Annotated in this window: 523 protein-coding genes, 7 tRNA genes, 2 rRNA genes and 14 pseudogenes (2 of these 546 only partly in view); 308 read left to right on the top strand and 238 right to left on the bottom strand. The window is 45.0% G+C overall.

Annotated elements, in window-relative coordinates; translation table 11 throughout:
• Positions 1-441, bottom strand: the 5' end (the start) of a protein-coding gene (gene rnr, locus KUA46_RS12665) for a ribonuclease R (RefSeq protein ID WP_218487192.1). Its footprint begins 1,857 nt before the window's first position; only the first 441 of its 2,298 coding nucleotides appear in the window; it begins with the start codon at positions 439-441; its stop codon lies beyond the left edge, outside the window.
• A gap of 332 nt (positions 442-773) precedes the next feature.
• On the opposite strand from rnr, the gene KUA46_RS12660 reads away from it, so the two are divergent.
• Positions 774-2,489 carry a Na/Pi cotransporter family protein gene (locus KUA46_RS12660; protein WP_218487193.1) on the top strand — a complete coding sequence of 572 codons (1,716 nt, stop codon included), beginning with the start codon at positions 774-776 and terminating at the stop codon, positions 2,487-2,489.
• Positions 2,490-2,596: 107 nt separating this feature from the next.
• Here KUA46_RS12660 and KUA46_RS12655 read toward each other — a convergent pair whose 3' ends face one another.
• Positions 2,597-3,295: an SIR2 family NAD-dependent protein deacylase gene (locus tag KUA46_RS12655; RefSeq protein ID WP_006848157.1), complete on the bottom strand. Its 699-nt coding sequence runs from the start codon at positions 3,293-3,295 to the stop codon at positions 2,597-2,599.
• A gap of 174 nt (positions 3,296-3,469) precedes the next feature.
• Between KUA46_RS12655 and KUA46_RS12650 the strand changes: the two genes are divergently transcribed.
• From KUA46_RS12650 to KUA46_RS12620, 7 genes are all read left to right on the top strand, one after another.
• Complete coding sequence (locus tag KUA46_RS12650) at positions 3,470-4,072, top strand: FKBP-type peptidyl-prolyl cis-trans isomerase (protein WP_006848156.1); 603 nt, start codon at positions 3,470-3,472, stop codon at positions 4,070-4,072.
• 85 nt (positions 4,073-4,157) lie between these two features.
• Positions 4,158-5,033 carry an FKBP-type peptidyl-prolyl cis-trans isomerase gene (locus tag KUA46_RS12645; RefSeq protein WP_218487194.1) on the top strand — a complete coding sequence of 292 codons (876 nt, stop codon included), beginning with the start codon at positions 4,158-4,160 and terminating at the stop codon, positions 5,031-5,033.
• Positions 5,034-5,069: 36 nt separating this feature from the next.
• Positions 5,070-6,044 carry an FKBP-type peptidyl-prolyl cis-trans isomerase gene (locus tag KUA46_RS12640; protein ID WP_153114344.1) on the top strand — a complete coding sequence of 325 codons (975 nt, stop codon included), beginning with the start codon at positions 5,070-5,072 and terminating at the stop codon, positions 6,042-6,044.
• A gap of 358 nt (positions 6,045-6,402) precedes the next feature.
• Positions 6,403-8,781, top strand: coding sequence for a glycoside hydrolase family 3 C-terminal domain-containing protein (locus KUA46_RS12635; protein ID WP_256625048.1), 2,379 nt, complete (start codon positions 6,403-6,405; stop codon positions 8,779-8,781).
• 190 nt (positions 8,782-8,971) lie between these two features.
• On the top strand, positions 8,972-9,439 hold the full coding sequence (locus KUA46_RS12630; RefSeq protein WP_006848151.1) for an Lrp/AsnC family transcriptional regulator: 468 nt from the start codon (positions 8,972-8,974) through the stop codon (positions 9,437-9,439).
• 68 nt (positions 9,440-9,507) lie between these two features.
• Positions 9,508-11,256 (top strand): membrane dipeptidase, encoded by a 1,749-nt coding sequence (locus tag KUA46_RS12625; protein ID WP_153082805.1) that lies wholly within the window; start codon positions 9,508-9,510, stop codon positions 11,254-11,256.
• A gap of 4 nt (positions 11,257-11,260) precedes the next feature.
• A complete protein-coding gene (locus tag KUA46_RS12620; RefSeq protein WP_022120172.1) occupies positions 11,261-12,292 on the top strand; it encodes a M28 family peptidase in 1,032 nt (343 codons plus the stop codon).
• A gap of 286 nt (positions 12,293-12,578) precedes the next feature.
• Here the strand turns inward: KUA46_RS12620 and KUA46_RS12615 are convergent, their stop codons facing one another.
• Entirely contained in the window at positions 12,579-13,217 is a 639-nt protein-coding gene (locus KUA46_RS12615) for a DUF4294 domain-containing protein (RefSeq protein ID WP_153136844.1), read from the bottom strand.
• 210 nt (positions 13,218-13,427) lie between these two features.
• Between KUA46_RS12615 and KUA46_RS12610 the strand changes: the two genes are divergently transcribed.
• Together KUA46_RS12610 and KUA46_RS12605 are read left to right on the top strand one after the other, a co-directional pair.
• Entirely contained in the window at positions 13,428-15,527 is a 2,100-nt protein-coding gene (locus KUA46_RS12610) for a helix-hairpin-helix domain-containing protein (RefSeq protein ID WP_218487195.1), read from the top strand.
• A gap of 115 nt (positions 15,528-15,642) precedes the next feature.
• On the top strand, positions 15,643-16,572 hold the full coding sequence (locus KUA46_RS12605; RefSeq protein WP_117693229.1) for a glycosyltransferase family 2 protein: 930 nt from the start codon (positions 15,643-15,645) through the stop codon (positions 16,570-16,572).
• Positions 16,573-16,686: 114 nt separating this feature from the next.
• On the opposite strand, the gene KUA46_RS12600 is transcribed toward KUA46_RS12605, so the two are convergent.
• Positions 16,687-18,393: an ArnT family glycosyltransferase gene (locus KUA46_RS12600; RefSeq protein ID WP_218487196.1), complete on the bottom strand. Its 1,707-nt coding sequence runs from the start codon at positions 18,391-18,393 to the stop codon at positions 16,687-16,689.
• A gap of 141 nt (positions 18,394-18,534) precedes the next feature.
• Between KUA46_RS12600 and KUA46_RS12595 the strand changes: the two genes are divergently transcribed.
• Positions 18,535-20,496, top strand: coding sequence for an LTA synthase family protein (locus KUA46_RS12595; protein ID WP_218487197.1), 1,962 nt, complete (start codon positions 18,535-18,537; stop codon positions 20,494-20,496).
• Between the two features lie 111 nt (positions 20,497-20,607).
• Here the strand turns inward: KUA46_RS12595 and KUA46_RS12590 are convergent, their stop codons facing one another.
• Complete coding sequence (locus tag KUA46_RS12590) at positions 20,608-21,906, bottom strand: hypothetical protein (protein ID WP_218435200.1); 1,299 nt, start codon at positions 21,904-21,906, stop codon at positions 20,608-20,610.
• Between the two features lie 587 nt (positions 21,907-22,493).
• Between KUA46_RS12590 and KUA46_RS12585 the strand changes: the two genes are divergently transcribed.
• Positions 22,494-23,648, top strand: coding sequence for an AAA family ATPase (locus tag KUA46_RS12585; protein ID WP_218487198.1), 1,155 nt, complete (start codon positions 22,494-22,496; stop codon positions 23,646-23,648).
• 929 nt (positions 23,649-24,577) lie between these two features.
• Here KUA46_RS12585 and KUA46_RS12580 read toward each other — a convergent pair.
• A complete protein-coding gene (locus KUA46_RS12580; RefSeq protein WP_217326468.1) occupies positions 24,578-25,789 on the bottom strand; it encodes a glycosyltransferase family 4 protein in 1,212 nt (403 codons plus the stop codon).
• Positions 25,790-25,947: 158 nt separating this feature from the next.
• Between KUA46_RS12580 and KUA46_RS12575 the strand changes: the two are divergent.
• A pseudogene (locus KUA46_RS12575) lies at positions 25,948-26,689 on the top strand (glycosyltransferase 87 family protein).
• Positions 26,690-26,836: 147 nt separating this feature from the next.
• Here the strand turns inward: KUA46_RS12575 and glf are convergent.
• The 15 genes from glf to KUA46_RS12500 all read right to left on the bottom strand — a co-directional run bounded on the left by glf (position 26,837) and on the right by KUA46_RS12500 (position 45,232).
• Positions 26,837-28,000, bottom strand: a complete 1,164-nt coding sequence (gene glf / locus KUA46_RS12570; RefSeq protein WP_217326467.1) for a UDP-galactopyranose mutase — start codon at positions 27,998-28,000, stop codon at positions 26,837-26,839.
• Between the two features lie 16 nt (positions 28,001-28,016).
• On the bottom strand, positions 28,017-29,057 hold the full coding sequence (locus tag KUA46_RS12565; RefSeq protein WP_153082794.1) for a glycosyltransferase family 2 protein: 1,041 nt from the start codon (positions 29,055-29,057) through the stop codon (positions 28,017-28,019).
• Between the two features lie 19 nt (positions 29,058-29,076).
• Positions 29,077-29,853, bottom strand: a complete 777-nt coding sequence (locus tag KUA46_RS12560; protein WP_218487199.1) for a glycosyltransferase family 2 protein — start codon at positions 29,851-29,853, stop codon at positions 29,077-29,079.
• Between the two features lie 7 nt (positions 29,854-29,860).
• On the bottom strand, positions 29,861-30,877 hold the full coding sequence (locus tag KUA46_RS12555; protein WP_218487200.1) for a glycosyltransferase family 2 protein: 1,017 nt from the start codon (positions 30,875-30,877) through the stop codon (positions 29,861-29,863).
• 11 nt (positions 30,878-30,888) lie between these two features.
• Positions 30,889-31,683 (bottom strand): DUF5672 family protein, encoded by a 795-nt coding sequence (locus KUA46_RS12550; RefSeq protein ID WP_153082788.1) that lies wholly within the window; start codon positions 31,681-31,683, stop codon positions 30,889-30,891.
• A 1-nt stretch (position 31,684) separates the two neighbouring features.
• Positions 31,685-32,716: a galactofuranosyltransferase gene (locus KUA46_RS12545; protein WP_218487201.1), complete on the bottom strand. Its 1,032-nt coding sequence runs from the start codon at positions 32,714-32,716 to the stop codon at positions 31,685-31,687.
• Positions 32,717-32,748: 32 nt separating this feature from the next.
• Positions 32,749-33,504 (bottom strand): lipopolysaccharide kinase InaA family protein, encoded by a 756-nt coding sequence (locus KUA46_RS12540; protein ID WP_217746109.1) that lies wholly within the window; start codon positions 33,502-33,504, stop codon positions 32,749-32,751.
• A gap of 62 nt (positions 33,505-33,566) precedes the next feature.
• Positions 33,567-34,886 (bottom strand): ATP-binding protein, encoded by a 1,320-nt coding sequence (locus KUA46_RS12535; protein ID WP_218487202.1) that lies wholly within the window; start codon positions 34,884-34,886, stop codon positions 33,567-33,569.
• A 236-nt stretch (positions 34,887-35,122) separates the two neighbouring features.
• Positions 35,123-36,847 (bottom strand): ATP-binding protein, encoded by a 1,725-nt coding sequence (locus tag KUA46_RS12530; RefSeq protein WP_218487203.1) that lies wholly within the window; start codon positions 36,845-36,847, stop codon positions 35,123-35,125.
• A 51-nt stretch (positions 36,848-36,898) separates the two neighbouring features.
• Positions 36,899-37,822, bottom strand: coding sequence for a lysophospholipid acyltransferase family protein (locus KUA46_RS12525; protein ID WP_218487204.1), 924 nt, complete (start codon positions 37,820-37,822; stop codon positions 36,899-36,901).
• Positions 37,823-37,899: 77 nt separating this feature from the next.
• Complete coding sequence (locus KUA46_RS12520) at positions 37,900-39,753, bottom strand: ABC transporter ATP-binding protein (protein WP_218487205.1); 1,854 nt, start codon at positions 39,751-39,753, stop codon at positions 37,900-37,902.
• A 124-nt stretch (positions 39,754-39,877) separates the two neighbouring features.
• Entirely contained in the window at positions 39,878-41,212 is a 1,335-nt protein-coding gene (gene miaB, locus KUA46_RS12515; RefSeq protein WP_022121506.1) for a tRNA (N6-isopentenyl adenosine(37)-C2)-methylthiotransferase MiaB, read from the bottom strand.
• Between the two features lie 53 nt (positions 41,213-41,265).
• On the bottom strand, positions 41,266-42,285 hold the full coding sequence (locus KUA46_RS12510; RefSeq protein ID WP_218487206.1) for a phosphatase PAP2 family protein: 1,020 nt from the start codon (positions 42,283-42,285) through the stop codon (positions 41,266-41,268).
• Positions 42,276-43,271: an NAD-dependent epimerase/dehydratase family protein gene (locus KUA46_RS12505; protein ID WP_117693260.1), complete on the bottom strand. Its 996-nt coding sequence runs from the start codon at positions 43,269-43,271 to the stop codon at positions 42,276-42,278. The genes KUA46_RS12510 and KUA46_RS12505 overlap by 10 nt, the downstream gene beginning before the upstream one ends.
• A 251-nt stretch (positions 43,272-43,522) precedes the next feature.
• On the bottom strand, positions 43,523-45,232 hold the full coding sequence (locus tag KUA46_RS12500) for a Na/Pi cotransporter family protein (protein ID WP_022121509.1): 1,710 nt from the start codon (positions 45,230-45,232) through the stop codon (positions 43,523-43,525).
• Between the two features lie 171 nt (positions 45,233-45,403).
• On the opposite strand from KUA46_RS12500, the gene KUA46_RS12495 reads away from it, so the two are divergent.
• Positions 45,404-47,065, top strand: a complete 1,662-nt coding sequence (locus tag KUA46_RS12495; RefSeq protein ID WP_118416882.1) for a nucleoside kinase — start codon at positions 45,404-45,406, stop codon at positions 47,063-47,065.
• Between the two features lie 570 nt (positions 47,066-47,635).
• Here KUA46_RS12495 and upp read toward each other — a convergent pair.
• Positions 47,636-48,295, bottom strand: coding sequence for a uracil phosphoribosyltransferase (gene upp, locus KUA46_RS12490; protein WP_006848107.1), 660 nt, complete (start codon positions 48,293-48,295; stop codon positions 47,636-47,638).
• Between the two features lie 395 nt (positions 48,296-48,690).
• Here upp and pckA point away from each other — a divergent pair, with 395 nt between their 5' ends.
• The 11 genes from pckA (at position 48,691) to KUA46_RS12435 (ending at position 60,264) form a co-directional block, all read left to right on the top strand.
• Complete coding sequence (gene pckA / locus KUA46_RS12485) at positions 48,691-50,304, top strand: phosphoenolpyruvate carboxykinase (ATP) (protein ID WP_022121513.1); 1,614 nt, start codon at positions 48,691-48,693, stop codon at positions 50,302-50,304.
• A 200-nt stretch (positions 50,305-50,504) separates the two neighbouring features.
• Complete coding sequence (locus tag KUA46_RS12480; RefSeq protein WP_218487207.1) at positions 50,505-51,869, top strand: DUF6242 domain-containing protein; 1,365 nt, start codon at positions 50,505-50,507, stop codon at positions 51,867-51,869.
• A complete protein-coding gene (locus KUA46_RS12475; protein ID WP_218487208.1) occupies positions 51,824-52,540 on the top strand; it encodes a DUF6089 family protein in 717 nt (238 codons plus the stop codon). Before KUA46_RS12480 ends, KUA46_RS12475 begins: the two co-directional genes overlap by 46 nt.
• A complete protein-coding gene (locus KUA46_RS12470) occupies positions 52,537-53,289 on the top strand; it encodes an isoprenyl transferase (RefSeq protein WP_181992728.1) in 753 nt (250 codons plus the stop codon). The genes KUA46_RS12475 and KUA46_RS12470 overlap by 4 nt, the downstream gene beginning before the upstream one ends.
• A gap of 51 nt (positions 53,290-53,340) precedes the next feature.
• The gene (locus KUA46_RS12465; protein ID WP_118140391.1) at positions 53,341-55,977 is read left to right on the top strand and encodes a BamA/OMP85 family outer membrane protein; all 2,637 of its coding nucleotides are present in this window, start codon (positions 53,341-53,343) and stop codon (positions 55,975-55,977) included.
• An 11-nt stretch (positions 55,978-55,988) separates the two neighbouring features.
• Positions 55,989-56,501: an OmpH family outer membrane protein gene (locus KUA46_RS12460; RefSeq protein WP_022121518.1), complete on the top strand. Its 513-nt coding sequence runs from the start codon at positions 55,989-55,991 to the stop codon at positions 56,499-56,501.
• A gap of 92 nt (positions 56,502-56,593) precedes the next feature.
• Positions 56,594-57,079, top strand: coding sequence for an OmpH family outer membrane protein (locus KUA46_RS12455; RefSeq protein WP_006848100.1), 486 nt, complete (start codon positions 56,594-56,596; stop codon positions 57,077-57,079).
• Positions 57,080-57,193: 114 nt separating this feature from the next.
• Positions 57,194-57,748, top strand: a complete 555-nt coding sequence (locus KUA46_RS12450; RefSeq protein ID WP_218487209.1) for an OmpH family outer membrane protein — start codon at positions 57,194-57,196, stop codon at positions 57,746-57,748.
• Entirely contained in the window at positions 57,745-58,581 is an 837-nt protein-coding gene (gene murI / locus KUA46_RS12445) for a glutamate racemase (protein ID WP_022121519.1), read from the top strand. The genes KUA46_RS12450 and murI overlap by 4 nt, the downstream gene beginning before the upstream one ends.
• Positions 58,582-58,612: 31 nt before the next feature.
• The gene (gene rbfA, locus KUA46_RS12440; RefSeq protein ID WP_006848097.1) at positions 58,613-58,948 is read left to right on the top strand and encodes a 30S ribosome-binding factor RbfA; all 336 of its coding nucleotides are present in this window, start codon (positions 58,613-58,615) and stop codon (positions 58,946-58,948) included.
• An 86-nt stretch (positions 58,949-59,034) separates the two neighbouring features.
• On the top strand, positions 59,035-60,264 hold the full coding sequence (locus tag KUA46_RS12435) for an FtsX-like permease family protein (protein ID WP_218487210.1): 1,230 nt from the start codon (positions 59,035-59,037) through the stop codon (positions 60,262-60,264).
• 97 nt (positions 60,265-60,361) lie between these two features.
• Here KUA46_RS12435 and KUA46_RS12430 read toward each other — a convergent pair whose 3' ends face one another.
• Together KUA46_RS12430 and aroQ are read right to left on the bottom strand one after the other, a co-directional pair.
• Entirely contained in the window at positions 60,362-61,000 is a 639-nt protein-coding gene (locus tag KUA46_RS12430; RefSeq protein WP_118140397.1) for an O-methyltransferase, read from the bottom strand.
• A gap of 29 nt (positions 61,001-61,029) precedes the next feature.
• On the bottom strand, positions 61,030-61,464 hold the full coding sequence (gene aroQ / locus KUA46_RS12425) for a type II 3-dehydroquinate dehydratase (RefSeq protein ID WP_006848094.1): 435 nt from the start codon (positions 61,462-61,464) through the stop codon (positions 61,030-61,032).
• Between the two features lie 124 nt (positions 61,465-61,588).
• Here aroQ and xerA point away from each other — a divergent pair, with 124 nt between their 5' ends.
• The 9 genes from xerA (at position 61,589) to KUA46_RS12380 (ending at position 68,982) form a co-directional block, all read left to right on the top strand.
• Entirely contained in the window at positions 61,589-62,545 is a 957-nt protein-coding gene (xerA, locus tag KUA46_RS12420) for a site-specific tyrosine recombinase/integron integrase (protein ID WP_022121521.1), read from the top strand.
• Between the two features lie 117 nt (positions 62,546-62,662).
• Positions 62,663-63,937 carry a methionine adenosyltransferase gene (gene metK / locus KUA46_RS12415; RefSeq protein WP_119229194.1) on the top strand — a complete coding sequence of 425 codons (1,275 nt, stop codon included), beginning with the start codon at positions 62,663-62,665 and terminating at the stop codon, positions 63,935-63,937.
• Positions 63,938-63,940: 3 nt separating this feature from the next.
• A complete protein-coding gene (locus tag KUA46_RS12410) occupies positions 63,941-64,966 on the top strand; it encodes a DUF4271 domain-containing protein (protein WP_153114369.1) in 1,026 nt (341 codons plus the stop codon).
• A 6-nt stretch (positions 64,967-64,972) separates the two neighbouring features.
• Positions 64,973-65,722: a uroporphyrinogen-III synthase gene (locus KUA46_RS12405; RefSeq protein ID WP_118079554.1), complete on the top strand. Its 750-nt coding sequence runs from the start codon at positions 64,973-64,975 to the stop codon at positions 65,720-65,722.
• A gap of 21 nt (positions 65,723-65,743) precedes the next feature.
• Positions 65,744-66,187 carry a ribonuclease P protein component gene (gene rnpA / locus KUA46_RS12400; RefSeq protein ID WP_118079552.1) on the top strand — a complete coding sequence of 148 codons (444 nt, stop codon included), beginning with the start codon at positions 65,744-65,746 and terminating at the stop codon, positions 66,185-66,187.
• On the top strand, positions 66,187-66,438 hold the full coding sequence (gene yidD, locus KUA46_RS12395) for a membrane protein insertion efficiency factor YidD (protein WP_040553354.1): 252 nt from the start codon (positions 66,187-66,189) through the stop codon (positions 66,436-66,438). Before rnpA ends, yidD begins: the two co-directional genes overlap by 1 nt.
• Before the next feature lie 63 nt (positions 66,439-66,501).
• Positions 66,502-67,803, top strand: coding sequence for a tyrosine--tRNA ligase (gene tyrS, locus KUA46_RS12390; RefSeq protein ID WP_006848087.1), 1,302 nt, complete (start codon positions 66,502-66,504; stop codon positions 67,801-67,803).
• Positions 67,804-67,869: 66 nt separating this feature from the next.
• Positions 67,870-67,940 (top strand) — tRNA-Gln (locus tag KUA46_RS12385).
• Positions 67,941-68,178: 238 nt separating this feature from the next.
• Complete coding sequence (locus tag KUA46_RS12380; protein WP_118253668.1) at positions 68,179-68,982, top strand: gluconate 5-dehydrogenase; 804 nt, start codon at positions 68,179-68,181, stop codon at positions 68,980-68,982.
• A 107-nt stretch (positions 68,983-69,089) separates the two neighbouring features.
• Here the strand turns inward: KUA46_RS12380 and KUA46_RS12375 are convergent, their stop codons facing one another.
• On the bottom strand, positions 69,090-69,365 hold the full coding sequence (locus KUA46_RS12375; protein ID WP_006848085.1) for an HU family DNA-binding protein: 276 nt from the start codon (positions 69,363-69,365) through the stop codon (positions 69,090-69,092).
• 228 nt (positions 69,366-69,593) lie between these two features.
• On the opposite strand from KUA46_RS12375, the gene KUA46_RS12370 reads away from it, so the two are divergent.
• The 3 genes from KUA46_RS12370 (at position 69,594) to secDF (ending at position 74,773) form a co-directional block, all read left to right on the top strand.
• The gene (locus KUA46_RS12370) at positions 69,594-70,532 is read left to right on the top strand and encodes a rhomboid family intramembrane serine protease (RefSeq protein WP_218487211.1); all 939 of its coding nucleotides are present in this window, start codon (positions 69,594-69,596) and stop codon (positions 70,530-70,532) included.
• Positions 70,533-70,538: 6 nt separating this feature from the next.
• Positions 70,539-71,636, top strand: a complete 1,098-nt coding sequence (locus tag KUA46_RS12365) for an endonuclease/exonuclease/phosphatase family protein (protein ID WP_218487212.1) — start codon at positions 70,539-70,541, stop codon at positions 71,634-71,636.
• A gap of 119 nt (positions 71,637-71,755) precedes the next feature.
• On the top strand, positions 71,756-74,773 hold the full coding sequence (gene secDF, locus KUA46_RS12360; protein ID WP_153091427.1) for a protein translocase subunit SecDF: 3,018 nt from the start codon (positions 71,756-71,758) through the stop codon (positions 74,771-74,773).
• 146 nt (positions 74,774-74,919) lie between these two features.
• Here secDF and KUA46_RS12355 read toward each other — a convergent pair.
• Positions 74,920-74,991: transfer RNA gene (locus KUA46_RS12355), tRNA-Arg, on the bottom strand.
• Positions 74,992-75,047: 56 nt separating this feature from the next.
• Here KUA46_RS12355 and KUA46_RS12350 point away from each other — a divergent pair.
• Complete coding sequence (locus KUA46_RS12350; protein ID WP_218487213.1) at positions 75,048-76,055, top strand: endonuclease/exonuclease/phosphatase family protein; 1,008 nt, start codon at positions 75,048-75,050, stop codon at positions 76,053-76,055.
• 75 nt (positions 76,056-76,130) lie between these two features.
• Here the strand turns inward: KUA46_RS12350 and KUA46_RS12345 are convergent, their stop codons facing one another.
• The 3 genes from KUA46_RS12345 to KUA46_RS12335 all read right to left on the bottom strand — a co-directional run bounded on the left by KUA46_RS12345 (position 76,131) and on the right by KUA46_RS12335 (position 78,929).
• Positions 76,131-76,988: an enoyl-ACP reductase FabI gene (locus KUA46_RS12345; protein WP_022121533.1), complete on the bottom strand. Its 858-nt coding sequence runs from the start codon at positions 76,986-76,988 to the stop codon at positions 76,131-76,133.
• Between the two features lie 658 nt (positions 76,989-77,646).
• Positions 77,647-78,471 carry an IS3 family transposase gene (locus KUA46_RS12340; protein WP_256625117.1) on the bottom strand — a complete coding sequence of 275 codons (825 nt, stop codon included), beginning with the start codon at positions 78,469-78,471 and terminating at the stop codon, positions 77,647-77,649.
• Between the two features lie 50 nt (positions 78,472-78,521).
• Entirely contained in the window at positions 78,522-78,929 is a 408-nt protein-coding gene (locus KUA46_RS12335) for a hypothetical protein (protein ID WP_218487984.1), read from the bottom strand.
• A gap of 388 nt (positions 78,930-79,317) precedes the next feature.
• On the opposite strand from KUA46_RS12335, the gene KUA46_RS12330 reads away from it, so the two are divergent.
• From KUA46_RS12330 to KUA46_RS12320, 3 genes are all read left to right on the top strand, one after another.
• Complete coding sequence (locus KUA46_RS12330) at positions 79,318-82,326, top strand: SusC/RagA family TonB-linked outer membrane protein (RefSeq protein WP_218487810.1); 3,009 nt, start codon at positions 79,318-79,320, stop codon at positions 82,324-82,326.
• 23 nt (positions 82,327-82,349) lie between these two features.
• Positions 82,350-83,819, top strand: a complete 1,470-nt coding sequence (locus KUA46_RS12325; RefSeq protein ID WP_218487811.1) for a RagB/SusD family nutrient uptake outer membrane protein — start codon at positions 82,350-82,352, stop codon at positions 83,817-83,819.
• Positions 83,820-83,983: 164 nt separating this feature from the next.
• Positions 83,984-85,546 (top strand): ATP-binding protein, encoded by a 1,563-nt coding sequence (locus tag KUA46_RS12320; RefSeq protein ID WP_218487812.1) that lies wholly within the window; start codon positions 83,984-83,986, stop codon positions 85,544-85,546.
• Between the two features lie 184 nt (positions 85,547-85,730).
• On the opposite strand, the gene KUA46_RS12315 is transcribed toward KUA46_RS12320, so the two are convergent.
• On the bottom strand, positions 85,731-87,068 hold the full coding sequence (locus KUA46_RS12315) for an ATP-binding protein (RefSeq protein ID WP_218487813.1): 1,338 nt from the start codon (positions 87,066-87,068) through the stop codon (positions 85,731-85,733).
• A gap of 480 nt (positions 87,069-87,548) precedes the next feature.
• Between KUA46_RS12315 and KUA46_RS12310 the strand changes: the two genes are divergently transcribed.
• Complete coding sequence (locus KUA46_RS12310) at positions 87,549-88,253, top strand: porin family protein (RefSeq protein ID WP_153091433.1); 705 nt, start codon at positions 87,549-87,551, stop codon at positions 88,251-88,253.
• A gap of 92 nt (positions 88,254-88,345) precedes the next feature.
• Here the strand turns inward: KUA46_RS12310 and metG are convergent, their stop codons facing one another.
• From metG to prmC, 12 genes are all read right to left on the bottom strand, one after another.
• Entirely contained in the window at positions 88,346-90,412 is a 2,067-nt protein-coding gene (metG, locus tag KUA46_RS12305) for a methionine--tRNA ligase (protein WP_006848073.1), read from the bottom strand.
• Positions 90,413-91,294: 882 nt separating this feature from the next.
• A complete protein-coding gene (locus KUA46_RS12300) occupies positions 91,295-92,845 on the bottom strand; it encodes a YifB family Mg chelatase-like AAA ATPase (protein WP_006848071.1) in 1,551 nt (516 codons plus the stop codon).
• Between the two features lie 42 nt (positions 92,846-92,887).
• Positions 92,888-93,895, bottom strand: coding sequence for a DUF4369 domain-containing protein (locus KUA46_RS12295; protein WP_153082755.1), 1,008 nt, complete (start codon positions 93,893-93,895; stop codon positions 92,888-92,890).
• A 17-nt stretch (positions 93,896-93,912) separates the two neighbouring features.
• Positions 93,913-93,998: transfer RNA gene (locus KUA46_RS12290), tRNA-Leu, on the bottom strand.
• 20 nt (positions 93,999-94,018) lie between these two features.
• A tRNA-Gly gene (locus KUA46_RS12285) sits at positions 94,019-94,091 on the bottom strand.
• A 103-nt stretch (positions 94,092-94,194) separates the two neighbouring features.
• A complete protein-coding gene (locus KUA46_RS12280; RefSeq protein ID WP_218487814.1) occupies positions 94,195-94,821 on the bottom strand; it encodes a hypothetical protein in 627 nt (208 codons plus the stop codon).
• 18 nt (positions 94,822-94,839) lie between these two features.
• A complete protein-coding gene (gene argH / locus KUA46_RS12275; protein ID WP_022121541.1) occupies positions 94,840-96,177 on the bottom strand; it encodes an argininosuccinate lyase in 1,338 nt (445 codons plus the stop codon).
• A 14-nt stretch (positions 96,178-96,191) separates the two neighbouring features.
• On the bottom strand, positions 96,192-96,653 hold the full coding sequence (locus KUA46_RS12270) for an SRPBCC family protein (protein ID WP_117587246.1): 462 nt from the start codon (positions 96,651-96,653) through the stop codon (positions 96,192-96,194).
• Between the two features lie 19 nt (positions 96,654-96,672).
• Positions 96,673-97,305 carry an orotate phosphoribosyltransferase gene (gene pyrE, locus KUA46_RS12265; RefSeq protein ID WP_006848066.1) on the bottom strand — a complete coding sequence of 211 codons (633 nt, stop codon included), beginning with the start codon at positions 97,303-97,305 and terminating at the stop codon, positions 96,673-96,675.
• A gap of 110 nt (positions 97,306-97,415) precedes the next feature.
• Positions 97,416-98,057 (bottom strand): ComF family protein, encoded by a 642-nt coding sequence (locus KUA46_RS12260; protein WP_256625097.1) that lies wholly within the window; start codon positions 98,055-98,057, stop codon positions 97,416-97,418.
• 139 nt (positions 98,058-98,196) lie between these two features.
• Positions 98,197-98,724, bottom strand: coding sequence for a regulatory protein RecX (locus KUA46_RS12255; protein ID WP_181975270.1), 528 nt, complete (start codon positions 98,722-98,724; stop codon positions 98,197-98,199).
• Between the two features lie 41 nt (positions 98,725-98,765).
• Positions 98,766-99,644, bottom strand: a complete 879-nt coding sequence (prmC, locus tag KUA46_RS12250; protein ID WP_218487816.1) for a peptide chain release factor N(5)-glutamine methyltransferase — start codon at positions 99,642-99,644, stop codon at positions 98,766-98,768.
• An 88-nt stretch (positions 99,645-99,732) separates the two neighbouring features.
• On the opposite strand from prmC, the gene ribD reads away from it, so the two are divergent.
• The 3 genes from ribD to KUA46_RS12235 all read left to right on the top strand — a co-directional run bounded on the left by ribD (position 99,733) and on the right by KUA46_RS12235 (position 103,147).
• Complete coding sequence (gene ribD, locus KUA46_RS12245; protein ID WP_218487817.1) at positions 99,733-100,770, top strand: bifunctional diaminohydroxyphosphoribosylaminopyrimidine deaminase/5-amino-6-(5-phosphoribosylamino)uracil reductase RibD; 1,038 nt, start codon at positions 99,733-99,735, stop codon at positions 100,768-100,770.
• A 116-nt stretch (positions 100,771-100,886) separates the two neighbouring features.
• Entirely contained in the window at positions 100,887-101,045 is a 159-nt protein-coding gene (locus tag KUA46_RS12240; RefSeq protein WP_022121547.1) for a hypothetical protein, read from the top strand.
• A gap of 659 nt (positions 101,046-101,704) precedes the next feature.
• Positions 101,705-103,147, top strand: coding sequence for an AAA family ATPase (locus KUA46_RS12235; protein WP_119229877.1), 1,443 nt, complete (start codon positions 101,705-101,707; stop codon positions 103,145-103,147).
• On the opposite strand, the gene KUA46_RS12230 is transcribed toward KUA46_RS12235, so the two are convergent.
• The 3 genes from KUA46_RS12230 to KUA46_RS12220 all read right to left on the bottom strand — a co-directional run bounded on the left by KUA46_RS12230 (position 103,087) and on the right by KUA46_RS12220 (position 106,232).
• On the bottom strand, positions 103,087-104,010 hold the full coding sequence (locus KUA46_RS12230; protein ID WP_153091441.1) for a sensor histidine kinase: 924 nt from the start codon (positions 104,008-104,010) through the stop codon (positions 103,087-103,089). The genes KUA46_RS12235 and KUA46_RS12230 overlap by 61 nt on opposite strands.
• Before the next feature lie 63 nt (positions 104,011-104,073).
• Positions 104,074-104,592: a response regulator gene (locus KUA46_RS12225; protein WP_218487818.1), complete on the bottom strand. Its 519-nt coding sequence runs from the start codon at positions 104,590-104,592 to the stop codon at positions 104,074-104,076.
• Positions 104,593-104,654: 62 nt separating this feature from the next.
• Positions 104,655-106,232 (bottom strand): IS1634 family transposase, encoded by a 1,578-nt coding sequence (locus KUA46_RS12220; protein WP_218487981.1) that lies wholly within the window; start codon positions 106,230-106,232, stop codon positions 104,655-104,657.
• A gap of 374 nt (positions 106,233-106,606) precedes the next feature.
• On the opposite strand from KUA46_RS12220, the gene KUA46_RS12215 reads away from it, so the two are divergent.
• The 6 genes from KUA46_RS12215 to KUA46_RS12190 all read left to right on the top strand — a co-directional run bounded on the left by KUA46_RS12215 (position 106,607) and on the right by KUA46_RS12190 (position 115,662).
• On the top strand, positions 106,607-108,958 hold the full coding sequence (locus tag KUA46_RS12215; protein WP_218487481.1) for an ABC transporter permease: 2,352 nt from the start codon (positions 106,607-106,609) through the stop codon (positions 108,956-108,958).
• A 51-nt stretch (positions 108,959-109,009) separates the two neighbouring features.
• Positions 109,010-109,690 carry an ABC transporter ATP-binding protein gene (locus tag KUA46_RS12210; protein WP_117691789.1) on the top strand — a complete coding sequence of 227 codons (681 nt, stop codon included), beginning with the start codon at positions 109,010-109,012 and terminating at the stop codon, positions 109,688-109,690.
• Positions 109,691-109,837: 147 nt separating this feature from the next.
• On the top strand, positions 109,838-111,181 hold the full coding sequence (locus KUA46_RS12205) for a TolC family protein (protein WP_256625069.1): 1,344 nt from the start codon (positions 109,838-109,840) through the stop codon (positions 111,179-111,181).
• Between the two features lie 4 nt (positions 111,182-111,185).
• Complete coding sequence (locus tag KUA46_RS12200; protein ID WP_218487483.1) at positions 111,186-112,439, top strand: efflux RND transporter periplasmic adaptor subunit; 1,254 nt, start codon at positions 111,186-111,188, stop codon at positions 112,437-112,439.
• Between the two features lie 78 nt (positions 112,440-112,517).
• Positions 112,518-114,920 carry an ABC transporter permease gene (locus KUA46_RS12195; RefSeq protein WP_218487484.1) on the top strand — a complete coding sequence of 801 codons (2,403 nt, stop codon included), beginning with the start codon at positions 112,518-112,520 and terminating at the stop codon, positions 114,918-114,920.
• Positions 114,921-114,984: 64 nt separating this feature from the next.
• Positions 114,985-115,662, top strand: coding sequence for an ABC transporter ATP-binding protein (locus KUA46_RS12190; protein ID WP_022121551.1), 678 nt, complete (start codon positions 114,985-114,987; stop codon positions 115,660-115,662).
• Here the strand turns inward: KUA46_RS12190 and KUA46_RS12185 are convergent, their stop codons facing one another.
• The 7 genes from KUA46_RS12185 to KUA46_RS12155 all read right to left on the bottom strand — a co-directional run bounded on the left by KUA46_RS12185 (position 115,663) and on the right by KUA46_RS12155 (position 123,158).
• Positions 115,663-116,052 carry a HEPN domain-containing protein gene (locus KUA46_RS12185; RefSeq protein ID WP_006848053.1) on the bottom strand — a complete coding sequence of 130 codons (390 nt, stop codon included), beginning with the start codon at positions 116,050-116,052 and terminating at the stop codon, positions 115,663-115,665. It lies immediately after the preceding gene.
• 5 nt (positions 116,053-116,057) lie between these two features.
• The gene (locus tag KUA46_RS12180; protein WP_022111204.1) at positions 116,058-116,378 is read right to left on the bottom strand and encodes a nucleotidyltransferase domain-containing protein; all 321 of its coding nucleotides are present in this window, start codon (positions 116,376-116,378) and stop codon (positions 116,058-116,060) included.
• Between the two features lie 78 nt (positions 116,379-116,456).
• Positions 116,457-117,647, bottom strand: coding sequence for a sensor histidine kinase (locus KUA46_RS12175; protein WP_218487485.1), 1,191 nt, complete (start codon positions 117,645-117,647; stop codon positions 116,457-116,459).
• Positions 117,637-119,001 (bottom strand): sigma-54-dependent transcriptional regulator, encoded by a 1,365-nt coding sequence (locus KUA46_RS12170; RefSeq protein ID WP_218487486.1) that lies wholly within the window; start codon positions 118,999-119,001, stop codon positions 117,637-117,639. Before KUA46_RS12170 ends, KUA46_RS12175 begins: the two co-directional genes overlap by 11 nt.
• Before the next feature lie 176 nt (positions 119,002-119,177).
• Positions 119,178-121,397: a TonB-dependent receptor gene (locus tag KUA46_RS12165; protein ID WP_218487487.1), complete on the bottom strand. Its 2,220-nt coding sequence runs from the start codon at positions 121,395-121,397 to the stop codon at positions 119,178-119,180.
• Positions 121,398-121,436: 39 nt separating this feature from the next.
• A complete protein-coding gene (locus KUA46_RS12160) occupies positions 121,437-121,802 on the bottom strand; it encodes a hypothetical protein (protein WP_218487488.1) in 366 nt (121 codons plus the stop codon).
• 1,095 nt (positions 121,803-122,897) lie between these two features.
• A complete protein-coding gene (locus tag KUA46_RS12155) occupies positions 122,898-123,158 on the bottom strand; it encodes a hypothetical protein (protein ID WP_218487489.1) in 261 nt (86 codons plus the stop codon).
• 101 nt (positions 123,159-123,259) lie between these two features.
• Here KUA46_RS12155 and KUA46_RS12150 point away from each other — a divergent pair, with 101 nt between their 5' ends.
• Complete coding sequence (locus KUA46_RS12150) at positions 123,260-123,559, top strand: hypothetical protein (protein ID WP_022121067.1); 300 nt, start codon at positions 123,260-123,262, stop codon at positions 123,557-123,559.
• Between the two features lie 935 nt (positions 123,560-124,494).
• On the opposite strand, the gene KUA46_RS12145 is transcribed toward KUA46_RS12150, so the two are convergent.
• The 7 genes from KUA46_RS12145 to KUA46_RS12115 form a co-directional block, all read right to left on the bottom strand.
• Positions 124,495-127,065, bottom strand: coding sequence for a TonB-dependent receptor (locus KUA46_RS12145; protein WP_218487490.1), 2,571 nt, complete (start codon positions 127,063-127,065; stop codon positions 124,495-124,497).
• Between the two features lie 82 nt (positions 127,066-127,147).
• Positions 127,148-127,795 (bottom strand): DUF4974 domain-containing protein, encoded by a 648-nt coding sequence (locus KUA46_RS12140; protein WP_218487491.1) that lies wholly within the window; start codon positions 127,793-127,795, stop codon positions 127,148-127,150.
• 10 nt (positions 127,796-127,805) lie between these two features.
• Positions 127,806-128,357 carry an RNA polymerase sigma factor gene (locus KUA46_RS12135; protein WP_218487492.1) on the bottom strand — a complete coding sequence of 184 codons (552 nt, stop codon included), beginning with the start codon at positions 128,355-128,357 and terminating at the stop codon, positions 127,806-127,808.
• A 104-nt stretch (positions 128,358-128,461) separates the two neighbouring features.
• Positions 128,462-129,808, bottom strand: a complete 1,347-nt coding sequence (locus KUA46_RS12130; RefSeq protein WP_218487493.1) for an MATE family efflux transporter — start codon at positions 129,806-129,808, stop codon at positions 128,462-128,464.
• Positions 129,795-130,196, bottom strand: a complete 402-nt coding sequence (locus KUA46_RS12125) for a hypothetical protein (RefSeq protein WP_119238074.1) — start codon at positions 130,194-130,196, stop codon at positions 129,795-129,797. Before KUA46_RS12125 ends, KUA46_RS12130 begins: the two co-directional genes overlap by 14 nt.
• A 20-nt stretch (positions 130,197-130,216) precedes the next feature.
• A complete protein-coding gene (locus KUA46_RS12120; protein WP_218487494.1) occupies positions 130,217-132,283 on the bottom strand; it encodes an AAA domain-containing protein in 2,067 nt (688 codons plus the stop codon).
• 66 nt (positions 132,284-132,349) lie between these two features.
• Positions 132,350-133,219, bottom strand: a complete 870-nt coding sequence (locus tag KUA46_RS12115) for a PfkB family carbohydrate kinase (protein ID WP_218487495.1) — start codon at positions 133,217-133,219, stop codon at positions 132,350-132,352.
• A 154-nt stretch (positions 133,220-133,373) separates the two neighbouring features.
• Here KUA46_RS12115 and KUA46_RS12110 point away from each other — a divergent pair, with 154 nt between their 5' ends.
• On the top strand, positions 133,374-135,032 hold the full coding sequence (locus tag KUA46_RS12110) for a putative transporter (protein ID WP_218487496.1): 1,659 nt from the start codon (positions 133,374-133,376) through the stop codon (positions 135,030-135,032).
• A gap of 3 nt (positions 135,033-135,035) precedes the next feature.
• Here KUA46_RS12110 and KUA46_RS12105 read toward each other — a convergent pair whose 3' ends face one another.
• Positions 135,036-136,667, bottom strand: coding sequence for an RluA family pseudouridine synthase (locus KUA46_RS12105; RefSeq protein WP_256625070.1), 1,632 nt, complete (start codon positions 136,665-136,667; stop codon positions 135,036-135,038).
• 200 nt (positions 136,668-136,867) lie between these two features.
• On the opposite strand from KUA46_RS12105, the gene KUA46_RS12100 reads away from it, so the two are divergent.
• Positions 136,868-138,931, top strand: coding sequence for a tetratricopeptide repeat protein (locus KUA46_RS12100; protein ID WP_218487498.1), 2,064 nt, complete (start codon positions 136,868-136,870; stop codon positions 138,929-138,931).
• Positions 138,932-138,964: 33 nt separating this feature from the next.
• A complete protein-coding gene (locus KUA46_RS12095) occupies positions 138,965-139,804 on the top strand; it encodes a LytR/AlgR family response regulator transcription factor (RefSeq protein ID WP_153139417.1) in 840 nt (279 codons plus the stop codon).
• A gap of 820 nt (positions 139,805-140,624) precedes the next feature.
• On the opposite strand, the gene KUA46_RS12090 is transcribed toward KUA46_RS12095, so the two are convergent.
• The 3 genes from KUA46_RS12090 to ilvA are packed head-to-tail and all read right to left on the bottom strand — an operon-like array spanning position 140,625 to position 143,085.
• Complete coding sequence (locus KUA46_RS12090; protein WP_218487499.1) at positions 140,625-141,401, bottom strand: ABC transporter ATP-binding protein; 777 nt, start codon at positions 141,399-141,401, stop codon at positions 140,625-140,627.
• Between the two features lie 53 nt (positions 141,402-141,454).
• A complete protein-coding gene (locus KUA46_RS12085) occupies positions 141,455-141,829 on the bottom strand; it encodes a RidA family protein (RefSeq protein WP_006848032.1) in 375 nt (124 codons plus the stop codon).
• 56 nt (positions 141,830-141,885) lie between these two features.
• The gene (gene ilvA, locus KUA46_RS12080; protein ID WP_022120251.1) at positions 141,886-143,085 is read right to left on the bottom strand and encodes a threonine ammonia-lyase; all 1,200 of its coding nucleotides are present in this window, start codon (positions 143,083-143,085) and stop codon (positions 141,886-141,888) included.
• 156 nt (positions 143,086-143,241) lie between these two features.
• Here ilvA and KUA46_RS12075 point away from each other — a divergent pair, with 156 nt between their 5' ends.
• Positions 143,242-145,203, top strand: a complete 1,962-nt coding sequence (locus KUA46_RS12075) for a glycoside hydrolase family 97 protein (RefSeq protein WP_218487500.1) — start codon at positions 143,242-143,244, stop codon at positions 145,201-145,203.
• A gap of 81 nt (positions 145,204-145,284) precedes the next feature.
• Here the strand turns inward: KUA46_RS12075 and KUA46_RS12070 are convergent, their stop codons facing one another.
• The gene (locus KUA46_RS12070) at positions 145,285-146,109 is read right to left on the bottom strand and encodes a Cof-type HAD-IIB family hydrolase (RefSeq protein ID WP_218487501.1); all 825 of its coding nucleotides are present in this window, start codon (positions 146,107-146,109) and stop codon (positions 145,285-145,287) included.
• 215 nt (positions 146,110-146,324) lie between these two features.
• On the opposite strand from KUA46_RS12070, the gene KUA46_RS12065 reads away from it, so the two are divergent.
• The 12 genes from KUA46_RS12065 to KUA46_RS12010 all read left to right on the top strand — a co-directional run bounded on the left by KUA46_RS12065 (position 146,325) and on the right by KUA46_RS12010 (position 160,611).
• Positions 146,325-148,400: a glycoside hydrolase family 127 protein gene (locus KUA46_RS12065; RefSeq protein ID WP_218487502.1), complete on the top strand. Its 2,076-nt coding sequence runs from the start codon at positions 146,325-146,327 to the stop codon at positions 148,398-148,400.
• A 138-nt stretch (positions 148,401-148,538) separates the two neighbouring features.
• Positions 148,539-149,039, top strand: a complete 501-nt coding sequence (locus KUA46_RS12060; RefSeq protein WP_218487503.1) for an RNA polymerase sigma factor — start codon at positions 148,539-148,541, stop codon at positions 149,037-149,039.
• Between the two features lie 45 nt (positions 149,040-149,084).
• Complete coding sequence (locus tag KUA46_RS12055; protein WP_217744103.1) at positions 149,085-149,846, top strand: hypothetical protein; 762 nt, start codon at positions 149,085-149,087, stop codon at positions 149,844-149,846.
• Positions 149,847-149,873: 27 nt separating this feature from the next.
• Positions 149,874-150,782, top strand: a complete 909-nt coding sequence (locus tag KUA46_RS12050) for a hypothetical protein (RefSeq protein ID WP_218487504.1) — start codon at positions 149,874-149,876, stop codon at positions 150,780-150,782.
• 286 nt (positions 150,783-151,068) lie between these two features.
• The gene (locus KUA46_RS12045) at positions 151,069-151,308 is read left to right on the top strand and encodes a hypothetical protein (RefSeq protein ID WP_217326899.1); all 240 of its coding nucleotides are present in this window, start codon (positions 151,069-151,071) and stop codon (positions 151,306-151,308) included.
• 26 nt (positions 151,309-151,334) lie between these two features.
• On the top strand, positions 151,335-152,810 hold the full coding sequence (locus KUA46_RS12040; protein WP_217326898.1) for a radical SAM/SPASM domain-containing protein: 1,476 nt from the start codon (positions 151,335-151,337) through the stop codon (positions 152,808-152,810).
• Positions 152,810-155,230 carry an outer membrane beta-barrel protein gene (locus KUA46_RS12035; protein WP_217326897.1) on the top strand — a complete coding sequence of 807 codons (2,421 nt, stop codon included), beginning with the start codon at positions 152,810-152,812 and terminating at the stop codon, positions 155,228-155,230. The genes KUA46_RS12040 and KUA46_RS12035 overlap by 1 nt, the downstream gene beginning before the upstream one ends.
• Positions 155,223-156,254 (top strand): hypothetical protein, encoded by a 1,032-nt coding sequence (locus KUA46_RS12030; protein ID WP_217326896.1) that lies wholly within the window; start codon positions 155,223-155,225, stop codon positions 156,252-156,254. The genes KUA46_RS12035 and KUA46_RS12030 overlap by 8 nt, the downstream gene beginning before the upstream one ends.
• Positions 156,238-157,011 (top strand): hypothetical protein, encoded by a 774-nt coding sequence (locus tag KUA46_RS12025; protein ID WP_218487505.1) that lies wholly within the window; start codon positions 156,238-156,240, stop codon positions 157,009-157,011. The genes KUA46_RS12030 and KUA46_RS12025 overlap by 17 nt, the downstream gene beginning before the upstream one ends.
• A gap of 1 nt (position 157,012) precedes the next feature.
• Positions 157,013-158,464 (top strand): beta-1,6-N-acetylglucosaminyltransferase, encoded by a 1,452-nt coding sequence (locus KUA46_RS12020; protein WP_217326894.1) that lies wholly within the window; start codon positions 157,013-157,015, stop codon positions 158,462-158,464.
• Positions 158,451-158,576 carry a hypothetical protein gene (locus KUA46_RS12015; RefSeq protein ID WP_256625071.1) on the top strand — a complete coding sequence of 42 codons (126 nt, stop codon included), beginning with the start codon at positions 158,451-158,453 and terminating at the stop codon, positions 158,574-158,576. The genes KUA46_RS12020 and KUA46_RS12015 overlap by 14 nt, the downstream gene beginning before the upstream one ends.
• A 145-nt stretch (positions 158,577-158,721) precedes the next feature.
• Positions 158,722-160,611, top strand: a complete 1,890-nt coding sequence (locus KUA46_RS12010; protein WP_218487506.1) for a heparinase II/III domain-containing protein — start codon at positions 158,722-158,724, stop codon at positions 160,609-160,611.
• A 399-nt stretch (positions 160,612-161,010) separates the two neighbouring features.
• On the opposite strand, the gene KUA46_RS12005 is transcribed toward KUA46_RS12010, so the two are convergent.
• Both KUA46_RS12005 and KUA46_RS12000 read right to left on the bottom strand, forming a co-directional pair.
• The gene (locus tag KUA46_RS12005; RefSeq protein WP_256625117.1) at positions 161,011-161,835 is read right to left on the bottom strand and encodes an IS3 family transposase; all 825 of its coding nucleotides are present in this window, start codon (positions 161,833-161,835) and stop codon (positions 161,011-161,013) included.
• Positions 161,836-161,885: 50 nt separating this feature from the next.
• The gene (locus KUA46_RS12000) at positions 161,886-162,293 is read right to left on the bottom strand and encodes a hypothetical protein (RefSeq protein ID WP_218487984.1); all 408 of its coding nucleotides are present in this window, start codon (positions 162,291-162,293) and stop codon (positions 161,886-161,888) included.
• 57 nt (positions 162,294-162,350) lie between these two features.
• Between KUA46_RS12000 and KUA46_RS11995 the strand changes: the two genes are divergently transcribed.
• Complete coding sequence (locus tag KUA46_RS11995) at positions 162,351-162,494, top strand: hypothetical protein (protein ID WP_217326892.1); 144 nt, start codon at positions 162,351-162,353, stop codon at positions 162,492-162,494.
• A 346-nt stretch (positions 162,495-162,840) separates the two neighbouring features.
• On the opposite strand, the gene KUA46_RS11990 is transcribed toward KUA46_RS11995, so the two are convergent.
• The 9 genes from KUA46_RS11990 to KUA46_RS11950 all read right to left on the bottom strand — a co-directional run bounded on the left by KUA46_RS11990 (position 162,841) and on the right by KUA46_RS11950 (position 172,084).
• Entirely contained in the window at positions 162,841-163,314 is a 474-nt protein-coding gene (locus tag KUA46_RS11990; protein WP_153091509.1) for an RNase H family protein, read from the bottom strand.
• Positions 163,315-163,468: 154 nt separating this feature from the next.
• Positions 163,469-165,289, bottom strand: a complete 1,821-nt coding sequence (argS, locus tag KUA46_RS11985) for an arginine--tRNA ligase (protein ID WP_218487947.1) — start codon at positions 165,287-165,289, stop codon at positions 163,469-163,471.
• A 326-nt stretch (positions 165,290-165,615) separates the two neighbouring features.
• Entirely contained in the window at positions 165,616-165,807 is a 192-nt protein-coding gene (locus tag KUA46_RS11980; RefSeq protein ID WP_118081417.1) for a hypothetical protein, read from the bottom strand.
• A gap of 527 nt (positions 165,808-166,334) precedes the next feature.
• On the bottom strand, positions 166,335-166,718 hold the full coding sequence (locus KUA46_RS11975; protein WP_255081172.1) for a hypothetical protein: 384 nt from the start codon (positions 166,716-166,718) through the stop codon (positions 166,335-166,337).
• Between the two features lie 106 nt (positions 166,719-166,824).
• Positions 166,825-169,077 carry a TonB-dependent receptor domain-containing protein gene (locus KUA46_RS11970; RefSeq protein ID WP_218487948.1) on the bottom strand — a complete coding sequence of 751 codons (2,253 nt, stop codon included), beginning with the start codon at positions 169,075-169,077 and terminating at the stop codon, positions 166,825-166,827.
• Between the two features lie 215 nt (positions 169,078-169,292).
• Positions 169,293-170,027, bottom strand: a complete 735-nt coding sequence (locus KUA46_RS11965; RefSeq protein ID WP_106813128.1) for a hypothetical protein — start codon at positions 170,025-170,027, stop codon at positions 169,293-169,295.
• Between the two features lie 32 nt (positions 170,028-170,059).
• Positions 170,060-171,010, bottom strand: a complete 951-nt coding sequence (locus KUA46_RS11960; protein WP_434725797.1) for a relaxase/mobilization nuclease domain-containing protein — start codon at positions 171,008-171,010, stop codon at positions 170,060-170,062.
• Positions 171,007-171,420: a MobC family plasmid mobilization relaxosome protein gene (locus tag KUA46_RS11955; RefSeq protein WP_218487993.1), complete on the bottom strand. Its 414-nt coding sequence runs from the start codon at positions 171,418-171,420 to the stop codon at positions 171,007-171,009. Before KUA46_RS11955 ends, KUA46_RS11960 begins: the two co-directional genes overlap by 4 nt.
• A 184-nt stretch (positions 171,421-171,604) precedes the next feature.
• Entirely contained in the window at positions 171,605-172,084 is a 480-nt protein-coding gene (locus tag KUA46_RS11950) for a DUF3408 domain-containing protein (RefSeq protein WP_218486647.1), read from the bottom strand.
• Between the two features lie 397 nt (positions 172,085-172,481).
• Between KUA46_RS11950 and KUA46_RS11945 the strand changes: the two genes are divergently transcribed.
• Positions 172,482-172,793 carry a helix-turn-helix domain-containing protein gene (locus tag KUA46_RS11945; protein ID WP_008656559.1) on the top strand — a complete coding sequence of 104 codons (312 nt, stop codon included), beginning with the start codon at positions 172,482-172,484 and terminating at the stop codon, positions 172,791-172,793.
• A gap of 82 nt (positions 172,794-172,875) precedes the next feature.
• Positions 172,876-173,184 carry a helix-turn-helix domain-containing protein gene (locus KUA46_RS11940; RefSeq protein ID WP_217762391.1) on the top strand — a complete coding sequence of 103 codons (309 nt, stop codon included), beginning with the start codon at positions 172,876-172,878 and terminating at the stop codon, positions 173,182-173,184.
• A 222-nt stretch (positions 173,185-173,406) separates the two neighbouring features.
• On the opposite strand, the gene KUA46_RS11935 is transcribed toward KUA46_RS11940, so the two are convergent.
• From KUA46_RS11935 to KUA46_RS11920, 4 genes are all read right to left on the bottom strand, one after another.
• Positions 173,407-173,769 carry a hypothetical protein gene (locus KUA46_RS11935; RefSeq protein ID WP_218487997.1) on the bottom strand — a complete coding sequence of 121 codons (363 nt, stop codon included), beginning with the start codon at positions 173,767-173,769 and terminating at the stop codon, positions 173,407-173,409.
• Positions 173,766-174,977: a tyrosine-type recombinase/integrase gene (locus tag KUA46_RS11930; RefSeq protein WP_434725796.1), complete on the bottom strand. Its 1,212-nt coding sequence runs from the start codon at positions 174,975-174,977 to the stop codon at positions 173,766-173,768. Before KUA46_RS11930 ends, KUA46_RS11935 begins: the two co-directional genes overlap by 4 nt.
• A gap of 64 nt (positions 174,978-175,041) precedes the next feature.
• The gene (locus KUA46_RS11925) at positions 175,042-176,274 is read right to left on the bottom strand and encodes a phage integrase SAM-like domain-containing protein (protein ID WP_434725795.1); all 1,233 of its coding nucleotides are present in this window, start codon (positions 176,272-176,274) and stop codon (positions 175,042-175,044) included.
• A 545-nt stretch (positions 176,275-176,819) separates the two neighbouring features.
• A complete protein-coding gene (locus KUA46_RS11920; protein ID WP_218487716.1) occupies positions 176,820-180,938 on the bottom strand; it encodes a hybrid sensor histidine kinase/response regulator transcription factor in 4,119 nt (1,372 codons plus the stop codon).
• Between the two features lie 339 nt (positions 180,939-181,277).
• Here KUA46_RS11920 and KUA46_RS11915 point away from each other — a divergent pair, with 339 nt between their 5' ends.
• The 11 genes from KUA46_RS11915 to KUA46_RS11865 all read left to right on the top strand — a co-directional run bounded on the left by KUA46_RS11915 (position 181,278) and on the right by KUA46_RS11865 (position 202,747).
• On the top strand, positions 181,278-182,147 hold the full coding sequence (locus KUA46_RS11915) for a glycoside hydrolase family 16 protein (protein ID WP_218487715.1): 870 nt from the start codon (positions 181,278-181,280) through the stop codon (positions 182,145-182,147).
• 266 nt (positions 182,148-182,413) lie between these two features.
• Positions 182,414-185,497, top strand: a complete 3,084-nt coding sequence (locus KUA46_RS11910) for a SusC/RagA family TonB-linked outer membrane protein (RefSeq protein WP_256625089.1) — start codon at positions 182,414-182,416, stop codon at positions 185,495-185,497.
• Between the two features lie 17 nt (positions 185,498-185,514).
• Positions 185,515-187,461 carry a RagB/SusD family nutrient uptake outer membrane protein gene (locus tag KUA46_RS11905; protein ID WP_218487713.1) on the top strand — a complete coding sequence of 649 codons (1,947 nt, stop codon included), beginning with the start codon at positions 185,515-185,517 and terminating at the stop codon, positions 187,459-187,461.
• A 57-nt stretch (positions 187,462-187,518) separates the two neighbouring features.
• Positions 187,519-190,482: a SusC/RagA family TonB-linked outer membrane protein gene (locus tag KUA46_RS11900; protein WP_218487712.1), complete on the top strand. Its 2,964-nt coding sequence runs from the start codon at positions 187,519-187,521 to the stop codon at positions 190,480-190,482.
• Between the two features lie 25 nt (positions 190,483-190,507).
• Complete coding sequence (locus tag KUA46_RS11895) at positions 190,508-192,202, top strand: RagB/SusD family nutrient uptake outer membrane protein (RefSeq protein ID WP_218487711.1); 1,695 nt, start codon at positions 190,508-190,510, stop codon at positions 192,200-192,202.
• A gap of 123 nt (positions 192,203-192,325) precedes the next feature.
• Positions 192,326-193,207 carry a discoidin domain-containing protein gene (locus KUA46_RS11890; protein WP_217745482.1) on the top strand — a complete coding sequence of 294 codons (882 nt, stop codon included), beginning with the start codon at positions 192,326-192,328 and terminating at the stop codon, positions 193,205-193,207.
• Positions 193,208-193,422: 215 nt separating this feature from the next.
• Positions 193,423-194,544 carry a glycoside hydrolase family 43 protein gene (locus KUA46_RS11885; RefSeq protein ID WP_217745483.1) on the top strand — a complete coding sequence of 374 codons (1,122 nt, stop codon included), beginning with the start codon at positions 193,423-193,425 and terminating at the stop codon, positions 194,542-194,544.
• Between the two features lie 133 nt (positions 194,545-194,677).
• The gene (locus tag KUA46_RS11880; protein WP_217745484.1) at positions 194,678-195,952 is read left to right on the top strand and encodes a DUF2264 domain-containing protein; all 1,275 of its coding nucleotides are present in this window, start codon (positions 194,678-194,680) and stop codon (positions 195,950-195,952) included.
• A gap of 140 nt (positions 195,953-196,092) precedes the next feature.
• Positions 196,093-197,298: a glycoside hydrolase family 88/105 protein gene (locus KUA46_RS11875; RefSeq protein ID WP_254881158.1), complete on the top strand. Its 1,206-nt coding sequence runs from the start codon at positions 196,093-196,095 to the stop codon at positions 197,296-197,298.
• Between the two features lie 83 nt (positions 197,299-197,381).
• Positions 197,382-200,651, top strand: a complete 3,270-nt coding sequence (locus KUA46_RS11870; RefSeq protein WP_218487710.1) for a glycoside hydrolase family 2 TIM barrel-domain containing protein — start codon at positions 197,382-197,384, stop codon at positions 200,649-200,651.
• A 155-nt stretch (positions 200,652-200,806) separates the two neighbouring features.
• Positions 200,807-202,747 (top strand): alpha-L-arabinofuranosidase C-terminal domain-containing protein, encoded by a 1,941-nt coding sequence (locus KUA46_RS11865; protein WP_218487709.1) that lies wholly within the window; start codon positions 200,807-200,809, stop codon positions 202,745-202,747.
• Between the two features lie 219 nt (positions 202,748-202,966).
• Here KUA46_RS11865 and KUA46_RS11860 read toward each other — a convergent pair whose 3' ends face one another.
• Positions 202,967-204,340, bottom strand: a complete 1,374-nt coding sequence (locus tag KUA46_RS11860; RefSeq protein ID WP_218487708.1) for an ATP-binding protein — start codon at positions 204,338-204,340, stop codon at positions 202,967-202,969.
• Positions 204,341-204,608: 268 nt separating this feature from the next.
• Here KUA46_RS11860 and KUA46_RS11855 point away from each other — a divergent pair, with 268 nt between their 5' ends.
• Positions 204,609-206,798 (top strand): glutamine synthetase III, encoded by a 2,190-nt coding sequence (locus KUA46_RS11855; protein ID WP_218487707.1) that lies wholly within the window; start codon positions 204,609-204,611, stop codon positions 206,796-206,798.
• Between the two features lie 226 nt (positions 206,799-207,024).
• On the opposite strand, the gene KUA46_RS11850 is transcribed toward KUA46_RS11855, so the two are convergent.
• On the bottom strand, positions 207,025-208,167 hold the full coding sequence (locus KUA46_RS11850; protein WP_211421283.1) for an ISAs1 family transposase: 1,143 nt from the start codon (positions 208,165-208,167) through the stop codon (positions 207,025-207,027).
• A 1,157-nt stretch (positions 208,168-209,324) separates the two neighbouring features.
• Here KUA46_RS11850 and KUA46_RS11845 point away from each other — a divergent pair.
• From KUA46_RS11845 to KUA46_RS11760, 18 genes are all read left to right on the top strand, one after another.
• On the top strand, positions 209,325-212,630 hold the full coding sequence (locus KUA46_RS11845; protein WP_218486713.1) for a SusC/RagA family TonB-linked outer membrane protein: 3,306 nt from the start codon (positions 209,325-209,327) through the stop codon (positions 212,628-212,630).
• A gap of 18 nt (positions 212,631-212,648) precedes the next feature.
• A complete protein-coding gene (locus KUA46_RS11840; protein ID WP_218486714.1) occupies positions 212,649-214,226 on the top strand; it encodes a RagB/SusD family nutrient uptake outer membrane protein in 1,578 nt (525 codons plus the stop codon).
• Positions 214,227-214,249: 23 nt separating this feature from the next.
• Positions 214,250-215,146, top strand: coding sequence for a zinc-binding metallopeptidase (locus tag KUA46_RS11835; RefSeq protein ID WP_218486715.1), 897 nt, complete (start codon positions 214,250-214,252; stop codon positions 215,144-215,146).
• A gap of 9 nt (positions 215,147-215,155) precedes the next feature.
• The gene (locus KUA46_RS11830) at positions 215,156-216,430 is read left to right on the top strand and encodes a DUF4302 domain-containing protein (RefSeq protein ID WP_217313633.1); all 1,275 of its coding nucleotides are present in this window, start codon (positions 215,156-215,158) and stop codon (positions 216,428-216,430) included.
• Positions 216,431-216,433: 3 nt separating this feature from the next.
• A complete protein-coding gene (locus KUA46_RS11825) occupies positions 216,434-217,624 on the top strand; it encodes a BACON domain-containing protein (RefSeq protein WP_153091545.1) in 1,191 nt (396 codons plus the stop codon).
• A gap of 18 nt (positions 217,625-217,642) precedes the next feature.
• Entirely contained in the window at positions 217,643-221,191 is a 3,549-nt protein-coding gene (locus KUA46_RS11820; RefSeq protein WP_153091549.1) for a T9SS type A sorting domain-containing protein, read from the top strand.
• A 2-nt stretch (positions 221,192-221,193) separates the two neighbouring features.
• Complete coding sequence (locus tag KUA46_RS11815) at positions 221,194-223,962, top strand: M6 family metalloprotease domain-containing protein (protein WP_218486716.1); 2,769 nt, start codon at positions 221,194-221,196, stop codon at positions 223,960-223,962.
• Positions 223,963-223,996: 34 nt separating this feature from the next.
• Positions 223,997-225,310 carry a hypothetical protein gene (locus KUA46_RS11810; protein WP_218486717.1) on the top strand — a complete coding sequence of 438 codons (1,314 nt, stop codon included), beginning with the start codon at positions 223,997-223,999 and terminating at the stop codon, positions 225,308-225,310.
• Positions 225,311-225,657: 347 nt separating this feature from the next.
• A complete protein-coding gene (rplM, locus tag KUA46_RS11805) occupies positions 225,658-226,119 on the top strand; it encodes a 50S ribosomal protein L13 (protein WP_006848007.1) in 462 nt (153 codons plus the stop codon).
• Between the two features lie 10 nt (positions 226,120-226,129).
• Entirely contained in the window at positions 226,130-226,516 is a 387-nt protein-coding gene (gene rpsI / locus KUA46_RS11800) for a 30S ribosomal protein S9 (protein WP_006848006.1), read from the top strand.
• A 158-nt stretch (positions 226,517-226,674) separates the two neighbouring features.
• A complete protein-coding gene (rpsB, locus tag KUA46_RS11795; RefSeq protein ID WP_022120437.1) occupies positions 226,675-227,445 on the top strand; it encodes a 30S ribosomal protein S2 in 771 nt (256 codons plus the stop codon).
• Between the two features lie 108 nt (positions 227,446-227,553).
• Positions 227,554-228,549 carry a translation elongation factor Ts gene (gene tsf / locus KUA46_RS11790; protein ID WP_006848004.1) on the top strand — a complete coding sequence of 332 codons (996 nt, stop codon included), beginning with the start codon at positions 227,554-227,556 and terminating at the stop codon, positions 228,547-228,549.
• A gap of 120 nt (positions 228,550-228,669) precedes the next feature.
• Positions 228,670-229,287, top strand: a complete 618-nt coding sequence (locus KUA46_RS11785) for a fumarylacetoacetate hydrolase family protein (protein WP_022120436.1) — start codon at positions 228,670-228,672, stop codon at positions 229,285-229,287.
• 25 nt (positions 229,288-229,312) lie between these two features.
• Positions 229,313-232,951 carry a type IX secretion system sortase PorU gene (porU, locus tag KUA46_RS11780; protein ID WP_218486718.1) on the top strand — a complete coding sequence of 1,213 codons (3,639 nt, stop codon included), beginning with the start codon at positions 229,313-229,315 and terminating at the stop codon, positions 232,949-232,951.
• 20 nt (positions 232,952-232,971) lie between these two features.
• Positions 232,972-234,150 carry a type IX secretion system outer membrane channel protein PorV gene (porV, locus tag KUA46_RS11775; protein ID WP_218486767.1) on the top strand — a complete coding sequence of 393 codons (1,179 nt, stop codon included), beginning with the start codon at positions 232,972-232,974 and terminating at the stop codon, positions 234,148-234,150.
• A 185-nt stretch (positions 234,151-234,335) separates the two neighbouring features.
• Complete coding sequence (ispF, locus tag KUA46_RS11770) at positions 234,336-234,815, top strand: 2-C-methyl-D-erythritol 2,4-cyclodiphosphate synthase (protein ID WP_006848000.1); 480 nt, start codon at positions 234,336-234,338, stop codon at positions 234,813-234,815.
• A gap of 629 nt (positions 234,816-235,444) precedes the next feature.
• Positions 235,445-236,713 carry a glycosyltransferase gene (locus tag KUA46_RS11765; protein ID WP_153092834.1) on the top strand — a complete coding sequence of 423 codons (1,269 nt, stop codon included), beginning with the start codon at positions 235,445-235,447 and terminating at the stop codon, positions 236,711-236,713.
• Complete coding sequence (locus KUA46_RS11760) at positions 236,710-237,486, top strand: glycosyltransferase family 2 protein (RefSeq protein WP_217326232.1); 777 nt, start codon at positions 236,710-236,712, stop codon at positions 237,484-237,486. The genes KUA46_RS11765 and KUA46_RS11760 overlap by 4 nt, the downstream gene beginning before the upstream one ends.
• 258 nt (positions 237,487-237,744) lie before the next feature.
• Here KUA46_RS11760 and KUA46_RS11755 read toward each other — a convergent pair whose 3' ends face one another.
• The 3 genes from KUA46_RS11755 to KUA46_RS11745 all read right to left on the bottom strand — a co-directional run bounded on the left by KUA46_RS11755 (position 237,745) and on the right by KUA46_RS11745 (position 242,037).
• The gene (locus KUA46_RS11755) at positions 237,745-240,075 is read right to left on the bottom strand and encodes an ATP-binding protein (RefSeq protein WP_218486719.1); all 2,331 of its coding nucleotides are present in this window, start codon (positions 240,073-240,075) and stop codon (positions 237,745-237,747) included.
• A 162-nt stretch (positions 240,076-240,237) separates the two neighbouring features.
• Positions 240,238-240,423 (bottom strand): hypothetical protein, encoded by a 186-nt coding sequence (locus KUA46_RS11750; RefSeq protein WP_006847994.1) that lies wholly within the window; start codon positions 240,421-240,423, stop codon positions 240,238-240,240.
• 243 nt (positions 240,424-240,666) lie between these two features.
• Entirely contained in the window at positions 240,667-242,037 is a 1,371-nt protein-coding gene (locus KUA46_RS11745) for a sigma-54-dependent transcriptional regulator (protein ID WP_218486720.1), read from the bottom strand.
• Positions 242,038-242,273: 236 nt separating this feature from the next.
• Here KUA46_RS11745 and KUA46_RS11740 point away from each other — a divergent pair, with 236 nt between their 5' ends.
• From KUA46_RS11740 to KUA46_RS11730, 3 genes are read left to right on the top strand one after another with little or no spacing between them, the layout of a single operon-like run.
• The gene (locus KUA46_RS11740; RefSeq protein ID WP_022120365.1) at positions 242,274-242,822 is read left to right on the top strand and encodes a serine O-acetyltransferase; all 549 of its coding nucleotides are present in this window, start codon (positions 242,274-242,276) and stop codon (positions 242,820-242,822) included.
• A 20-nt stretch (positions 242,823-242,842) separates the two neighbouring features.
• Positions 242,843-243,559 carry an IspD/TarI family cytidylyltransferase gene (locus KUA46_RS11735; protein WP_118080252.1) on the top strand — a complete coding sequence of 239 codons (717 nt, stop codon included), beginning with the start codon at positions 242,843-242,845 and terminating at the stop codon, positions 243,557-243,559.
• A 7-nt stretch (positions 243,560-243,566) separates the two neighbouring features.
• Positions 243,567-244,643: an NAD-dependent epimerase/dehydratase family protein gene (locus tag KUA46_RS11730; RefSeq protein ID WP_218486721.1), complete on the top strand. Its 1,077-nt coding sequence runs from the start codon at positions 243,567-243,569 to the stop codon at positions 244,641-244,643.
• On the opposite strand, the gene KUA46_RS11725 is transcribed toward KUA46_RS11730, so the two are convergent.
• Positions 244,640-245,509, bottom strand: a complete 870-nt coding sequence (locus KUA46_RS11725) for a LicD family protein (protein WP_218486722.1) — start codon at positions 245,507-245,509, stop codon at positions 244,640-244,642. The genes KUA46_RS11730 and KUA46_RS11725 overlap by 4 nt on opposite strands.
• Before the next feature lie 122 nt (positions 245,510-245,631).
• Between KUA46_RS11725 and KUA46_RS11720 the strand changes: the two genes are divergently transcribed.
• The gene (locus KUA46_RS11720) at positions 245,632-247,068 is read left to right on the top strand and encodes a lipopolysaccharide biosynthesis protein (RefSeq protein WP_217745490.1); all 1,437 of its coding nucleotides are present in this window, start codon (positions 245,632-245,634) and stop codon (positions 247,066-247,068) included.
• Here KUA46_RS11720 and KUA46_RS11715 read toward each other — a convergent pair.
• The gene (locus KUA46_RS11715; protein WP_217326229.1) at positions 247,004-247,978 is read right to left on the bottom strand and encodes a glycosyltransferase family 2 protein; all 975 of its coding nucleotides are present in this window, start codon (positions 247,976-247,978) and stop codon (positions 247,004-247,006) included. The two genes, KUA46_RS11720 and KUA46_RS11715, sit on opposite strands and share 65 nt — an antisense overlap.
• A 48-nt stretch (positions 247,979-248,026) precedes the next feature.
• Entirely contained in the window at positions 248,027-249,364 is a 1,338-nt protein-coding gene (locus KUA46_RS11710; protein ID WP_254364565.1) for a DUF6080 domain-containing protein, read from the bottom strand.
• A gap of 229 nt (positions 249,365-249,593) precedes the next feature.
• Between KUA46_RS11710 and KUA46_RS11705 the strand changes: the two genes are divergently transcribed.
• The gene (locus KUA46_RS11705) at positions 249,594-250,463 is read left to right on the top strand and encodes a beta-1,6-N-acetylglucosaminyltransferase (protein ID WP_153119405.1); all 870 of its coding nucleotides are present in this window, start codon (positions 249,594-249,596) and stop codon (positions 250,461-250,463) included.
• A gap of 3 nt (positions 250,464-250,466) precedes the next feature.
• Here KUA46_RS11705 and KUA46_RS11700 read toward each other — a convergent pair whose 3' ends face one another.
• The 11 genes from KUA46_RS11700 to KUA46_RS11650 all read right to left on the bottom strand — a co-directional run bounded on the left by KUA46_RS11700 (position 250,467) and on the right by KUA46_RS11650 (position 261,425).
• Positions 250,467-251,906, bottom strand: coding sequence for a DUF6080 domain-containing protein (locus KUA46_RS11700; RefSeq protein ID WP_218486723.1), 1,440 nt, complete (start codon positions 251,904-251,906; stop codon positions 250,467-250,469).
• Between the two features lie 31 nt (positions 251,907-251,937).
• Positions 251,938-252,375: a GtrA family protein gene (locus KUA46_RS11695; protein ID WP_218486724.1), complete on the bottom strand. Its 438-nt coding sequence runs from the start codon at positions 252,373-252,375 to the stop codon at positions 251,938-251,940.
• Between the two features lie 52 nt (positions 252,376-252,427).
• A complete protein-coding gene (locus KUA46_RS11690; RefSeq protein WP_218486725.1) occupies positions 252,428-253,408 on the bottom strand; it encodes an acyltransferase family protein in 981 nt (326 codons plus the stop codon).
• 122 nt (positions 253,409-253,530) lie between these two features.
• A complete protein-coding gene (locus KUA46_RS11685) occupies positions 253,531-254,175 on the bottom strand; it encodes an HAD family hydrolase (protein ID WP_218486726.1) in 645 nt (214 codons plus the stop codon).
• A gap of 4 nt (positions 254,176-254,179) precedes the next feature.
• Positions 254,180-255,085, bottom strand: a complete 906-nt coding sequence (locus tag KUA46_RS11680) for a decaprenyl-phosphate phosphoribosyltransferase (protein WP_218486727.1) — start codon at positions 255,083-255,085, stop codon at positions 254,180-254,182.
• A 34-nt stretch (positions 255,086-255,119) separates the two neighbouring features.
• On the bottom strand, positions 255,120-256,124 hold the full coding sequence (locus tag KUA46_RS11675) for an acyltransferase family protein (RefSeq protein ID WP_218486728.1): 1,005 nt from the start codon (positions 256,122-256,124) through the stop codon (positions 255,120-255,122).
• A gap of 9 nt (positions 256,125-256,133) precedes the next feature.
• On the bottom strand, positions 256,134-257,279 hold the full coding sequence (locus KUA46_RS11670) for an acyltransferase family protein (protein ID WP_218486729.1): 1,146 nt from the start codon (positions 257,277-257,279) through the stop codon (positions 256,134-256,136).
• A 2-nt stretch (positions 257,280-257,281) separates the two neighbouring features.
• On the bottom strand, positions 257,282-259,189 hold the full coding sequence (locus tag KUA46_RS11665; protein WP_153080211.1) for a phosphoethanolamine transferase: 1,908 nt from the start codon (positions 259,187-259,189) through the stop codon (positions 257,282-257,284).
• Between the two features lie 55 nt (positions 259,190-259,244).
• On the bottom strand, positions 259,245-259,817 hold the full coding sequence (nadD, locus tag KUA46_RS11660) for a nicotinate (nicotinamide) nucleotide adenylyltransferase (RefSeq protein WP_117728062.1): 573 nt from the start codon (positions 259,815-259,817) through the stop codon (positions 259,245-259,247).
• A 3-nt stretch (positions 259,818-259,820) separates the two neighbouring features.
• Complete coding sequence (gmk, locus tag KUA46_RS11655; RefSeq protein ID WP_218486730.1) at positions 259,821-260,396, bottom strand: guanylate kinase; 576 nt, start codon at positions 260,394-260,396, stop codon at positions 259,821-259,823.
• A gap of 150 nt (positions 260,397-260,546) precedes the next feature.
• Positions 260,547-261,425: a YicC/YloC family endoribonuclease gene (locus KUA46_RS11650; protein ID WP_022120347.1), complete on the bottom strand. Its 879-nt coding sequence runs from the start codon at positions 261,423-261,425 to the stop codon at positions 260,547-260,549.
• Positions 261,426-261,516: 91 nt separating this feature from the next.
• On the opposite strand from KUA46_RS11650, the gene tsaB reads away from it, so the two are divergent.
• The 6 genes from tsaB to rseP all read left to right on the top strand — a co-directional run bounded on the left by tsaB (position 261,517) and on the right by rseP (position 267,389).
• Complete coding sequence (gene tsaB / locus KUA46_RS11645) at positions 261,517-262,209, top strand: tRNA (adenosine(37)-N6)-threonylcarbamoyltransferase complex dimerization subunit type 1 TsaB (RefSeq protein ID WP_040553267.1); 693 nt, start codon at positions 261,517-261,519, stop codon at positions 262,207-262,209.
• A 29-nt stretch (positions 262,210-262,238) separates the two neighbouring features.
• Positions 262,239-262,838, top strand: a complete 600-nt coding sequence (locus KUA46_RS11640) for a DUF4290 domain-containing protein (protein WP_006847970.1) — start codon at positions 262,239-262,241, stop codon at positions 262,836-262,838.
• A gap of 30 nt (positions 262,839-262,868) precedes the next feature.
• Complete coding sequence (gene murA / locus KUA46_RS11635) at positions 262,869-264,179, top strand: UDP-N-acetylglucosamine 1-carboxyvinyltransferase (RefSeq protein ID WP_022121310.1); 1,311 nt, start codon at positions 262,869-262,871, stop codon at positions 264,177-264,179.
• Between the two features lie 31 nt (positions 264,180-264,210).
• Entirely contained in the window at positions 264,211-264,732 is a 522-nt protein-coding gene (rimM, locus tag KUA46_RS11630) for a ribosome maturation factor RimM (RefSeq protein WP_117728768.1), read from the top strand.
• 11 nt (positions 264,733-264,743) lie between these two features.
• Positions 264,744-265,904 (top strand): 1-deoxy-D-xylulose-5-phosphate reductoisomerase, encoded by a 1,161-nt coding sequence (locus KUA46_RS11625; RefSeq protein WP_006847967.1) that lies wholly within the window; start codon positions 264,744-264,746, stop codon positions 265,902-265,904.
• Positions 265,905-266,006: 102 nt separating this feature from the next.
• Positions 266,007-267,389 carry an RIP metalloprotease RseP gene (gene rseP, locus KUA46_RS11620; RefSeq protein ID WP_218486731.1) on the top strand — a complete coding sequence of 461 codons (1,383 nt, stop codon included), beginning with the start codon at positions 266,007-266,009 and terminating at the stop codon, positions 267,387-267,389.
• A gap of 95 nt (positions 267,390-267,484) precedes the next feature.
• Here the strand turns inward: rseP and KUA46_RS11615 are convergent, their stop codons facing one another.
• The 3 genes from KUA46_RS11615 to recG form a co-directional block, all read right to left on the bottom strand.
• Positions 267,485-268,435, bottom strand: coding sequence for a peptidoglycan DD-metalloendopeptidase family protein (locus KUA46_RS11615; RefSeq protein ID WP_218486732.1), 951 nt, complete (start codon positions 268,433-268,435; stop codon positions 267,485-267,487).
• Positions 268,436-268,670: 235 nt separating this feature from the next.
• The gene (locus tag KUA46_RS11610; protein WP_006847964.1) at positions 268,671-268,991 is read right to left on the bottom strand and encodes a hypothetical protein; all 321 of its coding nucleotides are present in this window, start codon (positions 268,989-268,991) and stop codon (positions 268,671-268,673) included.
• 154 nt (positions 268,992-269,145) lie between these two features.
• Positions 269,146-271,242 (bottom strand): ATP-dependent DNA helicase RecG, encoded by a 2,097-nt coding sequence (gene recG / locus KUA46_RS11605; RefSeq protein ID WP_218486733.1) that lies wholly within the window; start codon positions 271,240-271,242, stop codon positions 269,146-269,148.
• Positions 271,243-271,374: 132 nt separating this feature from the next.
• On the opposite strand from recG, the gene KUA46_RS11600 reads away from it, so the two are divergent.
• Positions 271,375-273,297 carry a glycosyl hydrolase gene (locus tag KUA46_RS11600; protein WP_218486734.1) on the top strand — a complete coding sequence of 641 codons (1,923 nt, stop codon included), beginning with the start codon at positions 271,375-271,377 and terminating at the stop codon, positions 273,295-273,297.
• Here KUA46_RS11600 and KUA46_RS11595 read toward each other — a convergent pair.
• Together KUA46_RS11595 and KUA46_RS11590 are read right to left on the bottom strand one after the other, a co-directional pair.
• Positions 273,269-273,937, bottom strand: a complete 669-nt coding sequence (locus KUA46_RS11595) for a 2-C-methyl-D-erythritol 4-phosphate cytidylyltransferase (protein ID WP_022121302.1) — start codon at positions 273,935-273,937, stop codon at positions 273,269-273,271. The genes KUA46_RS11600 and KUA46_RS11595 overlap by 29 nt on opposite strands.
• A gap of 67 nt (positions 273,938-274,004) precedes the next feature.
• Positions 274,005-274,577 carry a DJ-1 family glyoxalase III gene (locus KUA46_RS11590; RefSeq protein ID WP_022121301.1) on the bottom strand — a complete coding sequence of 191 codons (573 nt, stop codon included), beginning with the start codon at positions 274,575-274,577 and terminating at the stop codon, positions 274,005-274,007.
• Between the two features lie 83 nt (positions 274,578-274,660).
• Here KUA46_RS11590 and KUA46_RS11585 point away from each other — a divergent pair, with 83 nt between their 5' ends.
• On the top strand, positions 274,661-275,551 hold the full coding sequence (locus KUA46_RS11585) for an NAD kinase (RefSeq protein ID WP_022121300.1): 891 nt from the start codon (positions 274,661-274,663) through the stop codon (positions 275,549-275,551).
• A gap of 206 nt (positions 275,552-275,757) precedes the next feature.
• On the opposite strand, the gene KUA46_RS11580 is transcribed toward KUA46_RS11585, so the two are convergent.
• Positions 275,758-277,725 carry an alpha-amylase family glycosyl hydrolase gene (locus KUA46_RS11580; RefSeq protein ID WP_218486735.1) on the bottom strand — a complete coding sequence of 656 codons (1,968 nt, stop codon included), beginning with the start codon at positions 277,723-277,725 and terminating at the stop codon, positions 275,758-275,760.
• Positions 277,726-277,966: 241 nt separating this feature from the next.
• Between KUA46_RS11580 and KUA46_RS11575 the strand changes: the two genes are divergently transcribed.
• The 10 genes from KUA46_RS11575 to KUA46_RS11530 all read left to right on the top strand — a co-directional run bounded on the left by KUA46_RS11575 (position 277,967) and on the right by KUA46_RS11530 (position 290,163).
• On the top strand, positions 277,967-279,178 hold the full coding sequence (locus KUA46_RS11575; RefSeq protein ID WP_218486736.1) for a tyrosine-type recombinase/integrase: 1,212 nt from the start codon (positions 277,967-277,969) through the stop codon (positions 279,176-279,178).
• A 73-nt stretch (positions 279,179-279,251) separates the two neighbouring features.
• A complete protein-coding gene (locus tag KUA46_RS11570) occupies positions 279,252-282,344 on the top strand; it encodes a SusC/RagA family TonB-linked outer membrane protein (protein ID WP_420377686.1) in 3,093 nt (1,030 codons plus the stop codon).
• Positions 282,345-282,365: 21 nt separating this feature from the next.
• Positions 282,366-284,099 carry a RagB/SusD family nutrient uptake outer membrane protein gene (locus tag KUA46_RS11565; RefSeq protein ID WP_218486737.1) on the top strand — a complete coding sequence of 578 codons (1,734 nt, stop codon included), beginning with the start codon at positions 282,366-282,368 and terminating at the stop codon, positions 284,097-284,099.
• A 31-nt stretch (positions 284,100-284,130) separates the two neighbouring features.
• Entirely contained in the window at positions 284,131-285,390 is a 1,260-nt protein-coding gene (locus tag KUA46_RS11560) for a SusE domain-containing protein (protein WP_218486738.1), read from the top strand.
• A gap of 22 nt (positions 285,391-285,412) precedes the next feature.
• On the top strand, positions 285,413-286,897 hold the full coding sequence (locus KUA46_RS11555) for an Outer membrane protein SusF domain-containing protein (RefSeq protein ID WP_218486739.1): 1,485 nt from the start codon (positions 285,413-285,415) through the stop codon (positions 286,895-286,897).
• Between the two features lie 255 nt (positions 286,898-287,152).
• Positions 287,153-287,347, top strand: coding sequence for a transcriptional regulator (locus KUA46_RS11550; protein ID WP_117588153.1), 195 nt, complete (start codon positions 287,153-287,155; stop codon positions 287,345-287,347).
• 124 nt (positions 287,348-287,471) lie between these two features.
• Complete coding sequence (locus tag KUA46_RS11545) at positions 287,472-288,395, top strand: Rpn family recombination-promoting nuclease/putative transposase (protein ID WP_218486740.1); 924 nt, start codon at positions 287,472-287,474, stop codon at positions 288,393-288,395.
• A gap of 397 nt (positions 288,396-288,792) precedes the next feature.
• Positions 288,793-289,020, top strand: coding sequence for a winged helix-turn-helix transcriptional regulator (locus tag KUA46_RS11540; RefSeq protein WP_218486741.1), 228 nt, complete (start codon positions 288,793-288,795; stop codon positions 289,018-289,020).
• A gap of 308 nt (positions 289,021-289,328) precedes the next feature.
• Positions 289,329-289,889, top strand: a complete 561-nt coding sequence (locus KUA46_RS11535) for an ORF6N domain-containing protein (RefSeq protein WP_218486742.1) — start codon at positions 289,329-289,331, stop codon at positions 289,887-289,889.
• 25 nt (positions 289,890-289,914) lie between these two features.
• A complete protein-coding gene (locus tag KUA46_RS11530; protein WP_218486743.1) occupies positions 289,915-290,163 on the top strand; it encodes a hypothetical protein in 249 nt (82 codons plus the stop codon).
• Positions 290,164-290,435: 272 nt separating this feature from the next.
• Here KUA46_RS11530 and KUA46_RS11525 read toward each other — a convergent pair whose 3' ends face one another.
• From KUA46_RS11525 to KUA46_RS11495, 7 genes are all read right to left on the bottom strand, one after another.
• Positions 290,436-291,575 (bottom strand): AAA family ATPase, encoded by a 1,140-nt coding sequence (locus KUA46_RS11525; RefSeq protein WP_218486744.1) that lies wholly within the window; start codon positions 291,573-291,575, stop codon positions 290,436-290,438.
• Positions 291,576-292,059: 484 nt separating this feature from the next.
• Positions 292,060-292,965 carry an Rpn family recombination-promoting nuclease/putative transposase gene (locus tag KUA46_RS11520; RefSeq protein ID WP_218486745.1) on the bottom strand — a complete coding sequence of 302 codons (906 nt, stop codon included), beginning with the start codon at positions 292,963-292,965 and terminating at the stop codon, positions 292,060-292,062.
• Between the two features lie 193 nt (positions 292,966-293,158).
• Positions 293,159-294,700, bottom strand: a complete 1,542-nt coding sequence (locus KUA46_RS11515) for an RNA-binding domain-containing protein (RefSeq protein ID WP_218486746.1) — start codon at positions 294,698-294,700, stop codon at positions 293,159-293,161.
• 158 nt (positions 294,701-294,858) lie between these two features.
• Positions 294,859-296,286, bottom strand: a complete 1,428-nt coding sequence (locus tag KUA46_RS11510; protein WP_218486747.1) for an Outer membrane protein SusF domain-containing protein — start codon at positions 296,284-296,286, stop codon at positions 294,859-294,861.
• A gap of 17 nt (positions 296,287-296,303) precedes the next feature.
• A complete protein-coding gene (locus KUA46_RS11505; RefSeq protein WP_218486748.1) occupies positions 296,304-297,491 on the bottom strand; it encodes a SusF/SusE family outer membrane protein in 1,188 nt (395 codons plus the stop codon).
• 37 nt (positions 297,492-297,528) lie between these two features.
• The gene (susD, locus tag KUA46_RS11500) at positions 297,529-299,208 is read right to left on the bottom strand and encodes a starch-binding outer membrane lipoprotein SusD (RefSeq protein WP_217326219.1); all 1,680 of its coding nucleotides are present in this window, start codon (positions 299,206-299,208) and stop codon (positions 297,529-297,531) included.
• A 20-nt stretch (positions 299,209-299,228) separates the two neighbouring features.
• A complete protein-coding gene (locus KUA46_RS11495) occupies positions 299,229-302,270 on the bottom strand; it encodes a SusC/RagA family TonB-linked outer membrane protein (protein ID WP_218486769.1) in 3,042 nt (1,013 codons plus the stop codon).
• Between the two features lie 345 nt (positions 302,271-302,615).
• Here KUA46_RS11495 and KUA46_RS11490 point away from each other — a divergent pair, with 345 nt between their 5' ends.
• The 15 genes from KUA46_RS11490 (at position 302,616) to KUA46_RS11420 (ending at position 333,982) form a co-directional block, all read left to right on the top strand.
• Complete coding sequence (locus tag KUA46_RS11490) at positions 302,616-303,641, top strand: LacI family DNA-binding transcriptional regulator (RefSeq protein ID WP_118151803.1); 1,026 nt, start codon at positions 302,616-302,618, stop codon at positions 303,639-303,641.
• 21 nt (positions 303,642-303,662) lie between these two features.
• A complete protein-coding gene (locus KUA46_RS11485; RefSeq protein WP_022120646.1) occupies positions 303,663-304,997 on the top strand; it encodes an MFS transporter in 1,335 nt (444 codons plus the stop codon).
• Between the two features lie 177 nt (positions 304,998-305,174).
• Positions 305,175-307,850: a 4-alpha-glucanotransferase gene (locus KUA46_RS11480; RefSeq protein ID WP_218486749.1), complete on the top strand. Its 2,676-nt coding sequence runs from the start codon at positions 305,175-305,177 to the stop codon at positions 307,848-307,850.
• A 179-nt stretch (positions 307,851-308,029) separates the two neighbouring features.
• Positions 308,030-310,165, top strand: coding sequence for a glycoside hydrolase family 97 protein (locus tag KUA46_RS11475; RefSeq protein ID WP_218486750.1), 2,136 nt, complete (start codon positions 308,030-308,032; stop codon positions 310,163-310,165).
• Between the two features lie 131 nt (positions 310,166-310,296).
• Positions 310,297-312,249, top strand: a complete 1,953-nt coding sequence (gene pulA / locus KUA46_RS11470) for a type I pullulanase (RefSeq protein WP_218486751.1) — start codon at positions 310,297-310,299, stop codon at positions 312,247-312,249.
• 24 nt (positions 312,250-312,273) lie between these two features.
• Positions 312,274-314,199, top strand: a complete 1,926-nt coding sequence (locus tag KUA46_RS11465; RefSeq protein WP_218486752.1) for a glycoside hydrolase family 13 protein — start codon at positions 312,274-312,276, stop codon at positions 314,197-314,199.
• Between the two features lie 137 nt (positions 314,200-314,336).
• Positions 314,337-314,537, top strand: a complete 201-nt coding sequence (locus KUA46_RS11460) for a DUF6722 family protein (protein ID WP_022120641.1) — start codon at positions 314,337-314,339, stop codon at positions 314,535-314,537.
• A 211-nt stretch (positions 314,538-314,748) separates the two neighbouring features.
• Positions 314,749-317,739 (top strand): two-component regulator propeller domain-containing protein, encoded by a 2,991-nt coding sequence (locus KUA46_RS11455; RefSeq protein WP_218486753.1) that lies wholly within the window; start codon positions 314,749-314,751, stop codon positions 317,737-317,739.
• 317 nt (positions 317,740-318,056) lie between these two features.
• Entirely contained in the window at positions 318,057-319,991 is a 1,935-nt protein-coding gene (locus KUA46_RS11450) for a glucanase (RefSeq protein ID WP_217745586.1), read from the top strand.
• Positions 319,992-320,032: 41 nt separating this feature from the next.
• Positions 320,033-323,122, top strand: a complete 3,090-nt coding sequence (locus KUA46_RS11445) for a SusC/RagA family TonB-linked outer membrane protein (protein ID WP_217745587.1) — start codon at positions 320,033-320,035, stop codon at positions 323,120-323,122.
• 27 nt (positions 323,123-323,149) lie between these two features.
• On the top strand, positions 323,150-324,946 hold the full coding sequence (locus KUA46_RS11440; RefSeq protein ID WP_218486754.1) for a RagB/SusD family nutrient uptake outer membrane protein: 1,797 nt from the start codon (positions 323,150-323,152) through the stop codon (positions 324,944-324,946).
• A 21-nt stretch (positions 324,947-324,967) separates the two neighbouring features.
• Positions 324,968-328,219: a SusC/RagA family TonB-linked outer membrane protein gene (locus tag KUA46_RS11435; protein ID WP_218486755.1), complete on the top strand. Its 3,252-nt coding sequence runs from the start codon at positions 324,968-324,970 to the stop codon at positions 328,217-328,219.
• A 21-nt stretch (positions 328,220-328,240) separates the two neighbouring features.
• Positions 328,241-330,067 carry a RagB/SusD family nutrient uptake outer membrane protein gene (locus KUA46_RS11430; RefSeq protein ID WP_218486756.1) on the top strand — a complete coding sequence of 609 codons (1,827 nt, stop codon included), beginning with the start codon at positions 328,241-328,243 and terminating at the stop codon, positions 330,065-330,067.
• Between the two features lie 101 nt (positions 330,068-330,168).
• Positions 330,169-332,907 (top strand): lipocalin-like domain-containing protein, encoded by a 2,739-nt coding sequence (locus tag KUA46_RS11425; RefSeq protein WP_218486757.1) that lies wholly within the window; start codon positions 330,169-330,171, stop codon positions 332,905-332,907.
• 103 nt (positions 332,908-333,010) lie between these two features.
• A complete protein-coding gene (locus tag KUA46_RS11420) occupies positions 333,011-333,982 on the top strand; it encodes a family 43 glycosylhydrolase (protein WP_218486770.1) in 972 nt (323 codons plus the stop codon).
• A gap of 591 nt (positions 333,983-334,573) precedes the next feature.
• Here KUA46_RS11420 and KUA46_RS11415 read toward each other — a convergent pair.
• Positions 334,574-336,139, bottom strand: coding sequence for an ATP-binding protein (locus KUA46_RS11415; protein WP_218486758.1), 1,566 nt, complete (start codon positions 336,137-336,139; stop codon positions 334,574-334,576).
• A gap of 266 nt (positions 336,140-336,405) precedes the next feature.
• Here KUA46_RS11415 and KUA46_RS11410 point away from each other — a divergent pair, with 266 nt between their 5' ends.
• The gene (locus KUA46_RS11410; RefSeq protein WP_117727474.1) at positions 336,406-337,710 is read left to right on the top strand and encodes an NCS2 family permease; all 1,305 of its coding nucleotides are present in this window, start codon (positions 336,406-336,408) and stop codon (positions 337,708-337,710) included.
• Positions 337,711-337,866: 156 nt separating this feature from the next.
• Positions 337,867-339,231 carry an ATP-binding protein gene (locus tag KUA46_RS11405; protein WP_334650002.1) on the top strand — a complete coding sequence of 455 codons (1,365 nt, stop codon included), beginning with the start codon at positions 337,867-337,869 and terminating at the stop codon, positions 339,229-339,231.
• Positions 339,232-339,386: 155 nt separating this feature from the next.
• Here the strand turns inward: KUA46_RS11405 and KUA46_RS11400 are convergent, their stop codons facing one another.
• The 5 genes and pseudogenes from KUA46_RS11400 to purL form a co-directional block, all read right to left on the bottom strand.
• Positions 339,387-341,828, bottom strand: coding sequence for an alpha-L-arabinofuranosidase C-terminal domain-containing protein (locus KUA46_RS11400; protein WP_218486759.1), 2,442 nt, complete (start codon positions 341,826-341,828; stop codon positions 339,387-339,389).
• A gap of 244 nt (positions 341,829-342,072) precedes the next feature.
• Positions 342,073-343,287 (bottom strand): annotated as a pseudogene (locus KUA46_RS11395) (ATP-binding protein); the annotation flags it as partial.
• A gap of 71 nt (positions 343,288-343,358) precedes the next feature.
• Complete coding sequence (locus KUA46_RS11390) at positions 343,359-343,931, bottom strand: chromate transporter (RefSeq protein WP_118190301.1); 573 nt, start codon at positions 343,929-343,931, stop codon at positions 343,359-343,361.
• A gap of 56 nt (positions 343,932-343,987) precedes the next feature.
• Positions 343,988-344,539, bottom strand: a complete 552-nt coding sequence (locus KUA46_RS11385) for a chromate transporter (RefSeq protein WP_218486761.1) — start codon at positions 344,537-344,539, stop codon at positions 343,988-343,990.
• 19 nt (positions 344,540-344,558) lie between these two features.
• Entirely contained in the window at positions 344,559-348,290 is a 3,732-nt protein-coding gene (gene purL / locus KUA46_RS11380) for a phosphoribosylformylglycinamidine synthase (protein WP_022121456.1), read from the bottom strand.
• A gap of 442 nt (positions 348,291-348,732) precedes the next feature.
• On the opposite strand from purL, the gene KUA46_RS11375 reads away from it, so the two are divergent.
• The 4 genes from KUA46_RS11375 to KUA46_RS11360 all read left to right on the top strand — a co-directional run bounded on the left by KUA46_RS11375 (position 348,733) and on the right by KUA46_RS11360 (position 353,733).
• Positions 348,733-349,587 (top strand): OmpA/MotB family protein, encoded by an 855-nt coding sequence (locus KUA46_RS11375; RefSeq protein ID WP_006848523.1) that lies wholly within the window; start codon positions 348,733-348,735, stop codon positions 349,585-349,587.
• Between the two features lie 311 nt (positions 349,588-349,898).
• Positions 349,899-351,110, top strand: coding sequence for an NADP-dependent isocitrate dehydrogenase (locus KUA46_RS11370; RefSeq protein WP_117693399.1), 1,212 nt, complete (start codon positions 349,899-349,901; stop codon positions 351,108-351,110).
• A 461-nt stretch (positions 351,111-351,571) separates the two neighbouring features.
• Positions 351,572-352,267 carry a response regulator gene (locus tag KUA46_RS11365; RefSeq protein ID WP_022121453.1) on the top strand — a complete coding sequence of 232 codons (696 nt, stop codon included), beginning with the start codon at positions 351,572-351,574 and terminating at the stop codon, positions 352,265-352,267.
• 5 nt (positions 352,268-352,272) lie between these two features.
• Positions 352,273-353,733, top strand: a complete 1,461-nt coding sequence (locus tag KUA46_RS11360) for a sensor histidine kinase (protein ID WP_218486762.1) — start codon at positions 352,273-352,275, stop codon at positions 353,731-353,733.
• A 764-nt stretch (positions 353,734-354,497) separates the two neighbouring features.
• Here KUA46_RS11360 and KUA46_RS11355 read toward each other — a convergent pair.
• The gene (locus KUA46_RS11355) at positions 354,498-355,031 is read right to left on the bottom strand and encodes an outer membrane beta-barrel protein (RefSeq protein ID WP_022121451.1); all 534 of its coding nucleotides are present in this window, start codon (positions 355,029-355,031) and stop codon (positions 354,498-354,500) included.
• Between the two features lie 366 nt (positions 355,032-355,397).
• Between KUA46_RS11355 and KUA46_RS11350 the strand changes: the two genes are divergently transcribed.
• Positions 355,398-357,530 carry a Tex family protein gene (locus tag KUA46_RS11350; RefSeq protein WP_117693382.1) on the top strand — a complete coding sequence of 711 codons (2,133 nt, stop codon included), beginning with the start codon at positions 355,398-355,400 and terminating at the stop codon, positions 357,528-357,530.
• Positions 357,531-357,544: 14 nt separating this feature from the next.
• Positions 357,545-357,829: a hypothetical protein gene (locus KUA46_RS11345; RefSeq protein ID WP_153073005.1), complete on the top strand. Its 285-nt coding sequence runs from the start codon at positions 357,545-357,547 to the stop codon at positions 357,827-357,829.
• A gap of 642 nt (positions 357,830-358,471) precedes the next feature.
• Here the strand turns inward: KUA46_RS11345 and KUA46_RS11340 are convergent.
• Both KUA46_RS11340 and KUA46_RS11335 read right to left on the bottom strand, forming a co-directional pair.
• Positions 358,472-358,696 (bottom strand): annotated as a pseudogene (locus tag KUA46_RS11340) (cell filamentation protein Fic); the annotation flags it as partial.
• Positions 358,697-358,942: 246 nt separating this feature from the next.
• Positions 358,943-359,027 (bottom strand) — tRNA-Leu (locus KUA46_RS11335).
• 183 nt (positions 359,028-359,210) lie between these two features.
• Between KUA46_RS11335 and KUA46_RS11330 the strand changes: the two genes are divergently transcribed.
• Both KUA46_RS11330 and KUA46_RS11325 read left to right on the top strand, forming a co-directional pair.
• Positions 359,211-360,326 (top strand): SGNH/GDSL hydrolase family protein, encoded by a 1,116-nt coding sequence (locus tag KUA46_RS11330; RefSeq protein ID WP_218486763.1) that lies wholly within the window; start codon positions 359,211-359,213, stop codon positions 360,324-360,326.
• A gap of 40 nt (positions 360,327-360,366) precedes the next feature.
• Entirely contained in the window at positions 360,367-361,644 is a 1,278-nt protein-coding gene (locus tag KUA46_RS11325) for a histidine-type phosphatase (RefSeq protein ID WP_256625001.1), read from the top strand.
• A 240-nt stretch (positions 361,645-361,884) separates the two neighbouring features.
• On the opposite strand, the gene KUA46_RS11320 is transcribed toward KUA46_RS11325, so the two are convergent.
• On the bottom strand, positions 361,885-364,746 hold the full coding sequence (locus KUA46_RS11320) for a DNA gyrase/topoisomerase IV subunit A (protein WP_256625002.1): 2,862 nt from the start codon (positions 364,744-364,746) through the stop codon (positions 361,885-361,887).
• Between the two features lie 105 nt (positions 364,747-364,851).
• Here KUA46_RS11320 and KUA46_RS11315 point away from each other — a divergent pair, with 105 nt between their 5' ends.
• From KUA46_RS11315 to KUA46_RS11300, 4 genes are all read left to right on the top strand, one after another.
• Entirely contained in the window at positions 364,852-366,414 is a 1,563-nt protein-coding gene (locus KUA46_RS11315) for a glycine--tRNA ligase (RefSeq protein WP_006848488.1), read from the top strand.
• 18 nt (positions 366,415-366,432) lie between these two features.
• Positions 366,433-367,080: an FKBP-type peptidyl-prolyl cis-trans isomerase gene (locus KUA46_RS11310; protein ID WP_218486765.1), complete on the top strand. Its 648-nt coding sequence runs from the start codon at positions 366,433-366,435 to the stop codon at positions 367,078-367,080.
• Positions 367,081-367,173: 93 nt separating this feature from the next.
• Positions 367,174-368,556, top strand: coding sequence for an MATE family efflux transporter (locus KUA46_RS11305; RefSeq protein WP_006848486.1), 1,383 nt, complete (start codon positions 367,174-367,176; stop codon positions 368,554-368,556).
• Positions 368,557-368,799: 243 nt separating this feature from the next.
• On the top strand, positions 368,800-371,622 hold the full coding sequence (locus KUA46_RS11300) for a M16 family metallopeptidase (protein ID WP_218486766.1): 2,823 nt from the start codon (positions 368,800-368,802) through the stop codon (positions 371,620-371,622).
• A 779-nt stretch (positions 371,623-372,401) separates the two neighbouring features.
• Here the strand turns inward: KUA46_RS11300 and KUA46_RS11295 are convergent.
• Positions 372,402-373,979, bottom strand: a complete 1,578-nt coding sequence (locus KUA46_RS11295; protein WP_218487981.1) for an IS1634 family transposase — start codon at positions 373,977-373,979, stop codon at positions 372,402-372,404.
• 123 nt (positions 373,980-374,102) lie between these two features.
• Here KUA46_RS11295 and KUA46_RS11290 point away from each other — a divergent pair, with 123 nt between their 5' ends.
• Positions 374,103-374,969 (top strand): DUF4923 family protein, encoded by an 867-nt coding sequence (locus KUA46_RS11290; RefSeq protein ID WP_218487352.1) that lies wholly within the window; start codon positions 374,103-374,105, stop codon positions 374,967-374,969.
• Positions 374,970-375,094: 125 nt separating this feature from the next.
• Here the strand turns inward: KUA46_RS11290 and bglX are convergent, their stop codons facing one another.
• A complete protein-coding gene (gene bglX / locus KUA46_RS11285; protein WP_218487351.1) occupies positions 375,095-377,464 on the bottom strand; it encodes a beta-glucosidase BglX in 2,370 nt (789 codons plus the stop codon).
• A gap of 299 nt (positions 377,465-377,763) precedes the next feature.
• Here bglX and KUA46_RS11280 point away from each other — a divergent pair, with 299 nt between their 5' ends.
• A complete protein-coding gene (locus tag KUA46_RS11280) occupies positions 377,764-379,428 on the top strand; it encodes a DUF6377 domain-containing protein (RefSeq protein ID WP_218487350.1) in 1,665 nt (554 codons plus the stop codon).
• A gap of 266 nt (positions 379,429-379,694) precedes the next feature.
• On the opposite strand, the gene KUA46_RS11275 is transcribed toward KUA46_RS11280, so the two are convergent.
• On the bottom strand, positions 379,695-381,959 hold the full coding sequence (locus KUA46_RS11275) for a glycoside hydrolase family 3 C-terminal domain-containing protein (RefSeq protein WP_218487349.1): 2,265 nt from the start codon (positions 381,957-381,959) through the stop codon (positions 379,695-379,697).
• A 551-nt stretch (positions 381,960-382,510) separates the two neighbouring features.
• On the opposite strand from KUA46_RS11275, the gene KUA46_RS11270 reads away from it, so the two are divergent.
• The 5 genes from KUA46_RS11270 (at position 382,511) to KUA46_RS11250 (ending at position 391,134) form a co-directional block, all read left to right on the top strand.
• Positions 382,511-385,771, top strand: coding sequence for a SusC/RagA family TonB-linked outer membrane protein (locus KUA46_RS11270; RefSeq protein WP_218487348.1), 3,261 nt, complete (start codon positions 382,511-382,513; stop codon positions 385,769-385,771).
• Between the two features lie 28 nt (positions 385,772-385,799).
• On the top strand, positions 385,800-387,326 hold the full coding sequence (locus KUA46_RS11265; RefSeq protein WP_218487347.1) for a RagB/SusD family nutrient uptake outer membrane protein: 1,527 nt from the start codon (positions 385,800-385,802) through the stop codon (positions 387,324-387,326).
• A 72-nt stretch (positions 387,327-387,398) separates the two neighbouring features.
• Positions 387,399-388,799, top strand: coding sequence for a hypothetical protein (locus KUA46_RS11260; protein WP_218487346.1), 1,401 nt, complete (start codon positions 387,399-387,401; stop codon positions 388,797-388,799).
• A 93-nt stretch (positions 388,800-388,892) separates the two neighbouring features.
• Positions 388,893-390,044, top strand: a complete 1,152-nt coding sequence (locus tag KUA46_RS11255; protein ID WP_218487345.1) for a family 16 glycosylhydrolase — start codon at positions 388,893-388,895, stop codon at positions 390,042-390,044.
• A gap of 193 nt (positions 390,045-390,237) precedes the next feature.
• Positions 390,238-391,134 carry a DMT family transporter gene (locus tag KUA46_RS11250; RefSeq protein WP_218487344.1) on the top strand — a complete coding sequence of 299 codons (897 nt, stop codon included), beginning with the start codon at positions 390,238-390,240 and terminating at the stop codon, positions 391,132-391,134.
• 207 nt (positions 391,135-391,341) lie between these two features.
• Here the strand turns inward: KUA46_RS11250 and KUA46_RS11245 are convergent, their stop codons facing one another.
• The 8 genes from KUA46_RS11245 to crcB all read right to left on the bottom strand — a co-directional run bounded on the left by KUA46_RS11245 (position 391,342) and on the right by crcB (position 399,592).
• The gene (locus KUA46_RS11245; protein WP_153087653.1) at positions 391,342-392,088 is read right to left on the bottom strand and encodes a peptidylprolyl isomerase; all 747 of its coding nucleotides are present in this window, start codon (positions 392,086-392,088) and stop codon (positions 391,342-391,344) included.
• A gap of 131 nt (positions 392,089-392,219) precedes the next feature.
• Positions 392,220-392,594, bottom strand: coding sequence for a hypothetical protein (locus tag KUA46_RS11240; protein WP_218487343.1), 375 nt, complete (start codon positions 392,592-392,594; stop codon positions 392,220-392,222).
• 163 nt (positions 392,595-392,757) lie between these two features.
• Positions 392,758-393,612 carry an HAD family hydrolase gene (locus KUA46_RS11235; protein ID WP_218487342.1) on the bottom strand — a complete coding sequence of 285 codons (855 nt, stop codon included), beginning with the start codon at positions 393,610-393,612 and terminating at the stop codon, positions 392,758-392,760.
• Between the two features lie 197 nt (positions 393,613-393,809).
• Entirely contained in the window at positions 393,810-395,714 is a 1,905-nt protein-coding gene (gene dnaK, locus KUA46_RS11230; RefSeq protein ID WP_117586402.1) for a molecular chaperone DnaK, read from the bottom strand.
• Between the two features lie 332 nt (positions 395,715-396,046).
• Positions 396,047-397,078 (bottom strand): recombinase RecA, encoded by a 1,032-nt coding sequence (gene recA / locus KUA46_RS11225; protein ID WP_117693342.1) that lies wholly within the window; start codon positions 397,076-397,078, stop codon positions 396,047-396,049.
• Positions 397,079-397,099: 21 nt separating this feature from the next.
• A complete protein-coding gene (locus KUA46_RS11220) occupies positions 397,100-398,341 on the bottom strand; it encodes a saccharopine dehydrogenase family protein (protein ID WP_006848470.1) in 1,242 nt (413 codons plus the stop codon).
• 38 nt (positions 398,342-398,379) lie between these two features.
• Entirely contained in the window at positions 398,380-398,988 is a 609-nt protein-coding gene (locus KUA46_RS11215; protein WP_022120293.1) for a DUF6621 family protein, read from the bottom strand.
• Positions 398,989-399,211: 223 nt separating this feature from the next.
• On the bottom strand, positions 399,212-399,592 hold the full coding sequence (gene crcB / locus KUA46_RS11210) for a fluoride efflux transporter CrcB (RefSeq protein ID WP_218487341.1): 381 nt from the start codon (positions 399,590-399,592) through the stop codon (positions 399,212-399,214).
• Between the two features lie 1,261 nt (positions 399,593-400,853).
• Between crcB and KUA46_RS11205 the strand changes: the two genes are divergently transcribed.
• The 3 genes from KUA46_RS11205 to KUA46_RS11195 all read left to right on the top strand — a co-directional run bounded on the left by KUA46_RS11205 (position 400,854) and on the right by KUA46_RS11195 (position 406,457).
• Positions 400,854-403,028, top strand: a complete 2,175-nt coding sequence (locus KUA46_RS11205; RefSeq protein WP_256625058.1) for a TonB-dependent receptor — start codon at positions 400,854-400,856, stop codon at positions 403,026-403,028.
• Positions 403,029-403,074: 46 nt separating this feature from the next.
• Complete coding sequence (locus KUA46_RS11200) at positions 403,075-406,203, top strand: glycoside hydrolase family 2 TIM barrel-domain containing protein (protein ID WP_218487339.1); 3,129 nt, start codon at positions 403,075-403,077, stop codon at positions 406,201-406,203.
• Between the two features lie 68 nt (positions 406,204-406,271).
• Positions 406,272-406,457 (top strand): hypothetical protein, encoded by a 186-nt coding sequence (locus KUA46_RS11195; protein ID WP_218487338.1) that lies wholly within the window; start codon positions 406,272-406,274, stop codon positions 406,455-406,457.
• 941 nt (positions 406,458-407,398) lie between these two features.
• Here KUA46_RS11195 and KUA46_RS11190 read toward each other — a convergent pair.
• From KUA46_RS11190 to KUA46_RS11175, 4 genes are read right to left on the bottom strand one after another with little or no spacing between them, the layout of a single operon-like run.
• Positions 407,399-407,614, bottom strand: a complete 216-nt coding sequence (locus tag KUA46_RS11190; RefSeq protein WP_022120289.1) for a hypothetical protein — start codon at positions 407,612-407,614, stop codon at positions 407,399-407,401.
• A 31-nt stretch (positions 407,615-407,645) separates the two neighbouring features.
• Positions 407,646-407,861, bottom strand: a complete 216-nt coding sequence (locus tag KUA46_RS11185) for a DUF3791 domain-containing protein (RefSeq protein ID WP_022120288.1) — start codon at positions 407,859-407,861, stop codon at positions 407,646-407,648.
• Between the two features lie 59 nt (positions 407,862-407,920).
• Positions 407,921-408,748: an ADP-ribosylglycohydrolase family protein gene (locus KUA46_RS11180; RefSeq protein ID WP_218487337.1), complete on the bottom strand. Its 828-nt coding sequence runs from the start codon at positions 408,746-408,748 to the stop codon at positions 407,921-407,923.
• Positions 408,749-408,770: 22 nt separating this feature from the next.
• The gene (locus tag KUA46_RS11175) at positions 408,771-409,199 is read right to left on the bottom strand and encodes an A1S_2505 family phage non-structural protein (protein WP_218487336.1); all 429 of its coding nucleotides are present in this window, start codon (positions 409,197-409,199) and stop codon (positions 408,771-408,773) included.
• A gap of 216 nt (positions 409,200-409,415) precedes the next feature.
• Between KUA46_RS11175 and KUA46_RS11170 the strand changes: the two genes are divergently transcribed.
• The 3 genes from KUA46_RS11170 to KUA46_RS11160 are packed head-to-tail and all read left to right on the top strand — an operon-like array spanning position 409,416 to position 410,918.
• Entirely contained in the window at positions 409,416-409,955 is a 540-nt protein-coding gene (locus KUA46_RS11170) for an RNA polymerase sigma factor (RefSeq protein WP_218487335.1), read from the top strand.
• Positions 409,956-410,003: 48 nt separating this feature from the next.
• Positions 410,004-410,390, top strand: a complete 387-nt coding sequence (locus KUA46_RS11165; RefSeq protein ID WP_218487334.1) for a hypothetical protein — start codon at positions 410,004-410,006, stop codon at positions 410,388-410,390.
• Between the two features lie 33 nt (positions 410,391-410,423).
• Positions 410,424-410,918 (top strand): hypothetical protein, encoded by a 495-nt coding sequence (locus tag KUA46_RS11160; RefSeq protein ID WP_218487333.1) that lies wholly within the window; start codon positions 410,424-410,426, stop codon positions 410,916-410,918.
• Between the two features lie 143 nt (positions 410,919-411,061).
• Here the strand turns inward: KUA46_RS11160 and KUA46_RS11155 are convergent, their stop codons facing one another.
• From KUA46_RS11155 to KUA46_RS11145, 3 genes are all read right to left on the bottom strand, one after another.
• Complete coding sequence (locus KUA46_RS11155; RefSeq protein WP_256625057.1) at positions 411,062-412,228, bottom strand: DUF3810 domain-containing protein; 1,167 nt, start codon at positions 412,226-412,228, stop codon at positions 411,062-411,064.
• A 460-nt stretch (positions 412,229-412,688) separates the two neighbouring features.
• Positions 412,689-413,387: a M15 family metallopeptidase gene (locus KUA46_RS11150; RefSeq protein ID WP_022120604.1), complete on the bottom strand. Its 699-nt coding sequence runs from the start codon at positions 413,385-413,387 to the stop codon at positions 412,689-412,691.
• Positions 413,388-413,398: 11 nt separating this feature from the next.
• Positions 413,399-413,875 (bottom strand): Lrp/AsnC family transcriptional regulator, encoded by a 477-nt coding sequence (locus KUA46_RS11145; protein ID WP_218487332.1) that lies wholly within the window; start codon positions 413,873-413,875, stop codon positions 413,399-413,401.
• A 223-nt stretch (positions 413,876-414,098) separates the two neighbouring features.
• Between KUA46_RS11145 and KUA46_RS11140 the strand changes: the two genes are divergently transcribed.
• Together KUA46_RS11140 and greA are read left to right on the top strand one after the other, a co-directional pair.
• Complete coding sequence (locus KUA46_RS11140) at positions 414,099-415,229, top strand: 5-methyltetrahydropteroyltriglutamate--homocysteine S-methyltransferase (RefSeq protein WP_218432140.1); 1,131 nt, start codon at positions 414,099-414,101, stop codon at positions 415,227-415,229.
• Positions 415,230-415,383: 154 nt separating this feature from the next.
• The gene (greA, locus tag KUA46_RS11135) at positions 415,384-415,848 is read left to right on the top strand and encodes a transcription elongation factor GreA (protein WP_006848453.1); all 465 of its coding nucleotides are present in this window, start codon (positions 415,384-415,386) and stop codon (positions 415,846-415,848) included.
• Between the two features lie 70 nt (positions 415,849-415,918).
• Here the strand turns inward: greA and KUA46_RS11130 are convergent, their stop codons facing one another.
• The gene (locus KUA46_RS11130) at positions 415,919-417,862 is read right to left on the bottom strand and encodes a MutS-related protein (RefSeq protein ID WP_218487331.1); all 1,944 of its coding nucleotides are present in this window, start codon (positions 417,860-417,862) and stop codon (positions 415,919-415,921) included.
• A gap of 219 nt (positions 417,863-418,081) precedes the next feature.
• Between KUA46_RS11130 and KUA46_RS11125 the strand changes: the two genes are divergently transcribed.
• The 6 genes from KUA46_RS11125 to KUA46_RS11100 all read left to right on the top strand — a co-directional run bounded on the left by KUA46_RS11125 (position 418,082) and on the right by KUA46_RS11100 (position 426,434).
• Complete coding sequence (locus KUA46_RS11125) at positions 418,082-419,281, top strand: hypothetical protein (RefSeq protein WP_218487330.1); 1,200 nt, start codon at positions 418,082-418,084, stop codon at positions 419,279-419,281.
• 47 nt (positions 419,282-419,328) lie between these two features.
• Complete coding sequence (locus KUA46_RS11120) at positions 419,329-419,889, top strand: condensin complex protein MksE (protein ID WP_218487353.1); 561 nt, start codon at positions 419,329-419,331, stop codon at positions 419,887-419,889.
• Positions 419,886-423,596 carry an ATP-binding protein gene (locus tag KUA46_RS11115; RefSeq protein ID WP_218487329.1) on the top strand — a complete coding sequence of 1,237 codons (3,711 nt, stop codon included), beginning with the start codon at positions 419,886-419,888 and terminating at the stop codon, positions 423,594-423,596. The genes KUA46_RS11120 and KUA46_RS11115 overlap by 4 nt, the downstream gene beginning before the upstream one ends.
• A 64-nt stretch (positions 423,597-423,660) precedes the next feature.
• Positions 423,661-424,533, top strand: a complete 873-nt coding sequence (locus KUA46_RS11110; protein ID WP_218487328.1) for a DUF7281 domain-containing protein — start codon at positions 423,661-423,663, stop codon at positions 424,531-424,533.
• Between the two features lie 118 nt (positions 424,534-424,651).
• On the top strand, positions 424,652-425,959 hold the full coding sequence (locus KUA46_RS11105; RefSeq protein WP_218487327.1) for an AAA family ATPase: 1,308 nt from the start codon (positions 424,652-424,654) through the stop codon (positions 425,957-425,959).
• Entirely contained in the window at positions 425,946-426,434 is a 489-nt protein-coding gene (locus tag KUA46_RS11100) for a hypothetical protein (RefSeq protein ID WP_117586386.1), read from the top strand. The genes KUA46_RS11105 and KUA46_RS11100 overlap by 14 nt, the downstream gene beginning before the upstream one ends.
• 67 nt (positions 426,435-426,501) lie before the next feature.
• Here the strand turns inward: KUA46_RS11100 and KUA46_RS11095 are convergent, their stop codons facing one another.
• Entirely contained in the window at positions 426,502-426,891 is a 390-nt protein-coding gene (locus KUA46_RS11095) for a nitroreductase family protein (protein WP_218487326.1), read from the bottom strand.
• 97 nt (positions 426,892-426,988) lie between these two features.
• Positions 426,989-427,654 carry a hypothetical protein gene (locus KUA46_RS11090; protein WP_153093280.1) on the bottom strand — a complete coding sequence of 222 codons (666 nt, stop codon included), beginning with the start codon at positions 427,652-427,654 and terminating at the stop codon, positions 426,989-426,991.
• Positions 427,655-427,952: 298 nt separating this feature from the next.
• Between KUA46_RS11090 and KUA46_RS11085 the strand changes: the two genes are divergently transcribed.
• Complete coding sequence (locus KUA46_RS11085) at positions 427,953-428,585, top strand: nitroreductase family protein (RefSeq protein WP_218487325.1); 633 nt, start codon at positions 427,953-427,955, stop codon at positions 428,583-428,585.
• Positions 428,586-428,748: 163 nt separating this feature from the next.
• On the opposite strand, the gene KUA46_RS11080 is transcribed toward KUA46_RS11085, so the two are convergent.
• The 5 genes from KUA46_RS11080 to KUA46_RS11060 all read right to left on the bottom strand — a co-directional run bounded on the left by KUA46_RS11080 (position 428,749) and on the right by KUA46_RS11060 (position 434,538).
• On the bottom strand, positions 428,749-430,278 hold the full coding sequence (locus tag KUA46_RS11080) for a hypothetical protein (RefSeq protein WP_218487324.1): 1,530 nt from the start codon (positions 430,276-430,278) through the stop codon (positions 428,749-428,751).
• Positions 430,279-430,321: 43 nt separating this feature from the next.
• Positions 430,322-433,138: a TonB-dependent receptor gene (locus KUA46_RS11075; protein ID WP_218487323.1), complete on the bottom strand. Its 2,817-nt coding sequence runs from the start codon at positions 433,136-433,138 to the stop codon at positions 430,322-430,324.
• Positions 433,139-433,391: 253 nt separating this feature from the next.
• Positions 433,392-433,988, bottom strand: a complete 597-nt coding sequence (locus tag KUA46_RS11070; RefSeq protein WP_153114053.1) for a DUF1349 domain-containing protein — start codon at positions 433,986-433,988, stop codon at positions 433,392-433,394.
• 83 nt (positions 433,989-434,071) lie between these two features.
• On the bottom strand, positions 434,072-434,188 hold the full coding sequence (locus tag KUA46_RS11065) for a LuxR C-terminal-related transcriptional regulator (protein ID WP_194252989.1): 117 nt from the start codon (positions 434,186-434,188) through the stop codon (positions 434,072-434,074).
• On the bottom strand, positions 434,179-434,538 hold the full coding sequence (locus tag KUA46_RS11060; RefSeq protein ID WP_153093275.1) for a hypothetical protein: 360 nt from the start codon (positions 434,536-434,538) through the stop codon (positions 434,179-434,181). Before KUA46_RS11060 ends, KUA46_RS11065 begins: the two co-directional genes overlap by 10 nt.
• 523 nt (positions 434,539-435,061) lie before the next feature.
• On the opposite strand from KUA46_RS11060, the gene KUA46_RS11055 reads away from it, so the two are divergent.
• From KUA46_RS11055 to KUA46_RS11040, 4 genes are read left to right on the top strand one after another with little or no spacing between them, the layout of a single operon-like run.
• A complete protein-coding gene (locus KUA46_RS11055; RefSeq protein WP_434725794.1) occupies positions 435,062-438,139 on the top strand; it encodes a SusC/RagA family TonB-linked outer membrane protein in 3,078 nt (1,025 codons plus the stop codon).
• 45 nt (positions 438,140-438,184) lie between these two features.
• Positions 438,185-439,912 (top strand): RagB/SusD family nutrient uptake outer membrane protein, encoded by a 1,728-nt coding sequence (locus KUA46_RS11050; RefSeq protein ID WP_153093273.1) that lies wholly within the window; start codon positions 438,185-438,187, stop codon positions 439,910-439,912.
• 37 nt (positions 439,913-439,949) lie between these two features.
• On the top strand, positions 439,950-440,867 hold the full coding sequence (locus KUA46_RS11045; protein WP_218487321.1) for a hypothetical protein: 918 nt from the start codon (positions 439,950-439,952) through the stop codon (positions 440,865-440,867).
• A 34-nt stretch (positions 440,868-440,901) separates the two neighbouring features.
• Positions 440,902-442,182: a C10 family peptidase gene (locus KUA46_RS11040; RefSeq protein WP_218487320.1), complete on the top strand. Its 1,281-nt coding sequence runs from the start codon at positions 440,902-440,904 to the stop codon at positions 442,180-442,182.
• Between the two features lie 81 nt (positions 442,183-442,263).
• On the opposite strand, the gene tnpC (KUA46_RS11035) is transcribed toward KUA46_RS11040, so the two are convergent.
• Together tnpC (KUA46_RS11035) and KUA46_RS11030 are read right to left on the bottom strand one after the other, a co-directional pair.
• A complete protein-coding gene (gene tnpC, locus KUA46_RS11035; RefSeq protein WP_434725783.1) occupies positions 442,264-443,739 on the bottom strand; it encodes an IS66 family transposase in 1,476 nt (491 codons plus the stop codon).
• Positions 443,740-444,111: 372 nt separating this feature from the next.
• On the bottom strand, positions 444,112-445,755 hold the full coding sequence (locus KUA46_RS11030) for a DUF6377 domain-containing protein (protein WP_218487931.1): 1,644 nt from the start codon (positions 445,753-445,755) through the stop codon (positions 444,112-444,114).
• Between the two features lie 216 nt (positions 445,756-445,971).
• On the opposite strand from KUA46_RS11030, the gene KUA46_RS11025 reads away from it, so the two are divergent.
• The 3 genes from KUA46_RS11025 (at position 445,972) to nhaD (ending at position 451,619) form a co-directional block, all read left to right on the top strand.
• On the top strand, positions 445,972-448,074 hold the full coding sequence (locus KUA46_RS11025; protein WP_117728876.1) for a glycoside hydrolase family 97 protein: 2,103 nt from the start codon (positions 445,972-445,974) through the stop codon (positions 448,072-448,074).
• Between the two features lie 66 nt (positions 448,075-448,140).
• Positions 448,141-449,868 carry an alpha-amylase family glycosyl hydrolase gene (locus KUA46_RS11020; RefSeq protein WP_153138835.1) on the top strand — a complete coding sequence of 576 codons (1,728 nt, stop codon included), beginning with the start codon at positions 448,141-448,143 and terminating at the stop codon, positions 449,866-449,868.
• Between the two features lie 380 nt (positions 449,869-450,248).
• Positions 450,249-451,619: a sodium:proton antiporter NhaD gene (nhaD, locus tag KUA46_RS11015; protein WP_022121958.1), complete on the top strand. Its 1,371-nt coding sequence runs from the start codon at positions 450,249-450,251 to the stop codon at positions 451,617-451,619.
• A 282-nt stretch (positions 451,620-451,901) separates the two neighbouring features.
• Here nhaD and KUA46_RS11010 read toward each other — a convergent pair whose 3' ends face one another.
• Both KUA46_RS11010 and KUA46_RS11005 read right to left on the bottom strand, forming a co-directional pair.
• Positions 451,902-453,788 carry a VapE domain-containing protein gene (locus KUA46_RS11010; protein WP_218487930.1) on the bottom strand — a complete coding sequence of 629 codons (1,887 nt, stop codon included), beginning with the start codon at positions 453,786-453,788 and terminating at the stop codon, positions 451,902-451,904.
• Between the two features lie 244 nt (positions 453,789-454,032).
• Complete coding sequence (locus KUA46_RS11005; RefSeq protein WP_218487929.1) at positions 454,033-454,488, bottom strand: DUF6078 family protein; 456 nt, start codon at positions 454,486-454,488, stop codon at positions 454,033-454,035.
• 228 nt (positions 454,489-454,716) lie between these two features.
• On the opposite strand from KUA46_RS11005, the gene KUA46_RS11000 reads away from it, so the two are divergent.
• The 6 genes from KUA46_RS11000 (at position 454,717) to KUA46_RS10975 (ending at position 459,509) form a co-directional block, all read left to right on the top strand.
• Positions 454,717-455,127 (top strand): hypothetical protein, encoded by a 411-nt coding sequence (locus tag KUA46_RS11000; RefSeq protein ID WP_119237662.1) that lies wholly within the window; start codon positions 454,717-454,719, stop codon positions 455,125-455,127.
• Positions 455,115-455,462: an IS66 family insertion sequence element accessory protein TnpB gene (gene tnpB, locus KUA46_RS10995; protein ID WP_118189835.1), complete on the top strand. Its 348-nt coding sequence runs from the start codon at positions 455,115-455,117 to the stop codon at positions 455,460-455,462. The genes KUA46_RS11000 and tnpB overlap by 13 nt, the downstream gene beginning before the upstream one ends.
• Before the next feature lie 101 nt (positions 455,463-455,563).
• Positions 455,564-457,123 carry an IS66 family transposase gene (gene tnpC / locus KUA46_RS10990; RefSeq protein WP_218487973.1) on the top strand — a complete coding sequence of 520 codons (1,560 nt, stop codon included), beginning with the start codon at positions 455,564-455,566 and terminating at the stop codon, positions 457,121-457,123.
• 1,369 nt (positions 457,124-458,492) lie between these two features.
• On the top strand, positions 458,493-459,074 hold the full coding sequence (locus KUA46_RS10985) for a hypothetical protein (protein WP_217313219.1): 582 nt from the start codon (positions 458,493-458,495) through the stop codon (positions 459,072-459,074).
• Positions 459,074-459,328, top strand: coding sequence for a DUF6926 domain-containing protein (locus KUA46_RS10980; RefSeq protein WP_218487615.1), 255 nt, complete (start codon positions 459,074-459,076; stop codon positions 459,326-459,328). Before KUA46_RS10985 ends, KUA46_RS10980 begins: the two co-directional genes overlap by 1 nt.
• A gap of 4 nt (positions 459,329-459,332) precedes the next feature.
• On the top strand, positions 459,333-459,509 hold the full coding sequence (locus KUA46_RS10975; protein WP_010537206.1) for a hypothetical protein: 177 nt from the start codon (positions 459,333-459,335) through the stop codon (positions 459,507-459,509).
• Positions 459,510-459,629: 120 nt separating this feature from the next.
• On the opposite strand, the gene KUA46_RS10970 is transcribed toward KUA46_RS10975, so the two are convergent.
• Together KUA46_RS10970 and KUA46_RS10965 are read right to left on the bottom strand one after the other, a co-directional pair.
• The gene (locus tag KUA46_RS10970) at positions 459,630-459,977 is read right to left on the bottom strand and encodes a hypothetical protein (RefSeq protein WP_234238134.1); all 348 of its coding nucleotides are present in this window, start codon (positions 459,975-459,977) and stop codon (positions 459,630-459,632) included.
• 66 nt (positions 459,978-460,043) lie between these two features.
• Entirely contained in the window at positions 460,044-460,223 is a 180-nt protein-coding gene (locus KUA46_RS10965) for a hypothetical protein (RefSeq protein ID WP_217313220.1), read from the bottom strand.
• A gap of 36 nt (positions 460,224-460,259) precedes the next feature.
• Between KUA46_RS10965 and KUA46_RS10960 the strand changes: the two genes are divergently transcribed.
• From KUA46_RS10960 to KUA46_RS10950, 3 genes are all read left to right on the top strand, one after another.
• Positions 460,260-460,643: a single-stranded DNA-binding protein gene (locus KUA46_RS10960; RefSeq protein ID WP_217313221.1), complete on the top strand. Its 384-nt coding sequence runs from the start codon at positions 460,260-460,262 to the stop codon at positions 460,641-460,643.
• Positions 460,644-461,646: 1,003 nt separating this feature from the next.
• On the top strand, positions 461,647-462,225 hold the full coding sequence (locus KUA46_RS10955) for a hypothetical protein (RefSeq protein WP_058322074.1): 579 nt from the start codon (positions 461,647-461,649) through the stop codon (positions 462,223-462,225).
• Between the two features lies 1 nt (position 462,226).
• Entirely contained in the window at positions 462,227-462,727 is a 501-nt protein-coding gene (locus tag KUA46_RS10950; RefSeq protein ID WP_217313222.1) for an SLOG family protein, read from the top strand.
• Positions 462,728-462,935: 208 nt separating this feature from the next.
• Here the strand turns inward: KUA46_RS10950 and KUA46_RS10945 are convergent, their stop codons facing one another.
• Together KUA46_RS10945 and KUA46_RS10940 are read right to left on the bottom strand one after the other, a co-directional pair.
• The gene (locus KUA46_RS10945; protein WP_117701461.1) at positions 462,936-463,514 is read right to left on the bottom strand and encodes a DUF6642 family protein; all 579 of its coding nucleotides are present in this window, start codon (positions 463,512-463,514) and stop codon (positions 462,936-462,938) included.
• Positions 463,515-463,525: 11 nt separating this feature from the next.
• Positions 463,526-464,161, bottom strand: a complete 636-nt coding sequence (locus tag KUA46_RS10940; protein ID WP_217313223.1) for a recombinase family protein — start codon at positions 464,159-464,161, stop codon at positions 463,526-463,528.
• A gap of 355 nt (positions 464,162-464,516) precedes the next feature.
• Here KUA46_RS10940 and KUA46_RS10935 point away from each other — a divergent pair, with 355 nt between their 5' ends.
• From KUA46_RS10935 to KUA46_RS10905, 7 genes are all read left to right on the top strand, one after another.
• Positions 464,517-465,527 carry a hypothetical protein gene (locus tag KUA46_RS10935; protein ID WP_217313224.1) on the top strand — a complete coding sequence of 337 codons (1,011 nt, stop codon included), beginning with the start codon at positions 464,517-464,519 and terminating at the stop codon, positions 465,525-465,527.
• An 11-nt stretch (positions 465,528-465,538) separates the two neighbouring features.
• Complete coding sequence (locus KUA46_RS10930; protein WP_217313225.1) at positions 465,539-465,985, top strand: hypothetical protein; 447 nt, start codon at positions 465,539-465,541, stop codon at positions 465,983-465,985.
• Between the two features lie 15 nt (positions 465,986-466,000).
• Positions 466,001-466,360: a hypothetical protein gene (locus tag KUA46_RS10925; protein WP_217313226.1), complete on the top strand. Its 360-nt coding sequence runs from the start codon at positions 466,001-466,003 to the stop codon at positions 466,358-466,360.
• Positions 466,361-466,465: 105 nt separating this feature from the next.
• Positions 466,466-466,879: a hypothetical protein gene (locus tag KUA46_RS10920; protein WP_217313227.1), complete on the top strand. Its 414-nt coding sequence runs from the start codon at positions 466,466-466,468 to the stop codon at positions 466,877-466,879.
• 97 nt (positions 466,880-466,976) lie between these two features.
• Positions 466,977-467,837 (top strand): hypothetical protein, encoded by an 861-nt coding sequence (locus KUA46_RS10915; protein ID WP_217313228.1) that lies wholly within the window; start codon positions 466,977-466,979, stop codon positions 467,835-467,837.
• Positions 467,838-468,082: 245 nt separating this feature from the next.
• The gene (mobV, locus tag KUA46_RS10910) at positions 468,083-469,549 is read left to right on the top strand and encodes a MobV family relaxase (RefSeq protein WP_217313229.1); all 1,467 of its coding nucleotides are present in this window, start codon (positions 468,083-468,085) and stop codon (positions 469,547-469,549) included.
• Positions 469,550-469,578: 29 nt separating this feature from the next.
• Positions 469,579-470,979 (top strand): OmpA family protein, encoded by a 1,401-nt coding sequence (locus KUA46_RS10905; RefSeq protein WP_218487614.1) that lies wholly within the window; start codon positions 469,579-469,581, stop codon positions 470,977-470,979.
• A 94-nt stretch (positions 470,980-471,073) separates the two neighbouring features.
• Here the strand turns inward: KUA46_RS10905 and KUA46_RS10900 are convergent, their stop codons facing one another.
• Genes KUA46_RS10900 through KUA46_RS10885 form a run of 4 tightly spaced genes read right to left on the bottom strand, consistent with a single transcriptional unit; the run spans position 471,074 to position 474,077 of the window.
• Positions 471,074-471,577, bottom strand: coding sequence for a hypothetical protein (locus KUA46_RS10900; RefSeq protein ID WP_217313269.1), 504 nt, complete (start codon positions 471,575-471,577; stop codon positions 471,074-471,076).
• Between the two features lie 13 nt (positions 471,578-471,590).
• A complete protein-coding gene (locus KUA46_RS10895) occupies positions 471,591-472,229 on the bottom strand; it encodes a PP2C family protein-serine/threonine phosphatase (protein WP_217313231.1) in 639 nt (212 codons plus the stop codon).
• The gene (locus KUA46_RS10890; protein ID WP_217313232.1) at positions 472,229-473,080 is read right to left on the bottom strand and encodes a nucleotidyl transferase AbiEii/AbiGii toxin family protein; all 852 of its coding nucleotides are present in this window, start codon (positions 473,078-473,080) and stop codon (positions 472,229-472,231) included. The genes KUA46_RS10895 and KUA46_RS10890 overlap by 1 nt, the downstream gene beginning before the upstream one ends.
• Positions 473,058-474,077, bottom strand: coding sequence for a type IV toxin-antitoxin system AbiEi family antitoxin (locus KUA46_RS10885; RefSeq protein WP_217313233.1), 1,020 nt, complete (start codon positions 474,075-474,077; stop codon positions 473,058-473,060). The genes KUA46_RS10890 and KUA46_RS10885 overlap by 23 nt, the downstream gene beginning before the upstream one ends.
• A 559-nt stretch (positions 474,078-474,636) precedes the next feature.
• Between KUA46_RS10885 and KUA46_RS10880 the strand changes: the two genes are divergently transcribed.
• From KUA46_RS10880 to KUA46_RS10865, 4 genes are read left to right on the top strand one after another with little or no spacing between them, the layout of a single operon-like run.
• Positions 474,637-474,939, top strand: a complete 303-nt coding sequence (locus KUA46_RS10880) for a sulfide:quinone reductase (RefSeq protein WP_217313234.1) — start codon at positions 474,637-474,639, stop codon at positions 474,937-474,939.
• Between the two features lie 7 nt (positions 474,940-474,946).
• A complete protein-coding gene (locus tag KUA46_RS10875) occupies positions 474,947-475,321 on the top strand; it encodes a DUF2958 domain-containing protein (RefSeq protein ID WP_217313235.1) in 375 nt (124 codons plus the stop codon).
• Positions 475,322-475,373: 52 nt separating this feature from the next.
• On the top strand, positions 475,374-475,745 hold the full coding sequence (locus tag KUA46_RS10870) for a hypothetical protein (protein ID WP_217313236.1): 372 nt from the start codon (positions 475,374-475,376) through the stop codon (positions 475,743-475,745).
• On the top strand, positions 475,742-476,041 hold the full coding sequence (locus tag KUA46_RS10865) for a hypothetical protein (RefSeq protein ID WP_217313237.1): 300 nt from the start codon (positions 475,742-475,744) through the stop codon (positions 476,039-476,041). The genes KUA46_RS10870 and KUA46_RS10865 overlap by 4 nt, the downstream gene beginning before the upstream one ends.
• A 110-nt stretch (positions 476,042-476,151) precedes the next feature.
• Here KUA46_RS10865 and KUA46_RS10860 read toward each other — a convergent pair.
• The 15 genes and pseudogenes from KUA46_RS10860 to KUA46_RS10790 all read right to left on the bottom strand — a co-directional run.
• Positions 476,152-477,351, bottom strand: a pseudogene (locus KUA46_RS10860) (ArdC family protein); the annotation flags it as partial.
• Between the two features lie 5 nt (positions 477,352-477,356).
• Complete coding sequence (locus tag KUA46_RS10855) at positions 477,357-477,965, bottom strand: hypothetical protein (RefSeq protein ID WP_022121732.1); 609 nt, start codon at positions 477,963-477,965, stop codon at positions 477,357-477,359.
• Positions 477,966-478,023: 58 nt separating this feature from the next.
• Positions 478,024-479,628: a glucosaminidase domain-containing protein gene (locus KUA46_RS10850; RefSeq protein ID WP_022121733.1), complete on the bottom strand. Its 1,605-nt coding sequence runs from the start codon at positions 479,626-479,628 to the stop codon at positions 478,024-478,026.
• Positions 479,629-479,644: 16 nt separating this feature from the next.
• Positions 479,645-482,062 carry a zincin-like metallopeptidase domain-containing protein gene (locus KUA46_RS10845; RefSeq protein WP_022121734.1) on the bottom strand — a complete coding sequence of 806 codons (2,418 nt, stop codon included), beginning with the start codon at positions 482,060-482,062 and terminating at the stop codon, positions 479,645-479,647.
• A gap of 27 nt (positions 482,063-482,089) precedes the next feature.
• Complete coding sequence (locus tag KUA46_RS10840) at positions 482,090-483,916, bottom strand: hypothetical protein (protein ID WP_022121735.1); 1,827 nt, start codon at positions 483,914-483,916, stop codon at positions 482,090-482,092.
• Entirely contained in the window at positions 483,916-484,215 is a 300-nt protein-coding gene (locus KUA46_RS10835; RefSeq protein ID WP_217317129.1) for a hypothetical protein, read from the bottom strand. The genes KUA46_RS10840 and KUA46_RS10835 overlap by 1 nt, the downstream gene beginning before the upstream one ends.
• A gap of 11 nt (positions 484,216-484,226) precedes the next feature.
• Complete coding sequence (locus KUA46_RS10830; protein WP_153137221.1) at positions 484,227-485,054, bottom strand: M23 family metallopeptidase; 828 nt, start codon at positions 485,052-485,054, stop codon at positions 484,227-484,229.
• 19 nt (positions 485,055-485,073) lie between these two features.
• The gene (locus KUA46_RS10825; protein WP_022121737.1) at positions 485,074-485,733 is read right to left on the bottom strand and encodes a hypothetical protein; all 660 of its coding nucleotides are present in this window, start codon (positions 485,731-485,733) and stop codon (positions 485,074-485,076) included.
• Between the two features lie 18 nt (positions 485,734-485,751).
• Entirely contained in the window at positions 485,752-486,426 is a 675-nt protein-coding gene (locus tag KUA46_RS10820) for a hypothetical protein (RefSeq protein ID WP_218487613.1), read from the bottom strand.
• 20 nt (positions 486,427-486,446) lie between these two features.
• Positions 486,447-487,145, bottom strand: a complete 699-nt coding sequence (locus tag KUA46_RS10815) for a hypothetical protein (RefSeq protein WP_071122634.1) — start codon at positions 487,143-487,145, stop codon at positions 486,447-486,449.
• Positions 487,126-487,614, bottom strand: a complete 489-nt coding sequence (locus tag KUA46_RS10810) for a PH domain-containing protein (protein ID WP_071122635.1) — start codon at positions 487,612-487,614, stop codon at positions 487,126-487,128. The genes KUA46_RS10815 and KUA46_RS10810 overlap by 20 nt, the downstream gene beginning before the upstream one ends.
• A 30-nt stretch (positions 487,615-487,644) precedes the next feature.
• Positions 487,645-488,802, bottom strand: a complete 1,158-nt coding sequence (locus KUA46_RS10805; RefSeq protein ID WP_217313241.1) for a toprim domain-containing protein — start codon at positions 488,800-488,802, stop codon at positions 487,645-487,647.
• 12 nt (positions 488,803-488,814) lie between these two features.
• Complete coding sequence (locus tag KUA46_RS10800) at positions 488,815-490,356, bottom strand: hypothetical protein (protein WP_071122637.1); 1,542 nt, start codon at positions 490,354-490,356, stop codon at positions 488,815-488,817.
• 12 nt (positions 490,357-490,368) lie between these two features.
• On the bottom strand, positions 490,369-490,593 hold the full coding sequence (locus tag KUA46_RS10795) for a hypothetical protein (protein WP_071122638.1): 225 nt from the start codon (positions 490,591-490,593) through the stop codon (positions 490,369-490,371).
• A 26-nt stretch (positions 490,594-490,619) separates the two neighbouring features.
• Positions 490,620-491,378, bottom strand: a complete 759-nt coding sequence (locus KUA46_RS10790; RefSeq protein WP_071122639.1) for a DUF4099 domain-containing protein — start codon at positions 491,376-491,378, stop codon at positions 490,620-490,622.
• Positions 491,379-491,661: 283 nt separating this feature from the next.
• Between KUA46_RS10790 and KUA46_RS10785 the strand changes: the two genes are divergently transcribed.
• Positions 491,662-492,285, top strand: coding sequence for a M23 family metallopeptidase (locus KUA46_RS10785; RefSeq protein ID WP_071122640.1), 624 nt, complete (start codon positions 491,662-491,664; stop codon positions 492,283-492,285).
• A gap of 72 nt (positions 492,286-492,357) precedes the next feature.
• On the opposite strand, the gene KUA46_RS10780 is transcribed toward KUA46_RS10785, so the two are convergent.
• Together KUA46_RS10780 and KUA46_RS10775 are read right to left on the bottom strand one after the other, a co-directional pair.
• On the bottom strand, positions 492,358-493,311 hold the full coding sequence (locus tag KUA46_RS10780) for a hypothetical protein (protein WP_071122641.1): 954 nt from the start codon (positions 493,309-493,311) through the stop codon (positions 492,358-492,360).
• A gap of 63 nt (positions 493,312-493,374) precedes the next feature.
• The gene (locus KUA46_RS10775) at positions 493,375-494,142 is read right to left on the bottom strand and encodes a BACON domain-containing protein (protein ID WP_218487612.1); all 768 of its coding nucleotides are present in this window, start codon (positions 494,140-494,142) and stop codon (positions 493,375-493,377) included.
• A gap of 441 nt (positions 494,143-494,583) precedes the next feature.
• Between KUA46_RS10775 and tnpC (KUA46_RS10770) the strand changes: the two genes are divergently transcribed.
• The 24 genes and pseudogenes from tnpC (KUA46_RS10770) to KUA46_RS10655 all read left to right on the top strand — a co-directional run bounded on the left by tnpC (KUA46_RS10770) (position 494,584) and on the right by KUA46_RS10655 (position 517,935).
• Positions 494,584-496,059 carry an IS66 family transposase gene (gene tnpC / locus KUA46_RS10770; RefSeq protein WP_434725783.1) on the top strand — a complete coding sequence of 492 codons (1,476 nt, stop codon included), beginning with the start codon at positions 494,584-494,586 and terminating at the stop codon, positions 496,057-496,059.
• Positions 496,060-496,110: 51 nt separating this feature from the next.
• Positions 496,111-497,148, top strand: coding sequence for a TerY-C metal binding domain-containing protein (locus tag KUA46_RS10765; protein WP_334650144.1), 1,038 nt, complete (start codon positions 496,111-496,113; stop codon positions 497,146-497,148).
• A 4-nt stretch (positions 497,149-497,152) separates the two neighbouring features.
• A complete protein-coding gene (locus KUA46_RS10760; protein ID WP_218487964.1) occupies positions 497,153-498,583 on the top strand; it encodes a PP2C family serine/threonine-protein phosphatase in 1,431 nt (476 codons plus the stop codon).
• A gap of 11 nt (positions 498,584-498,594) precedes the next feature.
• Positions 498,595-500,070: a helix-hairpin-helix domain-containing protein gene (locus tag KUA46_RS10755; RefSeq protein ID WP_218487963.1), complete on the top strand. Its 1,476-nt coding sequence runs from the start codon at positions 498,595-498,597 to the stop codon at positions 500,068-500,070.
• 4 nt (positions 500,071-500,074) lie between these two features.
• Entirely contained in the window at positions 500,075-500,518 is a 444-nt protein-coding gene (locus KUA46_RS10750) for a hypothetical protein (protein WP_218487962.1), read from the top strand.
• 6 nt (positions 500,519-500,524) lie between these two features.
• Positions 500,525-501,202, top strand: coding sequence for a hypothetical protein (locus KUA46_RS10745; RefSeq protein WP_434725793.1), 678 nt, complete (start codon positions 500,525-500,527; stop codon positions 501,200-501,202).
• On the top strand, positions 501,189-502,766 hold the full coding sequence (locus KUA46_RS10740) for an IS1634 family transposase (RefSeq protein WP_218487981.1): 1,578 nt from the start codon (positions 501,189-501,191) through the stop codon (positions 502,764-502,766). The genes KUA46_RS10745 and KUA46_RS10740 overlap by 14 nt, the downstream gene beginning before the upstream one ends.
• A gap of 15 nt (positions 502,767-502,781) precedes the next feature.
• Positions 502,782-503,561 (top strand): PrsW family glutamic-type intramembrane protease, encoded by a 780-nt coding sequence (locus tag KUA46_RS10735; protein WP_434725792.1) that lies wholly within the window; start codon positions 502,782-502,784, stop codon positions 503,559-503,561.
• Positions 503,562-503,705: 144 nt separating this feature from the next.
• On the top strand, positions 503,706-504,332 hold the full coding sequence (locus KUA46_RS10730; protein ID WP_218487639.1) for a hypothetical protein: 627 nt from the start codon (positions 503,706-503,708) through the stop codon (positions 504,330-504,332).
• A 30-nt stretch (positions 504,333-504,362) separates the two neighbouring features.
• Positions 504,363-505,331 (top strand): DUF4407 domain-containing protein, encoded by a 969-nt coding sequence (locus KUA46_RS10725; RefSeq protein WP_218487638.1) that lies wholly within the window; start codon positions 504,363-504,365, stop codon positions 505,329-505,331.
• A gap of 155 nt (positions 505,332-505,486) precedes the next feature.
• The gene (locus tag KUA46_RS10720; RefSeq protein WP_434725791.1) at positions 505,487-505,873 is read left to right on the top strand and encodes a hypothetical protein; all 387 of its coding nucleotides are present in this window, start codon (positions 505,487-505,489) and stop codon (positions 505,871-505,873) included.
• 53 nt (positions 505,874-505,926) lie between these two features.
• On the top strand, positions 505,927-506,718 hold the full coding sequence (locus tag KUA46_RS10715; protein WP_218487636.1) for a hypothetical protein: 792 nt from the start codon (positions 505,927-505,929) through the stop codon (positions 506,716-506,718).
• A 12-nt stretch (positions 506,719-506,730) separates the two neighbouring features.
• Entirely contained in the window at positions 506,731-507,438 is a 708-nt protein-coding gene (locus KUA46_RS10710) for a hypothetical protein (protein ID WP_218487635.1), read from the top strand.
• A gap of 47 nt (positions 507,439-507,485) precedes the next feature.
• Entirely contained in the window at positions 507,486-509,525 is a 2,040-nt protein-coding gene (locus tag KUA46_RS10705; protein ID WP_218487634.1) for a tetratricopeptide repeat protein, read from the top strand.
• Between the two features lie 13 nt (positions 509,526-509,538).
• Positions 509,539-512,393, top strand: a pseudogene (locus tag KUA46_RS10700) (cation-translocating P-type ATPase).
• A gap of 80 nt (positions 512,394-512,473) precedes the next feature.
• On the top strand, positions 512,474-512,638 hold the full coding sequence (locus tag KUA46_RS10695; RefSeq protein WP_167639501.1) for a hypothetical protein: 165 nt from the start codon (positions 512,474-512,476) through the stop codon (positions 512,636-512,638).
• 1 nt (position 512,639) lies between these two features.
• Positions 512,640-513,188: a phosphatidylglycerophosphatase A family protein gene (locus KUA46_RS10690; protein ID WP_118191575.1), complete on the top strand. Its 549-nt coding sequence runs from the start codon at positions 512,640-512,642 to the stop codon at positions 513,186-513,188.
• The gene (locus KUA46_RS10685) at positions 513,169-513,453 is read left to right on the top strand and encodes an ADP-ribosylglycohydrolase family protein (RefSeq protein WP_218487633.1); all 285 of its coding nucleotides are present in this window, start codon (positions 513,169-513,171) and stop codon (positions 513,451-513,453) included. The genes KUA46_RS10690 and KUA46_RS10685 overlap by 20 nt, the downstream gene beginning before the upstream one ends.
• Before the next feature lie 386 nt (positions 513,454-513,839).
• A complete protein-coding gene (locus KUA46_RS10680) occupies positions 513,840-514,739 on the top strand; it encodes an Abi family protein (RefSeq protein WP_218487632.1) in 900 nt (299 codons plus the stop codon).
• Positions 514,727-515,269 carry an AAA family ATPase gene (locus KUA46_RS10675; protein ID WP_218487631.1) on the top strand — a complete coding sequence of 181 codons (543 nt, stop codon included), beginning with the start codon at positions 514,727-514,729 and terminating at the stop codon, positions 515,267-515,269. The genes KUA46_RS10680 and KUA46_RS10675 overlap by 13 nt, the downstream gene beginning before the upstream one ends.
• A gap of 25 nt (positions 515,270-515,294) precedes the next feature.
• On the top strand, positions 515,295-515,423 hold the full coding sequence (locus KUA46_RS10670) for a DUF4276 family protein (protein WP_256625087.1): 129 nt from the start codon (positions 515,295-515,297) through the stop codon (positions 515,421-515,423).
• Between the two features lie 552 nt (positions 515,424-515,975).
• Positions 515,976-516,911 (top strand): ADP-ribosylglycohydrolase family protein, encoded by a 936-nt coding sequence (locus tag KUA46_RS10665; protein ID WP_218487630.1) that lies wholly within the window; start codon positions 515,976-515,978, stop codon positions 516,909-516,911.
• 22 nt (positions 516,912-516,933) lie between these two features.
• Entirely contained in the window at positions 516,934-517,104 is a 171-nt protein-coding gene (locus KUA46_RS10660) for a hypothetical protein (protein WP_218487629.1), read from the top strand.
• A gap of 378 nt (positions 517,105-517,482) precedes the next feature.
• Entirely contained in the window at positions 517,483-517,935 is a 453-nt protein-coding gene (locus tag KUA46_RS10655) for a PepSY-like domain-containing protein (protein ID WP_256625086.1), read from the top strand.
• A gap of 99 nt (positions 517,936-518,034) precedes the next feature.
• On the opposite strand, the pseudogene KUA46_RS10650 reads toward KUA46_RS10655, so the two are convergent.
• Positions 518,035-518,169: pseudogene (locus tag KUA46_RS10650) on the bottom strand (exonuclease); the annotation flags it as partial.
• A 55-nt stretch (positions 518,170-518,224) separates the two neighbouring features.
• Positions 518,225-519,430, bottom strand: a complete 1,206-nt coding sequence (locus KUA46_RS10645) for an ATP-binding protein (protein ID WP_217314469.1) — start codon at positions 519,428-519,430, stop codon at positions 518,225-518,227.
• Positions 519,431-519,707: 277 nt separating this feature from the next.
• Here KUA46_RS10645 and fldA point away from each other — a divergent pair, with 277 nt between their 5' ends.
• The 8 genes from fldA to KUA46_RS10605 all read left to right on the top strand — a co-directional run bounded on the left by fldA (position 519,708) and on the right by KUA46_RS10605 (position 529,850).
• Positions 519,708-520,202, top strand: coding sequence for a flavodoxin FldA (gene fldA / locus KUA46_RS10640; RefSeq protein WP_218487628.1), 495 nt, complete (start codon positions 519,708-519,710; stop codon positions 520,200-520,202).
• Positions 520,203-520,286: 84 nt separating this feature from the next.
• Positions 520,287-520,640 (top strand): DUF2023 family protein, encoded by a 354-nt coding sequence (locus KUA46_RS10635; protein WP_022120342.1) that lies wholly within the window; start codon positions 520,287-520,289, stop codon positions 520,638-520,640.
• Between the two features lie 315 nt (positions 520,641-520,955).
• Complete coding sequence (locus KUA46_RS10630) at positions 520,956-525,308, top strand: cobaltochelatase subunit CobN (protein WP_218487643.1); 4,353 nt, start codon at positions 520,956-520,958, stop codon at positions 525,306-525,308.
• 63 nt (positions 525,309-525,371) lie between these two features.
• Complete coding sequence (locus KUA46_RS10625; RefSeq protein ID WP_264905307.1) at positions 525,372-526,067, top strand: hypothetical protein; 696 nt, start codon at positions 525,372-525,374, stop codon at positions 526,065-526,067.
• Positions 526,068-526,119: 52 nt separating this feature from the next.
• A complete protein-coding gene (locus KUA46_RS10620) occupies positions 526,120-526,710 on the top strand; it encodes a MotA/TolQ/ExbB proton channel family protein (protein ID WP_218487627.1) in 591 nt (196 codons plus the stop codon).
• Positions 526,711-526,755: 45 nt separating this feature from the next.
• Complete coding sequence (locus KUA46_RS10615) at positions 526,756-527,100, top strand: DUF2149 domain-containing protein (RefSeq protein ID WP_118255371.1); 345 nt, start codon at positions 526,756-526,758, stop codon at positions 527,098-527,100.
• Between the two features lie 68 nt (positions 527,101-527,168).
• Positions 527,169-527,669, top strand: a complete 501-nt coding sequence (locus KUA46_RS10610) for a calycin-like domain-containing protein (RefSeq protein WP_153084980.1) — start codon at positions 527,169-527,171, stop codon at positions 527,667-527,669.
• 6 nt (positions 527,670-527,675) lie between these two features.
• On the top strand, positions 527,676-529,850 hold the full coding sequence (locus KUA46_RS10605; RefSeq protein ID WP_153119379.1) for a TonB-dependent receptor: 2,175 nt from the start codon (positions 527,676-527,678) through the stop codon (positions 529,848-529,850).
• A 178-nt stretch (positions 529,851-530,028) separates the two neighbouring features.
• Here the strand turns inward: KUA46_RS10605 and KUA46_RS10600 are convergent, their stop codons facing one another.
• A complete protein-coding gene (locus KUA46_RS10600) occupies positions 530,029-531,057 on the bottom strand; it encodes a hypothetical protein (RefSeq protein WP_228121635.1) in 1,029 nt (342 codons plus the stop codon).
• Positions 531,058-531,064: 7 nt separating this feature from the next.
• The gene (locus KUA46_RS10595; protein WP_228121634.1) at positions 531,065-531,568 is read right to left on the bottom strand and encodes a hypothetical protein; all 504 of its coding nucleotides are present in this window, start codon (positions 531,566-531,568) and stop codon (positions 531,065-531,067) included.
• 178 nt (positions 531,569-531,746) lie between these two features.
• On the opposite strand from KUA46_RS10595, the gene KUA46_RS10590 reads away from it, so the two are divergent.
• On the top strand, positions 531,747-531,902 hold the full coding sequence (locus KUA46_RS10590) for a hypothetical protein (protein ID WP_194257049.1): 156 nt from the start codon (positions 531,747-531,749) through the stop codon (positions 531,900-531,902).
• A gap of 166 nt (positions 531,903-532,068) precedes the next feature.
• Here KUA46_RS10590 and cysK read toward each other — a convergent pair whose 3' ends face one another.
• From cysK to KUA46_RS10565, 5 genes are all read right to left on the bottom strand, one after another.
• Positions 532,069-533,016 carry a cysteine synthase A gene (cysK, locus tag KUA46_RS10585; RefSeq protein ID WP_118085561.1) on the bottom strand — a complete coding sequence of 316 codons (948 nt, stop codon included), beginning with the start codon at positions 533,014-533,016 and terminating at the stop codon, positions 532,069-532,071.
• 119 nt (positions 533,017-533,135) lie between these two features.
• Complete coding sequence (locus tag KUA46_RS10580; protein ID WP_006849406.1) at positions 533,136-534,431, bottom strand: O-acetylhomoserine aminocarboxypropyltransferase/cysteine synthase family protein; 1,296 nt, start codon at positions 534,429-534,431, stop codon at positions 533,136-533,138.
• 284 nt (positions 534,432-534,715) lie between these two features.
• Positions 534,716-535,990, bottom strand: coding sequence for an ATP-binding protein (locus KUA46_RS10575; RefSeq protein ID WP_154480962.1), 1,275 nt, complete (start codon positions 535,988-535,990; stop codon positions 534,716-534,718).
• Positions 535,991-536,199: 209 nt separating this feature from the next.
• Positions 536,200-537,369 (bottom strand): HNH endonuclease family protein, encoded by a 1,170-nt coding sequence (locus KUA46_RS10570; protein ID WP_218487626.1) that lies wholly within the window; start codon positions 537,367-537,369, stop codon positions 536,200-536,202.
• Positions 537,370-537,374: 5 nt separating this feature from the next.
• On the bottom strand, positions 537,375-538,490 hold the full coding sequence (locus tag KUA46_RS10565; RefSeq protein WP_256625084.1) for an adenine-specific methyltransferase EcoRI family protein: 1,116 nt from the start codon (positions 538,488-538,490) through the stop codon (positions 537,375-537,377).
• Positions 538,491-538,591: 101 nt separating this feature from the next.
• Here KUA46_RS10565 and KUA46_RS10560 point away from each other — a divergent pair, with 101 nt between their 5' ends.
• A complete protein-coding gene (locus KUA46_RS10560; protein ID WP_218487981.1) occupies positions 538,592-540,169 on the top strand; it encodes an IS1634 family transposase in 1,578 nt (525 codons plus the stop codon).
• Between the two features lie 36 nt (positions 540,170-540,205).
• On the opposite strand, the pseudogene KUA46_RS10555 reads toward KUA46_RS10560, so the two are convergent.
• Positions 540,206-540,301, bottom strand: a pseudogene (locus KUA46_RS10555) (adenine-specific methyltransferase EcoRI family protein); the annotation flags it as partial.
• Positions 540,302-541,253: 952 nt separating this feature from the next.
• Here KUA46_RS10555 and tnpC (KUA46_RS10550) point away from each other — a divergent pair.
• Complete coding sequence (gene tnpC / locus KUA46_RS10550) at positions 541,254-542,729, top strand: IS66 family transposase (RefSeq protein ID WP_434725783.1); 1,476 nt, start codon at positions 541,254-541,256, stop codon at positions 542,727-542,729.
• A 168-nt stretch (positions 542,730-542,897) separates the two neighbouring features.
• Here the strand turns inward: tnpC (KUA46_RS10550) and KUA46_RS10545 are convergent, their stop codons facing one another.
• The 4 genes from KUA46_RS10545 to KUA46_RS10530 form a co-directional block, all read right to left on the bottom strand.
• Entirely contained in the window at positions 542,898-543,791 is an 894-nt protein-coding gene (locus KUA46_RS10545; RefSeq protein ID WP_218487390.1) for a hypothetical protein, read from the bottom strand.
• A 63-nt stretch (positions 543,792-543,854) separates the two neighbouring features.
• Positions 543,855-544,301: a DUF6108 family protein gene (locus KUA46_RS10540; RefSeq protein WP_218487391.1), complete on the bottom strand. Its 447-nt coding sequence runs from the start codon at positions 544,299-544,301 to the stop codon at positions 543,855-543,857.
• 66 nt (positions 544,302-544,367) lie between these two features.
• Entirely contained in the window at positions 544,368-544,871 is a 504-nt protein-coding gene (locus KUA46_RS10535) for a hypothetical protein (RefSeq protein ID WP_217761912.1), read from the bottom strand.
• Positions 544,868-545,383 (bottom strand): RNA polymerase sigma factor, encoded by a 516-nt coding sequence (locus KUA46_RS10530; RefSeq protein ID WP_218487392.1) that lies wholly within the window; start codon positions 545,381-545,383, stop codon positions 544,868-544,870. Before KUA46_RS10530 ends, KUA46_RS10535 begins: the two co-directional genes overlap by 4 nt.
• A gap of 156 nt (positions 545,384-545,539) precedes the next feature.
• Here KUA46_RS10530 and KUA46_RS10525 point away from each other — a divergent pair, with 156 nt between their 5' ends.
• Positions 545,540-547,120 (top strand): L-lactate permease, encoded by a 1,581-nt coding sequence (locus KUA46_RS10525; protein ID WP_218487393.1) that lies wholly within the window; start codon positions 545,540-545,542, stop codon positions 547,118-547,120.
• 84 nt (positions 547,121-547,204) lie between these two features.
• On the opposite strand, the gene KUA46_RS10520 is transcribed toward KUA46_RS10525, so the two are convergent.
• Complete coding sequence (locus KUA46_RS10520; RefSeq protein WP_217326374.1) at positions 547,205-548,149, bottom strand: DMT family transporter; 945 nt, start codon at positions 548,147-548,149, stop codon at positions 547,205-547,207.
• 176 nt (positions 548,150-548,325) lie between these two features.
• On the opposite strand from KUA46_RS10520, the gene KUA46_RS10515 reads away from it, so the two are divergent.
• Both KUA46_RS10515 and KUA46_RS10510 read left to right on the top strand, forming a co-directional pair.
• On the top strand, positions 548,326-549,144 hold the full coding sequence (locus KUA46_RS10515; protein WP_022121034.1) for an AAA family ATPase: 819 nt from the start codon (positions 548,326-548,328) through the stop codon (positions 549,142-549,144).
• Positions 549,145-549,183: 39 nt separating this feature from the next.
• Entirely contained in the window at positions 549,184-550,182 is a 999-nt protein-coding gene (locus tag KUA46_RS10510; protein WP_118255590.1) for a DUF4435 domain-containing protein, read from the top strand.
• Between the two features lie 113 nt (positions 550,183-550,295).
• On the opposite strand, the gene KUA46_RS10505 is transcribed toward KUA46_RS10510, so the two are convergent.
• The 4 genes from KUA46_RS10505 to dxs all read right to left on the bottom strand — a co-directional run bounded on the left by KUA46_RS10505 (position 550,296) and on the right by dxs (position 556,166).
• Positions 550,296-551,258 carry a type I phosphomannose isomerase catalytic subunit gene (locus tag KUA46_RS10505; RefSeq protein WP_153082103.1) on the bottom strand — a complete coding sequence of 321 codons (963 nt, stop codon included), beginning with the start codon at positions 551,256-551,258 and terminating at the stop codon, positions 550,296-550,298.
• Positions 551,259-551,445: 187 nt separating this feature from the next.
• Entirely contained in the window at positions 551,446-552,903 is a 1,458-nt protein-coding gene (locus KUA46_RS10500) for a TrkH family potassium uptake protein (RefSeq protein ID WP_022121038.1), read from the bottom strand.
• A 30-nt stretch (positions 552,904-552,933) separates the two neighbouring features.
• Complete coding sequence (gene trkA / locus KUA46_RS10495) at positions 552,934-554,277, bottom strand: Trk system potassium transporter TrkA (protein WP_217326372.1); 1,344 nt, start codon at positions 554,275-554,277, stop codon at positions 552,934-552,936.
• Positions 554,274-556,166 carry a 1-deoxy-D-xylulose-5-phosphate synthase gene (dxs, locus tag KUA46_RS10490; RefSeq protein WP_153084963.1) on the bottom strand — a complete coding sequence of 631 codons (1,893 nt, stop codon included), beginning with the start codon at positions 556,164-556,166 and terminating at the stop codon, positions 554,274-554,276. Before dxs ends, trkA begins: the two co-directional genes overlap by 4 nt.
• Positions 556,167-556,344: 178 nt before the next feature.
• Between dxs and KUA46_RS10485 the strand changes: the two genes are divergently transcribed.
• From KUA46_RS10485 to KUA46_RS10475, 3 genes are all read left to right on the top strand, one after another.
• Positions 556,345-557,751, top strand: a complete 1,407-nt coding sequence (locus tag KUA46_RS10485) for an aminopeptidase C (RefSeq protein ID WP_218487394.1) — start codon at positions 556,345-556,347, stop codon at positions 557,749-557,751.
• Positions 557,752-557,876: 125 nt separating this feature from the next.
• The gene (locus tag KUA46_RS10480; RefSeq protein WP_022121042.1) at positions 557,877-559,160 is read left to right on the top strand and encodes a serine dehydratase subunit alpha family protein; all 1,284 of its coding nucleotides are present in this window, start codon (positions 557,877-557,879) and stop codon (positions 559,158-559,160) included.
• Between the two features lie 479 nt (positions 559,161-559,639).
• Positions 559,640-560,992, top strand: a complete 1,353-nt coding sequence (locus KUA46_RS10475; protein ID WP_217745902.1) for an ATP-binding protein — start codon at positions 559,640-559,642, stop codon at positions 560,990-560,992.
• 107 nt (positions 560,993-561,099) lie between these two features.
• Here KUA46_RS10475 and KUA46_RS10470 read toward each other — a convergent pair whose 3' ends face one another.
• The gene (locus KUA46_RS10470) at positions 561,100-561,999 is read right to left on the bottom strand and encodes a diaminopimelate dehydrogenase (RefSeq protein WP_006849374.1); all 900 of its coding nucleotides are present in this window, start codon (positions 561,997-561,999) and stop codon (positions 561,100-561,102) included.
• A 460-nt stretch (positions 562,000-562,459) separates the two neighbouring features.
• On the opposite strand from KUA46_RS10470, the gene ruvA reads away from it, so the two are divergent.
• Both ruvA and sprA read left to right on the top strand, forming a co-directional pair.
• Positions 562,460-563,074, top strand: coding sequence for a Holliday junction branch migration protein RuvA (gene ruvA, locus KUA46_RS10465; RefSeq protein ID WP_022121046.1), 615 nt, complete (start codon positions 562,460-562,462; stop codon positions 563,072-563,074).
• Positions 563,075-563,091: 17 nt separating this feature from the next.
• Positions 563,092-570,630 carry a cell surface protein SprA gene (gene sprA / locus KUA46_RS10460; RefSeq protein WP_218487395.1) on the top strand — a complete coding sequence of 2,513 codons (7,539 nt, stop codon included), beginning with the start codon at positions 563,092-563,094 and terminating at the stop codon, positions 570,628-570,630.
• A gap of 50 nt (positions 570,631-570,680) precedes the next feature.
• Here the strand turns inward: sprA and KUA46_RS10455 are convergent, their stop codons facing one another.
• Positions 570,681-571,979 carry an ATP-binding protein gene (locus KUA46_RS10455; protein WP_256625063.1) on the bottom strand — a complete coding sequence of 433 codons (1,299 nt, stop codon included), beginning with the start codon at positions 571,977-571,979 and terminating at the stop codon, positions 570,681-570,683.
• A gap of 279 nt (positions 571,980-572,258) precedes the next feature.
• Positions 572,259-573,848, bottom strand: a complete 1,590-nt coding sequence (gene nadB / locus KUA46_RS10450) for an L-aspartate oxidase (protein ID WP_153084111.1) — start codon at positions 573,846-573,848, stop codon at positions 572,259-572,261.
• 232 nt (positions 573,849-574,080) lie between these two features.
• Between nadB and KUA46_RS10445 the strand changes: the two genes are divergently transcribed.
• The 4 genes from KUA46_RS10445 to mutY are packed head-to-tail and all read left to right on the top strand — an operon-like array spanning position 574,081 to position 578,144.
• The gene (locus tag KUA46_RS10445) at positions 574,081-574,485 is read left to right on the top strand and encodes a hypothetical protein (RefSeq protein WP_117693494.1); all 405 of its coding nucleotides are present in this window, start codon (positions 574,081-574,083) and stop codon (positions 574,483-574,485) included.
• Between the two features lie 30 nt (positions 574,486-574,515).
• Positions 574,516-575,796 (top strand): D-alanyl-D-alanine carboxypeptidase/D-alanyl-D-alanine endopeptidase, encoded by a 1,281-nt coding sequence (gene dacB, locus KUA46_RS10440; RefSeq protein ID WP_218487397.1) that lies wholly within the window; start codon positions 574,516-574,518, stop codon positions 575,794-575,796.
• A gap of 32 nt (positions 575,797-575,828) precedes the next feature.
• Entirely contained in the window at positions 575,829-577,082 is a 1,254-nt protein-coding gene (locus tag KUA46_RS10435) for a mechanosensitive ion channel family protein (RefSeq protein WP_153082113.1), read from the top strand.
• A 21-nt stretch (positions 577,083-577,103) separates the two neighbouring features.
• The gene (gene mutY, locus KUA46_RS10430) at positions 577,104-578,144 is read left to right on the top strand and encodes an A/G-specific adenine glycosylase (protein WP_218487398.1); all 1,041 of its coding nucleotides are present in this window, start codon (positions 577,104-577,106) and stop codon (positions 578,142-578,144) included.
• A gap of 81 nt (positions 578,145-578,225) precedes the next feature.
• On the opposite strand, the gene rbr is transcribed toward mutY, so the two are convergent.
• Together rbr and KUA46_RS10420 are read right to left on the bottom strand one after the other, a co-directional pair.
• Positions 578,226-578,768, bottom strand: a complete 543-nt coding sequence (gene rbr / locus KUA46_RS10425; RefSeq protein WP_117728384.1) for a rubrerythrin — start codon at positions 578,766-578,768, stop codon at positions 578,226-578,228.
• Between the two features lie 157 nt (positions 578,769-578,925).
• Entirely contained in the window at positions 578,926-580,554 is a 1,629-nt protein-coding gene (locus KUA46_RS10420) for a Na+/H+ antiporter NhaC family protein (protein ID WP_218487399.1), read from the bottom strand.
• Positions 580,555-580,776: 222 nt separating this feature from the next.
• On the opposite strand from KUA46_RS10420, the gene KUA46_RS10415 reads away from it, so the two are divergent.
• The 4 genes from KUA46_RS10415 (at position 580,777) to KUA46_RS10400 (ending at position 584,466) form a co-directional block, all read left to right on the top strand.
• A complete protein-coding gene (locus KUA46_RS10415) occupies positions 580,777-581,484 on the top strand; it encodes an SIMPL domain-containing protein (RefSeq protein ID WP_119229180.1) in 708 nt (235 codons plus the stop codon).
• A gap of 91 nt (positions 581,485-581,575) precedes the next feature.
• Entirely contained in the window at positions 581,576-582,058 is a 483-nt protein-coding gene (gene trxA / locus KUA46_RS10410) for a thioredoxin (RefSeq protein WP_218487400.1), read from the top strand.
• A 165-nt stretch (positions 582,059-582,223) separates the two neighbouring features.
• Positions 582,224-583,531: a phosphopyruvate hydratase gene (gene eno / locus KUA46_RS10405; protein WP_218487401.1), complete on the top strand. Its 1,308-nt coding sequence runs from the start codon at positions 582,224-582,226 to the stop codon at positions 583,529-583,531.
• 188 nt (positions 583,532-583,719) lie between these two features.
• A complete protein-coding gene (locus tag KUA46_RS10400) occupies positions 583,720-584,466 on the top strand; it encodes a ZIP family metal transporter (RefSeq protein ID WP_218487402.1) in 747 nt (248 codons plus the stop codon).
• A gap of 36 nt (positions 584,467-584,502) precedes the next feature.
• On the opposite strand, the gene KUA46_RS10395 is transcribed toward KUA46_RS10400, so the two are convergent.
• On the bottom strand, positions 584,503-584,580 hold the full coding sequence (locus tag KUA46_RS10395; RefSeq protein WP_367397437.1) for a hypothetical protein: 78 nt from the start codon (positions 584,578-584,580) through the stop codon (positions 584,503-584,505).
• 144 nt (positions 584,581-584,724) lie between these two features.
• Between KUA46_RS10395 and KUA46_RS10390 the strand changes: the two are divergent.
• Both KUA46_RS10390 and KUA46_RS10385 read left to right on the top strand, forming a co-directional pair.
• Positions 584,725-584,847, top strand: a pseudogene (locus KUA46_RS10390) (site-specific integrase); the annotation flags it as partial.
• Positions 584,848-584,914: 67 nt separating this feature from the next.
• On the top strand, positions 584,915-585,724 hold the full coding sequence (locus KUA46_RS10385) for a KilA-N domain-containing protein (protein ID WP_118080146.1): 810 nt from the start codon (positions 584,915-584,917) through the stop codon (positions 585,722-585,724).
• 370 nt (positions 585,725-586,094) lie between these two features.
• On the opposite strand, the gene KUA46_RS10380 is transcribed toward KUA46_RS10385, so the two are convergent.
• The 3 genes from KUA46_RS10380 to dapF all read right to left on the bottom strand — a co-directional run bounded on the left by KUA46_RS10380 (position 586,095) and on the right by dapF (position 590,687).
• A complete protein-coding gene (locus KUA46_RS10380; RefSeq protein WP_022120370.1) occupies positions 586,095-588,284 on the bottom strand; it encodes a glutamine synthetase III in 2,190 nt (729 codons plus the stop codon).
• Between the two features lie 56 nt (positions 588,285-588,340).
• Positions 588,341-589,573, bottom strand: a complete 1,233-nt coding sequence (locus KUA46_RS10375) for an LL-diaminopimelate aminotransferase (protein ID WP_153073375.1) — start codon at positions 589,571-589,573, stop codon at positions 588,341-588,343.
• A gap of 268 nt (positions 589,574-589,841) precedes the next feature.
• A complete protein-coding gene (dapF, locus tag KUA46_RS10370) occupies positions 589,842-590,687 on the bottom strand; it encodes a diaminopimelate epimerase (RefSeq protein ID WP_218487403.1) in 846 nt (281 codons plus the stop codon).
• A 454-nt stretch (positions 590,688-591,141) separates the two neighbouring features.
• Between dapF and KUA46_RS10365 the strand changes: the two genes are divergently transcribed.
• Together KUA46_RS10365 and KUA46_RS10360 are read left to right on the top strand one after the other, a co-directional pair.
• Positions 591,142-591,498, top strand: coding sequence for a P-II family nitrogen regulator (locus tag KUA46_RS10365; protein ID WP_006849503.1), 357 nt, complete (start codon positions 591,142-591,144; stop codon positions 591,496-591,498).
• Between the two features lie 101 nt (positions 591,499-591,599).
• Positions 591,600-592,868 carry an ammonium transporter gene (locus KUA46_RS10360; RefSeq protein ID WP_218487404.1) on the top strand — a complete coding sequence of 423 codons (1,269 nt, stop codon included), beginning with the start codon at positions 591,600-591,602 and terminating at the stop codon, positions 592,866-592,868.
• A gap of 835 nt (positions 592,869-593,703) precedes the next feature.
• Here KUA46_RS10360 and KUA46_RS10355 read toward each other — a convergent pair.
• Positions 593,704-593,877, bottom strand: a pseudogene (locus KUA46_RS10355) (PDDEXK nuclease domain-containing protein); the annotation flags it as partial.
• Between the two features lie 340 nt (positions 593,878-594,217).
• Between KUA46_RS10355 and KUA46_RS10350 the strand changes: the two are divergent.
• A complete protein-coding gene (locus KUA46_RS10350; protein ID WP_218487405.1) occupies positions 594,218-594,466 on the top strand; it encodes a DUF3791 domain-containing protein in 249 nt (82 codons plus the stop codon).
• A 37-nt stretch (positions 594,467-594,503) separates the two neighbouring features.
• The gene (locus KUA46_RS10345; protein WP_006848384.1) at positions 594,504-594,710 is read left to right on the top strand and encodes a DUF3791 domain-containing protein; all 207 of its coding nucleotides are present in this window, start codon (positions 594,504-594,506) and stop codon (positions 594,708-594,710) included.
• Positions 594,711-595,302: 592 nt separating this feature from the next.
• Here KUA46_RS10345 and KUA46_RS10340 read toward each other — a convergent pair.
• The 3 genes from KUA46_RS10340 to KUA46_RS10330 form a co-directional block, all read right to left on the bottom strand.
• Positions 595,303-597,384, bottom strand: coding sequence for a VapE domain-containing protein (locus KUA46_RS10340; RefSeq protein ID WP_218487406.1), 2,082 nt, complete (start codon positions 597,382-597,384; stop codon positions 595,303-595,305).
• 234 nt (positions 597,385-597,618) lie between these two features.
• Positions 597,619-598,065, bottom strand: coding sequence for a DUF6078 family protein (locus tag KUA46_RS10335; protein ID WP_006848382.1), 447 nt, complete (start codon positions 598,063-598,065; stop codon positions 597,619-597,621).
• Between the two features lie 54 nt (positions 598,066-598,119).
• Positions 598,120-598,455 carry a hypothetical protein gene (locus KUA46_RS10330; protein WP_218487407.1) on the bottom strand — a complete coding sequence of 112 codons (336 nt, stop codon included), beginning with the start codon at positions 598,453-598,455 and terminating at the stop codon, positions 598,120-598,122.
• Between the two features lie 96 nt (positions 598,456-598,551).
• On the opposite strand from KUA46_RS10330, the gene KUA46_RS10325 reads away from it, so the two are divergent.
• The 5 genes from KUA46_RS10325 (at position 598,552) to KUA46_RS10305 (ending at position 606,699) form a co-directional block, all read left to right on the top strand.
• Entirely contained in the window at positions 598,552-601,269 is a 2,718-nt protein-coding gene (locus KUA46_RS10325) for a DEAD/DEAH box helicase family protein (protein WP_218487408.1), read from the top strand.
• A gap of 9 nt (positions 601,270-601,278) precedes the next feature.
• Complete coding sequence (locus KUA46_RS10320; protein WP_006848379.1) at positions 601,279-602,712, top strand: type I restriction-modification system subunit M; 1,434 nt, start codon at positions 601,279-601,281, stop codon at positions 602,710-602,712.
• A gap of 1 nt (position 602,713) precedes the next feature.
• Positions 602,714-603,874 carry a PDDEXK nuclease domain-containing protein gene (locus KUA46_RS10315; RefSeq protein ID WP_218487409.1) on the top strand — a complete coding sequence of 387 codons (1,161 nt, stop codon included), beginning with the start codon at positions 602,714-602,716 and terminating at the stop codon, positions 603,872-603,874.
• A 20-nt stretch (positions 603,875-603,894) separates the two neighbouring features.
• The gene (locus tag KUA46_RS10310; RefSeq protein WP_218487410.1) at positions 603,895-605,307 is read left to right on the top strand and encodes a restriction endonuclease subunit S; all 1,413 of its coding nucleotides are present in this window, start codon (positions 603,895-603,897) and stop codon (positions 605,305-605,307) included.
• 249 nt (positions 605,308-605,556) lie between these two features.
• A complete protein-coding gene (locus tag KUA46_RS10305; protein WP_211421283.1) occupies positions 605,557-606,699 on the top strand; it encodes an ISAs1 family transposase in 1,143 nt (380 codons plus the stop codon).
• On the opposite strand, the gene KUA46_RS10300 is transcribed toward KUA46_RS10305, so the two are convergent.
• From KUA46_RS10300 to KUA46_RS10290, 3 genes are all read right to left on the bottom strand, one after another.
• The gene (locus KUA46_RS10300) at positions 606,626-607,471 is read right to left on the bottom strand and encodes a tyrosine-type recombinase/integrase (protein ID WP_218487990.1); all 846 of its coding nucleotides are present in this window, start codon (positions 607,469-607,471) and stop codon (positions 606,626-606,628) included. The two genes, KUA46_RS10305 and KUA46_RS10300, sit on opposite strands and share 74 nt — an antisense overlap.
• 36 nt (positions 607,472-607,507) lie before the next feature.
• Positions 607,508-608,947 carry an IS4 family transposase gene (locus KUA46_RS10295; RefSeq protein ID WP_420377651.1) on the bottom strand — a complete coding sequence of 480 codons (1,440 nt, stop codon included), beginning with the start codon at positions 608,945-608,947 and terminating at the stop codon, positions 607,508-607,510.
• Positions 608,948-609,126: 179 nt separating this feature from the next.
• On the bottom strand, positions 609,127-610,353 hold the full coding sequence (locus KUA46_RS10290; protein ID WP_334650128.1) for a restriction endonuclease subunit S: 1,227 nt from the start codon (positions 610,351-610,353) through the stop codon (positions 609,127-609,129).
• A gap of 202 nt (positions 610,354-610,555) precedes the next feature.
• On the opposite strand from KUA46_RS10290, the gene KUA46_RS10285 reads away from it, so the two are divergent.
• A complete protein-coding gene (locus KUA46_RS10285; protein WP_218487819.1) occupies positions 610,556-610,870 on the top strand; it encodes a hypothetical protein in 315 nt (104 codons plus the stop codon).
• Here the strand turns inward: KUA46_RS10285 and KUA46_RS10280 are convergent.
• Positions 610,834-612,135, bottom strand: coding sequence for an ATP-binding protein (locus KUA46_RS10280; RefSeq protein WP_218487820.1), 1,302 nt, complete (start codon positions 612,133-612,135; stop codon positions 610,834-610,836). The genes KUA46_RS10285 and KUA46_RS10280 overlap by 37 nt on opposite strands.
• Positions 612,136-612,389: 254 nt before the next feature.
• On the opposite strand from KUA46_RS10280, the gene KUA46_RS10275 reads away from it, so the two are divergent.
• Together KUA46_RS10275 and KUA46_RS10270 are read left to right on the top strand one after the other, a co-directional pair.
• A complete protein-coding gene (locus tag KUA46_RS10275; protein ID WP_153091394.1) occupies positions 612,390-613,529 on the top strand; it encodes a DUF418 domain-containing protein in 1,140 nt (379 codons plus the stop codon).
• 494 nt (positions 613,530-614,023) lie between these two features.
• Positions 614,024-614,635 carry an HAD family hydrolase gene (locus tag KUA46_RS10270; protein WP_256625098.1) on the top strand — a complete coding sequence of 204 codons (612 nt, stop codon included), beginning with the start codon at positions 614,024-614,026 and terminating at the stop codon, positions 614,633-614,635.
• Between the two features lie 522 nt (positions 614,636-615,157).
• Here KUA46_RS10270 and KUA46_RS10265 read toward each other — a convergent pair.
• The 7 genes and pseudogenes from KUA46_RS10265 to KUA46_RS10235 form a co-directional block, all read right to left on the bottom strand.
• Positions 615,158-616,318, bottom strand: a complete 1,161-nt coding sequence (locus KUA46_RS10265) for a dicarboxylate/amino acid:cation symporter (RefSeq protein ID WP_118080185.1) — start codon at positions 616,316-616,318, stop codon at positions 615,158-615,160.
• An 87-nt stretch (positions 616,319-616,405) separates the two neighbouring features.
• A complete protein-coding gene (locus KUA46_RS10260) occupies positions 616,406-617,626 on the bottom strand; it encodes an anaerobic sulfatase-maturation protein (protein ID WP_218487832.1) in 1,221 nt (406 codons plus the stop codon).
• A 55-nt stretch (positions 617,627-617,681) separates the two neighbouring features.
• Complete coding sequence (locus KUA46_RS10255) at positions 617,682-619,220, bottom strand: arylsulfatase (RefSeq protein ID WP_218487821.1); 1,539 nt, start codon at positions 619,218-619,220, stop codon at positions 617,682-617,684.
• 222 nt (positions 619,221-619,442) lie between these two features.
• Positions 619,443-621,152 (bottom strand): RagB/SusD family nutrient uptake outer membrane protein, encoded by a 1,710-nt coding sequence (locus KUA46_RS10250; RefSeq protein ID WP_153091386.1) that lies wholly within the window; start codon positions 621,150-621,152, stop codon positions 619,443-619,445.
• A gap of 28 nt (positions 621,153-621,180) precedes the next feature.
• A complete protein-coding gene (locus tag KUA46_RS10245; protein ID WP_218487822.1) occupies positions 621,181-624,180 on the bottom strand; it encodes a SusC/RagA family TonB-linked outer membrane protein in 3,000 nt (999 codons plus the stop codon).
• A gap of 55 nt (positions 624,181-624,235) precedes the next feature.
• A pseudogene (locus tag KUA46_RS10240) lies at positions 624,236-625,678 on the bottom strand (alpha-L-fucosidase); the annotation flags it as partial.
• A 36-nt stretch (positions 625,679-625,714) separates the two neighbouring features.
• Complete coding sequence (locus tag KUA46_RS10235; protein ID WP_218487824.1) at positions 625,715-626,935, bottom strand: ROK family protein; 1,221 nt, start codon at positions 626,933-626,935, stop codon at positions 625,715-625,717.
• 423 nt (positions 626,936-627,358) lie between these two features.
• Here KUA46_RS10235 and KUA46_RS10230 point away from each other — a divergent pair, with 423 nt between their 5' ends.
• Genes KUA46_RS10230 through KUA46_RS10215 form a run of 4 tightly spaced genes read left to right on the top strand, consistent with a single transcriptional unit; the run spans position 627,359 to position 632,960 of the window.
• On the top strand, positions 627,359-628,324 hold the full coding sequence (locus tag KUA46_RS10230; RefSeq protein WP_218487825.1) for an ROK family protein: 966 nt from the start codon (positions 627,359-627,361) through the stop codon (positions 628,322-628,324).
• Positions 628,325-628,379: 55 nt separating this feature from the next.
• The gene (locus tag KUA46_RS10225) at positions 628,380-630,371 is read left to right on the top strand and encodes a glucosamine-6-phosphate deaminase (RefSeq protein ID WP_218487826.1); all 1,992 of its coding nucleotides are present in this window, start codon (positions 628,380-628,382) and stop codon (positions 630,369-630,371) included.
• Positions 630,372-630,395: 24 nt separating this feature from the next.
• Positions 630,396-632,738 (top strand): family 20 glycosylhydrolase, encoded by a 2,343-nt coding sequence (locus KUA46_RS10220; RefSeq protein ID WP_218487827.1) that lies wholly within the window; start codon positions 630,396-630,398, stop codon positions 632,736-632,738.
• A gap of 9 nt (positions 632,739-632,747) precedes the next feature.
• Positions 632,748-632,960 carry a hypothetical protein gene (locus tag KUA46_RS10215; RefSeq protein ID WP_218487828.1) on the top strand — a complete coding sequence of 71 codons (213 nt, stop codon included), beginning with the start codon at positions 632,748-632,750 and terminating at the stop codon, positions 632,958-632,960.
• Positions 632,961-633,656: 696 nt separating this feature from the next.
• On the opposite strand, the gene KUA46_RS10210 is transcribed toward KUA46_RS10215, so the two are convergent.
• Positions 633,657-633,785, bottom strand: coding sequence for a hypothetical protein (locus KUA46_RS10210; protein WP_256625099.1), 129 nt, complete (start codon positions 633,783-633,785; stop codon positions 633,657-633,659).
• Positions 633,786-634,210: 425 nt separating this feature from the next.
• Here KUA46_RS10210 and KUA46_RS10205 point away from each other — a divergent pair, with 425 nt between their 5' ends.
• The 4 genes from KUA46_RS10205 to KUA46_RS10190 are packed head-to-tail and all read left to right on the top strand — an operon-like array spanning position 634,211 to position 636,401.
• The gene (locus KUA46_RS10205; RefSeq protein WP_005823733.1) at positions 634,211-634,426 is read left to right on the top strand and encodes a hypothetical protein; all 216 of its coding nucleotides are present in this window, start codon (positions 634,211-634,213) and stop codon (positions 634,424-634,426) included.
• Positions 634,427-634,438: 12 nt separating this feature from the next.
• Entirely contained in the window at positions 634,439-634,678 is a 240-nt protein-coding gene (locus tag KUA46_RS10200; protein WP_068856519.1) for a DUF6926 domain-containing protein, read from the top strand.
• 23 nt (positions 634,679-634,701) lie between these two features.
• A complete protein-coding gene (locus tag KUA46_RS10195; RefSeq protein WP_217765414.1) occupies positions 634,702-635,127 on the top strand; it encodes a PcfK-like family protein in 426 nt (141 codons plus the stop codon).
• A complete protein-coding gene (locus tag KUA46_RS10190; RefSeq protein ID WP_334670724.1) occupies positions 635,124-636,401 on the top strand; it encodes a PcfJ domain-containing protein in 1,278 nt (425 codons plus the stop codon). The genes KUA46_RS10195 and KUA46_RS10190 overlap by 4 nt, the downstream gene beginning before the upstream one ends.
• A 317-nt stretch (positions 636,402-636,718) precedes the next feature.
• Here the strand turns inward: KUA46_RS10190 and KUA46_RS10185 are convergent, their stop codons facing one another.
• Positions 636,719-637,216 (bottom strand): DUF3408 domain-containing protein, encoded by a 498-nt coding sequence (locus tag KUA46_RS10185; protein WP_227740970.1) that lies wholly within the window; start codon positions 637,214-637,216, stop codon positions 636,719-636,721.
• 82 nt (positions 637,217-637,298) lie between these two features.
• Positions 637,299-637,466: a hypothetical protein gene (locus KUA46_RS10180; protein ID WP_217764445.1), complete on the bottom strand. Its 168-nt coding sequence runs from the start codon at positions 637,464-637,466 to the stop codon at positions 637,299-637,301.
• 448 nt (positions 637,467-637,914) lie between these two features.
• Between KUA46_RS10180 and KUA46_RS10175 the strand changes: the two genes are divergently transcribed.
• Both KUA46_RS10175 and KUA46_RS10170 read left to right on the top strand, forming a co-directional pair.
• On the top strand, positions 637,915-638,640 hold the full coding sequence (locus KUA46_RS10175; protein WP_048317560.1) for a helix-turn-helix domain-containing protein: 726 nt from the start codon (positions 637,915-637,917) through the stop codon (positions 638,638-638,640).
• Positions 638,641-638,979: 339 nt separating this feature from the next.
• Positions 638,980-639,357: pseudogene (locus KUA46_RS10170) on the top strand (Arm DNA-binding domain-containing protein); the annotation flags it as partial.
• A 13-nt stretch (positions 639,358-639,370) separates the two neighbouring features.
• Here KUA46_RS10170 and KUA46_RS10165 read toward each other — a convergent pair.
• Positions 639,371-640,513, bottom strand: a complete 1,143-nt coding sequence (locus KUA46_RS10165; RefSeq protein ID WP_211421283.1) for an ISAs1 family transposase — start codon at positions 640,511-640,513, stop codon at positions 639,371-639,373.
• A 150-nt stretch (positions 640,514-640,663) separates the two neighbouring features.
• Between KUA46_RS10165 and KUA46_RS10160 the strand changes: the two are divergent.
• From KUA46_RS10160 to KUA46_RS10130, 7 genes and pseudogenes are all read left to right on the top strand, one after another.
• A pseudogene (locus KUA46_RS10160) lies at positions 640,664-641,428 on the top strand (tyrosine-type recombinase/integrase); the annotation flags it as partial.
• Between the two features lie 25 nt (positions 641,429-641,453).
• A complete protein-coding gene (locus KUA46_RS10155) occupies positions 641,454-641,903 on the top strand; it encodes a helix-turn-helix domain-containing protein (RefSeq protein WP_048317556.1) in 450 nt (149 codons plus the stop codon).
• Positions 641,904-642,000: 97 nt separating this feature from the next.
• A complete protein-coding gene (locus KUA46_RS10150) occupies positions 642,001-642,843 on the top strand; it encodes a hypothetical protein (RefSeq protein ID WP_048317554.1) in 843 nt (280 codons plus the stop codon).
• Positions 642,844-643,073: 230 nt separating this feature from the next.
• Positions 643,074-643,469 carry a plasmid mobilization protein gene (locus KUA46_RS10145; RefSeq protein ID WP_049129886.1) on the top strand — a complete coding sequence of 132 codons (396 nt, stop codon included), beginning with the start codon at positions 643,074-643,076 and terminating at the stop codon, positions 643,467-643,469.
• Positions 643,466-644,731 (top strand): relaxase/mobilization nuclease domain-containing protein, encoded by a 1,266-nt coding sequence (locus KUA46_RS10140; protein WP_048317550.1) that lies wholly within the window; start codon positions 643,466-643,468, stop codon positions 644,729-644,731. The genes KUA46_RS10145 and KUA46_RS10140 overlap by 4 nt, the downstream gene beginning before the upstream one ends.
• Before the next feature lie 19 nt (positions 644,732-644,750).
• Entirely contained in the window at positions 644,751-645,299 is a 549-nt protein-coding gene (locus tag KUA46_RS10135; RefSeq protein ID WP_048317548.1) for a hypothetical protein, read from the top strand.
• A 21-nt stretch (positions 645,300-645,320) separates the two neighbouring features.
• The gene (locus KUA46_RS10130; RefSeq protein WP_153093198.1) at positions 645,321-645,476 is read left to right on the top strand and encodes a hypothetical protein; all 156 of its coding nucleotides are present in this window, start codon (positions 645,321-645,323) and stop codon (positions 645,474-645,476) included.
• An 80-nt stretch (positions 645,477-645,556) separates the two neighbouring features.
• Here the strand turns inward: KUA46_RS10130 and KUA46_RS10125 are convergent, their stop codons facing one another.
• The gene (locus KUA46_RS10125) at positions 645,557-645,919 is read right to left on the bottom strand and encodes a hypothetical protein (RefSeq protein ID WP_053078087.1); all 363 of its coding nucleotides are present in this window, start codon (positions 645,917-645,919) and stop codon (positions 645,557-645,559) included.
• A 38-nt stretch (positions 645,920-645,957) separates the two neighbouring features.
• Between KUA46_RS10125 and KUA46_RS10120 the strand changes: the two genes are divergently transcribed.
• The 6 genes and pseudogenes from KUA46_RS10120 to tet(X) all read left to right on the top strand — a co-directional run bounded on the left by KUA46_RS10120 (position 645,958) and on the right by tet(X) (position 652,462).
• On the top strand, positions 645,958-646,374 hold the full coding sequence (locus KUA46_RS10120) for a nuclear transport factor 2 family protein (protein ID WP_432432525.1): 417 nt from the start codon (positions 645,958-645,960) through the stop codon (positions 646,372-646,374).
• A gap of 11 nt (positions 646,375-646,385) precedes the next feature.
• Entirely contained in the window at positions 646,386-647,243 is an 858-nt protein-coding gene (locus tag KUA46_RS10115) for a GNAT family N-acetyltransferase (RefSeq protein ID WP_005944281.1), read from the top strand.
• 256 nt (positions 647,244-647,499) lie between these two features.
• A complete protein-coding gene (tet, locus tag KUA46_RS10110) occupies positions 647,500-649,425 on the top strand; it encodes a tetracycline resistance ribosomal protection protein (RefSeq protein ID WP_065739727.1) in 1,926 nt (641 codons plus the stop codon).
• A pseudogene (locus KUA46_RS10105) lies at positions 649,425-649,553 on the top strand (two component system sensor kinase); the annotation flags it as partial. The gene tet and the pseudogene KUA46_RS10105, both read left to right, overlap by 1 nt.
• A gap of 166 nt (positions 649,554-649,719) precedes the next feature.
• Positions 649,720-650,700 (top strand): IS30-like element IS4351 family transposase, encoded by a 981-nt coding sequence (locus KUA46_RS10100; RefSeq protein WP_005794072.1) that lies wholly within the window; start codon positions 649,720-649,722, stop codon positions 650,698-650,700.
• Positions 650,701-651,295: 595 nt separating this feature from the next.
• Positions 651,296-652,462: a tetracycline-inactivating monooxygenase Tet(X) gene (gene tet(X), locus KUA46_RS10095; RefSeq protein ID WP_005783159.1), complete on the top strand. Its 1,167-nt coding sequence runs from the start codon at positions 651,296-651,298 to the stop codon at positions 652,460-652,462.
• A 212-nt stretch (positions 652,463-652,674) separates the two neighbouring features.
• Here tet(X) and erm(F) read toward each other — a convergent pair whose 3' ends face one another.
• Positions 652,675-653,475, bottom strand: coding sequence for a 23S rRNA (adenine(2058)-N(6))-methyltransferase Erm(F) (gene erm(F) / locus KUA46_RS10090; protein WP_118079546.1), 801 nt, complete (start codon positions 653,473-653,475; stop codon positions 652,675-652,677).
• Between the two features lie 138 nt (positions 653,476-653,613).
• Between erm(F) and KUA46_RS10085 the strand changes: the two are divergent.
• Positions 653,614-654,603 (top strand): annotated as a pseudogene (locus KUA46_RS10085) (IS1380-like element ISBf11 family transposase); the annotation flags it as partial.
• Here the strand turns inward: KUA46_RS10085 and KUA46_RS10080 are convergent.
• The 6 genes from KUA46_RS10080 to KUA46_RS10055 all read right to left on the bottom strand — a co-directional run bounded on the left by KUA46_RS10080 (position 654,603) and on the right by KUA46_RS10055 (position 659,212).
• Positions 654,603-654,839 (bottom strand): hypothetical protein, encoded by a 237-nt coding sequence (locus KUA46_RS10080; RefSeq protein WP_080975713.1) that lies wholly within the window; start codon positions 654,837-654,839, stop codon positions 654,603-654,605. The pseudogene KUA46_RS10085 and the gene KUA46_RS10080 overlap by 1 nt on opposite strands.
• 39 nt (positions 654,840-654,878) lie before the next feature.
• On the bottom strand, positions 654,879-655,226 hold the full coding sequence (locus KUA46_RS10075; protein WP_218487599.1) for a KOW motif-containing protein: 348 nt from the start codon (positions 655,224-655,226) through the stop codon (positions 654,879-654,881).
• A 1,047-nt stretch (positions 655,227-656,273) separates the two neighbouring features.
• A complete protein-coding gene (locus KUA46_RS10070) occupies positions 656,274-656,714 on the bottom strand; it encodes a retropepsin-like aspartic protease (RefSeq protein ID WP_048316574.1) in 441 nt (146 codons plus the stop codon).
• Positions 656,715-657,441: 727 nt separating this feature from the next.
• Complete coding sequence (locus tag KUA46_RS10065; protein WP_254880712.1) at positions 657,442-657,981, bottom strand: hypothetical protein; 540 nt, start codon at positions 657,979-657,981, stop codon at positions 657,442-657,444.
• A 21-nt stretch (positions 657,982-658,002) separates the two neighbouring features.
• Positions 658,003-658,449 (bottom strand): DUF3408 domain-containing protein, encoded by a 447-nt coding sequence (locus tag KUA46_RS10060; RefSeq protein WP_118142024.1) that lies wholly within the window; start codon positions 658,447-658,449, stop codon positions 658,003-658,005.
• 4 nt (positions 658,450-658,453) lie between these two features.
• On the bottom strand, positions 658,454-659,212 hold the full coding sequence (locus KUA46_RS10055) for a ParA family protein (protein ID WP_032856280.1): 759 nt from the start codon (positions 659,210-659,212) through the stop codon (positions 658,454-658,456).
• Positions 659,213-659,643: 431 nt separating this feature from the next.
• On the opposite strand from KUA46_RS10055, the gene KUA46_RS10050 reads away from it, so the two are divergent.
• From KUA46_RS10050 to mobC, 4 genes are all read left to right on the top strand, one after another.
• Positions 659,644-659,772 carry a hypothetical protein gene (locus tag KUA46_RS10050; RefSeq protein WP_256625080.1) on the top strand — a complete coding sequence of 43 codons (129 nt, stop codon included), beginning with the start codon at positions 659,644-659,646 and terminating at the stop codon, positions 659,770-659,772.
• 266 nt (positions 659,773-660,038) lie between these two features.
• Positions 660,039-660,458, top strand: coding sequence for a conjugal transfer protein MobA (mobA, locus tag KUA46_RS10045; protein ID WP_032856281.1), 420 nt, complete (start codon positions 660,039-660,041; stop codon positions 660,456-660,458).
• The gene (mobB, locus tag KUA46_RS10040; RefSeq protein ID WP_218487598.1) at positions 660,443-661,696 is read left to right on the top strand and encodes a conjugal transfer protein MobB; all 1,254 of its coding nucleotides are present in this window, start codon (positions 660,443-660,445) and stop codon (positions 661,694-661,696) included. Before mobA ends, mobB begins: the two co-directional genes overlap by 16 nt.
• 89 nt (positions 661,697-661,785) lie before the next feature.
• Positions 661,786-663,792 (top strand): conjugal transfer protein MobC, encoded by a 2,007-nt coding sequence (gene mobC / locus KUA46_RS10035; RefSeq protein ID WP_218487597.1) that lies wholly within the window; start codon positions 661,786-661,788, stop codon positions 663,790-663,792.
• A 207-nt stretch (positions 663,793-663,999) separates the two neighbouring features.
• Here mobC and KUA46_RS10030 read toward each other — a convergent pair whose 3' ends face one another.
• The 7 genes from KUA46_RS10030 to KUA46_RS10000 form a co-directional block, all read right to left on the bottom strand.
• Positions 664,000-664,125, bottom strand: a complete 126-nt coding sequence (locus KUA46_RS10030; protein WP_353888547.1) for a hypothetical protein — start codon at positions 664,123-664,125, stop codon at positions 664,000-664,002.
• Positions 664,126-664,157: 32 nt separating this feature from the next.
• Positions 664,158-664,280, bottom strand: a complete 123-nt coding sequence (locus tag KUA46_RS10025) for a hypothetical protein (protein ID WP_259318118.1) — start codon at positions 664,278-664,280, stop codon at positions 664,158-664,160.
• Positions 664,256-664,549 carry an IS1 family transposase gene (locus KUA46_RS10020; protein WP_199658369.1) on the bottom strand — a complete coding sequence of 98 codons (294 nt, stop codon included), beginning with the start codon at positions 664,547-664,549 and terminating at the stop codon, positions 664,256-664,258. The genes KUA46_RS10025 and KUA46_RS10020 overlap by 25 nt, the downstream gene beginning before the upstream one ends.
• A 248-nt stretch (positions 664,550-664,797) precedes the next feature.
• Positions 664,798-665,628 carry a hypothetical protein gene (locus KUA46_RS10015; RefSeq protein ID WP_225451465.1) on the bottom strand — a complete coding sequence of 277 codons (831 nt, stop codon included), beginning with the start codon at positions 665,626-665,628 and terminating at the stop codon, positions 664,798-664,800.
• Positions 665,629-665,650: 22 nt separating this feature from the next.
• Positions 665,651-666,442 (bottom strand): hypothetical protein, encoded by a 792-nt coding sequence (locus KUA46_RS10010; RefSeq protein ID WP_225982370.1) that lies wholly within the window; start codon positions 666,440-666,442, stop codon positions 665,651-665,653.
• 797 nt (positions 666,443-667,239) lie between these two features.
• Positions 667,240-667,635 carry a hypothetical protein gene (locus KUA46_RS10005; RefSeq protein WP_225982371.1) on the bottom strand — a complete coding sequence of 132 codons (396 nt, stop codon included), beginning with the start codon at positions 667,633-667,635 and terminating at the stop codon, positions 667,240-667,242.
• Positions 667,632-668,903 (bottom strand): site-specific integrase, encoded by a 1,272-nt coding sequence (locus tag KUA46_RS10000; protein ID WP_218435302.1) that lies wholly within the window; start codon positions 668,901-668,903, stop codon positions 667,632-667,634. Before KUA46_RS10000 ends, KUA46_RS10005 begins: the two co-directional genes overlap by 4 nt.
• Positions 668,904-669,292: 389 nt before the next feature.
• Here KUA46_RS10000 and KUA46_RS09995 point away from each other — a divergent pair, with 389 nt between their 5' ends.
• The 12 genes from KUA46_RS09995 to KUA46_RS09940 all read left to right on the top strand — a co-directional run.
• Positions 669,293-672,220 carry a glycoside hydrolase family 2 TIM barrel-domain containing protein gene (locus KUA46_RS09995; RefSeq protein ID WP_256625079.1) on the top strand — a complete coding sequence of 976 codons (2,928 nt, stop codon included), beginning with the start codon at positions 669,293-669,295 and terminating at the stop codon, positions 672,218-672,220.
• 346 nt (positions 672,221-672,566) lie between these two features.
• Complete coding sequence (locus KUA46_RS09990; RefSeq protein WP_218487595.1) at positions 672,567-672,923, top strand: P-II family nitrogen regulator; 357 nt, start codon at positions 672,567-672,569, stop codon at positions 672,921-672,923.
• 63 nt (positions 672,924-672,986) lie between these two features.
• A complete protein-coding gene (locus KUA46_RS09985; protein ID WP_153138127.1) occupies positions 672,987-674,249 on the top strand; it encodes an ammonium transporter in 1,263 nt (420 codons plus the stop codon).
• A gap of 202 nt (positions 674,250-674,451) precedes the next feature.
• Positions 674,452-675,186 carry a hypothetical protein gene (locus KUA46_RS09980; protein WP_153138129.1) on the top strand — a complete coding sequence of 245 codons (735 nt, stop codon included), beginning with the start codon at positions 674,452-674,454 and terminating at the stop codon, positions 675,184-675,186.
• 491 nt (positions 675,187-675,677) lie between these two features.
• Positions 675,678-677,465 (top strand): asparagine synthase B, encoded by a 1,788-nt coding sequence (gene asnB / locus KUA46_RS09975; RefSeq protein ID WP_118201470.1) that lies wholly within the window; start codon positions 675,678-675,680, stop codon positions 677,463-677,465.
• An 81-nt stretch (positions 677,466-677,546) separates the two neighbouring features.
• Positions 677,547-682,070 (top strand): glutamate synthase large subunit, encoded by a 4,524-nt coding sequence (gene gltB / locus KUA46_RS09970; protein WP_218487594.1) that lies wholly within the window; start codon positions 677,547-677,549, stop codon positions 682,068-682,070.
• A 19-nt stretch (positions 682,071-682,089) separates the two neighbouring features.
• On the top strand, positions 682,090-683,433 hold the full coding sequence (locus KUA46_RS09965; RefSeq protein WP_153093848.1) for a glutamate synthase small subunit: 1,344 nt from the start codon (positions 682,090-682,092) through the stop codon (positions 683,431-683,433).
• 97 nt (positions 683,434-683,530) lie between these two features.
• A complete protein-coding gene (locus tag KUA46_RS09960) occupies positions 683,531-683,932 on the top strand; it encodes a hypothetical protein (RefSeq protein ID WP_334650099.1) in 402 nt (133 codons plus the stop codon).
• A 615-nt stretch (positions 683,933-684,547) separates the two neighbouring features.
• A 16S ribosomal RNA gene (locus KUA46_RS09955) occupies positions 684,548-686,079 on the top strand.
• 132 nt (positions 686,080-686,211) lie between these two features.
• Positions 686,212-686,285 (top strand) — tRNA-Ile (locus KUA46_RS09950).
• Positions 686,286-686,348: 63 nt separating this feature from the next.
• Positions 686,349-686,425: transfer RNA gene (locus tag KUA46_RS09945), tRNA-Ala, on the top strand.
• Positions 686,426-686,603: 178 nt separating this feature from the next.
• Positions 686,604-687,500 (top strand): 23S ribosomal RNA (locus KUA46_RS09940); it runs 1,999 nt beyond the window's last position.
• Together the 16S and 23S rRNA genes with 2 tRNA genes alongside form the textbook arrangement of a ribosomal RNA operon.

Here is a 687,500-nt window from a genome sequence, read left to right as displayed (position 1 = left end):
ATCTTTAGCGCGTTCAAGGATTTTGTTGACCTGTGCCTCCTTGATGTGGTTCTTACGGCGAGCGAGGAAGGTGAATTCCACCCTGTCGCCATTAAGTGCTCCCATCGAATTGCGTTCTGAAACGAAAATAGGCTTCTCGCTATCATCAGGGATAACAGAGTTTTTGCCATTTGCTTTCCTAACGAATTTACCTTCCATCACCTGTATGCTTTGATTCAGGCGATAAGAATTATCACTTACCTTAGCCAGGTAGTCATCCCATGCCATTTCCTCCATAATGTCAATCGCCAGCATCTTAAGCGGATGCGTCGTGAGATGGAGGGAACGGAATATCTCTTTAAAGCTGAGCGTTTCGCCCGGTCTTTCGGCAAAGAATTCCTGCAGCATCTCAGTGAGCTGCGCTTTGTTCATTCTTTTGCCACCTTTTTTACCTTTTCCCATAAATTATGACTATTATTAGTTTTATAAGGCAAAGAAACAAAAAAAAAAGGAGAAAACAAAGTTTCTTGGCATCTTTTTTCGTTTTTTATTAAATATGAGGCAAAACTGACCATAATATTTCTTCATTTTTCGTATTTCAGAGCAGAATATAGCTTATTGATTCTTTTTGTCTGTTCGTAAATGTAGTTCTTCCAAAATTGTGTTTAGGGGGTCTAGGATGTTACAATACTGTTACAACTTGAAATATCGGTAACAAATATTTCGTAATAACGGAAATTCTTATTATATTTGCAACCGAAACGTAACAAACATTTCCACAAATACAAATGAATATGGATACAAGTCAATATCTTGTGATTTTTTTTCAGATTCTCGGTTCTTTAGCTTTGCTCATCTATGGTATGAAGGTGATGAGTGAGGCTTTGCAGAAGATGGCAGGATCTCAGTTGCGCCACATTTTGGGCGCTATGACAACCAACCGATTTACGGGAATGCTTACAGGTACCTTTATTACCTGTGCCGTTCAGAGCTCCTCAGCAACTACCGTTATGACGGTTTCTTTTGTAAATGCAGGTTTGCTGACTTTAGCCCAAGCAATTTCCGTTATTATGGGTGCCAACATTGGTACCACGTTTACGGCTTGGATTATGTCGCTGGGTTATAATGTAGATTTAACGATTGTCGTATTCCCTGCGTTCTTCCTCGGCATTATGCTGATTTATAGTAAGAAGCGCCGTTATTTCGGAGATTTTCTTTTTGGTATCGCCTTCCTCTTCTTCTCGCTCGTTCTGTTGAGTAGTGCGGGTAAGGCTCTCGATTTGGAACATAATCCGGCGGTTATCGATTTCTTTGGATCTTTTGATACAAAGAGTCATTTCACGATTGTAGTCTTCCTCCTGATCGGTACGCTTATAACCTGTATCGTACAGAGTTCGGCGGCTGTGATGGCTATAACTATCTTACTCTGTTCTACAGGCGTACTTCCTATCTATCTGGGTATTGCCTTGGTGATGGGTGAGAATATCGGAACTACCGCTACAGCCAATCTTGCCGCTTTGGGTGCCAATGCCCAGGCTCGTCGTGCAGCCTTGGCCCATCTGGTATTCAATGTCTTTGGTGTAATCTGGGTTCTCTGCCTGTTCTATCCATTTGTAGATTTCGTTTGCTCTATCGTGGGGTATGATCCTGATGGTGGTATGTCTGCGGCACAGAAGACGAAGTTGTTGCCAATTGTTCTGGCGATGTTCCATACCTGTTTCAATGTTTGCAACACGGGCGTTCTGATTTGGTTTATCCCACAGTTGGAAAAAGTTGTCTGCAAACTTATCAAGCCTAAGGCAGATAAGGAGGATGAAGATTTCCGTTTGCGCTTTATCCAGGCTGGCATCATGAAGACCCCAGAACTTTCTGTCTTCGAGGCACAGCAGGAAATCGGCAGTTTTGGCGAGCGTATCCATCGTATGTTTAGTATGGTGAGAGAATTGCTGGAAACTCAGGATTCCAAGACTTTCGACAAGCTCTATGAGCGTATCGAGAAGTATGAGGGTATTTCTGATAATATGGAGATTGAGATTGCCAAGTATCTTGATCAGGTGAGCGATGCTCATCTGAGTGATGATACCAAGGCGAAGATCCGTGCGATGTTGCGTGAGATTTCTGAAATCGAGAGTATTGGTGACAGTTGCTTTAATCTTGCCCGCACCATTAAGCGCAAGGGTGAAAACAAGGAGGAGTTTACTGCCAAGCAGAGTGAAAACATTCATCAGATGTTTAAGTTGGTAGATGAGGCGCTGACTCAGATGAACTATATGTTTGCTCATGAACGCCATTCTATCAGTCTCAACCATACGTACAATATCGAGACTGAGATTAATAATTATCGTACTCAGTTGAGAAACCAGAACCTGGATGATGTGGATAACCATCTTTATACCTATGGTGTAGGTACATTGTATATGGATATCATTCAGGAATGCGAAAAACTGGGTGATTATGTGGTTAATGTCGCCGAGGCTCGCATGGGAGTCAGAACATCTGAGGCTGTGTAATGCAGAATGTTATTGATAGAAAGAAAATAAAAGTAATAAAAGCAAACGGGGAAGTATCAATGGATGCTTCCCTGTTTGCTTTTGTTGTTTATATATTCTGAATGTTTTTATTTTTCCAATATTTCCTTCAGTTCCTTCATACCATCTGAAGCCCCTTTCATGATGTGCTCTATCTTGTAATATCCATTGGTGTTTACGGCACCCGGGTCTATCAGATAGATAGGAATGTGAGGCTTGGTATATGAAATCAGACCTGCAGCAGGATAAACGTTGAGTGAGGTTCCGATAATGACGAAGATATCGGCTTGCTGTACAGCTTCGGCTGCCGGCTCAATCATAGGAACGCTTTCGCCGAAGAAAACGATAAATGGGCGCAACAGGCTTCCATCTCCAGCTTCGGTTCCAGGTTTTACCTCGCAATCATCCTCGGGTAATTCCTTGATGTAGCGATAGTCGTAAGGGTCGCGTGAAGAGCAAACCTTTGATAGTTCGCCATGCAGATGGATTACATTCTTGGAACCTGCCTTCTCATGCAGATTATCTACATTCTGGGTGATTACCGTCACATCGAAGTCTTTTTCCAGTTCCTTGATAAGTTTATGCCCCTCGTTAGGTTGTGCAGCATAGAGTTTATGGCGCAACATATTATAGAAGTTTGTTACTAGGGTAGGGTCAGCTTCCCATCCCTCATGGGTAGCTATCTGTTCTACAGGATAGTTTTCCCATAATCCATCATTTCCACGGAAAGTTTTGAAACCACTCTCCACAGACATGCCTGCACCGGTTAAAAATACGAGTTTCTTCATCTTATCACGTTTTAATTATTCATATTTTCTTAATCTTTTTATTAAGAATGCACAAATTTAGCAATTTTTCTGCAAATAACATCGTTTTAAGCGAGAAAAATGTTATCTTTGCACTCGTTTTAAGGACAAAAAGTACATTTTAAGATTATTAATACATTATTATAAATAAATTTTATGGATAAAGTAAGTTATGCTTTGGGCATCGGCATCGGTCGCCAGTTGGCTTCTATGGGTGCAGAGAGTTTGAATATTGATGATTTTGCACAGGCTGTAAAGGATGCCATCGCCGGTAAACTTCAGCTCGGCGAGCAGGAAGCTCAGGAGTTGGTACAGAACTTCTTTGCAGAGCAGGAGGCTAAGGCTCAGGCTGCTGCTGCCGAGAAGGGTAAGGTTGCTAAGGAAGCTGGTGAGAAGTTCCTCGCCGAGAACGGCAAGAAGGATGGTATCATCACTACTAAGAGCGGTTTGCAGTATCAGGTTTTGCGTGAAGGTAATGGCAAGGCTCCTAAGGCTACCGATCAGGTAGAGTGCCACTATGAGGGAACGCTTATCGACGGTACTAAGTTTGATAGCTCTTACGATCGTGGTCAGACTGCTACCTTCCCATTGAACCAGGTTATCGCTGGTTGGACAGAGGGTCTTCAGCTCATGACCGAGGGTGCCAAGTTCCGTTTCTTCATCCCTTATCAGTTGGGTTATGGCGAGCGTGGTGCAGGTGCATCTATCCCTCCATTCTCAGCCTTGATTTTCGATGTTGAGCTCGTTGCCGTTAAGTAATCTGTTAGTAGATATATTTAAATGAAGTAAAGGCAATCCTGGAATATAATAGATAAAAATAAAGATTTAAAATATAAATAAGGAAATGAAAAAGTTATTTTTCGGAGCCCTCGTGGCTTGTGCTGCTGCTACATTCGTAGGTTGTGGCAATTCTACTCCTAAGGCAGATCTCAAGACTGATGTAGATACTATGAGCTATGCTATGGGTATGTCTCAGACTCAGGGTCTGAAGGAGTTTTTGGTAGAGCGCATGGGCGTTGATACTGCTTACATGGATGATTTCATCAAGGGTCTTAACGATGGTGCCAACGCTGGTGACGACAAGAAGAAGGCTGCTTACTATGCAGGTATCCAGATTGGTCAGCAGATCTCTAACCAGATGGTTAAGGGCATCAACCACGAGGTGTTCGGTGAGGATTCTACAAAGTCTATCTCTCTGAAGAACTTCATGGCTGGTTTCATCACAGGTACTACTGGCAAGAAGGGCTTGATGACTGTTGAGCAGGCTGCTCAGATGGCTCAGGCTAAGATGATGGCTATCAAGGCTAAGAACATGGAGAAGGAATATGGTCCTAACAAGGTTGCTGGTGAGAAGTTCCTCGCTGCCAACAAGAAGAAGCCAGGAGTTGTTACTCTGCCTTCAGGTGTTCAGTACAAGGTAATCAAGGAGGGTAACGGCCCTATGCCAAAGGATACTTCTATGGTTAAGGTTAACTACGAGGGTAAGACAATCGACGGCAAGGTATTCGATTCTTCTTTCAAGCGTGGTCAGGCCGTAGATCTCCGTGCTAACCAGGTTATCAAGGGTTGGACTGAGGCTTTGGTTCACATGCCAGCAGGTTCTGTTTGGGAGGTTTACATTCCTCAGCAGTTGGCTTATGGTGAGCGCGAGCAGGGTCAGATCAAGCCATTCTCTGTATTGATTTTCAAGATTGAGTTGATTTCAGTTGGTGGCAAGTAATTTTTGTGGGAACTCATTTTTATAGAGGACTTATAAATGAAGAAAATATTAATGACAGCACTCGTCCTCGTGGCGGGTGCTTCTTTGTTTACAGCTAGTGCTGCAAGCAAGAAGAAGGTTAAGAAGGCGGCTACTCTTGTTGAGTTGAAATCATCAGCCGATTCTTTGAGTTATGTAGCTGGTATGAATGCCACTCGTGGTCTGATTCCTTATATCCAGCAGAGTTTTCAGGTAGATACTGCCTATATGGAGAATTTCCTTCGTGGTTACAAGGATGCGCTTGCCATGGGTATCAATCCTAAGACCGTAGCTTATTCTGCAGGTATGGAGGTTGCCAAACTGGTAGAGAAGCGCGTATATCCTGGCACAAAGGAAGAGTTGAAGAGCACAGGCGATTCTATCAGCCATGCTATGTTCCAGAATGGTTTTATCGCAGCTTTGGCTAATGATACAACATTCTTTACCTCTAAGGCTGCTGCCGATTTCCAGAAGGAAGCTTTGGCTGGTGCCGGCGAGAAGTTCCTTGCTGCTAATGCCAAGAAACCTGGTGTAAAGGTGTTGCCTAGCGGTTTGCAGTATAAGGTGATTACCGAAGGTCATGGCGAGGTGCCTAAGGCTAGCGATGAGGTAGAAGTTATCTACGAGGGTCGTCTGATTGATGGTACCGTTTTTGATGCTACATCCAAGCATGGTGGCAGCAAGACTGACAAGTTCCGTGCCAATGGCTTGATTAAGGGTTGGACCGAGGCGCTTACTCTGATGCCTGTGGGCAGTAAGTGGCAGGTTTACATTCCTTACGAGTTGGCTTACGGCGAGCGCCAGGCTGGTCAGATTCCTCCATACTCTACTTTGGTGTTCGACCTAGAGCTTGTCAGCATCGTAAAGCCTGAGGTTAAGGCTGAGCCTGCTGGCGAGTTGAAGGAAGATGTAGCTGTAGGAGCAGAGAAGAAGGTGGCTAAGGCTTCTGCCAAGTCAAACGGCAAGAAAGCTGCTTCCAGAAAGAGAAAGTAATTACTGAATTCATTTCAACAAGTAATTACTACTTAAATATAATAAGGTAAGAGCCAAGGATAAAGTGTTATCTTTGGCTCTTTTGTTTCTTTTACGTTTGTGTTTGTTGCTTTTGCATAAAAAACGGGAAAGCGAATCTGTTAGTTCTCTTATTTGCATTATCTTTGCAGAAGATAAACTGCACTCGGCATAATATTCAAGCAAGCTTGATATTCTGCGCTCGTTTGCATTATCTTTGCAGAAGATAAACTGCACTCGGCAAAATATTCAAGCAAGCTTGATATTCTGCGCTCGTTTGCATTATCTTTGCACATGATAATAAACAACTTCAATAATCATATTTTTAACCTAAAAGATAATGATGAAACAAATTACAACAACCGTATGTGCAACTGTGCTGATGGCTAGTTGCTGTAACATAAACAATACGGAGCAGCAAGTGAACCAACAGGTAGATGAACTCTACAGCAGAATGTCACAGCCAGAGCGTATCGCTCAGTTGAGAAGTGGGTATATGGATGAGCTTTTTGATGCGGAAGGCAATTTGGATACCGTCAAATGCAAGCAGCTCATTCCTTATGGTATTGGACATTTTTCTCAGTACGCCAGTCAGGAATTGGTTGATGCCAATTTCTTGCGAAAGCGTGTGGCTGTTGTACAAGATTGGTTGATACATCATACCCCAAATGGTATCCCGGCTCTTTTTCACGAGGAAGTTCTTTCGGGTATCAATACGCAAGATGCAACAGTCTATCCACAGCAGATAGGTCAGGCTTGCTCATTCAATCCAGAGTTGGCAGAGCTCAAGACTTTGCAGACAGGTACCGCTCTTCGCAAGATGGGTGGCGTATTGTCGCTTTCCCCTATGGTAGACGTCTGCCGTACTCCAAGTTTTAATCGTCTGGAAGAATCATACGGTGAGGATGGCTATCTTTCTGCCGTTATGGGTACTGCTTTTGTCAAGGGTCTTCAGCAGGGTGACCTCAAGAAGGGAGTGGGAGCTTGCTCTAAACACTATCTGGGATATGGTGGTGGCGGTGATGCTGATGAGAAGGAGATGATGGAAGATATCCTTTTGCCTCATGAGACGATGATTCGTCTGGCAGGTAGCAAGGCTTTGATGCCGGGTTATCATGCTGTTCATGGTACCAAGTGCGTGGCAAATAGTGAGATCCTCAACGATATTTTGCGAGATTATCTCGGATTCGATGGAATGGTGGTGAGCGATTATACTGCCATTGACCAGTTGCCGGGACTAGATACTCCTCTTCAGAAAGCTGTGGCTGCTATCAATGGTGGCAATGATGTTGATTTCCCTAGAGGTGAAAATTATCAGTATTTACAGGAAGCCTTGGATAAGGGACTTGTTAAGAAAGAAGTCTTTGAGCGTGCTGTAAAGGATGTTCTGCGTTATAAGATTCGGGCAGGACTGATGGATAAGAATCCATATCTGTATAGTACGGAGGATGTAAAGCTTGATACTAAGGAAGAACGGCAGACGGCTTACGATATTGCCAGCCAGTCTATCGTCTTGTTGGAGAATAATGGTGTTTTGCCTCTTGTGAAGGAGGCTGATGTTAACAGCGCCAAGCAGGTTAAGAATATCTTGCTCACGGGTCCTAATGCCAATTCTATCTGGGCGATGTGTGGTGACTACTCTTTCCCTTCAATGTTCTATTTCTGGCAGAGTTGGAAGAAAAAGTGGGATGATAGCCACTTGCCACATATCGTTAAATTGCTAGAGGCAATGCAGGCAAGTAAACCTGAGGGTATTAATATTAAGTATTCTCGTGGTTGCGACTGGACAGAGGAGATAGAGACCAAGTTTGAAGAGTCTGGCGATAAGCGCGCCTGGGAGTATCAGCTCCTGCATCGCAAGGTTGATTCAGGCGAGAAGGCAGACAAGGCAGAAGCTTTGGCGATGGCAAAGGAAAGCGATGTTATCGTTGCTGCTGTAGGCGAGAATGTGATGCTCTGTGGTGAGAACCGTGAGCGAGATGGTCTCAAACTTCCTGGTAAGCAAGAGGAATATGTTGAGGAACTCTTGGCTACGGGCAAACCTGTAGTCCTGGTAGTCTTCGGCGGTCGTGCGCAGGTTATCTCCAAGATAGCTAAGCGTTGTGCAGCAGTCATCCAGGCCTGGTATCCTGGTGAAGAGGGTGGTACAGCTGTGGCTGACATTCTTTATGGCAAGATTTCACCATCTGCCAAGCTGAGTGTCAGCTATCCTAATACTGAGGTTTATGAGCCTATCTGCTATAATTATTCCACCCGTCAGGATGCCCGTGTAGAGTGGCCTTTCGGTTATGGATTGAGCTATACAACCTTTGCCTATAAGAACTTGCAGGCTGTTAAGGAACTCTCTACGGCTTCAGAGTCGAGCAATATCTACTTTGAGGTTACCAATACGGGTAAGGTTCGTGCCGATGAGATAGCGCAGGTATATCTGTCGCCAACTCAGAGCAACCAGCAGATTCATCCTATTCAGTTGCAGGGCTTTACCCGCATCTCTCTCAATCCTGGCGAAACCAAGAGAGTATGCATCAAGTTCTATACTGATCAGTTTGGTTATTATTCTCATCGAGGCAATCGTCAATGGAACATAGCTCCAGGAACGTATGAACTGAAGATTGGAGCCTCTTCTCAAGACATCCGTCTTAAGCAGCAGATAGTTTTGACGGGTGATAAAGTGGTGAAACCTTTGCGTGATCATTACTTCTCCGAGGTTATCAGATAAGCGTATGATTTTTCTACTAAAAGTAGCAAAATGCCAAGGTTTTTGGTTAAAAACAGTATAAAAAACAACAAAATGCACGGATATTGCAAAATATTCGTGCATTTTGTTTGCAGTTTCAATAGATTTTATTAATTTTGCTATCTGGTATAGAAAAGTACCTTATAAATAGAATAATATAAAACAAAACGAAATGGAGAAAATAGACAATCTAGACAGAAAGATTCTCGGCATCCTTTCCAAGAATGCCCGTATTCCTTTCAAAGACGTAGCCGCAGAATGTGGCGTGTCTCGTGCTGCCATCCATCAGCGTGTTCAGCACTTGATGGAGGATGGTTTCATCACCGGTAGCGGTTTTGATGTAAACCCTAAAAGCCTGGGTTATTCTACCTGCACTTATGTAGGTTTGAACTTGGAGCGTGGTAATATGTATAAAAAGGTGGTAGAGCGCTTGCAGAACATTCCTGAAATCGTAGAGTGCCACTTTACAACCGGTTCATACACCATGCTGATCAAGCTTTATGCCCGCGACAACGAGCAGCTCATGGATCTGCTCAACAATAAGCTTCAGGCTATCCCTGGTGTGGTTTCTACCGAAACGCTTATCTCTCTTGAGCAGAGCATCAAGCGTGAGATTCCTGTACTTCTCGATGAAGATTAATAAGTGTCTCCATACCTGAGTACGATTTTTAGAAGATCTTGAATCATTATTTTTTGAAAGATAAACAAATGGAAACATTTGACTTAGAGTCGCATCTCCAGGATGCATACTCTAGATTTCCCGAAGCGAAGCATCAGCCTGTAATTGGCCTTACTGCCAATTATGAAGGTATCGATGCTACGCTTCGCGACCGTTATTATAAGCAGGTAATAGCGGCTGGCGGTACGCCAGTCATTATTCCTCCTGTTGCCGATGCTCAGGTCATCGTCAATACCCTGGAGCATCTTGATGGATTGATTCTGACGGGTGGCGGCGACCATAACCCGCTGTGGATGGGCGAAGAGCCTTCTCCCCGTCTTCACAACATCAATCAGGAACGTGATGCTGCCGAACTGATGATTACCCGATTGGCTTTCAACCGCCAGATTCCGATGCTTGGCATCTGCCGGGGCATCCAGACCCTCGCTATTGCGCTGGGTGGAAAGGTGTGCCAGGATATCAAGCAACTGGTAAAACACAGCCAGGATGCCGACCGTACTGAACCTACCCACATCGTAGAAATCAAGAAAGATTCCACCTTATATAATATATATAATAAGGAGAAGATCTTTGTCAACTCGTTCCACCATCAGGCGGTAAGCGAGCCAGGCAATCATCTGCGCACCATCGCCAAATCTTCCGATCATATTATAGAGGCTGTAGAGAGTAGCGAATATAAGCAGATTCTCGGTGTGCAATGGCATCCGGAATGGCTGGAAGAAGAAGGATTGAAGATTTTCCAATGGCTGGTTAATCAGGCTAACAACTTTTATGCAGCCAAGCAGTTGCATAAGCGCATCCTTACGCTCGATACCCATTGTGATACTCCGATGTTCTTCCCTCAGGGCATCAAGTTTGATCATCGCGATTCCCGCATCCTGGTTGATCTCCATAAGATGACCGATGGTCATCAGGATGCTACCACGATGGTAGCTTACCTGCCACAGCCTCAGATAGGTGAGAGCTTCAGCAGCAAGGTGGCTTTCGATGTAAAGGGACCTGCGCAGTATGCCGACCTCATCTTCGACAAGATAGAAGAGATTGTGAGCAAGAACAGGCAGTATCTCAGCATAGCCCGCACTCCTGCCGATCTTTATAGCGATAAGCGGAATGGCAGAAAGAGCATCATGCTCGGCATCGAGAACGGTCTCGCCCTGGAGCACGATATCAGTAACGTGAAGCATTTCGCCCAGCGCGGCATCGTTTATATCACGCTCTGCCATAATGGTGATAATGATATCTGCGATAGTGCCCGCGGCTGCAATACCCATAATGGTGTGAGCAGTTTTGGCGAGAAGGTGATTCATGAGATGAACCGTCTGGGCATCATGGTAGATTTGAGTCATGGTGGCGAGAAGAGTTTCTACGATGCACTTGATATCAGCCAGACGCCTATTGTCTGCAGCCATAGCAGCAGCCGTGCGCTCTGCGATGTGCCTCGTAATCTGACCGATGACCAGATGCGTGCCCTCGCAGCAAAGGGTGGTGTGGCTCATACCACGCTCTATCACGGATTCTTGCGTAAAGAGGGTGAAGCCGACATCATGGACGCTATCGCCCATCTTGAGCATGCCATCGATGTGATGGGTATCGACCACGTAGGTCTGGGTACCGACTTTGATGGAGACGGCGGCATCAGAGGTCTCGCCGACTCTTCTGAACTCATCAATTTCACCCTCCAGCTGTTGCGCCGCAAATATAGCGAGCAGGATATTGTCAAGATTTGGGGAGGCAACTGGCTCAGAGTGATGACGCAGGTGCAGAACTTTAAACATTAATGTTATGACGAAGAAAATGAAGATAATTTTAGGCTTGGTAGTTGCTGCCGGAGTGGTAGCTGGAGCTATCAGCTATAAGAATGCGAACAGTTCGAGTTCGCCTGAGGTTCAGGAGGTAGAGGAAGCAGAGAAGTTGAATCCTGTAGGTCCTGCCTTTAATGCCGATTCGGCGTTGGCTTATTGTGCCGCACAATGCGATTTCGGTCCTCGCGTCATGAACAGCGAGGCGCACGACAAGTGTGGTGAATGGATTGTGAGCAAGTTCAAGCAGTTTGGTTGTGAGGTAGAGACCCAGAAGGCTGACCTCAAGGGCTATGATGGTACCATCTTGAAGAATACCAATATCATCGCCCATTACAACCCGAAGGCTGAAACCCGCATCTTGCTCTGTGCCCATTGGGACAGCCGTCCTTGGGCTGACAACGACCCTGACAGTACCAACTGGCGCAAGCCTGTAATGGCTGCCAACGATGGAGCCAGCGGAGTAGCCGTCATGTTGGAGATAGCCCGCCAGCTGCAGGCAGACAAGAAGCTGAATCCTAACATCGGCGTAGATTTCGTATGTTTCGATACTGAAGACTGGGGAACACCTCAGTGGGCTGATGTTCAGGACGATGGCGATACTTGGGCATTGGGTGCCCAGTACTGGAGCGAGAACAAGCCTGAGGGATATAATCCTCGTTTCGGAATCCTCCTCGATATGGTGGGCGGACAGGGAGCCAAGTTCTATCGTGAAGGTATGTCTATGCAGTATGCTGGTGGCATCGTGAAGAAGGTTTGGGCTGCAGCCCGTCAGGCTGGTTTTGGCTCTTACTTCCCTAAGAGCGATGGCGGAATGATTACTGATGATCATATTCCGGTCAACGAGAAGGCTAAGATTCCTACTGTAGATGTGATTGCTTATTATCCGGACTGCCAGCAGAGCAGTTTCGGTCCTACCTGGCACACCGTGAGTGATGATATGGCTCATCTGGATAAGAATGTGCTTAAGGCGGTTGGCCAGACCATGATTCAGGTGCTTTATACTGAGGAATAGGTCGGCATCCCATTCGAATATAAAAGGAAATGTTCCTAGGAAAAGTTGTTGCTTTTCTTAGGAACATTTCTTTTTTCAGTCTGTTTAAATCTTCGTTCATCGACGTTGAACCGCCGTTCAACGTCTATGAACCGCCGTTCAACGACGCTGAACGGACATTCAACGTCGATGAACGGAGATTTCTTCTGCTTGTATCAACAAAAAAACTTAGGTATAAAAGCAATTCCTATTGATAGGAAATGCTTTTATACCTAAGTATATGAGCTTTCTGAATAAGATGAGCTGGTTAAATCTGCCCCGATTCTACCTGTCTTACCACTCTTTCTGTTAATCTGTCAACGCCGTTCGGGTCGTACTTCTTGTTGAGGCTGGCACCGAAGAGGCTTGCAAATGCCTGATAGAATCCGGCACGGATAGGACCCAGGAAGGCTTGGATAAGATGATAGGATGAGGAATTGCACTCACGATATACCAGTTTGATGCAGAGTTTACCCTGTGCATAGGTGAGTTTCTTCATTCTCGGGGTATATTCCTGTTTGATACCTTTCTCCACCAGTTTCATGTGTGCATCCTTTGCCTTCTTGTTAGGCAGCGTTTCCAGATAATCACCCGTTTCGATGATAATCCTTCTTACCTCTTTGGCTATCGGCAGCACCTTCTTAATGTTGTATACCAAACGGTTGTAAGCCATTCGCTCCTTGGCGTTCTTGAAAACCGGCTGCGGATAAACGTACACGTTGTTCACCTGAACATATTGTACGCTGTCATGATCCAGGAGCACTTTTCCTACCTTCACCATCGGTTCAAAGGTAGGAGCATCCATGTCCACCTCCCTGTCTTCAGGGTTGTCGCCATCGGTCTGTGCCATGGTTTGCAGGGTGATGCAGAAGAGCATCGCCAGTAAAAAGCATATTTTCTGTTTCATGTAAATCTCCTCAATGTTCTTTGTCCAGCTCCTTTTTTTCGTGGAGCTTCTTCTATATATAAAGAGGTGTAAGCCCCTTTGTGTTACTAATTACGCCGCAAAATTACAGATTATTTCTCAATTTGAGAAAGATTCTTGGCTTTTTCTTTCTCTTTTTCATATTTTAGCAGTAACTTTGTCTTAATTTAATAAACAAAGTGCCTACTACACATGAAGCATGCTCATTCCATAACATCCCTCTTGTTGAAACTGTTTCTCGTAGGCAGCTCCCAAATCTTCTGTGCCTCATGGGCTCAAGCCCAATCTTCCTCTCTTTCAGAACAGGGCGCCGTGCCCGAAGATTCTCTTTCCGCTTCGCCACCCTGGCAGCAACTGCTGTCCGATCTTTCTGCATCCGAAGATTTCGAGCATGTAGCCTGGCAGGACTATGAAGAAGATTTGGAGGAGATGGCACAGCATCCCGTCAATCTGAATACGGCAACGAGAGAAGAACTGGAGCGCATGCCGTTTCTTACTGCATCGCAGGTAGAAGACATCCTGTTCTATATCTACCGCTATGGACAGCTGAAGAGTATGAGCGAGCTTACCCTGATAAGCAGCATCGACTGGTATCAGCGCCAGCTGATGAGTTGTTTCTTCTATGTGGCCGATGACGGGAGCAAGCCGGCTTTTCCCAGTCTTAAAAACATCGCCCAGTATGGCAAGCACGAGGTGATGGGCATGCTGAAGGTTCCTTTTTATGAGCGCAAAGGCGATGCGAGCGGAACCGACGGCTATCTGGGTTATCCTTACAAGCACGGACTGCGCTACCAGTTTCGTTACGGCAATTCCGTCAAACTGGGATTCGTAGCTTCTCAGGATGCCGGCGAACCATTCTTCGGAGGCAGGAACACGATGGGTTACGACTTCTATTCCTTCTATCTTCAGGTAAAGAATCTGGGCAGATGGAAGAATATCACCCTGGGCAGATACAGACTGAATGCAGGATTAGGACTGATACTCAATAATGATTTCGGCTTCGGCAAACTCTCAGCCTTAACCTCCTTGGGCAGATCATCTTCCTGCATCATCCGCGGTCATTCCTCCCGTTCTTCAGCCAATTATCTGCAAGGCGCAGCAGCCACCTATACCTTATTAAAGGGCCTCGAACTGACCGGCTTTCTTTCTTATCGTCAGATAGATGCTACGCTTTCTGCTGACGGCGGGGGCATCAAGACCATCCTGAAGACCGGTTTGCATCGCACGGTGAATGAGATTGCTAAACAGAAGGTAGCATCCAATACCCTTGTGGGAGGCAACATCAGTTACCGGCATCAGGGCTGGCACATTGGAGGTACAGCCTTTTATACCTCTTTTTCCCTTCCGCTCACGCCCAATAAAAGCCAGCTTTACAAGCGTTTTGCTCCAGAGGGGAATGCCTTCTGGAATGCCAGCATCAGCTATGGATACATCTCCCATCGCCTCACCCTCTCCGGCGAAACGGCTACGGGCGATTGCGGTTCCATAGCCACGCTCAATGCAGCCTCCTATCTCTGTTCCGACCATTTCACGCTCATGGCTCTTCACAGGTTCTATTCTGCCCGATATTATTCTCTCTTCAGCAACAGCTTTTCCGAGGGGAGCGATGTGCAGGATGAAAACGGCGTATATCTGGGCTTTACCTGGATTCCTGCCCATCATTGGAGCATCACAGCCTACAGCGATTTCGCCTATTTCGCCTGGCCTAAGTATCAGACCAGGGAGAGCACTCAGAGTTGGGATAATCTGGTGAATATCCTCTTCCAGCCCTCAAGAGTGCTGACGGTAGGAGGAAGGTTCCGTTATAAGGATAAGGCGGGAACCACGACCGGCCGTCTGCGCCTCTATACCACAATAGTCCAAAAACGATGGAGCGCCAAAACCAGTTTAGACTATACGATGAGCCAGGCGGAAAGCACGATGAAGAATGAGGGCGATGAGCTTAGTAAAGGCTATATGGTGAGCGAGCATATAGGATGGGAATGGAAATGGAAGAAGCAGTTGAAAGGAACGTTGAGAGGCTGCCTGGGCTATTTCCATACTTCCGATTTTGCCTCCCGTATCTACGCTTATGAGCCCGGTCTGCTCTATCAGATGAGTTTCGGAAGCTACTACGGCGAGGGTATCCGTTACGCCTTGGTGGCACGCTCAGAGATAGGTTCCCATCTGCTGCTTATCGCCAAATTGGGTACAACCGATTATTTCGACCGCTCTCACATCTCTTCTGGTTTGCAGGAAATCTCCCGCTCTTCGCAAACCGATCTGGAGATACAGGTAAAGTGGAAATGGTAAGAAAGAATGGAGAAAAACGGGAAATATATATCAAGAATAAAAAATATTAAACGTTTTTCTTGTTTAAATAGAAAAAATGAGTTACTTTTGCATCTGAATAAATACTGGCTTACAAATGAAGATATTGATAGTTATCCCTTGTTATAACGAGGAAGAAGTGCTGCCTAAGACCTTAGATGTGCTGGGGGCATTGATCAGAAAGATTAAGAAAGAGACTGATGCCGACACAGAACTGCTGCTTGTCGACGATGGCAGTCGTGACCATACTTGGCAGATGATTTCGGATGCTGCCAAGGAACATGGATATGTGCATGGCATCAAACTGTCGCATAACCGAGGCCATCAGAATGCGCTCTGGGCAGGTATGGAAGCTGCGGTAGACCATTGCGATGCGATGGTAAGTATCGATGCCGACCTGCAGGACGATGAGAATGTTATCGTGGATATGGTGCGCCAGGTGCAGGAAGGCAAGGATATCATCTATGGTGTGCGCAAGGAGCGCAAGACCGATACCTTCTTCAAGCGCTTTACCGCCCAGGCTTTTTATAAGCTGATGCAGAGTGTGGATAAGGATACGGTTTACAATCATGCCGATTTCCGCATGATGACCAACCGCACCCTGAAGGCTCTGATGCAGTATCCCGAGCGCAATCTCTTCCTCAGATCCATCGTACGCCAGTTGGGCTTCCGGGAGGGATTCGTCTATTACGACCGCAAGGCTCGTGAGGCGGGTGAGAGTAAGTATCCGTTTACCAAGATGCTGAGCTTCAGTATCGATGGCATCACTTCGTTCTCCGTAGCACCTCTTCGGTTTATCACCTTCCTGGGTTTGGCGATGACTTTGGTGGCAGTCATCATGATTATCTTTGCCTTGGTAGAATATTTCCAGGGCAAGACCATCCAGGGCTGGACCTCCATGCTTGTTTCCATGTGGTTTATCGGAGGCATCATCACCACGGGCGTAGGCATTACGGGCGTCTATATCGGCAAGATTTATACCGAGGTGAAGCGCCGCCCACGATACTTCATCGAAGAAAGAGTATAATCTTATCGAAGAAAGAAAATAAGAAGAATATCAATTTGATAGATACAAAAATAGCATCGGTACTTATAATCCCGATGCTTTTTTTGTATCTAATCACTAATAATTAATCATTAATCATTTGTTAAGTGCAATATTGGCACTAGTCTTCACGAATCGGTAGAAACCTACCTTGTTGTGCCATTCTACCGTCTTTCTTACTTCCCAAACCTTCTGGAAGGTGTAGTCCTTGCCGAATTTCTCAAGGAAATCAGGCATGTCTTCTTCCGGAATCATCAGCACGCCATCCTGTGGCAATACCTTGTCAAACTGCTGGATCTTATCGCCCAGATAGAAGTTGAGGCTGAAGAAATGCAGCATATCTACCGACATATAAGAATAGAGTTTGCTGGTATCAAACTTCTTCTCGATAACCGGCGCCAGGTGCTTATCGGCCTTCGTGTTGAGTACAGGTGGCTGCAGACTGGAGTCGAGCATCAGGAAGAGACCCACGATGGTGGCAAGGGTATATGAAACAATATTGCCTGAATTCTTCTTCTTGAGTGCTCGGAAGATGAGGTAAACTCCATCCAAAGTGATAACCATAAAGATGCAGCATGGGATGAGCAAATCGTTGTTTTCGAGCGCATGGAGCATGGCGATATTGTCTATGGCATGCTTGCCGTGGAAGATGCTTTCTGGCACCCATCCTTTTTTTACCACCAGCAGGGCGATATTGAGAATCAGGGTTATCGAAGCAATCATCCCGGCATAAATCTTCAAGGCTCCCATCTTCTCCTTCATCATCCAAACGATGTATTCGGCGATGAGATAGGCCATGAACGGATAGCATGGCAGCAGATAAACGCTGCGCTTGCTCTTAGGGATGCAGTAGAAGAAGAGCACCAGAAGAAAGGCGAGCCAGGTGAACACCTGCAGCGGAGTAGCCTTCTTCGCATTCTCCAGGAATCGGGTCTTCGAGAACTTCTTCCATGGCAGAATGAAGAGCGAGAACAATAATAATAAGGTGTAAGGCAACCAGCCCGTGATGAGCGTGAGAAGGTTGTACCACGCTGGGTTCTCGTGTGATTCGTATGCCATCTTGCCCATGAATCGGTCGATGTTCTCTTCCTTCACCAGGCGCAGAAACTCGTCGCCGCCTTGCAGATAGGCTGCATAATACCAGCAGAAAGGAATAATGAGCGAGAGCAGGGCGGTTAGAGCCATGCGCCATACGATGCCCCAGAAGTTCTCACGTTGGGTAAGCATGAATACGCCCATCACAAAGCAAGGCAGAATGATGCCCACAGGACCTTTGGTAAGCGTAGCGCCACTCATGCAGAGGATAGCGAGCCAAGGCAACTGGTGCTTTCCTTTCTCCCACCAGCGGTAGAGCAGATACATGGCTCCCACCATGAAGGCGGTGTTCACCATATCCACACGACAGTTCATTCCCGCACGGTGCACCTCGAAGGCGGTGAGCGTGAGGATGGCTGCGATGAGGCTGGTTGGGGCGTTCTTGCGCTTGGCATAGAACACGAAACCGCCGATGGTCATCAATACCAGCGATACGGCAGATGGCAGGCGGGAGGTGTACTCATTCACATGGCCGATGAAGAGGCTGAAGAAGGCGATGCACCAGTGGAAGAATGGCGGTTTGTAAGGGATATCACCTCCGTTGTTGATAGGCAGAATCCAGTTGCCATGTTCCAGCATGGTGTAGGCAACCACCGCCTCGCGAGGTTCTCCCTTGGTATTGAAATCGGTGAGTCCGAGGAATGGAGTCATCATCACGATAGCCAGGATGATGATGAGCCATAGGGCTTTGTTGTACTTGATGTTCATGTCTTATCGAAGTCTTATTATGTATTTTTGGCTGCAAAGTTACATATAATTATTTGTTTATAGACAGAATAAGGCTAGAAATTTTGCTTTTATTGGGATATAATTATTAACTTTGCAGCCGATTTCTAAAGTAGAATAAAAATGAAACGATATTTTAAGGCTTTTGGGTATCTCCTTTCGGTGCATGTATTGGCATTGCTGGTGATGACTCTGTTCAGATTGGTAGAATTTATCGCCCTGCATGGCATGATTGTAGATGCAGAGGCGAGTAGGGTAATGGCGTTTGTCAAGGGTGTATGGTTTGATAATGTCATAGCTTGTTATATTTCGGTATTGCCTGTGGCTGTGCTCCTGATAGCAGCCAGCCTGGGGTGGTGTCATCGCCATTTGCTGCGTGGCATCAACATCTGGTATGCGGCATGGTTTGCCATCGCCTTCATGCCTTCGGCAGCCAATACTCCTTATTTCCAGTATTTCTTCAAGAACATCAATTCCAGCATCTTCGGGTGGTTCGGCTATGTAGCCACCACATCGGGCATGCTCTTGCAGGAGTCTTCCTACTGGCTCTATATCGCTCTCTATTTCGTGTTTACGGGGGCGTTTATCTATGCGCTCGTCCGTCTGCGCCGCTACTTCGAGGGGCTCTTCCTTCTGCCTAAGGACAATATGCACCTAGTGCTGGTGGGAGCACGTTTCTTCATTTCCTTGGCTCTGATAGGTGCCTGCCTCTTCGGCATCCGTGGCAGAATGGGCTATAACCCTATCAAGGTGAGCCAGGCTTACTATTGCGAGGATTCTTTTCTCAACCAGCTCGGCATCAATCCGGCATTCAATCTCCTTACTTCTGCGCTCGACGATATGCGCAAGGAGAACAAGGAGTTGCATCTCATGCCATACGCTGAGGCTATCACGAATACCCGCCAGTGGCTGGGTATTATGGGAAAGGTGGATAGCACGAATATTCTGAAGCGTGAGGTGGTGAACGATTCCCTGATGATGAAGAGGGGTCAATCTCCTGCGAAGAAGAATCATCCTAACGTGGTGGTGATACTGATGGAGTCGATGTCGGCAAACCTGTTGGGTACTTTCGGCAATCAGCAGCCGCTCACCCCAACGCTCGATTCGCTCTATCATCATTCCCTGGCGTTCACCCACTTTTATAGTGCCGGCATCCATACCAACCATGGCATGACGGCTACGCTCTACAGTTTCCCTGCTCTCATGTTCCGAAACCTGATGAAGGGAACGGTAACTCCACGCCGCAAGGGTATCGCCACGGTGTTGAAGAAGTATGGCTACGAGAACATGTTCTTCATGACTCACGAGGCACAGTATGACAACATGAAGGCTTTCTTCCAGACCAATGGCTACGATGACATCTTCTCTCAGGAGAATTATCCTAAGAGCGAGGTGGTGAACAGTTTTGGTGTGAGCGACCATTTCGAGATGGGCTACGCCCTCAACACCATCAACCAGAAGGCGAAGACGGGCAAGCCTTTCATGGCTACCATCCTCACCGTGAGCAATCATCCGCCATATATCATTCCTGATTTCTTCAAGCCGAAGACCAAGGAGAAGGAAACACAGATTGTGGAGTATGCCGACTGGGCGATAGGCGACTTTCTGAAGAAGGCAAGCCGGGAGCCTTGGTATAAGAACACGATATTCGTGATTCAGGCAGACCATGGTAAGCTGGTGGGTAAGAGCGAGGGCGAGTTGCCTCAGTCTTACAACCATATTCCGCTCATCATTTTTGGTCCTGGTGTTCCGCAGCAGCAGTATGCGGGCTTGGGCATGCAGGTGGATGTGATGCCTACGCTTTTCGGCTTGATGAATCTGAATTATGAGTACGAGGGCTTCGGCGTGGATCTGCTGAAGCAGCAGCGCCCGATGGTATTCTATTCGGCAGATAATCAGATTGTGGCAAGAGATCATCAGCGTTGCTTCGTCTATAATCCGTCGATGAACCGCAGTTTCTGCTATGATGTGTTGCCGAATGGCAATCTGAAGGAAACCAAGCTGGAGTCTAAGTTCCAGGATTTGAAGAACTATGTCTTCTCGAATATCCAGGCAGCTGAATATATCGAGCGACATCAGCAATAAAAAAACGATATTATCAGAAACAGTAATCCCCCATCACGCTTTGGCTGCGTGATGGGGGATTTACTGTTTCAGGAGATTCAAGATGCTTTATGCCTGGATTGTAGATGTGCTTTATGCCGAGAGGGTAAGCTTCTGCCAGATCTCGGTGTCGCCACCTTTCAGCTTCTTGCAGAGACCACGCTTGGTCCAACGGCTTATCATCTTACGGATGGTTTCACGACTGGCTCCGTCGCCACGCTCACGGCTGGCATCGAAGAGGGTGAACTGCTCAGGGAGCTGGGCAAAGAGCAGGGTGTTTCGAGACTTATAGACTGGGATTGCCTCGTTGTCCTGCTGCTGCTTGTCGAGACGCAAGCCAAACATCTCCATCTGCATGGCGAGCACGTAGTCGGCCACAGCCTTGGCAAAACGGATGCAGGCATCTGTTTCCTCTCCGGTCTGTTCCAGGATGTGGAAGATGACGCCACAACGGAAGCCGATGACGGCGGAACGGCGACGATACACATCCATCACACGGTCGGCATTCGCCAGGGCAAGCTGTCTCTTTGCTTCGAGCCACTGGCAGAACTCCTCGCACATACGGGGCAGCTCCATTACGCCGTGACTACGTTCAAGGAGAGTTACTGCCTTGAGGATGTTTGCCTGTTCTTCCTCGGTATAGCCGTGGTGCTGGCTGAGGGGTGCGAAGGAGGTATCGGGCATCTTGGCGAGCATCATTCTTGAAGAAGATCCGTCCTCGATGTTATCATCGGTGAAGAACTTCTGGAAGATGTTCTGGGTGCAGCAGCCGGAGAAGTTGAGCTGGGCGTGGGTTACGCCGCTGGTGGCTGTGATGTAGTCCTGACCCACCTCGCTCTGGTCGAACGCCTTACGGAAGTAGTCGCCGAACACCTTCCATACGCTCTTCATCGAACCGAGCTCCTCGCTGAACATATACATGGTATGGCCATCGGCACAGAGCTGACGACGCATCAATGCCGACTTCGAGATAGTATCGCCAATGTGACGGATGCAAGGTTTGGGATCCACTACACCCTTCTTGCCCTTGTGCTGCTGGTACCAGGCTTCATCCTCACGAGGTTTCTCATCGTCCTTATCCATCTTCTTCGCCCAGATGTTCTCAATGCGGCGGCATACGCCCTTACCTGATGCCTGCTCTCCGATGATGATAGACATGAGTGCCATCGGAGTATCGCTGCCGTCGCAATACTTCGCCTTCAGACGGTCTGCGTAGGTTGCGGCAATAGGGAGGGCAGAGAAGAGGGCAGGCACGCGTGCCTCTGCGGCTACGCCAGAGAGCGAGTCGCGAAGACCGAGTGGAAGCTGGTCTACAGGGAATTCGTAAAGAGGCTGTGTACTTGCCTTAGCGGCTAAAAGGTTCTCTATGTTTCTTAAATTTTTATTCTCCATAATTATTTAATGTTTAAAAGTTAGCTTGTCGGAATATCCGGTAAACGGGGGCAAAAATACGACTATCTTCTGTAACCGCCAAATTTGAGTGTGTGATAAGGTCCGAAATTCAGCAGCCATTTGGAGCAAATTGTGTTAAAAAATCTAAGTCATAGTTTTGTGGGTCGGAAAACATAGGTTCTTATGTGCTAAATCATAGTTTCTCGGGTGCCAGGTTATAGCTTCTCGGATAACAGGTTCTCGTCTCAATCCGTAATCCCCTTTTTCTTCTTCTTCCTTTCTCATAAAAAAATAATACGGACAAATTGAATTTGTCCGGACAAATTGTCCGGAGTGCCATAACGTGTTGTTTTCCTGGTACTTATAAGCCTGCCGGACAACCATCCGGACAAATTCAATTTGTCCGTGTTTTAAAAATATTCCCATTAAATTCTTTGGTGTCTTACCCGTAATCCATTGACTATTAGTTAATTCGTAATAAAAATGCTAGTTTTAAACAACTTTGTTTAAAACAACCTTGTTTAATTTGTTTTTTTTTGCTATCTTTGCAGAAGAAAAGCTGTATAGTATAAAATAAGGTAGTGATTATGAGAAAAAGTAAAGAAGCTCCGTTTGTATTCGGTGTTCGTGTGGAGGGAGATTCCTTCACCGACCGAAGAGAGGAAACAGAACGCCTGAAGGCGAACTTTACGTATGGAGTGAATACGATATTGATTTCACCTCGTCGTATGGGTAAGACTTCATTGGTGGATAAGGTGTGTTCGCTTGTAGAGAGCGAAGACATCAGGATAGCTCGTATAGATGCCTTTGGTTGTCGCTCAGAGAATGATTTTATCAATGCTTTTGCCACGGCCGTGGTTCGGGCTACTTCTTCAAAATGGGAAGAATGGATAGAGAATGCCAAGGTGTTCTTGAGTCGTTTCGTTCCGAAAATCAGTATTGGGCAAGATCCTTTGACAGATTTCTCTTTGGTTTTGGAGTATAATGCAGGTAACAATACAACAGAAGAGGTTTTGAGACTTCCGGAAATGATAGCTCGGTCAAAAGGTTGTCATATAGTAGTCTGTATCGATGAATTTCAGCAGATAGGTGATTTTCCAGATTCCTTGACTTTCCAGAAGAAACTTCGTAGCGTATGGCAATTACAGAGCCATGTATCTTACTGTCTTTATGGCAGCAAGAAACACATGATGGAACAGATGTTCCAGAATGCCAGTTACCCATTCTATCGCTTTGGTGATTTCTTCTATCTGAATAAAATTAGCGAGAAAGACTGGGTGGAGTATATCTGTCAGCGTTTCGAATCTACCGGCAAGCATATTTCTGAAGAGCTGGCTCGAGAAATCTGTCAGGTAACAGATAGGTATTCCTCTTATGTACAGCAGTTGGCATGGTTTGTATGGTTGCGCGTGCAAGATGATTCTGCAGCTACAGAAGAGGACTTGAAATATGGAATAGACCGGTTGCTGGATGCCTGTGAGCCCTTGTTTATCCAGCAAACCGAAGACCTTTCAGCCTATCAGATGAATTTCCTGCATGCCATCACTAATGGAGTACATACCGGTTTCACCCAGACGGCGATATTGGAAACCTATCGCCTGGGTACTGCTGCCAATGTAACCCGCCTCAAGAAGTCCTTGATGGTGAAAGATCTGATCACGATTTCAGCTCCTAAGCATCTGGAAATGAGTGACCCTATCTTGGCGTTGTGGCTGAAGAGAAGAGTGTGGAAGTTGACGTAAATTACCCGAGAATTACCCGAGAATTACCCGAGAATTACCCGAGAAGATGTCTTAACTATCTGATAGTCATCGGAATACAGTTCGCGTAATTTCACGTAATTTAAAATCAATTACGCGAACTTTTACGTGAAATACGGAAGAGTTAAAGGAAAAATAAGACAAGGCACAGAACTTTGACTCTTTGACACCGACCATGACACTAAAAGGGTGCTATTGACGAAAAAAACAGAAGGATATTGTAAACTTCCGTTCCGTAAGGTTGCAAGTTCCGGTCTCTAAGGTTGCAAGTTCCGTTCCGTAAGGTTGCAAGTTCTAGTCTCTAAGGTTGCAAGCTCTAGTCTAAGGTTGCAAGCTCTAGTCTTTAAGGTTGCAAGCTCCGGTCTCTAAGGTTGCAAGTTCGTGACTTAATATTGCTAGCTCAGACTCTAATATACCATGCTCTAGTTAAAATATACCAAGTAATATTGCAAGTTCTGGCTCTAAGGTTGCAAGTTTAAGCCCAAATATACCAAGCTTAGATTCAAATATACCAAGTTCAGATTCAAATATACCAAGTAATATTGCAAGTTCCGGCTCTAAGGTTGCAAGTTTAAGCCCAAATATACCAAGCTTAGATTCAAATATACCAAGTTCAGATTCAAATATACCAAGTAATATTGCAAGTTCCGGTCTCTAAGGTTGCAAGTTCACGGCTTAATATTGCAAGCTCGTGGCTTAATATTGCAAGCTCACGGCTTAATATTGCAAGTTCACGGCTTAATATTGCAAGCTCGGCTCTTAATATAGCAAGTTCTCAAAAAACTATAATCCGCTGTTTTGTGGTGGTCTCATCTAAAAAATATCGCCTTGATATTGCTGCCAATGTAATTCGGCTCAAGAGAAGAGTGGGCTGGGAGAAATTGTTTAGAATAGAAAGTTTATGAGAACCTTTATTCTGATAGGTTCTCATAAACTTTCATCAGGTCGTGGCTCAGCTTCTCGTCGGAGAAATTGAGCGCATATTTTTTTCCTTCGCTTATCATGTGCCGCCTCAGGTTTTCATCCGTGCAGGTGCGCAAGATGGCATCAGCCATGCCTTTCGCATCATCAGGATTCACATAGATGCTGTTTGGCCCGCCAGCCTCTTCCAGGCACGAACCGGTGCATCCGATGGCAGGAACTCCGCTGCTGATGGCTTCGAGCAGCGGAATGCCGAAGCCTTCTATTCTGGAAGGATAGGCAAAGGTGGATGCCCATTTGTAGAATGACGGCAGGTCGGCATAAGGTACCTGATGATAGAAATGAAACAGATGATCTATGCCTTGCGTCTTAAGGAAATCCTGTATCTTGTCAACGTAAGCCGTGCGGCGGCCAACGGCTACCACGTGGATGGCAGCTGCCGCCTGATCCTGTGCCTGGTTCTGAATTCCTTGACTTCCGTTTCTTCTGTTCAGTTCTGCCATGGCTTTCGCCACCAGCATCAGGTTCTTTCGCTCCTCGATGCTTCCCACATAGAGTACAAACTTATCAGGAAGCTGGTATCTTGCCTTTACTTCCTGCAGCTTTCCTGCTTCTATCTCCTGTGAGAAAACTGGGTCGCAGCCCTGGTAAACCACGTCTATCTTGCTTTCCGGAGTATGGTAATAGTGCATGATTTCCTGCTTGGTATATTCGCTGACGGCTATTACGCGGTCGGCACACTGGCAGGCACGGCGGAACTTGAAGTTGTATATCTGCCGGTCTATCCAATGATAGTATTGGGGAGTATGGATAAAGATGAGGTCGTGAACGGTAACGATGTATTTGCATCCCTTGCCGCCCGTCTTCATCTTTCGCTGCTCGGGAGTTCCGATATTGAGTGGAAGTTCGTTGCTCAAGCCATGGAAGATTTGGATGCCGTCCTTTTGTATATCTTTTGAGATACCCCAAACTCTCCAAAGCGAACGGAGCCTGCTCCATATTCCTTGGGGAGGAAAATGGAGAAACAGGTGCTTGATTGTTGGTATCTCCTGGAGATAGGGCATGCGATGAGGCTTGGGAGTATATAAATGATACTGATTGCCGGCGAATTTCTCCGACAAAATCCTGATGACAAACCTGCTGTAGTTGCCTAATCCCGTGCGGTTTTGTGCCGCTCTTTTAGCATCGAATCCTATGTTCATCTTTTTGTTTTTTCTTTAATTATCGGGACAAAGGTATATTAAAAAACTGATTTCTCAAAATAAATATGGATTTATTTGCTAATTACGTGGAATTTGCGAAATTTTGCCAACTAAATAAAGTAATTCATAACAAGACAGATAGAATGGATAGTACAAAAATGGAGAATAGCCAGTGGCTGGCAGGTATCAAGCGTTTTTTTTGTCGCCCTTTCTTCAGCGACCCTCGCACCTTGCTGGGGCTCTGGTTGATTCTAGGTGTGGTGTCAGCATTGATCAAGATTTACAAGTGCAATAACTTCTTGATATACAAGTATGTTTTCTGGCATGCTTGGAATCAGACTTCATTGTATGCCCAGTATCCTTCGGAGTTTTTCGATTCGAACCACTATGGTCCGTTCTTCAGCATCATCATCGCATCGTTCTATTGCATAGAGAAAGAGAAAGATATTACGGCAGCCTGCTTTATCATGATAGGAACCTTCGTGAAGCTTTATGGTATCGTGGGTTTGGCGTTCTTCTTCTCCAAGCACAAGGTTAAGTTTGTGGCAGCATTGATAGGATGGGCTGTCCTGTTTTTTGTCTTGCCGATGGCGATAACCAGTCCTGAGTATATCATCGACCAGTATAAGGAGTGGCACGTCAGCCTTGCGGGCAGGAACATGGAGAATATGTTTTCCAATATGCAGAATCAATCGCTGCTGGGACGTTGCGCTGATGGTGTTTGCCTTCATTCTGACGAGCATGTCGCCATCCGATCTTTTCCCTGCTTTCATCCGCAAGAACTACGTGCAGCCTTACGCCTTGAAGGCATTGCCTTGCGTGCTGATATGGTTTAAGCTCGTTTACGGGATGATGACAAAGGATTATTCAACTCCTCAAAATGTATCAGAAGAAAAATAAGAGAAAAATCTTTTCGTTCCTTTGGGCGTTGTAGTCAATATGGTTTTTTCTATAATACTAAAGTAGCTCTGGAGAGGTTATCCATCTACGGGCAACCTCTCCTGAGCCAATATATTCCGAATGTAGAAGGGGCTTTACAGAATAGCTTTATTTGAATATAGCCAATGCTTTCTCTATGATTGGTGCCATGTCATAATACTTATATTCGGCAAGGCGGCCACCAAAAATTACATCTTCTTCCTGGTCTGCCAGGTTCTTGTATTGCGCATACAGTTCAGAATTCTCCTTGTCGTTTACCGGATAGTATGGTTCCATGCCATCTTTCCATTCGGTGGAATATTCCTTAGAGATAACCGTCTTCGGGGTCTCATAGACTTCTGCTCCGAACATTTCGAAATGCTTGTGCTCAATCACTCGGGTATATGGCACTTCGCGCTCAGTATAGTTTACCACGGCATTACCTTGATAGTTAGGGCAGTCGATGGTTTCCTGCTCAAAACGGACAGTGCGATAGTTGAGCTTACCAAACTGATAGTTGTAGAACTCATCTATCTTGCCTGTGAAAACCAGCTTAGAGGCCATCTCTTTCCAATGATCTTTCAGTACCTCCTTGTTGCCGTTTGGGAGTTCTATCTCGTCTTTAAAGAAGTCAACTGATACCTTTGTATCTGCCCCCTCAAGTAAACCATCGATGAGTTTGTTGTATCCCCCCATAGGGATTCCCTGATATTTGTCATTGAAGTAATTGTTGTCGAAGATGAGGCGTACCGGCAGTCGCTTGATGATGAAGGCTGGCAAGTCTGTACACTTTCGTCCCCATTGCTTCTCGGTATATCCCTTGATGAGACGCTCATAGATATCTTTACCGATGAGCACCTGAGCCTGTTCCTCCAGATTGCGAGGCTCGCTTACGCCATCGGCCTTCATCTTAGCAACGGCTTCTGCCTTCTGCTCATCAATTTTAGCCTGTGCTTCTGCTGGTGTGGTTACGCCCCACATCTGATAGAAGGTATTCATATTGAAAGGCAGATTATAGAGTTTGCCTTTGTAGTTTGCCACAGGCGAGTTGGTGTAGCGGTTGAACTCAACGATAGAGTTAACGAAGTTCCACACCTCTTTATTGGATGTATGGAAGATGTGAGCCCCATACTTATGTACGTTGATGCCCTCTATGTTCTCGCAATAGATATTGCCACCGAGATGTGGTCGCTTATCTATCACCAGACAAGTTTTTCCCTGCTTATGAGCCAGGTGAGCGAATGTGGCTCCGAAGAGGCCGGAGCCAACTATAAGATAATCATATTTCTTCATACTTGCGCTAACTAAGTTATATTTTTCTAAATGGGTGCGTAAAGGCATACCAGCCTAACATGCAATTTAACGAGAATCGTGTATTAAATAATTGCCATATACGGAAATAATATTTCTTCATATACTTATTTGTTATTCCATATTTTCTGCAATAATTCATTACTACGGTGATGTTAGAATAATCTTCCTTTTTGATATGCTTATTGAATCTTAAGCTTTGCATAAAAAGAATTGCGGCTTCGTCAATATATCTAAGTTGATTGAGTCTGATAGCTGGAGTCAGACATTCTTGTTTTTGCGCGTCAAGATATTCAAACATCAATGTAAGTACCTTTGTAATATGAGAAAAGTTCTTCTTTAAGGCTATAGCGTTAGTACTATTTCCTTCTCTTCCTACAAGATAGTTATATAGATATATATCATATACAATAAGGTCTTTGATAGAACTTAAAGGTATAAGGCAATATAGCAGGTCCGTATAGCAGATTCCTGTAGGAAGTACTAAACCTACTTTATGCAAAATACTACTCTTGTAAGTCATGCTATGCATGTTGAATTCTACTTTTTTAGAATAATCTGTGATTACAAAACTTGAGGCCTCATAAACCTTTCCGTATTCAATATTGGCAATAGGGAACTTTTTAGTTTTTTCCTTTCCGTTTTTGTCTATTGTTATTTCTGTTCTGAGTGTAACAACAAGATCTGCATCACAAGTTTCCAGTTTTTCAACAAATGCGTCTAATGCATCAGGTTCAAAAAAATCATCAGCATCGAGAATCCGGAAATATTTTCCGCGAGCAAGTGCTAAGCCCTTATTTATGCATGAACCATAATGTGCATTCTCTTTATCAACAACAATAATGTTCTGTGGAAATTGCTGTTGGTATTCGTGTGCAATAGCAGATGTGTTGTCTTTGCTGCCGTCATTGACAACAATAATTTCTATTTTATCTAAGTGCTGTGTGGCAACAAGTCTTTTTAAATTGTTTCCAATATATTCCTCCATGTTATAGGATGGAATTATAATTGATAACAAAAATGAAGTCGTATTAATCATTTCTTTCTATTTTAAATCGTTATTCTATTTCTTTTAATCCTTTCTTGCATCTTGTTCTTTTCATATCCTTAAGAAAGTGGCGTTCATTCTCGCAGCAAATGCTATCTCTTTCATGGAAGAGATGATACTCTATAGCTTGGAACTTAGCATACTTTCGCTTTAGCCCAATATTGAAAAGACGGTTGAACAGATCGAAATCTTCATACCCATAGCCTATTAACTCCTGGTTGAAGCCATTTACTTTGCGCAAATCCTCAAACCACATAGCCATATTGGCACCTCTGCCATAGAAGCGACGCTTGTGGTAAAGGTTTTTTGTACAAAATGTGAGAAAAGGTAGCCATAGGGCATTTTCTTTCCGTCTTACGCCTTTAGTGTAAAACGGGATATTTATCTTCTTTTCTTTGATAAGCTTAAGGGTGAGCTTATTTTTTAAAGAAGCTCTACTTCCTATAACAAAATATCCTTTTTCAGCTAAGCGCTCATGATCTGCGATAAAATGACGCTCCATAATGATGTCTCCGTCAATAAACACAATATAGTCTCCATGGGCCATGCGAAGAGCATTGTTTCTAGACTCTGCCAGGCGAAAGCCTTTATCTTCTTGCCATGCATGGAGAATTGGACATGGGAAATCTTTGGCGAAGTTTTTTATAAGTTCTCTTGTATTTTCTTTAGAACCATCGTCTGCGATTATTACTTCGTCAGGTATACGTGTCTGAACTTTTGCGCTCATAAGGCTCAAACGTAAAGCCTCGGGGCGATTATACGTGGATATGATTAGTGAAATCTTCATTGTTTTATTATTTGAGAGATTTTTTGCCTTTGTATATTTTTATCATAAACTGTAATAACTTACTGTTTGGATTGGAGCGCCAATGCTTGATATACTTGTATAACAAGAGTGGGCTACTCATGATAATATGATTAGAACGTTCATATACTTCTGGACATGTAATCTCTAGTTTTTTATCTAATTCTGTTAGTATCGTGTAATCTGGCTGTTGACACTTCAATAAATAGAATTTATATATGTATCTTATTCTTTTAAACAACTTCTCGACCAGCATATCTTTTATTGCAGAGTTCACATTGGTGAGTGTAGCATAACTGTCTAAAATGTGGCTCGTACATATGAGATTATCCTTGAAATGCTTTGCCGAGAATGTGTTAGACATGGTCTGCCCTTCACGACCTAATGTGTATATGTAGAGAATTCCCGGTACATACTTAAACGTTCTGATTGTAGTTAATGGCATAAAAATCCATTCTTGGTCAGTATAAGAAATACCTTCAGTTTGCTTGTAATTGATAGCTAACAGATTCTCGCGTTTGTATGTAATGGCGTGCATCCAAAGATTGATGATGTCTTTATGACAGCAATAGTCTGTAAACTGCAATGTTTGGTTGCTTGGCAAGTTAAAAGTCACATGATCTTCTTTGCCATTTACATGAGACTTGGAAAAGTCTGTTATAAATGCATCAACATCTGTCTTTGAGGCAATATCTACCAAGTTCATTAAAGACTCAGTATTGAATTTGTCGTCAGCATCTAGCACTTTAACATATTTTCCTGTCGCTTCTTTTAGTCCACGATTGATGCAAGAACCATAATTGCCATTTGGCTTATCTATAGTTCTAAATATATGTGGATATTTTTTCTCATACTTTTTAGCTATATCCAAAGAATTGTCCTTGCTTCCATCATTGATAATAAGCACCTCTAATAGATTGCTTTTGATAATCAATGATTTTAGACAAGTATCAAGATACTCACTCATGTTATAAGTAGGTATGATAATTGTAAGAATCTTGTCCATATACTTTTTGTTTATTGTTTTTTAAATGCCTCTTTTGGAATAAACTTTGACCAAAATTCTTTTCGATGTTTTCGGTCATATCCGTGAGCAGCCATAGGAAGCTTATTATTATTTATTTTATAGCATAGTTCCAACTTGCGGTCAAAGGCAAAATCTGCAGCTTGCTCTATCGTTGGTAGTTTAAGTTCTGTTGGAACTAATGCCCAGAATATATCTTCATTGTGTAGTGGATCTTCAAAAGAATTATACAGTTGAATTTCTTGGGCATACTTGATGCAGAGCTTCTTGAATACTTCTACCTTTCTCAAACAGAACCCGCCATTACCAATTCTGCCAAACATTTGGCAATGGAGATTTTTGTTAGCAGGTTTTAACTTTACTTTCAGTTGGAGATATTGTTTCATTGGAAAGTGCAGATACATATTTCTGTTAGGCCATGGTGCACCAACAAGATCGATACCCATATCTATCCACTTCATGAGATCATCTCTGAATATCCATACATCTGTCTGACAGATAAGGAGATATTCGTAATCGCTGAATAAACTATAAAAATCGGGAGATGTCATCATTTCGTTATATCCCATAATACCATTAATGGTTCCTAGCCACTGATTACTTACTTCGATTTCTCCTACTTGTGGATACCTTTCTTTTAAAGCATTAGTATTCAACCCTGTAGGCTTTATCAGTACAGTAGGATAATTACGTAGAATTTCGAGATTATTGTCAAGAGCAACAATCTCTTCTTCACGTAAATCCCTATATATAGGAATAGCTATAATGACTTTCTTGTCTTGAATCATTCTATCTAAAATTAATTTCTTTTAATGTCTTTGTCAGAAAACTTCCTTTATTCAGTTTCTGTGCCAAATTTACCGCTTGCTTTTTCATCTCCTTTTTCTGTTTCGTGGTAAGATTGGCAAGTTTGTCATCCAGCTCTTCCAACGAACCAATGGTTATACCTGCTCCTGCTTCTTCGATGATAGGAGCTACGGCAGCTTCTTTCCAGATGATGAGCGGCAAACCGGCACGGAGGTAGAAGGATACCTTATGAGGAGAATTCCATTTCAGGTATTGCCCGTATTCTCCCGAGCAGCCATCAAGAGAATTGCCATCCCATACCAGTCCGAAGTCGGCATCTATGTGCTTGATAAATTCCTCTGACGGTACAAACCCTTGGTAAGTAATCTGAGGATTGTTTTGCAAACCTTGCAGACCTTCTTTGTTTCCACAAACCAGTAATTGCCAATGGCTCAATGTCTTGGAAAGTTCTATCAGAAATGAATTTTTCTTCATACTCAAGGCTCCGGCATAGACAACCTTTACCTGTTCTCTTTCTGTTGCTTCTTCCGAGCATTTTGATTCAGAACGATAGTCGAATAAGCCCAGGGCACCAACTGGCTTCTGTAACCCATGCTCTTTGAGCCATCCTTTCATCTTCTCGTTTGATGCGATGATATAGTCGCTGTTCGAAAGACGGTTTATCTCTTTCTGGATAGTGAGCTTTTTTCTGCGGAAAGAACCGAGGTCGTGAATCAGAGAAACCGTTCTGGCTCCTTTCAGATGGGCTATATGGCAGAGAAACGAAAAGTACTTTTTTACAGGATATTGCAAGAACAGCACATCGTCTTTTTGGAGTAAGATACAGGCACGAAGGATGCCAATCAGGTCCAGGAAGAATGCTAATATCTTACTGTTCCTGATAGTGCGAGGCAAGCCAAGATTGATGGCTCCCATTTCTGCAAGCGTATCCTCGTTGTCTGTTTTTGCTTTATTGCCGGCGCTTGTCAGGTTATAATAGTTGCGACTAATATAACAAAGTCTTTTTTGTTCCATATTCAATAGTTTTGAAGTGAGATATATTTGAACTATAATTCTAGCTGGAATGGAATTTCGTGCTTCTTTCCATATTTGGTCCAGAACCTAGCCCGTTCTTTCATCACATAGGCTACAGCCTTGTCGGTATCTATGTTGCGCAGCAAGGCATATTCGCTTACTAAGATACGGGTGAATTCTTTGGGCCCCCAGAATCTTCTGAGATTATAAAGTCCTTTCTTCTCACTTACTGGTCCGAAATCCATTCTGTTGATATCTACCAGCATGAAATGGAAGCCTTCTTCATCTTGTTTCCAGAGAATATTGCCTGGTGTAAAGTCCTTATGGAGGATTTCATGCAGATGAATGTCTGCAGCGAAATGGGCTAAAGCTTTTGCCACGTATTGATATTCTTCTGGCTTAGCATCTGCCATCTCATAGAGGGTATGACCATAGTCACACTGGATGGTGATAAGATAGCTATATCCTAAGAGATTCAGAAAGTTACGCTCTTCAATGAGGGCTAAAGGTTCAGGAGTATTGATACCTTTTCTTTTCAGAATCATAGGATATTCGAATGCCCGTTGACCTTTTGGCTTCCTGATATTCCAGGAATAAATGAGTTTGTTTTGTCCATGTGGTATATGAAAGCGCTTTACGTTAACCTGTGTTCCATCTGGTGCAGTAAGTACCTTGATGAGGTTGCGCCCCGTATAAATCACACGTCCTTCCTTCTCGAAAACATCAGGGATGCTCTCTAGGAAGTCTTTCAGATATTCGTATTTAGGATTTATCTTAATCTTTCTCATTCTTATTCTGATAGTTTAAAATGAATGTTTATTCTTCTTTCGTTTTGTCTGTGCGGATGGATTTAATTTACAGTTAAATAGTCTTCTAGCAGAAAAGGTATGATGCCGACATATATTACACCGTCATTATCTTTCCATATCTTTTGACTACCATCGAGAACAACAAATTTTCGAAAGAAGTCCTCCGTATTATGAAGCGAGAACGTTTCTTGCACTTTCTTTTCGGGAGTGTCAACATTGAGGGCTGATTGAATATATACTTTTTCATTACCCATGTTGATGACAAAGTCTATTTCGTATTGGCTTTTCTTGCGTTTGCCTTCAACCATCTGTTCTACTTCAACAACCCCGACGTCAACATTGTAGCCTCTATGAATGAGCTCGTTAAATAGCATATTCTCCATCAAATGTGAACGCTCTTGTTGACGAAAGTTTAGCTTGGCATTTCTTAATCCAAGATCCACAGCATAGTACTTTTGAATCGTATTAAAATACTTTCTGCCTTTTATGTTGTACCTTTTGGCACTATTAAATAGAAAGGCATCTTCCAAGTAGTCAAGATAGTTCTTGATGGTATGGTCTGATGTGGTCTTATCTAATAGTGTTGCCGCAGTACATGCCAGCTTATGTGGGTTAGTCAGCGAACCGACTGATGAGGAAAGGGCATCAACCAAAGCACTCAGGACTATATCGTCTTTTAGTTTGTATCTTTCTACAATATCTTTCATATATACATTCGTGAAGAGTCCTTGAAGATACTTGCCCTTTTCATGTTCATCTGGTTCCAATACAGCTAAAGGCATACCGCCATACATGATGTATTGTTCAAATGCATCTGTTTTTTCGAGTCCAGAATATGAGAAAAACTCTTTAAAGGACAAAGGAGATACTCTAATTTCTGTGCCACGGTCTCTAAAATTGGTGACGATATCCTTTGATAGCATTTTGGAATTTGAACCAGTGACATAAATGTCAAGGTTTGACCGAACCATCAAGTCGTTCAAAACATCATAGAAGGTTGTAAATAGCATATCTTTGTCTTCTTCTGGAACTAAAGATTCATCGATATTCGTGTTCTTTACCTTATATGACAATTGAATTTCATCGATCATCACGTAATACTTCTTTTTCGTATCTTTGGTTTGCTCTAGCACGAAGTCGTAGAGTAAATTGGGATTTCTGAATTGAAGGTCGGTTTTTCGGTCCAATGCTAGCTCGACAAAGCTATCTTCAGGAGTTCCCTCTTCTAGCAATCTCTGCTTAAAGAGGGTATTCAGCAAGAAAGATTTGCCACAGCGCCTAATGCCTGTGACAATCTTAACCTTCCCATTCCATCTTTTTTGCATGAGTAGATTGACATATTCTCTTCTTTCTATAGCCATAATTCTTTGCCTTTTATGATTCGTACTGCAAATTTAGTCGCAATTGCGACTGTTTTTGCAGTGCAAAGATAAGAATTTATATTGAATATTCCAAATGTTACTGCAAAAAATGTCGCAATTGCGACTAAATTTGCAGTAGAAAGAGCAGATGTGTAGAAAAAACAGGTCATCTCTACATAGAACACGGCATCATAATCTTCTTTCCTTCATATAGCCTATTGATTAGATGTGCAAGTTTATACTTCTTCCATTCGTTTCATTTCCCATCCAGCAAACTGGATGATGATTTTATGCAATGTCGTGCCTTGGCGCAAGACTTCTATTCTTGGTGCTGCGGCATAACGATTGATCTGTTCTACTGCTTCCTGCCATTGTGCCTCGGCTTTTGCCTCAAAATCCTTGGCTGGCAACATCTTCAGTTCGATGATGTAGCTATGCTTGGTAGGATAGTGGGTCAGGTCGGGCAAGAGGAAGAAATCACAATAGCCGTGATTTAATTCAAGCTCGGGAGCCGTAATGTAATAGCTGCTCAGGTAGAGATATGCCATAAAGAAACCTTGCAGGTTGCGCTCGGCTTCGATGCCATCTCTTACTGATGCCACTTCGGCGTAAGCCTTCGACATAAAGCCCAAGACATCTTCCCATTTTCCATAGAACGCCATGCAGGTGAGCATATAACCAAACTCATTCAGGTTGATATGGTTGATTTCCTGATATTGCTCCTGCAGATAGCCATAATATTGACGGCGGACGTTGTTGTTCGGGATTCCCAGGAGCAACTGGTCGCCGAAAGTATCCTTGATGGTAAGCATGCCGTAATAGAACAGTAGGCTTGGGAAGTATTCCGGCTTCACAATTTCGCTGGCTGGGAAGGTTTCGTATAGATTTGATACGATGCTGCCTTCCTCCGTAATCCTGCGGATGATGCCCTTGCGGTTGCCGTCTAGCTTGTCGAGCTGGAGCAGTCGCTTCATCTTGTTGTAGTCGGTCTTCGTGTTTGGGTCTATCATCTGCTTAGGGGCTTTACCATCGTCCATGTAATTACGGAGATAATATAACACCATATCGCAATTGAAAACCCTGACCTTACTGTTTAAGCATGCCTCTGAGAAGCAATAATTGTCATACCACGGCTTAATCTCTTCTATCATTGCCTCGATATCGCTATCTGCCGGAATCTGTCCCGCATCGCGATAACGGGTAAACATGGCTCGTACATCTTCTGTGCTGAAGCCCAGCATCTTGTCAAACTCGGGCTTGGTTGAAATATGCCAGCCAATGTTGAAACCGCTGGTAACATCGTCTAGTGTTACAGGACTTACACCCATCATGAATATCTTGGCGAATGAGCCCTTGAACTTCTTGAAGTAGTCGCGGTAGAAACCGCTGGCATGCGTCATCGCATGATACACTTTTTCACCCTGTTCATTGAGCACGGTATTGGTGAAGTTGTCGTATTCATCAATGATGAGATACAGCTGATAATTCTGTTCTTTTGCGTATTTTTGAATAGTAGCAAGCTTGTTGGATGCTACATCCTCTGCAAGAACGGTCTTTCTGGTTGCTTCATCATAGAATTGTGCATATCTGTTGATGAAAGCGTCAAAGCAGATATTGCAATACGAATTGAAGCGCTCTTCCAGGTTGTCGATGTTTCCTCCTATCTGCGAGAAATCGAGCGTCAGTACCTGATACTTGCCCTGTAGAGGGGTAGGCTGACTGCCAATCCAGAGACCTCCGAAGATTTCCTGGAACTGGTCTTTTATCTTGCAGTCATAGTAAGCTTCGAGCATACTGAGGAACAGGCTCTTGCCGAAGCGGCGAGGGCGAATGAATATCAGGTTGTCGGGTTGAGCCTCCAACAACGGAATATACATAGTCTTATCTACGTAATACTGATTTTCTCTGATAACTCTCAGGAAATCAGAGACTCCATAAGGTACTCTTTTTGCTTCTATCATCTTGTAACCCTTTCTATTATTAAGATAAACTCTATTTCTCTTGGAACAACTCTATTCTCTCGGTACAACTTTCCCCTTCACCACCTCATATCGCTTGTCAAACTCCTCCCTGGTTCGCTTCCATCTGTTATGCGTCCATAAATAATAAGGTGGATTCTTGCGGATGGTTTCTTCCAGCATCTGGAAGAAGCGACGGGTAATCTCGTGCTCCGGCAGGGAGTTCGGATTGCGGGTGATGAGTTTGTATGTTGCCGTGTAGTAGCCTCGCTTAGGGCGGGACATCTCTACATAGAACACGGCATCGTTCATCTTTCTCATGATTCTCTCGCCGCCAGTAAATACTGGGGTTTCGGGATGGTTGAGGAAAGGAAGCCACAGGTGGATGTTTTCCCACTTGGGACCCTGGTCGCTGATGTAGCCGAAGATGTTCATGATGCCCTTGCGCTTGTAATCCACCAGATAGCGGAGGATTTCTTTCTTGGGCACCACCACGCCATTCTCCTCGTGAGAACGGATGCGCTTGAAGAGTTCGTCGAAGGCTTGGTTGCGCAGAGGATGATAGATGAGGCCTATCTTGCGTGACTTGGGCAGTTCGATACCCACGCATGAGAGCCACTCCCAGTTGCAGTAATGGCCCAGGATAGCTGCCACGTTCTGACCTTCCAGGAAACATTGCTCCACTTCCTCGCTGTTGATGACCTGGAATCGCTGGTGCAACTCCTTGTCACTGATGCTGAGCAGTTTGACAGCCTCGAAGAAGTAATCGCTGAACCAGCGATAGAACTTCTTCTCGATGTCGATAATCTCTTCTTCTGATTTCTCAGGAAAAGAGCTGGTGAGATTCTTACGCACAATACCCCTGCGGTACTTGATGACGTAATACATCATGAAGTACTCGAAGTCGGCAATGCAATAGAGCAGCCTGAAAGGCAGCAGCGATATTGCATAAAACAGCGCATAAACAATCTTTGTCATAAGTCCTATGATTTACACCTTATTATATATAAGCAAGAATGCTACTTAACATTTAACATTCAACACTTAACATTATATTACACCTGCTGCATATCATGCAACTTCTTGTAATATCCTTCTTTTTTTATCAGCTCCTCATGAGTACCGCGCTCCACAATCCTTCCCTCATGCAATACGCAGATTTCGTCTGCATGTTTGATGGTACTCAGTCGGTGGGCCACAGCTACGGTGGTACGGGTCTTCATCAGTTTCTCCAAGGCATCCTGAACCAGGCGCTCGCTCTCGGTATCGAGGGCTGATGTTGCCTCATCGAGAATGAGGATAGGAGGATTCTTGAGGATGGCACGGGCGATGCTGACACGCTGGCGCTGGCCACCGGAAAGTCTGCCGCCTCGGTCACCGATATTTGTATCGAAACCTTTCTCCGACTTGGTGATGAACTCGTAAGCATTGGCTATCTTAGCTGCATTGGCTATTTCCTCATCCGTAGCATCGGTCTTGCCGAATCGGATATTGTCCTTGAAACTTGCATTGAAGAGGATAGCCTCCTGGTTTACATTTCCTATCAGCATGCGAAGGTCATGTACGGCAAGGTCTTTCACATTGATGCCGTCGATGAGCACCTCGCCTTCCTGTACATCATAGTAACGAGGAATCAAATCTACCATCGTACTCTTACCGCTACCGCTCTGACCAACAAGTGCAACAGTCTTGCCTTTTGGTATCACGAGATTGATATCCTTTAATACATAAACCAGTTCGGCGCTCTTTCGGTCGGTATAGGCGAAGGAAACGTGGCGGAACTCTATCTGATGTTCGAAACTGCTGATATGCTCAGGGGTCTCCTTGTCCTTGATTTCCACCTCAGCCTGCAGAATCTTGTCGATACGCTCCATACTTGCCAATCCCTTTGGGATATTGTAACTCGCCTTGGAGAATTCCTTCAGTGGGTTGATGATGCTGTAGAGCATCACGAGATAGAAGATGATGGTAGGACCGTCGATTCTGCCGTAATCCAGAACCAGGATACCGCCAAACCACAATACCACTACGATGAGGATGGTTCCCAGGAACTCACTCATCGGGTGTGCCATCTGCTGACGGATGTTTACACGCATGATGTTGTCGCGATAACTGCTATTCACCTGGTTGAAGCGCTTGTTCATCTTTTCTTCTGCACAGAACGCCTTGATGATGCGCAAGCCGCTCAGCGTTTCTTCTACCATACTCATCGTATCGCTCCAAAGTGCCTGTGCCTCGATACTGTGTGCCTTCAGTTTCTTGCCCACTACTCCCATGAACCAGCCGAAAGGTGGCACAAAGAGGATGGTGAAGAGGGTGAGCTGCCAACTGATGCAGATGAGTGTGATGAAATAGAAGAGGATCAGGATAGGGTTCTTGAAGAGCATGTCGAGTGACGACATGATGCTGCTTTCCACTTCCTGCACATCACCGCTCATGCGGGCAATGATATCTCCCTTGCGCTCCTCGCTGAAGAAACCGAGCGAGAGACTGTTTATCTTCTGGTAAATCTGGTTGCGGATGTCTCTTACGATACCTGTACGGATAGGTATGATGGTGGCTGACGAGAGAAAATAGGCTCCCGTCTTGAGGAATGTCATAAAGGCTAGGAATACACCGATGACCAAAAGGGCTGTTGATGCACTATGGACAACAATAAACTCCTGAATATAATAATACAGGTTATTGGTTGCAACCTCCTTGATGCTACCCCAATCTCCATTCCAGTGCATATACTCGTTGACACGGATACCACCGTCTACTTGGAACAGGATTTGCAGGATTGGTATCAAGGCTGCAAACGAAAAGATGTTCAATACCGCAGACAGGATATTGAACAGGATTGACAGTCCCAGATACTTCTTGTATGGAGGGACGAATCGGCGTAAAATTTGCAAGAATTCCTTCATAGGTGCAAATATAGTGCTTTTTAAGAAAACCGCCAAACTTTTGGCGGTTTTTCTTGTTTATATTCTGTTTTTTCTTTCAGAAGAGTCTTTTTATTCAGAAAAAGCTGTTCTGAAGAGTTTGGGTTTACTCCTTTACTTCTTCTCCGAAGAGAGTAGCAGAGGTAGAACCGGTGATGCGAACCTTCACGAACTCTCCGATGTGGTGGTTGCCCTTATCGATGACAACTGCCTTGTTCTGTTCTGTTCGACCCATCATCTGCTCGCGGCTACGCTTGCTGAAGTTCTCGATGAGGATGGTGAATACCTTGCCCTCATCCTTCTTGTTCTGCTCGGCACTCACCTCGGTCTGCAACTTGATAAGTTCGTTGAGGCGGGCTATCTTGGTTTCCTCAGAAACGTTGTCTGGCAGATGCTTGGCGGCATAGGTGCCCGGGCGCTCTGAATACTTGAACATGAAGGCGCTGTCGAAGCCTACTTCCTTTACCAGCGAGAGGGTTTCCTGATGGTCTTCCTCGGTCTCGTCGTGATAACCCACGAAGATGTCGGTGGTGATGCCGCAGCCCGGGATGATGCGCTTGATATCGGCGATGCGCTGCAGATACTCCTCACGGGTGTATTTGCGGTTCATCAGCTTCAAAATCTTGTTGCTTCCGCTCTGTGCAGGGAAGTGGATGTGCTTGCAGAGGTTTGGCTCTTCGGCAATGGCGTGGAGGATGTCCTCGGTCATATCCTCTGGGTTAGAGGTGGTGAAGCGTACTCGCATATTCGGTACAGCCTGGGCTACCATGTGGAGGAGCTCGGCAAAGGAAAGACTGCCTTCCTCGCGCTTGCCCGATGGCGAGAGACCATAACTGTTTACATTCTGTCCAAGCAGGGTAACTTCCTTGAAGCCACGCTGCTGCAAATCGCGAACCTCACGCAGGATGCTCTCGGCATCGCGGCTGCGCTCACGTCCACGGGTATAAGGCACGATGCAGTAGTGGCAGAAGTTGTTGCAACCACGCATGATGCTTACGAAACCGCTCACTCTGTTGCCACCGATGCGCTGAGGCACGATGTCACGGTAAGTCTCTGTCTTAGAGAGTTCGATGTTGATGGCGTTGGTACCCATCTCGCACTGCGCAATCATATCCGGCAGGTTGAGATAGCTGTCTGGTCCGCAAACCAGGTTGGCATAGTGGTTCTGGATGAGGTCATCCTTCACGCGCTCAGCCATGCAGCCCAAAACGCCGAGAATCACCTTTCTTCCCTTCTTCTGCTCAGCATGGAGGGTGTCGAGGCGATGATAAATCTTGTTCTCTGCATTCTCGCGGATACTGCAGGTGTTCAGGAAGATGGCATCAGCCTCTTCTTCTTTCTCACAAATTTCGTAGCCAGCCATCTGCATTACAGAGGCAACTACCTCACTGTCTGCCACGTTCATCTGGCAGCCATAAGTCTCAATAAATAGTTTCTTCATTGTTCTAGATGAATTCTATTCGTTTATAATGTTATTGTAATTAATATATGTAACTATCTGAATCTCAGTCGCGAAGAAGGAGAATGATGTTCTATCATTCCCTTCGATACTGCCATCAATGCAAAATAGATGACGACGGCAGAGATGAGGCCGGCGATGGCATCGATGAGATAATGCGCCTGAATATATACGGTAGCCAGACACAGGAAGATGTAGAATGGCAGCATCACGTATAGCAGTTTTCTGTTGCCGGTATGCCAGACCAGGAACATGCAGATGGTGCTCACGCCCACATGCGAACTTGGGAAAGCTGCTGTAGGACGCTCGCCGGCGTTCTTGGCGTCTTCTACAAGCTGGTAGAAGATTCCATCGGTGTAGCCCGGTGTCGGCAGGCAGTTGGTATGGGTGTTGAAGTAATCGCCCAAAGCCGGGAAGATGCCTTTGGTTATTTCTGATATCCCTACTGCATCAAAGTAGAAGGTCGGACCTGCTACCGGTACATAGATGTAGAAGAGATAGTAGATAAAGAAACTGGTGAGCATGACGAATGCAGCTCTTTCAGCCTCATAATATCTGCAGAAGAAATAATAGAATGAAACCAATGCAATCATCGGATAATACATAAAGTAGCCCATCGACATCAGTTCGCTTACTACAGCCCAAGGCAGGGCTTTGGCAAAGAGCAGGGCGGGCTGACATCCGAAAAGATCCTGCTCCCAACCTGCAAAGATATGGTCGAGGTTAGGGAACATGCGATTGATTTCGTAGGTGTCGGGATACCACCAGGCAAGCAAAGCCATCTGGGCGATGATGCGCACCATCTTGGTGATGCGGCAAGGTATCATGCGGTATACTGCCCAAAGAGCGATGGTCATGACGAGCACTCTCAGTCGTCCCCAGAGCATAGCTTCCGGGTTTACGAGTTTGGTGTAGGTAAAGAGCATGGTGATAATGGTGATTGCCATATATCCCAGCATGACCCATTCCAGTGTCATCAGTCCCTTCTTCGGGTTCTTGTCTATCTTGAAATAATCTTTTATCACGCTTCTTATTAGTTTATAATTTACAGCCATCCGTTATCCTTGTACCACTTGATGGCGAGTTTCACACCTCTTTCCAGTGGATAATGAGGATGATAGCCCAGTTCATCCATGGCTGGCTCAATATCACATCGCCAGTTGCGCTGTTTCAGAATGTTGTACTTATCATTGTTCAGGGCCGACATCTTGCCCGTCATCCTTCCGAGATATTCTCCGAAGAAGGTTACGATGCGCAACACCCAGACAGGTGCCTTGATGCGTAGCATCCAAGGATTGCCTAACTCCTTTTTTATCAGGTCGCTGAAGGCAGCCGACTGATATACTTCTCCATCGCTGAGGAAGTATTTCCTGCCGTTCATTCCATGATCCAGAGCCAGGAATACAGCCTGTACCACGTCCTGTACATATACAAAGGTGATGTCCTGGCGCTTGAATCCTACAGCAAAGTCAACATGTTGCTTGATGCTCTGCGCCATGAGAAAATAATCTTTCTCCCTAGGACCGTAAACTCCTGTAGGGCGGAGGATGATATAAGGGAAGTTATTGCCGATGCTGTCCAGATAGCGTTCTGCCTCCAGCTTACTCTTTCCGTATGCAGTATTTGGCTTAGGAGTATCATGTTCTGAGATTTCCTGGTAAGGCTGCTCTTCGCGGATGGCTCCAAAGATGCTGAGCGAACTGACAAAGACAAATCGCCTGATAGGCATCTGGAGGCGCAGAAGGACGTTCACCAGATGCTTGGTTCCCTCTGTGTTTACCTTATAAAAGTCCTCTGCATGCAGGCACTTCGTTGCGCCGGCTGCATGCACTATATAGTCGAACTCGTGCGGGGCGAGTTCTTTCTCCAACTCTTCCTCTGAAGAAAGATTGAGATTGATAAAATGGATGCGCTCGTCTTGCAGATACTTTCTGGAACTGGTAGGGCGTACTGCCGCCCAGGTTTCCATGCCCTGTCTTAAGGCCTCTTCCACGATGTAGCTGCCGATAAAGCCCGACGCACCCGTTACTAGAATCTTCATTAATTATTTATAAAATTGCAATTTCGGCTGCAAAATTACAACAAAAAATCGAGTTATCCTCTATGTTATGCCAAAATTCTTTCTTTTTCTTTGTGAAATCACTTCTTTATGGCAACTTTGCTGTTGTGAATCAAGTATCTTGCTTAAAAACATATCTGTTTGTCCTATTTAATATAGGTAGAAAATAAAGATAGGGCATGAAGCTCACTAATGAACTTCATGCCCTATAAACTGTTAACTATAAACTCTCCCTAAGCTTCATGCTGTCTTACACCCATGCGGGCCTCTACTACGTTTACTACATAGTCGCCGAGTTTCTCGCATTCCTGGATGATATCCATATACATGGTACCGATGGCGTAGGTATAGAGATGGTTGTTCACATCGTTGATGTTCTGGCTCTTCAACTGATTGCGATAGTTGTTGATTTCGTTCTCGATGTTGAAAGAGAGGTTGGCATCGTTGTCTCCCTTATGACCTACGAGGGTGATGTTCATCTGGGTAAGGGCATTGTCGGTAAGTTCCATCATCTGGTGCATGTGCTCATACTGTGAAGTGATGAAGTCTTCCTTGCCCTTGAAACGGCGGTTCAGCGTGCGTGCAATGTTGAAGCAGCTGTCACCGATACTCTCGATTTCAGAAATCTCACGGAGCATGGCACGAATCTTTGCCTTGGTCTCGTCAGAAAGATGAGAATCGCTCACCTGGTCGAGATACTTGGCAATCTCTATCTCCATGTTGTCAGAGATGCCTTCGTATTTCTCGATGCGGCTATAGAGTTTTACAAACTTTTCTTCATTGGTCTCGCCAAGAAGCGTCTTCACCATGCCGAACATGCGCTGGATGCGCTCGGCAAAACAATGGATTTCCTTCTGTGCCTCCAAGACAGAGATTTCCGGTGTCTTCATGATACCGCTCTGGATAAAGCGCAGGCGGAAGTCGTCCTCATCGGTATTCTTCTTAGGACGGATAATCTTGCATACCAGCTTCTCTATCTGTGGAATGAACCAAACTAGGATAAAGGTATTGGCGAGGTTGAAGGTGGTATGGAAGGCGGCAAGCACAAAGGATAGCTTGGTTGCATTGGCTACGAAATGAGGATCAGTCTTCTCCATGGCATCGTCGAAACCTACCCAGCCGCAAACCAGATGGATGAACGGGTGGAATATGCAGAGTATCCAAAGCACACCGAAGATGTTGAACACCATGTGCGCCATCGCCGCTCTCCGGGCCTGGGTGTTGGCGGTGAGCGCTGCCACGTTGGAGGTTACGGTTGTACCGATATTCTCACCCATCACAAGCGCAATACCCTGATAGATAGGCAATACGCCGGTAGAGCAGAGGATCATCGTAATCGCCATGACGGCTGCCGAACTCTGTACGCACATAGTGAGTATACTACCGATAATCAGAAAGGTGATGGTAGTCTGGAAACTGTGAGGATCGAAACTTGCAAAGAATTCAAGAACCGGCTGATTATGAGCCAGATCCATGTCGATACCGGTTTGGCGTAAAGTACCCAAACCGAGAAACATAAAGGATATACCGAAGATGAAGTCGCCGATAATCTTGCGTTTCTTGCTGTAAATCAGGATGATGGCGATGAAGAACGCCGGCCATACAAAATCTGTGATGTTAAACGAGAAACCGGCACTCATGATCCATGCGGTGAGTGTGGTTCCGATGTTGGCGCCCATGATAACGGAGATAGCCTGGGCTAGGGTAAGGAGACCAGCATTAACGAATGATACGGTCATCACCGTCGTGGCTGTAGAAGACTGCACCGCTGCGGTGATGAGCGTACCCGAGAGGATGCCCGTCAAACGATTGGTGGTCATGGTTCCTAACACATGGCGGAGCTGTGGTCCTGCCATCTTCTGCAAACTGTCGCTCATGGACTTCATACCGAACATCAGTAGGGCGAGTGCTCCAATAAGCTTAAAAAATATCCAAATCGACATATAATAACTTAATTAATGTTGTCAAATACATCAAGTTTCCGAATTTCTTCGTAACTTTACACTCTGTAGGCGTCTCTCTTCTTAAAAGAGTAAGCCGATGCTCAAAAAGCACCTTCGGGGGCTTCGAGAGCGGGTAGATTAGTTTAATTTTGTAACATAGTTTTAATACAAATGAAACAAGTAATTCAAATCCGTTGCAAAAATAATAAAAAATCTCAGAAAGTAGAAATCGGAAGCACACTTTTTGATATTTTTTCAGCATTTGACCTCAAAATGACCCACGGACCGGTGTCTGCAAGGGTAAATAACAAGGTTGAAGGCATGCATTATCGTGTTTATAATTCTAAAGATGTAGAATTCCTTGATATGACTTCTTCATCCGGTTCGCGTGCATATACCCGTACCCTCTTCTTTGTTCTCTGCAAGGCGGTACAGGACATTTATCCTGCTACAGATGTGGTGATTGATATCCCCGTATCGAATGGTTTCTACGTAGATATCCGCCTGGGCAGACCTGTTGTTGATGAAGATGTGAACATTATCCGCCGTCGCATGCAGGAGATTATCGATGCCAGGATGCCGATACGCCGCTTCACCGTGCCTACCGAAGAGGCTGTTGCGCTGTTCCAGGAGAAAGGGGATGTTGAGAAGGTGAAACTGCTCAAGACATCGGGCTCTATCTATACTACCTATTATAAAATAGGTGATTATGTAGATTATTACTACGGCACGCTGCTCACCAATACCTCGCAGCTCTATCTCTTCGGGCTGGAGAAATATTATGATGGCATGCTCCTGCGCATTCCTTCGCTCAAGAACCCGGATGTGCTGGGCGAAATGACCCGACAGGACAAGATGTTTGAGATATTCAAGGAGCATCATCGCTGGCAGAGTATCCTGGGCATCAGGACTGTAGGCGATTTTAACCAGGCGATAGATGCCAATCATTCTACCGATATCATCAATATCAGCGAGGCGCTGCAGGAGAAGAAGATTGCCAAGATTGCTGAGGAGATTGCCAGCCGCAAGGGCGTGAAACTGGTGCTGCTGGCAGGTCCTTCTTCTTCGGGCAAGACCACTTCGTGCAAGCGCCTGAGCATACAGCTTGCCGTAAACGGATTGAAACCGCTCCAGATTTCGCTCGATGATTATTTCGTAGATAGGGAGAAAACGCCGAAGGATGCTTCGGGCGAATATGATTATGAGAGCATTTATGCCCTGGATCTCGATTTGATCAACGAGCAGTTCAACGCCTTGTTCCGTGGTGAGGAGGTAGAATTGCCGAAGTATGATTTCCAGAGCGGAAAGAGTAAAAAGAGCGGCAACAAGCTGAAGATGAACGATAACAATGTGCTGGTGGTAGAGGGCATTCATGCATTGAACCCCGAGCTGACTGCCCACATCCCGCAGGAGCAGATATTCAGAGTATATGCTTCGGCGCTGACCACGATTCTTCTGGACAATCACAATTATATCCCGACAACAGACAACCGTTTGCTTCGCCGCATCATCCGCGATTACAAGTATCGAGGTGTCTCTGCCCAGGAAACCATTCATCGCTGGCCTTCGGTAAGGGCGGGTGAGAACAAGTGGATATTCCCGTTCCAGGAGAATGCCGATGCGATGCTCAATACGGCAATGCTTTATGAACTGGCTGTGATTAAGACGCAGGCAGAGCCGCTGCTGCAGCAGGTTCCGGAGAATTGCGAGGAATATGCTGAGGCTTACCGGTTGCTTAAGTTCCTGAAATACTTCAAGGGTATACCTTATAATAATCTGCCGCCTACTTCGCTTCTGCGAGAGTTCCTGGGGGGCAGTTCGTTCCATTATTAAAGGTTTTATCTTTCGGAGATAAGTTGGCTGTTTGAGTAGGACAGCCAACTGGCAGAAGCCGGACAGCCGACTAGCGCCTTATCCGCTAGTCGGCTGTTTGTCTTTAACAGTCCTCGGAAATGGGTTTGTCTGATTTCCTTTTAGACGTCTGATTTTCTTTTTTAGGCGATAGACGAAAAACTCTTCACTCTTCACCAAATGCTCCGAATCCCTAGTGTTTATCGGCATTCCGAGGGGTGAAGAGTGTTCGGGCACTCTTCACCCACTCTTCACCACTCTTCACCCTTCTGTTGTAGCGGTCTTGTACCTCTTTTTTATTGAACTTTCGTAAGTTTTGCCCCACACGCCCTGGGCTAGGAACTTTTGGGCCTTCAGCCCGTACTTGAACCGCATGCGAAAGTTCAGTTTTTTTTAATGTCTGTCGGTGAAGAGTGGTGAAGAGAGGGTGAAGAGATACAAATAACTCTTCACCCCTCGGAATGCCGATAAACACAGGGGTTTCGGGCCGAAAGGTGAAGAGTGAAGAGTATTTCAGAGTAGAGTTGCTATACTTTTTATAAAGCCTGCGGCTTAGAGCTTGCTGCCATAGCACAAGTCGCCGGCGTCGCCGAAGCCTGGCACGATATACTTATGCTCGTTCAACCCCTCATCAATAGAGGCACACCAGATGGTAGTCTTGTCCTCAGGGAAGGTCTTCTTGACGTGCTCAATGCCCTCAGGTGCAGCGAGAACACAGGCAATGTGGATATGTTTAGGATTGCCCTTGGTGAGGAAAGCCTTCATACCCATCTCCATGCTGATACCTGTGGCAAGCATAGGGTCGGCAATGATGAGCACCTTATCAGTAAGATCAGGTGTGGCGAGGTATTCGATATGTACGCCCACCTCAGTATGCTCCTTGTTGGTATACTCGCGATAAGCACTCACAAAGGCATTGCCAGAGTGGTCGAAAATATTGAGGAAACCTTCGTGGAAAGGAAGTCCGGCACGGAATATAGTACCGATGACAATCTTTTCGGTAGGAAGATTGACCTGGGCCACACCGAGTGGTGTAGTCACCTCAGTCTTTTCGTAATTAAGAGTCTTTGATATTTCAAAGGCTTCATACTCACCGATTCTCATAATGTTGTTGCGGAAGAGCAATCGGTTCTTTTGATAATCGCAGTCACGCATCTCAGCCAGATAGCGGTTGATGATGCAATTGTGCTCGCTTAAATTATTTATCTTCATATAGTTGTAGTTTTTCTGCAAAGATATAATAAATCTCGGAAACGGCAAAATGTTTGGGCAATTATTTTCTCTCTGGAGGAATGAAAGAACTGTTGCTATCTTATTTTTCCTTCAAATATCCTCTTATATATAAAATAGGTGTAAATCTCTGCTTGTTTTTCTCTAAGCAGAGATTTTTTGCAAAGTCAACGTGGCAAATGTCGGTCGAATCGGCTTTTTTTAAGTTCTTTAACCTAAAAAGCTTTTAAAAAGAAAGAATAATACCTAAGAATCTTTGCTATAAAACATATTTTTCGTAACTTTGCGGCGGTTTTGGGAGAATGATGATTTCTTCTGTCAACCAAGATAAAAAGGTAAAGAGAAATTATTCACAACTTAAATACATTTAAAATAAAATGGCAAAGTTTGATAAGTCAGTTTTAGCAAAGTACGGAATCACAGGTACAACTGAGGTTCTCTACAATCCTTCTTATGAGGTATTGTTCAATGAGGAGACTAAGGAAGGTCTCGAGGGTTTTGAGGTTGGTCAGGAGACTGAGCTCGGTGCAGTTAACGTAATGACTGGTATTTACACTGGTCGTTCTCCTAAAGACAAGTTCATCGTTGACGATGCTACATCTCACGACACTGTATGGTGGGATTCTGAGGAGTATCACAACGATAACCACAAGGCAACTCCAGAGGCATGGAACGCCGTTAAGGAGATCGCTAAGAAGGAGCTTTCTAATAAGAAGTTGTTCGTAGTAGATGGTTTCTGCGGTACACACAAGGATACACGTATGAAGGTACGTTTCATCGTTGAGGTAGCATGGCAGGCACACTTCGTAACAAATATGTTCATCCGTCCTCAGAACGAGGCTGAGTTCGATCAGGAGCCAGACTTCATCGTTTACAATGCTTCTAAGGCAAAGGTTGAGAACTGGAAGGAGTTGGGTCTCCACTCAGAGACAGCCGTTGTATTCAACGTAACTTCTAAGGAGCAGGTTATCATCAACACATGGTATGGTGGTGAGATGAAGAAGGGTATGTTCTCTATGATGAACTACTTCTTGCCATTGAAGGGTATGGCTTCTATGCACTGCTCTGCCAACACAGATATGAACGGTGAGAATACAGCTATCTTCTTCGGTCTTTCTGGTACAGGTAAGACTACATTGTCAACAGACCCTAAGCGTAAGTTGATCGGTGACGATGAGCACGGATGGGACGACGAGGGTGTGTTCAACTTCGAAGGTGGTTGCTACGCTAAGGTTATCAACCTCGACAAGGAGTCTGAGCCAGATATCTACGGTGCTATCACACGTGACGCTCTCCTCGAGAACGTAACTGTAGCTAAGGATGGTAAGATTGACTTCGCAGATAAGACTGTTACCGAGAATACTCGTGTATCTTATCCTATCTACCACATCAAGAACATCCAGCGTCCATTCTCTCAGGGTCCAGCTGCTAAGCAGGTTATCTTCCTCTCAGCAGATGCATTCGGTGTATTGCCACCAGTATCTATCTTGAACGCTGAGCAGACTAAGTATTACTTCCTCTCTGGCTTCACAGCTAAGTTGGCTGGTACAGAGCGCGGTATCACTGAGCCTACTCCAACATTCTCTGCTTGCTTCGGTCAGGCATTCTTGGAGTTGCACCCAACTAAGTACGCTGAGGAGTTGGTAAAGAAGATGCAGAAGTCTGGTGCTAAGGCATACTTGGTTAACACAGGTTGGAACGGTACAGGCAAGCGTATCTCTATCCGCGATACACGTGGTATCATCGACGCTATCCTCGACCACTCAATCGACGCAGCTCCTACAAAGACTATCCCATTCTTCAACTTCGTAGTTCCTACACAGTTGGAAGGCGTAGATCCTAAGATCCTCGATCCACGTGATACATACGCTGAGGCTTCTCAGTGGGAGGAGAAGGCTAAGGATTTGGCTGCTCGTTTCATCAAGAACTTCAAGAAGTATGAGACAAACGAGGCTGGTAAGGCTCTCGTTGCTGCTGGTCCACAGCTCTAATTCGACACTTCGAATTTATACTAAATATGGAATCCCGTTTCTTGCAAAAGAAGCGGGATTTCTTCGTTTTTACGCCTCGAAATCACTAAAAAACTTAAAAAATGCGCCTAAAATGAATAATTTGCATAATAATAAGGAGAAAAGGTCGAGTTTTTAAAGAATTCTCAGTAAATTTGCAGCTAAAAATAAAATAGGATAGAATGAAAAGGAAGTTTTTTGCTTTCATAGCGCTGATTACAGCTACGCTCTCGCTCTCTTCTTGCTTGAGCAGCGATGAAACAACAGTAGAATATACACATGATACAGCCATCACGGCTTTCTCGTTGGGTAGTCTTGACAGATATACCAAAACGAAGGCAGGTAAAGATACCTTGCTCAAGGCTAATGTGAAGGGCTCTGACTATAAATTTTACATAGATCAGGCACGACGCTGGATTTATAATGTAGATTCCTTGCCTTGTGGGGTGAGGGATACTGCCATGTTGGCTACTATCAGCAGCAAGAATAACAGCCCTATTCTCCTGATGGATATCAACAAGCGTGATTCTGTCGCAGCATACTATTCAAGCTCTGATTCCATCAACTTCTCAAAGCCTCGCTTTATTAGAGTTTACAGCAGCGACTACTCTGCCTATGCCGAGTATCAGGTTACCGTAAACGTACATAAGGAGTTGCCTTATGAGTTTAAGTGGCATGAGCTGGCTCAGAACAACAGTCAGTTGGCTGCGTTCTCTGATCTGAAGGCTGTAGCTTGTGGTGATGACATCTATGTATTCGGCAAGACTGCCGAGGGTACTAAGGTGCTGAAGTCAGCCATCAATAATGGCAGCGCCTGGTCACCTATTACGATGAACGTAGGCTTAAGTAGTGACGCTTACCAGAGTGCAGTAGCGCTGGATGGCGAACTCTATATCTCAGATGGCGGCAAAGTTTATGCTTCTGCCGATGCTGAAACATGGACATTGGTTCCTGGAAATGCAGATGTCAAGCAGCTCATTGGTGCAAGCAGCAAGTATCTCTATGCTTATACTGCTACAGGTATCTCTGTTTCAAAAGATAAGGGTGTCAGCTGGGAGGCAGAGAAACTTGATAAAGATGCAGACTATTTGCCAACACAGAATATCTCAATGAATGTGGCTGGCGTACTCTCTGCTAAGGATGTAGAGAACGTAATGCTGCTGGGTACTCGCGACAAGGCTTTGAAAGATACGGTTGCTACCACATGGTTGCGCACGGTTGACTATGATGCAAATGAAGACGGACAGTGGAACTATCTGGAAATCGAAAACAATAAAAGTGGAAAAATGCCTTGGCTGGATCAGGTAATTACCTGTGCTGCCGATACAGGCTTCGTTGCTTTAGGCAGTAACGGCAAATGGTATAAGAGCCAGGATGCCGGATTGACTTGGAAGCAGGATAAGATGGTTGTTCTGCCTGCTAAGTTTGCTACTGAAGAAGGTCGTTTCGCTTTCTGCCGCGACAAGCAACATTATTATTGGATTATCAGAAACGGATACGTATGGAGAGGACGTTTCAATATAGATGGCTGGAGCAAGGAAGATTAATCATCCTGCTTGCCTTCTTAACTCTGGGCTGTATGGCGGTTCGTGCACAGGACGATCCGCAATATCGCATGGAGATAGGCGCCGGTGTGGGGGTGATGACCTATGAAGGCGACTTTAACGGAAATGTGCTTGGCGACATGCAACCTGCCGGTTTCCTGGTGGGAAGATACAATTTCGACCCCTACAAGGACTTGAAACTGAGCGTGGGCTTTGGAAAAATAAAAGGTTCTTCGGCAAATGTGGATACTTTCTATCCTGATTATGCAGAGAATCCCTATTCCTTCAATTCTACGCTGGTTGATATGAATCTGGTGTTTGAGTACAACTTCTGGCCTTACGGAACAGGTAGAGACTATCGTGGAGCTCAGCGTCTGGTTCCTTATATACTGGGTGGCTTGGGAGCAACCTACGTAAAAGGTAATGAAAAAAATGTATTTACAGCAAACGTGCCTTTAGGCATCGGCGCAAAATATAAAGTAAACGAAAGGTTGAACTTGGGACTGGCCTGGACTTTCCATTTCTCGCTCAGCGATGAACTGGATGGTGTGAAAGACCCTTACTGGGTAAAGAGCAGTGGCATTTTCAAGAATTCCGACTGCTATTCTACCATAGCCGTTTCGGTGACCTATAGTTTCAGTGCAAAATGTAAAACTTGTAATAAAGAAGAATGATGGACAACTTAGATATGAACAGGATTCCTGAGCACATCGCTATCATTATGGATGGCAATGGTCGCTGGGCAACAGAACGGGGCAAGGAGCGTAGCTACGGCCATCAGGCTGGAGTAGAAACCGTGCGCCGAATTACATCGGAGTGTACCAGGTTGGGGGTAAAATATCTCACCCTCTATACTTTCTCTACAGAGAATTGGAACCGTCCGGCCGATGAGGTTGCTGCCTTGATGGGACTGGTACTGACTTCGCTCGAAGATGAAATCTTCATGAAGAATAATGTCCGCTTCCGTGTGATAGGCGATTTGAAACGCCTGCCACAACAGGTACAGGACAAGCTTCAGGAGACCATGGACCATACTGCGAAAAACGATGCTATGACTATGGTAGTGGCATTGAGCTATTCTTCACGTTGGGAAATCCTGAATGCTACAAAGAAAATGGTAAAAGAAGCGCTCGAGTCTGGTTCAACCTATGAGCAGATAGAGGATAAACTGACAGAGGAGAACTTCGAGAAGCATCTTGAGACCAGTTTCATGCCAGATCCTGAACTTCTGATACGTACAGGAGGTGAACTCCGTATCAGCAACTATCTTCTTTGGCAGATAGCTTATTCTGAGTTGTATTTCTGTGATACCTTCTGGCCAGACTTCAATGAAGAAGATTTGCATAAGGCAATAGCAAGTTATCAGAACCGCCAACGTCGATTTGGAAAAACCGAGGCACAGGTGGAAGAGGAGGAGAAATAGGCAAACCTCATACAAGCATAGAAAAATCATATTATATATAATAAGGTATAAATGAATAGATTTAAAAAGATTTTCATCCTGCTGTTCGGCGTAATGGCATGCATGCAGATTCAGGCACAAGATAAAATCGTAAACCCTGACATCTCGTATGCTGGTACACCTCGTACCCTTAAGATTGGTGGTATCAATGTTTCGGGTGTTGAGGGCTACGAAGACTATGTGCTCACAGGTATCTCCGGCCTCAGTGTGGGCGACGAGATTACTGTGCCTGGCGACGAGATTACCAATGCCGTAAAGCGCTACTGGAAACATGGACTCTTCTCGAAGGTGGCTATCGCTGCCGACTCTATCGTAGGTGAGAAGCTTTATCTCCATATCTATCTTGCGGTTCGTCCACGTATCTCTAATATCAACTATGTAGGTTTGAAAAAGAGCGAGCGTGAAGATATGGAGCAGAAGTTGGGTATGGTAAAGGGCACTCAGGTAACTCCGAATATGCTCGACCGTGCCAAGATTCTCGCCAAGAAGTATTTCGATGATAAGGGCTTCAAGAACGCTGATATCCAGATTAACCAGCGCGATGATGTTGCCAACAAGGGACAGGTAATCCTGGATGTTGTTGTTGACAAGAAAGAAAAAATCAAGGTACATCAGATAACAATCGATGGAAACGAACAGCTTTCTGACCGCAAGATTAAGGGTGGACTCTTCTCGAAGGGTGCTTTTGCCAAGACGCATGAGGCTGGTAAGTTCGCTACTTTCTTCAAGTCGAAGAAGTTTACCCCTGAGCGTTGGAAGGAAGATAAGCAGAAACTCATCGACAAATATAATGAGTATGGTTTCCGTGATGCTCAGATTCTGGAAGATAGTGTGAGCAACTTCGATGAGAAGCACGTTAATATCTATATCAAGGTAGATGAAGGTAAGAAATACTATATCCGTAACATCTCCTGGGCAGGTAATACCGTTTACTCTTCAGCTTATCTCGAAGCATTGCTCGGCATGAAGAAGGGCGATGTATATAACCAGAAGATATTGGGTAAGCGCCTGAATGAAGATGATGACGCTGTTTCTAACCTCTACTATAATAATGGTTATGTGTTCTCTCGTATCGAACCGACTGAAATCAATATTGATGGCGATTCTATCGATTTGGAGATGCGCGTAACAGAGGGACCTCAGGCTTATCTGAGCCATGTACGTATCAATGGTAATACTCGTCTTTACGAAAACGTAGTGCGCCGTGAGCTCCGTACCAAGCCAGGTGACCTCTTCTCTAAGGATGCTCTGATGCGTTCGGCTCGTGAGCTTGCTTCTATGGGACACTTTGATCCTGAGAAGGTTAGCCCGGATGTAAAGCCTAATCCTGAAGATGGTACGGTTGATGTAAACTGGAACCTGGAGCAGAAGAGTAACGACCAGATTGAGTTCTCACTCGGTTGGGGTCAGACGGGTGTCATCGGACGTGTGGGCTTGAAGCTCAACAACTTCTCTATGGCAAACCTCTTCAACAAAAACAAGGAGCATCGTGGTATCATGCCTATCGGTGATGGTGAGGTGCTGAGTATCGGCGCACAGACCAATGGTACCTACTACCAGAGCTATAACGTAAGCTACTCTACCAACTGGTTTGGCGGCAAGCGCCCTATCCAGTTCAGCGTAGGTGCATACTACAGTAAGAGTACCGACGTGTCAAGCAACTATTACAATAGTGCTTACATGAACAACTATTACAGTTATATGTATGGTTATGGTTCTAGTTACTATAACAACTACGAGAATTATTACGATCCAGACAAGTATATCCAGATGGTGGGTGTAAGCCTCGGTTGGGGTAAGCGCCTCCGTTGGCCGGATGATTACTTCACCTTGTCTGTACAGTTGGCTTACCAGCGCTACATGATGAAGAACTGGAGCTATATGTTGATGACCAACGGTAATGCGAACAACTTGAACTTGACCATCGCATTGAACCGAACATCAACCGATAACCAACTCTTCCCACGTCGTGGTTCTGAGGTTGAGGCAAGTGTCAACCTTACTCCGCCATGGAGTGCGTTCGACAACAAGGACTACAAGAATCTTGCCAACGATTCTAAGTCGCCAACCTATTCTGCTGAGCAGCAGGAGAAGTACAGATGGATTGAATACCATAAGTGGAAGTTCAAGGCAAAGACTTATACTGCACTCACAGAGGGTCAGAAGTGCTTCGTATTGATGACCCGTGTAGAACTCGGTTTGCTCGGTTCTTATAACAAGTATAAGAAGAGTCCGTTCGAGACCTACTATGTGGGTGGTGACGGTATGAGTGGATACTCATCATATTATGGTGAGGAAACAATCGGACTCCGCGGTTATGAGAATGGTTCTGTATCTTACAGTCCTACAACCGGTTACTATGCTTATGCATACGACCGCTTCTCATTGGAGCTTCGCTATCCATTCCTCTTAGGTAACACAACCATTTACGGTTTGACCTTCGTAGAGGCTGGTAACGCCTGGTATGAAACCAAGAAGTTCAACCCATTCAGCATGAAGCGTAGTGCCGGTGTCGGTGTACGTATCTTCTTGCCTATGGTTGGTCTGATGGGTATTGACTGGGCTTACGGTTTCGATACAGTATGGAATGGTAGCTCATATAAGAAGGGTGGAAGCCAGTTCCACTTCATCTTAGGTCAGGAATTCTAAAAATGGGTTTTATGAAGAAAATAGTATTGATGCTGATGATGGCTGTAGCAGCCATCTCAGCACATGCACAGAAATATGCATTGATAGATATGGAGTACATCTTGAAGAATGTACCCGCTTATGAGCGTGCCAACGAGCAGCTGAATCAGGTAAGCCGCAAATGGCAGGCTGAGGTAGAAGCTCTTAACACAGAGGCAAGCACCATGTATAAGAACTATCAGAACGAGGTAGTGTTCCTTTCCCAGGAACAGAAGAAGGCTAAGCAGGATGCCATCATGCAGAAAGAGAAGGAGGCTAGCGATTTGAAGAAAAAATATTTTGGTGCAGAAGGCGACCTTTATAAGATGCGTGAGGCATTGATGGGACCTATTCAGGAAGAGATTTATACAGCAGTAAAAGAGATTTCAGACCTGCGCGGATATTCGCTTGTTCTCGATAGAGCTAGCAACAGCGGCATCATCTTTGGCTCTCCTAAGATAGATATTAGCAACGAAGTGCTCCAAAAATTAGGTTATTCCAAATAATAATTGTATATTTGCAGCCGGTAAGTATATCTGCCAATGGTTGGCAGCATGAAAACTTCATTTAGAAATTAATAATTAAAAAGAATAAAACAATGAAAAAGCTTATTTTAATGTTGATGCTCTGTGCACCAATGACTATGATGGCTCAGAAGTTTGGTAAAGTAAATACTCAGCAGATTATGCAGTCTTTGCCAGATGTAGCTAAGGCTAATGGCGAGATGGAAGCTCTCCAGAAGCAGAAGGAGAATGACTTGAAGTCTATGCAGGATGAGTTCCAGCGTAAGGCTGACGAGTATCAGAAGGGTTCCAGTACAATGAACGCTACTGCAAAGCAGCAGAAGGAAACTGAGTTGCAGACTCTCCAGCAGAAAATTCAGCAGGCTTACCAGGATGGTCAGCAGGAGTTGCAGAAGAAGAGCAGCGAACTCATGCAGCCTATCGTAGCAAAGGTACGTACAGCTATCGAGGCTGTAGGCAAGGCTGGCAACTACACCTTCATCTTCGAGGATGGTGCAGCTGTATATACAGGTACTAACGTAGTAGACGTTACTAAGGAAGTACAGGCTAAGATTAAGTAATCAAGGCAAATAAAAAGAATATAGATTGAGGGCAGGCAGAAGTGCTTGCCCTTATTTCTCATTTTCAATAACGAGGTATTTATAAGGTATTCATCATAAATGGTATCACTCTTCATGAAAAAGAATCTCTTATTTCTGGCTTTTGCTCTCATCTCTTTGATTGTTTCAGCCCAGCATACAACGCCTGCAGCAAAGGTTCAGCAACAACAGATTGCTGTATCTGCTCCTTTGCATTTTGGCTACTTTAGTTTTGATAAGGTTTTTCATACTATGCCTGGTTACGCTATAGCCAAGCATAATATGGATGAACTCCGTGAGAAATACGATGCAGAAACGAAACGTGTAGAAACTGAGTTTAATGCTAAGTATGAGAAATTTCTTGATGGACAGCGCACTTATGCCAAGACAATTCTGGAGAAACGTCAGGCTGAATTGCGTGAATTGATGGAGAAAAATATTGCCTTCAAGGCTGAGGCTACCCGCCTGTTGCAGCAAGCAGAGAATGATGCTTATGCTCCGCTCAAAGCAAAAATAAACGAGGAAGCCAAAAAGATTGGCAAGCAGAAGGGCTTTGCCTTTATCATCAATACAGACAATAATGCAGCTCCTTATCTCAACGAAGAGATGGGGGAGGATATTACAGCTTTGCTGGAGGAGACTTTGAAATGATGTTGCCTTCTAATCCCGGACCAATCGGTGTCTTTGATTCTGGTTATGGCGGACTGACCATCCTGCATGGGTTGCGCCAGACGATGCCTCAGTATGATTATATGTACTTGGGTGATAACGCTCGTGCTCCTTATGGCTCGCGTTCGTTTGAGGTGGTTTATAAGTTCACACGCCAGGCTGTGCTTAAACTTTTCTCTATGGGGTGTCATCTCGTTATCCTGGGATGTAATACGGCTTCGGCTAAGGCACTACGTTCTTTGCAGCAGCGCGATATTCCTGAGTTGGATCCCACCAGAAGAGTTCTGGGTATTATCCGCCCTACTGCCGAAGTAATTGGTACTATTACCAAGAGTAATCACGTGGGACTTCTGGCTACAGAAGGTACTATTAAAAGCCAAAGTTATAATATGGAAATTTCGAAACTTTGGCCAGAGATTCAGGTGAATGGCGTGGCTTGTCCGCTTTGGGCTGCCATCGTGGAAGCCAATGAAGCAGATAGTCCGGGAGCTGATTATTTCGTAAAGAAACGCATCGACCAGCTGATGCTGAAGGACGCTGATATTGATACCATTATTTTGGGTTGCACGCATTATCCGCTTCTTATGAGCAGCATTGTGAAGAATCTTCCTGATGGCGTAAGAGTGGTTCCGCAAGGACAATATGTAGCAAACAGTCTGAAAGATTATCTGAAACGCCATCCGCAGATGGAACAGATGATAACCAAAACAGGCTCTTGCCGATATCTCACAACAGAGAGTGAGGATAAATTCAAGGAATCTGCACAGATTTTCCTTCATGAACAGGTGGAGGTTACACATGTAGATCTTGAATAGTATTATAGTTAATAATTTATAGTTAATAGTTATGCAAGAAACAAGACAAAACCGTATATCAAGACTTCTCCAGAAGGAGTTGAGTCTTATCTTCCAGTCACAAACCCGCATGATGCATGGTGTGATGGTAAGTGTTACTAAGGTTAGAGTAAGTCCAGATCTCAGTATCTGTACTGCTTACTTGAGTGTGTTCCCTTCTGAAAAAGGAGAGGAGATTTTGAAGAATATCAATGCAAATGAGAAGACGATCCGTTTCGACTTGGGTAAAAAAGTGAGAAACCAGTTACGTATTATTCCAGAACTCCGTTTCTTCCTTGATGATAGTCTCGATTATTTGGAGCACATTGATGAACTCTTGAAAAAGTAAAAGAGTAAAGAAGTAAAAAGACAAGGGAGTTAAGACGGCAATTCTTGACTCCCTATACTGTTATATAAATAAGGTAAGATAGAATTATGAATTTCCCATTCTTTATAGCTCGCAGGTATCTTTTCTCAAAGAAGAGTACGCACGTCATCAACGTCATCAGTTCTATTTCTGTAATAGGAGTGGCGGTAGCTACGATGGCTCTGGTCATCGTTCTGAGTGTTTTTAACGGCTTCCATGACCTGGTAGCTTCACTCTTTACGAGTTTTGATCCACAACTCAAGGTTGTGCCTGTTGAGGGAAAGACTGCACCTGCAGATGATCCTATTCTTACTAAGATTCGTCTTTTGCCGCAGGTAGATGTTGCAACAGAAACCGTAGAAGATCAAGCTCTTGCAATCTATAATGATCATCAGGCTATGGTGAAAATCAAGGGTGTAGATGATAATTTTGCAGAACTTTCTCATATTACAGATATTTTATATGGTGATGGCTCTTTCTCCTTGCATGCTGCCAATCTGGAATATGGAACCGTAGGTATCCGTCTTGCCCAGAATTTAGGCATAGGAGCACAATGGGATGGTTTCCTGAAAATCTATGCTCCTAAAAAGGAAGGACAGCTGGATATGACTAACCCAGGTGATGGCTTTGTTGTTGACTCGCTCAACTCTCCTGGAGTGCTTTTTGCCGTTAAACAGGCTAAGTATGATAAAAACTACATCATCACTTCTATTTCATTTGCCCGTAATCTCTTTGGTCAGCAAGGTATGCTCTCTGATTTGGAATTACGCTTGAAACCGGGTAGCAATCTGGATGCTGTAAAGGCTGAGATGCAGCAGATAGCTGGTAATAAATATAAAGTGCTTGACAGATTTGAACAACAGGAAGATACCTTTAAAATTATGTTGATAGAGAAGATGATTGCTTATATCTTCCTGACCTTTATCTTAGTTGTTGCATGTTTCAATATCATCGGGTCGCTTTCTATGCTTATTATTGATAAGAAAAATGATGTAGTGACTCTTCGTAATCTTGGAGCTAACGATAAGCAGATTACCAGAGTATTTCTTTTTGAAGGTAGAATGATAGCCGTGATAGGTGCTGTTATCGGTATTGGATTGGGCTTGCTCCTCTGCTTTTTGCAGCAGCAATATGGATTTGTTCGTCTGGGAGATTCTGAAGGCTCCTTTATTGTTGATGCTTATCCGGTAAGTGTCCATTACTCAGATGTTGCCATTATCTTCGTTACTGTAATTGCTGTAGGTTGGCTTGCTGTATGGTATCCTGTAAGAGCGCTGAGTAAAAGGCTGTTGAGTTAAAACCTACAGAATTTCTTATACTTGGGTGCATATACTAAAAGAAATGGCATGAATCTTTCATGGGAGATTCATGCCATTTCTTGTTCTAATTGATTTTTTATTTTTTCCTGATGAGTGTAAGACCATCGCGTAGTGGCAAGATAACAACCTCTACCCTAGGATCTCTTGCTATTAAATCATTGAAAGCCCGAATGCCTTGAGTCTGGTGATCTCGGTCGTAGGCAGGATCAATGACGTGACCATCCCAAAGAGTATTGTCTGCAAGGATGTAGCCTCCAGGGTTCAGGATGCTCATAACCATTTCATACGTTTCTATATAGGTACGCTTATCGCCATCAACAAAAGCCATATCGAATTTTACGCCTAGTTGGGGCGCTTCTATGTTGGCATCACCGATGCGGAAGTCAATCTTGTCGGCAACATTCGAACCTTCTATCCAGGGACGGGTAAAATCTTCCATCTCATCATTGATTTCGAAAGTGTAGAGTTTTCCTCCTTCCTGCAATCCCTGGGCCAGGCAGATAGCACTATAGCCACTAAATGTGCCTACTTCCAGAATATTCTTCGGGCGAATCATCTCTACAAGCATCTTGAGAAGTCTGCCCTGAATATGGCCGCTAGCCATACGTCCATGGATAGTATGTATATTGGTGGCGCGGTAAAGACGATACAGATAATCGCCTTCAGGCTCTATATGCTGGCAGATATATTTGTCTATGAGTTCAGTCTCTGTCATAATCTGATGGATTTAGAGTAACGGAAATCTTACTCTTCTGTTTCTTTCTGTGCTAAGATTCCAGAAATGGCAAGTTCGTAAGAAGCCAGACCGAAACCGCAGATTACGCCCAGACAAGCACAGGAAATATATGAATGATGGCGGAACTCTTCACGTTTATGCACATTAGAGATGTGTACTTCAACGCAAGGGCATTTCAAACTGCGAATACAATCCTGCAAGGCGATGCTGGTATGAGTATAGGCGCCAGCATTGAGTACTACACCATCATAGGAAAAACCTACTTCTTGCAGCTTGTTGATTAACTCGCCTTCAATGTTGCTCTGAAAGTACTCTATCTCAATATCAGGGAATTTTGCTTTCAGCTTAGGCAGATAACTCTCGAAAGAATTGCTACCATAAATACCCGGTTCTCTTACACCAAGAAGGTTCAAGTTTGGACCATTAATAATTTGTATCTTCATATTTACTTGATTTTTAATCGTAATCCATATTTTTTTCGTATCTTTGCGGCTGAGATCTTTTGTACTCTCCTGTCTTATGCAAAGACGATGCAAAGATACAATAAATTAAGGAAACTGACAAAAAATGAGGAATGAAATTATAAAGAACTATATGAGATACCTCAAGTTGGGGCGTAATTTCTCCAAAAATACGTTGGATGCCTATTACCATGACTTGAATTTTCTCTTGGAGTATGCTGATAAGAACAATTTGGTGCTGACGGAAATGAAATTGGAAGACTTGGAGAATTTTTCTGCAAGTTTACATGATCGTGGTGTTTCTGCTCGTTCACAAGCTCGGATTTTGAGCGGAATCCGTTCTTTCTACCGGTATCTGGTGCTTGATGATTATATAAAAGACGATCCGACCGAATTACTGGTTTCTCCCCAAATAGGAAAGCATTTGCCGGAGTATTTATCTGTAGAAGAGGTTGACATGCTTGAAGCGGCTATCGATTTGGAAAAATGGGAGGGACAGCGTAATAAGGCGATTATAGAAACCCTGTTCTCCTGTGGCCTTCGCGTTTCGGAACTTGTGAATCTAAAGAAAAGCGATGTGTTTGAAGAAGAAAAGTTTATTAGGGTCATAGGTAAAGGTAACAAGGAACGCATCGTTCCTATTTCTGGTAAGGCTCTGAAAGAAATCAATCTTTGGTATATAGACCGGAATCTGATGACAATCAAGCCAGGTGAGGAAGACTATGTCTTCTTGAATCGTAGAGGTGCTCATCTCACACGTAATATGATACTTATCATGATAAAAAATGCGGCTTATGATGCAGGAATCAAGAAAACCATTTCTCCTCATACTTTACGCCATAGTTTTGCTACAGCCTTGTTGAAAGGTGGAGCCGATCTGAGAGTAATTCAGGCCTTGCTGGGGCATGAAGATATTGGAACCACAGAGATTTATACTCATCTTGAAACTTCAGATTTGCGCAGAGCTATCTTGGAACATCATCCTCGAAATATCAAATATAGTGAAGAAAACCAAGTGCTTGATTCTGATAAAACAGACAAAAGATGCCCGAATAACAGATAAAGCACAAGGAATTGACGTTTTTTATATAGGAATATGACAAAATCTGAAAAAATATGAGTAACTTTGCAGCCGCAAAATAATGAATATCAATAATTAATAGAAATAAAGTAAGAAAATATGGCATATTTGTTTTCATCAGAATCAGTTTCTGAAGGACATCCAGATAAAGTGGCTGATCAGATTTCAGATGCATTGCTTGACCAGTTTTTGGCTTACGATGACCACGCTCATTGCGCCATCGAAACCTTTTGTACTACTGGTCAGGTAGTAATCATGGGTGAGGTTCGCTCTAACGTTTATGTTGATTTGCAGAACATTGCCCGCAAGACTATCAAGAAAATCGGTTATACCAAGAGCGAATATCAGTTTGACGGCGACTCTTGTGGTGTGCTTACTGCTATTCATGAACAGAGTGATGATATTAACCGCGGTGTAAGTCGTGAGGAGGATGATAATCAGGGTGCAGGCGACCAGGGTATGATGTTCGGTTATGCAACAACGGAAACCGAAAATTATATGCCGGTATCACTCGACTTGGCTCAGCTCATCATGCGTGTACTTGCAGATATCCGCAAGGAGGGCAAGGTGATGACTTATCTCCGTCCGGACTCTAAAAGCCAGGTAACTATCGAATACTCAGACGATAATATCCCACAGCGCATCGATACCATCGTAGTTTCTACCCAGCATGATGATTTTATCAAGAAGGCAAATGGTGAGGACGATGATGATGCTATGCTGGCAAAGATTCGTGAGGATGTAATCAATATCCTGATTCCAAGAGTAAAGACTCACCTGAGTGATAAGGTGTTGGCTCTCTTCAATGATGACATCAAGTACTTCGTAAACCCTACAGGTAAGTTCGTGATTGGTGGTCCTCATGGAGATACAGGTCTTACCGGTCGTAAGATCATTGTAGATACTTATGGAGGTAAGGGTGCTCATGGTGGTGGTGCCTTCTCTGGAAAGGATAGCAGTAAGGTTGACCGTTCGGCTGCTTATGCTGCCCGTTATATTGCAAAGAATATGGTTGCTGCCGGCGTTGCAGATGAAATGTTGGTTCAGGTAAGTTATGCTATCGGCGTGGCAGAACCGGTTAGTATCTATGTAAATACTTACGGCAGAAGCCATGTGAATATGACTGACGGCGAGATTGCAAAGAAAATTGCAGAAATGTTTGATCTTCGTCCTAAAGCAATCGAGCGCCAGTTGAAGTTGCGCCAGCCAATGTTCCAGGAAACTGCGGCATATGGACACATGGGACGTAAGAATGAGATAGTAGAGAAAACCTTCACCAGCCGATATCATGAGGCTAAAACTGTGAAGGTAGAACTCTTTACATGGGAAAAATTAGATAAGGTAGACGAAATCAAGAAAGTTTTCGGACTTTAAGGAATGGTGCAACAGGCAGATTCGATACAGACAGATGCCGCACTTGAGACTGAATCGCAACAGCAAGTGCTCAGGCAACATAGCAGCCAGCTCACACCCAAAGAGGTGTTGAGCTGGCTGCCTAAGAATGCAACGCCAGCTCAGCAGGACTCCATGATTAGGGCACATATCAAGCCCAGTGAGATTCATTGGAGCAAGATGCCGGATACATTACACTTGCCGGGACATAAGGCAGGTAAGAGTTTTAGGGATGTAAGTTTGCCACAATATTATCGTGAGTCATTCTTTTCAAAAGATTCTCTGTTTCATCCGGAATTAAAGGGTGGACGCTTAGGGGTGGCAGGTGATCCTGTTCCCTATACGGTAGCTGGTGATAGCTTTATTACTTCATTGCTGTTGGTCTGTTTTCTCTTGGCTTGTATAGCATTCTCTAAATCTAAGCATTTTGTTATACGCCAGGCAAAAACCTTCTTCCGTACTCCACGCATCGGTACAACAGAGGTGACGGAGACCAGTTCTGAAGTAAGATACCAGTTCTTCTTCGTGTTGCAGACCTGTCTTTTGCTGGCAATCGGGTATTTCATTTATTCGAAAGCATCTATCAGCGATACGTTTATCGTAGACCAATATCAGGTAATCAGTATATATGCTGGTTGTATGGGGGGCTATTTCTTGTTGAAGGCGTTCCTCTATGTGATTTCTGGTTGGGTATTCTTTGAAAAGAAAAAAAATGTACAATGGCTCAAGGCATACTTGTTCCTTATATCATGTCAAGGAGTGGCCTTGTTCCCAATGGTGATGCTTTTGTCGTATTTCGATTTTCCATTGCAAATTGCAGTGATATACACGTTGACTATCCTTGGATTAGTTAAATTGTTGGCTTTTTTGAAGGCTTACATTATCTTTTTTAGAAGAAATGGCGTGTTTCTGCAAATATTTTTGTACTTTTGTGCCCTTGAAGTGATACCCTTGTTCGCTCTTTGGGGTGGACTTGTGTTAATCAGTCATTATTTGAAAATAAACTTTTAAGACAAAATGATAAAGAAAATTTTAGTTTCTCAGCCAAAACCTGCAAGTGAGAAGTCTCCTTACTTCGATATCCAGGCTCAATATGGAGTAGAATGCGTGTTCCGTCCATTCTTTAAGGTAGAGGGGCTCTCTTCTAAAGAATTCCGTCAGCAGAAAATAAATTTGCTTGACTATACTGCTGTCGTATTTACATCTCGTCATGCAGTAGACAACTACTTTAAATTAGCTAAGGAGATGCGTATCACAATTCCTGAAGATATGAAATATTTCTGTGTGATAGAGACTATCGCTCTCTACATCCAAAAGTATGTTCAGTATCGCAAGCGTAAGGTGTTCTTTGGTGATACAGGTAAAATTGATGGGTTGATGGGACAGATGGCTCGCCATAAAACCGAGAAATATCTGGTACCATTAAGCAGTGTTCATAATGATGATATTGCCAACTTGCTTGATGAGAAAAAACTCAATCATACAGAATGTGTCATGTATCGTACTGTAAGCAATGATTTCTCAGAAGAGGAAATCAAGAACTTCGATTATGATATGATGCTTTTCTTTAGCCCAACAGGTGTAAAGGCTCTGAAGAAGAATTTCCCTAATTTTGAACAAGGGAATATCGCTGTTGGCGCTTTTGGTCCTGCTACAGCAAAAACGGTTGAAGATGAGGGCTTACGCCTTGATCTGGAGGCTCCTAATAAAGTTTTTCCATCTATGACAGGTGCTTTGGCAGATTATCTGAAACGTCATAATAAATAGAAAATATTTAATAGAATAGATATGTCAACAGACAGAAATAAAACATTCGGAAAGAAAGAGCATCTATGTAAACTGACACTTATAGAACAGCTCTTTGGAGGTGGTGCTAAAGCAATGACGGCATGGCCTATGAGAATGGTGTTTCTTCTTGTTGACAAGAAAGATGAGCAAGCACCTTCTGTTCAAGTTCTTATCAGTGTATCAAAGCGTTATTTTAAGCACGCAGTAAAGCGCAATCGGGTAAAGCGACAGATACGTGAAGCTTTTCGTTATCAAAAACAAGAGCTGGAGACTTGTATGCAGAATTATGTTGGAAAACAATTGCTTGTGGCTTTTGTTTGGCAAACAGAACAATTGCAGCCTTCAAAGCTGGTTTCAACCAAAATGACTAAACTTTTGGATAGATTGGTTGATAATATCAAGGAGATGCAATCTGAAACAGTCATGAAAGAGAGCTGTTTATGATGAAGATTCTCTTTATGATAGCACATGGCATGAGAAAGGTGTTGGTATGGATTCTTATACTGCCGATATTGTTTTATCAGAAGTGTATTACTCCTTATACGCCACCTTCCTGTCGCTTTCAGCCCACTTGCTCAGAGTATGCGAGACAAGCCATCCTGAAGCATGGTCCCTTTAAGGGACTGGCTTTGGCTGTTTGGCGCATCTTAAGATGCAATCCTTGGGGTGGTTCGGGTTATGATCCCGTACCGTAAGTTTCCGACTGTATTGTTGGGCCCCTTATACATATTATATAATATAATAAAAAATCATATTCTATGGCAAAAAATTTTGTTGAAGAATTGAAATGGCGTGGTATGCTGGCGCAGATAATGCCAGGTACTGAGGAATATCTCAACACCCACATGGTGTCTGCCTATCTCGGAACCGACCCTACTGCAGACTCTCTGCACATCGGTCACCTTTGTGGTATCATGATGTTGCGCCACTTGCAGCGTTGTGGCCATAAGCCTTATCTCCTCGTCGGCGGTGCCACGGGTATGATTGGCGACCCTTCTGGCAAGAGCCAGGAGCGCAATCTTCTCGATTCAGAGACTCTCTATCATAACCAGGAAGCTATCAAGAAGCAGGTATCTAAGTTCCTCGACTTCGATGGCAATGAGCCTAACAAGGCGGAGTTGGTGAACAACTACGACTGGATGAAGGACTTCACCTTCCTCGATTTCGCTCGTGTGGTTGGTAAGCATATCACTGTAAACTACATGATGGCGAAGGATAGCGTGCAGAAGCGCTTGAACGGTGAGGCTCGCGACGGCTTGTCTTTCACTGAGTTCACCTATCAGTTGCTCCAGGGCTACGACTTCCTCTATCAGTATGAGAAGTATGGTGTTCGTCTCCAGTTGGGTGGTAACGACCAGTGGGGTAACATGACTACCGGTACTGAGCTGATTCACCGTACATTGGGTAACGATGCAGAGTGCTTCTGCCTCACTTGCCCATTGATTACCAAGGCAGACGGTAAGAAGTTCGGTAAGACAGAGAGCGGTAACATCTGGTTGGACCGTAACCGTACTACTCCTTACGCTTTCTACCAGTTCTGGTTGAACGTAAGCGATGATGATGCCGAGAAGTACATCAAGATCTTCACTGACCTTGACAAGGAGACTATCGATGCTCTCGTAGAGGAGCACAAGCAGGATCCAGGTCGCCGTGTACTTCAGAAGCGTTTGGCTGAGGAGGTTACCATAATGGTTCACTCTCAGGAGGATTTGGATATGGCTATCGCAGCCAGCAACATCCTCTTCGGTAAGGCTACCAAGGAGAACTTGGCACAGCTCGATGAGGCTACATTGAATGATGTATTTGCCAATGTACCTCACTACGACCTCGACAAGAACTTGCTCGGTGGTACAGCTGTTGACCTCTTCAACCAGGAAGGTATGCAGATCTTCCCAAGTAAGAGCGAGATGCGTAAGCTCGTTAAGGGTGGTGGCGTTTCACTCAACAAGGAGAAACTCGCTGCTTTCGATCAGGTTGTAACTGCTGATGACCTGATTGACGGCAAGTATCTTTTGGTTCAGAAAGGTAAGAAGAACTACTTCTTGATTACCGTTAAGTAATCGTTAAAAGTATTGAAAATATTTGGTAGTGGAGAAAAAATCCACTACCTTTGCATTCGATTTGCTTGTCCTATGGTGTAATGGTAGCACTACAGTTTTTGGTTCTGTCAGTGGTGGTTCGAATCCGCCTGGGACAACAAGTCATAAATAACCCTTCAAGTCTTTGCGGATTTGGAGGGTTATTTTGTTTATAATAAAGTTCGGATACAACAAGCTCTTTGCATCTATGATAGGTCAATTTTGATGAAAAGTAGTCAATAAAATGAGAAAATAAGTAAAAAGGGTGCATCTTTCGTATTGATTTAGGGTGATATTCAAAATTATTTTGTATCTTTGCCCTCGTAACAAATCAAACAATTTATAAAAAATAAAAGTATGGACTTTAACAAACTATTCTCATTGGAGGGTAAGGTTGCCCTCGTTACAGGTGCCGCTTATGGTATCGGTTTCGCTATTGCTGAGGCTTATGCCAAAGCTGGTGCTAAGATTGCTTTCAATTGCCGTAGCCAACACCACATGGATCAGGCTCTTGCAGATTACAAAGCAAAGGGTATTGAGGCAAAGGGTTATATCTGTGATGTAACAGATGAGGAACAGGTGAAAAACATGGTAGCTGACATCGAGAAAGAACTTGGTGTTATTGATATTTTGGTAAACAACGCAGGTATTATCAAGCGTATTCCTATGACAGAGATGTCTGTAGATGACTTCAAGCAGGTTATTGACATTGACCTCACTGCACCTTTCATCGTATCTAAGGCAGTTATCCCTGGTATGATCAAGAAGGGTCATGGTAAGATTATCAACATCTGTTCTATGATGAGCGAACTGGGCCGTGAGACTGTTTCTGCATACGCAGCTGCCAAGGGTGGCTTGAAGATGTTGACACGTAACATCTGCTCAGAGTATGGTGAGTACAACATCCAGTGCAATGGCTTGGGCCCTGGTTACATCGCAACTCCTCAGACTGCACCTCTCCGTGAGTGTCAGGCTGATGGTAGCCGTCATCCATTCGATAGCTTTATCTGTGCAAAGACTCCTGCAGGTCGCTGGTTGGAACCAGAAGAGTTGGCAGGTCCTGCAGTTTTCTTGGCTTCAGATGCTTCTAATGCAGTGAATGGTCATATTCTCTATGTAGATGGTGGTATCTTGGCATATATCGGAAAGCAGCCAAAATAAAGGATCAAATATGAAGATTTAAATTTGAATAAACTTGAATAGAATAAAAAAATATAGGGCAGCCATAAAGGACTGCCCTATATTCGTAATTAAAATAATCTTTACAATTATTTGTTGATTGCATCTGCAAGCTCAGCACCAGCCTTGAACTTAGCAACCTTTTTAGCTGCAATCTGGATCTTCTCCTTAGTAGCTGGATTGATACCCTCACGAGCAGGACGCTCGTTAATGCTGAATGTACCGAAACCTACCAACTGGATCTTGTCACCTGCAATGAGGGCTTCCTTCAATGCGTTTGTTGTAGCTTCAAGAGCGGCCTTAGCCTGTGCCTTTGTAATCTCAGCACCTGCTGCAATCTTGTCAATCAATTCTGTCTTGTTCATAATTTTTCGTTATTAAATGAATAATATTGTTGTTTCTTAGTTGAATTCGTTTACAAATATAGCTTTTTCTTGTGAAAGTTCAAATAAAAAAAGCAGAAAAGTGATGAAATTATTGAAATTTAAGTGTAATAAGTCTATTTTTTGGTGTTTTCACGGATATTTTTCGTAATTTTGTCGCCAAAATACAAATATTATTCAGATTATTAAACTGTTTATAGAAATAAAGTTATGCGCAATATTCCAATTGTAACAAAGAATTTGCTGATAGTGAATGTAGTAGCATTCCTGGCATGCATGCTGATGGACAAGAGTATGGGTGGCGGTTCTGGCCTGACAGATATGTTTGGGCTTCATTTCTTCCTGGCATCCGATTTCCATATTTATCAGTTAGTTACCTACATGTTTATGCATGGTGGTTTCCAGCATATTCTCTTTAATATGTTTGCCTTATGGATGTTTGGCTGTGTGGTTGAAAGAGTTTGGGGACCAAAGAAATTCCTTTTTTATTACATAGCGTGTGGAGTGGGAGCAGGTTTGTTCCAGGAAGCTGCACAGTATATTACTTATGTGGCAAAGGATATGGCAGCTTATGATTATGTCAGTGTTAATGGAGCCAGAATAACAATGGAGCAATATCTGAACCTATGGACTACCGTGGGTGCTTCAGGAGCTATTTATGCCATATTGCTTGCCTTTGGTATGATTTATCCAAACGAGCGTCTCTTCATTTTCCCGTTGCCAGTTCCTATTAAAGCTAAATTCTTCGTGATAGGCTATGCTGTCATAGAATTGGTTTCAACATTCTCTCTCTCTGATGACGGTGTGGCTCATATTGCCCATTTGGGAGGTATGGTCTTTGGATTCTTCCTGATCCGTTATTGGCGTAAGCAGATTGGTAATGGTTACTGTCAGTCTAATTCTGCTGATGCTTTTGATAAGTTGAAAGGTATGTTCGGCGGAAAGCGTCGGGCAGGTAGAACGCATTTTACTTATACCAAGAATGAATCTTATAATCCGACTTATGAACAGGATGCTGAATGTAAGACCAATGAAAAGGTCGTATCTCAGGAAGAGATAGATAGGATCTTGGATAAGATAAGGAAAAGCGGTTATGATAGCTTGACTCAGAGTGAAAAGCAGATGCTCTTTGATCAGAGTAATAAGTAGGAAACTATGTTTAAAGGATTTAAGGAATTTACATATAAGATGGTAGCTGGTGCTAATGTGGCAACTATCATCATCATGTTGCTGGTGGGCTTTTCTGACTTCTTTCAGCCGGAAAAGTTCGCCGCATTGGCTAATCTTGGCTTACTTTTCCCGGTTTTTCTTATAGTTAACTTAGGCTTTTTGCTTTTCTGGTTGCTCTTCCGGTCTAAGTATGCCATTATTCCATTCTTAGGCTTCTTGATCTGTTTTGTTCCTGTCCGCAAGTATATGCCAATCAACTTTTCTGGCGAAACTCCAAAAGGTTGTATCAAAGTTCTATCATATAATACCTGGAATTTTGGTGCACAGACAGAGGATGCCGAAGGAACTAATATCTGTATTGCTTATCTGCAGGAGCAGGATGCAGACATAGTTTGTCTGCAGGAAGCATGTCCTACAGCCCGGAATATTGAACAGATAGATAGCATGCTCAAGCCCATGTATGCTTATCAGGATACAACGATGCACGTGAATGGCGGAAATTGTCTTATGTTGCTCAGTAAATACCCTATTCTTTCGAAAGAGCGAATTCCTTATGAATCGAAAGGAAATATGAGTGTAGCGTATCGTCTGAAAGTGAAAGATAGAGAGGTCCTTCTCATCAATAATCATTTGGAAACTACCGGCTTAAGTTTAGAGGACAGACGCCAGTTCAAGAATCTTGTTATCGGGAAATTGCAGGTTGATACTGCAGAAGAAACGTCCAAACTGCTCGTTGTAAAACTTGCCGAGGCAACAAAGAAACGGGCTCCGGAGGCTGAGGCTGTAGCAAAATACATTCAGCAGCATAAAGAACAGAGTATTATTTTGTGCGGTGACTTTAATGATGGTCCTATCTCTTATGCTCATCGAACGATAGCTAAAGATTTGACGGATTGCTACATTGCAAGTGGTAACGGACCGGGTATCAGCTATCATCATGGAGGCTTTTTTGTTCGCATTGACAATATCATGTGTTCAGACGATTGGGAGCCTTATGAATGTAAAGTTGATGATAAAATCGCCGTTTCAGACCACTATCCTATCATTTGTAAGCTAAAAATGCGCCCTAAAAAGCAAAAATAGAGCAAATTATTCTTATATAAGAAAAAAAATGCTTATTTTTGCACAACTTTATGGAGGTTTTTGAAAGAATCCCTAAAAGCAATTGAAAAGAAACAAATAATTAATAACAATAAATAGAAATGCAAAACAAAGGAATTGTAATTTGTGTAGCCGTCTTACTGACACTCGCAAGTATCTTCTATTTGTCATTCTCGTTTGCCACACGTTACTATGACAGCGAGGCTGCAAAGATTAAAGATCCTATTGCTCAGCAGGATTATAAGGATTCTGTTAAGTACTTAGGTGTTTATTCTTACCAGAACTGCTTGGAGACTCAGATTGGTCTTGGACTTGACCTTAAGGGCGGTATGAATGTAATTCTTGAGATTTCTGTACCTGATGTACTTGAAAACCTTGCCGATCATAAGACCGACGCTGGTTTTACCAATGCCATGAAGGAAGCTAGAGCTCAGGAAGAAGCTAACGGTGGTGACTTCGTGTCACTTTTCATTAACGCTTATCATAAGAGCGCACCAGGTCATAAACTCGCAGAAGTGTTCGCTACCCAGCAGTTGCAGGGCAAGGTTTCTCCTCAGAGCAGCGACGCAGAGGTAGAGAAGGCTATCCGCGCTTCTGTACAGGATGCTATTGACAACTCTTTCAATGTTGTCCGCACCCGTATCGATAAGTTTGGTGTTGTACAGCCTAACATCCAGAAGTTGGAAGGTCAGCAGGGCCGTATCATGGTAGAAATGCCAGGTATCAGCCAGCCAGAGCGTATGCGTAAGATGCTCCAGGGTAGTGCAAACCTTGAGTTCTGGGAGACATACAACTCAGAGGAAATCGCTCCTTATCTCCAGCAGCTTGATACTCGTATCGCAAATGGTGATAACGGTGAGGAGAAGACAGACTCTGTTGCTGCTGATTCAACTGCTGCAAAGAAAGAAGTTGCTAAGGCTGAGCCTAAGAAGGCTGAGGCTAAGTTCTCTATCAAGAAGAAGGACGATGCTGCAAGCAAGGTAGGCGAGGAGGCTCAGAATGCTGCTGCTATCAAGGCTCACCCATTGTTGGCTCGTTTGCAGCTCGGTGGTGGTTTGAGCACTGTTGGTTATGCTAGCGTTCGCGATACTGCTGCTATCAACAAGATTATCTACTCTGCTGTGGCTAAGCGCGTTTTGCCATCAGACTTGCGTCTGCTTTGGAGTGCTAAGCCAGCTGATAACCTGAAGGTTAAGAATATCTTTGAGCTTCACGCCTTGAAGGTGACTACCACTACAGGTCGTGCTCCTTTGGAGGGTGATGTAATTACCGATGCTAAGGACGAGTTCGACCAGATGGGTTCACCTGTTGTTAGCATGAAGATGAATACTGAGGGCGCACGTAAGTGGGCTCAGATGACCAAGGCTAACGTAGGTAAGGCTATTGCTATCGTTTTGGATGGCGTAGTTTACTCTGCTCCTCGTGTAAACGGCGAGATTGATGGTGGTAGCTCTCAGATTTCCGGTAACTTCACTATCGAGGATACCAAGGACTTGGCTAACACATTGAAGTCTGGTCGTATGCCAGCTCCTGCACGTATCGTTCAGGAGGAGGTTGTAGGTCCTACACTCGGTGCACAGTCTATCCAGATGGGTATTGTATCATTCGTTGTAGCTTTCGTACTCCTGATGGTTTACATGGTGATGATGTACAATGTCATTCCTGGTATGATGGCTAACCTGGCATTGCTCGTCAATGTATTCTTCACACTCGGTATTCTGACGTCCTTCCAGGCGGCTCTGACGTTACCAGGTCTTGCCGGTATGGTCTTGTCTCTGGGTACTGCCGTGGATGCCAACGTGCTTATCTATGAGCGTATCAAGGAGGAGCTCCGCTCTGGTAAGGGTATGAAGCAGGCTGTAGCTGCCGGTTATGGCAACGCTTTCTCTGCTATCTTCGACTCTAACTTGACATCTTTGATTACTGGTGTTATCCTGTTGACTACCGGTACAGGTCCTATCCGTGGTTTCGCTACTACATGGATCATCGGTATCGTAGTTTCATTCTTCACTGCTGTGTTCCTGACTCGTCTGGTTTACGACTATAAGTTGAACCACGATAAGTGGATGCACTGCAAGTTTGATACTCCTGTTTCTCACAACCTGATGCAGGGTAAGAAGTATAAGTTCATGTCTATGTACAAGACTACCTTCACCGTAGCAATCGTTGCTGCAGTTGTATTCATTGGTAGCTTCTTTGTTCGTGGCTTGAGTAAGAGTATCGACTTCACTGGTGGTCGTAACTATGTAGTACAGTTCGAGAATCCTGTAGAGCCTGAGCAGATCCGTACCGTTCTTGGCGGTGCTTTCGTCAATGCAGATGGTACTAAGGCTACTACAAGTGCTATCGCTATCGGTACAGACGGTAAGACTATCCGTGTATCTACCAACTATATGATTGAGAGCAACAGTCCAACTGTTGACGATGAGGCTGAGACCATCCTTTACAATGCCTTGAAGAAGGCTAACCTGGTTTCTCAGAAGAGTGTTGAGGCATTCAAGAACCCAGACGTTCGTCAGGGTGGTTCTATCATCAGTAGTACAAAGGTAGGTCCTTCTGTGGCTAAGGATATCACTATGGGTGCTATCTATAGTGTGCTCTTCGCATTGATTGCTATCTTCCTCTACATCCTGATACGTTTCCGCAACGTGGCCTTCTCTGTAGGTTCTACTGTAGCTTTGGCATTTGATGCCTTGACAGTAATCGGTTTCTACTCACTCCTGTGGGGGCTCGTTCCATTCTCATTGGAGATTGACCAGACCTTCATCGGTGCTATCCTGACCGTGGTAGGTTACTCTATCAACGATAAGGTGGTTGTATTCGACCGTATCCGTGAGAACTTGAAGTTGCATCCTAAGGGCGACCGTCAGCAGCTCTTCAATGCATCTATCAATGAGACATTGGCTCGTACCATCAATACATCTACATCAACATTGCTCGTGTTGCTCTGTATCTTCATCCTCGGTGGTGACAGCATCCGCAGCTTCTCATTCGCAATGATCCTGGGTGTTGTATTCGGTACATTGTCATCTATCTTCATTGCATCTCCAATGGCTTACATCGTTCTTGGTCGTAAGATTAAGGAAGAGCCAGCTGAGGAGGTTGCTGAAGTTAAGTAATCAGAAACTCTTCATTCTTTCTCTGTCCGATGTATGTCGGATAGAGAAAGATACTGGAAAGAATATAAAAATAATAAAGGTCGCTTCCTGATTGTCAGGAGCGACCTTTATTGTTTTATCATCTCTGGAATGATAAGGAAAGTACGTGGTCCCACCGAGAATCGAACTCGGATCAAAGGTTTAGGAAACCTCCGTTCTATCCGTTAAACTATAGGACCATTGTAAACCGACTGCAAAGATACATCAAATCGTTGACAATACAAAATAAAATGTTATGTTTTTCACTCTCATCTTATCAAGTTTCCTCACTTTTGTGGAGTTGAACTGCGAAAACCTCTTCGATACGAGGCATGATTCGCTGAAGAATGACTATGAATTCCTGCCACAGAGCAGTTACAAGTGGACGCCTTATCGCTATTGGCGCAAGCTGGCAAATCTTTCCAAGACTATAGTAGCTTTGGGTTATGAAGATTTGTCGCTTGTTGGTATCGCCTCTCCAGATAATCCTTCAAGACCCTCGGAGAAGTCCTGGCATGTTCCCGATTTTGTGGCGCTTTGCGAAGTGGAGAACGATAGTGTGCTGTTTGATTTAACCCGGCGTTCAGCTCTTCGCGGTGTGAATTATGATTATGTGATGACCGATTCGCCTGATGAACGAGGCATAGATGTGGCTTTGCTTTATCAGCCATCTTCTTTTGCGCTTATACAGTTCCGGTCTATCCGCATCAAGCCGCTGCCTGATACTCGTCCTACGAGAGATATTCTCTACGCTTCGGGGCGGATTATGAATGATGATACGCTCCATGTCTTTGTATTGCATGCGCCTAGCCGTCGTGGCGGCGAACAGTTTTCGCGTCCCTACCGCCTGCAGGTAGCTAGCCAGCTGGTTTCTGCTGTAGATTCTATCTATGCGCTCAATGATAGTGCAAGGATTATCGTAGCCGGCGATTTCAACGATTATTCCGATTCTCCGGCCCTTCGTTATCTTTATCAGCATCACCTTATTAATATATCTGTTGGCGTCAAAGGCTCTCATGGTGCCAAGGCTACTTATCGCTGGCATGGAGATTGGCGGAGTCTTGACCAGATTCTCTTCAGTCCTTCGCTTTCCCGGCTTAAGATGAGTTGTCAGATAGGAGATTTGCCATTCCTCTTAGAAGATGATGAGAAATATGGCGGAAAGAAACCTTTCCGCACCTATCTCGGTCCACGATATTTGGGTGGATACAGCGATCATCTTCCGCTTGTTGCCAAGTTTAAGATAGAGGGTGGATATGAATAAAAAAACAGGTATGCTCAGATTTTTACCGAACATACCTGTTTGTATATTAGTGAGATTTTTTTCTCTTCTGCCTGATTATCCGTAGATAACCTTACCGTTCTCATCCTCATAAGGAGTTATATCCTTAGCATACTGGTTCATGGCACGGAGGCTCATACCCATTGATGAGAAACCACCATCGTGGAAGAGGTTCTGCATGGTCACCTTGCGGGTGAAGTCAGAGAACATCATCACGCAGTAGTTAGCGCAATCCTCAGCTACGGCGTTTCCGAGTGGAGACATCTTGTCGGCGAAGTCCATCATGTTCTCGATATCCTTGATACCCTTACCTGCTGTTGTAGCTGTAGGGCTCTGAGAGATGGTGTTGATACGCACGTGCTTCTCACGACCATAGATGTAACCGAAGCTGCGGGCGATACTTTCGAGCATGCTCTTGGCATCAGCCATATCGTTGTAACCGAAGAATGTACGCTGAGAAGCTACGTATGTGAGAGCTACTACAGAACCCCACTCGTTGATAGCATCCAACTTCTTGGCTACCTGCAACATCTTGTGGAAAGAGATAGCAGAGATATCCAATGTCTTGTTCAGGAAGTTGTAGTCGAGGTCATCGTATGTACGATGCTTGCGAACGTTAGGGCTCATAGCTACAGAGTGGAGCACGAAGTCGATTTTGCCACCGAGTTTCTCCTGAGCCTCAGTGAATACCTTTTCCAAGTCTTCTACGCTAGTCGCATCAGCTGCGATGATAGGAGCGTTGATCTGTTCAGCGAGCTTATCCAGCGTACCCATACGCAAAGCCATAGCTGTATTACTAAGTGCGATAGTAGCACCCTCTTCAGCAGCCTTTACAGCTACTTTCCAAGCGATTGATTCCTCATTGAGTGCACCGAAGATGATGCCACGCTTGCCTTTTAACAAATTGTGAGTCATTGTTATCTTAATACTTTTGTTTATACTAACGACAATCCCCTACATATATCATTCTCTATATATATAATAAGGTGTAAAACCACTTTGTTTTGTTCTAGTCGTTGAAATCGTGCGCAAAATTACGAAAAATGTGCAATATACCCAAATTTTTTAACTAAAAAGTGCCGTAAACGTTTTCTTTTTTGTGGTATGTCAAGTATTCCGCTCCCTGCAGTCAGTATGATATTCTATTTATTCTTTGCAGATAATAAGTCTGAAACAGATATATCTTATGCTTATAGATAACGTATCTGTTGGTCTGAGGAATTAGATTTGTAGGGTTGCTGACATATGCCAACAAGATTCCTGACATATGTCAACAATGTTCCTGACATATGCCAAACGAGTTATTGACATATGTCAGCAACCTTGCTGGCATATGCCGGTGTCTTTAACTGAAAGTAGTGTACACCTTTCTTGTTCTACTTACTGGTTTACTATACACTAATTTTACTTTCTTACTAAAATACTATACACAATAAGAAAAGCCTTACTGAAATGGTTTACACGTCAATAATCTTTACATATGTGTTCTGACAACACCTCCTTTGCTGCAAAGTTAATATTTTTTATTGGTTCTACCAAAACAAAACTATGAAAAACACCACGGTGGTTTGCCTCACGGCTGGAGGCGTGAAGCCTCCAAAGAGTGTTTTTCCCTCATGGCTTTCGGTGTGAGCAACCCATTGCTATAGTGAAGTCGCTCTTCGTTATAGAATCGAACAATCCCTTCCATGATGCTTTTTAGGGCAGCCAAGTTCTTGGGACGTTTCATCCTATAAAGCCACTCTTGCTTGATGATACCGTTCACTCGTTCTGCAACGGCATTATCTGTTGGCTTGTAATCCTCTGTCATACTTATGCTTGCACCGATTTCCTTTAGGCGATTTACATATGCGTTGCAGCAGTATTGGGATCCCCTGTCAGAATGGTGTATCAGATACAGTAGGCTCTCTGCGTCTGCTTGTCGTATGGCCTGCTCTAAAGCTTCTTGCGTGTTGATGGCAAGTAAGGTGTCGGAAACAACCCAGCCTATGATCTCATGTGTGAAAGAATCTGTTATCAGATGAAGGTAGCAAACACCCTCATCTGTGTCCACATAGGTAATGTCTGCAACCCAAAGTTGGTTAGGTCTTGTAGGAGCAAACCCTTTAACCAAGTTCTTGTATTTTCGATAGTTATGGTTCGAATTCGTCGTGTGTCGGCGGCGCATCGGTGGAAGCATAAGTTGATGCGTACGCATCAACTTATAGAACTTGTCACGACCTACCATCTTGTCGGCAAATGTGCTCTTTAGCATCAAGAACAACTTGTAGGCACCGGTGCCAGGAGCTTGTTCGCGAATCTCTTTGATCACAGCCACCATCGTGGTCTCTTGTATGTCACGTTCCAGTCTCTTCTGCTTGCTAACAGAGTAATAACCTCCTCGCGTCTTGCCAAACAGTCCACTCAGGCAACCCAGAGATTGTTCCGGGTGTCTGAGTTGGAGGTTGTCTACTGCTTGGCGCCAGCTTTTTTTAGCAAGTCGATGCCATACTCTTCCTTACCAATCTTCAGAAGCTCTTGAAGGGCCTCATTACGAAGCTCTGAATACTGTAGAGCTTTGCGAAGGTTGCTCACTTCCTCTTGCAGCTTCTCCTCAGGAGTCTTTACCTGTGCTGCCTGTCTTAATTCATGTTTCTTGCGCATATCCATTACCTTTTGCATTGTTTCCTGCGACAAAGATAATGATTTTTCCGTTAAAACATATTGTCGAAGCCAATAAAGTACCGTCGTATGGGTTTTTATACCATATTTTTTTGCGACACCAAATGTTGACAAGCCATTCTCACACATGTCTGACAAGACTTTTAGTTTAAAGTCCAAGCTGTAAGTGTTTGGTACATTCTTTTTACTTTCCATTTTACTTTTTTAAGTTAAAATGGTGTACACTTTTTCTGTAGTAAGACACCGGCAACCATACGGAACCAGTTGTTAGAACCGATGAATCGTAGAACTGTGACTATTTAATCTATTTGTTCTACGTATTTAAGCAATACGTCTTACCCGGCAGATGCCTGTATAGATAACTTAAGAACCTTCTTATTTCTGTTCTTACAAATTATAGCCTTATTGCTGTAAAAATATCCTTTTTGTTGCAATATGACAAGGTAGAAGTGTTAAAAACAGACTTTTTTATGTGCGTTATTAAATTTTTCTTTCAAAATATTTGCAAATATCCGAAAAAAAATCTAATTTTGCAGCCGATTATTATAAATTTATAAATTATTATCTAATAAAGAGAGAGATTATGTTTAAAAGAATCGCTTTATTTGTGGGGGGGGCAATTCTCAGTTGTGGAGTAGCCTTTGCCCAAACATCCGTTACCGGTAAGGTAGTAGCTTCAGAGGATGGTGAGCCTGTTATTGGCGCATCAATCAAGATTGTTGGTACTAATACTGGTGCTGTTACCGATGTAGACGGTAACTTTTCTATCGTTCTTCCTCAGGGTAAGAATACTGTGAAGGTTTCTTACATGGGAATGGAAGACAAAACAGTTACAATTAAGGGTAATAAGGTTCAGATAGAACTACGTGCAGACCAAAAGACCCTTGATGAGGTGGTTGTAACTGGTTATGGTGTCCAAAAGAAAGCCTCTTTTACTGGTGCAGCTTCTTTGCTGAATGGCTCACAGATTGAAAAGAAGAGTGATGCCAACTTTGTGAAGGCACTTGAGGGTAATGTGTCTGGTATTCAGATGAACAACTCTACAGGTCAGCCTGGTACATGGGGTTCTATCTATGTACGTGGACGTTCTTCTATCAGTTCAGGTACTCAGCCATTGTATGTAATCGATGGTATGCCAATGAACTCTGATACGGAAGGTGCATACTCTGGCGAGGGTAACTACCTGGATCCAATGGCATCTGTGAATCCTGAGGATATTGAGACTGTTACTGTATTGAAGGATGCTGCCGCAACTGCTATTTATGGTGCTCGTGCAGCTAATGGTGTGATTGTCATTACCACCAAGAAGGGTACTGAGGGCAAGTTGAATATCAATGTTGATATTAAGCAAGGCTTCACTTCTATGGCAAATAACAACATGGATTATGCCAATGCTGAGGAGACTATGAATCTCTATGCGCAAGGTCGTGTAGCTGCAGGTCAGTTCGATAATATTGATGATGCAAAAGCTGCTTTGTCTGAGAATTACGAATGGGATGGCAAGAGATCTACCAATTGGATAGATGAGGTTACTCGCCATGGTTATTATCAAGACTACAACATCAGTGCTCAGGGAAAGACAGGTAAGACTGGTTTCTATATCAGTGCTGGTTATCTCGATACAAAGGGTTTGGTAATTGCTTCTGACTTTAAGAGATATTCTGGTCGTGTCAATGTGGAGAGCAAGTTCGGTCGCTTTGCTGTAGGTGCTAATGCTAATTATGCCTTCTCTATTAAGAATGGTTCAAGTCAGTCAACTGCAGGTGCAATGAGTAATACTATGACCGCTGCGATTTCTATGATGCAACCATTCTATCCAACTCATGATGAGGAAGGCAAGTACTATGGTTATACTTATGGCTTATATAATCCTCTTGCTCTTGCAGATAAGTTGGGTAATGTATACGAAAGTCGCAATGAGACATTGAACTTGAATCCATACGTGCAAGTTGATATTTGGAATGGTATTTATTTCCGTACAAACTTAGGTGTAAATATCATGAACTATCGTGAGTATCAATATATGTCTGCTATTTACGATCCACAGGGAATGGGAGATTACAATGGTTATGGTGATCAGTTCAATTCGCGTTCTACTACCATCACTTGGAACAATGTCTTGGGATGGAATAAAACGTTTAACGATATGCATAATGTATCTGTGATGTTGGGTCAGGAGATGCAGAAGAAGTCTTACTATTCAGATCATTATACAGGTTATGATTTCCCATTCGCTTCTTTGGGAATGAACAAACTTTCTACAGCAGGTAAGTGGGAAGATCCTGAATATGAGCAGAGAGAGGCAAGATTGGCGTCTTATTTTGCTGATGCACATTACTCATATCTTGATAAGTACTATGCATCTGCATCTTTCCGCCGAGATGGTTCTTCTGTGTTTGGAACGGATAATCTTTGGGGTAATTTCTGGTCTGTTGGCGCCAAGTGGCGTCTTTCTTCTGAAAAATTCTTGAAGGATAATCCTATTATTACCAATGCTACTCTTCGTGCATCTTATGGTACTGTAGGTAACCAAGACATTGATTGGTATGCTGCACGTGGTTATTATATGGCAGGTCACAACTATGATGGTGTGGTAGGTATTGCTCCAGAGTCAATCTCTAATACAAAGTTGACTTGGGAAACTTCTAAGAAATTTGATGTAGGCTTTGACCTTTCTTTCATTAATCGCATCCATTTGTCTTTGGATTACTATAATGAGACTACATCTGATGCCTTGATGAAAATGCCTTTGTCTATGACAACTGGTTTGTCTAGCACTTATAAGAACATTGGTAAGATTCGTAACCAAGGTATCGAAGTAGATTTGAAGGCTACTATCATGCATAGAAAGGACTTGGATTGGAATGCTTATGCTAATATGACTTGGAACCAAAACCGTGTGGTTAAGTTGTCTAGTGGTGAACCTATCGTCAATACATTGACAATCAATGAAGAGGGTTATCCATACAATGAGTTCTATATGAGAGAATATGCAGGTGTGGATAAAACCAATGGTAAGCCTCTATGGTATAAGAATGAAACTGGTGATGAGACAACAAGCAATTATAGGGAGGCTGCAAAGCGTCATTTGGGTTCTGCTGATCCAAAGGTATTCGGTGGATTTGGAACATCTATCAATTGGAAAGGACTTGATGCAAGTTTAAGCTTCAATTATCGTTTGGGTGCTAAGGTCTATGATTATGGCGCAGCCTTTACAGGTTGGGGTATGAGTGAGATGACACCGCTCAAAGATATGGCTCTTAACTCATGGACAGAGGATAATCCTAATGCAAAATATCCTCGTTATGTTTACAATGATCCAGATAATTCAACAGCGACTTCTTCTCGTTTCCTCATGAACGGAAGCTACTTGCGCTTGAGTAATGTTACATTGGGCTATACTTTGCCATCTTCTTTGACAAAGAAGGCTTTCATGCAAAAGGTACGTATTTACATTTCAGCAGATAACTTATACACCTTTACTGCAAGTGACTTTACTGGATATACACCTGATACATATGATAATGGCGTTATCGCATGGCAGTATCCTGGTGTGACTACATTTGTTGGTGGTATTCAGATTACTTTCTAAAAAGATTCAAATTAAGGAATAATATGAAGAAACATATATTAGGTTTACTGTTTTTGTCAGTAGCAGGAACTTGTTTGACAAGTTGTGGAGATGACTTTTTTGACACCAAGAACTATTCTGGTGTTGATGTAGATAATGGCTTGACAGATGCATCTTCTGTAAGTCATGCCGTAAATGGTGAGTACGATTGGTTTTATCACTATTATTTTGCAGGAGACTATGCAACGATGATTGGTGATATTCCTACAGACTTGTCATATTGGAATGGTTCTACAAAGCATATGGATGCCATCTATTCTTATACGATGACAGATGAGGAAAGCTATTTGCATTATATTTGGAATTATGGTTACAAAGTAATTGATAATTCAGCGAGAGCAATTAATGCAGGTAAGAAATTGTATGAGACTTCCACAGAGGAAGATAAGAAGACTTTGGATGTCGCTTTGGCTGAGGCTTACGCTCTTCGTGCTTATGCTAAACTTGCTTTAGTCAATATCTATGGTCATCAAATCAAGGTAAATGGTCAGGATTTTTCTGATCAACCAGGTATTGTAATTTCAGAGGAGCCAATAAAGGCTTTCGAGCAGGTATCTCGCTCTACGGTAGGTGAAACATACACGTCTATTGTCGCCGATTTGAAAGATGCTATTGAGCATTTTGGCAAAGCTGGTGCAGATAGAGGCAAGAAAGTTTACTTTACCAAGGCTGCAGCAGAAGGATTGTTGGCTCGTGTTTATCTCTATATGGAGAATTGGTCTGACGCTGCGTCTTATGCTCAGCAAGCTCTTGATGATGCAGGTGTGTCTGCTATAGCAACAACGGCAGATGAATACAAGGCAATGTATTCTTCTACAGGTGTCAATACGGAGAGCTTGTTCTATTTGTCTATTGATGACAAGCATAACTGGTCAGCAGAATCTTGCGGTACATTGTGGTCAACTTACAGCTTTAGTCCAAGTCCTAAACTTCAGAAGATGTATGGTGCAAATGATTGCAGAACTTCAATCTTCATTTGGGATGCTTCATCTACACCAACCAAGCCTGTCTTTAAGGGTGGTAAGTTCCCTACCGTAACAACGACAAACTATTTGATCAATGCGCCAGAAATGTATCTCATTAAGGCAGAGGCTAAGCTTCATGGAACTTCTGCCGCAGATTTTGATGAGGCTAGAAATTCTTTGTTAGTTGTGGCAAAGCGTAATGCGGATATTACTTCTGCCGAGCAGTTGGGTACAACAAAGGATGAGGTTCTTGCTTTCTTGAAGGATGAGCGTGCTCGCGAATTATTCCAGGAGGGACTTCGTTTGTATGATTTGCGCCGTTGGGACGAAAAGGCATCTGTATATGCTTATGGTGCCCCAGAGGTGAAGTTCACTTTTAACAATTATAAGATTTCAGACTTTGTATATCCAATTCCTGTTGACGAAATCAATTCAGGTTTTGGTGTTGCTCAGAATGATTGGAGTAAAACATTGCCAAAGGCAAATTAATTTTGATAATATTTTTAATCAACGATATAGGAATGCCATGAGTGGCATTTTCTATAAATCTCTCGGGAGAGGCTGGCTGTGAAGCTCGCCTCTCTTTTTTTGTCTTTTTATTTGCGTATCTGATATTTTATTCGTAACTTCGCACCGTCTAAAGTAATATGGCTATGGAAAAGATAAGAAAATACCCAGTAGGAATGCAAACTTTCTCTGATATACGAGAGGGTAATTATGTGTACGTAGATAAGACAAGGTATATTGTCGATTTCTTGCGTAATGGTTCTAAATATGTGTTTCTGAATCGTCCAAGACGATTCGGTAAGTCGCTTTTTGTCTCTACGCTCCAGGCATATTATGAGGGCAGGAAGGAACTGTTTGATGGTTTGGCACTTGGCGAATATGAGAAAGAATGGGTGAAACGTCCTGTTCTTCACTTCGACATGAGTACTGCCAAAAATCAGACACCCGAAGGGTTAGAAGAGATGCTGGGCTACATGCTTTCAGAATACGAGCAGGTCTATGGACGTGACGAATTGGCGGTGCAGCCGAGCCAGCGTTTGCAGTCTTTGGTAAAGCGTGCCTATAAGAAGACGGGTCAAAAGGTGGTCGTTTTGATAGACGAATATGATGCTCCTCTCTTGGATGTCGTGCATGAGAAGGAAAGTTTGATGCCATTGCGCTTGGTTATGAGGAAGTTCTATAGCCCATTGAAATATCTCGACCCTTGGCTGGAATTTACCTTTATCACGGGTATCACCAAGTTCTCTCAGTTGAGTATCTTTAGCGAGATCAATAATTTGGATAATATCAGCATGTTCGATCAGTATTCTGCTATCTGTGGTATCAGCAAGACAGAACTACTGACGGTGATGAAGCCTGATGTTGAGTTGCTAGCCAAGTCTTTGGGAAAAACTTTTGATGAAACGGTTGCCGAGTTGAGTTCATATTATGATGGTTATCATTTCAGTAAAAAATCAGAAGATGTGTTTAATCCGTTTAGTCTGGTTAAAGCGTTGAGAAGTAAGGAAATAGCAGCTTATTGGTTTAGTTCAGGTACTCCTGCATACATTATCAACACTTTACGCAAACATCATGTGGGGGTGATGGATATAGAACAGAAATCCGTAGGGGTGGATGATTTCGATGTCTCTCCTGAGCAGATGACTTCTGCTTTACCATTGCTTTATCAGAGTGGGTATCTCACCATCAAGAAGTATAACCCTATCTTGCAGAGCTATCAGCTGGATTATCCAAACAAGGAAGTGCGTGTAGGGATGGTTCGTTCCTTGGCTCCTAACTATCTCTCTCCAATATCGTTGAACAATAATAGTTTCATCTTCGACTTTTTGGAGCAACTATATAACAATAATATGGATGGTGCTTTGCAGAAAATGCAGGCTTATCTCGCCAGTATCTCCAATCGACTTGCCAACAAGAACGAGAAGGACTTCCAAACGGTCTTTTATCTCATTTTTAATTTGATGGGTGCTTACATCTTGGTGGAGGAGGATAGTGCAATAGGCAGAGCAGATGCCGTTCTTCACATGCCGGATACAATCTATGTGATGGAATTGAAGTTTGATAAGACGGCTGAGGAAGCTTTGCAGCAGATTGATGACAAAGGCTATCTCATTCCTTATTCAGCTGACGGCAAACGAATGGTAAAAGTTGGAATCAACTACGACAGCCAAAAGCGAACCATTGGTGAATGGAAGATAGCAGAAGGATAAATATAGCTTTTTGTTACTGTTTAAACGAGTGGCATTGTATAACGTTTTATCTCCATGTTATTCGATTTTTTTGTGATAAATCACACTTTTGACGAATACAGGGGTAAGAATGCTGGCTGTAAAGCTCGCTTCTTTCCAAGAAAAAAAACACGGACAAATTGAATTTGTCCGTGTTATATTTTATTTATAGCAAGGGTGTCATATATATTGGCACCAATAAGGTCTGTCCATCTTTTTTGAAATCTTTCGTATATAATAGGTATCTTTTGTCGATTCTATCAGAGAACTTCTGGCAAAATTCATCTAGCGACTTGTGACTGTTATATCCTGATGATTTCACTTCTATCGGATAAATCTTCTTGCCACGAGATAGCAAGAAATCTATCTCATAGTTCTTGTGACTTGTTGCATGGGGAAATGTGTAATAGAACAGTTTGTTTCCTGATGCGGTAAGCATTTGGGCAACGAGATTCTCATAGGCATACCCCATATCGCTACTCAGTTTGTCGCTCAACAACTTTTCGTAAATGGTGTTCTCTGTGTAGTCTTTATCCCAAAAAGCAAGTGTGACGAATAGCCCTGTGTCTCCAACAAACATTTTATAGTAGTCTTCGTCACTATGTAATGAAAAACCAACATTGGGATCATTTGCGTGATAGGCGAAATTGACCACCATGCTGTCTTTCATGTCTGCCAAGACTCCCATGAGATTCTTTCTGCCTGCATCATCCAATACGCTTGCTACCTGGTATCTGGCTGAATTTTTGTTTAATTCGGAAGGAATACTCTCGAATAACTTGGCAGCTCTTCCTGTTTTGTCAATCTTTCTGAAGTCGTCAAGATAAAGTTCTATGATTTCTCGCTTTACGGCATCTGTTTTGCTCAGATTGTTGGTATCTAAGTACTCGTTTACGGCTTGTGGCATTCCACCTACAAGCATATATAGACGAAGGTTGCGCATAGCTTCTCGATGCGCTGCTCCCAATGGAACTTTTGCATCGAGAAACTGCTTGAGAAGGGGAAATGTAGCAGTATCGCCCATTGCCCATCGAAATTCCTCGTAATCCATCGGATAGAGATCCAAACGTGTTTCTTCGCTTGGAATCAAAATGTTTTCTACATTCTTTTTGATACTGATAAGAGAGCCTGTCTCTATGTAGTCGTATCTTCCGTCTGCTACTAGGTATTTGATGGCTTGCCGGGCTTGTGGGCACATTTGTACTTCATCGAAAATGATGGCTGATTTGCGTGGCTCCAAGATTACTTGGTAGATTGATTGGAGGCGTAAAAATATGTAGTTCAAGTCCATGAAGTTGTCAAACAGCTGTTTCACTTCCTTAGATGCTTGTGCGAAATCTATAAGGATATAGCTTTTGTATTCATTTTCTGCGAAAGCTTTGGCTACTGTTGACTTTCCTACACGGCGTGCTCCTTTGAGCAAGAGGGCTGTGCTACCATTTCTCTCTCGCTTCCATTCGAGCATTTTGTCGTACACTTTTCTTTTAAATGTTCTTTTTCTCATAACTTGCTGATTTTGAGCGCAAAGATACATATAAGTTCCAAATCCCCCAAATGTTTTTTGTTAAAATGTTCCAAATCCCCCAAATGTTTTTGCTTGAAATGTTCCAAATCCCCCAAATGTTTATCTTTTAATCGGGATGAGGAAAACTTTCCAAGAAAAAAAACACGGACAAATTGAATTTGTCCGGACAAATTTGTCCGGCATGATATAAATCGCTGACTATGAGAAGATTACAAAGATGTCGGACAAACAACCGGACAAATTCAATTTGTCCGTGTTATATTTTTAGGTCATAAATGCAGGTTTGGCATGGCGTAAACTATGACTTATGCTCCAGAAAACGGTGAGTTGAGGGGAAGAAAACTATGAGTTAGATTCGTTAACACTTTACGAGAACAGGTCTTTCATGGAGAAAAATGACAGTTGGATGCAATATTATCCCTTGTTTCTTGTTATTATATTATACAAACTGTTGTGGAAATGAAAAAGAAAATAGTTATAATGATGGTGCTGCTGCTTGCTGTTGTGGGAGCAAAGGCACAAGAAGTGGAGAGTCCGGTAGGCAGATTCTCGGTAATTCCCCGTATCGGTGTAACTCTGGCTAACTGGAGCGGATTGACTCTGGAAACTTTGGAGGGAACCTCGCTAGAGTCTAAGTATCAGGCAGGATTCATGGGTGGCGCAGATGTGGAATATCGCATAGGTAAGAGCCTGGGTATTACGCTGGGTGCTTATTATGCCCGACAGGGTATGCGCTTCCCTGACTGTGAGTTGACAGAGAATGCTGAAAAAGGGGAATATACAGGTATCAAGAATCATCACGTGAACCTCGATTATATCCAGGTACCGCTCATGCTGAAAGCCTATCTTGTAGAGGGTTTGTCGGTGAATGCAGGCGTTCAGGTGGGATTCCTTTGTGGTGACGGCAAGGTGAAAAGAGAGGAAACCGACCTTCAGAAGGACAAGAACGGGTCGATTACATACAAGGATATGCATGAAACCGAAGCTCTTTGGCCTGCCAAGAAGGTGGATGTAGCCATTCCTTTGGGCTTGAGCTATGAATATATGAACGTGATTCTGGATGCCCGTTACAACGTGAGCCTGACGAAGGCTAGCAAGGGTGATTGGGATAACTGTAAGAACAAGGCTCTGACCTTTACCGTGGGTTATCGTTTTACATTATAAAAGAATATTTGGATAGAAATAAGAAAAGCCTCAAATCCGCAAAGGATTTGAGGCTTTTACCTTATCTGATAATCAGATGATTCTATGATTCTTTATCCTACCTGACTTCCTGGCTTAACCTTGCCAAGGAGAGAAGTTACGTTCAATGAGCCGTCGAAGTTAACAGCACTCAGAATCATACCCTGACTCTCGATGCCCATCATCTTGCGAGGAGCAAAGTTGGCTACGAACAATACGTCCTTGCCGATCAGCTGCTCTGGTTCGTAGTAGGCTGCGATACCTGAGCAGATGGTGCGCTCTACGCCAGAACCATCGTCGATGGTGAACTTCAGGAGTTTCTTAGACTTCTTTACCTTCTCGCAGTTCAGAATGTGACCTACGCGGATATCGAGTTTCTCGAAATCATCGAAGCTAACCTCTGGCTTGATAGGAGCTGCCTGATAAGAAGCCTCCTCGTTAGCCTTCTTGGTGTCAGCAAGCTTCTGGAGCTGTCTTTCGATAACCTCATCCTCAATCTTCTCGAAGAGCAATTCAGGCTCACCGAGCTGGGTACCAGCCTTGAGCAAATCTGTGCTGCCGAGCTGAGTCCACTCGAAGTTAGGCATATTGATCATCTTGCGGAGCTTCTCTGAAGAGAATGGCAAGAATGGCTCGAAGGCGATAGCGAGGTTGGCAACCAACTGCAGGGAGATGTTCAGGATGGTCTCCACACGCTTAGGATCGGTCTTCCAAACCTTCCAAGGCTCACACTCTGTGATGTATCGGTTACCGATACGAGCCAGGTTCATAGCCTCTTTCTGAGCCTCGCGGAACTTGAATACGTTGAGATACTGCTCTACCTTCTCCTTTACGTCCTTAAACTCAGCGATAGCCTTCTCATCTACCTCCTGCAATTCACCACAGGCAGGAACTACGCCGCCCCAATACTTCTTGGTGAGCTGGAGGGCACGGTTTACGAAGTTACCGTAAACGGCAACCAACTCAGAGTTGTTGCGCTCCTGGAAATCCTTCCAGGTAAAGTTGTTGTCCTTGGTCTCAGGCGCATTGGCTGTCAATACATAGCGCAATACATCCTGCTTGCCTGGCAAATCTACGAGATACTCGTGCAACCATACAGCCCAGTTGCGGGATGTTGAAATCTTATCATCCTCCAGGTTCAGGAACTCGTTGGCTGGTACGTTGTCTGGCAAGATATAGTCGCCGTGAGCCTTCAGCATAGTAGGGAAGATGATGCAGTGGAACACGATATTGTCCTTACCGATGAAGTGAACAAGACGTGTTTCAGGATCCTGCCACCACTTCTGCCATGTTCCCCACTTTTCTGGATGAGCATCGCAGAGTTCCTTGGTATTAGAAATGTAGCCGATAGGTGCATCGAACCAAACGTAGAGCACCTTTCCATCTGCACCCTCTACTGGAACAGGAATACCCCAATCCAAGTCGCGGGTCATGGCACGTGGCTGAAGATCCATATCCAACCAGCTCTTGCATTGGCCGTAAACATTGGTACGCCACTCTTTGTGGCCTTCCAGAATCCACTTCTTCAACCAATCCTGATACTTGTTCAATGGAAGATACCAGTTCTTGGTAGGCTTCTTTACGAGACCATGACCAGGGTTGTTCTTGTTGGTAGGGTTGATGAGCTCCTCAGGAGAGAGGGTAGCACCACATTTCTCGCATTGGTCGCCATAAGCACCCTCTGCACCACAGCGAGGGCAAGTACCTACGATATTACGGTCAGTAAGGAATTCGCCTGTTACCTCGTCGCAGAACTGCTCCTCTACCTTTTCTTCCAATACGCCCTTGTCATAGAGTGTGCGGAAGAAGTCTGAAGCAAACTTATTGTGAGTAGGCGAAGTGGTACGGCTGTAAATATCAAAAGAGATACCGAAGTCCTCGAAACTCTTCTTGATGAGATTGTGATAGCGGTCAACCACCTCCTGTACGGTAATACCCTCTTTCTTGGCACGGATAGTAACAGGTACACCATGCTCATCGCTACCGCCGATGAAGACAACATCCTGCTTCTTGAGGCGGAGATAGCGAACATAGATATCGGCTGGCACGTATACACCTGCCAGGTGACCGATGTGCACACCACCGTTAGCATAAGGCAAAGCCGCAGTCACGGTAGTACGTTTAAAGTTCTTTTGTTCCATATTAGCTAATATATTTTTGTTATTTGGCTGCAAAATTACAAAAAATGTTGGAGATAAGAAAGAATTATCGTCGCTTTTTCTTACTTATATATATAATAAGGTGTAAAAAGCTGGGTTCTTTAGTGTTTTTATAGTAAGGATAGCGTAGGGCAGGATACAAAAAAAGGCCCTTTGCATCTCTGCAAGAGCCTCCCATCTTGTACACTTCCATCAGACTCCTCCCTGATAGGACTGTACCTAATTATTATCATTTACTTTTTCTACGAACTTATTCGTTTTGACAACTTATGTTGTTGACCTTTTACAATCTAATTACCTTAGTATGTAGAAAACTTCCTCCTTATATATTTATATCTATAGAGAGATTTCTTACATTACGTTCATATAGGCGATAACGGCCAACTCTGCAAGAAGAATTACGAAACCAATCTTCTTTACTGCGTTTGTAATTTTAAAAATGCAATCCATAATCTTAATAGTTTTGTTGTTAATAATTAAACTAGCGTTGTGCTAGTGTTCTTTTTACGGTTGCAAAGGTAATGCATTTTTTTATCCTATATGGGGTAATTTTTATTAGAATTAGTGATTTTCGTAAATTTAAAAGCTAATTAAAATCAATTATTACACCTTGGAGAATAGAAATTACCCCGTCTTGGACGATTTTACTATTCGTTTTTGTCTGTTTTTTGTGGTATTTTTGTCTTCATGGGGTAATATTTTCGTAATGACAAAAGAAAATAGCCATTCTAAAACAGGTTTGTAACTATTTTAAAATGGCTATTCTTCTATTTTTTCTCCCTTTTTCCCTTATAAATCCAACTTTTTAGAGCGAATGATAGGAAAAAACGGATTTTTATCCTTTTACATATATCTTCTTTATGATTATAAATGTCCTCTTTCTGCCCAATCGCCTCTGTCGAGGGTTCTGTATCCCACGGCTTCTGCTATATGGTCAGGCTTAATCTGTTCACTTCCTGCCAAATCAGCAATGGTTCGTGCCACTTTCAGGATTCTGTTATAGGCTCTGGCTGACAAAGAAAGCTTCTCCATTGCCATTCGGAGCAGTTCGATACCTTGTTCGTCGGGTTCGGCAAACTGATGAATCATTCTTTCGGTCATCTGGGCGTTGCAATGGATGCCTTTATAATCTTTGAATCTTTCGGCTTGAACTTCTCTTGCCTTGATGACTCTTTCTCTGATCTTGGCACTTGGCTCACCTGGTGCTGCCTTCGATATGTCCTGGAAAGGAACGGGACTGATTTCGCATTGGATGTCGATGCGGTCGAGTAACGGTCCCGAAATCTTGTTCATGTATCTTTGAATCTGGCCTGGCGTGCAGACACAGCGATGTGTCGGATCACCATAATATCCGCATGGACAAGGGTTCATACTTGCCACAAACATGAATGAACATGGATAATCTGTAGAATATTTCGCTCTGCTGATGTTGATGTGGCGGTCTTCCAATGGCTGGCGGAGTACTTCCAGAGTGGTTTTATTGAACTCCGGAAGTTCATCGCAGAACAGAACGCCATTATGGGCGAGCGATATTTCTCCCGGTTGTGGTGAAGTTCCACCGCCTACCAGAGCCACTTGAGAGATGGTATGGTGAGGAGACCGGAACGGGCGTTGGGAAATGAGTGATACATTCTTGCCCAGTTTGCCTGCAATGGAGTGAATCTGTGTTGTTTCCAGACTCTCAGATAGCGTGAGAGGAGGAAGAATAGACGGCAAACGTTTTGCCATCATCGACTTTCCGGAACCTGGAGGACCTACCATAATCAGGTTGTGTCCGCCAGCCGCAGCCACTTCGAGCGCTCTTTTCACGTTCTCCTGACCGCGGACGTCGGCATAATCGTATTCACAATGTGTCTGGTTTTCGTAAAATTCCTTGCGGGTGTCAACGATTGTAGGAGAAGGATTGCTTCTGTCGCTCATGAATTGTATGACTTCGAAAAGCGTTTTCATGCCGTAAACCTCAAGATTGTTTACGACAGCCGCTTCCCGAGCGTTCTGTTCCGGCACAATCAGTCCCTTAAAGTGCTCTGCTCTTGCTCTGATGGCTATCGGTAGGGCACCTTTGATAGGCTGGAGCGTACCGTCAAGGCTCAGCTCGCCTACCATCATGTACTCTTTCAGATGATCTTCGGGAATGTTGTTGTTGGCACCTAGAAGTCCGATTGCAAGCGGCAAGTCGAAACTGCTGCCCTCTTTCCTGAGGTCAGCTGGAGCCAGATTGATAGTGATGTCGGCTATCGGAAATTTGAAGCCGCTATACTGGAGAGCTGCTGAAATTCGGTTACGGCTCTCCTTGACCGCCTCGTCGCCTAAGCCTGTGAGGTGGTACATGACGCCTCTGTTGAGGCTTACTTCTACGGTTACAGTAGTTACTTCTAGTCCGTTAACTGCTGCACAATATGTCTTTACTAACATATAGGCGTGCTTTTTATGGGTTCTTGACTAGCTCGAAAGTATTTATTTTAGCAGTTGGTCGAGCTTATTGTAAAGCTCTTGCTTTTTCATGCCTCGGGCGATGATTTTACCATTTTGAAGTATGATGTTGTCAGGAAGGTTTCCCAATCCCAACTTCTTCAAGGTCTTGTCTTCCAGCATTTCGCCGTTGCAGATGATAGGGCATGCGATAGAGTCGCGCTTGATGTTGTTCTTGCATTCGCTCTTGCTGGCATCCAGACAGAAAGCCATCAGCTTAAGCTTGCCGTTCGATTTCTTCTGACGGCTCTTCAGTTCGCGCTGCATGTCCTGACTGTCATAGTTATAGGTAGCCCAGGTGTAGATTACGGCAACCGGAGCGCTGCTCATTTCTGTACTAGAAACGAGTTTTCCGTTGATATCGTATGCTGTAAATGAAGGCAGGGTTGCACCGGTGCCTACATTCTTCATGGTTTCTGCCAACTGCTTCATCTTAGCCAACTGTCCGTTTTTAGGCTGTTCTTTCTCTACGATATTGATGAGTGAGAGCGCCTTGCGGTAATCAGGTTGTGTAGAAGTGATGAAGTATTTTTTGATCAGATAGATGCTGCACACAGAATTCGGATGTTCTCTGACGAAGTCTTCAGCATGCTTTTTAGCCTCAGGTGGCGTATCTTTCAGAATGTTCTTGCGGAATTTTGTCATCAGTTCGTTATCCTCGGTTCCGCTTACCTCCATTTCCTTAAGGTGCGAAGCATCTGCCTTGATTTCTACTGATTTGCCCGATTTTGCGAAGATAGGCTGCTCAGAGAAATTAGGGAAAACAAGCATAATGGTAAAATCTTCCTTACATTCGGTTTCGAAAGTGAAACGGCCGCCTTCTACCTTGATGGTATCAACGCCTTCGAAGCCCCCGTCAGGACTGTATACATAAAATTCGCCTTGATTCATGTTGAGAAATTTGCCTTCAAACTTGAAATGCCCACTGCTAACACCACATGATGTTAAGACCAGCGTAATGAATAAAATGAGGATGTAAGCAAATTTTTTCATAAGGAAAAACTTTAAGGTGCCGCGAGCGGGACTCGAACCCGCACAGCCATTACTGGCCAAGGGATTTTAAGTCCCTCGTGTCTACCAATTCCACCATTGCGGCATGGTAAACGTTAAGAGTTGAGCGGAAAACGGGACTCGGACCCGCGACCCCAACCTTGGCAAGGTTGTGCTCTACCAACTGAGCTATTTCCGCGTTATGTGGGTGCAAAGGTAATGCTATTTCTTTAAATCTCCAAACGATTTACATTTTTTAAGACAAGAAAGCGCCATTTTTTTCGTTTGTCCTCCGTTTCTGCTTAGTTTCCCACGTATATATCGGTTCCTTTGCCGCCGTAGGTTACCCGATATTGCATCAGCGGCTTGTCGCTTTTGCTCTTTCCGCCGCTTGAGATGGTTCCGTATTCCAGGCTGTAGATGCGTTTGCATTTGTCGCAAATTACCGATTGGCGGTTGCCGGTCCATTCCAGCGGATAGTTGGTTCCGCCATATTGTTCTATGCAGTTGGGGCATTGGCGGTCCCAGGCTACAGGTCCGCTGAAGTTTGTAAGTCCCATGATGAAGCCGTTCTTTTTGGCATCTTTAGGGTCGTTGCCTGCTCCCAGATAGGTATAGTTGGCATAATTCTCCTTGGCTGTAGAGAGGATGATGGTTTCCGTCTTGTTTTTTCCATCGTTTAATGTAGAATAGATATTCCAGGCTCCATTCACCTTTTTGGCACTAACCATCGTGTAGACGCCCGTTCCGTTGAGGGCTGTTTCCAGACTTGTGCCCGGATGGTATTGCGACTTGAAATAGAACTGGCAGGGATATTTGGTGCTGATGCTGTTTTCTGCATCGCACGAACAAAGTAAGAGCATAGCTATTCCAGCCATGCTCTTCACCTTATTATATATATATACCTTATTATATATGCTATTCTTCATGCAGAAACCTTTCTGTCTTTATTTCAGAAGATTCTTCTCGGCATTCTCCATGCGCTCGAAGTGGAACTCAGAGAGGGTCTGCTCCATCAGCGCCTGAATCTTGTCGTTGCAGAGATTGCCGATGCTGCCTTCGTGAGTATGATGAATATCCTTGTTTGGCTTGAATTCGCCAGCCTCGATTTCCAGTCCTACCTTCTTGTAAGCATCGCGGAATGGCATTCCGTTGGCTGCAAGCTGGTTAACTTCTTCTACTGAGAACATAGGGTCGTAGCGAGGATCGTCAAGAATATGCTCGTTCACCTCCATCTTGTTGATGATGTAGGCAGCCATCTGCAGACAGTCCTTCAACTCGTCGAAGGCAGGGAGGAACACTTCCTTGATAATCTGGAGATCGCGGAAATAGCCTACTGGCAGGTTGTTCATGATGAGCATTACCTGCTGTGGAAGGCTCTGGAGCTTGTTGCTCTTGGCGCGAATCAACTCGAATACGTCTGGATTCTTCTTGTGTGGCATGATGCTCGAACCGGTGGTGCACTCCTTAGGCAATTTCACGAAACCGAAGTTCTGACAGTTGAACATACAGGCGTCGAAAGCCATCTTTGCCAAAGTTCCTGCCACGGTAGCCATGGCGAAAGCCACGTTGCGCTCCATCTTTCCTCTGCCCATTTGTGCATAAACCACATTATAGTCCATGCTGTCGAAACCGAGAAGTTCGGTGGTCATGGTGCGGTTCAATGGGAATGAACTTCCATAGCCGGCAGCGCTACCCAATGGGTTGCGGTTGGTCATGCGGTAAGCAGCCTGAAGGAAGAGCATGTCATCGGCAAGTCCTTCAGCATAAGCGCCAAACCAGAGACCGAATGATGAAGGCATAGCCACCTGCAGATGGGTGTAGCCCGGCATCAGCACGTCCTTATACTGGTTGCTCTTCTGAATCAGCTCGTCGAAGAGAATCTTCACGGCGTCCACAATCTCCTTCAACTCATGACGGGTGAAGAGTTTGAGGTCTACGAGAACCTGGTCGTTGCGTGATCTACCCGAATGAATCTTCTTGCCCATGTCGCCCAGTTTCTGGGTGAGCATCAGTTCTACCTGGGAATGAACGTCTTCCACGCCGTCTTCTATTACGAATTCGCCCTTGTCGGCGATGGCGTAGATGTTTTTCAGTTCGGCAAGGAGCTGAGTGAGTTCATCTTTCTCCAGGAGTCCGATGCTTTCGAGCATGGTGATGTGTGCCATACTGCCCAGCACGTCATACTTGGCGAGATAGAGGTCGAGTTCGCGGTCTCTTCCTACGGTGAATCTTTCAATTTCCTTGTTTACTTCGAAGTTCTTTTCCCAAAGTTTATGTGCCATAATTTCTTTATTTATTAATCCTGGTAAGGAATCATCGCAAGCGCATCAGCAATTTTTTCGATGCCTTCCTGCAATGGCTTCTTCACCATACCCTTGATAAACATGTTAAGTTCTGCCTTGATGGTGAGTTTCATTTTGCATGAGAACTCGCCTGTAGGGAGCAGCTGAATCCAGAAGTTGAAAGGAACAGGGCTGTTTTCTGTTTCAAACTTGATGGTCTTAGGCTCCTCGCGGTCGATGATGCGCATCTTGATTTCACCCACCATAGGTGCTGTGATAGAGATGCTGTCGCTATCAAACTTGAGGTCCTTCAGCTTTTCCATTTCCTTTCTCTTGTCCTCAGGAATCTGGTCTTTCACCTGCTCGAAGCGGTCTTTGAGCATCTGCAGGTTATTCAGATCGCTCAATGTACGATAAACAGATTCCTGCTTGTGAGGAATCTGTTTGATATTACTTTCGAATGTACTTGTACTCATTATTGATGGGTCAGCTTGATTACTTCTTCCAGTTAGCTGGGTCCTTGCGCCACTCGTGGAGCAGCTCTACGTCTTCCTGCTTGATATAGCCAGTCTCCAGAGCCTCTGCCACTACGTGCTCATAGTCGGTCAAAGTAACCAGCTTTACGTTAGCATCAGCAAAAGCCTTCTCGGCGATAGGGAAACCATAGGTGTAGCTAGCTACCATGCCCACAATCTCGTTGCCGTTCTTGCGGAGAGCTTCTACTGCCTTGAGAGAGCTGCCGCCGGTAGAAATCAAGTCTTCTACTACCACAACCTTAGCCTTAGGGTCGAGCTGACCTTCGATGAGGTTCTGCATACCGTGATCCTTTGGTTTAGAACGAACGTATACGAAAGGCATGTTCAGTTCGTCAGCAACCAAAGCACCCTGTGCGATGGCACCAGTAGCTACTCCGGCTACAGCATCAGCCTCTGGGAACTGCTCCAGGATAGCGTGAACGAGCTCAAGCTTTACATAATTGCGGAGTTCTGGGAATGAGAGAGTCTTGCGGTTATCGCAATAGAATGGTGACTTCCAGCCAGAAGCCCATGTGAATGGATCATTAGGCTGCAACTTGATAGCCTTTACTTTCAATAACTTAGATGCGAATTCTTTCTTCAGTTTGTCCATAATCTTAAAGGATTAAATTATTATTAATTATTTTGCAAAGGTACAATGATTTTTGCACACGGCGGCTATATTTAGGGTTAAAATGTTTTAACTCTCGGCAAAAAGGGCCTTTAGTCGTGTGCGAAACCTACAGTCAGCACGCTTATCTTCATCTTTCCGGCTGCTTTTATCAGGGTTTCCGCACAGGAGATGATGGTGGCTCCGGTGGTGCATACGTCGTCGATGATGAGGATATGTTTGCCCTCAAGTTGCGTGATGGGGTGCTCGCCCTGCCCGTCATGATAGGTTGCTGCGGCTTCAAAAACCTGGCTCACGTTTTCCTGTCTTTCCTGCCGGTTCTTGTGGGTTTGGCTTTCGCTAAACTTTTTCCTTCTTACGGCATCCTTGATGATGGTTAGATGGGTGAGTTGCCGGATGCCTTTGGCGATGAGAAGGCTCTGGTTATAGCCGCGTTCTTTTTCTCGTTTTCGGGTGAGCGGGATGGGGATGATGGCGTCTATTCCGTCGAAAAACTGAATGCCTAACCCCTTCTTTGCCAGCATTCTGCCCAGATAGATTCCCATTTCAGGATGATGCATGTATTTCAGCTGGTAGACGGCTCTAGCCGATGTGGCATGGCTGATGTGATGGAAGAGAGCGCAGCAGCGTTCGATGGGAATCAGATGCCAGAAGAGTTTTGCCATCTCGTTGTCGTAGGGCTGTTTCCAGGTATCGGTTCCCGGCATGCGGAGCAGACATTTTATGCATATCATCTCCTCCCCGCCAGCGAGCACATTTCCGCAGATGGCGCAGGTTCGGGGGAAGAATAAATCTAATATGTCTCTTAACAGGCTGGTACGCATGGCTTTACTCTTAATTTTGAGGTTTGGATATTGAACTTGATGCTTTGCTTTAGAATTCCTCTTCGAAATCGATGTCTCCTAGATCTTCTTCCTTCATCCGGTCGATGCATTTGTGGATAACCTCCATGCTGTATCCTCTTCCCAGGGCAAAGCGGATGAGTTTCATCGAGCGTTCATAGTCGTTCTTTGCCTTGATGGTTTTATATTTGTTTTTCATCAGGGGCAGGAGGGTTTCCATATACAGGTCGTCTTCAATCTCTTCGAAGATAGGGTCGGAGATGTCCTTCGGAATATGTTTCATCCACAGCGCCTGTTCCACCTTCCGGCGTCCCCACTTGTTGTATTTTATCTTGTCGTTGATAAAGAAACGTGCGAAACGTTCGTCGTCGATGAATTTCTTCTCGGTCAGGAATTCCATGTTTCTGGCGATGGCATCTTCGGGCAGTTCCCACTTCTTCATCTTGTCGATCATCTCTTGCGAGCAATGTTCGGCTTGGGTGCAGAGGGTGGTGAGCTTCAGGAGCGCCTGCTGCTCGGTCATCGGCTTTTTATACTTTGAACTTTGAGATTTGAACATGATGATTTTTACTTTGAACTTTGAGATTTGAACATTGAACTTTATGATTTGCCGGCTCGCATCATTCTCTGCTTTCCGAAGGCATCTTCCTTTGTATTAATAGCTTTAAAACCCAATCCTTCCAGCATTTCCCTTGTTTCTTTTTCGTAGATAGGATTGATTTCGAAGTATAATGCACCTCCGGATTTGAGGGCTGAAGAGGCATATTCGGCGATGGCTCTGTAGAACTTCAGAGGATCTTCATCGGGCACGAAGAGGGCGAGATCGGGTTCGTGTTCCAACACATTCTTCTCCATATCCGCTTTCTCCTTTTCGCAGATATAAGGAGGGTTGCTCACGATGATGTCCCATCTTTCGGCATCCGATGTTTCCGCCAACTTCAGGGCATCCTGATATTCTATTTTTACGTTACCGGCATCCAGAAGCGCAACATTTCCCTGTGCTATCTTCAAGGCATCTTCCGAAATATCCCAACCCGTAACCTCCGAGCCGCCGATGTCCAGTCCCAGCGTAATGGCGATGCAGCCCGAACCCGTACAGATGTCCAGGATGCGGGTGGCGTTTTCTTCCTTCTCTCCTTCCGTAATCCCTTTGTTTTCAGTCGCATCTTTTTCTATCCACTCGCAGAGTTCTGCCGTTTCGGGTCTCGGAATCAGCACGCCCGGCTCTACATGGAAGGTTCTTCCTGCAAAGTCAGCTTCGCCCAGAACATACTGTACAGGTTCGCCTTTTTGCAATCTTCTGATAATTTCTTCCAGTTTTCTTTCTTCATCTGCAGATAATTCATTAACTTTGCCGCAGATTATGTCGGTCAGCGTCATTCCGTACTTCACATCGAGCACGGTGCGGACGATAGCCTGTGCTTCGCCCGCCTCATATAGAGGGGTAATGGATTGCCAAAGTTGTTGATACGTTTTCATCTCTAAATCGTATATTATGATTTGATTTGAGAGCAAAGGTACGACATTTTATCGAAAAGTAAGTAAAAAACGAAGAAAAGTTTTAGATATGGAACAAAATAATGTTTCTTTTCAGAATGTGAAGACGGGCGAACCGTTGTCGCAAAAGGAAATAGACGAAATGTTTATGCGCCGCTGTCTGCAGCTGGCGAAAAACGGAAGAGAGAATGCCAAACCCAATCCGATGGTGGGAGCCGTTATCGTGAGTGGGGATGGCAGAATCATCGGCGAAGGCTATCATGTAAGATGCGGCGAAGGGCATGCTGAAGTCAACGCCTTTGCATCTGTTAAGCCCGAGGATGAGCATCTGTTAAGCCAAGCTACCATCTATGTGAGTCTCGAACCCTGCTCTCATTACGGCAAGACGCCGCCTTGCGCCGATTTGATAGTAAGAAAAGGAGTAAAGCGATGCGTTTGTGGCTGCGTAGATCCCTTTGCCAAGGTTCAGGGCCGCGGTATCCGCAAGATTCGCGAGGCAGACATCGAAGTAACAGTAGGCGTTCTGGAGGCGGAATGTCTCGAACTCAACAAGCGCTTCATCACCTTCAACACCCATCAGCGTCCTTACATCATCCTGAAATGGGCGCAGACCGCGAATGGCTTTCTTGACAACGGGGGTAGGGGTATGGCTATTTCCTCGCCTTTCACCAAGATGCTCTCCCACAAGTTGCGTGCTGAGAACGATGCCATCCTCATAGGCCGCGTAACCGATGAGCGCGACCACAGTCAGCTCAACGTTAGAGATTGGAGCGGCAAGGACCCGATGCGCCTGGTCATCGACCGCCATCATCCTTGTTTCGAAGGTCTGGATTTCTCACGGGGCAAGACGGAAGTGTTGCAGCAAATCATGCAGTACTTATATAATAATAAGGTGCAGTCGCTGATAGTAGAGGGAGGCGCCATCACCCATCAGGCATTCCTCGATGCTGGACTTTGGGATGAAATCAGGGTAGAAACGTTGTTGTCCACATCTGTGGAAAACTCCGTAACTTCAGGAACGCCAGCGCCTATGCTTCCTCATAACGTCCGGTTAATCAGCCACGAGGCGTATGATGGAAATGTTATCAACACCTATGAGCGGATGTAATCTTCTCATAGATTTGCTTTTCCCTTCGGCCAGCGATTTTCAATTCACAGATGACACAGATTTAGTGGCGTATGCCCAATTCAACATTTAACATTCAACACTTAACATTCAAGAAAATGAGTAACAGATTTACATCGCGTCTGAGTGATGACGACGATTTCAAGCGAGACGAACTGATACGTAAGATAGAGCATTCGGTAGAGCAGATGACGCTCTCAGAACTAGAAGCCCTGTCCTACGATATGTTTACCAAGGGTTATATGGAGGATTATTAGAAAATGTCGGGAACAGCTGATGCGAGAACCGGAAATAGCCAACTGGCAAAATATAAATAGCCAACTGGCAAAACGCAAACAGCCGACTAGCGCATGAGTGGCTAGTCGGCTGTTTTACTGGAACAGTTATTGAAAACTCCTTTATTTTGTTTTCGTATAGGCTTTCTGCCAAATACTCTTCACTCTTCACCAAAAGCCCCGAATCCCCTGTGTTTATCGGCATTCCGAGGGGTGAAGAGTATTCGGGCACTCTTCACCTACTCTTCACCACTCTTCACCCTTCAGGCGTATCTTGCGCCAATTCTCTTAGCGGTTTGCAAATCCTCCAAAACAGAGTGGTGAAGAGTGGTGAAGAGTGGGTGAAGAGATGAAAAGAACTCTTCACCCCTCGGAATGCCGATAAACACAGGGGTTCCCGGCCGAAAGGTGAAGAGTGAAGAGTACCAGAAATAATTGACTCAAGTTTCGCATGTTATCATCAATCTCTTTGATAGATAGGTAATGAAGAAATAGTGATGGAAACTAAAAAATGGGCGATTTTTTACCCAAATCTATGTTTTTGAATGAGATTTGGGTAAAAAATCGCCCATTTTCTTTGTTTTTCGGGAAAATTGGCTTAAATTTGCAGTCAGTATCGAAACGAATAAAAAACGAAGAAAATGGGAACAAGCAATAAGTTGGTAGGTAGGGAGCGAGAGTGCTTGGAACTGGATAGGGTGATGGAATCCGACCGCTCTGAGTTTGTGATAGTGTATGGAAGACGAAGAGTAGGCAAGACCTTCCTTGTTGACCAATACTATCAAGGTTCCTATGACTTTACATTTGTGGGAGGACATAATCTTTCTCGCCAAAGACAATTGACGAGTTTCGGCAAGGCATTGAAGAAATTTTCGGGCAGTAAGCCAGATAAGTTTTCCGATTGGTTTGATGCCTTTGATGCTCTTGAGGAATATCTGGAGTTGCTTGATGCAGACAGGAAGAAAGTGGTGTTTATCGATGAGATGCCTTGGATAGATACGCAGAAGTCGGATTTTGTTTCGGCTTTGGAAAATTTCTGGAATGGTTGGGCTGCTCGCCGAAGCGACATCGTGTTCATTGCCAGCGGTTCCGCCACTTCCTGGATGGTGGATAATCTGATAGAGAACCAGGGTGGCTTGCATGCCCGAATTACCTCTAGTATCTATGTGCGCCCATTTACGCTTCATGAGGTGGAGGAATACTTGCAACGCAAGCATTGCAAGTGGGACAGATACCAGATATTGCAATGCTATATGGTAATGGGTGGCATCCCATTCTATCTGAGCCTTATCGACCCAAGACAGAGTTTGGTGCAGAATGTGGATCGCCTTTTCTTCTCTCATGGCGGTATCATGAGAGGGGAGTTTGATGAACTCTATAATGCGTTGTTCAGCAATGCCGAACTGTATATCAGCGTGGTCAAAGCATTGGCTCAGCACCATGATGGTATGACTCGTACGGAAATTTCCAAAGTCATTGGGGCGAATGGAGGTACGCTCACTCGTGTACTGACCAATTTGGAAAGATGCGATTTTATCTCACGCAGTCAGAACTTTGGTTGCAAGACAAAAGATACCATCTATCGGTTGATGGATTTCTATACCTTATTCTATTATAAGTTTATAGCGCAAGATACATCTGGGGATGAACAATGGTGGAGCCACAATTTTGAGTCACGCTTGGTTTCTACATGGCAAGGACTTACCTTCGAGATTGTCTGCTTGATGCACACGGATTGCATCAAGAAAGCCTTGGGCATATCAGGCATGGCTACGGAAGTTTCTTCATGGAGAAAGGTGGCGGATGACAAGCAGCGAGGTGGGCAGATAGACTTGGTCATCAAGCGTGCCGACCGCATCGTGCATCTATGCGAGATGAAATTCAGCAAGTCGGAATACCGCATCACTGATGCCTACGAGCAGCTGTTGCGGCAGCGCATGGAACTCTTCCAAAGTTCCACCAAGACCAAGCTTTCTTTGGTCATCACCTTTGTTACTACGTATGGAGTGGCTGATGGCTTGCATCATAGCATCGTGCATAGCGAGGTGACGATGTCGCAGCTGTTCATTCGGAATGTTACATGATAGCCTGCCACATTATGCTCGGCTAGGGAGAGGTTGATGGATTGCATCATCAGCATCTGGCGGGAGATGGAGAGGCCGATGCCCGAACCTGATGGCTTGGTAGAGAAGAAGGGGATGAACATCTCCTTTGCCACATCGGCTGGGATGGGGGCGCCATTGTTGCTGAAATAGATGCCCGAGAATTGTGAACTCTCGATGCTCTCTGGATGTTTGTGGAAGCATCGAATGTCGATGGCTGAGGCGTGAGCCTCGATGGCATTCTTGGTCAGATTGATAAATACCTGGTGCAGCATGTTTTTGTCGGCAGACCAGGTGGCATCTTCAGGGATATGGATGTGCCATTCTATCTGAGGATAGAGCGGCTTGATGCCTTCCACGAAATCCTTGAGTGGAATGTTCTCGATGACAGGCTCTTGTAGCTGGGTGAGCTTGCGGTAGCTGTCCACGAAACTGGTGAGCGACTTGCTGGTGTCTCGAATGGCTCGGATGCCTTCCTCGTAGGGCGAGCCTTGGATGTCGGGATTGCTCAGATAGGCTTGGCAGATGCTGGAGATGGGGGCGGTGGCGTTCATAATCTCATGGGTGAGCACACGGGTTAGCCTTTGCCAAGATTCCACCTCATGCTGCGCCACCAGTCTGCCGATGTCGTTCTCCATATCGTTGAGGGCTTGCTGCAAGGCTCGTTCTCCAGAGAGCAATCCCTTGGTGGATAGACGGAAGGAGTAATCGCCATTGCGGATAGCCTCTTGCATCAAGAAGGCACGGCTCTTCAGGTTGCGCTGATGGCGCAAGAAGAGATAGATGATGCCTCCGATGATGAGGAGAATGATACCTATTATATATATGTGGAAGATGGTGTCCATATCAGATGTTGATAATCATGAATGATTGTGATAAGTGATAACGGGAATGATTTTGATAAGTGATTATCGCTTGAGCTTGGCATAAAGCGTTTGGCGAGTGATGCCGAGCAGTTCGGCGGCACGAGAAATATTGCCGTGGCATTGATCCACCACCTTGTGGATATGCGTGGTCTCGATGCTCTCCAGTGTCTCCACTTCCTGGCTTCGGTCGATGGCATCTTTCAGGGTTCTGATAAGTTCGTCATTATCCCAAGGCTTGGTTACAAAGTCGGCGGCTCCCGTCTTCAATCCCTTGATGGCGAGCTGGATATCAGCGTAGGCGGTGATGAGCACCACGGGGATGTTGGCATGGAGACGGCGCAAGGTGCGAAGCCAAAGCAAACCTTCCTGTCCGCTGTTTACGCCCAGCGAAAAGTTCATGTCGAGCAAGATGATGTCCACTGGCTCTTGTTGGAGCAGAGCGGGGGCTGTGTCTGGGCAAGGCAAGGTGAGAATCTTCTCAAATGTGCCGCCTAGGCATATCTTCAGGGCTGTGAGTATCGATGGATTGTCGTCGATTACAAGTATAGTTCCGTATTTCATCTATTTGTGTTCTGTTATATCTTTTCCTGACTTTGACTATGCGTCACCCATCTTGGATTTTTCTATTTTTCGGGGGCAGAATCGTCACTTTTGCCCCCGTCTAGTATCTTTTGAACATCAAACAAGGGCTTGATAGAGTGTTGGGCAGGAGTCAGCAGCAATGTTTCTTGCCTGACCTTCCCATTATTCGGCATGTTGATTCTGATAGTAGCTATGGTCTTAGCAATTTTCAAAACTGAATCTACACTTTTGTTTATCTTGGCAATTTTTAAGATACGCTCCAGTTCTTTATACACCTTGTATGCAATGAAGCATATGCAGATATGTGCCTCTATTCTTTTCTCTGTGAAATGAAAGATGGGGCGTGCCTCCAAGTTCCCTTTGGTTACACGAAAGGCTCGTTCCACGACCCATAGACCGTGGTATTGTTCGACAACTTCCTTTGGTGTGATGGAAGTATTGGTTATATAACCTTTCAAGCCATCCCACTGTGAATCTTCCTTGATTTTGTCTTCGCTGATAACTACATCTATGTCTTTGCTGATTTCCAAGAATTTATTATAGCCACGCTTATTTACGGAGGCTTTTGTGATTTTTCCATTTGCATATGCCTTCTTGAGCCTTGCCACTCCCTTATCACGATTATGTGCATCCTTCTTTGCTCGTTCTTCGGAATAGCCGAGGATCAATCTTGCATTGTCACCATATCTGTATTCGTGAAATTTTCCAGGCATCTTGTCTTGCTGCAAGATCCATTCTTTTATCTGCTCAGACTCTGTATGAATACGAGCACCTATTATATATTTGTATCCTGCATCCTCCAGTAACTTTACATTGCGCTTACTCATGAGCCCTGCATCAGCCACCACTACAAAATCGTCCAGAAAGAAGCGTTGTATGAAATCATCTATGATAGGTAGCATGGTGTATCCCTCGTATTGGCTTCCATTGAAAATACAATACGACAGAGGATAGCCATCACGGCTGACCAAGAGGCCTAGCACTATCTGCGACTCTGATGTCTTGCCATCCTTTGAAAAACCAGACTCTCGCAGCACATCTGTTCTACTGGTCTCAAAATACAGTGTGGTCACATCATAGAACATCAGACCTACATGTCCACCGAGTATGCGCTTGGTGTGCTCTACACTGATGCGTTGTACCTCTTCTTTTTGGGTATAGTACAACTTGTCCATGTAGCGATAAAGCTTATACAACTCGACATCTTCATCAAAGTATGACTTCAGGTAATCTACTGTTGCGTGTTTGCTCATGGGTTGAGAGATGCGAGCGATAACCAAATGGCGAAGTATGGAATCTTGAATTTGGTTGAAACCTATGCTGTCATATACTTGGTTTAGGATAATTTGGTGTCCATTTAGAAGCAGGGAGTCTATGTTAGACAGTACTCGTTCTGTCTCTTCCTCTTCGTTTTGCTTGATGTCTGGTTCTGTGAAGTTAATCTCTTGCTGTCCACCATAAGTTCTTATCCATTTGTTCGCTTCTAGGCACAGAGCATCCGCTTCGGCATCTGTCTTCGCAACACCGAAACTCTTGATTTCACGGAACTTGCCATTGCTCTTGTCCACCACAAGCACTCCGATATGCCCACTGCGGTGCTTCTTCTTACGTACAAACATGGTGCAAAGATACAAAAAATAGTCGTTGCGTCACCCATTTACAGAGATTATTTTTGCTAAATGCCTGAAAATTAGGATATGTTATTTTATAGGTACACATTTTGTCAAAGTCAGGAGTTCCGTATTTCATCTATTTGTGTTCTGTTATATCTTTTGTCTTTGTTTGCAAAAGTACACTTTTTTCTTGAATTAGCCAACAAAACGGAAGATGATGTGTGATTATCATACAGAAGAGTGTATGAATTTCATACAATCCGCTTGCCGCTAGCTTCTGATTCTTGGCAGAATCAAAAGGAATGATTACTTTTGCGTCAGAAAAAAGCATCAGATAGGATGCATCAGAAAAAGCATCAGAAAATAAAGAAACAACAGATATGAAAAGTTATTTTAAGTTTTTATCGCGCAACAAGCTCTATACTGCTATCGAGGCTTTCGGACTCTCGATAGCCTTGGCTTTTGTGATGATTTTGGTATCTTACGCCTTCATGGAGTATCGGGTGGGCACGCATCAGCCAGATGCCAAGAACCTCTATGTGCCTGGTTCGGGCGATTACCTTGGCATGACCTTGGGTACGGCTAAGGAGTTTTTCCCTTCCATCCCGGAAATCAAGGAATGGACCCGATTTAGCGATTATTATACAGACAAGGGTGCTGTGGTGGATGGTCAATACTTTCATGTGCAGGCACGTGCCATAGATCCTAACTTCTTGGATATGATGGGAATGAAGTGCAGGGGATGCTCCGCTCATCGTGTGCTCACGGATAAGCACCAGGCCCTTATCTCCGAGTCTTTTGCCAAGAGGGCTTTTTGCTATGCGAATCCTATCGGGCAGGTCGTTAAGTGCGACACGCTGCAATTCAAGGTAGTGGGCATCGTGGATGATTTTGGCAGGGAAGACTTGCTGGAACCCACCGACATCTTTGTTTCCATGAAATTTAAGGACGCAGATTTGTATCCGATGGATCAGTTTGGCGAGGTTGTTACCATCGTCCGATTGGCAGATGGCGCTGACCCAGAAAAGGTGAATGCCACGTTGCTCAATAAATATATGGGCTATTGGAAGAAATGGTGGAGTCGTGAGAAGACGACTGGCAGTTTCTTGTGGGGCTCTAGCTTGGTGCGCTGGGACAAGTTGTATTTTTCAGATATTACATGCTCGCATGTCCGTCATGGCAGCAAGACCTTGGTCAATGTCCTTTTGATTGTGGCACTCGTCCTCTTGCTTTCAGCCATCTTCAATTACATCAATCTCACCGTGGCGCAGATAGGCAATCGAGCCAAGGAGATGGCTACCCGCCGCCTGTTGGGTGAGTCGGTACTGGGTGTGGTATTGCGCTATATCAAGGAGGCTGCACTCTTCACGGCAGGTTGCTTCTTGCTGGGCATTTTGCTGGCTTGGGCATTCACACCTTTATTTAATAGCATCTTGGATACGAAGATTTCGCTCTTCTCTTCGCCTGCCGTTTGGGGATGCCTGTTGGTGGCTTATCTCGTTATCTCCTTGCTGTCGGGCTTGTTCCCAGCCATCGTGGTGTCTCGTTTCAATCCGATAGATGTGGTGAAGGGCACCATCCGCTTGCGCAGCAAGATGTGGTTTAGCAAGATATTCATTGTGGCACAGAGCGTTATCAGTATGTCGCTAGTGGTGATGGCTATCACGATGATGCTCCAGATGCGCCATCTCGCCAACATACCTTTGGGTTATCAAACAAAAGATATCCTCTGCGTATCCACCACCTTCGGGTTTGATAATGTGGACGTCAGAAACGCGGCGTTGATAGCGAGATTGAAATCTCTGCCTGAGGTGGAGGAGGCTACGGCTATCGGCAACAATCCTGTCATCAGCTTTGCTAATGGAGTGCATGATGAGAAGGGAGAAAATATAGCGTTCTTGCGATTGAGCGTATTGGATTCCATAGCGATGAAGATGATGGGCTTCAAGGTGCTGGAGCGATATTCTGACCCAACGCCAGGCAAAATCTGGGTTAGCGAGGAAGCCAAGCGAACCTTTGGCGTATCGAGCAAGAAACCATATTTCGGTAATCGTGAAGGCAAGCCGGAATATGAGGTTTGTGGCGTTGTGAAAGATTTCCACTGTGGCGATGCTCTTGATGAGTTCAAATCTGACAAATTTGGAAATCATAATGCGATACGTGTTCCTTCTAATCATGATGTGCTTTGGACCATATTGGTGAAGACTCGTGGCGACCATGCCCAAGCCTTGGCTGCTATCCAGAGTGCCTGCAAGCAAGTTGCTAAGGAGCAGCTGGGCGTACCTACCGACATGGATACGGAGTATCTGGACGACACCTTGGCTGATGCGCTCAAGGAGAAGCACAACATGATGGTGCTCATCATCACCTTCATGGGCATCTCCATCTTGATTTCCGCCCTCGGCTTGTTTGGCATGTCGGTATATTACGGCAACCAGCAGCGCCGACAGATAGCCTTGCGCAAGGTGATGGGAGCCTCGGTGACAGATGCGGCATGGCAACTTTCCAAGCGATTCCTCATCACATCGTGTGTGGCTGTGGTTATCGCCATCCCATTGTGTGTCAAGCTGATGCAAGAATACTTGATAGGTTTCAAATATCACATCGATTTCCCTTGGTGGACATTGGTAGCAGGAGCTATCTTCACCTTGCTGCTAGCCTTGGTATCGGTCTTCAGCTATACCCTGCGCACCGCTCTGGAGAATCCGATAGACAGCATCAAGATGGAATAGCATGATGAGCGAAGTAAACATTAAACACTACACATTAAACATTAAATCAAGATGATACGTACAGAGAATTTAACGAGAATATTTCGTACAGAAGAGATAGAGACCATCGCCCTGAACGGCGTGAACATCAATGTAAAGGATGGCGAGTTTGTAGCCATCATGGGACCTTCGGGATGTGGCAAGTCTACCTTGCTCAACATCCTCGGCTTGCTCGATACACCTACCGAGGGTAAGTATTGGCTGGGCGATGAGGAGGTAGGACATCTCAAGGAGCGTGAGCGCACGGCTTATCGCAAGGGTCGCATCGGTTTCGTCTTTCAGAATTTCAATCTGATAGATGAGTTGACGGTAGAGGAGAACATCGACCTGCAGCTCAAATATCTAGGCATTGGCAAGGCGGAACGCAAGGAGCGAGTGCTCGACATCCTGCGCAAGGTAAAGCTCAGTCATCGTGCCAAGCATTATCCTCATCAGCTTTCGGGCGGTCAGCAGCAGAGGGTTGCCATCGCTCGTGCCGTGGTGGGCAAGCCAAGCATCATCCTAGCCGATGAGCCTACGGGTAACCTCGATTCCAAGAATGGTATGGAGGTGATGCAGTTGCTTAGCGAGCTGAACGAGGAGGGAACCACCATCGTGATGGTGACGCACTCCAAGCACGATGCTACTTACGCCAGTCGCATCATCAATCTGTTTGATGGACAAGTGGTGGATGCGATGAATGATCAGCTTTAAGCTGCGGTTTCTGTCCAACAATTAGACGGTGGTGTCTAATTGTTGGACAGTTTGTTTAATGAGAGTTTTTATTTAATGGTTTGATTATCAGGAGAAATGCTGTTTTGGCACGGCTCTTGTCCTTATCATGCCAAAATGAAGAAAATTATGAAAAGAATAGGAATATTGATAGGATGGTTGGTCTGGGCGGCTGGCGCCTCGGCACAGAGCTGGAGCCTTGACGACTGTATGAAATACGCCGTGGAGCACGCCACGGAGGTGAAGCGGGAGGTGGTAAACGCCCGCCAGCGCAAGCAGGATTACCAGCATGCTGTGGCAGGATTCCTGCCTACCGTTACGGGTGGCGTGCAGGGACAGTACGCCTGGGGACGAAACATCGACCCGGAAACCAATACTTATAATAATGTAACGACATTTAACAACTATTATCAGCTTTATGCCGAACTGAATGTCTTCGACGGTTTCGCCACCATCAACGCCTTGAAGCAGGCTAAGTTGAGCCGGGATTATTCAGCCACGGCGATGCAGAAGATTCAGGACGGCCGAGCCATCGACGTGATGCAGAAATATGTGGATGCTGCCTATGCTGAGGCAAGCATTCGGATAGCAAGCGAGAAACTGAACGAAAGCAAGCGGATGCTGGATAAGATGAAGCGCCTGTATGAACTGGGCGAGAAAGGCCGACCGGATGTGGTGCAGATGGAATCGCAGGTGGCGGAAGATGAATACAATCTTACGCATCGGGAGAATGTGGCAAAACAGAGTCTGCTCGCCTTGAAATCGGCGATGAATTTTCCGGTGGATGAAGAACTGAAAATCCAGATAGCTGAAGAGCAGAATTTGAAGCTAAAGGCAGAAAATAAAGAGGTTTCAGCTTCTTATACAAATTCCGAAGCCATTTACCAGGGTTTCCAGCATATTTCTCCCGATTTGAAGTCGGCAGAATACGAAGTGGAGCGGGCACGGTATGATTATAAAATAGCAAAAGGCAGATTACTGCCGTCACTTTCTCTCGGTGGTGGCATTTCTACCAACTATTATAAGAATCTCTCTCAGAAAGGGCAATACGATGGGTTTGCCTCGCAGTTTCGCAACAACCAGGGCGAATACCTCGCGTTGACCCTTTCCATACCTATTTATAATAGCGACCGCTGGCACAGCGTGAAGAAGGCGCGTAACGACTGGCAACTGGCACAGGTGAACCTGGAGGAAACCCGTCGCAAACTTCACGACCAGATAGCCCAGGCGGTAATGGATGCAGAGGGTTACGCCAAGGAGTTGCATCAGATGCAGAAGAAGGTGACCTCCGATTCGCTCGCCTATCACATGTCGAGCCGGAAGTTTGAAGAAGGAATGCTTTCCACCTTCGATCTTCATACCGCAGCCCAGACGCTTCTGGAAAGCAGAATCAAGGAACTCCAGATGCAGATGCTGCTCATTATCAAACAGAGATTGGTTGCTTATTATCAGGGAGAAAATTTAATAAGATAAAATTATGGATATAAAGATAGAAAAGAAAAAATATCTCGTGCCTCGCAAGTATTGGGCATGGATTGGCGGAGGAGCGGTTTTGATCGCAGTCCTCATTTGGCTGGGATTGAGCAATTTCTCTTCCACCCTTAAGGTGGACAGGAAGGGATTGAGCATCGGAACCGTAGAGAAGGCGCAGTTCAACGATTATGTTTCGGTGGATGGACAGGTGGTTCCTATCTCCGTGGTGCAGATCAGTTCCGAGGAAGGCGGTATTGTTCTGGAGAAAGTGGTGGATGAAGGTGCCCACGTAAACAAGGGCGATGTAATCGTGAAACTGAGCAATTCGAATCTCGACCTGGAGATTCTGAATGCCGAAAGCGAACTTGCCGAAAAGCAGGATATGCTTCGCAATACCCAGATTTCGATGGAGCAGGACCGCCTGAACAATAGCAACGAGGAACTGTCGCTTTCGCAGGATGTCATTACCAAGCGCCGTTCCTATCAGCATCAGGAGGCGTTGCACAAGGAAGAACTCAATTCGCGCGAGGAGTATCTGAAGGCTAAGGAAGATTACAACCTTGCCGTCAAGAAGCATGCGCTCATCAGCAAGCGATTGAAGAAGGATGCCCAGCTCCGCCGTTCACAGATGGATCAGATGGGCGATAATCTGGAAGCCATGCAGAAGAATGTGCAACTGGTTCGCCAGCGCAAGGAGAAGCTGAACATCCGCAGCACCATTTCGGGAGAAATCGGCTTGCTAGATGTGGAGCTGGGACAGAGCATTTCTGCCGGACAGAAGATAGGAGTTATCAACGACCTCAGCGATTTCAAGGTGCAGGCGCAGGTGGATGAGCATTACATCGACCGGGTAAAACCGGGACTTACAGCCACTTTCGACCAGAACGGCAAGCATTATCTCCTGCAGGTTCGCAAGGTTTATCCCGAGGTAAGAGACGGCAGGTTCCGCATCGACTTCATCTTCAAAGGTGTTCGCCCTGGCAATATCCGAACCGGTCAGACTTATTATGTAGATTTGCAGCTCGGTCAGTCGAAGCAGGCAATAATTATCCCTAAAGGCACGTTTTATAGTGTAACGGGCGGTCAATGGATCTTCGTATTAGACAAGAGTGGCAAGAAGGCTTATCGCCGAAAGATAACCATCGGTCGCCAGAATCCTCAGTATTATGAGGTGATTGAGGGCTTGGAGCCGGGCGAGCAGGTCATCGTTAGTGGCTATGAGGCCTATAAGGATAATGATGTATTAGTTTTTAATTAGTAGTGATTAGTTAGTAATGATTAATTAGTAGTGATTAGTGATAAATTGGGCTAACGCCCTTGAAACAGGATATTTGATATGAATCATATTATTAACGCATTCAAGAATCTGCCTCGAAGGGGGCAGCACAATTTCGTGAAGATATTGTGTCTGGCGCTCGGATTGGCAATCAGTTCGGTAATAATTGCCGAGATTTATTTCGAGCAGACTTACGATACGTATTTCCCAGGATGGGAAAGGACGTACCAGATTTCAGAAGTGGGAACGATGGGAAGTGACGCAGAGGGGCAGAACCCTTTTTCCTATTTTGCAACATCAGGAGCCACAGCCCCAGGCATCAAGCAATATGCTCCTATGGTGGAGGCTGCAACACGAGTGGTAGATATTGGAGAAAACCAATGCAACTTGGAAAACCAAAAATCCATTTCTGCCAATATATTACTGGCAGATAGTTGCTTCTTTGATATGTTCCCACAAAAGATATTAGTGGGCAAAGCAAAGGATGTCCTCTCTCGTCCGCTCTATTGTATGATAGATTCCAAGATGGCTGCAAAGATTGGTGGCAATGTGGTAGGCAAGCATTTTATAATGCCAAAACATCCCGGCATCACTTTCACGATAGGTGGTGTGTTCGAGAGCTTTCCTTGGGGTGCTTCTCTACATGACGAGCAAGTTCTTTTGTCGCTAAGCAGTATCGGGGAAGTTTTGGGGTATGATGGAAGAAATAATTGGTTAGGCAACGACTGTTATAGCTCCTATATCCGATTGGCTAAAGGATGTCAAGCGAGCGAACTTCGTCCATACGTTGACAAGATGAGGAAAGACCATTTCCCTTTGAAGGAATGGAAACAATCAGGAATATCTTTGGATTATGATTTTACGGTTCTTAGCAAAGTATATACCCAAAATTCTTACATCAAGATGATGGGGTGGATTATGGGAATCATCGCTTTTGTGCTACTCTTTACCTCCGTGATGAACTATCTGCTCATCATCGTGGGCAACCTCGTGTCTCGTTCTCGTGAGATGGCGGTGCGCAAGTGCTATGGTGCAGAGCCGAAGAACATTCATGCGATTATCTTCTCCGAGGCTTTGGTGCATGTTGGGTTGTCGGTGATATTGGCTGCTATCCTCGTCTTCCTTTGCAAGGGAACGATAGAGAATTTCCTTTCTGCTCCTGTAAGTACATTGTTGTTTAATCGTGGCAGTTGGATATTGGTTGCCATTTGCGTCCTTGTGCTTTTGGTTGGCGGCTTGGTGCCGGGATGGCTCTACAATAAAATTCCAGTGGCGATTGCATTCCGTGGATATAGCGAGAATCGTAATCGTTGGAAGCTCGCCTTGCTCGGTATTCAGTTCGTTATCTCTGGCTTGTTGTTCAGCTTGCTCTTTGTGGTCAATAGTCAATATAATAAAATGGTGAATCTGAATCCTGGTTATGATTACAAGGATGTGGCAATCGTTTATGTAGAGGGAATCAAGCCAGACCAACGAATGCAATGCTTGTCGGAATTCAAGCATTTGCCGAATGTTAAGCAAGTGGCATCTACCTATTGTGTGCCACTGCAAAACTGGAGTGTAAATGGAAATAATTTGACTTTGCCAGGGGATGATCGTACTCGAATGATTATCCATGACACGCAGGGCGTTGATGACAATTACTTTGACCTTATGAGCATAAAGTTTGTACAAGGCTCTTTCTTCACGGAGCGAACGGATAGTAGTCGTCAAGTGATTATCGACGAGACTTTAGCGAAGAAGTTGACGAAGTTGGGGCATTGGAAAGACGGTGCTGTAGGCAAGAGAGTGTGGATTTCCGCACATTGCAACGAAAATGAAACGATGACAATCTGTGGTGTGGTCAATGATGTGAAGTATGGTACGGTCAGCACGGAAAATGCAGATTCAAGATCTGCTTCATTTGTTTATTTTTATTCAGCCACTCCTGCTTCTTATATGCTCGTCAAGTACAATGACTTGACAGAAGAGGCTTTGGCAGACCTAAGAGATAAGGTGCAATTGATGTATCCAAACAACAAAGTGGAGGTACTCGACTATGAGTCTGAGTTCAAGGCACAGTATGCTTCCCAGCTCCATTTCCGCAACGGAATCCTGGTAGCCGGCATCGTAACGATGGTTATCGCCCTCTTCGGATTGGTGGGCTATACGAGTGATGAGGTGAACCGCCGCCGCAAGGAGATTGCAATAAGAAAGGTGAACGGGGCGAAGGTGAAGGATATTCTTCGCATCTTCCTGAAGGACATCATGAAGATTGCCTTGCCTTGCATCATCGTGGGCGACTTGGGGGCTTGGCTGATAGCCAGACAATGGCTCATGTCGTTCAGCGAGAAGATTACGATGACGCCTTTGTTGTTTATCGGCGTTACCATCATCTTGCTCGTCATCATCGGGCTTTCCGTCGTCATCAACTGCTACAAGGTGGCGAATAGTAATCCGGTGAAGTATCTCAAGGATGAATAAGTCTCCCACAGATTTCACAGATTTAAGGGCGTATGCCCAAATTAAACATTAAACATTAGAAGAAATGATAAAAGTAGAGAATCTTTGCAAGTCATTCCGCACAGAAGATGTGGAGACGATTGCTTTAAATAACGTATCTTTCACAGTAGAAGACGGCGAGTTTGTCGCCATTATGGGACCATCCGGTTGTGGCAAATCCACCTTGCTCAACATTCTCGGTTTGCTCGACAACCCAACTTCGGGAAAATATTTCCTGGGTAATCACGAGGTGGCAAACCTGAAGGAAAAGGAGCGCACGGATGTGAGAAAGGGAGAAATCGGATTTGTGTTCCAGAGCTTCAACCTGATAGATGAATTGAATGTAGAGGAGAACATCGAGCTTCCTCTTACCTACCTCAACATTCCGAAGGCGGAGCGCAAGGCAAAGGTACAGGCGATTATGAAGCGAATGGCCATCAGCCATCGTGCCAAGCACTTCCCTCACCAGCTTTCTGGTGGTCAGCAGCAGCGAGTAGCTATCGCCCGTGCCGTGGTCTTTGGTCCGAAGCTCATCCTAGCCGATGAGCCTACGGGTAACCTCGATTCCAAGAATGGAGCCGAGGTGATGCATCTGCTTACCGAGCTGAACCACGAGGGCACCACCATCGTCATGGTAACGCATAATGAGCATGATGCCAAGATAGCCCATCGCACCATCCGCCTGTTTGATGGACAGATTGTGGAGGCGGAGGGCAATCAGTAATTATTTGACTAAGTTTAATATGGTTTTTATAAAATCGTGTGATAAGCCAATAATTTCCAGGATGTCATTTTCGGAAATTTCGTAGGCGCAGTTGTAATCGGCTTTTTGCCTTAATTGGAACATACGGGCGAGGAAACTGCCATAAGAGATATCTACGATACCAGTCTTTACGAAGTGTAAGCTGAATTGGGTGTTAATGCCAGCATGAGTGTGGGCATTAACACCTTTTGCTATGAATAGAGCTTGTACGGCATGGAAGCAGGCATAATAATAGCGATTGGCTGCTAAATCCCAATGCTTTAGTTCAACCATTTCATCTGCTTGAGTTAAAAATCGCTTGGCTTTTTCTACTTGCAGACTGATTAATGTGTCTTTGTTTACTTGATCCATAACTTTTATATTAAACTAATGCCGTCTCGATTTACATTCTCGTAAAAAGGGGTGAAGTTATACGATTCCCATTCTTTCTTTGTGTAAAGAATTGGATTGATTTCTGTGCCGAGGTCGCAACCTAACAAGACAAACGGGTAACTTACTTTGTCATAGTCTGTTTGTTCCAGTTTGTCTTTGTCTAAAAGGATAAGAATGTCCCAGTCTGAATCGTTGCGAGCATCACCTCTCGCTCTTGATCCATACAATATAGCCTTGCTTCCTGAAGGAATAGCAGATTTAGCTATATCTTTTATCTTTAATATGGTCTTATCGTCGGTTGACATAAGCTTAATCTTTTATAATGGCAAAGATATGGTAAAAAAGCGAAAGTGCCAAACTTTCCTCCCCAAAATTATACTTTTTTATGGGATGATGATGCGGAAGGTGGTGATTCCCTGTGCCTTGTCCTGATGGAGCGAGAGGCTGCCGCCGCTTACTCGCATGATCTGGCGGGAGAGGGAGAGACCGATTCCGCTTCCTTCCGGCTTCGTGGTGAAGAACGGGATGAAAATGTGGGAGGCTACATCTTCGGCGATGAGACCGGCGTTGTTGCTCACGTCAATGATGATGGATTCCTGGGCGTTGGCATAGGCTTTGAGACGGATAAATGCCTTCTTGCTTGCCGCGGATTGCAAATCCGCGGAGCGGCATTCCTGCTTGTCTTCTCTTTCCTTTTCCCTGAAAGCTTCTACGGCATTTTTCAGAAGATTCGTTACTACGTGAGAGAGGAGGCTCTCGTCGGCGTAAACCAGCAAATCCTTGGGAGAAACCGAAATCTCTACTTCGTGGTTGCAGAGCAACGCCATTCTTTCCAGGAATGGTTCCACATAGAAGAGGGCAGGCTGAGGCTGGGGAACATGGGTGAAACGGCGATAGTTGTTGACGAAAGCCAACAGTTCGGTTCCTGTTTTGTGGATGGTTTCCAAGCCTTGCTTCAGGTCTTTATCCTCTGTAACCCGGGTAAGCAGAGTTTCGCTCAGCGAAGTAACCGGCGTGATGGTATTCATGATTTCATGGGTCAGCACACGAATCAGCTTGATCCAAGAATCCACCTCCTGATTGCTCAGTTCGTGGCTCACGTCGCTCAGGGCGATGATGCGCACGTGCTTGTCTTTCAGCATGGCTTGCGTCTCATGCTTTGCCAGGTGTTCATCCTTCAGCTTTCCTTTTACCTGGTTCATGTGGGTAAGCACATCCGTATCGAGCAATCGGAGGGCTGCCTGGTTGTGCTGCAGGATGTTGTCGTGACTATCCACCACCAGGATGCCCGTATCCACCGCATTCAGAATCTGCTCGTAATATTTCTCCCGATCCATCTGCTCCTCTCTCGTATGCTGCAGGAAGAGCTTGATTCGGTTGAGGGATTGATGCAGAATCTTATCCTCCTTAAACCTCTTCTCCGTAGGAAAACTGAAGGAGAAATCCCCATTATCTATCGCATCAAAAAGAAAGGTTACCTTCTTGATGTTTCGGCGATAGTGGCGGTAGAGGCGAATGTAACCCACTACAGCCACGAGCAAAAGCACGATAATTATAATTAGTTTATAATCCATATCGCTTAATTTTATTATAAAGCGTCTGGCGGGAAATGCCCAGTCTTGCGGCTACTACCGACAGATTTCCTTCACATTCCCTGATGGTTTTCTCTATCATTCGGCTTTCCATCTCGTCGAGCGTCTGAACCTCTTCCAGGGGCTTCTCTCTTTTCTGCTGGTTTCCGCCGTCAATATCTTCGGCAGAAATCATTCCGCCATCAGACAGAATCACGGCTTTCTCGATGGCGTGCTGAAGTTCACGGATGTTTCCGTACCATGGCAAACTGGTAAGTTTTTTCTCAGCCTCTTCCGAAAAACGGAGATTCAACTTATTATATAAATCGCCATATTGATGGAGGAATCTTTCTGCCAGCGGAACGATGTCTGATTTTCTCTGTCTCAGGGCAGGCAATTCCAGATGGATGGTGTTGATGCGATAGAGCAGATCCTCTCTGAATTCGCCATCGTTTACCATCTGCTGCAGGTTGCGGTTGGTGGCGCAAACCAGTCGTACGTTGATGGGAATCTGCGTACTTCCGCCCACTCTTACGATGCTTCTGCGTTGCAGGGCGGTAAGGAGTTTTGCCTGAAGACCGTAGGATAAGTTTCCTATCTCATCCAGGAAGATGGTGCTGCCGTCGGCAAGCTCAAACTTGCCCGGTTTATCCACCTTGGCATCGGTAAAGGCACCCTTTACATGACCGAAAAGTTCGCTCTCGAAAAGGGTTTCCGTAATGGCTCCCATATCCACAGGCAGCATTTTCTTTCCACATCTTGTGGATAAACGATGTATCTCGTTGGCTAACACCTCTTTACCCGTTCCGTTTTCGCCCGTAATGAGGATGTTTGCATCGGTTGCAGCAACCTTTTCCACAATACTTCTCAAATTGTTCATAACTTCGCTATCTCCCCAATACATAGCGCTTTGCGCATCTTTTCCACCAGGTTTTCCACCATTCCTGTTGATAACGTTATCCACAGCCCTGTTCTTATCCCTAGCCTCTACCAGCGTACGTATCATCTTCTCGTTTTCAAAAGGCTTCACGATGAAGTCGGCGGCACCTTCCTTGATGCCTGTTACGGCAAGTTGGATGTCGGCATAGGCGGTAAAGAGCACCACCTCGGTTTTCGGGCTGAGGCTCTTGATTTCCCTGAGCCAGTACAGTCCCTCGTTTCCCGAATTGATTCCGCTGGAGAAGTTCATGTCGAGCAGCACCACGTCGGGGTGCTCTTCTCTCAGTTTGGCTGGGATGGAGTTAGGGTTGGCGATGGTGATGATGCCATCGAATATGGGTTCCAGCAGCATCCTTACCGTAGTAAGAATGTTGCGGTTGTCATCAACAATCAATATCGTTCCTTGTTTCTTAATCATGGTGCAAAGTTACGAAATATCATCGGAAATGGGTAATGATTGTCTAATAATTAGACGGAAAAATGCCGATAATGGCGCCAAAAGTTGCTTTTCCGGCAGCTTTTGGCATCTTTATCGGCACTTGTTTATTCAAAATTCTGATTCCTGATGAGGAATTGCTTATCCTAAAAGGGGAGTTACAGCTCTATCGGAACCACTATCTTTATACTGAAGTTACGGCCCATATTGTAAACGCCTCTTCTGCCTGTAACCTGGTTTACGTCAAGATACTTCAGACGGCTCAGGTGGTTCTGGTAAGCACGGTTGGTAAGGTTCTCGCCCGAAAGATAGAGCGAGAGAAGGCGCTTGCCATGGAGCTTCACGTCGGTACCGGCATACATATTTAATAAGGTGTACGATGGCGTAGCGGTCTCCGTATCGTTGGCTGCGAAATAATGGTTCTGGCGGAGATTGCAATCTATCTGTAGCTTTACGAAGAGATGGTCGAAAGTCTTGCCGTCGCAGACAAACTCATATCTTACATCCGAAACCCAGCGAGGGGCTGGGGTGAATGGCAGATACTTTGATTCGGATGGCTGATGCAACTGAACCGAGTTGACATACGAGAAGGTGTTGCCGATATGCAGATGCTCCACAGGATGGATGTCGATGCTCGCCTCACCACCCAGAATGCGGGCGTCGCCCGAAGTAAACTGATAGGCTGGCGTGTCGTCGATGAGGACAGGCAGATTGTTCTCATCTGCCAACTTCTCGCTATAGATGTAATGGTTGATGCGATTGGCAAACAGCGAGAGCTCTGCCGAAATGATAGGCGAAGAATAATCCAAACCAAAGTCGAATTGCCAGCTGTTTTCCGGCTTCAGACTCGTATTTCCCAATTCGTATCGCTGGGTTCCCTCGTGCACACCATTCGATGATAATTCGCTGATGTTCGGAGCACGGAATCCTCTTGCCAGGTTCAGCTTCAGATTGAAATCGGGCAGGATTTCATAAGCCAATCCGATGCTTCCGGTTACTCCTTCAAAGCTGCGCTTAAAGGCCTGGAAGCGGAAAGAATCATTCAAGCCAGAACCATGCGGTTCAGCATCATCCTCTTCTCTCAAAGCCTCGCTGTGCAGATGGCGATGATCGTATCTGATGCCGCCGCTCAGGTTCAGTTTGCCTATCTCCTTGCTCACCGTGGCAAATACACCATAATCGAAGAGATGATAGGCTGGAATCAGAAATTCAGAACCTTTATTGATCGACTGCTGCCACATGCCGTTGATGCCCGTAGAGAACTTCCATCCATTCATTTCCGGCGAGAGATAATGCAGGTCGTAATTCATGGTATGGAGCATGAAATCGAGTCCGCATTCCTTCGGATTCTCTTCCTCCTCAAACTCCTGACGGCGGTTCTGCTGATAACCCAAGAGGAGTTTCAGATTGCCGTCGCCCAGGAACCAGGAATTGTCGAGCACCGCCTTGTAATGGTGAATCTGCTGATAAGGCATCGGTTTGCCGTAACTCTTGGCATCGTAGCCATCCGGAATTTCCAGTTCGCCCGTTTTCTCATCTCTTTCTCCCTCTACGATGCCCGGAGTGAGATGATAATAATCGAGTGTGAGATGCGAATGCCCCTGGCGGTAGTTCCAGCCTAGAAGCTGCGAGAATGCCTGCTCTCTGAGTGATGAACCGAATACATAACCATCGTATTTGTTCTTGTAGGCATGCGCCATCTTTCCGCTGTAGCGGGTGTTCCAGACGAATCCGCCCTGGTTGCCGGCAAAGTTGAGCGAATAATCAAAAAGTCCGTTGTTGGTTTGATAACCCGTTGAGAAATTTGCTCTCATGTCGCCCTTGGCAAGGGTAGGAGCGGAGTGGAAGATGAGGACGCCTGCCATCGCATCTGAGCCATACATGAGGCTTGCCGGACCTTTCAGAATCTCTACGGAATGAACCGAAGCGGGGTCGATTTCTATTCCGTGTTCATCGCCCCATTGCTGTCCTTCCTGTCTTATTCCATCGTTTACCACTACCACGCGGTTATAGCCCAGGCCACGGATCACGGGCTTTGAAATTCCGCTTCCCGTGGTAATCTGCGAAACGCCTGGCTGGTGGGCGATGGCGTCGATGATGTTGGTAGAAGGTTGCATTTCGAGCTGGCGGGCAGAAACAAAGGAGATGGGTGCCGGCGATTGCTTCAGTTTCTGACTGCCCGTTAAGCCTGTTACCACCACTTCGTTCAGTTTCACGCTCGATTCCGTCAGCGGCTGGTGTCTGGTAGAATCGTTTGCTTCCTCTTCATGAATGTTTGCGTCCTTCTTATCATGATTTGCTCTGTTTATAGCCATAGCAGGGGCTGTTGCCGATGAGCACAGACTCATCAGCAATATTGCTTTCAATATTGTTCTCATTATGTTATTTGTTACCTTATTCTGTTAATATTCAATTATTTATAAAAACAGAGAATAAGGTGGAGCACGGGTAGATTTTACCCCCTTCGCCCTGCACAAGCAAGGAGAGCAGAAGGCACGGCGAGGGGAGAGATGGAGCACGGCGATGGCAACCCAAACCACGAGGGATGGAGCCAGATAAGGAGTGCTTTGCAATTGGCAAAGCACACAGTCATGCATGGTATGCTGTAGGGCTATCAGATGCCCGTCGTGATGAACATGATGGGCACAATCGGCACAATAGAAATCAGCATGAGTTCCCTGCGCTTCACCATGGTGGTGAAACGTAATGACCAGCAGCATCGGCAGGTAAACCAATAGCAGCAGCCAGGAAATCCTGATTCTCTTATGCGTTATCCTCTGCATTTATCTACAGTATTCTGTTTTTGTTTGCAAAAATAATCATTTCTGTCGGGATTATTCTTAGAATTCCGATATTTTAATGAAGATTATTTGTTTTTCAGCAGAAAAGCCATGTAGAGGGGAAGAATGAGTGTTTGTGCTCATCACTTTTCCATTCTTTGAGATATTTCTCGGTTTTTCGTTTAAACATCTGTTCTCTAATGATTTATGATGTATTGCCCTTTATGCTGTGCACGTTTTTCAAGGGACTTTTCTTGAATCCATGCACGTTTTTCAAGGGACTTTTTGCTCTGTTCTGCCACTTTTCCAAGGGACTTTCGGTTGCAAAGATACGAAAATATTTCTAACTATGCTTTGAAATAATCCTAGAAGGTAGCTTGTTTAAGGAAATTTAATGTTTTTCCTATGATTTTCTGTTCCTAAGGTGAAAAGCAAATGGATAGGTCTTGCCTTCTAGAGAAAAGGGGATTTTCCTGGGGCTGCGTTCCAATTAGCTTGCTCCGGTTGGCTGCGTTCCAATTGTTCCAGTTGTTCCAATTAATTTTGAGTGGGTTTATATCTTTCGATTGTCCTTTCTCTTTACTTCTTTATATTATATAATATATTGATTATTAATTAATTATATATATAATATATAAATATATATATAAAAATAGGGGTAGGAGGGATATGTTGAAAAAATAATTGGAACAACTGGAACGGGAACGCTTTCCTTTCTTCTAGAAGGCTCATTATCAGATAGTTAATGAAATGATAGCGTTCCAGTTACCCTGCTAAATCTTCCAGATTCCAGTTCTTCCAATTAATTTTAAGAGGGTATGCATCTTTAGTTTGTCCTTCTTCTTTACTTATTTATGTCGTATAACTTATTGATTATTAGTTAATTATATATATAACATATATAAATATATATAAAAATAGAGGTAGGAGGGATATGCAGAAAAAATAATTGGAAGATTTGGAATCTGGAAGATTTTCTAATCTACTTTCTTCTAAAAGGCTTATTATCAAGTGGTTAACGCAATCATCAATCTTCCGTATAACTTGAAAAAGGAATGTATCTTCCAAAAAGGAGCGTTTTTGAGGGCTATATCTGTTTCATTTTTCTAGCTTTTGTGCTTTCTTTTGGGGTAACCATGCTCTCTTGTATGGCTGGGAATGAATCTGAAGCAATAAAGAAATCCGGAATTCGGGGTGAAACAAAACTGTTTCTTGGGGAAAATGGAAGTTATCTGGAACGGAATCCCCATTTTTTTTGTGGATTTTTTCCCCACTCATTCCCCATTTTCCCCACTCTCTTTTTTTTGATACGGAAATGATAAGTGGCTGATAATCAGGAGAAGTAGTCGATTTGCTCATTTTCTGGCACGCATCTTGTGATAATGAATAGCGGGTTCGATAATGAATCCACAACGAAAGTAAATAACAATATTAGTAATAACAGTTTAAAAGATAAGATTATGAAGAAGTTCGTTTTTGCAGCAATCGCAGCTATGGTAATGGTTTCAGTAAGTAATGTTTTTGCTTCTAGCAAAATGATGGGTAATTCTGAAGTAGCTCCAGTTGATACAGTAGCTCCAGCCGATTCAACAGTAGAAGACACAGCTATCAGTTCTCAGGCTAGCGTTGAGGATTCTGCCAAGCAGGAAACTCCTGTAGAGCAGGTGGAGAATGCGCAGCCTACAGAGGAAGTAAAGGCTCAGGATGCACCTGTAGAGAATACTCAGCAGGAGTCTACAGAGCAGGCTGTTGCTGAATAGTCTTAAGAAGGTATTCATTTGCAAAGCGTTATAATAGAGAAAAGTGTATTAGAAGTTTCATCAAGGTAATAGGTTATATTTAGGTTTACATTGTAATTGCATTTCCTAGAAAAAGAAAGTGTAAAATTTAGGTTCGGTTTATGGAAAAGGAGTCTGCTGGCAGGGATGCTGGCAGACTCCTGCTTTTTTGTTCGGGATGAGCAGAGAGTCTCAGTCTCAGAGTCTCAGTTATAAATAAAGGGGGTACCATTTTTCCGTTCTCTCTTTCTTTATCTTTATAACTTATTGATTATTAATTAATTATATATTAATATATATATAATATATAAGTATATAAGAAGAAGAGGGGGTGCTTGAAAAACAACTGAGACTCTGAGACTGAGACTATGGAAGCAAGTAAAAGGAAAAGAGGCGATAATCTAATTCCCTAGAAAGCAACGACTTATGAAGGTTTCTCAGTTTTTTATTTTCGGTCTCAGCCCTATAGATTATTCGAAAGATTTTACAAAAGCATTCTTTTTAGGTCTCCCAAACCCTCAAAATTGCTTTGTTTTTTGCTTTAAAGTAGATTTAGACCTTGCTGAAATACAAAATCATGTTTTCCTAAAAAATGCAAGCAAAAACGGGATAACTGAGACTATTACCCGATTTAGAGTCGGAAAAACCGGAAAGTGAGTCTCAACTGTCTGTTTTGAGTCATTTCCATCCTAAATATTTTCCCAGTTAGAGATTTTTATTTTCCTAACTGGAAATATTATTTTCTTCTCTTAGAAGGGTAATCGTCCCACCGCAAAATTACCCTAAAAATGATGCTTGTCGTCTATAAACGATAAAATGCGTATTTGGATTACTGATGACATGCAAAAAGGCTGAACTTCGGGTTAGGAAGTTCAGCCTTTTGCTTATTTGTGATTTCAGGAAAATATAAAACTATTCTATCTGATACCATTATCTCTATCGCTATTGTTCAGCTTACGGCTGCCTGTATGGTATCTGCGGCCATGACTGAAGTTGAAGCTGGCAGTAAAGACAAGCATGTTGCCCTGGTCAGCAAGGCGTACCTTGTTCTTCTGCTGCACATACTTGTTGAAAAGTTCATCCTTATACACGCAGCCATGAGGATAGAATACGAATAATCCGAGAACGCCAAACTGCCAGTTCTTATAACTGTAGGTTACGGCAAGATTGGAGGTTGGCTCTCCGCCGTTTGTCTTTTCTCCCCAAAAACTCTTTTCCACCTTATAGGCACCATAGCCAATGTTCCAATTGCCCGTCATGTACCGAATTTCTGCTCCATAACTGAAGTAATTGAACTCGTGGGAATAATCCAAACCCTTTGTCTTGACATTCTGATACTCGTACATGAGGTTCAAATCCAGATGATCCTTGATGAGGTGAACTTCTGGAGTCAACAGCAGGTGCTTGTAATCATGATTCTTCTGATTCTCCGGTTTGCTCACAAAGAGATAAGAGCCATCCTCCCGCTTTTCGGGCAAGATAGAAGTGGCTATTGGCTTGTCGTAATACGTCCAGTTTCCCTCCAGGTACACAGACATCAGCGGAATGTTCCAGGAAGCCGACAAGGTATTGTTGTAGCCGGTAAATGGCTTCAGACCGCTATTGCCGTCACGCGCCTCAAAGCTGTTGGAATATTGGCGCAACTCGCTCAAGTCGGAAAGGCTTGGGATGTCTGACGTGATTTTGCTGCTCCATTTAAAACTCAGACGGTCGCTAGCCTTTGCCTGTAAAGTTACCTGTGGTCGAAACAGCCATTTGCTGTATCCGTTCTCCCCCTGATGGATGGAAGACCTGGTTGCACCAACTCCCACCTGATAACTGAACCACTTCTGCTGTCCCTGTAGCTGGGTGAAAAGATAGAGATTGCTGTACTTCAATTCCGTATCAGCATTACTGCTTCCCACATAGATGTTATCTGTGTGGCTGATATTATATTGTCCACCTACCGATAAAGCCATCTGTTTCCAGTTCTTGCTGTATGTTCCTTCACCAATAAGAGAGCGCTTTCTACCAGTTGCATCATAACTGTAATCGGTCAGCGGAGCGTTCTTTACAGATTCATCCGGCGATTTGTTGAACGTATATTCCCTCATACGATACTGGTAATCTGTGCCGATGTAAGTACCCACCAGGTTCAGAGCCAGGTTCTGGTCATGGGGCATGTTGAGCGAATAATAAATGTCCAGAGATGGAATCTGCTCCAGCATTTTTCTGTTGTTTTGCAGATATTGATTTGCCTTGCCGCTTTCCTGATAAAGCTGGTTCATGCCTCTCACAGGACTGTTGTGATTGTAGAAATTCAACCGTACATTCAATGTATATTTGTCTGGCTCACTAAGATTATAACCCAACTGTACATTATTGGTGGTGTATAGGAACGGAGAATCATAACCTAAATAATTGCGATGTAGAGTTTCTCCTGTGGGCAGATGATAAGTACCGAGACTCTCATAGCTTCGTTCCTCTACCGAGCGATAGGAGAAACTGTAGTTGATGCTGAATTCCGATTTCTTCACATTGTATTTGAAATAACCGTCGCTATTATTGAAACCAGCCTTGGTGCCTTGCATCGTAGAAACTCCACCCACATAACCGGCATAGCGTCGGCGGACCTGGTAGTTAATGACTGCATCCAGATTGTTGTCTCCATATTTGAGTCCTGGAACATTGATGAATTCCACCTTTGTAACTTCATCCGGCTGCAAGGCTAAAACATCCTGCATGCTAGCTTTGACATCGTTGATACGTATTTGCACATCTCCGCCCTTTAGTGACAGAACTTTGCGTTCTGCTCGATTTACGATAATGGTAGGCAAAGACATATTGTCCAACAGATCATAACCATTGGAAGCCGTTTTCACCTGCTCTTTTGTAGGGAAGATGATTTGTCTATCTACTTTTTCTACAACCCTTGCGGCTTCAACGGTCACCCCTTTCAACAGGTATGAATTCGCCTGCATCCTCACATTTCCGATGCGGGCAATAGATACCAGCTTGCAAATGGTCTTATAGCCTACAAAAGAAACCTTCATAAGGGCCTGCTTCTGCTGGCAGGGGATGACGAAATCGCCATTGGCGTTGCTTACGCCTCCACAGAGGAAGGAGGAATCCTTCGGGTTGAGCAGTTGGATATTGGCGAATTCTACAGGAAGATTGTGATTGTCTATCAGTCTGCCTATCAGCTTGCGCTCGCTCTTGCGTATGCATTCTACCGTGATGAGGCTGTCGCCCAAGGTCATCTGCATAGGATAGAAACCGATTACCTTGTGGATGGCATCGGGAATATTGGCTGTCTTCACGTTCTGGGTAACTGTGAAATCCTCCAGTTCGTTGTAGATGAAACTGATTTTGTAGCGCTTGGAAGCCTTGTCGAGGTCGATGAGGACGTCCGACATGCTGCGGTTGTGATAGTTGCGCTGGATGTGCTGTGCGCTCATCGCCAGGGCGAACGTGCACAGCAGGAATATGATGGCTGAAAATCTTCTCATAATGATACTTTTTAACTTTGAGCTTTGAACTTTATGATTACTTTGAGAGTCGATAATATTATGCTTACTTTTGATAAGCTTGTTATTTTACAATCAGCTCGTTTTGTTGCAATTCGATGTTTACATTCTCGAATTGGTTCAGTTCTTTTACGATGTTCTCGATGCTCGAATGACTGTTCCATTCGTAATAGAGGCGGAGGGTCTTGTCCTCGTTATTCTCAAACTTCACTTGTAAATCATAATAAGAAGCAATCTCTGAAATCATCTGCTCGAAAGCCACATTCTCGAAAATCTTGTGAATGGCTGGCTTTTCTGGTTTCGGATGAGTCAGGGAATCCTTTGCTGCTACCTGCTTTGCGGAATCTGATTTTATGACTTCCGGATGAGTATCTGCGATTACCTGGGTTGGTTCCTGGCTGCGCTTGATGTAAGTATGGATTGCAGCAAAGGCAATACCCGAAATCAAGACAAAGCCGGCGATGGATGCTGCCAGTTTGCGCCAGGAAGTTATAGGATGGGATACTTCCTGAAGTTGATGTTTCTGGCTGAATTTCTCCCATTCCTCATCTATATTAATAATAGGAGAGGGGTTTTCAAGTGCAGAATCCACTTCCATCATCGTCTGATAGAGTTTTCGGCATTCCTCATCCTGCAATATTTCACGAATCTCCTCATCAGAATACTTCTCCTGATGGTTGATGATATCCAGTATTTTTTCAAACTTGTCCATAATAAATCTGCTAAGGGTTAAACTTTTGCTTTAATTTTCTGATGCCTTGCGCCAGATGCTTATAAACTGCCACTTCGCTGATGCCCAATTCCGTAGCAATCTCCCGATATTTCAGTTTCTGCCGAAAACGGAGATCGAGTACCTTGCGGGTTTGTGGCGTGAGTTCTGTATCCATATAAGCCAGAATTGCCTCGTACTTTTCGGTCTCCCTGTCTATTTCGGCAATCATCGCTTCCTGGGGAACTATCGAAGGCGAAGTATCGGTTTTCAGGAGGTGATGAACCCGGTCTTTCATCTTCTGTCGGCTCAACAGGTTGAGGCATTTATGGCGCACACACACCAGAAGATAGCTCCCGACGTTAGTGGAAGGCAGGGGCGAATCGCTGGTTATAGTCTCGTTATCAAGACCCAGTTGGGTCTTTCCGTCGAGCACATCGGCAAAGACTTCGCTCACCACATCCTTGCTGGCTGCATCATCCTTCAGAAGTACCCTGGCCAATTGGTACATCCTCAGATAATGCTGCCGGAAAAGCTGTTCTATCGTTTCTTTGTTTATTTGCATTACTTTATTTTCTTTTCTTTTGCCTATATTACAATCGAATTTTCATTTTCCTAACCCTTAGCAGAATATTTTTTAATGCAAATTTTTAAAACGTCAAAAATACCCTATCGTACTTGCTCCTTCTTCAGATGCTTGTAAAGCCACAGGAAGGCGGGAATGAGGAAGAGATCTGCCATGACCCACGCTACAGGGTCGCCGAAGCAGACTCCCGTCCACGCCAGGGCTGGTACCAGCCAGAGACTCACACCGCATCTCGCTATCATTTCCATCACGCCACTCAGCATCGAGAGATTGCTGTAACCCAAGCCCTGGATGCTGTAACGCAGGATGGTGAGCAAGCCCAGACAAGGATAGAAATAGTTGGCTATACGCATAAACTGGGCAGCATAAGTCACCACTTCTGCCTCGCCCTTATCCACGAAGAGCATCATCATCTCGTCGGCAAACGGATAGATGAGCAGGAAGGTGAAGACGAAATAAACCAGCATCATCCTGATGGCAGCCCTTACGCCCTGACCGATTCTATCCAGCTTCCTGGCTCCCAGGTTCTGACCGCAATAGGTAGCCATCGCTACTCCGATGTTCTCGAAAACGCAGGTAAAGAGATATTTGATGCGCATAGAGGCAGTAAATGCAGCCACATAAACCGTTCCCAGAGCGTTGTTGGCACTCTGCAGCATGATGAGACCGATGGCGGTAATGGAGAACTGCAGACCCATCGGAACACCATTGTTCAGCAGAATGCTTATCTTCTTATTATCGAATTTTCTTTCTTCTCCCTTCGGAATCAGAATCTGCATTTTCTTCTTGATAAACCAGATACAGAGCAGCACGGAAATTCCCTGTGAAAGCCAAGTGGCAATACCTGCTCCCTCTACACCTAACCCCATACCGAGAATCAGAATGCCATCTAGAATAATGTTGATAACGGAAGCTGTGATGAGGAAATAGAAAGGCTGTTTCGAGTTGCCCAGGGCGCGGATCTGACCGGAGAGCAGATTGTAGGCGATAGTGAAAGGAATCGCCGCAAACTGCAGCATCAGGAAGATGTAGGCGTCATCGAACACCTCCTTCGGCGTATTCACCAGATGCAGAATCTTTCCGCAGAAGATGCAGGAAAGGAAGGTGATGACCACGGCAAACACCACGGCGATGCGGATGCTGTTGCTTACGTAAGCCCGCATCTTGGCATAATCCCTGGCGCCGAAAGCCTGGGCGATAGGGATGGCAAAACCGGCACAGGAACCGTTGCAGAAGCCCATGATGAGAAACATGATGGAACTGGATGCGCCTACTGCCGCAAGAGCTCCCACGCCAATCCATCTTCCCACGATGGCGGCATCGATAATGAGATACATCTGTTGAAGGATGTAACCCAGGATTAGTGGAATAGCAAATTTGATGATGGCTCGCAAAGGCGAGCCTACAGTCATGTCATTAGTAGAGTTCATTTCCCACTTTCTGTTTGATTTGTGCCATTTTGTTGCGGCGCTCAATGGAAAACGTATCTCCGTGGGCTTCCACATAATCGAAGAGCATGAAAGCCTTGTTCAGGAGTTCATCTCTTGTAGGTTGTCCCACGGTATCTGCCTCGTGATAGTAGAGTTCGGCAAGCATGTCCATCTTGGAGAGTCGTTTCTCCTCGTCCTCTATTCCTGCCATCGCCTTCATCACGTCTTCTATGGTGGCGATGCTGTAGAAGGCGTAAGGGCCTACGTATTGATTGTAGAGCTCCTTAATCTTCTCACGTCTCACTTCCACCTCTTTCTTTTCGAGCATTCTTTCGAGTGCCGCCATAAACTCGCGAATCAACCGCTGTATGTAGTCTCGTTGTAGCATAAAATAGTCTTTATTTTATTTTATTCGTTATTGTTGATTGCCTCCACATACTCCCACAGTTTCTTGTAGAAAGGATGCTTCGTCATCGTGTCCTTGTTGCCCAGGATGATGAGTTTCATTCGGGCTCTCGTTATCGCCACGTTCATGCGGCGGAGGTCTTTCAGAAATCCGATCTGTCCCTCGTCGTTGGAACGTACCAGGGAGATGAGAATTACGTCTCTTTCCTGCCCCTGGAAACCATCTACCGTATTTACGCTGATCAGGCGGCGGTAAGGCTTGAAGAACTCATATTTCTTGATGAGTTTCTTGAGATATTGTACCTGGGCACGGTAAGGCGAAATGATGCCTACATCGATTCTTTCCTCCAAAACGCGCTGTTTGCCTATCTTGGTGAAGTATTCCGCCAGGGTGAGCAGGGTAAGCTCGGCTTCTGCCTTGTTGATGCGCCCGAAACTCTCGCCCACAAACTGCTCCTTGAAGTTCAAATCAGAATTCTGATTGGCTGCAGATACAGAAGATGCTGTGGAAGCAGAATCCTCAGGAGCATCTTCTCCTTCTATCGTTATCTGATTCTCCTCGTTTGAAGTATCAATCCACGTTATCGGATGGTCATAATCCAATACGCTCCGGTATTTGATCTGAGGCGCACTCTCCACCTTGCCCCCGTAGAACCAGTCGCTGGAGAATCGCATGATTTCGTCGTTCATGCGGTATTGGATTTTCAGCAGGGTTACCACCTCCGGCTTGTTTTCGGCGATGCGCTCCATCAGGGTCTTGCCCAGTCCGGCTCTTAATGCCGCAATACTCTTTACGGTAGGTGGCAGCTGACAATGGTCGCCCGCCAGAATCACCCGGCTGGCTCTCTTCATCGGAATCCAGCAGGCAGCTTCCAAAGCCTGGGCAGCCTCGTCGATAAAGAGGGTACCGAACTTCATGCCTTCCAGCAGATGATGGGCTGAGCCTACCAGGGTACAGGCGATGACACGCGCCTCGCCAAAGAGTTCTGCGTTGATGCGGAGTTCTATTTCGGCAGCACGGCTCTTCAGCCTGTCCATCTTCTGATGATAGTTCTCGCTTCCTTTCTTCCTGTTCTTTCTTAATTCCCTGATTGCCTTGCGGATTGCCCAAAGCTGAGGGTAATCAGCATGGCTCTCAAAGCGGCGCTCGTAGGTGAAGCCCAGCATCTTGTCGTTCACGCGGGTCGGGTTTCCGATACGGAGCACGTTGATGCCTCTATCCACCAGTTTTTCTGATATCCAGTCTACCGCCATATTGCTCTGTGCACACACCAGCACCTGGCTCTCACGCATCAGGGTTTCGTTGATGGCTTCCACCAGGGTTGTAGTCTTTCCGGTTCCCGGAGGTCCGTGAACGATGGCCACATCCTTCGCCCAAAGCACCTCGTTTACAGCCCTTTCCTGGGTAGGATTGAGCCAAGGGAACTTCATCGGTTCGAAGGAGAATCTTCCTGCCTTCTGATGGGAATAGAATAAATCGCGGAGATAAGCCAGACGGTTGTTCTTCGCCTTCATTACGCGGTCCAGGGCCTCGAACATCAGTTTGTAGCTGGTTTCGTCAAAGGATAGCTGTACGCCGATAGGATCGGTTGACTGCTGAAGTTCGAGCAGAGGGGCAGAATCGGGTACGGTAACCACCATTCTGTCGCCATCTACATAACTCACGGTTCCGGTGAAGGAGAAATATTTAATACTTTGACCTTTGAGATTTGAATTTTGAACTTTATGATTAGCGTCTGAAGCGTTTTCTGGCTGCTGAAGGGCTGTGTTGCCCTGGTTCTCATTCTTGCCCATCTTCTTGACCATAAAGAACATGACGGGGCGACCGAACTCAAAATTGTGCTCGATATCCTGGTCAGAGGTTCGGAAAACCTCTATGGCTGTCTGGTTCAGCGAATTATAAAAGCTCTTTCCCACCTGTAGCGGGAACCAGGCATCACCTCGTTTCACCTTCCGCTGCATGCCCATCTGTTCGGTAAGCTTGCGGAAGGCTTCTTTCTCGGTATAATACTCCAGCTGGAGCAGGGTGCGTTGCTGCAATAATGCCTGAATTGGTGAAATCTGTTCCATAATTGGATGCAAAGTTACACCAATTCAGGCAAAAATAAGAAGATAATAGGATAAATTATCTAAAATTTATTTCATGATGCGTTCTACGTCCTGGATGCTGCGGTTGAATGGTCCGTTGTGCTCCAGTTTGATGGTACACATGGCTGCCGCAAACTTACCGGCTTCTACCGGATTGGCTCCCTGCAGGCGCTTGTAGAGATAGCCTGCCGAATAGGTATCGCCGCATCCGGTAGCATCTACTACTTCATGAGGAGGATAGGCTGGAATGTCGTAGAACGTATCATCTACATAAACCAGAGAGCCCTCGCTACCCAGGGTGATGATAACCTCGGCTACGCCCCAGGCATGAATCAGCTTGGCGGCTTCCTTCGGTTCCTTCAGTCCGGTAATGGTCTCCATTTCGGTCTCATTCACCTTCAGATAATAGGTGTTCTTGAGCACATCAAGCTTGTCCTGCCAGTCGATGGCGTAAACTTTCTCGTCTCTCACCTCGCGCAGATATCCCTGCACATCGATGGAAACTTTTCCCTTCTTGGCAAGAAAGGCAACCACTTCTGGCGAGAAATCATCGCTCAGCAGACTGCCCAGATGGAAGACCTTGGCCTCTACATGCTCCAGCTGCTGGATGGTGAAAGGATCTGCCTTGGCAAGCACACGCTGCTTACGGTCGTTAGGATTATCGCCATAAATATTCTCGAAGAAAACCGTATTGCGCGATGGGTTCAAGGTGACGTCTATTCCAGCCTTGAGCATCTTTTCAACCGGTTCCTTCTCGGTAGGATCCATCGCCGTAATGAGCGAGAAACTTACATCCTTTGGCAATTGGTTGATGGCGTAGGCAAAATAAAAAGAGGTGCCGCCAGCCATGTAAACCGTACTGCTCGGGGTCACGATTTTATCCTTTGTTACGTGCCCAATACAACAAATATCTTTCATTTTTATTACATTTTGCGGATGCAAAGGTACTGCAAATCGAGAATAATACAAAAAAAAATGGGAATTATTTTGTTTTGTTCGCATTTTAATGTACCTTTGCATCGAGAAAAAGCAATTTTTTTAATATTATCTAGAATAGATATAAAGAAACATTATGTGGTTTGATAATTTAATCAACGTGCATTCGGCGGTGCAAGGCATCGTCATCCTATCTTTGATTTGTACTTTGGGTCTTGCCCTCGGCAAGATTCATGTCAAAGGAATCTCCCTTGGCATAGCCTTCGTATTCTTCGTGGGTATTATAGCGGGTCATCTAGGGATCTCTATTGACCAGAACATGCTGGAGTTTGCAGAAAGCTTCGGCCTTACCATGTTTGTGTATGTGCTGGGTCTTTATGTGGGTCCTAACTTCTTCGGTTCGATGCGTCACGAAGGCATTTCACTCAATCTCTGGAGTCTGGCAGTCATCCTGGTGGGAACCTTGTTCTCGCTCAGCTTGTGCTGGATTTTGCCAATCAGTCTGCCTGATATGATGGGCATCCTGTGTGGCGCCACAACCAATACGCCTGCCCTTGGTGCTGCCCAGCAGGCGTTGCAGCAGTTGGGGTTGCCTAGCGAAGGTGCGGCTCTGGGCTGTGCCGTTACTTATCCGTTGGGTGTTGTGGGCGTTATCCTGGCGATGATGCTCTTGCGCAAACTCTTTGTGAAACCGGAAGATCTGGAGATTCGCAATAATGATGATGACGACCATACGTCTATCGGACAATACGTAATCGTGAATCCTGCCCTGAACGGCAATACCATAGCAGAGATTACGATGATGACGCATCGCAAGTTCATCATCTCCCGTGTGTGGAGAGGCGAACAGGTGATAGTTCCTCAGGCTGATACGGTTCTTCATACGAATGATAATGTGCTCGTGGTTACCAATAAGGACGAGGTCTCGGCGATGCAGATTCTCTTCGGAAAGAAGGTGGATAAGGAGTGGAATAATGATAAGGTAGACTGGAATGCGATTGATGCGAAGGTTGAAAGCCGCATTATCGTTGTTACCCGTCCGGGACTGAACGGCAAGCGCCTGGGCAGTCTGCAGATGCGAAATTCCTATGGCGTGAATGTGAGCCGAGTGCTTCGTGGTGATATCCGTCTGCTTGCTACAGATGACCTCCGTCTGCAGTACGGCGACCGACTGACGGTAGTTGGCGACCCTACGAGTATCGACCATGTAGAGCAGTTTCTGGGTAATGCCGTAAAGACCCTGAACGAGCCGAACCTCGGCGCTATCTTCCTCGGAATCATTCTCGGTCTAGCCGTAGGAACCGTTCCTCTGGATATTCCTGGAATGACGGCTCCTGTGCGTCTGGGTATTGCCGGTGGTCCTATCGTGATGGGTATTCTGATTGGTGCGCTGGGGCCTCGTGTGCATTTCATCTCTTACATGACGCGAAGTGCGGGTCTGATGCTGCGAGAACTGGGTCTTGCCCTCTATCTCGGTTGCCTGGGATTGGCGGCTGGTGGACAGTTCTTCGAGACGGTAGTCCGTCCGGAAGGTTTGATGTGGGTAGGCATCGGTTTCCTTATCACGGTTGTGCCTGTGGTTATCGTAGGTCTCATCATCCTGAAGACCAAGAAGTATGACTTCGGCAGTATCTGCGGAATCCTCTGTGGAAGTATGGCGAATCCGATGGCGCTTACTTACGCCAACGAGACGCTGGATGGCGATACGCCAAGTATCAGTTATGCTACGGTTTATCCGCTCGGCATGTTTATCAGAGTGGTGATAGCTCAGGTTATCGTGATGTTCTTTGTATAAACTTTAGAAATCAGCCTTTCTTGTTATAGTCATCTTCTTTCCCGTCATCGGGTGCTCAAATGTGATTTCCTCTGCATGAAGATGCAGTCTTGTTGCCGGCTCGTTGCCGTAGAGCGGATCGCCGATGATAGGGGCATTCAGACCTTCCTGATGAGCACAATGCACTCTCAGCTGGTGCGTTCTGCCCGTTTTAGGATAGAGCGCCAGGCGAAGATGGGTATCGTCAATACGCTCTAGAACCTCGTATTCTGTAATGGCTTCCTTGCCCTGTTCGCGGTTTACAATCTGGCGTGGACGGTCTAGAAAATCTGCTATCAGGGGGAGCGAGATGTAACCTCTTCTGCCTTCAGCTTCTTTCAGAATCCGGTTGCACGATTCCTTGTCTTTTCCGCAAACGATGGCTACGTATTTCTTCTGAACCCGATGATTCAGAAACTTCTTCTGCAGGCGATGATAGGCAAACTCGGTCTTGGCAATAATCATCAGTCCGCTTGTTGCCATGTCCAGACGATGGACGATGAGCGGACCGGTAGCTTCCTGATATTTCCTGCGCATCAGAGCGTAGAGGGAAGGCTGGGCTGCATCTTTCCCCGGAACCGAAAGTAAACCTTCGGGCTTATAGATGACAGCCAGTTCACGGTCTTCGTAGAGCGTTTCCACCTTATTATATATAGTAGTTTCGGTCTGTTGGGTTTCAAAGACTGTTTTAGGCAGCATCCAATGTAGTATCGGTTTGCATTTTCCGTTGCAGGCAGGATAAAACTGAAGATGATGTCTGATTTCTTCTTTCGGACTCTCTCCCCACCAGAACATCGCCATCTGCAGAGGCTTGTAGCCATACTGGTAAGCGTATTGCAGGAGTTTCGGCTCGCAGCATTCTCCACTTCCGGCAGGTGGAATCTTAACCGCCTCGTCCTTGAAAATCTCCAGCAGGTCCTTGGTTTCTCCTTCCGCATTCAGCATCTGAAATTTCGAAAACAGCCATTCCTGAAGTTCTTCAGATAACTGTTTGCGGAGCTGTTTTGCACTATTCAAATCCTTTTCGTAGTTTTCATATAGCGTTTCGTACGCCGTCTTTTCGTTTATCGACTTTTTCAGCCTCTTCAGTTCTGCCTTCATAAACTGGCTCTCTTTTATCATCGCTTTCTCCTCTTCCTCGCTCAGGGGCGTTCCTGCTGAAAGGGCTTCCTGGCGCCTTGCATCTCGCTTTTCCTTTGCTTCTTTTATCTTTGTCTGATAGTTTGCGATAACTTCCTGGCGCTTTTGCTGCAAATCATCAATCAGGCTTTTCGCCTTTATCAGGGTTTCGTTGGCTTCAAACTGTCTGATTTGCTGGTTCATTTCCGAAATCTCAGCCTCATGTACCTTGAAATATCCGTCGGGTTGAAGATAATCGAAAACGGCTGGCACAAAACCTTCCCAATCGCTTCTGCCGCCAATCTGTCCGCTGTACGCTCTCAGATAGCCAATCTTACCGTTACCGGTTTCTACGATAAGTACGCCGAACATCTTTCCACGGTCAATTTCCTCTCGCCAGTCGTTTCGCTGTGAGAGTTCAGCCTGCAGCTCCTTGCATGCTTCGATGCAGAGCGGATGAGGTTCGTAGCTGAATGGATTGTTCATCCTTTCAGGCATATTATTTAGTTCTATATTTTTGAATAAATGCATTTCCATGCTACAAAGATACACATTTAAACGCGTTTTAGTTCATATTTTATATAAAAAATGAGTTTTTCAGTTATTTTTTTGTCTATTTGGATTTTTTGTTGTACTTTCGCAACTGAAACATAAATTCATTTAAATAGTCTATCATGGTAAGTGTATATAGAAAGATAATGACGATGCAGATTAAGAACGGACTGTGCCTTCTGTGGCTATTCGTTCTGCTGCTGCTGTTTGCCGCTTGTTCTCATCGGCAGAAGGATGATGAGTTGTGGCATAAAGATATCGATGAATTTGTGTCCGGTCACCAATCTCTCATGCAGAGTTATCCTGATTCGATGATCATGCTGATAAGAAATTTCAAATGTGAAGGTAATCCCGATAAAAGCGATCAATGGAAAAAATTATTAATAGCTAAATGTTATTATATGAAGGGGGCTGATGCCCAATGCCAGTCGTTGATAGATTCGGTTAACGCTTATTGCAAACAAACTCCTGACAACAGAATTCTTTCTTATGCTGATAATCTGCAAGGCATACTTTTGCTGGTTTCCGGCAAGAGGAAGGAGGCTTTGAATTATTATGAGAAAGCTTATCATGAAATCATGAACCTTGACAGTTGCGGCGAGGCGATTGATGTATGTATCAATATTGCCGATGCGTCAAGACAGATGGGTAAGCTGGCGGATGCTTCTTCCTGGTATCGCCGTGCCTATTTCCTGGCAGATTCTCTGAATCAGCATGAAGCCCAGAACAGTATTCTCTCAGGACTGGGACAGGTTTATAATGATTTGCAGAACTATCAGCTGGCGCATCATTATTTCCAGAAGGCTGAACGCCTGTATCCGCCAAAGAATCCGAAAGATGTTCATTTCTTTTACAACAGTTGGGGAAATGTGTACAGCAGTCAGGAAAAACCGGCTGAGGCTCTGAAATGCTTTCTGAAGGCTCAAAAGGCTACACAGCAGATGGAACAGCCCCTGGCGACGGCTATTGTTGATGCTAATCTCGGACAGACTTATCTGGAGCTCAACCGGTTGGATTCTGCACAGAAATATCTGACTCTTACCACGAAATTCTTCTTTGCCCAGCCCTCCATGCAGAGCGATGTGCAATTCTATGTGGATGGATTGAATGCATCTCTGGCTCTGAAGCAGGATAGTCTGGCGAAGGCTACTGAGATTTTGAACAAGCCATACAATCTCTCCAAGATGTCGCCTAATTATCTTTACCTTTATCATAAGGGACTGGCGGCTCTTTGTGAGCGCAAGGGACAATATGCCAAGGCTCTGCAATATCAGAAACTGATGAATCAGTACGACGATTCGCTCCGTAACGCTACGATGGTTTCGAATGTTCAGGAGAATGAATTGAGATTCAAGCAGGATACGGCCATCGTTCGCCGTGATTTATCCCTTAGCACCACGCAAGCAGAGGTAAGATCCTTTAGAGTCATCCTGCTCCTGATTATCGGCTTGCTGGTAATGAGCGTGTTGGCTCTCATCGCTTTCCTCCGTTACAAATGGTTGCGCAGCAAGCATCAGCATCATGAGGAGATGAACCGGATGATGGCTCTGAAGATGGAGAATGTGCGCAATCGTTTCTCGCCTCATTTTGTATTTAATGTGCTCAATATCTTCGTATCTAATCTTCCGAAGGGGGTTAATGTCAAACCGCTTCAGCTCCTGATACAGGTACTGCGTGCCTACTTGCTTTCTTGCGATAAGATGGCGGTAAGTTTGGAAGAGGAACTGCAGATGGTGACGAGCTATTCTACTCTTCGCCATGAAACCAATCCGTTCCTTCCGATGCCTCAGTTCCATGTTGCCAAGGATGTGGATATGAAGCTTATGCTGCCGTCTATGATTATCCAGATTCCTGTAGAGAATGCCTTGAAACATGCTTTTGTGGGAATGGAAGAGACGGAAGATAAGCCTTTGCTGGATGTAAATATCTGGGTTGAGGACGATATGCTCCGCATAGATGTTACAGACAACGGATGTGGAGTTTCGGGTACCGTTGGCAAGAAAAAGAAAAATTGTGCTGCCAGTACGGGAACCGGATTGAGAATTCTGAACAGTACCATCGAAATGCTTAATGCAAGCAACGAACGCAAGATGTTTTTCAAGATGCAGAGCAACAGAGGAGCATCAGAAGAGGAGGGTGGTACCAGGAATAGAGGAATATGTGTAAGTATCGGAGTTCCATGTAATTACGATTATAATGTCTTTAAGTAAGAAACTTTTCATAAGAATTTAAAACGAAATAACATGCAAGATAGAATTAAGGTTGTGATTGTGGACGATGAACCACAGAGCATCCACAGGTTGCAGGATGATTTGGCAACTCTGGAAGATTTTGAGGTGATTGCCACATCCTCTTCGGCGGTATCGGCAAAGAATCTGGTGATGAGCATACAGCCCGATGTGCTGTTCATCGATGTCGAAATGCCTGGACAGACGGGTTTTGAGGTGTTGCAATCTCTGAGAGATGAAATTCCGATGGAACTTATCGTAGTATTTTACAGCGCCTTCGATAAGTATATGATTGATGCGCTCAGAGCCTCTGCCTTCGATTTCCTGTTGAAACCTTATCAGCAGGATGAGTTTGAACTGGTGGTAGACCGAATCCGGCAGAAAATGAAAGATGGAGATGATGTGGATGAAGATGCTTCTTTCGTTCCAGAGTCCTCTTCCTGTTCTTCTGAATCAGTCTTGGCTTCTCAGAAGGCTCAGGATTTTTCGGGAATGAATGGGATGCTGGGAACAGCAGCCAAGCGTCTTGCCATTCAGACCATTTCGGGTTTATTGATGTTGAAGCCCGATGATGTGTTCAGTTGCACTTTTGATGAGGCTACTCATCTTTGGCAGTTGAAGTTGTCGAATGGGCAGGTTTATAAATTGAAGAGGCAGACCACGGCAAAGACCATCCTTTCCATGTCGCCTTCTCTGGCTCAGGTTCGTCAGGATTGCATCATCAATCTCGATTATCTTCTCTGCATCGAGAATTATACGCTCCGCTGCATCTTTTCTCCTCCTTTCGACCATGAGGAAATCACGGTTTCCCGCCGCTGCTATAAAGCGGTAAAGGATCAGTTGGAGATATTGTAGGAATCGGAAAAAAAAAGAGGGTGTGCAAGATATAGTCTTTGCACGCCCTCTTCTAGCTCTGGTTTATAGCAGGGGTGTCATATAGAGTGGCAGATATACTATCCCATCTTTTTCCGCTAAGTCTGAGGTGTGAATGACGTAAGGAGTCGATAGGTAATTCGTCGTGCCCCATCAATGAGTAATGCGTTCTGCCCATTATCGTCTGATTTCCATCTTAATAATTGATTATAGATCTTACGTCTCATAACTTCTTGGTATTCTTGTTGTTGTACGTATCCTAGCTTTCAAAGTGCTAGATTTTACACGTTTCCTCTTTTCAAATCTTTAAACGTTTGATAATGAGGTAATTATCTCTTCTGTATAGCGTGATGGATATTCCCGTTTTCGGAGTATCTGTCACGCTATTTAAGTATCTGTATATTAGTGTATTAATGTGCGTGGTGTATGTAAATCGTGATGGATGATAGATAATTATCTAAAACTTATTCACGAATATGGCTGCGTTGGGTTACGAATATGGCTGCGCTGGGTTACGAATATGGCTGCGTTGGGTTACGAATATGGCTGCGTTAGGTTACAAATATGGCTGCGCTGGGTTACGAATATGACTGCGCTGGGTTACGAATATGACTGCATCGGGTTACAGATATGGCTGTGTAGGCTAACGGAGCCGTATCCGTAGGCTTACCGAGACGTCTGCATCAACTAACTGAGACGTCTGAACTCGCTGACTGAGCTACTTGAGTTAGCAAACTGAGCCACTTGAGAATTTTTCTTCATGTGCTTGCGTGCAACCATAGAAAAAATCAATTACGAAAACTCATTTGATTTCGATGCGGAGGGAATCCTGGTTGAATCGGATGCCGTCACGATTGATGAATCTGGATAAGGAACCATCGGCAGCCAACTCTTTAGAAGTGCCGATAGAGAAACGGCTTTCTTCCATCAGCCAGAGACGGTCGGAGAGCTGGAGCGCCAACTCTACATCATGGGTTGACAGTAATATGGATTTATGCTGTTCGTGCGCCAGATGGCGGAGCATCTGGAGAGTTTCTATCTTGCTGGGGAAATCGAGGAAGGCGGTTGGCTCGTCCAGGATGATGATGCGGGTTTGCTGCGCCAAGGCTTTGGCTATCATTACCTTCTGACGTTCACCATCGCTCAGTTCGCTGATGTTTCTTTGAGCCAAATGCAGAATGCCGGCTTCCTGAAGAGCTGCGGCAACAATCTGTTTGTCGCCAGCAGATAATGTGCCCCAGAAACCGGTATAGGGAGAACGGCCTATACCAACAATCTCTTCTGCAGAGAGCTGGGCATGGTCTGTCTTCGATGTGAGAACGATGCTGATTTCTCTGGCGAGTTCCTGGGCAGAGAAATCGGAAAGAGATTTGTCCTGAATCAGGATTTCGCCATCAAGTGCTGGCTGAAATCCGGCTAAAGTTCTGAGTAAGGTAGATTTGCCCACTCCGTTGGCTCCGATGAGACAGGTCAGTTCACCGGCTTGGAGCGAGGCATGAACAGGTGAGGCTATCGCCCGGAGCTGGTGCTTCGAACGATAGCCTATAATCAGATTCTTTAATGTAATGCTTGATACCATCTAAAGAATATTTTCACCTAGAAACTTTACTTCCTGATAGAAAAAAGGAAGAATTACTTGGCTGCCAAAACCTCAACCTCTACGAGGGCACCCTTTGGCAACTTCTCTACAGCTACGGCAGAACGGGCTGGATATGGCTGGCTGAAGAACTCGGCATAAACCTCGTTCATGGCTGCGAAATCGTCCATGCTGTTCAGATAAACTGTAGTCTTAACCACATGAGAAAGGTCTGTTCCGGCTGCCTTCAGGATGTTTTGGGCGTTGGTGAGGCTCTGACGAGTCTGCTCCTTGATGCCACCTTCTACGAAATTACCTGTTGCAGGGTCGATAGGAATCTGACCAGATGCAAATACAAAACCATTTACTTCGATAGCCTGGCTATATGGACCGATAGCTGCAGGCGCATTGTCTGTGTGAATTGCGTTCATAATCTAATTTATAATTTATAATTTACAATGTATAATTCAACATTCAACACTTAACATTAAACAATCCAGAGGTGGAATCCCTTTGATTCCAAAGCCTCCTTGATTTCTTTTACGTGTTCCTCGTCGCGAGTCTCCATGGTGAGGCGGAGCACGCAGGCATTCACCTTGTTGCGGTTGGCAGAACGGTCGTGGTGAACACCGGTGATATTACCGCCCAATCCGGCGATGACAGAGCATACCTCTACCAATTCTCCCGGTTTGTCATCCAGCTCCATCTCGATGGTACAGAGACGGCCGCTCTTGGCAAGACCACGGGTGATGACACGGTTCAGTATGGTTACGTCGATATTACCGCCGCTTACCACGCAGATGGTTTTCTTGCCCTTCACCGGAACCTTGTTGTACATCACGGCAGCCACGCTGGCTGCACCGGCACCTTCGGCTACCATCTTCTCACTCTCTATGAGTTTCAGGATGGCTGCACAAATCTCATCCTCGCTCACGGTTACGATTTCGTCAACATAGTTGGAGCAGGTTTCAAAAGTAATCTTGCCCGGTTCCTTTACGGCAATACCATCGGCTACGGTCGCTACAGAAGGCAACTTCTCCTGTTTGTGATCGTGCAGACTCTGGACCATACTTGCTGCTCCTTCTGCCTGAACGCCATATACCTTGACGTTAGGATTCAGCGACTTGATGGCAAAGGCTACACCAGAGATAAGTCCGCCGCCACCTACAGGAACGACGACAGCTTCTACATCTGGCAACTGGTCGAGAATCTCCAGACCGATGGTGCCCTGCCCGGCGATGACATTCTCATCATCGAAAGGATGAACGAAGGTGTAGCCATGCTCATCTCTCAGTTCCAGCGCCTTCTGGTAGGCATCATCGTAAACGCCAGGTACCAGACAGACTTCAGCACCCAGTCGCTTGGTTGCTTCTACCTTAGAGATAGGAGCACCCTCTGGCAGACAGATAAGACTCTTCACTCCCATGGCGGTGGCACCGAGAGCTACACCCTGTGCATGGTTGCCCGCAGAACAGGCTATCACACCCTTCGCCTTTTCTTCATCGGTGAGTTGTGAAATCTTATAGTAAGCACCACGAATCTTGAACGAACCGGTCTTTTGTAGGCACTCTGGTTTCAAATAAACATCACTCTCTGGGTTGATTCTTGGCGTGTGAACCAGCTCAGTCTTTCTTATTACCTTGCTCAGCACGAAGCGAGCCTTATAGAAATTGTCAAGTTGTAACATAACTGCTGATATGTGTATAGTTTATTTCGTGCAAAGTTACTATTATTTGAAGAAAGTACAAAATAATTCGGTTTAATTTTTGTTTATTCGATAATATTGCTTAACTTTGCGGCATAAAAACATAGTAACAAATAAACTAATTACTTTTATCTGGAAATGAAGAAAAACGTTTTAGCAGTAGCGCTGGCATTGATGGCGAGCATCGGTGCATACGCAGAGAAGAATACTGTCAGTTCTCCTGATGGTAAGTTGAATGTCGTGGTAGAAGACCGCGATGGTAAACTCTATTATTCCATCGACTATGCAGGCAAGCGAATGATGGAGGAATCACAGCTCGGACTCCTTGCCAATGTAGGCGATTTCAGTCAGGGCTTGACCTATCAGGGCAAGAATGAGATAAAGGTGGAGAAGAGCTATGACCTCCGCACCGCCAAGGTTTCGCATGTAGATTATCATGCCAACCAGCTCAACGTGACATACATCAACGGCAAGAAGCAGCCAATGACGGTTACCTTCAATGTAAGCAACAACGATGTGGCTTTCCGTTATACTTTTGATCAACTGAAGGCACAGCATCTCATCGTAAACGAGGAGAAGACAGCCTTCAATCTGCCGAAGGTAACCACCACCTACCTCTGTCCACAGTCGGATCCGCTCATCGGTTTTGCCCGAACCAAACCAAGTTATGAAGAAGATTATAAGGTGGATCAGCCTCTTACAGCCAAGTCGGGTTATGGTCATGGCTATACTTTCCCTTGCCTCTTCAAGGTAGGCGGCGATGGCTGGGTTTTGGTCAGCGAGACGGGTACTCATGGCAACTATCCGGGTTGTCACATCAGCGATTATGATGCTGTTAAGGGTTATCAGATCGCCTTCCCAATGGAGAAGGAGGCAGATGGCATCGGTTCTACATCGGGCGCCTTCATCCTTCCGGGTTCCACTCCATGGCGCACCATTACCGTGGGTTCTGATTTGAAGCCTCTGGTAGAGACCACCATTCCATACGATGTAGTAGAGCCAAGATTCGAGGCTTCCCAGAAATACGGAACAGGCAAGTATACCTGGAGCTGGCTCATCTGGCAGGATGAATCCTGCAACTATAACGACCAGAAGCAGTTCATCGACCTGGCTGCTACCATGGGATATGAATATGTGCTGGTTGATGCGCTCTGGGATACCCAGATTGGTAGAGACAAGATAGCAGAGTTGAGCAAGTATGCGCAGAGCAAGAATGTGAGTCTGATGCTCTGGTATAATTCCAATGGTGTGGCAAACGATGCACCTCAGGGACCTCGTGGCATCATGGATAACATCGTGGCCCGCAAGAAGGAGATGGCCTGGATGAAAAGTATCGGCATCAAGGGTATCAAGGTAGATTTCTTTGGTGGCGACAAGCAGCATACCATGCAGCAGTATGAAGACATCCTGAGCGATGCCAACGATTATGGCATTCAGGTTATCTTCCATGGCTGCACCCTGCCAAGAGGTTGGGAGCGCATGTATCCTAACTATGTATCGAGCGAGGCTGTACTGGCTTCGGAGAATGTATTCTTCTCTGAGTATCATGCCAAGCAGGAGGCTTTCGAACTGACCATGCATCCATTCTGCCGCAACGCCGTGGCTGCGATGGATTGGGGTGGTACCATCATGAACAAGTATCTCTCCAAGGATAACAAGAGTCGTCATCGCCGTTATACTACTGATGTTTTCGAGATGGCTTCGGCTATCATGAACCAGGCTGCTATCCAATGTATCGCCATCTATCCGAACAATCTCTCTGAACTTCCTCAGCACGAAATTGATTTCCTGAAGAGCGTTCCTACTACCTGGGATGAGACCAAGTTCATCGCCGGTTATCCTGGAAAATATGCCGTTGTTGCCCGTCGCCATGGTGATAAATGGTATGTGGCTGGTTTGAACGGAACCGACCAGGTGATGAAGCTCACCCTGAATCTGCCAATGCTTGCCGGCAAGAGCGTTACCTATTATCATGAAACTGCCAGCAAGGACAAGAAGGCTCTCTGGCCTGTTTCTCAGATGAAGACCGTAAAGGTGGATAAGAAGGGAAACCTGAAGGTGGAAATGCAGCCTAAGGGTGGACTGATTGTTGAAAGGTAAAAGGGTAAAAAAGTAAAAAGGTAAAAAGCCTAGCGGGGTATAATCTCCCTAGTTTCTTTTTACCTTTTTACCTTTTTACTTTTAAAAATCCTTTTTACTGAAATGTTCCAAAGCAGCAGCTACGCCATCTTCTTCATTGGACAGCGTGATGTAGTCGGCTTCGGCTCTAACCTCTGGTGCTGCATTCTGCATGGCTACACCCATGCCTGCCAGTTTCAGCATGCTCAGGTCGTTGTAGCCATCTCCGAAAGCAATCATATCGGCTGGGGTGAGATTGATTTTCGACAGAAGGCGGAGCAGGGACTTTGCCTTGTCGATGCCTTTAGGAACCAGTTCCAGGAAGAATGGGGCTGAACGGAAGATGTCCATCCTGTCGCCCAGAATCTCTGAAAGTTCGTTTTCTGCCTTGAGCATATCTGCCGGGTCGCCTGTCATGAGGAGCTTGGTAGGGTGAGGCTCCAGGGCTTCGAACAGGTTTTCTACCTTTCGGATGTTCATCTTGTTGATACGCGATTCTTCCTTCACATACGGGTCGTCGGGCATCTCGGTGATAATCTCGTTGCCGGCATATCCCAGCAGGGCATGGTTCTTCTCCTTCGCGTACCTATATAATATAGGTATCACCTCATCAGGCAGGAACTGGGCGAAGAGTTTTTCGCCAGTCTTGGCATTCACGATGTTGCCGCCATTATAAGATAGGATGTATCCGCCTCGTTTATCCAGTTCCAGACATTCCGCCACCGGTTCGATGCCGTAGGTCGGTCTGCCTGAAGCAAGGATGATAACAACACCCTCGGCTTCTGCCTGGAGCAGCGCTTCGCGGGTTTTCGGGGTAACCACCTTGTCGTGGTTGGTCAGGGTGCCATCCAGATCAAGGGCGATGGCACGGTATGGAAGATGATTCATATTTGATATATTATTGTATTTCTAATTTGACTGCAAAGGTAAGATAAAAAAACGATTGTAACAAAAAAAAGAGTTAAATATGATATAAATATAGGTGTTTGACTGATAATTACCTGCTTTTTTATTGTTTATTATACACTATAGTCGGAAAGTTTTCTTATCTTTGCAACCGAAATAACAAACAATAATATAAAATTAATAAAACCTATTTGAAAATGAAGAGATTAATTTCAGCAGTATTGCTTTCGGCAGCCGTAGTTGTGCCAACCATGGCGAAGAATGCAAAGACATTGGGCAATGGTTATCCATTTACTCAAGTACCATTCACCAGTGTGAAAATTTCACAGAATACTTTCTGGGGTGCCCGTCTGAAGGCTGCCCGAGAAGTAACCGTGCCATTGGCTTTCAGCAAGTGTGAGAGCGAGCACCGTTACAAGAACTTCGATATGGCTGCCTATACCTTGCAGCATCCTAACCACCCGGGCTTGGATACCAAGGAGTGGGATGTGAGCAAGTTCATGGGCTTCTCTTTCGATGATACCGATGTTTATAAGACCATCGAAGGTGCCAGCTACATCCTCCAGACTTATCCGAACAAGAAGTTGAAGGCTTACATCGACAGCGTGCTCGATGTGGTAGCTGCGGCACAGGAGCCAGATGGCTATCTCTATACCGCCCGTACCATCAACCCAAAGCATCCACACCAGTGGTCGGGAAATAAACGTTGGGTCAAGGATGAGGAGGCGAGCCACGAGCTTTACAACCTCGGTCACATGGTAGATGCAGCCTGCGCTCACTATCAGGCTACCGGAAGCACCAAGTTCCTGAATATCGCCAAGCGCTATGCCGATTGTGTGGTAAAGGAAGTGGGACCTAAACCAGGACAGACTACCATCGTTCCGGGACATCAGATTGCAGAGATGGCTTTGGCTCGTCTCTATACCCTGACCGGTGAGAAGAAGTATCTGGATGAGGCTAAGTATCTGCTCGACTATCGTGGCAAGACCCATATCCGCAACCCATATTCTCAGAGCCAGGCTCCTATCCTGGAGCAGAAAGAGGCGGTAGGTCATGCTGTTCGTGCCGGCTATATGTATGCCGGTATTGCCGATGTGGCTGCCCTGACCAAGGATTCTGCCTATATGAAGGTCATCGACCGTATTTTCGAGAACATCGTTGGCAAGAAGTACTATCTTACGGGTGGTGTAGGTGCCCGTCATGCCGGTGAAGCTTTCGGCGAGAACTATGAGTTGCCAAACATGACTGCCTACAACGAAACCTGTGCAGCCATCTCTATGGTTTACCTCTTCGAACGTATGTTCCTGCTTCACGGCGAGAGCAAGTATATCGACTGCATGGAGCGTACCTTATATAATGGTGTAATATCAGGTATGAGTATGGATGGTGGTCGTTTCTTCTATCCAAACCCATTGTCTAGCGATGGCAAGTATGCCTTCAATGCAGATAACAACACAACCCGCCAGCCATGGTTCGGATGTGCCTGCTGCCCAAGTAACTTGTGCCGCTTCATCCCTTCTGTTCCTGGCTATCTCTATGGCGTGAAGGATAACAATATCTATGTTAACCTCTTTGCCGGCAATACATCTACCATCAAGGTGAATGGTAAGGATGTGGTTTTGGAGGAGACTACCGAGTATCCTTGGAACGGCGATATCAAGATTGCTGTGAAGAAGAGCGGTGTAAAGAATGCCAACCTCCTGGTTCGTATTCCTGGATGGGTTCGCAACCAGGTAGTACCTAGCGATCTTTACAAGTATAGCGATGCCGAGAAGCCTGCTTATAGCGTAACCGTGAATGGCAAAGTTGTAGAGGCTGACCTCGATGCCAACAAGGGTTATCTCCCTGTCAAGAATATCAAGAAGGGCGATGTGATCCGCATCCATTTCGATATGCCAATCCGTACAGTGGTTGCTAATGGCAAGGTAGCAGATGATAAGGGTAAGGTTGCCGTAGAGCGTGGACCATTGGTATATTGCGCTGAGGCTGTGGATAACGATAACGAGCCTGTACTCCGCACCATCATGGCTAAGAAGCCGTCTTTCTCGCTGGTAGATAACTACAGCATTGAGAACAAGGAGACCAAGGGTGCTCCTGCCTTCAAAGTCAAGGCAATTTCTACACCTGCTCATATCTTGGACCAAAAGAAGGAAGGTGTCATTTCTGTCAAGGTTCAGAACCTCACCCTGATCCCTTACTATGCCTGGAATCATCGTGGTGCCAACCAGATGAATGTCTGGTTCTATCAGGGCTTGTCGTTTATGGATAAGTAATAAATAGTTTTTAAAATCAAGAAAGCTTGGCAATGACGTTTGCCAGGCTTTCTTGTTAATATAAGTTAATCTCGTTAAGAAAAACACTTCTTTTCCGTTTATGTTGTAGTTTTGAATAAATAAAGCAAAAGAGAGCTAATGACAGAGAATGAATTCATCCATATCGTTCCGCAGTTGCGGCAGATAACCTTGCAGATCAGTCAAGGTTATGGTGTTGGCTGCGATGAGGCTGAGGATATCGCACAGGATGCGATGCTCAAGCTCTGGGCCATCAAGGATGATATTCAGTCTGCTGCTCATGCCAAAGGTTCGATGGGTTGCATCGCCAAGCATCTTTGCATCGACTTCTTTCGCAAGCGGAAGATGATTTCGATAGATGCCCAGCCTTTCGATAAGTCGCCTAGCCACTATGCGCTGCCCGATGTGGAAGTGGAAAACTCGGAGAACGAGCTGTGGCTGCAAAAACGCCTCAAGGCTCTGCCCTCCAACCAATATCAGGTGCTTTATCTGCGACAGGTAGAGAAGAAAAGCTTTGAGGAAATAGCGCAAATCGTGGGCATCACCCCTGAATCTGTATCTGTCTTGCTTTCGAGGGCAAGAAAGCAGATGTTGCAGGAAATCAGAAAAAGATGTCGATAGCCCTTATATATAAATAGGTATAATCAATAAAGGAGGAAACTGGATATGAACGAAAAAGAAAAGGACATACGACTGTTGCTCGACCGATTTATGGCTGGTGAGACTTCTCTGGAAGAGGAGGCTCTGATAGGGGAGTGGTTTCGTAAGCATCCCGATCTGAGCGATGACTTGAAGGAATATCAGATGATGTTTGGATATTTCGATGAAGGGATGCCCCTCGACTATGAGGCAGAGAATCATGTAGAAGATGCTCATCCGAAGATTAAGGCACGAATGCGTCGCCTATGGTTGCCGATAGGTATGGCTGCATCCATCGCCCTGCTCTTTGTGATTGCCATTCCTCGGATAGGTCAACAGACAGGGCATCAGGACGATTCGAAGATGGCTCAACTCGATGGCAGAACGACTCAGGAGGATGTTGATTCTGCTGTTGTCCACGAGGAGAAATCGACAGATGCCAATCTTTCCATGCCTGAAAAGATAAAAAAATCGGGTGATTCCGTATCTCCCAAGACAAGGGAGCACAGGCAGAGGCAATATCGTCAGCATCTGTTTGCTCCTACTCCTCCAAAGCTTTGGATAGCTCAGAATATTGCTACCGATTCTTTGTTGGCAGAGCCGGAAAAGCTTGCTGATGCGCATCTCCGGGAGATGGAGACACAGCAGAACGAAATGTTCTTCAAACTCTATCTCGTCGATGCTCTTCAGACCCAGTCGCTCAATGCCGAAATTGCCAGTGCCTCGTTCGAAAGCGAGGAGAATGTGCATGATGAGGACTATGTGAGTGGTGACCAAGAGGTTTATTAAAAAGAAACAATTAAAAAGAAGAAGAATATGAAAACAACTTTTAAATTAGCATTTGTGGCTTGCCTGATGATGCTCTCTTCGGCTTGCCATGCTCAGGAGCCTATACCGGCTATCGACCAGGCTTTTGATGTATTCGCACAGGATTTGTTGAAAGGCGACTTTGTTACTTCTTCCTCTATGAATACCTATAATATTGGTATGATGAAGGGATTTGAGTTCGCTATTCCTGAGAGAAAGCAGAAAATGGTGGATACCTTTCAAAAGGCTTTATTGAGCAATAGTCGCCTCGCTTATATTAGTTTTACCAAGAAAGCGGGCTCTCTCAGTCTTGAAACGAATCGGGTGGGGTATGGCAAGGATAATTCCATGACTTACGAGTTTGGTACTCACAAAGACCGCAACTATAACCTGCAGTATTTCCGCGACAGCAAGGATTCTACCATGCGATATGTTTATGCCTTGGTATGGTATCAGGGAATGGATCGTTCGGTAAAGGGCAGTGTATATAAGTTCTACTCCAAGGATCCGCAAACCTATAAGAAGCCATTATCTTATAAGATGAATGCTGTTCAAGGTTTGGATTCTCTTGTTTCTCTAGGCAACATCAGGTATAACAAAAATCTGGTTCGCAGTTATGACTTGGAGATGACTCCGCCAAAGGATGCTGCAGAGTTTATAATGCAACTCAACACGCTCCGTGCTGCCTTTAAGAATGCCAGAGACCAATACCCTTATTTTGGAAATCAGGTGACTCGGCGTACCCTCCAGACGGGCATTGCCAACAAAATAGTCAAGCTTTGTAAGGGATACGGCAAGTTGCTGAATGCTGACGAGAAGAATTTCTTCGCCAATTCGCTGAATAAGATGAAGAAGGATACAGACGATGATTATCTGCAGAGCCTTCTGGAACTGACTTCCAATTCTTTGAGGAAGTAGTCTGCTCTGGGTGGATAAACTGAGGAAAATGTGAAACTCTCTCTCTTAAAATACCGCTTAAAAGTGATATTTTGCATGTGTTTAAGGGCGGGCTACCTGTTAGCTTTCTTTTGAACACATGTTTTTTTAAAAGACAGAATCATTACAAATACGCCTTTCCGGTTTAATATGAGTTAAAATGTCAAGACTGGAATTTAAAAAATATTAAATATAATAAAGAAAAGTATTACTATGATTATTTGTTAAGTATATTTGCAACGTATTAGATTTTAATTAAATTATTGTTATGGAATTAGAAAAATTAGACAATTTGAATTTGGGAAAAGAGAACTTTTCACAAGAGGATATTGAAGATATCCTTGGTGGTGTAACAGAGTATGACAATTATGGCATACCTGACATTTCATGTGCAGGTGGAAGTGGTTCTTGCAAAGAAAGTTGTAGAGATGGATGCAAAGACACCCAGAAAAAAGGTAGTAGTTGTAGTGAAGGTTGCATAAGAGGTTGCAAGGAATCAAATAAGTAAAGAAAGCCAAAGGACTGCTGATTACAATGGATTCATATCAGTTAAACCCTGATTACTTATTAAGGCAAGATGGGAATAGGGTAATACTTTACTCTAAGCGAGAGTTAAGCTATGGAGGGGAAGATTGGTTTACTTTTATCCATCCCTTTCAAGCTATGATGCTTTCATTTTTCGGAGGAGAAAGCCCTTTGGAGAATGAAATAGCTAGTTGTGCTCACTTCTTCAATATTCCTTTTGAGAAAATGCGCAAAATCATATTACCATTTGTAGAGAATAAGGAAATGGTTACTCTAAGGGATAAGCATGGGCATTGCGTGCTTTTCCCAAGAGAAATATTAGTTAAAAAGGCGCAGAATGTCAATAGGCAGCAGAATTATTGTGTAAACGATTTTAGATATATAGGTACTCCTAATTACAAACAAATTCGTTTAGATTATCCTGTCTATGTCAATATGGAACTTATTATGAAATGTTATACGGATTGCTGCTATTGTTATGCTAATCGTAAAGCATTTGGTAATAATTGTATGCCTACCCAAAAAGTCTTAGATTTCATTCAAGAATGTTATGACAATGGTGTGCTTGAGATGGACATTAATGGAGGAGAAGTTCTTTTACATCCAGGAATCTTTGATATTTTAAAAAAACTTATTGAATGCCACTATTCTCCACTCATATCCACAAAAATGCCTATCGGCAAGAAAGTAATAAACAGATTGAAAAGCATAGGTATACAACGAATGCAAATTTCTTTAGACTCTGTCAACAAAGAGACTTTGCATGCAATGCTTCATGTGGATATGAATTATCTGGAGCGAATGAAAGAAACTCTATCAAATTTGCAGGAAGCAAAGATGAGGACAAATATTAATGTAGTTATTACAAGATACAACTGTTCATGTGATAACCTACAGGAATTATTTGATTTTATAGCTCAATATGACAATATAAGAGAAATAAGAGTAAATCCTTGTGGTTATTCGTTATACAAAAATAATTTTCAAGAATTATCAGTAAAAGAAAAAGACTTCAAAGTTCTTGAGGCATTTATAAATAGCATAAAGCATAATTATCCGAAGTTGAATATCAATATTTCAGGATATGATGCTTCATATATGTATGATGCTTTATTTCGCAAGCAGCATTTTTGTGATAGAGCTTTATGTACAGGAAATGTTCGCAATGTAGTGTTGTTGCCAACGGGAGATATTACTATTTGTGAGGAATTGTATAGTCTTCCCCAGTTTGTGTTGGGAAATATCAATGATGCGTCATTGCGAGATATTTGGAATTCAGATAGGGCTATGGAGCTTTATAATTTTTCTCAAAAAGGAAAATCAGAAAGTCAATGTTATACTTGTAAAGAAAGAAATTCTTGTAGACAAGGCAAGGGCGTATGTTGGAAAACAATATTAATGGCGTATGGTATGGATAAATGGGACTTTCCTGACCCAAGATGCCCGAAAGCTCCAATCCCATATAATAAATTTTACTTAGAGTAATGAATAGAATATTTCTCATAATACTTAGTCTTGTCTTCTCTGTTGTCTATGTAGAAGCTCAAAGTACTTATCCTTGTGTCATAGATTCCAAGGACGGTTCTCCTATTCCGTCAGTGAGTCTGTTGTTTTTAGATTCATTACAAAATGTAACAGCAACAGGCATAACGGACATTCACGGAATGAGTGTAATTAAAGGAAATTATAAGAAAAATAGCAATTCCCTGCATTTGAGCTGTGTGGGGTATGTTAGTCGTTCCATCAGTCTTTTAGCCTTAAAAGACACAATTGCTTTGGAGCCGACTCATGTTAATCTCGAAAAAGTCGAGGTAGTGGCTATGCGTCCATTGATTAAGCTATCTCCTGGTATGTTTACTTATGAAGTGAGCAATGATTCTTCGGCACAAAATAAAAGTACTTTAGATGTAATGCATAAAGTTCCATTATTGATAGTTTCTGCCAATAACGGAATCAGTGCAGAGAATGGAAAAAGCATAGTATATGAGTTGAATGGTATGAGAGACCCTCTCCTTAAAGGGGATGTCATGACTATATTCCAAGCCTTGAAAGCTTCAAATCTGAAAAGAATTGAAGTTAATACTCAGCCAGGTTTGCAATATGGTTCAAACACCATAGTTGTAAATATTGTAACAAAAGGACATCTAGAAGGCTTGCTCGGAACCATTTATACAAGAGTGTCGGATGAAAGTATGTCTAATTCTATATTTGGGTTAACGAAAAATAAAAACTTTACTGTAAGTTTGAATTACCAAAACATTTGGGATTATGATCATTCACGAACAAATGAGTCTAAAGAAATAAGAGAGCAGAGTACTCTTTTTTATCAAACAGACAAGTATATTCATTTTGACGGATATAAATCCAATGCTCATAGTATAGAGTTTTCTTCCAGTTATGAAGCCAATAATACAACGTTGATAAATCTCTATGGCAGAGTTATATTGAGCAATTTCAGTAATCCACATGAGAATTCTCGTGAGGAGACCGTTACGTATCAGGAAAATGGTGCGCTTAGCTATTCTTATGTGAAAAAGAATCATAGATTGTTTAAAAATACAGAGTATGATGCGACCATAAGTTTTGAGCATAGTTTTGTCAAAAGCTACGTATTGAATGGAAAATTTTATTTAGGCTATAACTTTTACAATAGACCATATACCCAAACTACATCCTCTATATATGAGAAAATAGATACACTTGGTTTGGGAAATATGTCCTTTAATGCTTTCTATAATTATGTGGAAAAAGAAAAATCCAATATTCCAGTCCATACATTTGAAACAAGTTTTTGGCATAACATAAATAAGGCTCAAAGAATTACTTTAGGTGGAAAATTGGTGTTGCGTCCTCAGTCTAATGAGAGGAGTTTGCTAAAATCGTCATTAGCCAACAAACAGGAATTTCTTGGAAATGATGATTCTGCCTATAATCATACCCAACAAGTCGCAAATCTTTATGGCTCTTATGCGATTTCTTCAAGAAAATTAAAGCTGGACTTGGGCTTGCGCTATGAGTATCAAAAAGATAAATTGTTGCATTCTGACAGCAATCACAATCTCAGAAAGCATTTTAGTAATCTGCTCCCTTCATTAAGCTTTGCATATCAATGCTCTAATAACATGTCTATGGAATTGTCATATGACATGAATGTTTCACGTCCAAACATCTCGGTCTTGGATCCTTATGTTGATTATACAACTCCATTGCAGTTGACGTACGGCAATACAGATTTAAAGCCAGAGAATACCCATACAATAGATTTTACAATTAACCAGAGAATTAAGAGGTATACGCTCATTACCTCGTTAACTTATGCGACAACTGATCGCTTGATATTAAACTACCAATATACCGATAAGAGTATATTGCATAATACAACAGGCAATATTGGTAAGAAAAATGATTTGATGTTATACAACTCTTTGTCAGGAAGACTTTCTCGAAATGTATATGCACGGCTTATGCAATCAATAAGCTATGTGGATTACTCTGCACCAAAAATTGATTGTAAGCAGCATGGCTGGATTTATTTTGTAAAAGGTATTATGGAATACGAATTGCCTAAGGCCTGTTACCTTGACATAGAAGGCAGTTACCTTTCAAGAAGTATTTTGTTACAAGGAAGAGGATATGCCAAATATTTTTATAGTGTTTCTCTTTCAAAATACTTTTTTACTAATAAGCTGAGGTTAGTATTTTCTGCCGATAATTTCTTTAATATTCATAAGATAAATGAAACAGAAAAGGCAACAAACAATTATAATGTAAAATCGTATGACAAGTACTATAAAGCATCATTTATGTTTTCTGCCATATTGAGATTAGGAAAGCTGAAAGCACGAGTTAAGGAAACAGATAAAACAATACAACGAGACAATGATATAAAATATAACTATGATTAAGGATGATTTTACACAGGTTCTTTTAGGACAAATAGTTTCTGATGTAAATATGCATAATGTATATTTGCAACATGGACAATCTGGGTATTGTGCTTTTTATTTTTGGTTATCTCAAAAAGCTAAAGATGAAAACTACGAAACCCTTGCTGAAAAAATGCTTTTGAGAGTTACAAATAGTATAAAGCAACTTCCAACCGTTGATATTGAAAATGGTATAACTGGAATTGGTTTATTTGTTATGTGGCTTAATAAAAAAGGCTTTTTAACAGGAAAAGGACAGTCGTTCTTTGAAACTATAGAAGCGTATTTGTATAAGACTACTAATTTGGGAATAGATACCAATTCTGAAGTGATAGAATTGCATAATCTATTAGATGTGTTGGTATTTTTAACTGAAAGATTAGAGTTAGAGACTATAGAAGAGCCTTATAAGCAATTTCTAAAATTATGGTCTATTAAAATTATAGCCTATATACATCAAAGGGTTAATACAATATTGGCTGATGAACCATTACTTGCTGATGCTCATTACGACTTGGTTACTTTTTTGTATGTTTTGTTCAAATTACACAAACTAGGAGTATATACCTATTATTTGGAACGAATAATCAATGAGATTAGAATGGGTATTATAACAAGAATTCCCTATCTTCAGCAGAATAGGGCATACTTATATTATACACTTTGTCTGGTAAGTAAGGAATTCTCTTTGGGGAATGAGTGGGAGACATATATGCAATGGCTTAAGAGGTCATTTTCTATTAACGCAATAATAGTAAGTGAAATTAAAGATAATCAATTGTTTGGGCAATTAGGATTAATCAGATTATATTTCGCGTTAAAGTATTATATCAAAAATGGTATTGAAATCGAGATACCTTACGACTTGATTCTTAAAAAGATAAAGAGTTCTTCTTATTATAAGAACAAAACTAAGGTAGCCGAAGTTCCCAAAGGACTTGATGGTATACTTGGATTATATTTACTTTATATTAATATTGTTGAGTATGGAACAAAAGATTAACTTGTTGGAAATGTCTTTTCTTATTCCTGTAAGAATTGATTCTGTCGTTCGTTTAGAGAATTTACTAAAGTCCATAGAGTGCATTCTTCGAAATTTTGAAACAAATATTTATGTGTTGGAAGCTGCGCCTTATAACAATGGATTGCTGGAAAGACTTTTGCCTAAGGACATTAACTATTTTTTTGTGGAAGATAGAGACCCGATATTTTATAGAACTCATTATATTAATAGTCTTATTCGCAAAACTGCTACCAAATATATAGGAATTTGGGACTCTGACATTATTCTAGACTTTCCTCAAATAGTAAAAGCATATGAAGCTTTACAGTCTAATTATAAAATAGCATTTCCTTATGATGGGCGTTTTTTTGAAACGACCTCTATTATTAGAGAATTGTATATTGCTCAAAGTGATATAAGAATTTTGCAAAAAAGTGTACCACGGATGCTACTTCCTTATGGTCATTTGGCAAATGGAGGTGCTGTCTTTATAAACAGAGATGTTTATATAAAGGCAGGTATGGAAAATGAAAACTTTTATGGTTGGGCTCCAGAAGATGTTGAAAGAAAAGAAAGATTAGAAGTCCTTGGATATGAAGTTTATCGTTCGCAAGGTCCTTTGTTTCATCTTTCTCATCCAAGAGACATCAATGGAAAATATCGTTCTGATGAGCAGAAAAGATATGGGCTTTATTTGTTGGAGCAAACAAGATATAGTTCAAAAGACGAAATCATTAATTCTATAAAAGTGCAATGACATGAAGCATGGAGTATTGATAATTTGGCATAAGAATTTCAAGCAATTAAAGGAGCTGATTCTTTCTTTTAATGATTCTTTTCATATCTACGTTCATGTAGATAGAAAGGCATTGTTGACTCAAAAAGAATTGTCTTGGCTTGACTTATGCCCTATTGTTAAAGGTGTGTATAGAAAATATAAAGTAACTTGGGGAACATTTTCTTTGTTGAAAGCAGAATTGTTTTTAATGGAGAAAGCAATTGCTGACCCAGAAATAACTTACCTTCATATGATAAGCGGACAAGACTATCCGATTAAGAACATGACGGAAATTCTCCATTTCTTCGAACGGTATGAGGGAAAAGAGTTTATTCGAACAGAACAATTGCCTTATGAGGAATGGGAACGTGGAACTTATGAAAGGTTTCAATATTTCAGATTGAACTTTGTAACTTATTTCCCATGGGGTAATAAACTTTCTGATTTTATCATTTATTTACAGAAAATAATAGGGTTCAAAAGAAGAATCCCAGATCAATATGAGCATATTTATGGAGGTTCCAACTGGTTTTCCATTACGAAGCAGTGTGCTGAATATATAGTGTCACAAAAGAATAAAAGTTTTTATCGTAGACTTAAGTATACTTTTGCTCCAGAAGAAAGTTTCTTTGCAACAATTGTGATGAATTCTTCTATTGCCAAAAATGTAATAGATGACAACTTAAGATATATTGATTGGAGAGGAACGAAGGATGGTCATCCTAATGTTCTTGATCAATCAAATTGGTTTGGTATTATTACGAGCGATGCTATTTTCTGTAGAAAAATAGATGGAATTGAATCTGTACAAGTCAAAGATAACATAAAAAAATACCTACTTTGTGATGAGCGTGCCAACATTGATACTCAAAATGGTGCTTGGCGAACAAAATCAATAGTAGGACATTTTTTCGACAAGAGTTTAGCAAGGGAGCTATTAAGTTTATTATCTTTATTAAAAGTTAGAGATGTGGCAGATTTTGGATGTGGCCCAGGATGGTATACTTATCTTCTATATAAACAAGGTTATAAAGTGAATGGTTATGATGGAAATCCTCATGTAAAAGAGATGTCTTCGTTACTTTTTAATGATGGCTTCTATTGTCAATATGCTGATTTTACGCTTCCTATAAGTGTAAAAGAACCTTTTGAACTTATACTTTGTTTGGAAGTAGGTGAACATATTCCGCAAATATATGAAGATGTATTTATACAGAATTTAGTGAATAATTCTAAGAAATATATATTGTTAAGTTGGGCTATTCCTAATCAAAAAGGATGGGGGCACGTCAACTGCCACACAAATGAGTATGTCATAGAACGAATGAGGAAGTATGGATATCATTATAATTTATCAACTTCTGCTATTTTAAGAAAGGCTGCTTCTTTGTTTTGGTTTAAAGATACAATTATGTTTTTTGAAAGGCATTGATTCATTTGTTGTACGAAGATGTACTGTAGCTCTTGTCAAGATGATGAAGGATACTGACTATGATTATCTGCAGAGCCTTCTGGAACTGACAGCCAATTCTTTGAGGAAGTAATCTGTTCTAGGTGGATAAACAGAGGAAATTGTGAAACTCTCTCTCTTAAAATACCGCTTTACAGCGATTTTTTCTCTAGAATTATCTTTTTCTAGACTTCGGTCTTGTTATAATTTCGTAACTTTGTACGCAAAAAGTAAACGATATGACTAAGAAATTGATAATGATATTAGACTTGGTGCTTTCATCCATGTTGATGAAAGCCCAAGTTTTTTTTGTGCCTTTCCCGAAGGCTGGCGATAAGTATTGGCAGAAGCAGGTGCCTTTGGCGATGCGCAACGACTATATCCGGTTGGGCAATCTCTATCAGAAGAAACCTTGGAATGCCATTCCTAACTCGATGTTTGCCGAGTTCCGAACCAATGGTAACCGCACCCGATATGAGGAGGCTAGCTTCGGTATCAGAAAACAGTTTGTCTGTCTGGTGATGGCGGAAATCATGCAGGGCAGGGGACGGTTCCTGCCTTCCATCCGCAAGGGTCTACATTATTTTATAGAGAAGGAACCCTGGTGGGGAATACCGGCGCATTATCCGAAAGACCATCCTGAAAAGGATATCCAGCCTGTAGATCTCTTCAATGCTGAGACGGCAGGCATGCTTGCATGGACCCTCTATATGCTGGAAGATGAAATCAACAGGAAGGAAAAGGGACTCTGTGATCAGGTGAGAAGCGAGATAGATCGCCGATTCCTAAAGCCGGTATTGAATCAGCCGCAGGGCTGGAAGAACAATGCCAACAACTGGAATACCTGGATTACAGCCAACTGGTTGCAGACCGTATTGATCTGCGAACCCGATGCCAAGCTGCGGGATGCTGCCTTCAAGGGAGTGCAGCAATGTCTGCGAACCTTTATGAAGGGTTATCCCGATGATGGTGGTTGCGAGGAAGGTGTCAGCTATTGGGATTGTGCCGGAGCCTCGTTCTTCGAGTCGCTCTATTTCATGCAGTTTGCTCCTAAGCAGGCGGTTCTGACATTGAATGAAGCTCAGAAGAAGAAGGTGGAGAATATGGGCAGATTCATCACTACGATGTATATCAACGACCTTACCTTCGTGAATTTCTCGGATGCCCAGGCTCAGAATGTTCCGAATATCAACATCCTCTTCCCATACGGTGAGTTTTTACAGAATGAGCAGATGATGCAGTTGGCGGCTTATGTGGGCAAGAAATATCAGTATTCCCTCAAGCCTTCTACGCTCTTCCTGAAATCGGGCAACTATCCGAAGCTGGGCAGGGAACTGATGCTCCTCTCCATGTTGCCGAAGTGTCAGGCAACAGCGGCTGTAGAGCCTAAGACGGAAGATGCCTATCTGTTAAATTCCCAGATTATGGTGGCGAGCAACAAGAACTGGTTTGTGGCGGCGAAAGGCGGAAACAATGCCGAAAGCCATAACCACAATGATATCGGAAACTTCATCGTTTATCACAACAATCAGCCGGTGGTCATCGACCTGGGTCGTGATACTTATACTTCGAAGTCGTTTAGCAACCAGCGCTTCGAGCTGATGAACTGCCGTTCGGCTTATCACAATGTTCCTATCATCAATGGTCTGGAGCAGAAGGATGGCAGGAAGTATCGTGCCGAGAAAGTGAATCATGTCTTTGCAGATGGTGTTTCTTCCCTATCGTTGAATCTCGAAAAGGCTTATACCGAAGGAGCGCATGTGGAAAAATGGCAGCGTACCATCGCCCTGGACCGGGAATATAACTGGGTAGAAGTAACCGAGCAGTACAAGCTCGATTCCCTGCAGATAGAGAAGGACCGACTGAACGGTCAGGTTTTCGATAACCAGATTATCCTGATGTCGTATGGCAAGCCTGTGGTTCAGAAGGCAGGCAGAATCCTCCTTCAGGGCGGTTTGGTTCGTCTGGAATATGATGCGCAGTATCTCTCTGCATCAGTAGAAAAGGTGCAGATGACGGATGGCATCATGAAGACGCAATGGAAGGATAACGTTTATCGCATCATCTTGCGTCTGAATGATAATTATCCGATGGCGAAAGTGAAGTATCGGTTTGTAAATGCCAAGTAAATTCTGCTCGAAATGGTGTTTTTACCCCATTTCGAGCAAAATAGCGTGTATTAATGCAAGTGCTTACGATGGTCGATGCAGGTACTTACGATGGTCGATGCAGGTACTTACGATGGTCGATGCAGGTACTTACGATGATAGATGCAAGTACTTGCGATGATTGATGTGTCTTTAACTGAAAGTAGTGTACACCTTTCTTGTTCTACTTACTGGTTTACTATACACTAATTTTACTTTCTTACTAAAATACTATACACAATAAGAAAAGCCTTACTGAAATGGTTTACACGTCAATAATCTTTACATATGTGTTCTGACAACACCTCCTTTGCTGCAAAGTTAATATTTTTTATTGGTTCTACCAAAACAAAACTATGAAAAACACCACGGTGGTTTGCCTCACGGCTGGAGGCGTGAAGCCTCCAAAGAGTGTTTTTCCCTCATGGCTTTCGGTGTGAGCAACCCATTGCTATAGTGAAGTCGCTCTTCGTTATAGAATCGAACAATCCCTTCCATGATGCTTTTTAGGGCAGCCAAGTTCTTGGGACGTTTCATCCTATAAAGCCACTCTTGCTTGATGATACCGTTCACTCGTTCTGCAACGGCATTATCTGTTGGCTTGTAATCCTCTGTCATACTTATGCTTGCACCGATTTCCTTTAGGCGATTTACATATGCGTTGCAGCAGTATTGGGATCCCCTGTCAGAATGGTGTATCAGATACAGTAGGCTCTCTGCGTCTGCTTGTCGTATGGCCTGCTCTAAAGCTTCTTGCGTGTTGATGGCAAGTAAGGTGTCGGAAACAACCCAGCCTATGATCTCATGTGTGAAAGAATCTGTTATCAGATGAAGGTAGCAAACACCCTCATCTGTGTCCACATAGGTAATGTCTGCAACCCAAAGTTGGTTAGGTCTTGTAGGAGCAAACCCTTTAACCAAGTTCTTGTATTTTCGATAGTTATGGTTCGAATTCGTCGTGTGTCGGCGGCGCATCGGTGGAAGCATAAGTTGATGCGTACGCATCAACTTATAGAACTTGTCACGACCTACCATCTTGTCGGCAAATGTGCTCTTTAGCATCAAGAACAACTTGTAGGCACCGGTGCCAGGAGCTTGTTCGCGAATCTCTTTGATCACAGCCACCATCGTGGTCTCTTGTATGTCACGTTCCAGTCTCTTCTGCTTGCTAACAGAGTAATAACCTCCTCGCGTCTTGCCAAACAGTCCACTCAGGCAACCCAGAGATTGTTCCGGGTGTCTGAGTTGGAGGTTGTCTACTGCTTGGCGCCAGCTTTTTTTAGCAAGTCGATGCCATACTCTTCCTTACCAATCTTCAGAAGCTCTTGAAGGGCCTCATTACGAAGCTCTGAATACTGTAGAGCTTTGCGAAGGTTGCTCACTTCCTCTTGCAGCTTCTCCTCAGGAGTCTTTACCTGTGCTGCCTGTCTTAATTCATGTTTCTTGCGCATATCCATTACCTTTTGCATTGTTTCCTGCGACAAAGATAATGATTTTTCCGTTAAAACATATTGTCGAAGCCAATAAAGTACCGTCGTATGGGTTTTTATACCATATTTTTTTGCGACACCAAATGTTGACAAGCCATTCTCACACATGTCTGACAAGACTTTTAGTTTAAAGTCCAAGCTGTAAGTGTTTGGTACATTCTTTTTACTTTCCATTTTACTTTTTTAAGTTAAAATGGTGTACACTTTTTCTGTAGTAAGACATTCCGAGGGGTGAAGAGTATTCGGGCACTCTTCACCTACTCTTCACCACTCTTCACCCTTCAGTTCTGGCAGATTTGCAATCCTCCTATCTGTCTTTCGCATCTGTTTCCGTTCCTGAAGGTGAAGAGTGGTGAAGAGTGGGTGAAGAGATAAAAACAACTCTTCACCCCTCGGAATGCCGATAAACACAGGGGTTTCCGGCCGAAAGGTGAAGAGTGAAGAGTATTTTGATGATGGCTTCGTTTATTTCTTAAACAGTCTATCTAAAGGTGATGCTTACTGAATCAGCAAGAACAATCTGGGAGTTTGGTGGTCTCTTTGGTTAAGAATCTGTTGATTTCATTCTCAAATTGATCACGATGAGGACTTCCTATCTTGCCTATATGCTTATCTAATATATCTTCTTCTGTATAAAATCTCATATTATTTCTTTTAAAAAACAAGATTAATACTACTGTAAAATTACGAAAAGAATCCGAAGCGCTAAGGCTGAAAAAACTTATCCCTTTCTTCCGAAATCGGCTGGAATCTCGCCCCATTTCTTCGTTTCCCATTTTATAATAGGTATGTTGATGGGGTGGGTGCGGAGCCAGTTCTCGGCTCGGGCGATGACCTGATAGAGCTGCTCGGTCTGGGGAGTGCGCTCCAGTTTGGTCTTGCATTGTTTCTTGCTTACCCATAGCTGGGCATTCACGCTGTCGCTATAAATTATCTTGTCGGTAATGCCCTTCTGTTGCATCAGGGCGAGGGCGTGGACGATGGCGAGAAACTCGCCGATGTTGTTGGTGCCGTGGATAGGACCATAATGGAAAACCTGGGCACCGGTCTGAAGGTCGATGCATTGGTATTCCATCGGACCGGGATTGCCGGAACAGGCGGCATCCACAGCCCAGGCGTTGGCTACTACCTCGTTGGGTAGAGGCAAAACAGTATCGTTTCTCCATGAAGGAGGATTTACGGGCATTTTATTCATCTTTTTTCTTTTTGGGGTTGGAAAACAAAAAGGATTGGCTAAAACTGAAATGAGCATGCGCCTTGGAGTCGAGCTCCAGGGCCATGCTCATTATGTCAAATAGTCAATATTTTTTTTATTTTTAAATTGTAGGTTATTATATCTTATGTATATATTACATTCTTTCTGGAACCTCGATGCCGAGCAGAGACATACCGTTCTTCAAGATCTTAGCCACGTTGGCAGCAAGAACCAGACGGGTAATCTTCTCAGCCTCGCTCTCTGCATTCAGGATGCTGTAGTCGTGATAGAACTGGTTGAACTCCTTGGTCAACTCATAGCAGTAGTTAGCGATACCACCAGGGTTGTAGTTGTTGCCAGCATCGGCTACGGCTGTTGCAAAGTCGTTCATCTTCTGGATGAGGTCGATCTCCTTCTCGTTGATAGGAGCATCTGCACCCAACTCTGCAGGAATCTCGATGCCCTCGGCTGCTGCCTTGCGCATGATGCTGCGGATACGGGCATAGGTATACTGGATGAAAGGACCTGTGTTACCGTTGAAGTCGATACTCTCTTCTGGGTTGAAGAGCATGTTCTTGCGGGCATCTACCTTGAGGATGAAGTACTTCAACGCTCCGAGACCCACGATGCGTGAAATCTCCTGGCGCTCTTCCTCGCTCATGTCCTTGAACTTGCCGAGCTCATCGCTTGTCTGGCGAGCGTCCTTAATCATTTCTGCCATCAGGTCATCAGCATCTACTACGGTTCCTTCGCGGCTCTTCATCTTTCCGTTAGGCAACTCTACCATACCGTAAGAGAAGTGAACCAAGTCCTTACCCCACTTGAAACCGAGACGGTCGAGCAGGATAGAGAGTACCTGAAAGTGGTAGTTCTGCTCGTTACCTACTACGTAGATCATCTTGTCGATAGGGAAGTCCTTGAAACGGAGGTCGGCAGTACCGATGTCCTGAGTCATATAAACAGAGGTGCCGTCTGAACGGAGCAGGAGTTTCTGGTCGAGACCCTCGTTGGTGAGGTCAGCCCAAACAGAGTTATCATCCTTGCGGAAGAAGAGACCCTTCTCCAATCCTTCTTCTACCTTCTTCTTACCCTCGAGGTAAGTATTTGACTCATAATATATCTTGTCGAAACTTACACCCATCATCTTGTAAGTCTCATCGAAGCCAGCGTAAACCCAGTTGTTCATCTTCTGCCAGAGAGCACGTACCTTAGGGTCGTTGTTCTCCCACTTTACGAGCATCTCGTGAGCCTCCTTGATCAGCGGAGCCTCTACCTTAGCTTTCTCTGTGGCAGCTTCTTCGTCCATGCCCTCCTTCATGTACTGAGCCTTGATCTCTGCGATTTCCTCACGATAGTGCTTGTCGAAGGCTACATAGTAGTCACCGATGAGGTGGTCGCCCTTCTTGCCGGAAGTTTCAGGAGTTTCGCCATTGCCCCACTTGAGCCAGGCGAGCATAGACTTACAGATGTGGATACCACGGTCGTTAACGATATTTGTCTTGATTACCTTGTTGCCGTTAGCCTCCATAATCTGGGCCAATGACCAGCCGAGGAGGTTGTTGCGCACGTGACCGAGGTGGAGAGGCTTGTTGGTGTTAGGAGAAGAGTACTCGATCATAACGAGCGGACTGTTCTCAGTAACTGGCTTCTCACCAAACTTAGGGTCAGCGTTGATGGTGTTCAAGAGTCCTACCCAAGCGGCAGGAGCGATAGAAAGGTTGAGGAAACCCTTAACCACGTTGAAGTCTGCGATAACGTTAGCGCAGTTTTTCTTCAGGTATTCGCCGATTTCCTGTGCTGTATCCTCAGGCTTTTTCTTTGACATTTTGAGGAATGGGAATACGACGAGGGTAAGGTTACCTTCGAAATTACTCTTGGTCTTCTGCAGGGCTACCATCTTCTCAGGTACGTCCTGACCATAAAGCTCCTTCACCGCAGCGATGACCGAGCTGATGATTTCGTTTTCTATCTTCATTATTTAATATATCTTTTTTACCGGTAAAATTATCTTTTTAAACTGATTGAAGAGGGATTTGCAAGTTCCCTTTCCGTTTATGCGGCTGCAAATTTACAAATAATAATTGAATTGTGAAAGAAAAATTGCACATTCTTTTGTTTTTTGTCGCATTCTTTAGTTTTTTATTGCTTTTGCAACAGAAATGAAGTATTGCGGGGCTGTTGAAGACTGTCTTTAAAGGAAGAAAGAACAGGAAGTATAAATGGGAATAGGAGCAAAACCCCCGCAAAAAGGGTCTTTGCTCCTATTCTTATCTGTTGGTAGCTGAATATAACTTCCGTGATTTATCCCTCGAGGATAATTGATGCCACGTCTTCGGGCGAATTCCATAGGATTCCGTCTTGCAACTCGTCGTCGGTAAATCCGTTGAGTGCTTCCTGTGCTTCCCTTGGAGTAATGGCTGGAGTGCCGTCCTCGTTCTTAGCATCGAGTAAAGCCTGCAAGATGGCTGCTCTGTATTCTTCGATTGTCATCATAATTTTTATGTCGTTTCGTTGTTTATTTTATGATGGCAAAGGTAATGCATTTTTTTGGAAACACCAAACTTTTTTGTCATTTTCTTTTAGCGGATATTGAAAAAGTTTTAATTATTTATATGCTTTTCTATGATTGTATGAGTATATATATATAACTGAGCTTTCGCAAGTTTTGCCCCACACGCTCTGAAAGGGCAGAAACTCCTAGCCCGTACTTAAACCACTTGCGAAACATGAGTTAAGTTAAGAAAACTAACTCACTCTAAATTGGGCTTTGATTGAAAATCAAGAAGTTGGGCGTTTGCCTATATTATATAGGTAACAATATGGAAACGAGCGGACTTCTGCTCGTTTCTGTATTTTGCAATATGCAAAGAACGCCTCAATTCGGGGACAAAGATACGACAATTTTCTAAATATCCCATAACTAGCAAGGAGAAATTTACGGAATTTAGAACTTTTTGAGTTAAATCTGATGCTTACCAACAATATGTATCCAAAAACAAACAGCAGTATTCGGATATAGCTTATCCGAATACCTGCTGCCATAACGTTTTGTTGCTGACGATGATTCTGACATCGGCTTTCATGTACTTTTGCAACACAGGGGACTTTTGTCCCTGTGTACTCACAGTGGCTATAGCCATAAAATAGTTACCATCTTCCCTATGTATGAGCCTGGCTTTATGGCTTGTGATGTCGCAGTTATAAGATGCATTATCGTTGCCCTCGAAAGATACATGAGCCGTCCTTGGCTCATCGAAAAGATACAAATACTTGTATGGCACAAACACTTGCACTGTTCTCTGATTGATGACCTCACCATTAGCATCTATGGATATAGGATAAGGTATCTTGTAGAAAGCAACTGCGAGGGCGAGGACTATTTGCACTCGTCCTCTAATCCACAAAGCTCTATTTTCTCTGAGAGCTTCAATAAAGTGTTTGTTTCCATAATGTATAAAATTACGAAATATTCCTACTCTTTTTAAGATTTTCGGATACCTCTTTTTATTTTTAGAAGCGATTCAACTCCTCTTTACCAGCACCTTGTCCCTTGTATCTGCTTCTTGATGTATTGAAGTTATACTGCAATGTCAAGAGCAAGGAACGGCTGTCGTTTGTGATGCTTTGCCAAAGCGTAACATCCTTGTTGTAGAATTGTACGTCACGATTGCTCTTGTTGAAGATGTCGTTACCTTCGAGCGTAACCGAGAAACGATTTCTGCAAAAAGCCTTGTAAAGTTTGGCATTGAGGTATGAGGAAGAACTGAGTTTCATATTTTCCTTGTTACCACGGCTGTTCCATTCTATGTCTATGTTCATCCAGATGTCGCCTGGTAAATGGATGGCATTCTGAAACTGTACTACAGCTAATGGATTATAGAAGGACTTGCGTTCACCCAGATATTCCCCAGAGAACCACTGTTTGATGATGCCGGCATTTACCTTTGGTTGCCAAAATCCGATTTGGAATTGTGCGCCAAGGAAAGCCTGCAACTCTTGTATCTTTGGCGTATTCTCCATCGTGAGCAACTTCATTTCTCCATCCTCGCCGTATGGTTTCGATTCGTTGATGATGGCATTCTTCTTGTACTCGTATGATACCTTTGCAAAGAATTGCTTCCAAGCACCCATCAACTCCACGGAATGAATCTTGACAGGAGAAAGATAAGGATTACCACTTTGCAAGGTCAAGCGATTGACATAGTTGAGTGTTCCATCAAGGTCATCGTATGATGGACGCTGCATCTTGCTGTTGTAGCTCAATGCCCATTGTGTCTTACCTATCTCTGTAGAAATGGCGAGTGAAGGGAACACGTTGTTGTAAGTCTTGCTCTTATCTTCCTTGAGTTGTCCATCCTCTGTATATTTAAAACGAACATGCTCATAGCGAAGACCTGCCTCTACTGCGATTTTCCCAAACTGTTGACCGATGGAGAAGAAACCAGCCATGTTCTTCTCGTCACTCTTGGTATTGCTGTTGCCAATGGTTGCCATATTGATATTGAAATCATTCAGCACCTGAGAGGCTGTATATTCATTTCCCACTTCGATTTGTCCTTTCCACAAAGGATAGCTCAACACCAACTTTTCCGCAAACATCCGTGAGTGTCCAATGCTTGTGGATGCCACCAAATTCTTCTGCTGATTCATATTCGTCTCAGACTGATCGGAATTTTCATGCTTCTTTCTCCACATATAATCCATGTTGAAGTCAATGCCCAGTTTGCCTACATCACCATTATAATAGATATTGGCATGGTGCTTCGGCACAGCATGAATTCTCCCCTCTTTCACAGCTGAAACCTCATCGTCCAATTTACCATTGGCATACGATATAGAGCTATAATCTGAATGAGGCTTTTGTAAACCCACTCCATTCATATAGTAAGCACCGATGGAATGACGTTCACTGATCATCCATGACAAGCCAAACTTGCCAAAGAACTCATTATTTCTCATGCGGTTGATGCTCTCTATGTTCTGAAGCCAAGTAGTAGAACCTTGCGTTTCCATGTTCGTATTCTCATGACTATAGAATTTGCCGCCATAGTAATTGAGATTGGTGAACAACTCCAGTCCACCCGTACGGTATTTCAAGTTAGCTTGCTCCATGCTCGAAAAATAGTGGCGGAAGCCATTTTGCGCACGAAGTGTTCCACTAAAGCCGTCACCTTGTGGCAACTTGGTGCGAATGCGGATGACAGACTTGACGGAGGCATCATACTTGGAACCAGGATTTGTAATGACTTCAACATTCTTGATGTCCTGTGAATTGAGCTGTGCAAGTTCATTTTTGTCTTGGACAAGACGACCATTGATATAGATGAGCGGCGTACCCTTACCAAACACCTCGAAGTTTCCATCCCTGCCAGTAACCATCGGCACTTGGCGCAACACATCGTTCGCCGTGCCTGCATGAGACAGTTGAGAATTAACTACAGTAGTAACCAAGGCATTGCCCTTGATGGCAATAACAGGGCGTGATGATTTCACCACAACTTCACCGAGCATCTTGCTGTCCTCTTCCATCTTGATGACACCCACATTTTCACCCTCGCAATCCTTGCAGATGGTTTTGTAGCCCACGGATGTTACCTTGATGATTCCGCCATTGCAGATGGAGTCTATAGAGAAGCTACCATCCTCTCCACTCACCGCTCCCTTGACGAACGCGGAGTCTTGCCGATTTAGGAGCACCACATTGGCGAAAGCCAAAGGCTCACCCTTGGTGTCCACTACTTTTCCCGTGATACTCTGTGCCATCGTCAAGGTCATTACAGATAGGCACAAGGCCGTTGTTAAAATCCCCTTATTATTCATTGTATAATTATTTTTTTATTGCTTAATCTATTATATTCTTATCAATCCTCAGTATATAAGGAATCATGACGTTGCAAAGGTACTATATGAAAATTACAACGTATTTGCGGAAATATTAAAATTGTGTTACATAAAGAAAAAGTCCTTTATTTGGCTTTTCAAGGCATATTCTTACCTTCAATTTCAAGTAATTTGCAATTGGTAAGACTATCCTTGTATGTTGCCATTTCTATCATTTTATAATGGTGGCGAACAGAATCCTCGTAAGCAGCAACACGATTCCTCACATTATTTATAACATTTTCGTCTCGACATATAGAGAAGTACTTTTCAATGTAGTGAATGTTTGGGTCATCAGTAGAAAGCACCATCTTCAATGCCCTATATTTCAAGTCTGCCTCCTCCCAATCTTGGTAATCTCGCCATTGGGTGAGATTGCCCCAAATGGAAATGACAAGGGATAGAGCCAAGCCACCAATGAAAAGAAGAACATTCTTTGAGGTTGGCTCGAAGTGATGGGTTACAACCTTCTTTTGAGGTGATTTGTTCATCAATTCAAGTTTATCTTGCAATGCCTTTGAGGTGACAGTATGCTCTTGTTTCATCTGCTTGACAGCATCAACCAAGAACTTGCTTCGCTGCTCATTTTTGCCAAGTTCAACCTTAATAAGGTCAGCAAAAACGATAATGGCATCTCTTAATTTGGATATTTTATCTCTGACTTCCTCTTCTTTGATAAACATCGCATTGATTGACTTATCCAACTTGGTTATGTCATTACTTGCAGGAACGGTTTCCGCTCCTGCGTTCTTTGTGGAAACAGAAAGTTCATCAACTTTCTGCTCCAATCTCTCAACTGTGCCGTAGATGGCTTCCAATAGTTCTTCTTTCATGTTCGATTCTAATTTTAAGTTTGTAACTTGCATCAAAGGCTGAAGCCCTTTCTGCGTTTTCTCTTTTTCTTCTTGGCGGATTCTTCCTCTGGGAATGGCTCATAAGTTTGGGCATTAGACGGAGCGAACAAGTCGATGGAAGAAATACCACTCCAAGGGTCTTGGGTATGTTCTGCCGTTGGTTGAGTCTGTTCTACTTGGTGACAACTTGGTTGTCCTCCCTGCATAGATTCGGCTCTTGGCGATACACGATTATACTCTGTGCCAAGTCTTGCATCCAACTTGACAAAGCTGTATTCTCGGCTAATCTGCGTACCCTTGAAGCTATATCCATCCTTGCAGAAACGGATGCCTTGAACCTTGGTTCGCTCCTTGTCCTTATAGACAAACTCCAAGAGAACACCTCGCTTTGCTAGTTCATTCTTGAACTTCTGCCAACTATCAGCGCCTTTCAAGGCATCCTTGACGGCATTGTGAATCTCGTATTTGGCACGTTCCGCATTGCGTAATTTGCGAGTGTTAGTCTTGCTCTTGTCCGTTCCGTAAGTCAGTCCATACTTGGATTTTAGAGCCTTGGTCACCTGCTCATTACGCCTGTAATCATTCCTGTCTGATAAGAGTTTGCTCTCATTGTTGATGCGGTTATACACGATATGACAATGAGGATTGTCCGTGTTGTGATGCCTTACAATGATGAATTGGGTATCGGTAATGCCCATCATCCGCATGTATTCAAGGGCTATCTTAGCCATGAACTCATCCGTCAAACGTGGCTTGTCCTCGGGTTTGAAGCTCAATGCGATGTGTCCCACAGGCTTCTTAATCCTTGGATTTAGCTGCCTCTGTAGCTCGAAACTTTGCGTTATCTCGGCATTCGTGCCGAGTAACACACCATCCGAGGCGATGATTTTCGCCTCGTCCTTGCCTGTAACATAACGGATGCAACCACCAAATGAGCTGCCCTTCTTTAGCTTGCCTATCATGTGGTATCCTCCTTTCTGCTCATTCCGCATGGCTTCGATTTTGGACTTGCTTGGCGATACTCGCCAAGGATGTCTTTCAATCTCCTCAACAAGTCCACCACAAATACATGGGTTTCGTGGAAACCTCTCTGATGCGACAGCTTGGTAAGTTGGTTGAGGTTATTTGCCATGCCGATAAGGTTCTTGGCAATGGCAACCGCCTCCGTGTTGTGTCCGCTGACTACCTCGCCGTTCAAGGCGGACTCCCGGATGTACTCCGCCAACTTGCGGTTGGCTTTTCTCGCCCTCAGTCTCAATGCCTCGTAGCTTGGCTTCGAGAACTTCACCGTGACAGACTTCGACAGCTTGCGAACCCTGCCTGTGGGCGGTCTTCCGCCCTTTTTCTTGTATTGTTCATGTATGCTTGTCATTCGATATACTGTTTACAGTTGGTACACTCACTTTCTGCGACCGTCGGGAGCAAAATTTCTCCGCCCTCATGGTGGAGCGAGGCGTTTTGGGGTTCCCAAAACATAACCTCGCTCCCTCTCAGAACACGTTAGTTGGAATTACAGCCTTTCAGCTATCCACGTCCAAGGTCGCAGACCTTAATTCTCACAATTTGCGCCAAGCCTCGAAGTCCTCTTCATAAAGGCTTAGGTGGTGGCGCACGATGTTCTCGATGATGCCCGATACGCTCATGCGTCTCCCTCCGAGGATGCGGACGACACGATCAAGACGGTCTCGTACATCGGAACTGACGAAGACTGGCTTGCGGTCGTCAATCCTTGGAACTTGGAGGAAGGTCTGCTGATACTCCTCTAATGTCGCCTTGCGCTGCTTGCCACTGATGCGCTTCTGCGGATTCGGTGGCGATTGAGCCTCGTTCGTCAGCTCGTCCTCCATGTTGGAGGTTGTTGCAGCCACATCCTCTGTCACAACTTCTAAATCGGAGTTCTCCACCTCTTCAAAGAAAGAGCTATGTTTTTGGGCATAGTCTTTACCATAAGTGGATGGTTGAAGCGAAACCATCACCTCCTGTGTCATTTTCTCCTGCTGTTCAGGAGACATTTTCGTTTCTTTTGTTCTTGCCATAACTTACATTGTTTAAATTGTTGGTATAGTGGTCACGGTTTGCACCATTGACCGATTGTCGGGTGCAAAGTAAGTGTACTGAGTGCAGCCATGCAACTGATTGGGTGTAACGTGGCAATTTAGTTGTGGCTTGCTTATTTGCATACCGAGATAGTTGTGAGAACTTCAACGTATTTCTCAACTCATCATTGTTCATGTATCCGTTGCAGTCGTGCAAGTTTTTCTTGTTGTTTTTGGCGTTGAAGTCGGCAAACCCCGGCAACATACTGCCACAGAAATTGAAAACGCTTGTTTTTAGATTGCCGTGCCTTATCTTTGCACTCACAAACGTGGAGCACAGCATATGCGTGGAGCTTTGCGACATACAATATAGTATTAACTTAGAAAAAAGAAAAGTATGGGATTCATCGTATTCGAGGAAGAGGCATTCAACTATCTTGATGCCCAGTTGGAGAACTTCGTGAAGCGCATGGACAGAATCCGTGAGCGCAGTGAGGACAAGACCATGAACAAGTGGCTCGACACGCAGGACGTGTGTCAGACGCTCAACATCTGCCCACGGACAGTGCAGACGCTTCGGGACAACGGAACTTTGGCTTATACGCAAATCAGCCACAAGACCTACTACAAGCCGGAGGACGTGATGGCTATCGTAGCAGTAGTGGAGGACAAGAAAAAGGACATGCGCTTTCGCAAGCGCACAGGTTAGGCTGTCAATATACAACAGCCACTTAATCCAAAGCAGCAAGTAAACCGAGTAACGTAAGTATCAACAATAAAACGAGACAACTATGAGCAATGAAGTAATGACAAGAAACAGCGAGTGGATGAACCACATCGTGAACCACCTCAACCGAATGGTTGACAATTTTGAACGTGCCGTGATGAACTACCGCCCCATGCTTGGCGGTGAGCGCTTCATGACGGACAAGGAGCTTTGCGCCAGGCTGCAACTGAGCCGAAGAACCCTGCAGGACTACCGAAACAACGGTGTCATCCCGTATATCCAGCTTGGCGGAAAGATACTCTACCGCGAGTCCGACATTCAGAAGATTCTGATGGCTAACTATCGTGAGGCGTACCGAACGAAGAATGTGTAGGTTGCTTTTGACGGCATAAAATAAGGCGACAACGTATAACTTACCGAGTGTGGTTGTTATAGGTTGTCGCCTCGTTTTATTGGCTATACCGAGTTGGTCGTGTTTGCCGGGTATCATTTGTGTTACCTGTATAAATCTAATACCATGCTAAAACACACTGCGGTGGTTCGCCCAAGTGGCTGGAGGCGCAAAGCCTCCAAGGAACGTTGCTTTATGGCAGGTCTATGCCTTTGCATTCTCTGTAAAGATACAGACCAGTTTAGTGCGGCTTGTCTGTCTGCCGATGACGGACTGCATGATGAACTCCCGAAAGGCTCGGCTCTCAATGCTGTCAATACGGAAGGCTACCGCAATGACGAGTTCAAGGCTATACACATCATAGCTGATGCGGTCGTTCTTCCTGACATGACGGCGTACACCCTGCTCTTTCAGAATGCCGTCCTTGAATACAGCCTTGACAGCCTTGCGCACATAGCAGCCGAACACATTATACATGTCGGCAATCTCCTGCATGGTCATCCATACAGTATCGGTCGGCATGGATACCGTTCCGCTCTCGCTGATAGTTATAACTCCTCTGTTCATTTTCCTATAGTTTTTTCGTTCGATAATCTGTTCCTTTCTCGCTTGGCAATAAGCTTATCCATGTCATTTGAAATCTTCTGCTCCGTCACCTGCGCATAGACCTGCGTGCTTGTAATGTCTGCGTGTCCCATCATCTTGGCTATGCTGCCGATGGGAATGTCCTCGTTGAGCATCAAGACTCCGAATGTATGGCGGCTGGCGTGGAATCCCAACTTATTACTTATGCCAAGCACCATTCCAAGGGTATGCACATCAAGATAGATGTCTTTCTTCTCACCCAGTGGAAAAACAGGCTTGCTGTCGTCCGTGGTATTGTAGAGCGAAAGAATCTTCTCTGCTATCGGATGGAGTGGCACGAAGAACTCCACGCCTGTCTTCTCTCTTTCCTTGCGGATGAACTTCCTACCATCGGAGTTCTCACTGATATGGTGAGGGTACAGTTTCTTTACATCTATATAGGATAAGGAGGTGAGCGAGGCAAAAATGAAACATCTGCGTGCAAGCTCCGTTCGCTCGTCAGCCATCGGAGTAGAGAGCATCTTGATGAAGTCTGCCTTGCTGATATGGGTCATCTTCGGGGCTGCCTTCTTCTCATACCCTATCTTGGCTATGGGATTGAAGCGGATAATGCTCCTGTCCACTGCCTTGTACATCAACATGTTCAGCCAGAGAAGGCAATGGTTCACGTAGCTGTCGATACGTCCCTGGTCTCGTTTCAGGAACAGCTTGTATTCCTCCCCGAAATTCTCGTCTATGTCCTCAAAGGCGATGTCGTCCTTATCCAACGAATGGACAAAGGCTCTCAGGTTCTTCTGCCATGTCCGCTTGTGCAGGAAGGTTTGTCTGGCTTTTGAGGTTCGATACCATTCCACGATGGTATCACCAAAGTTCAGCAAGAACCTTCCTGTCGTGTCCTTGTCCTTCAACACAGCCTTCAGCATTTCCACGGTGATGATGCCGTTGGTGGAAAGAAGTGAGTTGTATTTATCCTTGACCTCAGCAAGGAAACTTGCCAATCGTCCGTTGTCCCTTGCGTTCCGTACCTCTCCCTTCTTGACGTTCCACTCCTGTGGGGTACAGGATATGCCTGTGGAAATGGCTGCACTTTTGCCGTCAACGGTGATGCGGCAAAGTATGTTGGCTGTTCCGTCTGCCTTCACCTTCTGTCTGTTGATGTAAGGCAAAATTGAAAATGTACTTCTGCTCATAGTTGTTGTCCTTATAATATAATAATGTAGTTGAAACTGTAAAAAGAAAAGTTGAAAGCCCTGTTCATAATGCGAGAATAAAGTCCTTCTCGGTTGCAGCGATGAACTTGTCCATGTCCTCAAACAGCTTCTTTTGGGTTACTCTCGCATACCGCTGCGTCATCTTCACATCCTTGTGACCGAGCATCTTGCAGATGGTCTCCATCGGCACACCAGCCTCCAGCGTAATGAGGCTGGCGAACGAGTGTCGTCCCGAATGGTAGGAATAGGTCTTGCTCGTTTCCGCCAACTTGCAGATGGTGATGAGATCGATACGAACACGATTCGTGCTCAGCAATGGGAAAAGGGTATCTCTTGCCCCATCCTCGTATTTCGCCATCAGCTCCAACGCCTCGGGCAGGAGTTTCACCCTGGCAAGTGTTCCGGTCTTCTTGCGGTTATAGACGAGCCATTTGTCACCATCCTCCAACACCTTGACATTGGCTTTCGTGATGGAAACGGTGTCTATGAAGGCTGTTCCTGCATAGCAGGCGAAAAGAAACAGGTCACGGCTAACGGATAGTCTAGGCTTGTCTTCGGGCAGTTCCACATCACGGATTTTTATGAAATCAGACATGCTGAGAGACTTGGGTGTCGTAACCCTTGGAGTGCCAACCCGATAATGGGCGAACAGCAGGTTCTTGCACAAGCCTCGCTCAAAGGCAATGCGGCACATCTTCTTGAAGAGCGACACATAGATGGTGATGGTTCCTGATGAAAAGCCTTTCTCGTCAAGCAGGTAATGGTGAAAGTCGCTGATGAAAGGCTCGGTCAGCTGTCCGAAAGCCAAATCAGTCAACCTATACTTCTCCCCGATGAACTCAGCGAGATTCTTGCGAATCTTTCTGTAAGTCCAGACACTGCTCTTCGACATATCTATGCCCTCATGGGTGCTGAGTTCACTGATATGCTCGTCCACGAAGGAGAGAAGGGTGGTCTGTGTCTTGACGCTGCCCTGCAAGGCCTCCTTGACATCCTTAGCCTCGAAGTCCGTTCTCTTTTCCACAAGTACATCGAAAGCCTTTTGGATGGAAAGCAACAACTGCTCGATGTCCTTGTTGGTTTCCACGGCTTCCTTGCTCTTGCCCTCCAATCGGCTGGCACGAGGATTCCAAAGCGATGGAGTGCAAGACAACTTGCAGGAGAACTGCGCCATAGTCCTGTTCACCGTGATGCGTCCCATGATGGGAGCTTTTCCATTCTTGTCCATTCCGCTCTTTTTCAGGTAGAGCAACACCTTGAATTTTTCGATTTTCATAACGCTTACATTTTGAGTGTGCAAATATAATCATTTTGTAAGCGTTCCTTGATACGCAAAACATTGAGAATCAGCGCAATAAAATCCGTTGATGCACAAAGTTGCCTTTCCGCATTGTTACCTGCTTTGCATAGGTAACTGTGGCTCACGATTTAGTAACTGAACTACTTCAATATTCCTCACTCGCTTGCTTTATGCCGATTTGGCAACTTTGTGCAAATCTACTCATTCCCAACTGTTTACGTTCCAACCTCTCTTATTCTCCTTTGGCTGCTTTAGAGCTTTATGTTAAGAAAACTAACTCATAGTTTTGTGGGGCGTAACTCATAGTTTTTGATAGCGTAACTCACCGTTTTGTATACTGCAAGAGCTTAACCTCTTGCAGGCTTCTCTAAAAAAAATAACACGGACAAATTGAATTTGTCCGGACAAATTGTCCGGCTCTTTGTAAGTAGCTATTTATTAGGCTGTTACAAGGGGTCTGGCAAAAGAGCCGGACAAATTCAATTTGTCCGTGTTATTTTTTTGCCAGTTTGGTAGGGTATTTATCTCTTTTTCAGTTGCTCTGCATACTCCTTCGGGAAGATGCCGAACTCCTTCTTGAAGCACTTAGAGAAATACTTCGGGGTGTTGAAGCCCACTTGTATTGCCACATCGCTGACCAGAATGTTAGGGTTCGACCGGATGATGCGCTGAGCCTCCTTCAGGCGGATGCTGGTGATGAAGGCAATGACCGTTTGACCGGTTGTGGCTTTTACCTTATTATATAGGGTAGATTCGCCCATCGCCATATCCTTGGCAAATGCTTCGCGGTCGTACTCAGCATCCGACAGATGCTTCTTCACCATCTCTGTGGCGCTGTTGATGAAAGCCTGGTCCGGGTTACTGAGATGCGCCTGTGCTTCGCTCTCGACATTTGCCTGGAGCGAAACCTCAGCCTGAATCTTTTCTATCATCTTCTTGCGGTTGGCAAGCAGGGCATTGATGCGCACCTCCAGTTCCTCAAATTTGAACGGCTTGGTGATATAGGCGTCTGCTCCTACGGCATAAGCCTCGGTTTTGTCCTCTTCCTTGTTCTTGACGGTGAGCAGGATGATAGGCAACTGCCAGAAACTCTTGTTTGCCTTCAGCTGCTTGGTCAGTTCGATACCGTCCATAATAGGCATCATCACATCGCTCACCACGAGGTCGAGTTTCTCCTTCAGGATGATGTTCATCGCCTGCTTTCCGTTCTTTGCCGTAAACACATGATAGTTCTTGCTCAAAACCTGCAGCATCAGGGCGAGCAACTCCTCATTGTCCTCAACCACCAGAATCTTGCTTACGTTCTTTCTGATAAAGATGCTCTGGCGGACAGGTGCCAGTTTAGGTTTTTCATCAGAAACTGGTTGGGAAACCTGCTTCATTTCCAGACTTGCCTGCCTGATAGCTTCCTGATTTACAGCGTTTGGCTTGTCTGAGTTGTCTATCTCGTCAGGTGCATACGCACTCTTCCTGATAGGCAGGGTAATGGTGAAAGTAGTGCCTTCGCCTTCCTGACTCTCACATTGGATGTCGCCATGATGCAGTTTCACCAGGTCGTGGGTCAGCGACAGTCCGATACCGGTTCCCGGCATGTTCTGCTTGCGGTAGTCGCCATCGAAGAATCGGGTGTAGAGATGCTTCATCTTCTCCTTCGACATACCGATGCCATTATCCGAGATGGTGATGACTGCCTGCTCCTTGCCGAGGCTGAGCGATACATCAATCTTGCCTCCCACCTTATTATATTTAATGGCGTTGGAGAGCAGGTTGTAGATAATCTTATCCATCTTGTCGGCATCAAACCATGCCATGCCTTCTGCCTTCGGCTTCTCCAGGGATAGGGTAACCTGCTGGTGTTCAGCCATCGGACGGATATTCTCGCAGGCTTCTTCTATGAACGAAATCAGATTTCCGCGGCTCACGAGCAGATGCAGCTGTCCTGCCTGCGACTTTCTTACTTCCAGAATCTGTCGCAGGAGTCGGGTGGTGCGGTTGATGTTGCTGTCCATCACGAGATAGTCTTCCTCATACTGTGGTGCCATCGCCTTGAGTTTGTAGATGGTGGCAGAGATGATGGTAAGAGGGGTGAGCAGCTCGTGGGTGATATTGGTAAGGATAACGCCCATTTGCAGGCTGTTTTTGGTCTTCACCCTTTCCTTGTACCAGCGTGCCGCAGCAAAGATGCCGCCAATGAGCATCAGGATATAGAACATGAAGGCTATTCGGGAAGCATACCATGGCGGCAAAACCTGGATGGCGATGGTGTATGGCAGTTCCTGCCACTTGCCGTAGCCGTCTGTAGCTTTTACCCTCAGGTGATAGGTTCCGGAAGGAAGATTCTGGAAGACTGCCTTATGGACACCTTTGGAGCAGTACTGCCAGTCTTCGTCATAACCTTCCAGCTGGTAGGCATATACGTTTTTCTCTGTATTGCCGTAGGTAAGAAGAGAAAATTCTACGGAGAATTTCTTCACCCTTGCCGGTATCGTGATTTTGCGGGTATAGGCAGGCATTTCTTTCGAAATCTCTTCCTTGTCGATGGAGTCGAGTTGGGCGAAAGACTGGTCATCAATGATGACGTCTGTTATCACCAGTTTCGGTCTTCTATTACCTTTTAGCTTAGCCTTCATGTACGGCATGAACGAGAAGAAGCTGGTTCGACTTCCGAAGAAGAGTTCCTTGCCATACTTGCATGCCGTATTTGGCGAGAAGAGAACATTTCCTATGCCGTCCTCGCTGGTAAAGTAGGTGATGTCCTTCGGTTTTTCGCTGTCATTACCCCAGATGATGTTCACGAGGGCATAGTCGGTGGTGAGCCAGAGATTGCCATTTTCATTTTCCTTGATGGTGAACACACGGTCGCCCGGCAGATGATATTCGTGGTTCTTCGGTTCAAAACGGTCTTCCACCTTATTATATAGGAAGAGTCCGCCACTCTTTGAGATAGCCCAGAGTCTTCCTCTCGAGTCTTCGAGGCAGGCAGTGGCATCATCAATGGCAAAGTTGTGATGGTCTGGGTTATACTGCTTGTATTTCAAGGACTTTGGATTCCTGGCATTACCCGATATGCGGATGATGCCTTCATTATCGGTAGCAAGCCAGATATTTCCCTTCTTGTCTTGCGAGATATGGCGGATATCGCATGAAGTCAAGTCTCTCTTACCATCCTTCATCGTGATCAGATGGCTCTGATTATCAGGGGTAACGATGCTCAGACCATTGCGCTGTCCTATCCAGAGTGTTTTGTCTCCCGATTCGAAGAAGGTGTTGACGAAATCTTCCCTGATTACCGATGGATGGGTTTCGTGCTTGATCTGGTAGGCTGGCTTACCCAGAGGCTTGACGATGATGCCATAGCTGTTGAGGGCAAACCAGATTTCTCCATTGCTTCTCCTGGCAATATCCGAGATACTTGTGGTGAAGACTCTTGACGGGATGCCGGCAAAGCCCGGAATCTCCTGGTTGAAGAGCGTCTTGCCTGTCTTGCGGTTGTGCAGGGCGATGCCGTATGGATTCAATCCCAGCCAGAAATTCTCGCCATCGGTAGTGAGTATGGAATATACGTAGTTGATGGTGAGATTCGTATGACTGGTATCGAGATTCCAGAGCTTGAACAGCGAAGGCTGGGTGTTGACTTGCAGAATGCCGTTGTTCTGCGTGCAGAGCCAGATGTTGCCTTTGCCATCGGTAGCGATGTCGTTGTTGAAGTTGAGAGGGTTGTTGCCGATGGAGGTATAACCTTTCCATTCTGCCTTAGGCATATCTTCTTCGAGATAGCACACACCTTCTCGTGTACATGCCCAGAGCGTCTTCGTTACAGGGTCGTGTACTATCTTATAGAAGGTATCAAAATGGTTGGTGCTATACGGGTATTGATGCATTTCCGGCTGTCGCACATTCCCAGGATTGTCCAGACGCACAACACCGTATCCCCAGGTTCCTACCCAGAGATGGTCGTGCTTGTCGAGGAAGAGGGAATAGGCAGAATTGGTGGCGTTGAGTCGTGGATAGCGATAGAAGGTGTTGCCTCCGCGGCGGAAGCGCAAGAGCCCTGCCGACCAGGTGCCGATGAGCAGGTCGCCGTTTCTGTCTTCTATGATGGCTTTCACGCTATAGTTGGTAATTCTGTTTTTGCTGCCATCTATGTCAATGAGCCTTGCATTCTTATTATTATAGGTATAGAATGTCTCGGTCTTGGAATTGAAGTAGGAGAGTCCGCCATCTGTTCCAATCCATAAGGTTCCATCTTTCGACACGAAGAGGGTATAGATGATGCGCTGCGATTCTTCTGGTAGGAAGAAAGTCTTGAACTCTCCCGTGCGCTTGTTCATTCTTACCAGACCATTGCGTGTACCCAGCCAGAGATTATCCTGATGATCTTCGGCTATGGACCGGATGGTATTGTTGGGTAGGATGCCTGGCTGATAAGCATTCGTCTTGTAGGTTCTCACATGATAGCCGTCGTAAGATTTCACTCCGGCATTGGTTCCCACCCACATCATACCTTCCTTATCGAAGAACATACAGCTAGCCTCTTCGGTAGGTGCAATGGTGATAGGAGGGAGATAACGGTATGGAAAGGTCTGAGCATTGGACGCCAGACTAACGAGTGATAACAGTATGATGTAAATGTATCTCAAGTTGTTGTCTGTTGAATTTTGTTGTTTTCTAATTGCTAAGTGTTGCTAAGCTTTTGCAAAGATAAGCAATTTTGTCGAATATTGCTCCTTAATACCAACTTTTTAGTGATTTCTTTTCCTATTTTGTTGATTTGATGACTTTAAGTCGCAGAAAAGTCTTTAAATTTGCACTTAAATAATAAAAATGAGACGCAAGTCTCTTGTTTCTAACTTAATAAATATATAATAATGTGATGCCTTCGAGCATCAGCCGTTTCCAAATTTTCTAAATAAAGTCGAAAGAACATCGGCAAGAATAACAACAATTTAAATTTTAGACTTAAGTTAATAAACTGTTTTATGAAGAAATTAATGTTTTTGAGTGTGGTCATGATGGCCGCAACGAGTGTTTCAGCTCAGTCAACAGATAATAAGCCTAAGGAATATCCTGGTTACAAGTTGGTTTTCCACGATGAGTTTGACCAGGATGGAGAGCCAGACCCCAATTACTGGACTTACGACTTGGGACATCGCAACAACGAGGAGCAACTTTATACCACCAAGAATGCATGGTGCATGAATGGCAACCTGGTCATTGAGGCTCGCAAGGAGGAAGTACAAGACAAGAATGGCAAGATCTATCATTACACTTCATCGAGTGTGGTAACACGTGCCAAGACCTCGGGCGACTATATCAGTGCTTGGACTTATGGCAGGTTTGAGGTAAAAGCCAAGCTTCCTGCTTTTCTCGGTTGTTGGCCAGCCATATGGTTGTTGAGCAACGAGAACCTAGAGTGGCCTTACAGTGGAGAAATCGATATGATGGAGTATTATCCGTCTAATGGTGAGGAGGCACTGCATGCCAATGTTTGTTGGGGTACTACCCAGCGTTGGCATGCCAAGTGGAATAGCAAGGTGAAGAAAATATCTGATTTGATGGTTGCCAACCCTAATTGGAAGAATGGGTATCACGTATGGCGCATGGACTGGGATGAGGATTTCATCAAGCTCTATGTAGACGATGAGTTGCTCAACAGCATCAACCTGAATGCTACGGTGAATCCCCGTGCAGAGCATTGCCAGTATGATGATTACAACCCATTCCGTGGATATCATATGTATCTTTTACTCAATCTAGCCTTGGGAGGGGACAATGGAGGTTCGTTAACAAACACTCCATTTCCTTGCCAGTATCTTGTAGACTATGTACGTGTCTATCAAAAATACTAGGTTTATAAATTATTTGTTATCGCTATTTTTTTAAGGATAGTTTAGAGAAATGGTAATATTTGGCGAATAGTTCCCCTAAAATCGCAAAATATACTCTTTTGTTTAACAAAAAAGAACGAATTTTGCAATCGAAAAACAAATCGGACATGCTGTCTGATATGTTAATCTAGAGCTTGCCTCTAATAAAAGCATTAATAACTAACTAAATAAATACAACTATAATGAAAAATGTAAATCTAATAACTTCGTCAAGAAGGCTATTTTTCATGATGGCAATGTCTGCAGGTATGACATTGCTTCCACAGGAGTTGTTGGCTGTACAGAACAGTATACAGGCAGTGCAGCAGGATAACCACGTGGAAGGTGTGGTAAAGGACACGAATGGTGAGCCTATTATAGGTGCTACTGTTCGAGTTGTAGGTACGAAAACTGCAACAGTTACTGATTTTGATGGTAACTTTAAACTGAATGCCAAGAGTGGTCAGAGTTTGCAGATTACTTATGTTGGTTGCAAGCCAAAAACTGTGAAAGTATCTCGTGGTGCCATCAATGTAGTACTTGAGGACGATTCTCAGGTGTTGAAAGATGTACAGGTGGTGGCTTACGGTGTACAGAAGAAGGTTACTGTTACTGGCGCAATCTCTAACATCAAGGGTGGAGAGTTGACCAAGGTACCTACTGGTTCCATCAACAATATGCTTTCTGGTGTAGTTCCAGGTCTTTCATCAGTACAGTATTCCGGTGAGCCGGGAGCTGATGCTGCAACTATCCTGGTACGTGGTCAGGCTACTACCAACAATTCTTCTCCATTGATTCAGGTGGATGGTGTAGAGCGTGACTTCAACGACATTGACCCAAGCGAAATCGAGAGCATCACCGTATTGAAGGATGCTTCTGCTACAGCCGTGTTTGGTGTGCGTGGTGCCAATGGTGTAATCCTCGTTACTACCAAGCGTGGTAAGGAGGGTAAGGCTCACATTTCTGCCACAACCTCTATGAGCGTGGTAATGCCTACCAATATGATTAAGTTGGCTAACGCCTATGAGTATGCTACTTATTATAATCAGATGAAGAAGAACGATGGCGTAACCGATGAGAGCGCATTCTTCTCTCCTACCGTTCTTCAGAAACTCAAGGATCATTCTGATCCTATCAAATATCCAGATACCGACTGGATAGACTACTGTTTCAAGGATCATGCCATCCAGACACAGCATAATGTGAATATCTCTGGTGGTACTGAGCGTATGCGCTACTTCGTATCTGTAGGTGCATTTACACAGGATGGTCTCTTCAAGCAGCAGGCTTTGCCTTACGATTTCAACTATAAGTACAAGCGATTTAACTATCGTGCCAACTTAGACTTCGATGTAACCAAGACTACCACCATCAGTGTAAACCTGGGGGGGCGTGTTGATACGAAGAATACCCCATACTCTGGTGAGGACAACGACCAGTTATTCCGTCATCTTTATTGGGCAACTCCTTTCTCTAGTCCGGGTATCGTGAATGGCAAGTATGTGATGGCTTCTACTGACTATGATAGTGACAATATGCCGTTTATTGGTGCCAGTGGTCTCGGTGCTTACTATGGTTTGGGTTACATGTCAAGAAACACCAATACCTTGAACGCCGACGTTGTGTTGAATCAGAAACTCGATATGATTACCAAGGGCTTGTCTTTCAAGTTGAAAGGCTCTTATAACAGCGACTATTCTGTTACCAAGCAGCGTGGTGCTAAGGCTGCTTATTATACACCTGTTTCCCAGCCAGATGGTTCTTTGGAATACCGTAAGCATGGCAATGATACCCAGCTTGGATATAGTGAGGACTTTGGCAAGGGCCGTAACTGGTATTTTGAGACTAGTTTGAACTATAACCGCAACTTCGGTTTGCATCATGTAGGTGCGCTTGCCCTGTACAACCAGAGCAAGACCTATTATCCATCTACCTATTCTTCTATCCCATCAGGATATGTAGGTTTGGTGGGTCGTGTCACCTACGACTGGAACAACCGCTATATGGCAGAGTTTAATGTTGGTTATAACGGCTCCGAAAACTTTGCCAAAAACAATCGTTATGGCTTCTTCCCTGCAGGTTCTGTAGGATGGATTGTTAGCGAGGAGCCTTTCTTCAAGCCATTGCGCAAGGTGGTAGACTATTTCAAGCTTCGTGCATCTTGGGGTCTTGTCGGTAATGACAAGATTGGTGGCTCTCGCTTTATGTATACCGACGACCCATACGATTTCGGAATAGGTTACAACTTCGGTGTAAACTCAGGCAATTTCGCTTCAGGTGCCTATGAGTCGGCTAAGCACAACCCTGATGTAACATGGGAGAAGTCTTTCAAGCAGGATTATGGTGTAGACTTGAATATCTTGAACAACCGCTTGAAGGCAACCTTCGATTACTATATCGAGCATCGTAAGGACATCCTTGTGTCTAGTGATATGGCTCCTGGTTTTCTCGGTTTCACATTGCCTGCAGCCAACCTCGGAGAGGTGAACAGTTGGGGTTATGAAGTTTCCCTCAAGTGGAATGATAAGATAGGTAAGGACTTCAGCTATTGGGTAGAGGGCAACTTGTCTTACAACCAGAATGAAATTAAGGAACTCTATGAGGCTCCTCAGAACTACTCTTGGATGTATAAGAAGGGACACCGTATCGGCTCTCGCAGCATCTTTAAATATTGGGGACTCTATAGTGACACTGCCGAAGAGGAATATATGGCACAGTATGGTACCAAACTTCCTCAGTATGGTTCATCTGAGATTCAGAATGGTGATGCAGTGTATGTCGACTTGAATGGTGATGGTATCATCGATTCCAACGATGCTTCATACGAGCTTGGTCATACAGATGACCCAGAGTATGTTATCGGATTCAACATTGGTTTCCGTTGGAAAAACTTGGAGGTAAGCACGCAGTGGACTGGTGCTTGGAATGTGAGTCGTATGCTCGATGAAACCTTCTGCCAACCATTGGGTGATACAGGACAGAAGGGCTTGCTGAAGTATCAGTACGACCATACATGGACTCCAGATAATCCAGACCCTAACGCCAAGTACCCTCGTGCTACTATGAGTGGAGCTAAGAACAACTATGCAGGTTCAACCCTTTATGAGGTGAATGCTTCATACTTGCGCTTGAAGAATGCACAGATAGCTTATCATTTCGACTTCCCATTCATGAAGAAGATTAAGATGAATGACTTGACTTTGGCTTTGAGTGGTTATAACCTCTTCACCATCACCGATTTTAAGTGGGGTGATCCAGAGTCTCGTACAAGTTCTCGTCCATCCTATCCATTGACAAGATCATTCTCTTTGAGTTTGAAAGTTGGATTCTAATAAAAATATAGATTATTATGAAACTAAATAAGATATTAATAGGTGCATTCTTTGCATTTGCATTGTCTTCCATATTTACTAGTTGTGTAGATGATTGGAAGTTTGGTGATTCCTTCTTGGAGAAAGCCCCAGGCGGTGATGTTACCAAGGACACCATTTTCAACAATGCTGAATATACTCGTGAGTTCCTTTGGAGAACTTATGCCTACATGTATTATGGTATCCCTTACTATTGGGATGGCGGTGTAGCCGTAAAGATGAACACTGGTGTTTTCGAGACTTTGTCTGACTGCTGGCACAGCCACAACTCTTGGGATGATGTAAATCGTCTCTACTACCCTGGTGCATACGTTCCAGGTGATCGTGGTAAGTTTGGCTATACCAACGAGCGCGTATGGGAAGGCGTACGTTCAGCATACATTTTCTTAGAGAATGTGGATAAAACTCCAGATATGGAGGAAAGTGAGAAGAATCGTTTGAAAGCAGAGGCTAAGTGTATTATTGCTTCTCGTTATTTCGATATGTTCCGCCATTATGGTGGTCTGCCTATCGTGAAGAATTCTTATTCTGGCACCGATGCTACTTATGAGGAGCCTCGTGGTACGGTAGAGGAAACAGTAGACTTTATGGTTGGCTTGCTTGATGAGGCTGCCTCTAACTTGCCTTGGACCGTAGAAGAGGCTTGGGATGGTCGCTTTACCAAGGCTGCCGCTGAGGCTTTGAAGTGCAAGATTCTCTTATTTGCTGCTTCACCTTTATTTAATAGTGAGACTCCTTGTGCAGGCTCGGAGGCTGATGCCGCCAATGCCAATCATCAGGCTTGGTATGGCGATTATAAGGCTGAGCGTTGGCAGAGATGTCTGACCGCTTGTGAAAAGTTCTTCCAAGCCCTAGGGGCTGAGGGATATTATAAGTTGGTACAGGCAGAAGGTAGTCATCCAACGTCTGGACAGTATCGTGCAGCTTTCCGTGCAGCTTACTCTAAGCGTGGTACTACCGAGATGTTGATGGGCACTCGTGTTCGTTACGATGGTAACGGGTGGACAGACAATGCCTTTGGTGGCCATAACTACTTATTTGTAAGTGAATGGAATGCCTATGGCGGTTATACTCCAACAGAGGAATTTATGGAAATGTTTGACTGGAAGGATGGCCGTCCATTCAATCTAGACAAGGTATTGCAGGAAGACCCAGATACCATGTTCGTTAATCCTGACAAGAATTTTGACTTGACTCGTGACCCTCGTCTCTATGAGACCATGATTGTGAATGGTGTACAGACAACTATGAATGATAATGGTAACTATAGTGGTCGCCGTTATGAGAACTGGGTAGAAGGTACTGATGGCGGTAAGGGCGCTGGTACATCGGAGTCTGGCCAGTTTGCTACAGGATTCGCCAACAACAAGTTCTATTTCAATGGTGAGACCAACCGAGTTCATGTATGGCCATACGTTCGCTTGGCAGAGGTGTATCTTATTTATGCAGAGGCTTTGGCACAGAATGGTCAGCTCGACAAGGCTATCAACAATGTGAACATAGTTCGTGCTCGTGTGGGCTTGAAGGGGTTGAAAGAGTCTGATGCCTCAAAGAACTGGGGCGATAAGCAGACCGTGCTTGATGCCATCATGAAGGAGCGTGCAGTTGAATTTGGTTTCGAGGAGACTCGTTTCTTCGATTTGATTCGTTATCGTCGCTCTGACATCTTCCAGAAGCAGTTACATGGTCTTCGGATGTATCGACAGAAAGATGGCAAGGACTATAACTTCCAGTGGCAGGGTAAGAAAGAAAAGGAGGATGGCTATGAACCAAACTATCCTACTCATTATAGATATGAGAAGTATGAAATCCAGAATGTTCGCCGTTCTTGGTGGAGCAACTGGGACAACAAGTGGTTTCTCTCTGCATTCCCTCCAACTGAAATCAACAAGAACTATGGTTTGACTCAGAACCCTGGATGGTAATTTCTGAAGAAAGGTATTAAATAACGAATCTTATCATAATATTAAAGAATATAAGATATGAAACGACATATATTATTTGCCTCGGTACTTTTGGCTAGCATCTCTGCATTCGCTCAGAATGGTAATGTCACAGGTGTGGTAGTCGATAAGCTGGGAAACCCAGTGTCTGGTGCCTTGGTAGAAATCCTGAATAATAAGCTCATCAAGGCTTATACCGATAAGGATGGTGCCTTCGAGATAGGTGCCAATGCCAACGATAAGTTGATTATTGATGCTCCTGACCAGTCGAAGAAGACTGTAGCCCTCAATGGCAGCAAGGAGATAAAGGTGGTGATGGACTATGCTTCTCGTCCTGTGGAGATTGGCTTTGGCATCAAGCAGAATGTAGAGGAATCTACAGTATCTGTTGCAAGTGCTTCCAATGATGAGTTCAATAAGCGTTCTTCCAAGAATATTGGCAACTCATTGCTCAGTGGTAGTGTGCTCGGCTTGACAGCCCTTCAGGGTGCTGGCGACTACGCTTCTTATGAGCCTTCCTTCTATGTGCGTGGTTTGCAAGGCTTGAACGGCTCTTCTCCGCTCATCTTGATAGATGGTATCGAGCGCAACATCACTTATCTTTCGCCAGAGGAAGTGGAGAACGTGTACGTATTGAAGGATGCTGCTGCCACAGCTCTCTATGGTTACAAGGGAGCTAATGGTGTGGTAAACATCGTAACAAAGCGTGGTAAGTATAAGACCAATGAAATCAAGTTTACTTACGACCATGCATTCAATTGGGAGGCTCGTCGTCCTAAGTTCGTGAATGCCTACGACTATGCTCTCGGTTTGAACGAGGCATACGTGAGCGATGGTAAGTCACCTCGTTATACCGAAGAGGAGCTAGGTTATTTTAAGGATGGAAGCAATCCATACCTCTATCCTAATGTAGATTGGATAGGCGAGACTTTCAAGAATAATGGTTCCAGCGATATTTACAACCTGGCCTTCCGTGGTGGTGGCGAACGTCTTCGCTATTATACCAATGTGAATCTCATCAGCAATCTCGGTTTCATTGCTCATCCAAAGGAGAATTCTGGTTATTCTACTCAGAATAAGTATTCCAAGGGTAGCATCCGTACCAACCTGGACATTGACTTGACTTCAACTACCAAGTTGCAGACCAACTTGAACGGAGTCTTGATGGAGGCATCTCGCCCAGGTTTGAGCAGTGATGATCTTTGGGGTAAGATTTATACAGTTCCTGCCGCAGCTTTCCCTATCAAGACCGAAAATGGTCTCTGGGGTGGTAATGCAACATGGACCGGATATTACAATCCTGTAGCATTGACAGAAGGCCGTGCTTACAGCAAGGCTCATACCCGTTCTCTCTTTGCCGATATGACGCTGAGCCAGGATCTTTCTGCCGTTACAGATGGTTTGAGTGTATGGACTCGTATCGCCTATGATAACATTGCTGCTTACTGGGAGAATCATACTAAGGAATACAAATATGGTATGGGAAACTATGTAGGAGGCAAGGATGGTGAGATGTCTGGTGACAGTAAACTCGACTGGCAGAATAAGAACTTCAACTTCGGCGTTGGTGCCAACTATGACCATACCTTCGGTAACCATAGCATCAGCTCTGTATTGATGTGGAATTATGAGTATCGCAACTGGAATGGGCAGAACAATACCCAGTATCGTACCACAGCCACTCTCTACAACCATTATGGTTACAAGGAGAGATACCTGGCAGATGTATCTCTGTCTTTGGCATCATCCAATAAGCTGGCTCCGGGTCATCGTACCAATTTCTCACCAACAGTTTCTGCTGCCTGGGTGTTGAGCAAGGAGAATTTCATGCAGAATGTATCCTTCATCGACTTTCTGAAGCTCCGTGCATCATGGGGTATCATCAATCTGGACTATATTCCAGCAGAAGGATATTGGAACCAGACCTTTGGCGATGGCAACAGCTACTTCGTAGGAAAGGACAATGCAACTTCTTCCGGCGGTTGGTCTGAAGTTCGTCTGGCTTCTACCAATGTGATGGCAGAGCGTGCTACCAAGTATAATGTGGGTATGGATGCTACCGTATTGGGCGGCTTGAACCTGACCGTAGATGGTTACTACCAGCGTCGTGACCGTCAGTGGGTAAACGCTGGTGGTAAGGTTTCTTCTGTTCTCGGTGCTTCCAACCGCTATATCAACGGTGGTATCGTAGATAGCTGGGGTGTAGAACTCGGTGCCAACTATGCCAAGGAAATCGCTAAGGACCTGAAGTTGACAGCTGGTGTGAACTACACTTTGGCAAAGAACGAAATCAAGGAAGAATATGAGGAGCCACGTGCTTACGATTATCTGAAGCGTACCGGCAATCCTGTAGGTCAGATCTTCGGTCTGCAGGCAGTAGGTTTCTTCAAGGATCAGGCTGATATTGATCACAGTCCTGCACAGCAGTTCTCTGAGGTTAAACCTGGTGACATTAAGTATAAGGACCAGAATGGTGATAACATCATCAATGAAGATGACGTGGTAAAGATGGGTTACAATACTACCTGTCCTGAGATTTACTATTCTTTCAATCTCGGTCTAGAGTATAAGGGCTTAGGTTTCACAGCAACCTTCCAAGGTGCAGCTAACTACAGTGCTTATCTGGATACGCAGTCAATGTACCGTCCTTTGGTAAACAATACCAATATCGGTCAGTACTATTTCGACAACCGTTGGACTCCAGCAACAGCAGAAACAGCCAAGTTCCCTCGTTTGTCTGCTGAGACCAATGACAACAACAACCGATACAACTCTATCTGGTTGGCTGACCGTTCATTCCTCAAGCTGAGAAATGTAGAAGTTTACTACAACTTCCCTAAGTCTCTCTTGGGTGCAACAAAGTTTATCAACAATGCCAAGTTGTATGTTCGTGGTGTAGATTTGCTCTGCTTCGATCATATCAAGGAGTTGGATCCTGAGTGCTATGGTGCAACCTATCCGTTAAACCGTTCAGTATCTCTCGGTCTCGTACTTGGTTTCTAATCATCAACATTAAAAGAATACGACAATGAAATTAAATAAGATTTTTGGTGGCATGATTTGCTTGGCATTGCTCGCATCTTGCGGTGATGAGATGGACTATCATGAGTACACCGATTATGATAGCAAATATGTATTTACCAATTTCGATAATACAGCAGGCTTCATTACCAATATATATGGTTTCTTAGAGGATGGCTTTGCGCCATATAGCAGGGGAATGCTTGCATCCGCTTGTGATGAGGCAGAATTCTCTTGGAAGAACGGTAGCGTACAGAACTTTACCAATGGCTCTTGGAGTGCATTGAACGCCATGGATAACTGGAGCTACAATTACTTTGCTATCCGTCAGGCTAATTATTTCTTGGCTCACATGGATGAGTGTGATTTCTCTGATTATAAGTTCAACAAGGACTATGATGCCCAGATGTTGCGCTTCAATCGCTACCAGTATGAGGCTCGTTTCCTTCGTGCTTACTTCTATTTCACAGCTGTGGAGAAGTTCGGCGATGTACCTTTCACTACAGAGGTGCTGACAGAGGACGAGGCTAATGCGCTTCCTCGTACTCCTGCCAAAGAGGTATTGGACTTCGTTGTAAAGGAATGTGATGCGATTGCAGACAAGTTGCCTGTGGATTACTCTAAGTTGGGTGATGATGCTGCTGCTAACGAGACGGGACGCGTAGGCAAACTTGCTGTCTTGGCTTTGAAGGCTCGTACCTTGCTCTATGAGGCAAGTCCTCTCTTCAATACCAATGATGACAAAGAACTTTACCATCAGGCTGCTCTTGCTAGCAAAGCTGTTATCGATGCTTGTTTGGCAAATGGTGTGCAGCTCGGTAAGTATTCAGACCTGTGGGGTTCCAACAACTGGCAGGCAAAGGAGCTCATCTACGCTATCCGTATGGGTGCTATGAATGCTTTCGAGTACGATAACTATCCACGTGGCTTGGAGAATGGTAATGGTGGCAACTGCCCAACACAGACACTCGTAGATGCTTACGAGATGAAGAACGGTAAGCTTTGGAACGAGGAGGGTAGTGGTTATGATGCCCAGAATCCATACGCCAACCGCGACCCACGTTTCGGCATGACTATCGCCGTGAACGGTGAGAAGAAGTGGCCTTCTTACAATGGCGATGCCTTGGAGACCTACTATGGTGGCAAGAATGGTGAACCTATCGTAGGTGCTACTCCTACAGGTTATTACCTGAAGAAGTATTGCGATGGCAATGTCAACATCTCTTCAGTCAACTCAACTTCTACTCCTCATGCTTGGGTGGTCTTCCGCTTGGGTGAGTTCTATCTCGACTATGCTGAGGCTGCGTTCAAGTATCTCGGTAGTGCCGATGCAGTCAGTGCCGACCTCCCAATGTCTGCTCGTGAGGCAGTCAACGTAATCCGCAATCGTGAGGATGTAAAGATGCCTGAGTTGGCAGAGGGCTTGAGCAACGACGAGTTCTGGAAGAAGTATGAGAACGAGCGCATGGTAGAGTTGGCTTTCGAGGATCATCGCTTCTATGATGTTCGTCGCTGGAAGGAAGGCAACAAGCTCGCTACTATCACAGAGATGAAGATTACCAAGAACGAGGATGGAACATTCACTTACAAGCGCAATGTCGTGAATCGTGGTTGGGACGACAAGATGTATTTCTTCCCAATCTCCAAGAGTGAACTCCTGAAGCATACCAATCCAGACTTCAAGCAGAATCCTGGCTGGTAATCAATCAAAGTAAATACATGGATTGCTCTTCACCTTATTATATATGTCACCTTATTATATATAGGTACGTTTAAATATAAGGGGCTGGGCAATCCCAAGTAGAACAAACAAATAGACAAAACAATGAAAGCAATTAAATATATATTTAGTGCATTAGTTGGAATGGCAGTCTTGGCTTCCTGTGATAGCAATATCACCGATTTCGAATATCAGGGTTATACAGGAGCTCCAAAGACTATTGATGCTTCTGCTGTAACATCCGAGGCTCTTCCTGGTGCCATCCGCCTGAACTGGACAGTTCCTGCCGATTCCACTTTCTCATATATGAAGATTTCGTATGTGAATCCAGCTAATCAGGAGACGGTAACCAATGTGGTTTCTATCCATACACGTACGCTCCTCATTGAGAATACTTTGAAGAAGTATGGTGATTATACCTTCACCTTCCAGGCATTCAACGACAAGAACGAGGCGGGTGCTCCTATGCAGGTAAAGGCTCAGTCGGGTTTGCTCCCTGCTACCGTTACCTATACAAAGGGTGATAAGATAAATGTCACAGCAGACATGTTGAGTACCGATGATCAGGAACCTTCTGAGGGGCCTATCAAGAACCTGGTGGATGGCAACTATAACAGTTTCTTCCATACCCGCTGGTCATCTCCTCAGAAGCCTCTTCCTCAATATATCCAGATAGACTTCAAGGAGGCTCATCAAGTATTCATGTTCTGGTATCGCAACCGTAACGGTTCTCAGGTAGGTCCTGAAAATCTCGATATCCAGATCAGCAATGATGGAGAGAAGTGGGAGGGCATCAAGGAAATCCTCTCTGGTCTTCCTTCTGCCAGCCAGGCTGAATATACCTCTGAGGGTATCGATGCCGGCAAATCGTTCACCCATCTCCGTCTGGTTGTTACCAAGACCTTCGGCGACAATAAGTACTTCAACCTCGCAGAGCTTGCAGTATTCGAAGCCAACAAGGTGGTTTATGACCCGGAGAATGAATAAGAATGAAGATAAGGATTAAGATTGATATTTTGGTTAAGTAGATGATGAGAGGGCTGCAATAGTCATTTTTGACTGTTTTCTGCCCTTTTATCTCAATTTGCGTCCTTATTTTACCGATAATTGAACTATGAAGTTGATGATATTCTCTAACTTTGCACCCGACAAACGACTGCAACAATTGGCGTATTCACTAACTTAATAATAACATCAGCAAAATGAATAAACTATTCGTATTTATCATGTTGTGGATGATGTCTTGTCTTCTAACAATGGCACAGGCTCCGATGGACGGAGGCGTGTGGAAAGACAATACCGGCAAGCATATCAATGCGCACGGTGGCAACATCTTCAACTACAAAGGTACCTACTATTGGTATGGCGAAAGCCGCTCGCAGGATGGCAAGCCTTACAGCTCTCTCGGCGTAAGTTGCTTCACTTCCAAGGATCTCAAGAGCTGGAAGAATCATGGATTGGTACTCCCTGTATCCAACGAAGCAGGCTGCGATATCGAGGGTGGTTGCATCATCGAGCGTCCTAAGGTTCTCTACAACCAGAAGACCAAGAAGTTCGTGATGTGGTTCCATCTCGAGTTGAAGGGTAGGGGTTATGGTGCTGCCCGCTATGCCGTGGCAACCAGCGATACTCCTTTCGGACCTTTCAAGTTCATCCGCTCAGGCAGAGTGAATCCGGGTATCTATCCTGTAGGATTTGCCAAGCCAGATACCACCGACCTCAAGCATCAGCTTCTCTTCCCGGAGCTGAAGAAATGGTGGACTCCGGAGTGGCGCAAACAGATAGAGCGCGGCATGTTCTGGATGAGAGATTTCGAGGGAGGACAAATGTCAAGAGATATGACCATCTTCATCGACGATGATGGAAAGGCTTACCATATCTATTCTTCTGAGGATAACTTAACGCTCCAAATCGCACAGTTGACGGATGACTACATGCAGCACAACGGCAGCTATGTTCGTGTGGCAGCAGGTGGACAGAATGAGGCTCCTACCATCTTCAAGCAGGATGGCATCTACTGGATGATTACCAGCGGATGTACCGGTTGGGCGCCTAATGCAGCCCGCATGTTCAAGGCGAAGAATATCTATGGTCCTTGGGAACAGCTGCCTAATCCATGCCGTGGTGAGGGTGCCAACAAGACCTTCGGCGGACAGGGTACCTTTATATATAAGGTAGAAACTGCAGCACAGAAGAAAATGTTCCATGGTGCCGACTATGTATTCATGGCAGACATGTGGAATCCTAAACACTTGAGTGACAGTAGACACTTGTGGGTACCAATTTCTTGGGAAAACGGTGCACCAGTGTTGAAAAAACAATAAAAAATACGGTCGCTCTGCTTGTTTCTAATTAATTATACATATCTTTGCAGTTGCTTAGCTGAAGTAATCAGTAACTTACAACTTGCATTCAAAATATCAAAAATAACAAACAATATCAAACTCACAACTATCTATGAATTATATATATAGAAATATCATGATGACTCTCGTCTTGGCGCTGGTTCCTTTCATGGGAATTTCTGCCAAGAAAAAGACTATACAGCAGAGCGACCGCCAATATTGGTGCTCGCTTGCCTACAAGATGGCGCAGCCTGTGCTGGAAAACATGGCTAAGGGCGAGTTGCAGAAGAACATGCAGACTGAGTTCAGTCCTAGCTTCGACAACCGTAACAAGAAGGTGCTCTATATGGAGTGCTTCGGCAGACTGATGGCAGGTGTGGCTCCATGGCTCACCCTTCCTGATGATGCTACTGCCGAAGGCAAGCAGCGCAAGCAGCTGCGTGAATGGGCATTGGCTTCCTATAAGAATGCCGTAGACCCTCAGAGTCCTGACTATCTCTGCTGGGGTATCGGTGGTCAGAACCTGGTAGATGCAGCCTATATCGCTGAGAGTTTCCTCCGTGCCTACGATACCCTCTGGAAGCCTCTCGACGAGGTGACCAAGAAGCGTTATCTCGCAGAGTTTGCCAAGCTCCGCCACATCGACCCTCCTTATACCAACTGGTTGCTCTTCTCTTCAACCATCGAGAGCTTCATGGCGAAGGCGGGTGGCGATTTCGATGAATATCGCGTCAATTCTGCCTGCCGCAAGGTAGAGGAGTGGTATGTGGGTGATGGGTGGTATGCTGATGGTCCTTCGTTCGCCTTCGATTACTACAGCAGCTATGTGTTCCATCCAATGTATCTGGAAACTCTCCAGGCGATGGTAGATGCCAAGGTGAATTCCCGTCTCGACTATCAGAAATACTACGATAGAGAGTTGAGACGCTGCCAGAAGTACAGCATCATTCTCGAAAGATTCATCTCTCCAGAGGGAACCTTCCCAGCTTTCGGAAGAAGTATTCCTTACCGTATGGCTACGATGCAGCCGCTGGCTCTGATGGCATGGTATCAGACGTTGCCTAGTGATTTGAGCAACGGTCAGGTGCGTGCAGCGCTTACCAAGGTGCTCCATCGCATGTTCGATAAGGAGAACAACTTCAACGAGAAGGGTTATCTCTCTATCGGTTTCTGTGGAAACAGTCAGAAGAACGTTGCCGACTGGTACACCAATAACGGCTCGCTCTATATGACAACCCTCGCCTTTATGCCTCTCGGTTTGCCTGCCGACCATCCTTTCTGGACCGATGCAGCACAGCCTTGGACTCAGGTGAAGGCATGGAACAACCAGCAGTTCCCTAAGGATTACCAGTGGAAGGACGATATCGTTACCAAGGACAAGTGGTAATTTTTTCATTTGAATGTTGAATGTTGAGTGTTGAATGTTGACTTGCTTGCTCAAAGTATAGCGTTAAATAAAACATCAAGCACAGAACACTCAACATTCAACACTCAACATTCAACACTCAACACTCAACATTAAAAACAATGAATAGGATAATGATGATGTTGGCAGCTGCAGCCTTGGCTTTGCCTTTGAATGCAGCACAGCCAGCCAAGAAGACCGCTAAGGTCAAGAAACAGAATAAGAAGGAAGTGAAGGCTTCCAAAAAATGGGATCATGAACAGGTGGTGGAACTCATCACCAAAGTGAATAACTACTGGCAGGCTAACAACAAGCCTGAGGTTCGTGCCTTCTGGGATAATGCCGCTTATCATACCGGAAACATGGAGGTATATAAGATGCTCAAGGACCAGAAGATGCTCGACTATACCATCCGCTGGGCTGAACACAACGACTGGACCGGTGCTACGGAGGCAAACCCAGCCAAGTGGAAGTACAAACCATACGGCGAGGGTAAGGATCACGTTCTCTTCGGCGACTGGCAAATCTGCTTCCAGACTTACATCGACCTCTATAACATCGAGGCAGCCAAGGGAAATGCCGCTGCATCAGAATATATGGTGAAGCGTGCCAAGGAAGTAATGCATTTTGAAGCTTACTCAGAGCCAACAGACTACTGGTGGTGGAGCGATGCTCTCTATATGGTGATGCCTGTGATGACCAAGATGTATAAGTTGACCGGCGATACCAAGTATCTCGATAAGCTTTACGATAATCTCCTCACCACCGATGAGATTATGCTCGACAAGGAGACCAACCTCTACTTCCGTGACGGCAAGTACATCTATCCAAAGCACAAGAGTGCCAACGGAAAGAAAGACTTCTGGGCTCGTGGTGATGGCTGGGTTCTCGCAGGTTTGGCTAAGGTGCTCCAGGATATGCCTAAGGACTACAAGCAATATCAGTTCTTCGTAGATAAATTCCAGAAACTGGCTAAGGCGGTAGCTGAAATCCAGCAGCCGGAAGGTTACTGGACCCGTTCGATGATGGACCCAGAGCACGCTCCAGGTCCTGAGACCAGTGGTACAGCCTTCTTTACCTATGGTATGCTTTGGGGAGTAAACAATGGTTATCTCAGCAAGAAGGAGTACAAGAAGGTCATCGACCGTGCCTGGACTTATCTCACAGAGACAGCCGTTCAGGCAGATGGCAAGGTGGGTTATGTTCAGCCTATCGGCGAAAGAGCCATCCCAGGACAGACCGTAGATGCCAACTCTCAGGCAAACTTCGGTGTAGGCGCTGTGCTTCTTACAGCCTGCGAATATGATAAGTATCTTGCCATCAAGTAAGATGCCTATATATAATAAGGTATAGAATAGCCCTATATATAATAAGGTGTAAATTCAATCTGATATATTAATAACTGACAAACATGAAACAGAGACTGTTCGTTACATTAAGTTTGGCAGGATTGGCTATGGCAACCTTCGGTGCAACCAAACCGAAGGCAGCCATTAAGTCGTTGAATAAGACGACCATCCAGCAGCCAACTTACACAGAATGGCACGACCTTCAGGTGAATGCCATCAATCGTTTTCCGTTGCACACCAATTTCTTCACCTATCCGGCAGATGACTGGGTTTCTGAGAAAGACGGTAAGATCGTGAGCAAGGATATCCTGCACATGAACAAGACGGAAAGCAAGTATTTCCTTTCGCTCGACGGAACCTGGAAGTTCAACTGGGTGGCTAATGCCGACCAGCGTCCTACTGACTTCTACAAGGAAGATCTGGATGACTCCAAATGGAAGACCATGAATGTTCCAGGCAACTGGGAGATGAACGGATTCGGTGATCCGGAGTATGTGAACGTAGGCTTCGGCTGGCGCGGCCATTTCGACCAGCAGCCACCAGCAGTTCCTACCAAGGATAACCATGTAGGTTCTTACCGCCGTATCATCGACATTCCTGCCAACTGGGATGGCAAGCAGGTTGTAGTCCATTTCGGTAGCGTAACTTCCAACATCTATCTCTATGTAAACGGCAAGTTTGCCGGTTATGCAGAGGATAGCAAGGTAGCTGCCGAGTTTGACATCACTCCTTATCTGAAGAAGGGCAAGAATCTGATTGCCTTCCAGACCTTCCGCTGGTGTGATGGTTCCTGGGATGAGGATCAGGACTTTTGGCGCTTGAGTGGTGTGGCTCGTGAGAGCTATCTCTTTGCCCGCGATGCCAAGTTGCAGCTGGAGGATATCCGTATTACTCCTGACCTTGTAAACAACTACAAGGATGGTGTGCTCAACATCTCTACCAAGGTAAAGGGAACAGGCAAGCTGAACTTCATCCTCTTCGACAAAGAGGGCAAGCAGGTGGCTACAGCTACAGGATTGGCAAAGAATGGAACAGCCAACATTACGATGAACGTAGCTAATCCTCAGAAGTGGAGTGCCGAGACACCTTATTTATATACACTGCAGGTTTCCCTCTCAAGCGCGCTGAAGAATGGCAACATGAAATCAGCAAGCATGACTCCTGTCAAGGTAGGTTTCCGCAAGGTGGAAATCAAGAACAAGCAATTCCTTGTCAACGGTCAGCCTGTGCTCATCAAGGGTGCCAACCGTCATGAGATGGACCCTGACGGAGGTTATGTATTGAGCATGGAGCGCATGATTCAGGATATCAAGATTATGAAGCGCCTGAATATCAACGCTGTCCGTACTTGTCACTATCCTGATGATCCACGCTGGTACGAACTCTGCGATGAGTATGGTATCTATGTGGTAGCTGAGGCTAACCAGGAGAGTCACGGTTTCCAGTATGGCGATGATGCTGCTGCCAAGAAACCGATGTTTGCCAAGCAGATTATGGAGCGCAACCAGCACAATGTTTCCATGTACTTCAATCATCCTAGTGTCGTAACCTGGAGTATGGGTAATGAGACAGTGATGGGCGATAACTTCCTGCAGGCTTACAAGTGGATCAAGAGCCAGGACCAGAGCCGTCCGGTTCAGTATGAGCAGGCTCACAGAGGCGAGGGTACCGATATCTTCTGCCCTATGTACTATCCTGTAAGTGCTTGTGAAAAGTATGCGAAGGACCCTAACAGTCCGATGCCGCTCATCCAGTGCGAGTACAACCATACCATGGGTAACTCAGGCGGTAACCTGAAGGATTACTGGAATCTGATTCGCAAGTATCCTATCCTTCAGGGTGGTTTCGACTGGGATTTCGTTGACCAGGGCTTGCACCGCAAGGTATTGAAGCCGATGACCATCAAGAATCCTGAGAAGATGAGCAATGAAGAGCTCCGCAAAATAGAATATTGCTACGGTGGCGATTATAACAATTACGACCCTAGCGACAACAACTTCAACTGCAATGGTATCATCGGTCCTGACCGTCAGCTCAATCCTCATGCCTACGAGGTAGCCTACCAGTATCAGAACATCTGGGCTAAGATGGTGAATGCAGAGAAGGGCGAAGTAAGTGTATACAATGAGAACTTCTTCCGCAATTTGAGCAACTATGCCTTGGCATGGAGCCTCATTGAGGATGGCGTGGAGACTCAGAACGGTACCATCGCTGATATCGAAGTGGCTGCCCAGCAGACCAAGAACTTCACCATCCCTTACGACCTTTCTAAGGTAAAGGGCAAGGAGGTGTTCCTCAACATCGATTTCCGTCTGAAGAAGGCTGAACCTCTGATGGAGGCTGGTCAGATTGTGGCTTATGCCCAGCTGGCAGTGAAGGAGAAGAAGTGCTGCGGTCATTGTGCAGACAACATGGCTAAGGCTCAGGACGGCAAGAAGGTGAAGGCTAAGCTCATCGATAAGAAGGGCGAGCAGGATATCACCGTTACAACTCCTGATCTGACTGTCAAGGTGAACCGTACCACCGGTCTCATCTCTGAATATACCTATCGTGGCAAGTCGCTCCTCGGCGAGGGCGGTACCCTGAAGCCAAACTTCTGGCGTGCTCCTACTGATAATGATTTCGGTGCAGGCCTGCAGAAGAAGTTCCAGGTTTGGAAGAACCCTGTCATGAACCTGAAGGGTGTAGCTGTTGAAAAGGATAAGAAGGCAAACACCATCAGCATCTGTGCAACCTATGAGATGCCAGAGGTGAAGGGTGAGCTGGAAATCGATTATCTCATCATGCCTAACACCGGTGCGATGAAGGTAAGCCAGGAGTTTGATGCTTTTGATGATGCCAAGGTCAGCGATCTGTTCCGTTTCGGTATGCTGATGCAGTTGCCATACGATATGGACAAGAGCCAGTATTACGGCCGTGGTCCTATCGAGAACTATTCAGACCGTGAGGACTGCATGCGCATCGGAATCTACAGCGATGATGCCGACAACCAGTACTTCCCATACATCCGTCCACAGGAGAGTGGAACCAAGGGCGATATGCGCTGGTGGAACCAGACCGATGCTTCCGGCTTCGGATTCAAGGTGAAGAGCTGCAAGCCGTTCTATGCTTCCGCCATCCACTTCGATACCGAAGAACTGGATGATGGTGATGACAAGGATCAGCGCCACAGTTTCAATCTGAAGAAGTCAAAATTCACCAATCTCTTCCTCGATGCAGAGCATTCTGGTGTGGCTGGTGAGAACTCTTGGGGTGCATGGCCATTGGAGAAATATCGCCTCCATTATGGCGATAAGAACTTCACTTTCGTGCTCATTCCATTAGATAAATAGTAGAAAAGCAGGGATTTATACGAAAATCCAATATATTTAAACAGAAAATCCACCTCATTCGGGGTGGATTTTTTTATCTTTGCAGAAGATTTACTGCACCACCTATATTTAATAAGGTGTAAGTACAGACCTAAAAAATAAAAATAACGAACAATATGAGAAAAGCAAAATTTTTCGCAGCAGCATTGCTGGCGATGTCTTCACTCGGAGCTTTCGCACAGCATCAGTTTACTGTTCAGGTCAACAAGCCTGGAGCAGAAATCCAGCCTACCATGTATGGTATCTTCTTCGAGGATATCAACTTCGGTGCCGATGGTGGTCTTTATGCAGAGATGGTAGAGAACCGTTCCTTCGAATTCCCACAGCGCCTGATGGGATGGAATACATTCGGAAATGTAACCCTCAGCGACGTAAAACCTGCCTTCGACCGCAATCCTCATTATGTAACACTTGAGAGCGCAGGTGCACGTGAGAAGCAGACTGGTCTTGAGAACCGTGGCTTCTTCGGCATGGGCTTGAAGAAGGATATGAAGTACGATTTCACCGTATATGGTCGTCTTCATCTCATCGATGGCAAGCAGGGCAAGATTCGCGTAGAACTCGTCAATTCAAAGAATGATGTGATTGCCAAGCAGGTCATCAACATCACCAATAATAAATGGCAGAAGCTTACTGCTACCCTTACTTCTCCTCAGACCGATGCCAAGGGTTTGATGCGTGTTTATCTGGAGAAGGGTTCTGAGAGCGTAGACCTCGACCATATCTCTCTCTTCCCTGAGGACAACTGGAATGGTCTCCGTGCCGACCTCGTACAGGATTTGGCTGACTTGAAGCCAGGCATCTTCCGTTTCCCTGGCGGATGTATCGTAGAGGGAACCGACCTCGATACCCGTTATGAGTGGAAGAACTCTGTGGGTGCTCCAGAGAACCGTCCTCTGAACGAGAACCGCTGGAGAGATACCTTCCCACATCGCCTTTTCCCTAACTACTATCAGTCATTGGGCTTGGGCTTCTATGAGTATTTCCTCCTTTCAGAGAAGATTGGTGCTGAGCCATTGCCTATTCTCTCTGTAGGTCTGGCTTGTCAGTATCAGAACGATGATAAGGATTCTAATGCACATGTAGCAGTCAAGGATCTCCAGAGCTATATCGACGATGCACTCGACCTCATCGAGTTTGCCAATGGTCCTGTTACCTCTAAGTGGGGTAAGCTCCGTGCCGATATGGGTCATCCAGCACCATTCAATCTGAAGCAGATTGGTATCGGTAACGAGCAGTGGGGTCCTATGTATCCTGAGCGTCTGCAGAAGTTTATGGAGCAGATTCATGCCAAGTATCCAAAGATCAAAATCTGCGGTTCATCTGGTCCATCTGCTGATGGCAAGGACTTCGACTACGGTTGGAAGCAGATGCGCAAGTTGGGCGTAGACATGGTGGATGAGCACTACTACAAGAGTCCGGAATGGTTCCGCAGCAATGCCAGCCGTTACGACAAGTACGACCGCAAGGGTCCTAAGGTCTTTGCCGGCGAGTATGCTGCTCATGCCGAGAATGATCCAAACTCTTGGGAGGCAGCCCTTTCTGAGGCAGCTTTCATGACCGGTTTGGAGCGTAATGCTGATGTGGTTTATCAGGCTACCTATGCACCTCTCTTCGCTCATGTAGAGGGATGGCAGTGGCGTCCGGACCTCATCTGGTTCGATAACCTCAGCTCTGTCCGTTCTGCCAACTACTATGTTCAACAGCTCTACGGCGAGAACAAGGGTACCAATGTGTTGAAACTTACCGAGAACGGCAAGGCTGTAGCAGGCGAGAAGGGTCTCTATGCCACCGCTTGCTTCGATAAGGCTACCAAGAGTTACATCGTAAAGATTGCCAACACCTCTAACGAGGCAAAGGAAATCAACGTAACCTTTAATGGTATCAAGAAGTTGAACCCAGGTAAGGTAACCGTTCTCCATGCCGACGATATTCAGGCAGAAAACAAGATAGACAATAAAAACGTGGTTGTTCCTGTAGTATCAGATGCACAGGTTCAGGGCAATGTATTGAACGTGAAGATGAAGCCAAACAGCTTTGTTGTATACCGTTTCTAATTGCCGACCTCCAGTCTTCAATAAATCCTTAAGGTACAAATAGATAAGTGGATAATGTGAATCCCTTGCGACTCTAGTGGTTGCAAGGGATTTTTTCTCTTCTAATGCCCTTGAAATTACATGGCGACGCAGGAGTTTCTGTGTCAGGACGTAGGAAAGATTACGTCGCCATGTAGGAAAAAGGCACTTTTATTCCTAATCCTGCTTGTTAGCAGACTATTAACGGCTTCTCAATAGGGATAATGCATAGAGAGGCAGTATGGTGACATGCCTTATGGCATCATCGTCCTGCTTGTCAATGTAATCAAATGATCCAAAATTCTCTAAGGAACAACGGAATGCTTCGGTGAGCTTTTTCTCTCTCATGAATAGCCAGAGACTCTTCATGCCGCCCTGAGTGCCCGATTTGATTTCGATAGGGGTAATCTTCATGTTGTGGATTTCCAGATAGTCTATCTCGGCAACACTCTTCCCCTTCTTCTCCCAATAAAACATCTTCTGGCGCTGGATGCATGGTTTGTAACGCATCATCTCGAGTCCGGCAACCATTTCTGTTACGCCTCCCTTATTGACAAGTTCCTGAGGAGTGCCGGCTAAAATAAGTTCTATGAGCTGCTGAGACAGGTCGCCTTCCAGTTGAAGCACGGCTAACAGTAATCCTGGGTCCAGAAAGAGGACCTTCATGCTTTTCTCGTCAGCTTCCGCATCCAGCGGAATACCATTGCCCGAGGTAGCGACCACAGGAGTAACGATTCCTGCAAGTGTCAACAGGCGGATGGCTTCTCTGATTTGTGAACTCTGATAATCTGCTGATATTTGCTTGTATGTCAGTTTCTCTCCTGCCTGATGACAGATGCCACGCATCGTTGTGCGCAGTAAATCTGGGTTGACTCTCTTTTTATACTTGCTGAAATCATCTTCGTATGTCAGAATGATGTCTTCCTGGATGTTTCTGCATCGGTTGAAATCGTGTGTCTTGGTCCATGCCAGAACAGATTCCGGCATGCCTCCAACAAGCAGGTAGGTGCGGAAGTATTCCACGAGTTTATCATGGAAGGCTTGAACTAAAGACTGGTTTCCGTACGCTTCATTACGGAGAAGGATGAGTCCTTCTTCGTGATTGGCATACAGGAATTCATCGAAAGTCATCGGATACATGAAGAGCGAGTGAATCCTTCCTACTCCAAAAGTAGGGAGTTCCTGAAGCGTAAATTCCAGAAGTGATCCTGCGGCTATGACATGCAGTTCAGGATAATCTTCCTTGAAGAAGCGTAGTGCCATGATGGCTTCAGGGCATTCCTGGATTTCGTCGAGAAAGAGGAGCGTCTTACCTGCTTCTATAGGGACATTGATATAGCTACTGATTTTTTTAGCAATCAATCGTACGTCAATATCCCCCTGAAAGAAGGTTTTGATAGCCTTGTTACGTTCGAAGTTTACCTCGGCGAAATACTCGAATTGCTTTCCCAAGTTTTTAACTGCTGATGACTTACCAACCTGACGTGCACCACGAAGCAGCAAGGGTTTCCGCATGGAATCTTCCTTCCAGGCGATGAGTTCTGAGTCTATGTTTCTATGTATATATTCTGCCATAATCGTAACTGTTTGAATAACAGGTGCAAATATAGCGAAAATACTCAAATCCGAGAAATAAATCGCGTTAAAATACTCAAATCCGAGAAATAATCGGCGATAAAATACTCAAATCCGAGAAATAATATGCGTGAATTGTCTTATCTTTTGCAGGCTAAGAATAAGAAAAGTTTGAATTTTGCATAAAAAATACGCTCAAACGCTAGCAATTTGCTCATTTTTTCGTAACTTTGCACCCGCAAACTTATAATTAATAATAAAAGAAAGAATGGCTAATTTGAGATTTGAGGTTGTAGCCGAGGCCTTTAAGAAAAGACCTGTAGAGGTAGAGGCTCCCAAGGTGCGCCCTTCGGAGTACTTCGCCAAGTATGTATTCAACCGCCAGAAGATGTACAAGTATCTGCCATCTGATGTGTATGAGAAACTCATCGATGTGATAGATAACGGTACTCGTCTGGACCGTTCCATCGCTGATGCCGTGGCTGCCGGCATGAAGCTCTGGGCTGAGGAAAACGGGGTAACACATTATACTCACTGGTTCCAGCCATTGACAGAAGGTACTGCCGAGAAGCATGATGCCTTCGTGGAGCATGACGGAAAGGGTGGTATGATTGAGGAATTCTCTGGCAAATTGCTTGTCCAGCAGGAACCTGATGCCAGCTCATTCCCTAACGGCGGTATCCGCAACACCTTCGAGGCTCGTGGCTATTCTGCATGGGATCCTACATCGCCTGTGTTCATCATCGACGATACCCTCTGTATCCCTACCATCTTTATTTCTTATACCGGTGAGGCTTTGGACTACAAGGCTCCATTGCTCCGCTCGCTCCATACGCTGAGTGAGGCGGCTACCGAGGTGTGCCACTATTTTTACCCTCAGGTGAAGAAGGTGCAGACCAATCTCGGATGGGAGCAGGAGTACTTCCTGGTAGATGAGAGTCTCTATTCGGCTCGCCCTGACCTGATGCTTACGGGCCGTACCCTGATGGGACACGACTCTGCGAAAAACCAGCAGATGGACGACCACTATTTCGGAACAATCCCTGAGCGCGTGCAGGCTTTCATGAAGGATCTTGAAATCCAGGCGCTCGAACTCGGCATCCCTTGCAAGACCCGTCATAACGAGGTGGCACCAAACCAGTTTGAGCTGGCACCTATCTATGAGGAGTGCAATCTTGCCGTAGACCATAATATGCTCCTGATGAGTCTGATGAAGCGTGTGGCTCACAAGCACGGTTTCCGTGTACTCCTTCACGAGAAGCCATTCGCTGGTGTGAATGGTTCGGGCAAGCACAACAACTGGAGTCTCTGCACCGATACCGGCGTACTGCTCCATGCAGCAGGCAAGACACCGGAGGACAATCTCCGCTTCGTAGTCTTCATCGTAGAGACCCTGATGGGTGTATACAAGCACAACGGACTGCTGAAGGCGTCTATCATGAGCGCTACCAATGCGCACCGTTTGGGAGCCAACGAGGCACCACCAGCCATCATCTCTTCATTCCTCGGCAAGCAGCTCACCGACCTGCTCGACCATATCGAAAAGGCAGACAAGGAAGAACTCTTCGCCCTGGCTGGCAAGAAGGGTATGGAGCTGGATATCCCTGAGATTCCGGAGCTGATGATCGATAACACCGACCGCAACCGCACCTCTCCATTCGCCTTCACCGGAAACCGTTTCGAGTTCCGTGCCGTAGGTTCAGAGGCCAACTGTGCGTCATCTCTCATCGTACTGAATGCTGCCGTAGCTGAGGCTCTCGAAGACTTCAAGGCTCGTGTAGATGCCTTGATAGCAATGGGCGAGGACCAGACATCGGCTATTATAGATATTGTACGCGAGGATATCAAGACCTGCAAGCCAATCCGCTTCGATGGCAACGGCTATTCAGATGAGTGGAAGGAAGAGGCTCAGAAGCGTGGCTTGGACTGCGAGGCATCCTGCCCGGTAGTCTTCGACCGTTACCTGGACAAGGAGAGCATCGAGATGTTTGCCAAGACCAACGTGATGAGCGAGAGCGAGTTGAAGGCGCGCAACGAGGTGAAGTGGGAGACCTATACCAAGAAGATTCAGATTGAGGCTCGTGTGATGGGCGACCTGAGCATGAACCATATCATCCCTGTGGCTACCCACTATCAGAGCCGTCTGGCAAAGAATGTAGAGGGCATGATTCACATCTTCGGTGGCGAGGAAGGTAAGAAACTGACAGCCCGCAACGTGAAGATTATCCGTGAGATAGCCGAGCGCACCGAGTCAATAGAGCGTGGTGTAGAGGCATTGGTAGATGCCCGCAAGGTAGCCAACAAGATAGAGAGTGAGCGCGAGAAGGCAGTAGCATATCACGACACGGTAGCTCCAAAGATGGAGGAAATCCGTTATCAGATAGACAAGCTCGAGCTTCTCGTAGCCGATGAACTTTGGACATTGCCAAAGTATCGTGAACTGCTGTTTATCAGATAATATTTCCTGGATAAGGAATTAAGATAATAAAAAAAGAGTGCATTGTTTGTTACAGTGCACTCTTTTTTTATCACCTTGCTCCAGTCAACATCAACGCTTTCTTATCAGCGTTAAAAAAGTTGGCTAAATATCTGTCTATCTTCGTGCTTTTTATCCGTTTTCCCAAGATTTAACACTTTGCCTAATTAAAAGAGGGTGTGTCATAAGTCTAGACAGGGCGGACGCATCAAAATGCGTTCGCCTCCAAAAGTTTTGACAGGTAATTTTCGTCCCAGCCAGCTTTCATTCTTTTTAAGTTGAGACTTCCCTTGATCGTTTTATCCTTTTTAAGGATGGACAAAGCAATCTTAGTAATAGTAGAGAAGTTCCTTGCTGCATTTTTCACCTTTCTACTTTCGTCTTCTCTAAAGGTAAAGTCTAATTGCCAGTGCAAATTATTCTCTATTCCCCAGTGCTTTCTTATTGCATTGGCGATTCCCTCAGGCCTTTCATTTCCTAGGGAAGTTACGTAGTACCTGTTTTCCTCGGAAGTTTCACCTGTTGAAACGATAGTTCTTCGTGACAGAATGCCAACAATAGATTTTAGCCCTTCAAATTTGTTCTTGAACATTTTTTGAGTAGTGCTGCCATAACTCACCACTATACATTTCCTTTCTTCTAATCTGCCATGCCCTCTGTCAAAGGAAGTATGCTTTGAAACTATACCCTGATAGTCACGATCAGTGTATTCGGCTATGATATCCTTTGCAAAATCATAGCTTGTCTTTTGATTTTTCTTCAATGCAATAATATAATCTCCGTTTCCCTCTCTTATTTTCTTGGTTATAGAGGTTTGGCATCCCATGGCATCAATCGTTACAATGGTGTCTTTTAAGTCTATTGCGCTAAGCAACTTTGGTACAACGGTGATTTCGTTAGTCTTGTCGCCCACCTTCTCTTGAGCCAGAGAGATATTGTTATCAGAAGACCATGCCGACACAATCCACATGCGAAAATCATCTTTGCCCAATGTGTGCTCTGAATCGCATTTGCTGGAGCCACGCATTAACTTGCCGTCAATGGCTACTATGCCTTTGACCTCACCAACAATTTCCTTGACCCAATCGCGAAAAATTTGTTCAAAGCCCTTTGGGTCAAATATAGAGAAGAAACGATTGAAGGTGTCATGGCTTGGAATGTGCTCCAAACCTACCAAACGAGATTTGAAGAACTCCTTCTTAGTTCTTCCAAACTCAGCAATATCATCCCATGTTTGACATCCAGCCAGTACTGCTGCTATGGTAATATAGATAATATGTTCCATTTTATGAACAGTTCGTCCTGTGACTCTTGGGTCTGGAATTTGTTTAGATAACTTAATTATGCTCATTTTGTAACTTTTAAGTGTTTAATTATTCTTTACAAAGATACAAAATATTTTTGGTACAAGCAAATATAAATAGTTAATATTCAATAAGATACAACATTAATATCTATATGTTAAAAGGTAAAAAGTTTGATGCGTTTACCCTGTAAGTCTAGATAATAGTTGGCGCATAACAGTTGATTACCGCATGCACAACAGCTGTTGTGCATGCGTATATCAGCTGTTATGCAAGCGCACAACAGCTGTTGTGCGACCGGAGATACTGACTACCTCAACAACATATCCTATCTCTCCCAACAACTTATCCTATCTCTTCCAACAACAAGAAGAGGGTGAATAATTATCTTATGACACACCCTTTTAGATTCCGTGAATATGGTAAAGTTGGTTATAAGTAATATAAAGAACGTGGGGAAGTTTGTTTCCTTGCTATGTGGCAATGTAAATATTTATATCCATAATTAGCTTCCTTGGTTTGGGGTAATCTAGCAGTGAGAAGATGGATTTCAACATGCGTGTTGCCCCTTTTTTATCACTTTCAGCAAAATAAGATTCTATAGTTGTACGACTATAAAGCTACAGTTGTACGACTATACATGCTATAGTTGTACAACCATAGAGCTATAGTTGTACAACTATAGGGTTCTTAGTCGTACGACTATAGAATTTCTATTCGTTATTCTAAAAGTGTAAATATGTAACGCGTTGATTTACAGTATATTGCTATTCATTGTCGTGTTTGCAATATTCATGAATAAATTGGAGTCAGTTGAAAATATGGAAATCTCAGCGATGTAAAGCTAAAGAAAAAATCACGGAAGAACCTGATGTTACCTCATCATTATAGTCGGCACTTTTACAATATAAGTTTTTTCAGATTGCAGAACGATAGGAATGTAATCTGTCAGCAGTTTATTGCGGTCGGAAGGCATACTTTTTGCTTTTGACGAATGTATAATGACAAGATGATACTTTGTAGCCCTGTTGTGGCTTTGTGCTATCTATTTTTTGTTAATTTCTCGATTTATCTTACAAAAAATAGGAAAAATAGAATTTTTTTGCAGATTTTATGCAAAAAAAGATAATATTTCATATTTTTGTTGTAATTTTGCAGCCGATATCACATTATTATAAAATAATTTAAAATAAGACGAGAAATTATGGAAAAAAGACTCTCGCTCTTCTTTGTTTGTCTCTTGATGAGCATCGGAGCAGCGTTTGCCCAGATTGACGTATCTGGAACCGTAATATCTGCGGATGACAACGAACCGATTATTGGTGCCTCTGTTTTAATTTCTGGGGGGGCAGCCACTAAGGGTACAGTCACAGATATTGACGGTAACTTTAAATTGAACGTTCCTAATGGAACTAAACTCGTGTTTAGTTACGTGGGAATGAAAAGTCAGACAGTGCTTGCCTCTGCCCACATGAAGGTGGTGCTTCATCCAGAAGCGCAGTTGCAGGAGGTAGTTGTTACTGGTTTACAGAAAACAGACCGACGCTTATTTACCGGTGCTACCGACCGTGTAAATGCCGAGGAAGCAAAATTGAATGGTGTTGCCGACATCAGCCGTTCTTTGGAAGGCCGTGCTGCCGGTGTGTCTGTGCAGAACGTGAGTGGTACCTTTGGTTCTGCTCCAAAGATTCGTGTGCGTGGTGCAACATCTATCTATGGTTCTTCAAAACCTCTTTGGGTAGTGGATGGCGTTATTATGGAGGATGTATCCGATGTGAGCGCAGATGATTTGGCTTCCGGTGACCCGGAGACCCTGATCTCTTCTGCCATCGCAGGCTTGAACTCTGATGATATCGAGAGTTTCCAGATTCTGAAGGATGGTTCTGCTACCTCTATTTATGGTGCGCGTGCGATGGCAGGTGTCATCGTCGTTACTACCAAGAAGGGTAAGCAGGGACAGGCTCATCTGAACTATACCGGTGAGTTTACCACCCGTCTGATTCCATCTTATGGCAATTTTGATATTCTCAACTCTCAGGACCAGATGGCCATCTACAAGGAGTTGAGGGATAAGGGATGGCTCAATCTTTCAGATATTCTCAATGGTAGCGACTATGGTGTATATGGAAAGATGTATGAGCTCATCAATACCTACAACAGTACTTCTGGTATGTTCGGACTTGCCAACAATCAGGAGTCTCAGAATGCTTATCTCCAGCAGGCTGAGTATCGCAATACCAACTGGTTCAAGCAGCTTTTCTCTTCTGCCATCATGCAGAACCACTCTGTAAGCTTGAGCGGTGGTACCGAGAAGAGTAACTATTATGCTTCACTTTCTGCTATGGTTGACCCAGGATGGTACAAGGATAGCAAGGTGAACCGTTATACCGTGAGCATGAATATGACTCATCATATTCTTGATAATCTTTCTGTCAACTTGATTGGTGGTGGTTCTTACCGTAAGCAGAGAGCTCCAGGAACTTTGGGACAGGATGTGGATGTAGTATCAGGTCAGGTGAAGCGTGACTTCGATATCAACCCATATTCTTACGCCCTGAACACATCACGTGCGCTCGATCCTTATACTTATTATCATGCCAACTATGCAGCATTCAACATCCTGCATGAGTTGGAGAGCAACTACATCGACCTGAACGTGGCTGATGCCAAGTTCCAGTTGGAGTTGAAGTGGAAGCCATTCAAGGATCTTGAGTTCGCTACCCTGGGTGCCATCAAGTATAGCACTTCTTCACAGGAGCACAACATTCTGGAAGATTCCAACCAGGCTTTGGCTTATCGCGCCATGGACAACGCACTGATCCGTGATGCCAACAAGCTGCTCTTCACTGATAAGGACGACCTCTATGCCTTGCCAGTATCAGTATTGAAGCAGGGTGGTATCTATCAGCGTACAGAGAACCGTATGTTGGACTATGACTTCCGTGCCACAGTCAACTACAACCATACTTTTGCGCAGAAGCACATCGTCAACCTCTTTGGTGGTCTCGAAACTACCAGCATCAGCCGTAACCGCAGCTGGTTTAACGGCTGGGGTATGAACTACCGTGGTGAGACCGCTTACTTCGAGTATCTCTATTTTAAGAAGTTGGACCAGGAGAACTCAAACTATTACAGCTTGCGCAACACCGATTCACGCAGTGCAGCATTCTATGCCAATGCTACCTATTCTTTCAACGGAAAGTATGTAGTGAACGGAACATTCCGCTATGAAGGTTCTAACCAGATGGGTCGTACCACCAAGGCACGTTGGATGCCTACATGGAACCTGTCAGGTGCATGGAACGTACACGAGGAGAGCTTCTTCCCTAAACTCAAGCCATTGTCAAGCCTCACCTTCCGTGTGTCTTACAGTTTGACTGGTACTCCTCCTGATGCAGCTTACTGCAATGCACTTACCAAGCTCTCTATGAATACCCCTTACCGTCCTACAACTACCGACAAGGAGTTGGGATTTGTGGTAGCAGCACTCGGTAATGATGAGCTTACTTACGAGAAGAAGCACGAGTTCAACTTCGGTGTGGATGCAGGTTTCTTCAACAACCGTCTGAATGTGACCTTCGATGTATATCAGCGTCGCAACTTCGATGAGATTGCTCCTACTGTTACCCAGCTCTATGGCACCGCTTATGCCAATGTAGGTTCCATGAAGTCATGGGGTGAGGAGTTGAGTATCTCTTCTACCAATATCAAGACCCAGGATTTCAGCTGGCAGACCAGTCTGATTTATTCTCACAACCGTACAGAGATTACTGACCTCTACAATCAGGGTCGCGTTATCGACCTGGTTCAGGGTAACGGTTTTGCCAAGCAGGGTTATCCTGCCCGTGCCTTGTTCTCAATCCCATTCGTGGGCATCAATGAGAAGGGGTATCCAGTATGCATCAATGAGAAGGGCCAGGCTACCGTGGGTAACCTCAACTTCCAGGAGCGTGACAATACAGACTATCTGATTTACGAGGGTTCTACAGACCCAGTTTACAATGGCTCTTTGGGTAACACCTTTAACTATAAGGGTTTCCATCTGAACGTATTCCTTACATACGCCTTCGGAAACGTGGTTCGTCTTGACCCGGCTTTCAGTGCCAAGTATAACGACTTGACCTCTATGACCCACGATTTCAAGAACCGCTGGATGCAGCCTGGTGATGAGAATGTTACCAATGTGCCTGGTGTAGTGAGCCGTTATGAGTATGAGCAGAACAGCACATTGCTTGCTACTGCCTACAATGCTTACAACTATACATCTGTTCGCACAGCCAAGGGTGACTTCATCCGCTTGAAGGAAATTTCACTGGCATACGACTTCCCACACCGCTGGTTTGAAAAATCACCAGTGAACAACATCTCATTGAAGCTTCAGGCTACCAACCTCATGCTGCTCTATGCAGACAAGAAGCTGAACGGTCAGGATCCTGAGTTTATGAATGCGGGTGGTGTGGCTTCACCAATGCCAAAGCAGTTTACTCTTACATTGAAACTTGGACTTTAATTATTGTAGAAAAGAAAAATGAAAATAAAGAAATTATATATCGCCATTGTAGCGTTGGCATTGTCGGCTGGCTTGTCTTCCTGCAACGATTATCTGGACAAGCAGCCAGATAGCCGTCTGGACTTGCAGAGCCCTTCCGATGTATCCAAGCTCCTGGTTAATGCTTACCCACAGGTACATCCAGCCTATTTGCTGGAAATGTATTCAGACAATACCGATTGTAACCTGAATACCGGTTGGGATGCTGCCGACCGTTTCCAGCAGCAGGCATACGAATGGGACGACATCACCGAGACCAGTTCTTATGAGACACCTTCTACTTACTGGTCAACCTACTATGATGCCATCACCACAGCCAATATCGCTTTGCAACACATCAACAGTCAGGCAGACCAGAGCTCTTATGCAGCCCAGAAGGGTGAGGCTCTCCTGTGCCGTGCCTATGCCATGTTCCAGTTGGCAAACGTATTCTGCATGGCTTATGATGAAACCACTGCAGCCAGCGACCTGGGTCTTCCTTACCCGGAAACCGTTGAAACCAATGTGCACGTGAAGTACGACCGTGGTACACTGGCAGACCTTTATGCCAAGATAGACAAGGACTTGCAGGAAGGATTGAAACTGGTAGGCTCAACTTATGACAAGCCTAAGTTCCATTTCACTTCTACCTCTGCAGCCGCTTTCGCAGCCCGTTTCTACCTCTATTATCAGAAGTATGACAAGGCTGTGGAGTATGCCAACAAAGTGTTGGGCAGCAATGCCAAGAGTATGTTGCGAGACTGGGCAGCCTGGCGTTCTCTTTCTCCTAACAAGCAGGTTCAGCCTAATGCTTACATCAGTTCATCGGTCAAGGCAAACCTCCTGTTGCAGGTAGTTGCTTCTGAATGGGGTGCCATCGGTGGTCCGTTCCAGTATGGTGACAAGTATGCACATAGTGCCATTGTTTCAAGCAAGGAGACCATCCAGTCAGAGGGTCCTTGGGGAGTTAGCGACAAGGTGTTCAACTATACCGTGTTCAACTCAGGATCTCTTTCTAAGTACATTCTCCGTAAGGTCCCTTATGATTTCGAATATGCTGATATCCAGGCAGGTATCGGTACCCCTCACGCAGTATATGCAGAGTTTACTGCCGATGAGACTTTGCTCGTAAGAGCTGAGGCTCAGGCTTTGCTCGGTCATTACGCAGAGGCTTTGAACGATCTGAACACCGAGTTGGCTGCCTTCTCTAAGGATGGTGTGCAGCTTACGCTGGATGATGTCAAGAAGTTCTATAGCGATGATGTTACCGCTTATTATACTCCTGAGAAGCCAACTCCACGTAAGGCGTTCCATACAGCCTTCGCCATCAGCAAGGATACAGAGGAGCCTATGTTGCAGTGCATCCTTCACCTCCGTCGAATCATGACCATTCATGAGGGCTTGCGCATGCAGGATGTAAAGCGCTACGGCATCACCATCTACCGCCGTGATGTGAAGAGCAACTACAAGATTACAGGCATCACCGACACCATGGAGGCACGTGACCCACGTCTTGCCATCCAGTTGCCACAGGATGTAATCACAGCGGGTGTTACACCAAACCCTCGCAATAAGTAAAAAACATAAAGTAATAGAAAGAAATGAAACATAATATATATATGTTGATGTTGGCATTGGTGATGGGCCTAGGCTTCGTGGCCTGCTCAGACAAAGACCCGGACGGACCAACCATCTTCCCTGTTACCTCTCCAGAGAGAGACCAGTTGGACATGTGGTTGCAGAAGAACTACACAAGTCCTTACAACATCGATTTCAAGTATAAGATGGAGGACATCGAGTCTGATTATCAGTATACCCTGACACCAGCCGATTCTGCCAAGTCAGCTAAGTTGGCTATCATCATCAAGTATCTCTGGCTTGATTCATACGCCGAGGTATTGGGACCTGATTTCGTGAAGCACAATGTGCCAAGAGTTATCCACCTGATTGGTAGTCCAGCCTACAACAGCAACGGAACTATTGTTCTGGGTACTGCCGAGGGCGGTCTGAAGGTTACACTCTATCAGGTGAACAGTCTGACCGATGCCATGCTGGAAAGCTATGCTTCTATGACAGAGTATTACTTCCACACCATGCACCACGAGTTCACCCACATTTTGAACCAGAAGAAGCCTTACGACACATCTTATAATAAGATTACCGAGTCGGGTTACGTAAGTGGTAACTGGTATCAGGTTCAGGATTCTGTGGCTCATGGCAAGGGTTTTGTTACTCCATACGCCATGTCAGAGGGTCTGGAGGACTTTGCCGAGATGCTGTCAACCTATATCACTTATACTCCTGAGCAGTGGCAGGCTATCCTCGACGATGCCCAGAAGGTAGGTGGCGACGAGGCTGTAGCTGCATTGAACCAGAAGCTTAACATCGTGAGAAACTATATGCTGGATTCATGGGATGTGGATATCGATGTATTGCGAGCAGCCATCCTGCGAAGAGGTAAAGAGTTGAGTTCTTTGGATTTGGAACATTTAAAATAGAATAGATTTATGAAACATATATTTGTAGCTATCGTTTGCTTGTTGGGCAGCATGAGCTTGCAGTCGTGTCTGCACGATGACAAGGAATTCTTCGACGAGTCGGCTGCCAACCGCATCGAGAGCACCATTGAGAATACCCAGAAGATTCTGGAATCTTCTGAGAACGGATGGCAGCTTCATTATTTTACAGGCAAGGGAATGACCGGTGGCGGTTACACCTTCCTCATGAAGTTTGCCAATGGCAAGGTGACTGTGGCTGGTGATGCAGCCATCGCTGACCCTACAGAGCGTGTAACATCCAGTTATACCGTTGACCGCAGCATGGGACCAGTGCTCGCCTTCAATACTTACAACAATATCTTCCATTTCCTGGGAGAACCTACTTATGGTGAGATTGAAGGTGACCAGGGCGACTGGGAGTTTGTTGTTACCAAACTTACAGAAGACAGTATCTTCGTAAGAGGAAAGAAGTGGGAGAATGAAATGGTATTCACCCGCATACCTGCCGATCTGGACTGGACTTCTTATCTGAACAGCATCGCTGATGTGCAGAAGCGCTTGGGTGTGAACTATCGCGTAGGCAATTCTACTGATGCCAGCAAGATGATTGAGATTAATTCCAGCAAACGTCGCATCCTTTCGCGTACAGCCAACGGACAGATTGTAGAGCAGCCATTCTATATTACTACCACCGGTATCCATGCCGTAAATGAGCCTGTGGTTCTGGATGGTAACGAAGTACAGGACTTCCTGGTCAGCCCGACTGGCGTGTTGTCAGCCAAAGACAATGAGGCTCTTACCTTGAAAACTTATGCTCCTAGCATCGATACCTGGGTAGGCAAATGGACCCTCTCTGCCATGCAGGGTTCCTGCGATATAACCATCTCTAAGATAGAAGATGAGGAGAACATGCTGAAGGGTACATTCACCACAGGTGGATATACTTATAATATAGGATTGGACTTCGATCCAGAGACGGGTAACCTTAACCTGCCATCTCAGATGATTGAAGATCCTAGCGGTAGATATCCTGCCCTGTGGCTGATGAATGCTGACTTGAATAAGGGTGCATTGCTCGGAAATGGTGGTATGAATATCGTATGGCACGGTGTTGCTCAGGAAGGTGATTTCGAGGATGATGGAACCGTGGCTGATAGAGGCTATACCACCGATACTTTTATTGCCTTGGCTTGTACAAGCAAAGGTGAGCCTATCACGAAGGATGATAAGTATATATTTGTCATCGAATGGTATTTCCTTTCTAATTTGACTCCAAACAAATAAAAAATGAAGATGAAGAAATCTATATATATAATAGGTATAGCTGCCATGGGGCTGATGGCATCATGCAGCAGCGATAGCGATTATCAGGCTGTGGCTGAGAGCACCATCAACGTGCTTTCTGCCCAGACTATGCTCGGACCTAACGACAGCGAAGGTGCTGTCACCGTTGACTGTACCCCAATGAAGGCTTATACCGATGAGCCTTCATGGCTCAGTACCAGCATTGAGGGTAGCACCGTGAAACTGGCTGCTATTGCCAACGATTCCCGCCAGTCGCGTAACGCCAAGTTGGTTATCAAGAAGACTGAGACCGATTCTGTGGTTATCAATGTAGCTCAGTATGGCTTGGTGCTTGAGATAAACAATGCTAATATGATTTATAGCAACAATCAGCCTGTTGAGTTTACGAAGACATACCGTTCTAACACCGATATGAAGGTTATCTATGCTCCTGAGTGGGCGAAAGCTTCGGTTGATACCAATAGCAAGGAATTGAAGGTATCGCTCAGCGAGAATACAACCGGTCATCTCCGTGCTGATTATATCAAGTATCAGGTAGCAGCCGTTACCGATTCATTCATCGTGAAGCAGTTTGATTTCGACAAGGATATTGCCGGAGAATACGTGTTTGCTTATTACGATTTTAATGAGGATACGAAGTTGGAACTCCAGACTGTTCGTGCCAAATTGAGCCGTACCGAACTTGCTATTCCTGAAATGGGACTGGTATTCCCTGTTTCTATCAACGAAGAAACAGGTAGTGTGGAGACCCGCAGCAGCCAGTATCTGGGTAAGTTTGGTAAGTACTATATCTATGATACCTTCCTCGATACGGATGCTCTTGGCTATGTGGGCTCAGAGTCTGGTCTTCTTTCTGCTACCTTGAAGTATAGCGAGGAGTATGGAACTTACGGATTCTTTGGCGGAACTGCTTATACCATCAATAACAAGACGGGCGAATTCCTTGCCATGCTCTTGCAGACATTCAAGGCGAAGAGTGCTTCAGAGGCTAATTATTACAACGACTTCTGCTGGATGGTAGCGCCATATATCATGTCAGTTCCAAAGAAAGATCCTGCTTCTGTCAAGCAGCAGGCACCGGCATTGGCTCGCCAGTTGGCGCCATCTGCCAGCAGTCTTGTTACCAAGCTTTCTGCATGGCAGTCATATCGTAAATCATCTATCATCAAATAAACTTAATAAGTTTTTATTATGAGAATTTTATCTACACTTTGCCTCTCTTTGCTCCTGGGAGCAAGCGGCACAGCAGCGATGGCCTCTAGCAAGGCATCGTTTGCCAAAAAGTTTAAGAATGTTGACATTCATCGCCTGGTATCTGTTCCTGGTTTGGTGGATTGCAGCAACAGTGCTTATCAGATGCGTCAGGCTGGCTTTGCTACAGTCAGCAATGCTCCTATGCGTAGTAGTGATACTCCTGCCAATGCGGCTTCGGGTCAGACTTACGGATGGGTAACTGCTCCAGACGCAAGCAACTGGTATTTTACCCAGGACATTACTTCCAGAGACTCTGTTTACAGCGAGTTTTATACAGCCCACTTCCACGAGTCTTCAAAGATTACCCTGTTTGATAATAACCACAAGCAGGTAGGTTCTTTCAGCGTCAAGGTTCCTGAAGGATGGAAGCATGTGGCAGACATCACTCCATACGGTCCTATCACCAAGAAACTCTTCGATAGAGACGAGAAGTCTAACGAAATCCTGGTAGAGTTCCACGATGCCTTCAATGGCGCAAACAAGTACCTCACCCGTGCTTATGATATCAATACAGGTGAAATCAAGTTCGAGATGGAGGGTACCGGTCTTGTATTCGATGCTTCAAAGGGATGGAATAGCTACCAGCGTCTCATCATGACTCACGAGTCTGATGAGAAGTATAGTATCGATGTCATCGCACCTCCTGCCAATGGACAGACAGACTGGACTGTAGAGCATACTTTCAACTTTGATATTGACAACAAGATTACCTATCTTCAGGGTTCTTGCTTCAACTGTATGAATGTGGATGGTACTCCTTACTATGTTCTGGCAGAGTATGATAAGCCATTTACAAAAACCGATGCAGGTGATGGTTCCATGGATATTAAGCAGGAGCCGGACAACTTTCTGGTATTGAGAACTTTCGATAAGAGTTTCAACAAGGTGGATAGCGTCCGTGTATCTATCAATGCACCAGAGGGCACTCCATACCGTTCTGCAGCTTTCGGTCTCTTCGGCAACAACGATTTGTCTAAGGGCTACTTCAGCAACAACGGCAAATTGAACTATGTTGTAGGGCTTTACGATTATACTCCTGCTATGGATGGAGACTTGATTTCTTATGCTGTTTACGATTCAGAGAATGGTAAGTTGAAGGATATCTGCGACAAGGTAACAAGCAACAAGAGGGGCTTGCTGAATACCATCCATGGTAAGTCAGACCAGATGTGGTTCTTGCAGACCATAGGTACAAGCGAAGGCTCAGGTCAGCAGATTCAGCTGGTTGATGTTCCTTCTTGCGAGAAGGTTAGTGTGTTGCCACAGAGCATTGATGGCAATGCCATCTCTTCTAATTTCGACCGTTACCCAACTACTGCCAATGCACAGGGCTACCAGTATGTCATTGCTTTGTCACAGGCACAGTCTAATGAGGCAGGCGAGGTTCTTGCTCCTATCGCTTGGGTGAACCCTGATTGCACCATCGATCATGTTGACAGACTTAACTTGGGTCTGAAGGCAGAAAACTTCACTCCGTTGATCAACAGCACCTCACTCAACCCATATCTCTTCAATACCGATGATGATATGGAGTATGTATATATTGCCAAGAAGCGCCGCACGGATGGCAGTAACAAGATTGACAATGTATTGGAAGTTTCCACACTCGATGGTACCGTTATCAAGTCATGGCGTGGTGATGATAACTATGTCTTCTCACAGGCAAGTTTCCCTGTTATGGACGAATTGGGCAAGCGCCAGATGTTTGTCGTGTTCGAGGATAGAGCGAACAACAAGTATGACATGAACTTCTACGACCTTCCTTTCACCAAGTTTGAACAGGGTGGTACAGGTACCGTAGAGGATCCATACCTGATTTCTACTACTGGTGACTTCCAGCAGCTGGCTCTGGAGCCAACCAAGAACTACAAGATGGTAGCTGATATTGATATGTCTAAGGCTGCACAGTGGTGGGCTCCTGTCAAGAACTTCACTGGTTCTCTGGATGGTGATGGTCATACTATCTACAACCTCGGTGTGAAGACTACAGAGGATCATGCAGGTTTGTTTGGTACCCTCGACCTCAATGGTATTGCCAAGAACTTGATTTTCGTGAATCCTACTGTAGAGGTGACCAATACCAACCAGTATGCAGGTGTGTTGGCAGGTGAGACCAATTACACTTATGATGGTGAGGGCAAGGCTACCAATGTAGATAGCATTTTTGTTTATGGTGCCAAAATTTCAGGTGATGATCAGGACTTTGTAGCTGCGGGCGGTCTCGTTGGTAGCGCTAATCTTGGGACCAATATTAATAACTGTTCTTTCCAAGGTGAGATTACTTTGCCTAACTCTGAGAATGTAGGTGGTATCGTTGGTCAGACACGTTCTGCCTCTAGTGTGAACGCATGTTATGCAAATGTCAATGCCATAGCCAAGACTGTTTTGGGTGGTATTGTCGGTATTGCAGGTACTCCTCATGATTACTGTAAGTTCACCAACTGCGAGGTTCGCGGTCAGTTGACAGCTGAGAATGCAGTAGGTGGTTTAGTTGGTTATAATTACTTCAACGAAATCTCTAATGTTGTCAGCCATGCTGATATCGTAGCTACCAAGAAGTCTGCCTGGGACGGTTATGCTGCCGGTGGTATCATTGGTGTAATGGAGAGGAACAGGATGTATGGTGCCTCCGGTTTTGCAAAGAACTGTGTATTCGATGGTTCTGTCAAAGCATTACAGGATGGCGAAGAGGTGAACGCTCCTGCTACTGTTCATCAGATTGCCGGTAAGACTGTTGCTGATGAGGAATATGCTGAGGGCGAGACTCCTGAGGTTGAGAAGCGTTTGTCAAACAACTATTCTACCAACGATGCAGGTAGCACAGACGCTACCAGCGTTGAGGGTGCCTACAAGGCTGCCAAGGAGATGGGCAAGGACTTCTTCACAGGTTTGCAGTATGCTTACGGAAATAAGCTCGCTGAGCCTTGGAAAGAAGACGGAAGCAAGATTCCTACTCTTTACTTCAACAATATTGCAAAGGCATTTGCTGTCAGCTCTGATGACGTAACTGTAGGTACTACCGATGAGGGTACTGCTGTTGTCAAGGTTTCTGTATACGGCATGGAGAACGCTGACTTGGAGTCAGACTTGGATGTTTCTACTAAGAGTAATAATGCCATTGTTACTTTTGGTGAGGCTCATGGCAACACCATCGACCTGGTTATCAAGGGTAAGAAGCAGGGTATCGATGTAGTTACCGTTAAGTTCGGTGAGTTCTCTGCTACTATCAATGTAACTATTTTCAAGAACTTTGTAAGTGGTATCGAGAACGTAGAGGATGCAGAGGCTTTGGTTATCAAGGCTGCTGATGGTCAGATTTCTGCCGAGGGTGCTAATGCTATCTGGGTTTACAGTGTAAATGGCAAACTCGTAGGCAAGACTTCAGGTGCTGCATTCAGTACTTCTGGTTTGACTTCTGGTCTCTATATCGTAAAGGCAACTGATAAGGCTGGTCATAAGGCTACAGCTAAGTTCGTTATCAAGTAAGTATGAAAAGAATCATTATATTCAGCTTATTGGTGGTCTGCTTCGTGCAGACCACCTTTGCTATTCCTGCTTATCCTAAGCCTTTGAAGGTGAAGCAGGCTGATGGCTCCTGGCTCACCATCCAGATGCGCGGTGATGAGCACGGCCATTATGCGCTGACTTCCGATGGCATTCCGCTCGTGTTTAATGCCCGACAGCGGAATTACGAGTATGCCGACTGGAAGGATGGCAAGGTGCAGGCTAGCGGCATCAAGGCTGTTGAGGCTTCTGAGCGCACAGCAAAGGTCAAGGCGTTCGTTGAGAGTCAGGACAAGTCTGCCATCCTTGAATCTTTCAAGCGTGCCCGTCTGCAGCAGTTGCAGCAAACCCTTTCGTCTCGCAGGAATGCTTCTTTGAAAGTCGGCAGCAATCCTCAGAAAGAGAAATTGAACAATTTCCCAACCATTGGTGAGGTTCACTCATTGGTCATCTTGGTGCAGTTTGCTGATACCAAATTCTCTACCGTAGGTAGCGATGCACATCAGTTCTTCAACAACATGCTCAATGAACCTGGATTTACTTACAGCAATGGTGCCAATGGAAGTGCGAGAGATTTCTATCTGAACAGTTCCAATGGCAGATTCCAACCTCAGTTTGATGTCATCGGTCCTGTAACATTGCCTGAGAAATATTCTTATTATGGAGCCAACAAAGGCTCTTCCGTAGATAATCCTGTCCGTCTGGAGGAATTCGTGAGAGAGGCTTGTACACTTGCAGCCTCATCGGTTGATTTCTCCCAATATGCCCATAACCAGGATGGCTACATTGACAACATCTATTTTTTCTATGCCGGAAAGGGTGAGGCTGATTCTGGCGATGGCAATGCCCTCTGGCCACATTCTGCCTATTATTCGGATATCGCTACGCAGGCAGGAGCTGCCCAGACTTCGCTGAAACTGAATGGAGTAGAGGTAGGCAACTATACCTGCAGCAACGAAATCAATGGTACCCTCATCACACCTCAGCCTGCCGGCATCGGTACCTTTGTGCATGAATTCGGTCATGTGCTGGGTCTTGCCGACCATTATGATGTTAATTATGGCATAACAACCTTCGCCCCTGGTTCTTTCGATACCATGGCACAGGCTTCTTATAACAACAATGGCAATACGCCTGCGGCATTCTCTGCCTATGAGCGTGCCTGTCTGGGATGGCTCGACCTGACCGTGTTGAAGAATGGGGTAGATACCCTCAATGTTCTGCCCGACCTGAACGACAGCAACAAGGCATACATGGTGCCTGTGGGAGGAACCAATGATCAGGAATACTTCATCATGGAGAACCGCCAGCAGAAGGGCTGGGATGCGTTCATTCCGGGTCATGGCATGTTGCTCTGGCATATCGATTATGATGCCAAGGCTTGGGAGAAAAATGAGTTGAACATCACTGGCACTCATCAGCGTTTGGATATCGTTGAGGCTGACAACAAGCTTACCGACAATACCCGTGCGGGAGATCCGTTCCCTGGAACATCGAATGTGACTCAGTGTAATCTGACTTCCTGGGCTGGTGGCAAGGTGATGTCACTGGATGATATCGAGGAGAAGGATGGCGTTATCAATCTCATGCTCGGCGGACTGAACCTGAAACTGAATACTCCTGACGTGAAGGTTACTGAGGTCCAGGATAGCAGTATTGTGATAGGATGGACAGATGTGCCGGTTGCCAAGCAATATGTTCTGAACATCAGTTCAGTGGTGAATGGAAAGAAAGAATCTCTGCCGCTCTATAATAATAAGGTATATACAGCAGCACAGCCTTCTCTTCATGTTGAGCGCTTGAGTCCTGAAACAACCTATGAGATTACCTTGCAGGCTAACCGTGGCTCTTATTCTTCTGATGTCTACACCCAGCAGTTTACTACTGCCGCTATTCCTTTCAGCAAGTATTATGTGACTGATGTAAAGGTTACCGCAGTCGGTAAAACAGGCTTCACGGCTTCATGGAAAAGTATGGAAGCAGCAGATGATTACGTGGTCACCCTGCATAAGTTGGTTTATGCAACAGAGGCAACTCAGAAGGGCTATGATTTCAGCAAAGAACTCGAGGGTATGCCTTCGCTTTGGAAAACCAATGGTAACCTGAGCATGAACAATTATGGCGAGGAATCACCTTGCCTCCGTCTGAACAAGATAGATACCTATCTGAAGATGGCATCTGCCGGCAACCGTATATCTTCTGTCAAGTTCTTCGCCAAGTCATCTTCTTCAACCAAGGCAACCTTGGCAGTAGAGGCTTATCAGAATGGAGAATGGAAGCAGATTGCTACTTTGCAGGGCGGTGCTGATATGGCTTCGGGAGATACCTATAGCTATGATTTGCCGGAGTTGGCTGATTCAGTAAGACTGAATGTCATCCAGCGTACTTCCGGTGCTTTCTATATCGATGATGTGCTTTTGGGATGCAATGCATTGATTCACGAACCGGTGGCAGCCTACCAGAAGGTTTCTACCAATGGCAAGACTGAGTTCGCATTCTCAGGTCTGGAAACAGATGCTACCTATGCGCTGGTAGTAAACGCCAGCAAGAAGGGTGAACTTTCTTACAGTTCCAAGGAACTCATCGTGACACCGGCAAGTTCTACGGGTATCAGTTCCGTCACAGCCACCCCGTCACGTAATGGACAGAAGAGATTCTACGATCTCAATGGCCGCAGGGTTTCTGCCAAGGAGATGCGTCATGGCATTTATATCGTGAAGCAGGGAAACAGCGTATATAAAATCGTGAGATAATAAATATTAGTATTAACTTTTAATGTAAGTGATTATGAAGAAACAATTACTTTTTGCGGCTATGCTCATGTTGAGCGCAGCACCAGCGGTTTCAGTATCAGCTGCCCAGCCTTTTGCGGCTGCAGCAGAAGAGGGTCAGACTCTTGCAACTCAGGAGCAGTATGATGCACTTGTGAAGTCTATCGCAGAAGTGCAGCAGAACATCGACGCTATGCTGAAGGAAATCAACGACAAGTATCCTGATGCAGAGGATACCAAATACTCGTTGAATTTCAACAAGGAAAGTCTTGATAAGATAGCAGATGAGGCTAAGGCAAAGTTTGAAGCAAAGACGCTTACTGCAGCTGAGGTTGATAGCTATCTGGCTTCTGTAAAAGAGATAGCAGAAGGTATCAAGGATGCAGTGAAGAATGCAGAGCAGGAGGTTTATTCTTTCCAGGTGAATAGCAGTTATAATGCTGCTTATATGCACAAGGCTGAGTGCTTGGGACAGATTCCTGCGAACGTACAGAATCATTATGCACCAGCTTTCGATGAGCTGGATGCTGACATGATGCAGGTTTATATGCCGATTATGATGGGTAGTCCTATAGAGACAGCAGAGCAGGCAAAGAAGATGTGTGACCAGTTGGATGCTATCAGCAAAAAGGCCGATGCCCTCTTGGCTGCATCAAAGAAAGCCAGCACTTTGCTGGATGACATCACAGCAACACTCGCTTCATTGGATGCAGAAATAGCAAAGATAAAGAAGGATTTCCCTGAGTATGACCTTTCTGCGGTAAATGAATCAGCAGAGTATTGGAAGAACCTTGCTGCTGAGTTTGCTCAGGCACCAGCTGATCCTACGGCTCCTTATACAGAAAGCAAGATTGATGGTTTTGTAGAGAACTTTGGTTATTTCAAGGCGAATATCTCTGACTTGTATGCTCAGGCACAGAAGGATGAGTGGATGGCGCAGTTCAACGCAAAGTATTATCCAGCTGCTCAGAAGATGGATGAATACCTCTCTACCCTTGACTCAGAGTGTCCAACAGTAAAGGATAAGTACTTTACCAAGTTGGATGACCTTAATGTAGAGATGAGCCAGATGTACATGAAGCTTTTTCAGGAAGACTTGACTCAGGAGCAGTTCAACGCGATGTTGGCTAGAATTGACGCTATCCTGGCTGAGGCTCAGAAGATTGTAGATGAGGCTAAAGAGGCTGAGAAGGTTGCAACCGGCATCAGCGGCATCACTGTCAGCGAGGCTGTTAAGGCTGACAAGGTTTACTCTATCGACGGCAAGCGCATAAGCAAGTCTGCCAAGGGTCTTGTTATCATCAATGGCAAGAAGGTGATTTTAAAGTAAGTTATATATCTTCTCTCGAGCCCACGAAGTAGGGCTTTAAATAGACTTCATTTCGGCTCCCTCGGTCTTTGTGCTGAGGGAGCTTTTTTTTGCTTATCCTGAGCAGAAAAGCGCAAACTAAGTTAAATATTCATAAAAGTTTGGGGTTAAAACTCGTAACCTACACATAATCAAATAAAAATGTGTAATTTTGCAGTCCGATTATTTCGGGGATACACTTAGAGTCCCCAAGATATGGTGTGTTAATAGCATGCCCTGTGGCCGGGGTATGTGGTTAGTGAATCACCTGTCTGAATAGTGAGTAAAAAAGATTAAAACGTTTTTTAGTAGTAAATTTAAATTTTAAAATGGACACATTAAGTTACAAGACTATTTCCGTAAACAAGGAAACAGCTAAGAAAGAGTGGGTCGTAATCGACGCTACCGACCAGGTTGTAGGTCGCCTCTGCTCTAAGGTTGCTAAATTGCTCCGCGGAAAGTACAAGCCAACTTTCACTCCACACGTAGATTGTGGTGACAACGTAATCATTATCAATGCCGCTAAGGTAGTTTTCACTGGTAAGAAGGAAACTGATAAGGTTTACACTCGTTACACTGGTTATCCAGGTGGTCAGCGCTTCAACACTCCAGCAGAGTTGCGCAAGCGTCCTGATGGAATGGACAAGATCCTCCGTCACGCTATCAAGGGTATGTTGCCAAAGGGCCCTCTCGGTCGTTCTTTGATGGACAACCTCTTCATTTACGATGGCACAGAGCACAAGCACGAGGCACAGCAGCCAAAGGCTATTGATATTAACCAGTATAAATAATTAAGGTAGAATGGAAGTAATTAATGCAATTGGTCGCCGTAAGAGCGCTGTAGCTCGTGTATACCTCACAGAGGGTACCGGTAAGATCACAATCAACAAGAAAGATATTGAGACATATTTCCCATCAGCAATCCTTCGCTATGTAGTAAAGCAGCCATTGCAGTTGCTCGAAGCTGAGGGTAAGTATGATATTAAGGCAAACCTCGACGGTGGTGGTTTCACCGGTCAGAGCCAGGCTCTCCGCCTCGCTATCGCTCGCGCGCTCGTTAAGATCGACGCTAACGATAAGAAGGCTTTGAAGGATGCAGGCTTCATGACACGTGACTCACGTGCTGTTGAGCGTAAGAAGCCAGGTCAGCCAAAGGCTCGTCGTCGCTTCCAGTTCAGCAAGCGTTAATCTTATACATATTTTATTATATATATACAGATTATATATAGCTGAGCTAAAAAGTTTAGTATCTAAATCGGTGAGATTCCATTAATCGGGGACTACTCATCGACTGATCTAACATTAGATTCAAAAAGAAAGTAAACACAATTAAAAAAGAAAAAACAATGTCAAGAACAAATTTTGACCAGTTACTTCAGGCAGGTTGCCACTTCGGACACCTCCGTCGCAAGTGGAATCCAGCAATGGCTCCTTACATCTTCATGGAGCGTAACGGTATTCATATTATCGACCTCAACAAGACTGTCGCTAAGATCGACGAGGCTGCTGAGGCTCTCAAGACAATTGCCAAGACAGGTAGAAAGATTCTGTTTGTCGCTACTAAAAAACAAGCTAAGGACGTAGTTGCTGAGAAGGCAGCTTCTATCAATATGCCATACGTAAACGAGCGTTGGGCTGGTGGTATGCTCACCAACTTCCCTACAATCCGTAAGGCAGTTAAGAAAATGACAAACATCGATCGTCTGTTGAACGATGGTACATTCTCTAACCTCTCTAAGCGTGAGTTGCTTCAGGTAAGCCGCCAGCGTGCTAAGTTGGAGAAGAACCTCGGTTCTATCGCAGATATGGCTCGTCTCCCAGTAGCCCTCTTCGTTGTTGACGTAATGAAGGAGCATATCGCTGTTAAGGAGGCTAACCGTCTTGGTATTCCAGTGTTCGGTATCGTAGATACCAACTCTGATCCTAAGAATGTTGATTACGTTATCCCAGCTAACGACGATGCTAAGGATTCTGTAGATGCTATCCTTACTGCAGTTTGCGGTGCTATCGCTGAGGCTCTCGAGGAGCGCAAGGCTGAGAAGGCTGACGACAAGGCTGCTGCTGAGCAGAAGGACCAGCCTAAGAAGAAGGCTGCCCGCAAGGACGAGGCTGAGTAATTAGGCAAAGAAATATATACTGAAGCCATTGATTCTGTTTATGATTCGATGGCTTTAGTAGCTTTTAAGCAAAGATTATTATTAACTTTTTAATATAAAAATATTATTATGGCTGTTTCAATTGAAGATATCAAGAAACTTCGCGCTATGACTGGTGCTGGTCTTGCTGACGTTAAGAAGGCACTCACAGAGGCTGAAGGTGATTTCGATAAGGCAAAGGAGTTGCTCCGTGAGCGTGGTCTCGCTATCGCTGCTAAGCGTTCTGACCGTGAGACTTCTAACGGTTGCGTTCTCGTTAAGAAGGTTAACGATTTCGCTGCTATCATCGCTCTCAAGTGCGAGACTGACTTCGTAGCTAACGGTGCTGACTTCATCAAGTTGACATCTGACATCCTCGACGCTGCTATCGCTGCCAAGGCTCACACTCTCGACGAGGTGAAGACTTTGAAGGTTGGCGATGCTGATGCTCAGGCTGCTGTTACACAGCGCTCTGGTATCACTGGCGAGAAGATGGAGCTCGACGGCTACTGTGTTCTCGAGGGTGACAACATCGAGGTTTACGACCACATGAACAAGCACACTTTGTGTACTATGGTTCAGCTCAACGAGAACAACGAGGAGGCTGGTCACAAGGTAGCTATGCAGGTTGCTGCTATGCGCCCTGTAGCTCTCGACGAGTCTTCAGTTTCTGAGGAGACTAAGAAGACTGAGCTCGAAGTTGCTGTTGCCAAGACTAAGGAAGAGCTCGTAGAGAAGGCTGTTAACGCAGCATTGAAGAAGGCTGGCATCAACCCAGCTCACGTTGACTCTGAGGAGCACATCGAGAGCAACACCAAGAAGGGTTGGTTGACACCTGAGCAGGCTGAAGAGGCTCGCAACATCAAGAAGACTGTTGGTGAGGAGAAGGCTGCTACTTTGAACCCTACTATGATCCAGAACATTGCTAATGGTCGTCTGGCTAAGTTCTTCAAGGAGAACTGCCTCGTTGACCAGGAGTTCCAGTTCGGTGACGGTGACAAGCAGACTGTTGCTCAGTACCTCGCTTCTCAGAGCAAGGATCTCAAGATCGTTGCTTACCAGCGCTTTACTCTTGCTGCTGAGTAATCATTACTCAAAAGCAAGCGTTAATTTGACTTATAGTTAAATTAGAATACCGGGAGTTATGAAGTTAAGCCTCGCTTTGCTTCTAACTCCCATTTCTTTTTTATATAAAAATTTGATGTTATGAAGATATTTGCCATCGGTATGAACTATACCGAACACAATAAATCGCTGCATGGCACGTTATCTAAACCAGAGCGTCCTGTCATTTTCACCAAGGCAGATTCTGCTTTGCTCAATAACGGCAAGCCTTTCTTCATCCCTGATCATCTGGGAAGAATAGAGTATGAAACCGAAGTGGTGGTCAGAATTTCCAAGTTGGGAAAGACCATTCCGCAGCGTTTTGCCCACCGCTATTACGATGCAGTAACCGTAGGTATCGACTTTACGGCACGCGAGATGCAGAAGAAGCTGCGTGAGGCTGGTCAGCCCTGGGAACTCGCCAAGGGATTCGACGGTTCTGCCGTTATCGGCGAATGGGTCGACATCCAGAAGTTCCGTGATATCCAGGCACTGCACTTCCGCCTCGACCTCAATGACAAGACCGTACAGGAAGGCTGCACGAGCGATATGCTCTACAAGGTAGATGAAATCATCTCCTATATCAGCCAGTACTTCACGCTCAAGACGGGCGACCTGCTCTATACCGGATGTCCTACAGGCTGCGGTCCTGTCAACATCGACGACCATCTCGTAGGCTATCTCGAAGACAGGAAAGTGCTCGATTTTCACTGTAAATAAACAATATTGCAAGTAATATATCGATATGAACACAACGAAGGTTTGGAAATACATGCTGCTGGCATGCCTGCTCATGCTGGTGGCTCCTGCTCAGGCACAGCGATTCTTCAATCTGACCTCTTCAGAAGTCAGAGTAGATTCCGTGTTGCCCCGTTTCGTGTATTCCATTCCTCTGACCGGTGCATATCGTGACTCTGTATATACCGTCAGCCTGAAATATGGCGAGTATATCGACATGACTGCCTCCGACATCGCCAATTATAACCGCCTGTCGGGTGCAGTCCCTCCTGAGCAGGTATTTCCCCAGCAGCGGGTTACCGAATGCCGTAAGCAGGGCGTACTCCAGATAGATTTCAGTCCTGTCGTGTTCCGCAATAACCGCCATCAGCTGCTGGTCAGCTTCATGCTCCAGATAGATGCCCGTCCTCTGAAGCGTTCCGAGCGTTCCAGTCGAGGTTCTCTGTTGGCTAAGGGCAAAGTATCAGCCTTCACTTCTTCTGATGCTTTGCGCTCAGCCTCTTCCCTCTATGCCTCCCATTCCGTTCTAGCCTCAGGCAGATGGGCGAAGATCAGAGTCAGCGAAACCGGTTTCCATCAGCTTACCGAACAGGTAGTGCGCCAGGCAGGCTTCTCCGATATCAGCAAGGTGAAGATTTACGGCTATGGCGGCAATCTGCAGAACGAAGCCCTTCTGGCGAGCGAACTGCAGGCTACCGACGATTTGCAGGAAGTTCCCCAGTGCATCGTTGGCGGCAAGCATTATTTCTATGCCCGGGGACCGGTATCCTGGAAGTCAGAAACCGCCCTCCAGCGCGTCCGTAATCCTTATTCCGATTACGGCTACTATTTTATTACCCAGACCGATGGAGAGCCTTTGGTGCAGGATTCAGCCACCTTTGTCTCTTCCCATTATCCGCAGCCTTACGATTACCATTCCCTCTATGAGTCAGATGGTTACAGCTACTATCATGGCGGCAGAAACCTCTTCGATGCAGAAGAACTGAAGGTGGGCGATGAGAAGAAAGTGGTGATTACGAATACCACCGGTTCTGCGGCAGGCAAACTCTCCGTAGCCCTGACTACCGCCACAAACAGCGTGGCTCAGATACTGAAGAACGGCAAGGTTTTGGGCGAAATCACCCTTTCTCTCAAGGATGACAATCCGACGGAGGATATATCTTACCTCAAGGCTACAGAGAAGGTTGTCACCTATCCCGATTCCGATTTCCAGGATAAGGATACCATCTCCATCAAGGTCATGTCGGGCGCTTCCATCCGCCTCGATTATATCTCCGTAACGTGGGCAGAGCCTGGAAGCTGTGCCTTTACCGCTGCCAACCTTGCCTCCGGTGGAAAGATTCCGGCTGCCCAGTATGTCTACGGAATCACCAACCAGGATCATCATGCCGATGGAGCAGCCGATATGGTCATCATCATCCCGACCTCACAGAAACTGCTGAAACAGGCTCAGCGGCTGAAAAAATTTCATGAACAGCACGACGGACTGCGCGTTACCATCGTGCCTGCCGATGAACTCTATAACGAATTTTCTAGCGGTACCCCCGATGCCAACGCCTACCGCCGCTACCTGCGCATGCTTTCTGATAAGGCGCAGAGCGAGGCTGACATGCCGAAATATCTCCTGCTCTTCGGCGACTGCGTATGGGATAACCGCATGCTTACCTCCGGTTGCAGAACCCTGAATCCTGACGATTACCTGCTGTGCTTTGAGAGTGAAAACTCCTTCAGCGCCGTATCCTGCTTCGTCAGCGACAGCTGGTTCGGTATGCTCGGCGAGGGAGCCGGACTGTATCCTAACCGCGAGCTGCAGGATGTAGCCGTAGGCCGTTTCCCGGTAACTTATGCAGAAGAAGCCCAGGTGCTGGTAGACAAGACCATCAGTTATGCTCAGAATGCCAATGTAGGCGCCTGGCAGAACACCCTGATGTTTATGGGCGATGACGGAAACGAAAACATCCACATGAAGGATGCCGATGAGGTGGCAAATGATGTGCTCACCACCTATCCCGCCTATCTCGTCAAGAAGGTGATGTGGGATGCTTATACCCGCGAAACCTCCTCTTCGGGCAATACCTATCCTGAGGCTGCTAAAATCATCAAACAGCAGCAGGCGGCGGGAGCCCTCATCATGGATTATGCCGGACATGGCGATCCTACCCAGATGTCGAGCGAATCGGTTCTGAAACTCACCGATTTTACCAATTTCCGCAATACCAACCTGTCGCTCTGGGTAACCGCCTCCTGCGATATCATGCCGTTCGACGGTCTCGAAGCCAATATCGGCGAATCAGCGCTGCTCAATGATAAAGGTGGCGCAGTAGCCTTCTATGGCACCACCCGTACCGTTTACGCCCAGTATAACAGACATATCAACCGCGCCTTCATCTACAGAGTGCTCAGTCTGGTTAACGGCAAGCCAATCACGATAGGCGAGGCACACCGGTTGGCGCAGAACGACCTGGTAACCGGAACCGGACCAACCTCCGGCACCGATGTCACCGTGAACCATCTCAACTATTCCCTCTTGGGCGACCCGGCACTTTCGCTCAATCTGCCTATGCATCAGATAGTTGTAGATTCCATCAACGGCATACCTGTTGCCGGCGCCGCAACCCTGCCGATGCTGAAGGCAGGCTCTATCGCCCGCATGGCAGGTCATATTGAGGGAGCAGACGACTTCCGGGGCGTCATCACCGCTACCGTAAGAGATTCCAAGGAGACGGTTACCTGTCGCCTGAACGATACCGGCAAAGACGGTGCTGAGAAGGCTTTCGAATACAAAGACAGAACCAAGACCCTGTATCAGGGCACCGATAGCGTAAGAGGCGGCAAGTTTGCCTTCTCCTTTGCCGTTCCGCTGGATATCAATTATTCCAACCAGAGCGGTCTGGTCAACCTCTATGCGGTGAATACCTCCAAGACTCTCTCCGCCCACGGCTCCAGCGAGCAGTTTACGGTAGGCGAGAGCGAGGAGCAGAAGAACGATTCCATCGGTCCTTCCATCTACTGCTATCTCAATTCGCCTTCCTTCGTAGATGGCGGCAATGTCAACACCACCCCGTTCTTTGTGGCAAAGATAACCGATAAGGACGGAATCAATGCTGCAGGAAGCGGTATCGGTCACGACCTGCAGCTGGTGATAGATGGCGATATGTCGAAGACCTATGTGCTGAACAGCAATTTCACCTACGATTTCGGAACCTATACCAGCGGTTCTACCTATTACAGCATACCGCAACTGGAACCGGGCAAGCACGAACTCACCTTCCGAGCCTGGGATATCCAGAACAACAGTTCTACGGTGAAGCTCCGTTTCAATGTGGTGAAGGCACTGAGTCCGGCGCTCTTCGATGTGGGCGTAACCGCCAATCCGGCTAAGACTTCCACCACCTTCATCATCAGTCACGACCGCACAGAGAGCGATATGGACGTGGTGGTAGAAGTGTTCGATTCATCGGGCAGACAGCATTGGCGCCATTCCGAAAGCGGTGTACCTACCTCGGGCAGCTATACCGTAAGCTGGGACCTCACCTCCGATAGCGGCACCCCTCTGGGCACCGGCGTATATCTCTATCGCGTCAAGGTGGCGAGCGATGGCAGCAGCTACACCTCTAAAGTCAAGAAACTCATCATTATCAAATAAAAAATATATTTACAATGGCAATGAAAAGAATCTATAAGATATTCATCTTGGGATGTCTCGTTCTGATGGCATCAGAAGTGAAGGCGCAGGATAAGAAAGACCTCTTCAATCCTGTGAACTATGCAGTCATTTCGCAAACCATAGCTCCTGATGCCCGTGGTGGCGGTTTGGGAGATGTCGGCGCGGCTACCGACCCTGATGTCAATTCCCAGTACTGGAATCCGGCAAAATATCCTTTCACCATTTCGCGTGCTGGTGTGTCGCTCAGCTTCACTCCTTGGCTGCGCTCGCTGGTCAATGATATGAATCTTGCCTATCTATCTGGCTATTACCGTATTGGCGATTACAGCGCCGTATCAGCATCGCTCCGCTATTTCAATATGGGCGAAGTGTTTACCAGTCAGGAAGGTGCCGAGAGTGGCAAGGGTATGACCATCAATCCTTACGAGATGTCGGTCGATGTGGCTTATTCTCTGATGCTCAGCGAGAAGTTCTCTCTTGCTGCCGCCATCCGCTGGATCTATTCCGATATGCGCTTCGATTATACCGAAGATAATTCGCCAGCCTCCGCTTTCGCAGCCGATATTGCCGCCTATTACCAGAACTATGTGGTCATCGGCCAGCGCGAATGCCAGTTGGGTTTGGGTTTGAATATTTCTAACATCGGTAGTAAGATTACCTTCAGCGGCAAGGAGTATGGCGAGTTCCTGCCAGCCAACATGCGTCTGGGTGCTTCGCTGATGATTCCTATCGACGAGTACAACCGCATCACCCTGGCAGCCGATGCCAGCAAGTATCTGGTGCCTACCGTTCCGAAGCAGGAAGAGGGTGAGGATAATTCTGAATACGAAGACCGCGTGCACCGCGAGTATGATGATATTTCGGGCATCAGCGGTATCTTCAAGAGTTTCGGCGATGCCCCTGGCGGTTTCAAGGAAGAGTTGGAGGAAATCAACTATGGTCTGGGTGCCGAGTATGTATATAATGATAAGTTTGCGCTCCGTGCCGGTTATCATCACGAGAGTCAGAGCAAGGGTAACCGCAAGTACTTCACCGTAGGTGCCGGTTTCAAGATGAATGTCTTCTCGCTCGATGCTGCCTATGTGGTGGCTACCGCCAAGAGTAACCCGCTCGACCAGACCCTCCGCTTCACCCTGTCGTTTGATATGGATGGACTGAAGGACCTGTTTAAGAGATAATGTTGAGTGTTGAATGTTGAATGTTGAATGAATAGTGTTGAATGTTGAATGAATAGTGTTGAATGTTGAATGTTGAATGAATAGTGTTGAATGTTGAATGTTGAATGTTGAATTAGGCTAGCGCCCTTGAGTCCGTTAGGCAAAAATTCAACATTCAACATTCAACATTCAATTAATTTAAAGTTATGAATATACGTGTAGGATTTGGATATGATGTCCACAAGCTGGTGGAGAACCGCGACTTGTGGCTGGGAGGAATCAAGATAGATTATGAACTGGGATTGCTGGGCCACAGCGATGCCGATGTGCTGATACATGCCATTTGCGATGCTCTGCTGGGTGCCGCCAACATGCGTGATATCGGATATCATTTCCCGGATACGGCAGCAGAGACACTGAATGTGGATTCTAAGATTCTGCTCCGCAAAACGATGGAACTGATAGCTACCAAGGGCTATACACTGGGCAATATCGATGCCACAGTCTGTGCCGAACGCCCTAAACTCAACCCGCATGTGCCAGCCATGAAAGCCTGTCTGGCAGAGGTAATGGGGGTAGACGAAGACCAGATATCCATCAAGGCAACAACCACCGAGAAACTCGGATTCACGGGCAGAATGGAGGGCATCTCCGCCTATGCCACCGTTCTTATCCAGAAAGGATAGAACGCAAGCAACACGCCCTTAATCGGACAGCACGCAAGCAACACGCCCTGAAAGGGCAGAAGCTCCTAGCCCAGGGCATCGCCCTGGGTGATTACGGACGCAAACCTGTCGCCCTGTAAGGGCAAAAGCTTTCAAAAAACATCAAAAGCTTTATATTCTGCAAAATGTAGAAAAAGTGTCAGAAAGTTGTTAATTTCCGTTTCTTTTGTTCATTTTTGCTTGATATATATCAAAAAAATGCAAAAACGTCACACTTTCTTGGCTGAATATTTGGTGAATAGCCGAAATAGTAGTAATTTTGCAGTGTCAAAAGGTTAATAGATTGTTTAGGTTAGTAGTAATAGATTTAGGTTTTTAGTTATTAGGTTTTAAGGTAGATTGTTTAACCGATAATTGAGAAGGTCGTGAGACTATTTTGATTAGATTTTTTAAGTTAAACATATTGCATGCCACAGCTCGTTGAGAGTTGTGGTATGTTTTTTTATGCCCCTTTCTCCCCCTTCCGTTTCCTCTTTTCCGATTTCCTCGAAAAAAACATGCCTTTTTATTTTGTTTTGTCTCCGATTTGTGCTATCTTTGCAGTATCAATCAATATACGCAGCTTTTTGCGGTATCAAAAATATACGCAGATGAGAGTACTCATAGTAAATACAAGTGAAAAGACAGGCGGAGCGGCAGTAGCAGCCAACCGCCTGATGGATGCCCTTAACAACAATGGCGTTAAGGCAAAGATGTTGGTACGCGACAAGGAGACAGAAGACATCACCGTGGTCAGTCTGCCCCGTTCGCTCAGGTTGCAGTGGAACTTCCTGTGGGAGCGCTGGTGCGTGTTCTGGCATCTCCATTTCTCCCGTCAGCGCCTCTGGGAGGTAGACATGGCAACATCGGGCACCGATATCACCAGGCTCCGCGAGTTTCAGGAGGCAGATGTCATCCATCTCTCCTGGATCAATCAGGGCATGCTCTCACTCAAGAACATCCGCAAGATAATCCGCAGCGGCAAACCGGTGGTATGGACCATGCACGATCTCTGGCCAGCTACCGGCATCTGCCATTATGCCCGTGGCTGCAACCGCTATGCCTCCGCCTGCGGCAACTGTCCGCTTCTCCCCAATAAAGGCAGCAAGAACGACCTCTCAGCAAAGATATTCCGCCGTAAGAAGGAACTCTACCATCGCGGCGCCATCTCCTTCGTCACCTGTAGCCGTTGGCTCGAACGGCAGGCTAAGGGCAGCGGTCTCTTCGTAGGTCAGCGCATCACCAACATCCCGAATCCGATAGATACCCACGTGTTCTGTCCGCAGAATCAGGCAGAGGCGCGTCTGCGTGCCGGTCTGCCAGCCGACAAGCATATCATCCTCTTCGTATCCCAGCGTGTAACCGACGAGCGCAAGGGCATGCGTTATTTCATCGAAGCCATCGACCGGCTGGTAGCGCGCTATCCCGAGATGAAGGAGAATACCGCCATCGCCATCCTGGGCGGCCATTCCGAGGAAGTAAACCTCACCCTGCCGTCCTATTCGCTCGGCTATGTCAGCGATGAGAAGCAGATAGTGGCAATCTACAATTCGGCAGATGCCTTTGTGCTGCCATCGCTCGAAGATAACCTCCCTAACACCATCATGGAGTCGATGGCATGCGGCGTGCCGAGCATCGGTTTTAGGGTAGGAGGTATACCGGAGATGATAGACCATCAGCAGAACGGCTACGTGGCCAACTACCGCGATACCGAAGACCTGGCGAGTGGCATCCACTGGGTACTCGAAGAGGCCGACAGGGCGGCGCTGAAGCAGGCATGTCTGCAGAAGGTAGCACAGAACTATTCGCAGCATGCCGTAGCATTGAAATATATTGAAGTTTATAACGAGGCGATGGCCTACAAAAACTATAAGTTATGATTAAGTTCACCATCGTAACCTGTACGTACAATGCCGAGAAGGAGTTGCAGCGTACCCTCGACAGCGTGCAGCGCCAGACCTACTGCAACATCGAGCACATCATCATGGATGGCGGTTCCCGCGATCGTACCCTCCAGCTGGTGAAGGCATATCAGCATCGCAATGCAGTAGGCGAGAGCTCGCACGAAATCGTGGTCATATCAGAGCCCGACAAGGGACTTTATGATGCCATGAACAAGAGCATCGACCGAGCTACGGGCGATTACCTGGTGTTCATGAATGCCGGCGACACCTTTCCTACAGCCGATACGCTGGAGTATGTAGAAGGCTGTGTAGGCGAAGGCGAAGTACTGCCCGGCGTACTTTACGGTGATACCGATATCGTGGACGAGATGGGCCATTTCCTGCGTCATCGCCGTCTAGCCCCACCCAAGAAGCTCACGTGGCGTTCGTTCATCTGGGGCATGCTGGTATGCCACCAGTCATTCTATGCCCGCACAGACATAGCCCGTGAGATTCATTACGATCTGCACTACCGTTATTCGGCAGATGTAGACTGGTGCATCCGCATCATGCGGGAGTCATCTCGCCGCAAGTTGCCGTTGCGCAACGTCCATGCCGTCCTCACCCATTTTCTGGATGGCGGCATGACCACGCAGAACCACAAAGCCTCCCTGAAGGAGCGTTTTCAGGTGATGCGCACCCATTACGGCCTTCTTCCCACCCTTGCAGTTCATGCCTGGTTCGTGATAAGAGGGGCTGTAAAAAAGTAAAAAGGTAAAAAGAGCCTTAACCCCTTTCGTTTAGTTAATAATTTATAGTTAATAGTTGATAGGGCAGCCTCGCTCGACGGCGTTAGCCCTCTATAAACTATCAACTAAAAAAGCGGCCCCGTTCCCAGCGATTCCATCGCTGGTCCCCTTAAGTCTTGAAAAATAGCCCCTGGTGTGTTCTTGCATCAGGGGCTTTTAACTTTACGGGGACCAGCGATGGAATCGCTGGGGACGGGGACGAACGGAGGTAGGCCTTTTTTACCTTTTTACCTTTAACAGCCCCTTCAGGTCGGCGATGATGGCCTGGGTGTAGGCTCTTATCTGAGATTCTGACAGATCGCTGATATGCTCGGGAGCGAGGGCGGCGATGTGCTGGCGGGTCTCCATCTCTATCATCGTGGCGATAGGGAGGAGCTTGTGGGCTGTCTTGCCGATGGCTTCTATTGATAACTCGCCTTCTGTTGCCTGCTGGAGGTTCTGGAGATGGGATGACAACTCCTGCTTGACGGTGCTGAGTATCTCGGCTTCTGCCTCCGGATCGCCTTCTGCAAAGGTCAGGAGGGCTGCAAAGCGGGATTTCTTATTGTTTTTCTCTGCCATATCCTCTGCTTCTGATGATGTTTTCTCTGCAATATCCTCTGTTTCTGATGCTGCATCCTCCAAACCGAGGATTTCTTTCAGCTTCTCTGTGCTGAACGGCTTGAAGAGGCAATCGTCGAAACCGGCTTCTTTCAACTCTCTGATGATGCTGGCATCGTGGGCGGTCATTGCTACTACCTTCATGTGGCTGTGGTTGATGTGCTGAATCATCCTGATGCCGTTCATCTCGGGCATTTCGATATCCATCATCATCAGCGCAGGATGCTCGTTGTGGAGCACGGTGAGCGCCTCGGCTACATGCAGACAGGCAAAGACTTGCCAACTGTCGCCTACCAGCTTCTTCAGCATCTCCTGAAGCAGACGGAGCTGCAACGGGTCGTCATCGAGCAGCAGTATCTTGTGGTTTTCGAAATGGGGCTTGGCTGGGGCGAGCGGCTTCTGCTCTTCTGCCTCTTCTGCTGCAGGAGCGGTACCTAAGGCAAGCGGAATGGTGACGGTGAAGGTGCTGCCCTTGTCCTTGACGGATTCCAGACGCAGGGTGCCCTGAAGCAGATTGACCAGTTCCTGGGTGATGTTCAGTCCGAGACCGGTGCCCTCGATGCCCTGGGCACTCTTCAGACGGGTGAACGCCTGGAACACCTTCTGGCGCTCTTCGGTGGTCATGCCCTTGCCGGTATCCCTTACCGAGAAGGTGAGGAGGTGCTGGGGACTGATGGCTGCCTGGATGGTGACGCTGCCCTTATCGGTATACTTGATGGCATTGCTCACCAGGTTGTTGAGTATCTGACGGATACGGAAGGCATCGGCACGGTAGTAGGTCTGCGGACTGCTGATGCCATCGAGCTCCAGATGCAGTTCCAATCCCTTCTCCTGGCTCAGGATCTGCATCTCTCCGGCACACTGGCGGAACATGTCGGCAGGCGAGAAATCTACAGGGTTCAGCTTCATCAGTCCGTTTTCCAACTGGTGATAATCGAGCAGGGCGGCAACGAGCCGGGAGAGATGGGTGGCAGAACCCTTGATGCTGTTGAGACAGGAGATGCCCTGCGGGGTGTCGACATAATCCTTCATCAGGTCGATGAAGCCCGAGATGCTGGCAGCCGGAGCCTTGATGTCGTGGGTGATGGTGAGGAGCAGGCGTTCGCGCTGGTTCATGATGCGCCTGATTTCCTCGTTAGCCTCTTCGAGATTCTCGCGGTAGATGCGTTCCTTCTGCGTATCGCGGTAGATGTAATAGACGAGGATGACGGCGGCTGTGATGGCTACGATGGCAAGCAGACCTATCTGCCAGAGCAGATTCTGGCGAGCCTGCATCGCCTGGTTGATAGCCTGCTGCATCGCCTGACGTTCGCGCTGGTGGATATCGTTGAGCTGCTGGGAGGAGCGCAGGGCGAGGCGGGCATTGGTTATCTGCAGGTCTCTCACCTCGCGGTTGATGGCATCATGGTTATCGTGTGTAGACTGCTTCTCCTTGCGGTCAATCTGTTCCAGGATATCGGCTACGTTTCCGGCTAAGTTGACTGGGGTAGAGAGGGTATCGGTGACAGCCTGGTTGCTGTCGCGTCTGATGCTGAGCGTTTCGGCATGTTCCTTCCTGAAGGCATCGGCAAGGCGGCGGAAGAAGCCCTTGCGGGTTTTCATCACCTCTACGGTAGTGTTCTTTGCCACATGGGTCTTGGGTGCCTTGGAATGCACGACAACGGAATCTTCGCCACTGTTGAGGCTGTTCATCTTCTCGTGCAGATAGTTGTGGGATGACTTGCCCTGCATGGCGCGGGTAAGCTGCTGCAGATTGGTCTGTTCCTCCTTGAGCAGGTTGGACATGGTGCTGTCGGCTGCCTGTCGCTTTTCGATATAGTCGCGGGTTGCCTGGTTGATAGCGAGCACGGATGTGGTGTTGCGATATACCAACCCTATCGCCAGAATCAGTACGATGGCGACGATGATGTAACCCAGGGCTACCTTGAAAGGAACGTTTGTTTGCTGCATCTTCTTATCTTTTAATGTTTTGAGTCTTTTTGCTATTTGCGTGCAAAGTTAATCAAAAATGCGATATAAACCAACGAAAACAGGAGATAAATGCCAAAATCTGGTCATCTATCTCCTGTTTCATTGAAAGCGACGCGTAATTACTATTTTCTGAAGGTGGATTTACTTTGCTACGGTTGAATCCACTGTTGCTGCTGGTGCCTCAACAGGTGTTGCTGTTGTGTCGGCTGGAGCTACTGTGTCTACTGGTTCTGAACCTGCAACGCTTACCATTCTGTTACCTGCAAATACATTGCTAACTGATACCATTGCTACTGCTGCGATAACTGCAAATACTAACTTTTTCATAATTCTTTTGTTTTTTAATTGTGAATATTATTGTTTATTAATTCTCTTGCTGAAACTCATTTGCGAGTTCGCTAAATAATATCACAATAGGCGTGCCAAAAATCGATGAATTTGTTAAGTGTCTGATAATCAGAGGAGATGACGTTTCGTGCCAGAAACGGGGTGTGGGGAAAGTGGGGAAAAGGTGTAGAAAAATTCCCCAATATAGTGTGGAATATATTGGGGAATCGGGGTGTGGCATGTTTACTCCATGCCGTATTTCTTCATCTTGTTGTAGAGTGTCTTGCGGTCGATGGCAAGCAGTTGGGCAGCCTTGCTCTTGTTGCCGTGGGTGGCTCTCAGGGCAGCGGCGATGCTTTCCTGTTCCGACTGTTCGCTGTGCAGCTGCATATTGATTGGTCGGGCTGTGGAGGTCTGTGCCATCGTCTTCTCCAGTTCCTGGGCACCGATATACTTGCCACGGGTGAGCAGGGTGGCGCGCTTCATCACATTGTTCAGTTCGCGCAGGTTGCCCGGCCAGTCGTATGAGGCAATGATTTCGGAGGCTTTGGCATCCATTCCGAGCACATTCTTGCCCAGTTCCTGGTTGGCGTGCTTGATAAAGAGGTTGGCAAAGAGGAAGATATCGGCACCTCTGTCCTTGAGGGCAGGCATGTAGATGGTAAACTCGTTGATGCGGTGATAGAGGTCCTCTCTGAACTTGCCTTCGGCTACCGCCTGCGCCAGATTCTCGTTGGTGGCACAGATGAGTCGTATATCCACATCAATCTCCTGCGTGCTGCCCAGCGGACGGATTTTCCTCTCCTGCAAGGCTCTGAGGAGCTGCACCTGTACTTCGTAGTTGAGGTTTCCCATTTCATCGAGGAAAACCGTTCCGCCGTTAGCTATCTCGAAGGCGCCCTTCTTATCCTGTTCGGCTCCGGTAAAGGCACCCTTCTTATATCCGAAGAATTCAGATGCCGCCACCTCCTTAGGGATGGCGCCGCAGTCGATGGCATAGAAAGGCTTGTCCTTGCGCAGACTCTGTTCGTGGATGCTGCGCGCCACATATTCCTTTCCGGTGCCGCTGGCTCCGAGAATGAGCACTGACATCGGGGTTGGGGCAACGAGCGAAACGAACTCGTAGAGCTGTTTGGAAGCCTCGCTTTCACCTTTTATATATCTAGGCACCTCCGCACCTTGCTGCTCTTCTTGGGGCGCATCCTGCATGGTGGCAGATTCCGCACGCTGAGGGGCAGAAACCGCTGAAGCAGCCGACTGGATAGCCTCACGGATTTTCTCTAAGAGAATTTCGGGATGGAAGGGTTTAGCCACGTAATCGGTAGCACCCGATTTCATGGCACATACAGCATTCTGAACCTCTGCATAGCTAGTCATTACGATAAAAGGCAGGTGGGCATCGGTCTTTCTGATATGCTGGAGCAATACCAGTCCGTCGTGGTCGGGCAGGCGCAAGTCGGAAAGAACCAGATGGAATGCATCGCCGGCTCCCATCGCTTTGATGGCAGCGCCTACAGATGTTACCCTTTCTACATCGAATCCTTTCTTTTTGAGCCAAGTCTGTATCATTGTTCCGAATGCCAAATCGTCTTCTACAATCAATATCCTCTTCATAATGTTCTGTTTTATCCTCTTCTAAAATATCGTTATATATAACTTTGTGCAAAGGTACGGAAAAGTTATATGGAAAGCTATTTAATTCACATTATTTAGCAATAAAACCGACTAAAATTCTACAAACCCTGTTCTATTATCTTATTTTTAGTGAAAAGAACAATTGTTTTCGGATAAAAGCATGCTAGTTGCTTTATTTTTTGTATCTTTGCATAAGATAAATAAGATTTAGAGTCATGAATCCGATAGTACAAACCATCATATTGTCAGCTTCGGCGGTGCGCATGTTGCCGCATATCGCTCTGTATCTGCTCCATAAGAAGGAGATAGATGCCGACCTGCTGAAGGTGCAGGACAGGAAGCCTACGGTGCTCAACCTGATTAAGGCATGCACCCGCGAAAGGAGTTTCCGCAATCTGTTTTATTACCGCATGGGCGAATACCGTTCGGTTTTCATCAGCTGGCTGTTGCCTCCCGAGCGTACGATGACCATCTGGTGTCCGCATATCGGGAAGGGTGCGCATCTGGAGCACAGCTATGCCACCTATCTCAACGCAGAAAGCATAGGTGATGACTTCTACTGTCTGCAGATGGTGACGCTGGGCAACGGCAAGGGCGGCAGACCTACCATAGGAAATGACGTGAAGATTTATACCGGCGCCACGGTATTCGGCGGCATCCATATCGGCAACCACGTGACGATAGGCGCCGGTGCCGTGGTATTCCAGGATATTCCCGACGGGGCTACCGTGGTAGGGAATCCGGGGAGAATCATTCAGAAATAATCAATTTAAAGATAGAGAATATGAACTATGCATTGATCATAGCCGGAGGTTCTGGCAATAGAATGGGACAGGACATCCCAAAGCAGTTTATGCATGTAGACAACTGTCCTATCATCATCCATACGATGATGGCTTTTCAGAAGCATCCTGATATTCAGGGTATTGCTGTGGTATGTCTGGCAGGTTGGGAAACGGTACTGCAGTCGTATGCCAACCAGTTCTGCATTACCAAGCTGAAATGGATATTCCCTGGCGGGAGCAATGGTCAGGAGTCGATCCACAATGGTATCTATGGCTTGAAAGAGGCGGGATGCGGTGATGACGACCTGGTGCTGGTGCATGATGCCGTGCGCCCACTCTTGTCGCAAGACATCATCTCATCCAATATCGCTATCTGCCAGAAGTATGGCTATGCCATTACGGGTATCAAATGTAGAGAGGCTATTCTGGAGAGCGAAGATGGTTTCACGACCAACACCAGTATTCCGCGCGACAAACTGATCCGTACCCAGACACCCCAGACCTTCCGTTTGGGCAATCTGATAGCAGCCCACGAAGAGGCTAAGGAGAAGGGCATCACCAATTCGGTGGCATCCTGTACCCTGATGGCAGAACTGGGAGGCAGACAGATGCATATCGTGCCTGGTTCAGAGAAGAACATCAAGATAACCACCGTTGAGGATCTGGAGATACTGAAGGCACTGATGAAGGTTCAGCCTGAGGCTTGGTTAAAATAAATATGTTATGATAGGAAATTCACTATATAAGGAAGATATTGCGCGCCTTTTCCGGGAAGGTTTGGAATTGGAGCGTCTGCATGGCAAGACCATTCTTGTGGCTGGTGCTACAGGATTGGTAGGAGGCTGTGTGGTTGATGTGCTGATGCAGAATCCTGCCCGGTGCTACAAGGTGATAGCAGCCGGAAGAAACAAGGAACGTGCCCGACAGAAGTTTGCTGCCTATTGGGAGGATGAATCTTTCTTCTTTGCAGAGATAGACGTTACCCAGCCTGTCATCAAGAGCATGGACAGGATGATAGGGGAACCAGTCTATAATGAGTTGGCTGAGGGCGCTGATTACATCATCGATGCAGCCAGCAATGCGAGTCCTAACTTCTTTAAGCAGAACCCTGTAGAGGTGATGAAGGCAAACATCAACGGCGTATCCAACCTGCTGGAATATGGATTGAGCCACCGCATGCAGCGCATGGTTTATATCTCTTCGGGTGAAATCTATGGCGAGGGCGATGGCTCTGAATTTAGCGAGAAGAGCAGCGGCTATGTGGATTGTGCATCGGTGCGTGCCTGCTATCCATCTTCCAAACGTGCTGCCGAAACGCTCTGCATGGCATACGGAGCAGAGTATGATGCCGATGTGGTGATAGCCAGACTGAGTCATACCTACGGTCCGGGCTTTACGGAGAGTGACAATAGGGTGTATGCCCAGTTTATCCGCAATGTTCTGAAGGGTGAGGATATCGTCCTGAAGAGTAAGGGTGAGGCTTTCCGCTCCTGGCTTTATGTGGTAGATGCCGCCCATGCCATCTTGCGCCTCCTGCTGGATGGCGAGAGGGCAAATGCCTATAATGTGGCTCATTCAGAATCGAATATCTCCATCCGCCAACTGGCAGAGCTGATAGCCCGGAAAGCGGATAGAAAGGTGGTGTTTGATATTCCTGAGGCGGATGCGCAGCAGGGCAATACCACGCCTATCACCAAGGCAACCTTCAGTACGGATAAGCTCAAGGCTTTAGGCTGGAAACCGCTCTTTGATGTAGAAGAAGGTTTCGGACATACCTTGCAGGAAGTGAGGGAAGGCTAAAGCTTTCTTTTAATCTCATCCCATGTTTCCCGCTTTTCCATGTTCAGATAGTAGCGAAGGTGTTTCTCTACTCTCTGTTCTACGGGTGGAAACTTCATATAGTCGCCAAAGAAGTGGCGCAGATAGGTATCAGCCTGCTCCGGCAGCAAGACGGTGGTATCCTCGAACGGGAATTCCTTGCCCTTGCCGAGCCATTCCTTCGGGAAAATCTCCTTATAGTGGTAGGAACCTGTATTCACCAGTACGTTCTTCGCCTTATCGAAGTCATACCGGTGACTCATCTTGTCCATCTGCTGGATGAGGCGGTGGCGCATCTTGCTGCGGCAGAAGAAGGCGAGCGTCTTGATGGCAAAGCGGCCCCAAGTTTCCTTGTGCAGGAGCAGGGAGATGTACTCAAAGAAAGTATTGTGGGTGGTTACGGCATTCAGACGGTTGATGGTCTTCGAGTATTTGCGATACAGCGCCTTTGCCGTTTCCAGGTCATCGTCGGTGGCATCAAGAGGGAAGATATCTACGTAAAGACCGATGATGCAGGGACGCTCCTTCTCCTCGATAAGGGTGGTTTCGCGGTTCACGAGTTTGGAGAAATACAGAGGGTATGACTCGTTGTTGTAGGGAGTTACTACCTCGTATTTGCCAAAGTCTTCATGCTTGGCGATTTCGAGCAGACGGTCGTAGTCGGGGCGTGGCATCAGTACGTCGATGTCATCGTCCCAGGGAATCATTCCGTGGTGACGGGCGGCTCCGATAGCGGTGCCGGCACAACAGTAATATCTGAGGTGATACTTGTTGCAGATTTCGATGAAAGCCTTCAATATATCGAGTATTGTGGCGTTCCATTCCTTCTTGATGTTCTTAATATCCATACTTTTTTCTGTTTTACGGCTGCAAAAGTAAGCAAAAAGTTTTGAACTTCAAACTATTTATGCTACTTTTGCATTCTAAAAAGTAAAAACAAGTAATATTCCATATTTATCAGATAGAAACGATGGCAGAATCATTAAAGGAAAAAACCGCCAAGGGATTGTTTTGGGGAGCGATGAACAGTGGCTCTACCCAGGTACTCAATATCCTCTTTGGCATCTTCTTGGCGCGTTTGTTGTCGCCAGCCGATTATGGTATCATCGGCATCCTCACCATATTCACCCTGATAGCGGGCAATCTGCAGAGTAGCGGGTTTACCCAGGCACTGGTGAATATCAGGAAACCCACCGACAACGATTATAACTCGGTGTTCTGGTTTAATGTCCTGGTGAGTCTTACCATGTATGTGGTGCTCTTTTTCTGTGCGCCGCTGATAGCAGATTTCTTCCATCAGCCTTGTCTCACCTCTCTGTCGCGCTTCGTGTTCCTGAGTTTCTTCATCTCTTCGTTTGGTATCGCCCAGAACGGATATATGATGAAGAACATGATGAACAAGGAGATTACCGTCGTTAATTTCATGGCTCTGATCAGTTCGAATGTCGTGGGACTGGTACTGGCATTCAACGGCATGGCTTACTGGAGTCTTGCCTGGCAGCAGGTTATCTTTATCCTCGTGCTGAATATCGGAAGATATTATTATACGGGATGGCGCCCGAATTTTCATATCGATTTCGGACCGGTAAGGAAGATGTTCGGATTCAGCGTGAAACTTCTGGTTACCAACATCATCAATACGGTGAGCAACAATGTATTGACCTTTGTCTTCGGCAGGTTCTATCCGATTAATGATGTGGGTAACTATAGTCAGGCATACAACTGGGACACCAAGGCTAATTCGTTTGTTGCCAATACGGTGGGACAGATAGCTCAGCCCGTCTTGGCTTCTATCCAGGACGATAAGAACCGCGAGTTGCTGGTGTTCAGAAAGATGCTCCGTTTCACGGCATTCCTTTCTTTCCCCTTGATGTTTGGCTTGACCCTGGTATCACGCGAATTCATTCTGATTACGATTCATGAGAAATGGATAGCCAGTGTGCCGCTGTTGCAGATTCTTTGTGTGAGCGGTGCCTTTATGCCGATTTATACGCTCTATCAGAACCTTGCCATCAGCAAGGGACGTTCTGATGTATATATGTGGTGCAACATCGGTCAGGTAGTGGGTTTGCTCGCCTTGGTATTGTTCTGTCATCAATATGGCATCCAGACCATGGTGATAGCCTATACCGTGTTTATCATCGCCTGGCTTCTGGTCTGGCAGTGGATGATGAAGCGTGTTGCCGGATTGCGGTTCCTGGATGTGGCAAAGGATATACTGCCATTCATGCTCTGCGCGGCAGCCACGATGGTAGTTACCTATTTTATGACCCGCAGCCTGCAGAACATCTATCTCCTGCTGCTGGTTCGTCTGCTGGTTTCTGCCACCATCTACTTCTGTATCATGAAACTGCTGAAGGTGCAGATATTAGAAGAGTGTATAGCTTTCTGTAAGCGAGGTAGATAAGATTCACCCTCTTGACAGGTACCCCCTTTTTGATGAGCTTGATGATGAGTCGGATGAGGCAGCTCTTAGGCTTGTAGGCGAGCACCTGATCCACCTTTTCGAAGGCTACCTGTGCGTTTGCTGCCCAGCGGTAGGCATTGACGATGCCTATCTCTGTGGCCCTGAGGTACTGATGCTTCTTATCGTTCTGCTCGAAAAAATCGATGAGTCGGCGGGTTGACTTGAAGTATGACAGGAGATTCTTTTCAGAGATGTTGTGATTGTAGGAATTCTCATTGTCGGTACGGTAATAATATACTGCATCATCGATGTTCACCTTTTTGCCGTAGAACATAAACTGGGCATTCCAGAAAAGATCTTCCGCATAGTTGATGCCCTCTTCAAAGAATATCCTGTGCTCCATGATGAGCGAACGCTTATAGATTCTGCCCCACAGCCGGTTGGTGATGATGTTCTGACAGACAAGCAGTTTGAGCAGCTTCTCATCAGAAACTTCAAAAGGTTTCTGGAGCATTCCTGCCTTTCCATCGCACCACTCTTTGTAGCCGCCATCAATCAGGTCGGCATGGCTACTATCTGCTTTTCTTGCCAGCTTCTCAACTGCATCTTCCGGCAGCATATCGTCGCTATCGGCAAATAAAAGATAATCGCCTGTAGCTGCCATCAATGCCGTCTGTCTTGCAGCTCCCACGCCCCGGTTTCTGTCGTGGTGGATGATGCGTACCTGTTGTGCTCTTTCAGGATATTCTTTCAGGAGCGCTTGCAGAATACCGATACTTTTATCGGGGGTATAGTCATCTACAAAGATGTATTCGATAGACGCATACGACTGCTCGAACAGTGAACGGGCGCACTGTTCGATATATTTTTCTACTCCATAGATAGGGGTTAAGATACTTATTTTCAGCATGATGGTTTTAATCTAAGATACTTTTTTATCTTGTCGGATTCTCTTTTTTTATCTTGTGAGATACTGGAATATCAGCGTGCTGTTATAGAAGAACAGGAAGATGGTGATAACTGCGAGTGTTCCACGAAGATAAGGCAGATATTTCTCCTTACAGTTTCTGATGATATATCCGATACAGATCGGAATGATGAACGCCCAATGGGCAGCCATGATGTAAACCTCGTTCAGTCCGAATCCCATTATCAGATGAATGAAGGCATCGCATGCCACCCATGAGGCAGTGAGCCAGAGAAAGACCGATCTTCTTCCCATCCAAAAGCCCATACACAGCAGAATCACGATGATACTCTCTATGATATAAGGAATAGGTGTCTGATATTTCACGAATATCGGGCGGTGGCTGTGGATATCTTCCAGCAGATGTTCTCTGTGCAGGATAAGCGATTCGCCAAAAACGTTTTCTACCAGTGATACTGAACGGGAGATAGACATATCTGCCCATGAAAGCATGCCCCGTTTCTGGATATTCTTGCCTGCGATAGCCTTATCGTGCTTTTGTTTCTGTTCCATTTTGGCTCTGAAAGTACTGTCTTTCGCTGCTTTCTGAGCCACGAGCCTTTCTCCTTCCAGGCGGTTCGGAATGATGAATGCCTTGTTCTGGTAGATGCCTGCAGCACCTATCAGAAGGGTAGGCAAGATGATGCCCAATGCCAAATATTTCAGACGGAAGAGTTTTTTGCCATTGGTAAAGAGGGCGGCAAGGAAGGTCTTGGCGCCATTACTCAGCGTGATGCCTGCCGTGAAGAAAAAGAGCAGGGCTGTTTGCCACCAAGGCATGCTGCGGTGTTCCTGCTGCTGTTTGCCTGCCAGATAAAGTGTCATTGACAGGAAGAAAAGCGACATGCCGAAATGGTCATCCACAAAGGTGACGAGCAGCACGTAGGCAAAGGAAAAAAGCATCGCTGTGAGCACATTGCTGTCTATAGCCTTCAGCTGCATCACCTCTCTGAAGATTCTTCTAAAGAAGAGGGTGGAGTAGGTGGAGAAGAATGTCATCATCACCGCCACGATGGTAGTTGCCCAGTTGCGGGAGGTGAGTTCTATCAGCCAGCCGTTCAGTAGCGAGAAAGGATAGAGGAAGAAAGGGAGCATGGGATGGCGATACTCCGTGTAATACACCTTCCACTTCGAGAGGGTAAGGTAGGTGTAGGGGTCGAAACCTGAAATCTGAAAGTTCTTGGTGAAGAGTGTCCAGAATCCTGCTTTCGGTTTGCCGAAATCATCAAAATGATAGGTTATCATCAGCACATTAAAGGCGATGATAACGATGAGTGTAATCAAGGCAAAGAGCCTTTCTTCTTTTTTAATTCTAAATATATTGTTCATTCTCTGATTATTTTTTTTGCTGGGCTGATGCATGCCGCATCTCCTTCTTAGCGCTGCAAAAGTAATTGTTTTTTCTGAATATTCAAAAAGAAAGGCTCTATTTTGTGTCTTTTTTCTGATAAAAACGGAGTTTTATTTTGTATTCTCTTTTATTTGGTGTATCTTTGTCGCAATGATGATGAAAAAGTCATCAGGACGGACAGTTGGATAATAAAGATAAATAATGACAATGAAACATGCTTTTTTGATAATGGCTCATGGCAGTTTACCGCTTCTGAGGGTATTGCTGTCGATGCTCGATGATGAGCGAAATGATATATTTCTGCATATCGACCGGAAATCGGATATGCTTGATGGTGCCGAACCGCTGGTTCTTTCCAAGGCACGCCTCTTTTTATTGGAACAGAGGGTGGATGTGCGTTGGGGAAATCTGAGCCAGATTAAGGCGGAGTATGTGCTTTTCGAGGAGGCTTTGAAGCATGGACCTTATGCCTACTACCATCTGCTGAGTGGTCAGGATTTACCTATCAAATCGCAGGATTACATCCATCAGTTCTTTGAGGAGCATCAGGGTAAGGAGTTTGTGGGCATCAATCATGGTGAGGAATTTGAATGGGATTGCCGCCGGAAGATGATGCGTTATTGGCTATTTACCAGTCTTACCCGCTCGAAGTATGGGGCTTTGAATGCCATTACCAGGCGACTGAATAAATATCTTTCGATGCTGCTCATGCCGTTCCTGCATCGCCAGAAGATGGATTTTGCCAAGGGTGCCAACTGGGTGAGCATCACGCAGGCATGCGTGGAGTATGTGGTGAGCCAGAAGCCGTTTGTATTGAAAAGATTCAATTATACCTTCTGCCCTGATGAGTTCTTCCTGCAGACCCTGGTATGGAATCAGCCTGCCTTTAGAGCCGCCCTGTATTCTGAAAAAGATGAATATGAGGGCTGCATGCGACTTATCGACTGGAAACGGGGCAATCCATACGTTTGGACTTTTGCAGACAAAGAGGAGCTGGAACAAAGCAACCGCCTCTTTGCCCGTAAGTTTGATATGAAGCATGAGGATATCATCCGCTGGATCAAGGCTTCTTGCTAATATTTATCCTAGCATGTAGTCTACCAGCAGATATCCGTTGCTTATCCACAGATAGAGGGTGATGGCGAGCATCAATCCTCTGAAGGCCCATTTCAGGTTCTTTCCTTTTGCCTTGAGCGCCAGGAAGGCGATGGCGATAGGAAGGGCATACATATAGTGGGCAGTCATGATATATACCTCGTTGATACCGAAGCCCAAACCGATATGGAGGGCAGTATCCATCAGGAAGAATGTCAGGGTGAGCCAGAGGAACTTTGATTTTCTTCCGGCAAGGATGCCAAGTAAGAAAAGCACAACGATGCATGTCTCTACCACATAATTGACCGCAGACTGGTATTTCACGATAACCGGACGGTTGCGCAATACATCGCCCAGAAGGTTCTGCTGGTGCAGCATGATGCTTTCACCGAAGAAATTCTCGACCAGAGTTTGCGAGCGGGAGGTCGTCTTGTCGGTCCAGTTCATGAATTCGCCCTTGGCGATAGGCTTGCCCGTGTTCTTGTTCCATATCTGTTTATGGTCACGAACATATTTGGCATGCGCTTTATCCTTGATGATTTTCCTGACGGCAGTTTCTACCTTTGCCGAGTCTTTCACGCCAGTGCTGTCGCGGTATTGCTGGTAAATCTTGGCTGTGGCTTCCTTGTTTTTCTTCATCTTAGCCTCGTGTCTTGCCATCTCCTTAGGCCATACGAAGGTGCGGTATTCCCATCTGGCGAAAGCCCACATGAGTGCGGCAGGAAGGATGACTCCTATCAGGAAGTATTTGATACTGAAGAACTTTCTGCCATTGGTGAAAAGGGCGGCAAGATAGGTCTTCAGACCATTGTTGAGCGATACGCCCGCTGTAAATACAAAGAGCAGGATAGTCTGCCAGATGGTAAGCTGTCTGCCTTTCTTCATGCATACGCCTGTGATATACAGGGTACAGAGGAGTATGATCATCGACATGATGAAATGGTCGGGTACCATCGCTGAAACCATCACATAGGCAAAAGAGAAATAGAAGGCAGAGAGTAGATTGGCATCAAAGCGCTCTGTACCAATCACTTCTCTGAATATACGGTAAAGGAAAATGAAGGAATAGAAGGCGCAGAACACCAGGATAGCTCCCACGACAAACTGAACGCAGTTGATGCCGGTAAGCATCATCAATCCTTGATTTATCTGATTCGGGATATACATGAAGAACGCCAGCAGCGGGTGGCGGTATACGTTATATTCTGTGTCCCAGTGAGATACGATGCTATAGGTAAGCGGGTCGAAACCTGCCACATGGAAGGTCTTGACAAAGAGTTTGTGATAATTATCTGTAATCTGCGAGAACTGGCTGTGGTATTTGATGACAGTCAGGGCATTGAGGGCACATGCTATGATGAGTGCGACGAGTGCTGAAACTCTTTCCTCTTTCTTGATTTTAAAAATATCGAATATCTTTTTCATATCTTTCTTTTATCGTGTTTTGGGAATCCCCTTATTTCTTCAGGAAGAACCTTACCAGGAGGAAGTTTACCGGGATGCAGATGCAGAGGGTGGGTATCATAGCCAGCTGTTTGGCTAGACCCAAGCCTACGAAGAGGTTGAGGCAGAGGGTCTGCATCGAGTAATTGACGACGTGGGAGAGGGTGAATCCTGCTCCGCGCTTGGCATTCGCCTTTACCTTGAAGGTATAGCGGGTACTGGCGATGAAATTGAAGATGAAACTCACGATGTAGGCGATGGTGTTGGCTGTGGTAGCCAGACTGTGGTCGCCCATGTTGGGGATGAAATGGGCCAGCGCCGGCATCATAGCCAGGTAGATGACATATTGCAGTACCGTAGCCAGTCCGCCTACGATTCCGAATCTGATGACTTCGCCCAGCTTCTCTCGCTTGGCATCATCCATATTATTTATCTTGTTCTTGATATTCATGTTGCAAAAGTACTTCAAAATCTCCAAATTACCAAATATATCCTGGTATTATTTATCTCAGCATCTTTCCTTTTCCGAAGAGATAAGCCAGATGGGTCTTCTCCATCATCTTGGCGATGCCGATGCTTCCGGCTATAGCGATGAAAATGGTAACGAGGGCGAAGATAATCTCGCTCCTGTCCCAGCTAAAGAGGGGATGATAAAACTTGGCTGCCATCGTAAAGATTGGGTGGAAGAGGTAGATAGGCAGCGTGTTGCGGCCTATATATAATAAGGTGTCTTCTGTCTTTCGAACGTAGGCATGATCCTGTAGGCGGTTGATGAGGCTGTGTATCCACATCAGGGATGAAATGCAGCACCAGCAGGAGAAGACGATGGCGAGCGTGCCCCAGTCGTACCATTCTTCCATGCCCAGAAGTAGCAGCCAGAGAAGTAGGGCTGCTGGGGAAGGACGGAATATCCTGTCAAAGCCGATATGGCATTGTCTGAGCACCACGCCGATGAAATAATAGGTGGCGGCACTCGGCGAAAGAGCAGGTGTCTTGGACAGGAGCAGGAGTAGGGTGGCGAAGATGAAGAGGCTTGTAGTGGTACTCATCGTTGTTTCCCCTTGTCTGAGTTTTCCCCAGGTTGCTCCCTTGAAACTGACGTAATAGAGAATGCCGCAGATAATCATGGTCTGGATGAACCAATAGGGACCGATGGAAGTAACGAATATCTTCTCGCAAATCTGCGCGAGGGATAGTTCCGTGATGCCATCTCTTACGGGCATGAAATAGGAAAGTACAGAAAACCCGGTAACCATGATGACGTAAGGCAAAGCGAGACACATCAGGTATCTTCCCATCTCCTTTGGGCTTTTCTCGATATTCACGAGATAGCCCGTAATGATGAGGAAGGTAGGCATCATAAACGAGAGAATGCCTGCCTTGAGCTGGGGGTATGCGTTGCCGAAACTCACGATATGAATCAATATCATGAGAATAATGAGGATGGCTCTTATCCAGTCGATGTCTGTATTCCTTTGTTTCATAACAAGCTAATGTATTGTAAGTCAGTAAGTTGGTATACTTGGTACGGCGTTTCGCCGTACATGGGTACTTGGCAAGATGGTTCGCGACTCCGTTAGGCTTTCCTGTCTTCCGTTATGCGTTTCTAAATTCTGAAGGGCTTGTAATGACCTTTATCGGCATAGGCGAGCATCTCCTTGTCGCCTCGGCTGTCGCCAAATGCCTCTATCTCGTATTGCGTGCGGTCGAAAGATAATGAGGGGGTACCGTAGGCATTGGCGGTTGTGGTGGTCAGTGCCTCGCAGATGCGATGCACCTTTTCCTCGCCATAGCAGTTGTTGCTCTTGAACTTGCCGGTAAGTCTGCCGTCAATCACTTCTATCTGGGTGCCTAAAACCCTGACTCCATCCAGGCCGCGAACTTTAAAGAACGGGCGGACCCAATTGTCGATGCTGGCACTCACGATGAAAACCTGAGCACCTGCAACCAGGGCTTCGTGTACCAGCGTAACACCTTTGGGGCGCAACAGATGCTGGTATTCTTCGGCAAAATCGCGGCAGAGCGCATCAAACTTCTCGATACGCATGCCGGCAAAAAGATGGGCAAAGATGAGTTGCTTCGCCTTCCAGTTGGGAAAAAGATGCAACTTCATCAGTACCAGGAGCGGACTGTACATCAGGAAAACCATCAGAAAACGACCGGTACCCTTGGCATATCTGATGAATTCCAGCAGGGTATCGCTTGTTGTCAGCGTTCCGTCGAAATCGAAACAATATATTTTCTTCTTCATTTTCTTATACGATATAAATAAGGATCAGGAAGGAGAGCAACCAGGCGAGCACGATAAACTGGGTGATGCGGTCGCGCAGGATAATCTTCGTAGGGTCACCACTCTTCTGGTCTACCACGGCTATCTGGATGTATCTCAGCAAACCTACCAGCACAAAGACACTCGTAAGATAGAGATAATCAGTATGGAAATTATCAATTACCTCCGGACTCACCGTATACATGATGTAACATACCAGGGTTACGGAAGCCGTAATTGTGATAGCCTGGTTAATGAAAGTGAGGTTGTAGCGGATGGTATTCTTGCGGGGAGCCTCGCCCGTCTTTTCCATGCGCAGTACATCATCGCGGCGCTTGGCAAAACTCATGAAGAGGGTGATGAGGAAGGTCATCAGCACAATCCACTTACTGAGTACGATGCCCGTTGCTACACCACCTGCCAGCAGACGGAGTACGAAACCGAAAGCCACGATACATACATCGATGATGGCATATTGCTTGAATTTGGCGCAGTAGCCGAGATTCAGAAGCCAATAGAAGATGATGATTCCCATCGTCTCCCATGAGCCGAGCAGGCTGCATATACCCATAGAGAGGGCAAACATCAGGAACATCAGTCCGTATGCCTGTTTGATGCTGACCGCCCCCGATGCTATCGGACGATGGCACTTGACCGGGTGGCGGCGGTCGGCCTCCACATCATAGATATCGTTGAAACAATAGATGCTCGATGCGGCAAAACTGTAGGCGAAGAAAGTAATCAGACCCTCCTGCAGGGCATCTGCATGCAACAGGGCGCCGCCAAAGAACAGCGGTAAGAAGATAAAGCCATTCTTGATCCATTGTTTTGGGCGAACCAGTCGCAGCAGCGCAGCAAAACCTTTACTGTCTTCCAATTTATTCTCGTTCATAAAACTCCAATTTTCTTAATAAATAAACTCCTTTTTACTTGATAAACTTAGCTAACTCTTTAGAAATCCATCCGGTTATCTTGCTCAGAATCCATGCTGCAGGCAGGGTGATGCCTATGCAGATGAAGAAGGTAGGCCAATAGCCCAAGTGATGCGGTTCTAGGTATTTCAGCACGAAGTGGATATGGAGCAGATAACACTCCAGACTCAGCGCTCCCACAAACATGAACCCCTTGTTAAACCAGCTCGGTGTGCGGCGGAAGATGCGGTTCAGCAGCAGGATGCTGGTGATGGTGAGCGGGATATAGAGCATGCGTTCCAGGAAGAGCGGAAACATGCCATGCTTCTCCTGTTCCAGAAAGATGCTCGCCAGCAGCGTCATTAGGAACATGAGCCATATCATCCATATCGAAGCGCCGTCGAGCGTCTGTTTCTGTCTTACCATCTCACCCATGTTGATGCCGATGAAGAAGATAGGCACGCGGCTCCAGAAAATCTCCAGATGTCCTACAGCCTGATGTATCGGGGTAACATATTGTACCAGGATGCACCACATGATCATCACCACCGGCAGCCAGCGGTAGATAGGATGGCGCTTGATGAGTTCCATGTAGGCAGGGGCAAAGAGATAGAGCATCATCGTAGCCGGGATGTACCAGAAGTTGAGCTCATCATGCAGCCAGAAGCCCCAGTTGATGGTTATCTCTCCAAAGAGATAGATCCAGTTCCAGGTGCTTCCGCCCTGGAAAGAAGGGATATAGAAGAGGCAGGCTATGATGAGCCAGGTAGGGTAGATGCGCAGATAACGGCGGATGAAGAAATGCTTGGCAGAAGGATTCTTCATCCACGAGAACCAGAGACCTATTCCGCTGAGAAAGAGGAACATGTCTACACCGACATTGCCCATTCTGCGAAGCCCGAAAAAGGCATCTTCTCTAGGCAATGCCACATGAAAGAGGATGATGAACAGCATGGCTGCTCCCATCAACTCGCCGCGAAACCGGCTGATATTCGCCAGTTCTATATCTTTAATCTTCATGATTTTCTTTTAATATTTCGGGTTTGGAATCTTCTTCATCAGTAGGGTGAAGAGCCATGCCAGGCAGATGCTCGATATGATGTAGAGGAGCAGACCGGCATAGATGTCGCCCTGACGGCTGATAGGGATGAATATCTTGCGGGTGATAGGGTGGCATACGAAGAGAGCGGCGGAGATGCTGCCCATCCACTCTAATACCTTATAAATACCTGATAGCCAGCTGATGTTCTGGAGCAGGTCGGCTACCAATACGCTCAGCAGACAGAAGAAGAAAGGCACGAAGGTCCAGCCAACCATGCTGCCGCTCAGACTGTAGATAAGCGAGATGCAGAAGATGCAGCCAAAGAAGTTGGTGATAGGCGAATGGAACGTCATGAGTATCTTTTCGCCATATCTGGCATAGAGTATGCCCAAACCGAATGGCAACATGCCGCCCATAAAGTTGTAGCGGTAGCGGTTCATCACTTCACTCTCCGGATTGTCAAAGCCCAGGAGGAGCTGGATGACGATGCAGATGGCCATCAATCCTACGGTCCATCCCCAATGGCGGCGATAGAGCAGCAGACGATAGACGATGTAAAGTTGCAGCATCAGACCGAAGAACCAGTACGGACCCGGCCAGATGATGTTATCCGGATTTGGCAATACATTATTGAACATGCCCAGCATCGCAACGATGTCGAGCGCTGCATAGTGGTGAGAGCCAGGCGTGATAAGGTCGAGCATCGTGAATGCCACGAAACCTACTATCATCATCTTGAAGAGTTTCAGATAGTGATAGCGGATAAAGTGGAGCGGTTCGCGCCAGTTGATGCTTCCTGTAAGTTTCTTGCCCGAGATGTTGTACATTCTGGCCTGCTGTTCGGTAGAGAGATGAGGTTTAGCCTCGTATTTCATCACCAGTCCGTAAGCACTCAGAAAGAGGAATACGGGCACACCGTAATGGCCGAAGAACGAGAGCAAGTGCACAGGCAGGTTGAGGTCCATGCTGACCATTACCTGGTTCAGCCAGTCAACATTGTGCTGGAAGTATTGATACTCGTTCTCCTTGACAATAGGTCCCAGCCAATGGCAGTAGTTATGCAAGAAGATGCCGATGATGGCGAGTCCTCTCAGGGCATTGCATGCCGGGCGTGATAGAATAGCACTATTCATAATCAGTTTCTCCTTTCTTTCTTTTTTACCTTTTTACTTTCTTCCTTTTTTATCTTTTCCAGATGCGCATCACGAAGTTTGTCGTAATCGGCAGAGTTTTTGAGGATACGTGGTCGCATCTCGTCATATTTCGGACTCAGGATGTTATATTCCTCCTTATAGGTAGGTGTCTCAATGCCAGCCAGATATAACAGAAGATGAGGCAGGGCGTCGGTCATGAAGCGCTTGTCCTTAGCCTTGCGTATCTGACGGTAGATATCGCGGTGGTTCCTGATATATTTTGGCGAACAGTATATCCAGAACGGAATTTCAAACTCATAGTGAGCCAGCGGCCAGTCGATTTCTGCAGAATGGTTACGGCAGATGAAGCCTCGGTTCTCTTCGTAGCATTCCTCGCCATGGTCGGGCACGTAGATGACGATGGCATCCTGCTTCTGGAAACGCTTTACAATCTGGGCTACGATAGAGTCGTTGTAGAGGGTGGCGTTATCGTAATGACTCAGCATCTTGCGCTGGGCATTGGTCAGTTCAGGGCGCTTGTCTTCATAACTGCTTGCCCAGAACCGGGCTTGCTTGGTGCGGTAGCGCTGCTTATAGTTTACATGCTGTCCCATCAGGTGGAAGATGGTGAGGTTGTGCTCCTTCTGGAAGTTCTTCAGACTGTCATCATAATCCTTCAGCAGTCCGTCGTCCAGGTCGTGGAGCTGGGTGTTGCGATGGTCAAACTGAAGTTTGCTCAGTTCCGGGTTGTTCAGGAAGAAACCGCCGCTGAAGTCGTAAACCGCCTCCTTTGCCTGTGGCAGGAATTCGTTGGTGATGAAGGTTACGTTATAGCCTGCCTTTCGGAACACTTCAGGGAAGAGCGGATAGTCGCACCATTCGCCTTTCTCGCCTACCACATGGGTAGAGAGCATGTTCTTGAAAACGAAACTGGTCAGGTTCCAGCAGGTTACCACATCGGTAAACTTGGTGAGTTTGCGCGATTTCTCCAAGGCTACCTGCTGTGGAGTGGTATCCATAAAATAGCCGTACTGCTGGGAATGATGGCGGCCGAAGCTTTCGCCGATAATCAGCACGATGTTTGGCGAGCGGTAGCTGCAGCTGTCAACCTTTACTTCGTGGGCAGCATGAATGAGTTGGGTAATCTGATGCGCAGCCAGCTGGTTGGCATAGATGCTGAATTGGAGTCGGTAGACAGGCAGATAGAGTACAGCATGATCCTTTTCTGTCAGGATATGCTCTACTTCGCCTATCGTTCTACCGTTCATGAGTTTATGGTAAGCCATCTTGTTGTGCCAGGAGGTGCAGCATCCTATGATGAAGATGATGAGGCATAGGATTCCGAAACTGGCAGGCATGGCTGCAGTCATGCGGGGGATAGCCATCAGCCGTTTCTTGACAGAAGCCAACTCCAGAACAGTAATGATGAAAACGTATAGCTTGATGAGTTGCTTGCGGAAGATGGCGATGAGAATCTGGATGAGAGCCAGAAGCAGAATCCAGCCCACACTACTGAAGAGAACCTCGGCAGAGATGAGGGCTGAGAGGAAACTGCTAGCCTCCGAACTGTTGGTCTCGCCCACCAGCATCAGCATAGAAGGGTTGAGCGTAGAGCCGAAATTCACGTAGCAATAGGTGTCGGCGGCAGCTGTACTATATAATATAAGGTATAGTACGGCACGCAGACCCCAGCGCACCTTCTTGGGGAAGATGGCGACAACGGCACACACAACATAGAGGTCGACAAAGAGTTCCAGGAACAGGTTGTCGTATAAAGTCCCCTTGGCTGGTGTAGTCACGATAGAACTGATCATGCCCAGCAGGTACATGAACACAAAGAAGTTGGCATTTCTGCGAATCGGCGCAGAAGCCACGTTCAGACACTTCTTAATGATTTCTTTCCAACTCATTTTTTGCTGTTTGTTGTTTAAATATGATTTTAAGCGTTTTCGGAGAGAGGGATGCTTAGAGCTGCCTGTAGTTTCTGACAGCCAGTTGTTCGATGCATTCCGGCACCATTCCCCTGATGCTTTCCTCCTCTTTGATACGCTTTCTGATTTCCGTGCTGCTGATGTTGAGCAGTGGAGTTTCTACGATGGTAACGCCTTCTGGCACATTGCCTATGCTGGCTCCCTGACGCGGATAAACCACGATGGGATAGTGGGCTAGGATGTCGTCGTGGTGGTACCACTTGTCGAAAGCAGCCCAGTTGTCGCCACCGATCAGTAGGGTGAACTCGTTTTCGGGGTAATCCTTGCTGATGGCTTGCAGCGTGTGCCAGGTATAAGATGGCTTAGGCAGGCGGAACTCGTAGTCGCATGCCTTCAGTTGTGGCTCGTGCTCCAGCGCTTTTTCTACCATTTCCAGGCGCAGCTGGTCGTCGAGCAAGTCGGTAGCGGTCTTCTTGAATGGGTTCATGGGCGAAACCATGAACCACACCTCATCCAGGCAGGCCTTCTCGCAAAGGCTTTTCGCCAATGCGATATGGCCCGTATGGATGGGGTTGAAGCTACCGCCAAAGATTCCTACCTTCTTCATTTCTTACTCTGCGTCTAGGAAGGCCTTGACGAGCTGATAAACCTCCTGCTGAGCCTTCTCCAAGTCATCGTTTACGACCACGTGGTCAAACTGAGGGGCAAAGGTCAGCTCATAGCTTGCCTTGGCAAGGCGCTGCTCAATCACCTCAGGCGCATCAGTATTGCGGCCAACCAGACGGCGGCGCAATTCCTCTACCGAAGGAGGCTGCACAAAGATGCTCAAGGCACGCTCGCCATAATACTTCTTGATGTTTACACCACCCTTCACGTCAACATCGAAAATCACCGACTCGCCCTTGGCAAGCTGGTTTTCTACCTGTGACTTCAGGGTGCCGTAGAATCTGTCCTGGTAAACCTCCTCGTACTCCAGGAACTCGTCAGCCTCAATCTTAGCCTTGAATTCCTCTGGAGAGAGGAAGAAATACTCTACACCATTCTGTTCTGTACCGCGCGGAGCACGAGAGGTGCAGCTGATAGAGAAAGCCAGCTTCAATTCCGGGTGCTCTTTCATCAGCCAGTTTACTATTGTGCTCTTACCGCTGCCCGATGGGGCGCTGAAAATTAACAATCCGTTCTTCATTTTTTCTTCTTCTTTTCTTTATTTGCTGTTTGATAGGGGGCTTTTTGGACAGGCGATAATCGCCTGGAACGGGGGCGAGGCTTTCAAAAACGCCACTTGAGGGGGCTTTTGAGGGGGCTCTTGGGGAGAGAGGAGGTGCCTGTCTCTTGTTTAGAGGGCATTCAGCACCTGCTCCTTGATCTGCTCCAGTTCGTCCTTCATCTTCACCACGATGTTCTGCATCTCAGCCTGGTTGCTCTTAGAGCCGGTGGTGTTGATTTCGCGTCCCATTTCCTGTGCGATGAAACCGAGTTTCTTTCCTACACCATGACCTTCCTCATTCATGGTCTCGCGGAAATACTTCAGGTGGTTGGCAAGGCGCTGCTTCTCCTCGCTGATGTCGAGCTTCTCGATGTAGTAGATGAGTTCCTGCTCCAGGCGGTTCTTGTCGTAATCCACATTCGGAATCTGCTGCAGGCCGTTAACGATGTTCTGTCTGATCTTCTCCACGCGAGCCTTCTCGTATGGTTCGATGCTAGCCAGAAGAGTCTGGATATTATCCACCTTCTCTGTGAATTTCTTCTGGAGAGCGGCTCCTTCCTGCTTGCGGAAGGCTACGAGATGGTTCACAGCCTCGCAAATTGCATTTTTTGCCACTTCCCACTCCTCATCGCTCAATTCTTCCACATCCGTCTTCGTTGTTACATCAGGAAGACGCAACAGAGTGCTGTACCAGTCGGTTGGCTCAGGAATGCCTGTTTCAGCCGAAATCTTCTTGATTTGCTGGTAATAATTCTGTACAAGCGCCGCGTTGATAGGAGTGGCATCTGTAGTAGCATCCTTATCAATCCAGATGGCGAAGTCAACCTTGCCTCTTTCTAGATTTTTAGAGATATACTGACGGATTTCCATCTCCTTCTCTCTATAGAGCGGAGCAATACGAGTAGAGAGGTCAAGCGTCTTGCTATTTAATGACTTTATCTCTACATTAATCTTCTTTGTTTTAAAGGCCGCGGTAGCTTTTCCGAAGCCTGTCATTGACTGTATCATATAATCTTTCGCGTTAAATTTCTGCAAAAGTACAAAAAAAAGCGAGAAAATGAGTATATTTGCACCTTATTTAAGAATATATTTTTTAATTATGTCGTGTATTTTGAATATTGAGACGAGTACGGACGTGTGCTCAGTGGCAATTAGTGATAGTGGACAGGTGATTTTCAACCAGGAAGATCACACAGGTCCGAACCATGCTGTTAAGTTGGGTGTGTTTGTGGATGAGGCTCTTGATTTCCTCGATTCTCATGGTCTTCCGCTGGAGGCTGTGGCGGTAAGTTGTGGTCCGGGTTCCTATACCGGATTGCGTATCGGTGTGAGTATGGCGAAGGGCATCTGTTATGGTCGCGGTGTGAAACTCATCGCTGTTCCAACACTCGAACTGATGGCAGTGCCTGTATTGCTTGGCGAACATCCTGAGGAGGAAGACGCTCTCATCGTACCTATGCTCGACGCCCGCCGCATGGAGGTATATGCCGAAGTGCTCGACCGCGCCCTGAAGGTGGTTCGCCCTATTCAGGCTGATATTGTGGATGCTGATACCTACAAGGAATATCTGGACCAGCATCATGTATACTTCTTCGGAAATGGCGCTGCCAAGTGTATGGAGACCATCAACCATCCGAATGCTCACCTCGTAGAGGGCATTGAGCCTTTGGCTAAGAATATGGCTCCGCTGGCAGAGAAGCGTTTTGTAGAGGGCAAGTTCGAAGATGTGGCATATTTCGTGCCTTTCTATCTCAAGGATTTCGTGGCTAAGATGCCAAAGAAACTGCTCTAGAATTATTGATTATATAAAATGTTGTAAGAATGAATATAGAAGGATTAGACTATAATACCCAGAGAGCTAAGCTCATTCTGCCTGAGTATGGCCGTGAGATTCAGCAGATGGTAGACCATTGTCTGACGCTTACCGACCGTGAAGAGCGCCAGCGCTGTGCAGAGACCATTATTGCAGTCATGGACCGTATGTTCCCTGAGAACAGAGGGGTAGAGGACCATGAGCAGAAACTCTGGGACCAGCTTGCCATCATGAGCAATTTCCAGCTCGACATCGATTTCCCTTATGATGTATCGGATGCTGTGAAGATAGCAACCAAGCCGGAGCCTTTGCCATATCCTATGCAGCACATCCCGGTGCGCCATTATGGAGCTATGCTCTTCGAGATTTTCGAAAAGCTGAAGACGATGGAACCAAGTGAGGAGCGCGATAAACTCGTGGAGCTTACTGCCAACCAGATGCATCGCGACCTGGTAACCTGGAGCCATGGCTCCAGTGATGTAGCCAAGGTAGCTTCCGATCTGGCACGTTTTACCGATGGCAACATCCAGCTCGATCTCGATACCTTCGTTTTCGAGAAGATTGAGGCGCAGCCTAAGAATGTAAATAATAATAAGAAGAAAAAGTAATCCACATTATTATATATAGTAGACAAGCTTATGGAGTCTTTTATCATAGAGGGCGGTCATCCGCTCAAAGGTACTATCACACCTCAGGGCGCCAAGAACGAGGCCCTGCAGGTTATCTGTACCACAATCCTTACCGACGAGCCTGTGCGCATCACCAACGTGCCGGACATCCTGGATGTGAACAACCTGATTAAGTTGCTCCAGGAGATAGGTGTCAAGGTAACCAAGCACAGTCGTCACGACTATACATTCCAAAGTGATGAGTTGAAACTCGATTATCTCGACAGTCTGGAGTTTGTGAAGAAATGTTCTTCTCTTCGTGGTAGTGTGCTCATGATAGGTCCGCTGCTCGGTAGATGTGGCAAGGCTACCATAGCTCAGCCGGGAGGCGATAAGATAGGTCGTCGCCGTCTGGATACCCACTTCCTGGGCTTCAAGTATCTGGGCGCCAACTTCGTTCACGATGATGAGCGTAATGTTTATCAGATACAGGCTAAGAAGCTGAAGGGCTGCTATATGTTGCTCGATGAGGCTTCGGTTACCGGTACTGCCAATATCATCATGGCATCAGTATTGGCAAAGGGCACTACCACCATTTATAATGCAGCTTGCGAGCCATATATCCAGCAGCTCTGCCATCTGCTCAATGCGATGGGCGCTCAGATCAGCGGCATCGCCAGCAACCTGCTCACCATCGTGGGTGTTGATAAACTGCATGGTGCCGAGCATCGCATCTTGCCTGATATGATTGAGGTAGGTTCGTTCATCGGCATGGCGGCAATGTGTGGCGAAGGTGTGCGCATCAAGAATGTGTCTGTCAAGGATTTGGGCATTATTCCTGATGCATTCCGCCGCCTGGGAGTGAAGATAAAGATAGAGGACGATGACCTTGTGATTCCAGAACAGAAACATTATGTCATCGATTCGTTTATTGACGGCACCATCATGACGCTTGCCGATGCCCCTTGGCCAGGACTCACTCCTGACCTTCTTTCCGTGCTCCTCGTAGTGGCTACCCAGGCTCGTGGCAGCGTCCTCTTCCATCAGAAGATGTTCGAGAGCCGCCTCTTCTTCGTGGATAAACTGATTGATATGGGTGCGCAGATCATTCTCTGTGATCCTCACCGTGCTGTGGTGGTTGGTCATGACCATAAGATCAAACTGCGTGCTGGCAGAATGACCAGTCCTGATATCCGTGCCGGTATTGCCCTGCTGATTGCTGCCATGAGTGCCAATGGTACCAGCCGCATTGCCAATATCGCCCAGATAGACCGTGGTTATGAGGATATCGAGCATCGCCTTAATGCGCTGGGTGCCAAGATTACCCGTGTCAGTGATTAATCAATGTTAAATGTTAAATGTTGAATGTTGAATGATTAGACGTGACGAAGTATATAAGATAGGCAAGTTGGGAAAACCTCATGGTGTGAAGGGCGAGATTACTTTCGCCATTACAGATGATGTTTTCGACCGTGTAGATGCCGAGTACCTGGTACTCGACATCGATGGCATCCTCGTGCCTTTCTATTTAGAGGAATATCGTTTTAAGAACGATGAGAATGTGCTCGTGAAGTTTGAGGATATCGATACCCAGGAGCAGGCACGCAACTATACCGGTTGCGAGGTTTTCTTCCCACGTCATCTCTCTGACAGTGATGAAGAGAACATGAGCTGGGCAGAAATCATCGGTTTCCATCTGGTAGATGCTGTAAGCGGCAAGGTGGTAGGTACCATAGAACATGTAGACGATTCCACCCTCAACCTTCTTTTCGAGGTAACAACCGATGCAGGTGATGAAATCCTCATCCCTGCCAGCAATGACCTCATCGAAGAGGTGAGCGCTGAAAAGAAAGAAATCAGAATGGCGATTCCGGAAGGATTGCTCGACTTATAAAGTGAAGAAATATGAAGAAACAACAGATATGTATTCTCGGTTCTACGGGAAGTATCGGTACACAGGCGCTTGATGTCATCGAGCAGCACAGTGACCTTTACGAGGTATATTGCCTCACCGCCAACAACCGAGTGCAGGAACTTGCCGAGCAGGCTCGCAAGTTCCATCCGGCTGCTGTGGTCATAGCCAATGAGGCTCGCTACGAGGAGCTGAAGGATATGCTCAGTGATGAGCCTGATATCAAGGTTTATGCCGGTGCTCAGGCGCTTTGCGATATCGTACAGGCTGAGCCTATCGATATGGTGCTGGCTTCCATGGTAGGCTTCTCGGGCCTGGAACCAACCATCCATGCCATCAAGGCGCGTAAGAAGATATGTCTTGCCAACAAGGAAACGCTGGTGGTAGCGGGTGAGTTGATCTGTAATCTTGCACAGGAATATCATGTGCCTATCCTCCCTGTTGACAGCGAGCATAGTGCCATCTTCCAGAGTCTGGTGGGTGAGGGCGACAACGAGGTAGAGAAGATTCTTCTGACCTGTTCGGGTGGTCCTTTCCGTAATTATACCCACGAGCAGTTGGAGAAGGTGACTGCTGCCGACGCCCTCAAGCATCCTACCTGGGATATGGGTGCCAAGATAACCATCGATTCGGCTTCGCTCATGAACAAGGGCTTCGAGGTGACAGAAGCTAAATGGCTCTTTGGGGTTCCGGCTGACAAAATTGAGGTGCTTATCCATCCGCAGAGCGTTGTGCATAGTGCCGTTCAGTTTGTTGATGGTGCTGTCAAGGCTCAGTTGGGTGTGCCAGATATGCGTCTGCCTATCCAGTATGCCTTCTCTTTCCCTCAGCGTCTGCATCTGAATGGCGATCGTCTCGACCTCTTCAAAACGCAGGATTTGCAGTTCTTCAAGCCTGACTATCAGAAGTTCAAGTGCCTGCAACTGGCTTTCGATGCCATCAGAAAGGGTGGTAATATGTCGTGTATCGTGAATGCAGCCAACGAGATAGTGAATGCCGGCTTCCGCAAAGGTGAGTGTGGCTTCCTTCAGATGGCTGATATCATCGAAGAGACGATGGCGAAGGCTACTTTCGACAGTAATCCCGACCTCGATGTCTATCTGCAGACCGATGCTGAGGCTCGCCGCATAGCTACAGAGCTGATGCACAAGTAATAGTTTATAGTTAATAGTTTATAGTTAATAGTTAAAATGAACGTTGGATATAGGGCTCATCATAAAGTTCAAAGTTCCAAGTTCAAAGTTCAAAGTAAATAAATGGAAGTATTTTTGATCAAAGCGTTGCAGCTGATGCTGTCGCTTTCCATCTTAGTGTTGCTCCATGAGGGTGGACACTTCTTCTTCTCCAAACTCTTTGGTGTAAGAGTGGAGAAGTTCTATCTGTTCTTCGACCCTTGGTTCCATCTCTTCGAGTTCAAGCCAAAGAATTCGGATACTACCTATGGTTTGGGATGGTTGCCGCTCGGAGGATATTGTAAGATTTCGGGTATGATAGATGAAAGTTTCGATACCGAACAGATGAAACAGCCGGAACAGCCATACGAGTTTCGCAGCAAACCGGCATGGCAGCGCCTGCTCATCATGATAGGTGGCGTGCTGGTCAACTTCGTGCTGGCTCTCTTCATCTATTCCATGATTCTGTTCCATTGGGGCGACAATTATGTGGCTACCCGCGATATGAGTTATGGTATGAAGTTCAATACCGAGGCAAAGGCATTGGGCTTCCAGGACAAGGATATTCTGGTAAGCACCGATCTGGGTGAGTTCAAGACCTTTGATGGCGATCTGTATCGTAATCTCTCTGAGGCTAAGCAGGTCAATATCATCCGTCAGGGCAAACCGATGACGCTTAATCTGCCTGGTGATCTCGACATGCTCAGTATGATTAAGAGCAGTCCTCGCTTCGTAGATGTGTATGTACCTCTGCAGATTGATAGTGTGATGAAGGATTCGCCTGCCAGCAAACTCGGTTTGGCAAAGGGGGATAAGATTCTTGCTATTAATAATAAAAAGGTAGTCTCTTTCAACGAATTTCAGATTGAATTGGGCAGAGTAGAGGATGTGCTTGCTTCGGCTGAGACGCCGCAGGACAGTGCCAGAGCACTTACAGCTCAGGTTACTTATCTCAAGGCTTCTGGCGATACCGTCAAGTCGAGTGTTCTCCTGAAGTCTACCGAAGAGGGTGTGAAGTTTGGTTTCTACAATCATCCTGTCATGCTCGATTATAAGATTACTCATGTCAACTATGGCTTCTTCGAGAGTTTCCCTGCCGGCATCAAATACGGCTGGAATGTCTTGGCCGGTTATGTGGGCGATATGAAGTATGTCTTCTCTAAGGAAGGCGCCAAGAGTCTGGGTGGTTTCGGTGCGCTGGGCAGTCTCTTCCCATCTGTATGGGATTGGCATGCATTCTGGCTTATGACAGCGTTCCTGAGCATCATTCTTGCCTTCATGAACATTCTTCCTATCCCTGCTCTTGATGGTGGACATGTGTTCTTCCTTCTCTATGAGATTATCACAGGTCGCAAACCGGGCGATAAGTTCATGGAGCGTGCTGAGTATATTGGTTTCGGCATACTGATTCTTCTGCTTGTCGTTGCCAACCTGAACGATGTATTGCGACTCTTCGGCATCTTGTAATGCCGGGGAATCGCGAAAATAAAGGTCTAAAAAAAGAGGGTGTGTCATTAATTTATGAAACACCCTCTTTTTTTGAGTTTATTCTTTTATACGTATTATACGTATCTGATAATCTGTCCTACACTAACCTTCTTGTCTTTGCGGTAGCCGTTGAGTCTGCAGATCTGCTCTACAGATACGCCGCGCTTTTCTGCGATAGAATTAAGCGTTTCGCCTGGCTTCACCTTGTGGTAGAGCTTCTCGTGGCCAGCAGGCAGTTCGTAGTATCTTCCCACTTCGCCGCCGTTAACCTGCTCTCTGGTGTAACCACCGTTGCCAACCTTGCCGCGGGCAGCATTGGCATCAGCTGATTCGCTTTCGTAGGTATTACGGTTAAAGCTGTAGAAGTCGCCTGTAACGTCCTGGTTGCGGAAATCGAAGAAGAGTGCCGGGTTCAGAGCCACACCACAGAGACGGGTCTCAAAGTGGAGATGCGAACCGGTACTTCTACCCGTATTACCACCCAAGCCAATCACATCGCCGGCTCTTACCTCTTCGCCCTCAGTAACGAGCTGCTTAGAGAGGTGACCATAGATAGTCTCCAAACCGTTGTTGTGACGAATCACGATGTACTTACCGTAACCACCACCTTCATATCTTACGATGCGAACTCTGCCTGAAAAGGCTGAGCGGATTGAGTCGCCAATATAAACCTTGATGTCCATACCTTTATGTTGGCGGCCAAAGCTAGCACGGTAACCGAAGTTACTTGTGACAACGCGACTAGGAGTTGGCATGCAGAAATGACGGAGATCGATGCGGAAGTGCTCAGGCAAGGTTGTAGCCCTGTGAGCGTACTTGTTAGAGAAATCCTCATACAGCTCGGCTGCAGGGTTCTCTCTGTCTTCAATCATTCGATAATGCGACACAGCGAGTGTGTCGAGCGATTTCATTCTGTGGTCTACAGGTGCCTGTCTTGCCAACAGATCTTGTCCGCAAACGGGAGAAGCTGTTAGCGCCAACAATGCAACGACCGAAATTTTCTTTATACTCTTTTTAAAACTCATACTACTTTTTCTATTTTCTTTTTTAGGTTCGTGTCAACAGCGCAGAATCATACAAGAAATTCTGCAAAAACCACTAAGGCAAATGCCTTCATGTAGCGGTTTTGTTATATAGACGTTGCAAATATAACAAAAAAACTTCAAAAAACCAAAGTTGTTAAAGCCAAAAGGGCGATATTTAACGCCCTAGCCTTTTTTTTAACTTACATTAGGAAAATGAGATGCAAGGAGTTGACTTTTAATACGTTTCATGCTTTTGTAGCATTCTCAACAGAGCTACGGCAGGAGAATGCCCCATGAAAATATACTTTTTTACCTCCGGACTGGTGAATCGGAGGCATTCCTGATAAGCGCGGTAGAGGTCGTTGAGATTGATGGTAAATTCCTTACCCGATGACTCTCTGATACCGATAATCATCTTTGCCGTGACATGCAGTTTGACATATCTGATGCCTGTTGCGCTTTCTATTTCTGTAATGTTTTCGAGAATGGCTCTCATTTCTTCCAGGGTTATTTCTGGTCGCGGCTCCCTGATAGCCGGCTTTCTTCTTCTATCCATAATTATACTTTTTACTTTTGGGACAGACGATGGAATCGCCTGGAACGGGGGTGAGGCTGCTTGATAGCTGAAGCCACCTTTTAGCCTTGCTTTCTGATAACAGGAACTGCTTTTGCTTGCTTTCTGATAACAGGAACTGCTCTTGCTTGCTGCTTTAGCTGATGGCTGCCCAGTTGATATGGGTTTTCTTCAATTCCCTGAGGCGGTTCCAGAGCAGGGCGTTATGAGGAGCATTGCATTCGGGATCGTTGTCGATGATTTCCTGTGCTTCTGTGCGTGCCAGTTGTACCAGCTGACCATCTCTGGCAATATTCGCTATCTTCAGGTCGAAAGCCATGCCGCTCTGCTGCGTTCCCTCCAGGTCGCCGGGACCACGGAGTTTCAAGTCGGCCTCGGCGATACGGAAACCGTCGTTCGTATCGCACATGATATCAATACGTTTGCGGGTTTCTTCTGAAAGCTTATAGTTGGTTACCAGAATACAGTAGCTCTGGTCGCAGCCTCTTCCTACACGGCCTCGCAGCTGGTGCAACTGGGACAGGCCGAAGCGCTGTGCATCCAGGATGACCATCACAGAAGCATTGGGCACATTTACACCAACTTCTATCACGGTGGTGGCAACGAGAATCTGTGTTTCGCCCTTCACAAACTGCTCCATCTCTACCTCCTTTTCGGCAGATTTCATCTTTCCGTGTATCTTGCTCAGTCTGAACTCCGGGAATGCCTGTTTCAGCGTTTCGTAACCTTCTTCCAGATTCTTCAGGTCGCTCTTCTCGCTTTCCTTGATCAGCGGAAAGACGATATATACCTGTCTGCCGAGATTAATCTGGCGGCGGATGCTCTGATAGAGACTGGTGAGTTGGGTATCAAACTTGTGTAGCGTCTGTATCGGTTTTCTGCCCGGTGGCAGTTCATCAATCACGCTCACGTCCAGGTCACCATAAATGGTCATGGCGAGGGTGCGGGGGATAGGAGTGGCGGTCATCACGAGGATATGAGGCGGATTCTCGCTCTTGTTCCACAGCTTGGCTCTCTGTGCTACACCGAAGCGATGCTGCTCATCGATGACGGCTACGCCTAATCTTCTGAAAATCACCGGGTCTTCGAGGATGGCATGGGTGCCTACCAGAATCTGGATGTCGCCCGTAGCCAGGTCGGCAAGAATCTTTTCTCTCTTCTTTCCCTTTACGATGCCTGTGAGCAGTTCTACCCGGATATCCATTCCCTGCAGGAAGTCGCAGATAGTTTGCAGATGCTGCTCGGCAAGAATTTCGGTAGGTGCCATCATACATGCCTGATAACCGTTATCCAGCGCAATGAGCATGGTCATGAGAGCCACGAGCGTCTTGCCTGAACCTACATCACCCTGCAGAAGACGGTTCATCTGTCTGCCGCTGCACATATCGGCTCTGATTTCATGCATCACCCGTTTCTGTGCTCCTGTCAGTTCGAAAGGCAGATGACGGGCATAGAACCCGTTGAAGATGTCAGCGATGCGGTTGAAGACATAGCCCCTGAACTTGCGGCGCTGGTCGGTGGCATACCTTATTATATTAAGCTGCACATAGAAGAGTTCCTCAAATTTAAGGCGTACCTGAGCCTTTTGCATCTCCTGATGGGAATGCGGATAATGAATCATGCGGATGGCTGCATCGCGCGAAACCAGATGCAGACGGTCTACGATATGGCTTGGCAGCGTTTCGGGAATAGGAGGAAGGATAGTGACCAGCTGCTTGGTCATCTTCTCTATGGAACGTGAGGTGTAGCCGCGCTTTCTCAGGTTCTCGGTAAGCGAGTAGTAGGGCTGCATGCCCATCTCTGAGATCTGGAGATTGGTGGCATCGTCCATATCGGGATGGGTAAACTGGAATCTGCCGTTGAAGATGGTTGGCTTTCCGAAAACGAGATATTCGGTTCCCACCTTATAGGTCTTCATGATGTATTGGGCGCCGCGATACCAGATGAGGTCTGCCACACCGTAGCCGTCTGAGAAATGGGCTACCAGCAGTTTGTTGCGCTTGCCGGTATCTATCTCATCGTAGCTGAGTATCTTGCCTTTGAGTTGTACAAAGGGCATGTCGGCATTGAGTTCGCTGATGTGGAAAACCTTGGAGCGGTCTACATATTTATATGGATAGTATTCCAGCAGGTCACTATAAGAGTTGATGCCGAGCTCCTTGCTCAGTATCTCTTTCTTTTTGGGTCCTACCCCCGGCAGGAACATGATGTCTTGGTCTAAAATACTATTCATAATGATGCAAAAGTACAACATTATGGCAAAACAGCCAAAATGTTTAACGCTTTTTTTCCGCAATTGTGGCTTTTTTATTTGTTTATATTGATTTTTCTTCGTACCTTCGCACCGAATAAGATTAAAACTTTCATGAATAGTAAGAAAAGATATATGGTGATAGCTTTGCTGGCGCTTCTGGTTGTGTCGGCAATGGCATATAATGACGAGGCTAAGCCTTGGACCTTCTGGAACTGGAAGTATGGCTCCGTTTCCAGACCGGGTATTCATGCCGATCTGACGGGTATGAAGAATGTAGGTATGGGTGGTATCTGGCTGATGCCGGTACGTGAAGCCGGCGAGTGTCTGGAATCTCAGGACGGGGTGGCACAGCTGTCGCCTGAGTTCTGGAAGATGATGGATTATTCCTTCCAGCTAGCCGACTCTCTCGATTTTGACATAGGCATCCATGTCTTGCCTGGCAATCCGCTTGTCCTCCCTGCTGAATCGATGCAGAAGGTTGTCTGGACCGATACCATCGTGAAGGGCGGAAAGAAGATTGAAGGCTTGCAGATGTGGCAGCCCGAGAGTTATAAGGACGGAAAGATGCAGTCTGCCGGAAGCGAAGGTGGATATTATCAGGATATTGCTGCTTTTGCCATCCGCTTTAAAGGAAAAACGGGGCCTGCCTGGCGCAACGCAACCGATTCGGCTGCCCGGAGCGAGGCGGTGCCGATGACTGATGTGCTCCCCTTGAAGATGGAAGGGGGAATGGTGATGGGTGTCATGGTGAATGGTATCTTGCAGAATAAGTTGCCTAAGGGCTCCTGGTGCCTGTTGCGGATGGGACATACCTCAACGGGACAGACTCATGCAACGGATGGGAAAGGTATGGGACTTGAGGTGGACAGGTTCTCACCGGCAGCCGTAAAGAAACTATTCGATTCCTGGTATGCGCCGTTACTGAACCGTCCGCATGGCGATGTGGTATCGTATCTGTATATCGACCCGAGAGAGTGGGGCAGCCAGAACTGGGGCTGTCAGTTTGCCGAAGAATTCAAGGTGCGCCGCGGCTATGATCTCATCCCCTATCTTCCTGTCATGGCAGGTGTTCCGCTGGAGTCGGCTTCCCGATACGAACAGGTACAGAATGATATCCGTCTCACCATCGAGGAACTGGTAAAGGAGAAGTTCTTCCAGACCTTCACCCGTCTGGCAGAAGAACTGTATGTTGAGGTTTCTTGTGCGCCTATCCCGCGTACCGATCATCCCGACGATATGTTCCGTGCCGTAAGCAGAGCCCATATCTATAATGAAAATCCGGTCCAGGCTGTGGCTTGTACAGGAAACTATGGCGCACGGAACGGAACGCCCGCCTTGCTCAAACCTTTGATAGACCGCCACCTGGCGCTTGGCATCAACAGGTTCATTTTCCAGCATGATATTGTCCGGCATCCAGAGGCTCGAGGTTTCATGGATTACATCACCATGTGTCAGCATTATCTGCAGCAGGGCAGACCGGTGGTTGATATCGCTGTGTTTCATCCTTCGGAAAACCCCGAACAGAAGAACAGCTATCGTGCCCCTCGTGGTTACAAATACGATTTGATCAACAAGGATGCCTTGCTGAAATGGAATTTCGAATATAGTCCGAAAGGTAAACTGCCTGGAAATCAGGATTATCGCATTCTCGTGGTTTCGCAGCCGGATAGCTCTCTCTCTGCTGAGATAAAAGCGAAACTGGAGGAATTGCGTGAGGAAGGCATCGTCATCATCGACAAGCCTTATCAGGCGAAGAACTTCTTGCAGTATGGCATCGATCCGGATGTCATACTGCCTGAGAATATGGATTATGCCCACCGTCTGGTTCTGGAGGCAACGGGCAGGAAGGATATCTATTTCCTGATTAATCAGGAGAATAAGGAGCGCCAGATTACGGCAACCTTCCGTACCGGTACTTCCAGAATTCGCCAGATAGTGAACTTGAACTTGCCAGCTTATGGCTCAGTCTTCGTCATCCTGTCTAACAGGGATGACATGCAGATTATCAGCCCAACAAAGCTTCCGCTACCTTGATGTCGAATGGAGTGGTAATCTTGATGTTCTCACGGTTACCCTCAACCATTGCAACCTGACAGCCAAGACTTTCTACCACCGAAGCATCATCGGTAAACTGTTCCTTGTATTCCTGGTTGAAAGCCTGCTTTGCCAGACCGATGTCGAAGGTCTGGGGAGTCTGCACCACGCGGTAATCGCTGCGCAGCACATTCTTTCCGCCTCCGTGCTGGTCGATATAGCGCAGGGTGTCGGTTACGGCATATACAGGGATGGCTGCATATTCTTCGCGAGCCGTTTCGAAACATTCCTCGATGACTTCTTTAGATACGAATGGGCGCACGCCGTCGTGAATACCCACTACGCCATCTTCATCATCAGGAATGAGTGCCAGTCCGTTTTTGGATGACTGGAAACGGGTGTCGCCACCATTGGCTATCTGGTGCTTGATGCTGAAATGATGCTCCTCGCAGAGCTGGTGCCAGTATGCCTGCTGACTCTCCGGCAGAACCAGGATGATGTTCAATGCAGGGTCATATTCATGAAAACGCTCTATGGTGCGCATCAGGATAGGCTTGCCCGCTACCGGCAAGAACTGTTTTGGAATCTCACTTCCCATGCGGAGGCCTTTGCCTCCGGCTACTATGATTACGTAATCCATTTTTTAAGTGAAGAGTTAAAAGTGAAGAGTGAAGAATTCTAATCCTGCCTTTCTTCACTCATTGTTATTACTTGTTCTGCATGAGATGATCATACATCATGCCATCCTGCAGGGCAGCTACGGTTTCCTTGCTTACGAAATAGCTCAATATCTTATAGGCGTATGGGAGGGTTGCGGCAGGACCTTCGCCTGTAATCACGTTGCCGTCTTCCTGGAAGAGGGTGGCGGTATATTCGGTGTTCTCGCCGAAATACTGCTCAAAGCCAGGATAACAGGTAGCCTTCTTTCCTTCGAGGATGCCTGTGCTTGCCAGAACCATTGGGGCTGCGCAGATGGCACCGATTCGCTTGCCAGCCTTGTGCTGTGCGATGAGCGCCTGGCGCACACCTTCGTGCTCGTTGAGGTTTGTACTGCCTGGCATTCCGCCCGGAATCATCAGCATGTCAGCATCTTCAAAGCTGGCAATATCCTCAAACTTCAGGTCAGCCTTGATGGTAACACCATGCGATGTTTCTACCCATTCAGTACCCGTTACACTTACAGTCTTGATGTCTACACCACCTCTACGGAGGATGTCTACCGGAGCCAATCCTTCGATTTCCTCGAAGCCATTGGCAAGAAATTCATATACCTTAGCCATAATTTATTTGTTTTTTGTCTTGTTATTCAAATAATATGATTACCTTTGCAAAAGTAAGAATAATTATTGAAATAACAAAATAAATGGCACAGCAACATTTAAAATTCGCAATATTTGGTAATGAATACCAGGCTAAGAAGTCGGCTTCGATAGAGAAAATCCTTCTTTATCTCGAAAAGAAGGAGGCTGAAGTTTATGTGGAGAATGCTTATTACGAGTTTCTTACCCGCGACCAGCATCTCGATGTGAAGGCGGCTGGGGTGTTCGAGGATTACAACTTCGATGTGGATTATGTCATCTCTATGGGTGGTGACGGTACCTTCCTGAAGGCAGCGAGCCGTGTGGGAGCCAAGGGTACGCCTATCATCGGTGTGAATATGGGCAGATTGGGCTTCCTTGCCGATGTGCTGCCTAGTGAGATAGAGTCGGCGCTGGACAGTCTTTATGCCGGTGAATGCCTGATAGAGGAGCATGCGGTGATTCAGGTGGAGGCAGAAGGTGGCATACTTGCCGGCAATCCGTTCGCCCTCAACGATATCGCCGTACTGAAGCGTGATGATGCTTCGATGATTTCCATCCGTACGCAGGTAGATGGCGAATTTCTCGTTACTTATCAGGCTGATGGACTGATTGTTACCACGCCAACCGGTTCTACGGCATACAATCTATCTAATGGCGGTCCTATCATCATTCCGCAGAGTGGCAGCATCTGTCTTACTCCGGTGGCTCCTCACAGTCTGAACATCCGTCCTATCGTCATCAACGATACGGCTGTCATCACGCTCGATATCGAGAGCCGCAGCCACAACTATCTGGTAGCCATCGATGGTCGTAGTGAACGTATGACGGAGGAAACTCGCCTTATCATCCGCAAGGCTCCTCATAGCATCAAGATTGTGAAGCAGCGCAACCAGCGTTATTTCTCTACCCTGAGAGAGAAACTGATGTGGGGTGCTGACCAGCGCGAAAGATAAGTAGAATAAGAAAATAATTAAAATAAGAAAAGAGGTATATCCCGAAGATGAATCTTGGGTATACCTCTTTTTCCTAACCTAAAACAACTAACTAATAATTTTGTTCACACAAAACTAAACCTAAAAACATAAACCTTAATAAACCTAAAAACTTAAAAACTTAAAACTGAAAAACTTAAACTAAAAACTGAAACTATTCTTTGAACTTATTTAATGTATTCTGCTGTAACATCCTTCACTTTATGTTTCTTACCATCTTTGGATGTTTCGATTTCGAAGTAAGCCGTACTGGTGAGACCTTTTATATCTACAGTCTGCGGCTTATCTTTACCATTATTGAATATGATATTCACCAACTCGTTTGCATTATCAATGCTGACTTCCTTGTAGTACCATGTCTTACCACCAATGGTCTTTGTTTCTGTCATCTTTTCACCAGGCCACTCAACAGATGCTGCTTTCTTCCATGTATAGCAGTATAATGAATTCCAGTTCACAGCATCGGCATTCACATAAACCATAAATTTATATGCCTTGAACTTCTCAATCGTATATTGATGTGTGGCGATATTTCTAACTTTACCATTCACAAGCAATCCAACCTTCAAGGTACAAGTACCATTGATGCTGATTTCCTTACCACTTTCTACTGTTGTGCTCTTCGAAGTAGGATTTGAACCATCCAAGGTATAAACCAATTTGGCTCCCTCTGTCTGGCTGACTGCAGTAAGTGTGGTCTTGAAACCTTCCTCGTATGAGCCAGAAGGCATGCTTGTCCAAGAGGTCTCTGCATCATTAGAGAGGAAATAGGCATAGTGATAACCGGAAAGAATCTTCGTATAGCCTGTTTCTCCTGCATATCCTGCTGCATCATTACCTACAGCCACAAGAAGTTTGTGCTTAGTACCAGTAACCTCGTTCACATAAAGAGTTTTCTTGCTCTGCTTGTTGGCATAATTGCTCATATTAGTGATGCCTGCATATTTGCGGGCTGCAATCATCTCCTTTATCTCAGACTTATAAGCATTCCAGTGTGGCTGGAAGATACATGGTGTGCCTGGCATGGCGAGCATATAGGCATTGGCTGCTATGGTATCTTTGCGCAGAGGGTCGTTCTGTTCTGATTCAGAGCGTTTCTGTGTATCATGATTTTCTACAAAAGTAACCGCATAACGACGATAATTGGCATCGTGCATAAGATTGTCGTTACTGTTGAGCTTTGACCAGTCTGAAGATGTTGCCACCTTTCCGTTAGCCGCTCCGTTTACGGCATCGCGTACATTATAACGGAACTGGAAGTCGAAGGCAGCACTCTTCTTGTTAGTTCTGTTTATCCAACTTTCTATTTTGTCGTTACCATCCCAGTATTCACCTACAGAGTATGCTACACCTGTGGCATCATTATAGTCGGCAACATGGATACCATCGAAGCCTTTCACCATATCATAGCGGAAACCGGTGTAACCCAAATCATCCTTCAGATATTTCAGATACGCTTTGATCACCTTCTGCACATTTTCGCTCTTGTGGTCGATGTCACGGCAACCTCCAAAGTCGGTTCCCTCATCATTGTTCTGGCTGAGGCTTACCCCGTCTGTGGCAGCCTGGGTTGCTGTAGTTCCGCCATCATCATTCTTGCAGATGTCTGTAGATTGCATCTGGTAGGTCACTCCCTTATATGTTTCAGCAGGGAATGTATACCAGCCCTCCGTATTGCGGTGGTTGATGACTACATCAGCAATAGCACCTATACCAGCGGCTTTAAACTTAGTTATCAGACTTCTGAGCTCAGCCTCAGATCCGAAAGAAGAGTTCTGATTAAAATAGTAATATGGCATATAACCCATCACCTGAGTGGTCTCCAAACATTTTCCGCTTTGTGGAAGCCAAACAAGGTCGATATAATTTTTCAGCTCATCAGCCTGCTTCTCTAAGACCTTCCATTGTGATTCATTATAAGAATCCCAAGAGAATCCTTGCAGCATAACGCCGCTATAATCGCTAGCCCAGCCTTGCGAATTGAGATTTGGTTCAGGCTCAGGTTCAGGACTTGGGGTAGGCGCTGGCGTTGGCTCAGGATCTGGAAGATCAGGGTCATTGCTGCTAGAACATGCTCCAAGTGTGAGTGCCATTGCGGCAAGGAGTGTAAGGTATATCTTCTTCATAATTATCATTGTATCTTGTGATTATTATTTTATGTTTAATTGCAAGTTGTATTGTTATACGTTGGCAAAGTTACGATTTATTTCATTAGCTTGTTCAAAAATTGATGCAAATCAAGCAAATAAATTGTGCAAACGTTTGCATTTACTAATAAAGTTGTTTCTTTAGGTACGTCTTTAGGTACTTTAACTTGAAAGACTTGATGAAGATATATTTTGCTTATAATTTTGCACAGATGAAACAGTAAAGATTATGGCGAAAAAGAGAACTAAAACAAAAGCAAAGGAACCCATCAAGATTTGGGTGAAACCTTTGAAGAGTGGCAACAAGGCAATCTATCTGCGTACTTACCAAGCTGGAAGCAAGGGTAGAGGCTATACCTACGAGCGGTTGAAGGGATTGGTGCTGGTAGATGACAAAAGAGGAAGCGACAAGGAGGCTAAGGCAAAGAATGAAGCTACTTTGCGCACCGCTATGCTCATCCGATGTGAGCGGATCAGGGAGTGGAGTATGAGCTACGGTAACTATCAGCGAGAGATGGTGACTAAGGATATGCTCTTAAAAGACTGGATGCTGCTATATGCTGATCAAAAAAGACAGCAGGGACAGAGCGGCAGTCATGCTGCCAACATCCAGCATGCCCTCTTGCATTTGATAAGATACAAGGGTGAGAATATTCGCATGGCACAACTGGACAAGGTGTATTGCGAAGGCTTGGTACAGTATCTGGCTCATGCCAAGACCATTGGTACGGATGTGCCCAAGCGGGGCGAACATCATGAGAAAGACTTGGCGAAGGGTACGGCACGCCTCTATTACAATACGTTTGTTACTGCATTGAATGAGGCGGTGAGAGAAGGTATCATACCTGAGAATCCCACCAAACTACTGAAGAAAGAAGAGAAAAAGCTGATTGGTCAGGGAGAGAGCCGACGCTGCTATCTCAGCATCGAGGAAATCAGATTGTTGATGGCTACTCCTTGCAAGGATGAAACCGTGAAGCAAGCTTTCCTCTTCGCTTGCTTCTGTGGTTTGCGCATCAGTGATGTCAGGACATTGCGATGGGCAGATATCGGAAAAGGTACGGAGGGATACTATATTAGCAAGTTGATGGTGAAGACCCGTCATGTGCTAACGGTACCCTTGTCGGAGAATGCTTTGTCGTGGATGCCAGCAAGAGGACAGGCAAGGGCTGATAACAAGGTATTTGAGCTGCCATCGTTCTTCTCGGTCAACTATCGATTGAAGCAATGGGCTAGGGAGGCAGGCATTGACAAGCCAGTTACTTTTCATGTATCTCGTCATACCTTTGCCACCACCTTGCTCACGATGGGAGTGGACCTCTATACCACCAGCAAACTGTTGGGACATCAAAACATCATAACCACGCAAGTATATGCCGAGATAGTGAACAGAAAGAAGGTTGAGGCGGTGAACCTTTTGGACCAAATCAAGCCTCTTTAGGTACGCTTTTAGGTACATGATGCTTTCAGAAACTTGAAGGAGAGGGCAAGTTGCAAACTTAAAAATCAAGCAAATGATGAAGCAGGTAAAAATTAAATTGCCTCTCAGAGCGTTGACCCTAGCAAGCGGTCTGCTTCTGACGGTGAGTTCCTTTGCGCAGAGTAATGCAATTAAGGGACATGTGAAGGATGCTTCTGGTGAGCCTATCATGGGTGCTACCATTACAGTTAACGGTAAGGCAGTGGGCATTACCGACATGGATGGTAACTTCTCAGTTGATGCAGCGCCAGGTGCCAAGATTACATTCACCTATCTGGGTATGACACCACAGACTGTGAAGGCATCTAGTAACATGAACATTACCTTGGAAGATGACTCTAAGTCTTTGAACGAAATCGTTGTCATCGGTTATGGTGTAGCTAAGAAGAACGACTTGACTGGTTCTGTTACAGCTATCAAGCCTGATGAGAAAAACCATGGTATCATTACTTCTGCACAGGATATGATCCAGGGTAAAATTGCTGGTGTAAATGTAAACTCATCAACGGGTGCTCCTGGTGATGGTGCACAGATTCGTATTCGTGGTGGTGCTTCTCTTACTGCAAGCAATAACCCTCTGATTGTTATCGATGGTATGCCTATGGATAACAACAGCACAAAGGGTGTGAACAACCCTCTGTCTCTTGTCAACCCTAATGATATCGAGAGCTTTACCGTATTGAAGGATGCTTCAGCAACTGCCATCTATGGTTCACGCGGTTCCAATGGTGTCATCATCATTACAACCAAGAAGGGTCGTAGCGGTCAGAAGCCACAGGTTTCTTACAATGGTACACTTTCAGTAAGTACTGTTGCCAAGAAGATGGATGTGATGAATGCTTCTGAATATACAGACTTCATCAAGAACTATTATGGTGAAGATTCTTCTGCCTACCAAGGCTTAGGCTGGAAGAAGTTCAATGCAGATGGAACTCCAGATTATTCTGCCGGCACATACGATACCGACTGGCAGGACGAGATTTACCGTGCAGCTGTCAGCCATGAGCATAATGTCAGCTTGACAGGTGGAATCAGTAAGAATTCTTGGTCTATGCCTTATCGTGTCAGCGTTGGTTATACCGGTCAGGAAGGTATTCTGAAGGGTTCTGACTATAAGCGTGTTACTGCCGGTTTCAACATCAATCCATCATTGTTCGACAAGCACCTTAACATTAATGTCAACGGTAAGTATTCTTACTCAAAAACAAATCCAGGTGGACAGGATGCAGTAGGTGCAGCTATCAACATGGATCCTACCCGCCCAGTAAAGAGCAGTGACGAAACATTCAAAAACTGGGGTGGCTATTGGCAGTGGGCATTACCTACTACTTCATACGACCCTACATTCCCATATAACCGCAACGACGATGCTCCAACAAACCCTGTAGAAAAAGTTGAAAACTACGATTTCTACAAGAGTGCGCATATCCTCTTGGGTAATGTAGAGGCAGACTATAAGATACATGGTTTCGAAGACCTTCATCTTCACGCCAACATAGCTGGAGAATATAGCACTGGTGGAGAGTACAACACCAACAATCCACAATCTACATACGGATTCTACTATGGTGGCAACAGCGAAAATAAGGAGAAGAAGTATAACGTTGTAGCTACTGCCTATGCTCAGTACACCAAGGACTTCAACAAGGCTAACCACTTCGACATCATGGCTGGTTATGAGTATAGCCACATGAAATATTGGGGAGACCAGTGGAGCAAGTCTATGTATCCTTCTACCAACGAAGGTAAGAACGACAAGGGCGAACCTCTTGCAGGAACTGTGAAGTCTTACGATACAAGCAACTGGAAGGGACAGACTTACCTCGTGAGCTGGTATGGACGTGCCAACTATTCTCTGTTGGATCGTTACCTCCTTACATTCACTGCCCGTTATGATGGTTCAAGCCGCTTTGCAGACGGACACCGTTGGGGTTTCTTCCCATCAGCAGCCTTCGCATGGCGTATCAAAGACGAAAAATTCCTGAAAGATGTTGATGCTATCAGCGACTTGAAACTCCGACTTGGTTGGGGTAAGACCGGTCAGCAGGATACAGGTAGAGAGTACTACACCGCTACCTATAAGAAGAGTACAAGTAATCACTTCCTCTATCCAATCGGTGGTATTGCCAACAACCCAGGAATACTCTACCGTCCATTGGCATACAATGACGAATTGACATGGGAGACGACTACTACATGGAACGTAGGTCTCGACTATGGTATGTTCAACCAGAGACTCACCATCAACCTTGATGGTTATATCCGCAAGACAACCGACTTGCTCAGCACAACAACCATCGCTGCAGGTCAGAACTTTGACAATGCGCTCTTGATGAATGCAGGTACATTGGAAAACAAGGGTTTTGAGGTAGCTATCACAGGTCGTCCTATCCAGACCAAGGACTGGTTTGTAGAATTGAGCGTCAACGCTGCTTACAACAAGAACGAGATTACCGAACTTGCTGGTGGTCGTGATATGATAGAGGCAGGTATGAAGGTAGGTCAGGATCAGGCTATCACCTATCATAAGGTAGGAAAGCCAGCCAACTCATTCTTGGTTTACCAGCAGGTTTACGATGAGAGCGGACGTCCAATCATGGGTTGCTACGTAGATCGTAATGGCGATGGTACAATTGACGAGAACGACAGATACTTCTATAAGAATATCGTGGCTCCTTGGACAGGCGGTTTCAGCTTCAAGGTTGCATACAAGAACTGGGATCTCGGCAGTAATTTCCGTGCAAGCTTCGGAAACTATCTCTACAATGGATACGCTGAGGGTGCAATAAATACGAAAGAAATTTGTAGTGCTAAGGGATATTACAAAAACAGCACAAAGGATATTGTAAATTTGGGCTGGACTTCATACAACTATCCTCTTACCGACTACTTCGTTCAGAATGGCAGCTTCTTGAAGTGCGACAACATCACACTGGGCTATAACTTCAACAATCTGCTGAAGGGTGGCAACTACAAGGGCATCTCTGGCCGTATCTACGCCTCATGCTCTAACGTATTTACTATCACCAAGTATAAAGGTATCGACCCTGAAGTAACATCAGGTAAGGACGACAACATCTATCCTCGTTGCCGCACATTCCTGCTCGGTCTGAACCTTAACTTCTAACATTTTAAAATAGATTTCGATATGAAACTCAATAAATTCAAAATAATTGCCCCAGCAGCAGCTCTTCTGCTTTCAGCAAGCTTGAGCTCTTGCATGGATGACTTGAACAAGGGAAACATTGACCCTACTGTTGATGCCAATCCTAATATTATGGGCTTATACAGCAAGTGCTATGCTGGTCTTATCATGGAGGGTAATGACGGTAATGCCGATTTCACTATCGACGACAATGGTAAGTCAACCCTTCTACGCAACCTGTTCAACTTCAACGAGGTACCTACCGACGAAGCTGTCTGCTGGTGGTCGGATGGCGGTATCGCAGATGTTGCCAATAATAAGTTAGATCCGGGTAATGCTACATTGAAGAACTTGTACTATCGTCTGATGTCGAACATCTCTTACGAGAATCATTTCTTGAGCCTCGATGCAGCCAAAGAGGATAAAACTAAGTATGCAGAGGTACGTGTACTTCGTGCCTACAGCTATTTCTTGATGCTCGACTTCTTCGGAGACCCGACATTCATTGACAAGATTTCTGCAGAGACACCGCGTCAGGCCCACGCTTACAACGAAAAGTTTGAAGAAGGCAAGAGCTACACTCGCGCAGAGCTTCTTCAGATGGGCCGTGAATTCCTGTTCAACTGGGTAAAGGACGAATTGCTTGCAGCAGAGCCAGACTTGCTGGCAGCAAAGCCTGAGACTGACAGCGACCCAGACTATGGCCGCATTGATAAAGGCACATGCTGGTTGCTCTTAAGCCGTCTGTACCTCAATGCTGGTACATACCTCAATAACGATGGTCAGAACAATCAATATTGGGATAAGGCACTCGAATATGCCGAGAAGGTTATCAATTCAGACTATAAGCTCTTCGATGACAGCAAGATGTCTAATGAGGCAAAGGCTAATGGCTACAAGCCATACGACCTGCTCTTCATGGGCGACAATGGATCGAATGGTGCAAGCTGCGAGGCTCTTCTCCCATTGATGCAAGATGGAGAAAAGACTCAGGGATGGGGTGGTTCTATGTTCTATGTAGCTGCTCTTTGGGATGCTACGATGCAGACTGTTACAGGTAAGGATGCTGCCACTACTGCCAACACATGGTCAGGTATGCGTGTTCGTCCACAATTCGTAGAGAAGTTCTTCACCGATCCAAAAGTTGTTGTAAACAAGTCAGCTTCCGAAATCCGTGCTATGAACGTTGACGACCGTGCTATCCTTTGGGGTAAAGGCAACAGTGACGGCGATCGTACTTTGGAGATTGGTGCTAACGATAAATTCGTCAAGGGTATTGCAACACCAAAATGGAATAACAACTATTCTAATGGTGGTACTCCTCACGACAGCTATAATGTCGACATCGACTTCTTCCTCTTCCGTGTTGCAGAGGCTTATCTCAATGCTGCAGAGGCTGAGATGCATATCAATGGAGAGGGTTCGGCTAAGGCTAAGAGCTATATCGATGCTCTTCGCAACCGTGCTCATGCAGAAGTTCATGCTTCTTACACTCTTAACGATATGCTCGATGAGCGTGCCCGTGAGTTGTATTGCGAAGGTCTCCGCCGTACCGATTTGATCCGTTTCAACCAGTTTGGTGGCAGTCAGGCTACATACAATTGGGAACTCAAGGGTGGTAGCGCTAATGGTACAACCTTCGCCAAGACCTATAATGTATATCCTCTCCCATCTTCAGAGGTTCTTTCTAACAAGAACTTGACACAGATTGATGGATATAACGAGGTCAAAAACTAAAGTATAATAGAATTATAAAAGAAAACGCAATATGAAGAATAAATATATAATTGGTGCTCTGCTTGTCGGCATCATCAGCTTATTCGCATCATGTTCGGATGACAACGACTCAAACCCAACGCTGATTCAGCCTACGGAGTTCAAGTTGAATACTCCAGAATATGTAAATTCTACTATTGACTTGGCGCATTCTACAGAATTAGGCCTTACATGGTCACAGCCTAAGTACACAGCAGACAATGCTCCAATCAATGTAACATACGAGATACAGGTTTCTCCTACTAACTCTTTCACAGTTTCTACTGACGAAGCTGCGGCAGACGAAAGTGGCGAAAAGGTGCCAGACTACGCTGTTCTTAGCAATACCACACAGAGATGTGATATTTCAGCCTCTGCTGAAGAAGTTGACAAAGCTTTGGTGAAGATTCTGAAATGGAAAGAAGACAATGTTCCTGCTGAGCAGGAGGTGTACGTTCGTATGAACGCTTTCATTCTGGAAGGCACAAATCATCTGAACCCTATCGCATCAAACTCAGTAAAGCTTAACGTAAAGCCTTACTACATAGAGTTGAAGGATGCTACTCCTATCATGTGGTATCTTGTAGGTAACATGTTCGGAGGCAATTGGGGCGATAAGAAGGAAGATATTGGCGTAAAAGCTTTCCCTATGTTCCTGAAGCCTAACTACTCTTACGACAAGAAGACTGGTGCAGGCGAGGTAGAATACACAAACTACTTCATTACGGGTGATTACAAGGACAATGGAGACGTTGATGGAGCAGGTTTCAAGATTCAGTCAGACTTCGATTGGACTCACAGTATGAATTCCAAGGGCAACACTGCGGGCACAATAGTATATCGTGCTACTGAGGGCGAAAGTGGTCACATCGTAGCTCCAAAAGCAGGTTACTTCACAATCACAATTAACACTGCAGACAATACTGCTACAATGAAAGAATACGAGGGTACAGTGAAGGATTATGGTACTATCCAGATTGCTGGCTCATTCAACGATTGGGCAGATACTCCAATGCTTCCTTACAATACTGAGGGCGTTGAGAACCATGCTTGGTACTACGTAATGGAAGTTCCTGCTGGCGAGACTGCACAGTTCAAGTTCAAGATTGCAGGATCTTGGGATACAAGCTGGGGATATGGCGCAGAAGATGGCGCTATCAACATGTATGGTAAATGTGGTACAGGTGGTAACTCTAACCTCGGCTTGGCAGAAGGCAAGTATGTCATCTCATTCAACGACATCACAGGTGCATTCAGCATCGTTAAATTGTAAATCACTTAAAGTATAGACAATTATGATTAAGAAAATATTATTGGGAATGACCCTGCTGATGTCTATGGTATCTTGTACCGAGGACTACACAGATTGGGGTAACCCACAGAGCAATCCTGAGGAGGAAGCTGTATCATTTGGAAACGGTAGCGTTACTCCAGAAGGTGTCATCAACTTGGCAGATGTTACAGGAGATAAGGTAAAAGTAGCGAGCATTGTTGCTCCTACTTCTACCAAAGATACTTACACGCCTAGTTTCAAGATTAATTTCGATGGTCAGTCATTCGACATTGATGCTAATGGTAACATGGCAAAAGCTGACTTGGTAAATTACATCACAGGTAAGTTTGGCAAGCGCCCAACAGAGCGCGACCTTGATGCCACTCTTGACGCATGGCTAAGCAATGGTTCAACAGCCGCAAAGATGGCTACATCTGCAAAATTCCAGGTAAAGGCTGTTCCAGAGGCTCCATTCATAGATGCAGCTTACTACCTCGTAGGTGACTTGACCGGATGGGGTTTGGATACCAAATTGAAATTTGCTCACTCTGATGTAGACGTTTATGAGGATCCTGTATTCACCCTTATGTTTACAACAACTAAGGACAATCAATGCTGGAAGATAATTCCACAGGGAAATGTAGATGCTGGTAACATTTGGGCTGTAGAAAATGCTCCTAAGGGTGTTGTTGGTATTGAACAAGATGGAGATAACGCTATGAGCGGTAAACTTCTTACTACCAACTCTGAGGGTAAAAAGGCTGGCGCTGGTAAGATTGCCAAGGCAGGTATGTATCAGATGACAATCAACATGATGGACTACACTTATACCATCAAGCAGATTGCACCTGAATACTATCTTGTAGGTAAATTACAGGGATGGTCTGAAAAACCTGAAGGCAAGACCTGTCTCATGTATGCTGAGACTCCTATGGTTCAGAGCTATACCACTCAGTGGAACGACGATGCAAACCTGAAGATTTGGTTGGGTAGCGATTGGGGAGATTGGAACAATGCCTATGGTAGTGCAACAATGGCTGACGCCAAAACCCCAACAGGTAAATTAAAAGTTGACAATAATGCTGGTGCTATCATTTGCCCAGAGCCAGGTGCTTACTATACGTTTACAGCCGACTTCTCTACCATGACCTACAAGTGGACAAAGCTTGCTAACCAGAATCCTACTGAGTTCGAGTATGTTGCCCTGATAGGTGTAGGTGGCAAGTGGAGTAATGGTGACGATATCGACGATATCGACCTTAAGCAGGTTGCTCCTCACAACTGGTACAAAGCCAATGTTAAGATTCCTGCTGGTGGCTTGAAGATTCGTGCAGATCATAAGTGGCGCGATGATGGAAACTGGGGTTTTGCTGAAGGTCAGAACTATGAGAGTAAGGGTACTCTTATCACTTCTGGTGGCAGCGGCAACATTCCTGTTCCTGCAGGTACATATAATATTTACTTTAATGATATCACAGGTGCTTATGCCTTCGTTGAAGTGAAATAACACTTAGTCAAATATTCACACACATATGTAGTGTGTTCATAATTAATAGGCGGCTCTCAATTCCGAGAGCCGCCTATTTTCTTTTTCTCCTCCCCCCCCTTTCAAGTATTTTTTTCCTAAAACCTTGGAAGTTACGAGGAAAAGTCGTATCTTTGCAGAAGAAAAGCTGCACTCGGCAAATTGAAAGCAAGCTTTCTTTGCGCTCGTTTGCATTTTCTTTGCACCGAATAAGTACAACATTTATATTTTATGATTATGAGAACAGGCGACAAAGTATTAATATCTCCAGACTTGACACATGCCAAAGACTGGACACAGGGCGAAGTGATTGAAGTTGAGAACAATCCTTTCGTAGGAATTGTCATCTCCGCAAAAACCGCAGATGGGAACATCTTCTTTGGATATAAAGACTTATTTGAACCAGTAAAGGAGGCAGTATGTACGCACTAGCATTTGATATGGTTATTTCTGAGTAATTTACTGATAACTTGAAGGATTCTTGCTGTTTTTTTTGGTGCTTTCAAGAAAATAGCTTATTTTTGCACCATAATTCAGTTAAACGTTTTAAAAGGAGATGGATATGAAACGGATAGAAGAACGATATATCAGCTTGCTTACCGATTTCGGTTTTAAGCGTATCTTTGGAACAAAGCCTAATAAGGATTTGCTCATCAATTTCTTGAATTCACTGTTTGATGGCTTTCAGGTTATCAAGGATGTGAAGTACTTGAATAGTGAGCACGTTGGTGATGTTTTTGCCGAGCGCAAGGCCATCTTTGATGTATATTGTGAAAATGAGCGTGGTGAAAAGTTCATCGTTGAGATGCAGAATGCTTATCAGAAGTACTTCAAGGATCGTTCTTTGTTCTATTCTACTTTTCCTATCCGTGAACAGGCTCAAAAGGGGGCAGAATGGAACTTCAAACTTGAACATGTATATACGGTTGCTCTGCTGAACTTTGACTTGGAAGAAGAGGCATTTGACAAGAATGATATCAACCATGATGTGGGTTTGCTTGACAAGAAGACTCTTAAGGTTTTTAATGACAAACTATCTTTCAAGTATGTTGAGATAGCGAAATTCAATAAGACAGAGAAGGAACTTGATACGCTTTATGATAAGTGGTTGTATGTGTTGAAAAACCTTTCCCGATTGGATAAACGTCCTGCTGCCTTAAAAGAGAAAGTATTTACTAAACTCTTTGAGGAGGCGGAGATTGCGAAGTTCACCCCAACAGAATTGAAAGAATATGAGGATAGTTTGAAGGCGTATCGTGATGTCAAGAACTCCATAGATACGGCTTTGGAAAAGGGGCGTGAGGAAGGTATGGCGAAAGGTATGGAAATAGGTATAGAAAAAGGCATAGCGAAAGGAATGGAAAAAGAAAAGCTAGCCACAGCTCACCGCCTTCTGTCAATGGGCCTCTCTGATGAGCAAGTATCAACTGTCACCGAACTTCCACTGGAGGAAATCCAGAAATTGAAGGAACAAGCCTGAACCTAGCTGAACTTTCAGACACTCAAATGCAGGATATGAGACGTTTTTATGAGGCATGGGATATGCTTGACAGTAATTCGGCGGTTGCAACCGCCGAATTGCAAAACAACCAAAATCATATACTGAACTTTCGCATGTGGTTTAAGTTCGGGCTAGGAGCTTCTGTCCCTTCAGGGCGTGTGGAGCCAACTTGCGAAATTTCTGTTTAACAATTCACAAAGGACCTTTTAGTTGAAATCTGCTTCTTATATGAGTACATAAACTACAACAAGCAACCGATAAATAAGGACGAACTGATCAAAGATTTTGATTGGTTCAATAAATCAAACATTCTATAATTGCGCAATCATGATTGCGCAATTACATCAGTAAACTTATTTTCTCCTCCCCTTTTAGAATGAAACTGGTGGTCAAACTGGTGGTCAAACAGGATCTCCAAAAACAATTGAAAAAGGTTTTTGAATTAATAAAAGACAATCCGTATATAACAAGACAAGAACTCGTGGACAAAATAGGTATCAAGGCAAGTGCAATACAAAAACACATAGAAAAGCTAAAGGCTCAAAAAAGAATAGAGCGTGTTGGTTCTTCTACATTTGGAGGCCATTGGGAAATCAAAGAATAAATAATCCATCGTCTCATCATCGAAACAACAATATTCAATAGGCGGCTCTCCCAATCTGAGAGCCGCCTATTTTTTCTTTCTCCTCCCCCTTTTCAAGTATTTTTTCCCTAAAATCTCGGAAGTTACGAGGAAAAGTCGTATCTTTGCAGAAGAAAAAGCTGCACTCGGCAAATTGAAAGCAAGCTTTCTTTGCGCTCGTTTGCATTTTCTTTGCATAAGAAAAGCTGCACTCGGCAAATTGAAAGCAAGCTTTCTTTGCGCTCGTTTGCATTTTCTTTGTCCAACGAATAGCTTTTAAAAAAGAAATTATGGGACATCAAGAAGATATTGTAAAAACAGAAAGTAAAATCATTATCATCAGGGATACGCAAGTTATCATTGACAGAGATGTTGCTGAATTGTATGGCGTAACAACCAAGGTGGTTAACCAAGCCATAAGAAACAATCCAGATAAGTTTCCTTCTGGATATGTTATCGAACTGACTAACAGCGAGAAAGAGCATGTGGTCAAAAATTTTGACCACCTCGAAACATTGAAGTTTTCTCATGCAACAGTAAAGGGATTTACAGAGCAAGGACTTTATATGCTTGCCACAATATTAAAATCACCAATGGCAACTGCCACCGCCATTGCCATCATTGATACTTTCACTCAACTTCGCAAATTGGCAAGAACTATAGATAAGGTGAATGAAGATGCAAAGGAGCATGGTATTTTACCAGACAAAGCAACAGAAGGTAAGATACAAGCTGCCATGAACGAAGTCTTCGCAGATAAGCTGCCATTAAAAATGCGCAGATTGACTTTTGGGGTAAATTTAGGAGTGCTGAAATTTTCTATAGAAACCACAAGAGAATCCAAAGAATAAAACAATATAAAAAGGAGGGAAGAATATGAACATGTTTGAACAGATGCCATTCAGCGAGAAGTATCCAGTCTTCTGCAAGTTGGCAGAAATAGGCGACCTCCGCAAGCTCTCCCGAGAGGAACTTGAGCTTTATGACGAGGACATCAAGAATATGCGTGATATATATGCCACCAGAAAGTTTAGTGCTTCATTCTGCTACTTCAACCACTTCATTCAGCTAACGCAGCCATATTTTTCAGCCAACGCAGCCACTTCATTCACCCAACGAAATTGACTCTTCCACCCAACGAAGTCGTATCTTTAACCCAACGAAGTCGTATCTTTAACCCAGCGCAGTCGTATCCTTAACCCAGCGCAGTCGTATCCGTAGACTCAATGAAACGTATGAACTTGCGCAATGACGTACATGATGCGAAAGAGGCTCACTTGATGGGAACCAGGATGCTTCTGAAATTACGTCCCGACGTATCTGTTACTGCGTCGGGACGTATCTTTTGCTGCATCGGGACGTAGCAAATGCTGCATCGGGACGTAATTTTCATTTCCTCAGTTGGCTATGATTCCTCCTCTCACCAGCCATTTCGCAAAGAAGCGGTCACTAACCAGATAGCCAGTCGGAGTCTTGCTTACCAGCTGCTTATCTACCAATGCCTTTAATGCCGTTTTCACGCTGCTCGTAGCTGGAAGATGGTGGGTGCTGATAAAATGCTGGCTCAACGGCGAAGATACCAAATGCTCACGAGCTATCGCCCCCAAAAGCATCTGCTGGTTCTCGGTTAGCCAGGCACAATAGTTCTGATAAGTCATCGCCTGCTCCTCAATCAGCTCCAGAATCACCTCATCTACCAGAGACTTCGTAATCTCGGAAGAAGCATGCTCGTAGATGCCATGCAATATCGACTGCACATACCAGGTTACACGATCAGACTGCTGATAAATATAAGAAAAGGTAGATTCATCTATCGACCTGTGCTGAGATGCCAACAGGCGATTGGCAAACTCCCGATACACCTGCTCCCCGATGCAAGGCAAAGACAACACCAGCGAACTCTGGAAGAAAGGACGGTTTGCCGACAGAAACATCTCCTGCATCATGTGCTGCTGACTGCCCGAAAACACGAAATATACATTCGGCAAGAACTGGATATAAGAACGGATCATCGCCTCAACCCCATCCTCCGGATAACTTAATATCTGCTGAAACTCATCAATGGCAATGTAGCATCGCTTTCCCGATTGCTTCAAATACTCAAAGATTCGCTTCAAACTCTCCTTCCCTTCACTCGGTTTCAAGTCTAAAGAAAAAGAAGGAATGCCTGTCAATTCATCTATCGTCAGAGTAGGACGCCAGCAGCTGAAGAATTCCTGTACCTTCCGAAGGGCTGATTGGGAAACAGTATCCAGCTTTCCGATGATTTCAGAAGCCATCAGTTGCACCATCTGTTCCAGATTCTTGGTGGCAAAGATGTCGAGATAGAAGCACTTCACTTCCACGTATTGCTCCTCCATCTGATGGAATACATGATGAATTAATCCCGTCTTACCCATACGGCGTGGGGCAACCAACGTGATGTTACGTTCATTATGCAGCGAAGAAATCATTTTCTCCGTCTCTTTCTGGCGGTCGCAGAAATACTCTGCGCCCTTATAGCCATATACCACAAAAGGATTGTTCAATCTTGCCATATCTTGTTATCATTCATTACACAAACGTTCATTGCGCTTTTTACGTAACGCAAATTACGCAATAAAAAACGAGACCGCCAAATGTTTTCTAGTTTTTTAATAATAATTATCTCCAAAAGCCGCCTCTGATGTACAGACAACGGAATAAGCAAAAATACTTCACACAGCATTTCTGCGGAAAGGTAAAGGCTAAAGCTGCTAGCCCAGGGCATAAAAAAACTCCCACAGATTTCACAGATTCACACAGATTCATTATCTTTAACCCAAGTTTTACATAAACGAAAATTTTTTTTTAAGCTATTTGGTGGCAAAGAAAATGCAAACGAGCGCAAAGAAAGCTTGCTTTCAATTTGCCGAGTGCAGCTTTTCTTATGCAAAGATACGACTTTATCCTGAAACTCGCAAGGATTTAGGGTGGAAAAGATTTTTTGAGAAGAAAATAGGCGGCTCCCGATATGTTCGAGAACCGCCTAGTAATCTCTTCTTATTCCTTCATTTTCTGGATTTCCTCCAGTGGAAGTTCGGTGGCTGTTGATACTTGCTCATCAGAAAGGCCCATTGACAGAAGGCGGCGAGCTGTGGCTAGCTTTTCTTTTTCCATACCTTTCGCCATACCTTTCGCCATACCTTTCGCCATACCTTTTTCCATACCTTTCGCCATACCTATTTCCATACCTTTCTTTTCATCAAACTTTCTGGTGGCATATATATCACGCATATTCTTGATGTCCTCGTCATACAGCTCAAGTTCCTCTCGGGAGAGCTTGCGGAGGTCGCCTATTTCTGCCAACTTGCGGAAGACTGGATACTTCTCGCTGAATGGCATCTGTTCAAACATGTTCATATTCTTTACTATATAAATCCAACAATCAAATATATCCATACACTCTGCCTCCGTGTGCTTGTCGAACAATGGCAACTGGAGGTACACAATACGCATCCTGTCGGACACTCGCTGGCGTGTTTGCAAATCTGTAAGCACCAGGTCGGTGCGAAACTCCTTTAGCATTGGACTTTGCGATACAAAGTCCATGAAACATACCGTATAGACTGGAGCCAAGTGGTAGTCCCAGATTCCACGGATGCCTTGCTGCACAATGGCACGTGCCGTGTAATACAATGCCCTGTCGGCAAAGTATTCCTGCTCTTTCTTCTGCATCTCTACGATGACATGCTTGCCTTCGTTTGTGATGCAATAGACATCGAAGACCACACCGCGGTCATCGGGGCGCAAGCCAAGTTTTTCGGTCTTGGCAAACGTCACGTCCTTGATTACCAACTCGTCTTCAAACAGTCCGTTGAGGAATGTAATCAGACATTCTTTCGTGTCTTCGCTTCCAAATATCCTCTTGAAAGCCCAGTCAACACGTGGGTCTATAAATCTTGCCATCTGCTTACGCTTTATAAGGTCGTGGACGCAATATTGCTATTCGTTGGCAAAGATACGACTTTTCCTCGTAACTTCCAAGGTTTTAGGGAAAAAATACTTGAAAAGGATGGGGAGAAAGAAAAAAATAGGCGACTCCCGGAATTGAGAGCCGCCCATTGAATATTGTTGTTTCGATGATGAAACGAAGGATTATTTATTCTTTGATTTCCCAATGGCCTCCAAATGTAGAAGAACCAACACGCTCTATTCTTTTTTGAGCCTTTAGCTTTTCTATATGTTTTTGTATTGCACTTGCCTTGATAGCTAGTTTGTCCACGAGCTCTTGTCTTGTTATATACGGATTGTCTTTTATTAATTCAAAAACCTTTTCAATTGTTTTTGGTGATCCAGTTTGACCACCAATTTGACCACCAGTTTGACCACCAGTTTGACCACCAGTTTGACCACCAGTTTGACCACCAGTTTGACCATCAGTTTGACCACCAGTTTCATTAGGAATAGGTAATCGTAGTTCTACCTCTTGTAACTCGTATTTATCTATTAATTCAGGCTTACCCCAACCTGCCTTTTGCCAAGCAGAGATAATTTTTGGAAATCCAGAACCTATATTCTCACCATATCCTATCATACGGAGCATATTCTGTATTCTTGGGTTGCGTGCTTTTGAAACCCCACCTTCATAGATGTTTTCTATCGGAAGTTTCAAATTTCCTGGATTCCGTAAGCATAGGCAGTCATCATGCTTTTCTATCCTTAAGATACCACTATCCAAGAATAGGTCAGAGTGAATAATCGAGTTGGTAAATCCTTCTCTTACAGCTTTCATTTGTGGTGTGTCATCTACACGCTGATAACCTACCATATGAAAAGGGTGAGGTAAGTCGAATGTCAACTTAGGCATAACAATTCTAAAGAATTGATACAAGTTGTTCTCCCAACGCCCATCGTAAGTTAGTCTGTCTCTATACCTTTCCTCGCCTTCTAGATGGCTCATGTCGAGATAGTCCATACGAAAATTTCCAAATCGCTCCCTTATGGCTAACCCTGTTCCAAACATCATTAGCCCTGCTACCGTCAGTCCTTCTTTTCCTGTTTGTCTATTCTTAGTATATCCACCTAAAAGTCGCAAAAATTCTTTATCGTCCTTATCGTTCCAATCATGGTCGGCATTTAGTATTTTGAATTGATTACGGTAACCATGGAGCGTATTTGCATCAATGTCATCCAGAGTAAAACCATCTAGTAATCCTCCGTCATTGCCATCTTCGTTAGCATCACGAATCATGGCTCTTACTTCCATTTCTGTGCAATGGTAATCACCTTCATGATTGCGCTTGAAGGAACCTTTGTAAGGATTTTCATTTAAGAAGACAGGCTTCATTCGCCAATCTGCTTGTGGCACGTGGATACATACAATAGATTTCTTGTCTATTGTAGTTACCTCTACATCTGAGTCTAGCAAAATGTTTCTATTTACTTTGTTGCTATTGATGGTGTTCCATAAATCAAAGATAATCTTAGGGATATTGTCAACTCCGATGATAGTGAAACGTTTGTCAACATCCGTTTCTTTTCTATTTTCGTCAATACCCAATAATATATAGCCACCAATAGTGTTGGCAAAAGCGGAATATGATTCCCAAACAGATTTAGGGAGCTCCGTCTTTGCTTTTTTGCATTCCAGGGTAAGTCGTTCGCCTTGGGCAAGCATTTGCTTAATTTCTGTTTCTGTCATGCCTTGTTTTTGTTAGTTGGTGGCAAAGATACAACTTTTCCTTGTAACTTCCAAATGTTTAGGTGGAAAAGTTATTGGATGGAGAAAGAAAAAAATAGGCGGCTCCCGGAATTGAGAGCCGCCTATTGATATTTAAATTTGTTTGATGAAGCAAATGCTTACTTCTTTGTCATTACACACTTAGCATAGCCATCAGCCCAAGCATAAAGCTTGATGTCGTAAGTGCCTTCTTCTACAGCGATGTTTGCAGGATTACCTTTTGAAGTGAGGTTATCTAACTCTCCACCCCAATTGATGTCCCAACCATCGTTAGCGCGGAACTTGATTACACCAGTTTTCAACTTGATGTCTTTGATTTCCCAATAGCGACCTTCATTAGTTTCCTTGTTGTAAGGAACATAAGTCAAGTCCACGTCAGAATCCCAACCTTTAGGGGCTGCGTCACCAATAATACCGATAGAAGTGATAGAAGTCAATGTATATGTCTTAGCAGACAAGTCTACATCTACCTTGTAGTAACCTGCAGGTTCTGTTATTACGATGTAGGCTGCATTTGGAGCTGTATCGAAGTTTGCGCCATAGCCAGTACCACTCCAGTCTGGCGCTGTAGTGAACTTAAATCCGTTCTGATTGAGGTACATGAAACCTGTGAAGTGTACACCATCACCTGCGAGATAGTCATATCCATCCCAGCCGTTAGCATCGCCCTTCATGTATAGCTCTGGGGCTGCCTCAATGGTATAAGAATAGTCCATCATGTTGAGAGTGAGCTTGTACTTGCCAGGCTCTTTAATCATACCTGCACCAGGACCAACGTTTGTCAACGATCCTTCCATGCTGTCGCTTCCGTTTTGCTTAGGTCCTACTACGCCATCAGCCCAGAAGTTATCAGAATCAATGTTCTTCTTAGGAATAATCTTCCAATACTGGTCAGCCTTTTTTGTTTCGAAAGTGATAGTGAAAATAGGATCGTCATATACATCTTTGTCGCTGTGCATGAATGCCTGTTTAGCACTTACAGTATTCCAACCGTCAACGGCTGCGGCATCACCAACGGCTTCGACATTAAACATATCGCCTACGAGGTAGTAGCCAGAATCAATGAATGGAGACTTTGGAGTCATCTCAAGGTTAAATTTACCAGCATCAATAAGAACAGCATCACCATTTTTGACCGCATTTAAATAAACATGGGCAACAAAAGAGTGAGCTATAGGACGCCTGCCATAAAAAGATACTATTACTTCTGAAAGATCTGCAACAGCGGCCTTACCCTCAATGCTTGCATTAACGGTTTTCTTGATTGCATTATCTTCTCCTTGAGGAATAATCTCTAAGCGAGCATTATCAAGTGTAAAACCTTCAGGAAGAGCTGCTTCGCTCAATGTGAAGATGCTGACACTATCTGTTGTCACATTGGAACAGTCGATGGACTGAACTACTGGTGTTGCAGTAAAGCCAGGAATCGTGATAGCTTCTTCCTCTGGATTGTGCTGTGGTTGAGCCCAATCATCGTAGTTGCCGTTGCAGCTGGCAAGTATAATACTTGCCAAGACTGCTAAGCTATATAAAAATTTCTTTTTCATTTTGCTTTCATCTTAAATTATTTAACTTCAGCTTTATTTGTATCAAAGTTGACATACAACTTCTTGCCAGGGGTGGTAGTTACAGAGTAATCTGAACCCACGTTCTTTGCCCAGCTGTCTATAATATTATGTTTACGCCAGAACACGTTGCCCTTGTAAATAGAGAACTCTGTGCGATACCAGTCGATGTCACCGACCTTGACAGCAACACGAAGTTCGCTGCCGGCAGCGAATGCAGGAGAAACCCAATCACCACTTGGATCGTCTGGAGGTGTCAGAGCATTTTCGTTAGCAAAGCCCCAATCGGTTTGACCAATACAAGCACCAATCAGGCAAACCTGAGTTTTGTAAACATTCAGTGTCCAGTTGATGTTCTTCTTGTCTTTGGAAATCTTACCCTTGAAGTGGAGAGTGTACCAACCTGCGTTGGCTACCTTGAGGTTTTGGTCGTTACCTGCAGTGATACCTGCACCAGCTACATCGTTGATTTCCTTGATTTGGTTGATGCCGAGTTTGTCATTGATCTCAGTACCCCAATTGAATTCGCCACCAGCTGGCACGTAGATGATACCATAGTAATTGCCATCCATGTCATATACCTGAGGAATAGTTTTCCAACTCTCCCATGGCTTCTGGATAGAACTTCCAGTCAAGAAGAGGTTTTCTGTGAACTTAGCGTCAGGAATAGTAGCCTTCACAGAAGGCAAGGTGATGACATTTGAATAGGTCTCGCCCAAGGTTTGATTCAAAGTACCGCCAATGACTGCACGAAGGCGGATATAAACAGACATCTTCTCTGGAATATTTGCTTCAGGATTGGCAGCCCGGAAGAGAGATACAACAGCTTTGTTAGCTTCGTATGCATTAAAATCCAAACTGCTTGGATTCTCTGCGTATGTCGCCAACTCTTTATGAGTGACTGTAGGATCGCTGACGAATGCAGGGTCGATAGAAACCTGTGCATAATACTTCACAGGGTAAGGTACTCCACCATAATTTGGCTGAGAGCATGTCAGTACCAAGTTTTTTGCATTGTAGAAGTCGTAGGTATTGTTTTCTGCAAGAGCAGGAGTGTTCAATACAAATCCCTCTGCAAGATGACTCAGGTCCAATGTAGGGTTGCTGTCTCTGTCTTCATCACAGGATGTAAAGAGCAAAGGGAGTACCAATGCTGGCAGCAACATGAATTTGAATATCTTTTTCATAATTGATTTCATTTAATTAAATCTGGTTTCCAAACAATTAATATTTTGGGTTCTGATTCATGTTAGGATTGTTTTTGATCTCATTGTCTGGAATAGGATAGACGTCATAGTATGCAGGAATACCTGCGCCATTTTCTGCACCACCCTTGAAACTCCAGAGATACTTAGAACCAGTGAACAAGCCAAAGCGAACCAAGTCTGAACGGCGACGACCTTCCATGTAGAACTCACGGCACCATTCGTCGATAAGAGTCTGATCATTTACAGTTGCTGCCAAATCAGTACGATTGGCACGATTCTGAACCTTCTTGATGTCTTCCAAACCGTCCTGGCTACCATTGAGGCGGTACTTAGCCTCTGCACGGGTCAGATAGATTTCTGCCAAACGGAACATAGGGAAGTCTGTATCTGAATAGTTCTGATCGTGCTGTGTGGAACCATCTGCATGGAGATTGCTCCACTTTACAAAAGACGCACCATTCAGAGGACCTGTGATAGCCTCACCAGGATTGATTGTACGAACTTTGCCTTCTTCGCAGCCACCTACACCCATATATAACAGGGCACGATCGTCTCCAGCCTTTGCGATCACGTCAGCAGTGCCGATACCCTTCTCGCTATCTTTTGCAATCACCTCTTCTTTTGTAGGATTTTTCAAGACATCATCAACAGTAGCCATAGGAATTTTCCCGTCAGGGATGAACTTCTTAACCAAGTCTTCGCGGGCAAACATACATTTCCATGGGTCACCTGTGCTTGCATAAGGCATACCAGCGATAGTGGATGCCGATACGAGGTAAGTGGTACCTGCATACGCACGGGCCTTCAAACCATCCTGACGGATAGGGAAGATGATTTCCTTCATAGCCTCTGGGTTGCAGTCATTGTCACCCATAAACAACTGCTGATAACCGCTATAGCCATTCTTTTCTGTACGACAAAGATCGTATTTACCGCTGTTGATAATCTTGTCGCAATAATCGATAGCCTTCTGGTAGTCCTTCACCTTACCATCGGTATAAACTTCAGAGTTAAGAGCCAAGCGGGCATGAAGTGCGTATGCTGCGCCACGGTCGGCACGTCCGAAATTCTCACTGTTATCATAAGCGCCCACCTCAGCCATCAGAGGCTCAATGGTGGTCAACTCATTATCCAACCAGTCGTAGAGATCCTTTCCCTTTTTCTCGGTAGGGAGACTATCGTCGAAAGTGAGCTTGAATGGAGCCCTACGATACAGGTCAAGGAAATAATAGTAGTTCAGTGCACGGAGGAAGCGAACTTCTGCAATCTGATCATCACTTAACTTGCCAGTCTGCTCAGCAATAAATTGGTTATACAAGGTGATGTCGAAAATGAGACGCTGGTATGCCCAGTTTACACGGTCATTACCGCTATTCCAACTTAAATTGGTGATAGGAGCGATGGCATTATCGGCCTGATATGCCCATGCTGTCTCGTCAGTCATCAACTCTTGCAGGTTGAAAATGGTACGGATGAATCCGCTCTCACCCTCATCGCAACTCAAGTCTGCTGAACCAGCAGGACCTTTCTGTCCAGTAAGACCAAGAGTAGCATACTGCTTGGCCAAGAGACCCTCTACTGTATATGTTGGGGTAGACTGTGGGTCAATGGACTTGATATTCAGTTCGTCTGCGCAAGAGACAAAGCCCATGCACAAAACACTCGCCATTGCAGTCGTTATAAATATTTTTTTCATAATTGTCTCCTTTTTTATTTTTAGAAGTTAAGATTCAAACCAAGCTGGAAGCTTATTGGACGTGGGTAAGGATTACTGTCGATACCACTGCTTACCTCTGGGTCGATACCCTTGTACTTGGTAATGATGAATGGGTTCTGTACGGTGAAGAAGATGCGTCCGCTGCAAATCTTCTCTGCACCTGCCTTGATCAATGCTGGGAAGCTATATCCCAAAGTCATGTTGCTGCACTTCAGGTAAGAAGCATTGCGTACAAAGTAGTCACTGGTATTGGTGGTGAGATCTGTTGTACCCTTAAAGCCAAGATTGACGGCCTCTGCAGTTGTGTTTCTGAAGAGATTGGTATCGTTGATTTTCATCAACTCAGCTTTTGAGTTCAAGAAATCGTAGTACACATAGTTGCCGATAGATGCATGGAAGGCAGCACTGAAGTCCCAGTTCTTATAGATGAACTTGGTGGTGAAACCCATGATGACATCAGGAGCTGGGCTCTTGTAGCAATAACGGTCGTCATTATCAATCTTGCCGTTACCATCACGGTCAACATACAGTCCCTCAATAGGCTTGCCGTTCTCGTCGTAAACCTGCTGGTAAACATAGAACGAATTGAGAGGTTCGCCAACTTTGTTCACCTGTACCAATGTGTTGTTACCACGAGATACCTTGCTACCTGTCCAAACCCAGTCTTGCAAACCAGCCTCTAACTCTGTGATTTCATTGTGGTTCCATCCTACGTTGTAGGTTACATCCCACAAGAAGTCCTTAGTGACGATAGGCTTCACATTGAATGCCAATTCCACACCATAGTTTTCTACAGCACCGATGTTCTTCAAGAGATTGTCACCAAAGTTGGTACCACCGGCAATGGAAACTGTTGCCAAAAGGTCGGTAGTCTTACGATAGTAACCATCGATATTGAAGCCGAAGCGACCATTGAGAGCGGTGAAGTCAAGACCGCCATTATAGGTTGTGGTCTTTTCCCATGTCAGCTCAGTGTTGTATCTTGTTGGGCGCATGGTCTGATAATACTTGTCACCAAATGGATACTGTGCATAAGTGTCGCTGATGGTATATTTAGGAGTATAGTAGAAGTCGTCAATACCATTCTGCTGACCTGTCATACCCCAACCCAAGCGGAGCTTCAACTCATCAATCCATTTTACATTCTTCAAGAAAGACTCGTTGTTGATCTTCCAGGCAAAGGCTGCTGCAGGGAAATAACCCCACTTCTTGCCCTCTCTGAAGCGAGAAGAACCATCGGCACGGAAGGTTGCTGTAAGCAAATAGCGATCCAGCAAGTTATAGTTGAAACGTCCGAAGTAGGATACCAAAGAGTTGTGACTCTTATATATGGTGTTTGCCATATATTGTGGGTTATTCACGTAGTTCCATTCTCCATCTTTTAACTCTGGATTGGTATCTCTCAAATACTCATCGATACCGCTTCCGAAGTTATAGGTTGTTCTGTGATAGTGGCTCTGCTCAGCACCTGCCATGATGTCGATGTCGTGCACACCAAACTTGTGGGCATATTCAGCAAAAGCTTTTCCTTCGATGCTGTATTTGTATTGATGGTCAGTACCATACCAACCAAAATAGTTGTTGGATGATGAATACTTGTTAATATCATTATGCTGCTTGGCATCAGTGTACTGTGCACCGATGGCAGCGTGCAAATGCAAGTCTTCGAAGCCATGAATCTTATAATCTACCTCTAAGTTTGAAGATATGTCATTAGTATTGGCTATCATCTTTTGGTTGTTGAGGAGAGCTACAGGGTTCTGAGGAACCTGACTCTTGGCTATCTTTGTCCAGTTAGGATCTGTAATCTTGTCGCCTTTGTTGTCCAGATACTGGAAATATCCACCTACAGTATTGTACATCTCATCGTTTACACGAACAGGCTGTGTAGGATCCATGGTCAGTGCATTACCGATGGCATCACCAAAATTGGCATAGCGGTCCTTTTCGAACATATACTTCGCTGTGAAGTTGATGTTCAAGTGCTTGTCGAGGAAGGAAGGAGCCAAATTGACAGAAGTGTTGAAACGCTTCATCCAGCTGGTCTTAACGATACCGTTGTTGTCTTCGAAACCTAAGCCAACACGGTAAGGCATATTCTTCAAGCCACCCTGTATGCTGATGTTGTGGTTGGTAGAGATGGCAGTGCGGAAGATCTCGTCCTGCCAGTCTGTGTCGGCTGTACCCAAAGCACTTGTATCAATGCCTAAATTGGTAAGAGCCTGCTTGTACTCGCCAGCATTCATCACCTCATATTTCTTCTGGATGGTTGACAAGGTAACATCACCATTGTAGGTAACGGTAGGTCTCTGACCAGCACGTCCCTTCTTGGTGGTGATGATGATGACACCATTAGAAGCACGAGAACCATAAATAGCTGTTGCCGAAGCGTCCTTCAATACAGTGAAGCTTTCGATATCGTTAGGGTTAATCATCGCCAAGACGTTACTTGTACCCTTCAGATTGTTATTATCAATAGCCAAACCATCGATGACATAGAGAGGGTCATTAGAAGCATTCAGAGAGGCACCACCACGGATACGAATCTGTGCGCCAGAACCAGGCTGACCGCCACCAGTCTGTACATCTACACCGGCAATCTTACCTACCAACATATCTGAGGCACTGCTTGTGATACCCTTTGACATCTCATCTGGCTTGATAGCTGTAACAGAACCAGTCAAGTCGTTCTTCTTAGCGCGACCATAACCAATGACAACGACCTCGTTCAAAGACTTCTGGTCGTCAACCAAGGTAATCATCATGTTAGATGTTGCTTTGATTGTTTTTGGTGTCATTCCAAGATAGGTGAAAGTAAGATTGGCACCTGGCGCTGCATCAACTGAGAAGTTACCATCCATGTCGGTAATGCCCACTGCCTTACCGTTAACTGTAATGGTAGCACCCATGATAGGCTCACCAGAAGCATCCTTCACATGTCCCTTAATTGCATTACTCTGCGCAAAGGAACTCACCGTCAGAAGCAGACCGCTTGCTAGGGTCAACGCTCTGAGAGGCAATTTAATTTTTACCTGCTTCATCATTTGCTTGATTTTTAAGTTAATGAATTATATTTATTTATCTACTTTTTCTTCTTTTCTTCTTGGCTTAAGTTGTTGTCGTTCCTACTCAAAATGTCGTTCTGGCTCTTGTTTAGTCTTTCTGGCATCTTACTTATATTATATAAGGTAGGAATGGGGCGCTTGCCCATAAACTTGTCGTTTCTGTGTGCAAAATTAAGTTCTTTTCTCTTATGTTGTACTATTTTTATGTTAATTCCGTTATTTATTTTGTGCAAACGTTTGCACAGAATTTACTTGATTTATGTCAATGAATTCTGACCAATATTGAGGATATTTCGTAATTTTGCAGCACAACTAATAGCAATGGGCGATAAAGAAACAATAACAATGAAAGATATTGCTCGCGATCTGGGCGTAAGTGTTGCCACAGTGAGCCGGGCATTGAAGGACAGTTCTCGTATCAGTACTGCCCAAAAGGAGCGTATTCAGAAATACGCGCGTGAACATAACTTCTTTCCTAATTTCCTAGGTGAAGCTTTAAGACATAATAAGGTGAAGCCGATGAAGGTGATTGGAGTTATTGTGCCTCAGGTGGTACACTATTACTTCATGTCGGTGCTTTCGGGTATAGAGGAAGAGGCTAGAGCCAGAGGTTACCGTGTGATGGTGGCGCAGAGTAACGAGCGCTACGATAAGGAGGTGGCCATCTGTGAAGACTTCTATCAGAACAAGGTTTGTGGCATCATCGTTTCACAGGCGAAGGATACCAAGCAGTATGACCATTTCGAAAAACTGCTGCAGAATGGGGTGCCGCTCATCTTCTATGATAGAATATGTACGGGCGTGAACTGCTCGCGAGTGGTGGTAGATGACTATATGGGTGCCTTTACTGCCGTTACCCACATGATTGATACGGGCTGCAAGAAGATTGCCTTCTACGGTTCGCCGATGAATCTGGAAATCTCCAAGAACCGATATAACGGTTATCATGATGCGCTGGTAAAGCATGGTTTGACGGAGAACCCTGACTGGGTGAAGATCTGCGATGACCGTGCCAGTGCCGAAGCAATAACGCCGGATATTCTGATAGAGGAAGATCGTCCGGATGCTTTCTTCGCCATCAATGATGATACGGCCATCGGCATTCTCTATACCGCCAAGCGGATGGGGTTCAAGGTGCCTGAAGAAATCAGCATCTGCGGATTCACCAATGGTGACCGTGCCAAGGCGTGCGACCCGATGCTTACTACGGTTGAGCAGCGAGGTGTAGCCGTAGGCGAGGAAGCTGCCAATATTCTGATTGGTCAGGTGGAAGGCTCCATCCCTAGAGATGAGGTGGAGAAGAGAGTGGTGAGAACACGACTCGTGGTGAGAGGAACAACAAGATAAAAATATAAAAACAATATAACGATGAAACAAAAACCTGATTTAAGTTTCTGGAAGCTCTGGAACTTGAGCTTCGGATTTTTCGGAGTACAGATTGCCTACGCCCTACAAAGCGCCAATATCTCCCGAATCTTTGCAACGTTGGGTGCTGACCCACACAACTTGAGTTATTTCTGGATTCTCCCTCCTCTGATGGGAATTCTGGTTCAGCCTATCGTGGGCACGTTGAGCGATAAGACGTGGTGCCGCTTCGGTCGCCGTATCCCTTATCTCTTTGTGGGTGCTACGATTGCCGTCCTGGTGATGTGCCTGCTCCCGAACGCCGGTTCGCTCGGACTGACCGTGAGCGGTGCGATGCTCTTCGGACTGATAGCGCTGATGTTCCTCGATACGAGCATCAACATGGCGATGCAGCCGTTCAAGATGCTGGTAGGCGATATGGTAAATGAAAAACAGAAGGCAAAGGCTTACTCTATCCAGAGTTTCCTCTGCAATGCCGGTTCTGTAGCCGGATATATCTTCCCATTCCTCTTTACCTTCCTCGGTATCAAAAATTATGCTGAGAAGGGTGTGGTTCCTGATTCTGTCATCTGGTCGTTCTATATCGGTGCGGCTATCCTGATTCTCTGTGTTATCTACACCACGATGAAGGTGAAGGAGTGGAATCCACAGCAGTATGCGGAGTATAATGAAGCGAAGAGTGAAGAGGAAAGAGTGAAGAATCCTAATGCTGAGGCTTCTGAAGACAAGGCCGGTTGGATTACTTTGCTGCGCAAGGCGCCATCTACCTTCTGGAAGGTGGGACTGGTTCAGTTCTTCTGCTGGGCTGGTTTCCTTTATCTCTGGAATTATTCTACGGGAGCCATCGCTGAAACCGTATGGAATACGACCGATCCTGCTTCTGAAGCATTCCAGGAGGCAGGCAACTGGGTGGGCATTCTCTTTGCAGTTCAGGCTGTAGGTAGTGTTATCTGGGCTGTGATTCTCCCTCTGTTTAAGAATACGAAGGTGGCATACGCTGTCAGTCTGGTTATCGGTGGTGTGGGTTTTGCCCTGATACCATTCCTGCATGACCAGTATCTGCAGTTTATTCCGTTCCTGATGATTGGTGCCGGTTGGGCAGCCATGCTGGCGATGCCTTTCACCTTTGTTACCAATGCTTTGCAGGGATATGGTCACATGGGTGCTTATCTCGGTCTGTTTAACGGAACTATCTGTATCCCTCAGATTGTGGCTGCCATCTGCGGTGGAACTGTCCTGAGTCTGGTGGGTTCTCATCAGAGCGATATGATGATTGTGGCAGGTATCCTGCTGATTGCGGGTGCGCTGTCTGTGAGTATTATCAAGTATAAGAAATAGGTGTAAGTAACAGAGTGAACGATTAATTGATTGTTTCTACGGAGTGGGGAATGTGCAAACGTTTGCAAGGTTTGTGTGAGAAAAAATGCAAATTTCTGATACGTTTTTCATACGTTTTTCTTACCTTTGTAGCAGCAAATATAAATTATAACATTTTCAAGAGCCTTTAAGAGTCTTATGACAGTACAGTTTAATATTGAGTATAAAGCAATGTTCGGCGAACAGATCGTCGTAAACATTCAGACGGAGGAAGGTGAACTGAAACTTCCTCTCGAGACAACAGATGGTGAAAGATGGGCATGCGACTGGTGTGTTGAATCACCAGAAAAATCGTATACCTATTATTATAGTGTAGAACGTGAAGGTAGAGCAGTCAAGACCGAATGGCTTATGATTAAGCATCAGCTCGAAGTAAATGCCAAGAAGGCTGCGGCTTATACCCTTTACGATCATTGGAAGACTATGCCTGAGGATGCTTTCCTCTACAGCAGTGCCTTTACCGATTGCATCAATCATCAGGTTCCACAGGTGATGAAGCCGGAAACGGGCAGCAAGATTGTGCGTCTGATAGTCCGTGCTCCTCAGCTTCGCGATGGTGAGCGTCTGGGTGTATTGGGTGCAGATAAAGCTTTGGGCGCTTGGGATGTGCAGAAGATTCTTCCGATGACTCAGCATACCTATAATGAATGGGTGGCTGATATTGATGCGACTCATCTTGAGGGCAGTCATCTGGAGTTTAAGTTCGTGGCTTTCAGAAATGCAAAGAACGAGCTTCTCTGGGAAAACAGCATGAACAGAACCGTGGATTTGCCGGAGATGAAGGCAGGTGAGTTGGTATCTTATGAACTCGACCAGGCTTTCTTCGCTCTGTATAACCGCAAACTTGCCGGAACGCAGGTGCCTGTATTCTCATTGCGTACCCGTAAGAGTGCCGGTATCGGTGACTTCGGTGACCTGAAGACCATGATTGATTTTGTGGCTTCTACCGGTCAGAAGGTGCTCCAGCTCCTTCCTATCAATGATACCACCATCACTCATACATGGACCGACAGTTATCCATACAGCTGCATCAGCGTCTTCGCTATTCATCCGCAGTATGCCGACCTCCATGCTCTCCCAGAGCTGAAGGATGCCAAGGCTCGTGCTGAGGCTGAGAAGACACGTGCTGAGTTGAATGCACTGGATAAGATAGATTACGAAAAGGTAAATGATTTCAAGATAAATTACTTGCGCCAAATCTTCAATCAGGAAGGTGGAAAGATGATGAAGACAGCCGAATATAAGGCTTTCTTCCAGGATGCTGAACTGTGGCTGGTTCCTTACGCACAATATTCATACCTGCGTGATAAGAATGGTACGGCTGATTTCAACCAGTGGCCAGATCATCAGGTATGGGATGAGGCTGAGCGCAAGGCGCTTGCCGACCCTAAGACTGCTGCTTACAAGAACGTGGCGTTCTTCTATTTCGTACAGTTCGTACTGGACCGACAGATGCAGGAGGCTCACGAGCATGCCAAGACTAAGGGCGTTATTTTGAAGGGTGATATTCCAATCGGTGTAAACCGCAATGGTTGCGATGTATGGACGGAACCTAAATACTTCAACCTCAATGGTCAGGCGGGTGCTCCACCAGATGACTTCTCTGCCAATGGTCAGAACTGGGGATTCCCTACCTATAACTGGTTTGAGATGCTGAAGGATGGCTGCCAGTGGTGGAACCGCCGTTTCAAGAACATGGCAAGATACTTTGATGCTTACCGCATCGACCACGTATTGGGCTTCTTCCGTATCTGGGAGATTCCGGTACATAGCGTACATGGATTGCTCGGACAGTTTGCACCGGCGCTTGCTATGAGCCGTGAAGAGATAGAAAGCTATGGTTTGCACTTCCAGGAAGACCGTTTCACCCGTCCGTTCATTACCGATTGGGTATTGGACCGTGTGTTCCATGAGCGTGCCGGCGAGGTAAAGGAGAAGTATCTCGACCGTCTGGATGACGAACGTTATCAGATGAAGCCTGAGGTAGATACCCAGCGCAAGGTAGAAGCACTCTTTGCTGACGCAACAGATGAGAAGGAACTCTGGCTGCGTGATGGCTTGTATGCCCTGATTAGCGATGTACTCTTCGTACGCGATCATACCAACCCTGGCGTCTTCCATCCACGTATCTCAGCCCAGCTCGACTTTATCTACGAGTCGCTCTATGATAATGACAAGGCTGCGTTCAACCGCCTTTACAACGACTATTTCTATCGCCGCAACAACCAGTTCTGGTATCAGGAGGCGATGAAAAAGTTGCCTAAACTGGTTCAGGCTACCCGCATGCTGGTTTGTGCCGAAGACCTCGGTATGGTGCCAGACTGTGTGCCTTGGGTAATGGACGAGTTGAAGATATTGAGTCTGGAACTCCAGAGCATGCCAAAGGATCCATCGGTTAAGTTCGGACATCTGAGCCGTAACCCATACCGCTCGGTATGTACCATTTCGAGCCACGATATGCCTACTCTGCGCATGTGGTGGGATGAGAATGTCCAGCGTACCCAGGAGTATTACAATACGATGCTCTACCGTCAGGGACCAGCACCTCATCCACTCCCAGGCTGGTTGGCTAGTGACATCATCAGCCGCCATCTCACCTCTCCATCCATGCTCTGCATATTGAGCATCCAGGACTGGTTGGCTACCGATGAGGCTCTCCGTCTACCAGATGCCGATGCCGAGCGTATCAATATCCCGGCTAACCCTAAGCATTACTGGCGTTATCGCATGCACCTCAACATAGAGGATCTGGCTGCTGACAAGCGTTTCGTGCAGAGTATCACCGAAATGATTTCGCAGTCTGGAAGAGTCTAACTAACATGATTATATATACAGTGCAAACGTTTGCACACTCATTTGCAGAAAAATACCCTCCCAAAACGTGGAGGGTATTTTTGTTTTTTGTATCTTTGCACTATCTTAAGAATAAACAGATAATGATTGAGATAAACTAACGAAGATTCAAAAACAAGAATAAACAACAACTGAACAGTATGAAAAAACTGAATGTATTAGTGATGGGTCTCTTGCTTCCTATGTTGGCAGCAGCCCAGACCATAAAGTCGCCTAACGGCAATGTCTCGGTAACATTCTCTTTGACCGAAAAGGGACAGCCTACCTATGAGATGAGCTATAAGGGAAAGACTGTATGCAAGCCATCCCACTTAGGATTGGAACTGGCTAAGGATAAACATGCCTCTAAGGGCATGGAGGAAACCAGCCTGATGGATGGTTTTACTGAAACCGGCAGCAAGACATCGACCTTCGATGAAACCTGGAAGCCGGTATGGGGCGAGACCGCTACCATCCGCAACCATTACAACGAGATGGAGGTAAACCTGAACCAGGCTGCTTCTAAGCGTAACATCACCATCCGTTTCCGTGTATATGATTATGGTATGGGCTTGCGCTATGAGTTCCCACAGCAGGAGAGTCTGAATTATTTCGTCATCCAGGAGGAGCATACCCAGTTTGCCATGGCAGGCGATCATACCGCTTACTGGATTCCTGGTGATTATGATACACAGGAGTATGATTACAACATTACTCCATTGACAGGCATTCGCCCAATTATTGCGAAAAACCGTGAAGCTTACAAGAGCAATTCATCTACCACCGTCTTCTCTGATACCGGTGTTCAGACCTCTCTCCAGATGAAGACCAAGGACGGACTCTACATCAACATCCATGAGGCTGCCTGCCTGGATTATCCTACCATGCATCTCAATCTGGATGAGAAAACATTGACCTTCGAGTCTTGGCTTACTCCTGATGCCGTGGGCAGAAAGGGATTTATCCAGACTCCATTCAATACCCCTTGGCGTACCGTGCTGGTAAGTGATGATGCCCGTGATATGCTTTCATGCAAGTTGACATTGAACCTTAACGAGCCTTGCAAGATTAAGGATACATCCTGGATTCATCCTACCAAGTACTGCGGTGTATGGTGGAACATGATTGTGGGTACCAAGACCTGGAGCTATACCAACGATCTGCCATCTGTGCGTCTCGGTGTAACCGATTACAGCAAGTGCAAGCCTAACGGTACTCATGGTGCAACCAACGAGGAAGTGAAGCGCTACATCGACTTTGCAGCCAAGAACGGTTTGCAGGAAGTATTGGTAGAAGGCTGGAACGAAGGTTGGGAAGACTGGTTCGGTCATCAGAAGCTCGATGTTTTCGACTTCGTGACTCCATATCCTGACTTCGATATCAAGATGCTCAACGAATATGCTCACTCTAAGGGCGTGAAGCTGATGATGCACCACGAGACATCTTCTGCAGCTCTCAACTACGAGCGCCACCTGGAAGATGCCTTCAACCTGATGAACAAATATGGTTATGATGCCGTGAAGACCGGTTATGTAGGTGATATCATCCCAAGAGGTGAGTATCACTACAGCCAGTTGATGAACAATCACTACCAGCGTGTCATCGAGACCGCTGCCAAGCATCATATCATGGTAAATGCCCACGAGGCAACCCGTCCTACAGGTATCTGCCGCACCTGGCCTAACCTGGTGGGTAACGAGAGTGCACGTGGTACAGAGTATGAGGCATTTGGCGGTAGCAAGTCTTATCATACCGTCATGTTGCCATTCACTCGTCTGCAGGGTGGTCCGATGGATTATACTCCTGGTATCTTTGAGACCAAGCTTTCAGAGTGGAGCAACAATAAGAGTTATGTTCATACCACTCTCTGTGGTCAGCTTTCTCTCTATCTCGTAATGTACAGTCCTTTGCAGATGGCTGCCGATCTTCCAGAGCATTATGAGAAGTATGATGATGCCTTCCAGTTCATCCGCGACGTAGCTTGCGACTGGGACGACTCCAAGTATCTGGAGGCAGAGCCAGCTAAGTATATCACCGTAGCCCGCAAGGCTAAGGGTACCGACAACTGGTTTGTAGGCGGTAAGACTGATGCAGCCCGCACAGCCGTAGTAAAGCTCGACTTCCTGGATAAGGGCAAGAAGTATGTTTGCGCTATTTATCAGGACGGCAAGAATGCCGACTACGAGAAGAACCCTAAATCTTACAAGATTGTTCATAAGACAGTGAAGAAGGGTGATGTTTTGAAGATTAATGAAGCACGTGGTGGTGGTTTCGCCATCTCTTTGCTCGCTAAATAAGCCTATAATTTCCGTATTTCCGTCCAACTGTCCGGTTGGTCGGAAATACGCTAAAAATGAGCGTAGATAATCTGTCACAGTTTTTTTCGCTCAGTTCGCTTTAATGTCCTGTATAACAACAACTTAACAATATGAATATCCAAAAACTAATAATTGCAGCATTGACAGCAACCGTTTTACCAACTTCATTGAATGCCCAGCAGACATTCAATGAGATGATGTATTCCAAGGAGAAAACCATGTTTATCCTGAATGCTCCAACAGCCCAAAAGTCTTCTGTAACCCTCCGACTTTATAAGCAAGGTCAGGGAGGAAAGGCTTATAAAACGCTGAAAATGAAGAAGTTGGGTGATGAACGCTGGGAGGCTACAGTAATGGGCGACCTCAAGGGAAAGTTCTATACCTTTGATATTGGCAAGGGTGAAACACCAGGTACATTTGCCAAAGCAGTAGGTGTGAACGGAAACCGTGGCGCCATCGTAGATTTGTATGATACCGATCCATCTGGATGGGATAAGGACGTGCGTCCTGCCCTGAAATCGCCAGCCGATCTCGTTGTCTACGAGCTTCACGTGCGTGATTTCTCCATTTCTCCTACATCCGGCTTGAAATATAAGGGTAAATATCTCGCCCTCACCGAGCCTAAGGCCATCGAATACCTCAAGAATCTGGGCATCAACGCCATCCACTTCCAGCCTGTATTCGATTTCGCTTCTATAGATGAGACCCGACTCGACAAACCACAGTTCAACTGGGGTTATGATCCGAAGAACTATAATGTGCCGGAAGGCAGTTACGCTACCGACCCTTATTCTCCAGCAACCCGCATCAAGGAGTTCAAGGAGATGGTGATGGCGCTGCATAAGGCAGGTATCCGTGTGATTTTCGATGCCGTATATAACCATACTTTTGATATCAACGGTAGCAATTTCCAGCGTACCTATCCTGATTATTATTATCGCAAGACCAAGGAGGGTAAGTATTCTGACGGTTCCGGCTGTGGCAACGAGACTGCTTCTGAAAAGCCTCTCATGCGCCAGTTTATGCTGGAGAGCGTGAAATATTGGATAGACGAATATCATATCGATGGTTTCCGTTTCGACCTGATGGGCGTTCATGACATTGAAACCATGCAGGCTATCCGTGAGATGGTAAACCGCATCGATCCTAGCATCTATATTTATGGTGAGGGATGGAGTGCAGGCAGTTGTGCTTATCCTACCGAGAAACTGGCGGTGAAGGCGAATACCCAGCAGCTCAAGGGTATCGGTGCTTTCAGCGATGATATGCGCGATGCGCTCCGAGGTCCTTTCTCTGATGACCATCAGGGTGCGCTCCTGGCTGGTCTTACAGGTCAGGAGGAGAGTCTGAAGTTCGGTATTGTGGGTGGCATCGCTCATCCGCAGGTGGATATGACAAAGGTGAACTATGACAAGGAGCCTTGGACCAACAATCCTACCGAGCAGATCAGTTATGTAAGCTGCCATGACGATATGTGTCTGGTAGACCGTCTGAAGGCAAGCATCGCATCTCTTACCGACAAGAATATCCCTGAAGCAATACGTACTGCCGAGTTGCTCCGCATCGATAAGCTTGCGCAGACCTGCGTATTCACTTCACAGGGTGTTCCTTTCATCCTTGCCGGCGAAGAGATGCTCCGCGACAAGAAGGGAGTACACAATAGCTATAATTCTCCTGACAGCATCAACCAGTTTACCTGGACCAATCTGCAGAAGTATCCGCAGGCATTTGCTTATTACAAGAGTCTGATCCAGCTCCGCAAGAATCATCTGGCATTCCGTCTTTCAACAGGCGATAAGGTACGTCAGCATCTGGAGTTCCTGCCTTGTCAGCAGACTTGTCTCGTAGGTTTCCAACTCAAGAATCTGGAGGGCATTGATGCCTGGAAGAACATCATCGTGATCTATAACTTCAATAAGGAGGCAAAGAAGATGCAGATTCCTGAGGGTAATTATACCGTGGCTTGCTGCAATGGTATAATCAATGAGGAAGGCTTAGGCTTTGTTTCGGGAAAGGATGTTGAGGTTGCCCCTCAGTCAGCCCTGATACTTTATCAGAAATAGTTTATATATATAATAAGGTGTAATATGAAAAAGATAATAGCTTCTTTATTGCTTATGAGTAGTGCAATAAGTATGAATGCAGCGGTCAACGTGAACCGCATTGAACCTACCGACTGGTATGTGGGCATGAAAGATGCTTCACTCCAGCTGATGGTGTATGGCAAGGATATCAAGAATGCCGATGTAACGGTAGATTATCCGGGTGTGAAGGTAGATAGCATCGCCCGCCTTGATTCTCCTAATTATCTCCTGGTTTATCTTAACCTCGATGGGGCAAAGGCTGGTGAGATGACCCTCAACTTCAAGCAGGGCAAACAGTCGAAGAAGGTAAAGTATGTGTTGAAGAACCGTGAGATGGCGGGCGACAAGCGCATCGGCTTCTCTAATGAAGATGTGCTCTATATGCTGATGCCAGACCGTTTTGCCAACGGCAATCTGAAGAATGATGCCTTTAAGACGATGCGTGATAAGACCTGCAACCGTGCAGAGCCTAGTCTGCGACATGGTGGCGACCTGGAGGGAATCCGCCAGCACTTGGATTATTTTAACCAGTTGGGTGTTACCGCTCTGTGGTTTACCCCGGTTTTGGAGAACGACAGTCCAAGTAACGGCAAGAACAGCAGTTATCATGGTTATGCTACCACCAATTATTATCGTGTAGACCCACGTTTCGGAACCAATGCCGATTATAAGCAGCTGATAGATGAGGCTCACAAGAAAGGTTTGAAGATTGTGATGGATATGATTTTCAACCATTGCGGCTTCGAACATCCTTGGGTTGCCGATATGCCTTCAAAGGACTGGTTCAATAAACCAGAATGGCTGGCTCCTGAAAATCAGACTGCCGAGCATCAGAAGAACATCGGTACGGTGGATGGCGCTGCTAAGGTGAACGATAAGTATCTGCAGACCAGTTATAAGCTGACTCCGGTACTTGATCCATACGCCAGCAAGGTAGATCTCACAGAAACCGTAGACGGCTGGTTTGTTCCAACTATGCCTGACCTCAACCAGCGTAACCCACACGTTATCAAGTATCTGATTCAGAACAGCGAGTGGTGGATAGAGAGCGCTGGTATCGACGGCATCCGTATGGATACCTATCCTTATGCCGACCGCGATGCGATGGCACACTGGATGAAGGTGCTGGGCGAGGAGTATCCTCACTTCAATACCGTAGGCGAGACTTGGGTAACCGAGCCAGCCTATACTGCAGCCTGGCAGAAGGACAGCAAACTTTCAGAGAAGAACAGCTATCTGCCAACCGTTATGGATTTCGCCTTCTTCGACCGTATCAACAGTGCAAAGAAAGAAGAGACCGATGAGTGGTGGAACGGCATGAACCGTCTCTACAACGTGTTCTGCTACGACTATCTCTATCCTAATCCAAAGAGCGTAATGGCATTCATTGAGAATCATGATACCGACCGCTTTCTGGGTGAAGGAAAGGATACTCTGGCTCTGAAGCAGGCGCTGTCATTGCTTCTTACCATCAATCGCACTCCTCAGCTCTATTATGGTACAGAGGTGCTGATGAACGGTACCAAGAGTGTAACCGATGGCAATGTACGCAAGGACTTCCCTGGCGGTTGGGCTGGTGATAAGCACAATGCCTTTACTGCAGATGGTAGAACACAGGCAGAAAACCAGATGTTCAACTGGCTCAGCAACCTGTTGCACTGGCGTCAGGGCAATGAAGTGATTACCAAGGGCAAGCAGACCCAGTTCTGTCCTCAGAAGGGTGTTTACGTAATTGCCCGCCAGTATAAGGGTAAGAATGTGATGACGGTGATCAACGGCAAGAACGAGGCAAACGAGCTGAATGTTTCCCGTTATGCAGAGATTATCGGTTCTCATGACAAGGCTACGGATGTTACAAACGGTCGCACCGTTCTTATCAACAAGAACGTGAAGCTCCGTCCTCGCCAGAGCATGATTCTTGAATTCTAAAACGCAAGTATATTCCTATATGAACGTTCCTAGAGTTGTAAATTTACACTTCTAGGAACGTTTTTTCTTGATAAAAATTCTTTCGTTTCGTTTTTTCTTCGTACTTTTGCAATCAGAAGTTTAAAAACTTAATAAAAATGTTTGGAGAAATCGGAAAATGGCTATTAGATATATCTAAATATTTAATAACGGGCTATGTTTTAGCCAAAATGTTTGGTCAAGAAGACTCAACATGGGTTGTAATAGGTGCAGTTCTAGTTGCGGCATTGCTGTTTGCCTTAGGATTGTACTGTTTACGAAAGGACAAAGATAAAAATAATAAAAAGAAAGGAAAATAATATGGATACTGGATTGTTTATTATGTATGGCTTTTTGTTGCTTTTGGCAGCAGGAATATTTATTTATGCCAAAATTGATGATCGCAAAGAACAGAAAAGGCAATAATATGGATTACGGATTATTAGGAATGTATATATTTCTGGCTTTGATTGCTGTTGGTTCTTTCATTTACGTTAAGATAGAAGACAGAAAAGAGCAAAAGAATAGTTAATGATTAGATACATTTTTTCTATAATAAGCATTCTTTTCATAACCTTGAGCAGTTGGGCGCAAGGTGGACTGCCTAGTCGCTATAATGTAAGTTATCTCAATATGGCTGCAGGTATGCCGAATAATTTTGCTGATGATATCTTTCAGGACTCTTACGGCTTCGTATGGATCAGTACGCATGGTGGTGGACTGGTACGCTACGATGGTTTCAATTTCATGAACTTCGGTTTGGGGGCTCCTGGTATCAGTCTGCGAAGCAACAGCTGCCGCAATACTTGCGAAGATCATTTCAAGCGCCTTTGGATAGCTTTTGAGGAAGGTCCGCAGGTTCTCGACCTCAAAACGATGCAGCCTGTTGTTCCACCTTGTGAGAACAGCCAGGTAGAGGCACAACTCAACAAAGTTTTCAAGAACCTTTGCACCCGAACATATTGTGATGCAAAGGGCAATATATGGATGCTGTCTTTCAACCAGCTTACCCGTTTCGGCTTTAACGAAAAGGGCGAGGTGAACAGCGTCTTGTCCACATCCTATCCTTATAATGCTCCCGACCTCGGAATCTGTGATGTCTATCGCAGAGGAACGGTTGTATTATGCAACAATGGAGTAGTGAGCGAGTTTTCTGTGAAGAACAATCAGCTTGTAGCAAAGAATATCTCATCCCTGTTCCCTCCGCTCGAAGGTCGGTATGGGGGGGCGCTTATTTATTATCATGGTAAGATATGGATGGGTACGAATCGCGGATTGTTTAATAGTGGCAAGCAGGAATTCCATTGCTCTGCTACCGACCATTCGCTCCAGCACGAAGTAGTGACGAACCTTGCCGTTTCTCCAGATGACAAACTTCTGGTAGGAACGCTCTGTGGCGTAGATATCTTCAATGATAAGACCGGAGAGATAGAACATTGGAACACTGCTACGGCTGTGAATCCGCTGAGCAGCAACTTTATCAACAGTCTTTTCTCTAAGAACGGACAGATATGGGTAGGTTCCGAGACAGGTGGTGTTATCAAGTTGGCTCCACGTCAGCTGAATTTGGAATTCTACCGTCACGACCCCGCCAACCCGGGCAGTATCTCTCCTAATGCTGTCAATGCTATGTATGCGGCAGCCGACGGAACCCTGTGGGTAGGAACAGTAGAGGGAGGTCTCAATGCCTTGACTCCAGGCAGCATGAACTTTGTTCATTATACGGTGGCAAATTCCGGTTTGCCGCATAATACCGTCTCGGTTCTTGCAGCCGATAACCGCAATCAGCTCTGGATTGGTACCTGGGGTAGGGGCTTTGCTGTGATGAATCTCAGTCAGCCGGGCAAGATTATTCCTCTGGTGATAGATGCTAAGCATCAGCATTTACTTAACTTTGCCGGTGCCTTGGCTTACGATCCTATCAATGATGGTATGTGGCTCGGAACCAATGATGGTCTCTTCTTCTATGATATGAAGCGCCGCCAACTCATCGAACCTTTCAGGGGATGCCAGAATGTGCGCGGCTGCATTGGTTCTCTGATAACCCGAAAGGGCAAACTCCTGATGGGTTGTGTGCGGGGAATGGTAGAGGTCGACCTCAAGTCGCGTGCTCATGGCAAGGGCGATTTCGCTGTGACGTATCATCAGTATAAACTCGACAATCCGAAGAGTGGAGTCTTCGATAAGATATTGTCTTTCTGCCAGGCTAAGGATGGAAAGATATGGATGGGCAGTAACGGCTACGGTCTGTATTGCTATACCAGCGATAAAAACGGAAAGACTCAAGTGAAGTCGTATACCACCAATAACGGACTTGCCAACAATATCGTGAAGGGTATTGTAGAGGATAACCAGGGTATGTTGTGGATAGCTACCGATAATGGACTCTCTATCTTCAATCCGAAGACAGAGGCATTCTGCAGTTTCTCCCGTGAAGATGGTCTGATCAGTTCACAGTTCTATTTCAATGGAGCCATCCGCAATGCCAAGGGCGAAATATTCCTGGGCACCGATGCGGGTATGATGGCTGTAAAGGGCATAAACCGTTCTGTGCATCAGACGGGTAAGTTGTGCTTTACCGAACTTCTGGTAGATAACCAGCCTGTCTTTGCCGGCAGCGATTATCTGGAAGAAGACATTTCTATTGCCAGAAAGTTGCGTATCCATGAGAGTGATAAGTCGTTCACCCTCTTTTTCTCAGCGCTCAATTATGGCTGCGAGACACAGGGCGTGTACCTTTATCGCATGAAGGGATACGAGAATGAGTGGGTTCAACTCAAGGCTGGTCAGCATAGTGTGCGTTATTCCACTCTGCCAGCTGGAGACTATAAGTTTGAGGTGAAATATATCCCATCTATCAATTCCGACAAGGAGCAGGTAATCTCTGTAGAAGTTCAGATTACTCCTTATTTCTGGAAGAGCTGGTGGTTTGTTACCCTTATTATAATAGGTATCATCGCCTTGCTCCAATATGCTTATGTGCGCCGTCTCAACAAGATGCGCGAAGAGGAAGTAGAAGCTCTGTACCGTCCTATCGAGGCTGCGATGAAGGAAAGTGATGAACCTGAAAAGCTGCAGAGTCGCATCCAGATGATTCTGCAGAACCAGAAGCGTTATCAGGACAGTCAGAAAAAGAGCATTGAGGCTGACAGGAAGATGGTAGAGGAGACTATGCGTCCATTCATGGAAGAAGTGATGGATGTGATGGAGAAGAATTACGATAATTCGGAGTTTGGTGTACAGGAACTGGCAGATACCTTGGGTATATCCCGCAGTGTACTGAGCAAGAATCTCTCCAAGGAGACAGGCTTGCCAACAGCCCAGTTTATCCGCAACTACCGTCTCGACATCTCGCGCAAGATGATGGCTGATAAAACTTCCAACCGAAATATCACGGAGATAGCCTACCGTGTAGGCTTCAACGATCCGAAGTATTTCACCCGTTGCTTCACCAGGCAGTTTGGCATCTCGCCGACTGCATATAAGGATCAGTTGGATTCTCAGGGTTCAGATATGGCATAGTTCTCCTTAGATCCTCCTTGGATTCTTCGGAGAAATAATGTTCCTGGATGTGATAATTTGTTAAGTAAATAAAATAAAACAGAGGGGCTACTTGATATAAGTCAAGTAACCCCTTGTTTTGTATGTGTGGGTACACAACTGGTGGATAAGCACGTAATATCCTTAAAAATCCACTATTTATGCGGTTTGTCCACCTATAAAACCCAATTGTCCACCCAATATAATCCGGTTAATTGTACTTTTGCCACTGAAAAAGGATTTAAGAATTTTAAATAACCTATTTGAATAGTAAACAAACAACCTAAAGGCGTTAAGTTATGAAGTTAAGAAAAACTTTACTTTCGTTTGCTTGTGCTATCATGGTGGCATTAAGTTTCACTGCTTGTGGTGATGATTGGGGCCGACAGGACGATCCTGCTGGCGGACAGATTTACCCATCTAAGACAACAGTGGCAACTTATGACTTTGAGTATTCAGAAGAGAAACCTGAGTATTCAGACATGATAAGTCACGATGAGTCATGTGAGGTGACCAATGATGAGACCCTCGCAAGTAATGTATTGCACATCAATGGTAAGGGTGGTGCCAAGATTGCCAATCCTTTCAATGGTGTGAAGTTGCAAAATGGTGCTGCCATCACTTTCGCTGTAAAGATTGATGCAGCCGTAGCTGAGGACGGAACAGTCGCAGATGTAGACTTGACCCGACCTCTTATCTCATTTGGTTCAGATGAGAAGGATGCTGCTGGTAATGATATCAGTGCTCACTTCTATATCACTGCCAATGGTCAGGTGGTTTACAACAAGCCTACCCAGTTGCAGAGTTTGAACCTGAATGAGAATGACCCTGCTTCTGTGAAGACAGGTATTCTCTCTCCTAATGAGTGGCATTTCGTAGCCCTTCAGCTTTCTACTGAAGGTTACCAGCTTTACGTAGATGGTAAGAAGAGCCTTTCTGGTTATCAGACATCATCAAGTGCTACCTCTTTCCAGTACAAGACCTTGGTTGATTCCATCAACTCTTTACCTTATATATATATAGGTGGAGACAGCAAGTTGACAGCCGAAGAGACCAACACCGTATCTATCGACAATGTTACCCTGATCCGTAACATGATGGAAGAGAAGGATTGGAACAAGACCATTGGTGGTAATGGTGGTGGTGATGAAGCTTTCAAGAATGTAGAGTTTGTGAAGGAGGATGGTACTCCTACTACCGAAATCGGTACTTCTGATTGCTCTGCTGCTTGGTGGACAAGCTTCTCTGACTACTATCGTATTCCTGCAAATGGTTCAATTCACTTGAAGTTTACCAACCATACATCAGGTGCTGGCAACTGGAACAACTGGAACCTCTGTTTGAGTACAGATGATGTACGTAATGGTGGCAAATACTTAGAGTACTTCGTTATCCGTAGCGATGCATATGGTTGGGGTAGTTCCTATGCCTCTGGAAAGTGGGATAATGAAGGTTATCCTGCCAATGATGATGAATGGGCTGTGTTCCGTCAGGATATGGAGGGTGCCAAGGTAGATATGACCATTTCCCGTTCTGGTACAGATATCAAGGTAGTTGCAGTGGCAACCTGTACAAATGGCAAGGTTTACACCGAAAGATTCACTGCTCCTTGTAATGATGCCAATGAGGTTCTCCGTGCCTTCCTGATTGTTGATGGTTCTTATCTTGTCATGGATACCAACGAGTGTCAGGCACAGACTGCTGTAGAAGTTACAGCCAGCGAAATCGGAACTTCTGATTGCTCAGCCGCTTGGTGGACACAATTCTCTGATTACTTCCAGATTCCTTCCGGTGCTTCATTGCACCTTGGTTTCACAAACCATACATCAGGTGCTGGCAACTGGAACAACTGGAACCTCTGTGTCAGCACCGATGATGAGCGTGCTGGTGGTAATTATTCAGAGTATTTTGTTATCCGTAGCGATGCATTTGGCTGGGGTGGTTCTTATGCCTCAGGAAAGTGGGATAATGAAGGTTATCCAGCCAATGATGATGAGTGGGCTGTGTTCCGCCAGAATATGGAGGGCGCCAAGGTAGATATGACCATTTCCCGTTCTGGTACAGACATCAAGGTGGTAGCTGTAGAGACCTGTACTAACGGCAAGGTTTACATCGAGAGATTTACTGCTCCTTGTAGTGATGCCAATGAGATGCTCCGTGCCTTCCTGATCGTTGATGGTTCTTATCTTGTGATGGATCCTGCAGCTTGCTATATTGGAAAGCCTTTGTATTAAACGGAGGCTGAACTTCAACAATAACATAAATAGAATAAACAATGAACAATAACATATTGCATAAGTTATTCTTGACCCTGACACTGGTGCTCCTTACTTTAGGAGCATCAGCACAGGTTACCGTATCTGGTAATGTGTCAGATGAATCGGGTGAGCCTATCATCGGTGCTACTGTTATGGAAGCATTGACAACCAATGGTGTTGTTACTGATTTCGACGGTAACTTCAAGATTCAGGTGAAGAACGAGAACGCTACTTTGAAGATCTCTTATATCGGTATGGTTGCTCAGAACATCCGTGTAGGCAATCAGCGTAATATCAAGGTGGTTCTCAAGGACGAAAGTCAGAAAATCAATGAGGTCGTAGTCGTTGGTTACGGTCATCAGAAGAAGGAGAGTGTCGTAGGTGCTATCTCTCAGGTTAGTTCAGATGACCTCTTGAATACCCCTACAGCCAACGTAACACAGGCTATTGCCGGTAAGATTCCAGGTGTTGTAACAACCCAGGTATCTGGTGCTCCTGGTGCCGATGACGCTACCATCAACATCCGTGGTCGTGCTACCTTTGCTGGCGACGGCGCTCCATTGGTCATGGTAGATGGTGTAGAGCGTGCTTTCTCTCAGGTGGCTCCTGATGATATCGAGAGCATCTCTGTATTGAAGGATGCTTCTGCTACAGCCGTTTATGGTGTGCGTGGTGCGAATGGTGTCATCCTCGTTACTACTAAGCGTGGTAAGGATATGAAGCCAGAGGTTAGTTTGACCAGCAACTTTATGTGGGGTACTCCAACCCGTAAGCCACACTATCTGAATTCTTACGACTCTGTAACTCTCCTCGAGGAGGCTCTGAAGAATGATGGTCTTCCATCACAGTATTCAGCTTCTGATATCGAAATGTACCGCAAGAGCTGCGCCGGCGAGTTGACTGGTGCTGATGCGCTTCTCTATCCTAATGTAGATTGGTATGATGAGGTGCTCAATAACTGGGCTCCTTCTCAGCGCTATAATGTAAGTGTACGTGGTGGTACGAAACGTATGCGCTATTATGTATCTGGTGAAATGTACAACCAGGGATCTTTGATCAAGAACCTCAGCCAGGATGTCTACGGCAACTCTTCAAGCCCTGGTTACAACCGTTACGCTTTCCGTGCCAACATGGACTTCTTCCTCTCTAAGGATCTGACATTCAGCGTAAACTTCGGTACACGTTTCGAGAACCGTCATGGTTCTAACACCAACGAGAGTTCAACCAACTATGATATCTTCGCACGTATCAACCATACTCCAGGTTGGATCTTCCCTGTATCTTACGAGGTACAGAATGGTGAGACTACCAAGACTCTCTATGGTGGTACAGCCGTATATCAGGACAACGTAGTGGCTGCCCTTGCCAAGGGTGGATACTATCGTGGAACCAATACTATCAATGAAACTAACTTCATCGCAGACTACAAGATGGACTGGTTGACTCCTGGTCTTTCTGCCCGTGGTATGGTTTCATTCGACTACGATTCTTATTATAAGAAGACATTCGGTGCAGCTTTTGCAACTTATGAGTTGAACGACCGCAACAACTTTACCAGTGCAGATGCTTATACCAAGTATAATGTAGATGGCGACCTGGCCTACTCTAAGGCTTCTTCTACTACATACAAACTCTATATGGAGGGTCAGATCAACTACGCCCGCAAGTTTGGTAAGCACGACGTTACAGGTATGGTACTTTACAACCAGAACGACTACCGTTACAATTCAGACCTGGCTAAGCGCTATCAGGGTCTCGTAGGTCGTGTAACTTACGGTTATGATGATAAGTATTTGGCTGAGGTTAACGTTGGTTACAACGGTTCAGAGAACTTCCTCAAGGGCAAGCGCTTCGGTTTCTTCCCTGCCTTCTCACTCGGTTGGCGTGTAACTCAGGAAGAGTTTATGAAGTCAACAGAAAACTGGTTGAACAACTTGAAGATCCGTGCATCTTACGGTGAGGTTGGTAACGACGTTTATACCGTAGGTGGTGTAGCTCAGCGCTTCCTCTATGAGGAGAAGTGGAACCAGATTACTAACGATTACTACTTCGGTAACAAGGGTCAGACTGGTATCTTCGAGAGCCAGTATCCTAACTATGGTGTAACCTGGGAGCGTGCCAAGAAGTTCAACGTAGGTCTTGAGTTCGGCTTGTTCAACGGTATGCTGACCGGTAACTTCGACTACTTCGTTGAGAACCGTAACAACATCCTGACCGAATACTTGAGCCGTCCACAGTGGGTAGGTGTAACGATGGCAGCCGGAAACCTCGGTAAGACCCAGAACAAGGGCTACGAGTTGGAACTCCATCACTTCAACCACATCGGAAAGGACTTCACCTATAATGTAGGTGTAACCTTCTCTCATGCAGCCAACAAGATTAAGAATATGGATGAGCCTGCTTACAAGACCGCTTACCGCAAGCGCGAAGGTCACCCAATCAACCAGTACTTCGGTCTGGTATGCGAGGGTTTCGTAACACAGGCCGACTTGGATAATCCTGACTTCCCTGTATCAACCTACGGAAACGTAAAGGTTGGTGACCTGAAGTACAAGGATATGAATAACGATGGCTTCATCGATGACCGTGATGAGACATTCATCGGCTACAGCGATATTCCAGAGAACACATACGCTCTGACACTCGGTGCCAACTATAAGGGCATCGGTTTCGAAGTAATGTTCCAGGGTGTAGACCATGTATCCCGTTACTACGACAGCGATGCGATGTTCGCCTTCCAGAACAACGGTAAGGTAAAGGATATCCACCTGAACCGCTGGAATCCTGCAAAGAGCGAGGCAGAGAACCTGGCAACAGCAGAATATCCATTGCTCCATTACGGAAGCAACGGTGACCACAACCAGCGCCAGAACTCATTCTTCCTGAAGAACGGTTCATTCGTCCGTCTGAAGAACATCGAGTTGAGCTATACATTCCCTAAGGAGTTGATCAAGCATATCGGTATGAGCAATGCCCGCTTCTACATCAATGCCAACAACCTCTTTACATGGGATCATCTCGACGACTTGGTTGACCCAGAGAGCAACGGTTCAAACCGTTACCCACTCTTGAAGACCGTCAACGTAGGTTTCAATGTCGTATTCTAATTCAAGAACATTCAAAAAGAATCGAAAATGAAGAAATATAGTATATTTGCTTTGGCACTCGTTATGGGAGCAATGACGCTCACCTCTTGCGAAGACGCCTTCGGCAATTTCCTCGACAAGCAGCCAAGCAATGAGTTGACAAAAGCTGAGGTGTTGGGTAACTTCACTCTGTTGGAAGAGAACCACAACGATACTTACAACTTCCTGCTTCACGGTGCCAACCGCGTGAACAACTCATGGATGGATGCTGCTACCGACCTGGCTGAATCAAGTATCGGTACATCAGGTACACGTACCACATTCAATATAGGTAACTATTATGGTGGTGGCGGTGCAGCAGAGTTGACTTCTCCTTGGGAGAGTCGCTATCGTGGTATTCGCAAGTGCAATATCACCATCAACACATTGGAGCAGGACACAGAGAACAAGCTTCGCCCTGCAGATATTGACGTAGAACTTTACAATTCACGTAAGGCAAACTATATTGCAGAGGCCCGTTTCCTCCGTGCCTATTTCTACTGGGAACTGTTCCTCCGCTACGGTCCGGTGCCATTGGTTACTACCGAGCTCGACCCTAATGGTGACTTGATGACAGGTTATACTGAGCGCCCAGACCTCAGGACCTTCATGGATTATCTCTTCAAGGAGGTGAAGGAATGCGAGAGCAGTCTGAAGACTTATGCAGAGACCAGCGATGCTACTTATGCAGGTGAGGTGAACCAGCCTACAGCACGTGCCCTCTATGTTCGCATGATGCTCTATATGGCAAGTCCACGCTACTCAGCACAGAGCGGTGTTACCTGGCAGCAGGCTGCAGACGCAGCTGCGGGCTTCATCGCTGACTATGGTGAGAATTATAGATTGGAAGACCGTACCAACGGTGGTGTAGCAGCCTACAACAATGCCTGGTTGCTCAACACTTATACTGACAAGAACCCTGAGGTTATCTTCTTCCGCAACGATGTAGCCATCGGTTGGAGCGGTATTTCTACCGATACTCCAGTAGGTGAAGGTGGACAGGGTGGTCTTTGCCCAAGCCAGAACCTCGTAGATATGTATGATATGGAAGATGGTTCAGCTCCTTTCAAGCAGTATGATGCAACAGGTGCTCCGGTTTATGTAAACGGCAAGCCTGTCATCAACGAAGAGAGCGGTTATACAGAGCAGAAGATGTGGAAGAACCGTGATCCACGCCTCGCAGCTACCATTCTTTACAATGGTTGTGAGTGGGGTCAGGCTACCAGCACCAAGACCAATGTCATTGATGTGGTTTATGGTCATCGCGATAATCCTATCGGCAACCAGAATGCTACTCCAACAGGTTATTATGTACGCAAGTATATTCCTGAGACCATCCTGAGCAGCAACCACAGCGGTACAGCCAAGCGCCTCTGGAAGATCTTTACCTATAGCGAACTGCTTCTGAACTATGCTGAGGCATTGAACGAGGCTGACTATGCAGGCAACAAGACACAGGTTTGTAACCTGCTCGACCAGATTCGTCATCGTGGCGGTATCATCGGTAATGTAGCCGATCGTGCAGACTTGAATTCTCAGTCAGCTATGCGCAACTTCATCCACAAGGAGCGTACCATCGAACTTGCTTTCGAGGAGCACCGCTGGTGGGATGTACGTCGCTGGAACGTAGCAGGCGATGCGCTCGGCCGTGATATCTACGGTGTAAACGTGGCAGCAGATGGCACCATTACCCGTAAGGTAGCCCAGCACCGCAAGTGGCAAGACAAGTTCTACCTCTATCCAATCCCAGAGGCTGAGGTTTGGAAGATTGGTCAGAACTTCCAGAACGATGGTTGGAAAGAATAACTCTTTTAATGATAGAATCGTATGAATAATATTCAGAATATATATAATAAGGTATCTTCATCAAGCAAAGTCTTGATGCTGAGTGCACTTCTCTGTGCTTCAAGCTCAGTCTTGGCACAGGAGCAGGTGCTCAAAGGCCGAATCGTCAACAGCCAGGGTGAACCAATCCCTGGAGCTGTTGTCAACGTGGCAGAGGAAAGCCGCATTGCCCTGACCGACAAGGAAGGTTACTTTACATTGAAGAAGGTAACTCCTAGCGATGAAATCTGCGTAAGTAGCGTAGGTTACAAGAATGCGCAGGAGAAGGTGACCACTTTTGACGGTACATACGTCATCAAGATGGAAGATGATGCTGACGAGTATGAGCATCTCGCTCCTGTTCCTTTCGGCGAGCAGAAAAAGAAAATCTTGACTGATTCCCGTTCGGTTGTTTCAGGCGAGGAATTGCAGAAGCATCCTGTTACTATTCTTCAGAATGCCTTCACCTCAACACTGAATGGTGTGGAGACTTACGAATGGTCTTCTGAGCCAGGATGGTCGGAGAGCTTCCTCTTTATCCGTGGTATCCGTACCACCAACCAGAGTGCCCGTTCTCCACTGATTATCGTGGACAACGTAGAGCGTGACCTCTCCTTCCTCGATGCTTATCCTATCGAGAGCATCACCGTACTGAAGGATGCTGCCGCTTCTTCTATCTATGGTATGCGTGGTGCCAATGGTGTGATTTTGGTTACTACCAAGCGCGGTAATGCCGGTAAGACTAAGATTGATTTCACTCAGGAAGTCGGTTTCCAGACCCTCGCCAACAAGATGGAGGTTCAGAACTCTTACAACATGGCGATGACCCGTAATCAGGTACGCTATCTGAGCGGTATGGATCCGATGTACACCCAGGAGCAGCTCGACAACTACAAGTATGTATGCGATGGTGGAACGTTTGCTGACGATGATATCCGCAAGTACCAGTACTTCAATACATCTTGGGCAGACCAGTTGTATCGTGAAGCTGCACCGCAGTATCGCACCAACCTGCAGATTAGTGGCGGTAACCAGCGTGCCCGCTACTATGTAAGCTTCTCTTACCTGCGCCAGGAGGGTATGTGGAATACCGAGGGTACTGAAATGAATGATGGTTACAGCACTCAGCACGTACTGAACCGCTGGAATCTCCGTTCTAACATCGATATCGATGTATCCAAGTATCTGAATGTATCTCTCGACTTGGGTGGACGTATAGATAACATCTCTCAGCCTACTGAGCCTGTGTTCAACCTCGTTACCTTCGGTGTAATCGAGGCAAACCCTATGGCTCCTACCCATAACCCTGACGGAAGTATCTATTCTTCATCTACAGCCAACAACCCGGTACGTTACCTGGGTGGTTCCGGTTTGGAGAAGAACCGTCGCCGTAACTTGTATTCTACCTTGAATGCCAAGTACGATTTGAGTCCTGTATTGAAGGGCTTAGGCTTGTTCGGTACTGTCAGCTTCGATGCATACGAGACTTTCGAGTCAACACAGACTGCTCAGATGGATTCATGGAACTACGACTACGATAACCTGGCGGTTACCGATGTCAGCCAGTTCAAGTATACCAAATATACAACCAAGGCAGCTTTGAGCAACCCATCAGCTAATCAGCGTGGTTACTACTACAACCTGAATCTGTTTGGTGGTGTAAGTTATAAGAACAGTTTCGGTAAGCACAATGTAGATGCCCGTGCCTTTGCCCGTTACTACCGTAATGAGGAAGCAGGTTCAGATTACTCTACCCAGCAGAGTGCATCTTCAAACCGCTATCTGGCATACAACTTCCAGGGAACATACGACTATGCCAACAAGTATATCGCATCAGTCAACCTCTCTCGTATGGGATGTGATAACTTCTCACCAGACGACCGTTGGGGAACCTTCTGGGGTGCATCAGCAGGATGGGTACTCTCTGAGGAATCCTGGATGAAGAAACTTGGTTTCATCAATCTCTTGAAGCTTCGTGCTTCATACGGTGAGGCTGGTCAGTCAACCACCGGTGCAGGCCGTTACCCATATCAGAGTATCTATGGTTCAGCTACCGGTTACGGTTTCGGTTATAACGGAACTTTTGTGAATGGTTATGCAGAGAGCAAGACTGGTAATGCCAACAGTAAGTGGGAAATCTCCAAGATGGTAAACCTCGGTATTGACTGGAACCTCTGGAACAGCAAACTCTATGGTAGCTTCGATGTCTTCAAGGAGTGGCGTTCTAACATCCTGGTATCCCGTTCAACCGTGCCAGAAACCATACTTGGTGTGCCTGTAGCACAGGATTCATATGGTAAGGTTGAAAGCCGCGGTTACGAACTCGTTCTCGGACATCGTGGCAATATCGGCAAGGACTTCAAGTACTTCATCGAGGGGCAGCTTACCTTCAATACCAACAAGGTTACCGATATCGATGAAACTGCACCAGATGTAGAGTGGCAGCGCAAGGCAGGTCATAGAATCTATGACAACACTTCGGTAGCCGAACTCTATGAGCAGGCTCAGACAGGTACCAACCGTGTGGGTGGATGGAACATCTATAAGTTCGACCAGTGGGCTTCAGATCCTAACCTGATTGCAACCTCTCAGCAGGATGCCATCGACCATCCGGAAAAGTATCCATACAACAGCTTCTCTAATGGAGCACAGCAGTTGGGTACAGCAGTATTCAAGGATATCAATGGTGACCGCGTGATCGACTCAAAGGATATGGTGCCAGATTCATACACCATCATTCCTGAGATGATTCCAACCTTCAACTTCGGTTTCGAGTATAAGGGCTTCGATGCCCGCATGATTGTGAATGCTTATCTCCGTCGTTCTGTATTCCTTTCACCGGCTATCAGCTACAGTGGTTGGAGTAACATGGGTACCCATGAGGTAACAAAGGCTTGGGGTTACTATACTGATGACCCTTCTGATCCTCGCAACGTGAATGCTACTTATCCACGTCCTGTTTATAATGGATTCGATGCAGTTGATTCAGACCGTGCTACAGGTTCTTACCAGAACAACATTTGGGTACGCAATGGTAACTTCTGGTCTATCCGTAATATTGAGGTAGGATACTCTTTGCCTGCTAAGTTGATTTCTAAGTTGTGGATGACTAAGTGCCGCGTTTACTTCAGCGCTTACAATATTGCTACCTTTAGCAGTCTGCCAGATGATGTAGACCCAGAGAAGCCATTGAGCTACTGCTGGTGGTATCCAAAGACAAAGTCATTTACATTTGGTATAAACATTGGTTTCTAATCAATTTTATCAAAAACGAATATGAAAAAGATATTAGTTAATATATCATTGGCGATGCTGGCTGTAGGAGGTATGACCTCCTGCAGCGACATCCTCGATAAGGAAGTCGACTTGACTTATACCGACGAGAACATCTACAGCAACTACGACCGTACCCGTGGTGTCTTGGCAAATGCCTATACCTATTTGCCTGATGCCTTTGCGGGATATACCGATGGTCAGTTCCGTGCTGCTTCTCGTGACTGTATGACCGATAATGCCATCTCTTACTGGAATGTGCATTACTATCACAGTGTGTTGAACGATTCATATGATGCCAAGAACCATTGGTTTGCTGAGAATTATTGGAGCAACGACCTGAAGGGCATCCGTGTCTGCAACGACTTCATTTCAAAGGCACGTGAGAGTGTCATCGGAAATGCTGAGAAGAGCGGTGACGACAACAAACTCTGCGATCGTTACAAGGCAGAGGCGCGTTTCATTCGTGCCATCCTTCATTTCGATATGATTGGCTATTTCGGTGCAGTGCCTATCGAGGATCATGTGTTGGATAATGCAGAGGCTGCTTCTATTGCCCGTACTCCAGCTCCTGAAGCATTGAAATGGGTTGCTGATGAATGCGATGCCATCATCCAGAGCGGTGCGCTCCCATTCCGTTACAGCAATGAAAATGAGAACTGGGGACGTATCAATGGTGCTGCTGTCTATGCATTGAAGTCAAGAGCATTGCTCTATCGTGCTTCTGCACTGAACAATCCTACAAATGATGTTACCTGGTGGCAGGAAGCTGCTGATGCAGCCCTCGCTTTCATCAATGCCAATAAGAGTTCTGCCAATCCTTATCGTCTGTACACTACAAGCGATAACAACCCTAACAAGAACTATTATGAGTGCTTCACCAGTACCCCTCACCTGAATCCTGAGTATATCCTCAGCCGCAGTGAGTGGAATACACGAGAAATTGAGATGTTCAACACTCCTTGTGGTTTCTCCGGTAATGTGAACTCTACCGGTCGTGTAAACCCTACACAGAATCTGGTTGATTCTTACGAGACCATTAATGGCCTTCCTATCGACCAGGATCCTTCTTACAACGACCAGGATCCATACAAGAACCGTGACCCACGTCTGGAGCAGACCATCTTCCACCAGGGAAGTATCTGGGGTGACAAGAGTCAGGACGAGGAGCGTGCCGTGGATGTATCTGTAGGTGGCAAAGACTACCAGGATCTTCATGGTGGTACCACTACCGGTTACTACTCTAAGAAGTTCGTTCACAATATGAGCTTCAAGAACCCTACCACATTCGTTACCGCTTGCCCTATCTTCCGCTATGCGGAGATTCTGCTTAATGCAGCAGAGGCATTGAACGAGGCAAAGGGTCCTGAAGCTGCCTACGGCTATGTAAACCAGGTTCGTGCCCGTGTGGGTATGCCTGCTTACAAGGGTATGACCAAGGAGCAGCTTCGTGAGCGTATCCGCAACGAGCGCCGCATCGAGTTGGCTTTCGAGGATCATCGTTTCTTCGATGAGCGCCGCTGGAAATTGTTTGATGGCAAGAGTGCTGCTACAGAGAAGAGTGAGCCACGCTACAAGCAGGTTTACAACATCTATAGCGTTGTTGTAACTCCTAATGAGAGCCAGGTATATACTTATCGCAACGATAATACCCATCCTACTCGTGCGTTCTCTTGTCCTAAGAATTATTACTTCCCAGTGCCTGATGACACTTACAAGAAGAATCCTAACTTAGGACAGAATGCAGGTTGGGAACTCTCTGATGCTCCTAAGAAGGACGACACCACTGAGGGTGGCGAGACTACTGAGGGTGAAACAACCGGCAAGTAATCTTTGTCAATATACATTATTATATTTTAGGTGAGGTCTATGGCGAAAACACCATAGACCTTCCTTGGTTTAAAAAAATCATATCTTAAACTTGAAATCGTATGAAGAAGTTATTACTTTCTGTCATGAGTCTGATGGCGATGAACGGAGCTATGGCTCAGACGCCTGTCGGCGATAATGATCTGGCTAATGCATACGCTACCCAAACGATAACAGGGCGCATCGCGGTGCACGACCCTTCTATCGTGATGGATGTTACGGGCTCTAATGCCAACAACCCTCTATATTATATCTACGGTTCGCATCTGGGCAGAGCCAAGACTTATGCTACGGGCAACTATCAGATATGGAACACCTTCAAAACAGGTGAGGAGAATGCCGGAACCAGCAACAGTCTTTTTGCTGACGTGAATGGTAAACTGATTAATTTTAAAGATGCTTACGCCACTCACGTCATCAAAAAGGTGAAGAACTATAAGGGCGAGGAGGTAGCTTTCGGTAACTTCGATGCTCATGGATGGCAGTATAAAGGACCTATCAACGTGAATGGCGCCTGGACTAACACAGCCAATACCGTAGCCGGAATGCAGTGGGCTCCTGATGTCATCTACAACAAGACCATGAAGAAATGGTGTATGTACATGAGTCTGAATGGTGATTATTGGTGCTCTACAATCGTCTGTTTCACTTCCGAAGACTTGGAAGGTCCTTGGGTATATCAGGGACCGGTTATCTGTGGCGGTTTCTCTGGTAAATTCGGTCATAATGGCTATGCTACAGCTGATGATTGGAAGAATACCGATTTGGCGATTGCTACAGAATGCACTTCGCTTCCTGCCCGCTATGCTACTCCAGGCGATGCTTATGGTGCTCACTGGGGAGAATACTGGCCAAACTGTATCGATCCATGCGTATTCTATGATGATGATGATAATCTCTGGATGAGTTACGGTTCATGGTCGGGTGGTATCTTCATGATCAGACTCGATAAGACCAATGGTCTTCGTGACTATACTTATACTTTCCCTTATCAGATAAGCGGTAAGACCGTTACTCCGGGTGCTGCCAATGCCAACTGTACCAGCGACCCTTATTTCGGCAAGAAGATTGCCGGCGGATATTATGTTTCGGGCGAGGCTAGCTATATCCAGAAGGTGGGCAAGTATTATTATCTCTTTATGAGTTATGGTGGTTTGACGGCTGCCGGTGGCTATCAGATTCGTGTTTTCCGCTCTGAGAAACCTGACGGACCTTATAAGGACTGTCTTACTTCAACGGGCATTGATGCTATGTATGGCAAGTATATCCTCAACTTCGGTGGCGATGCCAAGCGCGACGAGGGTGTGAAACTCTTCGGCAACTACCAGTGGGAAACCATGCCTAATGCTGAACTGGCTCAGGGACATAATTCAGCCATCGTAGACCATAAGGGACGAGCACTCATCGTTTACCATACCCGCTTCTTGAAAAGAGATGAGGAGCATGAGGTTCGTGTACATCAGCTCTTCGTTAACCAGGACGGTTGGCTGGTTGCTGCTCCTTACGAGTTTAGCGGCGAGACTTATACTGATAATGATATTGCTACCCAGCAGCTCTATGATGCAACAGAGGTAGAGGGTGATTATCAGATAATAGCTCATCCTTACCGTCAGAATACGGCAGCAATGGATTATGAGAAGCCTGTTACCATCCATCTCAATGCAGATGGTTCTATCTCAGGCGAGTATACCGGAAAATGGGAACTGGTGAGCGGTACAAGCTACATCAATCTTACCTTGAAGGGTGTTGCTACAGCCAATGCAGAGGTGAAGTTCAAGGGTGTGCTTACCGAGCAGACCATCGATTATACCAATATCAAGGCACTCTGCTTTACAGCCCTCAGTTCTTCTGATGGTTTGGCTACATCAGGTGGTGCCAGCTTGCAGACTCGCGGTTTGAGTATCTGGGGAAGCAAGGCTGATGCCAAGGCGGCTATCAAATATACATTGGATAAGACCAGCGTTCCTTTCGCAGATGGTGCAACTTTGAATTCTATACCAAAGCTCCCTACAGAGGGGCATCTCGGTGCTACCATTTCATGGAAGTCAAGCAATCCTTCTATTCTGACCGATGAGGGCGTAGTAAAAGGCAAGGGTAAGGTAACCATGACCATGACTGTCAGCAAGGACGGTTATGAATATACTAAGGATTATACCCTGAACATCGATGCTGAGGCAGAGGAAACTACTCCGGTTTACTATCCTGTTTCTGCACAGAAGAATACAACGAATGCCTATGCTACTAACCTGAGCCAGGATTATACTGTGAAGGCTGGCAATAAGGCACAGTTTAAGTTCTATAACTATACTGTGGGTGCAGAGTTTTACAAAAGTTGGGTATTGGGTGTTTCTAACGTAGCTCATGGCGCTGTTGGCTATAAGGAGTATGTTATGTTACGCAATGACAACTTTGAAAATATTGCCTGGAGCAACACAGGATGTGTCAGCGATTACAACTGGGATACATTTGCGAAGGATATGAATGGTTCTTTGGTAGATATGACCGTGGAATATGCAGCTACAGGCGCATTCAAGATGACTGCTGTGATTACCACAACGGATAATAAGGTGTATCATTATTCATATACAAAGACTATTACAGATAAGCCGTCTGAGATTAACGTGTTCTTTACCGGTGAGAACTCTTATATCGACGGCTCAAGCCTTTCTACAGGCATCTCGAACCCTATCATCATTCAGAAGAAGAATGATGGCAAGTGGTTCAACCTCTCCGGTCAGCAGGTAGACAAGAGCTACAAGGGTGTAGTGATTGTGAACGGAAAGAAATTTGTGAACAAGTAATTCTCTTATATATATAATAAGGTGTAATTATATGAAGATTTCTAAAATACTTTTGGGAGCAGCAATGATGATTGCTGCTCCTACTGTAAAAGGCGGTTGTCAGATGATGGCACAGAATGCTCCGCAGGAACCGATTGTGGTAGATACTCCTTTTGTTCACGACCCTGTAATGGCGTATGAGAATGGCAAGTACTATCTCTACTGCACAGGTCATGGCATCACGCAGATGACCTCTACCGACCGCAAGCATTGGACCATCGTTCCTCAGGGCGTGCTCAAGAACAGCGAGATTCCGGCATGGACGCATGATAGTGTGCCAGGTTTTACCACGCATATCTGGGCTCCGGATGTTATCCGCTTCAAGAACAAGTGGTATCTGGCTTATTCCTGTTCTACCTTTGGCAAGAATACTTCTGCCATCGGCTTGCTGAGCAATACTTCCTTATCTGATAAGGATGGATGGAAGGATGAGGGCTGCCTCGTCGCCTCTAAGGGTGATAGAGACAACTGGAATGCCATCGATCCGAATTTCATTGTTGATGAGAAGGGGAACCCTTGGCTTACCTGGGGCTCTTTCTGGGATGGCATCCAGATGATTAAGTTGGATAAGAAGTCGATGCATGTCAAGAAGGGCGCCAAGCCTCAGACCATCGCCCGTCGTTATGCCGTGGGTGATGCATCAGCAGAACCGAATCCTACCTCCAAGTTTGCCGGCACCAATGCCATCGAGGCTCCTTTCATCATGAAGCATGGTGGTTATTACTATCTCTTCGTGAGCTGGGATTACTGCTGCCGTGGCATCAAGAGCAACTATCGTGTTGCCGTGGGCAGAAGCAAGAAGGTTGCCGGTCCTTATCTGGATAAGGAGGGTAGGGACATGCGCAATGGCGGTGGTACGCTGATTCTGGAAGGCGATAAGAAAGAATATGAGGCGATGGGTCATTGTTCTGCCTACTCCTTCCCTGATGGCGATTACTTCTTCTGTCATGGTTACAGCGTAGCCAAGAATGGTGCCAGCATCCTGGTTCAGAAGAAAATCAACTGGACGGAAGATGGGTGGCTGACGCTGGAATAAAAAACATTTGTAAAATATCTTTTTAGTATGTTGCTTCAATCTTACGTTTGTAAGCTTTTCAAGAAGTATACTGCTGAAATGTTAAAACTGAGTTAAAATAGCGTTTATTCCGCTACGAACAGCAAAAAATTGGTTTCGTAGCGAAATAAACGCTATTTTCTTTCGCTATTTCCTATATATGCATAAGGTATTTGACAAGATTCTAAAAACAAATTGGTAGATTATTTTACTGTTAAAAAAAACGGACAAATTGAATTTGTCCGGCTCTTTTGTCCGGTAGCTTGTAAGTTATTAAAAATGAGTGATTTATAAAGATACGGACAATTTGTCCGGACAAATTCAATTTGTCCGTTTGTTTTTTTTAGCCCTTTTTTGCTTGAAAACAATGGATTTTGGTGCCGAAACCTATGAGATGCTGGGAAGAAACCTATGAGTTATGATGAAAGAAACTATGAGTTGTGGGGGAGAAAACTATGACTTATTTTTTTTAACAATTCAAGATGGTTTGAAACCCTTGGCTTATCCAAACGAAATAAGCATCAAAAAATCCGAAACAGATAACTTGGTAAGCTTCTGTTTCGGATTTTTTCTTTATTCTTCCTTAATCTTCCAATCTCTGATAGTGCGCTGGGTGCTGTCAAAACTGATACCGATTTTTACCAGTCGCTTGCCCTCTGCATGATACGGCAGCATATAGCCTTTTTCGTCTATTTGTGCCAAAGCCTCATCAGCACTCTTATCTACCTTCAGTTCGAAGACGTAGATTGTATCTGGCATGTGCATCACGGCATCAGCCCTGCCGATGGCACTCTTCACCTCTGTGCGGATATAGATGTTGAGGAAACTGAACATCAGATAGAAGATAGTCTGATAATGCTTCTCGCTGTGATTCTCCAAATCATATGGTATCGTAGCCATATAGGTGCGCATGTGCTCCAGTGCCGCCTCGATGTCATTTCTATAAACCGCCTTGCAGAATCCCAAGAGGAAGGCATTGTTGTCAGAACGGCGAGGGTTCACATAATGAGGAATCAATGAGTTGAGCAGTCCGTCGCGTACCTCCTTGTTTGGGATGCCCAGCGTATATTCCTGAAACATCGGTTCATATTTCTTGATGGTCAGATAGCCGCTCTGGTAAAGCAATGGCAAGGCTTCTGTCATTTCCTCTGTTGATTGGTCGAAGGAACTCAATACTGTCTCTTGACTCTCTAAAGTAGAAAGATTGACATGATACTTATCCAAGAGTTTCAAGAGGAAGGATGGAGTGCCGGAACCAAACCAGTAAGGAGCAATCTTGCCTGCATTCATTGCCTTTACAAGACTGAAAGGATTAAAGATATCTTCTGAATTCTCACTGAAATGATAACCATCATAGAATTGTGTCAGCTCATTCAGGCACTCTTCGTACGTCATACCAAGAGTTTCACCCATAGCTTCAATATCCGGTTTCATCTGCGTGGTAAGCTCGGTTTTGCTGATGCCGCAGATGGCTGAGTACTGGTCGAACAGACTGATATTGTCGAGGTTGTTGAGCTCGCTGAAGATGCTGAGCTGCGAGAACTTGGTGATGCCCGTGATGAAGGTGAACTCCAGGTAAGGATCGAGTTTTTTCAGAGGACTGTAGAAGTTCTGCATAATGCGGCGGAGCGGCTGCAGGTTTTCCTTTTCATGTACCACATCCAGCAATGGGGCATCATATTCATCGATGATGACAACAGCCTTTTCGCCCGTCTGCTCATAAGCACGCTTTACGATACCATCCAACCTTTCGTTAGGGTAAATTTCCCCTTCTCCTTTACCATAAAGTTTCTCGTAAGGCAAAAGCTGCAGATTCAGATAACTGTTCAAGCCATCTGCATCAAAATGCTTGGCACCGCTTAAATCGAAATGGAATACAGGGTGCTTCACCCATTCCTTCTCGTATTCAGCAATAGTCAATCCCTCGAACAGTTCCTTTCTTCCCTCGAAATAGGCCTGGAGGGTAGAGGCAAAGAGCGACTTTCCGAATCGTCTTGGACGGCTCAGAAAGATATACTTCATACCTTTTTCTCTGAAATCCACGATGTATTTGGTCTTATCTACATAGAGATAACCTTTCTCGCGAATTTCTTCAAAAGTCTGAATTCCTACAGGATATTTATTTACTATTTTTGCCATAATTCTACATGCCTTACGTTTTGCGCTGCTAAGTTACAAAGAAAATCCGAATTAACCAAGCATAATGGTTAAAAATAAAATGCTTTGTAAAATAAGGCATCCGGAATACCCCGAAACTTGTAAAATAAGGCACTCTGATGAGTTAAAAACATGTAAAATAAGGCTTTCCTCATTATTTTTTCTTACCTTTGTTCGCCCCGAAAAAACAACGGGATTGGGTTGTGAAAAGGGGAAAGAGAAAATAGAGATAAATATAAATATAAGAAATGAACAAATTAAAAGCATTATTGGGTTTCGACCCAAAGACTACTACGGTCAAGACGGAATTGATAGCTGGTATGACTACCTTCCTGACCATGTGTTACATTCTGGCAGTGAACCCTACCATCCTCGCCACTACGGGTATGGACAAGGGAGCTCTCTTTACTGCCACAGCCATCGCTTCAGCCATCGCCACCTTCCTGCTGGCTTTCATGGCAAAGTTGCCTTTTGCCCAGGCTCCTAGTATGGGACTGAATGCGTTCTTCGCCTTCACCCTTTGTCAGGCTATGGGCTTGACCTGGCAGCAGGCTTTGGCGGTATTGCTCGTAGAGGGTATCATCTTCCTAGCCATCACCTTCCTCAATATCCGTGACAAGATATTGGAATGTATTCCGAAGAATCTCCGATTCGCCATTTCTGCCGGTATCGGTATGTTTATCGCCTTTATCGGTTTGAAGAATGCGGGCATCATTACTGCCAATGCGGATACTTTCGTGCAGCTCGGCAAGTTTACACCAGTCAGCATCCTGGGTCTCATCAGCATCCTGCTCTGCGGCTGTCTGATGGCGAGAAGAGTGAAGGGTTCTTTGTTTATCGCCATCATCATCTCTACCTTGATTGGTATTCCGATGGGCGTAACCCAGTTCTCTGACAACTGGATGCCGGTATCTACTCCTCACAGCATCGCTCCTATCTTCTGCCAGTTCGATTTCACCGGCTTCTTTACTCCTAAGATGTTCATGGTGGTTTTCTCGCTGTTGCTTGTCAACATCTTCGATACCATCGGAACAGTTCTGGGATTGGTTTCCAAGTTGGGTATCAAGGAGAATGAGAAGGGCGAGATTCCGGGTGTGAAGGAGGCGATGATGAGTGATGCCATCGGTACTACAGCCGGTGCATTGCTGGGTAGCTCTACCATCACCACTTATGTGGAGAGTGCTTCGGGTGTTGCCGAGGGCGGTAAGTCGGGCTTGACATCTTTCTTTGTGGGTTTGATGTTTATCCTGAGCATTTTCCTGGCTCCTATCTTCCTGCTGATTCCGAGCGCAGCCACCAGTGGTGCCCTGGTAATGGTGGGTGTATTGATGATTGATTCGTTCAAGAAAATTGAGTTGGAGGATATCTCCGAGTCATTCCCTGCCTTTATCACGATGATTACGATGGTACTCTGCTACAGTATTGCCGATGGCATCTGCCTTGGTATTCTGAGCTATGTATTGATCAAGATGATGGTGGGCAAGTTCAAGGATCTGAATCCTACGCTGTATATCCTGAGCATCTTCCTGCTCTTCAATTATGTTTTCGGATAAAATATTCTTGTTTAAATAGAGGAGTTTCGGAAAAAAATGGTATCTTTGCAGCGGCTAGAAGTTGGAAAAGTGGCAGAAAATACCCCAAAAAGGGTTGGAAAAGCTCCTTTTTCTAGTCTAAAATAGGTTGGAAAAGTTCCGTAAAGCCTATAAATTATGGTAAGAAAAAGTAATATAGATATGCTTAACAGAAAGATATACAGCTATTTACGCAATTTCTTCGAAACAGAGAAAAAAGCTCTTCTTGTTTCTGGCGCTCGTCAGGTTGGTAAGACTTTCGCTATCCGGAAGGTTGGAAAGGAATGCTTTGCGGATGTAGTGGAGTTCAATTTCCTCAATAATCCTAAGTATAGGGAGGCTTTTAAGTCTCCTTCTGATGCTAAGGAAATCCTCCTGCGCCTTTCTGCCTTGGCTGAGAAGAAACTTATTCCAGGCACAACTCTGGTTTTCTTTGATGAGGTACAGGAATGTCCGGAGATGGTTACTGCCATCAAATTCCTGGTAGAAGAGGGTAGCTATCGCTATGTAATGAGTGGCTCATTGTTAGGGGTAGAGTTGAAGGATATCCGTAGTGTACCTGTTGGTTATATGGCAGAAAAAGAGATGTTTCCTCTCGATTTTGAGGAATTTGCAGAGGCTGTAGGGATGAGTACTGGAGTAATGGCTCATGTCAAGGAGTGCTATGAGCAATGCAAGGTGGTGGATGAGGTTGTGCATAATAAGCTGAATGATCTCATTCATCTTTATCTCATTGTCGGAGGAATGCCTGAGGCTGTCCAAAAGTATATTAATACGAATAATTTACAGATAGTGCGTGAGGCACAACGAGAAATCATGCACCTCTACGGAAAGGATATAGCCAAGTATGACCCAAAGAACAAGCTGTATATCAAAGATATATTCGACTTGATACCTTCTGAACTGAATGCCAAGAACAAGCGTTTTATTTTGAAGGCATTAAATGAAAATGCAAAATTTGAGCGTTACAGAAATTCTTTCTTATGGCTAGCCGATGCTGGTGTGGCGCTCCCTACTTATAATGTAGAAGAACCTCGCTTGCCTTTAAAACTTGGTGAACAGCGCAATTTATTTAAGTTGTTCATGAACGATGTGGGGTTGTTGGCAAGCCAGTATGCGGCCAATATAGCGATGGACTTACTTACGGGTACGACAGAAATCAACTATGGAGCCATTTATGAGAATTTTGCAGCGCAAGAATTACGTGCTCACGGTTATAATCTTTATTATTTCAATAACAAGAAGCAGGGGGAACTGGACTTTGTTATAGAAGATAGAGGTAAGGTCTTGCCGATAGAAATCAAGTCGGGCAAGGATTATAAACGTCATAATGCGCTCTCTAATGTGATGAACAATGAGGAGTACGCTATTCCTCGTGCCATAGTTTTCTCTAATGGCAATGTGCAGGTCGTAGGCAAGATTCTCTATTACCCTATCTATATGTTAATGTATCTTCAACCCGAAATGATAAAGAAACCTATATTCAGATTTGAGCCAATATAGGCTTTTATTATTTTTTTGCCAATAGATAAAAAACGAGGCGGCAATCTGCATCACGCAGGTTGCCGCCTTCTCTTTTCTAACTAACTTTCTTATCAACTATTCAAAATGTTATTACCTATATATGGATCCCAGAGCATTCTGCCCTGTGTAGTCTGTTATTTCAAACGGATGATGTTCAGCGAGCTGGCTGGAATCTCTACCGTTGCACCGTTCTTCTCTGTAGTTACGTAGTTTTCTACAGGATAGATATTGGTAGGATTGTCGATGGTGTTCTCCTCCAGACCATTCTTGGCAGAAAGGCGGATGAGCTTGCCATTCTTGATCTCCTTGCCCTGAAGATTAATCTTCGCTGTGGTGTGCTCGGTGCTGGTGTTGGCAATCTTCAGGATTACCTCGCCCGTCTGTTCATCAAGTGTGGCTGTAGAGAATATGCCAGGAAGGGTGTTTGCCTTCAACTTGGTAGAGAATACTTCCTTGCCATCCAACTTGGCGAAGATGCTGTCGCCAACTACTTTCAGCTCGATGTCATACCACTTGCCGGTCTCGATGCTGCCTGGGGTAGTAGCTATCTGACTCTTGGCACCATTCACGATAGACTCCACACCGTGCTGGGTATTGTTCCAGCCACCGAGGTTTAACCAGCAGTAGTTGTTCTTATCCACGTAGTTAAAGATGATGAGGAAACCTTCGTTTCCGGCATCCTTCTTCGCGCGTACCTTATATATATAGCCATTGCTGGTAATCTCACCTGGGTTCAGACGGATGCAGCTTTCCTCGTTGCTGATCTGCTTGATGAGGCTGCCCTCAGTCTTCCACTGTCCACGGATATCGGTAGGCAACTCCTGCAAGGTCATCGGCAGCGCCTTTCCGTTCTCATCGCTGTAGCCCTTGTCCTCGAAAGAAACCTGAGTGCCCCATGTTCCCATACCTACACGGCAGATAGCTGGCTTCACCTGAGTCTGCTCATATTTGTATGGATTCTCCTGGTTCACCTTCAGTACGCGGGTACCGATGTTGTTTGCCATCACGTTCTGAACGTAGTAAGATGGAGTTCCGAATACCTTATCGGATGTATACTGAATCATATCCGGTGCCCACATACGGTTGTTGAGGTTAGCGAAGATAGGAGCGTAGGATGCCATGGTTACGATGTCAGAGTTGTTCTCGATGCCCATCATATAGACAGCCTCACCGAGTGCTGCATCGAGCGAACCCATATTGCCGAAGCCCTGGGTTACGGCATATTCGCCTACATAAATCTCGCTGCTCTTGCGGTCGTAGTTATCATACTTGTTGAAGTTCTCGGCAAACCAGGCTGGATTTCTGTAGTAGTGCTCGTCGAGGAGTTCTACGCTTTCGTTGCTTTCCCACTTAGGGTTGTCATCACCCCAAGCCACCACGTTACCGATGAGGTGCATCTTAGGATATTTCGCCAATACAGCATCCTTGAACTTCTTGAAGCGCTCGTAGTAATGGTCGCTCTGAGCCGCAGGATCCGGCTGGTTGTTCTCATTACCAATCTCTAGATACTCGATATTGTATGGTTCCGGATGACCGTTCTTAGCACGGAGCGCACCATATTTAGAGGTAACAGGACCGTTGGCATACTCCAGGGCATTCATGCACTCATCAATCCAAGGCTGGATGCTGTCTACAGGAGTCATGCCGCCGTGCCACAAACCAACATTCACTACATAGAGAGGCTTGGCGTTCAGATCCTCGGCAAGCTGCAGATACTCATCGAATCCCATACCATCGCTGGTACGGTAGCGCCAGTTAACGTTCTTATGGCCCGGACGTTCCTCGATAGGACCGATAGTCTTCTCCCAGTGGAAAGCATTCTCAGGAGATTCCTGTCCTTCAACGTAGCAACCGCCAGGGAAGCGGACGAACTTAGGATGGATGTTATAGAGAAGCTGAGCCAGGTCAGGGCGCAAGCCATTCTCGCGATTCTTGAAAGTAGGAGGGAAGAGGCTTACTACATCGAGAACGATGGTACCCTTTCCGTCGGCTACGAGTTCAAACTGAGCCTTGGCGTCGTTTCCGGTGGCAGTCAACTCAGCCGTATATTTGGTCCACTTCTTGCCAACCTTGGCATTGAGGGTGGTTTCTGCGTAAACCTTGTCGCCCTTGGCGTTGGTGAGGCGAGCCTTCAATCCGCCCTTGTAGCTACCCTTAGCCCAGAAAGAGAGTTTATAGGTTCTGCCCTGCACGGCGTTGATTCCCCAGAAACCCTCATTGATGAGAGAGGCTGTAGCTGCAGGCTTGGCAGCGATGGTCAATTGGAGTGCCTTGCCCTGTGCATTGTTGAGCAAACCCTTATTGATGAGTTGTGCATTGATCTTTGCACCTTTCTGAGCGGCAGTTTTCCAGGTAGGAATATTCTTGTCATCGTCTTCGAAAGAACGGTTGCTGATGAGTTCGGCATAGAGACCGCCATCTGCAGCATGGTTGATATCCTCGAAGAAGATACCATAGAGGTTAGGAGATACCTTGATACCTGGGTTAGAGGCATCTACATTGATGGTAACCTGTGCGTTGGATGCCAAAGCAGAGGCCAACACTGCTGAAAGTAAAATCTGTCTTTTCTTATTCATTTTTTATTCTTAGGTTTGTTTGTTTACTTGTTGGTTGGCATGAAACCAAGCTAAGCCTAAATTCATGCCGCTATTAATACACAGTTGCAAAAGTACACAAAAAACACAAAGAAGAGGTGGACAAAAAGCGAATTATAGTGTAAAAGGTGGATTTTCTGATGAAAATCCACCTTAATCATTACTTTTCTTTTCAAAAATCTTGCAAGCCTTGTTGCCTGCTATATAAGCTACGTATGCTTTTACATACACTCTTGGTCGTCAAGTTTGGCAAAGCCATTTTGTAATTGTCCTTCAGGGTGGTCATACCCAAGTAGTAGAGGCTGATAGGGTAGAACTCTGGGGAGAAGAACTTTTGCTTGTTGAACTTACTGCGTAAATCGGCTTGTGAATAGTACAATTCTCCATCCATCAACAGGCTGTCGAGCATTTCTTTGGCATTGTCAAGCGTGATGGTCAATCTTCTTATCCAACTAGTGTCAGTACGTAGGTTCTCATCTACCATTTCCGTAGGGATGCCGCCTTTCAGTTCTGCAAAGTTCTTGAGGAAGTAAGTCAGAATGGTAGAGTTAAATAATGGTTCTGCATTTGGTAAAAAGTGGTAACCATCATAATTGTTGAGTATCAGAGTCCATAATTCCTCGAAAGAGGCTTGAGGGCCATATTTATTGATGACATACTTCAGATATTGGGCTGCTTCCTCATGGGTAAAGCCCAATAGATTGGTAAATTCCGGCTTCAGTGTCAACATCTCTGCGATGTTATAGCCACTGGTTAAGTCATCCATGGTGACAGGCAGTACTCCAGTGCAGAAGCAAGTACGGATGGTGCCTTCGCCAATGCCAGCCTTGATAACCTTGAAGAAAGTTCGTAGGAAACTTTCCCCTGTGGTCAAGTCCTGGTACAGCGAGTCCTTATAGACAACTAATAGCTGGTTGGTAAAGTTGTCGTATTCATCTATTAATATATAAAGAGGTGGAAGATTATGGGAAGAGATAAACTCGCATACTTCAACCAACATGTTGGAGGCATTGCCATCCTCTCTGAACCTGAAATCTCCAAAAAGGTCTCTGTTGCGTTCCACCAATGTACGGAGTGGACTGCAATTCACGGCGTTGAAGTTCTTTTCGATATCTTCCTTCTTGCTGGCAACGGAAGTTGTGGAAAAGTCATATCTTACCACAAGATATTGGTTGTGCTCGTTTGTTGGGTGTTCGCCAATCCAAGTTCCACCAAACAATTCTTTGAATTGTGTTGCCATGTTACGGTCGTAATAGTGAGCCAACATGGAAACGAGCAGACTCTTTCCGAATCTGTGAGGACGGAGAAAAACTGGTGCTTTGTAACGCTCAAGCAGTGGAATATAGTTGGTCTTGTCCACATAATAATATCCCTTGTGGCGAATCTCAGCAAAGTTCGCCACAGCGTATGGAACGGTAATATCTGCTTGTGAATATGTCATGGTCTATCTCCTTTTTGTTGCAAATGTACGATTTTTATTTATTACTACCAAATAAAATCGAAAGATTTTGTTTAATATAGTAATACCAGTCCGGCAAAAGCCGAGTAGAGTATCATGCGGATAGGATTGATCTTCATCACCTTCACGCCGATAAAGGTAGCAAAGAAGAGGGCGATGGAGATGTAGAAATGCCAGGGATTGGCTGGCGTAGAGAAGTTCTCGCCATTCATCAGAAGCAGGGCTGCGGCTCCTACCAATCCGACAATGGCTGGGCGAAGACCGATGAAGATGCTCTGGACGGCTGAGGTGTTCATATACTTGTACAGCATCTTGCTGATAAGAATCATCAAAACCAAGGATGGGAGAACCAGCGCAAAGGTTGCCATGGCACTTCCGAGTACTGCCATCATGCCACTCATGCCGGCATTATGGACAGCAGTATAGCCACAGTAGGTGGCGGTGTTGATACCGATAGGTCCCGGTGTCATCTGAGAAATGGCAACCACATCGGTAAACTCTTGCATCGTCATCCAATGATACTGCGTAACAACCTGTCCCTGAATCAGGGATATCATGGAATAGCCACCTCCGAATCCGAAGATGCCTATCTGAATGAATACGATGAAAAGCTGAAAAAATATCATCATTATGTTTTAAGCTATTTACTTTTTTACCTTTTTACTTTTTTACCCTTTTACCTTTATTCCGTTGGCTGGATAAACTGTCCATAGATGTAGCCACCTACGGCAGCTGCGATAATCACCCAGATTGGGTTGACGCCCAAAAGCCAGATCAGAAGGGCGGATAGAATAGGAATCCAGCAGTTTACAAGCGAAATACCGGCACTCTTGGCAAGCGAGAATGTAGGTACGACTATCAATGCCACGACGGCAGGACGGATGCCTGCAAACATGGCAGCAACAACCTTGTTGTCTTCAAACTGATGGAAAAACATGGCTATCGCTAAGATAATAAGGAACGATGGCAACGAAGCGCCGAGGGTGCAGACGATGGCTCCCGGTGTCTTTGCCAACTTATATCCGAGCAGGGAACTCATGTTGATGGCCAAGGCGCCCGGACAAACCTGGGTAGTAGCAATGGCATCCAAGAATTCCTCCTTCGTCATCCAATGATGCTTGTCGACGACTTCGGATTCTATAATAGGAATCATGGCATAGCCACCACCAAAGGTGACTATGCCAATCTTCAAAAATGTTTTGAATAATGTAAGATAACTTACGCTATTATTCATTTTTTACCTTTTTATTTTTTTACTTTTTCAAAGCTCTTTCTTCAATCCACTGACGTGCATTGACAAATGCCTCAATCCAAGGAGTTACCTCGTCGTTGCGGCGATCGGCTGGATACCAGGCGTTCTGCCATGGGAAGATGGCACGCTCCAAGTGTGGCATCATAGCCAAGTGGCGACCATCTGCAGAGCAGATACCTGCTACATTGTAGTCACTGCCGTTAGGATTACCTGGATACTCAGCGTAGTTGTACTTCGCAATGATGTTGTAGTGATCCTCTGGCTCTGGCAAGTAGAAACGACCCTCGCCGTGAGCTACCCAGATACCGAGCTTATCACCGCTCAAGCTACCGAACATCACACTGTCGTTCTGAGGAATAGTCAGACCGAGGAATGTACTCTCGAACTTCTTGGATGTGTTGTGGCAGAGGTGTGAACGATGCTTGTGCTCAGGATTGATGAGGTTCAACTCAACCATCAGCTGGCAACCGTTGCAGATACCGAGTGAAAGGGTATCCTCACGGGCATAGAACTTATCGAGTGCCTCTTTAGCCTTAGGATTGTAGAGGAATGCACCAGCCCAACCCTTGGCAGAACCGAGAACATCGGAGTTAGAGAAACCACCGCAGAATACGATGAAGTTCACATCCTCCAGAGTCTCACGACCAGAAATCAAGTCGGTCATCATCACATCCTTTACATCGAAGCCGGCGAGATACATAGAGTATGCCATCTCACGCTCACCATTGGTACCCTTCTCACGGATGATAGCTGCCTTGATGCCAGATGGCTTGCGACGGTTAGCGTCGAGGCTGTAGCTAGCGAGGGTTCCCTTGAAGCCATAACCGAAGTTCATCTCGATAGGCTGCTTCTTATAGTTGGTGTAACGCTTCTTGGCCATACCGTTCATGCTCTGCTTGCGGTCGAGGAGGTAAGATGTCTTATACCAGTCGTCGCGCAAAGCATCGATATCGAACTCGTGCTCGAAGCCTTCCTTCTTGATGATAATCTTGCGGAGCTCAGGAGCAGGATAACCAATCTTGGCATAACCGATACCGTTCTCATCGAAGAATGCTTTCAACTCGTCCTTGTGAGCATCGCTTACCTGGATGACAACACCTGGGTTCTCTGCGAAGAGAGTCTTGATGATGTCGGCATCTGCGATGTCGTGGAGGTTGATCTTCATACCGCCCTCTACGTTGGCGAATGTCATCTCGAGGAGAGTTGTAATCAAACCACCGGCACTGATATCGTGACCAGCCATTACCCAACCACGGTTGATGAGTTCCTGTACAGCATTGAAGCAGTCAACGAAGTACTCTGGGTTCTTGACGGTAGGAACATCGCTGCCCACCTTGCCCAGGCTCTGAGCGAAAGCAGAACCACCGAGACGCTGCTCGTCGAAACTGAAGTCGATATGGTAGAGGCTAGAGTTCTTGTCGTTAACGAGAACTGGGCTAACCACCTTCTTGACATCTGAAACCTCACCACCAGCACTTACGATAACGGTACCCGGAGCGATGATCTTCTCGCCGTTAGGATACTGCTGGGTCAAAGAGAGAGAGTCCTTACCTGTTGGTACGTTTACGTGGATGGCGCAGCAGAAGTCTGACAAAGCCTTCACACCCTCGTACAAACGGGCATCCTCACCCTTCTGGCTGCGGCAAGGCCACATCCAGTTGGCTGAGAGGCTGATGCTGTCCATGCCATCTGCCAATGGAGCCCATACGATATTAGTCAATGACTCTGCTACAGAGAGTACAGAACCTGCCTTAGGATCGGCAAGACCTGCCTGAGGTGCATGACCCATTGCTGTTACGATACCCTTCTCGCCACGGTAGTCGAGTGCTACGACACCACAGTCTGAGAGTGGCAACTGAATCTGACCCTGACCCTGCTGACGGGCAATCTTACCTGTTACGGAACGGTCTACCTTGTTGGTCAACCAGTCCTTACAAGCCACAGCCTCCATCTGGAGAACACGCTGCAAGTACTCGTCGAGGTTATCTGCAGAATAAGTTACATCTTCATATTTACGCTCTACGGTCTCATCTACCATTACAGTCTTAGGAGTATGACCGAACATCTGAGCTACATCGAGGTCGAATGGCTTCACGCCGTCAGCCTGCTTGAAGCTGAAGTGAGCATCGCCTGTAGTCTCACCAACCACGTACATTGGAGCACGCTCACGGTCGGCAATCTTCTGAACCTCGCTGATATACTTCTCGTCGATGAGCAAGCCCATGCGCTCCTGGCTCTCGTTGGCGATGATTTCCTTGGCGCTCAAAGTCTTGTCACCGATAGGCAACTTAGACATATCGATTTCGCCACCGCACTCTTCTACCAACTCAGAGAGACAGTTCAAGTGACCGGCTGAACCGTGGTCGTGGATGCTGACTACTGGGTTCTCATCGTTCTCAACAAGTGCACGAACCAGGTTGTAGGCACGCTTCTGCATCTCAGGGTTGGCACGCTGAACAGCGTTCAACTCGATACCATTGCTGTAACGGCCTGTATCTACAGAAGAAACAGAACCACCACCAAGACCGATGCGATAGTTATCACCACCTACTACGACAACCTTGTTGCCCTTCTGTGGCTCACCCTTCTTGTAGTCACGCTTCTTGCCGTAGCCTACACCACCAGCAAGCATGATTACCTTATCGTATGCATACTTCTCACCATTCTCCTCGTGCTCGAATGTAAGCACAGAACCGGTGATGAGAGGCTGACCGAACTTGTTACCGAAGTCTGATGCACCATTGGAAGCCTTGATCAGAATCTGCTCTGGAGTCTGATAGAGCCACTTACGTACTGGCATGATGTCTTCCCAGTCGCGCTCAACATCGCTCTTGCCGTTGTCATCCTTCAGGCGAGGATAAGCAGTCATGTAGCAGGCGGTACCTGCGATAGGCCATGAACCAACACCACCACCCATACGGTCGCGGATTTCACCACCCGTACCGGTAGCAGCACCATTGAAAGGCTCTACAGTAGTAGGGAAGTTGTGAGTCTCAGCCTTCAGAGAGATAACACTCTCGATATCCTTCACCTGGAAGAAATCGCTGGTAGTCTGATCGGCTGGAGCAAACTGCTCGATAACAGGACCCTGAGAGAAAGCCACGTTGTCCTTGTAAGCAGAGAGAATCTTGTTAGGATTCTCGTTGGTGGTCTTCTTGATCATGTTGAAGAGAGAAGACTCCATCTCCTTACCGTCGATGATAAACTGGCCGCCGAAAATCTTGTGGCGGCAGTGCTCTGAGTTGATCTGTGCGAAACCGAAGATTTCGCTGTCGGTGAGAGGGCGTCCGTTCTCTTTCTCCAGCTTGTGGAGATAAGCCATTTCGTCCTCGCTGAGGGCAAGACCCTCTTCCTCGTTATACTTCTCGAGGTCATCGACGTACTTGATAGGTTCTGGCTGGTGGTTCACGGTGAACACATCCTGTCCGATACCGTTGTACATACGCTGGAGCATAGGGTCGTGCTCAGCGTCTTCGCTATCTACAGGGAAGTACTCCTCGATACGCGAAATGCCGTTAAGACTCATGTTCTGAGTAATCTCAACGGCATTCGTACTCCAAGGAGTAATCATTTCACGGCGTGGGCCGACATAGAAGCCCTGCAACTGCTGGGCGTCCTCTAAAGTCGCGTCACCATAAAGCCAACAAAGTTCATTGATTTCGTCCTGAGATGGTTTGTGGTCAATCTCGGTCGCAATCACACTCTTAGATGGAGTTCTAAAAAAAAGAATCATACTTGCTTTCTTTTATATTATTAATGTATTTATTTCTTTTCGAGTGCAAAGATAGTGCAAATTCAAGACACTACAAAATAAAACACTGTTTTTTATGTTTTTTTTGTTGAGATTTGGGCTATTCTTACCTTGAGAGGCTACATTTGACGGTTTAGCTATAAGAAAAGTGCTTTCTGTTGCCTTTTTTGGTTAAAAAGGTGATAAATAAAGATTTAGAGGTTAAAAATGTCTAAATGCATTTGACAAATATTGTTTATTCGAGTCTTATCTGTAACTTTGCAAGTGAAAGAAGTGAATCAGCTTCTATAATGCCCTAAAATGTAGAAGCTTCCGGATAACGGATAAAAGCCGGGAGAACTCTAATATAATAGGAGGTAGAAAGCGACGTTAAGATATACTATAATCAATTAATAATAACAAGAAAATTTAAATTAGAAAGAATATGAAACAGACAAAGTTAATGGTAATGGCAATGATGGCTGTAGCTCTGATGGCTACAAGCTGTGCAAGTAAGAAGGATCTTCAGAATTGCCAGAATGAGAATAAGGAATTGTCAAGCAACTATCAGGCTACCAAGGAAAAGCTGGCAGCTACAGAGGCTAGTCTGGCAGCAGCCCAGGAGCAGCTCGCTACTGCAAAGAGCGATTACGCTAAGTTGCAGAACTCGCTTGACAAGAGTTTGAACAATGCAAGCCAGAACAACGTGAGCATTGAAAAACTCGTTGACCAGATCAACGAGAGTAACCAGTATATCCGCCACCTGGTTGAGGTAAAGAGCAAGAGCGATTCGCTCAACATGGTTCTTACCAACAACCTGACCCGCTCTTTGAGCAAGGAAGAGATGAAGGAGGTTGATGTTCAGGTTCTGAAGGGTGTAGTTTACATCTCTCTGGCTGACAATATGCTCTATCAGAGTGGTAGCTATGAGGTGAACAGCCGTGCTCAGGAGACATTGAGCAAGATTGCTAAGATCATCACAGACTACAAGGATTACGATGTGCTCGTAGAGGGTAATACCGATAACGTACCAGTAAGCACTACAAGTGCCAAGATGAAGAATATCCGCAACAACTGGGACCTCTCTGCTCTCCGTGCAGCTTCTGTTGTTCAGTACTTGCAGGATCACTTCGGTGTAAATCCTAAGCGCCTTACTGCTGGTGGCCGTGGTGAGTACAACCCTGTAACAACTAACGATACAGAGGTAGGCAAGCAGCGCAACCGCCGCACTCAGATTATCATCACTCCTAAGCTCGACCAGTTCATGGACTTGATCGACAAGGCTCCAGAGGAGAAGTAAAAAGGCTATTTAAAGGTAAAAAGACTATTTAAAGGTAAAAAAGTAAAAAGGTAAAAGGGTAAAAAAGTAAATAGATGAGGCATCAATGAGTTGTTAAAGACTTATTGGTGCCTTTTTAGGTATAAATATACAGGTTTTATGTTTTGAGTACGTAAAAAAGTGCTTTTTGTTATCATTTTGCTAGAATTATTCTTAATTTCCTTTCTTTTCTTGATTATTTTTATTAATTTTGCAGGCAAAATATCAAGGGGCCACTTGGCTGCCCTGATCATTGTACATTGTAAATTATTAATTATACATTATATTGTGTTATGGAAAAGATTAAGATGACAACTCCATTGGTAGAGATGGACGGTGATGAGATGACAAGAATTCTCTGGAAGATGATTAAGGATGAACTCATTCTTCCTTTCGTTGATTTGAAGTCTGAGTATTATGATCTCGGTCTGCCTTATCGCGACCAGACCAATGACCAGGTAACCATCGACTCTGCTGAGGCGGCTAAGAAATATGGCGTGGCTGTGAAGTGTGCTACTATCACTCCTAATGCACAGCGTATGGACGAGTATAAACTCCACAAAATGTGGAAGAGCCCTAATGGAACTATCCGTAGCATCATGGACGGTACCGTATTCCGTGCTCCTATCACCATCCCAAGCATCCACCCTTGTGTAAAGAACTGGGAGAAGCCTATTACCATCGCCCGTCATGCTTACGGCGATGTATACAAGAGCGTGGAACTTCGTGCTGATGAGCCAGGTACAGCCAAACTCGTGTTCGAGGGTAAGAGCGGCAAGAAACAGGAGATAGAGATTCATTCTTTCGATGGTGCTGGCGTTATCCAGGGCATGCACAATACTGATAAGAGTATCCGCAGCTTTGCTCACAGCTGCTTCAAGTTTGCCATTGATACCAAGCAGGATCTCTGGTTTGCTACCAAGGATACCATCTCTAAGACTTATGATGCCCAGTTCCGTAAAATCTTTGAGGAAGTATATGAGAGCGACTATAAAGAGAAGTTTGCAGAACTCGGTATCGAGTATTTCTATACATTGATTGATGATGCAGTGGCTCGTGTTATCCGCAGCAAGGGCGGTTTCATCTGGGCTTGCAAGAACTATGACGGTGATGTGATGAGTGATATGCTCAGTACAGCCTTCGGTTCTCTGGCGATGATGACTTCTGTATTGGTTTCTCCTGACGGCAAGTATGAGTATGAGGCAGCTCATGGTACCGTGACCCGTCACTACTATCGCTACCTGAAGGGTGAAGATACATCTACCAACCCAATGGCTACCATCTTTGCATGGAGCGGTGCGTTGAGAAAGCGTGGCGAACTGGATGGCATCAAGGAACTTCAGAACTTTGGCGACCAGCTGGAGGCTGCATGTTTCGATACTTTGAATGACGGTATCGCTACCAAGGATCTCGTAAACCTGATGGAAGGTGTTGAGGCTAAGGCTGTAAACTCTGCCGGCTTTATCGCTGCCATCCGCGAGCGTCTGGAAAAGCGATTGGCATAAAAACAATAAGACCTGGGGTGATTAACCTCAGGTCTTATTGTTTTAGTTATTTTTAGTTTAAATCTTGATTCTTTTTCTTGCGTTTGCGCAAAGCGTCTGAATAAACCTTAAACAAATCAATGTTCAGCAAGCCATACTGTGGTCTTGCCTTGCTTGTTTAATTCCTCTTTGATGATTTCACCGATTAAGGGAATTGCATTTACTTTATCTTTCATACTCTTTCAGTTGTGTTATATGCTCACTTATAGTTATATCGGGTGCAAAAGTAGCATTTCTGTTTCTAACTAGCAAAGAAACATGTAGCGAATTTGGAAACACTAAGTTAAAATGTGTAACAAAATCCCCGTTTTTTTATATTTTTTTCTCTAAAGAACTAAATGTCACGAAATTGTAACCGAATGTAACGCTTATTACGAAAGAAAAGTCGTAATTTTGCAGCGGTATTTTAAATAACATGAAATATGGAAGAGAATATGAAAAGAATACTTGTTGTTGATGATGAGCAAGACTTGTGTGAGATTCTGAAATTCAATCTCGAAACAGAAGGATATGAGGTAGAGACTGCCAATTCTGCAGAAGAGGCTTTGGAGATGGACATCGCTTCGTTCGACCTGCTGCTGTTGGACGTCATGATGGGAGGAATGAGCGGTTTCCAGTTGGCTAAGCAGTTGAAGGACAATCCGATGACAGCCAATGTTCCGATTATCTTCCTTACAGCCCGAGATACGGAAAACGATACGGTTACTGGATTCAATATCGGTGCCGATGATTATATCTCGAAACCTTTCTCTATCCGAGAGGTGATGGTCAGAGTGCGTGCCGTCTTGCGCCGTACGGCCGAACAGGCTGGCGATGCTGATGAATCGAAGATCATCAACTATCAGGGACTGCAGCTGAATCTGGACAAGAAGACGGTGAGCATCGATGGTGAGGCTATCCCTTTCACCAAGACCGAGTTCGAACTCCTGCGTCTTTTCCTCGAAGAGCGTGGCAAGGTGTTCTCCCGTCAGGAACTTATCGACCGGGTATGGCCTAAGGATGTGATGGTACTCGACCGCACGGTGGATGTCAACATCACCCGTATGAGAAAGAAGATTGGTAAGTTTGCCAAGTGCATCGTTACCCGTCTGGGATTCGGTTATTATTTTGATGCGTAATTAAAATGTTTAAGTTAAATAGTGTAGGTAGGAAGCTGTACTTCAGTGTACTGGCGGTGTTCCTTGTGTTCGCCGTCAGTTTTATCGTGTTCCAGCAGGCACGTGAGAAGCAGTATAAAATAGGTACGCTTACTATCAAACTGGAAAATTATAATGAACTGCTGGCAGAAGATCTGGCGCTCTCTCCTGGTGAAGGAATTATTCTGCAGGATAGCATCCACAATAGGGATGTGACTGTGGCTCATGAGAAGTTGCAGGCTTTTGTCCGAGAACATGAAAGCAAGGATCTTCGTGTTACGCTGGTGCGCCCTAACGGTAAGGTGATTTATGACAACATGAGTTCCGACTATGAACATTTTGCCAACCATGCCAAGCGGGAGGAAATAGCAGAAGCCTTGAAAAACAGGGTAGGCTCAAGCGTGGAGCGACAGTCTAAAACCCTGAAGCATGATTATTTCTATGTGGCTTCTTATTTTCCGGAAAGCAAACTCATCATCCGTACGGCACTACCTTACAATAATGATTTGGCAAAATCGCTGCAGGCCGACCAGCATTTCATCTGGTTTGCCATCGTAGCCGTCATTCTGCTTACCATCGTGCTTTACCGTTTTACGGACCGTCTGGCTAAGAATGTTTCCAAACTGAGCATCTTTGCTTATAAGGCAGACCATAACGAGAGTCTCGAGGTGGAAGATCTCGCCAAGTTCCCTAACGATGAGTTGGGCGAGATTGCTGAGCGCATCATCAAGATGTATAAGCGCATACAGACCACCCGACGTGAACAGGATGTACTGAAGCGGCAGCTTACCCAGAATATCGCTCACGAGCTGAAGACTCCTGTAGCAAGTATCCAGGGTTATCTGGAAACGATACTCGACAATCCGCATATCAACGAAGAGATGAAGTCGCAGTTTCTGCAGCGCTGTTATGCCCAGAGCGAACGCCTCACCTCTCTGCTCCGCGACATCTCAACCCTGAACCGGTTGGATGACGGTTCGGATATGATAGATTTCGAGGCGGTAGACATTACGCAGATGGTGAGTGAAATAGCCCATGAGACGGCGCTGGAAAGAGAGTCGCACAAGATGACTTTCGAGAATCTTCTTCCCGACCAGCATATTATTGTGAAGGGTAACCGCAGTCTGCTCTACAGTGTGTTCCGCAATCTTACCGACAATGCCATAGCTTATGCCGGCGAAGGACGTAAGATAACGTTGAGTGCCAAGGAGCAGGGCAACAAGTGGCATTTCATCTTCTGTGATAACGGTCAGGGAGTTCCTGCCGAGCATCTCTCCCGTCTTTTTGAGCGTTTCTATCGGGTAGATAAGGGACGCAGCCGCAAGATGGGTGGCACCGGTTTGGGTCTTGCCATCGTCAAGAATGCCGTTCTCCTGCATGGCGGAACCATCCGTGTAAGTAATCAGCTGGAAGGCGGCTTGAAGTTTGAATTTACGCTTAAAAAGTAGGAATATGGCAATCTGTTAATCGGAAATAGTGTACTGGCGAATGAAGAACAGCTGACTAGCCGTACGCTCGCTAGTTGGCTGTTCTACTGAAACAGTCAGCGTAAATGCCTGTAAAAATGTTGTAAGTAAGGGATAAGGAAATACTCTTCACTCTTCACCTTTCCTTCGGAATCCCCAGTGTTTATGGGCGTTTTGAGGGGTGAAGAGTTCTTGGGCACTCTTCACCCACTCTTCACCTTAGCTGGTTCGGCAGAGGATGTGTTATAAATTTATGATTCACCCTTTTCTTGTTGTTGGATGAGTAAGGATATGTTGTTTGAAGAGCTAGGATATGTTGTTTGAAGAGCTAGGATATGTTGTTGAGGCAGTCTGTATCTTCGGTCGCACAACAGCTGTTGTGCGCTTGCATAACAGCTGATATGCACATGCACAACAGGTGATGTGCATGCGATGGTCAACTGTTATGCACCAACATCCAGACTTATGACACACCCTCCTCAGGGACGCCTAGCGGTCTTGCGCTGCAATTTACGCCTGTTGGTCTTTGGAATCGGTGAAGAGTGGTGAAGAGTGGGTGAAGAGTCGCAGCAAACTCTTCACCCCTCGGAATGCCGATAAACACAGGGGTTTCCGAAGGAAAGGTGAAGAGTGAAGAGTAAAAGCGTGTTCGCTTGCAGATAAAAAATGGGGCGCAAGCTGTTTCCATGAAAGGAATCGCTTGCGCCCCTGATATTATTGCTTATGAGTAAATGAGCATCCTAAGATTAGAACTTGTAGATAGCACCAAATGAAATGTTGCTTGCATCTACGTTAAGTCCGAATGTAGATGAGTTGTCACCATGGTCAGGAGAATAACCTTTGTAACCGAGGAAACCTACCTTTGTGATGAAGTTTACGTGGTCTGAAAGCTTAACAGCCAAACCTGGCTTGATGCCTACCTCGTAATAATCGCCAACGCCCTTGCTGACGCTGCTGTAACCGATTGTACCTTCTACGAAGAGGTTAACCAACTTGGTTTCTACGGCTGTGTAACGTACGTAAGGAGCTACTCTAAATGTTGTAGATTCACCTACAGGAGAAAGCTTGCAAACTTCGCCCTTCTTGATACCGATCTCGAGACCAGCCTCCCACTTGTTGTTGAATTCGTAACCGATTTCAGGCATCAGGGTGTAAGCTGTCTTGCTGTCACCACCCTCAAACTTGTTGCTGGAAATACCAGCTGTACCACCGATGTAAACCTGTGCGCTAGCGCAAACTGAAACGAGAGCCATAGCAAGGCTCAACATAATCTTCTTCATAATCAATCTTTTCTTTTAATTATTACTTTCTTTTATCACTCTAATCAGGTAGCTTTTCAGCCCCTTTATTTATGATAGCAAAGCACATCCCAGACATGCCCTGCACTCTCTAATTCGGCGGCAAAGGTATAGGAAATAACTTAAAACTCAAAACTATTTCTCAGTTTTTCTTGCAAAACAAGCCGTATTGTTGATGTAAATCAAGAAAATCGGGCGTGCTGAATGTATCTAAAGCTATTTCTGCTGCAAAGCTGCGATTTTTTAGTGAAACCGCCAAATAATATGAGGGAATATTTGGGCAAACCAACTTTTTTCTCTATCTTTGCATGAACAAACAGTTTGAATCTTTTTTTATTAATATCATAAATGAATCAATTTACAAAGCTGATAGCAGCCCAGCTCAATCTGAAGGAGCAGGCTGTAGAAAATACTCTGGCGCTGCTCGAAGAGGGCTGCACCATTCCGTTTATCTCGCGATACCGCAAGGAGAAAACCGGTAATATGGACGAGGTAAACATTGAAGCCATCGCACAGGCTAACGAGAAACTCTCTGAGATGGCGAAGAGAAAGGAGACTATCCTCAAAACCATCGAGGAACAGGGAAAACTCTCGGATGAACTGAAAAAACGCATCGAACAGTGCTGGGATGCCACCGAACTGGAAGACATCTATCTTCCTTATAAGCCAAAGCGCCGCACCCGTGCACAGATAGCACGTGAGGCAGGCTTGGAGCCTCTGGCACAACTGCTCCTCTTCCAGCGTGAGCGCAATCCGGAACAGGCTGCCAGAAAGTTTGTGGGCGATAAGGTGAAGGATGTGGAGGCTGCACTTCAGGGAGCCAAGGACATCATCGCCGAAACCGTAAGCGAGAATGAGCAGAGCCGCAATCAGATTCGCGGTGAGTTCAGACGCGGTGCCATCATCACTTCTAAGGTGGTAGCCAAGAAGAAGGATGAGGAAGAGGCGCAGCGCTTCTCTGACTATTTCGATTTCTCAGAACCATTGAAGAAATGTTCTTCGCACCGACTGCTGGCTATGCGTAGAGGCGAGGCGGCAGGATTCTTGCGTGTCAGCATCTCGGCTGATGATGAGCAGTGTCAGGATAAACTGAAGCGCCACTATGTACATGGTTTTGGTGAGTGCCAGACGCTGGTGGGTGAAGCGGTGGATGATGCCTTTAAGCGACTGCTGAAGCCTAGCATTGAAACCGAATTTGCTGCGCTCAGCAAGCAGAAGGCGGATGAGGAGGCTATTGTGGTCTTCGCCGAAAACCTGCGCCAGCTTCTGTTGGCGGCTCCTCTCGGACAGAAACGCGTGATGGCGGTTGACCCGGGTTTTGCCAATGGTTGCAAGACTTGCTGTCTCGATGCGCAGGGCAATCTGATTCATCATGAAATTGTTTATCCTCATCCTCCCCGCAACAGGAAGAGCGAGGCTACGGCTGCCATCCAGCGCATGGTAAAGATGTATCAGGTGGAGGCAATGGCTGTAGGTAACGGTACGGCAAGCCGCGAAACCAGCGACTGGCTGCATAGCATCGATTTCGTTCATCCGGTAGATATCTATGTGGTGAGCGAGGATGGCGCTTCTATCTATTCGGCTTCGAAGATTGCAAGAGATGAGTTCCCGGATGAGGATGTTACCGTGCGTGGTGCCGTGAGCATCGGACGAAGACTGATGGATCCGCTTGCAGAATTAGTGAAGATTGATCCGAAGAGCATCGGTGTGGGACAGTATCAGCATGATGTGGATCAGACTCAGTTGAAGAAGAGTCTGGATACAGTGGTGATGAGTTGTGTGAACTCGGTGGGTGTCAACCTGAATACCGCATCGCAGCATCTCCTGACCTATGTGAGCGGTTTGGGACCTACGCTTGCCAAGAATATCGTGGAATATCGCCGCGAGAATGGAGCCTTCGCTTCCCGTGCCCAGTTGAAGAAGGTGCCACGTCTGGGTCCTTCGGCCTTTGAGCAGTGTGCCGGCTTCCTCCGCATTCCAGGCGCTAAGAATCCTTTGGATAACAGTGCCGTTCATCCGGAGCGCTATGCGCTGGTAGAGCAGATGGCGAAAGATCAGGGCGTAACGGTGAAGCAGCTGGTAGAAGACAAGGCGCTGCAGAAGAAGATTGATATCAGAAAATATGTGAGTGCCGAGGTGGGTATGCCTACTTTGACCGATATCATGGCTGAGCTTGACAAGCCGGGCTTGGATCCTCGTGGTGAGGTAGAGAAGTTTGAGTTTGATGCCAGCATCAAGGAGATAGAGGATTTGCAGGTGGGCATGGTTGTGCCGGGCATTGTTACCAACATTACCAAGTTTGGTGCCTTTGTAGATATAGGTGTCCACAACGATGGTCTGGTTCATGTATCCCAGATGTCAAACCGTTACATTCAGGATCCTTCAGAGGTGGTAAAGCTTCATGAGCATGTGATGGTGAGAGTGGCAGAAGTAGATTTGAAGCGCAAGCGCATCGCCTTGTCGATGAAGGGCGTGAAATAGAAAGGATATTCAGAATGAATCAGAATAATAATGGTGATGCTCTCTTGGCGGGGGGCATCACCAGAGATTGTATAGAGTCGGCATATTGCTTTATTCATCAGAAGCTCAGGGTTTTTGAATTTTCCACCAATCCTACGCAGCGTGATGATATAGAGTATGCCATCGCCCAGTATGTAGAGGGCATGAATCCGCAGCTTTATCTTCTTCTTTCGCAAGGCAGAACGGAATACCTTCTAGACCATGTGAATTTTGAAAAAGATATGCGCGAGGCGCAGGAAAAACTGGAAGGGATGATGTAGGTCTCTCTCTGCTTTGGGAGAAGGATAAACTGAGTCTCGTTAATTTAAGTTGATGAGGGTGCGTCATGGACTTATGACACACTCTCTTTTTTTATCCAGTTACATGCCAGTTACATGCATCAGACACCGTTTTAAAGGGCTTTTGCATTGATTAAGGGCTATTTCGAGTTGCCCAGTTACATGCTGGTTACATGAGTTATGCCCAAGTAACGACCGAAAATAGCCGAATAACGACCGCAAACGACCGAAAATAGCCAAATAACGACTTAAAACGACTTAAAATAGCCGCAAACGACCGCAAACGACCGCAAATGACCACAAAAACGACCGCAAACGACCGCAAATAGCCAAATAACGACTTAAAACGACTTAAAATAGCCGAAAATAGCCGCAAACGACCGCAAATGACCACAAAAACGACCGCAAACGACCACAAACGACCGCAATAACGACCGCAAACGACCGCAATAACGACCGCAAACGACCGAGATAGTTCTGTCACTTGCCAAATTGTATTATTCATTATTAAGCAATCCTCTTATACCCTTATCAAAGTCCGAGTCTATGCGTTGTGTTTTATTAAAGATGTCATATTCTTCTTCCGCCTTCTTCTTGGCTTGTGCAGCCGATTTTCTCGATTGCACCATGCTGAGTGGTTATTTCCATTTTGGAAACAACCACGTCCTTATCCAACTCTCCCTCATCAAAGATGTTCTTTAAATGCTTGCTTATAGCAGGAACACCTACACCAAAGAGCTGTGCCATAGCCTTTTGCGTACACCAAAGAGTTTCGTCTTTTATGACAACTTGTACTTTGCCATCAGCATTGGGCATATTATAAAGAAGAAATTGTATCTCGTTACTCATAATTTATTGCTTTAGATGCAAATTTAGTGATTTATTTTTATAGCAATGTGCCTATAGTGTAATCTTTAATAAGATATAACAAAAAACGCTTGTGTTATAGCATGTAATAGTGTGAAAGAATGTAAAATGAAGCCCTTGCTTTTGGCTGTTACTATAGATTAGCATTGAAATATGTTGCCAAAATGTTGGCAATTTCTAGAAACGAAAAATCCTAACCGCTTATTATCAAGCAGTTAGGATTTTCTTTGGTGCGCCTGATAGGACTCGAACCTACACGGCCTGAACCACTAGATCCTAAGTCTAGCGCGTCTACCAATTTCGCCACAAGCGCATTCTTGGGTGCAAAGATACAATAATAATTTGAATAAAAAGAAGAAAAATGAAAAAAATGATGGTTTTACTTGCTTTTTACGAGAAATAATGGTAATTTTGCAAACAGATACTGTTCTATTTTTATTTTGCAAAAAAACGAAGGCTGGACAGTAAGGACAGATAAAAACTAAATAACAGTAATATGAAAAAAGTATGGGTTATGATGCTGGCTACATTGATGGTTTCTTCCACGATGATGGCTGGAAATGTGAAGAAATCAACTACTCTTCCTATTGAGGGAGAGATCGTAAAGGCTTCTCATCCGATGATTCAGTATATTGGGCGTGTGAGCTTTGCTAAGAATCCTGATGTAGCCAGTTTCAATTATCCGGGAACTACGATTGAGGCTAGTTTTCAAGGGTCTTCTCTGAAAATGCTGTGTCGCCCGAAGACTGGATATTTCATGGCGCAGATTGATGGTTGCGAACCTTTCAAAGTGGGCTTTAATGCCGAACGCGATTCGGTTGTTACCCTGGCTGCGGCTTTGCCAAAGGGGGTGCATCATGCTAAGGTGATGTATGTGATAGAAGGCTTATTCCGCAAACCGGAATTCAGGGGATTCGTTCTTGATAAGGGATGTCAGCTCGTTGAGGCTCCGGCTCTCCCGGAACGGAAGATTGAATTTATCGGAAATTCAATCACCTGCGGTTATGGCGTAGAAAGTATCAACATGTCTGATCCTTTTGAGGATGAAACAGAGAACCATTGGCTTACTTATGCCAATATCGTAAGTGACAGTCTGAAGGCTCAGCATACTTCTATCTCCCGTAGTGGTATCGGTGTATATCGTAATTATAATGGTCCGAAGACAGGTGATGCCGATAACATGCCTTGGCAATATGAATATACCTTATTTGACCAGCATGATGAAAAATGGGATTTTGCCAAGTATCAGCCTCAGTTAGTCTGTATCAATCTGGGTACGAACGATCTTTCTACCAAGAATTATGATATTCAACTCTACGAGAAGAATTATCGCATGTTTATTAAAACGGTACGTAGCAAGTATCCTCATGCAAAGATTGTGATGTTGACAGGTCCGATGCTCGGCGAGAAGGAGAGTAGCAAGCAGCGAACTGTACTTGATAGAATCTGTGCTGATGCCAATATAACTGATAAGAACATTTACCGTTTCGATTTCAGTTTCCAGAAAGGAGATTTAGGTTATGGCGCCAGCTGGCATCCTAGTATGTTGCAGCATCGGAAGATGGCAGCAGAATTGCTTCCGTTCCTGAGAAAACTGATGAATTGGAATTAAATGAGACTGTATGTTTCCCAAACAAAATTATATGATAACAATGAATACAAAGAATCTATTATTATTGGCATCTCTTACATTGGCGATGCCTCTGACAGCACAGACTCCGCAAGAGGATTTCAAGCGGGATATTACGCTTTCGGGTAGTAACTATGTAGCTTATCGTGGTCCGCAGAAGCAGTTGACTGCGGCTCCTAAAGGTTATAAGCCTTTCTATCTGAGCCATTATGGCCGGCATGGTTCCCGCTATATGATTGGCAAGAAGGCTTATGATGTGCCTTATTTCTCTCTGCTCAAAGCGAAGCAGGAGGGCAAACTGACAGCTAAGGGCGAGGAAACGCTGGCTAAGGTGAAGATGATTCGTGAGGAGGCGAAGGGGCGCGATGGCGAACTGACTCCGCTCGGGGCTCTCCAGCATCAGGGTATTACCAGAAGAATGATGGAGCGCTTCCCTGAGATTTTTGCCGGTAATACGAATATTGAGGCCCGAAGTACTTTGGTAATCCGATGCATCCTCTCTATGGAGAACGGTTTGCAGCAGATGCTGCGTATCAATCCGAAACTTCATATCTTCCATGATGCCAGCGAGCATGATATGTATTATATGAACCAGGACGACAGATACCTGGATAGCTTGAAGCATAGCGTGGGTATCAAGGTGGCACTGCAGGAATTTGCACAGAAGCACGTTAGCTATAGCCGTGTGATGCAGGAATTGTTCAACGACCCTGCCTGGGTGAAGCAGAATATCAACCAGAGTGACCTGAACAGCAAACTTTATAAGATGGCAAGCTCAATCCAAGGCACGGAACTGAGGGGCAAGGTTTCGCTCTATGACCTCTTTACGGAGGAGGAACTGTATCAGAACTGGCTGAATGCCAACATCTCGTGGCAGATGGCTTACGGCAACTCGCCTTATACGGGCAATGTGCAGCCGTTCTCCCAGCGCAATCTCTTGAGAAACATCATCCAGAAGGCAGATAGCTGCATCGCTCTTCCGCATCCGGGCGCTACATTGAGATATGGACACGATACGATGGTTACTCCGCTTACCTGTTTGCTGGATTTAAATGGGTATGGCGAAGAGATAAAGGATCCGGAGAAGATTGCTTCTCAATGGTGGGATTATAAGATTACTCCGATGGCTACGAATTTGCAGTTTGTTTTTTATAGAAACAAGGCGAATGATGTGCTGGTGAAGGTGCTTTTGAATGAAGATGAGGCTACTTTGCCTATCAAGAGCGATGTGGCACCTTATTACCACTGGAATGACTTTAAGGAATACTGCCTGAAAAAGCTGGCGGGGTATAAAAGGTAAAAATGAAGGCTACTGACTGCTGGAGGACAGGCGATGAAATCGCCTGGAACGGGGGCAGGAGGGGGACTGGCTTCTTTTTTACTGAACGCGAAATACAGAAACGCGAAATGCAAATGGCTAGATAATAAAAAAGGGGGCTTAAGCTTTTTGGGCTTAAGCTCCTTTTTTTATGATGGGCGCTTTTCTTGCGCTTTTCTTGCTGCTTTCCTTGCGCTTTCTTTTTCGCTTTCTTAGCGTTTTTTATTGCTTCGATAACCAGTCTTTATCCTTCTGGTCTTCTTCGAAATCTTTTTCTGAGAAGAGGTTGGTCTGACCAGTCAGTTCGTCAATCACCTGTTGCTCGCTTTTGCCAGCATCTGGATCAAGGTTTTCACCTTCATTCTCTGAGTCAGAACCATCCTGTTCCTCATCATTATCCTCAGAAGGAGGTTCTGGGAATCGGGTTGGTTCCAGTTCCTCGATACTTTCAATCTTCCATGTCGTGAGGCGCTTACCCTTTGCCTTGAAACTCTTTTGCGCAATGAACTGCTCGGCATCGATTTCTTCGGCAGGACGGATGGCATCCACACCGCCATAAGTAACCTTGATGCGTGGATAAACCGTATCGGTAAGCAAGATGAGCTTGCAGTTAGGGTTCTCTCCCATGAAATTCTGATGGCGCTTGGTGGCATCCATCGTGAATCGCTTGATGTATGGATATCCCTGATTGTCGGCATCGTAAAGGATAGCCGTCCAGATCTTGTGCTCATCCCATTTCTCTAAGCGGATGATGTTGTCCTCGTAGTGGTTGTTGACATCGAAATTGGTGATGTAGAATTCTCCGTTGTCGAGTACTACCAAGATAGATTCATCATCATTGAATTCGCCCAGGAAACGGCCGTTCTCATCGTAGTTGATGCGGTTTACGTCTGGGTCGAACCAAACCTTTCTGCCTCCTAACGTACTGTGGCCGTGACTCTTCAGACCGATGCGGCGAATGGTGCGCTTGGTAAGGAGATTACCTTTGGCAGCACGTCCCTTGATCAGAATGTCTGAGAAATCCTTCTCCAGGAAGATGCTCTGGCGCTTCTTCGTCAGGTCGGGCTCCATCGTACACTTGATGATTTCTGCCTCTCCATTCGGGTTGGCGGTGAAATAGATGACGCGGCTGCCAGGTGTGCCCTGGGTGATGTCATACAACTTGTCGCGGGTCATGGCGGTTACGTTGAATCGCTTGATGAAGTAATCGCCTTGCTTGCCGTCGCGGTAAACACAGTTGTAGATGGTGCGCTTGTCGTTCTTCTTGAATACCTGTACATGGAGGATATTCTTGCCAACGAATATTTTGTCGGCTACCTTGGTGACTTTAAACTTACCATCCTTATAAAAGATGATGATGTCATCGAGGTCGGAGCAGTTGCATACGAATTCATCCTTCTTCAACCCTGTACCAACGAAACCTTCCTGACGGTTGATATAGAGCTTCTGGTTAGCCTCTACCACCTTAGTCACCTCAATAGTATCGAAGTTTCTGATTTCTGTTTTGCGAGGATGGTTCTTTCCATACTTGCCCTTGAGATATTCAAACCAGTTGATGGTTACATCGGTCATGTGAGCCAGATCGTTCTCAATCTCAGCAAGTTCAGCCTTAATCTTCATCAGCAGTTCGTCTGCCTTATCCTTATTATATTTAAGGATTCGCTGCATCTTGATTTCCAGGAGTTTGAGGATGTCCTCGCGGGTAATTTCCCGATGGAAGGCATATTCTACCATACCCTTACCGTCTACTTCGGCAGTAAAGAGTTTGTCCTTGAATGGCTCGAGTTTTGAATCGATGAAGGCAACAACCTCATCCTGACTCTTACTTTGCTCAAACTTTCGCTCCTTGTAGATACGTTCCTCGATGAAAATCCGTTCGAGAGAAGAGAAGAAAAGTTGCTCCTCCAATTCACCCTTTCTGATCATCAGTTCCTTGCGCAGCAATCCCATTGTGCGGTCTACGCTGTGGCGCAACACATCGCTGATGGTGAGGAAAACAGGCTTGTTGTCTTCGATGACACAGCAGTTGGGCGAGATGTTGATTTCGCAATCGCTGAATGCGTAGAGTGCATCCATCGTTTTATCTGATGAGGTACCTGGTGCCAGATGCACAAGAATCTCAACATTTGCCGAAGTAACATCATCTACCTTGCGTGCCTTAATCTTACCCTTTTCTACCGCTTTGGTGATAGAATCGATGAGGCTGCCTGTAGTCTTGCTGAATGGTATCTCGCTGATAACGAGTGTCTTGTTGTCGAGCTTGTCTATCTTGGCTCTTACCTTCAATGCACCACCTCGCTGTCCATCATTGTATTTACTTACATCGATGGCACCGCCTGTAGGGAAGTCGGGATAGAGTTGGAATGGCTCGCCCTTGAGATAGTGGACGGCAGCATCGCAAATCTCATTGAAATTATGTGGCAAAACCTTACTGCTCAATCCCACGGCAATACCCTCGGCACCTTGTGCCAGGAGCAACGGGAATTTGGCAGGGAGCGTGATAGGCTCCTTGTTTCTTCCATCATAAGAGAGTTGCCAGTCGGTGGTTTTAGGATTGAAAACCACGTCGAGAGCAAACTTAGAGAGGCGTGCCTCGATATATCGGGGAGCAGCGGCACGGTCGCCCGTAAGAATGTTTCCCCAGTTACCCTGCGTGTCGATGAGCAGGTCTTTCTGTCCCATCTGTACCAAAGCATCTCCGATAGACGCATCACCGTGAGGGTGAAACTGCATGGTATGTCCCACGATATTGGCAACCTTGTTGTATCTTCCGTCGTCCATGCGCTTCATAGAGTGGAGGATGCGTCGCTGTACCGGTTTCAAACCATCCTCAATATGAGGAACGGCACGCTCGAGGATCACATACGATGCATAGTCGAGGAACCAGTTCTGATACATTCCGCTGAGGTGATGTACAGCAGAAGCATCGAATCGGTTCACCGGCTTATAATCGGAATGTTCTTCGGTCGAAATCTCCTCGTTGGCATCTTCCGCAGCATCCTGTTCAGATTCTGCAGAAGAATTTTCCAAATTTGGCGATTTTTCCTCTTCAAGACCGTTTTTATCTTTAATTTCGTCGCTCATATATAGCTTTTAATACTTATTTTATTAATTTATGGCAAAAATACAACAATTTTTCGAGAAAAAAGAGTATCTTTGCCGAAAATTTGAAAAAAATAAGATTTAATCATGGCACAGGAAGATGTTTTTAAGAAAATTGTAAGCCATTGCAAGGAATATGGCTTCGTGTTCCCAAGTAGTGAAATTTATGATGGCTTGGCTGCCGTTTATGACTATGGTCAGAATGGTGTTGAGCTCAAAAACAATATCAAGCAGTACTGGTGGCAGAGTATGGTATTGTTGCATGAGAACATTGTTGGTCTTGATGCAGCTATCTTCATGCACCCTACAGTATGGAAGGCATCTGGACACGTAGATGCTTTCAATGACCCATTGATTGATAACCGCGATTCAAAGAAGCGTTATCGTGCCGATGTGCTCATCGAGGATCACATGGCTAAGTATGAGGAGAAGATTGCCAAGGAGATTGCCAAGGCTAAGAAGCGCTTCGGCGATAGCTTCGATGAGGCTCAGTTCCGTGCAACTAATCCTCGTGTTCTGGAGAACCAGAAGAAGTTTGATGACCTCCATGCCCGCTATACTGAGGCTATGCAGGGTCCTAACCTGGAGATGCTGAAGCAGATTATCGAGGATGAGGGTATCGTCTGCCCTATCAGCGGTACCAAGAACTGGACAGACGTTCGCCAGTTCAACCTGATGTTCTCTACCCAGATGGGTGCTGCCAGTGATGCTACAAGCAAGGTATATCTCCGTCCTGAGACAGCTCAGGGTATCTTCGTAGATTACCTGAGCGTTCAGAAGACCGGCCGTATGAAGTTGCCATTCGGTATCTGCCAGATTGGTAAGGCTTTCCGTAACGAGGTTGTAGCCCGTCAGTTCGTATTCCGTATGCGTGAGTTCGAGCAGATGGAGATGCAGTTCTTCTGCCAGCCTGGTACTGAGATGAAGTGGTTTGAGTATTGGAAGAAGGTTCGTCTGGCTTGGCACGAGGCTCTCGGTATGGGTAATGAGAATTACCGTTACCACGATCACGAGAAACTGGCTCACTATGCCAATGCTGCTACCGACATCGAGTTTAAGATGCCATTCGGTTTCAAGGAGGTAGAGGGTATCCACAGCCGTACCAATTTCGACCTTTCTCAGCACGAGAAGTACAGCGGCCGTTCTATCAAGTACTTCGATCCAGAGAAGAACGAGAGCTATGTACCTTACGATGTAGAGACATCTATCGGTGTAGACCGTATGTTCCTCAGCGTAATGTGCCACTCTTACTGCGAGGAGAAGCTGGAGAATGGCGAGACACGTGTTGTTTTGCGTTTGCCAGAGGCTTTGGCACCTGTTAAGTGTGCTGTGTTCCCATTGGATAAGAAGTATGGTTTGCCAGAGTTGGCTCACGAAATCGTTGACGAACTGAAGTTCCACTTCAATACTCACTATGGCGATCCTAAGGATTCTATCGGTAAGCGTTATCGCCGTCAGGATGCTATCGGTACTCCATTCTGTATCACCGTAGACCACGAGACTCCAAACGATCATAAGGTAACTCTGCGTTATCGTGATACCATGGAGCAGGAGCGCGTAGCTATCTCAGATCTTCGCAGCATCATCGAGGAGCGCGTAAGCATCACTAGCGTATTGAAGAAGCTTGGCAAGGAAATCAAGAACTTCTAATTAATCAAATACATTTAGATGAATCTTAAGAGTTTGAAATATTTCTTCTTCCTCATGATGGCAGTGATCACACTGTCATCATGTAGCGAAGATGATGATACTGTCTCGGAATATGCCAACTGGAAGGAGCGTAACGAGCAGGCTTTTGCCGATACATTGGCTTATGCCAGGAAGATGGGCGAAGCTAACGGCTGGTACGTTTATAAGAACTGGACGTTCGAAAAACAGACTCCGAACAAAGATCAGAATGGTAATTTAGTGACCCTTACTTATAAGGATTGCGATAATATCATCGTTCATGTTCTGAAGAAGGGAGAGGGTAAAACTTCTCCAATCCTTACCGATTCGGTACAGGTGAGCTATCGTGGCCGTTTCATTCCTACTGATAATTATAAGGAAGGTTACGTCTTCGACCAGAGTTTTACGGGTACTTTTGATGCAACTACAGCTAATCCTACCCGTAGTGTGGCCGGTGGATTTATCGATGGCTTTACCACCGCATTGCTCAAGATGCATCCGGGCGACCATTGGCAGGTGTTCATTCCATACCAGCTGGCTTATGGCGAGAGTGGTAATTCTTCAATCCAAGGCTATTCAATGCTCCGTTTTGAGATGGTGCTCAAGAGCTATAAGAGAGCTTCTGGCAAGAAGTGGATTACTAAATAATAAGAATAAAGATTTAGAGAAAAGTATGTGCATATGTTTGAAATGATATATGCACATATTTTTTTGTATGAGCGATATACGAGAAATTAATTTATGCTTTATAGCAAGAAGACAGATTATTTGATGGAGTCGATTCGCCTGGGTAGGGAGATGGATCGGCGCGAGAAACTCAATCTTATTGTAGGGTTGAGTATACCTTCTATGTTGGCTCAGATTTCTACGGTGATGATGTTCTTCATCGATGCTTCTATGGTGGGTCATCTGGGAGCAGAGGCTTCTGCCAGTATCGGATTGATTGAGTCAACTACCTGGCTTATAGGTAGCTTGCTCAGTGCGGCGGCTACTGGCTTTTCAGTACAGGTGGCTCATTTTATCGGAGCTAATGATTTTGCAAATGCCCGTCAGGTGTTTCGTCATGCGCTGATTTGCGGTGTGGCGTTCAGCATTTTTGTTTCTCTTCTCTGTGTCGGCATTCATGGTTATCTGCCTTATTGGCTGGGTGGAGGTGCTGATATTGCCACCAATTCCTCTCGCTATTTTCTGATATATGGTCTGGTACTTCCATTCGTTTTCCTTTATCATATATCCGAGATGATGCTGAAATCTGCGGGCAATATGCATACACCTAGTGTGATGGCAGTATTAATCTGCATCTGCGATGTGATATTCAATTACCTGTTTATCTATATCCTGAAGTTGGGTGTTGTGGGGGCTGCCTTAGGAACGGCGATGGCTTATGTCTGCATCTCTCTGCCTAATCTTTATCTTGCAGGTTTCAAGAATAAGATACTGAATCTCCGTCAGGACCATGTCCGTTTCCGTTGGGTCAGGTCGTATGTTCATAATGCCTGTAAAATCAGCATTCCGATAGCCATACAGAACATATTGATGAGCGGGGCGCAGATAGTGAGTACCATGATTGTGGCACCTCTTGGCAATATAGCCATTGCTTCCCATTCTTTTGCTATTACGGCAGAGAGTCTTTGCTATATGCCGGGTTATGGTATTGGTGATGCGGCTACCACTCTGGTGGGACAGACGCATGGAGCTGGGCGAGTAGGTTTGTGCAAGAATTTTGCTTATATGACAGTAGGACTTGGAATGGCTGTGATGGCTGTGATGGGAGTAGTGATGTATGTCTTTGCTCCTGAGATGATTGGCGTTCTTTCTCCGGTAGAAAGTATCCGTGAGATGGGAACCATCTGTTTGCGCATCGAGGCTTTTGCTGAACCATTCTTTGCAGCTAGCATCGTGACCTATTGTGTTTGTGTAGGAGCGGGCGATACCCGGAAACCGGCGATGATCAATCTCGGTACCATGTGGCTGGTGCGCCTCACTCTGGCTTATGCGCTTTCCAAAAGCTATGGCTTGGAGGGAGTATGGATAGCGATGGCTACCGAACTCACATTCAGGGGAATCCTCTTCCTTATCCGCCTCTTCAGAGGCTCATGGATGAAGAGTTTTCATGTAGGTTAGGATTGGTTTTCTGCCTCCAATGTTAGTTTTAGGTTAAGATTTGCATACATCGGGAAGATATTCTCTAAAATGTTTGCAAATCTTTTTTATTTTTCTTAATTTTGCATCGCAGAAGGTAATCATGTTACTGGATATGTCGTTATATATTATGTGAACTTATTAAATAGCATGATATATATATATAATAAGGTATATAGAAAGAATGATATAGAAAACAATAAATATATAAATAATTAAAATCAGATGAAACTAAGAAAGATTTTTGCAGCAGTTGTGCTGTTCCTTTCTGCAGGTACAGCGATGGCACAGCAGATGCCAGCTATTCCGGTAGACAAGAATGTGAAGATAGGTCGTCTTGATAATGGATTGACTTACTACATTCGTCACAACAGTTATCCTGAGCATGTAGCCAGTTTCTACATCGCACAGAAAGTGGGTTCTATCAATGAGAATGATGACCAGCGCGGTTTGGCTCACCTCTTGGAGCACCTTGCCTTCAACGGTACCGATCACTTCAAGGGCAACTCTCTGCAGGACTATCTGCAGAGCATCGGTGTGCAGTATGGCCGTAATCTCAACGCCTATACAGCAGTAGAGAAGACTGTTTATTACTTCACAGATGTTCCTACTACCCGTACAACAGCCGTAGACTCCTGTATGCTTATCCTCAAGGATTGGAGTAATGGTATCAGTCTTACTGAAGATGCTATCGAGAGCGAGCGCGATGTGGTACACAATGAGTACCGTATGCGTATCGTAGGTCAGCAGCGCATGATAGAGCGTTCACTTCCTAAACTCTATCAGGGCGAAAAGTATGGCTACCGTTTCCCTATCGGTTTGATGAGCGTTATCGATGGCTGTAAGCCAGAAACTCTCCGTGCTTACTACCGCAAATGGTATCGCCCAGACAATCAGGCTATTATCATCGTGGGTGATGTAGATGTAAATCATATCGAAACTAAGATTAAGGAACTCTTCTCTGGTATCAAGGTACCTAAGAATGCCGCTAAGATAGAGAAGGTAGAAGTATCTGATAATGATTCTGCCATCTATGCTATCGACAAGGATAAGGAGCAGCAGGTTGATCTCTTCCAGGTTTATATGAAGCACAATGCTGTGCCAGATTCTCTGAAGAGCAATATGAGCTATCTCCTGAAGGGATACATGGATAACGTGATTTCTTCTATGATTGCTGCCCGTTATGCTGAGAAGGCATTGGAGCCAGACTGTCCATATCTCCAGGCAAGTGCCGGTGATGGTTCATACCTGATTTCAAGCACTAAGGATGCTTTCACCCTTACCGGTGTGGCTAAGCCAGGAAAGATTAAGGAGGCTTATGCTGCTGTTCTCCGCGAGGCACAGCGTATGCATGAGTTCGGTTTCACAGCTACTGAGTATCAGCGTGCCAAGGATGAATTCATGAGCCAGGTTGACAAGGCGCTTGCTAACAAGGATAAGATGAAGAACGAGCAGTTTACCACCCAGTATGTGGATAACTTCACTTCTAACGAGCCTATTCCGTCAGTAGAAGAGGAGAGCCAGAACTGGAAGATGGTAGTTCCAAACTTGCCTCTTGAGGTTATCAACAGCTATGCCAAGCAGTTGGTTTGCCAGAGCGATACCAACCTTGTATCATTGGTAATGATGCGCGAGCAGGCTGGTGCTGTTTATCCTACAGAGCAGGAACTCTCTGCCATCGTAAAGCAGGTACGTGCTGAAAAACTCGAGGCTTATGTGGATAATGTTAAGCAGGAACCTCTCATCGCTCAGGCTCCTAAGGCTGGTAAGATTAAGAAGACTGTTGAGAACAAGAAGTTGGGCTTCAAGGAGTTGACTCTTTCTAATGGCGCTAAGGTGGTATTGAAGAAGACCGATTTCAAGGACAATGAGGTTGCTTTCGCAGCTTCAGCCAATGTGGGCTATTCTACTTTCGGCAAGGAAGACTTCCTGAATGCTGCATTTGCAGCAGATGTGCTCGATGCTAGTGGGCTTGGCGATTTCTCAAGCAATGAGCTTGATAAGGCTTTGGCAGGTAAGCAGGCTGGCGTTTCGTTCAGCTTGAGTCCTTTCAATCATGGTTTGAAGGGTAATTCTACTCCTAAGGACATCGAAACCCTGATGCAGCTCATCTATCTCAAGATGACCGCAGTAAGCAAGGACCAGAAGAGCTTCGACAATATGAAGAGTATGATGGCTACTGTTCTTGCCAACAAGAGCAACAACCCAAGCCTCGTATATCAGGATTCTGTTCAGAGCACCCTCTATTTGGGTAGCAAACTTGCCCGTGTGCCAGAGGCAAGCGATATAAAGGATATCAACTACGACCGTATCCTGGAGATTGGTAAGCAGTTCTACGGCAATGCCAAGGACTTCACCTTCTATTTCGTAGGTAACTATGATGAGAAGACTCTCCTCCCACTCATCGAGCAGTATATCGCCAGTCTGCCAAACAATGGCTTCAAGCTGAAGAACAAGCAGATTCCTTATGCTAAGGGTAAGGTAAGCAATATCTTTACCAAGGCAATGGAGAATCCACAGAACCAGGCAACAGAGATCTGGTATACCAAGGCTCCATTCACCTTGCAGTATATGGTTCTTGCTGATGTTTCAGCCCGTTTGCTGGAGATGAAGTATTTGCGTACTATCCGTGAGGAACTCAGCGCTGCTTATCATGCAGGAGCAAACTATGGTTTGCTTCGCGATTATGATAACAAGGCTGCCATCTCTATTTCAGCCGTGGCTCAGTTGAACCCAGAGAAGTCGGATATCGCTATTCCTTACTTCTTCAAGGGTATGGACGAGACCGTAGCCCAGCCAAATGCAGAAGACCTTCAGAAGGTAAAGGAGATTCTCCTGAAGCAGGCTGCTGTTAGCGAGAAGTCTAACGGTTATTGGCTTGGTGCGTTGAGCACATACGAGCGTATGGGTGTTGATACTCATAGCGATTACAAGGAGATGGTGAAGAATCTGAAGGCATCTGAGATTTCAGACTTCCTGAAGAATGTCATCTTGAAGAGTGGTAATCACTTCGAGATCATCATGAAGGCAGTGAAGAACGAGAAGTAAAATCTCGGACTTGATATAATAAACGAAAAAATCCCGTTGTACGAGCCAGATGGCTGACAACGGGATTTTTACGTTTTTTTCTTTTCCCAAAATTTTTGAAACTCATCATTTAAGAGTCGTTTCGAAAAATCTCTCTTTAAAAAGAAAGGATGCGTCTTTATATTGTATAAGAGCATCATCTTTCCTCCTTTACTTCTTGTTTCTGAAGAGTATTAACCTCTTCTCTTTGCCTTAGAGGCAAGAGCCTCTCGGCGATCCTGAAGAATCTGTTGGCATCTATCGATAGCCTGATTCTGATTTTCTGAATTTACCTTAATTAAATCATTCATAACCTATTGATATTTGTTAACCGCTTGCAAAGATAGGGGTTTCTACCTATTTCTAGGTATAAAATGCATGAAAATACGTGTTTTATTCGTTATTTTTTGATGTATGTCAAAAAAAAGTGCAATCGTTTGAGCAGCTTTCCCCCTTTAGAATGATAATTAGTATTTCCTGAACGATTTTTTTCATTATCTTTTAAACGAATTGTCATCGCAATCGTCTATAATAACGTAGAAAGAGCAGAAATGATGAGTTTTTAGGGAGATTCATACCGCGAAATAGGGATTTTTCTTATCGTATTTCCGGTTTTTTTGCGAACTTTGCACCCGAAAGAACAATAGGAAGTATTGGGTATATATATATAAATAAGAGTGATAAAAATAAATATATAGAAAGCAATGAAAAAGGTATTTCTTTTCCTGACTTTGACTATGCGTCACCCATCTTGGATTTTTCTATTTTTCGGGGGCAGAATCGTCACTTTTGCCCCCGTCTAGTATCTTTTGAACATCAAACAAGGGCTTGATAGAGTGTTGGGCAGGAGTCAGCAGCAATGTTTCTTGCCTGACCTTCCCATTATTCGGCATGTTGATTCTGATAGTAGCTATGGTCTTAGCAATTTTCAAAACTGAATCTACACTTTTGTTTATCTTGGCAATTTTTAAGATACGCTCCAGTTCTTTATACACCTTGTATGCAATGAAGCATATGCAGATATGTGCCTCTATTCTTTTCTCTGTGAAATGAAAGATGGGGCGTGCCTCCAAGTTCCCTTTGGTTACACGAAAGGCTCGTTCCACGACCCATAGACCGTGGTATTGTTCGACAACTTCCTTTGGTGTGATGGAAGTATTGGTTATATAACCTTTCAAGCCATCCCACTGTGAATCTTCCTTGATTTTGTCTTCGCTGATAACTACATCTATGTCTTTGCTGATTTCCAAGAATTTATTATAGCCACGCTTATTTACGGAGGCTTTTGTGATTTTTCCATTTGCATATGCCTTCTTGAGCCTTGCCACTCCCTTATCACGATTATGTGCATCCTTCTTTGCTCGTTCTTCGGAATAGCCGAGGATCAATCTTGCATTGTCACCATATCTGTATTCGTGAAATTTTCCAGGCATCTTGTCTTGCTGCAAGATCCATTCTTTTATCTGCTCAGACTCTGTATGAATACGAGCACCTATTATATATTTGTATCCTGCATCCTCCAGTAACTTTACATTGCGCTTACTCATGAGCCCTGCATCAGCCACCACTACAAAATCGTCCAGAAAGAAGCGTTGTATGAAATCATCTATGATAGGTAGCATGGTGTATCCCTCGTATTGGCTTCCATTGAAAATACAATACGACAGAGGATAGCCATCACGGCTGACCAAGAGGCCTAGCACTATCTGCGACTCTGATGTCTTGCCATCCTTTGAAAAACCAGACTCTCGCAGCACATCTGTTCTACTGGTCTCAAAATACAGTGTGGTCACATCATAGAACATCAGACCTACATGTCCACCGAGTATGCGCTTGGTGTGCTCTACACTGATGCGTTGTACCTCTTCTTTTTGGGTATAGTACAACTTGTCCATGTAGCGATAAAGCTTATACAACTCGACATCTTCATCAAAGTATGACTTCAGGTAATCTACTGTTGCGTGTTTGCTCATGGGTTGAGAGATGCGAGCGATAACCAAATGGCGAAGTATGGAATCTTGAATTTGGTTGAAACCTATGCTGTCATATACTTGGTTTAGGATAATTTGGTGTCCATTTAGAAGCAGGGAGTCTATGTTAGACAGTACTCGTTCTGTCTCTTCCTCTTCGTTTTGCTTGATGTCTGGTTCTGTGAAGTTAATCTCTTGCTGTCCACCATAAGTTCTTATCCATTTGTTCGCTTCTAGGCACAGAGCATCCGCTTCGGCATCTGTCTTCGCAACACCGAAACTCTTGATTTCACGGAACTTGCCATTGCTCTTGTCCACCACAAGCACTCCGATATGCCCACTGCGGTGCTTCTTCTTACGTACAAACATGGTGCAAAGATACAAAAAATAGTCGTTGCGTCACCCATTTACAGAGATTATTTTTGCTAAATGCCTGAAAATTAGGATATGTTATTTTATAGGTACACATTTTGTCAAAGTCAGGAGAAAGCAATGAAAAAGGTATTTCTTTTGGCTGCCCTCGTGCTCGCATGCACAGCTGGCAGCAACGCAAGCGCTATGAACGAGGCAGCGCTCAATGCCTCAATGTCTGAGATGATGCCGGTTAAGAAAACGGCTAAGAAGACAACAAAGAAGACTTCAAAGAAGACTACGACCAAGAAGACTTCTACAAAGAAAACAACTTCTGCTGCATCTAACACTACAGCTGCGACTGCAACAACAACTGCAGCAACAACCAGCAATGCCGCTACATCTAGCAGTACAACCAGCAATGCAGGCTCAGCCGTTGCAGGTATCTTGGGTGCTGTACTGGGCGGAAACTCTAACAGCAGCAGTTCTGCAGGTAGCAGCATTATCAATGGCATTCTGAATAATGTAATCGGTTCAGGTACCTTCAGCAAGCAGGATCTCTGTGCCCATACCTGGAAGTACAGCAAGCCGGGATGCGCCTTTACTTCTGAGAATCTCCTGGCAAAGGCTGGCGGTGAGATTGCTGCCAACAAGGTAGAGGAGAAGTTGGGTGAGTATTACAGCAAGTTTGGTTTCAGCGGCTCAAATACCTATTTCACCTTCAAAACTGATGGAACTTTCGCTGCCAAGATAGATGGCAAGTCATGGCAGGGCAATTATACTTTTGATGAGAAGACTCATGCCATTCAGATGAAGGGCTTGCTCTTGAGTATGTCGGGTTATGCTACGAAGACTACCAACGGCATCAGCCTGCTTTTCGACCAGACAAAGTTGCTCAACCTCATCAAGACCATGGGTGCCCTCAAGGGCAGTTCTACCCTCAGCGCTATCGGTACTATCGCCAATAATTACGATGGTATGCGTGTAGGTTTCGAGATGACTAAGTAATCCTGAAGGATAGAATCCATTACTGAGCCTTCTGTTGAAGTGGGCTCAGTCAATAGGAATCGCCCTGTAAGAAGTAAAGCATCTTTCAAGCTATGCTTTGCTCTTTACAGGGCGATTTTTATTGTTTATTTCACGTTCAGTTTCAAAGTCTTTACATCCTTGCTGTTGGTTCCTATCATAATCTGGAAGTCGCCTGGTTCTATCACGTGCTTCAGATCTGCGTTGTAGAACTTGAGCATATCTGGGGTGATATCAAAGCTTACCTCCTTGCTCTCACCTGCTGCCAGATGGATGCGCTGGAAACCTTTCAGTTCCTTTACAGGGCGGGAGATGCTGGCTACCATGTCACGTATGTAGAGCTGCACAATCTCGTCGGCATCGCGGGAGCCGTTGTTCTTAATGGTGACGCTAGCTGTAATCTTCTTGCCATCCTGCCATTCAGTAGCCTCCTCATTGCTGATGCCCGCCTCCTGGCTGCTCAGGCGGAAGTTGCTGTATGAAAAGTTGGTATAGCTCAAACCGTAACCGAAAGGATAGAGCGGACCATTGCTTACATCCAGACAGTTGCTGGCAAACTTGGCAAACTTCTCATTATCGTCTGCTACAGGGCGGCCGGTGTTCTGATGGTTGTAGTAGAGAGGCTCCTGACCGGTAGTCTTAGGCATCGAAGTGGTGAGTTTACCCGATGGCGATTTGTCGCCAAAGATGACATCGCAGAGTGCATCGCCCATCTCTGAGCCTCCAAACCATACATTCATGATGGCTGGTACATGGGCTTTCTCCCAAGTAAGAACCGTAGGACGGCCCGCAAAGTTGAGGAGCACTACAGGCTTGCCCGTCTTCAGAAGTTCGGCAAGCAGTTCGCGCTGTACATCCGGCATCTCTAGGTTGGTACGGCTACCGCATTCACCGCTCATCTCGGCACTTTCGCCCATAGCACATACTATCACGTCGGCCTCTTTGGCTATCTTCAGCGCTTCAGCCTTCATCTCAGCCTCGTTGCCCCAGTTGATTGGCTTGCCGGATTCGCCGTTTTTCTGCAGTTCCTGATTGCGCCAGATATTGCTTCCCTGGGCATATAATAAGGTGGCTTTTCCGGCAAGTGCATGCTCCATTGCCTCCTTGATTGTGGTATATTTAGATGGTTCCTGAGCCACGCTCCATGTACCGGCTATGTTGTTTCGGGTGTCGGCAAGCGGACCTATCAGAGCTATCTTTCCTTCCTTCTTCAGTGGCAGGATATTGCCTTCGTTCTTCAGAAGCACGAAGGTCTCTGCTGCTACATCGCGGGCAGCCTGACGGTTCTCTGCGGTATAAATCTCGCTCTTGCTGCGCTTGGTATTGCAGTAGCGGTAAGGGTCGCTGAACAGGCCCAGTTTATATTTCGCTTCCAGGATGCGGCGGCAGGCGATGTTCACATCCTCCTCGCTCACCTTTCCTTCTGCTATGCTCTTAGCCAGATGCTTTACGAAGGCGTTGGAACACATATCCATGTCGGTACCCGCCTTCAGCGCCTGTTCTGAAGCCTCCTGGATGTCTTTTGCCGTTCCGTGCTGCAGAATCTCGGCGATAGAAGCGTAATCGGTAACCACGAAACCGTTGAATCCCCACTGCTTTCTCAAGACATCGGTCATCATCCATTTGTTGGCTGTAGCAGGTGTGTAGTCGATGAGATTGAATGAAGACATCACGCTGCCTACGCCAGCCTTCACCGCTGCCTCGTAAGGTGGCAGATACTGGTTCATCATGCGCACGCGGCTCATATCTACCGTGTTATATTCCTTACCGCTTTCAACGCCTCCGTACAGGGCAAAATGCTTCAGACAGGCCATGATGCGGTTGGCTCTCAGAATCTCTTCAGTGCGCATATCCACGCCCTGGTAGCCCTGAGTCATCGCTGCTCCCATCACGCCGCTCAGGTAAGGATCCTCGCCATTTCCTTCGCTTATTCGTCCCCAGCGGGCATCGAGTGCAATGTCTACCATAGGAGAGAATGTCCAGTTGATGCCGTCGGCACTGGCTTCCTTGGCCGATACTTCGCCTACCTTCTTCATCGCCTCGGTATCCCATGAGCAGGAGAGGGCGAGAGGGATAGGGAACATCGTTTCGTAACCATGAATTACGTCCATACCTACGAGCAGCGGGATGCCCAGACGGCTGTTCTTGATAGCGATTTCCTGCAGAGCCTTGATTTTATCGAGCCCTTTGATATTGAAAACTCCGCCCATGTTGCCCTGGGCGATATCGCTGCCTACCTGAGTATCAAGTGCGCCGCCGGTGGTGATGTCGCCAGCTACCATCAGGTTCAGCTGACCAATCTTCTCCTGTAGCGTCATCTTCGCCATCAGTTGGTCGATATACTCCTTCATGGGTAGAATCTTGCCTTTCTTGGTTGTGGCAGTTACTTTTTTCTTAGGGGCTGCGGTATGGGCGAAAGCAGGTGCTGCCATAGAACCAGCCAAAAGAAATGTGAGTGATAAAAGTGCTGTTCTCATTGTTTATTATGTTAATTGTTATTTTTATGTTTATCTTCTGCAAAGATAATAAAAAAGATGATACGATGCGCGATACGAATGTTAAAATGTGGATGAATCTTTCTTTTTTAGATAAAAAAGTGTCTGATAATGAGATGGATAAGAAAAATGAAGAATATATAAAAAGTGGATGCGATATAGGCGAAAAATGCGAAGAAATCTACATTTCTTCTATATTTGATTTGTCGTTTCCGATTTTTTTATTACTTTTGCACATGAAACCTCATGAAAATAAATCAATCTTAAACGGAATCAAGTTGATGTATCGCATAAATGAATTATGGGGAAAGGCATTCTTCTTCCTGCTCTTTGTCTTGATGCCTCTTTCTCTTGCAGCAAAAAAAACAGATAATATAGAGCAGCTTTTCCAGAGTCTGGACAACGCCATTGCCCATTCGGCTGATTATGTGAAGGTACGTGAAGCCCGAATTCGCGATTGGGAGCAGAAGCTGAAGACCGCCAGGCGCCTAAGCAGTAAGTATGATGCCTGCTTTGCGCTCTTTGAGGAATACCGCTCCTACAAGAACGACATGGCGCTGAAATACATCAACCAGTGTATGGAACTTGCCTTCAGAATGGGCGATAAAAAGAAGGTGGGGAATGCCAAGGCGCTGCTTGCTTTCCAGGAATCTACTACGGGCGATTATGCCGAATCGTACGACCTGCTGAAGTCTGTCAATATCGCTGATCTTGATGCTGAGGGCAAACGCAACTACCTCTGGGCTTGCCAGCACCTGTATGGCGAGATGGCATATTATTCCAACGTTCCCTCTTTGAAGAAATATTATGCCGGCAAGCATAATGCCTATCAGGCTGCAATAGACAGCACATTCAGCCATGATGATGACCTTTATCTGCAGATGCAGGAGGTGAGGACACGCGATGCAGGCAATATGAAGGAGGCTTTGCGATTGAGCGATAAGCGGCTGGCGATGACGAAACCGGGCACCCATCAGTATGCCATCGTTCAATTTTATCGCGGCTTGACCTACAATCAGTTTGGTGATAAAGAGCAGTTCCTCCGCTGCCTCTTGCGTTCTGCTATCTGCGATGTCCAGTTGGCTGTGATGGACCAGGGCTCTCTCTGGGAAGTTGCCAATCTGCTCAACGCCGAACTGGGCGAGCAGAAGCGCTCTCACGAGTATATCAAGTTTGCCTGGAAGTCGGCTACCATTTTCAATACGCCTAGCCGCAGCCGCCAGATCATGCCTGTGCTCACGCAGATTGAGGATGGCTATCAGAAAGAACTTTCTTCGGGCAACCAGCATCTGCGGCTCATGGTAGCGTGTTCTGCCTTGCTTCTCTTTGTGGTTATGCTCTTGCTCTACTATGTCAACAAGCAGCGCAAGCGCATTGCTGCGGCCCATCATAAGCTGAAGGAAACCAACCATGCCTTGCAGTTGGCAAATGAGCGTCTTAACGAGATGAACCATTCTCTCAACGAGATGAACCAGTCACTCAACGAGAGTAACAAGATGAAGGAAGTATATATTGGTCGATTCCTGCGCCTTTGTGCCATCTATGTCGACAAGATAGAGACCATGCGCAAGCGAGTAGTGAAACTGGTGAAGGCAAGAGAACTCAACAAGTTGCTGGAGCAGATGCAGGCTGGCGAGGCTTACATGGGCGAGCTGTATGAGTATTTCGATTCCGCCTTCCTGAAGCTCTTCCCTGACTTTGTTGAGGAGTTCAATGCCCTCTTGAAGCCTGAAGAGCGTATCGTGCTCGAAGATGACAGCCGTCTTTCTACCACCCTCCGTATCTTTGCCCTTATCCGTCTGGGCATCGAGGACAGTTCTAAGATTGCCGAGTTCCTTCACTATTCTGTGAACACTATCTATAATTATCGCGCCAAAATCAAGAATAGTGCTATCTGTGACAGGGAAGAGTTCGAGCAGCGTGTGAAGCAGATTGGCATGAAATAAGCCTTTCAGGGCGTATGGCGCAAACTTGTGAAAGCTTAGGAGTAAATGCTTCAGGTACCCATGTGTCGTGAAACACGACACATGGGTAGTCATCTGATAATCAAGATATTGATGTTTTTGAAAGTCCCCGTTTCTACGAGTTTGTCGATAGGATGAAAGCAGGGGAAAACAATAAAAGTTTGACGTCGCGTTTTACGACGTCAAACTTTTATGCGTTATATTTATTTCTTCCCTCCGTTCAATTTCTCAGAATCGAATCATTCTTTTTAAAAGAGCTCGAAGGCTTTCTTGAGCTTCAGGTTATCGGCTGCATTACCAACAAGAGCCTCAAACTTTCCGGCTTCAGCCTTCCAGGATGAAGATGCCTCATCGTAGAAACTGAGGGCCTCTTTGCTGATGGTGATGCTGATATCCTTGCTCTCACCTGGCTGGAGATAAACCTTCTGGAATCCCTTCAGCTCCTTCTGAGGGCGGTCTACTGATGCCTTGACATCGTGGATATAGAGCTGAACCGTCTCGGCTCCGGCACGCTTACCTGTATTCTTTACGTTTACGGTAAAGGTGATTGTGCCGTCCTGCTTCATCTGCATCTTGTCGCTGCGCAGATTAGAGATGGCAAACTGGGTGTAGCTCAAGCCGTGACCGAATGCAAAGGTAGGCTTGATGCGCTCCTTATCGGTCCAGCGGTAACCTACATAGATGCCTTCCTTATATTCCTCATCAATGATGTTGCCCTTCGTGCCGGCTCCACCTTCCTGACGCCAGGTTCCCGGATAGGTATTGAGTGCATGAGCACCTGTTTCCTTCAGCGAGTTGACCCATGTAAACGGCAACTTGCCGCTAGGGTTGGCATCGCCTGTAAGGATGCTTGCAAGGGCTTCGCCGCTCTCCGAACCGATGAACCAGCCCTGTACGATGCCGGCAACCTTAGCCTTCCAAGGCATAGCTACCGCATTGCCCGAGATGTTGACATAAACGAAGTTTCTGTTTGCCTTAGCCAAAGCCTCGATCAGCTTATCCTGATGGTATGGCAGCTCATAATGCTTGCGGTCGTGACCCTCACAGTCCTGAAAATCGCTCTTGTTCAAACCACCAAACATGATGACATAGTCGGCAGTCTTGGCTTTCTCTACGGCTTCGGCTATCAGTTTAGCCTCGCTGCGCTTGTCTTCCAGGTTCTGGCCGGTTGTAACGCCATTGTAGTTGCCCGTTACATCGCCCACATATCCGCGGGCATAATCTACCTCGATGCCGTCCTTGCCCAAGCGCGTCTTCAGACCATCGAGAGGCGAAATCTCGCGCTGTACCTTGAGCGAAGAAGAGCCTCCGCCTACGGTCATCATCTTGATGGCATTCTCGCCCACTACCAGCACGCGCTTAGCCTTCTGGGTGTTGATAGGAAGCACATTGTTCCTGTTCTGAAGCAATACGATGCCTTCCTCAGCAATCTGTCTGGCTGCTGCATAATGGCTCTCGGAACAGAGGAAACCATGAGGACGGTTCGGATTCATCGTGGTGCGATAGAAGAGGCGCAATACGCGGCGCACCTTATCGTCCAGCTCCTTCTGGGTGAACTTGCCTTCCTGTATGGCCTTCATGTAAGGCATGGAGAGATAATAGTTGTCGTAGGCATTGGTAGCGCCCATCGTAAGACCGTCTGTCCAGGTGCCGAACTCCATATCCAGCCCGTTCTTTACAGACTGCTCCAGGTCGTGGGCACCGCCCCAGTCGCTTACCACGACACCATCATACTTCCAGTCGCCCTTCAGAATCTTGTTCAGGGTCCACTGGTTGTGGCAGTTGTGCTCATTCTTATATAGGTTGTAGGCTCCCATGATGCCCCATGTCTTACCCTTCTCAACAGCCGCCTTGAAGGCAGGGAGATAGATTTCGTGGAGAGCACGGTCGCTGACGATTACGTTGACCTGATGGCGGTATTCCTCATCGTTGTTCAGGCAATAGTGCTTTACGCAGGCTGATACGCCCTTAGACTGCAATCCCTGAATATACGGCACAACCATGATGCTTGCCAGGAACGGATCTTCGCCCATATACTCGAAGTTGCGGCCGTTGAGAGGCGTGCGGTATATATTGACGCCAGGACCCAGAATCATGTCCTTGCCGCGATACTGGGCTTCTTCGCCCAATGCTTCGCCATAGATGCGGCTCATCTGCGGATTCCATGATGCGGCAAGACAGGTGAGGGCAGGGAAGGCTACACAGGAGTCGTTGGTCTGACCAGCCTGTTCCCACTCATCCCACAATACGTCAGGACGCACTCCGTGAGGTCCGTCATCCGTCCAGAAGTCAGGAAATCCCAAGCGTGGTACACCGGCTGATGAAAACTTGCTCTGAGCATGGATGATACGTATCTTCTCTGCCAGCGTCATGCGGGAGATGGCATCATCGATGCGCTGCTCTACCGGCTTGGTCTGGTCGAGATAGACTGGCAATTGTCTGGTAGTCTGCTGTGCCTGAGATGGAGCGATGGCTGCAACCGACAGGACACATGATAAAATGAACTGTTTCATAAGTAATGAATTTATTATGGTTTGTTTATTTCTCGCAGTTGTTTGTTTTGCACACCGCCTCTCACGTTTTTTTGTGCGTTTAGGCGTATATGCTCATTCATCTGCAAAATTACTAAATAAATAATGAAAAAATGATGTGTGATAAGTGAAAAGTGGATGGGTACAAAAATATAACTTTTGTAAGTTGTTGATAATGAGAAGTATAATGAGCAATGTGCGTTATTGAAAAGTGGCAGAGTGTGAACACTGAAATATACTGATATAACGTTTCAGGGGTGTTCTAGCCTCATTTTCTCCATTTTACCCCATCCACTTTCGTATAGTTATAAAAAATAGATAAGTATCTGAAAACTAACGATATAAGTTGTTTGAAGCAAGCGTTTTTCCCACTTATCTGTTGAAGGTGCTAGGAATTATCAAAAAAACATATTATATTTGCAATCGAAAACACGGCTTAACGCATTTTAGGAAATGCACAGCCGCACAGTCTTATACATTATTATAATAGAGTGAACTAACAAACAGATATTTTTCTAAACTAATAATCGAATATGAAAACAAAAAGTCTATTGCTGGCGACTGCATTATTGATGTCGACGTCAGCGCTCGCACAGAAAAACACCTTTAAGGGTGTCGTGTTGGATGACCTGGGTGAACCCGTTATCGGAGCCACCGTACAGGTTAAAGGCGTCAAGGGTGCCGGTGCAATTACCGACCTTGATGGTAACTTTGTCATTGATGCAGATGCTAACCAGACCTTGGTTATTACCTACATTGGCTACAAGGATGCAGAGATTCGTCCTTCAGCCAACATGAAGATTACTCTGAAACAAGACGACAAGGCTTTGGATGAAGTGGTTGTTGTAGGTTACGGTGTTCAGAAGAAGAGCGTGGTAACTGCTGCTATCGCTAAAGTGAGCACCGAAGATTTGGCTGGCAAGAGCCCAGTGCGTGTTGATAACGCATTGAAGGGTCTGGCTGCCGGTGTCAACGTAACCTCTTCTTCAGGACAGCCTGGTGCATCTCCTAAAGTCCGTATTCGCGGTACAGGTACTATCAGCAATTCAGATCCTCTCTACATCGTAGACGGCATGCCTATCGAGGGTGGTCTCGACTATCTCAACCCTAGTGATATCGAGAGTATCGAGGTGTTGAAGGATGCTGCTTCGGGTGCTATCTATGGTGCCCGTGCTGCCAACGGTGTAATTCTCGTAACCACCAAGAAGGGTAAGATAGGAAAGGCACAGATCAACTATAACTTCTCTTACGGTTGGCAAAGCGCATGGAAGAAGCGTGATGTAACAAGCGCCACTGACTACGCCATCCTTCAGAACGAGCGTGCAGTGAATGGTGGTCAGGCTCCTATCTATGCTGATCCATACAAACTGACCGACTCCAATGGTAATGCCATCAATGGATTTGGTACTGATTGGCAGGACTTGGTATTCAACGACAATGCCCCTGTACAGAACCATGAGGTAAGCATCAGTGGTGCCTCTGAAAAAATCAACTACTACCTCTCCATGGGCTACTACAAGCAGGAAGGTATCGTAGGTGGTAACTACGGACAGAGCAACTATGAGCGTCTCTCTATGCGTAGCAACAACATTTATAATGTATTGGATGCCAGCAAGGATCGCAACTTCCTCAACAAGCTCGATGTAACCGTCAACATGGCTTACACCCGTGTAAAGAGTACAGGTATCGATGCTAATAGTAATGGCTCAGTATTGGGTAGTGCCCTCTATCTTGCTCCAACATTGGCTCCTACGGTAACCAATAGCAATGTGGCGAAGAAGTATTATAATACCTACGAGGATCCTAATACATACGATGCAGATGGTAATATTACAGGTACTCGTGATACTTACGAGCTTCTTCGTGATGCCAATGGCAACTATTATACCATCCCAGGTATGGGAGGTACCTATCAGGAGATGAACAACCCTCTTGCCATGATGGCGCGCCCAGCAGCTAAGAACTGGTCACATAAGTTTGTGCCTAAGTTCTCTATCGACCTCCAGCTCTGGGATAACTTGAAGTATCATTTCACTTATAGTGCAGACCTCAGCTTCTGGGGTTCAGATAGCTACACCGCATCCAAGTATTACCTCTCTGGTAACGTCAAGGCTGAGCATACCCAGGCTTACAAGAGTTCTGACAAGGGTATCAACTGGCAGGTGGAGAATACTTTGACATACGATAAGACTATTGGCAAGCATAGTTTTGCTGTTGTCTTAGGTCAGAGTGCAATGAAGAATAAGAGTGATTATCTGAACGGCAGCCGTTGGAATCTTGTGAATGTAAACAAGCCTTCTATCGACTATGCTACTGGTAAATATAGCCAGACCATCGTGAAGGATGCTGAAGGTAACATCATCTCTGTAGGTGCTCCAACCATTGAGCATGCTGTATCAGGTGGCAATAATGTAGTGCATGCTATATCTTCTCTCTTCGGTCGATTGAGCTATAACTATGATGAGAAGTACATGCTTCAGGCTACAATCCGCCGAGATGGTTCAAGCCGTTTCGGACCATCTCATAAATATGGTACCTTCCCATCTGCCTCTATCGGATGGAATATTATGAACGAGAAATTCATGGAAAGTACTCGCGATTGGTTGAGCAACTTGAAGTTCCGTGCCAGCTGGGGTAAGAATGGTAATGATAACATCGGTGACTTCCGTTATACCGTATTGACCGCTATGGGCAACAACGTGCTCTTCGGAAAGAATGCAGTCAAGTTTAATGGTTCTAAGGCGAATGCCACAGCCAATGAAGACTTGAAGTGGGAGGAGAGTGAGCAGACTGATATCGGTTTCGACTTCGGTTTCTTCGGCAGTGCGCTGACATTCTCAGCTGACTATTATGTAAAGAAGACCAACGGTATGTTGATTACTATGCCTATCCCAAGCTACGTAGGTGAGACCAAGCCAATCGGTAACGTGGGTGACATGAAGAACTCAGGTCTTGAGTTTGAGCTCGGCTATAAGTGGCACATCTCTGATGCTCGCTTCAATGCCAAGGCTAATGTTACCTATCTGCACAATGAGTTGACCAACCTCGGTAATGATACAGGTTACATCGACCTCGATGGCTTCCTGAGTATCTTTGGTGGTGGCACTCGTGGATCTAACGGTCAGCCTTTCCCATACTTCTATGGTTATAAGACAGCTGGTGTGTTCCAGAATATGGCAGAGGTTAATGCTTATACCAATGCAGATGGAAATTTGATCATGCCAGATGCCAAGCCAGGTGATGTACGCTTTGTTGATGTCAATGGTGATGGCAAGATTGATGCCGACGACCGTACCAATATCGGTAATGGTACTCCAAAGTGGACTTTCGGTTTCAACTTCAATGCTGAGTGGAAGGGTTTCGATCTCAACCTCTTCTTGCAGGGTGTAACAGGTAATAAGGTATTTGATGCTACCTATCGTACAGATGTGTTCTCTGGCAACTTCCCTTCTTGGATGCTCGGCAGATGGACTGGTGAGGGTACCTCCAATAAGTATCCTATCCTGAAGAACGGTGATGCTATCAACTGGCAGGTTTCAGACCTCTATATCTGCGATGGCTCTTACCTCCGTGTAAAGAACCTCTCACTGGGTTATACCTTGCCAAAGCAGCTTACACAGAAGTTGTCTATCAGTCACTTGCGTTTCTACGTGATGGCAGAGAACCTGATTACCTGGACCAAGTATTGGGGCTTCGACCCTGAAATCTCATCAGGTGGAACTTCTCTCGGTGTAGACTATGGTGTATATCCACAGGCTCGCACCTACACCATCGGCGTAAACCTTTCATTCTAAAATAAGAACCTTTAAAATAAAGACTATTATGAAGACAATAAAATATATAGCTTTAGGAGTGTTGGCAACCAGTATGACACTGGCAAACACATCTTGCAGCGACAGCTTCCTAGAGGTGGAGAACCCATCAGGTGAAAACCTCGAAGAATATTATACCACAGATGCCCATATCAATGAGGCTCTGAATGCGGCTTACGATCCTATCCACTGGCCAGACTGGGGATTGGGACAGTATAATGCTCTCAATATCGATGCCGAGATAATGGGCGATAACTTCTGGGTAGGCGGTTCTAACAAAACCGATCAACAGCACTGGCACATGCTTGCCAACTATGAGGCAAATGCCAGCAATACCCTTAGCTCACTTTGGACAGTGGACTACTCAGGCATCAAGCGTTGTAATGACCTCTTGAAGTATTTGGGCTGGGCAGAGGCAAACTTGAACGAGAAAAACAGGGCATCTTATGAGATGCAGGGTAGAGCCCTCCGTGTATATTTCTACAATAACTTGTGGCACTACTTCGGCAATATTCCTTTCTATCTGGAGAACTTGTCTGCTCCTTACACAGCCCCACAGCTCAAGGCTGATGAAGTATATGACAAATTGATAGTAGAGCTTGAGGCTGTAATTGACTCCAAGGTCCTGCCAATGCGTTGGGACGATGCCAACTGTGGAAGAATGTCGCAGGCCATGTGCTATATGATGTATGCCGAGATGGTGATGTATCAGAATGACAAGACTCGCTATCCTAAGGCTCTCCAGTATATGCAGGAGCTCATCGCCGACAAGAGTGACTATGATATAGTAGACGATTACGCCTCTATTTGGAAAGAGAGCGGCGAATGGTGCAAGGAGAGCATCTGGGAAGTAAACTATGAGGATGGTAACAACGAGCGTGGTTGGGATTCACCATTGGCTATTGGTGGTACAATATTGCCTACCTTGATTTCTCCAAACTCTTGGCCTGGTGGCGATGGTTGGAACCAAGGCGGTGACGGTTGGGGATTCCTACCTGTTCGTACCGAAACCTATGCTCTGTTTGCTGACAACGACAAGCGCCGTGATGCTACTGTATGGGACTGTCGTGGCGTGGAATATACCAAACGTTATGAGGATACTGGTCTTTGGCTGGCCAAGTATCGTCCGTTCACAGAGAACAATGCTGACGCAGGTTTCGATAATAACCTTAACTATAATAACAATCTCCGTGTATATCGATTGGCTGAGGCTTACCTCAATGCTGCAGAGCTTTTGTTGGAGACAGGTGGCGATGCTAATCAGGCTAAGGATTATGTGAATAAGATTCGCAACCGTGCAGGAATCGCAGAGCTTGGAGCCGTAACTCTGGATGATGTTATCAATGAGCGCCGCTTGGAATTTGTAGGTGAGGGTAAGCGTTACTTCGACCTCGTTCGTACAGGCAAGGCTGCTACCGTGTTGGTACCAGACAGCTACGGCTATCGCACCAACTCCTGGACAGAATCCAAGAAGTATGTTCCTATCGCTCAGGCAGAGCTTGACTCTGATCCTGCTTTGGTTCAGAATAATTATTAAAACTTATTAAGGTAGAGGAACAATAGTTTCCTCTACCCCCTAATAAAATATTAACTTTAAGATTTCAGCAATATGAAAAAGATATTTCGAAATATGGCTTATGCTCTTCTGGGTGGATTGATGCTCAGCGCATGTTCTGCAGAGGAGTTCTCTGGTGCTAACGGTGAGTTGCCTAATGTAGCCGACTTTGCCGACAACTTCAAGATTGATGTAGACCAAGAGACCAACACAGCCAACTTTTCTTTTGGTGGTGCAGAGGGAGTAAGCCCGGTATGGGTGATAGATGGTGCCTATTCTTCTGCTTTCAACCTCTCTAAGTATTATCGCAAGAAGGGTACTTACGATGTGGAGTGCTTTGTGAAGAACCGTAATGGTATTAGCAAGGAGAGCGTCAAGAAGCATTTCACGGTGGAGAAAACCAAGATGAATGGCTTCGCAGGTTTCGTAGAGGACAGCGAGTTTAATCTCTTCAAGAGAATTACCTTCCCTGAAAAACCTTCTGCTGGCTATTATGCTCCAGGATGGAGCCAAATTGCTGACCCGGTTTGTAGCTACAGCAAGGGATGCTATACATTGAAGCTCCCTGAGGCAACTACCGAACGTTGGCAAGCTCAGGTTCCTTTCACCAACTTAGGTATCTCTACTTCTGCTGATAAGCACTACGATTTCTCTGTCATCTTGACATCTGCCAAAGGACATAATGCCGTTAAAGTGAAACTTTGTGATTCTGGAGAAGGTGGTGACAATATCATCCTTTTCGATTCCAAGGATGCAAATACAAAATTGGAAGCAGGTGAGCCTAAGTGTATTTATGGTTCAGACCTCGAAGGCAAGGACATCAATAATTTGAAGATTGTATTCGACTTTGGTGGTAATGCTGCTGATGACGAAATCATGATAGAGAGCCTGGTACTGAAAGATCATGCCAACGATGATGGTACTGTGGTTCCTGTAGAATTGAAGGTGCCATTCGACTACAATACAGCGGGTAACCTTTGGAAGGATATTGATGCCAACAAGTCATTTACTGAGGAAACTTGGTATGGTGATGCTTCTTGGGCACAGATTGATGTAACTCCTGTTATCAAGCATGAGGGAAGCAAGCACATCATTATCGTGCCTTGTGAAACTCCTGCTGTGCTATGGCACGCACAGTGGAAAATGCTTGGTATTCCAGTATCTGCCAAAGCTGATAGCAAGATTGATTTCTCTTGCAAGGTTACCACTTCTGCTCCATTGCCAATGATGACATTGAAGCTTTGTGATGACGCTAATGATGGAAACCTCTTCTTCCAGGAGTCTACTGATGTTAAAGGCGAATACGTCTTCCGTTATGAGAACCAACCAAACAGTACGAAAGAAGCAGATGGCGGTCCTCAGGATATGAGCAAGATGAAACTCGTCATCGACCTTGCTGGTGCTCCTAAGGATGCCGAGGTAACCATCAGCGACATTGTTTTGATTGTGAAATAGGCTTTAGGTTTTATAGGTTTATATAGAATTATACAGGAGCTGCTCCTATAAATAAGTAAGTAGGAGTGGCTCCCTTTCTAAATTTTAAATGACATGAAATTCTTGAAAATATTTTCCTTCCTACTCTCGCTTATGCTGCTTTCTTGCAGCAGCTCTTCTGGCGGCGATGGAGAGGTGACGATATCCTGCTCTCCTACGAGAATAGATGTTCCTGCTAAGGGCGGTACTTATAAAATCATGATTGTGGCTTCTGAAGGAGGCTGGGAGGCGAGAGCATCCTTCCCTGGAGAAGGTCCTACGGCAAATGTATACCCTTGGTTTAAAGTGAGTGCCAGCGGTAATAACAAAGCTATGGGTATGGTAACTGTAGATGTGGAAGAGAATAAATCGTCTGTAGCTCTTGACGGAAGTGTCGAGATTTCATTAGAGGATAAGAAGGTATCGGTGCTAGTGCATCAGGCTGGAAAACAGGTCACTCCTATTGAAGGGGGCGAAATGGTGATTCCTGAGGGGTACAAACTGGTCTGGAATGATGAGTTTAATGAAGGCTCAGAGTTGAATAGTACCGACTGGCGTCATGAGGTGAAGAAGTCGGGCTGGGTGAACAATGAACTTCAGAATTATGTGAATGGCTCTGCTGATGGCAAACGCGTAACAGAAATTGCTGATAACCGGCTTTACATCAACTGTTTCAAGGGCAGCAACGGCAAAATTTATTCGGGTCGCGTATATGCTCACGAAACCCAGGGCTGGCTTTACGGTATCTTCGAAGCTCGCATCAAATTGCCTAAAGGTAAAGGCACATGGCCTGCTTTCTGGATGATGCCTTGCAACAATGATTTCGGAGCAAATCCTTGGCCTAAATGTGGCGAGATTGATATTATGGAAGAGGTAGGCTTTAATCCTAACTATACTTCTTCGTCGCTCCATACTGAGAAGTTTAATCACGTGAAGGGAACCCAGATTACCAAGGAGCGTCTGACTGCGGGTGCTGAAGACGGTTTCCACGTTTATCGCCTGGAGTGGACTCCTGATTATATCAAGACCTATGTGGATGGTAAGGAACTGCTCAATTTCAACAATGATGGTAAAAATGATGTGGGTTCATGGCCTTTCAATAAACCATTCTATGTTATCCTCAACCTGGCTTGGGGCGGTGATTGGGGCGGCATGAAGGATGTTGACGAAAGCGCCCTCCCTGTTCAGATGGAAGTGGATTACGTGAGAGTATTCCAGAAAAAATAAGGCTTGATTTTTTTAACTATATAAATAATAAGGTCTTAGGAGAAGTCGTATCTGCACTTACTCCTAAGACCTTTTTCTTTTGTTCCAATTTCGCTCTTTTTATTGTCTTTTTCTGCTTTTCTTGCTTACAATTTGCTCATTTCGAATAAAAGTTATAATTTTGCAGTTGAATTTCAAAAATCAGAAAAATAGAATGAAACAGAATAATAGCAATTTATTATATCATCTTGTGGCTTTTATCACCGTAGCCATCTGGGGAACCACCTTTGTATCTACCAAGGTGCTGATGCTGAACGGACTTTCGCCAGCACAGATCTTTACGCTCCGTTTCAGTATCGCATACATCCTGATACTGATGGTGAATCATAAGCGGATGTTTGCTGATAGCTGGAAAGATGAGTTTAAAATGGCGATGCTGGGCATTACGGGCGGTTCACTCTATTTCCTGAGCGAGAACGAGGCGATGAATTATACCACAACGACCAATACTTCGCTCATCGTATGCTCCTGTCCGCTCTTTGCTACCTTGCTGGTTCGTTTGGCTTATCGCCATTCTTCGCGTATCAACATGATACAGCTGCTGGGCTCTCTGCTTGCTTTTGTAGGTATGATTATCGTGGTGCTGAATGGCAGATTCGTGCTGCATCTGTCGCCTGTAGGTGATGCCTTGGCTTTTACGGCATGTATGAGCTGGGCTGTCTATTCGCTCCTGATGAAATCGGTATCGGGCGATTATGGCGCAGCTTTTATTACCCGCAAGGTCTTCTTCTATGGTGTGCTTACTATCTTGCCTTATTATCTTATCATCCCTGGTTGGCCGTCATGGGATGTGTTTATGAAGCCTCAGGTGGTGGGTAATCTCTTGTTCCTGGGCTGTTTGGCATCCATGATATGTTTCCTTACCTGGAACTGGTGTATCTCTAAGTTGGGTGCCGTGAAAGCTACCAACTGGGTTTATTTCAACCCTATCACCACTATGATTTTCGCCTCTCTGGTATTAGACGAAAAGATTACTCCTTACTTCCTGGCAGGTGCCTGCTGCATTCTGGCAGGTATGTATATTGCGGATAGAATGACGAAGGCGGAATAAAAAATGACGAAGCATAGCTGTAGTTAGAACTAGCCAATGCTAAGAGCATCATGATGCTCTTTACCATTTTGCTTTTCATTTTTCCATATTGATTTGTCTTTTTGTGTAATACGAATGAATAGTTGTTATTACTTATATAATATTTGTTTAGGTTTTTATTAGGCGTTCCGCCGGATTTACCGTCCGGCGGAGCGTTATGGAAATTTCTTATTCCTCGATGACAGAAATCTGCATAGAAACATCCTCTTTTGGGCGATCGCCACGCAATGTTTCGCAGTTCTGAATCTTCTCTACGATGTCAAGTCCTTCCTCCACTTCACCGAAAACGGTGTATTGGTTATCGAGGAAAGGTGTTCCGCCTATTTCTGTATAAGCCTTCTGCTGCTCTTCGGTAAACTTAGGATAGCCCTGCTCCTTGCAGCGTTTCTTGGTTTCATCCACCAGTTCGTCCTGGAGTTTCATCAGGCCTTCACGGTCGCGGTTGCGGCGGAAGTTCATGATTTCATCATGATGTTCTTTGGCAAGCTGGTTGAAGATGTTCTGCTCCATCTGCATGCCCATCTGCTTTTCCATCTGCTTCAGTTCATTCTGCTTGTAGGTCTTTCCCCATACAATATAGAACTGGCTACCGCTGCTCTCTCGTTCAGGGTTTACCTCATCTCCCAAACGGGCTGCGCTCAAGGCACCACGCTTGTGGAAAAGTTGTGGATAAACGAACTCGGCAGGGATGGTATAGTCAGGACCACCTGTGCCCAGCATCTTGCCTTTAGGAGCGCCTTTGCTGTCTGGATCGCCGCCTTGAATCATAAAATCCTTGATGACACGATGGAAGAGAGTGCCATCGAAATATCCCTCCTTTGCCAACTTCAAGAAGTTGTCACGATGCTGAGGGGTCTCGTCGTAGAGGCGTACCTTGATGTCGCCCTCTGATGTCTTTATCAATACTTTTGCCATAATCGTTTAATTAAATGTTGAATGTTGAGTGTTGAATGTTGAGTGATGAATGTTGAGTGATGAATGTTGAGTTATATCTTGCTTTTGGCTAGCATAGCCCATTGTGCAATTCAATATTCAACATTTAACAATCAACATTCAAAATTATTTATAATACACTCATTCCACTCCTTCATAGCCTCCTGCCAGTCGGTCTGTTCACCGCTGGCTACGGCTTCTTTCTGTCTCTCTGCCTCGTCGCGAGCCTTATCTCGGGCACGTTTTGCCTTCATTGCTTCGATGGTGGCATCGTCGAGAATCTGAATGGCGCCACGCTTGATGGCTGCCTGCAACTCCTCTTCTCCGAAAGCCTTGCCAGGCTCATTGAAGTCAGAAATATTAAATTCATAATCCACACGAAGGTCGTGGCGTATCATTTTCTGTTGTAAACGGTTGCCTGCGTTCTTGAGTCGCAGCAACTTGCCGATTTCCTTGATTTCTCCTGCTGAGTATTTGTTTCTTCCCATTAATATGATTTGATATTATTATTTTTGCGTGCAAAATTAAGCATAATCCTCGACAAAACCAAGAAAAGTTTCAAGGAATTCACAAAAGAATCCCTTTCTCCCTTTACTTTCTTGCCCCTTTTACCCTTTTACCTTTTTACTTTTTTACCTTTTTACTTTTAAATCACTTCCATGCCTTCTTCTGGTTCAGTTCTATCAGGCGGTCGAATTCAAAGTCGGCTTTGATTTTATCCAATATTCTCTTTACGATGATATTCATCACGCTTTCTTTGCTGTAGTTGGCAGAGCACATGAAGTTTACCCGTCCCTCCTTGACAAGCTGGCAGGCAGTCTTCTGTTTATCCTCGTTATCATATACAGCAATCGAGTGGCCGCCATGTTCCTTTACCATCTTCATGCACGGCACATCGGTTTCTCCATCTCCGAAGTATATCATTCGGGGAAAAGGGATAGGGCGCTTTTCGTCGGGGATATACTGGTTCACTCTTCTGTTGTCGCTCACCTGTTTGATACCCTTGTTGATTTTGAAGAGGAATTGCGTCTTGGTAGTATAGTCTACGGCTACGGCTGGCCAATAGGCGATTCCCTCCTTGTTGTAGAGAAAGGAGCAGGCGTAGATGTTCTCAAATTCGTGGGCGATAGGTGTGCCCTCTATCATCTCCTTCAGTCCCGAGGAGTTGATGTAGTGCTTTACGTCCAGTCCGATACTGTTGCCATATTCATTCACGAGCGAAAACCATTGTTTTACGCCGCGGAACAGTTCTACATCCTTGCCGAATTTCTGAAAAGATTCCCGGGTGAGCGAGATATTGTTCTTCTTGGCTTCGTCGAGCATCAGATACATATAGGTCAAAATGCCATTGGCATCCTTACCCTCTGCAAACTTTCTGTTTTTCTCCCAGAACTCGTCTTTTGTCTTGCCTGTTGCCTGGATGAATCCAAACTCCTGCATATTGCCAGGCGACAGTGTGCCGTCGAAATCATAAACCAGCGCTACCTGTGGTCTCTTCTTTGCCATATCTCGTTCTCCTTTCTTTTATATTTACCCTAAACTGTCTATCTCTTTCGGGGATGTTTTTCTCCCTTAATTTGCAAATATACATAATTTTCAGCGAATTAGCAAACTATTGGGATATAAAAAACATAATGAAACAAAAAAGGCGTACAAAACTCATTTCTGAGCATTGTACGCCTTTATTATAATATTAGTCTGTATTACTTAACTTCTTCGAAGTCAGCGTCTTGTACATCCTGAGCGCCATCATTGCCGCCCTGTGCCTGCTGACCGCCCTGTGCACCCTGAGGACCTGCCTGCTGGCCGCCCTGATACATCTGCTGAGAAGCAGCCTGCATGACGGTGTTCAAGTTGTTGATAGCTGAATCGATAGCTGCAGCATCACCAGCCTTGTGAGCATCCTTCAACTGCTGCAAAGCCTGCTCGATACCTGGCTTCTTGTCAGCTGGAATCTTATCACCGTTATCCTTCAGGAAGTTCTCGGTGGTGAAGATCATGCTGTCAGCCTGGTTCATCTTGTCAATCTTCTCGCGCTCAGCCTTATCAGCAGCAGCGTTCTGCTCTGCCTCAGCCTTCATGCGGTTAATCTCGTCCTCGCTCAAGCCAGATGAAGCCTCGATGCGGATGCTCTGCTCCTTACCGGTAGCCTTATCCTTAGCTGATACGTTCAAGATACCGTTGGCATCGATATCGAAGGTAACCTCAATCTGAGGAACACCACGGCGAGCTGGAGCGATACCTGTCAGGTTGAACTGGCCGATACTCTTGTTCTGAGCTGCCATTGGACGCTCACCCTGCAATACGTGGATGGTAACCTCTGTCTGGTTATCAGCTGCTGTAGAGAATACCTCGCTCTTCTTGCAAGGGATAGTTGTATTGGCATCGATGAGCTTAGTCATCACACCACCCATAGTCTCGATACCGAGAGTCAATGGAGTAACGTCGAGCAATACGATGTCACCAACACCCTCTTCCTTGTTCAGGATGGCACCCTGGATAGCTGCACCTACTGCAACAACCTCATCTGGGTTAACACCCTTAGAAGGCTCCTTGCCGAAGTAGTTCTTAACGAGTGTCTGAACGGCTGGGATACGGCTTGAACCACCAACCAGGATAACCTCGTCGATATCTGATGTAGAGAGCTTAGCGTCACGAACAGCATTCTGGCAAGGTACCAAGCAAGCCTGAATCAGGTTGTGAGCCAACTGCTCGAACTGTGCACGGGTCAAAGTCTTAACCAAGTGCTTTGGCATACCGTCAACGGCTGTGATGTATGGCAAGTTGATTTCGGTAGATGTAGAGCTTGACAACTCAATCTTAGCCTTCTCAGCAGCCTCCTTCAAACGCTGCATAGCCATAGGGTCCTTGCGGAGATCTACGCCTTCTTCAGCCTTGAAGCCATCAGCCAACCAGTTGATGATTACCTGGTCGAAGTCATCACCACCCAGGTGAGTATCACCATTGGTAGAAAGTACCTCGAATACGCCACCACCGAACTCCAGGATAGAGATATCGAATGTACCACCACCCAGGTCGAATACGGCAATCTTCATATCCTTGTTAGCCTTGTCAACACCGTAAGCCAAAGCTGCGGCTGTAGGCTCATTTACGATACGCTGAACGTTCAAACCTGCAATCTGACCAGCCTCCTTAGTAGCCTGACGCTGTGAGTCAGAGAAGTAAGCAGGAACTGTGATGACAGCATCTGTAACCTCCTGTCCGAGATAATCCTCTGCAGTCTTCTTCATCTTCTGGAGAACCATTGCAGAAATCTCCTGTGGAGTATATTTACGACCCTCGATTTCAACACGTGGATAACCACCCTCGTTTACTACTGTGTAAGGCATTGCCTCAGCCTCTTTCTGGCTCTGAGCGTATGTCTCACCCATGAAACGCTTGATAGAATATACTGTGTTCTTAGGGTTTGTGATGGCCTGACGCTTAGCAGGATCACCTACCTTGCGGTCACCATCCTTAACGAAACCTACTACTGATGGAGTAGTACGCTTACCTTCACTGTTAGCGATTACAACTGGTTCGCTACCTTCGAAAACGGCAACACAACTGTTTGTGGTACCCAAGTCAATTCCAATTACTTTTCCCATAATTATATCTTTTTTTATTTTTATCGTTATTAATATGTTATTTATCTCATGAACTTGCTGGCTATTGGAAGTCTGCCGAAGATATGCATCTGTCGGGAACCTCTATATTCAGCGTTCACGCTTTCCGTCATAACAAAGCATGTGCCAAGGGATTGTAAAATTTAAAGTGGCTGACAAGGTGTCAGATAATGCTGACAAAATAAAAGGAATCAAGATATGGGAGGCGATAAAATGTCGCATTCTCCCTATCTTGATTCCTGTAATATGATTGAGAAATCTTTCTTTTCAAATAAAGCTCCTATATATAATAAGGTGTGAAACCTTATCTGGCTTTATTTCTGTTCCTTAGCAGCAAGTGCTTCGCGAACCTTAGCTTCCAGTTCATCGAGAAGTTCAGGGTTATCCTTGAGCAATGCCTTGCAGGCATCGGCACCCTGTCCGAGTTTAGAACCGCCATAGCTATACCAGCTGCCGCTCTTTTCGATGATATTGTTGGCTACAGCCAGGCCGAATACCTCGCCGGCACGGCTGATACCTTCGCCAAACATGATGTCGAACTCTGCCTTGCGGAAAGGAGGAGCCACCTTGTTCTTCACAACCTTCACGCGAACCAGATTACCTACTACCTCATCGCCATCCTTGATGGCTGTTGCCTTGCGGATATCCAAACGCACTGATGCGTAGAACTTCAATGCATTACCACCGGTGGTTGTCTCTGGGTTACCGAACATAACACCAATCTTCTCGCGCAACTGGTTGATGAAGATGCAGGTAGTGTTGGTCTTGCTGATGGTAGAAGTGAGCTTGCGGAGAGCCTGACTCATCAATCGAGCCTGAAGACCTACCACATTGTCACCCATATCGCCTTCGATTTCCTTCTTAGGAGTCAAGGCGGCTACAGAGTCAACAACTACGATGTCTACAGCAGCAGAACTGATCAGTTGGTCTGCAATCTGCAACGCCTGCTCACCATTATCTGGTTGTGAAATCCACAAGTTATCAACATCAACGCCCAATTTAGCCGCATAGAAACGGTCGAAAGCGTGCTCTGCATCAATGAAAGCAGCGATACCGCCAGCCTTCTGAGCCTCTGCGATGGCATGGATAGCCAATGTTGTCTTACCAGAAGATTCCGGACCGTAAATTTCGATGATACGTCCCTTAGGATAACCGCCTACGCCCAGTGCATTGTCGAGAGCGATACTGCCTGTAGGGATAACTTCGATGTTCTCAACGTGCTCATCGCCGAGTTTCATGATAGAGCCCTTACCGAAGTCCTTTTCTATCTTAGCCATGGCTGCCTGAAGAGCTTTCAGTTTGCCTTCATTGGGATTCAATTTTCCCTCTTGCATTTCTTTTGCCATATTCTTATTTTAATTTAAAGTTTAGTCGATTTCCAAATCGCCATCAAACACCTCGTGCCATGGCAATCCCTGCTTGTTCAACTGCTCCATGAATGGATCTGGGTCGAACTCCTCTACGTTCCAAACGCCTGGCTTCTTCCAGATACCCTTGAGGAACATCATGGCACCAATCATGGCTGGCACACCGGTGGTGTAGCTTACGCCCTGCATACCGGTTTCGTTGTAAGCCTCCTGGTGCTTGCAGTTGTTATATACGTAGTAGGTGCGCTCCTTGCCATCCTTCTTACCGCGGATGCGGCAACCGATAGATGTTTCGCCATCATAGTTCTCGCCGAGATCCTGTGGGTTAGGCAATACAGCCTTGAGGAACTGCAGAGGAACAATCTTCACCTTGGCTGTCTTGCCTGAACCGTCTGCCAATGGAGCCTCGTACTCGATTTCGTCGATGCGGCTCATTCCGAGGTTCTGGATGCAGTCGAGGTAGGTGAGATACTGCTGACCGAAGGTCATCCAGAAACGTGCCTCCTTGATGGTAGGGTAGTTCTTCACCAGGCTCTCCAACTCCTCGTGGTGCATCAGATAGCTCTCGCGAGGGCCGATGTTAGGGTAGGTGAGAGGCTTGTGGATAGAGAGAGGGTCGGTTTCAATCCATTCGCCATCCTTATACCAGAGTCCCTTCTGGGTAATCTCGCGGATATTGATTTCTGGGTTGAAGTTGGTTGCGAAAGCCTTGTGATGGTTTCCGGCGTTGCAATCCACGATGTCGAGCACCTCAATCTCATCGAAGTGATGCTTGGCTGCATAAGCGGTAAAGATGCCTGATACACCTGGGTCGAAACCACAACCGAGGATAGCGCAGAGACCTGCCTGCTCAAACTTATCCTTGTATGCCCACTGCCATGAATATTCGAAGTGAGCCTCGTCCTTAGGCTCATAGTTAGCGGTATCCATGTAGTTGCAACCGCAAGCCAGACAGGCATCCATGATAGTAAGATCCTGATAAGGCAAAGCGAGGTTGATGACAAGTTCAGGCTTATAGCTATTGAAGAGAGCCTTCAACTGCTCAACGTCATCGGCATCCACCTCAGCTGTCTGAATATCCATCTTGTAGCCCTTGGCGTGGATATCCTTAACCAGCTTGTCGCATTTTTCCTTGCGACGGCTAGCAATCATAAACTCGGTGAAAACGTCCTGGTTCTGGACGATCTTGAAGGCAGCCACGGTAGCCACGCCACCTGCGCCAATCATAAGTACTCTACTCATTTATAATCTTATTTTTTTTATGTTTATTATTTTAATGTTTATTTTATTTCATCTGCCGAAATCCCCAGGGCATTCATGAGCGAATAACCGAGAATCTCCTGTCTGAAGTTGCCGCCTGGCATGGGCTGCATGGCAAAGAGGGTGATGCGCTTGTCGTCGTCATCTACCTTGCGGAGTATCTCGCGGAGTCGGTCGTAAGCATCTCCATCCTCAGAATTTGGGATTACCATCACTCGCTTCACCTCCTTGGCGTTGCATACGGTGCGTGCCACATCTACGAGAAAGTCATCCTTGCCTACCATCTTCTCCTCTGTAGGATATGAAGAGATGATGAATTCTCCGAGCTTATCATCCTTGAAAGCCTGAGCGTTCAGATCCTTCTCATAGTTGGCAGGGCGGAAGTTCTTCATCGCCATCGACTGCTTGTCGTGGATAAGCACAACCTGTGTCTCGTGCTCGCCCTCTCTCAGACCTCCGTCAAGGGCAATGCAGACTGCCCATTGTGCCATATCGGCTGGTTGGATGCGACGGTTAATCATTCGTTCGAAGTTGACTATCAGGTCGAAAGCCACTCGGTCGATATAGTCGGCGTCAGCGATAATTACATTCTCGCTCCATTTAATATTGTTTGTATCTAATGTATTCATTGGTGCAAAAATTAAGCAAACGAGCATGATGAAAGCTTGCTTTCAAATTGTCGAATGCAGATTATTTCTGCAAATTTACGAATAAATTTCGTAATTAAGGCATTTTGGAAATATAAAATAATAAAAAAGATAGTATTTTCATCATTTCTTCATTTGATGGAATACTATCTTCAGTATATTCTTCGGCAATCTGGGCCTTTTCCTTCTATTCTCCTACTTCTTCTCATGCAATCATTTTCGCCAGATAATGTCCGGCGAGAACGGCGATAAGTCCCAGCGCCAGACTTCCGAAGAGATAGAGCATCATATAGAGGTAATTCTCTTCTTTCATCAGTCCTGCTCCCTCGTTCATAAAGGTAGAGAAGGTAGTGAATCCTCCGCAGAATCCCATGGTGAGCAGCAGTTTGGCAGATGGCGACATCCATCCCCCTTCCCGCCAGTTCAATCCCGAGAGGAACCCGATGATGAGGCATCCCGCCACATTCACCGCCATCGTTCCGAAAGGAAAGGCAATCACCGTGCAGGATTGCACCATCTTCGATACCCAATATCTCATGCCGCCCCCGAAGAAGCTGCCAATGCTTACTATCAATACTTCTTTCATCTCCTTATTTATAATGTATAATATATAATAACTTGTATGATATTTCCTTGTATATACTATCAGCCTTGCCGCTATTCTCTTTGAGTATGTTCTGCAATTCTTTCGAACGGCTTTTCAGTCCGTGCTAACTGATAGAACAATCTTAAGTTTGTTCCTCTCGGACAGAAAAGCCGCATAATCCTTTACATATCATTTCTCAAAATATGTGCCAATGGCTATGATAGGGATGTTTTCCATCCATTCTTGGTCTACATATCCTTTTGTATATCTTCCTTTTCATAACTAACTGAAATTTAAATATTTCTGTTGCAAAGATACACTTTTTCGATGATAAAAACAAGTAAATTACACACTTTTTCGATGATAACGAATGTTAAATCATATATTTTTTCGATGATAAGGTAGTAAAAAGAGAAGAAGAACTGAAAAGTCTGAAAGCGGAACTGGCTGCATTGGACCGAAAAATACAGCTTGAACTTGCGTCGCAGGTTGAGAAAAAGAGCAAAGAAGAAAACAAAGAAGCAACAAATAACGTAAAAACAGATGTTACTTCTAAAGGGTTACAGATTAAAGATCCGTGCCAAAAAGTAAGAATATATTGAAATCTGATAAACGCTTCGGTTGTTATCGTTAAAATTTGATAATATTTGTTATTTTTTTTGGGGGGGGTTAAGATTTAAGTCTTAACTTTGCAATCGTTTTCACGCCTTACCTTGATTGACGAATGCCGAGTGAGAAAGACGGGAAGGACAAGCATATTGGAAATGGCGTTTACAAGCGCACTTGGTTATACACACACTTGAGTTCTATATAATATCAAAATAATATCAAACCAGGATCAGGAATATACAAGGCAGTTATAGACCGCCCAATAGATTATAAAATAGCAAACTTATTATCAACTACACCAGAATAGTTCCATTAGTAGGATATAACGTATAGTAAAATTTCATAATTATCTTAGAGGTAACAAAGTGTATTCCACTACTGGCTTGTATAGGATGTTTTAGGAGTTCAGGATTGTTTGACTGAGTAGCTCGTACTGCACCAACGCCGTTTCCCTTATGTATGTGTTCAGTAGTTTATTTGGTCCGTATAGGTGCAACGGACATAAAGCGTAATTGCATGTATGGTTGAAATAAATCCATTATGTATTTAGCGTTTTTAATGTTTTAAAGTCATGAGAAGAGAACTTTTACTCTTATCTTGTTGCGTGGTCATCCCAAGCATTTGTAGTGCTCAAGAGAAGTCAGACACTACAATGGTAGAAAAGAAAGCAGAACGCAATGTGATGCTCAATGCATCCGATGCCAATGCACCTCGTTACATTCAGATAGGTCTTCCAAGTGAAGATGTAAATGTGTACGAGAACGGATTACCTGTCGTTTATTCTTCTTACATCCATCCTCTATCTGCTCATTGGAGAAGTGACGGAAGCTTGGCTGAAGTAGGATTGATGAACCCGCAGGAATCAGCCATAGCTACAGGAAACATCGCTTATTCAGTAAACAGTTTCAGCGACTTAGGCAGTAATACGTTCAAGGGTATTTTGAATTACAAAGGCAACCATTATGGTATGCATCAGTTTGATTTGAACGTTTCAGGACCTCTGGCTAAAGGCTGGACTTATGCCTTGAATATGTATCAAAACTTTGATCCAGGAACCTTTGACTTGAAGTTTACCAACTATAATGACCGTACCCAGATTTATAAGGGTGCCTTGACAAAGCATTGGGGAAACAGAGGTCAGTTGTCTTTTCTCTACAAGTTCTCAAACAGTCAGCGTATGGGTACCGTAACCAGTTTCGCACCATTTATCTATCACACTGATGGTAATGTGACAGAATTGGATGGCTTTAAATTGGGTACATCTTCATACGTTCCAGCTTCTCAGAACTTCATGTACCGTGATATGAAGACAGGTGAAGTGAAAAACACTACTATCAATGATTGGAACAAGAACAAATCTCACGAATTTGCTGTATTATTCAAATGGGATTTAGGTAATGCATGGAACTTGGATACAAAGGCTAAATATACCTGGGCTGATGCTAACTATGCCGACTTTGGCGGCAGTTCCATCATGAATGTCAAAGATGGAAGGGTTGAGGGTAATACGAATACGTATTATGACAAGAATGGAAAGCTTTATACAGGTATGATGGATGGTCGAAGAATCTGGTTTCATACTGCAAAGGCAAAATCTTTCCTTCTCACCTCTGAGGTGATGAGAAACTATGGCCAGCATAATCTTAAAATAGGTCTCAACGAGTGGAACTTTGACTTAAACTACTGGTCTGCGTCAACACAATGGGATGCCAGTGTAAAGGAGTATCCAGAGTTTTTATCACATTCCACGGTTTCAGACCCGACTGCAAGAATAACTTATTATGGGTTCAATGAGATTTCTACAGACTATGCTAACGGTAATGAGAATAAGTTAGCAGGATATTTCACAGACGAATGGCGTCCTATTGAAAGCCTTCGTTTCTTCTATGGCGCACGCCTAGAGTGGTGTCGTATGTCAGTAGACCAGTTGCCTTATGCACGATTTGCAGACATGTATGTCGGTGCAACCAATGCAGACGGTGTAACCATTACACCACAGCACAGAACAAAGAATAAGCTCAATTATGCATTTACTGTTTCGGCTACATGGTCCTTTTATAAAGGTATGGGACTCACCGCTGACTTCACTCAAATGGAACGCTCTCCTCGCATGACAGATTATGCCAATATGGGACCACAGGACCTGCGTCTCCGCATTCCATTGCTCCGTGGCGGTATATACTATCGCAATAAGTGGATTGATGTTACATCAATGATTACCTGGATTCAGAAGACGAACAATACAGACCAGCAGGATATAACCAAACCTGGCACTAGTATTTCAAAGACAACATCATTAAATTATAGCATTCAGACTGTTGGATGGACAACCAATGTGGAACTTGATCCTTTCAAGGGTGCGCATCTTCATGCCCTCTTTACCTATCAGAAGCCAACATACAAGGACTATTCTGTGACAGTAAAGTTTGATGATGGTGAGACCGCAGACTTAAATGCCACTGGTAACATTGTCAAGGAAATACCACAGATACTGATTGAGCTTGACCCAAGTTATACCTTTTACAAGGATAAGATGACTGTATGGGGCAGTTTCAGATATTTTGGAAAAACGTATGCTAACCTTTCAAATGCCCTTTGGTTTAACGGCCATTGGGAAACTTTCGCAGGTGTGAAATGGAATGCTACCAACAAGTTATCATTCAACCTTGGTGTAGTCAACTTCCTGAACCAAAAAGGTGCCAGCGGTACAATATCCGGCTCAGAGCTTATTGGTCCGGAAGAAGCCAAGCGATTCAATGGCTACGTAATGTCCGGACGCTATCTTCGTCCTTTCACTGTTGAGTTTGGAGCAAGTATAAAACTATAAATACCTATTGATTATGAATAAATTATGCAATTTTATAGTACTTTTTATGGCTTTGTCAGGTAATGTATATGCCCAGAAGACAGAACCATGGAATGACCCTTTGGTGAACAACATCAATCGTAACGAGCCTGTTTCTGATTTCTTCGGCTATGAGAATAAGAAACTGTCTGACAGAAATGACAAGACGCTTTCAAAGAGATTCTTGTCTATTGAAGGAATTTGGAAATTCAATTGGGTGCAGAATGCCAATGAGCGTCCTTTAGATTTCTATTCTCTCAATCTTGATGATTCTAATTGGGGTAAGATGCCAATTCCTGGATGTTGGGAGTTGAATGGCTATAGCGTGCCAGTCTATACCAACTATAGATATGAGTGGGAAAATGAATGGGAATCAAATCCTCCTTATGTGCAGGATCTTGGCAACTACGTCGGATCTTACCGACGTAAGATTGTAATTCCTGAGAATTGGAATGGTGACAATATAATACTGCACATCGGCGAATTTTCCAGCAATATCAACCTATATGTAAATGGAAAGTTTGTTGGCTATGCTGAAGACAATAAGGTTGCTGCGGAATTTGACATCACTAAATATGTAGAACCAGGAAAAGAGAATCTGATAGCCATGCAGCTGATGAGATGGTGCGATGGCTCTTATTTTGAGGATCAGGACTATTGGAGACTTCGCGGTATTGCCAGAGAGAACTATATCTATGCTCAGCCGAAGTCACATATTAAGGACTTGAACATAACCTCTTCCTTGTCCGATAATTATAAAGACGGTATCTTTGCCATTCATTTTTCTACAGAATCATGTGATGGAAAGAATGTTCTGGTAGAATTGATAGACAAGAAAACTGGCAATACGGTTTTTGAAAGAAAGCAGCAGTTACAGGGTGGCAGTTCAACAGTAGAGTCAACCATTCAGAATGTAGCCAAATGGACAGCAGAAACACCGAATTTGTACACACTCAGAGCGACACTGATGGATGGAGATAAAGTATTGGAAGTCATTCGCCAAAATGTCGGTTTTAGAAAGATCGAGATCAAGGGAAAACAGCTCTTGGTAAATGGACAGCCTGTTCTTATCAAGGGTGTGAACCGTCATGAGATAGATCCTGATGGAGGATATGTTGTCAGTGTTGAGAACATGATTCGTGACATAAAGGTTGCCAAGCAATTAAACATCAATGCTATACGCACCAGCCACTATCCAAATGACCCACGCTGGTATGATTTGTGTGATGAATATGGTATTTATGTCATGGCTGAGGCAAATCTGGAAAGCCACGGAATGGGATTTGCTAAAGAGACTCTGGCTAAAAATGAGTTGTTCAACAAGACACACATTGAGCGTAACATGCACAATGTGAAGGTTCTCAAAAACCATCCTTGTATCATTATGTGGAGTCTTGGTAACGAAGCAGGTTATGGTAAGAACTTTGAGGATGCCTACGATTGGGTAAAGGCATATGATAGTTCTCGTCCAGTACAATATGAAATGGCATGTTCAACAGGCAAGCATGATGAAACCCGTCCTGTTGAGTCATACGAGTTGGCTGGTCTGAAGGCTGGCAAGACTGACATTTTCTGTCCTATGTATGCTGATTACGACAGTTGTAGAGCATATCTGGAAAAGAACTATTGTGACAAACCTCTTCTTCAGCAGGAGTATGCCCATGCCATGGGTAATTCTATGGGTGGATTCAAGCAGTATTGGGATTTGGTCCGTCAGTATCCTCAGTATCAGGGTGGTTTTATCTGGGATTTTGTTGATCAGGGTCTGCGCGACAAGAGCAAGATAACTGGTAATCAGATCTATGCCTATGGCGGTGATTATGGTCGTTTCCCTATGTCTGACGGGAACTTCAACAACAATGGCTTGGTTAGTCCGGACAGAAGACCAAATCCTCATGCTTACGAAGTGAAATACTTCCATCAGAACATCTGGAGCAAACTTGAGAACAAGGTCAAGGGTAAAGTCTCTGTATTCAACGAGAACTTCTTTGTTCCGTTGAATAACGTAAATCTCGTATATTCAATAGAGGTAGAGGGAAAAAGTATGGCAAACGGTTTAATCAACCTTGGCAAATACAATATTCTTCCTCAGACAAGCAAGACCATTGCAATTCCTGGATATACAAAGATAGTTGCAGACAAGAAGTACAGAGGAAAGGAAAAGACACTGACTCTTTCGTACAAATTGAACAGTGATTCACTTCTTCTAAGTAAGGATGAAGAAATCGCCCACCAGCAGTTTGTGATTAGCGGCTATAAGTTCCCTGTATTGAATTCCTCTGAAACAGCCAAAGTCAAGGCTGTAGATCATGCCAAGTATCTCGTTCTTTCTGCCAATGGTGTGGATGTTACCATCAGTAAGGCAACAGGACTTGTTTCTTATTTGGATGTTGACAAAACACCTATGCTTGTAAGAGGATTTGATTTGACTCCAGACTTCTGGAGAGCATGCACAGACAACGATTTTGGTTCACATATGACTACATTAAGTGCAGCATGGAATAAGCCAAGTATGGAACTGAAGAATTTTACCCGTAAGGAGAATGGTTCTGTTGTTGCCGAGTTGTATCTCAAAGAAACAGAGTCTACACTGACTCTTACTTATACATTGAATAATAATGGAGAACTGACTGTTGAACAAGATCTGAAGGTAAATCCTGATGCGGAGAACAAGCCAAATCTTCTACGCTATGGAATGGAATTGCAGATGCCTAAGGAGTTTGATAGAGTTGAATTCTACGGAAAGGGTCCTAACGAGAATTATGCAGACCGTAACAATTCTGACAGATTGGGCATTTATACCCAGTTGGTAAAGGATCAGTATTATCCATACGTCCGTCCACAGGAGTCTGGCAACAAGACACAGGTAAGATATTGGAAGGTTCTGACAAAAGACAATAAAGGTCTGGAGTTTTTCTCCAATGAGCCAATGGAGTGTTCAAGCCTGAACTATCTGACTTCAGATCTTTACCGCGGACCGGTAAAGAACCAAGAACATTCTGGAGACCTTGTACCACGAGACTTTACCTCTGTACACATTAGTCAGAGACAGATGGGATTGGGATGTATCGATACATGGGGCTCATTACCTATCGAGAAATATATGCTTCCTTATCAGGACTATGCATTCAAATTCGTGATTCGTCCTGTAAGATAACCAAATAGTTCTCACTCTGAGAAATATCTCGACTTTTGCTCCAGGAGTATATACTTTTAGGACTGCGTGTGAAAGCATTCACTGTATATTATCTTGAGGGCAAGAACTGGGTAAAGCTCAGTCAAAAGGAAGAGACAACCACAATCGGTTACAAGCGTATCCTACGATTTGACAAGGTAAAGACCAATGGTCTTCGCATTGTATTCGATGATGTCAAGGGTACACCATGTATTAATAATGTTGCAGCTTTCTAACATTATATAAAACTATTCATTTTTGTCCGCAATTCCAAGAATTTGGTTTTGCGGACATTTTGTTATTATACAGGAAATGGCTTTGTAAAACGCTTATTTTCTAATACTGCACAAAAGGATTCTTTCTTGACTATGAAGGCAAAAAATTTTAGCTAGACCTTCAGATGTAAATCCTTCATTGATTATGTCACTGATGGACATCCAAAAATCATGGCTTGTCATAAATTATATTGTTTGATAAATTCTATTGGTGGCAAAGCTATAGTTTTTCTTCGATAACACCAAATTATTTGGGTTTTATTTCGCATTTACCAGCAAATTGTTTTAATACATCTTTCATTTCCCGTTGTCCTTGAAATTACATGGCGATGTAGGAATCTCTGCGTCGGGACGTAGGAAAGATTACGTCGCCATGTAGTAAAGTCTACGTCGGGACGTAATTTTTTGGGTATTTATAAGGTATCATATCAGATTCTTTTTAGATTTAGCGTCGAGTTTATACGCACACGAGAAAAGTTTTTTCGAAAAAACTTTTATGTGCAGGAAATAAATGAGGAGAAAATGCAGAAGCTGAGTGCTATTGTGACCACGATTTCTGATAAGCAGTATCATAATGATTAACTGCCTGGAGAAGCTTGTAGATAGGGTTGATTTAGTAGAATGAGTCGGTTCTACTGGATGACGGAGTCGGCTCGATGGGATAAAGGAGTCAACTCTATAGGTTGAAGCAAGCGTCTTCGTGAGTTGAAAGACATTACTCCTCGGGTTCCAGAAGATACCTTCTCAGAAGTTGCCACTAGGCTCAGCAGGTCTGCCGAGCCTAGTCGGCAGGTCTGCTGACTGCAGTCAGCAGCTTTGCTGAGCCTAGTGGCAACACTTTATTCTAGCCGATATTTCTCTCATATCGTCCAGAAGAATAAACTATAGTGTGAATTAGGAATCTATGCAATTTTATTCTTCCACTCTTCTTTTACTAAATTCGCCAAATATCCATCGCTTCTGCAATGCATATCAGCAATGCCTTCATTCATCATCTGATAAATAGAAGAAGTATAAAAGAAATCTAGAGCATCTTCCAACGTAATGCCTGTTTGCTCTGCAAAGATAGGTACTATGCGAGCATATTTCATTTGAAGTATTGTCTTGTTTGCTTCCATGAAAGTCCCTCCTTATATTATTTCATCTGACTTATTTCAATGCTCCTCGTTTCTTTAACAAGCTAATCAAATCGTCCATGATGTATTCCTTTCCGAAAGTATGGAGCACATCATAGCAGGGTATCATATAGCCATTTAAGATATCTGTTGACCGTAACATCTTATATACCTTACTGGCACTCATGTTCAATCGGTCGGCTAAGTTGCCAACGCAATAGGTTACGAAATCCAATTGATATTCTTGCATAATCTTACTTTTTTTATATGTATGGGGCAAAGTTAAGACTTTTCTTCGATAACACCAAATTATTTGGGCTTTATTTCGCATTTACCAGCAAATTGTTTCAATACATCTTGCATCTCATCCGGAAGATAAGAGATTGCCTTCTCTTTTATTTCTTGCGGAATACCGAAGCGGGCTTCGGCGATGCTGCCAACGATGGCTCCGATGGTATCGCTATCGCCGCCATGAGATATGGCTAGGCGGATGGCATCCTCGAAGGATGAGGCTTGCGAGAGGAGATAGAAGGATAATGGTACGGCATCCATGCAGGTTTCATCGAATTTGCCTTTCGGATAATCTCGGGTATCGAAATCCTCGTAATAGCTGCGGGCGATATCCTTGAAGGCTTTCATTGCCTTATCATCAGATTCTTTAGTATTCTTATCTTTACACTCCTTAGATTCTTCAGAGAATCTGCTCTTGCGGAAATGCCAGATGGCATGAGCCACGGCTTTGGCTCCTTTGATTCCTTCGGGGTGGTTATGAGTAGGAAGAGCCGTTTTCTCTGCCTCTTCCAAAACCTGGGACAGGTCATCGAATAGCCAAGCCACTGGCGATACTCGCATTGCCGAACCATTGCCAAAACTATTATATGGCTGCGGATCAAGAGAACGAATCCACCCTGCGAATCTTCCGCCATACGCTCCTTTTGGAGAAGGATAGCGGCGGCACCAATCCAGCAGGCTTTCCTGATAGCTTCGCCCGTTCAATATCGCATCGGCTATCGCCACCGTACAAATGGTATCATCGGTGAAGTCGCATCCTTCGCCGAACATCTCGAAATCATAATCAAACGTATTGTTGAACTCATATTTTGAGCCAGCAATATCTCCTATTATTGCTCCTAACATAAACTGCTAATAATCTATAACTTTATTCTATCACTTCCCAGAAACTCTCCGGCAGGCTGATGTTCTTCATCTCCTTTGCACTCTCAAACAATGGGGCGATGTCTTCGGCTTCGAAGCCGGCGATGCCGCAACCTATTGGGGTTACCAGAAAATGTAGCTCGGGATGATGATTGGCAAAATCAAGGAATTCCTCCACGTATGGACGAATGGCTTCCACGCCGCCCTGCATCGTAGGGATGGCATAACTCTGCCCCTGCAAGCCTACACCCTTGCCCATGACGGCACCGAAATGCAGGCGGGCTATGCGGGCTGCACCACCACCATGCATGCCAGCCAGATTGCTGCCAAACACAAAAATCTCGTTCTCTTTTAATGAATCAATCCAGCGAGGAGTGATTCTTCCCTTCTTCTTTGAAAAATCAGTTTCTGAAAAATTTTTTTCTTTCTTCATATCGATATATCTTTTTGATATCCGCAATCCGTTTGCAAATATATACTTTTTCTTTGAGAAAGCGGAGAAATAGCTCCCTTTTTTCTCTTCTCTATGATATTAAAAGAGAAAAAAGGAGGAAAAATTAAGCCGGTATCGAAAAAAAATGCATCCCGATTTTTACTTTTCCCTTTTCTGAAGGTCATATAATCGTAACGTTCATGAAAATAAACGAATATGAGTGTAAATGACAAAGGCATAGTGGATACGATGAAGGAATGCCCGGAGAACGGATTCAGAATGCTGATGATGAAGTATCAGGAACCGGTTTACTGGCACATACGCCGATTGGTGGTTTCGCATGATGATGCACAAGATGCTTCGCAGGAAACTTTTGTGAGAATCTATCGCTCGTTCAATCAATATCGGGGCGACTGCTCGCTGAGAAGTTGGATTTACCGCATCGCTACCAACGAGGCCCTGCGGCTCATCAGCAAACGGAAACAGAAAGAAGTTTCTCTGGAATCAGATTCAACGGGCGTCAGTCTCATCCCAGCAGATAATTATATCGACTTCGATGATAAGGTGGCGGTAAAACTGCAGAAAGCGATTCTCTCGCTTCCGCCTAAGCAGCAGCTGGCATTCAATATGAGATATTACGATGAACTCGGGTTCGACGAAATAGCGAAGGTCGCTGATTCCACGCCAGCCAGTATCAAGGCAAGCTATCATGTTGCCAAGGAGAAAATTATCAAGTACATGAATTCGAACGATTAAGTGAGAGTTCTGTGAGTTTTTAAATGGTTATTCAAAATGGAAAAGAATATGGATACAAATTTTGATTTCAACAAAACTGGGAAGTTTGACTTCGGTAAGGTGGGTAAGCGGATGCCTTATTCTACGCCAGAAGGATTCTTCAAGGAGATGGAAGCCAATATCCTGGAGCAGGTGAAGAACGACAAACCGGCACCTATCAGGATACAGCCGAAGAAACGATCTCTGAGGAAGGTGATTTGGACGGCTGCAATAGCTGTGGCTGCATCGGTGGCAGTACTCCTGGTACTCAGCATCGATTTCTCAGCCTCTTCTTCCCAGCCTTTACAGGTGAATAACGGAATACAGGAGGTTGATAAGGCTTTCGCACAGCTGTCTTCTGCCGATCAGGATTATCTCCTCAATCTATATCAGGAGGATGTGTTCCTCAACAATTAAACCGATTCAATAATATTTTAAAATGATAGAGTTATGAAACGATTTTTTGGTATTTTAATGATGGTCATCACCATGATGACAGTTACTACAAGTGTATGTGCACAGGCGCCTAACCAGAAGCAGCGCATCAGTCGTGAACAGTTGGCAGAAAAGCAGGCCCAGTACATCTCTCGTAATTTGGGGCTTGATGAAAAGACCAACGCTAAGTTTATCGAGACCTATACTGATTATCAGAAAGAGGTATGGGCTTTGGGTCCTCGTCCTCGTCATAAGAAGGGCGAAATGAAAACGGATGCTCAAACCGAACAGGAAATCAAGCAGCGTTTTGAGATGAGCGAGAAGATTCTCAACATCCGTCAGAAATACTACAAGAAGTATTCGCAGTTCCTGAGCCAGCAGCAGATTCAGCGTGTTTACGAACTGGAGCGACAGATGATGAAGCGCTTTGCCCAGAGAGGTTCTCGCAAGGGAATGGGTAAGAATGGAAGACCAGGACCAAGAATGCAAAGACCTGTACAGCAGAAGTAAAAAACAGAATAGGTTTAGCGTAATAATATATTAGTCCTCTTAAACAAGGGAAAAGATTACTTTCTATATTTAAATATATGCGAACGACGATTGGTGCAAGAGCGCGCGCCAATCGTCTTTTCTTTCTCATGTAATTATTTCTATCATCTTTTCATAAGAGATTTTTCCTGCTTGTTCTCCCAAGCCAGAATCAGACCGATGACGCCGGCATAGCTCTTTCTGCCGCCTTCTACATGGTTGCCTCTCAGATAGAGTTCGAAGAAGAAATCCTGGGCGGCATCCAGTGCCTTGCATCTTTTGCCCTGCCAGTATTGGCGGTCGCTTTTCAGCAGCCTGATTATCTCAGGACGGATATATTTCAGATATTTCTCACCTTCCTTTTCGCCGAGAATGTCGAATACATTATATAATACATGGGGCAGAATGTGGTAATATCCGCTGAATTTCACCGCCTTATCCTGTGATGCCGTACAGACGAGATAACTGTAGAAATTCGCCTCTCCTTCGTTGGCAATGCCCAGAAAATGAGCAAACTCATGGGCATAGGTAGCCGGATAATCGTGTGCAAGAATATCGCCGTTCAGCGTAAATTCGCAGAAGAATGGTCCCATGCTGCCGGTTACACCCGACATTGAACTGATGGGCGAAAACAACATCGTCTTGGCATGCGGATGCTGGTTGAAAGGCGGATTGATGCCCTCCCGATAGCCTATCTTGTTATATTCCTTCAGAACCGCATCCCGCACCCGATTCTTCAGTTTTTCATCCACAATACAATTGAATTTTTCACTCTTTCCTCTCCGTTCTTCACTCAAAAGGTTGAGGCTGTCGGCATACTGGTAGGCAAATTTCCGGAACTTCTCTTCCGAAACCTCAGCAGGCTGCATGCCAACTCTATAATAGATAACAGGCTGCGAATAGTTCAGTCCCCAAGCTGCATAAAACCATACATATACCCACAGCAGATATTCAATTACCCTTCCGAAAACCGCCTTTTTCTTCGGATAGCCGCCGCTCTTGGCAGCAAGAAAGATTAACCGACGGGCGAGTTTCTTCCGTAATCCCATCTCGTAGATAGGATAGAGGATGACCCAGGCGATGCTGAGAGCTATGAAAATATCGCCCACGGCAAAGGAAAATATGCCTGAGATGGGCGAAAGAAGGCTGCCGATAACGGGATAAACACGGTAGGTGTAGATAACTCCCCAGAGAGGAATCATCTTGGTAAGGGTGACGAGGATGATCAACAGCAGCAGTACCCAGTGGCGCCACTTCATTCTGTCGAGTCGTAAAGTATGTAATATCTTCATCTTGTTTCTTGTTTTTTATCTTGCATGGCTCTTGAACAGAGCTGTTTTTTTGCACTTTTTGCCCCTGATGTGCAGAGATGGTGCAAAAATACAAAAGTTTTCTGAAATATTGACATCAGAAGTCTGTTTTTTTAGTAATTTTGCCATATTAAAAGTTGAACTTAATAAATAGAGGAGGAGTTATTATGAAACAGACATTGGAATCATTCGAGGCTATGAACCTTGAATATGAGAACCTCTATAATGAGGACGATGAACGTAGAGAATATAATTCAGTCTGGTACAGCTAGTTACAATGTATTATAATAAGGCTGTAGCAGGATTGTTAAATTTGTTTTACATATAAAAAAAGATCGTTAGGATAATAAAAGACTATGCCATAGTTACTAAAGAAATGATGTAACATAGGCATAGTCTTTTTTTTATGTTCTTTCCTTACTGGCTGTTCTTTCCTGCATTCCTATTTTTCGAAGTGCTGGTAATCTTTGCTGTGTTTCCAGTCACCTCCCCATCGGAATCCTTTTGCCTTGAAAAGCCGGTAGCAGAGGTCGCCTTTTTTTATCATATAAGCGTGGTTCTTGCTGCGGTCCAGATAGGGGCGGGCGGTGGCAGGTTCCACCACTTCCTTGCCGTTCTTCAGCCGTTTGTGGTAAGGATTGTAGAGGGTGTTGATGTCTACGGCCAGTCCCCTTCCGTGCTTCGATACCGTATGGGTATGTGAGATGAAGCGGAAGTTGAAGCTGGAGGAGTTGTTGGCTCTCATCGCCCTTTCGTCGTCGGCATCCCAGTAGTCAATGAGTCTCATCCGCTCTATCGGATATTTCGCCTCGTAGAGCTTTTTCAGAATATCGAGCACATCTGTGGCTATCGCCTTGTTCACCACCATTTCTCCCACGATGTTTCTGCCGTCCTTGTCTACGTGCAGGCATCTTATGTATCTCAGTTCGCTTCTTGCCACGGTACAGTTCTTCTTGTATGTCTTGCCCTGCATCAGGCGGAAGATATCATCAGGAATAGTGGAGATGGAGAAGAAATGCTTCTCGCCCAGTTTTCTGATGGTTTGAGAACTGACGTTTTCTCCAGGCTGCTGTGCCTTAGATGGAAGGCAGAAAAGTCCGGAAATAAAAAGGCATATCATCAATATATTTTTTGCTTTCATCACGTTTCTCCTTATTTAGCTACGGGTATATAATGCGAATCCTTGATTTCACCTATCACGATGATGCTGTGCAGACTTCCTATGCAGTCGATGTTTCCCAGCGTGTTGAGCATAAAGTCCTGATAGGCTTTCATGTCGCGGGCATATACCTTGATCAGGAAGTCGTAATCACCGGTGGTGTTGTAGCATTCCGTTATCTGGTCGATGGTCTGCACGGTATCCATGAATTGCTGAATCAAATCGTGAGTATGCTGCTTGAGCCGGATATTGCAGAGCACGATTACGTTGTGCCCCAACTTGTGATGGTCTACGATGGCTCCATATCGCTGGATGTATCCCTCGCGTTCCAGCCGCTTCTGCCGCTCGAAGGTGGGAGAAGGGGAGAGGTGTACTCTTGCAGCAAGTTCCTTCACGGTGAGTCGGGAGTTCTGCTGCAGTAACTTCAGTATTCTGATGTCTGTTTCATCAAGCTTTTCTTCTGTTGTCATTGTTTCTTTATTTCTGTTTTTACTGATTCTTACAGAATAATATTCTGCTGATTTGCTTAATTCGCTGCAAAGATAGTATATTTTTCTGAATTACGGAGAATATTTGGCAAATAAAATTCTTCTTCTTACCTTTGCACCCGCAATTCCGGATGCAAAGCGTCATTCATCGGTAATGACAGGATAAAGAGTCATTCACATCAAATAATAATAAGGAGATAAAAATATGAGCAACGTAAGAAATATACATTTTGAGGCAGTGGGCAGCTATTTGCGCCCTGCAGAGTTGAAGGAAGCGAGAGCTAAGTTTGCCGATGGCAAGATTTCTGCCATCGACCTTCGCGCCGTAGAAGACCGGCTGATTACTGAGGTCATCAGTCAACAGAAGGCGCATCGCCTGCCTTATATCACCGATGGCGAGTTCCGCCGCAGCTATTGGCATCTCGACTTTATGTGGGGATTCAATGGCGTGGAGCATATCGAATTGGAGCACGGCTACCAGTTTCATGGCGAGGAGACAACCAAGGGTTCTATCCAACTGACCGGCAAGATTACCGGCGAGAATCATCCTTTTATTAAGGATTTCCTGTTTGTGAAGCAGTTTGAGGAGTTGGATGCCAATGGCGAATATATCTTCGAGGCAAAGCAGACGGTTCCTGCTCCGGCTCAGTTCCTTGCCGAACTGTTCCGTGGCAAGAATGCCGAGAATACCCGCAAGTTCTATCCTAACACCACCCAACTGATTGAGGATATTGCCCAGGCTTACCGCACCTTCTTCCAGGAGATTTATGCAGCCGGTTGCCGTACCGTCCAGCTGGATGACTGCACCTGGGGAATGATTGTGGATAGCGATTACTGGACGGCTAAGGTGGGCACAGGTTTCACCCTTGAGCAGGAAGCCCTGCAATATCTGAAGGTGAACAATCTTGCCATCGAGGGCAAACCTGAGGGGTTGACCATCAACACCCACGTATGCCGTGGCAATTATCATTCCTGCTATGCCACCAAGGGTGCCTACGATGCCGTGGCTCCTTATCTCTTCGCTCATGAAGATGTAGATACCTTCTATCTGGAGTATGACGATGAGCGTTCGGGTGGTTTCGAGCCGTTGAAGTATGTGGCTGATGGCAAGAAGGTGGTGCTGGGTCTGGTAACCTCCAAATCTCCGGTATTGGAAGATAAGGCTACGGTCATCGCCCGCATCCGAGAAGCAGCCAGATATATCCCCCTCGATCGGCTCAGTCTCAGTCCTCAATGCGGTTTCGCTTCTTGCGAGATTGGTAATAAACTGACAGATGCTGAGCAGTGGGCAAAGATAGATCTGGTGAGAGAGATTTCAGAAGAAGTTTGGGGATAATGATATATTCAAGGAGAAGATGTGTTGTCTGTCATGGCTGCACATCTTCTCTTTTTTTATTTACTTTTTATCAAAAATGTTTGGTGTTTTCATGAATTACTAGTAACTTTGCACCCCGAAAATTAAAAACATCATTCATTAAGATTATCAGAAAATGGAATATATGTCTCAGGAAGGTTACGATGAGCTCGTGGCCGAACTTCAACACATGGTTAACGTAGAGTTGCCAGCCGTTCGCGATGCGATAGCTGAGGCCCGCGATAAGGGCGACCTCAGTGAGAATTTCGAGTATCATGCAGCCAAGCGTGAGCAGGGCAAGCTGTTGAGCCGCATCAGCTTCAAACAGAAGGTCTTGGAGAATGCCCGTGTCATCGACAAGTCTCGCCTGAAAAGCGATACCGTTGGCTTGTTGAGCAAGATTAAGATTACCAATCTCGCCAACAAGTGCAGCATGAATTATACCATAGTAAATCCTCACGAGGCAGATCTCCATAGTGGCAAGATTTCCATCAAGTCGCCTATCGCCAAGGCCCTTCTGGGTAAGAAGGCAGGTGAAGAGGTAATGGTAAAGGTACCAGCCGGCTTGCTCAAATTCCGCCTGGATAGCGTGGAGTTATAATGTTTAATTTAAAAGGAAAACTCCCGATAATTTGAAACTGATCAAATTATCGGGAGTTTCTCTTTTTATTCTAATATTTCTCCAAAATCTTATTCAGTAAGAAGGTGGCATTCTGGTTTCTTGCCACGCCCTTCTGTATCTTATAAGTATAGGTAACATCTGTGCCTAAATCTATCTCGAAACAATAGTTATGGAATTTTCCTGATGCATCATTCTCCATCTTGGAGAGCTCCAGATCGTGGGTAGCGATGATGCCGCTCACCGGCTGCTTGGCAATGGCTTCGAGGAACTTTCTCGAACCATTCAGCTTATCCAATGAATTCGTTCCCTTCAGAATCTCATCCAGAATAATCAGCGTTCGGAGTGGCTCCTTATTGTCTTCTCCACTTTCCTTGCAGCACTTTCCCTCAGCACTTTCCCTGCAGAACTTCAGCAGCTCCTCCAGTCTTATCAGCTCAGCATTAAAGTAAGAGATGCCATGCGTCAAATCGTCGGTGGTTCTCATGCTCGAGAACAATCTGAAACGGGAAATCTTCAGCTGATCCGCAAACACCGGCATACCCGCCATTGCCAGGATATAGTTCACGCCCAGCGAACGCAGGAAGGTACTCTTTCCCGCCATGTTGGCTCCGGTGATGATATAATAGTTGTCGTCCTTGATGGTGAAATCGTTCTTCACCGCCTTGGCACCCAGGAAAGGATGATAGAGATTCTTACCCTCGAACACGATTTCCGGACTTCCGATTCCTGCATTTTCAGAAACATCGCTTTCGGTATCTGCTTCCGGACTTCCCGAAACAAATTCCGCCTCTTCTGCCTCCGGATGATTATATCTGAAATCCGCCATCGAAACCATTGCATCCATCTCGCTGATGATATGCATCCATTCCTCCATCTTCACCATATAGGTATTCTTCCATTTCAGGAAACTGCGAACCAGGAAGAAATCGCTCAGCATGAAGGCATCGGTGAAGAAAAGACCGAGGAAATTGCCTCTTCTGTCATACCCCTTCAATATCTTTTCCAGTTGGGCAAAGGAAGGCAGGGCATCTGCTAGGGAATTCTGCATCTCCTTGCCTGATTCGCTATGGAAATTGCGCCTGTTGATAAGCTGAAGTATCTGGGCATAGGCGATGAGCTGATGGCGAAGCTTGCCGCCATTGCTATCTATCTTATCAAGTGTCTGCTTGCAGACGAAGAATACCACCATGTATTGAACCAACACCCACCACAAGGCGAAATCCACCGAAAACATATTGCATATCGACAAAATCACGGAACCAACGACTCCGATAATCAGCAGCCATCCGATAACGAGCGATACCGGAGACCCAAACCATGCCGGCACCTCCATCTTCGAAACCTTCTGCATCGCATCCATCACCGCAGCAGAATCAATCTTTTTCATCTTGCCATTCACCATTTTGCCATCCGCAGTTTGGCTTCTGTTCTTTTCGCCAAGTGCCAGGAATTCCATTCGCCAGTTTTCGCCTTCTCCAGCCAATTCCTTCTGCAAATCCCTTCTTCTTTTGATATCCTCTATGCCCAAAGGCGTTTCCCTGGTAAGATTCCTGGCGAGCGCCTCCGAACCGCCAGAAGTGATGGTTCGGCAGATACGGTTGAACAGCGAACTCTTGCCGAAGACATCGAGGTCGACGGAATAAGGATGCTGCGGATTCTGATAGCAATCGCCCGTTTCGAAAGGTGAGAAATCGCCCTCCCAAGCCTTGATTTCGTCCTGATAAACCTTGAGCAAAGCCGAAAGATGCTCTATCTTCTCCTTATTTTTGTCGTCAAGTCGTCTGATTTCCAGATAGGCAATCAGGCACAGCACCGCCCCCAACAGATAGTTCTGTGTATCCCCATCCAATGCGAAATAGCAAATCAGGAAGGCGAGGATGCCGCCAAAAGCCAGCAGCTCGCCCGTTATAAATCCCGTATTCTTACGCTTCAGGGCAGCCACCTCAGAAGCGTATCGGCTTACATATTGTTGATAATTCTCCTTGATATTCATACTTTTTCTTTTTTTTCTTTTTTGATGTGCAAAATTAGGGATAAAATCTAGATTTCCAAAATAAATTCTCTCATTTTAAGTCTTTTATACTTATATTCGTGATAGGAATCTGGCTTTTATGAACCCTTGGCATTAAAAAGTGCTATGAAAATTTGGCTGTTCTATAAAAAATAAGTAATTTAGCACCGAAATAAAAATAGCTATTTAAATGACAAGCCAATGGGTACTTTCCATTCTATAGATGAATTGATTAAAACTCTTGACCGGGAAAAGGTTTTGCTGAAGGAGATGTTTGCCAAGCGACATTCCCTTCAGTTTCGTTATGACTATGCCTTGGAAATGACCGAATACAAGGAGGAGCGCATCCGATATTTGATAGAAAATGGAGTGATTCGTGATACGGGCGACTGTCTGGAGATGGAAGACGTGTATCAGAAGTTCTTCGAGGATGTGCTGGAAGTGAACGAGGAAATCAATGTTTCTTCGGTGCGTGATTATATCTCTGTGTTGAATGAGAATATCGACTATTATCTCAAGGAAAATAACGAATCCCGAAAATATAAGTATCTCAAGGAGGTGCGCCGGTGCCTGAAGACCATAGCCCTTGCCACCGTTCGAAATGTGTTGGATTTGAAGCGTAATATGGATAATACTTATAAGAATGAGCCTAATTACGAAATCAAGAAAACGAAACTCCAGCGACTGAGCGAGAAGTTGAAGAACATATCTCAGCTCATCACCGAGAGCGAACGGGTGATAGATACTGATCAGCCCGTCTTCTTCTCCATGGCGATGGATGTGCGGATGAAAAACGTGGTGAATGATGTGTGCCTTCAGCTTAACGAGTCTTATCATAATCTGCTGGAGATAGAACGCCAGATTATCCAATACCTCAATATGATAGATTATCAGAACCGCATCTTCGAAAAGGTGAAGAAACTGAAATATCTGAAAGACCAGTTCCGATGGGAAGAGGCTACGGATGTAAGACAGGTTATTGCCACCCGAAATGCCGTATGGATGGAACCGCAACCCAAGTATTACATCAAGTTGTCGATAGATAATCTTCGCACATCCGATGAGGCTCTGCAATGCATCAGCATTCTTTCTGAAAAACTGAAAAAGAGGAAAGGCCGCCGGCTCGATTCTTTGGCAGAACCTATCCCCGATGATTATCTCAAAGGTAACAGGCAGAAGTTGGAGGCGGTGAATCTGCAGGAAATCTATAATGCCTTCTCGGCATCGAGTACCCATCTCTTTGCTTTCGTCATGAATTATCACTATGATAAGAAACAAAGCTGGGAAGATAAGCTCGTGTATTTTTGCCAGATAGCTTCGCAATATGTGGATAAGTTGAAGTTTACGGGTAATTATGCCGAATCGGATGGAGTAGAATATCCGATGATTCTCCCGAGATAAGAATGCTTTCTTTCCAGATAAAATAAGAAGACAGAACAATGAATAATTTGAATTATACAGAAGAAATCTTTAATATCCTGAGCAGGGGTGGATTTATATCCAACAATAGTGTTCAGACAAAAATCAAGCGATATTATGATGCCATCGAAGACCATCAGGCAGAATATGATGAGTACTATCAGGGCATCGGATTCCATCTGGAAGCAGGCGACGGCTACTTCTTTTTTACCCGTAAGGAAACCAAGGTTGATTTGCTGCGTAAATTAGAGGCGGTGAGCAAGTGGATAGATTATCTCACCTTTCTGAAGACTTATAATTCAGCTTTCGGAACCGGTTTGGTATTCTCTGCGGCGGATATCGTGGTAAGAATCAATTGCGATATGGAACTGAAGGATTTGGCAGGAAAACTCTTCAGCGAGAAAAAATCGTATGACGAGATAGTGGAGAAACTGATCAGTGAATTGGAACGAATGGGATTCGTTGAGCAGCAGGATGAAGTGGAGAAAACCTGGAAGGTATTGGCTTCATTCCATTATATCGAGGAGTTGATAGATGGCATATCGATTACTGATGATACTGACGAAAAAGAAGAGGAGGAACAGCCATGAGATATCTGAATAAAATCATATTTTTGAATAGTGCCCATATCCCATACGCCGAGGTGAAGCTCGATGGAAACGTTCATTTCATCGGCACCCAGGGTGTGGGCAAGAGTACCTTGCTCCGTGCGCTGCTGTTCTTCTATAATGCTGATAAGTTGCGTCTGGGCATCCCGAAGGAGAAGAAATCGTTTGATGCCTTTTATTTTCCATATCCCAATTCATATATCGTCTATGAGGTGATGCGTGAGAATGGAGCCTACTGTGTGCTTGCCTTGAAGAATCAGGGACGAGTGATGTTCCGTTTCATCGATGCCCCGTTTGATAGCAAATGGTTTATTGATGAGCGTAAGCAGGTGTATGGCGAGTGGAGCCAGATACGTGAGCAGGTGGGTAAGAAACATGATATATCTTCGCTGGTAAGCAGTTATGAGATGTATCGTGACATCATTTTCGGCAACAATCGACACCAGGAACTCCTGCCTTTCCGCAAGTATGCCATTGTTGAGAGTGCCAAGTATCAGAATATCCCCCGCACCATCCAGAATGTCTTCCTCAATACCAAGTTGGATGCCGATTTTATCAAGAATACCATCATCCGCTCGATGAGTGATGAGGATAACAGCATTGACCTCAACTTTTATCGTGAACAGATCAAGGAGTTTGAACAGGAGTATAAGGATGTGAGCCTCTGGACGAAGAAAGAGAAAAATGGCGAAGTGCTGATTCGCCGCATAGCCGATAAGGTGATAGATGCGTATCGCACCTTGCTGAACAATCGTCGCCTGATTGGCGAGGGGCGCAGGGAACTCAATTATGCAGAGCATATGGCACAGGAACTCCTGCCGCAATATCGTCTTGATATCCAGGAAAGTGAAGCGGAATGCAACCGGGTAAGTCGCCTGATAGGTGAGGAACAGGAAAAATATGGAAAGGAGCGTGATAAACTCTCCCGTGAATTGGGCGTATTCGATGCGCAGCTAAAGAAAACTGCCGCCAAGCGCAAGCATTATGAGGAAATTCATATAGAAGATATCTTGCAGCGAGTAGAGCAGGAAACCATCATAGAAGATGAGCGCAGGCGACAGGAAGCGATGAAGGCAGAACTGGAGAAATCCTATCAGAACGTGGTGGATAAGTATAAGGCTCTGCTCGAACAGCTGGATATGGATTTGCGTGCTTTCAGAAACAGCAAGACCACCTTGCTCAATGAACATCAGGCAGCCTTGATGACCCAGAAGGAAACGCTGATGCAGGAATGGAGAAAGGCTGAAACGGAAACCCGAGAGGTGTTTCAGAAGAAGATTTCGTCTGTGGATGAGATGATGGCGCAACTGGTGCATGAGGAAACTGCCTTGAAGATTCAGAAGGCAAAGGTGGCTCACGAGAATCCTTTTGCCCGGGAGATGGAGACAAACGAACAGGAGTTAGCCGAATTTACAGCCAGACAATTTCAGGTAGAAACCGAGATTAAGGAAGTGGAACTGCGCATTGAAACCTTGCGTCAGGAAGCTGAGAAGGAATTGGAGATAGCAGAACTGAAATACCAGGCTTCGCTCGATGAACCCAAGAAGCAGAAAGCGGATGTTGAGGCTGAAATCAGAAAAATTCAGAATCTCCTGGAGAAGAGCAAAGGCTCGTTTTCCGAATGGCTCGACCAGAACAGAAAGGGATGGCAGGAGAATATCGGAAAAGTGGTAGATGAGGAGGCGATACTATATAATAATGTATTGAATCCGCAATTGGTTGCCGATTCTTCGTCATCATTATCTTCTTCGTCTTCATCGTCTTCATCTTCATCATCAACCTCTGCTTCTCTCTATGGTGTAAGCATCAATCTGGCAGCGGTAGAGCGAAAATTCAGAACTCCCAAGGAATTGAAGGAGCAACTCGCAGAAAAAGAACAACTTCGTGCAGACATCATCAAGCTGCTGAATGATTTACAGAACCAGCATGAGGAGGACAATAAAAACTTGAAGGGGAAATATCAGCTTCAGATAAGAAAGCTGAATGAATCGCTTTATGCTAAAAAGGCTGAAATGCAACTGCTGCCTCAGACGGAAAAGAAGCTCAAAATGCAAGCGATGGAGTTGAAAAACCGTTTGGAGAAATGGCGCAGCCAACAGATGGCTGAATTGGAAGATAAGCAGAATGCGCTGGTTGCCGATAAGGTGAAAAAGGAAGAACTGAAGCACCAGCTGGAGACGGATTTACTGCGCAAACTGAAAGCGCATCAGGCGGAATACAACCGGCAGGTTAAGGTGGAGACTCAGAAATATGAAGTCTTTGCCCAGGATATTCGTACCCAGATAGAAGATAAGCAGAACCAGATGGATGCCCGTAGACTGGAAATCATGAAAGCACAACACGATGAACTGCATGGCAAGGGTATGGATACCCAGGCTTTGGATGCTTACAACAAGCGCATAGCAGAACTGGATGCTGAATTGGCGTTTATCAGGAATAATCGTGATGTGGTGGCGGTTTACCGAAACGACAAGATAGAACTCTTTGACCAGGAATCTTCCGTAAGACAGGAACGGAAAAACAAGGCTGAGGCTTTGATGACGATTGAAGATAAATTCAGGCAGCGCAGTGAAAGACTCAAGCTGCAATTGTCTGTGGCACAGGAAAAACTGGCTGAACAGCAGGCTGCTTTAAGAAAGCTGGAGGCGGGCTTGAATGCAGTAAAGAACTTCCGGAGCGATGCAACCTTGTGCCCGTTGGGTAGTAGTGAGATTGGGGAGAAAATCACCACCAAGGATTGTCTTGCCATCGTAGAAGAGCTGAAGCGCCAGATATATGAGGATAGCCGTACGCTCGACAATTTCAAGAAGCAATCGCAGCAGTTCCTGGGTATGTTTTCTGCTCACAACACCTTCCATTTCAATGTAAGTCCGGTAACGGAAGAGGAGTTCATCGCCTTCGCATCCAATCTCTGCGAGTTTGTGGATAATGATAAAATCTCGGAATATCAGAAGCGCATCAGTGGAAGATATACCGACATCATCTTCCGAATCTCCAAGGAGGTGGGTGATCTTACCCGAAGGGAAGGCGACATCGGCAAGACCATCAACGATATCAACCACGATTTCGAGGAGCGGAATTTCGCAGGTGTTATCAGGGAAATCGCCTTGCGCCCGTTGAAGAGCAACGATCAGCTGATGATCCTCCTCTTGCGAATCAGAGACTTTGCGGAAGAGAATCAGTTCAATATGGGAGAGATGGATCTCTTTGCCACCGAGTCACGCCAGGATGTGAATGCCAAGGCGGTGAAATATCTGCTTGCTTTCATGAAGGGGCTTCTGGATGAGCTTAACCGCAAGCAGTTGCAGGTGGCTGATACCTTTAAGTTGGAGTTCCGCATCAAGGAAAACGATAATGATACGGGATGGGTAGAGAAGATAGCAAATGTGGGCTCTGATGGCACCGACATTCTGGTGAAGGCGATGGTTAACATCATGCTCATCAACGTGTTTAAGGAGAAGGCATCGAAGAAATCGGGTGATTTCAAGATTCATTGCATGATGGACGAGATAGGCAAGTTGCATCCTAACAACGTGAAGGGAATCCTCGACTTTGCCAATCGCCGCAACATCCTGCTGGTAAACAGTTCTCCAACTACCTATAATGTGGAGGATTACAAATACACCTATCTGCTCAGCAAGGACAATAGGGCAAATACAAAGGTAACTCAATTAATCAAGAGATTATAAAACCTCTCGTGTATGGAAATATCGGCTGATATGATATACTGGATAAAATGAAATACTGGATGATATGGAAAAGTTAGGATTGGGCGATGCCCGACAGATATTGGCAATGTTGAAGGGTGAGGAGATAGCTTCGTCAAAGCTGTCTCCTCGCCTCACGGCTTTGCTGAGGCAGGAAGGGCTCCTGATGTTGAAGAACAATGGCAGTAGATGCAAATATCGCATAGCCGAGGCCATGCGAGAGAGTTGCCGTACCTTATTGGTTCAGGATTTTGGTTTGAAATGTTCTTTAGAAGAATGGATTTCCGCTTCTTCCTCTATGCAGACGAGGGCTGATATGGTTAGGATGGTAGGTGATTCAAAGGCTAAGAAGGTAAATACATTTCGTGGTTTTCTGGTAGATTGCTATGTTCAGATAGATGCTATGCTTGATGGAAAGCCATTCATACTTCAGCCGATGGAGGGCAGTTCCGTTTTCATCAATCAGCCGGATCGTTTCGAGATACCGGAAGACGTGATAGTTGTGGGTATGGAGAATGCTGAGAATTTCATGCAGATTCGGTTGCAGCGTTGGCTTTTCGATGCCCTGTTTCCTGGCAGGCAACTCCTGTTTGTCTGCCGTTATCCACAGGAAAACCTGGAGCATCTCAGGTCATGGCTTCTCCGCATTCCCAATCATTACATTCATTTCGGCGATTTTGATTTGGCAGGAGTTCATATTTATCTTTCAGAGTTTTATGCCCATCTGGGTAATCGGTCTTCCTTCCTGGTGCCATCTGATATCGAGGAAAGATTGGCCGAAGGCAATGCCGCGCTTTACAATCAGCAATATGCCAGATTCAGGAATATGGCAGTAACGGATGTCCGCCTTCAACCGCTGGTCAATATGATTCATCATTATCGCAGGGGATATGAGCAGGAGGGGTATATTTTTCCATAATTGCTTGAATTAAAATGCTGCAAAGATACGAAGATTTTGGGGAACTCAATTAAAAATAGCAGAAAAATTTGGAGGTTACACAAAAACATCGTATTTTTGCATTAAAATAGTTTGAATAATGAGCAAGTATAATTTTAATATAGACAATTATCATGCTATAGGGCATGCTGATATCGAAATAGTGGGTATCACAGTTATTGTGGGTAGCAATGGCTGTGGAAAAAGCACTATGTCCCGTTGGTTGTATTATATCGTCAATACATTGTCTGTGTTAGACAGTTTCTTTTTCTCTGATTTCAGAGATGTGATTATCAAATCATTAGAGAAATATTCTAATGCGCTGGATGATATCTCAAATTATCTGGATGATGATAAAAAACGATTTTTTGACCATACCTTATCATTAATGACAATGGTAACATTGAGTAATGGTGGTGTGGAGAAGCTCGATTTTTATTATAAAAGAGCGATTGGTTCACTTGATGACATGCTGGTTAACTTTCTTCAGAAAGAGCAGAATCCTCAGCAGGTGCGTCGAGTGCTTAATCTTTTTGGGATTACTGAACAAAATCATGTTCATGAGGATATAGAACGAAATTCCATTCAGTTGTTTTCTGAATGTCTTCAGAAATATGAAAACAACAAAAAAAATCGTCCCATCAGTTACTTGAAAGAGAAAATCGCTTCTGTATATCGGGAAAAGGATGGCTTTCCTGCTAGCATAAGCTTTAAGGAAGATGAAGTGGAATTGCTTGTTGATAGACTTGGAAAGATATATAGTTTAAATAATGCCATATATATAGGAACACCTGCAGCTATTTCTCTTCGTCAATCAGATAGGGTTCTGATGACTTCCTTGGCACATAAAGTGGTTCATGTAAATGAAAAAGGAAGTGAGATTACCGGCAAACAGGAATTACTTCATTCTATTAATAAAATGATAGATGGTTCTATTGTAGAAAAAGAAAATTTCGATGCTGTTGATTTAGTTTATCACAGCAACAATGGTAAGGATATTAGAATTGAAGATATAGCATCGGGCTTCAAACCGCTGGTTTATATGCTTCGTCTGATAGAAAACGGGTGGCTGACAGAAAACACTTTGTTGGAGATTGATGAGCCTGAAACAAATCTTCATCCACAATGGGTGGTTGAGTTGGCGCATCTTCTTGTTCGCATCAACAAAACATTTGGAACCAAGATACTCATCACGAGTCACAATCCCGATATGGTATCGGCTATCAGGTATATCTCTGAAAAAGAGGGCTTGTTGAATACTACTCGTTTTTATCTGGCAGAGCAAAGTGAAGGTACAGACTCGTTCTACTATAAGAATTTGGGCTGTGACATCGAACCTGTATTTGAATCATTCAACAAGTCTTTTGATACTCTTCAGAAATACGTAGAGAATTATGGCGAAATTTAAGATTGGCAATTATCAGGGAATCAAGATTGATTGTTGGACAGCAAAAGATTTAGTCGGCTTGCATCATTTGATGAAGCAGGAGGGATGCCCAAATTCAGAAAATCTTTTCTCTGACACAGATAAGGCAATAGAACTTGATGATGTTCAGAGACGAATTTCTCAAAAGCATCATGCTGATAAGAAATCTTCTGCAGATATGCTATTGCATGTGAATGATAAGAGATTACTTTTGGCCGATGCAAAATTCCGACTAAGCAATACCAGGAATTTGGATTCAAAGGAGATAGCAAAAAAGGTTAGTGAATCAAAGGCAATGGTTACTTCTAACTATTCTTTTGATAACAGTTTCTATGTTTTGCTGACAAAGAAAGCTACAACTCCTTCCAATTTAAATAGGCTTAGAAGAAATGTAGGAAATAATCCAAATTATCAATTTATGGATGCCGTTGAATTTCATAAACTGTTCGAGGATTAATGTTTGAACTCCGTTCCTGATGTCTTGAAAACTCAGAAACGGAGTTTTTTATAACTTTTTTCTAGTATTATGATTTTTTCTCTATCCATTTATTATAGGATACATTCTCCTCTTTCCACTTATCATTTGCTTCCGCCTGATTCTTCGGATACCCGATGATGAGGGTGTTGAGCGGAATCATCTTCTTGGGCAGATGCAGCAATTGCTGCATTCCCTCGTATCGTTCTTTCAGGGGATAGAGGGCTGTCCATACACCGCCAAGTCCCAGGCCGTGAGCCATCAGCAGGATGTTCTCCGTGGCTGCCGAACAGTCTTGAATCCAGAACTCCTGCTCTGTGCCTTCCAGCGTCTTGTCAAGGCATCCGCAAACCACGATGGCGAGCGGTGGCATGTCTGTATAACTTCTCACCGATGTACGGCTCATGATATTTTCAAAAATCTGATTCTTTTCCATCATTTTGCTGCATTTCTAATTTTATCTTATGCGGCATTATTTATCAAGAAACGCCGCATATTTTGCGGCAAAGATACGAAAAAAACGCCGCATCGCCAAATTATTTCGTTTTTATCGCCCGATACATTCTATAGTATGCGTATATATAAGCCGATGTTGTGGTTATCATACTGATGAGATTCATGCAGGTGAAGGCTGCCTGCTGGGTGTTACCTGCCAGATAAAACACTGCAACAGGGAGTATATTTGAGCATATCAGCCATACCATGAAAACCAGGATAAGGGCTATGCCCAGTTTGCGCATGTTGCCCCTGTGCTTGCTGCACAGATGACAGCCGGCTACCAGGGAGGCGATGACGGAAATCAGGCCCATCGTGCTTTCTGTCCAGGTGAGTATGGAAGCCATTTGGGTAATCTGTCCGTTCTGCATCATCTTTACGAGATGAAGATTGAAGCATTGGCCCAGGATGAATGAGAGCCCATAGTAAAGTACCATCAACTCGCTGCAGCGTCGTAGCAATTTTACGCCTGCCGGTAGCGTGTAGCGGAATATTCCCCATAAAGCTATAGGGACGAGCTGCAAGACCAGTTGCTTGATGGTAACCAGGATGGGACTTATTGGAATCAGGATGGGACTTGTTCTGAAGGATAAGCCCGCTTGTCTGCAAACAGAAAATGCCAGCGAAAACAATGCGAAAATGCAATATGCATACATGGCATATTGTGCAATGCGATTTATATCTATAGAATAACTTTTTCTTTCCATAATTCTACGTTTGATGATTTTATAAACAGCTTATCTTGCATAAAGTCATTGCAAAGATACGAAGTTTTTGGGAAATTCTAGCAAAATAGGTGGAAAATGTTTGGCTATTATGATATATACTTGTTAAAAGAATGGCGGAGAGACCGATAAAAACTCTTAAAAATCATAACGTATCTTCTTGAATACCAGTATTTGTTGCTATCTTTGCACGGTATATACTAATAACGCTACGTGGATAAATACTAATAGCGCTACATGGGTATATACTAATAGGAATATAAGTTTAATCATGAGTAATATGAAGAAGATTTTCTTAGGATTGGCAGCAGCACTGATGTTGACTGCCTGCAATGAGAACAGACAGCCGGAGGCAATGACCAGCGTTGACTCTGCAAGTGTGGTAACCGATTTGATGATGAGTCGCAGAAGCATCCGTGCTTACAAGGATTCCGTCATCAGCCGCGATACCCTAAACGAGATTCTGAAATGCGGCATCCATGCGCCAAACGGGCAGAACCTGCAGTCGTATGAAATCAGAGTGATAGATTCTCCTGCTCTCATCGATTCAATCACCCAAGCCGTGGTAAAGGATAATCCTAAGATAGCAGAGCGCAAGGGCTTCAAGAACATCTTCGTGAATGCTCCATGCGTGGTTTGCATCGCTTACGATACTACTTATGATATGGCGCAGATTGATTGCGGTTTGCTTGGCGAGAACATCATTCTTGCAGCATGGTCAAGGGGCATCGGTTCCTGCTGTCTGGGCAGTTCTGCCCGTTGGATATTGGATTCGCCGTCAGCCAAGCCTTACCTCGACCACATGGCATTCTCTAAGAATTATAAGCTGCTCTACTGCATCGCCCTGGGTTATCCTGACGAATCGCCAGAGGCAAAGTCAAGACGCCAGGACATGATTAAGTTCATGGATTAAGACAGATGAAGGTTGATGTCCTGTTTCAGGACATCAACGTTTCTCTCCATAACCCAACAAAAAAGGCATGGCGCAAATCACTGCGCCATGCCCCAATAAAAGAAAACCTTATAGTCAAAATAGAAATTAGCGATTCTAATTCTTATTCCGGTACTAATCTTTTCTAGTACTTTGCATTCTGAGGGTCGAAGTTAGTCCAACCGCTCATCCAGTTGGTGCTGCCATCGAAGGCTCCGATGTAGCTTACGGTGTCGAAACCTGTCCAGCCGGCGAAACTTGCAGCTCCAAGCAATGGACTGCCGGCGATAGGAGTATAACCATCTGTGCCAACCAATGACGCCCAACTGTCAAAATACTTGTTGCTTGGCTCTGAGAAGAAGAAGGTGTTGCTGTATGACTTCTGATTCTTGTCGAGATCCTTCTTGTTGGCTGCATCATAGAGGTAATCCTCATACTTCTTGTTGGCATCTGTACCAACTGCATCCATACCAGCGAAATATACATTCTGAAGCTTGAATTTGCCATCCTTGGCATCCTGTACGGTATTTCCCTTTTCACCATCAATAATCAAACCAATAGGCCAGCCTAAGGCTACTGAGTTGATGCAGTTGAGGTTAGAAGAACGGCGAATCTGCATGGCTGCCTGGAACTTGCCGAGAGCTGACCCGTTGTTTGGATTGTATGCTCCGGCAGTGATATAATCTGTGGTGTTCTGGAACTTAGAATCCAATACTTTAGGACCTACGAAGGTGATGTTAGAGAAGGTTGCCTTGGTACGAGGGTCCACGGTAGCACCATCAGCGCAGTTGTCGCTCTCGAAACCGTTGCTCTGAGAGGTATCGGCTATCTTGCTGTCGCGCAGAGAAAGACCATACTGCACCTTTCCTGAGAAACCGTTATCGGTATCGAAATCATCATCCCAGCCCTTGTAGGCTACGAGATACTTGCAGTTTACTGTACCGCCAAACCACTCGAAGGAATCATCATTGGAATAAGATACCTGAACGTGGTCAATCTCTGTGCCTGAACCTACAGAACCGAGAGTCAAACCATTAATCTCCTTATCCTTCTGGAATGGATAACCGGCAAACTCGATGCGTACATAACTCAAGGCTCCTGAGTTGTCAGCATCATCTGCGCCACCATGCTTGGTACGAGGACCACCCTCTATCTGTTGCTCAGTCTGGTTGTTCTTAGCCTTGCCGCAGAGAATGATGCCACCCCAATCGCCAGGTTTTCTGCTGCCGGCAGCCTCTTCAGATGTAAAGATGATAGGCTCTGTGGCTGTACCCTTGGCGATGAGCTTGCCGCCGCGCTCTGCGATGAGTGCCGCCTTGGTCTGCTTGTCGCCCTTGATGATCGTTCCCGGTTCGATGGTAAGTTCAGCACCATCTGCAATATATACCCATCCCTTGAGGAGATAAGTGCCTTTCTTCAAAGTCTGCTTGCCTGTGAAGACGAATTCCTGGTCGCCGTTGCCAATCTGTGTTCCGTTGGCGTTTTCCTTGTCATCTGTTCCGAAGAGGATGTGGTCGCAAGCCTTCAAGCCGCCATTGGTTGTCCACTTGTAAACTACTTCTGGTCCTGGATTTGGAGAAGGAGTTGGATCGTCATTGTCACTGCTGCAGCTGCTCAACATGGCAGATGCTGCGAGGATGCCCATGCATCCTAAAAAATACATCTTGTTCATCATTGTTTTCTGTTTTTATTAAACAAACATCTAATATTTTCTTTCTCTAAAATTTATAGATTGCCTGCAAACCGATGTTTCTGCCCGGTTTGTAGCATCTTGCAATTTCTTCCACCTGCTTCTTGCTTCCGTCGCTATATGTTACATCAGCAAACTGCTTGTAATATATCTTTTCTGCAAGAAGATCTCTTACATTGAGCTTCAGTTCCAGATGGTCTCCGAATTTCTTTGCCAGAGAGAAGTCGATGGTGTTGCGGGGCATCTCGTAGCTGTGAGGCACTCGGGAATTGGAGTCATCGCCTGTGCTTCCCTCGCTTCTGCCCACACCGATGATTCGCTTGCCTATGCGGTTGTAGAGCAGGGCGATATCCATCTTCAAAGGCTCGTTCTTATAGAAGATGCCGGTGTTGATGAGGTATGGCGACTGACCCTGCATTGGTCTGTTTTCTTCCTTCGATTCCTTCTCAAACTGCACCTTGCTCTTAATCAAGGCACCATTAAACGACCAGCTGAAATCCTTCAATCCGATGAATCCGAGATTCTTTCTGATGTCCAGCTCCACACCATAGTTGTTGGCACTCTTCGCATTCTTGTAAGAATAGATGAGGTCTGTGCCGCCTGCCACCGTATAGGTCCACTCGATAGGAGAATCGAAGTGCTTGTAGAAGACTGCCAACGAAATGAGCTCTCCACGGGATGGATACCACTCATATCGCAGGTCGAGGTTATCGACATAACAGTTCTTCAACTCAGTGTTTCCCTGCACATTGCTGGCAAGGTCGAAGTCGTAATACACCGACGACGATACTTCACGGAATTCTGGGCGGTTAATACTGCGGCCATACGACAGTCGCACCTGATGCTGGTCGCTGATCTTATATGTTGTATTGAGAGATGGAAAAACATCATCGGTCTTGTAATGACGGCTCGATTCACTCTTCTCGTAGTCACGGGAATTGGAGATGAGTTCCATATCATTATGCTCGAAGCGGACACCGGCGTGGATGCCGAGTTTGCCAAAGGGGAGAGACATCGCCAGGTATCCGGCGCCTAAGGTGTTGTGTCCGCGGTAGTTATTGCGCATCTGCTTTTCCTCCAGAAGATACAGCTTGTCGTAACCCATGTTCGCCTCATTGGAGAGCAGGGTAGGGATGTCGCTGTGGCGGAAGTCGGATGGCATGTTGTTAGCTGAAACATTCCAATTGTAGATGAAGTTGCGAGTCTGGTATTCTCGGCTGCGGTACTCTCCATAGGCACCCACCTGCAAGTATGGCTCAAAGTTGCCAAACTTGAGGTGATGCTTATCATTAATACCAAGAGAGAGAATGTGTTCGTCGAGTTGAGTCCACTCGCGCGATATGTCGTTGCCGGTGCTCAGGGCATAAACGCCCGATTCAAGAGCATCGTCGATGAGGTATCTACGACGGTCAGGCAAATGGCGGTTGGCATACGCATACCCGATGCTCCAGTCAAGGGCATCGCTAGTGAAGGTGTGCTTGCCGGTAAGCTGACCGTTATATGTTGTTCGACTGCGGTAGTAATACTCTGCGCTTCGCTCCAGGTTCGACTGGGCGCTCACGCCTTCACGCCAGGTATATCGGCTCGTAGCCAACTGGTTGAAGATGTTCTTGAGCTGATACTTGTGGTTGCCGTCCTTGGAAAGGAAGGTGAAGTTGAGCATTGCTCCGAGTCTCACGTTATTATTATACTGGTCGTCAACAGAATGACGAAGATAGTTCGGCTTATCGTTGGCCGCATCATAGATGCCATAGAGGTTGTTCTCCATGTTCTCGTAGGTGCGGTATTCGTTGGTATAGTTCAAGGCAGCGAGCATGCCGAGTGTTCTTCCGCCCAGCATCCAGCGCTGGTTCAGGCTGGCTGCCAGTTTCAAGTCGCCCAAAGGCTTCTTGTTCTTGATGAGCCAATCGTTGTTAAGCCCGTTGCCCAGGAGCGAAGTGGCATAATCGCCCACCGGTTTTCCGTTGGCATCGAGCTGCGGATTCTGGTCAGCATGGATGCCTCCGTTCAGGTTTCTCAGTCCATTGTCGAACCCTAGAAAATCGGTTCCGGAACCTTTTGAGTAAGAAAAGTCCTTGAAGGCAGAAGATGTATTCCAGTTTCCGCCCACGGCGATGTTGAAACTGTTTTCTGCCGGAATCTCCTTGGTGTTGACGATGATGAAACCGCCTGAGTAGTCGGCAGGATATTCTGCCGATGGCGACTTCACGATGGTGAGGTTGTCAATCTGCGAACTTGGGATGATATCGAAGGAGAATGCCCTGGAATCAGCCTCAGAACTAGGCACTGCTCCTCCGTTCACCCACACATTGTTATAACGCTGTGACAATCCACGAACCATTACGAATTTATCGTCGATGAGGCTCACGCCTGGCACTCGGCGTATCACCTCACCCGCATTCGTATCCTGAGTTCTGGATATTTCCTGTGCCGAAACATTGCTCACGATGACGGGACTGTTTTTGGCCACCTGTATCATTGCCGCATCCGTATTACGCCTTTCCACTGCGGTAACGGTCACCTCCTTCAGCTGCTGTTCATCAGGTTGCAGCGCAATCACCTGGTCTGCGTCCTTCGCCTGAACCCCGTCAATTTTTTGAGTCTTATATCCTACATAGTTAATATATAGTGTATATGTCTTATCTTTCTTCATTCCATCGATCTGGAAGTTTCCGTCGATGTTGGTGATAGCCTTCACGTTGGTTCCATCCACAGTGACGACTGCGCCGATGAGTGTCTCTTTCGATTTCTGGTCGATAACCACACCCTTAATCTGTTGCGCCCACGTTGGCATGCTAGCCGCCGAGAGCAATCCTAATACAATAATTCCCCTTTTAGCATTCATAACCTATATCGTTTGATTTCGGTTGCAAAGGTACGGCAGTATTATTACATCGCGATTGCGATGAGGTTGAAAGGCATTGACGAAGCTGCGACAAAGATGTTACGGCATGTTTTTCCTGTAAAATGATATGAGGGTGAGCCATAAATGCATGGCTCACCCTCTTTTGAATTTCTTTGATTCGTAGTTTATTTGTAAGAAGTTTGTGTCATTGTGAAGTTTGATTGAATCCGGTTTTCTCTGCAGACCAGGTTTCTCATTTGCATTTTTCTACTTTCATCTCTGTAAAAGTAGCAGTAAATGAATGGTCTACAGGACTAGCTGCGTATAATCCGAACGAAATTTCTCCATCTCCCTTGACTAAATGAAATGCGCGCATCTGATGAAAATTAACACCGTCTGTACTGGTTTCTATATAGTAGTCACTTTCTCTGCGGCTAAGGCGATACCACATTTCCTTGATAGAAGAAGATATGTCGTGTGTGGCCCAATCGGAGTATCCGTTGTTTGTTACAACACTGCCCAATCTTTGATATTCCTCATTCTCGTATTCTATTGATGCCTTCATCCAATTATCACTATCAAGATAGATAGCAATACCGCATTGATCAAATAGGGCAGAACTATTGAACGATGTCTTGACGGTGAAAGAAAAGAACTTGTCTGAAGTCTTCATTTGCAACACCGGAGCATTGTCATTGCTGAACCCATAATAGGTACGCTGCCAAAGATCTGTGTGAGGTTCAGAAACGATTGTAATCAGAGAGTCTGTAACCGTATATTGTTTTGGCTCTCTAATCCAAAACAGGTTTTCTGCCACAAATGGCTTTAAAATTGAATCTTTCTTTTCCATATTTGATTTATTTTTTGTTGCAGATTGTGATTTCTGCGCATTTTGACATGATAACAGGCTACAGCATGCAAGCAGAAGCCATGTCAGTCTATTAATCCTAACCTTTTTGCTTTATGGCATGCTTCGGTGGTATTATTCACTCGAAGTTTGGCTATGATATTCTGTCTGTGACGATCAACGGTATGCTTGCTTATCTCCAATCTGTCTGCAATCCTTTGGAATGGGATGATGATATCATGCGGAAAAAGGTAAGTTCTTGCAGGCAACGCTTCTTCCAGTCATCAGGATGAATCCTACTGAAAATTTCTTCTTCCCATACGGAATCAAGCGTCTGTATTGAATTTGATTGACCTAGTCCCAATACTTCGCACGACTTTCCGAAGAAAATATAACTTTTATCAGTACGCAGATTGCTGAATACGGCAATGGAGTTTTCACAGATAGAATATCCCTGTGCAGCAAGACAAAGGCGCTGCTCTTCGTCTCGTGCATATACTCCATCTTTTTGTTGATGGAACTTCTTGATCAATTTATCATCTAATTCTATCATAATCATTCTGTTTGTTTGGCTGCAAAATTAATCAATATTCTTTTGTGCAGCAAATAAATGCTTATGTTTTTTATCATGTATGGTTATAAATCAGTATGGATAAGGTCGTTGTCCGATGTAGAAGTAAGGAAGTCGTGCATCAAAGAAGTGTTTGCCTTTTTCGGGAATTTGAATCTTGAAAAATGGCATAAATACGCTGATTTTGGGGTGAAATATATCTTTTTGCTATGCAAAACGGCAATTATTGTGATTTTTGTTTGGTAGTTAATGGATTTTATATTACCTTTGCATCTGAATACATATTTTATATAAAACTTGTAAAGGATAACTGGCAATATATAAAGAGGTGTATTCAAGATAAAGAGAGATAATAATTATAAGAAGAGACAGATATTATGAGAATGAAGGTTTTATTTGCTTCCCTGTTGCTGGCTGCTTCGGGGCAAGTGCTGGCACAGTCTTCCGCACAGGTGGGGGGCAGGTCTTCGATGAGAACGGAGACCCTGTAGTAGGTGCCCAGATCATGGTGAAAGGTTCCAAGACCGGAACCGTGACCGACATTGACGGTAAGTTCAGCTTGCCAAGTGCTAAAAAAGGAGAGGCGATAGTCATCACCTATCTCGGTATGGATTCCCAGACATTGAAGGCGGCTCCAGGTATGAAGGTAAGCATGCACTCTCAAGACCGCCAGCTCGACGAAGTGATTGTTGTGGCTTATGGTGAGCAGAAGAAATCCTCTTTCACGGGTTCAGCAGGCGTAGTGGATGCAGATAAAATTGCCGTGCGTCAGGTAACCAATGTGGTAGATGCCCTCAATGGTCAGGTAGCGGGTGTGCAGATGATAAATACATCTGGCGATCCGTCTTCTACCCCTACCATCCGTGTACGCGGTATCAGCTCAATCAATGCAGGTCAGGATCCGTTGATCGTGGTAGATGGTGCACCTTATTATGGTTCCTGGAGTGACATCAACCCAGCGGATGTGGCATCTGTTACCGTGTTGAAAGATGCGGCAAGTAATGCACTCTACGGAGCCCGTGGTGCCAATGGTGTCATTATGATTACCACCAAGAATCCGCAGGTGGGCAAGACCGTCATCACTGTTGATGCCAAATGGGGCAGCAATAGCCGTGGCTCTCAGACTTATGATATGATTTCAGATCCCGGTCAATATTATGAGACACACTATAAGTCATTATATAATTACTATACCAATGGCAAGGGTATGTCAGCTTATGCAGCTCATGTGGCTGCCAATAACGCAATTGGTGGTTCTTCAGAAAAGGGCGGATTGGGTTATATCTGCTACAATGTGCCTGAGGGACAGTATCTCATTGGCGATAATGGAAAGCTGAATCCTAATGCCACATTGGGCAATAAAATCTCTTATAACGGAAAGGACTATACGATTAGTCCGGACGACTGGCTCAAGGCGGCTTACCGAAACACCCTCCGACAGGAGTATAATATGAATGTGAATGGTGGAAACGACAATTCCCAGTTCTATGCTTCATTGGGCTATCTGGATAACCCAGGTATCGCATACGGATCTCAGTTTAAGCGATATACTGCACGCCTGAAGGCTACCTATAAGGCAAATGAATGGCTGAAGGTGGGTGGTAACGTAAACTATGCCCATACCGTTACAGACAATGCCACAGAGGTAGATTCTGATGGAAACAATAGTACTACCAATACCTTCTACATGGTCAATACCATTGCTCCTATCTATCCGCTGTATCTCAGAGATGGCAATGGCAATATCATGACCGATGATAATGGTAAGATATATGATTATGGTAACGGAATGAATGCAGGCTTGAATCGCCCTGTACTCTCTCAGCTCAACCTGTTGAAGGATGACCAGCTTCAGGCATCCCATTCTGTAGGCAATACTTTCGGTATCAATGGTTTCGCAGACATAACCCCGACATTTGTCAAGGGGCTGAAAATTACCTTGAACGGTACGGTAGATGACTATGAATATCGCTATCAGAGTACCAAGCAGCCTTATTATGGATTTGGTGCAACGACTTATCCTAATGGTGAGGTAACCGTAGGACATTACCGTTATTATACAGTCAACTTCCAGCAGTTGGTAAACTATGCCCGTTCTTTTGGTCTGCACAACATGACATTGTTGTTGGGTCATGAGAACTATAAGCAGACTTATGAATACGTATATGGCGGCCGTTCCAACATGTTCTCTTTCAAGGAAAACCATGAGTTGGCAGGTGCTATCACCAATGAGCCTACATCTTCCAACCAGACCAATTACAACACCGAAGGTTTCTTCTTCCGTGGCATGTATGATTATGATGGCAAGTATTTCGGTCAGGTATCTTATCGCCGTGACGGTTCATCCCGCTTCTCTCCAGCCCATCGCTGGGGCGATTTCTATTCTTTCGGTGGTGCCTGGATACTGACCAAGGAAGATTGGATGGCAGGCACCAAGTCTTGGCTCGACATGCTGAAGGTGAAATTCTCTTTCGGTCAGCAGGGTAACGATGCCATCGGTAACAACCGTTATCTGGATACTTATGGCATCGGTAGCATGAATGGCGACATGGCGCTGACCTTTGCTTCAAAGGGTAATGATAAGATTACCTGGGAGACCAATACCAATATCAACGCAGGTCTTGAATTCGAACTCTTCAAGGGTCGTCTGACCGGTGATGTGGAGTATTTCTACCGCAAAACCACTGACATGCTCTGTTTCATCAGCGTGCCTATGTCAATGGGTTATGCAGGCTATTACTCTAATGTGGGTAACATGGTGAACCGTGGTGTAGAACTGAATCTTGCAGGAGATGTAATCCGCACCAAGGATTTTGCGTGGAACATCAATCTCAATGCCACACACTATACCAATGAGATAACGAAGCTTTATGAAGAGAACAAGAACGAGATGCTGAGCGGATATGCTGGTTATCATAACGGTTCTTATTATTATGGTGAAGGATTGCCTATCTACACCTGGAGATTGAAGAAATATGCGGGTGTAAATGAGAAAGGAGAATCCACATGGTATCTTGAGAACGAAGATGGTTCGTTGGGTAAGTCTGCAAAATGGTCGGAAGGCTCTTACTTTGCCTGTGGCGACCCTACTCCTGATTTTTATGGTGGCTTTGGCACATCGTTGTCGTTTAAAGGTATTGATGTCGGTGTGAACTTCACTTATTCCATCGGCGGCAAGTCTTACGATTCAGGTTATCAGAGTCTGATGAGTGTTCCTTATGATAGCTGGACAGGTTTTAATTTCCATAAGGATATGCTGGATGCCTGGTCTCCAAGTAACAGAGAATCCAACATCCCTCGCCTCCAGTATAATGATACGGATGCAAGCTCATCTTCTGACCGCTTCCTGATCAATGCAAGTTACCTCAACCTGCAGAGCATCAATATCGGTTATACCTTGCCAAAGAGCCTGACACGTCGTTTGGGCTTGACTAAGGTTCGTGTCTATGGTGCGGCAGACAATGTCTATCTGTGGAGCAAGCGAAAGGGATTCGATCCTCGCACAAGTTTCACCGGCTCACCTAGCAACGAGCAGTATGCGTTTGTTCGTACCATCTCTGGTGGTATTACACTTCAATTTTAAACTGTTAGATAAGGAGATTTTTATATAGATTAAGGAGAATTTTATATGATGAACAATATATTTCGCAAGGTTTCTCTGTTCACAGTAGTGCTCTCTTCATGCTTGATGATGCAGAGCTGTCTGGAGGAGGAACTGCCAAAGGATTATGCAACAGGCAGTCAGGTGCAGGGGTCTGAGACGGCTCAGCAGGGCTTGCTGACCGGCTTGAGTGCCTATATGGTAAAGAGTGGTGTGTATGGCGACGGTTCGGCTTACGACAACGGTTATCCCAGCCAGATGATTATCCGTGATGTGATGACAGAGGATTTTCCGGTTTACAATGCAGATTACGACTATTTCTCATATATAGAGAATGGTAAGGGACTCCGTAGCCCATTCAATTACACCTATTTCTACTATTATGGTTTAGTGAACAATGCCAACAGTATCATCTCGTCGCTCGATGTGGAAGGAGCATCTGAATCAGCAAAGGCGTCTGCCGGTGTAGCTTATGCTTACCGTGCTTTGGCATACCTGGATATGGCAAGAATGTTTGAATTCAAGAAGACCGGATACTCTGACTTTGATGCCAAAGCAGCCAAGATAATGGGACTTACCGTGCCTATCGTGACCGAGAAGACTACAGGCGAGGAGGGTAAGAACAATCCTCGTGTACCTTATTATACCATGTATCGCTTCATCCTGCACGACCTGAATAAGGCTGAGGCATACTTGAAGGGCTATAAGCGTACGGGCAAGGAGCAGCCGGATGAGAGCGTGGTAGATGGTTTGAAGGCACGCTTCTGGTTGGAACTGGGTTCTCGTTTTTATGATTCGGCAGATGATCTGACAGCCCAGTTGGCTCATGAGAATGATGCTGACGGCTATGATGCCTTGGGCATTACGGCGGTTAATGACTGTTTTGCCAAGGCTGCCTCATATGCACAGGCTGCCATCGACAATTCCGGTTGCCAGCCAATGTCTCAGAGCGAATGGTATAATAAGAAGACAGGTTTCAATACTGCTAATTCTTCCTGGATATGGAAGGCTTCGCTGGGAACAAAGGAGCAATTGGGCAGCTGGTTCTATTCCTGGATGGGTACGGTATCTTCTGAATCTACCGCATTCTCCATGGGTGGTTATGGCAAGGCTTACCGTATGATAGGTGCTTCGCTCTATAATCAGATACCTGATGCCGACTGGCGAAAGAAGACTTGGGTTGCCCCTGAGGATGCTGGCAAGGCTGAGGTTCCGGCAGGCTATTCTACCTTGCTGGATGGAGCAGGATGGGCTAAACTGCCTGCTTACACCAACCTGAAATATCATCCGGGTTCAGGTAACTTGTCTGATCTCTATGTGGGCTGTTTGTGTGATATTCCATTGATGCGTGTAGAAGAGATGTATCTCATCTATATTGAGGCCATTGCCCATACAGAAGGGGTGGATGCTGCCAAGACCGTCTTGAATGATTTCATGAATGCTTATCGCTATACAGATGGCTCTTATGAGTGTCAGGCTACAGACATCGAATCACTTGAAGATGCCGTGCTGCTTCAGAAACGTATCGAACTCTGGGGAGAGGGACTGCTGTATTTTGATTATAAGCGTCTTAAGGAAGCTGTTGTCCGTACCTATACGGGTACCAACTTCCTGGAGAGTCACCGCTTGAATTCCAAGTATGGTTTCGTGGCTCCGTGGATGGATTGTTATATCCCTGAATATGAGAAGAGTTCTAATCCGGCTGTGGAACTGAATCCGGACCCTACAAGTGTGGTAGAGGCAAAGAGTGAGTAAATGAGGAGATTTTTCAATCTTTAAAATGGAATTGACAATGAAGAATATAAAGTTTTTTAGATATTTGGGACTTGCTGTCTCAGCTGGTCTCCTGTTGGGGTTCTCTTCCTGCAGCGATGACGATGATTATGCGCCAGGCAATCCTGCCCCAGACAATTGCATGGGAGCGTATTTTGATGCCGGCAATGCGGCAGAGTTTATTCTTACTCCAGACCAGGAAACCGTTGATGTGAAGGTTTGCCGTAAGGAAGCCGCTGAGGCTGCGAGTGTTCCTGTCAAGGTAGAGTATACTGATACAACTGCCATTCAGGTGCCTGCTACGGTTGAGTTTGCCCAGGGCGAGAAGGAGGCTACGCTGACCATTTCTGTAAAGGGCTTGACACCTAAAAAGAAATTTGGTTTCAAGATAGATGTCGATGAAGCCTATGCCGATCCTTATACCAAGCAGGATGGAAGCACGGTGCTGCAGTCAACGGTGCTGGTTTCTCAGTGGAAGAAAGTACTGGAGAATGTGCGGTTCTATTACGCAGGTTTCACAGATTTGCCTGTTACCTATTCTGATATCTACCAGCTGGAAGGTGTCAATCAGTTTTATATCACCAATATGTTGGGTTCGGGTGCTGATCTTTATTTCAAGATTAATGGCACTTTCAATGCCGATAATCTGGCTGATTGCTCCGGTGAACTGGTTCCTGTGGAAGGAAAGGGTGCTGCCATATATGACTATCAGACCTATAAGCAAAACTATATCGTAGCTGGTGTTGATTCTTCTACAGGCGACTATTTGTGGAACTGGACGGTAGGAGATGTAAATATCAACTCTTTCATGTGGTATGGTGGATATAGCTATAGTACCTATTCTTATATAGACTTCACACAGAAATACATCTATCTGAATGGATATATAGATTCCAGTGTTGAGCAGCAGTCTGTAAATGTGTATGGCGTTTGGTAGAAATACCGAATGATTTCCTAAAGATTTTGGACTTATGAAGAAGATTCTTATATTTTCTCTGATGTTGGCTTCTTTCCTTTGCTCTGAGGCAAAGGAAAGGAGCCTTCAGCAGAAATTGGAGATAGCCAGTGAGGTGCTGGGGGAGCGTTTGCCTTCTGTTGGCGGGAAAACTTCTCGTGGAGGAGTAGGTGAGAGCCTTCGGGTTATGCGACAGACGGATGCTTATACGGTTGTAGGACGCAACCGGAACGGATTTGTAGTTCTCGCCAATGATGATGCGTTCAAGGCTGTGATAGGTTATTCTGACGAGGGTACTTTTGGTGATAATCCTGCCTTGGGCTGGTTCTTGGCTAGAATTAATGACGCTTCACTTCGTGCTGCTTCTACGGGTTATCAGGTTATCCCTGCAGGTTGTAAGTCGAGTGTTGAGCATCTTATTGCCGTAAAATGGGGCCAGGATGCTCCTTTCAATAGCCAGTGCCCACAAGTAAATGGCAAAAACTGCTGGGTGGGTTGTGTGGCTACGGCTATGGCACAGATTATTTCTGTATACCAGTATCCATCCCGTGGCAAGGGTGTCGCTTCTTATAGCGTTGGCGATGAGAAACGTACTGCTATGCTGAGTATGGGAGAGTATAAGTGGACGGAGATGTTGCCTGCTTATTCGGGTAATAACTACAGTTCGGAACAGGCTGCCGCCGTAGCCAAGTTGATGTTTCATTGCGGTTGTGTGGCTGGTATGAATTATTCTCTTGATGGCAGTGGCGCATCTTTGCAAGATGCTGCGGCTGGCATGAAGAAGCATTTCGGCTATCTTACCCAGTATTATGGCTATAAGGATTATCCCCAGACCAATAACTATGATGATGCAGCCTGGAAAAAGGTTATTTATCGGGAATTGAGCGCCGGGCATCCTATTCTGTATGCCGGTACATCCAATAAGCAGGGAAACGACAAGGTGTCTTCCCATGCTTTTGTGCTGGATGGTTATGATGCTGATGGAAACGTAGGAGTAAATTGGGGCTATGGTGGTTTAGGTGATGGCTATTTCGACTTGAGCCTCCTTCCTCTGGAGTATACGGATAATGGTGTCTCCGTTGATGAGGAGTATCAGTGGTATCAGGAAATGGTGGTTATTCATTGCCCTGATGATGGTGAAATAGATTATGATTTGACTTCAGGATTAACTCCTGTTACCGATTTTACTAAGCCTTGCAGTTCCGATGTTTATGATATCAATGGCCGAAAGGTATCGCTCCCGGTGAAACATGATGGTATCTATATCCGTGGTGGCAAGAAATATATAGTAAAGTAGATTTCTCATCAATTGCAGATAATTAACAAATCCCGACAGGTATGTAACTACTCAGCACCCCTATGGGCATGAGTAATCGTCTTACTGTTGTACTACAGCAAGAATTGCATTGAATTTAGAATTTCCGTTCTTCATAGCAGTTTCAGCAATGGAGTGCAACTTGGCAAAATCATCGGCACCGCTGTCTGTTCGGAAGCAACCGCTGACTTTCTGCTTTATCTTGATTTTCCTAACTCCCCGCTCACTGGCATTGTTCTCGTAAGGCACACTTGGATTGGAGAGAAAGGTAAATAGGTAGTCTTTGACTTTAAGGATACCCCTCTTGAATTTCTCAAACTCGTTATCTAAATGCGTGAGGCTTTCACCCAAGAGGTTCTTCATCTTTGTCTTCAGTACCTTTATCTTTCTAGAGGTAATGTTGTCCTCTCTTCTGAGATTTATAGAGTGTTCTATCAGATGGATGAATCTCCGTGACCAGTTCTGGTTTGGATCCAGTTCGTTCAGATACTCTGCATTCCTAAGAAGATGAGCCAGGCAGACCTGATGGTCCTTAACATTCATCTTGAAGTAGCTCTGATGTCTGTCAGTCACAAGTGTCGAATAGGGAAGTCCCTTTGGAAACCTGGAATCTATGGCCTTCTGACCTCGCGATTCTGACTGGAACACGTATGTAAGCAGGTCGTTCTGGAATATCCAGTTCCAATGCAGATGCTTTCCTACCGTAGCACCAGTTTCATCGGCTCCTACGACAGACGCTGTTTCCAGCCTCTTGCGTATTTCCTCATATGCACAGTCTGCCTTGCCGCTATTCTCTTTGAGTATGTTCTGCACTGTACCCTCACTTATATTCTGGCCGGACAGGTCGGATATAAGTTCTGCAATCCTTTTGAACGGAATACACTGCACTACATTAAGGTATGTCACCAGTGCACGGAGGTTGTCACCATACTTGATACGACAGTTGGGAGCTTCGCAGTTGTTTACGCAACCGCATTCACAGACCTTCTCGTAATACTGTTCCTCGCAGGTCTCTACGACCACCTTGATATCAACAATTTGTGTCTTACGGATCTTCTGGCATGGTATATCAATCAAGAGCCGACCACAGCATTTACAATAGACTGGTTCGTGCTTTACAATTACGTCTGGTTCTGCTATAGTCTGCAGTGTGTGACCCTTGTGGCCAGGCTGTCCACCGCTCGGCTTTCCGCTTGGCTTGCGAAGAGACTTTGTCCTGCGCAGCTCACGGGAAGCGATACTTTCTTGGGATGGAGGGATACTGCTGTTACTGCTGTTTTTCTCGGGCTTTCCTGGTGTACTTGATGTATCGTCATCAGCTCCCTCGAGTTCCTTGATGCGCTCTTTAGCAACGGCAAGTTCTGCCTTTGTGGAAGCAAGTTCTGTCTTTAGATTATGTATCTCCACGTCCTTCTGGTTAATGACACGGTTGAGGCGTCCGATCTCCTCAGTCTTCTCGGAGTCGGACTTCTCAAGTTTGCGCAGACGCTGGTTTATCTGGCGCAAAACAACATCTATGTCAGTACAGTCGCTTGCCATTTTTTTGGTGCAAAGATAAGCATTTTTCTCCACATGGCAAAATCACGATTTACATCCATTAACGCAGACTTTTGACTTACGGGGAATGCAAAAACGCATCTCCTGGCAGATAATCTGTTGAAAGGCGATAATAGACAAAGGAGACATGTTGGAGGCATCATCGGAAAAGAACTCGTTAAATGAACTGTTTTAAACAGCCTACGTCCTCATCGACTCAATCATTAAAAAGTTTGTAATGATGAAGAAAATAAGCAAAATCAAGTTTATGCTTTATTAACGAGAAGTTTTCTATAGGGGTGCTGAGTAGTTACACAGGTATGTTGTTGCCTGTCGGGATTTGTTATAAATATAGGTATCTTTTTCTTTCTCCAATCAGTCTGCGATAACCATACAGAGTCTGAGCACATTTTCTTCGAAGTGCTCCTTGTCGATGGCATTGTTCTTGAGCAGGGAACGGTAGTTGTATACGGTTTGTGGCGAATAAGACAGGATGCCGGCTATCTTTGAACTTTCGGTGATGCCTAATCTTAACAGGGCGCACACACGGAGGATAGGGGGCATTTCTCCATTCTCTTTCAGATGGATGTGTGCCGATTCTGTAAGCTGCTTGTTCAGCTCGGTTATAAAAGTTGGGTACAGAGACAGGAATGCCTTGTCAAATTCCGTCAGAAACTCCTTGTTCTCCTTCTCTGTATTGGTTGAGGAAGAAAGGAGGCTCAGCAGTTCCTTGCTCTGGTTGGCCTTGATCTTTCTTACTGCCAAGGTGCGCAGTTTGCTGTTTCTCTCTATGTTCTTATAGCACAGGTCAATATACACCTTTATCAGTCTCTCGCGCTTCTGGTTGGTGTCCTTCAGTTCGTCGTTGATGAGGTGCAACTGGCTGTTGAGAACTTCCATTTTTGCCGATGTAGCCGTGATTTCGTCTTTCTTCTGTTTCAGAAGTTTGTTCTTCTTGCGGATGAACAGACTGCTTAGTCCCACTCCGAGCAAGAGCAGGAAAATGACCGACAGCGCGATGTAGAGCATGCTGTTGGTGGCTCTGATGTCATCTGTATAGGCATTGGTAATCATCTGCAATTTGGATGAAATCTCAATGCGGCGCAACCGGTTGTTGTATGCATAAGTATCTTCCAGGGATAGGTTGATGTATTCCTGGGCTTTGTTCAGACTTCTGGTCTTATGTTTGTAGATGAAGAGTGCGATGTCTTGCAGGGCTACGTTTTCTTTTGTGGCAGAAGTGATGTCTGAGATGGCTGCAACCAGCAGGTAATGTTCCGTCAGTTTCTGGTTGTTGGATTTCTTGTATATTTCGGATAGGGCAAAGGCGGTCATGGCATGGAGACGGCTGTCCGGCTTTTCCATACTCAGTGCTTTTTTGTAGTATTGGATGGTCTTGTTATTGTTGGAATGATTGCTGTAATAGTAAAACTCTCCCAGCAGGTAGTAATAGAATGCATCTTTCTTTGACGACAGTTCTAATGTTTTCTTCAGGTATTCCACTTTCTGCTGGTCGTAAATCTTGCTGAATTCATTGTTTTCACAATAGGTTGACCAGTTGTTGTATAGTCCGTAAAGTGTATAATAGTATTGAAACTGATAGTCAAGCGGATCTTCTTTCTTGGGTTCTATCTTCTGCATGATGTTTTTTGCTTCAGCATAGAATCCACGTGTGATAAGCAGGCTGGTTTGGCTAAGTTGGAATCTTTTATAATATAAGATGTTGTTGCTCTTTTGGGCAAGAACAAGGCCTTTTTTTACGTAAGTCATCGCCGAATCATACTCGTAGGCTTTGTATCCATTGGCGAGTTGCTCGTAAAGCTTGAGCTTGTCCTCGTTGCTGGTTACATATTTGGCACCCTGCTTGATGTCGTTCAGACTTTTCTCTTTTACTTCTACATAATGCGCACGTTTTTCTATGGCAGCATCCAGCTGTTTGTAGAGCTGGCTGTTGTCTGCTTTTACGTAAATCGGCTGTAGCATCAGCAGTGTGATGATTATAACGAAAAGATGTCTCATTTTTCCTATGTTTTTAGATTCTGCTGCAAAAATAATAAAAAACATTGAGAATCTCGCATCTACTAGCCGTTTATTTTTGAGAATTTGCAAAATGTTGATATTCAGAGAGGTGAGGAGGTTGGTAGATAGCGGTAATCTACCAAGAACCTACTATTCGTACCAACTTATCGATTTTTGCCGTACTTTTGCAGCAACAAACAATTTTAAACAAAAAATATGAAAAAACTCTTTTTGCTCGCAAGCCTTCTGATGGCTTTTGGCATCTCAGCAGATGCTGGAGACATCACTTCTCCTAACGGACAAATCAAGGTGAACTTCACCTTGGATGGCACTGTGCCTACCTATAGTGTGACCTATCAGGGCAAGACCATCATCAAGCCTAGCCGTCTGGGTTATCAGCTCGCTAAGGGCGGCAAGGATGGCAAGGATCTGCTTTCTGATTTTAGTGTCATCAATGAGAAGACTTCCACTTTCGATGAGACCTGGACTCCTGTTTGGGGAGAGAACAAGTCGATCCGCAATCATTATAATGATATGCTGGTAGAGTTGAAGCAGAATTCTACAGACAGTTATATGAACGTTCGCTTCCGTGTTTATGACGATGGAGTAGGATTGCGCTATGAGTTCCCTCAGAAAGGCAATCTCAACTACTTTACCATCAAGGAAGAGCGTACAGAATTTGCCATGACGGGCGATCATACCGCCTGGTGGATTCCGGGTGATTACGATACCCAGGAGTATGAATATACCAAGACCCGTCTGTCGGGCATCCGTCCAGCCCTGCATGCTGCTGTCAGCAGCAATCTCTCACAGACTGTCTTTTCAGATACCGGTGTACAGACCTCACTCCAGTTGAAGACTGATGATGGTATCTACATCAACCTGCATGAGGCTGCCCTGGTAGATTATCCAGCCATGCATCTGAACCTGGATGACAAGACCATGACCTTTACCTCTTGGCTTACCCCTGATGCACAGGGTATGAAGGGATACATGCAGACTCCGTTCAAGAGCCCTTGGCGTACGATGGTCATTACAGATGATGCCCGCAAGGTGTTGTCTTCCAACCTGATTCTCAATCTTAATGAGCCTTGCAAGATCAAGGATACCTCTTGGATTCATCCTGTAAAGTACGTGGGTGTATGGTGGGAGATGATTTCCGGTAAGGGTGAGTGGGCTTATACCCATGATTATCCTACCGTGAAGTTGGATGGAACCGACTATGTACATGCCAAGCCATCGGGCAAGCATTCTGCCAACAATGCCAATGTGCGCCGTTACATCGACTTCGCTGCAGCCCATGGTTTCGATGCCGTCCTGGTAGAAGGATGGAACATCGGTTGGGAAGACTGGAGTGGCTATATGAAGGAAAAGGTATTCGATTTCCTGACTCCATATCCTGATTTCGACATCAAGGCGCTCAATGAGTATGCGCATTCCAAGGGAGTGAAGCTCATCATGCATCATGAGACCTCCTCTTCTGTAATGAACTACGAGAAGTATATGGACAGAGCTTATCAGTTGATGAAGGATTATGGCTACGATGCAGTGAAGAGCGGTTATGTGGGCAACATCATCCCTCGTGGCGAGCATCACTACAGTCAGTTGGAAATCAATCACTATCTGCATGCCGTAACCCGTGCTGCCGATTATCACATCATGGTAAATGCCCATGAGGCTGTGCGTCCTACCGGTCTCTGCCGCACTTATCCTAACCTGATTGGCAATGAGAGTGCTCGCGGTACTGAATATCAGGCTTTCGGAGGTACCAAACCGGGACATACCGCCATCTTGCCTTTCACCCGTCTGCAGGGTGGTCCGATGGATTATACACCGGGTATCTTTGAAATGGATTGCGCCAATGGTTCTCATTGCAACTCTACCATCTGCGGTCAGTTGGCACTTTATGTAACGATGTACAGTCCATTGCAGATGGCTGCCGATTTCCCTGAGAATTACGAGAAGCACATGGATGCCTTCCAGTTTATCAAGGATGTGGCTGTAGATTGGGACAAGTCTATCTATCTGGAGGCTGAACCAATGGAGTATATCACCGCTGCCCGCAAGGCAAAGGGTTCTGATAACTGGTTTGTCGGTGGCGTTACGGGCATGAAGGCTCATCAGTCTACCGTAAAGCTCGATTTCCTCGAGAAGGGCAAGAAGTATGTGGCTACCATCTATCAGGATGCAAAGAATGCCAACTACAAGACCAATCCGCAGGCTTATGTCATCACCAAGAAGACTGTAACCAGCAAGTCTGTCTTGAAGTTGAACTCCGTTGCAGGTGGCGGATTCGCAATTAGCCTTCTTGCGCAATAAAATGCAGGATTTTGAGTTATTATGAAAGAAAGTTTTCTTGAATTAATAATGATGCTCATGAAAAGAATGAATAAAATGTTGTTGGTTGCTGCTTTGGCGGCAACCACACTTTCTGCTCAGGCAGAACAGAAGAAGGGACCGGCTTGGTTGAGTGATGCACTTTTCTATCAGATTTATCCATCTTCCTATATGGATACTGATGGCAATGGTATTGGCGATCTGCCGGGTATCACTTCCAAGTTGGATTACATCAAGTCGCTGGGTGTGAACGCCCTCTGGCTCAATCCGATCTTTGAGTCGGGATGGTTTGATGGTGGCTATGATGTCATCGATTTCTACAAGGTAGATCCTCGATTCGGTACCAATACCGATTTGGTTACTTTGGTCAATGAGGCCCATAAGCGTGGCATGAAGGTTTGTCTCGACCTGGTGGCAGGACATTCCAGCACCAAGTGTGCCTGGTTTAAGGAGTCTTCCGAGAAAGATCCTAACCAGCGTTACAGCGACTATTATATCTGGATGAACGATATTCCTGAGAGCGAGAAGAAAGAAATAGAAGCCCGTCATCAGGAGGCAAGTCCGGAGTCTAGTACCCGAGGCAGATATGTGGAGGCGAATGCTCCTCGTGCCAAGTATTATGAGAAGAATTTCTTCGAGTGCCAGCCAGCCTTGAACTATGGCTTTGCTCATCCAGATCCAAATCATCCTTGGGAGCAGAGTGTAGATGCGCCTGGACCACAGGCTGTTCGCAGAGAGATACGTAACATCATGGCTTTCTGGTTTGATAAGGGTGTGGATGGATTCCGTGTTGATATGGCGTCATCGCTCATCAAGAACGACCCTGACAAGAAGGAGGTTTCCAAACTCTGGAATGAGATGCGTGCATGGAAGGACAAGTACTATCCTGAGACCGTCCTGATTTCAGAGTGGGCTAATCCGCAGCAAGCCATTCCTGCCGGCTTCAACATCGATTTCTACATCCATTTCGGTCTTAAGGGCTATGCCTCTCTGTTCTTCGACCGCAAGACTCCATGGGGCAAGTGGGAGCAGAGCTATCAGAACTGCTATTTCGACAAGCAGGGCAAGGGTTCGCTTAAGGAATTTAGCGAGAACTATACCAAGGCTTTCAATGCCACCAAGAATCTCGGCTACATCGCTGTTCCATCTGCCAACCACGATTACCAGCGTCCTAACATCGGTACCCGCAACACGCCAGACCAGTTGAAGGTGGCGATGACCTTCTTCCTCACCATGCCAGGTGTTCCATTTATCTATTATGGTGATGAGATTGGTATGAAGTATCAGATGAATCTCCCTAACAAGGAGGGTAGCAATGAGCGCTCTGGTACCCGCACTCCGATGCAGTGGACCAAGGGCAAGAATGCCGGCTTCTCAACGAGTGCGCCTGATAAACTCTACTTCCCTGTAGATACGGAAAACGGAAAGTTGACCGTTGAAGCTCAGCAGGGAGATCAGAATTCTCTGTTGTCATATACCCGTAAGCTGGCCGCTTTGCGTCATTCAGCCAAGGCTCTTGACAATGAGGGAGATTGGAAGCTCCTGAACCAGAAGGGTCAGGAATATCCGATGGTATATGAGCGCACTTTGGGTGATGAGAAGTATGTTGTTGTCGTGAATCCTGGTGCCAAGGCAGCCTCTCTCAACATCAGCTCTGTAGGTGGCAAGGCAGTTTCTGTTCTTTCTACAGGCAAGGTCGTATATAAATCAGGAAAGAAGATCGATGCCATCAAGGCTTCAGGCATTAGTGCCGCTGTATTCAAGGTGGCTAAGTAACCTGTGAACATGATTATTGCTAGCTTTATTAAATATCAGAATCCGCATGGATTTTAAGGAAGAATAAGAAAGAATACAAAAAGATAATCCGAAACAGAAGCGTTGTCAGCTATCTGTTTCGGATTTTTTTTGCATTTCCATAACGTTTTATATCTATTTCATGTTTTATGTTACATGTTTTATGAAATGCCTCAACCATACAGGGCGAAATCTGTTATTATTTAGGTTAAATCCGTAATAAAGTAAACGATTTCATACAATTATAATAAGGAATCGTGTGGTTATTGCTTTTCTTTTTGTATCTTTGCAGCCGTTTGGCAATTGTGGATACCAAATCATACATAAAGGAAAAAAGAATATCTAATAATAAATAAAAAGTAATGACTACACTTACAATTTCTATTATTGTCGTTTTCGTGCTCGGCTATGCACTCATAGCTACCGAAAGCTTGACAAAGGTAAACAAGGCAGCAATTGCCCTGTTGATGTTGGTAGGTTGTTGGACCCTCTACATGATGGATCCAATGCAGTATCTCCAGTTGATGCACCCTGATTATACAGGCGGTGCTGCTGGAATGGTGGAGAAGGTGACCGGAATCATCCAGGAACATCTGGGCGATACCGCCACAACACTCTTCTTCCTGATGGGTGCAATGACCATCGTGGAAATCGTGGACCAAAACGGCGGATTCAACTGGGTTCGCAAGGTGATGAAGACCAAGTCGAAGCGTGCGCTCCTCTGGCGTATCGCTATCCTTACCTTCTTCCTCTCTGCCATCCTCGACAATCTGACCACCAGTATCGTGATGATCATGATTCTCCGAAAGCTCGTCACCGACCACAAGGATCGCATGGTTTATGCATCCCTCGTCATCATCGCAGCCAATTCGGGTGGTGCTTTCTCACCAATCGGCGACGTTACCACCATCATGCTCTGGAACAAGGGACTGATTACTGCAGCCGGCGTTATCGCCGAAATTTTCATCCCGTCTGTGGTTTCCATGGTGATTCCAGCCCTCATCCTTCAGACTATGTTGAAGGGCGAACTCGTGATGCCTGAGGTTTCTGCCCAGCAGAATGCGGCGGTCAGCGATTTCACCGAAGGTCAGCGCAAGGCTGTGTTCTGGTTAGGAGTAGGCGGTTTGATCTTCGTTCCTATCTTCAAGAGTATCACCCACTTGCCTCCATTCGTAGGAATCCTCCTGGTATTGGGCGTTCTCTGGACTGCTACCGAAGTTTTCTATCGCGGTTTGCATCGTGGAGCTGATGCCGAGGGCACTCAGAAGCGAGTAACCAAGTTGCTTTCTCGTGTTGATATGAGTACCATTCTCTTCTTCCTCGGTATTCTGATGGCAGTATCCTGCCTGGCTGAGATTGGCGTTTTGACTGCTTTGGGTCAGGGCTTGAACGTCGTATTCGATGGCAACCACTACCTGGTTACTGGTATCATCGGTGTGCTTTCAAGTATTGTTGACAATGTGCCTTTGGTAGCCGGATGTATGGGAATGTATCCTGTGGCAGCCGCTGGTGATATGGCTGTGGATGGCGTCTTCTGGCAGTTGCTCGCCTACTGTGCCGGTGTCGGTGGTTCTATGCTGATTATCGGTAGTGCCGCTGGTGTGGTAGTAATGGGCTTGGAGAAGATTACCTTTGGCTGGTATATGAAGCACATCTCCTGGATTGCTTTCGTAGGTTACATCGCAGGTATCGTTTGCTACTGGTTCATCCGCACCTTCCTTTATGCTATCTAAAGGATAAGTGTTTTCAGATGTAGGCTCCACACGCTCTGAAAGGGCAGAAGCTCTTAGCCCAGGGCAACACCCTGGGTAATGATGGATACAAGCCTGTCGCCCTGTAAGGGCAAAAGCTTTCTCTCTTACGTGAAAAAGTTTTTTGAGAAAAAAGTCTCAAAGTCTCATTTTCTATTGAAAATACCGACTTAAAGACTTGATAGATAATAAGATAAAAGAAATGAGACTTCTCGGTTTTGGTGCCGAGAAGTCTCATTAAAGTCTCATAGAAGTATCATTATTTCACTTTTTCTTTACAAGATACTTCATTCCATCTGCAAATCTCTTATGTTTTAACTCACTCATATTCGCCAGTTTTCTGCCGAATCCCATCAAACTGTTCACCTTGAGCGATGAACCTATCTGCTTTTTCAGATAGTCGAAAATCTCGGCGGCAGTCAGATATTCACCCTCTTTCTCATCATCAACCAACTCGAAATAGAGCAGGAAATACTGGTCTATCGGCTCAACCACCTCAAACTGGTAGTTGTTCTTCATGATCAACTTCACCTGTTCCGCATCAAAATAACTCTTCTCGCCATTGTGCAGGGCGGTCAGCGCCTGGGCGAAAAGTTGCTGATAGTTCGGACGCACACTCACATCGATCGGTCCCGTCAGTTCCACGCCTATAAACCTTCTGTTGCCGGATGGGTCGGAGAGAATATCCTTCATGTTGCTCGTGGCGATGAACGAGGCGAGACGAGGAAATTCCATGACATGACTGCCATACGGAGGTTTGTATTTCAGCGTAGGCAACTGGATGAGATTCTTCAGAAATCCCTGCTGCACCTGTGGAGAAATCTGGTTGAACTCATCAAGATTGATGACCATAAACTGCGCCATCGCCTGATAAACCTGACGTTTTTCTGACAGAATCAGATTATCGTTATATCCCCACTGCAGTTCCGGCGGTAACAGCCGGCGACAGAAAGTACTCTTGTTGTAACCCTGCTTGGAAATGAGAAGCGGAGCCACTGAGTTGCCATACTGGCGATGGGTAAAGCCGCGCCACTGGTCAACCATGCCCAGAAACCAGGTGTAGAACCAGTCTGCCCAGTAAGGATTGTTGGTAGGAACCGTACGAGCCAAGGCACGGATATGGTCCTTCCCGTCCCATTTGTCGTAGCATTGGAAGAGATATTCATCTATCGGATTATAATTCTTGATATAATCAGACTCCAGAAAATTCCTGACATCCTTGATGCTCACCCGGATGTCGGCGAGCTGCACCTCCAGCGTCATGCGCTTCTGCACTCTCGGATCTACGGGCTGGAAACCATACCAACCCTTCTCCTTCGGCATGTATTCCACGAATTTCATCACCGTGTTGTATCTGAAGTTATATTTACTTTTCAGCAGCTGTATCATGCTCATGATATTCTCGCGAACGCTGTTCTTGTCAACTTTGTTTTCTTCTTCCGAAGTATCGGAACCAGGAATCATCTGCTGATTATCTTCCGTGTTGAAAGCCTGGTTCTGAGGGCGCATGTTGCTGTCAATTTTCATCGCTACCGCCTTACTGTTGAAATAAGGTTTCGCATCGAGCGTCATCATAAAACTGTTGTGCATCGAAGGCTCAAAAGACAGGTTTGCGCCCGCTTCTATAGAAGGTTTCGGTCCGTCTGTGAGCACCGAAGCCTTGGCAATCGCCTGATATACAGGCAGAATCTGCTGGTAAGCGATGCGGTACAGTCGTTCGGCATCCGCCTCCTCTGCAGGCAGCAAGTCATCTTCATTGCTGAATTTCACCAATACGATAACCGACTTGCCATCAGCACCTTCCAGCGCAGCAAAGGTAGAAGGCAGCATGGCAACCGAGCGCTTCACGCCCTCCACGCCGTCCACATCCGTGATGTTTCCGAATTTCAGCATCAGGATACCGTTGCACGCCTTCATCTTCAGGTTGTTGTTTTCGTCTTTGGCGAATTCAGCAGCGGGGTAGATGTGCATCCATGTTGGCATATCCTTGTAATATTCGTAGCCGCTTTCCATATAGGACACGTATTCGCGGAAATGGGTAACAGTAAGTCTGCTGTCATCTTTTGCGATACGTTGCAGCAACTTCTCCATCGTCTTGGTGCTGACGAGGAGCTGCTTCTTGTTGTTTGTATGAACGATTGTTACTTTCATTGAATATATTGATTAGGATGTTTGTTTGTTAACTATTAACTATAAACTGTTAACTATAAAATCTTATCAGCGTTGCCCAAAGTTCGGTTGGTAAATTGGGCACTCGATTCCCGTAGTACGGGCAATGGCTGCCCGTCACGTGTTCTCTAGTAGCCCGTCACGTGTTCACCGGTAGCCCGTCACGTGTTCTCAGTGGGACCGCTTAAATGGCATGGCTGGAACATCTGGAGGGCAGAGAAAAAGATTAGCTTTTAGTGAAATCAATCTCTTCTGAGAAATGGTCGAATTCAACATCTTTATATCCGTATTTGGCGAAGAGCTGTTTGATATATGCCTGTTGTTCCGGCAGGAGTTTCAGTTGTCCCAGTTTGTAACGGTAGTATTGTCCTTTGCTGCCGAGGTAGTCTCTCATTTCGGCGCGCAGCGCAGGAGCGTCTTTCACTTTCATTTCGGCAAAGAGTTTGTCGAATCCCCATGCCATTTTCACGACACGCAGCGGAGCGAAGTACTTGCAATTCCCGTTTTTCAGGGCATTTGGGAAAATGGCATCCCCTCTATCAGTCTTCTCGTTTTTGTAGAGTGCAGATAGATAGTGAATACATTTGTTTTTCATCGGACATGGTTCGGTGAAACAGTAGGTGATGTTGCTAGGTACGTTTCCGTACTCAAAAGCCTTTTTCAGTAATTCCTTTTCATCCATGTTTCTTAAGTATTAAGAATAAAACATTCTGTTTTACTAAACGCAAATACATCCTGTTTATTGCCTTATAAATGCTATTATTATCACTTCATAAAGCATTTTTTTTCGATGCAAGCAAGAAATCATGATACTTCTCCCTAATTTATGGTAAGCGGCTCCGCGTTTATACCATTGTAGTCTTCTCATTTATTCGTACCTTTGCACCATCATTTTAAAATCAAACAAATTATGACAGCAAACGAACGTTTTGAGAAGGCTTGGGATTCCTTCTTAGTCTATCTGAATCGAAACCCCAAGGCCCAACTTACTCCTTTCTTGAAGGAAAGACATGTAAATCATCGCACCATGATGAACTGGATGTGCGAAAAAGGATATTCTGTTTTGCGTGCCAAAAAGGAAATCCGCCAAGCCCAGGAGGCAGCCCGCAGAGAAAAAGCAGAAGCATCTGCATCAAGTACAGGCATGATGTTCGTGCCTATGGAACCTCCTACCATAGATCTGCCTATGGAAGACCTCCTTTATGGCATAAACATAACCTTTCCAAATGGAACTTTGGTTTCCGTTAAAAAAGGATGTGCTAAGTCTGTTATGGCGTTGATGAAACTTTATGAGAAGGAGGATGCAGGATGTTTGGATTGAATGAGAGTACCCAGTACTATGTCTGCCAGAGATACGTACGAATGAACATGGGCATAAATGGCTTGTATCAGATAGTGAGAACCGAGATGGAACTTCCGCCACTTGGTGGTGCGGTATTCATCTTCTTCTCCAAGAACCGCCAGCAGGTAAAAATGCTCAAGTGGGATGGCGATGGTTTCTTGCTGTACCAGAAGCGATTGGAGCGAGGAACCTTTGAATTACCATTCTTTGACCCCAAGAACAAACAATGCAAAATGCCGTACAGGACACTATCGGCCATCATGAGCGGAATTTGCCTAAAAAGCATGAAATATAGAAAGAGACTCAATCTATAGTAGTAGTAAGATAACCCTAATATGTTGTGTATCAATAAAATAACTAAAAATAATATATAAGAACATTTGCATATCTCGATATTTTTTCGTACCTTTGCACTATGAAAAAGGACGAAATTATAGAGCTTCTAAAGGAGCAACTAAAAGTTGCTAATGATACAGTGAGTTCGTTGACTGCACAGGTCAACGAACTCATTGAACGTATAAAGTCACTTGAAGAACTACTCGTCCAGAAAGGAATCGCCATTGACAAAGCGAATCGTCAGAACAAGGCACTCGGCAAGCTCGTTTCAGGCAAGAAGTCCGAACGTCAGGAAAAGAATCCACAAGCCTCGATGACGCAGGAGGAATTTGACAAGAAGGAAAAAGAGCAGGCCGAAAAGAGAAAGGCACGCAAAAACAACGGTGCCAGGCGTGACATGCATTACGAGATGAAAGAGGTGCATGTTACGATAGATCCAGTCATGGATGCAGAGTTTTTGAAGACGTTGCGTCTCTTCGGAACTCGTACCTGTATACGTTACAGCATGGAACCCATCAAATTCATCAAGACCGTGTATCACATCAACACTTATACTGATGGAAGTATCATGTATCCGGGGAAAACTCCGCCGGCTCTGTTGTTGAATTCTTCCTATTCACCTTCCTTTGCAGCAGGACTCCTGCAGATGCGATACATCTATTCCATGCCGGTAGAGCGAATTATCAAATACTTTGCCGACAATGGGTTTACGTTAAGGAAAGCCACGGCAAACAAACTGATTGCCAGAAGTGCCGATGTACTGGAAAACTTCTATAAGGCTATCTGCCAAGTAGTGTTGCAGCAGGATTATGTCTCGGCAGACGAGACATACCATAAAGTGCTGTTAACCAAGACAAAGCCTACAGACAAGGGTTCGAAGAAAGGCTACTTCTGGGCTGTAAGTGCGCCTAAACTGGGACTTGTCTTCTTCGTATATGAGGATGGATCACGCTCTGAGCAGGTCATACTTAACGTATTCTCTGATTATAAAGGTACCATACAGAGTGATGCGTATGCTCCTTACCGGAAACTGGAGTCGGATGCTTATCCGGACATCATGAGAATCGCCTGCCTACAGCATGTCAAGAGAGATTTCGTCGACTGCGGCAAGGAAGACAAGGATGCTCAGGAAGTCGTAGATATCCTCAACAGATTTTATCGAGAAGACAAAAAACATAAGGTTGGGGTAAATGGATGGACCGTTGAAGACCATCTTGCCTATCGGCAGTCATATGCACCGGACATTTTACAGGATTTATTGGAGAAACTGGAGGAAATATCTTCCAGGAAAGATTTGCTGCCCAAGTCTACCTTGGCGCAGGCGGTCGGTTATGCCCTTAATGAATATAATGCCATTTGTGACATCTTCAAAAGAGGTGATACGGCTCTCGATAACAACTATATTGAGAGAATCCAGAGGTACATATCACTATCAAGAAGAAACTCAATGTTCTTTGGTTCGCACGAAGGAGCAAGCCGGGCGGCTATCCTATATTCTATAGCCATCTCATGCAGGCTGAATGGCATTAATCTGTTTGAATACATATGCGACGTAATAGAAAAGACTGTAGAATGGCAACCCAATACCCCATTGGAAAAATATAGAAACTTACTTCCTGACCGATGGAAAAAGCAGTAACAGCATTAGTTTAATCAGCTGTTACTGCTTTTTTTTGAATTATGCAAGGTATAAACGCGGAGCCGCTTACAATTTATGATACTTCGATGATACTTCTCCCTTCATTTTTAGAGAAGTCTCATTCTTGATAAAGTGTTGTGTATTAAAGATATAAGTCTTATTCTATACCGAAAAATGAGACTTTGATACTTTTTCGAGAAAAAAGATTTATACGTGCGTGTATTTGTTGGTTCTTTATCGCTTGCGTACTTCTTTCTAAACTTCATCCTAGCATCATCCCTTTTGTTGGAAGAATCATGCTCCGCAGACACCCTCCTTTTCTCCACAGTTCCCCCTCACATAACTTTTTTCGAAACTTTTTAGCTAAAAGTTTTGTTGTTTCGATAATAATTGTTACTTTTGCGGTGTCATATCCTTACTGGAAGCTCCAATTGGGCGAAGGTGGGATGGACATATATACATAAAGGCGTAACTGTACGCTTTGGTTTTGACGCTATTAGAACTTCGCAACTTCCAAATGTCTGTCAAGAACAAAGCAACGGGGACGCCCCTTGGGATGTATCATATATACAGCCCTTATTGGCTCATAGCATTTAGCAATGAGTTGATAGGTGGTACTATATACTTACATCGGCGTGGGGCTTCCAGCGTTGTACATTGAAAGACGATATTTCTTATTTGTTACCTACTTGATTATCAGCAGGTACAGGAAAACTCAAACGTAAGCATCATTTTATTGGGTGACAAGAAAGAACCAACAAAATGAAAAACAAATCTTGTGCAACAAATTTTGCTACTCAACAACCATTTTCCCCGTTACTTTTACTTCAAGAACCATTTTTACTGGCGGAAAGAAAAATGATGTGTTACTTGTCTATGGCAGCCAACCAAAGCCAATACACAAATATAAATTCATTCATCTTAGGATATATATACTAATGGATTGGATGAACTGAACGAATTGCGGAGCGATAGCCCAACCATGCCATGTGCAGTATTGGGTTGTCGCTCTCTTTCTTTCCGCCAGTAAGAACTCTTGTATGATTTCTGTTACTTTCCACTTGTAATTGCTTGTTTCAAGTCGTTCTTAGCTCTTTTATCCTCATATCTCAACTTTTCTAATTGTTACTCCGTTACCTGAATCTTCATCACCATTTCTGGGCTTTGATAAATTTGGTTGCAAAGGTAATGTCTGTACCCATATTCCTTGCAAGGTCAGTGCCTATGGTCTCTTGCTAAAATCTCCACCTTGCAGGTTGTATTTTAGCAGAGAACCTTGCAGGAAAAGCACAGACACCTTTTGAGGCAACAAAATTTAAATCAATCCCGAAATTGCAGATGCAAAATTAGGGAATAAAAAAATGAGCTTATGGCAAACATTTGTGACACTCAGTACAAGGTGATGGGCGAACGCAAGGCGGTAGCCGACCTTTGGAACACGCTCCAAACAATGGAGGTGAACACCAAGAACGTACATCTCTACAAGTTGGCGGAACACTATGGCATCGACTATGAGAAGATGGGCATATCGGTAAGAGGATATATCTATTGGGCAGAGTTTGAGGCAGACGAGGACATCTGCTTGTTGTCCTTTGACACCGAAAGTGCATGGTCTGCCTGTGAGGAGTTCTTTGATGAACTGAACAAAGTTCTTGGTGGAGAACTTTCCGTCAGTTATCGTGAGATAGAATGTGGATGCGACATTTTCTATGTCCATGACGAGCAAGGCTTCTTCCCAGAGGAATGCTGTGTGAGTTCTTCGGGTGAGCCTTTCGAGGATGCTTGTGAGGACATCTTTGACACTTGCCAAGATGCTATTGCCAAGTGGTGTGAGAAGATGGGTATCTCGCAAGGCGACAGAACCGATGATGAAATGGTGGACTTCATCAACGGCTATGAGTATGAGAACGAGGATACCTATTATTATATAAACAAGTTCACGTTTGGCTGATGGAAAGATTTGAGACGATAGAGAAAATCCCCACTTGGGCATTATGCTATATCATCAATGGCGACCCTACGGGATTGAGTGACGAGGACATCAAGATGGTTGATGGCTTCATGCAGAAATGGCAAGTGGAGATTGTTTCTCCACTCAGCCAAGACGGAAACGCATCATTCTCGCACTATCCTGCCTTTGGACTACCTGCCGAGGTTGAGGATTGCAAGGTGATTTTTCATTCGGAGAACCCACAAACTTTATAGAGCTATGTTTGAATACGAAGAATTGACCGACATTATCGGTTGCAGTTGCACACTGCTGATACCCTACAGAGGACGCACAGAAGGTTTCGTGGTTGCAGACTATGGTGAGGACATCGTAGTGAAATTGCGCAATGGCAAGGAAATTGTAGAAAGACGTGATGACGTTCTTGTCTATGACTGACGAAAAGGATGCTTGGTGAAGGTTATACTCGTCAGGCATCTTTTTTCTTTCCGCCAGTAAAAGCCCTTTTGTATGTAACGGCAAACTCCCTTCATCGTTTGCCGATAAACTTTTATATGGCTATGCTTTGAGGTTGTATTCGCCAAATGGCGACCTGCCTCTTTGTATGAGATAAAATCTGCGACTACGCCTTTCTTGGAGCTTTTCGTACAATGAAGCCTTTTGTCTGAGGATGGATCTTGTTTGCAGCATGGCGATTGTAGTTGGTTGCTCATGCTTACCTTCCTCTACAAATAGGAGTAGCCTTCGAAGCAGGTTCTCCTTCTGCTTGTCTTGGTCAATATGCTCATGCGACCACCCTCCATGCGGAAAAGTGTATTGCCTGTTGGTTAACCCTTGTTGCTGACGGCAAAACGCCATGGAAACGTGCTTTGCATTGATGATGGTTGCTGCAAATGATTGAGCCATACGATGCTGCTACGGTGTTCTTGCGTCCTTTTCTGAATTACCGATTTTTTGAAGCCACTATTTTTCCTATGCAAAGGTAGCGTGATGCTTCGACAGATGGAATCCGTCTTGTGCGGTCGCTTCGCTGTGACCAATAAAATAGCCGATAATCTTCCTTTTTCTCCTCACCGCCAACAGAAAACGAGTATTATAGTCGATTTTCTTGGTGCTGCCCTCATGTGCCACATCCCTGCTTTTGAATTGCATGTAAAAATTAAGTTTCACTTCAAAAAGTAATTCAATATGAAAAAAATCGAGAACACTTTCGTAGTAACAGGATTCGTAGGCAACAACGCAGAAATCCGTCAGTTCACCAACGCTTCAGTAGCACGTTTCTCATTGGCAGTCAGCCGTCAGGAGAAGAATGGTGAGGAAACCAACAGAGTATCAGCTTTCATGAACATGGAGGCATGGCGCAAGAATGAGCATGTTGACTCTTTCGACAAGCTGCAGAAGGGAACCATGCTCACTGTCGAGGGCTACTTCAAGCCAGATGAATGGGTTGATCAGCAAGGCACCAAGCACAACCGCATCGTCTTCATCGCAAACAAGTTCTATCCTACACCAGACAAGGAGGAAACTCCAACGGTAGAGCCTGAAAAGCCTACCAAGAAAGGCAAGAAATAGGATTTTTTCATTCTCTCTAATAAACAAAGCGGCTTCGGTCGCTTTTGTTTTGTTCATACAACCATGTTTACTTTTATAGCCACTATTAGCAAGTTTACTCTTATAACCGCCATTACGAGTTCCCTTTATATCAGCCAAATCACCTTTCTTTTTTAACGCTTCGTCCCACCCATCTGCGAAACCGCACCAACAGTTCGTCAAAGCGACATTCTTCATTTATCGGGAGTAACATCCCGAAAGATGAAGAATGACCATTTGCCGAAGGACAAGCACGAACAGAATGGCATTGGCTAACGGCATCCGTGACGCAACCGTCACTTACATGCTGTCTACCAATGCCACCCCTTTCGTGGGATAGCTTGTCTGGCTGTTGCGCAGTTTCACTCCCACCCATATCTTTTATATTCGCTTCTCGTCTTCCTTTTATAATCCATGGTTTACACTTTTATAGCCGTTACAAAGATTTCATGCCAAAAGACTCCTTGACTGTGGCGACCAACTGTCGCTACTGCAATAAGCCACATGGCATGAAGGCTGGAGCGGAAACACACTCGGCATGGATGCCAAGAGAGTTTCCCAATTACTCCTGCCGCATCTTTGTTCCGTCCTTCTGTTATAATCGGCAAACCGTTCTCTCTTTATAGCACTTCGTCCCACCCTTGCGGAATTGCACCGATGGCGCAGTTCCACACCCACCCTTTTCTTGTTGTAATCTTATGTAGTAGCACTTATAGTCATTTCATTTCGTCCATCGTCTTTGCCGCTTCGGATATTTTCCGCAAAGGTACCAGTTGCGTGGCAAATGCCAAATTGGGCATCATGGATGCTTTTCAAAAAATCTTCCTCTATGTGCCTTGCATATAGAGCGTATTTTTCGCTTCCAATTTGTCTTTTTGCCTTCCAACACCTTTGCGTGGCGGAAAAATATCCCTTGGGCAAGCCGAAAGGCTTCCGAAAATAGGGAAAATAAAAATTGAGTTTAACACAAATAATTTTTCCGACTATGGTAAGAATGATAGACGACAGCATCAAGAGACAGCTGAGCAAGAGGATGGATTTCTTCTTGAAGTATTTCCCTGTGAGAGTTCGCAATGTGGGCGAGGACGCAGTGGCTGCACGCCAACTGATTTGGGCGTTCAAGGATGCAAGGGACAACGCTTTTGAGAAGGTGGCGCAAATGACCGCAGCACATCTTATCAAAGTTTGTGGTGAGAAGATAAAGGACATCGTGTTTGTATGTGTGCCAGCCAGCACCCAAGCCAAGAACGAGAGTCGATACATGGCTTTCTGTAATCGTGTGAGCGAGCTTTGCGGCATCATCAACGGCTATTCGCACATATCCGTTTCAGGCGACCGCTTGGCAGTACACGAGCACCGCCATGACAAGGAAAAGAGCATCACTAAGACACAAGTGATTGAGTTTGATGAAGCCTACTTCAAAGGCAAGGACATCTATGTTTTTGATGATGTGGTAACGACCGGCGCAAGCTATGCCATTTTTGCCAATCAGTTGGAAATGTTTGGCGGAAACGTATTGGGAGGTCTTTTCTTGGGACGCACACACTATAAATATGCAAAGTGATATGGATAAGACAAAGTACATCAAAGCCAATTCCGTGGCTTTTTCGGGACATCGCACGATAGCGGAAGACCATAAGGACGAGATAAGGAAGAAACTGAGGGGCAAGATAAGGCTGCTCTATGCTATGGGCATCACCAATTTCTATTGTGGCATGGCACTCGGTTTCGATATGTTGGCAGCCGAGGAGGTGATTTCATTGAAAGTGAAACTTCCCAATCTGAAACTTATTGCCGTCATTCCCTATGACGGTCAGAACGAGAGGTGGAGCGCAAGGGAGCAAGACCGCTATTGGGATATTCTTGACAAGGCGGACGATGCTATCCTTTTGAGTAAGTACTATTTCAATGGATGCTTGCTCAGACGAAATGATTATATGCTTTCTCATTCGTGCGGACTGATTGCTTTCTTCGACGGCAAGCCCAAGGGCGGCACGTTCTACACTTGCCGAAAAGCCAAGTCGATGGGGATGGACATCATCAATCTGTACAAGTCACAAGTATAACAAACGAAAACTATAGCGTATGGACGACATCGTATCTTTGTTCGTGGTGTTCTTCGTGTTCAAGGCTTTAGGCGGAACGCTTAAAAGCCTTTTCCACGGAGACAAGCGAAATGATTTCAGAAGAGACAGATAAGGAATTGCCTTATCTGCCAAGTATTATGGGCAAGCCATACTGCAAGCATCAGTTGCAGTATGGCTCACCATTTATCTATATTGCACAAAAATCTAATTCGTTCAATAAGGATTTGTATGTTTTGCGAAACTTACTAATGGCAATATTTTTGATATTGCCTGGCTTGTTGCTTGTTATCAATTCATTCAGTAAAGCCGTGTCAGCTATGGCTGATTTCATTGCATCTACGCTCTTCTTATATCCGCATACCAATTTTGCGCCTGTAACAGACTTGAAGTGCTCAACTTCAGAGGTGTTAGCGAGTGTTTTACAACAACTAAAGTGAACTATTTTATCACGGAAGAAATCCCCAGCTATATCTGCCAATTCTTGTAAATCAACATTTCCATTCTCTCCCTCTAAACTTATAGAATGAAACCAACCATGACAAGCTATATAAACAATGTCTATTTTATTCCATTCACGTTTGTTCCTGTTGAAATACTCTATGTAGAGTTTCAAATCCTCTTTTGTCAAAATGTGCCTATAAATAGCATCGCATTTATGATATTCTTTCAACATTCTAAGAATAGGCTCGCTATTCAAATCAAAGCGTTCAGGCTTTTTGTGGGTATTGAATTTCCATTCTCCCTCAAAACAAAGTATATTCTTCATAAAATCACTTTTTATATATCACTTTCATTCTTTGGTTTTCTCTTGCCAAGCGGTCCGCTGAACTTGCCACGGTTCAGCTTCACCCCATACTTGTTGAGTATGCGGAACACCGAGCTGCGACTCCTGAAGCCGCTGACCTTCCAGATGTCATCGATAGTGTAGTTGTTGTTATACATATTGACGATATTCCTCTCACGGTCAATGCCTTTCTTTGGAGTTGAACTCTTGGCAGGTTTAATACCCGACTTGATATATTCCACATGGGCAGTAGCCTTGCGCAAGGCAACGACCTCTTCTGACAACGAACCGAACATGAAAAGCACATCGGCTATTGATGTACTTGGGAATAGCTCCCCCTTTGAGTCAATCTTATCCTGAATGGATATTATCCTTATCACCTTCACCCTGCAAAACTCCAGGAACATCGCCAATTCCCGAACACCACGCAGCGCATTGCTGAACTTCGAGATGACCAGTTCATCACCTCGTTCCAAACAATCCATGAGCTGCTTCCATTCCGGGCGTGTCTTCTCCTGGTTTGCACTATCTTCTATGATACGGCAACAGCCATACTTCTCCATCCAAGCCCGGTCAAAGGTGAATGTGTCATACTGCTCCGAGTTAAATATGTAACCTACTTTTGCCATAGCTATTATACACTGATTTGTAATTTGCCGACAAAGATACTTATATTCCATCAAAGTATAATCATACTCTGATAATTATTATAGTTAATTAAAGATTGATGTACTGCACTTTCTTGGATATATTATCATTTCATATCATGCTATAAAGTATGAATGAGAATAAAACATAAAGTTTGATTTGGTTTGAATAAATACCCGATAAATAGTCGTAAATTCGCACTGTAAATTTCAAACAAAGTCCGAAATGGAAAGTATAAACATTATCATATCTGCGGCAAAAAGCCGATTGAGGGTGAAGTGCAAACAATCTTGCACTTCAAGTTTTCGCATATCATACTTTGATGGTAGAAAACATATGTCCATGTTGTCTGCCATCATACTTGCCATTCTTTTGCTGGCATCCTGTTCAAAAAATGCCAGTGAATCATCTTTCCATGATGCAAGGGAGGCATTGGATGCGCAAAAGGAGTTCCTTTCAAGGATGAAATCAGACAAGGATTTGTCTATGGAACACCTTGCCGACAAAATATCCAAATGGCGTACTTTAGAAGACTCGGTTTCTGCTTGTCTGATGCGAGACACCATCAAAAAGGCACATTCGTTTCCGATGGAAGAATTTTCCAATGTCCATGACTCCATCCGTGACGAGTTTATGCGCATAGCTACCGCCAAGCGAAGGACATTCAAGGATGTGCTCCTGTTGAAGATGAACGTCTCCCCTTATAAAAGTAAGAAGGAAACGGACAGCCTTTCCTTGGTGGCTTCAAAGTTTTTTGAGAGTATGGACACCATACCATTATATAAAGGTGACAAGACAAGGATCTTGACCACCTATCATTTCTTCTTGGAGAAGGTGAAGAAGGAAGGCATTGCCAACCAATCACAGTTCCTCGCCTTTCTGAAAACGGAGGATAGGCTGTTCAGAACATTTCTATCTCATCTATACGAGATGAGCGACGTGTCGGTTTCGCATATAACAAGTGGAACAGAAGATGTGTGCAAGATGATTGCTCAATCTTCAAGGAAAGGAAACTTACCAGCAAGGGATGCCGTGGCATATATGGCGGTTCGTACCAATCGAAGAATCATCGCCAATGCGCAGACTTGCGTTGCTGATATTAAGAGTGGAAAGGTTACTTCCGCAGAACAACGGACTGCCTATTTTTGGATGATACTGCAACCATTCCTGTCCATTGATGACTTCGGAATGGCGATGCTTTCAGAGAATCAGCGAAAGGATTTGGTGCAACTGTCAATAGATGCTTTAGGCACAATCGCCTGTCTTAGCCATTCCTTGCAGATGGACAAGAATATGACAGACGGGTTACCAGATATGTTCATCAAGCTATACATTTCTTCATTATAAACACAATAGTTATGCTGCATAAATTTCTCAACGACTTCCTGGCACTTGCACCATTGCAGTTGCCAGAGCTTATCAACCAGGAGCGCATGGAACAGCCAGTCTATGAAGACGGCTATGTCCTGCTTGACTTCAAATTGGAAAAGCCTTGTCCTCTCGAAGAGGTGATGAACCTGTTCGAAGACCAGATGGAACTGGTCATCCTTTACCACAAGGTGACTTCCGTACATACAGAGTTCGGACAGTTCTGCTGTGCCTTCTCCAACCCTAATTTCGGGCGGATGTACAAGATGAATACCAGTACGGATGCCAATGGAAATGTCCACTCCGTCATGGTGACAATCTATGAGTCCTTGGAGTTCATGTACGGTGACTTGTGCCATGACATGGAACTGCAAGCGAGGACAGGCTTCTTCAAGTACAAGCGTGACAAGGCGGACATGCTGATGTGTTTCATGTGACATTACGTTCCTTTTATGAGCGACATGCAGCTTCAGAACATCGTGGACATCATCCACAAATGCCACACATGGATAGACGTTGGCAGTTCGTTCCATTGGAAAGACACCGCAGTTTCACAGCATGGCATGGTACAGACCGTCTGCTGTCGGTGTATTACCCTTCGGGCCTGTCATTCCAACAATGATTATGTCCGTGGGCAAGAGTGGCATATTCCTCTGCTTGACATTGACCGAAGTGCCAAGATTCTTATGAGAAAGGATGCTGGTTTCAAGAAACGCCTTGCTTCAAATGCTTTGACAATGGCGGATGTCGAGCGACTTTTCATGGAAGTCACCTATGGAATTATTGAGTTGGAGCTATTCGAAGGTTATTGACCGTTTTACATTACAATTTGATCTATGATATTCAAGATTATCTTTCTTTTATTCCCTATGTTTCTTCTCTTGGCATCAACGATGTGCTACAGGAAGAACAATCGGATGATGCAGAGATTTTATCTCCGCATGGTATTTTCGCATAATTTTCGAAAACTGTACACATTGCTGTTGCTGATGGCAATATTGGTGTTCAGTTTCGTGGCATATCAAGTACAGCCCAACGAGATTGGTGCTCATGTAATGTCACTGTTGGCATTGTTACTGTTCAAGTTCTCCTATGCAGACAATCTGCTGCATAGGTTGCATGACAACAGGAAATCATGTGCCATTGCTTTTACAGCCTCATTGGTGTTCATGTTCACTCCCCATTTGTACACATTGGGGGTGATGGTAGGCTTGCTCTTGGTGGCATCCATCTACTATCCGTCCTCAAAGGTCATCTTCAAGGCACAATGTCCTGACAGTGGCAGACACTTGGCGCAATGTCCTGAGGACATCGTGAACTTCTACTTTTAGTCCATTCTTGGAATATGCTACTTGGTACTTGGCACATTCTACAACACTCAGTCTAAAATGAGAATCATTATTTCACAACATCAACAAGACATTTTCAATGAAACATATACCAAAGGAAAATATAAAGGTAAGTCTCTCTGTCGGCTTTCTGGCATCTCTCCAGGACCGACATAACGAGCGGTATTCCAAACACGAAGCGTTCTGCTATCTGCTGGACAAGGCTTGTGAACACTACATGCCGAAAGCCGTAAGCAAGGAAGTGGCAGACGAATTGAAAGATTTTCTGTTTGTTACAACCAAAACTCAACTTGCGGAGGACTGGCATTGGCATCGTGCTACCGTGCGTCAGTTCCTCGAAAAATTAACGGAACATGGGCTGATACACTGCAAGGAGTTTGAAACGAAATACACCATCATCACGATGATTGGCATGAAGGACGGTAACGTTCCGACAATGCGAAATAGCATATTGGAACCAATCATCCGTTTCACAATGGACAGTTGGTTCAATGGCACTTCCACCACAGAAGAGACTGCCGTTGTCTGTGGTCAGATTGTAAAGGGTGCAGTAGCATTATCGCAAGAAAACAACTCTGCTTCTACATCATCTGACAACCAACTTTCATCTGATGATATTGCCACTTGCATGATTGGCAGACTTGTGGATTGTATGCCTCTTGTAGATGAGGAAGAACATAACAGACTTCAGCTGCGTAACGCAATCTTCAAGTTCTTCACTCGTGTTCTCAATCGAGACTGGCTCCAGTTGCTCCTTCTGATTAAGGAACTGCCCGACATCGCCAGTCATGGAAAGTCTGCTTCCGTCAAATTGAACACAGCTGAAGACATGAGCCTTTTCCAATCCCTGTGTTCCGCTTATAAGGCTTGCTGTCCTACCTCAACAGTTGAGACAGCTGCCAAGCCAGTTGTAACCGCCAAGGCGGACAACCATAAGTAGAGTTCTTTCTGTTCCATTATAGCTGCCTTACGGACATTCTCCTTTTAAGACCTCACGGTTCGGTACTGGCATATCGCACTCGTCGTGGCTTGCCTTTTTTAGCGCATCGGGCTTGCCCGCTGTTCACGAATTTAGGGAGTGTGGTAACTCATTACCCCTACGACCTATCAGTCTTCGGGAGAGTGTCCGCCAAGACAGCAAGCTGGGACACTGTTTTTACTGACACATATAAGCATATCAGAGATATGGAAAGAATAGCAAAGCAGGTATTGAACGTCAGGGGACGTAAGGGATGCGCCGCCGCTCTCAGCCGTGAATACCAACGAAACTGGAGCGACCGGGCTTGGCAGGTAGCCATTGCCAAGGGTAACTATGACCTCGGCAGACAGCATCTGAACTTCCAGATTTCCAAGGGAGGCAAGATAGCACCTATCGACAAGAGCAAGTCCATCCCACAGATGATGGCTGAGAACTTGGCTGCTCGTGGCATCAAGGACAAAAATGAGGGATTGACTGAGCCACGTTTCAGAACGGTGGCGGACTTCATTTTCAGCGGTTCACAATGGAAGATGCGTGAGCTTGCCTTCGGTGAACAAAAGGTTGTATTCAAGCCTGGTGACAACAAGGAAAATTATGCAGTCAAGCGTATGCCTGAGATTGAGCAATGGGCGACGGACATTTATAATTTTGTCGCAGGAAAGTATGGTGAGGAGAATATCGTTGCCTTCTATGTACACTTGGACGAGACTTCACCACACATCCATTGCGTTCTTCTGCCAATCAAGGACGGCAAGTTTGCCTTCAAAGAAATCTTCGCAGGTGCCAACAATCGGGAATATAGTCAACGTACATCGAAACTTCATGACGAGTTGGCGATGGTCAATGAACCTTGGGGACTGGTGCGTGGAACGAGCCAAACGGAGACTCGGCAACGACACAGACCTACGGAGGAATACCGCAAGCACCTGTCCGAGGAATGTTCTTCAAAGGAAGAGGAACTGGACAACCTTAACAAGGCTGTAAGCGATCTTCGGGTGGAAATAGCACTGGCAGAACGTCGTGTAAAAGGTCTCTCTTCCATGGTGGAACATCTGGAAAAAGAGAGACATCAGAAGATGTTGGAGATTGACAAGTTGAAGGTGCAGATTGCTAACAAGGAAGGAGATAGTTCCATCTTGTTGCAGAAGTTGGAAAAATTGCAAAATGAGTTGGCTTCCGTTGATGAGAAACTGGCTGACAAGAAAGACAAGCTCGCTGTAGCTGACCGGCAGTTGGATGAGTTGAACAAGGACATGGAGTTTATCAAGGAGCGGACAGAGACGCTTCGACAGGATGCCATGCAGTTCTCTCGTGAAGCTCAGACTGGTGCTGGCACACTTATCAAGACAGCTATGTTGGAAAGCATGGTCACTGACTACCGTTCCAAAATGGCATCGTTGCCACCTGAAATCAAAGTAGCATTTGACGGTTCGCCATTGGAAACCATAGCCGAGCACACTGCCGAAGTTCTTCATTGTGCCACCTTATTATACCTTGGCTACATCGACCAAGCCACGACATTTGCCGAAGGGCAAGGTGGCGGAGGCGGTGGCAGCAATGACATGAAATGGGGGCGCAACGATGACGAGGATGACAGGCGTTGGGCGCACCGCTGCCTTGCGATGGCAAACAGGATGATGCGACCGAAAGGCAGCAAGGGTAGAAAGCGTTAATAGAAAAAATAATCGACAAATTGAAATTTATGATTAGAAAAGCAATATTTATGATGGCATTGTGCCTATGCGGACAAATGCAAGTCAATGCAGAGACTATGGATGATGGCACGGATGATTTGGTGCCGTCTGGCATAAATGAGGATATGCTCCGACAGATTGAGCCTACATACCTCAAAGAAGTGGCAGTTCCTTCTGCATGGTCTTCCAACTGGTTCGTTGGTATGTCTGGTGGCATATCAACCTTTGTAGGAAAGCCGCATGGTACAGGGAACTTGTTCGACAGGATGAAACCTTCCCTAGCAATAGAGGCAGGAAAATGGTTCACGCCAGAGATTGGTGGTCGATTTAGTTTCCAAGGTTTTCAGTTCAAGGATGCCAGCAAGAATGTCCGTGATTACAAGATGTTTCATGCGGATTTTCTTTGGAATGTGACCAACAGTTTTGTCAAAGACCATGCCACCACACAAAGATGGGGATTCATTCCGTATGCTGGTTGCGGTATTATCCATAACGAGGATAACGGCAAGAGTCCGTTTGTCATCAACTATGGTGTGATTGGACAATATCGTTTAACAAAGCGTTTGGCGGTCAACATGGAATTGGGTGGCGCAACCACATTCCGTGACTTTGATGGTGTTGGCGCATCCAACAAGTTTGGTGACAATTTGTTCACCTTGTCTGCCGGACTGACTTTCAATATCGGGAAGGTCGGTTGGAAGAAGGTTGTAGATGCCGCTCCTTATATCAACCAGAACAAATGGCTGGCAGATTACACCAATGATTTGTTGGCTCGCAACCAAAAGTTAAGCAAAGCTCATGCGGAGGATGCCAATGCCATCGCTGAGATGAGAAAGATCTTGGAGATTGAAGGATTGCTGAAAGCCTATGCCGACCGCCTATATTATGCGGATAGTACGGAGTATTGCATATACCCGAAAAATGACTACAGCGGTTTGAACTCGCTCCGTGCAAGATTGGCTCACAAGGATTGGAATGGCATGGGAAAACCAAAAACAAGCCGCTCTCTGGAGTATAGTTTCTCCGTTTCTGATTCTGTTTCTTGGAACAAATACGTTGCAGAAATGGCAGGTGGAACCAAGTGCATCGGTTCGCCAGTGTTCTTCTTTTTCAAGATTGGAACCACGCAGTTGGCTGACGTTTCACAGATGGTAAATTTGGATGAGCTTGCTCGTGTAGCAAAGGCTTATCATCTCAAAATTTCCGTTGTTGGTGCTGCCGACAGTGCCACAGGAAACGATGGCATCAACAATCCTCTCAGCAAGTCAAGAGCGGATTATATCACGCAACAGCTTGTGGCAAGAGGCATTGACAAGTCCATGATAATATCAAAAAGTAAGGGCGGTATTGATAAGTATTCACCAATTGCAGTCAACCGTCATACGGCTGTCAGACTATTTGCACAGTAAATATGTTTTACTATCATTCATACGATAAGCGGTAATCTGCAAAACAATGATTATCAAAAGAAAGAGTCCGTTCGTGATGAATGGGCTCTTTCTGCTATTGGTTGTTTTGTTCTTTCTCCTGTCGCAATATCTTGTTTATGACAGTGATGACTTGCTCTTGTATATAAGCTTTGAACATCGTGTCATCCTTTATGGCAAAGTCCAACTGTTCATATACTACAGTATTGACAGAACTTCTGAGTTGTTTTAACTTGTCATTTACTGGTATCTGTCGATGGGCTTGCCAATAGAACGAAACTTCATCTTGCACTATCGCTTTCAACACCATTTTCTGTTCACGGCTGAGTTTCTTGAAAGTCTTGTTTTCTCGTTCTTCGTTGTTGCCATATAAAATAGTATCGATATATTCATCGGCATCAACGATCTCAAACTCATTGTCCCCGAAAGGCAAGTCCAAAATCTTCTTGTTGCTTTTCTTCATCTCACCCATGCACTCCTTACAGATGTGTTGGACATGACCTTTCCCCGAAAATGACTCGTTCGACTTGTATTCACCACAAATCTTACAGTAATGTCCTTTATGCTTCTTCTTTGCCATATCTCTTATCTTATCAAGGGTTATGCAACTGTATGAGAATGCAGGATGCATCATCTTCCAAGTATTCTATACGACTTGGCAATTTGTTTTCTACTATAACAGAATCTATGCAATCCTTGGATTGATAAAATCCATCTGTACATAAAAACAACAAGTCCATGTCTGATATTTTCGTTTCTTGAATGGATATAGGGTTGCGGAAACCTCTTCCATTCACACAACGAGTCAGAAAGGTACAATTATCACCTTCCTTCTGGTGGTCTTCAGTAAGTTGATGTATACCTTTTTCTTTTTTGTAATATAGACGAACATTTCCTTGCCATGCGTAATAGGCAGTATCATCTTTTATGTATAAGACGGTAACTGCTGCTCCCATTTTGCAACAAAGAGCCTTGCATTTATCTGCAACTGCAATGTCTGCTTGTTCAAAAGCCTTTGCTAACAGATCTCTTATATCCACAGAATTATGTTCTGCCAATATTTTATAAATACTTTGTGCAACAGTGACAGCTGCGATCTCACCATATTGTAAGCCACCCATACCATCGGCAAGGATAGCGATGCAACTCCTATCTTGTAATTGTTTGCACAAGATAAAATCCTGGTTTGTATCACATAAGCCTTTTTGACTACAATAATTTATATCTATCATTATAAATCCCTTTCTTCTGTAGCAGAGCGAAACACTTCTGAAATGACTTGCCATGTTCTCCTTACTTGGTCATAATTCAAACCCGATTGTGAATTGAGAGTTTGGCTTATCAAATAGCTTCTCTCCTCCAACTGCAATTCCTCGTCAATTTTGTCTGCATAATATACAAGTTGGTCTCGGTTCAATAACTTTGCCAAATCGTTTGCCAGCCAATAGCCACTAGCTACATATTCGTCAAAATCTTCCCAATCATACACTTCCATATACGCTTCTCGATCCAAGTTTGCCATAAGGTAGTTGTCCAATATGAACGACATATCCTCTGCATCCTTGTTTGTGGTTAGATGTCTGTCCATCCAAGCATTGAACTTCAGCAAGAATAATCCATGCAAAGAAGCTATCTTTACAGTGAATCTGTCATCAATACTAACAGTTATAGCATCAGAAAGCACTTCGTCAAACCCTTTTACGGACATGGCAATTGTTTCTTCGGGTGGCCAATAGATGTTGTCATCTTCCTTGGCGACATATCCGTATGGAACAACATCTATCTCATAGTCACCATAATAGAAGCGTTGGTGTTTTGCCTTGTCCTTCTCGAAACCATCCGCAATCAAACTATTTTTGATTTTGTCAAATTCCTGCCAGTTTGGAACAGCTATAGCCAGATCCAAGTCTCTTGTCTTTCTACGTGATGACGTGTTCAGCATCTGCTGCATGACTATATCTCTAGCGGTGGCTCCTATGATAAAGAAGTCGTGATCCATTCTACGGAAACTATCTGTAAGTTTCTCCAACAAATCCACAAGAAATGGATTGTTTATCTTTTCACTCGAAATCTTTAAGCTCATTCTTTAATATGCGTTGCGCAGCCTCCAAGCAGCGACTATTGCCACTACCCATCAAGTCTGCATAGATTAATATAGCAGGAACAGTTCTGTTGTCAGTTTCCCAATTCCAAAATTTGTTGTACAGATGAATTTCCCCATTTGCATCTTGCTTGACGACACCTGTTCGTATAAGATGTGCTGCAGGTATTTCCGTGTATATGTCGAAAATTCCTGGTTGTAAGTAGCCATCCGTCAAGTTTGCGGCAGGCTCTCCTCCCCATGACATGCCCTTTGGCAAGGCTATGTTTTTCCACTCATTTCTATTCGCTTCTGTTCGAAATGCCATTGCGCCTACCAGCAATTTGGGTTTCAATACTTCATTGTAATTGCTAACCCATAAGTCAAGCAGTTGTTTTTTGTCTTTTATTATGCGACCGTTTTTAGTGTCACAAACAAAACCACGTCTTGCAAGTTCATCCAAAACGTTTTTCACGCTTCCCAAAGATACACCAATTTGCTCTTTTATCTCTCGATAAGGCTTCTTTATATTGTCTGCATTTTGCAACAGATAAAACACGACCTTCAATCCTGCATCTTGAAATACGGGATAGGTTTTCACCTTGGACTCTGTATTTTTCCTTCCTTGATTAAATATTTGGAAAATCAAGTTCCCTGCCTTTGTATATCTGACAAGGCAGTTTCCTGCACAGTCCAGATAGTTGATGCCTCTGTTTGCCAATTCTGTTGATACCTGTGGCGTGACATATTGCGTAACAAGCAAGATTTGCTGCTTGTCATTGTTCATAGTTTGCATAGTAGCTAATGTCGGATTTAATGTGGCCTTGGTTATGTTTTCCCTTACATGACACACAAAATCTACATTCATGATCTTAACAGTGACATCATTTTCATTGGTACAATTTACTTTGACGGCTGTTGTTGACACAACATCCCCCACAGGAAGGCTTGCTCTAAGAGCATCCAATGCTTGGTTTATTATGATATTGTTTGCCATCATTTTATGTTATTTGTTCAATATATCAGTTGTGTTCAATTTGATTGAACATTGCAAAGATAATGAACAAAACTTAAACGAACGAACTTTTTATTCAATATTTCATCTTGTTCAACACTATTTAACATAGTGCGAAGATTGAACAGGGATATTTTCAGAAATACAATTCCCGAAAAGTGACACAAATGACAAAAAACGGGAATGCTCGAACTGTATATGCCGGTTCTAACAGATCTCTCTATTATCAAAAAGCGGTAATCTTACCAGTTTTAGTCACTACACATCTCCCATACCCCTTCATCCTCCCTTGTTTTTCCTTAGCAAATTTAGTTCAGCCCACCAGACCGTCAAGTATCGCCTTGCTATTAGCAGGTTATTTCATCAGCAGCCTTCCACCAATCAAAGATTGGGGTATTCCAATGAAATAATCTCCCAATTCCTTGTCTTGTCTGCCTCCATGTCCGAACTCTTGATTGCACGTAAAATCAATTCCCTCAATGAAGTCGTAAAGGCTTCGAGAATAGGGAAGAAAAAGAAGTTTCACAATTTAATCCGAACAGATATGAACGATATGATTAACGAAAGAGACAAGGAGTTTGCCAATGAGTTTTCACGCTTCGTGAACGGCAAGATGTGTTCCGCATCCAAGGTGGGTGCAGAGTTTGCCAATGACCACCGCTTTCTTGTAAACGAGAAGTTCAAGGTGATGATGGCTTTCATGGAGCAGTTGGCTGTAAACTATCAGAAGGGCTATTATGACCTTCGCAATGAATGGGCTTGCACCTTGGCACATGCTGCCATTGAAGCCTTGCGTGAGCAGCAGCTCTACTATCCATCTTCACCAGATTATTCACACAATAAATAATACAGCTATGACAAGCAGATTGATTACACCACAGTTGGCGGAGCAGTTCAAGCAATATCCGTTTTATTCACAGGACGGCAAGAAGAAGGATGCCATTTGCCAATGCGTCTTCTTCATCGGCAAAGTCCGTTGGTATGTATTGGAAGGTCAGCCGGAAGGCAATGACTTCACGCTGTTCTCTATCGTTGTCGGTCTCGCCGATACAGAATATGGCTATGCTTCCATCAAGGAAATGGAGAGTATCAGCGTGGATGTCGGATATAACCTTCCCAAGATACCGATATTGCAGGACAAGAGCTTCAAGCCTTGCCCAATAGGGAACATTCCCGACGAAAGATTGCAGTCGTTCCTGTCTGATATGTATGACAGGGAAGAAGCTTAAACCACACATCAGCCGTAGGCTTCTTGCCTATGGCTGCTAAAAATCAAACGATATGATACAGCAAAAGATAACGGAGATAGCCGAAATATTAGGATGGAGCGTTGATTTCTCCGAGCCACAAAATGGCAAGACAGATGTAAACTTCGCCAAATATACTTCCTATGGTCAAGATTTCAATTTCAGCGTGGAACTTGAAGACGATGATATGGAAGCCTTCATCGACAATATCCATGAGTATTATGAGAACTTTGATGTTGACGAAGAAGCGTACATTTGGATTGGCTCAGACGGTCACGGAAAAAATGGCGCACCTTACCACATTGCCGATATAGTCAAAGACATGGAGGAAGCCGAAGTCATGATGGCTGACCTTTATGAGGCATTCAGACAATATTATTCACAGTTGGAACCTCAAGCCGTATGACAATAGAACAATATCTTTACCGCCTATGTCGAAACATTCTCAATGAGCGTTTCGACTGGCGCAAATACCTTACCACCCGAAGCTATTTCGGCAGAGACCTTTGCGTCACTCCGCTCCATGTCTCCTATGGACAAATCGGCTATACCATCCATTTCCCTTACTCTCGTGACCCAATGCCCGAACTCGCATATGATTGGGAAATGAACGAACTCACCATCGATGAGGAAAATTGGCAGAAATGGCTTGCTGACGAAGATGAGGAAGATGGTGACAGCGAAGATGCCACACCCGAATAATGAAAAAATCCAGGATGCTTACACATTGATATATATATATGTGCGCATCTTGGATTTTTGCTTTTTTGCTACAAATAGCCTTATTATCGGCGGAACACAGACCTTGCGACCTTTTCTTCTTCTGCCTCAGTTTGCTCACTATCATTTGATGATGCGGATTGCTTCATGTCCTTCGCATCCTTGTTTTCTTCCGATACTGAAGCTGCAACATCCTCACTCTGTTGTTCCTTCATTTCCAAAGACACTTCGTCTATTCTCTGCGTGAGAATAGACGTTGCCTTTTTCACATCCATCAAGGTGGTCTTGATGAAACTTGGCGACTCCTTCAGACTGCCGAGCCACGATTTCAGATAGGCGGCACTGTCTTCCTTCAGATTCTTGGTCATGCCATACTTCTGGCACACCAATGCACTGCCCAACTCTGCAACCAGTTCCTCACGTGCATATTCATCGGAACCGAAGCCCGACTGCGGTTTGAGACGGTTCAACTGATTTTCCGCTCCTGTCGAGTGAACCATCTCATGGAACGCTGTTCCATACCACGACTCACCATCCTTGAACTGTGACTTTTCAGGAATGGTTATCTGGTTGCGGGAAATGGAGTAGAACGCATTGTCCTGGTGTTCGATATTGATGGGACAAATCCATCTCTGCTCCTTGAACATCCGGTCAACAGCAGGAAACGAATACATGTCACCTTCCTTCACCAATGCCTTCTCTGGCTTGTTCTCTGCTTCCAACTTGGCATACAATTCAGGTCTTGCCGCCTTCAGATTGGTCTGTGCCACATTGAACACCTGGTACACATTCAACTTCGGATAGACATTATACTCCTTCTGCTCCTCAGCACTCATTCGCTTGTAGTCGTCATAGGGTATCTTTTCTTTTGTCTCCTTGTGTACAATGGTGAAACTTGTCAGCATCACGGGAAAACTCTTCTCTCCCTTATTGATGCCAACCTTGGGCAACGGCTCGCCATTGGCATCCACCATCTGCTTCTTGTTACCTTGCTTGTCGGTCTGATAGTTCAAACCCACTGCACGGTTAAAGGTGCAGAACACTGGCAACTCGTAGCCTTTCTTCTCGCAGAGCATGGTGAGCAACAAGGCATTCATGCCGTTATACTCTCTGCCAGACAGGTTCTTCGGCCAACTCAATGTACCTTCCGTAAACCAAGGCTTTTGCCATCCGTCCTTGCTTCCCAACGACTCGATTTTCTCTATCATCATGTTGGCGAAGGTGTCCAAGGCTCTGTCTTCAGCATTCTTTCCATCGCCATTATTCTGTGGACTCTTATTGTAATATGCCATACTTGCTAATTGTTAGGATGATACGGTTTCTTCTCCCACTGGTTCAACTCCGCCACCTTGCAGCCTAAGTTGAGTCTGTCGTTATACACCGAGATTTCCAACTCGCCCTTTGCCTCGATGGTGGCTTTCGACTGCAGCCATTCTTCCTTTTCTTCCGAGAACCGGACAAAGCGCACCCAGGTAAAGACAAATTCTTCTTCAATCTTCTCTGCACTGAAAGCAGAAAACATCAGGAAAGCCTTACCATTTTTGCCTTTCTTCATATCAATGTCCTTACCGACCTTGCCCTTGAACTCCATGTCGCCCACGATGCCATCCTTGCTTTCCGATACAGGCGAAAGGTTCACTTCCGATACTTTCAAGTTGAAATACAGGTTGTCATCTTTCTTCTTGAAGGTCAATACACCTTTCAACTCAATGCGGTTGCCCACGACAATGCCTTCCGCATCGTCACCATCCATGATACAACTGACAATCACGGTCTTGTTGATACCACTCTTGGCTGGCACCACTACATCCATGGAATATGTCGTAAAAGGCATTCCGTCCTTCCCATTGCGAACCACTGCAGCCTTGCTGACGGTTCCGCACACACTTACGTTACATTTAATCATAGCTCAAATACTTTTTTATTCGTTTTCTATTGACCAAGATGTGGAACCTCCAAGTATCTTACTTTCTTTGCATTGTCTGACTTCGACCTTCTTGCTGTTCCAGGACTTGCTCATAGTTTTGCGATGCCTGTTGCGTCAGCACGATAGTATTCACCATTCCAGCGATGCGCATTTTCTTGGCATCATTGCTCAGGTTGGTATCACCCAACACTTGCGACAATCTACAGAACTCCGCATTGGTCAGTTCTCTCGTCACTTTGGTAGTGCCATTGTCCGCTTGCAACACAGCCTTTCCATTATCGCCAATACTCAACACGCACTCCTTCATAGTCGGCATCAACGGTTTCAAGTCCACCTGCCTTTTGCTTACAGCTTCTGAGATTTGCGCTTTTTGCTCTTCCTCGCTTTTACTGTCTATTTGCACAGCGAGGGCAAGCAGACTGCTATACATGGTAGTCACCAATCCCATAATAGGATCTGCACTTGACAATCCTGTGCTTGCGTCCTCGGATGAAAGCAATTTCTTCATCCAATCGTCAGGTGACAGACTCGTGTCCACTGCCGAACTATTTCCCTTGTATTTTGCCAACAGGTCATTGCCGTTATACAATGCTTGTTGCTTCAGATTGCCTTTCTGCGCTATCTCCGCCAAGTACGATGCAGGATCCACGTCCCTTGTCTTGCCGTCTGCCGATATGGTCTTCACCCCGAAATGCAGATGCTCACCTGTGGTTCGCGTTCCAGTATTGCCAGATACGCCCAATTTCTGTCCTGCTTTTACCTCGTCACCCACCTTCACGGCAATACTGTCCAAATGCATATATGTGGTCTGCACCTTGCTTCCGTCCGATCTTGCGTATTCCACTGTTACAGACTTGCCACCGCCAGTATTGGCATTGTGGCTCACAGCTACCACCTTGCCGCCATTCTCTGTAGCCAGCACAGCATCATGCTTGGCTCTGATGTCAATACCCTTATGCATCTGCTGTTTGCTTTTGTCCATAGGGTCTTGACGCATACCGAATGGAGAAGTGACAAACAAGAACTCGTCCCTTTTCACAGGGAATGAGTATTTGTCGTTGGTTGTTTGAGATGCTGTTTGCTTCTTTTCGTCATTATTGGATGTCGATACCGAAGACGATACCGTTGCTGAAGTCCTTGCATTCTGTTCTACGCCGAACTTCTTGCCCTCAGCCCTCATCTCTCGCATCACCTGTTGGTCATACTTCTGTAATCCATTGATCTCGATAATCTTTTGCAAACTGGCTGCATATCCTCCACTGGTGGCATAACCGCCTCGCTCAATGCCGTTTGTCCATCCCTTGTAATCATCGGGAGAGAGTTTGAAGCATTGGCTGTAGCGGCTGCTGTTCTTCAATATCTTGGAATGGTGCTCGTATGAGTCACCCACCGTGGCATACTTGCAGAACTTCTCATTAGGCTTGTCATCGGTATAGACAAGATAATCGCCACCGTTCTTCAACCAACTTTTCGAAGCCTTCACGCCAAAGTGGTTGTTGCCCAACTGCGACAGTTCACTCTGTCCATTACGGCTTTCTAAGATGCCTTGCGCCAAGGTGACGGAAGCAGGGATGCCATATCGCTTCATTTGTTCCATCGCCTCGACAGCATATCTTTCTGCATATTGCTGATTCTTGCTCATGTCTTTATCCTCATTATTATCGTTTCATACCGCCAGAACGCTGCTGTTCCTCAGTATTTTGCTCCTCTTGCTTCTGCTTGGGTGCCTCCAACTGGTCACAGATAGCTACTCGTTCTCCTGCTCGGATAAGCTTGGGCAGATAGGTGTCCAAGGCATGATGTGGAAAGCCAGCCATGTAGGGACCTGCTTGGGTGTTTCTCTTTGTCAATGTTATCCCCAACACTTCCGCTCCTCGCTTGGCATCCTGTTCATACATCTCATAAAAATCACCTACACGAAACAGCAGCAAAGCATCTGGATGCTTGGCTTTCAACTCCTTCCATTGCTTCATGATGGGAGAGTCCTTGGTCTCTTCCTTCTGCTTACCCTTTGTTTCTTCCTTCTTTTCCACAGTAGCGTTATTATCTCTTTGAACAGTCACATCCTTCTCTTCCCTAATATCTGTCTTTTCCTCAGAGGAAGCTTGCTTGTTCTCTTCCTCATGATATTCTCGATGCTCTTCCTCATTCTTATCGGTGGAGACTTGCGTTTCTTGCTTCACCTCGGTTTCCTCAACTTGCTTCTCAGATGCAGTCTGCTCCTGCGTCTGTCCTTTCTGCAGGATGTCAGCAAACAGGGTAGCAGCAAGATGCTTTTTGTACTCGTTCTTGTCTTCGGCAATCCACATTCGTTGCCATTGGCTTGGCGATACCACACGAGGCTGCAACTTGTCTGCGCCATCAATGGTGACTGCACACAGAATGACATCGTTCTTTGCCTTGAACACGTTCACTTTCTGTATGCGGTTCATGTCCACCTCGTTGTGCTGACCGCTGCCAAACAAGTCCACCTTCAGATCAGGCTTTGTCTCTGCCATCGCATAGTATTTCTGTGCCAGTTCCACCCTCAGGCTGTCCATCGTGTCCTGCGCTTGTTTCAATGTTGTGAAGAAGCGGTTCAGGTCTGCCTTGTCTGGATAGATGGAAAAAGCCTTCTGTCCTTCGGGCTTGATATACATCGCCCAACGCTTGTTGTCATCCTGCACCATCTGTATGCGGTCGAAGCCCACCTGCTTGCTCTGGCTCACGGCATCGCTTACGTCTATATTGGATATGTCTTCCAATTGCCAGTTCTTCAGTCTTGCAACGGTGATGTCCTTTCCTGCAAAATAGCCGTCATCAGGATGGTAGCCTAATGCACCATCGGGATTGTAGAACTTGACAGACAGAAAACCTTCCTTCTGCAAGGCATGTTCAATGCGCTGCTTGCTCATGCCCGACACCTCATTGTTCACTTCCAATGATGCTCCTGCAGGCAACACCACATCGGCACTCTTGTTTTCTTTGTCCCTTATTATCACCACAAATTTCTGTTCGCTGTCAGGATGCTTGGCTATCTCATCAGCTACAAAGTAATGCTTGGGCATCTTCGATTGCATCTCGGTGGTCTGCTGCTCGTTCTTCAAGGATGAATATTCTATTTTCTCGCCACGCTCTGCCTTGTGAATAACGTCCAAGGCATTGTTCACATCACTCTCTATGGCATCTATCAGACATGGATTTTCCTTCAATTCGCGGTTCCAGTAGTCCACCAGTCCCATATTCTCCTTGGAAATCTTGGCTGGCATACTCATTTCCATCATCTTGATGCCCGAAGCCAGTTCCACAACCAGTTTCTCTTGCTTCACGGCATCCTCCGATGGCGCAATGCCGTTTTTCATCACCATGCCCTCCCTTGCCAGTCGCTGTTGATGTCCTGTAGCACTCACCACTTGGCGCAGCATTTCCTGCACATAATCGCTATAATGCTCAAAGTTTTCTTGCTTTGGCATATACACAGCATCTTTTTCTGTGTCATAGTGTGCCACTCCGCTTCCGTCTTTGCGCACCGCCATCAGGTTTTCCTTCATCTTCTGGATGAAGTCATTTACTTGGCTACGCAATGCCTTATCTTCATTTGCACCGACATTCGCCTTCACCACATCTTCATATTTCTCCTTGTCTTTCAATGGCAGCATGGTCTGGTCAATATTGAACAGCACTCGTATTTCCCGATTATGTATGCCCTTGTACTGTGTCTGATCGGTAGCCGATAATTCCTGGTAGTCCTTTCTGCTGATGATGTCCTCTGGATTATGTCGGTTCACATACTTGTTCCACGCATACCAGTTGAACGGCACACCTCTCTCATGCGCCATCACAGACTCGTCTCGCTTCTTGGCTTCACTAAACAGCGTGTACAGATTGGTGGCATATCCGTTCTTGTCGGAGTTCAATCCCATCACGAGGGCATTGAACGGACTCACTGCCGCTCCCTTTGGGTAAAACCGTGGATATTGCTTTCCTTGCTCATTCAGCCAGACACCCTTGTTGTCGGCTGCTTTCGACAGGGCCTCGGTAATCAGTGACACTTGACGCTCTGCCGCATTCTTCTCTTGTGGACTTTTCTCTTTCATTGTATGATTGTTTTACGTTTTCTTTTATTATCTTGAACGTTGGATACCTTCTCGCAGCTCTGCGTTTTCCATCGCCTCGTTTCTCACATTTCTCACTTCTTGCTCGCCATAGTTGCGTTCTGCCATCTGTCTCATCTGGTCACTCTTGGCAAGCACGGCATTGGCAAGGGTGTTGAGTGGTAAGGCTCCTGCTTGATATGCTCCAACCACATGCTCTGGCAGTTGGATGGTGTATGGCACTCGGTCAATGGTTGCCACTAAACAGTTGCCTTGTAGCACAGGGTTGGCTATTCGGGGATTCAACGGTTCGTCTGGATAGGACTTATATTGCACTGCTTGTGCTGTTGTATTACCGTATGATACAGCATTTCCATCATTGCTTTCCCGTTTGTTTGCCAATGCTTCATGTCCTGCCTTGTTCAGCAGATTGGCACCGCCCATACCGACGAGTGTCATCTTCAGCAATGGATTTTTCACAAACATTCCTGCAAGGATGGCGGCTATCGGCATCATGTTGTCTTTCAAACCCAATGATTGCGTTTTGCCTGTGAACATACCCACAAGGATGTCGGGCAACATGGCTATCACATAGCCGAGGTTATTGCCGATGTCGCTGAAACCGTCCAGTCCGAAGTTCTTCAACAGTCCTTCCCATCCGTTGCTGTTGTCACGCTCTGGCTGTTCCTGCTGCGTAGCTTCCGATTGTTGCTGTTCTGCATCTTCTTGTAGAGCCTCTGTTTCATTTCTTTCTTTGATGATACGCTCAGCTTCTGCAACCTTGGCTGCGTCGTGCTTGGCTTTCTCTTCCAGATAGGCATCTTCCTTGCCGGGTGCCACTATCAGCGGTACATTCTTGTATTTCGGATCGTTCCGTTTCTCTTGCTCTTTTTGGAAAGGAAACTTAAAACTGTTATCTGTCCATGCCATAGGTGTAAATGCTTTTTGTGGGATATGTATCTTGTTATGGAGTTTGCTGTTGAGCGTCTTGACATAGCCATTGTCGGTGGCATTCACTTTCTTGGCTTGTGAGCGAAAACCAGTGAAGGCATTGCCGTTCTGTCCGAATACGCCCTTGCTGATGCTCAATTCCATGGCTTGCTCTTTCCGCTGTTCGCCGTTTCCCTTCTTGGAATCGAGGATATAGCCCAATGCCATGTCGCTCCCCACCAAGGTTGCCAATGACTTCCAACTACCGATACCGCCCATGGTCACGGCATCCACTACCGAGGCGGTGGCCCTTCCTGCAAACTTCTCCGTCTTGCTCGGTTTGTAGGCTTTCTCGCCACGAGCCTCTATCTCTGCCGTCAATGGTGATTTCAGGAGCTCTTCTTGCAGTCCCCAAATGCTGTTTTGTGCAGCTTTGCGCAAGATGTAGTCCATCGTTGACTTGGGCGTATTGTCCTTGACGAGCTTCCCAATCATCAGGTCTTCCATCCTTTGCACAACGTATGCGTATGCCAAGTCCTCGCCACAGGCTTTCGACAAAGCGTCATATTTGTTTCGTCCAATTTCCTTCACCACGGCATTGCGCCACTCGCCAGCAAGAAGAGCCAAGTCCTTCACGATGTTTTTGTCCTTCCATATCTTCTGGTTGCACATCTCCAAATAGTCCTCTGTGGTTTTGCTGTTCCATTTGCCTGTCTGTTTCAGCACAAAGTCTGTGTTGTCAGCATACGGATTGGCAGAAGCAAGCACTCCTGCCAAACTGCTCTGGTACCTGCCTCTTTCCTCCAGTTGCTTGTGCGTCAAGTCGTCTCGCACCTGTTTCATCACAAGTGCCAGCTTGCCGTCAAAATATTCTTGAAGGCAATACTCCAGTTCGGCAAAACGTGTCGGGTTCTTGATAGTACTCATTATAGCGTTACGTTTAGTTGACCTAATATCTGTTCTCTTGTCTGCTCGATGGCTTGGTGATACACTTCCATCTGCTTTGGAAAGTATTCCTCCAGCCAAGCGTCTTTCTCTATTCTGTCATGGATGAAGAGGATGGCTTGCTGCAGTTCTGTCTCCACGGAGCATTCTCCTTCCTCTCGGTTGTTGAACCATGCCTTTGTCCACCATCTCACTCCTGCACGGTCGGGATATACGCTCACCAACCTTGGAATGTCGAAGCTCTGCACATCGATGTCCAATTCTGCGAGAGGGTCGATGATACCACTTGTCCTTACGGCTTCGTCATGGAGTTTTTTTTTAGGACTTCGCTCAATGTGGACAGATAGATGCCATGCCGCAATGCCAGATAGTTCAAGAAATCTGCTATCAGCAGGTTCTGCACTTTACAAGCCAATGGCATGGCTCTTTGCCCGATGCCTAACGGATTGCTGATGGATGGCATAGCTTCATAGAAATAGTGTTTCGCCGCTGACAAGGTAAAGATGTTCCTTAGCGACTGCTCTGCATGTTGCGGTGTCACATACATACCTTTATACAGGTCTTCCATATACGATGGCATGAAGCGCAGCATCAATTCTTCTATCTCTTTCTGGTCTTTGTCATACTGTGTGGCTATATTCATGTCGTAGGTCTCAAACTCAGGAAAACCTGTCTTACCGGTCTGTTCCATTGCCTTCACATTGCCATATAGCATGGTCAGGAAATCAATCGGATTGATTTCCTTGCCGTCAAACTTCACCTCGAAATGCAGTCTGTCACCGCTCAATGCCACGATGTTTCCTGCCTTCACGGTTTGTCCGAAATTCACGAACACGTTGGCAAGATGGGAATAGGTCACTTCATACTTGCCGTAGCGTATCACTTGGTAGATGCCGTGTGTCGCATCATTGCCAATGCCCGATACCGTTCCGCTTGCCAAGGCAGACAGCAGATAGTGATTTGCCTCAAAGTCCAGTCCGTGATGGAAGAACACGGTTCCTGTTACAGGATGCTTCTGTTTGCCATAGCCAAGTGTCAGTTCCACATCCTTGCCTCGCTCCTCAAAGGGCATGCAAAAGCCGCTTTTTGATTGCAGCATCATTTCTTCTGTATATCTCATGTTGTTGTCGTTTTTATGTTTATCGTTTCATGCCGCCACTGCGTGTGGTCGTTTCTGCTTCGTTCACATTTCTTCCTTGACCGCCATCACCACTGACGATGTTCTTGATGTTGGAATTGTTGCCGATGAGCATCAGGCCTAGCATGGCTCCTGCTATCTTGCCAAGCCATCCGAAACGTCCGAAGGTGAGAAACGCTGCTGTCACCAGTCCTGCAAGGCTCAGTCCAGACACGTTTCCTTTCCCTAAGTTCTTGAAGAAATTGCCGAACATCTCCAGTCCGTTGCCTCCGAAGATGCCACGGAAGAAGTTGCTCATTCCGCTCCACTTGCTGTTGATGTCGCCCATGGCACCATTCACAGCATCCACAGCTTCTCCAGCCTTGTTCTTCAGTCCTTTCACGTCTTCCACAGCTTCGGATATTTTCTCCGTGGTGTCTTTTCCTACCACCACATCACTGGCTATCTCCACCATGCTCTTGTCGTTGACAAGGTTCTGCCATGCCACATATCCTGCTGCGCTGCCCACAGCGGCTGTTTTCATCGCACTTCCTGCGCCTTTTAGTGCTTGGGTGGGATGCACAGCCGTATTGCTTGCTGATTTCAGTCCTTGCTTGGCGACACTACCTGCACCTTTCAAGGCACTGCCGCCATACTTTGCTATCTTTGCCCATATACTCATAGTCGTATCTTTTTATTGTTATTTGATCTTTCCGTTTCGCTTCCATCTGTTCATGCAGTCCTTCACGATGGTTTTCTTGTCAGCCTTGTCGTGGCTACCTTCCTCTATCTCTGCCCAGATGTCCGCCATCGAGGTGTACTTCACCGCCTTGGTCAGCCGTTGCAGCTTTTTGTTCATTACCTTCAGCTTGGGGCGGATGCCGAAAACGATTTCCACTCGTTCTTTCTCGGTTATCTTGTTGCCTGACAAGCATACAAGCCTGATGTCATTTACTATCTCCACGCTGCCCATAATCAACTCCCGATAGATCTTGTTGCGCTTGGCTGACAGTGTCACAGCAAAGGCATTGCTCGGATGTTTATCCAGTTGTTTGGTGAATCCTCCCAAGTTATCCACCAGTCGGTCTATCTCGTGATAGAAGCCATATACCTGTGCAGCATACACCACGATGGAGCGGAACGAGTCCAAGTAGTTGTTGAACTCTCGTTGCAGATTGGTGGTTCCTTCCACTTCCTCTTTCAACCATATATGACCAGTGGTCTGCATCAGCATCACCTTCTCCTGGTTCTTCAACTCCTTTTCAGCCTTGTCTGTATATGCGTATATCATTCCTGCCAACACAGGGTCGTTCTGGGCTTGCACCTTGCAGACGGAAAGCAACATGATGCCAAAGCAAAATATCCATGTTCTCATACTCAAATGTTTTTATATTATTATGGTGTACTGACTTTGGCAGCTCTCTGCCACCGCCCCAATGCTTGCGTAGCAATCTCACCATTACTTCTGTCTATCATCCCTGCCGTGACATTGTTCCACACATCACTCATTGTATAGTAGCGGATGCTCAGATACAGTTTGTTGAGCTTCTTTTGGAAAGCAGATAGTTTGTCGTTTAATGCCCACAAGGTCTTGGAGCGGTCTGCTCCTGTCAGCATATTCTCTGTGCCACCATTCGCCACGGCATCGTTCAATAGATTGAAAACCGATACCAATTCCGTTGCCGTCTCGATATACAGGTTATTCATACTCATGCTTGCCACAATGCCCTGCGGATTATTGGCAATAGCTGTCTTCAACTTGGCGAGCGTGATGAAAATCTTCACGCCATCATCATACAGATGGGTACATGCTTTCAGCGAAGAGGCATAGCCGTTCACTGATTTCAAGTAGCTGTTGTATTTCTTCTCCCATTTGTGTATCTGGTTAAACTCAGCAGCCATTGTATTCTGCAACAACGCCGTCTTGGTCTGTCCGTTGATTTGCTTTTCAATCTCACTGTTGATAAGTTCATTGCCTTCTGCCAATGCCATCCATTCCAAGGGATTGGATGACACCAATTGTGCCTTGGCTTCCGATGCCGTTGCTATGCCGATAATTGCCATCAACCATATCTTACCTATTTGTAATCTCATAGATGCTCCTCCTGCGTTTGCTGGTTTCTACTCGTTCTCTGATAGTTGTTACCAAGTTTTCCTTCATCGGTACTCCGATAATGTCAAGCCTTGGTGTCGTTCTGTCTCCAGAATATATGCACACGGTTTTCAATCGGAATAGTTGCTGCATGAAAGTTTGACTTTCGTTGAAATCCACCACACGGTATAGTTCCTGATAATCTACTTCACGATGAAACACGCCATGCTCAAACACTAATTGTTCGTTACTGATGATGTACCGCATCCTGCATAGATAGACCATTCGATATGCCAAACATAGGGAAAGCAAGAGCGAGAGGACAAACACCAAAGTGGAGAGAACGGCATCATCAATACCTGCATATACAAAGCCTACGCTTATAAGCACAAGCAAGTGCAGCTCGTTGATGACGAACTGCATCCAATGGGGCTTGATGATGATGTTTCTATACCGATATGTCTGCTGCATAGTTCTCCTTTTTGATAATGACACCATGCTTCATCTGCGGAAGCCCGATGTCTGTTCCTCTTTTTCCTTCTGTTTGGCTTGCTCTTGTTGCCTCTCAGCCTCTTGCGCCTTGGCGAACTCGAAATAGTCGAAGTCTATCTCTCCTTGGTCTATCAACCGTTGGTCTCGTTTGCCAAGCAAGGCATCGTTCCAGTCTTTGTATTGTCCCAAAGGATGAAAGGCTTGCACCGTGAAGTCTGTAAATCCCATTTCCTTAGCGATTGCTTTGAAGTTCTTCACAAAGCCACGTCCTGCCTCGTCTTTGTCAAAGCCCAAATAATGGTTCGCTTTTCGGGTCTCTTCCAGCATTCCCTTTATTTGCCCCTTTGTCGGTGTACCTCCGGTCGAGACATACACGTTCTTCACTGGATTGATTTGGTACTCTGCCATAGCATCGTAGGCACTCTCGAACCATAGAATATTTGTGGCTTCTTTCAATGGCTTACCGGTCAGGTTGGCTATCCACAATCCTTCACTGCTGTTGCTTCCTTCCGCCTTGCCCTTGTATGCCTTGCCGTCCTCTCGTCTCGGTCTGCCTCGCTCTTCCAATCCAACGATGCTGTCCGGCTTGGACGGCAAGGATAGTGGAAAGGCGAGATTGGCAAAGCTCAATCCGTCATTTCGACGCTTGGTCGCCAAGAAGAAATGCTTGTGAAAGGCGAACTGGGTCCCCATGTTGATGCCTCTTTCCTTGAAATAAGGATAGTGTTTCCGTTGGGTGTCCTTTTCCCTTGGGTTGAAACGCAAGATGTCATAGTCTGACAGGTTGAAGGGCTTGGCTTCTCGCTTGGGTTCTGCCACTCTGCTTTCACGCACATCAATGGGATTATTCAACAGTCTGTTGCATACCACATTCACCAGTCTGTCCAATGACATCCCTGGCTTATAGTCGTCAAACAGTGTCGGATGCTCCTTGATGAAACCTATCACGTTGTAGTTCTTCTGCTCTGGTGGCTGAAAACAGCACTTGCCATTGCCTGTGACAATAAACTTGTCGCCTCTCACTCGCTGTCCATAACTGTCCACCTTTACATACGACGGATAGCGCAAGCCATCTCGTTTGTTCAACTGATAGCCTGCGTCCACCAGCAGCTCCTGTATGTTCAGACGCTGTAAGAAATCATTATATGTCAGTTCGTTGTTTGCCATAAGCGTATTCCGTTATAGTCCTTTCCCAATGTGAGGATGCAATACTTCTTGGTTCATGGCAGCCTCAAAGTTTCTCGCCGCCACATCCATTGGCGTATCTACTCCTGGCTTGAAGTAGGGACGAGGTGGCGCAGGTGCTGCACCATGATGGTGGTCAACTATCACTACAGGTGCGCCATGTGGACGATGTAGCTCACTGCCTACTTCGGCAGCAACACCCAATCCTGCTAACAGTGCAGCTCCAATCTTGGTTCCCAAACTGGTGCGGTCTTTCATATCAACCTCACCGAATATCTTGGAAAAAAGTTTCATGCGATGGTAGTCATCCACTGCCATGAACTTGTCATACTGCTTCTGCGTTATCTCGTGGCTTACTCGCTCACCGTTGATGATGGCTGTCATGCGGAATTTGCCTTCTTGCTCCGCTGGCTCCACTCGTATCTCACCAACAGTTACTTCTCTGCCATGCATGACTTCACGGAACCACCCCTTGCTCTCGTCCAAGTCCTGCCCATCCACAATACCTACTTTATTGTTCATAGGTTCTTGCTGCACTTGCAGTGGCTCAACGGTAGATTGCAACTGCATCCTGCCGTCCAACTCCTGTTGCACCTCTGGACGCAAACCGATATGGATGCGCTCCTTGCTGTTGAGCATATCCATCGTTATCTTGTCGGTGAAATCGTCCTTGATGACATTATTCAATATATCCAGTCGTTTGGCTACAGATACTTGCTTGACAGAATTGTTGGTCAATGCCTTCAATTCATCGTCGGTCAAGTCATACACCATATCACTTTTGGTGCTTTCTGATTGGATGGTGAGTGTCTTTGCCTTCTCATCGATGATGATACCGTGTGAAGACAGGCATTCCTGCCATTGATCGTTGGAGAAATATACAGGTGAGCTTATCAGTTCCTTGTAGGGTTTGGCTGGCTCTTTGCTTCTTGGACGTGTCTCTACAGGTGTCATCACGGCTTGCAGGTTTTGTAATACATCTGCTTGTGATGCTACTTGTTGCTGTCCTTTATAGTAAAAGCCATAGCCTCCAGAGGTTAGCTCTCCTGGTTTCAGCCTTCTGTCTGGTCTTTCCGCTACCATTGGTGCTCCTGCATAGAACATCTGTCCTCCGACTCTGCGTAGATGATAGCCGTCCTGCATTCTCGGTGTCCAACCTAAAAACTCTGGACTCCATCCTAACCGTCCGTATTCTCCAGTACCAATCCTATATCCATGCAGTCCCATAGCCACTCTTCCATTGGCATTTCTTGCATGGGCAAGGTTTCTCGGCATATAGAAGTCTTTGCCGATGATGCTGGTAAAGACATTGTACGCCTTCTTGTTGGCAGAGTTGGTTCCCCAATCGGTCAATGCCAACATCTGTTTCTCGGTGAGGTTATAGGTCAGCAGTGGGGAGTCATGTCCCTGTACCACTAACTGATAACCGTCACCGTTGGCTATGATATGGGCTTGCATGCCATTGCGCATCAAGATGTCACGCATCTCTGGCTGCAAGTCCATCTGTCTTGGATTCAAGTTCTTTCTTATCGCCATAGCATGATTGTATTAAGCGTTCTCTTTTTCCATTCCTTGCTCTAACAGTTCGTCTTTGTACTTCACAAACTGTTCCGCACTCTCGTTGCCGATGCACAGGGCGTGTTCCTTGCAGTATTCCTCATACTCGTTCTGCCATTCCTCACTGAAATGGTTCACATAATCAAGCCAACCATATTCGCCGCTCTGCATCTTCTCTACGAGAATGTCTTCTGTATAATAAGGTCCTTTTCTCATTTCTTCCCTAAGTTTGATGTTTCACTTTACTTTCTTGCAACGACAGAAGCATGTCTTCCTGCTGCTTTTTTCTGCTCATTCCACAGTTCTTCGGTATATTCCTCCTCTGGAACATAGTCAAGATTACCGTCATCATCCATTACCCAACAGCCATAGATGCCGAAGGTGTATTTGTCCCACTCTCGCTTGCCCTCCTTGCGCCACTGTTCACCATCACCGTTGGCGAAGCGGATGCCAGTATCACTCTTCAGGTCGATGCCTACGGTCACAGGCTCGTCTTCTACGGCAAATGTCAGTGCCTCGCCATTTTGGATGCTCTTTAGTTCTGTTCCTCCAAGACAGAGTTCGTCAGATAGCACCTGCAAGTTTCTACCAATCACTGGTGTCGGCACTGCCATAACCTGATTGGTCTCTCTGTCAATCTGTACAAAAGCCTTGACATGTGTGCCATCTGGTATATCCACATCTGCCACCACAGCCTTGCCCTGCTTCAACAGTTCCTGCTGCTCCTTGGTGAATTTGTCCAATGGGGCATACTTCAACACAGGATAGAACATCACATCCACGTTTCCATCTGCCATTCTTACCAAGGCGAATCGGGTTCTGCTCTTGATACTGTAACCCTCGTTTACTTCCATGCTCACAGGCAATACTGGCGATGGACGACCATTGCTGATGTCATCCAAGGCATGCATCGGCAGGTCTTCTATCATCTCATGGGTAAGACCGAACTTTGCAAGTGTCTGATACGGCACTTCGCTTTCTTCAAATGAGTTTCTTTTCATATTCTGATTATATTTTGAATGATACTTTGCATATAGCCATGCAAAGACAATGCAAACGAGCGCAATGAAAGTTTACTTTCTTATTGCCGAGTGCAGTTTGTCTTATGCAAAGATAGCCCAAGAGTAATGAATACAAGAAAGCCTACGTTCTTCTGCCCAATCTTTTCCATTTTATTATGATTATATCATCATTTCATACTCTCAATCATACTTTAATCTTATTTTATGTTATACTTTTACTGCATCGTGTATCACTCTTGATTTCTTTCCCTAACTTTGCACTATGAATAGGAAAATAATGGCATTATGGGCAATAAGTTGTCTGGCGGTATCGAGTGCGAAGGCGCAGTTCAATACCGTCAGCGATAACGCATGCCGTTACAAAGTCAAGAAAGTGGAGGAGATGTTTCTGCCTCCTGCAAATAATCAGGTAGATTTCGTCACGGCAAATCTGCCACAACAGGAAACAGATTCTGTGGATAACAAACAAAAACAGTGGACAAGTAGCTATCCAAGCTTCACTTATCCACTGAAATCAATCAAAGTCACCAGTCCTTATGGCTATCGTCGTGACCCTTTTACAGGTAAACTATCATGGCACAACGGTTTGGATCTTCGTGCGAAGAACGAACCTGCCTATGCTATGATGGATGGTATTGTCGAAAAGGTAGGGTATGACAATCGTTCTGGTAACTATGTTACATTGCGGCATGGCAATTACCACGTCAGCTATTGTCATTTGTCTTCTATCATAGTTCGTAAAGGAGAATATGTTTATCCCGGTATCATTGTTGGAGTCACTGGCAATACCGGTCGTAGTACTGGCAGTCATCTCCACCTTACATGCAAAAAGGGTGGCAGGAGTATCAATCCTACCATCCTTTTGAAAATTATTGAGAGTATATAACTTTTAAGAACGAAAAAACTTTTTTATCATTGTTGTACAATAAACCACGTATATATATGTGATAGATGGTATTTATTTTATGTAATCCATATAAATATGTAGTGCAGAAAAATTTTCTGTAGAAAGTAAAGACAGCAAAGAAAATAGTATGGTTAAAATAATTCCTATCATTGATAGGGTTAATGATTGTGTGTTGCGGTTGTTCTCTTCAGTTAACTTATTTTTTGTGATTATTATAGAATCTGCAATAATCGAGAGATGGCGAATAACAGCCTCTTGCTTTGATACGTCTAATTTTTTGGAAGAATTATGTAAAAACATGAGGGAATCTCGTTCCTTTCCTGTAACATTCATAAGATACTCAACGTCCTTTTCTTCTTCCAATATGGGCTTGACAATAGAGTAAACCTTTTGGCAACGCTCTTTTATTATCTGAGACAAATCTTGATTGTTTATTGATTCTATGCACACTTCGCAAATAACATTCAATAAATCTATAAATGTGTCTTTTTTACTTGTATAGTTTGTATAGAATCTGAATAAATCATTTCTTGTATTGTATCGTCCTTGATAGATGGCGATTATTAAATTTTGAGGTTTGTCTAATTCTTTATTCTGTGTTTTTTCATTCGAGTTTTTCGATGAAAAAGGAAATATATAGATGAAACATATGATGAAAGAAACAAAAATCGCAAGCCCAAATGCATTTATATAGGAAATCACATTAGGTTTTGTTCTTGCTAGTGTTGTGTATAAAAATAAAAACAACATTGAAATTAATATTGTTATACAAGATCTTACTATATTAGGCTGAGTATTAAAACACCAGGTTATCATAACGGAAAATATAAAAATGCCAATCCACGAACAAACAGTATATCCCAATAGAAATAAATTTACTATTCCCAATGTTTGTAAAACTGTAAATACAACAAAAGCAGCAAATGCGATAATTATCGCATTTGCAAGTGTTATGGTTCTTTCTTTTTTTATTTTATTTAATATATCGAATTTCGGTAACAGCATGGTATGTCCTTAATTTTTTTCGTATATTATTAGCTCATTTTTTGTTTGCCTAAAATAATAAGGCTATTTCTGCAAGATAGTTATTTTCTTTACTTCTCCTAAACATCCAACCTCTATCTCGCCAATTCTTTTTTGGGAGGTATTATTTTTTGTAGACTCTACGACAATCTCATCATAATTATTTCTTGAAACGATTACCCATTTAGGAAATGCAAGCAATTCCCAATCTCTATTACAAGTTATTTTTACTTTTTTATATTCACCACCTTTACTTTTAAATGAAAGGAACTTATCACTTAAAGATATTGTAGTACAAATTGTATTAGGCAATGATGAAAGTGAATCGTTAAGTGCCTCAGATTTCTTGCACAAATCTACTATAGACGACCATTCTGGTATCATTTTCTTTATTTCAGAAATTAATTTTTTGAAGTCTCCTATAATATTAGTTCTTTTATTATAACACTCTACAGACGTTGATAATTTATCACCGCAATACAAACGAAGTATAGTGTTTTCATCTGTTAAATCATAATTATAAGGTTCTACTTTTTTAAGCCTGTAATTATTGACAGTTTCCTTTAGCTTTTCAAATGAAGATTCATGATATTCGAAAGTACTTCTATATAGAATGGTATCTATATTATAGACTTTTATCTCTATCGTTTTTTTTGTAAATATAATCATATAAGATTGAGATATCGAATTGTCTATAATTTCCAAAGTAAGTTTTGTAGTAGATGAATCACATTTTACGGAATCAACGGCTGGAGCATTATTGTGATTCTGCAGATGAGTCCTTGCTACATCAAGTATCTGGTTACGATTCAATTTGTTTTGTCCCAAACAGTTAATAGACATAATAAAGCAATATACAAGTACTAACCATTTGATTCTTTTGCGATATTTCATATATAGCTGTGTCATTATTTAAGATAATTTATACTAGTTGGTTGTATTTGTAACTACTCAGCACCCCTATAGAAAACTTCTCGTTAATAAAGCATAAACTTGATTTTGCTTATTTTCTTCATCATTACAAACTTTTTAATGATTGAGTCGATGAGGACGTAGGCTGTTTAAAACAGTTCATTTAACGAGTTCTTTTCCGATGATGCCTCCAACATGTCTCCTTTGTCTATTATCGCCTTTCAACAGATTATCTGCCAGGAGATGCGTTTTTGCATTCCCCGTAAGTCAAAAGTCTGCGTTAATGGATGTAAATCGTGATTTTGCCATGTGGAGAAAAATGCTTATCTTTGCACCAAAAAAATGGCAAGCGACTGTACTGACATAGATGTTGTTTTGCGCCAGATAAACCAGCGTCTGCGCAAACTTGAGAAGTCCGACTCCGAGAAGACTGAGGAGATCGGACGCCTCAACCGTGTCATTAACCAGAAGGACGTGGAGATACATAATCTAAAGACAGAACTTGCTTCCACAAAGGCAGAACTTGCCGTTGCTAAAGAGCGCATCAAGGAACTCGAGGGAGCTGATGACGATACATCAAGTACACCAGGAAAGCCCGAGAAAAACAGCAGTAACAGCAGTATCCCTCCATCCCAAGAAAGTATCGCTTCCCGTGAGCTGCGCAGGACAAAGTCTCTTCGCAAGCCAAGCGGAAAGCCGAGCGGTGGACAGCCTGGCCACAAGGGTCACACACTGCAGACTATAGCAGAACCAGACGTAATTGTAAAGCACGAACCAGTCTATTGTAAATGCTGTGGTCGGCTCTTGATTGATATACCATGCCAGAAGATCCGTAAGACACAAATTGTTGATATCAAGGTGGTCGTAGAGACCTGCGAGGAACAGTATTACGAGAAGGTCTGTGAATGCGGTTGCGTAAACAACTGCGAAGCTCCCAACTGTCGTATCAAGTATGGTGACAACCTCCGTGCACTGGTGACATACCTTAATGTAGTGCAGTGTATTCCGTTCAAAAGGATTGCAGAACTTATATCCGACCTGTCCGGCCAGAATATAAGTGAGGGTACAGTGCAGAACATACTCAAAGAGAATAGCGGCAAGGCAGACTGTGCATATGAGGAAATACGCAAGAGGCTGGAAACAGCGTCTGTCGTAGGAGCCGATGAAACTGGTGCTACGGTAGGAAAGCATCTGCATTGGAACTGGATATTCCAGAACGACCTGCTTACATACGTGTTCCAGTCAGAATCGCGAGGTCAGAAGGCCATAGATTCCAGGTTTCCAAAGGGACTTCCCTATTCGACACTTGTGACTGACAGACATCAGAGCTACTTCAAGATGAATGTTAAGGACCATCAGGTCTGCCTGGCTCATCTTCTTAGGAATGCAGAGTATCTGAACGAACTGGATCCAAACCAGAACTGGTCACGGAGATTCATCCATCTGATAGAACACTCTATAAATCTCAGAAGAGAGGACAACATTACCTCTAGAAAGATAAAGGTACTGAAGACAAAGATGAAGAACCTCTTGGGTGAAAGCCTCACGCATTTAGATAACGAGTTTGAGAAATTCAAGAGGGGTATCCTTAAAGTCAAAGACTACCTATTTACCTTTCTCTCCAATCCAAGTGTGCCTTACGAGAACAATGCCAGTGAGCGGGGAGTTAGGAAAATCAAGATAAAGCAGAAAGTCAGCGGTTGCTTCCGAACAGACAGCGGTGCCGATGATTTTGCCAAGTTGCACTCCATTGCTGAAACTGCTATGAAGAACGGAAATTCTAAATTCAATGCAATTCTTGCTGTAGTACAACAGTAAGACGATTACTCATGCCCATAGGGGTGCTGAGTAGTTACGAGAAGATTACCTATATATTTCCTCGTTGACGTATCAGAGTCAATGGTAGGAGAGCCAATCCAGCAAGTGCAGGATGGTATGAGAATGATAGTTCAAGAATTGCGTACCGATCCGTATGCTCTTGAAACTGCATATATATCAGTGATAGCTTTTGCTGGTAAAGCAAAAAGTGTAGCGCCTTTGACGGAATTGTATAAATTCTATCCTCCAACGTTTCCTATTGGTGGAGGTACGTCTTTAGGTGCTGCTCTTAACTTTTTGATGGATGATATGGACAAGTCGTTAGTGAAGACAACCTTGGAGAAAAAAGGTGATTGGAAACCAATCATTTTCCTCTTTACAGATGGAACTCCTACAGATGATCCAACTCCTGCTTTCATTCGTTGGAATCAGAAGTATCGTCATTCTGCTAATATTGTAGCAATATCTATCGGTGATAATGCGAATACGCAGTTGCTGGGACAAATATCAGATAATGTGCTTCGTTTGAATAATACTGATGAAATTTCGTTCAAGTCATTCTTCAAATGGGTTACTGCTTCCATCAAGGCAACAAGCGTTTCTGTGACGGATATGGGTGATGATGAAGTAAAGTTGGCACCTACATCTGGTATAAATCTTGAAAAGGTAGATACTTCTAAGCCTTGTATCATAGATGAGAATTTTGTAGTGTTGGTAGGCAAATGCTCCAATACCAAGAAAACTTATCTCGTAAAATATGCAAAACGAATGGCAGAGTACAAGGACATGGATTACGGAAACCTTGGCTTATTGAAGAATGAGTTTAAGTTGGTTGGTGCTTATCCTATAGATGAAGAAACATATAATAGCTTGTCTGATGGAAATTCTAACCAGAGTATCAATACTACAGCTTTGCGTGGTGTACCAACCTGTCCTTGTTGTGGCGCACAATTAGGTGTAGTGGTCTGTGAATGTGGTAATATTATGTGTTCAGACGGAAATACGACAGCTTGCCCTTGGTGTGGTATGGAAGGCTCTTTGGGTGAAATTGCTGCAGGTGGAACTGATATAACAAGAGGAAGAGGATAAAGCTATGAATGTAGAAAAGATAATAGATATAGTTTGTCAAGGGAAGAACGACGAGAAGGTGGAAGACTTCTTGAAGTTCCTTTCAGACAAATTGTGGAATCAATATAAAGAACATCTGATGGACAATATTTTAGTTGCAGAAAATAAAGTAAAGTCTTTAGCATTTTCGATACCGAATGCTAAAGAAGGAAAGGAATATTCACAGACAGTGAACGTTCCTGATGAAAATATGGTGCTTGTTGATGTAAACGGCATATCAGAAGAAATGCATGGCTTAACAATAACTGTGGCAGAGGATGGACATAGTTTTACAATTTGTGGTTTGCCAACATTGGAGCCATTGCGTAATGGCGGTACAACAACGGCAGAATCAACATTTGAACTGACGCTATGCTATAAATATAAAGGTATATTTTTGCCAGAAGATAGACCCGTCTTAGAACGTAAGATTCCTTTTGTCATCAATCAAGACCCACGTAAATTGTGGAAGAATTTACCTGTGGATTGGGAAAATATGCCTGAACCACAGTATCAGAATGAAGATGTACAATGTGAATATGTGAAGGTTGAGGCTTTGAATGATGGAGCTCCTCAAAAGGATATTGTAGCAGCCAGCAAGCGTGGTCGTTCTCATGCCCAAGAAGCAAAACCTCGTGATGACCATTTCAAAATGGCTCATCTTGAAAATGGCTGGTATATTATGGCTGTTGCTGATGGAGCTGGTTCTGCCAAATATTCTCGTGAGGGTTCTCGAATAGCTTGTGAGACTGTAATAAAACATTGTGAAGAAGAATTAGCTAAATGTCAAAGTTTTGAAGATAATATCAACTTATGGCATTTGGATCAAGGCTCTGTTGAAGCAGGAAAACTCATAAGTGCAGATATATATCGTATTGTTGGAAATGCCGCATTAAAAGCTCATAGAGCTATCAATGAAGAAGCAAAACTTCAGCAAATACCTTCTAAGGCTTATGCTACAACATTGTTACTGGCAATTTGTAAGAAATTTGACTTTGGGTGGTTTGTGGCTTCGTTTTGGGTTGGAGATGGCGCGATGTGCTTATATGATCAAGAAAGTCATACTTCATCGTTGTTGGGGGACCCTGATGAGGGAGAATATGCAGGGCAAACTCGTTTCTTGACTATGACAGATATTTTTAGTGACCCTAAAGAGTTCTATGGACGTTTGAAATGCAAAATCGTCCCAGATTTTACCGCTTTGTTCTTAATGACTGATGGTGTGAGTGACCCAAAGTTTGAAACAGACGCAAACTTGAATAATCCTGATAAATGGGATGCACTTTGGAATGATTTAAAGGAAAAAGGGGTGGATCTGTCTGATGATAATGAAGCAGCCAAAGAACAACTTCTTAACTGGCTAGACTTCTGGTCACCAGGTAACCATGATGATAGAACGATTGCAATATTGTATTAGAAAAGTATATTATGGCAAACAAAGTAATATTAAAGGCATCTGATGGCACAACCGTTGAGTTTTATGATGAAATCAAAGCTCAAGGTGGTGTCAAGGATGTTTATTTTTCAATAGACAAGACATACGTTGTCGCTTTTTATCGAAAGACTCTTTCACCAAGTGATAAAAATCGTTTGGAAAATATTGTAGGCCCTTACCATAAACGAATATTTGAGACTGTAGAGGGTAAATATTGGAAAGACTATTTAATTATGCCAGATCGACTTGTTGAATGGAATGGAAAGATCGGTGTGGTCTTACCCTTTTATCCAAGTAAGTATTTCTTTAAAGGTGGGCCCTTTGATGGTAAGGAAAAAGAAGGTAAATGGTTTGCATCTGCAAAATTGAGAAATCGTTTTGTCCCAGCAGACCAAAAGGGTACTTGGCTTTCTGATTTACACATGTGTTTAAAACTAGCTCGTGCTGTCAGAAGGTTGCATGCTGCCGGTCTTGCTCATTCTGATTTATCGTATAAAAATGTGCTTGTAGATCCTATTTCTGGTAATTCTTGTATTATTGATGCTGATGAATTGGTTGTTCCTGGAAAATATGATGCAGGAGTTTTAGGTACACCTGATTTTATAGCACCTGAGGTTATGGAAACCAAAGGCTTGAAGATTGGCGATCCTAATAAAAAACTTCCGAGTATCGCAACAGACCGTCATGCTTTAGCTGTGCTCATATATATGTACTTGCTAAATCGTCATCCTCTGCGAGGTGGCAAAGTATGGGATATAGATCCTGCAAAAGATGAAGAGTTGTCGATGGGAGAAAAGGCTTTATTTATAGAGCATCCGACAGATAAGACAAATCGTGTCAAACCTAAAGATCTAGATAAGAGTCAGTTGCCACAAGGTGACCCTACAAAACTACCATATACAATTTGTGGTCCGTATTTGAAAAAGTTATTTGATAGAGCTTTTATAGATGGACTTCATAATCCTTCTGCTCGTCCAAGTGCTGCCGAATGGGAAGATGCTTTGGTTAAAACTTGTGATCTGGTTCAACCTTGTCAAAATCCGAAATGTGAGGCGCATTGGTATGTCTTTGACAATACTACCAAGCCAAGATGTCCTTTCTGTGGAACAGAATATAAAGGGCAATTGCCTATTCTCAATTTCTATTATGCACCTTCTCACGGAAAGTATATGTCTGAGAATTACAGATTGATGGTGTATGATAAGCAGACTTTGTATAAGTGGCATTCTAATCGTCTTGTTTCTGCAAATGAGAAAACGACAGATGAGGATAAAAAACCTGTAGGTGACTTCCATTTCTTTAATAATCAATGGATTCTCATTAATCGCCGTTTGCCAGATATGTATGATGCGACGGATAAAAAGCCTATTGGTATTGGGGAATATGTGCCTTTGACAGATGGTAGGCAGATTTTGCTTGATAAAAGTCAAGGAGGTAGATTAATAGTTGTTCAACTTGTAAAGAATTAAAATTATGGCTATAGATTTGAATAAAACAGAAGAAACAGTAGAATGTCGATTGAAGATAACTGAAGAAATGAAAGAAAATCTTCTGAAAGCAACCAAATGGATAAAATTTATAAATATAGTAGGATGTATCTCTATGGGCTTTTTAGCCATTGTTGGTATTATAGCTATCTTTTGGGGATTTATGGATGGCTATCGAGGAACAGGAAGTTGTATTCCTATGGGTATAATTTATATAATATTAGCTGCTATTTATTATCCTGTTTTAAAGAGAATTTTTTCTTTCATCAATCAAGCTCGTTCAGCTTGCAGGTATGATGATAACAAAGAATTAAACGATATGTTTGATAGTCTGAGATATGTTTCGAAATATTTTGGAATAATTTGTCTTGTCTTTTTGGGAATTTATGCATTTGCTATTATTGTTGCAATAATGGCTACAGTATTCTGATGATATATGAATATTTACGTAATCCGCAACAATCATCGCTTTGGTCCATACGATGAGAAAACTTTACTTTCGTATGTGAACAATGGACAGGTGTTAAAACAAGACAAGGCTATTGCCGATGGTGATAGCCTTGAACGGACGGTTGGCTTTTATTTGAAACAAGCTAACCTAAAGAGTCATGTCCCAAACAAAGGAAATGTATTAGCACAGTTGTCTGCGATAGGTTCGGAGTTAATATTCCCGAAAGCCAAGTTGTTTTCCAAGCAATTCCTTTCAGATCAGCGATTCTTAATCTTGGCTTTAGTGGGATTGTTGCCAATGATTATCATGACCATACCATTAGGAGGATTTTTCATTTTTTATGAGGTCTCATTGTACTTCTCAATAATTTGGGGCTTGTTCTTCTATGCTTGTTTCAAAACTCATCAGGTCAAGTTGAAGACAACTTTGAATGTATTCTTTTTGACTCAACTTTGTGTGTTTGTTGCATGGGATTTGTTAGGATTACCTAAAGTCAATCCTTTCTATGCTTTTACAGGTGTGCATTTTCCTTTTCCTGACTTTGACAAAATGTGTACCTATAAAATAACATATCCTAATTTTCAGGCATTTAGCAAAAATAATCTCTGTAAATGGGTGACGCAACGACTATTTTTTGTATCTTTGCACCATGTTTGTACGTAAGAAGAAGCACCGCAGTGGGCATATCGGAGTGCTTGTGGTGGACAAGAGCAATGGCAAGTTCCGTGAAATCAAGAGTTTCGGTGTTGCGAAGACAGATGCCGAAGCGGATGCTCTGTGCCTAGAAGCGAACAAATGGATAAGAACTTATGGTGGACAGCAAGAGATTAACTTCACAGAACCAGACATCAAGCAAAACGAAGAGGAAGAGACAGAACGAGTACTGTCTAACATAGACTCCCTGCTTCTAAATGGACACCAAATTATCCTAAACCAAGTATATGACAGCATAGGTTTCAACCAAATTCAAGATTCCATACTTCGCCATTTGGTTATCGCTCGCATCTCTCAACCCATGAGCAAACACGCAACAGTAGATTACCTGAAGTCATACTTTGATGAAGATGTCGAGTTGTATAAGCTTTATCGCTACATGGACAAGTTGTACTATACCCAAAAAGAAGAGGTACAACGCATCAGTGTAGAGCACACCAAGCGCATACTCGGTGGACATGTAGGTCTGATGTTCTATGATGTGACCACACTGTATTTTGAGACCAGTAGAACAGATGTGCTGCGAGAGTCTGGTTTTTCAAAGGATGGCAAGACATCAGAGTCGCAGATAGTGCTAGGCCTCTTGGTCAGCCGTGATGGCTATCCTCTGTCGTATTGTATTTTCAATGGAAGCCAATACGAGGGATACACCATGCTACCTATCATAGATGATTTCATACAACGCTTCTTTCTGGACGATTTTGTAGTGGTGGCTGATGCAGGGCTCATGAGTAAGCGCAATGTAAAGTTACTGGAGGATGCAGGATACAAATATATAATAGGTGCTCGTATTCATACAGAGTCTGAGCAGATAAAAGAATGGATCTTGCAGCAAGACAAGATGCCTGGAAAATTTCACGAATACAGATATGGTGACAATGCAAGATTGATCCTCGGCTATTCCGAAGAACGAGCAAAGAAGGATGCACATAATCGTGATAAGGGAGTGGCAAGGCTCAAGAAGGCATATGCAAATGGAAAAATCACAAAAGCCTCCGTAAATAAGCGTGGCTATAATAAATTCTTGGAAATCAGCAAAGACATAGATGTAGTTATCAGCGAAGACAAAATCAAGGAAGATTCACAGTGGGATGGCTTGAAAGGTTATATAACCAATACTTCCATCACACCAAAGGAAGTTGTCGAACAATACCACGGTCTATGGGTCGTGGAACGAGCCTTTCGTGTAACCAAAGGGAACTTGGAGGCACGCCCCATCTTTCATTTCACAGAGAAAAGAATAGAGGCACATATCTGCATATGCTTCATTGCATACAAGGTGTATAAAGAACTGGAGCGTATCTTAAAAATTGCCAAGATAAACAAAAGTGTAGATTCAGTTTTGAAAATTGCTAAGACCATAGCTACTATCAGAATCAACATGCCGAATAATGGGAAGGTCAGGCAAGAAACATTGCTGCTGACTCCTGCCCAACACTCTATCAAGCCCTTGTTTGATGTTCAAAAGATACTAGACGGGGGCAAAAGTGACGATTCTGCCCCCGAAAAATAGAAAAATCCAAGATGGGTGACGCATAGTCAAAGTCAGGAGCGATTCTTAATCTTGGCTTTAGTGGGATTGTTGCCAATGATTATCATGACCATACCATTAGGAGGATTTTTCATTTTTTATGAGGTCTCATTGTACTTCTCAATAATTTGGGGCTTGTTCTTCTATGCTTGTTTCAAAACTCATCAGGTCAAGTTGAAGACAACTTTGAATGTATTCTTTTTGACTCAACTTTGTGTGTTTGTTGCATGGGATTTGTTAGGATTACCTAAAGTCAATCCTTTCTATGCTTTTACAGGTGTGCATTTTCCTTTTAATCTTCTTGGGTACGTCTTTGGAGTTGGACTTACGGAAGAATTAGGAAAGATGATACCGCTCCTTATTATATTAAGGAAGGCAAAGGAACCGTTAATACCTCAAACGATGGTGTTTTATGGCTTGATGGCAGGAATCTCTTTTGGAGTTTTTGAAGGAGTTCAATATCAGATGACGGTAAATGCTGAGCAGACGTATGATGTTTCGTTCTTCCTGAACATTGCAAGATTGACAAGTTTGCCGTTCCTTCATGCTTGTTGGTGCGGTATTGCAGGTTATTTCTTGTCGTTTGCTCATCTCTATCCAAAGTATAGACGAGGATTATATGTTCTTGCAATCAGTATTCCTGCTATAGTTCATGGGTTATATGATTCCTTTGCTGATTTAGGGGCTATTTCGCTTGTTATGGTGTTCTTGGGTTTGATGCTTTTGATGATGTATTTGAAGCAAAGCGTTGATTATCAGTCGAAATTAAGGCAATAAAGAATGACTTATAACCTTGCATGCAAATGTTAGTGTCAAAGAGTGTATAGTGAGTGTAACGTTAGGGGTTCTCGGTCTTGTTGAAAGAAAAGCAATACCTTTGCACCAGAAAATAAAAATAATAACATTTAAAAAATCAAGATTATGGGAATCTTTAATATCTTTAACAAGAAAAGTGATAACGAGAGCGCAGCTACAGTTTCACTTCCAGTAGTAGAACCTTCTGAAGCAAAGGAGGTGGTTGAGAGTGTTGCACCAGTAAAAGAAGAGGCTTCAAGAGAGAATAAGCCTTTGACAGTTTCTTATGCAACAGGTTGGCCTATAGATGTTATCTATGGTTATCTTCATAAGAATTATGAGGATAAGGGCTTTGCTGATGCTATGGTCAAGAGTGACTTGGCTTTCCGTGATTTAAATATGAGTCTCATTCGTAATAAGATACTCATGGTGTTCAGAGAAATCAACCTCAACTATGATGTAATGAAGCAAGACTTGCAGGTACGTATTGATAATTGCAATGCTGCTGGTTTGTTGACCACCGTTGCTGAAATCGAAAAGACCATGTCGCTGATAAATGCTCACAAAGAAGAGTTGAGTCAACTTGAGTTAGATTTTCGTAATAATGCAAATGAGGCTTCCATTCCATTACAATCCTATGATTGTGGATTCTTGAGAGGTATTGCAACAATTGCGATGAGTGGTGCTAAAGGTACGCCGATTTCACATATGCAGAATGTGAACAATATAGTATCTAAGCAAGCTATTGCATAGTTATAGTTGAACTTTAAAAACGAATGTCTTATGAACTGGTGGATTAAATTTGGTTGCAAATTGACAGGTTGGAGTTCAAGTGTTTTGGCTCAGTGCTCTGAGGCAAGTAAAACACAGTTAAGCAAATATACCTCTGCTTTGCTCATCTTGATGATTGTATGGAGTATTACAGGCTTTTGTTTTGCTCAAAGGTATATTGGACTTCCTGTTTGGGGATGCATTTTAGTTTCATTGGTATTCATTACCATAGTGATTATGATTGAACGTCAAATTCTTTTGGCCTTGCACCCAACAAAAAAGTTAGTTGCTTTCAGGTTTGTAATAGCTATTATTATGGCAATTGTTGGCTCGACAATCTTTGACCAGACAATGTTTGGAAAAGATATAGACAAGCAGATGGCTGCCACGATAGAACACCAAACACAGGCTCTTACTCAGAAGAGAGTAAGTAACATCGATAGTAAGTTGCTGGCATTCCAAGAGGAAAAGGATTCCTTGGATAAAGTCAATTCGGAATTGCAAGCAGACATTAATGCTCATCCTTGGATTGTTCAAAAATCAGTGACCAACAGCCAAGATAGACTTGTTGTCAATGGAAAAATTAAGGTGGTAAACAATCCATCTGTGACAACCAACCAGGTCGCAAATCCTAAACAATCAGTAGTCTCTGCTAATAATGAAAAGATAAAGCAAATTGTTTTGCAAGAGATGGATTTGAACAAGAAAAGACTGACTATGGAGGAAGATACGAGAAAAGAATGCCAGGCTAATGTTGGATTTCTGGAGGAATTGGAGGCAATGGTGTCTATAGTGACGACTCGTAAGGTCGCAGGAGCGTTTTATCTCATTTTCTTTATGTTGTTGATGAGTTTGGAGCTTTTCGTTGTCACAAGTAAAATGGGAGACCAAGAATGTGATTATGAAATGGCAATAAAAGGAGCTGAAAAAGTAAAAATGGCTCAGTTTAATATGGCTTTTAATAGAGTGCAAGCAAAATAATATTCAAATTAATATATTTGAAATGTAATCTTGCAATCAATATATTCATTGATGATGATAATAAGGTGCAACGTTTTAGAAATTGAGCACAATATCAAAAATATAGATACCTTTGCATCAGAAAATAAAGTAACAACAAATTAAGAGTAACAATTATGAAAAAAATAATAGTAGCATTGGTTGCAATGATTGCAACATCAACTGTATCTTTTGGTCAGTCTTATAACTACAATAGTCGTAGAAATGCAACGTATTCTTATGGTGTGAACACTAATACGGCAACAGTTAGTGGCTATACTCGTAGTAATGGAACTTATGTAAATGGTTATACTCGTACTCAACGCAATAGTACCAATCACGATAACTACTCTACATATGGTAATCACAATCCATATACAGGTACAATAGGAAGTCGTGCTAGAGACTATTCTACACAGTCTTATAACTATGGCTCTGGATATACTGTTCAGACTGGTAGCCGTGGAGGACAGTATTATGTGAATAGCCGTGTCAATAAGGTTTATGTGCCCAAGAGATATTAAAAAGTTTCGGTAGTGTTGAGTAAAATATAGTTCTCGGACAAGGTAATATAGATATGGCTATAAATTTAGATAAGAAAGAAAAGAAGAATAGTTGCCTACTACCATTTTTGGTTGTTTTGGTAATTATTGCCGCTTTAGTTGCAGGTATTGGCTTGTTATGGGGAGTAACTGGTTATATATGGTTCTTGAGAATTTTAGGAGTCATATTTGCTTTTGTCGCTTTCTGTGGATTAAGTTCCGCAAGTGGAGTTGGGTGTTTGATAACTATAATATGTGGTATATTTGCTGCATTATGCTTTTGGGGAGGCAATACAATAGAAAAAAACTATGCAGAGTCAATGCCGTCTGTGAGTACTTCATCTTCCTATGGCTCTGATGTTAGTTCGCAAACTCCAACGTATGAGAACGAAGTTTCTTCACAAGTAGAGGAAGATAGTCCTTACATAGATAATCGTTTGCAAACTGGAGATAGTCCTTATAAAAATATAAGATTATCTGGTAATGAATCGACTATTGAGGTTAAGACATCAGCAGGTGATGAGAACGATGTTGTAGTTATCATTAAGCATAATGGTAAAATCGTAAGAAATGCTTACATACAGGGAGGTGACTCTTATCAATTCTCTGTACCAAACGGAACTTATCAAGTGTTCTTCTATGGAGGAAAAGGATGGAATCCAGACAAGAAAATGGCTGGTGGCTATACAGGAGGTTTCATTACTAATGAGTCCTTCTCGAAAGATAATGCCGTTACTTTGGATTACCAAGGTCTTAACTATGAGCTAATACCACAGCGTAATGGTAACTTTAATACAGAACTGAGTAGTGAAACGGAAATGTTTTAGTGTGATATAAATATGGATTATGAATCATGTCGTGATTTTCTAAAAAGATTGGGCTATGTAATATTAATATGCATTGTCTTTCATTTTAAATTAGATAATTTTGCATTTATGATAGCATTTATTTTAATAGTAATAGCGTTGTTCTGCTTTTCCTATTATAAGGCAAAGCAGCAAAAGGCAGATCAAGAAATGGATCGTATTATGAATGCGCCAAGTGGAACTGTGAGCGCAGAAGTTTTACCTTTAAACAATAATAATATGGAAGAAAATCAAAATTTTAGTACACGTGACCTTTGTGCCGAAGTCTTGCGTAAGTTAAACTGCGATGTTCAGTTTGATGATGAAAATGAGTATAATATGCATTTCTCATATCAAGGAGAAAATTTTAGCGTGGAAACTTGGGAAGATGGTCTCATGATAACAATTTGGGATACATGGTGGGGAACTGTTGACTTGGATAACCTCGATGATGTTAGCCGTGTACGTAAAGCTATAAATACTATAAATGTTAGACAAGGTTTTACATTGATGTATTCTATAGACGAGAAGAGTCAAAAGTTTGCAGTTCATACAAAACGGCAATGCTTGCTTATTCCTCAAATTCCTCAGATAGAAAACTATATGGTTGCAATGCTTACTGGCTTCTTTGATGCTCAACGTAGCTTTAAAGAGGAGTATGATAGACTGAGATTAGAAGAAGAGGCAAATGCTAAAGTTTAACTTAGAGAGTTCGCTTATAATTCATAATTTCATAAAATGAAACTGTTATGAGATATTTAATTTTGTCAATATTAGTCTTGTGTTCTTCTGCAATATTTGCGGACAACATCAAACGCCCTGATAGCTACAACTATACTCGTGGCGTGGAGGCAATCACTAACAATAATCTTGAGGAAGCTCTTGATTATCTAAATAAAGAAATCAATGAACATCCTGACAATGGCTATGCTTTTACATGGATTTCTTTGGTGAGGAACTACAATGAAGAGTTTGGTCGAGCTTTGACTGCGGCAAATGTTGCTGTCAAGAAGATTCCAGTAAAGGATAAAGAGTTTAGGGCTTTTGCTTATGCAACCAGAGCAAAAGTGTATCTGAATCTAGAAGATACGGTTCAAGCTTTAAAGGATTGTGGTTTTGCAATCAATGCGATGCCTAATGATACTCGTTATTATGAAGCTAGAGCTCAACTTTATTATGAGCTGGCGAAATATGATTTGTCAGATAGGGATTACCAAAAGATGATTTCCTTGAAGGAAGGGGATGTGATGGGATATATGGGTATAGGTAGAAATGCTAATGCCCAGAAACGTTATGGGGATGCCATCAAACAGTTTGATTATGTCGTAAAATTAGACCAAAATTATTCTTCTGCTTACTCTTTCCGTGCAGAAAGTTACATGGGACAGAAAAAATATAATGAGGCTATAGATGATGTGATAACTGCATTATATATTGATAATGATGATAAGGCTTTTTATGAATTGCAGGAATTGGCAGATTCTGCATTTGAGCAGACTATAGCAAAATTAAAAGTCCAAAATATTAAAGATGCAAATGATAATTCTTGGACTTATTATTTAGGTGTAGCTTTTGAAAAAACTGCAAGATATACTAAGGCTATAGCATATTATAAAGAGGCTTTGGAGAAGGAATCCAATATCATAACAGTTAATCGTATATCTCAATGTTATAATAAATTGGGTGATTATGATAAGGCTTTAGAGTATTGTAATCAAGCGATAGCTTTAGATTCTGTAAAAGCTAATTATTTGTATGAAAAGGCAAATATTCTAGATAATGCAGGACGTACTCAGGAAGCAATAAAGACCATGAGTGATTATATAGCAAATACCCCAGATGAGCCTGCTGGATATTATCAAAGAGGTTGGTTTAAGGATCATTCTGGTGATATTGAAGGGGCCTTGGAAGATTATACCATGGCAATTACCTTGCAGCCAAATGAGGCTTATGCGTATTTGAATAGGGGTGTTCTATATCGTTTGAAAGGTGAAAATGCTAAGGCAGAGTCTGATTTCAAGCAAGTTGTTCGTTTGGATTCTATACCAGAAGAAGCAGAATGCTCTTTTTATGCTTATTATTACTTGGGACAGAAAGATAAGGCAATAGAGATTTTGAATACAATACTTGATAAAGATAAAAAGGGTAATTGTTATGATGCTGCATGTCTTTACTCTGTAATGGGAGAGAAAGAAAAAGCTCTTTCGTATCTTCGCCAGTCTTTGGAGGATGGTTATAGACGCTTTGCTCACATCAAGCGTGACCGTGATTTGAATAATATACGTAATACAGAAGAATTTAAGGTCTTACTGAAAGAGTTTGAAGAAAAGCATCTGCAGGAGCTAGCCGCTGATGCAGATGGGGATGATTCTTCATACGAATTGAAAGTAGAAGAGATTCCATTTACAAAAGAGAGTGGTGTTTGCAAGGTGAAGTGTGCTATCAATGGTTTGCCTTTGCATTTCATCTTTGATACTGGTGCTGCTGATGTTTCTATTTCTTCTGTTGAGGCTACATTTATGGCAAAGAATGACTTCTTGTCTTCTTCAGATATTATCGGGAAACAGAACTATCAGACTGCTGATGGAAACATAACGGAAGGTACGATTATTAATTTGAAAGATGTAAAACTCGGTTCTTTACATCTGAATAATATCAAGGCTTCTGTTGTCCGCAATCAGGCAGCCCCTTTGCTTCTAGGACAAAGTGTTCTGAGTAAATTGGGAAAGATAGAAATAGACAATACGAAGAATGTGTTGCGTATTACACATAAGCAAAAAATCAATTAAATACAATTATAGTATGGAACAAAAACATCATTACACAGGCTTGACTGATGCCCAAGTGCTCGAAAGCCGTAGTAAACATGGTGCCAATATCTTGACACCACCTGAGAAAGAACCTTTATGGAAACAATTCCTAGAGAAGTTTGGCGACCCTCTGATTATCATTTTGCTGATAGCCGGAGTGTTGTCTATCGGCATTTCTTGCTATGAGTTTTGGGGATTGCATGAAGGTGCAGAGACATTCTTTGAGCCAGTTGGTATTTTTGTGGCTATCTTGCTTGCCACTGGTATCGCCTTTATCTTTGAGTTAAAGGCTGATAAGCAGTTCTCGGTTCTCAACCAAGTTAATGACGACGAAATGGTAGAAGTAATCCGGAATGGGAACACAACTTCTATCAAGAAGAAAGATGTCGTTGTTGGTGATATTGTCGTGTTGAATACAGGTGAGGAGATTCCTGCTGATGGAGAACTTTTAGAGGCGGTTACCTTGAATGTTGATGAGTCTTCTTTGACAGGTGAGCCTATTTGCCATAAAACAATTCATGAACTGGAGTTTGATAAGGATGCAACATTCCCTTCTAACCATGTGATGCGTGGTACAAAGGTGATGGAAGGTCATGGTGTTTTCAAAGTTTTGGCGGTTGGCGACAAAACGGAAAATGGTAAAGTCTTTGAGGCAGCACAGATAGATGATAGTGTTCGTACACCATTAAATGAACAGTTGGATGGATTGGCAGACTTGATAACCAAGTTGAGTTATATTTTCGCTGCGCTTATTATCGTTCTCAAACTGATGGTGTTCTTCGGTTGGAGTCCTATTGTTTTGACATTGGCGGTTCCTACAGGCATCTTCTTCTGGATGGTTATAAAAAAGTTTGACGACTGGAGTTGGAAAGCTGTTGTTCCATCAATCATTGGCTATTTTGTGATATTGATGGGTATGGTAGTTTATTTCCATGATACTTTGATGCCGGGTGAGCAAATAGCTAAGTTGATTACATATACGTTGGATACCTTGATGATTGCAGTAACACTTGTGGTTGTTGCGGTACCAGAAGGTTTGCCAATGGCTGTTACTCTGAGCTTGGCTTATAGTATGACTCGAATGATGAAGACCAACAACTTAGTTCGTAAAATGCATGCTTGTGAGACGATGGGTGCTACGACTGTTATCTGTACCGATAAGACTGGTACTTTGACTCAGAATCAGATGCAAGTGCATGATACCAATTTCTATGGTCTTTCTGCTCAGACGTTGGGTAATGATAAGGAAAGTCTGTTGATAGAGGAAGGTATTGCTGTCAATTCAACTGCTTCTTTGGATTATTCTGATGCTGAGGCTGTAAAAGTATTGGGTAATCCAATCCTACGGAGGGCGCTTTGTTGCTTTGGCTCAAGAAGGCTGGCGTTGATTATCTGAATCTGCGTGAGTCTGCTGAGGCTTTAGAGGAGTTGCCTTTCTCTACAGAGCGTAAGTATATGGCAACAATTGTTAAGTCTTCATTGTTTGAAGGCAAGACAATTCTCTATGTCAAGGGTGCTCCTGAAATTGTAAGTGATTTGTGCAAGAACATCGAGAATAATGTTTCTAAAACCGATATTGAGAATCAGTTGGTTGAATATCAGAACCAAGCTATGCGTACCCTCGGCTTCGCTTATCAAATAATTGATAGTAAGGCTGACGTATTCAAGGATGGTAAGGTTGTGGCTGATAATTTAACCTTTATGGGTGTTGTGGCTATCAGCGACCCTGTTCGACTGGATGTTCCTGCAGCCGTTGCAGAATGTATGAATGCCGGTATCAATGTGAAGATTGTTACTGGTGATACTCCTGGTACAGCTAAGGAAATCGGTCGCCAAATTGGTCTGTGGACAGCAAAGGATGGTGATAAGAATATTATTACTGGTCCAGAGTTTGCTGCTCTTTCTGATGGAGAGTTGGATAAGAGAGTCTTGGATTTGAAGATAATCTCTCGTGCTCGTCCTATGGATAAAAAACGATTAGTTGAGGCTTTGCAAAGGAAGAACCAAGTCGTTGCTGTTACTGGTGACGGAACCAACGATGCCCCTGCTTTGAAGGCTGCTCATGTTGGTTTGTCTATGGGTGATGGTACTTCTGTAGCAAAGGAGGCATCTGATATTACCATTATCGATAACTCATTTAGTAGTATTGGTAAGGCGGTGATGTGGGGACGTTCACTCTATCAGAATATCCAACGTTTCTTGCTCTTCCAGTTGACTGTGAATGTGGCTGCTTGCTTTATCGTTCTTTTTGGCGCATTTATGGGCGAGGAAAGTCCGCTTACCGTAACTCAGATGCTTTGGGTGAACTTGATTATGGATACTTTTGCTGCAATGGCATTGGCATCTTTGCCTCCATCAGAGAGCGTGATGAAAGATAAGCCAAGAGATAGAAATGCCTTTATCCTGAATAAGGCGATGTATCAGAACATCTTGGGCGTTGGTGGATTCTTCTTTGTGTTGCTGCTTGTATTACTTTATGTCTTTGAGCATTCGAATATTACGCAGTTAACAGATTTACTCAACGTTCAGTTAGGTGCATCTGATGGTCTTACTCCTTACGAGTTGACCTTATTCTTCACCATCTTCGTGATGACTCACTTCTTCTATCTCTTCTGTGCAAGAGCATTTGAGACAGGTAAGAGTGCGCTTCATTTCAAGGGATGCAAGGGCTTGTTGATTATTGCAGCTATCATTTTGGCTGGTCAGATTGCTATGGTAGAGATTCCTGGTTTGCAGAATTTCTTCAATGTAACTGGTCTGAAGTTTGAGGATTGGGTAATCATCATCGTTGGTTCTTCATTTGTGCTTTGGATTCGTGAAATCTGGAGTTTGCTAAAGAAAATCTAAAATTAAATAGAAGGAGTTGCGTTATTCTTTAAGATAGAAGGCGCAACTCTTTTTTATCAATTTCTAAAATTTATAAAGATATGTCTAAGTTTAAAATACCAGGAGTGTCATTCTCCTTAAATCGGGCTTTAGGTATCACGCAAGCAAAACAAAAGTTTGCTCGTGAGACCGGTATTCCAACCTCAAAGGCTGGATTGGAAAGAAAAATTGGTAAGATGGTTCTGAAGGCATTGTTTGGAAAATAATATGAGTAATAACAATAATAAACAGTTAGGTGAAGCTCCTTGGCTTCATGTAATTATTTCCACAGGATTAGGCACAGGTTTTGTACCTAAAGCACCTGGTACAGCAGGTGCTTTCTTGGCTTTGCTCATTTGGATAGGTCTTTATTATGTCCTTTCTCCGATAGGGTTGATGGTGGCTACAATTTTATTGGTTGTTAGTTCTTTGTTGATTGGAGTCTGGACTGATAATGTGATGGAGAAATATTGGGGTGAAGACCCAAGGGCTGTCGTAATTGATGAGTTCTTTGGTACGTGGGTTGCGGCTTTAGCAGCTGTTTGTGTAGATGGTCCAGCTTATGTCTCAATATCCCTTGCAACAATAGGTTTTGTGTTGTTTCGAGTGATAGATATAACTAAACCGCTTGGTTGCAGATGGATAGACCGGAATATTCATGGTGGATGGGGCTGTATGCTTGACGATGCATTGGCTGGCTTTTATGCATTTATTGTAACATTAATAATCCGATATTTCCATCTAGTAGAATATATTCATGGGACATATAACTTGTAAAACTGTACCTACAACTGGTATCATTGGAGCAATCGCTGGCGATTGCTTCGGGGCTGCGTATGAATTTCATCCGGTAAAGCATGGGGACTTCGATATATACAAAGATCCTCGTTTTACGGATGATACGGTTATGACCTTGGCTGTTGCGAAATGGCTGACGATTGATCCTGAATCTATCATCTCATATTTCGAAGCAGATAGTTATACTTCAGCTATCCGTAATGCATTTCTTTTGGTGGTGATGCTGACACGATGGCGTGTATAGCTGGAGATGGATGATTTTACGATTTGTTGGTTGTATGAATAGAAATCGATATAAGGGGAAGAAAAGGAAGGGGTATGATGCCGGTTTCGATGATGGCTTCGTTGGTAGTGGCTGTGACTCTGAGGAGAAATAGAGGCTTCGCACGACAATGTTATCCGCCCGGAAATCCGACATCAGCAGCTCTGATGTTGTTAACTGAAACCATAATCATGGCTGCAAACATAAACTTCTTCCTTCTAATTGTGCCCCTTTACATAACTTTTTCGAAACTTTTAGCGAAAAAGTTTTGTTGTTTCGAATAAAATTTATAACTTTGCAGCAACATACTCACCCCGCTTCCCTTTAGAACAGCGCGCTCAGGGTGAGTCTTTTTATTTTATATGCTTATGAATAAGATTGCATATCCAAAGGAACTAAAAAGTTTTGATGAGCAAATTGCTCTGTTGAAACAAAGAGGAATGTATTTCGAAGATGAAGTACGGGCTAACTGCATTTTGCAAAATGTCAGTTATTATAGATTGAGTGGCTATTGGTATCCTTTACTGAAAGATAAGCAAAGGCACATATTCAAGGATGGGGCTTCTTTTGATAATGCTTATTCCATATATAAGTTTGATTCGGCATTGCGTAAGTTGGTTCTTTCTGAAATAGAGAAAATTGAGATTGCTGTAAGAACACAATTTTCCTATATCATGTCACAAGAATATGATGGATGGTGGTTTACTGATTCTTCTTTGTTCTCAACTCCTGCAAAACATGCGAAGACTTTGGCTAAAGTTGAAGATGAGTATAATAGAAGCGATGAAGATTTTATTGTCTCTTTTAAGGCTAAATATTGCAATCGTTTTCCTCCAAGTTGGATAACTTTAGAAATTACATCTTTGGGGACAATGTCTATATTGTATTCTAATCTAAAAGGCGGAAGATGCAGAAGGCAGATAGCCAAATATTTTGGGGTAGCAGATACGATTATGGTGTCATGGTTGCATACTATCACGTATGTGCGGAATATCTGTGCTCATCATAGCCGATTATGGAACAAGACGTTTGGTATAACCCCAATGATGCCAAGGAGGACTACTTTTCCTTTTGTTACTTTGCCAACCAAAGGAACTCAGCACGTATATTTTGTTCTTTGTATGATTCTGTATCTCTTGAACATTATCAATCCATCGAATACTTTCCGCAATAAGATAAATGTTTTGTTGGAAGAATATCCAAATATTGATATTGTTGCTATGGGATTTCCTGAGAATTGGAAAGAACAACCTTTATGGAAATCTTGAACGATGCTTATCGTATGTATGAGCATGGTGAAAATCTGGCGGCTATCCTCTATCGTATTCAGCGAGAGAAGCCTGTGGCTTATCGTCGCATCATCCGCGTCATTCAGAGTGTGGCTCCCTATTTCTCGGACTTCTATTTCCAACCAACCGAAGCCGATATGGTGCGCTTGCAATGGCAGGATAAGTATAGTTCTATGATTTACGGACCGACCGACTTGTCGGATGGAACCATTCGCTTTATTGCCTTGACCGTGCTCTTTATGCAGCCATGGTTACCACGAGTTATCATCATTGATGAGCCGGAGCTTGGTTTGCATCCTGTGGCTATCGAAAAACTTTCGGGTTTGATTAAGATGGCGGCACAAAAGGGTACGCAAGTTATCGTTGCTACCCAGAGTGCTGAACTGATCAGTAACTTTGAGCCAGAGGATGTCTTGACTGTTAATCAGAACGAAGATGGTACAACCATCAATCGCCTGAATAGCGAAGAGTTGGCACATTGGCCAATCACCAGAGCTTATCAACAATAGTCCTGAGACAGCTCCGTCCAAACGATTGATAGCTGCTATTCCTGATTATAATAAGGTAGTTGTTGGCATTTGTGTTGCTATGGACATTGGTTTGGAGAAGATTCGTGAGAAATGCCCTTTGTTCAATGAATGGATAGAGCGGTTAATGAAGTGATATTTATCAATGGGGGATAATAACGCAGAGTCCTGCTGGCATCACTGCCAGCAGGATTCTGCGCTTTCCCTATTACTCCTGAGTATTCTCCTTTGGGGGCTCCTGAACTGTAGCTGGCTGCCTTGCCTGGTATTTCTCTTCTGTTGCTGCAGGAGTTTCTTCCTCTCAACGCTTAAGAAAAAAGGTATCATAAATTAACTGTTGGAAAGAGGTGGGTTTTAGTCGAAGTTTAGTCGAAGTTAGTTGAAGTTAGTCGAACTTTTAGTCGAAGTTAGTCAATCTTTAGCTTACTTCTTTGCTATAATGTTCTGAAAAACAGTTGCTAATTATGAAATCTAACTTAGTTAAACTTTTAAATGTTTAGTCGAACTCAAAATGGGTTATTTGCTTTGGGAGTAATTCCCTTCTTGGCTTAGACTAAAAGTATCTGAAGGAGCATAAAAGGGAATATGATATGTGTTGTCGTTAAAAAAGTGAGCAGTGTAATCGGTACAGCACTATTGCCAGATATGGATGACTTTACGATTGGTTGGTTGTATGAATAGAAAAAATATGGAAAATGAAACTATAAACGAAAGATTCCTCGGTACCATCTTCGGACAAGCTGTAGGAGATGCCTTGGGACTGAGCACGGAGTTTATGTCCAAGCAAGAGGTGGATCGTTTCTATCCTAATGGGATAGAGGACTATTCACAAATCGTGCAGGATGATCATCGTCGTCGTTGGCAAAGAGGCGACTGGACAGATGATACTGATATGATGCTATGCATCTTAGATTCCTTTGTGGCTTGTCAAAAGGTAGATTTCCTTGATATTGCCAGAAGGTTTAAGGAATGGATGATGAACGGAGGTATGGGAATTGGTCGGCATACCTATAATGTAATGGCTCTTGGCGACTATACTTCGAATCCACAGAAGGCTGCAGAGATTATCTGGAAGATGGGAAAGAAAAAAGCTGCAGCTAATGGAGCCGTCATGAGAACTTCGGTGGTAGGGCTTCTGAAAGAAAATGTGACTAGTAATGCTGAGAATATCTGTAAGCTAACTCATTATGATCCTCGCTGTGTGGGCTCTTGCGTTATCGTTTCTTCTATCATACATGCTCTTGTCTTTGAAGACAGGATATTGAATTATGAAGATGTGATTGGCATTGCCAAACGATATGATGAACGAATTGTTCCATTTGTTGACTTGGCATATCATGAAGGTCTGGATTCTTTGTGCCTGGATGATGAAAAGTGTATGGGATATACGCTCAGAACTTTAGGGGCAGCCCTATGGGCTTATTGGCATGCAACATCGTATAAGGAGGGTATCTTGAAGATTGTTTTATCAGGAGGAGATGCGGATACCAATGCTGCAGTAGCAGGGGCTATCCTGGGTGCTAAATTTGGAATAAACCAAATTCCTGACGAATGGAGAAATGGTCTTCTCTATGCTTCTATGCTTTATAACAAGGTGCAGAATTTCTACGCAATGTATCGCTAAAAGAAAGGATTCGATAATGAATGTGATGCAATTGAATACTGATATTTATCATAGCTTGGGCGTACTTTCTAATGACGAGAGCTATTTGGAAGAATCCCTTGCTAGTATCAATCAGGCCTTTACGGAATTGAAGCTTCATCGCAAAGGAAAAATGGATTTTATTCCTGCAGAGGATTTGCTTAATGAGTTATAGGATAGAGGTTGCACCTGAGTTTGCCCGTAGATTGAAGAATTTAAGTAAGCGCAGTCTGCATTAGAGTATAATAACGCAGAATCCTGCCGGCATTACTGCCAGCAGAACTCACTTTCAAAAACCGAACCTAAAAGTCTACCTTGTAATTTCTATCTATGCAATATCTATTGTAACCTGAATAAGCCTAACAACTAAGAACTATGGCAGTAGAACAAATGGAAAAATAAAAAAATATTGAATTATAGTTAATTTGAGTTTGAAATCATTGTAGCTTAAAGTAAAACTATTATATTTGTGGCTGATAGATTTCGAATCTGTATCATAGATATTGGTTCTAGAGATTATGGTATAAATATAGTAATTTTAAATGATAACATTATGAAAATGAAACGAACATTTATTACTGCATTCTTTGCGATGTTACTTGTAGTTTTTTCAGTTTCATGCAGCAGTGAAGAGAAAGAGTTTGATTATGCAGCATTGCCGATGTCGGCACAGCAGTTTGTAAAGCAATATTTTGCTGGTGCATCATACAGCCGTGTGGAAAAGGAGAAAGATAATGGCTTTTGGGAATATGAAGTATTGCTCAGTGATGGCTCTAAAGTGGAGTTTAATGAGAAGGGAGAGTGGAAGAGTGTTGACTGCAAATACTCTGAGATCCCTGTAGGCATTATTCCTACTGTCATAGCTGAGGATATTGCAAAGAAATATCCTGATTTGAAGCCTTACAAAATTGAAAAAGAGGTTGGCGGATATGAAATTGATATTCCTGGCTACGATCTCTATTACAGCAATAACGGTATATTCATACGTGCTAAAATTGACAAATAACAGAAGAGGGTGTGTCATGGCTTTATGACACACCCTCATGCAGTTCTGGTACTTACTATAACAGCTCTCTTGCTATCCAGGCACAGGCTTCGGCATCTATTCCGGTTCGGACTTGATGAGGCTGTAGTAGCTGTCTGCAATCTCGCCATCCCTCACTATCACAATGCCCACCGAGCAGACACTTGTACGCTGCTGGTTGGCCGTTTCGAAATTTATCGCTGCAAAATCTTTCATAGAATTATCATTTTTGTGCCTTATATATTATGGTGTTACTCTGAGGAAATATAGGCTATCCTATTTCTCCTATCAGCCATCTTAGGGCATTGATTCTCTTGATACCGTTGTAATCGGCAGTAGGGTCTTCATCAAGTGTAAGGATATACTTAGGATATTGGTCATTGATCTGCTGCAGAGATGCCAATTCACGTTTTAAGGTAGTCTCATCTCTAACGGTAGCAGCTACCTGATAATACGTGATATTGTTTTCATCAATCGCTACAAAATCTACTTCCAGATTATCCATCTTTCCTATATATACTTTCTGCTGGCGATGGAGTAGTTCCAGATAAACGATGTTCTCCAGGATGCGGCCGGCATCGAATGAGCGGGAACCTAGGAGCATTCTTCTCAAACCGATATCTACTAGATAATATTTACCCAATGTCTTGAGCAGCTGCTTACCCTTGATGTTGTATCTTTTGGTTTCATATACGAAGAAGGTTTCGCAGAGTGCGGTCAGATATCGTTCTACGGTTTTCTGGTCTATTTTCCTTCCATCGGCAGTCATGATGTCGGCTATGCGCTTGGTGGATAGGATGTTGCCGATATTGTCGGCTGTGAAACGGATAACGCTTTCCAGCATCATGACATCGGGTAACTTCTTCCTGCTCATGATATCCTTTACTACAATGGTGTTATATACGCCATTCAGGTAGTCGCTGATTTCTGCGGGAGTATCCAGTTCAAGGGTATATGGAAAACTGCTCCTTGTGATGTAGTCTGTATAGGCTTTGGGAAGATTGTCGGTTCCTCCGATACCTTCAACATACTCTCTGAATGAAAGGGGAAGCATTGCGATTTCCACATATCTTCCGGATAGTAACGTGGCGATTTCGCTTGACAGCATATAGGCATTCGACCCCGTAATATAGAGATCTACTGTTGGCTTCAGGTTGAGGCTGTTGATGATGTCTGGGAAATCTTCCACATGTTGTATCTCATCAAAGAAGATATAAGTCATCTTGTCTTGATGAATTAATGGCTTGATATAAGCGTATAAGTTATGTGGATTACGAAGCTCATAGAAGTCGTAATCCTCGAAATTGAGATAGATGATTTGGTCGGCACTGACACCTTGCCTCTTAAGCCAGTCACGATAAATCTCCATAATGGTGGATTTACCGCAACGGCGAATGCCGGTTATCACTTTGATAAGAGACTTGTCTTTGAAAGCGATCAGTTTATTGAGATATTCCGTTCTTTCTATTCGTTTCATATCATTTCATTGCTCTTTGATTATATATTTGCTGCGAAGATACTATTTTTTTAGGATAAATCATCCTAAAAGTAGAATATTTAAGAAAGTTTTAGGATGAATCGTCCTAAGACTTTTGAAATTAGAGAAGTTTTAGGATGAATCGTCCTAAAACTTTTTGTACAATCCCCATATTTAGGTATTTCTGCGAAACCATCATTTTTAGGTATTGCAGATTACGGGAAAAGGGCGTATCTTTGCACCCGAAAATAAATGTAACTAAAAGTAAGATAGACAAATGAAAACAACAATCGTAATTTATGGCTCTTCTACTGGCTCATGCCAGTCGATTGCCGAAACCATCGCCTCTAAGTTGGGTGTGGAAGCTGTAGATGTAGCTAACATCGATGACGCTACTATCGCAAGTCATGAGAATCTTCTTCTCGGTACTTCTACCTGGGGTGCCGGCGAGATGCAGGATGACTGGTATGATGGCGTGAAGACATTGAAGAGTGCCGGCTTGGCTGGCAAGACCGTAGCCCTGTTTGGTTGTGGCGACAGCGAGTCTTACCCTGATACATTCTGTGGCGGCATGAAGGAACTCTATGATGCTGTCGTTGAGGCTGGTGCTACCGTATTGCCTGGTGTTTCTACAGACGGATACACCTATGATGACAGTGAGGCAATTGATGGCGACAAGTTCCTGGGACTCGCACTTGACGAGGTGAACGAGGACGACAAGACAGAGGAGCGTATCGAGGCCTGGCTTGAGGCAATCAAACCATCGCTATAATTATATTTCTAAAATATTTTTCAAGAATTGGAGAATGATGGAATTCTCTGATTCTTGGTTTAAAAACAGATAAATTCGGATAGTATGCAGCAGGAAATCGCAACACCAGTAGATTTGAAGGTTCTGATGAATCATATATATGAATATAAGAAGGGGGTGCGCCGCCTGGTGCTCTACACCTTCAACAAGAAATATGAGTCTTTTGCCATAACTAGATTAGAGCGTCAGAACATTGATTATATCATCCAGCCGGTTGGCAACGACCGTCTGAATCTCTTCTTTGGTAAGAAAGAATGTCTGGATGCTATCCGCATGATAATCACCAAACCGTTGTGCCAGCTTACGCCGGAGGAGGATTTCATCTTGGGTGCCATGCTGGGATATGACATCTGTGCCCAATGCGAACGCTATTGTGAGCGCAAGAAGAAGGTTTGCTAAGCTTTTCTTTCATCTTCGTAATGTTTTATGTTTATAAGTAGAAAGAGCGTGATTGCCGTAATGGTGATTACGCTCTTTCTGCATATTTCGGAATAATTCCTCTTTTTGAGGGCTGAAATGAAAGAAAAAGTCCTGAAAACACTACTTATTTATTAGTACTGACTATATCAATGCGTTTAACCTGATACCAACTTCTAAGTATAAAAAATGTGAAAATCACAATTTCTCGGTATTGTACAATTTCTAAATAAGTCTTACCTTTGCAGCCCGAAAAAAGGAATAGATATGAAAAAAGGATTAGGAAAAATCAGAAAGATTAAAAAGAAACACATCTTCCTGGCCTTATTGGCCGTGATCGTTCTGGGAGGTTTGGCGAAGGCTTACTCTGCCTGGGTGGGTACTACCCGCATCGCTTTCCTCAACTATCAGGCTATTGCGCTGGGACAGATTTCGCATGCCAACGACAATGCGATGATTAAACTGAGTGAGATCACAACCGATGATTTCGATCATCTGGATGATTACGATATGATTATCGTGAATGGTATGGGACTCCGAATCGACGAGAACCAGCGCAAGCAGTTGGAAGAGGCTTCCTACAAGGTGCCGACCCTGACTCATGCTGCTACCAACCCAGCCAACAATATCGTATCAGTAGATAACTTCGATGCAGATTATCTGATGCAGTACATCGAGAACGGCAGCAAGAAGAATTATCACAGTATGCTCGCTTACATCCGTAAGTTTATCGACGGAAAGAAGTTCATGGCTCCAGAACCGGAACGTGTGGATGAGCGACCAAACTATCTCCTGACTCATTTCGACCCGAAGGATGAAAAGGGCGATGAGCTGGGTTTCAACAGCATCCGTGAGTACAATGCCTTCCTGGCGAAGAACGGATTATATAAGAAAGGTGCTCCTACCATCTTGCTCACCGGTTTTATGGGTGCGGCTCCTGATATGGAGAAGGCTTTCGAGAAGAAGGGATTCATGGTGTATCGCATCAACCAGCTGCAGAGCTTTATCGCCGGTCATCATGCCGACAGTATCCAGGCGAATGCCGTAGTGAATATGGCGCATGGCAGACTGGGCGATTACTTCGTAGAGTTCCTGAAGCAGAAGAATATTCCACTATTCTCACCTCTTAATATCAACCGCTTGACCACCGATTGGGAGAACGACAAGCAGGGAATGAACGGCGGCTTCATGTCGCAGAGCATCGTGACTCCGGAGATTGATGGTGCCATCCGTCCATACGTGGTTTTCGGACAGCGCATCAACAAGGAGGGCTTGCAGGAGGTTTACGGCATCCCAGACAGAATGGAGAGTTTCGTGGAGAGCGTGCAGGGCTATGTGAATCTGAAGAACAAGAAGAACAGCAGTAAGCGCATCGCCATCTTCTACTTCAAGGGTCCGGGTCAGAATGCACTTACCGCTTCGGGAATGGAAGTGGTTCCATCGCTCTACAATCTCCTGGTTCGCTTGAAGAATGAGGGATACAATGTAGGCAAGTTGCCAGCCAATCCTCAGGAACTGGCAAAGATGATTCAGGCTCAGGGTAGTGTCTTCGGAACCTATGCCGAGGGTGCCTATACCAAGTTCCTCCAGTCGGGACATCCAGCCCTGGTTACCGCCCAGCAGTTTGCCGGATGGACCCAGAAGGCTTTGTCTAAGAAGATGATCAAGGAGATGAACCAGCTCTATGGTTCCTTCCCTGGCAAATATATGGCTACCGATGATGGTAAGCTGGCGGTGGCAAGGCTACAGTTCGGTAATGTGGCTCTGCTTCCACAGGTGATGGCAGGCGTGGGAGGCGACTCCTTCAAGATTGTGCATGGCACTGACCAGGCACCTCCTTACACCTATGTTGCCTCTTATCTTTGGGCACGTTATGGTTTCAGTGCCGATGCACTCATCCATTTCGGAACTCACGGATCGCTGGAATATACCCCGAGAAAGCAGGTGGCACTCGGCAGCAATGACTGGAGTGACCGATTGATTGGTGTGGTTCCACATCTTTATATATATACCATCGGCAATGTGGGCGAGGCGATGATTGCCAAGCGCCGCACCTATGCCCAGACCCAGAGCTATCTCACCCCTCCTTTCAAGGAGAGTGAGTTGCGACAGACCTATAAGCAGTTGAGCGATGCCATCCAGTCATACGAGAAGAAGGCATCTGCCGAACAGTCGCTGAAGGTGAAGGCGCTGACCGTGAAGATGGGAATCGCCCGAGAACTGGGGCTCGATGCCAAGCAGATGAACAAGCCTTATTCTGCAGATGAAATCGCGAGAGTTGAGAACTTTGCGGAAGAGTTGGCAAACGAGAAGATTACCGGCAAGCTCTATACTCTGGGTGTGCCATACGATAATGATGATGTCCGTACCAGTGTCTATGCGATGGCTACAGATCCTATTGCCTACGGAATGTTGGCAGTAGATAAGTTGAAAGGTCGTGCCCAGGAGGGTGTGGAGAAGCACAAGCAGCTTTTCGACCGTCTCTATCTGAGCAAGGCACGCAATACCGTGACCCAGCTTCTGGGTTCAGCCTCGGTTTCTGACGAATACATCTGCCGTTATGTAGGAATCACTCCTGCCGAACTCCAGATGGCTCGCAAGGTAGAGGCGATGCAGGCAGCTCCGGATCCTATCCAGATGATGATGCAGATGGCAGACCAGATGGGTGGAGCGAAGGAGGCGAAGCCGAAGAAGGTGGATCACCGTACGGTAAGCGAACTCCGTGCTGCCAAGGTTTCTCACAAGAAGAAGATTCCGCAGATGAGTCGTGAGGCTTTCGAGAAGATGGAACAGACCGGTCGCTTCCCTGACAAGATGATGGAAGCCATCAAGAAGGGACAGAAATGGTATCAGGATGATCTGAAGATGGCGAAGGCCGGCAAGGGCAAGGCATCTCCAAAATCTTCTAAAGATAAAGGTATGATGATGTCGAAAGCACCAAAATATACCCGTCAGCAGATTCATCTGGCTCAGGCTATCACTACCGTAGAGCATGCCTTGCAGAATGTAGGCAAGTATTCGGAGGCGCTCCGTCAGAGTCCGCTCAACGAGATGGCTTCTCTGATGAATGCCCTGAATGGCGGCTTTACCGCCCCATCTCCTGGTGGTGATCTGATTGTGAATCCGAACACCCTGCCTACCGGTAGAAATCTCTTCTCCATCAATGTGGAGAATACACCTTCGGAGGATGCCTGGGAGAAGGCGAAGGAACTTTGCGACAATACCATCAAGATGTATTGCGAGCGACATAAGGGTGAATATCCTCGTAAGGTAAGCTATACGCTCTGGAGTAGCGAGTTTATCGAAACAGAGGGTGCTACCATCGCTCAGATTCTCTATATGCTCGGTGTAGAACCGGTAAGAGATGCCTTCGGTCGTGTTACCGATCTGCGTCTCATCCCATCCAAGCAGTTGGGCCGTCCTCGCATCGATGTCGTGGTTCAGACTTCCGGTCAGCTCCGCGATCTGGCAGCATCCCGTCTCTTCCTCATCAACAAGGCGATAGAGATGGCGGCAAATGCCAAGGGTGACAAGTATGATAACCTGGTGAAAGCCGGTGTTACTGAATCGGAACGAGTGCTCGTAGAGAAGGGTATGTCGCCAAAGGAGGCCCGCGAGGTGAGTATGTATCGAGTGTTTGGTGGCGTAAACGGCAACTATGGCACCGGTATCCAGGAGATGGTAACCGCAGGCGACCGCTGGGATAAGGAGAGTCAGATTGCCGAGGTCTATATGAACAATATGGGTGCCTACTATGGTGATGAGAAGAACTGGGAGACCGTTCGCAAGGCAGCTTTCGAGGCAGCGCTGACCCGTACCGATGTGGTGGTTCAGCCACGACAGAGCAACACCTGGGGTGCCTTGAGTCTCGACCATGTATATGAATTCATGGGAGGTATGAACCTCGCTGTGCGCAACGTAACCGGTAAGGATCCGGATGCTTATCTCGCCGACTATCGCAACCATAGCAATATGAGAATGCAGGAGGTGAAGGAGGCTATCGGCATCGAGGGCAGAACCACCATCTTCAATCCAGCCTATATCAAGGAGAAGATGAAGGGTGGAGCCAGCAGTGCCAGCACATTCGCCGAAATCGTAACCAATACCTACGGCTGGAATGTGATGAAGCCAAAGGCAATCGACAAGGAGATGTGGGACGAGATCTATAATGTATATGTCAAGGACAAGTACCATCTCGGCACCAAGGAGTTCTTCGACAAGCAGAATCCGGCTGCGCTGATGGAGATGACCGCCGTGATGATGGAGAGTGCCCGCAAGGGAATGTGGAAGGCTACTCCTCAGCAGCTCAAGGACATCGCCAAGCTTCATACCGAGACCGTGAACAAGTATAAGCCTTCATGCTCCGGTTTCGTCTGCGACAATGCCAAATTGCGCAACTATATCGCCAGCAAGACCGATGCAGCTTCTGCCAAGGAATATCAGCAGAATGTAGAACAGATCCGCGATGCTGAGGCTGCGAAGAACAGCAGCGACAAAGGTATGGTGATGAAGAAGGAGACGCTGAATGAGGAAGCTCAGAAGACCACCACTGTGGTGAGCGGCATCGTTGTAGGTGTCATCGTCATCGTAGCGTTCGTTGTGCTCGCAGTATATTTGCGACGTCGTCGCAAAATGATGAGTGAAGAATAATTCAACACTTAACAGTGAAGAATAATTCAACATTCAACATTTAACATTCAACATTTTAAAAAAGTGGAGACATTAGTTTTAGTAATGATGATATTGGTTTGCTTCAGTTTTGTGCTGAAGCAGACCTTCCACGGAGTGAAGGAGATTATGATCATCTCGGTGCTCGTAGCCTTCTTCGTGGGAATGACCTGGCCATTCGCCATCGAGCAGTCGAAGACGCAGATTGCGGCCTGGATAGCCGACCAGAAGCTGATGCTCGATATGGCGGTGCTGCTGAGTATCGACGTGGCACTCACGATGCTTTTCTGTGTGCACCACGTAGATCTGAAGACTTCGGAACATGTGAGTCGCCGCAAATGGGTGTTCTTCATCTTCCTGAAGTATTTCCCGGGTTTGCTGGTTTTCCCAGTGCTTTTCAGTGTTCTGGTAATGACCATCTTCTTGCTTCCCGGCGTATCGTTCCAGGTAGTGGCATGGGTGCTTGCCGTAGTGCTGCTGGTCTTGACGCCGGTATTCACCTACGGTTTGAGATGGCTCTTGCCGGAGCGACCAATCCGCTTGGAACTGCTTTTCCTGGTAGAGGTGCTGCTCGGATTGATGGGCATCATCGGTACGGTGAATGGCAGGACAGCCGTGGCAGGCTTCAACAGTTTCGATGCCCTCTCGCTTCTCGGCGTCATCGCCATCGTCATCGTAGGAATGGCGATAGGATGGGGCTGCTATCGCATCAAGATGCAGCGCTTATCACAGAAACTGTAAAGGCGCAAGCCAACTTAACATTCAACATTCAACATTTAACATTATAAAAAAGATGAATTACATATCAGACGTATTGTTTTGGATTTCCACAGGCATGCTGGTTCCTGTGATTATTTTGTTGATTTTCTTCTTCCTCAGAGCCTTGCTGCTCCTTGGAGGTTTCTTCGGACAGTATCTTGTAAAGCGCAAGTCGGGTGCGGAGATTCGTGAACAGATGAACACCCTGACACTCGATAACATCGATACCCTGGGCGATCGCTTGCCAAAGAACAAGCAGGCTGTCATCGTTTTCTATATGAAGAAACTCGTGGACAACCGCCAGAGCAAGGCGCAGGTAAACCGCATCCTCGACCAGTATGCCCAGTTTGTAGAGAAGGATCTTTCTCTTCCTTCTACACTCCTGAAGATGGGTCCGATGCTCGGTTTGATGGGTACCTTGATTCCGATGGGGCCTGCCCTGGTAGGTCTTTCTACCGGTGATATTGCTTCGATGGCTTACAATATGCAGGTGGCTTTCGCTACCACCGTAGTGGGATTGTTCTCTGCAGCCATCGGTTTCGTAACCAAGCAGACCAAGAACCGCTGGTACACCGAGGATATGAGCAACCTCGAGTTTATGGCAGACCTTTTGGAGGAAAAGTAAAAAGGTAAAAAAGTAAAAAGGTAAAAAAGTTAAGATATATAATTTATGAGACAGAGACGCAGAAATAGGCTTGCGCATGATGGCGAGGATGATGATCCGATGAGCGTAGTGAGCAACCTCTTCGATGTGGCGATGGTATTTGCCCTCGCCCTGATGGTAGCCCTCGTTTCGCGCTATAATATGACGGAAATGTTCAGCAAGGATAACTTCACGATGGTGAAGAACCCTGGCAAGGAGAATATGGAAATCATTACCAAGGATGGACAGAAGATCAATCGCTATACTCCTTCTGAAGACCAGAGCAATAAATCTGGCAACAAAGGAAAGAAGGTGGGCATCGCTTACCAGTTGGAGAATGGCGAAATCATCTATGTTCCGGAAGATAAATAATCGGGGATTGCAAATCCCCTCAAGCAGAAAAATAATTTTTATTGTAACTAAAAGAAAAATAAAGAAAAATGAAAAAGTTTAAGACAATGATGGCCATGATGTTGGCTTTGGTTTCTATGTGTGTAGCATTCAGCTCTTGCAGCAGTGATGATGATGACAATAATGGTGCTGGCTCTTCAGCAACAGCAGAACAGGTTGTTGGTACTTACGTTGGTGAAACAATGTCTATTGCTTTGGCAGGTCAGGGTGATATGGACCCATTGGAGAATGCAACTTTTAAGTTGGAAAAAGTTGATGATAGTCATGTAAATATCATCCTTCCTGCATTTGGATCTGCACCTATGGCTTTACCTTCAATTACAGTGAAGAATCTTGCTGTAACAGAGTCAAATGGTACTTATTCTATTCCTGAAACCAGTTTTGATCAAACATTGGAAAATGGCAAAGGTCTTTCTAAAACTGCTATAAAAGCAACTATAAAAGATGGTAAAATGCAGATTACTTTTGTTTTACAGTATGGTAAAATGCCTTTTATCATGAACTGTTCTTCAAATGCAACAAAGAAGTAATTGTCGATGAAACAAAAGATATTCGCACTATTCCTGATCCTTTGCGGATTGTGCCTGAATCTGAAAGCCGAAACCCAGGGCGATGTCGTGGGTAGGGTGCTCGATGATTCGGGCGCACCTCTGGCGGGTGCTACCGTCCAGATTTTGCATGCAAAGAGTGGGGTAACAACTGATGAAGACGGATATTTCCGCATTCCTTACAGCAAGGATGGAGCGGTGAGAGTGAAGGTGAGCTTTGTGGGCTATCAGACTCAGACTTTCGTACTGAAAGCGGATGAGAGAAAAGGTGAGCAGCATGTGCTTCGCCTTCAACCGGATGCTACTGCCCTCGATCAGGTGGTAGTTACCGCAACCCGAACTCCGAAGGCTTTGAAGGATGCTCCTGTGGTAACCCGTCTGATTACCGCCAATGATATCAAGATAGCTGATGCTACCAATATCCAGGACCTCCTCACCGAGCAGATGCCGGGTCTGGAATTCGGCTATGCCATGAATCAGGAGACTTCTCTCAATATGAATGGTTTCGGTGGAAACGCCGTGCTCTTCCTCGTAGATGGCGAGCGATTGGCTGGTGAAACTATGGATAATGTAGATTATAGTCGTCTGAACTTGGATAATGTAGGACGTATCGAGATAGTAAAGGGTGCTGCTTCGGCGCTCTATGGCGCCAATGCCGTAGCCGGAGTCATCAACATCATCTCCCGTGAAAACAGCGAACCTTGGACTGCCAATGTCAATACCCGCTACAACGACTTCAACAAGGAGTGGCGCCACGGTGGAAGCTTCAGCTTCAATGCCGGAAAATGGAATTCGCAGACCAGCATCCAGCGCACCACATCGGATGAGGTTCAGCTCACCAGTCCTTTCGATACAGAATCCAACATCCTCCATATCTATGGTGGAGAGACCTTCAATGTGAAGGAGCGTCTTACCTACAAGCTCTCTGATAAGGTAAAACTGATAGGTCGTGGCGGTTATTTCAATCGTATCAGCAAGCGCAGCAACTATGATGATCATTACATGGATTATTCTGCCGGACTGAAGACCGTGATGAATCTTTCGGAGAATGATAATCTGGAGATTTCTTACGGCTTCGACCAGTATGACAAGGCTCGATATGTGAATGATGAGCGTACTCACGACCACGATTATACCAACCGTCAGAACACCGTCCGTGCCCTCTATTCCCATATCTTCGGCAAGAATACATTGACGGTAGGTGCAGATTTCCTGAACGATTATCTTACCACCTATCAGTTTGAGGATAACGAATCAAAGAATCAGAATTCATGTGATGCCTTCGCCCAGTTCGATTACAATCCTTTGCAGTGGTTGAACATCGTGGCAAGTCTTCGTCATGATTACTTCTCTGCATCCAGCCAGCATGCCACCACCAGTCGTCTGGCTCTGATGACCAAGTGGAAGGGCTTTTCCATCCGTGCCAACTATGCCGGCGGATTCCGTGCCCCAACCCTCAAGGAGATGTATATGAACTTTGATATGGCGGGTATGCAGATGATTTATGGTAACCCGGATTTGAAGCCGGAGAAGAGCAACAACTTCAACCTGGCGCTGGAGCATACTGGCAGGGTGAAGAATGCTGGCTTCTTTACCGGTCAGTATAGTCTTACCCTGATGGGTTATTATAATAAGTATGATAAGCGCATCACTACCGAGGATTATGCCGATTATACCCCGGGAACCGGTCAGCCGGATGTGGCTTCCCGTTATTGCAACGAGGATGGAGTAGAGGTGAGCGGCATCGACTTCAGTGCCCAGTACCGTTCGGATATGGGACTCGGTGTGAAACTCGACTACAGTTATCTCCATGTGGGTGGCAGAAGCGTAGATTCCCAGTTCTCTCAGCCTCGTCCGCATTCTGCAACCTGGCGTCTCGACTACGATCGCCAGCTCTGTTCGTTCTATCGCATCAATGCCGCTCTGTCAGGCAGATACCTGTCTGCTCCTGATACGAACATCAAGAAGCATGACAGCAGTTATCAGTTGTGGAAGTTCACGCTTCAGCAGCGATTCCTGGATGCCGTCAATCTGAATTTCACGGTAGATAATCTTTTCGGTTATACGCCAAAGAACTATTATTGGAGTTCTGCGATGACCACCGGCCGCACCTTCTCAGTAGGCCTTTCTATCGATATCGACCGTTTCGTAAAGGTATTCTAATAAAAATAGCAGGGTGGACCAGTCTTCCATCCTGCTTCTTTTTATTAATAGCACCGCCCTAACAATATAAAATAGGTAGTTAGGGCAGCGGTATCGCATTTTTAATGCCCGTTTTCAAAACTGATACTGCCCCCATGAGATAGGGGAGGAAGATAGATGAAAACATTGAAAAAACGCCCTAGAAATATCTCTTCTTCATTTTCTTCAAGAATTCCTTGGTGATAGGGAAGCCGGAGGCATCACCTATTACGGAGTCGGTAAAACAGAAGGGACATTCAGCTGTAGGCGGCTCATCAGGGAGGTAATCCGTGATTTCGGATGGCGAGAAGATTTCGCAGCAGAAGAAACAGCCGCACTTTTCAGATTTTTCTATCTGTTCCTTGTTGCTGTAGCAGCAATCGTGAGCCTGGCGGAAGATCCTGTCTTTCTCCTCCTCTTCTTTCTGCTTTTTCTCAGCCTTTTCCAGATAACCCTTGAATCGTCTCTGAAGATAGAGCGGCACATGATAGTGAGGGGCGAAGACATACAGCGACGGAACATGGTCGTGGTATTCGTAGCCGGGACCATCTATCACGGTATAGCTGTCATCCGTCTCATCATATGGCAGTTCATCCAATCCCCTTTTATCCTTGGCAGCCTGGTTTCTCTCCCAGATCCATTCGGTGGTAAGCGGAGTTCCGACAACGATGGCAAGTTTCACCTCATCGCCACGATATACTTCCACGATGTCACCTTTCTGGAATCTAATCTGTTCTGCGTTTCTGCCTCGGAAGGTCTCGTCAGGATGACGGTCGTATGCAGGCAAATCGCAGACTCCGGGATAGTAAATGCTGAAACGCGAACAGCAGTAAGACTGGTCGATCAGTTTTCCTTCCCCATCATACATCCTTTCCGAAAGACATTCGCGGTCGTAGTGCAACAGTCCCATTGGAATCTCCGAGATATAATAGCAGAAGGTATCCAGCGGATAGTCGTCTTCCTCCTTCATCTTCTTGCGGTAAAGGACATCCTGGTGCATCAGTCTCTCTGCCTCCTCCAAAGTTGTAGTGAAGGCTTGCGGACAATAGGTGTTCACCTTATATTTCGGATAATGTGAACGCTTTTTCTCCTCCAGCTCTTCTGTTTCTAAAACTTCGAGCTTGAAGATGGCAGGAACATCCCGATGCTGTGGATGTTCAGCCAATTGCTTGAATTCTTCGTATGTCATGGGATGGTTATTTTAAGAATTTATGAAACTTGAGAATCTGAGATCTAAGTTCAGGTATTCTGATGCCTTCAGAGTCTTTGCCTTCTTGATTGTTAAGATTCCTTTTGGTGATAGTTTTATGAATTTTCAGTTTTCTCATGTCCGACTTGCCGTTAGCTTTATGGTTCCACCAAGGCTTGGGATATGCATGTCTTTTTTTGTATCTCGTGCCATCGCAGTTCTGGATAAAGATTTCCAATACTAATCCATCCATTTGACAATCATGCGGGATGTTGATGGCACGTCTTTGGATATCCATTTCGTAGAAGATACTTCCGTCCTTTTTGCAGAGCACGATGTCCAGATAGTCTGGCATATCAGGTATAGTTCCAGGCTCTGACATTTGTGGTTGAAACTCCCCAAACTCTTCCTTCACATACTCGAATAGTCCCCGAGTATATTTTTCGATATCCACCCCTACATATCGAGTATAGGTGTATTTGATAATACATAAAGACATTTTATTTGCCATTTTATTCTTTCTTTTTGGTTATACCTTTATAATATAGTAATATGAGGGGAAAATTTCAAAAAAAAACGCCAATATTTTGAAAAAAAGTATTGGCGCTTGATTATTGAATTCGCGCCCCATGAGATAGAAGATTGATTTCCTGCTCCAGGATGAGGAGGATGAGATTGTTCCGCTGGAAGTGAAAGCCGAGACGAATGTCAAGGCAAAGAGCCTGCGCCAGTTTGTTGCTGACAACCGGTCAAAGAAGGCCTATCGCATCTCCATGAATGATTATCAGCAGGAAGATTGGGTTACAAACGTACCGTTCTATGCGGTAAATGGTCTCGAATTTTAGCTATAGTACCGCCCTAACTATATAAAAATAGGTAGTTAGGGCGGTGGTATCGCATTTGCAAATATATATGAAGTTCCGAAAAATGAAATCCCCAACCTGCTATGGGAAAGCTGGTTGGGGAAATTATGATAGATTTTGCTTTCATCAGAAAATATCCGATTGTGAATTACAATGGATACTCCTCGAAAGCGTAGAGTACAGTGCTTAAATAACGCTCACCAGTATCTGGCAAGAGGGCTACAATCTTCTTGCCCTTGTTCTCAGGACGCTTCGCAATCTCGGTGGCAGCAAAGGCAGCAGCACCTGATGAGATTCCTACCAAGAGGCCCTCGGTCTGAGCCAGGTCACGACCTGCCTTGATAGCATCATCGTTCTGAATATCCAATACCTCATCGATATATTCTGAAGAGTAGGTCTCTGGAATGAAACCGGCACCGATGCCCTGAATCTTGTGAGGACCGCTCTGTCCGCCGTTCAATACAGGCGATGTGGCAGGTTCTACGGCAATCACCTTCACGTTTGGATTCTGCTCTTTCAGGTACTTGGCGATACCCGAAATGGTTCCACCAGTACCTACACCGGCTACGAAGATATCAATCTCGCCATCGGTATCAGCCCAGATTTCAGGACCGGTTGTGGCATAGTGCTTGGCAGGATTGGCTGGGTTGGTAAACTGTCCCAGAATCACAGAGCCTGGGATGGAATCGCGGAGCTCCTCGGCAGCCTTGATGGCACCAGGCATTCCGTCCTTACCGCTGGTCAATCTCACTTCTGCGCCGTAAGCCTTCACCAGGTTTCTGCGCTCCACACTCATGGTTTCTGGCATGGTGAGGATGAGGTGGTAGCCCTTTACGGCTGATACCAGAGCCAGGCCTACACCCGTGTTACCGCTGGTTGGTTCAATGATGGTGGCACCTGGTTTCAGGATGCCCTTCTGCTCAGCGTCTTCGATCATCGCAAGGGCGATACGATCCTTTACGCTTCCGCCAGGATTGAAGAATTCTACCTTAGCAATCACTGGAGTCTCCAAACCCTTGGATGCTGAATATTTACCCAATTCTACCAATGGGGTCTTACCGATTAAATCAGTAATCTGTTTATATATCTTTGCCATAATGATTTTTTTAATGTTAAGTGTTGAGTGTTGAATGTTGAATTTTAATGTTGAGTGTTGAATGTTGAATGCCGTTATTGTCCGTCAGGCAATTCAACATTTAACATTCAACACTGAAATTACTTTACGTAGGTAAATGCCTCATCGAGTGCCTCAATCAGGTCGTCGATGTTCTCGATACCGATGCTCAGGCGAACGGTAGAAGGATAGATGTGCTGCTCCTCCAACTCCTCTGGGCTCAGCTGAGAGTGGGTGGTTGTTGCTGGGTGGATAACAAGTGACTTCACGTCGGCTACGTTAGCCAGCAAAGAGAAGATGCGCAGGTGGTCGATGAACTCCCATGCTTCTTTCTCGCCGCCCTTGATATCGAAGGTGAAGATAGAACCACCGCCGTTAGGGAAGAGCTTCTTGTAAAGCTCGTGGTCTGGATGAGAAGGAACGGCTGGGTGATTAACCTTAGCCACCTTAGGATTGTTCTCCAGATACTCTACCACCTTCAATGCATTCTGAACGTGACGCTCTACACGGAGGCTCAATGTCTCCAAGCCCTGAAGAAGAATCCAGGCGTTGAATGGAGAGATGGTTGCACCGGTATCACGAAGGATGACCGCACGAATTCTTGTTACGAAGGCTGCTGCTCCGGCTACATCTGCGAATACGGCACCATGATAAGATGGGTCTGGCTTAGCGAGAGTAGGGAACTTGTCGGCATTCGCCTTCCAGTCGAACTTACCGCCATCTACGATGACGCCACCGAGAGATGAACCGTGACCGCCGATGAACTTGGTTGCAGAGTGAACCACGATGTCTGCTCCGTGCTCGATAGGACGGATGAGGTATGGAGTACCGAAGGTATTATCGATAATCAATGGGATGTTGTGGCGATGAGCAATCTCTGCCAACTTATCGATATCGGTTACATCTGAGTTAGGATTTCCGAAGGTCTCTGCATAGAGAGCCTTGGTATTGTCCTGGATGGCAGCCTCTACCTGCTCGAAGTTGCGAGGATCCACGATGGTGTAGCTGACACCCTGTGTGGATAATGTATGAGTGATGAGGTTATAAGTACCACCGTAGATGTTGTCGGCAGCAACGATGTGGTCGCCATTCTGAAGAATGTTCTGCAGAGCGTAGGTAACGGCGGCAGCACCAGAAGCGACAGCCAAACCTGCTACACCACCCTCGAGGGCAGCTACACGGTCTTCGAATACACCCTGAGTAGAGTTGGTCAAGCGACCATAGATGTTACCTGCGTCACGGAGTCCGAATCTATCGGCAGCGTGCTGAGAGTTGCGGAACACGTAACTTGTGGTCTGGTAGATAGGCACCGCACGAGCGTCGGTAGCTGGATCTGGATTTTCCTGACCTACATGCAACTGAAGTGTCTCAAAGCGAAGTTTCTTTTCTGTACTCATAATCTATGTCCTTTCTTTAATTTTACGTTAATATTCAATCTATTCATTTATATAAATTGCCGCCCAGTTATCCAGTCATGATAGGCATCAGACTGTTTGTTCTGATTGACGCTGCAAAGGTACGGCGATTTTCTGGATTCTGAAATAGCATATGAGTAGTATTCCTGCTACCACGTTTGTGGTATTCGGGCATTTTTTAGCTGCTTTGATGGGTTTACACCTTATTATATATAGGAGCAATTTTTATTATATATAGGATTTTTGAGTCTGTATCCTATCCCAAACTAGTCTTTCAAGCAGCCGATAGGTACCACATATACTCCGTCTTCTCTGCGGTAAGCATAGTCTCCTACGGCAGTGAGTACCATCATGAAAGATGGAGCTTTCATCTTGGTCGTGTCTATCTTATCTGCAAGAGCAGTTAGCGTAGAGACTCCTTTTTCGATGGCTTGTGCACCACCCAGCTTGATTTCGATGAGACCGTATGAGCCGTTGCGGAGATGGATAACTGCATCACATTCCAAACCGTTCTTGTCGCGGTAATGATATACGTTGCCGTCGATGGCATCAGCATATACACGAAGATCACGGACGCATAGGGTCTCGAAAAGCAAACCGAAAGTCTCCAAGTCGTTGATGAGATCATCAGGACCTAGACCTAAAGCAGCCACCGCAATGGATGGATCAACGAAATATCGGGTTTCAGCCGAACGGATGGCAGTCTTGCTGCGAAGGTTCGGATTCCAGGCAGGCATGTCCTCTATGACGAAGATTTTTTTGAGTGCACCGATGTAACTCTGTACAGTCTTGTCTGCCAGTGTCTCATCATCGTTTTCCATCATGTCTTGTCTTATGGCTCCGATACTTACTTGGCCACCTTGTGAACGGGCGTATGAACGCAGAAGCAGCTTGGTTCGTTCGCTGTTTCTGCTGATTTCATCCACTCTTGAAATATCAGTCTTTACCACCGCATCGTAATAGTCGTAAGCCTGTCGCAAAGCGGCTCTTGGGTTCTTGGTAGTGGCACTAGGCCATCCACCTCTGCAGACGAGATATGCGATGTCTTCTAGTTTCAATTTGTTGAAACCTTCCAGGTTTGCATTTCCCTTGAACAGTTCGCTGATGCTAACTTCGCCTGTAGATTCTCCCGATTCCCATAATGACATAGGTCGCATGGTAATCCAGGCGAAACGTCCTGTACCCGTGTGATGTATTTTTTCGGAAGATGCAGGCACGGCAGATCCTGTGAGGATAAACAAGCCTTCCTCACCCTGGTGGTCCACTTCAAATCGGATGGCATCCCAGATTTGCGGTATGATTTGCCATTCGTCAATGAGTCGTGGCTTTTCTCCTTTCAGGAGCATTTTTATCTTTAAATTTGCCATTTCCAGATAGTTGTTTTGGTTGTCTGGATCTGCCATATATAGCACGCTTTTGGCCTTTTGTTCTGCTGTGGTAGTTTTTCCACACCATTTTGGCCCTTCTATCAATACTGCTCCAACTTCTTCGAGTCTGTATTCCAATAGTTTATCTGCAATTCTTTTTTTGTATTCTTTCATATTGAATCTCTTTTGTTTCGGCTGCAAATATACGATAAAATCTTAGAATTACCAAATTTGGCGGCATATTTTTACTTAATTTGGCTGTATTTTGTTACCTAATTTGGCTGTGATTCGTTACTTAATTTGGCTGTAATTCGTTACTTAATCTGGCGGAATAAAAAACGTCCTCATCTGTTATGTGTTTCAGATGAGGATGTTTTGATATATTATTTGTTACCTTTCGTTCTGTTGTGCATCTTGCAAAGCATTTGGCAATTTGCCAAGTCTGTTTTGCCACCTTTGCTCCATGCAGTAACATGGTCGGCTTCCATCTCGGTGATTCTATAGATATAACTCTTACGATTGTTGTCTGTTTGTGCGCAAAGTGGACAATTTGAGATGCCCTTTGTTTTTGCGTCCTTGGTCTGTCTCTCGTATGCTTTTTGTTTTATCGATTTTTCGAATAGGCGAATTTCTAACAGTTCTGGTTGTTGCTCGCCTCCAAGAACATACTCAAAGATTCCTGCTTGCTTGGTTACGGCTTCATCAGCTAAAAGTTCTTCTACTCTTTTGTTCAGTTTTGCCAAATCATATGGCTTTTTATGATAGGTTTCGTATAAACGTCCCCATTCTAAACCACACATTTTATCGTATGTCTTGTAGAAGGTAGCTGAAATCCAGTCTATCACGCTGTCGAAGTAAGATTGCAGCTCTTGGATATTGGAGTCACGGCGGTGAAGCGACATGTAATTATCTATACTTACGCCTTTACTAGCACTTATCCATTGCAAAGCTCGTTCCAAGAAGCCTTGTCTTTTAACATCTGCTTTAATGTAGGCACTCCATTTCTGGATGTTTGAGTTCCGGCTGTTGCTGAATACCTCTTTCGCAGCTGTGACGAATGTGCCAGAATAGATGGCATTTAACAGTTCTTGCTCGTTAAGCGGAACTCCGCTAATATTAATGGTCTTGAACCACTGCTTGATTTCGGCTTCTTCTCCCTCGCAAACATAGATAGTCAGCTTGGTGTTTAGGAATCGTTCTCGTGATTCCTCGTCTAGTCCATCAAGATATTGCTCTTTTCCGTTCACTTTTACGGCTAGCTTCATGGTGACGTATCTGCCGAAACTAGTGATACGTTGCTGACCATCAAGTACTTCGTATCGTCCATCTTTGGTCTTGTTGAAATATATCAAGCCGATGGGATAGCCTTTTAGGATAGAATCCACAACGGCTACGTCTTTCTTGCCGTCGCAATAAATATAGTTGCGTTGGTATTCTGGTTGGATAGTCAGCTGGCCGTTCAAGCCAAATAAACCTTTTCCTTCATGTTCGTTATAGACAAAACCTTTGCAGATGTCTGCTATAGTCCAATTTGTATATAATGTTGGTTTCATGATTCTTATTTTTTATGTCGGATTAATATTCTAGCGTATGGCTTTTGAGGAATGCCATCTTCCATATAGTAAAGTTGGCCATCACGCAAACTCTTGTTCAGCTTCTTCAATTCTCGGTCGAAGGGCTTTAGACCTAAAGCTTTGCCAGAGTCACCTTGTGTTTGCCCGATAATCTCAAATTGTTCAGGACAATACTTATCCAAGAAACTGATAGGAACTCCCATTTTTCCATCATAGTTGGAAGGGATAGCATCTGTATAAGGCACATCTATAGCATCATAGTTGGCATAATGAATATAAGAGCTACGCCCTTTGAGTTCTTTATGCTTACTAAACTTTAGGTTGTCTTCTAGAGTCATTAAAGGCAATGGTTGATGGCGGCGACCATGTTCGATGTTAGTATACCAGCGTACTCCTTTTACTCTAATATATTTTTTACCGTTTTCATCAATTCTCCATCCTGAAGCAGTCAAAGGATATGTATCTGGTACTCCAAATTCTCGGTCACCACTGTGAATCGTGCATCCCATCCAAATGATATTGTCTTTAATTAGGGGGAAGACTTCTTTGTAAGTTACTGCATTCATATTTCCGATTATTACGAACTGTTTCTTAGCTTCAATTATCCAACCTAAAAAATCTCTGAATAAAGAAAATGGAGGATTAGTTATAATGATGTCTGCTTCGTCGCGGAGATTCTTGATTTCTGTACTTCGGAAATCTCCATCTCCCTGTAGATAATTCCACTGTAAGTCTTCCACGTCAATTTTCCCATCTCCAGAAACATCATGGTCAAGAACGAATATCTTACCATTTGTCTTGGTCTTGTCTTTATCGAACTTGATGTCGTTTTGCTCGAAAAGAGAGGGTTGATAACCAGTCTTATACTTTTTGCTTTCTGGAGCATAACTTGTACTTATCAGTTTTTTTAGACCGAATCGTTCAAAGTTTTGAGCAAAGAATTTTGTGAAATTACTCCATTCAGGGTCATCGCATGGTAAAAGGATAGTTTTATCTTTGAATACATCTGGATTATATTCCAGGTATGCGTTCATTTCTTTTTCTATATCATAATATTGAGTGTAAAACTCATCGTTCTTTGCATTTCCTGACTTTGACAAAATGTGTACCTATAAAATAACATATCCTAATTTTCAGGCATTTAGCAAAAATAATCTCTGTAAATGGGTGACGCAACGACTATTTTTTGTATCTTTGCACCATGTTTGTACGTAAGAAGAAGCACCGCAGTGGGCATATCGGAGTGCTTGTGGTGGACAAGAGCAATGGCAAGTTCCGTGAAATCAAGAGTTTCGGTGTTGCGAAGACAGATGCCGAAGCGGATGCTCTGTGCCTAGAAGCGAACAAATGGATAAGAACTTATGGTGGACAGCAAGAGATTAACTTCACAGAACCAGACATCAAGCAAAACGAAGAGGAAGAGACAGAACGAGTACTGTCTAACATAGACTCCCTGCTTCTAAATGGACACCAAATTATCCTAAACCAAGTATATGACAGCATAGGTTTCAACCAAATTCAAGATTCCATACTTCGCCATTTGGTTATCGCTCGCATCTCTCAACCCATGAGCAAACACGCAACAGTAGATTACCTGAAGTCATACTTTGATGAAGATGTCGAGTTGTATAAGCTTTATCGCTACATGGACAAGTTGTACTATACCCAAAAAGAAGAGGTACAACGCATCAGTGTAGAGCACACCAAGCGCATACTCGGTGGACATGTAGGTCTGATGTTCTATGATGTGACCACACTGTATTTTGAGACCAGTAGAACAGATGTGCTGCGAGAGTCTGGTTTTTCAAAGGATGGCAAGACATCAGAGTCGCAGATAGTGCTAGGCCTCTTGGTCAGCCGTGATGGCTATCCTCTGTCGTATTGTATTTTCAATGGAAGCCAATACGAGGGATACACCATGCTACCTATCATAGATGATTTCATACAACGCTTCTTTCTGGACGATTTTGTAGTGGTGGCTGATGCAGGGCTCATGAGTAAGCGCAATGTAAAGTTACTGGAGGATGCAGGATACAAATATATAATAGGTGCTCGTATTCATACAGAGTCTGAGCAGATAAAAGAATGGATCTTGCAGCAAGACAAGATGCCTGGAAAATTTCACGAATACAGATATGGTGACAATGCAAGATTGATCCTCGGCTATTCCGAAGAACGAGCAAAGAAGGATGCACATAATCGTGATAAGGGAGTGGCAAGGCTCAAGAAGGCATATGCAAATGGAAAAATCACAAAAGCCTCCGTAAATAAGCGTGGCTATAATAAATTCTTGGAAATCAGCAAAGACATAGATGTAGTTATCAGCGAAGACAAAATCAAGGAAGATTCACAGTGGGATGGCTTGAAAGGTTATATAACCAATACTTCCATCACACCAAAGGAAGTTGTCGAACAATACCACGGTCTATGGGTCGTGGAACGAGCCTTTCGTGTAACCAAAGGGAACTTGGAGGCACGCCCCATCTTTCATTTCACAGAGAAAAGAATAGAGGCACATATCTGCATATGCTTCATTGCATACAAGGTGTATAAAGAACTGGAGCGTATCTTAAAAATTGCCAAGATAAACAAAAGTGTAGATTCAGTTTTGAAAATTGCTAAGACCATAGCTACTATCAGAATCAACATGCCGAATAATGGGAAGGTCAGGCAAGAAACATTGCTGCTGACTCCTGCCCAACACTCTATCAAGCCCTTGTTTGATGTTCAAAAGATACTAGACGGGGGCAAAAGTGACGATTCTGCCCCCGAAAAATAGAAAAATCCAAGATGGGTGACGCATAGTCAAAGTCAGGAGGTATGCGTTCATTTCTTTTTCTATATCATAATATTGAGTGTAAAACTCATCGTTCTTTGCATTTTTTGCATTTGCTAATCCACTATTTGCCATCTGAGTACTTTGGTCTTTATTCTACCGACTCCTCTAAGCAGAAGGTGATGGTTAAGGATTATCTATCAAAAGAAATGGCGTAGGAGTTCTGTACTAACCATCCTTTGTAAGTTGAGGTATTAGGGGACCTTTGAGCTCAAAGAATGAAGTGCAGAAGCCTACGCCAAGAAGGTATATATGGATAGCACAAGATGCACCCTCTCTTGACGAAAGGGCGCATTTGTGCCATGTATATACACGCAAGGTGTAAGCGCCCACCTTGTTTCTTATCCGAAGCTCGTTTTGGAAGTCCCTAATTTCCAACTTGTCAGAAGAAAAACGCAGTAAACGCCGTTTTCATAAAAATAGAGCCAAACGGCAGATTAACGCCAACAACTCATTGATGGCAATCCGCAGAATGACAAATACAAAAGTACTGAAAAGAATTTATATAGCCAAACGTTTATTGAAAAAAATGCATGAAAATAGCAAAAAGTGGCGATAGTTGTGCTAAATCTCATAAAAAAACATAGATTTCGCACACCTATCGCCACTTTTTTCGTTTTTTTTGATAAATCCTAGGTTCTCGGCTAAATGCCGAAAATGTGGGCTTTTTCACAAATTCCCGAATTTGGCATTATTTAACTCCCGAATTTGGCCGAGTAACTACTCAGCACCCCTATAGAAAACTTCTCGTTAATAAAGCATAAACTTGATTTTGCTTATTTTCTTCATCATTACAAACTTTTTAATGATTGAGTCGATGAGGACGTAGGCTGTTTAAAACAGTTCATTTAACGAGTTCTTTTCCGATGATGCCTCCAACATGTCTCCTTTGTCTATTATCGCCTTTCAACAGATTATCTGCCAGGAGATGCGTTTTTGCATTCCCCGTAAGTCAAAAGTCTGCGTTAATGGATGTAAATCGTGATTTTGCCATGTGGAGAAAAATGCTTATCTTTGCACCAAAAAAATGGCAAGCGACTGTACTGACATAGATGTTGTTTTGCGCCAGATAAACCAGCGTCTGCGCAAACTTGAGAAGTCCGACTCCGAGAAGACTGAGGAGATCGGACGCCTCAACCGTGTCATTAACCAGAAGGACGTGGAGATACATAATCTAAAGACAGAACTTGCTTCCACAAAGGCAGAACTTGCCGTTGCTAAAGAGCGCATCAAGGAACTCGAGGGAGCTGATGACGATACATCAAGTACACCAGGAAAGCCCGAGAAAAACAGCAGTAACAGCAGTATCCCTCCATCCCAAGAAAGTATCGCTTCCCGTGAGCTGCGCAGGACAAAGTCTCTTCGCAAGCCAAGCGGAAAGCCGAGCGGTGGACAGCCTGGCCACAAGGGTCACACACTGCAGACTATAGCAGAACCAGACGTAATTGTAAAGCACGAACCAGTCTATTGTAAATGCTGTGGTCGGCTCTTGATTGATATACCATGCCAGAAGATCCGTAAGACACAAATTGTTGATATCAAGGTGGTCGTAGAGACCTGCGAGGAACAGTATTACGAGAAGGTCTGTGAATGCGGTTGCGTAAACAACTGCGAAGCTCCCAACTGTCGTATCAAGTATGGTGACAACCTCCGTGCACTGGTGACATACCTTAATGTAGTGCAGTGTATTCCGTTCAAAAGGATTGCAGAACTTATATCCGACCTGTCCGGCCAGAATATAAGTGAGGGTACAGTGCAGAACATACTCAAAGAGAATAGCGGCAAGGCAGACTGTGCATATGAGGAAATACGCAAGAGGCTGGAAACAGCGTCTGTCGTAGGAGCCGATGAAACTGGTGCTACGGTAGGAAAGCATCTGCATTGGAACTGGATATTCCAGAACGACCTGCTTACATACGTGTTCCAGTCAGAATCGCGAGGTCAGAAGGCCATAGATTCCAGGTTTCCAAAGGGACTTCCCTATTCGACACTTGTGACTGACAGACATCAGAGCTACTTCAAGATGAATGTTAAGGACCATCAGGTCTGCCTGGCTCATCTTCTTAGGAATGCAGAGTATCTGAACGAACTGGATCCAAACCAGAACTGGTCACGGAGATTCATCCATCTGATAGAACACTCTATAAATCTCAGAAGAGAGGACAACATTACCTCTAGAAAGATAAAGGTACTGAAGACAAAGATGAAGAACCTCTTGGGTGAAAGCCTCACGCATTTAGATAACGAGTTTGAGAAATTCAAGAGGGGTATCCTTAAAGTCAAAGACTACCTATTTACCTTTCTCTCCAATCCAAGTGTGCCTTACGAGAACAATGCCAGTGAGCGGGGAGTTAGGAAAATCAAGATAAAGCAGAAAGTCAGCGGTTGCTTCCGAACAGACAGCGGTGCCGATGATTTTGCCAAGTTGCACTCCATTGCTGAAACTGCTATGAAGAACGGAAATTCTAAATTCAATGCAATTCTTGCTGTAGTACAACAGTAAGACGATTACTCATGCCCATAGGGGTGCTGAGTAGTTACTTGGCCGATTATTTTTCCCGAATTTGGCAGAATAAAAAACTGTCCTCATCTGAATGGGTGTTTCAGATGGGGACAGTTTCAGTTATGTTTTGCTACATTACAGCTATATTTCTGCTACATTGCAGCTATGTTACAGTCTAAATCCTAAGCCGATGGTCATCGGGTAGCACTCGGGAGCCTTGGTCTTGTTGAGCAGTGGGGTTACTCCGGCACGGGCGTAGAGCATCACTCCTGAGTAGCCGGCACGGGCCTCGAAGTTCAAGCCGATAGGGTTGAGGTTGATATCGCCCGTTTCGGTATGCTTGTGCTTTCCGATGAAGTAGCGGGAATGTTCGTGCCAGCGGTATTCTACCGATGGACCTAACGCCAGGAATGCATCATGGCATCCTATGCGCTTCTGCCACTCCAGCATGATAGGCAGGCGGAGCACATTGTAGCTGATATAGCTTTTCTTTAGCGTTTCGCCTTCTATTGGAGTCATTGCTGATACCCCGTTTTCGGTACTTAATACATAATTGTCCTTGAAATGGTGGTGTACCTGTCCGATGGAGAGGGAGGAGGTGAGCGCCATTTCGTTGGAAAGGCGGAAGCAGAGACTGGTGAGGGTGATGCCCCATTCCCACGACTTGGAGTCGCGACTGTGCATCTCGTTGTTGCCTCCCATGCTTCCCCTGCTGCCTGGCAACTGGCTGCAGCCGAAGAAGAAGGTTGGATAATGACTCTCCAGACTGCGCTTGCGCTTGCTCAAAGTCTGAGGGATGAAAGGCGAGGTGACAAATACCTTTTCTACTTCCTGACCATCTACGAATTGGGTTTCGGAAATCTTGGTCATCTCGTTGCCGTTCATCTTATATATCTTCACAGAAGTCTGTTCACCATCCTGCTTGATGACGATGTTCTGGTCGTTCACTCTGATTGTGGTGTCGTTAGCCTCTACCGAGGCTGGTGCACTGTTGCTGTTGGTTTCAGCAAGGGCGAAGGCTGGCATCATGGCAGCCATCATCATTACGTTTTTGATATTCATAATACTTTATTTTATGTTGTTTCTTATTCTTATTGAGAAGATTCCAGAAGAAAAATGTTGCTTCTATCTTCTGGAATAGCAGAGTTTCATGATATCTTCGGGCGACAGGTCGCCTTCGATATAAATCACGGTTCCCTTGCTTTTACTCGGATTACTGAAGAGGATAAAGCGGTTGTTGCCATTGCTCAAGGGTGCCATCATGTAATAGCCGCTCACCATCTTGCCATTCTCCACCACCTCTCTGATCTTTTTCGCAGCCTTGCGGTCGGACTTCAGATAGTGGGCTATTTCCGTGGCATGGTTCTTATATACCAGGCTCTTGTATATCTTGAGTTTGTAACCTTTGAGTTGCGTATTCTGCATCGTAACCATCTTGCATCCCTTGGCGTGTCCGAAGCGTTGGAATATACTTTTTACGTATAGTCCCTCCTGGGCATTAGCCGAAATCGAGGCTACCACGATAAGAAGCAGTCCGATGAAGAAGCGTTTTATCAAGTTGCATCGTTTCATATTCTATACCTTATTATATATATTATACTTTATAGTTTGATTGATTGTTTCATCTAAAAGATGAATTTATTGTTTCATCATATCCAGGGCACTGAATGGATCTTCGGAATCTGCCGAAACATCTTCCAGGGCATCCAGGGCTTCGTGGTGAACGAACTCCTGGTCGGTATAAACCTTTCCATCGATAACCGCATAACATTCAGGCTGAGGCTGGGCTATCTTCTGGATGCCCACAATCAGGAATGCGATGATAGCGGCTGCTGCCACAGATGTGCCGAAATATTTGAGCCATCTGCTGCGAGAAGCTTCCTTCTTTGGGATTTCTTCCTTCTCGATATCTTTTTTTTCGAAATCCTCCTCCTTCTCTTCTTCTCCTTTTAGAATTTGAGAAAGATTCATCTGTTCGAATCCGATATAGCTGAAGAGGGCGCGATAGGATTCCCATTCTTCCGGAATATCATTGCCATGCTCTTCGAAATACTTTCTGAGCGTTGCCTCCTCCTCATTGGATGTGGCACCATCCATATACTTGTCGAGCAAGTTCTGTATTCTTTTTATTTCATCATTCATAACTTTTCCTCCTTCTTTATTTTGTTCTGTTTCACGATATTCATATAGGTCTCTCTGATTTTGAGTCGGGCTCGGGAGAGATTCTTTCGGAGATTATCGGCAGTACATCCCGTTATCTGCATGATTTCATCGGCAGTATAGCCTTCTATCTCCTTCATGCGGAATATCTGCTGCTGCAAGGGCGGGAGCTGTGCCACTATCTGTCTGATGAGGTTTACCTCGTCCCGTTGCTCTGCCCGCCGGTCTTCTATGGGTACTTCCATTACCTTGTCGGTGGTGAAGTTCCGCTCCTCATGTCGGCACTGGTCATAAAACTTGTTGCGCATGATGGTGATGGCGAGCGCCTTGAGGTTATCTTCTGCCTGGATATTCTGGCGCATGTCCCACAGCCTGAGCATGACTTCCTGCACGAGGTCTTCAGCATTGTCGTCACTCTCAGTCAACCTTAGCGCATACGCTTTCAAGTTGCTGCGCATCGGTAGGATGATATGGTTGAATTCTTCTGTTCTCATAACCTTTACACTCTATAGACGTATGAAATTGAAAAATCGGACATATAAGAAGAGATTTTTTTCAAATAATGCTTTCTTTTTTCAAAGAAAAATATTATTTTTGCAGTCATAAACATAAAATTTAGCAATCGAAAACATTAAAAAACTGAATGGCTTATGGCATCTGTAGTTTCTATTATTCCCATCGTGTTGCTGTTCATCCTGATGCTCGGCTTCAAGATGGCAGGTCATAAAAGCGCCTTGCTGACGCTGATAGTTACCGTGTTGCTCGCTCTCTTCGCTGCTTCGCCGCTAGGCATGATAGCCCCGGAACATGCGGAGGACAGCGTGATCGCCCTGACGGGATGGGCGGTGGTGGAAGGCATCCTGAAGGCGGTATTCCCGATTCTCATCATCATCCTGATGGCTATCTACAGCTATAATATCCTCGTGGAAAGCAAGCAGATAGAGGTGATCAAGAGGCAGTTTACATCGATTACCGATGATAAGGGACTGCTCGTGCTGCTCCTCGTATGGGGATTCGGCGGACTGCTCGAAGGTATGGCGGGCTTCGGAACGGCGGTGGCGATACCTGCTGCCATCCTCATCGGACTCGGCTTCAAACCGATGTTCTCGGCTCTGGTTTCCTTGATCGGTAATACCGTGGCTACGGGATTTGGTGCCGTGGGTGTACCGGTTACTACGCTCTGTAACGAGGTGGCGGAAAGCGGATCGGCTTCGGCGGCACAGATTTGCGAGACTTCGGCCTTCGCCATTATCCAGCTGGCACCTCTCTTTATCATCCTGCCTTTCATTATCCTGACGCTTACCGATAAGCACAATCTTATCAAGAATCTCATCATCGCCCTCTGGGTGGGAGTGATTTCCGTGGTAGTGCAGTTTGTCTGCGGCTATTATCTCGGTTCCGAGACTCCAGCCATCATCGGTTCGCTGGCAGCCATTATCGCCATCATCGCATACGCCAAGGTATTTGCCAGAAAGAGCAAGGTGCAGGATAAGGAAACCTTTACGCTTGCCGAAAGCCTGAAGGCATGGAGCGTTTACCTTTTTATATTGATATTCATCCTGGTTTCCGGAGCACTCTGTCCTCCGGTCAATGCTTTCCTCAAGAGTCATCTGGTGAGTGCGGTTCATCTGCCAGTGCTCGACAGCACCTTTAAGTTTGGTTGGATATCCAATGCGGGTCTGATGCTCTTCCTGGGTGCTACGATTGGTGGATTGATTCAGGGATTGAGCCTTAAGAGATTGATGGTGATTCTTGCCCGTACCACGGTGAATCTGCGAAAGACGGTGGTGACCATCTGTTCGCTGATAGCCCTGGCAAGTGTGATGAACTATTCGGGAATGATTACTGCCATCGCCTCCGGACTGGTGGCAGTAACGGGAGATTTCTATCCTCTGGTTGCGCCGATGATTGGTGCCATCGGAACCTTCGTAACGGGGTCTGATACCTCTTCGAATATCCTCTTTGCCAAGCTCCAGGCTCATGTTGCCAATCAGTTGGGCATGACGGGACAGAGCACTTTCTTTGGTATGGAGGGCGGTCAGGAAAACTGGCTGGTTGCAGCCAATACCACGGGAGCTACGGGTGGCAAGATGATCAGTCCGCAGAGTATCGCCATTGCTACTGCAGCCTGCGATATGGAGGGAAAGGATGGAGAGATTCTCCGTTCGGCCATCCCATACGCCCTGCTTTATATCGTATTGGGCGGACTGATGGTTTACTTCGGTTGCTGATCTTCTTTTCTTATATAAAAAACTGTCCTCATCTGTTATCTCAGATGGGGACAGTTTCAGTTTTATAAATCGACATTAAATCTTTTAAGCATGCCTTTTCTCGTAAGCCAGGCTGTGGTCGTGCTTGTCGATATCATGCTTCGACTTGCTCTTTACCACGAGCCATACGCCAGAGAATACAAGGATGGCAGCAATCGCCTGCATACCCTTGAATACGGCGAGACCCACGATAACACTCACGGTAACCGATACCAGCGGCTGCACATAATTATATACACTTACCACGGTAGGGCGCAGGGTCTTCTGACCAATCATCATGCAGATGTAACCCAGATAGGTGCCGAAGAGAACCACGTAGCCCGTTTCCCACCAGGTGCTCATCGGAACATGGGCAAAGTCGATGCTCACCACGTGGCTGATGGTGAAAGGCCATATCAGAACCGTTGCCCAGAGGAACATCCACTTGTTGATGGTGAAGAGCGAATACTTAGACAGCAGGTTCTTGAAGAGCGACAGGTAGAGGGCGAAGGAAAGCTGAGCCGACATACAGAGCAGGTCGCCCCAGATGTTTCCCACCTTGGCATTGCCAGCCGTGGCACTTGTCATAATGATGATGACGGCACCAGCGCATCCCATCAGTACACCGAGTGCCTTCTTCCAGGTGATAGGCTCCTTCAATATCAGGAAGGAGAGAACCATGGCGAAGATAGGCATTGAGGTGGTCATGATGCTGGAGTTGCTAGGCGAGGTCATGTTCAGACCGATAGTGTAAGAACACTGGTTGAATACGAGGGCGAAGAGCCCGGCAGCAGCAAACTTGAAGATGTCTTTTACTGGAACATGCTCTTTCTTGGTGAAGAGCGAGGTGAGCCAGAAGAGGAGGGCACCACCCAATACACGGAAGCTCACCAGGTCGATGCCGTCGATGCCGTGAAGCATGGCATCCTTGCCTACGGGAGCCATCAGTCCCCAGAATGCGCCGGAACAGAAGAGGCACAGGTGGGCGATAAGAGGTCGTTTGTTATCCATTTTTTCCTTATTTCTATTTAAATCTTCCTATTTTTGAATAAAATCGAGTGCAAAGGTACAAAAATTCGAGGAATTTTGCTATATTTGCGGTATATTTTTTGAAACTTAAAGGAGTTAAGATGTTAAGACAATAGTCTTTTTCCGTTCTTGACTATTAAAGATAGGAGATTATTCTTATGCAGAAATATGCTGATTATATCAAACAGATAGAGATTGAATCTCTCTGGAGCGGTACCAAACATATTCTTTGGAACCTCGACCGCCGTGTCAATATCCTGAGTGGTGTAAACGGCGTGGGCAAGAGTACTATATTAAATAAGGTAGTAAAGGGTCTGGCAGCTGGCGGTGAATTCCCTAGTCACATGATCAAAGGTGTGCATTTGAAGGTGGAGCCGGAGGAGGCAAAGTGGATTAGATATGATGTAATCCGCTCGGTAGATAGACCATTGATGAATGCCGAGATGATCAACAAGATAGACCTCACTCTGGTTACCGAACTCGACTGGCAGCTCTTCCAGCTGCAGCGCAAGTATCTGGATTACCAGGTGAACATAGGCAACCGCATCATCGCCGTCTTGCAGAGTGGCGAACCGGATGCAGCCTTCAAGGCTCAGAAACTGAGTGAACCGAAGAAGATGTTCCAGGATATGGTAGATAATCTTTTCAAGGATACCGGCAAGACCATCATTCGTACAGCCAACGAAATCCGCTTCAACCAGATAGGTGAGCAGCTCTCGCCTTATCAGCTCTCGGCTGGTGAGAAGCAGATTCTCGCCATCCTCCTCACCGTGCTGGTGGAGGACAACCAGTCATACGTCCTCTTTATGGATGAGCCGGAAATCAGCCTTCATTTCGAATGGCAGAAGCAGCTCATCGGTCTGGTGCTGCAGCTTAATCCGAATATCCAGATCATCATGACAACCCACAGTCCTGCTGTGGTCATGGATGGATGGACCGATAGGGTGACGGATGTGAATGATATTACGATTTCGTAATGTTGAATGTTAAGTGTTGAATGTTGATTTTTTCAGCTTATGGCTAAACGTTTAACCGATAATATCAATTCCCAGTTCTTCGAGGCAGCCAACAGGATGACCTCGAAGAAGGCTCGGCGCAAGATTGTGGCTTACGTCGAGAGCTATGATGATGTCTTCTTCTGGCGGTCGGTACTGGGAAAGTTTGAGAATGAAAAACGCTATTTTGATATCATGCTGCCTACCCGTAACCAGCATTTAGACCGAGGCAAGAAGGCTGCTATCTCCAGTATGCTTAAGGGAGTAGGTAGGGATATGATAGCCTGTGTAGATGCCGATTATGATTATCTGCGTCAGGGCTCAACCGAGTCTTCCCAGCAGATGTTGGAGAATCCTTACATCTTCCATACCTATGCCTATGCCATTGAAAACTTCCAATGTTATGCCAGAGGATTGCACGAAACCTGTGTGATGGTGACGCTCAACGACCGTCGCATCTTCGATTTCGAGCGTTTTCTTGAGTCCTATTCCCGTACCATCTGGCCCCTCTTCTTATGGCACATGCTGTTCTATGTGCGTCATCGCAAGATGTCGATGCATTTTGATATGGCGGAGTTTGATAAGGTCATCATGCTGCCTTCAGTCCGTATCCAGGATCCTAAATGGGCGATAGATTATTTGGGAAAGAAGGTGCGGGCAAAGCTGTTCCAGCTGGAGCGCCGCTTCAAGAAGTTTAAGGATGAGTTGGATGAAATGGCTCTTTACCTCAATAATCTGGGTGTAAACGAGAGCAATACCTATTTATATATACAGGGTCATCATCTTTTCGACCTGGTAGTAAGTCCCATCGTCCAGAGCGTCTGCGATGCTTTGCGCAACGATAGGGAGAATGAAATCCGCGACCGTGCCCTCCATTCCGAGCAGGCCCGCACCGAAATGGCATGTTATGAGAATAGTCTGGGCAAGGTGAAGATGATGATGAAGAAGAACACCTTCTACCAGTTCTCTCCCGAATTCCAGAAGATTCAGGCGGATGTGGAAAAGTATTTGGAAAGGTAAAAAGGTAAAAAAGTAAAAAGGTAAAAGGGTAAAAAGGTAAAAAGAAAGCAGGCAGATGACATCCCGCCAGGCTCTTTTTACCTTTTTACCCTTTTACCTTTTTACCTTTAAAATTATACGTATGTCTCCAGGAACTTCAGGGTTCCTTCTATCTTCAATGTCTTGGTGCTGGCAGGAACAACGATGCTCTCGCCGCCCTGGAGCGTAATCTCGTTACCCTCGTTGTCGGTAATCTTAGCCTCACCCTTCAAGCCAATCAGAATCACGAAGCTGTCCAACTCTGAATAATCCAGCGTCATAGGCTCGTCGAGATCATAAACGGCTGTGGTGAAGTAAGGGCACTGCACCATGCTTACACCCTGGTTCTTGGCAGGAGTGTAGTGCTGGCGATAGTCTGGCAATACGGTGTAGTCGATGCACTCGGCAGCTTCCTTAGTGTGGAGCTGACGATAGTTGCCATCCTTGTCCTTGCGCTTGAAGTCGTAGATGCGATAGGTAACATCGCTGGTCTGCTGAATCTCGACAACGAAACAGCCTGTTCCGATGGTGTGGATTCTGCCGGCTGGGATAAAGAAGCAGTCGTCCTCCTTCACGTTATACTGAGCCAGGGCATCGGTGATGGTATCGTTCTCTACCATCTCCTTGTACTGCTCAGGAGTAATCTGCATCTTCAAGCCGTTGTAGAGTTTGGCATCCGGCTCGCATGGCAGTGCATACCACATCTCGGTCTTGCCGCGTTCCTTACCTTGCTTCTTGGCAATTTCATCATTAGGATGCACCTGGATTGAGAGGTCGCGGTTGGCATCGATAAACTTGATGAGCAGTGGAAACTCATTGCCGAAACGCTTGTAGTTCTCTTCTCCGAGGAAGCTTCCCTTCCGTTCTGCAACAACCTCGTTGAGGCTCTTGCCCTGCATCTCGCCATCGGCTACGATGCTTTCATTTCCTGGTACTCCAGAGATTTCCCAGCTTTCTCCCACATTCTCTTGCTTTACGTCGAGATGCTTGAAAGTGATAATCTTACTGCCACCCCAGATGGTGGATTTTAATAGCGGTTGAAATTTTAATGGTTTCATTATTACCTATATTTAGTTTATAAATGTACTCTTCAGTACGGTTTCTTACTCTCCGATAAGGCTCTTGCTGAACCTATACCTTATTATATATAACGCTTTTTGTGCGAAATATACTTAGTCTAGTAAGCGTATTTCTTACTTCAAATATCAACTTCTCTTTTATTTTCTAACTCCCCCTCTGGGTATGTTAGTTCTCTCTCCAGAATGCTGGTGTAAAGATAACCAGCACACTGAATATTTCCAGACGACCGATGAGCATCATCAGCGAGCAGAACCATTTTGCCACATCTGGCAGTTCGCTCCACGACATGGTTGGTCCGATTTCCGTACCCAGCGTAGGTCCCACATTACCCACACAACTCAGGGTGATGGTGATGGCATTGGTATTGTCGATGCCCATGGCTATCATCGTGAACGATATCACCAGACAGATGATGAGATAAGTGGTGAGGAAGGCAAGCAGCGTAACACGCTTCTGCATCGGTACGTTCACACCATCAATCTTCAATGGCAGCACGGCGTTAGGATGCAGAATCTGGCGGAATTCATTCTTCACCATTCTTACCAGCATCACGCCACGGATACATTTCAAACCTCCACTCGTACTGCCCGAGCAGGCTCCGAAGAACATGCAGGCTGCCAATACCACCCAGGTAACATGAGGCCACACAGCAGCATCGTCGTTAAACAGACCGGTGGTGGTGATGAAAGAAACCACCTGGAAGATAGCACTTCTGAAGGCATGCTCCACATCGTAGTTGCGCATCACCATCAGCTCTACCATGATGAAGGCGCTGAATGCAGCAACCAGGAATGCATAGAACTTAAACTCTGAGTTCTTGAACAGATCCTTGATTTTAAACTTGATGACGGCTGCATAGAGCAGGGTGAAGTTCACACCCGACAGGAAACAGAAGAACGTACAGATGTATTCCAGCGCTGGTGAATGGAAGAACTCGGTACTGCTGTTGTGGGTAGCGAAACCACCCGTTGCCGTCGTGCTCATCGCATAGTTGAAACTGTCGAAGAGATTCATTCCCGCCACATAGTAGGATATGATGCAGGCGATGGTGAGCATCAGATAGATACTCCATATCCATTTTGCCGAAGTGGAAAGACGGGGATGAAGCTTGGTCTTGATAGGACCTGTAGCCTCGGCAGCAAACACCTTGGTCTGTCCTCCTACAAGCGATGGCAGCAGGGCGATGGTGAAGAACACGATTCCCAGACCGCCTATCCATTGGGTGAGCGAACGCCAGAAAAGCAGTCCGTGGGGGAAACATTCTACATCGTCTAATATTGTAGCTCCCGTTGTCGTAAATCCCGACATGGTTTCAAAGTAGGCATCGGTAAAGTTGTTGATGTATCCACTCACCATGAAGGGGAGGGTTCCGAAGAAACTGAATACAATCCATGAGAGCGTTACCACGAGATAGGCATCACGGCGCGACATTGAGTTATCGGCTCCATGACCTCGCCATTTCAGCACCAGCCCGCCTCCGATGGTGGTAAGTGTTGCCACAATGAAGGCAAAGATGTCGTCCTGCTGGTAATAGAAAGCTACCAGCAGACTGACGAAGAGCAGGAATGCTTCTATGAAAAGCAGTTGCCCTAAAATCTTATATATTAATTTGCTGTTTATCATATATGAAGTATTTGTCTATCTCCTTCACGCTTAGATGAAGTATTTCTCAATTTTCTTCATGTTGATGTTGTGGCAGAAAACCATCACCGAGTCGCCCGGTTCTATCTGGGTATTACCCGAAACGAGCATTCCTTCTTCACCGCGAACCAGTCCACCGATGGTTACACCGATAGGCATGCCGAGTTCTTTCACCGGTTTTTGGGTTACCTTTGAACCTTCTTTGGCTATGAATTCAGCCACATCGGCATTGGCGCTCATCAGGAATCTCACGTTCATCACGTCGGCATCGAGCATCATCTGGTAGATGTAGCTGGCGGCAATCATCTTCTTGTTGATGATGGTACCGATATCCAGACTCTCTGCCATGCTCACGTAGTCTACGTTTTCTACGGCAGCCACCGTCTTGCGCACACCCATTCTCTTGGCTGTAAGACAGGCCAGGATATTGGTTTCGGCGTTACCGGTCAGTGCCACGAAGGCCTGCGTGCTGCGGATACCTTCTTCTATGAGCAGCGGAATGTCGCGTCCGTCTCCATGAATAATGAGCGTCTTGTTCTCATCGAGAATATCGTTGAGGTATTCGCAGCGCTCCTCGCTCATCTCGATAATCTTGCATTCCATATATTCCGGCATCTTCTTCACGGCTCTTACGGCTGTGCGTCCGCCACCCATAATCATCACGTTCTTCACATCCACATAGTGTTCCTTGCCCACAATCTTGCGGATATATGGGATATAGTTGCGGGTGGTCATGAAGTAGGCGAGGTCGTAGAGTTTCAGCTCGTCGTTACCGCCAGGGATGATGGTCTCGCTGCCTCGCTTGATGGCTACCACGTGATAAGGGTCGTTAGGACCGCTGATGTTCTTGAGCGGTTCGTTCAGTATCTCGCATCCTTCGCGCAGTTTGATGCCGAGCATGACGAGTGCGCCGTCGTGCACATCCCAGCGCTGACGTACCCAACTCATTTTCAGCCCGTTATTGATATCTACGGCTGCGAGCATCTCCGGATAAATCAGTTTGCTGATACCTAATTCTTTGAAGAATTCCTGAGCCTGCTGGTCCATATATTCCGGGTTATCCACGCGGGCCACCGTTCTTTTTGCACCCAGGTTCTTGGCAAGGATGCTAGCTGTGATGTTGGTACTTTCTACCGGAGTAACGGCGATGAAGAGGTCGGCATCTGCTACTCCCGCATCGCGTAAGATGTGAAGACTGGTAGGCTTGCCCAGCATGGTGAGCAGGTCGCAGTCGGAGCCAATGCTTGCCAGACGCTCTTCGCTTTCATCGATGAGCGTAATCTCTTCATTGCTGCGTGACAGGAGTCTCGCCAGGTGAGTACCTATGGCATATGCGCCAGCTATGATTATTTTCATTTCTTAATTGCTTCTTTGATTGATTCTTTATCGAGATGCACGATTTCTCTGAGCTGTGCCACGGTTCCGTGTTCCACAAACTCATCTGGCAATCCCATTCGGGTCATCTTTGGCTGATAGTCATGGTCGTTCATCCATTCCAGTACGGCTGAGCCCATACCGCCCATACGAACGCCGTCTTCGATGGTGATGATGCGGCTGAACTTTTCGCCCACCTCTTTCAGAATGTCTTCATCGAGTGGCTTGAGGAATCGCATATCGTAGTGGGCGATGCTCATTCCGGTTTCGGCTTCTACCTCAGCGATAGCCTGGGCGGCATCGTTTCCGATAGGACCGATGGTAAGAACGGCTACATCGGTGCCGTCTTTCAGTTTTCTGCCGGTACCGGTCTTGATTTCTTCCATCGGGTTGCGCCAGTCTACGAGCACACCCTTGCCTCTCGGATAACGGATTACATAGCTTCCATGACCTGGCAACTGGGCTGAATACATCAGGTTGCGCAACTCATGTTCGTTCATCGGAGATGCGATGGTGAGATGCGGAATCGGACGGAGAGCCGCCATATCGAAGGCACCATGATGGGTTGGTCCGTCTTCACCTACCAGTCCGGCACGGTCAAGACACATGATAACCGGCAGGTTGAGCAGTGCCATGTCGTGGATGATGTTATCGTAGGCACGCTGTGCAAACGAACTGTAGATGTTGCAGAAAGGAATCAGGCCGTCTTTCGCCATACCTCCAGAGAAGGTGACGGCATGCCCCTCGGCAATACCTACATCGAAGGTACGGTTTGGCATCGCTTTCATCATGATGTTCATGGAGCATCCTGTAGGCATGGCTGGCGTCACACCTACAATCTTCGGGTTCTTCTGAGCCAGTTCCAACAGCGTCTCACCGAAAACATCCTGATATTTCGGAGGCTGGTTGCTGGTATCGGCAATGATTCTCTCACCCGTTTCCGGATCGAATTTGCCTGGCGCGTGCCAGATGGTAGCACTCTTCTCGGCTGGTTCGTAACCCTTTCCCTTGGTGGTATGCAGGTGCAGCAGCTTAGGACCCTTCATGTTCTTAAGCTGTTTGAGCACTCTCGCCACTTCCTTCACGTCATGACCGTCGAAAGGTCCGAAGTAGCGGATATTCATACCCTCGAAGATGTTCTGCTGATGACTCAGTGCCGACTTCAGTGCATTGTTCAGGCGCAGAATGCCCTTCTTGCGGTCTTCGTTGAGATAACCTTTGGAGTGCAGCCACTGCGATGCCTTGAAACGGAGGCGGTTATAGGTCTCGTTGGTATCGAGGTTCAGGAGATATTTCTCCATACCGCCCACAGCCCGGTCGATGCTCATATCGTTGTCGTTCAGGATGATGAGCATGTCGTTAGGTGTACTTGATACGTTGTTCAGTCCCTCGAAAGCCAGTCCGCCGCTCATGGCTCCATCGCCAATGACGGCTACCACGTGCCTGTTGGTATCTCCGTTTTCGCGTGCGGCAACGGCCATACCGAGTGCTGCGGAGATGGAATTGCTCGCATGTCCGCAGGCGAAGGTATCATATTCGCTTTCTAAAGGTGTAGGGAATGGACGGATGCCGTGCAACTTGCGGTTGGTACAGAAGTTGTCGCGGCGTCCTGTTAATATCTTATGTCCGTAGGCCTGGTGTCCCACATCCCATACAATACGGTCGTATGGGGTGTTGTAGATATAATGTAGGGCTACGGTTATTTCCACCACGCCAAGAGAGGAGGCAAAATGACCGGGGTTGACGGCAACCTCGTCGATAATGTCTTCTCTTAACTCTTTGCAGACTTGTGGCAGCTGGTCAATGCTCAGCCGTCTCAAATCTTCCGGGTATTTTATACTATTTAATAGACTAAACTTGTTCTTGTCCATGTTTTCTTCGTGAAAATCTTGTGCAAAGATAATGCTTTTTTCCTATATAAAGCACTTTTGAGGCAATATTTTCGCTTTTTCCGATTATTCTTTGTATTTTTGCAAAGGAAATTTCTGAAAAAGGAATGAAATCCGGAATTAGTTATATAACAATAAGCAAATAAATACCTTTATCGTGATGAGAAAAAACGTATTACTTTTGGGAGCCATGATGATGGCTTCCATGTCTCTGATGGCGCAGACCAAGGGTGGCGGCATCAGTCAGTCTGCTCTCCAGCAGATGGAGAAAAGCCAGCAGGCAGGTGTAGCCAACAAGGCACTCTTCAATGCGATTGCCAACAACAACATTGATGACCTTGTGAAGAATCATGCCAACGAGGCCCCGGTTGATACTCATTTCAGCATCGAGACTCCTTCGCAGAGCATTCACAACCAGAAGAGTTCCGGCCGTTGCTGGATGTTCAGCGGTTTTAACGTGCTCCGTTCTAACTTTGCTGTCAATGACAAGCAGGGTAGAGTGGTGGAGTTTTCTCAGGATTACCTCTTCTTCTATGATCAGCTGGAGAAGGCTAACCTGATGCTTCAGGGGGTTATCGACCTTGGCAAGAAGAGCATCGAGGATCCTCAGGTGCAGTTCTTCTTCAAGAATCCGCTCAATGATGGTGGTACTTTCTGTGGTGTTGCCGATTTGGCAAGCAAGTATGGTCTCGTACCAATGAGCGCCCAGCCTGAGACCTTCTCAAGCAATAATACTTCCAAGATGAGCCGTCTCGTAAGCAGCAAGCTCCGCGAGTATGGTCTGGAACTCCGCAAGATGGTGGCTCAGGGCAAGAAGTCGGCAGCTATCCAGGCTCGCAAGAACGAGATGCTCGGTCAGGTTTATCACATGCTGAGTCTTACTCTCGGCGAACCGGTAAAGGAATTTACCTATGCTTTCCGCGACAAGGACGGCAAGCAGATTGGCGAGGCAAAGAAGTATACTCCTAAGAGTTTCTATGAGGAAACCGTAGGCAAGGACCTGAACGGTACCTTCCTGATGGTGATGAACGACCCACGCCGTCCTTACCACAAGACATACGAGGTAGAGTACGACCGCCACACCTACGATGGTCATAACTGGAAGTATCTGAACTTGCCTATGGAGGAGATTGCCCAGCTCGCTATCGCCTCTCTGAAGGATGGTCATAAGATGTATTCAAGCTATGATGTGGGCAAGCAACTTGATAGAAAGCGCGGCTATCTGGCTCTCGACAACTTCGACTATGGAAGCCTCTTCAATACCTCATTCCCAATGAATAAGGCTGACCGTATCTCTACTTTCGATAGCGGTTCTACTCATGCCATGACGCTGACAGCTGTAGATCTTGATGCCAATGGCAAGCCTGTAAAGTGGAAGGTGGAGAACAGTTGGGGTGCTGACAATGGTTTTGCCGGTTGCTTCATCATGACCAACGATTGGTTCAACGAGTACATGTTCCGCCTGGTAGTAAACAAGAAGTATGCTTCTGAGCAGCTCTTGAAGGAATTCGACCAGAAGCCAACCATGCTGACTCCAGATGATCCTCTGTTCCAGTTGGAAGACTAATTCATCAAGAAATATAGATTTAAACCGTATTTTTCTCGCGAAAAGAGAAGAATACGGTTTATTTTTTGTATTTTTGTACCCGAAATAATGGTAAGAACGTTATTTATATAAAAGTTATATAGATTATGTTAGAGAAAAGTAAGCGTGAGCGCATCATTGCGCTCGTTAATAAAGAGGTGGTTCCTGCCATCGGCTGTACCGAACCGATGGCTGTGGCACTATGTACAGCCAAGGCTGCTACTACATTGGGCAAGCGCCCTGAACGTATTGAAGTTCTTTTGAGTCCTAATATGCTCAAGAATGCGATGGGTGTCGGCATTCCTGGCACGGGTATGATCGGTTTGCCTATCGCCGTATCGCTGGGGGCGCTCATCGGAAAGCCTGAATATCAGCTGGAAGTGTTGAAAGATCTTACTCCCGACAGTCTGGAGCAGGGCAAACAATATATCAAGGATGCGGATATCAACATCAAACTGAAGCAGGGTGATGTGGATAAACTCTATATCGAAATCATCTGTCATGCCGGTGAAGACCGGGCTACGGCAATTATCTCCGGTTCACATACCCATTTTGTGTATGTTGAGCGTAATGGCGAGGTGGTGCTCGATAAGCGTGGCGGTACTGTGGGTGATGAGGCTGATGATGACATACAGCTCAATTTCCCGATGGTTTACGAGTTTGCTACAACAGCTCCGCTCGATGAGATTTCTTTCATTCTCAAGACCAGAGACTATAATATGAAGGCTGCCGAGTTGAGTATCAAAGGCAACTATGGCCACTGTTTGGGCAAGACGATGGACCGTCCGTTGAGTCATGGTATCTTCGGCGATAATATTTTCTCGCATATCATCTCCCGCACCGCTTCAGCCTGTGATGCCCGTATGGGTGGTGCCATGATTCCGGTGATGAGTAACAGCGGCAGCGGCAACCAGGGCATCTGTGCAACGAACCCTGTGGTGGTTTATGCGCTGGAGAACGAGAATACCGAGGAGGAAATGAACCGGGCCCTGATGCTCAGTCATCTGACTGCCATCTATATCAAGCAGAGCTTAGGCAAGCTTTCAGCTCTTTGCGGTTGTGTGGTAGCCAGTACGGGCAGCAGTTGCGGCATTACCTATCTGATGGGTGGCGATTATACCCGCATCTGCAATTCTGTCAAGAATATGGTAGCCAATCTCACCGGTATGATTTGTGACGGAGCGAAACCAAGTTGTGCCCTGAAGATTTCATCAGGTGTCAGCACTGCCCTTCTTTCCGCCCTCCTTTCTATGGAAGGCAAGTGTGTCACCTCTGCCGAGGGTATCGTAGATGATGATGTGGATAAGTGCATCCACAACCTCACGAGCATTGGTGCCGATGCGATGCGAGCTACCGATGATATGGTGCTCGATATCATGACGCATAAATAATATAGCTTTTGATAAGTTATTTAAATAGTCTTAGAAACCTATATTGTTTACCTTTTAAATATAGTTTCGTATGGTTGCCGGCAGCTGCCAGCAATCTTGCTGCCATATGCCGACAATGTTGCTGCCATATGCCAGCAACCTTGCTGGCGGCTGCCGACTATTAGATAGATCTACTTCTTCATGCCGATAGATACGGCTTCTGTAGCTAATTCACATGCTTGCAATGGATTATAACACAAAGCTACAATGGACTTAAAGCATGATGTTTATACTATTACCAATATTATGATCTTGCGTATCGTTATCATCTTATTCTTAAAATTAAAAGATATTAAAAAACTGGCTTTTTCTTGGAGATAATCGCGGATATGTGTATATTTGCATCATCTGATAATCGCGGATAGGTGTAAAAACTGAGAAATGTTAATCGCGGATAGGTGTATTTTTCCGATAAAATTAATCTAGGATAGGTGTAAATTATGAGAAGAAAAGTATATGATCAACTCAAGAAATGGAAAGAAGAACAGAACGGAGAAAGTGCTGTTCTCATCAATGGTGCCCGTCGTGTAGGAAAGAGCTATATCGTAAAGGAATTCGCTCAAAAAGAATACAAGAGTTATATTTTACTTGATTTCAATAAAATAGGAAAGGACATAAAATCCTTGTTCGAAACCTATCTGGATGACTTGGATACGTTCTTTATGTATTTAAGCAGTTTCACCAATACACCTCTATATCCAAGAAATTCGGTTATAATCTTTGATGAGGTGCAATTGTATCCCCGGGCTCGTACAGCTATCAAGTATCTGGTTGAAGATGGTCGTTACGATTATATCGAGACTGGTTCGCTCGTTTCTATCAAAAAGAACGTAGAGAATATCATGATTCCTTCTGAGGAGGAAGAAATATTGATGTATCCTATGGATTTCGAGGAATTCTTGTGGGCACTGAACAATGAAACCCTGATGCCGCTTATACGAATGAACTTTCAGAAAAGGCATGAGATGGGACAAATGATGCATCGCATGGCAATGGACTATTTCAGACAGTATCTCATTGTTGGAGGAATGCCGCAGGCTGTAGCTAAATTTGTAGAAACCAGAGATTTCAATAAGGTGGATCGTGTGAAACGCCAAATTCTTACTTTATATCGTAATGATATCCAGAAGTATGCGTCAACTTATGTATTTAAAGTTACTCAGATTTTTGATACTATTCCTTCTCAGCTTCAAAAACATGAGAAGAAATTTATGTTGAAGGCACTCACCGAAGGGGCGAGAATGCGAGATTATGAAACGGCATTCTTTTGGCTGTCAGATGCCATGATAGTCAATATGGCCTATAATACGACAGAGCCAAGCATCGGTCTTGGCATGAATACCGATGATACGACATTGAAATGCTATATGGCTGATACGGGGTTGCTCATCAGTCATGCTTTCAATGAAAATACGATAGTGTCTGAAAACTTATATAACAAGCTTCTGGTAGATAAGCTGGAGTTTAATGGTGGAATGATAGTTGAGAATATTGTTGCTCAGATGTTACGTTCGGCAGGGCATAAGCTGTATTTCTTTTCCAAATATAGTAAGGATGATGCCCAGGAAAGGATGGAACTGGATTTCCTGATAGCCAAAGATACCATAACGTCAAAGCATAATATTTCACCGATAGAAGTGAAGTCAACTAACAGATACACGCTCACTTCTCTCAAAAAGTGCATCGCTAAATATGGTAGCTATCTGGCAGAACCGTATGTTTTGCATACTGCTGATTTGAAAGTAGAGGAGGGAATTACTTATTTGCCATTGTATATGACAGGGTTATTATAAGTGGTTTTAGTTGAATGGAAACGGCTCGCAAGAAATCGAAACTTCTTGCGAGCCGTTTTATTATAGTGATGCAAGTGAATTCTTCACTCTTCTTTCTTCACTCCCAATTACACGAGTGTTGCAACGATTTCCTCACGGGTTCCTGGCAACATATCGATAACTGGAATCTCTGGCATGGTGTAGCAACCTGGCTGCAGACGGAATGAAGCACGAGCCACGTTAACCAATACCTGAGCGGTGAGGGCTGGGTTGTTGATGCTCATGTTGAACTCGAAGCGCTGGTTCTGGGTCTTGCCTGATACACCCTTGCGAACGAGGTTCACACCATGACCCATATCCTTTACATCATCTACAGATGCTACGGCAAATACGTGGGTCTCATCGTGAGCGAAGTATGGATCTGCCTTGATTTCGGCTGTTACATCCTCAAGCTTGGCACCTTCTTCCAACTCTACGTATACCATACGGCGGTGGATACCCTCACCCAATGGGATGGTTACAGAGAGTGCTTCCTTTACGCCCTTCTTGCCACGAACACAAACTGAGTGACCCATACTCATACCAGGACCGAAGTTGGTATATGTCAAGCCCTTAGGAGCAAGGCTCTCCATCAGAACACGTACGATAGAATCAGAACCTGGGTCCCAACCAGCAGAGATAACGCTTACCTTGCCAGCCTTCTTACAGTTCTCCATCTGCTTGGTACGGTAGTCGAGGATGCTGGTGTGGATATCGAAGCTGTCTACGGTGTTGATACCGAGAGCAACAATCTTCTCTGCATACTCAGGGCAAGAGCGGGTAGGGGTTGCGAGGATAGCAACATCTACATCCTTCAACTTGGTGATGTCATCTACTACTTCATAGTTTGCCAACTCAGCTGGTTTGTCCTTGGCACCCTGGCGACGTACAATACCTGCAATCTCAAAGTCAGGAGCTGCTTCGAGTGCCTCAACAGTAAACTTACCGATGTTGCCGTATCCTACTACGGCTGCTCTAAATTTCTTCATTGTCTTATTTCTTTTATTTTGTTGTTTTAATTTCTTTTATTTGTTGCGGTTTAGTCATCCAACGGATATGTTTTCCGCTTTTCATTCTATTTCCGGTTGCAAAAGTATAGCTTTTTCTTGAAATACGTGACGTTTTAATAGAATTTTAACTCATAAAAGTTGCAAAAAGTAGTAAAATCATAGTTTTTAGGTATGAATAAGCGGAGATTTGTAAGGTATCTGCTGCAAGAGCCTTACAGTTTCGCTATTTTGTTGCGAAACATCATTCATCCTCTTTCCAATACCTCCCGATGTGCTTTGAATTACGTCCTGACGTAGCTTTTGCTGCGTCCCGACGTCTCTGGCTCTGCGTCGGGACGTATTACATGCTACGTCGGGACGTAATTTTATGGAACTCTATTACAATAATCCCGCCCTTCGCACGTTATTAATATATTAATTTAATTAGGAGAAAAAGAAAATGATAGAATATATTCATGGCGATCTGACAGAACTGACACCTGCGCTGGCTGTTGTTGAGACTGCGGGGGTGGGCTACGGACTCAATATATCGCTCAATACATATACTGCCATTCAGGGCAAACAGGAAGTGAAACTCTATGTTCACGAAGTGCTGGTGGCTGGTGGAAGAGATGACTCTTTCACCCTTTTCGGCTTTGCTACCAAACAGGAACGTGAACTCTACCGCCTCCTTATCACCGTTTCAGGAGTAGGTGGAAATACAGCCCGTATGATTCTCTCTTCACTCTCGCCACGCGAACTCTGCGAAATCATCTCTACAGGTAACGACAAGGTGCTGAAAACCGTGAAGGGTATCGGACTGAAGACTGCACAGCGAATCATCATCGACCTGAAAGATAAAATCGTGAGCCTTGGCATTGCTGACGAACTGCCAGCCAGCGGAGGCAATGTGGTGATGGTGAACAATGACGTAAAGGATGAGGCGGTAAGCGCCCTCACCATGCTCGGCTTCTCGCCGGCACCATCTGCCAAGGTAGTAGTAGATATCCTTAAGGCACAGCCTGATCTCCCGGTAGAACAGGTTGTGAAACTGGCATTGAAGCAAATCAAATAAGTTAGGAGTTCTTGTCGATGAAACAGAAGCAAAGATTTATATCTTTTCTATTGGCTTGGCTGATGGTGGCAACCTTTGGCTATGCGATAGCTTTGCCTCAACTTCAGGACGATAAAAAGAAAACCCATACCAGCACAGCCCAGCCCGTGCAGCTCGATGAAGATACCATTCCCGATTCACTGCTGCATACTCGCTGGCAGATTCAGCGCACCCAACCTTACTCCCTGAGCGACCTCTATCAGAGTCCGCTCGACCTGAAACGTCCTGATAATCTGCAATATCAGGTAGTCTACAACGATACCCTCGACCGCTATATCATCGGCAACCGCATGGGCTCAACCTGGCTTTCGGCTCCTATCATGCTCACTCCGAAAGAGTATCTTGCATGGACCGAACAGCAGCAGCGCAACAGCTACTTCCGCAAGCAGAACGATGAAATCTTCCAGGCAAAAGGCAAGGAGAAGTTCGATTTCTCGGATATGCACTTCGACTTGGGACCTGCCGAGAAAATCTTCGGTCCTGGTGGCATCAGAGTGAAGACACAGGGTTCTGCCGAACTCAAGTTCGGTATCAACAAGAAAAACATCGACAATCCTTCGTTGCCTATCCGCAACCGAAAGACGACGATGATGGATTTTGATGAGAAAATCAATCTCAACGTCAACGGAAAGGTGGGCGATAAGGTGAACATGAACCTGAATTACAACACCGATGCCACCTTCGATTTCGATGCACAGAACATGAAACTGAAGTACGACGGCAAGGAAGATGAAATCATCAAACTCGTTGAGGCGGGCAACGTCTCCTTCCCTTCCAACTCTTCGCTCATCAAAGGCGCCAGCAGTCTGTTTGGTGTTAGAACCGATATGCAGTTTGGCAAACTCAAGCTGCAGATGGTGGCTTCGCAGAAGAAGAGTGCATCGAAGAGCGTATCTACCAGGGGCGGTGTACAGCTCACTCCTTTCGAGTTGAATGTTGCCGATTATGAGGAGAACCGCCACTTCTTCCTCTCTCAGTATTTCAGAAATCATTATGATGCCTGGATGCAGAAACTTCCTAATCTCACCACGGGCATCACCATCAACCGTGTGGAGGTGTGGGTTACCAACAAAACCGGCAATACCACCAATACCCGAAACATCGTAGCCCTGACCGACCTGGGCGAGAACCAGAAACTGAGCAACCCGATGTGGGCGGCGAGCGGACAGGTGCCTTCTAACCAGGCGAATACAGAGTATGCGGCGATGACAGGGCAGTATGCTGCTGCCCGTGACATCGACCAGGCTTCAACCACTCTCGATGGAGGCGGACTGGTTGGCGGAGCCGATTATGAGAAACTGGAGAGTGCCCGTCTGCTCAATTCTTCTGAGTATACAGTCAATACCGCCTTGGGTTATATCTCATTGAAAACCAGTCTGCAGACCGACCAGGTACTTGCCGTAGCCTATGAGTATACATCGGGAGGCGTTACCTATCAGGTGGGCGAGTTTGCATCCGATCTCAGCGATACCAAGCAGGCACTCTTCGTGAAATCGCTCAAGAATACCAGCAATAATCCGCGACAGGGCAACTGGGGGCTGATGATGAAGAACGTTTATTATCTGGCTTCTACCGTAGAGAAGGAGAAGTTTCGCCTGGATGTGAAATACCAGAACGATACCACCGGCGTATATCTCAGTTATATCCCTGAGCAGCAGGTGAAGGAGCAGCCTATCATCCGTGTGCTGGGCGCCGACCGTCTGGATAACAACAACAAGGCACACAGCAATGGATATTTCGATTATGTAGAAGGCTATACCATCTCTAATGGACGCGTGTTCATTCCGAAGGTAGAGCCTTTCGGCAGTTATATGCGTGATTATCTGGTCAAGCGGGGCGTGGCTGCCGACAAGGCAGAAAAGTATGCCTTTACCGAACTTTATGACAGTACGAAGACCATAGCCAAGCAGATAGCCGAAAAGAACAAGTATCAGATTGTGGGACAGTTCAAGGGCTCTGCAGCCAATGTCATCTCGCTCGATGCCTACAATGTGCCACAAGGCTCGGTGGTCGTTACGGCAGGCGGTATCACCCTGAAAGAGGGCACCGACTATTCGGTAGATTACAGTGCCGGTGAGGTGACCATCCTGAACCAGAGCATCATCGATGCCGGTACGGCTGTCAACGTTTCTCTGGAGAGTAATACCGATTTCGGACAAACCCGAAAAACGATGTTCGGACTGAACTGGGAGTATGATTTTACCAAGAACTTCCAGTTGAGCGGTACTATCCAGCACCTCTCCGAACAGGCGCTTACCACCAAGGTATCCATGGGCTCCGAACCGCTGAAGAACACCCTTTGGGGCATCAATCTCAACTGGCGCAAGGAGAGTCAGTGGCTCACCAATGTGCTTGACAAGATACCATTCCTGCACCTTACCCAGCCATCGCAGATATCCTTTACAGGAGAATTTGCCCAGCTCATTGCCGGTGAGGCAGGTGGCACACAGGACAATGCATCTTATATCGATGACTTCGAGGGTACGAAGACCACCATCGATGTAACGACTCCTACCTCCTGGTTTATATCCAGTGTGCCTTCGCTCAATTTCAAGGACGATTACAGCGATAAGACCGGTCTGAGCAGCGGTTTCCACCGTTCGCGCCTAGCCTGGTATACCATCGATCCGCTGTTCACCCGCCGTGGAAGTTCGCTCACTCCGGGACATATCAAGGGCGACCTCAAGCAGTTGAGTAACCATTATGTTCGTGAGGTCTATACCAAGGAGCTCTTCCCATTGCGCGACCAGAGCAGTTATCAGGGCGCTACCAATACCCTGAATGTACTCAATCTGGCCTACTATCCAAGTGAGCCGGGACCATACAACTTCAATGTAACAGATTTGCAGGCAGACGGAACCCTGCAGAATCCGCAGCGCAACTGGGGCGGAATGATGCGTAAACTGGATACCAACGATTTCGAGCAGGCAAACATCGAATACATCGAGTTCTGGATGCTCGATCCGTTCATCTATTCCCGCGAAGAGGCTGATGCTGCCGATTACGGTGGCGATTTCTACATCAACCTGGGCGAGGTGAGCGAGGATATCCTGCGTGATGGCAAGAAATTCTATGAGAGTGGCATGCCGGTAGATGGCAGCAAGAGCTACACCTATACCCAGTGGGGTAAGATTCCTACCCAAAGCACCGTGACCTATGCCTTTGCTACCACCAGTGGCAGCAGAGCCTTGCAGGATGTGGGTTTCAACGGACTGACTGATGCCGAGGAGCAGGAATTCTACAAGAGTGCTTATCTCGACCAGATTCAGGGCAAGGTGAACCAGGCGGTGTTCGACAGTATCTTTGCCGATCCGGCACGTGATGACTACCACTATTTCCGCGGTTCCGACTGGGATGAGATGCGTGCTCCTATCTTGCAGCGATATAAGTATATCAACAATCCTCAGGGCAACTCGCCTGACAGCGACAGCCGTTCTGAGAGCTATGATACTTCTTATAAGTCAACGCCGGATGTCGAGGATATCAACCAGGATTATACGCTCAACGAATATGAGAAATACTTCCAATACCGTGTCAGCATCCGTCCGGAAGATCTCGTGGTGGGTAACAATCATATTGTAGATAAGCGTGAATACAGCCAGACCTGGCGTGATAATACCAAGTCTACCGTTACCTGGTATCAGTTCCGCATACCTATCGATGAGTTTGAGAGCCGTCAGGGCAACATCAACGATTTCTCCAGCATCCGCTTCATGCGTATGTTCCTCACCGGTTTCAAGAAACCTATCGTGCTGCGTTTCGGTACCTTCGACCTCGTGATGGGCAAGTGGCGTACCTATGATCAGCCGCTCGGCGCAGCCAGTGGCGGAACCCTCGACGCAAGCAGCGTGAGTCTGGAAGAGAACGGCGAGAAGACACCGGTCAACTATGTCTTGCCTCCGGGTATCAAGCGCGAACAGGATCCTAGTCAGCCTCAGTTGGTTGAGGCGAACGAGCAGGCGTTGAGTCTGGTGGTCAAGAATATGAGCACAGGCGAGGCGAAGGCGGTTTACAAGAATTCTACCCTTGATCTGCGCCAGTACAAGCGCATCCAGATGTTTGCCCATGCCAATGCATTGGAGCAGAATACCACCCGTCTGCAGGATGGTGATCTCTCAGTCTTCATCCGTCTGGGTAGCGATTACAAGAATAATTACTACGAGTATGAAATCCCGCTGAAGCTCACCGAGCCACGCTCCAACTATAACCGCTATGTGCTTGCCGACTGTAAGGCGGTATGGCCTGAGGAGAATATGCTCGATGTGCCGCTGAGTGTCTTTACGGCATTGAAGAAAAACCGTAACAAGGCGAAGGCACAGGGTGTGGCTTCTTATCTCGCTCCTTATTCCATGATGGATGCAGAACATCCGCAGAACAAGATTACCATCGTGGGTAATCCGAGTCTCGGCGAGGTGAAGACCATGATGCTGGGTGTGAGAAACAATTCTGCCGACATCAAGAGCGGTGAGGTATGGATAAACGAACTCCGACTCAAGGAACACAATAATTCGGGTGGTTGGGCTGCCAATGCCAACCTCAACGTACAGCTCTCCGATTGGGGTAGCGTGAATGCCACTGGCAGATACATCAGCGAGGGATTCGGCGGTCTGGAAGATGGCGTGGCAAGTCGCACTACCGATAATTACGGTACCTACAGTGTGACCACATCGCTCGAAATGGGTAAGTTCTTCCCTGACAAGGCGAAGGTGAGCATACCTTTATATTATAGTGTTACCAAGGAGAAGACCACTCCTAAGTATAATCCGCTGGATACCGATATGGAGTTGAAGGATGCCCTCGATGCTGCCGGATCCAAGCATGAGCGCGATTCTATCGAGAACATCGCTGCCACCAAGATTACGCAGACCAACTTCTCTATCTCGAATGCCCGGGTGGGTATCGCTACCAAGCGCCATCCGATGCCATACGATCCAGCCAACTTCTCATTCACCTACAGTCATCAGCATCAGTATACTACGGGTGAAACGACGATGTATGAGCGCAAGGACAACTGGCGCGGAGCCCTGGATTATTCGTGGAGCCCGGTTTATAAGGCTTGGGAACCATTCAAGGGACTGAAGAACAAGAGCAAGTGGCTCGACATTCTGAAACGTTTCGGACTGAACTGGCTGCCGCAGAACATAGCCTTCAATACTGAGATGACGCGCGACTACTACGAGTTGCAGGAGCGCGATATGGAAACCCTGATGAGTGGAGCTGCCGGAGTAGACTCCAAGTTGCCGCTCACTTTCAGTGAACAGTTCCTCTGGAACCGTGAGTTCTCCATCAACTGGGATCTGACCAAGAACCTGCACATGAACTTCCAGAGTGCTACCCATGCACAGATAGAGGAACCATATACACCGGTCAACAAGGATCTTTATGCCGACCAGTATCATGCCTGGAAGGACTCCGTATGGACCAGCATCCGCCACTGGGGTGCACCGCTCGACTACAGTCAGAATTTCCAGGCATCCTACAAGGTGCCTCTCAATCTGCTGCCTGTCTTCGACTGGGTGAACAGCGATGCCTCTTACAATGCCAACTATTCTTGGGAGCGCGGTACAGAGGATGAGGAGGGTAACTCGTATGGAAACACCATCAATACCCAGCGCGAACTGACATTGAACGGAAACTTCAACCTGGTGAAACTCTACAACCATGTGCCTTTCCTGAAGAAGGTAAACGATAAGTTTGACCGTACCCAGAGTAGGGCACAGATGCAGCGCAAGAAGCAGGAAAAAAAGAAAAAGAAGCAGGAAGCAAAGGAACAGGCGGCTGATCCGAAGAAGGCGCTGCCTAAGAACAAGCGTGCCTTCGAACGGGAAATCACCCTCCTGCCTGATACCACATTCAAGATACGCCACGGCAAAAATACCAAGCGACTGATTGTGAATGCCAAGACGGAAGACGGCAAAGTGTTCCCGCTTAAATATAAAAAGGTGGATAATAACCAGATTAGAATCATCTCAAAGGTAGATACTGCCATGAAGGTGAAACTCTCTGTCCTGGCAAAGGAACCGCTTGATGATAAGAAATGGTATAAGGGATTGCAGTTGGCTAGTCGTCTGGCAATGATGGTGCGCAATGTGAGCATCAACTATCGCAGCAGCTATCAGCTCACCCTGCCGGGCTTCTTGCCTAGTGTGGGTGATGCCTTCGGACAGAAGAAGGTGGGACAGATGGCACCGGGTCTTGACTTCGCCTTCGGTATGGTTGGCGACGATTATATCGAGAAGGCTAGAAACAACGACTGGCTGCTCTGCAACGACAGTATCGCAACACCTGCTACTACCAGCAGAACGGATAATCTTACGTTGCGTGCCACCCTGGAGCCAGTCAAGGATTTCAAGATTGATCTCTCAGCCACACGTACCAAGACCACGCAGAAGAGCATACAGTATATGTATGAAGGAACGCCAACTACCCAGAGTGGAGCCTTCCAGATGACTACCATCTCGCTGGGTTCGGCTTTCGAGGGAATGGGCAATGCCAATTCGGGGTATCGCAGCAAGACCTTCGAGAAGTTTGTCAACTCGCTGGCTGGTTTCAGAGATAGGGTAGAGGCGCAGTATGCAGGTACCGTTTATCCGGCTGGTTCGGCTCTGGCTGGCGGCAAGTTTGATGCTTCCCGCACACCGGTCAACCAGTATAGCAGCGATGTCATGATTCCTGCCTTCCTCAAGGCTTATACCTCGATGGGTGGAAATTCGCTTTCGGTATTCCCGGCATTGAGTCGGATGTTGCCAAACTGGACCATCCGTTACAGCGGACTGGGACGTCTGCCTTGGTTCAACGAGCACTTCAAGAGTGTCAACATCAACCACTCTTACAAGAGCGTCTTTGCGGTTGGCAGCTACAACAGTTACAGCACCTTCCAGGAGTATATGAACGGTCTCGGCTTCGTGAGTGATGCCACTACGGGCAATCCATCTCCAAGCAGCATGTTCAACATTTCGCAGGTAAGTATCAACGAGTCGTTCTCGCCATTATTGGGTATGGATGTCACATTCAACAATAATATGACGGTGAAGGCAGAATATCGCCAGACCCGTGTATTGAACCTCAGTATGACGAGTGTGCAGCTGAACGAGGCATTGAGTAAGGACTGGGTAATCGGTATGGGTTACCGCATCAACAACTTCGATGTTTTCGGTTGGGGCGCCAAGGCCTCCCGTTCCAAGTCGAAGGGCGGCAACAAGAATGCAGCCAATAAGAATGCGTCAACCACCAAGACGGTTCAGAATGGTACCAACCATGACCTGAATCTACGTCTTGACTTCAGTTTCCGCAAGCAGGCAGCCATCGTTCGTGATATAGCCTCAATGGTAAGCAGTGCCAGCAGCGGCAACAATGCTCTGAAACTGAGTTTCTCTGCCGATTATACCTTCAGCAAACTCCTTACCATGAGTTTCTATTATGACCGTCAGACCAACACCCCGCTCCTGTCGAGCAGCAGTTATCCTACCACCACACAGGATTTCGGCCTGAGCATCAAGTTCTCGCTGACGAGATGATGTTTTTATCGCCCAACTGCGGTGCAAAGGTACAATAAAAAAACATTGCTTTATAAGAATGGGGTCATGTAAATCGGAATCAGGAGTGTTTGCCCATCTTTCTGCAGATCTTTGGTGTAAACCAAGTACGGATTTACTATCCTGTTGGAGAATTTTTGGCAGAAAGCATCAAGCGAGGCATGCGTTTTGTATCCAGACGACTTGACCTCTATAGGGCACAACTTACTGCCGCGTGACAACAAAAAGTCGATTTCGTAAGAATGCGTGGCATCTTTTGGAAAAGTATAGTAAAAGAGCTTGTTGCCTGAGGCTCTCAGCATTTGGGCAACCAGATTCTCAAATACGTATCCCATGTTGGTGGATAGCTTGTCGCTCAACAGTTTCTGATAGATGATGTTCTCCGTATAATCCTTGTCCCAGAAAGCCAAAGTTACGAATAGTCCCGTATCGCCTATGTACAGTTTGTACTTGTTGATGTTGGCAGTCAGTGGCATTCCTACATTCGGATCATCCGTGTGGTACGCAATGTTAACAGTCTTGCTGTCTTCTAAGTTGAGTATCAACTCATCTATTTTCTCAGCAGCCATTCTTCCTACAGCAGAAGTAGGCTGATAGCGGAGCTGGTTCCTGCTCAATTGGGCTGGGATAGACATGAATAGTTTGGATATTTTGCCCGATGGGTCTATCTTTCTGAAATCATCAGCATATAGTTGGAGAATCTGTCGCTTTACGGTATCTACTTGCTGTAGATTATTAGTGTTAAGATAAGCTTTGATAGCTTGTGGCATTCCTCCTACCAACATATATAGGCGTAGCTCTCTCATCTTCAATCTGTTGACTCCCTCGCCTAGAGATATTTTCTTATCGAAAACTTGACGCAGCAGAGGCACGCTAGCCGTGTCTCCCATGGCCCATCTGAACTCTTCGTAATCCATCGGAAACATCTCGATACGATGTTCTTCGCTAGGGATGCTAATGTCCTTAGTGCTCTTATGTATGCTGATAAGTGAGCCAGTCTCTATATAGTCATATCTACCGTCTTTTACCAAATACTTGATGGCTTGTCGGGCTTTCGGACATTGTTGTACCTCATCGAAGATGATAACCGACTTTCGCTCATGCAATGTTTTATTGTAAGCATTCTGCAGGAAAAGAAAAATGAAATCCATATTCATAAGATCATCAAAGAGTGCTTTCACTTCCTTGGAAGCCTCATTGAAATCTATCAAAATGTATGATTCGTATTCATTCTTGGCAAATTCTTCTACGATAGTTGACTTTCCAATACGGCGAGCACCCTCTACAAGGAGGGCTGTACTTCCCTTGGAAATTTCCTTCCATTCAGCCATTTGGCTATATATTTTTCTCTTGAATACCCTATTCTCCATATTTTCAATGTTTTATGGGTGCAAAGATATATAAAAAATATGTTTTACCAAAATCTTTTTAGCAAAAATATGTCGTTTTACCAAAATTTATTTTTGCGATTTATGTCGTTTTACCAAAATCTTTGCTGCAAAAGTGTGGTCATCTATGTCATTAAGAATTTGAACTGTAGGCAAAGAAAAAGCCGCTAGGATATCGTGTGAGAATATCCTGGCGGCTTTATATGGTAGCTTGAAAAAACTTTATTTCTTGTCGTAAGCATGAACAGGGTAGTCGATGGTATAGTGAAGACCACGGCTCTCCTTGCGCTCTATCGCCATGCGGGTGATGAGATAACCCACGTTGATCATGTTGCGGAGCTCGCAGAGTTCCTTGCTTACCTTTACACGCTTGAAGAGATTCTCGGTCTCTTCGTAGAGAAGGTCGAGACGGTCCCATGCTCGCTTCAGACGGAGATCGCTGCGCACGATGCCTACATAGTTGCTCATGCATTCGCCAACCTCTTTCACGCTCTGTGTAATCAGCACCTTCTCTTCGTTGGTCAAAGTACCTTCATCGTTCCATTCTGGTACCTTCTCGTTGAAGTCGTATTCATCTACATGTTCAATACTGTGCTTGGCAGCAGTCTCGGCATAAACCACAGCCTCGATGAGCGAGTTGCTGGCAAGACGGTTACCGCCATGCAGACCGGTGCATGAACACTCGCCCAGGGCATAGAGACGGTTGATGCTTGAACAGCCGTTCAAATCAACCTTGATACCACCACACATATAGTGAGCGGCAGGACGAACAGGGATATATTCCTTGGTAATGTCGATGCCGATGCTCAGACACTTGGCGTAGATATTAGGGAAGTGACGCTTGGTCTCCTCTGGATTCTTATGGGTTACATCGAGACAGACATGATCCAATCCGTGAATCTTCATCTCCTTATCGATGGCACGAGCCACGATGTCACGAGGAGCCAGGCTCAATCGCTCATCATATTTCTCCATGAAACTCTCGCCGTTAGGCAGACGCAAGATGCCACCGTATCCACGCATCGCCTCGGTGATGAGGAAGGCAGGATGAGTCTCGCCCGGATGATAGAGGGATGTAGGGTGGAACTGAACGAACTCCATGTCGGCCACGGTACCCTTGGCACGGTATACCATCGCCTCGCCATCACCGGTAGCGATGACAGGGTTGGTGGTAGTCTGATAAACAGCACCACATCCACCGGTACACATCACGGTAACCTTACTCAGATAGGTATCCACCTTCTGGGTATCAGGATTCAATACGTATGCACCGTAACAGTTGATATAAGGAGTGCGGCGGGTAACACGGGCACCGAGATGATGCTGTGTGATAATCTCTACTGCGAAATGATTTTCCTTGATATCGATATCCGGACAGTTGCGCACAGCCTCCATCAGACCGCGCTGGATTTCTGCACCCGTATCATCTGCATGATGAAGGATGCGGAACTCGCTGTGACCGCCCTCACGGTGGAGGTCGAACTTGCCGTCCTGCTGCTTATCGAAGTTGACGCCCCACTGCACGAGCTCCTTGATCTGCTCTGGTGCCATGGTGACAACCTGCTTCACTGCTTTATAATCGCTGATATAATCACCAGCAATCATTGTATCCTGTATGTGCTTGTCGAAGTTATCCACTTCCAAGTTGGTAACTGACGCCACACCACCTTGTGCGAATGACGTGTTAGCCTCGTCGAGCGAGGTCTTGCAAATCATACACACCTTACCTTTATGCGCTCTGGCTACTTTCAGGGCGTAACTCATACCGGCAACTCCTGAGCCGATAATCAGAAAATCATACTTATAAACCATGAGTTTATTCTTATCTAATTTCAATATTAAGAACGTGTGTTTTTATCTATAAAACAGCCCCATTCTCTCAGAATTAATTCTTAATTCGTTGCAAAAGTAATAATTAATCTTTAAAATGAGTAATAAGAGAGGGATTTTTTGTAATTTTGCAGCGAAATTTAAGGTTATATAGTCTTTTATACTATCAAAAGGTCGTAAAAACGACAATAATATAAGGTAATAAATCAAAGTTATGGCAGATAGAACTTTTCATAAGCGCTTTACGCTGACGGCACGTATCGGTGTGGCGGTGTTTGCAATCCTGGCTCTCTATTTCTTCTGGGTCAAGCTGGCTATCATCGGCATCTTTGTGGCTATCATCATCGTGGGCATGATAGAGCGCATACTGAATACAACCTATACCTTCAAGATGGTAAAACCGATAGACCTGGATGAGGAGATGGAATATCTCATCATCAATGAGGGCAGGTTCTCTTCCAACAGAAATGTGCCGCTATGTGATGTCATTGATGTACACATCGCCAAGACTTTCTTCGGATTAGACCATTGTGTGGTCATCGAATACGGGCATAAGAATATTGTGACCGTTCAGCCGGATAATGAAGAGGCATTTATGGAGAGAATCAAAAATAAATAATTTCTTTTATGTTCAGGTGAACTGATTGTGATGAAAAAGATAATATATATGATGTTGGGTCTGATGATGGTATGGATATCTGTACCGGTGCAGGCCCAGAATGTGATTGAAGATGAGGGAATAGAAACGGTTGATGAGGAGGATGTTTCCGATTCTACACTCGTTGACTCCCTGGCTGCGGATACGCTGACGCAGAAATTTCCTTGGCCCGAATCGGTGAAGGTGGGTGTTGATAAACTCCTTGAAAGCAAGATGTTCGAAACATCACAGGTAGGACTGATGGTCTGGGACCTGTCTGCTGACTCTTGTATCTATCAGAGAAATGAACGGCAGCTGATGCGTCCGGCAAGTACGATGAAGCTCCTGACTGCCATTACGGCGCTCGATAAGTTGGGCGGTTCTTACCAGTTTAAAACCACTCTGAAATATACTGGTACCATTGAGAATGGAGTATTGACGGGTGATGTCTATTGTATAGGCGGTATGGATCCCCGTTTCAACAGCGATGATATGTCGGCATTTGTCAATAGTCTGAAGGATATGGGTGTTGACACCATCCGTGGCAGCATCTATGCCGACCGTTCTTTGAAGGATGTCGATCTGTTGGGTGAAGGCTGGTGCTGGGATGATGACAATCCGGTGCTTTCGCCACTGGTGTTCCAGCGCAAGGACATCTTTATGGATAAGTTTCTTGCCAAGCTCCGTGAGGAGGGTATCGAATATTCCTGCTTTGGGGCTTCAGAGAAGACTTGCCCTGCGAGTGCCTTTACGGTCTGTACCCGATTCCATACGATGGATCAGATTCTGCACAAGATGATGAAGGAGAGTGATAATCTCTATGCCGAGAGTATGTATTATCAGATTGCGGCTTCTACGGGCAATAAATGGGCGAGTGCCAAGAGTGCCCGGAATGTGGAAAGACAGCTTATCCGTAAGATAGGACTCGATCCGGCAAGATATAAACTGGCTGACGGCTCGGGACTTTCGCTCTATAATTATCTCAGTGCCGAACTGGAGGTGAAACTGCTGCGTTATGCTTATCTCAACGGTAATATCATGGACCATCTGAAGCATTCGCTGCCTATCGGTGGGGTTGACGGTACGTTGAAAAAGCGTATGAAGAACAGTTTTGTGCATGGCAATGTGAAAGCAAAGACGGGTACGCTGACGGGCATCATCTCATTGGCGGGTTACTGTACCGCAGCCAATGGTCATGAACTCTGTTTCGCCATCATCAACAATGGTATCATGCATGGCAATAATGCCAGACACTTTGCAGATAAAGTATGTACTTTGCTCTGCCAACCGTGAGCGTTAGTTGATAGTTTATAGTTAATAGTTTTATGGAGGAAATTCGTAAGTTTGTAGATGAAATGATAACATGGGCAGGAGTCACTGGTGATTTTGTGCCCATGCTGCGCCATATCTTGCTCACCATTACTGCCATCCTCTTGGCGATGCTGAGCGATTTTCTTTGTCGCAAGATACTGGTTCCACTCATCAGTAAGATTACTGATAAGACGGACATCACTTGGGATGATGTGCTGCTGAACAAGAAGGTGCTCACCTCGGCTTGCCATATTGTGCCGGCTGTGGTGATATGGTCGCTCATGCCGCTGATTTATCTGGAGTATCCGATATTCAAGGAGATATTGGAGCGGGCTACGGGCATTTATATCGTGGTGATGTCGGTGCGTACGGCTCTGGTCTTCATCGGGTCTTTCAAAGGATTGGAGGATTCTCAGGAACGACGCTCGTCGGCTCAGCAGTATTTCCATACTTTCTGCGGTGTTCTCAGGGTATTGATGCTCTTCGTGGCTGCTGTGGTGGTGGTTGCCATCCTGTTGGACAAGAACCCGATGACCCTCTTTGCCGGTTTGGGTGCTACCTCGGCAGTCCTGATGCTGGTCTTCAAGGATACCATCTCGGGATTGGCGGCTGGTGTGCGTCTTACCAGCAATGATATGTTGCATAAGGGCGACTGGATTACGGTGAAGTCGGTGGATGCCAATGGTATCGTTGAGGATATGTCACTCACGACCGTGAAGGTGCGCAACTTTGATAACACCATCGTTACTATTTCGCCTACTACCCTGGTAAATGGTTCGTTCCAGAACTGGATTGGTATGCAGAAGAGTGGTGGACGAAGAGTGAAGCGCGTGGTTTACTTCGATTTCCGTAGTGTCCGTCTGGTGGATGAGACATTAAAACGTAATCTGCTTGCCAAGCATTTCGCCACCGAAGATTCGTTTAAGTTGAAGGAGTCGTTGCAGAAGGCGATAGATAAAGATATACAAGAAGGGAAGGATATTGAGGATTTAAAGAATCCTGCAGCCCTTGCCCCTACCAATCTCCAACTTTACCGTAAATTCATGGAGAAGTATCTGCGCCAGCGTCCGGAGGTCAATACCGATCTCACATTGATGGTGCGCCACATGGAAGCCACACAATGCGGTCTTCCTATCGAGTTCTATTTCTTCATTAAGGATAAGGTATGGGTGAATTATGAGCACATTCTCGCCGATATCATGGAGCATGCCTATGCCTTGGCGAATGAGTTCGGTCTGAAGATTTACGAGCAATATCCGGAACAGTAATTACTTTGAACATTGAATTTTATGAATAGTTTTTCGGCTGTCATTATCCATTGGTTTCGTGAGAATGGTAGGGATTTGCCTTGGCGCGAAACCAAGGATCCTTATGCCATCTGGCTGAGCGAAATCATCCTTCAGCAAACCCGCATCGCACAGGGATGGGAATATTGGGAGCGGTTCATGAAGACCTATCCCAAGGTTGAAGACTTGGCTGCTGCCAGCGAGGATGATGTCTTGAAACTCTGGCAGGGATTGGGGTATTACTCGCGAGCCCGCAACCTTCATACTGCTGCCAAACAGATAGTGGCGCTCGGTCATTTCCCTGATACGCTTGAAGGTATCAAAGCCCTGAAAGGGGTGGGCGATTATACTGCTGCAGCCATCGGTTCTTTTGCCTTTGATATTCCGGCGGCAGTAGTAGATGGCAATGTGTACCGGGTTCTTTCACGTTACTTCGGAATAGATACTCCTATCAACTCAACGCAGGGGAAAAAAGAGTTTGCTGCGTTGGCTCAATCACTCTTGCCTGCTTCGTCTGCTCAGCAACTTTCTGATACAGCATTATCGCCTGTTGCTGCCTATAACCAGGGTATGATGGATTTCGGAGCTATCCAGTGCACTCCTCAATCTCCAAAATGTCTTGTCTGTCCGCTTGCCGAAACCTGTGAGGCTTTGAGAACTGGAAGGGTAGAGGAGTTGCCAGTGAAGAACAAGACACTGAAGGTGAAAACGCGCCATCTCTCCTATATATATATAAGGTGTAAAGGCGAAGTGGCTATCCACCGTCGCGGCGAGGGTGATATCTGGCAAGGATTGTGGGAACCATATAACGCATCAGATGCTCCGCAACTGCCTGCCTTTGTACATAATCCTCTTCTCCTGGCTAAGGATGTGAAGCATGTACTTACCCATCGCATCCTCCTTGCCGACTTCTATCTGCAGGAAACAGAAACCCGCCCCCTGCTCCCTGATGATTATATCTGGGTGAAAGAGGACGAGGTAGAACAGTATGGTGTTCCAAGGTTGATAGAAATCATGTTGGAAATGGTTCAAGCTAAATCATAAAAAAGAGGGTGTGTCATAAGGCCATGACACACCCTCTCTTATTTATATATGTTCTGTTAGATATTTCGTCTCAAGCAAGAATTAGTAATTCTGTGCTTCAATCTGGAAGTAGCTCTGTGGGTGGTTGCAGACTGGGCAAACCTCAGGAGCCTTCTTGCCTACTACGATATGTCCGCAGTTAGAGCACTGCCAGATGCAGTCGCCGTCACGAGAGAAGACGAGCTTGTCCTGTACGTTCTTCAAGAGCTTGCGATAACGCTCCTCGTGGTGCTTCTCGATTTCAGCAACCATCTCAAACTTAGCTGCAATCTCCTCGAAACCTTCTTCGCGAGCCTCCTTTGCCATGCGTGGATACATATCGGTCCACTCATCGTGCTCACCATTGGCAGCAGCTTCCAGGTTCTTCTCTGTATCCTGGATAGCACCGCCCTCCAGATACTTGAACCACAACTTAGCGTGCTCCTTCTCGTTAGCAGCTGTCTCCTCAAAGATATTAGCTATCTGTACAAAACCGTCCTTCTTTGCCTTGCTTGCAAAATAGGTATATTTGTTACGAGCCTGTGACTCACCAGCGAATGCCTCCTGGAGGTTCTTCTCTGTCTTTGTTCCTTTTAATTCCTTCATAATGTCTACTTTTTATAATGTTAATATGTTCTTTATTAAATTCTTGTACAAAGAAAATGCAAACGAGCGCAATGAAAGCTTGCTTTCAAATTGCCGAGTGCAGCTTTTCTTATGCAAAGATATTGAAAATATTTCAAATATACAAATAAATTAAGAACTATTTAACTTTTTGGCGCTTATTTAAATAAAATAAAGCAAAACAGAGCATGGCAACACCGAATATCCACGAGATAATGGCACTCGTTACCATACCCAGCGTATGAGTGAATCCCGCCACAATGAAGGTGAGGAAACTCACAAAGGCTACAGTCAGGGCGTAAGGCAACTGTGATGATACATGATGTACATGCTTGCATTCCGCTCCCGCACTCGCCATGATGGTAGTATCGCTGATAGGAGAGATATGGTCGCCACATACCGCTCCAGCCATACATGCCGAGATAGAAATGATGCGCAAAGGATCAGCACCAGGGAATACGGCGATGCAGATAGGAATCAGAATACCGAAGGTTCCCCAGGAGGTACCCGTTGCAAATGCCAGGAAGCCTGCTACCAGGAAGATGATGCCCGGAAGAAGCATCTGAAGTTCTGAGGCACTGCTCGCTACAACCGATGATACATATTCTGCCGCACCCAGCGAATCGGTCATACTCTTCAGCGTCCATGCCAAAGTAAGAATCAGAATGGCTGGTACCATCGCCTCAAAACCCTTGATGAGACTACTCATCGCCTCATCGAAAGGCAAGGTCTTGCGAATGGTAAACATCATGATGGTAAGAATCAGGGCAGCCAATGAACCGATTACCAAGCCTACAGAGGCATTGCTCGCAGCAAAGGCATCTACAAAGTTGAGATAGTTGGCATTATCGGCATCGAAGAATCCGCCCGAATATACCATGCCCGCCATGCAGAAGATAATCAGCATGATGATTGGTATCACCAAGTCGCTCACGGTTCCCTTGTTCTTGGAATCCTCTTTCTGTTTGGCTCCCACACCATGCTCAACAATCTGCAGTTTGGTATCGCTCACCTCATCGAGTTTCCCGCCATTGGTTCGCTCGTACCATTCCTTCAGTCTCGCATCATACTTGCTCATCGCCTTGAAGTCGAAGCCCAGTATCACAATACCAAACATAAAGAGGATGGTAAAGAATGCGTAGAAATTAAAAGGTATCGCCTTGCAGAAAAGTGCCAGTCCGTTCTCTCCGCCCGATACGAAGCCCGATACCGCAGCTGCCCAACTCGAGATAGGGGAGATGATGCAGACCGGAGCGGCTGTAGAATCGATGAGATAAGCCAGCTTCTCCTTGGTAACACCATTGCGCACAGCGATAGGACGCATCACCGAACCCACGGTAAGGCAGTTGAAGTAATCATCGATGAATATCAGAATGCCGAGCAGGATGGTAGCAATCTGTACGCCAACCTTCGAGTGTACGTGCTTGGAAGCCCAACGGCCGAAAGCAGCCGAACCACCCGCCTTGTTCATCAATGAAACGATGCTGCCTAATACCACCAGGAATACCAGAATGCCCACGTTCCATGGGTCGGAAAGGCAATGTATCATGCCGTATGCCTTGGCATCATCGCCTTCACCTACAGTGTGGTTTGTCAGGTGAACGAGGAATCCGTCGAAACCTGTTCCCATCGAAATGCAATATTGAACGGCACCCAGTATGATACCGATAAAAAGAGAAGAATAGACCTCTTTCGTCTTCAGCGCCAGAGCGATGGCGACGATAGGAGGCAGTAACGACCATGCGGTCCCAATCATGTTGTAATCCATTTTATTGTTTTTGGGCAAAGGTAGTTTTTTTTGGTAATATATGCAAGCTTTTTGGCAGAAAAAATGGTGCTTATGGGTTGATATGGGCAGTTTTAGCATATTTTATCATTATAAAGTGTCGTTTTTCTATATTTTTATTGTATCTTTGAAAACTCAAATTGCAATTCAATCTGAGATAGAATGGAAACTCAATTTTAACAACTTAATAATGGAGGACTAATTATGAACATCAATTCTGGTATTAAGCAAGCCGTGATTTTAACCATCGGCATCATCGTGCTTGGATTTTGTATCAAGTCGGGACTTGAAAGTGTGATTAGTAAAGATCGAAAGGTTGTAGTGAAAGGCCTTGCCGAAAAGGAGGTGGAGGCAGATAAGGTGACGTGGCCTATCGTTTCCAAGGAAATAGGCAATGACCTGCCTGAACTCTATCAAAAAATCAATGCCACCACGAGAACCATCAGAAACTTCCTGGTGGAGAATGGTGTTAAGGCTAATGAAATCAATGTGAATGCGCCTGTGGTCATCGACCTCAATGCTGAACGGTATGGCGAAAACCGCCAGGGGTATCGTTATAACATTACTTCCATCATCACGGTTACATCGAAGAACGTGAAACTGGTCCGCAGTATCATTGCCCGTCAGGGTAATCTGCTTCAGAAGGGGGTTGCCATTGTGGATGGTGGTTACGAGAATCCGGTGAAGTATGAGTATGTTGCCTTCCGTCAGATGAAACCTAAGATGATGCAGGAGGCGATAGAAAATGCTGAGCAGACTGCTGCCCAGTTTGCTGAGAACAGCAAGAGTAAGATAGACAAGATTATGAATGCCGACCAGGGCCAGTTCTCTATCGAAGACCGCGATTCCAATACCCCATATATTAAAAAGGTAAGGGTTGTTACTACCGTTACTTATTCTTTGAAGGATTAGGAGTAGTGATTATTTATTAGTGATTAATTGTAATAAGAGGGTATGTAATAGACTAATGGCATACCTTCTCAAATTAAAACAACGAAAAACTATGAAGAAAATCATATTAGCAGCTGTTTTATTTCTACCATTTCTTGTTTCTTGTTCTCAGAACAGGAAAGCACCTGCTGTTTCTCCTCAAACGACTGTAGGGAAGTCTGAGAAAACTGAAACTGCCAAGGTGCAATATCTTACCACATCTGATTTCAGAAAAAAGATTATGGATTACGAGGCTCATCCGGATGAATGGGTCTTTGCCGGTTCCCGTCCTGCTGTCATCGATTTCTACACCACCTGGTGTGGTCCTTGCAAGATGATGGCTCCCGTAGTGGAATCTCTCGCCGGGAAATATGCCGGCAAGATAGATTTCTATAAGGTGGATATCGACCAGGAGTCCGAACTTGCTTCTGTTTTCGGTATCAGCAGCATCCCTACCTTCCTCTTCATCCCCGTGAAAGGCAAACCATCTGTGCAGATGGGTGCTATGCAAAAGGAGGATTTCGAAGGACTGATTGATAAAATTAAAATAAATTGACAATTTGGTAGCATCTCAAATTTCCATGCCTCTCCTTACCTATATGTAGGTATTTTCGGGCGAATACCTACTTTTGATGATGCCCGAAATTTGGAGATTTGTCAGATAATACCTAAATTTGCACTCGGAAAAAATGTTTAACGTAATTAAAAGTATTATAGTATTATGATTATTGAAAATGTTCATGCAAGAGAAATATTGGATTCTCGTGGCAATCCTACAGTAGAGGTTGAAGTTTCTTTGAAGTCAGGTATCGTTGGTCGTGCATCGGTTCCTTCTGGTGCATCAACTGGCGAGAACGAGGCGCTGGAACTTCGTGATGGTGACAAGAGCCGCTATGGCGGCAAGGGCGTCTTGAAGGCAGTGGAGAATGTGAATCAGGTAATTGCGCCTGCTTTGGTTGGCTTCTCTGCCTTGGAGCAGCGTGCCATCGATTATAAGATGTTGGAACTCGACGGTACCAAGACCAAGTCTAATCTGGGTGCCAATGCCATCCTCGGTGTTTCTTTGGCTGTGGCTCATGCTGCTGCTGAGTATCTCCATATCCCATTGTATCGCTATATCGGCGGTTGCAATACTTACACTCTTCCTGTTCCTATGATGAATATCATCAATGGTGGTGCTCACTCTGATGCGCCTATTGCCTTCCAGGAGTTCATGATTCGTCCTGTGGGTGCTCCTTCCGAGAAGGAGGCTATCCGTATGGGTGCTGAGGTGTTCCATGCTTTGGCTAAGCTCCTGAAGAGCCGCGGCCTTTCTACTGCCGTAGGTGATGAGGGCGGTTTTGCTCCTGCACTCGATGGTATTGAGGATGCGCTCGACAGTATCTGTCAGGCTATCAAGAATGCCGGTTATGAGCCAGGAAAGGATGTGAAGATTGCCATGGACTGTGCTGCCAGCGAGTTTGCCGTTCAGGAGAATGGTGAGTGGTTCTACGATTATCGCCAGTTGAAGGATGGTAAGAAGAAGGATCCTAATGGTAAAAAACTGACTGCTGCTGAGCAGATCAAGTTCCTGGAAGAACTGATTACCAAATATCCTATCGATTCTATTGAGGATGGCCTTGACGAGAACGATTGGGACAACTGGGTGAAGTTGACCGCTGCCATCGGCGACCGTTGTCAGTTGGTAGGTGACGACCTCTTTGTTACCAACGTGAAGTTCCTGGAAAAGGGCATCAAGATGGGTGCTGCCAACTCTATCCTCATCAAGGTGAACCAGATTGGTTCTCTTACCGAGACACTGGATGCTATCGAGATGGCTCACCGTCATGGTTACACCACCGTTACTTCCCATCGTTCTGGTGAAACCGAGGATACAACAATTGCTGATATTGCCGTAGCAACAAACTCCGGTCAGATTAAGACGGGTTCTATGAGCCGTACCGACCGTATGGCTAAGTACAACCAGCTTATCCGCATCGAAGAGCAGTTGGGCAATAGCGCAGCTTACGGTTATACGAAGTTGAAATAGGAATGATGATATGAAATTGGAAAACACCAATTTCACCATAACAAAACATAATTAGTAATAACTGAATAGATCAGATACGAAATAGATGGGCATGGATGACTGTGAGGGTTGTCCATGCTTTTTTTCTTCTATGATGTATCTGCATCTTCATGTGTTTAACTGGATAACTTCGATATATTTTATTGATTATGACAAACGTATTGATTAGTGCTGCTGGGCTTTGCGGTGCCACGATTATAGGTGCCATTTTGGGATTCTTCGTCAAGGAGTTGCCCCATAAATGGAACGACGCCGTATTGGGATATTGTGCCGGAATCATGCTGGCAGCTTCCACGTTGGGACTGATAGTGCCAGCCTTCGAACAGACCAGTCTTTGGTGGCTGGTAGTAATCGGCGTGATGGCAGGAGCCCTGTTCCTGAATGTGCTAGATCTGGTAACTCCCCATCTTCATCATATCACGGGACTCGACCCCGAGGAGCATCGCAACAATGCCCGACTCAGCCATGTGATGCTTTTCGTGATGGCAATCGCCCTGCACAAACTGCCCGAGGGCATGGCAGCAGGAGTGAGTGTCTGTTCATCAGAAGGCGCAACGAAGTGGGGTGTTTCCTTCGGCATCGCCCTGCAGAACATCCCTGAGGGAATGGTGATTATTGCTCCTTTGATGATGGCTGGTGTTACAGCAGTCCGCACCTTTTTCATTTCCATTTTCATCGCCCTGCTCGAAGTGATAGGCATTCTGTTGGGTTTCGGTTTGGGTTCAGCCTCTTCCACCTTCCTCCCCGTGATGTTGGGTTTTGTCGGTGGCGCCATGCTTTATGTAACGAGCGATGAGATGATTCCCGAAACCCATGCCCATGGCTTTCAGAAGCAAGCCACTTACGCTCTTCTCCTGGGCTTCATCACCTTTGTGTTGATGGAGAAATATGTATAATCAAATTCTGATATGTTGATGGAGAAATGTGTGTAATCAGATTCTGATGAGCAGCATATAGCAGAGGGTGCCTGCTGCTATCGACCACATCATATTCCTTTTCCATACGTGGATGAGAATGGTGAACTTGGTTTATTTTGCAGGTTTCTGTTGTAAATTTGTTGCAAAAGTGTTGTAAGTTTGAGCTTTTTTATTAATTTTGCAAGCAGAAGCCAAATATAGACAAAAGTATGGCAGAATCAATCCTTCAAAGAGATTGGGTACACTACCTTTGCCACCTTGCTCCTGACCAAAGGAGCTGACATCTATACGACAAGCAAACTGATGGGGCATAAGAGCCTGCGAACCACTCTGATTTATGCTGAGATTATAGATAAGTAGTAAGTGGCTGCAGTGAATCTGCTGGATGATGTGGTAAATAGAATATGTAATTTTAAATTAGACAATTATGGCAAAAATTATAGTACATGATACAGGTGTTACTGTTATATCTGTAAACAATGAAGACTTTATTTCTTTGACAGATATAGCACGATACAAGAGTGACGATCCTAATGCTGTCATAGCAAATTGGATGCGTAATCGCAATACAATTGAATACTTGGGAATTTGGGAAGGTTTATATAATCCTTCTTTTAAACCCCTCGAATTCGAGGGGTTTAAAAAAGAGGCAGGTCTTAATGCTTTTACTCTTTCTCCTAAAAAATGGATAGATACCACCAATGCAATTGGTTTGATTGCAAAGTCTGGGCGTTATGGAGGTACGTATGCTCATAAAGATATAGCATTTAAGTTTGCAAGTTGGATATCTGTTGAGTTTGAACTTTATATGGTCAAGGAGTTCCAACGCTTAAAAGCAGAGGAACAAGCTCAATTGGGTTGGTCTGCTAAGCGTGAACTTTCTAAAATCAACTATCGCATTCATACTGATGCGATAAAGCATAACTTGATTCCTACTGAAATTACGCCTGCGCAAGCTTCTCTGATTTATGCAAATGAGGCTGATGTTCTGAATGTGGCAATGTTTGGTATGACTGCGAAGCAGTGGCGAGATCTGAACCCCGAAAAGAATGGTAATATACGTGATTACGCAACTGTCAATGAGTTGATTTGTCTTTCCAATATGGAGAATCTTAATGCGGTATTTATTGATCAAGGAATGCCACAAGGTGAACGTTTGGTTAAGCTTAATCAAATAGCAATCCAGCAAATGCGTGTATTGGAGGATGATGGTGATGATAGAAAATATTTGAAATGATGTTTGTAACTTTTAAATAGTAATGAATGATTATGACAAGTCAAAAGGATAAAAGGCGGTGGGCTTTACGAAAAAAGCGACACCCCTATGGGCACGAGATGTTTTCTATAGGGGGTGAATAGTTACGCGCACCAGTAAATGTAATTGTTAAAATGCATTTTTAAAGCTTCAAAAACAATAATAACTACTTAAAATACAGGAATATAAAAAGCGGAGCGTGATTTCACAACCACACTCCGCGCAAACTTAAACAACCAATAAAAGAAATAGATTGATCGTTCAATTGTTATATCTGATGAAGAGTAGCTCTTGTTAGAGCTTTGTTTTTTTATTTGTCAGAAATATGTCTTATGTTGGAAGACATTGCTGATTAGCGGATGAACAGGAGCTCACGATACTTAGGCAATGTCCAGAGCTCATCGGCTACTGTCAACTCCAACTTATCAATCTGATAACGGATCTCCTCCATCTTTGGAGCTACCGTGTCATGATAAGCTATCGCCTTATCGTGCTCATTCTCAATCTTGTTGGCAACCTTGCGGGCATTTACCAACTCCTCAACACCGGTCTCGATAATCTGAGTGCGCTCGGCAATCTTCTTGATGATATTGATGTTGCGGGCAGTCAACTTCTTGCCTTCCTCGTCGCCGAAGATATCAATCATGTTCTCCACATTCTTAGCCAACTGGCTCTGATAGTGAGTAGCCACTGGGATGATGTGGTTCATGCTCAAGTCGCCCATTACACGAGCCTCAATCTGAATCTTCTTGGTGTAGGTCTCCCATTTCACTTCGTTACGAGCTTCCAACTCGTTCTTCTTCATGACGCCCATATCCTCGAACATCTTGATAGTGGCAGGGTCGAGATAACGCTCGAAAATCTTAGGACAGCTCTTCTCGCAGTCCAAACCACGCTTAGCTGCTTCCTCTACCCACTCATCTGAGTAACCATTGCCGTCGAAACGGATTGGCTTGCAGGTCTTCAAATCCTGACGAACGATATCGATGATGGCAGATGTCTTATCCTCACCCTTGGCAATCAACTCATCCACACGCTTCTTGAAGTCGGTCAAAGCCTCGGCTACGGCGGTGTTCAATACGATCATTGCTGATGCACAGTTAGCCTCAGAACCTACGGCACGGAACTCGAAACGGTTACCGGTAAAGGCGAATGGTGATGTACGGTTACGGTCGGTGTTATCAATCATCAACTCTGGAATCTCAGGGATATCCAACTTCATGCCCTGCTTGCCAGCCACGGTGAAGAGATCCTTCTTGTCGGCTTTCTCAATGTGCTCGAGAAGGTCGGTCAACTGCTTGCCGAGGAATGAAGAGATGATTGCTGGAGGTGCCTCGTTGGCGCCCAGACGATGCGCATTGGTAGCGCTCATGATAGATGCCTTGAGCAAACCGTTGTGCTTGTATACACCCATCAAAGTCTCTGTGATGAAGACTACGAAGCGGAGGTTGTCCTCTGGTGTCTTGCCAGGACCATGGAGCAGGATGCCGGTATCTGTAGCGAGACTCCAGTTGTTGTGCTTACCGGAACCGTTGATGCCTGCGAATGGCTTCTCATGGAGAAGTACGCGGAAACCGTGATGGCGAGCTACCTTCTTCATCAAGCTCATCAGGAGCATGTTGTGGTCAACGGCAAGGTTGGTCTCCTCGAAGATAGGTGCCAACTCAAACTGGTTTGGTGCTACCTCGTTGTGGCGGGTCTTGCAAGGAATACCGAGTTCAAGAGCCTGGATTTCCAAATCCTTCATGAATGCCTGAACACGCTCTGGGATGGCTCCGAAGTAGTGGTCGTCCATCTGCTGGTTCTTGGCAGAATCGTGACCCATCAGGGTGCGGCCTGTCAACATCAGGTCAGGACGTGCTGCATACAAACTCTCATCTACCAGGAAGTACTCCTGCTCCCAACCGAGATTGGAAATAACTTTCTTGACATCTGGGTTGAAGTAGTGGCAAACCTCTGTTGCTGCTACGTTTACAGCGTGCAATGAACGGAGCAATGGAGCTTTATAGTCGAGTGCCTCACCTGTGTAAGAGATGAAGACGGTAGGGATACAGAGTGTATCGTCGATGATAAATACAGGAGATGTTGGATCCCATGCAGAATAACCGCGAGCCTCGAAGGTAGAGCGGATACCGCCAGATGGGAAAGATGATGCATCAGGCTCCTGCTGAACGAGCAACTTGCCTGAAAATTCCTCGATCATACCACCCTTGCCATCATGCTCGATGAAGGCATCGTGCTTCTCGGCAGTACCTTCTGTCAATGGCTGGAACCAGTGAGTGTAGTGGGTTACGCCATTCTCGTCAGCCCACTGCTTGATGCCTTTGGCTACGGCGTTGGCGATGTTACGGTCGAGACGAGCTCCGTTGTCGATGACGTCTACCAGTTTCTCATAGACATCTGCAGGGAGATACTTGTACATCTTCTGTCGGTTGAATACCTTCTTTCCGAAGAATTCACTTGGTCGCTCGCTAGGAGCGGTTACCTCAACAGGCTTTCTCTTGGAAGCCTCTGAAACAGCTTCAAATCTTAAGTTGCTCATACCTTATATAATTTAAAATTTCTGATTTTCAATGTTTTTATATTCTGTTGGAATGTTTATTTTCCCAGCCATTTGGCAATTCTCTCCATGGCTTCCTTGCAGTCCTCATGCTCGCCGAAGGCGGTGAGTCGGATGTAGCCTTCGCCCGATGGACCGAAGCCGACACCTGGAGTGCAGACTACGCTGGCACCATAAAGCATCTCTTCGAAGAATTTCCAGCTTGGCGTGTTGTTTGGTGTCTTCACCCAGAGATAAGGTGCATTCTCGCCGCCATATACTCTCAAGCCGAGTTTCTGGAGTTCTGCTCTCATGAAGTGGGCATTCTCCATATAGTAATTGATGGTTGCCTTCACCTGTTCCTTACCCTCTGGGGTGTAGATGGCTTCGGCAGCACGCTGGCTGATATAGCTTGTACCATTAAACTTGGTGCACTGGCGGCGGTCCCAGATAGGATTCAATGCCACTTCCTCACCTGCCAATGTCTTTGCCTTCAACTCCTTAGGAACGATGGTGTAACCACAACGCACACCGGTGAATCCGGCAGTCTTCGAATAACTGTGGAATTCTATCGCTACCTTTCTGGCTCCACGAATCTCGTAGATAGAATGAGGAATTGATGGGTCGGTGATATATGCCTCGTAGGCAGCATCATAGAGGATGATGCTCTCGTTCTTGATAGCATAGTTTACCCATTTTCTGAGTTCTTCCTTCGAGATGACCGTACCTGTTGGGTTATTTGGATAGCAGAGATAAATCATATCCACACGGTGGTCTGGAATCTGAGGGATGAAGTCGTCACTCTCATCACATGGCATGTAGGTTACGTTGCTCCACTTGCCGTTCTCAAAGACTCCCGCTCTGCCAATCATCACGTTAGAGTCGATATATACAGGATAAATCGGGTCGGTGACGCCGATGTTGTTATCCCATCTCAAAATCTCCTGGATATTTCCTGTATCACTCTTGGCTCCATCGTTTACGAATACCTCGTTGGCGTCGAGATGAATGCCACGTGGCAGGAAGTCGTTCTTGATGATAGCCTCGCGGAGGAAGTCGTAGCCTCGCTCCGGACCGTAGCCTCTGAAAGAAGCCTGCTCAGCCATCTCGTCTACAGCCTTGTGCATCGCCTTGATGACGGCAGGGCAGAGAGGCTGGGTTACGTCACCGATGCCCAGACTGATTACACGCTGCTTTGGATGTGCAATCTTGTAGGCGTTCACCTTCTTTGCGATGTCGGCAAACAGGTAATTGTTGGCCAACTTCAGGAAATGTTCATTAACTAATGCCATATTTTGTTTCTCCTTTTATTTGTGGTCATTATCGACCATTTGTTATTTAAGTTTGCGTTCTCTCTAATTTTAATGTTGAGTGTTGAATGTTGAATGTTGACTTGGTGGGTGCAGTTAAATTCAACATTCAACATTCCACATTCAACACTCCAGAGACTTGGTGGGTGCAGCTAAATTCAACATTCAACATTCCACATTCAACACTCCAGAGACTTGGTGGGTGCAGTTAAATTCCACATTCAACATTCCACATTCAACACTCCCTATATTAACATTCCAACTGGATTTCTCCTTCAAAGGCGAATGCTGCAGGTCCTGTCATGTAAACATGATCATCAGCCTCGCTATATTCTATTTCCAGCGTTCCGCCATCCATCACGATACTGCTTTTTCTGCCAGTACGCTTGGTAAGGGCTGCGGCTACGGCTGTGGCACAGGCTCCTGTTCCGCAAGCCATTGTTATTCCGCTTCCCCTTTCCCAAACTCGTGTCCTTATGGCGTCTGTGTCAGTTACTTGTGCAAATTCTATGTTGCATCTCTGGGGAAATGCCTTGTCTCTTTCCAGAATTTTACCATAGTGGGCGATGTCGATGGTGTCGATGTCATCCACGAAGGTAACGAAATGCGGATTACCCATGCAAACATAGGTGCCTTCAAATTTTCTGCCGTCAGCTTCGAGCACCGAAGGGCCTATGAATTGCTCGGGATTTTCAAGTTTGGGTTTCAGCATGTCTACTGTTACCGATTCCACAACTTTCTTATTATCCTGAAGATGAAGTTTCAATATCTTGATACCCGAAAGTGTTTCCAGTCGGATGGTGTCCTTTCGGGTCAATCCTTTTTCGTAAAGATACTTACCGATGCATCGGCTTGCATTGCCGCACATCATCGCTTCTGAACCATCGGCGTTGAAGATACGCATCGAATAATCTGCTCTTCTGCTGTCTTGCGGCTTTCCGATGAGAACCAGTCCGTCGCTTCCTATGCCTGTGTGGTAAGCACTCCAGGCAATGGCCGCCTTCTCTGGGTCAGGGATATCGTATATCTGGGTATCTACATATATATAATCGTTACCCGCTCCCTGCATCTTTGTAAAATGAACTGTTTCTTTCATCTGCGTTGTTCTTTATGTTTGAATACTCTTCTTTTATCTCTCATGTCTTATCTCTTTTGAGATTTGACTTTTTGCTAGTCTTTCGAATATTTCGATGACTATTTGTTTGATTTCGATTGCAAAGGTACGACGATTTGTTGAGATATGCAAGAAAATAAATACAGAAATCTTGATTATTTTTCGCTATCTTACAATTTGTGTCATAAAAATGCTTTCTGCCTTACAAATTGTAAGGAGAATATGATAAGCCTCGATAAATTTAAAATATTCGATAAAAAGCAGAAACAAAATGCTTGTGTTTTCTTTAAAATACTGACAAAATGTATTAATTTTGCAGCCGAAAACGAACATAGTGTAAAAGAATGACTTGATTTGGATAGCAACCAATGAAGGTCCGTTTTCGAAAAGAGACAATCAATAGAAGTATTAACACATTATTAATTATTAAAGGATTATGAAGAAGATTGAGGCAATTATCCGCAAGTCTAGATTCGAGGATGTCAAGAAGGCGCTTTTAGCAGCAGACATCGAGTGGTTCTCTTATTATAATGTAAGAGGTGAGGGTAAAATGCGCCAGGCTCGCATTTACCGTGGTGTGATGTACGATACCAGCAGCATCGAGCGTGTGCTTCTGAACATCGTGGTTCGTGACAAGAATGTGGAGCCTACCATCGCCGCCATCCAGGGCGCTGCACAGACCGGTGAAGTAGGAGACGGCAGAATCTTCGTGATTCCTGTACTCGATACCGTTAGAATCAGAACCGGCGAGCGAGGCGACATCGCATTGTATAACGCTGAGAAAGAGGAATAATTTAAAATGTTGAATGTTAAGTGTTGAATGTTGAATTAGGCATTCTTACTTATCTTTAATAAATATTATTTAGTATTCTAATTTAACTATAAGATATTTTTATGAGCAGTTTATTATTGACTACACTTGATACGGGTAACACAGCGTGGATGATCATGGCAACCATCTTGGTGCTTTTGATGTCAATCCCGGGTATAGCACTTTTTTATGGTGGTTTGGTGCGCCAGAAGAATATTCTCAGCATTCTGATGCAGACGGTTTTCATAGTGGCAGTAGTCAGTCTGATATGGGTAGCCTTCGGTTATTCCTGGGCTTTCTCTACAGAATATGCCGATTCGGGCAATCCTCTGGCTTACGTCATCGGTGGTTTCGATAAATGTTTTCTTCACGGCATCGGCTTGGATGCCATCATGCCTACAGGCATTCCGGAGCTCACCTTTGCAATGTTCCAGTGCATGTTCGCCCTGATTACTCCAGCCTTGATTCTCGGTGCTTTTGCCGAGCGTGTCAAGTTCAGCGGTTATGTACTTTTCACCATCCTCTGGGTTATCATCGCTTATCTTCCAATGGCCCACTGGGTATGGGGTGGCGGTTTCCTGCAGGAGATGGGAGCCATCGACTTTGCGGGTGGTACCGTGGTTCATATCAATGCCGGTGTAGCCGCTCTGGTCATGGCACTCTGTGTAGGCAAGCGAGATGATTACCGTGCAGGTCATCCTATCACACCTCACAACATCACCTTCGTGTTCATGGGTATGTCATTCCTCTGGTTGGGATGGTTCGGTTTCAATGCCGGTAGCGGATTGGCAGCTGATGGTCTGGCAGCCAACGCCTTCCTTGTAACCCATATCGCAACAGCAGCGGCAGCCACTACCTGGATGCTCATCGACTGGATTGTGAACAAGAAGCCAACCACAGTAGGTGCTTGTACCGGTGCTGTAGCCGGACTGGTAGCCATCACTCCTGCAGCCGGCAGTACCGATATTTTCGGAGCTTTCTGCATCGGTATCATTTCCACCATCGTCTGCTTCTTCATGGTAGCTGTTGTAAAGGAGAAGTTCAAGTATGATGATGCTCTCGATGCCTTTGGTGTTCATGGCATGGGTGGTATTCTGGGATCTATCCTCACCGGTGTCTTCGCCACTCAGTATGTAACAGGAGCCGAAGGTGTACAGGGTGCCCTTTATGGCGACTGGCATCAGCTCTGGATTCAGGTTGTAGCCACCGTGGTAAGCATCATCTACAGCGTAGTAGTTACCTACATTATCTTCAAGGTAGTAGATAAGAGTGTAGGTGTACGTGTTGACAAGCGAGTAGAGGAGGAAGGTCTCGACATCTACGAGCATGGTGAGAGTGCTTATAGCAACTAATTGCGAAATTCGATTATCAGCATAAAATTTAGGTCAATGGTGTTTCATTTTGAGGAATGAAACACCATTTTTTTTTATGATAAATCCTCAACTTGCATAATGAAATAGCCACAACTTGCACAATGAAAATGCCACAACTTGCACAATGAAATTGCCTCAACTTGCACAATGAAATTGCCTCAACTTGCACAATGAAATTGCCTCAACTTGCACAATGAAACTTTTAAGTTGTTGATATTCAATAATGTTATGCCCACCATTTTCCCTAAGAATTCCTATATATAATAATGTGTAATCCCTGTTTCTTCTGTTCTTATCCCTTTTGGGATAATTTTGCGAAAGTAATCAAATTAGCTGCTGGTCTGTGAACGCTGAAGGTTGCTGCTGTATTGTCGGTGTAAATGTCGGTGTAAAATGCCGGTGCAAATATTGTTTTGGCGGTAATGTGGCGGTAATAGTGGCGGTAATGCCGATGTAAATGTCGGAGATAAATGTCGGAGACATGTCGGTAATGTGTCGGTAAGGAAAAGTGTTGAAAACTAGTATGTTATCTTTTTGTTTAGAGTTGGTTACCGACAATAAATGTCGGAGACTTTGTAGGTAACCTTGTCGGAGACTTTAAGAACGGAGAAATGATTTGGCGGTAATGAAAATAACAGGTATTATAAGGTATGAAGGCAAGGTTCATGTCGGTGTAAATTAGCTCTAATTGTCGGTGTAAATATCCGAGTTCCAGAAAAAGTTAAGCACAATGCTGGGATGATTGTGCTTGCGCTTTTATGAATAACTATTTCTTGGATTGTATCATATAGATGTGATATATTTGCAGTATTCTTCAATACTGCGTTGGATAACTCCACCTAACTTTTAATTGCTCTTTGTATTGCATAATCATCATAGGACTCATGCTGCGATTGAGGGCAAAACGAACAGTTTCCATGTCTGATTCTTTGCACAAGATGATGCCGATTGTCGGATTCTCATTAGACCTGCGTTCTTCTTGGTCGAGCGGTTCAAGATGAGTTGATGATTACTCCAACCAGTAAAAAAGAGAACACTTGGAATTTGTGCCAATTCTGTTGGCACAAATCCCGTTGCGGCTGATGGCAATTCCATTTTTGTGAACTGAGCCAATTTTTTCAAACAGTTATTTAACGTTAGAATAAGTCTGTTGCTTGTTTGAATGCTTAATCAAAATACAGAATCTTTGTACTCTTTTATGATTCTTCTTCCATCACCAGCAAAGATTTTGGCAAAATCAGTCTATTTTTCTTTATTTAACTCCGAAATTGAGTGGAATATCAGAGAAAATCTTTAAATTTGCATTTAAATACAATATTTTGTAAAGAATGGAAGATAGAGAACTGTTGCTGAAAAGTGACCCAGAGTTTGACCGCCTCGCCTTTACGGTGTTGGCTATCGAGGCTTCGGCACAAAAAATGGGTATATTGCCGTCTGAAATGAGAAAGCGATTGGATAAGGTGGGGCTAATCAAGAGTCTCATCCAAGATTGCTATGACACTCTACATACAGAGAGCCGGGAAGCTGTAGCGAATGATGTGGTCGAAGCTCTTAAAAATTGGGAAAGAAAAGAATAATGGAAAAGCAATTCAAATCATATGAAAGGATATAATTATGTTGGATTTCTTATTATGGAATAAAATCGCTCGTATCATAAAGCAACTAGCTGATACGTTACATATATCAACCGACAGGGCATTACAGATATTCTATGACTCTGATGTTTGCCGTATGTTACATGACAAAGAACTTGGCTTGCATCTAATGAGTGATACATATATTGTAAATGACTTGATAGAAGAGTTAAGGAATAAGCAATAGTAAAGCGATGGATAATTAGAGAAGGAAGATTATTTGTACTGTAGCACCTTGACTGTATGTTTAGTACGGTCAAGGTGCTATCTTTATGTAATAATGTGCAAATGTGTCTCCTTCAGCTATCGCATTCGACTCCTTCAGCAATCGCATTCGTCTCCTCCGGTCACTGCATTCGTCTCCTTCAGCCACTGCATTCGACTCCTTCAGCTAATGCATTCGACTCCATCAGCCACTGCATTCGACTCTTGCTGCTAACTCAGTCGTCTCCTTCAGCCACTGCAGCCGTATGTGTCAACTCAATGAAGTAGATGAACTCGTGAAATGAAGTGGATGAGTTCGCATAATGAAGTTCATGATTTCGGCACAATTGTCAATACATGCAAATGGTAAAGCAAAAAGTGGTTGTTCGGAAATTCCGAACAACCACTTTACATGGTGCTGTTTTGCTGTCTTTATTGCCACATCTATCACCAATGCATTTAACTCTCTGATTATAAGTGAATAATGCGTGGCAGTAAGCGGTATTTCTGTTGCCACCTAATGCCACGCATTGCCACACTCTTTTTATGAGAAAATGAGATGGAAAGTGTGTAGGTTATTTCCTAACTACCAGATACTCAGTACCAAATCTTGTTCTCCGGTTCTTCAAACCTTCTATGTTCTGAAGCTCTCTGCCCAATTTCTGTATACTCGAAACCTGGAGAGAAGAGCCGAATTTCTGCTTCAAAATGCCGAAAATGGCGGCTGCCATCAGATATTCGCCATTTTCCGGGGTACTTGCAGGCTCGAAAACCTGCAGAAAACATTGCTTGATAGGGGAAATCTGCTCAAATTGTCTGTTATGTTGCATGATGATGGCGGTTTCCTTGGCGTCGAAATAGGATTTTTCGCCACGCTCCAAAGCTTGCATCGCCTGCGCATAAAGCTGCTCATAGTTCAGTCTGCCACTCACATCGATAGGTCCCGTCAGTTCTACTCCCAGGAAACGGCGGTTGCCGGATGGGTCGGAAAGAATATCGGTCATGTTGCTGGTGGCGATGAAGGAGGCTAGACGAGGAAATTCCTGTACATGACTTCCGTATGGCGGCTTGATTTTCACCGTAGGCAACTGCAGCAGATTCTTCAGAAATCCCTGCTGCACCTGTGGTGAAATCTGATTGAACTCATCGAGATTGATGAGCAGAAATTGTGACATCGCCTGCAATACCTGACGCTTTTCTGAGAGAATCATGTTGTCGCTGAAGCCCCACGATAATTCGGTAGGGATGAGACGGCGGCAGAAGGTGCTCTTGTTGTAACCCTGCTTGGAAATGAGCAGCGGCATGGTACTGTTGCCATATTGACGGCGATACATGCCGCGCCACTGGTCAACCATTCCCAGAAACCAGGTGTAAAACCAGCCTTCCCAATGAGGATTGTTGGTGGGTACGGTTCGTGCCAGGGCACGGATGCGGTCCTTGCCGTCCCATTTTCCCAGACAGTCATAGAGATAGGACTCTATTGGGCTGTAATTTCTGATGCGGTCTGACTCTAGAAAATTCCTTACATCCTTGATGCTTACGTGGATGTCGGCTATCTGAACATCCAGCGTCATGCTTTTCTGCACACGGGCATCCACCGGTCTGAAATCGCCAACCCATGAATTGTTCGGGCGGTATTCGGTATATTTCATCACGGTATTGTAACGGAACTGGTACCGGCTCTCCAGGTATCTGATCATCTGCAGAATTTCGGCACGGCCTTTTCTGCCTGAGGCTGATTTCTCCGTCTTCCTGTCTTTGGAATGGGTATCGTAAGCGGTGCCCACTATCTGGCGGAGTTTCTCTTCTGTCACATGTCCCCAGTTGTTGCGGCGGATATGGATGAAAGCTTCTTCTTCGCTGAGGCCCATGTTGCAGAGCTTGATGGCGATGGCTGAGAAACCGGCAAGGAACCGGTCTTCATCGTTCTGCCATGAGATGTTGGCTTTTTTCATCTCTTCCTTCGTCTCTTCTGCTGCCTTGCGATAAAGAAACTCATAGTCATCGTATGTCTTCAGATCGTCTACATTCTTAGGGGCTGAGGCTACCTTCTTCATATTTTGGGAGATGCGCATTGCCACTGCCTTGCTGTTATAATAAGGAGAGGCATCCATCGTAAGCATGAAGTTGGAAGCCAATGATGGTTTTTCGGGTTTGATGGCTGCCTGTACCTGCGACTGGTAGAGCGTTTTTACCTGTTCGTAGGCAGACTGGTAGAGTAAGTCGGCATCGGCTTCTTTTGTCGGGATTTTTCCTTCTTCGTTGCAGATGCTTACGAGCACGATGAGGCTTCTGCCGTCGGCTCCTTCGAAGGCAGCGAAGGTCATCGGCAGCAGACTGACCGTCTTCTTGACGGCATCTTTTTCCTGGTCCGACATGAGATTGATGAAGTGGAGCATCACCAGCCCGTTTGATTTCTGGAAGACGAGATTGCCGCTTTCATCCTTATTGAATTTTGCGGCTGGATAAACGTGCTGCCATTCCTTGATGCCTTTGTAGTACTGGTAGTCGGCCTCCATGAGTGGCACACTCATTCTGAAATTGGTGACACTCAGCTTGGCATCATCTTTAGCGATGCGCTCCAGAAACCGTTCTACGGTTTTCGAACTGACCATCAACTTGTTCTGCTTGTTGATTCTTGTAATAGTAAACTTCATATTTCTGCTAATTTATTGATAGGGTGATACTTAGGGTTGCCGATGGTTTTGCCCAACTTTGCCCAAGGCGTTGGGCAAATGTGCCCAGCTACGCCGGTCATTCGTGACCATCGTCTCGGTCATTTGTGCTCAACGTGTTGGTCATCCGTACCCGTGTACATGGGTACGGATACTCATGTGCACGGGTACGAGTGACCATGTACGTGGGTTAAAATCTTTATCGGCGTGCGGCTGTTAATAGTTAACCTCTTCTGCATACCGGTCGAACCTCATGTTGGTGTAGCCATGTTGCTGGCACCATTTCAGCACGTACTGCTGCTGTTCGGGTACGAGTCCTGTCTGTCCTAATTTATAACGATAGTATGAAGTCTTGCTTCCGAAGTAGGAAGTCATGTGTACTCTGAAACTGGCTTCGTCTTTACGCTTCAGTTCTTCAAGAATATTCATAAAGCCGTATGCCATTTTCATCATCTGTAGCTGCAGAAAATGTTCGCACTTGTTGTCATGGTAGGCATCGGGATAGATGGCGTAGCCTTTGGTCTGCTCCGGTTTCTTGTAGGTTACGGACAGATAGTGTGCACATTCCTGAGCCAGTGGGCATTGCTGGTTAAAGCAATAGTCCCATGAGTTGTAAGCACTTTCTTTGTTGAAGTAGAGTCTGACTAAATCTGCTTGTGTCATTGGTCTTTGGGATTAAAATTGTATAAAAAGTGGTTTCACAGGAGTCGTAAGCTTCTAGGTGGAATCGGCAGGAATTTTTCCTGTTGGTTGCAAAAATACAAAAAAATGTTCGAAACCGCAAGCCTTTTTCTCCACTTTTTTAATGTTTTTCTGCGAAAACAATAAGTATTCCTCTGCTTTTTCGCTGAGAATCCCCCGTTTTTCGCCCGAGTGTGGCAATAGGTGGCAATAGGTGATAATAGAAAATGCCCTTATTGCAACGCTTAAATAGTTAAAAAACAATTGGTTAACTTGAAGTGTGGCAATAGTGGCATTAGTTTTAGAAAAACGTTTCCTGTAATATAATGAAGCAAGATGCACTTTCCCTTTATCCCTTATACTTATTTTCATTCGGAAAAGACAAAAAAGTATAAATAGTGAATCATATAAATGGTCAAGTGAAATATTATCATTATCTTTGTAACTAAAATAATAGGTAACAAAACTATGACGCCAGAAGAAAAAGCAAGAGTCAAAATAGACCAATGGTTTGCTGATGCAGGATGGAAGGTTGTCAATCGGGATGAATACGAGCCTACCATCTCAGCCGTAGCTATTCGTGAGGGATTGCTTAAAGGCAATCTTGAAGCAGATTATTTCCTGTTTATCAATGGGAAAGCTGTCGGTGTGCTCGAAGCTAAACGAGAGGAAATTAATATTTCTTCCAATATTGTGAGTGAACAGGCTATCACATATGCAAAGAGTGTACCTGACTGTTATCAAGCCTGGCAAAAACCTTTGCCTTTCCTTTTTAAATCAAATGGCAAGGAAATAGAGTTTTTTGATTATAGACATCGTGAAACTTCAGAATGGGAAACTATCAGCCGCATTCTTACTCCTAAGGAAATAGTAAAGATGTTAGGTATAGACGACCCTTTTGCCGGACTTCCTACATTGAATAAGAAAGGTCTGCGAGAATGCCAATATGAGGCAGTCACGGAATTGGAGAAGAGCTTCCGTATAGGGCAAAATCGTGCATTGATGGTTCTAGCTACTGGTGCCGGCAAAACATATACGGCATGTCTCACGGCCTATCGCATGCTTAGCTATACTCCTATGCGTCGTGTTCTGTTTCTTGTTGACCGCAATAACCTCGGAAAACAGGCAGAAACAGAGTTTGGCACATTCCGCCTTACGGAAACTGGTGATGCCTTCAATACTATCTATGCAGTCAACAGGTTGAAGTCGGCTGAAGTACCAACAGACAGCAATGTGGTTATCTGTACCATACAAAGATTATTCTCACTCTTAAAAGGAGAAGAGATTACGGATACAGATGATGACGATGAAGATACAGCTGATGGTGAAGTAACATTACCAGACAACCCAAACTTACCACACGATTTCTTCGACCTTATCATTATAGATGAGTGTCACCGTTCTATTTATGGCAACTGGCGCAAGGTGCTAGAATACTTTGATACAGCTCGCCTTATTGGTCTTACAGCGACACCAATTCCAGAAACGATGGCATTCTTCAACAACAACCGTGTTGTAAACTATACGCTTGAGCAGTCAGTCATAGATGGTGTCAACGTCGATAGCCGCATCTATCGAATCAGAACAAAGGTAACAGAAGAAGGTGGAGCTATCATGCAAGGTCAGAAAACCAAAGTTGAGACTCGATACACTGGTGAAGTTAAAAACGTAAGCACAAAGGAAACGAAGACTTATACGAAAGAAGAGTTAAATCGAAGCATCATCAACCCTGCCCAGATAAAACTTATTCTTTCCACTTATCGTGATGCTGTCTATACAGAAATGTTCAATGACCCTCAAAGAGAGCCAAACATGGACTATCTACCCAAGACCCTCATCTTTGCGCTCAACGAAAACCATGCAACAAATATCGTTCAAATTGCTAAAGAAGTTTTTGGACGCACGGATGACCGCTTTGTTCAGAAGATAACCTATTCAGCAGGAGATAGCAATGAACTGATACGCCAGTTTCGTAACGACAAGGACTTTCGCATTGCCGTAACCTGTACTCTTGTGGCAACAGGAACAGATGTAAAGCCTCTGGAAGTCGTGATGTTTATGCGTGATGTGGCTTCAGCTCCCCTCTATACACAGATGAAAGGGCGTGGAGTCCGGACAATAGGTGATGAACAGCTGCGCAACGTGACACCTAATGCAATAAGCAAAGACTGTTTCTTCCTTGTTGATGCAGTAGGAGTAACCGAACATGAGCATATCATACCAGGTCAGTATGAAGGTCCAGAGACAGAGACCATCACATTAAAAGAACTATTGGAACGTATCGCTCATGGAAATCTGCCAGACAATTACCTCAAGCGGCTTGCTGCCACATTATCCAGACTTTACAATAAGGCAGATAATGCACAGCGACAGGAATTTGTCCGCATCGCTCATGATGACATGCTGGAAATTGCTCAACGCATCTATAATGCTCTCGATCCTGAGCACCAGCCACAATTGCCACCATACGTAGATATCAATGAACCTAACAATGAACGTAAGGGTTTGGTATCTCCGATAGCTAATCATGCCAATGTCCGTAAGTACATACTGATTCTTGCAGCTGGTTTTGTCAACACACTGATGCCTGGAGAAGATACGCTCATATCCAAAGGTTTCTCTATAGAAGAGGCTCAAAGTACCACAGATGCATTTGAACAATATTGCTGCGACCACTGTGATGACATAGAAGCTTTACGCATTCTATATAATAACGAGGGCGAACCTATCACCTATTCCATGCTGAAAGACTTGGAAAACAAGTTGAAGATGGAGAACAACCGCTTTGCACAAAAGCTCTTATGGAATTCATACGCCATCGTATATGGTGATAAAGTACGCCGCACGACCAGGAAGGAAGAATCGGAGGCTCTTACCAACATCATCCAACTGGTACGCTTCGCTTACCATCAGACCGAAAAACTGGAAAGTGCCTATCCTACGGCTCGAAGTATGTTTAATCTTTGGTATGGTCGAAAACAGATGGATATAACAGCGAAGCAGAAAGATTTGATAGGCAAGATAGTGGAATACATCGCAGCCAATGGAGCCTGCAACGTGCGAGAGATAAGGAAGAACGATGTCACCCATGCAGCCCAATTGATTGCAGCTTTCGGAAACATGAAGAAAGCTGACGAGGCTTTGGATTCCGTATATAAATTTATAGTATTAAGAACAACTGCATAGTATATAGATATGGCTAAAAATATAACAACTGAGCAAACGCTCACAAAAAAGGTATGGAATCTTGCTACGACATTAGCAGGAGTCGGAGTAGGATTTACAGATTACATCACACAACTCACCTATCTTCTTTTCTTAAAGATGGATGACGAGAATATGGAACTCTTTGGAGAGGATTCATCCATACCTGTTGGGTATAGATGGAAAGACTTGACAGGCTTGGATGGCTATGATCTCGTAAAGCAATATGAGAGTACACTCAAACTATTAAGTCAACAAGATGACCTCATCGGCACCATCTATACCAAAGCACAAAACAAGATTGACAAACCTGTCTATCTTAAGAAGGTAATCACTATGATAGATGAAGAGCAATGGCTCATCATGGATGGTGATGTAAAAGGTGCTATATATGAAAGCATCTTGGAGAAAAATGGTCAAGATAAAAAAAGTGGTGCTGGTCAGTACTTTACCCCACGTCCACTGATTAAAGCTATGGTTGACTGCTTGCAACCCCAAATTGGTGAGACTGTATGCGACCCCGCCTGTGGTACTGGTGGCTTCTTGCTTGCTGCCTACGATTACATGAAGGAACAAAGCCAGAATCGTGATAAATTGGACTTTTTGAACAACAAAGCGTTACATGGCAATGACATCACCCCACTTGTGGTTACACTTGCCTCCATGAACCTTTATCTTCATGGTATAGGCACAGACCACAGCCCTATCGTATGCGAGGACTCTTTGGAGAAAGAACCTTCCACCTTAGTGGATGTCATCCTTGCCAACCCTCCATTTGGCACACGCCCTGCCGGTTCTGTTGAAATCAATCGTCCAGACTTCTATGTTGAAACCAAGAACAACCAGCTCAACTTCCTTCAGCATATGATGCTGATGCTCAAAACTGGCGGACGTGCAGCAGTAGTCCTGCCAGACAATGTACTTTTTGAAGGCAACGCAGGAGAGACCATTCGCAAGAAACTCTTATCAGATTTCAATCTCCATACCATTCTCCGTTTACCTACAGGTATTTTCTATGCACAGGGAGTAAAGGCAAACGTACTATTCTTTACCAAGGGACAGCCAACTAAGAATATTTGGTTCTACGACTATCGCACTGGTGTAAAACACACCTTGGCTACGAACAAGTTAGAGCGTCACCACCTCGATGACTTTGTAACCTGCTATCATGCTGAGGACATCAATGCCCGCAAAGAGACATATGATGCAGACAAGAACCCATCTGGCAGATGGCGCAAGTATAGCATTGATGAAATCATGGCTCGTGACAAGACAAGTCTTGATATCACTTGGATAAAACAGGGTAATGATACTGAAGATTTACCATTGAGCCAATTGATGTCAAACATCAAGGAACAGAGCATGAATATCAGCAAGGCCGTAAGCGAGTTGGAGAAATTATTGAGTGGAATAAAGGAGGTATAAAATGGACAAAAGTTTGATAAACACTAACATCGAACAGCAGTTTACTGAAGTCGTAAATCTGATAGTTCAGCATCGAAGTAAAGCGTCTATGGCTGTCAATAAGGAGATGCTGCTCACAGCGTGGCATGTAGGTGCCTATGTTTCCAAGAAGTTAAAAAGTGAAGAATGGGGAAGCAAGGTAATTTCCCAACTATCTGAATATATTCGTTCTCAACATCCTGAGATAAAAGGATATAGTAGAAGAAACATATATAATATGGTGATGTTCTATGATGAATATTCTACGGAAACTTTCACTACGATAGTAAATAAGTATCTTGATGCTGAATTTGTGCAGCCAATGGCTGCACAAATTGAAGTAAAACAATTAGTATCGAAAAGTAAGGCAATACAATCAAAAAATGGTGCTACTGCATTTGTGCAGCCAGTGGCTGCACAAATGCCTAAAATTTTGGAGTTGACAACGTTCACTAACCATATAGAAATACTATGTCGTTGTAAGCGTTATGAACAGCGGTTATTCTATATTCTTTATGCACATAAAGAAAAACTAGGAAAAAGAGAGATGCAGCGCTGTATTGACAATGATACTTTTTCCAATCTTCTCGGAAATAAAAGTAATATGTCGAAGGGATTATTAGAGCAATATCCTGATGCTCCTATTATGTTTAAAGACACTGTGTTTTTAGATTTTCTTGGGTTGCCAAAGAAATACAATGAAAGCAAATTAAAGAATGGATTAATAGAGCATATGAAGCAATTTATTCTCGAATTAGGTAAAGATTTCATCTTTATGGACCAAGAGTATCCGCTCACCGTTGGTGCATCTACCTATAAGGCAGACTTGCTGTTTTTTCATCGCGGTCTCCAGGCACTTGTTGCGGTGGAATTGAAGAAAACCAAATTCCATCCTCGAGATCTTGGTCAATTAGAGTTTTACCTTGAAGCTCTTGACCGTGATGTGAAACGTTCCAACGAGAACCCTTCTATAGGCATCATTTTATGTCCTGATGTGGACAAGGTTGTTGTTGAATATGCTATGAGTCGCAGCATGAGTCCTACAATGGTGGCGGAATATAAGCGTATCTTAATTCCGCAAGAAAAAATGCAACAACAATTAAGGGAATTCTGTCAGTTCTTCTCAAAAGAAGATAAATCTTAAAATTAATAGACGAATTAATAATGGACACAAAAGCATTAAGACAAAAGATACTCGACCTTGCTATTCACGGCAAGCTCGTTCCACAAGATCCCAACGATGAGCCAGCATCGGTGCTGCTCGAACGTATCCGTGCTGAAAAGGAAAGACTCATCAAAGAGGGAAAAATTAAGAAGGGAAATAAGTCTGCAAAGACTTCTGATAAGCCGCATTATCCGTATGAGCTGCCGAAGGGGTGGGTGTGGACAACTGTTGAAGATGTTTGTTCTAAAATAGGCTCTGGCAGTACGCCAAAAGGTAGCAACTATTCAAAAGAGGGAATTCCTTTCTTTCGATCGCAAAATGTGTATAATTCTGGTATAGTAATGTCTGACATAAAATATATATCAGATGAAATTCACCAAATGATGATAGGAACAGAGGTTGTTGCTAATGATTTGTTGTTAAACATCACAGGTGGCTCATTAGGAAGATGTGCTGTCATACCTAGTAATTTTGAAAAAGGAAATGTTAGCCAACATGTTTGTATTTTGCGTCCAATAGTGATTAAGCCAGAATTTCTACATTGTTTCATCCTATCTTCATTCTTTGCAAAAAGTATGAAAATAACGGGAAGTGGACGTGAAGGACTTCCAAAATACAATTTGGAAAAAATGCTCTTACCATTACCACCGGAACAAGAACAAGAAAGAATTGTGGCAGAAACAAAACGATTGCAGAGTTTTGTTGATGAGCTTGAAACAAGTTGTGAAAACATGACAAAACTTGTAGCACAAGTCAAATCCAAAGTTCTCGACCTTGCTATTCATGGCAAGCTCGTACCACAAGATTCGAATGACGAGCCTGCTTGCGAACTCTTGAAACGCATCAATCCTAAGGCAGAAATCATAACTGATAACGGGCATTATCAGAAGTTACCTGTGGGATGGACTATTTGCAGATTAAAAGATATTAGCAAGATAGTAACAGGTTCAACACCAAGTAAATCTAACTGTGGTTATTATGGCGGTATTTTCCCATTTTTTAAACCCGCAGATTTAGATGCAGGACGTCATGTCTATAAAGCTGCAGAATATTTGTCAGAAGATGGTAAGAGGGCTTCAAGAGTAGTTCCTAAGGGTACAACTGCAATATGTTGTATAGGAACTATTGGTAAAGTCGGTTATCTGATGTATGAGGGTGCTACAAACCAACAGATAAATTGTGCAATTCCATCAAAAGTCGTGGATAGCGTATTCCTTTTTTATTTATGTGCATCACCTCTGTTTAACGACAAATTAAATTCAGAATCATCAGCAGTAACAATTTCAATTGTGAACAAATCAAAAATTGAAGCTATCTCTGTTCCGCTTCCCCCTCTTGCAGAACAAAAACGAATTGTTTCTAAAATAGAGGACATCTTTGCTCAACTTGAAGCAATTGAAACTGCATTATAATCATGGATTATTAGCCATCGTAAGTAAATTACCTACGGTGGCTAAATTCCTATTACCAAATAACAATTTCGTCCACAAGCTTCTGCTGTTCACTTGCTGTGCGGCGCAGGGTAAACGCATCAAACTTTTTACCTTTTAACATATAGATATTAATGTTGTATCTTATTGAATATTAACTATTTATATTTGCTTGTACCAAAAATATTTTGTATCTTTGTAAAGAATAATTAAACACTTAAAAGTTACAAAATGAGCATAATTAAGTTATCTAAACAAATTCCAGACCCAAGAGTCACAGGACGAACTGTTCATAAAATGGAACATATTATCTATATTACCATAGCAGCAGTACTGGCTGGATGTCAAACATGGGATGATATTGCTGAGTTTGGAAGAACTAAGAAGGAGTTCTTCAAATCTCGTTTGGTAGGTTTGGAGCACATTCCAAGCCATGACACCTTCAATCGTTTCTTCTCTATATTTGACCCAAAGGGCTTTGAACAAATTTTTCGCGATTGGGTCAAGGAAATTGTTGGTGAGGTCAAAGGCATAGTAGCCATTGACGGCAAGTTAATGCGTGGCTCCAGCAAATGCGATTCAGAGCACACATTGGGCAAAGATGATTTTCGCATGTGGATTGTGTCGGCATGGTCTTCTGATAACAATATCTCTCTGGCTCAAGAGAAGGTGGGCGACAAGACTAACGAAATCACCGTTGTACCAAAGTTGCTTAGCGCAATAGACTTAAAAGACACCATTGTAACGATTGATGCCATGGGATGCCAAACCTCTATAACCAAGAAAATAAGAGAGGGAAACGGAGATTATATTATTGCATTGAAGAAAAATCAAAAGACAAGCTATGATTTTGCAAAGGATATCATAGCCGAATACACTGATCGTGACTATCAGGGTATAGTTTCAAAGCATACTTCCTTTGACAGAGGGCATGGCAGATTAGAAGAAAGGAAATGTATAGTGGTGAGTTATGGCAGCACTACTCAAAAAATGTTCAAGAACAAATTTGAAGGGCTAAAATCTATTGTTGGCATTCTGTCACGAAGAACTATCGTTTCAACAGGTGAAACTTCCGAGGAAAACAGGTACTACGTAACTTCCCTAGGAAATGAAAGGCCTGAGGGAATCGCCAATGCAATAAGAAAGCACTGGGGAATAGAGAATAATTTGCACTGGCAATTAGACTTTACCTTTAGAGAAGACGAAAGTAGAAAGGTGAAAAATGCAGCAAGGAACTTCTCTACTATTACTAAGATTGCTTTGTCCATCCTTAAAAAGGATAAAACGATCAAGGGAAGTCTCAACTTAAAAAGAATGAAAGCTGGCTGGGACGAAAATTACCTGTCAAAACTTTTGGAGGCGAACGCATTTTGATGCGTCCGCCCTGTGTGCGGCGTAGATAGATTCGTGTTGTTTCAAGGCGTTCATGCCCCATGAGATCTGCAAGAAGAGCTATGTCATTGAAGCGTTCAAGGAAGTTCTTGGCAAAACGATGACGGAACGAATGAGGATATACCACGTTCTTGTTCATTCCATATTTCTCCGCAAAATGCTTCAATCGCTGAGCGATGCCACGTGTTGTAATGCGTTCTCCAAAATGATTTAGGAAAATATATCCAGATTGGATTCCTTTTTCGTCAAGCCACTTTGTTGCTTCTAAACGCAAATTCTTCGGAATGTACAGACGGCGTATCTTGCCACCTTTACTATAAAGGTCAAGATACCCTACCTTTACATGCTCTACCTTGATGTGGCGTAACTCGCTAACACGTGCACCTGTGGCACCCATAAACCAAACAACGAAATACCACTCATCATGTCCGTCGGCTTTTAGCTTACGTTTGAAGAACTTATAATCAGCATCGCTGATTACATTCTCCAAAAAGTTCTTCTGTTGAACTTTGACGAACTTCATCTTTAGCTTTTCCTGCTTGATAAACTCCAGATACTTGTTAATAGCTTGCAAACGTAAATTGACAGTCTGCGGTTTGAAGTTCTCTACCAAATACCCCTTATATGCCAAGAGGTTTTTCTTATTCACTACTGAATAATGCTCCGTAAAATACTTCACAGTCCATTCATAAGAGCGAACTGTATTCTCTGTCAAGTTTTCCTTGACAAGATAATCCTTGAATTTTGTTACCATATTATACTTAACTGAAGTTTCGCAAGTGAATAAATATCAACTTGCTTGTTTATAAATATACATATTACGCAGCGTATGGGCAACAGGATTACTTTCGATGAAATCTGCCAGCAACTCTGTAGCATCTATAGAGTAACGCTCTGCTGCTTCCAGAACGAAGTCCAAAATGATAGCCCATATCTTGTCCGTTACGGACAACTCGAGAGTGTCATTGGTAACCTCTGTAAAGAGACCACCGATGGTTTCATACGCTTCAAATCTCTTCACTGTACACAAGATGTTATACTGCATCATTGTCAAAGTGAAGCTAGCAATTTGAGCGGCAAAATGTACAGACTGGCATTTACCAAAGTTCAGCAAGGTCTTGCAATCCTTGTATGCAACTTCGGTAGCCCATCGTCTGGCATAAATACGATACGCTTCAAGGAAGCTAAGAGAAAGGTCTGTGGTCAACAACCCATTCCAGTTTCCCTTGCGTCCTCGCTTGCAAAAGAACAAACGGACTGGCACACCATCCAACTTAACGTCCATTGTACAATAGGTACAGCGAAGTATTTTGTTGTGTTTGCATGCCTTCTCCTTTTGCAGGTGCTTGATGATTTGCTTGGCATTCATCTTGCCATGCTTCGTTGCATAGTTGGTTTTGCCCAGTTTAATCATGCCCAACAGGTGACACTTGATATGTCTGCTGGAAATGAAACGCACAAGCTTAGTGTTTGTAAACCAGCTATCTACGAGCAAGTAATCAAAGCGAACACCTCGCTTGATGGCATACTTGACCATATCTATGGCCTTGTCTGTCTTCTTCATCAGATATTCATCCACACGATCTTTTACCGCTTGCCCTTCGTGGTCCTCGGTATAGCGAGCTTTGCGTTGCTTAGCAGTAAGTCCCTGAACCTTTTGCTTGTCCTTTCCCTCCTCACCATGAAGAGAGAAATCGAGAAAGAGCTGGCTAACGCCATCGGACAACATCATGGTCAGACACTTATAACCAAGGATGCTCTTTTGATGAACATGAGACCAGATTCTTCCTATGAGTTCGGTCGTCATACCAGTCTTAGGTGCATCAGTATCATCAATAATCAAACAAACCGGCTTGTCATGATGAACAGTTGTGCTGCTTGATATCTTCTTTATCAGCTGAAGATTCATTGCATATAGTAACTTGCGCCACTTGACATTGCCATCATTCATAAAACGATAGAACATGTCTTTATCACAATTGAACAATTTACTCAAGGACGAGTTGGAGTATCGACTCGCATTCTTGACTACGAAGAACGGGAAGAGCATGAGGAGGTTGAGTACCTGCAAAGTGGTGAACTTGCAGTTCTCTTTCTTCTCTACTCCAATCTGGCTGGAGCGTATATTTATATGTTCCATCACACCCATAATGCACTTAATTGCACGATTATCGTCATTTTTTGCGAAAAAGCTTCGCAGATCTGAAATAATTTTTGTATCTTTGCTCACGGCTTTGAAGTTTTATCTTTATTGTTTAGCGATTATAAAGATACTCATTTTCTGTGAGTTATACAAACTTCAGAGCCTTTTTTATTCCAAAATTACGTTAAATCACGCTTGTGAATTTTCACTTGCGAAACTTTAGTACTTAATTTAAATGTAATATGGTATAAACGAAAAAAGAGAGCCTATAAGCTCTCTTCTATTATATCAAGTTGATGAAATAACTCTTCTATTTTTGAAACAATGCGCAGTTGTTCTTTTCTTGGAGGAAGCGGGACTAAACCATTTTGTGCATCCTTAGTACTTAATCTTGGCATTTTTACACCATAACCACACACAGACGTATAGTCCAAAAAGTATTGAGAACGGAGAACATGGCACAAAAAAATGTTATCAATTACTGACGATACAGAAATTGGGATGATTTCTGTAGTACAAAAACCGTCTTGCGATGCAACTAACACTTTGTTAAGATAGGTTCGAAGTTTTGAATATAATATCTCACCTTTCTTAAAACTGCGCCGAACTCCTTTGATTTCCCTATCCTTTTTAGTATGGATGCTAAGAATTTTGGCACTATCTTTTTCTATATCTTCTAATTCCAACACCCATGCTGAATCGGGTATCTGCAGGACGTCACTAGTTGTACAACTTCCATAATTTGTAATACTTCCTAATGTAGTCCAGCTCCATCCATTTGGTAACTTAAACGGCACAACCTTCTGATAATGCCCGTTATCGGTTATGATTTCAGCCTTCGGATTGATGCGTTTCAAGAGTTCGCTAGCAGGCTCGTCATTCGGATCTTGTGATACAAGTTTGCCATGAATAGCAAGCTCGAGTATTTTGAATTTTGCTTGCTTGATAGCAGTATGTAAGTTTTTTGTTCCCGTTTCAATGGTAGAAACAAAGGACATCAATCTATCTACTTCATCCAAGATTCGTTTTTGTTCCCCTATTGGAGGTATAGGTATGAAAAAATTCTTTAACACATCAAATGGGGGAATGTTTTTAATGGCAGTTCCTTTGCTATTTCTGTAAGCTTCATCTTTAAGAATGAAATCAAAATACAGTAAATAGAAACGTTCAATCTCTTTGCTAAAAAGACGAATGAGCATCAACGCTTGATTAATAATACCTTCCTGCATACCGGCAGGCAAAACATACGTTTCACCAATTGTTCCAGCACAACTCACGATAATATCATATGGCTGTACAGCAAAACCAATTAACGAATCATATTTTTCTTTGGTTATATAATAAGAGCCAAGTGTACAGTCTTTATGAATAGCATTTTTCTGTTCATACACTTTGTAGCTTTGACTACTTTTAGGGACAAACATAGCTTTGGTTAAGCTACTTCCAAATGGTCCTTTTTTATAGAATGCCAAATCATCCAACTTGCACCACACCCATCCCTTAGGCAGTTCAAACGGATAATGCGGCTTATCAGAAGTTAAAAGTAGTTGCAGTCATATTCTTTTCTTTTACTAATAAACGTTATATTCCCACCATTCCTTTCCCAAATCATTTGTTTTCTCCCGAATTTACAGTACTTTTGCAGTAAGTATCTGATTAAAGATTAAAAGTGTGATTTATAATAAGGTATAGATTATGCAATTCAAGAATATCATATTTGATTTAGGTAATGTCCTGGTGAAGCTCAATCCGGAAGGATACATCGGGGCTTTCAAGGCGATAGGAATGGGGGAACTGGCGAATCCGAATCCTCAGAGTGAGGGGATGAAGCTGATGAGCAAACTGGGTGTTGGAATGATTACCACCGAAGCATTCTGTGATGCATCCATACCTTCCAGAACGCGAAGTTCGATGATTGGCTTTCACTTCGATTCTGACGGAAATGTCAGAATCGAAGCTTTTATTAAAAGGCATCAGAATGATTTGTCAAATGGTGTCAGGCAGGCATAGAGCGGAACGTTGATCATCCAGTCTTGATCCTTATAGGGAAGCATGGAGTAGCGAAGTCCCTTCAGTTGCGGATTGTTGGTGATGAATGTTCTGAGAGATTTCGCCTTAACGTTCACCTCTGCCTTTACTTCTATCGGTATAACCCTGTCGTGCCATTGGGTCAGGAAATCAATCTCTATTGTGGAGTTATCCACAGCATGATAGTATAATGGAATATCCTGGCTTTTCAGCTGGGTGAAGACATATAGCTCTGTAAAGGCACCTTTATATTCAGAGAAAATGCCATCGCCCACCAGCATCGATTCTGCTGAAGTCTCTGCCATCGCTCCCATCAGTCCCACATCGAGCATGAAGAGTTTGAAGGCGTTCAGGTCTTCATAGAATTTGAAAGGGAGGCGTGGGGTATTGACTCTCTGAACCTTATATGCCAGTCCTGCATCTATCAGCCATTGGATGGCCAGTTCGAAATCTGCGGCTCTGGCACTTTTCTTCACGGCTCCATAGATGAACTTCTTGTTCTCTTTGGCAAGTTGGGCAGGGATACTGTCCCACACCATATTAATGCGAGGCACTTCTCTATCTGGTGCGTGCTTCGAGAAATCTCGGCGATAGTCTTGTATAATCTGCTTTTGGATGGAACGGACTTCCTGTAGTCCCTTCTGCTCTACATGGGCGAGTACGGCGGCTGGCATTCCTCCTACATAATAATATTGTCGCAGCAGGCTGATCAATTCTGTTTCCAGTAAATTGATGACGTTCCAATTTCCTTCTTTCAGGATGCTTGCCATTTTCTCTTTTCCCATGGCATCGAGGAATTCGATGAAGTTCATCGGGTAGAGGCGCAGCTCTTCTACTTTTCCTACTGGATATGATACCCCGCTATGGAGTGATATTCCCAGTAGGGATCCTGCCACGATGATATGAATATCAGGAGCATCCTCGCAAAAGAACTTTAAAGTTTCTAATGCTTTAGGACAATCTTGTATCTCATCGAGTACCATAAGTGTATCGTTGGGGGTAATATCTACCTGGCTGATGGCGGAGAGTGCCATCAGTATATCAGCTGTTGTGCCGGCTTTTTCAAACACTTCTGCTGCCTTCTGATTTCTGTCGAGACTGAAGAATGCAAGTTTTTTATATTCTCTTTTTCCAAATTCTTGCAGGATATAGGTCTTGCCTACTTGTCTTGCTCCGTTGAGAATCAGAGGTTTATGGTTTTGCTTGTTCTTCCATTCTACGAGTTTGTTATAGATGCTTCTTTCCATGATTTACACTTTTTCTAACGAATAATCGTATGAATTCCGCACTTTTTCTGACGAATAATCGTATGAACTTCACACTTTTTCTGACGAATAGCGGAGCAAAGATACACTTTTTCTAACGAATAGCCAAGGAAAAGGCCGACTTTTTCTCTTTTTCCTTTAAAACTTAATATTTGTTATACATTGAGGTTTATTCGCTTTTTCCAATAAAATGTTATACCTTTGTGGGCTCATAATAACTAACAAATAATATCAAAATGAATTTTTACAAGACATTAGGACTGAAAAACAGTCGTATTGACGTGGCTGATGCCTTGAGAGGATTGGCCGTAGCAGGTATTATTCTCTATCACTCTGTGGAGCATTTCAATATGTACGATGGAAGCATAGCGCATGCTTATACGCTGGGGTGTGATGATTGGATGGCAGATGTGCTGGCATTGCTGCTGTCGGGAAAGATGTATGGCATCTTTGCCCTTCTCTTCGGATTGAGCTTCTTTATTATGAATGATAACCAGCAGCAGCGGGGAAATTGTTTTTCTGGAAGATTCGCCTGGCGAATGTTCCTCCTGGCAATGCTCGGTATCGTGAACACCGCCTTTTTTGATGGCGATATCCTCTTCTCCTATGCAATCTATGGACTGGTTCTCATCCCATTGAGTTATCTTCCTACCAAATGGCTCTGGTGGGTGGTTGCCTTCCTCTTTATCCAACCGGTAGAAATCTACTCTCTCATTTCGGGATGGCAGGTGGATGCATCGGCATTGAGTGAGGTGTATGGAAATATGTATCATGGTCATCAGCACGGCACCTTCCTGGAGAATGCCTACAGTAACCTGCGATACGGACAGGTGGCTACCTATTACTGGTGCCTGATGAAGGGAAGACATACGCAGACTATCTGCCTCTTCATACTCGGAATGCTGGTGGGTAGAAAGCGTTGGTTCTACAATGAGAACAACAACCTGGCTTTGTGGAAGAAGGTGCTGGCGGTTTCCATCTTGGTATTGATTGTGGGTGGCATCGCTGATGTGCGCCACATGGAAACATGGAACAATTGGCTTTATCCTATCTACAACTTCTTCATCCTCTCGTTTGTAGTATCAGGATTCGTTTTGTTGTGGTACGGAAAGAAATGGTTCAGAAAGGGATTGTCGTTCCTGCGCCAGTTTGGCAAGATGAGTCTGACCAATTATTTCCTCCAGTCTATCATCGGTTGCGGACTGTTTGCCTATTATGGTTTCAATCTCCAGACAAAGCTTGGTATCACCTACGCCTTTTTTGTGGGTATTGCCATGGTGGTAGTACAATGCCTCTTCTCCAACCTCTGGCTCAAGTATCACTCCCATGGTCCTTTCGAGGGAATATGGAAGAAACTGACCTGGATTAAATTCTAAAACTTTAAGATTTTGAGATAAAAAAAGGTGTGTCATAAATCCATGATACACCTTTTTATTTTTTATTGATCCTTTCTGAATATCTTATCCACGACAATGGCGATGGCGCCAGACACGATTTCCTTGAATTCCTGGAAGATGTTCTTCATGGTGCGGCTTTTTTAAATCTGTCATGCTCACTATAAAACTTTCATGATGTTCGAAGGTGGGCGCTGCGCCATGAGTTCCTGCTTCATATAATCCATGTAGGGCGCTACATGCTGATAATAATGGTAATAACCCGGACAGAGATAGTTGAGACCGGAATCGCCATACTTATTAATGCGGCTTATCAGAAGGCAAAAGTAGTTACAGGCATATCCTTCTTTTACTAATAAATGTTATATTCCCACCATTCCTTTTCCAAATCATTTGTTTTCTCCCGAATTTACAGTACTTTTGCAGAAAGTATCTAATTAAAGATTAAAAGTGCGATTTAAAATAAGGTATAGATTATGCAATTCAAGAATATCATATTTGATTTAGGTAATGTTCTGGTAAAGCTCAATCCGGAAGGATGCATCGGGGCTTTCAAGGCGATAGGTATGGGAGAACTGGCTAATCCGAATCCCCAGAGTGAGGGGATGAAGCTGATGAGCAAACTGGGTGTGGGAATGATTACCACCGAAGCATTCTGCGATGCAGCCCGTGAGTTGACTGGAGCTGATGTGACGAATGAAGAGATCATCGATGCTGCCAACAAGATGCTGGTGGAGATTCCTGATGAGAAAAAGGAGCGACTCCTGCAGTTGAAGAAGGCTGGTTACCGCCTCTTCCTCTTGAGCAATACCATTGATATACATTGGGATTATTGCGTGGAGCATCTCTTCCCTTATCAGAACTATGGGGTAGAGGATTATTTTGAGTATTGTTTCCTCTCTCAGCGAATGCATTTGGCTAAGCCTGATGCCCGTATCTATGAAGAGGTAGTCAAGCAGGCGAACATCTATCCCGATGAAACTCTCTTCGTCGATGATCTGAAGGAAAACTGTGAGGCTGCCGAGAAGCTGGGCATCCATACCTTCCAGAACGTGAAGTTCGATGATTGGCTTTCACTTCGATTCTGACTTCTTATCATCTGACAGGAATCCCTATCTTGTTACACACATAATAAAGCGAGAAAAATGATATATATAAATTATTGCCACAAAAATAACATATCCGATAGCAAAATGTCATTTTCAAGGCTAAAAACAAGTGGTTGACCCATATCAAGAAAAACATATTGCAATGATATTTCTCGGCAAAAGATGCCGTTATTCAATAAAAAAGTGTTAACTTTGCACTCGTGTTTAAGGAATAACAAATAATAAATTTTAAAAAGGTTAATAATTATGATGACTATTTTTACAATGGCTTTCGCCGCAGTTATGTTTTCAGGTATGGTTCTTTGCATGGGCATGTTCTTGAAACACGTAGTAAACTCAATTCCAGAAATGACTAACATGAGCCATTCTGTTAGCTTGAGCAAGTAAGAATAGAACATACGATATACATAATATATATATGTGAATCACTTTAGAAATAGAGAGAGATTTATATAAAGATGAGGGGGCGTCATAAGTCTGTGACGCACCCTCTTTTATTTTTTATTTATCCTTTCTGAAGATCTTATCCACGACTATAGCAATGGCGCCATCGCCGGTTACATTGCAGGCGGTGCCGAAACTGTCCATCGCAATATAGAGGGCTATCATAAGTGCTTGCATATCAGCATTGAAACCTAAAACTGAGGCTAGCGGACCTAGCGCTGCCATGACGGCTCCTCCCGGAACTCCCGGAGCTGCTACCATGCAGATGGCGAGCACGAAGATGAAATTGAGAAAGAGGGGAAGATTGCACGGCATACCATTGATGAGACAGATGGTGAGCGCACAACAGGTAATCTTCATCATTGATCCCGAGAGATGGATGGTGGCACAGAGCGGAATGGTGAAGCCGGCAATGCCATCGGTGACGCCGTTTTTCAAGGTCTGCTTCAGAGTTACCGGAATGGTGGCTGCTGATGATGATGTGCCAAGTGCCGTGAAGTAGGCTGGCAACATGTTGAGCAACAGCTTAAAAGGATTCTTGTGGGACAATCCGCCTGCCAACAGATATTCGTAAAGTAAGATGACGATATGAAGTACGAGAATCACGAGGATAATCTGTGCGAAGACCAGCAGAATGTGGTAGGCTTCGCCGGAGAAAGTCATGCCCAGGAAGATGCCGAAGATATAAAGGGGCAGTAGGGGAATGATGACTTTGGCAATGACACCTGATACGATTTCCTTGAATTCCTGAAAAACGTTCTGCATGGTGCGGCTGCCTTTGTGGGCAATGCCCAGTCCGGCAATGAAGGAGAAAACGAGGGCACTCATCACATCTACCATGGCAGGTATCTTGATTTCGAAGAAGGGCTTGAGTTCTTCAGCCTTATCTACTGCCACATGGGCTGAGTTGGCTATCATGTGTGGAAAGAGTGCCGAACCTGTACCATAGGCAAGCAGACCCGCCAGGATGGTGTCGGCAAAGGCGATGCCCACAGTGGCAAGGAGGAGTTTTCCGGCTCCGTGACCGATGTCGGCAATGGCTGGTGTTACGAGACCGATGATGATGAGCGGTATCATAAAGCCCAGAAACTGGCTGAAGATGCCGTTGAAGGTGAGAAACGCTCTGACGGCCGCTTCATTGAAGAAATTGCCGAAGATTACACCCAACAGGATGGCAATGATGATTCTTGCCAAAAGTGGCATTTTGATTCTTTTCATATTCGTAAAATTGCTTTTTGCCTGCAAAGGTACGATATTTCTGACTTTTTTCCAAGTATTTTGCTGTTTTTTTAGAATCTGTCATGCTTACTGTACAACTTTCATGATGTTCGAAGGTGGGCGCTGCGACATGAGTTCCTGCTTCATGTAATCCATGTAGGGCGCTACATGCTGATAATAATGGTAATAACCCGGACAGAGATAGTTGAGACCGGAATCGCCATACTTATCTTTCATGAAGCGGTTCTTTGGGCATTCTCCATGACAGGCAAACTCCATGTCACACTCCTTGCACTGGCGGGGAAGAGAACTGTGTTTCAGACGGCTGAACTCCTGTTGCTGCTCACCATAAAGCATGTCGATGAGCGAATGGTCACGGATATTGCCCAACTTATACTCCGGAAAAACAAAGTGGTCGCAGGAATAAACATCGCCATTGTGCTCCATCACTCCCGCATGACCGCATTCCTTGGAATAAGCACAGATGCCGGGAGAAATACCCATCCAGTTTGCCAGTGTGCAGTCGAAAATCTCAACGAAGATTTTGCCCACATCCTTCCGAACCCATTCATCGAAAATTGCACAGAGAAAGTAGCCCCACTGCTCCGGCGCAACCGATGCCTCGCTCAGAGAAATCTCAACCTTGTCGGCAAGACTTGCCAGGGTACGGCCATCCTCATGTCGGGTCAGTCGCTCAACGATAGGTGTGAACTGCAGAAACTGACAGCCGTTTTCCTTGAAGAAGCGGTAGAACTCCAGCGGATGATTGGCATTATAGGCATTCACCACCGCCATCGCATTCCATTCTACCCCGTGTTTCTTCAGCAGTTTGATGCCTTGCATCACCTTCTTCCACGATGGTTTTCCCGCAGCCGTCAGCCGGTAATGGTCATGATCAGGCTGCGGACCATCGATAGAGATGCCTACCAGCCAATGGTTCTGGGCGAAAAACTCGCACCATTCATCGGTCAGCAACGTGCCGTTGGTCTGAATTACGTTGTCGATACGCCTGCCTCCAGCATACTTTTGCTGTAGGGATAAAGCCTTGCGGTAGAAGTCGATGGAGCGCAGCAGGGGCTCGCCACCATGCCAGGTGAAGAGCACCTGGTTCATGGTTTGCGCCTCAATATATTCTCGGGTAAACTGTTCCAGCATCTCATCGCTCATCAGATGTCGCTGAGCAGTGGGATAGAGTTTGTTCTTCTCCAGATAATAACAGTATTTGCATGCCAGGTTGCAATGGGCACCCGCAGGCTTCAGCATTACATACAGTGGCTTGGCAAAGGGATTTGCTATGTTGTCGTTCATCATTTTTTCTTGAATCTAGTTGTAATCTCTATCTCTCTGTAACCGGGAGAGAAAATCAGAACTTTGGCAGCGTAATTTCGAAATCCTTGCTGTCTCGATGCTCCTTTCTGATGGCAGCCAGGAGTTCGGTAAGAATCTTAGGATGTTCTGCCGCCACATTATGGTCTTCGTGGATATCGGAAGCCAGATTATAGAGCCGCGGCTCGCCTTTTACTACCACCAGTTTCCAGTCGCCCTTTCTCACGCCAATCTGGTCGGTTTCGTGAAATTCCCAGTACAGGTAATCGTGATGTTTCTGCTCTGTATCCTTGCCCAGAAGGGTAGGAGCGATAGAGATTCCGTCGAAACCATCTCCAGCCAACTTTCTGTTGGTATAGCGCTTGGCAAAGTTTCTGATGCCTGCTAAATCGCAGAAAGTAGGCAGCAGGTCGTAAAAGGCAAACTGGGTATCGTTCACCGCTCCTGCCTTGATATGCTCAGGCCACCAGGCGATAAATGGTATGCGGATGCCGCCTTCGTAGCACTGGCGCTTCAGACCTTTTAACTTACCGTCGCGACCGAAGAACTCTGGATCAGCACCACCTTCTTCATGCGGCCCGTTATCTGAAGTAAAGATGACAACGGTATTCCTGTCGAGTCCCTTCTCCTTCAGCTTGGCGAAGATTTCGCCCACATACTGGTCCAGTCGGGTAATCATTCCGGCAAACTGTGCATGGGTATGAACCGCAGCGTTGTATCTCGAATCTTCCCATCCGCCCCAGGTTTTATCGGTAAAGAACTGTTTCTGGTAATTCTCTAGAATAGAGTCTTCCGGCTGGGCTAGTTCGGCATGCGGCAGGGTATAGGTAAGAAATCCTACGAAAGGATGTTCCTTATCCTGTCTGTCAATCCATTCCAGTGCCTTGTCGTGGATGATGCGGGCAGAATACTGTTTGCGCTTGAAATAATCCTTGCCGAACATCGGATGCTGGATGTTCTGTTCCATTACCTCTCTTACCACCGCTGTATCTCCCATTGCACGACTGTAGCGGTTCAGGAAGTTAGGATAATAGAGATGAGCCTGAAACTGGCAGATATAGCCATAGAATTCGTCCACGCCACGCTTGTCGGGAGTAGAAGCCGAACCTTCATATCCGCCAGCCCATTTCCCGAATACGCCGGTTCTGTATCCTTTGTCCTTCATGATTTCTGGCAGAATCTTATGCTGCGGGTCGTAAGGTTCCTGTCCTACGACAGAATACTCCTCGTTGTTGCCATATTTTACCATTGGCACACCTCTCCAGTATTCCTTGTTTCCACGCACATGTGTATGTCCCGTATGCTGACCAGTCATGAGGGTAGCTCTCGACGGAGCCGAGACGGGAGAACCGGCATAAGCCTGGGTGAATCTCATTCCCTCCTGTGCCATCCGGTCTATATTAGGCGTGTGGATATAAGGTTGGCCGTAGCAAGCCAGATCGCCATATCCCATGTCGTCACACAGTATGAAGAGTATGTTGGGTGGGGTGTTTTGGGCGAAGAGAGATAGCGGCAAGGCTTGCAGGGCAGCCATCGCCAGCAAAGATCGGTTGAAAGGTTGATAATTATTAGCCATAATGTTTTGTATTAAGTTATATCTTGCAAAGGTACGCTGAATATTCGTAATTACCAAATATTTCGGGATATTTCTTAAGAGTATTTCTCTTATTCTTCATAAAGAAACAGTGCCCTTCCTGTTTAACAACAGAAAGGGCACACAACCTAGTCTATTCTCGTACATGATGTGTTGACATAACATAGAATAGTTGATTTCTTATGAATTGATTACTTAAAAAGTTTACCTCTTCAAGTTCGGGTTCTTCTCACCGTCGGTTGTTGGATATGGACAGTAAATTCTATCCTCAGACCAAGCACCCTTAACGGTAACGCTCTCCTTGGCAGTATATTCCTTGCCACCCTCTTTCGCAACAACGATAGGAGCATTGGCAACGCGATACTCGAAGTTCTTCTTGAGCTCGTCCATACGGAGCTCATCTGAACGGCGGGTAACCATAGATACCCAGTTACCTGCAACTTCCCATCCGTGTTCGATGTAGCAAGCCTCAGCAAGCTGGGCAGCGCTCATGTTGTCGATCTTTACGGTAGTTCCGTCGCCAAGTGTCACATTTTCAGCATCTGTTACGGCACGGCTGCGAACCAGCTTCAAGCATTTCTTAGCTTCTGTCAAGTCAGAGAGGCCTGCACGGGCTGCACTCTCAGCATACCAGAGGAGAACCTCTGAATAGCGGATGAGGTTATGACGGCGGTCATTAACCATACCCTTATAGTTGATTCCCATGTAATCGTATGGCTGTTTGAGCATATTACCCTTTTCGTCAGCATTGACAGTGAAGATAGTGAACATAGGGTGATAAGCATCTACGACAGGTTTGCCATTGTTGTCAAGTTCCCACCAGTAAACGGCCTTGCTGATCTTATCCTTTTTAACTTCCTTATCGCCGATTTTCTCAGTGATAGTCTCCTGGAATGTAACTTTAGGAGCATAAATAGCATTCTTGCGAGGTCCCTCTGGATATCTCTTCCAGAAAGCAATTTCGCCCCAGGCGTCACCCCAGCCACCATCGCCGAGACCTTCGAAGCGACAGCAGGAAGAAAGCTGTGAGTCATGATCCCACCAACCCTTGGCATCGTTGTTGATACCGAGCACGGTCTCCATGTTGTAATTGTTACCCATAGAGTAAACTTCCTTCCAGTCTGGGTTCAAGATGAAGCCATAAGTACCATTGTTGGTGATGACATCCTTAGCCAACTCAGCAGCGAGCTTATAGTATTCTGTTCCCTTATTGAGCGGATAACCTGCCATTGACATATAAACTGCTGCCAAGGTAGACTGTGCAGCCTGTTTGGTAGCCCAAACGTCAACTCCGAACAAGCGGGCAGGCTCCTTGTCATAACCTGTAGGAAGTTCGTTGATGGCATCCTTCAAGTCTTGAACGATCAATTCGTATACTTTCTCAATCTCAGATGGCTGAGCATCAAACTGTTCTATGTTGGTCTTAGTGATAATAGGCAATTTGCCGAATACACGTACCAGATAGTAGTACGAGTAAGCACGCCAGAAGTGAGCGTTTCCCAATGCGGTAGCAATCTTAGCCTTATCACCAGGGAATTTCTCAGAGCCCTCGATAATCAGATTGGCTGTCTTGATAACTGCATAATGCTGAGTCCAGGCTTCTGTAACACCCTTGTTGGCACCATCAGAATCAAATGCATCGAGCGCAGCACAAGCCTGCTTGTTGGAACCAGGGTTAGCTGTGATATCGTCTCCCTGCCACTGTGGATACATAGGGTTAGTCCAACTTTGTGTCTGATTCACTTTATCGTACAGCGTATTAACGCCTGCGGTGTAGTCGTCTTCGATGGTATAGAATGTTTCTGGATTCAACTGACCCTTTGGATCCTCATCCAGGAAATCGCCACATGATGTGAGTGACAAAAGGGAAGCTGCCATGAAGCAACCTGTATATAATAATTTCTTAGTTTTCATAATTCTTACAGTTTTTAGATTGTTGAATTTAGAAGGTTACACGAACACCCATTGTGATGGTACGAGGATTAGGATAAGCACCCATATCCAAACCATTATCACGGTCTACGTTGGCATCACTGAAAGAAGCACCTGCTGGGTCAATACCCTTATAACCTGTGATGGTGAAGAGGTTCTGAGCTGAGAGTGAAAGACGGATGTCTGCCAACTTGGTTACGCTGCGTGGGAATGTATAAGCTACGCTGATATTCTCACAACGGAAGTAGTCGGCATTCTCGAGCCACTTGTCTGAATTTCCATAGTTCTTGTTCTCTGCACCGATGGTAGGCATTGTTACACCTATATTACTGAAGTGATCCTTGTCTGTAACGAATCTTGATGCACCAACCTCTGCATTCATTGCGAAACGTACGATATTCAAACGTTTTGCACCGAAGGCTGCATTGCAGAACATGTTGAAGTCCCAGTTCTTATAGGTAATGGTGTTGTTCCAGCCTAATGTGACATCAGGATTTGAGCGACCCAATACGAAACGGTCTGTACCTGCATTTGGAGAAGCAGTCTTGGTTCCGTCTGCTGCATAATACATGTCTACATACTGTCCCTTGTCGTTCTTTTCTACTCCAGCCCACTTGAATCCGTAGAATGTACCGATAGCTTCACCTTCCTTGATGATAGTACATGGGTCAACAGTACCAGGAGCTGGCTTCTCACCATAAATGATAGGCTCATCGGCTGTCATCTTGGTTACCTTGTTCTTGATGTAGCTGGCATTCAAGGTAGATGACCATGACCAATCCTTGGTCTGGATAATCTGACCATTGATGGTTACGTCAACACCCTTGTTGTTTACCTCACCGGCATTTACCCAATATCTGGTTCCGCCCAGGTAGCCAGGAGCTGCCGTCTGCAAAAGAGCATCCTTGGTGGTCTTGTTGAAGTAGTCGAAACTGATGCTCAAACGGTTACCGAAGAAACCGAGGTCAACACCGAGGTCAAACTGGTGAACCTTCTCCCAGGTCAGGTCTGGTGTAGCAAAACTATTTGCCCAGTAACCTGTATAAGACTGGTTTGTTCCGTATGAGAAACCTGTTGATTCCAAAGTTCCAAGAGTAGAATAAGGAGCGATGTCCTGATTACCGATGATACCATAGCTGGCACGGATCTTCATGTAGTCTACTGCATTTCTGATAGGCTCCCAGAACTTTTCGTTAGAAACAGTCCAAGCACCTGCGATAGATGGGAAGTAACCCCACTTCTTGTTGGTGAAACGGCTGGAACCATCGGCACGGAATGTACCGGTCAGCATGTAGCGGTCGGCATAGTTGTACATGACGCGGGCAACGCCAGAGAGCATGGTCCACTTGCTGTAACCATTAGTCGGATTCTTGGAAGCTGCATCCTGGATATTCCAGTAACCTAACTGCTCGTGGGCAATACCGGTACCGGTCATTTGCATTTTGCGAACCTCGTTAGAAGAAACTTCCCATACACCGGTAGCTGTCAATGCGTGCTCGCCCCACTTGCCCATGTAAGTCAAATTGTTGGTAGACTGCAAAGCGGTTACTGTAGCATCGCCATTTGTCATGGAGTTACCTGAAACATTTACTCTGGTTGAAGTGAAGTTGTACCACTTATAATCATTATAGTCGATACCGTTGGTGGTAGTGAATGTCAAGCCTTTGAGAAGGTTGAACTTCAAGTCAATGTGACCTGTTACCATGGTACGCTTGCGGTCGTTGTCGCCATCATGGAGAATACCGTAAGGGTTGTTCTGAATATTGTTGTAAGGGTCCACATTGTAGTTGCCGTTAGGTGCCATCATTTCCATCGTTGGAGAGTAGTTCAAGCCAACCCAGATAGGGTTAGACTGGTTCTGCGCAAAACCTGCACCAGAGTTGTCGGTCTGAGCAAGGTTGATATCGGTGGTCATCTCTAACCAGTCGAAAATCTTATTGTGCATGTTAGCCTTGATGGCGTAACGTCTTGATTTTGTATCTGTGATAACACCCTTCTGGTCCATATAGTTGGCAGAGAAGTAGGTCTGAGTCTTCTCATTGCCCTGAGAAACTGCTACCTTATAGTTCTGGGTGATTCCAGTCTGGAGCAACTCGTCCATCCAGTCGATACCTGGCTTGGTTCCGTCAAGATAACCTTGCATGGCACTCTTGGCTACACCTTTGTAGTCAATCAAAGCCTGTGCATATTCTTTGGTTCCCATTACCTCAGGAATGTGGTAAGCGTTAGAGATACCGAAACTTGCATCGAATGTTACCTGGGTAGCACCGGCAGAACCGCTCTTGGTCTGTACCATAACTACACCATTGGCACCGCGGGCACCATAGATGGCGGTAGAAGATGCGTCCTTCAATACCTGGATGCTTTGGATATCTTCTGGGCTGATACCCTCAAGACCTGTCTCGCGAACGATACCGTCTACTACGTAGAGAGGGTCGTTGCTCTTGTTAACAGAACTTGTACCACGTACACGAATCTTCATGGCTCCACCAGGAACACCGCTTGACATTACCTGCACACCAGACATACGTCCGTTGAGGGCATCCTCAACACGTGCAACAGGCTGGTCCTTGAAATTCTTGCTGTCCAAAACTGCCACAGAACCTGCCAAGTCAGCCTTCTTTACAGTACCGTAACCGATGACTACGGTCTCTTCAAGCATGTTGGCATCATCCTGCAAAGTAATGTTGAGCGGACTACCGCTCCATGTGAGGGTCTGTGATTTGTAACCCACATAAGTGATGGTAAGTTTGGCACCCTTTTCGATGTTGCTGAGGGTGAAGTTACCATCCAGGTCAGTTACGGTTCCACCGATCTTACCTTCGATTCTGATGGTTGCGCCGATGATAGGTTCTCCGGTAGCGTCTTTAACAGTACCTGTACATGAGTTTTGCTGCTGGGTAGCTGTAGCAATGGTAGAATTGCTTTGAGCAGCCAATGCAGAAACAGTGCAAAGAGGTGACATTGCACCTAAAAGCGCTGCAAAATACAAATTTGCTCTTTTGTTCATAGGGCTATTATTTATTGTTAGTTATAAAATTTTTCGTACTTCTTTCTAGTTATTAGAATGCTGAAACAGAGTTTATACAAGGGCATCCCTTTGCATCGTCGATTACGATGCGGATGCCACTTGTTGTAATCTTATCGAAGCGAAGTATTCGCTTGTAGCCGATAGTGGTAGTCTCTTCCTTAGGGTCGAGCCTTACCCAGTTTTTGCCTTGTAGGTAATAGATTGAGAAGGCTTTTACGCGCTGCCCCAGAGGTATGTATTCCTGAAGCATGAGGCGTGTGATAGATTTTGGTTTTCCGAGTTGAAACTCGATATAGGCATCTTTTTTCTTTTTAGAAACCCAGAAGGTGTCATACTGGCCGTCTGTAATATTCTTGCCAATGTGCTTGCCTTGCTGGCTGTCTACTTTAGGTGTGATGCCTTTAAGTAGATTGACAGATAATTCTTGTCGGATTTTCTTGTGGAAGTTTACTGCATTTGCAGAGTCGATAGGGTGGATGAGTCCATCCTTGTCTACCGGGAAGTTGAGTAACATGGTAGCGTTGTGTCCTACACTCTTGTAGTAGAGATTGCACAGGTCTTCAACGGTTTTTACCTTACTGTCTTCTTTCTCATGGTAGAACCATCCCGGACGGATAGAGACATCGCATTCAGCTGGTGTCCACTGGTCGCCGTCTTCCCATCCAAACTGCAACTGTTTGTAGTCTTTGAAGCCTGGATAGACGGTGTTGGATGGTATTGTAGACCAGCAGGTCTCGCCTGCAAATCCATTTTCATTTCCTACCCATCGGCATCCCGGTCCGCCATCACCGAAAATAGTGGCATTGGGTTGTAAACTGTCAACAATTTCGAAAATTCTAGGAAAATTGTAGTAGTTCCTTCTGTCGATGGTTCTGCTTTCTTCGGCACCTCCGTACCAGCCGTCTCCTCCGTTGGCTCCGTCAAACCATACTTCGAAAAGTTCGCCGTAGTTGCTCAAAAGTTCCTTGAGCTGGCGCTGGTAGAGCTTCAGGTAGTAGGGAGAACCGTAGCTTGCCTGGTGTCTGTCCCAAGGCGAGAGGTAAACTCCGAATTTCAAACCGTATTTCTTGCATGCTAGGGAGAGTTCTCCTACCACATCACCTTCACCATTCTTATAAGGGGTGTTGCGGATGCAGTAATCTGTGGTGCGTGTAGGCCAGAGGCAGAAGCCGTCGTGATGTTTGGCAGTAATGATGACTCCTTTCATGCCCGCAGCAACCAGGGTTCTTGCCCATTGTTCGCAATCCAGTTTTTTAGGATTGAAGGTCTTTACATCCGAATTTCCGTATCCCCATTCCTTATCATTGAAGGTGTTGAGGCCGAAATGGATAAAAGCATAGGTTTCCAGTTTCTGCCATGCCACCTGCTTGGCGGTTGGCACAGGTTGGATGGGGTCTACCTGGCTGTAGTTGCGCTGGGCGGCAGCTGTTATGGCTGCCAGCCCCAGGCATAGTGCAACAAGAAGAGACTTCTTCATACTTAAAATAGGTTTTGTATTGGTTGTTTAAATTCCTTATTTGTCGATGTTCTCATTCAGAAGCCGGTATCTTGCCATCAGACAGGCTCCCGTGATTCCTGCAAGGCCTTTCAGACTTGAGGTAACGATTTTAGAATCCTCATTCATGATGTTGAGAGAGAATTTCTTGATACCCATCTTTACCGGTAGCGTGAGGTAGTCGCCTGTAACCGACATTTCTCCTCCGATGACCAGCATTTCTGGGTTGAAGATGTTGATGACTCCTGCCAGCTGCTTGCCAAGTTCATCTGCTATGCGCTGCAGTGTGGCAAGGCTCAGTACATCTTCCTTTTCTATGGCGTCCAGGATATCCTGGAGTGATAGGTCTTCATTCTTTTTCAGAACTCTTTCAGAGAGGATGGAAGTCTTTCCTTCCTTTATCTTCTCGACGAGCTTCCTTTTGAGTGCTCTGCCCGAAACCTCTGTTTCTATGCAACCTATCTTGCCGCAGTGGCAGATGATGTTGTTGTTGTAGGCAGTCATGTGACCGAATTCGCCAGAATATCCCGACTTTCCGTAATAGAGTTTGCCGTCGATGATGATTCCGATTCCGATGCCCCAGCATACGTTCACGAAGATGGCGTCTTTCAGGCCTTTGCACTGTCCCTTAATCAACTCAGCGAAAGCCATGCTCCGGGTATCGTTCTCGATACATACAGGTAGCTGTATGAGCTGGGTCAGCTTGTCGGTCAATGACTCTTTCAGGAAGGTGAACATGTTGTAGGCATTTCCCTGTACAGGATTCACGCGCTCAGCCACGTTCACGCAAACTTGAAGTATTTCTTCTCTTGAAACAGGAAGGCTTTCGATAAACTCATTGATGATTCTGCTTATCTCTTCCAGGTTTTCAGGAGAGTTCTCATATACGTAAGGCACTCTTGTTTTTTCGGTAATCAGATTGCCTGCGAAGTCGCTTGCTGCAAGTGCCAGGCAGTTCATCTCAGGATTGACACCGATGAAGTAGCCTGCTGTTGGAACGAGGTCGTAAACCATCGGGATGCGTCCCGAAGAATTGTCTTTCTTTCCAATCTCTCTGGCGAGTCCTTCTTTTATCAACTCGTTGAGGGCACTTGTTGTTGTCGGTAAGCTAACTCCGATAGCCTTCGACATCTCTGGGATGGTGGAGGCTCCGTGAGAGATAAACTGCTCCAGGAGCTTGCCCTGAACTGAGGGCTTTTTGTTTGTCTTTCTAAGATATTTTATTAAGTCAGCTTTCATAACTAATATTTTTTAGTTGCAAAGATAGGGCTTTTCTGTATAGGTGCAACATTTTTGCTGTTAATAAAACTTAAATAGCGAAAAATAGTATACTTTTCGTCGTTTTCGAACATCCTGTTTTCTCCTATACCTTATTATATATAGAGAGGTTGGATGCGTAAGTGTACAAAAGGGGGTTACACTTAATCGGTGTCAGATGCGAACAAAGTACAGGTATTTCAGCCGTAAGGAGACTTAAAGTATAAAAAATGTTTCTGTTTTAGAAATATTAACGCTATTTTCATTGCAGTGTTTGATAAAACTCGTAACTTTGCAAAATAAAATATTTTAGTAACGAACTGAGCGTTAATAAAGAATTTAATAAATAGAAGTTTGTATCGCTCATCGTTATTTTTCGATTTTAACCTATTAATTAAAAGAAGTATGGAATACGATGTAAAGTCTTTAGTGATTGGCTTGGATTTGGGTGGAACCAATTCCGTTTTCGGCATCGTTGATGGGGACGGAGAAATAATAGCTACAACCTCAATCAAGACCCAGACATTCCAACGCGTGGAACAATACGTAGAGGAGTCGGTAAAAGCTGTGGTGCAGATAGTAGAACAGGTAGGTGGTATGGAGAAAATTAGTGCCATGGGCATCGGTGCGCCTTGTGGTAACTATTACAAGGGAACCATTGAAAATGCAGCAAACCTGGTATGGGCAAAGGGTATTGTACCGCTGGCTGACATGTTTGCAGAGAAACTGGGCATTCCGGTTGCTATTACCAATGATGCAAATGCGGCTGCTATGGGAGAAATGAAATATGGTGCTGCGGTTGGCATGAAAAACTTCGTAGAACTCACTCTCGGAACAGGCGTAGGATCGGGTATCGTGGCTAACGGGCAGCTGATTTATGGTTGCGACGGTTTCGCCGGTGAGTTGGGACACATGGTGGTGGATCCTGACGGAAGACCATGCGGCTGTGGCAGAAAGGGCTGTCTGGAGACCTACTGCTCGGCTACAGGCGTGGTCCGTACTACCTTGGCCATGCTCGAAGCATCAACCGTGGCAACTGAGCTGAGAAATATTCCAAGGGAAGAAATTACATCTTATGCAGTTTATAAGGCAGCCATGGCAGGAGATACACTGGCACAGGAAGTGTTCAGACAAACCGGTACAAGAATCGGCAAGGCCTGTGCAGAGATAGCTACCTTTCTGAGCCCGGAGGCTTTTATCTTCTTCGGAGGATTGGCACAGGCTGGCGATCTGCTCTTCCGTCCTATCGAAGAAGCATATAACGAACATGTGCTCTCATTATATAAAGGTAAGGCTAAGTTCCTGATGAGCGGACTGGATGGTGCCAAGGCTGCCATCCTGGGTGCTGCAGCAATGGCATCTGAACTCTAATCCGTCATTTTAAAAAAGAAAATATAACATAACCTATTTAAATATAGATAAAGATATGAGACTCAATCTTAGTTCACAAATCGTACTCAATAAAGTACCTGTGGAGTTCTACAGGCCAAAGACGACTGTAGAATATTCTGAAATCTCCAGAATGGAGAAGATTCATACAGACATCTTTGCCTCTATGACAGAAGGTGCCAGTCATGTAGCTGATAAAATAGAAGCTGGCATCAAGGCAGCACAGCAGGAAGGCAAATTCTATGTGATGGCGCTGGGCGCCGGTTCTTCTCTCTATTCTGTATACGATGAACTCGTTCGCCGTTACAACGAGAAGACCCTGAGCTTCCGCAATGTTGTTGTATTCAATGCATACGAATATTATCCGCTCCAGAAGGACAGTTCTCTCCGTACCATCAACCAGTTGAAGGAGCGTTTCCTTGATCATGTGGATGTGGCTGAGCAGAACATCTTTACACTGGATGGTTTTGTGGCACAGGATGCCGTACAGGACAGTTGTCGTCTTTATGAGCAGCGTCTCAAGACCTTTGGCGGTCTCGATGTAGCCCTTATAGGTATAGGCCGTTCGGGTAATATTGCTGCCAATGAGCCAGGTTCGGGCATCCAGTCGATGACCCGTATTATCCTCATCGGCAATACTTCTCGCGAAGAGATGGAGAACAGCGAGCAGACCAAGGAAACCATTCCTCCATGTTCGCTCACCATGGGTATCGCTACCTTACTCTCTGCCAAGAGCATCTATCTGACAGCCTGGGGCGAAGAGAAGGCTGAGATTATGCAGAAGGTGGTGGAGAACTCTATCACAGATACCCTACCGGCATCATTCCTCCAGACTCATCCGAATGCACATGTTGTCATCGACCTGGGTGCTGCTCATCATCTGACACGTATTGAGCATCCATGGCTCGTAACTTCATGCCAGTGGAGTGATAAACTGGTGCGTTCGGCACTGGTATGGCTCTGCCAGAAACTCGGTAAGCCTATCCTGAAGTTGACCAATAAGGATTATAATGAGAACGGACTGAGTGAACTTCTGGCTCTCTATGGCTCAGCCTATAATGCCAATATCAAGATTTTCAATGATTTGCAGCATACCATTACCGGATGGCCAGGTGGTAAGCCGAATGCCGATGATACCTATCGCCCGGAGCGTGCAACACCATTCCCTAAGAAGGTTATCGTATTCTCTCCACACCCAGACGATGATGTTATCTCTATGGGAGGAACCATCCGTCGACTGGTACAGCAGAACCACGATGTGCATGTAGCTTACGAAACATCAGGAAACATTGCTGTGGGTGATGAGGAAGTAACAAGATTCATGCACTTTATCAATGGTTTCAACCAACTCTTTGCTGACTCAAAGGATAGTATCATCTCTAATAAATATAAGGAAATCAAGACCTTTTTTGCCAAGAAGAAGGAGAGTGATTTCGATACAAGAGATATCCTGACCATCAAGGGACTGATTCGCCGTGGTGAGGCTCGTATCGCTTGTACCTATAATGATATTCCGCTTGACCATGTCCACTTCCTCGACCTGCCATTCTATGAGAGCGGCAAGATAGAAAAGTTACCAATGACCGAGAAGGATGTAGAGATAGTGAGAGCTCTGTTGCAGAAGGTGCAGCCACATCAGATTTATGTTGCCGGCGACCTTGCTGATCCTCACGGAACCCACAAGAAGTGTACTGATGCCGTTCTGGCAGCTATCGACGAAGAGAAGAAAGCGGGTGCAGAATGGTTGAAGGACTGTCGCATCTGGATGTATCGTGGTGCCTGGGCAGAATGGGAGATTGAGAATATCGAAATGTGTGTTCCATTGAGCCCTGAGGAGTTGCGGGCAAAGCGTAACTCTATTCTCAAGCATCAGTCGCAGATGGAGAGTGCTCCTTTCTTGGGTAATGATGAGCGCCTGTTCTGGCAGAGAGCCGAGGACCGTAACCGTGCTACTGCATCGCTCTACGACCAGTTGGGTCTGGCATGCTATGAGGCCATGGAGGCTTTCGTGGAGTACAAACCATTGTAATACCTTATTAATATATTTAATGTTATGGCAAAGTTCAATCGTTTATTAGGCTCGTTTGTAGCCTGTGCAGCGATGCTGGGTGGTATCTCTACTCCGGCATCTGCTGCCGATATTAATATTATCCCGATACCGGTGAAGACTCAGGTACAGAAAGGGGAGTTCGTATTGCCACAGAAGGTGGTAATCGCTTACCAGACGGCTGAAGGCAGAAATATCGCCCAGTACATGGCAGACAAACTGAAGGCTTCTACAGGTTATGAGGTAACGGTAGGTGGAAAGAAGGGGAATATCTCTATACAGATTTTTCCTACGCTGAAAATTGCCGAGGAAGGTTATCGCCTTACCGTAACCGCCAAGAGGGTTGTTATCAAGGCGAAGACCGCCAAGGGCGCCTTCTACGGTATGCAGAGTTTCATGCAGTTACTCCCTGCCCAGATAGAGAGCGCAACCCGGGTGGATGGGGTGAAATGGGTAGCACAATGCTGTGATATCCAGGATGCTCCACGCTTCGGCTACCGTGGATTCCATCTCGATCCATGCCGCCATTTCATTTCTGTCGAGAATGTGAAGAAGCAACTGGACCTGATGTCTATGTTCAAGGTGAACACCATGCACTTCCATCTGACGGAAGACCAGGGCTGGCGTATCGAAATCAAGAAATATCCTAAACTTACTTCTGTGGGCAGTATCCGTACCGAGGGCGATGGCTCTCTTTATGGCGGTTTCTATACCCAGGAGCAGATTAAGGAAATAGTGGATTATGCTGCCAAGCGCTATATTACCGTGATTCCGGAAATCGACCTTCCTGGTCACATGATGGCAGCTATCTCTGCTTATCCTTATCTTTCATGCAAAGGTGAGCAGTGGTCGTTGAGAACTGTTTGGGGTGTAGAGGATATCGTGATGTGTCCGGGCAAGGAAGATATGTTCCGCTTCCTGGATGACATCTTTAGTGAGATTGTTCCTCTCTTCCCAGGTAAGTACTTCCATATCGGTGGCGACGAGTGTCCGAAAACCAGTTGGAAAAACTGCCCTGCTTGTCAGAAACGTATTCAGACTGAGGGCTTGCAGGCAGAAGGAAAGCATTCGGCAGAGGAAAGACTGCAGAGCTACGTTATCAAACGCATAGAGAAAATGCTGGAGAAACGTGGCAGAAAGATTATCGGATGGGACGAGATTCTGGAAGGCGGATTGAGTGAGAATGCTACCGTGATGTCATGGCGTGGAACGGAAGGAGGTATCGAGGCTGCCATGCAGAAGCATGATGTCATCATGACGCCGGGCAGCGACGGTATGTATCTCGACTGGTATCAGGGTGACAGCAAGGTGGAGCCTGTAACCATTCCTAGTCCTCCTAGATATCTGGCTTCTACCTATAATTATAATCCGGTACCTGATACCATCAAGGCGTTGGGACTGGCTCATCATATCCTGGGCGTTCAGTGTAACAACTGGTCGGAATATATGTATTCCAATGCCAAGATGGAGTATATGATGTATCCTCGTGCCATTGCTCTCTCTGAAATTGCATGGTCGCCAGTGAGCAGGAAAAACTTCAAGGATTTCTGCCGCCGACTGGATGCAAACTGTGTTCGTCTGGACGAGCGCCATATCCGTTATCATATCCCATTGCCTGAGCAGCCTTTCGGTTCTTGTGATAAGGTAGTCATTACTGGGGATACTGCGGTAACCTTTACCACCTCGCGTCCTATGAAGATGGTTTATACATTGGATGGAAGTACACCAACTCCTTCTTCTTCGGCTTATGCAGAGCCTATCAGGGTGAGTGGAAATGCCATCATCAAGATAGCTACCGTATTGCCTTCAGGCAAGATGAGCCGTATCAGAACCATTGATGTTGAGAAGCAGACTTATGCTCCTGCTGTTAAGGTGGAGGGCGCAAAACCTGGTTTACAGATGAAGCGCATTAAGGGCAACTATCTGAAGGTTGACCAGCTGGAATGGGCTGATGCTGCCTGGGAGTGTGCAAACATCGAGGGCTTGGAGCAGATGAAGATTCAGCAGAAGGATGATGCTGCTACCTTGCGCGGTGCCAATAATTATGCTGCCATCGCTGAGGGCTACATCAATATTCCAGAGGATGGTGTCTATTATCTCTCTTCCCGCCTGGAGCAGGTTTGGATTGATAACAAACTCATGATCAGCAATGAGGGGGATGTGAAGGCTGGTACCAATCATGATACTTCTGTAGCATTGGCTAAGGGATTGCATCCTTTCAAGGTGGTTTTCCTCAGCAATATCGTTGGCGGCTGGCCTTCATGGTGGAGCAGTCTCGGCATTGAAATGCGCAAGGACAGCGAACAGAAGTTTACACCAGTAGATAACTCTATGTTTTTCAGAAAATAATAAACAGATATGAGCATCAGAAATATTGCAAATGTATCGCTTTGCCTTGCCTTGCTGTCTGTCGGCAATGGTGTGGCGGCTCAAAACGAGTCGCGCTGGCATAATGTGGATATCAACCAGCAGAACCGCGAACCTCGCCGTGCTGCTTTCTTCGCATACGAGACCCTTGATAAAGCACAGAGTTTTGACAAGAGAAAGTACGTATTTTTTATAAGTGATTGAGAATGAGATAAGTTTTTATCTCATAAAAAGAAGAGGTTACGAATTAGAAATAAACAGAATGTAGCATCCTGCTGTGATTTGCATAACCATCCAAAGAACTCTTTCGGTTGCAAAGGTACGATATTTAATCGGGGATAAAGAATGTTTTAAGATTTTTTATCCTCGATTTTTTACTTGGATAAATCTGTTTTTATTAAACCATATTCTTCTCTATTCTTTGCTATTTCCATTTCAATCCATTCAAACATATGTGGTAAGGGTTCCTGTTTTGAATGGTCTATTTCGTTTGCATATTCTCATTCTTTCGTGTGTTTTGTATAAAAGTCAGCCGTCGTCGCAGAAAGACAGTCCTCGTACCTCAGACTAACTTTCCCCGACTATGGCACGGCAAGAAAAATCCTTGGCGGTATGCCTTGAAATACTTCAAGACTATACTGCCAAGGACTTTTCTTTGTTTGCCGTGCTGACAACGGCTGACTTTTATAGCCACAACTCGCAGTTCCATTTTTATCGCACAATCCAAACGACATGAAACAGTGGCACGCCACCCTTTCATGTCTCAGTAGTACGGCATGAGGAAAAGTGCTTCTTTTTGTCGGTTGCAGGCTAACCGATCAAAAGAAACACCATTCCTTGATTTGCCGTACCATTTTGTTTGCATACTCCATCGCAAGAAAGAAGTCATTGATGTAAACCTCAACGACCACTTTCATGCTTGGCTGCACCGCCTTGGAGAAAACCCGATGCAAGAAGCATGGACAAGCCATACTCTTCTTTCATCGGAATTTCTCTGAAGGCTGTGCCATTCTTGTATGCTATTTCCATTTTCCTAAAAACATTTGCAAGACAGTAATTGTATCCATTTCTCAGAAATGAGTATGCGATAATCGTACAGTCCCAAAACTTCCGTGAAGTTTCTATTTTCATTTGCCGCTCTGATTTTCTTTCCTCCACATGGTCTTTCCTATGGCATCAATCGTTATCGTGCAGGTGCAAAGGTATGGCAGCGGGCTTTGGAAATAAAAGGTCGAGCCTTCGGTTTTCGAAAAAATCTCCACACCGTTGGGTAGTATTTTTCCGAAAAACCTTGTATTTCCAGCCTCGCCGCCCTTGAAAGGCACCTGAAACGAAACGACCGATGCGACAGGAAGACGCAAAAAAAATGTCGGAAAAGGGAGCGACAAAAAGGTGAAGAAACGAGAACTTCCCTTCAGTTCCTGGAACCGCAAATAAATTTAATTCAAGGCTATATGACAACAAACATCAACATAACACAGACTTGGTGGAGATTACTCTCCGCAGTCGGCTCAACCCTCATCACTTTGGTGGCTTGGTTGGGATATATGGCTCTCTGCATGGTCGGTGAAGTCATATTGGGAATTGTGAAGTTCATCTTCGGCATCATCATTTCCATTCTTTCTATGGTGGTACTGATTGGAACATTCATTTGGTTATTGACACTTTAAAGTACAAGCGATATGAACAGAAGCATTGAAGCGATACCTACATGGGCACTCTGCTACATCATCAATGGCGATGCAAGCGGACTGACTGACGAGGAAATCCGTATGGTGGACGAAGCCATGCGCAAGAACAATATTGAGATAGTAAGTCCAAGATACAACGAGGACATGTGCACAGAACCTTACTTCAGCCGTTATCCGTTTTTCGGACTGCCTACAGAAGTTGAGGACTGCGACATCATCTATCACGAGTAACACCCCCTTTAACAACATCAGATATGAACACTACAGAATATTTCAAGAGAACCATACAAGCCTATTTGGAAGAGCGTGCAATGGAGGACGAACTCTTTGCAGCCAAGTATGACAACCCCGACAAGAACATAGACGATTGCGTCACCTATATCCTTAATTGGGTACAGAAGAGCGGTTGCAACGGCTTTTGCGATGACGAGATATATGGGCAAGCCATCCACTACTACGAGGAGAAGGACATCGAGGTCGGCAAACCACTGAACTGCCAAGTGTCTGTTAACCACCACATCGAACTCACAGAGGAGGAGAAGGCACAGGCAAGACAGGAAGCCATCCGCCAATATCAGCAAGAGCAGATGAACAAGATGCGTAACAGAGATACCGCCAAGCGCGCCTCACAGAGAACGGAAACAGAAGTACACCAACCATCATTATTCGACACGTTATGAAACCAAGAACGAAATATCAGAAGCAAGTCGTAACCTCAAACAAGGGGTTACGACCTATCAAGGGAGCGCAAATGCAATGGGCATTCCGTGAATGTCTTGACCACTATGCCTTTCAGTTGAAGCACGGACAGACCACTTGCATGGACTGCGGACACACTTGGACTACGGACGAGGATGCGGACAAATGTGTCTGCCCGAAGTGTAAGGCAAAGTTGGAAGTGCAGCGCACCAAGCGACAGAAGGCGATGTCTTCTACCTATTTCAGCGTACTCACTGAGCGTAAGGGACTGCAACTTATGCGAGCATATCAGATGAAAGCATACTACCGCAAGGGACAAAAGGCAGACATTTATTGTTGGGAGGTGGCACGCTATTGGATGAACGAGAAAGGCAAGGTGGAGGTTATGGCACGCAAGCGCACAATGGGTATCTATATGGACACGTTCTGCTACGACTCCGACATAGAACTGCGCAAGGACAACACCACCTATCAGCATATTGCTTCATTTCCGGTCTGTCCCGACATGAAAGTTATTCCTCAGATATGGCGTAACGGCTTTGACGGAGCGTTTCACGGCATCGAACCGCTTACATTGTTCAAGGCGATGCTGACAGACCACCGCATCGAAACGATGATGAAACAATGTCGTTACGGACACGTCCGCCACTTCATAGACCATCCACGGCACTTGGAAACTTGTTGGAATGCCTACAAGATAGCCAACCGCAACCATTACCTTATTACAGACATCGGCAAATGGGCGGACTACATCTGTATGTTGGTAGAAATGGGCAAGGACATCAGAAGTCCACATTACATTTGCCCCGACAACCTTGAAGCCAAGCACGACAGAATATCCGAGAAAATCAGAGCCAAGAAAGAAAAGGAGCGCACCGAGGAGGAGATACGCAAGGCATTGAAGAACGAGGACAAGTTCAAGGAAATGAAGAGCCGTTTCTTCGGTTTGATGTTCACGGACGGCAATATCGTAGTGAGAATGCTTGAAAGCGTCAGGGAGCACGTTCTTGAGGGCAAGGCGATGCATCATTGTGTAGGCAGCGGTACAAACTACTCACTCAATCCCGACTGCATCATCTTCTCTGCAAGAATAGCCGAACAAAGGGTTGAGACCGTGGAGTTTTCACTCGAACAGATGAAAGTCGTACAATGCCACGGACTACAGAACAAGGACACCGAGCACCATGCCGACATCATCAACTTGGTGAACAGCAATGCAAGACTTATAGAGCAGCGTATGGTTGCAACGACATAACACCACATTATTATAATTTAGGCGGAGCGATGAAAATTCGTTCCGCCACTTTCTTCATGAGCCGAGGAGCGGAAAGAAAGTGGCAAAGAACCGTTTTTTCCTTATCTGCGATGCTTGCAGAATAACAAAGGACAGCCCAAATCAAAAGGACTGTCCTTTATTCATAAATCGTTTTTTCTGTTCCTTGGGAGATAGTCCCATCTGGCGATTGACACTTTTGCTTACTAATGCGGCATGATGCCGTCCTATGGATTCAGTGGCAAGCTGAGATTTTAGCCGTAGTCTTTCTTTTTCATTGGCGTACTCTTAATTTATTGTCAGAGGCGATACGACTTGAGACCTTCATCGAATGCAGCCTTGATTTCGGCTGCATAGGCATTGAAGTGTTCGTTGATGATGTTATCCACATAACTTGCAATGGAAATCTTTCCCTTGCCTACGATACTGACAAATTTAGTCACACGCTCATGAATGTCCTCGCTGATGCCAACATGTCTGCCATATCTTGCGGTAAAACCTGCATTTGCCATGAACTTACCGACATACTGCTCAGCACGCTCTTTCTCCATTCTGTCGATTGGCTCAAATTCACCCACATCATAATTCTCATATGCTGCATCTTCATCAAAACACTCCTCCTTGTCGGAAATAGTTGACGATGTACGGTCTTGAAATGTCTCTTCAAGACAAGCGTCAATCTGTTTACCAACTTCCTCCATTGTCTCTTCATAATTTCTCATGAAAGCCTCATACAACTCCTTGGCATCTGTCGAAGTGAGTTGTCCTTTACCACAGTTTTTTGTTTTGTCTGCCATAATCATTCTTTTAATTGTTATACAAATTCTCTGCTATAGAAATACTTGTTGACTATTGAAAATCCAACCTCAACAGTTTTTGTCAGATACCTGACATATGCAATTCCATCAACGCATCTATTTTGCGTTTAATAATCTTTGAGCGTTCTGCGATTTCAGCTTGTAGCTTTTCGCTGTCCATTTCCGAGAATATTTTGCTCACATGTGCAAATCTATCCTTTGTTGCATTGTTCTCTTCTGTTCTTTCCATAATTCTCCTTATTAAATTGTTATACAAAGTCGAGGATATTGAAGTCCTCTATACTGTCTGACACCTTAAACTCTTTCTTTGGCTTGGAAATCTCTACAATCTTGTGAGTTTGCAAGTAGAAGGTGACGTAATCATGGATGTTCTTCTTGCACTCCTCGCTGTTATTTATGGACTAAAACGCATCGAAAAGAACTCCAAACAAAACTTAGAGAAACGTCATAAATAGCTCATTTTCAATACATATTCATTAACATAACGCTCCAACCGCCTATTGCGAGTTTCATCCGTTTATAGTAATTTTGTACCACGGTTGTACCATGGGCAGAGGGACACACGGTTCTTAATGAGGGTTCTTATTTCCTCTTATTTCCCCTTGTTTCCTCTTAAAAGTTTCCGTCAAGGACCATCCCCCCATGAGTCACTGCAAAATTCAAAAATAACGGTAAAAATGAATACTACAACTCGCATTCCAATCGTGCTGATGTCCGTAGAGGAAACAGCGCAGGCAGTAAGCATCAGCGTCAAGACAGTACGCAGTCTTATTCGTCAAGGCAGGCTAAGAGCCGTAAATTTCGGTACACGCATGACCAGGATCTATTTGCAAGACCTTCTTGAAATAGCCAAGGGACAAGGTTATCAGGTGGTTCTCCCTTCTTCCCTATCGTTAGAAGGAGCAACGTCCAAGAAAGCACAGAGGCTAAAAGATGCCGAGACTGGCTCAGTCAACAAGTTGGCAAAGTGTCGCAAGACTCCCAGGGCTGGTGAAAGAGCACCTGATGGAGTAACCCACGACACCCATTACACAATGGCAGAGGTGTTGAGCACCTTTAATATCAAGTATGGAAGATTCTATGAAGTCCGCAATCGTTACCAACTCCAGTCAGTTCACGCATGGGGAACGACCTGCTTCAAGAAAGAAGACGTGGAAAGGGTTATCGGGCTTTATAATGAAGAACAGGGTAAGAACATTTCCGATGACTGGTACACCTGCTTCGACATCATGAAACTCTACGGATTAGGCAAGACACAGGTACGCAGATTTGCGGAGACCCATGGAGTGAGAATCCGAAAGTTCAAAGGCGGAAGAGCCAACTACTATCTGAAAGCAGACTGGGAGGCTGCACGCAAGAAGGCAGAGAAAAGCAGTACTACGACCAAGGCAAAACGGAAGTGAGACACAAGTCAAGAGATGGTTCAAACAAACTCATATACGACCCATGCCGTTGCAATTGCTATGCAGCACCCATCCATGTCGGTCGAAACAAACCCACAACGCAGAGTAACGGATATAAGACAAAAAACGCATCCAATACCTGCTTTTAGTCTGATTTTGAGCGTAAAATCATACTCAAAAGCAAATTCAGGTTAAATTCTGGCTGTATTTGAAGCCATCTTTGCTTTTCTCTTTTCACGGCAATCTAACTTTGCATCGGATTTGAGAGTTAAAGCGTTGCGACCATGGCTATTCGCATCCACAGATACACATCGGTAAGAATAATAAAAGAATAACAATATGACGAACATTTGTACAAAGGTCACCGTGCGGAAACGACCTATCAAGAACGGACAGACTTCCCTCTATCTGGATTTCTATCCTCCAATCCGCAACCCGAAGACAGGCAAGCTCTCACGCAGGGAGTACCTTGGTCTTTACATCTACACCAACCCTGTTGAACGCTTTCAGCAGGAGTACAACAAAAGTATGATTCAGAAAGCGGAAATCATCAAGTGCCGCAGGACTGAGTCCATCATCAATGAGGAGTATGGCTTCCTCGACCGCAACAAGGGCAAGGAGAGCTTCTTGGAATATTTCAAGAACCTCATGATTGAGCGTGGCAGCAGCCAGAACTGGGCAACCGCCTACATGCACTTCCACAATTACACGCATGGCCAGGGCGGACGCATCAAAATGCGTTCGCCTCCAAAAGTTTTGACAGGTAATTTTCGTCCCAGCCAGCTTTCATTCTTTTTAAGTTGAGACTTCCCTTGATCGTTTTATCCTTTTTAAGGATGGACAAAGCAATCTTAGTAATAGTAGAGAAGTTCCTTGCTGCATTTTTCACCTTTCTACTTTCGTCTTCTCTAAAGGTAAAGTCTAATTGCCAGTGCAAATTATTCTCTATTCCCCAGTGCTTTCTTATTGCATTGGCGATTCCCTCAGGCCTTTCATTTCCTAGGGAAGTTACGTAGTACCTGTTTTCCTCGGAAGTTTCACCTGTTGAAACGATAGTTCTTCGTGACAGAATGCCAACAATAGATTTTAGCCCTTCAAATTTGTTCTTGAACATTTTTTGAGTAGTGCTGCCATAACTCACCACTATACATTTCCTTTCTTCTAATCTGCCATGCCCTCTGTCAAAGGAAGTATGCTTTGAAACTATACCCTGATAGTCACGATCAGTGTATTCGGCTATGATATCCTTTGCAAAATCATAGCTTGTCTTTTGATTTTTCTTCAATGCAATAATATAATCTCCGTTTCCCTCTCTTATTTTCTTGGTTATAGAGGTTTGGCATCCCATGGCATCAATCGTTACAATGGTGTCTTTTAAGTCTATTGCGCTAAGCAACTTTGGTACAACGGTGATTTCGTTAGTCTTGTCGCCCACCTTCTCTTGAGCCAGAGAGATATTGTTATCAGAAGACCATGCCGACACAATCCACATGCGAAAATCATCTTTGCCCAATGTGTGCTCTGAATCGCATTTGCTGGAGCCACGCATTAACTTGCCGTCAATGGCTACTATGCCTTTGACCTCACCAACAATTTCCTTGACCCAATCGCGAAAAATTTGTTCAAAGCCCTTTGGGTCAAATATAGAGAAGAAACGATTGAAGGTGTCATGGCTTGGAATGTGCTCCAAACCTACCAAACGAGATTTGAAGAACTCCTTCTTAGTTCTTCCAAACTCAGCAATATCATCCCATGTTTGACATCCAGCCAGTACTGCTGCTATGGTAATATAGATAATATGTTCCATTTTATGAACAGTTCGTCCTGTGACTCTTGGGTCTGGAATTTGTTTAGATAACTTAATTATGCTCATTTTGTAACTTTTAAGTGTTTAATTATTCTTTACAAAGATACAAAATATTTTTGGTACAAGCAAATATAAATAGTTAATATTCAATAAGATACAACATTAATATCTATATGTTAAAAGGTAAAAAGTTTGATGCGTTTACCCTGCACGCATGGCGAGTGCCGCTTCTGCGACCTTACCGTTCCGTACTGCCAGGGATTCCTCGACTACCTGTTGTCGGATGCCTGTATGCACAACGGCAAGCGCATGATGGGAACAACAGCCAACAACAACCTTACCAAGTTGAAGTGCATCCTTGCCATCGCATACGAGGACGGACTGCTCAAAGAGAATATCGCCAAGAAACTTGTGCGTGCCAAGGCTCATGGCAACAAGCGGCAGTTCCTCACCAAGGAAGAGTTGTTGCAGTTGTCTCAGACTCCTTGCAAGAGTGATGTCCTTCGCCGTGCAGGTCTCTTCTCCTGCCTTACAGGTCTTCGCCTTTCTGACTGCATCAGACTCCAGTGGGAGAATATCGTCAAGTTGGCTGATGGCGGCTGGGGAATGGACATTATCACAAAGAAGACTTCCACCGCTGCAATCCTGCCTATCAGCGAAGAGGCTTTGCAGCTCTGTGGCGAGCGAAGCACTGGACAGGTGTTCAAGAATCTCACGAACAGTACAGTGGCATTGTATCTCAAACCGTGGATAAAGGCTTCCGGCATCGAGAAACACATCACCTTCCATGTATCCCGTCATACCTTTGCCACCTTGCAGTTGGCAGAGGGAACGGACATCTACACCGTGAGCAAGCTGCTTACCCATAGCAATCTTGCCACTACTCAGGTGTATGCCGATGTGGTGGACGAACTCAAACGTGATGCGGCAGAACGTATCTCGCTCAAAATACCAACAAAGGAAGAGAGTGACCAGACATAAGTGAAAAACATAATCAGGATAACAAATGGAAGAAAACAAATCATTATCGTTCGACCAACTGCCCAGTGCAGTTGGCGAACTTCTGACAAAGGTCAATACGATGATGACTCGTCTTGATGACATTGGTCAGAGAATAGGCAATGCTCCGAGCGAGAATGACCATGTTCTTATGGACATCAGAGAGGCAAGTGCCTTCGTCCGAAAGAAAGTCTCATCGCTTTATGCTTACACATCTGAAAGGCGCATTCCTTTCTACAAGAGAGGGAACACGCTCTACTTCTTCAAAGACCAGCTGATAAAATGGATTGAGGCAGGTGGCTCATGGGACAAGCCTTACGAATCGACCCAGGAGGAACAGGCAGACTTCGAGGCTCATCTGGCAATGTTGCAGAAAAGCAAGAAGAACAAGCCTGCCTCCATGAAGAGGGTCAAGGGCGAGAAAAATCCTGATGGGGAAGAATGGCATGACGGATAAGAGAATCATGTAATCTACTTTTTACGAAAGGGGAAAGAGAAACTATTCATTCTTTCTTTGCTGAGTAATCCGTTTCACTAATAATCAGTTTTTCAAGATGAGTAACCAAAGCATAAAATACGGAATCCTGCTGACCAAGGAACAGCTCGATTTCTTGAAGGATGACAGGCAGGGCTTCCACCGCATGACCGCCTTCGGCACTTTTGTATCAATGGCATCCACCAAGCCAAGTGTTTATCTGAAGACAGGCTTCTCCGCTTCTCTCTCCATCGGGCAGTTTGCCATCTCTACCGTTGAGCTGTCTGCCCTTTGGAAGTGTGACCGCAAGACAGCGGCAAAGGTGGTGGAACTGTTCAATCAGGTGGGCATCCTCTCAACCGAGAGGAACAACCGCACCTCCATACATACGATACTATGCATCGCCTTCTGGTACGTTGACGGCATCAAGGAAGCCATCAAGAACCCCTTCTACAACCGTCAATCCGTGACTTCCGCCACCCAAGAGGAATCGGTGTCCAATGTCCCATCCGATACCGCTTGCTCTTCGGAAGGCAATCTTTCCAATGGCATAGGTCAGCAGAAAGACAGCAGCGTCAATCCTGCCACTACTGACATTCTGCAGCCCCATGTTCCTGCCTCTTATAATACCTCTTCCCCTTTCGTTAATTCTCATGTTATCGGGGATGGACTTTCAGATCCTTCTCCGATACCACAAGACTTCAAACAAAGGGAAAAGGAAGGTGATGACCATTTTGAGTATGAGGTTGGACAGCCGTCAGAAGATGACTGCAATCAAGGAGAAGGGGCATCACCCATTGAGTTGCTGCCGTCTCCTGTCTATGATGACGAGGGCAACCTCTTGCAGCCACCGCCCCATGAAGGACGATGCGAGGATCACACGGAGAGACATGGCGCGCATATCACCCCAAGTCACTCATGATGTCATCTCTACTTTTCCCTTATTTCGACTATTGACGTTCCCGACAGGCAAGCTATCCAGAAGCCGCTACCTCTATTAGCCGTAGTTTTTTTTCGGAGGTCTAAACAAGAAGTACCAGTGTCAGACGGTTTCGCTTCGCCCACCGCTTCCTACTGGCATTCTTGAATGTTCGCAGGCTCACATTGGCTGTCCTGTTATATCAAGTATAAACTTTATAAACCCCATCTACAATGACAAAAGACAAGAATAACAACACGGAGAAAACCTCAAAGAAGAGACCTCCGAAGACCAGACACATTGACGTTCGTTTCACAGAAGAACACTACGACTTGGTAGTACATAATGCCCGACTGTCAGGCAGGAGCAAGAGCACATATCTTCATGACTTAGGCATCGGACACAAGCCATCCCTACCCATGACCGCAGAGCAGGAGGAAGCCTTGAAGGGCTTAATCGGGGCAAGGTCTGAACTGGTTTATGTGCGCAATGCGCTTCATGCCCTGCCACAGACCGAGAGACTAAAACTCTTCAAGAGAGCCGACTTCATGGAACGTTGGCTTCAAGGCATCAACACCCTGATAGAGGAATTGAGCCGCATTAGAGACAAATTCTTGGATATGTTATGATAGCAAAAGCGTCAGCAATTCAGCATGGTCAGGCAATGACCAATTACGCAACCAAAAACAATCGCGCGGACATCGTCAAGACCAACCATCTCAGCGAGGGTCTGCCGCCGATGGGCATGTGGGACGAGATGGTGCTGCATCAGTCCATGTTCAAGCAGAGGTATGCCAAGAAGCCCATCGAACTGACGTCCATCCGCTTTGAGCTTTCCCCATCTGAGGAGGAGGCACGTAACTGGACTATGGAGGACTGGAGAAGATTCCTTGACGAGTTCATTCGTGAGATGGATGGTATCTCCAAGGTGAACCACATCGGCAAGAAGAAAGGCAAGGCTGCAACTTCGGTCAAGCCGACCAACATAGCCAACTCACAATATTTTGCCGCCCTTCACCGTGACTCCAAGAGTGGCATTCCCCACCTGCATCTGGTGGTGAACCGCATCGACATGGACGGTAATCTCAATGATGTGAAGTTCATCGGTGAGCGTGCCGTGATGGCTGCGAAAGCCATCAATCAGCGTCATGGTTGGAAGGATGCCATGGATATTCGTCAGGAACGCATTGCAGAGGTGACCAAAGCCTGTATGGATGTGCTGCGTTCAATGCCGTTCTTTGATTGGGATGAATATGCCGACCGATTGAGGGCAAAGGGATATGACATCGAGCTTATCCGTGACAAGAATGGTCAAGGCAGGGTGCATGGCTACCGCTTCAAGTTCGGAAAAACTACCATCAAGGCTTCCGAACTGGGTGTAGGAAGGAATCTCACCGCATCGAAAATCGGGAATACCTTCCGCAAGCTGCACCCTCAGCCAACACCTGTTGCAGTTGGTCAAAGACCTTCTCCTTCTGTTTCAAACGCTACCACATTGGACAGCAGAAATACGGCATCGCAAGGTGGTCTGTCTCGTACAAGCAATGTTGCCAAACCTGACCTTCCTGCCGGATTGAGAAAGATTATTGAAGTCGATGGTGAGCGTTTCAGCATAGTCATGCCGAGAACTGCTTACGACACGATGAACAGTTGTATCGAAGTTCCCGAGAATGGATCCGCAAGCCACACTGACATTCTGAATGTAGCCATGCTGCTCTTCATGAACTACCTTGATGCTGCCACATCGATGTCTGAGTCATGTGGTGGCGGTGGCAGTCCTGGCAGTGGCTGGGGACGTGATAAGGACGATGATGACCGTGAATGGGCAAGACGTTGCGCAATGCAAGCAAACACACTCTGCAAGCCGATAAAGAGAGGCATGAAACGATAACTTTTCAAACAAGAACGGTATGGGAAGAAACAAGAAAGATGCCACACAGGATGTGCTTAACCTGTACAATCAGATGCAGGAGGACGAGAACATCGAGAGTGGCAAGGAAGAAATCAAAGTGACCCTGAAAGAGATTGAATCAGCCAAGAAAGCACTCTATGAGGCAAAGGAGGAACTGGGCAATGCCTATCGGAGGTTGGAATCAACGAAAGTGGCACTTATGGCTGCCCACAGGAGCACGGACAACATCGTGGATAGTATATGCCATGCCATAGTCAAGGCAGAGCAGAGCAACCTCAAAGTCGGCATCAACGATGAAGGAGTTGCCCAGTTGGATAAGCGGAACAACACCGCCATTTCTGCTTTCAAGCAAGCCCTTGACGAGCATGAGAAGCGGATAAACGACCTGTTCACTCACCAGCAGAAAGAGCTTAAACGAATCCGCAATATCGAGGAGGGTGCATACTTCAACGGTAGCACCTATGCCTGGATGTTCGGCTTGGCTTTCCTAAGTTGGTCTATCATCTTTGTTGAAATCACCATTTGGATATGCATCACACTTTTTTAGAAAACTCAAAACATCAGAATCATGACAGACAACGAATACAGCAAGGCAAGAAAAGCCGCTGTTGATGCCCTTATCTACTGGGCAAAGACAGGCATGAGAGAGTTCACCATGCGTGACGCAGTAAACGACTATCTGGAGGCGAGCGGTGCTAACCGCCCCTCCATCGGTGGCGAATAGACCATCCTTGCACACAGAAAAAATGCAGCCAACCGACTGGCGATTGACTGCATATACAATTCATTTTGCAATAAGATTACTTACTTTCCCTCTTTTCCATCGGTTTTATTAGATGAGTTTGTTTTTGTAGTTGCTGTTTTTGATGAGGTTGCTCGTGGAAGAAGAGTTGGATTAGAGCCTATTGACCAACGATTATTCTTCGGTTGCGACGGAGGAACATTTGTGTTTGTGCGACTGGTTTCTTTTCGCTTTTGTTCCGCTTTTCTTTTTTCCTCTGCTCTTCTCCTCGCATTTTCCCGTTCTAAAGCAATGCGATTACGTTCATTAATCTCATGAAGACGTTGATTGTTTATCCTTTGTTGCTCTTGTTGGAATCGTCTCTCATTTTCTTTTCTAATTTGTTCATTACGTTCTTCTTCAAGATATCCTAAATTCCGCAGCATTTTAGTTTAACTTATTTTATAAGTACCTGAGCAACTTTTTGTTGCTCAGGTACTTAAAAAGTTATATTTGTAATAGTGTTGCGGAATTAAGGATACTACAAAAATGGATTGACTGCTTCAACGCCGCCGATGCAGTCGCTTTGGCAAACTTATACGCTCAGGATGCCATAAACCATCAAGTCGCAAACACCCCAGTTATAGGAAAAACAGCTATCCATGAAATGTTTGTAAATGAATTTGCAACCTCAAAAATGGTTTGTATTGTTGAGCATATATTCGAGGATGGAGAATGGGCTATCATGGAATGGAAAGATCCGCTCGGGTTGCGAGGATGCGGATTCTTTCATGTGCAAAACGATAAAATAGTTTTCCAAAGAGGTTATTGGGATAAGCTCAGCTTTCTCAAACAGCACGGTTTACCCGTAGAGAATAGTGATGAAAATCCAAACACATAACACCGTCCGATATGGGAATCATCATTCATTCTTTAGAGTCCGTTTCTTTCAAAGATTTGTATGCGGCATTCTCATCTGCATTCAAAGATTATGATTTCTCTTTGAATGCGGATGAATTGCGACGCATGCTCGACCGACGAGGATACAATCCACAACTATCTTTCGGAGTATTTTTCGAAGGACGGCTGATTTCTTTTGTGCTTAACGGAACAGGCATGTACAACAACATCTTGACTGCCTATGACACAGGGACGGGAACCGTACCTTCATTCCGGGGATTACACCTAACCCAAAAAATATTCACTTTCAGCCTCGAATTGATATGTCAACAAGGAGTTCGGCAATATGTACTGGAAGTTTTGCAACACAATCACAAAGCAATAAAAATATATCGCAAATTAGGCTTTGAAACACAGAGAAATTTCAACTACTACTCTGCCAAACTGAGCGATATTGTTCCTGTATTGCAAGTAAACCATACCGCATGTCGCATACTCCCATCGGATTTAAAAAACTGCCTTAACCAAACGGCCTGGTTCGATTTTCATCCTTCATGGCAAAATGACAGGGCTTCACTGGAACGCGGAATCGACAATTTGGACATATTGGGAGCTTATGAAAGAGAAGAACTTGTCGGATTTGTTATCTTTGAACCGGCATCTGGCGATATTTCATCCCTCGCAGTTGCAAAAGATTACCGGCGTAAAGGAATAGGCAAGTCTTTGCTTAAAAGTGCTGTCAGTCATTTTCAAAGCGATGTACTCAAATTTACTAATGTTGATTGCGATTGTGAATCAGTCACTGGTTTCTTGTCATCATTAGGACTTACCCCAAAAGGACAACAGTTTGAAATGGTCAGAAAAATTTAACCTACATTTATATGAATAGCCCTCATCATCAAATAACAAATTAATAATACCAAATAAAAATACGTATAGATTAAAAAAGTTCTTTGTGCTTTTGTCAGGGAACTTTTTTTTCGTAAATTTGCGTTCAATTATGCGGCAGTAATAATATACATATTAATACGAGTTAAGAATCCTGTAGTTTTCTACATGCTACGAGGAGGTATTAAAAGGTGCGTTTCGGCAATGCATCTATTGTAGTATATTATTGCTTAATCAAATGAACATTATAAATTTAGGAATTCTTGCTCACATTGATGCAGGAAAAACTTCCGTAACCGAAAATCTGCTATTTGCCTGCGGAGCAACGGAAAAGCGCGGCAGTGTTGATAAAGGTGACACCATAACAGACTCTATGGATATAGAAAAACGTAGAGGAATTACTATTCGGGCTTCTACGACATCTATTGTTTGGAATGGTGTGAAATGCAATATCATTGACACTCCGGGACACATGGATTTTATTGCAGAGGTGGAGCGGACATTCAAAATGCTTGATGGTGCAGTCCTCATATTATCGGCAAAGGAAGGCATACAAGCACAAACAAAGTTGCTGTTCAAGACTTTGCAAAAACTGCAAATCCCGACAATTATATTTATCAATAAGATTGATCGTGCCGGCGTAAATCTTGAGCGTTTATATCTGGACATAAAAACAAATCTGTCGCAAGACGTCTTGTTTATGCAAACGGTTGTCGATGGAGTCGTTTACCCGATTTGCACCCCAACAGATATAAGGGCAGAACACAAAGAATTTGTATGCAACCATGACGACGATATATTAGAACTATATTTGGCGGATAAAGAAATCTTACCGGCAGATTATTGGAATGCGATAATCGCTCTTGTGGCAAAAGCCAAAGCCTATCCGGTCTTGCATGGATCAGCAATGTGCAATATTGGCATCAATGAGTTGTTAGACGCCATCATTTCTTTTATATTTCCTCCGGCATCAGTCCCCAATAGACTTTCAGCTTATCTTTATAAAATAGAACATGACCCCAAAGGGCATAAAAGAAGTTTTCTAAAAATTATTGACGGAAGGCTGAGACTTCGAACCGTTATAAAAGTCAATGATTCTGAAAAATTCATCAAGATTAAAAATCTAAAAACCATTTATCAGGGCAAAGAGATAAATGTTGATGAAGTGGTTGCTAATGATATCGCAATTATAGAAGATATAGAAGAATTAAGAATCGGAGATTATTTAGGTGTTAAACCTTGTCTGATTCAAGGATTATCTCATCAGCATCCCGCCCTCAAATCTTCTGTCCGACCAGACAAGCCCGAAGAGAGAAGCAAGTTGATATCCGCTCTAAATGTATTGTTTATTGAAGACCCGTCTCTGTCCTTTTCCATAAATTCATATAGTGATGAATTGGAAATCTCGTTATATGGTTTAACCCAAAAAGAAATCATACAAACATTGCTGGAAGAACGATTCTCCGTAAAGGCCCATTTTGATGAAATCAAGACTATCTACAAAGAACGACCTAAAAAGAAGGTGAATAAGATTATCCATATCGAAGTCCCTCCCAACCCTTACTGGGCCTCCATAGGACTGACTCTTGAACCTTTACCGATAGGGTCAGGGTTGCAAATCGAAAGTGAAATCTCCTTTGGTTATCTGAACCATTCTTTTCAAAATGCCGTTTTTGAAGGAATCCGTATGTCTTGCCAATCGGGATTGCATGGATGGGAAGTGACGGATTTGAAAGTAACCTTTACTTATGCCCTTTATTATAGTCCGATAAGTACCCCTGCCGATTTTAGACAATTGTCTCCTTATGTCTTCAGGTTGGCTTTGCAACAATCAGGAGTGGATATTCTCGAACCGATGCTCTATTTTGAGTTACAGATACCACAAGTAGCAAGTTCCAAAGCTATTACAGATCTGCAAAAAATGATGTCTGAGATTAAAGGTATCAGTTGTAATAATGAGTGGTGTCTTATTGAAGGGAAAGTTCCATTAAATACAAGTAAAGACTATGCCTCAGAAGTAAGTTCATACACTAAAGGCTTAGGCACTTTTATGGTTAAGCCGTGTGGGTATCAAATAACAAAAGGCGGTTATTCTGATAATACCCGTATGGAAGAAAAGGATAAACTTTTATTCATGTTTGAAAAATCAGTATCATCAAAATAATGGAACGATCCAGGAATTTCTATAAGACAATACGGTTGGGGTATATACTTATCTCCGTTCTTATCGGATGTATAGCATATAATAGCTTCTATGAATGGCAGGAGATAGAAGCATTAGAACTTGACAACTTGAGTTCAACTTATAAATGCAACTTTTTGGGTGCGGATAATAAGCAATAAAAACATTTATTTTTCAGAGAGGAAAGAGAGACAATGTCCCCCTTTCTCTCACTCTGAATGGATAAAGTTTGCTATCTTTGCTTTAATTGTCCGTCCAAAGAAAAAAAAGTTGCAGATGAGCAAACATATAACCGAGGAACAAAGGTATGCAATTTCTATGATGTTGCAAATACCGATGAGCAAAAAAGCAATAGCGGAAGCTATCGGAGTAGATAAAAGCACTGTTTACAGGGAGATAAAGCGCAATTGCGACGCCCGAAGTGGTAGCTATAGCATGGAGCTTGCCCAGCGAAAAGCAGACAGGCGCAAGCAGCAAAAACATCGCAAGGAAGTGCTTACACCGGCAATGAGAAAACGGATAATAAAGCTGTTGAAGAAAGGATTCAGCCCGGAGCAGATTGTCGGCAGGAGCCGCTTGGAGGGAATTGCGATGGTATCTCACGAAACGATATATCGCTGGATTTGGGAGGATAAGCGGCGGGGTGGCAAACTGCACAAATATCTTCGCAGACAAGGTCGCAGGTATGCCAAACGTGGTTCTAAAAATGCAGGGCGAGGATTTATCCCAGGCAGGGTGGATATTGATGAGCGTCCCGAGATAGTGGAACTGAAGGAGAGATTTGGTGATTTAGAGATAGATACAATTATTGGTAAGAACCACAAAGGTGCCATTCTTACCATTAACGACAGAGCAACAAGCAGGGTCTGGATACGCAAGTTGTCGGGAAAAGAAGCCATCCCGGTAGCTAAGATTGCAGTATGGGCACTGCGGAAAGTGAAAAACTTAATACACACAATTACGGCTGACAATGGAAAGGAGTTTGCAAAGCACGAGGAAATTGCGCAAAAATTGGAAATAAAATTCTATTTTTGCAAACCATACCACTCATGGGAACGTGGTGCCAATGAAAACACCAACGGGCTTATCAGGCAGTATATCCCAAAGGGTAAGGACTTTAGTGAAGTAACCAACAAACAGATTAAGTGGATTGAAAATAAACTCAATAATCGACCTCGTAAAAGACTTGGATACCTCACGCCAAACGAAAAATTTAAACAAATTATTAATCAGAATTCTGTTGCATTTGCAAGTTGAATTCAGCCTTGAATTCAAATCACAGAGAAGTGAATAGACAGTATTACCCGACAGAGCAACTACGACAAAGCAATGCCATCAAAAAAAATGACAGCACACACAAAGCATAGACTGATTGTCTTGCCCTAAAAGATTGATTGGAATTTATTCAGGACTGCCTATCACTTAGATAGAAGTCCAAGGTCTGCTGAAATACATAATTCAAAAATTGAAATTGCTTGACTGCAAATTTAGTAACTTTGCTTGACAAATTAACGAGAAAGAAGAGAAAATGAAAGCCGACCGCATAACATCACCTATACGCAAGCAGGGGGTTCGTGCTTCGTAAGACAGGAAAGTGGTAAATTTAAAGTTCAGTTCATCGTAGGTAGCTTAGTGGTAAAAATCCCTGCCTGCGTATAGCTGCAAACCGTTGTTAGCAATCCGCTGCGCTCCTTGCTAACAATGGCTCGGCGACTTACGTCGCTTGCCGTAAGCCGCCGCTTCGCGGACTGCTTACAACAAGCGACTTGGCTAAATAGCTCCGCTTTTGTATCTTCGATACAGCTTCGCTACTTCGCCAATTCGCCGAGCCATTGTTATGGGCCATTTTTGAATGACAATGCGAATAGATACAGACAAACAAATGAATTTACTTAGTGATAAGAACGTTGCAATAATTGGTGGTGGACCCGTTGGACTGACTATGGCAAAATTATTACAGCAAAACGGCATAGACGTTTCAGTTTACGAAAGAGACAACGACCGAGAGGCAAGAATTTTTGGTGGAACCCTTGACCTACACAAAGGTTCAGGTCAGGAAGCAATGAAAAAAGCGGGATTGTTACAAACTTATTATGACTTAGCCTTACCAATGGGTGTAAATATTGCTGATAAAAAAGGCAATATTTTATCCACAAAAAATGTAAAGCCCGAAAATCGATTTGACAATCCTGAAATAAACAGAAATGACTTAAGGGCTATCTTGTTGAATAGTTTAGAAAACGACACGGTTATTTGGGATAGAAAACTTGTTATGCTTGAACCTGGTAAGAAGAAGTGGACACTAACTTTTGAGAATAAACCGAGTGAAACAGCAGATTTGGTTATTCTTGCCAATGGCGGGATGTCCAAGGTAAGAAAATTTGTTACCGACACGGAAGTTGAAGAAACAGGTACTTTCAATATACAAGCCGATATTCATCAACCAGAGATAAACTGTCCTGGATTTTTTCAGCTATGCAATGGAAACCGGCTAATGGCATCTCACCAAGGTAATTTATTATTTGCTAACCCCAATAATAATGGTGCATTGCATTTTGGAATAAGTTTTAAAACACCTGATGAATGGAAAAACCAAACGCAGGTAGATTTTCAAAACAGAAATAGTGTCGTTGATTTTCTTCTGAAAGAATTTTCCGATTGGGACGAACGCTACAAAGAATTGATTCATACGACGTTGTCATTTGTAGGATTGGCTACACGGATATTTCCTTTAGAAAAGCCTTGGAAAAGCAAGCGCCCATTACCCATAACAATGATTGGGGATGCCGCACATTTGATGCCGCCTTTTGCAGGGCAGGGAGTAAATAGTGGGTTGGTGGATGCCTTGATATTGTCTGATAATCTAGCCGATGGAAAATTTAATAGCATTGAAGAGGCTGTTAAAAATTATGAACAGCAAATGTTTATCTATGGCAAAGAAGCACAAGAAGAATCAACTCAAAACGAAATTGAAATGTTTAAACCCGACTTTACGTTTCAGCAATTGTTAAATGTATAAAATGGAATAAAACGGCACATAACAAACAAATTGGCAATAGAGCCGGTGAAGTACTTCTATTGAACTTTTGTGCAATGTTGAAGATTAGTAATTCTATTCAACATTTGTGCTAAAAGTCGGCTCCATCGCCAATTTGCCAGCCGTTATGCGGCAGCTTAAAAAAAGACGACACCAAACCAAAAAAATCATCTTGACAACCACCCGACTTTGAACTACGAAGGATGAAATTTTTCAGGGACAACTTCCAGCATTTCCAAAAAACAGTTTAACCATTGACTTGGAGACAAACAAACAATTTGAGCATTAAGGTTTAAACCGAATTTTTCCGAAATTGACCTGACCTGACTTTTCCTGAAAATCGACTTTAAAGCTGTTTTTACAGATAAATCAGGTTTCTCTAACAGACAGGAAATAAATGCTAAGTATTTGGCTTTAAACTTAAAATCAAAAAATAAGTGTTTTCTTTTAATGTTTAACAGGGCTGATTTGACAGTTGGCGGTGGCAAGAAACTTTCAGGACCTACCTCATAGACAAGTTTCAAATCAAAAAAAGTATGATAGAAAACGGTATATGGATTGTAAAGCTTCCTCGAAAATAACTTTTGTGCAGGTTCTAATTGAAGGACAATGGAACCTCCCAGAAAATTTCCAAGACTCTCAAACATCAGGATTTTGAAAATATCGGAAGTAATGCCATAAGGAATATTTGACACCACTTTGAAAGGAAATTTCGGAACTGCAAAATTCCTAAAATCACAACCGACAACTTGAACATTTCGGGCATCAGAAAATAATTTTCGTAAATGTTCAACCAAAGCTGTGTCGTTTTCAATAGCAACAACATTGTTGGCGATTTTTAATAAATGAACAGTAAGAAACCCCTTGCCTGCCCCAATATCTAAAACCGTATCCTGATTACTTATATTTGCTTGTCTTATTGCATCTTTTATTAGCACTTTATCAATAGTAAAGTGCTGACCCGTAAAACGAACGGGCAATTTCTTTTTTGTCATTACCTTAATTCCGCAACACTTTGATTTAACTTTATTTATAAGTACCTGAGCAACAAAAAGTTGCTCAGGATTTTGCCATGTCAGATTTTTCACCTATCTTAGTGTTGCAAATCAAAATATGTATCAAACCCGACAGACATGGCAAAGGTAGCAATAAAATCTGAGAAACTCTCTCCTTTTGGAGGTATTTTTCCAATAATGGAGCAATTTGATTCCAAGCTCTCATCTGTAATCGACTCAACCCTCGGTATGAGATGCAGGCTGTATGGTTATCAATACAGCGAAATCATCCGTTCGCTTATGAGCGTTTATTTCTGTGGCGGCTCATGCATCGAGGATGTCACCACTCATCTGATGTATCACCTCTCGCTTCATCCGACACTTCGCACATGCAGTGCCGACACGATTCTCAGAGCCATAAAGGAACTGACCCAGGATAACATTTCCTACACATCCGACACTGGCAAGACCTACGACTTCAACACGGCAGACAAGCTGAATACACTGCTCCTCAATTGCCTATTGTCCACAGGGCAGCTGAAAGAGGGCGAGGGGTATGACGTTGACTTCGACCACCAGTTCATAGAGGCTGAGAAGTATGATGCGAAGCCTACATACAAGAAGTTCCTTGGTTATCGCCCTGGCGTGGCAGTTATTGGCGACTTGATTGTCGGCATTGAGAACAGCGACGGCAACACAAATGTCCGTTTCCACCAGAAGGACACGCTGAAGAGGTTCTTTGAAAGGTTTGAACAGAACAAGCTTATTATCAACCGTTTCAGAGCTGATTGCGGCTCGTGTTCTGAAGAGATAGTGGAAGAGATTGCTAAACACTGCAAGACCTTCTATATCCGTGCCAACCGATGCAGTTCGCTCTACAATGACATCTTTGCCCTCAGAGGTTGGAAGAAAGTGAAATTGGGCGGTATTGAGTTTGAGCTGGCCTCCATTCTCATCGAGAAATGGAAAGGGAAGGCATACCGTCTTGTGATTCAAAGACAGAAGCGGATAGACGGCGAACTCGACCTGTGGGAAGGAGAATACACCTACCGCTGCATCCTTACAAATGACTACGAGTCTTCCGAGAAAGAGATTGTCGAATTCTATAACCTCCGTGGAGGGAAGGATTAGTTTCTGTTGTTTGTACCGGAGCAAGTTCTGCTACAAGTACCATGACATGTGTTGAAGCAACTGTTCATACAACGGTTGTTACATCCTGCGCATGACATTGCATTTGCAGTTTCTGACAAGATAGGACTTGACAGGAGAGCTGCACCAGCCAAAATAGGCAGAGCACCTTTAGCGGCTCTCTTAAAGAACTCACGACGAGACTGAAGTTCTTCATTCTTACCATTTTTCTTCATAAAATAAAAAATTTAAATTAAACAATATGCCTTTCGGCATTATTTGACAATCTCAATAAAATCAGTAGGAATATACGCAGTAGCGACAAGGCACAATCCCGAGATCTCAACAACAATTCTTTGTTGTCCTGCTATTCTGGCAACTTTTCCAACCACTCCCTTGAAGTCACCAGCTATTACTCGTACTTTATCTCCACTTTTATAGTGACACTGTTCCGCTGTAACAATGCGTACATGCTCACTATCAGTACTTGTTGCTTTGATAAAATTTATCATTGCATTGTATGGTATAATAAGCGGAGGATTTTTACCGTTTGCCTCTGGAGGAAGCGTCTTATCCAAATAATATTTTATAAAAGAGATTGGGGCATCAACTGTCTTTTTCACAAAACTGTCTGATTGTTCCCTTGTGGCGTATATAAAAAGAAAGTTGGGAAGAAGAGGCTGTTGTATTCGCTTGTTCTTCGTGCTACTTATAACAGGGTAAATGCAGCCGTAGAGAAAGCAAAGAAGAATGATATTAAGACATACGTGCCGATGCACTATGTACTAAAAGTGATTGCTGGGAAGAAGAAGCCAGTTGTAACCTTCCTGCTGGACATATTCCGAGGACACCCCTGTTTGTGAGCTTTGGGCTTCGGGGGAGACATTGGAGGCAAATCCAATGTGAGGAGGTGAATCGCAACCTCGTTTGGTATGCGCATTAAGCAATGCGTTCATATCGGCTTATATGTCGTTGCTCGTTAATAGCAATATAGACATAAAAAGAGCGTGGAAACGTCTGTTGTCTATTCCACAGTCTGAGGCTCTAGCAATTGCCTATCATAGTTGAACAGACAACGTCAGAGCCCACGCCGATATGAATAATCATTTCCATTAGGAGACCATAATAAACAATTGTTGTGCCCGAAAAGGTACAATCCGTGCTTACAGGTCTCCGCAGGAGCGATATTATCACACCCGGGACATCTACCGTTGGCTTTGCTCAAGACTATGATAACTGTTAATTTGCTAGATTACAGACTGTCTTAAACAGAGCGTTAGTAAACGCCTTCATTATGTCTGGACTATCTTTCCCACCCAATGCCCGCTTTGTACCGCTTTGTCATTATGACTCCGCCATACTCAGCACGGCGTAGGCTGCCTTGTATGCCATCACGAAAGAACACGTCTAACCTCAATGGCTATAAACATGGCGATAATAGTCCGCTGCAAAAGTACAAAGAAAATCTCAATACAACCTCATTTTGTTATGGAAAAGTATGTATAAACCTTAAATTTAACCATAATTAACTAAGTCTTGCTCAAATCTCGTATATTTTGTGTAAGGAAATGGCCTCTTATTGGCGTAAAAAGCAAAAGACAGATGCGAATGTCACATCTGTCATTATTGTTGTCGCACATGTCTTTCTTGAAAGAAAGCCTATGGCTGGTTTATTTCAGAATGATTTTCTCCTTTGCTGGATGACATAAGGAGAATGTACTTTTGCCGTCTTTGTTTGTATAGCAGAAGTCGCATGAATTTATAATATCCATGCCAATCACCACATCATAGTCTGAATTGTCGTTAAGCAGAGCCTGAACATTCAACTCTGCTGTTCCTGTTGGAAGGATAACATGAACAAGGTAAGTCCAGGATTCGACATCACCTCCTGCACTCGAAATAAGAGCCTTGTTCTTCGGTTGTAACCCTAAAGCATTTACAACTTCCTGTGAAATCAATGTATTGGTCGCTCCTGTGTCCCACAATACATTTTCAACTTGGCAATGAACAGGAACAGCCACGTTTGCCGACAAATCTACGGCTGGACAGATAATGACGTTTGTAAGAATAGCCTCTGGCTGGGATTCGTATTCTTTTGTATATACAGCCATTCCTACCTCAACTCAATTTTTCCCGTATATGAAGTTTGTTGAGGAACAGGCTCGTCAGTGATAAGGCGAACCAAACGGACATAACCTGTCCGTGCAGCTCTATTTCCGTTAATGACGGGAGCCTGAACTGCGGTTGCAAAATCTATTGTCTTGTTCTTTATAACTTTCATATACCTACAATTTAAAAAATGTCCCGCTGGGTACGCTGTTCTTATGGGAAGCGAGCGGGATTTGTCAATGCAAAGGTAGGCATTCAATTCCAAAAAACCAAACAATTGGAAGAAAAACTAATCTAACTACCCTAAATTTAACATTTTATCAGGAAAACTACTAAACAATGAATACGTCTTTCAAACGCTATTCTATTGCCGCCGAATTATTAACCTGCATTGTCTATCAGCAATATATGCCGACTGAGATACAACTGAGGTACAAGACATCCATTTTCGCCCAATGTTGAAGCCACCAAGAAGGCTCTCTCATCCCTCTTTTTCTTTTTCGACCGTCTCACTCTTTATGGCTGATGAAAGTGGGACTTTTCATCAAAAATGCGCTCTTTGGATAGCAACCAGCCAAAATTGCCCAAAATATTTTCATAAATAATCTTAAAACTGCTTTTTGCCCCTGTCATAGTTTTTTCTCTTTGCCGAGTGCCTTGAACTATAGATTTCCCCTGTTCAAAATTTGTACCGTTTTGAATTTGTTGTTTTTAAGAGAGTGCTGTGGCTCAGCGTGTTAGGAAATACAAAAAGGCTTCCACATGCATGTCTATGAATTTCTCATAGAATTGGTTGCCATCCATCTCATGGAAAACCTTGCCTGCATGTCTTTTCTCCTTGTCCGTTGCTTTCGGTGCCTTGACGGTATTCACAGCTGCGTCAATGTCCTCAAAACTTGACCCTTTGGCTTGTGGCACATCGGCATCTTTCTTGTTGTCAGAATATTTCACACCAATATCTTCTATGCGAACATTCGTAAACACGTCATCAAGCTGTTCGTCAGAAATCCGTGCCGTACTCTTTGGAGAATCGTCAAATGTCACGTCATTATCCGATACGGATATGGATTCTGTTTGTTTTTGTTCCGTTTCTTCTTTCTTCCGCAGTTGGGACACTTTGAAAAGACTTTTGCCTACAAGTGCCATCGGGTCGATGGGTGGCTTTTCCTCTTCTTCCTTATTGTTCGCAACTTCAAGGAGCAACTTGTTGTAAAAATAGATAGTCCAGACATTGAATGCAACCAAAACTATCAAGAATATAGTTTCCATTGTCATGCTTGTTCCTTTTTGTTACATATTCCAATCGTCAATCTCTTTTCTCAGCAAGCCGTTGATTTCTTCCTGGTTCTCTTCAAGATGTCTCTCAAGAATAAGGTCGATGTAACCACCGACTGTCAACTCATGCTTTGCGAGCACACTGACTATTCTTGAAATTCTCCTGTGTATCTCACGGCTGATATAAACGCATTGACGAGTCTTTATCTCGTTTCGCTTGAAGAATGCCGAATCGTAACTTTCCGAAGAAGCCTTGGGAGGCTTGCGTGAAATTGGCGACTTATCGGTCTGCGAGCATTGGGACTTCCAGCCAACCTCTTCTTTCTCTTCGGTATCTTTCACTTGGGATTGGGAAGCTCCGTCAAGAATGGATGCCGTTGTCGTGCCAATCTTGCTCTTGCCAATAGAGGCAATGAGCAGATTTTCATCTATTGCGTCAGTGTTGATTTTTCTGCTTACCATAGGCTCATGTCTTTATGATTTCACAAATCTCGTCGGACAACTCCTTGATGCCACTCCCTCGCAACAGGTTTGGGTCTGATGGAAAGATGGTGGAACGGAACACTGCCTTTCTGTTCTCCGACAGCTCTCTTCTGAAACGTTTGCTGTCTGGCAGTCGTGTGTTGAGAACCGAATAGTCGAGAGACTTGAACATACCTTCATATACATCATACAAACTCGTGCGTTCTCGTTTGTCAACCATTGTCCAAAAGAAAGCAAGTTTCTTGGTGACCGACCAACCCTGTGTCAAAAAGTTGTCGTGGAACAACTGCATGAAGCTCATTGCGCTTTCTACAACAAAGCGGTCTGCGCTGACGGGTACAAAGATGTAATCCATCTGAGACAAGGTCTTCATGACGCCCTCACTTTTGATAGTCCCAGGCATGTCAAAGAAGATGAAGTCAAGTTTAACCTCTGTTTCATTCAACACTGTCTCTGCGTCGTCAAGCGCATTGACTGCATTGCTTCTCGTTACGCTGAAGGACTTCTTGCCCAGCTTTTTGAAATGCTCACAGGCTTGCGCCTTGAAATAGTCGCTGCTTTTGATGAGTTCCAGTTCCTCGTCTCGCAGGTCTGCAAGGTTGTATTGTGGCTCGTCACAATCTATGACCGCCACATTGTAGCCCTTGACATTGTGAAAGTAGTTGGCTACAAGAGCCGTGATGGTGGACTTTCCTATTCCACCTTTCTGTGTCGCGAATGCAACAAATCTTGTTTTACTCATATCTTTAACTTTTTAAATTGTTGATAACTCACTTCTATAATATTCTGCCAATTTAACGATGTGGACACATAAGAGTCCATGTCTATAATTCATTGCTTCATTATGGAGACCTTGAACCATTGCAGTGCTTCATCATTTCCATACGACAGTACGACAGTGAATCATTAAGTCTGTACGTCAGTAGCGCATCATTGATGCAAGGCGATACTGCAATAATGACAGATTTATTCACTTCTACAAATGCTTGTTTCACCATATTTTCAAATCATTAGTTCGATGTTTACGGCTGCAAAGTAACAACGAAAAATCCGAAAAACAATGGTTTTCAAATCCTGTGGCAGCATGTTGCCGATAGTTGCAGTGGTTGTCTGGGGTGCATCTGTTCCAAGGGCGCTTTTTTAGCCGTAATTTTGCACCCGAAAGGCAAAGCGATGGATAGCGCATCCATATCGTTCCGAGAAGAACAAGGCTTGATGTTCCGCAAAGGACTGGATTTCCCGAACAGCTTCCATTCGGGATGGGGACAGCTTCTTACGAAGGCTAACTCCAATCCACCCTAAGCGGATTTTTATGTCCTCAAAGACATAGCAAGGTATGTTTTGAGTTACTCAAAACCTTTGGAGTTACTCTCCGTAACATCGTGCCAGCGAGTGAAGAAGAAAAGTTCCTTTTCATTCTTCCGAGCGCAGCCGATGTTCGAGGGTACCTCAAAGACCTTGCCCTGCCGGGTTGGTAGCCTCTCCGAAGTCGGGCTCCCCATGTTCCAATCTGACGATAGTTTGTGCAATTCCATTATTGCCGCATGTACCACTTAATCCATTTTAATATGAACACAGAAAGAAAACGAGGGGGACGAATCCCCAAGCTGAACCCGAAGTCGCACCATGTGATGCTTCGGTTCGACGATGACGAATGGATGAAATTCCTCGTCATGTATGAGCAGACTGATGTGAAAGCGAAGGCTGTCTTTGCCAAGGCTCGCATCTTCGGCGAGCCGTTCAAGGTGCTGCGCGAGGACAAGACACTGGTGGAATACTACACCAAGCTTTCTTCTTTTCACTCGCAGTACCGAATGATTGGCAACAACTACAACCAGGTTGTCAAGGAACTCCGTTGTCATTTCTCTGAGAAAAAGGCGATGGCTTTGCTCTATAAGTTGGAGAACTGCACCAGGGAACTGGTCTCTCTTACCCGTGAGATAGTTGAACTAACCCGTAAGTTTGAGGAAAGATGGTCGCAAAGATAAGTTTCGGAAGTTCATTGTATGGCGCACTGGCATACAATGGTGAGAAGATTAACAAGGAAGAGGGAAAGCTCTTGGCAACGAACAAGATCTTCGATGATTGTTCGGGAAAGACGAGCATCGCCAATGCCTTGCGTGATTTCCAGCGATACCTTTCTCCGCACATCAGAACAGAGAAACCTGTCGTGCATATATCCTTGAATCCGCATCCTGATGATGTGCTGACGGATATGGACATGGAGAACATCGCCCGTGAATACTTGGAGCGCATGGGATATGGCAACCAGCCATACATGGTTTACAAGCATGAGGACATCGACCGTCATCACATGCACATCGTGACCATCCGAGTGGATGAAAACGGCAAGTGTTTGGATAGCCGATACAACTACCATAGGAGCAAGGCTATCACCCGTGACTTGGAGGAGAAGTACAATCTCCACAAGGCAGACCGCAAGCAACGCCAGGCAGACAATCCACTTCGTAAGGTGGATGCAAGCCAAGGCAATGTGAAGAAGCAGGTTGCCAACACCGTAAAATCTCTCTGCGCTACCTACAGGTTCCAGTCCTTAGGCGAATACCGTGCACTTCTTTCCTTATATAATATATCCTTGGAGGAGGTCAGAGGCGAAGTTGGCGGTCGTGAGTATCACGGTTTTGTCTATTCTGCCACGGACGGACAGGGCAACAAGGTGGGAAATCCTTTCAAGGCTTCCAAGATTGACAGGTCTGTCGGTGCGGAGGCGATAGAAAAGCGGTTCGCTTATTCTGCCAAGAAGTTCAAGGAGGACAAGAAACTCTCCGAGATGACCCGTCATAGCGTGGAAGCTGTCTTGAAGCAGACGTACCATAAGGATAAGTTCGTTGAATTGCTGAAAGCAAAGGGCATTGATGTTGTTTTCCGCCATACAGCTGACAGCCGTATCTACGGAGCAACATTCATTGACCACCGCACCCAAAGCGTTTTCAATGGTTCAAGGCTTGGAACGAATCTTTCTGCCAATGCCCTGCAGGAGCACTTCTCCTTGCCTTACGAGAATGAGCAACCAATACCGCTTACCATCCCGAAGGAAGATGGCACAATGCCGGAACAGGAATATCATGGTTCTGGCTTGTTCGATGAGTACGGCAGCGGTCTTGGACTTATGGCTGGAGGTAGTCCTTCAAATGAGGCACAGGAAGCTGCATTTGACAGAGAACTACGCAGAAAGAAAAAGAAGCGAAAAGGGCGAAACCTTTAATCGTGTTATCAAGGTTGGCTTTCTTATACAATGGAGAAAGCCTACCTTCAATCAAAAAACAATTTGTATAACTTCAAAACAGAAAAACAATGGCACAAGAAGACGATTTAAGAGCATTGGGGAAAATCATGGATTTTCTCCGTGCCGTGAGTATCATACTCGCAATTATGAATGTGTATTGGTATTGCTATGAAGCAATGCACATATGGGGAGTGACAATCGGGGTTGTTGACAGAATCCTTATCAACTTCAACCGTACATGTGGTTTGTTTCATTCCATTCTCTATACCAAGCTGTTTTCGCTTCTGCTCCTGGCACTCTCATGTCTGGGAACCAAGGGCGTGAAAGCGGAAAAGATGAGTTGGAACAGGATTTGGACGGTTCTTGCTGTTGGCTTCTTCTTGTTCTTCCTCAACTGGTGGATATTATTGTTGCCTGTATCTAATTTGGGCAATGCCACGCTGTACATATTTACAATGACAGCGGGTTATATCTGCCTGTTGATGGGAGGACTCTGGATTAGCAGGCTCTTGAAACACAACCTCATGGAAGATGTCTTCAATAATGAGAACGAGAGTTTCATGCAGGAGACCAAACTCATGGTGAACGAGTATTCTGTCAATCTGCCTACACGTTTTTACTATAAGAAGAAGTGGAACAAAGGTTGGATTAACGTGGTCAATCCCTTCCGTGCCTCGATGGTGCTCGGCACGCCGGGTTCGGGTAAGTCTTACGCCATTGTGAACAACTATATCAAACAGCAGATTGAGAAAGGCTTTGCCATGTATATCTACGACTATAAGTTCCCCGATTTGTCAGAGATAGCCTACAATCACCTGCTTCATCACTTGGATGCCTACAAGGTAAAACCTCAGTTTTATGTCATCAACTTCGATGATCCGAGAAAGTCGCATCGGTGCAATCCTATCAATCCCGCCTTTATGACGGATATATCGGATGCCTACGAGAGTGCCTATACTATTATGCTCAACCTTAACCGTTCGTGGATTCAGAAGCAGGGAGACTTCTTTGTGGAGTCGCCGATTATCTTGCTGGCTGCCATCATTTGGTTTCTGAAGATATATGAGAAAGGAAAGTACTGCACCTTTCCCCATGCTATCGAGTTTCTGAACCGTCCTTACGCACAGATATTCCCGATACTCACTTCTTACGATGAACTTGCCAACTATCTTTCTCCCTTTATGGACGCTTGGGAGGGAGGAGCGCAGGATCAGTTGCAGGGACAGATAGCCAGTGCCAAGATACCGCTTTCACGAATGATTTCACCAGCCCTTTATTGGGTGATGACGGGCGATGATTTTTCGCTTGACATCAATAATCCCAAGGAGCCGAAAGTGCTGGTTGTAGGTAACAATCCCGACCGCCAGAATATCTATTCGGCAGCACTTGGTCTGTATAATAGCCGTATCGTGAAGCTCATCAATAAGAAGAAGCAGCTCAAATCGTCTGTGATAATCGACGAGTTGCCGACTATCTACTTTCGTGGGTTGGATAACCTTATCGCCACAGCCCGAAGCAACAAGGTCGCCGTGTGCTTGGGTTTTCAGGACTTTTCACAGCTTACCCGTGACTATGGCGACAAGGAGAGCAAGGTAATCCAGAACACTGTAGGCAATGTGTTTAGCGGTCAAGTTGTGGGCGAAACTGCCAAGACACTTAGCGAACGCTTCGGAAAGGTGCTACAGCAACGGCAGTCCATGACCATCAACCGCAACGACAAATCCACCTCCATTTCCACGCAAATGGATAGCCTTATCCCGGCAAGCAAGATTTCCAACCTCACACAAGGTATATTCGTGGGTGCGGTGTCCGATAACTTCGACGAACGCATCGACCAAAAGATTTTCCATGCGGAGATAGTGGTGGATAGCGTCAAGGTGTCGGCAGAAATGAAAGCATACCAGCCTATCCCAGTGATAGTGGAATTCAAAAACGAAGATGGCTCCGATAATCTCAAAGAGACTATCGAAGCCAACTATCGTAAGGTAAAACAAGAGATACTGACGCTGGTTGATTCGGAGATTCAAAGGATAAAAAACACCCCTGCCTTGTCCCATCTCATTCCAGACAAGTAGTGCAAACACGGATTGGGTATTGTGGTTGCGGTGTTATGATTACGGACCGTAGCTATACCCACAGGTAAATCCTTATGATAGCTGTTAGCACTGATAAACTGCGGCTGTAACAAATCGTTTTCGGTTCAGTCGTTTCAGGTGGATACGAAGTGTAAGATTGTGCCACTCGATATGGTTGGTAGAACGGAAAACGGTACGGTGTATTTTTCAGCTGATGAGATAACTGTATTTTTTCAGTTTATCGGTGTAAATCATTTTGGCTTTGGACAGAAAAAGACTTTGAAGCACAACAGACAGAGTACGGTTGGTACGTCTGCCCACTTTAAAAGCCACAACCTTGCGAGTTTCTCTATCCAAGGCGTACACTAACCAGCGCGGATGATTTTTTTACCGATAAAAATGCGCATCTCATCCACTTCGTAGGTCTTGCCTACAGAGGTAGGTGGCTGCTTGATATTGCTTACTATCTGCAAAATCTTCTTAAGCAAGGTGGTAATGAAATTCCCAATATTCGTGCCGTACTGCGAATACCCAATCCCTCTTTGGTCAGTTGAGTGATTTTGGTGTCAGAGTTAGGAAGATAGGCTTTGTATGTGTAGTCAGTAATAAAACGCTTCTGGCAATGTTTGCATCGGTAGCGTTGTTTACCTGTACTACTTTTACCACTTTTGATAATATTGTTTGAGTAGCAATGTGGACATTGAAGCTCGACTCCCAATCTGGAGCATAAAGTGCCGAAGCGTTCTCGTATATTCATTTTCTTTGTTTTGGGTTACAAATATAGCAAAAGGCAGAGAATCTTTCCCTGCCTTTACGCCTAATCTTTTAAAAATCACATTGATAATCAGATGATTATTACAACAACTCCCGATTTGAAGCATTACCCATCTTATTCCATATTTAATTCCGCCAACGGGTAATGTTTTTTTTCATTTTCGTAATCCTTTCAAAATAACAGTTCTTTCGCTTACTGGAATTTCTTTACGTCTTTTGGCCATTACCGCATTATCTAAATTTTAAATATGATGTTACGCTCATTCCATCCGTCATTTTATATTTCCCAAAATTGGTAAACTCAATGGTATCAATCTTGTTATCTTTTAATTTTAATATGATCATTGTTATATCACAGTGACTTAACTGCTTCAATGATTGGATATATTGTTTATCTACCCAAAGAGAGCGAACCGCTTCTGGATGTATGACGCACATTACCTTATACTCTGTTAAGGTTTCAAGTGGGATTATTCCCTCTATCCCCACTTTTCTATTTAGCACTTTGATAGGCATACCCACATATATGGGGAGACCAATTAACCTATTTGTCTTCAATATACCCTTGGACAATTGATACGGAGCAGATTTTATTGGTATTTTTTCATAAATAAGAGTATCTGATGAAGATGTGGCATAAAATCTTATTGGAAGATCATTGTCAAAATTAAGATTGTACCTTGAATATACCTTCCTTGCTCTACTTTTTGATCTTATTGATAATATATTCGCCCCAAAAAATATTGGGTTATCGGATATAACTACCAACGTATCATTAATCCCTAACACAAGATACAACCTGTTTTCTACACTTTTCTGGTAGTATTCTTCGTCTTGGGGCCAAATCCGGATACCATAATATGTTACATTGCTCTGAGAAAAATTAGTTGTTATAGAATCTGTTAGTTCATTATCTTCAGAATTTAGAGGACTACAGATTGGCGACTTTACTTCTAGTGCGTCTGTTGATTCATCATTTTTATAATTCAATGAGACTCTCGAAGAGCCAAGACAACAGCTGCACATAAATACATACAATATCAAAGATAAGGACTTCTTCATTTTTAGAGTGTTCAAAAGTTAATTAAAGGAGGGTGATGCCGTACTTTACCGCCAGATAGCTCTCCACTTTTCTGCGCTCATCGGGTGTAAGCATCCTGCTGAACACAATAAGCTCAGGGGCATATCCCCGGATGGAAGCATTACCGAAGAGCGAGGTCGGAAAATCCGTACCGAAGCTGCCTGAGGTGGAAGGTGTTCCTATGAATAATGTGGTGTTGGAGTTGTCTCCCCACAATGCTGTTGAAGGATTGCTTACCTTGAAGTAGGACACAACTCGCAGAGCGCTTTCCTTAAAACCGTTCTCGGACAAAGAATCACTTGATTGATAAAGCAGGTCTTCACCCGATGCTGAACCATAGTCCAGTGGTTCAACACCTCTACCCCTTACGGCTTTGTCCTTGCTCAGAATGGCTCCGTCACCCTTGCGGCCGTCAAGAGCATAGACAACCATATCCTTGCCGATGGTTGCCAGTTCCGGTGCAAAGACACCGATGACGGTAGCCTGTGAGAGGTCGCCGTGCTTGAGGCTGGCACTCAGGCTGCGGAATCCGTCTGCGAGCCAGAGACTCGGATTGAAGTTGAAGTAATGGACTGAACTGTTCGGAAGAGTAAGTTCAGACTTGACGCCACGGCTGTCCAATAGCATCAGCCGTATGGAATCCCCAGAGAAATCCTGCCAACGGTAATAACCTTGCAGGTCTGAGTTCAATGGCGCAGTCTTGAACCACAGTTCGCTTCCGCTGACTCCTCCGGGCGTTTGTGCGAAACTGCCGATAGCGAAGCCTAACAGTAACAAAGAAGTAAACTTTCTCATGCGCTGTCAATTTGGAGTGTTTGAAAAATATAAAAACGTATGCCTCTGCCGCGCAGGGAGAGACCAGTGAGAGAGAGAGAACGGACTGTTACTACGGAGAAGAATTGTGATATAGGCTTGCTCCGTAAAGTCCTATTGTCACGTGGCAGGCCAATAGGCTTTACCACCAAACTAATGCTGCAAATATACAAAAATAATCTTAATAAACGGATATAATCTTTAAGAAATTTGCTGGTTTGGCGTTTTTTTCTTATGATTTCGGTCAATTTTGCAGAAATCTTTTACATCTGTTGTATGTACTGGAGTTAGTTTGGCAAAAATACACAAATCGTTACGGCTTCAGTTTCTTATGTTAGAATGTAAATAATGGTTTGAAACTGTACACACTCGGAGTACAAATGAAAACAAGATATGCTTGTGTCGAAAAGGTATATATGAGCTGATGGTAGAGTCGTCATCAACAACAATGGCCCTGATTTGATAAACTCAGCAGGAATACTTGCTATTCATTTTTTATGATGGGGTTATGTTTACAAATTTGAGATTTCATGTAAAAAACAGGGGTATCTTATTATGATAAAAACATCAAGATACCCCTATATATAATTAGGTGTCATAACCGACAGACGGAGCGTGCTTGTTTTCCAACTATGCTTTGTTCTGTTTCTATATTCTTTGTTTCGTGTTTTTCAGCAGTATCTTGCTCCTGTGGCGGTGCGGTACAACGACAAAAATCGTTTCTCCTGTACGCTATTATATTATAAAGGTGTAGGAATCTTATTAAAAAATGAGAAATTCTAACTTGCACCTCTTGGCATCGTTCCATTCATCACAATAATCATCGGATACTCGTGTTTTACTTGCTCTGCTTGGCAATCCTTGCGGTTCACAACCTTACTGATAAACCATTGTCTGAACAACAAGGCTTGGTATGTATCCATTTGAAATGCTATGGCGATAATCACTTCCATATCATAGACATGCGCAGAATATCCATTTTCAAGTTTGATGTATTGAGAATGCCGGAAGTCTTTCAGCACACTTTGTTTCCAAATGCGCTTGATGGTATTCTTCACTGCTGTCCCTGTTACATTCAACAGTTCGGCAATCTCCCAAACTGTCATCCACACCTCACCATGATGTGGGGCGTAGATGACCATATCTTCCTGTATTGTTATCACTTGTCGTTTCATACTCTGCCATTTATAGTGTTAGTATTATCGTTGCAAACATTTCCAAACGTGAATTCCTCAATGTTATTTATTTGCTGAGACAACTTTTCCACGTCTTTACTCAATTTCTCCTTGGTAATTTTGGCATACACCTGAGTTGTCTTTATGTCCTTGTGACCAAGCATTGAACTCACGGTTTCTATTGGAACTCCGTTGGAGAGGCAAACCGAGGTTGCGAACGAATGACGGCTCATGTGCCAGGACAGCGGCTTGGTGATACCACATTTTTTGCCCAGTCTTTTGAGCGAATCCATACAACTTTTGTAGTTGGGTACTGGAAATACCCTGCCGTCTTCACACAATCCACGGTATTTTTCCATAATTTGCTTGGGATAATCAAGCAACTTGATGTTGGCTTCCGTTCCGGTCTTCTGTCGATGGATAACGATCCATTCACCTTCATCGAAAAATTCCTTGATGTTCTCTTCCTTCAAGTTGTACAGATCAATGAAAGCGAGACCTGTAAAACAACAGAACAGGAACAAGTCACGCACCATACTCATCTTCTTTCTTGTGATAGGTGTTTCCATCAACAGGTGAATCTCTTCTTTGCTCAGAAACTCTCTTGTGGTCTCTTCTTCCTTGTACTCATATCGTCTGAAAGGGTCTTTTACAAGCCACTCATTATCTATGGCGCGGAATACCATTGCACGGAGATTGCGGACAAACACCATCGCAGAGTTTATCTTCAAGTGCTTGTCGGTTCTGAGAAAAGTCTCGTAGTCTGTGATAAAAGGCAGCGATAACTCTTTCAGAGCAATATCCTTCACATGGTACTGCGTCTGCATGAACTCGCCCACATAGGCACACCCGATTCTATACTTCGTGTATGTACTCAAAGATTTCATGCCAGCCTTATATTGCTTTTCCATTTCATCACGGCTTTGAGAATAGACTTTCATCAGTGTATGGCAACGATACTCCAAGCCAAGAAAGGCGTTCTTTACCTTGTCGGCAGTGACGAAGTTGTCCCTGTCCATAATCTCCTGATAATGCTTAATGATACTCACACGCATCTTGTCCAATTTGCGGTTCACTTCCAAGGCCTGCATACTCTTACCTATCATGCGTCCGCCTTTGGTGTCCCACAAATCTGGATTAGCTGTTGTCTTGCAACTGAACTGCGCCTGTGTTCCGTCCACTGTGATACGTCCCATAACTGGAACTGTACCGTCTTTCTTTACTACCTGTCTTTTGAGGTAGAAGATAATTGAAAATGTACTCTTCATAACGTCATTCTTTTTTGCGGTCAAAATTAATACATGAAGAGTCTTTTCTTGCTACGCATTTCACGGCAGAACACGGCAAATTTGGTTCGTAACCAAAAATCTTGCGTTACTCATTAGTAACTCACTATAAATCAGAGTATTCAAATTCAATTCGTAACCTTCTTCATTCTTCCGAACCTCAACATTCCCCATTTGGGGTATAGGTTACGGATAGGTAACGTTCCTCTGTCTCATCTTGTCGTATTCCCGTCTTCGTCTGTCCTCGCCACTTTTAACCAAAATGAGGAAAGTAACTGATAACCAGTAAACTTTCCTCATTCTTCTCTCAAACACTTTTTATATGCACTTTCGACAAGAAGAAGTCGGCCAACTATCTTTCGATGGAAGGCATGTGGAAGTTTAACTTCGTGAAGGATCATAACAAGCGTCCTGCCAACTTCTATGCAGCCAACTATGACGATTCGGAGTGGAAGGATTTCCCTGTACCGGGGCTGTTCGAACTGAACGGTTATGGAGATGCTACTTATAAGAATGTCGGTTATGCCTGGGCTACCCAGTTTGACCCAAATCCTCCTTATATCAGCGAACTCAACAACTATACGGGTTCCTATCGCCGCACCTTTGATCTTCCTAAGGACTGGAAGGGCAAGGATGTCTATTTCCATGTAGGTTCGGCTACCAGCAACCTGACCCTTTGGGTGAACGGCAAGTATGTGGGATATAGTGAAGACAGCAAGGTGGCTGCCGAGTTTAATATCTCCAAGTATCTGAAGCCGGGCAGGAACCTGATAGCTATGCAAGTGATGCGCTGGTGCGATGGTTCTTATTTCGAGGATCAGGACTTCTGGCGCTTTACTGGTATAGCCCGTGAGGTTTATCTCTATGCACGTCCGAAACTTCATGCTGCCGATATCCGTCTTGCTGCCGGTTTGATGAATAATTATCGGGATGGTATCCTGAACTATCAGATAGCGCTGAAGGGCGGCAAGACTGATGTGACTGTTGCCTTGTGCGATAAGGATGGCAAGCAAATAGCATCGGCTACCGGAGCTCAGGGTATAATCAAAGTACCGAAGGTGAAGGCTTGGACTGCTGAGACACCTTATTTATATAAGGTATACATCTCTCTGAAGAATAAGCAGGGGGTAGCGGAGGTGATTCCGCAGAAGGTGGGCTTCCGCAATGTGGAAATCAAGAACGCCCAGTTGCTGGTGAACGGCAAGCCTGTACTGATTAAGGGTGCCAACCGGCATGAGATGGATCCGGATGGTGGATATGTGGTAAGTGTAGAGCGCATGATTCAGGATATCAGAATCATGAAACAGTTGAACATCAATGCGGTTCGTACCTGCCATTATCCTGATGATCCTCGCTGGTATGAACTCTGTGATGAATACGGACTGTATCTTACTGCTGAGGCTAACCTCGAATCTCATGGTATGGGATATGAGGAAAAATCACTCGCTAAGTTCCCTGAGTATCTCCAGACTCACATCGAGCGCAATGAAGGTAATGTGAAAAGTTTTATCAATCACCCTTCTATCATCGTATGGAGTTTGGGTAATGAGTGTGGTTACGGCATTAACTTCGAAAAGACCTATGACTGGGTGAAAGCGCTCGACAAGACCCGTCCTGTTCAGTATGAGCGTGGCGGTTATGACAGCAAGACTGATATTTACTGTCCGATGTATATCGACTACGAGGAGAGTGAGAAATATTGCAAGAGTGATGGTGTTAAACCATACATCCAGTGCGAATATGCTCATGCTATGGGTAATTCGGAAGGTGGTTTCAAGGAATATTGGGACCTCATCCGTAAGTATCCTAAGTATCAGGGTGGCTATATCTGGGACTTCGTAGATCAGGGCATTCGTGACAAGAGTCCTGTTACCGGTAAGGAAATCTTTACTTATGGTGGAGATTACGGCCGCTATCCGGCAAGTGATTATAACTTCAACTGTAATGGTATCATTGCTCCAGACCGCCGTCTGAATCCTCATGCTTACGAGATTCAGTACTATCATCAGAATGTATGGATCAAGGACCTGGATGCTGTGAATGGTGCTTTCAAGGTTTACAACGAGAACTTCTTCAAGAATATCGATGACTTGAACCTGACAGCTACGGTTTATGCCAATGGTATGAAACTGGCTACAGTTGAGATTCCTGAAACAAAGGGTATTGCTCCTCAGGCTACCAAACTGATCAAAAGTGATGAACTGAAGTATGCGGTGGCAGAGGCTGAATCGAAGCATGCAAAGGAGGAGATTGTTCTTAACTTTGCTTTTGCAAGCGATGGCACACAGCCGCTGGTAGACAAGGGCCAGGTGATGGCTCGCCAGCAGTTTATCATCAGCGATTATCAGTTTGCCAAACCGGCGGTTCCTGCTGTTGCTGCTGCGCCAACCAAGAAGGGTAAGGTGCAGGAGACAAGCAGTATGGAGGTGGAGGAAACCAACTCTTATGTGAAGGTCAGCGCACAGAGAATGTCTGTTACCATCGGCAAGAAGACGGGTATGATAGATTATCTCGATGTAGATGGTGAACCGATGTTGAAGTTCCGTGAGAGTATGACTCCGGAATTCTGGCGTGCTCCTACCGATAATGACTATGGAGCATCTCTGCAGAAGGAGATGAGAGTATGGAAGAACCCGCAGATGACTCTGAAGTCTTTCGACAAAAATGTGAGTAAGGACAATGTGGTGCTGACAGCTCTCTTCGATATGCCTGAAGTGAAAGCTCAGCTGATGCTCCGCTATGACATCAGTGCTGCGGGCGAGGTGAATGTTACCCAGAAGATGACTACCGACAAGGAGGTTCAGGTTGCCGATCTGTTCAGATTCGGTCTGCAGTTGCAGATGCCTGCTACTTTCTCTAAGCTCGAGTATTATGGTAGAGGTCCTGAAGAGAACTACGTAGATCGTCATTCTTCTGCTTTTATTGGCAAGTACGAGTCAGACGTGAAGGATGAATATTATCCATATATCCGTCCGCAGGAGAGTGGTAACCATACCGATATCCGCTATTTCTCTATCTTTAATCCAATCACCGGCAAGGGGATTACCTTCGAGGGGTATGAACCTATGGAGTGCAGTGCCATCCCTTATCTGGTAGAGGATTTGGATTCTGGTATCGAGAAGACGCATGCATGGGGACAACACAGTGGTGATTTGGTGGATAAGGGACTCGTGCAGTTGCATATTCAGAAATGCCAGTATCCTTTGGGCTGCATCGACAGTTGGATGACCAAGCCTATGGAGAAGTATCGTCTCCATTATGCTGATCGTGAATTTACATTCAAAATAAAGGCAAAATAAAATTTCCGTTATAAAACTCAGATATATGCGGAAATACGGGTATAAGATTAAGTTTAAATAATAAAGTGACCCTAGTTTTAGGGTTGAGAGTTTGTTTTTAGGTTTGCCGCTTGAGGGGTCTTTGGGGCCTTTCAAGCGGTTTTTTATTGTTTGTTTCAAAATGAAATGAATAATGTGTAATTTGCTTTCATTTTGTTCTGTATTTTAAAAAGAACTATGCAAAATAATAACCAAATGAAAATATTGACATCAAAAAGCAAATAATACCGTGAAATATTAAGCAAAATGTCGTATCTTTGCACCAGAAAATAAACAAAATGTAAATTAATTAATAGGAGAGATTAACATGAAAAAGATTGAAGCAATCATCCGTAAGACTAAGTTTGAGGATGTAAAAGAAGCTTTGCTTGCCGCCGACATTGAGTGGTTCTCTTACTACGATGTAAGAGGAGAGGGCAAGATGAGACAGGCTCGAATCTATCGTGGTGTCATGTATGATACCAGTAGTATCGAGCGAGTGTTGCTGAATATTGTCGTGCGCGACAAGAACGTAGAGAAAACGATTAATGCCATCCAGGAGGCTGCCCGTACAGGCGAGATTGGTGATGGTCGAATCTTTGTAATTCCTGTAGAGGATACCGTAAGAATCCGTACAAGTGAAAGAGGCGACATCGCTCTCTATAATGCTGAGCAGGAGAAATAAAATGCTAATTGGAGGAGAGAGAATAGTTTTCAGGTTTAAAGAACACTTTAAAGATTTTATGTTATGAGTGTACAGGATTTAGGAATTTCAGTAGATACCGTATGGATGCTCTTGGCAGCCATGTTGGTCTTTTTCATGCAGCCGGGATTTGCCCTCTGCGAGGCGGGCTTTACCCGTAGTAAAAACACCGCGAACATCTTGTTTAAGAACTTTGTCGATTTTATGATCGGTTCCGTTCTCTTCTGGTTCGTAGGTTTCGGATTTATGTTTGGTAGCGATGGCGCCGGTTTCATCGGTATGCCTAACTTCGGCGATTTGTCTTTCTATACAAATGCAGCCAGTCTTCCTACTGAAGGCTTCCTGATGTTTGAAACCGTATTCTGCGCTACTAGTGCTACCATCGTTTCAGGAGCTATGGCAGAACGTACCAAGTTCTCCATGTACTGCGTTTACTCATTCTTCATTTCATTGATTATCTACCCTGTAGAGGGTCACTGGACATGGGGTGGCGGTTGGCTTTGCAACAGCGAGGCAGGCTCATTCATGATGAACACCTTCGGTGCTGCCTTCCATGATTTCGCAGGTTCTGCCATCGTACATAGTGTTGGTGGTGTACTTGCCTTGGTTGGTGCCATCTGCTTAGGTCCTCGTCTTGGTAAGTATCGCAATGGTAAGAGTACTGCTATCCCAGGTCACAATCTGATGGCTGCTGCTCTTGGTGTATTCATCCTCTGGTTCGGCTGGTTCGGATTCAACCCTGGTTCTCAGCTCGCTGCTTCTGGTGAGGTTAACCGTGTTGCTATCAGTCACGTATTCCTGACAACCAACTTGGCTGCAGTCTGCGGTGGTTTGGGTACCATGTTCACATCTTGGATTAAGTATGGCAAGCCATCATTCTCATTGACATTGAATGGTATCTTGGCTGGTTTGGTAGCCATTACTGCTGGTTGCGATTTGGTTAGTCCATTGGGTTCAGCTATCATCGGTCTCTTGGCAGGTATCATCTTGGTATTCTCTATCGAGTTCATCGATACCAAGCTTCATATTGATGACCCTGTAGGTGCAAGTTCTGTACATGGTGTTTGTGGTATCTTCGGTACCTTGATGACTGGTCTTTTCGCCCTCGACGGTGGTGCCTTCTATGGTGGTGGCTTCGGCTTCTTCGGTGCTCAGTGCTTCGGCATTCTCTGCATCGACCTTTGGGCAGCCGTAACAGGTATTATCCTCTTCTGGGGTATCAAGAAGATTGCTGGTCTCCGTGTTGATAAGCGAATCGAGGAAGAAGGTCTCGATATCTATGAGCATGGTGAGAGTTGCTACAACTAAAGATGCTTTCATATAGCGAGCGAGAGAGATTTTTCAGCAGAAGTTTTGGCGAGCAGAGTTATAATTAGTACCTTTGAACAAGGTACGCTGCATCTCAACAATATAAATAAATCGCGATTTATTTTGTGTTGTCTTCGATTTGCAGTACCTTTGCTGCCGAAACTTTTAAAAACAAAAATGTATCACATAAAAATAAGAGAATATGAAGAAGATTTTTGATATAAAGAAAATGGGTGCCTTTGCACTTGGTTTGGTTGCTTTTGCTCCTGCTGCTTCTGCTCAGGATGAGGTTGAAACATCAATTGGTGCTGACATCGTAAGCCAGTATTACTGGCGTGGTCAGGATTTGGGAGCAATCTCTTTGCAGCCTACTCTCGGTATCGGTTACAAGGGCTTGTCTCTGACAGCCTGGGGAAATGTAGGTATCTCTCAGCCAGAGGATACTAAGGAGTTTGACCTTACTTTGGCTTATGAAACAGGTGGCTTCCATATCGGCGTAACCGATTACTGGTTTAACTCTCCTAACGAGAAGTATTTCGCCTATAAGGCACATGAAACTTCTCATGTTTTTGAGGCTAACATCGGTTATGATTTCGGTCCTGTTGCCTTAAATTGGTACACTAATTTCGCTGGAAACGATGCGACAACCGACGCAGAGGAAGGGTATGACAAGGATGCTCGTAAGTATGCGTCATATGTAGAAGCTACTGCTCCATTCAAGTTGGGTGGATGCGATTGGGAAGCTGCCATTGGTGCTGTGCCATATAAGACTGCTTTTTATGGTGTGAATGGTTTTGCTGTAACCAATGTTTCTGTAAAAGCTACCAAGGATTTGAAGATTACAGATTCTTTCTCTGTTCCAGTCTTCGCTCAGGTAGCTGCTAACCCTAGCGCCGAAAAAGCTTACCTGGTAGTAGGTTTTACCTTGCAGCCATAATAGGCTCTTAGGTTTTACGATATAATCTTACGTTGGTAGGTTTAAGTTTTTATTTTAAATGCCGATAGTTCCGTCAAAGAGCTATCGGCATTTCTTTGTATGATATGGGGGGTAAGAAACTGTGTATAATGCCCTGAATACTTTGTTGCATATCTATGAGCGTATAATATGCCCTGGATACGCTTTGTTTATCTTAAAAATGATTGTATTTTACAGATTGTAATTAAATAGTATGTTTTTCTTTTCAGTTTATCATATGTTTTAATCTAATATGCGTTAATATGTTATTGTTGTGATAAAGTAAAGACAAAATGCTACTAATCTTTTCTTTATTCTAACAAAAAGTTGTAATTTTGCACCCGAAACATAGCAAAAAGTAATTTTAAGCTTTGTTTTTGCTTGGTTTGCTCCTAAAAGAATGGATTGGACATGCCAAGGTGAATAAGAGAGAATAATAGTTAAAAATAACCGTAAAAGAAAGGAAAAGATTTATGTGTGGAATCGTATCTATCTTCAATATTCAGGAGCAGACTCCTGAATTGCGACAGCAAGCGCTTCGTATGAGCCAGAAGATTCGCCATCGCGGACCAGACTGGAGTGGAATCTACTGTGGTGGTTCTGCTATCCTGGCACATGAGCGTCTGAGTATTGTTGACCCTGAAAGTGGTCGCCAACCTTTGTTTGCACCAGACAAAAAACAGGTGCTTGCCGTAAACGGTGAGATTTATAATCATCAGGACATCCGTGCTCGTTTTGCTGGCAAATACCAGTATCAGACCGGTTCCGACTGTGAGGTGATTCTTTCTCTCTATCGTGAGATGCGAGCAGATTCCGACTTTGATTCCTTAATATATAAAGGTGAGGATGCGCTCCACGCCCGTATCTCCAAGATGCTTGAAGAGCTGAACGGTATCTTTGCCTTCGCACTTTACGATGCCGAACGTGATGAGTTTCTCATCGCCCGCGATCCTATCGGTGTGATTCCTCTTTATATTGGTTATGATAAGGATGGAAAAGTGCTGGTGGCAAGTGAGTTGAAGGCTTTGGAAGGTCAGTGCGACCACTATGAGCCATTCCTCCCAGGTCATTATTATTATAGCAAGAACCCTGGCATGAAGCGATACTATACACGCGATTGGTTTGAGTACGCTGCCATGCAGAAAAAATATCAGATTGATGATGCCAAGAAGGCTGAAGAACAGCTGAAGGATGCTGAACCTCAGGAGAAAGCGGCAGTGAAAGAGATTCATGATGCTTTGGAGGCTTCTGTCAAACGTCAGTTGATGAGTGATGTTCCTTATGGTGTCCTTCTCAGTGGTGGTCTTGATTCTTCTGTTATCTCTGCTGTAGCCGAGAAATATTCTTCTACCCGTGTAGAGAATGGGGGAGAGACCAAGGCATATTGGCCACGTCTGCACTCCTTTGCCGTAGGTTTGAAGGGTGCGCCTGACTTGGCTAAGGCACGGTTGGTAGCCGAGCATATCGGAACCGTGCATCACGAAATCAACTATACCATTCAGGAAGGTCTGGATGCTATCCGTGATGTCATTTATTTTATCGAGACCTACGATGTGACTACCGTCCGTGCATCTACCCCGATGTATCTTTTAGCAAGAGTCATCCGAAGCATGGGTATCAAGATGGTACTTTCGGGCGAGGGTGCCGACGAGGTATTCGGAGGTTATCTCTACTTCCATAAAGCACCGGATGCCAAGGCATTCCATGAGGAAACCGTACGAAAGTTGGGTAAACTCTATCTCTACGATTGTTTGAGAGCCAACAAGAGTTTGGCTGCATGGGGCATCGAGGGCCGTGTGCCTTTCCTCGACAAGGAGTTCCTGGATGTAGCGATGGGTATGAACCCGGTTTTGAAGATGTGTCCGGATAAGACCATCGAGAAAAAGGTGGTTCGTGAGGCATTTGCCGATTTGCTTCCAGAAGAAGTGGCATGGCGACAGAAGGAACAGTTCTCAGATGGTGTGGGCTATTCATGGATTGATACCCTGAAGCAGATTACCGCATCTGCCGTCAGCGATGAGCAGATGGCGCATGCTGCTGAGCGATTCCCTATCAACCCTCCACAGAATAAGGAGGAGTATTATTATCGTTCTATCTTCGCCGAGCATTTCCCAAGCGACAGCGCTGCCAAGAGCGTACCTAGTGTGCCAAGCGTAGCATGTTCTACAGCCGAAGCCCTTGCCTGGGATGCCTCATTCAAGAACCAGAACGATCCTAGCGGCAGAGCCGTGGCGGGAGTTCACGAACAGGCGTATAAATAAGTGAAGAGTGAAGAATCACTTTGCACTTCATATTTAAGTAATAAAAATAGTTAGAAATAACCGATATAAAACGAACAAGAAATGGAAAAAGGATTGTACAGTTCAGCCTATGAGCACGATGCGTGTGGCGTAGGTATGGTGGTGAATATCCACGGTAACAAGAGTCATGAGCTGGTTGATAACGCCTTGAAGGTACTCGAGAACATGCGTCATCGTGGTGCAGAGGGTGCCGATAACAAGACGGGTGATGGTGCCGGTATCATGCTCCAGATTCCACATGAGTTTATTCTTCTTCAGGGTATCCCAGTGCCAGAAAAAGGTAAATATGGTACGGGTCTCGTCTTCTTGCCTAAGGATGAGAAGAAACAGCAGGATATTCTCTCTATCATGATTGAGGAAATTGAACGCGAGGGATTGCAGCTGATGCATCTCCGCAATGTGCCTACTAACCCTGATTGTTTGGGTGAGGCTGCTTTGAGGAACGAACCAGCTATCAAACAGGTGTTTATCACAGGTGTTACAGATGATAAGGTGCCTGTCTTTGAGCGCACCCTCTATCTTATCCGTAAACGTATTGAGAAACGTGTCAGTGATCCTGATTTCTATATTTGTTCGTTGTCTAATTCGAACATCGTATATAAGGGTATGTTGAGCAGCCTCCAGTTGCGCCAATATTATCCTGACTTGACCAATAATTATTTCACAAGCGGTCTGGCTCTGGTTCACTCCCGCTTCTCTACCAACACCTTCCCAACATGGAGTCTGGCTCAGCCATTCCGTCTCCTTGCCCACAATGGTGAGATTAACACCATCCGTGGTAACCGTGCCTGGATGAAGGCTCGTGAGAGTGTGTTGAGCAGCGAGGCTTTGGGCGATATCCGTGAGATTTCTCCTATCGTTCAGCCTAATATGAGTGACTCTGCAAGCCTTGATAATGTATTTGAGTTCTTCGTGATGAGCGGTTTGTCATTGCCTCATGCCATGGCTGTCATGGTGCCTGAGAGCTTCAATGACAAGAACCCTATCTCTGAGGATCTGAAGGCTTTCTATGAGTATCACTCTATCCTGATGGAGCCATGGGATGGTCCTGCTGCCTTGCTCTTCAGCGATGGCCGCTACGCCGGTGGTATGCTCGATAGAAATGGTCTGCGTCCTGCCCGCTACACCATCACCAAGAACGATATGATGGTAGTCGCATCTGAGGTAGGTGTGATGGATTTCGATCCTACTGAGATTGCCGAGAAGGGTCGTCTGCAGCCTGGTAAGATTCTCCTCATCGATACACAGGAGGGTAAGATCTACTACGATGGTGAAATCAAGGAGCGCCTGGCTGCCCAGCATCCATATCGCCAGTGGTTGAACACCAATCGTATTGAACTGGAGAAACTTCGCAGTGGTCGTAAGGTGGAAAATGGTGTGGATAACCTCACTCGCAAGGAATTGGAATTCGGTTTTGGCGAGGAAGATATCGACGGTACTATCATCCCAATGGCTACCAAGGGTCAGGAACCTACTGCTTCTATGGGTAATGATACTCCGCTTGCTGTGCTTTCCGACCAGCCACAGATCTTCTTCAACTACTTCCGTCAGCAGTTTGCTCAGGTTACCAACCCTGCCATCGACTCCATCCGTGAGAACCTCGTGATGAGTCTTACCGAGTATATCGGTAGAGTAGGTTCCGGCATTCTGAACCCAGACGAGAGCAACTGCAAGATGGTCCGTCTGCCACATCCTATCCTGACTAATACCCAGCTAGATATCCTTCAGAATATCCGCTACAAGGGATTTAATACAGTAAAACTCCACATGCTCTTCGAAACCGCCAAGGGCGAAGAAGGATTGCACGAGGCTCTGGATGAGCTCTGCAAGCAGGCAGCACAGAGCGTGGATGATGGTTACAACTACATCATCTTGAGCGACCGTGGCGTGGATGAAACTCATGCCGCCATTCCATCTCTGCTCGCCGTGAGTGCCGTACATCATTATCTGATTGATGCCGGCAAGCGTGTGCAGACTGCCCTCATCGTAGAGAGCGGTGAGATTCGTGAGGTAATGCATGCAGCCCTCCTGTTGGGTTACGGTGCATCAGCCCTCTGTCCATACTTGACATACGCCATCCTCGACGACCTTGTAAAGAAGGGAAAGATTCAGGAGGATTACCATACAGCCGAGCAGAACTACATTAAGGCTGTGAAGAAGGGCTTGTTCAAGATTATGGCTAAGATGGGTATCTCTACCATCCGAAGCTATCGTGGTGCCAAGATCTTCGAGAGCATCGGTTTGAGCGAGAGCCTTCTGAAGAGCTACTTCGGAACAGAGGTGAGCACCATCGGCGGTATCGGACTCGAGACCATCGCCCGTGATGCCATCCGCCTGCACGACAAGGCATTCGAGACCAAGAAGCTCGAGTTCCTGCCAAGTATGGGACAGTTCCACTACCGCAAGGACGGTATCAAGCACGCTTGGAACCCAGAGACCATCGCCACCCTGCAGCTCGCAACCCGCAAGGGCGATTATGATCTCTTCAAGAAATATACACATCTCGTTGACGATAAGCAGGAGCCTATCTTCATCCGCGACTTCTTCAGCTTCCGCAAGAATCCTATCTCTATAGATAAGGTGGAGCCGGTAGAGGAAATCGTGAAGCACTTCGTTACCGGTGCGATGAGTTTCGGTGCCCTCTCCAAAGAGGCTCACGAGGCAATGGCACTCGCCATGAACGCCCTCGGTGCCCGAAGCAATACCGGTGAAGGTGGTGAGGATAACGAGCGATTCCATTCTACACAGGATGGCATCAGCCTCTCCAGCAAGACCAAGCAGGTGGCTTCCGGTCGATTCGGTGTGACTACAGAATATTTGGTAAATGCAGAGGAAATCCAGATCAAGGTGGCACAGGGTGCTAAACCGGGTGAGGGTGGTCAGTTGCCTGGCTTCAAGGTCAACGAGGTCATCGCCAAGACCCGTCACTCTATCCCTGGCATCAGCTTGATTTCACCTCCACCTCATCACGATATCTACAGTATCGAGGATTTGGCTCAGCTCATCTTCGACCTCAAGAACGTAAACCCTAAGGCGGCTATCTCTGTGAAGTTGGTTGCTGAGAGTGGTGTGGGTACCATCGCTGCTGGTGTGGCTAAGGCAAAGGCCGACCTCATCGTTATCTCTGGTGCTGAGGGTGGTACAGGTGCCAGCCCTGCATCAAGTATGCGTTTCGCTGGTATCTCTCCTGAAATCGGACTTTCTGAAACCCAGCAGACTCTGGTAAAGAACGGTCTTCGCGGCCAGGTTCGCCTGCAGGTGGATGGTCAGTTGAAGAGCGGTCGTGACATCATCCTGATGGCTTTGCTCGGTGCTGAGGAATTCAGTTTCGGTACGGCAGCCCTCATCGTATTGGGTTGTGTCATGATGCGTAAGTGTAACTTGAATACCTGTCCTATGGGTGTTGCCACACAGGATCCTAAGCTCCGTGCGCACTTCCGTGGCAGCTACAAGTATCTTATCAACTACTTCCGCTTCCTCGCTGAGGAGGTTCGTGAGTATCTGGCAGAGATGGGTTACACCTCATTGAACGATATCATCGGTCATACCGAGCTAATCGTCCGCAAAAAGGATGAGGAGATTGTTCCTACCGAGGGTTCGGATGCCGTAGAGCCAGAGGTGGCCAAGAGCATCAAGGAGAAGGCCGACTTGCTCGATTTCTCTCGTCTCTTGCATCGTGAGACAGGTCATTGCTCGCTCTATCATACTACCGAGCAGATTCATGACCTCGACAATGTACTCGATCAGCAGTTGATTCGTGGTGCACAGCGTGCCATCGAGAATCAGGAAGAAGTGAACCTCGATTTTGCCATCAAGAATACCGACCGTGCTGCCGGTGTGATGCTGAGCGGTATGATTGCCGAGAAATATGGTGAGGCTGGTCTTCCAGACAAGACCGTGAACGTGAAGTTCAAGGGTTCTGCAGGTCAGAGCTTCGGTGCCTTCCTGGTGAAGGGAGTAGATTTCAAGCTCGAGGGTGAGACCAATGACTATTTCGCCAAGGGACTTTCAGGAGGTCGTGTTTCCATCCTTCCTCCTATCCGCAGCAACTTCTCTGCCGAGGATAACATCATCGCCGGTAACACCGGATTGTATGGTGCCACAAGCGGTGAGTTGTATATCAATGGTAAGGTAGGTGAGCGCTTCGGTGTTCGTAACTCCGGTGCCATCGCCGTGATTGAGGGCGCTGGTGACCACTGCTGCGAGTATATGACGGGCGGTAGAGTAGTAGTGCTCGGTGAAACTGGCCGTAACTTTGCCGCTGGTATGAGTGGTGGTGTTGCCTACGTATGGGATAAGAACCACAACTTCGATTACTTCTGTAACATGGATATGGTGGAGATTAACCTCGTGGAGGACAGTACCTATCGCAAGGAGTTGCACGAGCTGATCCGTCAGCATTATCTCTACACCGGCAGTAAGCTTGCCCGTACCATGCTCGACGACTGGAACCACTACGTAGAGGATTTCATCCAGGTAGTGCCAATCGAGTACAAGCGAGTTCTCCAGGAGGAACAGGTAAAGAAGTTGCAGCAGAAGATTGCGGATATGCAGCGAGATTACTAATTTTAAAATTAGAAAAAAGATGGGAAATCCAAAAGCATTTTTGACTATACCTCGCAAGGAAGCAGGTTATAGACCAATTCACGATAGAATCCTCGACTTCAGCGAGGTAGAACAGACATTGAATAGCAACGACCGCCGACAGCAGGCTTCACGTTGCATGGATTGTGGTGTGCCTTTCTGTCACTGGGCTTGTCCGCTGGGCAACAAGGCACCGGAGTGGAATGATGCCCTCTACAAGGGTGACTGGGAGCAGGCTTACCGTCTCCTCAATTCCACCAACGACTTTCCGGAGTTCACAGGACGCATCTGTCCTGCACTCTGTGAGAAGGCGTGTGTATTGAATCTCATGGATCATGAGCCAACCACCAACCGTGAGGATGAGTGTGCCATCGTGGAGCACGCCTTCTCTGAGGATTATGTACATGTTGAGATTCCTGAGCGTAATGGCAAGGCGGTGGCTGTCATCGGTGCCGGTCCTGCAGGATTGGTAGCTGCCAACCAGTTGAACCATAAGGGCTATAAGGTAACTGTATTCGAGGCACGTGAGAATGCCGGTGGTCTGTTGCGTTATGGTATTCCAAACTTCAAGCTCAACAAGAGCATCATCGACCGCCGTCTCCGTCTTCTCGAAGAGGAGGGTATTGAATTCAGATACAACCAGCATATTGACGTTACCAAGTTGCCGGAAGGCTTCGATGCCTACGTGGTATCTACCGGTACACCGACAGCCCGCGACCTGAAAATTCCTGGAAGAGAATTGAAGGGTGTTTATTTCGCCCTCGAGCTGCTTTCTCAGCAGAACCGTATCCTCGCCGGTATGGAGTTCTCTAAGGACGAACTGGTTAACTGCAAGGGCAAGGATGTATTGGTAATCGGTGGTGGTGATACGGGTTCCGACTGTATCGGAACTGCTCATCGTCAGGGTTGCAAGAGCGTAACCCAGATAGAAATCATGCCGAAGCCTGTAGAAGGCCCTGAGGATCCTAAGAATCCTTGGCCAAACTGGCCTCGCACCCTGAAGACCACTTCAAGTCATGAGGAAGGCTGTACTCGCCGCTGGAACATCAACTCTCTGGAGTTCCTCGGAAAGAATGGCAAGTTGACAGGCGTGAAGGTTCAGCCTATTGATTGGAAACCAAACCCTGAGGGTGGCCGTCCGTTGATGGTAGAGGCTGGTGAGCCAGAAATAATCAAGGCAGAGGCTGTATTCCTGGCAATGGGCTTCCTGAAGCCACAGCAGCCTGAATTTGCCGAGAATGTATTCGTGGCAGGCGATGCAGCAAGCGGTGCCTCTCTGGTAGTACGCGCCATGGCAAGCGGCAGAAAGATTGCTGCCCAGGTAGATAAGTTCCTGAACAAATAAATCGGTTATTTTTAACTATAAGTGTAGGGAGGTTGACCTCAGTGATGAGGCTTTCCTCCCTTTTTCTTTCCTCCCTCTCCTTTGTCTTCTGAGCACAATGAAAAAGAAATTATCAGCTGTTCTCTTGGCGTTGGCGGCCTCTATGCCAATGACTGCACAGAATCTTGTAAAGGGAAATTATGGTTATCTCTATTGTCATATGAGCGATAAGGGGGAGTGGACAGCCTACGCTATTTCCCGTGATGGTTACAACAGTCAGGACATCAATGGCGGCAACCCTATCTTCAATCCAGAAGAGCATGCCCGCATTAAAGGCGGAACCCGTGATGCCTACATCACCCGTATGCATAATGGTAAAGGATACATCATGGTTACCACCGATATGTGCGTGCGCAAGAGTCGCAAATGGGACAACTATGGTATCGATCTCCTGAAGAGCGATGGTCTCTACCGCATGCTCATCAAGAAAGAGGGTGGAAAGAGTGGTAAAAACTATTGAAATGGAATCAAGAATTAAAAAATATAGAAAAATAAGTGGATTTATTGTTAAGTGCATAGCTGGATAGAATGTTTAGGGGGATGCTTGTGTAGGTTTAGATAAGATAAAAAATATGTTATTGCGCGCGTACATTATAATAAAGAAGGAAAATTCGTATGCATGTCTCTCTATTCTACATGCTCCTAGTTAAATCTATCACAGGTGTATTTCCTAATTTGAAATGTAGTTTTTATTTAGTCCTTTAAAATAGGCAAAAATAGCTTCTAAAACGGGCTTATTTGTTTATAGATGTTAAAATACGGCTAAAATCTCAACTTTTTTGCGAAAAGATTTGGTGGAATGAAAAATAGTTAGTACTTTTGCACTCGCTTTTGAGAAATACGCTTTCTCTTAGCGATTAAAGAAAGAGTTCTTTGAAAGATTTTACATAAACAGACAAGTAGTACAAGAAGCGGTTAACTTCTTAGAAATAAGAAAGTTGATTGGGTAAAAGAAACGAACCGTCAAGCAATTGACAAGTCAGGTTTACTAAGCTTCAATAAACGAAAAGGATATTCGTCCTAGGTACAGACAACAAACAAACCAAGCCGCAAGGCTAGGTAAAAATGATATTTTACAATGGAGAGTTTGATCCTGGCTCAGGATGAACGCTAGCTACAGGCTTAACACATGCAAGTCGAGGGGAAACGACATCGAAAGCTTGCTTTCGGTGGGCGTCGACCGGCGCACGGGTGAGTAACGCGTATCCAACCTGCCCACCACTTGGGGATAACCTTGCGAAAGTAAGACTAATACCCAATGACGTCTCTAGAAGACATCTGAAAGAGATTAAAGATTTATCGGTGATGGATGGGGATGCGTCTGATTAGCTTGTTGGCGGGGTAACGGCCCACCAAGGCGACGATCAGTAGGGGTTCTGAGAGGAAGGTCCCCCACATTGGAACTGAGACACGGTCCAAACTCCTACGGGAGGCAGCAGTGAGGAATATTGGTCAATGGGCGAGAGCCTGAACCAGCCAAGTAGCGTGCAGGATGACGGCCCTATGGGTTGTAAACTGCTTTTATAAGGGAATAAAGTGAGTCTCGTGAGACTTTTTGCATGTACCTTATGAATAAGGACCGGCTAATTCCGTGCCAGCAGCCGCGGTAATACGGAAGGTCCGGGCGTTATCCGGATTTATTGGGTTTAAAGGGAGCGTAGGCCGGAGATTAAGCGTGTTGTGAAATGTAGATGCTCAACATCTGAACTGCAGCGCGAACTGGTTTCCTTGAGTACGCACAAAGTGGGCGGAATTCGTGGTGTAGCGGTGAAATGCTTAGATATCACGAAGAACTCCGATTGCGAAGGCAGCTCACTGGAGCGCAACTGACGCTGAAGCTCGAAAGTGCGGGTATCGAACAGGATTAGATACCCTGGTAGTCCGCACGGTAAACGATGGATGCCCGCTGTTGGTCTGAATAGGTCAGCGGCCAAGCGAAAGCATTAAGCATCCCACCTGGGGAGTACGCCGGCAACGGTGAAACTCAAAGGAATTGACGGGGGCCCGCACAAGCGGAGGAACATGTGGTTTAATTCGATGATACGCGAGGAACCTTACCCGGGCTTGAATTGCAGAGGAAGGATTTGGAGACAATGACGCCCTTCGGGGCCTCTGTGAAGGTGCTGCATGGTTGTCGTCAGCTCGTGCCGTGAGGTGTCGGCTTAAGTGCCATAACGAGCGCAACCCCTCTCCTTAGTTGCCATCAGGTTAAGCTGGGCACTCTGGGGACACTGCCACCGTAAGGTGTGAGGAAGGTGGGGATGACGTCAAATCAGCACGGCCCTTACGTCCGGGGCTACACACGTGTTACAATGGCAGGTACAGAGAGATGGTCCCTTGCAAAATGGATCAAATCCTTAAAGCCTGTCTCAGTTCGGACTGGGGTCTGCAACCCGACCCCACGAAGCTGGATTCGCTAGTAATCGCGCATCAGCCATGGCGCGGTGAATACGTTCCCGGGCCTTGTACACACCGCCCGTCAAGCCATGAAAGCCGGGGGCGCCTAAAGTCCGTGACCGTAAGGAGCGGCCTAGGGCGAAACTGGTAATTGGGGCTAAGTCGTAACAAGGTAGCCGTACCGGAAGGTGCGGCTGGAACACCTCCTTTCTGGAGAGACGAATTTCCTATGAAGATTTAGGAACAGGACTTAAAAGTTCGCTTCTCTTCTTGTACGCACCATCTGTTTAATTAAATAAGAGATAGAGAATGTTCGGCAGAGATGCTACTCTTTACCAACACAGTCCTATAGCTCAGTTGGTTAGAGCGCCACACTGATAATGTGGAGGTCGGCAGTTCAAATCTGCCTGGGACTACACATCGGCGCAGCCAATGTGTAATCAAAGTTCAACTTTGATTCATTCTTTACTTCTCGATTTGGGGGATTAGCTCAGTTGGCTAGAGCACCTGCTTTGCAAGCAGGGGGTCAACGGTTCGAATCCGTTATTCTCCACCATGCCTTTAAGGCAAGAAGATCTTTGACATATTGACACAAGCAAAACTGTAAGTAATGAACTTTAGTTCAGACTAAAGTAAATCAAATCGCAAGATGAGATTTCACTTTGTTAGAATACAGCTGAAAGTATGAGCTACTTATTCGTTATTCGGAAACGAGTAACAAGAATACAGTCGTAAAGAAAGTAAGAAAGGGCGTATGGCGGATGCCTAGGCTCACGGAGGCGATGAAGGACGTGATAAGCTGCGATAAGCTTCGGGTAGGTGCAAATAACCCTTGATCCGAAGATTTCCGAATGGGACAACCTAGCCGTCTGAAGGACGGTTACTCTTACCAATGTAAGAGAGCTAACGCAGGGAACTGAAACATCTTAGTACCTGTAGGAAGAGAAAATAAATAATGATTCCCCCAGTAGTGGCGAGCGAACGGGGAACAGCCCAAACCGTTGACGTCGCAAGGCGTCAGCGGGGTTGTAGGACCGCGACATTGTATGCAAATCGTGAACAGAACACTTTGGAAAATGTGACCATAGACGGTGATAGTCCAGTATGTGAAGCGAAATGCAGCATAGCGGTATCCTGAGTAACGCGGGACACGAGGAATCCTGCGCGAATCTGCCGGGACCATCCGGTAAGGCTAAATACTCCCGTGAGACCGATAGCGAACGAGTACTGTGAAGGAAAGGTGAAAAGAACCCCGAGCAGGGGAGTGAAATAGTTCCTGAAACCATACGCCTACAAGCGGTCGGAGCATCGTAAGATGTGACGGCGTGCCTTTTGCATAATGATCCTACGAGTTACCGTCACTGGCGAGGTTGAGTGTCACGAGACACGTAGCCGCAGTGAAAGCGAGCCTGAACAGGGCGCACAGTCAGTGGGGGTAGACGCGAAACCAAGTGATCTACACTTGGCCAGGATGAAGTCCCGGTAACACGGGATGGAGGTCCGCACCAATAAGCGTTGAAAAGCTTCTGGATGAGCCGAGTGTAGGAGTGAAAGGCCAATCAAACTTGGAGATAGCTCGTACTCCCCGAAAGGCATTTAGGTGCCGCGTCGGATGGTCACCGTGAGAGGTA

Source organism: Segatella copri (assembly GCF_019249765.2).
Lineage (GTDB): Bacteria > Bacteroidota > Bacteroidia > Bacteroidales > Bacteroidaceae > Prevotella > Prevotella copri_K.
Note: the sequence above shows the minus strand (reverse complement) of the source record. Positions and strands in the feature narration are given on the sequence as shown.

What these genes read in the sequence shown, in the direction of transcription:
- KUA46_RS12615 (WP_153136844.1), bottom strand. Translation starts at nt 13,217, where the DNA reads ATGAAACAGAAAATATGCTTTTTACTGGCGATGCTCTTCTGCATCACC.
- KUA46_RS11465 (WP_218486752.1), top strand. Translation starts at nt 312,274, where the DNA reads ATGAAAAAGATAATAGCTTCTTTATTGCTTATGAGTAGTGCAATAAGT.
- KUA46_RS12220 (WP_218487981.1), bottom strand. Translation starts at nt 106,232, where the DNA reads ATGTTTGTACGTAAGAAGAAGCACCGCAGTGGGCATATCGGAGTGCTT.
- KUA46_RS11670 (WP_218486729.1), bottom strand. Translation starts at nt 257,279, where the DNA reads ATGAATAGTGCTATTCTATCACGCCCGGCATGCAATGCCCTGAGAGGA.
- recG (WP_218486733.1), bottom strand. Translation starts at nt 271,242, where the DNA reads ATGAATAGTATTTTAGACCAAGACATCATGTTCCTGCCGGGGGTAGGA.
- rbfA (WP_006848097.1), top strand. Translation starts at nt 58,613, where the DNA reads ATGCAAGAAACAAGACAAAACCGTATATCAAGACTTCTCCAGAAGGAG.
- KUA46_RS10820 (WP_218487613.1), bottom strand. Translation starts at nt 486,426, where the DNA reads ATGAGAACATGGATATTTTGCTTTGGCATCATGTTGCTTTCCGTCTGC.
- KUA46_RS10305 (WP_211421283.1), top strand. Translation starts at nt 605,557, where the DNA reads ATGAGCATAATTAAGTTATCTAAACAAATTCCAGACCCAAGAGTCACA.
- KUA46_RS11640 (WP_006847970.1), top strand. Translation starts at nt 262,239, where the DNA reads ATGAATATAGAAGGATTAGACTATAATACCCAGAGAGCTAAGCTCATT.
- KUA46_RS11825 (WP_153091545.1), top strand. Translation starts at nt 216,434, where the DNA reads ATGAAGATGAAGAAATCTATATATATAATAGGTATAGCTGCCATGGGG.
- murI (WP_022121519.1), top strand. Translation starts at nt 57,745, where the DNA reads ATGATGTTGCCTTCTAATCCCGGACCAATCGGTGTCTTTGATTCTGGT.
- KUA46_RS12300 (WP_006848071.1), bottom strand. Translation starts at nt 92,845, where the DNA reads ATGTTAGTAAAGACATATTGTGCAGCAGTTAACGGACTAGAAGTAACT.
- KUA46_RS11890 (WP_217745482.1), top strand. Translation starts at nt 192,326, where the DNA reads ATGAAAGCAATTAAATATATATTTAGTGCATTAGTTGGAATGGCAGTC.
- KUA46_RS11885 (WP_217745483.1), top strand. Translation starts at nt 193,423, where the DNA reads ATGAATAAACTATTCGTATTTATCATGTTGTGGATGATGTCTTGTCTT.
- KUA46_RS10360 (WP_218487404.1), top strand. Translation starts at nt 591,600, where the DNA reads ATGAGCAGTTTATTATTGACTACACTTGATACGGGTAACACAGCGTGG.
- KUA46_RS11350 (WP_117693382.1), top strand. Translation starts at nt 355,398, where the DNA reads ATGAATCAATTTACAAAGCTGATAGCAGCCCAGCTCAATCTGAAGGAG.
- KUA46_RS11480 (WP_218486749.1), top strand. Translation starts at nt 305,175, where the DNA reads ATGACAGTACAGTTTAATATTGAGTATAAAGCAATGTTCGGCGAACAG.
- KUA46_RS12545 (WP_218487201.1), bottom strand. Translation starts at nt 32,716, where the DNA reads ATGGAACAAAAAAGACTTTGTTATATTAGTCGCAACTATTATAACCTG.
- recA (WP_117693342.1), bottom strand. Translation starts at nt 397,078, where the DNA reads ATGGCAAAAGAAATGCAAGAGGGAAAATTGAATCCCAATGAAGGCAAA.
- KUA46_RS10325 (WP_218487408.1), top strand. Translation starts at nt 598,552, where the DNA reads ATGACGCCAGAAGAAAAAGCAAGAGTCAAAATAGACCAATGGTTTGCT.
- KUA46_RS10365 (WP_006849503.1), top strand. Translation starts at nt 591,142, where the DNA reads ATGAAGAAGATTGAGGCAATTATCCGCAAGTCTAGATTCGAGGATGTC.
- xerA (WP_022121521.1), top strand. Translation starts at nt 61,589, where the DNA reads ATGAGGAATGAAATTATAAAGAACTATATGAGATACCTCAAGTTGGGG.
- KUA46_RS12640 (WP_153114344.1), top strand. Translation starts at nt 5,070, where the DNA reads ATGAAGAAAATATTAATGACAGCACTCGTCCTCGTGGCGGGTGCTTCT.
- KUA46_RS11140 (WP_218432140.1), top strand. Translation starts at nt 414,099, where the DNA reads ATGAGCAACGTAAGAAATATACATTTTGAGGCAGTGGGCAGCTATTTG.
- KUA46_RS11870 (WP_218487710.1), top strand. Translation starts at nt 197,382, where the DNA reads ATGAAACAGAGACTGTTCGTTACATTAAGTTTGGCAGGATTGGCTATG.
- KUA46_RS12045 (WP_217326899.1), top strand. Translation starts at nt 151,069, where the DNA reads ATGGAATTAGAAAAATTAGACAATTTGAATTTGGGAAAAGAGAACTTT.
- KUA46_RS10260 (WP_218487832.1), bottom strand. Translation starts at nt 617,626, where the DNA reads ATGAACGACAACATAGCAAATCCCTTTGCCAAGCCACTGTATGTAATG.
- KUA46_RS12345 (WP_022121533.1), bottom strand. Translation starts at nt 76,988, where the DNA reads ATGACTCACAATTTGTTAAAAGGCAAGCGTGGCATCATCTTCGGTGCA.
- susD (WP_217326219.1), bottom strand. Translation starts at nt 299,208, where the DNA reads ATGAAAAAAATATTTATAACGACTGCAATGGCGAGTGTTTTGTGCATG.
- KUA46_RS12280 (WP_218487814.1), bottom strand. Translation starts at nt 94,821, where the DNA reads ATGAAGAATAGCATATATAATAAGGTATATATATATAATAAGGTGAAG.
- KUA46_RS12535 (WP_218487202.1), bottom strand. Translation starts at nt 34,886, where the DNA reads ATGGCTATAGAAAGAAGAGAATATGTCAATCTACTCATGCAAAAAAGA.
- rbr (WP_117728384.1), bottom strand. Translation starts at nt 578,768, where the DNA reads ATGAAGGAATTAAAAGGAACAAAGACAGAGAAGAACCTCCAGGAGGCA.
- murA (WP_022121310.1), top strand. Translation starts at nt 262,869, where the DNA reads ATGGAGTCTTTTATCATAGAGGGCGGTCATCCGCTCAAAGGTACTATC.
- argS (WP_218487947.1), bottom strand. Translation starts at nt 165,289, where the DNA reads ATGAAGATAGAAAACGAAATCATCAGCTCGGTCATCGCTGCGGTGAAG.
- KUA46_RS11960 (WP_434725797.1), bottom strand. Translation starts at nt 171,010, where the DNA reads ATGATAGGCAAGCTAAAGAAGGGCAGCTCATTTGGTGGTTGCATCCGT.
- KUA46_RS12650 (WP_006848156.1), top strand. Translation starts at nt 3,470, where the DNA reads ATGGATAAAGTAAGTTATGCTTTGGGCATCGGCATCGGTCGCCAGTTG.
- tsf (WP_006848004.1), top strand. Translation starts at nt 227,554, where the DNA reads ATGGCTGTTTCAATTGAAGATATCAAGAAACTTCGCGCTATGACTGGT.
- KUA46_RS11310 (WP_218486765.1), top strand. Translation starts at nt 366,433, where the DNA reads ATGAATCTTAAGAGTTTGAAATATTTCTTCTTCCTCATGATGGCAGTG.
- KUA46_RS11970 (WP_218487948.1), bottom strand. Translation starts at nt 169,077, where the DNA reads ATGGCACAGAGTATCACGGGAAAAGTAGTGGACACCAAGGGTGAGCCT.
- KUA46_RS09985 (WP_153138127.1), top strand. Translation starts at nt 672,987, where the DNA reads ATGAGTGTACAGGATTTAGGAATTTCAGTAGATACCGTATGGATGCTC.
- KUA46_RS12225 (WP_218487818.1), bottom strand. Translation starts at nt 104,592, where the DNA reads ATGAAATACGGAACTATACTTGTAATCGACGACAATCCATCGATACTC.
- KUA46_RS10815 (WP_071122634.1), bottom strand. Translation starts at nt 487,145, where the DNA reads ATGAGATTACAAATAGGTAAGATATGGTTGATGGCAATTATCGGCATA.
- KUA46_RS11430 (WP_218486756.1), top strand. Translation starts at nt 328,241, where the DNA reads ATGAAAAAGATATTAGTTAATATATCATTGGCGATGCTGGCTGTAGGA.
- ispF (WP_006848000.1), top strand. Translation starts at nt 234,336, where the DNA reads ATGAATATACGTGTAGGATTTGGATATGATGTCCACAAGCTGGTGGAG.
- KUA46_RS12110 (WP_218487496.1), top strand. Translation starts at nt 133,374, where the DNA reads ATGTGGTTTGATAATTTAATCAACGTGCATTCGGCGGTGCAAGGCATC.
- KUA46_RS12550 (WP_153082788.1), bottom strand. Translation starts at nt 31,683, where the DNA reads ATGATTCAAGACAAGAAAGTCATTATAGCTATTCCTATATATAGGGAT.
- KUA46_RS11235 (WP_218487342.1), bottom strand. Translation starts at nt 393,612, where the DNA reads ATGGCAAAGAAGAGACCACAGGTAGCGCTGGTTTATGATTTCGACGGC.
- KUA46_RS11570 (WP_420377686.1), top strand. Translation starts at nt 279,252, where the DNA reads ATGATGAAGCAGGTAAAAATTAAATTGCCTCTCAGAGCGTTGACCCTA.
- KUA46_RS11130 (WP_218487331.1), bottom strand. Translation starts at nt 417,862, where the DNA reads ATGAATATCAAGGAGAATTATCAACAATATGTAAGCCGATACGCTTCT.
- KUA46_RS10575 (WP_154480962.1), bottom strand. Translation starts at nt 535,990, where the DNA reads ATGAAAGAATACAAAAAAAGAATTGCAGATAAACTATTGGAATACAGA.
- KUA46_RS10125 (WP_053078087.1), bottom strand. Translation starts at nt 645,919, where the DNA reads ATGCTGCGGAATTTAGGATATCTTGAAGAAGAACGTAATGAACAAATT.
- KUA46_RS11845 (WP_218486713.1), top strand. Translation starts at nt 209,325, where the DNA reads ATGGAAAAAAGACTCTCGCTCTTCTTTGTTTGTCTCTTGATGAGCATC.
- KUA46_RS11020 (WP_153138835.1), top strand. Translation starts at nt 448,141, where the DNA reads ATGAATAAAATGTTGTTGGTTGCTGCTTTGGCGGCAACCACACTTTCT.
- KUA46_RS12450 (WP_218487209.1), top strand. Translation starts at nt 57,194, where the DNA reads ATGAAAAAGAATCTCTTATTTCTGGCTTTTGCTCTCATCTCTTTGATT.
- KUA46_RS12210 (WP_117691789.1), top strand. Translation starts at nt 109,010, where the DNA reads ATGATACGTACAGAGAATTTAACGAGAATATTTCGTACAGAAGAGATA.
- KUA46_RS12125 (WP_119238074.1), bottom strand. Translation starts at nt 130,196, where the DNA reads ATGCTACAACGAGACTACATACAGCGGTTGATTCGCGAGTTTATGGCG.
- KUA46_RS10945 (WP_117701461.1), bottom strand. Translation starts at nt 463,514, where the DNA reads ATGAAGAATATACTTTGTTTTGAGGGAGAATGGAAATTCAATACCCAC.
- KUA46_RS10690 (WP_118191575.1), top strand. Translation starts at nt 512,640, where the DNA reads ATGAGTAATAACAATAATAAACAGTTAGGTGAAGCTCCTTGGCTTCAT.
- KUA46_RS12060 (WP_218487503.1), top strand. Translation starts at nt 148,539, where the DNA reads ATGACAGAGAATGAATTCATCCATATCGTTCCGCAGTTGCGGCAGATA.
- KUA46_RS11005 (WP_218487929.1), bottom strand. Translation starts at nt 454,488, where the DNA reads ATGGATGAAAAGGAATTACTGAAAAAGGCTTTTGAGTACGGAAACGTA.
- KUA46_RS12070 (WP_218487501.1), bottom strand. Translation starts at nt 146,109, where the DNA reads ATGAATCATCTTCCATACCGTGCCATCGCCCTTGATCTGGATGGCACC.
- KUA46_RS10345 (WP_006848384.1), top strand. Translation starts at nt 594,504, where the DNA reads ATGTTGGATTTCTTATTATGGAATAAAATCGCTCGTATCATAAAGCAA.
- KUA46_RS11715 (WP_217326229.1), bottom strand. Translation starts at nt 247,978, where the DNA reads ATGCTGAAAATAAGTATCTTAACCCCTATCTATGGAGTAGAAAAATAT.
- KUA46_RS11850 (WP_211421283.1), bottom strand. Translation starts at nt 208,167, where the DNA reads ATGAGCATAATTAAGTTATCTAAACAAATTCCAGACCCAAGAGTCACA.
- KUA46_RS10310 (WP_218487410.1), top strand. Translation starts at nt 603,895, where the DNA reads ATGGACACAAAAGCATTAAGACAAAAGATACTCGACCTTGCTATTCAC.
- mobA (WP_032856281.1), top strand. Translation starts at nt 660,039, where the DNA reads ATGAACACAGAAAGAAAACGAGGGGGACGAATCCCCAAGCTGAACCCG.
- KUA46_RS11010 (WP_218487930.1), bottom strand. Translation starts at nt 453,788, where the DNA reads ATGAAAGTAACAATCGTTCATACAAACAACAAGAAGCAGCTCCTCGTC.
- KUA46_RS10190 (WP_334670724.1), top strand. Translation starts at nt 635,124, where the DNA reads ATGAAACCAAGAACGAAATATCAGAAGCAAGTCGTAACCTCAAACAAG.
- rplM (WP_006848007.1), top strand. Translation starts at nt 225,658, where the DNA reads ATGGACACATTAAGTTACAAGACTATTTCCGTAAACAAGGAAACAGCT.
- KUA46_RS11305 (WP_006848486.1), top strand. Translation starts at nt 367,174, where the DNA reads ATGCTTTATAGCAAGAAGACAGATTATTTGATGGAGTCGATTCGCCTG.
- KUA46_RS12010 (WP_218487506.1), top strand. Translation starts at nt 158,722, where the DNA reads ATGACTAAGAAATTGATAATGATATTAGACTTGGTGCTTTCATCCATG.
- KUA46_RS11515 (WP_218486746.1), bottom strand. Translation starts at nt 294,700, where the DNA reads ATGACAGAAACAGAAATTAAGCAAATGCTTGCCCAAGGCGAACGACTT.
- dapF (WP_218487403.1), bottom strand. Translation starts at nt 590,687, where the DNA reads ATGAAAGAAACAGTTCATTTTACAAAGATGCAGGGAGCGGGTAACGAT.
- KUA46_RS10080 (WP_080975713.1), bottom strand. Translation starts at nt 654,839, where the DNA reads ATGAAGAAAAATGGTAAGAATGAAGAACTTCAGTCTCGTCGTGAGTTC.
- KUA46_RS11460 (WP_022120641.1), top strand. Translation starts at nt 314,337, where the DNA reads ATGTTTGGAGAAATCGGAAAATGGCTATTAGATATATCTAAATATTTA.
- KUA46_RS11240 (WP_218487343.1), bottom strand. Translation starts at nt 392,594, where the DNA reads ATGGGAAGAAACAAATACTCAGCAGGAGAAATCAAGGAAATCGGCAAG.
- mutY (WP_218487398.1), top strand. Translation starts at nt 577,104, where the DNA reads ATGAATAGTTTTTCGGCTGTCATTATCCATTGGTTTCGTGAGAATGGT.
- KUA46_RS12520 (WP_218487205.1), bottom strand. Translation starts at nt 39,753, where the DNA reads ATGAAGGAATTCTTGCAAATTTTACGCCGATTCGTCCCTCCATACAAG.
- KUA46_RS10420 (WP_218487399.1), bottom strand. Translation starts at nt 580,554, where the DNA reads ATGGATTACAACATGATTGGGACCGCATGGTCGTTACTGCCTCCTATC.
- KUA46_RS11410 (WP_117727474.1), top strand. Translation starts at nt 336,406, where the DNA reads ATGAACAAATTAAAAGCATTATTGGGTTTCGACCCAAAGACTACTACG.
- mobC (WP_218487597.1), top strand. Translation starts at nt 661,786, where the DNA reads ATGGCACAAGAAGACGATTTAAGAGCATTGGGGAAAATCATGGATTTT.
- KUA46_RS11485 (WP_022120646.1), top strand. Translation starts at nt 303,663, where the DNA reads ATGAAACAAAAACCTGATTTAAGTTTCTGGAAGCTCTGGAACTTGAGC.
- KUA46_RS11455 (WP_218486753.1), top strand. Translation starts at nt 314,749, where the DNA reads ATGATTAGATACATTTTTTCTATAATAAGCATTCTTTTCATAACCTTG.
- KUA46_RS10520 (WP_217326374.1), bottom strand. Translation starts at nt 548,149, where the DNA reads ATGGATAACAAACGACCTCTTATCGCCCACCTGTGCCTCTTCTGTTCC.
- KUA46_RS11045 (WP_218487321.1), top strand. Translation starts at nt 439,950, where the DNA reads ATGAAGAATATAAAGTTTTTTAGATATTTGGGACTTGCTGTCTCAGCT.
- KUA46_RS10150 (WP_048317554.1), top strand. Translation starts at nt 642,001, where the DNA reads ATGAGTAACCAAAGCATAAAATACGGAATCCTGCTGACCAAGGAACAG.
- KUA46_RS11680 (WP_218486727.1), bottom strand. Translation starts at nt 255,085, where the DNA reads ATGAACGAGAATAAATTGGAAGACAGTAAAGGTTTTGCTGCGCTGCTG.
- KUA46_RS10060 (WP_118142024.1), bottom strand. Translation starts at nt 658,449, where the DNA reads ATGGTAAGCAGAAAAATCAACACTGACGCAATAGATGAAAATCTGCTC.
- nadB (WP_153084111.1), bottom strand. Translation starts at nt 573,848, where the DNA reads ATGGTTTATAAGTATGATTTTCTGATTATCGGCTCAGGAGTTGCCGGT.
- KUA46_RS11700 (WP_218486723.1), bottom strand. Translation starts at nt 251,906, where the DNA reads ATGAAAAAGATATTCGATATTTTTAAAATCAAGAAAGAGGAAAGAGTT.
- KUA46_RS10500 (WP_022121038.1), bottom strand. Translation starts at nt 552,903, where the DNA reads ATGATAAACAGCAAATTAATATATAAGATTTTAGGGCAACTGCTTTTC.
- KUA46_RS10730 (WP_218487639.1), top strand. Translation starts at nt 503,706, where the DNA reads ATGGGAATCTTTAATATCTTTAACAAGAAAAGTGATAACGAGAGCGCA.
- KUA46_RS11375 (WP_006848523.1), top strand. Translation starts at nt 348,733, where the DNA reads ATGAAACAGACAAAGTTAATGGTAATGGCAATGATGGCTGTAGCTCTG.
- KUA46_RS12155 (WP_218487489.1), bottom strand. Translation starts at nt 123,158, where the DNA reads ATGAGCAAATCGACTACTTCTCCTGATTATCAGCCACTTATCATTTCC.
- KUA46_RS10300 (WP_218487990.1), bottom strand. Translation starts at nt 607,471, where the DNA reads ATGGTAACAAAATTCAAGGATTATCTTGTCAAGGAAAACTTGACAGAG.
- KUA46_RS11220 (WP_006848470.1), bottom strand. Translation starts at nt 398,341, where the DNA reads ATGAGTAGAGTACTTATGATTGGCGCAGGTGGCGTGGCTACCGTGGCT.
- trxA (WP_218487400.1), top strand. Translation starts at nt 581,576, where the DNA reads ATGAAGAAAATCATATTAGCAGCTGTTTTATTTCTACCATTTCTTGTT.
- KUA46_RS10740 (WP_218487981.1), top strand. Translation starts at nt 501,189, where the DNA reads ATGTTTGTACGTAAGAAGAAGCACCGCAGTGGGCATATCGGAGTGCTT.
- KUA46_RS12530 (WP_218487203.1), bottom strand. Translation starts at nt 36,847, where the DNA reads ATGATAGAAGCAAAAAGAGTACCTTATGGAGTCTCTGATTTCCTGAGA.
- KUA46_RS11665 (WP_153080211.1), bottom strand. Translation starts at nt 259,189, where the DNA reads ATGAGTTGGAAAGAAATCATTAAGAAGTGTCTGAACGTGGCTTCTGCG.
- KUA46_RS11025 (WP_117728876.1), top strand. Translation starts at nt 445,972, where the DNA reads ATGAAAAAACTCTTTTTGCTCGCAAGCCTTCTGATGGCTTTTGGCATC.
- KUA46_RS11915 (WP_218487715.1), top strand. Translation starts at nt 181,278, where the DNA reads ATGAAGAAATTAATGTTTTTGAGTGTGGTCATGATGGCCGCAACGAGT.
- KUA46_RS11815 (WP_218486716.1), top strand. Translation starts at nt 221,194, where the DNA reads ATGAAAAGAATCATTATATTCAGCTTATTGGTGGTCTGCTTCGTGCAG.
- KUA46_RS12205 (WP_256625069.1), top strand. Translation starts at nt 109,838, where the DNA reads ATGAAAAGAATAGGAATATTGATAGGATGGTTGGTCTGGGCGGCTGGC.
- KUA46_RS11260 (WP_218487346.1), top strand. Translation starts at nt 387,399, where the DNA reads ATGAAAAAGATATTTCGAAATATGGCTTATGCTCTTCTGGGTGGATTG.
- KUA46_RS10275 (WP_153091394.1), top strand. Translation starts at nt 612,390, where the DNA reads ATGAATTTTTACAAGACATTAGGACTGAAAAACAGTCGTATTGACGTG.
- bglX (WP_218487351.1), bottom strand. Translation starts at nt 377,464, where the DNA reads ATGAGAACAGCACTTTTATCACTCACATTTCTTTTGGCTGGTTCTATG.
- KUA46_RS10955 (WP_058322074.1), top strand. Translation starts at nt 461,647, where the DNA reads ATGGTAAGAATGATAGACGACAGCATCAAGAGACAGCTGAGCAAGAGG.
- KUA46_RS10665 (WP_218487630.1), top strand. Translation starts at nt 515,976, where the DNA reads ATGGAAAATGAAACTATAAACGAAAGATTCCTCGGTACCATCTTCGGA.
- KUA46_RS12310 (WP_153091433.1), top strand. Translation starts at nt 87,549, where the DNA reads ATGAAAAAGAAAATAGTTATAATGATGGTGCTGCTGCTTGCTGTTGTG.
- KUA46_RS10790 (WP_071122639.1), bottom strand. Translation starts at nt 491,378, where the DNA reads ATGAAAAGAAACTCATTTGAAGAAAGCGAAGTGCCGTATCAGACACTT.
- porV (WP_218486767.1), top strand. Translation starts at nt 232,972, where the DNA reads ATGAAAAGAATCTATAAGATATTCATCTTGGGATGTCTCGTTCTGATG.
- KUA46_RS11360 (WP_218486762.1), top strand. Translation starts at nt 352,273, where the DNA reads ATGTTTAAGTTAAATAGTGTAGGTAGGAAGCTGTACTTCAGTGTACTG.
- KUA46_RS10225 (WP_218487826.1), top strand. Translation starts at nt 628,380, where the DNA reads ATGAGACTCAATCTTAGTTCACAAATCGTACTCAATAAAGTACCTGTG.
- KUA46_RS10785 (WP_071122640.1), top strand. Translation starts at nt 491,662, where the DNA reads ATGAATAGGAAAATAATGGCATTATGGGCAATAAGTTGTCTGGCGGTA.
- nadD (WP_117728062.1), bottom strand. Translation starts at nt 259,817, where the DNA reads ATGAAGAAGGTAGGAATCTTTGGCGGTAGCTTCAACCCCATCCATACG.
- KUA46_RS11555 (WP_218486739.1), top strand. Translation starts at nt 285,413, where the DNA reads ATGATTAAGAAAATATTATTGGGAATGACCCTGCTGATGTCTATGGTA.
- KUA46_RS10895 (WP_217313231.1), bottom strand. Translation starts at nt 472,229, where the DNA reads ATGATAGATATAAATTATTGTAGTCAAAAAGGCTTATGTGATACAAAC.
- KUA46_RS10445 (WP_117693494.1), top strand. Translation starts at nt 574,081, where the DNA reads ATGGCAGATAGAACTTTTCATAAGCGCTTTACGCTGACGGCACGTATC.
- KUA46_RS11075 (WP_218487323.1), bottom strand. Translation starts at nt 433,138, where the DNA reads ATGAATGCTAAAAGGGGAATTATTGTATTAGGATTGCTCTCGGCGGCT.
- KUA46_RS12165 (WP_218487487.1), bottom strand. Translation starts at nt 121,397, where the DNA reads ATGAGAACAATATTGAAAGCAATATTGCTGATGAGTCTGTGCTCATCG.
- KUA46_RS10885 (WP_217313233.1), bottom strand. Translation starts at nt 474,077, where the DNA reads ATGATGGCAAACAATATCATAATAAACCAAGCATTGGATGCTCTTAGA.
- mobB (WP_218487598.1), top strand. Translation starts at nt 660,443, where the DNA reads ATGGTCGCAAAGATAAGTTTCGGAAGTTCATTGTATGGCGCACTGGCA.
- KUA46_RS12215 (WP_218487481.1), top strand. Translation starts at nt 106,607, where the DNA reads ATGAAAAGTTATTTTAAGTTTTTATCGCGCAACAAGCTCTATACTGCT.
- KUA46_RS10605 (WP_153119379.1), top strand. Translation starts at nt 527,676, where the DNA reads ATGAAACAAAAGATATTCGCACTATTCCTGATCCTTTGCGGATTGTGC.
- KUA46_RS11730 (WP_218486721.1), top strand. Translation starts at nt 243,567, where the DNA reads ATGATAGGAAATTCACTATATAAGGAAGATATTGCGCGCCTTTTCCGG.
- miaB (WP_022121506.1), bottom strand. Translation starts at nt 41,212, where the DNA reads ATGAAGAAACTATTTATTGAGACTTATGGCTGCCAGATGAACGTGGCA.
- KUA46_RS12590 (WP_218435200.1), bottom strand. Translation starts at nt 21,906, where the DNA reads ATGGAGAATAAAAATTTAAGAAACATAGAGAACCTTTTAGCCGCTAAG.
- KUA46_RS10180 (WP_217764445.1), bottom strand. Translation starts at nt 637,466, where the DNA reads ATGGAAAGAACAGAAGAGAACAATGCAACAAAGGATAGATTTGCACAT.
- KUA46_RS10255 (WP_218487821.1), bottom strand. Translation starts at nt 619,220, where the DNA reads ATGGCTAATAATTATCAACCTTTCAACCGATCTTTGCTGGCGATGGCT.
- KUA46_RS10595 (WP_228121634.1), bottom strand. Translation starts at nt 531,568, where the DNA reads ATGGCAAATAAAATGTCTTTATGTATTATCAAATACACCTATACTCGA.
- KUA46_RS12405 (WP_118079554.1), top strand. Translation starts at nt 64,973, where the DNA reads ATGATAAAGAAAATTTTAGTTTCTCAGCCAAAACCTGCAAGTGAGAAG.
- KUA46_RS11270 (WP_218487348.1), top strand. Translation starts at nt 382,511, where the DNA reads ATGAAAACAAAAAGTCTATTGCTGGCGACTGCATTATTGATGTCGACG.
- KUA46_RS11030 (WP_218487931.1), bottom strand. Translation starts at nt 445,755, where the DNA reads ATGAGACATCTTTTCGTTATAATCATCACACTGCTGATGCTACAGCCG.
- KUA46_RS12480 (WP_218487207.1), top strand. Translation starts at nt 50,505, where the DNA reads ATGAAAAGGAAGTTTTTTGCTTTCATAGCGCTGATTACAGCTACGCTC.
- mobV (WP_217313229.1), top strand. Translation starts at nt 468,083, where the DNA reads ATGGAAAGAATAGCAAAGCAGGTATTGAACGTCAGGGGACGTAAGGGA.
- KUA46_RS11550 (WP_117588153.1), top strand. Translation starts at nt 287,153, where the DNA reads ATGAGAACAGGCGACAAAGTATTAATATCTCCAGACTTGACACATGCC.
- KUA46_RS11835 (WP_218486715.1), top strand. Translation starts at nt 214,250, where the DNA reads ATGAAACATAATATATATATGTTGATGTTGGCATTGGTGATGGGCCTA.
- KUA46_RS10705 (WP_218487634.1), top strand. Translation starts at nt 507,486, where the DNA reads ATGAGATATTTAATTTTGTCAATATTAGTCTTGTGTTCTTCTGCAATA.
- KUA46_RS10710 (WP_218487635.1), top strand. Translation starts at nt 506,731, where the DNA reads ATGGATTATGAATCATGTCGTGATTTTCTAAAAAGATTGGGCTATGTA.
- sprA (WP_218487395.1), top strand. Translation starts at nt 563,092, where the DNA reads ATGAAACAGAAGCAAAGATTTATATCTTTTCTATTGGCTTGGCTGATG.
- KUA46_RS10780 (WP_071122641.1), bottom strand. Translation starts at nt 493,311, where the DNA reads ATGCTGTTACCGAAATTCGATATATTAAATAAAATAAAAAAAGAAAGA.
- KUA46_RS10335 (WP_006848382.1), bottom strand. Translation starts at nt 598,065, where the DNA reads ATGACACAAGCAGATTTAGTCAGACTCTACTTCAACAAAGAAAGTGCT.
- KUA46_RS11615 (WP_218486732.1), bottom strand. Translation starts at nt 268,435, where the DNA reads ATGAGTTTTAAAAAGAGTATAAAGAAAATTTCGGTCGTTGCATTGTTG.
- KUA46_RS10115 (WP_005944281.1), top strand. Translation starts at nt 646,386, where the DNA reads ATGGGAATCATCATTCATTCTTTAGAGTCCGTTTCTTTCAAAGATTTG.
- KUA46_RS10805 (WP_217313241.1), bottom strand. Translation starts at nt 488,802, where the DNA reads ATGGCAAACAACGAACTGACATATAATGATTTCTTACAGCGTCTGAAC.
- KUA46_RS12120 (WP_218487494.1), bottom strand. Translation starts at nt 132,283, where the DNA reads ATGGAACAGATTTCACCAATTCAGGCATTATTGCAGCAACGCACCCTG.
- KUA46_RS11880 (WP_217745484.1), top strand. Translation starts at nt 194,678, where the DNA reads ATGAATTATATATATAGAAATATCATGATGACTCTCGTCTTGGCGCTG.
- KUA46_RS11315 (WP_006848488.1), top strand. Translation starts at nt 364,852, where the DNA reads ATGGCACAGGAAGATGTTTTTAAGAAAATTGTAAGCCATTGCAAGGAA.
- KUA46_RS12460 (WP_022121518.1), top strand. Translation starts at nt 55,989, where the DNA reads ATGAAGAAAATAGTATTGATGCTGATGATGGCTGTAGCAGCCATCTCA.
- KUA46_RS12380 (WP_118253668.1), top strand. Translation starts at nt 68,179, where the DNA reads ATGGACTTTAACAAACTATTCTCATTGGAGGGTAAGGTTGCCCTCGTT.
- KUA46_RS10825 (WP_022121737.1), bottom strand. Translation starts at nt 485,733, where the DNA reads ATGAGTATATGGGCAAAGATAGCAAAGTATGGCGGCAGTGCCTTGAAA.
- KUA46_RS09995 (WP_256625079.1), top strand. Translation starts at nt 669,293, where the DNA reads ATGTGGAAGTTTAACTTCGTGAAGGATCATAACAAGCGTCCTGCCAAC.
- KUA46_RS12160 (WP_218487488.1), bottom strand. Translation starts at nt 121,802, where the DNA reads ATGCAGAGGATAACGCATAAGAGAATCAGGATTTCCTGGCTGCTGCTA.
- KUA46_RS12580 (WP_217326468.1), bottom strand. Translation starts at nt 25,789, where the DNA reads ATGAACATAGGATTCGATGCTAAAAGAGCGGCACAAAACCGCACGGGA.
- ilvA (WP_022120251.1), bottom strand. Translation starts at nt 143,085, where the DNA reads ATGTTACAACTTGACAATTTCTATAAGGCTCGCTTCGTGCTGAGCAAG.
- KUA46_RS11400 (WP_218486759.1), bottom strand. Translation starts at nt 341,828, where the DNA reads ATGAATAAGAAAAGACAGATTTTACTTTCAGCAGTGTTGGCCTCTGCT.
- KUA46_RS10985 (WP_217313219.1), top strand. Translation starts at nt 458,493, where the DNA reads ATGGCAAACATTTGTGACACTCAGTACAAGGTGATGGGCGAACGCAAG.
- KUA46_RS11165 (WP_218487334.1), top strand. Translation starts at nt 410,004, where the DNA reads ATGGATACAAATTTTGATTTCAACAAAACTGGGAAGTTTGACTTCGGT.
- crcB (WP_218487341.1), bottom strand. Translation starts at nt 399,592, where the DNA reads ATGAAAGAAGTATTGATAGTAAGCATTGGCAGCTTCTTCGGGGGCGGC.
- KUA46_RS11255 (WP_218487345.1), top strand. Translation starts at nt 388,893, where the DNA reads ATGAAATTCTTGAAAATATTTTCCTTCCTACTCTCGCTTATGCTGCTT.
- KUA46_RS12635 (WP_256625048.1), top strand. Translation starts at nt 6,403, where the DNA reads ATGATGAAACAAATTACAACAACCGTATGTGCAACTGTGCTGATGGCT.
- KUA46_RS10635 (WP_022120342.1), top strand. Translation starts at nt 520,287, where the DNA reads ATGCAGCAGGAAATCGCAACACCAGTAGATTTGAAGGTTCTGATGAAT.
- KUA46_RS10545 (WP_218487390.1), bottom strand. Translation starts at nt 543,791, where the DNA reads ATGAATATCAAAAACGTAATGATGATGGCTGCCATGATGCCAGCCTTC.
- KUA46_RS11215 (WP_022120293.1), bottom strand. Translation starts at nt 398,988, where the DNA reads ATGAATACATTAGATACAAACAATATTAAATGGAGCGAGAATGTAATT.
- KUA46_RS11940 (WP_217762391.1), top strand. Translation starts at nt 172,876, where the DNA reads ATGAGCAATGAAGTAATGACAAGAAACAGCGAGTGGATGAACCACATC.
- KUA46_RS12035 (WP_217326897.1), top strand. Translation starts at nt 152,810, where the DNA reads ATGAATAGAATATTTCTCATAATACTTAGTCTTGTCTTCTCTGTTGTC.
- KUA46_RS10270 (WP_256625098.1), top strand. Translation starts at nt 614,024, where the DNA reads ATGCAATTCAAGAATATCATATTTGATTTAGGTAATGTTCTGGTAAAG.
- KUA46_RS10415 (WP_119229180.1), top strand. Translation starts at nt 580,777, where the DNA reads ATGAACATCAATTCTGGTATTAAGCAAGCCGTGATTTTAACCATCGGC.
- KUA46_RS10350 (WP_218487405.1), top strand. Translation starts at nt 594,218, where the DNA reads ATGGAAGATAGAGAACTGTTGCTGAAAAGTGACCCAGAGTTTGACCGC.
- KUA46_RS10130 (WP_153093198.1), top strand. Translation starts at nt 645,321, where the DNA reads ATGACAGACAACGAATACAGCAAGGCAAGAAAAGCCGCTGTTGATGCC.
- argH (WP_022121541.1), bottom strand. Translation starts at nt 96,177, where the DNA reads ATGGCACATAAACTTTGGGAAAAGAACTTCGAAGTAAACAAGGAAATT.
- KUA46_RS10935 (WP_217313224.1), top strand. Translation starts at nt 464,517, where the DNA reads ATGTCCATGTTGTCTGCCATCATACTTGCCATTCTTTTGCTGGCATCC.
- KUA46_RS12085 (WP_006848032.1), bottom strand. Translation starts at nt 141,829, where the DNA reads ATGAACGCAATTCACACAGACAATGCGCCTGCAGCTATCGGTCCATAT.
- tsaB (WP_040553267.1), top strand. Translation starts at nt 261,517, where the DNA reads ATGTCGTGTATTTTGAATATTGAGACGAGTACGGACGTGTGCTCAGTG.
- KUA46_RS11385 (WP_218486761.1), bottom strand. Translation starts at nt 344,539, where the DNA reads ATGAATAATAGCGTAAGTTATCTTACATTATTCAAAACATTTTTGAAG.
- KUA46_RS10715 (WP_218487636.1), top strand. Translation starts at nt 505,927, where the DNA reads ATGGCTATAAATTTAGATAAGAAAGAAAAGAAGAATAGTTGCCTACTA.
- KUA46_RS12000 (WP_218487984.1), bottom strand. Translation starts at nt 162,293, where the DNA reads ATGGAAAGTAAAAAGAATGTACCAAACACTTACAGCTTGGACTTTAAA.
- KUA46_RS10530 (WP_218487392.1), bottom strand. Translation starts at nt 545,383, where the DNA reads ATGAGAACAGAAGAATTCAACCATATCATCCTACCGATGCGCAGCAAC.
- asnB (WP_118201470.1), top strand. Translation starts at nt 675,678, where the DNA reads ATGTGTGGAATCGTATCTATCTTCAATATTCAGGAGCAGACTCCTGAA.
- metG (WP_006848073.1), bottom strand. Translation starts at nt 90,412, where the DNA reads ATGGAACAAAAGAACTTTAAACGTACTACCGTGACTGCGGCTTTGCCT.
- KUA46_RS10940 (WP_217313223.1), bottom strand. Translation starts at nt 464,161, where the DNA reads ATGGCAAAAGTAGGTTACATATTTAACTCGGAGCAGTATGACACATTC.
- KUA46_RS11980 (WP_118081417.1), bottom strand. Translation starts at nt 165,807, where the DNA reads ATGATGACAATCGAAGAATACAGAGCAGCCATCTTGCAGGCTTTACTC.
- KUA46_RS11245 (WP_153087653.1), bottom strand. Translation starts at nt 392,088, where the DNA reads ATGGCAAAAGTATTGATAAAGACATCAGAGGGCGACATCAAGGTACGC.
- KUA46_RS12090 (WP_218487499.1), bottom strand. Translation starts at nt 141,401, where the DNA reads ATGGTATCAAGCATTACATTAAAGAATCTGATTATAGGCTATCGTTCG.
- KUA46_RS11785 (WP_022120436.1), top strand. Translation starts at nt 228,670, where the DNA reads ATGAAGATATTTGCCATCGGTATGAACTATACCGAACACAATAAATCG.
- KUA46_RS10795 (WP_071122638.1), bottom strand. Translation starts at nt 490,593, where the DNA reads ATGAGAAAAGGACCTTATTATACAGAAGACATTCTCGTAGAGAAGATG.
- KUA46_RS10155 (WP_048317556.1), top strand. Translation starts at nt 641,454, where the DNA reads ATGGAAGAAAACAAATCATTATCGTTCGACCAACTGCCCAGTGCAGTT.
- KUA46_RS11905 (WP_218487713.1), top strand. Translation starts at nt 185,515, where the DNA reads ATGAAACTAAATAAGATATTAATAGGTGCATTCTTTGCATTTGCATTG.
- yidD (WP_040553354.1), top strand. Translation starts at nt 66,187, where the DNA reads ATGAAGATTCTCTTTATGATAGCACATGGCATGAGAAAGGTGTTGGTA.
- KUA46_RS10610 (WP_153084980.1), top strand. Translation starts at nt 527,169, where the DNA reads ATGAAAAAGTTTAAGACAATGATGGCCATGATGTTGGCTTTGGTTTCT.
- KUA46_RS11185 (WP_022120288.1), bottom strand. Translation starts at nt 407,861, where the DNA reads ATGCAAGAATATCAATTGGATTTCGTAACCTATTGCGTTGGCAACTTA.
- pyrE (WP_006848066.1), bottom strand. Translation starts at nt 97,305, where the DNA reads ATGGACAAACTGAAGAAAGAATTCGCATCTAAGTTATTGAAAGTAAAG.
- ribD (WP_218487817.1), top strand. Translation starts at nt 99,733, where the DNA reads ATGGAACAAAATAATGTTTCTTTTCAGAATGTGAAGACGGGCGAACCG.
- KUA46_RS11105 (WP_218487327.1), top strand. Translation starts at nt 424,652, where the DNA reads ATGAGCAAGTATAATTTTAATATAGACAATTATCATGCTATAGGGCAT.
- KUA46_RS10560 (WP_218487981.1), top strand. Translation starts at nt 538,592, where the DNA reads ATGTTTGTACGTAAGAAGAAGCACCGCAGTGGGCATATCGGAGTGCTT.
- KUA46_RS10540 (WP_218487391.1), bottom strand. Translation starts at nt 544,301, where the DNA reads ATGAAACGATGCAACTTGATAAAACGCTTCTTCATCGGACTGCTTCTT.
- KUA46_RS11390 (WP_118190301.1), bottom strand. Translation starts at nt 343,931, where the DNA reads ATGATATTTTTTCAGCTTTTCATCGTATTCATTCAGATAGGCATCTTC.
- KUA46_RS12200 (WP_218487483.1), top strand. Translation starts at nt 111,186, where the DNA reads ATGGATATAAAGATAGAAAAGAAAAAATATCTCGTGCCTCGCAAGTAT.
- KUA46_RS10925 (WP_217313226.1), top strand. Translation starts at nt 466,001, where the DNA reads ATGAGCGACATGCAGCTTCAGAACATCGTGGACATCATCCACAAATGC.
- KUA46_RS11275 (WP_218487349.1), bottom strand. Translation starts at nt 381,959, where the DNA reads ATGAAACAGTTCATTTTATCATGTGTCCTGTCGGTTGCAGCCATCGCT.
- KUA46_RS11510 (WP_218486747.1), bottom strand. Translation starts at nt 296,286, where the DNA reads ATGAAAAAGAAATTTTTATATAGCTTAGCAGTCTTGGCAAGTATTATA.
- KUA46_RS12180 (WP_022111204.1), bottom strand. Translation starts at nt 116,378, where the DNA reads ATGTCAACCGACGATAAGACCATATTAAAGATAAAAGATATAGCTAAA.
- KUA46_RS10385 (WP_118080146.1), top strand. Translation starts at nt 584,915, where the DNA reads ATGGCAAAAATTATAGTACATGATACAGGTGTTACTGTTATATCTGTA.
- KUA46_RS10285 (WP_218487819.1), top strand. Translation starts at nt 610,556, where the DNA reads ATGCAATTCAAGAATATCATATTTGATTTAGGTAATGTCCTGGTGAAG.
- porU (WP_218486718.1), top strand. Translation starts at nt 229,313, where the DNA reads ATGAACACAACGAAGGTTTGGAAATACATGCTGCTGGCATGCCTGCTC.
- KUA46_RS10965 (WP_217313220.1), bottom strand. Translation starts at nt 460,223, where the DNA reads ATGCAATTCAAAAGCAGGGATGTGGCACATGAGGGCAGCACCAAGAAA.
- trkA (WP_217326372.1), bottom strand. Translation starts at nt 554,277, where the DNA reads ATGAAAATAATCATAGCTGGCGCATATGCCATAGGTACTCACCTGGCG.
- KUA46_RS11080 (WP_218487324.1), bottom strand. Translation starts at nt 430,278, where the DNA reads ATGATGAACAAGATGTATTTTTTAGGATGCATGGGCATCCTCGCAGCA.
- KUA46_RS10615 (WP_118255371.1), top strand. Translation starts at nt 526,756, where the DNA reads ATGAGACAGAGACGCAGAAATAGGCTTGCGCATGATGGCGAGGATGAT.
- KUA46_RS10505 (WP_153082103.1), bottom strand. Translation starts at nt 551,258, where the DNA reads ATGAAACCATTAAAATTTCAACCGCTATTAAAATCCACCATCTGGGGT.
- pckA (WP_022121513.1), top strand. Translation starts at nt 48,691, where the DNA reads ATGGCAAAGTTTGATAAGTCAGTTTTAGCAAAGTACGGAATCACAGGT.
- KUA46_RS10510 (WP_118255590.1), top strand. Translation starts at nt 549,184, where the DNA reads ATGGCTAAACGTTTAACCGATAATATCAATTCCCAGTTCTTCGAGGCA.
- KUA46_RS12540 (WP_217746109.1), bottom strand. Translation starts at nt 33,504, where the DNA reads ATGAGAAAGATTAAGATAAATCCTAAATACGAATATCTGAAAGACTTC.
- KUA46_RS12495 (WP_118416882.1), top strand. Translation starts at nt 45,404, where the DNA reads ATGAAACAAGTAATTCAAATCCGTTGCAAAAATAATAAAAAATCTCAG.
- KUA46_RS11160 (WP_218487333.1), top strand. Translation starts at nt 410,424, where the DNA reads ATGAAACGATTTTTTGGTATTTTAATGATGGTCATCACCATGATGACA.
- KUA46_RS10980 (WP_218487615.1), top strand. Translation starts at nt 459,074, where the DNA reads ATGGAAAGATTTGAGACGATAGAGAAAATCCCCACTTGGGCATTATGC.
- KUA46_RS10920 (WP_217313227.1), top strand. Translation starts at nt 466,466, where the DNA reads ATGATGCAGAGATTTTATCTCCGCATGGTATTTTCGCATAATTTTCGA.
- KUA46_RS12150 (WP_022121067.1), top strand. Translation starts at nt 123,260, where the DNA reads ATGAAGAAGTTCGTTTTTGCAGCAATCGCAGCTATGGTAATGGTTTCA.
- KUA46_RS10600 (WP_228121635.1), bottom strand. Translation starts at nt 531,057, where the DNA reads ATGACATACGAAGAATTCAAGCAATTGGCTGAACATCCACAGCATCGG.
- KUA46_RS11895 (WP_218487711.1), top strand. Translation starts at nt 190,508, where the DNA reads ATGAAATTAAATAAGATTTTTGGTGGCATGATTTGCTTGGCATTGCTC.
- KUA46_RS10845 (WP_022121734.1), bottom strand. Translation starts at nt 482,062, where the DNA reads ATGAAAGAGAAAAGTCCACAAGAGAAGAATGCGGCAGAGCGTCAAGTG.
- KUA46_RS11590 (WP_022121301.1), bottom strand. Translation starts at nt 274,577, where the DNA reads ATGGCTAAGGTATATGAATTTCTTGCCAATGGCTTCGAGGAAATCGAA.
- KUA46_RS10840 (WP_022121735.1), bottom strand. Translation starts at nt 483,916, where the DNA reads ATGAGTACTATCAAGAACCCGACACGTTTTGCCGAACTGGAGTATTGC.
- KUA46_RS09965 (WP_153093848.1), top strand. Translation starts at nt 682,090, where the DNA reads ATGGGAAATCCAAAAGCATTTTTGACTATACCTCGCAAGGAAGCAGGT.
- KUA46_RS11695 (WP_218486724.1), bottom strand. Translation starts at nt 252,375, where the DNA reads ATGAATATCAAGAACAAGATAAATAATATGGATGATGCCAAGCGAGAG.
- KUA46_RS10100 (WP_005794072.1), top strand. Translation starts at nt 649,720, where the DNA reads ATGAGCAAACATATAACCGAGGAACAAAGGTATGCAATTTCTATGATG.
- KUA46_RS10830 (WP_153137221.1), bottom strand. Translation starts at nt 485,054, where the DNA reads ATGAGATATACAGAAGAAATGATGCTGCAATCAAAAAGCGGCTTTTGC.
- tnpC (WP_434725783.1), bottom strand. Translation starts at nt 443,739, where the DNA reads ATGGCAAGCGACTGTACTGACATAGATGTTGTTTTGCGCCAGATAAAC.
- KUA46_RS11300 (WP_218486766.1), top strand. Translation starts at nt 368,800, where the DNA reads ATGAAACTAAGAAAGATTTTTGCAGCAGTTGTGCTGTTCCTTTCTGCA.
- KUA46_RS10455 (WP_256625063.1), bottom strand. Translation starts at nt 571,979, where the DNA reads ATGGCTGAATGGAAGGAAATTTCCAAGGGAAGTACAGCCCTCCTTGTA.
- secDF (WP_153091427.1), top strand. Translation starts at nt 71,756, where the DNA reads ATGCAAAACAAAGGAATTGTAATTTGTGTAGCCGTCTTACTGACACTC.
- eno (WP_218487401.1), top strand. Translation starts at nt 582,224, where the DNA reads ATGATTATTGAAAATGTTCATGCAAGAGAAATATTGGATTCTCGTGGC.
- KUA46_RS10870 (WP_217313236.1), top strand. Translation starts at nt 475,374, where the DNA reads ATGATACAGCAAAAGATAACGGAGATAGCCGAAATATTAGGATGGAGC.
- KUA46_RS12240 (WP_022121547.1), top strand. Translation starts at nt 100,887, where the DNA reads ATGAGTAACAGATTTACATCGCGTCTGAGTGATGACGACGATTTCAAG.
- KUA46_RS11170 (WP_218487335.1), top strand. Translation starts at nt 409,416, where the DNA reads ATGAGTGTAAATGACAAAGGCATAGTGGATACGATGAAGGAATGCCCG.
- KUA46_RS11595 (WP_022121302.1), bottom strand. Translation starts at nt 273,937, where the DNA reads ATGGATTACGTAATCATAGTAGCCGGAGGCAAAGGCCTCCGCATGGGA.
- KUA46_RS11935 (WP_218487997.1), bottom strand. Translation starts at nt 173,769, where the DNA reads ATGAACAGAGGAGTTATAACTATCAGCGAGAGCGGAACGGTATCCATG.
- KUA46_RS11720 (WP_217745490.1), top strand. Translation starts at nt 245,632, where the DNA reads ATGGCAGAATCATTAAAGGAAAAAACCGCCAAGGGATTGTTTTGGGGA.
- KUA46_RS11450 (WP_217745586.1), top strand. Translation starts at nt 318,057, where the DNA reads ATGAAGTTAAGAAAAACTTTACTTTCGTTTGCTTGTGCTATCATGGTG.
- KUA46_RS11060 (WP_153093275.1), bottom strand. Translation starts at nt 434,538, where the DNA reads ATGATAGAATTAGATGATAAATTGATCAAGAAGTTCCATCAACAAAAA.
- KUA46_RS11295 (WP_218487981.1), bottom strand. Translation starts at nt 373,979, where the DNA reads ATGTTTGTACGTAAGAAGAAGCACCGCAGTGGGCATATCGGAGTGCTT.
- KUA46_RS12030 (WP_217326896.1), top strand. Translation starts at nt 155,223, where the DNA reads ATGATTAAGGATGATTTTACACAGGTTCTTTTAGGACAAATAGTTTCT.
- KUA46_RS12190 (WP_022121551.1), top strand. Translation starts at nt 114,985, where the DNA reads ATGATAAAAGTAGAGAATCTTTGCAAGTCATTCCGCACAGAAGATGTG.
- KUA46_RS11330 (WP_218486763.1), top strand. Translation starts at nt 359,211, where the DNA reads ATGAAAAAAGTATGGGTTATGATGCTGGCTACATTGATGGTTTCTTCC.
- dxs (WP_153084963.1), bottom strand. Translation starts at nt 556,166, where the DNA reads ATGGACAAGAACAAGTTTAGTCTATTAAATAGTATAAAATACCCGGAA.
- KUA46_RS10175 (WP_048317560.1), top strand. Translation starts at nt 637,915, where the DNA reads ATGAATACTACAACTCGCATTCCAATCGTGCTGATGTCCGTAGAGGAA.
- KUA46_RS10880 (WP_217313234.1), top strand. Translation starts at nt 474,637, where the DNA reads ATGAACGATATGATTAACGAAAGAGACAAGGAGTTTGCCAATGAGTTT.
- KUA46_RS11505 (WP_218486748.1), bottom strand. Translation starts at nt 297,491, where the DNA reads ATGAAAAAGATATTCAAATTCATGTTGCTGCCAGCATTGGTACTCCCT.
- tet (WP_065739727.1), top strand. Translation starts at nt 647,500, where the DNA reads ATGAACATTATAAATTTAGGAATTCTTGCTCACATTGATGCAGGAAAA.
- KUA46_RS10680 (WP_218487632.1), top strand. Translation starts at nt 513,840, where the DNA reads ATGAATAAGATTGCATATCCAAAGGAACTAAAAAGTTTTGATGAGCAA.
- KUA46_RS11125 (WP_218487330.1), top strand. Translation starts at nt 418,082, where the DNA reads ATGGGTACTTTCCATTCTATAGATGAATTGATTAAAACTCTTGACCGG.
- KUA46_RS11855 (WP_218487707.1), top strand. Translation starts at nt 204,609, where the DNA reads ATGGCTAATTTGAGATTTGAGGTTGTAGCCGAGGCCTTTAAGAAAAGA.
- KUA46_RS11910 (WP_256625089.1), top strand. Translation starts at nt 182,414, where the DNA reads ATGATGGCAATGTCTGCAGGTATGACATTGCTTCCACAGGAGTTGTTG.
- aroQ (WP_006848094.1), bottom strand. Translation starts at nt 61,464, where the DNA reads ATGAAGATACAAATTATTAATGGTCCAAACTTGAACCTTCTTGGTGTA.
- KUA46_RS11440 (WP_218486754.1), top strand. Translation starts at nt 323,150, where the DNA reads ATGAAGAAATATAGTATATTTGCTTTGGCACTCGTTATGGGAGCAATG.
- KUA46_RS12115 (WP_218487495.1), bottom strand. Translation starts at nt 133,219, where the DNA reads ATGAAAGATATTTGTTGTATTGGGCACGTAACAAAGGATAAAATCGTG.
- KUA46_RS12600 (WP_218487196.1), bottom strand. Translation starts at nt 18,393, where the DNA reads ATGAACATCAAGTACAACAAAGCCCTATGGCTCATCATCATCCTGGCT.
- KUA46_RS10720 (WP_434725791.1), top strand. Translation starts at nt 505,487, where the DNA reads ATGAAAAAAATAATAGTAGCATTGGTTGCAATGATTGCAACATCAACT.
- KUA46_RS11405 (WP_334650002.1), top strand. Translation starts at nt 337,867, where the DNA reads ATGGTAAGAAAAAGTAATATAGATATGCTTAACAGAAAGATATACAGC.
- KUA46_RS10580 (WP_006849406.1), bottom strand. Translation starts at nt 534,431, where the DNA reads ATGAGTACAGAAAAGAAACTTCGCTTTGAGACACTTCAGTTGCATGTA.
- KUA46_RS12470 (WP_181992728.1), top strand. Translation starts at nt 52,537, where the DNA reads ATGATGGACAACTTAGATATGAACAGGATTCCTGAGCACATCGCTATC.
- pulA (WP_218486751.1), top strand. Translation starts at nt 310,297, where the DNA reads ATGAATATCCAAAAACTAATAATTGCAGCATTGACAGCAACCGTTTTA.
- KUA46_RS10245 (WP_218487822.1), bottom strand. Translation starts at nt 624,180, where the DNA reads ATGAACAAAAGAGCAAATTTGTATTTTGCAGCGCTTTTAGGTGCAATG.
- KUA46_RS11865 (WP_218487709.1), top strand. Translation starts at nt 200,807, where the DNA reads ATGAGAAAAGCAAAATTTTTCGCAGCAGCATTGCTGGCGATGTCTTCA.
- KUA46_RS10220 (WP_218487827.1), top strand. Translation starts at nt 630,396, where the DNA reads ATGGCAAAGTTCAATCGTTTATTAGGCTCGTTTGTAGCCTGTGCAGCG.
- KUA46_RS10315 (WP_218487409.1), top strand. Translation starts at nt 602,714, where the DNA reads ATGGACAAAAGTTTGATAAACACTAACATCGAACAGCAGTTTACTGAA.
- KUA46_RS12660 (WP_218487193.1), top strand. Translation starts at nt 774, where the DNA reads ATGGATACAAGTCAATATCTTGTGATTTTTTTTCAGATTCTCGGTTCT.
- KUA46_RS11200 (WP_218487339.1), top strand. Translation starts at nt 403,075, where the DNA reads ATGGCTTTGTCAGGTAATGTATATGCCCAGAAGACAGAACCATGGAAT.
- KUA46_RS11180 (WP_218487337.1), bottom strand. Translation starts at nt 408,748, where the DNA reads ATGTTAGGAGCAATAATAGGAGATATTGCTGGCTCAAAATATGAGTTC.
- KUA46_RS12195 (WP_218487484.1), top strand. Translation starts at nt 112,518, where the DNA reads ATGAATCATATTATTAACGCATTCAAGAATCTGCCTCGAAGGGGGCAG.
- KUA46_RS11580 (WP_218486735.1), bottom strand. Translation starts at nt 277,725, where the DNA reads ATGATAATTATGAAGAAGATATACCTTACACTCCTTGCCGCAATGGCA.
- KUA46_RS11900 (WP_218487712.1), top strand. Translation starts at nt 187,519, where the DNA reads ATGAAACGACATATATTATTTGCCTCGGTACTTTTGGCTAGCATCTCT.
- KUA46_RS11040 (WP_218487320.1), top strand. Translation starts at nt 440,902, where the DNA reads ATGAAGAAGATTCTTATATTTTCTCTGATGTTGGCTTCTTTCCTTTGC.
- KUA46_RS12325 (WP_218487811.1), top strand. Translation starts at nt 82,350, where the DNA reads ATGAAGAAACATATATTAGGTTTACTGTTTTTGTCAGTAGCAGGAACT.
- KUA46_RS12320 (WP_218487812.1), top strand. Translation starts at nt 83,984, where the DNA reads ATGGAAAAGATAAGAAAATACCCAGTAGGAATGCAAACTTTCTCTGAT.
- KUA46_RS12430 (WP_118140397.1), bottom strand. Translation starts at nt 61,000, where the DNA reads ATGACAGAGACTGAACTCATAGACAAATATATCTGCCAGCATATAGAG.
- purL (WP_022121456.1), bottom strand. Translation starts at nt 348,290, where the DNA reads ATGATTCTTTTTTTTAGAACTCCATCTAAGAGTGTGATTGCGACCGAG.
- tnpC (WP_218487973.1), top strand. Translation starts at nt 455,564, where the DNA reads ATGAAAAAGGACGAAATTATAGAGCTTCTAAAGGAGCAACTAAAAGTT.
- KUA46_RS10570 (WP_218487626.1), bottom strand. Translation starts at nt 537,369, where the DNA reads ATGAAACCAACATTATATACAAATTGGACTATAGCAGACATCTGCAAA.
- KUA46_RS11760 (WP_217326232.1), top strand. Translation starts at nt 236,710, where the DNA reads ATGATTAAGTTCACCATCGTAACCTGTACGTACAATGCCGAGAAGGAG.
- KUA46_RS12050 (WP_218487504.1), top strand. Translation starts at nt 149,874, where the DNA reads ATGAAAACAACTTTTAAATTAGCATTTGTGGCTTGCCTGATGATGCTC.
- rpsI (WP_006848006.1), top strand. Translation starts at nt 226,130, where the DNA reads ATGGAAGTAATTAATGCAATTGGTCGCCGTAAGAGCGCTGTAGCTCGT.
- KUA46_RS11685 (WP_218486726.1), bottom strand. Translation starts at nt 254,175, where the DNA reads ATGAAGAAGAAAATATATTGTTTCGATTTCGACGGAACGCTGACAACA.
- KUA46_RS11745 (WP_218486720.1), bottom strand. Translation starts at nt 242,037, where the DNA reads ATGAAGAGGATATTGATTGTAGAAGACGATTTGGCATTCGGAACAATG.
- cysK (WP_118085561.1), bottom strand. Translation starts at nt 533,016, where the DNA reads ATGGCAAAGATATATAAACAGATTACTGATTTAATCGGTAAGACCCCA.
- KUA46_RS11475 (WP_218486750.1), top strand. Translation starts at nt 308,030, where the DNA reads ATGAAAAAACTGAATGTATTAGTGATGGGTCTCTTGCTTCCTATGTTG.
- KUA46_RS12475 (WP_218487208.1), top strand. Translation starts at nt 51,824, where the DNA reads ATGGAGAGGACGTTTCAATATAGATGGCTGGAGCAAGGAAGATTAATC.
- KUA46_RS10970 (WP_234238134.1), bottom strand. Translation starts at nt 459,977, where the DNA reads ATGGCTCAATCATTTGCAGCAACCATCATCAATGCAAAGCACGTTTCC.
- KUA46_RS10195 (WP_217765414.1), top strand. Translation starts at nt 634,702, where the DNA reads ATGAACACTACAGAATATTTCAAGAGAACCATACAAGCCTATTTGGAA.
- KUA46_RS11095 (WP_218487326.1), bottom strand. Translation starts at nt 426,891, where the DNA reads ATGATGGAAAAGAATCAGATTTTTGAAAATATCATGAGCCGTACATCG.
- KUA46_RS12595 (WP_218487197.1), top strand. Translation starts at nt 18,535, where the DNA reads ATGAAACGATATTTTAAGGCTTTTGGGTATCTCCTTTCGGTGCATGTA.
- KUA46_RS10645 (WP_217314469.1), bottom strand. Translation starts at nt 519,430, where the DNA reads ATGAAACGAATAGAAAGAACGGAATATCTCAATAAACTGATCGCTTTC.
- KUA46_RS10480 (WP_022121042.1), top strand. Translation starts at nt 557,877, where the DNA reads ATGTTAGAGAAAAGTAAGCGTGAGCGCATCATTGCGCTCGTTAATAAA.
- KUA46_RS11945 (WP_008656559.1), top strand. Translation starts at nt 172,482, where the DNA reads ATGGGATTCATCGTATTCGAGGAAGAGGCATTCAACTATCTTGATGCC.
- KUA46_RS10800 (WP_071122637.1), bottom strand. Translation starts at nt 490,356, where the DNA reads ATGGCGATAAGAAAGAACTTGAATCCAAGACAGATGGACTTGCAGCCA.
- KUA46_RS10005 (WP_225982371.1), bottom strand. Translation starts at nt 667,635, where the DNA reads ATGAAACGACAAGTGATAACAATACAGGAAGATATGGTCATCTACGCC.
- tnpC (WP_434725783.1), top strand. Translation starts at nt 494,584, where the DNA reads ATGGCAAGCGACTGTACTGACATAGATGTTGTTTTGCGCCAGATAAAC.
- KUA46_RS10340 (WP_218487406.1), bottom strand. Translation starts at nt 597,384, where the DNA reads ATGAAGTTTACTATTACAAGAATCAACAAGCAGAACAAGTTGATGGTC.
- KUA46_RS11085 (WP_218487325.1), top strand. Translation starts at nt 427,953, where the DNA reads ATGAAGAAGATTTTCTTAGGATTGGCAGCAGCACTGATGTTGACTGCC.
- KUA46_RS10135 (WP_048317548.1), top strand. Translation starts at nt 644,751, where the DNA reads ATGGGAAGAAACAAGAAAGATGCCACACAGGATGTGCTTAACCTGTAC.
- KUA46_RS10900 (WP_217313269.1), bottom strand. Translation starts at nt 471,577, where the DNA reads ATGGCAAAGAAGAAGCATAAAGGACATTACTGTAAGATTTGTGGTGAA.
- KUA46_RS11155 (WP_256625057.1), bottom strand. Translation starts at nt 412,228, where the DNA reads ATGAAGATATTACATACTTTACGACTCGACAGAATGAAGTGGCGCCAC.
- KUA46_RS12605 (WP_117693229.1), top strand. Translation starts at nt 15,643, where the DNA reads ATGAAGATATTGATAGTTATCCCTTGTTATAACGAGGAAGAAGTGCTG.
- KUA46_RS11725 (WP_218486722.1), bottom strand. Translation starts at nt 245,509, where the DNA reads ATGGATATTAAGAACATCAAGAAGGAATGGAACGCCACAATACTCGAT.
- KUA46_RS12140 (WP_218487491.1), bottom strand. Translation starts at nt 127,795, where the DNA reads ATGGACAAGTTTGAAAAAATACTGGATATCATCAACCATCAGGAGAAG.
- KUA46_RS11810 (WP_218486717.1), top strand. Translation starts at nt 223,997, where the DNA reads ATGAAGAAACAATTACTTTTTGCGGCTATGCTCATGTTGAGCGCAGCA.
- KUA46_RS10810 (WP_071122635.1), bottom strand. Translation starts at nt 487,614, where the DNA reads ATGCAGCAGACATATCGGTATAGAAACATCATCATCAAGCCCCATTGG.
- KUA46_RS11740 (WP_022120365.1), top strand. Translation starts at nt 242,274, where the DNA reads ATGAATCCGATAGTACAAACCATCATATTGTCAGCTTCGGCGGTGCGC.
- KUA46_RS11830 (WP_217313633.1), top strand. Translation starts at nt 215,156, where the DNA reads ATGAAACATATATTTGTAGCTATCGTTTGCTTGTTGGGCAGCATGAGC.
- KUA46_RS10470 (WP_006849374.1), bottom strand. Translation starts at nt 561,999, where the DNA reads ATGAAGAAATTTAGAGCAGCCGTAGTAGGATACGGCAACATCGGTAAG.
- KUA46_RS11365 (WP_022121453.1), top strand. Translation starts at nt 351,572, where the DNA reads ATGGAAGAGAATATGAAAAGAATACTTGTTGTTGATGATGAGCAAGAC.
- KUA46_RS10215 (WP_218487828.1), top strand. Translation starts at nt 632,748, where the DNA reads ATGAGCATCAGAAATATTGCAAATGTATCGCTTTGCCTTGCCTTGCTG.
- KUA46_RS11420 (WP_218486770.1), top strand. Translation starts at nt 333,011, where the DNA reads ATGATGGCACAGAATGCTCCGCAGGAACCGATTGTGGTAGATACTCCT.
- dnaK (WP_117586402.1), bottom strand. Translation starts at nt 395,714, where the DNA reads ATGGGAAAAGTAATTGGAATTGACTTGGGTACCACAAACAGTTGTGTT.
- tnpC (WP_434725783.1), top strand. Translation starts at nt 541,254, where the DNA reads ATGGCAAGCGACTGTACTGACATAGATGTTGTTTTGCGCCAGATAAAC.
- KUA46_RS10020 (WP_199658369.1), bottom strand. Translation starts at nt 664,549, where the DNA reads ATGAATATACGAGAACGCTTCGGCACTTTATGCTCCAGATTGGGAGTC.
- KUA46_RS11145 (WP_218487332.1), bottom strand. Translation starts at nt 413,875, where the DNA reads ATGACAACAGAAGAAAAGCTTGATGAAACAGACATCAGAATACTGAAG.
- KUA46_RS12565 (WP_153082794.1), bottom strand. Translation starts at nt 29,057, where the DNA reads ATGATTAATACGACTTCATTTTTGTTATCAATTATAATTCCATCCTAT.
- KUA46_RS10475 (WP_217745902.1), top strand. Translation starts at nt 559,640, where the DNA reads ATGAGAAGAAAAGTATATGATCAACTCAAGAAATGGAAAGAAGAACAG.
- KUA46_RS11150 (WP_022120604.1), bottom strand. Translation starts at nt 413,387, where the DNA reads ATGAAAGCAAAAAATATATTGATGATATGCCTTTTTATTTCCGGACTT.
- KUA46_RS11585 (WP_022121300.1), top strand. Translation starts at nt 274,661, where the DNA reads ATGGCACAGCAACATTTAAAATTCGCAATATTTGGTAATGAATACCAG.
- KUA46_RS10905 (WP_218487614.1), top strand. Translation starts at nt 469,579, where the DNA reads ATGATTAGAAAAGCAATATTTATGATGGCATTGTGCCTATGCGGACAA.
- rimM (WP_117728768.1), top strand. Translation starts at nt 264,211, where the DNA reads ATGATTAGACGTGACGAAGTATATAAGATAGGCAAGTTGGGAAAACCT.
- KUA46_RS10140 (WP_048317550.1), top strand. Translation starts at nt 643,466, where the DNA reads ATGATAGCAAAAGCGTCAGCAATTCAGCATGGTCAGGCAATGACCAAT.
- KUA46_RS12330 (WP_218487810.1), top strand. Translation starts at nt 79,318, where the DNA reads ATGTTTAAAAGAATCGCTTTATTTGTGGGGGGGGCAATTCTCAGTTGT.
- KUA46_RS11280 (WP_218487350.1), top strand. Translation starts at nt 377,764, where the DNA reads ATGTATCGCATAAATGAATTATGGGGAAAGGCATTCTTCTTCCTGCTC.
- metK (WP_119229194.1), top strand. Translation starts at nt 62,663, where the DNA reads ATGGCATATTTGTTTTCATCAGAATCAGTTTCTGAAGGACATCCAGAT.
- KUA46_RS10205 (WP_005823733.1), top strand. Translation starts at nt 634,211, where the DNA reads ATGACAACAAACATCAACATAACACAGACTTGGTGGAGATTACTCTCC.
- KUA46_RS12455 (WP_006848100.1), top strand. Translation starts at nt 56,594, where the DNA reads ATGAAAAAGCTTATTTTAATGTTGATGCTCTGTGCACCAATGACTATG.
- KUA46_RS10525 (WP_218487393.1), top strand. Translation starts at nt 545,540, where the DNA reads ATGGCATCTGTAGTTTCTATTATTCCCATCGTGTTGCTGTTCATCCTG.
- KUA46_RS10400 (WP_218487402.1), top strand. Translation starts at nt 583,720, where the DNA reads ATGACAAACGTATTGATTAGTGCTGCTGGGCTTTGCGGTGCCACGATT.
- greA (WP_006848453.1), top strand. Translation starts at nt 415,384, where the DNA reads ATGGAATATATGTCTCAGGAAGGTTACGATGAGCTCGTGGCCGAACTT.
- KUA46_RS12040 (WP_217326898.1), top strand. Translation starts at nt 151,335, where the DNA reads ATGGATTCATATCAGTTAAACCCTGATTACTTATTAAGGCAAGATGGG.
- KUA46_RS12560 (WP_218487199.1), bottom strand. Translation starts at nt 29,853, where the DNA reads ATGAAGATTTCACTAATCATATCCACGTATAATCGCCCCGAGGCTTTA.
- KUA46_RS12230 (WP_153091441.1), bottom strand. Translation starts at nt 104,010, where the DNA reads ATGGACACCATCTTCCACATATATATAATAGGTATCATTCTCCTCATC.
- KUA46_RS10055 (WP_032856280.1), bottom strand. Translation starts at nt 659,212, where the DNA reads ATGAGTAAAACAAGATTTGTTGCATTCGCGACACAGAAAGGTGGAATA.
- KUA46_RS10760 (WP_218487964.1), top strand. Translation starts at nt 497,153, where the DNA reads ATGAATGTAGAAAAGATAATAGATATAGTTTGTCAAGGGAAGAACGAC.
- KUA46_RS10330 (WP_218487407.1), bottom strand. Translation starts at nt 598,455, where the DNA reads ATGAAAATAAGTATAAGGGATAAAGGGAAAGTGCATCTTGCTTCATTA.
- KUA46_RS11990 (WP_153091509.1), bottom strand. Translation starts at nt 163,314, where the DNA reads ATGAATAAAATGCCCGTAAATCCTCCTTCATGGAGAAACGATACTGTT.
- KUA46_RS11535 (WP_218486742.1), top strand. Translation starts at nt 289,329, where the DNA reads ATGGGACATCAAGAAGATATTGTAAAAACAGAAAGTAAAATCATTATC.
- KUA46_RS10280 (WP_218487820.1), bottom strand. Translation starts at nt 612,135, where the DNA reads ATGGAAAGAAGCATCTATAACAAACTCGTAGAATGGAAGAACAAGCAA.
- KUA46_RS11345 (WP_153073005.1), top strand. Translation starts at nt 357,545, where the DNA reads ATGAATCAGAATAATAATGGTGATGCTCTCTTGGCGGGGGGCATCACC.
- KUA46_RS11575 (WP_218486736.1), top strand. Translation starts at nt 277,967, where the DNA reads ATGGCGAAAAAGAGAACTAAAACAAAAGCAAAGGAACCCATCAAGATT.
- KUA46_RS10230 (WP_218487825.1), top strand. Translation starts at nt 627,359, where the DNA reads ATGGAATACGATGTAAAGTCTTTAGTGATTGGCTTGGATTTGGGTGGA.
- KUA46_RS11755 (WP_218486719.1), bottom strand. Translation starts at nt 240,075, where the DNA reads ATGCAGCAAACAAACGTTCCTTTCAAGGTAGCCCTGGGTTACATCATC.
- KUA46_RS11600 (WP_218486734.1), top strand. Translation starts at nt 271,375, where the DNA reads ATGAATAGTAAGAAAAGATATATGGTGATAGCTTTGCTGGCGCTTCTG.
- KUA46_RS12295 (WP_153082755.1), bottom strand. Translation starts at nt 93,895, where the DNA reads ATGAAAAAATTTGCTTACATCCTCATTTTATTCATTACGCTGGTCTTA.
- KUA46_RS09980 (WP_153138129.1), top strand. Translation starts at nt 674,452, where the DNA reads ATGAAGAAGATTTTTGATATAAAGAAAATGGGTGCCTTTGCACTTGGT.
- KUA46_RS11520 (WP_218486745.1), bottom strand. Translation starts at nt 292,965, where the DNA reads ATGGCAAGATTTATAGACCCACGTGTTGACTGGGCTTTCAAGAGGATA.
- KUA46_RS10235 (WP_218487824.1), bottom strand. Translation starts at nt 626,935, where the DNA reads ATGAAAGCTGACTTAATAAAATATCTTAGAAAGACAAACAAAAAGCCC.
- KUA46_RS11070 (WP_153114053.1), bottom strand. Translation starts at nt 433,988, where the DNA reads ATGGAAAAGAAAGATTCAATTTTAAAGCCATTTGTGGCAGAAAACCTG.
- KUA46_RS11955 (WP_218487993.1), bottom strand. Translation starts at nt 171,420, where the DNA reads ATGACAAGCATACATGAACAATACAAGAAAAAGGGCGGAAGACCGCCC.
- glf (WP_217326467.1), bottom strand. Translation starts at nt 28,000, where the DNA reads ATGAAGAAATATGATTATCTTATAGTTGGCTCCGGCCTCTTCGGAGCC.
- tnpB (WP_118189835.1), top strand. Translation starts at nt 455,115, where the DNA reads ATGTTTGGATTGAATGAGAGTACCCAGTACTATGTCTGCCAGAGATAC.
- KUA46_RS11610 (WP_006847964.1), bottom strand. Translation starts at nt 268,991, where the DNA reads ATGGATAGAAGAAGAAAGCCGGCTATCAGGGAGCCGCGACCAGAAATA.
- KUA46_RS11495 (WP_218486769.1), bottom strand. Translation starts at nt 302,270, where the DNA reads ATGAAGCAGGTAAAAATTAAATTGCCTCTCAGAGCGTTGACCCTAGCA.
- KUA46_RS11425 (WP_218486757.1), top strand. Translation starts at nt 330,169, where the DNA reads ATGAAGAAGTTATTACTTTCTGTCATGAGTCTGATGGCGATGAACGGA.
- KUA46_RS11525 (WP_218486744.1), bottom strand. Translation starts at nt 291,575, where the DNA reads ATGGCAAGATTGAACAATCCTTTTGTGGTATATGGCTATAAGGGCGCA.
- nhaD (WP_022121958.1), top strand. Translation starts at nt 450,249, where the DNA reads ATGACTACACTTACAATTTCTATTATTGTCGTTTTCGTGCTCGGCTAT.
- KUA46_RS12255 (WP_181975270.1), bottom strand. Translation starts at nt 98,724, where the DNA reads ATGTTCAAATCTCAAAGTTCAAAGTATAAAAAGCCGATGACCGAGCAG.
- KUA46_RS10675 (WP_218487631.1), top strand. Translation starts at nt 514,727, where the DNA reads ATGGAAATCTTGAACGATGCTTATCGTATGTATGAGCATGGTGAAAAT.
- gmk (WP_218486730.1), bottom strand. Translation starts at nt 260,396, where the DNA reads ATGAAGAACGGATTGTTAATTTTCAGCGCCCCATCGGGCAGCGGTAAG.
- tyrS (WP_006848087.1), top strand. Translation starts at nt 66,502, where the DNA reads ATGGCAAAAAATTTTGTTGAAGAATTGAAATGGCGTGGTATGCTGGCG.
- KUA46_RS10960 (WP_217313221.1), top strand. Translation starts at nt 460,260, where the DNA reads ATGAAAAAAATCGAGAACACTTTCGTAGTAACAGGATTCGTAGGCAAC.
- KUA46_RS11435 (WP_218486755.1), top strand. Translation starts at nt 324,968, where the DNA reads ATGAATAATATTCAGAATATATATAATAAGGTATCTTCATCAAGCAAA.
- KUA46_RS11710 (WP_254364565.1), bottom strand. Translation starts at nt 249,364, where the DNA reads ATGAACAATATATTTAGAATTAAAAAAGAAGAAAGGCTCTTTGCCTTG.
- KUA46_RS10250 (WP_153091386.1), bottom strand. Translation starts at nt 621,152, where the DNA reads ATGAAAACTAAGAAATTATTATATACAGGTTGCTTCATGGCAGCTTCC.
- KUA46_RS11750 (WP_006847994.1), bottom strand. Translation starts at nt 240,423, where the DNA reads ATGAAAAAGTTAGTATTTGCAGTTATCGCAGCAGTAGCAATGGTATCA.
- KUA46_RS09960 (WP_334650099.1), top strand. Translation starts at nt 683,531, where the DNA reads ATGAAAAAGAAATTATCAGCTGTTCTCTTGGCGTTGGCGGCCTCTATG.
- KUA46_RS12525 (WP_218487204.1), bottom strand. Translation starts at nt 37,822, where the DNA reads ATGACAAAGATTGTTTATGCGCTGTTTTATGCAATATCGCTGCTGCCT.
- KUA46_RS11930 (WP_434725796.1), bottom strand. Translation starts at nt 174,977, where the DNA reads ATGAGCAGAAGTACATTTTCAATTTTGCCTTACATCAACAGACAGAAG.
- KUA46_RS11250 (WP_218487344.1), top strand. Translation starts at nt 390,238, where the DNA reads ATGAAACAGAATAATAGCAATTTATTATATCATCTTGTGGCTTTTATC.
- KUA46_RS10200 (WP_068856519.1), top strand. Translation starts at nt 634,439, where the DNA reads ATGAACAGAAGCATTGAAGCGATACCTACATGGGCACTCTGCTACATC.
- KUA46_RS11175 (WP_218487336.1), bottom strand. Translation starts at nt 409,199, where the DNA reads ATGAAGAAAGAAAAAAATTTTTCAGAAACTGATTTTTCAAAGAAGAAG.
- KUA46_RS10695 (WP_167639501.1), top strand. Translation starts at nt 512,474, where the DNA reads ATGTCTAAGTTTAAAATACCAGGAGTGTCATTCTCCTTAAATCGGGCT.
- KUA46_RS10010 (WP_225982370.1), bottom strand. Translation starts at nt 666,442, where the DNA reads ATGAGAAAGTTTACTTCTTTGTTACTGTTAGGCTTCGCTATCGGCAGT.
- KUA46_RS10850 (WP_022121733.1), bottom strand. Translation starts at nt 479,628, where the DNA reads ATGAGCAAGAATCAGCAATATGCAGAAAGATATGCTGTCGAGGCGATG.
- KUA46_RS11820 (WP_153091549.1), top strand. Translation starts at nt 217,643, where the DNA reads ATGAGAATTTTATCTACACTTTGCCTCTCTTTGCTCCTGGGAGCAAGC.
- KUA46_RS11055 (WP_434725794.1), top strand. Translation starts at nt 435,062, where the DNA reads ATGGTGAAAGGTTCCAAGACCGGAACCGTGACCGACATTGACGGTAAG.
- KUA46_RS11965 (WP_106813128.1), bottom strand. Translation starts at nt 170,027, where the DNA reads ATGAAAGAAGAACTATTGGAAGCCATCTACGGCACAGTTGAGAGATTG.
- KUA46_RS11675 (WP_218486728.1), bottom strand. Translation starts at nt 256,124, where the DNA reads ATGAAGATTAAAGATATAGAACTGGCGAATATCAGCCGGTTTCGCGGC.
- KUA46_RS11415 (WP_218486758.1), bottom strand. Translation starts at nt 336,139, where the DNA reads ATGGCAAAAATAGTAAATAAATATCCTGTAGGAATTCAGACTTTTGAA.
- KUA46_RS11100 (WP_117586386.1), top strand. Translation starts at nt 425,946, where the DNA reads ATGGCGAAATTTAAGATTGGCAATTATCAGGGAATCAAGATTGATTGT.
- KUA46_RS10165 (WP_211421283.1), bottom strand. Translation starts at nt 640,513, where the DNA reads ATGAGCATAATTAAGTTATCTAAACAAATTCCAGACCCAAGAGTCACA.
- KUA46_RS10145 (WP_049129886.1), top strand. Translation starts at nt 643,074, where the DNA reads ATGACAAAAGACAAGAATAACAACACGGAGAAAACCTCAAAGAAGAGA.
- KUA46_RS10875 (WP_217313235.1), top strand. Translation starts at nt 474,947, where the DNA reads ATGACAAGCAGATTGATTACACCACAGTTGGCGGAGCAGTTCAAGCAA.
- KUA46_RS12375 (WP_006848085.1), bottom strand. Translation starts at nt 69,365, where the DNA reads ATGAACAAGACAGAATTGATTGACAAGATTGCAGCAGGTGCTGAGATT.
- KUA46_RS11205 (WP_256625058.1), top strand. Translation starts at nt 400,854, where the DNA reads ATGGTAGAAAAGAAAGCAGAACGCAATGTGATGCTCAATGCATCCGAT.
- KUA46_RS10185 (WP_227740970.1), bottom strand. Translation starts at nt 637,216, where the DNA reads ATGGCAGACAAAACAAAAAACTGTGGTAAAGGACAACTCACTTCGACA.
- KUA46_RS11190 (WP_022120289.1), bottom strand. Translation starts at nt 407,614, where the DNA reads ATGGAAGCAAACAAGACAATACTTCAAATGAAATATGCTCGCATAGTA.
- KUA46_RS10535 (WP_217761912.1), bottom strand. Translation starts at nt 544,871, where the DNA reads ATGAATGATGAAATAAAAAGAATACAGAACTTGCTCGACAAGTATATG.
- KUA46_RS11925 (WP_434725795.1), bottom strand. Translation starts at nt 176,274, where the DNA reads ATGAAAATCGAAAAATTCAAGGTGTTGCTCTACCTGAAAAAGAGCGGA.
- KUA46_RS12135 (WP_218487492.1), bottom strand. Translation starts at nt 128,357, where the DNA reads ATGCAAATAAACAAAGAAACGATAGAACAGCTTTTCCGGCAGCATTAT.
- KUA46_RS10015 (WP_225451465.1), bottom strand. Translation starts at nt 665,628, where the DNA reads ATGAAGAAGTCCTTATCTTTGATATTGTATGTATTTATGTGCAGCTGT.
- KUA46_RS11860 (WP_218487708.1), bottom strand. Translation starts at nt 204,340, where the DNA reads ATGGCAGAATATATACATAGAAACATAGACTCAGAACTCATCGCCTGG.
- KUA46_RS10620 (WP_218487627.1), top strand. Translation starts at nt 526,120, where the DNA reads ATGAATTACATATCAGACGTATTGTTTTGGATTTCCACAGGCATGCTG.
- KUA46_RS10000 (WP_218435302.1), bottom strand. Translation starts at nt 668,903, where the DNA reads ATGAAGAGTACATTTTCAATTATCTTCTACCTCAAAAGACAGGTAGTA.
- KUA46_RS10865 (WP_217313237.1), top strand. Translation starts at nt 475,742, where the DNA reads ATGACAATAGAACAATATCTTTACCGCCTATGTCGAAACATTCTCAAT.
- KUA46_RS12065 (WP_218487502.1), top strand. Translation starts at nt 146,325, where the DNA reads ATGAAGAGATTAATTTCAGCAGTATTGCTTTCGGCAGCCGTAGTTGTG.
- rnpA (WP_118079552.1), top strand. Translation starts at nt 65,744, where the DNA reads ATGTCAACAGACAGAAATAAAACATTCGGAAAGAAAGAGCATCTATGT.
- KUA46_RS10855 (WP_022121732.1), bottom strand. Translation starts at nt 477,965, where the DNA reads ATGATTAAATGTAACGTAAGTGTGTGCGGAACCGTCAGCAAGGCTGCA.
- KUA46_RS12410 (WP_153114369.1), top strand. Translation starts at nt 63,941, where the DNA reads ATGGTGCAACAGGCAGATTCGATACAGACAGATGCCGCACTTGAGACT.
- KUA46_RS10915 (WP_217313228.1), top strand. Translation starts at nt 466,977, where the DNA reads ATGAAACATATACCAAAGGAAAATATAAAGGTAAGTCTCTCTGTCGGC.
- KUA46_RS11765 (WP_153092834.1), top strand. Translation starts at nt 235,445, where the DNA reads ATGAGAGTACTCATAGTAAATACAAGTGAAAAGACAGGCGGAGCGGCA.
- KUA46_RS10380 (WP_022120370.1), bottom strand. Translation starts at nt 588,284, where the DNA reads ATGAGCAACTTAAGATTTGAAGCTGTTTCAGAGGCTTCCAAGAGAAAG.
- KUA46_RS11560 (WP_218486738.1), top strand. Translation starts at nt 284,131, where the DNA reads ATGAAGAATAAATATATAATTGGTGCTCTGCTTGTCGGCATCATCAGC.
- KUA46_RS10750 (WP_218487962.1), top strand. Translation starts at nt 500,075, where the DNA reads ATGGCTATAGATTTGAATAAAACAGAAGAAACAGTAGAATGTCGATTG.
- KUA46_RS12260 (WP_256625097.1), bottom strand. Translation starts at nt 98,057, where the DNA reads ATGATATGCATAAAATGTCTGCTCCGCATGCCGGGAACCGATACCTGG.
- KUA46_RS11650 (WP_022120347.1), bottom strand. Translation starts at nt 261,425, where the DNA reads ATGATACAGTCAATGACAGGCTTCGGAAAAGCTACCGCGGCCTTTAAA.
- KUA46_RS11320 (WP_256625002.1), bottom strand. Translation starts at nt 364,746, where the DNA reads ATGAGCGACGAAATTAAAGATAAAAACGGTCTTGAAGAGGAAAAATCG.
- rseP (WP_218486731.1), top strand. Translation starts at nt 266,007, where the DNA reads ATGGAAGTATTTTTGATCAAAGCGTTGCAGCTGATGCTGTCGCTTTCC.
- KUA46_RS11565 (WP_218486737.1), top strand. Translation starts at nt 282,366, where the DNA reads ATGAAACTCAATAAATTCAAAATAATTGCCCCAGCAGCAGCTCTTCTG.
- KUA46_RS12500 (WP_022121509.1), bottom strand. Translation starts at nt 45,232, where the DNA reads ATGTCGATTTGGATATTTTTTAAGCTTATTGGAGCACTCGCCCTACTG.
- KUA46_RS11735 (WP_118080252.1), top strand. Translation starts at nt 242,843, where the DNA reads ATGAACTATGCATTGATCATAGCCGGAGGTTCTGGCAATAGAATGGGA.
- KUA46_RS11875 (WP_254881158.1), top strand. Translation starts at nt 196,093, where the DNA reads ATGAATAGGATAATGATGATGTTGGCAGCTGCAGCCTTGGCTTTGCCT.
- KUA46_RS11530 (WP_218486743.1), top strand. Translation starts at nt 289,915, where the DNA reads ATGAACATGTTTGAACAGATGCCATTCAGCGAGAAGTATCCAGTCTTC.
- KUA46_RS12095 (WP_153139417.1), top strand. Translation starts at nt 138,965, where the DNA reads ATGCAAGATAGAATTAAGGTTGTGATTGTGGACGATGAACCACAGAGC.
- KUA46_RS11840 (WP_218486714.1), top strand. Translation starts at nt 212,649, where the DNA reads ATGAAAATAAAGAAATTATATATCGCCATTGTAGCGTTGGCATTGTCG.
- KUA46_RS12175 (WP_218487485.1), bottom strand. Translation starts at nt 117,647, where the DNA reads ATGGATTATAAACTAATTATAATTATCGTGCTTTTGCTCGTGGCTGTA.
- ruvA (WP_022121046.1), top strand. Translation starts at nt 562,460, where the DNA reads ATGATAGAATATATTCATGGCGATCTGACAGAACTGACACCTGCGCTG.
- KUA46_RS10320 (WP_006848379.1), top strand. Translation starts at nt 601,279, where the DNA reads ATGGCTAAAAATATAACAACTGAGCAAACGCTCACAAAAAAGGTATGG.
- KUA46_RS12630 (WP_006848151.1), top strand. Translation starts at nt 8,972, where the DNA reads ATGGAGAAAATAGACAATCTAGACAGAAAGATTCTCGGCATCCTTTCC.
- KUA46_RS10375 (WP_153073375.1), bottom strand. Translation starts at nt 589,573, where the DNA reads ATGGCATTAGTTAATGAACATTTCCTGAAGTTGGCCAACAATTACCTG.
- KUA46_RS12435 (WP_218487210.1), top strand. Translation starts at nt 59,035, where the DNA reads ATGAATTTCCCATTCTTTATAGCTCGCAGGTATCTTTTCTCAAAGAAG.
- KUA46_RS11090 (WP_153093280.1), bottom strand. Translation starts at nt 427,654, where the DNA reads ATGGAAAGAAAAAGTTATTCTATAGATATAAATCGCATTGCACAATAT.
- KUA46_RS11000 (WP_119237662.1), top strand. Translation starts at nt 454,717, where the DNA reads ATGACAGCAAACGAACGTTTTGAGAAGGCTTGGGATTCCTTCTTAGTC.
- KUA46_RS11265 (WP_218487347.1), top strand. Translation starts at nt 385,800, where the DNA reads ATGAAGACAATAAAATATATAGCTTTAGGAGTGTTGGCAACCAGTATG.
- KUA46_RS12610 (WP_218487195.1), top strand. Translation starts at nt 13,428, where the DNA reads ATGAAGCATGCTCATTCCATAACATCCCTCTTGTTGAAACTGTTTCTC.
- KUA46_RS10515 (WP_022121034.1), top strand. Translation starts at nt 548,326, where the DNA reads ATGCAGAAATATGCTGATTATATCAAACAGATAGAGATTGAATCTCTC.
- KUA46_RS12130 (WP_218487493.1), bottom strand. Translation starts at nt 129,808, where the DNA reads ATGAACTCTACTAATGACATGACTGTAGGCTCGCCTTTGCGAGCCATC.
- KUA46_RS12185 (WP_006848053.1), bottom strand. Translation starts at nt 116,052, where the DNA reads ATGGATCAAGTAAACAAAGACACATTAATCAGTCTGCAAGTAGAAAAA.
- KUA46_RS11325 (WP_256625001.1), top strand. Translation starts at nt 360,367, where the DNA reads ATGAATACAAAGAATCTATTATTATTGGCATCTCTTACATTGGCGATG.
- rpsB (WP_022120437.1), top strand. Translation starts at nt 226,675, where the DNA reads ATGTCAAGAACAAATTTTGACCAGTTACTTCAGGCAGGTTGCCACTTC.
- KUA46_RS10975 (WP_010537206.1), top strand. Translation starts at nt 459,333, where the DNA reads ATGTTTGAATACGAAGAATTGACCGACATTATCGGTTGCAGTTGCACA.
- KUA46_RS12170 (WP_218487486.1), bottom strand. Translation starts at nt 119,001, where the DNA reads ATGATTAAGAAACAAGGAACGATATTGATTGTTGATGACAACCGCAAC.
- KUA46_RS10265 (WP_118080185.1), bottom strand. Translation starts at nt 616,318, where the DNA reads ATGAAAAGAATCAAAATGCCACTTTTGGCAAGAATCATCATTGCCATC.
- KUA46_RS12465 (WP_118140391.1), top strand. Translation starts at nt 53,341, where the DNA reads ATGAATAGATTTAAAAAGATTTTCATCCTGCTGTTCGGCGTAATGGCA.
- KUA46_RS11690 (WP_218486725.1), bottom strand. Translation starts at nt 253,408, where the DNA reads ATGAAACAAAGGAATACAGACATCGACTGGATAAGAGCCATCCTCATT.
- KUA46_RS12235 (WP_119229877.1), top strand. Translation starts at nt 101,705, where the DNA reads ATGGGAACAAGCAATAAGTTGGTAGGTAGGGAGCGAGAGTGCTTGGAA.
- KUA46_RS12365 (WP_218487212.1), top strand. Translation starts at nt 70,539, where the DNA reads ATGTTTAAAGGATTTAAGGAATTTACATATAAGATGGTAGCTGGTGCT.
- KUA46_RS12270 (WP_117587246.1), bottom strand. Translation starts at nt 96,653, where the DNA reads ATGAGTACAAGTACATTCGAAAGTAATATCAAACAGATTCCTCACAAG.
- KUA46_RS12625 (WP_153082805.1), top strand. Translation starts at nt 9,508, where the DNA reads ATGGAAACATTTGACTTAGAGTCGCATCTCCAGGATGCATACTCTAGA.
- KUA46_RS10065 (WP_254880712.1), bottom strand. Translation starts at nt 657,981, where the DNA reads ATGGAAACTATATTCTTGATAGTTTTGGTTGCATTCAATGTCTGGACT.
- KUA46_RS10050 (WP_256625080.1), top strand. Translation starts at nt 659,644, where the DNA reads ATGGATAGCGCATCCATATCGTTCCGAGAAGAACAAGGCTTGATGTTC.
- KUA46_RS12100 (WP_218487498.1), top strand. Translation starts at nt 136,868, where the DNA reads ATGACGATGCAGATTAAGAACGGACTGTGCCTTCTGTGGCTATTCGTT.
- KUA46_RS11050 (WP_153093273.1), top strand. Translation starts at nt 438,185, where the DNA reads ATGATGAACAATATATTTCGCAAGGTTTCTCTGTTCACAGTAGTGCTC.
- KUA46_RS12025 (WP_218487505.1), top strand. Translation starts at nt 156,238, where the DNA reads ATGGAACAAAAGATTAACTTGTTGGAAATGTCTTTTCTTATTCCTGTA.
- KUA46_RS10655 (WP_256625086.1), top strand. Translation starts at nt 517,483, where the DNA reads ATGAAAATGAAACGAACATTTATTACTGCATTCTTTGCGATGTTACTT.
- KUA46_RS12335 (WP_218487984.1), bottom strand. Translation starts at nt 78,929, where the DNA reads ATGGAAAGTAAAAAGAATGTACCAAACACTTACAGCTTGGACTTTAAA.
- KUA46_RS12585 (WP_218487198.1), top strand. Translation starts at nt 22,494, where the DNA reads ATGAGAAAAAGTAAAGAAGCTCCGTTTGTATTCGGTGTTCGTGTGGAG.
- KUA46_RS11115 (WP_218487329.1), top strand. Translation starts at nt 419,886, where the DNA reads ATGAGATATCTGAATAAAATCATATTTTTGAATAGTGCCCATATCCCA.
- KUA46_RS10070 (WP_048316574.1), bottom strand. Translation starts at nt 656,714, where the DNA reads ATGGCTGTATATACAAAAGAATACGAATCCCAGCCAGAGGCTATTCTT.
- KUA46_RS10890 (WP_217313232.1), bottom strand. Translation starts at nt 473,080, where the DNA reads ATGAGCTTAAAGATTTCGAGTGAAAAGATAAACAATCCATTTCTTGTG.
- KUA46_RS11290 (WP_218487352.1), top strand. Translation starts at nt 374,103, where the DNA reads ATGAAAAAGGTATTTCTTTTGGCTGCCCTCGTGCTCGCATGCACAGCT.
- KUA46_RS12370 (WP_218487211.1), top strand. Translation starts at nt 69,594, where the DNA reads ATGCGCAATATTCCAATTGTAACAAAGAATTTGCTGATAGTGAATGTA.
- KUA46_RS10755 (WP_218487963.1), top strand. Translation starts at nt 498,595, where the DNA reads ATGGCAAACAAAGTAATATTAAAGGCATCTGATGGCACAACCGTTGAG.
- KUA46_RS11705 (WP_153119405.1), top strand. Translation starts at nt 249,594, where the DNA reads ATGAAACATGCTTTTTTGATAATGGCTCATGGCAGTTTACCGCTTCTG.
- KUA46_RS11370 (WP_117693399.1), top strand. Translation starts at nt 349,899, where the DNA reads ATGGAAAAGATTAAGATGACAACTCCATTGGTAGAGATGGACGGTGAT.
- KUA46_RS11445 (WP_217745587.1), top strand. Translation starts at nt 320,033, where the DNA reads ATGAACAATAACATATTGCATAAGTTATTCTTGACCCTGACACTGGTG.
- KUA46_RS12555 (WP_218487200.1), bottom strand. Translation starts at nt 30,877, where the DNA reads ATGGACAAGATTCTTACAATTATCATACCTACTTATAACATGAGTGAG.
- KUA46_RS10485 (WP_218487394.1), top strand. Translation starts at nt 556,345, where the DNA reads ATGAGAAAAAACGTATTACTTTTGGGAGCCATGATGATGGCTTCCATG.
- KUA46_RS11540 (WP_218486741.1), top strand. Translation starts at nt 288,793, where the DNA reads ATGAAACTGGTGGTCAAACTGGTGGTCAAACAGGATCTCCAAAAACAA.
- upp (WP_006848107.1), bottom strand. Translation starts at nt 48,295, where the DNA reads ATGAAGATAAATAATTTAAGCGAGCACAATTGCATCATCAACCGCTAT.
- KUA46_RS10435 (WP_153082113.1), top strand. Translation starts at nt 575,829, where the DNA reads ATGGAGGAAATTCGTAAGTTTGTAGATGAAATGATAACATGGGCAGGA.
- KUA46_RS11950 (WP_218486647.1), bottom strand. Translation starts at nt 172,084, where the DNA reads ATGGCAAGAACAAAAGAAACGAAAATGTCTCCTGAACAGCAGGAGAAA.
- KUA46_RS12315 (WP_218487813.1), bottom strand. Translation starts at nt 87,068, where the DNA reads ATGAGAAAAAGAACATTTAAAAGAAAAGTGTACGACAAAATGCTCGAA.
- dacB (WP_218487397.1), top strand. Translation starts at nt 574,516, where the DNA reads ATGAAAAAGATAATATATATGATGTTGGGTCTGATGATGGTATGGATA.
- KUA46_RS10725 (WP_218487638.1), top strand. Translation starts at nt 504,363, where the DNA reads ATGAACTGGTGGATTAAATTTGGTTGCAAATTGACAGGTTGGAGTTCA.
- KUA46_RS10745 (WP_434725793.1), top strand. Translation starts at nt 500,525, where the DNA reads ATGAATATTTACGTAATCCGCAACAATCATCGCTTTGGTCCATACGAT.
- KUA46_RS12620 (WP_022120172.1), top strand. Translation starts at nt 11,261, where the DNA reads ATGACGAAGAAAATGAAGATAATTTTAGGCTTGGTAGTTGCTGCCGGA.
- KUA46_RS12055 (WP_217744103.1), top strand. Translation starts at nt 149,085, where the DNA reads ATGAACGAAAAAGAAAAGGACATACGACTGTTGCTCGACCGATTTATG.
- KUA46_RS12505 (WP_117693260.1), bottom strand. Translation starts at nt 43,271, where the DNA reads ATGAAGATTCTAGTAACGGGTGCGTCGGGCTTTATCGGCAGCTACATC.
- KUA46_RS12145 (WP_218487490.1), bottom strand. Translation starts at nt 127,065, where the DNA reads ATGAGAAGATTTTCAGCCATCATATTCCTGCTGTGCACGTTCGCCCTG.
- KUA46_RS12655 (WP_006848157.1), bottom strand. Translation starts at nt 3,295, where the DNA reads ATGAAGAAACTCGTATTTTTAACCGGTGCAGGCATGTCTGTGGAGAGT.
- KUA46_RS10930 (WP_217313225.1), top strand. Translation starts at nt 465,539, where the DNA reads ATGCTGCATAAATTTCTCAACGACTTCCTGGCACTTGCACCATTGCAG.
- KUA46_RS10210 (WP_256625099.1), bottom strand. Translation starts at nt 633,785, where the DNA reads ATGGAAATAGCATACAAGAATGGCACAGCCTTCAGAGAAATTCCGATG.
- fldA (WP_218487628.1), top strand. Translation starts at nt 519,708, where the DNA reads ATGAAAACAACAATCGTAATTTATGGCTCTTCTACTGGCTCATGCCAG.
- KUA46_RS12645 (WP_218487194.1), top strand. Translation starts at nt 4,158, where the DNA reads ATGAAAAAGTTATTTTTCGGAGCCCTCGTGGCTTGTGCTGCTGCTACA.
- gltB (WP_218487594.1), top strand. Translation starts at nt 677,547, where the DNA reads ATGGAAAAAGGATTGTACAGTTCAGCCTATGAGCACGATGCGTGTGGC.
- KUA46_RS09990 (WP_218487595.1), top strand. Translation starts at nt 672,567, where the DNA reads ATGAAAAAGATTGAAGCAATCATCCGTAAGACTAAGTTTGAGGATGTA.
- KUA46_RS11545 (WP_218486740.1), top strand. Translation starts at nt 287,472, where the DNA reads ATGGATATGAAACGGATAGAAGAACGATATATCAGCTTGCTTACCGAT.
- KUA46_RS11355 (WP_022121451.1), bottom strand. Translation starts at nt 355,031, where the DNA reads ATGAAGAAGATTATGTTGAGCCTTGCTATGGCTCTCGTTTCAGTTTGC.
- KUA46_RS10685 (WP_218487633.1), top strand. Translation starts at nt 513,169, where the DNA reads ATGGGACATATAACTTGTAAAACTGTACCTACAACTGGTATCATTGGA.
- KUA46_RS12350 (WP_218487213.1), top strand. Translation starts at nt 75,048, where the DNA reads ATGTTTTTCACTCTCATCTTATCAAGTTTCCTCACTTTTGTGGAGTTG.
- KUA46_RS11625 (WP_006847967.1), top strand. Translation starts at nt 264,744, where the DNA reads ATGAAGAAACAACAGATATGTATTCTCGGTTCTACGGGAAGTATCGGT.
- KUA46_RS12105 (WP_256625070.1), bottom strand. Translation starts at nt 136,667, where the DNA reads ATGCCTGAAAGGATGAACAATCCATTCAGCTACGAACCTCATCCGCTC.
- KUA46_RS12075 (WP_218487500.1), top strand. Translation starts at nt 143,242, where the DNA reads ATGAAGAAAAACGTTTTAGCAGTAGCGCTGGCATTGATGGCGAGCATC.
- KUA46_RS10950 (WP_217313222.1), top strand. Translation starts at nt 462,227, where the DNA reads ATGGATAAGACAAAGTACATCAAAGCCAATTCCGTGGCTTTTTCGGGA.
- KUA46_RS12020 (WP_217326894.1), top strand. Translation starts at nt 157,013, where the DNA reads ATGAAGCATGGAGTATTGATAATTTGGCATAAGAATTTCAAGCAATTA.
- KUA46_RS12510 (WP_218487206.1), bottom strand. Translation starts at nt 42,285, where the DNA reads ATGGCTGTAAATTATAAACTAATAAGAAGCGTGATAAAAGATTATTTC.
- KUA46_RS11490 (WP_118151803.1), top strand. Translation starts at nt 302,616, where the DNA reads ATGGGCGATAAAGAAACAATAACAATGAAAGATATTGCTCGCGATCTG.
- prmC (WP_218487816.1), bottom strand. Translation starts at nt 99,644, where the DNA reads ATGAAAACGTATCAACAACTTTGGCAATCCATTACCCCTCTATATGAG.
- KUA46_RS11110 (WP_218487328.1), top strand. Translation starts at nt 423,661, where the DNA reads ATGGAAAAGTTAGGATTGGGCGATGCCCGACAGATATTGGCAATGTTG.